Here is a 904375-nt window from a genome sequence, read left to right as displayed (position 1 = left end):
GACAAATGCGCCATTGCGGCGCGCAGGCGCGGGATGCCGGCCAGATGCGTGTAGTGATGACGCCCTTCGCGGACTGCCGCCACACAGGCTTCGACTGTCTCGGCGGGCGTATGAAAATCATGGTCGCCAACCGAAAGAACGATGATGTCGTCATCCTTCTGACGACGCATCAGCGCTTCCGCGTGGACTTCCCAGCCGCTCTTGCCGGACGGCATGAGGTTTGTGATTCGTGATGAGGCTGAAGGCATTTTTGTTCGGTTTCTCTTGCGGTGGGGCATGCTGCTGGCAGCCGCCAAAACCCCTGAGATGGGCAATTGCACCGCTTCTAGCGCAAAGATTTCCTCTTTTGGAGCACCTTTGGCGTATAAACCATTCAGCCAGAGCTCATCGCTTGCCGGGTTCCTGTGACCTCTCTATCTATGACCATTCCCGCGCCCGTACGTCATGGCGGCTGCGGCAGGCGTCAACGGAATTCAGCTCGGATCATGCTTTCGCATATCGCCCGCCTTTGCCTCGTTTTGTTTCTTGTCTTCGGTGGCCTCGCCCGGCCTGTTTTCGCACAGGACATGGCAGCGGCTGAGGCTGCGCAACTGCTTGAGGAGCAGCAGCGGGCGCTGGATGCGCTGACCGTCACGCTGGACGGGCTTGAGAAGGACATTACCGAGCATGGTGATGACGATGCCTATCTGGTTCGCCTGCGCCTGAAGCTTGAAGCCGTGTCCACCGAGGCATTGCAGAGCGCGCTCGCGTTCAAGCCGCGCCTTGCCGAGATCAACGCACGTGTCGAGCAACTGGGCGCGGCACCCGCCGACGGTCAGCCGCCGGAGGCGGAAACGGTGCGGGAGGAGCGGCAGGCCCTCGCAGCGGAGAAGACGGAGATCAATGCTGTTATCGCGACGGCGCAGAACCTGTCGCTTCGCTCCAACAAGCTCATCGAGCAGATCGCCACGATCCGGCGAGACCTCTTCCGCAGCATGCTGACCCGCCGTTATGCATTGACGGAAACGTTCAGCGGCAAGATGATTTCCGACGCGGTCAACGAGTTTGGAAAGTTCAGCACGGCCATCACGTCCTGGGCTAATTTTGCCTATAAATACAAGTTCAACGCCATGATCGCCGCAACGTTCATGGCGCTGATCGCGGCCCTTGTCCTGATGTTTGGCGGCAGGCGGCTGGTGGGCGGTCTGTTCAGGGCCGACCCCGCCGTGGAAGAACCATCCTACCTGACCCGGCTTTCGGTTGCCTTCTGGTCGACCCTGCTGCCGACCGGAGCCCTCACCGTATTTTTTGCAGCGACCTTCTTCTTCTTCAGTTCAAACCAGGTGCTGCGCGGCGATATCGGGCTCTATCTGCGTTCGGCGATGCTGATGGTGCTCGGCGTTTTTCTGGTGAACCGGCTGGCCAATGCCGCGCTGGTGCCGAAACTCCCGCAATGGCGGCTCGTGCCGGTGGAATCGCGCCCGGCACGCTGGCTGGTGCGGCTGGCGACCGCGATGGCGATAGCGGTTGCGCTGAACAATTTCCTTTCGCAGGTGGCCGATCAGATGTCGTCGCCACTGTCGCTGACGGTGACGCGCAGCTTCGTAGCCTCGCTGATCGTCGGCGTCATTTTACTGCTGATCGGCAACGTCAAGCCATTCAGGGCGCCTGAAGGCAACTGGAAGCCGTGGCCGGTGTGGCTGCGCTACAGTCTGTTCCTGATCGGTGGGCTTACCATCGGGGCCGCCCTGTTCGGCTATATCGGCTTTGCTATCTTCCTGTCGTTGCAGGTGGTGATGACGGGCACCATTCTGGTGACGGCCTATATCGGCTTCCTTTGCGCCGCCGCCATCGGCGCGGAAGGCGGGCTGGGCGGATCATGGCTGGGCCGCTGGATGATGGCCAAAGGCTATGCCGAAGAAAGCTCCATGGATCAGATCGGGCTTGGCGTCAGCGTCCTGCTCAATTTCCTCATTCTGTTGATCTTCCTGCCGCTTACCCTGTTCATGTGGGGGTTCCAGCCCGGAGATATTCAGGCCTGGGCGCAGAAGCTGGCCACCGGGTTCAGCATCGGTTCGGTGACCATATCGCTGCTCGGCATATTGAGCGGCATACTGGTCTTTGCCATCGGTTATTTCCTGACGCGATGGTTTCAGGGCTGGCTCGACGGCTCGGTCATGGCGCGCGGCAAGGTCGACGCCGGCGTGCGCAATTCCATCAGCCTCGTGGTTGGTTATGCTGGTATAGCGATTGCTGCGCTGGTCGGCATATCGGCGGCCGGCATCGATCTTTCCAGCCTCGCGCTTGTTGCCGGTGCGCTCTCCCTCGGTATCGGTTTCGGTCTGCAGAATGTCGTCTCGAACTTCGTCTCGGGCCTGATCCTGCTCGCCGAGCGGCCGTTCAAGGTGGGCGACTGGATCGTGGCCGGTGATGTCAGCGGCACCGTGCGCAAAATCAGCGTGCGCGCCACCGAGATCGAGACGTTCCAGCGCCAGACGGTCATCCTGCCGAACTCCAATCTCATCAACGGCGCCGTCGGCAACTGGACGCATCGCAACAAGCTTGGGCGCGTCGATATCCGGGTCGGCGTTGCCTATGGCACCGATGTGAGACGCGTTCAGGAAATCCTGCTGGAGATCACGCGGGCGCAGCCCGCCATACTGAAGAATCCGGAGCCTTTCGTGCAGTTTTCCAATTTCGGACCCACTGCGCTCGAATTCGAGATACGCTTCTTCCTTGCCGATATCACCAACAGCGGCGGGGTTCAGAACGAGGTCCGGTTCGGGATCATGGACGCCTTCAACCGCGAGGGGATCGAAATTCCTTCTGCGACGCGCGCCGAATACAAGCGGCCGGTTCTGGAGCCATGGCCGCATGACGACGACAAGACCGAGGCCGAGTTCGCCGAGCGGGAGCGGCTGAAAGCAGAGGAAGAAGAAAGAGCACGCAAGGGCAGGCGCAGGCCGGGCAAGCCCGATCCGGCATAGATCGCCGGGCGTCCATTGGAATCACGGAAATCGGATTCCATTTTTGGTCCGCTGCCTGATGCCAAATCATCCGCTGCACCCGATTGCGACATGAATGAGGCATTCAGTTGCGGTTCAGCTTCGTTCTCCTATAAGCTGCCTGCATTGGCGGGAATGCCTTGCAATGGCAAACAGGGGCGGTGGCGACACCGGAAACGCAATGTTGAAATCACTGATCGCCGTATCGGTCCTGCTCTCGGCATCCGGGGCGGCTCTGGCGGCCAGCGCCGTGAACAAGGATTCGGATCAGCGCACGCTGATCGTTACCGAAGGCAGCAGCAAGCGGGAGCTGACGCTGGGCCCCGGCGAGACCGTCGAGTTTTGCCCGAATGGCTGTTTCGTGACCATGCCGAACGGCGACCTTGAGGCGCTGACCGGTGCCGAAACCATCGAGATTTCGGGTGGTGTCGCTCGCGTGAAGTAAGTTTCCTCTCGCAGGCAAAAGAAAATTCCGATGCGAAGGCCGGGCTGCAAGTCCGGCCTTCTGCTTTCAAAAGTGAGCAGAAACCATCGCGCGGCTTCCGTCGCGCTGTATGCGAAGCGTGTCGCAAACAGGCTGCGGTCGGCTCCTCGTCTCGCCCTATAGTCCTTTCCGGACAGCACTTTGGAGTTGCGGGCTATGGCAGGGTTTCCGGAAAAGGCGAAGGTCGTCATCGTCGGTCTCGGCGGTATCGTCGGCGCTTCGGTCGCGCATCATCTGATCGGGCGCGGATGGGACGATATTGTCGGCATCGACAAGTCCGGCATCCCGACCGACATCGGCTCCACCGCGCATGCTTCCGACTTCTGCTACGCGACCAGTCATGACTTCCTGTCCTGCTGGACGACGCTCTACTCCATCGAATTCTTCGAGCGGATGGGCCACTACGCCCGCGTTGGCGGGCTTGAGGTTGCGCGCGTGGGCGACGATGCCCGTATGGAGGAGATCCGGCGCAAGGTGACCTCCGGCCGCGCCTTCGGCACGCGGGCGCGGCTGATCGAACCGGCGGAAATCAAGGAGAAATTCCCGCTGATCGAGGAGGATATGGTTCAGGGTGGGCTGTGGGACCCCGATGCCGGCCTCGTCATCCCGCGCTCGCAGACGGTGGCGGGCAAGCTGGTCGATGAGGGCGTCGCCGCCGGCAAGCTGCAGGCCTTTGCCAACACTTCCGCGCGCTCGCTGGTCATCGAGGACGGGCGCATCAAAGGTGTGGTGACGGATCGCGGCACGATCATGGCCGATCATGTGGTGGTCTGCGCCGGCCTGTGGGGCAGGCTGATTGCCGAAATGGCCGGCGAGGATCTGCCGGTGATGCCGATCGACCACCCGCTGACATTCTTCGGCCCCTATAATGAGTTTGCAGGAACCGGCAAGGAGATCGGCTGGCCGCTGATGCGCGATCAGGGCAACTCGGCCTACATGCGCGACACGGGCGACCCGAAGACCGCCGAGGGTGGCCAGATCGAATGGGGCTACTACGAGGAGACCAGTCCGCGCCTCGTGCATCCGCGCGATCTGCTCGAAAAGGAGGAGGCGCGGCTGTCTCCATCACAGCGCGACCTCGATATGGATCAGATCATGGCACCGCTGGAACGGGCCATGGAGCTGACGCCGATCCTCGGCGAGCTCGGCTACAACGAAAGCCATTCCTTCAACGGCCTGCTTCAGGTCACCACCGATGGCGGGCCTTCCATGGGTGAGAGCCAGAAGGTGAGGGGGCTGTGGTATGCCGTCGGCATCTGGGTCAAGGACGGCCCCGGCATGGGCAAGCTGATTGCCGACTGGATGACGGACGGCCGCACGTCCATCGACCATAACCGTATCGATTACAGCCGCTTCCAGCCTTTCCAGCTTGAGGAGGACTTCATCACCGCACGTTGCACCGAAACGGCGATGAAGGTTTACAATCCGGCTGTTCATCCGCGCGAGCCGTTTTCGGGTGGCCGCAATGTCCGCCGCTCGCCTTTCTACGAGCGCGAAAAGGAGCTCGGAGGCTATTTCATGGAGCTGGGCGGCTGGGAGCGCGCGCATGGCTACGCCACTAACGAGCACTTGCTGGAGAAATATGGCGAGCGCGTACCGGTGCGTGAGAACGAGTGGGACAACCGCCATTTCTGGCGCGTTTCCAATGCCGAGCATCTGGTGCTGAGCGAAGATTGCGGCATCATCAACCTCTCGCACTTCGCCATGTACGATGTCGAAGGCCCGGACCATGTTGCGCTGATGGAATGGCTGTGCGCGGCGAAGATCGGCGGTGACGCCAATATCGGCAAGGGCATCTACACCCACTTCCTCGACGAGGAGGGCATGGTGCGCGCCGACCTGACGGTGTTCCGCATGGCCGACCGCTGCCGCATCGTCGACGGCGCCGATGCCGGCCCGCGCGATTTCAGTTACATGAAGCGGGTGGCGCAGGATAAGGGCTTTGACGTCACCATTACCGATGTGAGCGAGACATACATCACGCTGGGCGTGTGGGGTCCGAATGCCCGCGCGACGCTACAGAAGGTGGTGGAAGACCCGGACGGGCTCTCGCAGGAAAATTTTCCTTTCGCCGCCATCAGGCCGATCCGCATTGCCGGCAAGGACATTTCCGCGTTTCGCATTTCCTATGTCGGCGAGCAGGGCTGGGAACTGCACATGGCCTATGAGGACGGGTTGGCGGTGTGGGATGCGCTGCGCTCCACCGGCGTGATCGCCGTAGGCGTCGAGACCTATGCCAACACGCGGCGCATGGAAAAGAGCCTGCGCCTCCAGAACGCCGATCTGCTCACCGAATACAATCTGCTGGAGGCCGATCTTGCCCGCCCCAAGGTCAAGGAAGCCGATTTCTGCGGCAAGGCGAAGCATCTGGAATACAGGGCGCGCGACCATCAGCCGGCGATGCTGTGCACGTTAGTGATGACCGACAATATCGACGCAAACGGCGTTGCCCGTTATCCGGTCGGCAATATGCCGGTGGTCGATCCGGATAGCGGTGAAGTTCTGGTCGATGAACTCGGCCGTCGCTCCTACACGACGTCCATTGCATATGGTCCGACGATCGGCAGGAATATTGCGCTGGCTTATTTGCCGTGGAGCTATTGTCAGCAAGGTAGCAGGCTGGCGGTGGAGTATTTCGGCGAAACCTATCCGGTCGAGGTCGCGGCGGTGGGGTACAGGCCGCTTTACGATCCGGAAAACCTGAAGCCGAGAAGCTGATGGCAAAAGCCCCGCGCCGTCGACGCGGGGCTTTTCTTCTGCGTCAGAAGCTGCTGGTCAGGCCGAGCCAGAAGCGGCGCCCGTCCTCGTAGTCATTGGTGTCGAAGCGCTTGTCGCCGATGTTATAGACGGCGGCGGTGCCTTTGAAATGATCGTTGATGCGGTACTCCATTCCCACATCGAAGATGGCGTGCGAGCCGATGCGGGCGTTGCCGGAATCATGGGTCTGGCTGCGATATTGCGCCTTGCCCCACAGTGTGAGGTCCTCGGTCGCATGCCAGTCCAGCCCCAGATTGGCGACATGCTCGGGCAGATTGTTGAACCGTTCGCCAACCTTCGCGCCCTTGGTGATCTTGCTGCGCGAATAGGTGTAGTTCATCGACACATCCACGTCGCCGACAGGGAAATCGACCGTTGCTTCGACGCCATTCAGTTCTGCCGCATCGCGATTGATGTACTGGTTTATCCATTTGATTGGATTGCCGGGAGCATTCATTCCGCAGTCGGTGGGCAGTCCGGGCTCCGGCGTATCATGCGCACAGATCCGTTCCGTTGTGATCTTGTTCTTGAACCGGGTGTGATAGGCCGTGAGGCCGAATTGCAGGCCAAAGTCGTTTTCCCACACCATGCCGATCTCGTAATTGGTGCTTTCTTCCGGCTTGAGATTGGTATTACCCTTGTCGCGCGCGCGGCCGTCACCGCCTGAAGGCTCCATGATGTTGTCGTCGGCCTGCTTGAGCTGCGGAACCTTGTAGCCGCCGCTCACGCCGCCCTTGAATGTAAGAGCAGGATTCAGGTGATAGACGCCGTAGAGACGTGGCGTGAAGTGTGAACCATAGCGCTCGTTCTTGTCGTAGCGAAGCCCGAATGTGGTGGTGAAGTCTTCGGTGATATGGAAATTGTCCTCACCGAACAAAGCCCAGTGCCAGCGCTCCATGTTGGGGTCGATGTTCGATGGAACGCGGTTGGGCGAGTGGCGGGTTTCTTCCGCCTTGTAGTCGAAGCCGGCGATCAGGTCGTGACTGCCAAGGCTCGCGCTGGTCTTGGTGTTGAAGTTGAGCTGGTTGTAGCCTGAAATATTGGTGCCGTTTTCAAAATCGACATCCTCATAGGTCAGGAACGATGTCGTTTCATATTCCTGCCCCCAGCGCAGCTTGTGAACGGCGCTGTAGTTCATGTGATCGACGTCGACGCCGCTGGTCGAGGCGGCTCTGGTCTTCGTGTCGCTCCGGTTCTGGGCGATCTCAAGCGCCAGGTCCTGATTCTCGGTGATCGTCATGCTCAGCTTGCCGCCGAGGCTCTTGCGCGACATGTCCTGCGATGCGCCGGTCGTTAGGCCACGGTCTTCGCGGTTGTGCAGCGAGCCCCACAGCGAGAGACCGATCCTGTCGGACACGATCGGTCCGTTCAGGTAGAAACGGCCCTCATAGGAATTGCCGGCCTCGTCATGGCTGTAGGCGGTGAAGCCGGTCGTCACCGTGCCGGTCCACACATCCGAAACCGGCTTGGTGATGATGTTGATCACGCCGCCCAGCGCGGATGAGCCGTAAAGGGAAGACATCGGGCCGCGAATGACCTCGATGCGCTCGATGGCGGATGGCGGCGGCAGGTAGCCGGTGGCAAGGCCGGAGCCGAAACCATTATAGGTGGCCTCGGACGAGTTTCCGAGCGGTTTGCCGTCAACCAGCATGGACACATAGCCTTCGCTCATGCCGCGAATGGAAATCGAGGCGGCGCCGGAACGGGCCGATGGCGTGTTGACGATGACGCCGGGCACGTCGCGCAGCACGTCGGCCACGCTGGCATACGGCTTGGAAGCGATCTTCTCGCCGCTGATGACGGTGATGGTTGCGGGTGCATCCGGTATTGTCTGTGCATGACCGCTTGCCGTCACGACGATCTGCTTGAGAACGGTCGTCTGTTCTTCTTCCTCTGCATTCTGGCTGGTTTGCGCCAAAACTGCATTGATCGATGCCGACAGCAAAAGAAGACTGGCAAGACCCCCGACTGTGCCGCGTCCGATTTTGTGCATTTCTTTCCACTCCTGTCCCCACCACGGGTCGCTTCGGAACCGTGATTTTTGCAATTGCCGGCTGCATTTGCAGGTGCAGGTGCGCGCGCAGCCGAAAAGAAGACACCGGCCGTATCCGGTGCATTTTTTGGCTGGTCAGGGTTTGACTGGCTGCGGCTGGGGAAGGTGGAAGCTTGTCATTCTGCGACAAGGTGCCGTTCGTGCCGTAACCGGCAACGGACGGAGGACATATGCCACCTTCCATGTGCCATTTTCGCAAAACAATCCCCTTCATTCGCGAAAATGGCATCGGATCGAAAAAATCGATCCGAAAAACATGAGATTTTTAGTCAATAAATATCATATATAATCTATCCCAGAAAATGAAAGGGGGTTGCCGCAACGGAAGATGAATTCCACAGAAGTGTGGGATGAGTGTTCTGCTCCCAAAAATGTGAAAGCGCGTTGCGCGCGATGGCCGGTGTGCGGCTTTCACATCAGGGGAATTCGGCGTAGCTTCATTGCCATGTCAGCCTTGTTGAGCAATGCAGGACATGTTCTCGCCGCCGGCGCAGCGCTGGTCACGGCGGGGATTTTCTCCGGCGCGGCAGCAAAAGCCGAGCCGGTCGACATCGAACTCGTGCTGGCTGTGGACGTGTCCCTGTCGATGTCACCCGCAGAACTGGAAATACAGCGGCACGGCTATGCGGCGGCACTTACCCACGACAGCGTTTTGCGGGCCATTGCGGACGGCGCGCATGGGCGCATTGCCGTGTCCTATGTCGAATGGGCCGGCACCGCCACACAGCATGTCGTGGTGCCGTGGACATTGATCGCGGGCAGGGAAGATGCCGAGCGGGTTGCCGCGCAGCTTTCTCGCAATCCGCCAAACAGTGCGCGGCGAACCTCGATATCCGCTGCCCTGGAGTTCGGCGGCGATCTGTTCGCCGAAAGCGGCTTTGAGGGCATGAAGCGGGTCATCGACATTTCCGGGGATGGCCCTAACAATCAGGGCGCTCCGGTAACGGAAGTGCGCGATCGCCTGGTCAGGCAGGGAATTACCATCAACGGCCTGCCGCTGATGACCAATGGCGGCTTTGATTCAGGCTATGATGTTGCCAATCTGGACCGCTACTATGCGGATTGCGTGATTGGCGGGCCGGGCGCCTTTATGATCCCGGTCAATGACTGGACACAGTTTCCGGAAGCCGTGCGGCGAAAGCTGGTTCTTGAACTCGCGGCTGCTCCGCCTCCCACCGATCAGATGCATCCTCCCGTTATTCTGGCGCAGGCGATGTCGGCCAGCGATTGCCTTGCGGGCGAGAAGATGTGGCGCAACCGCTACTGGATGATGGACGCTCAGTAGCGGGTTCAGGGACTGCGGATGCCGTTCACGCCGCCAGCAGTTGCTTGCGGTCCATGCGCTCCTGCTGAGGCGAGCGCGCGTAGAGTTCGCGGTAGCATTTGGAAAAATGCGATGCCGAAACGAAGCCGCAGGCAATCGCCACTTCCACCACAGGCATGGTCGACTGGATCAGCAGATGCCTTGCCCGATCGAGACGGATTTCCAGATAATAGCGCGCGGGCGAGCGGCCCATTTCCGAGCGGAACAGGCGCTCGATCTGACGGCGCGACAGATCGACATTGTCGGCGATCTCGATCAGTGACAGCGGCTCGGAAAGATTGGCCTCCATCAGTTCGATGATGGTCAGCACCTTGGAATTCTGTACCCCGAGGCGCGCCCGCAATGGCAGCCTCTGCCTGTCGGTGGGGCTGCGCACACGGTCGGTCAGCACCTGCTCACAGACGCGATTGACCAGATGCTCGTCAAAATCTTCGCCGATCAGCTTCAGGATCATATCCAGAGCCGCGGTGCCTCCGGCGCAGGTGTAGATATTCTGGTCGACCTCGAAGAGATCGGCGAACACATTCACCTTCGGGAACGTTTCGGAAAAGCCCGGCAGGTTTTCCCAATGGATGGCGCAGCGCTTGTTCGAGAGCAGGCCTGCTGCGGCCAGAATATGCGCGCCGGTGCACAGCCCGCCGATAGCGACGCCGCGATTGTATTCCTCGCGAAGCCAGGCGAAGACCGACTTGTTGGTGTATTTTTCCACCTCAAGCCCACTGCAGACGACGACCATGGAGGGCCGCTCCGGACCCGACATCTTGCGGCGCTCCTCCTCCAGCGAGGTGGTGACGGCGCACTCGACGCCGTTTGATGCACGCACGGGTCTGCCGTCGACGCTGGCGAGGCGCCAGCTATAGGCCTCGTAGCCGAGCATGCGATTGGCCGAGCGCAGGGGATCCAGCGCCGTCGCAAAGGCGATCATGGTGAAGTCGGGTACCAGGAAAAAGACGAATGACCGTTTGATCGGCTGCTGTACGGCGTTCAAGGTACCCTCCCGGTGCCAAGGCGCGTGCGGAACGTCGCTTATGGCATAGCGTCATCAGGAAAATCATTTCCTGTCAATCGGGTAGGGTGTCGGTAAAAAGATATTTTGCCGGCTCGGCGGTCAGGGCGAGCCGGGTTTGTGCGCAACAACGCAGCAAAGCCTGTATCCGGTGCCGGAAAATGGGTTCAGCACTGGCCGGCCCGCAGGCCGAGGCTGTTGCGGGCAGCGATCTGAACTGGCGTGCAGGGTGGCTCGCTGGTGTTGGGCCAGCCGATGTCTTTCTGTATCTCCAGCGGCAGGGAGCGCATGATGCGTTCCGTCTGATGGCGTGCGCGCGCCTTGCTGATGGCGTCGATCGCGTTGAAGATAAGCGGCAGCAGGGTCATATCTGTCTCCTTTCATTCCAGCCGGGCGGATGTTCTTAAAGCGCGTCGCGATCTTTCAGCTTCGCTCCTTACGCTTTGAGTCCCTGTTGCAGGCGTGTCGCTGTCCCGAAACCGGTTCCCACTTTCGGGCGACATGCTTTAGGCGGGGGTATCCGTGCCTTGCTTCGATGAGGTTGACTATCGCGCGACGTTGATGTTCAATCAAACGAAATGAAATGAAGGTTTTGTTCAAAATTACTGAATGAGAAGCCGATGAATGCCCCGCTCAATCACCCCCTGCCGCTGCTCGATCTCGATGTGTTGCGCACCTTTGTCGCCATCGCCGAAACGGGAAGTTTTACGACTGCTGCCAGTTCCGTCTACCGAACGCCGTCCGCCGTTTCGATGCAGATCAAGAAGCTTGAGGACATTCTCGGCCGCTCAGTGTTCTCGCGCGATGCGCGCTCGGTGAAGCTGACCACGGATGGCGAGATGCTGCTCGGCTATGCGCGGCGGATGCTGGCCATCAACCGCGAGGCGGTATCGAAGTTCATCGTGCCGGATATCGTCGGGGTTGTGCGCCTCGGCTCGCCCGACGACTATGGCGAGCGCGTGCTGCCGCATGTGCTCAAGCGTTTCGCGCAGTCGCACCCTTCCATTGCCGTGGACGTCACCATCGATCACAGCATGAACCTGCGGCGGCGCATGGATGACCGGGCGCTCGACATCACGCTGCTCACCAACTCCTATGGCAAGCCTTCGCACGGAGCCGAAACCTTGCTGAGCGAGCCGATCGTGTGGGCAGGAGCAAAAGGCGGCTGCGCCTATATGCGCGAACCGTTGCCGGTATCGATCTGGGAGGAGGGCTGCGCCTGGCGTGCCGGAGCGCTTGAGGCGCTCGGGCGGGAAGGCCGCGATTATCGCGTCGCCTATATGAGCGCGCACACGGCTGGCCAGCGCGCCGCCATCATGGCGGATCTGGCAGTGGCGCCGCTGCCGAAGTCGTTTCTCGGCGATGACATGGTGGAACTCGGCCCTGCGGACGGCATGCCGGAGATCGGCAACTACATTCTCGCCATGGTGGTGGCGCCCGAGGCAAGTGCGCCCGTAAAGGCGGTGGCGGATCATATCAGGGCCACTTTCGATGTGCTGCATCGCACAGGGAAATTCTGAAGACGACACGTTTTTGACAGTTGCGATGGAACAACTGCCACAGCTTCCCGTTGCTCACAGGCGAAACTACCGAAGAGGGAGACACTGTTCATGTCACGTCTTGCGCCTGTAACCGTCATCATCTGCGCCCTGGCACTTGCCGCCTGCGCCAACACAGTCAGGGGTGTTGGCAAGGATGTGAAGTCGACTGCCAATGCCGTCGAAGACACGGTCAATAACTGACCGGTATCGGATATTCCTGACCAGAAGGGCCGCGCCGCAAGGAGCGGCCTTTTTGCTGGGCCGTGCCTGATGTGTGGTGCGCACGACATTCAGGCGGGCAGGCCGGGGCCCGTTGGGCGAGGTTATCATTGCCCTAAGGGACATGTTCGACGTGTTGCCGATTTGATTCAGGATGGATGATTAACTCATTGAAATTCAAGAAGATCCGTTTTGGGTAAGGTTTCGGCTCGCTCGCCGGGGCATGGAGTTCATAAAATCCGGCTTGTTCTGGTGGTTGACAGCAGGTGGCGGTGTGCCTATTAAAAGTCATCAGATGATTTGATGATTGACATGAAACAGGTAGCCAGAACCAATCTTACAGACAGTGCGGCAGAGAGTTTGCGCAGCCAGATCAGCGGCGGCCACTGGGCCGTGGGCGAGCGGATTCCGAACGAGGCGATGCTGATGGAGATGCTGGGCGTCAGCCGCGGTACCGTGCGTGAGGCTGTACGTGTGCTTGTATCGCAGGGGTTGCTTGAAACGCGGCAGGGTTCCGGCACGTATGTGCTCGCCACCTCCGATCCTGCCGCCACGCTGGACCGGGTGCGCCAGACCTGCCTGCGCGACCAGTGGGAGGCGCGCGCTCTTCTGGATGTGGAAGCCGCCCGGCTGGCGGCGTTGCGCCATACGCCTGATGATATTGCACGGCTGCGCAGGCTGCTTGCAGAGCGCAGCAATGTTGCCGCCGTGGGGCGGGAGGCCTTCGTGAAGCGCGATCTGGCTTTCCATCGGGCCGTTGTCGAGGCATCGGGCAACCAGGCAATGGTCGAGATCTACGATTTCTTCACCGCTGCCATAACCGACGTGATCCAGTCCACTCTGAGTGGTCACCTGCCCGAGCCCGACGATCGCGCTCATGCCGAGATCGTCGAAGCCATTGCCTCCGGCGACCCTGACCGGGCCGCTGCTTCCGTACGCGTTTTCATGGCGCCTGTTCTCCTCCAGATCGATCGGCTTCTCTCTCAATGACTGCGCAGACACCTTATTTCGACGCGTCCTCCTCGCAGGACGCCACCGGAGCCCTCGATCAGCAACTGATAGACGCCGAAGTCGACAGCCTCCCGCCGCCTGCGCCTCCGAAGTTCGGGAGCACGGCCGCGCGCCTTCTTTTTGCGATGAGCCTGGTGCTGATCGCGTTCAACCTGCGCCCGATCTTCCCCTCGCTTTCGGTTGTGCTGCCGGAGGTCATCCGCGATACGGGGCTTTCGACCGTCGGCGCCAGCCTGCTGACGACACTGCCGGTTCTGTGCCTTGGCGTGTTCGCGCCTTTCGCGCCTGGCCTTGCTCAGCGCTATGGCGCGGAGAAGACGCTGGCCGGCGCGCTGTTGCTGCTTGCCCTTGGCACAGCCCTGCGCGGCGTGGATACGGTCTGGCTTCTGTTCTTCGGCACGTTTGCCGCCGGTGCTGCGATCGCGGTTTCAAACGTGTTGCTGCCCGGCGTGGTCAAGCGTGACTTTCCTGAACATGCGGCCATCATGACCGGCCTGTATACGATGGCGCTTTGCGGTGGTTCGGCCGCCGCGGCAGGGCTCACGCTCCCTCTGGAACATGTTCTTGGCTCGTGGCAGGCAGCGCTTGCCGCATGGGCGGTTCCTGCATTCGTTGTCCTGCTTATCTTTGTTCCACAGGCGCTGCAGTTGAAATCTCAGTCCGCGCACAAGGGGTTCCGTGTCGAGGGCCTCTGGCGTGATCGTCTGGCGTGGCAGGTCACGCTGTTTACCGGCCTCCAGTCCGCGCTTGCCTATTGCGTGTTCGGCTGGCTGGCGCCGATGCTGCGCGAGCGTGGCTTCGAGCCGACCGTCGCAGGCGGCATCGTCTCGCTGTCGGTGATGGTGCAGGTCGTGACCTGCCTTGGCATTCCCTCCCTTGCCGTGCGCTGCAGGGATCAGCGCGGCGTGAACGTGGCACTGGTTTTCTGCGCCACCGTGGGCCTGCTCGGCATGATGTTCGCCCCCACTTGGTCGGTTCTGTTCTGGGCCGCCATGCAGGGCATAGGGCAGGGCGGACTGATAGCGGCGGCGATGATGGTCATCGTGCTGCGCGCCTCGGATTCGCATGTCGCGGCGCATCTGTCGGGCATGGCGCAGGGTGTCGGCTATGTTCTGGCCGCGGTCGGACCCCTGCTTTTCGGACTGATTCGGGGCTGGACCGGCAGCTTCGATGCGGCGGCGCTGCTCGTTGTCGCCATTGGGCTGGGTGCCGGGCTGGCCGGAGCCGGTGCAGGCAGGAAGCTGCATGTGGATGTGCGCACCGTTGAGCCGGGAAGCTCAAAATCCTGACTTCGGAAGTTTTTTTGATTTCCACCCAAGGAATGGCCGAATCGCATCGTCCAAGGCACGATGATGGCTATGATGCTCGATGACGGCGACGCCTCCGATGCCGAACTGATCGGCAGGGCGAGGGATGGGGACAGGTCGGCTTTCGGCGCTTTGGTCGAAAGGCACTATGATTTCGTCCATCGTGTCGCCTGGCGCTGGAGCGGCAACCGCACCGATGCCGAGGATATCGCGCAGGAAGTATGCGTACGCATGGGGCGCGCGATCCGCGGCTGGCGCGGTGAAGGCGCTTTCAGCACATGGCTCTACGCCATGACGCTCAACGCAGCGCGCGACATGGCGCGCAAGAGCGCCCGCGAGACGGTGAAGACGCAGGCTTATGGCAGCGAGGTCCTGACGCTGGTTCAGGCTGCCGACGATGCGGGCGAACTGGCCGAGGATCTGTGGCAGTGTGTGCGGCGCCTGCCCGACAAGCAGCGCGAGGCTGTTCTGCTGGTCTATGGCGAGGGGCTGACCCATGCCGCCGCCGCCGATGCGATGGCGATTTCGGAAGCAACCGTGTCGTGGCACATCCATGAAGCGAAGAAGCGGCTTAAGGTGCTGATGCGCCAGGCCGGGGAAGTGTGACCATGGTGGATGACAACGAACTTGGAAAGCTTGGCGCTGCAGCCGTCCCACGGGCAAGCCCGGAGGCGCGGGTGCGCGCACTGCATGCGGCCATGCAGGCATTCGACACGGAAGAAGAAATTTCTGCAGCCCCCCAAGGATCGGCCGGGAAGCAACGTCTCATGGACCGAGCACGCAAGCTCTGGAGAGACGTGATGCAGAAAAAACTGATTGCCGTGCCGGCCCTTGCCGGCCTCGTTGCCCTGCCCATCGCCGGCTTTACGGCGCTTCACCTGTTGCAGGAACAGCCATTCGCCACAGGCAGGCAGCAGCCGCAGCCCGTTGCGGATGCGAGTGATGAGGTCGCCAGCGCGCCCCATGCTGAGACAACGGCGGTGCTGGAGCGCGCCGCAGAACAGACCGAGGCGGCGGACGCTGAACCGCAGCCTCAGCCGGCGCCTTCCGCAACGACGTCCGAGCGGCTGCTGGCCGCGCCGTCGGGCGCACCCGCCAAGGCTCTGGCCGAGCATAGCGCGGTGGCGCAGCTCAATCACCGCACCACCATGCAGCGTGCGCCGGTGGTGCCTCCCATGCCGGAACCTCTGGTATCGCCTCAGCCGAATCGCGACCGGATCGGCAATTTCGACAGCAATCCGGTGCGCTCTGTCGCAGAGCAGCCCGTTTCCACCTTCTCCGTCGATGTCGATACGGCTTCCTATGCCTATGTGCGCCGTTCGCTGAAGGAAGGTGTGCTGCCGCAGGCCGATACTGTGCGGGTCGAGGAGATGGTCAACTACTTCCCCTATGACTGGAAAGGGCCGGATTCTGCCGAAACACCGTTCAATGCAGATGTTTCGGTCATGCCGGCGCCGTGGAACAGCGCGCACCGGCTGATGCATGTCGCCATCAAGGGGTATGACGTGCAGCCGGCCGAAAAGCCGAAGGCGAACCTCGTGTTCCTGATCGACGTGTCCGGTTCCATGAACGAGCCCGACAAGCTGCCGCTGCTGCAATCGGCCTTCCGCATGCTGGTCAACCGGCTGGAGGCGGACGATACCGTGTCCATCGTCACCTATGCGGGCGATGCCGGAACGGTGCTCGAACCCACCAAAGCATCGGACAAAGCGAAAATCCTTGCGGCCATCGATACCTTGCAAGCCGGCGGCTCGACGGCTGGAGAGGCGGGCATCCGCGAGGCCTACCGGCTGGCGAAGCAATCCTTCGTGGAGGGCGGCGTGAACCGGGTCATGCTGGCCACCGACGGTGATTTCAACGTCGGCCAGAGCGACGACAGCGAGTTGAAACGTCTCGTCGAAGGCAAGCGCAAGGCGGGAATATTCCTGTCGGTTCTGGGGTTTGGGCGCGGCAACCTCAACGACAGCATGATGCAGACGATCGCCCAGAACGGCAACGGCACAGCCGCCTATATCGATACGCTGGCGGAGGCAGAGAAGGTGCTGGTTCAGGAATCCGCCTCGACGCTGTTCCCGATCGCCAAGGATGTGAAGATCCAGGTCGAGTTCAATCCGCAGAAAGTCTCCGAATACCGGCTTATCGGATACGAGACACGCGCGCTCGCCCGCGAGGACTTCAACAATGATCGCGTCGATGCAGGCGACATCGGTTCTGGCCATTCGGTCACCGCGATCTACGAGATCACGCCCAAGGGCGCAGAGCAGAGGATCGATGACCTGCGTTATGGCGAAGCTTCGACGGACAATGGCGGTGTCGCCAATGCGGACGAATATGCCTTCGTGAAAATCCGCTACAAGCTGCCCGAAGAGGACCTCTCGAAACTGATCACCCGACCGGTGACGGCGGCGGACGAAGTTTCATCCTTCGATGCGGCAAGCGAGGATCAGCGATTTTCGGTCGCCGTTGCGGCATTCGGCCAGAAAATGCGTGACGAAGGTGAACTCGAGGGCTTCGGCTATGACCGGATTTCACAGCTGGCGGCAGCGGCGCGTGGCGATGACCCGTTCAGTTACCGCTCGGAGTTTCTTTCTCTGATACGGCTGGCTGAGGCGCTTTCGGCCGGCAACTGATCGTTAGCCGTTCCCCGAGGAAGCCGGCTTGCTATCAGCCGGCTTCGTCGGGATCGTTAAAATGCAATCTTTTCGGAACATGCCATCGAAATTCCTTCCGGTGTATGCCTTTGTTTCAGAGGCAGGGGCTTTCTTATGCGCATCGATGGAAACACAGGACCGGGAACTTACGCGGGTCGCGAAGCCGTCGCGAATGTGCGCAGCAGCTCCGAACAGATGGGCAGCGCCGTGCAGGCCGCACGCCAGACGGCGTTGTCCGCGCTCACCAATGTGCGCTTCGGCGAGATGCTGGAACGCCTCTCCGATCCGCGCAGCAGTGAGGCCCTGATGCTCATGTCCCGCAATGCAGGCCAGGCCAGCGATGCGTCCGTGTTCTCCAGCTATGCGGAGTTTGGCGACTAAAGCAGGCTGCCATGCCTGATCTGGTCTGGGACCGGAATTGTGCTATGTTCAGTGCATGAATTTGGCTGTGTCCCAGTCTGCGAGATGGTTTGTCGCGGTGACGCCGTCACCGCGCACCCGTCATGCCGAGCTTCTGCGCCTGTGCGCGCGCATTGGCTATTCGCCACCCAACGCTTCCTGAAGCCGTCTCCCGGAACAGTTGCCGGACAGATTCAGGAAACAAGGGTAACATCATGACCTATCAGAATTATTCGCTGAAGCAGCTTCAGCAGATCGACGCCGCGCACCACCTTCACCCCTTCACCGACCACAAGGAATTGCGCGAGGCCGGTTCCCGCATCATCACGCGGGCAGAAGGGCCGTATATCTTCGATTCCGAAGGCAATGAAATTCTCGACGCCATGGCCGGGCTCTGGTGCGTCAACGTCGGCTATGGCCGCGAGGAACTGGCGCGCGCGGCGTACGACCAGATGAAGGAATTACCCTACTACAATTCCTTCTTCAAATGCTCGACGCCGACGCCGGTTCTGCTGGCAAAGCGGCTGGCCGAGCTGGCGCCGCCAAGCGTCAATCAGGTTTTCTTCGGCTCTTCGGGTTCGGAAGCCAACGATACGGCGCTGCGGCTCGTGCGTCATTTCTGGGCGCTGGAAGGCAAGCCGGAGAAGAACCGCATCATTTCGCGCAAGAATGCCTATCACGGCTCCACCGTTGCCGGCACCTCTCTCGGCGGCATGGAGCCGATGCACCAGCAGCTAGGCGGCGCGGTGCCGAATATCGTCCATGTGATGATGCCCTATGCCTATGAACTGGCCCTGCCGGGCGAGAGCGACCACGAATTCGGCCTGCGCGCCGCAAAGGCGGTCGAGGACGCCATCCTCGAAGCAGGGCCGGAAAATGTCGCGGCCTTCATCGGCGAGCCGATCATGGGGGCGGGCGGGGTCAAGATTCCGCCGATGAGCTACTGGCCGGAAATCGAGCGCATCTGCCGCAAATACGATGTGCTTTTGATGCTGGACGAGGTCATCACCGGTTACGGGCGCACCGGCGAATGGTTCGCCGCGCAATCCTTCGGCATCACCCCGGATACGATTACCACGGCCAAGGCGCTGACATCGGGCTACCAGCCGCTTTCGGCGCTGCTGGTGGGTGACCGTATCGCCGCGACGCTGACGGAGAAGGGCGGCGAGTTCTATCATGGCTATACCTATTCCGGTCATCCGGTGGCCTGCGCCGTGGCGCTCGCCAATCTCGACATCATCGAGAAGGAAGGGCTGGTAGAGCGCGTGAAGAACGACACCGGGCCCCATTTCGCGCAGGCTTTGCGCGAGCGTATCGCCGATCATCCGCTGGTGGGCGAGGTGCGTTCGTTCGGGCTGATGGGGGCGATCGAGATCGTCAGGGACAAGGCGACGAAGGAGAGGTTCGAGGGCGAGGGCCGCGCCGCGGTCGTGGTTCGTGACCACGCCATCGCCAACGGGCTGATGCTGCGCGCCACCGGCGACACCATGATCCTGTCGCCGCCGCTGATCTGGACCCGCGAGACCATCGACCTTGCCTGCGAGCGGATCGGCAAGGCGCTCGATCTGGCGTACAGGGATCTGTTCGCCTGATTTTCCAGCCTTGAGAAACCGCCGCTGTTTTGCGGCGGTTTTCCTGCCGCGTGATCCGTAAGAAGCAAAAAACCGCGCTCTGTGGGGAGCGCGGCTTTGCCGGATACGCTGGATGTTTCGCTACTCACACGCTGCGAAACCTGAAACGCTTCTCTGAACTTTCCGCTTCGGTACGCATAACCTGATCCGAAGCGTGGGGCGGTCGCCCGCCTTCGGATATGGTTTTACCGCGACATCGTTACCGTGAGGTTAGCAAGAGCTTAATCAAACCTAAATTTGCAATATTTTTCATGGCTTAGGCTTGAACGCAGAGCGTGCATTCCGATTGCGATCATGCAACTGAGGGACGAAAAAGCGACGTCCCCCAAGGTTTGGTTTCAGCCGGTTTTGCCGCGCAGGAACTCGACAATGCCGGAAAAATCCGTTCCTCCGCCGCCCTGTGCATTGAACAGGCCATAGAGCTGTGCGGCTTCGGCGCCGAGCGGAGTTGCGGCGCCGGCGCCCGGTGCGGCTTCCTGCGCCAGCTTCAGATCCTTCAGCATCAGTGCTGCTGCGAAGCCCGGCTTGTAACTGTTGTTGGCGGGCGAAGTCGGCACCGGACCCGGTACCGGGCAATAGGTGGTGAGCGACCAGCACTGGCCGGACGAGGTCGAGGCCACATCGAACAGCGCCTGATGTGACAGGCCAAGCTTCTCGCCCAGCACGAAGGCTTCCGCCACGCCGATCATGGAGATGCCGAGGATCATGTTGTTGCAGATCTTGGCGGCCTGACCAGCGCCATCGCCGCCGCAATGCACGATGCGCCCCGCCATGGGCTGCAGGATCGGCTTGGCGCGGGTGAAGGCTTCATCCGCGCCACCGCACATGAACGTCAGCGTGCCGGCGGCAGCACCGCCCGTGCCGCCCGACACCGGAGCATCGACGGAGACGTGGCCATGTTCTGCTGCGATGGCGTGAGCCTTGCGTGCCGACTCCACATCGATGGTGGAGGAATCGATGAACAGCGTGCCGGGCTTCGCAGCCGGGGCGATCTCTCCATAAACGGCGACCACATGCTTGCCGGCCGGCAGCATGGTGACGACGACATCGGCATCGCTGACGGCCGAAACCGCATCCTGCGCGACAGTCATGCCGTTTTCGCGAGCCGTGGCAAGGTTTTCGGCCATCAGGTCGAAGCCCACCACCGTGTGGCCTGCCTTGACGAGGTTGGAGGCCATGGGGTTGCCCATATTGCCAAGGCCGATAAAGGCGATCGTGGTCATCTGTTTTCCTCCGAAACGGGTAAAAAAGCGCTGCATGGGGCAGGGCCGTGGAAAGGCCCGGTCCGCAACTTTGTTTGTGTTATCTGCCGATCATGTGGCGGGCGATGATCAGGCGCATGATCTCATTGGTGCCTTCAAGGATCTGGTGCACGCGCAGATCACGCACCAGTTTCTCGATGCCATAGTCGTGCAGATAGCCGTAGCCTCCCAGAAGCTGAAGCGCATCGTTCGCCACCCTGAAGCCGGTGTCGGTTACGAAGCGCTTGGCCATAGCCGACCATTTGGACGTGTCATGGGCTTTCGCATCCATCTTGGCGGCGGCCGTGTAGAGGAAGATGCGCGCTGCCTGAAGTTCCGTTTCCATGTCGGCGAGGCGGAATTGCAGGGCCTGGAACTGATCGATGCTCTTGCCGAAGGCCTTGCGCTCGCCTGCATAGGCCAGAGCCTTGTCGAGCGCGGATTGCGCGCCGCCCAGCGAGCAGGCGCCGATGTTGAGGCGACCGCCATCAAGACCGGACATGGCGATGGAAAAGCCCTTGCCTTCCTGCGCCAGCATGTTGGCGGCCGGCACCCGGCAATCCTCGAACACGACCTGCCGGGTGGACTGCATGTGCCAGCCCATCTTGTGCTCATTGGCGCCGAAGGAGAGGCCGGGCGTGTCCTTTTCGACCACGAATGTCGAGATGCCTTTCGGGCCGTCTTCGCCGGTGCGCGCCATCACGACATAGATCTCGCTATCGCCGGCACCGGAAATGAACTGCTTGACGCCGTTCAGCACATAATGGTCGCCGTCGCGCACCGCTTTGGTGCGCAGGGCCGCCGCATCGGAACCCGAGCCAGGCTCGGTCAGGCAATAGCTTGCCAGCCATTCCATCGAGGTCAGCTTCGGCACGAAGCGCTGGCGCTGTTCCTCGCTGCCATAGCGGTCGATCATCGACGCAGCCATGTTGTGAATGGAGATGAAGGAGGAAAAGGCCGGGCATGCCTGCGAAAGCGCTTCGAAGACGAGCACCGCATCCAGGCGCGAAAGGGCGGAACCGCCCACGTCGTCGCGCACATAGATGCCGCCGAGCCCGAGCGGGCCGGTTTCGCGAATGACGTCCGTGGGGAAGTGCTTTTCCCTGTCCCATTCCAGCGCGTGAGGGGCGACACGATCCTCGGCGAAAGCGCGCGCCATCTCCTGAATGGCCCGCTGATCCTCGGTCAGCTCGAACTGGTTTTCATGGCTCGAAACAGCGCCGTCCATCGCGTCCTCCGGTCTATCGGCGGGCCGTCATTTTGCTCGCCGGCAATGCTTGGCTAAGAATGCGTGACACTCTAGACCAATGAAGAGGTCGCGCAACCCAACCTCAAGCGGAGCGGCTGTGCAAAAATTAAAGATCAGGATAGTGCATGCTGGCACAAATGCATGAGCCACTTCGCTGGAAAGCCGTGCTTTGACGGCGCGGGCGATCATGTTGCAGGGCACCGGCTCTGATGTCGGCAAGACCGTGCTGGTTGCCGGCCTGTGCCGGGCAGCGCTTCGGCGCGGGCTGAAAGTGCGGCCGTTCAAGCCGCAGAACATGTCGAACAACGCAGCCGTTGCCGACATTCCGGGTGAATCCGGCTCCGGCGAGATCGGGCGCGGGCAATGGCTGCAGGCGCTGGCCTGCGGCGTTGCACCAACCGTGCATATGAATCCGGTTCTGCTCAAGCCACAGACGGATATCGGCTCGCAGGTGGTGGTGCAGGGCAAAGTGCTGGGCGAAGCACGCGCCCGTGACTACCAGACCCTCAAGGGCCAGCTCATGGATGCCGTGATGCAATCGTGGGCGAAGGTCGGCGAGGGGGCCGATCTCGTGATCGTGGAAGGAGCCGGTTCGCCGGCGGAGATCAACCTGCGGCCGCGCGACATCGCCAATATGGGCTTCGCCACCCGCGCCAACGTGCCGGTGGTGATGGTGGGCGATATCGATCGCGGGGGCGTCATCGCTTCGCTGGCCGGCACCCATCTCATTCTGCCCGAAGAGGACCGGCGCATGGTGGCCGGTTACATCATCAACAAGTTTCGTGGTGATGTCAGCCTGTTTTCGGACGGCATTGAAGCGATTGCAAAATTCACCGGGTGGTCTTGTTTCGGGGTGGTGCCATGGCTGAAAGCCGCCTCGCGCCTTCCTTCCGAGGATTCGGTCGCTCTGGAACGTCTGGCTGCAGGCGAGGCGCGGGCATTGAAGGTGGCGGTGCCGATGCTGTCGCGGATCGCCAATTTTGACGATCTCGATCCCCTGCGCGCCGAGCCGCAGGTCGAAGTGGCGTTCGTGCCGCCGGGGCAGGCATTGCCCGAAGATGCCGGGCTGGTCGTCATTCCGGGCTCGAAGTCGACCATCGCAGATTTGATGCAGTTCCGGGAAAATGGCTGGGATCGCGATCTGGAGGCGCATCGCAGGCGTGGCGGACAGGTCGTCGGCATCTGCGGCGGATACCAGATGCTTGGCCGCAAGGTGCGTGATCCCGACGGGATCGAGGGTGGCGTGCGCGAGACGGAGGGGCTCGGCCTGCTCGATGTCGAGACGGTGATGGAGCCTGAGAAGACCGTGCGCAACGTCAGCGCCCGCTCCGTTGCCTTCGGCCTGCCGCTGGAAGGCTATGAGATCCATCTCGGACGCACTGGGGGGCCGGATTGCAGCCGGCCGGTCGCAGAGATCGAAGGGGTGGCAGATGGCGCGACTTCGGCAGACGGCAAGGTATTCGGCACCTATCTGCACGGGCTGTTTGCAGCCGATCGTTTTCGCTCGCTTTTCCTTGAAAGCCTTGGTGTGAAAGGCTTCGTGTCCGACTATCGCGGCGAGGTCGAGCGGGCGCTCGATGATATTGCAGAAGAGCTGGAGGCTTGTCTGGACTGCGACGCCATCTTTGCGCTGGCGCGGTAGTTTCTACATCCCCAAAACCACACGCAGCGGATTGGCCGGGTCGGCCAGCAGCTTTATGGCAAGCACTACACAGGAGATGACCAGCAGAGGCTTGATCAGGCCGGCACCCACGCGCATCGCCAGCGTCGCACCCAGCCTTGCGCCGAGAAACTGCGCCACGCCCATGATCAGGCCGATCTTCCAGTAGATCACCCCGGCAATGGCAAAGATGCCGAAGGCGCCGACATTGGTGGCGAAATTGAGCAGCTTGGTGTGGGCTGTGGCCTTCAGCACCCCGTATCCGGCCAATGCCACGAAAGCCAGCATGTAGAAGGAGCCGGTTCCGGGGCCGAACAGCCCGTCATAGAAGCCGATGGCCGGCACTACCGTGAGCCCGAACAGAAAGGGCGACATGCGCTCGGTGCGGTCGAGATCACCCATGTTGGGCTTCAGGGCGAAATAGAGCGCGATGGCGATGAGCAGGACGGGAAGGGCAGCCTGCATGATTTCAGCCGGCACGATGGTGGCCGCAACCGCACCCAGCGCGCTGCCGATCAGGGCACAGGCGGCGGCGGGCAGTTGCTTGCGCAGGTCCACATGCCCCTTGCTCGCATAGGCCAGCGTTGCAGAGCCCGATCCGAACAATCCCTGCAACTTGTTGGTGCCAAGCGTTTCCACCGGCGGCATTCCGGCAAGCAGCAGGGCCGGAATGGTGATCAGTCCGCCGCCGCCCGCGATGGAATCGATGATGCCGGCAAGAAAGGCGGCCAGCGCCAGCAGGGCCACGGTATCGGCGGCGAGTTCGAACATGATTGCACCGTGGGAAAGAAGCGGCGGGGTTTTCAGCTTTCCATCATATGGAGCATGATTGCGCAATGGCCACACCCTTCGTTCATGTCGATCCATGAGAGGTGAAAGCGGATTCCCCTTTGCGCCGCGATGCTCTAACTATGTCGGCATTGCCGCATGAGGGGGCCTGCCAATGGCGTTCGCGTTTCTGGACCATATCCGCAACATGTTCGAGGGGGACCCCGGCGTTCGCAAGGTGGCCGACGATCCGGTTCTCTCCGCCGAGCTGCTGATGTTGTTTCGCATGATCCTGGCCGACGGTTCGGTCAGCGACAGCGAGATGGAAACTTTCCGCCGCATCTGCCGCGATGCTTTCGGCATTCCTGAAAGCAGCGTCGATGCCGTCATCGAGTATCTCAACGAGGCGGGATACGAGACGACGGGCGCGCAGGCGATCGCGCTGTTTCGCGATCTGCCGGTCGAGCGCCGGCGCGTTCTTGCCGGCCATATGGTCGAGATCGCGAAAGCCGACGCCAGCCTTGCCGCGAACGAGATCAGGCTGCTGAAGCGCACGCTGGAAGTGCTTGATGTCGATCCGGCAGACGTGGTGAAGGCCAGAAGCTGAGCTGGAGCGTTTCCGCGTTTCGTCTAAACGCAGAAACGCTTCGCACTTTTGCCGGAATTGCTTAAAGCGTGTTGCGATCTTTCAGATTCGCTCCTTACGCTTTAAGTTGCTGTTTTTACGCATGTCGTTATCCCGAAACCGGTTCCCACTTTCGGGCGACATGCTTTAGCCCTGCTCACGCAGCCGGCGCGCCAGCACGCGGCTGAGGTCCGGAGCGGCGGCAACCAGCTCTCGTGCCGCGCCCGATTGCGGGTTGTCCAGCACATCGTGCGTGGGGCCGCGCTCGACGATGCGGCCTTCCTCCATCACCATCACCTCATCCGTTATGGCCCGCGCGACGGTGAGATCATGGGTGATGAACAGGTAAGCGATGCCAAGGCGCGCATTCAGATCGGCGAACAGGTCAAGGATCTGGGCGCGGATCGACACGTCGAGCGCCGACACCGGCTCGTCGGCGACCACCAGCTTCGGCCGCGTGATGATGGCGCGGGCAATCGAAATGCGCTGGCGCTGGCCGCCGGAGAATTCGTGCGGATATTTGTCGAGCGCGTCCGATCCGAGGCCGACTTCGGCAAGTGCCGAGGCGACCATCTCGCGGCGTTCCACCTTTGATGGCTTCTTTTCAAGAAGATGCAGCGGCTCCGCCACCAGCTTCTCGACCCTCTGGCGGGGATCGAAGGAGCCGTAGGGGTCCTGAAACACCACCTGCATGTTGCGCCGCGCCGGCTTCAGGTCGGCCTCGCTCATTCCGGTGAGGCTTTCGCCCGCAAAGCGGATTTCGCCGGCGGTTGGCTTGTCCAGCGCCAGCACCATGCGCGCCAGCGTGGACTTGCCACAGCCGGAGCGGCCAACCAGCGCCACCGAGCGGCCGGGCGCGATGGAAAACGACACATCGTCTACGGCGCGGGTGGGTGCGCCGCGCCGGAACAGGGAAAGCCGCCGGCCGGGATAATCGCGGGTGAGCTTTTGGACGACAAGTAGCGGGGCTTGCGTGTTGTCGGGCTTGTTGCGCGTGGTTGTGGCGCGGATTTCCGGCACATGGGTCGAGGCCTGCGCCAGCTGCCGCGTGTAGGGGTGCGTCTGGGCTGAGAGCACCTGTGCGGTCTCGCCGTCCTCCATCACCTGTCCGTTGCGCAAAATGCTGATGCTGTCGGCCATGTCGGCGACGACGGCGAGGTCGTGCGAGATCAGCAGCAGGCCCATGCGGTTTTCCGCCACCAGATCGCGCAAAAGGTCGAGCACCTGCGCCTGCAGCACAACGTCGAGCGCCGTGGTCGGCTCGTCGGCGATCAGCAGCCGGGGTTTCAGCGCGCAGGCGATGGCAATGACCACGCGCTGACGCTGGCCGCCGGACAGTTCATGCGGAAAGCGCGACAGCGGGAATTTCGTCTCCGGCAGACCGACGCGGTCGAGTATCTGGCGTGCGCGCTCCTCGGCGTCCGCCCGGCTGGAGCGCGTGTGCCAGCGTATGCCCTCAGTCACCTGTTCGCCAATGGTCTTGAGAGGGTTGAGCGCGGTCATCGGTTCCTGGAACACCATGCCGATGTCGTCGCCGCGCAGCGTACACATGTGCTCTTCGCCGGCTTCCAGCAGATTGGATCCGTCCAGCAGCACACGTCCGGACGTGCGGGCGGCGTGGGGCAGAAGCTGCATGACGGTCAGCGCCGTCATCGACTTGCCGGAACCGGATTCACCCACCAGCGCCACGATCTCGCCTTGCCCAACGGAAAGGTCGACGTCCTTCAGGACCGGCACGGCCCCGATGGAAAGCGACAGCTTCTCGATCTCGAGCAGGCTCATCGGCGCCGCCTCGACTTCGGATCGAGCAGGTCGGCGATGCCGTCGCCCAGAAGGTTCAGCCCCAGAACGGTGATGACGATGGCCATGCCGGGAAACAGCGCCATCCATGGGGCGATGGTCATGCGCGTCTGGGCGTCGAACAGCATGCGTCCCCAGCTCGGCATGGGCGGTTGCGCGCCGAGGCCGAGATAGGAGAGGCCGGCTTCCGCCAATATGCCGAGCGCGAACTGGATGGTTCCCTGCACCAGCAACTGATTGGCGATGTTCGGCAAGATGTGCTCGACGGTGATCAGCGCCTGGCCCTTGCCGGCGGCGCGGGCGGCCAGAATGAACTCGCGCGGCCACACCGACAGCGCGCCGGCCCGCGCCACGCGGGCGAAGACCGGCACGTTGAAGATGCCGATGGCGATGATGGCATTGACGGCGCCGGGGCCGAAAATGGCGGTGATCATGATCGCCGACAAAAGCGCGGGAAAGGCGAAGACGAGGTCGTTCAGCCGCATCAGGGCTTCATCCAGCAGGCCGCCACGTGCCGCCGCGAACAGGCCGAGCGGCACGCCGATCCCCATGCCGATGCCGACCGCCACCAGCGCCACGGCAATGGAATTGCGCGCACCCACCATGATCATCGAGGCAATGTCGCGGCCGAAATGGTCGGTACCGAACCAGTGGACGAGCGAGGGCGCCTGCGTCCGGTCGGCCACCATGAGTTTCGTCACGTCATAGGGCGTCCACAGGAAGGAGACGAGCGCCATCAGGGCAATCAGACCGGTGATCACGCAGCCGGCCAGCAGGGAGCGGTTGGTGAGCGCCTTCATGCCCGGTTCCCCATCATGCCCGGTTTCTGAGTCGGGGATCGACCAGCGCATAGGACAGGTCGACGATCAGGTTGACGGCGATGACAGTGGCGACAAGCAGCATGACCACGCTTTCCACCACGATCAGGTCGCGCTGGGTGATGGCCTGAAAGATGAGGCGGCCAAGACCCGGCAGGTAGAACACGTTCTCGATGATGATGGTGCCAGCGAGCAGAAAGGCGAATTGCAGGCCCATGATGGTGACGACCGGGATCAGCGCGTTGCGCAGCGCATGGCCCCAAAGCACCTTGCGCCACGGCATGCCCTTGGCGCGGGCGGTGCGGATGTAATCTTCCGACAGCACATCGACCAGCGCCGAGCGGGTGACGCGGGCGAGGATGGCGGCCTGCGGCAGGGCAAGCGCAAGCGCCGGCAGGATCAGGGCTTTAAGAGCCGGCCAGACGCCGGCGCTCCATCCCGGAAAACCGCCGGCCGGCAGCCAGCGCAGCCAGACCGCGAACAGATAGACCAGTAGCAGCGCGAACCAGAAATTGGGCACGGCCACGCCAAGCTGTGCCGCGCCCATGGATATCGCGTCACCGGCCCTGCCACGCCGCGACGCGGCATAGAGCCCGACCGGAATGGCGATTACCGTGGAGAGCGCCAGCGCGATCAACGCCAGCGGCAGGGAGACGGCGAGCCGCTCCGTAATCAGATCGATGACGGGCACGGAGTAGGTGTAGGAACGGCCAAGATCGAGCGACAGGAGATTGCCGGACCAGTGCAGGTAGCGCTGCACCGGGCCGCCATCAAGCCCCATCTGCTGGCGCAACTGATCGACCTGCGCTTCGCTGGCATTCATGCCCAGCATGACGCGCGCCGGATCGCCCGGCACGATCTCCAGCACCGCGAACACCACCACGGAAGCCAGCGCCAGCGTGATCGCGGCGATGGCGAGGCGTTTCGCGAGATAGGCCGTCATCGGATGGAGTGTCCGATGCGGGGATTGGCGCTCAGTCCGTCCACCGCACCTTCGTCACATCATTGGCCTGAATGGGAGCGTCCTTCCAGAAGCCTTCGAGTTTGGCGTCCCATACACCCACTTTCGGCAGTTCGTAGAGGAAGCCGACCACGGCATCGTCGGCGAGGATTTTCTGCGCCTGCCCGAGCAGCTCGTTGCGCTTCGCCTCGTCGGAGATGAGGTTCAGTTCGCTGATCACCTTGTCGAAGGCCGGATTGTCGTAATTGAAGTAATAGTCCTTGCGCGCATAGATATCGATGTCGTTCGGCTCGGTGTGCGAGACAATGGTGAGGTCGAAATCCTTGCGGGTGAAGACCTGATCCAGCCATTGCGCCCATTCGACGGGAATGATTTCGGCTTCGATGCCGACCTCGCGCAATTGCGAGGCGATGATCTCGCCGCCGAGACGCGCATAGGAGGGCGGCGGCAGCTTGATGGTGGTCCTGAAGCCATTCTCCAGCCCGGCTTCCTTCAGCAGCTCCTTCGCCCTGGCGACATCATGCGGATAGGTGCCGGTGAGGTCCACATAGGCTTTCGATGCAGGCGACTGGTGCGAGCCGATGGGCGTGCCGAGACCTGCCGAAGCGCCGTCGATGATCGCCTGCCGGTCGAGCGCGTAGGAAATCGCCTGCCGCACCTGCAACTTGTCGAAGGGCGCTTTCTTGTTGTTCATCGTCAGCAGCGTTTCGCCCTCGGTCGCGCCCACTTCCACCTTGAAGCGCGGATCGCCCTCGATCTGGGCGACGCCATCTGGCTGGAAGAAGGGGAAGGCCTGAACGTCGCCGGAAAGCAGGGCGGGCACGGCGGCTGCGGCATCGGGAACGATGCGGAACTCGACCTTGTCGAGATAAGCGGGCTCACCCCAGTAGCTGTCCGCCTTCGCCAGCCTGATGGATGCACCCTTGGCCCAGCTTTCGAAGCGGAACGGGCCGGTGCCGATCGGCTTTTCCTTGTTGGTGCCGGCCGATTCCGGCGCCACGATCACCGCGTCGCCCCAGCCCATATTGTAGAGAAAAGCGCCCTGCGGATGCCTGAGCGTGATTTTTACCGTGACCGGATCGACGGCTTCGACGCTGTCAATGGCCTCGAACAGGATCTTCTGGGCGTTGACCGAATCCGCGGCGCGGGCGCGGTCGAGCGAGAATTTCACGTCTTCGGCGTCGAAATCGCTGCCGTCATGGAATTTCACGCCGCTGCGCAGCCTGAAAGTGTAGACCGCGCCGTCGTCGGAAATCTCCCAGCTTTCGGCCAGCGCCGGCAACACCTCGCCGGAAGGTCCGATGCGGGTCAGCCCCTCGAACACGTTGGCATACAGCACTTCATCGATGGCTGCGGCGGCACCGGCGGTCGGGTCGAGATGAGGCGGCTCCAGCGGAATGCCGATGACGAGATCCGTACGCGCGGCGAAAGCCGGCAGGCTCAGTGCTGTCGCGATCGCTGCCGCAGCAAGGAAAGATGTCCAGGATTTCATCGGTCTTCTCCCTGTCTCCCGATGTGGCGGATCAAAGCGCGGAATCGCCCCTGAGTAAATCGCCTTTGTCACGCTTTTTGTGCATTGCGGTATGGCGCGTCAATGTGCGCCGCCGCGCAGCAGCACGTTGAGGCCGATGGCCATGACCTTGGCTGCGTCCACCATGTCGTCGATGCCGACCCATTCATCGGGGCGGTGGGCCAGATCCAGAATGCCGGGGCCATAGGCGATGCAGTCATAGAGGTGGCCTAGCCGCGCGACGTGCTTCTGGTCATAGGTGCCGGGCGAAATCACATAGTCCGGCTCGCGCTCGAACAGCGCCATGATTCCTTTCGCCACCGCCCTGACCACCGGCGCATCGCGCTCGGTCATGGTTGGCTGCACTTCCATCAGGTCGCGGATTTCGTAGTCGAATTTCGGGCGATCGCGCTTCAGCCGATCGAGAATCGAGACGACTTCGTGCTTCACGTCGCCGATCTTTTCTTCCAGCAGAAAACGCCGGTCGATGGTGAGGCGGCAGCGGTCGGGCACGTTGGGCGAGGGCAGGCCGGGCCGGAAATCGTCGGTCTGGCCGCCATGGATGGAATTGATGTTCATGGTCGAGCGCCGCGCGCCCTCCGGCACCACGGGCATGACCGTGCGCTTGGCGTCCAGCGCCGGAAACAGCTCATCCTCGAAGGCTTGCAGCACCGCGCCCATGTGGCGCACGGCGCAGTCGCCAAGGAAGGGCATGGAGCCATGCGCGATCTCGCCCTTCGTCTCGATCTCCGCCCACCACACGCCGCGATGGCCAAGGCAGATTCGTTCCTTGTTAAGCGGTTCGGGGATGATGACGTGATCGACTTTCGGTGGCGAAAAATAGCCGAGCCTCGCCAGATGGGCGACGCCGCCGAAGCCGCCGGATTCCTCATCCACAGTGCCTGAAATCTCGATGGCACCCGGAAAATCCGGATAAACCTGCATGAAGGCAAGGGCGGCGATGATGGAGGAAGCGAGCCCGCCCTTCATGTCGCAGGCGCCCCGGCCATAGACGCGGCCATCCTTCACCACGCCGTCGAAGGGATCGACCGTCCAGCCGTCGCCGGCTTCAACCACGTCGATATGCGAATTGAAATGCACGGTCGGGCCGCGCACGCGCCCGTCGAAGCGGGCGATCACATTGGTGCGCGGATAGCGATCGGTGTCGCCGGGTGCGCCTTCGCCACGGATATACTCGACCCCGAAGCCGTGCCGTTTCAGGTAGTCTCCGATGAATTCCGCGCAAGGCGTGTAGGCTTCTCCCGGCGGATTGACGGTTGGGAACCTGATCAGTTCCCTTGTCAGCGCCGTCACCTCCTCGCGGCGCGCTTCCACGGCTTCAAGCAGCTTTTCAGGCAGGGGAACTCGATCTTGCATGGCAGCAGTTGAGCAAGGATCGGGGGGATTTGGCAAGCCGTATGTTCAGCAAGGCAAAAGGCATCAATGTCGCGCATTGTGTCAGTAAATTCTCAATAAATAGGGAAGATCATCGCAAGGTGATGTCCGGGAAACAAGAAAATGTAGAGACTTTAGCGAACAAGGGCTGAAAGAGGGGAGTGTCCGATGCAGAAAATCATGATTGCCGCAGCCGCGTTGGTTGCGATGATGCTGGGATCTCCGGTTCAGGCAATTGCCGGAATGCTTGAGGCGAAGGTGAGCATTTCCTCCCAGACCATGACGGTCAGGAAACACGGCCGCGTGCTCTACACATGGAAGGTCTCCACGGCGCGCAAGGGCTATGTCACGCCGCGCGGAACATGGCGGCCCAAGCGCATGCACAGGATGTGGCATTCGCGCAAATACGACATGTCTCCGATGCCCTATTCGGTCTTTTACCATGGCGGCTATGCCATCCACGGCACCGGTGCTGTCAAACAGCTGGGCCGGCCTGCCTCGCATGGCTGCGTGCGGCTGCAGACCGGCAATGCGGCGACTTTCTATGCGCTGGTGCGAGAGGCGGGCATGAAGAACACCCGCATCGTCGTCACCAACTGAGCTGGCAACCAGAAACGCTCCTGTTCATTTTGTATCCTGTGGCGGGCGTCCGGCATTTCCTTTCCGGCCGCGTCCGGCTACCACTTGGGGCGAGGAGCATTGCCGATGAAACCCAGAGAGCGTGTCGCGCTTTCAAGGCCGGTCGCGCATGAGGTGCGCAAGACCACCTGCTACATGTGCGCATGCCGCTGCGGCATCAACGTCCATATCAAGGACGGCAAGATCCGTTACATCGAAGGCAATCGCGACCATCCGGTGAACAGGGGCGTGCTGTGCGCCAAGGGTTCGGCCGGCATCATGCAGCATTACGCGCCGGCAAGGCTGCGGGCGCCGCTGAAGCGGGTGGGCCCGCGCGGTTCCGGGCAATTTCAGGAAATTTCATGGGATGAAGCGTTGGCCATCGCCGCCGAATGGCTGGGCGCGGTTCGTGCGGACGACCCGAAGAAACTGGCCTTCTTTACCGGGCGCGACCAGTCGCAATCGCTGACCGGTTTCTGGGCGCAGCAGTTCGGAACGCCCAATTATGCGGCCCATGGCGGCTTCTGCTCGGTCAACATGGCGGCGGCAGGTATCATGACCATCGGCGGGGCGTTCTGGGAGTTCGGCGCGCCGGACTGGGAGCGGACAAAGCTGTTCGTCATGTTCGGCGTGGCCGAGGACCATGATTCCAATCCGATCAAGATGGGCATTGCGAAGCTGAAGAAGCGCGGCGCGCGCTTTGTTTCTGTCAACCCGATCCGTACCGGCTATTCGGCGGTGGCCGACAACTGGATCGGCATTCGGCCGGGCACGGATGGCCTGCTGATCCTGTCGGTGGTGCATGAATTGCTGAAGGCGCGCAGGATCGATGTCGATTATCTGGTGCGCTACACCAATGCCACATGGCTGGTGATCGACGCGCCCGGCACGGCAGAGCACGGCCTGTTCGCGCGTGATGGCGAGGGCAGGCCGCTCGTCCACGAAACGGTGACGGAACAGATCGTGCCGGCCGGCACCAAAGGCGCGCGGGCGGGGCTTTCGGGCCGGGTGCAACTTGACGACGGGCGCTTCGCGGTGCCGTCGTTCCAGCTTCTGGCTGAAAAATATCTGGACGACAAATATGCGCCCGAAGCCGTCTGTGCCGAAACAGGGGTCGCGGCGGACACAATCCGGGGGCTGGCGGCGGAAATCGCACGCGTCGCCTTCGAGGAGGAAATCTTCATCGGGCAGCCATGGACCGACATGAACGGCGAACGCCATCAGGGCTATGTCGGTCGACCGGTCTCGTTCCACGCCATGCGCGGGCTTTCGGCTCATTCGAACGGTTTCCAGACCACGCGCGCGCTGCACGTGCTTCAGGTGCTGATCGGCGCGGTGGATTGCCCCGGCGGCTTCCGCTTCGAGCCGCCTTATCCGAAGCCGCTGTCGGCGCATCCGACTCCGCACGGCAAGGCCGAGCATTTCGGCTCCAACACGCCGCTGGCCGGGCCGCATCTCGGTTTTCCGCGCGGGCCGGAGGATTTGCTGGTCGATGAAGCCGGCAACCCCGCCCGCATCGATAAGGCGTTTTCATGGGATGCGCCCATCGCGGCCCATGGCATGATGCATATGGTGATCGCCAACGCCCATGCCGGCGATCCTTATCCGGTCGACGTGCTGTTCATGTACATGGCCAACATGGCATGGAATTCGTCCATGAACACGGCCGGCACCATCAGGATGCTGGAGGAGAGGGACGAGGCGACAGGCGAATATCGCATCCCGAAAATCATCTATTCCGATGCCTATGCCTCGGAAATGGTGGCCTATGCCGACCTCGTGCTGCCCGACACCACCTATCTGGAGCGCCACGACTGCATTTCGCTGCTCGACCGGCCGATCTCGGAACCGGATGCCGTGCAGGACGCCATTCGCTGGCCGGTTCTGGAACCCGACCGCGACGTGCGGCCGTTCCAGACGGTGCTGCTCGACCTTGGTGCGCGGCTTAACCTTCCGGGTTTTTCCGACGGTCTTGGCCGCCCGCTCTACAAGGACTACGCCGACTACATCGTGCGCCATGAGCGGCGGCCGGGCATCGGGCCGCTTGCCGGATTCCGGGGGTTGCATGGCGACAAGGCCGGCAGGGGAGCGGCCAACCGGCAGCAATTGCAGCGCTATATCGAAAACGGCTCGTTCTTTTCAGCGCATATCCCCATGGAAGCGCAGTTCTTCAAGCATGCGAACCAGGCTTATCAGGACTTTGCCGTGCGCATGGGGTTCTTCGATACGCCGCAGCCGGTGACATTCCAACTCTATCAGGAGAATTTGCAGAAATTCCGGCTGTCGGCCGAGGGACTGCGCGCGCCGTTCGCACCCCAAACGCATCGGGAGCGCATATTGCAGGCGTTCGACCCGCTGCCGGACTGGTATCGGCCATTTGGCGAGGCGCTGGTGGACCGCAGTGAATATCCCTATCACGCCGTCACCCAACGCCCGGCCGCCATGTATCATTCATGGGGCTCGATGAATGCCTGGCTCAGGCAAATCCATACGCGCAACCCGCTCTACGTGCCGGGCCCAATCTGTGACGAGCTTGGCCTGAAGGACGGTGACTGGGCGTGGGTGATCTCGCATCACGGCCGCATCCGGGTTGAGGTGGCGCGGATGGAGGCGGTCAACGCCTCGACCCTGTGGACGTGGAACGCCATCGGCAAGCGGGCCGGCACATGGGCGCTGGACGCGAATGCGCCGGAAGCCCGAAAGGGGTTTCTTTTGAATCACCTGATCGCGGACCTTCTGCCGCCGCGTGAGGATGGATTGCGGCTGTCCAATTCCGATCCGGTGACTGGGCAGGCGGCATGGTATGATCTGCGTGTGCGGATCGAAAAGGCTGATGCCGGTGGTATCAGCGAACCGCAATGGCCGCCGGTGGCGCAGCCGGAGCCCGAACCGCATCCGGCCGAATTGCGCTACGGGCAGGAGTGGGCGCAATGACGTCTCTCCCCGGCCTGCCCACACCGAAAAAGCTCGGTCTCGTCATCGACCTCGATACCTGCGTCGGCTGCCATGCCTGCGTGGTCAACTGCAAGGAATGGAACACCGGCGGCTATGGCGCGGCCCTTTCCGATCAGGACCCTTACGGGGCGGAGGTTTCCGGCGCCTGGCTGAACCGGGTGCATTCCTTCGAGGTCGTTCCCGAAGGCGAGGTCGTGGGCGAGGCGGGAGAGGCGCGTATCGTGCACTTCCCGAAATCCTGCCTGCATTGCGAGGCGGCACCCTGCGTGACCGTGTGCCCGACCGGCGCTTCCTACAAGCGCGCCGATGACGGCATCGTTCTGGTCGAGGAAGACAAGTGCATCGGCTGCGGCCTGTGCGCATGGGCCTGTCCGTACGGCGCGCGGGAAATGGACCTTGCCGCCGGCGTGATGAAGAAATGCACGCTCTGCATCGATCGCATCTACAACGAGACTCTGGAGGAAGCGGACAGGACGCCTGCCTGCGTGCGCACCTGCCCGGCCAATGCCCGCCATTTCGGCGACCTTGGCGATCCCGGCTCGGAAGTGTCGAAGCTGGTTGCCGAACGTGGCGGCATCGACCTGATGCCGGAGCAGGGCACGCGCCCGGTGAACAAATATCTGCCGCCGCGCAAGCGCACGCCGCTTGATGCGAGTGCAGGGCTTCTTTCGGAAGACACGACCGATGCCACCGGCTTCTTCGGCTGGCTGGACAAGATGCTGGACAGGATCTGAAATTTGCATCCGGCACCGTCCATCATCCTGTTCACGACCCTTTCCGGCCTTGGCTATGGTCTCGCGGCTATGCTCGGCCTTGGCCTGCTCGATCCGGTCCATATCGCCACCAAGCTGGGCCATGCTTTGGCGCTGATGCTGATCGCGGCGGGGCTTCTGTCGTCCACCGCGCATCTCGGCAATCCGCAGCGGGCGTGGCGGGCGCTCAGCCAGTGGCGCTCAAGCTGGCTGTCGCGCGAGGGGGTAATGGCGATCGCTACTTTTATCCCGCTCACATGGTCGGCATGGCTGGCGATCATCGAAAGCCGCTATGTCTGGCTGCCGGGGCTGCTGGGCACGGTGATGAGCGTCGTCACGGTGATTTGCACCGCCATGATCTATGCTTCGCTTCGTTCCGTGCAGGCATGGAACACGCGGCTGACACCTGCCAGCTTCCTGCTGTTTTCGGCGGCAGGCGGGCTGGTTTTTACGGCGTTTCTGGCAGCCTGTTCCGGCATGCTCACACCGCTGAAGACGGTGGCAGCGCTGGTGATGCTGGCCGTTGCATGGGTGGTGAAGGTGAAATGGCGCGCACGCATGAAAGAGCTTTCGCCCCTGTCCACGCCCGAATCAGCGACGGGACTGGGCTCAATGGGACAGGTGCGGCTGTTCGAGCGTCCGCATATGACCGAAAATTATCTGACGCGCGAAATGGGGTTTCGCGTGGGCCGCAAGCATGCGGCAAAGCTCCGGAACGTGGCGCTCATCGCCGGAGCAATCATGCCGGCAGTGCTGCTTGTCGCCGCTGCCGCGATGGGGCCGGGCGGCGCTTTCGCTATCCTTTTCTCGGCTCTCGCGGCATTGAGCTTCGTCCTCGGCATACTCGCCGAACGTTGGCTGTTTTTCGCCGAGGCCCGCCATGCGGTGATGAACTACTACTGAAAACAGGAAACGGCGGGAATTTCCCGCCGTTTCAGCCTACGAAATCTGCTTTTCGGATTTTACGCTGCGTTTTCCTGAGGTCTCGCGCTTCAGCGCGCAGCCTTCAGGCGAAGCTTTTTGCTCATACAGTTCGCTGCGTATCCGGTTGCCTGAGGTTCCGTTTTTCAGGTCGAAACCCGCTTGTCCTGCGCCAGCTTCAAATGCTGGGCTTTTCGCAGTTTCAGCGCGAGCCGTCTCAATGCGGCAAACCTTTCGCCGGGCTGCGTGATCTTCTGTTCTCCCCAGGGCGTCCAGAGCATTGGGGGGCGATTGCTATCTCTGGTTGTTCTCAATGGAGCCTCCCTGACCAACATTGCACACGCAGTGTAACACATCGCCTGCAAAGGTGAAGTGACGTGACGGGAGGCTATCGAACTAATTTTTCGGCTAAATATGTATCAGGATTGTCCACGCACGGCGCGACGTCTGCCGCTCAGCTGCCAGCGCTTGTGGAACCACATCCACTGGCCGGGATCGTCGCGCACCCAGCGTTCCACCACATCGGTAACCAGCTGGGTCGTGGCCTGTACGTCCACATTTCCCTTCGGGCCGCGCGGCAGGTCGAGCTTTTCCTCGATCTCCAGCCGGAAGCGGTTTCCCGGCAGGCGCACGCAACGGGCGGGATAGACGTCGCACTCGTAATGACGGGCGAGCATGCCGAGCAACGGATTGCTCTGGCAGGTGCGGCCGAAGAAGGTTGTTTCAAGACCGTTGATGAATTTCTGGTCGACCAGAACGCCGACATTGCCACCCTGATCGAGAATCGACGCCAGTGCGAAGGAAGCGCCGCTGAGCGACGGCATGAGTTCGCCCATGCTGGAGGAGCGCATCGACTGGATATAGTCCGCGATATAGGGATTGTTCGGCGGCCGGAACAGGGCGGTCACCTTCATGCCGAAGGTCGCCGCGGCCACCGGCAGCAGCTCGAAATTGCCGAGATGTCCGGTGAAGATGATGTGCGGGCGCTCGTCGGCCGCGATACGCTCGAACAGCGCGATGCTTTCCTTCGACACCTCGATGCGGCCGGGCGTATCGGACCACGGATCGAGATCGAACAGCTTGTCGAGGAAGATGTATTCCGCGCCGAGCCTTGCCATGTTGCCCCACATGTCGAGGGCGATCGCTTCGATTTCGGCTTCGCTCTTTTCAGGGTAGGCCTGCCGCAGATTGTCCAGCGTCAGCCTGTGGCGACCGGTCAGCGGGCCGATGCGGCGGGCAACGCGGCCGGCAAAGTTGAGCGCGCTGTCCGGCGGCAGCAGGCGCAGAGCCGACATGACGCCGATGGCAAGCTTCGCCACCAGCCAGTGCCGGAATTTGCGAAAGCGCAGGGCGGTGCGGAACTTCAGTTCGCGGCGCCAGTTGCCGGTTGAACCGGAGGCCAAGACGGAACGCCCTCAGCCGACGTTGAGGATGATCTTGCCGAACACGTCGCGGCCTTCCATGCGCTTCAGCGCCGCGTCGATACCGTCGAAATCGACGGCGGTATCGATCACCGGATGAACAAGGCCGGCGGCCATCTTCTGCATGGCGTTCGCCATGTTCTCCATGCGGCAGCCGAAGGAGCCGAGCAGCTTGAGCTGCTGCTGGAACAGCATCATCAGGTTCATGTCGGTCGAAACACCGGAGGTGGAGCCGCAGGTGACGAGCCGGCCGCCGCGCTTCAGGCTGAGCATCGAGCCGGCCCATGTGTCCCTGCCGACATGCTCGAACACGACGTCGACGCCCTTCTTCTTCGTCAGCTTGCGCACGACGCCTTCGAAGCGGTCCTCGCGGTAGTTGATGACGTGATCGGCGCCGAGCGCCTTCGCCTTCTCGATCTTGTCGTTGGAGCCGACCGTGGTGATGACGGTGCAGCCCATTTTTTTGGCAAGCTGGATGGCGGCAGAGCCGATGCCGGACCCGCCGGCATGAATCAGGATCGTCTCGCCGGGCTCCAGCTTCGCGTTGTCAAACAGCATGTGCTCGACGGTGCCGAAGGTGACGGGCGCGACGGCGGCGCCAATGGCGTCGACACCGGGCGGAGCAGGCACCAGAAGGCGGGCCGGCAGATTGATCTTTTCCTGCGCGAAGCCATCGAGATGGAAGCCATGCACGCCGGAGACATGCTCGCACAGATTGTCGCGCTTCTCGCGGCAGGCGCGGCACAGGCCGCAGGTGCGCGCTCCATAGATGGAAACGAGCTGGCCGGGCAACAGGTTCGACACGCCGGGGCCGACTGCCTCGACCTCGCCGGAGGCTTCCGCGCCGACGGTTAGCGGCAGCTTGCGCTTGGCGAAGGCCATGCCGCGCCAGCCCCAGACGTCGATGTGGTTGAGGGCGACGGCCCTGATGCGCAGCGTCACCTCACCCTGTCCGGGAGCGGGGGGCGGGGCGATGTCTACCGTTTCCAGACGGCGATCCTCGATGAGTTGCAGTGCGCGCATCGAACGACGCTCCCTATCCATAACAGAACGGGCGGCCAGGCCGCCCCATTCCCAAGAACGAATTCAGAAAAGAGGAATTAGACAGGTTCCCGCGCCATGACAAGGCAGGTGTTCTGGCCGCCAAACCCGAAGGAGTTCGACAGCACCGTGCGGACCTCGGCTTCCCGCTTCACATTCGGCACGACGTCGAATGTGATCGCAGGGTCGGGATTGTCATAGTTGATGGTCGGCGGAATGACGCCCTCGCGCATGGTCATGATCGAGAATGCGGCCTCGATCGCACCTGCGGCGGAGAGCGTGTGGCCGATCATCGACTTGTTTGATGAGACCAGCATGCGGTTGATGTGGTCGCCGAATACGGTCGAAAGCGACAGATGTTCCATCTTGTCGTTTTCAGGCGTCGAGGTGCCGTGGGCGTTGACGTAGTCGATGCCGTCCTCGCCAAGTCCCGCATCGTCAAGGGCTGCACGCACGGCGGCGATGGCCGGCGAAGCATCCGGCTTGGAGCGGGTGCGGTGGAAGTCGTCGGCCTTTTCACCGCAACCGCGGATGATGCCCAGCACGGTGGCTCCACGCACCGTCGCGGCTTCCAGCGATTCCAGCACCAGCGCAGCGGAGCCTTCAGCCAGAACGAAGCCGTCGCGGTCCTTCGAGAAGGGCTTTGACGCTTTTTCCGGCGCATCGTTGCTGGTGGACAGCGCCGACAGCAGCGAGAAACGGATCAGCGCCTCGGCGGTTGCCGAGCCATCAGCGCCGATAGACAGGGCGCGGTTGGCTTCGCCGCGCCGGATCGCCTCGACGCCAAGCTGGATGGCGGTCGCGCCGGAGGCGCAGGCGGTCGACAGCGTGATCGGCAGGCCGGTCGCGCCGAAACGGTCCGCCAGCCTGTCGGCAATCGTCGCGAACTGCGAGGTATCGAACATTTCCAGCGAATTGAGGTTGCGCGCCACTTCCAGCAGCCGATCCGGCGCGGGCTTGTCGTCGCCGTTCCTGTAGAGCGCCAGCCGGTCGTGCCAGTCCAGTTCGACCGGCGGGGAGGCGAGGAACAGGGGGCCGCCGAAATCATCGATGGCGAGGCCCGCCTCGGCCACGGCTTCCTCAGCCGCCGTTTCGGCCAGCTCATAGGTCAGCGCGCTCGCGCCCTTTGAGGACGAGGCGAGAAAATCGACGGTGCCGGCGATGCGGGTGTTGAGATGATCGACCGGGAAGCGGGTGATGGGATGAATGCCGGACCTGCCGGCGGTCAGCGCTTCCCAGTTGTCCTTCTTGCCGACGCCAAGCGAGGTTACGACGCCGATGCCGGTGACGGCGACGACGGGACGTCCAAGATGATCCGTGAATTTCGTCATGCCAGGCTCCGGGCTTCAGTCGAGTGCGCTGACCAGCGCCATGCCCTCGAAATGGTGATAGCCGATGGTCGTTGCCAGAACGGATTTCAGTTGTCCCTCGAAAGGCTTCTCATCCGCTTCGAAAGCCGGATAGGAGGCCCTGTTGCTGACGGCAAGGGCCGCAAGCGCCACAGCGAACGGGAACTGCGCTTCCTTGAGGTGACCGGTCAGCGTCGAGAAGGCGCGCAGCGCAATATCGCCCTTCGCGTCGAAGGCGGCCTTTTCCGTCGCCGTCGCCTTGTGAGCGCCGGATGCACCGGAAATGGTCAGGAAACCCTCAGCCGGCAGATCGGTGGCGTCCAGCAGCTTGGCGATGGCGGGGGCCAGTTCGTCCTTGTCGCGGCGGGCGCGGCCGCTGGCCACGGGGCCGAGCGTTGCATAGATGCGCTGGCCGCGTTTTTCGGCATGCTCACGGCTTTCCAGCACAAGGAAGGCACCGCCGGAGCCGGAGACGATGCCGCCGCCCTCTGCGTCCTGCCTTTGCCAGACCGGTTTCCAGTCGCCGCGATGCAGATAGCCGGCGAGCTCGTAGCCCAGTAGCATGTCGGGATGCTCGGTCTGGAAGGCGCCGCCAACCAGCATGTGCGTCGACTGTCCGGAGCGGATGCGGGCGGCTGCCGTCTCGATGGCCGAGACGCCGGCACCTTCCTCGCCCATGAAGGTGCGCGAGGAGCCGGTAACCTTGTGAACGATGGAGATGTTGCCAGCGAGAAGATTGGAAAGCTGTGCGAGGAAGAGGGTAGGGCGCAGTTCGGTGGTCAGCTTCTCGTTGAGCAGGACATCGAAATCGTCGCGCTGTTCGGAAGCGGCCAGAATGTCGGAATCGACAGCCACGTCGCGTTCGCCGCCGCCTGCCGCCACCACCATATCCATGGTTGCGCACAGGTCTTCGTTGTCCCGGATGCCGGCATCCGCGAGCGCAAGGCCGGCAACGTAGGTGCCGAGGCGCTGCCAAGTTTCCATCTGGCGCTGGTCGCCACGCTTGGCGATCTGCAGGCTCCAGTCGATCTCGGGCAGGGGATGGATCGTGTACGGCGCGAAGCGCTCGCTATCCACCACCGGCTTCGTGCCGGAGGCGGACAGTTTCAGCCAATGCGCATCAGCACCTTCTCCCAGAGAGGAGACGAGGCCGATGCCGGTGATGACGACGTCGCGAGCGCTCATGAGGCTTTGCCGATCCTGTGTGCCGATTTCAGGCTCAGGCGCCCTTGGCGGCGATCAGCCCGTCAATCTTGGCGCAGAGATTCTTCATGACGAAATACTCGTCGGTCGAGGCCTTGCCGTCGTTGACCTCCTGGGTCCACTTCTCGAGCGGAACCTTGATGCCGAATTCCTTGTCGATGGCGAACACGATGTCGAGGAAGTCGAGGCTGTCGATGCCGAGATCGTCGATGGTGTGGCTTTCGGGGGTGATGGTGTCGAGATCGATTTCGCTGGTCTCGGCAATGATCTTGGCGACTTTATCGAACGTGGTTGACAAGAGGCTTTTCCTTACGATTTTCGGCCAAAGCTGAATTCAGGTGTTTGGGCGCTGTCTAGTCGGTTTTTGCCGACAGGAAAAGGCCGAATGTGCCCTGCCCACGGCAGGCGCACGGTTGCAGGTCGGTTGCGAATGCCTTTTCATGCAGGCCTATGTCGGTTCGCATGAAGGAGATTGCAATGACCAGCCTTGATATTCGGGAGGCCGATGGCGCCTGCCATTGCGGCGCCGTCCGGTTCCATGTGCGCTTGCGGGACGGGCTGCACTCCGCGCGCCGCTGCACCTGCTCCTACTGCCGCATGCGCGGCGCGGTCGCCGTCACTGCCGAACTTGGTGACCTCGATATTCTCAGCGGTCAGGACAAGCTCACCCTCTACCAGTTCAACACGGGCACTGCGAAACACTATTTCTGCTCGGTCTGCGGCATCTACACCCATCACCAGAGGCGTTCCAACCCGAACGAGTTCGGCGTGAATGCCGCCTGCCTTCAGGGTGTGAGCCCGTTCGACTTCGCCGAAGTTGTCGTGACTGATGGTATCAATCACCCGTCGGACGGAGCCCGAAAAGGATCAGGGATAGCCGGTGTGCTGAAGTTCGTTGCCGCGACGGCATGACGACCTCAGAACACCACGCGGCCCAGAACCCGTACCCCGTCCCCCTGCGGAGCAACGATGACGACTTCTCCCTCGCGGGGCGAAACGCCGGTGATTTCCTGGATGTTTTCCAGGTGGGTCACGAGGACGAGAAGGTCCGAGCCTGAATAGGTGCGGATCTGTTCGAGGATCATCTCTTTTTGCCGGGCGCGAGCCTCCGCGTCGTCGCTCAGCGGGTCGAGGGCTTCCAGTGCTTCCGGCTGGATGCCGAAGGCAAGGCGTGCGGTTTCCAGCGCCCGGCAATAGCGGCTCGATTCCACCCGTTCCACACGCGCGGCGCGCGCGCCGAACAGTGCGCCGATCTTGCGCGCCTGCTGTCTGCCCCGATCCGACAGGTTGCGTTGGGTGTTGCATTTGTCGATGTCGAAATTGGCCGGTTCCGTGGTTCCGCTGATCATGGCGTGGCGCAGCAGAACGACGTGCCCGCCCTCGCGCAACGCCGCCCAGCCCGCATCGGTGGCGAGGGCCGGGAGAGGAGACAGCAGCGCGAGCAGAAGGATTACATACCGGAGCATAGGCATTCCCGTTTCGATTCCGGACATATAGGGACGGCAAACCCCTTAGAAAAACAAGAAGGCGGGCTTTGCGCGCGAATCGACTATCTCTTTCTATCCGCAACTGAGGCGCTGTGGGGAACAATGACGTGGATGTGACCGGAACGACATGTCGCAACTGATAGAGACCATTCTTTATGTCTTCGGTCTCGTCGCGATTGGATATGTCGCTGCCTGGAGCAATTATCTCAAGGTGGGTGCCGGCGAAATGCTTGGCCAGTTCGCGGTGGGCGTCGCCATGCCCGTTCTGCTGTTCCGCACGCTGTCGAGAGTGGATTTTCATGGCGCCGCGCCATGGCTGCTGTGGGTCGTCTATTTCAGCGCCATTGCCCTTACCTGGACCAGTGGCCATCTGATCATGACGCGCTGGATGGGCAGGGATGCGCGCGTCGGTGTTATCGGTGGTGTCTCCTCTTCATTTTCCAATCTCGTTCTGCTGGGAATTCCGCTGATTTCCGGCATATTCGGTCAGCCGGGAACCGATGTGATCTCGCTTCTGATTGCCGTGCATCTGCCGGTGATGATGATGGCCTCGATCATCCTGTTCGAGCTGTTCGGGGAGGGCGATGGTGAACTGCATCCGGCGCGCGTCCTGCGCAGCTTTCTCGGCCGGCTGTTTGCAAACCCGCTGATCGTGGGAATACTTTCAGGTCTGGTATGGCGCTTTACCGGCTGGGAGTTGCCGTCCGTCGCCGGGCGGCTGGTCGATGCCTTCGCCGATATAGCGGGTCCGATAGCGCTGTTTTCCATGGGCGCAGGGCTGAAAGCATTCGGCATTTCCGGCAATTTGCGTCCCGCACTGGCTTTGTCGGCCGTCAAGCTGGTGCTGATGCCGGGACTGGCGCTCATATTCGCACTTCTCTTCGGCCTGCCGCCCCTTGCGGCGAAAGTGGCCGTGGTGGCTGCTTCGTTGCCTGCAGGCGTGAACTCCTATCTGATCGCAACGCAGTTCGGCACGGGACAGGGGCTGGCCTCGAACCAGATGACGCTGTCGACGCTCATGGCGGTGATGACGACGTCTGCGTGGCTGCTGGTGGCGGGCTGCATATTCGGATGAAGCCGATATCGCTGGACCAGAGCAAAGAAGAGCGCGACGGTTGATCGCGGCGCTTACCTTGGGATAATACCACCTGTGACGCCTGTTCCCGAAGCGCGTCATTCCATGAATTTTTTGACATTTGCGCTCAGGAGAGCGCCAAGCGGAGGCCAGACCATGCTCCAGAAGACCAGCTATTTCATGAAGCAGGCCAATCTCATCAACGGAGAATGGGTGCAGGCGGATTCCGGCCAGACCATCGATGTGATCAACCCGGCCACCGGCCTCAAGATCGGAACCGTGCCGAAATCGGGCGCTGCCGAAACCCGCCGCGCTATTGCCGCCGCGCAGGAAGCGTTCCTGTCGTTCCGCAAGACCTCGGCGCTGGAGCGCTCCAAGCTGCTGCGCAAGCTGCACGACGCCATCATGGACAATCAGGACGCGCTGGCCGAACTGCTCACCATGGAGCAGGGCAAGTCGCTGACCGAGGCGAAGGGCGAGGTGGGCTCTTCCGCCGCCTATGTGCTGTGGTTCGCCGAAGAGGCTCGCCGCGCCTATGGCGATGTGGTGCCTTCTCCGTGGGCGGATCGCCGCGTACTGGTGACGAAGGAGCCGGTCGGCGTCATCGCCGCCATCACGCCGTGGAACTTCCCGTCCTCCATGCTGTCGCGCAAGCTTGGCCCCGCGCTTGCCGCCGGCTGCACCGCGGTCGTCAAGCCGGCTTCCCAGACGCCTTACTCCGGCCTCGCTTGGGGCGCGCTGTGCGAGGAAGTGGGCTTCCCCAAAGGCGTGGTCAACATCGTGACCGGCTCGGCCGGCGCCATCGGTGATGAGATCTGCGCCAACCCGCTGGTCAAGAAGCTGACCTTCACGGGCTCGACCGAGGTCGGCAAGATGCTGATCGAAAAATGCGCATCGACGGTGAAGAAGGTGTCGATGGAACTCGGTGGCAACGCGCCGTTCCTGGTGTTCGACGATGCCGATCTGGACCGTGCGGTGCAGGGCGCGATCGCGGCCAAGTTCCGCAACTCGGGCCAGACCTGCGTGTGCACCAACCGATTCTTCGTGCAGGCCGGCATCTACGACGCTTTCGTGGAAAAGCTCGCCGAGGCTTCGGCCGCGCTCAAGGTCGGTTCGGGGCTCGACGAGGGCGTGCAGCAGGGGCCGCTGATCGACGTCAATGCGGTCGAAAAGGTCGAGGAATTCATCGAGGACGCGGTTGCCAAGGGCGGCAAGGTCGTCACCGGCGGCAAGCGCCATGAACTGGGCGGCTCGTTCTTCCAGCCGACGGTGGTGTCTGGCGCTACACCGCAGATGAAGTTCATGAAGGAAGAAATCTTTGGGCCGTTGGCGCCGGTGTTCAAATTCGGGAGCGAGGAAGAAGCTATCGCGCTCGCCAACGACACCGAGTTCGGCCTTGCCTGCTACTTCTACACCGGTGATCTGGGCCGTGCCTTCCGCGTGATGGAAGGCCTGAAATACGGCATGGTCGGCGTCAATGAAGGCATCATCACCACGCCGGAAGCGCCGTTTGGCGGTGTCAAGGAATCCGGCCTTGGCCGCGAGGGCGGCCATCAGGGCATGGACGACTATCTCGACACGAAATATGTCTGCATCGGCGGACTGGGGCTTTAAAACAGCCCTTCATCCGGATCAGGGCGCACTTCGGTGCGCCCTTTTTCGTTGCGATGGAGCGGATGTCCGCTTGTCGTGGAAACCATGAATTCCATATTATCCATGCGACATCCGGCTTGCCGGGCAAGCGGGTTTCATTTTTTGGCCGGGACGACGTTTTTGGCATCCCTGGGACGCTATCTTCTCATTTCAGCCGCCATCACGGCTGTGTTCATCGCTGTTATCGCTGCCGCCTATCTGTCCGGATATGCGGGAGGAGCAGGCGGCAATGAGCTGGCGCGTGCAAAATCCAGCGAAAGAGGATTGTTCAGCGTTTCCATGAAGCCGGAAGCGGGTGCGGTGCGCATTGGCGAAACGCAGGCCTGGCTGGTGACGATCAGGATGAAATCCGGCCAGCCGGTCGAAAACGCGGCGATTCACGTTTCCGGCGGCATGGCGGAGCAGAATCAGGGCCTTCCGACCAGCCCGCAGGCGACCGACTATCTGGGCGGCGGCAGCTACCGTATTCAGGGCGTGAAGTTTCCGACGCCCGGCTGGTGGCAATTGCGCCTGTGGATATTTGCGGCGGCCGGAACCGACAGCGTCATTTTCAACGTTGTCCTGTAAGCACTTGGAAAGACGACTTTCTACCTGTCCTTGACCGTTTCCATGGCGACGAAGGTCGAGGTCTGCGCCACATGCGGCAGGGCCGATATGCGCTCGCCCAGCACGCGGCGATAGCTGGCGATGTCGCGGGTGCGGACCTTTAGCAGATAATCGAAGCTCGCAGCCATCATGTGGCACTGCTCGATCTCGCGAACGGCCTGGACTGCGCGGTTGAATTCGTCGAGGGCGGCGGAGCGCGTGTCCGATAGTTTCACCTGCACGAAGGCGACATGGCCTTCACCCATGCGCTCACGGTCGATGATGGCGCTGTAGCCGCGGATGAAGCCCTCATTCTCAAGCTTTTTGACGCGCGCCTGCACCGGCGTTTTGGAAAGGCCGACTTTTGCCGCCAGTTCGGCCATGGAAAGTCGTGCCTCGTGCGCGAGAGCAAAGAGAATGTTGCGATCGATGCGGTCCAGTTGGTCTTCCATATCGAATTTGATAGTCCAATATGATTAAATACTGGCATTCTGATAGTTCATAATGACCATTTCGTCGAGATAATTGGACCGGCTAATTCCATGAGCTCGTGCTAGGTTCTCATATCGGTCGTGGCGGCCGCCAGACCGTTGAGATTTGCCTCTGTTTCGACAGGAACGCCATGCCGACCCTTGCACCAATTCGCCAGCAGATCCGTGCCAATTATCTCCCCGATGAGGACGCCGCCGTAAAAAGGCTGGTTGAAGCCGTCGCTCTGTCAACCGAAGAGCGCGCGGCGATCACCCGGCGTGCGGTAGACCTCGTCAAGGCCGCACGCGGCTCGTCCGATCCTCGGCTGATGGAGGTCTTTCTCTCTGCCTACGGCCTTTCCACCAAGGAAGGCGTGGCGCTGATGTGTCTGGCCGAAGCGCTGCTGCGCGTGCCGGATGCCGAGACCATGGACGATCTGATCGCCGACAAGATCGCTCCGCATGACTGGTCCGCGCATTCGGGCTCGTCGTCCTCGATCTTCGTCAACGCTTCCACGTGGGCGTTGATGCTGACCGGGCGGGTTCTGGAAGAGGGTGAGAGCGGCATCGAAAAGACGCTGCGATCCATGGTTCGCCGTCTGGGAGAGCCTGTCATCCGCAAGGCAGTGGCGGCAGCCATGCGCGAGATGGGCGAGCAGTTCGTGCTCGGCCGCACCATCGCCGAGGCGATGAAGCGCGGCAAGTCGATGACCGACAAGGGTTATCTCTATTCCTTCGACATGCTGGGCGAGGCGGCCCGCACCGAGGCGGACGCCCTGCGCTATCTCAAGGCCTATGCGGATGCGATCGCCGCGCTCGATAAGCCGGCCAACGGCGCCGACATCCGCAAAAACCACGGCATTTCGGTGAAGCTTTCGGCCATTCATCCGCGCTATGAGGTGGCGCAGCGGGAAACCATGCTGCCGGTGATGGCAGAGCGGCTGCTGTCGTTGGCGTTGGCGGCGAAGAAGGCCAATATGGGCCTCAACATCGATGCCGAGGAGGCCGACCGCCTCGACCTGTCGCTCGATGTCATCGAACTGGTGCTGGCCGACGAGCGCCTTGCCGGCTGGAACGGATTCGGCGTCGTCGTGCAGGCCTACGGGCCGCGCTGCGCCTTCGCCATCGACTGGCTGTATGCGCTGGCAAACAAGCTCGACCGCAACATCATGGTGCGGCTGGTGAAGGGCGCTTACTGGGACACCGAGATCAAGCGCGCGCAGGTCATGGGCTTGGCCGGCTATCCGGTCTTCACGCGCAAGGCCAATACGGACGTTTCCTACATGGCCTGCGCGAAGAAGCTCCTGTCGATGACCGACCGCATCTATCCGCAATTCGCCACCCACAACGCCCATACGGTTGCGGCAATCCTGTCAATGGCTCCGAACCGGGAGTGCTTCGAGTTCCAGCGCCTGCACGGCATGGGCGAGCAGTTGCATGAGGCCGTGCGCAAGGCCGAGGGCACGCGCTGCCGCATCTATGCGCCCGTCGGCGCGCATTCCGACCTGCTGGCCTATCTGGTGCGCCGCTTGCTGGAAAACGGCGCCAATTCCTCCTTCGTCCACCAGTTGACCGACGAGGCGGTGCCGCCGGAGGCCATCGCTCGCGATCCGCTGGAGATCGTGGAGACGCAAGGATCTGCCGCCAATCCGAACATTGCGAAGCCGTTGGCAATCTTCGGCGCGGATCGCCGCAACGCAAAAGGCTGGGACATCACAGATGTCGTGACGCTGGAGGCGCTCGAAAAGGCGAGGGTGCCTTTCGCTGCCCCGCATACATGGCAGGCGAAGCCGCTGACCCGCGCCAAGGGCAAGGGCAGCACGCGCGATGTCATCAACCCTGCCAATGTCAGGGAAGTGGTTGGCACGGTGGCCGATGCCGGCGAAGCGCAGGTGAAGAGTGCCGTGGGCTTCGCGGTGAAAGCGCAGCCCGAATGGGCGGCGCGCGCCGTCGCGGAGCGTTCCGCCATACTGCGCCGCGCTGCCGATCTTTACGAGGCAAACGCGGCCGAGTTCTTCGCGCTTGCCACCCGCGAGGCCGGCAAGACGCTGGCCGACGGGGTGGCGGAGCTTCGCGAAGCGGTGGATTTCCTGCGCTACTATGCTTGCGAGGCCGCCAATGTCGAAACCGCGACAGAGGCGCGCGGCGTGATCGCCTGTATCTCGCCATGGAATTTCCCGCTGGCCATCTTCACCGGCCAGATCGCGGCGGCGCTCGTTACCGGCAATGCGGTCATCGCAAAGCCTGCCGAACAGACGCCGCTGATCGCATATCGCGCCGTGGAACTTCTGCACGAGGCGGGCGTGCCGGAAGACGTGATCCAGCTCCTTCCGGGTGATGGTCCTTCGGTTGGCGGTCCGCTGACGGCCGATCCGCGAATCGCCGGCGTCTGCTTCACCGGCTCGACCGAGGTCGCGAAGCTGATCGAAAAGCAGCTTTCCGAGACGGCGGCGCCCGATGCCATGCTGATTGCCGAGACCGGCGGGCTCAACGCCATGGTGGTCGATTCGACCGCTCTGCCCGAGCAGGCGGTGCGCGACATTCTCGCCTCTTCCTTCCAGAGTGCCGGCCAGCGCTGCTCGGCGCTGCGCATCCTCTATGTGCAGAAGGATGTCGAGAAGAAGGTGCAGGAAATGCTCATCGGCGCCATGAACGAACTGCGCCTCGGCAATCCGTGGGCGCTCTCCAGCGATGTCGGGCCGTTGATCGATGCAGAGGCGCAGGGCGCGATCGGCGATTACTGCCGGGATATGGAGGCACGCGGCAAGGTGGTCGCAAAGCTTGATGCGCCGGAGGGCGGCCGTTTCGTCGCGCCGCATATCATCTCGGTGCGCGGTATCGAGGAGATCGAACGCGAAGTGTTCGGTCCGGTGCTGCATGTGGCGACATTCGACGCCGACAAGCTCGATTCGGTCATCGGGGCGATCAATGCGCGCGGCTACGGCCTCACCTTCGGCCTGCATACCCGCATCGAAGGCCGCGCCCAGCATTTCGTCGACGGCATCCATGCCGGCAACATCTATGTGAACCGCAACCAGATCGGCGCAGTGGTGGGCTCGCAGCCATTCGGCGGCGAGGGGCTTTCCGGCACCGGCCCCAAGGCTGGCGGTCCGCACTATCTGCGGCGGTTCCGCAAAGCGCCGAAGGCCGGCACTGAGCTTGCCGAGGCGCGCATAGCGGTGGCGACCGAGCTGAAGGACAATCTGCCCGATCCCGCACTTGGCGGCTGGTCTGCCCGGCCGGACCGCATCGCCATCCTGCGCAAGCATCTGCGCGGCAAGGGGGCTGCGGCGGTGGCCGCGTCGGCGGGGCTGGAATTCGGTCAGATCGATCTGCCTGGCCCCACCGGAGAGGCCAACACTCTGGCTCTGGTGCCGCGCGGACGGGTTCTGTGCCTTGGTCCCGATGCCGATACGCTGCTGGCGCAGGCCATTCAGGCGCTGGCTGCCGGCAATGCCGTGCTGGCCGTGTCGCCCGATGCCGCTGCCACCCTGTCGCCGCTGACTGGCAAGGGATTGCCGATCGCGACGCTCGATGCGCGCGTGGATGCGAATGAGCTTTCGTCCCTGCCGGTCGATGTCGTGGCTTTCTCCGGCGGCTGGGACGAGGCGAGGGCCATTCGCCGCGCGCTGGCAAAGCGGGCGGGACCGATCGTGCCGCTGGTCACGGAGGTTATTTATCCGGCAGCCTATGCGCATGAGCGCGCGGTGTGCGTGGACACGACCGCCGCGGGCGGCAATGCCAGCCTGCTGGCGAGCGTCTGACCAGCAGTCCGGAAAAGAAAAGGCTCTGGGACATGATCCCGGAGCCTTATTCCGAACATAAGCAGGGTAGGTGCTCAGGCGCCTTCGATGGCCGAAAAGCCTTCGAACTGGGGATGACCCATAGTGGTCGCCTTGCCGGTGCCGGCATTGCGATGCGAATCGCGGAAATTCTGCGACTTCGTCCAGGCGAGGAAATCGTCCTCGCTCTCCCAGACCGTATGCGATGCGTACAGCGTGTAGTTCTCGGCCTCGTTCACCGGTCCGCGCAGCAGGTGGAAGGTCCTGAAACCCTTCATCTCATGCAGCGTCGATTCGCGATTCTTCCAGATGTTCTCGAAATCCGTTTCCGAGCCCTTGAGGACCTTGAAACGGTTCATGGCAATGTACATGGCTGTCCTTTCCGAACGACGGAGGCTGCGGTTATACGCCGAAATTGATGTCGGTCTTCGAGCTGGGCTGAAGAGCCTTCATGCAGGCTGTCGGCTCGATACCATCGCCGGCGCAGTCATTGGAACCGTTCACAAGCGCCCGCGAGATCTTTGCACAGTCGATTCCGGCGAGGTCGAAGCGGCTGACCTTGGTCTTGCCCTGCGGCAGTTCCTTGAAGTCGAGGACCGTCATGCGGTCCACCACGCCCGAATCGTTGAAGAGCGCGATCTCGAACGAGGCCTTGGTCAGATCCGTGCCCAGCCCGTTGTTCACGACGAAGGTGAGGCGGCAGCCCTTGTCCGACGGCTGGGCGGCATTGAGTTCAAGGGAAAGCGCTGCCGGCGCAGATTTCGGTGCGGCATCCTGGGCAAAGGCAGTGCCTGCCGCCACGGTGCCGCTGGTAAGAAGCGCGATTGATAAAAGAGTGGAGAATCTCACGGTCGTCATCACCTTTCTTGCCGTTCATCATCGATTTTGACCGGCGGGGCCGGCGGCATGATTGCTCGATCAGAGTTCAGAGTCTAAAACTTGAACTATCCGGACAGGATATGGCAAGCCCTGCCTTCCCGGAAGCCGATTGTCGAGAGCGCATTCCACTGATGCCATCAGATAATTCGGGAATGACACGCGCGTGACAGATCTTTCGCCTGCGATGGCCCTTGAGCAACGGGCTGCCTGAGCAGCGGGAATGGCTCGCGGCCGGAGGAGACCGCACGAGGGGCGGGGAAAGGGTTTGCAGTGCATTTTTTGCACTGGTGTTTGCCTTTAATGTTGACTAATTTAGTCCGGTATTGCAGTTGTGATAAAACATGATTATTAGAGTCAAGAAATCGAAAATCATGTTCGAGCAGCCCTAGCCACCCCCAACGAGAGGGATCGAGATCGATGACTGCGCACACTCCCAACGACTTCCGCTATCGCGTTCGCCGCGTAGACCAGGCCGTTCCGGTACGGGTCGAGCGCACGCCCTTTTCCGTGAGGACGCTGTCGTCCAACAGCCTGTTCCAGGGTGAGCATGAGATCGGCATCGAGCATCATGGCGCACTGTACCGCCTGAAGATCACCCGTCAGGGTAAGCTGATCCTCAACAAGTGATTGGCCCCATCGAGGGTTAGAGCCAATGGACCAGCGCGTGAAGCCGAGCCCGCATGAGATCAGGCGGGCACGGATCGAGAACCCCCGGATGCGCGAGCGCGATCTGTCGGCGCAGCTTGGCATAAGCGAGGCTGAGTTGCTGTCGGCGCATTGCGGTCATGAAGCCGTTCGCATCCGGCCTGACGTGAAGTCGGTTCTCAGCGGCTTGCAGGGCATTGGCGAAGCAATGGCCCTGACCCGAAATGAAAGCGCCGTTCACGAGAAGATCGGCGTCTACGACAAGGTTTCGGTTGGCGAGCACAATGCGCTGGTGCTTGGCCGGGACATTGATCTGCGCATCTTCCCGAAAGTTTGGGCGCACGGCTTTGCCGTCGAGAAGCGCAGCGGCGACGAGGTTCGCCACAGCCTGCAATTCTTCGACCGTGCCGGACATGCCGTCCACAAGGTCCATCTGCGCAATGCCTCCAACCTGTATGCATTCCACAAGCTGGTGGGAGAGCTTCAGGTGGACGACCAGCTTCCCCGCATGGAAGTGGAGCCCGTGTTCGGGGAGGTGTCCTCGTCACCGGCCGAGGCTTTCGTTCGTGTCGAGGAACTGCGCGAGCGCTGGGGTGCCCTGACCGATGTGCACCAGTTCTTCGGGATGCTGCGGTCGCTTCGGATCAGCCGTTTGCAGGCCATGCGCCTTGTCGGGCCGGAATATGCGTGGCGGGTCGATGAGGATGCTGTCGCGGCGCTCATGCATCATGCCGCCGCCGAGGCACTGCCGATCATGTGCTTTGTCGGCAACCATGGCTGCATCCAGATCCACACCGGGCCGATCAGGTCGGTGAAGCCGATGGGGCCGTGGCTGAATGTCATGGACGAGATGTTCCATCTGCATCTGCGACTCGACCACATTGCCGAGGTGTGGGGTGTACGCAAGCCGACGCGCGACGGTTTCGTGACGTCAATTGAAGCCTATGATTCCCAGGGCAGGATAATTATCCAGTTCTTTGGCGAGCGCCATGAAGGCGAAATGGAGCGTGATGACTGGCGCTTCCTTGCCGAGAATCTTCCCAAGGTGCCGGTGTCTGTCCCGGCTTGAAGGTGTTGAAATGAAAATCTTTTCCCGTTTCGCTGCGCGTGCGGCCATGCTGTTGTGCATGGCCGCTTTTACGCCTTTGGCTGCTACTTCCGCCGAGATCGACGGGAAATTCGAGGATCCAACGCGCATTGCCGCCATAGGCGGATCCATCACGGAGATCGTTTTCGCGCTGGGCGAGCAGGACCGCCTGATCGCGCGCGACACGACCAGCGTGTTCCCGCCTGAAGCTCTTGAATTGCCGGATGTTGGCTACATGCGCCAGCTTTCCCCCGAAGGCGTTCTTTCCGTCAACCCTGGTGGCATACTGGCACTTGAGGGCAGTGGCCCCAAAGAGACGATCGATGTGCTGAAGAAGGCCAGCGTGCCTTACATCGAGGTGCCCGAGACGTTCGACCGGGAAGGCATCATCCGCAAGATCGAGGTTGTCGGCAAGGCCCTTGGCGTCGGGCAGAAGGCCGATGCACTTGCCGCCGAGGTGGGTGCGAAGATCGATGAAGCCAAAGCGCTCACGGGGAATGTTAAAGACCGCAAGCGCGTGTTGTTCATTCTGTCGGCGCAGGGCGGCAAGATCATGGCCTCCGGGGCTGATACGGCTGCCAACGGCATCATAGAGCTTGCCGGTGCCATGAACGCCATCGAGGGTTATTCCGGCTACAAGCAACTGACAGAAGAAGCGATTGTCGACGCGCGTCCGGATGTCATCCTGATGATGGGGCAGATCGGTGGCCACCAGAGCGGCGATGACGAGGTTCTCGGCAATCCCATCATTGCCACCACGCCTGCCGGCAAGGCCCGCAGAGTGGTGCGCATGGACGGCGCCTATATGCTGGGCTTTGGCCCTCGCACTGCGGATGCTGTTCGCGACGTCGCAGTCGCGCTATACGGCAAAGAAGTCGCCGACTGAAGCGCGCGGAATCCACATGACCAATCCAGTTGCTGCCGGGGAAGCCGGCGTAAAACGTTATCCCGTCGCCGGTGACAGATCCGCGCTTGCGCGTCTGGTTATTCTGCTGCTGTGCGTTCTTCTTGCTCTGACCATGCTGTTCAGCCTCGCTTCAGGCGCTTCGGATGCCTCTTCAATGGCAGTCGTGCGCGGATGGCTGTTTGGGGTGGCAGATGATGCGCTCAGTGTTCGTGACCGCATCATTATCAACGATGTCCGTCTGCCACGCGTGGTTCTGGGAGCTCTTGTGGGCGCTTCTCTGGCCGTGTCCGGTGCGGTGATGCAGGGGCTTTTCCGCAATCCTCTGGCCGATCCCGGGCTCATCGGCGTTTCGGCCGGCGCAGGTCTTGCTGCCGTGCTGATCATCGTTCTCGGTGGAACCGTGCTGGCTCCGGTGACGCTGGCAATGGGAACTTTTTCCCTGCCGGTAGCCGCCTTCTTCGGTGGTCTGGCAGCAACGCTGGTTCTCTACAAAGTCGCGACGCGGCAGGGCCGGACATCGGTCGCCACCATGCTTCTGGCTGGGATCGCGCTTGCGGCACTTGCCGGTGCGGTGACGGGCATTCTGGTGTTCGTTGCCGATGACCGCCAGTTGCGGGACCTGACCTTCTGGCAACTGGGATCGCTTGCAGGGGCCACCTGGCTGAAGATCGGCGCCGTCGCTCCGATCATGGTGCTGGCCATGGCCGCCACGCCGTTTCTGGCGCGCGGGCTGAACGCGCTGGCGCTGGGCGAGGCGACCGCTACCCATCTCGGCATCCCTGTGCAGCAACTCAAATATATCGCGATCGTCAGCGTTGCCGCCTCCGTCGGTTCTTCGGTGGCGGTCAGCGGGGGCATCGGCTTCGTCGGCATCGTCGTGCCGCATCTGTTGCGTCTCGCCATGGGGCCGGACAATCGATACCTGCTGCCGGCATCGGCTCTGCTCGGGGCCTCGCTGCTGCTGCTGGCGGATGCGGTGGCACGTACGATCGTCGCGCCGGCGGAGCTGCCGATCGGCATCGTCACCGCCGTTGCAGGCGCTCCGTTCTTCCTGTGGATATTGCTGCGCAATCGCGGCGTCATCGATCTGTGAGGCCGGCATGATCGAAGCACAGGACATATCCATCCAGATCGGCTCGACGCGCATCGTGCATGGTGTCGGCTTTTCCGCGAAGCCCGGCGAACTCGTCGCCATCGTGGGGCCGAACGGCTCCGGCAAGACGACCCTGCTCAAGGCCTTGTGCGGCGAACTAGCCTATGAAGGGCGGGTTGCCTTTAACGGGCGCGATCTTCGGTCGATGAAACCGCTGGATGCGGCCGGCATACGCGCGGTGCTGCCACAGGCGACATCCCTGTCCTTTCCCTTCACCGTGCGGGAAATCGTCAGGATGGGGCTGACCGGCGGGCGTTCGGGTATGATCGGCACGGAGGCTGAGCAGCTTCCCGAAATCGCGCTGGCGCGCGTTGATCTGGAAGGTTTTGCAGGGCGTTTCTATCAGGAGCTGTCAGGCGGCGAGCAGCAGCGGGTGCAGTTGGCCCGTGTGCTGTGCCAGGTGTGGGTGCCGGTTCTGGATGGCCAGCCGCGCTATCTGTTTCTGGATGAGCCCGTATCCAGCCTCGATATCAAGCACCAGCTCATCATCATGGACATCGCGCGCGATTTCGTGAAGGCCGGGGGCGGGGTGGTCGCCATATTGCACGACCTCAACCTTGCTGCGATGTATGCCGACCGCATCCATGTCATGCATCGCGGCCGGCTCGACACGGTTGGCGCGCCGCAGGATGTTCTCAGTGATTCGATGATCGAGCGCGTGTTCGGCTGCCGGTTGCGCGTGGGGGCTGTTCCCGCTCCCGGCACTCCGTTCGTCCTTCCTCAGTCTGCCGCTTAAAAATGAAACGACCGGCACAAGGCCGGTCGTTTCATTTTCTATATATGCCGTGAACGATCAGGCCGCAGGCACATTGTGCTGGGCCGCGACCTTGCGCGGGGAAACGTTGCGCGGCGCCAGATCATCGATACCGAGCGCCTCGCGCATGTTCGGGCGGGCAGCGACGAGATCGGCGATCGTGTGACGTTCCAGCACGGCGAAGAAGGCGCCGAGCGCTTCGCGCAGGGCAGCGTTGAGGCCGCAACTGTCGATCAGCGGGCAGTCCGCCGTATCGTTGTCGAAGCATTCGGCCATCGAGAAGTTGTCTTCGGTGACGCGCACCACGTCGAACAGCGTGATTTTTTCTGCCGGCCTGCCAAGGCGCACGCCGCCATTGCGGCCGCGCACGGTCTCCACCAGCCCGTTCTCGACGAGCGGCTGAAGGATCTTGAACAGGAAGAGTTCCGAAACGGTGTAGGCCGCGGCGATCTCGGGTATGCGGCTCAACTTGCCGTCATTGGTCGCGCAATACATCAGGATGCGTATGGCGTAATTGGTCTGGCGCGTAAGTCGCATGATCCATCCTCGCAGGAAAGCTGTGCGTTATATATGGCCTATACCTTGGAATAATTCTAGACAAGCCCATTAAAAATTATGATTTTTTCTGTCATCTTTATGGGGCCGTTTTACGACAGCTGCTCCGCGAATGCACGACTTATCTTGCACAGGGCGGGTGAGGCGAAAAACCAGCGTATCGGGAGCCCTTCCATTTTGGAATGGCAGCTTCCCGTTCATGTACGTCTATAAGCAACATCAATGACTTGATATTTATGTTGCGTTGCACAATATCAGGAATGTCGGGACGATCTCAGGGAGGAACCCAGAGGAGTGCGACATGGAGCAGACTGTTCACAGCCCCGTTCGCCTGACGGGGACCATACGCCAGCTTAGACCCTCGGATATGCCGAGGTTTCGCGAGCATCTTCTCAGGCTCGATTCGGAAAGCCGGCGTGATCGCTTCAATGGACTGGCCGACGACAGTTTCATTTCATCTTATGTGTACCGTTCCTCCGCTGCCGGAACCACGGTGATCGGCTATGTGGAAGGCGACAAGGTTCTGGGCGCGGCGGAACTGCATGAAAGCCCCGATCAAAGCCAGCCTACGGCTGAAATCGCCTTCAGCGTCGAGCGTCATCTTCAGCATCAGGGTCTTGGCGGAAAATTGTTCGAACGGCTGATCGAGCAGGCGAGGGGGTTTGGCTACACCAGACTTCTTGTCACCACCCACCCGCACAATGCGGCGATGCGTGCCCTTGCCCGACGTTACAATGCGGAGCTGGTGTTCGAGGACGGCGAGACGGTGGGCACCATTCATCTCGAACCTTTGATGCCGGTCGGCGTCATCTCGGCGGCATCACAGGCGCGTAACCGTACGCTTCATCCGGCCTGAACCTGATCCGGATCTCATGAAAAAGCCGCACCGTTTCCGGTGCGGCTTTTTTTTGTTTGCGAAGAGAATGCAGGTCAGTTCTGGTTGGCCTTTACCGACACTGCGAGCGTTTTGGTCAGGTTCGTCGGATTTGCCATGGCGTCCGCCATGATCAGGGCGAACGGAACCGGGCTGGTCGGCGCGGCCGAGATTTCGAGGCTGCCCGGATTGTCCAGGAACTGGTTAACGGCGGCGGAGGCCTGCGCGGTCAGTTCAGGATTCTGCAACTGGGCCAGCCCGAAAGGAACGATCGCCTTGGCCTGATTGGCGACATCCTTACCGGAGACACCCTGCTGCTTGCCGAAATAGTCGAGAAGCTTGTTGGTCAGCGAATCGTCCGTGAAGCGGATCGAGGTGGAATTGAAGCTCAGCTGCTGCATCAGGCCCAGCATGGCCATGCCCTGTGCCGAGGAATCGGCTTCCTCGGACGCTTCAGCCATCTGCTTCTGCAGTTCCTGCATGGATTTGATGAACTCGGTCGTGTAGCCGCCGAGGCGCATGCTGACACCCAATGTGCCGGCATTGTCGATTTTCGTATCGTACTTCACGATGTTCATGTCGCCGTCTGCGGCGTTCCAGCTTCCTTCCATACGGATCGATCCGTTGATGGTCTGGTATCCGAGAGCCTCAATCGCATCCTTGTATTTCGGGTCGTCGACCAGTGTCAGGTCGGCGGTGAAATTCGGGACGGTCGCTTCCATGGTCACCGGCTTGTCGGTCGCAAACTCGGACATGGTCGCCGAGATGTCCTTGGCGGCGAATGCAGTCTTGCCCGAATTCTTCATGCTGATGTCGTCCAGCTTGATCGAACGGTAATACATCATGCCGCCGAACGGATTGGAGCTGGCCTCGCCGAACAGGATCACGTCCTTCATGACCATCGGGCTTATCTCGAAGGAAGTCGGGCCGTCGTTGCGCGAGTAGGCATCGCTGCTGATCGAGCCGACATTGATGTTGCCATCGGCTTCGCTGATGTTTTCAAGAGTGAGGTCGCCGATCTCGAAGGCGCCATCGGTGCCGGCCGCCTTGAAGGACACGCCCTGCATGACCATCGACGAAAGGTCGCCGGACAGGCCCTTCCATTCGATCTCAACGCCCTGTTCGGTGAAATTGGACTTCACGCGGGCGGCTACATCGTCAATGCTCTGTGCCGAAGCCGGAGCGATGGCCATTCCCAAAAGAATGGTCGAGGCGGTCAGCATTGACCATTTTGCAGATTGCAGGCTCATCAGGGAGGACTCCGAATTTATTCTTTGAGAGGGAGAATGGCGAGCATTTGACTGCAGCATGTGGCACGAGCAAGTGCAATTTTGACCTATTAGTAGAAAATCATCTCAAAATAGCAAACATGAATGCGTTTTTCAGTGATCAGAACCCCACTTGACGCCAGCCTTGCCCTTGCCGCGAATCATCGCCTCGGTTAGTCAAACCCCATGGGAAAAAGCCTTATGCCGCCCGGAGATGGTGGCGATCATATCGAACCGGTCGACCTGAAGCGGGCGCTCGAGGAGCGCTATCTTGCTTATGCGCTGTCGACCATCATGCATCGTGCATTGCCGGATGTGCGTGACGGGCTGAAGCCTGTTCACAGGCGCATCATGCACGCGATGCGCCTTTTGCGCCTCAATCCGGATCAGGGTTTCGCCAAATGCGCGCGCATCGTCGGTGAGGTGATGGGCAAGTTCCATCCGCATGGCGATCAGTCGATCTATGATGCGCTGGTGCGTCTGGCGCAGAGTTTTTCGATGCGCTACCCGCTGGTGGACGGGCAGGGCAATTTCGGCAATATCGATGGCGATAATGCCGCAGCCATGCGCTACACCGAAGCGCGCATGACCGATGTGGCGACCGAGCTGCTCGCCGGCATCACCGAGGACGCGGTCGATTTTCGTCCCACCTACAATGAGGAAGACGAAGAGCCGGTCGTTCTGCCGGGCGCCTTTCCGAACCTGCTCGCCAACGGCTCTTCCGGCATCGCGGTGGGCATGGCGACCTCCATTCCGCCTCACAACGCCGCCGAATTGTGCGACGCAGCGCTGTGCCTGATCGACGGCGTCAAATCCGGACAGGACATCTCCGACGAGCGGCTCATGGAGTTCGTTCAGGGCCCGGATTTCCCGACCGGAGGCATCATCATCGACAGTCGTGCCTCCATCGCCGAAGCCTATCGCACCGGCCGCGGCTCGTTTCGCGTGCGTTCGCGCTGGCATCAGGAAGATCATGGCCGCGGGACGTGGACGATCGCCGTCACCGAGATCCCTTACGGTGTGCAGAAGTCGCGCCTGATCGAGAAGATCGCGGAACTGCTCATCGCCCGGAAGCTGCCGCTTCTGGAAGACATCCGCGATGAAAGCGCGGAAGATATCCGCATCGTTCTGGTGCCGAAGAGCCGCACCGTCGATCCCGGCATATTGATGGAATCGCTGTTCAAGCTCACTGAGCTGGAAAGCCGGTTCTCGCTCAACATGAACGTGCTGTCGCGCGGCAAGGTGCCGAACGTGCTGTCGCTGAAGAGCGTGCTGCGCGAATGGCTGGATCATCGCCGCGAGGTGCTCCAGCGCCGTTCGCGCCATCGACTGGCGGAAATCGAGCGGCGGCTGGAGATCCTTGCCGGCTATCTCATTGCCTATCTGAACATCGATGAGGTGATCCGCATCATCCGCGAGGAGGATGAGCCCAAAGCCGTAATGATGGCCCGCTGGGACCTCACCGACACGCAGGCCGAAGCGATCCTGAACATGCGGTTGCGCTCGCTGCGCAAGCTGGAAGAGTTCGAGATCCGCAAGGAATTCGATGCGCTGACGGAGGAAAAGCAGCAGATCGAGGCGCTGCTGGGCGATGTGCTGAAGCAATGGAACACCATTGCCTGGGAAATCCAGACCATCCGCCGCGATTTCGGGCCGGAAGAAAACAAGGAACTGGGGCCGCGCCGCACCAGCTTCGCGGAAGCGCCGGAGCACGACCTGACCGACATTGCGCAGGCGATGATCGAAAAGGAACCTGTCACCGTCGTCATCTCCGAAAAGGGCTGGCTGCGCGCCATGAAGGGGCATCTGAGCGATTATTCGCAGCTCTCCTTCAAAGAAGGCGACAGTCTCAAGCTGGCCTTCCATGCCCAGACCACCGACAAGATCCTCGTCTTCACCACCGGCGGCAAGTTCTACACCATCGGTGCCGACCGCCTGCCCGGCGGGCGCGGACATGGCGAGCCGATCCGCATCATGGTCGACATGGAGACGGATCAGGACATCGTCACCGCCTTCGTGCATGAGCCGAAGCGCAGGCTGCTTCTGTCGTCCCAGCAGGGCAACGGTTTCATCGTGTCCGAGGAAGAGACGGTCGCCAATACGCGCAAGGGCCGCCAGGTGATGAATGTGAAGGCTCCCGACGAGGCGCTGTTCTGCATTCCGGTTGCCGGCGATCACGTTGCCATTGTCGGTGAGAACCGCAAGATGCTGGTGTTCGCAGTGTCGGAAATCCCGGAAATGACGCGCGGCAAGGGGGTTCGGCTGCAAAAATTCAAGTCCGGCGGCGTGCTCGACATGAAGACCTTCACCATGGAAAGCGGCCTGACCTGGCTGGATTCGGCCGAGCGCACCTTTACGCGGTCACAGGCCGAGCTTGCCGAGTGGATCGGTGCGCGCGCATCTGCCGGGCGAATGGTGCCGAAGGGTTTTCCGCGCACGGGCAAGTTCGGCTAGTCCGTGATCCTGATAGTCATTCGTGATTTCAGTAGGTTAGCGGAAGTTGATGTGATTTTGAGTCAGGGGCCTCATCCGGATTCTGGTTCGGCAGGAAGCAGTTTCGATCACGCTTACGACACTATTTTTCTCTAGTTCCATCGAAAATGGTTTGTCGTAATGTTTGCTCCACTATCGTCATGCACTGTGGAGCACAGACGAACAGAATCGGCTGGAGGCGCGGCGTTTGAAAGAGCAGGACAGTCAGAAGGGCGGTCGCGAACTTCGCCTGATGGGGCGTGCAGCTCCCATCAGATCAGCTGTGATCCAGCCGCTTTCGGCGGCGCGCTGGCTGCTTATCCTCATCGTCGCCGCCGGTGTCTATTTCTTCCATGGCTTCCTCGTGCCGGTTCTGGCGGCACTGATCATCGCCTTTGCGAGCTGGCCGCTTTACCGCCGGCTTCTAGCTGCCGTGAACGGCAACAGGACAGCAGCGGCCACCTGTGCGCTTCTGATGATCCTTGCCTTTCTGATCATCCCGATCGTGCTGGCCTGCATGTATGCCTTCAATGAAATCCACGAGTGGGTTGTGTGGGCGGTGGAAGCCAACAGGCATGGCGCGCCGGTGCCGGAATGGATCGCGGCGCTGCCCGTCATCGGTGAGTGGCTTGCTCAGCAGTGGTCGACCACGCTCGATCATCCGGGCGGCATCGGTGAATTGATCCAGCTCGTCAGCGGCGCCAATATCGGCAGCATTTATCGCGGCGTCGTGGCGGCCGGCGGCAGCGCCTTCAGCCTGTTTCTGGCGCTCCTGTTCATGCTGATCGCGCTGTTCTTCACCTATCGCGACGGCGAGGCCTTCGCCGCGCAGGTCGACAATCTCGGCGAACGCATCCTGCCGTCACGCTGGGAGCGTTTTTCCCGCGTGGTGCCGGCAACCATCAGCTCGACCGTGACCGGCATGACGCTGATTGCGATCGGCGAGGGGCTGGTGCTCGGCATTGCCTACTGGCTGGCCGGCGTGCCGTCGCCGGTGACGCTGGGCGCACTGACCGGCCTCATGGCGCTGATACCCGGCGGCGCGCCGCTCTCCTTCACGCTGGTGTCACTCTATCTGGTTGCCAGCGGCTCGCCATTTGCGGGCGCAGCCCTGTTTATGTGGGGCTCGATCGAGCTTTTCATCGTCGACAAGACGCTGCGGCCCAGGCTGGTGGGCGGGCCGATCAAGCTGCCTTTCCTGCCGACCTTCTTCGGATTGGTGGGCGGCGTGAAGACAATGGGCTTCGTTGGCCTGTTTGTCGGCCCGGTGCTGATGGCTCTGCTGGTCGCCATCTGGCGCGAGTGGCAGCATGAGGTGGAGACCACCTCCACGACTGTGGTTCCCGTCGTGACCACGGAAACGATTGTCCAGCAGGTTCCACTTTCCGGCAGGAATGACCGTTCCGATCAGACAGCCTCCGCCGAAAGCTGAGCAGCTTGCGCGACGAGGCTCTTGTTCCGCGCATGTATGGAATGCGGCAGGGCGGGCGACGGCGCTGAAATTCAGGCTGGATGCCGCGGTGCCAGCGTAGCGCGGCGGCGGCGGCCATCGCGCAGTTGCCAGATGGAATGGCATATCAGCGTCACTATCAGAATGCCGCCGCCGATCAGGCTGTTTCTGCTGGGCGCCTCGGAGAAGATCATCCAGACCCAGACAGGGGCCAGCACCGTTTCAAGAAGATAGAACATCGCCACCTCAGGGCCGGAAATGTATTTCGGGCCATTGGCGAGGCAGAAGAACGAAACCGGTATCACGATCGCGCCGTTGAAGATGATCCAGCCGGGTTCGGAGATATGCAGCCCATTCTTCCACACCATCACGGCCGCGACTATGCAGGGCAGGATCACGCCAACCAGTGCGGTGAAGCCCATATCCTTGCCGCTCGCCCTTGAAATGGTGATTGCAGTGGCAAGGCAGAAAGCGGCCACGGTTGCCATCACGTTGCCGAACAGATTGCCGGTGCCGAGCGATGAGCCGACGATGACGGATATGCCGACGATCATCAACGCCATGGCGACAAGGGTTTGCGGCCGGGGTTTTTCGCGCAGGAACAGCCATGACAGCAATGCTGCAAACATGGTGTTGAAGGCGAGAATGAAGACGAGATCGGCCGTTGTGGTGTTGAATACCGCGGTAATGAACAGGATCGAGCTGATGCCGTAGAGACCGGCAACGATCAGGCCGGAGCGACCGGGAATGAGTTTTGGCACATCTGGCGAGAACCAGCGCCAGACGGCCCACATGACGAGCCCGGCAACAAAGGTGGTTGCACTGCGAACGAACAGGATCGACCAGGAATCGCCGCCGGCAAGCTTGATCAGCGGGATATCTACCGTCAGGGCCATGCCGCCGAGCGCGGTGAGAAGAAGACCTTTGCTGTGCTGATCTTTGTTCGCGGGCAATGCAAAAACTCCGGCAAAAGACGGGAAAAATGCCTTAACGATATGACGAAGCGCTCTGCGCCTTCATTCCGGCGCATCCGGAAGGCCAGAGAAATGCCTGTCCTATTTGGGCTGGTAGCGCTCCCAGCCCTTGGGGCCGAGATGCTCCTGCGGCTGATAGCGCATCTTATAGCCCATCTTGCGCGAGCCGTTGACCCAATAGCCAAGATAGACATGGGGCAGGCCCATGGCGCGGGCACGCTCGATGTGATCGAGAATCATGAAGGTGCCGAGCGAGCGATCTTCCATGTCGGGATTGAAATAGGAGTAGACCATGGACAGGCCGTCGGCCATGCGGTCGGTCAGGGCAGCTGCGATCAACTCGCCTTCGCCCTTGCCGGTGATGAAACTGTCCGGCCCCCGGCGGCGATACTCGATGATCTTGGTGTCGACGTGGGTATCTTCCACCATCATTGCGTAATCGAGCACGGTCATGTCTGACATGCCGCCGAGGCGATGGCGCGAATCAAGATAGGTGCGAAACAGCGAATATTGCTCGGTCGACGGCTGTGCGTCGTGCATGTGCCCCACAAGGTCGCTATTGTGCTGCAGCACGCGGCGCATGCTGCGGCCCGGAACGAATTCGTTTGCGAGTATGCGCACGGATACGCAGGCGCGGCAGGTTTCGCAGGCTGGCCGGTAGGCGATGTTCTGCGAGCGCCGGAAACCACCCTGCGTGAGCAGATCGTTCATCTCGTTGGCCTTGTTGCCGACGAGATGGGTGAAGACCTTGCGCTCGAACTGCCCATCGAGATAGGGGCAGGGTGAAGGTGCAGTCAGAAAGAACTGCGGTGATTGGGTCAGGTGCTGCGTCATCTGCAAGCCAACTCCATAATAATAATAGCTTGGCCCGTTCTTGGAAAAATTCAAGATGTTTGCGTGGGTCCGCTTTCTTCTTCTATGTCGAGTTGCACGATGCGCTGGTCCGCATTGAAGTAGGTGGCGGTGAAGTGACCAAGCGCAACCGCCCCGACACAGAGCACGACCGAGGCGACGATGTTCACTGCGGCACGGCCCATGGCGCCGCTTCTCATAAGATCCAGCGTCTGGAGGCTGAATGAGGAAAAGGTGGTGAAGCCGCCGCAAATGCCGACCATGACCAGAAGGCGGACATTCTCCGACACCGGGAATCGACCCTGCGCCAGCGTCAGGGTGCCGAACAACCCGATGATGAATGACCCGGCGATATTGATGATGATGGTGCCCCAGGGCAGCGAGCCGCTGATCGGCTGCGCGACGACGGAAACCAGATAGCGGGCGAGACTGCCGAAAGCGCCGCCGAATGCGACCGCGAGGCATGAGGTAAAGGACATCGGTTTCAATTCCTCTTTATCGAGCGGGCACAAAAAAACCCGCCATGCGGCGGGGCTTCTTCAGGACGCACCCCTGCCGCGGTATTCATCGCGACAGGAGCCATCAGCCGTTTCCGGCGGTTTCGGGGAGCTCCATCCCCATCTCATGCAGCGTAAGCCGGGCGAGCGGCTTGCGCAAGCCCGTCAGCGGTCGGTGCGCACCACGGCAGTGCCGAGCAGCAGATCGTGCAGGGTCCGCTTGCGATCCGAGAACAGGGTAATCAGCAACACCAGCGGCGTCAGGATCACGTTGCCGGCCCAGAACATGATGGAATGCACAATGGCGAACATGCCGTCCACCGGGCGCCCGTCGAGCCGTTCGAGGCGGATGTTCATCATCTTCATGCCGGTCGTGGCCTGATCCGCGCTGCCCAGCGTGAACCAGACATAGGTGAGGGCGACCACTGGCACCAGAAAGCCGAACAGCGCCCAGCCGAGGCCGAAAGTGATCAGGCCGAGCAGCAGCACGACAATGGCGAAGGGGATCGAAATCAGGCCAACGATCAGATAGTCGATCAGAAAAGCGAAGATACGGCGGGTACGCACGCCATCGTAAGCCCTGATGTCGTCAAGTCTGCCAGTGATGATCTCGCCATCGAGAACACGAGCGTTCATGCGGGTTCGAAGCCTTTCGGTTGCGGTTCCTTCAGGCTTCAGATGGTGAATTTCAGCGAAATTTCAAGATTCGCGCTTCAATCGCCCGTTTTCGCGGACCGAAGCGCTGCAAGCGCGATCGCCAGCCAGCCGGCAATGAGCAGCGTTCCGCCCGTGGGTGCCGCAAACGGAAACAGGCGGTTGCCGACAAAGTCGCGCATCAAAAGGTCGCCGCAGAACAGGACGAGGCCGACGATCAGGATGAGGCCGGCGGCATGCAGGATGCGGTTGGCGGTGAGCAGGCCGATGGCCAGCAGCACCGGCGCATGCATCAGGAGGAAGGATGCGGCCGTGCCTGTGAAAGTGCCGCCGCCATGCGAGGCCGAGGCTGAAAGCACGACGCCTGCGGTGCCGCACAGGCCGGCAATGAAGACGAGAATGCGATTGTTCATCAATGTGCTCCGGAGCGAATCGATCTCTGCAGGCGTCGATAGTGCGCAGCTATGAGCGCGGCCGGCACAAATCAATCCGCCAATTTGTCTCTTGCCGCGAACCAGTTCCATACGGCCCCGACGCCCAGAAGCACGGCCGTTCCCAGAAACACCGCGCGCATGCCGATATGGCCGCCGACGAAGCCGCCGAGAAGGGGCCCCGCGACCTGTCCGGCATATTGGGCGGAGATCGAGTAGCCCAGCACATTGCCGCCGACACCGTCCGGCACATTGTGGCGGATGACGCTGGTGATCGACGGCAGCAGCCCGCCGAGCGCCAGTCCCATCAGGAAGCGCAGCGCCACCAGTTGCCAGCCCGAGGTGACGAAAGCCTGCGGAACGAGGAGAAGGGCCGCGACCCCGAGCGCGCCGATGACCACGTTCCAGTGGCCGATGCGATCGGCCAGCCTGCCGAGCCAGGCAGCGGAGACGATGCTGCCGAGTGCTGCGGCCGACATGACCACTCCGGCCATCAGCGTCACATGCGCCTGATTTTCAACCAGTTGCGCGACATAGACGGTGATGATCGGCTCGATCGACATGTTGGCGAACATCAGAAGCATGCCGGTTGCCAGCATGGCTACGACCGGGCGCTTGTCGGGAATCGAAGCCCACGCGTTGCCGGACTTCTTTTGCCGGTCCTTTCCCGGCTTGTGTTCTTCTCTGATCAGCAGGGAGGTGACCAGAAAGGCAAGGAAAATCGCGCCGCCTGAAAGCAGAAATGTGGAGCGGATGCCGATCAGGGGCGGCAGCAGGCCGCCGATCAGCGGGCCGACCAGATTGCCGGCCATGATGCCGGCCGACAGCGTGCCGAGCGCCCAGCCCGAGCGCGCTTTTGGCGTCTGCATCGCCACGAGAATGGTTGAGCCCGAAGCGTAGCCGCCGGCCAGCCCCACCAGCAGACGCAACAGGACGAGTTGCTCCACGCTTTGTACCATCCCCATCAGGGACATGCACACGGCCATGCCGAGGCTGGCGCGCACCAGCATCAGCTTGCGGCCATAGCGATCGCCGAGACGCCCCCAGAGCGGCGCCACCAGCGCGGCGGAAAGAAAGGTGATGCCGTAGGCGATGCCAGACCATTGCACGATGCTGGCATGGCCCTGCGCGCCAAGCTGTTCGACATAGAGCGGCAGGAACGGCAGCAGCAGGGTCATCGCCACGATGGTGGCGAAAGAGCCGGCAAAGCATACTGCCAGATTACGTCGCCAGTGGCGGTCGTACCCTGTTTCCTGCGGCTGGTCGGATGGCTGTGTGGCTGTCGCGGATGAGGGGCCCTGGCCGCTCACCCTTTCAGCTTCTCGGCCACGGCCGGCGCGAAGTAGGTGAGGATGCCGTCAGCGCCGGCACGCTTGAAGGCCAGCAGCGATTCCATCATCGCGCGTTCGCCGTCGATCCAGCCATTGGCGGCTGCCGCCTGGATCATCGAATATTCGCCCGACACCTGATAGGCGAAGGTGGGCAGGGCGAAGGCATCTTTCAGCAGGCGCACGATGTCCAGATAGGGCAGGCCGGGCTTGACCATCACCATATCGGTGCCTTCCAGAATGTCCTGCTCGGTTTCGCGCAGCGCTTCGGCGGAATTCGCGGCATTGATATAATAGGTTTTCTTGTCGCCCTTCAGCAGGCCGGCGGTTCCGATGGCGTCCCGGTAGGGGCCGTAGAAGGCCGAATCGAACTTGGTCGCGTAGGACATGATCGCAACGTCCTGAAAGCCGTTGTCGTCCAGCGCGGAGCGGATGACGCCGATGCGCCCGTCCATCATGTCGGAAGGGGCGATGATGTCGGCGCCGGCGGCGGCCTGAAGCACGGCGCCGGCCGCAACCTGCTCGACCGTCTCGTCATTGACGATGATGCCGTCGCGCAGCACGCCATCGTGCCCGTGGCTGGTGAACGGATCGAGCGCGGCGTCGGTGATGATGCCGATTTCCGGCACCGCAGCCTTGATGGCGCGGGTGGCGCGATTGGTGAGATTGTCCGGGTCGAGGATCAGCGATCCGGTAACGTCGCGCAGCGACAGGTCGACATTCGGGAAGGTGGCGATTGCCGGGATGCCGAGCTTCGCCGCGCGTTCCACTTCACGGATGGCAACATCGATGGACATGCGGAAGACACCGGGCATCGCCGCGATCGGCTCGCGCACATTCTCGCCATCGACAAGAAAGATCGGCCAGATCAGATCGTCTACCGTAAGGTGGTTTTCCTGAACCAGTCGCCGTGACCACGCGGCCTTGCGCATGCGCCGCAGGCGCCGGGAGCCGGTCACTTCATCAACGGTGCGTGTACCTGCCGCTTTGGTGGGTGCAAACCTGTTCATGTCCAACTCCGCCGGAATGGCCGTCTCGCCGGTTCCGGTCCTCATTCTTGCGCACTCGTTCCGGCCCATGACAAGCCATATTCCGGACGCTTTCTAACATGGCTGACGCTCCGGACCAATGCGACATCATTGTTCCGGCTGGCTGAAGGAAGGAGACTGGCGTGTCTCCCGGCATTGACGTGCCTCCCTGCCGCCCTTAGCACTTTGATCAACAGGGACAGCGAGGGAATCTGTAACGATGGATTTTGGCGGCGGCGAGGAGATCCGTTTTGAGGTCATCGGCAAGGCCGGCGTGATCACGCTGACGCGCACCAAGGCACTCAATGCCCTGACCGGGCAGATGGTTCACGCGCTGGCCGCCGCGCTGAAGGCATGGGAAAAGGACGACGCGATCCGCTGTGTTCTCGTCAAGGCCGAGGGCAGGGCCTTCTGCGCCGGCGGCGACATCATGAATGTGTATCGGGCGGGCAAGGAAGGAAACGTGCTCGTCGGCTTCTTCGCTGACGAATACAGGATGAACGCGCAGCTTGCGCGTTTCCCCAAACCTTATGTCGCGTTGATAGACGGGATCGTCATGGGCGGAGGGGTCGGCATCTCCGTTCACGGCTCGCACCGGGTGATGACCGGCAATGCCATCGTGGCGATGCCGGAAGTGGGCATCGGCTTCTTTCCCGACGTCGGCGGCAGCCATGCTCTGTCGCGGCTTCCCGGCAGCTTCGGCATGTATATGGCGCTGACCGGCAACCGGGTGCGTCAGGGCGATGCATTGGCCGTCGGCCTTGCAACCCATGCGATCGACGCCGAAAGCCAGCAGGCGCTGACCGAGGCGCTCACGGCCTCAGGCGACGTGGATGAGGTTCTGCGGAAGTTCAACGTCGTTGCCGCGCCGGAGACCGATGCCGCGACATTCGATGCCATCGCGCGTCATTTCTCCAAAGACACGCTGGACGAGGTTTTCGAGAGCCTGAAAAAGGACGCCGAACGGGGCGATGACTTTGCCGCAGCGACTCTTTCGACGATGCTGTCGCGCTCCCCCACCAGCCTCAGGGTGACATGGCGTCAGATCCGCGAGGGGGCAGCCCTTTCCATGGACGAATGCATGCGCATGGAGTTTCGCGTGCTCAACCGCATGCTGGCCGGCAAGGATTTCTATGAAGGCATCCGGGCCGCGCTCATCGACAAGGGATCGACGCCGGTCTGGGATCCGGCTTCGCTGGACGAGGTCAGCGAGGCGGACGTCGAGGCCTATTTCGCGCCTCTGGGTGCGCAGGAACTCAATCTGTGAACGAGGCCCTGCAACGCCGTGCGTCGCTGGAACCGGGGGCGCCTGAAATCGCCTTCGCCGTATTTCTGCGTCTGGTGGCCTGCCTGTGTCTGGTCTTCGGCGTGCTCTACTGGATAAGGCTTATCGGCTATTATCCGGGAGATCTCTTTCGCTTCGACCTGATGCCGGTACACTGGCAGATCGCGGCATCGACACTCGCGGTTTTGTTTCCCTTTGCCGCCGCAGGCCTGTGGATGCTTGCTTCGTGGGGGCCAGTGATCTGGTTCCTGTGCGCGGCCGGCGAGATTTCCATGTATGCTGGCTTCCCGCAGTATTTCGGTTACCGCCCCACGGTGGTCGCGGTGCATGCCGCGGTTGCCGTCATCTATTGCGCGTTCCGGGTTTTCATCCACCTCAGCAAGCGCAAAGCCGTCGCTCCCTGATCGCAGCTTGCCTGCTCCCTGGATGGTCTGAGCCGTTAGCTCATTTTTTAGGTTAATTGTCCTCCCCCACGTGACCATTCGTTAAGCGTCTTCGACGTCTTGCGAAGGTAAGCTCTTGTTAGCCTTGGTGTTTAAGTCGAATTTTATGAGTATTCGATAGTGTCCCAATCAAGGTGAGAAAAACAAAAAATCACCAGGCGACAAACAAGAGGCAAAGACAATGAACAACCCGCGTTCGGCGGCGAAGCCCGCTAGTGTATCGAATGAGACCCATGAGCCGATCCGCTCACTTTACATGGAGTCGCTCCAGCTTGTTGAACGGTTGCATCGTCGTCTTCTTGATGTGATCAAGGACGAATTCGAGCGCAACGGGCGTTCCGACATCAATGCCATTCAGGCGCTGCTTCTTTTCAATATCGGCAACTCCGAGCTGACCGCCGGCGAACTTCGCTCGCGTGGCTACTATCTCGGCTCCAACGTTTCCTACAATGTGAAGAAGCTGGTCGATCTCGGCTTCATCAACCACCAGCGCTCCAAGCTGGACCGCCGTTCGGTGCGCATCAGCCTGACGGACAAGGGCATGGATGTGGCGGAAGTGGTGGCGCGCCTCTATGAGCGGCACATCGGCTCGATCGAGCAGGTCGGCGGGATCAATACCGACGAATTCAAGCAGATGAACCGTGCTCTGCAGCGTCTCGATCGTTTCTGGAACGACACCATCGCCTATCGCATGTGATCGCCGGCCCACAAACGGGCCGAACAAAGGGCCGGGCGATGCCGGAATGGCACATGTCCGGCCCTTGTCGTGCGTGGCGCAGGTCAAAGGCGGGCCACGGCCACGTTGCTGCCATATTCGGATGGGAGCGAGATTGGGACGATCAGGCGCAGGTTTGTTCGGTGCCGATCCGGTGACATGGTTGGCGAATTGTTAAGATGGGAACCTTAAAGTTCCCGCCTGCATTGCCTGAACACTTGCTGGAAGAATGTCTGGAACGCCCATGAAGACGAACCGTCGTTTGTTTTTGTCCGGAGCCACCGCACTCGCGGCCTCGATGATGGCCGGTGGCGCGCGGGCGCAGGATGCTGTCAACGATATCCTGCGCGCGGCAGGGCGGGGTGGGTGGAACGATACGTTCGACGCCCGCGCCAGCGGCAGTGCCAAAGTTCAGTCGACGCGACCGATCTTCAGCCAGCAGACCATTTCCTATACCGAACAGGCCATCGGCCAGTATCACAATCTGGTCGCGCAGGGCGGCTGGGAGCGGGTGCCCGACACCAAGAAGCTCAGGATCGGCGTCATCGATCCGGACGTGGTGCCGCTGCGCAAGCGCCTCATGGTATCCGGTGACCTGCCGCAGAATGCCGGCCTGTCGCAGTCTTTTGATTCTTACGTCGATGCAGCGGTCAAGCGTTTTCAGATGCGCCACGGTCTGCCCGCCGACGGCGTGCTCGGCAAATACAGCTATCTGGCCATGAATGTTTCGGCGCAGACGCGCCTTGGCCAGCTTGAGACAAATCTCGGCCGGCTGCGCGAAAAGGTCGGCACGCTTGGCGATCGCTATGTGCTGGTGAACATTCCCGCTGCACAGATCGAGGCCGTGGAGGGTGACCGTGTCGCCCTGCGTCACACCGCCATCGTCGGCAAGATCGACCGCCAGACGCCAATCGTGAATTCGAGGATCAACGAGATCATCGTCAATCCGTACTGGACGGCGCCTACCTCGATCGTGCGCAAGGACATCATTCCGCTGATGCGCAAGAATCCGAACTATCTGCGCGACAGCAAAATCCGCCTGTTTGCGCCTGATGGCAGCGAAGTCGATCCGATGACCGTCGACTGGTCCACCGATGAGGCGGCGCGTTACCGTTTCCGTCAGGAACCGGGCACAAACAACGCCATGGCTTCGGTGAAGATCAATTTCCCGAGCCCGGACGGCGTTTACATGCACGACACGCCGCAGCAGAGTCTTTTCGGCCAGATGATGCGCTTCGACTCGTCGGGTTGCGTGCGCGTCCAGAACGTGCGCGATCTGGTGACGTGGATATTGCGCGACACGCCCGGCTGGAGCCGCCAGAAATTCGAGGCGACGATCAAGACCGGCGAAAGCGTGCCGGTTGCGGTCACCAACCCGGTGCCGGTTCACTTCCTTTATGTTTCCGCCTGGTCGACCGGAGATGGTGTCGCCCAGTTCCGTGACGATATCTATGGCTGGGACGGTGTCGAGGAACTCAAGATTTCCTCGGCCTTCTGATCCGGAACCGGATTCTTCCTTTATCGGGCCGCCCTTCGGGGCGGCCTTTGTGTTTTCGGAGCTTCAATGTCTGGGCCATTGAGTGTTGGCGCTATAGGGCCAGCTAATTTCGTTGTTGAAATTGGCTCGGCAAGGCAACTGTGCTAAGGCGCCTGCGGGCTAACTCCACTTAGGGAACCTTCAGGTAATGGCGATACAGTCGGCTGCATCCAGCTCGTTGAAATCTTTCTTTGAAACCACGCTCGCGGATGCCGATCCCGAGATTTTTGGCGCTGTTCGCAATGAACTCGGTCGTCAGCGTCATGAGATCGAGCTGATCGCGTCTGAAAACATCGTTTCGCGCGCCGTGATGGAAGCTCAGGGCACAGTCCTGACCAACAAATATGCCGAAGGTTATCCGGGCAAGCGCTATTATGGCGGCTGCCAGTTCGTGGACGTCGTCGAAGAGCTTGCCATCGAGCGCGCCAAGAAGCTGTTCGACTGCAAGTTCGCCAACGTGCAGCCGAATTCCGGCAGCCAGATGAACCAGGCGGTCTTTCTGGCCCTGCTGCAGCCGGGCGACACCTTCATGGGTCTCGACCTGAATTCGGGCGGACACCTGACCCACGGTTCGCCGGTCAACATGAGCGGCAAGTGGTTCAACGTCGTTTCCTATGGCGTGCGTGAGGACGATCATCTGATCGACATGGACGAGGTCGAGCGCAAGGCGCACGAGACCAAGCCGAAGCTGATCCTCGCAGGCGGCACCGCCTATTCGCGCATCTGGGACTGGAAGCGTTTCCGCGAGATCGCCGATGCCGTCGGGGCTTATCTGATGGTCGACATGGCACACATTGCCGGTCTGGTTGCCGGTGGTGTACACCCGTCGCCGGTTCCGCATGCGCATGTGACGACGACGACCACGCACAAGTCGCTGCGCGGCCCGCGCGGCGGCATGATCCTCACCAATGACGAGGACATCGCCAAGAAGATCAATTCGGCCGTGTTCCCCGGCCTTCAGGGTGGTCCGCTGATGCACGTCATCGCCGGTAAGGCCGTTGCCTTTGCGGAGGCACTGCGGCCCGAGTTCAAGCTTTACGCGCAGAATGTCGCCGCCAATGCGAAGGCGCTGGCCTCCTCGTTGCAGGAAACCGGTCTCGATATCGTGTCCGGCGGCACCGACAACCACCTGATGCTGGTGGACCTGCGGCCCAAGAATGCCACGGGCAAGCGCGCCGAGGCTGCACTCGGCCGCGCCAACATCACCTGCAACAAGAACGGCATTCCCTTCGACCCGGAAAAGCCTTTCGTCACCTCCGGCGTGCGTCTCGGAACGCCTGCCGGCACCACGCGCGGCTTCGGCGAAGCCGAATTCCGTGAGGTCGGCAAGCTGATCGCCGAAGTTCTGGATGGCCTGAAGGCCGCCAACTCGGACGAAGGCAATGCCGCTGTTGAAGCGGCTGTGAAGCAGAAGGTCGTCAACATCACCGATCGCTTCCCGATGTATTCCTACCTCGGATAAGCATTGCTTCGTTCTTCATTGAAGGCGGCCGCCGCGACAGCATCGCGGCGGCCGTTTTTCTTCACACTCCGTGCAGCGTTTGGCGGGGATGCGATATTGCAATTTCCCCCTCGTGCTTCCTACCTTGGCATGAAATCTGCTGATCGCCGTGCATCGGTCCGGACGCGCAAAGGGCGATCTAAATTATTGATAGAGCATCGGAACAGCCGAAAACCAGTTTCCACTTTCCGGCCCTATGCTCTAGCCTTGTGGCCGGTACAGAATCGGGTGGGGTTTCATGCGTTGTCCTTATTGCCAGTCCGAAGATACGCAGGTGAAGGATTCACGGCCTGCGGAAGATGGCTCGGCCATCCGCCGTCGGCGGGTCTGCCCTGATTGCGGCGGCCGCTTCACCACCTTTGAGCGGGTTCAGCTGCGCGATCTCGTGGTCGTCAAGAAGACCGGCCGCAAAGTGCCGTTCGATCGCGACAAGCTGCTCCGTTCCGTCGAGATCGCAGTGCGCAAGCGCAATGTCGATCCCGAGCGCATCGACCGTGCGGTCACCGGCATCGTGCGGCAGCTCGAAAGCTCCGGTGAGACGGAAATCCCCTCTGCCGAGGTCGGCCGGCTGGTCATGGACGCACTGAAATCGCTCGACGATGTCGCCTATGTGCGCTTTGCTTCCGTCTATCGCAATTTTCGCGAGGCGAAGGATTTTCACGACGTTCTTGGCGAGCTCAAGGGCGACGAGGAGATGGACTGACCGATGGGCAGCACCGGCAATCCTGAGCAGGACGAACTCGACCGCCGCTTTATGGCCGCGGCACTGCGCCTGTCGCGCCGCAACAGCGGGCGCACCTCGACGAACCCGTCGGTCGGCACGATCATCGTTCGCGATGACGGGTCAGGGCCGATGATCGTGGGCACCGGCGTGACGGCGATCGGCGGACGGCCGCATGCCGAGACGGAGGCGCTGGCCGAAGCCGGTGAGCTTGCGCGGGGCGCCACTGCCTATGTGACGCTGGAACCATGCGCGCATCATGGCCGCACGCCGCCATGCGCCGAGGCGCTGGTCAGGGCTGGTATCGCGCGCGTTGTGGGGGCGGCTAGCGATCCCGATCCGCGCGTGTCCGGCAAGGGCTATGCCATATTGCGCGAGGCCGGCGTGGAGGTGACGGAGCGCGTGCTGGCCGCCGCGGCATCGGATCAGCTCTCAGGCTATCTGATGAGATCGTTGAAGCGGCGCCCCGAGGTGATTCTCAAGATGGCGCTTTCCAGCGATGGCAAGATCGGCGCAAAAGGGCAGGGGCAGGTGGCGATCACCGGCGAGGTGGCGCGCCGTGAGGTTCACCTGATGCGCACGGAGGCGGACGCCATTCTGATTGGCATTGGCACCGCGCTTGAAGACGATCCAGAACTGACGGTTCGCCTGCCGGGGCTTGAGAACCGCTCGCCGTCGCGCATCATTCTGGACAGCGAGATCAGGCTGCCTCCGACCGCGCGGCTGATCTCCGGCGTCGACCGCGTGCCGCTTTACATTGCCTCCAGCCTTGAAGCCGATCCGCTGCGCAGGGCTGCCCTTGAGCGGCAGGGCGTGCGCTTCATCGGCACCGAGGTTCACGACGGCAGGATCGCCCTGCCGGAACTGCTTGAGGATCTGGCGGCGCTTGGCATGTCGAGCGTGATCGTCGAAGGTGGAGCGGCGATTGCCCGGTCGTTTCTCGACGAGGGCCTCGTCGACCGCATCGTTTTGTTCCGGGGTGCGGTGGAGGTGGGACCTGAGGGTATCCCCGCGCCGGTTGATCCCGACCGGATACCGGAAGGTTTTCGCAAATTGCGCGAAATGCAGTTCGATCAGGACGGTTTCGCAGAATGGGTAAGGATCGTCTGATGTTCACGGGTATCGTCACCGATGTCGGCAATGTTGCGGTCGCAGAACCGCTGGATGAGGGCGTGCGGCTTCGCATCGAAACGGCCTATGATCCTGAAACCATTGCCATTGGCGCGTCGATCGCCTGTGCGGGCGTATGCCTCACTGTCACCAGATTGCCGGAGGCGGGCTCCAATGCGCGCTGGTTCGAGGTCGAGGCCTGGGAGGAGGCACTGCGCCTGACCACCGCTTCGCAGTGGAAAAGCGGAACGCGGCTCAATCTGGAGCGGGCGCTGAAGATCGGCGACGAGCTGGGCGGTCACATCGTCTCGGGGCATGTCGATGGCATGGCCGAGATCGTGGAACGGCGCGACGAGGGCGAGGCGGTGCGCTTCACGCTTGAAGCACCGGTGGAATTCGCGCGCTTCATCGCGCCTAAGGGATCGGTTGGCCTGGATGGCACTTCGCTCACCGTGAACAAGGTGGATGGAAGGCGATTCGACGTTCTTCTCATCCATCACTCGCTTCAGGTGACGACATGGGGTGAGCGTCAGGTGGGGGATCGCGTCAATCTGGAAATCGACACGATGGCGCGCTATGCCGCACGTCTTTCGGAGGCTGCCGCACAAGGATACACGGGGGATACTGACGCGGCACCACGCTGACCTAACCATTGTCCGGCGCGTGAGGCTTGCGGTCGCCCGCGCTTAGGCCTAATTGACCGGCACTGCCGGAGACGAATTGGACAATGACCCAGAACCAGAAGAAGAAACTGCTCATCATCGAGGCCCGTTTTTACGAGGACCTCGCCGACGCTCTGCTTGAGGGCGCCAAGGCCGCGCTCGATGAAGCCGGCGCGGATTATGATGTCGTCACTGTTCCCGGTGCGCTGGAAATTCCGGCGGTAATCTCCTTCGCGCTCGATGCAGAAGCCGAAGATGGCGAGAGCTATGACGGCTTTGTCGCGCTCGGCACCGTCATTCGCGGCGAGACCTATCATTTCGACATCGTCGCTAACGAATCCGCCCGTGCGCTGATGGAGCTTTCGGTGGATGAATCGATCTGCATCGGCAATGGCATTCTCACGACAGAGAACGAAGAGCAGGCGTGGGCACGTGCCCGCCGCAGCGAAGGCGACAAGGGTGGCTTTGCCGCGCGCGCCGCGCTGACCATGATTGCGGTTCAGGACAGGCTTGGAGCCGTACGCTCGTGACCGAACCTGCAAACACCAATCCTCCTCCGCGGCAGGCCAACAAGCGTGGTGCGGCGCGCCTTGCCGCCGTGCAGGCGCTTTACCAGATGGATGTTGCCGGCAGCGGATTGCTGGAAATCACGGCGGAATACGAATCCTTCCGGCTCGGCAAGGAAGTGGACGGCGCGCTCTACCGCGAAGCGGATGCGCAATGGTTCCGTGCCATTCTTGCCGGCGTCGTGGAGAAACAGAAGTCGCTTGATCCGATCATCCGGCAGGCTCTGACGGAAGACTGGCCGCTGTCGCGCCTCGATTCGACGCTGCGCGCCATTTTGCGTGCCGGCACCTACGAGCTGATGATGCGCGCCGATGTGCCGGTGGCCGTGATCGTCTCGGAATATGTCGACATCGCCAAGGCATTCTATGAAGAAGACGAGCCGAAGCTCGTGAATGCAGTGCTTGACCGGATTTCGCGTCGTGTTCGCGGCGAGGGCCGGGGTAAGGGCCAGGAGGGATTATGAGCGCATCAGGGCAGGCTGCTTCCGGCGCGCCGGCATCCACGGTTGAGCGGGAGGCGCGCAGGACGGCGCTGATCCTTGCAACCGCTCAGGCAATCGTCGGATCGGCCGCGCCGATCTGCTTTGCCCTTGGTGCCCTTGCCGGTCATTTCCTGCTCGGTGTCGACAAATCTCTGGCCACGGCGCCTCTGACCGGCTTCAACGTCGGCGTTGCCGTGGGCGCGCTGCCTGCGGCTGCAATCGTGCGCCGCATGGGTCAGCGCGACGGTTTTCTCACCGGAACTGGCCTGACGGCGCTTGGCGGTATCATCGCCACCATCGCACTTTACCAGTCGAGTTTCTGGCTGTTTGCCTTTGGCCTTCTGGTGGTGGGGTTCGGCGGTGCTTTCGTGCAGCAGTTCCGCTTCGCGGCTGCCGACAATGCGCCTCCGGCTTTCAAGGCGCGCGCCATTTCGTTCGTGCTGGCGGGTGGCGTGTTCACCGCCATGCTGGGACCGCAGGTCGTCATCTTCACCAAGGATCTTCTGGCCCCGGTGATGTTTGCCGGCGCTTTCGCCTCGCTGGTCGTGCTGGCCGGTATTGGCGCCATCGTGCTTGCGCAATTGCGCCCGCGCCCGATGGTGGAAAAGGTGGTGGAGGTTACGTCCACGGGCCGTCCGCTGATCGAGATCGTCACCCGTCCGCGTTTCATCACCGCACTGGTCTGCGCTGTCGGCTCCTACGCTCTGATGACCTTCGTGATGACCGGCGCGCCGCTCGCCATGGTCGGCTGCGGCTTCACCTCGGACGAGGCGACGCTGGGCATTTCCTGGCACGTCATGGCGATGTTCGCGCCGAGCTTCTTCACGGGCCGCCTCATCAGCCGTTTCGGCGCGCCCACGATCGTCGCCATCGGCTTCGTGCTGCTGATCGCCTGCGGGCTGGTGGCGCTGTCGGGCATCCAGCTGTGGCAGTTCTGGACGGCGCTCATCCTGCTCGGCCTCGGCTGGAACTTCGGCTTCATCGGCTCCACGGCGATCGTTGCCGAATGCTATACGCCGGAAGAAAAGGGCAAGGTGCAGGGTTTCCACGACTTCGTGCTGTTCTCCAGCGTCGCCTTCGGTTCTCTGATGTCGGGCGCGGTCTACAATGCCTGGGGCTGGGACATGCTGGCGTGGATCCTGTTCCCGTTCTCCGGCCTTTGCCTTGCCATGCTGGCGCTTCAGGGCATGCTCGATCGCCGGCAGCGCGCTGCCTGAATTCAGCGGAGAGCTTGCCGGGGCGGATGATCGAGCGTTATTTCGAGCCTCGTACCGCTGGCTGAGACGATCCACCGCCTGCGGATGATCGCGAAATCGTGGGTTTCGCCATGGCTCACAAGCGAAACGACATCGCCTGTCTGGCTGGCTTCGGACAGGCTCATGCCTTCCAGATCAGGCAGGACGCCTGCGCGCACGGCGTAATGGCGAGCCGATTCCGTGAGTGTGACCCCGGCTGTTTGCTCCCTTGCATGCTGTGGTGGACTCAGCGTTTGATGGCGCTTCGCTAAGTCATCAGAAGGAAATTTTGCCATGACCTCGCGCCTTTCCAAGATTGTGATGTGCCTGTGCCTGTCGGCTTTTGCTTTCCTCGTGGCCTTCGGAAACATCACCGACTATGGATCGAACTACGCTTTTGTACAGCATGTGTTGTCGATGGATACGACCTTTCCCGGCAACAAGCTGATGTACCGTGCCATCACCAATCCCTCGCTCTGGACGGCCGGCTACTGGCTGATCATCGTCGGCGAGGCGCTGACCTGCGTGCTGTTCCTGATCGCCGCATGGCAGCTTTGGCAGGCGCGCAACGCCAGCGGCGAAACCTTCAACGAAGCCAAGAAATTCGTCATCATCGGCACGACCATGGGGTTTCTGGTCTGGTATCTAGGCTTCATGGTCGTTGGTGGCGAATGGTTCGCCATGTGGCAGTCCAGCACATGGAACGGGCAGGAAGCTGCCTTCAAATTCTACATGACCATGCTTGCGGTGCTGATCTACGTGGTCCAGCCGGACCGGGATCTGAAGAAGGGCTGATGATTCGCTCTTTTGCAGCGCGGAATGCGACTTTCAGGCGAAATCCGGGCAAAAATGTAACAATATCTTGACGTTGCGCACAGGTTTCGCCTAAGCCGCTACAATAGGTCGCACTGCACAATAATACGCGGCCTTGTTGCAACGGCCCGGGGAGAGGGTTCTTGCGGGCCACAATGTGAGGAACATCCGGCAATGACCATGCTTTATGTCGTCATCGCCTGCGGCCTGCTTTCTGTCCTGTACGCCATCTGGGCGACCAAATCGGTGCTTGCCGCCGATCAGGGCAACGCACGCATGCAGGAAATCTCCGCAGCCATCCGTGAAGGCGCACAGGCATATCTGGCGCGCCAGTACACCACCATCGCCATCGTCGGCGTCGTCGTCTTCGTGCTTGCGTGGTGGCTGTTGTCCGCGACCGCCGCATTCGGTTTCCTGATCGGCGCGGTGCTCTCGGGCGTTGCGGGGTTCATCGGCATGCATGTGTCCGTCCGGGCCAATGTGCGAACCGCACAGGCTGCCTCCAACAGCCTCGCTGCCGGCCTCGATATTGCTTTCAAGTCTGGCGCGATCACCGGACTGCTCGTGGCCGGCCTCGCTCTGCTCGGCGTCTCCGTCTACTACTGGGTGCTGACCGGCCCGCTCGGCCATGCGCCGGCGAGCCGTGAAGTGGTCGATGCGCTGGTGTCACTCGGTTTCGGCGCTTCGCTGATCTCCATCTTCGCCCGTCTTGGCGGCGGCATCTTCACCAAGGGTGCGGATGTCGGCGGCGATCTGGTGGGGAAGGTGGAAGCCGGCATCCCGGAGGATGATCCGCGCAACCCCGCCACCATCGCCGACAATGTGGGCGACAACGTCGGCGACTGTGCCGGCATGGCCGCCGACCTGTTCGAGACCTATGCGGTCACGGTGGTCGCCACCATGGTGCTGGCTGCGATCTTCTTCGCCAATGCGCCGAACCTTGGCGACATGATGCTCTATCCGCTCGCCATCTGCGGGGCATGCATCATCACCTCGATTGCCGGCACCTTCTTCGTCAAGCTCGGCTCCAACGGCTCGATCATGGGTGCGCTCTACAAGGGCCTGATCGTCACCGGCGTCCTGTCGGTCGCGGGGCTTGCCATCGCCAACCAGTTCACCATCGGCTGGGGCGAGGTGGGCGCTGCCAACGGCATGACCATCACCGGCGGCAGCCTGTTCGCGTGCGGCCTGATCGGCCTCGTGGTGACGGCGCTGATCGTCGTCATTACCGAGTATTACACCGGCACCAACAAGCGCCCGGTGAACTCCATCGCCCAGGCATCGGTGACCGGCCACGGCACCAACGTCATTCAGGGTCTTGCGGTTTCGCTGGAATCGACGGCGCTTCCGGCAATCGTCATCGTCGGCGGCATCATCGCCACCTTCCAGCTTGCCGGCCTGTTCGGCACGGCGATCGCGGTCACCACAATGCTCGGTCTCGCCGGCATGATCGTGGCGCTCGACGCATTCGGCCCGGTGACCGACAATGCCGGCGGCATTGCCGAAATGTCGGGTCTGCCCAAGGAAGTGCGCCAGTCGACCGACGCGCTCGATGCGGTCGGCAACACCACCAAGGCCGTGACCAAGGGCTACGCCATCGGTTCGGCCGGCCTCGGTGCGCTGGTGCTGTTCGCAGCCTACTCGAACGACCTGCAATATTTCGCTGCCAACTCCGACAAATATCCGTATTTCGCGGATCTTGGCGCGGTGTCGTTCGACCTCTCCAACCCTTATGTGGTGGCTGGCCTGATCTTCGGCGGTCTCATTCCTTACCTGTTCGGCGGTATCGCCATGACGGCCGTCGGCCGCGCGGCGGGCTCGATCGTGGAAGAGGTGCGCAGGCAGTTCCGCGAGGATCCGGGCATCATGCAGGGGACCTCCAAGCCGAATTATGCTCGGGCGGTCGATATCCTGACCAAGGCGGCGATCAAGGAGATGATCATTCCTTCGCTGCTGCCGGTGCTGGCGCCGCTCGTCGTCTATTTCGGCGTGCTGCTGATCTCCGGTTCCAAGGCCTCCGCGTTCGCGGCGCTTGGTGCCTCCTTGCTTGGCGTCATCGTCAATGGTCTGTTCGTGGCCATTTCGATGACCTCGGGCGGCGGCGCCTGGGACAACGCCAAGAAATCCTTCGAGGACGGTTTCACCGACAAGGACGGCGTGAAGCACCTGAAGGGTTCCGAAGCGCACAAGGCCTCCGTGACCGGCGACACGGTCGGCGATCCCTACAAGGATACGGCCGGTCCGGCGGTCAATCCCGCCATCAAGATCACCAACATCGTGGCCTTGCTGCTGCTGGCCGTGCTGGCGCACGGCTGATTCGGCTTTTTTGGAAAAGAAAACCCGCGAGGAGCGATCCTCGCGGGTTTTCTTTTTGGGGAAAACGCTTCTTGCGAACCGTATCAGTTGCCGCCGATGATGTTGCCGACCTGACCGGGGCTCATCTTTCCGGCGCCGCTGATGACCTGTGCAAGGAAGTTCTGGTCCTTGCCTGCCGTCGGCGTGGTGCGGCTGATGAAGTCGAACACCTTGCCGTCCTTCAGGCCGTAATTGGCGATGTTGGTGACGCGGCCATCATTGCCGAAATAGACGGCGAGCACGCTCTGCTCGACGACCTTCGGATTGGCGAAGGCGACGGAGCGTTTGCGGGTCTGGGAAATGTAATAGAAAACTTCGTTGTCGAAGGTGGCCGTGGTCGAGGGCGTACCGAGCGCCAGCAGCACCTGCTCGCGGCTGGAGCCAACCGGCACCATATCCAGCGATTGCTGGTCGACGACATAGCCCTGATGCAGCGTCTCGCCTGGGTTGAGATCGCCTATCATCTTGGAGCTGTTGCATGCCGAAAGGGCGGCCGCGACAACCAGCAACGAGGCAAACCCGGCGGGGCGCGACGAAAATGTCGACTTGAATCTCTTCGCGTGCAACGACAACTCCATCCAATCAGCCTTGCAAGCCCGCTTGCACGGGGCCGCAAAAGCGGTAAACCAGCTTAGCCGCCGATGCAACAAGGCCGCCCAAACAATCAAAGGTCCCGGGAGACCACCTTTTTCATGTTCAAGCGTCTGTTCGGCCGCGAACGCCATTCAAATCGCATAATTGCTGATGCGCTCTACGAGGAAATCGTGGCAGCCGCGCGGCAGCCTCACTTCTATTCGCAGTGGAATGTGCCGGACACCCCGCTTGGCCGATTCGAGATGCTGTCGCTGCACATGTTCCTGTTCCAGCATCGCCTGCATGCCGAAAGCGCTGAAGCCCGCAATATCGCCCAGGTGCTGATCGACGAGTTCTTTCTCGATGTCGACCATTCGCTGCGCGAGCTTGGCATCAGCGACGTTGGTGTGCCGAAGCGCATGAAACGTCTGGCAAAGATGTATTATGGGCGCACCGCCGCCTATGCCGACGCCATCGAAAGACAGGACGATGCGGCTCTGGAAGCAGCCCTGTGCAGGAATATTCGCCCCGACTCGGAGGAATGGGCCGAATCGCCACAACTCGCCGCCTATGTGAAAGCGGCTGTCGAAAGCCTGGCCTCCCAGTCCGTTGAGGCGATCTGCGCGGGCAAGGTCCACTATCCTCAGGTAGACGATCAGGGGAAATGAAATGAACGAAGCCGACGAAAAAAGCCCTGTTTCCTTTGAAGTCCATGTCGCCCGTCTGCCGCAGACGGGATTGCCGGTGACTGTTGAAGCCAGCGAAGATCAGCGCAAGGCCCTTGCCGAGGTGCATGAGCTTGTTTCGGTCGAAGCCTACCGGGCGGAACTGCTGGTGACGGCGTGGAAACGCAACGGCGTGAAGATCGCGGGCAGGGTGGTTGCCGATATTACGCAGAATTGCGTGGTAACGCTGGAGCCTATCAAAACCCATATAGATGAAGCGGTTGAGGGGCTGTTCCTGTCGCAGGGCTCGAAACTTGCACGCTTCGAGCAGCAAGGCGAAATGGTTCTCGATGCCGACGGACCGGACAGCCCCGAGCTTTTCAGCGGCGACGTAATCGATGCCGGTGCGCTCGCCGAAGAATTCTTCGGACTGGCGATCGATCCCTATCCGCGCAAGCCGGGAGCGGTGCTCGACACCTCCGGAATGGAGGCTCGGGAGGAAACCGAATTCCAGAAAAAACTGCGTGGTCTTCTCGGAAAAGGCTGAAACGCGGCCCATATCGCAAAAGTCAGTTGTGTGGCCGAGCAAAAACGCTATTTTCGCCGGAAATTTCGGGCGGCCGAAAAACCAGAAGTGAGACAGTGACGGCGTGATCAGAATTTCGATCGATGCAATGGGCGGCGACCATGGCGCTGGCGTGGTTATTCCCGCTCTTGCGACTGTTGCGTCACGGCGTCCGGACATAAGGTTCGTTATCTTTGGCCGCGAAGATGCGGTGCGCCCTGAACTGGCGAAATTCCCGGGCCTCGCGGACGTCAGCGAGTTCGTGCACTGCGACGTGGCCATCCAGATGGATGATAAGCCGAGCCAGGCACTTCGCCACGGACGCGGCACATCCTCGATGTGGAATGCCATTGATGCCGTGAAGAACGGTCAGGCGGATGCCTGCATTTCAGCCGGCAACACCGGCGCACTGATGGCCATGGCCAAGTTCTGCCTGCGCACCATGGCCAATGTGGACCGGCCGGCCATTGCAGCCATCTGGCCGAATGTGCGTTCCGAGAGCGTGGTGCTGGATGTCGGCGCAACGATCGGTGGTGACGCCCAGCAGCTTGTTGATTTCGCCATATTGGGCACAGGGATGGCCCGCGTCCTGTTCGGCGTGGAACGCCCGACGGTCGGGCTTCTCAATGTTGGTGTCGAAGAGGTGAAGGGGCAGGAAGAGGTCAAGGAAGCGGGGCGGATGCTTCGTGAAGCCGACCTTGCCTCGCTCGACTATCGCGGTTTCGTCGAGGGCGACGACATCGGAAAAGGCACGGTCGACGTTGTGGTCACCGAAGGGTTTTCCGGCAACATAGCGCTGAAGACTGCCGAGGGCACGGCCCGGCAGATCGCAGGATACCTCAAGGCGGCTATGAACCGCACTCTGATGGCCCGTATCGGCTATATGTTTGCCCGCGGTGCGTTCAATCAGCTGCGTGAGAAAATGGATGTCAGCCGCTCGAATGGCGGCGTCTTCCTCGGCCTTAACGGCATCGTCGTGAAAAGCCATGGCGGGGCGGATTCCGGCGGGTTTGCAGCCGCCGTCGAGCTTGGATATGACATGGTCAGAAACAAATTGCTGGAGCGCGTTCAGGCAGATATCGATCTGTTTCATTCGCGAAACCCGCAAGGCCAGACCAGCGAAGAGCCCGTCGTCGGGACCGGCGAAGAAGGATAAGTAGACCTTGATCAGATCAATCGTCCGCGGCGCCGGTTCGGCCTTGCCCCGCCGCATCATGAAGAACTCCGAGTTCGAGGGAATGCTGGAGACCTCGGACGAATGGATTGCGCAACGCACCGGTATTCGCCAGCGCCATATCGCAGCCGCTGACGAGACAACGGCTTCTTTGGGGGCGGCTGCCGCACGCGCTGCGCTCGACAATGCCGGTCTGACGCCTGATGATATCGATCTGATTGTTCTGGCCACATCGACGCCCAACAACACCTTTCCGGCAACTGCCGTCGAAATCCAGAACCTGCTCAGGATGCATCACGGCTTTGCATTCGACATGCAGGCGGTCTGCTCGGGATTCGTCTATGCCGTCACCACGGCGGATGCCTATATTCGCGGGGGGCTTTCCAGACGCGCGCTGGTCATCGGCGCTGAGACTTTTTCGCGGCTGCTGGACTGGGAGGATCGCACGACATGTGTCCTCTTCGGTGACGGCGCCGGTGCAATCGTGCTGGAAGCAGGCGAGGGCGAGGGGACCATCGCCGATCGCGGCGTGCTGGCCGCTGCCCTGCGTTCGGACGGGCAGCACAAGGGAAAGCTTTATGTCGACGGCGGTGTTTCGACCACCGGCACTATCGGTCACCTGAGAATGGAAGGCCGCGAGGTTTTCAAACACGCCGTTGGCATGATCACCGACGTTATCGAAGCGACATTCTCGCAGGCGGGCATAACCGCAGATGATATAGACTGGTTCGTGCCGCATCAGGCCAACAAGCGCATCATCGATGCCTCCGCCAAAAAACTCGGTATTGCCGAGGAAAAAGTGGTGATCACGGTCGACCTCCACGGCAACACCTCGGCCGCTTCGGTGCCGCTGGCGCTTTCGGCGGCCGTCGCCGACGGACGCATCAAGCCTGGTGACCTCGTGCTGCTGGAGGCGATGGGTGGCGGTTTCACCTGGGGCGCGGTTCTGCTGCGGTGGTAAAGCTTTGCCCGGCGGCGCCTGAACGGACTTGACCTTTATGGATCAATTACTTAGGCTCCGCCCTCGTTTCTTGTGGTTATTATTTTAACGGATTGGACGGACGCATGGGGGGAAAGACACTTACGCGCGCCGATCTCGCTGAGGCTGTTTACCGCAAGGTGGGACTGTCGAGGACGGAATCGGCCGATCTGGTCGAGGAGGTTCTCAACGAGATCTGCGAAGCGATCGTGCGTGGTGAAACGGTCAAGCTGTCCTCATTCGCCACTTTTCAGGTTCGTTCGAAGAATGAGCGCATCGGCCGAAACCCCAAGACCGGCGAGGAAGTGCCGATTCTGCCGCGCCGTGTGATGACCTTCAAAGCCTCCAACGTGCTGAAGAACCGCATTCTGCGTTCGCATCAGAACCGCAGCAAGGGCGGGAAATAGCCTTCTGTTCAGGCATGGGTTTGTGGCCGTGCCTGTCACAGGGCTTGAATGTTGATCCATAAACGGTTGAAATAAACGTCACTTCAGGTGCGTTTCTGATTATCGATTCGGAACGTTATCTGACAGGCAGGATCTGGCCTTGCCGGCGCTCCTGTCTTTGACGCGTTTCGTGAGGATCGGCCATGGAAAAGAGCCCCGACGCCTTTCGCACCATCAGCGAAGTCGCGGAAGATCTTGATCTTCCGCAGCATGTGCTGCGTTTCTGGGAAACCCGGTTTACGCAGATCAAGCCCATGAAGCGTGGCGGTGGCCGCCGCTATTATCGGCCGCAGGATGTCGAGCTCATCAAAGGCATCCGTCATATGCTTTATGATCAGGGCTACACGATCAAGGGTGTTCAGAAGCTGCTGCGCGAGAATGGCAACCAGTTTCTGGTTGCTATCGGCAATGGCGACCTGGCGGCGGTTGAAGCCATCGCTCAGCGCAAGCACGCCGACGTCGTGGAGCTTACCCCTGCAGCACAGCCTCGACCGTTGGATGAAGAGCAGATGGTTGGCCAGCCAAAAGCAAAGCCCAGCCGCCGCTTTTTCGGACTGGGCAAATCCGACGAGGAGGGGCCGGTTCAGCCGGACGGTGGCAGGCTCTCGCGTGATAACCGCGCTCTTCTTCAGGAGGCGCTGTTCGACCTTCTGGAATGCAAGCGCCTGCTCGATCAGGTTCGCTGAGGCACTTCCTCCGCAAGATCACTAAGGATCTGCGCAGGGCGCCTGATCTCCCACCGAGCCGCCGTCGATTTACGGCTCGGCACTGATGGGAATTGTTGGAGCGGCACGGATAGCAACGTGGCGTTCAAACGGGCACGGGCGATATGCCTTGATCGCTTTTCAGGAGCCCGGATTTCTTCGGTTGCGAACCGGAACAGAGCCATTTCACCGTTCACCCACGGCTGGAACCAAATTGGCGATCAGGCGTTTTGCTTCTTTACGGTTTTCAGAAAGAAGGAAACAGCATGGCGCCTTTCTCGTCTCTATCCGATGTCGATCTCGAAAAGCAGGTCGCCCAGCTCTCGAAAGAGCTGAGGTCGATGAAGAAGCAGCTTTCCAGGCGTGGCAACCATTATTATGAGGAAGGCCGTGAGGCTCTTTCGGATTATCGGGATACGCTCTCTGATTATTACGATGAGTTTTCCAGCCGTGTCGGCGATCATCTTCCTGATCTTCGTAAAAAGGCGCGTGCGATTGAAAGCACCGCCCGCGAACACCCCGCTGCCGCCGTGGCCGTCGGTCTGGTGGTGATCGGTCTTGCCGCATCGTTTCTGTTCGGCCGGCGATAAACTCGGGAAGCTGTAAATGCAGGATGCCGGCCGTTTCTAGCGGCCGGTATTCTTTTATCTCATGTTGAGAAAAAATGGTCGGAGTGGCGGGATTCGAACCCACGACCCCTTGACCCCCAGTCAAGTGCGCTACCGGGCTGCGCTACACTCCGAACCGAGGGAAGCCTTATATTCTGGGCACTTGCAGCGCAAGGGCTAAAACGTCCGAAAAGAACAGAAGCGGATAATTTGCGGGGAAACATCGTGCTTTGCGATGGAAATCCGGAGGAAGCCCTCTGGGCTTGTCCGCCGCTGTGTCTCGCGGGCTCTGGTTCCTCTTAATCGATTGCAGATTTATCCCGCGCAAGGGGTCGTAGCTTGCATCAGTCCGGCAGGGCTTTTGATGCGCTGCCCGGTCATCGATACAGGTGGAAAGGCGAATCTGAAAAAGCCAGAAGCCGGAGCAATGAACGCCAGCGGGCCAACAGAACGGGGCAGGTCACTTGCCCGAATTCATGTTCAACCGGGGTGCAAAGCGGACGTTGCGAATCTCGGTGGTCATGCCTGCGGTTTCGGCCTTCTCATCACCTGACACATAATTTAGAAGCGCTACAATCCGCACATATCTGGTGCCCGGGCGGAACTGCGTGTGCGCTTCATCTCCTTCGCCGGTAATGGAACCGGATAAGACCCTCCAGCCCGCATCGCTATACAGTCTGAAGTTGCTTGCGCCGGCGTATCTGTATGTGCCGGGACCGCCACGGGTCTCCTTCTTATCCTTGTCGAAGGTTGCGACGCCGAGATAGGTCAGCGCCACACCGTTCTTCACATTGGCTGGGGCAATGCTCCTAACCTCGGCGGAAATGTCATAAGTCAGGCTGGAATCCACAGGTATCATCTGTGACATGATGACTTTTTTTCCGTTCGCAGCCACTGTAGATTCCCTTACATTGAGGGGCAGGGCATCGCTCTGGAGTGCTCTGCCGTCGGCTTCCGAAAAAAGGGTAAGCCAGCCTGTCTGCAAAGCAATGATGCTGACGATGCCGATTGCTGCGAGAACACCGGTCAGAACACGTGCATAGAAACTGAGTGCAGTGAAAAATGCAGATCTTTTCATGGAATGGTTTTTAAAACCTTCGCTCATCATGGTCCAGATCACCTTGCGAGGGTTGGTTCTGATATCTGGTTTCCAGCGCTATGATTGACCAGATGATACCTACAAGCAGATAAAAGTGGCGCCAGTGGTCTGTGTCGATGAATGTTCCAAGGCCGACATGGCCAACGTAGACCACATAGGCGCATAGCAGATAGGGCTGCCATGGCCGATTCCGAAAAAGCAGCCTGAACCCGGCCGCGAGCGTCCACACCGTCAGAGTCAGATAGGCGCTGAAGCCCAGCCAGCCATAGTCCAGCAACGCTTTCAGCCAGATGTTGTGCGTGTCCTCTCCATAAATCTTCCCGAATACCAGAGGGCCGATACCGAGAGGATGCTCAAGCGCCACCATGAAGCCGATGCCATAACGAGCAAACCGACCAAGGCGTGCCGAGTCGTAATCCTGTGCGAGGCGTGCGCGTTCGGACAGCATGTCCGCGACACCGGGAATCTGAAGGGTGATGAGCGCAAGGGCGATGAGCAGCGTTACCGCCGCCACAGTCATGACCACGATCTTGAGGCGGAAACGGCCACTTTTGCTTTGCAAGAACAGGAGCCCAACCATCAGCACGACACTGACGGCAAATAGTCCCCATGCCCCGCGCGAAAAAGACAGGAAGATACCGCAGGTGATGATCGACAGGGGCAGGGCTGTCAGCATCATGCGGGCAGGGGAGCCTGTCATCAGCCCGTGAAGCAGCCAGATCGCCGGAAGAACCAGAAACGGCCCAAACACGTTCGGGTCCTGAAAGACGCCGGAGGCGCGACCGTAACGCGTGAACATTTCCGAGCCGGGAAACAGGTTGAAATAGCCGGCTATTCCCATCAGTGACGTCGCCGCCGCCGCGACCACATAGGCATTGAAGATGACGCGCAAAAGGCTGGGGCGGGTTTCGGCGACGGAGGCGTAAAAGATCGCCGTGAATGCCAGAAACACAGAAACAGCTAGATAGAGCGGCGTATCTGCCAGTTCCGCCATCTGTGTCATGGCGATCAGTCCGCCAATATTGAACAGCACGAGCAGAGCGGTCATGGGGGCTGCTGCTCTCGACAGTTTCAGGCCGAAGAGCGCCCATATGCCGACCAGAGCGACCATATAGATGTCGTATGGAGCCGGCTCATGAAGAACGAAACCGGAGAGCAGGATGGCCAGTGCAACGGATCCGGAAGCGATCAGGCCGGTCAGTTTCACATTGACCACTGCCTGATGAGCCACAGGGTCGGCGACGGCGCTCAATAGGCGTTTTCCGTGTTTAGCAGACGGAAGGGCGTCAGAATGAGAATCCTGAGATCGAACAGCAGCGACCAGTTCTCTATGTAATAGAGGTCGTATTCGGTGCGCATCCGTATTTTTTCGTTGGTGTCCATTTCGCCGCGCCAGCCGTTGATCTGCGCCCAGCCGGTGACGCCGGGCTTGACCTTATGCCGGGCGAAATAGCCGTCGACCACTTCGGCGTAGAGCAGATTGTGGGATTGCGCGGCCACCGCATGCGGGCGCGGCCCCACGAGCGAAAGCGAGCCGAACAGCGCATTGAAAAACTGCGGCAGTTCATCGATCGAGGTCTTGCGGATGAAGCGTCCCACGCGGGTTACGCGCGGGTCGTTTCTGGTGACGGTCTTCTTGGCGGTCGGGTCGGACTGGTCCGCATACATGGACCGGAATTTGTAGACTTCGATCACTTCATTGTTGAAGCCATGGCGCTTCTGCTTGAAGAGCACGGGGCCTTTCGAATCGAGCTTGATGGCGATCGCGGTGGCGATCATTATCGGCGAAAACAGAACGATGCCGATCAGGCTGAAGACGATGTCGAAGGCGCGCTTGGCAACCGAATCCCAGTCATTGATGGGTTTGTCGAATATATCGAGCAGCGGTATCGAGCCGATATAGGAATAGGCGCGCGGCCGGAACTGCAGGGCGTTGGAATGTGCGGAAAGGCGGATATCCACCGGCAGCACCCACAGCTTCTTCAGCAATTGCAGCACCCGCTGTTCGGCGGTGATCGGCAGGGAAACGATGAGCAGATCGATGCGCGCGATCCGCGCGAATTCGATCAGCTCCGAGATGGTGCCGAGCTTCGGGTATCCGGCAACGACGGGCGGCGAGCGCTTGTCGTCACGGTCATCGAATATGCCGCATATGCGGATATCGTTATGAGGCTGCTGCTCAACGGCCCGGATCAGGTCCTCGGCGGCCTTTCCGCCACCGACGATCACTGCGCGGCGCTCCATCCGGCCGTTGCGTGCCCAGCGCCTGATCATCTTCGCCATGACAAGGCGAAGGAAGAAGATGGCGACGAAGCCGACAACGAACCAGGCGCCGAACATGATGCGCGAGAAATCGCCGCTGACCTTCAGAGCGAAGCCGGTCAGCGCCATCAGCGCGAAAGTGGCAGCCCAGATCAGGAAAATCCGCGAGAACGTGGCGAAGGGGCGCATCAACGCGGCGATCTGATAGCATTCGCCGAATTCCATGAAGGTGACGGCGATGAGAGACCCGCCGGCGATGACGAGGCAGTAATGCCAGAACATGACATCGAGCGGGCCTACATAGAACAGGTAGAGCCCAAGGCCCGAAAGCAGAAGCACCGCAAATTCCATGATTCGCAGCATGCCGCTGACCATGACTGGTCTCAGGGTATCACGTTCCAGTTGAGTGGCGACCTGACGTGCCATTTCATTGAGCACGGCAGGCCTCTCCTCGGTGGAAGAGGCATGCAGCTTGCGCACGGCGTCGGCCGAAAAGCGGCGGGAGGGGTCTATATCGTTCATCGGTAACCTGTTGGTTCCCGGACTGCATAACAGTTGAGAACTAAGAAAGCCTTGAACGCGGTTGCGGCTTTTTCGCTATCCGGCAGTGCAATCCTGCTGATCACCAGCGCGCCCGATTTCGTCTTTTCCGTTCAGGGTCGCAGTATAGGCAGCTTCGATCCTGCCCGCCATGACGTTTGCATTGAAGACTTTGCGGAGGGCTGCAACATCGGGCATAGCGCGCCTGCAGGCTTCGGGATCGGATAGCGCCGACACTATCGACGTGGCCAGAATATCGGGTTTGGGTGCGATCAGCGCTTTCGAGCCTGTTCCGAGCACTTCAGGAATACCGCCGACAGCCGAAGCGATGATGGGCCGTCCTGCTGCGAGCGTTTCCAGCACGATGTAGGGCAGGGCCTCCGCTCGCGATGGCACGATGACCAGATTTGCCAGTTCAAAGGCCTGCCGGGCGGGCATCGGCTGATGAAATGTGATTCTCTCTTCAAGTCCCAGCCGGGCGACCTGATCCCTGTATTTTGGAAGGTCTTCGCCGTCTCCCACCATCACGGCAGTCAGGGGGCGGCCCATCAGTTTTTCCGCGGCGGCGAAGGCATCGATGAAGATGTCCGGCCCCTTCAGGTCGCGCATCATGCCGATATAGAGGAAGTCGGCGGCATCTTCGCGCACCATGACGGGCGCGAACTCAGCCGCACGCAAGCCATTGTAGACGAGGCTGCTTGGTCCGTGCGGCGCGCCCACTTTGTGACGATATGTCCGGCGTTCATGGTCGGAGACGAACAGCAGATGATCGGTGAGTTTTCCCATGGCCCGCTCCAGCGCAAACAGCGTTTTGCCAGCCAGCGTTTCCTCGTCATAGTGGAGGCTGCCGCCATGGGGAGAATAGATGCGGGCCACGCGAGACCCTGAAACCCGCAACAGTGAGCCGAAAAGGCGCGCGTAAGCGCCGCCCTTTGCACCGTGCCCGTGAAGCACGTCCGGCTGCAATTCCTTGATGATCCTGAATGTTTTCCATGCGGCGAGGGCATCGCCGATGCCGATGTGGCGCTGCATGGGCGTGCGATGGATGCCCAGCACCAGATTCCCGGAGATCTGCTCGAACAACGCATCTTCAAAGGCGCCTCCCGTTGTGGAGTCGCATACGATGCCGACGCTGTGTCCAGCCGCCGCCTGGGCCTCCGTCAGATCGCGCACATGCCGGAATATGCCGCCGAGAGGGGAACGGAAGCAGTGAACGATACGCAATTTGTCCTTCATCCCTCAGAACAGGCGTTCGCGTACATAGACGGTGTCGCCGGGTAACAGAGGATCGGATGTGCGGACGCGCCCGGTGATGACCTCGCCGTTGATGTCCCGCGTTATGTCCACGCTCTCCTGATTGGCGCGCGCCGAGAAGCCGCCGGCGATTGCAACGGCTTTCTGAACGGTGAGGCCCGGTACATAGGAGTACTGGCCGGCTGCACCCACTTCGCCCATCACGAAGATCGGCCGGTAGCGATCTATTTCCACCGACACGTCGGGATCCCTCAGATAGCCCTGACGCAGCTTGGCCGCGATCTGCTTCTCAAGCTGCTGGGCGGTGTGGCCGCGAGCCGGAATGTTCCCGACAAGCGGGAACGATATGTAGCCAGACTGGTCGACACTATATGTATTTGTCAGCCCTTCCTGCTCGAAAACGGTCACGCGAATGCGGTCACCGGCTCCCAGCTGATAAGGCTGGTTGAGAACTTCATGGAAAGCCGCCGGTGTTGGCCTGTAGCTGGAGCAGCCGGACAGGCTCGCGGAGACTGCGATCATGGCGCTCAACAGGATGGCGGGACTTTTCATAACCGGTCGACACCTTCGGCTGGCCGCCACTGTGGCGGACCTTGAGGATCGTCTCGTTATCAACCTATTAGGGTTAATGGCCGGTAAAATTTGAACGAGTCATCGAGAGTGCGGCTCTCCAAAGCCTAACGAATTATTACATCCATCTTAAGGGCTGGGTTACCATAACTCCTTACAGTGGCTTCACCCGTTTCCGGAGTGAGGGCGCATGTCAGGACCCCAGTTGGCCCAGGCCGATCTCGATGTGGACATCAGGCAGCTTTTTGGCAGCCTGTTCCGCAACTGGCTGCGCATACTCATTGTTGCCTTGTGCGCAGTCGGTGCAGCGCTGGCCTTCGCCTCCACCACGACGCCACGCTATCGGGCCGAAACGCGGCTGCTGATAGAAACGCGGGAATCCGTGTTCACCCGGCCGGAGAGCGGGCAGAGCGAGCAGCCTGTTCTCGATGATCAGGGCGTCACCAGCCAGGTTCAGGTGGTGTCCTCGACGGAGATACTGGCAAAGGTCGCCGAACAACTTGGGCTGGCCAAGCTGCCCGAATTCGATGAAGGCGCGAACGGTTCGGGGTTGCAGCGGCTTCTCGTGATTGCCGGACTGAAGTCCGATCCCGGTATCATGGCTGTCGAAGAGCGCGTCATTCGCCGCATGCGCGAGAAGCTGAACGTATACCGCGTCGAAGGATCGCGGGTGATCGTGATCGAGTTTTCTTCGGAAGATCCAAAGCTCGCGGCGGAAATTCCCAATCTGATCGCGGACACCTACATCGCGTCTCAGGGAAACGCGAAGCTTGAGTCGAACGCGGCTGCAACCGAATGGCTGGCGCCGGAGATCGAGGATCTTTCAAAAAGGGTGAAAGAGGCGGAAGCCAAAGTTGCGGCTTATCGCGGACAATCGGACATTCTGGTTGGTCAGAACAATTCCGTGCTGGCAACGCAGCAGCTTGCCGAGCTTTCGAGCGAACTTTCCCGCCTGCGCGCCAGCCGCGCTGCGGCTGAAGCCACTGCGGACAGCGTGCGGCAGGCGCTTCAGAACGGTGGCTCGCTCGATGCGCTGCCTGAGGTGATGTCTTCCGGGCTGATCCAGAGGCTGCGCGAACGTCAGATCCAGTTGCAGTCGGAAATCACCGATCTTTCCACGACGCTGCTCGACAATCACCCGCGCATCCGTGCCCTGCGCTCGCAGCTTACCGGCCTCGATGCCCAAATCCAGTCCGAAGCGCGCAAGGTGTTGTCGGGGCTGATGACCGAAGCGGAAACCGCGAAGGCACGGGAAAACCAGCTTCTGGCAGAGGTCAACCAGCTCAAGGCTGCATCCGCGCGCGCCGGAGAGCAGGAGGTGGAGCTGAACGCGCTTGAGCGGGAGGCCGCAGCCCAGCGTCAGCTTCTGGAAACCTATCTGACCCGGTATCGCGAGGCGTCCGCCCGGCAGGACCGCAACTACCTGCCGGTCGATGCCCGGGTTTTCTCACGCGCCGTTGCCCCGGCCGAGCCCTATTTCCCGAAAGTGCTGCCGATCGTCGGCGCGGCTTTCTTCGGCGCCATCCTGATCATGGCGATCATCACCCTGCTTCGGGAGCTTTTTTCGGGTCGCGCAATGCGTCCGGCCCCTGTTCCTTATCCTGTTCAGGAGCAGGAGCCCCTACCAGAGCCTGCCGCCACCGCTTTGCCGGCGAGCATTCCCTTCGCTGCAACCGGGCAGGCGGAAGACACCGCGAAGCCATTGCAGGAGGCGCAAGCGCAACCGGCTCAGCCGGTTGAGGAGCCGGCCGAACCGGAGCCGCTGCCTGACCCGGAGCCAGTGATGACGCCGGAGATTGCTGAGCCAACGGCCCAGACGACGCAGCAGGATCCGGTCGTTGCTGAAGACGTTTCCCCGACGGTGTTGGAGGGTTCGCCGGATGTCGAACCTGCCTTGCCGCAACAAATCCTGACGGAGATGGAGCCCGCGCTGATGGAGGAAGAGCCTGCACCGGTGTCCGCCACACCGGCAACGCGTCTCGATCTTGGTGAAGTCGGCATCGACACCGCCGTTCGCAATCTTATCGAAAGCGGGGCATCGCGGGCCGTTTTCGTCTCGCCGGAAGGCGATGAAGCGGCTGCCAGCGCGATCATGGTTGCGCGCGACATTGCCGACGCTGGTCTGAGGGTCGTCCTGGTCGACCTGACAGCTTCGGGCGCCGTGTCGGGAGCCATGCTTGAAAGCCTGACCCTGCCGGGAATAACCGATCTTCTGGCGGGCGATGCGGATTTCACCGACGTGCTTCACCCCGATCACTTCTCGGATTGTCACATCATGCCGGTCGGTGTCGCTGATCCCATCCGTGCCATGCGTGCGGCCAGCCGCCTGCCGGTCATCCTGCAATCGCTTGCGGCCGCCTATGATCTGGTCGTCGTCGAATGCGGGCCGACCGACGCGCAGGGCGTCAGGCGTTTGGCATCCAGCGAGGCGGAAGTGTTCATAAGCCTGCTGGACCCGGACGACGTGGCATTGTCCGCTGCGGCGAACATCATTCGCGATGGGTTCCCTGATGCAATTCTGGTGACACCCGTTGACAGCCACACACCGCGGGGACCGATGCCTGGCACAAGGGCAGCCTGAGCCGATTGGTCCGTCACGCGTGGCTTCAGTCGCCGAGGCTGACAGCCAGATTGACTGCCGCCGCGACGATGACCGTGTTGAAGAAGAACGAAACGATAGAATGCGCCAGCACGATACGGCGCATATGTGCGGTCGTCACAGAGGTGTCGGAGGTTTGCGCCGTCATACCGATCACCGTGGAAAAATAAAGAAAATCCCAGCCTTGGGGATGTTTGGTGCCCGGAAACTCGAAACCTCCGGCGGGCTTTTTCTCTGTCGTTTCGCCGGCGTCATCGCTCCAGTAGACATGGGCGTAGTGCAGGGCAGTCATGGCATGGATGGTGAACCAGCCAAGCGGAATGGAAGCCAGTGCGAAGACAAGGCCCGCGGGGCCGACACCCTGACCGTTTATGATCTGGAACAGCGCTCCCACCGCTACGCCGACCACCATGAAGGTGATGATGAAGATGACCGCCAGAGGCTGGTCGGTGGCGCGCGCATTGCGGCTGAGATAGTCGGCGCTGAGCAGCGGCATTTCCGCCAACACCAGCGCACTGTAGGCCGCGAAGAAGGCATTGGCACCGATCGAATAGGCAAGTTCGGCCTGCAGGAAAAGCGCCGTTACGAGCGCAGCGAGACCGATCAGGGCCGACACACCGAAAAGCGCATGCCGGTGGATGGGCAGCCAGCCAGATCGTGGCTGCCCCGCGCTCATGCGGACGGGCCCGATTTCAGGGCTATGCGCACGATGCGGTCGAGTTCACCGAGAAAGCGGGACCGGTCACGCGGCGCGAAGGAGGCATTGTAACCCTTGCTTTCACCCGTTTCGCGCAGATGCTGCTTCAGGTCGCGCATGGCGACGGCCATGCCAATGGTCTCCGGCGTGAAGGGCCGGCCGGTGGGGCCAAGCACATGCGCGCCAAGCGCCACGGTACGCGCAGCAAGCGGAATGTCGGCGGTGATGACGACATCGTTCGCCTGCGCATGCTCGACGATCCAGTCGTCGGCAGCGTCAGCGCCCGACGACACCACCACGTTGCGGATCTTCGGATCGCGCGAAGGGCGCAATCCGCCATTGGCGACGAAGACCGTTTCGAGGTCGAAGCGTTCCGCAACGCGCACGACCTCTGCCTTGACGGGGCAGGCATCGGCATCGACGTAGATCACCGGGGCGACAATCATTTGTTGGCCGGTGCGTCCAGAAAGTCCGGAGTTGCCACATCTGCCAGAAGCAGCATCAGATCCACCTCCTCATCAGACGGCTGCTCGCCTTCGAGCGCTCGTTCAAGAGCAGCGTAATTTTCCTCGGTCATATTCCGCTCAAATTCGAGCAGAGCTGCAAAACTGAGAGGATTTTTGATTTCTCCAAGTCTGATTGCCTCTGCGGCTCTCATAGTCGTCGTATCATCCGGTGTGGGCAGTGTGTCCCATTCCCTGAGAAGTTCCATGAAATCACCGCTTTTAGTGGCGCCATCAAAGGTAGAGAGCTGGGCAAGGGTTTTCCAGCTGTCCTTGTGCTTGCCGCAGGCGCGGGTGAGTTTGGTATAGGCGGACACTGCCAGATATTTTGACTGGCTTTCGCGTTTCGACAGCCCGTCTGCTCGCATGGCGTCGCGAAACATCATGTTGACCTCGGAGGCGACTTCACTTTTGAGATCACAATAATGATCATGGATAACTGACGCTCGCCGATAGTTTCCTACGAAAGGAGAGCCGGCAAAAGTCCATAAAACGGCCGGTATCGATGCGCCGTCGATCCTGGTTCCCTTTGGTACGGTCCAGCGACGTCCCGCACTGTCAGTGAAAGATATGTCGGAAAGGGATTGCATGATGCGATGACGCTGCTGTGGCTCCGAGAGCCAACGGAATGCAAAATCCCCCTCGAAAGTCTGGGCCTGAGAAAGGGAGGGAGCGGCCAGCACCCCTGCGACTGCGATCGTGACGGAAAGCCGCCCCACGTACTGGCCCCTCCTTTTCGTCAGGCTATCTGTCAGTAAACCACCACCCCACGGACGGACTTGCCTGCGTTCATGAGCTCGAAGCCCTTGTTGATGTCTTCGAGCGGCATGGTGTGGGTGATCATCGGGTCGATCTGGATCTTGCCTTCCATGTACCAGTCCACGATCTTCGGCACGTCGGTGCGGCCGCGCGCGCCGCCGAAGGCGGTGCCCTTCCAGGTGCGGCCGGTGACGAGCTGGAACGGGCGCGTCGAGATTTCCTGACCGGCACCGGCGACCCCGATGACGATCGATTCGCCCCAGCCGCGATGCGAGCATTCCAGCGCCTGCCGCATGACCCTGACGTTGCCGGTGCAGTCGAAGGTGTAGTCTGCGCCGCCGATCTGGTCTGCGCCGCGCTTGGTCATGTTGACGATATGGGCCACCACGTCATCAACCTCCGTCGGGTTGACGAAATGGGTCATGCCGAACTTCTCGCCCCATGCCTTCTTGTCGTTGTTGATGTCGACGCCGATGATCATATCGGCACCGGCAAGCCTGAGACCCTGAATGACATTGAGGCCGATGCCGCCCAGGCCGAACACGGCCGCCGTCGCGCCGATCTCTACCTTCGCGGTGTTGATCACCGCACCGATGCCGGTGGTGACGCCGCAGCCGATGTAGCAGATCTTGTCGAAGGGCGCGTCGGGGTTGACCTTCGCCAGCGCGATTTCAGGAAGCACGGTGAAGTTGGAGAAGGTCGAGCAGCCCATATAGTGGAAGATCTTTTCGCCGCCGACCGAGAAGCGGCTGGTGCCGTCCGGCATCAGGCCCTGACCCTGCGTGGCGCGGATGGAGGTGCACAGATTGGTCTTGCGCGACAGGCAGGACGGGCAGGAGCGGCATTCGGGGGTGTAGAGCGGGATGACGTGATCGCCCTTCTTCAGGGTGGTGACACCCTTGCCCACATCAACGACGATGCCGGCGCCTTCGTGACCCAGAATGGCGGGGAAGATGCCTTCCGGATCAGCGCCCGAGAGGGTGAATTCGTCCGTGTGGCAGATGCCGGTGGCCTTGATCTCGACCAGAACTTCGCCCTCGCGCGGCCCTTCGAGGTCGACTTCCATGATCTCAAGGGGTTTGCCTGCTCCAACAGCAACGGCGGCGCGGGTTTTCATGAAGTTTCCTCCCAGCAATACAATTTCAATTGTCGCCAAACTAGCAGCAAGGGGCGGGGGCGCAAGGTGGCACACCATGATTGGACATTTCGTCGCCGCGCAGACGCAGTTGTGAACAGCCGGGGTCTGGACTCGCAGCCGGCCTGTTCCGACTATAAGGATCAATGAACGAATCCCCGGTTTGCGACCTATGAGCGACGATCAATCAGCCAGCGAGAAGATGAAGGCACTCCCGGCGGGTGCATCGGGGCGCGTCTTCGTGCATCTGCGCGTCCATTCCGCCTATTCCTTGCTGGAAGGCGCACTTCAACTTGGTGCGATCGTCGGACATGCGGTTAAGGACAGTGCGCCCGCCGTTGCCGTCACCGACACCAACAATCTGTTCGGTGCGCTGGAGTTCGCGCAGAAGGCTACCAAAGACGGCGTGCAGCCGCTCATGGGCTGTCAGGTCGATCTGTCTTTTGCCGGTGAGCCCGCGGACGGACCGCGTGAACGGCGACGCGCGGGGCCGGACATGGCGCCTGTCGTGCTCATCGCGGCTAACGAGGAAGGCTATGCCAATCTCGTGCGTCTGGTCAGCCACGCCTATCTCGATACGCCGTCGGGCGAGCCGGTGCATGCCACCAGCGATATGCTGGGCCAGTATTGCGAGGGCGTGATCTGCCTGACCGGCGGGCCGCGCGGGCCGGTCGGAGCGGCGCTGAAGGCGGATCGGCAGGAACTGGCGGAATCGCGCCTGCTGTTCCTCAAGGAAACGTTCGGCGACCGGCTCTATGTCGAGTTGGAGCGCGTATCCGGCTACGACCGCGGCATCGAGCAGCGCACCATCGATCTGGCGTACCGGCACGAATTGCCGCTGGTTGCCACCAACGAAGCCTTCTTCCTCAAGCGCGAGGACTATGAGGCGCATGATGCGTTGATTGCCATCGCCGAAGGCTCGGTGATCGCGGTCGACGACCGCCGCCGGCTGTCTCCGGACAATTACCTGAAATCGCAGGCGGAAATGGCGAAACTGTTCGCCGACCTGCCGGAGGCGCTCGACAATACGGTCGAGATCGCCATGCGCTGCTCCTACTATCCGAAGAACCGCAAGCCGATCCTGCCGCGCTTTGCCGGCGCCGATGTCGAGGACCCGGAAGCGGCTGAAAAGGCGGAGGCGGAGGAACTCAAGCGGCAGGCGCGCGAGGGACTGGCGCGCCGGCTGGAGGCACACGGGCCGACCAAAGGCCATACGGTCGAGGACTACCGGGAGCGGCTGGAATTCGAGCTTGGCGTCATCGAGCGCATGAAGTTCCCCGGCTACTTCCTTATCGTTGCCGACTTCATCAAATGGGCCAAGGCGCAGGATATTCCGGTTGGGCCGGGGCGTGGCTCGGGCGCGGGCTCGCTGGTCGCCTATGCGCTGACCATCACCGACATCGATCCGTTGCGTTTCTCGCTGCTGTTCGAGCGCTTCCTCAACCCCGACCGCGTGTCGATGCCGGACTTCGATATCGACTTCTGTCAGGACCGGCGCGAAGAGGTGATCCGCTACGTGCAGGGCAAATATGGCCGCGAGCAGGTGGGCCAGATCATCACCTTCGGAACGCTTCAGGCACGTGCAGTCCTCCGCGACGTCGGTCGCGTGCTGCAAATGCCCTACGGTCTCGTCGACCGGCTGTGCAAGATGGTGCCGGCCAATCCCGCCAATCCGGTCAAGCTCAAGGACGCCATCGAGGCCGAGCCGCGCTTTGCCGAAGAGGTGGAGAAGGAGCCGATCGTCCAGACGCTGCTCGACATGGCGCTGAAGCTGGAAGGGCTCTACCGGCACGCCTCTACCCACGCGGCCGGCATCGTCATTGGCGACCGGCCCTTGTGGGAACTGGTGCCGATGTACCGCGATCCGCGTTCGGACATGCCGGTCACGCAGTTCAACATGAAGAAGGTCGAAGACGCGGGGCTGGTGAAGTTCGACTTCCTCGGCCTCAAGACGCTGACCGTTCTGGAAACGGCGGTGAAACTGATCCGACGGCGGGGCGTCGACATCGACCTTTCCAGCCTGCCTCTGGACGACCAGCCCACTTATTCCATGCTTTCGCGCGGCGAGACGGTCGGCGTGTTCCAGGTGGAATCGGCGGGCATGCGCAAGGCGCTGATCGGCATGCGCCCGGACTGCATCGAGGACATCATCGCGCTGGTGGCGCTCTACCGGCCCGGCCCGATGGAAAATATCCCCACCTACAACGCCCGCAAGCATGGCGAGGAGGAAACCGCTTCCATCCACCCCAAGATCGATCATCTGGTGCGCGAGACGCAAGGCGTCATCGTCTATCAGGAACAGGTCATGCAGATCGCGCAGGAACTGGCCGGCTATTCGCTCGGCGAAGCAGACCTGCTGCGCCGCGCCATGGGCAAGAAGATCCGCGCGGAAATGGACAAGCAGCGCGAGCGCTTCGTCTCCGGCGCGGTCGAGCGGGGGGTGAGCAAGCAGCAGTCCAACTTCATCTTCGATCTGCTGGCAAAGTTCGCGGACTACGGCTTCAACAAGTCGCACGCCGCCGCCTATGCGGTGGTTTCCTATCAGACCGCCTATCTGAAGGCGCACTATCCGGTGGAGTTCCTGGCGGCGTCGATGACGCTCGACATGAACAACACCGACAAACTCGCCGACTTCCGGCAGGATGCCATGCGCCTCGGCATCGAGGTGGTGCCGCCATCGGTGCTGACCAGCTATCGCGAGTTCGAGGTCGGCGAGAACAAGATTTTCTATTCGCTGGCAGCCCTCAAGGGCGTGGGCGAGGCGGCGGTCGATCACATCGTCGAAAAGCGCGAGGAAGGCCAGTTCCGCAGCCTTGCCGATTTCTGCGAGCGCATCGACCCCAAGATCGTCGGCAAGCGCGTGTTCGAAAGCCTGATCATGGCGGGCGCCTTCGATTGCTTCGGCCACGAGCGCGCCGCCATGATGGCGGGTGTCGAGCGGATGATGGGGCTGGCTGCCCTTGCCCAGCAGAACGCAACCTCGGGGCAGGGCGATATTTTCGGTGTTTCGCTGGGCGCGCAGTCGAATGCGCTCAACTTGCCCGCCGTCGAGCCATGGCTGCCGGCGGAGCGTCTGCACCGCGAATTTCAGGTGGTGGGCTTCTATCTCTCGGCGCATCCGCTGGATGAATACAAGCAGGTTCTGGAGAAGATGCGGGTGCAGAACTGGGCTGATTTCGCCGCTGCCGTGAAACGCGGTGCATCGGCGGGTCGTCTGGCCGGAACCGTCACCTCCAAGCAGGAGCGGAAAACCCGTACCGGCAACAAGATGGGTGTGGTGAATTTCTCCGACACCAGCGGCCAGTTCGAGGCGGTGATGTTCTCCGAAACGCTGGCGCAGTACCGCGATCATCTGGAGGCGGGCAAATCCGTGGTCATCGAGGTTGGCGCCGAGGACAGGCCGGAAGGCGTCAACCTGCGCATACAGGCGGTGAGGTCGCTGGACGACGCGGCCAGCCAAGTGCAGAAGCTGCTGCGCATTTTTGTGCGTGGGGCCGAGCCTGTCGATTCCGTTGCGGCGCGACTGTCGCAAAGCGGCGAAGGGCAGGTCAGCATCGTGGTGCTGAAAGAGGAGGGGCAGGGCGAGATCGAGGTGGCGCTGCCCAACCGCTATCGCATCGATCCGCGCATCGCCTCGGCAATAGGCGCGGTTCCGGGCGTGATCGAGGTGGAGCTGGTGTAAGCCGGCTTCACTGGACGCTCCCGCGGCGAAGCGCTATCGCTTGGCAATGAGCAACAACGCCGAAGACGTGCAACTGACCGGTCTTGCAGCCATCCGGGATGGGCTGCGAAAGCTTTACCATGGCAATTCGCCGGCTGCATTCCGCTTTCAGGTCGCCACGATCGTGGTCGATCTGGCCATCATCATTTTTTTCATCCTGACGCCGGTGTTGCAGGAAACGCCGAGCTTCCTGTGGATCGACTATCTGGTTGCCGCCCTTGTCGCTGCGGACATGGCCGGCAGGCTGCTCGCCTCCACGGACATGCTGCGGCTGATCCGCCAGCCCACCTCCTGGATCGACATCTTCATCCTGCTGACGCTGCTGTTTCCGCAGGCGCTCGCCAATCTGGCATTCCTGCGCATATTGCGCCTGTGGTCGCTGTCACGCAGCGGCACATTGTGGCGTCATTTCGAGATGAAACGGCTGCGACCATGGCGTGAGGCCAGCCATGCGGTCGTCAATCTGCTGACCTTCCTGTTCGTCGTTACGGGCTTCGTCTACACGTTCTTCTTCCGTAATGGCTCCGGTTTTGAAGGCTATGTGGATGCCATGTATGTGACGGTTGCGACCGTCACGACGACGGGCTTTGGCGACATCGTGTTGCCCGGTGTCGCCGGCAAGCTGACGGCTATCGTCACCATGATCATCGGCATCACCTTGTTTGTGCGGCTGGCGCGGGCGCTTTTTCGGCCCAACAAGGTGTTTTTCCCCTGTCCGCGCTGCGGCCTGCAAAGGCATGAGCCCGATGCCATCCATTGCAAGGCCTGCGGCAAGGTTCTCAACATTCCTGACGACAACGACTGATCCGGTGAAGTCACCCCGGTTCAGATGCGCTCCCATGGATGGCGCACTTCCGGCTCGTCCTCCTCGCCGGCACGGGTGGGCTTGCCGCGATGGCCACGGCCGAAAGTGTAGCCTGTCTCGACGGCACCATTGCCGAATTTGTTTCGCAGCACATCGATAGCGCCTTCGGCAAGGGCGCGCTTGTGCGAGCGTGTGTCGACGAGATCCGGAGGATCAGCCTTTTCGGCATCGCACAGATCCGACACGCCGATGCCCAGAAGCCGGTATTTTGTGCCGTCGATTTCCCTGCGCAGAAGTTCAAGGCCGGTGGCGAAGATGCGGTCGGCAAGACGGGTGGGGTCACCCAGTTGCCGGTTGCGGGTGCGTGTCCGGAAATCCTTCGATTTCAGCTTCAGCACCACCGTCCTGCCGGCCAGATTGGCTTTCTTCAGGCGCGCCGACACTTTTTCGGAAAGAGCACGCAGCACCGGAACGAGATCGTCCAGTTCTCCAAAATCCGTGTCGAAAGTGGTTTCGGCCGATACGCTCTTGGAGTCGCGGTCGGCGTGGACGACGCGTTCGTCCTGACCACGTGACAGCCTGAACAGCCGGTTGCCCATGCTGCCGTAACGGCGCATCAGTTCGCTCTGCTCCATCTTCTGCAACTGGCCTATGGAGCGGATGCCATCGCGCTCCAGCGTGGCGGCAAAAGCCTTGCCGACGCCCCAGATCAGCGTGACAGGTTGTTCGGCAAGAAAACTGACCGCTTCCGCTTCCCCGATGACGGAAAAGCCGCGGGGTTTACGGAAATCGGACGCGACCTTGGCGAGAAACTTGCAGTAGGACAGGCCAACCGAGGCGGTGATGCCGATTTCCTTTTCCAGCCTTTGGGCAAAGCGCGCCAGCACCAGTGCCGGCGGCATGGCGTGCATGCGTTCCGTTCCGCTCAGATCGAGAAAGGCCTCGTCGATCGAGATCGGTTCGACCAGCGGTGTCAGGTCCTGCATCATGGTGCGCACCTCGCGCCCGACGCGGGCATATTTCTCCATGTTGGGCTTGATGACAGTCGCCTCCGGGCAGGCTTCCAGCGCCTTGAACATGGGCATGGCCGAGCGCACGCCGTTGATGCGCGCAATGTAGCAGGCGGTCGAGACCACACCGCGCTTGCCGCCACCGATGATCACGGGCTTGTCCTTCAACGCCGGATTGTCGCGCTTTTCCACCGCCGCATAGAAGGCATCGCAATCGATGTGGGCCAGATGCAGGCTGTAAAGCTCGTGATGGCGCACGAGCCGCGGGCTGCCGCATTGCGTGCAGCGACGCACCGCAGACTGTTGCGGCGTCAGGCAGTCACGGCAGAAACCGTGTTCGGGATCATTGACGGCGGTGCGCATCGGTCGAACATATGAGGAACGTGCGCCATCCTACGCCAGCGTCGCGGCGGCTTCAACCGCTGCCGGCAGGGGTGAAGCTGGCCGTGCCGACAAGGGCCTCGGCCAGAAGCTGCTCATATTGCGCGCGCGGCACGTCTATGGCGCCGAAGCGCTTGAGATGCTCTGTGGTGAACTGGGTGTCGAGCAGGCTGTAGCCCTGTTGCCGCAGATGCCGTACCAGCGCCACGAGGCAGGCCTTGGAGGCGTCGGTTGCCTTCGAGAACATGCTTTCTCCGAAGAAGACGCGCCCGAGCGAAACACCATAGAGCCCGCCCACAAGGCGGCCTTCGCGCCAGGCCTCGACCGAATGGCAATGGCCCATATAGTGAAGCTGCACATAGGCTTCCCGGATGGGGCCGTTGATCCATGTGGAGGGGCGCTCGTCGCGCTTTTCCGCGCAGGCGTCGATCACGCCCTCGAAATCCGTGTCGAACCTGATGTCGAAAGGATTGTGCCGCAGGGTCTTGGCAAGGCTTCTGGGAATGTGGAAGGCATCCAGCGGAATGATGCCGCGAATTTCCGGCCGCACCCAGAACACTTCCGGATCCGTTTCGCTCTCCGCCATCGGAAAGACGCCGGAGGCATAGGCCTTCAGCAGGAGATCTGTGGGGATGCGGAAGCCGGGTGCGAAGGGGCGGATCATGGCCGCAGCGTCCGGTCTGTGTTCAGGCAGTCTTCATGCCGTCGTTCACCCCCCTTTTCGAGGGGGATGAGAATAGAGGCCATGACAGGCTCCATCGGCAGGTTACTCGCCTTTGGCGAGATACTTTTCCAGCCAGTGGATGTCATAGTTGCCGTCAGCGATGTCATGGTTGCCGACGAGATCGCGGAACAGCGGCAGCGTGGTGTTGATGCCGTCGACCACGAATTCGTCCAGCGCGCGGCGCAGGCGCATCATGCATTCTACGCGGTTGCGGCCATGCACGATCAGCTTGCCGATCAGGCTGTCGTAATATGGCGGGATGCGGTAGCCGGAATAGACGCCGGAATCGACGCGGATGCCGAGCCCGCCCGGCGTATGGAAGTGCGTGATCGTGCCGGGCGACGGCATGAAGGTGCGCGGATCTTCCGCATTGATGCGGCATTCGATGGCGTGACCCTGAAAGCGGATATCTTTCTGCGTCACCGAAAGCCCGCCGCCGGAGGCGACGCGGATCTGCTCGTGCACCAGATCGACGCCGGTGATGGCTTCGGTGATCGGATGCTCCACCTGCAAACGGGTGTTCATTTCAATGAAATAGAACTCCCCGTTCTCATAGAGGAACTCGATCGTGCCGGCGCCCGAATAGCCAAGCTCGGCCACGGCATTGGCGCAGATCGTACCGATGCGCTCACGCTCGGCCTCGTTGAGGGCAGGGGAAAGAGCTTCTTCCCACACCTTCTGGTGGCGGCGCTGCAACGAACAGTCGCGCTCGCCGAAATGCACGCCCTTGCCGGCGCCGTCGCCGAACACCTGAAGCTCGATGTGCCGGGGTTTTTCGAGATATTTCTCGATATAGACCGCGTCGTCGCCGAAAGCAGCACCCGCTTCAGAGCGTGCCGTGGCAAGCGCGACTTCCAGCTCGCCTTCCGAGCGCGCCACCTTCATGCCGCGGCCGCCACCACCGGCCGAAGCCTTGATGATGACCGGATAGCCGATCTCGCCGGCTATGCGCCGTGCTTCGCTTTCTTCCGTGACCGCGCCGTCAGAGCCCGGAACCACCGGAATGCCGAGGCGCTTTGCGGTGCGCTTGGCCTCGATCTTGTCGCCCATCATGCGAATGTGGTCGCCGGAGGGGCCGATGAAGGTGATGTTGTGTGCGGCCAGAATGTCGGCGAACTTGGCATTCTCCGACAGGAAGCCGTAGCCCGGATGCACGGCATCGGCGCCGGTGATTTCACAGGCGGCGACGATCTGGTGAATGTTGAGGTAGCTGTCGCGGGATGGCGGCGGGCCGATGCAGACGGCTTCGTCGGCAAGGCGCACATGCATGGCGTCGGTGTCGGCGGTGGAGTGAACCACGACGGTCTGGATGCCGAGTTCCTTGCACGCCCGCAGAACGCGCAACGCGATCTCGCCGCGGTTGGCTATGAGAACCTTCTGAAACATGCCCACCGGCCTACTCGACCACAACCAGCGGCTGGCCGAACTCGACCGGCTGCGCGTCCTCGATCAGGATGGCGGTGACGGTGCCGGCGCGGGGGGCCGGGATCTGGTTCATCGTCTTCATCGCCTCGATGATAAGCAGGGTCTGTCCTTCGCTCACCTTCTGGCCGACCTCGACGAACGCCTTCGCGCCGGGGGCCGGGGCCAGATAGGCGGTGCCGACCATGGGCGAGGGCACGGCGTTCTTGGAAAGATCGGGAGCCGCGGGCGCAGCTGCTGCAGCAGGCGCTGCCGGTGCAGCGACCGCGGCAGGTGCCGGCGCATAGGCAGGCGCAACCGCGTGAACCGTCGGCGCCTGGCGCGAGATACGCACCTTGAAATCTTCGTTCTCGACCTCGATTTCGGTCAGGTTGGTGTCGTTCAGAATACCTGCCAGATCACGGATCAGTTGCTGGTCAACACCGGTTTTCTTGTTTGTCATGGTCGAGCCTTCTTGTTGAGTGCTGGTCACAGGCGCGCAACGAGCGCCTGCAGCGCCAGCGTGTAGCCGAGCGGGCCGAAGCCGCAGATCATTCCCACCGCATTCGGCGCGATCATCGAGACGTGCCTGAACGCTTCACGGGCGTGTATGTTGGAAAGGTGAACCTCTACGACCGGCAGCGGCTGAACAGCCTTGACCGCATCGAGGAGTGCAATCGACGTGTGGGTATAGGCAGCGGCGTTGATGACGATGCCCGCCGCCTTGTCGGCGGCTTCGTGAATCCAGTCGACCAGAACACCCTCATGATTGGTCTGGCGGAAATCCACTTCAAGGCCGAGCGCGCGGCCCGCCTCACGGCACTGGTCGGCAATGCCCTCAAGCGTCTGCGTCCCATAGATGGACGGCTCCCGCTTTCCGAGCATGTTGAGATTGGGACCGTTCAGAACGAAAACAGTTTTCAATATGCCGACCTTGTTCCGCGACGGAAGCCGATCACCCCCGCCGGACCCTCTATAAAGCGCTTAACCCGGTGCGAAAAGAGCGCAAGCGGGTTCTTTGCCTGTCCACAACAGGCTCCACCCACCAATTAAGCCGATTCTGTGTCAGAGAGCTTTTTTCGCGTCGGCAATTTTCTCGGCAAGCACATCCTTGCCGAGCGCGCCGAACACCACTTCGTCGCCTATCACGTAGGAAGGGGTGCCCGTGATCGAAAGCTTGTTTGCCAGCTCATAGGTGGCAGAGAGCGCCTGCGGGATGGACGGATCCTTCATCTTCTCGCGCAGTTCCGCTTCGGTGGCTCCGAGCGAAACGGCGATCCTGATCGCAGCCTCCTCACTGGCCCCGCCTTCTACCGCCATCAAGGCGCGATGGAATTCGCCATATTTCTCGGGCTGCAGCAGATGGAAGGCCATGGAGACGATGCTGGCTTTTTGCGAATTGGCGCTCAGGATCGGGAATTCCTTGAGCACGAAGCGCAGCTCCGGATCATCTTTGGTGAGGGCGTCCATGTCGTCCATGGCGCGTTTGCAGTAGCCGCAATTGTAGTCGTAGAATTCGACGATGGTGATCTTGCCGTCAGGATTGCCGACCACGCCGTCAAAGCTGGAATTGAAGATTGCGTCCTTGTTCTGCTTGATGGTTTCGAGGCTGGCGACGCGCTGCTGCTCCTGCTGCTTCGTCTCCAGAGAATCCTGCATTTCCAGAAGAATTTCCGGGTTCGCCAGAAGATATTCGCGCACGATGGTTTCGATTGCGGCGCGGTCGGGCTCTTGTGCCTGTGCCGGTGTCACCATCTGAAGATTGCCGCTGCCGGCGATGTAGCCGGTTGCCACCAGTGCGAGACCCAATGCCGTGGCGCTGGCCAGAAATGTCTTCTTCATCGTTGCTAACCTTTTCCCGAGCACGGCGTTGCGCGATCTGGCTCTTACTTGCGGGCGGATTTGCCCTGATTGATGATGTCCTGCGCCCGCGTCCAGGCAGGAGAATTGGGCTTCAGGCGGGTTTGGGCTCTGGCTGCGAAGATAGCTGCATCCCGGTAGCCGCCCGAGTAATAGTAGCCTTCGGCGGTGGCAAGTTCGGCCTCGCCGACATTTCCAAGCAGGCCCTGCGCCTGCGCAAGGTAACGATAGGCCGAGATGTTTTCGCGGTCGCGTTCAAGCCCCTTGTTGATGAGGCCAACCGCCTGTTTGATCGCTTCCGGCGTGCCGATGGCGAGAAGGGCCTGCCCCTGCATCACGGGCAGCAGACCGGATTTCGCTTTGTCGAGCTGGATCGCCTTTCCATAGGCGGCCGCGGCTTCCTTCGGCTTGCCCGCCTTCATCAGAATGTCGCCACGCAGCTCCTGAAAATAGGGGTTGGAGGGCTGGGCCTTGGCCAGCGCATCCGCCTTGCTCTGGGCCGAACGCAGATTGCCGTAAAGATAGGTGATCTGGGCGTCGCCATATTTCGCGGCGAGCGTGCCGGGGCTCTTGGCGATCATGCGCGAGGCGGCTGCCTGACCGTCCGTATAGGCGGCGATCTTGAAGCGCGCCATGTCGTGGCGCTGCTGCAGTGCTTCCGAATCGGCCTTTCCGTAATGCGGGCTTTTTTCGATCAGCGTCTGAAGGTTGGATATGCGGTCCTGCGGCATGGGGTGGCTGACCCGATAGGGGTCGACCTTGGCGCCGGAAAGAGACAGCGCGCTCTGGAACCGCTGGAAGGTTCTGAGCATGCCTTTTCCGGACTGGCCGGTCTTGTCGAGATAGGTGATGGCGGAGCGATCGGCCGCCATTTCCTCGCCACGCTGGTAGGAAAGCAGGCTTCGGCGCGCGACCTCGCCACCGCCGGTGGCAAGGCCGATTCCCGCTCCGGCAAGGCCGCGATTGTCGGAAGCTCCACCGGCCACGATCGCACCGGCCCCAAGCAGGCTGGCGATGATGGCCATGGTCTTGGCCCGCTCCAACTGATCGCGCAGCCTCTGCTGATGGCCGCCGGCCAGATGCCCGGCCTCATGGGCGATCACGCCGATGATTTCGTTGGGTGTTTCGGACTGCATCAGCGCGCCGGTGTTGATGAACATGCGGCGGCCGGCAACGAAGGCGTTGAAACTCTTGTCGTTGACAAGAACGATCTGGATACCGGCCTTCGACAGACCGGCGGCATTGAAGATCGGACGGGAGTAATCGCGGACCAGAGCCTCGATCTCCGCGTCGCGAACGACGGGAACGCCCTGCGCGAAACTTTGCGCACAGGTGGAGGCCAGCAAAGCAAGACCGAGCGACAGTTTGGCCAGCGTCTTGCCAGCCTGGATCGCAGGCCGGACATTTATGGGCAGGTTCATCATTTCCGCTCCACTGGTAGCTGAGCCTTCGTGCGATGAAAAGGCGCTGGCGTAAAGTTCATGAACTTGTGATCCCCACAGCAATAGGGCAATTGTGCGGCGCCTGCACTGTTTGAAGTGCGGGATTGGAACGAGGATTGGTGCAAATGGGTGTGTCGTCGTCACGTCGCGGAGATGTCGAGCCTTTCCATGCAATGGATGTGCTGGCCGGCGCAAACCGGCTGATCGCACAGGGAATCGATGTCATATCGATGGCGGTCGGCCAGCCCAGCGATCCCGCACCGCTCACAGTCCGGCGCGCCGCTTCCGAGGCGCTGGAGCGCGGGCGGATCGGCTACACAGATGCGCTGGGGCTGATGAGCCTGCGCGAAGCCATCGCGCGCCATTATGCGGAGAACTACAAAGTCGAGGTTTCGCCCGACCGTATCGCGGTGACGACCGGCTCTTCGGCCGCCTTCAATCTGGCTTTTCTTGCCATGTTCGACACAGGCGATCGCGTTGCCATCGCGGCGCCCGGCTATCCGGCCTATCGCAACATCATGGCCGCGCTCGGCATCAAGGTGGTCGAGATCGAGCTGGACGGCGCGCCCTATCTTGATGCTGCGCATCTGCGTGCCGCCCACGCAGACAAGCCGCTGAAGGGTGTTCTCTTTGCAAGTCCGGCCAACCCGACGGGTTCGGTCATTTCGGAACCGGACCTTGCCGAACTGACAGCTGTCGCACGCGAACTCGGAATCACCGTCATTTCCGACGAGATCTACCACCGGCTGACCTATGGCGCGCCGGACACCACGGCGCTTGCCTATGGCGACGACGTGACCGTCATCAACTCCTTCTCCAAATATTATTGCATGACCGGGTGGCGAATCGGCTGGATGGTGTTGCCGCAGGAGCTTGTGCGCCCGGTGGAGCGCATCGCGCAAAGCCTTTACATCTCCGCGCCGGAACTGTCGCAGGTCGCGGCCATCGAGGCCTTCTCGGCGACCGGGGAACTGGAGGCCGTGAAGGCGCGCTATGCACAGAACCGCGATTTGCTGATGCAGCGGCTACCTGAGCTCGGCTTTCCGCTGGCCGCCCCGATGGACGGCGCCTTCTATGCCTATTGCGATGTCAGGCGGCACACGAACGACAGCATGGAATTTGCCCGCCGGATGCTGGCAGAAGCCCATGTCGCGGCTACACCGGGGCGGGACTTCGACACGAGGCAGGGCCATCGCTACATGCGTTTTTCCTATGCCGGGAGCAACCGCGATATGGTGGAGGCTCTGGCCCGTCTTGAGCGCTGGCTGAAATAAGGGGAGGTGAGCGTGCCGGATCTGCAGGCTGTTCTCGATGAAATTACCGTTGAGATGCTGGCAAGGACGGATCGCGGTGCTGTTGCCGGCTATATTCCCCAACTGGCGAGGGTAGACCCCCGCAAATTCGGGATTGCCGTGGCACTTGTCGACGGCCGGGTGCTGACGGCGGGAGACGCGGATGAAAGCTTTTCCATCCAGAGCGTCTCCAAGGTTTTCACGCTGACGCTGGCGCTCGGAAAGGTGGGCGACGCGATATGGCGCCGCGTCGGGCGCGAGCCTTCCGGCAATCCGTTCAATTCGATTGTCCAGCTCGAGCATGAGGCGGGCGTTCCGCGAAATCCCTTCATCAATGCCGGCGCCATCGTGGTTGCGGATATGCTTCTGGCGGGCCACCAGCCGCGCGAGGCGATCGGCGAAATCCTGCGCTTCGTTCAGTTCCTTGCCGACGATGACGGGATTGTCATCGATCATCAGGTGGCAGCCTCCGAGCGTGCCACGGGATTTCGCAATTTCGCTCTGGCGAACTACATGAAATCTTTCGACAATCTCCTTCATGAACCAGAGCTGGCTCTCGGCGTCTATTTTCACCATTGCGCGATTGCCATGAATTGCCGCCAGCTTGCGCTGGCCGGGCGCTTTCTGGCCGACAAGGGCAGGGCGGCCGGCGGGCATTCCGTCGTCTCGGCCGAAAGGGCGCGGCGCATCAGCGCCCTGATGCTGACCTGTGGCCATTATGACGGTTCAGGCGATTTTGCTTTCCGGGTTGGCATTCCGGCCAAAAGCGGTGTCGGCGGCGGCATTCTGGGCGCGGTGCCGGGCGTCGGCTCCGTGGCTGTGTGGTCTCCGGGGCTCAATGCGCACGGCAACTCGCAACTGGGCACGCTGGCGCTGGAGAAACTGGCGCGGGCGATGAACTGGTCCGTGTTCGGAGCCTGATCTCCTCCTGCCTTGAGCCGCTACGAAAAAGCCCGGCTGCTTTTGCAGCCGGGCTTTTTACAAATTTGTTTCAGGCGGAATTCGTTTTCCGCAAGCTTGCCCGAAGCCGCGATCGGCACCGGGCAGATTGGTTTAGAAGAAGCTCTTGCGCTGCCACCAGCCGGCACGCTTGGGCTTCTCCTCGGCCGGGGAAGCGGCCTGATCGGTTTCGGGCACCACCGAAGACACAACCGGAGCGGCAGGTGCTTCCGCCGTTGCGGCAGGCTTGCGGCGGGTGCGCGTCGGTTTGGCGGGCGCCTTTGCCTCGGCAGAAGCTTCCTGATCAGCCGCGCCATTGGATTGAGTGTCCTGAGGCGCAGGTGCCGTTTCTTCCGCAGCGACGGAGGGAGCGGTCTCGGCTGAAGGCTCGGCTTTTGCCTCCTCAACGGGCTCAGAGGCTTGAGCGGGAGATTCCGCCGCAACTTCATCAGCCTTGGGCTTTTTGGCACGCGGCGCGCGGCGCGCACGCTTCGGCTTCTCAGCAGGCTCTGTGGCAACGGCTTCGGGTTCTGCCGCCGCAGCCTCAGGCTGCCCGGCAACCACAGCTTCATCCGCATCCGCCACGGCCTCGACGGTCCCCGTGACAACCGACACTTCTGCAGCAGCCGGAACCTCGGCCTCGGTGGCAGGCTGTTCAGCCGCTTCGGCTTCGTCGGCGGATGCCGTTGCGTCGCTGTCTTCTGCCGTTTCGTCCCCGGAAGCGACGATCTCGGCGCCATCTTCCTCGCCATTGCGGCTGCGACGGCCACCGCGCTTGCCGCGACGACGCTTTCTCGGCTGGCTGTCCTCGGCCTTCACCGGCTCTGCATCATCGTCAGCGGCTGCATCGCCGTCTTCGGCCTCGCCGTCGAGGGCATCGCCTTCTGCGGCCTCGGTTACAGCGTCGGAACCGGTTGCATGGGCCTGCTCATCACCGTCACGATCCTTGCCGCCCCGCCTGCGGCGGCGCTTGCGGCGCTTGCGGTCACGATGGTTGTCGGACTGGGTTTCCTCACCCTGAGCTGAGACTGCCTCTTCGATATCCGCTTCGTCCTCATCGACAATGATGTCGTCTTCAGGATCTTCTTCGGCGGCAAATCCGGTCTGGGTATGGATCTCGACGAAGCCTTCCGGCTTCTCGGCGACGGCACCACGGGTGATGACATAGTGCTGCGAAGCGGTGCTTTCGTCCGCCTCGATGGTGATCGTCACGCCAAAACGCTTTTCCAGATCGATCAGCGTGCTGCGCTTGTGATTGAGCACATAGAGTGCCGTTGCGGCAGGCGTGCGCACGGTGATGTGATTGCGTGCATCCTTCAGCAGGAATTCCTCGATGGCCCTCACGACCATCAGCGCAACTGAAGAATCAGAGCGCACATGGCCACTGCCGCCGCAATGCGGGCACGGCTTCATGGTTGATTCCAGAACGCTGGCGCGGATGCGCTGGCGCGACATTTCCAGCAGGCCAAAATGCGAGATACGGCCGACCTGGATGCGGGCGCGATCGTTCTTGAGGCATTCCTTGAGCCGCTTTTCAACCGTCCGGTTGTTGCGGCTCTCCTCCATGTCGATGAAATCGATCACGATCAGACCGGCAAGGTCGCGCAGACGCAACTGGCGTGCCACTTCCTCGGCCGCTTCCAGATTGGTGTGCAGCGCCGTTTCCTCGATGGAGTGCTCCTTGGTGGAGCGGCCCGAGTTCACGTCGATAGCAACCAGTGCTTCGGTCTGGTTGATGATGAGATAGCCACCGCTCTTGAGCGTCACCTGCGGCTGCACCATGCGGTCGAGCTGCCCCTCGATGCCGGAGCGCACGAAGATCGGCGTGGTGTCGCGATAGGGCTGGACCACCTTGGCGTGGCTCGGCATCAGCATGCGCATGAAGTCCTTCGCCTCGCGATAGCCTTCCTCGCCGGCGACCAGAACTTCGTTGATATCCTTGTTGTAAAGATCACGCACCGAACGCTTGATGAGCGAGCCTTCCTCGTAAACGAGGGCAGGGGCCGTCGACTGAAGCGTCAGATTGCGGACGTTTTCCCACATCCGCATCAGATATTCGTAATCGCGCTTGATCTCCGCCTTGGTGCGGCTTTCGCCGGCCGTGCGCAGAATGACGCCCATGCCTTCCGGAACCTCCAGATCGGTCATGATCTCCTTGAGGCGCTTGCGGTCCTGGGCATTGGTGATCTTGCGCGAAATGCCGCCGCCACGGGCGGTGTTCGGCATCAGCACCGAATAACGGCCGGCCAGCGACAGATAGGTGGTGAGGGCCGCGCCCTTGTTGCCACGCTCTTCCTTGACCACCTGCACCAGCAGGATCTGGCGGCGCTTGATGACTTCCTGAATCTTGTAGTGGCGGCGCAACGGCTTGCGGCGGGTACGCGCTTCTTCAAGCGCATCTTCCGCACCGACCGACTCGACTTCGTTCTCATCGCCATTCGAGGAAGACACTTCCTCGATTATGCCGCGTCCGGCTTCTTCCTGCTCACCTTCGGAAGAGGCGTCGCTGTCGCCTTCGGCAGACGCGCTCTGTTCATCTTCCGACGAAACGCTCTGCTCGGGCGCGGGTTCGGAAATGACGTCTCCTTCGGAAGCGGCCGCCATGGAGCCGGGCTTGGTGCCGTCCGTCTCCGTCGTATCTTCCGACTCGTCGTCGGAGGCTTCGACGGTCTCCGAAGCTTCAGGCGTTTCGCTCTGATCCTGAGCGTCAGCTACCTTTTCGGCCTGCGGAGCATCTTCACTTTCGGGCTGATTTTCGTCAGCCGCGCTTTCCACAGGTTCAAAAGCATTCTCGGCGACGGCTACCGCGTCGTCCGATTCATCGTCATCGCTGGCGGTTGCGACATCTTGCGTCGCACCTTCAGCATGAACCGCCTCATCGCCATGGTCGCGGGCCTTGCTGCCGCGACGGCGATTGCGGCGTGAGCGGTCGCGTTCCCGGTGCTCGCCACCCGAAGTGTTTTCACTGCCTGAATGCTCGTCGTCATGCTCGGCCTGAGCGTCTTCGGCCTCTGCGGCCAGAAGCGCCTGCCGGTCGGCAACCGGAATCTGATAGTAGTCCGGATGAATTTCAGAGAAAGCAAGGAAACCATGCCGGTTTCCGCCATATTCGACGAAAGCGGCCTGAAGCGAAGGTTCTACCCGCGTGACCCTGGCGAGATAGATATTTCCTTTGAGCTGCTTTTTATCCTGTGATTCGAAATCAAATTCTTCAATACGGTTACCGCGAACGACAACGACGCGGGTCTCCTCCGGATGGGAGGCATCTATAAGCATTTTGTTGTTGGGCATTACTGCGTTTCCTCCCGGCAGCCACCCGTGCCGGCCAGCCGGGCCATGCCCGCCGCTGCCGTCTGAAAAGGTTGAGGGTGCCGGATAATTGTATGTCCGCGGCCTGTCGCCGAAGCGCGATGGCAAAGCCGCCCGCTGCCATGGTGGCGCGGTGTGATGCGGAACTTTCCATTTTGGCGCTTGAGGGCATTGTGAGCCACTGGACCTTTTGAACCAAAGCCCGGGAAACCGGACCAGCTTGTTTGCTCTTGATCAGAGCCGGCCGGGCAGACCCGAGCCGTTTTCATGAACGCAGACCACTCCCCGCCACGGGTTCATGCCTGCGAAAACCTTTTTTGTGACCAGCCGCGAACCGTATCTATCCCGCGAGGACGATGCCGGCCACTTTCCATGGCGGGCAGAATCGCAGGGGGACGGTTCCGAGATTGCGGTAGTCCACCGCTGCTTTTAAGATTTGGCGAGGTGGAACGCAACCCTGTTTTCGGATGCCGGCAAACACGCACTGCATCGCGTAATGTCGTGTTCGCAAAGGCTTGGTTAACCTTCTTTGGCTACGAACCGTTAATCGAATTGCGTCGTATCGGCGTTACGATCAACAACGGGCAAGCCGCCGCAATGGAAGCCACGCGACATTATATCGGGACGCATACCGAAAATCGCAAGTCGGCCGGCGCCGTGAGGCATCTGCTTGCCGTTCTTGCTCTTATGGCTCTGCTTTGCGGATTGCAGGCGCTGATGCCTTCATCCGTGCTGGCCGAGGAGACCGTTACCGCCAGCGAATACAAGATGGCCGGCGACGCCACCAGGATGCGCATCGTGATGAATTTCGACGGCGAACCGGAGCCGCGCTGGTTCCTTTTGCGTGCGCCGCACAGGCTCGTCATCGATCTGCCGTCGACGAACATGAGAATCGCGACCTCCGATCTCAAGGCCAAGGGTTTGGTGGCAGGCGTGCGCTACGGCAGCACCGGGGATGGCAATTCCCGCCTGCTCATCTCCGGCAAAGGGCCGTTCATGGTGGACCGGCTCGATGTTCTGAAAAACGAGGACGGTAAGGGCTACCGCATCGCCATCGAGATTTCGGCGGCTTCAGATCGTGAGTTTGAGGCGGCACTGGCCGAGCAGGCGATGACTACGGCCTCGACAGTTGCCGGTGACAAGGGCGACCGCAGGTCGAACCATCCGCTCAAGCGCTTCACCGTGGTTCTGGATCCGGGGCATGGCGGCATCGACGGGGGAGCAGAGGGCGTCAGCGGTACGCAGGAAAAGGAAATCACGCTGGCGTTTGCCCGCGAACTGCAGGCGAAGCTTGCCAGTACGCGCAAATACGATGTCATCCTGACGCGCGACAGCGATGTGTTCCTGCGCCTGGATGACCGGGTGCGGATCGCGCGGCAGAATGAGGCCGACCTGTTCATTTCAATTCATGCCGATACGATCCGGCTCAAGGGCATTCGCGGCGCTACTGTCTATACCGTGTCCGACAAGGCTTCGGATGCCGAGGCGCAGGCGCTGGCGGAGCGCGAAAACCTGTCGGACCAGCTTGGCGGTGTCGAGGTGAAGGTGGACAGCCCGGAAGTGGCCGACATTCTGTTCGACCTGATCCGTCGCGAGACGCATTCCTTCTCGATGAGCTTTGCCAATACGCTTGTGGGAGAACTGTCCACAACGGTTGGACTGATCAACAATCCGCACCGTTTTGCCGGGTTCAGGGTTTTGCGCGCGCCCGATGTGCCATCGGTGCTGGTCGAGCTTGGTTATCTGTCCAATCCGGAAGACGAGGCGCAGCTGATCAACCCCGAATGGCGGGACAAGGCCGCAAACAGCATCATCAATGCCATATCCGCCTTCGCTTCGGCCAAGGCCGCAGCCGGCGGGTGAGGGCCTCCGGACGGCAAAGGCAGCGTTGCAAGCGCACAACACAGTACGATATTGTGAGGGCCTTCGAGAATCGGGTTTGCCCGCTGCCGTAATTTACCCACATGAGGGCGACAATGGTTCCCGATCCTGGCACTTTTCGGGTTTTTGTGCACGCTGATGCGCCGTACCGGAGGGCCATGAAGTCTCGAACGGAGCGGGCATGATTCGTCTATTGGGCTATTTTTTCGGCATCGGTACAGCGGTTGCCCTGCTTGTGGCAGCGGGCGTGGCTGTCTATGTCGGCAATCTTTCCAAGGATCTGCCCGACTATGAAGTTCTGGCCAGATATGAGCCGCCCGTAACGACGCGCATTCATGCTTCCGATGGTTCGCTGATGGCTGAATATGCGCATGAGCGCCGGCTGTATCTGCCGATTCAGGCCATACCGGATCGTGTGAAGGCTGCCTTCCTTTCGGCTGAAGACAAGAATTTCTACAATCATCCGGGTATCGACATTCAGGGCATCGGCCGCGCAGCGGTTCGTTATGTCTCCGGCGGCCCCATGCAGGGCGGCTCTACCATTACCCAGCAGGTCGCCAAGAACTTCCTGCTGACCAATGAGCAGACCCTTGACCGCAAGATTAAGGAAGCCGTGCTGTCGTTCCGTATCGAGGAAGCCTATTCCAAGGATCGCATCCTCGAACTCTACCTCAACGAAATCTTCTTCGGTCTCGGCGCCTATGGCATAGCGGGCGCGGCGCTCACCTATTTCGACAAGTCGGTGAACGAACTGACCACCGCAGATGCCGCCTATCTGGCGGCATTGCCCAAGGGCCCGGCCAACTACCATCCGTTCCGCCACACCGAGCGCGCCATCGAGCGCCGCAACTGGGTGATCGACCAGATGGTGGAGAACAATTACATCTCGCGGGAAGAGGCGGAAAAGGCCAAGGCTGAAGGGCTGGGCGTCAAGCCACGGCGTGGCGGCACCTATCTGTTCGCCGGCGAATATTTCACCGAGGAAGTGCGCCGCGAGATCATTTCCCGCTATGGCCAGACGGCTCTCTATGAGGGCGGCCTGTCGGTGCGCACCACGCTCAACCCGGAAATGCAGCGCATCGCGCGCAAGGCCATGCAGACCGGCCTGATCAAATACGACACGCTGCGCGGTTATCGCGGCCCGGTGACGACCATCGACGTTTCCGGCGACTGGGGCGTGCCGCTGGGCGAGGTCAAGGGGCTGGACGATGTGCCGGAATGGACGCTCGCCGTCGTTCTGGAAAGCGGAGCTTCCGGGCTCCGCATCGGTCTGAAGCCGGCAAGGCAGGTTTCGGGTGAACTGGTCAAGGAACGCGTGGAAGGCACCGTTTCCAAGGAAGATATGTCGTTTGCCATGCGCCATGTCGTTGATGGCAAGACGCTGAAGGCGAACTCTCCCGCCGATGTGCTGAAGCCCGGCGATGTCGTGTTCGTGGAAAAGCAGGAAGGCAGCGAAAACGCCTATCGCCTGCGTCAGATGCCCGAGGTGAGCGGCGGCATGATCGCCATGGATCCGCATACCGGGCGCGTTCTGGCCATGGTCGGCGGCTTCTCCTACGCCCAGTCGGAATTCAACCGCGCCACCCAGGCGATGCGTCAGCCCGGATCATCGTTCAAGCCGATCGTCTACGCGGCGGCGCTGGACAATGGCTACACGCCGGCTTCGGTGATCATGGACGGTCCCATCACCATCCAGAGCGGCAACACCGTATGGACGCCGAAGAACTATGATGGCCGCGCTGCCGGCCCCTCGACGCTGCGGTCCGGCATCGAGCGTTCGCGCAACCTGATGACGGTTCGCCTTGCCAACGACATGGGCATGAAGCTGGTGGCCGAATATGCGGAGCGCTTCGGTGTCTACGACAAGCTGGCGCCTTATCTGCCGATGTCTCTGGGTTCGGGCGAAACGACCGTGATGCGCATGGTTTCGGCCTATGCGATCATGGCCAATGGCGGCCGCTCCATCAAACCCTCGCTCATCGACCGCATCCAGGACCGCTATGGCAAGACCGTTTTCCGGCACGATGATCGCGGTTGCGAGGGCTGCAATGCCAGCGACTGGCAGAACCAGCCGGAGCCTGAACTGATCGACAATGCGGAGCAGGTTCTCGATCCGATGACCGCTTACCAGATCACCTCGATGATGGTGGGTGTGGTGCAGCGGGGCACCGCCACCTCCGTGGCCGAGCTTGGCCGTCATATCGCCGGTAAGACCGGCACGACCAATGACGAAAAGGACGCCTGGTTCATCGGCTATACGCCCAATCTCGTGGTCGGCCTCTATCTGGGCTACGACAAGCCGAGGAGCCTCGGTCGCGGCACAACCGGTGGCGGTCTGTCCGCGCCGGTGTTCAAGGACTTCATGCGCGCCGCGCTCGAAGGCACGCCGAATGTCGATTTCAAGGTGCCGGATGGCATGAACCTCGTCTCCATCGACCGCAAGACCGGCATGCAGGCAACACCCGGCCAGCCGGGTACCATCATGGAGGCCTTCAAGCCCGGCACCGGCCCGGCCGACTCCTACTGGGTCATCGGTATGGGCGAGGATGGCTCCAACGGCTACGGCGAGGCACTTTCGCCACAAGCCAATCAGGCCATCCAGTCTGGCGGCGGCGGCCTTTACTGAGCCGGCTTTCGCGCTCTGACAATACAATGGGCAGGCCGTGCGCCTGCCCATTTCGCTTTACAGGGGCGGCCCCTCTGCCTATGTATCGCGCCCAGCAATCCGATCTGCATCAATAAGGGACCAGCGCCGAACCATGCGCGCCGAAACACAGAATATTGTCGACGAAATCAAGCAGGCCATAACCCTGCTGAGGAGGCATCTTTGACTGGGATCAGGCTCTTAAACGACTGGAGTATCTGAACGTTCTGGCGGAAGATTCCACGCTCTGGAACGATCCGCAGGAAGCCCAGAAGCTGATGCGCGAGCGCCAGACGCTTGATGACGGAATCAGCGCCGTCAAAAGCCTGACGCAGTCGCTGGCCGACAATCTCGAACTCATCGAGATGGGCGAGGAGGAGGGCGACGACAGCATCGTCACCGAGGCCGAGGACGCCCTGCGCGCGATGCGCGGCGAGGTGAAGGCGCGTCAGGTCGAGACCCTGCTGTCCGGCGAAGCCGATTCCAACGACACCTATCTGGAAATCCATGCAGGTGCCGGCGGCACCGAAAGCCAGGACTGGGCCTCCATGCTCCTGCGCATGTACACGCGCTGGGCGGAGCGCCGCAGGTTCAAGGTCGAGGTGCTCGAAGTTCATGACGGCGAAGAGGCGGGGATAAAGTCCGCCACGGTGCACATCAAGGGCCAGAACGCCTATGGTTGGCTGAAAACGGAATCGGGCGTGCACCGGCTTGTGCGCATTTCGCCCTATGACAGCAATGCACGCCGTCATACCTCGTTCGCCAGTGTCTGGGTCTATCCGGTCATCGACGATTCGATCGTCATCGAGATCCCGGAATCAGAGGTGCGCATCGACACATATCGCTCGTCCGGTTCGGGTGGGCAGCACGTCAACACCACGGACTCGGCCGTGCGCATCACCCATATCCCCACCGGCATCGCCGTTGCCTGTCAGGCGGAGCGTTCGCAGCACAAGAACCGCGCCAAGGCGTGGGAAATGCTGCGCTCGCGCCTCTATGAGGAAGAGCTGAAGAAGCGCGAGGCGGCAGCCAACGCAACCGAATCGTCCAAAAGCGATATCGGCTGGGGTCATCAGATCCGCTCCTATGTGTTGCAGCCCTATCAGCTCGTGAAGGACCTGCGCACCGGCGTGGAATCGACCAGCCCGTCGAATGTTCTTGACGGCGATCTGGACGAGTTCATGGAAGCTTCCCTGTCCCAGCGTATCGAAGGCGGATCGGGCGAAGTGGTTGCAGATCTGGAGTGATGGCCAAATGGCCGGGGAAAGCCCCGGCCTGAGCCCAAAAGGGCTACCAAGTTCCGCTTTTCGCCGTATTTTATGCTAGAACGGGCGGCAAGGGACCAAGGGCGCTTACTGCGTCGCAGCTTATGAGGGATAATCCTGATGAAGACCAGAACAGTGATCGCCATGATGGTTGCCGGCGCTCTGACGGCGGCATGCTCGACCGACCCGTATACCGGCCAGCAGAAGATTTCCAATACGGCCGGCGGCGCGGGCATCGGTGCTCTGGCCGGCGCGGCGCTCGGCACGCTTGCAGGTGGCGATGACCGTCGCAATGCCCTGATCGGTGCTGGTGTGGGTGCGCTCGCTGGCGGTCTGGTCGGCGCCAAGATGGATCAGAACGAAGCTGAGCTGCGCGCGCAGTTGCAGGGCACCGGCGTGAGCGTCACCCGTGTCGGCAACCAGATCATGCTCAACATGCCCTCCGACATCACCTTCGGTGTCGATCAGGACGCGGTGCGGGCCGACTTCTATCCCGTCCTGAATTCAGTGGCGCTGGTTCTGCGCAAGTACAACCAGACGCTGGTCGACGTGTATGGCCACACCGACTCCACCGGCAGCGATCAGCACAATTACGACCTGTCGCAGCGCCGTGCGCTCTCCGTCGCCAACTACCTCTCGGGGCAGGGCGTGGATCAGCGCAGGTTCGCCGTCAGTGGTTTCGGCAAGACCCGCCCGATCGCCAGCAACGGCACCGCCGACGGACGCGCGAAGAACCGCCGCGTCGAGATCCAGCTTTCGCCGCTCACCTGATCGCGGCCACTGCAGACGAACAAAAAGGGCGGGATTTCCCGCCTTTTTTATTGTTTCGGCGCCGGGCATCCGGCCTGTCGAAAAAGCTGGGCTTCCACTCTGGAATGGCGGGCCGGAGTAGCGGGCGTTCTGATGAACGCAGCCCCGTTGCTCAGCTTGTTTTCCTTGCCCTCATGTGTGCGGTGCCAGACGATTCCGTCTGACTGCAAAATGCCTTCCCCACCTCTGCCTCTATTTCCTCTGCATGGCATTTATCTGCTGCCCGGAGGCGAGAGCCAGCTTCGCACAGATCTCCGATGTCCGGTCGGACGGAGGTGGGCCGAAACGATCTTCATCGGGCTCGGTTCGGGAGCATGGGTGATGTGGCAAGCCATCGGCGGTTTGCCGGGCACAAAAAGAAAGGGCGGGAAAATCCCGCCCTTTCTTTTGTCTGAAATATAGTCTTACCGCAGCCGGCCCGAGGCATGGGCCAGCATGGTGTAGACCTTGCCGGTATCGGAGGTGAGATAGGTCTGCGTCATGATGTTGTCGCGGTCGGTGCGGGCAACGTCCTTCAACAGCTTCTCGAAATCCTCGCAATAGCGATCGACGGCGGCGCGGAACTCGGCTTCCGCCTGATACTTGCGGCGAATGTCGTCGAAGGTCTGCTGGCCCTTGAGCGTGTAGAGGCGGCGCGTGAACACGTCGCGTTCGCCACGGCGATAGCGGTTCCACAGCTCGATCGATGCCTCGTGGTCGATGGCGCGCGCGATGTCGACCGACAGCGAGTTGAGCGACTCGACGACATGAAGCGGCGAACGCTCGGCCGGCTTTGCCGTGCGCGGCGCATCTGATGCCGCCGGCTTGGCGCCATCCTCACGCGAGGCGCCGCTCAGCAGATCGCGGACCCAGCCGCCCTGCTGTTGCGAGCGGTTTTCAGGTTCGCGCTGGCGCGCGGTCGGTTCCGCCCGCGGCCGGGTATCCAGCCCGCCGCGCAACGCGGTATCGCCCAGAGGATTGGCGGCCGCCGGCGCCGGTGCTGCCGGCTGAACCGCGGCTTGCGCCAGGCGCGGCTGTTCGGCCGGGCGAGGGGCGGGCGCCGGTGCGGCAGGGCGCAGACTGGCTTCGGAAGCATCCGGGCCACGGCCGGACTTGGCGACGATCGCGGACAATTCCTTCAGCGCGTTGATCTGCTCGGAAACGGCGCGGCGGATGGCCGTTGTCGATTCCTTGGCCTCGGCCGGCATTTCCACGACGCCGCGCTTGAGTTCGGCACGGGTCAGGTCCAGCTCGCCCTTGATGGCGGCAGCCGTGCGGCGCATGTCCTCGGTGGCGTCGGCGAAGCGCTTGGTGGCGGTCTCGACCACGTCGCCGATGGACGAACGGATCTTGTCCGCCGATTCCAGCGTCCGGCTTTCTGCCGTCTGCAGGGTGCGGCCAACCAGCGACTCGAAGGACTTCATCACCTTTTCGAGGTCTTCCGACTTCTTCACCAGCCCGACGGCGAGGTCGTCCAGCGAGGACTGGCGCTCCAGCGTGTGCTCCAGATTGCTCTGGGCGGAGCTCAGGAGCTCCGACGCACTGGAGAGGAGACGGCTGTGCTCGTCGAATTTGGTGGCGATGGAAGCCACCTCGCGCAGCGTGTTGGACGACAGCTCGGTGAGGCGCGATGCGTTGGAATCCACCAGCCGGGCCGAGCTTGCAAAGGTCTGCGCGGCTTTTTCCGTGGTCGCGGCGAAGCTTTGCGTACTGCCGGCCAGCCGCTCGTCGATCTCGCCAAGATTGGCTGCGGCGTTCTCGATGAGCTGGCCGAGCCCCTGGCTCGACGCGCCGAGGCGGCCGATCAGGTCGTTGATGCTCTCGGCGAGGGTAGCCCGGGCGTTTTCCACGGCCGAGAGGGTTTCCGCCGTGCGGTTGGCGAGCGCGCCGGCGAGGCGGGCATTTTCATGCCGCAGCTTTTCGGTGGCACGCTCGGTGGCTTCTTCCATGCTCTTCTGGAGCTCGGAACCGCCTTCGGCGAAACGCTCGACCAGAGGACGCGCGGTCTCGTCGAGGATGCGGGTCATTTCGGCCGAACGGGCGGCCAGCATCTCGTTGAGTTCGCGGGTGTTGGTGCCGATCGTCTTCGCAGCTTCGTTGGTGCTCTGGCCGATATGCTGGCCGACGGCAGTGAAGGTCTCTGCGATGGCATCGGCACGGGCAACCAGCTGGCTTTCGGCGCGGGCAACCTGCTCGCCAAGTTTCTCGCCCATGGTTTCGGCCGAGCGGGCGAGGCGGTTCTCGACGCTGGCGACTTCCTCGCCAATGCGGCTGGCGACCGTGGCGGCACCGGCGGCAAGGCGCTCGTCGGCTCCGGCAAGCGCCGCCTCGATGGAACGCGCCTGATCGGACAGCGCCCTGCTGGTCTCGGCAGCGCGGGCGGCCACCTGACGTTCCGTCTCGGCAAAGGCGCCAACAATGCTGTCCGCATGCTGGCCGATCGTCGAGGCGGTGTCGGCGATGCGCGACACCATGCGGTTGTCGGCTTCGTCGAACACGCGGGCAATCTCGCCTGCACGTTCGCCGAGAACTTCGGACCCTTCGGCAATACGCTGGGTGAGCTTCTGGTCGACGGCCTCGAAGACGCGACCCACTTCCGCGGCACGACCGACGAGGGCTTGCGAGCCTTCGGCAATGCGCTGCGTGAGTTTCTGGTCGGCCGCGTCGAACACGCCACCGATCTCGGCGGCACGACCGGCGAGGGTCTCAGAACCTTCGGCGATGCGCTGGGTAATCTTCTGGTCGACGTCCTCAAAGACGCGACCCACTTCCGCAGCGCGGCCGACGAGGGCTTGCGAGCCTTCGGCAATGCGCTGCGACAGCCTTTGGTCGGCCGCGTCGAACACGCCTCCAATCTCGGCGGCGCGGCCGGCAAGGGCCTGCGAGCCTTCGGCGATACGCCGGGTCAGCGTATCATCGGCAGCGTCGAAGATGCGGCCCATTTCGGCGGCGCGGCCGCCAAGGGCTTCCGAGCCCTCCGCGATGCGAGCCATGAGCTGCTGGTCGGCGGCATCGAAGATGCGGCCAAGGTCGGCCGCACGAGCAGCCAGCGCTTCGGCGGATTCGCCGATCCGCGCGCCAAGGCGGTTATCCGCATCCTCAAAGTTGCGCAGGATGTCGCCTGCGCGAGCCGCCAGCGACTGCGCCGTTTCCATGGCGCGCTGGGCAAGGCGCTGATCTGCGACCTCGAAGCTCTCGACGATGTTGCCTGCGCGGGCCGCCAGCGACTGCGCCGTTTCCATGGCGCGCTGGGCAAGGCGCTGATCCGCGACCTCGAAGCTCTCAACGATGTTGCCTGCCCGGGCCGCCAGCGTGTCGGCGGTTTCCTCGGCGCGCGCGACGAGCATGGAAGAGGTGTCTTCCGCCCTGGCGGCAAGCCTGTTTTCCGCTTCCTCGAAGGTGCGGGAAATGTCGTGAGCACGGGCAAGAAGCGCCGCGGAGGTCTGCTCGGCGCGCTCCACGATCTTGCGGTCGGCATCGCTGAGCGCAAGTCCGGCCTGCTCGTTGAGCGCTGCCGTGACTTCCAGAACCTTGTCACGCAGGGCACTTGCGACAGACACTGCGCTCTGTTCAAGCGTGCCGCGGATATTGTCGACACCGATCGACAGGGCGCGCTCCATGGTGCTGGTGCGCTCCTCGATCACACCGGTCTGACGCTCGAACGCATTTTCGATGCGGGCGATGTCGCCGGTGATCGAATCGGAAATCCGCGTGCTGGTCGAGGCGATGCGTTCGATGTGATCGGTGACGGCAACGTCGATCTCCTGACGGGCTTCCGCCAGCTTGCCGACCTGTCCGGCAACAGCTTCCTCGATCTGGCCGCGGCTGTTGAAGATCTTCTCCAGATCGGCTTCGAGGGCACGCTGCAGGATGGTCCGGCCTTCGGCCAGCTTCTCGACCTGACCGGCAACAAGCCCGTCGATGCCGGCGCGGCTTTCAGCGAGCTTCGCCAGATCGTCTTCAAGCACGCGGGAGAGGGCGCCACGATCCTGTGCGAGGCGCTCGGCGTGCTGGTCGATGAGCGCGTTGACGCGGGCGAGGTCCTCGTCCAGCGCCTGAGACAGCCTGGCGCGGTCGTCTGCGAGCTTTTCGGCCTGTGCGGCGATGGCCTGCTGTACAGTGCCAAGATCGCTTTGAAGGGCGCGCGTCAGGATATCGCGGCCTTCCGCCAGCTTCTCGACCTGGCCGGTGACCAACCCGTCGATGCCGGCGCGGCTATCGGCCAGTTTTGCGAGATCCGCTTCAAGGGCGCGCTTGAGGATGTCGCGGCCTTCCGCCAGCTTCTCCACCTGCGCGGCAACGAGACCGTCGATGCTGGAGCGGCTTTCGGCGAGCTTTGCGAGGTCATCTTCGAGCGCCTTTGCAAGTGCGGCGCGCTCCTGAACCAGACGGTCGGCATGGGCGCCGACGAGGCTGTTGACGTTGCGAAGATCATCTTCCAGCGACTGCGAGAAGCGCTCGCGCTCGCCGGTGATCTGCTGGGACTGTTCGGCAATCACGCCGCGGATGGTGTCGAGGTCGCGTTCCAGTGCCGAGGTGAGAACGTCCCGGCCTTCAGTGAGCTTCGCGACCTGACCGCTGACGAGCCCGTCAATATCCGCACGGCTCTCCGCCAGTCTGGCAAGATCGGCCTCAAGAGCCTGCGACAGCACGCTGCGGTCGCTGGCGATCTTGTCGGCATGTTCGGAAATGAGACCGTTGATGTTGGCGAGATCCGCTTCGAGGGCGCGGCGCAGAATGTCACGGCCTTCCGCCAGCTTCTCGACCTGACCGGCTACGAGGCCATCGAGCCCGGAGCGGCTTTCTTCCAGCTTGGCAAGGTCGGATTCCAGAACCTGCGAAAGGAGGTTGCGGTCGCCTGCAAGCTTCTCAGAATGGTCCGCGATCATGCGGTTGAGGTTGGCGAGATCGGCCTCCATGGCGCGGCGAAGGACGTCGCGGCCTTCCGCCAGCTTCTCCACCTGACCGGCAACCAGCCCGTCGATGCTGGAGCGGCTGTCCGCCAGCTTGGTGAGGTCGGCTTCCAGAGCGCGGGTGAGAATGTTGCGCCCCTCGGCCAGCTTGCTGACATGGCTGGAGACCATTTCATCAATGTCTGCACGCACCTGCACCAGCTTCTGGGAGTCTTCGTGCAGCGAATCCGCCAGCCGCTTGCGGCCAACATCGAGGGCTTCCAGATGGGAGCCCAGCGAGGCATCGATGGCAGAGCGGGATTCGTTGACCTTGCGCAGGTCTTCTTCCAGCGCGCGCGAGATGAGGTTGCGGCCTTCGGCCAGCTTTTCGATCTGGCCGGAGACGACGCTGTCGATTTCGGCGCGACCCTCGGCGAATTTCGCCAGATCCTCATGCAGGGCGGCAGCCATGCGTTCGCGGCTTTCCGCCATTTCCACGCTGTGCTGGCGCACGGCGTCGTCGATGCCGGCACGCGCTTCGGCCAGACGCTCGATATCGGCGTCGAAGGCGCTGGAAACGGTATCGCGCGCGGATTCGAGGCGTCCCGCGAAATCGCCGGCGCGGGCTTCGAGCATGGTGGAGGTGGAGGAGATGAGATCCGCCATATCGGCACCGATGCGGTCGCGGCCTTCCTCGATGAGGGTCGACAGCGAATCCCTGCCGGAGGTGAAGGCCTGTGCGATGTCGCGGGTGCGGTCGGCAAGCGTCTCGTTGATCTGGCGCGCGCGGGCTTCGAGCGCCGCGTTCAGCTTCTGTGTGCCGGTGTCCAGCGCCTCGGCACGTGTTTCGAACTCGCTGATCAGCGCCTGACCGCGCTCGGCCAGCGTACGCTCGATGCCCGAAAGGCTGGCCTCGAACTCGGAGGTGAGGTTGCGCGCGGCGCCGCCCAGCAGGGAAACCATGCCGGAGGTGCGATCGTCGAGCAGCTCGGTGAGGGAGCGGGTCAGACCGTCGGCGCTGTCAGTGAGCTTGGCGATCCGCGTATCGAGAAGGCTCGCGAAAGCCTCGCCGGAGGTGGAGAGGCGGTCGGTGATGGAATCGAGACGGCTCTCGACGGATTCGAAGATCGACGAAGAGCTTTCGTTGATGCGGTCGATAAGGGCGTCGCCCGAATTGGTGATGGTCATCGACAGCTGCGTCGATGCGCCCATGATGCTTTCGCGAATGGCGTCACCGGCCGTGTTGATCTCTTCGCGCAGCGTTTCATGCGCGCCGGCTATGGAGGCACGGACGCGCTCGGCGTGACCGACCACGGCCTCGCGTTCGCTGCCAAGCCCATCCACCAGCGAGCGGATGCGCGCCTCGTTCTCGGAATAGGAGCGTTCGATCTGGTTGACTTCGCTGTGAACCAGCGTTTCCAGCTCGACGGCGCGGGCCAGTGTGCGCTCGATGCCTTCGCCCATGGCCGCGACTTCGCGGCGTACGGCCTGGCCAAGCGTCATGACACGGTCCTGAGCCATGGTTTCCGGCTCGGCCAGACGGAACGCCATCTCGGTCATGGACTGTGCGGCAAGGCGCATTTCCTGAGCGCGGCGCACCATCGCGGCGAAAGCCCAGAACATGATGATCGGCAAAATGGTGGCAACCACCAGACCCATCAGTTGCGGACGGGCAATGAATTGCTCGAAGGTGCGGACCTGCCACACGTCGGGGCCAAGCGTAAGATTGGCGATCGCGGCAGCGCCTGCAATCCATGCCAGAGACAGGAAGGCAACCACCCAGTAGATGGTGTTGGGCGTGCGGCGGTTCAGGCTGTGCAGGAGAGACTTGTAGTCTTTCTGGCGATCATCATTGGCGGGAGCAAAGCCTGCCGGCTGTACAGGCTGCGGCTCCACAGGGCGAAGATCAGCCGTTTCAGGCTGTGGCTGGATGGCCGGCGATGGCTGCGAAACAGGAGCCTGCGCCTTCGGCGGCGCCTGCACCTGCTGCGTCTGCGCCGACTGGCTGGCGCGCGCCAGCTCGTCCGCAGCTTCCGCAATCTGCGCTTCGAGGTCTTCCATCGAGGCTGCAATGTCGAGGTCGCCGAGATCGCCCACATCAAGATTCAGATCCAGATCGAGGGCTTTTTCGAGCTCCTGGGCAACTTCCTTGTCGATGGACTTTGCCGTCGTGGTTTTCTTCGCCATGCCTTCGCTACCCTGTACTAGCTGCGTGGAGCGTCTTGTTCTGGTCTTTTACGCCCTGCCGAGAGGCCACATATGGAAGCCTCGTATCGTAATGACACAGGGGGGTAAATAAAACATGCATTCGCGCCAATACGTAAAACTTTAAATATAAGGTTAACGGCGCTGTGATGGGAAAACCCCGTAAATCCGCTATTTTCGCGTGTGCCGGAGCTCCATTCCTTAACCCGCTATCCACCGGTTTCTGTGATCTTCGGCTGCGGCGCGATCATGCTGTTCGGTGCAGGGGGGATATGGGCCGATGAATGAAGGCGGACATGTGACCACTTCGGGACAGGCTTTGGAAAACTGTGGGAAACCCGCTGAGCCGCCCATCGATCTTGCCCATTTGGATCGCCAGACAATGGGAAATGCCGCACTTCAGGCCGAGGTTCTGGGGCTGCTCGACGACCAGCTCAGGACGGTTCTGTCCACCATTGGCGACGCGTCCCCTGAAGAGCGGGCGGCGCTGGCTCATGGCCTGAAAGGAGCGGCTCGCGGGGTTGGAGCATTCGCGCTGGCCGAAGGAGCGGATGCGGTCGAGAAGGCCCCTGATCTCGATGACAATCTGCGGCGTCTGGATGAACTGGCACAGGCCGTTCTGACGTTCATCGCCCGGCGGCGCAATGGCACGCACAACGGCTGAACCCTGTGGCGGGGCGCTGCTGCGCCGCAGTTGACTTGGACCACGGAGTGATTATCTCCGCGGAGACTTCCCCCTCAGGTGACCAGATGACCAAGCTGACATTCATCGCCCATGACGGCACCCGCTTCGATGTCGAGGCCGAGAACGGTGCGACCGTAATGGAAAGCGCCATCCGCAATTCCATCCCCGGTATCGAAGCGGAGTGCGGCGGAGCCTGTGCCTGCGCGACCTGCCACGTTTATGTGGACGAGGCGTGGACCGATGTCGTGGGCGAACCGGAAGCCATGGAAGAGGACATGCTCGACTTCGCCTATGATGTGCGCCCGAACTCGCGTCTCTCCTGCCAGATCAGAATTCGGGAAGAGCTTGACGGCCTGATCGTGTCGATTCCCGAACGGCAGGGATGACAGATCTCGCCGGAATCCGAATCCGGCTCACTCCGGCATGATGGGCGTTTCCGTCGGTACGGACCCGCGCAGTGCTTTCTGCGGCATGAAGGCGTAGACGATCAGAGCCGCGAGCAGCATGGCGGCCGCCGCCAGGAAGATGATCGAGAATGATCCGTGCGGACCGCTTGCTGTCGTAGCGGCCACGCCTTCGCCCGCCAGCGGCAGGTTGTTGCCGAGCGCGATCGCGCCAATTGCCGCAACGCCGATGGCTCCGCCCAGAGAGCGCAGGAAAGTGAGCAGGCCTGTCGCCACGCCAAGATCCTTCCTTTCAACCGCGTTCTGTACCGAAATCGTCGAGACCGGGAAAATCGTGCCGATGCCGGCACCGATAATCGCGGTCGCAATTTCGATCTCCAGAAGATGTGCAGTGTCTGCGATGTAAGCGAGAACGCCGAGGCCCAAGATCGAGGCGCTTATGCCGAAAAACGCAATTCTCTTGTAGTTCACGACGCGGGGAACCAGCCGTCCGCTGGTTCCGGCACCGACAACGGTTCCAAGAAGCAGCCCCAGCATGGCAAGCCCGGTGTCGCCGGGCGACATGCCAAGCGTGGCCTGCATGTAGACGGGCAGATAGACGGCAAGCCCAATGCTGCCTCCCTGAAGCAGAAACATGGTGAATGTGCCGGTCAGCACGATCCGGTTGCTCAGAACCTCCAGTGAGACCAGAGGCTCTTCCGCCATGCGCAGTCTCAGGCAGAACAGCAGCCAGAAGACCGCTGATCCCGCCAGCAGCCCGATGATCTGCGGATCACCCCACGCATAGCGGTTACCGCCCCAGTTGACGGCGAGAAGCAGCATGAAGGTTGCGATCACCATCAAAATGGCGCCCCAGCCATCCACTTTATGGCTTGTGCCGGCGATAGCGAGTTTTCTCAGCGGTTTGTTGATGACTGCAACGGCGAGCAGGCCGAGCGGCAGATTGATCCAGAAGATGAGCGACCAGTGCAGATGTTCGGCAAAAGCGCCTCCGAGCAGGGGACCGGCGATGCTGGCGACCGCCCATGTTCCGGAAATCCACGCCGCATAGCGCGCCCTTTCCAGCGGCGGAACGAGGTCGCCGATCACGGTCTGTGTCAGGGCAAACAAGCCGCCACCGCCAAGCCCCTGCACGGCACGCCCCGCAATCAGCACCAGCATATTGGGAGCCAGGGCGCACATGACCGAGCCTGCAAGGAAAATGAATATAGCGGCGAACATGATCGCGCGGCGTCCGTAGATGTCGGACAATTTGCCGTAAAGCGGTGAGACCGCCGTCGCCGTGAGCAGATATGCGGTCACGATCCATGACAGATATTCTGCGTGGCCCAGCGAGCTTGCGATCGTCGGCAAAGCCGGAGCAACGATCGTCTGATCGAGTGCCGCCAGCAGCATGGAAAGCAGCGAGCCGGCGATAATGACGTTCTTTTCACGGTCGCTGAGCGAAAAATCCGGGACGGCCCGTTTTGGCTGGGCGCTGATCGGTTGATCCATTCTTGTTCTTCTTTGAAAATGCGGCCCGTATTGCCGATAAATGTCAGATCATATCCAAATGCATAAGGTATGTCGCAGCAGATTGCGAACCAGTACCGGGTGTCAGCGCTTCTTCGCGGCTTTCTCCGCTCTCTCGATGCGGTAACTCAGAAGACGCAGCAAACGGCTTTCAAAATTGATGGTCTCGACACGGTCGAATTCGAGCTGGGCCCGGTCGTGTCGCGCGAGGGTTTTGGAGGTTATTTCCCTGGCTTTTGCCGCGGCTGCCTCGCAATCTTTGAAACGGGCCGGCTTTTTCAGAGCCTGTTCCAGTTCTCGTGCACGGGCTTTCGCGATCTCGACATGGCGGTCCTCGTGCCGCTTGATGTCGGCGAAAAGCGTATCCCAGAAGACTCGGTCCTCGGCATCTACGCGGCCGCGCGGTTTCCATCTGGGCAGGATGACACGCGCCTTCACCACCGTATCGGCCGAAACGATGCGGCAATAACGCCCGTCATTGGCATATCCGATTTTCGTGGTGAAATTCATTCGGGTCGCGCCGGGATGCCGCAGGCCGGTGGATTTGACATGCGGGCCCCGGTTCGACAGGTCTTTTTCGATCTGCTCGAAAGTCGTGCCGCGGATGTTGAAATAGCTGTAGCTCTTCGCAACCGTTTCGGCGGCGGCGGGGACCGCTGCGCTGGCTGCAATGATCAGGGAAAGGAAAATTTTCTTCATCATGTTGTCTCGCGCTGCACCTTGCGTTACGGCGGCATTCGGCGCAACGGAAAAACAGTCAATCGCCACGGGCTGAACTGAAACTATGATGAGACGATGGCAACTGGCGCATGGACGCCATATCGATCTCGGTCCGCGTGCCGTGGTCATGGGCATCCTGAACGTGACGCCCAACAGCTTTTCCGATGGTGGCAGCTATCGTTCGCTTGACGATGCGCTGGCGCGCGCCCGGCTCATGATGGAGCAGGGGGCGGCGATCATCGATGTCGGTGGCGAATCGACGGGCCCGGCATCCGCACCCGTCACCGCGAAGGAAGAACAGGCCCGCGCCCTGCCGGTGATCGAGGCACTGGCGTCGCTCGACGGGGCGATCATCTCCGTAGACACCTACAGGGAAGAAACGGCACGGCTGGCGGTGGCGGCCGGCGCTCATATCGTCAACGATGTCTGGGGCCTGCAGCGCGAGCTCGGCATCGCCAATGTGGCGGCGCAAACCGGGGCAGGACTTGTCATCATGCATACGGGTCGCGAACGGGAAAAGCTTGCCGACCCGGTTGCAGACCAGTTCCTGTTCCTGCGCAGATCTCTGGAGATCGCGCGGGCGGCTGGCATCGGCGAAGAGCATATCGTGCTCGATCCCGGTTTCGGCTTCGCCAAGGAAACGCCGGAAGACAACATCGACCTGATGGCCCGGTTCGGGGAACTGCTTGAGCTGGGCTTCCCGCTGATGGCCGGAACCTCGCGCAAGCGTTTTCTCGGAGCCGTGACCGGACGCGAAGCGCCGGGCCGCGATGCGGCGACCGCCGCCACCAGCGTCATTCTGCGCTTGCGGGGCGCCGATCTTTTTCGCGTCCACGATGTCGCAATCAATGCGGATGCGCTGGCGGTCACGGATGCTATGCTGGCCCGTGAAGCTTACCTTTCCTCATAGTCCGGACACCAGCCCATGTATGTCATCCGTATGAAGAATTGCGCCTTCTTCGCCACGCACGGGCTGCTGGATGAGGAGGAAAAACTCGGCCAGCGCTTCTATGTCGATGCGGTGCTGCATGTGGAGCCGACGAAGCCGCTCGAAGCCGACGCGATGGACGCCACGGTCGACTACGGCGTGGCCTTCAGCGTGATCGAGGAGATCATCACCGGCCGCCGCCATTTCCTCATCGAAACCTTGGCCCATGAAGTCGCCAAATCGCTGTCGGCCCGTTTTCCGCAGATCCAGCGCGCGGAGATAACGGTCAGGAAGCCCAATGCGCCGGTGCGCGGCGTTCTGGATTACGTGGAGGTGACCGTTGCCTGGCCGCGATAGCCGCGTTTTCATCAGCCTGGGCGGAAATCTTGGCGATCCCGCCCAGTCGATGGGTGCGGCGCTGCGGGTGCTGGACGCGCATCCACAGGTGCGGGTGACCGCCGTGTCGTCGCTGCACAGGACGCCGCCGTGGGGAAAGACCGATCAGCCGGATTTTCTCAATTCGGCAGCTGAACTTTACACCATGCTGCGCCCCCGCGAACTGCTGGAACTGTGCCTTCAGACGGAGCACAGCCTCAAGCGGGTTCGCGAGGAACGGTGGGGGCCACGTCTCATCGACATCGATATTCTTCTGTACGACGACCGCGTCATCAACGAAACGGGGCTGGAAGTGCCGCACCCGCGCATGCTGCAACGCGCCTTCGTGCTGGCGCCGCTTTCGGAGCTTGCTCCGACCCTTGAGATTGGCGGGAAGCGCGTCGGAGAGCTTCTGGCTGGCGTTGACGCCGCCGGAATCGAGCGTCTCGACTCCGGCAGGCAATGGTGGCGCGGTTGAGCCGGGCCTTATCAAGCTTGCCGGTCAGCCTGCGAAGCCGCCACCGTCCAGAAAGGCCTGTTCTTCGGCCGTTGTCACCCGGCCCAGAGGTCCGTTCCTGTGCGGGAAACGCCCGAAGCGCTTTATGATGTCGTAGTGATCGACGGCATAGCTCAGATAGCTGGTCGCATTGGCTTTGTGCAGCTCGACCGAGCGCTTCTGATCGTCCAGATCTTCGGAATGTTCCAGCGGCAGATAGAAGAAGACGCGGATCTGCTCGTCCACGGCCATGTCGTGACCGGCTTCAATCGCTCTGGCCGCATAATATCTGGCCAGCGGATCGGTTGCGAACATGTGTCCCGTTCCCCGGAAGCAATTGCGCGGGAACTGGTCGAGCAGGATCATAAGCGCCAGCGCGCCTTCGCGATCCCCGATCCAGCCCTCCAGTTCGCGGCGGGCGGCCGCATAGTGCAGGTCAAGGAAACGCTTCCGGAAATCGGTGTCGAAAGCCTCATCCTTTTTGAACCAGGCTTCCGGTCCGGCCTCGCGCCAGAAGGCGGTGACGGTTTGCGGATTTGCAGTTGAAGTGGTCATGTCTGCTCCTGTTTTTCAGTCGCGAAGGATCATGCGGTCGCCGCGCACGTCAAAGCCCGACAGCGAGCCGATAAAATTCATGCCAAGCAGGCTTTGCCTCAGGGCGCCCGGTGCTGCCACCAGCACGGGCTGGTTGCGGCGCACGATGTTGCCGACGGCGATCTCCTCCGCGCGTACTGCCGCTGCGCTCGCGGTGCCGTTGGCGGTCGAAACGCGGACGGTATAGTTCAGCGAGGCCGGATCAAAACCCACGACTCGCGCGTCCTCGGCGCTCAGAACCGTTGTGGTTGCGCCGGTATCGACCAGCGCCGGTATCGACTTGCCGTTAATCACCATGCGCACCTCGAAATGACCGCTGCGCCCCTTATCCAGTGCAACAGTGGCACGGCCGTCCTCGGTGTCGAGCATCAGGGGACTTCCGGGAATCAGGCCGGCGGTAATGCGGCTGCCGAAATCCTGAAGCTCATAGCGGTACTGGTAGCCGGCAATGAGGGCGATGACGATCAGGGCCCACAGGCCAAGGCTGCGCGCCATGTCACCGAAACGCCGGCCGGAGCGCAGCAGGCCGGCGCCGATCACCGCCGCGAGAAGGCTGAGCCAGATGAGGTTGGCGAAATCCTCGTTAAGAAAACCCAGCGTCGAGCCGGATTCGTGATTGAGCATCAGGAGGACGGCGCCGAGCCCGATGAGGCCAAGTATGATCCACAGGCCGCGGCTCATCGGGGAGCCCTGATGCGCTGGCGCGTCTTGGGGATGGCCGGGGATTTTGCCTTCATGCTGCCTTCCATCTTTTCCAGCCTTGCGCCCAGCGTATCCATGATGCGGCGACGCTCCGGGGGGCTCATGGCGATCCATCCTGCGATCTCGCTGCCGGTGCGCCCGCAGCCGATGCAGTAGCCACTCTTCATATCGATCGAGCAAACAAGGATGCAGGGCGATTCGATTGCCGTCATGGATGTTTTCCGAACTCTCAACCCACATGGGACAGGCAAACCGCCGATGCAAGCCTTCTGCGGCACTTGCTGCCGGTGGTTTTCGGCCGATGCGGTTGTCAGGCGGTCCACAGAGGGCTATGCGGGCGGCACGTTTTGCATGGAGCCGGGGCCTATGGTCAGCGCATTGCCGTTTGAAGATTTCCGCGTCCTTCTGGACAAGCTGCCTGAACAGGATGACCGCGTTGCAACGGATATCCGCAAAGTCTTTGCGAAGGCCGCGATGGCGCAGGGGCCCCTCGGGCGCATGGAAGATGTCGCGGCATGGTTCGCCGGCTGGACCGGACGGGCAAGCCCGCAGGTGACGCGGCCGCTGGTTGCCATTTTCGCCGGAACGCACGGCGTGGCCGCGCATGGCGTGTCGCCGCGCCCGGTCACCGCGACTGTCGATGCGGTCGAATTGTGTGCGGCGGGCGGCGCGGCAATCAATCAGGTGTGCCTGACCTATGATCTCGGCCTGAAGGTTTTCGATCTCGCGCTCGATCTGCCGACGGGTGACATCACGCGCGAGCCGGCGCTGGACGAGCGCGGCTGTGCTGCCACCATGGCCTTCGGCATGGAGGCGATCGCCGGCGGATCTGACCTTTTGTGCCTTGGCGATCTCGGCGTCGGCAATTCCACCGTGGCGGCTGCGCTGATGGCGGCATTGTTCGGCGGGCGGGGTGCTGACTGGGTGGGGCAGGGCAGCGGCGCCGACGAGATCGGAGTGGCCCGCAAGGCGGCCATCGTCGATCAGGCGCTGGCTTTCCATGGGCCGCATCTTGCGGATCCGCTCGAAGCGCTGGCACGTGTCGGCGGGCGCGAGTTCGCCGCCATCGCCGGTGCGATACTTGCCGCCCGCATGGAGCGCATTCCGGTGCTGATCGACGGCTTCGCTGCCACGGCAGCCGCTGCCGCGTTGCACAAGGCCCATCCCGGCGCCCTCGATCATTGCCTGCTGGCCAGCCTTTCGGCAGAGCCGGGACATCGGCGCGCGGCGGAAATCCTCGGTCTTCAGCCTTTGCTGGACCTGGGCATCGCCCACGGCGAAGGCGTGGGGGCCGCACTTGGCGCGGGGCTGGTGAAGGCGGCGGTGCAGATGGCATCCGGCATGGCGCTGGCGCAAAGGGCCTGATAGCCCGTTTCGGGCTCTTTCCTGCCAGCCGGCCCTACCAGCCGGCATTGGCTGCCACCTTCGTGGGCATCGCCGGAAGCTCTTCCATGACGCGGGAAGGCGGGAAGATGACGATGGCTTCCGTGCCTTCGCGCAGTTTCGAGTGCAGCTCGAACTCGCCGCCATGCATGGCAACGAGGCCCTGCACGATGGGCAGCCCGAGGCCAGTGCCCTGTTCGGCGCTCTTGATCGCTATCGTGCCTTGGCCGAACGCGGACAGCACGACGGGAATCTCGTCCTGCGGGATGCCCGGGCCATTGTCCTTCACCGAAATGTACTGGCCGCCGCCAGCGGTCCAGCCGACGCGCACGCGGACTTCCCCACCGCTCGAGGTGAACTTGATGGCGTTGGAGAGAAGATTGAGCAGGATCTGGCGGATCGCGCGCTCGTCCGCGTAGAGGCGCGGCAGCGTCGGCTCGAACTGCTGCACGATGCGAATGCCCTTGTTGCGGGCTCTGAGTTCCATCATGTGGCAGGTGTCTTCGGCCAGCATCGTCAGGGTGACGGCTTCTTCCTGCAGCTGATAACGGCCGGCCTCGATGCGGGACAGATCGAGGATTTCGTTGATCAGGTTCAGCAGATGCTGTCCTGAATCGTGAATGTCGCCGGCATATTCGCGGTAGTTCTTGTTGCCGACTGGTCCCAGCACCTCATTGGCCATGACTTCGGAGAAACCCAGAATGGCATTCAGCGGCGTGCGAAGCTCGTGGCTCATCGAAGCCAGGAACCGTGACTTGGCGAGGTTTGCTTCTTCGGCGCGGTGACGGGCTTCGTCCGACATGGCCTTGGCCGTTTCCAGTTCGGCGATCAGCTCATCCTTCTGCGATCGGAACGACAGCATCATCACCGATGAATGTTTCAGATGACTGGCCACATAGGACAGGAACGGAAGGGCGATGATCAGCAGCGCCAGCATCATCACCTCCACCGGCGAGGCCGGCCATGTCGCGCCCCAGGCGTAGGCCAGAACGGGCAGGGCGAATGTGGCGATGAGCGCGCCGCTGATGGACGACGTGAGGATGGCCGTGGCAGCCATGGCAAGAAGCAGCGTCACCGCCTTGACGACATGGAACTGGTCGAGCGTGCAGGCGGCGCAACCCATCAGACCGAAAACCGCCCAGCCGATGCCGGAGATCACATGCGCGATCAGATAATTGCGCGTGGCGGCTCCGGGGTCGATAAGGGCGGCATCGGTTACATTGTAGCGTCGGGACAGGATCAGCAGGGGGCTGAGGCACGCCAGCGCCAGCGCACCCCAGAGCAGCATTGCCAGACCCATGCCCGCTGCCAGACCAGCGACGGAGACAAGCAGAATGAGTGCCGGTATGAAAAATGCGCCGCTGAGCATGGAGTGCGCATGCAGCTTCAGCATTTCGCGGTCGAAATCGGGGTTGCCGGCCTGTTGCGCCAGACGGTCGCGGGTTTTGCGGACAGCGCGGGCCACATCGCTGTTGCGATGCGGTTGGCGGCGGTCCACAATATTCTTGTCCGCTGTTGTTGAGCGTTGCAACGGCATTCTAAGGGTTCAATCTATGCGGCCAGCATGGTCTGCCAACACGCTACGATCGAATGCTTAAGACTTTGTTTGCCATATGAGCAGATCGCGTTCCCGCAACGGAAGCCGATATCGAAATCCGCGCTCGCGCAGTCCGGCGAGGCGTATGCTCGACTATGGGCTGACCATTCTGCTGTTCGGAATTCTAGCATTCGTGGCGTCGCGGCTGGATCAGGCCAATACGCGCACCGAGCAGGGTGCGGCCCGCATCGTCGACGGCGATTCCATCGAACTGGACGGATTGCGCGTGCGCCTGCGCGGCATCGATGCTCCCGAATACAAGCAGATGTGCAAACGGGGCGGCCATGACTATGCCTGCGGGCGGCAATCGCGCGAGGCGCTGCTGCGGATGACCGATCGCAGGACCGTCGCATGCACGGGGTGGCGAAACGATCAGTATGGGCGTCTTCTTGGTGATTGTTCGGCCGATGGGGTGGATCTCAACCGCGAGATGGTCGCGCAGGGATGGGCCGTCGCCTATGGCGATTTCGAGCGTGAGGAGGCGAAGGCCCGTTCGGCAAAGCTGGGCCTCTGGGCAGGCGAGTTCGAAAAGCCACGGCAATGGCGCGACCGTCAGGGCGGACGGGTCGAGCCGGCTCATGACAATCTCGCCGCGGTCGGCGACTGGCTGCGGGAAATATTTCGTTTCTGGTGAGCGCAACCCTATATAGCGGCGGTGTCCGCTGTGCATTTCGGGAACAGGGAGAGAAGGATGAAGCTGTTCGATGGCGGGCGGGCGCCAAATCCGCGCAGGGTACGGGTTTTTCTGGCCGAAAAGGGCATCGAGGTGCCCATCGTGCCTGTCGACATGGGCGCAATGGAGCATCGCAGCGAGCAGGTGCGCTCGCGCAATCCGCTGCAGGGCTTGCCGGTTCTGGAACTGGATGACGGAACGATCCTCACCGAAACCGTCGCCATCTGCCGCTATTTCGAGGAGATCCAACCCGCGCCGCCGCTGTTCGGGGAGGGCGCGGTTGGCAAGGCTCTGGTGGAGATGTGGCAAAGGCGTGTGGAACTGGAGCTGTTCATGCGGGTGGCGCATTCCTTCCGCCATATCCATCCGGCCATGAAGGAGTGGGAGGTTCCCCAGATTCCGGAATGGGGCGAAGCGAACAAGCCCAAAGTGACGAAATTCCTGCATTTCCTTGACGGTGAGCTCGCCAATCGCGAATTCATTGCCGGCGATGCCTATACAATTGCCGACATCACCGGCCTGATCGCGATCGATTTCATGAAACCGGCCCGCATCGCCCTGCCGGATGACTGCGTCCATGTGCGGCGCTGGTATGAAGCCGTTTCGGCACGTCCGAGTGCTGCCGCCTGATCATGGGCGCAAGCGTGGCACGCCGCGAAACCGGCGACGAGCTTGCCACGCTGACGGCACAGGTGCGCGCCTGCCGCATATGCGTGGAGGCGCCGCTGGGGCGGCCCCTGCCGCATGAGCCGCGCCCGGTTCTGGTGCCTTCCCCGACGGCGCGCATCCTCATCGCCAGCCAGGCGCCGGGCACCAGGGTTCACCTGAGCGGCGTGCCGTTCACGGATGCCTCGGGCGACCGGCTGCGCTCGTGGCTGGGCGTCAGCAGCGCCGAGTTCTACGATCCGTCCAGGTTCGCAATCGTACCCATGGGCTTCTGCTTTCCGGGGCAGGATGCCAAAGGCGGAGACCTGCCGCCCCGGCGCGAATGCGCACCTGCGTGGCGCGGGCAGCTCATGGAGCTGATGCCCCAGCTCGACCTGATCCTCACAATCGGCCTCTATGCGCAGAAGTGGCATATGGGCTCCCTGCGACAGGGTTCGCTGACCGATACGGTGAAGGACTGGCGCGGAATCTGGGAGGCGCAAAGCCCGGTCAAAGTGCTGCCCTTGCCGCATCCTTCATGGCGTAACACCGGCTGGCTGAAGCGCAATGCATGGTTTGAAACCGAATTGCTGCCTTTCCTGCAGGCGGAAATCAGACGCCGGCTCGAATAAGTTTTTGAGAATTTATCACTCGCAATTTGCCAGTATGACGGAATTTCTTTCTTGTGCGGCGGGTCATAATCACTAAAAATTGGGCAACTTTTCTACAAGGAGCGCCCATGGACCGCCTCGACCGAAAAATTTTGCGCCTCTTGCAGGAGGATGCCACCCTGGCCGTCGCCGACGTCGCCAAGAAGGTTGGCCTTTCCACGACGCCGTGCTGGCGCCGTATCCAGAAGCTGGAGGAAGAAGGGGTCATCAAGCGCCGCGTGGCCATTCTGGACCCGGTGCGGGTTAATGTGCGAGTGAACGTTTTCGTCTCCATCCGCACCAATTCACACAGCCACGAATGGCTGCGCCGGTTTTCCGAGGTGATTCAGGAGTTTCCGGAAGTGGTCGAGTTCTACCGCATGAGCGGCGATGTCGACTATCTGCTTCGCGTGGTGGTGCCGGATATCGCGGCTTACGATGCGTTCTACAAGCGCCTCATCGCCAAGATCGAAATCCGGGACGTTTCATCGGCCTTCGCCATGGAGCAGATCAAGAACACGACCGAGCTGCCGCTCGACTACATGGTTCTGGACAAGGAATCGGGATCCAGCGGGGGCTGATGCGCCCAACATCGTTGAATCCGGGGCAGGCTCGTCAGTTCTTGGCGAGCTTGCCGACCGGAGCGCCTTCGATACGCTTCAGATTGACGCCGATAACCGGCACCACCTGCTTGTCGACTTTCACCGATACGGTGACGATCATCGACTGATCGTCGGGGATGCGGGCCTGCATCACGCCGTTGAGTTCCTTGCGGTTGATGGCGAAGACGACCTTGCGCGGGTCGACGACATTGCCGGCGATGATGTCGAGCCCTTCGCCGGCGGCGCCACCCATGAAGGTGCCCTTGTAGCCGGTGCGGCCCTTGTGTTCGACCGTGGCTTTCATCTGCTGCGTGAAGACGCCGACGCGGCAGGAGCCGTCCAGGGTCATGCCGACCTTCACCTCGGGCGACGAGCCGGTGAATGTGCAGGTGAACTTGGTGCCCTTGTATTTGCCCGCGACGATTTCGCCGGGGCCGACCCATTTGCCTTCGACCGACTGAAAGAACTGCTTGTCGCGTTCGCCGGCGGAGCCGGTTGCCGGGAGAATTGCGGTTGCCGAAATGGCGAGAGCCAGCGGCAGCATTGAAGACACGATTACGCTTTTCATCGAGGATACCCGGCAACGAAATACTGAGAGGAACCTTGTCCGAACCATGAACAAGAATGGTTAATGGTTTCTCACCATATGCCCGAGAATTCGAATTTTCGCCAGAGCTGTCATCTGTAAAGCGTCCCGATGCCTGAAGCGTCTCAGGCGGATGGCGACTTTTCCGTGCTGTTGCCCTTGCCGGCGAATGAGGTGAGGGCGGAGAGAAAATCGCCCATTCCCGGCCGCCGCAACGCGTGGAACGGCAGGGGCCGGGTGGTGTCCATGGCGGCCAGGCCGATGCGCGCCGTCAGCATGCCGTTGACGACACCTTCGCCAAGCTTCGCAGACAGCCGTGCGGCCACGCCGTGGCCGAGTATCTGCTGCACGAAGCCGTCGCCCAGCGCGATCGAGCCGGTGATGGCCAGATGCGCGAGCACGCCGCGCGCAAGGCGGAAGAAGCCCAGCGTACCGGGTCGTCCGCCATAGAGTTCCGAAAGCCTGCGGATCAGCCGCGCCGCCTCGAAGGCAACATAGGCGATGTCGACAACGGCGCGCGGGCTTATGGCCGTGACCAGCGAGACGCGCTTGGCGGCGTCGAGGATCATGATTTTCGCACGGGCATCCAGCGGTGCGAGGATTTCGGTTTCCGCAATTCGTATGAGGTCGGCGCTGTCGATGATCTCGCCATCCAGTTCGTCCAGCGCACGGCGGCCGGCAGCCGTTTCCGGTCTTGCAGCGACAAAGGAGGACAGTTCGGCCACCACGGCGCGGGCCGCTTTGGGATCGTTGCGGTCAATGGCGTCCTGCGCGCGCTTCTGTATCTTTTCCACCTCCGCGAGGCGGGAGATGGCGATGAATTCGCGCGCGAGAACGATGATGAGCGCGATGGCGCCGATCGCGGCTGCAAGCGCCGCCAGCCAGCCGAGCCACGGTGCACGCTCGAACAGCGAGCGGATCAGCCCGTCGATCCACAGGCCAATGGCAAGCGATACGAGCAACCCGGCAGCGCCTGCCAGAATTCGCGCCGCCACGGAGCGTTTGCGTGGCGCTGTGGCGGGCGGCGGCACAATCGCGGCTTCATCCGGTGCCTCGAAGATGTCGTGCCCGTCCGGAACGGCGACGGCGACTTCGACCGGTGCGGCGCGCGGCCTGCGTGGCGGCTGGGCGGGATGCTGGATCTCTTCTGCGGCTTTCCTTGTCGGTTCCGGCGCCACGGGGAAAGCGGATGGTTTGCGGGGTTCGTTGCTCATGCCAGCCGGTCTCCGATCAGGAACTGCAGGGCGCGATCGAGCCTGATATGGGGCAGGGAGAGGGTGACGCCCTCGGCGGTGCGTTCAAGCCTTGGCGGGCGAAAGCGGACAAAGCGGATGGCGGGATCGGTTTCGTCCTGACGATGACCGTTTGCGGTTTCAAAAACGGAATCAACTTTCTCCGGCAAGTCACCGGGAAATATGGCTGTTTCCGTTTCGCCGTCGAAGATCTGGCCGCCGATCGTTTCTCCGGCCAGCGGTGTGCCGAGAATGACGGGCAGCGTGTCGCGACCCTGCTTGACCGTGCCTTCGCGCGTGGCGCGGATGGCAGCCATGGCGACAACGTCGACATTGGCGCCGGTGAAATTGGCGCGGGCGATGGCGCGATCCGCCAGACGCCGCACGATCGCCTGCAGCCGGTCGTGGCTTTCGTGGTGCAGATGGTCGGCCTTGGTGGCGGCAATCAGGATGCGGTCGATGCGCCGCGACACCAGATCGGTCAGGATATTGCCGCGGCCGGGCCGGAAGCAGGCCAGGATTTCCGTCACCGCGCGCTCCAGATCCGCCATTGCGCCAGGCCCGGCATTGAGCGCCTGCAAGGCATCGATGAGAACGATCTGCCGGTCGAGCCGGGTGATGTGCTCGCGGAAGAAGGGTCGCACTACGTGAGTTTTATAAGCCTCGTAGCGGCGCTCCATCATGGCGCGCAGAGACCCCGGTTTTGCGCGGCGCTCTTCGTTTGGCGTCAGAGGGGCAAAGGTGAGCGCGGGCGAGCCCTCGAGGTCGCCCGGCATCAGGAAGCGGCCGGGTGGCAGCGTGGACAGGGCGCGGTCGTCGAGCTTGCAGGCCTTCAGATAGGCCGCGAAGCTTTCCGACAGGCGGCGGGCAGTAACTTCATCGGACGCCGCATCCGGATCGACGGATGCGGAAAGATCGCGCCACTCCCGCGAAAGATCAGCACGGACCGGAAGCTCTGCCATTTCAAACGCTTCGCGTGAAAAGTCAGCGTAAGACTTGCCGAGCAGCGGCAGGTCGAGCAGCCACTCGCCGGGGTAGTCCACAATGTCGAGCGACAGCTTTCCGGCCGAGAACATGCGGCTCCAGCCGGAAGCGGATTCATATTCGATCGTCAGCCTGAGTTCCGAAATGGCGCGTGTCGACTCCGGCCACAGCAGGTCGTTGACCAGCGTAGCGATGTGATCTTCATACTGGAAGCGCGGCACGGCATCGTCGGGCTGCTCCTCCAGAAAGGCGCGAGCGATGCGGCCGGATTTCTGCGCCTCGAACAGCGGCAGGCGTCCGCCATGCAGCAGGTTGTGGACGAGGGAGGAGATGAAGACGGTCTTGCCGGCGCGCGACAGGCCGGTGACGCCAAGGCGCAGGGTGGGGGTGAAAAGCCCGGTCGCGCGGCCGGAGAGCGTGTCGAGCGCGATGCGCGCTTCATCCGTGAATGTCGTCAGCGAAGATGCCAATTCGGTTCCTAAAACTCGTCCATCTGGCTGAAATCATGAATTATTCAGGATTGCGAACGCGTATGAAAGCCTGATTTCAGGGTCGATATAGGGTGCCGGTCGGGGCTTTGTAATAGGCTCAGACGCTGACGGGTGTCAGAAATGCCTGAAGATAGCCTTTGCCGGGACCAGCCTCCTCCAGATTGCCGTCAAACTTCAGGACGGCAAGACCAGCCGTTGGAAAGCCGTGGTTCAGCGTATCGAGTGCTCCCGGTTCTCCATCGCCGGATATGGCCAGGGTCAGGTCTTCCATCATGGGATTATGGCCGATGACCAGAATCGAGCCGAAGTGGCCGTAGGCGCGCACGGTTTCAAGGTAGAAAGCAGCATCTTCCGTATAGAGCGCTTCCAGAAGAATGACCCGGCCGGTATCGAGGCTGCCGGCGATGCCCTCCAGAGTTTCCTGGGCCCTGCGTGCTTTCGAGCACAGGGTGAGGTCCGGTTGGTAGCCGCATTTGCGCATCACGTCGCCGGTCATGGCGGCTTCCTCGCGGCCAGTGGCATCGAGCGGACGATCGAAATCGCACATCCCGGGCTGAGCCCAGCCCGCCTTTGCGTGCCTGAGGAGATAGAGTTTGGCCACCAGCCCTCCCGCCTGTACCTGCCTTAGAAGGATTATCGTTTGACGGCCGCGAGCGCAACGCCTCTGGCCGATGTCGCACAGCAACAGGATTATACGTTCGTGTGATGAGGTGAGTACAGGCTTGTGCGGGGCAGTTTAGGTGAATATATAGGCGCCAATTCTTGGGGCTGTCGGGTGAGTCGAATGAATCAAAACCTTACTGCCGATTACGTACCCTCCGAAGACGAGCCGTTCATGAATGACCGGCAGAAGTCTTATTTCCGCGGCAAGCTGATCGCATGGAAAAACGATATCCTGCGAGAGGCACGGGAGACCCTTGAGATTCTCCAGCAGGAAAACGCAAATCTTCCTGATCTGGCGGACAGGGCCTCCTCGGAAACCGATCGTGCCATCGAGCTCAGGGCACGCGACCGCCAGCGCAAGCTGATATCGAAGATCGATTCGGCACTGCAGCGGATCGAAGAGGGCACTTACGGCTATTGTGAAGAAACAGGTGAGCCGATTTCGCTGAAGCGGCTGGATGCGCGTCCTATCGCGACCTTGTCCATCGAGGCGCAGGAACGTCATGAGCGTCGCGAGAAGGTTTATCGGGACGATTGATGATACCTCTTCTCTGATAGCAAAAAGGCCGCCCGGGAGGCGGCCTTTTTGATTCTGTGATTATGTGCCCGATCTCAACGCGTTGTCGCGATCCTTCTGATGGGCTCCTTCCGAAGCTAAGCTCCCGTTTCTGCGCATATCGTTTATCCCGAAACCGGTTCTCAGTTTCGGGCGATATGCGTCAGCGCCTGGTCGTCGACAATTCACCGAGAAGCCGCGACATTTCATCATCGGGAGTCTGGAGCCTTTGCGGGGGCTCGACGGCTGGTTCACCGAGAGAAAGTGTGAGTTCATCCACAAGCGAAGCGTCGAGCGCGTCTTCTACTGAATGCCGATGCTGCTGTGGCTGCTGAGCCGCCGGAGCGGGCCGGGGCGATGCGACGGCAGCCACCTGCGGTGCGACGTAGCTGTTTTCCGATGGCCGTGGCTGTGGCGAGGGTGCCGCCGGACGTGCAGGCGCTGGAACCTGCGGCTGGGGAGCAACTGGCTGGCGTTGCTGCACGGGCTGGGGTGGAGGAGCAGCTTTGGGCGACTGGGACTGAAGCTGGGGCTGGGGCGTAAAAGCCGGCTCCGCGACTGGCGTTGTGCGTTTGGCGCTGGCCAGCCTGATGTCGCGCTCGACCACCACATCGGTCGGCCCGCCGATGAGAATCAGGTGCTCGACATCGTCGCGGCGAACCAGAACCAGCCGCCTGTGGCTGTCCACGGCGGTGGCGTCCATGACGGCGAGACGCGTCTTGCGGTTGCGCCCGCCTGCAACGAAGGTTCCGAAGTTCATGCTGCGGATCATCTTCACGATGAACAGCACAGCCACAAACGCGGCCAGCGCAACCAGAACCCAGAAAATGGCGGCGCCATATCCGTTTCCGCCAGCGCTATCGAGAAAATCAGGCATCGGCACCCCCGGAAGTGTGGCCAAGACGCAAGGATGGCCAAATAAATCAAACATGACAGTAGAACGCAGTGATGCGCCACCGCAAGTTGCCAGCCCGGTTTATCAACGTGGGGACCGGCATTTGCGAAGGAGTTTTCACGTTCCGGGGGCATTTTACGCAGAGAGTTGCCCCTTTGGCCTTTTCCGGGCAAGGAGAATATGATTCAACCGCCCGGATCGGAACAGGGCAGGAATCGTAAGCAGGGGGCAAATGGCCAAGGACGCGCGCGGCGATTTCTATCCGATGCCGATGGTAGATCAGGATACACGGCCCGGAACGGTAACGCGGCTTATCATCTTCATCCTTATCCTGATTGCCTCGGCCATTGTTTTCGGGCTGTTTCGGGAACGCTTTGGCGATCCGTTTCTGCTCGGCATGCTCGGCGTGCTGGCGATGATCGGCGTCGGTTTCCTGTTCGCGACGGCGATCGGCTTCATCCAGATCGCGCCGCGCTCGACCGGCGACGAGCTCTCCAAGGCCTTCGTCGATTCGATGGCGCAGGGCCTCGTTGTCACCGATGCGAAGAACCGCATCATCTACGCCAACCGTGCCTATGCCGAGATGACCGGCGCGGCCTCGGCTGCCGATATCAGAACCGTTGAAAGTCTGCTGTCGGATGCGCCCGAAGCTTCTTCCGTCATCTATCGGCTGGCCGGCGGTTTGCGGGATGGCCAGCATGGCGATGGCGAGTTTCGCCTCAGCCAGGCTATTCGTCCCGGCGCCGAAGTCGGCGCGCGGTGGTATCGGATCGAAGCGCGCGCGTTTCGCATTCCCGGCCAGCGTCAGCCGTTCAATGCGTGGAAACTGGCCGACATTTCCCGTGAGCGCGAAGAGCAGGAGCGTTTCTTCCTCGACCTGCAAAAGGCCATCGACCATCTCGACAATGCGCCGGCCGGTTTCTTCTCCACCGATCAGGATGGCCGCGTCACCTATGTGAACGCCACTCTGGCGGAATGGCTGGGCATCGATCTGGCGAGCTTCACGCCGGGCGTGGTCACGCTCTCCGACATCGTGGCCGGTGACGGCATGGCGCTGGTGCGCTCGGTACGTCCCGATCCCGGCACCGTCCGCAACGCGGTGATCGACCTCGATCTGACGACGATGAAGGGCGAGGCGCTGCCTGTGCGCTTCCTGCATCGCGCCACCGTCAATCGCGACGGACATGCCGGACCGGCGCGCACCATTGTGCTCAACCGCACGGAAGGCGAGGATTCGTCCGCCGATCTGCGGGCTTCGGAGGTGCGTTTCACGCGCTTCTTCAACTCCACACCCATGGCAATTGCCGGCGTCGATCAGGCGGGACGTATTCTGCGCACCAATGCGCCGTTCCTGTCGCTGTTCGCCTCGGCGGTTGATCGCGATGCGCTGGACCGACGCGTGCGCCTCGATGCGGTTATCCATGAGCGCGACCGGCCGGCGTTCGAGACAGCGCTTGAGAAGGCCCGCCAGCGGCAGGCCGACATTGCGCCGATCGACACGGTTCTGCCCGACAATGAAGAGCGGCACATCCGCTTCTATGTGAATGCCGTTGCCGATGGTGACGGCGCCGAGGAAGCGGCGATCGTCTATGCGGTGGAAACCACCGAGCAGAAGGCGCTTGAAGCGCAGATGGCCCAGAGCCAGAAGATGCAGGCGGTCGGCCAGCTTGCCGGCGGCATCGCGCATGACTTCAACAACGTGCTCACCGCCATCATCATGGCTTCGGACCTGCTGCTGACCAATCACCGTCCGTCCGATCCGTCCTTCCCGGACATCATGAACATCAAGCAGAACGCCAACCGCGCGGCCTCGCTGGTGCGGCAGCTGCTGGCCTTCTCGCGCAAGCAGACGCTGCGGCCGGAGGTGCTGACGCTGACAGACGTTCTGGCCGATCTGCGCATGCTGCTTGCCCGTCTGGTCGGCAACGACATCAAGCTGCGTATCGATCATGGTCGCGATCTGTGGCCGGTGAAGGTGGATATCGGCCAGTTCGAGCAGGTGGTTGTTAATCTCGCGGTGAATGCGCGCGACGCCATGCCCGAAGGTGGCGAGCTCACGGTTCGCACCCGCAATGTGACGACCGATGAGGCGAAGACCTTCCCGTATCGCGAACTGGAAGCCGGCGATTATGTGCTGGTCGAGGTCGAGGATAACGGCAGCGGCATTCCCGCAGAGGTGCTGAAGAAGATTTTTGAACCCTTCTTCACCACCAAGGAGGTCGGCAAGGGCACGGGCCTCGGCCTTTCCATGGTCTACGGCATCATCAAGCAGACCGGCGGCTTCATCTTCTGCGATTCGGAAGTGGGCAAGGGCACCACTTTCCGCATCTTCCTCCCGCGTCACGTTCCGGTCATTGCTGCGCAGCCCGCGGCCGGCGCGGACCAGAAAGCGATCGCTGGCGGAGCGGAAGCTCCTGCTGCTGCGGTTCAGGCGAAGACAGATGCCGCGAGAGACCTTTCCGGTTCGGCGACGGTTCTGCTCGTCGAGGACGAGGACGCGGTGCGCATGGGTGGGGTGAGGGCGCTGACCTCACGTGGTTACACCGTGCATGAAGCTTCCTCGGGCGTCGAGGCGCTGGAACTGTTCGAAGAGTTGGACGGCAAGGTGGATATCGTCGTTTCCGACGTCGTCATGCCGGAAATGGACGGCCCGACCCTTCTGGGCGAACTGCGCAAGCGCCAGCCCGATATCAGGTTCGTGTTCGTATCGGGCTATGCCGAGGACGCGTTCGCCAAAAACCTGCCCGAGGATGCACAATTCGGCTTCCTGCCGAAGCCGTTCTCCCTCAAGCAACTGGCCACGGTGGTCAAGGAAGTGCTGGAAGGCTGAATTTCTCAGCGTTCCTGAAGAGGCGGCAGACTATGCCGCCTCGCGCTTCAGGGCGGCCACTTCCTCGGCCATCGGTCTGGAACCGCGCAGGTAGAGCGCGCAGGTGGTGCGCAGCATCGAGGCGAAATTCGGCACTTCTCCACGAAGCTCAAGCGCCTCGTCATACAGCTTCGAGATGAATTTCGGCGTCGTCAGCCCCTGGCTTTCGGCAATTTCATCCAGCAATGCCCAGAACGTCGCTTCGATCTGGATGCTGGTCGAATGTCCGCCGATGCGGATCGACCTGTTGATGGGGCGATAGCCCTCCGGGTCCTGTTCTGCAAACACTCTGCACATGATCGGCCTCCCTGTCATTCTGCTCACGCCGCTTTCAGCAAGCAGCAAGCGACGTGAGCCTGAAATTCCTGTTCCTGAAGGAACAGTTCTGGACTTGTGCGCGCCATTCTGGGTCCAAAATTCTCAAACAGCAATCGCACTTCTACATTCGTGAACGGTGGTAACCCACTGCCACCCTATTTGTCCGCCCGGTTGCATAATCAGCGAAAGGTCGGATGCGAACGAAAGGCGCGGCACAGTTTGGCAAAGGCAATCCACAGCATGATCCGGGTTCTCGACGAGACCCGGTCCGTCAGCTTTTACAACAAGGCATTCGGGCTCGATGTAGCGCAAAGGCTCGATTTCGAGACTTTCACGCTCATCTATCTCTCCAATGCGGAGACGGAGTTCGAGCTGGAGCTCACCGTCAACAAGGGGCGCACGGAGCCTTATCAGCTGGGCGACGGCTATGGCCATCTGGCGGTGTCCGTTGCCGATCTCGACAGCGAGCATGGCCGGATGGGCGCTCTCGGCCTCAGCCCGAAGAACATCGTCGAATTCAGCCATGCGGGTGCGCCCGTGGCGCGGTTCTTCTTCATCGAGGATCCGGACGGATACAAGATCGAGGTGCTGCAGCGCGGAGGCCGCTTCAGGTAACCGACGGCACAGGAGGTCAGGCCGCACGGGAGGTGCGGAGCCAGCCACAGCGTCTTTCAGGCGCTCCAGCAAGCAAGGGAGGAAGAAATGGTAACGGTATACACGGGCAAGCAGGGCCTTTCACGGCGCGAATTGCTCAAACGCGGCGGCGTCGGGGCGCTGCTTGTCGTCACCGGCAGCGCGGTGATCAGCCCGCGGCATGCGTGGGGTCTGGAGACCTCGGCGCTCAAGCCGGAGACGATGGCAACGCTGATCCAGATGGCGCGGGACATCTATCCGCACGATCAGGTGCCCGACAGGTTCTACGCCATCGCCGTGAAGACCCATGACGAGCAGGCCGCCAAGGATGCCGTGCACAGGGATCTCATCGAAAACGGCATTGCAGATCTCGACAAGCGCGCCGGCGAAGACGGCTACCGCGGGCTCGGCTGGGAAGAAGAGCGCGTCGACGTGCTCAGGCAGATCGAGGATACGCCCTTCTTCCAGGCGATCCGCGGTGGTCTGGTGGTGGGTCTCTACAATCAGAAAGAGCTGTGGCCGATCTTCGGCTACGAGGGCGAGTCCTACTCGAAGGGCGGTTACATCAACCGCGGCTTCGACGACATCGAGTGGCTCTGACCCCTCCGAAATCTCCACAGCCAGACTACGGATACATGGGAGGAAACCATGGCAGCACCTTATGATCTGAACGACGACAGCGTCGTCGTCATCATCGGCTCCGGCGCGGGCGGCGGAACGCTCGGCAACGAGCTTGCCCAAAAGGGCATCGACGTCGTCATTCTCGAAGCCGGCAACCGCATCGAATATGAGGACTTCATCAACGACGAATGGGACAGCTTCGCCCAGCTCTCATGGGGCGATCCGCGCACCGCATCGGGAGGATGGCGCGTGGCCAAGGATTTTCCGGGCCTGCCTGCCTGGATCGTCAAGGCCGTGGGTGGCACCACCACGCATTGGGCCGGTGCGTCGCTGCGTTTTCAGGAGCATGAGTTCAGGACGCTGACCCATTACGGCAAGGTCGAGGGCGCCAATCTTCTCGATTGGCCGCTGACGCTCGCCGAACTCGAGCCCTACTATGCAAAGGCCGAGGACAAGATGGGCGTGACCCGCACCAACGGCATCGAGGGGCTGCCCGGCAACAACAATTTCAAGATCATGAAGGCCGGGGCGGACAAACTTGGCTACAAGGAATGCCACACCGGCAACATGGCCATCAATTCGGACTTCCGCGACGATCGCATGGCATGCCAGCAGACCGGGTTCTGTTTCCAGGGCTGCAAATGGGGCGCGAAATGGTCGACGCTCTACACCGAAATCCCCAAGGGCGAAGAGACCGGAAAGCTGGAGGTGCGGCCGAACAGCCATGTCGTCAGGATCGAGCATGACGACAGCGGCAAGGTCACCGGCGTCGTCTATGCCGACAAGGACGGCAAGCTGCAGGAGCAGAAGGCGCGCATCGTCTGCGTGGCCGGCAACTCCATCGAAAGCCCGCGGCTTCTGCTGAACTCCGCTTCGGCGAAATTCCCGGACGGTCTGGCGAACTCCTCGGGGCAGGTCGGCAAGAACTACATGCGTCACACCACCGGCACCGTCTATGCCATTTTCGACAAGCCGGTGCACTTCTATCGCGGCACGACCATGGCCGGCATTGTGCGTGACGAGGCGCGGCATGATCCGTCACGTGGCTTTGTCGGTGGGTACGAGCTGGAGACGCTGGCTCTCGGCATTCCCTTCATGGCCGCCTTCCTCAATCCGGGCGGCTGGGGCAGGGGCTTCACCACGGCCCTCGACCACTACGACCATCTGGCCGGCATGTGGATCGTGGGCGAGGACATGCCGCAGGAGCAGAACGCCATCAGGCTCCATCCCACCCTCAAGGACCAGTACGGCATGCCGGTGGCGGATGTCTGGTTCACCGACCATCCCAACGACATCGCCATGCGCAATCATGCCTACAGGCAGGGCGCTGCGATCTACGATGCCGTGGGCGCGACGCGCACCATGCCGACGCCGCCCTATCCCTCGACCCACAATCTCGGCACCAACCGCATGAGCGAAAAGGCATCCGATGGCGTGGTCAACAAGCACGGCCAGACGCACGACATCCAGAACCTGTTCGTGTCGGACGGCAGCCAGTTCACCACCGGCGGCGCGGAGAACCCGACGCTGACCATCGTGACGCTTGCGATCCGGCAGGCCGACTACATCGCCGGGGAAATGGCGGCAAAGAACATCTGAGGCGTTCCTTCTTGTGACCGGCCCCCGAACAGTTGCCTGTTCGGGGGCCATTCATCATTTTGTGATGGTGCAGGTCGAAGCGGTGAAGGATCCATGCGGCTGGCGCATGATGATGTCGAACGAGGCCGAGGCCGGATCGAGGGATGTCACCTGTGTCAGCGATACGCTGTTGCCGCCGGCGGTGAAGCCGCCAAGCGGGCCCAGCCAGGAAATCTCGCCATTCTGCTCGATCTGGTAGTTGTAGCCCTGCTGCGGGATCGGGAAATATGCCGGGCCGCTATAGACATTGCCCCTGATCGTGATGTCGCCGAGGCTGAGGAACTGCCCCAGCAGATAGACCTCGCAATGATAGATGCCGTCGGGCAGTTGCTGCGCTGCGGCGGCAGGCATGACCGCCGCGAAAATCGCCGCAAAGCTCGCTGCAAGGGCTCGAAAGCTCTTCATCTCGTTCGCCAGTTTGTTCTGTGCAGAGCAGTATATCCGCTTCTCAGTGCCGGATGACTATAATTATCTGCAAAATCGCGTAACGGCCAGAAGCCGGCACAAGAATGGCGCAGGGCAAATTGCATGTTATTCTTTCGGCTGGTCATAGTGAGTCGGCCGTGTTTCCGCGTCAGCCGGAAATGAAATTGGGAAGGCGCGAAGGCGCCTGCAAGCTCTGCGCAAGCCATTCTGCCTAAATTTCTTTCCGTGTCTGGGAGTTGTTCCAAGGGGTTGGGCAAACGGGCAAGGGGAAATGAATGGAGCGATTTCTCGAAGACCACCAGAAACGGCGGCTGACTGACCGTTTCGATATACTCACGGCCATCAACATATTGAAATCGCAGGGTTATGAGGACGATGAACTGATCCGGGAAATCATTCGCGTCTTTTACGTCGATCTCGATACCTATGAGGAAGTCCTGAAACAGGCCCGCGCGGCGTGAAGAATTCTGCGGTTTCATCGATGCTGTTCCGCCTGCCTGCTTGAACGCGCCAGCGGAATGAGGCAAACCGCAGCGATGGTGCGCCTCCTCGATCATCTTGTGCTGCCGATCGCCGATCTTGATGCGGCGCGAACCCGGCTGGACCGGCTGGGCTTTACGGTGGCGCCTCGCGGCATTCACCCCTTCGGAACCGGCAATTGCTGCGTCTATTTCGCAGACGGAACTTTTATCGAGCCGCTGGTCGTTGTCGATGAGCACGCGGCTGAAGCGGCGGTGAAGAGCGGAAACGTGTTTGTCGCACGCGACCGTTCCTATCGACAGGTGTTCGGCCCTGAGGGTTTTTCGGCGGTCGTCTTTGCAGGCGATAACGCCGATGACGAACATCGGGCTTATGTTGAAGCGGGGATTTCAGCCGGCGACCGTCTGGACTTCTCAAGACCCTTTATCGATGCCGCCGGAGCCAGCGATACTGCTTCCTTCCGTCTTGCCTTCGCCGCCTTGCCTGAAACGCATGGAGCCTACGTTTTCACTTGCCAGCGGGTGAATTCACCGAAGGTCGACCGATCGGCTCTTGAGCAGCATGAGAATGGCGTGACGCGCATCTGCGAAATTATCGCCGTAAGCGATGATCCGGCGCGGGCCGCGGGCTTTCTGCGGCTGAGTGCGGGTTATGATCGTTCAGGCACATCGGATAGCGCGGTGCCTGATCTGCCGAATGCGGGTCTACGCGTCCTCACCGCCGGCCAATATGCTGAAAAGACCGGCCTTGCGCCGCGCGGGCATGGCCTGCTTTCCTTTGAAGCCGTTGTTTTTTGCGTGCGTGACATCGAGGCGCTGTGGAAGGGGCTTGTGTCGCGTGGCATCGATCACGACATTCGCGAGGGTCAGGTGGTTGTCGCACCCGCACCGGGGCAGGGCGCCACTTTCATATTTCAGGAGTCTGCATGACCACGCTCGATAAAGCGGTGCCCAACAGCGCCGTGAAAGCCGGAACCGTAATCTTCGACAACAGCGCCCCGCTGGCGCTGATTGCCGGCCCCTGCCAGCTTGAGACACGGCAGCACGCCTTCGACATGGCTGGTGCGCTGAAGGAACTGACCGGCAAGCTTGGCATCGGCCTCGTCTATAAGACCAGCTACGACAAGGCCAACCGCACATCGCTCTCCGGCAAGCGTGGCGCCGGTCTCGAAGCCGCGCTGCCGATCTTTGACGACATCCGCAAAGAGTTCGGCCTGCCGGTTCTGACCGATGTCCACACCGAAGAGCAGTGCGCCATCGTCGCCCCGCATGTCGATATTCTCCAGATACCAGCTTTCCTCAGCCGCCAGACCGACTTGCTGATCGCGGCGGCGAACACCGGCAAGGTCGTGAACGTCAAGAAAGGGCAGTTTCTCGCGCCCTGGGACATGAAGAATGTCGTCGCCAAGATCGTCGCTTCCGGCAATTCCAATGTGCTGGTTACGGAGCGCGGCGCCTCCTTCGGCTACAACACGCTGGTTTCGGACATGCGCGCCCTGCCGATCATGGCCGAGCTTGGCGCGCCGGTGATCTTCGACGCCACTCACTCCGTGCAGCAGCCGGGCGGACAGGGCGGCTCGTCGGGCGGCGAGCGGCGGTTCGTGGAAACGCTGGCGCGGGCGGCGGTGGCTGTCGGCGTCGCGGGTGTGTTCATCGAAACGCATGAAGACCCCGACAATGCGCCCTCCGACGGTCCGAACATGGTGCCGCTGAAGGATCTGCCGCGTCTGCTGGAAAAGCTGATGGCGTTCGACCGCATAGCCAAGGGGTGAGGCCCTTTCCGAGGAAAGCGGCCGCTGACGCAAAGGAAGCGATTGCCTTTTGGCCCCCTGATTGGCTATGACGTGGCCCATCTTTTCAACTGACGGAACGGGGATTTCGAATGACCGCTATTGTCGATGTCGTAGGCCGCGAGATTCTCGATAGCCGGGGCAACCCGACCGTCGAAGTCGATGTCGTGCTCGAAGATGGCTCCGTGGGCCGCGCAGCTGTGCCTTCCGGCGCTTCCACCGGCGCGCATGAGGCTGTCGAGCTTCGTGACGGCGGGCCGCGCTATCTAGGCAAGGGCGTGGAAAAGGCGGTCGAGGCCGTCAATGGCGAGTTGTTCGAGGCGATCGGGGGGCTCGAAGCCGAAGAGCAGATCCACATCGACCGCACCATGATCGAGCTGGACGGCACGCCGAACAAGAGCCGCCTCGGCGCCAACGCCATTCTCGGCGTCTCGCTGGCAGTTGCCAAGGCCGCGGCGGAGTCCGCCGGCCTGCCGCTCTATCGCTATGTCGGCGGTGTGAATGCCCATGTGCTTCCCGTTCCGATGATGAACATCATCAACGGCGGCGCCCATGCCGACAATCCGATCGACTTCCAGGAATTCATGATCATGCCGGTCGGCGCGTCCTCGGTGCGCGAGGCCGTGCGCTGGGGCTCTGAAGTTTTCCATACGCTCAAGAAGGGCCTGAAGGACGCCGGTCACAACACCAATGTCGGTGACGAAGGCGGCTTCGCGCCAAACCTGAAGAGCGCGCAGGCCGCACTCGATTTCGTCATGGCTTCCATCGAGAAGGCCGGCTTCAAGCCCGGCGAGGAAATCGCGCTGGCCCTCGACTGCGCTTCGACCGAATTCTTCAAGGACGGCAACTACGTCTACGAAGGCGAGAAGAAGACCCGCGATCCCAGGGCGCAGGCCAAGTATCTGGCCAAGCTTGCGGCCGACTATCCGATCATCTCGATCGAGGACGGCATGGCCGAGGACGACTGGGAAGGCTGGAAGTACCTCACGGAACTGACGGGCAAGAAGGTTCAGCTCGTTGGTGACGACCTGTTCGTGACCAATTCCGCCCGCCTGCGCGATGGCATCCGCATGGGTGTCGGCAATTCGATCCTCGTGAAGGTCAACCAGATCGGCACGCTGTCGGAAACGCTGGACGCGGTCGAAACCGCGCACAAGGCAGCCTACACCGCCGTCATGTCGCACCGTTCGGGCGAGACCGAGGATTCCACCATTTCCGATCTCGCCGTCGCCACCAATTGCGGGCAGATCAAGACCGGCTCGCTGGCGCGCTCGGACCGCACGGCCAAGTACAACCAGCTCATCCGCATCGAGGAGCAGCTCGGCCGTCAGGCACGTTACGCAGGCACGTCGATCCTCAAGGGCTGATCGGCCCCTCAGTATCCATTGCCGAATTGAAAGGGCGGGGGGAGACCCCGCCCTTTTTGCATCTGATGGCCTGTCGACCCGACTGGCTGTAACTGTCCATTAAGCACAATCGGCGACAAGGGAGGGAAAGGAATTCCGGGCCGAACCATGTGGACGCGTCAGTACAAGCAGAGAAAGACCGGACGGCTGATCATTCCCGTCCTGTGCGCGGCGTGCGTGGCCTATTTCGGTTTCCACACCTATCATGGTCAGTATGGCATCAACTCGCGCGAGCGCATCGAGGTGCAGACTGCGCGCCTGCAGGAGCAGCTCGACAAATTGCGGGCCGAACGCAGCGAGCTTGAGAAGCGTGTGCGCCTGTTGCATGATGGCACGCTTGAAAAAGACATGCTGGACGAGCTGGCCAGAAAGACACTCAATATGTCCGGTCCGGACGAAGTGATTATCATGCTGCGCTGAAAAGCCGGTTAACCGAATTTGGGTTAATCACTATAAATTTCAATGAAAATAACCGCTTAGCTGCATGTCAGTCATGCGTTTTCTGCATGGCGCAATGCAAATATGCATGATAGCTTCCTGAAGATCAGTGGGGAGGCAAGTCTCCCACATGTCCGACAAGAGACGCCTACAGGGAGAGATGCATGGCCACCGCAGCCAGAAAAGCGCCTGCCAGATCGAAAGGCGACAGCAAGTCGCCGACCATAGCCGCGCCCAAGCCCGCGGAATTCAGCAAGGAAGATGAACTCGCCGCCTACCGCGAAATGCTGCTTATCCGGCGCTTCGAAGAGAAGGCCGGCCAGCTCTACGGTATGGGTTTCATCGGCGGTTTCTGCCACCTCTATATCGGTCAGGAAGCTGTCGTCACCGGTATGAAGATGGCCCTAATCGAGGGCGACCAGATGATCACCGCCTATCGTGACCATGGCCATATGCTGGCCATGGAGATGTCCCCGCGCGGGGTGATGGCCGAGCTGACCGGTCGTCAGGGCGGCTATTCCAAGGGCAAGGGTGGCTCCATGCACATGTTCTCCAAGGAGAAGCAGTTCTATGGCGGCCACGGCATCGTCGGTGCGCAGGTGCCGCTCGGCACCGGGCTTGCCTTCGCCAACCGTTATCGCGGCAACAAGAATGTGTCGCTGACCTTCTTCGGTGATGGCGCCTCCAACCAGGGGCAGGTCTATGAGAGCTTCAACATGGCCTCTCTCTGGAAGCTGCCGGTCGTCTACATCATCGAGAACAACCGCTACGCCATGGGCACCTCGGTAACGCGCTCTTCGGCCGAGACGGATTTCTCGCATCGTGGCGCATCGTTCAAGATCCCCGGCGTGAAGGTGGACGGCATGGACGTGCGCGCCGTAAAGTCGGCTTCCGACATGGCGGTCGAGTGGTGCCGCAGCGGCAACGGTCCGATCATCCTCGAAATGAACACCTACCGCTATCGCGGTCACTCCATGTCCGATCCGGCCAAGTACCGCTCGAAGGAAGAAGTGCAGAAGATGCGCTCCGAGCATGATCCGATCGAGCAGGTCAAGGCGCGTCTGCTTGAGAAGAAGTGGGCGAGCGAGGAAGAGCTGAAGGCGATCGACAAGGACGTGCGCGACATTGTCGCCGACGCTGCCGAGTTTGCGCAAAACGATCCCGAGCCGGATGCATCCGAGCTCTGGACAGATATCGTACTTTAAGGGAGGGGGCACATGCCGATCGAAATTCTCATGCCGGCGCTCTCGCCGACGATGGAAGAGGGCAACCTCTCCAAATGGCTGAAGAACGAAGGCGACAAGATCGTCGCCGGTGACGTGATTGCCGAAATCGAGACCGACAAGGCTACGATGGAAGTCGAAGCCGTCGATGAAGGCACGCTGGGCAAGATCCTGGTTCCCGCCGGCACCGAAGGCGTCAAGGTGAACGCGCCGATCGCGGTTCTGCTGCAGGATGGCGAAAGCGCCGACGACATCGGCAAGGCTGCCGCTCCTGCTGCCGTGGCCAGTGCAGAGGCGCCGAAAGCTGAAGCGAAGCCCGCGCCGGAGGCTGCAAAGCCTGCACCAGTCGCCGCCGCGCCGAAGATGGAAGTCGCTGCCGACCCCGACATTCCCGCCGGCACCGAAATGGTGTCGATGACCGTGCGCGAAGCCCTGCGCGACGCCATGGCCGAAGAGATGCGCCGCGACGAGAATGTCTTCGTCATGGGCGAGGAAGTCGCCGAATATCAGGGCGCCTACAAGATCACGCAGGGGTTGTTGCAGGAATTCGGCGACCGCCGCGTGGTCGATACCCCGATCACCGAGCATGGTTTTGCCGGCGTCGGCGTGGGCGCTGCCTTTGCGGGCCTCAAGCCGATCGTCGAGTTCATGACCTTCAACTTCGCCATGCAGGCGATCGACCAGATCGTCAATTCGGCGGCCAAGACGCTTTACATGTCGGGCGGCCAGATGGGCGCGCCGATCGTGTTCCGCGGGCCCAACGGAGCGGCGGCGCGCGTGGCGGCCCAGCACTCGCAGTGCTATGCGGCCTGGTACAGCCATATTCCCGGCCTCAAGGTGGTGATGCCCTATACGGCGGCTGACGCCAAGGGCCTGCTCAAGGCGGCCATCCGCGATCCCAATCCGGTGATCTTCCTTGAAAATGAAATCCTCTACGGCCACCATTTCGATGTGCCGAAACTGGATGATTTCGTGCTGCCCATCGGTAAAGCCCGCATCCACAAGAAGGGCAGGGATGTCACGCTGGTGTCCTTCGGCATCGGCATGACCTATGCGATCAAGGCGGAAGAAGAACTGGCGGCGATGGGCATCGATGCCGAGATCATCGATCTGCGTACCATCCGTCCGCTCGATCTCGATACGATCATCGAGTCGGTCAGGAAGACCAACCGGCTGGTCGTGGTCGAGGAAGGTTTCCCGCAGAGTTCGGTCGGCGATCATATCGCCAATCAGGTTTCGCAGCGCGCCTTCGATTACCTTGATGCTCCGGTGATCACCATCGCCGGCAAGGATGTGCCAATGCCTTATGCTGCCAATCTGGAAAAGCTGGCCTTGCCGAATGTCGGCGAAGTCGTCGAGGCGGTGAAAGCCGTCACCTATCGCTAGGCTCCGGGGGAGGACGATATGCCGATCAATATCACCATGCCGGCGCTCTCTCCGACCATGGAAGAGGGCAATCTGAGCAAGTGGCTCGTCAAGGAAGGCGACAAGGTTTCGCCCGGTGACGTGATCGCCGAGATCGAGACCGACAAGGCCACCATGGAAGTCGAGGCTGTCGATGAGGGCACGGTCGCGAAGATCGTCGTGCCGGCAGGCACCGAGGGCGTCAAGGTCAATGCGCTGATCGCTGTTCTTGCCGAAGATGGCGAGGATGTCGCGGCGGCAGCCAAGGCGTCCGGGGATGCACCGGCCAAGGCCGAGGCGCCGAAGGCGGAAGCAAAAATGCAAAGCGCTGCGGCACCCGCCGAAGCGCCGAAGGCTGCGGCTCCTGTCGCGCCGGAAGTGAAGGGTGCTGCTCCAGCCACAGCTGTCACAGCAAAGGACACGGATCGTGTCTTCGCATCGCCGCTCGCACGGCGCATCGCCAAGGATGCCGGTCTCGACCTGTCAGGCGTGTCGGGTTCCGGTCCGCAGGGGCGGGTGGTGAAGGCCGACGTGGAAGCCGCGATTGCCGGGGGCGGAGCGAAGGCTGCTGCCGCACCTGCAACCGCAGCACCTGCCGCTGCTGCTCCCGCGGTCAAGCCGATGTCGGACGACGCCGTGCTGAAACTGTTCGAGGAAGGCTCCTACGAGCTGATCCCGCACGACAATATGCGCAAGACCATCGCAAGGCGTCTGGTCGAGGCGAAGTCGACCGTGCCGCATTTCTACCTGACGGTGGATTGCGAGCTGGATGCGCTGCTTGGCCTGCGCAAGCAGCTCAACGACGCGGCTCCGGTCAGAAAGACTGATAAGGGCGAAGAACCGGCCTACAAGCTCTCCGTCAACGACCTCATCATCAAGGCGCTGGCGCTGGCACTGAAGGAAGTGCCCGACGCCAACGTGTCGTGGACCGAGGGCGCGATGGTCAAGCATCGTCACGCCGATGTCGGCGTTGCCGTCTCCATTCCCGGCGGGCTGATCACGCCGATCGTGCGCAAGGCCGAGGAAAAGAGCCTGTCGTCGATCTCCAACGAGATGAAGGATCTGGCGGCGCGTGCCCGGACCCGCAAGCTGAAGCCGGAAGAGTATCAGGGCGGCACCACGGCAGTGTCGAACCTCGGCATGTTCGGGATCAAAGACTTCGCCGCCGTCATCAACCCGCCGCATGCGACGATCCTTGCCATCGGCGCGGGCGAGCAGCGGGCGGTGGTGAAGGATGGCGAGGTGAAGGTCGCGACGGTGATGTCGGTGACGCTGTCGACCGACCACCGGGCGGTGGACGGGGCGCTGGGTGCCGAACTGATCGGCGCCTTCAAACGTCTTGTCGAAAACCCGATGGGTCTGGTGGTCTGACGACGCATGCGGACGGTGCTCTGCTACGGTGACTCGCTGACCTGGGGCTATGATGCCTCGGGTCCGCGTCGCCATGCGCTGGAGGACCGCTGGCCGGTCGCTCTTCAACGTGAACTCGGTGACGGCGTTCATGTCGTTGCCGAGGGCCTGAACGGGCGCACCACCGCCTTCGATGACAATCTCGTGGGTGCGGATCGCAATGGTGCGCGCTTTCTGCCCACGCTTTTGTCCTCGCATGCGCCGCTTGATCTGGTGATCCTCATGCTGGGCTCCAATGACATGAAGTCGTGGATTCATGGCGATCCCTTCGTCGCCCGGCAGGGCATGCGGCGCCTTATCGCCATCGTGCGCGGTCATGACGATCCGCTCGGCCATCCCGAGCCGAAAGTGCTGATCGTCGCCCCACCGGTGGCTTCTCCCGGCAAGAAGGGAGCGGGTGAGCTTGCCGGCTATTACGAGCAGCTCGCGGATGAGGTGGGTTGCGGGTTTTTCGACGCTTCCGGTGTCTGCGAGGTTTGCCAGATCGACGGCATTCATATGGATGCGGAAAATTCGCGCAGGCTGGGTGAGGCGCTCGCACCGGTGGTGCGCGTGATGTTGGAGCTTTGACCGTGCCGGATGCCATCGCCATCAGGCCCGCACAGAAGAGTGATGCTGCGGAACTCGCCATTCTGGTCGATATTTCGTCTCACGGTTTTGCGTCGTGGTTCTGGTATGGCGCGGTGCTGAACGGCTCGAAGGAAATCGCCTTCGAGGAAGGCCGTTCCTTCATGCGCTCCGATACGCAACCAGCTGCGTGGCGGGATGCCAGCATCGCTGTGGTTGGCGAAGAGATCGCCGGCGTCATCATCGGCCATCCGATCCTGCCTTCAATCCGGGAAGAAACGTCGCCGCACCCCGTTGTCAAGCCGATCCTCGAACTGCAGAAGACGATCGTGGACCACTGGTTCATCGACAGCCTCGGCGTTTACCGCCATCATCGCGGCAAGGGGCTGGGCAAACGGCTGCTTGCGCATGAGATCGTTCGCGCCGGCAACCGGCCGGTGAGCCTGATCACCGAAAGTGACAACGACACCGCGCTTGGACTTTACAAATCGCATGGATTCGCCGAGGTGACGCGACGGCAGGCTGTCCCGCTCACCGCAGATGGCAAGCAACATGACTGGGTGCTGCTGACGCGCAGCGCCGCTTGAGGAAAGGCAAGGATTTATGGCCGAGGCTTACGACGTCATCATCATCGGTTCCGGTCCGGGCGGCTATGTGACGGCCGTTCGCTCCGCGCAGCTTGGTTTCAGGACCGCGATCGTGGAGCGCGAGCATCTGGGGGGCATCTGCCTCAACTGGGGCTGCATTCCCACAAAGGCGTTGCTGCGCTCGGCGGAAATCAAGCATTATGCCGAGAATCCCGGCGCCTATGGCCTGAAGATCGACGGCAAGGTCAGCGCCGACATCGACGCTGTGGTGGAGCGCTCGCGCGGTGTTTCGCGCCGGCTGAACGGCGGCGTCGCCTTTCTGATGAAGAAGAACAAGGTCGACGTTATCTGGGGCGAGGCCAAGCTTTCCAAACCCGGTGAGATCGTCGTTTCCAAAAGCTCCAAAAAGCCGATGGAGCCGCAGAACCCGGTGCCGAAGGGCGTGAAGGGCGAAGGCACCTACACGGCCAAACACATCATCGTCGCCACCGGCGCGCGGCCGCGCGCGCTGCCCGGCATCGAGCCGGACGGCAAGCTGATCTGGAGCTATTTCGAGGCCATGGTGCCGAAGGAAATGCCGAAGTCGCTGCTGGTCATGGGCTCGGGCGCCATCGGCATCGAATTCGCCTCATTCTACCGCACTATGGGCGCCGAGGTGACCGTGGTCGAGGTGATGCCGCAGGTCATGCCGGTCGAGGATACGGAAATCTCCAAGTTTGCCCAAAAGCAGTTCGAGAAGCAGGGCATGAAGATCCTGCTCGAAGCCAAGGTGACGAAGGTCGAGAAGGGCGCGAACTCGATCACCGCCCATGTCGAGACAAAGGACGGCAAGGTCGAGAAGATCACCGCCGATCGCATGATTTCGGCAGTCGGCGTGGTCGGCAACATCGAAAATCTCGGGCTGGAAGCGCTTGGCGTGAAGACCGATCGCGGCTGCGTGGTGGTGGACGGCTACGGCAACACCAATGTGCCGGGCATCTACGCCATCGGCGACGTCGCCGGCCCGCCCATGCTGGCGCACAAGGCCGAGCATGAAGGCGTGATCTGCGTGGAGAAGATTGCCGGCGTACCGGGCGTGCATGGTCTCGACAAGTCGAAGATTCCCGGCTGCACCTATTGCAGCCCGCAGGTGGCATCCGTCGGCCTCACTGAAGCGAAGGCCAGGGCGGAAGGCCGCGACATCCGTGTCGGCCGCTTCCAGTTCGCGGCCAATGGCAAGGCTATCGCGCTCGGCGAGGATCAGGGTCTGATCAAGACCATCTTCGACAAGAAGACCGGCGAGTTGCTGGGCGCGCATATGGTCGGCGCGGAAGTGACCGAGCTGATCCAGGGTTTTGTCGTGGCGATGAACCTCGAAACCACCGAGGAGGAGCTGATGCACACGGTGTTCCCGCATCCGACCCTTTCGGAGATGATGAAGGAAAGCGTGCTTGATGCCTATGGGCGCGCGCTGAACGCCTGAGCCAGCCTTTTCAGGGGCGGGGGAAAGCGATCAGGCGCTTTGCTCCCGCACCGGGCCAGCCGTGGAACCAGATGTGAGGTTCGGACGTTGCATGTGAATTCTAATCCTTTCTGGAGGGACCATTCATATGGACGTCAATGGTGTGGGCTGGATCGCGGCTATCTTGGTTGGCGGCGTTGCCGGCTGGCTTGCCGAAATGGTGATGAAGAGCAACATGGGCATCCTCATGAACGTGGTTCTGGGGATCGTCGGCGCAGTGGTGCTGAACGCCATTCTGCAGGCTCTCAATATCGGTTCCTTCGGCGTGGGCTGGCTTGCCTATCTGATCACGGGCTTCGTCGGCGCCTGCATTCTGATCTTCGTCGGGCGAATGGTGCGCCAGTAGCGCCTGGCTCCGACCTGTACTTCGCGAAGGCCGCGGGGGCTTGTGCCTCCGCGGCCTTTCTTATTCCGGAAAAACGTCCTAGATGACAGTGAGTGCGCGGGCCTGTCCTGCGCCAGTGAAGCATTGGATCGGATATGGTCACCGTTCTCGACAATATCGCAAACCCGCCGCGGGTGAGGCACCCTGAAAAGGCGCATCGCCCCGACCAGGAGGTGTTGCGCAAGCCCGAGTGGATCCGCGTCAAGGCGCCGGTGTCGAAGGGCTATGCCGAGACCCGCGAGATCGTGAAGACGAACAAGCTGGTGACCGTTTGTGAGGAGGCCGGCTGCCCCAATATCGGCGAGTGCTGGGAAAAGAAGCACGCCACCTTCATGATCATGGGCGAGATCTGCACGCGCGCCTGCGCCTTCTGCAATGTCGCGACCGGCATTCCGACACCGCTCGACACCAACGAGCCGGATCGCGTGGCACATGCGGTGCGCCAGATGGGTCTCACCCATGTCGTGATCACCTCGGTGGACCGTGACGACCTTGCCGATGGCGGCGCGCAGCATTTTGCCGATGTCATCTACGCCATCCGTGCGGCAGCGCCTTCCACGACCATCGAAATCCTCACGCCGGATTTCCTGCGCAAGGACGGGGCGAAAGCGCTCGAGATCGTGGTCGAGGCAAGGCCGGACGTCTTCAATCACAATCTTGAGACGGTGCCGTCGAATTATCTGACGGTGCGCCCCGGCGCCCGCTATTTCCACTCGATCCGCCTGCTGCAGCGGGTGAAGGAACTCGATCCCTCGATTTTCACCAAGTCCGGCATCATGGTGGGGCTGGGCGAGGAGCGCAACGAGGTGCTTCAGCTCATGGACGATTTGCGCACCGCCAATGTCGACTTCATGACCATCGGCCAGTATCTCCAGCCGACCCGCAAGCACCATCCGGTCAAGCGTTTCGTGACACCGGAGGAATTCCAGTCCTACGCCACCATCGGCAAGACCAAGGGTTTTCTGCTGGTGGCCTCCAGCCCGCTGACGCGGTCGTCCCACCATGCCGGCGAGGATTTCGCCCGGCTGAAGGCGGCGCGCGAATCCTCCCTGCGGAAATCGGCGTAGTTTTTTCGTTTCATGCCAAAGTTCGAGGCCACCCGCCAAGTCTCCCACTCGCCGGATCAAATGTTCGCGCTGGTGGCCGACGTCGAGCGCTATCCGGAGTTCCTGCCGCTATGCGAAGCGCTGACCGTGCAGTCACGCCGCGAGCGCGACGGCAAGACGCTGCTCGTTGCCTCCATGAGCGTGGGCTACAAGGCCATTCGCGAGACCTTCATCACGCAGGTGCTTCTGAAGCCGCAGGAGCGGGCGATCGATGTCAAATACATCGACGGGCCGTTCAAATATCTCAGCAATGTCTGGGAGTTCGAGGAGCACGGATCGGGATGCCTCGTGCGCTTCTTCATTGATTATGAGTTCAAGAGCCGCCTGCTCAGCGCGGTGATGGGAACCATGTTCGATCGCGCCTTCCGAATGTTTGCAGAAGCTTTTGAAAAACGCGCCGATGCGATCTACGGACGTTCGGCTGAAACGGCCTGATCGTCGCCAAGGGCTTTGATGCCCATGCGCAGCGCATGCTTCACCGTCTCGCGCCGGATGAAATCGCGGCCGCGATTGTCGAAGATGCGGTTTTCGACGTGCACGGGCTTGCCCGTTACCGCCAGACCGAACCAGACAAGACCGACGGGCTTTTCAGCGCTGCCGCCGTCGGGCCCGGCGATGCCGGTGACGGCCAGCGCGATGCCTGCGTGGGCGTTTCTCAGCGCGCCTTCGGCCATCTCTGCGGCTGTCTGGGATGATACGGCGCCATGAGCGTCCAGTGTCTGTGCGGAGACGCCCAGCATCTCCATCTTGGCTTCGTTGGAATAGGTGACGAAGCCCCGGTCGACCATGGAGGAAGAGCCCGGAATGTCGGTCATGGCGGCGATGATGAGGCCGCCGGTGCAGCTTTCGGCAGTGGTTGCCAATATGCCGCTGCGCTTGCAGGCCTTCAGGAAGCGATCCGCCAGGTCTCCGACATCCTGATCCCTGATCTCTCCGACGCCTGCTTCCGTCATGCGGGAACCTCTCCGGGGTAGATGACGCTGGCCGTTACGATGGCCGCAATGCCTTCCTCGCGTCCGACGAAGCCAAGCCTTTCATTGGTGGTGGCCTTGATCGAAATACGCTCTGCCGAAATGCCGAGCATCGAAGATAGTTCCGCCACCATCGCTTCACGGTGTGGGCCAATTTTGGGGGCTTCACAGATCAAGGTCACGTCGGCATTGGCGATGCGCCCGCCGCGCTCGCGCACGATCGCCACCGCATGTTCCACGAACAGGCGCGATGCAGCACCCTTCCACTGCGGATCGGAAGGCGGGAAATGAGTACCGATATCGCCGGCGCCGCACGTCGCGAGCAGGGCGTCGGAGAGGGCGTGAAGGCCGACATCGGCATCGGAATGGCCGGACAGCTTGCGCGTGTGCGGAATGCTGACGCCGCACAGCACCACATGGTCGCCGGCCTCAAAGGAATGGACGTCATAGCCATTGCCGGTACGTACATCGGGAAAGCTTGATGCTGTCCCTTTAAGCCTTTGGTCTGCCATGGAAATATCCCTTGCCCATGTGAGCTTTACATTGTCCGGCGAGCCGGGCACCAACATGACGGGGATGCCGGCCCATTCGGCGATCGCCGCATCGTCGGTGAAATCGTGGCGGCCGAGCGCATGCGCCCGGTCATGCGCCTGAAGAATTGGCCTGAACGGAAAACCCTGCGGCGTCTGCGCGCCGTGCAGGCCGGCGCGTGGCACCGTCTCGCCGACCATGCCGCCAAAGGCTTCCCGCTTGAGCGTATCGGCGACCGGCAGGGCAGGCAGCGCGCCTTGCGCTTCGGTGATGGTGTCGATGGTGCGACTGATTAGTTCGGTGTCGCAAAAGGGGCGAACTGCGTCATGAATCAGTACCTTGTCAGGTGCTTTCTCATGCAGGGCGAGAAGACCCAGCCGCACCGATTCCTGCCGTGTCGGACCGCCGATGACGATGGTGACGCGATCATGATGGTCTTCCGCTGCCTTGCGCAGCAATTCGCGGTCGTCGGTATGGATGGCGACGACGACTGTATCCACCTGCGGATGCGACAGGAAGGTTTCCAGCGTATGCGCAATGACGGCGCGGCCGCCAATGTGGCGGTACTGCTTGGGGCCGTCAGCCTGGCCCGCGCGCTCGCCGCGCCCGGCGGCCACGATCACGGCCGCGATCCGGCACGTTCCTTCGCTAACAGAAATGTCGGTTCGCTCAGCCATGGCGGAGGCTTAGTCGTGCGGAACCGGGAAGGCCAGCATTTTCAGCAGGAGAGCGTGAATGTGACATGATTGTGCATTGCATCATTTCCGGGGATTGTTTAAACAATGTGCAGCAATAATATCTGCATGGTTTTTGTGCATGTCTGATCAGGCCATCCTGTCCAAGCCTTTGGATATAGGCGGCGTCGAAATTCGCAATCGCGTTTTTCTGGCGCCGATGTCGGGCGTCACCGATGAGCCTTTTCGCCAGCGCGCTTATGCCCATGGCGCGGGCCTCGTCATTTCGGAAATGGTGGCAAGTGGCGAGCTGGCGAAGGGACGCGCGGGCTTCAACCTGCGCATCCGTCATTCGGGCCTGCCCGTGCACATGGTTCAGCTTGCGGGGCGCGAGGCCTCGCACATGGCCGAAGCCGCGCGCATCGCTGTGGGCGAGGGCGCCGATATCATCGACATCAATATGGGCTGTCCGGCCAAGAAGGTGACGGGTGGTTATGCCGGGTCGGCACTGATGCTGGATCTCGACCATGCGCTGACGCTGATCGAGGCCGTGGTCGGCGCGGTGGACGTTCCCGTCACCGTGAAGATGCGGCTCGGCTGGGATGAAAACGTGCTGAACGCGCCGGTTCTGGCGCGGCGCGCGGAACAGGCTGGCGTGAAGATGGTGACGGTGCATGGGCGCACGCGGTGCCAGTTCTACAAGGGCAGGGCTGACTGGAAGGCGATTGCCGGGGTCAAGGCTGCCGTTACGGTTCCGGTGGTCGCCAATGGCGATGTCGGTTCTCTGGAGGATGCGGGAACGATCCTGCGGGAGTCTGGGGCCGACGCCGTCATGGTCGGTCGCGCGCATTATGGCGCGCCCTGGATGGCCGGCGAGATCGCCTCTGCCGCCGGCGGTGTTCCTGCGCCGGCAATTCCTTCCGCAGGGGGCGAACTGGGCTCCTATGTCACCGCGCACTACGAGGACATGCTGTCGCTTTACGGCAGGGAAAGCGGTCTGCGGCAGGCGCGAAAGCATCTGGGCTGGTATCTCGACCGCCATGCGCCATCCGTTGGCGCGGGCCAGCGCAAGGCGTTGCTGACCTGCGGCGATCCTCGAGAGGTGATTTCGCTTGTGAACGAGATTTTCAGCCAACCCGTCAATGCGAGGGATGCGGCATGAGTTCGATACCGATCAGGACCGCGGATGCAAGCGATGCCGCGCAGATCCTTCTCAACACGATCAGGCGGCCCGTCATCATGGTCGATCCCGAAGGCTACATCTCCTTCGCCAATGCCGATGCCGAGGATTTCTTCCGCTCCAGCGCCCCGGTTCTGAGGCGCAGCACCTTGTCGAAGCTCATTCCCTTCGGCAGTCCGCTGCTGGCCCTTGTCGATCAGGTGCGCGAACGCCGCGCGCCGGTGAACGAATATCGCGTCGACATTTCCTCGCCGCGCCTTGGCATCGAGAAGATGGTCGATCTCTATGCAGCACCCGTTCCCGAATTTCCGGGCTCCGTCGTGGTCATGTTTCAGGAAAGGTCGATGGCGGACAAGATCGACCGTCAGATGACCCATCGCGGCGCGGCCCGCTCGGTGACGGGCCTTGCCGCCATGCTGGCGCACGAGATCAAGAACCCGCTTTCGGGCATAAGGGGTGCCGCACAACTCCTCGAACAGTCGGCATCGGACGAAGACCGCGCCCTGACACGCCTGATCACCGAAGAGACCGACCGCATCGTGGCACTGGTGGATCGCATGGAGGTGTTCTCGGACGAGCGGCCGATTGACCGTTATCCGGTTAATATTCACGTGGTGCTCGATCGCGTGAAGGCGATCGCGAAAAACGGGTTTGCGCGCGGCATCACCATCATCGAGGATTACGATCCCTCCCTGCCGCCGGTTTACGGAAATCGCGACCAGCTTATTCAGGTGTTCCTCAACCTGATCAAGAACGCCGCCGAGGCGGTGGGCAGCGATCCGCTGGGGGAAATCATGCTGACCACCGCCTTTCGCCCCGGCATCCGCATGTCGGTGCCGGGCACACAGGAGCGCGTGTCGCTGCCGCTGGAATTCTGTGTGCGCGACAACGGGCCCGGCGTGGCCGAGGATCTGTTGCCGATCCTGTTCGACCCCTTCATCACGACTAAGACCAATGGGTCGGGGCTGGGGCTGCCGCTGGTCGCGAAGATCGTGGGCGAGCATGGCGGCATTGTCGAATGCGATTCCAATTCGCGTGGAACCACCTTCCGCGTGCTGATGCCGGCATGGAAGGAGACAGTGCCGGATGAACCGATTCCAGATCAGGGAAATGCCCGATGAGCGTGCATGGACAGATACTTGTTGCGGATGACGACGCGGCTATCCGCACCGTTCTAACTCAGGCGCTGTCGCGGGCCGGCCATGAGGTGCGCGTGACCTCAAATGCCGGCACGCTGTGGCGCTGGGTGGCGGCGGGCGAGGGCGATCTGGTGATCACCGACGTGGTGATGCCCGACGAGAACGCCTTCGACATGCTGCCGCGCATCCGCAAGGCGCGGCCCGAATTGCCTGTGGTGGTGATGAGCGCGCAGAACACTTTCATCACCGCTATCCGCGCCTCGGAGGCCGGTGCCTATGAATATCTGCCAAAGCCGTTCGACCTGACGGAGTTGCTTGGCATCGTGCAGCGGGCGCTTGCCGAGCCGCGCAAGGCGAAGGCCGATCACAGGCCGGAGGATCAGTCCGATTCCCTGCCACTGGTGGGGCGCTCCGCCGCCATGCAGGACATCTACCGCATGCTGGCGCGGATGATGCAGACTGACCTCACAGTGATGATCACCGGCGAATCCGGCACCGGCAAGGAACTGGTGGCGCGGGCGCTGCATGAATATGGCCGCCGCCGCAACGGTCCGTTCGTGGCCATCAACATGGCCGCCATACCGCGTGACCTGATCGAATCCGAGCTTTTCGGCCACGAAAAGGGCGCGTTCACCGGGGCGCAAAACCGCTCCACCGGCCGTTTCGAGCAGGCTGAGGGCGGCACGCTCTTCCTTGATGAGATCGGCGACATGCCGATGGAGGCGCAGACCCGGCTGCTACGAGTCCTTCAGCAGGGCGAGTACACGACCGTCGGCGGGCGTACGCCGATCCGCACCGACGTGCGCATCGTCGCCGCCACCAACAAGGACCTGCGCGGACTCATCCATCAGGGCCTGTTCCGCGAAGATCTGTTCTATCGCCTGAACGTTGTGCCATTGAGGCTGCCGGCGCTGCGCGAGCGTTCGGAAGATATTCCCGATCTGGTGCGCCACTTCTTCAAGCAGGGCGAAAAGGAGGGTCTGCAGGCCAAGCGCATTGCCGCCGCCGGCGTCGACCTGATGAAACGCTACCCATGGCCGGGCAATGTGCGGGAGCTTGAGAATCTTGTGCGCCGGCTGGCCGCACTTTATCCACAGGACGAAATCTCGGCCGATATCATCGACGCCGAACTGAACTCGGGCGAAAGGCCGGATCCGGTTGCCGTCGGCACGCTGATTCCGGAGAACCTTTCGATAGGGCAGGCGATGGAGCATTATCTCCAGCGTCATTTCGCGTCCTATGGGCCGGGACTGCCGCCGCCGGGGCTCTATCAGCGCATCCTTGCCGAAGTCGAGCATCCGCTGGTGCTTGCGGCCATGACGGCGACGCGCGGCAACCAGATCAAGGCCGCGGAAATGCTGGGTCTCAATCGCAACACTTTGCGCAAGAAGATCCGCGAACTGGGCATCAACATCTACAAGTCTGCGGGCTGATGCCTCGGTCCTGAGCCGGCTTCGTCAGGGGAGGCCATATTCTCGCCCGTTTTGTTGCATAATCGCCACAATGTTGCATACATGTAACGCAATTCATGGTGTCACAGGGCGGAATGGCGACTCAAATTCTCAGCACCGGTCAGGTGCGACTGCCCAGAAGCCGCGCGCAGGAAGGCAGGCGTCTGCTCGCCCTGCCGGGCATTCTGGCGATACTGGGCGCCCTTTTTACGGCAGGCGCATCATTCGCGATTCTCGTTGGCGCTACGCCCATTGCGCCGGACGGCACCATCACGCTCGTTCTCATCGCGGCGAACGCCCTTTTCATTCTGATGCTGATGGCGCTCATCGGCCGCGAGATTCATCGTATTCTGTTGGCGCGACGCATCGGCAAGGCGGCTTCCCGTTTGCATGTGCGCATCGTGACCATGTTCGCGTTGGTGGCGGCCATACCGGCGATCATGGTGGCGATCGTCGCCTCCATCACGCTGAATGTCGGGCTCGACAGATGGTTCGAGATCAGAACCAAGACGATCATCAACTCGTCTCTTTCGATTGCCGACGCCTATGTGCAGGAGAATGCCCGCAACCTTCAGGGCACGACCCTGTCGATGGCTTATGATCTGGACAGCGCGCGTACGCTCTACGGGCTCGACCGTACCGGTTTTCTAGATCTCCTGAACAAGGAGGCGGTGGGACGAGGGCTTGCCCATGCCGCGCTGGTGAGGTCGGACGGCTCATTCGTGATGAGCGCGCAAACCTCGGCTGATTTCGCCATGCCGGAGCCACCGGAAGGTGCCATCCAGGAGGCTGAGAGCGGGCCGCCGCTGCTGATCGAGCCGCGCACGCGCAACATCATGGGCGCGATCGTCAAGCTGCGCGAGCTTGAGGGGCTGTTTCTCTACACGATCCGGGTGATCGACCCGGAAGTGATCAAGGCCCGCGAGATCGTGCGCGCCAATGTCGACGAATATCGCGGGCTGGAATCGAACCGGCGCCCGTCGCAGATCGCTTTTGCGCTTCCCTATCTGTCGATGACGCTGATCATCATTCTTTCCGCCGTCTGGACCGGCATTGCCGTTGCCGACCGTCTTGTGCGGCCAATCCGCCAGCTGATCGGCGCGGCTGACGAGGTGGCGACGGGCAATCTTGATGTGTCGGTGCCGGTGCGTCCATCCGACGGCGACGTCGCCTCGCTCGGCGCGACCTTCAACAACATGCTGCTGGAGCTGAAATCGCAGCGCAACGAGTTGCTGACGGCAAAGGACCAGATAGACGAGCGCCGCCGCTTCTCCGAAGCGGTTCTGGAAGGCGTGACGGCGGGGGTTATCGGCGTCGACGCGGAAGGCATCGTCACCATCGTCAACCGCTCGGCGGAGATCATGCTGGCAATCGATGCGGAGACAGCCACCGGACAGAATCTCTCCGTGCTGCTGCCGCTGGTCGGCCGGGCTTTCGAGATCGGGCGCAAGTCGGAAAAGCCGGTCTATCGCGAGCAGGTGACATTCTATCGCTCGGGTGCGGAGCGCACCTTCAACATCCAGGTCACCATGGAGGAAGAGGACAACGAGGATGCCTCGAAGTCCTATGTGGTGACGGTGGACGACATCACCGATCTCGTCACCGCCCAGCGCTCGTCCGCATGGGCCGATGTTGCCCGGCGCATTGCCCATGAGATCAAGAACCCGCTGACCCCTATCCAGCTTTCGGCGGAGCGCATCAAGCGGCGCTACGGCAAGGTGATCACCGAGGATCGTGAAGTGTTCGACCAGTGTACGGACACCATCATCCGGCAGGTGGGTGATATCGGCCGCATGGTGGACGAATTCTCCTCCTTCGCCCGCATGCCGAAGCCCGACATGAAGCAGCTGGATCTGCGCGAACCTTTGCGCGAGGCTTCGTTCCTCGTCGAGGTCAGCCGCCCCGATATCCGTTTCGAGCGCCAGTTCGGCAATGAGCCGCTGCCCGGCACATTCGATACGAGGCTTTTGTCGCAGGCTTTCGGCAACGTCATCAAGAATGCGTCGGAAGCGATGGAGGGCGTGGAGCGCGAGGATGGCTCGTCGAGCGTCATCATGATCCGCGCCGGCCGCGAGGGAGACAGCATCCGTGTCGACGTCATCGATAACGGCAAGGGCCTGCCGCGCGAGCATCGTCAGCGGCTTCTGGAGCCCTATATGACGACGCGTGACAAAGGCACGGGCCTCGGCCTCGCTATCGTCAAGAAGATCGTGGAAGACCATGGCGGTCGCCTGGAGCTTCATGATGCACCGCAAGAATTCCATGGCGGAAGAGGCGCCATGGTCACGATCATCCTTCCTGCTGCCGGAGGCTCTGCCCCCACCTCCGCCGGCTCATCGTCTGAAAAAGAAACTGTAAAGGTCGAAAATGGCGTCTGATATTCTTATCGTCGATGACGAAGAAGACATTCGCGAACTCGTCGCGGGGATTTTGAGCGATGAAGGTCATGAAACGCGCACGGCCCATGATGCCGACAGCGCGCTGGCGGCGATCGCGGAGCGCGCGCCGCGCCTGATCTTTCTCGACATCTGGCTGCAGGGGTCGCGGCTGGATGGTCTGGCATTGCTGGACGAGATCAAGACCATGCATCCGAACCTTCCGGTGGTGATGATCTCGGGCCACGGCAATATCGAGACGGCCGTGTCGGCAATACGCCGCGGTGCTTATGATTTCATCGAGAAGCCGTTCAAGGCGGACCGGCTCATCCTCGTCGCGGAAAGGGCGCTGGAAACCTCCAAGCTGAAACGCGAGGTTTCCGATCTCAGGCAGCGCAGCGGAGAGACCTTCGACCTCATCGGCATGTCTTCCGCCATGAGCCAGTTGCGCCAGACGATCGAGCGCGTGGCACCCACCAACAGCCGCGTCATGATCATCGGTCCCTCTGGTTCCGGCAAGGAACTGACGGCGCGCGCCATCCATGCCATGTCGTCGCGCAAGAGCGGGCCGTTCGTGACGCTGAGTGCTGCCACGATCACGCCGGAGCGCATGGAAATCGAGCTGTTTGGCACGGAATCCAACGGCACCGAGCGCAAGGTCGGCGCGCTGGAAGAGGCGCATCGCGGCATTCTCTACATCGATGAAGTGGCCGACATGCCGCGCGAGACGCAGAACAAGATTTTGCGCGTTCTGGTTGACCAGCAATTCGAGCGCGTCGGCGGCACCAAGCGGGTAAAGGTCGACGTCCGCATCATTTCCTCCACTGCGCAGAACCTTGAGGCGATGATCGCGGACGGACGTTTTCGCGAGGACCTGTATCACCGTCTGGCGGTGGTGCCGGTCATGGTGCCGGGTCTTGCCGAACGCCGCGAGGACATTCCCTATCTGGTCGACCACTTCATGAAGCAGGTGGCCCGGCAGGTGGGCATGAAGCCACGCCGTGTGGGCGATGATGCGATGGCCGTGCTGCAGGCTCACAACTGGCCGGGGAACATCCGCCAGTTGCGCAACAACATCGAACGCCTGATGATCCTCGTTCGCGGCGATGACGTGGAAGCGCCGATCACGGCGGATCTGCTGCCGGGGGAAATCGGCGATGTGATGCCCCGCACACCCGGTCAGTCGGATCAGCACATCATGGCGCTGCCGCTGCGCGAAGCGCGCGAGCAGTTCGAGAAGGATTACCTCATCGCGCAGATCAACCGCTTTGGCGGCAATATTTCACGCACAGCCGAATTCATCGGCATGGAGCGTTCCGCTCTGCACAGAAAGCTTAAGTCTCTGGGAGTGTGAGGTAATCCATGATTGAATCCCAGCTGTCCAAAGTAACGCCGGGATGCTTTCAGATTGCGTTTCCTAATTATTTATGAATCCGGCGCGGCGTTCGTATCCGAATATGGGCGACCCGACCTGACAAACTGTTTCCACAGTTTTTCAAACGTGTTCCATGGCGGCGAATCAGGTGGTTGATCACCTCATTTGCCGCCTCATTTCTTGTCTAGTGGCTCCGCACGACCAACGGAGCAGATTTGATGACGAAAAGGAACGGGCGGGCCGTGATCATGGCCGCCGTTGCAGCAGGCGTGATGACGGGTGCCTTTACGACCGACGCTTCTGCAACCATTCAGTGTGGACGTGCATCCTGGTATGCGCTGCATTCCAGGACAGCATCCGGCGAGAAGATGAATCCCTCCGCCATGACTGCTGCACATCGCACACTGCCTTTCGGCACACGCGTGAAAGTCACCAACAAGAAAAACGGCAAGAGCATCGTTGTGCGTATCAACGACCGCGGACCCTTCGTGAAGGGAAGGGTTCTCGACCTTTCCAAGGCCGCGGCCAATCAGCTCGGCTTCATTAGCTCGGGCCATACATCGGTCTGCATGGCGAAGGCCTGACCGCAAGGACAGATTGAGGCCGCCCCTTGTGAACAACAGGGGGCGGCTTTTTTCTTACCAGCTTCCTGTATTCGGCATGGAAGCCCAGGGCTCGGCTTTTTCCCTGGCGTTCCCCTTTTGCAGCAGCTCGATGGAGATGCCGTCAGGGGATTTGATGAACGCCATATAGCCATCGCGGGGCGGGCGGTTGATGGTGACGCCCTTGTCCATCAGTTTCCGGCAGGTTTCATAGATGTCATCGACCTCATAGGCGAGATGGCCGAAATTCCTGCCGCCGGAATAGGTTTCGGGATCCCAGTTGTAGGTGAGTTCGAGCAGGGGCGCGCTCGCCTCGCGTCCGCTTTTCTCGTCCTGATCTGCAGCAAGGAATATCAGGGTGAAGCGACCCTGCTCGTTTTCCTGCCTGCGCACTTCGCTCATGCCTAGCTTGTTGCAATAGAAGTCGAGCGCGGCGTCGACATCGCCGACCCGAACCATGGTGTGTAGATAACGCATGAAAACCTCCTGAGCGGAGCCTGCAACATAGGGTCGGCGTTCGCCGGCGGCAACCGAGGGTGCCGTCAATACAACTGAATGATACGTGCAAAATGTATCTCTGCTCTTGCGCAACTGCGAACCCGGAATGCTATCCTGCAGTTGAAGAATCAGTTGTGTGTTGATGCCAGATGGGGGCGTTCTGATGGGGGAAAAAGCCTCTTTTACGGGGCGGGAAGCGGACCGGACCGACACAGTCGCTCGTCAGGAACATGCTGACAGCGCCGATCTCACCGAAGTTTCCGGTGCGATCAAGTGGTTCGACGTCGCCAAGGGGTATGGGTTCATCCTGCCGGATGAGCCGCATCTCGGCGATATTCTCCTGCATGTCACCTGCCTGCGCCGTGACGGTTTTCAGACCGCTCAGGAAGGCGCGCGCATCGTTTGCCTGGTCAAGCAGGGGGAACGCGGCCTGCAGGCATTCCGCGTCCTGTCCATCGACATGTCGACGGCAACGCATCCCACGGAACTTCCCGAGCAGCGCACCCATGTGGTTGTCACGCCGGAAAGCGGGCTGGAGCGGGCTCTGGTGAAGTGGTTCAATCGCACCAAGGGCTTTGGTTTCCTGACCCGCGGCGAGGGCACCGAGGACATTTTCGTTCACATGGAAACGCTGCGCCGCTTCGGCGTCACCGAATTGCGGCCCGGACAGGTCGTTCTGGTCCGCTTCGGACGGGGCGAGAAGGGCCTGATGGCTGCGGAAATTCACCCCGACGTTGGAACTCTGCCGGTTTCGCACTGACCGCGGATGCCACATTTCTGTGGCTGCCCGTCTATTTCTGTGGCTGATCGCCTCGCGCCATGACGGGCAGGCAGTGCGTTTCTTTTTCAATCATCTTCGATCTTGCCCGGAAAAGCTCCTTGCCAATAAGGTGCCGGCAGAAACTGGCTGAAAGAGTGGCGCAATGATCGTGAAACGCTGGAGTTGGATGGCGGGAGTGCTTGCCTGCCTCGCGCTGGTGATAGCTGTTTCTGTAACGTCTCTCTCGCAGGGAACGGAGGCAGCGGCCGGCCAGCCGATGCTTCTGCCGGTCGACGCGGATCCGCTGGAAATCACCACAACCGCCGGCCCGCGTTTTTTTGCCATCGAGGTGGCTGATAACGGCGCCAATCGTTCGGCGGGCCTGATGTATCGCCAGACAATGCCGGACGATCGCGGCATGCTGTTCATTTTCGAGGAAACCCGGCTGGTGAGCTTCTGGATGAAGAACACGCCCATGGCGCTCGACCTCGTGTTCATTGCGGAGCAAGGCCGCATTGAGGCTATTCTGCCGGGCGCGCCTTATTCCATCGCTCCCATCTCGCCGGAAAAACCTGTTCGCTATGTGCTTGAACTGAAGGCTGGAACGACCGGCAGGGAAGGCATATCTGTAGGCGATATGGTACGGCATCCGAGGCTGAACGAAACCGGGGCCACGCAGATGACGCCCGGGAACGGCGGCTAAGGTTCGGCTTTTACGGGCGGGCAGCGGTTTGAAACAGGCGTGCCTTCAGTTTTGCCCGGTGGTCCCCGGTGGTCCATGCGATCGCGATGCAATTCAGGACAGTGAGTTCACATGCAATTCTTTACCCATGACGGTTTCGATCTCGCTTTTCTCGACCGTGAGCCGGCAAGGGGGAAGGGCGACCCGGTACTGCTCATCCATGGTTTCGCTTCCAGCCATTATGTGAACTGGGTATCGCCCGGCTGGTTCAAGACGCTCAACGATGCGGGTTACCGGGCCATCGCGCTGGACAATCGCGGTCATGGCAACTCCACCAAGAGTTATGACGAAGCCGATTATACGCCGACCAAGATGGCGTCGGATGCAGTGGCTCTGCTGGATCATCTCGGCATCGAGAAAGCGCATGTCATGGGCTATTCGATGGGCGCGCGGGTTTCCGCGTTCCTCGCGCTGGAATCCCCACAAAGAGTGGCGACGCTTGTGTTCGGCGGACTGGGGATCGGCATGGTGGACGGCGTGGGAGACTGGGACCCGATCGCCGATGCCTTGCTTGCGGAAGATCCGGCGAAGACCACGCATCCGCGTGGGCGGGCGTTTCGCGCCTTCGCGGATCAGACGCGCAGCGACCGCAGGGCGCTTGCGGCCTGTATCTCGACCTCACGCGAAGTGCTGACCGAGGACGACATGTCCCGCATCACCCAGCCGACGCTCGTCGCCGTGGGCACCAAAGACGACATCGGCGGTTCGCCGGAAGAACTGGCTGCGCTGATGTCCAACGCCGTGCCATTCGCCATCGAGGGGCGCGACCACATGCTCGCGGTGGGCGACAAGAGCTTCAAGCAGCGGGTGATCGAGTTCTACGGCGAGTATCCGCTGTAGAATTTTGCATCATCGCCCGCCGCGCTTGCGGGCGAAGACGTTTTCTCAGAAACCCAGAGCCGCGGCTATCTTGGGCCTTGCGTCGTGCCAGTCATGTACGATCGTGATGTCCTGTGGCAGTGGCGGCAGGAATTCGCGCAGGCTGTTATCGGCCATCAGGTGGAAAAGATTGGCGTCTGAGACGGATTCGCGAGCCGAAATCAGGTTCGGCGGCTGGTCGTCGACGAAAGCGACGGGCCGGTTGCCGGGACCGCGCAGGCGCGCCACTGCAGGCCCCTTGGCCATTTCCGTGGTGAGCAGAGGATAGGGAAGGCCGAGCGCGTCGAGATGCGCGCGGCGCGTTTCGCGGTGCCGGTGCGGCATTGCCGTCAGCAGAACGATTTCCGCGCGGCCCTCGAAGCTTGCAAGCGCTTCGGGAGCGCCATCGGTGATGCTTTGCCAGTCGGCCTGCCCGGCGAAGAAATCGTCCAGCAGGGCCGTGACTTCGGGCTGCTCGACCAGCCTGCCGGTTCCCGTTTCGGCGATGTTGCCGGTCAGGCGAAACGAGGCCATCGTCAACTGAAGTCCGCGCTGTTCCAGAAAACGGGGAAACGGGCGGATGAACTCAAGCAGGACGTCGTCTACGTCGAGGATCAGGAGCGGCCTGTCGTCCGAGGAGAGTTCTTCAATCTGTCGCAGGGTTTCGGGATCGGCACTCATATCGAACTTTCATAGCTTGTATCGCCTGACGGCAGATGGCGCAGGGCCTGACCGATAGCAGCCGGCGGTGTTCCCGTTGCCTCGCAAAAGCGCAGAAGGGTGGGCTCATGCGCCAGAATGAACTGGAGAACACCCGCCAGAAAGCCGGGTTCGCGCGCTGCCTGCCGGATCGAACCGGCATCGATGCCGGTGATTGCAAGGAAACGTGGCAAAAGTTCGGGGTCCGATGCTACGAAACCGAGGGCGCTGATGGACAAAGCCTCGGCGTGCTCGCGCATTGACGCTGCATCTGTCATTGTTACCCTTCAGTCCTGAGCGAGAATTATTCGAATCGTTCTGGCAAGGTATGTGAATTGCCACACAGGGCAAGTTCTGGAAGCCGTCTGTGGATACCCGACGCAAGATGCGCTTTGTTGACGGTTGATTTCCATTTCATCAATCATCTTGCGCTAGCGTGCATTCGGGTTGGTGCGGCCTGACTGAGTGTAGGGGGACGATGTCATTCTGGAGAATGGCCATCGGGACGGAAAGTCTATGCCGAAGAAAGTAATGATCGTCGAAGATAACGAGCTCAACATGAAGCTCTTTCGCGACCTCATCGAGGCCAGCGGTTACGAAACCGTGCGCACCCGCAACGGTCTGGAAGCGCTCGAACTGGCGCGCACCCACAGGCCCGATCTGATCCTGATGGATATTCAGCTGCCTGAAGTCTCGGGGCTTGAGGTGACAAAATGGCTCAAGGCGGATGATGAACTCCACGTCATCCCTGTCATAGCCGTCACTGCCTTTGCCATGAAAGGCGACGAGGAGCGCATCCGCAAGGGAGGATGCGAGGCCTATATTTCCAAGCCGATTTCCGTTCCGCGCTTTATCGAAACGATCAAATCCTATCTGGGGGATGCATGACCGCGCGCATCCTCGTCGTTGACGACATTCCGGCCAATGTGCGCCTTCTTGAGGTGCGTCTGCTGGCCGAGTACTTTGAGGTCATCACCGCCAGCTCCGGAGCTGAGGCGCTCGATATCTGCGAGACGACCAAGGTCGACGTCGTTCTTCTCGACGTGATGATGCCGGAGATGGACGGGTTCGAGGTTTGCCGCAGGCTCAAGAGCGATCCGGCAACCGCGCATCTGCCGGTCATCATGGTCACGGCTCTCGGACAGGTCTCGGACCGTATCCGCGGACTTGAAGCCGGGGCAGACGATTTTCTGACCAAACCCGTGAATGATCTGCAGCTCATGACGCGGGTGAAGAGCCTCGTTCGGCTCAAGATGCTCACTGACGAGTTGCGGCTGCGTACCGCCACGGCGACCAGCATAGGGCTCGCGAACATTCTCAGCCGTGGCGATAATGGCTCGGACCTGCCTGCCAAGGTGCTGCTGATAGACAGCCGCGCCGAAGTCTTCGAGCGTATTCGCTCGAAGATAAGGGGTGAGATGGAGCTGGAATTCGTCTCCGACCCCAATGCCGGTTTCTTCCAGGCTGCGGAAGGCAATTACGAGTGCGTGATCCTGTCGACGGTTTTGCCGAATGTCGATCCGCTGCGGCTATGCTCGCAGTTGCGGTCTCTGGATCGCACGCGATTCCTGCCGATCATCTTGCTGGCCGAACAGGACGATGACCCCCGCATCATCCGGGGGCTGGAGCTTGGCGTCAACGACTATCTGGTGCGGCCGGTCGATCCCCACGAGCTGACAGCGCGGCTTTATACGCAGATCAGGCGCAAACGTTATAATGATCAGCTGCGCGCCAGCGTCACCCAGTCGATAGAGATGGCGGTGACCGATTCCCTTACCGGTCTTCATAACAGACGCTATCTCGATAGCCACCTTCAGACCTTGTTCGACAGGGCCGTGGCGCGCAGGCGCCCACTGTCGATCATGATCGTGGACTTAGACCGGTTCAAATCGATCAACGACACTTATGGTCATGACGGGGGCGACGATGTGCTGCGCGAGTTTGCACGTCGCCTGAGGCAAAACATGCGCGGAATCGATCTGATCTGCCGGTTTGGCGGTGAGGAGTTCGTTATTGTCATGCCCGATACGGAAGGCGCCGTAGCTGCCAAGGTGGCCGAACGCATACGTGCGGAAATCGCAAGAACGCCCTTCTCGGTCGGCAGGCAGGGCAACCCGGTCGAGATCACCATCAGCGTCGGCGTTTCGTCGGTCAAAAGGCAGGACGACAGCGTTGCGGCGCTTCTGAAGCGGGCTGATCTTGCTCTCTATGAAGCAAAGAAGAACGGCCGCAACCGTGTCGTCGCCAAGGCGGCGTGAGCGTCTCTGCGGAGGGATTCGTCAAGGCGGCGACAGCTGAGAGTTTACCTTAATCCAGCGCTTTCGATTCTCTGGGTTAAGAAATGGTTGATTTTCGCGGTTTCGTGCGCGACGTTGCGGAAATGGTGTAGCAGGCAGTTTCCGGTTACGCCTCAGAGATACCCCATGTTTCTCAGGTCCGCCGCATCTCCTGGGTTCCGTGGGGTTGGCCGGTCGGCCTTGGTAATAGTGGCCTCCTCGTACCGCTGCCATAGTCGACCGGCCCCCGGTTTCCAGGTCCAGTCCCTTTCGGCAAGGCAGCTTGTTCGTCTACAGTGAAAATGCCAGCGTAACGATGTCCACCATCGGACGGCGCACCATGCCCCACGCCTTAAAGTGAGGCTGGTCTATCTCGCTCACGTCGAGCTCGACGATGCCGGAATGGCGCGGGTCGCGCCGGATGGATTCAAACAGGCTTTGAACCTCATGACGCGGGCCTTCCAGTATCTGGCAAACCCGCTCGCCTTCCACCGCCAGAATGCCGCTGATACCGTGTTGCTTGTTGAACTCTGCCGCCTTCCCGGTCAGTTCGTCTATGTCTGCCTCGGTGATGTTGGGATTGAAGGTCGATATATAGGTGAGGCGGATCAGCATTGCGGCAATACCCCCGGCAAAAGAATAAAAAGATCAGTCAGAATCTGATGCTTTTTATCTGCTCGCAAGGATGAAATACAAGGCCACGCAACGAAAGGGCAGCCAACAAAAAAGCCGCCCATCGGGCGGCTTTTTTCTGTTCGCAGGAATCAGAAGATTACTTGATCTTCGTTTCCTTGAATTCAACGTGCTTCTTGACGACCGGATCGTACTTGCGGAACGAGAGCTTGTCCGTCTTGGTACGGCTGTTCTTGCTGGTCACATAGAAGAAGCCGGTATCGGCGGTCGAAAGAAGCTTGATCTTGATGTTCGCGGCTTTTGCCATGTTGCTCGTCCGTTTATGTTCCTGGGGTTAAGCCGCAACAATACGGGGCGGCGCCCGGAAGCGGAAACTTGGCGCGACACATACCGGATGTGCCCGGAATGTCAAGTCTCCGCTCGTTTTCGATCATGCAGCCGTCAACTGGCCCGCAACGATCAGCTCGCATGCGCCACGACATCTCCGATCGTTTCGGGGAAGAAGTCCGGCGCCGCGCGGTGCTTTCCGAACATCATGTCATACTGAAGGTAACGGAAATCGCGGATCGAGGGATCGATCTGCTTCTGCCTTGCCCAGTCGGGCGTCGGCTCTCCATCTGCACTGAGCAGCAGCGAGCGCTCCACCACGCTGTAGCGCTGATGCAGATCGCCCAGAAAGCCCGTGTAGTAAGGATGGCTTATCCCGGCTGTCCTGAATACGTGCAGCGGCAGAAAGGCGGGACTGACGCCACCGACATCTTCAACGCTGCCGCTGCGATTCGACCAGATGACCAAGGGAGTCGAGCGGTGGAGGCGCATGTTTTCGGGCGCATCCCGGCGCGGCGCAACATTGGTCTTCAGGAACCCGGTTTCCACGTAAACGGGCCCCAGAGGCGGCAGATGGTCGCCAAAGAAGGCGATCACCGTCGGACGGTCGCGCTTGCTGGCCCAGTCGATCAGGCGCTGCAACTCGCGGTCGGAATCGGCCGCGCCTTCCGCAAAGCTCGCCAGTGACGCGCGCGCCCAGTCGCTTGTTTCAGCCTGAACGCTGTGGGTGGCATTGCCGTAGCGATTCGGCTCGTAGGGGCCGTGATTCTGGAGGCTCACGGAAAACAGGAAGAGAGGCCTTTCGGCGGCATCTGCCGCGGCGATGATCTCGTCCGTCATCGATTCGTCGGAAACAAGCGGGCCGCGCTTCGCTATGGTCGCCATCGTCTTTTCGGAGCGGAATTCGTCGAAGCCGAACGCCTTGTAGACATTGGAGCGGTTCCAGAACCAGTCCGTGCCGGGATGGATGGCCAGTGTCTGATAGCCTTCCGAGCGCAGGAAGGTTGCCATGGAAGGCAGCGGCTTGCGCACATATTGCTGGTAGGGAATGCTGCCTGCCGGCAGGAAGGCGTTGGAAAATCCTGTCAGCGCCTCGAATTCCACATTGGCGGTCATGCCGCCGAATTCCGGCGAAAACATTTCGCCCGATTGCAGCGCGCGGGTGGAAGCGATCGGATCGGGCGTGATGGTGACGCCGGGCAATTTGCCGGCATCCCAGAACGATTCGCTCATCACCATGATGATGTCTGGCTGTTCCACCGGCAGTGCGGTGTCGACCGCAGGCTTTGGCAGCGAATCGATCGCCTTGTCGGAAAAGCCGGCCGGAGCTGTGACGTGGGCCATCGGCACATTGAGCGCGAAGGCGAGGGTAAAGCCGTTGTTGGCGTAATTTTCCTTCTGGTCCCACATCATCGGGATGATCCTGAGACGGTCGCGGGTCCAGGAGAACGTCGCGTAGTCCATCAGCGAGACGAAGAAGGCGAGCGCCGGCAGAGCCAGTAAGAGGCGCGCGGCGCGGCCCCTGTAGCTCATGCGCGGTATGCGGCGTTGCACATAACGCCACGCATAGAGCAGGGCGGTTATCGTCAGAACAAGCCCCAGCACCAGCGCCACGCCGGTCCATGGCCGTTCACCGACCAGAAGGGGCAGCAGCTCGAAGATCTGGCGGGCAAAGAGAATATCCGTCGGAAACAGCGGATCGCCAAGATAGAGCGACTTCTGGTAGCCGATGAAGGCAAGGGTGAGCGTTATCGGCGCAACGGTCAGCAATCCGAGCCAGGCGCGGCCAAGAATGGCGTCCAGTCCGAGCAGAAGGAGCGCAAACACAAGAACCGTGGTCCAGCCGGGCTTGTATGGTTGCGTAAAGAAGGCAACCGCACCTGCGAAATCGCCACGGAAAATCCATTCGATGGCAAAAACAAGCAGGGCTGAAGCAAGGACCATCAGCACCGCATGACGGGCACTTGCGTTCAGCGCCGAACGGTTGCTGCCGGACGCCGTGGCATCCATGCGTGCTGCCTGTTCAGCAAATTCTGGTTTGCGTTTCACCAACTCACAACTTTCCCATTGAATGCCAGCGTCATAGAACTGTCATGCATATGTCACGAAAAGCTATTGCGTGTGGCAAAAATGGGAATAGCCGACGAAAGAATCGTGTTCGTTTTTAACGATATGTGATCCCTTTCCCGCTCCGTCGGATAAAGAGCCATTCCTGCTTCAAAAGCCCGGCAGAAGGGGTGCGGGCTTGACTTGCCTTGCTTCAATGCGTCACACGCGGGATTAAGAGCACAAACCGAGGCTGATCATGGCAATAGCATTCACGTTCCCGGGGCAGGGCAGTCAGACCGTGGGCATGGGCAAGGAACTTGCCGACGCTTACCCCGAAGCGCGCAGGGTGTTCGAGGAAGTGGACGAGGCGCTGGGCGAGAAGCTTTCGGCGCTGATCTTCGAGGGACCCGAAGAAACGCTGACCCTGACAGCCAATGCCCAGCCGGCCCTGATGGCAGTGTCGCTTGCCGCCATGCGGGCTCTGGAATCAAAAGGTTTTTCCCTGCAGGAAAAGGTCGCCTATGTGGCCGGCCATTCGCTTGGGGAGTATTCGGCGCTTGCCGCCGCCGGCTTCGTTTCCATCGCCGATGCGGCACGCCTGCTGCGTATTCGCGGCAATGCCATGCAGGCAGCCGTGCCGGCGGGCGAGGGCGCCATGGCCGCCATCATCGGACTGGAGCAGGCGGATGTGGAAGCTGCCTGCACGGAAGCCGCGCAAGGTGAGGTCTGCCAGATCGCCAATGACAATGGCGGTGGCCAGCTCGTTATTTCGGGCAGCAAGGCGGCCGTGGAGCGCGGAGCGGCACTGTGCACGGCCAAGGGCGCCAAGCGCGCGCTGATGCTGCAGGTTTCCGCGCCGTTCCACAGCGCATTGATGGGCCCGGCTGCGGATGCGATGCGCGAAGCGCTGGCGGCTGTGGCACGACATGCTCCGGTGGTTCCGGTGGTGTCGAACGTCTCCGTGCAGCCCGCCACCGACACTGATCTCATCACTGCGCGCCTCGTCGAGCAGGTGACGGGCAGGGTGCGCTGGCGCGAAACGGTAGAGTGGTTTGGCGCGAATGGCGTCACCACGCTTTATGAAATTGGCGCTGGAAAGGTGCTTTCCGGGCTTGCGCGCCGTATAAATCGCGATATCGCTGTCAGTTCCGTCGGGACGCCGGCCGATATCGAGGCGGCGCTTGCCGCTCTCGGCTGATCACGGACTGATCGCTGCTGGCGACGTTTATGGAGGCAGGAATGTTTGATCTGACAGGCCGCAAGGCGCTGGTAACGGGTGCGACGGGCGGAATCGGCGAGGCGATCGCCCGCGTGCTTCACGCGCAGGGCGCCGTTGTCGGCCTGCACGGCACGCGCGTCGAAAAACTTGAAACGCTGGCCGGTGAGCTTGGCGAGCGCGTAAAGCTCTTTCCGGCTAACCTGTCCGATGCCAGCGAGGTCAAGGAGCTCGGCCAGAAAGCTGAAGCAGAACTCGAAGGCGTGGATATCCTCGTCAACAATGCCGGCATCACCCGCGACGGCCTGTTCGTGCGCATGAGCGATGCCGACTGGGATGACGTTATCAACGTCAATCTCTCCGCCGTTTTCCGCCTCACCCGAGAGCTGACCCATCCGATGATGCGCCGCCGCCATGGCCGCATCATCAACATCAGCTCCGTCGTCGGCATTACCGGAAATCCGGGCCAGGCCAACTATTGCGCCTCGAAGGCGGGCATCATCGGCTTCTCCAAGTCGCTGGCGCAGGAGATCGCAACCCGCAACATCACGGTCAACTGCGTTGCGCCGGGCTTCATCGAATCGGCGATGACCGACAAGCTCAACGACAAGCAGAAAGAGACCATCATGTCGGCCATCCCGGCCCGGCGTATGGGAACGGGCGACGAAGTCGCCTCCGCAGTTGCTTATCTCGCCTCGAATGAGGCCGCCTACGTCACCGGCCAGACGATTCATGTGAATGGCGGCATGGCGATGATCTAGGGACAGCTGGCTTTTCGCCTTGGATATGCGGGGAATTTCGTGTAATGCGGCCCGCAATTCCAAGGCTCTTGCCGGAATTGGCCTGCTTCACTGTGTTTCTTGCAGGACCATCTTTCAACTTGATTAGCGTCATGACGACCGCTAACGAAGACAGACCAACCTGAAGACGAGGATGCCCAAATGAGTGACACCGCAGAGCGCGTCAAGAAGATCGTTATCGAGCATCTCGGCGTTGACGCCGACAAGGTGACGGAGCAGGCCAGCTTCATCGACGATCTGGGCGCAGACAGCCTCGACACGGTCGAGCTCGTCATGGCATTCGAGGAAGAGTTCGGGGTCGAAATCCCGGATGACGCCGCCGAGACGATCCTGACCGTCGGCGATGCCGTCAAGTTTATCGACAAGGCCTCTGCCTGATCCTTTCAGGCGGATATTGATTTCAGACATGCGGCGCGTTGTCGTTACGGGTCTTGGCCTGCTTTCGCCTTTCGGAATGGGTTACGAGCACGGATGGAAGGAACTTCTCTCCGCCCGCAGTGCAGCCCGCCGTGTGACCGAATTTGAAGTGGACGATCTTGCCTGCAAGATCGCCCACATCATTCCCCGTGGTGACGGGACGAACGGTACCTTCAATCCCGAATCCGTTCTCGAAGCCAAGGAACTGCGCAAGATCGGTGAGTTCATCCTGTACGGGATCGCGGCTGCCGACGAAGCGCTGAAGGATTCCGGCTGGGAGCCGAAGACCGAGGAGGAGCGTTGCGCCTCAGGCGTCATGATCGGCTCCGGCATCGGCGGCATCGAAGGCATTGCCGAGAATTCCATCATATTGAAGGAGCGCGGTCCGCGCCGTATCAGCCCCTTCTTCATTCCCGGCCAGATCATCAATCTGGTGTCCGGGCAGGTTTCCATCCGGCACGGCTTCAAGGGCCCCAACCACGCAGTGGTGACGGCATGCTCGACCGGCGCGCACGCCATTGGCGACGCCGCACGGCTGATCATGTTCGGCGATGCGGATGTGATGCTGGCAGGTGGCGCCGAAGCGCCGGTTAACCGCCTTTCTCTGGCGGGTTTCGCAGCTTGCCGTGCCCTTTCAACCGAACGCAATGACACGCCTGAACAGGCATCGCGCCCCTATGATCGCGACCGTGACGGTTTCGTCATGGGCGAGGGCGCTGGCGTCGTGGTTCTGGAAGAACTGGAGCACGCCAGGGCGCGCGGCGCGCGGATCTACGCCGAAGTGGTCGGCTACGGTCTCACCGGCGATGCCTATCACATCACGGCTCCTGCCGAGGATGGCGACGGCGCGTTCCGCTGCATGACGGCTGCACTGAAGCGTGCGAACCTCAAACCTTCCGACATCGATTACATCAACGCCCATGGCACATCGACCATGGCGGATACGATCGAGCTTGGCGCTGTCGAGCGGCTGGTCGGCGATGCCGCCCCGAAGATTTCCATGTCCTCGACGAAATCGTCGATCGGCCATCTGCTCGGTGCGGCGGGTGCAGCCGAGGCGATCTTATCGATTCTGGCAATTCGCGACAATATCGCCCCGGCGACCATCAATCTGGACAACCCGGAACGCGAGACGGCGATCGATCTTGTGCCGAACAAGCCGCGCCAGCGGCAGATCGACGTTGCCCTGTCCAACTCCTTCGGGTTCGGCGGCACCAATGCTTCGCTGGTCTTCCAGCGCTATAATGGCTGAACAGCCCGCGTAAACGGCATCCGACAGGATCGGATGCCGTGAATTTTGCCATATTCGCTCCTATTTTTCAGGAGGGGTATCGATTCCACAAAAGACCGGGGTGCCATGAACACCAATTCTGGAGGCAATGAATTCGGGCAGAGCCCGACGCCGCAGAACTCAGCGCCTGCGGGCACGCCGATCGTGCCGAAGACGGCGAATGAAGCTCTGCGGCCGGAAAAGGGAACTCCCCCGCCGGCGAAGCGCTCGCGCCGTTCCCGCAGCCAGACCGTGGTTTTTCTCAACTTCGTGCTTTCCCTGATCCTTCTGGTGATGGTGGGTGGTGGCCTTGCCGTCTATTTCGGCAAGAAGGCGTTCATCGAGCCGGGGCCTTCCGCCATCGGCGACACTTTCCTGGTCAAGCCGAATACGGGTGTCTCGCAGATTGCAGAGCAGCTGGAGCGTCGCGGACTGATCAGCGATGCCCGCGTTTTCCGCGTTGGTGTGCGCGTCCATAACAATGATCAGGCGCTGAAGGCGGGCGAGTACGAGATCAAGCCGCATGCGTCTATGCGCGAGATCATGGAGCTTCTGAAGAGCGGCAAGTCGGTCACCTACGCGCTGACCATTCCGGAAGGTCTGACGGTTCATCAGGCATTCGAGCGCATTGCGGCTCACGAGGCTCTTACCGGCGATATGCCGTCGCAGCTTCCTCCTGAAGGCAGCATCGCGACCGATACGCTGCGGTTTACGCGTGGCGCCACGCGCCAGCAGATGATCGACAAGCTTCTTTCCGATCAGAAAGCTTTGGTTTCTTCCATATGGGCTAGGCGTGATTCCGATCTGCCACTTGCCGACGAGAACGAATTTTTGACGCTGGCGTCGATCGTCGAAAAGGAAACCTCGCGTGGCGATGAGCGCTCGCGCATTGCCGGGGTGTTCCTCAACCGCCTGCGCAAGGGCATGCGGCTGCAGTCGGATCCGACGATTATCTATGGTCTGTTCGGAGGTCAGGGCAAGCCGGCGGATCGTCCGATCTATCGATCGGATATCGACAAGCCGACACCATACAACACCTACACGATCAATGGCCTGCCGCCGACACCGATCGCCAATCCGGGCAGGGCTTCGCTGGAAGCGGTGGCCAATCCGTCCAAGACGGAAGATCTGTACTTTGTCGCTGATGGCACGGGTGGCCATGTGTTCGCGCCGACGCTCAAGGAGCACAACGAGAATGTTGCGCGCTACCGCGCCTGGCAACGCAAGCAGGCTGCGGAAGCTGCCGGGAGCGGGCAGGCTGGCGAGAATGCCGACGATCCCGCAGAAACCAACCCCACCCAGTAGAGGCGGAAAGCCGATCCGGCATTCCGGTCAGACCATGGCTTTGCTGTTTGAGACTTCAATCAGCCGGCCGGAGAGGATCGCATGACCTTGCAGAGCATGACCGGTTTCGCCCGTGCAAACGCCGAGCATGATGGCGTTGCCATTGCCTGGGAGGTGAAGTCCGTCAATGGCAAGAGCGCCGAGGTGCGGATGCGTTTGCCTCCCGGCTTCGACCGGCTGGAACTGCCGGCTCGTCAGGCGATCCAGAAACGATTTGCACGCGGGAACTTTCAGGCCAACCTGACTATAACACGGCCAGCGGGGGCTGGCGTACAGCCCTCGATCAATGAAGCTTTTCTCCGCGATCTCGCTGTCCTCGCCAAACGGCTGCAGGACGATTTCGGAGCGGCGCCGCCGAGTGTTGACGGCCTTCTCGCCCTGCGTGGCGTTCTGGAGCTTCCTGAAACTGTAGAAACGCCCGAGGCGCGCGCAGCTCTGGACGCGACCATTCAGCAGACGCTTGAAACAGCGCTTTCGCAGCTTCAGCAGGCCCGATGCGAAGAAGGCGAGGCATTGCGCAAGGTTCTGGGCGGTCATCTTGACCGGATTGAGGAACTGACCCTGCAAGCCGAAGCAGACCCCTCAAGGGAGATGGATGTGATCCGCGCGCGGCTTGCCGATCAGGTGAGCTTGCTGCTCAATTCTGCCGCAGGCTTCGATGAGGCTCGCCTTCATCAGGAAGCGGCCCTGCTTGCCACCAAAGCTGATATCCGCGAAGAGATCGACAGACTGAAGACGCATGTGGCCTCCGGGCGCTCCCTTCTCGTCTCAGGCGGCGCCATTGGCCGGAAGCTCGATTTCCTGGCGCAGGAATTCAATCGCGAATCGAATACCTTGTGCTCTAAATCGAATGCCGCTTCGATCACCGCCATAGGGCTCGAACTCAAGGCCGTCATCGATCAGTTTCGCGAACAGGTTCAAAATCTGGAGTAACAGATGCCGTCAAATAATGTCGGATCCCTCATCCGTCGGCGGGGGCTGATGCTCGTGCTGTCTTCGCCGTCTGGTGCTGGCAAGTCGACCATTGCGCGGAACCTGCTGGAAAGCGACAATCAGTTTGAGCTTTCGGTCAGCGTCACCACGCGTCCGCGGCGCGGCAGTGAGATCGATGGCCGCCACTATCATTTCCGCAGCCGGCGGGAATTCGAGATCCTGCGCGACAATGACGAATTGCTGGAATGGGCTGAAGTACACGGCAATTTTTACGCCACCCCGCGTGGGCCAGCCGAGAAGGCGATGGCCGAGGGGCGCGACATGCTGTTCGACATCGACTGGCAGGGCGCCCAGCAGCTGCGGGAGAAGATGCGGGGCGACATCGTTTCCATCTTCATTCTGCCGCCGTCCATGCGCGAACTGAAGGACCGCCTGAAACGGCGGGCCGAGGATCAGGAAGCGGTGATCGAGACGCGTCTCAAGAACGCGCGTGACGAGATCGAACACTGGACCGAGTATGATTTTGTCGTCGTCAACGACGATCTCGACCGGGCTTTCACGGAAGTCGTGTCCATCGTCACCGCCGAGCGGCTGCGCCGCGACCGCCGGCCCGGACTGTTCGATTTCGTTTCCGGGCTGATGGACGAGGATCTGGGCTGAGAAAGCCGGATTGCAGGGCGGGGCAATATGATCCCGCCCATCCTTCTTTCATACCGTTCCGAGCCTAGGGCCGTCATAACTTTTGATAGGGAGGCTCCAGCGGCGTTCCCGTGCAGGCTGCTTGCTGCCGTGCGCTCAGATGGCGTTGGCGAGGCGCACGAACTCTTCGACGCTCAGCGTCTCTGCCCGGCGCGTGGGATCGATGCCCACGCTCTCCAGCAGGCGCTCGCCGCCCAGTGATTTGAGGCTCTGACGCAGCATCTTGCGGCGCTGGCCGAAGGCAGCTTCTGTGAGGCGGCCAAGCGTGCGGACATCTGCTGGAAGCGGTTGTGCCCGAGGTTCCAGATGGACGACCGATGAGGTTACCTTCGGTGGTGGCGTAAAGGCCTGCGGCGGCAGATCGAAGGCGATACGCGCCCGGGTGCGCCATCCGGCCAGAACGCCCAGCCGGCCGTAAGCCTCGCTGTCCGGCTCCGCCACGATGCGCATGGCCACCTCGCGCTGGAACATCAGCGTCATCGACTGATAAAAAGGCGGCCATTGCGGCACTGTCAGCCAGCGAACCAGCAACTCGGTGCCGACATTGTAGGGCAGGTTGGCCACGATCCTGACAGGTGGGCCCGGTTCAGCAAGCGTAGCGAAATCCGTCTTCAGGGCATCGCCCGGAACCACATGCAGGCGGCCCGGGTAATGCTTTGAGATTTCGTCCAGCGCAGCTAGGCAGCGCTCGTCCTTTTCGATGGCGACGACGCGCTTCGCGCCGTGAGCGAGGAGCGCACGGGTCAGCCCGCCCGGCCCGGGACCGACCTCGATGACGGTCATATCACTCAGATCACCGGCGACGCGCGCAATCTTGCCGGTAATATTCAGGTCGAGAAGAAAATTCTGCCCAAGCGCTTTCTTCGCCCGCAACTCGTAGCGGTCGATCACGTCTCGCAAGGGAGGGAGGCCATCGAAGCTCAAGCGGGTTCCGCCATCTTTCCGCTGCCCGCCATCTGGCCGGCCAGCCTGAGTGCCGCAATGAAACTGTCGGGCCGGGCAACGCCTTTTCCCGCGATGCCGAACGCGGTGCCATGGTCCGGCGAAGTGCGGATGAAGGGCAGCCCAAGCGTGACGTTCACGGCCTCATCGAAGGCAAGGGCCTTGGCGGGTATCAGGGCCTGATCGTGATACATGCAGATCGCCACATCATAACCTGCGCGGGCGCTGGCGTGGAACATGGTGTCGGCAGGCAGGGGGCCGAAAGCATTTATGCCTTTGGCCTTCAAGGCTGTGATGGCAGGCGCTACGATGTCACGATCTTCCGTTCCCATCGCGCCATCCTCACCCGCATGCGGGTTGACACCTGAAATCGCAAGGCGCGGGTTGCTCAGTCCAAAGCGGTTCTGCAAATCACGGGCGGTGATGAGCGCCGTTTCCACAATGAGGTCCGTAGTCAGGGCTTTGGGCACATCCGACAGCGCGATGTGGATGGTGACCGGCACCGTTCGCAGTTCCGGCCCCGCCAGCATCATCACCGGTGTGACGGGCGTTCCGGTCCGCTGGGAAGCCAGATGCGCCAGATACTCGGTGTGGCCGGGAAAGGCAAAGCCGGCGTCATAGAGCGGCTTTTTGGCTATCGGGCAGGTTACGACAGCGGCCGCCTTGCCGGAGAAGCAATCTTCAACTGCACGGTCTATCGCCTCGATGATGCCGGATGCATTGGCGGCATCCGGTTGTCCCGGGCGGTCGACCAATCGACTCTCAAGCCCAACGATGGGCAGGCTGTGCGCGAAAGCTTCTGTCGATTGTTCGGGAGATGTTTCGGCCAACTGAACATCGCTGCCCATCCGCTTGCTGCGCGCGGCAACCAGAGCCGGGTCGGCCAGCAGGTAGAAAGGGGGAAGACGAAGTTCGTCGCGCTGTTGCCATGCTTGAATGGCGATCTCCGGACCTATGCCGGAGGGATCGCCAATACTGACGGCAAGGGGAAGAGGCAGGCGCTGCACGATCAGCGCCGGACGATCTTGGCCGTCTTCTTCAGCTCTTCCATATATTTCTGGCCGAGCTTATCTGCGTCGGCATCGGAATTCTCATTCTGAAGCACCAGTTCGGCAACCCGGTCGTCAGAAACCTCGCGCGCGCTGCACACACCGATGAACTCGACACCACGTTCCGTTTCGCGAACGCCGGTGGCGCCCCCAGCCTTGGTCTTCTTGATCTGATCGGACCATTCCGGCGGCAATTGAGGTGCAAGAACGCGACCGAGATCGCGCACAGTCACATCGATCAGGCCTTTGGCAAATTGCTGTGTGTTGGCGCAGCCGTTGAAGCGCGCTCTCAGCGCCTCTGCTTCACGCTTACGCTTGCCCAAGGTCGATTTCCGCTCCGCTGCCGGAATGACGAAAATCACCTGCTGCAACATGTATTCAGTGGCTGAAGGCTTGTTTCCGCCCTTTTTCAGCATGTTGCGCACGGCTTCCTGCTGACTGGTCAGTCCGCTTCCCGACTGCTCGGCCCGGTAGCGCGCGCCGATTGCCTGGTTCCAGGCCATCTGGGAGCGGATGAAATCCTTGAAATGCTGCTTGGTGACCCCCGATTGCGCCATGACCGAATCGAGCTGTGCCAGCGGCATGTTGTTGCTGGAAGCAAAGCGGGCGTAAGCGTCGTTGACCTGCTTGTCGCTGATGCGGATGCCGATGCGCTGCGCTTCGGCGAGGCGCAGGGTCTGCTCGATCATCTCATTCGCCGCATCGCCCTTGCGCCTTTGCAGACGGAAAAAGGCGTTACGGTGCTGAATGTCGGTGGTCGTGATCGGCATATTGTTGACGATATACTTGATCTCGCTTGCCACCGCGGGCGTGGTCACGCCAGTCGCCGCAACAGCCGTCACACCGACGAAAAGGGCAAGGCTTGCAGAGAGAAGATATTTCCGCATTCCGGCATCCAGCTTTCAGTTCACGTCAAAGCACAAATTGAATCGGGCTTTTGCCCGCTTTATACGGCAAAACCGTGTCAGCCACCATTTACTGAACGAAGTTGCTGGTGGCCGAACCGAAATCACCCAGCGTACGGAAGGTGATGTTGAAGCCGATGCTTTGCGAGACTTCCTTGTTGATGCGGTCACGCGTCTGAGAATAGGTCATCAGATAGGTGAAGCACTCATCGGCATAGCCAAAGCCTATACCGTTGTTCACCATCACGTTCTTCTCAAGATCGTAGGTGCCGGAGCCGAACACGCGCCAGTTCTCGGCGAACTGAGCGGAGCCTCCGAATGCCACCTCGTGGCGATCTTCAGTGAAACCGTAGTCAGGCTGAGCCTGAATGAAGGCATAACGTGCCGAGAGCGCCAGAGGGCCGCCATTGTATCCAAGCTTTACTTCGGATCGACGGACTTCCCACGTCTGTTCATCAAAACGCCCGCTCAGAGAGGCGGAAATGCCACTCGGGCCGCTCAAACCGACAAGGCCGACATAGTCTGAGCGATCGCTCTCAAGGCCCGAATCGGCGCCGACATTGACCAGATCAGGCACCGCGAACGAGTTCTCCCCATTCAGATGGTAAGACTGGCCGAACATGGCATTGGTGGTCCAGCCGCTGTCGAAGGTTCCGACATAACGGAAACCGAGATTAGCGCGCGTACCGCCTTCAATGCGATCGTAGCCAGAGAACTTGTCCCGCTCGAACAGCGTGGAAGCATCGAACACGAAGCTCTGCGCGTCTTCATTAGGCACGGAAAGACCACCGACATAGTCTTCGTTGGGTCGAACGAAGAGCTGCGCCGTCGGCTCCAGCACATGCGAGGAAGCGGTGGCGGAAAAGAGGATCGGCCAGCGCCATTCGAGGCCAAGCGTCGCCATCGAACGGAAGAAGGAAGAACGCATGTCAGCGGTGGTGCTGGTGCCCGCCATTTTGTCAATTTCAGTCAACGACGTCGAAGAAGCATTCAGATAGTTCCCATCAGCCTGAAATGCGAGCAACGGCGTGAACACCATTCCTCCATCGGTGATAAAGGAGCGCTTCCACTCAGCTTCGGCGGTGAGGCGGCCGCTTTCGCCCTCTATTCCCCGGACACGCTGAACACCCGAGGCGGGAACATAAGGTGTTTTGAATGCCTCATCTATTCGGCTGCGACTGAGAGCGCGCGCATTCACATTGAACGATAGCTGCCCACCGGCTAGCGATGTGTCGGGGATGTAAGCGTAATCGAAAGAAGGCAGGACCCAAGCCTGCTTATCGTTACGCGCATTTGTTACATCACTATCAAGAATATCTTCCTGAATCTGGAACTTCATCCCACGCAGGTCGAAGTAGTTCCGGTCGTTGAGACCAGTCAGATAAACCTCGGAACGATGAGCATATTGCTCATAATTGTCGATTCCATAGGTTCTGGAAAAATTCTTGTCCGTCTGGAGCAGGACATTCCAGCCGAAATCCCAGCGCGAATTGATGGCGAACTGGCCTTGCGTGCCCATCATGCCGCGGAACTTGTTCAGGTCGCCTTGAGCACCGCTATTTTCCGTATATCTGGTGCCGGATACGAAGGCCTCCGGATCCTGCTGGCGGATGCCGGCAATCTTCACGCTGTACTGGCCATTGTTGAAGCGCTGGCGCCACTCGGCTTCGCCAAGGAATCCTTGTTTGGAGTAGTAATTGCCTTTGACCGTCAGATCGTAAGTAGGCGACAGGGCAAAATAATAGGGGATCCCAACTCCGACACCGAGTTCGGACTTGTAGGAAATCGACGGGAACAGGAAGCCGCTCTTGCGCTTCACCGTCGGGTCGGCAATCTCGAAAACCGGCAGGTAAGCGATCGGCATTCCGAAGAACTCGAAGTTGGAGTTCTGGAAGCGGATCGTCTTTTTCTGGCTGTTCCAGATGATCTTCTGCGATTTCACACGCCAGATGGCGGGCTTGTCGGGCTTATCTTCGCAAGGCTCGCATGCCGTGTAGACACCGTTGTGGAAGGTGGTCAGCACGCCACCCATGCGCTCGGCGCTTTCTGCAGCGAAATAGGTCTTGTCAACGGTCTCGACCCTCAGCGCATTGGTAAAACCGTCCGCGAAGTCGTCGGTGATGTCGATATGTTCGGAATGAACCTTGGTGCCGTCGCTGTGAACGATTTCGACGCTGCCGCTGGCGATCAGTCGCTGGGTCTTGCGATCATATTCGACGCGCTGGGCGACGAGGCGGTTGCCGGCATAATCGATCTGCACGCCGCCAACTGCAGTCACGGTCTGCGAATCATTGTCATAGACGAGCGTGTCGGACTCCAGCAGCATCTGGGCATCCGAAGGGATATTGGAGGTCAGGGAGTCTGGCACCTGCGCAGCGGCAGGAGTCGGCGCAAAGCCGTACGCCATAAGGCAGGCAAGGCCACTGACTCCACACAGGAGCGACAATCGGCTGAACCGACCGTTTTTCACAACCGCCCCCCTCACTAGCCATCTTCCTTGTACAAAAGGAATGTTACCCCGAAAAACATAGCCACGACAACCGGGAACCACGCGGCCACAACAGTGGGCACGAACCCGGCCACGCCGAAAGCCTTGACCAGAACCGAGACGACATAAAGCAGAAAGCCGGCGACAATGCCACCCAGAATCATCGTCACCGATTGCCCCATCCGGGCAAATCGCATCGACACGGTTGCCGCGATCAGCGTCATCGCCACCAGAAGGAAGGGAAGGGCGATCAGCGAGTCGAACTGCATGGCGAAAGCGTTGGCCCCGAGACCGAAGGACCGCGCAACTTCGATCTTCTGCGGCAGCTCAAAAAATGGAATCGTTTCCGGCTGAGCCAGTCTCTCCTGCACGAATTCCGGCTTCAGATCGGTTGGTACGCGATCAACGTCCTTCTTCTCGCCCGGACCGTCGGATGGCCGTACCACGACATTGTGCAATTCCCAGAAACCGTCGCGCAGGTACACTCTGCGCGCGTCGCGGCGCTCGAAGATATTGCCGTCGCGATCGAGCATGAAGAAGGTTGCATCAGCCATCTCCAGACCCTGTGAAAGGACGGCGCGCGCGCCGATTATGGTATCCCCGGAGGATGTCTTCTGGCGCAGCCACGGCACCGTGTTGCTGTCGACCGTATTCGAGTTACCCGAGCGCAGCAGGCTTTCGACCTGTTGCGAGCGCACCAGCCCATGGGCAGCAAGCGGGTTGAGAATTGTGACGGCCAGCACGCCGAACAGAAAAGCGCCAAGGCATACCGGCAGCAGGAACTGCCATGCTGAGATGCCGGCCGCGCGGGCAACGACCAGCTCATATTTGCGGTTCAGCGATACCAGCGTCGCCATTGCTGCGAACAGGCCGACGAACGGCACTGTCTGAAGCACGAGCATGGGCACACGCAGCCCTGAGATGGCTGCGCCGGTCCAGTAGGTAAAGCCTGCTATGCGGCTGGTACGGCTCGTCAGCTCGGTAAAGTCGATCAGGAAAACGAGAGCGAAGATGCCAAGGAAAAACCAGATGGCGATCACCGTGTAGCGCAGGAAAAAATAGCGCCCGAGGGTCCAGCCCATCACGCAGACCCCTTGTGTGCACCGGCCCCGGTGAGCTTCATTCTCAAAGCCAATGCCTTGTCGGATATGCGCTTATAGATGCCGTTCAGGGCATCTATCCAGCCGATCGGCAGCTCCATGGTTCTCTGGGTGGCGATGCACCACACTGAAATCGCCGAAAATGCGACAGGCACGGCATACAGCGCGTAGTTGAACAGGGGCTGGGTCTTGGTCTGGCCCTCTGCAAAATAGCCCATCCAGCGAACGAACAGCGCAATACAGATGGTGGTCACCAGCGGGTGTATGCGCGCCTCGCGGTGGGACTTCGCATCTCCGGCAACCGCCAGCGCGATAAGCGCGAAGGTTATGGGGAACAGCCATTCGGAAAACCGCTTGTGCAGTTCATTGCGATAGAGCTGCGGCGTCTTCTTATAGACGTCATCATTGCGGTTCGGGTTCAGAAGATAGGCTGTCGTCTGGTCCTTCGGCATCCGAGTGCCGGTTCCGGTGTCTGAATCAAAAGCGGAAAGATCGAATGCATAGGAGGTAAAGTGCACGAGCGAGATGTCGCCGCCGACCGCCTTGCGGTGAATGACGCCATCGTTCATGAGCAGGGCCTTGGTGTCTTCATGATCGATCACCGCCCCGGTCTTGGCATAGTAAACCAGATCGACACCCTCTTCGCGGCTGTCGGCGACAAAAATGCCGGCCAGCCGGTTGCCCGGAAGGCGCTCGCCTATCTGCACGAACAGGCCATCCTCGATCTTGCGGAATGTGCCTTCCTGAATGACGAGCGAGAGAAAGTCGGCCCGAGCGCCAGCTACGAGGTCGCGATTGCGCTGGCGCGCATAGGGTTCCACGAAATTCTGGATGAGCAGGCAGAACACGCTGGCTGCAATTGCCAGAATCAGCACCGGCCGCGCGACGGTCATCCGGGATGCGCCGGCAGCGTTCACCACCACCAGCTCCGAGTCGGCATTCATGGCTGAAAGGGTCTGCGCTACCGCGCCAGCCAGCGCGAACGGCACGACAATAGGAATGACGGTCGGAATAATAAGTGCGGCCACCTCGAAGAAGGTGAGGGCGGACTGACCGCCATCGGTCACCAGATCGATGCGCGCCAGAACCTGCGTGGTCCAAACGATCGCCAGCGTCCATGCCAGCGCTCCAAGGAAGAGCAGCAGCATGCGGCGCATTATGTAGCGTTCGATGACCTTCATGCGTACGGTTTCTCTGCCGGTTCAGGCCATATCAGGGCCTTGCAAAGCGTCTTTGTCCCGGTGCCGCCCGCACAACAGGTGCTCTCCGGAGCCGATATCCGGATCTCATTTTCCATCGATGCAATCTGTGTCCGAATGGATAAAAAAGCGCGAAAAAGCATGGTTAACAACCGGTTCCGGACGGAGAGTGCTTAAATTTCTGACTGAAGCAGGCTGGCGAATCGAACAATCTGCTATTCCCTGTGGCACCATAGCTTGCCAAGACACGTAAAACGACCAACTCTCGACACCTTCCGCGGAACCGAAAGTACAGGCTGATGACATCGACACCTTCTGTGAGCTTTGCCAAATTTTCCGTACCGGCGAAGGGCAGCGTTTGCCTGCTCTACGCCGAAAAAGCCGGCTTTGGCGAAACCGCAGCCAACGTTGATCCGGCCGGTGTTCTCGCACGAGCCGTGAAAATCTCCGGATTTTCAGGCAAATTCGGGGCGAAGATCGATCTCATCGCGCCTGAAGGCACGCAACTGGACAAGATCGTCGTCCTGGGTGCCGGCGACGCGGCCACTCTCAAGGAGCATGCGTGGCTTCGGCTCGGCGGCTCCATCCTTGCCGCGGCGGGAAAAGAGAAGGAGTTGACCATTCTTCTCGATCTGCCCGGTGATGTTGAAGCCGGTGCCGATGAGGCCGCAAGTGTGGCGGCGGGATTGCTGCTTCGCGCCTACGCTTTTGATAAATACAAGACACGCAGGAACGAAGGCGAAGATGATAAGACGGGGCGGGCAAAGCCTTCCAGGATCACCATCATGTGCGCGGACCCTGTGGGTGCGCGCAAGGCTTTCGCCGGGCTGAATGCCGTTGTCGATGGCGTGAATCTTGCCCGCGATCTGGTCAACGAACCCGCCAATGTCCTTGGCCCTGTCGAATTCGCGGCCCGAGCCAAGGAGCTTGAAGGACTTGGCGTGCAGGTTGAAATTCTCACCGAGAAAGAAATGAAGAAGGCCGGCATGGGCGCTCTGCTGGGAGTGGCGCAGGGCTCGCCGCGCGGGGCGCGGATGGCCGTGATGCGCTGGGAAGGCGGGCGCAAGGGCCGGAAGCCGCTTGCCGTCGTCGGCAAGGGCGTGACCTTCGATACCGGCGGTAACTCGATGAAGTCGCCCGCGGGCATGGAAGACATGAAGGGTGATATGGGTGGGGCCGCCGCCGTCACCGGTCTCATGCATGCGCTTGCCGCCCGCAAGGCGAAAGCTAATGTGGTCGGCATTATCGGTCTTGTCGAGAATTCGGTCGATGGCTACGCGCAGCGGCCTGGCGACATCGTGACCTCCATGTCCGGGCAGACGATCGAGGTTCTCAATACGGATGCGGAAGGCCGTCTCGTTCTGGCGGATGCACTTTGGTATTGCTGCGAGCGGTTCCAGCCTGAGGCCATCATCGACCTTGCAACGCTGACCGGCGCAATTATGGTGGCGCTTGGCCTCCATCATGCGGGACTGTTCTCCAATGATGATGAACTGGCGGGGCGACTTACGCAGGCCGGGCTTTCCACGCAGGAACTGCTGTGGCGCATGCCGCTCGGACCCGAATACGATAAGCTCATCGATTCGAAGAACGCTGACATGAAGAACACCGGCGGACGTTATGGCGGTTCGATTGCCGCTGCCCAGTTCCTGCAGCGTTTCATCAAGGACGATACGCCATGGGCGCACCTCGATATCGCCGGAACGGCGATGGGCGCGCCTTCGAACGAGGTGAACCAGTCGTGGGGATCGGGTTTCGGCGTGAGGCTGCTCGACCGTCTGGTGCGCGATCATTATGAGAAGTAACGGAAGCTCGCGGTTCGCGCGGCCGGAAACTTCAGGGTCATGACCGAAATACTGTTCTACCATCTGACCGAATCGACGCTGGAGGACGCTCTGCCGGGCTTGCTGGAGCGCAGCCTTCAGCGTGGCTGGCGGGTGGTGGTGCAGACCGGCTCCGAAGACAGGCGCGACGCTCTCGACCAGCATCTGTGGATTTTTCGCGATGATTCGTTTCTCGCGCACGGAACCGACCGCGAGGCCTTTCCGGCCGAGCAGCCGGTTCTGCTGACGACGGGAACGGACAATGCGAACAGTGCCCGGATCAGGTTTCTCGTCGATGGCGCCGAACCGCCAGATCTGGCCGTCTACGAGCGGGCGGTGTTTCTGTTCGACGGGCACGATGCCACGCAGCTTGAGGCCGCACGCCGGCACTGGAAAGCGATGAAGGCGCAGGGACACGAGGTCACGTACTGGCAGCAGACGTCCGACCGGCGCTGGGAGCGCAAGGCATGATCCGCCACGCCAGCCGTGCAGCCACCGGACAGGATTGACAATGCGGGTTCTGTTTCTGCTCGTTCTTCTTGCGGGCGCCGCGCTGGGGCTGTGGCCATGGGCCGTGCAGAATTTTTCCGGCTCCGAGATCGGGACGTGGAGCGTCTACAGGGACGGGCGCTTCGTTCCCGCCGAAATTGGCTTGTCGGCATCCGACGCGCCGGTGCGGGTGCTGGTGGACCTTACCATGTGGAGACCGCACGCTACCCAGAGCGGCATGGCGCTGCTTGCGATAACCGGCACCTATAATGGACGCGTGATTCTGGATGAGGGCCTGGCCTTTCGTGCGAATCCGACACCCCGGCAGAAAAGCCCGCAGATCACCGAACGCATTTTCCGCGACGATGCAGGTGTCATCGATCCGGTCCAGCCCGGAAATTACCGGTTCGTTCTGCGGCCGGGCGAAAAGGTGGACGCCGACATCAAGGCGGTCGATCTGGTTTTGCGGCGTGAGAGCGGCAGTGCGGACCCGCGTATGTTGCCGGCAGGGCTCTCGCTGATGGGGGTTGGCTTCATCGGTTTGGTAGTCGCTTTCCGGCGCTCCGGAAAACGCGATGAGAAAAAGAACTCCGCTCCGCCGCCGCGCTGGGGCAGGGATGGGGGATCATGAATTACCGGCACGCCTATCATGCGGGCAACTTTGCGGATGTGGTCAAGCATGCGGTGCTGGCGCGCATCGTGGAATATCTGAAGCGCAAGGAAAAGCCGTTTCGGGTGATCGATACCCATGCAGGCATCGGTCTGTACGATCTGGCTTCCGATGAAGCGGGCAAGACCGGGGAGTGGCTGGGCGGTATCGGCCGCGTCATGCAGGCGAAGATGAGCGCCGAAGCCGAAGCGCTGCTCGTGCCATATCTCGATGCGGTCCGCGCCGTGAATGAAACGCAGGAGCTTGCGCATTATCCGGGCTCGCCGAAAATCGTTCGTCACCTGCTGCGCCGGCAGGACAGGCTGACGGCCATCGAATTGCATCCGCAGGATGCGGCGCAGCTGAAGGCACGGTTCGAGGGCGATATACAGACGCGCGTGATCGAACTGGACGGCTGGCTGGCGCTCGGAGCGCATCTGCCTCCGAAGGAAAAGCGTGGTCTGGTTCTGGTCGATCCTCCTTTCGAGGAAGGAGGCGAATTTGGCCGCCTTGTGGACGGACTTGCGAAAGCCCACCGCCGCTGGCCGGGCGGCATCTATGCGCTGTGGTATCCGATCAAGGATCGCGGGGCGGTGGAAGTCTTTCATTCTCAGCTGGCGCAGGCCGGAATTCCCCGCGTGCTCGATATCGGTTTCGACATCAGGCCTTCCGGCAAGGTGCCCCGGCTGGATGGCAGCGGAATGGTGGTGGTCAATCCTCCATTCATGCTCGAAGCCGAACTGAAAGTGATGCTGCCGGAACTGCACCGGCTGCTTTCGCTGGAATCCGGTGCAAAATGGTCCGTCAACTGGCTGGCCGGGGAGCAGGCAGGTGCTTGACCGCGTGCCGGGAAATCCTCAAAGTGCCGCCAAATCACCTTATGAGGCTGAAATGATCCGCGCCGCCAAGTCCGCTCTTCTCGCTCTTGCAGGCATCTGCGCTTCGGTGCTGATGCAGCCTGCCGCCCATGCTGCCGATCTGTCTTCCTATGTGGAGGAGAGCGCGGCGAGCGTTTGCAATGTTCCTTCGGTGCTTAACCGTATCAGCAGCAAGTTCGCTCATCAGGTGCGGAACGTTCCCAACCTTCCGCAGGTGGCGATTTCCGATTTCCACCGTATCCATCTGCGCCGCAGCGAGCCGGCAAGCGAAAGATGGCCGATCGCCCGCCACTATTGCGGAGCGAAGGTGACGCTGTCCGACGGTCTTGACCGCGACATCTGGTATCTGATCGAGGAAGGCCAAGGGTATGCCTCGGTCGGCGACAATGTCGAGTTCTGCGTTTCAGGCTTCGACCGCTGGCTCGTCTACAACGCGCATTGCCGCGTGCTGCAGTAACATTTTTGGCTTTAACCGGCCCTCTGCCGAAAAACGCAGGGGGCGGAAGCCGTTCGCCTGAAAACATGAAGGAATTCGACATTGCCCAAGCTGCTCTACGCACCAGCGTCACCCTACAGCGCCAAGGTGCGCATGTCGGCTGCATATGCGGGCATTGATCTGGAGGCAGTCGTTACCAATACGGGGCAGCAGCCTGAGGAACTGGTTTCGGCAAATCCGCTGGGCAAGATACCGACGCTGGTGCTCGATGACGGCCGTGTCGTTTTCGACAGCCGGGCCATTACGCAATATCTGAATCGCGAATCGAAGAATGCATTGTTTCCACGCAATGCGGACAAGCGCACGGAAGCGGAAGTGCTGGAGGCGCTGGCGGATGGAATATGCGATTGCGCGCTTGCGATCGTGTATGAACGCCGCATGCGTCCGGAAGAAAAGGTGCATCAGGACTGGATCGACGGGCAGTGGCGCAAGATTGCGCGCGCTCTCGACCATCTCAACGCCAATCCGCCGAAGCTGCCGAAGAAGATCACCACAGGCCACATCGCCGTGCGCGCCATGCTCGGTTATCTGTCCCTGCGCTTCGCCGGCGAATGGGAGCGCGGTCGCACCCGCCTCACGCGCTGGGCCGCGCGCTTCGACGAAAAATTCCCGGAGCTGAAGGCAAACATTCCTTCCTGATCTATTGGGGCCGAAGCGATTTCATGCTTTTCAAATAAAAAAGCCGGAGCAATGCTCCGGCTTTTTTGTCCAATCCGGTTTCGGATCAGAACTTCATACCAACACCGAAGTTGACGCGATGGTCACGCGAGTCGATGCTGTGCGTGCCATTGTTCAGGTTGAAGTTCTCCTTGCCGTAATCGGTGTAGCGGTATTCGACGCGCCCGAACACGGAATCGGTGAACTTGATGTCGGTGCCGGCACCGGCGGTCCAGCCGAGCATGGTGTTGCGGTCACTGCCGCCGGCGACGTTATCCGTAACCTTCAGGCTCTGTGCGGCGCCACCAGCCGTACCATAAAGCAGGATGTCGGGGCTGATCGCGTAGCCGAGACGGGCGCGGATCGAGCCTTCAACACCAGACTTGGCTTCGTAGCCCGAGTTGGAGCCCTTCACGCCGCTGTAGCCGATGTCGCCTTCAGCGCCGATCACGAAGTCGTCGATCTGATGGTTGTAGCCGACGAAGGCGCCGCCGAGGAAGCCGTCAGTGCTGATCGAGTTGTCGATGGTCTTGTCCTTGGCGCGGCCGCTGAAGCCGTAGCCGAGGTTCACACCGGCATAAGGACCAGCCCACGAAGCCACCGGAAGCTCTGCAATCGGAGCCGGTGCAGGGGGCTCTTCCATCACCACGTCTGCGGCGAATGCCGGAGCAGAGACGGCGAAGGCGATAAGTGCTGCCGCTGCCGGCGTTGCGAATTTGAGTTTGGTCGTCATGGTCATTACTCCTTCAGCCACACACACTGGCTTTCCTGACGTGAGGGCGTGGTCTGTCTTGGGAGGAAATGATCCCGCCGCTCATCGGTTCCGAAATTTCCTTCCCAAATGCGGCGGAAGAGAACCTGAAATTAGGTGATTCCCCGGCGCAAATGAGGCCGAAAGGGGGCGTTGCAATCGTGCAACAGAATTTGTCAGGAGAAGGCTGCTTATCCGGTGAAACGCACTTGGTTCAAGGCGTTGGCGGACCTATATTGGGCTGCGGAAAGGTTTGCCGGCCCGCAATTCGACAGCACTGCGAGCGTTTCTGCCACAATCCCGCCCAAGGCGCAAACAGAGTCTGAACGCCGACCGGAGATTACGGTGGGCGGCTGACGGTGGCGACCGCACTGAAGAGAACGGGAATCGATACACATGGCCAAGCCAGCCATAACAGCTCTGGTAACGGGCGGCGCAAAACGAATCGGCCGGGCTATCGTGGAAGACCTGGCCGCCCACGGCTTTGCCGTTGCCATCCATGGACACAGTTCCTCCGGGGAAGCCAGCGAACTGGCCGCGCAGATCAGTGCGCGCGGTGGCAAGGCCGCCGTTTTCGATACGGATCTCACGGATCCGGCGCAGGCGGGCGAGCTGTTCGACAAGGTTCAGCAGACGCTCGGTCCTGTGCGGCTTCTCGTCAACAATGCCTCGCTGTTCGAAAATGATTCCGTTCTCGATTTTGACTGGCAGCTCTGGGACGATCATTTTTCAATTCACCTCAAGACCCCAGTTCTGCTGTCCCGGAAGATGGCCGAAAGCCTTCCGGAAAACGACGATGGGCTGGTGGTGAACATCATCGATCAGCGGGTCTGGCGGCTGTCGCCGCGCTATTTCTCCTACACGCTTTCCAAGTCGGGCCTGTGGACCGCGACGCGCACCATGGCGCAGGCGCTTGCGCCGCGTGTTCGCGTCAATGCGATCGGTCCCGGCCCGACGCTGCGCAATGCCCGGCAGGAGGAAGCCGATTTTCGCCAGCAGGTCGATGCCCTTCTTCTGGGGCGGGGACCGGAGCTTGCCGAATTTGGCGCAACGATCCGCTATCTGTGGGAGGCCCGTTCGGTGACCGGCCAGATGATCGCGCTCGATGGTGGCCAGCATCTGGCCTGGCAGACGCCGGATATCGCGGACGTCGTGGAATGAGTGCAGCGCGCAAGGGTGGCGCGGCGCTGGACATGCCGGACGCCGAACTGGATGACGATGTCGTCGAGCAGCCGGCGGGGCCCGTTCCGGACGTTTCGTTCACCGGGATCGATCTCGAAACCGACGACAACGAGGGTAGGACCGGCGCCGAAGTCATACAGGAACTGGTCAAGCGTCTGCCCAATGCGCCCGGCGTCTATCGCATGATGAATGCGGCCGGCGACGTTCTATACGTTGGCAAGGCCCGCAGCCTGAAGAAGCGCGTGACGCAATATGCGCAAGGCCGCTTCCACACCAACCGCATCGGCCGCATGGTGCGCGAAACGGCGCGCATGGAATTCGTCGTCACCCGCACGGAGACGGAAGCTCTTCTTCTTGAAGCAAATCTTATCAAAAGGTTGCGACCAAGATTTAACGTTTTGATGCGGGACGACAAATCGTTTCCGTACATTCTTTTGACGTCCGATCATCCAGCTCCGGGAATTTACAAGCACCGTGGCGCGCGCTCCCGCAAGGGCGATTACTACGGCCCCTTCGCATCGGCGCAGGCCGTTGGACGTACCATCAACTCGCTGCAGCGCGCTTTTCTGCTCAGGAGCTGTACCGATTCCTTCTACGAGAACCGTACCCGCCCATGCCTGCTGTTCCAGATCAAGCGGTGCGCTGCGCCCTGCACCGGTGAGATTTCGGCGGAAGATTATGCGGTGCTGGTATCGGAAACCCAAAATTTCCTTTCCGGCCGCAGCCAGAAGGTGAAGGCCGAGATTGCGGATGCCATGCAGCGCGCCTCGGACAATCTCGATTTCGAGCATGCCGCCATCTACCGGGATCGCCTCGCGGCATTGTCGCATGTCCAGAGCCATCAGGGCATCAATCCGCAATCGGTGGAGGAGGCGGACGTCTTCGCCATCCATCAGGAGGGCGGGCAGAACTGCATTCAGGTGTTTTTCTTCCGCACCGGCCAGAACTGGGGCAACCGCGCCTATTTCCCAAAGGCGGACCCCGCGCTTGAGGCGGGAGAGGTGCTTGGCTCGTTCCTCGCGCAGTTCTACGACGACAAGCCGACGCCCCGCGCCATTCTTCTCTCGCACGCGATCGAGGAAGCTGAGCTTCTGGCGGAGGCGCTTACCGCACGGGCAGGACGGAAGGTGTCGGTTTCGGTGCCCGTGCGTGGCGAGAAGAAGGATCTGACCGACCATGCCCTGCAGAATGCGCGCGAGGCGCTGGGGCGGCGTCTGGCCGAGACCTCCACGCAGGCGCGCCTGCTGGAGGGGTTCGCGGCGACCTTCGGTCTGGAAAAGGCTCCGACTCGCATCGAGGTCTATGACAACTCGCACATCATGGGCACCAATGCAGTTGGCGCGATGATCGTCGCGGGACCGGAAGGTTTCGTGAAGAACCAGTACCGCAAGTTCAACATCCGCTCGACGACCATCACGCCGGGCGACGATTTCGGCATGATGCGCGAGGTGATGGAGCGGCGCTTTTCGAGGTTGCTCAAGGATCATGCCGACGAGGATTCCGATGCGGTCGAGGATGCGCAAGGGTTCCCGGCGTGGCCGGACGTCATCCTGATCGATGGCGGGCAGGGGCAGATGACGGCGGTGCGCCAGATTCTGGCCGATCTCGGCGTCGAGGATCGCGTCGTCGCCATCGGTGTTGCCAAGGGGCAGGACCGTGAGGCCGGGCGTGAACGCTTCTTCACTCTGGGCAAAGCGCCGTTCACGCTGCCGGTGCGCGATCCGGTTCTCTATTTCGTGCAGCGGCTGCGCGACGAGGCGCACCGTTTCGCCATCGGTTCGCACCGCGCACGCCGCAAGAAGGAAATGGTGGCGAGCCCGCTGGATGAAATCGCGGGAATCGGGCCGACCCGCAAACGCGCCCTGCTGCATCACTTTGGCACCGCAAAAGCGGTCGGCCGCGCGGCGATGGAAGATCTCATGGAGGTGGAGGGCATTTCGGAGCGTGTCGCGCAACTGGTCTATGACCACTTCCATGACAATGGCTAGGCCAGATCAGGGAAAGGTCATGGTTTTGCCGTGCTGAGGGCTTTCGATGGTTGCCCATATGACTGCGTTCTGATTTGACTATGCGTCAATCCATCCGATTTGCTTGTGACGAGTGCGCTTAACATGGCCAGCCCAGCCTTCAATCTGCCGAATATGCTGACCTACGCCCGCATCCTGGCGGTGCCGCTGATCGCATTGTGTTTTTATCTGGAGGGGCATCTCAAATCGAGCGACTTTGCCCGATGGTCGGCTCTGGCGATTTTCGTGGCGGCCAGCATAACGGATTATTTCGACGGCTATTTCGCCCGCGCATGGAAGCAGACCTCCAATATCGGCCGCATGCTTGATCCGATCGCCGACAAGCTGCTGGTGGCCACCTGCCTGCTGCTTCTGGCCGCCGATACCGATCATCGTGGCGGCATTGCCGGCTGGTCGCTGTGGGCCGCGATCATCATCCTGTGCCGCGAAATCCTCGTCTCCGGCCTCAGGGAATATCTCGCGGCGCTCAAGGTCAGCGTGCCGGTGACGCAGCTGGCGAAATGGAAGACCACAATCCAGATGGTGTCGATCGCGTTCCTGCTGGCGGGTCCAGCCGGAGACAAAATCTTCCCCTACACGACGCAGACGGGTCTGGCGCTGCTGTGGATCGCGGCCATCGTCACCCTTTACACCGGCTATGACTATTTCAGGGCTGGCCTGAAGCACATCGTGGACGAGTAGGCGATGAAGCTCATCTATTTCGCATGGGTTCGCGAGCGCATCGGCAAGGCGGAGGAGGTCGTCGATCTTCCGGCCGGGCTGGAAACCGTGTCGGACCTGCTGGGCTGGCTGAGAGAGCGCGGCGAGGAGTATGAGAACGCCCTCCAGCATCCTGAAGTGATCCGTGTGGCGATCAATCAGGAGCATGTCGCCCATGGCGAGAAGATCGCAGGGGCAAGTGAAATCGCCCTGTTCCCGCCGATGACCGGCGGTTGATGTCGATGCCTGCCGTTACACCCCGTATCCTTATCCAGACCGCGGATTTCGATGTGGGCGAAGAGATTGCCGGCTTGTCCAGCGGCCGCAAGGACATCGGCGCGGTCGTGACCTTTACCGGTTTGTGCCGCGATGAGGCGGGCAAGCTGTCGGCGCTGGAACTCGAACACTACCCCGGTATGGCGGAGGCCGAGATGCAGCGCATCGCCGGCGAGGCCTGCGCGCGCTGGCCGCTTCAGGGTGTCACGGTCATCCACCGTTACGGCAGGATGGAGCCCGGCGACAACATCGTGCTGGTAGCCACCGCTTCCACGCATCGGCAGGCGGCCTTCGAGGCTGCGGCATTCATCATGGATTTCCTGAAATCACGGGCGCCGTTCTGGAAGAAGGAGCATCGCGCGGATGGTTCGCAGGGCGACTGGGTGGAGGCCAGAGAAACCGACGAAGCAGCACTTTCCGCGTGGAACAAATGACCTTTGGTCAACCACAGGTTTTACGAGGCGCCATGCTTTTTCCTCATTCCTGCGGCCCCTTGGGATCCCGAAACGAGGATATGAAATGCTGAAGAAACTGATTTTGCTGGGGCTGGTGCCTGTGGCCGGGCTCGTTGCTGTTTCAAATCCCGCATTCGCTGCCGAAAAGGTGTTGTCGGGCGAGGTTCTTTACCGTGAGCGCATTGCCCTGCCGGAGAATGCGGTCGTGTCGGTTCAGCTGGCGGATGTGTCGCGGATGGATGCAGCGGCGGACGTGATCGGTGAGCAGGAGATTTCGCCTGCCGGGCAGGTGCCGGTGAAGTTCGAAATCAGGTTCGACGATTCGAAGATCACAAAGGCCATGACCTATGCGCTTCAGGCGCGCATCACGGTTGATGGCGAACTGTGGTTCATCAACGATACGCACCACGGGGTGGATCCGCTGACCAGCGAAGCGCAGACCATACTCGTGAAGAGGGTCGCACAGGACAGCACGGACGCGCTTCGCGGCGTGGAATGGACGCTGGTGTCGATCGAAGGGTTCGGGGAATTGCCAGACAACCCTGTGACATTTTCCGTCGATAATGAGGGACGCGCGGGCGGGCGCGGGCCTTGCAACGGCTATTTTGGCAGCGCGAAAATCGATGGGGAAGCAGTTTCACTCAGTCAGATAGGCGCCACCCAGATGGCTTGCGAGCCGGCACGGATGAAGGCCGAGCGGGCGTACTTCGATGCACTGGGCGAAGTGAAGGCTTACGCCATCGACGACGGGCAACTGGTCCTGAAGGATTCCGGCGGCAAGGAAGTGCTGCGTTTCAAAAAGGGTGCGTAACCTCTGTCCGAAACTAAAAAAGCCGGGGCATGCCCCGGCTTTTTTGCGGCTGGCTGCAATCAGCCAACAATCTCGGTGTCGGAGAACCAGTACCTGATTTCCTGCGCAGCGGTCTCGGGCGCATCCGAGCCGTGCACGGAGTTTTCGCCGATCGAAAGGGCGAAGGTCTTGCGGATGGTGCCCTCGGCAGCGTCGGCCGGATTGGTGGCGCCCATCACTTCGCGGTTGCGGGCAATGGCGTTCTCGCCTTCCAGAACCTGAACGATGGTCGGGCCGGCGGTCATGGAGTCGACCAGCTCGCCGAAGAAGGGGCGTTCCTTGTGCACGGCATAGAAGCCCTCGGCTTCGCGGCGGCTCATCCACACGCGGCGGGACGCGACGACGCGCAGGCCGGCCTCTTCGAGCGCCTTGGTGATGGCGCCGGTAAGGTTGCGGCGGGTGGCATCCGGCTTGATCATGGAGAAAGTGCGTTCGAGCGCCATGGGTCTTCCTTGTAAATTGGGATTGAAGTGTGGCGCGCTCTATACAGGTCAGCCTGCCTATTGCCAAGTGTGTGAGATGCGAGAGCTTGGCGGCAAGCCGCGCCGGCGTTAGTGGTCTAAGAGCAAATTGGCGGGAGAAGTTCCATGAAGCAGCATTTCATGATGTTTGCGGCCTACAACCGGTGGGCCAACGCCCGCATCTACGATGCCGCCAGCGAGCTGGGCGAAGATGAATTCCAGCGCGATGTCGGTGCTGCATTCGGCTCGCTCATGGGCACGCTCAACCATATTCTGGTCGCCGACCGGATCTGGATGAAACGCTTTACAGGCGAGGGCGACGCACCGGCAAAGCTGGACACCATTCTGCACAGAGAGCTTTCGTTACTGCGGGAAGCCCGGCAGGCCGAGGATGCACGGATTGTCGACTGGATCGGCGCCATGACGCCTGAAGGGCTGGCCGGCCGCTTTACCTACATCACCGTCACCGATGTGCGCACCATCTCGCAGCGACTGTCGCCGGCGCTCGGCCATGTGTTCAACCACCAGACCCATCATCGCGGGCAGGCGCATGCCATCCTGACGATGCTCGGCCAGCCTTCCGTCGTTCTGGATCTCGTCTATTTCCAGCGCACCGAAGAGGGCAGGGCCTACGCCTGAGCGGTCGGATCGCGTTTTCGGCCTTGCCATTAATGCAAAGGCGGGCCAAAACGCGCCACCATGTTGATCATAAATGACCTTTCGCTGCGTATTGCCGGCCGCCTGCTGCTCGACCACGCCTCGCTGACCCTTCCGGCAGGAAGCAAGGCCGGTCTGGTGGGACGCAACGGCACCGGCAAGACAACGCTGTTTCGCGCCATCACCGGCGATCTCGCTTCCGAAACCGGCAATGTTTCGATGCCGAAGAACACGCGCATCGGCCAGGTCGCGCAGGAGGCTCCGGGCACCGAGGAGCCGCTGATCGAGATCGTGCTGAAGGCCGACAAGGAGCGCGCAGCGCTTCTTGAGGAAGAAAAGACGGCGACCGATCCGAACCGGATCGCCGAGATCCACATCCGTCTCGCAGATATCGACGCGCATACGGCCGAAGCGCGCGCGGCGACCATTCTGTCGGGCCTCGGCTTTGACGAGGACGCGCAGAAGCGCCCGGCGTCGTCGTTTTCGGGTGGCTGGCGCATGCGTGTGGCGCTGGCTGCGGTTCTGTTTTCGGAACCGGATCTGCTGCTTCTCGACGAGCCGACCAACTATCTCGATCTGGAAGGCACGCTGTGGCTGGAAAGCTATGTGGCGAAGTACCCACATACCGTGCTGCTCATCAGCCACGACCGCGACCTTCTGAACCGGGCGGTGAACTCCATCGTTCATCTCGACCAGAAAAAGCTGACCTTCTGGCGCGGCGGCTATGATCAGTTCGAGCGCCAGCTTGCCGAACAGCGGGAGCTTCAGGAAAAGGGCCGGGTCAAGCAGGAGGCGCACCGCAAGCATCTGCAATCCTTCATCGACCGCTTCCGCGCCAAGGCCAGCAAGGCCAGGCAGGCGCAGTCGCGTATCAAGGCGCTGGAGCGCATGAAGCCGATCGGTGCGGTTCTCGATGAATCGGTGCGACCATTCTCCTTTCCCGAGCCGCAGAAGACCGTGGCCTCGCCCATCGTGGCCTTCTCCGGCGTCGATGTCGGCTATACGCCGGGCAAGCCGGTTCTGAAGCGCATGACGCTGCGCATCGACAATGACGACCGCATCGCGCTTCTGGGCGCCAACGGCAACGGCAAGTCCACCTTCGCCAAGCTGCTGGCCGGAAGGCTGCCGCCGGAAGCGGGCACGATCACCATTGCGCCGGGCCTGAAAGTCTCGATCTTCGCCCAGCACCAGATGGACGATTTGCGGCCGGAGGAAAACGCCTACGAGCATGTGCGGCGGCTGATGCCGGACGCGCCGGAGGCGAAGGTGAGGGCGCGCGTCGCCCAGTTCGGTCTCGCAACCGAGAAGATGAACACCGCCGCCAGGGATCTCTCCGGCGGTGAGAAGGCACGGCTTCTGATGGGGCTTGCCGCCTTTGAGGGCCCCAACCTGTTCATCCTCGACGAGCCGACCAACCATCTCGACATCGACAGCCGCGAGGCGCTGATTCATGCGCTGAACGATTTTCCCGGTGCCGTCATTCTCGTCAGCCACGACCGCCATCTGCTTGAGGCGACGGTGGATCGGCTGTGGCTGGTCAAGGATGGCCGTGTCGAGCCTTTCGACGGCGACCTCGACGATTACAAGACCATCGTCACCGGCCAGCCCGCCGACCGCCGCGAAAAGCGCGAGGCTGAAAAGGCCAACAAGGCCGATCGCCGCCGCGAGGCCGCGCAGCGCCGGGCGGCACTTGAGCCGCTGGCCAAGCAGATCAGGGCTACCGAAGGGCTGATGGATCGGCTGCGCAAGCGCATCGACGGGATCGAGGACGAGCTGGCCGATCCGGCTCTCTACGAGAAGGACGCCGCCCGCGCCACAAAGCTGGCCAAGGAGCGGTCCGAACTCGCTTCGCAGCTCAGCGGTCATGAAGAGCGCTGGCTGGAAATGTCTGCCGAATATGAAGCGGGCATCGCCGAGTAGAGCATTTGGCAGTCAGACGGGATCGTCTGACGTAGCACACATGCGGCTAAGGAAAACATGCTGGAGCAGGAGGCGTTCGTCAGAGCGCGCCCTGCTCTAAGCGTCAGGCGATGTCCTTCGGTGTGATGAAGTCGGTCAGACGGGATGTTTCGGCGGATAGGTCCTGCCAGTTTGAGCCTATTTCGAGGCGCACGATCCCGGCTGTCGGAAACTTGCGTTCAAGCTTTTCGAGGGCGGGGACAGGTGAGCCCGGCCCGGCGAGCATTCCGGCCAGAAGCTCCAGCCCCGGATTGTGCCCGATGACGAGCAGTCTGCGTGCCTCGTCGGGGATTTTCCGTATTTCTGCCAGAATGTCGGCCGGATCGGCTTCGTAAATCTTTTCGGTGAAGATGCTGGCGCAGGGATTTTTCCACTGCGCGGCAACCAGTTCCCATGTCTGGCGCGTGCGCACCGAAGACGAGATCAGCGCCAGATCGGGGAGCCATCCCCGTCGCGCCATTTCCCTGCCCATGAGTGGAGTGGCCCGCCTGCCGCGATTGGCGAGCGGGCGCTGGAAATCGCTGAGCGACGGGTCGTCCCAGCTCGATTTCGCATGCCGCAGGAGAAAGAGCTGGCGCACCTGCTTCAGGGCGTGAAACGCGCCAGCGCTTCCAGATCGACCTCGTCGCGCAGGTCTGCCGGGGAAAACAGGATGGTGTCCGCATTCTCGACCAGACCTGTGCCAGCGGCAAAGCGGACCTTTCCGTCTTCCATGGCGACCTTGCCCTCTGCCAGCATCTTGAGCGCCAGCACATAGAGCGGATGCTCGGCCTTCAAAACGCGCGCGACAAGCGAAGCTTCGTCATCGCCGGCCAGAACCGGCACGGCCGCCTGCGCGATGATAGGGCCGTCATCCATCTCCGGCGTGACGAAATGGACCGTGCAGCCATGGACCTTCACGCCGGCCTCCAGCGCGCGCCTGTGGGGTTCGAGCCCCTTGAAGGAGGGCAGCAGGGAAGGGTGGATGTTGATCATCCGGCCTGCCCATTTCTCGGCGAACCCGGCGGTCAGCAGGCGCATGTAGCCGGCAAGAGCGACGATATCGGCACTGAACCCGTTGAGCGCTGCATCGATGGCAGCGTCGTGATGCGCCTTGCTGGCATAGTCGCCACGCACGATAGTGCGGGTGGGAATGCCACGCGCGGCCGCCACGCGCAGGCCGTGTGCGTCCGGCTGGTCGCTGATGACGCCGACGATTTCAGCCGGATAGCTGGTGTCCGATGCCGCCTCGATCAGGGCAGCCATGTTCGAGCCGCGTCCGGAAATCAGGACGACCGTGCGCTTGCGTGCGGTTTTCATAGGCCGATTTCCCCCCGATAGATCACGCCTGCGTCGCCGCGTGGCACGATGCGGCCGACCGGCTTCACGGTCTCGCCGGCTTCCTGCAGAACGGCAGCCACCTGCGCTGCCTGACCGGAGGCCACCACGATCACCATGCCGATGCCGCAGTTGAAGGTGCGCATCATCTCATTGGCTTCCACGCCACCCGTCTTAGCCAGCCAGGAGAAGACAGGCGGAACGTCGATGGTGTCGAGATCGAGTTCGGCGGAGAATTCCTTCGACAGCACGCGCGGAATATTTTCCGGGAAACCGCCGCCGGTGATATGCGCCAGCGCCTTGATGCCATGCGTGCTGCGTATCGCCTTGAGAATCGGCTTCACATAGATGCGGGTGGGCTCCAGCAGGGCTTCGGCAAGCGTCAGATCCTTGTCGAAGGGAGCGGGGTCCGACCAGTTCAGACCGGATGCGGCGACGATGCGGCGCACCAGTGAATAGCCATTGGAATGCACGCCGGAAGATGAAAGGCCGAGAATGACATCGCCTTCGGCGATATCGTCGGTCGGCAGAAGCTGGCCGCGTTCGGCAGCACCGACGGCAAAGCCGGCGAGATCGTAGTCGTCGCCGTGATACATGCCGGGCATCTCAGCCGTTTCGCCGCCAATCAGCGCACAGCCGGCATCGCGGCAGCCACGGGCGATTCCGCCCACAATGGCCGCGCCCTGTTCGGGATCGAGCTTGCCGGTGGCCAGATAGTCGAGGAAGAACAGCGGCTCCGCGCCCTGCACAACGAGGTCGTTGACGCACATGGCAACGAGGTCGATGCCGATCGTGTCGTGCTTGCCCGCATCGATGGCGATCTTGAGCTTGGTTCCGACGCCGTCATTGGCCGCGACCAGAACCGGATCGGTGAAGCCGGCTGCCCTGAGGTCGAACAGACCGCCGAAGCCGCCGATCTCGCCATCGGCCCCCGGCCGGCGCGTTGCCCGCACCAGCGGCTTGATTTTCTCGACCATGAGATTGCCGGCATCGATGTCGACGCCCGCTTCCGCATAAGTCAGCCCGGTCTTGCGCTCAGCCATCGCTTTCCCCTTGCTAAAGCGGGCTCTTCGCATGAACCGCCCTGTCCCGCAAGGTAGCGCATCGGCACATGATGACGGAACTGGGGAAAGCCACATTTTGCACCACATGGCGCCGGCAATTCGTCGGTTTGCGGCACTATTGCCGGACAGTCGGCAACTCTCGTTCCACAGGCAGTGCTCCGGATTGTCGGGCCAGCCTCTTGACCATCACTTCGACAGCGGCCTATCTCGATTATTGGCTGAAGCACATGAGCGGCAATGGCAAAGGCAACACGACCGGCAAGCGATAAAGATGCCTCCAGAGCCGACATGTCTGTCGCTCTGAGACGGCAGGCGCTGTTCTGGGGAACAGCGATGGTTCTGCTGATCCTCTTTCTCTACGTGTTCTCGGGAATCCTGCTGCCCTTCGTAGCCGGCATGGCGCTCGCCTATTTCCTCGATCCGGTGGCTGACCGCCTGCAGCGACTGGGGCTCTCGCGTCTGATGGCGACGATCGTCATTCTGTTCGCCTTCGTCATCGTGCTGGTGCTTGGCTTTGTCGTGCTGGTGCCCATCCTCGCATCCCAGATGGCGGATTTTGCCGCACGGCTGCCAGATTACATGACGCGGCTTCAGGCGCTGGTCACCAATTTCGACCCGGCATGGCTGGAACGCCGCTTCGGCGTTGATGCAGCGGGACTGAAGGAGGGGCTCAACTCCTTGCTGACCTCCGGATTCGGCCTGCTGACATCTCTCTTCCAGTCGATCTGGAATTCGGGAATGGCGCTGGTCTCGGTGGTCAGCCTGCTGGTGGTGACGCCGGTGGTTGCCTTCTACATGCTGCTCGACTGGGACCGCATGATCGCCGTCGTCGACAGCTGGGTGCCGCGCGACCATGTGCAGACGGTGCGGACGATCTTTTCCGACATCAACACGGCAACGGCCGGATTCGTGCGCGGGCAGGGCACTTTGTGCCTGGTTCTGGGGGGCATGTATGCGTTCGGCCTGACGCTGACGGGGCTCAACTTCAGCATCCTGATAGGTCTGTTTGCCGGGCTGATCAGCTTCATTCCCTATGTCGGATCGCTGACCGGGCTGGTGCTGGCCGTGGGCGTTGCCTTTGTGCAGTTCTGGCCGGACTGGATCATGGTCGCGGCTGTCGCCTGTGTGTTCTTTGTCGGGCAGTTCATCGAAGGCAATATCCTGCAGCCGAAGCTGGTGGGAAAAAGCGTAGGCCTGCATCCGGTCTGGCTGATGTTCGCGCTGTTCGCCTTCGGCGCGCTGTTCGGCTTTGTGGGCCTTTTGATTGCCGTGCCGGCAGCCGCCGCAATTGCCGTTCTGGTGCGTTTCGCGCTCTCCCGTTATCTGGAATCGCCCCTCTACAAGGGAACCGGCAACGAGGACGCTCCGGCTGTGGCGCGCCCCGGAAAAGACTGATCCCGGCATGGTACAGCAGCCTGAAAAACCACGGCAGTTGCCGCTCGATTTCGGCCATGCGCCGGGCTATTCGCGCGATGATCTCGTCGTTTCGCCGGCCAATGAAGAGGCCGTGGCGCTCATCGACCGCTGGCCGGAATGGCCGGCGCCCGTCATGGTGCTTTCCGGCCCTACAGGTGCTGGAAAAACCCATCTGGCGGAGATCTGGCGCGCTCAGGCAGATGCTGTTGCGCTGAGGCCAGCCAACATCTCGTCTTCACTGGAAATGCTCGAAACCCGGCCGGTGCTGCTCGACGATATCGACCGCGGACCGATCGATGAAACCGGGTTGTTCCACCTGATCAATCATATACGCGCCAATGACAGCCATCTGCTGATCACCGCGCGCCGTTTTCCGGCTGCGTGGGGTGTGACGCTGGCGGATCTGGTGTCGCGCCTGAAAGCCGCGCCGGTGGTGGAAATACGCGAGCCGGATGACCTGCTGCTCGCCGGCGTCATAACCAAGCTCTTCGCAGACCGGCAGATCGAGGTTGATCTTCCGGTGGTCCAGTATCTCGTGCGCCGCATCGAGCGCTCGCTGGCAACCGCGATACGGGTCGTGGAGCGGCTGGATCGCATGGCCCTTGAAGAGCACAGCCGCATAACGCGCGCCCTTGCCGCCGAAGCCGTCAATGCCATGGACGAGGGGCAGGCGGAGTTCGATCTCTGATCGCGGACGGAAGGTATGTTTTCCCGCAATCGTGATGACCAGATTGTCCTGAATTTTGCGGCGGTTACGAAATGAAGATTATCTGACGCAGGAAATATGATCTTGCCGTGTGTGGCGAGCCACGTGCATCTTTGCGATGATTAAGGCGGGTGATTTTGTGAAGAAAGAAATTTGGCTGGGGAACCTGGATTCGAACCAGGACTAACGGAGTCAGAGTCCGTGGGTCTACCGTTAACCTATTCCCCAGCAGGGCATCGCCTGCGATGCTTACCTGCCTTTTCCAACCGGTCTCTTATGATCCGGTCCGGGGCGCTTCGGTAAAGTGCGCCCGGCAAGTGGCTGCGTTTTAATCGTCGCTTTGAATTAGTCAACCCCGCCTGTGATTTCAATTGTGGGATTGTGCATTCAATTGTCGTTTCGACGCAGTTGAGCGCGTTCGAACAGCAGGACGACGCCGAGGCTGATGATCAGCGGCACGATCAGATAGAACAGCCGGAACACCAGCAGGGCGGCCAGAACGTCCACCGCCTCCATATCCGGCAATCCCATAAGAAATACGACCTCCAGCACGCCGAGTCCGCCCGGAGCATGGGAAATCTGCGCCACCGAGAACGACACCAGAAACACGCCGAGAACGACGAGGTAGCCGGGATTGCCTGCTTCCGGCAGCGCGAAATAGATGATCGCGCCGGCGGCAAAAAGCTCCAATGGCCCGATGATGAGCTGGCGAGCGACGATCGGCAGGCGCGGATAGTGAATTTGCAGAGAGCCGATTCGCAATGGGCGTAGATTGAGCCACGAACAGAAGACGTACGCGATAACCGGCACAAGCAGGAGCATGCCTGTCAGGCCGGAAAATTCCCGCAAGCCGAGGTCGGAAAAGCGATCGAGCAGGCCGGGAACCAGAATCAGCACGATTGCGCCGACCGTGATGGTGGAAAGCACGAAGGTGAACCAGCAGACCGCCACCAGAACGCCGACTTCCTGACCGCTCAGCCCTTTGGTGACATAGGCGCGATAGCGAATCACGGCACCCGAAAACACTGATCCGCCGATATTGTGGGACAGCGCATAGGTGGTGAAGGAGCACAAGGTCACGAACAGCCAGGATACACGCTTGCCGATATGCAGGAGGGCGATGTGATCGTATCCGGCAAGGGCCGCATAGGCGACCACCGCACTGAGCGCAGACAGCGCCCAGTGGGTGGATGAGATGGCCATCAGGCTGTCCCAGACATCATCAAGCGAGATGCCGCGCAATTCATGAAGCAGAATCCAGATGGAGAATGCGACGGCTGCCAGCCCGACGGCCGGCCAGAAATAGCGTTTCCAGTTCATGCACGGCCTGTCATGCGCGGCAGGTGCCTCCATGAGAAAGGTTCAAGGGACATGCATGGCTGCCGGCCCCCCGGCGAATCCGAATTTCAGGAATGCATGATGAATGTGGCCGCTTCAACCTTTGACGGGCCATAAAGTTCACTCTGATGATTCTTTCTGCGCTTTGCTCTTGGTGAAACCCGACACCGCTGCTAATCTTTCCTCAACTTGAAAATATGAGCGCCTGCAGCGTCCGGCTCTATCGGTTCGCGCGGCGTCGGAAGGAACGACTGTGAGATACCGCGACGCCGGCGCCAGGACGCCGGGAAGTGGCGGGTCCGGGGAATCGGTGGAGCCTTCGGGCGTGTCCGCTCCCGTTGCTGGTGGCCGCCTTGAGGGCGCCCCGGCAAATCTGTCCGCTGCCGGGCAGGATGGCCCCACCACCCAGAACGGAAAGCCCAGAAAGCGACGCAAGCGTCGACGTGGCCGTAAGGTTTACGCTCGCGACGGGCAGGGCGCACCCCAGGGCCAGCCAACGGAAAAAGCGCGGTCGGGTCAGGCCGCCAAAACCGCTTCCAGCTCGTCGGACCGATCTTCGGCAGGCGTGAAAGAGCGCAGAAGCGAAGCCACTAACGGGCAGGCCTTCACCGGTGCGGCCGCCCGCAAGCCCTTTGAAGATCTTCCTGTATTCGCCGCGCTGGATCTTGGAACCAATAATTGCCGGTTGCTGGTCGCCATCCCCACACGTTACGGCCAGTTCCGTGTCATCGATGCATTTTCGCGCATTGTGAGGTTGGGCGAAGGGCTTTCGGCGAGCGGACGCTTGTCGGACGCCGCGATGGACAGGGCCGTCGAGGCCTTGAAGATTTGCGGCGACAAGCTGCGCAGCAGAAATGTGCGTCGTGCGCGCCTCATCGCCACGGAGGCCTGTCGCTCGGCTGAAAACGGCTCGGAATTCATCGACAGGGTTGAGAAAGAGGCCGGACTCAAGCTGGAGATCATAGATCGCCAGACAGAGGCCCGGCTGGCTGTTTCCGGCTGTGGGTCGCTCGTCGAGCGCGACACGCAAGGCGTGGTGTTGTTCGACATTGGCGGAGGCTCCTCCGAAATCGCGCTGATCGATCTGAGCAAGGGGCGGCGCTCCCAGCACCTCGCCAATCACATCGTGTCCTGGACATCGCTGCCTGTGGGCGTTGTTTCGCTGGCTGAGCGTTTTGGGGGACGCACGGTCACGCGCGATTCGTTCGCTGCCATGGTGGATGACGTAGCCACGCGGCTTTCCGCCTTTGAGGGACGCAACCGGCTCAATCACGTGCTGCAAAGCCCTCGGTTTCACCTGCTTGGCACATCCGGTACGGTGACCACGCTTGCGGGCGTGCATCTTGATCTGCCGCGCTATGACCGCCGCCGCGTCGACGGCTTGTGGATGGACCGCACCAATGTCGACCTCATGGTGGAAAAGCTGCTCGGCTGGGATTTCCAGAGCCGCGTTGCAAATCCCTGCATCGGGCCGGACCGGGCCGATCTGGTTCTGGCGGGATGCGCCATTCTGGAAGCGATCCGCGCCGTGTGGCCTTCCCAGCGCCTGCGGGTGGCGGACAGGGGCCTGCGCGAAGGCATATTGAGTGAACTGATGGCGGATGAGGGCGTGTGGCGCGACGCCCGCAGAGGCGGGGCAAGGCGATGACGAAGAAACCGGAAAAGCCGGGCGCGGGCGTCTCCCGCGTGCTGCGCACCAAGATCAAGAAGAAGAGTGGGCTCAAGGAATCGTCGCGCCGGTGGCTGGAGCGCCACATGAACGACCCTTATGTGCAGCGCTCGAAGGCAGATGGCTATCGCTCGCGGGCCGCCTACAAGCTGATCGAGATCGACGACAAATATAAGCTCCTGAAGCCCGGCATGCGCATCATCGATCTTGGTGCGGCGCCCGGAGGCTGGTGCCAGGTGGCGGCAGCGCGCGTGAAATCGAGCGCGGAAGCGCCGACCGTCGTCGGCATCGACTATCTGGAGATGGATCCGGTTCCGGGTGCAGCCATCCTTCAGATGGATTTTCTCGACGACGGTGCGCCTGAAAAGCTGATCGAGGCGCTGGGTGGGGAACCGGACGTGGTGCTGTCGGACATGGCCGCGCCCACCACCGGGCACCGCCGCACGGATCACCTGCGCACCATGCATCTTTGCGAGGTCGCGGCCGACTTTGCCATGACCGTGCTGCGGCCCGGCGGGCATTTCCTCGCCAAGACCTTTCAGGGCGGCACCGAGACCGGATTGCTGGACGATTTGAAGAAAAGCTTTCGCACCGTTCATCACGTCAAGCCGCAGGCTTCGCGCGCCGAATCCGTCGAGCTTTATCTGCTGGCGCGTGATTTCAGGGGCAGGGCGGAGCAGCAGGAAAATGACGAATAAAGGCTGATCTTTTCCGGCCGCCGCTTTTCAGCGGCCGGGAACCGTGTTACGAGCCACCGCCAATCCTGAAAGGGACAGACGAGTCGGCGCGGGCCATGCGGGTTCCGTGCCCTTCACGCATTCCGGGAAGTTGGCCATGGCAAAAATCATCGAAACGTCCACCGGCGCGCTGGCGCTCACCTTTGACGACGTGCTGCTGCAGCCGGGTCATTCGGAGGTCATGCCGGGCGAAGTTGACATCTCAACGCGAATTGCCGGCGATATCGATTTGAATTTGCCGATTATTTCGGCAGCCATGGACACAGTGACGGAATCTCGTCTGGCCATCGCCATGGCGCAGGCTGGCGGCATCGGCGTCATCCATCGCAATCTTACCCCTGTCGAGCAGGCCGAGCAGGTCCGCCAGGTAAAGAAGTTCGAATCCGGCATGGTGATCAACCCTGTAACCATCGGTCCGGATGCGACGCTGGCCGATGCGCTGGCGCTGATGAGCGCGCACGGCATTTCGGGCATTCCTGTGGTGGAAAATGGCGGCACTGGCGGCCACAAAGCGGGCCGTCTCGTCGGCATTCTGACGAACCGCGACGTGCGCTTCGCCTCCGACCCGGCTCAGCGCGTCTACGAGCTGATGACCCGCGAGAACCTCATCACCGTCAAGGAAAACGTCGACCACGACGAGGCCAAGCGCCTGCTGCACCAGCATCGCATCGAAAAGCTGGTCGTCACCGACGGCAAGGGCGTGTGCGTCGGTCTGATCACGGTCAAGGACATCGAGAAGTCGCAGCTCAACCCCAACGCCTCCAAGGATGCGCAGGGACGCCTGCGCGTGGCTGCCGCGACCAGCGTCGGCGCGGATGGTTTCGAGCGCGCCGAGCGCCTGATCGACGCCGGCGTCGATCTTTTGGTGATCGACACGGCGCACGGCCATTCGCAGCGCGTTCTGGATGCCGTCACCCGCGCCAAGAAACTGTCGAATGAAGTGCGCATCATGGCTGGCAATGTGGCCACCGCGGAGGGCACGCAGGCGCTGATCGATGCGGGTGCCGATGCCGTCAAGGTCGGTATCGGTCCGGGTTCGATCTGCACCACCCGCATCGTTGCGGGCGTTGGTGTGCCGCAGCTGTCGGCTATTCTGTCGGCAGTCGAGGTTGGCCAGAAGGCCGGCATTTCGATCATCGCCGATGGTGGCATCAAGTTCTCCGGCGATCTTGCCAAGGCGCTGGCGGCAGGCGCATCGGCCGTCATGGTCGGCTCGCTTCTGGCCGGCACCGAGGAAAGCCCCGGCGAGGTCTACCTGCATCAGGGACGCTCGTTCAAGGCCTATCGCGGCATGGGATCGGTCGGCGCCATGGCGCGTGGATCGGCTGACCGCTATTTTCAGGCGGAAGTGCGCGACACGCTGAAGCTGGTGCCGGAAGGCATCGAGGGGCAGGTGCCGTACAAGGGCCCCGTCGCAGGTGTCCTGCATCAGCTTGCCGGTGGCCTGAAGGCTTCGATGGGCTATGTCGGCGGCGCCGATCTGGCCGAGTTCCGCAATCGCGCTACGTTCGTGCGCATCTCGAACGCCGGCCTGCGCGAAAGCCATGCCCACAACGTGACCATCACCCGCGAAAGCCCGAACTATCCGGGCAGCGTGTGATCCGGGAGTTTTGAGGTTTCGGGCATATTGAAGCGATATGCCGGTGATTTCGTGCCCCCATGTCTTATGCGGGCAACGTTTGCGATCTCCATGATCGGCTTCACTGATGGTGGCGGACCGGAAGCGGGTCCGTCGCCTCTGTGGTTCACGCGTCAGACGCTTTTTATTCTATTGAGAAGCCAGCAGCGAGACATGCCCGCCTGAATGGCGTTCAAGTCTTCCCACAAGGTCCAGTTCGAGCAGAACCATCTGCACCTGTGCGGGTTCAAGACCGGTGTGGCGGATGATTTCGTCAATCCCGACCGGGGTTGGCCCCAGCGCATCGATGACGAGACGTCGTTCGTCTTCCTGCGGGGGAGGTGCATCCGACAGGTCGGTCGATTCCTCAAGCGGGAACTCCGCTGGCTGCGCCGTGCCGTAGAGTGGTCTGACCGCCTCCAGAACGTCATTGGGTTCCGTCGTAAGGATGGCGCCATCCTTGAGCAGACCGTTGGTGCCGCCGGCGCGGGGATCGAGCGGGGAGCCCGGAACGGCGAAGACCAGTCTGCCCATTTCTCCGGCAAGCCGCGCTGTGATGAGGGAGCCGGAACGTTTCGCCGCCTCCACCACCAGCAGCCCTATGCCCATGCCGGCCACGATCCTGTTGCGGCGGGGGAAATCCTGCGCGCGAGGCTGCCAGCCGAACGGCATCTCGGAGACGATGGCGCCGCCGCGTTCTACGATTTCACGGCAAAGCCCGACATTTTCCGGCGGATAGGGCATGTCGAGCCCGCCGGCCAGAACGCCGATCGTGCCTTTATCGATGCTGCCGCGATGTGCCGCCGTGTCGATGCCGCGTGCGAGGCCGGAGACGATGGTATAGCCGGCCTGACCGATTTTCGCGGACAATGCAGCAGCCAGCCTCGTTCCTGCGACGGAGGCATTGCGTGCGCCCACAACGGAGATCGCAGGCCGGCTCAGCACCGCTCCCTCGCCGATCACGGCCAGAACGGGCGGCGGATGGTCCACCTGCTTCAGCAACAGCGGATAGTCGGGATCGCCGATGCAGACGAAACGCGCGCCGAAACCGGCGGCATGATCCATCTCCCGGAGGATTTGCGCTTCATCGGGTATCCGCACGATCCGGCGCGCCCCGGCGGACTGCATGAGCTCCGGCAGCATGTCGAGCGCGGTCTGTGCAGAACCGAATCGGTTGATGAGATCGCGGAATGATGCAGGGCCTACATTGGGCGTTCGTATCAGCCGCAGCCATGCGAGCCTTTGTCTGTCGCTCAGACCGGGCCGGGCGGGGTTGACCCCCCCTATCACCCCCGGGCCCCGATCCGGCCTTCGGTGCCGGAGGCAAGGCGCTGGATGTTGGCGCGATGCTTGATGAAAAGGATCACGCTCATCAAAGCAAACAGCCCGGTAAGCTGCGGCGTGGCGAGGAACCACAGAGCGACCGGCACGGCGATGGCTGCGCAAAGCGCGGCCAGCGAAGAGTATCGGAACACTATGGCGACCAGCAGCCAGACCGCGGCGAAGATCAGCGCCACCTGCCATGCGAGAGCGATCAGCACGCCGAGATAGGTTGCGACGCCCTTGCCACCCTTGAAGCCCAGCCAGATAGGGAAGAGGTGGCCCAGAAAGGCACCAAAGCCGGCCCATAAACCGAGATCGGGAGCATAGAGGTTTGCCAGAAGAACGGCTGCGGTGCCTTTCAGCGCATCCAGAAGCAACGTGGCCGCGGCAAGCTTCTTGTTGCCGGTGCGCAGAACATTGGTCGCGCCTATGTTGCCCGAGCCGATGGAGCGCACGTCACCGAGCCCGGCCGCGCGCGTCAGCAGCAGGCCGAACGGAATCGATCCCAGCAGATAGCCGAAGATCAGCGCCGCGATGGTGATGAAGGTCATGCTTCCCCCTGGCTGACCGATTGGTTCCATACTAGCGCAGTTCCAGCAAAAGTGCGACGCGGTTTTGCGTCCGGAACTGCCTGGAAACAAAGAAACAGAGCATTGGAAGTGATCCGTTTTTCACCAAAACGCTCTAGACGGCGAACACTGTGCGGCCCGCAACCAGTGTTTGCAAGACCCTGCCTTGCAGTCGCGCGCCCTCGAAGCAGGTGTTCTTGGAGCGGGAGCGGATGCCGGTTTCGCTGACCACCCATGGTTCGTTCAGGTCTACGACCGCCAGATCAGCCGGCGCGCCGGGCTTCAGGCCGCCGCCGGGCAGGCCGAAGAGGCGGGCAGGCGCCGTCGAAAGCGCCTCGATGATCCTGAGGAGCGGCACCTCGCCATTGTGATGAAGGCGCAGGGCAACGGCCAGCAGCGTTTCCAGCCCGATTGCGCCAGCCGCTGCATCCGAGAACGGCAGGCGCTTGGTGTCGACGTCCTGCGGATCGTGAGAGGATACGATCAGATCGAGCGTGCCGTCCTTCAGCGCGTCGATCATGGCGATGCGGTCATCCTCGGTGCGCAGCGGCGGCGTCAGCCGGAAGAAGGTGCGGTATTCGCCGACATCGTGCTCGTTCAGCGCCAGATTGTAGATCGCCACGCCGGCGCTGACATTGGCGCCATCGCTTTTGGCGCGGCGGATGGCATCGGCTGCCATGCCCGTCGAAATCTTGGCGGCGTGGTAGTTGCCGCGCGTGAGGCGGGCGAGCGAAAGATCACGCTCCAGCGGGATGGTTTCCGCTTCTCGCGGAATGCCGGAAAGGCCGAGCCAGCTCGCATAAAGCCCTTCATTCATGACGCCGGAGGAGGCGAGGTCCGCATCCAGCGTCTCGTGAACGATGGTCGCGCCGAAATCGCGCGCATAGGTGAGCGCACGGCGCATCACCAGCGAATTGGCTATGGTGTGGCGCCCGTCAGTGAAGGCGACCGCACCCGCCTCGCGCAGCAGGCCGAACTCGGTCATCTCGCGGCCTTCAAGGCCCTTGGTGATGGCCGCCGCAGGGAAGATGTTGACGCAGGCGGTATCGCGCGCGGTGCGCAGCACGAACTCGACCAGTGCGACATTGTCGATGACCGGATCGGTGTCCGGCATCATCACCACCGAGGTGACGCCGCCGGCAGCTGCGGCCTGACTGGCGGAAGCGATGGTTTCGCGATGCTCGCCACCCGGTTCGCCGATGAAGACACGGCTGTCGATCAGTCCGGGTATGATGGTCTTGGCCCTGCAGTCAATGACGGTGGCGCCTTCCGGGGCACCCTGATTGAGCGCGTCCTTGCCGGCGGCGGCGATCTTTCCGTCCTGCACGACGACGCTGCCGGTCTCGTCCAGTCCGCGCGAGGGATCGACGATGCGGGCGTGGCTGAAGATGGTGGTGCTCATGCGCTCAGCCCCCCGGTGTTATGGGCAGGATTGCGGCGCGGGTCGAGCAGCGCCTCCATCACCGCCATGCGGACGGCGACGCCCATCTCCACCTGTTCCTGGATCACGCTCTGCGGTCCGTCAGCGATTTCCGAAGCGATCTCGACGCCGCGGTTCATCGGGCCGGGATGCATGACCAGCGCGTCATCTTTGGCGGCTTTCAGCTTTTCGGCATCGAGGCCGAAATAGCGGAAATATTCGCGTACGGAGGGCACGAAGCTGCCGGCCATGCGCTCGCGTTGCAGGCGCAGCATCATCACCACGTCCGCGCCTTTCAGGCCTTCTTCCATGTTGCGGAAGACGTTGACGCTCATCTGCTCGATGCCGGAGGGCATCAGCGTCGAGGGCGCGACCACGCGCACCTGCGCGCCCAGCGCGTTGAGCAGGATGATGTTTGAGCGGGCGACGCGCGAATGAAGAATGTCGCCGCAGATCGCGACTGTCAGCCCGCCGATGCGCCCCTTGGCGCGACGGATGGTGAGGGCGTCGAGCAGCGCCTGTGTCGGATGCTCATGCGTGCCGTCGCCGGCATTGACCACCGAGCAGCCCACCTTCTGTGCCAGCAGGGCGGCCGCACCCGCCGACTGGTGGCGGATGATGAGGATATCCGGCCGCATGGCGTTGAGCGTCATCGCCGTGTCGATCAGCGTTTCGCCCTTCTTCACCGAAGAACTGGCGACCGACATGTTCATGACATCGGCGCCGAGGCGCTTGCCGGCCAGCTCGAACGAAGACTGGGTGCGGGTCGAGGATTCGAAGAACAGGTTGATCTGCGTACGCCCGCGCAGGGTCGACGTCTTTTTCTCCGATTGCCGGGAAATCGAGACGGCGCGATCGGCGCGGTCCAGCAATATCTCTATATCGGGTGGGGAAAGATCCCTTATGCCAAGCAGGTGGCGGTGGGGGAAGAGCGGCAGGGGCGCGTCTGTTTGGGTCATCTCAGGGGCGTGCTATACGGCCAGCAGAAGTGACCTGCAAGGACCCGCTTTGCATTGGATGGGCATCTTCCCCTATTTTCATGGCCCGCTCATGCGGCCATGAGATATAAAGCCGCCAATGAAGCGGATTCGACAAGCCGCCACGGGCCCCGGGCCGGAGGCCGCCACGACACACAGGGACATTGCGTGACAGACGACGTGACCAACCAGCCGCCGCCCCTCACAGGCACGAACGCCTGGAGAGGCGATCCGCTGCTGATCCAGCTCGCCGAGCAGTTCTCCGACCCTGTGCGCAAGGACCTCGACGGCCTTGGCCGCTTCGTGCTGACGCAGGAGGCGCAGGATCTGGCGCGCCTGGCCAACACCGAAACCCCGCGCCTTCGCACGCATGACCGGCAGGGCCGGCGGATCGATCTGGTCGAGTTCCACCCGGCCTATCACGCGCTGATGCGCCGCTCCGTGGCCAACGGCCTGCACTCCTCGATCTGGGAGAATGGCGATACGGAAATCGGGCGGCGGCATCAGGTGCGTGCCGCGCGATTCTATCTGACCGCCCAGCTTGAAGTCGGCCATCTGTGCCCGATCACCATGACCAGCGCTTCGCTGGCGGCTCTGATGGGCAGCCCGAAAACATTCCGCGAATGGGCGCCGCGCGTTACAACACGCAAATATGATCAGGCGCAGAAGCCGCCTGTGGAGAAAACCGGTCTCACGCTCGGCATGGGCATGACCGAGAAGCAGGGCGGCACCGATGTGCGCGCCAATGTCACCCGCGCCGAACGCGCGGGCTCGACCGGGTTTTTCCGGCTCACCGGCCATAAATGGTTCATGTCGGCCCCGATGTCGGACGCGTTTCTGGTGCTGGCGCAGGCGACCGAAGGCCTGTCATGCTTCCTCGTGCCGCGCATTCTGGGGGATGGCACCGGCAATGGCTTCCGCTTCCAGCGCCTGAAGGACAAGCTCGGCAACCGCTCCAACGCCTCCGCCGAAGTGGAATTCGAGAATGCTATCGGCGAGATGGTGGGCGAGCCGGGTGCTGGCGTGCGCACCATCATGGATATGGTCACGCTGACGCGGCTCGACTGCGCCGTCGCTTCCTCGGCGCTGATGCGGGCCGGTCTTGCGGAGGCGGTCCATCACTGCCGCCATCGCCAGACATTCGGCAAGCGGCTGATCGACCAGCCGCTGATGCAGCGCGTGCTGGCCGACATGGCGCTCGACGTTGCCGCCGCCACTGCGCTCTCGTTCCGTCTGGCGCGTTCCTTCGATGAGGCCGCCGGCGACCGGGGCGAGGCGGCTTTCGCCCGAGCCATGACGCCGGTGGTTAAATACTGGGTCTGCAAGATCGCGCCGGCACTTCTCTATGAAGCGATGGAATGCCTCGGCGGCAATGGCTATGTCGAGGAAGCGCCGCTTGCCCGCTATTATCGCGAGGCCCCCGTCAATGCGATCTGGGAAGGCTCCGGCAATGTCATGGCGCTGGATGTGCTGCGCGTGCTTGGCCGCGCGCCGGGCCTGTTCGACGATGTCATGGCCGGTATAGACCGGGATCTGGGCGCCAGCGGCCACGGCACGGTCGGTGTGCTGAAGGCAGCCATGCAGGTCGCGTCCAGCGACGAGGGTTCGGCGCGCATCCTGACCGAGCAGCTTGCGCTGGCGGCAGCTGCCGCCGAGTTGCGGCGGCTTGGGGCAGGGCGCATCGCTGACGCCTTCGTCGAGACCCGGCTGGCCGGGCAGTGGCGTACCACCTATGGCCTGCTCGACTCACGGCATGATGCGCGCCTGATCATCGATACGCTCTATCCGCCGGCCAGTTGATCCTAACGGCTCCGAAAGCAAAACCGCGCAGTTCTGCGGACGTTAACCATAGTTAACGAAATCCGTTGCGGTGCGCCGTTGTGGCCGTCACTCTTATGGTTAGCAAAGCGTTAACGAGCGGGGTTGATAAGCCGTGCCGACAGGATATCCGGAACAAGACGGCATTGCCCGCAAATTCGCGGGCGTTTGCTGATGCGCTACGTTTTCGCACTGTGGGCCGCACCGCTGCTTCTGTTCTGGGGCTGGTATTTTCTGTCCTTGAATGACATGAATTTCGGCTATGTGATGCTGAGCCGCCCACTGCACGACTTCGTGTTCCAGCTTTACGGCGACATTCTCGGCATCGACCCTGAGATCATTCCGGGCCTCGTGGCGCGGGCCTGCGTCATGGACACCGGCCTCATTCTGGCGTTCTGGGCTTTTCGCCGTCGCCGCCACATCGCTGCGTGGATCAGAAGGAAGCGGGGGCTGGAAACGGAGTCAGCCGTCGCTGCGCAGCCGGCGCAACCTGTCGAGAACGCCCTGCAGGATGAAGGACGCGGCGGCCGAATCGATCTTCCCGCTGCGCTTGGTCCGCGAAAAGTCCATTTCGATCAGGGTGCGCTCGGCAGCCACGGTTGACAGGCGCTCGTCCCAGAACAGGAAGGGCAGGTCTGTCAGCTGCGCCATATTGCGCACGAAGGCGCGGGATTTCTGCGCGCGCGGTCCATGGCTGCCGTCCATGTTGACCGGCAGGCCGATGGCGATGGCCCCCACATTGTCCCTTTTCAGAAGATCGAGGAGTGCTGTGGCATCCTGCGTGAACTTCTTTCGCATGATCACGGGACGTGGATGCGCGAAGGAAAGGCCGGCATCCGAGACGGCAACGCCGATCGTCTTGTCCCCCAGATCAAGGCCGGCCACGGTCTGGCCCGGTTGAAGACGCTGGATCAGTTGTTCCGCTTCAATGATATTCAAGGTGGCCCCGGCTTTCCTTTGACATGGCTGGTCAGGCTTCTATCCTCGCACCGAATTAAAATCCCGAAATAAATATAATCGAGGACGCTCACCATGAAACTGACCTGGTATGGCCATTCCGCTTTCCGTATCGAAACCGGCGATGCCACGATCCTGATCGACCCCTATCTGGTTGGCAATCCCGTCTGGCAGGGGGGCTGGGAAGAGCCCGCGCAGGGCGTCACCCATGTGCTTCTGACCCACGGCCATGACGATCACATCAGTGGGGCGGCGGAAATCCTCAAGCAGTCCGGCGCCATGCTGGTCGCGAATTTCGAGATCTGCATGCATTTGGTCGGCAAGGGCGTCAGCGATCAGAAAATCAATCCCGGCAATATCGGCGGAACGGTCGATTGCGGCGGTTTCACCACGACTTTCGTGCAGGCGCTGCATTCGTCTTCGGCTTCGGCGGAAAACGGCAATGTCTATCTCGGCAATCCGGGCGGTCTGGTGCTGCATTTCCCCGACGCGCCGACCCTTTACCACATGGGCGATACCGACATCTTTTCCGACATGGCGCTGATCAACGAGCTGCATGAACCGAAGATCGGCATCGTGCCGGTCGGGGATCGCTTTACCATGGGTGGAGCTGTGGCCGCATTGGCCTGCCGGCGCTTCTTCCGTTTCGATACGGTCGTGCCCTGCCATTTCGGCACTTTCCCCCTGCTCGACCAGACCGCCGACAAATTCGTCGAGGGGCTGGAAGGGTCCGGCGTGAAGGTTGCGCTGCCCGGCATCGGCAAGCAGATCACGATCTGACCGGCTCTGGATGTTGCACCCGCCAGCCTGCACCGCTATAGCGCAGGCTGGTTCCAAAACAGTTTTGAAGCGGACTTTCTACATGTCGGTCGATCTGGATACGGTCAAACGCGTCGCACGTCTTTCACGCATCGCGGTCAGCGAGCAGGAGGCGGCCGTCATGGCGGACAAGATCAATTCCATCCTTGGTTTCGTCGAGCAACTGAACGAAGTGGATGTAACCGGCGTCGAGCCGATGACGTCGGTGCTTCCGATGGAGATGCGCAAGCGCGCGGATGAGGTGAGCGACGGCAACAAGGCTGACGATGTGGTCGCCAATGCGCCGGCTACGGAAGAGAATTTCTTCCTCGTTCCGAAGGTGGTCGAATAGAAGCCATGTCGATCTCCATTACCACGGAACTGCCGTTGCAAGACGATGTGCGCACGCTCGTGGCCGAGCTCAACGCCTATCTGATGCCGCTTTCGCCGCGCGAATTCCAGTTCCAGATGACGGTCGAGGAAATGTCCGAGGCTGCTCTCACCCTGTTCATCGCGCGCGACGGCACCGGCCGGGCCGTCGGCATGGGCGCGCTCAAGGAGCATGGCGACGGGCTTGGCGAGATCAAGCGGATGTACACCTTGCCGCAGGTGCGAGGCCAGCGTGTCGGCGCCCGCATTCTTGAGCGCATAGAGGAACTGGCGCGCAAGAAGGGGATCAGGCGTCTCGTACTCGAAACCGGCGAGGGCGCGGGCTTCGAGCCCGCCTGGCGTGTTTATGAGCGTGGCGGTTTCCAGGTATGCGGCGCTGTCCTTGACTATCCCGATTCCGGCTATTCGCGATTTTACGAAAAGAAGTTTGCCTGATGACCGACCTGACCAGACTCACGATTTCACAGGCGCGCGAGAAGCTGCGCGCTCGGGAGATTTCCGCCGTCGAGCTGACGGATGCCTATCTGGGCGCCATCGACGCAGCCAATGACGAGCTCAACGCCTACGTTGCGGTCACGCATGACAAGGCCCGTGACATGGCGAAGGCCTCTGATGCGCGGCTGGCTGCGGGGCAGGGTGGCGCGCTCGAAGGCATTCCGCTTGGCGTGAAGGACCTGTTCGCGACGGAAGGCGTCCACACACAGGCGTGCAGCCATGTGCTCGACGGTTTCAGGCCGCGCTATGAATCGACCGTCACGGCCAATCTGTGGGCCGATGGCGCGGTGATGCTGGGCAAGCTCAACATGGATGAGTTCGCTATGGGCTCTTCCAACGAAACCTCTTATTACGGCCCGGTGAAAAACCCGTGGCGGGCGAAAGGCTCGGACGCCGATCTGGTTCCCGGCGGCTCGTCTGGCGGTTCGGCCGCCGCGGTTTCGGCATTTTTGTGCGCCGGTGCGACCGCAACCGATACGGGTGGTTCCATCCGCCAGCCGGCCGCCTTTACCGGCACCGTTGGCATCAAGCCGACCTATGGCCGCTGCTCGCGCTGGGGGATCGTTGCCTATGCCTCGTCGCTGGATCAGGCTGGACCCATTGCCCGCGACGTGCGCGATGCGGCCATCCTCCTGAAGTCGATGGCCTCCGTCGATGTGAAGGACACCACCTCCGTCGATCTGCCGGTGCCGGATTATGAGGCGGCGCTCGGTCAGTCGGTGAAAGGCATGAAGGTCGGCATTCCGAGGGAATACCGTGTCGAGGGCATGCCGCAGGAAGTGGAAGCGCTCTGGCAGCAGGGTATCGCCTGGCTGAAGGAGGCCGGCGCCGAAATCGTCGATATTTCTCTTCCGCATACGAAATATGCGCTGCCGACCTACTACATCATCTCGCCGGCCGAGGCTTCCTCGAACCTCGCCCGTTATGATGGCGTGCGTTATGGTTTGCGGGTTCCCGGCAAGGACATCGTGGAGATGTATGAGAACACCCGCGCCGCCGGCTTTGGCGACGAGGTGAAGCGCCGCGTCATGGTCGGCACCTATGTCCTGTCCGCCGGCTATTACGATGCCTATTATCTGCAGGCCCAGAAGGTCCGCACGCTGATCAAGAAGGACTTTGACGATGCCTTCGCGGCAGGCGTGGACGTGATCCTGACGCCAGCCACGCCATCGGCCGCCTTCGGCATCGCCGACAAGGAAATGTCGAGCGATCCGGTGAAGATGTATCTCAACGACATCTTCACTGTGACGGTGAACATGGCAGGTCTTCCCGGCATTTCCGTGCCGGCCGGCCTCAATGATCAGGGGCTGCCGCTGGGACTGCAGCTTATCGGCCGGCCTTTCGACGAAGAGACCCTGTTCCGCACGGCGCACGTCGTGGAGCAGGCAGCCGGAACCTTCCAGCCGCAGAAGTGGTGGTAACACCTGCCCCGCGGGAGGGATAAGGCATGTTCTTTTATCTCTCCAAGCTGTTCTGGTTCGTGATGCAGCCGATCAACCTGATCGGCCTGACGGCGCTGGCGGGGATCATGCTCGCCATCGTCGGGTGGCGCCGTCTGTCCATCTTCTTCTCGTCCATCGCGTTTCTTGTGCTGGCCATCGGTGCATGGACTTCGACCGGTGCGATGATGCTGCACCCGCTGGAGGATCGGTTTTCCCGCCCTGATCCTGCCCCAGCCGGAATCGCCGGCATCATCGTGCTGGGTGGTGGCTTCGAGGGCGGCGTGAACCTTGTGCGCGGCGGCTACGAGTTGAACGCAAGCGGCGATCGCTTTGTCGAGGCGGCAGTTCTCGCCAGACGCTATCCCGAGGCCCGGGTGGTGGTGACCGGCGGTACCGGCAGCATGATGCTGGAAGGTGAGGGCGATGGCGACACCGCCCCCCGGCTGCTGACTGCGCTGGGCGTGGAGCCCGGGCGGCTGGTTCTCGAAAACAAGTCCCGCAATACATACGAAAACGCCGTTTTCACACGCGAAATCGTCAAGCCGCAGGCGGGCGAGACATGGCTTCTGGTCACGTCCGCCTTCCACATGCCCCGATCGGTCGGCTTATTTCGCAAGGCTGGATTCGACGTGGTGCCGTGGCCGGCCGATTACCGCACCGCCGGAAACGAGTATTTCGGCCCGGCGCAGGACAATGTGTCCGACTCCCTCCAGAATCTGACGGTCGGCCTGCGCGAATGGATCGGCTTGCTCGCCTACTGGCTGTCGGGCCGTATCGATTCGCCGCTTCCCGGTCCCGCAGACTGATCGTTCATTTCCGCCAGAACGGCTTCGCGCGCATTGGAAAAGAACTGGCGGCGCATCAGAACGACCGCCAGCAATGCGCTCGACATGATGAAGGCGACCGGTCCGACGAACCAGCCAAGATAGCCGATCGAGAAGAAAATCGCGCGCAGGCCCGAATTGAAATGTTTGCCGGCAAGCTGGTTCATCTTCGCCGCGCGCATCACGGCGTTGCGGGTTTGCGGATTGCGCGCCATCTCCCCATGGACGACAGGCACGGCGCCGATCAGGATCGAGCAGTAGTTGAACAGCCGGTATGACCAGCCGAACTTGAAGAAGGCGAAGGCCAGGATAATCACCAGCCCGACAACCTTGAGCTGGAAAGCCGTGCGCGTGGCCGCACCCTGAAGGTGGAGATCGGAAAGCACGCCGATCACCTGATCGGATGCGCCAATGAGCGCAAAACACCCGCCGATTGCAATCAGGGAGCTTGAGGCGAAGAAAGCGGTTCCCTGCTGCAATCCGCTCATGATGGCGGTGTCGACGATGCGGATCTCCCGCTCGGCCATGCGCTGCATCCATATTTCGCGCTGCCGGTTCATCGCCATGGTGAGAGACGGACGATGGAATAGCCAGCCGTCAGAGGCCAGCGTGTGCAGCCCCCAGGCCAGAAGGAAGAAAGCCAGCGCGCCGAAATCGGCCGCCGACAGATGGTAGGAATCGAGCATGGTCATCCTTTACCACAGGAGAGCCTGCAGCCGCAGCAGGCCGTGCTTGTCACTGGCTCATCGAAAAGTGCAGCAAATGATGACAGGAAACATTATATAAGCATGATATGCCAATCTGCATTGGCTGTTTCTGTGAGGTGACGGTTCTTGTTTCTTTCGGTTTTCGACCTTTTCAAGATCGGTATCGGCCCTTCCAGTTCCCACACCATGGGGCCGATGACGGCGGCTGCACGTTTCCTTGCGGAAATCCTGTCCGACGACTGGCCGCGCCCTGCCGGGGCAAAAGTGAGCCGTGTCGGCGCAAGCCTGCATGGCTCGCTGGCCTACACCGGTGTCGGCCATGGCAGCGACCGGGCTATCGTGCTGGGCTTTACCGGCCTTGTGCCGGTGAACGTCGATCCCGATGAAGCTGATTCCATTGTCGCGAAGGTGACCGCTGAAAAGCGCGTGACGCCGCCCGGCCATCCCACCTACCATTTCGATCCGGCAACCGATCTGGTTCTCGACAAGAAGACGCCGCTCAAGGGCCACGCCAACGGCATGAGCTTCTATGCCTACGATGCGGGCAACAGGGTGCTTCTCAGGCGCATCTACTATTCCATCGGTGGCGGTTTCGTTGTTTCCGAAGAGGAGCTGCAGCGCATAAAGCAGCGCGGCTCTGTCACCACCGAAGGCAAGAAGGTGCCGTATCCCTTCAAGAACGCGGTGGAAATGCTGGCGATGGCGAAACGGAGCGGGCTTTCCATCGCCGAGATGAAGCGCATCAACGAAGAAACCTATATGGAGCGCGAGAAGCTCGACGGCGGGCTCGATGACATCTGGGCTGCCATGAAGGGCTGCATCGACCGGGGCCTGTCACAGGAAGGCATCATGCCGGGCGGCCTCAAGGTGCGGCGGCGCGCGCGCCAGCTCCACGACAAGCTGCAGGAGGAATGGAGCCGCAATCGGCCGAACCCGCTTCTCGCCAACGACTGGCTGTCGATCTATGCCATGGCGGTGAACGAGGAGAACGCCGCCGGCGGGCGTGTCGTCACCGCGCCGACCAATGGTGCCGCCGGCACCTTGCCGGCCGTGCTGCGCTACTGGCTGCATTTTCATCCCGAGGCCGATCAGGATTCCATCCGCGATTTTCTGCTCACTGCTGCTGCCATCGGCGGCATCATCAAGACCAATGCGTCGATTTCGGGCGCTGAGGTCGGCTGTCAGGGGGAGGTGGGCTCCGCGTCCGCCATGGCTGCCGCGGGTCTGTGCGCCGTGATGGGCGGCACGCCCGAGCAGGTGGAAAACGCTGCGGAAATCGCGCTGGAACATCATCTGGGCATGACCTGCGATCCCGTTGGCGGACTGGTGCAGGTGCCCTGCATCGAGCGCAACGCGCTGGGCGCGGTGAAGGCCGTGACGGCCGCATCGCTTGCCATCAAGGGCGACGGCCAGCATTTCGTGCCGCTGGATGCCGCCATCGAGACGATGCGGCAGACCGGCGCCGACATGAATGAGCGCTACAAGGAAACCAGCCTTGGCGGTCTTGCCGTCAATGTGGTGGAGTGCTGAGCGCTCATTTCGCTGTCAGGTAACGCAATTGTGCAAAACCTCGCGCCGCGTTGAATGACGCGTCGCCAGACGTTAGTTTCCCCTCATGGCTCTGAACATTCTCAAACTGTGCGTCGGCTGTGAAAGCGTCGAGGATCTCGAAGCGTGGGTCGCTCACCGGCTCGAAGAGCGTCGGCGCAATGGTGAGCCGGCCGAGCACTGGCATGTCACGCGCATGGTGCCGACGCGCGGTGCCGAGATTACCGATGGCGGGTCGATGTACTGGGTGATCAAGGGCAGCGTCCAGTGCCGCCAGCTGATCACCGAGATAAGGCCATTTACCGATAATGAGGGCATCGGCCGCTGCAAGATCGTTCTGGCGCCGGAGATTATCCGGACCGAATGGCAGCCGAGACGACCGTTTCAGGGATGGCGCTATCTGAAGGCCGAAGATGCGCCGGCCGATCTCGGAAAGGGAGGGGCGGGTCTGGTCGAACTGCCGCCCAAGCTTCGTCAGGAACTGGCGGAACTGGGGCTGCTGTAATCCGCCTGCCAGCGCTGGACTGCGAAAACTAAGCCCTGAACCTGAGTTTCAGGCCCGGCATTCCGCCGGGTGCGCATACCTTCAGGCGGATGCGAACCACAGGCTGCGTATTGCGCCATGTGCGGGCGCCATGGCTCAGAAGAAGGCCGACGAGATCCCGCGTCTTGAACCGCGAATTGCCCGGCCGGATATTCTTCAGCCGCGTGGCGGCCTGATAAAGGGCCTGCGTTCCGATGTCGCTGACCGGTTCCCTGTCCTGGAGAACAGGGTTGGCTGAACCGGTTACCTGCTTTTCTCCGATCACCACTGACACTCCTTCGATACCGAACATTTCCGGGAGTTTGTTGCCGGGCAGCTTATTGCTGCACGGCAAAGCATTCGATGCGCTGCTTCTTCAGGGCGGTGCAGGCCCGCAGCGCCGCGGTTTGCGTCTCGAAGCCGCCGAAACGGGCGCGGAAATAAGTCACGCCGCCCTTCCTGAAGGGAACGGTGTAGCCGGAGGCGCTGGCAAGAACGGCGCGGGCCTGCGCGGCTGTCTTGTCGAGCGCGGCTTCCGCCTCGGACTTGCTGGGCGAGGAAGCCACCTGCACGACCCAGCCTGACGGCAGGGAAGCGGTGTTGACCGGATCGATCTGCTGCGGCTCAGGGCCGGAATAAGCCTGTGCAAACGGGATGTCTGCGGGTTCAGGCGCAGCCATCGCCACCGGAAGCTTAGGCTTCGGCGCGCGGGCGGGAACCGGAGCCGCACTTGCAATGACAGCTTCGACGTCCGTTCCGGGTTTGAAGTCCGGGGTGGGAGCGTCGTGCTTGGGCAGCGAGACCCTGGCGATTGCCTTGGAAGCGGTGTCGTTGTCCGTGCGGGCGATCAGCGCCCCGCCGCCCCGCTGCGACGCCTTGGGCAGATAGGCATTGATCAGGCGCGCCATTTCATTGTCGCGGCTGGCGCCGGACTTGCCGCCCATGACCACGGCAACCAGCTTGCGGCCGTCGATCGAGACGGAGGAAACGAGATTGAAACCCGAGGCGCGGGTGTAGCCGGTCTTGATGCCGTCCACGCCCTTGATCCGGCCAAGGAGGCGGTTGTGGCCATTGATGCGCTGGCGTCCATACATGAAGGAGCGTTCAGCGAAATAGCCATAATATTGGGGGTGATGTTCGCGCAGCGCCATGCCGAGCGTCGCCATGTCCCGCGCTGTGGTGAACTGGCCCGGATTGGGCAGTCCGTGCGCGTTGCGGAACACAGTGTTGGTCATGCCGAGCGAGCGGGCCTTGGCCGTCATCATCTTGGCGAAATTAGCCTCGCTGCCGCCGAGCAGTTCCGCAAGGGCGGTCGAGGAGTCATTGGCGGACTTCGTGACCATGGACAGGATCGCCGTTTCCACGGTGATTGAACCACCCGAACGAACGCCCAGCTTGGTCGGCGGCTCTCCTGCTGCATTGGCAGAGAAGGGAACCTGCGTGGTTTTGCTGATCTTGCCCTTCGAGAGCGCCTCGAAGGTCAGATACAGCGTCATCATCTTGGTCAGCGAGGCCGGATAGCGCCGCGCATTGGCATTGGATGAATAAAGCGTCTTGCCGGTGTTGGCATCGATCACGATGGCAGCGTCATTGGCCGCCGCCTGTGATGTCACGGTGGCGCCAGCCAGAAAAACTGCGGCTGCCGTGGCCGTCGCCACGACCCGGAAAGAACGCACGGAAAGGGAAACGATACCCGAGAACGCCTTACGCACTGTTACTTCCTTTGGGTTTCATTGCGGAGGGGATGGCAAAGGTCCTATCCCAGCCTGATTTTGACAGACCCTATCCACCCACCGTTACCAATCCGTTTATGGTAACCGGCGCGTTCACCATTTTCGGCGCAGTCGAGGTTAATTTTATGGGAATTTTAGCAATTGCCGGCCGACAACCGCGCAGTTGACATTTTGTGCAATGCACAATATTTTATCGGCATCGCACAAATGCCGGTCATTCATTTTGCGTCCGGCCAATCCGATCCCACGAAGGAGGGCATCCGATGTCCCAGACCGCTTACGAAGACTTCAGCAAATACGGCAAGGAATTCGCCGACTCGGGCCTCAAGAGCCTTGCTTCTCTGTCCAAGGGCGCTCAGGCGATTGCCGTAGAGGCCAGCGAATACACCAAGAAGAGCCTGGAGACCGGCAGCGCCGCTTTCGAGAAGCTTCTGTCGGCCAAGTCCTTCGAGGACGCGCTGGCGATCCAGACCGACTATGCCAAGCAGGCTTATGAGTCCTTCGTCGCCGAAGCGACCAAATTCGGCGATCTCTATTCGGATCTCGCCAAGGAAGCCTACAAGCCGTTCGAAGGCATCGTGGCCAAGGCTAGCTAAGTTTCGACAGACTCATTTGCCGGCACGCGCCGGTAAGAACCCGGTTGCGCATCGCGCAGCCGGGTTTTTGCGTTTCCAGCCTGTGTGCAAAGCCCGGATTTCATCGTTGACGCATTATTGGTGTTGTCTGCGTATTGTCAGTGGCGAAGAAGGGCTTAAAATTCCACAATAACGACCTACATGTCGGTTTGCCCTTGGGGCTGGATCGAGAGGCAGGGATAAAAGTGACTGGCAGTCTGGTGGCCACGCAAAATACAGTGCGAATGCAGAAAGACCAACGTGGCAACGGTGGCGGTCGTGGAACGGCGGTCATCACGCGCACGCAGACCAAGACCAAGCGGCCAAGCCTCTATCGTGTGCTGATCCTGAACGACGACTACACGCCAATGGAATTCGTCGTGCACGTTCTGGAGCGTTTTTTCCAGAAGGACAGGGAGGCCGCCACGCGTATCATGCTTCATGTGCACAACCACGGTGTGGGAGAATGTGGCGTTTACACATTCGAGGTGGCCGAGACGAAAGTGTCTCAGGTCATGGATTTCGCCCGACAAAATCAGCATCCGCTGCAATGCGTGATGGAGAAGAAGTGAGGTAACATGCCGGCTTTCTCCCAAGGCTTGGAAAAGGCACTTCATCAGGCGCTGACAATCGCCAATGAGCGCCACCATGAATATGCGACGCTGGAACATCTGCTCCTGGCGCTGATCGACGATACCGAAGCGGCCGCCGTGATGCGCGCCTGCAACGTCGATCTCGACGAATTGCGGCAGACGGTCCTGAACTACATCGATACCGAACTCGACAACCTCATCACGGGCTATGATGAGGACTCGAAGCCGACCGCCGGTTTCCAGCGCGTGATTCAGCGCGCCGTCATCCACGTGCAGTCCTCAGGCCGCGAGGAAGTCTCCGGTGCCAACGTGCTGGTTGCGATCTTCGCCGAGCGCGAGAGCCACGCAGCCTACTTCCTGCAGGAACAGCAGATGACCCGCTACGACGCGGTCAACTACATTTCCCACGGCATCGCCAAGCGGCCCGGCGCCTCCGAGACGCGCATTCCGCGCGGTGCAGAGGACGATCAGCCCGGCGGAGCCGCCGGCGAACAGCATGAGGACGGAAAGAAGAAGGCGCAGGATGCGCTGACCGCTTATTGCGTCAATCTCAATGAGAGGGCGCGCGCCGGCAAGATCGATCCGCTGATCGGTCGTGGACCGGAGATCAGCCGCACGATCCAGGTGTTGTGCCGCCGCTCGAAGAACAACCCGCTCTATGTGGGCGATCCCGGCGTCGGCAAGACCGCCATCGCCGAAGGTCTGGCCAAGCGCATCGTCGAGGGCGATGTGCCGGAAGTGCTGGCGGACGCGACCATCTTTGCCCTCGACATGGGCACGCTGCTCGCCGGAACGCGCTATCGCGGTGACTTCGAGGAGCGCCTGAAGCAGGTCGTGAAGGAACTGGAAGACTATCCGGGCGCCGTCCTGTTCATCGATGAAATCCACACCGTCATCGGTGCGGGTGCGACCTCGGGCGGCGCGATGGATGCGTCCAACCTGCTCAAGCCCGCCTTGTCTTCCGGTGCAATTCGTTGCATCGGATCAACGACTTACAAGGAGTTCCGTCAGTTCTTCGAGAAGGACAGGGCGCTTGTTCGCCGTTTCCAGAAGATCGATGTCAACGAGCCGACCGTCGAGGACGCCATCGAGATCATGAAGGGGCTGAAGCCCTATTTCGAGGAGTTCCACAAGGTCAAATACACCAACGACGCCATCAAGGGCGCGGTTGAGCTTTCGGCCCGCTACATCAGCGATCGCAAGCTGCCGGACAAGGCCATCGACGTGATCGACGAGACCGGCGCTTCACAGATGCTGGTGCCGGAAAACAAGCGCAAGAAGACGATCGGCATCAAGGAGATCGAGGCCACCATCGCCACCATGGCCCGCATTCCGCCCAAGACGGTTTCGGCCGATGACGAGAAGGTGCTGGCCGGTCTGGAGAACGAACTGAAGCGCGTCGTCTATGGTCAGGATACCGCGATCACGGCGCTGAGCTCCGCGATCAAGCTGGCGCGTGCCGGCTTGCGCGAGCCCGACAAGCCGATCGGTTCCTATCTGTTCTCCGGCCCGACCGGCGTCGGCAAGACCGAGGTTGCCAAGCAGCTTGCCGCATCGCTCGGGGTCGAGCTGCTGCGCTTCGACATGTCGGAATATATGGAGCGCCATACCGTCTCGCGGCTGATCGGCGCGCCTCCCGGCTATGTCGGCTTCGATCAGGGCGGCCTGCTTACCGACGGCATCGACCAGCATCCGCACTCGGTGCTGCTGCTGGACGAGATCGAGAAGGCCCATCCGGACCTGTTCAACATCCTGTTGCAGGTGATGGACCACGGCAAGCTGACCGACCACAACGGCAAGCAGATCGACTTCCGCAACGTGATCCTGATCATGACCACCAATGCGGGTGCTGCCGACATGGCCAAAGCTGCCATCGGATTCGGGTCCTCGAAGCGCGAAGGCGACGACACGGAGGCGATCAACCGGCTGTTCACGCCGGAGTTCCGCAACCGTCTCGATGCGATCATCCCGTTCGGTTCGCTGCCGGTGCCGGTGATCCATCAGGTGGTGCAGAAGTTCGTCATGCAGCTTGAAGCCCAGCTTTCAGAGCGCGGCGTGACCTTCGACCTATCCGACGAGGCCGTCGCATGGCTGGCCGACAAGGGCTATGACGAGCGCATGGGTGCACGTCCGCTCGGTCGCGTGATCCAGGAGCACATCAAGAAGCCGCTGGCCGAGGAAGTGCTGTTCGGCAAGCTGCGCAAGGGCGGCACGGTCCGCGTCACCGTCGAGACGAAGGACACGGGCGAAACCGGCCTGAAGCTGGAGACTTTGCCCGAGGAGGCGAAAGTCCAGCCGAAGAAGGAGCCGGAGGAGCAACCGAAGGCCCGCAAGCCGGCGGCTAAGAAGGCTCCCGTGAAGAAGGCTGCGTCGGCCAAGGCTACGCCTAAGCCAAAGGACGCCGGCAAGCGCAGTCTGGTGCCGCAACTTCCGCGAAAGTAAACAACAAAAAGGCCCCGGAAACGGGGCCTTTTTTCCTGATCCCTGCAATTGGCTGAAGTTGGTTACTGCGCCAGCGCGGCCCGGATTTTCTCCGCGTTCGCAGCCAGAATTTCAGGCTTTTCCATTTCCATGGCGTGCTTGCCTAGCTCAACGCCCTCGAAACGCGGCAGAATGTGGACATGCAGATGAAATACCGTCTGGCCGGCTGCCGTCTCGTTGAACTGGGAAACGACGACGCCATCGGCATCGAAGGCTTTTTTCACCGCATTTGCCACCTTCTGGACCGTCCTGAAAAGCGCGCCCAGTGTTTCGGGATCGGCGTCCAGCAGATTGCGCGACGGGGTCTTGGGCAAAACCAGCGTATGGCCGACGCCCTGCGGCATCACATCCATGATCGCAATCGTATGCTCGTCCTCGTAGACGCGATGTGACGGGATTTCGCCGCGCAGGAGTCTGGCGAAGATGTTGGTTGTGTCGTAGGCCATGCTGGTCTCTCGTTCTCTTCTGGAGCATTTTTGCAGCCAAGTGGGCTCACCTGACGTCGCGTAAATGCGGCAAGCACATATATGGAGCGGCAGCCTGGATTTATCCGGGTGCCTGCCGCTCTGGGGCATGATCATATCGGATCGATATGCGAATCAAGGGTGAGCACGATGCTCCTGACTTATCTTTACCTGTTTGTGGCAATCATATTCGAGGTGATCGCCACAACCGCGCTGAAGCAGACCGATGGTTTTACCCGGCTTCTGCCTTCGCTGATGACGATCTTGGGATATGCGCTTGCCTTTTATTTCCTCGCCCTGACCCTGCGCACCATGCCGGTGGGCATCGTCTATGCCATCTGGAGCGGGGCGGGCATCATCCTCATCACAGCCATCGGATGGCTGCTGTTCCGGCAATCACTGGATCTGCCGGCGCTGGTCGGCATGGGGCTGATCATGACGGGCGTGCTGGTGATCAACCTGTTCTCGAAGTCGGTGGTTCACTGATCGTCTTTGCGGAACGGGGTGTGCTCCGCCAGATAATCACCCATCAGTTTGACCTCCTGCCTTTCGCGCCGGAGGTAGTCTGCCACCGCCCGGCGGAATGATGGATTGGCGATGTAGTGCATCGAATGCGTAGTGACAGGCTGGTAGCCGCGCGCCAGCTTGTGTTCACCCTGAGCACCTGCCTCTACGACCCTGATTTTGTTGGCAATGGCGAAGTCGATCGCCTGATGGTAGCAGACCTCGAAATGCAGGAAAGGGTGGTCCTCGACACATCCCCAGTTGCGGCCGAAGAGCGTGTCGGAGCCGATGAAATTGATGGCGCCGGCAACATAGCGGTCGTTGCGTTTCGCCATCACCAGCAGAATGTCGTCCGCCATCCTCTCGCCGATAAGGGAGAAAAACTGCCGGTTGAGGTAAGGACGGCCCCATTTGCGCGAGCCGGTGTCGATGTAGAAGGTGAAGAAGTCGTCCCAGACGCGTTCGGTAAGATCGCGGCCCGTCAGCCAGTCTATGCTGATGCCGTCAGCCAGCGCTTCGCGCCGTTCTTTTTTCAGCGCCTTGCGCTTGCGCGACGCCAGCGTGGCCAGAAAATCATCGTAGCCGGAAAAGCCGTCGTTGAAAAAATGGAATTGCTGGTCGGTGCGGTGCAGGAAACCGGCTGCCTCCATCAGGGCCACATCGTCCTGCGGCAGGAACGAGACATGCGCGGAGGAGACGCCAAGCCTGTCGGTAACCATGCGGAGCGCTTCAGCCAGCCCGGCTTTGACGGTGAGCGGATCGCATCCACCGGCCACGAGCAGACGCGGGCCCGTGGCCGGCGTGAAGGGAACAGCACTTTGCAGCTTGGGATAATAGCGGCCGCCGGCGCGCTCGAATGCATCCGCCCAGCCCTGGTCGAAAACATATTCGCCCTGGCTGTGCGACTTGGCATAGCAAGGTATCGCGCCGACAAGGACACCTTCCGCGCTTTCGAGCTTCAGGTGGTGAGGTTGCCAGCCGCTGCGCCCGCCAACGCATCCGGATTCTTCCAATGTGGTTAAGAAATCATATGAAATAAATGGGTTATAGTTGTTTCCTGATGTTTTATGTGAGTCTGAGAGGCTGTTCCATTCACCACGCGTGAAGCCATCCATGCCGCCGGCAACGCGAACGACATGCCCGGTGGTTTTGCTGTTTGCCTGATCGTTGCCCTGATCCATCCGGTTTACTTAAGCTGCCGGCAGGGAGGTGCAAGCCCGCGCCAGCTCAGGCGCTGGCCACTGGTGGCTCGAATCCCTCAAAAGTCATCTGGTCGGCATATCTGAAGGTGAGGTCCACGGCGGGCTGGTCGCGGATGGTCCATGTGATGACCGGCATGCCAAGCTTCTCGCGAACGAACGACACGAAGCTGTTTGGCAGGTCGCCCGCCGCATAGGACACGAACGAAATGCCGTGCGCCAGCATGGTGAAATGGGCTTCTATCTCGTGCTGGCGACGCCCGCAGGCGGTCAGCCCGGCCGGAATGCCGGGGGCGTGGCGGCCGAAATCGCGGATGAGCCAGTGATCGAAGGACATGATCGCCGCTTCGCCCTGATAGGATTTGAGGCGCTGGCCGACTGCCTCGACGAGGCCGTCGTCATGGCCCGGCGTTCCCTTCAGCTCGATCACCAGCGGCACGCGGCCGCCGACCAGTTCCAGCATTTCATCGAGGGTCGGCGGATGGTCTGTGGTGCCGCCGATCCTGAGCGCGGCCATTTCAGCCGCGGTTCTCTGCCATACGAAGCCATCCTCTCCCGTCAGCCGCTTCAGGTCCCCGTCGTGAAAGACTATCGGAACCCCGTCGCTGGTCAGTTGCACGTCGCATTCGATGGCGTAGCCACGCTTCACGGCGGCGGAGAACGCCGACAGGGTGTTTTCCCAACATTTGTTGTTGAGATCGTGCAGGCCCCGATGTGCGATCGGGCGCGCCGTCAGCCAGGAGAGACTGGTCATCTGAGCTTATTCGACCTCAAGAATCGCCTCGACCTCGACCGAGGCATTGAGCGGAAGGGCGGCCATGCCGATGGCGACGCGCGCATGCTTGCCGCGTTCGCCAAGTGCGGCCACGAAGAAATCGGAAGCGCCGTTGCCGACCAGATGCTGCTCGGTGAAAGTCTGGGCCGAAGCCACATAGACGGTGATCTTCACCAGCCGCCTGATCTTCTCCAGATCGCCAAGGGCCGCCTTGGCCTGGGAAAGCACGTTGATGGCGCACAGCTTCGCGGCCTCCTGACCGGCAGCCAGATCGACATCCTTGCCCAGCAGGCCGGTTACGGCGAGCTTGCCATCCTTGATGGGCAGCTGGCCGGAAGGGAACAGCAAATTGCTGCTTTTCACGAACGGAACGTAGTTGGCGGCAGGTGCCGCAGCCACAGGCAGCGTCACACCCAGATCGTTCAGCCGCTTTTCGATTGTTTCGCTCATAGTAATTCCCTATTGCTTGATGCCCCTGTGGCGGTGCAGCTGAAAGTGCAATTTTTGCCTCGCTTCCGCCACGACTATTTTTATGCTTGGCCATTCCCGCCGCCGGAACGGCCGGCTGCCATGACCGGAGCTTGTACATGCGCGCAACGCGCCTTGCCTATACCGCCATCCTGCTTCCGACCATTTTTTCCACCGTTCCAGCCTTTGCAGCACCGGTTCTGCAACCCCACCGCGCCGTTTATGACATCTCCCTGAACAAGGCTAACGAGCGCTCCGGCATCACCGGCATATCGGGACGCATGGTGTATGAGTTCGACGGCTCGCAATGCGACGGCTACACGGTCAAGTTCCGTCTGGTCACGCGCATCAGCACCACCGACGCGATGCGCATGACCGACCAGCAGACGACGACCTTCGAGGATGGCGACGGCAAGACATTTTCCTTCGTCACCAAATCCTTCGTCGACCAGAATCTGGAAAAGGAAGTGAAGGGCACCGCCCATCGCGAACAGGATTCGGTGCGCGTCGACATCGACAAGCCTGAGCCGAACACGGTGACGCTCGATCTCACCCAGTTTCCGACCCAGCATATGTTCGAACTCATCGACAAGGCGGAGAAGGGCGAGAGCTTCTACGAGACCAGCCTGTATGACGGTTCGGAAGATGCCGACCGCACCATGCTGACCACTGTCGTCATCGGAAAACCTGTCGAAGCCGACGGCAAGGATCCTGAGCTTCCGGTGCTGGCAACGCTGAAAAAGGACAAGTTCTGGCCGGTCGATATCGCTTATTTCAATCCCGCTGAAACCGACGGCGGCGAGGAAATGCCGGAATACCGCATCAGCTTCAAGATGCATGCAAACGGGCTGACACGTGATCTGCAGATGGATTACGGCGACTTCTCGATGACCGGGAAGCTTGTCGATCTGTCGCTGTTCGATGGAGCCCGCGCCGGCTCCTGCAAGAAGTAAGGCGCTTGCGATGGCGGTCTATGTGGATGCTCCCATATGGCACTTCGCGGGCCGGCGCTGGTGTCATCTGATGGCCGACGATACTGCCGAACTGCATGGTTTCGCAGCGCGGCTCGGGTTGAAGCTGTCTTCCTATCAGGGACCGCCGAAAACATCCGCACCGCATTACGACATCACCGGCCTCGAGCGCGACCGTGCGCTGCGACTGGGCGCTGTCGAATGCAGCCGTGAGGAGATCGTGGCGATCTTCCGCCGCGTGCGCGTGTCGAGCCGGGGTAGGGCGTTTCGCAAGGCAGCGTGAACCTTTTCGCCACCCGGGTTGCGTTTTGCTGCCCGAGCCGATATATGCGCGACCATTCCACACACGGACTTTGGGATCGTGCCGGGAGAAATCCGGCCGGTACCTCCGGTGGCATCGGGGCAGAACCCCGGATGCCGATGTCCGTGGAGGCTAACCGGAAAGGAACTACAGAATGGCAGTGCCAGATTTCACCATGCGCGAGCTTCTTGAAGCAGGCGCGCACTTCGGCCACCAGACCCACCGCTGGAACCCGAAGATGGCCCCATACATCTATGGCGCCCGTAACAACGTCCACATCATCGATCTGTCGCAGACGGTTCCGCTGCTGCATCAGGCCCTGAAGCAGGTTTCGGATGTCGTTTCCCGCGGCGGCCGCGTCCTGTTCGTCGGCACCAAGCGTCAGGCTTCGGACATCGTTGCCGACGCTGCCCAGCGGTCGGCTCAGTACTACGTCAACTCGCGCTGGCTCGGCGGCATGCTGACCAACTGGAAGACGATCTCCAACTCGATCCAGCGTCTGCGCAAGCTCGACGAGCTTCTGGCCAGCGATGCACAGGGCTTCACCAAGAAGGAGCGCCTGAACCTTGAGCGCGAGCGCGAGAAGCTCGACAAGGCCCTCGGCGGCATCAAGGACATGGGCTCGACGCCGGACCTGATGTTCGTCATCGACACCAACAAGGAAGCGATCGCCATTCTGGAAGCCAAGCGTCTTGGCATTCCTGTGGTTGCCATCATCGATTCGAACTGCGACCCGGACAAGGTCGACTTCCCGATCCCCGGCAACGACGACGCTGCCCGCGCAATCCAGCTTTATTGCGATCTGATCGCCAAGGCTGCGATCGACGGCATCGCCCGTCAGCAGGGCGCGCTCGGCATCGATATCGGCGCTTCGGCAGAGGTTCCCGTCGAGCCGGCATTGACCGAAACGCCCGCCGGCGAAGCATCGCCGGAAGCCTGAGGCGTGGGGCCGTCAGGCCCCGTGTTTTCCGCTATATGACGCATTGAGCGTCCGGGCATGGCGCATCGCTGAAAATCCGGCGGTGCGCATTCCCGTTTCTGAACGAAGAGGCATAGAATGAGCATTTCAGCAGCACAGGTCAAAGAGCTCCGCGAGCTTACCGGCGCGGGTATGATGGACTGTAAGGCCGCCCTTGCCGAGACCAATGGCGACATGGAAGCTGCAGTCGACTGGCTGCGCAAGAAGGGTATCGCCAAGGCAGACAAGAAGGCCGGCCGCACGGCAGCCGAAGGTCTGATCGGCGTCGATCAGGGGCTGCGCGAGGCAGCGCTGGTCGAGGTCAATTCCGAGACCGACTTCGTCGCCCGTAACGAAGCTTTCCAGCAGATCGTCGGCAACATCGCCAAGGTCGCCCTTGCATTCGGCGACACCGAGGCTGTGGCTGCTGCCAACTATCCGGGTTCCGACAAGACCGTCATCGACACCATCAAGGATGCGGTCGGCACCATCGGTGAGAATCTGAGCTTCCGCCGCTCTGCCAAGCTCGTCGTGTCCGAAGGCGCTGTTGCCACCTACGTGCACAACGCGGTTGCCGACAATCTGGGCAAGCTCGGCGTGCTGGTCGCCATCGAAACCGCAGGCGACGCGCAGAAGGCTGCTGCCTTCGGCCGTCAGGTTGCCATGCACATCGCCGCGATCAATCCTATGGCGCTCGACATCGACGCCCTGGATCCGGCCGCCGTCGAGCGTGAGAAGGCCATCTTCTCCGAGCAGGCTCGCCAGTCGGGCAAGCCCGAGAACATCATCGAGAAGATGGTCGAGGGTCGTCTGCGCAAGTTCTACGAGGAAGTCGTTCTCCTCAAGCAGTCTTTCGTTCTGAATCCCGACGTCACCGTCGCGGACGCGCTGAAGGAAGCAGAGAAGGAAATCGGTGCTCCGGCTAAGATCACCGCTTATCTCCGCTTTGCTCTCGGCGAGGGTATCGAGAAGGAAGAAACCGACTTTGCAGCCGAGGTTGCAGCGACGGTCAAGAAGTAAGCTTCGACATCCGCCTGTTATATTGCGAGGGGCGCCGCGTGACATCGCGGCGCCCTTCGTGTATCGGGTCGGCCCATTACATGCAGGCTGGGGCATATTGGCCCGGCATTGCCATTCAACGCTTTTACCGGGGATCAGTATGACGGGCAGGCTTCCTTACCGACGGGTATTGTTGAAAGCGTCGGGCGAGGCCCTGATGGGAGACCAGCATTTCGGCATCGACGTTTCCGTCGTCGACCGTATCGCCTCCGACATCGCAGAAGCCCGCAGCCTCGGCATTGAGGTCGGCGTCGTTATCGGCGGCGGCAATATTTTTCGCGGCGTAGCTGTAGCCTCCAAGGGCGGGGACCGCGTGACCGGCGACCACATGGGTATGCTCGCCACGGTGATCAATTCGCTTGCGCTGCGGACCTCGCTGATCAAGATCGGTGTCGATGCGGTCGTTCTCTCGGCAATCGCCATGCCTGAGCTGTGCGAGAGTTTTTCGCAGCGGCAGGCAACCGCCTATATGGATCAGGGCAAGGTGGTGATCTTCGCGGGCGGCACGGGCAATCCCTTCTTTACGACAGATTCGGCCGCAGCCCTTCGCGCTGCCGAAATCGGCGCCGATGCGCTGTTCAAGGGCACGCAGGTCGACGGCGTCTATTCGGCGGATCCGAAGAAGGACCCTTCTGCAACCCGCTTCGAGCGCATTACCCATGCCGAGGTGATCAATCGTGGCCTATCCATCATGGATACGGCTGCAATTGCCCTTGCGCGGGAAAACAACATTCCGATAATCGTCTACTCAATCCATGCACAGGGTGGATTTGGAGAGATTCTGCGAGGCGGTGGCCGCTGCACGGTCGTTGCCGACGATTGAACGGTTCGCGGGGAGGAAATGCCTGCCCGCTTGTGCACATAGTGAATGACGAGCCTGGAACGGCAGGCTGAGGAGAAGATCATGAGCGGCAATTTTGAAGACCTGAAGCGGCGCATGGACGGCGCAATCAACGCATTCAAGCAGGATCTGGCTTCCCTGCGCACAGGGCGCGCTTCCTCGAACCTGCTCGATGCGATTCAGGTTCAGGCCTATGGCTCGGCCATGCCTATCAATCAGGTGGCTACCGTGGCCGTTCCCGAGCCGCGTATGATTTCAGTCTCCGTGTGGGATAAGTCGATGGTTGGCGCGGTGGATCGCGCGATTCGTGAAGCCAATCTCGGTTTCAATCCGATCGTTGATGGCAATAATCTGCGTATTCCGCTGCCGGAGCTCAACGAGCAGCGCCGCAAGGAGCTGGTCAAGATCTCTCACACCTATGCCGAGAACGCGCGCGTTGCCGTGCGCCATGTTCGCCGGGACGGCATGGATGCCCTGAAAAAGGCCGAAAAGGACGGGGATATCAGCGAGGATGATCAGCGCAAGCAGTCGGATCAGGTTCAGAAGCTGACCGACGAAACGATTTCCTCCATCGACAGCCTTCTGGCCGAGAAGGAAACGGAGATCATGCAGGTTTAATCCTGGCTTGCGATCTGTTGCATCAGCCGGCCTGAAGGCGGACGAATGACAAGCCCAACGCATGTTGCGATCATTATGGACGGAAATGGGCGCTGGGCGAAATCCCGGGGCCTGCCGCGCGTTGCCGGTCACCGGGCCGGTGTCGAGGCCCTGCGCAACCTTGTCCGCGCCATGCCGGATTTCGGCATCTCCGTCCTGACAGTCTACGCATTTTCCTCCGAAAACTGGTCGAGGCCCAAGTCCGAAGTTACGGATCTCATGGGCCTGCTGAAGCTGTTCATCCGTCGCGATCTCGCTGAACTTCACAGAAATGGCGTTCGGGTGCGGATCATCGGAGATCGTGCAACCCTCCAGTCCGACATAGGCAGCCTGCTGGAAGAGGCTGAAAACCTTACGCGCGGGAACACCAATCTCACGCTGGTCATCGCCTTCAACTATGGCAGCCGCGACGAGATCGTGCGCGCGGCGCGCAAGCTGGCGGAAGCTGCCGTTCGTGGAGAAATTCTGCCTCAGCAGATCGAAATGGACGACATCACCCGGTCGCTCGACACGGCCGACATTCCTGATCCGGACCTCGTGATCCGCACCAGCGGCGAGTTGCGCCTGTCCAATTTTCTCCTTTGGCAGGCGGCCTACAGCGAGCTTGTATTCGTTCCGTGTTACTGGCCGGATTTCGGCAGCGATCATCTGGCGGAAGCATTGCGTGATTATGCGGGACGCGAGCGCCGGTTCGGCGGGCTTTCGCCTGAGGAGGCCGTAGCGCCGGCAATCGTGCGATGAGCAACCTTCAGCTGAGAATCATATCGGGCGTCATTCTTGCCGCCATTGTCCTCGCGCTCACCTGGCTGGGTAGTGTGCCGTTCCGTTTTCTGTCTGCCCTCATTGCAGGGGCGGTTTTCTATGAGTGGACGCGGATGACGCGTCAGACTCCCGCCCGGGGGCTGGAACTGCTTCCCGAAGCACTGATGGCTGTGCTGCTGGTGGCGCTGGCGCTCGGAGTACCCGCGCTGACCTTTCTGGCGCTGACGCTTGCCGGTGTCGTCATTCTTATCGCTTTCGGGGCAGCCCGCGGCACAGGTCAGTGGGACGCGGCGGGTCTGGCCTATGCGTCGCTGTCCGGTTTTGCGCTGGCTTATATTCGTGGTGCCGACCACGCTGGCTTTCTGGCAATCCTGTTTTTGTTCGCCGTCGTCTGGACCACCGACACGCTGGCCTATTTTGTTGGCCGCGCGGTTGGCGGGCCAAAGCTTGCCCCCGCCATTTCGCCCGGCAAGACATGGAGCGGGGCCATTGGCGGCACTGTCGCCGGCGTGGTGGCGGGCGTTCTGGTCGCTACTTTGGCCGGAACGGGCAATCAGGGGCTCGCAGGACTCGCCGCCTTGCTGCTTTCGATCGTGTCGCAGATTGGCGACCTGTTCGAATCGTGGGTAAAACGGCGGCATGGCGCGAAGGACTCCAGCCAGCTCATTCCGGGGCATGGCGGCGTGATGGACCGGGTTGACGGACTTGTCGTGGCGGCACTTGCGCTTTACGTCATCGGCAGTCTGGCCGCTTCCCCCGACAGTCCGGCACAGGGTCTGTTTGGAGGGTAGGCGGCCTGATGATGGCGATCCTTGAGGGATCAGCCGGCTTTAGCGTATCAGCCGCAGCAGCGGTTCATTTCTTCCCGAGATGAACCGGCGAATCGAGGACTTGATTTGAACGACATCTGGCAGGCGCTGTTCAGCACCGAAGGTATATTGCTCGGCACTCTGGTGCCGTTTCTTTTCGTGCTGACCGTGGTCGTGTTCGTTCACGAGATGGGACACTACCTCGTCGGCCGCGCCTGCGGCATCGGCGTGCAGGCCTTTTCCATCGGCTTCGGGCCGGAGCTCGTGGGTTTCAATGATCGGCGCGGCACCCGCTGGAAGCTGTGCGCCATACCGCTTGGTGGTTATGTGAAATTCGCGGGTGACATGAATGTCACCTCCAGCCCTGTGGGCGATGATGCGGGCCCGGCGCTGAGCGAAGCTGAACGTCGCGTCGCGTTTCATACGCAGCCGGTCTGGAAGCGGGCGGCCACCGTCTTTGCCGGTCCGTTTTTCAATTTCCTGCTCACCATCGCGGTTTTTGCGGTGATGTTTTCGATCCATGGCCGTTATGTCGCCGAGCCGATGGTCGCCACCGTCAACGCAGGCAGCCCTGCAGAGGAAGCCGGCATCATGCCGGGCGACCGTTTCGTCAGCGTAAACGGCGAGAAGGTGGAAACCTTCGCGGATGTGCAGCGGCTGGTTTCGGGCCGGGCAGGCGATGCGCTTACCTTTGTCATGCTGCGGGACGGGCGCGAGGTCAGTCTGACCGCGACGCCGCAGCCGATGGAGCAGGAAGATGCACTGGGCAACAAGATCAAGGTTGCCGTCATCGGCGTGGTCAACAATCAGGAGCTCGGCCAGCCGCGGCTGATCACCTACACGCCTGTCGAGGCTCTTTCAGCAGCCGTGACGGAAACCGGCCACATCATCGAGCGTACCGGCCAGTTCATGAAGCGATTCGCGTTCGGTCGGGAGGATAAGTGCCAGCTCGGTGGGCCGGTAAAGATTGCCGGCATGTCGGCGCAGGCCGCCAAACTGGGCTTCGACTGGCTTGTGCAGCTCGTGGCGCTGCTTTCCGTGGGAATAGGCATCCTGAATCTTTTGCCGATTCCGCCACTCGATGGTGGACATCTGCTTTTCTATGCTATGGAGGTCGTTCTGCGGCGGCCCGTGACAGAACGCACGATGGAAGCCGTATATAAGGTTGGCATGCTCGTGGTTCTCGGCTTCATGGGATTCGTGTTCTGGAACGACCTGTTTGGCTGTTGAAATCATGAACGAATCCTGATCAGGGAGCGAGGTCGTTGATAAGGCGTTTACCATGGCCCGGAATATGCGTGACGCGAAAGCAACGCCGGCCGGCCAAGTAAACACTAATTAACCAGAAGCCTTGCGTGTAGGGAAAATCCGGTTAATACGGTATGGGAATTTTGGCCGAGTGTCTGGTTTCTCGCCGTGGAATACGAGAAGGTTATATAGCCCGATGAAGGCAGCATCCAAGTTTCTGAGCGCCGCTTCCGCGGCGGCATTGTCCGCCGCACTGGTCGTTCCGGGCGCGTTCACAGTACAGTTGATGTCAGTGTCTGCCGCTGAGGCTGCTGTGGTCAGCCGCATCGAGGTTCGCGGAAATTCACGCATCGATGCCGATACGGTTCGCAACCAGATCGGGATCAAGCCGGGCCGCGCTTTCTCCAGCGCCGATGTGGACAACGCGGTGAAGACCCTGTTCGCCACGGGCATGTTCTCGGACGTGCGCATCAATCAGGTTGGCTCTTCTCTGGTCGTGACGGTGTCTGAGTACCAGATCGTCAATCAGGTGATGTTCCAGGGCAACAAGAAGGTTAAGGACGCCCAGCTTTCGGGCGCCGTGCAGCTGAAGCCGCGCAGCCCCTATTCCCAGGCGGCCGCCGATGCGGATATCGAAGCCATCAAGGATGCCTATCGTCGCGTTGGCCGTGAGGATGCGGCTGTCACCTCACAGGTGGTCGATCTGGGCAATAATCGCGTCAATGTCATCTTCAATGTGGTTGAAGGCGGGCGCACCAAGATTGCTGCGGTGAATTTTGTCGGCAATCAGGCATTCAGCAGCCGCCGTCTGGCCGATGTCGTCAACACCAAGCGCTCCAACTTCATGTCTTTCCTGCTGCGGGACGACGTCTACAGCGACGACAAGCTGCGCGCTGACGAAGAACTGCTGCGCCGCTTCTACTACAATCGCGGCTATGCCGATTTTCAGGTCGTGTCGTCCTTCGGCGAGCTTGATGAAGCCACCAATCAGTACACGGTCACCATCACCGTCGACGAAGGCCCTCGCTACACCTTTGGTGATGTGAGTGTCGACAGCTCGATCGGTGAGATCGACCCGAATTCGCTCCAGTCTCTGGTTCAGACCCGCTCGGGCGCCGTTTATAGCGCCAAGGCAGTTGAGGACACGCTGATTGCACTGACCGAGCGTGTTGCCGAGCGCGGCTATGCCTTCGCGCAGGTCACGCCGCGTGGCGACCGCAATTTCGAAAACCGCACCATTTCGGTGGTTTATACTGTCGATCAGGGCGCCAAGGCCTATATCGAGCGGATCGAGATTCGTGGAAACAGCCGTACGCGTGACTATGTGATCCGTCGCGAGTTCGATCTGAGCGAAGGTGATGCCTTCAACCAGGTGCTCGTGCAGCGCGCGAAGAAGCGCATCGAGGCTCTTGATTACTTCGAGCGCGTCGAGATTTCGACGGCGCCGGGTTCCGAGCCGGATCAGGTCGTTCTGGTTCTCGATGTGGTCGAGAAGTCCACAGGTGAATTCTCCATCGGTGCCGGTTATTCGACCGGTGGCGACACGCCCGGTGCATCCGTGCAGGGCTCCGTCACCGAGCGCAATTTCCTCGGCCGCGGCCAGTATATCCGCCTGTCGGCGGGCGGCGGCAAGGACTCGCGCGACTTCATGGTCTCGTTCACCGAGCCATACTTCCTCGGTCGCCGCATTGCCGCTGGTTTCGATGTCTTCAAGTCGACGCGCGAGTACAAGCGCTATGACAGCGAAGTGACCGGCGCAACCGTTCGCTTCGGTCTGCCGATTACGGAAAGCATCACGACGCAGCTTGCTTATAACTACTCGCAGGAGAAGTATAAGTATAATAAGAATTGTGTCGATGGAACAGGAGCGTACGTAGACGCTACTTGCGGGACTCTTCCAAAGCCTATTCATGATGCCATCAAGGACGGTACTTGGGAAAAGTCATCCCTGAGTGCCAATCTAGTGTATAACACTATCGATGACATGAAGAATCCGCATTATGGCATTTTCGCTAATGTTGGCGCCGAAGTTGCTGGCCTTGGTGGTGACGCGAAGTTTGTCAAGTTTACTGCGCGCGGGTCTGTGTATCATACGCTTTCTGAGGAAATGGACATTGTCGGCTTGCTCACTGCCGGTGCCGGCCATGTGGAAAGCTATGGCAGCAAGGAATTGCGCGTATTCGATCACTTCAAGAGCAATGATCGGATCATTCGTGGCTTTGACTACAATGGCATTGGTCCATACGAAAAGGGTGTGGATTATGACGGCCATCTTGGCGGCACCACATACTTCCATGCATCTGCCGAGGCGCAGTTCCCGCTGCCAGCTATTCCGGAAAGCTTTGGTCTGCGCGGCGCAGTGTTTGCGGACGCTGCCACGCTCTATGGTAACAAGACGAGTGCAAACCTTGTTTCCACAGACATGAAGTGGCGTGCCTCTGTCGGTGTAGGCCTGATGTGGGCTTCGCCTTTCGGTCCGCTGCGCATCGATTACGCGGTTCCTGTAGCCAAGGAATCGACCGACAAGGTGCAGGAGTTCAACTTCGGCATGTCGACACGCTTCTAAAACAGCGGATAACGGCGGCTCCGGGCGATCGCGCCCGGGCCGAACTGTCCGGGCAAACAGGATAATTGCTCTCGAATGACCGATCCGGTGTTTTTCGTGCCCGCGCGCCGCTATACGGCGGGTGAGGTGGCCACTCTTACCGGATCGACGCTGGCGAATCCGGCCTATTCCGACACGATTATCGAAACCATCGCCTCAGCCCTCGAAGGCGGAGACCATGCGCTGGTGTTCGTCGACGGCAAGCGCAACGAAGCGCTGATGTCGAACCTGCACGCCGCTGCCGTTCTCTGCCCCGTCGAACTGGCCGACAAGGCGCCGACAGGCGTGGCTGTTCTCGTCAACCCGCGTGCGCAGCAGGCTTTTGCCCATATCGGGCGCCTGATGTTTCCCGCTGCCGCAACACCCGTTCCGTCTACGTCCGAGCAGGGGGTGTCGCCGCAGGCGCATGTGGACCCCACAGCCGCCATCGAGCCCGGTGCAATCGTTGAGGCGGGCGCGGTCATCGGGCCTGGCGTTGCAATCGGATCGGGTACTGTCATTGCCCCTAACGCGGTGATCGGCGCTTCCTGCCGGATCGGCCGCAACAGCTATATCGGCCCGAATGTGGCCGTTCAGTATGCCCTGATCGGCGACCGCGTCATCATCCATGGCGGCGCGCGCATCGGGCAGGACGGCTTTGGTTTCGTTCCCGGCGCGAAGGGCCCGGAACGCATGCCGCAGATCGGGCGGGTTGTTATTCAGGACGATGTCGAGGTCGGCTCCAACACGACGGTGGATCGTGGCGCCATGGCCGATACGATTATCGGTGAGGGCACGAAAATCGACAACCTCGTCCAGATCGCCCACAATGTACGCATCGGGCGAGGCTGTGTGATTGCCGGCCAGTGCGGCATTTCGGGATCGGTCACTTTGGGCGATTTCGTCATGCTGGGTGGCCGCGTTGGTATTGCGGACCACATCAGCGTAGGCGACAGGGTGCAGGTCGCCGCCTCCTCGGGTCTGATGTATGATATTCCCGCAGGAGAGCGCTGGGCAGGTATGCCGGCACAGCCGATGCGGGATTTCTTCCGTGAATTGTCGGCCATCCGTGCATTCACCAAGTCATCTAAAGGGGAAAAGAATGGCTGACGTTGCCGGCTCCGTGCTTGAGGCCGTTGATATTCAGGAACTGCTCAAGCTCCTGCCGCATCGCTATCCGTTCCTGATGATCGATCGGATCGTTGAGATCGATGGCGACGATTCTGCCGTCGGCATCAAGAACGTCACCGTCAACGAGCCGCATTTCCTCGGCCATTTTCCCGGCCAGCCGGTTATGCCGGGTGTGCTCATTATCGAGGCCATGGCGCAGACCGCCGGTGCGATCTGCATTCGCCTTGCCAATGCGGACCAGCCGTCGCTCGTCTACTTCATGACCATCGACAACGCCAAGTTTCGCAAGCCTGTGGTTCCGGGTGACCAACTGCGCATTCATGTGCGCAAGATGAAGAAACGTGGCAACATCCTGAAATTCGCTTGCGAAGGCATGGTGGACGGCGCAAAGGTCGCCGAAGCCGAAGTCTCGGCGATGATGGTCGAGAACAGCTGACGAGGCACAATGGAAAACCAGACGATCATACATCCGTCCGCCGTCATCGAGAGCGGTGCCCGGATTGGCAGCGGTGTGCGTATCGGCCCGTTCTGCCATGTCAGCGCGGATGCAACGATCGAAGACAACGTCGAACTTGTCGGACATGTCTCCGTGCTTGGGGCTACCACTCTGGGTTCCGGGACCAAAGTCTTTCCCATGGCAACTCTCGGAGCGCCTCCCCAGAATGCCAAGCATACAGGCGGTCGCACCACGCTGATCGTCGGTGCGAACTGCACGATCCGCGAAGGCGTGACGATGCACACCGGCACCGACACCAGCCGCGGCGAGACGATCGTTGGCGAGAATGGCAATTTCCTTGCCTACGCCCACATCGCCCATGATTGCGTGGTCGGCAAGAACGCAACCTTTGCCAACGGCGCCACGCTCGGCGGTCACTGCGAGATCGGCGACAATGTCAATATCGGTGGTCTGACCGCCGTTCACCAGTTTGTCCGCATCGGCAACAACGCCTTCATCGGCGGCTGCTCGGCCGTGGTGGGGGATGTCATCCCGTTCGCGATTGCTGTCGGCAACCGCGCCAAGCTGCGCGGGCTCAACATCATCGGGCTGAGGCGCTCAGGGTTGCCGCGCGCTGAAATCCATCTGCTGCGTCGCTGCTACCACACCCTGTTCGATCACAGCCGCCCGGTCGCGGAGAATATCGAGATTGCAAAGTCCGAGTTTTCCGGCTCGCCGACTGCCATGAAGATCATCGACTTCATAGGAAGTCGCGGAAAGCGGCAATATACGGTCCCCCCGCTGAAGGGTGGGGCCGCCGACGATGGCGATGACGAGGACTGAGAGCAATCCTCGCGGCCGTGCCGGCGATCCTCACAGCAGGGTCTGCATCATTGCCGGCGGCGGAAACCTTCCCGGTGCGATAGCTGAAGGTCTGGCAAACACAGGCCTGAAGCCGTTTGTCCTGATGGTTGAGGGCGAGCCGGATGCCGAAGCGGGGCTTGAGCGCTACGATCACGAGACCATCGCGCTGGAAGACGCGCCATCGCTTGTTGCGCGCCTTCGCCGGCGTGGCATCACCCATGTGGTGATGGCAGGAGAAATCAAGCGCCGCCCGCGTGTCGCCGCAATGCGTCCCGGAATAGGACTTCTGCGCTTTGTTCCGTCACTCATCCGGGCTCTGGCCAAAGGGGACGATGGCCTTCTGCGCTTCGTGGTCGAATGGCTTGAGAAAAGCGGCTTCAAGGTCGTCGGGGCGCATGAAATCGTTCCGGATCTGATTGCCGTTGAAGGGGCTTTCGGCAACCATTCTCCATCGGAAGCAGACTGGCGCGACATCAAGGCGGCGCGCATCGCTGCGGAAGCCATAGGTGCGCTCGACATAGGGCAGGGTGCAGTCGCCATAGGCGGCCGTGCGATCGCGCTGGAAGGCATTGAGGGAACCGATGCCATGCTGGAGCGCGTCCGCGATCTGCGGGATCATGGCCGCCTCGCGGGCAAGAAGCGCGGCGTGCTGGTCAAATGCGCCAAGCCGGGGCAGGAGGCCCGCACGGACCTGCCTTCCATCGGCCCGCGCACGGTGACGGGAGCGCATGCGGCAGGACTGGCGGGCATCGCGGTGGAGGCCGGTCATTCGCTCGTGCTGGATGGACCGGATATGATCGCCGAGGCCAATGCGCTTGGCCTGTTCGTCATCGGCCTGCCGCCCAAGGATACGCCATGAAGGAGCAGCGACCCCTGCGCATCGCCATCGTGGCAGGTGAAGAATCCGGGGATCTTCTGGGCGCGGACCTTATCCGTGAACTGGAAAAACAGGCCGGACGCAAGGTCGAACTTGTTGGTGTCGGCGGACGTCATCTGGAGGGGCTTGGACTGAAGTCTCTGTTCAGTTCGGGCGAGATCGCCCTTATGGGCGTCAGCGCCATCCTGCGCGATCTGCCTCGCCTTATCCGTCGCATTGGTCAGACGGCGGCAGCGATTGTTGCCGCAAAGCCGGACTGCCTGATCACCATCGACAGCCCCGATTTCTCCCTGCGCGTCGCGAAGAAGGTGCGTTCTGGCGATGCCTCGATCCCGATCGTTCACTACGTGTGCCCAAGCGTGTGGGCCTGGCGGCAAGGCCGGGCAGCGGCGATGCGACCTTATGTGGACCGCATTCTGTGCATCCTGCCCTTCGAGGTTGGGGAACTGGAGCGCCTTGGTGGCCCCTCCGGCACCTATGTGGGGCATCGGCTGACTCAGGATGCGGGTGTCAGGCTTGCCGCAGCGGGGCAGGACCAGCCGCGGGATATGTCGGCCGGGAACACCAGAACGCTGCTTCTGTTGCCAGGCTCACGACGCGGAGAAGTGAGCCGTTTGCTGGAACCATTCGGTGAAACGGTGAATGAGTTGCGCGCACGCGGCCACAAGCTGCGGCTGGTTTTGCCAACTGTTCCGCATGTTGCTCCGACGATCGCGAAGTCGACACAGAACTGGGACCAGAAACCGGAAATCGTGACCGAGCCGGATGCCAAGTGGCAGGCCTTTGCAGAGGCTGATGCGGCGCTGATTGCATCGGGAACGGTTTCTCTGGAGCTGGCTTTGTCGGGGGTGCCAATGATCTCCTGTTACAAGCTCGATCCCGTCATCCGGCCTGTTGCGCCGCTCCTGCTGAAAATCTGGTCCGCATCGCTTCCCAATCTGATCGCCGACCGGGCCATCGTGCCTGAATTCTACGACCGCTTTGTGCGGCCCGAACTATTGGCCCGGCAGGTCGAGGCGCTGCTTATCGATGGGGGGATGCGCGATTGGCAGAAAGCCGGCTTTGCCGAAGTGCGCCGCCGCATGGCAACCGATCGTCCGGCCGGCGCGATTGGAGCCGAGGCGGTCCTGAACATGATCCAGTAAGAGAAATCGGGAAGAAAAGCTCTTATTTCAAAAGAAAAAGGCCGCGAATTTCGCGGCCTTTTTCGTATCCGGTCAGCGCTTGGCGATCGGAATGTAATCGCGCTCGGGCGAGCCGGTGTAGAGCTGGCGCGGACGGCCGATTTTCTGGCGCGGATCCTCGATCATTTCCTTCCACTGCGCAATCCAGCCCACGGTACGGGCGACGGCGAACAGAACGGTAAACATGGTGGTGGGGAAGCCCAGCGCCTTCAGGGTAATGCCCGAGTAGAAGTCGACGTTCGGGTAGAGCTTCTTCTCGATGAAGTACTCGTCGGTAAGAGCGATCTTTTCCAGCTCCATGGCGATGTCGAGCAGCGGATCGTCCTTGATGCCGAGCTCGCCCAGAACCTCATGCGCGGTCTGCTGCATGATCTTGGCGCGCGGATCGTAGTTCTTGTAGACGCGGTGACCGAAGCCCATGAGGCGGAACGGATCGTTCTTGTCCTTGGCGCGGTTCACGAATTCGGGAATGTTGTCGACATGGCCGATCTCGGCCAGCATGTTGAGGGCAGCTTCGTTGGCGCCGCCATGAGCCGGTCCCCACAGGCAGGCAATGCCGGCGGCGATACAGGCGAACGGGTTGGCGCCCGACGAACCGGCCAGACGCACGGTCGAGGTCGAAGCGTTCTGCTCATGATCGGCATGGAGGATGAAGATGCGCTCCATGGCGCGCGCCAGAACCGGATTGACCTTGTATTCCTCGCAAGGCACCGCAAAGCACATGTGCAGGAAGTTGGCGGCAAAGTTCAGGTCGTTCTTGGGATAAATGAACGGCTGGCCGATGTGATATTTGTACGCCATGGCCGCAATGGTCGGCATCTTGGCGATCAGACGCATCGAGGCGACCATGCGCTGATGCGGATCGGAGATGTCGGTGGAGTCGTGATAGAAGGCCGAAAGCGCACCGACGACACCGCACATGACCGCCATCGGGTGCGCATCGCGGCGGAAGCCTGAGAAGAATTTCGACATCTGCTCGTGCACCATGGTGTGGCGCGTGATGCGGTGATCGAAATCTTCTTTCTGGCTCTTGGTCGGCAGTTCACCATAGAGCAGGAGGTAGCAGACTTCGAGGAAATCGCCGTGCTCGGCGAGCTGGTCGATGGGATATCCGCGGTGCAGCAGAACGCCTGCGTCACCATCGATGTAAGTGATCTGCGATTCACAGCTTGCCGTCGAGGTGAAGCCGGGATCGTAAGTGAAGGCGCCGGTGGTCGAGTAGAGCGAGGCGATGTCCACGACGTCCGGTCCGATCGTGCCACTTCGGACTTGGAGTTCGTGAGTTTTGCCGCCAAGCTCCAGTTTCGCAGTTGATCCGGTCATCGCAAACTCCTTGTCAAGTCTCATGCCCAAGCGGCAAAAATCGTTGGTCGATGTTAAATCCGAAATACGGGAATGTTCAAAAGTGCAGCCTGTATAAGGTGCCGAACCGTTTCGGTTCGCGCGCTAATGTTGCACCGCAACACAGGCCTTTCAACGTCAATTTTCGTAGCCGTGTCCCTTAATCGATTTGATCCCCAATGCGTGCGAGGCTTTCTTCACGCCCAAGCACATCCAGCACATCGAACACGCCGGGGGACGTCGCCCGGCCGGTCAGCGCGGCGCGCAGCGGTTGTGCGATCTTGCCCAGTTTCAGCCCGGAACTCTCAGCGTAGTCACGGATCGCCGCTTCGGTCGTCTGAGCATTCCACTCGCTGATATCCTGAAAACTTGTCAGCACATCCTTCAGCACGGACCTTGCGGCGTCATCGAGTATGGTCGTCGCTTTTTCATCCAACTGGAGAGGCCGCCGGGCGGTCAGGTAATAGGTGTTGTCCGCAAGCTCGATCAGTGTCTTGGCGCGATCCTTGAGCCCCGGCATGGCGCGCAGCAGCCGTTCTCTGGCCGCATTATCAAAGCCCTCGGCAAGGGCTTCGCCATCCGGCAGATATGGGAGTGCGGACAGGAGAGCTTGGGTGAGTGCCGCGTCATCCATCGAACGCATGTGTATGCCGTTGAGCGCCTCCAGCTTGGCGAAGTCGAAGCGCGCTGCCCCCTTGTTGACATCGGTGATGTCGAACCATTCGATCATCTGGGCAATCGACATCACCTCGTCGTCGCCGTGGCTCCAGCCGAGGCGTGCAAGGTAGTTGAGCAGGGCCTCGGGCAGGTACCCCATTGCCCTGTAGGCTTCCACGCCGAGCGCACCGTGGCGCTTGGAAAGCTTCGCGCCATCGGCACCGTGAATGAGTGGGATATGCGCCATCTTCGGCACCTGCCAGCCCATGGCATCATAGATGATGGTCTGCCGTGCCGCGTTGGTGAGATGGTCATCGCCGCGGATGATGTGGGTGACGCCCATGTCGTGGTCGTCCACCACCACTGCATGCATGTAGGTTGGATTTCCATCCGAGCGCAGGATGATGAAGTCGTCGAGATCCTTGTTCTGGAAGCGCACATCGCCCTGAACGAGATCGCGCACGAGGGTTTCTCCCTCGGTGGGTGCCTTGATGCGGATTGCGCCGGGAACGCCAGCAGGCGCTTCGGAAGGATCACGATCGCGCCAGCGGCCATCATAGCGTGGCGGGCGCCCTTCGGCGCGTGCCTTTTCGCGCATTTCTTCCAGTTCCGCCGGCGTGGCGTAACAGTAGTAGGCCTTGCCCAGACGAACGAGCTCTTCCGCCACCTCGCGGTGCCGGCCGGCGCGCTCATACTGCGATACGGGATCGCCTTCCCATTTCAATCCAAGCCAGCTCAGGCCTTCGAGAATCGCAGCGGTAGCTGCATCTGTGGAGCGTTCCCGATCCGTATCCTCGATGCGCAGCAACATGGTGCCGCTGGTGTGGCGGGCATAAAGCCAGTTGAACAGCGCAGTGCGCGCACCGCCTATATGCAGGAAGCCCGTGGGCGAGGGGGCGAAGCGGGTGACGACCTTGTCAGACATTCAGTTCTCGCGAGGTGACGAAAGCCAGCTGCCGGACTTTCGCTGTTTGCGCGTTCATGTAGCATAGGAGGTGAGGGGTGCAAGGGGGAGGCTTGGTGACTTTGTCGTCGGCCGGCAGTCACGGCGCAAAGAATGCGCCTTTTGATGTCAGTGAGCGAAATCTTTTTGCTCTGCCGGAGGCAACGGCGTCGCCGGCACCGCAGGCGCCCGCCCTTCCGCAGGATACTTCTCCCGCACTTTCTTCAGAGCCTGCTCCACTGCCTTCACGGCGATCGCGATTCCTGCAGGCAGCACATGTCACGCTGCCGCTACGCAGATTCGGACGATCTGCTTCAATGGCGTTTGCGCTGGAAATGGAGCGTGGAGCCGGCTTTCTTCTCGTGCCGGTGTTCCTGTCCATTGGCGTCGTATTCTACTTTTCGATGTCTCATGAACCTCGATGGACTATGCTGCTTGGTCTGACCGGGGCTGTTGCGGTTTTGACATGGGCCGTGCGCAGACATCACAAAATTCATCTGTGTTGCCTGGCTCTTCTGTTTTGCGTTTCCGGCGTCAGCCTCTCCAAATTTCAGACATGGCGTCTGGATACGCGGGTGATTGGCTCCGACATCACCGTACGACTCACCGGAAGGGTCGTTGAAATTGAGGACATGGCGAGCGGGCGCAAGCGTCTGACGATCGATGTCGTCTCCACGGAGAGGCCGAAACTACGCTACCAGCCGGAACGGGTACGAATTTCCGCCCGCAACCTGCCGCCGGAGATAGCAGCGGGCTCGGATGTGACCGGTCTCGTCCGCCTGCTGCCGCCGAGCGGGCCGATTCGGCCGGACAGCTACGACACATCCTTTTCCAACTATTTTGGTGGCATTGGCGCGAGCGGCTTCTTTCTCTCCGGACCAAAGCTGTCCGAGCAGACTGTCGCGCCGCTGGCTACCCGCGTCAGTGCAGCGATCGAGCGGGGGCGGCAGGCGGTTGCCGGGCGCATCAGACACACCATCGGCGGGCCGGAAGGCGAAATCGCGGCAGCGCTGATCGTCGGGGTGCGGGCGGGCATTCCCGAAGAGATAAACGAGGCAATGCGCAAGACCGGCATCTATCACATCATCTCCATATCCGGCCTGCATATGGCGCTGGTGGCGGGTACGGTGATGGGATTGATGCGCGGATTGTTCGCCGCATTCCCGGATTTTTCCTCCCGTCATCCGGTCAGGAAATATGCAGCCCTTACCGCGCTTTTTGCGATTTTCTCCTACCTGCTGATATCCGGCATGGTGGTTGCTGCCGTGCGCTCGTTCATCATGCTAGCCGTGATGCTGGTGGCCGTGCTGTTCGACCGAAGCGCGCTGACCATGCGCAATCTCGCCATTTCGGCGATCATCGTCATCCTGGTCACGCCCCATGAGGTGGTGGGGCCGAGTTTCCAGATGTCGTTCGCGGCAACGGCGGCGCTGGTCGGCGCCTATGCGGCGTGGTCGGATTACAAGGCGCGCCGATCTGCTGCACGTGTTTACAGAAAGTCCGGCGTCGTTCGGTCACTGACCCGCGCTCTGGTCACCATGATGGTTGGCCTTGCCGCAACGTCCGTGGTTGCCGGTGTTGCCACGACCCTCTACGCGGCATGGCATTTTCAGCGCATTGCACCGCTCAGCCTGCTGGCCAATCTGGCGGTGATGCCCGTCGTCTCGATCATCGTCATGCCATTTGCCGTTTTTGCATCGCTCGCCATGCCTTTCGGGCTGGATGGCCCTCTCTTGCAGATCATGGGCAAGGGGCTGACAGCAGTGATTTTCCTTTCCGAAAGAATAGCGGATATGTCGCCAGTCGATGCGATCGGGCTGATTCCACCCGAGGCAGTGCTTCTGGCGACGATTGCGCTGGTGATTGCAACGATGACGACAACATGGCTGCGCCTTGTTGCACTGCCATTCGCCATTGGCAGTCTGCTGACGCTTGGCTCTGCCCGAACGCCTGACATTCTCATTTCAGAAGATGCCCGGCTGATTGCCGTCGCCATGGAAGGCGGGCAGGTTGCGGTCAACCGACCCCGCCCGAATGCCTTCACCATGGATAACTGGAGCCGGGCGATGGATGCAGAAACGGTATTGCCGCCAACCCGCGCAAAGCAGCCGGACGATGGTATTTTCCTGCATGATTTTATCGCTCCTGCGAGGCAGGAAAGCAAAGCCGCAGGGTTTGTATGCTCAGGGAAAACATGCGCGTTGCGCAGTCCCTCCGGTCTGCTTGTCGTGCAGGTTCAGGATGCGGGTATTGCCGCCAAAGCATGTGCCCATGCAACAGTCATCGTGATCGAGGACGCGATGATGCGTAACCCGTGCCGAAAATCTCAGGCAATTGTGGTGACCCGTCGGGAGCTGGCGAAAAAAGGAAGTGCCGAAGTCCATCTGGAAAAGATCGACACTGCTTCTGGTGTTCCAGCCGGAAATTCATCACCAATCATCGGAGAGCCGCAGGTGCGCTTCGCCATCGAAGGGGATTATCGGCCATGGCACACCCAGCGCCGATATTCGCGGGAAGCACGTGGCTTGCCGCCTTATGAGAGAAAAGTCGCCGCAGTACCTGCGGAAACGCCTGTTCTCTCCGCCCCGGACAAGATCGAATAAGCGATAAAGACAGGGCGTATCCGGAACGGTTTCCGCATCGTAAGGCAGGTCTGCTTCTGCGGGTTGATCAAATGCAGATCCAGTTACGCAGGAAAATCGACCATCGTGACAGATAGTTCGATAGGCCGCTCGCCTACGCAGCCAAAATCTGCTCACCGATCGTACAGGCCGTAAAGTGCCCTTCAGCTATCTTCGATCAACGTTTTGAGAGCGCTCAAACAGCGACCTCAATATTTCGATCATTTCCTCAGGATGTTGTTTTAAGATGCTGATAAACAATGTCCCTCAGAACGGATGGAAGGCAAAAAATCCGGTTCGCTCCGTTTCATTTCCGGATCAGTAACGGCGGATCAATCCGACCAGCCTGCCTTGTACCTTGACGCGGTCGGGTCCGAAAATCCGGGTTTCGTAAGCCGGATTGGCGGCTTCAAGCGCGATGGAGGCGCCTTTGCGACGGAACCGCTTCAGGGTTGCTTCTTCCTCGTCGACGAGTGCCACGACTATATCGCCCGGGGTGGCTGTATCGCCGTTGCGGATGATGACGGTATCGCCATCGAAAATGCCGGCTTCGATCATGGAGTCGCCCCGAACTTCGAGGGCATAATGCTCGCCGCCCGACAGCATTTCCGGCGGCACCGAAATGGAATGTGTCTTGTGCTGGATCGCATCGATCGGAACACCCGCAGCGATCCGCCCCATCACGGGGATGGAAACCGCCGAGGCGCTGTCATCCTCGTTGCTGGCGACCTGCGGCTTGCGAACATCCTTTGCCGGCTGCCCGAGGCTTCCCTGAATGACGCTGGGTGAAAATTTTCGCGCACTGTTCAGACCGGGGGCAATGGAATCTGGCAGGCGCAGCACTTCCAGCGCACGCGCACGATTGGGCAGGCGACGGATAAACCCACGTTCTTCCAGTGCGGTGATCAGGCGATGGATGCCCGACTTCGAGGCAAGGTCCAGCGCTTCCTTCATTTCGTCGAAAGAGGGCGGAATGCCACTCTCCTTCAACCGCTCATGGATAAAGAGAAGCAATTCATGTTGCTTGCGCGTCAGCATAGGTTCCCCCGGCAGCGGCGAATCCAGAATCGGAAAACAAACCCGGAACAAACACTATATGTTCCAGTTGTGTTCCGCAACCGCTTAAAATCAGAACGACCGGGGACAGCTTCAGCCGATCATCATCAACTGGCAGGGATCGCCGATTTCCGATGCCGGCTGGAATGGGGCGCGTATGACCAGTCCCCCTGATGCGGCCATGGTGCGCAGCATGGATGAATCCTGCACACCGAAGGGCGTGGCAATCAGCTGGCCGTCGCGTTCCTCAATGGCTGCACGGACAAAGTCCTGCCGATGGTCGTTGGCTGAAACCGGTGCCCCGAGCATCGCTGTCCTGATGTCCTGACGGAAAGGCCGGCCGCCAAGGCGTGCGAGCAGAGGTTTCAGGAAAAGCTGCGAGCAGACGAGGCTCGCCACGGGATTTCCGGGCAGGCCCAGACATCTGATGTTGTCCATTCTGCCGAACATCAGCGGCTTGCCGGGCCGCATGGCGATCCGCCAGAAGTCGAGCGTCATGCCCTCGCGCGTCAGAACCTTGTGAACGAGATCGTGATCGCCGACGGAGGCTCCGCCAGATGTGACGATGACGTTCGCACCGGCCGCAACAGCCTGTTTCACGAGCGCCGAGATTGCATCCTCGCGATCTGGCGCGATGCCGAGATCGATAACATCGGCGCCCACGGCGCGGGCCGCGGCTGCGATGCCATAGCTGTTGGATGAAATGATCTGACCCGGTCCCAGTTCGCTTCCCGGCAGGCGCAGTTCGTCGCCGGTGGCGATGATGGCGACCAGTGGCCGTCTGACGACCGTGAGGCGCGCGTGATTGGCCGAAGCGGCGAGCGAAAGCGCGCTGGCGCGCATCAGATGGCCTTTTTCGACGAGAAGGTCGCCAATCGTGAAATCCAGACCGGCGCGCCGCACATTGCGACCGGCAGCGGTCGGCTCGCGCAGGCGAATCACGTCATCTGCTGCCGGCCTGTCGACATTTTCCTGAATTACGACCGTATCGGTTCCGGCGGGCAGGGGCGCGCCGGTGAAGATGCGCACGCACTGACCTGCTTCGACAGAGCCTGAAAACATGCTGCCGGCGGCCACTTCGCCGATGACAGCCAGCTCACTGCCCGTGATGTGCGCGTCGGCGCCCCGCATGGCATAGCCATCCATTGCCGAGGCGTTGAAGGGAGGCTGCGTGCGCAGCGCCACAATCGACTCGGAAAGCACGCGATCATACGCATCGTTCAGGGGCACGCTTTCGCCACCGAGGGGCCCGACATCCTCCAGAAGGCGTTGCAGCGCCGTTTCCATCGGGACCAGCGCCATGTCAGGCCTCTGCCTTGTAGTCGCCTGATTTTCCTCCGGTCTTGGAGGTAAGCCTGATGTCGGAAATGATCATCGCGCGATCCACGGCCTTGGCCATGTCGTAGATGGTAAGGCAGGCGACAGACGCGGCCGTCAGCGCCTCCATTTCAACGCCGGTCTTGCCGGTGACACACGCCAGCGCCTGAACCCTGAGGCCCGGCAGATCGTGATCCGGCTCAATATCGACGCTCACCTTGGTGAGCAGCAGCGGGTGGCAAAGCGGGATTAACTCGTGCGCCTTCTTGGCGGCCATGATGCCGGCTATGCGCGCTGTCGACAGGACGTCGCCCTTCCTGGCGTTGCCTGCGAGGATCATGGCCAGCGTCTCGGCCTGCATGCGAACGCTGCCCTCGGCGATAGCCTCCCGTACGGTCTCGGCCTTGCCGCCAACGTCGACCATATGCGCTTCTCCGGAAGCGCCGATATGCGTCAGGCCGGTTCCGGCCGGGGAGGGGCGTTCGCTCACGGCAGCTATGCCTCGCCTGATTCGAGCCCAAGAAGAATGCGCGTGGCACTGGTAACGTCATCCTGACGCATCAGGCTTTCGCCAACGAGGAAAGTGCCGATGCCGCTCCGGGCCAGCCGCTTGCAGTCCTCATTGGTGAAGATGCCGCTCTCGCCGACGAGCAGCCTGTCGGCCGGAATCATCGGGGCAAGACGTTCGCTCGTCTCCAGCGAGGTTTCGAAGGTGCGCAGATTGCGGTTGTTGATGCCGATGAGGCGCGAGGAAAGGCGAAGCGCACGCACCGTTTCTTCCTCATCATGCACCTCGATCAGTGCGTCCATGCCGAGCGAAAAGGCGGTGTCTTCGAGCGCCTGAGCGGTGGCATCATCGACGCTTGCCATGATGATGAGGATCGCATCCGCCCCCCATGCGCGCGCCTCATGCACCTGATAGGTGTCGAACAGAAAATCCTTTCGCAGCGCGGGAAGGCTGACAGCCTCACGCGCGCGGGTCAGATATTCCGGGGCGCCCTGAAATGACGGTCCATCCGTCAGCACCGAAAGGCAGGCGGCGCCGCCGGCCTCATAGTCCCGGGCAAGGGCAGGCGGATCGAAATCGGCCCGGATAAGGCCTTTTGACGGGCTGGCTTTCTTGATCTCGGCAATGAGCGCGAAGCGGCCGTCGCGATTGCGTGTTTCAAGTGCTGACAGAAAGTCGCGCGGCTTTTCCTGATCTGCTGCCCGGGCTTTCAGCTCGGAAAGGGACGTGCGCGCCTTTGCTGCGGCGATCTCGTCACGCTTGTAGGCTTCAATCTTACGCAGAATGTCTGACATGGCTAAGCGTTGGAAACCTCGATCAACTTGTTCAGAACTCTGGTCGCATTCCCATTGTCGATCGCTTCGCGAGCTTTGACGATGCCGTCTTCAAGTGTCCTGACCTGGTCGGCAACGACCAGTCCGGCACCAGCATTCATCAGCACCGTATCACGATATGCGCCGGGAGTTCCCGAAAGAACGCCGCGCAATGCGGCCGCGTTGAATTCCGAATCTCCCCCGCGCAACGCTTCCTTGGAATGGCGTTGCAGCGCAAAGGCTTCAGGGGTGAGAGTGAAACTGCGGATTTCACCGTTCACGAGTTCGGTAACATGGGTTTCGCCGGTTACGGTGATCTCGTCATAGCCATCGCCATGAACGACCCACACATGTCTGGAACCGAGCGCCTTGAGGGCTTCGGCCACCGGCAGCACCCATTCGGGCGCGAACACGCCCACGAGCTGCCGCCCGACCCCTGCAGGATTGGTGAGAGGCCCGAGCAGATTGAAGATTGTACGTGTGCCAAGCTCCACCCGGATCGGCCCGACATGCTTCATCGCCGGGTGATGCGATGGCGCGAACATGAAGCCAATACCGGCTTCCTCGATACACCGCGCTATGGCTTCCGGTGCGAGCTCGATGTTGACACCCAGCCGCGTCAGCACGTCGGCGGTGCCCGTCAGCGAGGACAGGCCGCGATTGCCGTGCTTGGCCACCGGCACGCCGCAGGCGGCAATGACGAAGGCGGAGGCGGTCGAGATGTTTACGCTGTGCGAGCCGTCGCCGCCTGTGCCGACGATGTCGATCGCTTCCACCGGGGCCGAGACGGGCAGCATCTTGCTGCGCATCGTCGCGACGGCACCGGAAATCTCGCTGACGGTCTCACCGCGAACACGCAGCGCCATCAGGAAGCCGCCGATCTGGCCCGGAGTGGCGTCACCCGACATGATGATATCGAAGGCATCGCACGCTTCATCGAAGCTCAGTGCGTCGCCGGTTGCCACCTTGCCGATGAAGGGTTTCAGCGCGCTCATCTGGCCAGTGCCTGCGAGATGGCCACCTGATCGATCTCCACCGAATACTGGCTCTGCAATTGGGCAACCAGCTGATCGAGGAGATCGCCGGAGAGGCCCGCGGCGAAGGAGTTCTTCACGTCATCCGGAACGGTCTGCGCGTCGGCGGCGGCCGGTTCCACCACCTGAGTGACCTTGAACAGGATTTGTGCACCGCCGGTCGGTGCCGGAATGACGCCGGACTGGCCCTCGCCGACATCGAACATGTCGGCTGCTCCCTCGCGGCCGAAGTCGGCATCGTCAGCGGAGCGTTTCAGGCCGCGCTTGGTCTGCTTTTCGAGCGAAAGCTCGGAAGCCACCACATCCAGCTCGGCCCCTTCCGCAACACGCTTCTTCAGCTCCTCGGCTTTGGCCAGAAGTCTCTTTTCGGTTTCAAGCGCCGTCCAGTCGGCAACAACGCGGTCCTTCACCTCATCCAGTTCGCGATCACGGGCGGGGGTGACGGAGTTGAGTTCATAGAACAGATAGCCGCCATTCGCCGTTTGCAGGGCCTCGTTCTCGGCGCCCGGTTCGGATTCGAAAACCGCGCGGATGAGGTTGGCCGATTCCGGCAGGTCGCGAATGACGTTCTCGTCAGGCGCGCGGCCCGAACGATCGATCGCCTCGACCGTGACAACCTTGAGGCGCTGTTTGGCAGCGGCCTCTTCCATGGTCTCGCCGCCGGCGCGGGCATCCTCATAAGCGTCGTGAACTTCGAGCAGCAGGCGGCTGGCTTCGCTGAGGGCGAGGTCCTTGCGTATCTGATCCTGAACCTCGGAGAGAGGCTTGGCCACCTCGGGATTTATCTCGGTCACACGCAAAAGCACCGGGCCAAAAGTACCCTTTACCACATGGCTGACTTCATTCAGCCCCAGCGCGAAAGCTGCTTCCGCCACGGCCTGATCTGCAATCTTGTCCTTTGCCAGCGTTCCGAGCTGAACATCGGATTCGGTCTTGCCCTGCGCGGCATAGACCCTGTCGAAAGTTCCGCCGTTGTTGATGGAGTCGCGAGCCGTCTGCGCATCCTGCTCGGATGAGAAAACGATCTGCTCGATCTTGCGGGTGGCAGGCGTGGTGAACAGCGACTTGTTCTTCTCGTAATCTTCGCTCACCTGCTGGTCGCTGATCGCGGCAGGATCGGAAATATCTTCGGGTTCGAGCCGGACATAGGAGAATTTACGATATTCGGGCGCGGCATATTTCTGCTTGTTCGCATCGAAATAGGTGGAAAGCTCGGTGTCGGACGGGGCTTCAACCGGCTCTACCAATGATTTCGGCAGCACCAGGTAATCGACCGTACGGTCCTCACCCTGATAGAGAGCGAATGCCCTGAGGAACGTATCTGGCACCTTGAGGCCATCCGAAACGGCTTCGATGATCTGCTGGCGCCGGGCGACCTGCGCCCTGTTGTTCAGATAATCTTCCGGCCGCATGCCGACCTGACGCAGCACATAGTCGAACATCTGCCTGTCGAACTGTCCGTTTGCCCCGCGGAAAGCCGGATCTTCATGGGTGAGGGCGGCGAGGCGGTCCTGCGAGATGCCGAGACCCATCTTGCGGGCCTGTTCGTCGAGCAGCGCTCCGGAAACGAGCTGTGCGATCACCTGACGGTCCAGCCCGAGGGCGTTGACCTGCTCCTGCGTGAGACGCTGGCCGAACTGCTGGGAGAGCGAATTGATCTGCCTGTCATAGGACAGACGATATTCGTTGACCGAGACCGACGTGCCGCCAACGCGCACGACGGATTCGTGGCCGCCGATCACGCCTGCAACCTGACCCGAAATCCCCCAGACAGCGAAGCTCAGCACCAGCATGAGGAGCAAAGTTTTGGCGACCCAGGTTCCCGAGGCTTTTCTCAGACTATCGAGCATGTTCAATTCCGGTTTCAGATGTAGCCAAGGGCAATAGCCTCCTTGTGCGCCAGTGTCGATTGCTTTGTAGCCTGATTTTGATACTGAAGGCGCCCATATGGAAGCTTTCAGGGACAGAAAAGACATGACGCCAGGAATTCGGCCGCTTGTTGCGGGCAACTGGAAGATGAACGGCACCAGCGCTTCGCTCGATGAGCTCAGAATGATCGGCGACGGCTTCATGCGGGGCCTTGATGCCCAGACCGAGGCGCTGGTCTGCGTACCGGCTACGCTTCTGGCAAGGGCTGCTGAAGTCCTGTCCCGCACGCCGGTTCGCGCCGGCGGCGAAGATTGCCACGCCAACAGCAGCGGCGCGCATACGGGCGACATCTCGGCCGAGATGCTGAAGGATGCAGGCGCAAGCCACGTCATCGTCGGCCATTCGGAGCGGCGCACCGACCATGGCGAGAGTGATGCCACGGTTCACGCCAAGGCCGAAGCCGCGTGGCGGGCCGGGCTCATCGCCATCATCTGCATCGGCGAGACGAACGATCAGCGCCAGGCCGGCGACACGCTCGACGTGCTGTCGCGCCAGATCGAGGGTTCGGTGCCTGAAAGCGCCAGCGCCGCCAACACCATTATTGCATATGAGCCCGTCTGGGCTATCGGAACCGGCCTGACGCCAACCGCCGATGATGTGGCGAAGGCCCATGCCCACATCCGGGGCCGGCTTGTGGAAAGGCTGGGCGAGGCTGCGAAGTCGATGCGCATTCTCTATGGCGGGTCGGTCAAGCCATCCAACGCCGTCGAACTGCTCGGCGTTGCCAATGTAGATGGTGCTCTCGTTGGTGGCGCGAGCCTGAAGGCGGCCGATTTCCTCGGCATAGCCGAAGCATACGAGCATCTGTGATAGAGAAAAGGCTGGCGCACGGCTTCGTGCGCCCCTACATGGTGGCTTCGAAGGCTAATTCCGGGCCCGGACTTGGAAATGCCATCAAAGCATTGTATTGAGCCGCGTCCTCAGGAGCGCTCGCGCAAGCGGGCGCAGGCATTGCCAGGGTAGACCTATGGAAACCGTACTTATCGTCGTCCACCTCATGATCGTGCTCGCCCTTGTCGGCGTGGTACTGGTTCAGCGTTCCGAAGGTGGAGGGCTTGGTATCGGCGGCGGTTCCGGTTTCATGACGGCGCGCGGCGCTGCCAACGCCCTGACGCGCACCACGGCAATTCTCGCCGCCGCGTTTTTCGTCACCTCGCTCGGGCTCTCCATCATTGCCCGTTATGGCGCAAAGCCGACCGATATTCTCGATCGGGTTCCTGCTGCGACCCAGCAGCAGAATGCTCCTGTACAGCAGGGCGTTCTCGATCAGCTTCCGGGTCAGGTTGCGCCGCAGGCGCCCGCAGCGGCCCCGGCCGCTCCTGATGTCCCTGCACCCGTTGCACCTACTGCTTCCGAACCTGCTGCTGCGGTTCCGGCGCCTGCTGAAGGCGCTTCGCAGTCTGCGGAACCGCAGGTTCCCAACAATTAAGCCTGTTTCAGTGGCCGGGAGCGGCCACTGCCGGCTACTGTTGTTGTTTGAACACAGTTGTCGCAAATGAATTTTATCACGATGATTTGCCGGGCAAGATGCAAAGCCCCGCTTGAGGTGCGCCCGGCCAATCGATTATAGATCAGCAGATGGTTGCCCGTGCGGGTATTGCGGGCAAAGCCACGGGCAACAGCAGTTTTTCTGATCGGATTTTCGCCATGCAGCTTCGCAGCTTCATTTTGATGAGCCTGTGCGCCTCCCTGTATGCGGGTGCGCCAGTTCATGCAGCCCCCATTGCAGCGGGCGCTGGCCCTAAAACCCCTGCCGCTACCGACGTGGTTGAAGTGGCCGCCAAAAGCGCCGCTTCCGAGCTCAGGACCTTGAAGCGCAAGAAAAAGCCGACCGACGAAGATCTTGCCAGAATCCAGGAACTGGAGAAGCAGGTCAAAATCGAGCAGGCTGAGGCTCGCGCACGGGCTATCGAGGCCAAGAAGCTGGCCATGCGTGAAGCCGCCAAGGCAAAGTCGGAGGCCGAACGCAAGGCATTTCAGGAAAAGCGCGAGCAGAGCAGGGCGGCGCGAGCAGAGCGGGCACCCGCGCCTGCGCGTCAGGCTCCTGTGAAGCCACAGGTCGTCGCAGCCCCTGCCGTGATCGAAGAAGTCCAGCAGCCGCTGTCCGCCGATGCGATGGCCATTGCACGCACCGGCAACAATGGCGAACTCAGAAGTGAAGCACGCGACGTTCCCCAGCAGCGCAGCGGCGGTCTGTTTGGCGGGCTCTTCAACGCCAGCGCATCGGCCGGCGCCGTTGCCTATCTTCCCGAGACGCGGGCTCTCGACTCCGTTTTGCAGGAACGTCAGGCAAAGAAGAAGTTCAATGTGAAGCCGGAATTCGAGCCACAGCAGGTGAACTTCACCGGCTATGAGCCGGGCACCATCGTCATCGACACCAATGCGCATCGTCTCTACCTGGTCGAGACGCCCTTCACCGCGCGTCGCTATGCGATTGCGGTTGGCCGCGACGGCCTTCAGTACAAGGGCACCACGGTCGTCGGCGACAAGCAGGAGTGGCCGCGTTGGATTCCCACCAAGGACATGCAGCAGCGTGAGCCCGCCAAGTATGGCCGTTACAAGGACGGTATGCCGGGCGGCCCGGACAATCCTCTGGGCGCGCGCGCCATCTACCTCTATGAGGGCAAGAAGGACACCTATCTGCGCATCCATGGCACCAATCAGCCGCAGACAATCGGCACCAATTCGTCGAATGGCTGCTTCCGCATGATCAACGACCATGTGATGGACCTCTACAGGCGCGTGAAGACCGGCACGAAAGTCGTCGTTCTCTGACAGTTCGCGTCAGCTTTGAAAGGGGCCGGCCGGAGCCGGCCCCTTTTGCTTGAAACACTTAAGCCCGGGAAAACCTTATGCGGCAGGGTTTTTCCACTGGCGGAATCGGTTCGGCCGCGCTAAGCGATGGTTCCCATGGCGCGATATGTTTTTATTACTGGCGGCGTGGTTTCCTCGCTTGGCAAAGGTATAGCTTCTGCGGCTCTTGGAGCCCTGTTGCAGGCGCGCGGCTATCGTGCGCGCCTCAAGAAACTCGATCCCTACCTCAACGTCGATCCGGGCACGATGAGCCCCTATCAGCACGGCGAGGTTTTTGTGACCGATGACGGTGCCGAGACCGATCTGGATCTTGGCCACTATGAGCGTTTCACCGGCAGGTCCGCCAACAAGCAGGACAACATCACCACCGGGCGCATCTACCAGAACATTATCGAGAAGGAACGTCGCGGCGACTATCTGGGTGCGACCGTGCAGGTCATTCCCCACGTCACCGACGAGATCAAGAATTTCATTCTCGATGGCAATGAAGATTATGATTTCGTGCTCTGCGAAATCGGCGGCACTGCCGGTGACATCGAGGCAATGCCTTTCCTCGAAGCGATCCGCCAGCTCGGCAACGATCTGCCGCGCGGGCAGGCGGTGTATGTCCACCTGACCCTGATGCCGTGGATTCCGGCGGCGGGCGAACTGAAGACCAAGCCCACCCAGCATTCGGTGAAGGAGCTGCGCGCCATCGGCATCGCGCCCGACATTCTGCTCGTGCGCGCCGACCGCCAGATCCCGAAGGAAGAGCGGCGCAAGCTCTCACTGTTCTGCAATGTGCGCGAATCGGCCGTCATCCAGGCGCTGGACGTGCGCCACATCTACGATGTGCCCATGGCCTATCATAAGGAGGGGCTGGATTCGGAAGTTCTGGCTGCCTTCGGCATCGATCCTGCGCCGAAGCCGCGCATGGAGCGCTGGGAGGCAGTGGCGCGGCGTATCCACAACCCTGAAGGCGAAGTCACGATTGCTGTCGTTGGAAAGTACACCGGTCTGAAGGACGCCTATAAGTCTCTGATCGAGGCGCTTTCGCATGGCGGTCTCGCCAACCGGGTGCGCGTGAAGCTGGAATGGATCGAGTCGGAAGTATTCGAGAAGGAAGACCCGGCGCCCTATCTCGAAAAGGTGCATGGCATTCTGGTGCCCGGCGGATTTGGCGAGCGCGGCTCCGAAGGCAAGATTCTTGCTGCCCGTTTCGCCCGCGAGCGCAAGGTTCCGTATTTCGGCATCTGCTTCGGCATGCAGATGGCCTGCATCGAAGCTGCGCGGTCTCTGGCCGGCGTCGAAAAGGCTTCGTCTACCGAGTTCGGGCCTACAAGCGAGCCGGTTGTCGGCCTGATGACCGAATGGCTAAAGGGCAACATGCTCGAAAAGCGTAAGGCAAGTGGCGATCTCGGCGGCACCATGCGCCTCGGCGCTTTCGATGCGACGCTGACGGAAGGTTCGAAAATCGCGTCGATCTACGGCACCACGAAGATTTCGGAGCGCCATCGCCATCGTTACGAGGTGAACATCGAGTACAAGGAGCGCCTCGAAGAGTGCGGGCTGCAGTTCGCCGGCATGTCGCCGGATGGCGTTCTGCCGGAGACGGTGGAATACCCCGATCATCCCTGGTTCATCGGCGTGCAGTACCATCCAGAGCTGAAGAGCCGCCCGCTCGAACCGCATCCGCTGTTCGCGAGCTTCATCGAAGCGGCCGTGGAGCAATCGCGTCTCGTCTGACGCGTGCTCTGACGCATGTCGCCCGAAAGCGCGAACCGGTTTCGGGATAACGACATGCGTGAAAACGGAGGCTTAAAGCGTCAGCGAATCTGAAGGATCGCGACACGCTTTAAAGACAGGCAACAAAAAAAATGGCGGGGACATTCCCCGCCATTTTTTGTTCATCGGTTTCGCATCAGGCAGCGCTTGCTGTCTGCTTGCGAGGCCTGCGCCGGAACTTGCGCGGCTTCGCGCCATCGGGCGCACGCTCGCTGGAAGGGCGGGGGGCATTGGCCTTTTCGGGCCAATGCCGGTTGGTGTTGCCGCCGCGCTTTGCGGCATTGGCTGGTCTTGCCTGCCCCTCAGCCGCTCCTGCCTGCCTGCCGTTGCGTCCATTGGCGTTGCCGGCGGAAGCGTCAGCACCGGCCTCGCCACCACGTCTCGGGCCACGATTGCCATTGGCGTTGCGCTGGCCACCGGAAGGACGGCGATTGCCATCACGCCGCTGCGGACGAGTGTCCTCGCTGTCCGGTCTGGCATCGCTTCCCTGCGGACCCGCCTTGGACTGCGGATCGGGCTCATCGAGGTGATCGGCAAGCACCGGCAGTTGCATGCGGATGATCCGCTCGACCTGCCTCAGCTTGGCGTTTTCAGACGGGTCGACCATGGTGATGGCGACGCCGTCCTGTCCGTTGCGGCCGGTGCGGCCGATACGGTGGACATAGCTCTCCGCCTCGTCGGGCAGGTCGAAATTCACCACATGGCTGATGCCGGGAACGTCGATGCCGCGCGCGGCGATGTCGGTCGCCACCAGAATGCGAACGGAGCCGTCACGAAATCCGTTCAGGGCCTTCTGGCGCGCGTTCTGGCTCTTGTTGCCGTGAATGACGCCAGCCTCGAAGCCGTCACGCTCCAGATCGCGGGTCACGCGATCGGCGCCATGCTTGGTGCGCGCGAAAATGATGACGGAACGCATCGCTTCATCGGCCAGCATCCTGGAGAGGACCTGCCGCTTCTGCTTCGTGCGGGCAAAGATAACGCCCTGCCTGATCTCGGAAGCGGTGGTGCCCTGAGGAGCAACCTCGACGCGGACGGGATCGTGCAGAAGGCCCTTTGCAAGCTCGGCGATCTCGTTCGGCATGGTTGCCGAGAACAGTGCCGTCTGCCTTGCGGGGTGCGTGGCCTTGGCGATGCGGCGAACATCGTTGATGAAGCCCATGTCGAGCATGCGGTCTGCTTCGTCGAGGACGAGCCAGGTCGTGTCGGAAAGGATGAGGTCCTTCTCACGTACGAGATCCGTTAGTCGGCCGGGCGTTGCGATCAGGAAATCGACGCCGGGGGCGATACGCTTGACCTGGCTGTGACGCGACACGCCCCCGAGCACAAGCGCGGTCGAAATATGCGCGCCCTTGGCGAGCACCTTCACGGTGTCTTCGATCTGCACGGCCAGTTCGCGGGTCGGTGCAAGGATGAGCGCACGCGCTGTCTTCGGCCGGCGCTTAGTGCCCAGAGCGATGATCTTCGACAGGATCGGCAGCGCAAAGGCAGCCGTCTTGCCGGAGCCCGTCTGGGCAATGCCCAGAATGTCGCGGCCTTCGAGCTGGGCCGGGATGGCCTGTTCCTGAATGGGCTTCGGTTCTGTGAAGCCGGCCGCATGCGTGGCTTTCAGGAGCTGCCCGGAAATTCCCAGAGCGGCGAAGCCGGTCGGCTCCGCAATGGTTTCATTGGTCAAAATTCGTCTTCTTTCAGGCGACATGCAGCCGCCAAAACGTACGGCGGAGCGCAATCCACCTGACATAAACATCGGAAACGACAAGGCGGCGGATGGTGTCCGCTCGGCTGCGCTGTCGCGCCCACACGTTTCTGCGTATGGGGCTTTTCATCACCGCGCCGGCAGGCGCAAGGTGTGAAACAGACGCAACCAGTCTCATTCTTCGAGAAAGCCGGATCAACCGGCCCAAGCGCCTATGAGCCGCATATGGAGGAGCGGGGCCAAAATTGCAAGGAGATTATGTTGCGGCGCAAAAACGATGCCTACGCATCATTGCTCCTGCGGGACCCAGCCCGCCCAAAACTCAGCGGCCGCGAAGACCAGCGCGTGAGCCTGTTGATCACCCAATGGCGAACCGGTTGCGGCAGCATACTCGTCAGCTTGAGGCCCCAGACCAGACGCTTCGGGAAGGCGATTTCAAACCCACCGCGGGCGATGCCCCGCAACATGCGGCTTGCCGCATCCTCAGGGCTCATCAGCGCCGGAACCATGGAAGCCGTCTGTTGCAACTGAAGCAATGGCGTGTTTACAAAACCGGGGTTGGCGACCTGAATGCGGATGTTGATCTTGTCGAAATCATATTTCAGAGATTGGGCCATCACGTTGATGGCCGCCTTGCTGGCGCCATAAGCAGCCGTGGTCGGCCAGCCGAACCAGGCACTGATCGATCCGAGCAGCACGATATGGCCGAAACCGCGCTTTTGCATTCGGCGAGCTACCGGCACGAGCCCGTTAATGACGCCCTGAAGATTGAGATCGAAGGTCCGCCTGAATTTGCGCACCGAAAGGTTTTCGCCGGCCACCGGCACATAAGTGCCGGCATTGAAAATGGCGAGCACCACCGGACCGGCTGCGCTTTCGATGGCGGCCAGCGTGCTTTCAAGGCGCGCCTCATCGGTAACGTCGCACGGATAGGACAGAATCCGGCCGGAAAGAGGAGCCGATTCAGCTATCAGCGCCTCGATTTCATCGCCTTCGCGTGCGGTAACCGCCACCGTGTAACCGGCTGCGGCCAGCATTTTCGCAAGTGCCCTGCCTATTCCGGAACTGCCGCCTGTGATCCAGACGACGCCGTCTTGGGGGTTGGCCCTGTAGAGTCCCATTCGTCACCATATCTGCATTGCAAAATGGTCTAGCCATCTGCGCCAGTTTAGGAAAGAGGGGATGTGGGAAGAGAACAAGGTTACAGCTTTCGTGCTGGAATAATGTCCTAAAAAACTGGATTCATGAGAAAAACTGATCCTTGTAAGGAGCCGGATACACTTCTAGTTTCGGACAAATTCACCAGATCGAAGGAATTTCCATGCACCGCTCGGTGATCGACGCTATCGGCAACACTCCCCTGATCAGGTTGCGGCGAGCTTCCGAGGAGACGGGGTGCGAGATTCTCGGCAAGGCCGAATTCATGAATCCCGGCCAGTCCGTGAAGGACAGGGCAGGGCTTTTCATCATACGCGATGCGGAACGGCGCGGCTTGCTGCGGCCGGGCGGCGTCATCGTGGAGGGAACCGCCGGCAATACCGGCATCGGCCTCACGCTTGTAGCCAGGGCGCTCGGCTACCGAACGGTGATCGTCATTCCCGATACGCAGAGCCAGGAAAAGAAGGACGCGATCCGCCTGCTTGGCGCGGAACTGATCGAAGTTCCGGCCGTGCCCTACCGGAACCCGAACAACTATGTGAAGCTGTCCGGGCGTCTGGCCGCGCAACTGGCGGCGACTGAGCCGAACGGCGCTATCTGGGCCAACCAGTTCGACAATGTGGCCAATCGGGACGGCCATATCGAAACAACAGCAAGGGAAATCTGGGAGCAGACCGGCGGAAAGATTGACGGGTTCGTCTCGGCGGTGGGATCCGGCGGCACGCTCGCCGGGGTTTCGGCCGGCCTGCGCAGTAAAAGCAACGGCATAAAGGTGGCGCTCGCCGATCCGCTTGGTGCAGCCCTTTACAGCTATTACACCACCGGCGAATTCGTTGCCGAAGGCTCTTCGATCACCGAGGGCATCGGTCAGGGACGCATCACCGCCAATCTGGACGGTTTCGCGCCTGATTTCTCCTACCAGATCCCGGATGAGGAGGCCTTGCCGATCATCTTCGACCTGATTCAGGAGGAGGGGCTTTGTGTCGGGGGCTCAACCGGCATCAACATCGCGGGCGCCATCCGCCTCGCAAAGGAACTGGGACCGGGCCATACCATCGTGACCATTCTGTGCGATTACGGTACACGCTATCAGTCGAAACTCTTCAATCCTGAATTCCTGCGGGCGAAGGACTTGCCTGTTCCGGGCTGGATGGAGAAGAAGGTCGGGATCGACGTGCCGTACGAACAGGTGGAATGATGGAACCCAGCACACACGCCCTCTTTCGCGATGATCCCTATCTGAAGGAGGCGGCGGCAAGTGTGCTGGCGATCAACGATCGTGGCGGCATCATCCTCGACCGCACCATTTTCTACGCGACGTCCGGCGGGCAGCCGGGCGATACGGGATATTTCGAACGCGCCGACGGAAGCCGTGTCGAGATCGCGGCGACCGTCACCGGCCAGACCAAGGACGAGATCATCCATGTTCCCGCACCGGGCCAGCCGGCCCTTGCTCCTGGTGAATCGCTCAGGATTTCCATCGACTGGCCCCGTCGCTATCTGCTGATGCGCATGCACACGGCCTGCCATCTGCTCACTGTCGTGTGTCCCTATCCGATCACCGGCGCGGCCGTGTCTCCCGATGATTCGCGGGTGGATTTCGACATTCCGGATGCAAGCCTCGGCAAGGAGGAGGCGACCCAAAAGCTCATGGAGCTGGTCCGGGCCGATCATCCGGTTTTCATACGACAGATCAGCGACGCTGACCTTGCCGCCAATCCGGGACTGGTCAAATCCAAGAATGTGCGTCCGCCGCAGGGCACGGGCAGCATTCGGCTTGTCTGCATCGGCGACGAAGGCCTGATCGACAGCCAGCCCTGCGGCGGCACGCATGTCGCCCGCACCTCTGAAGTCGGCGAGATACATATCGGCAAGATCGAGAAAAAAGGCAGGGAGAACCGGCGCTTTCGCCTTCGGTTCGGTCCCCTGCCGGTAGGCTGACGTTTAAAGTGTGTCGCAATCTTTCAGATTCGCTCCTCGCGCTTTAAGTTCCTGTTTTTACGCATGTCGTTGTCCCGAAACCGGTTCCCACTTTCGGGCGACACGCTTTAGTAGCAGAACAGCAACTCAGGGAAGGACACGAACATGGCTGCGGACAGCCCCTTTACGGTGGATGCGGAATGGTTGCAGCAGCGCCTCGGTGAGCCGGGCCTGACCGTTATCGACGCTTCCTGGTATCTTCCCGACCAGAAGCGCGACGCGCGCGCCGAGTATGAAGCCGCACATATTCCGGGAGCCGTGTTTTTCGATCATGATGCGGTTTCCGATCCGAATTCGAATCTGCCGCACACGCTGTCTTCGCCACAGCATTTCGCCCGCTTTGTCGGCACGCTCGGCATTTCCGCCGACGACACCATCGTGATTTATGATGGTCCGGGTTTCTTCTCCGCTCCAAGAGCGTGGTGGATGTTCCGCATCATGGGCGTCTATCAGGTCTATGTTCTGGATGGTGGTTTTGACCGCTGGAAGGCTGACGGCCGCCCCGTCACATCCGACGTCACCAGAATAGCGCCGTGCATATTCCACGCCGAATTCGACGAGAATCAGGTCGTCAGCCTTTCGGAAATGCGCCGCGTGGTGGAGCAGCGCGAAAGCCAGATCGTCGATGCGCGAGGCCCCGGCCGATTTTCGGGAACAGACCCGGAGCCGAGAGCCGGTATCCGGTCCGGACATATGCCCGGCGCCCGCAATCTGCCTTACGCCGCACTTTCGAAAGACGGCCATCTGTTGCCGGCTCCCGAATTGCGCAAGCTCTTCGTCGACGCCGGTGTTGATCTGGAACGGCCGGTGGTGACGTCCTGCGGCTCGGGCGTGACGGCGGCCGTGCTGATACTGGCGCTGGAGACGCTGGGGCACAGTGACAACCGCCTGTATGACGGCTCATGGACCGAGTGGGGCGGATTGACGGACACTCCCGTTGAGACGGGCGCAGGCCGCATTTCTGAAAACTGATCGTACGATGTCGCAGATGCAGCCAGACCCGATAGATGTGACCGTCGTCTTTCTTGAGATGAAGGCGCCACCGTCTTCCTATCCGCCGGCGCCTTACAACCGGCAGATCGCGCTTCTGAAGACCAGCAACATCCCGCTGCACTACTATCGCTATCTGACCGACAGGGTTGGGCGGAAGTGGCACTGGGTGAATTCCCTGCGCAAGAGCGATGAGGAGCTGGCTGCGGAACTCCATCGTGAGGGCAGGGAAATCTCCGTGCTCTATCTCGACGGTGCTCCGGCCGGCTTCTTCGACATCAACCGCATTTCACCGGAAATCTCCGATCTGGCGTTCTTTGGCATGATGGAACATGCGATGGGACAGGGGCTCGGCCGCTGGTTTCTGGGGGCTGCCATTGCAGCCTGCTGGGCAACACGCCCTCAACTGGTAACGGTGCAAACCTGTACGCTTGATCACCCCGCAGCGCTGCCTTTGTATCAGAAGCTGGGGTTTACACCCGTGGGGCAGTCCAGAGAGACGATCCAGCCCATGAGCTTCGAGGAGCGGAGCGACATGGTGATGCGCTGATGATAAGCGCTTGCGTTCCTGAACGCCCCGTTCATGCCCGCTTCAGGCAACTCCTGTAAGTTCGCAATGAGCCTCGAAGAAACACGTGCGGGGCAGCGACACAAGGAGAAGACCATGCTCAACCGCCGCAGCTTTGCGACCGCTCTTATCGCGGCCGTCATCTTGCCCGGAGCCGCTTTCGCTCAGGCGCAGACACCTTCGGCCGCTACCATCCAGCGTCAGCTTGAAAGCGCGCCGCGCATGCGGCTCAACCAGAACCAGCGCGTCACCGTGGGTGAATTCAAGCGCCGCCCGGATCTGCGCCGCGCGGCCCCTTCGATCGACATCCAGTCGATCAACTTCGAGTTCGCCTCGGCGGAAATCGCCCCATCGCAATATCGCAAGGTTCAGAATATCGCCGATGCCCTGAACGGCATTCTTCGCCGCGACCGGCGTGCGCGCGTTCTGATTGAGGGCCATACCGATGCAGTGGGCTCATTCCAGTCCAATCAGGTGTTGTCGGAACGCCGTGCGGAGTCGCTCAAGCGGGTTCTGGTGCGCCAGTTCGGTGTGCCGGCACGCGCCCTCGAAACGGTTGGCTATGGCAAGGAATTCCTGCTTGTTCCGACACAGAACGAAAACTGGCGCAACCGCCGCGTTACCCTGCGCCGCATAGACAGCTTCCTTCGCTGACACTTCACGATACCGATATCCTGGGAAAGCCCGGCTTGACGCGCCGGGCTTTCGGCGTGTCTTCTCTCCTTTCAGTTGTGAGGGCGAGCAATGACGATACGAGTTGTTATGGCCGGGGCGACCGGCTGGGTAGGCAAGGCTCTGGTGCCGGCTATCATCACTGCGGATGATCTTGCTCTGGCAGGCGCCGTTGCGCGACAATCGGCCGGGCAGGACGCCGGGCTGGCGGCCGGTTTGCCTTCGGAAGCCGGGGTCAAAGTATCGGGTTCGCTGGAGGAAGCTCTGCAGGCGCCATCCGATGTGGTGGTGGATTACACCAAACCGGATGCGGTCAAGGCCAACACGCTTCTGTCGATCTCGAAGGGACGCCATGTCGTGATCGGCACTTCCGGACTTGGCGCGGAAGACTATGCCGAGATCGATGCCGCCGCCCGCAGCTCCGGCGTCGGCGTGATTGCGGCAGGCAATTTTTCGATTACCGCCACGCTTCTGAAGCGGTTTGCCCTGATGGCCGCGAAATACGTTCCGGACGTCGAGATCATGGACTATGCCAGCGCCAGGAAACCTGACGCGCCCTCCGGCACCGCGCGCGAGCTGGCAGAACAGCTTGCGCAAATACGAAGACCCGCGACGAGCCTGCCGCAATCGCAGGTCTCCGGCGTGCCTGCGGCGCGGGGCGGCGCGGTCGGGCAGGGCGAGGGCGTGCAGGTTCACTCGCTGCGCCTGCCTTCCTACATCCTTTCCTGCGAGGCGATCTTCGGTCTCCCCGATGAGCGACTCACCATTCGGCACGATGCCGGATCCTCGGCAGCTCCGTATGTCGCGGGAACGCTGCTGGCGATACGCCGGGTCGGAGCCCTAAAGGGACTGGTGCGCGGGCTCGACGCCCTGATAGACTGAGATGTGCTGCTGTTAACCCTTTGTTAACCATAAGGGCGCACATTGTGAACAACTGTCGTATTGCCGTTACATTGGCCTTCTAAAAGGCAGGTGTCGACAAGGTTGCTGACCGCGGATGTACCGGCGGCGACCGCGACAGACGAGGAAGCGGAGCTCTTGCTCCGCTTTTTTGTTTCTCCCGTTGCCGCCCGGTCGGAATCGCATATTGTGTGCGCGTTTCTCGGGAAAAGACCATGCCGCGCATCGCTTACGTCAACGGGCGTTACATCGCCCATCGGCACGCCACAGTTCACATAGAAGACCGCGGATATCAGTTTGCCGATGGCGTTTATGAGGTCTGCGAGATCGCCCGCGGCTTTATCGTCGACATGAAGGGGCACCTCGACCGGCTGGACCGCTCGCTTTCCGAGCTTTCCATCGACTGGCCGATGCAGAGGTCCGCGCTGACGGTCGTGATGCGCGAGGTCATCCACCGCAACCATGTGCGCGACGGTATCGTCTATTTGCAGATCACACGCGGGGTCGCGCCGCGCGATCATCCTTTCCCTGCGGGTGTAACGCCTTCTCTGGTGGTGACGGCGAAGAAATTCGATGCCGCCAAAGTACACCAGAAAGCCGAGGCGGGCGTGCAGGTCATCACCGTTCCGGAAAACCGCTGGGACCGGGTCGACATCAAGAGCGTCGGCCTGTTGCCTAATGTGCTGGCCAAGCAGAAGGCCCGGGAAGCCGGAGCGCAGGAAGCGTGGTTCGTCGATCCCGACGGCACGGTGAAGGAAGGCGCTTCCACCAACGCCTGGATCGTGACGCAGGATGGCGCTCTGGTCACGCGCCCGGCCGATCATGGCATTTTGCGGGGAATCACCCGGACCACATTGTTCAAGGTCGCCGAGAGCCTCGGTCTGCGGATCGAGGAGCGTCCGTTTACCGTCGAGGAAGCCTTGGCGGCGCGCGAGGCGTTTTTGTCGTCTGCGACCACACTGGCGACGCCGATCATCGCAATAGATGGCCATCCGGTGGCAAATGGCCACCCCGGTTCGGTGACACTTTCCCTGCGACAGGCGTTTTTTGACATTGCGGAAAAAAGTCCGGCCTGATAACCGCTGGGTGTAAACAATCGTAAATCTCGTCCTGCTTGCTTTTTTGCAGGCAGGTTTGTTTGCGACGGAATATACCTGCGTTGCAGGTGTGTTGACGGACAGACAAAAAGGGATCCGGCGGGAAGATAAGAAAAATGGCCGAACGCTCGCAAAATCTTCAGGACCTTTTCCTGAACTCGGTTCGTAAAAGCAAAAACCCTCTTACGATATTCCTCATCAACGGCGTGAAACTGACTGGTGTCGTGACGTCGTTCGACAATTTCTGTGTGTTGCTGCGCCGCGACGGGCACTCCCAGCTCGTCTACAAGCATGCCATCTCCACGATCATGCCGAGCCAGCCGGTTCAGATGTTCGACGGCGAGGAAGGCTGATACTGCTTGGCACGCAACCGCGACGCCGCTGACAAATCCGGAACGCAAGCTGACAAAGGCGAGGGCGGGGACAAGACCGCGCCCGTACGGGCCGTTGTCGTCGTTCCGGTTCTGACGCGGCAGCAGGCCATGGATGAATCATCCCGGCCGCGTCTGACGCGTTCGCCTTCGGCGCGCCATGACGAGGCCGTGGGGCTGACGCGCGCCATCAATCTCGACCCGGTTCACAGTCTGGTGGTGACGGTCAACGACCCGCGCCCCGGAACCCTTCTGGGATCGGGCAAGGTGGATGAAATCGCTGCCCTGGTGAAGGAAAGCGATGCGGAACTGGTCATTGTCGATCATCCGCTGACGCCTGTGCAGCAGCGCAATCTCGAAAAAGAGATGAACGTCAAGGTGCTCGACCGGACCGGGCTCATTCTGGAAATTTTCGGCGAGCGCGCCCGTACGAAGGAAGGCACGCTTCAGGTCGAGCTTGCCCATCTGAACTACCAGAAGGGCCGTCTGGTGCGGAGCTGGACCCACCTTGAGCGCCAGCGCGGCGGTGCCGGTTTCCTCGGCGGCCCCGGTGAGACGCAGATCGAGGCCGACCGGCGCTTCCTTCAGGACAAGATCGTCAAGCTGAAGCGGGAACTGGAAACCGTTCGCCGTACGCGCGATCTCCATCGCGCCAAGCGCAGGAAAGTGCCTTTTCCGGTGGTTGCCATCGTCGGCTACACCAATGCCGGAAAGTCCACCCTGTTCAACCGGCTGACGGGAGCTGCGGTGTTGGCCGAAGACATGCTCTTCGCCACGCTCGATCCCACTCTGCGCCGCCTGCGCCTGCCGCATGGCACGCCGGTGATCCTGTCCGACACGGTGGGGTTCATCTCCGACTTGCCGACTCATCTTGTCGCTGCCTTCCGCGCTACGCTGGAAGAGGTGGTGGAAGCCGATCTCATCCTTCACGTGCGCGATATTTCCGATCCCGACACCGCCGCACAGGCGGAGGATGTGGAACGCATATTGGGCGATCTCGGCGTCGATGCGAATGATGACCGCCGCGTGATCGAGGTCTGGAACAAGATCGATCTGCTGGACGATGCCAATCGCGAGCGGCTGCTTGGCGAAGCCCATCTGGACCAGCGGCAGGGGCCGATTGCCATCTCGGCCATCACCGGAGAGGGGCTGGAACGTCTTCTGGCGACCATCGAGACTTATGTCTCGGGCGAACTGGCGGAAATGACCGTCACCCTTGTGCCGGAGCAGTTCAGCCTGCTCGACTGGCTCTATCGCAATGGCGACGTCGTCCAGCGTACGGACAATGACGACGGCAGCCTCACGCTGGTGCTGCGGGCAACCGAAAGCGCGCGCGAGGAAATCCGCAACCGTGTGCGTGGCGCAGCGAAGGGAGCAGCCTTGGACGAGGGTTAGACCTTACCCTTCGCCTGCTGCCAAAGCTCTTCCATCTCTTCAAGAGTGGCATCTTCAAGCGACTTTCCCTTTTCATCAAGGGATCGCTCTATGTAGTGGAAGCGATTGCGGAATTTGTCGTTTGTTCCGGCAAGCGAAGCCTCCGAATCCACCCCGAGATGGCGGCCGAGATTGACGAGCGCGAACAGCGTGTCGCCAAACTCATCCCTGATGGCATCCGATTTTCCCGCTGCCAGCGCCTGACGCAACTCTGTGATTTCCTCCTCGATCTTGTCGAGGATCGGGGCGGCAGCCCCCCAGTCGAATCCGACGCGCGCGGCTTTTTCCTGAAGCTTGAGCGCGCGGGTCAGAGCCGGCAAGGTCAGGGGAACGCTATCCAGATAGCCCTTACCGTTGTCTTCCGGATCCTGCCCGCGGGCAATTCTCGCCGCGCGCTTCTCCGCCTTCTCTTGCGACTTGATCTTTTCCCACATGCCTTTCGCCATGCCGGCGCTGCGCGCATTGTCGTCACCGAACACATGCGGATGGCGGCGGATCATCTTGGTCGTGATCGCCTCCACCACATCGGGAAACGCGAACTCGCCCTGCTCCTCGGCCATGCGGGCGTGGTAGACGACCTGCAGCAGAAGATCGCCCAGCTCCTCGCGCAGGTCGTCGAAATCGCCGCGCTGGATGGCATCAGCGACCTCATAGGCTTCCTCGATCGTATAGGGCGCGATGGTGGAAAAAGTCTGCTCCACGTCCCACGGACAGCCACCGACTGGCGCGCGCAGCGCTGCCATGATCTCGATGAGCCGGGAAATGTCCTTCGAGGGCGTCAGCGAGGGAATGGCGCCGTCCTTGTCCAGCTTGCGCGCAAAATACCTTACGGTCTTCGAGCCGCCATGAATGGTGGCTTCGCCAACTTCCCGAAAGCCGAGCCGGTCATGAAATGCATCCGATGCCGGGTTTGGCGGATCGGAGTTCACCTCGCACACGATGGTATCGTGCCCGGCCCTCAGGGCCAGATCGAACAGATGTTCATAAAGCCGTCTGGCATGGCCGCGCCCGCGCGCCGCCTCGCTGACGACAACGCGATCAACATAGAGGAAGCGTGGGAAGTTTTCGCGGAACCAGAGAAAGTTCGGGCTGTCATAGTCGGCATTCTGATCGAAGCTTATCAGAAATGCCTCGGCATCCCCGATGCTCAGCGCGTGGGCCGCGTTGTCCAGAAGGTGGGACAGGCGCTCCGGTTCCAGCCACGAAAGCTCCTGCGCATGGAGATTGTTCAGCTTAAGGATCGCCGCCTCGTGATTTCTGTCCACGGGTTCGATGGGCGGCAGAGGCTGGCTTGACACGATGAAAGTCCATCCTTGTTGGAAAGCGCTCCACGGTTAGCACCGCTGCCGGCGCCGCAAAAGCCCCTTGTGGCCGGTATGAAACCCGTTCGAGGCAGTGTTCAGGGCCGGTCCCGATGCGGCGTGGTGATATTTACGCTTTGAAAAACCGGGCCGGATGCGCCACATGTCGGGTCAGGCCGCAGTGTGCGGCTCGCCTTGTTGCCAGAAGAACTCGTGAATGTCTGCGTATAAAGAAAAATTCTCCATTGCCCCGATGCTCGACTGGACGGACCGGCATTGCCGGTTCTTTCATCGGCAGCTCTCCGGCAAGGCGTTGCTTTATACCGAGATGGTCGTCGCCGATGCCGTGATCTTCGGGAACAGGGCAAGGCTGCTTGGATTCGATGATACCGAGCATCCCGTGGCGTTGCAGCTTGGTGGGTCCGATCCGCTCAAGCTGGCTGAGGCTGCCCGCATCGGTGCCGATTTTGGCTATGACGAGATCAATCTCAACGTAGGATGTCCTTCGGATCGCGTGCAGAGCGGCACATTCGGCGCGTGTCTGATGCTGTCGCCGCAACTGGTTGCCGATTGCGTGGCGGCGATGAAGAAAGCCGTCCGTATTCCCGTGACCGTAAAGTGCCGGATCGGTGTCGATGAGCAGGATCCGGAAATCGCGCTTGGTGATCTGTCTGAGAAAGTGTTCGACGCAGGCGTGGATGCGCTGTGGGTTCATGCACGTAAAGCGTGGCTGAAGGGGCTCAGCCCAAAGGAAAACCGGGATATCCCGCCGCTCGACTATGACAGGGTCTACCGCCTGAAAAAGGCAAATGGCGAGCGCTTTATCGGCATCAATGGCGGAATCGCAACTCTTGAGGAGGCAGCGCGGCATCTGCGCGAGGTCGACGGCGTTATGCTCGGCCGGGCCGCATATCACACGCCTGAAATCCTGAGCGGCGTCGATTCGCTGCTGGAAGGAAAGGAAGCCCCGGATTTCGACTATGCCGCGCTGGTCGAAACCATGGCGGACTATGCCGCGCGCCATCTCGGCGGGGGCGGGCGCCTGGGGCAGGTCACGCGCCACATGGTCGGGCTTTTTCATGGCCTTCCCGGCGCCCGTCGCTGGCGCCAGATCCTGTCGACCGACGCCATGAAGCCAGGCGCTGGCGCAGAAATTCTTTTCGAAGCATTTTCAGCCGTGGACCTGTCCGCGAGACAGGCTGCCTGACAGGCTTCGCAGCGACGGTCGTTACCCGGCTTACTTCGCCTGATCGTCGGCGATCGGCTTCTGATAGGTGAAGCCCATATCCCATGGGAAGTAGATCCAGGTGTCCTGACTGACTTCGGTCACGAACGTATCCACCAGCGGACGGCCCTTGGGCTTGGCATACATGGTGGCAAAATGGGCTTTCGGCAGCATGGCGCGCACGATACCGGCGGTCTTACCGGTGTCCGTCAGGTCGTCGATGATGAGGATCGACTCGCCATCGTTTTCAAGGAGGCTTGGGGTCACCTCCTTCAGCACCTGCAACTGCCCCTGCGAGCTGTAATCGTGATAGGAAGCAACGCAGACGGTTTCGATGATGCGGATGCCAAGTTCGCGCGAAATCACGGCAGCAGGCACCAGCCCGCCCCGCGTGATGCAGACGATGGCCTTCCACTGCTGGTTGGCGCCGGCAAGCCGCCAGGCCAGTGCGCGGGCGTCGCGGTGAAACTGATCCCAGGAAATCGGGAAAGCTTTGTCGGGCAGGGACATCAGAATGCACTCCGCAGGCGCGCTCCGGCGCGCAGGTCACAAGGAATGCGAGCGGAATTAGCCGGAAATCCACATGCTTGGCAAGAGGGCCGAAATCACAGGCTGAACCTGTTCAGCGTGAGATCAGGACCGTGACAGGAGACGAACGCAAAATCGAACGCGTGACGCCGCCAAAAAGCAACTCTCTCAGCCATGAGTGGCTGTAAGCGCCAAGCACGAGAAGATCTGCACCGGTGGCAGCCAGCCGCTCCTGAATGAGCGCCTCGACTGACTGGCTGCCCGATTCCTGTATCGACACGCTGACATTGACGCCGTGACGCGACAAGGTGTCGGCGATGCGGGAGCCCGCCGCCTCGGGTCCTTCCTCCGCCGTATGGGATGGATCTATGATGAGTATGTCGGTCTGTTCAGCATCGATCAGGAAGGGCAGGGCATCGAAAGTGGCACGCGCCGCTTCCTTGCTGCCATTCCATGCAAGCAGAACTCGACGATAGGAGGACAGCACCGCGCCGGATTGAGGCACCATCAGGATTGGCCTGCCGGAATCGTAAACGAGGCTTTCCACATCCGTGCCATCCTCGCTTTCCACGTCTCGCTGTGCCGCGATAACAAGATCGGCTGAGCGGATGCTGGACAATCCGGATATAGATCCGTCACCGGAAAAGCTTTCGAGGGTGCGCCATTCGAAAGACACGCCGGAATCTTCGGCCCGTTCCTGGAAAATTCCCCGCAATTTCAGTGTCGTTTCCTTGTTGAGTTCCGTGGACACCTGAATGAAATCCGTGTCAGGAAAACCAACCGCCGACGTGTATGGAACCGGCAGGACTTCAGCATGGACGCCGACAAGATGCGCTCCGATGCGAGTTGCAAGCGAAACAGCGCAATCCAGTACGCGTGACGATTCCTGCTCACCTTGCAGGATGACGGCGATGGTCCTGTACGTCATGATCTGACCCTTCCGCGCCGGGATATGGCCAGTATAAATGCGCGTGACGGGTTCCGGTTCCGAATTTTATCAGGCGTCAGCGCTTAACGCCGAGACCATGGCCTCAACATCGCGGCGGGCGGCTTCCAGAACTTCCGGCGATCGTGCGCGCACGACCAGCTCTGTCCAGAACTTGCCTTCCCCGAATTTCGGGTAGGAGCCGATGATGGTTTCAGGGTGTGCCTTCTGGATTTCCGCCAACGGGCCGCCAATCACACCTTCGCCAAGCGCGCAGGGCACGGTTGCCGAAAGCATCTTCACGCCGGTTTTCAGCGTGGGCACGACCTTGTCCAGCATCGCCTGGAACACGGAAGGAACGCCAGCCATCACGTGAACATTGCCGATGCGAAAGCCGGGCGCTACCGAAACCGGGTTTTCGATATGAGAAGCCCCGCGCGGCATTCTGGCCATGCGCTTGCGTGCCTCAGTGAACTCAAGCTCCCGGCGCACATAATGCGCGGCCAGCAGGGCATAGGCTGCATCATCATATTCGCAGGGCACCCCAAAGGCTTTGGCGACCGAGTCTGCCGTTATGTCGTCATGGGTCGGACCTATGCCGCCGGACGTGAACACGTAGGTATATCGGGCGCGTACCGCGTTAAGAGCCGAGACGATCTCATCCTCTTCATCGGGAACGATGCGCACTTCCTTCAGGTCTATGCCGATAGCGGTGAGGATATCGGCCAGATGACCGATGTTCTTGTCCTTGGTGCGCCCGGAGAGGATTTCGTCGCCGATCACGAGCATGGCGGCAGTAACGATCCCGGTCATGGCGACTCCTTTTTCCATAGCGCAGGACGTCCAATACCGCGTCAAAGCCGCAGGCGCAAAGGCACAGGTTTTGTGAACACTGTGTCGGCATCCTGATACTTTTCCGTGAACGTTCGCTGCCCTAGATTGTTTTTGCAATTCGAGCGGACACTCACGTCCGCCTGCCGCAATCGTGGAGATGAAAATGGCGAAGGTGCTTGTCCTTTATTATTCCAGCTTTGGTCACATGGAGCAGATGGCGAAGGCCGCTGCCGAAGGTGCGCGTGAGGCCGGCGCAGACGTGACGATCAAGCGCGTGCCCGAACTGGTGCCGCTGGAAGTGGCGAAGGCCGCACATTACAAGCTCGATCAGGAAGCACCGATCGCCGAACCGCTGGAGCTGGCCAATTATGATGCCATCATTCTCGGCGTTGCGACGCGCTATGGCGCCATGGCCTCGCAGATGAAGAATTTTCTCGATCAGACCGGCCCGCTGTGGGCCAAGGGCGCGCTTCTCGACAAGGTCGGGTCAGTGATGGTGTCGACGGCAACGCAGCACGGCGGCGCGGAAATTGCTCTGCTAAGCACGCAGGCTTCACTGCAGCATCATGGCATGATCATCGTCCCGCTGTCCTATGCCTATCAGGGCCAGATGGGTAATGACGTTGTGCGCGGCGGTGCGCCCTATGGCATGACCACGACATCCGATGGCGACGGCTCGCGCCAGCCTTCGGCGCAGGAACTGGAAGGTGCGCGCTTCCAGGGCAAGCGGGTTGCGGAAATCACTGCACGGCTTCACGGCTGAGCCGTAATCCCTCCGGAACTGAAAAGAGCGGCCTCAGGCCGCTCTTTTTGCAGGAATGCAGTAATATGTGACGGACAGCTATTCTGAAACCTCGGTTTGCGGCCTGTCACGCCCGTCAGACAGTTCCTCATGCCATATGCCGGAACTGTCCTCATATTCGATGCCGTCTGATTTGCCGGCTATCTGCTGTTCTCCTGCAGCGCGTTCGGCAGCTCTCACCGCATCATCATGAGTGGGAAAGGTCTCCGAATAGGTCGAGCCGACCTGATAGGCCCAGCCTCCGTCATGCTCCAGAATTTTATAGACGACTTTGGTCATTATCGCTCTCCGCATACCACCCTATGAAAGGGATGGAGGGAAAACGCGGCCGGCATCCATTGGTTGCCTCGTTCCTTCAGGCGGGCACAACCCAATGGCGCATGGTGGTTATCGAGCGCTGGTATTGCGGAGCGGCTGGAACCTCTGCGCCCAGCGTGGCGGCCGCGCGCCATCCCCAGCGGGGATCAGCCAGAAAGGCACGACCGAGCGCAACCATGTCGGCACGTTCCTGTGCAAGTACTTCTTCGGCCTGTCGCGGTTCCGTAATGAGACCAACGGCACGAACCGGAATATCGGCGCCCTTGCGTACGGCTTCCGCCAGATGCACCTGATAGCCCGGCCCGCCGGGAAGTTGTTGCAAGGGAGAATTTCCTCCGCTGGAGCAGCAGATATAGGCGAGGCCTTCAGCCTTGAGCGCTTTGGCCACGGCGATCGCATCATCGACATCGAAGCCACCGTCCACCCACTCCTTTACCGAAAGGCGCGCGCCCACCATCAGCCCCGGAGCAGCCTTGCGCACGGCGCGTGCCACTTCCACGGCAAAGCGCATGCGATTGTCCAGCGATCCGCCCCAGCGGTCGTCTCGCTGATTGGAGAGCGGCGATAGGAACTGAAAGATCAGATAGCCGTGCGCGGCATGAAGTTCGATGAAATCGAATCCTGCGCGCTCCGCTCTTTCTGCGGCTTTTGCAAACTGCCCGATGACCTCCCAGATTTCATCCTCGGTGAGCGCATGGGGTGTTTGCCAGCCCTCGTCATAGGGAATTGCCGAGGCGGAAACGATCGGCCACGGATCCTCATTCTGTTCCAGCGGACCTCCACCTTCCCACGGCCGCCGGCACGAGGCCTTGCGGCCGGCATGCGCGAGCTGCGTGCCGAATACGGTTCCCGCAGGAGAAACGCGTCTGGCCGCATCAAGCGCGCGCCTTGCCGCCGCTTCGTTCGCATCCCTGTAAAGTCCGAGACACCCATGGCTGATGCGGCCCCGACGCTCCACATTCGTCATCTCCACGGTGACCATTCCGGCACCGGACATTCCAATGTTCATCCAGTGCTGAAGGTGCCAGTCGTTGGCCGAGCCGTCGTCAGCCGAGTACTGGCACATGGGTGCAACGGCCAGACGGTTCGGAACGGCAAGATTGCCAAGCGTGATGGGCTGGAAAAGCGCTGAGGTCATGAGATGCTCCGGGAGAATGTCGGCGCCAATGTAGGCAGGCCGGTTGGCCGTGACCAGTACCGGATATGCACAATCGAAGAGGAGTTTCCGTGGAAAGCTGGAAAGTGGTGCGGACGACGGGAATCGAACCCGTACGGATCGCTCCGAGGGATTTTAAGTCCCTTGCGTCTACCAGTTCCGCCACGTCCGCGCGGCTTGTTTCTCACGGCTCGTACGGCGTTCGTCAACTGATGTTTTCCAACACCTGTCATGAATCGTCATGGCAGGTGTTGGCAAAGACCGAAACAGGCAATTGGCGAACCGCCGTCTACCCGCCAGTCGCGATCGATAGCACCTTGAACGGCGTGGTGATGACGATATCGGCCACCGATCCCACGGCCTGACCAATGTCCTTGCCGATGGTGCTCATCGGACTGCCTAAATCCCCGCTTTCGGCTGCGGCCAGCCCCGCGTTGGACCGCAGGCCTTCACCCAGAAGCTGCACGAGGAACGGATTGTCGGCGAATTTGGCGTGATTGAGCCTGTCGCCGGAGCGGGCCTGAGTAAGGTCCGCAACGATCACGCCATAGCTGGCAAGATCGGCCGCGTCCGCATAATCACCAACGCGCGGCTTATCGCCAGATATGAAAGTTGAAAGCCGAAGCGCGCGATCATCGTCGGAGAGCAGTACGACAAATGGTCTCTTCGGCGTCCCGTAGCGCAGCATCTGCTTCTTGAAGACGTCGACGTCAATATCCGGCGACGCCAGAACCACATTGCCGAGCTTGCCCCCAAGGTCGCGATCACCCCTGATTGCGAGTTGACGCAGGGTTTCCATGGTCACCCATGTGCCCATGGAGTGCGCAAGGATATCGATGCTTGTGGCTTTGCTTTTGGCCAGCATGCGCAGCGTCGCTTCAAGATCGTCACGAGCTGCGTTGGCGCTTTCCTTGTCATACAGATAGCCGGTCGTCCTGGCACTCGATGCCCATGAGAACAGTACAGGTGTTCCGCTGTACTGCGCATCATTCACGATCTGCGTAATGCGATACACACCGTCGTCGAAACCATTGTTAAAACCATGGACGAAGACAAGAACCCTGCGGTCCTTATTTTCGACGATACTGGCATCGATGGCGCGGGCGAACTGTTCCGGCTCCTTGTAGAAGCTGACGCTGCGCGCCGTGAAATGTTTGGCGGGGTCTGCAGGCGCCCGGCCTTTCGCCCTTTCGATGCGGCCCGTCTCATGAATGCGGGGAACCGTTATGTCGACACTTGCATAGGCCACATTGGCAGAGCGGTCACCACCGTAGACGGTGCGCGGCTGATCGATGGACTGGCGCCGGGTCGTGGCCACGAAAATCTCATGCTCCGCCGAAATATCCGCAGCCTTTGCCGGAAACGAGGAGATGTTGAGAAGTTCATGCCGGCCGGGACCTGCACACCCGCTGACCAGCGCGATCAGCGCGACAATCCATAAAGCCTTCAATCGCACGGCACCAAAGCTCCACAGTGTCCATTCTCCGACACGACTACAAAGCCGCAGGAGCCTTTTCCGAATATAGGCAGAAACCTGTCGGGTCCAGCCCTCCGCCGGGAGTTACTACAGCAGACCGGCTCCGGCCTGCTGCGTTACCTGACGGATGCGGTCCGTGATCTCACGATCGCTGGCGAAGCCGTCATCCTCGCGCAACCTCTGGCCAAGCATGCGCACCATGACGGGATTGTCGGCGAATTTCGTGTGGTTGAAGGAATCCGCGCCTTTCTGCTTTGACAGATCGACAACGGTGACGCCGTAATCTGCAAGTTCCTTGCCCGCATCCGCATAGTCGCCGACACGCGGCCGCGAACCGGCCAGCATGCCCGAAAGACGCAGCGCGCGGTCGTCCTGCGACAGAAGCAGGATGAACGGCTTTTCCGGTTTGCCGTAGCGGCGCATCTGGCTCTTGAACACGTCGACATCGATATCCGGCGACGCCAGAACAACATCTCCCAGCTTGCCGCTGAGATTGCGGTCTCCGGTGATGGCCAGCTGTCGCAGCGCTTCCATGGTCACCCAGGTGCCCATCGAATGTGCCACGATATCGATGCGCCGCGCGCCACTCTGGGCCAGCAGCCGCAGGGTGACCTCAAGCTGGTCGCGGGCGACGCTGGCGCTTTCCTTGTCGTACACATAGCTGGTGGTCGAACCGCCGGAAGCCCATGAGAACAGCACCGGCGTGCCGGGATACCCGGAATCATGCGCGATCTGCGTGGCACGGTAAACGCCGGCATCGAAACCTGTGTTGTAGCCATGAACAAATACCATGACACGGCCGCCACGAGCGGCAACATCAGCGCTCAGCGCCTGCGAGAACTGAGGCCCGGTATCGTAGCCGACCGCTTCAGAAGCCATGAAATATTTGGAGGGGTCGTCAGATTTCCCGCGCTTGCGGCGCTCGATCTGCCCGACCTTATGCTCGCGTGGCACCGTCACATTGATGCGGGCGAAATTGAGAGTTGCGGAACGCTCGCCATCGAAAACCTTGGAAGGATCGTCGGAACGCTTCCGTGTCGTGGCGATGAAAATCGAGTGATTTCCGGCAATATCCGTTACCGATGCCGGCACCAGTGCGCTGCCGAGAATCGCGTCGGTCTTGTTCGTGGTGCAGCCGGCGACAGCCAGCGAAAGCACAAGGGCGAGCAGGGGCTTCAGGTTCACTTGGTTTTCCGTCAGTCACGCCACGGGCGATCTTCATGCCCGCAGTCAGAGCCTTTCCCACCCGCAGAGTGCGGCGGAAGTAAGTCAACAGCCGCAGAAGTCCGTACTTGTCCGTTTGCGACATCTTCAGTGTTGCGTAAATGCCAAAATCGCGTCAGGAACGGATGCTCATTCACGATACCGGAAACACGACATGACAAGCTTCGCCGACAGGGTCGCAACCGCTGCGGAAGCCATACGGGAGATTTTCCCGATAACCCCGCTGCAAAAGAACGACTACCTGTCGCGCAAATATGGCGCACGCATTTATCTGAAGCGCGAGGATCTGACGCCGGTACGTTCCTACAAGATTCGCGGTGCGCTGAATTTCTTCCGAAAGACGCTTGCTGCCGGTAACAATGCCAGCCTTTTTGTCTGCGCCTCGGCCGGAAATCACGCTCAGGGCTTCGCTTTCGTGTGCCGGCATTTCGGCCGCAAGGGCGTGATCTTCATGCCGGTGACCACGCCGCAGCAGAAGATCGACAAGACGCGCATGTTCGGCGGCGAATTCGTCGAGATCAAGCTGGTCGGCGACTTCTTTGACGAATGCTATCAGGCGGCCATCGACTTCACGCAGAGCAATGGCGCGCACATGGTGCCCCCATTCGACAGCCGCGACATCATCGAGGGGCAGGCAACGGTCGCCCGCGAAATCGTTCAGCAACTGGGAGAGGGCGCTGCTCCGGATATCGTCATGCTGCCTGTGGGCGGAGGCGGGCTTGCAGCCGGCGTGACGCAATATTTCCAGGCCATTGAACAGACGCCACAGTTCATATTCTGCGAACCGGCTGGCGCTCCCAGCCTCTCACGCAGCCTTGCCGAAGGCAAACGCGTCAGGCTCCCGGTCGTGGATAATTTCGTGGACGGCGCTGCCGTTGCCGAAATCGGCAAGGAGAACTTCCGCCTGCTCAAGGATTTTCCCGCGACATCAACCCGTCTGGTGCCGGAAAACCGGCTCTGTGCGACCATGATCGAGATGCTCAATGTCGAAGGCGTGGTGCTGGAGCCCGCCGGAGCTCTGGCTATCGATGCCCTGAAGGATTTCGTGAAAAAGGACATTCGCGGAAAGACCATCGTTGCGGTGGTGTCCGGCGGAAACTTCGATTTCGAGCGCCTTCCCGACGTCAAGGAACGGTCGCTCCGCTTCGAGGGGCTCAAAAAATACTTCATCATACGTCTGCCGCAGCGCCCGGGCGCGCTGCGCGACTTCCTGCAGATGTTCGGTCCCGAAGATGACGTCGCGCGCTTCGAATATCTGAAGAAATCGGCACGCAATTTCGGTTCGGTGCTGATTGGCATCGAAACCCGCGACAAGCGCAATTTCGGACTGCTACGCGCAAAATTCGATGCCGAAGGCGTACAGTATCAGGATATAACCGACGATGAAACGCTGGCGAACTTCATCATCTGATCGTCATAACAAATTGAAAATATGATACTTTCAAGGGTGGGGCATGATCTGCGATGCCCTGCTTCGATCGTTTTACCGGTTCGTTTCCCGGCATTCCGGAGTGTGGATGCAGTTCAGAAAACGCGTCGGAAAGCGGATCAGTTACCTGAAGTGACATCCGCCGAAAAGCGCAGATCGCGCATGGGGCGGACCTTTGCGGTGGTCTGCGAGTAGATCGGGTCCGCCTTGAAAGCATGCAGGGCGGCTTCGTTCTCGAACTCCGCATACACAACGATATCGATCTGGTTTTCATACAGATCGACCTTGCGGTTCACCGACACCTCGAAATGGGACGAGTGGGGAATGCGGCCGAGATTCATGAGCCCTTCGCGCACAGTCTCGACATCCATGTCTGGCTTGACGGTAAAGAACACGATGTGCCGGATCAATTCGGCCTCCTGAAGGGTCGTGGTGGAAGGATGGTCACACATAGCTGTCCGGGACGCGCATTCGTCTGACGCCCCCTTTTGATCCGTAAGGCTGAGTCGCGTCAACCGGCGCGATGTCGCGGCAGGAAATGGCCGGGAAAGCTCAGCCGGTGACCATGCGCAGCAGGTGGTCTGCGGATTTGACCGCCATATCCATGTAACGGCCTCCATTATAGAGGCCGTCCCAGATCAAAAAGCCTGCAATGGCGACAAAGAGGATGACATAGCGCATGGCCGCAACTTAGCTGAAACAGCTCGCCGCTGCCAGATGCCGTCAACCCGGATGGGTCATGTCTTCCGGACGCACCAGACGATCATAGTCCGCCTCGCTGACGAGACCGGTCGCAAGAGCCTCCTCGCGCAAAGTAGTGCCGTTCTTGTGCGCCGTTTTGGCAATCTTTGCAGCCGCATCATAGCCAATGGTCGGCGCGAGCGCGGTAACCAGCATCAGCGAGCGCTCCAGTGAGGCCTTGATGTTGTCCTCACGCGCCTCGATGCCGACGACGCAATTGTCGGTGAAGGACACCGATGCGTCGGCCAGCAGCTTCACCGACTGAAGGAAATTGTAGGCCATCAGCGGGTTGTAGACGTTGAGCTCGAAATGACCCTGGCTACCGGCGAAGGTCAGCGCGGCATTGTTGCCGAACACCTGTACGCAAACCTGCGTCAGCGCCTCGCACTGGGTGGGATTGACTTTGCCGGGCATGATCGACGAGCCGGGTTCGTTTTCCGGCAGGGCAAGCTCGCCAAGGCCGGCGCGGGGGCCGGAGCCGAGGAAGCGGATATCGTTGGCGATCTTGAACAGCGAGGCCGCAACCGTGTTGATGGCGCCGTGCGAAAACACCATGGCGTCATGCGCGGCAAGCGCCTCGAACTTGTTCGGCGCCGACGTGAAGCCGAGGCCGGTGATGGCGGCGATCTTCTCGGCAACCTTTTCGGCAAAGCCGACGGGTGCGTTCAGCCCGGTGCCGACAGCGGTGCCGCCCTGAGCAAGCTGCATCAGCGCGGGCAGGGTCATCTCGATGCGCTCGATACCGTTCTTCACCTGCTGCGCGTAACCGGAAAACTCCTGGCCGAGGGTAAGGGGCGTTGCATCCTGCGTGTGGGTACGGCCGATCTTCACGATATGGTCGAACGCCTTAACCTTAGCTTCCAGCGCGCCGTGCAGATGCTTGAGAGCTGGCAGCAGGTCGTGAACGATGCGCTCGGCGCAGGCGATGTGCATGGCCGTCGGATAGGTGTCGTTCGACGACTGGCTCATATTGACGTGATCGTTGGGATGAACGGGTTTCTTGGAGCCCATTTCGCCGCCCAGCTTTTCGATGGCGCGGTTGGAAATCACTTCGTTGCTGTTCATGTTGGACTGGGTGCCCGAACCGGTCTGCCAGACCACCAGCGGGAAGTGGTCATCGAGCTTGCCGTCGATCACCTCCTGTGCCGCTTCGATGATGGCCGCGCCGAGCGTGGGGTCGAGCCTGCCCAGTTCCATGTTGGCTTCGGCGGCGGCGCGCTTGACGATGCCGAGCGCCCGCACGATGGAAGCCGGCTGCTTTTCCCAGCCGATCCGGAAATTGCCGAGAGACCGCTGCGCCTGAGCACCCCAGTAACGATCGGAAGCGACCTCGATCGGGCCGAACGTATCTGTTTCGGTTCTGGTGTTCTTTGTGCTCACGGGCCAGTCTCCTGAACAAGCGGATTGAGATCGCACCGGCCTAACTCTTTGCCTCTCCGGCTTCAAGGGAAGATTTCCGAAGCCCGATGGCCTAATCGTTTGAACTGTCGACAAGCATCCGGGGCCGCCTTGCGGCGAGCTGGCGAATGAGAAAAAGGCGGCTGATACAGCCGCCTTTTTTTGCCTGAAAGCTTGTGTCGGAAGTGCTCAGTGGGCCTTGCGCACCTTTTCCTTGATGTCGCCGGCGGCTTTCTGAACCTTGCCTTCGACTTTTTCGGCCTTGCCCTTGAGCTCGGTCTTCTTGTTGCCCGTAAGCTTGCCGGCGGCTTCCGTCACCGCGCCCTTGGCCTGCTTTGCAACACCCGACACCTGATCCTTGTTCACCATGATCGCATCTCCTGAGTTGAACTTGCGCGTATCAACGGAGCGCTGGCGGGTTTGTTCCGGCAGACAAAAGAAAAGGGCGGCCGAAGCCGCCCTTTCCAATGCGAAGCCGGACTTTCTTAGAAGTCCATGCCACCCATGCCGCCCATGCCGCCGGGCATGGCCGGAGCAGCAGATTCCTTCTTCGGAGCGTCGGCGATCATGGCCTCGGTGGTGACCAGCAGGCCGGCAACCGAAGCGGCGTCCTGCAGAGCGGTGCGAACCACCTTGACCGGGTCGACGATGCCGAGCTGGATCAGGTCGCCATATTCGTCCTTGGCAGCGTTGTAGCCGTAGGTCGCGCTCTTGTTGTCGAGGATCTTGCCCACGATGATCGAAGCTTCCGCACCGGCATTGGTAGCGATCTGACGGGCCGGAGCCTGCAGAGCGCGACGGACGATGTTGATGCCGGCAGCCTGGTCGGCGTTGGCGCCTTCCGCCTTGATCGCCTGGGTAGCGCGCAGAAGAGCGACGCCGCCGCCGGGGACGATGCCTTCCTCAACCGCAGCGCGGGTGGCGTTCAGAGCGTCGTCAACGCGGTCCTTCTTCTCCTTGACCTCGACCTCGGTCGAGCCGCCAACGCGGATGACGGCGACGCCACCAGCCAGCTTGGCAAGACGCTCCTGGAGCTTCTCGCGGTCGTAATCGGAAGTGGTTTCCTCGATCTGAGCCTTGATCTGGGCAACGCGGCCCTGAATCTCGGCCTTCTTGCCGGCGCCGTCGACGATGGTGGTGTTTTCCTTCTCGATGCGCACCTTCTTGGCGCGGCCGAGCATGTCGATACCAACGTTCTCAAGCTTGATGCCGAGGTCTTCGGAGATGACCTGACCACCGGTGAGGATGGCGATGTCTTCCAGCATGGCCTTGCGGCGATCGCCGAAGCCCGGAGCCTTGACGGCAGCAATCTTCAGGCCGCCGCGCAGCTTGTTGACGACCAGCGTGGCCAGAGCCTCGCCCTCGACGTCCTCGGCGATGATGACCAGCGGCTTGGAGGTCTGAACGACAGCCTCGAGCACCGGCAGCATTGCCTGAAGGTTGGAGAGCTTCTTCTCGTGGAGAAGGATGTAGGCGTCTTCCAGCTCAGCAACCATCTTGTCGGGGTTGGTGATGAAGTAAGGCGACAGGTAGCCGCGGTCGAACTGCATGCCTTCGACGACTTCCAGCTCGGTCTCGGCAGTCTTGGCTTCCTCGACGGTGATGACACCCTCGTTGCCGACCTTCTGCATGGCCTCGGCGATCATCTCGCCGATTTCCTTCTCGCCATTGGCGGAGATGGTGCCGACCTGCGCGACTTCCTCGGAAGTCTTGATCTTCTTGGCCTTCTTGACGAGGTCGGCAACGACTTCGCCCACGGCCAGATCGATACCGCGCTTCAGGTCCATCGGGTTCATGCCGGCGGCAACGGCCTTGTGGCCTTCCTGAACGATAGCCTGCGCCAGAACGGTCGCGGTGGTGGTGCCGTCACCGGCCTTGTCGTTGGTCTTGGAAGCGACTTCGCGAACGAGCTGGGCGCCCATGTTTTCGAACTTGTCTTCCAGCTCGATTTCCTTGGCGACGGAAACGCCGTCCTTGGTGATGCGCGGAGCGCCGAACGACTTGTCGATGACGACGTTGCGGCCCTTGGGACCGAGGGTGACCTTCACCGCGTCGGCGAGGATGTTGACACCGCGCAGCATGCGCTCGCGGGCGTCACGGGAGAATTTTACGTCTTTGGCAGCCATTGCTTACTCCTGGACCTTTGGTCCGAAATTCGGATTGCAGTGATTGTTGAAGAATGGGAACGGCCAGATCAGCCGATGATGCCCATGATGTCGGATTCCTTCATGATCAGAAGGTCTTCGCCATTGAGCTTGACTTCGGTGCCCGACCACTTGCCGAACAGGACGCGGTCGCCGGCCTTGACGTCGAGGGCGACGAGCTTGCCGCTTTCATCGCGGGCGCCCGAGCCCACAGCTACGACTTCGCCTTCCTGCGGCTTTTCCTTGGCGGTATCGGGGATGATGATGCCGCCAGCCGTCTTCTCTTCGGACTCGACCCGGCGAACGACCACACGGTCATGAAGCGGGCGGAACTTCGTCTTTGCCATTTGATTTCCTCGGTCACAATGATGAGAAAGAATTCCTCCGTCCGGCTTGACCGGACCTGTTAGCACTCGCTTTCGGAGAGTGCTAACGAGCCATGAGATAGTCAGCCCCCCGGACGGTGTCAAGAAGCGAGTGTCGTTTCTCTGCGAACAGAAAGGGCGGTCTCGGTCAGCTTGCCAGAATCATGGCCCAGTAGCGCCATTCCGGGCGCTCCGGCCGGGTTGCCCAGGCAAGGCCGAAGCGGCGAAAACGCCCGTCCAGCATGTTGCGGCGATGGGGCGGCGAATTCATCCACATATCGATGGCGCGGGGGGCATCCATGCGCCCTTCGGCAATATTCTCGGCCGCAGCGCCCCTGATGCCGTTGCTTTTGATCCGCGCCTGAAAATCTTTCCCGAAGCCGGTCGTATGGTTCATCCTGCCCGAGGCGGCCATATACTGCGCCTGTTGCAGGGCTGCCTGCTCCAGTTGGTGATCGGGCGAGACAAGCGCCAGGCCTTCGGCCGTGCGAATGCCATCCATCGTCTGGCGGGAAGCGGTCGATGCACCGCCTCCGGGACCATGCCGGGGCAGGGAACCGCAACCGGCAAGCGCTGTGAGAACCAGCGCGGCGCCGCCAGAGATCAGGTTTCGGCGGGCAGGACTGAATGAAATTTCATGGCGATTGGCAGGCAGAACAAAAGTCATGACGCCTGTAAGACCAATGATCATGGCTTTTGCCGGGCAGGCGTTTGAAATTCGAATCCTGCCCGGCAGAAGCTTACCTGGTTACGCGCAGATTGGACAACTCGTCCGCGATCTCGCGGAACGCATTGGACAGATCGTTGCCAGCCGCGTTCCAGAACAGCTTTGCCGGCTTGCTGGGATCCGTTGCATCGCGCCGATTGCGCGAGTCAGAAGAGCAGGTCTTCAGCCCGGTGATCTGTTCTTTGACCTTTGCGTCTTTTTTTGCTTCCGCCTCAAGATCAAGACCGACCGTCATGATCATGATGTTGGCTGCCTTCGCGTTCGCGCAAAGCTCCTGCAGTTTTTCGTTCATCGCCTTGGAGTAGTTTTCATTGGTGAAGGCGGTTTTGCTGTAGGTCTTGTTCGGGCCGAGAAAAAGCCGCCCATAGCTAAGCAAGCTGTGCAACGGCTTGAGGAACCCATAGTCACCGTAGATCGACTCGACCCTATCATTGTCTGCCGCAGCCGCTGTCGAGCCATTCAATTTGCGAACCTTATCCGCCCGGTAGTAGGTGTTGGCACCATCAGTCAGGACGATCACAACCTTATCATTACCACGATCGGTTTCAGGCCGGCCTTCCGTGAAAGGTTCGCCGCTGGAAAGAACCCGCCAGCCCCATGCAAGACCACTGCCGACACTTGTTCCGCCCAAAGGCTCCATCGCTGCAATCGCGTTCTTAATCTTTGTCATTCCCTCCGGTTTGGTCACATCGACCAGAGGGGTGATCGGCTGGGTTGTGCAGTTGGCATTAGGTCCATTACCCATGCCCATCTTACGGGATCCATAAGGCGCGACATACCCATATTGCCTGCCGTCTTTAAGCTTGACGTCGAAATACTTGCTGACGTTATTGGACGAACGATTTGACGAGGGCATGTTTCGATCGGAGGGATCCCAGAACTTGCTGTTCCTTTCGGGGGCTGAAGGATAGTCGTTGACCGTGATCCAGTCATTGTAGCCATTGGCTGAATCGTCAGGATAAAACATCGGGACGAACAGAGTATCAGGGACGGAGGGATCCGCTGGTGCATCGTTCAGATCGTAAGGGTAGGGACGCTGTTCAACGCATCCCTCCCATTCGGCATACCTGTCCGTCTTTGTCTGTTTGCTGTCCGTATAGTATTTGAGTTCCTCAAACAGAGTGAAACGTGTCACCACCTTATTTTCTTCAGCCTCCCAATCGGAACCTTTCTTGACGTAGACGCCATTGATTTTCTCGATTCTACGGTTGGAATTTCCGAATTTGGCTGTGCTCCAGTTGAAATTTTCATGGTGGATAGATGAGACGCCATCCATATCCATCCAGCGCTTGCCTTCGTTCTCGTTGCCGATATTTACCGAAGCAGCAAAGGGCACGAGCGCAAACTGAATGGGCTTTTCCACCTGCTTGACGCTATCGGCCTGTTTTTCCATCGTGCTGATCAGCTCTTCAGCAGCCTTTTTCAGCAGTTCCATCCGCGTGTAGGGAGAACCTTGTCCTTTTTCTTTCATCGAGCCAGAATTATCCAGCACCAACGCCACCTCCAGCGTGTTCTTGAGGCGAACCTCAGAGCATGTCAGGAAGTCATAATCCTCCGATTCTTTTCCAACCAGTGCGGCGGCTGCGGGGAAGAAAATCGGCGAATAGGTCAGCGTGGCGCACATCGTCATCGAGCCGCCGCCGACGACCTGACTTGGCAGCGTAACCTGAAGTGTGGATTTCGCCGGTGCCACATGCCGCAGATTGGCGTAGTAGAAATTGTTGGCGTAAGCGATGGCGTCGGCGTCGCTGATCTGGGACTGAATCTCGCGGGCAGTGGCAATGTTGGCCGCGTCCAGCGCGTTGCGTGTATCGAGCCGCTGGCGGGACATTTCCGAATAGTCGACAGCCAGCGCGACAGCGCCGAACAGGGGCGCCATCAGCAACCCGGTGATCATGGCATAATTGCCGCGCGTGTCGGCAAGGAATTTCCGAAGCATCTGGCTCTAGCCCCCGCTGCCAATTCTGACTGGTCGGAGGCACTATCGCTGAAACCTTTAAATTTCGGGTTTGCGCAATTGTCTAAAATTGCTCTCTTTCATTCAAAGCACGTTAACCAGCAACCGGACGGGCAAGGCAGGAAAGCTGGTGACAGTCAGGGCCGCATCGGTTAATCCGGGAGCCCGCAAGGCCATCAGGCCTGACAATCTTCGAGATACGGACGTGCCTGCCGACATGACGGTTCATTCTCCTATCATCAATTCGCTCGAAACGATCTCGGGTAACTATGCCGCATTGCTGTGCGATGTGTGGGGCGTGGTCCATAACGGGGTGGAGCATTTCCCGCTGGCGGCCTCTGCGCTGGCAGAAGCCCGGGCGAGGGGCGTGGCAGTCGTTATGATCACCAATTCGCCAAGGCTCGGAGCCGATGTCGTGACACAGATGCGCACGATCGGCGTTCCGGACGGCACCTATGACAAGCTTGTCAGTTCCGGCGATGTCACGCGCGATCTGATCGCCGAGGCGCCGCGCCGGATTTTCCATATCGGCCCCGATCGCGACACCAATATCTATGATGGGCTCGATGTCGAGCTGGTCGAGGATTTCGAGGCACAGGCAGTGGTGTGCACCGGCCCGTTCGATGATGAAACCGAAACGCCTGAGGATTATCAGGAGCTGCTGACGAGGCTGCGTTCACGCAATCTGCCCTTCATCTGCGCCAACCCCGATATTGTGGTTGAGCGCGGGGACAGGCTGATCTGGTGCGCGGGCGCGATCGCGCGTGACTACGGCCAGATGGGCGGGCGCACGCTGATTGCCGGAAAACCCCACGCACCGATCTACAAAGCTGCCCTCAGGGCTGCCGCCGACATTGTCGGGCGCGATCTGGATCGCCGGGAAGTGCTCGCAATCGGCGACGGAATCATGACCGACATAAAGGGCGCGGCCGACAATGGTGTCGATGCGCTTTACATTTCGGGGGGCATCCATGCCCGCGATTATGGCGATGCCCTGAACCCAGACCCGAAACAGCTTGCCGGTTTTCTGGAAAAGCATGGCTACGCCCCCGTGGCCGTCATGCCGCGACTGCAGTAGGGCTTCCCATGCTGGCGCGCATTGCCGGAAATGAGCAACTGCCTGCGCATCTGCGCGGTGGTGTCGTGGCGATCGGAAATTTCGACGGCGTTCATCGCGGCCATCAGGCTGTGCTGGGGCGTGCGCTGGAAGAGGCCGGGAAGCGTGGCGTTCCTGCACTGGTTCTCACCTTCGAGCCCCACCCCCGCAAATTCTTCCGACCGCAGGTCCCGCTTTTCGTGCTGACGCCGCCAGCAATGAAAGCGCGTCTTCTCGAAGAACTGGGTTTTTCAGCGGTTGTGGAGCAGGCCTTCACGGAACAGTTTGCGGCACAGTCGGCGGAGGATTTCGTGGCCGGAATCCTTCAGGAAAATCTTGGCATCAGTCATGCCGTCACCGGCTTCAACTTTCACTTCGGCAAGGACCGCCAGGGCGGCCCGGCCTATCTGATGAATGCCGGGGAGCGTCACGGCTTTGGCGTGACGTTAGTGGACGCCTTTCGCGACGAAGGCGCGCAGGTCATCTCCTCCAGCCGTATAAGAGAGCTGCTGGCCGCAGGAGATGTGTCGCAGGCGGCGGGACTGCTCGGCTACCGCTTCACCGTGCAAAGCGAGGTCATCGGCGGTCAGCAACTCGGTCGCACACTGGGGTTTCCAACGGCCAATATGTGCTTGCCGGAAGATGTGGAACTGCGCGAAGGTATATATGCGGTGCGGTTCCGGCGCGCAGACGGAAGCCTTCATGATGGCGTTGCCAGTTTCGGCCGCCGCCCCACGGTCAATGTCAACGGAGCGCCGCTGCTCGAAACCTTCGTGTTCGATTTCTCCGGCGATCTCTATGGCGAAGTCTGCGATGTTTCGTTTTTCGCTTATCTGCGCGGCGAAGAAAAATTCGACGGGCTTGATGCACTCGTCGCACAGATGAAGCGCGACGAGCAGGAGGCGAGGGCCATGCTGAGTGGCGTCCGAAGCCTTTCTGCTCTGGACGCCAGGATCAGCTTCTGAATGCCGGGCTCTACTTCTTGAGAGCCAGTCCGAACGCGATGAAGCTCCAGCCCTGGAAGATCAGATCGACCGCCAGGAACAGGCCAATGACCCACAGGCTGTTTACGGGCCAGCCGATGGCGATGACGATACCGGCAAGGACCGTGATGACGCCTGCCGTGACAATCCAGCCGGAACCCTTCTGTTCCCAGTTATCAAAGCCCACCCAGGCACGAAGTGCGCCGGATGCAACCAGTGATACGGCCAGCAGGAAGGTCAGGACCGTAGACGCCAGCACCGGGTTGTAGAAGGCGAATATGCCGGCCAGCGCATAAAGCAGGCCGCTGGCGAGCCAGAGGAAGAACCGGCCCCAGGTCTGCACGCCAAAAGCGTGAATGATCTCGACGACGCCTGACAAGAGCATCAGCCAGCCGACGACATAGACCGTCGCAACGGTGGCGATGAAAAGGTTGCCGAATGCGACGCCGCCGAGAATGAGAAGCAGCACCCCCAGTGCCACGAACCATCCCCATTTGGAGCGCACTTCGTCTGTAATACTGCGGATCGAATTGTTCTCTAAAGTCATGTTGCCTCTCCTGCTGAACTACCCCTCCCAAAGGCTAAGCTAGTGCGACTGCTGCGCAGCGTCCAGTGGGCCGGATCATCATAAAATTTCGGATTTAAAACAAATTTTACCAAACTGCCTGCAACAATGGTTTCAACTCCCACTTGTATTGCGTAAATGGTGAAAGATGTCTGCTTTGAAGCCCTCGGCCGCATTGTCGGCCATTGTTTTTCTGGGCACTCCGATGACTGCACATTCAGCCGATGGCATCGGCGGATGGCTGTCCGGTGACTGGTATCTCACCGTTGGTGCAACAGTGCTGGTGGCGCCCGACTTCGAGGGCAGCAAGAAATACATGCTGGGTGCGACGCCGATCATTTCGCTCGGCAAGGCCGGCAATCCGGTGCGCTTCTCATCGCGTAACGACAACATATCTCTGGCGCTGACCGATCAGGGCGATTTTCGCGCCGGCGTGACGGGCAAGTTCCTGTGGAAGCGCGACAATGACGAAGACGCCATTCGCGGGCTGGATCCGATGCGCTGGGGCGGTGAAATAGGCGGTTTCTTTGAATTCTATCCGCTGGACTGGGTGCGCATGAGGGCTGAAGTCCGTCGGGGCATCCGCGCTCACAAGGGCGTGGTCGGCGATATCGCGGTCGATGCCTTCCACGACGTCACTCCGGAAATCCGTATTTCCGGCGGACCCCGTGCATCGTTCGCGTCATCGAAATACTTCGACGCTTACTATGGCGTCACCGCAGATGAAAGCTTCCGCTCTGGCCTCAGCGAATACAATCCGGGCGGTGGCGTCCGCTCGCTTGGCGTCGGCGGCGCGGTAACATGGAAAGTGTCCGACCCTGTCACCACCAGCGTCTTCGGTGAATACTCGCGCCTGATGGGACCTGCCGCGGATTCCAGCATCGTGCGTGAGCGCGGTTCCCGCAATCAGTTCACGATGGGTGTTTCGGCCACATACCGCTTCGACTTTACCATGTAGCACCCTTTATTCCTGGGTCTGCATAGGTTAGAAGCGCGGCCATGATACATCAGCCGCACCATGTCGCCTTCGCGATACGAATTACCAGCCCGGTGCTCCGGGCGGGCTGAGATGCAACTCGCCTGCCGGAGCCGCCGGGAATTGCGGTGCGCGCGCTTCGCGCATATTCCAGAAATCACGAATTTCAGGCCCTGTGTCGAAACCGGCCGGGCAATCCATATGGCGAACCCATGACCGATACTGTCGAACCGATCGATTATTCCAAAACACTCTATCTGCCGCAGACGAATTTCCCCATGCGTGGCGGCCTGCCCGAGAAAGAGCCACAGATCGTGGCCCGCTGGGAGGAGATGGACCTCTACAGGCAGTTGCGCGAGGATGCCGCCGGCCGCCCCAAATATGTCCTGCATGACGGCCCGCCCTATGCCAACGGCACGATCCATATCGGCCATGCGCTGAACAAGATCCTCAAGGACGTCATCACCCGCTCGTTCCAGATGCGCGGCTATGACTCGAACTATGTTCCGGGATGGGATTGCCACGGCCTGCCGATCGAATGGAAGATCGAGGAAAAATACCGCGCCGCCGGCAAGAACAAGGACGAGGTGCCGATCAACGAATTCCGGCAGGAATGTCGCGAGTTCGCGCAATCATGGATCGACGTGCAGACGAAGGAGTTCCTACGGCTCGGCGTGATCGGCGATTTCAAGAAACCCTATACGACGATGAATTTCCACGCCGAGGCGCGCATCGCCGGCGAACTGCTGAAATTTGCCATGTCGGGCCAGCTCTACCGCGGCTCCAAGCCGGTTATGTGGTCCGTGGTGGAGCGCACCGCGCTGGCCGAGGCCGAGGTCGAGTATCAGGACTATGAGAGCGACACGATCTGGGTGAAATTTCCGGTCCGGCATTCGGCCAAGGACACAGTCGTTCACTTCACGAACCCGGAAACCGGGGACGGGGACGGATACGCTATAGTGGCGCCGCCGGACAGTCTCACACATGCCTCTGTCGTCATCTGGACCACCACGCCATGGACCATCCCCGGCAACCGCGCCGTCGCCTACTCGCCGCGGGTCGCTTACGGTCTGTATGAAGTTACGGCAGCGGAAAATGATTTCGGGCCTCAGGCCGGCGAAAAGCTGATCTTCGCGGATGCATTGGCTGAAGAGGCATTCGCCAAGGCCAAGCTGCAATTTAAGCGCCTGCAGGATGTGAGCGCCGAAGAACTGGCAGACATGACACTCTCCCATCCGTTCGCTGGCTTTGGCGGCGGGTATGCGTTCACGGTTCCCATGCTTCCCGGCGACCATGTCACCGACGATGCCGGCACAGGTTTCGTGCACACCGCTCCCGGCCATGGCCGGGAGGACTTTGACGCGTGGATGGATGCATCGCGTGATCTCGCAGGGCGCGGCATTGACACCGCAATCCCCTTCACCGTCGACGATGCCGGCTTCTTCACCAAGGACGCGCCGGGTTTCGGGCCGGACCGCGAGGGCGGTGCCGCGCGCGTCATCGACAACAACGGCAAGAAGGGCGATGCCAACAAGGCCGTGATCGAAGCGCTGATCGACAGAAACATGCTGTTCGCGCGCGGACGCCTCAAGCATTCCTATCCGCATTCGTGGCGTTCCAAGAAGCCAGTGATCTTCCGCAACACGCCGCAATGGTTCGTTTATATGGACAAGGAGCTCGGCGATGGCACAACGCTGCGCTCACGCGCGCTCAACGCTATCGACGCCACGCGCTTCGTGCCGGCTGCCGGCCAGACGCGTCTGCGCGCAATGATCGAGGACCGTCCCGACTGGGTGCTGTCGCGCCAGCGCGCATGGGGCGTGCCGATCTGCGTGTTCGCCGACGAGGATGGCAATGTCCTGAAAGACGAGGCCGTCAATGCCCGCATTCTCGAAGCTTTCGAGCAGGAAGGCGCGGATGCATGGTTCGCGGAAGGTGCGCGTGAGCGTTTCCTTGGCGAGCGCGCCGGCGAACCGTGGAAGATGGTTTCCGACATTCTCGATGTGTGGTTTGATTCAGGCTCCACGCATACCTTCACGCTGGAAGATCGTCCCGACCTCAAATGGCCGGCTGACGTCTATCTGGAAGGCTCGGACCAGCATCGCGGCTGGTTCCATTCCTCGCTGCTGGAAAGCTGCGGAACGCGGGGCAGGGCGCCTTACAATGCCGTCGTCACCCATGGCTTCACCATGGATGAGGATGGCCGCAAGATGTCGAAGTCGCTCGGCAACGTGGTCGTGCCTCAGGAAGTCATGTCCAAGTCCGGCGCCGACATCCTGCGCCTGTGGGTGATGACCACCGACTACTGGGAAGACCAGCGCCTCGGCAAGAACGTGCTGCAGACCAATATCGACGCCTACCGCAAGCTGCGCAACACGATCCGCTGGATGCTGGGCACGCTTGCCCATGACGATGGCGAGGACGTGCCGCTGGCGGACATGCCGGAACTGGAGCGGCTGATGCTGCACCGGCTGGCCGAGCTCGATGAGATCGTGCGTTCCGGCTATGACGGCTTCGAGTTCAAGCGAATCACCCGTGCGCTGCTCGATTTCATGGTGGTCGAGCTGTCGGCATTCTATTTCGACGTCCGCAAGGACGCGCTCTATTGTGAAGCGCCTTCCAGCGTGAAGCGCAGGGCGGCGGTACAGGTGGTGCGCCATCTGTTCGACTGCCTGGTAAAATGGCTGGCGCCCATGCTGCCGTTCACGACGGAAGAGGCATGGGGCGATCGCTATCCGCAGGAACGCTCCGTGCATCTTGCCCAGTTCCCCAAGGTGCCTTCCGAATGGCGCAATGACGAACTGGCCGCCAAATGGCGCAAGGTGCGGCAGGTGCGCAGCGTCATCACCGGGGCGCTCGAACTGGAGCGGGCCAACAAGACCATCGGGTCGTCTCTTGAGGCGGTTCCTGTCGTCTACGTGACAGACGAAGGGCTCCGTCAGGTTGTGAACGATGTCGATCTCGCCGAGATCAGCATCACCAGCGATCTGGTGATTTCGTCTGACGAGGCGCCTGCCGGTGCTTTCAGCCTGCGCGAAGTTCCTGGCGTTGCCGTGGTGATCGGCAAGGCTGTTGACCGGAACCTGCGCAAATGTGCCCGTTCCTGGCGTTATACGGACGATGTCGGCAGCGATCCCGCTTTCCCGGATGTGTCGGCGCGGGATGCCAAAGTGCTGCATGAACTAAAGGCGCAGGGGCGCATCTGATTGTGGCTGAGGGCAGCGCGTACCGGCTACGCGTTGCCCTCGCACACAGCTTAAGGTAAAGACCACGTTTCCCGACGACAAATTGTCGCCGGATTTACCATTACAAGGACATGTTGGAATTTCGACAATGTCCGGCCGGCATCAATCAGGGGGCCGCTCTAAGTGAGTTTTTTCGGCATGACTGACAAAAACCGTGGTCGCGTGGCGTTGCTGGCTTCGTTGTCCGCTTCCGGTCTTTTGCTCGCTGGCTGTGTTTCTTCGCCAACCTATGGCACTGACAAGACCGCTTCCGAGCAACTGGCGACCGATCTTACCAGTGCGCTGACATTTGCCCCGCCGAAGCGCGAGAAGATCGACTATCAGCCGCGTCCCGAACTGGTGAAGCCTTCCGCTGCCCAGAAGGCCAATCTTCCCGCACCTCAGGACAATGTCGTCACCACCGCCAGCGCACAGTGGCCCGAATCGCCGGAACAGCGCCGCGCGCGCATTCGTGCCAGTGCCACAGCCAATCAGGACAACCGCTTCTACGAGCCGGAAGTCATCAACGACATGGGAGCAGGCACTGCTTCTGCCTCGATTCCTGAAGCATCGGACAAGTTCAAGCTTACCGAGAACGCGCGTATTGCCAAAGGCAAGAGCGCAGAGGTTCAGAACCGACTTGCTCAGTCGCGGCAGGGCAGTCCCAACACGCGCCGTTATCTGAGCGAACCGCCGCTGGATTACCGTGTCGCTTCCGCCAACGCGCCGCAGGATGAGCTTGGCGAGGACGAATATGTCAAGGAGCGCAGGCTCAAGCGTGCGGCCTCCAAGAAGGGCGGCATGTTCGACTGGCTGCCCTGGTAAGCTGGCTTTCCGGTCTGATTTCACCGGCTTCTAGCGGCGCGCCCTGAAGAAATCCTTCAGAATCGTGGCCGCTTCGGTCTCGCCGAGACCGGAATAGACATCGGGCGTGTGGTGGCAGGTTGGCTGTACAAAAAAGCGCACGCCTGAAACGACAGCCCCTCCTTTTTCATCCGTCGCCGCGAAATAGAGCCTGCGCAGTCGGGCGAAAGAAATCGCGGCCGCGCACATCGTGCATGGCTCCAGAGTGACATAAAGATCGCATCCACCCAATCGCTCGGCCGAGAGCTTTGCCGCAGCTTCGCGAATGACCAGAATCTCCGCATGGGCGGTAGGATCGGCAAGTTCACGGGTGCGGTTACCGGCCTGAGCGACGACGACGCCATCGGCTACCAGAACCGCCCCGATCGGCACTTCGCCGCGTAATGCCGCATCCTTTGCCTGCTCAAGCGCCAGGGCCATGAAGTCCGGTCGCTTCATTCAATACGATCTCCCGCTATTATCCCCTCGCAAGCGGGGGCCTGTCCTGCTATCTAGCCCGCCAAAAGAGCAAACACCACATGACCGAAGACGACAGATCAAAACGCAGACCCGGAGCGAAGCCCGGCGGGCAGAAGCCGCGCGGGCCGTCCGCCGGAAAAGGGGCTGGAAAACCGGCAGCGGGCAAGAGCTTTGCCAAGCGGCCCGGCGCGGATTCGCGCTCCGGAGGCCCGAAGCGTAAATTCGACGCCGCAAACAGCGGCAATGGCACCAAGAAATTCGAGGGCCGTGATCGCCCCAAGCGCGATTTTGGAGGCGATGAGCGTCCGGCTCGCGATTTCAGGCGCTCCGATCGTCCGCAGTCGGCTGATGCCGGTGCCGAGCGGCCTTTCCGCAAGGGACCCCGGCCTGATGGCAAGCCGCCGTTCCGAAAGCGCGAGGATGGTGAACGTCCGTTCGCCGCTCGCGACGGGGATCAGCGCAGAAACGAACGGGGCGATAGACCGCAACGCGATTTTCGTCCGGACCGACGGCCACGCGAAGAGGGCGACCAGAGCAGCGGCGACACCAGGTTCGCCAGAGGTCCACGCTCGGAGGGTAAACCTTTCGCGAAGCGGGAGGGTGACGGCAAAACCTTCGCCAAGCGCGATGGCGAAAGGCCTTTTGTGAAGCGGGACGGGGGTGACAAGCCTTTTGCTCCGCGCGGCGAGCGTTCCGGCGGATTCGGCCGCAGCGATCGTCCCAAGCGTGATTTCGCGGACGATCGCAAACCCGCGGGCGGCCATTTCAGGCCGAGGCCGCGTCCCGCTGCCGAGGAGCAGGAGAGCGGCGAGCGCATAGCCAAGCGGCTGGCGCGGGCCGGCATTGCCTCGCGCCGCGATGCTGAAGAACTGATCGCGGCCGGCCGTGTCCGGGTCAATGGCGTTGTGCTTACCTCGCCGGCCTTCAATGTGCAGGCCAGTGATGTGATTCAACTCGATGGTGTCACCATCCCGCCGATTGAGCGCACGCGCCTGTTCCTGTTCCACAAGCCTGCGGGCGTGGTCACGACCAATCGTGATCCCGAAGGACGAAAGACCGTATTCGACGTGTTGCCGGCGGAGCTTCCGCGTCTGATGACCGTCGGGCGTCTCGACATCAACACGGAAGGCCTGTTGCTGCTGACCAACGATGGCGGGCTGGCGCGGGCGCTGGAATTGCCGGCCACCGGCTGGCTGAGGCGCTACCGGGTGCGTGTCCACGGCAAGGTCGACGAGCAGGCGCTGGCCGACCTTAAGAACGGCATCGCCGTCGATGGCGTATTCTACGGCGGGGCGGAAGCAAGCCTTGAACGTGTGCAGGGCAGCAATGCCTGGATCAACATCGGCCTGCGCGAAGGCAAGAACCGTGAGGTGCGTAACATTCTTGGCGCGCTCGGTCTTGAGGTCAACCGCCTGATCCGTATCTCTTACGGCCCCTTCCAGCTTGGCGAACTGCCGGAGGGCCATGTGCTGGAGATCAAGGGACGCACGCTGCGTGATCAGCTTGGTGAGCGTCTGGTCGAGGAATCCGGCGCCAATTTCGATGCCGACATCGTAAAGCCTTTCTCCAACAAGCCGGTCAGGCGCGAAGAGCGTCGGGATGGCGATTTTGACGAATCGCGTCCTGCAGCGAAGAAGTCGTCGCGCCTCGATATCGGCGAGGGCGGGCTGATCAAGCGCCGCAAGATGCGTGAAGGCAGCCGCGACGAAGCACTGGGCAAGCTGTCCACACGGCCCGGTCCGGGGTTCGGCGGCAAGCCGCCGCGCAAGGCGGAAGGTGGCAGGGAAGGCTCCCGCAACAAGGAGCGTCCGCCGCTGGATCCGCCCGGCCAGCGCAGGGCCAATGTGTGGATGGCGCCGGGCGCGCGTCCTCAGCGTGAGCGAGATCAGGATTCACCTGCCGACAAGCGTTCCGACGGTGGGCGTCCCCGGGATGGACGCCCGGACCGTGGGCCTCGCAAGCCTCAGGCCGGTGGTCGCGGCGGACCGGGCAAGGGTCCGAAGAGGTCATAGGTATGCGCATCGTTGGTGGCGAGTTTCGGGGACGGCCGCTGGTCACGCCCCATTCCGATTCCATCAGACCCACGACAGACCGCACGCGCGAGGCCGTGTTCAACGTTCTCTCGCACCGTTTTCCCGACAAACTGGAGGGGGCCCGTGTTCTGGACCTCTTCGCCGGCACCGGCGCGCTCGGTCTGGAGGCTCTGTCGCGGGGCGCCTCGCATGCCGTATTCATCGAGGAGTCCGCCGAGGGGCGGGGCCTGATCCGCACCAATGTCGAGGCATTCGGCCTGACCGGCAGGACCAAAATCTTCCGGCGTGATGCCACGGCCATCGGCAACATCGGCACCTTGTCACCGTTCGGGCTGGTGTTCGCCGATCCGCCCTATGGCAAGGGGCTTGGCGAACGCGCGCTGCGCAGCGTGCGCGAAGGCGGCTGGCTGCAACCCGGCGCGTTGTGCGTTGTGGAGGAGGTCGCCTCCATTCCGTTCGATCCCGGCCCGGATTTCCCGATCATCGATGAACGCGGTTATGGCGAGACCGTGATCCGCTTCATCGTCGCTGCCTGACTTCTGCCGCGTTCGGCCTTCACACCACCCGCAATCCTTGAGATTCGGACTGCGAACAACCGGAGACTGCCATGAGATCAGACCCGAACCGCCTTCGTTCAGCGCTTCTGGCTCTTTCACTCGGGATATTCAGTTCCACCGCCTTCGCAGACACGCCAGAAAAGAAGGAATGGGCGGTTTCCCATTTCACGCTTGAAAACGGCATGGAGGTCGTCGTCATTCCCGATGGCCGCGCGCCGATCACCACCCATATGGTATGGTACAAGGTCGGAAGCGCCGACGAGCCGCCCGGAAAATCCGGCATAGCCCATTTCTTCGAGCATCTGATGTTCAAGGGCACCAGCAATCACAAGGCCGGCGAGTTCGACCACGCCATCGCCGAGATCGGCGGCAACAACAACGCTTTCACCTCCTACGACTACACCGCCTATTTCGAAACCGTACCTTCCGACGCGCTTGAGAGCATGATGGGCTATGAGGCCGACCGCATGCGCAATCTCGTGCTCAACGACGAGGTGGTGGCTACCGAGCGTGACGTGGTGCTGGAAGAGCGCCGCTCGCGTATCGACAACGATCCAAGTGCATTGCTGGACGAGGAAGTCAGCGCAACCCTTTGGCAGAACCAGCCTTATCGCATTCCGGTCATTGGCTGGATGCAGGAGATGGAAGAACTGAACCGCAAGGATGCGCGCGAGTTCTATGATCGCTATTACACGCCCAACAACGCGGTTCTGGTGGTTGCCAGCGATCTCGATGCCGAAACCGTGAAAGCCATGGCCGAACGGACCTATGGCAAGATCGAACGGGGCCCCGAGCTGCCCGCGCGCGTTCGTCCGGTCGAGCCGGAGCAGAACACCAAGCGTACGGTCACGCTGACCGACGAAAGGGTGAGCGTTCCAAGCTTTTCCTCGCAATGGGTCGTGCCTTCCTACAACACGGCAAAACCCGGCGAGGCCGAAGCGCTCGACCTCCTTTCAGAGATACTGGGCGGCGGTCTGCGCAGCCGTCTCTATCAGGAACTGGTGGTGAAGCAGGGCATCGCGGCAAGCGCCGGCGCGTCCTACAACGGCACCATGCTCGATGCTACGAGCTTTACCGTTTACGGCACTCCACGCGGAGAGGCGACGCTGGAGCAGGTCGAACAGGCGATAAACAAGCAGATCGAGCGTATCGCAAAGGATGGCGTTACCGACGACGAGCTGGAAAAGGCCAAGAAGCGCTTTGTTCGGGCAACCATCTTTGCAAGGGATCGCCAGATCAGCATGGCCAATATGTATGGCAGCGCTCTGGCAACCGGGGCAACCGTGCAGGATTTGCAGGAATGGCCGGATCGCATCGGCAAGGTGACGGCAGAGGAGGTCAGGGCCGCTGCTGTACGCTATCTCCAGCCATCGATTTCCACCACCGGATATCTTCTGCCGACTATGAAAGCCGGGAATTAAGCGCATGCAAAAGCTTTCGATTTCTCTCAGGCAGGCCGGCGCGCTCGTCGCTGGCACATTGCTCCTGTTGTCTCTTGTCGTGCTGCCCGTACAGGCGGACGTGAAGATTCAGGAAGTCCGCTCGGAAAAAGGCGTCACTGCCTGGCTGGTGGAAGATTACACCGTCCCGATTGTCACCACGCGCTTCGTCTTTCAGGGCGGCAGCAGTCAGGATCCTGTCGGCAAGGAAGGCCTCGCCAACCTGATGAGCGGTTTGTTCGATGAGGGCGCCGGCGATCTCGACAGCAATGCTTTTCAGGAAAAGCTCGATGAGGTCGGTGCTGAAATGCGCTTTTCGAGCACCCGCGACGGCATTTATGGCACCGTTCGCGTTCTGGCCGAGGACAAGGATGCGGCTTTCGATCTGCTGCGTCTGGCCATCGAGAAGCCGCGTTTCGACCAGGGTCCTGTCGACCGCATCCGTAGCCAGTTGCTGACAGGCATCGATGCTGCCGAGCGTGACCCGAACGATCAGGCCAGAAAGCAATGGGCGCGTGCCGTCTATGGCGAGCACCCATACGCCCGCCCGGACGAAGGCACGAAGGAAAGCCTTGCGGGCCTGTCGACCGATGATCTGCATGCCTTTCACGACAGCCAGTTCGCCCGTGATGGCCTGTATGTCGCGGTTGTGGGAGCAATCGACGCCGAAACCCTGAAGCGCGATCTCGACCGGCTGTTCGGAAATTTGCCGGAAAAGCAGAAATCCGTTCCGGTCGCGCGTGTCCAGCCCAAACTCGACCAGCAACTGAAGGTCGCCTACGATCTTCCCCAGACATCGATCCAGATGGCTTTTCCGGGACTTGAACGCACCGAGCCGGACTTCTTCGCTGCCGTTCTGATGAACGAAATCCTCGGCGGCGGAACATTCACGTCGCGCCTGTTCAAGGAAGTGCGCGAGAAGCGTGGGCTGGCTTATTCGGTCGGCTCCATGCTTTCAAACCGTCGCTATTCGGAAACGCTGGGCATCAGCACGGCGACGAGATCCGACCGCGCCGCTGAAACCGTGGAAGTCATCCGCAGCGTGATCCGGCAGATGGCGCAGGAGGGACCGACGGAGGCCGAACTTGAGGCCGCCCGCAAATATCTGATCGGCGCCTATGCGATCAACAATCTCAATTCTTCCGGGGCGATCGCCTCCACTCTGGTGGAACTGCAGGTGACCGGGCTTGGCAAGGATTACATCGAACGCCGACCGGCCCTTCTGGAAGCGGTCACCGTTGCCGACGTCAAAAAGGTTGCGGCCAAACTGCTTTCGGGCGAACCAGCTGTCATGCTGGTGGGGCCGGATGTCGAGAAAGTACAGGCTGAATGAGCCCCACCTTCGGCATCGCATTTGGCGGTGGCGGTGCCAGAGGCCTGGCCCACATCCATATCGTCGAGGCCTTTGACGAATTGGGGATCAGACCAGTTTCTATCGCCGGATCGTCCATAGGGGCTATCATCGGCGCTGCCATGGCTTCCGGCATGACCGGAAAGGAAATCCGCGACTATTGCCGCTCCATCCTGTCGAAACGCTCGGAAGTGGCCAGCCGCATATGGCAGTCGCGCCCGGGCAGCCTTGCCGAGCTCATGAAGGGCGGACTGCACGTCAGCCAGTTCAACATCGAGCGGATCCTGAAGGCGTTTCTGCCGGCATCTATCCCCGATAACTTTGGCGGATTGCAGATTCCGCTGAAGATCACCGCCACCGACTATTACGGCCACAGTCTGGCGGTGCTGGAGGGTGGCGATCTTCTGTCGGCGATCGCTGCATCCGCAGCCATCCCCGCTCTGTTCAGGCCGGTCATCCGTGACGGGCGGTTGCTGATCGACGGCGGCATCTACAACCCCATCCCGTTCGATCTGATCAGTCATGAAGCGGACATCGTCGTGGCTGTCGACGTCATTGGCGCGCCGGTCGAAAACGGATCGCGACGCCCGACCTCGGTCGACCTGATGTTCGGTGCGACGCAATTGCTGATGCAGTCGATCATCGACAACAAGCTGACGCAGGTGCGTCCCGACGTCATCATATGCCCGCCGGTTTCCAGGTTCCGTGTGCTCGACTTCCTCAAATTCGATGCGGTGATGAAGGAAACGGCTTCCGTCAAGGACGAGACCAAGCGCAGGATCGACGAGGCCCTGAAGGCGCGTTACGAGCCCAAAAAGCATTGATGCCCATGAAAAAGCAGGCCCAACTGCCTTCGCCATTGCGAAAGCATGGTGCCGACAATAGATGGAAGCTCGAAAGTCGCCATCTCACCCTTCATGGGATCATCTCGACATGACTGACAAGATCGACGCCGCGAAGCTGACAGACCGTGTTTCGGCGCTGGTGGAAGCGGCCAGAAAGGCCGGTGCGGATGCAGCCGATGCGGTTGCCATTCTGAGCAGGTCGACGGGCGTTTCGGTGCGGCTTGGCAAAGTCGAGGAAACCGGCGCATCGGAAAGCGAGGATGTCTCGCTGCGCGTCTTCGTCGGCAAGCGCGTCGCAAGCGTTTCCGCAACTGCCGCATCGGATCCCGCCACGTTGGCTGAACGAGCGGTATCCATGGCAAAGGTTTCGCCGGAGGACCCTTATCAGGGGCTTGCCGATCCCGCACTTCTGGTTCGCCATCCGGTCGATCTCGACCTGTTCGATGCGACCGACGTTTCTCCCGACCGGCTGAAGGAGGATGCTCTGGCCGCGGAAGCAGCGGCACTTGCCGTCAGCGGGGTGAGCAACTCCTCCGGCAGCAGCGCCGGTGCGGGCATGGGCGGGCTGGTTCTGGCCGCCTCCAACGGCTTTGTCGGCCACTATGCCGTAACCCGCTTCTCCCGCTCCACAAGCGTGATCGCCGGGGAGGGCACCGGCATGGAGCGGGACTATGAATTCTCTTCCCGTCAGCATTTTGAGGATCTGGAGTCTCCGCAAGATATCGGCCGCAAGGCCGGGGAACGCGCAGTCCGGCGACTGGGCGCACGCAAGGCCGCCACCGGCACGGTGAATGTGATTTTTGACCCGCGCGTGGCGCGCGGCATCGCCGGTCATCTCGCCGGTGCGATCAACGGCGCTGCGGTTGCCCGAAAGACCAGCTTTTTGCGCGACATGATGGGGCAAAAGATTGCCAATGCCGCGATCATCGTGACGGACGATCCCCTGCGCCGGCGAGGCCAGTCCTCTCGTCCTTTCGACGGCGAGGGCGTGTGCGGCGAGAAGCTGGTGATGGTGGACAATGGTGTTCTCAACCATTGGCTGCTTTCGCTCTCCACTGCAGCGGAGCTCGGCCTCACCACCAACGGGCGTGGTTCCCGCAGCGGCTCTTCGGTCTCTCCCTCGTCCAGCAATTTCGCGATCGAAGCAGGGGCGGCGTCGCCGCAGGATCTGATCGCCAGCCTGAAATCCGGATTTTATGTCACGGAAGTGTTTGGTCAGGGCGTGAATATGGTGACTGGCGAATACAGCCGCGGCGCCTCCGGTTTCTGGATCGAGAACGGCGAACTGGCTTATCCCGTTTCCGAGGTAACGATCGCTTCCAACCTGAAAGACATGTTCATGAACATGGTTCCGGCCAGCGATCTGGACCGCAATTTCGGGACGGCCGCGCCGACATTGCTGATCGAAGGGATGACCCTTGCCGGAAGCTGACAAACGCAACCTTCCAGACCCTCAGGAGGATCTGACGCTGCTTCTGGAAGCGGCACGGGAAGCCGGTGAAATTGCCATGGGCTATTTCGGCAAGGACCCGCAGGTCTGGATCAAGGAGGGGTCTTCACCGGTCAGCGAGGCCGATTACGCCGCCGACAGGTACCTGCGTGAGACGCTTCTGAATGCGCGGCCGGGATATGGCTGGCTTTCGGAGGAAACCGCCGATGACCTGAAGCGGCTGGATGCTCCGCGCACTTTCGTGGTGGATCCCATCGACGGCACCCGCGCCTTCATCGCCGGAAATCCGACATGGTGCGTCAGCATCGCGGTGGTTGAAGAGGGCCGGTCGCTGGCGGGCGTGCTCGACTGTCCCGCCAAGGGGGAAATCTTTTCCGCCACAGCCAGCGGCGGCGCTTTCCTTGACGGCAAGCGCATTGCCGTCAGGAGGGCTGGCTCATCACCGGAAATCGCCGGCCCCAAAGACATGATCGATGAGCTTCCGAAGTATCTGATCGCGCGCGCCAGCAAGGTCGGCTATGTCCCGTCTCTGGCCTACCGTATCGCCATGATTGCCGCCGGCCGCATCGATGCCAGCTTCGTCAAACCCGACTCTCATGACTGGGACCTCGCCGCGGCCGCGCTCATTCTTGAAGAGGCTGGCGGCAAGCTTATTGCCGAAGATGGATTGCCGCCGCGATTCGCCGATGAGATGATCCGGCATGGCGCGCTGGTCGCTGGCAGCAACGGGCTTCTTGACGAGCTTTATGCCGTGATCGCCAAACCGGAAGGTCGCGCACCACATTTCCCGGTTTAGGCATCGCTAAAGGTTTAATTGTCGGCCGGTTTGGATTAGACCGGGCGCGGTGTTTTTCAGTAAGAGGACGGATATGAGCAGCGGTGATGACAAGCAGCTTCTGCATCTGGTGTTCGGCGGCGAGCTGAAGGAACTCGGAAGCAATGAATTCCGTGACCTCAATGCGTTGGATATTGTGGGCGTTTACCCAAATTATCAGGCGGCTCAGGCAGCATGGAAATCCAAGGCGCAGGCGAGCGTGGACAACGCACACATGCGTTATTTCGTGGTGCATCTGCACAGGCTGCTCGATCCTGATAACAAGGCCGACGCCTGAGCATGGAGCAGGAAGCCGCACCGGCCGAGGCGCAAGCGCCTGCTGTGCGTGAAAAGCGCCAGACGGCGCTGAAGCGGCTGTGGCGTCGCATTCGTCAGCCGCTCGCGCGCTCGCGCGTTACCAAGGCTGTGCTGACCAGTCTCCTTTCCTGGTTTTTGCGTCTGGTCCGGCTGACCAATCCTTTGACCCGTGGTTCTACCGTCGTTGCCGACGGCGAATATGAGCATCTGCAGCCGGGAATTATCGCATTGTGGCATGGCCAGCACCTGATGGCGCCGGTTTTCTATCCGAAAGGACGCCCGCTGGTAGCCATGGTGTCACGCAGTGCCGACGCCGAGCTGAATGCGCTTGTGGTCGAAAAATTCGGGATCGAAGCCGTTCGCGGATCAGGCGGTCGCGACAACACCCGCCATCTCGACAAGGGCGGCGCCAAGGCTCTTATTGCCCTCAAAAAGTCGCTGGTGGCTGGCAAGAATGTGGCCATGATTGCAGACATTCCACACGGCACCCCGCGCGACGCAGGGCTGGGTGTCATTTTGCTGGCGCGTCTTTCCGGGCGCCCGATCCTGCCGGCCGCCATGACCACCAGTCGTCGCAAGGTGCTGGAAAAAAGCTGGGACAAGACCACCATCAATCTGCCTTTTGGAAGATCGTCCTTCGTGATCGGCACGCCTGTCTTCGTTCCCAAGGATGCGGATGATGCGGAAATGGAGCGCAAGCGTCAGGAGCTGACGGCATCGCTCAACGAAGCTACGGCAAAAGCCTACGCCCTGGTGGATACAGCTCAATGAGCGAACGTGCGGCCCGAACCCTGTTGACGCTCTACCGATATGCGGGAGCTGCCGCGTTTCCCCTGATGGGACCTTATGTTGCCTGGCGTGCCTCGAAGGGCAAGGAAGACAAGGGCCGCTCAAAAGAGCGCTATGGCATTGCAGGACAGCAGCGCCCGGATGGTCCCCTGATCTGGTTCCATGCCGCCAGCGTCGGCGAAACCATCGCCATCGTGCCACTCGTGCAGACAATCCTGAGCTATGGCGTCAATATCGTGCTGACGACAGGCACGGTGACATCCGCCAAAGTTGTCCGCGAAAGGCTGGGTGACAGCGTCATTCACCAGTATGTGCCTCTGGACATCAAGCCGGCCGTCAGCCGCTTTCTCAATCACTGGCAACCCGACCTCGCGATCATTGCGGAATCCGAGATCTGGCCTATGACCATACTCGAACTCGGTGCGCGCAACATTCCGCAGGTGCTGGTCAACGGACGCATGTCGGACAAGTCGTTCGCGTCATGGACCAGGCGGGCAAGTCTTGCCGAGGCTCTGTTCGAGAACTTTTCGCATGTGGTGGCGCAGTCCGAGATCGACGGCGAACGCTTCCGCACGCTCGGCGCACGTCCGGTGAGCGTGTCGGGCAACCTCAAGGTGGATACGCCGCCGCCGCCGGTTGATGAAAAAGCACTGCTGGTTCTCCAGCGCCAGATTGGTGCGCGTCCGACCTGGGCCGCGGTTTCCACCCATGACGGCGAGGAAAAGATGGCGGCAGAAATTCATGCCGCGCTGCGCAAGCGCCATCCCGGCCTGCTGACGATCGTGGTGCCGCGTCATCCGGCCAGAGCCGATGAGCTGGCGCAGGAGATCGGCGCCATGGGCCTGCGGCTGGTGCGGCGCAGTTCCGGCGAGCCCGTTGCTGCCGACACCGATATTCTGCTGGGCGACACGATCGGCGAGATGGGGCTTTATCTTCGTCTGACGGAAATCGCCTTTGTCGGCCGCTCGCTGTCTTCCACAGGAGGGCAAAACCCGCTGGAGCCGGCGATGCTGGACACGGCGATACTGGCGGGACGCGACGTCCAGAATTTCCGTGAAGCCTACAAGAATCTGATCGATGCAGGCGGTGCCAAGCTCGTGCGTGATCGCAACATGCTTGCAGGGGCCGTCAATTATCTGTTGGCAAATCCGGATGCCAGACGGGGTATGATGGTTGCCGCAGCGACGACAGTGCAGAACATGCGTGGGGCACTGGCCGCCACGATGAAGGCGCTGGAGCCGTTCATTCATCCTCTGATCGTGCAGTCGAGATTGCACCGGGCAGGCAAGGGCTGACACATGGCCAGCGAAGCACCGCCTTTCTGGTGGGAAAAACCGGACTGGCGCGCTCTGGCGCTTTCGCCGCTGGCTGCTGCCTATAGTTTCGTTGCAGGCCGCAAGCTGCGCAATGCGCGCCGCGAAAAAATGCATGCACCCGTGCTGTGCATCGGCAATTTCACTGTCGGCGGCACCGGCAAGACCCCCGTCGCGATCACTTTCGCCGAGCAGGCCCGCGCCATGGGTTTTGCGCCCGGCATTCTGTCGCGCGGGCATGGCGGCGGATTTTCAACCCCGCATGTGGTCGACCCCCATCACGACGCGGCAAAGCATGTGGGCGACGAACCATTGCTTCTGGCCGCGCATGCACCCGTTGCAGTAACCGCTAACCGCGCCGCTGGCGCCCGTCTTCTGCTGGAGCAGGAGGGCTGCAACTTCCTCATCATGGATGATGGTTTCCAGAGCGCCCGGATCCACATCGATTATGCGCTCTTGGTGGTCGATTCCGGTCGCGGTTTGGGCAATGGCAAGGTCATTCCCGCCGGACCGCTGCGGGCAAAGATTGTCGATCAGCTCGTCTATACGGATGCCCTGTTGCGAATGGGCGATGGCAGCGCCGCTGATGGCGTTGTGCGGCAGGCGGCACGGGCCGGAAAGCCGGTTTTCGATGCCGGCATGCAGCCGCTCGATGGCGAACGGTTCGCGGGACGCCGCTTTCTCGCCTTCGCAGGCATCGGTCACCCGGAAAAATTCTTCGACACGGTAACGAGGGCAGGGGCGACGGTCGTGCAGGCCCGCCCGTTTCCCGATCACCATTTCTATGATGCCGATGAGCTGGCGGGGCTGTTGTCCTCGGCGAAGGCCGAAGGTCTTGAGCTGATCACCACGGCGAAGGATGCGGTGCGGCTGCGCCATGGCGCGGTGGGGCCGGGATTTCTGGATAAGCTGAATGTCCTGAAGGTCGCAACGGTGTTCGACCAGCCGCATACGCCGGTTCGCATCATAAACGAAACGGTGGAAGCCTGGAAATTACGGCGAGTTGCCGGATAGCGGTGTTACTTTGAGCGATCGCGCAGTTGCGGGTTCATCTCAAGTTCGCGCTCGAAAGACACTTTTGCGCTCACATAAGGTTCCTGCCGCTCGACGCTCCAGTATCTCAGCTCGTCGAGCGTGATGTTTTCGCCGGTGACAGCGCAGCGAACGAACGAGCCGGGACTGGTGACCTGAAAGTCGCCATCCAGATAGCGAATGCGGGCCTCGCGGCTGCCGGGCCCTTCAAAACGGTTCATCATGGAAATCTGCCAATTGAATTGATCTTTCATCGCCGCAAAAAGTGGCAAGGTCAAGTTCGCGCTCTTTATCGCCGGCCGAACAACCGCTCGATATCGGCAAGCTTCAGTTCGATATAGGTCGGCCGGCCATGATTGCAGGTGCCGGAACCGGGCGTGGCTTCCATCTGCCGCAGCAGGGCGTTCATTTCCTCGGGCTTGAGCCGGCGCCCGGAGCGCACCGAGCCATGGCAGGCCATGGTGGCTGCGATGTGATGAAGCCGCTCCGTGAGTGTTTCGGTGGTGTCGTGATCGGCGATTTCATCCGCCAGATCACGGACCAGTTGCTGCACGTCGACTTCACCCAGCATGGAAGGGGTTTCCCTTACCGCAACCGCGCCGGGGCCAAAGCGCTCCAGCCTCAGCCCGAAGCGTTCCAGAGTTGGGGCATGGACAGCAAGCCGCTCTGCATCGTCCTGCGGCAGATCGACGATCTCCGGCAAAAGCAGCATCTGGGAGGGCACGGCCCGCGAATGCAGCGCATTTTTCAGCGCTTCATAGACCAGCCGCTCATGCGCCGCGTGCTGGTCCACGATGATCAGCGAATCCTGGGTCTGGGCGACGATGTAATTTTCGTGAACCTGCGCCCGCGCCGCGCCCAGAGCGGTTGCTTCCAGCGCTTCATCTGCCTCGGCAAGGCCTGCGCGCGCATCGGCACTCGCTGCCGTCATCGGCGTAAAGCTCGCCTGATCGCTCTCGGAAAACCGGCTGTTGGAATCGAGCGGACGATGAGGAGAGCCTCGCAGATCGAAATGCGCCGGCCTGTGCGTGGGCGCCTCTCCACCAAAGGAGAAAGCCGGGCCGGCTCCGGTCGAGGGTGCAGGGCCGGAACGAAAGGCCGCCATCATGCCGGCCGCTCCCGTGGTCGCCGCCCGAACACCTGCTTCCGCAAGCGCCTGACGGATCGATCCCACGATCAGGCCACGCACGAGGCCGGGATCGCGGAAGCGCACATCGGCCTTCGCGGGATGAACGTTGACGTCCACGGTGGCGGGATCGACGCTGAGGAAAAGCACGGTCACGGCATGTCGGTCGCGTGGCAGAACATCGGCATAAGCACCGCGTATCGCACCTGCAAACAGCTTGTCGCGGATCGGGCGCCCGTTCACATATGCATATTGCTGGAGCGCGTTGGCCCGGCTGTAGGAGGGAACGGAAACGTAGCCTTGAAGATGCACGCCCTCGCGCATGGCATCGATGGGAATGGCGTTCTCGGCGAACTCACGTCCCATGACCTGCGCGATACGCTCCAGCCGGCCCTCGGGCGTATCGCCGGTGGCTGGCAGATCGAGCGTTGAACGGTCAGCGCCTGCCAGCGTGAAGCGCACGGCAGGAAAGGCAATGGAAATGCGCCGGATGATGTCGCTGGTCGCGGAACTCTCCGCGCGCTCGGTCTTCATGAATTTGAGCCGGGCAGGGGTGGCGAAGAACAGGTCCCGCACCTCCACCGTGGTGCCACGATTGGCGGGGGCCGGGCGCACCGGAGCGATGCGCCCGCCTTCGACTGCGATTTCCGCGCCGCTGTCGGTGTCTTGCGCCCGCGAGCGGATCGAAAGCCGGGCCACCGATCCGATAGAGGGCAGCGCTTCGCCCCGGAAGCCCAGCGAGCGGATGTCATGGATGTCATCGGCAAGCTTGGAGGTGCAGTGGCGGCCGATGGCCAGAGGCAGTTCCTGCTCGCTCATGCCCGATCCGTCATCGGTAACGCGGATCAGGTTGAGCCCGCCGCCACCGGTGACGATTTCGATACGGGCAGCACCCGCGTCAAGCGCGTTTTCGACGAGTTCCTTGACCACCGAAGCAGGGCGTTCGATCACCTCGCCGGCAGCGATCTGGTTGATCATGGTTTCGGGAAGCTGATGAATTCGCATGCCCGCATGATAGCCGGATTCTTCCCTGCAGCGAAAGCGATCCAGCCCTTCCACCCCCAGCCAAATCGATGCGAATGCCAATGCAGATAATCTCTGAATTCATTGCCCGACGCAACGACGAGTGGATAAATGCGTGATATTGACGGGACCGTTCATCGCTGGAGGATCGCAATGAAACTGCCTTTGCTTGCTGCTGCACTTACTGCTCTCGTTCCCTCCGTCGCGATGGCAGGGCCGGCTTCCGATGCCGTGAAATTCTTCTACACGAACGGCCGCTTTGTCGGAGATACCGACTATCGCGACAGGTTCATCGAGCCCGTCAAGACATTGTTTGACCAGAATGACGCGGCGCTGGACAGCGAAGACGGAGTTCCCTGCATTGATTCCGATCCCGCGCTGGATGCGCAGGATTTCGATGATGAGGAACTTGCCCGCACCCTGAAACTGTCGGAAAGCGTCAACGGCGATCGCGCCGAAGTGACGGCCAGCTTCAGGCTGTTTGCCGACGAAGAAGACGGTTCGCGCGAGATGGTCTGGACCTTGCAGAAGGTCGGTGGAAGCTGGAAGGTCTCCGACATTGCATCAAAGACCAACGGCTGGCGGCTGAGCGAACTGGAATGCTTTGCCGCTCCCGCTGAATAACCATCCAGCGGGAAACGGGCCCGGGCGAAACTCAGCCCTTCGACTGCTGAATGGCAATGAAGAGATTGGTGCAGCGGGTTCCGGAACGGCAGTAGGCAAGAACCGGGGAGGGCAGTTCCGCCAGAGCACTGGCCTGTTCCGCGACATTTTCCGCAGTCATCTGGCCGCTGATGACGGGAATGTAGCGAAAAGTCAGTCCTGCCGCTTCAACAGCGCTGCGCACTGCGTCATTGCCCGGCTGATCGGGCTGCTCGCCATCGGGCCGGTTGCAGATCACGCTTTTGAAACCGGCGTCACTGATCTGTTTTACATCTTCCGGCGCAATCTGGCCGGTTACCGAATAGTCTTCGCTGATCTGGCGGATTTCCATGGCTACCTCTGTGCAGAATGTGCCGCGAGATCTGCGGCGTCTGGACCTTCATGCCAAAGCTGAAGTTCGCGGACAAGATATGGACCACCCTTCGGCCAGCTTTTTACGCAACCGACGGCTTCCGGCATTTCTCAGGCTTGCCCGGATCTGATGTGCTATCTACACAGTTATCGCCCATAATGGGCGGTCAGAATTTCAGGAGTGGAGACAGAATGAGCATTCGTCGAATTGGAGTGGGTCCGCGCATGAGCGACATCGTCGTGCACGGCAACACGGTTTATCTCGCCGGTCAGGTAGGCGAAGGCGAGACCGTCGAGGCGCAGACGCGCGATATTCTGGCCACGGTCGACAAGCTGCTCGCCGAGGTAGGCTCGGACAAGACGAAGATCCTCCAGACCATCATCTGGCTGTCGGACATGTCGACATTTGGCGAGATGAACAAGGTTTGGGACGAGTGGGTTCCGCAGGGCCACACGCCTGCACGCGCCACCGGCGAGGCAAAACTTGCCACGCCCCAGTACAAGGTCGAAATGATCGTTACCGCCGCGATCTGACCTGCGACGTCGCTTGCGCGCCACCTGCAGAAGATGGCGCGCAGCGATACCGGATGCATTCGCATCACGCCATTCGGCAGCTTTGTTAAGGTCTGTCGCAAAGCTTTATTGGAGCTGCGTCGCCAGCGCCGCCCCATTGCTCGCAAAACACGAAAAAGCCTGATTTCTCTCCTTTCGCTCCGGTCACTGCAACCGGAATTGGGGGGAGGCTGGCTCGTGTGTGCTGCGGTACGATCTTCGGAAAACCGGATTTGCTGCCGGATGCAACCATTTGCATTTAAAACGGTTTACAATTGAACTGCTCGTGATCGAGCCACGGTTCTTTTTGGCCTCGCGGATTTTTTATGAATATTCAGACCAGCCCGGATAAACTGACAATCGAGCCAGCATCCATTCCTTCGGCTGCGGAGGAACCGATCAGGTCGCAATTTTATCAGGAAGACAGGCTCAGGCTGCTCGGACGGCAGATGGCCGAGGGCGATACGCACAGTCTTTCGGGGCTCGGCGCTTTCGACTTCCAGAACCGCATTCGCGAAAGTGCGGCCAAAATTCTGGAAGTTTACCGGTCAACCAATGCCGCTCAGGCGAAAGGCGAGACGATCACGCCAGCAGCCCAGTGGCTGCTCGACAATAATTATCTGGTCGAAGAAACGATCTATCAGATCAAACGCGACCTGCCGCGCCGCTTTTATCAACAGCTTCCCACGCTGCCGCTAAAAGACGGGACCTCCGTGCCGCGCGCGCTGGCGATCGCCTGGGCCTATGTGGCGCATTCCGACAGTTCTGTTTCCGCCCAGACATTCAAGGCAATCGTGGAGGGATTTCAGGCTGTCGAGCCGATGAAGATCGGCGAGATATGGGCGCTGCCCTCGCTGCTTCGTTTCGTGCTCATCGAAAACCTCAGACGTCTTGCGGTGCGCGTGGAGCGCGCGAGGAAAATGCGTCTGGTGGCAAACGAGGTTGCCGATACGGCTCTTGCCTCTGCCGATGGCAGCGAGCGGGAGCAGACCATTGACCGGTACGGTGTCTACGCCCGCGACACGACCTTCGCCACCCAGCTTCTCTACCGCCTTCGGGATGGATCGCAGAATGCGGGCAGGGCCCTTTTGTGGCTTGAAGGAGAGCTTGAGAAATCCGGCTCCGACGCCGAACAGATCATTATGGCCGAGCACCAGACGCTGTCGGCCGGCAATGTCACCACCGGCAACATCATCAGGGGCCTGCGCCTTATCAATGATGTCGACTGGACGGTGTGGTTCGAGGAAGTCAGCCGCATTGACGAACTGCTTCGCCAGCGAGGCGATTACGCAGCGCTCGATTTTGCCTCACGCGACCAGTACCGCACAGCCATCGAGGAACTGGCCCGTCGCTCGGGCCGGTCGGAATATGACGTTGCCGAGACCGCAGTGGCACTGGCGGAAAAGTCGGCCGGCGAAACAGCAGATGTGGGTTTTTATCTGGTTGGGCCGCGCCGCGAGGTGCTGGAGCGGGAGATTGGTTTTCGTCCCTCATTCGGCCTGTCGCTGAAGCGCTCCTTCCGCAAGGCGGGCTGGCCCGGCATAGCGGTTCCCGTCTTCGCCCTCACCGCCTTATTGCTTTACATGAGTGGCAATGCGCTCGCCGCCCTTGGTCTGTCCGGCTGGGCGCTCGCGATCATGCTGATCCTGTTCGCTGTACCAGCGAGCGAAGGCGCTCTCGGGTTCTTCAACACGGTAGTGCTGTTGTTCCTGAAGCCCACGCGGCTGATCGGCTATGACTACAAGGAAGAAATACCTGCCGCATCGCGCACGCTTGTCGTCGTACCTTCGCTGATTGGCTCGCGCGATGATGTGGAGGAAAACATCCGCAACATCGAGGTGCATCATCTCGCCAATGTTTCCGATGAGCTTTATTTCGCGCTTTTATCCGACTGGCCGGACAGCGACAGGGAGCTGAGCCAGTCCGACACGGAAATCCTTGATTTCGCCAGAGCCGAGATCAACCGCCTCAACCAGCGCTACCCGTCGCAGGGCACGCCCCGCTTCCACCTCCTTCACCGCCGCCGCCTCTACAACCCGTCTCAGGGTGTATGGATGGGCTGGGAGCGCAAGCGCGGCAAGCTGCACGAGCTTAATCTGCTGCTGCGCGGCGACGGCGACACGACATTTCTGCCGCTGGACGCACCGCTTCCCGAAGGCGTCGTCTATGTGATGACGCTGGACGCGGATACCCGCACGACACGTGATGCGGTTTCCAAGCTCATCGGCAAGCTTGCCCATCCGCTCAACCGCCCGCATTTCGATGCGGCGGCCAAGAAGGTGAGCGCCGGCTACACGATTCTGCAGCCGCGCATCACACCGTCGCTCACCACCGGCGACGAGGCGTCATTCCTGCAACGTGTGTTCTCGTCCGACAGGGGGCTCGACCCTTACGTCTTCGCGGTTTCCGATCTCTATCAGGATGTCTTCGGCGACGGCACTTTTACCGGCAAGGGCCTCTATCACATCGATGCTTTTGAAGCCGCGCTCAAGGACCGCTTCGACGAGAACGCCATCCTCAGCCATGACCTCGTCGAAGGCTCGTTCGCGCGCTCCGCGCTGGTCACCGATGTTGAACTGGTCGAGGATTATCCCACCCGTTATTCCGTCGATGCCTCGCGCCAGCACCGCTGGGCGAGGGGCGACTGGCAGCTTCTGCGTTTCATCCTCAATCCGCTTTCGGGTGTGCCGGCGCTGTCACGCTGGAAGATGGTGGACAATCTCAGGCGCACGCTGACACCCATCTTCTGGGTCATGGCGGCCATCGCCGGCTGGACGCTGCTGCCCTTCACGCAAGCCGCCCAGTGGCAGGCGCTACTCATCCTGACGCTGTTCATGGCGCCCACATTCAACATCGTGAACGGCCTTTTCCCCAAGAGCCTGGACACCACGCCGCGCGGCCATTTTTCCGCACTGGCGCGGGACATCGCTTTTGGCACGGCCAATGTGGCGCTGCGCGTGGTGCTGATGGCCCATTCCGCATGGATGATGGGCGATGCGATCATCCGCACGCTCTACAGGCTCTTCGTTTCACGAAAGAACCTGCTCGAATGGCGAACTGCCTCGCAGGCCCATAAGAGCGGAGCCAACGATCTCGGCTCGTACTATTCGGCCATGTACGGGGCCGTCATCATCGGCGTCGTCGGCCTCGCCATTCCCGTTTTCAACGATTCGACCGGCGCTTTCGTTGCATTCTTCTTTGCTCTGTTCTGGGTTGGCTCGCCGGCTTTCGCCTGGCTGATCAGCCGCTCGGCCGAAACCGAGGACCGGCTTCACCTCGCACCGCGCGACATGCACGAATTGCGGATCGCCGCGCGGCGGACCTGGCACTATTTCGAAAATTTCGTCACCGAAGAGCACCATCATCTTCCGCCGGACAATTTTCAGGAAAGCCCCGCACCGGTGGTGGCGCCCCGCACATCGCCGACCAATGTGGGCGTCTATCTGCTTTCGGTGGTTTCAGCCCGGGATTTCGGCTGGATCAGTATGGCGGATGCCGTCTCGCGGATCGAAGTCACGCTTTCAACCATCGAGATCATGCCGCGCGAGAGGGGACACCTTTTCAACTGGTATGACACCAGAACGCTGGCCCCCCTGCACCCGCTCTACATTTCCAGCGTGGACAGCGGCAATCTCGCCGGCCACCTCGTAACCGTGGCCGCGGCCTGCGCCGAGTGGGCGGAAGCGCCTTCGGTTCACTTGCACGGCGATTTCGAAGGCGTGCTCGACGTTGTGGCGATCATCGATGAAAGCCTCGACGAATTGCCGGACGACAGGCGCCAGTTGCGGCCGCTGCGCCAGCGTCTGGCCGATCGGCTGGATGGTATGCGCCGCGCTGTTCTGACCATCAAGGAACAGCCCGAGATGGCGTCCATCCGCACCATCAACCTGTCGGTGCTGTCGGGAGAAATCCGCAAGCTTGCGGTCGCCATGCATACGGAAGTGGGCTCTGCCCGTTCCGAAATCCTGGTCGACTGGGCGGCAAGGCTCGAAGCGACCTGCGAAGCGCATGTCCACGATTCCCATGCCGACGATCGTACGGTCGAGGAACTGCGGACCCGTCTGCTCAAATTGCGGGAAAGGGCGCGCCGTTACGCGTTCGAAATGGATTTCTCGTTCCTGATGCGAAACGAGCGCAAGCTGCTCTCTATTGGCTATCGCGTCGATGAGCATCAGCTTGACGAGAGCTGCTACGATCTTCTGGCCTCCGAAGCGCGCATGACCTCCCTGTTCGGCATCGCCAAGGGCGATCTGCCGACTGAACACTGGTTCAAGCTCGGCCGCCCGATTGTCGAGATCGGCTTCCGTGGTGCCCTGATGTCATGGTCAGGCTCGATGTTTGAGTATCTGATGCCGCCGCTGGTGATGAAGGAGCCGCACGGCAGCCTGCTCAACCAGACCAGCAATCTGATCATCAAGCGCCAGATACAGTATGGTCGCTCAAGAAACGTGCCATGGGGCATTTCGGAGGCGGCATACAATGCGCGCGACCGTGAGCTCACCTACCAGTACACCAATTTCGGCGTGCCGGGCCTTGGCCTGAAGCGGGGCCTCGCGCAAAATCTCGTCATCGCGCCCTATGCCACCATTCTCGCCGCCCAGTTCATGCCGCGCGAGGCGGTTGAGAACCTGAAGCGCCTGAAAAGCATCGGTGCACTGGGGCGGTATGGCTACCATGACGCCGTGGACTTCACGCCGCAGCGTGTGCCCGAAGGCGCCAACCATGCCGTGGTGCTGAACTACTATGCGCACCATTCCGGCATGACCATTGCCGCCGTGGCGAACGTCGTGTTCGAGGGCCGCCTGCGGGACCGGTTCCACTCCGATCCGGTGATCGAATCGGCCGAGCTTCTGCTTCAGGAAAAGGCACCGCGCGAAATTCCGGCCGATACGGTCCGCACCGAGGCGGAGGAACGGCCGCTGCTCGACGAACAGGAAGTCCAGAGCCTCGACACCCGCATCATACCGGACCCGGCCAACGCGCTGCGCGCGACCAGCCTGATGTCCAACGGACGCTATTCCATGATGGTGACGGCGACCGGCTCCGGCTACAGCCGCTGGGGCGATCTGGCGGTCACGCGCTGGCAGCCGGATCCGGTGGAAGACCGCATGGGCTCCTACATCTTCCTGCGCGACGTCGATACGGGAGACTGGTGGTCCGCCACGGCGGAGCCGAAGCAGGCGCCCGGCGAGGTGTCACAGACCTACTTCTCCGACGACAAGGCCACGTTTGCCAAGGTGGTGCAGTCGCTGCGCTCGGAAGTGGAATGCATCGTCATTTCCGAAGGCCACGGCGAGGGCCGCCGGGTCACGCTGCACAATGACGGTTCGAGCGATCGCTACATTGAAGTGACATCCTTTGCTGAGCTGGTTCTGGCGCCCGAAGCCTCGGACAATGCGCATCCGGCTTTCTCCAAGATGTTCGTGGAAACCGAGATCGCCGACGACAATGGTGCGATCTTCGCGAAGCGGCGCAAGCGCGATCAGCGCGAGGCTGACATCGTCGCTGTGCATTTCGTGACCGACCCGACCGGCCTTGCCCGCGATACAGAAGCCGAAACCGACAGGCGCGCCTTCATTGGGCGCGGGCGCAACATTTCCGATCCCGCGGCCATGGAGCCCGGCGCGCGGCTGGAAGGCAATGCGGGCTTCACGCTCGACCCCATTGCCGCGCTGCGCCGGAAAGTGCGCGTCCCGGCGAACAAGAAGGTGTCGCTCACCTTCTGGACCTGCGTGGGAGCCAACCGGGAAGAGCTGGACGACGCCATCAACCGCCTCGATCATCCCGAAAGCTTTGCCCGTCAGGCCATGCTGTCATGGACGCGGTCGCAGGTGCAGACCCGCCATCTCGGCCTCAGCCTCGCCGAAGCCGCTATCGGGCAAAGTCTGGCGCGTTATCTGATCTACCCCGATGCCAACATGCGCCTGCCGTCGGAGGCGATTTCGGCAGGGCTCGGCAAGCAGTCCAGCCTTTGGCCGACCAGCATTTCGGGCGATTACCCGATCTTCGCCATCCGCATCGACGATCTTGCCGATCTGGAGATCGTGGCGCAGGGCTTGCGCTATCAGGAATATATGCGCGCGCGCGGACTGACCGCCGATCTGGTCATCGTCAACGAGCAGTCCTCGTCCTATGTGCAGGATCTGCAGCAGGCCATCGACTATCTGTGCGAGAACAGCCGCCTGCGCGGCTCCGAGCTTGGCCCGCGCCAGCACATATTCGCGGTGCGCCGCGATTTGATGGACGAGCCGACCTATCGCACGCTGCTGGCCTCGGCGCGCGTGGTTCTGCATACGCGCAACGGCACGATCAGCGACCAGATCGAACGCGCGGAAATAACAGCGCTTCAGGCGCGCGAAACCGCCAGCGGTGTCGCCATCGGCGCAGTAGCGACGGCAGCACCGGAGCCGAGCGTCCCGCTCAAGCCGAAGACGGCCGATGGCAAGGGGCTGTCCAACTGGAACGGTTTTGGCGGTTTCGAGGGCGATGGCCGCCGCTATGTGGTGCGGCTGGCGGGGCGTACGGTTACGCCGCAGCCGTGGATCAATGTGATCTCGAACGACGCTTTCGGCTTCCACACCTCCGCCGAAGGCGCGGCCTTCAGCTGGAGCCGCAACAGTCGCGATTATCAGCTCACCCCATGGTCGAACGATCCGGTAACCAACCGGCCGGGCGAGGGCATCTACGTTCATGACCTCGACAGCGGCGCTTCATTTTCGCCATTGGCAGCAGTGGTGCGCGATCCGGGCGTGCTTTACGAGACATGCCACGGGCAGGGCTTTACGACCTTCCGCGCCAGACGCGGCGCGCTGGACATGGAGCTTACCCACGTTGTCGACCCTGCAGATCCGGTGCGGATATCGCGCCTGCGCATCCGCAACACGGGGGCCGGCACGGCGCATCTGCGTGTCTATGCCTATGCCGAATGGGTTCTCGGCACCCATCGTTCCAGAACCGCCGGCACCATCATTCCCTCGCAGGACGCCGCGACGGGCGCCATGCTCGCAACCAACCCGTACAATCTCGATTTTGGCAGGCGGGTCGCCTTCCTTGCCGGTGATCAAAGGCCGGACTCGGTCACAGCCGATCGCGGCGAATTCATCGGCAGGGGCGGTTCAAGCCAGAAGCCCGTCGCGGTGCTCGCCGGCAGCCCGCTTTCGGGCCGTATCGAAGCCGGAGACGATCCCTGCGCGGCGCTCTCCCGCGATGTCGAGCTTGCCGCCGATGGCGAGGTAACACTCCTGTGGCTGCTCGGCGATGCTGAAAGCCCACAGGAAGCAACCGCACTTATCGAGAGACACCGTAACGTCGATTTCGATAGCCGCCTTGCACAAACCGAGGCTGGATGGCGTGACTTCCTGGACACCATTCAGGTAGAGACGCCCGACAAGACGCTCGATTTCATGGTCAATCACTGGCTCCCTTATCAGAGCCTGTCCTGCCGCATCCGCGCCCGCTCTGCCTTCTATCAGGCAAGTGGCGCTTTCGGTTTCCGCGATCAGTTGCAGGATACGCTGTCGCTGATGGCCCATGATCCCGGTCTTGCCCGGGCGCAGATACTGAATGCGGCCGGACGTCAGTTTGCCGAGGGCGACGTGCAGCATTGGTGGCTTCCGCGCATGGGTGCAGGCGTTCGCACCATGATATCGGACGACGTTGTGTGGCTCGCCCATGCCGCTGCTTATTACATCGAGGTTTCAGGCGATCAGGCCATTCTGCACGAAAAGCTGCCCTTCCTTCAGGGGCCGCAGCTTGGGGAGGGCGAGCACGATGCCTTCTTCACTCCGGAGCCTTCCGCCGAAATTGTCCCGCTTTACGAGCATTGTGCCCGCGCGCTGGACCTTGCTGTGAAGCGCAGCAGTCCCTCGGGCTTGCCGCTTATACTCGGCGGTGACTGGAACGACGGCATGAACAGCGTGGGCGACGAGGGAAGGGGCGAGAGCGTCTGGCTCGGCTGGTTCCTGCTCAGGACGCTGAACGATTTCATTCCGATCGCCAGTGAACAGGGCGATGCAAAGCGTGCAAAGGCGTGGCAGGCCCATGCGGATGTGCTCAAGCGCGCGCTCGAAAACAGTGGCTGGGACGGCCAGTGGTATCGTCGCGGAACATTTGACGATGGAACACCGCTGGGCTCCCGCGAGTCGCAGGAGTGCAAGATCGACTCCATTGCCCAGTCCTGGAGCGTGATTTCAGGCGAGGGCGACCCGGCCCGCTCCCGCACGGCCATGGACAACGCGGGAGAAATGCTGGTCGACGAGGAGCACGGCATACTCAAGCTGTTCACGCCGCCCTTCGCAAACTGGGACAAGGATCCCGGTTACATCAAGAGCTACCCGCCCGGCGTCCGAGAGAATGGCGGCCAGTACACCCATGCGGCGACGTGGTTCGTCATTGCGCTGGCTGAAATGGGTCGCGTCGAGGAAGCCTATAAATGTTTCTCCATGCTCAATCCCGTCAGCCACTCCACGGATGAGGCCTCCGCCGAACATTACCGGGTCGAACCTTATGTCGTGGCCGCCGATGTCTATGCGGCCGACAAGGCAGGCCGGGGCGGATGGACATGGTACACGGGCTCTGCCGGATGGCTTTACCGCGCAGCTGTCGAAGCCATACTCGGCATCAACAGGCGTGGTGACGCGATCGAGATCACCCCGCGCATTCCCGCGCACTGGGACGGCTATACGGCCAGACTGGCTCTGGGCGGCGGCTCTCAGACCATCCGGGTCGTGCGCAACCGGGCTGCGAAAGCGATTTCGCTGGAGGTAAACGGCAGGAAGCTGGACGGCACAACATTTCCGCTTTCGCAAGGCCAGACAGAAGTTGTCGTAACCTTGCCGACTAATGGTCCTCAGCATCGCCTTGGTGCCAGCAAGAAGCCTTAAATAAGGGCGGCCTGCCCGCTGCCCTGCCAATGACATGTGCTTTCCCGCTAAAATTGCGGCAGTCCCCTTGCGGGATTGCCGCAATTTCGCCTTCAGAAGGACATTTTACGTTTGATCTCAAACCGTTAGTCGATCACGCCAGATTTCGTTTCGTAGCTATGTTTTGTTCGCGAAACGGGAACTCCCGCGTTAAGGGAACATTGTTCTGGTTCACATCGGTTCATATGTTTCCAGAAATGGTGCATCGCACAATGAACGGTTTCGCGGAGTAAACGAGTGTCCCTTCTGCAAGTCTACTGGAGAGCGCTCGGTTATATGGCGGCAGACAGGAAGCGCGTTGCGCTTATTTGTGCCGCCAATGTCACCCTGGCTATCGTCGCTATCCTTGAGCCCATCATGTTCGGTCGCGTCATCGACGCGATTTCCGAGCGCGTGAACGTGGTTCCGCCGCTGGTGATCTGGGCCGGCCTTGGCGCCTTCAACATCGTTGCATTCGTTCTTGTGGCGCGCGGCGCCGATCGCATGGCTCACAAACTGCGCGGCGAAGTGCTTTCGCAGTCGTTCGAGCGCATCATCAATATGCCGCTGGCCTGGCACCACACGCGTGGCACGTCCAATTCGCTGCATACGCTGCTGCGGGCAGTGGAAACGCTGTTTTCCCTGTGGCTGGAATTCATGCGCCAGCATCTGTCCACTGCGGTGGCTCTGATGCTGCTCGTACCCACCGCTTTGTCGCTCGATCTGCGCATGTCGATGGTCCTGCTGGTGCTGGGCGTGGTATATTACGGCGTCGGCCGTCTGGTCATGCGCAAGACCCGGGAAGGGCAGGCGAGCGTCGAACGCCACTACCACAAGGTGTTCGCGCATGTATCCGACTCCGTCAGCAACGTTGCGGTGCTGCAGAGCTACAACCGCATCGGCCACGAAACGGCAGCCCTGAAGCGGTTTGTCGGCGAGCTCCTCGACGCCCAGTATCCGGTTCTGGACTGGTGGGCCCTGGCCAGCGCGCTGCACCGGCTTTCATCCACGATCTCAATGATGGTTGTGCTGCTGATTGGTTCGTTTCTGGTCATGAACGGCCAGCTGCGGATCGGCGACGTCATCGCCTTCACCGGCTTCGCTACGTTGCTCATTGCCCGTCTCGATCAGGTTTCCACTTTCGTGAACCAGATCTCGGAGGCTCGCGCCAAGCTCGAGGATTTTTATGGCATGGAGGATTCAGCGTTTGAAATCCGCGAGCCGGAAGGCCTGCGTGATATCGGCAGGGTTTCCGGTCATGTCCGTTTCGAGAATGTCGGCTTCGAGTTTCCGAATTCGGGGCAGGGGCTGGACAATGTCACCTTCGAGGTGGGCGCCGGCCAGACAGTCGCGATCGTCGGGCCGACCGGTGCGGGCAAGACCACGCTCATCAACATGCTGCAGCGCGTGTTCACGCCGCAGCGAGGTCGCATCCTGATCGATGGCATCGACACGCGAAGCGTCTCCACGTCGTCGCTCAGAAACTGCATTGCTACCGTATTTCAGGATGCCGGCATGCTCAACCGCTCGATCGAGGACAACATCCGCATCGGGCAGGCTGACGCCACCTATCAGGAAATCCACGCGGCGGCAGAGGCTGCGGCGGCACAGGATTTCATTCTTTCCAAGGCCGAAGGTTACGACACCATCGTCGGCGAGCGCGGCGGGCAATTGTCGGGCGGCGAACGCCAGCGCATCGCCATTGCCCGGGCTGTGCTGAAGAATGCGCCGATCCTCGTTCTGGACGAAGCCACCAGCGCGCTTGACGTGGAAACGGAAGAGCGTGTGAAGCAGGCGATCGACGAGCTGCGCCGTGACCGCACCACCTTCATCATCGCCCACCGCCTGACCACCGTCCGGGATGCCGATCTTGTGGTGTTCATGGACAAGGGCAGGGTCGTCGAGATGGGCGGCTTTGCGGAATTGTCCCTGCGCAATGGCCGCTTTGCTTCGCTGCTGCGGGCCGGCGGACTGCTCAATGACGAGGAAGTGCGTCGTCTGTCGCGGATCTCGCCGGTGAACGAGGACGCTGCTGCCTGACGAAGCACCGGCCTTTGCGTCGCAGTTGCCCGCGGCGCAGGGCAAGGTTATGTAGCTTGTCATGACAGTTTCACGCACCCGCATTGCCAGCTGGATGGACCTAGCCAATCCGACGCGTTTCGTCAGTTTTGCGAACAGAGCTGTTCCATGGCTGGCGGGTGCAGCGTGCCTTGTTCTGGCGATCGGCCTGTACATGAGCTTTGCCGCACCCGAGGATTACCAGCAGGGCATGACGGTGCGCATCATGTACATTCATGTGCCGTTCGCCTGGCTTTCCATGATGTGCTACGCGCTGATGGCAGCCTCCGCGATAGGCACGCTGGTATGGCGCCACCCGCTCGCCGATGTCTCCCTGAAGTCGGCAGCGCCTATTGGCGCATGCTTCACAGCTCTGGCGCTCATTACCGGGTCCATCTGGGGCAAGCCCATGTGGGGCACATGGTGGGTGTGGGATGCGCGCCTGACCTCCGTATTCGTGCTGTTTCTGATGTATCTCGGCATCATCGCGCTGACGCGCGCGCTGGAAGATTCGGGCAAGGCGGCATGGTCGGCGGCGATCATCACATTGATCGGGTTCGTCAACATTCCGATCATCAAGTTCTCGGTGGACTGGTGGAACACGCTGCATCAGCCGGCTTCCGTGTTCCGTGTCGACGGGCCGACCATTGACGGAAGCCTGCTCAGGCCGCTTCTGATCATGGCGATCGGTTTCACGCTGCTTTTCTTCACACTGCACATGATGGCCATGCGCACCGAGATCAGCCGCCGGCGTATCGCTTCCATGCGCAGGCTGGCTGCTCGCGGAGAGCACTGACCTTCGGGACGCCGGCTAAAAACACTGACGGGGAGGGATCATGAAGCGCTCTGGAGTGAATGAAATTATCCGTGAGGGCGACGCCTTCATCCGCTCCTTCGGTTATATCCTGCCGCCGTTCGCTTATTGGTCCCCCGAAGAAATGAAGCGGCGCGGGGCGGAATCTGCTGGTGTCTTCGATGCCCGGCTGGGCTGGGACATCACCGATTACGGACAGGGGAAATTCGACGAGCTGGGGCTCTTCCTGTTCACGGTCCGCAATGGCCGCTTCGAGGATATGAGCAAGGGTGCCGGCATGCTCTATGCCGAAAAGATCATGATCTCGCGCAGGGACCAGATCTCACCCATGCACCGCCATGTCATCAAGGCGGAGGACATTATCAACCGCGGCGGCGGCAAGCTCGTGCTGGAGCTGTTCATGCCCGACACAGAGGGCGGGATAGATGCACATGCCGAAGTGTCCGTTCCCGTCGACGGGACCATTCGCAGGCTTTCTGCCGGCGGTCTCCTGAAGCTAGACCCCGGTGAGAGCGTGACCCTGCTGCCGGGCGTATGGCACGCGTTCTGGGGCGAGGGCGGCGACGTTCTGATCGGCGAGGTCTCCACCGTCAACGACGACCTCACCGACAACATCTTCCGCGACCCTATCGGCCGGTTTTCCGAGATCGAGGAAGATGTAGAGCCGGCTCACCTTCTGGTTTCGGACTATGAGCGCTGGCTGGCGCGGTAGTACGCATCGCCAGCTCCATTGCCGCGCGCTTTAAGACTTTGCGCCCACCTGCCCATTCTCGACAACAAATGTCCTGTCGGTATGGACGGTGCCGCCGGGCTGGTCGGTGCGGTCGATTGCGCGCATCTGTACGTTCAGGATTTCCGGCGTTACGTCGAAATGCATGTAGCCGCGCTTCTGGCTCTCATAGTAGCGAACCTGAGGATTGGCGGGGAGGGCATCATGCATCGGCCTGGCCAGAGGCTCCGGCCAGAGCGAGCTGATCGAGGTGCCGACGAATTCCGTCATCAGCGACCTGCCGGGCTCCTCGCCCACGCGGTGGGTGACTTCCGAAACCAGCGTTGAATGAATGTCGCCTCCGATCGAAACCGGATTTGAGACCCTGGAACCTTCAATGCGATCCAGAATGCGTTGCCGGGCGGCCGGATAGCCGTCCCACGACTGCAAATAGCGATACAGCTCGCCTTCGTGATCCATGTCGAAGGTGCTCATCATCACGGTTGAGGCAATGGCGTTCCATTTTGCCTGCGAACCCGAAAGGCGCGCATCCAGCCAGTTTTCCTGCGCGACGCCCAGCATGGAACGTTGCGGATCTTCGGCTGCCTCGCACGGCTTCTGGAACACGCCAAAGGCGAAATCCTTGTCGGATCCGGCAGCGCAGACACTTTCGGAATCACGAAACTGGCGGGTATCCGGAATACTGACCCGCAACAGGTCGCCAATATCGAGCCCCCGCAAGACAGGCATGGTCGGAGCGTGCAGGGCAGGCGCATGGCGCACCGGCTGGAACTCGTACCAGGCATGATACGCGGCGGCGCGACGCGCCAGTTCCCCGGCATCGCTGGAGTCTTCGGTCAGCGCATCGTGGTTGTCGAGCGTGACCATGAACGGCAATCGCTCGTGCGCGCGCCGCAGAGCCGCATCGGTCTTGTAGAGCGCATGACGACGGCGATAGTCGTCGAGCGTTCTGAGCGGCTTGTCGGTCTCGTGCGTACGTACGCCACCGCGGCCGACTTCGTAGATGTAATCGCCCAGATGCAGCACCAGCGAGGAATCGTCGTCGGCCATGCCGTCATAGGCGTCGAAGAAGCCGTTTTCCCAGTGCTGGCAGGAGACGACGTTGAACCGAAACCGTGACATCAGCGCATCCGCGGCCGGCAATGTGCGCGTCCGGCCGATGGGGCTCATCTCACCGCCAATGCGAAACGCATACCAATACCAGCGATCGGGGCGCAGACCCTGAACATCGACATGGACCGAATGCCCATATTCCGGCAATGCGCTGCCTGTACCGCTGCGAACGACCTTCGACAGGCGCTCGTCCTCGGCCACAATCCATTCCACATCGATCGGCAGTCCGGAGAGGAGTTCGAGATCATCGGCGGCTCTGGCCAGCTTCGTCCATAGCACCACACTGTTGGCGGTCGGATCGCCGCTGGCCACCGAAAACGGAAAGAGGGACGCCGCAGGCGTTTGCGCGGCGGTGCGGCTCACAAAGACCGCAGGGGCCATGAGGGCCGCTGCCGAACCGGCAATAAACTGGCGTCGTTGAAGGATGGTCATGGGGCTCGCTTTCGGCTGGCAGTTACGCTGCAACGGCACCTAACGCCGCGAGATAACACTCCCATGACAGAGCTGTACGGTGTGTCGTCGATGCAAGAATGTCTCTTGATCTGCCGCCAATTCCATACTTCAGAACAACATATAAAATTTTAAAATCAGAAATCAGTTTATCATTAGGGTTTTCGCGTGATTTTCATTCATTTTTTCATTAAAAATATCATTGGTAATTATATATACATGAACAATATTTGTTTTAAATTAAAAGTCCGTCTTTATCAGAATCGGCGGAATGCAACGCGCTGAAGGATGAATGAGGATTTCTTTTGCAATCCGGTGAGCTGTGGTTAGATGTGGGAAGGCAAACTGAACTATCCTGACAATGGGCATGCCAGCCGGGCGCTGCCCGCAACGTGGATTTGACGACATGAACCCGATCGCAATTCTGTGGCCGATGGTGGCGCATTTCGCGCTGGTGGCGATCATGTATGCGTTGCTCGGCATGCGCCGCCGGCAGGCGATTCTGAACGGTTCCGTGGCACGCGGCCAGTGGAAGCTGCGCTCCGGCGGCGAGCCGGAAGTCAGCGCCGCCGTGTCGAACAATATCATGAACCAGTTCGAGCTTCCGGTTCTGTTCCATGCCGTCTGTCTGGCGCTTTATGTGACGGCGGGCGTGTCATGGATTGCCGTGATACTGGCCTGGCTGTTCGTGCTGCTGCGCTACGCGCACGCGTTCGAGCATGTCACCAGCAACCGCGTTTCGCGGCGCGGCATGCTGTTCGGCGGCGGCTTTCTGGTGCTGGTGCTTTTGTGGGCGTGGTTTGCGCTGCATCTGGCCGGAGCGGTCTGAAGAAAGATCAGACCACCATCACCTGACCCGGCAGTATCCGGCTCAGACTTCCAGCAGCACGATCTTGCGCTTTTCGAACTTGATGGCGATTTCGCCGCGCACGAGACGAAGCGCCTTTTCGCCGAACACTGCCCGCCGCCAGCCCTGCAGAGCTGGTACCTGCGCTTTTTCACCATGAGCGGCAATCTGGTCGATGTCATCGCTCGACGCCAGCACCTTGGCAGCAACGCCTTGCTGTTCGGCGATGATCTTCAGAAGCACTTTCAGCAATTCGGCCGCGGCATTGGTGCCCTCCGGCTGTTGCTGCTGTTTAGGCAGCTTTGGCAATTCATCCTTCGGCACGGCAAGGGCGGCATTCACCGCTCCCAGCAGAGCCACGGCGGTAGACGAGCGCTCCCAGCCCTTGGGAATGGTCCGCAGTCGGCCGAGCGCATCGCTGTCGCGCGGGGCCTGCTGGGCGATCTCGTAAATAGCGTCATCCTTGATGATCCGGCCGCGCGGCACGTCGCGTTCGCGCGCTTCGCGCTCGCGCCATGCGGCGACGGATTTCAGGATCGCCAGCTCCTGCGGCTTGCGCACGCGCATCTTCAGGCGCTTCCAGGCATCGTCCGGATGCGGATCATAAGTTTCGCGCGAGGTCAGAACCTGCATCTCTTCCTTCAGCCAGTGTGCGCGGTCCTCGCGCTCAAGCTGGGCCGTCAGATGTTTGTAGACGTCGATCAGGTGCGTCACGTCTGCCAGGGCATATTCCAGCTGCTTTTCCGAAAGCGGGCGGTAGCGCCAGTCGGTGAAGCGGGAGGATTTGTCGAGCCTGACATCGGTGATCTTCTGGACGAGCTGGTCGTACGAGACGGCATCGCCGAACCCGCACACCATCGCAGCCACCTGCGTGTCGAAAATCGGGGAGGGAACCAGATCGCCCTGATGAACGATGATCTCGATATCCTGCCGCGCGGCGTGGAAGACCTTGACCACATTCTCATTGGCCATGAGCCTGAAGAAGGGTTTCAGGTCGAGGCCGGGCGCCAGCGGGTCGACAAGCGCGGTAAAGCCCGGCACCGCCATCTGGATCAGGCACAAAACCGGCCAAAACGTTGTTTCCCGAATGAACTCCGTGTCAACGGTGACAAAGTCCGATTGCTCGAGTCTTTCAATGGCGCTCTCGAGTTCGCTCTGCGTGATAATAAGGTTCATCAAATCGCTTTTCAGATCAAACTCGTTTCTCAATTCCAGCCGCAGACGGGCGCGTCAAGCCATCGGATGTGAAACGAGTGGCAAGACGGGCCCCGAAAGGCGGCTTAAGGCCCTCTTGCCTTGACAAAAGGGCCTGCCCATGCGCTTTTCGCGCCAATTTTGCGGTCGGGCAAGTGCTTCGGCCCCATTGAACCATTGTTAGGCGGAAAATCAGGCAATGCATCGTTATCGCAGCCACACCTGCGCGCAGTTGAGAAAGGCCGATGTCGGCTCAAATATCCGTATTTCGGGCTGGGTGCATCGCGTTCGCGATCATGGCGGCCTGCTGTTCATCGACCTGCGCGACCATTACGGGCTGACGCAGATCGTGGCGGATCCGGATTCGCCGGCTTTCAAGACGGCTGAAACCGTGCGTGGCGAATGGGTCATTCGCGTCGACGGCGAGGTCAAGGCGCGCGCAGCCGATGCCGTGAACCCCAATCTAGAAACCGGTGAGATCGAGGTTTTCGCCACTGAGATAGAGGTGCTTTCCGCAGCGAAGGAACTGCCGCTGCCGGTTTTCGGCGAGCCGGACTATCCGGAAGATATCCGCCTGAAGTATCGCTTCCTCGATTTGCGCCGCGAAACGCTGCACAGAAACATCGTGATGCGCACGAAGATCATCGCCGAGATGCGCAAGCGCATGGGCGAGGTGGGTTTCACCGAATATTCCACCCCGATCCTGACCGCGTCGTCGCCCGAGGGCGCACGCGACTTCCTGGTTCCGTCGCGCATCCATCCGGGCACTTTCTACGCGCTGCCGCAGGCTCCGCAGCAGTACAAGCAGCTCATCATGGTGTCAGGCTTCGATCGCTATTTCCAGATCGCGCCCTGCTTCCGCGATGAGGATCCGCGCGCCGACCGCCTGCCGGGCGAATTCTATCAGCTCGACCTCGAAATGAGCTTTGTCGAGCAGGACGACGTGCTGGCCACCATGGAGCCGGTAATGCGCGGCGTGTTCGAGGTGTTTGCCGACGGCAAGCCGGTGACGCAGGAGTTCCGCCGCATTCCTTATGACGAAGCCATGCGCAAATACGGATCCGACAAGCCGGACCTGCGCAATCCGATCGAGATGCAGGACGTGTCCGAGCACTTCGCTGGTTCCGGCTTCAAGGTTTTCGCAAACATCCTCGCCAACGATCCCAAGGCCGAAGTGTGGGCCATTCCGGCGAAGACCGGTGGCTCGCGCGCATTCTGTGACCGCATGAATTCATGGGCGCAGGGCGAGGGGCAGCCGGGTCTGGGCTACATTTTCTGGCGCAAGGAAGGCGACAAGCTCGAAGGCGCCGGACCGATCGCCAAGAACATCGGCGAGGAGCGTACGGAGGCCGTGCGCCAGCAACTGGGGCTTGAAGATGGCGATGCTGCTTTCTTCGTTGCGGGCGATCCAAAGAAGTTCGTTGCTTTCGCCGGTGCCGCGCGCACCCGCGCGGGTGAGGAACTGAACCTCGTCGATCGCGAGCGTTTCGAGCTATGCTGGATTGTCGACTTCCCGTTCTACGAGTGGAACGAAGACGAGAAGAAGGTGGATTTCGCCCACAATCCGTTCTCGATGCCGCAGGGTGGCATCGAGGCGCTGAGCGGTCAGGACCCGCTGAGCCTGAAGGCCTATCAGTACGACATGGTCTGCAACGGCTTCGAGATCGCTTCCGGCGGCATCCGCAACCATCTTCCCGAAACCATGGTCAAGGCCTTCGAGATCGCGGGACTGGACCGTCAGACGGTGGAAGAGCGCTTTGGCGGTCTTTATCGCGCGTTCCAGTATGGCGCACCGCCGCATGGCGGCATGGCGGCCGGCATCGACCGTGTGGTCATGCTGCTCGTCGGTGCGAAGAACCTGCGCGAGGTCACCATGTTCCCGATGAACCAGCAGGCCTTTGATCTGCTCATGGGAGCGCCAGCGCCGGCTACGCCGCAGCAGCTGCGCGAACTGGAACTGCGCGTCATGCCGCAGAAAAAGGAAGCCTGAGCGATCAGGCAACAGAAAAGCCCCGCCGCTTATGAAGCGAGCGGGGCTTTTCTTTGAGTGATTTCGGGTAAAGGCAGAAGCGCTCTTTTCTACGCAATTACGAGCGCAAAACAGCTGCGCACTTTTGCAGGAATTGCTCTAATGACGAACCTGATATCTGGGTTCGTAATGTCCATCCGGCGTCTTCAGGAACAATTCTCTGATCTGCGGATGACGCACAGGCTCATCTGAAACATCTTCAACCAGATTTTGCTCGGAAACATAGGCGATGTAGTCCGTTTCGGAGTTTTCAGCCAGAAGATGGTAGAAAGGCTGGTCCTTGCTGGGGCGAACACCGACAGGAATTGCCTCATACCATTCGTCGGTATTGGCAAACTCCGGGTCGACATCGAAAATGATCCCGCGAAACGGAAAAAGCCGATGGCGCACAACCTGTCCGATTGAAAACTTTGCTTTTTTGATCGCCAGTCTGTCCATGCTTCTTATTTGGCTCATCACACCGGTTAATTCAATGCTGAACAGGTTACACAGCCATGTGAGCCTGTTTGCGGGTCGGATCGCAGGGCTGCAGCGAAATCCCGAAATTTCTCACAGCGGGTTGAAGTTCAGGGGGCGAATCTGAAAGCTGGCTGTGCTCCGGACACAAGGCTGCTGGCCGGTTAAGAGGCAAAACGATCATGTCCGATATTGCCGGCCTCGTTCTTCCGTTCTTCGGGCTGATCTTCGTCGGGTTCGCCGTCGCACGCATCACGCGCCAGCCTGTCGAAGCGCTGGGCTGGCTGAACACCTTCATCATCTATGTCGCACTGCCGGCCCTGTTCTTCCAGCTTCTGGCCAGAACGCCGTTTGAAGAGCTGACGGAATGGGGCTTCATCTTTGGATCGGTGTTCTCCACATTTCTGATTTTCATGATGATGTTCGCGGGCTCATTGCTGGTAGCCGGCAATATCGCGGAATCCACCGTGAAGGGGCTGGCGGCTGCTTACGGCAATATCGGCTATATGGGGCCGGGGCTGGCGGTGCTCGCCTTCGGAGAGAAGGCCGCGGTGCCGGTCGCCCTGATCTTCTGTTTCGAAAACGTCATGCATTTCACCATTGCCCCGATGATGATGGCGCTTGGCGGTGACGACCGCAGGTCATGGCCGCAGCTTGTGACAGGCATCGTCAGCCGCATTGTGCTGCACCCCTTCATCATCGCGACTGCGCTTGGCGTTCTGGCGGCTTATCTTGAATGGAGCCCGCCACTGCCGCTCGACCGTTTGCTCGGCTATCTCGCGAACGCGGCCGCTCCCTGCGCCCTGTTCGCCATGGGGGTGACGCTTGCCCTGCGGCCGCTGCGACGCATACCTGTCGAAATCGTGCCGATCAGCCTGCTCAAGCTCGTCGTGCATCCGCTGCTTTGCTACGTGATGCTGAGCCTGATGGGAGATTTTTCGGAGGTCTGGCTGTTTTCCGCCGTTCTGCTGGCGGCGTTGCCCACAGCAACCAATGTCTTCGTCATCGCCCAGCAATATGGGGTGTGGGTCGAGCGGGCTTCGGCAACGATACTGGTCACGACCTGTGCCTCGATCGTGACCGTCACTGGCCTGCTTTACATGATCAGGGCCGGGATCCTACCGCTGGATCTGTTCCCGTAACGCGCTGCCCAATGCGGAAAAACCGCTACCCGGATGCAACCCTTCACGCATGAAGAAAGCACGCAGCGGTGCAAAGCGGCCGAGCAGCTCAAGCGTGGCACTGCGAGCGATCTGGGCAGGAAGCATATTCGACAGCAGCGACCGGTTGAGGAGATTGACCGCGCTGGTGCGGGCCACGATGTCGGGCCTGCGCCGGAGATCGTAAGTGATCATTGCCTTGTCCGATCCGGGATCAGATCGGTTTTTTGATGAAACATCAACCAGATCGACGATATCCCTGATGCCAAGGTTCAGCCCCTGTGCGCCGATGGGCGGAAACACATGTGCAGCTTCGCCCACCAGCGCCACCCGGTTCCTGGCAAAGCGCTTCGGTGTGGAGGTCGACAGCGGATAGATCTGGCGCTTCGGCTCCACCGTCACTCGCCCCAGCATGGATTGCATGCGCCGCTCAATGTGAAGTGACAGGGTATCGTCGTCCAGTGCCGCCAGTTCGCTGGCGGTTTCGGGACGCACGACGCAGACAAGGCTCGATCTGCGGCCACCGGGAAGCGGCACCTGCGTGAACGGCCCGGTCTGGGTGTGGAATTCGGTGGAGGTGAAGTTGTGATCGAGCGTGTGGCCAAAATTCAGAACCAGCGCCGCCTGCGAAAATGGATGCGATGATACCGAAATGCCGGCGGCCTGGCGGGCCGGCGACATGCGCCCATCCGCAGCAACGACCAGCTTTCCTGAAACTTCGCTGCCATCGGCAAGCCGCGCCACTGCCTCGTCGAAACCGAGGTTCCAGCTTTCCACCAGCGTCTTCTTCCAGTCGATCGACGTGTTTGCAGCAACGGCCTGCGCCAGCGTCGCCACCAGCACCTTGTTGGGTATGTTGAGGCCGAAGCGCTCTTCACCGATGTCACCGGCATGGAAAGTTGCGGGCGTGCTGCGGATCAGCCGCTCCGTTGCATCCACGATACGCATGATCTTCAGCGGGGCGGACTGATCTGACAGCGCTGCCAGAACGCCGATCCGTTCCAGCGTTTCGAGGGCGGGATTCATCAGCGCCGTGGTGCGCCCGTCCTCGATATTGGGCTCAGGACCGACCAGCGTGACCGCAAAGCCTGCTCCGGCAAAGGAAAGCGCGGCGATCAGACCGGCAGGGCCGGTTCCGGCAACGAGGATCTTTGCTTCGGTTTCAGCAGGGATGGCGGTCGTTGGCATATCGGAGCCTCCTTGTCGCCCGAGCTATACGCCTTTCTCAACCGGGCCATCAACGCGACCTTTCAGCCGCTGCAAGAAAAACAACGCTTTTGCGCCTGTTACGGACAAGAAATCCTGTGTGGCCTTATGTCTAATCCACGCTCCCGCATTGACCCCGGCGGACAGGTGGTTGATCAAGAGGGATTATGGATGCCATGCAAGATGGACTGGTGGCCGTGGATAAAAAACCGACCGGCAGGAAGATCAGGGACCGTATTCCCAGACCGAGGAAGAAGGTGACCTGGCCACAGGCAAGAGCCTTTTCCGTCCATCTTCTGACGGCGTCCGGATCTTTCCTTGCTTTCGTTTCTCTCGTTGCGGCCAGCGAAGAGCGCTGGACGGCGATGTTCTGGTGGCTGGGACTGGCATTGTTCGTGGACGGCATAGACGGCCCGATCGCGCGCAAGCTGGAGGTCAAGGAAATCCTGCCGACATGGTCGGGCGAACTACTCGACAACATCATCGACTATGTCACCTATGTGCTGATTCCTGCATTCGCGCTGTATCAGTTCGGACTGATGGGCGAGGGGCTGTCGTTTATCGCCGCCGCCATCATCGTCGTTTCGAGCGCGATCTACTATGCCGATACCGGCATGAAGACCAAGGAGAACTTCTTCAAGGGGTTCCCGGTGGTCTGGAACATGGTGGTGTTCACGCTGTTCGTGGTCGGGCCGGGAGAATGGGTGTCATTCGCTGTGGTCGTGATCTGCGGACTGCTGACCTTCGTGCCGATCAATTTCCTGCATCCGGTGCGGGTCAGGCGCCTGCGCCCGATCAATCTCGCCATCACCTTGCTTTGGTGCGCGTTCGGGGTTCTGGCGCTGGCGGAATCGGCGCTGGCCGAATTCTACAACCAGATCGGCATACTGGCGGAAAACGTCAGCCTGTTTACAAAGGGCGGCATCACGGTCACCGGGCTTTACCTGTTCTGCATCGGTGGCATCATGCAGCTTTTCCCAAATCTCGGCGCGAAGAAGGCGTGAGCTGACATGTCCAAGGCAATTCGTATCCATAAGCATGGCGGTCCCGAAGTGCTGGTTTTCGAGGACGCGGATCCCGGCCGCCCCGGTCCGGGTGAAATTCTCGTGAGCCACACGGCGATCGGCGTGAACTTCATCGATGTCTACCATCGCACCGGCCTCTATCCAGCACCGAACGGCCTGCCATTCACGCCAGGCGGCGAGGCTGCCGGCGTGGTTCTCGAAGTGGGCGAGGGGGTCGACTGGTTGTCCCCGGGAGACCGGGTCGCCTATGTCGTGCAGCTGGGTGCCTATTCGGAGCAGCGCGTTGTGGGTGCCGATCGGGTCGTTCGCATTCCCGATGGGATCAGCGATGAGCAGGCTGCCGGCATGATGCTCAAGGGCATGACGGTGGAATATCTTGTGCGCCGTACCTTCCGGGTGAAGCCCGGCGACACCGTGCTCTATCACGCAGCGGCCGGCGGGGTGGGACTGATCTTCGGCCAGTGGGCGCATCATCTTGGCGCCACCGTCATCGGAACGGCCGGCTCGCCGGAAAAGGCCGAATTCGCGCGAACTCACGGGTTCCATCACGTGATAGACTATCGCCGGGAGGATTTCGTGCAGGAAGTGGCACGCATCACCGACGGCAGGAAATGCGATGTCGTCTATGATTCGGTTGGCAACGACACGTTTGCAGGCTCACTGGACTGCCTGAAGAGGCTCGGCACACTGGTTTCATTCGGTCAGTCTTCAGGTCCGATCCCACCTTTCGACATCGGCATTCTCGCCCGGAAAGGATCGCTGTACCTGACCCGCCCGACGCTTTTCAGCTACAATGTCACGCGCGAGGAACTTGAAGCGTCGGCAGCGGCTTTGTTCGAGGTGGTGCTGTCGGGGGCCGTTAAAATCATGGTCAATCAGCGCTATGCCCTCAAGGATGCGGCGCGCGCCCATTCCGATCTGGAGGGGCGCAAAACCACGGGAACAACCGTTCTCGTTCCCTGAATCATCGCTGCGAATGCCATCGAAATTATTGAAGCTCTTTCAAAGTAAGCATCGGTTTGCGCAGAAACGCGCCAGTGCCTACGATGCCATCGGGAACACAGAACATATCTGTTAAACAGATGGGAGGCACTGTGAGTTTACATCAAGGCGCTGCGGACCTGCTCGAGGTCCGTGGCCTGACCAAGATATTCGGCTCCCTGAAAGCTTGCGACACCATCGACCTTGGCATTGCCAAAGGCGAAATACATGCGCTTCTGGGAGAAAATGGCGCCGGCAAGTCCACTCTGGTCAAAATGCTGTTCGGCTCCCTTGAGCCACATTCCGGCGAGATCCTGTGGAACGGCCAGCCGGTGCGCATCACCAGTCCGGGCGTTGCCAAGAAACTCGGCATCGGCATGGTGTTCCAGCACTTTTCGCTGTTCGAGGCGCTGACCGCAGCCGAAAACATCGCTCTATCGCTCAATGACGGTGCGCCGATAAGCACCATTGCGGCCAAGGCCCGCGCCTTGTCCTACAGCTATGGCCTGCCGCTCGATCCGGATGCGCTGGTGGGCGATCTGTCGGTTGGAGAGCGCCAGCGGATCGAAATCATCCGCTGCCTGTTGCAGACGCCTGAACTCATCATTCTCGATGAACCGACCTCTGTTCTGACGCCGCAGGAAGCCGACAAGCTGTTTGAAACGCTGGAGCGGCTCCGGGCCGAGGGCAAGTCGATCCTCTATATTTCGCATCGCCTCGAAGAGGTGAAGCGCATCTGCGACCGCGCTACCGTGCTGCGTCACGGCAAGGTGGTGGGACACTGCAACCCGCGCGAGGAAACGGCGTCTTCTCTGGCCCGGATGATGGTGGGCACCGAGGTTCGCGCGGTCGAGCGCATGCCCGCTGCGGGAATCGACAAGGCCTGGCCGCTGCTGGAGATCGTCAATCTGAACCGAAAGCCAGCAACGCCGTTTGCCATTGCCTTGAAAAACATCAATCTTTCCGTCCGGGCCGGGGAGGTCGTCGGCATCGCCGGCGTTGCCGGTAACGGGCAGGGAGAGTTTTTCGAAGCTGTGTCTGGTGAGGTGCTTCAGCAGGACCGGGCGTCGGTGCGCATTGGCGGCGCCGATGTCGGCGGGCTCGACATAACGGGCCGGCGCCTGCTGGGCGCTGCCTTCGTTCCCGAGGAACGCCTCGGCCATGGCGCCGCCCCGCGCATGACGCTGTCGGAAAATCTTCTCCTGTCCCGGCACGCCACGGACGGCAAAAGATTCGTCGGTAAAGGCGGCATGATCGAAAGCAAGGCGATCTACGACACCGCACAGCGCATCATCGGGATCATGGATGTGCGCAAGAGCGCGCCTGATCCGGAAGCTGCGTCCCTGTCCGGCGGCAATCTGCAGAAATTCATCGTCGGGCGCGAGCTCGACCGCAATCCCTCGGTGATGATCGTCAACCAGCCGACATGGGGAGTCGATGCCGGGGCTGCGGCTCATATCCGGCAGGCGCTCATCAGCCTTGCCCGGAATGGCTCCGCCGTGCTGGTGATCAGTCAGGATCTGGACGAGCTTTTTGAAATGTCGGACGCCATTGCCGTGATGCACAATGGCGAATTGTCGCCCGCACTGCCTATAGCCGAAGCGACGTACGAGAAGATCGGCCTGCTGATGGGCGGTGCCGATCCGGGCCATGCCGCCACAGCCCATGCAACCGAAACGGCGGAGGTGGCATGATGCGCATCGAGCTCGTCAAACGTCCGCAGCGCTCGGCGCTGTTTTCGATGCTGTCTCCCTTCATCGCCTTCGCGCTGACCGTGATCACGGGCGCGATCATGTTCGCGGTGCTGGGCGTTAACCCCGCCAGGGCGCTCTACGCCTATTTCATCTCACCGCTCACCGAAGTCTGGCAGTTGCACGAGCTGGCGATCAAGGCCGCACCCCTTATCCTGATTGCGGTGGGCTTGTCCGTCTGCTTCCGCGCCAACATCTGGAACATCGGTGCGGAAGGCCAGTTCACGGTCGGTGCCATTGCCGGCTCGCTTCTGCCCGTTCTTTATCCTGATCTGCAGGGCGCGTACCTTCTCCCGCTGATGCTCCTGATGGGTATGATCGGCGGAGCGGCATTCGCGAGCATTCCTGCTTTTCTCAAGGCGCGCTTCAACACCAACGAAATCCTCACCAGCCTGATGCTGGTCTATGTCTCGCAACTGTTTCTCGACTGGGTTGTGCGAGGCCCGTGGCGTGATCCCATGGGCTATAATTTCCCGCAGACGGTTCAGTTCAGCCGGGCCGCGCGCCTGCCCGAACTGCTGGATTCCGGCCGGGCCAATCTGGGCTTCATCTTTTCGATCGTTGCGGCTGTGCTCGTCTGGCTGATGATGAGCCGCATGCTCAAGGGGTTTGAAGTGCGGGTGATGGGATCCAGCCCGCGGGCAGGGCGGTTCGCCGGCTTCAGCATGAACCGCATGGTGTTCTTCGCCTTCATGCTTTCCGGTGCGCTGGCGGGATTGGCCGGCATTTCGGAGGTTTCCGGCGCTATCGGCAGGCTTCAGCCGACGATTTCACCCGGTTACGGCTTCGCCGCCATCATCGTCGCGTTTCTGGGCAGGCTCAATCCGCTCGGCATTATCGCGGCCGGCCTCGTGCTGGGGCTGACCTATCTCGGGGGCGAGGCGGCACAGTCGTCGCTTGGCGTGTCGGACAAGCTGGCGCGCGTGTTCCAGGGCATGCTGCTGTTCTTCGTGCTGGGCTGCGACACGCTGATTCATTACCGAATTCGCTTTATCGGCAGGACAAATCCGGCAGCCGAAACGATTGCAGCACAGGAAGGGGCAAACTGATGGATATCTGGATCAGCATCCTTCTTACCATCGCCACTGCCGCCACGCCGCTGCTCATCGCCGCAATCGGCGAACTGGTTGCCGAGCGCGCCGGTGTGCTGAACCTCGGCGTCGAGGGCATGATGATCATGGGCGCGGTTGGCGGTTTCGGGGCCGGATATCTGACGGGATCTCCGTGGATCGGCGTGCTCGCTGCCATCGTCATCGGTGTTCTGTTTTCCCTGCTCTTCGCTTTCATGACGCTCACGCTCGCAACCAATCAGGTGGCGACAGGGCTTTCTCTCACCATTCTGGGGCTCGGCCTTTCAGGCATGATTGGAACCAGTTTTGTCGGCCAGCCGGGCGTGCGGCTGCAGAATCTTGACATTCCCGGCCTCACCTCGCTGCCGGTGGTCGGAAAGCTGATCTTCGGGCAGGATCCGATCTTCTACCTGTCGATCGTGCTGGTCATTGCCGTCGCCTGGTTCCTGTTCCGCAGCCGCACGGGGCTTACCATGCGAGCCATCGGCGACAGCCACGGCTCCGCCCATGCCCTCGGCATCCACGTTATCCGCTACCGCTATCTGGCCGTGATGTTCGGTGGCGCCTGCGCCGGGCTTGCCGGCGCGCATCTTTCACTCGTCTACACGCCGCAATGGGTGGAAAACATGAGCGCCGGACGCGGCTGGATCGCGCTGGCGCTGGTGGTGTTCGCCTCGTGGCGGCCATGGCGGGTTCTGGCCGGCGCCTACATCTTCGGCGCGATCTGGATAGGGCAGTTGCATGTGCAGGCGATCGACCTGTCGGCTTTCAGCAATTCATCGTGGCTGATTTACCAGCCGCTGGCCCTGCTGAAGTCCCTGCCATCCCAGTTCCTGTCGTCCTTGCCCTATCTCGCGACGATATTGGTTCTGGTTGTGATTTCGCGTAACAAGCGCCTGACCATGATGAACACGCCAGCTTCCCTGGCCCAGCCCTTCGTGCCTGAACGCTAAGAAATTCAGCGCGTTAGATGTTAAACCTAAGATGGAGAACACTCATATGAAGAAAACCATGACAGCTCTCATGGCAGCGGTGGCAGCCCTTGCCCTGTCTGCGCCCGCTCAGGCGCAGGACAAGCTGAAGGCCTGCTGGATCTACACAGGTTCCATCGGCGACTTCGGCTTTGCCTTCCAGCACGATCAGGGCCGCCAGATGGTGGAAAAGGAGCTTGGCGATCAGGTCGAGACCGCCTTCCTCGAAAACGTTTCGGAAGGTCCTGACGCGGCCCGCTCCTTTGAGCGCATGGCGCGCGACGGGTGCAAGATCATCTTCGGCACCTCCTTCGGTTTCATGGATGCCGAACTCGAAGTGGCGAACAAGTTCCCCGACGTGAAATTCGAGCACGCCACCGGCTTCAAGACATCCGACAACATGGGCGTCTACAACATCCGCTTCTATGAAGGTCGTTATGTAAGCGGCCAGATCGCGGCCAAGCAGTCGAAGACCGGTGTGGCCGGTTACATCGTTTCGTTCCCCATTCCTGAAGTCGTGATGGGAATCAACGCCTTCATGCTCGGCGCCCAGTCCGTCAATCCGGAGTTCAAGCTGAAGGTTGTGTGGATCAACTCCTGGTTCGATCCGGGCAAGGAAGCCGACGCCGCCAAGGCGCTGTTCGATCAGGGGGCTGACATCATTGCTCAGCATACCAACTCGACGGCTCCGCTGCAGATTGCTGAAGAGCGCGGCATGCACGGCTTCGGTCAGGCGGCCGACATGTCCAAGTTCGCTCCCAAGGCACAGCTCACCGCGGCAGTGAACAACTGGGGCCCGTACTATGTGAACCGCGTCAAGGCTGTCATTGATGGCAGCTGGAAGGCGGAAAGCCGGTGGGAAGGTTTCAAGGACGACATCCTCTACATGGCACCCTACACCAACGTGCCGGATGAGGTTGCAGAGGCTGCCAAGGCAACCGTTCAGAAAATCACGGACGGATGGAACCCCTACACCGGCCCGATCACCAGGCAGGATGGTACGGAATGGCTGAAGGACGGCGAGGTTGCCGATGATCAGACCCTTCTGGGCATGAATTTCTATGTGAAGGGCATCGACGACAAGCTTCCGCAGTAATCGTCAGCGGAGCGAAAGCAGAGAAGGGCGCCTTTCGGGCGCCCTTTTTTCTGCTTGTTCGGGGGAGGGTGCGCTTTTCAGAAAATGCGCCGGCTCTGCCTCAAACCAGATAATCGCTGACATGCGGCCACACTTCCAGGGCGCCCCGATAGATCATGTCGAGTGCGACATAGAGGATGATCAGCAGGCCGATATAGGCGATCCAGTGATAACGGTGGAGAAGCCGTGCAATCAGCGACGCGGCAAGTCCCATGAGGGCGACAGAGAAGACGAGGCCGACAACGAGTACGGTGAAGTGGTCGCGCGCTGCACCAGCTACGGCCAGCACATTGTCGAGCGACATGGAAACGTCGGCTACGACGATCTGGATCGCCGCCTGCAGAAGCGTTTTGCGGGGGGCCTTCGAGGGAGAAGATTCCGCGCCATCGGCCAGAACCCGCGTCGCTTCCTCTTCATCCTCATGAGAGGTGCGCAGCTCGCGCCACATTTTCCAGCAAACCCATAGCAACAGGATGCCGCCGACCAGAAGCAGGCCGAGTATTGCAAGGAGATGTACGGTTATCACCGCAAACACGATACGCAGAATGGTTGCAGCCAGAACCCCGATCAGGATCGCTTTCTTGCGTTGGTCAGCCGGCAAGCCAGCGGCCGCGAGACCGATGACGATGGCGTTATCTCCGGCCAGAACCAGATCGATGAAAATCACCTGAAGGAGCGCAGTGAAGCCAGCTGCGGTAAAAATTTCCATCGCCAGATCGCCTATCCATGTCGTGGGAACACCGGAGGCCTACGCCCAAGCCGGCAATGCAGTCAAGGGTTGTTGGGCCGTCAGGGGTTGTCGTCTCCATCGTCCTGCAACCTGCGAAAGCCCGGCGGTGGGACACCCGGGGCGCACTTCAGGAAATAAGAATTGCAGCAACCGTCTCATCTGTTGACTGCCGACCATGCTCGGCGCTAAAGCCGTGCGTGTATTGCATGCCTTTACTGTGAGGCGGCAGTCGGGCAGGAGGGATGGCCGAGCGGTTTAAGGCACCGGTCTTGAAAACCGGCGAGGCAGTGATGTCTCCGTGGGTTCGAATCCCACTCCCTCCGCCACTTCGGTATAAAACCGGGAACGCCGATTCCCGCCGATTTCCCTCCCTTAGTGGCTATCAGCGTCCTCAACAGCGTGTTTTTGTTGCCATTGATGTAGATCGCATCGTCCGCGACCTCGACATGCTGCGCGAAAGCCCGGACGTGATCCCGCCGATAGCCGCCCTTTTCGAGCCGAAGTCCGGCGCGCGCTTCGCTCGCCAGTTCTCGCACGGCCGCGCCTGTGAGGCACTTGTGCGCCGAGTTTTTCAGCATGGCCTCGGTCCTTACGGCGTCGGCCCGTGCCTGATCTCGTATCGCCGCAAGGCCCGCGATGCGTTCGCCGAGGGCGGATTCGGCCGGGTCGAGCGAACCCGCCTCGATAGCCTCGTAGAGCCGCTTTAGCCGCATATCGGCCTCGGCCGCGCGCTGGTTCAACTCGGTGATGTGCTGGCTGCGCCGCTCGACGCTCTCCTGCCGGCGATCCAGCAGCGAGGCGAGCACGTCTTCGATTCGCTCCGGGTCCAGCAGCCTTTCCTCGATGTGGCTGACCACAATGCGGTCCAGCTTGTCCATCGGGATCGCGCGGCCCTTGCAGCCGGTTTCGCCCTGCCGCGCCCGCATCGAGCAGGCATAGTAGCGGTAGCGGCCGTTCTTGCCGGTGCGCAGCGTCATGGCCCCGCCGCAATTGCCGCAATAGCAAATGCCGGTCAGCAGGTTCGGGCCGCTGACGACGCGCGGCGGCGTCACCTTCGGATTGTTGACCTGCAACCGCTTCTGCACCGCCTCGAATATCCCAAGGTCGATCAGTGGCGGCACCGCGACGGTGACGACTTCTTCCTCGGGCTTCACCTCGCCTTTCTTGGAGCGGCGATTGAAGCGATGTTCGCCGATATAGGTGCGGCGGGTCAGGACACGATGAAGCTGGCCGATGCCCCAACGCCCCCCGCTGCGGGTGAACACGCGGTTCCTGTTGAGATAGCTGACGATGTTCTTGACGCCCATGGGGCCGGACGTGCCGTCGCCTTCCAATGCGAGGCGGAAGATGAGCCGCACGGTGTCGGCGTGCAACGGGTCGATTTCCAGCTTTTTCTTTGTCTTGGTGCCGCGCTGCTCGGCATCGACGACACGGTAGCCGATGGGCGGCAGCGAGCCGTTCCAGAAGCCTTGCTGGGCGTTCTCCTTCAAGGCGCGCAGGACGTGCTTGGCGTTTTCCTTGGACTGGTATTCATCGAATAGCGCCATGATCTGCCGCATCATGACGTGCATGGGATCGTCGCCCATCTCCTGCGTGATGGAGACCAGCTTGACGCCGTTCTTGGCGAGCTTGCGAACGTAGAACTCCAGCTCGAAGTGATCGCGGAAGAAGCGGCTGAATGAATGGACCACGACAACATCGAAGGGCGCGGGCTTGGACGTGCCCGCCTCGATCATGCGCTGGAACTCGGGGCGACGGTCGTTGGTCGCCGATGCGCCCGGCTCGACGAAGGTTTCCACGAGCTGATAGCCGCGAGAATCGCAATAGGCTTCGCCCTGCCGCTTCTGGTCGGGGATCGACACGTCATGTTCGGCCTGCCGTGCCGTCGAGACGCGCAGATAGAGCGCGGCGCGAAACGCGACGTGTGGGGAACGAATGTTCATAGCGCGCCTCCCTTCGCCGTGCGGCGTTCGAGCAAGGGCAAGGCCAGCTCGACGCGATCATGCAGCACCTTGGGCACGAGCTTCTGGCCCTCGCCGGGGTCCATGCGGACAAGGCCGTAGCTCGCCATCTTCTTGAGGGTTCGGGACAGGTTGGGCTTTGCCCGTCCCGTGATCCGCGACAGTTCCTCAAGCGAGCCGGGCGACTGCTCGTCAATGATGCGCAGCAGTTCGCGGTTCCCACTGGACAGGATTTGCGCGAAAGATTCCGTGGACGTGAACCACACCTTCGGGTCGTCCGCCGCCGGCTTTTCCTCGCCCTTGGCGATCCGCATGGTGCGGGCCTTCATTTCTTCATAGTCGGCAATCCCGACTTTCAATGTGGTCATGTTACGCCTCGCTCCTTCAACACCGCATCCACCACCTGCCAGAAGTCGGCCAGCAGCGTGGCCGCGTCCTCGTAGGCGTAGGGCTTCACAGTCTGGAGGCGGTGCCGATGGTCCATCGGCTCGCCCCTCCTGCCTCGGCCGACTGGATGGGCGTTATCGAAGCCGACCAGCCGTTCGCCCGAAGGCCCGTGAAGCGTGAGCGAATAATCGAGGCCGTGCGGCTTTTCCGGCGAGGCCGGAACGCGGGTGACGACGAACTTCACCCAATGGCCGCCCTCGGGATCGACGACAAGCACCTGACCGTCGAGGTCCAGAAGCGTGTCGAGGCTCTGGTCACGATCCTCACTCATGATTACTGTTATCATCTGGAGATAACGATGGCAAGTCCTGATTGTCGGGATCGAGGTCGATGGGGCCGAACAAGCGGTCGAGCACATGACCGAAATACCGCTCGAAGATTTGCAGTTCTTCCTCGGTGATTGGCACCTTCTCGGGCCAGTCGTCGAAGACCGGCAGCGTCTCAACATCGACGATGCGAAGCGGCGAGCTGCGGCGTTCCCGGCCGTCTGGTGTGGGTTCGTCGGCATAGTCGAACAGATCGTCGGGAAGTGCTTCGGCGACCGGGTGTCGCGGTCGCCCTTTGCGGGCGCGGCGGCGCTCTGCGCACATGGAATCCTCCTTGGTTCTGGTAGATTCCGGGGCGCTCACGGCCCCGGAATTAGGCGAACCATGGAGGGCAGTCGGCGGCCTGTAGCGTGCCGCATTTACGCCTGTGCGCTGGCGGCACCCCCTCGCTAACGGGCATCACCGGCCAATAATGCTTTGCTCTTCGTCAGATTTCCGACCGACTGAGTTCAAATATCAGTGCTTCGAACCCTTACCTGACATACTCAAAAGTTCTATGCTGGAATCTTGCAACAGCGGCTTGCCGCGTAGAGCGGAATTCATGCAATGCAACAAGTAAACAGCCTTGATCTCAGTGATATTCATAAGGGCGACTGGGTTGATCGTATTTTGCCGCTTCCCATGCGACCCTATACCCGGCTGGCGCGGCTGGACCGCCCTGTCGGTATCTGGCTCACGCTCTTCCCGTGTTGGGCAGCGTTGTTTCAGGCGGCTCATGGCCTCCCCGACTTGCGCGATTTGCTGGTGTTTACCCTAGGTGCTCTTCTGATGCGCAGCGCGGGTTCAACCATCAACGATATGGCAGACCGTAATTTTGACGGCCATGTCGAGCGCACCCGGTTCCGGCCGTTGGCAAACGGCGAGCTCAGCTTGATCCGGGCTTTGGTGTTTCTGGCGGCTCAACTGCTGCTGGCCGCCTCGCTGCTGATCTTCCTAACGCCATTTGCGCGCTTTCTGGCAATCTGTGTCCTGCCGCTGGTGGTGCTCTATCCTTTCTGTAAACGGTTCACCCACTGGCCGCAGGCAGTTTTGGGAGCCGCCTTCAATTGGGGGATGCTAGTGGCCTGGGCGCAGATCGCCGGCGAAGTGCCGGCCGGAGCAGTGCTGATGTGGGCCGGGGCGATTGCATGGCAGATTGGATATGACACCACCTATGGCTACGTGGATGTGAAGGACGATCAGCGCCTTGGCCTCAAATCGACGGCGATTCTGTTCGGGACTCATGGCAAAGCGCTGATCGGCTTGTTTTATGTTTTGACGGTGCTGGCATGGTCACTTGGTGGCTGGATGCTGGACATGTCGGCCCCCTACGCCATCGGGATTCTCTTGATTGCGGCCCATCTTGGCTGGCAGGCATGGCGCTTCAATCCAAACCGCCCGGAAGTCAATTTTCGGCTTTTCCTCGCCAACATCCTGACTGGAGCGATGCTGGCAGCGGCAGCCCTTGCCGGAGCCTTGTAAGGCGATGTTATCGGTCTGACGCGCTGTCCTAACCGGCTGGCACTCCAGCGCGTCGCGGATCAACAGCATGCGGAATTCGGCATCGAGATGGTGCCAGTAGTTTAGCTCGTCGAACGCCGCGCCTTAGCGAACCCGCGATCCGTGGCGATGAAATGTTGCAGCATTGGCACGATGAGCTTGGCGGGATCGGCGACGGGCTGGCCGCTCTGGCGGGCCAGCACCTCGGCATAGGCGATCAGATCGCGGTTGAGCGTTGCGGGCAGCTCCAGCATGACCTTCACGGGCTTGTCGTCGGGCAGCGGGCCGAGTTTCAGCTTGGTCATGGTCAACGTCCTGTCGGCTCGAACACAAGGTCGCGGGTCACGATGATCCTGACCGGGAAACCGGGCCGGATGGTGAGCGTAGGCGCGACCTGCAACTGGCGCTGCACGATCTGCTGGCCCGCCTGATTGACGGTATCCTGCGCGCCGTCGCGGATGGCCCGGATCAGCCGGTCCTCGTCGCTGGTCGCCAGCTCCGTGCCGACCGCGAGCAGCGTGGACAGCCCTGCGGCCTTCATCAGATCCCACCAATGGTAATCAACCCCGTCTTCCAGCCCGGCATAGCCGCTGGCGTCCGCGCCCGGCAGACGCTCAAGGACGATGGAACGGCCGCCCGGCAGGATCAGGCGGTTCCACACCAAGAGCACCCTTCGCTGGCCGAAGGTCACGCCATCGTCGTATTGGCCGATGATGCGGGTGCCCTGCGGGATCCGAAGCAGCGAGCCGGTCGGGCTGTCATAGACGTTCTCCGTCACCTGCGCGGTGATCTGGCCGGGCAGATCAGAACGGATGCCGGTTATCAACGCGGCGGGGATCACGGCCCCGGCCTGAAGAATATAGGGCGATGCCGGCGGCGCGACGCGATCCGGGGCGACGGTCTGCCGGTCCACCGGCCCGTTGAGAAACGCCGCGTGGCGGTCCTGTGTCGCGGGCTGCCCTCCGAGGCCAAGCCCGGCAAGGCCGGGCATGGCCGCCCCTGCCGGCGCTCCCGTGCGCGGGCCGGACTGGAAGAACACGTTGCTCAAGCGCGCGGCTTCTTCCTCGGCGCGGCGGCGTTCCTCGGCTGGATCGACGGCAGGCGTCGTCATGACGGGCGGCGCGACGGGCTGTCCCCTGTTCTGCGCATCAAGGATGGGGCGGCCGAGGTCGCCGGGCAGCGCGGGGCCGAGCACCGGGCCGGTATAGTCGCGCGGCAGGCCGGACAAGCCGTCCGCCGTGGGCCGATTCTCGGTCGAATAGAGTTCTTCGCCGCCCTGTCCCCCGTCGCGGGTCTGGAGCGCGTAAATGAGCGCGCCGCCGATACCGAGAAGCGCGACGGCTCCGACGCCTGCCAGCATCTTGCGGGACAGGCGGGTGACACGGGGCGGTTCGGCGCGCAGGCGCATGGGCGCTGCGGGGTCGGTGATGGCGTTGTCTGTCATGAGGGGGAGCCTCCGGTCGCGTTGGCGGGCTGCGCGTCTGCCGCCTGCGTCGGGTTGGTGCGGACGATCCTGACGACCTGTTGACGTTTGCCGCTGCCAAGACGCAGCTCGGCCGTGCCGAACAGGCGGTCCACGATCAGGACGTTCTGGTGAACACGGCTATTGACGATCTGCGGCTCGCCGTTCGTACCGAGCACGAAAATTGGCGGCATCTCGCCCTGCACGATCCCGGCCGGGAAGACGACATAGACGCGGCGTCCATCATCGAAGACGGAAACCGGCCGCCACGGCGGGCTGTCGCCCTGCACCTGCAAGCCATAGCGATAGTTCCGCGCAGCCTCGGCCGGGATGATCGGCGCAGCCGGAACGGTCTGGCGCTGGCCGGCAGGCGGCGCGGGATAGGCCCATGCCACGGCGGGCATGTAGAGCGATTCCCGCGCGCGCAGCTCGATCAGGTAGGTGCGTCGGTCGGTGGTAACGACAAGGTTGGTGGAAATGTCCGGCCGTGTCGGCTTCACGAGGATATGGACACGGCGGTTCGCACCGCTGCCGCTCTCCGTGTCGCCGATGATCCAGCGGGCGGTGTCGCCCGCCGCAATCGGCCCCGCGCCTGTCAGGCTCTCGCCCGGCTCCAGCGCGATCGTCGTGATCTGCCCGACCGCGGCATAGACCTGATAGAGCGCGCCTTCCGACCACGGATATATCTGGATAGCGTTGTAGTAACCTTAGCGGCGCGGCTCGACGCGAGCGGCGGCATTGGCGTTCTCGACGCGGCTGGTCGGCGTGCCGGCAGGAGTGCCGCCGCGTGCCACGGTCCATGCCGGGGGCACATGCAACGGCCGGGGCGTGTTGTCGGCTGCTGCCGCCTGCACGGTCGGCAGCGGCGGCACGCTGGCATCGTAGCTGAATTGCGGCGTCCGGTTGGTGGCGCAGCCTGCGAGCATGGTCGCCGACAGCAGCACGGCCGCAATTGGCGGGGTGCGGATGATCGTCCTCATTGGCTCATCTCCCGCGACCACGAAATTGCATTGACGTAGATTCCCAGCGGATTGGCGCGCAGACGCTCGGCGTCGCGCGGCGGCTGGATGACGATGGTGAGGATGGCCGTCCACCGTTCGGTAGTCGAAAGCTGGCCGTTCTCGAAATGGCGTTCGGTCCACGCCACGCGGAAGCTGTCCGGCGAGGCCCGGATGACGCTCGAGACCTCGACGGCGATCTGCTGACGGCCGACCTTGGTGAAGGGATCGTTGGCGCGGGCGTAATCGTTGAGCGCCGCCGCGCCGCGATCCGTGGTCCATTCGTAGGCGCGAAGCCAGTTCTGGCGGACAATGATCGCGTCGGCCGGGATCGCGCGCACCTGCTCGATGAAGCGGCCGAGATGGAAAGCGATCTGCGGGTCAGTTGGCCGGTAATCGGCGTTCGCGGGCGCGACAGTCTGCGCCTGTCCAAGATTATCGACCTGCACCACCCACGGCACTACGGTCCCGCGTGCCGACTGCCAGACCAGCGCCGAGGCGAAGCCGGCCGAAAGAATGAGGGAGCCGAAGGCCATGAGCCGCCAGTTTTTCGCCTGCACACGGGCCGAGCCGATACGCTCGTCCCACACCTGCGCGGCCTTCTGATAGAGCGTCTCGGGTTCCGGCGATTTGCCGTAATGGGTTGCTGGTCGTTTGAAGATGCTCATGAGCGGTCACTTTCGGAAAGGTTGACGGAGGAACCAGAGCCGTGGCTGTCGCCGGAGCGGACGGCATGGGCTGTCATGGTGGTGCCGTGGTTGAGGGCCTGCCGGCGCTGCATCCGCTGCGCCCAAGCCGGGGGACCATCGGGGGAAGCCGACGACGCGGCTGCCGGGGCGGCGCTCGCGCTGCCGACCGTACCCATGGAGGATGTGCCGCCCGTCGCACCGAAACCGGCGCGCACGCCATCGGCGAAGCTGGACTTAACGCTTTCGCCTGCTTGGGATGTTGCGCTGGAGGCTGCACGCTTGAGCGGCGAGATAGCGGCCGAGCCTGCGGCGCGTGCAACACCGCCAAGGCCGGAAGCGACACCGGCCGCCCCGGTCTGGCCGAGCGAGCCGACGCTATAGGCAGCGGTCGCCGCTCCCGCAGCGGTCGCGCCGCCGCGGACGGCCGCGGCCCCACCGGACAGGGCAGCAGCGCCGCCCTTCGCGGCAAGCATAGCCCCGCCGCCAGCCGCCGCACCGCCAGCAAGCACCATGCCGCCGGCAGCGAGGCCCGTGCCTACTGCCGCGCCTGCGCCGAGCTGCGGGCCGCCCGAGACGATACCGTTAGCGATACCGGGACCGAAGATGCCGAGGCCGAGCAGCGACAGCGCGGCGAGCACAATCGCCATGGCGTCGTCGATGGTCGGGGTCGCGCCGCCAAAGCCGGCCGTGAATTGCGAAAACAGGGTGCTGCCGATGCCGATGATGACGGCGAGGACCAAGACCTTTATGCCGGACGACACCACGTTGCCCAAGACCTTCTCGGCCATGAAGGCGGTCTTGCCGAAAAGGCCGAAGGGGATGAGGACGAACCCCGCCAACGTGGTCAGTTTGAACTCGATCAGGGTGACAAAAAGCTGGATGGCGAGGATGAAGAAGGCCAACACAACCAGCGCCCATGCGAACAGCAGGCACGCGATCTGGATGAAGTTTTCAAAGAAGGCGATCCAGCCCATCAGGTCGGAAATGGAGTCAAGCAGCGGGCGGCCGGCGTCGAGGCCGGTCTGCGCGACGCGGCCCGGCCGCATCAGATCGGTGACGGAAAAGCCGGTGCCCGACGCCATGAGGCCGAGGCCGGCGAAGCTCTCGAAGACGATGCGGGCGAGGTTGTTCCAATTGCTGATGATGTAGGCGAACACGCCCACGAACAGGGTCTTCTTGACCAGCCGCGCGATAATGTCGTCATCCGCGCCCCATGCCCAAAAGAGCGCGGCGAGCGTCACGTCGATGACGATCAGCGTCGTGGCGATGAAGGCGACCTCGCCGCCGAGCAGGCCAAACCCCGAGTCGATGTAGGAGGTGAAGACCCCGAGAAAATTGTCGATGACGCCCGTGTTGCCCATGGTCAGTGCGCCTCGCTGCGATCACGGCCGAGGAAGCGGTCGCGGGATTCCGCCCACGCGGCGAGGCAGTCGGCATCGCTGGCGGCTGCCTCGCCGAGCTGCTGGCAGCGGCGCAGGGTTTCGCGTAGGGGATCGGCTGGCGGCTGGAAGGCCGGCGCAGGGGGCGGCGCGGAAGGTTCATCCTTCCGCGCCATGTCGATTGCAGTCGCCGTGACGGCGATGGCGATGAACACCACGGCCCCGAGCCGGGCCAGCATCTTGCCGTCCATGGCGAGCCTCCCGGTCAGTTGTTGCCGTTGTTGAACATCTGCGCATTGCCCGGCTGATAACCGCTGCCCGGCGTCAGGAACCGTTCGCGCTGGATGCGGCCCTGCTCGGCGGCGGTCGCGCGCTCCGCTTCTGTCAGCGCGTCGGCCCGGCCGTTCGCCGAGATGACCGCGATCAGGTCGGAAAGCTGCTGCGACTGGAGGGCGAGAAGCTGGTTGCCGGCCTGCGTCGCCTGCAATGCCCCGGTTGCGCCTTGGCTCTGGCCGACCAGCGCGGCCATCTCGGCGCGGTTGGTGTCGATATTGCCGACCGCGCCCGCCTGCACGCGCATGGCGTCCTGCAAACCGCCAACCGTGTTCTCCCAGCGGCCGCGCGCATCGGCGACCAGTTGGGCGTCGGTCGCCGATAGCGAGACATTGCCATATTGCTGCTGGAACGCTTGGTCGATCTGCCCGACCTCGAACGCGATGTTCTGCGCTTGGCCGAGAAGCTGCTGCGTGCGCTGGACGTTCTGCTGGAGCTGCTGGAGCGACGAATACGGTAGGCTCGCCAGATTACGGGCCTGATTGATGAGCATCTGCGCCTCGTTCTGGAGGCTGGTGATCTGGTTGTTGATCTGCTCCAGCGTGCGCGCTGCCGTGAGCACGTTCTGCGCGTAGTTGCTCGGATCATAGACGATGCGGCCGAAGCCGAATTGCGCATGGGCCGGGCTTACCAGCATGGGCGAAAGCGCGACGGGCACGGCGAGCGCCAGCGCGAGGGCCGAGGCCCCGACGATCTTGGGATAGGTCATGGAAGAATCTCCTGTGTGGGGTGGTTATCGAGCCGGGCCGGCGCGGCGGATTCCGGCCGGTCGGCAAGATTGGTGAGGTTCGGGATCAGGTCGGCCGCCCAATCGACGCCGCGCTCGCGCAGCCATGCGGCGAGGAAGCCGTCGCGGCCGTGTTCGGCGACGATCTGCGCAATGAGGGTTTGGTCGGATTTGGCGGATGCGGCGCAGAGCGCGAGGCCGACTTCGGACAGGCCAAGCTCGAACAGGCGATTGCCCCTGCGGCTTTGACAGTAATAATCCCGCTTGGGCGTGGCCCGTGCGAGGATTTCGATCTGCCTGTCATTGAGGCCGAAGCGGCGATAGATGGCTGTAATCTGCGGCTCGATGGCGCGCTCGTTCGGCAGCAGGAGCCGCGTCGGGCAGCTCTCGATAATCGCGGGCGCGATGTTGCTCCCGTCGATGTCGGACAGGCTTTGCGTGGCGAAGATGACGCTGGCGTTTTTCTTGCGCAGCGTTTTCAGCCATTCGCGGAGCTGGCCGGCGAACCCCTCGTCGTCCAGCGCAAGCCAGCCCTCGTCGATGATGAGCAGCGTGGGGCGGCCGTCGAGCCGGTCGCCGATGCGGTGGAACAGATAGGCAAGCACGGCCGGGGCCGCGCCGGTCCCGACAAGGCCCTCGATCTCGAAGGCTTGCACGTCCGCCGATCCCAAATGCTCTGTCTCGGCGTCGAGCAGCCGGCCATAGGCACCGCCGACGCAGAACGGCCGGAGCGCCTGTTTCAGATCGTTGGATTGCAGCAGCACGGCAAGGCCGGTGATCGTGCGTTCCTCGACCGGCGCGGAGGCGAGCGAAGTCAGCGCCGTCCAAAGATGCTCTTTGACCTCGGGCGTGATGGCGATGCCTTCGCGCATGAGGATGGCGGCAATCCAGTCCGCCGCCCATGCGCGTTCATAGGTGTCGTGGATTCGGGCAAGTGGCTGGAGCGAAACGGACGCCTCGTCTCCTTCCGTGAGGCCACCGCCCAAATCGTGCCAATCCCCGCCCATGGCGAGCGCGGCGGCGCGGATGCTTCCGCCGAAGTCGAAGGCGAAGACTTGGCTGGCCGCATAGCGCCGGAACTGGAGCGCCATGAGGGCGAGCAACACGCTCTTGCCCGCGCCCGTGGGGCCGACGACAAGGGTGTGGCCTACGTCGCCGACATGCAGACTTAGCCGGAACGGGGTTGAGCCTTCGGTCTTTCCAAAGAGCAAAGGGGGTGCACCGAAATGCTCGTCCCGTTCCGGCCCCGCCCACACCGCCGAAAGCGGGATCATGTGAGCGAGATTCAAAGTGCTGATGGGTGGCTGCCGCACATTCGCGTAGGCGTGTCCGGGCAGGCTGCCGAGCCATGCGTCAACCGCGTTGACCGTCTCGGGCATGGCGGTGAAGTCGCAGCCCTGAACGATCTTCTCGACCAGGCGCAGCTTCTCTTGCGCCACGCGCGGGTCGGTATCCCAAACGGTGACGGTCGCCGTGACGTAGGCCATGCCCGCCACGTCCGCCCCAAGCTCCTGCAACGCCATGTCGGCGTCGAGCGCCTTGTTGGCGGCGTCGGTGTCCACAAGGGCGGACGCCTCGTTGGTCATCACCTCTTTCAGAATCGCGGCGACGCTCTTGCGCTTGGCGAACCATTGGCGACGGATGCGGGTCAGCAGCCGGGTCGCATCGGTCTTGTCGAGCAGGATCGCGCGCGTGCTCCACCTGTAGGGGAACGGCAGCCGGTTCATTTCGTCGAGCAGGCCCGGCGTCGTCGCGGTCGGGAATCCCACGATGGTCAGGACGCGCAGATGCGCGTCGCCAAGGCGCGGCTCCAGCCCGCCGGTCAACGGCTGGTCGGCGAGCAGCACGTCGAGGTGCATCGGCACCTCGGGCACGCGCACGCGATGGCGGTTGGTCGAGATGGTGGAATGGAGATAGGTCAGCGTCGCGCCGTCATCCATCCAACGGCACTCGGGCATGAAGCCGTCGAGCAAGGCCAGCACGCGGTCGGTGCGGTCGATGAAGCCGCGCAGCAGCTCCCACGGGTCCACGCCGGCTTTCTCCCGGCCCTCATAGAGCCATGTTTCTGCGCGGGCGGCTTCCTCGGCCGGGGGCAGCCAGAGGAAGGTCAGGAAGTAGCCGGACACGAAATGCGCGTCCGCTTCCTCAAAACCGGCTTTCCGCTCCGCATCGACCAGCGCCGACGCGGGATCGGGAAACATGCTGTCGGGATAGGTCGCCGCCTCGCTGCGCTGCGCCTCGACAAAGATGCTCCAGCCGGAGCCGAGGCGGCGCACGGCGTTGTTGATGCGGCCGGCGACGGCGACCAGTTCGGCCGCGACGGCGGAATCCAGATCGGGACCGCGAAACTTCGCAGTGCGCTGGAATGAGCCGTCCTTGTTCAAGACGACGCCGGAGCCGACAAGCGCGGCCCATGGCAGATAGTCGGCAAGGCGGGTGGCGATGCGGCGGTATTCGGCAAGGTTCATCATGGACGCGCCTCCATCAAACCGCCAGATGACCGGGGATACGCAGATGCCTGCGCCCGACCTCGACGAAGAGCGGATCGCGTTTGGCTGCCCATACCGCGAGGAAATGACCGACCGCCCAGATGGCGATGCCAACCAGCCAGAGACGAAGGCCGAGGCCCACGGCCCCGGCCAGCGTTCCGTTCATGATTGCGATGGCGCGTGGTGCGCCGCCGAGCAGGATATGCTCGGTTAGCGCCCGGTGAACTGGGACGGAAAATCCCGGCACCGCGTCGAGTTGTTCAAGGCCGGCCACCATCAGACGAGCGCCCCGCCGCCGAACGAGAAGAACGACAGGAAGAAGCTGGACGCCGCGAAGGCGATGGACAGGCCGAAGACGATCTGGATCAGCTTGCGGAAACCACCGCCCGTATCGCCGAAGGCCAAAGTCAGGCCAGTCACGATGATGATGATGACGGCGATGATCTTGGCGACCGGCCCCTCGATGGACTGGAGAATGCTTTGGAGTGGCGCTTCCCATGGCATCGACGAACCGGACGCATGGGCAGCCGGTGCGAGAAACATGCTGATGGCAAGGGTGGATGCGACGGTCGCGGCGAAGCGATAGCCGCGCGAAAGGGTGTGGATCATGAAGGGTCTCCTATTCTGATGGTTGCGGGGTTGATGCGGTAGTCGCCGTCGGGGCCGAGACCTTCGACGCGGGCGAGTTCGGCCAGCCGTCGCGCGGAACCGCGCCCGGAAAGGACGGCAACAAGGTCGATGGTCTCGGCGATCAGGGCGCGCGGAACGGTGACGACAGCCTCTTGAATGAGCTGTTCAAGGCGACGCAGCGCGCCGATGCCGGTGCCTGCATGGATGGTGCCGATCCCGCCCGGATGGCCGGTGCCCCACGCTTTCAAAAGGTCGAGGGCTTCCGATCCGCGCACCTCGCCGATGGGGATGCGATCCGGGCGCAGGCGCAAAGAGGAACGGACCAGATCGGAGAGCGTCGCCACGCCGTCTTTCGTCCGCATGGCGACAAGGTTGGGCGCGGCGCATTGCAGCTCGCGCGTGTCCTCGATGATGACGACGCGATCCGCCGTCTTCGCCACCTCGGCGAGCAGCGCGTTGGTCAGCGTGGTCTTGCCGGTGCTGGTGCCGCCCGCCACGAGGATGTTGGCGCGGGAAGAAACGGCTGCGCGTAACGTCGCGGCCTGATCGGCGGACATGATGCCCGCCGCCACATAGTCGTCGAGGCTGAACACGGCGACGGCGGGCTTGCGGATTGCGAAGGTCGGGGCGGCGACCACGGGCGGCAGCAGGCCCTCGAACCTTTCGCCCGACTCCGGCAGCTCGGCCGAGACACGGGGGCTGCGGGCATGAACCTCCGCACCGACATGATGCGCGACCAGCCGAACGATGCGTTCGCCATCGGCGGCAGACAGGCGCTCGCCCGTATCGGAAAGCCCTTCGGACAGGCGGTCGATCCACAACCGCCCGTCCGGGTTCAACATCACTTCGACCACGGCCGGGTCTTCGAGCAGTCGCGCGATTGCCGGCCCCAATGCCGTGCGCAACATGCGCGCGCCGCGCTGGATCGCTTCCTGTCTTTGGTGGTTGGTTGTCATGTCGGCCCCGGCTTCTGGCGAGGCGCAACAGACGGTCCCCGCAACGGGGTCGATTAAGAAAGCCCGGAATTGGGCCGGTTCAACAAGTATCTAGCTGCGTGCGGTGATCGGCGGCGAACGGCGGTAAATAGGATGGGTCCGAATACTTATTCTTGATCGCCGTTGCTCTCGGACTCGTCCGGCAACGGATCGTCGGGAAGTGAGTCGAGGTCACGCGACAGCTCTTTGAGGAACCTGTCGCCGGTCGCCAAACGCCGGCCGAGATTCTGCATGAAGCCCTCGAACCGCTCCGCGCCTTTGGCGCGGGCTGCGGATTGTGCGGCTCCCGTAAGCGGCGGCGTGATGGTCATCCAGAAATGGATGAACTGCGCGACCGTCTCGCCGAGGACGGCGAGATCTAGGTCGAGCGTGTCGATCTGCCGGCCGAGCTTGTCCAATCGGCGCGACATGGCGGCTTCAAGCTGGTCGTCGGCATCGCCGGACAGGTAGGACATGACCGCCGCCTCCACGATGGCGGATTTTGAGACATTGCGGCGCAGCGACACCGAGCGACGCAGCGCCATCGCCTCGATCTGCGGAATGAGCGCGGGGTCGAAATAGATATTCAGGCGGGTGCGTGTGGTCATGGGCGTGTCCTCAAAGCTCGATTCCATCATCGGGGTTCATCGCCACCTGCCGCGCGACCATCTTCATGCGCTGGCGCATGGCGCGGGCCTTGGCCGCGTCAACGTCCGGCTCGTCGTCCAGAAACTCGTACTCCTGTTCGGGGGATGGCGGCGGGGCGACGATTTCCTCTTGGCTGGGCAATTCCGGCTCGCGGCGGATGCCTGCATTGGCCGGATCGCCTTCGGCCCCGTCTGCGGCGTTGGTCGCGGGACGGTTTTCCGCCGCGACCACGCGGCCGGACCAATCATCGGCGGATGGGCTGGGCGCCAGCGGAGCGGCAACCAGATCGGGCGGGGTCAGGATACGTTCCTGAAAACGTGCGTCCTCGAAATAGCGCGCCTTCTTCGCTCTGATCGGCGGCGTGCCCGCGACCATGACGATCTCGTCGGTGGGCGGGAGCTGCATGATTTCGCCGGGCGTCAGCAGCGGCCGCGCGGTCTCCTGCCGTGAGACCATCAAGTGCCCCAACCAGGGCGCGAGGCGATGGCCGGCATAGTTGGTGGAATCGCGCAGCTCGGTCGCGGTGCCGAGTGCATCCGAAACGCGCTTGGCGGTGCGCTCGTCGTTGGTCGCAAAGCTCACGCGCACATGGCAATTGTCGAGGATGGCGTTGTTCGGCCCATAGGCACGCTCGATCTGGTTGAGGCTCTGCGCGATCAGGAAGCCTTTGATTCCATACCCCGCCATGAAGGCGAGCGCCGATTCAAAGAAGTCGAGGCGGCCGAGCGCGGGAAACTCGTCCAGCATCAACAGCAGCCGATGGCGCTTCGCCGAAGTGGTCAGTTCCTCGGTCAACCGCCTGCCGATCTGGTTGAGGATCAGGCGGATGAGCGGCTTGGTGCGGTTAATGTCGGATGGCGGCACGACCAGATAGAGTGTGACCGGCTGGCGACTGCCGACCAGATCGGCAATGCGCCAGTCGCATCGTGCCGTCACCCGCGCGACCACGGGATCGCGGTAGAGGCCGAGAAACGACATGGCGGTGGAGAGCACGCCGCTGCGCTCGTTCTCGGACTTGTTCAACAGCTCTCGGGCCGAAGACGCGATAACGGGATGAACGCCAGCTTCGCCGAGATGCGGAGTGTCCATCATAGCGCGCAAGGTCGCCTCGACGGGGCGGCGCGGATCGGACAGGAAGTTGGCGACGCCCGCCAAGGTCTTGTCCTTCTCCGCATAGAGGACATGCAGGATCGCGCCAACCAGCAGCGAATGGCTGGTCTTTTCCCAATGGTTGCGCTTGTCGAGACTGCCTTCGGGATCGACCAGAATATCCGCGATGTTCTGCACGTCGCGGACTTCCCATTCGCCTTGCCGGACTTCGAGCAGCGGATTGTAGGCGGATGATCTGGCGTTTGTGGGATCGAACAGCAGGACGCGGCCATGCTTCGCGCGAAAGCCCGCTGTCAGAGTCCAGTTCTCGCCTTTTATGTCGTGGACGATAGCGGATGCGGGCCACGTCAGCAGCGTCGGCACCACCAGCCCGACGCCCTTGCCGCTGCGGGTCGGGGCGAAGCACAGGACATGCTCGGGGCCGTCATGGCGCAGATAGTCCCGGTCGTATCGGCCGAGCACGACGCCATCGGGGCCGAGCAATCCGGCCGCGCGGATTTCCCGGTCCTCGGCCCATCGCGCCGAGCCGTATGTCGCGACGTTGCGCGCTTCCCGCGCCCGGATGATCGACATGAGGATGGCGGCGGCAATGGCGAGGAAGCCGCCCGATACGGCGATGATGCCGCCCTCGACGAAGATCGCGGGCGCGTAGGCGTCGAACGAAAACCACCACCAGAAGAAGGCCGGCGGATAATAGACCGGCAGGCCCACCAGCTCGAACCACGGACTGCCAAGCTGGGGCTGGAAGCCAAGGCGGAACGCTACCCATTGCGTCGCCGCCCACGTCATCACCAGAACGATGGTGAAGACGACAGCGATTTGACCCCAAAGGATTCGGCCTCCGCGCAATGCAGGCTCCAGTCGGCAAAAGAGACGGAGCCGATCAGAGAGTAGGCAAAATCGGGACAGGCAACAGGAAAGAGGATGCCGGAGGGCTGCCGGATATTATCGACGGCAAATAGGACGGGTTGCCTTGGAAACGTCGCCGATGCTGGTGTCTATACCTTCTGGCGGAAACGAATCGCGGCTGGAAGTCAGTAGGTGCGGGACGGCCGGCCCATATCGCTGGCGAGGGTGAGCAGGTTGCGAAGCGCCGCGCTGCGGTTGGACGGCCACCAGATCGCCGAGAACGTGACAGGCTCCGGCTCGTCGGCGACCGGCAGAAAGACGACGCCGGACGTTGGCAGTAGCGCCGTGGCCGCGCCGACGATGGTAATGCCGAAGCCTTGTCCAACCATGGATAACAGCGTGCCACGCCCCACATCGAAACGAAGGATCGACGGCGTGGGCCAGCGCCCGGCAAGGCGTAGAACGATATGGTCATGAACCTGTGGTCCGGTGCCGCCATAGCGGACAAGGAAGGTTTCGCCGACCATCTCGGCCCAAGAAATTGCTGACTGGCCGGCGAGGCTATGCTTCTCCGGAAGCACGGCCATCAGCGGTTCAGTCCAGATCGGTCGTGCATGGCAGTCGGGCAGTTCGGGTGTGCCGGCGACGAACGCTACGTCCAGCCGGTCGGCACGAAGCTGCATAACCGCATCGCGGGCTGTTCCCTCGGTGATTTCGACTCCGATGCCGGGATGGTTTTCCCGATAGCGCCAGATCAATTCGGCAAGAAAGCTGCGCGGGATCAGGGCATGGATGCCGATATGCAGGCGACCACATTCCCCCGATGCGGTCATGCCAGCCGTCTTTACGGCATGGTCGAGCTGATCGACGCCGGCAGCGACGCGCTCAAAGAAGTGGCGGCCGGCTTCGGTCAGCCGGACCCCGCGCGCATGACGCTCGAACAGAAGCACGCCAAGATCATCCTCCAGCGCCTTCACGCGCGCGCTGACGCTGGATTGCGCCACCCCGAGCGCATTGGCGGCATGGCGGAAGTTGAGATACTCTGCGACGGCAAGCGCCTGCACATACGAGGCCATTGGGATGCGTGATCCCAAGGCTAGGCGTTCATACAATTTTCTAGCACGTCTATCTGCTAGAGGTGTATCGCTGCCTCGTTGATTGTATGCGCCGTGCAAGAAGAACGTCCCCAACTATGCGTTTCCTGTAAAGGGCAATCGCACACGAGACAGGGACGACGATCAAGGTTGCGTTTTGCAATGGCGAGCGGCCATCTACTCCTGAAATGCCCTAAGGCGTGCCGCCTTTATGGCTGCCGCCGAAATTGTTGGACAAGCCAATTTTCGTCGAGCCCGGTGCAAATGTTCTCGCGCCATCGAACCACTGATACCAAGCTGTGCAGCAATTTGTTTCGGAGTGTTCCCGCGCCCATACAGCCCCAAGCATTGGCGTTGACGCTCACTAAGCGAGAACTTCATGGGCTGCAACTTCCCAAGTCTCAGTGCAAGGTGGTGTAAGTAGGGAGCTAACGCTGAGATGAACCCTTGGTAGTGCCATCTCATTTTTTGCCATTCTTGGTTGGAGTGGAAAGACGTAAGCGTGATTAAAGCACGCTCGCCAGCATCCCCACGAATGGGAACTGATAATCCTTGGCGACCGACGCCAAAACTTTCCGCTTCCGAAAAAAGCCACCGGGTCGAAGGCTGATTGGATGCGAAATGCCAATCGAATGGCAATTGTTTTTCGATGCCTTGGGCAATTGGATCAATAGCGATGTATTCTCGATCAAAGTATCTCTTTTCCCACTCCGTCGAGTAAGTAACGAACCTTACCGTGTCATGGTAGGATTCTGAAATATCCGATGAAGCCATATAAGCTATGTTTTCTGCCCCTATGATATTTGATATTTCGCGAAGAGCAGGCCCAACGTCTCCATCTATTTGTATTTTATCTAACGTGATGATCGCATCTCGCAGCATGGACATGGCGAACTTGCTCCCTTAGCCTCCAGTCATTGTTTGGGCTGAGACGATTCCACCGCGTCTTGCGGCGCTTCTTATTATAGCTGAATACCCCTCTGCCTTCCCAACTGCCACGACACCGATCCGCCCTGCACGACGCCCATGACTTCGCGGCCGAGCTGGCGGTCGATGGCCGGTCGCCAAGGGACAAGGGTGAACTCATACGATTTCTCGACCACGGCGAACTTGCCGCTCGATAGCTGCACGGTGCCGGTGAACTTGCCGCTGACGCTCTCGCCATCCGCTGCTGCGCGGAACGGCAGACCTTTGCTCTCGGCCATCTCCGCGCCGACGCGGGCAACCTCCCGCTCGCGTAGTGTGGCGAGAAGGTTGCGCCTGTAGAAGATACGGCCGTTCCGTGCTCGGGTGGCGTCGCGCTGCTCGACATGATGCTCGCGGCGCTGGTCCATGGCCTCGCGCACCTGCTGGCCGAAGCCGGCCGGCGCAAGGTCGGCCGTCTCGCCATGGATCAGCCGCCGGTCCAGCCAGGTCGCGCCATCCGAACCGATCTGCTTGCCTAGATCGACCGGGGAAAGGACGCGAACGCTGGCCTGCCGGTCCCGCCCGGCGTCATAGGCGGCGGCGCTGCTGACCAGATCATCGGGGATGCGCCATTGGTCGGCGTCGATCCGCTCGACGATCCCGGCGCGGCGTAACGCCTCCAGCCGCCGGACATGGGCATCGACATAGCCCTCATAGTCGCCGCCGGGAACGCGGCCCTCAAACTTCGCCTGCTCCAGATGACGGCTCGGCCGATAGATGCCGTCCTCGGCGATGGCCGTGATGGTGCGGTCGGACGGTCGCGCAGCCGCTTCTGCCGGGCCGATCTGGATGACGCTGCCGATATGAGCATCCTCCAGCCGTTCGGGCGCGATCCCGGCGATGTGGTGGGTCCTGCCGTCGATCCCGTCCACTACGATTGTCAGGTTCTCACCCAGCTCGTCGGACAGGTGCTTGTCCACGACGCGGCCGACGATGGGCGTCTCGGGCGCACCGTCATGGATTTGGAAACTCATGGGATCGCGTTCTCCGCCTTGCCGGCCGAGCGCCTTCTGCATGGTGCGGATAATGTCGCCACGTTCGCCAAGCTCGCGCAGTGCCGGTTCCATGTCCTTGCTCAATTCCCAAACGGCGGGCGCGTGCTCGGTCGCCAGCCCCATCTTCTCCAGCTTGGTAAGGCGGCGCAGGCGTAAGGTGCGCTCGAACTGCCGCCTCGGCTCTGCCGGTTCATGGCGCAGGTCGAGGAAACGGGCATCGGCTTCCTCGGCCATGGCGCGGTCGATCCGGGTGAAACGGTCTTGGTCGATTTCGTCGGACAGCTTGCGGGTCTGCTCGATCTCGGTGACGGGGCCGAGTTCCAGACTGGCAAGCTCGCTGGCCCGTTCGCGCAGGCCGGCGGAAAGATAGTCGCCGTTGATGACTAGATCCCCGCCCATATCGTCGCGGCCGTTGACGATGACATGCACATGGGGATGGCCGGTGTTGTAGTGATTGACGGCGACCCAATCGAGTTTCGTGCCGAGGTCGGCTTCCACCTGCTTCATGAAATCGCGGGTGTAAGCCGTGAGGTCCGACAGCTCCGCGCCGTCCTCGGGCGAGACGATGAACCTGAATTGGTGGCGGTCGTCCTTGCCGCGATCAAGGAATGCGTCGCCATCGGCGCGGTCCTCGGTCGCCGAATAGAGCCGGCCGCGCTCGCCATCGCGTGACGTGCCGTCGCGCTGGACATAGCGCAGATGCGCGCGGGCGCGGCCGCCCTTCCACGCAGCCCGGACGCTGCGCTGCTTGACCATCACGCGGCGGCTGCCCGGCTGGCGATGATGCCAATGGCCAGAGATGTTGCGAGCGCGCACGAAGCTCGCGCCCCGGCCGCGCTTCACGCCCTTGCCGCTGGCGACCACTGCACGGGACCGGCCCGGCGATGACGGACGGGCGGATGACGGCATGGAAGGATCGCGGGAGGCTGCCGCCTGATGCTGGCGGGTGATCTTCTTGACCTGCGTGAAAAAGCTCTTGGTCTTGCCGGCCTTGGGCGTGTCGGATCGGATGCGGCCGGGCTTCGGCCGGAAGCGGTTTTCGTCGTCGGCGCTCACGGGCGCGACTCCAGCCAAAACCGCCGGAAAACGGCCGATATGGGCCTATGGTGCCGCTCGAAACCCTGCAAAGCCAAGGCTTTGCGCGAAGTCGCGGCACGCCGCCCCTCAAAACCATGGTGCCGGAACCGGCCATCTAAACAGTGTGCAGACAACAATAATTTCCAGAAGCGGCCCGATATGGTGCCGTCTTCTTTAATCTTGCCCTCCGCCCTTTCTGTCTTTTCTGCCCCTCCTGCCGGGAATCCTGCCGGGCGCAAACCTGCCCGACCGGATGCCGAAACCAGCGCCGCCGAGCGCGGGAACGCCGCCCTCATGGCGTTCTCCCATCGCTGGCGCTCGCCACGAAAATGCTGCCGTCCTGCGGCTCCGCACGGGCGGGGTCGCGCGCCGGAACGGCAGCGCGGCCGTCACCTGTTTGCACCTCGGACGGCGGCGCGGCGGCAGCTCGCGTGTCGTCCGGGCGCATGACGAATAGCGGTGCGTCGCGCCAGTCGGGCGGCGGTGCCGGTGGTTGCAACGGCGCATCCGATGGAGCCGCGCCGCCAAGGATCGGGGCGAGCGCGGTGACATAGGCGCGTGTCTCGGCGGGAAGCGGGCGGCCCGTCGCACGGTGCTCGTCATAGCGGCCGGGACCGGCATTGTAGGCCGCCAGCATCGCCGCGACATTGCCGTAGCGGTCGAACATTTCGCGCAGGTAGGCCGTGCCTGCGAGGATGTTGTCGCGCGGGTCATAGGGATCACGGCCGAGGCCATGGCGGACGCGCAGGCCCGCCCATGTGTCGGGCATCACCTGCATCAATCCCATCGCCCCGGCCGACGAAATCGCGCGCACATCGCCCGCGCTCTCGGCGCGCAGCACGGCGCGAATCCAGTGCTCTGGGATGCCGAAACGCTGCGACGCCTCGGCGATGTGCGCCGCATAGGGATGGGCGGCAGCCGGGCGCTCAACCGACGCGGATTGCGCGACAGCGACGCCCGATCCCGCGCAGGCGAAAAGCGCGCCGGCCAGTATCAGGACGGCATAATGCCATGCAGTCCTGTCTCCGCTTCGACACCAGCCTGCCAGCGTGCTCGCTGCGGTCAAGGGCAAGGCGCAAGCGCCGGCCGATGGCCGCCCCTGACCTTCGCTGTGCGCGCCGGCCGTCCGGTGGCCGAGCGGAACGAAGGGATGAGACGGCTTTTCCGCGAACAAAGGGATGACGATCTCGGACCGGATGGCGGGCCGGACGCGCGCGGCCGTCATTCGTCATCCTCGATCTTCCGGGCGTGCTTCCAACGCAGGGTCCAGACCGAAGGATCGTCGTTGGACTGGAACAGTTTGGCGCGGATCGGGAACGGGAAGATTGGCCCCTCCAATCGCATCGAAACGAACTCGCCAGCGTTCTCGCTGGAGTCTTTCCATGCGGGTCCGGCGTCCGGGCCGTCCCCGCTATCGAGGCGCACGCGATAGTCGGGGGCGTTTTTCACGTCGCTCGGTTTGGCCGGGACGATGAACAGCTTTTCGTGGAGGCCGAACGAATGAAGCTCTCCCGCATAGCCGGTTTCGGTGCGGGTGAAGGTGCCTATCTCTGCCATGGGAAATCTCCTGCGGTTGATTTTCGAGGGGTGGTTCAGCGGGTCGGCGCGCGCCACTCGTAGCGGCCGACGCCTTCCTCATCGGTCCAGAGCGGGACCGCTCGGCCGATGACGGAAACTGCGGGGATGGGTCCGAAATACCGGCCGTCGAGGCTGTCGCGGACTTCCCAATTCATGAGGAAAAGCTGGTCGTCGCCGATGACGCGGCAGCCCTGCCAGACGGGCAGATCGCGGCCGAGGCTGTCACGCTCCAGCGCCTCGCCCATGTCGATCCCGTCCACCGTGATCGTGCGGCCGGTGCGGCAAACCCGCTGTCCAGGCAGGCCCAAGACGCGCTTCAGGAGCGGGACGCCTCGCGCGATATAGCCGCGCTCGACCATGAAGGCGGCGAGCGGTTCGGGCGGCATGATGGCGACCAGCTCGGGCACGTCGAGCACGTCGGCCGGCTCGACGGTATAGAAGCCTACCGGCGCGCTGGCCGTGGCGTTCCAGATGAGTTTCGCAGGCCAATCGACTGCGCTGGCGGCGGCGATGCCGATGACGGCCAGCGCCGTCACGGTGAGCGTGCGGCGGCGCGTCATGGGTCGATCCTTCGGCGATGAAGCCAAGCGGCATGTCGCTCGGGCGTGTAGGCGTGCGGCTCCAGATTGGCGGTCAGCCGGTTGTGGACGTGCCGCCAGTGGTCCGGCGAGGTGTTGGCCGGATTGAGGCCGAGCGATTCCACGGCGTCGATAGCGGCAAGTGCGCGCTGCACCTTGGGCCAGCTATCGAGGCGCAACAGGATTTCGCCGCCGGGGCGCACGAAGGGCAATGTCTGGAACGGCTCGCCGCGACCGATGGCCCGCACAATGTCGATGCGGGAAACGACAGTGCCATGGTCGCCGCTTGCCCATCGCACGAAGGCGAAAACGCTGCCCGGCGCGAAGCCGACCACGCTGCGGCGGCGGTCGATGATCTGTTCGTAGCTCTTGCGGCCGAAGCGTATCCAGTGCTCGACCTTGCGTTTCTCGAAGGTCAGCTCGACCAATGTTGTGAAGGGCGCAGGCCCGTCCGGCAGCGGACGGCCGTGCGCGCTACGGCGGGCGCGACGGGTCATTGTTCATCTCCGATGATGTGCTGGGGGCTACGCGGGCGCAGCACGTCGAACGTGGCCGTCACGGCTCGCCCCTCCGAGCAGAACCGGCACCACGCTTCGCGTGCGCGCGCGTCAAAGAAAAAGAGTTAGCTGGGGTAACTGTTTCTGTTCTCGTCGCGTGTGGAGAAAGCGCCTCTTGCCATACCGTGAACGGTGATCTGACCGGCCCATGCCGGTCCACCACCAACCGGAATGGAGAAAGACGATGGACTACTTTGCAGGACTGGATGTTTCCCTTGAGATGACGAGCATCTGCATCGTGGATGCTGACGGGGCCGTGCTGAAGGAGGCGAAGGTTGCTTCCGAGCCGGACGACCTCGTGGCGTTCTTCGCGCAGTGCGGCATGGTGATGAAGCGGATCGGCCTTGAAACCGGCGCTCCGTCGCAATGGCTTTACGGTGGCATGGCTGATGCCGGTCTGCCCGTCGTGTGCATCGAGACGCGGCACGCTAAGGCGGCGCTGTCGGCCATGCCGAACAAGACCGACCGCAACGATGCACGCGGGATCGCCAACATCATGCGCACCGGCTGGTTCCGTGCCGTACATGTGAAGACGCAGACCGCGCAGGAACTGCGCTTCCTGCTGGTGGCCAGGCAGACGCTGGTGCGCAAGCTGATGGATATCGAGCTGGCGATCAGAGGCATGCTGCGCAGCTTCGGTCTGAAGATGGGCGTGGTATCCAAGCGCAACTTCGAGGCGCGCGTTCTGGAACTGGCCGGCGACCGCGCGATGCTGATGCGGGCGCTCAACCCGATGCTGACCGCCAGACGCGCTCTGGCTCTCGAATACGCCAACCTGCAAAAGGTGGCGATGGACTTCGCCCGTAACGATGACGTGTGCCGCCGGCTGATGACCGTTCCCGGTGTCGGCCCCATCGTGGCGCTGACCTATCGTGCGACCATCGACGTGCCGTCGCGGTTCCGGCGCTCCAAATCGGTAGGCGCACATCTGGGACTGACGCCGCGCGCCTACCAGTCTGGCGAGGTTGACTGGACCGGGCGCGTGTCCAAGAGCGGCGATGCGATGGCACGAGCGGCGCTTTACGAGGCCGCACACATCCTGCTCATCCGCGTGAAGCGCTGGTCGTCGCTCAAGGCGTGGGGGATGCGGCTGGTGAAGAACCGGGGGCATAAACGGGCTGTAACCGCTCTTGCTCGACGCATGTCTGTGCTGATGCATCGTATCTGGGTCGAGGGAACCGTCTTCATCTGGAAGACGGGCGATGGCCAGGTCGTGGCCCCCGCCGCAGTTGCCGGAGCATGAGATTGCCTGTCGGTCATCCGCATCGTGGGAGGCTGAGATAGGCTGAGAGATCCGCTGCGGCGGAGAGATGTCCCCCGAGGGGACGAGGGTTCGGGTGAGACCGTCCAGACTCTTGTCCGCATCGCCATCTGCGACTGCGAAGACGCGAGTTAGCTTGGCCGCCCGACCTTCCGATCCCTGCTTGTGGCGATCTTGATATCGACCACGGAAAGAAGCGTGAGCCGCTCGGGGTGATGTCGATGATCCGCTCATGGCGTGTCCTCCGGCTTGATGCCTGGGATCCACGGAAGACGGACAGATCGGGATGACTCTTTCGCTGCTTGTTGCGAACGCCCAAAATCATTGGCAAGATGATCGCGGGTGGCACTGGGCGCGTTCTTCACACCCACAGAAACAGTTAAAGAAGATTCTCTGTTAGATAAGTTAGCGGTCGGATTCCGCGTTTCAGGCCAAAGCGTTAGCTGCGGTTCGTGCGCCTGATCTGCCGATAGTCGTGCGCCTGATGTGCCGATACCGCGTGCGCCTGATCTGCCGATGGCATTAACAGGGTTATCAACAGTGCCTGTTGACGAATTATCGGGGCGGATGCGCAGCAGCTCGCGGCCGTCTTCCCGCTCGATCTGGAGACGGTAGCCGGGGAGTTGCTGGCGGGCCGCGATCCGGCGCAGGTCGAGCGCGAAATCAGACGGCCGGGCGAGGCTGCCGGATTTCTGATGAAGGTGCGCGACCTCGAAAATCCAGCCGTGGCGCTGGTGCCCGGCGTGCTTTCGGGCGACGCGGTAAAGCCATCGCTCGATGCCGCCAGTCAGTCGGAAATAGGCCGGGTCGATGGTCAGGACCAACGAACGGTCTATGACGCTGTTGTAGAACCATTCGGGCAGGACGAACTCCATGCCCTCGACGCGGCCGGCGCGCGTCGTCATTTCCTCCCACTCGTTGATCCATGAGAATTGCCGGCGACGCCAATGCGGGCCGTTGCGGATGGTGGTGGCGATAACGGTCGATTGCAGCCGCGCCAGCGCGGCTTTCAGAAGCCGGTATTGGTGGTTGCCGGTCGGCCGCCCGATGGCGCGCAACAGGTGGTAGGGCGTGAAGCGGAAGAAACGCGACGTGGTGAGGCCGTTGTTCTCGGCCGCGACGATCTGCGAGGCCGCCCATATCAGAACATCGGCGTCCCATATCGTCGCCATGCCGTGCTCGGGCATCCCGAACACCTGCACCTCTATGTCGGCGGCCTTGTAGAGAATCGGCTTGGTGCGCGGGGTCTTCGCCAGCGAGAAAAACGGCCGTTCCATCAAATCGCGCTGGTCACGCGGCGGCGCATCGCCCGTTGCGACCACGAAGGGGTCTAGGCGGCTGCGCTCGCTGTCCTCGGCCGGCTGCGCGGGGGCGTGATCGTCCTCGCGCAGCATCTAGCACTCGTCCCGTTCTTGGGGCGTGAGCGGACGCGCGGGAAAGACCGTGCCGGCGGTCTTGTCGCGGGTGGACTTACGTTCGCCGACCGCGCTCCAGTTCTCCAGATCGCGGACGGTGTAGAGGACGCGACCGCCGACCTTGCGATAGGTCGGGCCGGTGCCGTAGGTGCGATGTTTCTCAAGGGTGCGGATGGATATGCCGAGGAAGCGCGCGGCTTCCTTGGTGCGCAACAGGCGCGGCGGCAGGCCCGCAAGCGGGTTGGGCATGGATCACCTCCAGTCGGGATTCGGCTGCCAGAGGGCGGCAGCGGACTGTGGCGAACCATGGCGAGGGATCGGCGGCGCGTAGCGTGCCGCATTTGCGCCTATGCGCTGGCGGCACCCCCCTTTGGGGCGGTACGCGGCCAATAAATAAGGGATTTCAGCGGCTCATTGCCTGCTGCGCCGAAAAGCCAGAGACATTCCCACGCGGTTCGGTTAAGAATCGTAGCGGAGCAGACGCGCTGCTCTGGGGCGTCGAAACCCCTCACGAATGGCCGGTGCCAGCCAGAACGGCACCAACTCCTTGACCTATGGTCGGGGAGCCTGTGGCGTATACAACAGGCTTTCCGAGCTAAAGGCCATGGGGCCGTTTCGTGACGGTTTCGAACTCCCCGATCACCAAGAGTCAGAGAGAATCGTTTGCGGGGGCGCACCGCAGACAAAGCTCTCTCGGATATGGGGAATGACTATGCTAACTGCCGTCGAACTCGATCCCGATGTGGATGACGAAGCGCCGACCGGCGACGCCATAACCGTCTATGACGAACGGCATTACGTCACCTATCTGCGTTTGCTGGATGCGAAGGCCGAGGGCGCGGACTGGAAGGAAGTCGCGCGGATCGTGCTGCACCGCGATCCGGTGGCCGAGGAACTTCGGACGCGCCGTTGCTGGCAAAGCCATCTCGAACGCGCGCAATGGCTTTCACGCGAAGGGTATCGGCGGATTCTAGAGCAGGAGGCGGCCATTCGGCGGACATAAAGGCTTGAATGAAAAAGCTGATGAATCCAAAGTCACCTACAGTGACGATTGATAATTAACCAAGCATAAGTTGACTTGAGTAGTCGCAGATTGTGGAGTTTGTAATATTGGATGAAAGATCGCTGATCGACGCTCGGGACAAGCTCCTTGAAACGGCTGTAGGGTTCTTCTCTGCCGACCCGGCCGTTGTCGGCGTTTTCCTTGGCGGCTCGCTCGCGGCCGGCAGCGCCGACGCCTGGTCGGATATTGATTTGCGGGTTGTCGTGACGTCTGACCGTCATAGCCACTATGTCGATCAGCGCCGGGAGATTCCGAAGCAATGGTCGGGCTTCTTGTTCAATGAGTGGGTGCCCGGCGCGCAGCATTGCGTTTCCCATTTCCGGCCGTTCGGGAAGATCGACATCTTCTATTATGATGCCGCTGCGCTCACTCCGTCCCCTTGGTATCGTCTGCCGATCAGGATTTTGCATGACCCTGAGGGGTTCGTTGCGGATCTTGTAGAGCGTTCGGCCGAGTTGTCGTTCACGGTTTCCGCCGACGATCTAGATTTTTCGATCAGCAAGGGCTTGGCGGCCGGAGGACCGGAGTAAATAGCACTCTGGATGACTGGTATTCCTCCGACCGCCGGAGCACGTCTGCTGCGGTCAAGAATCGCTTGGCCGTTGCAAGCAGCTTCCAATGATCGGTATCGCTAAATTGCTCGGTCACGGCCACTCGCTGCTTCTGCCGACCTCAGCGAGCAGGCGCGGGACTGGAGGGCAACGGTGCGGCCAGTCGCATCAAAGCCGACACGCCAACGAAGCCACCGCCGACCAGACAGAAGATTTGCCGCCAGATTTCGGAAGGCACCGCCTCTTTGGTGACGCCATAGACCAGCGCATAACCCGCGACTGCGGCGGGTGCGGCAAAGATCAACGCCACGATCAAGCGAAGGATGGGAGTGCGCAGCGTCTCGAACAGCAGAGCGAGGATGCCAAACGCCACGCCAGCGGCAACGAGGCCAACAAGCCCGGCACCTATCACGCCGGAGCCGGTCTGATAGGCGGATTGCGCAGCGGTCAATCCGAGCATGAAAGGCAGAGCATAGACTGCGAGCTTATAGGCCACGACGCAAAGGACGGCGACTAGCGCCACGCTCATCAACATCACGGCTACCATGGTTCTGCTCCTTCACGGTCTGCACGGACTGCCGTTACGTCGCTCCTGCGGTTGGGCACGGGTAGCATAATGCCAACCCGTGTCCCGTCTGTCGACCATCGGCGGCTTTTAGGAGTCATTTTGGAGGGCTATAGCGTAGGTGTAGTTCTCGGTTTCTTCGTCTCCCGCCCGCCACCACCTCTGATTTCCAACGGCCGCAGAGGCTTTTCCTCTTTCGTCGTACACACGAAAGTACAGTTGTGAATCAGGGCGACATGTTTGCTTGTGTGTGAGTTCAGGCTGAACCGCGACTTTTACAGTTCGAGTTTATTCATAGCGATGTCTGTTTGCGACAAGTTTCTGACGGAAAATCTCCGCCGGTGTTTTGTACCCCAAACATCTGCGCGGCGTATTGTTGAGGCGATGACAGATGAATACGAGATCTCGGTCACTCAACGTTAGCGGATCAAGGTCTCTGGGGAGCCATCGTCTTGTTCGCCTGTTGGTGTTTCCGACCGTTCCCTTTTGCCAGGGGTACTGCGGATCACAGAACCATGCTTTTGATCCGATCCCGGCCTGCAGGTAAGCCCATTCCGTGAACTCAGTGCCTCGATCAAAGGTGATCGAGCGCCGGGCTATTTGGGGCAGGGGTTGCAGTACGCCAATCACACCATCCATTACCGCACGTGACTGACGATCATTGTTGCGCAACAAAACTGTGAAACGGCTTACCCGCTTAACCAGAGACGTCACATTGGCATCGCATTCCCAATGTCCAAACTGCTTGCGTCTGGCAATCATGTCCGGGCGATGTAAGATGCTCAGTTCCGGCGGAAATCGATGTCCATGACGGCGCCGGGCATGACGTGGACGTCGTCTGGCACGACGTTCAGGCAGATACTCCCAAAGCCCTTCTTTTCGACCGTCGGCGGAATAAACAAACTGATAGATCGTTTCATGACTGACAGAGATGGGGTGGCGGTCCAGCTGCATTCTCCCGGCAATTTGCTGCGGCGACCATCCATCGCTGATGTGCTTGATCACGGATTGACGCAAATGATCAAACCGGACGAGCTTGCGTTGTTTCGAGCGACGTTCACGGGATTTCTGATCGGCAACCATGCCGTAATAGCCGGTCAGATCCGTGATCTGACCGTAGACAAATCGATTGCGTTTCAACTCGCGGAAAACGGTTGAGCGATGTCGTCCAAGTTTCTCGGCAATAATGTCAACGGAGAGGTTTGCAGCGCGCCAGCGGGGGATCTTGCGGCGTTCATCCGGGTCAATATGCGCGTAGGTGCGTTCCATGACGGGTTCCTTGCTTGGGATAACTCATTGTTATCGCTTGCAAGTCGCACTTCAGGCTAGAACCAACTCACTGTGGTGAGTTAGTCGCATAAGATAGATTATGGAACTATCTTGGCAATGTAGTGCGCGACTTGCGCCTTGATCGAAGCCCGGACGTTATCGTGTGATCCCAGATGCGCACGCACAGAATGAGTGTGTATCGCGCATCAGGCCGGCTGGACTGGAAATTCCAGCACCAGTCCGTCATAGGCCGGCTGAACATTGTCCGGCGTTTCAGCCAGAACCGTCTCGTAGTCCAGCGGTATGTGCATATGGGTCAGAACGGCTTGTCTGGGCTTCAGCCGGTCGATCCATTCCATTGCCTCGCCGAGCGAAAAATGGCTGGGATGGCGGCGGTATTGCAAGGCGTCGACGATCAGTAGTTCAAGGCCGTTCAGGCGCAATGCGGTGGTTTCCGGAATACCGCTGACGTCGGGGCAATAGGCAATGTTTTCAACGCGGAAGCCGAGCGAGGTGATGTCGCCGTGCACTTGCGGCAGAGGCTCGAAGGTGAGGGCACCGCCCTCTCCTTCCACAGTGACCGTCCGGTCATGATCGATGCCGCGCGCCCATAGGATCGGCGGATAGGAACTGCCGGGCGGCGTTTCGAAGCAATAACCGAAAGCCTCGCGCAGGCGAACCATGGTCGCTGCGTCGGCATAGATGTCGATGAGGCGCTTCTGCTCGAGCACATAGCCGCGCAGATCGTCTATGCCATGGATATGATCGGCATGGGCATGCGTATAAAGCACGGCGTCGATATGGCCGACTTTCGCCATCAGCATCTGGGCGCGGAAATCCGGGCCAGTGTCGATCACCACCGTGGTGCGGCGCCCATCCGCCCTGATCCGCTCGAACATGGCGGAGGCGCGCATGCGTCGGTTTTTAGGATTGGCGGGATCGCAGGCACCCCAGTCACCGGTGATGCGCGGCACGCCAGGCGATGAGCCGCACCCCAGGATGGTGACGCGCAGCCGGTCGCTCACGCCTTTATCGCCACTTCATCGGGTCGAGGCATCTTACTGAAAAGACGAAAGAAATTTTCCGTGGTCAGCCTTACCACCTGTTGGGCATTGACGCCGATGGTTTCGGCCAGAACTGCTGCCGTGTGCGCCACGAACGCAGGCTCGTTGCGCTTGCCGCGATATGGAACCGGGGCGAGGTAGGGCGCATCCGTCTCCACCAGCAAGCGCTCATGCGGCACGGCAGCCGCGATGTCACGAATGTCCTGCGAGTTCCGGAATGTCAGAATGCCGGAAAAGGAGACATATCCGCCAAGCGCAACGCCGACCTCTGCCAGCCGCTTGCCGGAAGAGAAGCAATGCAGGACGAAGGGAAAATCCCCCTTCCCCATCTCCTCCTCCAGAATGGCGGCGACGTCATCATCGGCGGAGCGGGCATGGATGACCAGCGGCAGGCCCGTTTCGCGTGCGGCTGCGATGTGATTGCGGAAACATGCGGCCTGAAGCTGCGGCGTGGCATAGTCGTAATGATAATCAAGACCCGACTCGCCAATGGCGACCACCTTGGGATGGGCGCTGAGCCCGATCAGGTTTTCCGCAGAAACAACGGGTTCCTGCGCCACGCTGTTCGGATGCGTGCCGACCGAACAATAGACCTCATCATACGCCTCGGCGACTTCAAGGATGCGGTCAAACTTCTGCACCTGCGTCGAAATCGTCACCATGCGCCCCACGCCAGCTTCGCGGGCGCGGGCGATGATCGCATCCCGCTCCTCGGCGAAATCCGGGAAATCGAGATGGCAGTGACTGTCGACCAGCATCAGGCGGCAGGCTCCTGCTCCACATAGCGCGGGAACACGGGCTGCGGCGGCGGCAGTGGCGTGCCGGGCACCAGAGCGTCGAGTGTGTCGACATGCCCGAAACCGCGCTGATCCTCGCCCACGGCCAGAAGATCGAGCAGTTTGGCTGCGGAACCGGGAATGAAAGGCTGGCACAGGATGCCGACGCGCCGGATGATCTCGGCCGTCGTCCACAGAACCGTTTCCATGCGCGCCGGATCGGTCTTCTTCAGCGCCCACGGCTCCTGCCCCGCGAAATAGCGGTTGGCTTCGGCGACAACACCAAAGATCGCGGCCAGCGCCTGATGGATAGCCTGCTCGGCCATGGTCCTGCGCGCGGTCGCCAGCGCATCCACCGCCTGCGCCAGAATAGCCTTGTCGGCTTCCGCCAGCTCGCCACGCGCCGGCACCACGCCACCGCAGTTCTTGGCGATCATCGACAGCGAGCGCTGCGCCAGATTGCCGAGATCGTTGGCGAGATCGGCGTTGGTGCGGTTGACGATCGCCTCATGGCTGTAGCTGCCGTCCTGCCCGAACGGCACTTCGCGCAGGAAGAAATAGCGCACCTGATCGAGGCCGTAATGCTCAACCATGGTGAAGGGATCGATAACGTTGCCGAGCGACTTCGACATCTTTTCACCGCGGTTGAACAGGAAGCCATGACCAAAGACCCGCTTTGGAAGCTCGATGCCGGCCGAAATCAGGAAGGCCGGCCAGTAGATGGCGTGGAAGCGCACAATGTCCTTGCCGATGATGTGCGCATCGGCCGGCCAGAATTTCCATTTCGCTTCATTTTCATCAGGATAGCCAAGGGCAGTGATGTAATTCGTGAGCGCATCCACCCACACATACATGACGTGCTTTTCGTCGCCCGGCACCGGAACGCCCCAGTCGAAGGTGGTGCGGGAGATGGACAGGTCCTTCAGGCCCGAGCGAACGAAGCTCGTCACTTCGTTGCGGCGCTCAGCCGGTCCGATGAAATCGGGACGGCTTTCATAAAGCTCCAGCAGCTTGTCCTGATAGGCGGAAAGGCGGAAGAAGTAGCTTTCCTCCTCGACCCATTCCACCGGCGTGCCCTGCGGTCCGTAGTGCACGCCATCTTCGCGCACTTCGGTTTCCTCTTCGCCGTAATAGGCTTCGTCGCGCACCGAATACCAGCCAGCATAGCCGCCCTTGTAGATGTCGCCCCGGTCGGCCATGGCCTTCCAGATCGCCTGCGAGGCCTTGTAGTGGCGCTCCTCGGTGGTGCGGATGAAATCGTCGTTGGAGGCATTCAGCGCCACGGCCATGCGCTGGAACGCGGCGGCATTTCGGTCCGCCAGTTCACGCGGCGAAATGCCTTCCTTCTTGGCCGTCTGCAGCATCTTGATGCCGTGCTCGTCCGTTCCGGTAAGGAAGAAAACATCCTTGCCGTCGCAGCGCTGGAAACGCGCAAGCGCATCCGTGGCGATCAGCTCATAGGCATGACCGATATGCGGCTTGCCGTTGGGATAGGAAATGGCAGTGGTGATGTAGAAACTATCGCGCGACATGAAGGGACCGTCTTGAAGTCTGCAAAAGGAAGAATGTGCGGTGGATATAGCATCGGAACGGCGATTGCCATCCCGCGGCAAGGCAGAGCTTCACATTCGAAATGCAGAGTTCAGGCGATCAATCATCGAAAGCGCGTGCTGCTTCTTGTCGAGGTTATAGGTTTCCATCTCGATTATCGCATTGCGCGCGTCCTGCCAAGCATCGGTGAGCGATTTGGCGCGGGCAAGGTTTCCGCCAAGGGCGGCCTGCCGCGCTTGACCGGAAAGTAGATCGAGCGCGTGACGATTGAATATGTCGAACGGCACGGCCCCGTCGCGGCCTGCGACCACATCCGCCAGCCTGTGGGCGCTCCCTACCTCATAGCGTGGCGAATGCACCAGATCATCGAGGGCCTGCGCTATTTCCAGCCCGCCATATTGGGCGAGCATGATGGCATTGCGCACGCTGCCACCTGCCCGCTTCGCCACCTCGCCCCCGGCGGAAGACGGCCCCACGGCGTCCAGAACACTGGTAAGCTGCAGAGGCTCCAGCGGCGACAGGCGCACCACCTGACAGCGGGAGCGGATGGTTGGCAAAAGCGAACCCGGCGCATGCACGATGAGGATGAAAAGCGTGCGCGCCGGCGGCTCCTCAAGGTTTTTCAGAAGAGCATTCGCCGCATTGGCATTCATGTCGTCAGCCGGATCGACGATGACCACGCGGTAGCCGCCATCATGCGAGGTCAGGGACAGGAAGCTGCTGACCTTGCGAATCTCGTCAACGGTGACGACAGACTTGTAGGCCTTGGTGCGCTCGTTGAGAGGCCGTGTCAGGTGCAGCACCGAAGGATGCGCACCCTGTGCGATCTGCCGGAACAGCGGTGAAGCGGGATCCGGCACCGCAAGCTGTGCAGGCGCTTCCTGATGGCGCGGATATTTCAGCAGATGATGGGCAAGATGAAAGGCCAGCGTTGCCTTACCTATCCCGACCGGGCCGACAAACATCAGCGCATGGGGCAACTTGCCCGAGCGATAGGCATTGACCAGCATGCCGGCGGCCTCTTCATGGCCGACCAGCACAGGCGTTTCCGCCGGCTCAGGCACGCCTTCCAGAGTGTCATGCTGCTCGGGTGCCAGACGCTCGAACATCATGGCACCTCTTCATGCTTCTTGCCGGTCGCGAGCGCGCGCGCCTCCAGCCGGCTGAACACGGCTTCCGTCACCGCATCGTCAACCTCGTCGGCAGAGGATGCGGCATCGATCACCACGCAGCGGTCGGGCTCCGCCTCGGCGATGGCGAGGAAGGCCTCCCGCCGCTGCCTGTGCATCTCGACGGTTTCCTTCTCGAAACGGTCCGGCGCATCGCCGCTGGAGCGCCGCGCATCGGCGCGCCTGAGGCCCTCAGTCGGATCGATGTCGAAGATGATCGTCATGTCGGGCATCATGCCATTCACGGTGACCTTTTCCAGCGTCTCCATGAATTCGGGGGGCAGCCCGCCCGTCACGCCCTGATACACACGCGACGAATCGACAAACCGGTCGCATAAGACAATCGCGCCGCGCTCGATTGCCGGCCTGATCAGTTGCTCGACATGATCGGAACGGGCGGCAGCAAACAGCATCGCCTCCATTTTGGGGCCCAATGCCTCGGCCGCGCCCGAAAGAATGACGTGGCGCACGGCTTCTGCTCCGGGTGAACCGCCCGGCTCGCGCGTGACCACGACATCATACTTCTTGGCGCGCAGCTTGCTCGCAAGCCGCTCGATCTGGGTGGACTTTCCGGCGCCCTCCCCGCCTTCGAAGCTTATGAAGAATCCCTGGCGCACTGGCTGATGTTTCGTTCCGTTGTCGCGACAAGTCCTTCGCTTATCAGCGCAGCCAGCCTATGGCCAGTTCCTTGAGCGCATCGAAGGCCCGGTTGTGGAGTTGGCCAACCTCGACCGTCTCCGCTGCCTGCAAAGGCACTTCCTGGCTCAGCGTGTCGCCTATCCATATGCGCAGCGAGCCAACCGCCTGCCCCTGCTCGACGGGCGCCCGAAGCGGCCCCTGATAGACGATCCGCGCCGTCAGCTTGTCGCGGTTGGCGACAGGTAAAAGCAGATCGACCGGCCCTGTTGCGGTAAGCGCGACACCGCCCTTGCTGCCACCATAGACCTGCGCGGTTCCCACCGTTTCATTCGCAGCGAAAATTTCGGTTTTCTCGAAGGAACGCAGCCCCCATTCCAGAAGCTTGCGCGATTCTTCCGCACGCTCACGATCGGAAGAGAGGCCGGCAAGTGCCGCAATCACGCGCCGGCCGTTCTGCGATAGCGCGCCGACAATGGCAAAACCGTTCTGCTCGCTGGCGCCCACGGCCAGTCCCTCCGCACCGATATCCATTGCCAGCAACGGGTTGCGGTTGCGCTGGTTGATCTTGTTCCAGGTGAAATCGGTTTCCGAAAACAGCCGGTAAAGATCCGGGTAGGTCTGCTGAAGGTGACGGGCAAGCAGCACCAGCTCGCGCACCGTGGTCATCTGGCCATCCGCTGGCAGTCCTGTCGCATTGACGAAAACGGACTTTTGCAGGCCGATCTTGCGGGCGCGCTCCGTCATCTGGAGGGCAAAGCCGCTTTCCGATCCGGCAACGCCCTCGGCAATGATGATGCAGCCGTCATTGGCGGCCTGCACGGCAATGCCGCGCATGAGGTCCTCAAGGCGAATGCTGGACCTGACAGCCGCGAACATGGTGGAGGTGCGCGAAGGCGCGCCGCCGGTGCGCCATGCATTCTCGCTGACCACGAATGTGTCATCCAGCGTCAGCCGGCCGGATTTCACCGCGTCGAAAGCCATCTCCAGCGTCATCAGCTTGGCCAGAGACGCCGGCTGAATGGCAGCGTCGGCATCCTTGGCGTAGAGCACGCTTCCCGTTTCGCCATCGATCATGAAGGCTTGTGCGGCCTTTGTTTCAAACAGTTGCGCGAAAGCGCCGGCAGCGGAAAGCCACAGGCAAACCAGTGCCGTCAGGGCAATGATCGGAACGCGCAGAAAAAAGGACATGAAGACGCCTGCCCGTAAGGAATGAACTTCAGGCTATCAGGCCGCAGGCGGGCAGATCAACAGGCATGCATGCGCTTCGATTGCGGCCGTCGCCATCAGTTGCGCACGACGAGGGCATCGGGCGCGCCATTTTCCCATGCCGCCTGCAGGATGGCGTCGAGATCCGCATGACCGTCAGCGTAAATCTCCAGCGCATGCCATTCGGCTCCCTCGCCTTCTGTGCGCTTGATGACCACCTTCCCCAAACCGGACAGACGCCTCGCGACGCGACGTGCCTCTGCTTCACTGTGGTAGTCGCCGGCGGCGATGTAATCGCCCGCTACGTTCTGTGCCGGATTGGCGCGCTTCCACGTGTCCACCACAGCCCGCGGCGTCATTGCACCGCGATCGACTGCGGAAAAGGCCCCGGCGGCAGATTGAATGCGTTCGTCCGCGTAGGAAAGCGATGCAAGCGCGAAGGGCGAATCCGCAGGCATGCCGCTGTCCGGACGTATCGGGACGATTGGCCCGTATTCCGGCAGACTTCCGTCTCCAAAGGCAAATGCCTGTTGCGCATCGGAACTCTGGCCGGGGAACGGCACGCCCCGTGAAGCGGCACTCATGCTCGGGGTCGAGCCGTTCATGGCGATCATCACTCCGGTCGGCAGGCCAACCGATGGATCGGGGGCGCCGTTTCCTGGCTGATAAGAAGCCATCAGATAAGGTTCGTCGTCGCCATTCAGCGGGGCCCGCCCCACATACTCAACCTTGACGTTGGCAGTACCCGCAGTGCGGTAGCCCAGCATATCGGCCGCGCGCTTCGACAGGTCGATGATGCGGTTGCCGTGATAAGGACCGCGGTCATTGACGCGGACGATGACGGAACTGCCATTGGCCACATTGGTGACCCGGGCATAACTCGGGAGCGGCATTGTCGGATGAGCGGCGGTCAGATGCTCGGTGTCGTAAACCTCGCCATTCGCAGTCAGCCGCCCGTGAAAGGCGTCGCCATACCAGGAAGCAGCTCCCGTTTTCGAGTATTTCGGGTCTTCCTTGGGGTGATACCATTTGCCGGCCACCTGATAGGGCTTGCCGACCTGATCGCGACCACCGCCGCGCCTGATCTTGGAGCCGTGCGCCACACGCGGGCTGGCCTTAACGCCATATTTGGATTCGGGGAAATATTCCTTTGAACGCGGCTTGGTCTGCTGCTTTGGCTGTGGCGTTCCGCATGCTGCAAGAGCAATGGCCGAAACCGCAAAGGACATGATGGTAAGGGTGCGGCGAAATCCCCTGCGCGTCACGACCTGCATGTAAAACAACCCCCTGACCAACAACAAAGAAGGGCACAAAAAAGAGATCGCTCGCTGCTCGCGCCGATCCCGAGCACGGTTTCCTGCTTGTGCTCATAGTCATTTGCGCAGGAATTTCTTAGCGGCGTATTAACCGATTGTGGCGGCAACCGGGCATCTTTGTGTTGGCAAAGGGAAGCAACTGATCCTCAGACAATCTCGCGCAGGAGATCGGCAACCTTTGCACTCACAGCTCATCCGCGGAGTGCGAAGCTTCATGGCCGACAGTCCGGCTGACCCATCCTGTCGTTGAGCACGGTCCCAGAGGTTTAGTAGAGAGGCTCCTGAAACAGCAGCTGGTCGCCATCCATCAGCGCCTTCACCTGCGATTTTCCAGCCTTTGAAACGGCGACACGCACGGCGAAGGGACGGGTGCCCATGTCCCGCTCGATAGCGCGCCCCTCGCCCTCGGGCAGATAAAAGCGCTCAATACCGTAGGTAACACGAACCTCTCCCTGCATATGAACGCGGTTCAGCGCAGGTATCTGCCCCTCGATGTCCACTTCATCGGCGCCAGCAGGTGCTGGCGGTGGCTTCACCCATGCATTTGCAGCTTCCCAGTATCCGTCCTGTGCCTTGCGCAGGCGCACGACGATGGTGGTTCGCGTTGCAAGCTCTTCGTCCAGCTCTTCGATGTCCGCGATCATCGAAAGCGGAATGCGCGAGATGCCGTAACTGAGGATCACATAGTCGCCGCGCAAAAGATCGCGCGGATCGACCGGTTCGACTTTCAGGAGCACCTCGCGGCCATCCCGCAGCACGGCAGCGCGGTCCACGATCATCCAGCCCAGAAATATGATCTGCACAACCGCCAGCCCAACGGAGGCGAATATCAGCTTTCTGCCGCTGGTCATGCCCGGCCCCCATCCGTCCGGGTCTGCCCCATTCGCTTTTCAAGCCTGAGGATGATTACGGCGAGCACCCCCAGCAGCACAGCGGCGAACAGGAAGAAGCCGGCGGTGCCCAGCATCGTGCCCATGGTGACCCCATATATCAGGCACAGTTCGAGAGCAAAGGCGAGATAGGCAATCCAGCGAAGCCCACGGCTGGTCCTTCCCTGCAGAATGATCGCTGCGACGATGCCGGCCAGCGTCACCGCAGCGGCAACGACAAAAGTGCCCTCGCCTTCAAGTTCGATCTGAAGCAGGGCCATTGCGACCAGAAAGCCGATAAGGGCGTGAACGGGCAAACGCCCGCCGAGACGCACGAAATTGTCCACCTCGCGCGGTGCGACATGTGCGACGGCAAACAAGCCAGCCGAAACGCAGGCCATGACAAAGCCGTTCTCGACTATGTTTCCGTCCACCACAAGCCAGCTTGCATAGGCGATGACCGACAGCAAAATGAGGTGGCGAGCCGTGGCACTTTGCGTCCAGTAGGAAATGGCGAACAGAAACACTGCAACCGGCAGGAACAGATGCGGCGTCGTCACATGGGAGAAACTGAACAGGCCGCCCGTGAGCAGACCGGCAAGCCACGCATCAATAATGCCGACTGCGGCAACGGTAAGCGGACCGGAGCGCAGGACGATGGCCGCCAGAGCCGTTGCCGCGCACCAGGTCAGCATAGCAGCGGATTCATCGCCGGAAATATGATACATCTGGCCGATGAGGGCGAGGGAGCCGCCGAAGGCTGCAGCCGCGACGATCCAAAGCGCCTCGCCGATTGCCCCGTGCCCCCTGCTTTTGAAAATCGCGCCTCCCACATAGCCGCCGGCTATCACGGAAAACAGCGCGCCGACGCGCAGCAATCTGGGAAAGGCTTCCCAGTTGGCAGCAACGAAGATGAGGATTGCCGCACCGAGAAGCAGCGCCGCCATCATCGCAAGGACAGTTCCCGACCCGAAGCCCTGGCGGTCACGGATCTCGGCGTCGGCAAGCAGCTTTCCGGCCGTTCCGGTATCGATCAGCCCATTCGAGACCCAGCGCTCAACATCCTGTCGCAGCCGCACGACATAGCGCGCCATATGCTTTTTCCATTAAAAGAGTGGGATTACCAAGCATGCATTCCAAAGCGTTGTTCGAACGTGCTTTTTCGAATTTGACCTTTTTATGTCGGACCCGTGAAGGAGCCAAGATATTGCATTGCACAAATTGCATTGCTGCCATGCGCCAACTGCTCTTTCAAAGCGGGACGGGTCATCCTATCTAGGCTGTGTACCAAGACGAACGAACCTGCAAGAACAATAAAGAGAATGACCATGAACCTGATCCGCAATTACCGCAACTGGCGCCGCTATCGTGAAACGGTTTCCGAGCTGAGCCGCCTGAGCAACCGTGAACTGACCGATCTCGGCATCAGCCGCAGCGACATTCACTTCGTCGCCCGCAAGTCGGTCTGATTTCTTCGGGGTGATCATCTCACCCCGAAAAAAATTCTGGGAATACGGCGATGAGGCTGATCCAAAACTTTCGCAGGTGGCGCGCATGCCGCAGCGCTGTGATTGAACTGGGTCGCCTTTCCAATCGCCAGCTTGAAGACCTTGGCATAGCGCGTCACGAACTGGCGTATCTGAGCCGAAAGGTTTTCTGAAACGGAATTTCGTCGAAGCGACCTCCTCCCCGCTTCGACGGATAAGGTCAGCCCTCCTCCTCCCAATAAGGCTGACCACCCTAACGGCGCCCGCCGGACCTCCTCCCCCGGCGGGCGTTGTTAAGAATTCAGCTCTTCAAAGAGCAAAAAGTTTCGTCGAAGCCTACCTCCTCCCGGGCGACGACGATTGGTCGATCTTCTCCTCCTCCCTTGATCGACCACCCTAACGACACCCGCCGGACCTCCTCCCCCGGCGGGTGTTGTCGTTTGTGGCCCACCCGAGCCCGAACATTGCATTCCACGCTGCAACGGATTAAGTGCGCGGCATGACAATCAAGCCCATTCACATCATCGGCGGCGGTCTTGCCGGATCGGAAGCAGCATGGCAGGTGGCGCAGGCCGGCGTGCCGGTCATCCTCCACGAAATGCGTCCGGTTCGCGGCACGGACGCGCACAAGACCGACGGGCTGGCCGAGCTGGTCTGTTCCAATTCATTTCGCTCCGACGATGCCGCAACCAACGCGGTCGGGCTTCTTCATGCCGAAATGCGGCTGGCCGGATCGCTCATCATGCAATCCGGCGATGCCAATCAGGTGCCGGCGGGCGGCGCGCTTGCCGTCGATCGCGACGGCTTCTCGCAGGCCGTGACGGCAAAGCTGCAAGCACACCCGCTCATCACCATCGCCCGGGAAGAAATGACGGCATTGCCGCCCGAAGACTGGGATCAGGCAATCATCGCCACCGGCCCGCTGACATCAGCCGAACTCGCGGCTGCCATTGCCGAAAAGACCGGCGCCGATGCGCTGGCATTCTTCGATGCCATTGCCCCGATCATCCACTTCGAAACCATCGACATGAACGTGGCATGGTTCCAGTCGAGGTATGACAAGGTTGGTCCCGGCGGCACGGGCAAGGATTACATCAACTGCCCAATGGACAAGGCGCAATATGAAGCCTTCATCGAAGCGCTGATTGCCGGCGGCAAGACAGAATTCAAGCAGTGGGAAGGCACGCCCTATTTCGACGGCTGCCTGCCGATCGAGGTGATGGCCGAGCGCGGCCCTGAAACCCTGCGCCACGGCCCGATGAAGCCGATGGGGCTGACCAATGCACATAATCCCACGGTCAAGCCCTACGCAGTCGTGCAGTTGCGGCAGGACAATGCGCTTGGCACGCTCTACAATATGGTCGGCTTCCAGACGAAGCTGAAACATGGCGAGCAGGTGCGAATTTTCCGCACGATTCCCGGGCTGGAGAATGCGGAATTCGCGCGTCTGGGTGGGCTGCACCGCAACACCTACATCAACTCTCCTCAATTGCTGGACGACACGTTGCAGCTCAGGGCCCGGCCCGGCTTGCGGTTTGCGGGACAGATCACTGGCTGCGAGGGTTATGTGGAAAGCGCGGCCATCGGCCTGCTCGCAGGCCGGTTTGCCGCTGCTGCGCGTCTTGGCCGCTCGCTTTCCGTACCTCCTGTCACCACAGCCTTTGGCGCGCTTCTCAATCACATCACCGGCGGACACATCCTGTCGGATGATGAGCCCGGCAAGCGTTCCTTCCAGCCGATGAACATCAATTTCGGACTTTTCCCTCCGGCGGAGGTGCCGAAGGTGGAGGGCAAGCGTTTGCGCGGCAAGGAAAAGACCATTGCCAAAAAGCAGGCAATGTCGGCACGTGCCTTGCAGGATTGCGCCGCATGGCTTGAGACGGCCAAGGCTGCCGCAACCGCTGAATAGCGCCCCAAAATGCGTCGCGTTATGCAGAATCAGGCGGCGCGCCTGATATCGCTTGGTTTTCGCCTGCCGTTGGCGCCAAAACGGTAGCCGCTTTCGGTGGCGTGCCTACCTACCGCCATCCTCTCATCGCATGACGCCACAGCAACCAGTGGCGTCGCAGATGCGAGAGCGAAACTCGCCCTTCCAGCACGGCGACCTCCCTGCCTTCCATGCGCTGCAGCAGGCCGGCGGTCAGGGCAAGCGGCAGAAAGGCAGGCCGCAGTGAGACAGGAAGCGAGACCGCGCCTTTCCGGAAGGCAAGCAAATGCTCACGCGCCAGCGCAATCATCGCCGCGACGGCAGCGGCAGCACTTTCCCGATCTTCCCCTTTGATGAACTCCGTGGCCGATGTGCCTACGGCGCCCAGAATATCCGCCGGAATGAAACATTGCCCTCGCGCCCGGTGCCTTGGCAGCAGCAGAAGCAGGCCCGTTATCGCCTGCGCGCAACCGGCATGGCCTGCCAGTTCGCTAAAGCCGGGCGCCTTCTGAGCATCCAGAATGATGGATGAAAGCTGGATCAGGGCCGATGCAGTCTCCCCGCAATATCCTTCCAGATCCGTGCGGGAGGGCATGGGATCGTCATAGAGATCGAATATCCGTGCCTCAAGGTAATTCTCGAATGCAGAAATCGGAAGATTGTATGTGCTGATCACAGCGCGCAGGGCATCTGCTACGGGCTGGCCCGTTTCCGGGCTGCCTGCGGGAGCGCCAAGAGCATCACGCCACCACTGCAGGCGCACTTCACCAGGCAAAGCCTCTCGAATGCGATCCCGCACACCCGCCACCTCTGCATTGAAGGCGTAAAGCGCCATCAGCGCATCGCGTTTCTCCGGCGGGGCATAAAGTGCAGCCAGATAGCGGTCGTGGTCGGCCTCTCTTACGGCCTCTGTCACCAGTGGATGGGCGGTATCCATGGCTGTCAGTCGACAGCGATGAAGGCAGCGCCGACTGCACGATTATCCGCAAGCAGCACATTGTAAGTGCGCACGGCCGCTCCGGTCGACATCGGGTCCGAGGCTATTCCGGCTTGTTTGAGCGCTTCCCGCAGAGGCCTGGGCAAAGGCCGTAGGTCCGGTCCCATCCCGACCAGAAAAACTTCCACATCGGCAGCTTCAGCGAGCAGTCGATCGAAGTCTGCGCCCGTCAGGCTCAGGGGATCAGCCGGCTCCCACCCGTAAATACCGGATGGGAGGCAAAGGATCGAGCCTTTGTGCGACATGTCGGCAAAGCGAAAACCGCCATTGCCGTACGCCTCGATGGGGGCGCGGCCGGGGAAATGCGCCTTGCGCATGACGATACCCTGTCCCATCGGCTCTCACCGCTGCTCAAAGGATTCAGCCACACCTGTCATTCACGCCCCTGACGCCGGCGCAGGAGCGGAGCCTGTGCCCTTCTTGGTGCCCTCTTCCTTCTCGAACATGTCCGGCCGGAGCTTGAACAGGATCAGCATGGGGCCGGCAATGAACACCGACGAGTAGCTGCCGACAAACACGCCGATGATGATCGCAAACACGAAGGAGGAAATGACCTCGCCGCCGTAGAAATAGAGCGCAAGGAGCGCCAGCAGCACCGTCAGGCCGGTCAGCAGCGTTCGTGACAGCGTGTGGTTCAGAGCCAGATTGATGATCTGCTCGATCGGCATCTTCTTGTACTTCCGCAACATCTCGCGGATGCGGTCGTAGATGACGACTGTGTCGTTGATAGAGTAGCCGACCACGGTGAGGATCGCCGCAATGGATGACAGATTGAACTCCAGTCCGAAGAAGACATAGATGCCCACGATCACGATCACGTCATGCGCCGTCGACACCACGGCGCCAACGCCGAATTGCCACTCGAACCGGAACCAGATGTAGATCAGCAACGCCAGCATCGAAGCGAGAATACCCAGGGTGCCTGTGCGCGCCAGTTCGCTGGAAACGGTTGGACCCACGGTCTCGACACGCCGGAAGTCGTAATCGTCAAGGAACTCGCCCTTGATCTTCTCGACCGCAGACTGTTCGGCATTGTCGCCGGCATCCTGCGCGGCGACGCGAACCATCAGTTCGCCCTGATCTCCGAATTCCTGAACCTGAACGTCACCCAGATTGAGCTGCTCCAGGCGCGAACGGACATCCGCCGCATCGGCCTGATGCGACTTTGCCTGTATCTCGATGACCGAGCCACCCTTGAAGTCGACGCCGTAGTTGAAGTCCTTGACGAACATCATCCCGATGATGGCGATCGACACGACACCCGACAACGCGAAGGCCCAGTTGCGCAGCTTCATGAAAGGCAGGGATGGCTCAAGAGGCAGGTAATGCACAAGCCCCTTCGGATATTCGGTCGGCTTGGAACGCTTGATCCAGAACGCAACCATCCAGCGCGTCAGCGTGAAAGCGGTGAACACGGTGGTGATGATGCCGATGCCGAGGGTTACCGCAAAACCGCGAACCGGGCCAGTGCCGACATAGAACAGGATGACGGCCACGATGAAGGTGGTCAGGTTGGCGTCGACAACGGTTGCCAGCGCCTGCTTGAAGCCCTGATCGAACGACTGGACAATGGATTTTCCATACGCCCTCTCCTCGCGCACACGCTCGAAGATGATGATGTTGGAATCGACGGCCATGCCCATTGTCAGCACGATACCCGCGATACCCGGCAGCGTAAGCGTCGAGCCCAGCAGCGTCAGAATGGCGATCATCATGGCAACGTTGGCCGCCAGCGCCAGATTGGCGATGAGGCCGAGTTTGCCATAGACCAGCAACATGCAGATGATGACGAGCGTGCCACCCACCAGCGAGGCGAACTTGCCGGCGTTGATGGAGTCCGCACCCAGGCTCGGACCAACCGTGCGCTCCTCCACGATCGTCAGCGTCGCTGGCAGAGCGCCGGCGCGCAGAAGAACGGCCAGATCATTGGCGGTCTGTGGTGTGAAGGACCCGGAAATCTGGCCCGAACCACCAAGGATCGGCTCGTTGATGCGCGGAGCCGAAATCACCTGATTGTCGAGAATGATGGCGAACAGCTTGCCGGTATTCTGCTGCGTGGCCTGACCGAAGCGCGACGCGCCCTTCGAATCGAAGCGGAAAGACACCACCGGCTCATTGGTCCGCTGGTCGAAGGTCGCCTGTGCATCGACGAGGTTTTCGCCGGAAACGATCACACGGTTTTCGATGAGGTAAGGAATCGGCGGATCGTCGCGCGAGAACAGCACGGTCGAACCGGCAGGCGGACGGCCTTCCATGGCTTCCTGAACCGGAACGCTCTGATCGACCATCTGGAATGTCAGCTTGGCCGTCTGGCCCAGAATGTCCTTCAGGCGCTCAGGGTCCTGAAGTCCGGGAACCTGAACCAGAATGCGGTCGTCACCCTGACGCTGAACGATTGGCTCGGTCGTGCCCAGTTCATTGACGCGGCGGCCAACCACCTCGATCGACTGGTTGAGTGCAGTCGCCGTGCGGTACTGAATACCGGAATCGGTCATGGTGAAGCGAAGCAGGCCGGGCTCCGGCTCGTCCATCGACATTTCGGTCACGCTTCCGGAGCCGAACAGGCCGGAAGAAACCGGTGTGGTCAGCGACTTCAGCGCTTCCTTCGCTGCCGGCACCTGTCCGGCATCGCGAATGCGCACCTGCACCACCTTGCTGGTGCCCGACAGGCCGGTGTAGCCGATGCGGGCATCGCGAAGCTGCGTCCTGATTTCATCACGCGCACTTTCGAGCTGCGCCTTGATCAGGTCGTTCGTATCGATCTTGAGCAGGATGTGCGAGCCACCCTGCAGATCGAGCCCGAGTGTCATCTGCCGCGTCGGAAACCAGTTCGGCAGCGAGGACAGCAGAGACTGCGGATAGAGGTTGGGTAGCGAAAACAGCACGCCCAGCAGGACGACGGCCCAGATCGAAAACGTCTTCCAGCGCGAAAAATAAAGCATCTGTCGAAAACCTGTTGGCGTGCCCGTGGGCCATGTGATGAGGGCCATCGGCCCCCATTACGGTTATTTCTTGGCGTTCTGGTTCGCGACCGGCTCGCCCTTGACGCGAACGTCAGCAATGGTCGAACGCAGCGCCGTCACTTTCATGCCGCCGAGGTCGATTTCCAGCTCATTGTCGTCGATGACCTTGGTCACCTTACCGATGAAGCCGCCGCCGGTGACAACGGTATCGCCCCGACGAATGGCCTGCAGCATCTCGCCACGCTTCTTCATCTGCGCGCGCTGCGGGCGGATGATCAGAAAGTACATTACCACGAAAATAAGAACGAAAGGCAATATGCTGATGAACATATCGGGTGCGCCGCCTGCGGCCTGCGCATATGCCGGGGTCACGAACATGAATAACTCCTGGATAAAAAGGAAAGCCGTATTCCGGCCAGAAAATCCGGCCGGAATATAGTCGCTCAAGCAGCCATTGCAACCGCGCTGCGCGCCCAATCCCGCGCTTTTCGCGCCAATCGACCCATGATACAGCCTTCTCAAACCCATCGGATAGCAGAAGAAATACGCCAACCATGACCGACACTCCACTCGATGCCCTGAACAGCAAGCTCGATCGCCTGATTGAAGCAGTCAGCCGTCTGGCTCCCGCAGAGGTTCCGAAAAGCGACATCGATGCCGCCGATTGCTTTGTGTGGCAGGCAGAGCTGTCGTTTCTGGAGCCGGTTCACAGCGTGAACAGGGTGGACATCGACCTCATCAAGGGAGTCGACCGGGTGCGCGACATTCTGGTGGACAACACCGAACGCTTTGCAACCGGCCTTCCGGCCAACAATGTGCTCCTGTGGGGCGCACGCGGCATGGGAAAATCATCGCTGGTCAAGGCGGCGCACGCTACGGTCAACGCATCCGGCAAAGCCCCCTCGCCGCTCAAGCTCATCGAGATTCATCGCGAAGACATAGACACGCTGCCAAAGCTGATGAGCCTGTTAAAGGCAGCGCCGCACCGCTTCATCCTGTTCTGTGACGACCTGTCGTTCGACCATGACGACACGTCCTACAAATCTCTCAAAGCAGCGCTGGAAGGCGGCGTCGAGGGACGACCGAACAATGTGATCTTCTACGCCACGTCCAACCGTCGCCATCTGCTGCCCCGCGACATGATCGACAATGAGCGCTCGACGGCCATCAATCCGTCTGAAGCGATCGAGGAAAAAGTTTCCCTCTCCGACCGATTCGGATTGTGGCTGGGTTTCCACAAATGCTCGCAGGATGATTATCTGGCCATGGTGGACGGCTATGCCAGCCATTACGGGCTGGATGCCGACAAGGACTCGCTGCGCGCTGAGGCACTTGAATGGGCAACCACCCGCGGAAGCCGCTCCGGTCGCGTGGCGTGGCAATTCATTCAGGATCTGGCTGGCCGGATCGGCAAGCCTCTGTCGAAGATCTGATCCTGTCGCGGCATTCACGCCGCAACTGCGTGAATGCTGACGGAATCGCTGCGTCGTTAATCGGCTCTTCAAAGACGAAAAACCCGCCCCATCGCAGGGGCGGGTGACGTGGCGGGGCAGACTGGAGGTCAGGAAGACCCGCCAACAGTTCCTGTTGCCTATTCCAGATAGGTTGACGGATCGACCGGAGCCGAATTCTTGCGGATCTCGAAGTGCAGCTTCGGCGCATTCGCATTGCCGCTCATGCCCGACAGCGCGATCTGCTCGCCCCGCTTGACGGTCTGGCCGCGCTTGACGTTCAGCTCGCTGGCATTGCCATAGACGGTCACCAGGCCGTTGTCGTGGCGCACCAGAACCGTGTTGCCGAATTCCTTGAGGCCGTCGCCGGCGTAGATCACCACACCGTTCTCTGCCGCCTTCACAGGCGTGCCCTTCGGAACGGAAATATCGATACCGTCTCCGCCCGGTCCGCCGAATCCCGAAATGACCCGACCTTTGACCGGCCAGCGCATCTTGCCGATTCCTGTGGAATCAGGAGCTTGCGCACCATCGTCCTGAACCTGATCGAGCGCCTTCGTTGCCTGTTTGGGCGGCGTGTAGGAAGCGACCTTCTCGCTCGCGGTCTGCTGCGGAGCGGGTGGCGTCGAGGCGGTCTTTACCGGATCGACATTGGCCGGGGTCTTCACCGCAGCCACAGCCGTGGTTGCGGCGGCTGTCGCACCCGGAACCTTCAGGCTCTGACCGATACGAATATTGCCATCAGCGAGGCCGTTCGCCTGCTGCAGGGCAGCGACGCTGACGCCGGTCTTGCGCGATATTGCCGAAAGCGTGTCGCCCTGCTGAACCGTGTAGGCTCCTGCTGCGGCAGCGACTGCCGGCGCGGCCTTGGTCGGGCTGGCCGGCTGCGGCACTGCCGCGACCTGCTGGGGCTGGGAAACCGGCTGGGCAGTGCGGTCGGCAAGACGCTGCGCTTCCTGTCCGGCCGTCTGGAACGGCTTGTTGGACGGAACCGGCACCTGCTGCTGCGCCACGGAAGCGGTCGTGGTCGTATCGAGGCGCGGCGCGGTCGCAACCTGCGCCGGAGCTGGCGCAGCGGGAACTGCGGCCGGAGCCGGAGCCTGCGCCACCACGGCGGGCTGCGACGGCGGTGGCAGCGAAGAGCGCCCAACCGTTCCGGAACCGTAGCCACCGCCTGTATAGACGGGCTGCTGTGCCGCAACATCGCCCGGATATGGCTGGGAAACATTGCCATATCCGCCAACTTTGGCCTGAGGTGTGGATGCGGTGGTTATCCCGTCGAGACCATCGGTAAACCGCATGGCACCCGAACTGCAACCCGACACAACGGCGACGACCAAGAACATGGCGCATCCGCGCGCCAGATTGCGCCTTTTTGCCTTCAAAATGCTGAATTGCATGACACTGACCCGCGCTGACCCGGAACGAACTGGGTACGATTAAAGCGCGTTAATGTTACTGGTCGGTTAAGCCATTCAATTCAGCGTAAAATTTTCCTAAAAAACGCTGATCAGATGACAGAGGCAGTTCCGGGGATAAGTGGCTGCAAACGGACCACGCCGATATCTTCGCGCTCGAAGCGGCTGCCCACCTTGGTGAGTTTGGCGACGAGCTGCTCGCCTTCCGCCGGGCCGACCGGCGCTATGACAAGTCCGCCACTCGACAATTGTTCAAGCAGGAAACGCGGGATGCTCTCGAACGCAGCCCACACCACGATGCGGTCGAAAGGACCTTCATTGTGGAGACCGTTGGAACCGTCGGCGTGGCGCACGATGACGTTGGAAATGCCCAGCGCATCGAAACGCTGCCGCGCCTGCTCGGCCAGCGTCTTGTAACGTTCGACTGTAATGATGCGGCCCGCCAGCCTGGACATCACGGCTGCCGTGTAGCCCGAGCCCGTGCCGATCTCCATGATCCGCATGCCGGGCTCCAGCCCCATTGCCGCGAGGATAGCCGCCTGAATGTCCGCGCCTTCGATCGCCTCGCCGCACTCGATCGGCAACATGCGTTCCGACCAGGCGACATTGCTGAACTGTGGAGCCAGAAAGCCACGGCGAGGTGTGGCTTCTATCGCGGCAATCAGAGCTTTCGGGACTGTTCCCTTGCCACGCAGGCGAAGCAGGAAGGCTGCGAACCCCTCGCGATCCTCATCTGTCATGCAAGCGCCTTGGTCAGCTGATCGCGGATTTCATATGCGGTGAAATCAAGCTGCAGCGGAGTGACCGAAACATAATCATTCTCGATGGCATGAATGTCGGTGCCGGTCTTGCCGTTGCTTTCGCCCCTGCCGAACCGCATCCAGTAATAAGGGAGCCCCCGGCCATCGCGGCGCTCATCAATCCACAGGCGGTGGACGACCTTGCCCTGCGATGTCACCTGCGTACCCTTCACATCCTGCGCGGCACATTTTGGGAAGTTGATGTTGATGAGCACACCTTCCTGATGCGGCATCGCCAGCAGCTTCTTCAAAAGATCCGGAGCCAGTGCCTCGGCGGTTTCATACGGCACGACGCGCTCCTCACCATCATGCGTGTAGGACTGGCTGAGCGCGATCGAACGGATGCCAAGCAAAGTTCCCTCCATCGCACCGGCCACCGTTCCCGAATAAGTCACGTCATCGGCGATGTTGGAGCCGGAATTGATGCCTGACAGAACAAGATCGGGCAGGCCCGGCAGCACCTTGCGCGCGCCCATGATGACGCAATCGGTGGGGGTGCCGCGCACGGCAAACCGCTTCTCCCCGATCTTGCGCAGGCGCAGCGGTTCCGAAATCGACAGCGAGTGCGCGTAGCCGGACTGATCATTTTCAGGTGCCACCACCCACACGTCGTCGGACAATGTGCGGGCGACGCGCTCCAGTGACTGAAGACCCTCGGCGTGGATACCGTCGTCGTTCGTAAGCAGAATACGCATCTATCTCACTTCTATCTTTTCGAGGCCGCCCATATAGGGCCGCAGAACGTCAGGGACAGTGACCGAGCCGTCCTCGTTCTGGTAATTTTCCATGACAGCGATAAGCGCACGGCCAACCGCCACCCCCGAACCATTGAGCGTATGGACAAAGAGGTTGCCCTTGCCATCCTTGTCCTTGTAGCGGGCGTTCATGCGGCGCGCCTGAAAGTCCCCGCAGACGGAGCAGGACGAAATTTCGCGATAGGTCTTCTGTCCCGGCAGCCACACCTCGATGTCGTGCGTGCGGCGCGCGCCAAAGCCCATATCGCCAGTGCACAGCACCACGGTGCGGAACGGCAGGTCCAGCCGCTTGAGCACATCCTCGGCGCAGGCCGTCATGCGCTCATGTTCCTCGATCGAGCTGTCGGCATCGGTGATCGACACCATCTCGACCTTGTAGAACTGGTGCTGGCGCAACATGCCACGGGTGTCACGCCCGGCCGATCCCGCTTCTGAACGGAAGCAGGGCGTAAGCGAGGTAAAGCGCAGCGGCAGCTTTTCGTGCGCCGTGATCTCCTCGCGCACCAGATTGGTGAGCGGCACCTCGGAGGTGGGAATGAGGCCGAGCCTGCCATCGCCATGCGGCAGGAAGAACAGGTCTTCCTCGAACTTCGGCAGGTTACCGGTACCGAACAGCGCGTCATCGCGCACCAGCAGCGGCACCTGAACCTCGGTGTAGCCGTGCTCGGTGGTGTGCAGATCCAGCATGAACTGGCCAAGCGCACGCTCCAGCCGCGCAAGCTGGCCCTTCAGCACGGTGAAGCGCGAACCGGAAAGGCGCGCGGCGCGCTCGAAATCCATCATGCCGAGCCCTTCGCCGATGTCGAAATGCTCGCGCGTCCAGTTCGCAGGCACCGGCACCTTGCCGACCTTGCGCAGCTCGACATTGTCGTTCTCGTCCTTGCCGACCGGCACATTGTCCAGCGGCAGGTTCGGGATCACCGCCAGTGCGTCGTTGAGCGCCTTGTCGAGACGGCGCTCCTCCGCCTCGCCATTCTGAATGAAGGACTTGATGTCACCGACCTCGGCTTTCAGCTTCCCGGCCAGTTCCATGTCCTTTGCGGCCATGGCCTTTCCGATTTCCTTCGAGGCGGCGTTGCGGCGTTCCTGCGCCTGCTGCAGCTTCAGCACATGCGTGCGGCGCGCCTCGTCACCGGCAACGATCGCATCGACTGTCGACTGCGCATCCGCCTGCGACCAGGAGCGCTTCTTCAGCGCTTCAACCAGAGCGTTGGGGTTCTCGCGAATCCACTTGATGTCAAGCATGGCAGGCCGTTCCTTGGTGAAGTGTCATCGGCCTAAACCGCATCCGGAGACGTTTCAAGCTTGGGACCTGCAAGCGGGTCAAATTTTCGCGCATTGGCACAATTCCCGCCATCACTTCTTGCCCGTCCGGGCAATCGGGACAAATCTATCAAGGGTCGATACCCGCCTGGAAGAATCACGTCGCAATAGAAAGCTGCACCAAAAGATGACTGATTTCGCGCTTCCCCTGCCCACTGTTCCTTCCGTCGCCATCAGGAACAGTCAGCAGCGTTTTCCGGTCCGGCGCATATTTTGTGTGGGGCGAAATTATGCCGCCCATATCCGCGAAATGGGCAACGACGAGCGCGACCCGCCCTTCTTCTTCACCAAGCCGGCCGATGCGGTCGTGGATTCCGGCACCGTGATCCCCTACCCCCTTGCGACAGAAAACCTTCATCACGAAATCGAGCTGGTGGTCGCCATCAGCAAGGGAGGCGTGAATATCGGCCACGATGCTGCGGCCGACCATATCTGGGGTTATGGCGCCGGGATCGACCTGACCCGTCGTGACCTGCAGGATGTGGCGAAGAAGGCCGGCAGGCCGTGGGACTGGGCGAAAGCGTTCGATCATTCGGCCCCCTGCGGCCCACTTATCCCGGCGGCTCGCGACAGCATTCCGCACAGCGGACGGATCCGGCTTTCCGTCAATGGCGAAGTGCGCCAGCAGGGAGATCTGGCCGAGATGATCTGGCCCGTGCCGGATATTGTAGCGATTTGCAGCCAGGCAGTGGAATTGCAGCCCGGCGACCTGATCTTCACCGGCACGCCATCCGGCGTCGGCCCTGTCGTTGCGGGTGACCGTCTCAGCGGCGAGATCGAAAACATTGGCGTGGTCGATCTGGAAATCGGCGCCCGGCGATAAAGGCCGTCCGCTACGATGAAGGGCGCCGGCGCGGCTTTCGGCGCCTCTCATAGAACATCACAAGTGTTTCTGCGGTGAGTGCCGGTGTTTCCTCGCCCTCGATATCGATGGTGTTGAGGAACTTCATCAGATACTGCCCCGGCGCCTTGTCTTCCATGGAAAGCAAGGTCGCGCGCAGGCGGACACGGGAGCCGACCCGCACCGGCGCGAGAAAACGCACCTCGTCGAGCCCGTAATTGAATGCCGCCTGCGTGTTTTCCGGGATCGCGCCGAGATCATGGCACAGCGCTCCGATGATCGACAGCGTAAGATAGCCATGGGCGATGGTGACGCGCAACGGGCTTTCCCGCCTCGCGCGCTCGGGATCCGTATGCAGCCACTGGCGATCGCCCGTGCAATCGGCGAACTGGTCGATCCGCGATTGGTCCACAACCGTCCAGCCGGAAACGCCAAGCTCCTGACCGATCATGGTCTTCAGTTCATCGAATGTCGGTGGCCGTCTGTCCATTCCGCCTTTCCAGCATATGCCTTCATCAAATCCGGTTATGGCTACTATAAGCGCTTCAGTGTGGCAATTTTGGAAACGCCGTAGAATCTATCGATCCATTCCGGAAGATCGAACTCCCGAAGAATCAGATTCTTCTAAAACCATACGGATGGATTTGGTTGCCCTATGAAAGAAAAATACTCTCGAACACATAAAGCGCTATGCCGGCAATACCTCCGACGATCATGCCGTTGAAACGGATATATTGCAGGTCCCTGCCAATGTTGATCTCGATCAGGCGGGTAAGCTGCGCCAGATCCCAGCGTTTGACCTGATCGGCGATGAAGGTCGACACGCCACTCTTCTGGCTTTCCACGAATGCGGCGAGCGCCACGACGAAGCCAGCGTTCATATCCGCCTTTACCTTGGGATCTTCGGCCAGATGGCGCCCGATCTCCACAAACATGTTGGTCAGATGCGACTGGATCGCCCCTCCCTTGCCGTCCGCCCCCTGCTCGATGAAATCGCGCAGGCTGGCCCACATGGTGGAGATCAGTCCGCGCATCTCGGGCCGCGCCAGCAAATCCCGCTTCAGCTTCTCCGCGCGCTCGGCATAGTCCCCGGACGTTTTCAGGCGAACGATGAAACCCTCGACGAAGCGGTCGAACTCGTCGCGCAGCGGGTGCGCCGGGTCGGCCTGCACATCCTCCAGAAGGGTCACCGCGGAAGCCACGATTTTCTTCAGAAGATAAGCGTCCGCGCGGAATAGGTTGAAAAGCGTCGGCAATTCGGCGCGAATCTTTTCGCGCATGGCTTCCAGCGCCCGCTCATCGGCGAGAAAGCCCGAAACGGCCCGCACCAGTTCATCGAACAGCTTCTGGTGGCCCCGATCATGGGTGAAGGCGGACAGAAGGTCTGCGGCGAGCGGCGCCACCTTCACCTTCTCCAGTTCGTCTACCAGGCGCTTGCCGACGAAATCCCGCAGTCCGGATTGCTCGACGGCGGCAAGCATCTGCGGCACCAGCCGGCCGACAAATCGCGACAGGCCGGCCGAGCGTTTTTCGTCCGCCAGCCAGTCCGCGACGAGTGCCGCGAAATCCACCTCCTTCAGTTTCTCGCGAACCGGTCCGGGCGCCAGGAAATTGACCTCAATGAACCGGCCGAGATTGTCGGCAATGCGGGTCTGATTGGAAGGAATGATCGCCGTGTGCGGGATCGGCAACCCAAGCGGCCGCCGGAACAGCGCAACTACCGCATACCAGTCGGCCAGCCCGCCAATGGTTGCCGCTTCAGCGAAAGCGGCAACCAAGCCCATCGCCGGATAGGCCGGTTGCAGAAGCTTCGCAACGGCAAACAGCGCCACGCAAAACAGCAGGGCCATGGCGGCCACGAATTTCGTGCGCCGCAGGGCAGCGATCTTCGCCGCCTCCTCCGTAACCGGACCATCGCGCAAAATATCTGCTGTGGGATTTGTCATCGCTTCAGGGTTCCGTTTTTTCCCGCCTTGCGTGCGCCTGCCGGCGGGCGGCAGGCAAAGGGTAGAGGGGCAATCTTTCACAAATCGTGTCTGCACCCTAAACAACCGAGGCGCTGGCAAGTTGCACTTCGTTTCTGTAGTTGTTGCACTGCGAAAAAGAAGTTCAAGGAGCAAGCATGTCTTCGAGGACAATCGACCACGCTTTCACGGCGCGCACCAGGCGGGGCGCCGCTTCCGATCCCACCTATGCGGGCGCGCTGTCCTTCATGCGACGCAAATTCACCAAGGACGTGTCGGGCGCCGATGCGGTGGTGTGGGGCATTCCCTTCGATGCCGCCGTCACCAACCGCCCCGGGGCGCGATTCGGACCGCAGGCCATCCGTCGCGCCTCGGCCATACTCGACAACGACCCGCAATATCCGTTCTCGCGCGATCTGTTCGAGGATCTGGCCGTGGTGGACTATGGCGATTGTCTGCTGGACAGCGGCAACCACAATAGAACGCCGGCCACAATCGAGCGTGAGGCCGCAAAAATCCTGAAATCGGGCGCCTTCCTGCTTACGCTGGGCGGCGATCATTTCATCACATGGCCGCTGCTGAAGGCGCATGCCGCCATTCACGGTCCGCTGGCGCTGGTGCAGTTCGATGCGCATCAGGACACTTGGCCCGATGACGGCAAGCGTATCGATCACGGTTCCTTCGTCGGCCGCGCGGTGAAGGAAGGCATCATCGACCCGGACCGCTCGATCCAGATCGGCATCCGCACCCATGCGCCGGAAACGTTCGGCATCAAGATCCTGCACGGCTATGAGGTGGAGGAAATGCGCGCCGCCGAGATCGCCTACGCGATCGTGGAACGCACGGGCGGCCGCAAGACCTATCTGACGTTCGACATCGATTGCCTCGATCCGGCCTATGCGCCCGGAACAGGAACGCCGGTCGCCGGCGGGCCGTCCTCCGCGCGCATGCTCTCCACCCTGCGCAAGCTCGGACAGGTCGACATCGTAGGTGCCGATGTCGTAGAGGTTGCGCCAGCATACGACCATGCCGATATTACCTCTATCGCCGGTTCCATGATCGCCATGCACTATCTCGGCTTGCTGGCGGAACGGAAGGCTAAACAGGACAACGTCGCAAACAACATCCATCACGGGCAGGACATTTAGTCCTGCCGGCATTCAGGCGGATACGGGCAGGCACACAGGAATGAAACCGAAAATCTTCATTGATGGCGAACACGGCACCACCGGGCTCCAGATCCGCACGCTGTTGGCCGGGCGCGGCGATCTTGACATCATTTCCGTGCCCACCGAACGCCGCAAGGAAAAGGAAGCGCGCGCGGAGTATCTCAACGCCGCCGACATCGCCATCCTGTGCCTGCCGGACGATGCGGCGCGCGAAAGCGTGTCGCTGATTGCCAACGACACCACGCGCGTCATAGATGCCTCGACCGCCCACCGGGTGGCCGAAGGCTGGGACTACGGTTTCGCTGAACTGAACAAGGACCAGCCGGCCCGCATAGCCACGGCAAAGCGCGTCGCCAATCCGGGTTGCTGGCCGCAGGGCCCGATCGCCACGCTGCGGCCGCTGGTGGAGGCAGAGCTGCTGCCCGCCGATTTCCCGGTCACCATCAACGGCATCACCGGCTATTCCGGCGGCGGCCGCACCATGATCGAGGATTATGAGGCAAAGGGCGAAAGCGCCTGCGAATTCTTTCCCTACGGGCTTTCGCTTCAGCACAAGCATATTCCCGAGATCAGGACCTATGGCCGCCTCAGCCGCGATCCGATCCTGCAACCGGCGATCGGCAATTTCGCTCAGGGCATGATCACCGTCGTGCCGCTGCAACTGGGAACGCTGGATTACATTCCGAGCGGTGCAGAGCTGCACGCAGCCATCGCCGACCACTACGCGGCCATTCCGGGCTCCGTGGTGGAAGTCGCGCCTTACGAGCAGGTCGAGCGCGTTCCGGACATCGATCCGGAGCGCTACAACGGCACCAACAGGATGAAGGTCTATGTCTTCGCCAATGACGACCGCGCACAGGCCCTTCTGATTGCCGTCTACGACAATCTCGGCAAGGGCGCGTCGGGTGCTGCCGTGCAGAATCTCGACCTGATGATCGGCCCGATGACAGGCAAGGGCGTTTGACACAGACGCCGGCATTTCCGGATCGCTGGAACATCAGAACGGCGCGGCTGATCGCGGATACGTTCAGCAGCCGCGTCTGGAAGATCACGTCTGGCGACGGTTCGATTGCCGTCGTCAAGGACCTCAAGCCCTTTGACGATGTGGACGACGAGTTGCGCGGCGCATATCTGCTTGCCTGGCGCAATGGCGTCGGGCTTGTCCGCCTGATCGATCAGGACGGGCATCGGATGCTGATCGAATATGCCGGCGAGCGACATCTGACCGATGTGCTCGACGTTCAGGGCGATCCGGCAGCCACCGACATCGCAGCCGACATCATTGTCCGTCTGCATGCACCCGGCGCGCACCCTGCTCCGCCGGAGTTGCAGCCGCTGGCCGAGCGTTATGAAGCCTTGTTTACCAAGGCAAAACAGGATCGCGCAGCCGGCATCAACTCGATCTATGTGCAGGCGGCGGAACTGGCGCAGCGGCTTCTCGACACCGCAAGCGACGTGCGCCCGCTGCATGGCGACCTGCATCACGAAAATATTCTGGAAGGGCCGCGCGGCTGGCTCGCCATAGACCCGAAGGGCGTGTTGGGCGAACCCGGCTTCGATGCCGCAAACCTGTTTTTCAACCCGCTGGAACGGGACGATCTGTGCCTCGACCCCGAACGCATCGGGCGCATGGCCGGCCAGCTTGCGCAGGCCATGCGGCAGGATCCCCGCCGGCTTCTCGACCATGCCTTCGCCTATGGCTGCCTCTCGGCCGCATGGCATCATGGCGACGACAATGCAGCCGACGAAAACCGGGAACTGTCTGTCGCCTCTGCGGTCCGCGAGGTCAGGAAACGGTTCTGACCTCGCCGGGCAGCGGGTAAGCGCCCCTGGTGCCGCGCCAATGCGCGGCGGCGAAGCCCAGCACCACCAGCGCGAATCCCTGATGCGTCAGGGCCACATGCATCGGCACTTCCAGAACCAGCGTCGCGATGCCGATGATGGCCTGTATCAGCACCAGAATGAACAGGAATACGGCGCGACGCGAATGCGTGGTGCTCGGAAGGCGTCGCCCGGTGGATATCATGTGCCACAGCGCCACCACGAACAGCGTATAGGCGCCGATGCGGTGCACGAACTGCACGGTCTTGGGGCTTTCAAAGAAATTGCGCCACACCGGCTCCAGGATCAGCAGGTCGCCGGGGATGATCCTGCCGTCCATCAGCGGCCATGTCGTGTAGCTCAGTCCCGCATGCAGCCCGGCGACCAGACCGCCGAGATAGATCTGCACCATGATCAGCAGAACGAGGATGCCGGCCATCCGCTGGGTTTCGCGGTCTGCAGCGCCCTGCGAGTGCGGCGCCAGTCCGCGCGCCACCACCATCGTGGCCATGAATATCAGCGAGGCCAGCGTCAGATGCGTGGCGAGCCTGTACTGGCTGACATTGACCCGCTCGACCAGTCCCGACGCGACCATCCACCAGCCAATTGCGCCCTGAAGTCCGCCCAGAGCGAGTATGCCGATCAGCTTCGGCGTCAGCCCGCGCTCCACCCGCCGCGTTGCCCAGAAGAAGATCAGCGGAATGGCGAACAGAAAGCCGACGCCACGGGCCAGAAGCCGGTGCGCCCATTCCCACCAGAAGATGGTCTTGAACTCATCGAGGCTCATGCCATGGTTGATTTTCTCATATTGGGGAATCTGCTGGTATTTCAGGAACTCTTCCTGCCATTCCTCCACATTGAGCGGCGGAATGACGCCATGAATGGGCTTCCATTCGGTGATCGACAGGCCGGAACCCGTCATGCGCGTGGCACCGCCGACAAGGATCAGCGCGAACAGCACCACCAGAATGCTGTAGAGCCAGAAACGCACCTGCGCCCGGTTTCGCAAGAGGCGTTTCCGGTCAGGCAAGGCAGATGCGTAATCGGCGTCGACAGCCATTGCGTCTCTCCAGCAGTTTCAGCGCATCGGACAGAAAAATCGAACCGGCTTCCAGCCTGTTCCGATGGCCAGTCAAAACGTCGAGGCTCTGGTGGCGTGTCGACGACGACGCGCATCACCGTACCCAGGCGGCGGATTGGTGGACCATGGCGCGTTGGCTGGCAAGACCGGGCGGCGCGGCACGCCGTCGCGCCACTTCATCTTGCGTCAGCTTCCTGCAGGGCCTATGCGAATGCAACGGAAAGGACGACCAGATGCCAGTTCGCCTCAAAAAGCTGATCGGAACGATTCTTCTGGTGCTTCTCGTCGTGGTCTATTCCCTGCTTGCCACGATGATCGCGGTCGCGCAGCTCTCGCAATCCGGCCCAGTCGCACATCTCTTGTTCTTCCTGATCGGTGGCCTCGTCTGGATCCTGCCGGCAATGGTCATCATAAAATGGATGGTCAGCGAACCCAAACGGAGCTGACGCTCATTCCTCGCTGCTCCGCTTGCCAAGCCGGTTTCCCGGTTCTTCAACATTTCGTGCATTGATTGCCTGCATTGCGTGCAGAATGGTGACGCGAACAGGGACGGGGAACTGATGGACGCAGCAGCGCCATTCAGCAGGGATGGCCAGCCTCAGAGGGAAACCGCTTCCGTCTCGCTGGCCTCGGAGAGCACTCTTCGCGATTATGAGCAACTTTGCGACGTGGCTGTTCATGCACCGTCGCAGGGACGGCTGTGGGTACGGAACTGGAGCCGGCACCATCCGGACACCAGCATCATAGCCACACTGAACGTTGACGGGCGCCCGGTGTTTGCGCTGGCTCTGGAGATGGTCGCCCTTGGGCCGCTGCGGATTGCAAGATTCATGGGCGGCTGTCATGCCAACGGCAATTTTCCGGCGACCGACCCCGCCTGGCTCGATCACGCGAGCCCCGCGGCATTTGCCGCGCTGTTCGATGCGCTGGCCGGCTTCCGCCCGGCAATCGACGTTGTGCTGCTCGACCGGCTTCTCCCGGCAAGCGATGCAATGCCCCTATCCCGACCCAATCCGCTGCGTGCGCTTCGCCCGTTCGACAGCCCCGATATTTCGCTGGCCGTGAACCTCTTCGGCGGCTTCGAAGCGATGATCGCCTGCCCGGAAGGCCGGGGCAAACACAAGAGATACCGCTCACAGGCACGCAAATTCGCGGCCGCGGGCACCTGCCGGCGTATCGAGGCGACGAGTTCAGAGGACGTGGACAGGCTTCTTGACGCCTTTTTCGAGATGAAGGCGGCCCGCTTTGCCAGCATGGGTATTACCGATGTCTTTGCGCTGCCCGATGTGCGTGCGTTCTTTCGTAACCTGTTTGCCGACTCGCTTCGGGAGCCCTCCCCGCCTTTCGTGTTGCACGGGCTCGAAGTGGCCGGAAAGCTGCGCGCCATCACCGGGTCGAGCCGCTGCGGAAATCGACTGATCTGCGAGTTCGGCTCTATCTCGGAAGATGAGCTCCGTCATCTGAGCCCCGGCAACTTCCTGTTCTTCGACAATATCCGGGAAGCGAGCGAACAGGGTTTCACGATCTATGATTTTTCCATCGGCGACGAACCCTACAAGCGGCAATGGTGCGATACCGAAATCCGCTATCTGGAAACGCTGATCCCGCTGACAGCCGCCGGCAAGGCCTACGCATTCATCCACAGGCAGAAGGTCCGCCTCAAGACACGCCTCAAGCAGAGCCCGACGCTGTGGCCGCTGCTGAAAAACATGCGCCGGATACTGGCCGGGCGGCCGGCGAAGAAGAATAGCGATTAGCTGGCCATAGCGATCAGCTGGCGGGCTTGCGCACTGCCTCGGTTGCTTCGATCGCCTGACGCAATCGCGCATCACGCCCATAGACGTCGCCGAAATATTCCACCTTGCCAGCCATGTCGGGCCAGGCGGTGAAGTACGCGACATAGACGGGAATCCTGCGCGTCACCTTCTCGGTGGAATGCCCCTTGCCGAGTTTTTCGGCCACATGCTCCACCGAGGTGCCGAGCACGGCGGCGGCCATGCCGCGCGGGTCCTGCAAACGCACGCAGCCATGGCTCAGGGCGCGCATGTCACGCTCGAAGTAAGATTTTTGCGGCGTGTCATGCATGTAGATGGCGTGCTTGTTGGGAAACAGGATCTTGAGTTCGCCAAGCGCATTGGCCTCGCTGGGCGCCTGCCGCACGTTGAACGGAACCTTTCCACCATATTGCGACCAGTTGATCGAAGAGGAAGGGATGCGCTTTCCCTTGGAATCGGTGACTTCGTAGCCCGCGCGGTCGAGGTAGCCGGGATCGTTGCGCAGCCTCGGCAGCATCTCATTGACGATGATGGACTGCGGAACGCCCCAGTAAGGGTTGTAATCCACCTGCTTTATCTCGTCGAAGAAGAAGCTGGTCTGGTTGCCGGTTCCGCCAATGACGGTTCGCGTCTTCAGCTTCTCCTCGCCGCCCTCGATATAGCTGGCCGTGAATGCGGGCTGGTTGATGAACACGCGCGGGCTCCCGAGATCGGAAGGCAGCCAGCGGATCTGCTCCATCGCGATCCGCACCTTTTCCTGCCGGCTGGCCTTTGATTCGCCCGCCAGCGCAGCCACAGTGCGCGATCCGATGACGCCATCCGGCTTCAGCCCCGCATTTTTCTGGACTTCCCTGAACAGCGGCACCAGCTCGGGACCGTAGGTTTCGCCGCCGCCCAGCCGCGCGATCGTCTCGCCATAGCTGGCGCGCATGTCATCGGTGAGATGCCCGCGCCCGATCAGCGTCAGCAGCTTCGGCAGTTCAGGACTGGACTGGCCCGGCTTCAACAGCAATGCTGGATCGACGAGGATCTCGTTTTCCGCGCTCGCCTCAAGCGTCTCAAGCTCGACCCTCAGCGCCTCATATTCCGGATTTTGCGGATGCCGTGATTCCAGATAGGCGCGCACCTCGCGCGTGTTGGAAAGAATTCCGAGTACACCCTTCAGATTTATAGGCTTTTCCGGAAAATCGTAATAACCGGAAATGCGATTCGGCTGCACACGCCCCTGTCGTGCATCCCGCACATATCGCAGCGCCCTTGCCGACAGCGCCATCTCGAAACGGATCAGATCGGCCCGCCGCGCGGCCTCGTCGGCGCCGGCTTCCACCACCGGAACCGCGACGGAATAGTCGGCAGGCGAGAAGCCATGGCTCTCCGCCTCGCCCAGCACGCGGATGGCTTCGCGGGCCTTGTCATCAATGGCGTCATTCGAGATCCAGATAAAATCCGGATGCGCGCTGTAATGCTCGATCAGGGCCTTCGCTATGGCCGGCTCGGCCAGCAGATTATAGCCTTCGAGGCCCGCAAGAGCCTGACGAAAATCGTTCTTTCCCGCTACCGGCGTGAACGAGGCTTTTTGCGGCGCTTCAGTCAGCACGGAAAAATCCACGCGCGTCAGCTTGTCGGCCTTGTAGGTGTTGTAGCCCGGGCTCGATATTTTGGTGATCGGGGCAGCCTGTCTGGGCTTCGGCGGCGGCGGAAACTCACCCTGCAACGGGGCGGAATGGCGTCTGGCCGGACCTCCGAACAGCATGTCCAGCAGGTTCTGGGCATTTGCCGGCGAAGCTGCCAGCAGAAGACCGGCCCCAACCAGACATGCCGGAACAAGCCGCATCCGTGTTCCCGATCGCTGCATGAATGACCACCTGCTTTGACAACATCACCGCGGCGCCAAACTGCGAGAGCAGCCCGGCGCCTGTTCGCGACTATAATGATTCACGGCGATTTGGTTAAATTTATCTGAAATTCCTGTTTATCTGACATCCGGACATGGGTGGCCAGCACCGGCTTGCTGTGCCATCAATCCAGACTGATGCCCATTCGGGAGGAGATTTGCATGAAGAAGGGTTTCCGCGCCTTGCTGGACGAGGCCAATGCCGAGGTGGAAGCCATTTCGCCCGAGGCCGCCGCCGAGCTTCTATCGTCGGACGGAATCACGTTCGTCGATCTGCGCGACCCGCGCGAGATCGAGCGGGAGGGCAACATTCCCGGCGCGCGGCATTGCACGCGCGGCATGCTGGAATTCTGGATCGACCCGGAAAGCCCGTATCACAAGCCATTCTTCGCAACCGGAAACACCTTCGTGTTTTTCTGTGCCGGCGGCTGGCGTTCCGCTCTGGCGGCCAAGACCGCGCAGGATATGGGACTGGAGCCGGTCAAGCACATCGAAGGCGGTTTCGGGGCGTGGAAAAAGGCAGGACTGCCGGTCGAGCCAGCCCCGACAAAAGCCTGATCATCAGGCCAGAACCTGAGCGTCAGTTTGCCAGCGCGACAGGTACGGGCTCCGCGCGGGCGACGAAATCCACCGACCGTTCGACAACCGACGGATCGGCGAGGATCCGCCTGTGTCCCAGCCCTTCCGCCCAGTAGATCTGCACATGCGGACCGGCCTTCGTGAAGGCCTGCGCCTGTTCGGCAGGAACCTCGCGATCATCCGGCGCATGCACGACAAGCGTGGGCACCTGTAATTGCGCCAGTTGCCGGTCGCCGATGAAATCACTGAGCGGGCGACCGGCCATCCGATGCAGGCGCTGCGACATCGCACTTTGCGATCTCGGTCCGACATTGAGAGCCTGGCTAAAACCTTCAAACACAGCGGGAATCGAATTCGGAGCGGCAACCAGCACAAGGCGCTTAGCCGACAAAGGCGCAATGCCCGGAATGGAACCGGCTATGGCATTCAAGGCAACGGCCCCGCCAAAGGAATGGCCGACAACCGCGGCGAACGAGCCGAAACGTTCAGAGGCCGCCCTTACGGTATCGAGCGCATTGAACATGGTGAGCTTGCGCCCTTCTGACCGCCCATGCCCCGGCAGATCGAGCGACACCACCCGGTAACCGGCATCGCGATAACCGGCGATGAGCCATCGCATATATTCAGTGCGCGAACGCCAGCCGTGCACGACCAGAACCGTATCCTGTCCGGGCGATGAAGGCTCAGGGCTGAATTCATAAGCCGCCACGCGACCCGTGCGCGTTTCCAGCATATGGTTGCGCGCCTCCTGCATGAACCCGGCGGCACTGCTCACCGCCCTGCTCTCACCCGCGGTCAGCTTGCCGGGGTTGGGTGTTCTCGAAAACAGTGCAAAAGCGGCGCGGCCAGTGAGACCGGGAGCCACTCGCTCACCGATACCGAACATGCACCGGATGACCTTCGGCTGAATTGGTGCCATAGTGCAAAATCCAAAACTGGTTCAATGATGAACAATGATAGTTCAAGAATGAACAATAAACAAGAGCTTCCTTGGGACAACCCCCGCTTTCGCAACTGGGTGGCGGTGGCACGCGCGTGTCATGCGCTGGAACGCACGCTGGCTGCCAGGCTGGCCCCGCTCGACCTGAAGCCTGCCCAGCTTGACGTGCTGATGAACCTTTATCGCCATCCCGGCATGTCGCAGCACGACCTGGCGCGCAAGCTGCTCGTCGGCCGCTCCAACATCACGATGCTGTTGCCGCAGCTTGAAAAGCGCCGGCTGGTGCGGCGCGAAGGCGACCCGAAGGACAAGCGAATCCTGCGCCTTTCCCTGACCGAAGACGGCACGGCCCTGCTCATGGAATCGCTCAGGATCTACACGGGGCTCATCGAGATCGCGATGGCCGGAACCTCGCCGGAACATTGCGACATGATGGGCGACCAGATGCGGCGTATCACCGAGGTTCTGGATAAGGCCCGAGAAGGCTGAACTCTTCCTTGAAAACGTGAAGAATCATAATCAACATACTGATAATCAATGATTTCGACTATCTCCTGTCGCGAGAAAGCCCTTTCGCGGCGAGTTCGTCCAGATAAGCCTGCCAGCGGGTTTCCTTTTCCCGGCCGAGTTCGGCAAGATAGATCCATGTAAAGATCCCGGTATCGTGGAAATCGTCGAAGGTGATGCGGACGGCATAGTTGCCGACAGGATCGATGCGGGTGATTGTCACTTCGCGCTTGCCGGGAACCGTGACACGCTGCTCGGGCGAGTGTCCCTGCACTTCGGCTGAAGGCGACAGCACCCGCAGCATCTCCGCTGGCAGCTCGATCGGTTCCGCGCCCGGAAATGTCACGAACAGCGTTTTGCGGTCCTTCGAGACCCTGAGTTCCGATGGGGCGGTCATGGCAGCCTCTCTCCTTTGGGACGCATCCGTCTACAATAACCGCGCACGGCCCGCCACAGCTGAAGATTAAGTCCCGCAGGCAAGCCAATTCACCTTGAATGGCAAGCCGCTTCGTATCACATAGGAGTATATAACGCCTGCACCGGCCACGAGAACTGCCGCGCGAGCGGAAGATGGGAATGCGCAATGGACATGATCGACCCCTTCGGTCGCCATATCAGCTATCTTCGCATATCGGTTACAGACCGCTGCGATTTCCGCTGCGTGTACTGCATGGCCGAGGACATGGCATTCCTGCCGCGAAAGGATCTGCTGTCGCTGGAGGAACTGGACCGGCTCTGCACCGTCTTCATCGAAAAGGGAGTGCGTAAGCTACGACTTACCGGTGGCGAGCCGCTGGTGCGCAAGAACATCATGCATCTGGTGCGCGAGCTTTCGCGACATCTGAAAAGCGGCGCCCTTGAAGAACTGACTTTGACGACCAACGGCTCGCAATTGTCGCGCTTCGCCGGTGAACTGGCGGATGCCGGCGTGCGCCGCATCAACGTGTCGTTGGATACGCTCGACGCGGAAAAATTCCATGCGATCACGCGCTGGGGTCACCTGGAAAAGGTCATGGCCGGCATAGATGCCGCGCAGGCCGCCGGCCTGAAGGTCAAGATAAACGCCGTGGCGCTGCGTGGCTTCAACGACATCGAAATGCCTGGCATGCTGCGCTGGGCGCATGGGCGCGGCATGGACATGACCGTCATCGAGACCATGCCGATGGGCGAGATAGAGGCAGACCGCACTGACCAGTATCTGCCCCTTTCGGTTCTGCGCGCGCAGCTTGAACGTCAGTTCACGCTCACCGACATTCCATTCAAGACCGGCGGCCCTGCCCGCTATGTAGAGGTAGCCGAAACAGGCGGAAGGCTGGGCTTCATCACGCCGATGACCCATAATTTCTGCGAAAGCTGCAACCGCGTGCGCCTCACCTGCACCGGCACCCTCTATATGTGCCTCGGTCAGGACGACGCAGCGGATTTGCGCGCACCGCTTCGCGCTTCGGAGGGCAATGAGTTGCTTTCCGCCGCTATCGATGAAGCCATCGGCCGCAAGCCGAAGGGGCATGATTTCATCATCGACCGCCGCACCAACCGTCCCTCTGTTTCCCGACACATGAGCGTTACCGGTGGCTGACCGGTAAGTTTCCCCCTCATGGGCCATTGCCGTGCCGGCAACGCCTGCTAGCGTGGGCGCGGGAGTATGAGGGGGCCGGTTTCTTGAATCTTTCTGACAACATGCGCGGCGCGCTTTACATGGTCGTCGCGATGATCGGCTTCACCATCAACGACGCCATCACCAAGCTGATGTCAGAATCCATGAATCTGGCGCAAGTTATGCTCGTGCGCGGAATTTTCGCATCAACGACAATCACGCTCATAAGTTGGCGAAGCGGTGCGTTCTCACAGATGCGCCTGCTGCTTCAACCGCTGGTCGCACTGCGGGCCGTCAGTGAAGTCGCAGCAACCGTCACCTTTCTTATGGCGCTGTCCCAATTGCCTATTGCGAACGTGTCAGCCATCCTGCAGGCCCTGCCGCTGGCTGTGACCATGGGGGCGGCGCTGGCGTTCGGACAAACTGTCGGCTGGAGGCGCTGGATAGCGATATGCGCCGGCTTCATAGGCGTGGTGATCACCGTCCGCCCCGGATATGAAGGCTTCAGCTCCTATTCCTTCTATGCGCTTGCCAGCGTGTTCTGCTGCACGGTGCGCGATCTGGCCACCAGCAAGCTGCCCGACAATATCCCGACCCTGCTCGTATCCACGGTCACGTCGATCGTGGTCATGGCCACGGGCGCACTTCTCCTCGCGCCGATGGGCGGCTGGACGCCAATAGAACCCCGCAATCTGGCACTGATGGCGCTGGGCGCCATGCTCCTGCTGCTCGGTTATCATTTCATCATCATGGCCATGCGGGTGGGCGATGTGTCGTTCATATCCCCCTTCCGCTACACCTCGCTTTTGTCATCCATCCTGCTTGGGATCATCATTTTTTCCGAACTGCCGGATATGCTGATGATTCTCGGCGCAACGATCATCGTCGCCTCCGGCCTCTATACGCTTTACCGCGAGCGCACGGTCGGCCGATACGAGACCGCGGCCAAGAGCGCCGGCCCCAGCATGGGACCCGACGGCATATAGGACAGCTGAAAACCATGGTGCAGAACATTGCAGGCATCATCCTGGCTGGTGGATTGTCGAGCCGCATGGGCGGCGGCGACAAATGCCTGCTGGAATTGTCCGGCAAGCCAATTCTGCGCCATGTGATTGAACGTATCCGGCCGCAGGTCGCCATGCTCGGCCTGAGCGCCAACGGCGATCCGAACCGTTTTTCTCAGATCGGCCTGCCCATATTGCCCGACACCATTGAAGGCTATGTTGGGCCGCTGGCAGGCGTTCTGGCCGGCCTGGAATGGATAGAGAAGCAGGATTCGGTCCGCGCGCTGGTCACTGTCGCTGGCGATACGCCGTTCTTTCCCCGTGATCTGGTTAGCCGCCTCGCCCTTGCTGCCGATACCACAGAAGATACGATCGCCGTTGCGCGCGCCGGTGAGCGTGACCACCCGACATTTGCCCTTTGGCCCAAGACCATGGCCTCGTCGCTGCGATCCTATCTGCTTCAGGGCGGGCGCAGGGTGTTCGGCTTCATTGAGGCGCAGTCCAGCGTTGCGGTGGATTTCCAGTCCGATGGCGGGAGCGATCCCTTCTTCAACATCAATACGCCGGAAAATCTTGCCGAGGCGGAACGGATCGTCGAAGAAGGCAGCGCATGAAACACCGTGTCTTTGGTATTACCGGATGGAAGAATTCCGGGAAAACGACCCTCACGGAACGGCTTGTGGCGGAACTCGTCGGCCGCGGCTGGAAAGTCTCCACCGTTAAGCACGCACATCACGGCTTCGACATCGACAAGGAAGGGACCGACAGCTATCGCCACCGCGCCGCCGGTGCAGGTGAAGTCGCCATCGTATCGGGCCAGCGCTGGGCATTGATGCACGAGCTGGCCGGAGAAGAGGAGCCATCGCTCGATGACATTCTCGAACGGCTGGCAGAATGCGACCTCGTGCTTGTCGAGGGCTACAAGCGCGAATCGCAGCTCAAGATCGAGGCACGCCGACGCGGTGCGCGCGACCACACACCGCTTTCCATAAACGATCCCAACATCGTGGCCATCGCCGCAGATCATCCCCAGCCCGGCGAGACACTGCCGGTATTCGGCATCGACGACATCCCGGCTATCGCGAGCTTCATTGAGAAAGTTACCGGCCTCAAGCCTTGACGCCTGCCTCCCTGCAGCATGTCTCCGAACCGCCCCTCAACGTGTTGCGCTGCAATCTGCATCACTGGTTTTAGCGGTTGCTTTTCCAGCAAAAACAATGGGAATATCTTGCCACCCAGCGGCCGCGAGAGCCACGCGAAGATGCCGGACAGGCATTCACAATAACGATAGGGAACACTATGCGATTTATGGAAACTGTGCCGGTTGCCTCAGCAGACGAAAGCTGTCCCGTAGCAGCCGGAAATACGCTTCAGGCAGTCGTAGACAGGCCCGCCGCTGGTTTCCTCTTGTTGTATCCGGCTTATTGAGCTTCATCAGCAGGCGTGCTCACTTCCCTGAAACGGAAACCGGGCAAGCCTGCTGACACTTCGAGATATGTTTGCCGGCTTCGATCCGGCTGGCATGATAACAGACCATTCAAACAGCAGGCATGGCGGGATAATGCAAAGCGTTTGGACGCTGCTCAGTTGGGGGCCGGAAGGCTGGCTGGACGAGATTGCCTATGGTGTTTTCATCACTGTCAGCCTTGCTCTGGCCACTCTGCCGCTCGGATTGCTGATCGGTTTTCTGATCGCGGTTGCCAAGCAGTCACAGGAGCGCTCGCTCAGGCTGGCAGCCAACATCTACACGACCATCTTCCGCGGCCTGCCCGAATTGCTGACGCTGTTTCTGGTCTTCTACGGTGCCCAGATCGGCATCCAGCAGGTTGTGAAGTTCTTCAGCCCCGGCGCCAGCGTGGAGGTGAACAGCTTCGTATCGGGAATGATCGCGCTTGGCGTGGTGTTTTCTTCCTATGCCAGCGAAGTGTTCCTTTCCGCATTCAGGGCCATCCCTCAGGGCCAGTATGAAGGCGGATATGCAATCGGCCTGTCGAAGTTCCAGACCATGCGGCTTGTCGTTGTGCCGCAGCTTATCCGCATTGCCCTGCCCGGCCTCGCCAATCTCTGGCTCATCCTGCTGAAAGATACGTCGCTGGTTTCGGCCATCGGGCTTACCGACATATTGCGGCAGGCAGGCGTCGCGGCGCGGGTGAGCAAGCAGGCATTTCTCTTCTTCGGTCTCGCGACGCTGATCTATCTCGGCCTCGCCATCATCTCCTCCATCGGCATCGGCCTGATCGAGCGTCGTGTCGGCCGCCAGGAGGTGCAGCGATGATCATGACGAGCAGGAGCACCAAAGAAGTGCTGCGTCCGCCACCGCCTGCACACGGATGGCCGCGCCAGCGCATCATCGGCTATGCGCTCGTATCGCTGTGGATCGTGGTTTTCATCGGCCTGATCGCGTATCTGGTGTCTGCGTGGAAACCAGACATGTTCTGGCGTTATGCGCCCAGCTATGTCTCCGGCGTCTGGGTCACGCTCAAACTGGTCGGGCTGTCCGTCGTGATCGGCGCGGTGCTGTCGGTGCCGATCGCTTATGCGCGCACTTCGCGCAATCCGTTTATTGCAACCCTCGCCTATGCCTATGTCTATTTCTTCCGCGGCACGCCGCTGCTGGCACAGGCCTTCTTGATCTACTACGGGGTCGGCTCCTTCCGCGCGCAGTTCGAGGCGGTCGGCCTGTGGTTCTTCTTTCGCGACGCTTTCAATTGCGCCCTGTTCGCCTTTTCGCTCAACACCGCAGCCTATCAGGCGGAAATCCTGCGCGGCGCCATAGCCAGCGTGCCGAAGGGCCAATGGGAGGGCGCGAACTCTCTTGGTCTTCCGCGGCTGGTAACGCTGCGCAAGATCATCATGCCTCAGGCACTGATCGTTGCGCTGCGTCCCTACGGCAACGAGCTGATCCTGATGATCAAAGGGTCGGCCATCGTCGCCATCATCACCGTGTACGACCTCATGGGCGTGACCCGTCTCGTCTATTCGCGCACTTTCGATTTCCAGTCTTATCTTTGGGCCGCGATCATCTATCTGCTGATCGTTGAAACATTGCGCCACGCGGTGGAATGGATCGAAAAACGCATTACACGACATCTCAAGCGCTGATTCTCCCACGCATCGACGCGGCCCGCGAACGGCATCGCTTCGCATGAAAGGATATTGAACAATGGCAACAGTGGCTTTCCTCGGTCTGGGCGTCATGGGCTATCCAATGGCCGCCCATCTGAAAAACAAGGGAGGCCATGACGTCACGGTCTACAACCGGACCGGGGCCAAAGCGGAGCGCTGGGTGGCCGAGCACGGCGGCAGGTTCGCCGCCACGCCGGCTGAAGCCGCGCGCGACAAGGATTTTGTGTTCTCCTGCGTCGGCAATGACGATGATCTCCGTTCGGTAACGATCGGCCCCGAAGGCGCGTTCCGGAGCATGAAGAAGGGTGCTGTTTTCATCGACAACACCACGGCGTCGGCCGAGGTGGCACGCGAACTCGCCGCTCATGCGGATAAAGCCGGTTTTTCCTTCCTCGACGCTCCCGTGTCCGGTGGTCAGGCCGGCGCTGAGAATGGCGTTCTGACAGTCATGGTCGGCGGCGAGCGAGCCGCTTTCGACCGTGCTCGCCCGGTGATCGAATCCTTCGCCCGAATGGTTGGCCTGATGGGACCGGCGGGCGCCGGCCAGCTCACCAAGATGATCAATCAGATCGCGATTGCGGGACTGGTGCAGGGACTGGCAGAAGGCATTCATTTCGGCAAGAAGGCCGGGCTGGACATCGAAAAGGTCGTCGACGTCATCTCCAAGGGCGCGGCGGGCTCGTGGCAGATGGAAAACCGCCATAAGACCATGAACGAAGGCAAATATGATTTTGGCTTCGCAGTGGACTGGATGCGCAAGGACCTTGGGATCTGCCTCGATGAAGCCGACCGGAATGGCGCAAAGCTGCCGGTGACGGCCCTGATCGACCAGTTCTACAAAGACGTGCAGGACATGGGCGGCAATCGCTGGGATACGTCTTCGCTTCTGGCGCGTCTGGAACGATAAAAGGCTGCCACTCAGGCAGATCGCGCTCTACCGAAGAATGCGATCTGCTCAAGGTGTTCCTGAATACGTTGTTTCCTCAAAACAGGCTCTTGCTTCCCGGCACCATGCTTTATCTGTGCCCACGCGGTTTTCTTGCTTGTTCGTATCATTTAATCCGCTAATCATCGCATCCCATGGCAAGTGCATCGCAAGAACCACGAAAAGCAACACTCGACCGCATCGATATCGCTATTCTCGATACGTTGCAGAAGGACGGGCGCATTCCCAATGCGGCCCTAGCCGAGAAGGTCGGGCTGTCACAGTCCGCCTGTTCGCGTCGCCTCGACAATCTGGAGCGCTCCGGCACGATCCGGGGGTACCATGCGCGGCTGTCGAACGCGGCGCTCGGGCATCACACGACGGTGATCGTCCACATCTCCCTTTCGGGGCAGTTTGAAAAGACGCTGTCGGATTTCGAGGCCGCCATCAAACGCTGCCCGAATGTGCTGTCCTGCCATCTGATGTCGGGCGAGTATGATTACATACTGCGCATCGCTGCCCGCGACCTCGCGGACTACGAACGCATCCACAAGGAGTGGTTGTCGGCGATGCCGCATGTCACGCGCATCAACTCCTCCTTTGCGCTGCGTGAAGTCGTGGATCGCACAGCGCTCGGCATGAAACCGGAAATGGCCTGATCGCCGCCTTACTTGGCGACGATCACGTCCGGTTGCCCTTCAACAGCCAGAACCATACGCAACCCCAGGACTTTTCCGAGCTGGGTGACACGCGCGGCCGGTCTTTCGCCATAAAGGCCGGAGAGATTTTTCGGGATTACCAGAGCGAGAACGCCGTCATCGCGCTTTCGCCATCTCAGTTGCGGTATGACGCCGGGCATTGCCGCCGAAAGCAGGTAAACCACCCGCATCGCACCGGCCAGAATGCGCGCCCGCTCAAGATAGCGCGGCGTTGCCAGTTCATGGAACGCCGGCGCCAGCCCGCTGAAAAGCCCCTCATGCCGGAACAGATTCGTCAGCGCCAGATAGGCGCGCCCCGGATGATCGACGCCAAGAAACGCAGCATGGGCGATGATGTTGAGCGACTGTGTTCCGCGATATTCCGGATGCGCTCTCCAGCCAATGTCGGCCAGCAGACAGGCGGCTTTCCTGTAGCGCGCCTCATTAACCGTTTCCTCGATGCCGAACGTCCGGAAGGATTCGCTCGTCCACTCGACAAGTTCACGAACGTGGGTAAACGAGCGCGAGCGCAGCCGTGCAAGCTCCTCGCAGGCTGAAAGCAGCGGATCTGCCGTCTGTTCCGCAGCCGGCAGAAGGGAATGGAGATAGCCCTCACGCACACCGACCGCCGACACGATAATGCGCGACGGCTTCATCGCGGTGATGATTTCCTTCTGAACGATGGCGCCATACGGCAACAGCGCACGGCGAGCCTTCGACACGCCTTCGATGCCCTTGATGCGTTCGATATTTCCCTTGGCGACCTGCTTGAGAAAGGACATCGCGCTGGCGGGGTCGATCTCATAGTGATGCATCACGCCAAGCGGATATCCCGTCTTCTCCATATGGAGGCGGGCGAGATTTCGCCAGGTGCCGCCCACGGCATAGAAGGTGCGCCCCTGCCCCGCCTTGAGAAGCTTTGCTCTGGCCACCTCGATGCGCGCGATCTTGGTCGCAACTTCCAGAGAATTGCCTGCCATATCCTGCAGGCGAAGGCCGCCCAGCGGCAGCGTAATGCCGTCGCCGATGGTCGTGCCCGCAACGTCGACAAGTTCGAGGCTGCCACCGCCCAGATCGCCTGCAATACCGTTTGCAGGTTCAAAACCCGAGATGACGCCGAGCGCCGAATAGTAAGCTTCCTGCCGGCCGCTGAGCACGTGAACTTCCGTGCCGAGCACATCTTCCGCCCGGCGGATGAAATCCGGGCCGTTTTCAGCCTCGCGCGCGGCCGCCGTGGCAAGCACATGCATGTGAACGGCGCCCGCTTGTTCGGAGAGGCTGCGAAAGCGCCGGAACTCTTCCATCGCTCTGGTCACCGCTTCAGGATCGAGTTTGCCGGTGGAGACGATGCCGCGGCCCAGACCCGCCAGCATCTTCTCGTTGAACAGCATGGTGGGAGACCGCGCCAGTCCTTCATAGACAACGAGGCGTATGGAGTTCGATCCGATATCGATGATCGAAACCGGGCGCCGGTCCTGAAGCCGGCCCTGAGATGCAGCAATCATCAGCTGGTCGTCGGATCAGTTTTCTTGCGGCGCTTGAACTGCGCGATCCGCTTCGGCGCATGCAGTTTCAAGGCATCACCCCGTCCGGAAAGGCTGGGATTGGTCATGAAATATTCCTGCGCATTGAACGGCTCCTCGCCCTCTTCAATCGTCACCCGGCGCGATGTGCCATCCGGCAATACTTCGAAACTTTGCTGGTTGTCCACCAGATTACCCAGCATGATCTGTCCAAGAATCTGCTCATGCACGGTGGGATTGGTGATCGGAACCATCGTTTCGACGCGGCGGTCGAGATTGCGCGGCATCAGATCGGCCGAGCTGATATAGACGATGGCCTCATCCGACGGCAGGCCGTGTCCGTTGCCGAAGCAATAGATGCGGCTGTGTTCAAGGAAGCGGCCAACAATCGATTTTGCCCGGATGTTCTCCGACAGCCCCGGCACCTGCGGCCGCAGGCAGCAGATGCCGCGCACGACAATGTCGATTTCCACGCCGGCACTGCTGGCATCATACAGCGCATCGATCACCTGCGGATCGACCAGCGAGTTCATCTTCATCCAGATTCGCGCCGGGCGCCCGGCCCTGGCATGGGCGATCTCGTTTTCGATATGCCCGAGAATGCGACTGCGCAGAGTGTAGGGCGAAAGCGCGATCGCCATTTCGTCGGTCGGCTCAGCATATCCGGTGATGAAATTGAATATCTGAGCGACGTCGCTCGCCATCTTCGGGTCGCAGGTGAAGAAGGACAGGTCCGTGTAGATACGCGCCGTGATCGGGTGGTAGTTGCCGGTGCCCAGATGCACGTAATTGCGCAGCCTGCCATCCTCGCGCCGCACCACGGAAGACATCTTGGCATGCGTCTTCAGCTCCAGAAAGCCGAACACGACCTGCACGCCGGCCCGCTCCAGATCGCGCGCCCAGCGAATGTTCGCCTCTTCGTCGAACCGTGCCTTGAGCTCGACAAGTGCTGTCACGGATTTTCCGGCCTCGGCCGCATCGATCAGCGCGCGCACGATCGGGCTGTCGTTGGAGGTTCTGTAAAGCGTCTGCTTGATTGCCACGACTTCGGGGTCGACCGCTGCCTGACGCAGGAACTGCACCACCACATCGAAAGATTCATATGGATGGTGAACGACGATATCCTTCTCACGGATGGCAGCGAAGCAATCGCCGCCATGCTCGCGGATGCGCTCAGGGAACCGCGGATTGTAGGGCGTATATTTCAGGTCGTCGCGCGCAATGGAGACAATCTCCGAAATCTGGCTGAGCGCCAGCGGCCCCTCGATGACGCTGATGCGGTTGCCAGCAACCCCAAGCTCTCCCGCCACGAATTCGCGCAGGCTTTCCGGCATGCGGCTGTCGAACTCGATGCGGATGACCGAACCGCGCCGACGGCGCTTCAGCGCGGTCTCAAACAGACGCACCAGATCTTCGGATTCCTCCTCCACCTCGATGTCGCTGTCGCGGATGATCTGGAAGGTGCCCGAACCCTTGACTTCGTAACCCGGGAACAGACGTCCGATGTAGAGACCGACCACATCCTCAAGCGGAACGAACCGAATGCGGGTCTTGCGATCAGGCAGGCGGACATAGCGCTTCAACGCCGGCGGCAGGCGCAGAAGCGCGCTCATTTCCTCGCCCTCCCGCAGATGACGCAACTGCAGCGCCATGGAGAAACCAAGGTTCGGGATGAAGGGAAAAGGGTGCGCGGGATCGATCGAAAGCGGGGTCAGAACCGGAAACACCTGCTCGCGGAAATACTCTTCCAGCCAGACCTTTTCATCCTTGGTAAGCGCAGAAACGTTGACCGTTTCGATCCCTTCTGCGTCGAGACGTGCCATCAGCTCCGCCAGTACCTTCTGCTGGTCGGCCTGCAGGCGCTCAACTTCGCGCAACACCTGTTCGAGCTGCTGCTCCGGGGTGCGTCCGTCCGGGCTTTTCAGGCTGATGAGCTGGCGCACCTGCCCGGCCAGACCCGCGACACGCACCATGAAGAACTCGTCGAGATTGGCGGCGGATATGGAAAGGAAGCGGACACGTTCGAGCAATGGGTGGCGTTCGTTGCGGGCTTCCTCAAGCACACGGCGGTTGAACTGCAACCACGAAAACTCACGATTGACGAAACGATCAGGGTTGCCGCTCTCTGTCGCCGCGACCTCAGATGTCGTGAACTCTGCCTGTTTTGGCCTCAATCCGCTCATATCCCCGCTTTCCTGCCTCTGCCGGCGTGAAACCCGTCACACCGCCAGCCGGCTACATTGTTTCACATTATCCTCTGGCAGGGTTTTACGACAGTTTGATTTCACAAGCCTTGCAAAGAACCCTGTTATGATCCAAACGCTGGATAACAGCTCGAAGGAGACGATGATGGCTGGCGGTATCATTCCCCACTTCCAGAACGATCAGGGTCACGCAGCGATCGAGATCGGCGTCAAGGAATTCATGTGCGTGGGAGCAACCTCTCCGTACGATCATCCGCATGTGTTTCTGGACATGGGGGCGGATGACGAGAAGGTGTGCCCCTACTGCTCGACGCTGTACCGCTACAATGCGGCCCTCGCTGCAGACGTAACCATCCCCGCAGGCTGCGCCTATATCGACCGGGCCGCCTGAGCGGCAAACGGCCGGAACCCATCATGGCATACAGGGGCGAAAGCCCGATCGTGATCGCCGGGGCCGGCATTGCCGGCCTCACCATGGCGATTGCTCTGGCGCGCCGGGGAATCATCACCCGTGTTTTCGAGCAGGCCCCCAAACTGGAAGCCTTTGGCGCGGGGCTTCAGATTTCGCCAAACGCCGCACGCATTCTCACAGATCTCGGCGTTCTGCCGCATCTGCGCCCCCACGCGGTGCAGCCGCAGGCCGTGCGACTGAAAGACGCCAACACGCTGCGCGAGCTTGCCAGCGTTCCGCTTGGGAAATTCGCTGAACAGCGCTGGAACGCACCCTATCTCGTTTCGCACCGCGCCGACCTTCAGCAGGCATTGCTGACGGAGGCGCGTTCACGGCCGGAAATCGAAATCAACACGGGCATGAAACTGGCGGAGGTTTCGCGCGAACGGTCGGGCCATGTTATCGCAAGCTTCGGGGACCCTGAAGGCAACACGACCACCGCAGAGAGCCAACTGCTGATCGGCGCCGATGGCGTCTGGTCCGCTTCCCGCCGGTTTGTCGAACGGTCTGCCCGAAACCGGTTCAGCGGACAGATCGCATGGCGCACGACCATAGAAACCAACAGTTCTGCCGGAGAAGCGTTTCGCAGGCTTGCGGACAGTGACAGTGTCACCACTTTCGTGCATGCCAGCTTTCATCTGGTGGCGTACCCCTTGCGGGCCGGAGCAGAAATCAATCTGGTCGCATTCACGCCCGCGATGGATATCGCGCAGAGTTGGGCAGTGCAGGCGGAAATGTCGATTCTGCTGCATGCCGTTGCGCGAAGTTCGCCCGCTCTGGCGCGTCTGGTGGAAATGGCTGGGCACTGGACGGCATGGCCGCTTCATACGGTTGACCCGGCTGCCAGCTGGACCGCGCCGGGAATCGCACTCATCGGGGATGCCGCACACGCCGTCACCCCCTTTGCGGCGCAAGGTGCCGCCATGGCCATCGAAGACGCGGCCCTGCTCGCGCAATATATCGCTGAGCTCACCGCCCCTGAACAAAGCGCAATATCCTTGTGGGAACAGCAACGTAAAGCGCGGCTGTCGAAAGTCGCGCGGCGTGGCGCACTGAACAAAATGGCATGGAATGCAGCAGGGCCGGTGGCTCTGGCGAGAAATCTTGTGCTCAGGATGCGCTCTCCGCAAAGCCTCGCAACCGATCTCGACTGGCTTTATGGGTGGCGGCTCCCGCAGGAGCGCTGAACAACCCGCAGCCGCCCTCTTCGTTTCCGCATTCCGGAAGCTGCGCGGCCTGGCAGATTTGCTATGCCGCGCCTGTCTTCCTCAATGCAGAATCTGGCTGAGGAACAGCCGGGTGCGCTCGTGCTGGGGGTTATCGAAGAACTCGACCGGCGTGTTCTGCTCCACGATCTGGCCCTGATCCATGAAGATCACCCGGTTCGCAACCTGACGCGCGAAACCCATTTCATGCGTCACGCACAGCATCGTCATGCCTTCCTCGGCAAGCCCGACCATGGTTTCCAGAACCTCCTTCACCATCTCCGGGTCCAGCGCCGAGGTCGGCTCGTCGAACAGCATGATCTTCGGCTTCATGCACAGCGATCGCGCGATCGCCACGCGCTGCTGCTGGCCGCCCGAGAGCTGGCCGGGATATTTGTGCGCCTGCTCGGGGATCTTCACCCGCTCCAGATAGTGCATGGCCGTCGCCTCGGCCTCCTTCTTCGGAACCTTGCGAACCCAGATCGGGGCCAGCGTGCAGTTTTCCAGAATGGTCAGGTGCGGGAACAGGTTGAAGTGCTGGAACACCATGCCGACGTCGCGGCGCACCTCGTCGATCTTCTTCAGATCGTTGGTAAGCTCCTTGCCATCGACGATGATCTTGCCCTTCTGGTGCTCCTCCAGCCGGTTGATGCAGCGGATCATCGTCGACTTGCCCGAGCCCGAAGGACCGCAGATGACGATGCGCTCGCCGCGCATCACCTTCAGGTTGATGTCCTTCAGCACATGAAACTCGCCATACCACTTGTGCATGCCGATGATCTCGATCGCGACCTCCGTCGCCGAGACCTGCATCTTGCCGGTGTCGACCTCGATCTCTTCAGCGCTGACTGCGTTTTCGGTGGCCATTTGCCATTCCTCTTGCCTAGCGTTTGTGACCGGTATCGAGCCGGCGTTCCATATATTGAGAATAGCGCGACATGCCGAAACAGAACACCCAGAAGATGGCGGCTGCAAAAATGTAGCCGGTCTTTGCCGTCTGCGGGGTCGCCCATGTGGGATCACCCGAAATGTTCTGCTTCACGACGCCGAGCAGATCGAACATCGAAATGATCAGCACCAGGGTCGTATCCTTGAACATGCCGATGAAGGTGTTGACGATGCCGGGTATGACCAGCGTCAGCGCCTGCGGCATGATGATCAGCCCCATCTTTGGCCAGTAGCCGAGACCGAGCGAATCCGCGCCTTCATATTGCCCCTTGGGGATCGCCTGCAATCCGCCGCGCACCACCTCCGCCATATAGGCCGAGGCGAACAGAGCGACACCGATCAGCGCCCTCAGAAGCTTGTCGAAGCTGGTGCCCGGCGGCACGAACAGGGGCAGCATGAAGCTGGCCATGAACAGCACTGTGACCAGAGGCACGCCACGCACGGTTTCAATGAAAATCACCGAAAGCAGCTTCACGATCGGCATTTCCGAACGGCGGCCGAGCGCCAGTATGATGCCAAGGGGTAATGACACCACGATGCCGACATAGGAAATGACCAGCGTCACCATCAGGCCGCCCCACATCGGGGTTTCGACATAACGCAGGCCGAAAGCGCCGCCCACCAGCAGGAAGTAGGCTATGAACGGAAACACGCCGAAGAACAATATGGCGTTCAGCTTCTTGTAGGGTACGCGCGGTATCAGGAGCGGCGCCAGCAGCGCCACGAAGATGATGCCGGTGAGGATCACGCGCCACCGCTCGTCCATGGGATAGCGGCCGAACATGAACTGGCCGAAGCGGCCGCTCACAAAAGGCCAGCAAGCGCCAGACCACCCGGCCGGAAGCTGGCCGCCCTGTTCGGTGGTCAGGCAGGCTGTGCGGTCGGCGCCGGTCCACACCGCTCCAAAGAACAGCCAGTCGAGCGCCCGCGGCAGAAGCGAAGCCACAACCAGCAAGGCAAGCACGGTGAGAACCGAGTCAATCGGAGTAGCGAACAGGTTCTTGCGCAGCCACGCTGCCGCACCCACCTGCGAACGGGGTGCGGTCTCGGCCAGAGCCATTTCGGTGCGCACCCAGGATATGTCATGTTCCTGCATAGCTCACCTCTCCTTCAGGGCCATTTTGGTATTGAACCAGTTCATGAAGATCGAGGTAATGATGCTGATGCTGAGGTAAACGGTCATGAAGATGACCACCACCTCGATCGCCTGCCCTGTCTGGTTGAGAATGGTTCCGCCGATCGCGTAGAGATCGGGATAGCCGATCGCCACAGCGAGAGATGAGTTCTTCGTCAGGTTCAGATACTGGCTGGTGAGCGGGGGAATGATGATGCGCATTGCCTGCGGGATCACGATCAGCCGCAGTCCCTGTCTCGAACGCATGCCCAGCGCCGAATAGGCTTCCGTCTGCCCTTTGGAAACACCCAATATGCCGGCGCGGACGATCTCGGCGATGAACGAGGCCGTATAGAAGGACAGCGCCAGATAGAGCGACAGGAACTCAGGCTTCACATTGAAGCCGCCGGACAGGTTGAACGTACCCTTCTGTGGATAATCCACCGAGACCGGCATCCCAGCCAGCAGATAGGCCAGCAGCGGCAGAAGAATGATCAGCGCAAGGCTGGTCAGGAAGACCGGAAACTGCTGCCCCGTGGCCATCTGTCTTGCCCGCGCGCGCCTTGCCACGTACCAGGACAGGATGACCGCCACCACGAACCCGGCAAGGACCAGCCAGGCGCCCGGTTCCCACACCAGCCGCGGAAAGTAGAACCCGCGATTGTTGAGGTAGGAGCCAAGCGGCAGCGAGAGACTGTCGCGCACATTGGGCAGCACGGCCAGTACGCCCTGATACCAGAACAGGATGACCAGCAGCGGTGGAATGTTGCGGAACACTTCCACGTAGACGGTCGCCAGCTTGCGGATCAGCCAGTTGTTGGAAAGGCGGCCAACGCCGACGAGAAACCCCAGAATCGTGGCTGTCACAATGCCGGCTGCGGCTACGATCAGCGTATTGGCGATACCGACCAGAAGCGCACGGCCATAGGACGAGTCCGACGTGTAGTCGATCAGCCGGTCGGAAATATCGAAGCCCGCCCGCCCCCGCAGAAACGCGAATCCGGTGGAAATGTTGGAGCGACGCAGGTTCTCGATCGTGTTGTCGACGATCCACCACACGCCAAGCACCAGCAGCGCCACCAGAACAACCTGAAATGCAATGCTGCGAACCCTGGGATCATATATCAGCGGGACTCGCGCGGATTCGTCTCTGATAACTTCCTGTGACACTTGGTTCCCCTTGAACAGGTGTCTGAATTCCCGCCGGTGTTTGTTTTTGTGTTCCGGCAGGAAGGGAAAAAGCCGGAGAGGTGAACTCTCCGGCTTTTCTGGTCGTCAGCGGATCGGCATACCGTATTGCAGGCCGCCCTTGGTCCACAGCGCATTGATGCCGCGCGCGATCTTGAGCGGGCTTCCGGTACCAACATTACGCTCGAAGATTTCGCCGTAATTGCCGGTGGCCTTGATGATATTCACGACCCAGTCATTGCCGAGGCCAAGATCGGTGCCGATCTTGGTTTCGGCTTCCGTTCCAAGCAGACGCTTGATGTCGGGATTGGCGCTGTTCTTCATCTCATCGACATTGGCCTGCGTGATGCCGGCCTCTTCAGCGTTGAGAAGAGCAAAATAGGTCCACTTCACGATGTCGAACCACTTGTCGTCACCCTGCCTGACAGCCGGACCAAGCGGCTCCTTGGAGATGATTTCCGGCAACACGACATGGTCGTCGGGTGCCGCCATCTGCAGGCGCACGGCATAGAGGCCGGACTGGTCGGTCGTGTAGGCATCGCAACGGCCCGCGTCATAGGCGGCGTTGGCTTCCTCGAACTTCTCGAACACGACCGGATTGTATTCCATCTTGTTGGCGCTGAAATAGTCGGCCAGATTCATTTCCGTGGTCGTGCCGGACTGGACGCAAACCGAAGCGCCCGAAAGCTGGAGCGCGGAATTCACGCCCGGAAGCTTCTTCGCGTTGATCATGAAGCCCTGACCATCATAGTAGGTGACGCCGGCAAAATTGAAGCCGAGAGCCGTGTCACGGTTGATGGTCCACGTCGTGTTACGCGAGAGAATGTCCACTTCGCCGGACTGAAGCGCTGTAAAGCGGTCCTTCGCGCTCAGGCTCGTAAACTTGACCTTGGTTCCATCGCCGAATACCGCCGCAGCCACAGCACGGCAGAAATCGACGTCAAGCCCCATCCACTCACCCTTGTCATTGGGAGCGGAGAAGCCGGCGAGCGACGTGTTCACCCCACATTGCAGGAAGCCCTTGGCTTTCACATCGTCAAGCGTATCCGCGCTGGCCGCTCCCGCCAGCATTCCGAATGCGGCAGCACCGAGTACACCGATTGCCAACTTTTTCATAACCCACATACCCTTTTCTGTTATCCGGGAATCGACCCGGTTTCGTCGTGTCCAGGCGATCTCCCCCGACCGCTTTTTACTCGGGATGTAAAGTCTTCAAGACCTATGACCCGCTCCCATTCACGAACGTCATCGAAGGCGATAATCTTCGTGAGGTCAAGAAAAATGAATGATTGGGCCAGAGCACTGGTCATTTTGCACTCAACACATTGCCGTAAAAGCAAAATTCATTCCTGAAATTGCGTCATGGTTCCGTTGCGGAAGGCTTCTTCATGTCCTGAAAGCGACATAAAATGTCGCCTGACCACCGATCGTGGGGGTCGTTTCCCCGACCGGCAGCTTTTTGCACAACGAGCAAAATGCAAGCCGCTCAGGGGTATCACGGTTGCGGGTGCACAAGTGCGCCACTAAGCTTGCGAAACAACATCTGGAGCGATCTCTACATGGCCAAAGACAGCACCGATCTGGGCATCAATACGCGCCTTGCCCATTGCGGAAGCAATCCCCGGGATTTTTATGGATTCGTGAATCCACCCGTCGTCCACGCATCCACCGTGCTGTTCCCGGATTCAGCCACGCTTGTAGGTCGCTCACAGAAATACACCTACGGTACACGCGGAACCCCAACCACCGATGCTCTGGCTGCGGCCATGGACGAGCTGGAGGGATCAGCCGGAACGATTATCGTTCCATCCGGCCTTGCTGCCGTCACCGTGCCGCTGCTTGCCTTTGCCGAGGCCGGGTCTCATGTCCTGATCGTGGACTCCGTCTATCATCCCACCCGTCATTTCGCCGACACCATGCTGAAGAGACTGGGCGTGGAGGTGGAATATTACGATCCGCATATCGGCGCCGGAATCGCCGCCCTCATGCGCCCCAATACCAGCGTCGTCTTTACCGAATCGCCCGCATCCAACACATTCGAGGTGCAGGATATTCCGGCGATTTCAAAGGTGGCGAAGGAGGCCGGTGCCGTCGTCATGATGGACAACACATGGGCAACGCCGCTCTATTTCAGGCCGCTCGATTTCGGCGTGGATATCTCCATCCTTGCCGCCACCAAGTACCCCGCCGGGCACTCCGATGTGCTTCTGGGCACCGTATCGGCCAATGAGCAGCACTGGCAGCGCCTGCATGATGGCTTCATCACGCTTGGCTGCTGTTCCGCGCCCGATGACGTGTATCAGGTTCTGCGTGGTCTTCGTACAATGGGCATCAGGCTCGAACATCACCGCACCAGCGCGCTTGTAGTGGCCGAGTGGCTTGAAGGCAGACCCGGTGTGGCCAGCGTGCTGCACCCTGCCCTCCCAAGCCATCCCGACCATGAGCTTTGGAAGCGCGATTTCTCCGGATCGAGCGGCATTTTCTCCATTGTCCTGGACGGCGGCAGCCAGAAGCAGGCGCACGCCTTCCTTGATGCACTGAAGATATTCGGGCTGGGATTTTCATGGGGCGGCTATGAAAGCCTCGCCGTTCCCGTGTCGCTGGCTGACAGAACGATCGCCAGGGGCAAATATGCGGGACCGGTCATACGCCTCCAGATCGGACTGGAAGATGTGGAGGATCTGAAGACGGACCTGCAGCGCGGGCTCGACGCTGCCGCATCGGCCTGAGTTTTCGCCTCAGGTTCTCACTCTGAACCGGCGCAATAAACACTTCCGCTCCGGAATACCTTCAGAGAGAAAACGGAAACGTTGGCCGGGTGGCGGAACCATCGTCTTCACCCGGTCGCTTTCGTGAAAAGTCTTTTCGCCATCCCAACGGGAAGAGGCACTGCCTTTCTTTATCCACGTCGCCGTCGCAGCCAGAATTTCACCGGCACGATAAGGTGCCTTGGCTATTCGGCAGGGACGCGCTGATGACTTTCAAATTCAAGACGGCATTCGATTCCACCAATGCGGCCCTTGCCGCCGCACCGCAAAATGCGCGCGCTACATTTTCAGCCCGCTCCACCCTTGGAGATGGCGTCAACAGCAACGTCGCGATTCGCCAGTTCAACGTGGCCGTCGACGAACCGCAAGCGCTTGGCGGCACCGATACCGCTCCCAATCCGGTCGAATACATTCTTGCCGCTCTCGGCTCCTGCCAGGAGATCACCTACCGTCTTTACGCGGACGCGCTCGGCATTCCGGTGAACAGGGTTTCCGTGCGGCTTGAAGGAGACATCGATCTGCGCGGCCTGTTCAACGTCGACAAATCCATCCGCCCCGGCTTTCAGGGAATCACCGCCGAGGTGACGATAGACAGCCCGGCTTCGGAAAATGATCTTCTCCGCCTCAAAAGCGTCGTCGACCGCCACTGTCCGGTTCTCGATATTCTCCAGAACCCGACGCCCGTGCAAATTGACTTCCGCCACGAGCAGGCTCACGCGCTGGAGCCGGTTTGAGGCACCGCCAACACTGTGGAAAAATCCGGTGAAAGGCGAGCGGAACGAGAAGTTGCAAATGCAGGCTTGCATGCAGGCAGTCGGGCTGATACGGCATCCCCACTCGCAAATTGTTGGTGAAAACTGACAACAGCCGGTGGTCACCGGAGTGTAGCGCAGCCTGGTAGCGCACCTGATTTGGGATCACCGATGCGCGACGGAATTTCCGCTTATTTTCCCGCTAGTTAGAAGCTTCCTTCGGGTCTGGTTTGCTGCTTGGTATGCTGTTTGCGGCTTCCATGGCGGTTCTCATGTCATCCAGCATCGCATGAGCGTATTTCGCGGTCGTGGTAATGTCCTCGTGCCCTAGCATCTGCTGCACCACCTTGAGATTGCCGGAGCGTAGGGTTCTGGTCGCTGCGGTGTGTCGGGTGTCGTGAAATCTGAAATCCTCAACCCCACAATCGGCCTTGTAGCGCCGCCACGCGGTCTTGAAGCCTTCCATGGTAATTGGTCGGCGCTCTCCACGCACCAGCGCTAGGTGCTTGCGTGTGGCCTGCACAACGTAGGTAAACACGGCAGTCGGGTGATTGTCCTTCTCTCCCCAGAGCAAATCATAGACAGGCTGCGTCATCGGAAGGATACGCTTCTTACTCCCCTTGCCGGTGACAGTGATCGTCTTGCCGAAGAAATCGACGCGCTGCCATGTGAGGCTGACAATCTCGGCGCGGCGACAACCAGTCAGGAATGCGAAGCGGACTGCCGGAGCATAGATCTCGGCCATGGCCGCATCGACTTCGGCCAGCAGCTCGGCCGCATCCTTCGCGTCGTACTCGTTGCCCATGACCACGGCCGATGCCTTGTGCACCATGATGAACGATCCATCCGCCATGGCGATCTCATCCCCCGCCATGGCAATGACCGAGGCAGCGGAACCGGCCATGGCCAGAACATTGATCGTCACTCTGGCCGGATGCGCGCGGAGCAGGTTGTAGATCGCCAGCCCCGACAGGAAATTCCCGCCCGGCGAATTGATGTTGACGATGACATCGCGCCGGCCGATCGATGCCAGCGCTGCTGATATGCGTCTTTCGCTGTTGTCGACATCGGAGAACGGATCACGACCGATCGAGCCATAGATGGAAATGACGTTGTCGCCCTCATCCTTCGCCGCCCGGATTTCGGCGTTGAACTCCGCGACCGCCTCATCCGGCGGATCGAACTGGAGCAGGTCGGAATGCTGAAACGCGCGGATCTCGGGAAGCTTACGCAGGCTCATTGCCGTTCTCCTGTTGTCCCGGCGCCGTTGGCAGCTGGCCGGGCTTAGCTTTTCCCAGTTCCTGCAAGGCGCGAACCTCGTCGGCATCCATCCACGGCTGATGTCCGCCGGAGCCAAGAGCCTTTGCGAAGAATTCCGCCTGATCCTTCATTGAGCCGCGCAGCAGGGCACCCTCATTGAACTTGGCGTAGAACTGTTTTTTTTCCTGATCAGTCAGGGCAGATCTGCGGATGGCCTGTTCCCACGCTGTGAACCATGGTGCCAGACCATATGTGACGAAGAACTGTCCAAGCACGTCGACGCCGGAACCCCATGAAGTGTCGTCGAGCATCAGCAGCGGACGCGGAACGCCAAAGATGCGGCCGATTTCCTCGATCTGGTGCTGGCGGGTTTCAAGATGCTGATTGTCTTTGCCGGTCTGCGAAAACGGATTCGCCGTCATATCCTCTTCAAGGATCAGCCATTTGTGCGCGTTATCCGCACTTTCCCGCTCGGCCATGCTCGTTTTGAGACGCTCATAGGCTTCCGGCGAAAGCTGTTCCTTGTGCTGGAGCGCACCCCCGGCGAGCATGCCATTGCGAAACAGACGCGCGGCCGCCTTCTCGGTCTGAAGCGCAAGACCAATCGCCTCGGCCGCCTGCCGGACCAGCGACATGCCACGCAATCCGTCATCGGAGAGGCCGCGAAGGTGCAGGATTTCGTCGGCCTGGAATATGCGCTTGCTGCCCTTCGGCGGCTGGTAATGATACTCGACGGACCAGTCTTCCTTCTGCCGGATCGATATCCGGCCTCGCGGTAGCGGCACCAACCGTATGACACGTCCCATCGACCGGACAATGAGCGCGAATGCATCGCCATCCACCATCGCCCGCATCTGCATCAGGACCTTGAAGTCGAACGCTGATTGCCAGTCGTTCGGCTGGTACATCAAAAGGTCGTAAAGCGGATGTTCCGTCGCCTTCCTGCGCTCATCGCCTGCATGATACAGGTGCGCAGGCAACATGCCGATGCTGTAGGAGATCAGCGACACGCAGCGGAACACCGTTGTATTCTTCAGCGCCGTTGCAACGGTAACGTTCGCGCCACTCTCGGTCAGGGAAGAGGCGCGCATCAATTCGATGATCCGCGACCCGTCAACGGTGAAATGATTGTCCGGCAATGCGGCAGTCACCAATGGCACGGACGGAACGGCGGCAGCGGGCCGCACCGTGGTGCGATCGGCGGCAGTCGCGAACAACCTGTCGATAAAACCCATGCGACCGCCTGCCCTATACCATCAGGATTCCACGGTCCTCATAGACCGAGGTTGTGTCTTCGACGGACATGGCCAACCCGACGCCCATGACGGTGGCGACGATGCCGTCGATCTTGTCGAGGGAGTTTTTCTTGTCCGGCACGTAGTTCAGGTTCACATCGAAGCGGACCGAACAGTGGCCAGCCATCCACGCCAGCACAGGATGCCCGCCGTGCTCGATCTTGCCGGCGAACACCAGGCGCTCGAACTCTTTGGTCGGACCTGAAAGGGTCTGGTGACCCTGCCGCATTTCGACCTGCAATTCGGCATCCATGCCGTCATGCTGGAGATCGCCGGCGAGCTTTCGCGCGTTCCACGGGTCAAATCCGAAAGCCACGACATCGAACTGAGCGCAGGCATCCTTGATCGCCTGCTGCACGAATGTCTGGTCGACGGCATCGCCCGGTGTCGTGAACAGAGCCTTGTCGGCAACCCACTGTTTCCAGTTGACGCGGCGATCTTCCTGCGCCCGCTCGTCGAGCGTATCTTCCGGCACCCAAAACAGCGGAATGATCACCCACTTGTCGCAAGTTTCGTCAGGCGGAATAACAACGACGAGTGCCGTCAGGTCCCGTGTCGACGACACGTCACAAGCGAGGTAGGCCTTCCGTCCTTTGTGCTTTTCCCAGAGCTTGGCCCAGTTCTTCGCAGGGTCCCCGCAGGCTGACCATTTCGAGCGCGGGATCCAGCCCGAAATCTGGTCTACCCAGCGATTGAGGTGATAGCATTGGAAGATCGCTTCCTGCGCAGGCCTGCCCTTTGCCTTTTTGAACTCAGTTCGCAGGTAGTCGAGCGTGGGCGTTAGCCCCAGACTTGGATTTGCCTTCCTCCAGACCGCCTCATCGGTCCAGTCGTCTTCCTCTTCAATGCCGAAGTAGATGACCAGTGTGGTCGGATCATCGAGATCGCCGCGCATGATGGCCAGCGATTCTTCGAACCACTCGAATCCTACACGGTTCTGTTTGCGCCCTGCTGTCGAAGCGTAAAGCTCGATCGGCTGGAGCCGTGCGCCCGTACCCTGCCGCAGGAAATCGGCCAGATCACGCGTGCGCCATTCATGTATCTCGTCACCAACGATGACCGTGGGTGACCTGCCATGCTTACCATCCGGCATACCGGTGAGCAGCTGGCATAGCGACGTGGTTTCCCGCAGGAATATGCTCTTGGCATGCAGGGATACACGCTCACGGCCATTCAGCTCCTTGACATCAATCGCCATCATTCCGCTGCCTCAGCCTTCTGCCTGTTGATCATCGCCTCGAATTCGCCAAGCTGCTCCGGGCCACCCGCCGGGAACCACACCCACTCAGGGCCATCTGGCAGCCATGGCCAGCCGCGCTGTTCATGATACTGGCGCCACGCCACCCACAATTCACTGCCGGCTTTCACCTGCTCGAAATCAGCTGCTGCATCCTCCAGCCAGAGATCGGAAGCATTCACGGTCCATCCCCGCCGGCTTTCTGCTGCGCGATGCATATCGTTGACGCGTGGCCAACCATGCGCAGCGATGCGCTCCCTGCGCATCCTCTCAGCCGCCTCGCCGCCCTCGGTCAGCATCTTTTCGATGAACGCCGAAGGCTTCGGCAGCGGAGCATGCGGCCCGAACAATTCGGCAAACCGCAGCGCGTTCCAGAGCTTTCCGAAGGGCGCAGCGACTTTGCGCAGATCGGCCTCTACAGCCGCTTTCAGCACGTTTTCCGGAAGATCGAGGAACTTTCGTTCCCGAAAATACACGCCGAGCGACAGCGCTTTCCTGCCGCAATGCGACAGGTAGACCGCTCCCCGCTCCTCGGCCATCGCCCTTTCGTCAGCGCTCAGCGCCGCAAACTGGGCAACAGTCCATGCCGTCGAGGATTTCGCCCAACCGGGCCACCGCAGCTGGTCGGCCAGCCGCTTCACCCGCCGTTCCAGTACACGCGGGCTGTCGTCGGCATGATCTTCCTCATCCTCGCTTTCGCGCGCGTCTCTCTCCTCTCGTTTAACAGGGGTCGTTAACATTGGTGCCCGCTCATGGGTGGGCACCCTGTGCCCGTCTATGGGTGGGCACCCCTGCCCACCAGTGGGCACCCCCTGCGCCGTGTTTTCGGTAGCCTTTGCCGCTGGAGGATCGATCACGACGCGGTAATCATGCGCAGCGTCCGCGCCGGATGTGCGGGTGTTGGTGCGGTACTCGACGTAACCAGCATCCATGAGCCGCCCGAGCGCTCGCTGCACCGTGGCGCGGCCGCAATTCAGTTCGCGCGACATCCTGACCTGAGAGCGGCAGCACCATCCCAGATCGTCGGTATGCCGTCCGAGCAGGCACAATACCTGCAAGTCACGCGGCTCCAATCGCGCATCCGTCACGGCCATGGCCGGAATGATCGAAAATCGCTGTCGGACCACACTCATATCGAAATCCCCTTCATCGTCCGGTCCTCCGCCATGCATCGTATTCGCCGCGCAGCTGCCGCCATGCGGCGCCGGCGCGGTCACTGTCATTGAGTTCGCGGCGGGAGCGCACACCGAGCAGGCCGCGCACCCGCTGGGCCACGCGGTCATCTGTCAGCGGGCGCTCAAGCCCGTGGTTTTCTTCGAGGAAGACACGGAACGCGGGCTCGGCACATTTGATGGCGCACTCGGCCGCATAGTCCTTCGGGTCGCGCTGTCGCCGCTCCTGTGGCGGTGCCGCCTGCCCTGTCCCACGGGCTTTGCGGTGCGCCTCGATGGCGCGGTCGATCAGCCCCAGCAGGAAGGCCAGCGTGTCCGGCAGGTCGACAACAAGGTCGATCTCATCGGGACTGGCGCGCTCGTCAAAGCGCAGCACAGTGGAATAGCCGCCCGTAGGATCCTGCGCCTGGACAAAGCAGCCATCCGCATCATGCGAGCGCATCCAAACACCCGGCGAGATCGCGGCAAGACGCCGGCGCACCTGTGAAAGGCGGACAGGTTCAGGGAGCGGTGCCATCATTCCCCCTTCGGCATGCGGCCGTGCTTGCGCAGCGTAGTTCCGAGCGCCGCTGCCGCTTTCACGAGATCCCGGCGCGCATAAGCCTCCGGGCTGCCGGAAAACCGAGCCTGCGCCAGCTTGTCGGAGGCGCGCGCAACAGCACGGCAGGCCCGCATGATGTCAGCATCAACGGCATCGGCCTGAGCTTGACGCTCGCAGGCGACGTGTCTGCGCACCTCGTCGAGCAGCAGATCGCGCACTGCAGGCACCAGCGCGCGGGCAATTGGATCAGGATCGAACGAATGAGCCGTCATCGCCCGCCCCCATTGGCAAAGGCGAACAGCGCCAGTCTGAAATCCTCGAAGGCAGCGACAGCCGCCGCAGGCAGGAGGCCGTCAGCGCCACGCGTGGCCAGCATCAGCGCAAGCCGGCGCTCGACATACTGCAACCCGACATCGAACCGTGTTTGCCGGCACACATCGCCAACATCGTCGGCATGGCGCATCACGACGCTGTCAGGCATGCGCAGCAGCAGGGCCGCACGCGTATGGGAATCCTCCGAATGTCGGGCACTGCGCGAAGCCGGTGACGACGAGTTCGGCGCAATCCTTGCGGGCATGCTCGTTGGCGTTTGTGGTGTGGCGCCTTCCCTGTCCCGCACGGATGACGCCACGCACGCCATGATCCGCGCTGCGATTGTCAGCGCCGTGCCCGATGCAATCGATCAGGCCCGCAGCATAGCCGGCCTGTCTCAACTTCCGAGGGCCGACCAATGACCGCGAACTGGCAGGAAAAACGATCCGCCCTGCTCGCCGCCGCATCGGCCGCCAGCGCAGCAACCACCGATCTCGTCGAAGCCAGCAGGGACGCCACGGGTGCCCGGCTTACAAATGCAAACCTCATTGAAACAGCCGGATACCTGATCGACGCGCTGCGCCTGACACTGGAGGTCCGCGAAGATCAGGCCGATCGTCTGCTGATGGCCATGATCGACGATTGGGTGGCCGACAATGTCTGAGCGCATAGCCTCCTGCAACAACTGCGGCGACACCATGCCCGATACCGGACACCGCGCCTGCGAGGCTTGCCGCGCCGAATGGCGAGTTCGAGGACGTAAACCCGGTGGCCCGGCAGAGCAAAAGGAAGTTCTCGCCGAAGTGCTTGCGGTGGCGAAGGATATGGCGCGCATGCTGGAATCCGTTCGGCTCTCGGCCGGTCTAGGCAAAGGTCAGGTCGAGCGGCTGGCAAGGGCAAAATCCATCATACTCAAGGCCGAAGGAGTTCTCCGGTCATGACCATCGCCCGCCACAACAACCTCAATCAGGTCTGCTGCGACACCTGCCCGGCATCCTATCCCAACACTTATGCCGACGAGGACTGGGGCGTCATGGTTGCTGACGCCAAGACCGCCGGCTGGATAATCCGCCCGATCAAGCCTGCTGCCGGCCGCGATACATCGGACCTGTTCGGCAAGGCCCTCCAGTTCGACGCGCGAAAGCCGCTCAACTTCAAGGCCACCGCTGCGCAATACTGGACGGAGGTCGGCCAGCACCACGCTACCAGTGACGACACCCTGCGCACGCTCGACTGGCTCGAATCAGCAGTTGGCGGCACAACCCCCATCTCAGACATTTCGGACGCAACGGTTGCCCGGCTGATCGCCAAGCGGCGAGGCGAAGGTGTTTCGAACGCAACCGTCAACAGGACCGTGACCCAGCCTATGCGCGCGATCCTCCGTCGCGCCCGCCGCACATGGAAGCAAGCGGTTCAGGACATCGAGTGGTCGGATCACTTTCTGGAAGAGGCTCAGGAGAGGATTCGCGAGGCAAAAGCCGACGAAGAGGCAACCTTTATGGAGGCGATTCGCGGCGACTATGCTCCAGCTTTGAGGTTCGCATTCCTGAGCGGCTGCCGGCGTGAGGAGATTGTCGGCCTGTGCTGGACAAGCGTTGATTTCTTCAACCGGGAATTCACGGTTACAGGCAAGCGCAACAAAAGCCGAACGATCCCGATGACCACGGCAATTTATGATCTGCTATGGTCCCTCAAGGATAATCACCCCACTGCGGTTTTTAGCTATCTGTGTAAACGCCCGCGGGAGGGGCAGGTCAAAGGCCAGCGCTACCCCATCACGATGGAGGGCTTCAAAACTGAGTGGCGGCGCACCAAAGGCCGCGCAAAAATTGCCGATTTTCGGTTTCACGATGCCCGGCACACAGCTGCCACCCGGCTGGTACGCGCCACTGGAAACCTGAAAATGGCGCAACAACTGCTTGGGCACACAGAGCTTGCGACGACATCCCGCTACGCACATGTCACCAAAGACGACTTGCGCGCCGGCATGGAGGCTGCTACGGCGTCCCCACAGGCAAAAAAGACGCGGAAAGCAAAGGGGGAATAGCCGGAACATCCGTGGTAATTCATGTGGGACTTTTGGTTCCAAGGGCTGCCACAATGCACCGTTTGTTCTCATTTTCTTTCTGCTGCGGGTTGACTACCAGAACCATTAGTGCAATTGGATCAACCTGTTACGTGACCTCGGAGTGTAGCGCAGCCTGGTAGCGCACCTGATTTGGGATCAGGGGGTCGCAGGTTCGAATCCTGCCACTCCGACCATGTACCCTCAGCTTTGGAATGACGGTGCTGCGGCGTTTGCGATCTTGCCGCCGCCGGTTTTGCGAAGTATGGAGACGCTACGGCTCGCAAGCCGCACTGCAAAGAGGTTTCCATGTCCGCGCGCATTTTCAGCCCTGCCAAGACTGCTATGCAATCCGGCACAGCCAAGACCGGATACTGGGTTCTTGAGTTCGAGCCCGAACAGCCGCGCAAGATCGATCCCCTGATGGGCTATACCACTTCCGGCGACATGAAGAGCCAGATTCGCCTCACCTTCGAGACGAAGGAAGAAGCCATCGCTTATGCCGAGCGCGAAGGTCTGGCTTACCGCCTGCAGGAGCCCAATCAGCCGAAGCGCAGGCAAATCTCCTATTCGGATAATTTCCGATACGATCGCCGCACGCCCTGGACGCATTAAATAGCTGGAATTTTACTGCGCTGCTTTTGTACAGCTGCGTATATCTGGTCCCGTAGCTCAGCTGGATAGAGCACCGGCCTTCTAAGCCGATGGTCGCAGGTTCGAATCCTGCCGGGATCGCCATCCTTTCGGCCCTTCCAATCCAGAAATCTCACCCATTCATAAGGCGTGAGACCGGTGCCAGCCGAGGCCCCATGTCTTTCAGCTATGAGCTTTCATACCGACCAGCGGACTTTCAGGCTGACCTGAGACCCATCTTCCCTCCGGTTTTCAGGAGAGTCTTGGGTTTTCAATCTGGCGTCATGCGGCCTGTTTTTCCATAGCTATTTTCATTGCGAACTCGTTGGGGGTGATGTTGCCCAGCGACGAGTGCGGTCTGTTTCTGTTGTAATCCTCCTTCCATGCAGTGATTGCGGCGCGGGCCTGAGCGAGCGACGAGAACAGCGTCTCGTTCAGGCACTCATCGCGGAAGCTGCCGTTGAAGCTTTCGACGAAGCCGTTTTGCATCGGCTTGCCGGGGGCGATGTAATGCCATTCCACCTTGGCCTCCTGGCACCATTTGAGGATGGCCATGCTGGTCATCTCCGTCCCGTTGTCCGAGACAATCGTCCTCGGTTTTCCGCGTCTGGCGATGAGACTGTCCAGTTCGCGGGCAAGCCTTGCGCCTGACAGGGATGTATCGGCAACCAGGCATAGGCATTCTCGGGTGAAGTCGTCGACGACGGCCAGGACCCGAAAGCGGCGACCGTCGGTGAAGGCATCGCTGACGAAGTCCAGGCTCCAGCGCTCGCCCGGACGCGACGGCAAAGCCAGAGGACGTCTCGTGCCCAAGGCCCGCTTTCGGCCGCCACGCTTGCGCACCGTCAGCTTCTCCTCCCGGTAGAGACGCCGAAGCTTCTTCAGGTTCATGACGATCCCCTGCCGGTCGAGCATGACGTGGAGACGGCGATAACCGAAGCGCCGCCGTTCGGACGCCAGCTTCTTCATGGCCTCGCGGATGGATGCATCGTCAGGCCGCACGCTGCGATATCGCATGCTCGACCGATCCACCGACAGAACCTCGCACGCCCGACGCTGGCTCACCCCGTGCTGCGCACAGACGTGAGCCACCGCATCCCGCTTCACATCGGGCGTCACCATTTTTTTGCAGCAACATCCTTCAGGATCGCATTGTCCAGCACGGCCTCGGCGAGCAGCTTCTTCAGCCTGGCGTTCTCGTCCTCAAGCGCCTTCAGTTTGCGGGCATCCGACACGTCCATGCCGCCATACTTTGCTTTATATTTGTAGAAGGTTGCGTCCGAGATGCCGTGCTTGCGGCAGACATCGACTGTCTTCGCGCCCGCCTCCTGCTCCTTCAGTATCCCGATAATTTGTTCTTCCGTGAACCGTGAACGCTTCATTCGTCCGTCTCCTCATTGCGACGGACTCTACCAAAATCTGGAGGAAGTTCAGGGGCTCAGGTCAAGGCCATTCCAGCTTTGCGAACCTCTGGCCCTTCCCGGTTCTGAAACCGATCGTGCTTGATTCTCCTTCCAGCGCGATGTCACCATATCGACGCCGTTTGCTGCCGTTGTTGAGCCGGTTTCTGTGCCGCCCAGGGCTGAGAGCTTCAAGATTCCACAGCTCTCAATATTTGAGTGACAAAGCGCTCCGCCCTGCTCACAGAGGATTTTTGATCTTTCCAGACAGGAATGTCGAACTAAGGTAGGAAACCGGCACTGCAAGGCTAAGGTTGTGCCTGGAAGTCAACAACAGCCGCCTCAGGACGAGGAGTTGGAAGACGTTGTGGCGTGAAATATTCTTAAGGAGGGATCGTGAAGGCTCTTATCGTGATCGACATGCTAAACGACTTCGTGACGGGCGTACTCAACAACGAAGCCGACGCGGCAAAAATCATCCCTCCGATTAAGCGCCTGATTCAGCATGCACGCGCAGATCCCGACTGGCTTGTTGTGTACTCGAACGATGCGCACCGTTCAGATGACAGGGAGATCAGCGTCTGGGGCCGCCATGCTATGGCCGGCACATACGGTGCCGCGGTTGTCGACGAACTTGCGCCTGTCGGAGCGGAGCGGGAAATCGTTTCGCCGAAACGCTTCTATGGCGCTTTCGACGGCACTGATCTGGAAGAAGTTTTCAGAAAATACGGGGTAAGCGAGGTCATTCTGACCGGTCAGCATACCCATTGCTGCGTGCGCCACACCGCCTATGGGGCATTTGTTCGCGACTATAAAATCCGGGTCCCCGCAGATGCGGTTTGTGTCTTTCCCGGAGTAGATGGTGATGCGGCACTCGATTATCTGAAAGCCGTGTATGGAGCAGAGATCACAACCACATCCGCGGTAATGCTGCCCAACAGCTGATTCCATGCCAGTCTTGGCGAGCAGTTGGCCCTACAAGAAGATTTATCCCCTCTGCCCGAGGCAGCAGCGCCGGGCAGAGGGTGATCACGTTATCTGACCAAAGCGCGGCACAACGTCGGCGCTCCGCCTTCTTGGCCGGCTCATTGTCTCGCAGATGCCCAGTGGCGCGGCTAACGTAGAATAAAGATGCCTGATGATGGTGAGCCGGGAGGGGATCGAACCCTCGACCACATGATTAAAAGTCACGTGCTCTACCGCTGAGCTACCGGCCCATCATTGAAATGCGGGATGTTCCGGGACTCCGGAACCTGACTTCAGACGATGCCTCTCCTGCACCTTCCGCCCACCGCATTATCCGCAGCAGTTCGCTGCCCCGGAATTGGGCCGGAACATAGGGAGCGACACAGAGCCGGTCAACAGTAAAAAGAGCGTCCCGACAGCCTTTCCAGCTTAACTTCAACAGAAGTCAAACAGGGGCATAAAACCTCCCTCGAACTCCGTCATCGAACGGCAGTTTCTGTTGTCGTTGGAACAATTTCGCCGCTAATCTGTTTCAGACACAAAGGGACGCTATCGCAGATCAGGAGAATCTTATGAAACGCATCGTTGCAGGTCTGCTTGCATCGGCCGTATCGCTGTCGTTTCTGGCGGCGGACATCTCGCTCGCCAGCGCGGCACCGATCTATGTCGCACCTAGTCAAACCATGACGAGCGACATCCAGCAGATCGATCACAGGCCGGGACACCATCCGCGCGCAAATCCCCGTTACAAGCGACCGGATCGACGCCCCGGCCCGCGCCCTGATGGAAGGCACGAATATCGCCGTCCTCATAACAATGATGTCTACTGGCGTGGCCATCGTGGCTATCGCGAACCAAGACCCGGCTACAAGCGCCATGGCGATTACTGGTTCCCGCTGGCTGCGTTCGCGACAGGCATGATCATCAGCGGCGCCATAGCCAACAGCGCACCGCCGCCTCCCGCGCCTGCCTATCGCGGCAGCGGCAATGCTCATGTGAACTGGTGCTACAATCAATATCGCAGCTATCGTGCATCGGACAACACGTTCCAGCCCTATAACGGGCCGCGCAAGCAGTGCGTATCGCCCTATTACTGAGGGTGTCCGAACACAGAAAAGCCCGCACGATGTGCGGGCTTTTTTTATTTAAATCCAGAATTTTATGCTCTTCTTCTGAAAATCAGATTCAACGTTTTCAGGCTTTGCCCGAAGAAGATGACGTGGTTAGTGTGCGCCGCACCGCATCGCGCCAGCCTTTCAGCTTCGCCGCCCGTGCGGCTTCATCAAGCTCGGGATTGAATTGCCTGTCGAGCGCCCAGCTCCTGGCAAACTCCTCCATACCCGGCCACACCCCTGCCCTTGAGCCAGCAAGCCACGCGGCACCTAGAGCCGTCGTTTCAAGTATGGTCGGCCGGTCGACAGGAGCGTCCAGAATATCGGACAGGCGCTGCATGGCCCAGTCCGAGGCGACCATGCCGCCGTCGACCCGCAGCACCGTGTCCGCCCCATTCGCCTTCCAGTCCTTGTGCATGGCATCAAGCAGGTCGCGGGTCTGATAGGCGACAGATTCCAGTGCCGCATGGGCAAATTCGGCAGGGCCGGTATTGCGCGTAATGCCATAGATGGCGCCCCGAGCCTCGGCATCCCAATGCGGCGCGCCAAGGCCGACAAAGGCCGGAACCAGATAGACCGACTGCGACGGATCTGCCTGTCGCGCCAGAGGCCCCGTTTCGTCGGCACGGCTGACGATCTTCAGCCCGTCGCGCAGCCATTGCACCGCGGCGCCGGCGATGAAGATCGATCCTTCCAGCGCATAGGTCGTCTTGCCGTCGAGGCGGTAGGCGATGGTGGTGAGCAACCGGTTCTTTGAGCGCACCAGATCGCTGCCGGTATTGAGCAGCGCGAAACAGCCGGTGCCATAGGTGGATTTCATCATTCCCGGCTGAAAACAGGCCTGCCCGATTGTTGCCGCCTGCTGGTCGCCGGCGACGCCCAGAATGGGAATGGCAGCGCCAAACAGCTTTTCGTCCGTAGCGCCGTAATCGTCGGCGCAATCCTTCACCTCCGGCAGAAGCGAGGCCGGAATGTCGAGGATGCGCAGAAGCTCCTCGTCCCATGCGTTCTTCTCGATGTTGTAGACGAGCGTGCGCGAAGCGTTGGTGGCATCGGTGGCGTGAACCTTGCCGCCCGTCAGGCGCCAGATCAGAAAGCTGTCGATGGTGCCGGCCAGCAACTCGCCTTTCTCGGCGCGCTTGCGCGCGCCCTTCACCTTGTCCAGCATCCAGGCGATCTTGGTTCCTGAAAAATAGGGATCGAGGAGGAGGCCTGTCTTGCGGGTAAACTTCTTCTCCAGCCCCTGCTTCTTCAGTTTCGCGCACATCTGCGCGGTCCGGCGATCCTGCCAGACAATGGCGTTGTGGATGGGCTTTCCGGTTTCCTTGTCCCAGATGACGATGGTTTCACGCTGGTTGGTGATGCCGATGGCGGCCACATCGCCGGCCGCGCATTTCGCCTTTTTCAGCGCCTGTCTGACGGTTTCCAGAACGCCAGACCAGATTTCCTCCGGATCGTGCTCGACCCAGCCGGACGCCGGATAATGCTGGGTGAATTCTTTCTGACCGACACCGACGACGTTCCTGTCCTTATCGAACACGATAGCCCGGCTCGACGTGGTGCCCTGGTCGATAGCAAGGATGAAGCCGTTCACGGTTTTCTCTTGTCGCTGATGCAGTTCAATACGGCATCCTTCCGCATTTGGCGGATGGGATGCAAGGCTTTGAATGATTTATCAAAGTAAGGACGGGGACGGCCGAAGCCGCCCCCGCTGCAGTCGTCTGGAGGATTATTCCTGCCAGCTCTTGACCAGCTCGTCATAATTGACGGTGAGAGGCTTTTCCTTCTCGTTCTCGATCTTGAGCTGAGGCGCGAGGTTGCCCTTCGCCACCGCATCCTTGTTCCAGTATTCAAGGTCATGCTGCTCGGCCATCTTCGGACCGATGTCGCCCTGAACGCCGGAACGCTCGATACGCTCCATCACCTTTTCCTGCTCTGCGCACAGCGAGTCCATCGCTTCCTGAGCGGTCTTTGCGCCGGAGGATGCATCGCCGATGGCCTGCCACCACAGCTGCGCCAGCTTCGGATAGTCAGGAACGTTGGTGCCCGTGGGCGACCACTGCACGCGGGCCGGCGAGCGGTAGAACTCGATCAGGCCGCCCAGCTTCGGTGCACGCTCGGTGAAGCTCTCGTGACGGATCGTGCTCTCACGGATGAAGGTAAGGCCGACATGCGCCTTCTTCACGTCCACGGTCTTGGAGGTGACGAACTGCGCGTAGAGCCATGCGGCCTTGGCGCGGTCATCGGGAGTCGACTTCATGAGCGTCCAGGAACCGACGTCCTGATAGCCGAGCTTCATGCCTTCCTTCCAGTAGACGCCATGCGGCGACGGGGCGAAACGCCACTTCGGCGTACCATCCTCGTTCACGACCGGCAGGCCTTCCTTGACCAGATCAGCCGTGAAGCCGGTGTACATGAACATCTGCTGGGCAACCTCGCCCTGTCCCGGCACCGGGCCGGATTCGGAGAAGGTCATGCCCTGTGCGGCGGGCGGAGCGTAGGCCTTCAGCCAGTCCAGATACTTCTGGATGGCGTAGACCGCGGCCGGGCCGTTGGTGTCGCCACCACGGGCAACGCACGAGCCGACGGGGCGGCTGTTCTCGTCAACCTTGATGCCCCATTCGTCGACCGGAAGGCCATTGGGCAGACCCTTGTCGCCATTGCCGGCCATGGAGAGCCAGGCATCGGTGAAGCGCCAGCCGAGGGACGGGTCCTTCTTGCCGTAGTCCATGTGGCCATAAACCTTCTGGCCGTTGACATCACGGCCGGTGAAGAATTCGGCAATGTCCTCATAGGCCGACCAGTTGACCGGAACGCCGAGATCGTAACCGTACTTCTCCTTGAAGTCGGCCTTGTTCTTCTCGTCGTTGAACCAGTCGTACCGGAACCAGTAGACGTTGGCGAACTGCTGGTCGGGAAGCTGGTAGAGCTTCTTGTCCGGAGCAGTCGTGAACGAAAGACCAATAAAGTCGTCAAGGTCGAGATTCGGGTTGGTGACGTCCTTGCCTTCATTGGCCATGAAGTCGGTGAGGTTGCGCACCTGCTGGTAGCGCCAGTGGGTGCCGATCAGGTCGGAATCGTTGACCCAGCCATCATAGAGGTTCTGGCCGGTCTGCATCTGGGTCTGAATCTTTTCAACGACATCGCCCTCCTGGATGATGTCATGCGTGACCTTGATGCCGGTGATGGCCGCGAAAGCGGGCGCCAGCACCTCGGATTCGTAGGAGTGGGTAGTCATCGCTTCCGAAACCACCTTGATCTCCATGCCCGCGAAAGGCTTGGCGGCATCGATGAACCACTGCATCTCGGCTTCCTGGTCGGCACGCGAGAGCGATGAGACGTCACCAATCTCCTTGTCCAGGAATGCCTTGGCTTCGTCCATGCCCGCATAAGCGCTGCCGGCGCCAAGCAGGAGGACGAGCGCTGTCGTCGATGTTAAGAGCTGCCGTCGCATGAAATTTCCTCCACTGTTAAGGTTTATGCGTAAGCCCGACGCAGCCGTCCTCAGACGGATGCGCCAACCGTTCCCTCCCTAGACGTAGCGAAACACCAGAATGGCGTAGACTACGGACAGAGCGAGAGCCCACCACAGGCCGGGGCCGACAAGCCCCAGCCACGCGAGATGGATGAATGCGCTGCCAAGCAGCGATATGAACAGGCGGTCGCCGCGCGTCGTCTCGAAACGCAGAACGCCTACACGCGGATTTCCACCCGGCGAAACATATTCCCAGACGCCCATACTGAAGATCAGCAGAGCGATGACGATGAAGAAGGTGGCGGTCGGCCACGTCCACGCCATCCATGACATGTCGATGCCCATGATCAGACCCTCCCCAGGGCAAAGCCCTTGGCGATGTAGTTGCGGACGAACCAGATGACGAGCGCGCCGGGGATCAGCGTCAGCACGCCGGCGGCGGCGAGCAGCCCCCAGTCCATGCCGGCCGCCGACACGGTGCGTGTCATAGTGGCGGCGATCGGCTTGGCGTCGGTGGTCGTCAGGGTGCGTGCGATCAGCAGTTCCACCCATGAGAACATGAAGCAGAAGAAGCAGGCCACACCGATGCCGGAAGCAATCAGCGGCATGAAGATCTTCACGAAAAAGCGCGGGAAGGAATAGCCGTCGATATAGGCGGTTTCATCGATCTCCTTCGGTACGCCGGACATGAAGCCTTCGAGAATCCAGACGGCCAGCGGCACGTTGAACAGACAATGCGCCAATGCCACCGCGATGTGCGTGTCGATCAGGCCAAAGGCCGAATAAAGCTGGAAGAACGGCAGGGCGAACACTGCCGGCGGCGCCATGCGATTGGTCAGCAGCCAGAAGAACAGATGCTTGTCGCCAAGGAAGCGGTAGCGCGAGAACGCATAGGCCGCGGGCAAAGCAACGGCAACCGAAATCACCATGTTTATAACCACATAGATGATCGAGTTGATGTAACCCGAATACCATGAGGGATCGGTGAATATGATCCGGTAATTGCGCAGGGTCGGCTCGTGCGGATAGAGCGTCAGCGACGAGATGATCTCGTTGTTGGTCTTGAAGCTCATATTGATGAGCCAGTAGATCGGCAGCATCAGGAACACGATGTAGAGGGTGGGAACGACCCACCACCACTTCGATTCCTCGCCACGGCGCTTCATGAGGCGGGCGATCGCTTCCTGCGACATGCCGGAAGAAGCACTTCCTGCGCTGCGGGCGGTCGCCTGTTCCGTTCGTTCGTTGACACCAGCCATATCAGCGCTCCGCGTCATAGTTGGTCATGACGGTGTAGAACACCCACGAAAGCAGCAGCACGATCAGGAAGTAGACCAGCGACATCGCCGCTGCCGGTCCCAGATCGAACTGGCCGAGCGCCATCTTGACGAGGTCGATGGACATGAATGTCGTCGAGTTGCCCGGTCCGCCGCCGGTCACCACGAAGGGTTCCGTGTAGATCATGAACGAGTCCATGAAGCGCAGCAGCACGGCGATGAGCAGCACGCGCTGCATCTTCGGCAGCTGAATGTAGCGGAACACGGACCAGCGCGAGGCGCCGTCGATCTTCGCGGCCTGATAGAAGGCATCGGGAATGGAGACCAGACCGGCATAGCAGAGCAGCACGACAAGGCTCGTCCAGTGCCACACATCCATGACGATGACCGTCATCCATGCATCAAACGGATCGCGCACATAGTTGTAGTCGAAGCCCATCGAGTTGAGCGTGTAGCCGAGCAATCCGATATCGGTGCGGCCGAATACCTGCCAGATGGTGCCGACGACGTTCCACGGAACCAGCAGCGGCAGCGCCATCAGCACAAGGCAGAGCGGCACGCCCCACCCTTTGCGCGGCATGTTGAGCGCAATGAAGATGCCGAGCGGCACCTCGATCGCAAGGATGATGAAGGAAAAGACGAGGTTGCGGCCCATGGCCGCCCAGAAGCGGTCGGAATGCAGCAGTTCCTCGAACCATTCGGTTCCGGCCCAGAAGAACTGGTTGTTGCCGAACGTGTCCTGAACCGAATAGTTCACCACCGTCATCAGCGGAATGACCGCCGAGAAGGCCACCAGAACCAGCACCGGCAGCACCAGGAACCATGCCTTGTTGTTCCAGGTCTTTTCCATATCAGCCCCCCTTGCCGCCATGGCCGTTTTCGGCGCGCGCCCCGTCTGCCCGCGCCACGTCCGTATGCCCCATCTCCACCCGCCATGAATCGGCATAGATGTTGATGCCGGCCGGATCGAACAGAACGTGCGGCTCGGCCGGAATCTCCGCATCCTCGCCGACGATAGCCGCAATGTCCTGACCTTCGAGCGTAGCGCGCAGCACCTTGTGGCGACCCACATCATCGATACGGGTGACGGCAACCGGCATGCCCTCTCTGCCGACGCGCACATATTCGGGGCGGATGCCCAGTTCGATCTTTCCGGGTCCGACGGACGGAGCGGCGGGCAGTTTTATGGTCTGGCTGCCCAGCCGGGCGGCATTGCCGTCGATTTCCGTGGCGAGGAAATTCATGCCCGGCGAGCCGATGAAATAGCCGACGAATGTGTGCTTCGGCCGCTCGAACAGTTCGGCCGGCGTGCCGATCTGCACGATCTGGCCGTCATACATGACCACCACATGCTCAGCGAAGGTCAGAGCTTCGGTCTGGTCGTGCGTCACATAGACCATGGTGTGGCCGAAGCGGCGGTGAAGCTGCTTGAGTTGCGAGCGCAGCACCCATTTCATGTGCGGATCGATGACAGTCAGCGGTTCGTCGAACAGGATGGCGTTGACGTCGGAGCGCACCAGACCGCGGCCCAGAGAAATCTTCTGTTTCTGGTCGGCTGTGAGCCCCCGCGCCTTGCGCTTTGCCCAGTCGGCCAGATCTATCATGGCCAGCGTTTCGCGCACCTTGCGGTCTACCTCGGGCTCGGACACGCCGCGATTGCGCAGCGGAAAGGCCAGATTGTCGTACACCGTCATGGTGTCGTAGATCACCGGAAACTGGAACACCTGAGCGATGTTGCGCTCCTGCGTCGACAGGTTGGTGATGTCCTTGCCATCGAACAGAAGCTTGCCGTGTGAGGGCTTCAACAAGCCTGAAATGATGTTGAGCAGCGTGGTTTTTCCGCAGCCGGAAGGTCCCAGAAGCGCGTAGGCGCCGCCATCCTCGAAGGTGTGATGCACTTCGCGCAGCGCGAAATGCTCGTCCCGCGTCGGGTTGGGCAGATATGAGTGGCGGATATGGTCGAGATCGATGCGTGCCATGTGTCCCGCTCCTATGCCGCTTGTCCGGCCACCGCCACCGAGCGGCCGGCGGCGTCGAACACCATGATGTGGCGGGGATCGATGAAAACCTCGATCTCATCGTCCGGCTCGAACTGATGAATGCCATGGGCCAGCATCACCCAGCGCACATCGGCGAAATCCAGATGCACGAAGCTTTCCGATCCGGTGATCTCGGTGACGGAAACCCTGGCGCGAACCGGCACGGAGGCTGCATCGACGCGCTCAAGCGACAGATGATGCGGCTGGAAGCCGATCGTATAGCTGCCGTCGGCAATGGATGCGATCTCCGGGGAGACCGGCAGGTTGATCGCGCCGTCGAGAATGAACGAAGCGCCCTTCTTGGGTAGCACGATGGTGTTAAGGGGCGGATCCGCGAATGTGCGCGCAGTCAGCAGATCGACCGGCTTGCGGAAGACTTCGACGGTCGATCCGAACTGGCTGACGCGTCCTTGCGAAAGCGTTGCCGTATTGCCGCCCAGCAGCAATGCCTCATGCGGCTCGGTGGTCGCGTAAACGAAGATCGTGCCGGCTTCAGCGAAAATGCGCGGCAGTTCCAGCCGCAATTCCTCACGCAGCTTGTAATCGAGATTGGCCAGCGGCTCATCCAGAAGCACAAGGCTGGCATTCTTGACGATGGCGCGCGCGAGTGCCGTGCGCTGCTGCTGCCCGCCGGAGAGATTGAGCGGCGTGCGATCGAGATAGGGCGTCAGTTTGAGCAGTTCGGCCGCACGACGCACCTCGCGGTCGATCTTTGCCTTGTCGACACCTGCCACGCGCAGCGGCGAGGCGATGTTCTCATAGACCGTCATCGCCGGATAGTTGATGAACTGCTGGTAGACCATGGCAACGTTGCGCTTTTGCACGGGCGTGCCGGTCACATCTCTGCCGTCGAACCAGACGGAGCCGCTACTCGGCACGTCGAGGCCCGCCATCAGACGCATCAGGCTGGTCTTGCCCGAAAGGGTGGGGCCAAGCAGCACGTTCAGTGATCCATGGGCCAAGGAAAGCGAGACATCCGCAATATGCGTTTCTCCACCCACCACCTTGGAAACATTTCGTAATTCCAGCACAGGCCCCTCCCCGCTATTCCGCCGCAGCCGATTCCCGGCGGCTCAGGCCCTTCATGAACTCATCCAGCGCAGCGGCTTCCTTCTGCGACAATTTCAGACCACGCTTGGTCCTGCGCCACAGTACATCTTCCGACGTCACCGCCCACTCATGATCGACAAGGTAACGCACTTCGGCTTCATAGAGATCGGCGCCGAAATTCCGGCCCAGTTCAGCCAGAGATTTCGCATCGCCCAGCAGAACGCGGGCATTGGTGCCGTAGAGACGCACAAGCCGCCGTGCATGGTGAAGATCAAGGAAAGGATATGCCTTCCGCAACTTCTCCACTTCGGCCTCATAGCCGGTTGGTGGAAAATCACCGCCGGGCAGCGGCGCATCTGCCGTCCATGACCGACCTTTTTTGCCGAGGATGCCCTCGATCTTCTCAAGCATGGATTCCGCAAGGCGCCGATAAGTCGTGATCTTGCCGCCAAAAGCGTTGATGATCGGCCCGTCGCCCGGTTCGGTTCTCAGCACATAATCGCGCGTTGCTTCCTGCGCCTTCGAAGCGCCATCATCGTAAAGCGGACGCACAGCCGAATAGGTCCATACGATATCGGAGCGCTGCACAGGCTCGACGAAATATTCGCTGGCCGCAGCGCAAAGATAGTCGATCTCCGCATCGGTGATCTTCACATCATGCGGATCGCCCACATAATCCTGATCGGTCGTGCCGATCAGGGTGAACTCTTCCTCGTAGGGAATCGCGAAAATGATGCGCCCGTCCGCATTCTGAAAGAAATAGGCGCGCGGATCATCGAATTTTCTGCGCACGACAATATGACTGCCCTGCACGAGGCGGACATTGTGAGCGTTGTTGCGACCAAGCGCACGCGACAGCACCTGATCGACCCACGGACCTGCGGCATTGACAACGAGACGCGCCCTGACCTCGCGATGTTGCTCAGTCAGACGGTCATGAAGAAGAATGCTCCAGATACCGTCCTCGAAGCGGGCATCCTCCACCATGGTCCGGGTGTGGATTTCCGCACCCCGCGCAGCGGCATCGGCTGCATTCAGCACAACGAGGCGGGCATCGTTGACCCAGCCATCCGAATATTCAAAAGCCTTAGCGAAACCCGGCTTGAGTGGCTTGCCTGAAGGATCGCGACGCATGTCGAGCGTGCGCGTCGGCGGCAGCAGCTTTCGCCCGCCGATATAATCGTAGATGAACAGGCCAAGCCGCAGCATCCATGCAGGACGCAGGCCCTTCGCATAGGGCAGAACGAACCGCATCGGCCAGATGATATGCGGCGCATTGCGCCAGAGAACCTCGCGCTCCATGAGCGCTTCGCGCACCAGCCGGAACTCGTAATGTTCCAGATAGCGAAGGCCGCCATGAATGAGCTTGGTGGAACCGGACGAGGTGCCGCTGGCCAGATCGTCCATTTCGGCGAGGAAAACCGAATATCCCCGGCCCACGGCGTCGCGGGCGATGCCGCAACCGTTGATGCCGCCGCCGACGACAAGAATGTCATAGACTGGGGAACTATCCACCAAATGCCTCCCATGGTTTCGCAACGCAGCAAATTTGCCGGCATCCAAACCATAAGAGAATTATTACGAACTAAATACGAATGTCAAACGAAACATGACGAAAATCTGACCGTCATCCACCGACTGCCGATGTCTCGATCAGCGTCACGCCTGCATCTGTACAGATGCGCCGAACAGACTCGATCTCGCAACGGTCGGTGATCATGGTGTTGACCTGCGACAGGTGCCCGATGCGCACCGGAGCCGTGCGCTCGAACTTGGTCCTGTCGGAAACGAGAATGACATGGCGCGCATTGGCGATGATCGCCTGCGCCACCTTCACCTCGCGAAAATCAAAATCGAGCAGCGCCCCGTCATGATCGATCGCGGAGGCTCCGATTACCGCATAATCGACCTTGAACTGGCGGATGAAATCGACCGCGGCCTCGCCGACGACACCACCATCGGAGCCGCGCACAACGCCACCGGCGATCACGACCTCAATCGAAGGATAAACCCTCATCCTGTTGGCAACATTGATGTTATTGGTGATAACCATCAGGCCGGAATGATCGAGAAGCGCCTTGCTGACCGCTTCCGTGGTGGTGCCGATGTTGATGAACAGGGAAGCATTGTCGGGTATGAGTTCCGCGGCGGCCTTGCCTATCGCATCCTTCTCTTCGGCCGCGATCTTGCGCCGCGCCTCATACTCCATGTTCTCGATACCGGAGGGAAACAGCGCGCCGCCGTGAATGCGGCTCAGCAGGCGCTGGTCACACAGGTCGTTGAGATCCTTGCGTATTGTCTGCGGCGTGACGGCGAAATGGGCGGCAAGATCATCGACCAGAACCCTGCCCCTGTCCTTGGCCATCTGGAGGATTTCGGCGTGGCGTGGCGGCAGATACATATCCGGCATGCTGCATGGCTCCGTTTTCGCTTTTTTCGCTTTTAAACGAAAACGAAAGCCATGAACAGTGCAAACACTTCCCTTGCGGCATGCATCAGGCAGGCGCGCCTAGCCACCCCAAGGGGCTGGCTCACCGCAACTACCTAGAAGGCCCGGAAAGTCACCATCGTAAAAGTGTCCTTGATGCCCGGAATGATCTGCACACGCTGATTGACGAAATGGCCTACATCCTCGTCATCATCGACATAGAACTTCGCGAGCAGGTCGAACTGGCCGGCAGTGGAATAGATCTCGGAAGCGATCTCGGCATCCGCCAGCTCGCTGGCCACCTCATATGATTTGCCGAGGTCGCATTTGATCTGCACGAAAAACGTCTTCATCGCCTGTCCAGTCCGCAATCGGTTGTGTTTATGCTGTTGTCGCAGTTTGGCCGGCTGCTTTCAAGTTGCGCGGCGAAAGGCTTACAGGGCCGGGATGTCGCCGCTTGCCCAACCTTCCGAAATCGCGGCGGCGCGCTCGACGAACTTTCCGGCCGCGATGGCGTCGCGAATATCCTGCATCAGGCGCTGGTAGTAGGCGAGGTTGTTCCAGGTCAGCAGCATGGCTCCCAGCGCTTCCTGCGAGCGCACGAGATGATGGAGATAGGCCCGGGAATAGTCGCGCGCGGCGGGGCAATCGCTTTCCTCGTCCAGCGGGCGGTGATCGTCGGCATGGCGGGCATTGCGCAGGTTGACCTTGCCGCGACGCGTGTAGGCAAGGCCGTGTCGCCCTGCCCGCGTCGGCATCACGCAGTCGAACATGTCGATGCCGCGTGCCACCGATTTCAGTATGTCGTCAGGCGTGCCGACGCCCATCAGGTAGCGCGGCTTGTCGACGGGTAGTTCCGGACAGGTGATCTCGAGCATGTCCAGCATCACCGCCTGCGGCTCGCCCACGGCAAGACCGCCAACCGCGTAGCCCTTCAGATCCATCGCCTTCAGCGCCTGTGCCGACCGCACCCGCAGTTCCGGATTGTCGCCGCCCTGCACTATGCCGAACATGGCCTTGCCCGGCTGGTCGCCGAAGGCCGTCTTGCAGCGTTCCGCCCAGCGCAGCGACAGCTCCATGGCCCGCTCGATCTCGGCATGTTCTGCCGGCAGCGCCGTGCATTCGTCGAGCTGCATCTGGATGTCGGAATCGAGCAGCCCCTGAATTTCGATCGAGCGCTCGGGCGTCATCTCATAGGGTGCGCCGTCGATGTGCGAGCGGAAGGTGACGCCATGCTCGGTCAGCTTGCGCAGCTTCGAAAGGGACATGACTTGGAAGCCGCCGGAATCGGTGAGAATGGGCCACGGCCAGCGCGCCAGTTCATGCAGGCCGCCAAGCCGTGCGACACGCTCGGCTCCTGGCCGCAGCATGAGGTGGTAGGTGTTGCCAAGGATGATGTCGGCACCTGTGCCGCGCACCTGATCCATATACATGGCCTTGACGGTTCCGCCGGTGCCTACAGGCATGAAAGCCGGAGTGCGCACCGTGCCGCGCGGCATGACAACCTCGCCGCGCCGCGCATTGCCATCACTCGCGAGTACGCGAAAGGAAAAATTTTCCGTCATGTCTGCTGCCTGAAAAGAAGGCTGGAATCGCCATAGGAATAGAAGCGATAGCCGGTCGAAATCGCATGTTCGTAAGCGGCCCGCATCGTTTCCATTCCGGCAAAGGCCGAAACCAGCATGAACAGCGTGGAGCGCGGCAGATGGAAATTGGTCATCAGCATGTCCGCGGTGCGGAAGCGGTATCCGGGCGTGATGAAAATATCCGTGGCGCCGGACCATTCCTTCAGTGTGCCATCTTCCGCCGCCGCGCTTTCCAGAAGACGCAACGAAGTAGTCCCGACCGCAACGATGCGGCTTCCCCGCTCTCGGGCGGCATTGAGGGCGGCGGCAGTTTCAGCGGACACGACGCCGCTTTCGGCGTGCATCCTGTGCTGGTCTGTATCGTCCGCCTTGACTGGCAGGAAGGTGCCGGCCCCGACATGAAGCGTCACGAAGCGGCGTTCCACGCCCATGTCATCGAGTGCCGCAAATAGTTCCGGCGTGAAATGCAGGCCGGCGGTGGGAGCGGCAACCGCGCCTTCCTCTCTGGCATAGATGGTCTGGTAGTCGAGACGGTCGCGCTCGTCATCCGCGCGCTTCGAGGCGATGTAGGGCGGAAGCGGAATGTGTCCGACCGCATGCAACGCCTCGTCGAGGAAGGGACCCGACACATCGAAAGCCAGCAGCACCTCGCCGCCTTCCCGCTTTTCAACAACAGTGGCATCAAGTTGGCCGAGGAAACAAGATGAGCCGTCGTGGCCGAAATGAATTCGGTCGCCTTCGGCTACCCTTTTGCCGGGCCGCATGAAAGCCAGCCACCGGTCGGGGCCGACGCGCATATGCAGCGTCGCATCAACCTGTGCGGTTGCCTCGCCGCGGCGGCGCATGCCCTTCAGTTGTGCGGGGATAACTCTGGTGTCGTTGAACACGAGCACGTCGCCCGGCTGCAGCAGCGAGGGCAGATCGCGCACGGAGAGATCTTCAAAAGGTTCGCCGGAGCGGACTTTCAGCAGCCTTGCGGAGTCGCGAGGCTCGGCCGGGCGCAACGCAATGCGCTCTTCAGGAAGATCGAAATCGAAAAGATCGACACGCATCAGAGATAGCGGACCATCACCGCTCCGACGATCAGGAGCCCCGCTCCAGCCAGCCGTCCGAGCGATATTTCGCGCACGGCAACGCCCAGAAATCCAACGCGGTCGATGACCATTCCTGCAATGAGCTGTCCGGTAATCAGAAAGGCGATCAGCGCTGCGGCACCGATGCGCGGAATAAGGAGAATGCTCGTCGTGACATAGACGGTGCCGAGCAGGCCGCCTGCCACGAACAGCCATGCCTGTGGCTCACGCCAGGTAATAGAGGTGCCCTGCGTGCGGGTGACGATGAAAGTCACCACACCAAGCACGACGGCCCCGGCAAGAAAGGAGATGGCAGCAGCAGCCAGCGGCGAGCCAAGCCCGCGCGCCAGTTCAGCATTGATGGGCGCCTGAATGGCGACGAAAGCGCCAGCCATCACGCCCAGCAGTGCCCACAATACAGCTGCCATCTCCATGGTCCCTTCAGCTTCAGGCTGCGACGTCGGCCGCGACCTTCAGCGAGACGATCTTGTCGGGGTTCTGCACGGGCTCACCGCGCTTGATCTTGTCGACGTTCTCCATGCCTTCGATCACCTGACCCCAGACCGTGTACTGCCGGTTGAGGAAGGAAGCGTCCTCGAAGCAGATGAAGAACTGCGAGTTGGCGGAATTCGGGTTCTGGGCGCGAGCCATGGAGCAGGTGCCGCGGCCGTGATTGGTGTTGGAGAATTCGGCCTTCAGGTCCGGCTTGTCCGAACCACCCATGCCGGCGCGGCCCGGGTTGAAATCCTTCGAGTCCGTCTTGCCGAACTTCACATCGCCGGTCTGGGCCATGAAGCCATCGATGACTCGGTGGAAAACAACGCCGTCATAAGCGCCTTCGCGGGCCAGTTCCTTGATGCGCCCGACATGGCCGGGGGCCAGATCGGGGAACAGTTCAATCACCACCTGTCCCTGCGTGGTTTCCATGATGAGCGCGTTTTCGCGGTCCTTGATCTCAGCCATGTTCAGAATTCCTCTTTTAAAATGATCAGTTGTCAGCCGCTATGCGGGCCTTGACGATACGATCGGGACTGGCCACCGAGCCATTCTGCGCGTTTGAGCCCTTCTTGATCTTGTCCACCAGGTCCATGCCGCTCTCGACTTTGCCGACAACGGTATAGTCGCCGTTCAGAGACGGGGCCGGCGCAAACATGATGAAGAACTGGGAGTTGGCAGAATTCGGATTTTGCGCGCGGGCCATTCCGACCACGCCACGCTCGAACTTCTCGTTCGAGAACTCCGCCGGCAGGTCCGGAAGATCGGAGCCGCCCGTGCCGACGGCACGTGGATTGAAGCCGTCTTCCATGTCGCCATATTGCACATCGCCGGTCTGGGCCATGAAACCGTCGATGACCCGGTGGAAGGCCACATTGTCATAAGCGCCGTCGCGCACCAGCTTCCGGATCTGCTCGACATGCTTCGGCGCGAGGTCGGGGCGCAGCCCGATGGTGACATCGCCATCCTTGAGTGTCAGGACAAGAGTGTCTTCAGGTTGGGCGGCCGTGACCGGGAGCGCGGCGACGGCAAGGCCGCCAACCACGATGGCAAAGGCCGCGAGCTTCTTGAGCATGATGGAATATCTCCAGCTATTTCGCGAATTTGGCGATCAGAGGTGAGACGACCGCAGCGGGCACGAACGGCTCGATGTTACCGCCCATGGCAGCGATCTGCCGCACGAGTGTGGCGGTAATGGTTCGCACCGAAGGACTTGCCGGCAGAAAGATGGTCTGAAGATCCGGCGCCATGACTTCGTTCATGCCGGCCATCTGCATCTCGTAGTCGAGATCCGTGCCGTCGCGCAGGCCGCGAATCATGATCGAGGCCCCGAGACGGCGCGCGGCCTCCACCACCAGCCCGTCGAACGAGACGACGGAAATGCGCTCGCTGTCACTGCCCAGTTCATGGCGTGCAACCGAGCTGATCAGATCGACGCGCTCTTCGAACGAGAACAGCGGCTTCTTGCCCGGGTGAATGCCTATGGCGGCATAAACCTTATCGGCAATCGCAAGCGACGCTTTCAGCACGTCCAGATGGCCGTTGGTGAGCGGGTCGAAGGAACCGGCATAGATGGCGATACGTTCAGTCATGGCAGATTGCTTCTAGAGACAGCCGGAGCCGAACGCAACGCATTGGCTTCCTCAAATGGGTTTGGCGCACATGAATGCAGAATGAACATGCATGTCAGAAGCCGTTCAAGGCGAATCACCGAACTTAAGCAGAACAATCAGGATGAAACCAAAACCACAGTCACGCGTTCAGGTTACAGGAGACACGATCATGATTATCTACATGCTCGCAGCCGCCATGACTATCGCGATGCTGATAGCCACAGTTTTCGGGCTGCATCAGGAAGCTGAACGCAACCGCTCACAACGCCGCTCTGCCGGCTTTCCGCTGCGCCCGCGCAATCCCTACCAGATGTAGGGAGGCGCAGGAGCGCTGGTGCTGAGCCGGCACGAGCCGCTGCGGATCATTCCGCCTGCGGCTCACCGCCATCAGAAATTGCCGGGCCTTCGGAAGTTGCCGAAATGTCGCCGGCTGCGTCAGCACCTTCGCCGCCATTGACGGCATCAGTTTCGGCGTCGCCGTTTTCGTCCTCGTCAGATCCCGGTTCGGAAATCCGCTCGACGGAAACCACCTTCTCGCCTTCGGCGGTGTTGAAGATGGTAACTCCCTTGGTGGCGCGGCTGGCGAAGCGAATGCCGTGGACGGGCACGCGGATCACCGTACCGCCATCGGAAACCAGCATGATCTGGTCATCATTACCCACGGGGAATGTCGCGACAAGCCGGCCGATTTCGTCAACCTTCGAGACGTCGGTGGCACGAATGCCCTTGCCGCCACGATTGGTCAGCCGGAAATCGTAAGACGAAGAGCGCTTGCCATAGCCGAATTCCGTTACGGTGAGCACGAACTGTTCGTGCGCCTTCAGGAACTCATAGCGCTCATCATCGATCTGCGCATCCTCGCCAACTTCCTCGTTGGTGAGCGCAATTTCCTCGTCATCACCATTGCCGGATAACAAACGCCGCTCGACGGCAGCACGCTTGAGATAAGCGGCGCGCTCGGCGGGGCTTGCATCCACATGCTCGATGATCGTCATGGAAATGGCGCGATCGCCTTCCGCCATCGATATGCCGCGCACGCCGACCGAATTGCGACCGGCGAAGACGCGCACATCCGAGACGGAGAAGCGGATGCACTGCCCCGACGCAACCGTCAGCAGCACGTCGTCATTCTCGGTGCAGGTCTCGACGCCCAGAATTTCGTCGCCCTCATCCAGCTTCATGGCGATCTTGCCATTGCGCTTGACGTCGACGAAGTCGGACAGCTTGTTGCGGCGCACGGTGCCACGGGTGGTGGCGAACATCACATCCAGCTCACCCCAGCTTGCCTCGTCCTCGGGCAGCGGCATGATGGTGGTGATGCGCTCGCCCTGCTGCAACGGCAGCATGTTGATGAGCGCCTTTCCGCGCGATTGCGGGCTGCCGATGGGCAGGCGCCACACCTTTTCCTTGTAGACGATGCCGCGTGACGAGAAGAATAGCACCGGGGTGTGCGTGTTGGCCACGAACAGCCGGGTGACGAAATCCTCGTCCTTGGTCGACATGCCGGAGCGGCCCTTGCCGCCGCGACGCTGCGCCCGGTAGAGCGACAGCGGGACGCGCTTGATGTACCCGGAATGGCTGACGGTAACGACCATATCCTCACGCTGGATAAGGTCCTCGTCATCCATATCGGCGCCGCCATCGGCAAGCTCCGTACGGCGCGGCACGCCGAACTCGTCACGAACGGCGATCAGCTCATCCTTGACGATCTGCTGGATGCGGGCCCGCGAGGACAGGATGTCCAGATAGTCGCGAATTTCCTCGCCAATGGTGTTCAGCTCATCAGCGATCTCGTCACGTCCAAGCGCGGTCAGTCGCTGCAGGCGCAGTTCGAGAATGGCGCGGGCCTGTTCCTCGGAGAGGTTGTAGGTGCCGTCCTCGTTGATGCGGTGGCGCGGATCGTCGATCAGATGGATCAGCGATTCCACATCCGCCGCCGGCCAGCGGCGCTCCATCAGCTGCTCACGCGCCGTCTGCGGATCGGGCGCGTGGCGGATCAGCTTGATGACTTCATCGATATTGGCCACTGCGATCGCCAGGCCAACCAGCACATGAGCCCTGTCGCGCGCCTTCCGCAGCAGATATTTCGTGCGGCGGCTGATCACGTCCTCGCGGAATGTCGCGAAGGCCTTCAGCATGTCGATGAGCGTCATGACCTCCGGTTTGCCGCCGTTCAGCGCCACCACATTGGCGCCAAACGAGGTTTGCAGAGGCGTATAGCGATAGAGCTGGTTGAGGATCACCTCGGCATTGGCGTCGCGCTTCAGCTCGACGACCACGCGATATCCCTGACGATCGCTCTCATCGCGAATATCGGAGATGCCCTCGATGCGCTTGTCGCGCACCAGTTCGGCCATCTTCTCGATCATCGAAGCCTTGTTCACCTGATAGGGAACCTCGGTGATGACGATGGCTTCGCGATCACCGCGCATAGGCTCGATATCGACCTTGCCGCGCATCACGATGGACCCACGGCCGGTCGAATAGGCATTGTAGATGCCCGAACGGCCAAGGACGATACCTCCCGTTGGGAAATCCGGACCGGGAATGATCTCCATCAGGTCCGTCAGGTCGATGGCGGGATTATCGATAACGGCGATGGCGCCGTTACAGACCTCAGCCAGATTGTGCGGCGGGATGTTCGTGGCCATGCCGACCGCGATACCGCCCGAGCCGTTGACCAGCAGGTTCGGAAAACGGGCGGGAATAACGCGCGGCTCCTGACCGGAGGCGTCATAGGTATCCTGGAAATCGACAGTGTCCTTGTCGATATCTTCCAGAAGCTCGTGAGCGACCTTCGCAAGGCGCGCTTCGGTATAGCGCATGGCCGCCGGCGGATCGCCGTCGATGGAGCCGAAATTGCCCTGCCCGTCGATCAGCGGCACGCTCATCGACCAGTCCTGTGCCATGCGCACCAGGGCGTCGTAGATCGAGGCATCGCCATGCGGATGGTATTTACCCATCACGTCGGCCACCGGGCGGGCCGACTTCACATATTTGCGGTTCCAGTGATAGCCGCTTTCATGAGACGCGTAGAGGATGCGGCGATGGACAGGCTTGAGGCCGTCGCGAACGTCAGGCAGAGCGCGGCTGACGATCACGCTCATGGCGTAATCGAGATAGGAGCGCTGCATCTCCTCGACGATGGAAATCGGTTCGATGCCAGTCGGATCGCCGTCGGCACCGCGCGGTGTATCTTTGTCGGTCAAATCAGGTCACACATTCTGGGAATCATTCTTCCCTTATATAGGATCGACCCTCAATTCTCCAACAGCCAGCGATCTTTTCCAGAACTGATTTTCCACGTTATTTCAAATGGATATGGGTTTTTGGAGAAAATCGGCAAACCAGTCGCCTGCAAGCGCGGAACCATCCCCCCGAATACGCCGCCCCGCCACTGGCGCCAGCGGCCGCGTTGCGTTAGCCTGAAACGACAGGGGACATGTGCCAATGCCGAATTTCGACAGCCTTTTCAATGCGTTCGTTACACTGCTTGTAACGATAGATCCGCCCGGACTGGCGCCGATATTCCTGGCTGTAACGAGCAACATGAACCGCGCCCAGCGCAAACAGGTGTCCGTCCGCGCCAGCGTGATCGGCTTTGCCCTGCTGGCGCTTTTCGCAGTCGCGGGCTCTTCCATCCTCTCCGTCTTCGGCATCACGCTGGCGGCATTCCGCGTCGCCGGCGGATTCCTGCTTTTCTTCATTGCCTTCGAGATGGTTTTCGAGAAGCGCAACGACCGCAAGGAAAAGATTTCCGACGTTGCCATAACCCGCGACCACATCCACAACATCGCCGCCTTCCCGCTCGCCATTCCCCTGATCGCCGGCCCCGGCGCGATCTCCGCCACCGTGCTTCTGTCGGGTTCGTTTCAGGGCTTTGCCGGACAGGCAGCGCTTGTCGGCATCATCTTCCTGTGCCTTGCCGTCACCTATCTGGTGTTTCTGCTGGCTGAACGCATCGACCGCATTCTGGGCGAAACCGGACGCTCGATCCTCACGCGCCTGCTGGGCGTCATTCTGGCGGCGCTGGCCGTGCAATTCGTGGCTGATGGCGTGAAAGCCCTCATCGCCGGCTGACAGGCTGGCTCAATCAAATCTTAACCCTCATTCCCGAGTTTCGGAAAATCATTCTTTCCGGAGAATCGTCATGAGCAGGTTTCTGATCATCGCCATCGCCGTTGCGTCGCTGTCAGGGTGCGGCTCCTCGCAGGCCATGCGCACAGCCAGCGGCGCTGCCATCGGTGCGGGTTCGGGCGCACTTGCAGGCGCCGCAGTCGGCGGAACCGGGGGAGCCGTTGTCGGCGGGCTTGGCGGCGCGGCGCTTGGAGCCGTCATCGCCACCAGCAACTGATTAAGAGCTGCCCGACAGTAAGGCGCGCGATCGGTAAAATCGGTTCCTTGTGCTTGACCCCGATTTCCACGCGATGTTGAACTTGGCTGCATTGCATCATGAGCAGGAGCCAGACATGCATCATCTTCGCCTCATCGCCGCCGCCGGGCTTGTCGCCTGTGTGGTCTCCGCGCCTGCACACGCCCAGCAGGCCCAGCCCCACATCACGCTCCCGCTCGAGGCCTCCGGTGAAGCGAGCGTCAACACTGTTACCTACACATGCGGAAGCGAGACCCTTTCGGTCAGCTATGTGAATGCGGATCCGAACTTCCTCGCCATCCTGCCGGTCGAGGGAAAATCCACCGTCTTTGCCTCGGTGATAGCCGCTTCGGGAGCCCGCTACGCAGCAGGCCAGTATGAATGGTGGTCGAAGGGCGACGACGCCACATTGCGCGACCTGACTGCCGGTGAAGACGCAAAACCCCTGCTCGAGTGCACTTCGGCTTCCGAATAGCAGAAAAGCATCGCAGGCATTTTCTACCCGGAAACAAAAAACCGCCCCGTCACAAAACGGGGCGGTTTCATTTTTGGAGGGAAGCTGATCAGTCGTTGGCGGACAGGTTCGTTCCAAGCGTGTCCTTGACGAACAGCAGGCCGACGATCAGCGACATCGCCGCAATCGCCACCGGGTACCAGAGGCCGAAGTAGATATCACCCTTATAGGCACTCAGCGCGAACACGGTTGCCGGCAACAGGCCACCGAACCAGCCATTGCCGATATGATAGGGCAACGACATGCCGGTGTAGCGGATGCGGGTCGGGAACATTTCGACCAGAATCGCGGCGATCGGCCCGTAAACCATCGTCACATAGAGGACGAGGATGAACAGGATGCCGATCGTCAGCGGCCAGTTCACCTTGTCGGGGTCGGCATACATGGTGAACGCACCCGAGTTAGGAATGCTGTAGGCCGTTATCTCGGTGGCGCCGGCAGCTTCCTCGGCAGTGATCACCTTGTCTGTGATCGCCTGCTCGACCGGAATGGTCTTCTTGTCACCATTGCGCACGGCCGCCGCATCCAGATTGAGTTCAGGATTGGCTGCGACGAAGGCATCCAGTTTCTGGTCGGCCACCACGCTGGCTGCACGCCGCAGCGGATAACCGCCATCCTGCAGCGCGATGTTGACGCCCTTCTGGAAGGCCGTTTCCTTTGCCTTGGCATCGGCGCCGGCGGCAATGGCATCGAACGACCCGACCGTTTCATCACCGATCGTAACGGTGGCTGCCGTGCCCGGCGCGGCTGTCGCCACCACGTCATACGGCACCGAGTTGCGGGTGAGGAACGATGTGGCGATGTCGCAGGATGTGGTGAACTTGGCGGTACCGACCGGATTGAACTGGAACCGGCAGTCGCCCGGTGCGGCGGTCACGGTTGCACGCATGTTCTGCTGAGCGGCCGCAAGCGTCGGGTTTGCCGCCCATGTCAGCGCCTTGAACAGCGGGAAGGTGGTGAGGATCGCCAGCACGAAGCCCGCCATGATGATCGGCTTGCGGCCGATCTTGTCGGAAAGCCAGCCGAACACGACGAAGAAGATCGAACCGACGGCGAGCGCAATCGCGATCATGATGTTCACCGACCACGCATCGACCTTCAGCACATTGGTGAGGAAGAACAGCGCGTAGAACTGGCCGTTGTACCACACCACGGCCTGCCCGGCGGTGAGACCCAGCAGCGCCAGCAGAGCGATCTTCGCGTTTTTCCACTGGCCGAAAGCCTCCGAGAGCGGCGCCTTCGAGGTCTTGCCCTCAGCCTTCATGCGCTTGAAAGTCGGTGATTCCGAAAGTGACAGCCGGATCCATATGGACACGCCCAGCAGCAGGAAGGAGACGATGAACGGAATGCGCCAGCCCCATGCGGCATAGCTCTCGGCGCTCAGCGAGGCCTGCACCAGCAGGATCACGATCAGCGACAGGAACAGGCCGAGCGTTGCCGTGGTCTGGATCCACGAGGTGTAGAAGCCGCGCCGGTCGTCGGGCGCGTGCTCGGCGACATAGGTGGCGGCACCACCATATTCGCCGCCCAGCGCAAGGCCCTGAAGCATGCGCAGAACGATCAGGATGATCGGCGCGGCCATGCCCCAGCTCGCATATCCCGGCAGGATGCCGACCAGAAACGTCGAAAGCCCCATGATGATCATGGTGACGAGGAAGGTATATTTGCGGCCGACGAGATCACCAAGGCGGCCGAACACCAGCGCGCCGAAGGGGCGCACGAGAAAGCCGGCAGCGAAAGCGAGCAGAGCGAAAATGTTGCGGGTTGCTTCAGGGATAGCCGGGCTGAAGAAGGTAGAGCCGATGAACACGGCCAGAGACCCGTAGAGATAGAAATCGTACCATTCGAAGACGGTGCCGAGAGAAGAGGCAAAAATGACCTTCTTCTCCTCCCGTGTCATGCCGCGGCTCGAACCGCCGGCGGTTGATGCCATTGCCATTGGGGGTCCTCCTCTTTGCTGCCTCCCTGGCGACCCTCCTGTCGCCGGTAAGAGGCAAAAAGGCGCCGACTTCAGCCGAGCGCCATATGCAAAAAAGTGACAGAAAGCCGTGGCAAACGGCACCAGTGCTTTCGGATTATGACTTTCGTCTAATATATCCGGCAAAGCGACGAACGGCCGATTTCGCGCGCCGCGTCATGCGCGCCCGGCAAGTTCCTGTCGCAAAAAAGTTTTCCGCTGCTGGATCAGTCGAGACTGTCGAGAAGTTTCACGGCAGCGACGAAATCATGGTGCCGCTGCGCGCGTCGCGCCACGGCCTCGGCATCCTGCCCCCACTGGGCGATCTGCCAGTCTTCATCGACATGGGCTGCCAGCCAGGCGGCTTCCGATTCGATCTCATCGGCTTCAACCGCCAGTGCCAGCAAGGCCGAACCGGTCAGCGATGTCATGACATGCAGGCCGGCCAGCCGAAAGGGATCATTGCGGCGCGCCAGCCATGCGCCCAGCACCGCAATCGACTCGCGCGGCTGCTCGACATGCATGACGCCTTCGGCAAGATTGAAACGCGCGCCCACACCCGTCTGAACCCAGTCCAGAACCGGATCCCAATGAGTGTTCTGTCTTTCGACAAGGCTTTCCGGGCCTTCCGCGCGATAGCAAAGCATGTCGGTCGAGGCGAAGCGGAGAATATCCTCCAGCACCGCCTGCGGATCGGTGGCCACGCCATCAATCGCCGTGTTGACCAGCCTCAGGACCGGCATCTGCATCGGATCGATGACTTCGGTCTGCTCTTCGAACTCCTGCGCCACCAGCTTCGCTGCCGCTTCGGTCGGCAATGCGAGCAGGTTTTTGCCGGGCGTGCGCACGGGCTTGCCGTCAAGATGAACCGCGAAGTTCTCACCATCCTGCACAACGGCGACCTGCTTGTAGAACCGCTTCGGCAAAGGGGTGCGCATCTGTATCTGGGCGCGTTTGACCGGATCGGGATCCGACAGCTGAATGTTGTTTTCAACGTCTTTCAGCACATCGCGCATATCCGGCTTCCCGCCCTTATCCGGTGAACCCATTACTCGTCCTCGGCATTCTGCTCGTCAAAGCCGAGCAAATTCCAGCTCTGGCGCATATGTTGCGGCATGGGCGCGGTCACGTCGATGCGGCCACCGTCAGGGTGCGGAATGACGATGCGCCGCGCATGCAGATGCAAACGGTTCTGCATCCCGCCGGGGAAATCCCAGTTGGTGTCAGCTTCGAAATATTTCGGATCGCCGATGATCGGGCAGCCGATATGGGCCGCATGCACACGCAGCTGGTGAGTGCGGCCCGTATAGGGCTCCATTTCCAGCCATGACAGCGACTGTGCCGCCTGCTCGACGACACGGTAGAAGCTCACCGCGTGATCGGAGCCCTTCTCGCCATGTCTGGCCACCCGCATACGGTCGCCATCCGGTGTCTGCTCCTTGATCAGCCACGTGGAAATCTTGTCCTCGCGCTTCGGCGGAACGCCTTTCACCAGTGCCCAGTAGGTCTTCTTCGTCTCGCGATGACGGAACGATTCCGACAGCTTCATCGCCGCCAGACGCGTGCGCGCCACCACGAGCACGCCGGACGTGTCCCGGTCGAGCCGATGGACAAGGCGCGGCTTCTCGCCCTTCTTGTTGCGCAGTGCTTCCAGCATGTCGTCGACATTGCGGGTCACGCCCGAACCGCCCTGCACGGCAAGGCCGGCCGGCTTGTTGAAGACATAGACCTTCGGGTCTTCATGCAGCAGCATGCGGGCCAGAACATCGCCATCATCCTGATTGCGGATGGAATGGCCGGTCATGTGCTCGCTGGCCTTGCGATCCACCTCAAGCGGCGGAATGCGGATGACATGGCCCGGCTCGACGCGCGTATCGGCCTTGGCGCGGCCGCCATTGACCCGAACCTGCCCGGAGCGCAGCAGTTTCTGCAGATGGCCGAAACCCAGCCCCGGATAGTGAGCCTTGAACCAGCGGTCGAGCCGCATGCCGGCCTCACCGGCCTCAACCGTTATCTGTTCTACGCCTGCCATGAGCCTGTCCATTGATCCCGGCCGCCAGATAGCACCAAGCGCCCGCTTTTGCGAGCGGCCTTGCCACATCGGGGATTTATTGTATCAGCCGCGTTCCTTGCGCAGCTTCGCCCAGTATTCAAGGCGTTTCCTGATTTCGCGCTCGAAACCGCGCTCGGGGGGATCGTAAAACGTCTTTCGGCCCATCTTTTCCGGAAAATAGTCCTGCCCCGAAAAAGCGTCCGGCTCGTCGTGGTCGTAGCGGTAGCCGGCGCCGTAGCTTTCTTCCTTCATCAGCTTTGTCGGTGCATTCAGAATGTGCCGGGGCGGCAGAAGGGAACCGAACTCCTTCGCGGCACGCATCGATGCCTTGTAGGCGGTGTAGACCGCATTCGATTTCGGGGCGGTGGCGAGATAGACGCAGGCCTGCGCCAGCGCCAGTTCGCCCTCCGGGGAGCCCAGAAAATCATAGGCATCCTTGGCGGCGTTGCAGACCACCAGCGCCTGCGGATCGGCGAGCCCGATGTCTTCCACCGCCATGCGCACCAGCCGGCGGCCGAGAAAGAGCGGGTCCTCGCCGGCATCGAACATGCGGGCCAGATAATAGAGCGCGGCATCAGGATCGGAACCACGCACCGATTTGTGCAGGGCGGAGATCAGGTTGTAATGCCCGTCCTGCCCCTTGTCGTAGATCGGGGCGCGCCGCTGCACCACGTTCAGCAGGGTTTCCGCATCGAACACCTCGCCCGGTCCCGCTGACCGCCACACTTCCTCGGAAAGGGTGAGCGACGCGCGTCCGTCGCCGTCCGCCATGCGGATGAGCGCCGCCCTCGCCTCCTCGTCGAGCGGCAACGGCTTGCCTTCCGTTTCCTCGGCACGGGAAAGAAGCTTGGCGATGCTGTCCTTGTCCAGAGACCGGAAGGTGAGCACGCGGGCGCGGGAAAGCAGAGCCGCATTCAGCTCAAAAGACGGATTCTCGGTCGTGGCCCCCACCAGAATGACGGTGCCGTCCTCCATGACAGGCAGAAAACTGTCCTGCTGGGCGCGGTTGAAGCGATGAATCTCGTCGACGAAGAGCAGGGTCTGGCGACCGTTGGAACGGCGCAGGCGCGCCGTCTCGAACACTTTCTTTAGGTCGGCGACCCCGGTGAAGATCGCAGATATCTGCTCGAAGGCGAGGCTTGTCTCGCCTGCCAGCAGGCGGGCGACCGTGGTCTTGCCCGTTCCCGGAGGTCCCCAGAAGATCATCGAGCCCAGCGAACCGGAGCGGATCATGCGCGACAACGCACCGTCCGGCCCGGTCAGATGCTCCTGCCCCACAACCTCGGCCAGCGTTTTCGGCCGCAAACGGTCAGCCAGCGGCTGGCCGGGCGGAGTTGCCTCGGGCGTTGCGGAACCGAACAGGTCAGCCATCTGCGCCGTCTCAGTACCGCAGCACCTGGCGCATGAGCTGGCCGTTGCGTTCGATGGTGAACCGCCACCAGCGCGCGTTCTGCTGCGATGCGTCGGACAGCTTGCGCGCGCTGTCGATGGTCTGGCCGTTGACCTCGCGCACGATGTCACCCGGCCTGAGGCCGAAATCACCGGCCGGTGAATTGCGATCGACCTCGACGACAGCCACACCCTTGATGTCGGCGTTCATGCCGAGACGCTGGGCGAGGCGTGGTGACAGTTCCGCCACCTTGGCGCCGGCAAAGGGGCTGCGGCCGCGCAACTGCACCTGTGCCACCGACGCACCTTCCGGCGCGCGCTGCAAGGCGATGTCGACTGTCTTTTCCTCGCCCTTGCTGAGGACGCCGAGCTGAGATTGCGTACCGATCGGCTGCGTTGCCAGACGGTAGCCGAGCGCATCGACACCTTCAATGCGGGCGCCGTTGAAGCTCAGCACCACGTCGCCCGGTCGAAGTCCGGCCACTTCCGAGGGCCCTCCGGCCTCGACCGCGGAAACCAGAGCACCATACGGCGTTTCCATTCCGAGCGATTCCGCGATCTGGGGGGTGACCGCCTCGAAAGTCGCGCCGATATAGGGACGCTCGAAGAAATCGCGACCGGCCTTGGCCGCCTCCACGAACGCGCGCACCATGTTGGAGGGAATGGCGAAGCCGATGCCGATTGATCCGCCGCTGCGGCTGTAGATCGCCGTGTTGATGCCCACAAGCTGGCCGCCCATGTTGATGAGGCCGCCACCGGAATTGCCCGGATTGATGGCTGCATCGGTCTGGATGAAGAAGCCGGAATCGGAAATGCCGATGTGGCTGCGCGCCAGCGCGGAGACGATGCCAGAGGTCGTCGTCTGGCCGACGCCGAACGGATTGCCGATGGCAAGCACGAGGTCGCCGACCTGCAACGCGTCGGAATCGCCGATCGCGATCACCGGAAACGGCTTGTCGGAATCGATCTTCAGGACAGCGAGGTCGAGCGACTCATCCTTGAGCAGCACCTTGCTCGAGAACTCGCGGCCATCGGACATGGCCACCTTCACCTCGTCCGCATCCTTGATCACATGGAAATTGGTGACGATGAAGCCCGCCTCATCGACGAGAACGCCGGACCCGAGCGAGGATTGCGAGCGCGGCATGGAGCGGCCGAAGAACTGCTCGAAGAAGGGGTCACCATCGAAGGGCGAGCGCACGCGCGCGGTCTGGGAGGCATAGACGTTGACAACGGCCGTCGCGGTCTGCCGGACCAGCGGCGCGTAGGACAGTTGCACTTCATCGCGGCCGAAGGGCACCCGGCGATCGGGACCACTGTTCTCGCCACCCCCCGATCCCTGCAGAAGATCAGTCAGGACTTCCGAGAGCCCGGGAGACTCCTTCTTTTCCTGCGAAATCGCGTAAGGCACGGAAGGTGCGGCGAGAAGCAAAGACAGAGCGCCTATGAAAGCTAGGCTGAAGCGCTTGGCGACCATGGACGAATCCTCCGGGCAATATCACTGCTTATTGTGGTGATGATTGTGCTGAATGAAAGGCCTGATAAGCCTGAATTCCCGCCCCCTTCAAGGCATCTGGAAAAGATTTCCCGAAACCCGGCAATTCCCCGACCGTCCGGCACTTTCCGTTTCATTACACCAGCGGGCAGTCATCGCCCGCGCATACACGAAAATGTGGCCGGCAGAAGCCGTCGTCATGGTCGAAACCATGCCATGCGGGCGTTATATAGTTGAAATCGCGACAAGGACAACGCCAGAGAGGCAACGCCAATGCCTGCCTATTCTTCCCTCCGGATCGCAAACAGGGAAATCACGCCGGAAGCCGCATTTCTGGATCGGCGGCGTTTCCTTGCCGGTGCCGCCGGACTGCTCGCCTTCGGTGCAACCTTGCCCGCCATGGCAAAACCGCTCACGGCGAGTGAGAGCGCTTTCTCGACAGACGAGAAGCTGACGTCGGAAGATGACATCACTTCCTACAACAATTTCTATGAGTTTGGCCTCGGGAAAGGCGATCCGAAATCCAGATCGGGTAAATTCGAGCCGACGCCGTGGACCATCAGCGTTGAGGGAATGGTGGCAAAGCCCCGCGAATTCGGGCTGGACGATCTTCTGGCCTTCCCGCTTGAGGAGCGTATCTATCGCATGCGCTGCGTGGAAGCATGGTCCATGGTCATTCCATGGACGGGATTTCCCCTGTCGGCCCTTCTCGACAAGGTCGAGCCTCTCGGCTCGGCCAGATATGTCGCGTTCGAGACGGTGGTGCGGCCGGATCAGATGCCCGGCCAGAGCGGTTATTTCCAGTCTATCGACTGGCCCTATGTCGAAGGCCTGCGGCTCGACGAGGCACGCCATCCGCTGACGATTCTGGCGCTCGGCCTCTACGGCAAGACATTGCCCAATCAGAACGGCGCGCCCGTGCGCCTTGTCGTGCCGTGGAAATATGGCTTCAAGGGCATCAAGTCGATCGTGCGCATCACGCTGACCGACAAGCAGCCGCCGACCAGCTGGAATATTCTGGCGCCGCATGAATACGGCTTCCTCGCCAACGTCAATCCGGCGGTCGATCACCCGCGCTGGAGCCAGGCAAGCGAAATACGCATCGGCGAAAGCGGCTTCTTCGGAGCGAACCGGCGCCCCACCCTGCCCTTCAATGGTTATGGCGCAGATGTTGCCGATCTTTATGCCGGCATGGATCTGGAAGCCAATTTCTGATGGCCGGGCTTCCGGCAGGGTTGTCGCCGCGCCTGCGCAAGGCATCGATATGGATGGTCTACCTGCTCGGCCTCCTTCCTGCGGCATGGAGCTTCTGGCTAGGCGCCACAGGCCGGTTGCCGGGAAATCCCGTCAAGGAATTCGAGCACCTTCTGGGCTTGTGGGCGCTGCGTTTCCTCATCGCCACGCTGGCGGTCACACCGTTGCGCGACCTGTCCGGCATCAACCTGTTGCGCTACAGGCGTGCGCTCGGTTTGCTGGCGTTCTGGTATGTGCTGATGCACTTCACGACCTACATGGTGCTCGACCAGTTCCTGAATGTCGCGGCGATCGTCGAGGATATTACCCGGCGGCCCTTCATCACCATCGGCATGGCGGGCCTGCTGATGCTGGTGCCGCTGGCGCTCACCTCCAACAACTGGTCGATCCGCAAGATGGGCTCGCGCTGGGGCAAATTGCACCGGCTGGTTTATGTCACTGCTGCTGCCGGCGCGCTGCACTATGCGATGTCGGTGAAGATCGTGGGGCCGCAGCAATGGATTTACATCGCAATCATTGCGCTGCTGCTGGCGTGGAGACCGTTGCGTCCCTATTTCAACGCTCGTAAGCGCAGCCGGCGCGCACCTGAAAGGCCGGCATGAAACGGAGCGGCCTGCGAAATACAAAAAAGGCCGGGAGATCACTCTCCCGGCCTTTTTCAATTAACCAGATGCACCTGAAAATCAGGCTGTTTCGGCCTCGGCAGCAGCTTCGGCTTCCAGGCGGACGCGGTCGGCAGCGCCCTTGGCCGAGGTGTCGCGCTCGACGAACTCAATTACGGCCAGCGGAGCGTTGTCGCCGCGGCGGAAGCCGGCCTTCATGATGCGCAGATAGCCGCCGTTGCGGTTGGCATAGCGCGGAGCGATGGTATCGAACAGACGCTTCACGACGTCTTCGTTGCCGATCTGAGCGATCACCTGACGGCGGGCATGCAGGTCGCCGCGCTTGCCGAGGGTGACCAGCTTCTCGACGATCGGACGCAGGTCCTTCGCCTTCGGCAGCGTGGTGACGATCTGCTCGTGCTCAAGGAGCGAAACAGAAAGGTTCGCGAGCATCGACTTGCGATGGCTTGCACTGCGGGAGAAACGACGGCCTTTGAAACCGTGGCGCATGGCTCTTTTCCTTCTTTAGCTGTTCAGGAGGCCACGGCCTCCGATGGTTTTCCGCATGGCCGTCGGACCGGAATATCCGGTCCTCGGTACCATGCTCTATTCAGGCTCAGTACTGGTCTTCGTAACGCTTGGCGAGATCTTCGATGTTCTCCGGCGGCCAGTCCTGAACCTCCATTCCGAGGTGCAGCCCCATGGAAGCCAGAACTTCCTTGATCTCGTTCAGCGACTTGCGGCCGAAGTTCGGGGTACGGAGCATTTCCGCCTCGGTCTTCTGGATCAGGTCGCCGATGTAGACGATGTTGTCGTTCTTCAGGCAGTTGGCCGAACGGACCGAAAGCTCCAGCTCGTCCACCTTCTTCAGAAGCGCCGGATTGAAGGCGAGTTCCGTCACCTGCTCGGCGGCGGCTTCCTTCTGCGGCTCCTCGAAGTTGACGAACAGGGCAAGCTGGTCCTGCAGGATGCGGGCAGCGAATGCCACTGCGTCCTCGCCGGACACCGAACCATCGGTTTCGATGGTCATGGTGAGCTTGTCCTTGTCGAGCTCCTCGCCGTGGCGGGTGTTCTCGACCTTGTAGGAGACCTTCTTGACCGGGGAGTAGAGGCTGTCGACCGGGATGAGACCGATCGGGGCGTCCTCGGCCCGGTTGCGCTCGGCAGGAACATAGCCCTTGCCGGTGTCGACCGTGAACTCCATGCGGATTTCCGCACCCTCGTCCAGCGTGCAGATCACGTGGTCGGGGTTCAGGATCTCGACGTCGCCGACAGTCTGGATGTCGCCGGCGGTGACGGTGCCCGGACCCTGCTTGCGCACAACCATGCGCTTGGGGCCTTCGCCTTCCATCTTGATGGCGATTTCCTTGATGTTCAGGACGATGTCGGTGACATCTTCGCGAACACCGGCAATAGACGAGAACTCGTGAAGAACGCCGTCGATCTGCACGGCAGTGACGGCCGCGCCGCGCAGCGACGACAGCAGCACCCGACGAAGGGCATTGCCCAGCGTGAGACCGAAACCGCGCTCCAGAGGCTCGGCAACCAGCGTGGTTACCGTCTTGCTCTTTGACGAGAACTCGACCTTGTTCGGCTTGATCAGTTCTTGCCAGTTTTTCTGGATCATATTCTATTCCTTCCGCTACCCCACCACCATCCAATCGTGGTGGGCGATCTGGAAAACCGCAAAAGCGCCCGAAGGGCGCTCAAGCAGAGAGAAAAAAGTCAGACGCGACGCTTCTTGCGCGGGCGGCAGCCATTGTGCGGAATCGGCGTCACATCACGGATCGAGGTGATGGTGAAACCGGCAGCCTGAAGCGCGCGAAGAGCCGACTCACGACCCGAACCCGGACCGCAAACCTCGACTTCCAGCGTACGCATGCCATGTTCCTGCGCCTTCTTGGCGGCATCCTCGGCAGCCATCTGGGCAGCGAACGGGGTCGACTTGCGCGAACCCTTGAAGCCCTGGGCGCCAGCCGACGACCAGGCAATCGCATTGCCCTGAGCGTCGGAGATGGTGATCATGGTGTTGTTGAAGGTCGAGTTGACGTGAGCGACACCCGACGAAATATTTTTACGTTCGCGACGACGAACGCGTGCGGCTTCCTTGGCCATTTTTGTCCTTTCAGTTGATCTCTGCACCGCCGTAATGCCAGCGGCTACACCTTTGAAGCGGTGCGGATATGACGCAGGACAGCATCATCCGATGCCGCCCTGCCCCGCACATTCCAAAAATTACTTCTTCTTGCCGGCGATCGCCTTGGCAGGGCCCTTGCGGGTGCGCGCATTGGTGTGCGTGCGCTGGCCGCGAACCGGCAGCGAACGACGGTGACGCAGACCGCGGTAGCAGCCCAGATCCATCAGGCGCTTGATGTTCATCGAAACTTCGCGGCGCAGATCGCCTTCGACCTGATAGTCGCGGTCGATGGTCTCGCGGATCGCCAGAACTTCAGCGTCGGTGAGCTGGTTCACGCGGCGCTCGGCCGGAATGCCGACCTTGTCGACGATTTCCTGAGCGAACTTCTTGCCAATGCCGTGAATGTACTGGAGCGCGATAACGACGCGCTTGTTGGTCGGAATATTTACACCGGCTATACGAGCCATCTTCCAGTTCTCCATGTGGGCCAGGCTGAGCCGGCACTGTTGCATTTACCCGCGTCCGGTGGAGGCCGGCCCCTGCGGGGTAGTCAAACAAGCGAACATGCCAAAGAGGCACGCCCACCTCACGCCTTGTGGGAATGAGGGGTCGCCATACTTCACATGACGGCTTACGTCAAGTGAAAATCTTAATAGTTAACCGACTGTCTCGGGCAGCAACGCCTCGATCTGCGCGGTTACCTCGTCCATGGACGCCATGCCATCGACGCCCCTGAGCATGCCCTTGGCATGGTAATAACCGATCAGAGGAGCGGTTTTCTTGTAATATTCGCGCAGGCGTTCCTCGAACACTTCCGGATTATCGTCCTTGCGCACCGGCTGTCCGGCGGCTTTGGCCTCTTCCGCGCGCCTGACGATACGGCCCACCAGGGCACCATCATCAACCACCAGCTCAATCACCGAATCAAGCTTCTGGCCGCGCTCCTTCAGCATCGCCTCGACCGCATCGGCCTGTGCGAGCGTACGCGGATAGCCATCGAGGATGAAACCTCTGGCGCAATCCGGCTGGTCTATGCGCTCGGCAACGATCGCATTGACGATCGCATCCGAAACCAGCTCGCCGGCATCCATGACCGCCTTGGCCTTCTGGCCAACCGGCGTCTGGGCAGCGACGGCAGCACGGAGCATGTCGCCAGTGGACAGCTGCGGAATACCGTATTTGCTGACCAGCCTCTGTGCCTGGGTCCCCTTGCCCGCCCCCGGCGGGCCCAGCAGTATAAGCCTCATCTTCCCCTCTTACCTCCACGCAGCTTCGACTTCTTGATCAGTCCCTCGTACTGATGAGCGATCAGGTGTCCCTGAACCTGAGCCACAGTATCAAGCGTCACGCTGACCACGATGAGAAGCGAGGTGCCGCCGAGGTAGAAAGGAACGCCAGTCGCCGCAATCAGATATTCCGGCATAAGGCAGATGGCGACCAGATAGATGGCGCCGATCACGGTGATGCGGGTGAGCACATAGTCGATGTACTCAGCGGTCCGCTCGCCGGGACGATAGCCGGGAATGAAGCCTGAATGCTTCTTCAGCTGGTCAGCCGTTTCCTTGGGATTGAAGACGATAGCCGTATAGAAAAAGGCGAAGAACACGATCATCGCGCCATACAGGAACATGTAGATGGGCTGACCGTGACCGAGCGCCGTCAGAATGGTCGACGCCCATGAAGGCAGGTTCTGCGTATTGGAGAAACCGGCGAGCGTTGCCGGCAGCAGCAGCAGCGACGACGCAAAAATCGGCGGGATGACGCCTGCGGTGTTGAGCTTCAGCGGCAGGTGCGACGTGTCGCCCTGGAACATGCGGTTGCCGACCTGACGCTTCGGATACTGGATCAGCAGCCGGCGCTGGGCACGCTCGACGAACACGATGATGGCAATTACCGCAACCGCCAGAACCATGATGGCAAGCACGAGCCCGGTAGACAACGCGCCGGTACGGCTCAATTCCAGCGTACCGCTGATGGCATGCGGAAGGCCCGCCACAATGCCCGCAAAGATGATGAGCGAAATACCGTTGCCGATGCCGCGTGCGGTGATCTGCTCACCCAGCCACATCAGGAACATGGTGCCGCCCGTCAGAGTGATGACAGTCGAAATCTGGAAGAACAGCCCCGGATTCGAAACGATGTTGTTGCCGCCCTGAAGTCCGACGGCGATGCCATAGGACTGAACCAGTGCCAGCAGAACAGTGCCGTAACGGGTGTACTGATTGATGATCTTGCGCCCCTGCTCGCCTTCCTTCTTGAGGGCTTCGAGCGTAGGAACGACGGACGTCATCAGCTGCATGATGATCGACGCGGAAATGTAGGGCATGATGCCCAGCGCGAAGATCGCCATGCGCTCGACGGCACCGCCGGCAAACATGTTGAACATGCCAAGAACGCCGCCGCTCTGCTGCTGGAAAGCCTGCGCAAAAGCGTCGGGGTTGATTCCGGGCAGCGGAATATAGGTGCCCAGACGATACACAAAGAGCGCACCGAGCGTAAACCAGATGCGCTTCTTGAGATCTTCGGCCTTGGCGAAGGCCGCAAAATTGAGATTGGATGCCAGTTGTTCAGCAGCCGAAGCCATGCAAAATTCTCCGCAGGACGACGCGGGGGCCCGCTTCGGGCGGCGCGTATCACCGAAGACCCGAGATAGGCCCGGCGCAGCCAAGATGCAAGCGGCCGCATTGACGCGGCCGCTTCATTATTCCGAAATTATTCGGCAGCCGCCACTTCGGGCAGCTTGATGGAGCCGCCGGCCTTCTCGATCTTCTCGACCGCGGCCTTGGAAGCGCCAGCAACGTCGAAGGCAACCTTGGCCTTCAGCTCGCCGCCGGACAGAATGCGAACACCGTCCTTGACGCGACGCACGACGCCGGCCTTCACCAGCACGTCAGCCGTCACCACTTCCTTGGCATCGAGCTTGCCGGCATCGATTGCCGTCTGGATGCGCTCGAGAGAAACTACGGAGTAGCTCTTCGCGAAGATGTTCTTGAAGCCGCGCTTGGGCAGACGGCGATAGAGCGGCATCTGGCCACCCTCGAAGCCGTTGATGGCCACGCCAGAGCGCGACTTCTGACCCTTGACGCCGCGACCACCGGTCTTGCCGAGGCCCGAGCCGATGCCACGGCCCACGCGCTTCTTCGAAGGCGTCGCGCCTTCGTTATCACGCAATTCATTGAGTTTCATGTCAGGTCTCCTGCGCTGTAGCTCAGCCCTCGTCCACAACGCGGACGAGATGCGAGACGGCGGCGATCATGCCACGCACCGAAGGCGTATCCTCCAGCGTGCTCTTCTTGTGCATCTTGTTGAGGCCGAGGCCGACCAGCGTGGCACGCTGCTCCTTCGGACGGCGGATCGGCGAACCAATCTGCTCAACAGTGACGGTCTTGGTAGCTGTTTTTGCCATGATGATGATCCCTCGTCAGCGCCGACTATTCCTCGGCAGCCACGGCAGTACCGCGACGAGCCTGGAGGGTCGAATACTTGATGCCACGGGCAGCGGCGACATCCTTCGGATGAAGCTGCTTCTTCAGGGCGTCGAAAGTGGCGCGAATCATGTTGTAGGGGTTCGAGGACCCCATCGACTTGGCGACCACGTCATGCATGCCGAGCGTCTCGAAGACAGCGCGCATCGGACCACCGGCGATGATACCGGTACCCTGCTTGGCGGTGCGCAGAAGCACGCGGCCAGCGCCGTGACGGCCTTCAACATCATGGTGAAGCGTACGACCCGAGCGCAGCGGCACGAAGATCATGTCGCGCTTGGCAGATTCGGTTGCCTTGCGGATGGCTTCCGGCACTTCGCGTGCCTTGCCGTGACCGAAGCCGACGCGGCCCTTCTGGTCGCCGACGACGACGAGAGCTGCGAAGCCGAAGCGACGACCACCCTTGACCACCTTGGCAACGCGATTGATGTGAACCAGCTTGTCGACGATGCCGTCGTCGCGCTCTTCACGGTCGCGACCGCGCTCGCGGCCACCTTCCCTACGTTCCTGTGCCATATCCTGATCCTTGTTTTTTTCCGGAAGCACGGATTGCTGAAATGCCGGCACCCCTGTTCTGGAATGCCGGCGGCGAAATTTCGTCTCCTGTGGACGATCCGGACGAAAAAGTCAGCAATTTTCTGTCGCTGACTTGTCCGAAACGCCTTAGAAGCTCAGTCCACCCTCACGGGCGGCATCGGCAAGAGCCTTGATGCGGCCATGGTAGATGTAGGCGCCACGGTCGAAAACGACTTCTTTCACGCCTGCCTTGGCAGCACGCTCGGCGATCAGCTTGCCCACTTCCGCTGCAGCAGCGGTGTCGGCGCCGGTCTTCTTCGAGTCGCGGAAAGACTTTTCCAGCGTCGAAGCAGCAGCCAGCGTGCGGCCCTGAGCGTCGTCGATGAGCTGAACATAGATGTTCTTCGACGTGCGGTGAACCGACAGGCGCGGACGACCGTTGGCAACGGCCTTGAGCTGACGGCGAACACGGGCGGCGCGGCGCTGTGTGGTTTCCTTGGACGACATTTTGTATTTCCTGCCTTGTAAAACGGGAGCTGCTTATCCGGTAAACCGGAATGTGCGGTAGAGCAGACAGTCTCCCGCAGCACCTTCCCGTGGCGTTGACGTTATTACTTCTTCTTGCCTTCCTTGCGGAAGACCTTCTCGCCCGCATAGCGCACGCCCTTGCCCTTGTAAGGCTCCGGCTGGCGATATTCGCGGATCTCGGCAGCCACCTGGCCAACCTTCTGCTTGTCGATACCAGTGATGCTGATTTCGGTGGGCTTCGGGCAGGCAAGCGTGATGCCTTCAGGGGCCTCGTACACCACTTCATGGCTGAAGCCCAGCGAAAGCTGGATATTCTTGCCCTGCATGGCGGCACGATAGCCGACGCCCTGAATTTCAAGCTTGCGCTCGAAGCCGTCCTTGACGCCGATCAGGATGTTCTCGATCTGCGAACGGGACATGCCCCACTTGGAGCGGGCGTCCTTGGACTGGTCACGCGGCTCGACGCTGATCTCGCCGTTGTCCAGCTTGACCAGAACCTCTTCGTTGACGACGAACTGCAGTTCGCCCTTCGGGCCCTTCGCCGTAACGGTCTGACCGTCGATCGTCGCGGTCACGCCCTGCGGGACGGATAGGGGCTTCTTACCAATACGAGACATGGTATTGTCCTCGTCACTCTAATTGTTTCAGGTCCTGCCGGGAGTTACGCACTCACCGGCAATTCCTATCGGGAACGGTTACCTGATCAGAACACCTGGCAGAGAACTTCTCCGCCAACATTCTGTTCACGGGCCTCGTGATCAGCCATCACGCCCTTGGGCGTCGAAAGGATGGCAATTCCAAGACCGTTGGCAACCTGCGGGATCGACTTGGCCGAAACATAAACGCGGCGGCCAGGCTTGGAGACGCGGGAAATCTCGCGCACCACCGGGGAGCCGTCGAAATACTTCAGCTCGATCTCGATCTCGGACTTGCCGTTGTCGAAGTCGGTCTGGCTGTAATCACGGATATAACCTTCAGCCTTCAGCACGTCCAGAACACGGGCACGCAGACGCGAAGCGGGCGTGGAAACGGTGTTCTTCTTGCGGCCGTAGGCATTACGGATACGGGTCAGCATATCGCCGAGAGGATCGCTCAGGGACATCTCGTCTACTCCTTACCAGCTCGACTTGACCAGGCCCGGGATCTTGCCCGTATTGCCCAGATCGCGCAGCGCGATACGCGAAACCTTGAGTTTGCGATAATAGGCGCGCGGACGGCCGGTGACTTCACAACGGTTGCGAATGCGGATCTTGGCCGAGTTGCGCGGCAGGGCCGACAGCTTGAGCTGAGCGCGGAAACGCTCCTCAAGCGGCAGCGACTGATCCATCACGATGTCCTTCAGCGCCTTACGCTTGGCTGCGTACTGATCGACAAGCTTACGGCGCCTGTTGTTCTTCTCGACTGAGCTGGTCTTTGCCATTTCAGATTTTTCCTTTTCTCGCTGCCGTTACTGGCGGAAGGGGAAGTTGAAAGCCTTGAGCAGCGCCCGGGCTTCGTCATCCGTCTTCGCAGTCGTACAAACGATGATGTCCATGCCCCACATCTGATCAACCTTGTCGTAGTTGATCTCCGGGAACACGATGTGCTCCTTGAGGCCCATGGCGTAGTTGCCACGACCATCAAAGCTCTTCGGATTGAGGCCACGGAAGTCGCGAACGCGCGGCAGCGCAATGTTCACGAGACGATCGAGGAACTCATACATCTTCTCGTTGCGAAGGGTCACCTTCGCGCCGATCGGCATGTTTTCACGCACCTTGAAACCGGCGATCGACTTGCGTGCGCGGGTTACAACGGCCTTCTGACCGGTGATGAGGCCAAGATCTTCAGCAGCCACCGAAGGCTTCTTGGAATCTGCGGTCGCTTCACCGACACCCATGTTCAGCACGATCTTCTCGATGCGCGGAACCTGCATTTCGTTGGAGTAGTTGAACTGCTCCTGCAGCGACTTGCGGATGGTCTCTTTGTAGACCTTCTTCAGGCGCGGCGTGTTCTTGGCTTCTGCCTGTGCTGCCTTAGCCATTGATCGTTTCTCCCGAGCGCTTGGCGAAGCGCACCTTCTTGCCGTCCTGCTCAACACGGAAGCCAACGCGGGTCGGCTTTCCATCCTTGGGGTCGGCAATGGCGAGATTCGACAGTTGAATCGGCGCTTCCTTGGTGATGATGCCGCCTTCCTGAGACTGGGTCTGCTTCTGGTGGCGACGAATGAGGTTCACACCGCGCACGATGGCGGTGTCTTCCTTTGGCTGCACGGAAAGCACTTCGCCGGAGCGGCCCTTATCCTTGCCGGCCAGGACGACAACCTTGTCGCCTTTACGGATCTTTTGCATGATTGCGGCTCCTTACAGCACTTCAGGCGCGAGCGAAATGATCTTCATATGGTTCTTCGCGCGAAGCTCGCGCGGAACCGGCCCGAAGATACGCGTGCCGACCGGCTCTTTCTTGTTGTCGACCAGAACCGCTGCGTTCTTGTCGAACCGGATCACGCTGCCGTCCGGACGACGGATGTCCTTGGCCGTGCGAACGACGACCGCCTTCATCACATCACCCTTCTTAACGCGGCCGCGCGGAATGGCTTCCTTGATCGACACCACGATGATGTCGCCAACGGAGGCATACTTCCGCTTCGAACCGCCCAGCACCTTGATGCACATGACACGACGTGCGCCGGAATTATCCGCCACGTCGAGGTTTGTTTGCATCTGAATCATGACTGGCCGCCTTTTTCTTCTCTATTGGGAGAGGCCCTGCCCTCCCCGGTCTGTCCAAAATTCGTTAAACGCCCAATCAAGCCTGGTCCTGGGTCACGACAACCCAGCGCTTGTCCTTGGAGATCGGCGCCGATTCCTGGATCAGGACGCTGTCGCCAACCTTGTGGACGTTGTTCTCATCGTGCGCCTTGTACTTCTTCGACATGCGCACAACCTTCTTCATCACCGGATGGGTGAAGCGACGCTCCACCTTCACGACGACGGTCTTGTCATTCTTGTCGCTGACGACGACGCCCTGCAGAATACGCTTCGGCATGGTTTTTTCCTTATGCCTTCTTGGCCGCGGTTTTCTCCGCGGCGATGGTCTTGATGCGAGCGATGTCCTTGCGGACCTGCTTGACGCGGTCGGTCTTCTCAAGCTGGCCGGTGGCCTTCTGGAAGCGCAGGTTGAACTGTTCCTTCTTCAGGGAAGCCAGTTCGTCAGAGAGCTGATCCTGCGTCTTCGAGCGGATATCTGAAGCTTTCATCTCTGCTCTTCCTTATTCAGCAATGCGCTGCACGAAGCGCGTGCGCACCGAAAGCTTGGCAGCACCGAGACGCAGCGCTTCACGCGCGACATCTTCCGGAACGCCGTCGATCTCGAACATCACGCGACCCGGCTTGACCCTGCAAGCCCAGTAGTCGACCGAGCCCTTACCCTTGCCCATACGGACTTCGGTCGGCTTGCTCGTCACGGGAAGATCCGGGAAAATACGGATCCACACGCGGCCGGCGCGCTTCATTTCACGGGTGATCGCGCGGCGGGCCGCCTCGATCTCACGCGCGGTGACGCGGTTCGGCTCCAGCGCCTTCAGTCCGAAACCACCGAAATTCAGATCGGTGCCGCCCTTGGCGGTGCCGTGGATACGGCCCTTGAACTGCTTGCGGAACTTTGTGCGCTTTGGCTGCAGCATCTTACTTGCTCCAAATTCTCAATTGTCAGGCGTTCTCGCGACGACGCTGGCCGCCCCGATCGCTACGCTCGCCAGTGTTGGCATCACCCTCGGTGGCCCGAAGCTCGGAAGCCATCGGATCATGTTCGAGGATTTCGCCCTTGAATACCCACACCTTCACGCCGCAGATGCCATAGGCAGTCTGGGCTTCGGCCGTGCCGTAATCCACATCGGCGCGCAGCGTGTGCAGCGGAACGCGACCTTCGCGGTACCACTCCATACGAGCGATTTCGGCGCCGCCGAGACGGCCCGCGCAGTTGATGCGGATGCCCTCGGCGCCCAGACGCATCGCCGACTGAACGGCACGCTTCATGGCGCGGCGGAAAGCGATACGGCGCTCGAGCTGCTGCGCGATGGACTGCGCGACCAGCGTGGCGTCGATCTCGGGCTTGCGCACTTCAACGATGTTGAGGTGCGTTTCCGACTGGGTCATCTCGGTCAGCTTCTTGCGAAGCTTCTCGATGTCTGCACCCTTCTTGCCGATGATCAGGCCCGGACGAGCGGCGTGGATGGTCACGCGGCACTTCTTGTGCGGACGCTCGATCACCACCTTGGAAATGGCAGCCTGCTTCAGCTCCTTTTCCAGATACGCGCGGATCTTCAGATCCTCATGCAGCAGCTTGCCGTACTCTCCGGTGTTCGCGTACCAGCGCGAGTCCCACGTGCGGTTGATGCCGAGGCGGAGACCGATCGGATTGATTTTCTGGCCCATTATGCGGCCTCCCCTTTCTCTTCGACTTCACGAACAACGATCGTGAGGTGCGAAAACGGCTTCTCGATCCGGCTGGCGCGACCGCGGCCACGGGCATGGAAGCGCTTCATGACAATCGACTTGCCAACATACGCTTCCGCCACAACCAGCGAATCAACGTCGAGATCATGGTTGTTCTCTGCGTTTGCGATCGCCGATTCCAGTGTTTTCTTCACTGTTTCGGAAATACGCTTGCGCGAGAATTCCAGATCGTTCAGCGCAGTCTGGACCTTCTTGCCACGGATGAGCGCGGCAACCAGATTGAGCTTCTGCGGGCTGACACGGATCGTGCGCAGAACGGCACGTGCCTCGTTGTCAGCAAGCCTGCGCGGAGCTTTGGCCTTGCCCATCGTTACTTCCTCTTCGCCTTCTTGTCCGCTCCATGACCGTAATAGGTACGGGTCGGGGCAAATTCACCGAACTTGTGGCCGACCATGTCCTCATTCACCGAGACGGGAACATGCTTCTGACCATTGTATACACCGAAGGTGAGGCCGACGAACTGCGGCAGGATGGTGGAGCGACGGCTCCACATCTTGATCACCTCATTGCGACCGCTTTCACGAACCTTGTCTGCCTTCTTCAGAAGGTAGCCGTCGATGAAAGGGCCTTTCCAAACAGAACGAGTCACAGGGGCTTACCTCTTCTTAGCTCTTACGCTGATGACGCGAGCGAACGATAAACTTATCGGTCGCCTTGTTGGACCGCGTCTTCTTGCCCTTGGTCGGCTTGCCCCATGGCGTCACAGGATGACGGCCACCCGACGTGCGTCCCTCACCACCGCCGTGCGGGTGGTCAACCGGGTTCATGGTCACGCCGCGGTTATGCGGACGCTTACCGCGCCAACGGGTACGGCCAGCCTTGCCGTCCTTGATGTTGGCGTGTTCCGGGTTGGAAACGGCGCCGACCGTGGCAAAGCAGGAGCCGTGAACGATGCGCTGCTCACCCGAGTTCAGGCGAAGGATCGCCATGCCCTGGTCACGACCGACGAGCTGACCATATGCACCCGCCGAACGGGCAATCTGGCCGCCCTTGCCGGGCTTCAGCTCGATGTTGTGAACGATCGTTCCGACCGGCATTGCCGAAAGCGGCATTGCATTGCCGGGCTTCACGTCGGCGGATTCGCCGGCCACAACCTTGTCGCCGGCAGCAAGACGCTGCGGAGCCAGGATGTAGTTCAGCTCGCCGTCTTCGTACTTCACCAGCGCGATGAAGGCCGTGCGGTTCGGATCGTACTCAAGACGCTCCACCGTGCCCACGACGTCAAGCTTGCGGCGCTTGAAGTCGATGATGCGGTAAGTGCGCTTGTGACCGCCGCCGATGAAACGCGCGGTGACGCGACCGGCGTTGTTACGGCCGCCCGACTTGGTCAGGCCTTCGGTCAGGCCCTTGACGGGCTTGCCCTTGTGAAGACCGGCGCGGTCGACGATGACCAGCTGGCGGGTGCCTGGCGTGATCGGGTTATAGTGTTTCAATGCCATTTTCTTATCCTCGCCGCTTCGCTCACAGGCCGGTCGCGACGTCGATGGAATGGCCGTCGACGAGGGTGACGACCGCCTTCTTGACGTCGCCCTGACGGCCAATCGTGCCGCGGAAGCGCTTGACCTTGCCCTTGCGGACAAGTGTGTTCACTGCCGAAACCTTGACGCCGAACAGCGCCTCGACAGCAGCCTTGATTTCCGGCTTCGTCGCCTTCTTGGCAACGTTGAACACAACCTGGTTCTGCTCGGATGCCATGGTCGACTTTTCGGTGATCGCCGGCGAGACGATCACGTCGTAGTGGCGGAGATCGGTCATTTGAAGCGCTCCTCGAGAGCCTCGACGGCGGCCTTCGAAAGGACCAGCGTGCCGCGGCGCAGAATATCGTAGACGTTGATGCCCTGAACCGGCAGCACGTCGATGTTCGGGATGTTGGTCGCCGCCAGCTTGAAATTGGCGTCCAGTTCCGCACCACCGATCACCAGTGCGTTGGTGAGGCCCAGCGACTGCAGGCTTGCAATCAGCGACTTGGTCTTGGCCTCAGCAAGCTTCAGCTCGTCCACGACGATGATCGAGGATGCTTTGGCCTTGGCCGAGAGCGCATGCTTCAGACCCAGAGCGCGAACCTTCTTGGGAAGGTCATGCTCGTGGCTGCGGACAACCGGGCCGTGTGCCTTGCCACCACCACGGAACTGCGGTGCACGTGCCGAATGGTGACGGGCGCGGCCCGTACCCTTCTGCTTGTACATCTTGGCGCCGGTGCGTGCGATTTCCGAACGACCCTTGGCCTTGTGCGTGCCCTGCTGCTTCTTGGCAAGCTGCCAGCGCACGACGCGCTGCAGAATGTCCTCGCGCGGATCAAGACCGAAGATCTCGTCCGAGAGCTGAACCTTGCCAGCATCCTGGCCGGCAAGCGTTGTGATCTTGATATCCATTATTCCGCTCCCTCGCTGGCCGGAGCTTCAGTCTTTTCAGCTGCCTTGGCAGAGGCACGGAAGGCCGCCGGCTTCGGCGCATTCTCGGGCAGCGCCGCCTTCACGGCGTCGCGCACCAGAATCCAGGCACCCTTGGTGCCGGGAACGGCGCCGCGGATCAGGATGAGGCCACGCTCGACATCGGTCGAGACGACCTCGACGTTCTGCGTGGTGACGCGGGTAGCGCCCATGTGGCCGGCCATCTTCTTGCCCTTGAACACCTTGCCGGGGTCCTGGCGCTGGCCGGTCGAACCATGCGAGCGGTGCGACACGGAGTTACCATGGGTAGCGCGACCACCACCGAAGTTGTGACGCTTCATGACGCCCTGGAAACCCTTACCGGTCGAAGTACCGGTCACGTCGACCTTCTGGCCCGCGACGAAATGGTCGGCAGTGATCTCGACGCCGATGTCGAGCAGGTTGTCGTCAGAAACGCGGAACTCGGCCAGCTTGGCCTTGGGCTCCACGGAGGCGGTGGCGAAATGGCCACGCATCGCCTTCGACGTGTTCTTGACCTTGGCGAGGCCGACGCCGAGCTGAACGGCCGTGTAGCCATTCTTCTCCTGCGTGCGCTGCGCCACGACCTGGCAGTTCTCCATGCGGAGAACCGTGACAGGGACATGCTCCCCGGCATCGTTGTAGATGCGGGTCATTCCCAGCTTTTGTGCAATTACACCTGAACGCATCGGTTCATTTTCCTTCAGAGGAGCTCAGGGTTTCCCCTTTGAGCTCATGTTTTAAGCTCTCAGAGCTTGATTTCGACGTCCACACCTGCGGCCAGATCGAGCTTCATGAGCGCGTCAACCGTCTGCGGGGTCGGGTCCACGATGTCGAGAAGACGCTTGTGGGTGCGCATCTCGAACTGCTCGCGGCTCTTCTTGTCCACATGCGGCGAACGGTTGACCGTGAACTTCTCGATGCGGGTCGGAAGCGGGATCGGGCCGCGGACATTGGCGCCAGTGCGCTTTGCCGTCGAAACGATTTCCCTGGTCGAAGCATCGAGCACGCGATGGTCAAACGCTTTCAGGCGTATGCGGATATTCTGTCCGTTCATTCGTCTATTCCTTGTTCTGGCGCGGCGCGGGCGTTTACCCGCCCGCGACAGATCGATTGTTTGTTCTTATTCGACGATTGCGGCGACGATGCCGGCGCCGACGGTGCGGCCGCCTTCACGGATGGCGAAGCGCAGGCGCTCTTCCATCGCGATCGGCACGATCAGCTCAACATCAACCGTGATGTTGTCGCCCGGCATCACCATCTCGGTGCCCTCGGGAAGCGTCACGATGCCCGTCACGTCCGTCGTGCGGAAGTAGAACTGCGGACGGTAGTTCGTGAAGAACGGCGTATGACGGCCACCCTCTTCCTTCGTCAGAATGTAGGCCTCGGCCTTGAACTTCTTGTGCGGCTTCACCGAACCGGGCTTCGCCAGAACCTGACCACGCTCCACGCCTTCACGGTCAACACCGCGCAGCAGCGCACCGATGTTGTCGCCGGCCTGGCCCTGGTCGAGCAGCTTGCGGAACATCTCGACGCCCGTGCAGGTCGTCTTCGTCGTCGGACGGATGCCCACGATCTCGAGTTCCTCGCCAACCTTGACGATGCCGCGCTCGACGCGACCGGTCACCACCGTGCCACGGCCCGAGATCGAGAACACGTCTTCGATCGGCATCAGGAACGGCTGGTCAACCGGACGCTCAGGCGTCGGGATGTATTCGTCAACCGCAGCCATCAGCTTGCGGATCGCGTCCTCGCCGATCTCCTTGTTCGAGTCCTCAAGGGCAGCAAGCGCCGAGCCCGGAACGATCGGAATGTCGTCGCCCGGGAACTCGTAAGCCGACAGAAGCTCGCGGACTTCCAGCTCGACCAGCTCCAGAAGCTCCGGATCGTCAACCTGGTCCACCTTGTTCAGGAACACCACGATCGCCGGAACGCCAACCTGACGGGCAAGCAGGATGTGCTCGCGCGTCTGCGGCATCGGGCCGTCGGCAGCCGAAACAACCAAGATCGCGCCGTCCATCTGCGCAGCACCCGTGATCATGTTCTTCACATAGTCGGCGTGGCCGGGGCAGTCGACGTGGGCGTAGTGACGCGCATCCGTCTCGTACTCAACGTGCGACGTCGCAATCGTGATGCCGCGCGCCTTCTCTTCAGGAGCGTTGTCAATCTGGTCATAAGCCTTGAAATCACCGAAATACTTCGTGATCGCAGCCGTCGTCGACGTCTTGCCATGGTCAACGTGACCAATCGTGCCAATGTTCACATGAGGCTTATTGCGCTCGAATTTACCTTTTGCCATGTGAGATCTCCATTCCTGCTTGCCCACCGGGGCGTTGAATTAAGTTACAATGCAACCCGTGTGGGATTACGCGTATTTCTTCTGGACTTCCTGAGCCACAGCAGTCGGGACCGCTTCGTAGTGGTCGAACTGCATGGTGTACTGGGCACGGCCCTGAGACATCGAGCGCAGCGTATCTACGTACTTGAACATGTTGGCCAGCGGAACCATGGCGTTGATGACCACGGCGATGCCGCGGGCTTCCTGCCCCTGGATCTGACCACGACGGCTGTTCAGGTCGCCGATGATGTTGCCCACATACTCTTCCGGGGTCACGACTTCGACCTTCATGACCGGCTCGAGCAGCTGCACACCGAGCTTCGGAGCAGCTTCGCGGAAGCAGGCACGGGAAGCGATTTCGAACGCCAGAACCGACGAGTCGACATCGTGGAAGGCGCCATCGATAAGCGTCGCCTTGACGCTGATCATCGGGAAGCCGGCGAACGGACCGGAAGACAGAACGCTTTCGATACCCTTCTGAACGCCGGGGATGTATTCCTTCGGAACGGCGCCGCCGACGATCTTGGACTCGAAGGAGTATTCCTCGCTCTCGGTGTTCGGCTCGAAGACAACCTTGACGCGGGCGAACTGACCCGTACCACCGGTCTGCTTCTTGTGGGTGTAGTCCTGCTCGTGAGTGCGGGTAATCGTCTCACGATAGGCAACCTGCGGCGCACCGACGTTGGCCTCGACCTTGAACTCGCGCTTCATGCGGTCGACGATGATGTCGAGATGAAGCTCGCCCATGCCGGCGATGATGGTCTGGCCGCTTTCCTCGTCGGTCTTGACGCGGAAGGAAGGATCCTCGGCGGCGAGGCGATGCAGCGCGAGGCCCATCTTTTCCTGGTCAGCCTTGGTCTTCGGCTCGATGGCGATCTGGATGACCGGCTCGGGGAACTCCATGCGCTCAAGGATGACCGGAGCCAGCGGATCACACAGCGTGTCGCCAGTGGTGGTTTCCTTGAGGCCGGCCAGAGCAACGATGTCGCCAGCGAAGGCCTCTTCGATGTCCGCACGCGAGTTGGAGTGCATCTGCAGCATGCGGCCGACGCGCTCTTTCTTGCCCTTGACGGTGTTCTCAACCGACATGCCCTTGGTGAGCTTGCCGGAATAGATGCGAGCGAAGGTCAGCGAACCAACGAAGGGATCGTTCATGATCTTGAACGCCAGCATGGACAGAGGCTCGTCGTCGGTCGAATGACGAACGATCTCAGCTTCGGTCTTGGCGTCGATGCCCTTGATGGCCGGGATTTCATCCGGAGCCGGCAGGTAGTCGATCACGGCGTCGAGCAGAGGCTGAACGCCCTTGTTCTTGAACGCCGTACCGCAGAATACCGGATGGAACTTGACCTCGATGGTGCCCTTGCGGATGAGCTCGCGGAGCTCGTCGACGGAAGGAACATTGCCCTCGAGATAGGCGTTCATCGCATCGTCGTCCATTTCGACGGCGGTTTCGATGAGCTTCTCACGATATTCTTCAGCCTTAGCCTGCAGATCAGCAGGAATCTCAACGACGTCCCACTGGGCGCCCAGAGCTTCATCATGCCAGATGAGAGCCTTCATCTCGAGCAGGTCGATGACGCCCTTGAAATCGCTCTCAGCGCCGATGGGGAGTTGCATGGCCAGCGGAACAGCACCAAGACGCGACTTGATCATGTCGAGGCAGCGGTAGAAGTCCGCGCCGATCTTGTCCATCTTGTTGCAGAAGATCATCCGCGGAACGTCATACTTCTCAGCCTGACGCCAGACGGTCTCGGTCTGCGGCTCAACGCCGGCATTGGAGTCCAGCAGGGTGATGGCACCATCGAGGACGCGCAGCGAACGCTCGACTTCAATCGTGAAGTCGACGTGGCCGGGAGTGTCGATGATGTTGAAACGACGATCCTTGCCATCACGGCCCTTCCACGACGTGGTCGTGGCAGCCGAGGTGATGGTGATGCCGCGTTCCTGCTCCTGCTCCATCCAGTCCATGGTCGAAGCGCCATCATGCGTCTCGCCCATCTTGTGGTTCTTGCCGGTGTAATAAAGGATACGCTCGGTCGTCGTCGTCTTGCCAGCATCGATGTGAGCCATGATGCCGAAGTTACGATAGTCGTGGATGGGAAATTCGCGGGCCATGGGAGGTGCCTCTTACTCTTCTTTCGCGCTTTACCAGCGGTAGTGCGCGAAGGCGCGGTTGGCTTCCGCCATCTTGTGGGTGTCTTCACGCTTCTTGACGGCAGTACCGCGGTTGTTCGCAGCATCCATCAGCTCGCCCGAAAGACGATCGATCATGGTGGTCTCGTTGCGATTGCGGGCGGCAGAGATCAGCCAGCGGATGGCCAGAGCCTGACGACGCTCGGGGCGAACATCGACGGGAACCTGATAGGTTGCACCACCAACGCGGCGCGAACGGACTTCCACATGCGGCGCGACATTGTCGAGCGCCTGATGGAAGACCGAAACCGGCTCCTGCTTGGTCTTGCTCTGAACCTGATCGAGCGCACCATAGACGATGCCTTCGGCGACCGACTTCTTGCCATCATACATGACGGCATTCATGAACTTGGTGATGACCAGATCGCCGAACTTCGGATCCGGGTTGATCTCACGCTTATCTGCACTGTGACGACGGGACATGCTCTTGTCTCTCTTCTCTCGCGCGGCGCCTTAAAAAAAGAAGCGCCGAAGCCGCAAACTTACTTCGGACGCTTGGCGCCGTACTTGGAGCGACGCTGCTTGCGGTTCTTAACACCCTGCGTATCGAGCACGCCACGAATGATGTGATAGCGCACACCGGGAAGATCCTTGACGCGGCCGCCACGGATCATGACCACGGAGTGCTCCTGGAGGTTGTGCCCCTCACCCGGGATGTAACCGATGACTTCAAAGCCATTGGTCAGGCGGATCTTCGCAACCTTGCGCAGAGCAGAGTTCGGCTTCTTCGGGGTCGTCGTGTAGACGCGAGTGCAGACGCCGCGCTTCTGCGGGTTCTGCTGCATGGCCGGGACTTTGTTGCGCACTGCCGGCGCCTTGCGCGGCTTGCGGATCAGCTGGTTGACGGTAGGCATTAAACCCTCTTGTCTCTCAATTCCGTGTCTCAAACCCAGTCAGGGCAGTCTCAAGGACCGTTTCCATACGCAAATTCGGGCCACAAACCGCGCTTCGCGGTGCTGCCCGAACAAAAAGCAGAGGAAGCGTTACCGCTTCATGCGTGACGGAAATGTCTTTTCGCTCGTAAAACGAACCCTGTTTGAGGCTAACTCCGAAGCGCGTCGCTTCGAAAAGGAAAGTCTCACATCGGTTCAGACTGGGCGGCTTCTACCCGCAACACCCGGTTTCGTCAACCCCGTGACGCCATATTCTGCGCCGAAACCCTGCAAACGCGCTGTTTTGAGCGCTGCTGGTAATTTTCTGTCCCGGCGGATATGCGATTGCGCATAATGTGGTCGCGTTTTCAGTGCCAAGCAAGGTCCCTTCAAGTGTTCTGCGACTCATGACAGTGATAATCCACGAACAATTCGGGAATCAGCCATGAACGACAACGATACTGACGACTCAGAACGGGCCGTCACCATCATCACCGGCCGGGTCTGGCGGCGTAAGGGCGGTAAGGCCGAAGGCGTTCACGTGATGCTGGTTGCGCCCGACGACGATACGGCTGTCCGCAAGGCACTGGAATCACTTGCGGCAGAAGGCTACGCAGAAGCCGAACTCGACCAGATCGGCGACATGCAGGGCGAGCCGGACGACGAACCCCATATTTCAGCCTATCAGGGAGCGCTTGAGGGCGAGGTCTCCGTCATCACGTTTGACGAACCGGATTAAGCTGCCCCGCAACTCCAGACGGCCACCCTGCCCTGATCGAGCACTGGCCGGCTTTCCGGGCACGACAAAAAGAAAGGCCGCCGGATCGCTCCGGCGGCCTTTTGTTTCTGTAAGACCTGTTGCGAGACTTACTCGGCGGGCGTGGTCATGTCGACCAGCATCGGCTCGGCCGTTTCCGCGCCCGAAGCCTTGCGGCGCTCGTCGAGGATCAGCTCGTCGCGCGAAGTGGCGATGCGGCGGATCTGGCTCATCTGCCCACCGGTACCGGCCGGGATCAGGCGGCCCACGATGACGTTCTCCTTGAGGCCCTGCAGCATGTCGGTCTTGCCTGCAACCGCCGCCTCGGTGAGAACGCGCGTGGTCTCCTGGAACGACGCTGCCGAGATGAAGGACGGCGTCTGCAGCGAGGCCTTGGTGATGCCGAGCAGCACGGGCTGACCTTCGGCAGGCTTCTTGCCTTCCTCGATCAGACGGTCGTTGACCTCGTCCAGCTCGATCACGTCGACATGGTCGCCAGCGATATAGGTCGAGTCGCCCTGCTCGGTGATTTCCACCTTCTGCAGCATCTGGCGAACGATCACCTCGATGTGCTTGTCGTTGATCGGCACGCCCTGCAAGCGGTAGACTTCCTGGATCTCGTTGACGAGATACGAAGCGAGCGCTTCGACACCGCGGATTGCCAGAATGTCGTGCGGCGCCGGATTGCCGTCGAGGATGTAATCGCCCTTCTCGATCGCGTCGCCGTCCTGAAGGTGGAACGGCTTGCCCTTCGGGATCAGGTATTCCATCGGCTCCAGCGTCGAATCCTGCGGCTCGATGATGATGCGGCGCTTGTTCTTGTAGTCGCGACCGAAGCGGATCGTGCCATCGATCTCCGCGATGATGGCGTGGTCCTTCGGACGACGGGCCTCGAACAGTTCCGCAACGCGCGGCAGACCACCGGTGATGTCCTTGGTCTTGGCGCTTTCCATCGGCACACGGGCCAGCACGTCACCCGGACGGACCAGCGCACCAGGCTCGACCGAGAGAATGGCCTCGACCGAAAGCAGGAAGCGTGCATCGCCGCCCTTGGACAGCTTGGCGACCTTGCCCTTGGAGTCCTGAATGACGATCGCCGGCTTGAGGTCCGTACCACGCGGCGTCGAACGCCAGTCGATGACCTCGCGCTTGGTGATGCCAGTCGACTCGTCGGCGGTTTCCCTGACCGAAATACCGTCGACCAGATCCTCGAACACGACGCGACCCTCGACCTCGGTGAGAACCGGACGGGTGTAGGGATCCCACTCGGCCACACGCTGACCACGCTTCACCGTATCGCCGTCATCGACGAAGATACGCGACCCGTAGGTGACGCGGTGCGTGGCGCGTTCCTTGCCAGCCTCGTCGAGGATCAGGATCGCCATGTTGCGGCCCATCACCACGAGATGACCGTCGGAGTTGCGCACCACATTGCGGTTGCGGATCGCGACGGTGCCCTCATAGGAGGCTTCGAGGAACGAGCTGTCCACCACCTGCGCCGTACCGCCCATGTGGAAGGTACGCATGGTGAGCTGCGTGCCCGGCTCGCCGATCGACTGAGCGGCGATGACGCCGACAGCCTCGCCGATGTTGACCGGCGTACCACGGGCAAGGTCACGGCCGTAGCAGACCGCGCAGACGCCGGTGCGCACTTCACAGGTGAGCGCCGAGCGGATGCGGACGGACTGAACGCCGGCCTTCTCGATGAGCTCGACATCGCGCTCGTCCATGAGCGTGCCGGCCTTCACCAGCACCTCGCCGGAAACCGGATGCAGGATGTCGTCCAGCGCGGTGCGCCCCAGCACGCGCTGGCCGATCGAAGCCACAACCTGGCCGGCATCGACGATCGGCTGCATGGTGAGACCCTTGTCGGTGCCGCAGTCGATAGAGTTGACGATGCAGTCCTGCGCCACGTCGACAAGACGACGGGTCAGGTAACCCGAGTTCGCCGTCTTCAGAGCCGTGTCGGCGAGACCCTTACGAGCACCGTGCGTCGAGTTGAAGTACTCGAGAACGGTGAGACCTTCCTTGAAGTTGGAGATGATCGGGGTCTCGATGATTTCGCCCGACGGCTTGGCCATCAGGCCGCGCATACCGGCAAGCTGACGCATCTGCGTGGGCGAGCCACGCGCGCCGGAGTGCGACATCATGTAGATCGAGTTCATCGGCTTCTGGCGACCACTGTCGTCGAACTCGACCGCCTTGATGCGGCCCATCATTTCCTCGGCGACCTTTTCCGAGCACTTGGCCCAGGCATCGACCACCTTGTTGTACTTCTCGCCCTGAGTGATCAGGCCGTCATTGTACTGCTGCTCATATTCCTTGGCGAGCGCTTCGGTGTCAGCCACCAGCTTGGCCTTGGTGTCGGGGATGACCATGTCGTCCTTGCCGAACGAAATGCCGGCGCGGCAGGCATGGGCAAAGCCGAGCTGCATGATGCGGTCACAGAAAATGACCGTCTCCTTCTGACCGCAGTGGCGGTAGACGGTATCGATCATCTTGGAGATGTTCTTCTTGGTCATCTCCTGATTGGCGATGTCGAACGGCACATTGACGTTCTTCGGCAGCAACTCGCCGATGATCATGCGGCCGGGGGTGGTTTCGTAGATCTTCGAAACTTCCTTACCTTCCGCGTCCACGGTGCGGAAGCGGCCCTTGATCTTGGCATGAAGCGTAACGGCCCGGGTTTCGAGCGCATGCTGCATCTCGCCCATATCGGCGAACGCCATGCCCTCGCCCGGCTCGTTCTGGTTCATGATCGACAGGTAGTAGAGGCCGAGAACCATGTCCTGCGACGGCACGATGATCGGCGCACCGGAAGCCGGATGCAGGATGTTGTTCGTGGACATCATCAGCACGCGGGCTTCAAGCTGCGCTTCCAGCGAAAGCGGAACGTGCACGGCCATCTGGTCGCCGTCGAAGTCGGCGTTGAACGCAGTACAGACCAGCGGGTGAAGCTGGATCGCCTTGCCTTCGATCAGCGTCGGCTCGAACGCCTGAATGCCGAGGCGGTGCAGCGTCGGAGCACGGTTCAGAAGCACCGGGTGTTCGCGGATAACCTCATCAAGGATATCCCAGACCTCCGGACGCTCCTTCTCGACCAGCTTCTTCGCCTGCTTCACGGTCGAGGAGAAACCCTTGGCATCGAGGCGTGCATAGATGAACGGCTTGAACAGCTCCAGAGCCATCTTCTTCGGCAGGCCGCACTGATGCAGCTTCAGCTCAGGACCGGTCACGATGACCGAACGGCCGGAGTAGTCGACGCGCTTGCCGAGCAGGTTCTGACGGAAGCGGCCCTGCTTGCCCTTGAGCATGTCGGACAGCGACTTCAGCGGACGCTTGTTGGCGCCGGTGATGACACGGCCGCGGCGGCCGTTGTCGAACAGGGCGTCAACGGCTTCCTGCAGCATGCGCTTTTCGTTGCGCACGATGATGCCGGGCGCACGAAGCTCGATCAGGCGCTTCAGGCGGTTGTTACGGTTGATGACACGACGATAGAGGTCGTTCAGGTCGGAGGTCGCGAAACGACCGCCGTCCAGCGGAACCAGCGGGCGCAGATCCGGCGGGATCACCGGCACGACCTTCATGATCATCCATTCCGGACGGTTGCCGGATTCCATGAAGTTCTCGACCACCTTGAGGCGCTTGAGCAGCTTCTTCTGCTTCAGCTCCGAGGTCGTGGACGCGAGATCCGAACGCAGGTCGCCCGCGATCTTCTCCAGGTCCATGGACGACAGAAGCTCATGAATGGCTTCCGCGCCGATCATGGCGGTGAAGCTGTCCTCGCCATACTCGTCGACGGCCAGCATGTACTCTTCTTCGGAGAGAAGCTGGTTTTCCTTCAGCGCGGTGAGGCCCGGCTCGGTGACGATGTAGTTCTCGAAATAGAGAACGCGCTCGATGTCCTTGAGCGTCATGTCGAGCAGCGTGCCGATGCGGCTCGGCAGCGACTTGAGGAACCAGATGTGCGCGACCGGAGCGGCCAGCTCGATATGGCCCATGCGCTCGCGGCGAACGCGCGACAGCGTGACTTCGACGCCGCACTTCTCGCAGATGACGCCCTTGTACTTCATGCGCTTGTACTTGCCGCACAGGCACTCATAGTCCTTGATCGGGCCAAAGATGCGCGCGCAGAACAGGCCATCACGCTCGGGCTTGAACGTACGGTAGTTGATCGTCTCCGGCTTCTTGATCTCACCGAAGGACCACGACAGGATCTTCTCCGGGCTGGCGAGCGAGATCCGGATGGAATCGAACACCTGCGCAGGGGCCTGCGGGTTGAAGAGATTCATGACCTCTTGGTTCATGCCATTCTCCTTTGCGGGGTCCTCGAATACCCCAATTTCGTTTTCGTGCGGGGAAAACCCGCGAGAACCGGCCTCAGCCGGAAAATTTCACATGGCCGTTGAGGCCAGCCGGCGGCCGCGCTCCGGCGCGGCCGCGTCAGGCTTTTACTCCGCAGCGTCAGGCATCTGCGTCGGGGCATTGTCCTGCTTGGTATTCTCAAGCTCGACATTGAGACCCAGCGACCGCATTTCCTTGACGAGAACGTTGAAGCTCTCGGGAATGCCGGCCTCGAAGGTGTCGTCGCCACGCACGATCGCCTCGTAGACCTTGGTACGGCCGGCCACGTCGTCCGACTTCACCGTCAGCATTTCCTGCAGCGTGTAGGCGGCGCCATAGGCTTCGAGCGCCCAGACCTCCATCTCGCCGAAGCGCTGACCGCCGAACTGCGCCTTACCGCCCAGCGGCTGCTGGGTAACGAGCGAGTACGGGCCGATCGAACGGGCGTGGATCTTGTCGTCGACCAGATGGTGAAGCTTGAGCATGTAGATGTAGCCCATGGTCACCTTGCGGTCGAACGGCTCGCCGGTACGTCCGTCATAGAGCTGCGACTGACCGGAGGTGTGCAGGCCGGCCTGGGTCAGCATGTGGTCGATATCGGCTTCGTTGGCGCCGTCGAAAACCGGCGTGGCGATGGATACGCCACGGCGCATCTGCTCGCCCAGACGCACGACAGACTCATCGTCATACTCGCGCACCGGCTCGTTGCGGTCGTTGGCCGGGATGACCGCCTCGACCGTCTCACGCAGGGGCTTGATGTCGCCGCTGGCCTTGTAGGCATCGATCAGCTCGCCGATCTTCCTGCCCATGCCGGCGCAGGCCCAGCCAAGGTGCGTTTCGAGAATCTGGCCAACGTTCATGCGCGAAGGCACGCCGAGCGGATTGAGCACGATGTCGGCATGCGTACCATCTTCGAGGAACGGCATGTCTTCGACCGCGACGATGCGCGACACGACACCCTTGTTGCCGTGACGGCCGGCCATCTTGTCGCCCGGCTGCATCTTGCGCTTCACAGCCACGAAGACCTTGACCATCTTCATGACGCCCGGAGGCATCTCGTCGCCGCGCTGCACCTTCTCGACCTTGTCCATGAAGCGCTGCTCCAGCGCCTTCTTGGAGTCGTCGTACTGGCCGCGCAGGGCTTCCAGCTCGCTCTGCAGCTTTTCGTCCTCGACGGCGAACTGCCACCACTGCGAGCGCGGGTAATCGTCCAGCGTCTCGCGTGCCAGCGTGGAACCCTTCTTGAAGCCCTTCGGCCCGGCAATGGCTTCCTTGCCGATCAGAACGTCGGCCAGACGCGCATAGACGTTGCGATCCAGGATCGCCTGCTCGTCGTCACGGTCCTTGGCGAGACGTTCGATCTCCTCGCGCTCGATCGCCATGGCGCGCTCGTCCTTCTCCACGCCGTGGCGGTTGAAGACGCGCACTTCGACGACGGTGCCGAAGGTGCCCGGAGGCATGCGCATGGAGGTGTCACGCACGTCGGAGGCCTTCTCACCGAAGATGGCGCGCAGAAGCTTCTCTTCCGGCGTCATCGGGCTTTCGCCCTTCGGCGTGATCTTGCCGACGAGAATGTCACCCGGCTGCACTTCCGCACCGATATAGACGATGCCGGCCTCGTCGAGGTTCTTCAGCGCTTCTTCCGAAACGTTCGGAATGTCGCGCGTGATTTCTTCAGGCCCGAGCTTGGTGTCGCGCGCCATGACCTCGAACTCCTCGATGTGGATCGAGGTGAAGATGTCGTCAGCCACGATCCGCTCGGAGAGCAGGATGGAGTCCTCGTAGTTGTAGCCGTTCCACGGCATGAACGCGACCAGCACGTTGCGGCCGAGCGCCAGATCGCCGAGATCGGTCGACGGACCGTCAGCGATGATATCGCCCTTGTTGACGTGGTCGCCAACCTTCACCAGCGGACGCTGGTTGATGCAGGTAGACTGGTTCGAGCGCTGGAACTTCATCAGGCGGTAGATGTCAACGCCCGACTTGCCGGGATCGAGATCTTCCGTGGCACGCACAACGATACGGGTTGCGTCCACCTGATCGACGATGCCGCCGCGGCGTGCGCCGATGGCAGCGCCGGAGTCACGGGCCACGATCGGCTCCATGCCGGTGCCGACGAACGGAGCCTCGGCGCGCACCAGAGGCACGGCCTGACGCTGCATGTTCGAGCCCATCAGAGCGCGGTTGGCGTCGTCGTTTTCAAGGAACGGGATCAGCGCTGCGGCAACCGACACCATCTGCTTGGGCGAGACGTCCATAAGGTCGACCATCTCGCGCGGCGCCATCATCACTTCGCCGGCGTTACGGCAGATGACGAATTCGTCCACGAACTGACCGTTGGCGTTCAGTTCGGCGTTGGCCTGCGCCACATAGTGCTTGGCCTCTTCCATCGCCGACAGATAGACGACATCATTGGTGAGCTTGCCGTCGACGATCTTGCGATACGGGCTTTCGATGAAGCCGTACTTGTTGACGCGCGCAAAGGTGGCCAGCGAGTTGATCAGACCGATGTTCGGGCCTTCCGGCGTCTCGATCGGGCAGATGCGGCCGTAATGCGTCGGGTGCACGTCACGCACCTCGAAGCCGGCGCGCTCGCGGGTCAGACCACCCGGCCCGAGGGCCGAGAGACGACGCTTGTGGGTGATTTCCGACAGCGGGTTGGTCTGGTCCATGAACTGCGAAAGCTGCGAGGAACCGAAGAACTCGCGCACGGCAGCTGCGGCCGGCTTGGCGTTGATCAGGTCCTGCGGCATGACGGTGTCGATCTCGATCGACGACATGCGCTCCTTGATGGCGCGCTCCATGCGAAGGAGGCCCAGACGATACTGGTTCTCCATGAGTTCGCCCACCGAACGCACGCGGCGGTTGCCGAGATTGTCGATGTCATCGATCTCGCCCTTGCCGTCGCGCAGATCGACCAGCGTCTTGACCACGGCAAGGATATCTTCCTTGCGCAGCACGCGAACGGTGTCCGGGCAGTCCAGCTCCAGACGCATGTTCATCTTGACGCGGCCGACGGCCGACAGGTCGTAGCGCTCTGCATCGAAGAACAGCGAATTGAACATCGCCTCGGCCGTCTCGAGCGTCGGCGGCTCGCCCGGGCGCATGACGCGGTAGATGTCGAACAGGGCGTCCTGACGGCCCTCGTTCTTGTCCACGGCCAGCGTGTTGCGGATATAGGCGCCGACATTGACGTGGTCGATGTCGAGGATCTGGATTTCTTCCTCGCCCGTGCCGAGCAGAACCTTCAGCGTCTTCTCATCGATCTCGTCACCGGCTTCGAGATAGATCTCGCCGGTCTGGTAGTTGACGATATCCTCAGCGAGATACTGGCCGATCAGGTCCTCATCGGTGGCCTTGATGGCCTTGAGGCCCTTTTCGGCAAGCTGCCGTGCCTGACGGGCGGTAATCTTCTTGCCGGCCTCGACCACGACCTCGCCGGTATCGGCGTCGACCAGATCGTTCACGGCCTTGAGACCCTTGAAGCGATCCTGATTGTAAGGGATGCGCCAGTGATCACCCGCACGCTTGTAGGTGATCTTGTTATAGAACGTCGACAGGATGTCTTCGCCATCCATGCCGAGCGCCATCAGCAGCGAGGTCGCAGGAATCTTGCGGCGACGGTCGATACGGGCGTGAACGACGTCCTTGGAATCGAACTCGATGTCGAGCCACGAACCACGATAAGGAATGACGCGCGCGGCGAACAGCAGCTTGCCGCTCGAATGCGACTTGCCCTTGTCATGGTCGAAGAACACACCCGGCGAACGGTGCATCTGCGAAACGATGACGCGCTCGGTGCCGTTGACGATGAAGGTGCCGTTGGACGTCATGAGCGGCATGTCGCCCATGTAGACATCCTGCTCCTTGATGTCCTTGATCGACTTGGCGCCGGTGTCCTCGTCAACATCGAACACGATCAGGCGCAGCGTCACCTTGAGGGGTGCGGCATAGGTCAGGTCGCGCTGACGGCACTCGTCAACGTCGAATTTCGGGGCTTCGAACTCGTACTTGACGAATTCGAGCATCGAAGCGCCGGAAAAATCGGAGATCGGGAAGACCGACTTGAAAACCGCCTGCAGTCCCTCGTCCGGGCGGCCGCCTTCGGGCTCCTCGACCATCAGGAACTGGTCGTAAGACGCCTTCTGAACCTCGATAAGGTTCGGCATTTCCGCGACTTCGGGTATCTTCCCGAAGAACTTCCTGACGCGCCTGCGGCCGTTAAAAGTCTGGGTCTGGGCCATTATAGCTCCTTAGCTCGCATCTCGGGGCGGATCACGCCGCGATCCGCCTTGCTTCCAGGCCGCACGATAGCGACCTTGTCCAAAACAGGTGAAAACCTGTTTCCTGAAAGCCCGTTTTTGGCCCTCAGGAAAGAGGTTCTCAAACACATTCGCCGGGCCACCTCCGGAAGCGGAGGTGGCGGACGGCCCGAAAGCCGTCCGCCGGAACCCAAACGCTTACTTGAGCTCGACCTTGGCGCCAGCTGCTTCGAGCTGAGCCTTGATCTTGTCGGCGTCAGCCTTGTTGGCGCCTTCCTTGACGGGCTTCGGAGCAGCTTCAACCAGATCCTTGGCTTCCTTGAGGCCCAGGCCGGTGATGGCGCGGACTTCCTTGATGACCTCGATCTTCTTGGCGCCGGCGTCAGCGAGAATGACGTCGAACTCGGTCTTCTCTTCAACCGGGGCAGCAGCAGCGGCGCCCGGAGCAGCGGCAACGGCGACCGGAGCAGCAGCGGAAACGCCCCACTTCTCTTCCAGCAGCTTCGACAGCTCAGCCGCTTCGAGAACGGTCAGGGCCGACAGGTCTTCAACGATCTTGGCGAGATCAGCCATTTTGTTTTTCCTTCAATAAGATTCGAACGTGTTGATGTTTTGGGGTGAGGAACAGCCTCACGCCGCCTCGTCCTTCCGGGCATAAGCGCCGATAACGCGCGCGACATTGCCTGCCGGTGCGTTGACGACCTGTGCGATCCGGGTTGCCGGGGTGGAAATCATACCCACCAGACGTGCACGCAGCTCGTCGAGCGACGGCAGCGAGGCAAGAGCCTTCACACCATCGGCATCGAGCGTGGTCGAGCCCATTGCGCCGCCGAGAATGACAAGCTTGTCATTGCCCTTGGCGAAATCGGACGCGACCTTCGGAGCCGCAACCGGATCGTCCGAATAAGCGATCAGCGTCTGTCCCTTGAACAGATCGATGATGCCTTCGGATTCCGTGCCCTGAAGAGCGATTTTGGCGAGGCGGTTCTTCGCGACTTTGACAGTTCCACCGGCTGCGCCCATCTTCACACGAAGATCGTTCATCTGCGCAACGGTGATACCGGCATAGTGGGCCACGACGACTGATCCGGCGCCCTTGAAGGCGTCGTTCAGACTCGAGACGAGTTCGCGTTTTTCCGCTCTATCCACTGCCTATCTCCAGTTGACCCCCGCAACATTTGCGAAGCGGGCGTCGGGTTGCCTTTTGCCGGTCGCTACAGCCCTGAAAGAGCTTTCACGATCAGCGCTCGAGGATCCTGTCCCCTTTCCGCCATGCCCGAAGGCATACAGACAAAAGGCACACACGGTTCGAACCTTTCTTCGGAGGGATACCCTCCTCTGTCCGGTCTTCACCCGTCTCATGCAGACCCATATGGATTAAGGACCACCCGAAAGAGGTCCGCCTGCAATCTCGGACAGGATTCCGGGACTTTCATCCCGGTTTCCGGACCCCGCATGAGCGGGAGCCGGAATTTCAGAAAGGACCGGCGCTTACGCGCCAGCCCTCGGAAATCGCATCAGGAAATGGCGAGAGAAGCCACATCCAGCTTGAGGCCGGGGCCCATGGTCGAGGACAGAGCCACGCGCTTGACGTAAATGCCCTTGGCACCCGTCGGCTTGGCCTTGTTGACCGCATCGGCGAAAGCACGAACGTTCTCTTCCAGAGCCTTGACCTCGAAGGAGACCTTGCCAACGCCGCCGTGGACGATACCGGCCTTCTCGACGCGGAACTCGACGGCACCGCCCTTGGACGCCTTGACCGCGCCAGCCACATCGGTGGTCACGGTGCCGACCTTCGGGTTCGGCATCATGCCGCGGGGGCCGAGCACCTTGCCCAGACGACCGACGAGCGGCATCATGTCCGGCGTGGCGATGCAGCGGTCGAAGTTGATCTCGCCCTTCTGGACGATCTCGACCAGTTCCTCGGCACCGACGATGTCCGCACCGGCTGCCTTGGCCTCGTCGGCCTTGTCGCCACGGGCGAACACGGCGACGCGAACGTCACGGCCGGTGCCGTTCGGCAGGTTGACCACGCCGCGGACCATCTGGTCGGCGTGACGGGGATCGACGCCGAGGTTCATCGAGATTTCGATGGTCTCGTCGAACTTGACGGAGGAGCGGTCCTTCAGAAGCTTGATCGCGTCTTCGAGGCCGTAGACCTTATCGGGATCAAGGCCTTCACGAACCTTGGCTATGCGCTTGGAAATCTTTGCCATCTGATCAGCCCACCACTTCCAGGCCCATCGAGCGGGCAGAACCTTCGACCATACGCATCGCCGCTTCCACGTCGTTTGCGTTGAGGTCCTTCATCTTGGCTTCGGCGATCTCGCGCACCTTGTCGCGGCTGATCTGGCCAGCCTTCGTCTTGCCTGGCTCCTTGGAACCCGACTTAAGGTTGACGGCCTTCTTCAGGAAGTAGGTCACCGGAGGCGTCTTCATGACGAAGGTGAACGACTTGTCCTGATAATAGGTGATCACGACGGGGATGGGCGAACCCTTCTCCATCTCCTGGCTCTGGGCGTTGAACGCCTTACAGAATTCCATGATGTTGATGCCACGCTGACCAAGCGCAGGACCGATCGGAGGCGACGGCGTAGCCGACCCCGCGGGAACCTGAAGCTTGAGCTGGCCTGCAATTTTCTTAGCCATCTCTTATCTGCCTTGTTTCATGCCAGCCCCGAAATCGGGAAAGCCGGCGGTTGCAGTCCGGTGGTGCGGTTCCGGCAACCGGCTAAGCCGCCCTCGCCTCCCACCATTCAAGCGACGCAGAGACTGCGCCACCCTTCGGCACCATCACAGGGACAGCGCCGCTTCGGATCAGCCCTTTTCGACCTGTCCGAATTCCAGATCCACAGGCACAGCGCGCCCGAAAATGGAAACCTCGACCTTGAGACGCGCCCGTTCCTCGTCCACTTCCTGAACGAAGCCGTTGAAGGAAGCGAAGGGACCATCGGAAACGCGGATCGCCTCGCCGACCTCGAAGGTCACCGAAGGCTTCGGCCGCTCCACGCCTTCCTGCACCTGATGCAGGATGCGCTCGGCCTCCTTGTCGGTGATGTACATCGGCTTGGCGGTGTGCTTGTCCTCACCGAGGAAGCCGGTGACGCGCGGCGTGTTCTTGACCAGCGAGATCACGGCATCGTTGAGATCGGCCTTCATCAGCACGTAGCCGGGGAAGAACTTGCGCTCCGCATCGACCTTCTTGCCACGGCGAACCTCGACCACCTTTTCGGTGGGCACGACGATCTGCTCGATCCTGTCGCTCAGCCCCTTCTGACGGGCCTTGTTCTCAATGTCATCCGCCACCTTCTTCTCGAAGTTGGAATAGGCGTGAACGATGTACCAGCGCGCGGTCATGTAAAGACTTCTCCGTAATCGCCGAACTTAGCGCCCGATGCCGAGAATCAATTCGACGGCAAAACCCATGAGCTGATCGGCAGCAAAGAAGAAGAGCATTGCCAGCAGCGAAAAGATCAGAACCATCACCGTGGAGATCATCGTCTCGCGCCGCGAAGGCCAGGTGACCTTGGCAGCCTCGGACCGAACCTGCTGAAGGAAGACGAAAGGATTGGTTGTCTTCGACGCCATGTGCCGCTCTGCTTTCAGGACCCGTGGGCCGGACCCTCTGGATGATCCCGCCAGGCGGGACGTGAGACATGAACTTGGCTACCGCAGCGAATCAGCAAGTAATTTCGTTCATGCAAATCAGACGCGCAAAGCTGGATTACCAGCTCCACGCGTCGCGTGTCTGTTGGTGCCTACATAAAACCGATTCTCGACACGCGCAAGTGGCAAGCATCCGCTTTACGATCATATGCCGCCTCGGAACCATCCAGTCGTCCCGTCCCGGCCACGCCGTCTTATGGCGCAAATCGCATTGTAAAGCAAGAGATCGCCGAAACGGAAGCTGTCCGGCAGGAAAATGGCAGGGGCAGCAGGGCTCGAACCCGCGACCTGCGGTTTTGGAGACCGCCGCTCTACCAACTGAGCTATACCCCTAGGTCGGCCGCATATCGATGCAGCAGCCGCTTCCTAGTCAGTAGAGTCGCATCTGTAAAGAGAGAAAGCGCATCATCGCACGCAACAGGGAAAAGACAGGCGAAGGCCGCGAAAGCCAGTCTTTTCGGACCGCACTTCATGGCTGATCGGCAACGGCGCGTTCCCCCGGAAAAGTTTCAGTATCGGGAAACGGGGGAAGCCACGACTCGCGACGAATGCACCAAAGTTCATAAGTGGGCCTGAACAGATCCGGTTCATCCAGCGCACCGAGATTGATTTCGACTTCTTCGCCGGTTCGGCCAAACACCGATGAGCCGCACGCCGCGCAAAAATGCCGCCCCTTGTAGGATCCGGCTTCTCCCGCGAAGCTGAACCCGGAGACCGGATAGATGGCCGACGCATGGAAAAGCGCGCCATGATGCTTGCGGCAATCCATGCAATGGCAGATGCCGACCCGCAGCGGCTCGCCATGAGCGCGGAAGCGCACGTTGCCGCACAGGCATCCACCTTCCACGATTCTCATCGTCCAACCTCCCAGCCGCCGGCACAACCTCCGGAGTGATCCTGCCCGCCGCCACCCGACACCTGGTCAGCAGGGCAGCTCGTGCAGTCAAGCAACAATACCGCGATAAAGAAAAAGGGCGACCCGAAGGCCGCCCTTTCCCATGTTCCTGCTGACAGAAAGCGTCAGCTTATTCGACGATTGCGGCGACGATGCCGGCGCCGACGGTGCGGCCGCCTTCACGGATGGCGAAGCGCAGGCGCTCTTCCATCGCGATCGGCACGATCAGCTCAACATCAACCGTGATGTTGTCGCCCGGCATCACCATCTCGGTGCCCTCGGGAAGCGTCACGATGCCCGTCACGTCCGTCGTGCGGAAGTAGAACTGCGGACGGTAGTTCGTGAAGAACGGCGTATGACGGCCACCCTCTTCCTTCGTCAGAATGTAGGCCTCGGCCTTGAACTTCTTGTGCGGCTTCACCGAACCGGGCTTCGCCAGAACCTGACCACGCTCCACGCCTTCACGGTCCACGCCACGCAGCAGCGCACCGATGTTGTCGCCGGCCTGGCCCTGGTCGAGCAGCTTGCGGAACATCTCGACGCCCGTGCAGGTCGTCTTCGTCGTCGGACGAATGCCCACGATCTCGAGTTCCTCGCCAACCTTGACGATGCCGCGCTCGACGCGACCGGTCACCACCGTGCCACGGCCCGAGATCGAGAACACGTCTTCGATCGGCATCAGGAACGGCTGGTCAACCGGACGCTCAGGCGTCGGGATGTATTCGTCAACCGCAGCCATCAGCTTGCGGATCGCGTCCTCGCCGATCTCCTTGTTCGAGTCCTCAAGGGCAGCAAGCGCCGAGCCCGGAACGATCGGAATGTCGTCGCCCGGGAACTCGTAAGCCGACAGAAGCTCGCGGACTTCCAGCTCGACCAGCTCCAGAAGCTCCGGATCGTCAACCTGGTCCACCTTGTTCAGGAACACCACGATCGCCGGAACGCCAACCTGACGGGCAAGCAGGATGTGCTCGCGCGTCTGCGGCATCGGGCCGTCGGCAGCCGAAACAACCAGGATCGCGCCGTCCATCTGCGCAGCACCCGTGATCATGTTCTTCACATAGTCGGCGTGGCCGGGGCAGTCGACGTGGGCGTAGTGACGCGCATCCGTCTCGTACTCAACGTGCGACGTCGCAATCGTGATGCCGCGCGCCTTCTCCTCAGGAGCGTTGTCAATCTGGTCATAAGCCTTGAAATCACCGAAATACTTCGTGATCGCAGCCGTCGTCGACGTCTTGCCATGGTCAACGTGACCAATCGTGCCAATGTTCACATGAGGCTTATTGCGCTCGAATTTACCTTTTGCCATAGTCTCTTTCCTTAGGCGCGTGGACCTTTGGTTCAGTCGGATGCGGGGCGATTAGCGAGAACGGCCGCAAAACACAAGTGTCTTTTGGCCAGCGACGGTGCAGCCATACACCCTGACATGCAACTGCGGGTGAATGACGCAGATATAGGCAGAAAATATTGCTGTTGTAAGGGGCTGGATAAACGAACCCGGCCCCGCACTTCGCATTCAGACAACTGGAGCGGGTGAAGGGAATCGAACCCTCGTATTCAGCTTGGAAGGCTGCTGCTCTACCATTGAGCTACACCCGCATTTCAGGTCTCCGGTGCGGCAGTGGTGGAGGAGGTTGGATTTGAACCAACGTAGGCTAAGCCAACGGATTTACAGTCCGTCCCCTTTAACCACTCGGGCACTCCTCCAGTCTGCCGACGGAGCCTGCTGCGAGGCACTTACAGATGCCGGAGCCCTGTCGATGCCCGCCATCAGCGAAGCGCCTTATGGCCGCAAGGTTGTTTTGTGTCAACCGCGGCTGAGACGTTTTCTCCGCAGTTTTTTCATGGCGTCGCCACCATAGGCAAAAGCAGGCACTACAGCTATAGGACGAGCATGAGCGACATCAAGAAATCCGGCACCCCCAAAGACGCGCATTATGCACGGCTGCGTCGAACCTTTCGTGACGAAAAGGCCGGCGGGCCACCCGCGCACAGGCCACGGCCCAAGGTCATGCCCGGCGACGGTCCCTCCGAAGGTCTCGTGCATCTCTATGGCCTGCACACGGTGCGCGCAGCCCTCGCCAATCCCGCACGCAAGGTGCGCTCCATGCTGGTCACGCGCAATGCGGCCGAGCGTCTGGAACTCGGCCCTGTTGATGACCTTCCCTTCCCGACCCGCATCGTCGAGCCGCGCGAGATCGACAAGATCACCGGATCCGACGCCGTCCATCAGGGCGTGCTGATCGAGGCCGAGCCGCTCAAACCCAAGCGCCTCGACGCGCTGAGCGACACGAATCTCGTGCTTGTGCTGGATCAGGTGACGGATCCGCATAATGTCGGCGCGATTCTGCGTTCCGCCGTGGCGTTCGGCGCCGGCGCGCTCATTACAACCAATCGTCACAGCCCGACCGAATCCGGCGTACTGGCCAAATCGGCATCCGGCGCGCTGGAACACATCGACCATATCGAGGTGCGCAATCTCGCCGAAGCGCTGGAAACCCTGCATGGGGCCGGCTTCCAGACGATCGGTCTCGATTCGGATGGACCCGCCGAGCTGGAAAAGACCTTTTCGGCACAAAGGCTGGCGCTCGTTCTCGGCGCGGAAGGCAAGGGCCTGCGCCAGAAGACGCGGGAGACGGTGAGTGCGCTGGCCCGGCTGGATATGCCCGGCGCCATCCGCTCGCTCAATGTCTCCAACGCCGCAGCCGTCGCGCTCTATGCGGCCGGGCGGTTTCTCAACGAATAGAGAGAACAGCAGGCGTTCAGACAGAGGCTAATTCCGCTGCTCCAGTCCCCAGTTTAGCGGGATCTATGCGATGTCCAGTCGCTTGCGTCTGACTTCAAAATGCCCAAACGGGCGGCAAGGGGAACATTTTTTGCGAACACGACCGTTCCCCTCCCCGCCCGCTGTTCGCACCGGCTGTTTGCCGGTTCGATTCGCGTGATCGTCAGGCCACGTCGTGGCCGGCCATCCGCTCCAGCGCGCGCACCAGTGCCGAATGATCCTCCTTCGCCCCGCCATTGGCGGCGCAAGAGTTGAACAGCTGCTGCGCCGTCGAGGTGTTGGGCAGCGAGACGCCGAGCGAACGGGCGCCCTCAAGCGCCAGATTGAGGTCCTTCTGATGCAGTTCGATGCGAAAGCCCGGATCGAATGTGCGCTTGATCATCCGCTCGCCATGCACTTCGAGGATGCGCGATGCCGCGAGCCCGCCCATCAGCGCCTGCCGCACCCGGGCAGGATCGGCTCCCGCCTTGGACGCAAACACCAGCGCCTCGGCCACTGCCTCAATGGTGAGCGCAACGACGATCTGGTTCGCCACTTTCGTGGTCTGGCCGACGCTGTTGGGGCCGACCAGCGTTATGTTCTTGCCCATTTTCTCGAAAACGGGGCGCGCGCGCTCGAAAGCCTTTTCCTCACCGCCCACCATGATGGTGAGCGATGCCGCTCTGGCGCCCACCTCCCCGCCCGAAACCGGCGCGTCCAGATAATCGCAACCCAAAGCGTTGATCTTCTGCGCGAAGGTTTTGGTGGCGATGGGCGAAATCGACGACGTGTCGATGACCAGCTTGCCCTTCGACAGGCCCGACGCCACGCCATCCTCGCCGAAAAGCACCTCATCCACCTGCGGCGTATCCGGCACCATGGTGATGATGATGTCTGCAGCCTGTGCCACGGCGGCATTGCCGGTCACGGTCTTCAGGCCTTTGGCAACAAGTTCGGCAGGCGGCGGTGAGCGATGGTCGGTGGTGATGACCGCGTAGCCTGCATCCAGCAGATGCCCGGCCATGGGAGATCCCATGATGCCCAGACCGATGAAACCGATGTTTTCCATTGTGGCGTCCTTTCGATTCGTCACGCTGCCGTGTCCGCCTTGCCGGCGAATTTCCCGAACCACCCAAGTCCCGCTTCGGTGCCGGCTTTCGGTTTGTATTCGGCGCCGATCCAGCCCGAATAGCCGAGGCCGTCGATGAAATCGTAGAGGAACGGGTAGTTGATCTCGCCCGTTCCGGGCTCATGGCGGCCGGGGTTGTCAGCAAGCTGGATATGGGCGATGCGCGGCAGGTTGGCCTCTATCGAGCGCGCAAGATCGCCCTCCATGATCTGCATGTGATAGATGTCATATTGCAGCCACAGGTTCTGCGATCCGACCTTTTCGATCAGGTCGAGGGCCTGTTGCGTGCCGGTCAGGAAGAAGCCCGGAATGTCGCGGGTGTTGATCGGCTCGATCAGCAGGCGAATGCCCGCCTCGCCCAACCTCTCGGCGGCAAATTTCAGGTTTTCGACGAACACGTCTTCAAGCTTTTCGCGCGGCACACCGGCAGGCGCGATGCCGGCCAGGCAGTTCACCTGCCCGCAATGCAGAGCCTTCGCATAGGTGATGGCCTTGTCGACCCCGGCGCGGAATTCCTCCATCCGGTCCTGCAGGATGGCGATGCCGCGCTCCCCGGCTGCCCAGTCGCCGGATGGCACATTGAAGAGAACCTGTGTCAGTCCGTTCTTCTTCAGCCGTGCTGCAACCTCCTCGGCGGGATGGTCGTAAGGGCCAAGATATTCCACGCCGCGAAACCCGGCCCGGGCGGCGGCATCGAAGCGGTCGAGGAACTCGTATTCCCCGAACAGCATGGAAAGATTGGCTGAAAACCGTGGCATAGCAGAAACTCCTCACAAATTGATTCAGTCGAGCATGGCGATTGCGGTGGGCGCATCCTCATTGCGCTCGGCCAGTTCCTCGAACTCGGTGATGTTGTCGATCTCGGTGCCCATGGAGATGTTGGTGACACGTTCGAGAATGAATTCCAGTACAACCGGAACCTGATGTTCCTCCATCAGCCGGCGCGCTTCAGCGAAGGCACCAGCGAACTCGTCCGGCCGGCGCACACGCAGCGCCTTGCAGCCCATGGCTTCGGCAACGGCGACATGATCGACGCCATAGCCGACCTCCGCATGGCCGACGGTATTGATGTTTTCGAAAGCGAGGCTGACCTCGTAGTCCATCGAAAAACCGCGCTGCGCCTGCCGGATGAGGCCGAGATAGGCGTTGTTCACCACGACATGGATGTAGGGCAGCTTGTGCTGGGCGCCGACGGCCAGTTCCTCGATCATGAACTGGAAGTCGTAATCGCCTGAAAGGGCGACGATATTCGCATCCGGACGGGCGGCCCGAACGCCGAGTGCCGCCGGCAATGTCCACCCCAGCGGACCGGCCTGCCCGCAATTGATCCAGTTGCGCGGCTTGTAGACATGCAGGAACTGCGCGCCCGCTATCTGGCTGAGACCGATGGTGGTGACATAGGTGGTGTCACGGCCGAAAGCCTTGTTCATTTCCTCGTAGATGCGCTGCGGTTTCAGCGGCACCTGCTCGAAATGGGTCTTGCGCTTCATCGTCTTCTTGCGCTGCTGGCATGTCTTCGCCCAGCCGGACCAGTCGCGCAGTTTTCCGGCCGTCTTCCATTCGGTCGCCACATCAAGCAGCATCTTCAGCGCAGCGCCGGCATCGGAGACGATGCCGAGATCAGGCGCGAAGACACGGCCGATCTGCGTCGGCTCGATGTCGACATGGATGAATTTCCTTCCCCTAGTATAGACGTCGACCGAGCCGGTATGACGATTGGCCCAGCGGTTGCCGATGCCGAACACGAAATCGGCCTCCAGCATGGTGGCATTGCCGTAGCGGTGCGAGGTCTGGAGCCCGCACATACCGGCCATCAGCCGGTGATCGTCCGGAATGGCGCCCCAGCCCATCAGGGTCGGGATGACCGGAACCCCGGTGATCTCCGCGAATTCGATCAGCAGGTCGGGCGCATCGGCATTGATGATGCCGCCTCCGGCGACGATCAGCGGTTTTTCCGCCTCGTTCAGCATGGCGAGCGCCTTCTCGGCCTGCGCGCGGGTCATGGCCGGCCTGAAAGCAGGCATCGGCTCATAGGCATCGATGTCGAAGTCTATTTCGGCCAGCTGGACATCCAGCGGCAGGTCGATCAGCACCGGGCCGGGCCGCGACGAGCGCATGAGATGGAACGCCTTCTGCAATGCCATCGGCACCAGATAAGGCTCCATGACCGTGACAGCCCACTTGGTGACGGGTGCCGCGATGGCGGCAATGTCGACCGCCTGAAAATCCTCCTTCGTTAGCCGAGCGCGAGGGGCCTGCCCGGTGATGCACAGGATGGGAATGGAATCGGCGGACGCGGAATAAAGCCCGGTGATCATGTCGGTTCCGGCCGGGCCGGACGTGCCGAGGCACAGGCCGATATTGCCGCTGGCAGCGCGCGTGTAGCCTTCCGCCATATGCGAGGCGCCCTCGACATGACGGGCAAGAATATGACGGATCGTTCCCCGTGCCTTCAGAGCGGAATAAAGCGGATTGATGGCTGCGCCCGGCACCCCGAAGGCACAGGAAATCCCTTCCTTTTCAAGAACTAGAACAGCGGCATCGACGGCACGCATTCTGGCCATGGCGGCATCCTCCAGAGCAATTCTGATGATCGGAGCATGTCAGCACCTGACCTATTTTTCAATTTTTTCAAAAAAGTTTTTCATTTTTTTTATTTCCTCATAAGATGCTGAGAAACCTAGTCATTTCATTTTTCATTTACGCGCCTTTCAATTTATTATAAAAAAGTTTTTCATTTTTATGGAAAATGGAAGGTGACCGCGATGGAACAAGCCGAAAAACGTCAGCGCGGCAGGCCACGCGCCTTCAGCCCTTCACCGGATGCCGGGCCGGTGCAGTCGCTCGACCGTGCGTTGCGGATACTGGCGATCGTGGCACGGGCAAACGGCCTTTCGCTGAGCGAGATCGCCGATCAGTCGGGCATTGCCGCGGCGACCGCCTATCGCATGCTCACCACCCTCGAAGCCCATGGAATGGTGGAGTTCGACCGAACCGAACAATTGTGGTCGATAGGCGTCGAAACCTACCGCATGGGATCAGCCTTCCTGCGCGGGCGCAAAATTGTCGACCGGGCGCGCGTGGTGATGCAGGATCTGATGGAGAAAACCGGAGAAACCGCCAATCTTGGGCTGGCGGAAGATGATTGCGTGGTGTTCGTCAGCCAGGTCGAGACGCATCAGGCCATCCGCGCCTTCTTCCGGCCCGGCACCCGCACCGCCTTTCATGCTTCCGGCATCGGCAAGGCCGTTCTCTCCCACATGGACCCGGAGCGTGTGGCTGTGCTCATCGATCGGCTGGGTCTGGAAACCTATACGGACCGCACCCTTGCGACCCTGCCCGAACTGATGCGGGATCTCACCGAGGCAAGGGTCCGCGGCTGGGCCGTGGACGACGAGGAACGCAATCTCGGCATGCGCTGCGTGGCGGCGGCCGTTTTCAACGAACATGGCGAGCCGGTGGGAGGGGTGTCCGTCTCAGGCCCCACGGTGCGGGTCACGCCGGAACGGCTGGCGCAGATCGGGCCGGTGGTTCGCGATGCGGCGGCGGAAGTCACGGCGATGATCGGCGGCAGGAACTGAGTTCCCTCCCCTTCAGCCCATTCCGCTGACGTGGCGCAGATAGAAAGCAAGCGCGACAAAGCCGACCATGAAAGCAACACCGGTCCAGTCTATGCTCATGCCACGTATCATCCGGATCGTATTGAGCACCAGCGCCCATGCGGCCAGCACAATCAAAGCGACGATGACAAATCTGAGCATCGGCTCTCCCCTGAATGGCTCTTATTCCCCATGTAGGGAGCAGCAAGGGCTATTTCAGCATGCGAAACCGTGATCCGGCTCTGATTTGTCTTTACTGGCACGACAAATATGCTAACCGGAGCACGTTGCCCTTGTAGCTCAGCTGGTAGAGCAGCGGTTTTGTAAACCGAAGGTCGCGGGTTCGATCCCTGCCGGGGGCACCACCACCCATGTCAGGGTGTTGATTTTCCTTGTTAAATCGGATCATTTCGCCCCACCTTCTGCACCACTTCACACGGCGGGACGGTTTCGCCCATTTTTTCGTTGCCGGGTTCCATGAGGTGGCACCTCCGCCAATCCCGGAGATACAAAAGCGGCAACGGCCATCCGATACGATTCCAATAATGCCTTCAACGCAGTGGAGCCGCCCGCGGGATCAGGGGTGGTTGTCGGCAAGGGAAATGAGGTGAGAACATAGTTTCCCCCTCAGTTTCGAATGGTGTGATGGGTCACGATGACATCACGGCCCGCAGCATATTTCCAACCATGCGCAGGCTGAACGGGAAGCGCAATAAAAGTCCTGCCGCGTGAGCGATGATCACGGCGGGAAAGCGGCAGCGACTACAGGATGGGGCACGAGCAGTTTTTAACATTGCCCATGCTTGCTGAGCTTCATCAGATGTCGGTTAAATTTTAGCGTGCCGTTCCTGCTCGGATCCCAAACAGCAAGCCGTCCAACTTGACAGTTTATGCGATCTGAGATCACATAATAATACCTGCGATCGGCATCGCAGCGGCGCTACCACCATAGCCGGACCTGCTGATCGCGGAGGATCTGTCCGGCGTCAGCGCTGATGGGACCAAATTGGCTTAACTGAGAGCGGAGAATTTCTGGTTCATCGTAGCCTTTCAAAGGAGCGAAGATGAGGCAGAAATCCGGAACAGAGAAAGCGCCTTCGCAACAGGCCATCAAGGACAGCCGCCGCGCGACCCGCAAGCAGTATGGTGCGGAGGAGAAGATCCGCATTGTGCTGGAAGGCCTTTGCGGTGAGGAATCGATCGCCACGCTTTGCCGGCGCGAGGGGATCGCCGAGAGCCTGTATTACAACTGGTCGAAGGAGTTCCTGGAAGCCGGCAAGAAGCGGCTGGCCGGAGACACGGCGCGCGCCGCGACCAGCGACGAGGTGAAGGTGCTGCGCAAGGATGGTCGCGCCGTGGATCGTCAATGCGCCGATGAACGCCCGCCGCTTCGAGACCTGGATCGAGACGCAACTGGCTCCTGAACTTCAGCCCGGCGACGTCGTCATCCTCGACAATGTCGCTTTCCACAAGAGCGAGCGCGCCGCCGAACTGGTGCGAAAGCGCGGCGCATGGTTGCTGTTCCTGCCGCCATATTCACCAGACCTCAACCCGATCGAGATGGCGTTCTCAAAACTCAAGGCGCTGCTGCGCAAGAAGGCAGCCAGAACCTTCGACACCTTGTGCGATGCGCTCGGCGACATCTGCCAACTCTTCGACCCAACCCAGTGTCGAAACTTCTTCAAAGCGGCAGGGTATGAGGATGATTAAGTGCGACACGCTTTATGATCAGGCGATCGTCACATTGAGCCGGCCGGTTGCCGCGACGCTTTCGATCCTGGTGCTCATCCTGTTTGGCATATCCCTCGCCGTCTACACCCGCTTGTTGAAGAGGCTCGACTGATGGATGGACATGAGATCCCCTGGCCGCTGCACGCTCTTGTGTTCGTTCTGATGCTGTTTCTGTTGGCGCCTGCGCTTCTGGTTTTCCCGATCTCGTTCAGCGGCGACCGCCTTCTCAGCTTTCCACCGAGCTCATGGTCGTTTCGCTGGTATCAATCCTTGTTGCAGAACGAACTCATCATCTCGTCATTTCTTACCAGCCTGTCCCTGGCGGTTGTCGTCACCATATTGTCGCTGGCAATCGCGATTCCCGCAGTTTACGCGATCATCAGATTGAAGACGCCAGGCTCGGAGTTTCTATACAATCTGTTCACCGCGCCACTCCTGCTGCCGACCATCGTCCTGGGCCTGGCGATACTGATCATCTTCGCGACCATCGGCTTGCTTGGCACGTTCCACGGTATTGTGCTCGCACACCTCGTCGTCACGCTGCCCTACGCCCTGCGCGTGCTTGCCGTAGCGCTGGGTAACGTCGATCTGGCCTGTGAGGAGGCCGCTGCCTCGCTGGGTGCAGGGCCGCTGACTGTCGTGCGGCGCGTCACACTGCCGATGATGATGCCCGGCATCATCGCAGCGACGGCGTTATGCTTCCTCGTCTCGTTTGACGAGTTGGTCATCACTCTGTTTCTGACGGGGCCGAAGCTGACGACACTGCCGACCGAATTGTTCCGCTACGTCGAGACAAGCGCTGACCCGACGGTCGCCTGCGTCTCGGTGTTGCTGTTCCTATTCACGCTGGCGATCATCATGATCATCGATCGAGCCATGGGACTGACCCAAACCTTCGTCCGCTAAGCCGGTTTGCCGTCGCCCCACCCGGGCAATCGGGGAGGCCACGGCCATGAGCACTTTGCGTGTTGACAGGCGGCTTCCGCCGGGAGCGGAATGAGGTCTCTGGTTGTCGTAGTCTCACACCCAGACGGGCATTGCTGCGGTTCGTTGTCTGGAGCTGAAGAATGGTCTTTGCGCAGAGCCATTCGCGCAACGAAGTCTGGATGAAGCGCCCGGCGTTTCCTTTGGTGCGCGGCGTATAGGGCGTTGTGCGCTTGTGACGGATGCCGTGATCGGCGAGCGCCTTGCGGAAGAGATGGCTTTTGCAGGCCCCGCCGTTGTCGGTCATGACCCGCTCGATCGTGATCCCATCCGCCTCGAAGAGGCCGAGCGCCCGCTCAAGGAAGCCAGTTGCGCTCGCTTTTTTCTCATCGGGCAGAATCACGGTACAGGCCAGCCGGAGGCGTCATCTATGGCAATCTGCAGCACCTCCCGCTCCAACCCCTTACCACAGGCGCGACGGTTGCTCTGACCATGCCGGTTTCCGGCGATGCGCTCCAACTGTTTGGAGTCGATGCGAATCAGTTCGCCGAGCTGCCCGACATGACCAAAGATTTCATGTCCGGACTTCGACGTGATGAAGTCGCCCCCTCGACGATGGCATCCGGGTGAATTTATGCCTGTTGTCGGATTGGTCATCTTTGTCACCTAATCATTGCTGGCAACACAGCGACTGATTTGGGGGCCATGGTTTCAGAATATTTGTTCGCCATTGTGGCAACGATGATGCTCTCGAACGGGCTGGTTCTGGCCATCATGTCCCGCGATCTGCCGGACAACCTGCGTCCTGCCGCCCACACATGGCAGGCCGGAACATTTCTGATCGCGATAGGATGCGGGCTGTTCGCCATCGCGTCGGAACGACCGCCCCCGGTGCTGCTGGTCATTGTCAACACCGCCTTCCTGATCGGCCTGCTCGCCTATAGTCAGGCTCTGGCCAAGTTCTACGATTTCAAAGCCTCGAACTGGCACTACCTGACGATAGCGGTGGGTGCTTTTTCAGTGTTCTGGTTCTCGATGATAGAGGAAAATTTTCAGGCCAGAATCATCATCATCACGATAGCCTGGTGCTGGCTGATGCTCGCGAGCATCAGGATACTGGCGCGCCCACCCCGGGCGGATGACTCCATCAGCCGGCGGGTGCTTCTGGTCATATTCATGATCATGGCCGTGTTTACAGCGTTGCGCGCCAGCGTTTTCCTCTTCAGCCCCCTGCCCACGGACTTCAGCGTCACCACCGGCGCATCGACGGTAAATGTGGTGACTCCCATCTTCATGGCCGTTCTGCCTGTGCTGGGCACAACGTCATTCATCCTTCTGTGCTCCGACCGCATCCGCATGCAATGGGAGCATGCCGCCTCGACCGACTACCTGACCGGCCTGCCGAACCGGCGCACACTGACCCAACGTGCCGAACAGCTTTTCAACACGGCAGGACCGGCCGGAGCCCGACTGAGTGTCGCGATCTTCGATATCGACAGTTTCAAGAAGATCAACGACACCTATGGCCACGATGTCGGCGACAAGGCACTTCAGCATGTTGCCGATATTCTCAGCACACATGCCGGCAACCGAACCATGGTCGCCCGCTCCGGCGGCGAGGAGTTCGTCATGCTGCTCGATGGTCCGCCGGAACAGCGGCTTGAAGGCCTGAGAAAGGCGGTGGAGGACGCTCCGTGCAAAACGGACGGGAATGTCATGCAGCTGACGGTTTCCGTCGGCGTAGCGTCGCGCGGTCCATCCGACGCGGATTTTTCCGGACTGCTGCGCCGAGCCGACCGGGCGCTCTATGCTGCCAAGTCTCTTGGCCGGAACCGGGTCGAAGTAAGCGACCCGGAAGAGGATGGTTTAGCCGTAGCGGAGCAGCGAGTTGTTTAGGCCGGTGGCAATTCAAAAAGCCTGGAACCGTTACCCTGCAGTTGCTCGTAGCCAATAATGCGGAACCACCGCGTCACCTCCGGCTCACCAAGCCAGCTTCTTGAGCGGATCGGCATGTTTCCGGTCAGTTCCTGTATGCGCCTGATGTGCTTTTTGCAGAATCTCACCGTTGAAGCAGTGAAAAAGCCTTCGCGCGCCGCAAAGGCGGTTTCCGCGACGTGATCGATTTCGTGCCAGGTAATGATGGCAACCACAGTGTCGTCATCGAGCAGCGCGTGAGCCCGCCCCTCTTTCAGATCCATCGTCAGGCTGTCCTGCGCACCTTCAACAGTCAGGCCAGCAGCAACATAGTCAGCGGACATGCGACCGGAAAGGTCGCGGAACACCGTTTCGAGATCGCCAATCGTGGCTGTACGTGCTCTCATTCCGTCTCCTTGTCGAAAAGTGGTATTATGGCGTCCCAAATGGGTGAGGCCAAGCAAACTCTGCCTCCATCCATTTCCGAATGCGCAAATCTGTTCCCGTTCGATGACGAAGGAATGACTACATCTGGCGCCGCGTTGGGCAGGCTACGCCTGTTCCCTCTCCGCAACTCACATCCGAAGGCTCCTGCCGGGAAGCTCCTGAATCTGTCTTGCTGACCAGATTCGAGAAGGCCATGGCAAAGGCTGCCATGATGAGAGCGATGATGAACATACGTGTGAACGGCAATTGGGAAGTCCCTGTCAGTCAGGCCCCCGCCTTTCATGCCGAAGCAGCATCGGCCGCTTCCGTTTAAGCCAGCTTAATGTCTGTATCCTTTCCGGTAAACCTGTCGGCCCGCAAGGCGGCGCTCCGGTCATCCGCTTTGCCAGCACCCGAAACCCATGTTAGGTCCACATTGCATTCTGATCGGGGGCCATCACAGTAAAATGAACACCAAGCCCATGACGAAGAAGCCATCCGCGCTGGCTTTCGTTTCCTCCGGCACTCCCGAAGCACTTGATGCCCTGGCTGCATTGTCAGCCGAATACGGGCAGGTTCCGGTCGAGCAGGCCGACATCATCGTGGCTCTGGGTGGTGATGGATTTCTCCTTCAGACGCTGCGCGAGACGATGGGAACCGGCAAGAAGGTCTACGGCATGAACCGTGGCACCATCGGCTTCCTGATGAACGAGTTCGCGCTTGACGCCCTGCCCGAGCGGATAGGCGCGGCCGTGGCCGAAACCATCCGCCCCCTTGAGATGGAGGCAACCACCATGGATGGCGAAACGGCAAAGGCCGTTGCCATCAACGAGGTGGCTTTGTGGCGGCAATCCTACCAGACTGCAAAGATCCGTATCTCGGTGGATGGCAAGGAGCGGCTGGAAGAACTCAGTTGCGATGGCGTGATGGTGGCGACGCCTGCCGGATCGACCGCCTACAATCTTTCTGCCCACGGTCCGATCCTGCCTCTGGATGCACCGCTTCTGGCGCTGACCCCCGTCAGTCCGTTCCGCCCGCGTGCCTGGCGTGGCGCCCTGCTCCCCAACCGTTCAGAAGTGCGGTTTGACATCCTTGAGCCCAGCAAGCGGCCGGTCAATGCCGCAGCAGACCATACAGAAGTCAAGAGCGTGCAATCCGTCACCGTGCGCCAGTCAAAAAAAGCAACGGCGACCCTGCTGTTCGACCCCAGCCATTCGTGGAACGAACGCATCCTGAAGGAACAATTCAGATATTGATGGTGAATCCGGTGCTATAATGCGCCTGGCACCACGCCAGACCCGGCAATTGCCGCGATTATGCTCTGTTTGTGTTGACAAGACGCGGGCTTGAGCCTATCGCGATGCACATTAATAGCGTGACCTTATGGCATGCTGCAACGCAGACCGCCACGCGATCCGAACCAGCTCAAAGACAGCAAGCGAACTTGTCCTCAGACACCCAGACCGCTCAAGAAGCGTTGACATTCGCAGACCTCGGCCTTTCGCCGAAGGTTGTTTCCGCAGTCGCTGACGCCGGCTATACCCAGCCGACGCCAATTCAGGCAGGCGCCATTCCTCACGCCCTTGAAGGCAAGGACGTTCTGGGCATCGCCCAGACCGGCACTGGCAAGACCGCCTCTTTCGTGCTTCCCATGCTGACGCGGCTCGAAAAAGGCCGGGCCCGTGCGCGCATGCCGCGCACGCTCATCCTTGAGCCGACGCGCGAGCTCGCCGCGCAGGTCGAGGAAAACTTCGTCAAATACGGCAAGAACCACAAGCTCAACATTGCCCTGCTGATCGGCGGCGTTTCGTTCGACGAGCAGGACAAGAAGCTCGAACGCGGCGCCGACGTGCTGATCGCCACGCCGGGACGCCTGCTGGACCATCGCGAGCGCGGCAAGCTGCTGCTCAACGGCGTCGAAATTCTCGTCATCGACGAGGCCGACCGCATGCTCGACATGGGATTCATTCCCGACATCGAGCGCATCTGCGAGATGATCCCTTTCACCCGTCAGACGCTTTTCTTCTCCGCGACGATGCCGCCCGAGATCACGAAGCTGACGGAGAAATTCCTTCACGCGCCTGTGCGGGTAGAGGTTGCGCGCGCCGCCAGTGCGGCCACCACCGTTACCCAGCGGTTGGTCAAGTCCATGTCCAAGCCGTGGGAAAAGCGGGACGTTCTGCGCAAGCTGATCAAGCAGGAAGAAGAAGGCCTCAAGAACGCAATCATCTTCTGCAACCGCAAGGTGGATGTGTCGGAGCTTTACAAGTCGCTCATGCGCCACGAATTCAGCGTCGGCGCGCTTCATGGCGACATGGATCAGCGCGCGCGCATGACCATGCTGACCAATTTCCGGGACGGAAAGCTGAAGCTGCTGGTCGCCTCGGACGTAGCTGCGCGCGGGCTCGACATTCCCGATGTCAGCCATGTCTTCAACTACGACGTTCCGATCCATTCGGAGGACTATGTCCACCGCATCGGCCGCACCGGCCGCGCCGGACGCCTCGGCAAGTCGTTCACCATCGCGACGCGCAACGATACGAAATACATCGACGCAATCGAGAAGCTGATCGGGCAGTCGATCGAGTGGCACGATGGCGACCTGTCGACTGTGGAAGAGAGCGAGGGTGAAACCGATGCTCCCCGCCGCGGCAAGGGTGCCCCGCGCCGTGCCGGACGCAAGGATGAGGGTCGCGAGCGCAAGCCGCGCGGCGCGCGTCACGATGCAGGCGAGGCCGCCGCACCCAAGGCAGAAGCAGATCAGGAAGTGGTGGCGCAACCGGCACCGGCCCGAACAGCCGCGCCTGCGCGAAAGCAGCGTGACTGGTCCAATGACGGCAACAGGCGCCCGCGCGAAAATCGCAACTACCGGCGACGCGATGACGATGATGGCGATACTCCGGTGGGCTTCGGGGACGATGTCCCGGCCTTCATGCTGATTGAAGCCAAGGTCTGACTTTCAGGCAAACAATTACACAAAAGGGCGGCCTTATTGGCCGCCCTTCTTGTTTATGAAAACCTTCGATTTTGTTCAGAGAAGCTCCGCGCTCCAGACGACAATCTGCGCGGCCGCATCGCGGAAAGCGCGGTCGAGCGCTGCAACATAGGCCTGATTGCCGGTTCCCGAAACAGGCGCCACCGCCGTGAAGCTGCGGGCTGCCCGCACTTCCCCGGTCCGATCGTTCAGCAAGCGCACGAAAAGCTCCACATTGGCCTTCTGGCCACCGGAGACGCGCACGTCGAAAGCACGTATCTCGGCTATCACCTGATAGTCGATGGCGAGCCCCTCGCCCGGCTTGCCAACGCCTGCAAAGCGGCCGGAGCGCTGGAAAGTCTCTGCAAGCCGCGCCTGCACCATCAGCGGCAGGCGGTCAGCCCATTGGGCGCCCTTCAGATACTGTATCGATCCGTCGGAGGGCTTGATGACGATGTTCTGGCCATCGAAGGCCTTGAGTGCAGACGGTTCCGCGATGAGGATCTGGCGGCGGCTGCGCCCCTCGGCGCTGACATTCGCCGCCGACAGTTCGAAGGTGTCGAGCGGAGCAGGTCCCCCACCCGGCAAGGCCGCGCAACCTGCCATGCCGCTGGCAAGAAGAAGGGCTGCGAGACGAAACTTCACGGAACTCAGCATACAACCTCCGCCCTCAAAGGTTCAGCTCCCGACAGAGCACGACTGGCGTGGGAAAATCCAAGGAATTTGCGGTCACAGGCCATCAACGGCGAACCCTTCCGTCATATTGCCTGACCTCGCCATCACCTCCCGACAGAATGCGCTGCGGATTGCGTTGCAGATCGCTGACGGCCTGCTCGATGCGATTGATCGAGCGGCGGCTGTCATTGACCAGCGCCTCCACATTCTGAAGCCCCTTGCCGGAAAAACGTTCCAGGTTTGCGGTGATGGTGCCGAGCCGCGCGTTCAGCGTATCGGCCACCTGTTTGAACGACTTCAGCGTCTCGCGCGCATCCGCCATCACGCCGTCCGCCTGATCCGAACCCAGCATGGTGTCCACCCTGGCCAGAATGCCGTCGACCCGCACGGAAGCGTTGTTGAGGCGTTCGGCCAGCTGCTGCGCGTCGGAAATCGTCTTGTCGATGTCATCGGCGCGGTTGCTGAACTTCTCGGTCACCTGCGCCACGTCGGCTGCCGCCTTGTTGGCGTTTTCGCTGGCGGTGCGAATGTTTGCCAGCGCCTCGCGCACATCATCGGGATCGATGCCATCCAGCACGCCGTCCACCTTGGCCAGCGTGCCCTGCGTGCGCGTCGCGAACTCGTTGATCGATGCGACCGCCTTGTCCACGCCATCGATGACGTCATCGAATTTTTCGCCCGACCTGCTGAGGTTGCGGGTGAAATCATCGACATTCGACACGATCTGCTTCACGCGATCCTGATCGATCGAGTTCAGCAGTCCCTCGGCCGCCTTGAGTGTGCCATCCAGCTTGCCCGAAACGCCCTGCAACTCCTCCGACAGCGCGCCGACGGAGGTCAGGAACTTGTCGATGGAATCGGCATTGTTGGCCAGCGCATCGGAGAATTTCTGCGCGTTCTGGACTGTCTGGGTCAGCGGTCCGCGCACATCGGTGGCGAAACCTTCCAGTTGCGAGACGACGCTTTCGGCGCGCGTGAATATGTCCTGCGCCGTCTGCAGCAGATTCGTGACTGCAGAGGGATTGGCCGTGATTTCGGCCACGGTGCCCGCGGCCTCCGCCTCGTCAAGCAGCTTCGGTTCGTTGCGGTTGGCGCCCTTCAGCTCGATATTCGCCTGGCCGGTAAGGCCGGCAAGGCCGATGTCAGCCTGGGTGGAACGGGTAATCGGGGTCAGCCGGTCGATTTCCGTGTCGGCAATGGCGACGCTCGGATTCTCCACATCGATATAGACGCGGCGCACGTCGCCAACCTTCACGCCATTGAACAGCACGAAGCTGCCGCGCCCGAGACCCGAGGCCGAGCCGGGTATGCGCACACGCATCATCACGGTTTCGCCACGGTCGCCGATCGCCGCCGTCCAGTAGACGAAGCCGAATGCCGCCAGTATCGCAACCAGCGTGAAGATGCCGACAATGACGTAGTTGGCTCTTGTTTCCATTACACCACTTATCGCTATGTACGGGCCGAGAGATCAAGCTGACGGGCGCGTTTTCCGCGGAAATAGGACTTTACCCACGGTTCTTCGCTCTTGAGCATCTCTTCTATCGTACCTTCGACGATCACCCTTTTCTGGCCGAGGACTGCGATGCGATCACAGGCGGTAAACAGCGAATCGAGATCGTGGGTGACCATATAGACGGTCAGTCCCATCGTATCGCGCAGCTTTATGACAAGCTCGTCGAACTCGGCCGCGCCGATCGGGTCCAGCCCCGAAGTCGGCTCATCGAGAAAAACGATATCAGGATCGAGCGCCAGTGCGCGCGCCAGCGCGGCGCGCTTGATCATGCCGCCCGACAGCTCCGAGGGAAATTTATAGGCTGCATCCGGCGGGAGGCCGACCAGCTCGATCTTGAGCATGGCCAGTTCATCCATGAGCCTTGCCGGCAGATCGAGATATTCACGCATGGGAACCTGCACGTTTTCCAGCACCGTCAGGGCAGAAAACAAAGCCCCATGCTGGAACAACACGCCAAGCCGCATATCGATCCGAACTCTTTCGGAATCGCTTATTTTATCCACGTCCTCGCCGAAAAGGCGGATCGTGCCGGAGCGCTTGGGCGTGAGCCCGAGCACCGTGCGCAAAAGCACCGATTTGCCGGAGCCGGAAGCGCCAACGAAGCCCAGAATTTCGCCCCGCCTCACCTCAAGCGACAGGTTCTGCAAAACTGTCTTCGGTCCAAACGCCACCGTCACATCGGCAGCCGACAGGACCACGTCGCCCTGCCCGTCCGCGTCCGGTTCTGCGATGGAATGTTCGCTCACGCCTGCCATCTCAGAAATCGATCGCCGCGTAGAACATGGCGAAAAGTCCGTCGAGCACGATGACCACGAAAATCGCCTTCACGACCGAGGTTGTGACCTGCTTTCCGAGCGATTCCGCGCTGCCGCCGACCTTCATGCCCTCGACCGAGGCAATGGTGCCGATGATGATGGCCATGAAGGGCGCCTTGATCAGACCCGCAGCGATGGTGCTGACATCGATCGCAACCCGCAGCCGGTCGATAAAGGCGGCCGGCGGAATGTCCGAATAGAGCCAGGCCGCGACGATGCCGCCGCCAAGGGCGGCGAAATTCGCGAGAATGGTCAGGCAAGGCAAGGCGATCACCAGCGCCACCAGACGGGGAAACACCAGAACCCCGATGGGATTGAGGCCGATGACCTTGAGGGCATCGACTTCCTCCCGCATCTTCATGGACCCGATCTCGGCCGTGATGGCGCTGCCGGAGCGGCCGGCGATCATGATCGCGGTCAGCAGCACGCCAAGCTCGCGCAACACCAGCACGCCGACCAGATCGACGACGAATATGTCTGCCCCGAAATAGCTCAGCTGATAAGCGCCCTGCTGGGCGACGATGGCGCCGACGATCCCCGACATGAGAAACACGACGGGGATCGCCCCGACCCCCATGCGGTCGATCTGGTTGAAGATGGCGGCCGGATTGACGGCATGGCCGCGCCCGAGCTTCATCTGCGCGCCACGGATCGTGGCGCCGAGAATGTTCATTCCGGCGATGAAGTCGTCGCGCATGGAATACACGCCGCGCCCGACCAGCTCCAGGAACCGGATGATGATGTTGACCGATGGCTCGGCTGCCGTTTCCGTCTGCCGCCGCGATATTTCGCCCACGGCTCCGAGCAGGATGCCGGCGACATCGCTCTGGCCCTCCACGCGAACCGGGCCGCCGCGCGATTCGCAGGCCACCACCAGACGGTCGATCAGCCAGGCGCCCGCGGTGTCCAGCTTGGCGATGCCGGAGAGATCGACGGTCAGCGGGCTGCCGGCGGCGCGTTTGGCGACATCGCGCATCTGCGCATCGACATGGGCCACGGTCAGCGTCGTCCAGACGCCGGAAAGAGCGCAGACAAGGCCGCCGTCGCGCTCGCTCAGATGCACACGCGGGGTTTGCGTGTCATCTCCTGATTTTGCCGCGCTTGCGCCGCGTTTGCCGATGGTCAACATGGTGTCCTGTTTAACCTGACGTGGCCGGCCTGTCGAACGGCAGATGGCCGCCACATGGCGAACCGGAGAAAGAAAGATATGGCGCGTGTCATTTCCGTCGAGGTCGAAAAATTCCCGATCGCGGGAAGCTTCACCATCTCGCGGGGGTCCAAGACCGAAGCGGAGGTGGTGACGTGCATCCTGCGCGACGGGACCAATAGCGGACGCGGCGAATGCGTGCCTTACGCCCGCTATGGCGAAAGCGTCGAAGGCGTGCGCGCAGCGATAGAAGCGATGTCGGAGAGAATCTCTGCCGGCCTCGACCGCCAGTCGCTGCTCGATTCGATGCCAGCGGGTGCGGCCCGCAATGCCGTGGATTGCGCGCTATGGGATCTGGAGGCCAAGGCTTCTGGAAAAACCGTCCGCAGCCTGATCGCGCCGGATGCCGGCTCGCTTGAAACCGCATACACGCTTTCCCTTGCCACCCCGGATGAAATGGGCAGGCAGGCAAGCCTCAACGCCGGGCGCCCGCTGCTCAAGGTCAAGATCGGCGGAGGCGGAGACGACATCGCCCGCATTCGTGCCGTGCGCGAGGCGGCCCCTCGCAGCCGGCTCATCATCGACGCCAATGAAGGCTGGACCGACGAGAACGTGGAACGCAACCTTACCGCTGCGGCGGAACTGGGCGTCGCGCTGGTCGAGCAGCCCCTGCCGGCAGGCAGGGATGAAATCCTGCGGCGGATAGCTCACCCGGTTGCGATCTGCGCCGATGAAAGCGTGCATCAGGCCGCCGATCTCGATGCGCTTGCCGGGCTTTACGATGCGGTCAACATCAAGCTCGACAAGGCCGGCGGGCTGACGGCAGCGCTTCTGCTGCGCGACAGGGCGCGCGCGCTCGGCATGAAGGTCATGGTCGGCTGCATGGTCGGCACATCGCTTGCCATGGCACCGGCAGTGCTTCTGGCGCAGGGCGCAGATTTCGTCGATCTCGACGGGCCGCTGCTGCTTGCCCGCGACCGCGATCCGGGCCTTCTCTATGAGGGGTCGACGGTCTTCCCGCCTGAGCCCGGGCTCTGGGGCTGAATCCTCAGGCGGCTTCCGTCAGGCGGGCATCGATGCGGATCGGCACCAGCACATCGCCCGATGGCGGTGCTTCGATCTGCACATGCGACCAGCGCAGGATTTCCATCTGGCCGTCGAAATGCTCGACAACCGCCGTACAGCTCTCAACCCAGTCGCCGGTGTTGATGTATTCGACATCGCCGGTCTTTTCGATAACCGCATGATGGATGTGGCCGCAGATTACCCCTTCAACCCCGCAGCGCTTTGCTTCGTCGGCAAGCACTTTCTGGAAGGAACCGATAAAATTAACGGCCTTCTTGACCCGAAGCTTGGCCCAGGATGAAAAGGACCAGTATTCGAGGCCCATCATATGCCGCAGCCGCGCGATCGCCCGGTTTGCCAGCATGGCAGCGTCATAGGCATGGTCGCCGAGATAGGCGAGCCAGCGCGCATTATGCACGACGGTATCGAACTGGTCGCCATGAATGACGAGATAGCGCCTGCCGTCGGCGGCTTCATGGATGACGCTGTCGGCCACGACGATGCCGCCGAAATGCACGCCCTGGAACTGCCGCGCGAACTCGTCATGATTGCCGGCTATGTAGGTGATGCTGGCACCCTTGCGCGCCTTTCGCAGTATCTTCTGCACCACATCATTGTGCGCCTGCGGCCAGTGCCAGCTGCGGCGCAGCCGCCAGCCATCGACGATATCGCCGACCAGATAGATGTTGTCCGCATCGTGATGACGCAGAAAGTCAATCAGAAACTCGGCCTTCGCGGCTTTCGAGCCCAGATGAAGGTCCGAAATGAAAATCGTGCGGAAACGACGAGGCTGCTGACCCGGCATTGGCAATCCCACCTTTCGTGGCACCGCTATGCCTTGATTCATGCAACAAACATGTGACGCTCATTCACAAACGGTCTCCATTCGCAAGAATAAAATCCAAAATCAGCCTTGCCTCGCAATTGCCACGGTGCGTGCTAAAAGACCATTGTACGCTTCCGGAGCGTTGCCGCTTTTCCAGGCATCGCTGCACCGCTCCAACTCTTTATTTTCATGCAGATCCGATCGCGGAACCGGTTTCGTTTCCTGCCCGGATTGATTCAGGGGGTCCGCTTTGATGGATAACGGCAACGGCAAGAGAACACGCTCCGACATCGAGGAGGCAGCGCTGTTCTTCCACCAGTATCCGGTGCCGGGAAAGCTTGAGATACAGGCGACAAAGGCTCTGGGGAATCAGCGAGATCTGGCGCTCGCCTATTCGCCGGGCGTTGCCGCGCCCTGCCTCGAAATTCAGGAAGATCCCGAGTCGGCCGCCCTCTACACCACCCGCGCGAATCTCGTGGGTGTGGTCTCCAACGGAACCGCCGTTCTCGGTCTTGGCAATATCGGCCCGCTTGCCTCCAAGCCGGTCATGGAAGGCAAGGCGGTTCTTTTCAAGAAATTCGCGGGCATCGACGTCTTCGACATCGAGATCGATGCGCCGGAAATCGACCAGATGGTGAGCACGATCTCGGCGCTTGAGCCGACCTTCGGCGGCATCAATCTGGAAGATATCAAGGCGCCCGAATGCTTCGAGGTCGAAGAGCAGCTCAAGGCGCGCATGAACATTCCGGTTTTCCATGACGACCAGCACGGAACGGCGATCATCGTTGCTGCCGCGATCCTCAATGGGCTGGAAATCGCCGAAAAGAAGATCGAGGACGTCAAGATCGTGACCTCGGGCGCGGGCGCGGCGGCTCTTGCCTGCCTCAACCTTTTGGTTTCGCTCGGGGCGAAAATCGAGAACATCTGGGTCACGGACCGTTTCGGCGTCGCCTACAAGGGCCGCACCGAGGAAATGGATCGCTGGAAGGACCCTTACGTCAAGGATACCAAGGCCCGCAAGCTGGGCGACGTCATCCGTGGTGCCGACGTGTTCCTCGGCCTCTCCGCAGCCGGCGTCCTGACGCCCGACCTGCTCAAGATGATGGCTGAGAAGCCTCTTGTGCTGGCGCTGGCCAACCCCTCGCCGGAAATCATGCCGGAGGTTGCCCGCGATGCCCGCCCGGATGCGATGATCTGCACTGGCCGTTCCGATTATCCCAATCAGGTCAACAACGTATTGTGTTTTCCTTACATCTTTCGTGGCGCTCTCGATTGCGGCGCCAGGGCGATCAATGAAGACATGAAGATGGCTGCTGTGCGCGCCATAGCCGGCCTTGCCCGCGAGGAACCTTCCGATGTCGCCGCCCGCGCCTATTCGGGGGAAACGCCGATGTTCGGCCCGGACTTCCTCATCCCGTCGCCTTTCGACCCGCGCCTTATCCTGCGCATTGCTCCGGCAGTGGCCAGAGCTGCCGGTGAAACGGGTGTGGCCACCCGTCCGATCACCGATTTTCCCGCCTATATCGACAAGCTCAACCGCTTCGTCTTCCGTTCGGGTCTCGTCATGAAGCCGGTGTTCACCGCTGCGCGGTCATCGGCGAAGAACCGCATCGTCTACGCCGATGGCGAGGACGAGCGCGTTCTGCGCGCGACTCAGGTGGTGATCGAGGAAGGAATCGCAAAGCCAATCCTGATCGGCAGACCGCATGTCATCGATGTGCGGCTGCGTCGCTATGGGTTGCGCATCCGCCCCGGCGAGGATTTCGAACTGATCAACCCTGAAGACGATCCTCGTTATCGCCACTATGTCGACCTGCTGATCGACATCGCCGGCCGGCGTGGCGTGACGCAGGAAGCCGCGCGCACCATGGTGCGCACCGACAACACGGTGATCGCCGCTCTCGCCCTGCAGCGCGGCGATGGCGACGCCATGCTGTGCGGTCTTGAAGGCCGTTTCGGCAAGCATCTGCGCAATGTGTCGCTCATCATCGGCCCGCGTCCGGGCATACGCGACCGCGATCTGTCGACACTGTCGATGCTGATCACCCAGCGCGGGCCCCTCTTCTTCACGGATACGTTCGTGACGGTGGACCCATCCGCCGAGGAAATCGCCGAAATGACGGTTCTGGCCGCGGAGGAAATCCGGCGCTTCGGCATCGAGCCGAAAGCAGCGCTCCTGTCGCATTCGGATTTCGGCTCGCGCGATACGCCCGGTGCGGAGAAAATGCGGCGCGCCGCCGAGATCATCCGCGAGATCGCTCCCGACCTCGAATGCGACGGCGAGATGAACGCGGACTCCGCCTTGTCGCCAATACTGCGCCAGCGCGTCTATCCGCATTCGCGCCTCAAGGGCGAAGCCAACCTGCTGGTGTTCCCTAACCTGGACGCCGCCAACATCGCGATGGCGACCGTCAAGCAGATGATGGATGCCCTGCATGTCGGGCCGATCCTGCTGGGTGCCGCCATGCCCGCGCACATCCTCACGCCTTCGGTCACGTCGCGCGGCGTGGTCAACATGACAGCGCTTGCCGTCGTCGAGGCCACGCAAAGGTCGCAAGCCTCCGTCGACATGGATGCGCTGCTCGCTGCCGCCTCGGAATAGCGAAAGGCGGAATTAACCGGCAACCGCTACTCTGCCCGCGCAATTCATGGCGAGGTTGGAGTGGCGGGCCCGGTTCGCAATATTGGCGCAGGCATCATGTCGGCTTTTGCACTGGTGGGAACGCTGGTGCTTTGCGGCGTGACACCCGCCAATTCGGCCCCTTCCTGCCGCCAGCTGGAGGCCGAACTTGCCCGCGCCTCCGTGCCGGGGAAAGCAGGCCAGGCGAAGAAGTACGACGACGCGATCGCCAGGCAACGCGACCAGATCGCCAGGGCGCGCCAGCGTGCCAGCGCCTCGGGCTGCAGCTTTTCGATCTTCGCCCGCAAAGGGTCGCAGTGCGGTGAACTGAACGAAACCATCAAACGCATGACGCAAAATCTGCAAAGCCTGCAGAACACGCGCGCGGGGATGGGCAAGAAGGGCGGCGGACGGACCGACCGCAAGCGCATACTGGCGGCGCTGGACGCAAATGGATGCCGTGCCAAGAAGGCGCCTGCCACCGCGTCGGTCCGCAATGCGCCTCCCCTCGCCTCAGATGACACTGACTCGCGTGCCAATGCCGGGGTCGTGATCCGCGGCACCGGCTCCTCGTCGATCTACTATCCGGCAAACCGGCCCTACCGGACGCAATGCGTGCGCACCTGCGACGGCTATTTCTTTCCGATGTCGAAGTCCACGAGCCCGGCCGACTTCCAGCGGGACCAGAACCGCTGCGAGGCGGCCTGCCCCGGCACGCGAGTCGAGATGTTCTACAGTCAGGGCAAGGGCGAGGACACGGCCGCCATGATCTCGGCGGTGACGGGAAAGCGCTATGCCGACCTGCCCCGCGCGCTGTTCTTCCGGCGGCTTGACGTGCCGACGGAGCCGGGTTGCAGTTGCGGCGGCAGCATGGCGGCGCAGGCCACTTCCTTTGCCGGTGAAGCCGTCCCGCCCCCTGTCCGCATATCGACGAAACCGGGTTCGTCGGTTTCAGCCATGGAAGCATCGCGCAGAAGTGGCGGCCAGAACGAGACCGCGGAAAAACCTGTCGAAACGGCAGAACGGGAAGCTGATGGCGACCGCAAGATCAGGGTCGTCGGGCCAACGTTCCTTCCCGACCGATAAGCGGCAGAAGCTCGGCCAGTTCCGGGCCGGAGGAGCGCCCCGTCAGCGCCAGCCGCAGCGGCGCGAACAGATCCTTGCCCTTTCGCCCGGTTTCCTTGCGGACCGCGCCCGTCCATTGCTTCCAGACGGTGCCGTCCCACGGCTCCTCTGGCAGCAAAGCAAGGGCTGCCCGCAGAAACTCCAGCGTCTCCGCATCGAACTGTGGCGCTTCCAGCGGTCCCTCGTTGACGATGCGCCACCAGTCGCGGGCATCGGCAAGCTTGTCGAGGTTGTCGCGAACGGCGCTCCAGAAGGCTTCCGCCCGCTCATCAGAGATGCCGAACAGCACCAGCCGGTCGCGCACTTCTTCAAAAGGCATGCGATGCAGCAGCGCGCGGTTCAGAACGAACAGCTCGTCCGGGTCGAATTTGGCGGCCGATTTCGAGGTCGATGCGGGATCGAAATGCGTGGCCAGTTCCGCCAAAGAGTCGATCGCCTGAACATTTTCGGACGTGCCGATCAAAACCGCCAGCGAGGCAATCGCCATCGGCTCGACACCCGCCTCGCGCAGGCTTTCCACCGAGAGCGCACCGCTGCGCTTGGAAAGCCCCTCGCCCGACGATGTGGTGAGCAGATTGTGGTGGCCGAACACCGGCGGTTCGGCTCCCAGCGCCCTGAACAGCGCAATCTGCACGCCGGTATTGGTCACATGATCGTCACCGCGGATGACATGGGTGACGCCCATGTCGATGTCGTCGACGACCGACGGCAGGGTATAGAGGTAGGTGCCGTCCTCACGCACCAGAACCGGATCGGACAGCGAGGCCAGATCGACGGTTTCCTCGCCGCGCACCAGATCATTCCAGTGCACTTCGGTGCGCTGCGTTTCAGCGGGGTCGCTGGCGAAATTGGGCAGCAGGAAACGCCAGTGCGGCCTGCGGCCATCCGCCTCGAACTGGGCGATCTCGTCCTGTGTCAGGGCCAGCGCTTCGCGGCCATACACCGGCGGCAGACCGCGCGTGCGCCTGATCTTGCGGCGCAGATCCAGTTCCTCCGGCGTTTCATAGCAGGGATACAGAACCCCGGCGACCTTCAGTCTCTCCACCGCCTGATCGTAAACGTCGAAACGCTTCGACTGATATTCGATGCTGTCGGGGAAAATTCCCAGCCAGTGAAGATCATAGAGGATGGAGTCCGCATATTCCTTGCGCGACCGCTCCACATCGGTGTCGTCGAAACGCTGGATGAAGCGGCCATTGTGCTTTTGCGCGAACAGCCAGTTGAACAGGGCCGTGCGGGTATTGCCGATATGGATTCGGCCCGTGGGCGAAGGTGCGAAGCGGACGGTTATGGTCATCGTCGTGGCCTACCGGATGGGGTGGAAATTGGCAACACAGCCATTGGCAGTGTGCTGTGGCATTTCGTTGGCGTAACAATGCCTCAGCGCACGAAGCGCATATACATGCCATCGTTCGAGACTTCGAAGCCGAAAGCCTCGTAGAAGGAATGCGCGTCGCTGGTGCGCAGGCTGAAAGCCGGAATGCCTGCGAGGTCGGGATGGTCAAGCATGGCCTGCACAAGCTTCTTGCCGATACCCGCCCCACGCTTGTCCGGCCACACGATCACGTCACAGAGATAGGCAAAGCAGGCATAGTCCGTCATCGCGCGGGCGAAACCGACCTGCTGGCCATCTATGAAAGCGGCGACGCAGGCCGAGTGGTCGAAAGCCTTGCGGTTGATCGCATCAGTACGCTTTTCGCCCCAGTAGGAGGCTCTGATCAGTTCCGACGTGCGCTCGAAATCGATCCGCTCAAGATCGTAGGAAATCTCGACTTCGGGCCTGTCAGCCACGGTCGCGGAACCTGTTGGTGATCGGGTAGCGGCGGTCGCGGCCAAAGTTCTTCTTCGTGATCTTGACGCCCGGAGCCGCCTGCCGGCGCTTGTATTCGGCGATGTAGAGCAGGTTTTCCACGCGCATCACCGTTTCGCGGTCATGTCCGCGCGCGACGATGTCGTCCACGCCCATCTCGTTCTCGACAAGACATTCGAGAATATCGTCGAGAATCTCATAGGGCGGCAGCGAATCCTGATCGGTCTGGTTCTCGCGCAGTTCGGCGGTCGGAACCTTCTCGATGATGTTGACCGGGATAACCTCGCCGGAAGGCCCCAGAGCACCCGGCGGCACTTCATTGTTGCGCCATCGCGAAATGGCATAGACCTGCAGCTTGTAGAGGTCCTTGATCGGATTGAAACCGCCATTCATGTCGCCATAAAGTGTGGCGTAGCCGACCGACATCTCGCTCTTGTTGCCGGTGGTGACGACCATTGAGCCGAACTTGTTTGAAATCGCCATCAGCAGGGTGCCGCGGGCGCGGCTTTGCAGGTTTTCTTCGGTGATGCCCGCCTGCGTGCCCTCGAAAAGCTGCGCCAGCGCGTTCTGGAAGCCTTCGACGGGCTCGGCGATGGGCACGATGTCATACCGGCAGCCGAGAGCACGTGCGCAATCCTCGGCGTCTTTCAGCGATTCCTTCGAGGTATAGCGGTAAGGCATCATCACGCAGCGCACCCGCTCCTCGCCCAGCGCATCCACGGCCAGCGCAGCGCAGATGGCTGAATCGATGCCGCCCGACAGGCCAAGGACAACGTTTTTAAAGCCGTTCTTGTTCACATAGTCGCGCAGGCCAAGCATGCAGGCGCGGTAATCCGCCTCTTCCTTCTCGGGAATCCGCGACATGGGCCCCTGATCGCAGGCCCAGTGGTCGCCCTGCCTTTTCCACGTGGTGACGGCGAGCGTTTCCTCGAACTGGCTCATCTGGAAGACAAGCGACTTGTCGGCCCCGATGGCGAAGGACGCGCCGTCGAACACCAGCTCGTCCTGCCCGCCGACCTGATTGGCGTAGATCAGCGGCAGGCCGCTCTCGATCACCTGCCGGATGACGATCTGATGGCGAATGTCGACCTTGCCGCGATAGTAGGGAGATCCGTTCGGCACGACCAGCAGCTCCGCGCCGCTTTCGGCCAGCGTCTCGCACACGCCGAAATCGCCCCAGATGTCCTCGCAGATCGGAATCCCAAGACGAACGCCGCGGAAATTCACCGGGCCCGGCATATCCGGCCCGGCCTGAAAGACGCGCTTTTCATCGAATTCGCCATAGTTCGGCAGATCGACCTTGAAGCGCTCGGCAATGATCTTGCCACCATCGGCCACGATCACGGCATTGTGGGTGCCGCTGCTGCGCTTCAGGGGAACGCCGATGATGATGCCCGGACCGCCATCGGCCGTTTCCGCCGCAATCTCTTCGGCGGCCCGCTCGCAGGCCCTGAGGAAAGCGGGCTTCAGGATCAGATCCTCCGGCGGATAGCCGGATATGAACAGTTCGGTGAACAGGATGAGATCGGCACCCTGGCTGGCCGCGTCGGCCCGCGCCTGCCGCGCTCTGGCAAGATTGGCCGCAACATCCCCGACCGTGGGGTTGAGCTGGGCAATGGCGATGCGGAGAATATCGGGCGATGTCTTCTTGCTCATGATGCCGGTTTAGCGGGAGTCTGCGCAGAAGGAAACTGCCCCTAGACCGGCGATCCGAACAGCCGCTCGAAGATGGCGACCACCCAGACACCTCCGGACAGAAGAATAGCGATCAGCACCGCCAGCGATCCGCAATCCTTGGCGAGCTGTATGTCGATGTTGAATTCCCGGCTGACGGCATCGCATGCAGCCTCGATGCCGGTATTGAGCACCTCGACGAGAATCAGGAAGAGAACCGCGGCGATCAGGAGTGCATAACCCTTCCACGATGACGCGACGAGCCAGCCCACCGGAATGGCGATCAGCAACAGGATCAGCTCCTGCTGGAAGGCAGGTTCGCTCCCGGCCAGGCGGCGAAAAGCCCGCACCGAGTTGAAGAATGCATCCATGAGCCGCTTCATGTCGTCTTTGCCTCCTGTCGGGCGTCCTGCTGATCGCAGGCGAAGAACGGGAAGAATGTGACCGTTCCGTGAACCGGATGCGCTTATCCCTCACCCTCCCGAAATGGGCAAGCGCACTCAGCAGAGCTGAATGCATGAACCATGCGACCCCATATCCCTGAAGTTGAAAATCTTCATATTCAGGACATCAGGTTGTAGGTTTTTAATAAAGATTTAGCGCACACCGACTAAGAATTTCAGTGTGCGGTGTGCATTGGGGGCATGGGACAGCGCCATTTGTCTGATGCATATCAAGGCTCCCGATCGGGCGCATGCCTGACAGGCGCGCCGGAACAACGGACAAACGAGTCATCTTCATGCAGGCCGCAGCAACGCATCAGGAAAGACCCCAGAAAGATCTGGCCGGAGCTGTGGTGGCAACGATGCGCCGTCTGGGTGTTGTCGGACTGCCGCGCAACTATGAAATCTTCTATGAAGCGCTCAGCGGCGCCAACCCTGCCTTGGGGCTGGCCGTGGTGGCGCTCGGCAATCGCCCCACCCAGCAGCAGCTAGATGAAGTGGGCAAGCGCTTTTGCGCCCATCACTATGGCCAGGGTGTCGTGGAGCAGGCACGCGAAGTTCTTGCGCGGGAGCTGGAAGACGTCGCCACGCTTCTGCGCAGCGAACGCACGCAGGTCGAAAAATACGGCCGCATCCTCAGCGAAACATCCGACGGCCTTGCCAACAGATCGGCCATTTCGCGGGAACTGCTCCAGAAGATCGTCGGCGCCGTGGCGGTGGCGACGACCTCCACCATTGACCGTGGCAGGCAAATGGAAAGCACGCTCAGCGAGAAATCCGACGAGCTGGAAGCTGTGAAGTGCAAGCTTGAGGAATACAAACGCCTCGCCGAAACCGATCCGCTCACGCAAATCCTCAACCGTCGTGCGTTCGACACGGAAATCGCGCGTATCTACAGTTCCAAAAAGGACATATTGTTCAACGCGCTGATCCTTGCCGACATCGACGACTTCAAGAAGATCAACGACCGTTTCGGCCACCCGGTCGGCGACCGCATCATCCGCGCCATCGCGGACATATTCCAGAGCAGCGTGCGTCGCGGCGTCTTCGTCGCCCGCACCGGCGGCGAGGAATTCGCCATCATCGTCGAGGGAACGAGCGAGGATCACACCACCGAGATCGCCGAACGCCTGCGCAGGCTGGTGGAGCAGACCCGGTTCACCGATCCTGTAACGGGGGTGAGCTACGGCCCGGTGACGGTTTCCATGGGCATCTGCATGGCAGCCGAAGCCGCGACCTCGGATGAATTGTACATCAAGGCAGACAGGGCGCTCTATCGCTCGAAAGTCGCGGGCAGAAATCGCGTGACACGCCATTCCGACATCGGCACCGAAAGCACCAACAAATGGCTGCTTTACCGGAAGGATTGATGATCGCCCTCACGCTTCATGCGCAGCCGCAGGCATAAAAAAGGCGCTCACCGGGAGCGCCTTTTTCCTGTTCTGCAAGAATGATCAGGCCGATGCGGCCTGCTTCTGCTGTTCCGCCGGGCGGTTTTCACGCAGCAGATCGGACACCAGGAAAGCAAGCTCGATCGCCTGATCGGCGTTGAGGCGCGGATCGCAATGGGTGTGGTAGCGATCCTGAAGCTCCTCGGCGGTAATCGCACGCGCACCGCCCGTGCACTCCGTCACGTTCTTGCCGGTCATTTCCACATGGATGCCGCCCGGATGGGTGCCTTCGGCGCGGTGTACATCGAAGAAGGTCTGGACCTCCTTGAGGATGCGGTCGAAGGGACGCGTCTTGTAACCGGCCGCGGTGATGGTGTTGCCATGCATCGGATCGCACGACCAGACCACCGAACGCCCCTCGGCCTTCACTGCCCGCACCAGCTTCGGCAGATGCTCTTCCACCTTGTCGGAGCCGAAGCGCGCAATAAGCGTGAGGCGGCCGGGTTCGTTTTCCGGGTTCAGCTTGTCGATGAGCTCAAGCAGATTGTCCGGCTCCAGGCTCGGGCCGCACTTGAGGCCGAGCGGGTTTTTGATGCCCCGGCAATATTCGATGTGAGCGTGATCCGCCTGACGGGTACGGTCGCCGATCCAGATCATGTGACCGGAGGTGGCATACCAGTCGCCGGACGTGGAATCGACGCGCGTCAGCGCTTCCTCGTAGCCCAGAAGCAGCGCTTCATGGCTGGTGTAGAAATCGGTTTCGCGCAGAGCATGGTTGGTTTCCGAGGTGATGCCGACGGCCTTCATGAAGTCCATCGTCTCGGTGATGCGGTGCGCGAGCGATTCATACTTCTCGCCCTGCGGGCTGTCGGACACGAAGCCCAGCATCCAGCGGTGGACGTTCTCAAGGCTGGCATATCCGCCCTGCGCGAAGGCGCGCAGCAGATTGAGCGTGGCCGCCGACTGGCGGTAAGCCATGACCTGACGGCGCGGATCGGGGACGCGGGACGCGGCGTCGAAATCGATGCCGTTGATGATGTCGCCGCGGTAGCTCGGCAGCGTCACCTCACCCTTGGTCTCGTTGTCGGACGAGCGCGGCTTGGCGAACTGGCCGGCAACGCGGCCCACCTTCACCACCGGCTGCGAGGCAGCAAAAGTCAGGACGACCGACATCTGGAGGAAAACGCGGAAGAAGTCGCGGATGTTGTCCGCGCCATGTTCCACGAAGCTTTCGGCGCAGTCGCCGCCCTGAAGCAGGAAGGCTTCGCCGGCTGCCACGCTGGCCAGCTGCTTCTTGAGCTTTCGCGCCTCGCCCGCAAAAACGAGTGGCGGAAAGCTGGCGAGCTGGGCCTCGACAGCCCGCAGGGCGTCGACGTCCGGATAAGCCGGAACCTGCTGGATCGGCATTGCTCTCCAAGAATTCGGGGACCACTTCGTCATTGTCTCAACCACTCTTAATTTCCGGGGTCTCGCCCCATTACTCCCATATATAGTATAGGAAACGTCGCTCCATACATGAAGCGGCACTTTAGTGCCAGCCTGCAATTTACCCTGCGTCCGGCATACCTCCCCACGCGCATTCATTCCTGAACACAAGAGCGTCTCTGATTCGCCGGCTCAACGGATTCCCAGCCATGAGGCCGGCAGAAAATGCATGATGTGCAGCCTCCCCGTCATAGCGGCCACTCGCGATCTGTTTACCAAACGTAAACCCTGCAAGAGTTTCAGGGAAAAACCATAGCCAACTGATTTAAATCGATTTTTTTGAATGCAAATTACCTCTCTCGCGTTTTGCGTGCTGTGGCCCTGATGTCACTTCACGCTACAGCTTTGCTGTTCACGACACATTACTCATTGAATCTGATCAAGCAGTGTTACTCTCTGTAACAGAATTCGAGAGGTTTGATCGGTATCGTGTTCAGGTTCGGCACAGCACAGCGGGGAGGCAGCAGAGGCGACGGCAAGACGCCGGCTTCCCGCACGCCTGTTTCCGGGATGCAGTCGTTCTGGGGGCTGATGCGTGCCTACTGGTTCTCCGACAGATGGAGGGAAGCCTGGGGCCTTACCCTCGTTGTCGCGTTCCTAACCGCATTTTCCAGCAAGGTGGGCGTATGGTTCGCCGTGGCTTCGGGCGAGCTGGTCAATTCCATCGCCTATTTTCACAGCCCCACAAACGAAGCGCCTCTGGCCAGTCTTCTGAGCAATGCGGCCTTTCTCGTCGCTCTGGTCGTGTTCAAGGATGCGGGCATCACCGGCACCAAGAGCTTCGTGTCGGCCACGCTGCATCGCCGCTGGCGCGCCTGGCTCAACTCCAGGTTCAACGACGCGCTGCTGGATGCCAACCACACGCATTTCCACGCCCAGCACGGGGCCGATACAGCGCCCGACAACATCGACCAGCGCATACAGGAATCGATCAAGGGCATGACCGGCGGCGCCATCGGGCTTGCCATGGGCGTCATCGCGGTGGCGAGTTCGGTTTTCTTCGTCGGTCAGAAGCTGCTTGAAACCTCTACCGAGGTGCGCGGCTTTGAATTTCTGGGTGAATATGGCGGCCTCGTCTTCGCGCTGGTCGCGGTTGCCGCCTATGTGCCGGTCAACACATGGATCGCGGTTCGGCTGGGCGGCCTTCTGGAGCGCTTGTCGATCCGCATGCAGAAGGCCGAAGGCAGCTACCGCGGCGAGCTTTCCACCCTGCTGCGGCGCAGCTTCCATGTGGCATCCGCCCATGGCGAAGCGGTGCAGAAGACCATGCATGAGCGCCTCTACACCGAGATCGACCGCACCTGGGGGCGGCTGAACTGGATCAATGCCGGCTACGGTTCCTTCGAGCGCATCTATAATTTCGTCGGCGCCCGCGTCGTCGCCTATGGACCGGGCCTGCTGCCCTTCATTCACAACCGCATAGATCTCAAAGGCTACATCACCGGCGCGGAACTGGTGAACTCCCTGATCAGCCAGTGTTCGTGGTTCATCCATGTCATGCCGGCGATCGCGACCCTGCGCGCCAACAGCCGTCGTGTCATCGATCTCGCTCAGGCCATTGAGAGCGTGCAGGAGCCGGTAAATTTCTATCGCCTCACCGGCGACTGCGAATTCCGCTATATGACCCAGAACCCTGTGTTCGGGCTCGCCATCCACAGCCTGCGCCTCAGCCATCACGGCCATGGCAGCGAGCCTTTCCTTGTCTGCGACAGGCTTGGCTTCAGGCGTGGCGAATGGACTTTCCTCAAGGGCGAGTCCGGCTGCGGAAAAACATCGCTGATCAAGGCCCTCAACGGCCTGTGGCCTTACGGCGGCGGCACGATCGCCTTCCCGGAAGGGGTAACGAGCTTTTATGCCGCGCAGGAAGTAAAACTGCTGCCCGTCACTCTCAAGGAGCTTGTCTGCCTGCCGCAGGGGCCTGAAAACCACAATGACGCAACGGTGGCCGCAGCGCTTCACAAGGCGGGGCTCGGCGAATTCATCGAACATCTGGCAGATGAAACCCGCGCGGGCAAAAGCTGGGACCAGCTGCTGTCAGGCGGCCAGAAGCAGAAGCTGGTCGTTGCCCGCATCATCCTGCACAAGCCCGGCCTGCTGTTCCTAGATGAGGCGACGGGCGCGCTGGACCCGGAAAGCAAGATCGCCTTCCATCAGGCCATCCGGGACAACTGCCCCGGCGTGACCGTCATCAGCGTCATGCACGAACAGGCGCCGCCGCGGTCGGCTTCCGGCGAAGAGTTTTATCACAGTGTCCTCACCATTGCCGATGGCGTGGCGACCAAGGAGCCGCTGATCCCCAGCCTGCCGCCCGAACTCACCGAAATTCTCAACCAACCACCACAGGCGGCCGACGGCTGGCTGCATATTCCGCGTCGTCGCCTGAGAACCAGCAGCCAAAGTTGACCGGACCAGATTTCCTGTCTCATTGCCGGTTGACTTGCCCTTTTACTTTCCTATGTTGCGGCCACTCGCAGCCCTCAACCAAACCTGCGATCGGAAAGGTCAACCCCGCCATGTCTGGCGACAGTTACAGTCGAATAAAATCGCCGTCTGTCTGATGTGACCCTTCCGGGCTCGCCTCCGGCCGACGGCAAGGAGTGAGCCAAATGAACAATTTTTCGCCCGCCATGAGCGGCGACGCCATCGCAATCGCCCGGGTTCTCGCCAACGGACATGTCGCGGACATGGTCGAAGCGCTGAACAATGAGCCCCGCGATCTCGCGGCCGAGCTGCTTTCAACAGTTCCGTTCGAGCGCGCCGTCGAAATCTTCGACCAGCCCGAGCTTGAAGACGCATCGGAGCTGATCGCCGCCCTGCCCCGGCCGCTTGCCGGCAGGCTGCTTGCCGAGATGTCCGCCGACCGCGCCGCCGACGTGCTGCGCGAACTTTCGGAGCCGGCCAGATCGGAGCTGCTGCATGCCATGGCGCCTTCGCTGCGCCATTCGCTGCTGGCTATCCTCGGCTATCCGGAAGGCAGCGCCGGCTCGATCATGACCACGGAATATGTCAGCGTTCCGCCGGACTGGACCGTGGCGCGCACGCTGGACTACATCCGCCAGGTGGAGCGTACCCGCGAGACGGTCTATGCCATCTATGTTGTCGACCCTGCCACGCATCATCTGCTGCGCGCCTTCGGCCTGCGCAAGCTGATCACCAGCCAGCCCGAAGACCGCATCGTATCGATCGCCGCCGACACCACGCCGGTTTCCGTGCCGCCGCTGATGGATGTCGAACAGGTGGCGCAGCTCATTCGCAAATACGATCTGCTGGCCGTTCCTGTGGTCGAAGACGACAAGATCCTGGGCATCGTCACGGTGGACGACGTTCTGGACACGATGATCGAGGAAAACACCGAGGACGTGCATCGCCTCGGCGGCATGGAAGCGCTGGACGAGCCCTACATGAAGATGGGCTTCCTTTCGATGATCGGGAAGCGCGGCGGCTGGCTGTGCGCGCTGTTCCTCAGCGAAATGCTGACGGCCAGCGTCATGCAGCACTATGAGGTGGAGCTCGAAAAGGCGATCGTGCTGACCCTGTTCATTCCGCTCATCATGAGCTCCGGCGGCAATTCCGGCTCGCAGGCAACATCGCTGGTCATCCGGGCGCTCGCCCTGCGCGAGCTTTCGCTCGGCGACTGGTGGCGGGTTGCCCTGCGCGAACTGCCAAGCGGTCTTGTGCTCGGCGCGATGCTCGGCGCCGTCGGCATGATCCGCATCGTTCTGTGGCAGTATCTGGGACTTTACGACTACGGCCCCTACTGGCACCTCATCGCGCTTACCATCGGGCTGGCGCTTGTGGGCATCGTCACCTTCGGCTCCCTGACGGGATCGATGCTGCCCTTCATCCTCAAGCGTATCGGCTTCGATCCGGCGAGCGCCTCTGCGCCCTTCGTGGCAACGCTGGTCGATGTGACGGGCCTTGCCATCTACTTCACCGTAGCGGCTCTGATCCTGACCGGAACCATCCTGTAAGCGAAACCCTGCGGGCGGATCAGTCTATCCGCTCGCCTTTGCGCACCCGGTAGGTGGGCTTGTACATGGTGACAAGCTCCTCGGCGGCGGTCGGGTGAACCGCCATGGTGCGGTCGAAGTCATCCTTGGTGACGCCGGCTTTCAAGGGAATGCCGAGCAGTTGCGCCATCTCGCCGGCATCAGGCCCCATGATGTGCGCGCCGACCACCCTGCGCGAGGTGGCATCGACAATCAGCTTCATCAGCATCTTCTCGTTGCGGCCCGACAGCGTGTTGCGCATGGGCCTGAAGGAAGCGCGATAGACTTCCAGTTCAGGATATTTTTCCGCCGCCTCATGCTCGGACAGACCGACCGTGCCGATTTCCGGCTGCGAGAAAACGGCCGTGGCGATGAGATCGTGATCCGGCGCGGTGGGATTGTCCCTGAAGGCGGTTTCGACAAAGCACATCGCTTCGTGGATCGCTACCGGGGTGAGCTGCACGCGGTCGGTCACGTCGCCGATCGCCCAGATGTTTTCGACATTGGTGCGCGAATAGGGATCGACGACGATCGCGCCCGTCACCGAAGTATCGATGCCCACGGCCTCCAGCCCAAGGCCTTCCGTGTTGGGTGAGCGGCCCATGGCAAGCATGAACTGATCGACAGTGCGCGTCTCGCCGTTGCTCAGGCGCACGTCGAGGCGCCCATCGTCACGGCGCACCACTTCCTCCGCGACGGCCCGACAAACGATTTCGATTCCCTTGTCAGTCATCGCTTCCTGAAGCCCGGTGCGCAGGTCGTCATCAAAATGATTGAGGATCTTCATTCCGCGGTAGACCAGGGTGGTCTCGACGCCCAGACCATGGAAGATGTTGGCGAACTCAACGGCGATGTAGCCGCCGCCCCCGACCATGACCGATTTCGGCAGCGTCTCCAGATGGAATGCCTCGTTGGAGGTTATGCAGTGCTCGTGCCCCTTCAGGGCCGGATGCGGTGACGGACGGCCGCCGGTCGCGATGAGAATCTGATCGGCGCTCACAGTTCGGCCATCAGCAACCAGCCGCACGGTGTGACGATCGACAAGTTCGGCGCGCGTATCAACGATCGTTGCACCCGAGGCTTCGACATTGCGGCGATAGATGCCTTCCAGCCGGGCGATCTCGCCGTCCTTGTTGGCCAGCAGCGTATTCCAGTCGAAGCTGGCTGGCGGAACGTTCCAGCCGTAGCCGGTGGCGTCCTCGAAATGCTCACTGTATTGCGAGGCGTAGACGAACAGCTTCTTCGGCACGCATCCGCGGATGACGCAGGTTCCGCCGAAGCGATACTCTTCCGCGATCGCGACACGTTTTCCCATGGCCGCAGCGACACGCGCGGCGCGCACACCGCCTGAACCTCCACCGATGACGAAGAGGTCGTAGTCGTAAGCGGCCATGTGAAAAACCCTTCAGGCAGGAGTGATGCTTACAGGTAGGACGCACCCGCACAAAAGAAAAGCCCGGCACAGGCCGGGCTTCATGCGACATTCAGTCAGACGGAAAATCAGTTACCGCTTGCGGGCGCCTGCCCTTCGGCCGGAGCCTCCGTGCCATCTGCCGGCTGCACCTGCGCACCTGCCGCTGACTGCAAGGCCTCACCGACTTCCTGCGCCAGATCGCGCGCAATGCCGTTCTGCCAGATTTCGGCGGCGCGAACGAGTTCACGCGAAACGATCGGGCCGCTTTCAAGCAGCTTCTTGCCGGCAGCCGAGGTGTAGAATGCGGCAATCGCCTTCAGATCGTCTTCAGAAAAAACCTTCGCATAGGCAAGGGCTGCCTCACGCTCCAGATCGGCACGGCGGGATGCCATGGCCAGCGCCTTGGCGGAAACCGTTGTACCGATAAGCTCCTGCAGATCCGGATTCTTCTGGATGAGGCTCGCCTGCAGCGAGGCTGCGGCCTGCGGCAGGATGGCGTCGAAGGCGTCCGTTGCATTGATGGAGGTAACGGCGTCGCGGGCAGCCTTCAGATGGCTGTCGGAAACATCCTGCGCGAAAGCCGGCACAGAGAAGGACACCAATGCTGCGGCCGTGCATGCGACCGCGAGGCGACGAATCCGGTTCTGAAATTTCATGATCTGGCAGGGCTCCCTGATTTTACCGGACGGCTTGTATGGTTTCGATGCCGTCGCTGCCGGCGACAACCGCCGCAGACGCCAGCCCGATGAAAAGACCGTGCTCCACTACGCCCGGAATGGCGTGCAAAGCTTCGGATAGCGCTCTTGTATCCGGAATGCGGCCAAAAGATGCATCCATGATGAAATGATCGCCGTCTGTAACAAATGGCTGCGAATCCGTCATCCGCAAATTTATATCGCCGGAAAGCCCAAGCCGGCCGGCAGCTGCGGCGATCGCCAGTTCGGTGGCACGCAGGCCGAAACGGTTCACTTCTATGGGAAGTGGAAAGCGTCCCAGCGTGTCGACCACCTTCGATTTGTCGGCGATGACGATCATGCGCGCCGAAGCGGCAGCAACGATCTTCTCACGCAGGAGCGCTCCGCCGCCGCCCTTGATCAGGCTGAGTTCCGAATCAATCTCGTCGGCGCCATCGATGGTGAGGTCGAGTTCGGGCGTCTCATCCAGCGTCGAAAGCGGCACGCCGAGTTCCCGGCACAGCGCCGCCGTCCGCTCCGACGTCGGAACGCCGACGACGTTCAGTCCCGTGGCAACCTTCTGCGCCAGCAGGCGCACGAATTCCTCGGCGGTGGAGCCGGTGCCGATACCAAGCCTCATCCCGTCCGAGACGTGGGCCAGCGCCTCGCGCGCCGCCTCGATCTTCATTTGCTTCTGGTCCATTGGAATGCCCGCCATGTTTTGCGATGCCGGCTCCTAGCACTTTTGACGGTGCGGTCAAAGCTTCCTGTCTGCGCGTCTTCGAACGTGCCGGCAGCTGCGCTTGCAAGCCATGGACCTGCGGGCTACCAGCTTTTGACACATAAAATCAGGAACAGCAGATGACCGCACCGATTATAGTCTTCGACCTCGACGGAACTCTGGTCGATACCGCACCCGATCTGATGGCAAGCCTGAACCACACGCTGGAAACCGCAAGGCTTGATGCGGTATCGGAACCATCATTCCGACAGTTTGTCGGCAATGGCGGCCGCGTAATGATCGAGCGCGCCTTCGCCGCGCAGAACAAGGAGCTTTCGACCTCAGAGCTGGACAGGCTGCTGAAGGTCTTCCTTGAGCATTACACAGCCAATATTCCCGGCAGATCGCAGCCCTTTCCGGGTGTGACCGGAACCATCGAGCGCTTTGAAGCCGAGGGTTACCTGCTGGCGATCTGCACGAACAAATATGAAGCGAACTCCCTTTCTCTGATCGAGGCGCTGGGTCTCAGCAGGCATTTTTCAGCCAATTGCGGGCAGGATACTTTTCCCTTCCGCAAGCCGGATCCGCGTCACCTCACGGAAACCATTCTGAAAGCCGGCGGCGATCCGCGCAATGCAATCATGGTGGGCGATTCCCGCACCGATATCGACACAGCCAAGGCTGCCGGGATTCCGGTGATCGCGGTGGATTTCGGCTACACCGACCGTCACGTCCGCGAATTCGATCCTTCCGTCATCGTCTCGCACTTCGATGAGATCACCGTGGAGATGGCGCGCCGCCTCATGGACGCTGCACGCTGACGGACCGGCGCACCGCGGCAGGCCCCCGCAAAAATGTTTGCTTACAGTCGCAACCGGGGTGGTTGACAGAAACGGATACCGCCCCTTATATCGCGGCGCGCTTGGCCGACAAGGCAACGAGCGGGCGATTAGCTCAGCGGGAGAGCACACCCTTCACACGGGTGGGGTCGTAGGTTCAATCCCTACATCGCCCACCATTCCTTCTTCGAAGCTGATACTCAGCATTCGCTCGCAGGAATGGACAACGTTTATCCAACAGAAACCTTACAACTGATGCGGATACGAAATAAGCGTGTCTGACATTGGATTTCCGCGCATTCGCTGTAAGTGTGCCTTAGATTTGGCCGGTATCATTGCCATGATGACGTAGATGGCACCGATGCTTCAAGAATGAAGGGGCGCAGCCGATGAAACCGCGCTACACGACCTCAGCAGCATTCATCGTGATGGTGCTCAGCCTTGCCGGCTGTGGTTCCACGGCCGTGAAACCCTCCGCCTATCAGTCGGTTTCCTGCACCGAGCTGGATGACGCAATCGGCGTGAACTCGAAAGAGATTTCGGCGACGGCGATTCGTCGGGGAAAGGTGGACAGCTGGCAACCTCCCTTCTGGATGGCGGGCGCGAAAAAGGGCGCGGCCGCAGTTCACAACAAGCAAACCCGGAAGATCGGGCGCCTGCAGGAGCAGGGAGAGCAGATGACCGGCGAAAGAGCGCGGCGCTGCCGGAGCATATCTCCCTGAAATCATAACGCTTTTCGGAAGATGGGGTGAGGTGCCGAGATACAAGTCTCGGGAACCGAAACCGTCAAAAAAAGCGTGCTCCCCACCTGAGTTGGCCACTTATCAATCCGTCAGGATATCACCCTGTCCGCTTCCCATTTTTTTCGGCTCATGCGAGCGATATTCTTTCTGGCACGTTTCTTCCGGTAAAGATTGCTGTCGGTCTGGGCGATCATGTCCCTGAATGTCTGCCCCTGCCGGCAAACCTCGTAACCGCATGAAATGGAAAGAACAGGCTCGTCCCTTCCGATTCTTTCGCGGAACTGGCGGCCCGCAAGACCTTCGATCCTTGCGATCAGCTCAGCAGCGCTTTCGCCATCCCGCAGCGGAATAAAGGCGCAGAATTCGTCACCGCCGATACGTGCGATGAGGCTACCTTCTCCCAGAGCCGATTTCAGGGCGAAGGCCGTCGAGATGATGGCATCGTCACCCGTCAGATGCCCGTATTCGTCGTTGATCGTCTTGAGATAATCGACATCTGCGATCAGGAACCCGCCCCTGATTCCATGCTCCATGGCAAGGTCGAACTGCTCGGCGAAACTGCGCCTGTTGAGCAAGCCGGTCAGAGGATCGGTGCTGGCGGAATAGGCCAGTTCACTGGCCTGTTTCAGCAGGCTTCGATAGGCCATATCCAGGCTTTCCAGCTTGCTGAACCAGATGATGCCCAATGGAATGGCAATCATGAAAGGCAGCACAAAGCGGACGATCACCGTTATCGTATCCGCCTCAGAGCCGGTCAGATAGCGAATTCCCGAGGAAATGGATATCGATATGGCGGCCGCCAGCAAGGCGGTAACTGCGGTACGCTTCAGCACATATCGGGATGGCCATCTCAACGAAAGCACCATGTCCAGACCATTCAATCCAAGCCCCTGATACAACAGATAGTCACGAGAAGTGATGACACCAACGAAGATTGCTGTTGATTGTAGCGGCTGCGACATACGGTCCGGCTTCGCATGACTTACTACCCCTGCCCTGACCCGACCCATTGCGTGCCGCTCACGCCCATGGTTCAAGGCTCTCAGGCCATCGTACCCGGACAAAAGACAGAACCGTTGCGGTCTCCCAGATGTATGAAAAGATCACCGACGATTATCTGCCAAATCACAGGTTCGCCACGCGAATGCTGCTCCATGCCGCTCTGGTTCTGGCGCTGATGGCAGTCTCGATTGGCGTCGGCGTGATCGGCCTTGTGTTTTTCGAGGGGAAGGGCCTTGAAGAAGCGATACTGCATGCTGCCTATATGCTGAGCGGCTTCGGACTGATTGAAGTGCCCACCAGCTTTTCCGGCAAACTTTTCATCGGTCTTTACGGCCTTTACGCCAGCGTTTTCTTTCTGGCTTCCTTCAGCATCATCTTCGCACCGATCGTTCACCGCATCCTGCACAAGCTGCATCTCGACTAGGAAGGTGCAATCGCGCCGGCGCACATGATGTGATGCGCTGCCGTCCCACCTGCCCCTGGAGAACGAATTTGTGAACACCGGCAGGCGGCAAGTCTGCCTATACTCCTGCGTCGCCAACAGCGCGGAGCGCCGGTCATGACCCGTCTCACAGCGAAGGATTTTCCGCAGGAACTGCTTGAACTCTACGACTATTACGCACACGGCAGGATCAGCAAGCGCGAGTTCCTAGACCGCGCCGCCAAATTCACCGTCGGTGGAATGACCGCCGCAGCCATTCTGGCATCACTGAGCCCGAACTATGCGCTGGCGCAACAGATCGAATTCACCGATCCGGACATCATCGCAGAATACATCACCTACCCCTCGCCGAATGGAAATGGCGAAGTGAGGGGGTATCTGGTGCGCCCGGCTGCGGCTGAAGGGCCTGTGGGCGGCGTCGTGGTGGTGCACGAGAACAGGGGGCTCAATCCCTATATCGAGGATGTGGCGCGCCGCGTCGCGAAGGCAGGCTTCGTAGCGCTTGCGCCCGATGGCCTGACATCCGTTGGCGGATATCCCGGGAATGACGAAAAAGGGCGGGAATTGCAGCGGCAGGTCAATCCCGAAAAGCTGATGAACGACTTCTTCGCAGCCATAGAATTTCTGATGAAAAGCGACCTCGCCACCGACAGGATCGGCATTACCGGCTTTTGCTATGGCGGAGGCGTTTCCAATGCGGCAGCCGTGGCCTATCCGGAACTGGCTGCCGCCGTTCCCTTCTATGGACGTCAGGCAAGAACCGAAGACGTTGAGCGCATACAGGCGCCGCTGCTGATCCACTATGCCGAACTCGACACCGGCATCAACGAGGGCTGGCCCACCTATGAGGCCGCACTGAAGGAACACGGCAAGACCTATGAAGCCTACATCTATCCCGGGGTGAACCACGGCTTCCACAACGACTCGACCCCGCGTTACGATGAGGCTGCGGCCAGGCTTGCCTGGGATCGCACCATCGAATGGTTCAGGCGCTATCTGACATAGGATCTGAAGGCGTAACGCGGACGCGCGGGCCATGCACGGGAATAAACGCCGGGAGCGCAAGGCGCGTTTGACCGGAAGCAGACGATTCCGCTAAAGGCGGCGATACTTAGCTGGGAATCGCCGCATGAAGAAGCTTGTACAGATCGTGCTTATCGCCACCATAGCGGTCGTCGTTGCCGTAAGCTGGCGATGGTACAGCTACGTGACGAATACCGAAACGCCGTATGACGAGGTCGGTATTGAGTTCAACAGCCGCATGCCCGGTCCGATCAACAAATGGGGCTGCGATCGGCTTCACGCGACTTTCGGCAATGTTGCTCCGCCTCTGGGATGCCGTGCAAGCGGCGAAGGCCGGTCCTGGCGATAATGGCACCTCGGCCACGCCTTGCCTGAGGCGTGGCTTCTCCTGACCGGATCCAGCCTTGAATGCGCTGACTACTTCTTGTTCAGCGACGAGACGGCGAGATTGGTGAGCTTGTTGTTGGCCGCCTTTTCCTGATCGAGAATCTCGCTCAGCAGATTGTGCGCCTCGGTGTTTCCGAGCACCTTCGCCCATTCCCGCAGCGAGCCATATCTGGCGATCTCGTAGTGTTCGACGGCCTGCGCAGCGGCCAGCAGGCCCGCATCCAGCGCATTGCCCGATGCCTCTTCCATCAGGCCTTCGCATTCCCTGATAAGGCCCTCGATCGCATCGCATTTTTCACCTTCGGCTTTCACGTCGATCGTCGCGAAAACCTTCTTCAGGGTTTCGATCTGCCCCTTGGTCTCTTTCAGGTGACCGTCGACGGCTTTCTTCAGGTCGGGGCTTTTCACCGCCTTGGAAACCTTGGGAAGAGCCTTGGTCAGCGCGTTTTCCGCGTAGTAGATGTCCTTGAGCGTGTGCTCGAAAAGATCGGCCAGCGTTTTCATCTCTTGTCCTCGTTAAGAACTGGATATCCCGCCCTCATCTGAAATGTGGAGAACACCTGCAGGTTCCACTGACCCTGCGTAATCGCGGGCTGCGGATCTGCGTAATGGAGGCCGGCACAGTCCTTTGCGCATAAAAAATCGCCCGCTGCGGATGGCGGGCGATTTCATCTGCGAGGACAAGATGATCAGGCCGGATTGTCGGCAGGCGGGCTGTCTTCCGGCTTTTCTTCCTCGCCGTCTTCGGCTTTGCGCGCGCTTTCTTCTTTGGCCTTGGAACGCTCGATCATGCGGGCCGTGATGATCGAGATTTCGTAAAGGATGATCGTCGGAATGGCGAGACCGATCTGGCTGAGAGGATCGGGCGGCGTGAGCACCGCCGCCACCACGAACGCGATGACGATTGCCCACTTGCGCTTGTCGACCAGTGCCTGAGACGACAGCATTCCCACCCGCGCCATCAGGCTGGTTACCACCGGCAGCTGGAACACGAGGCCGAAGGAGAAGATCAGCGTCATGATGAGGCTGAGATATTCCGAAACCTTCGGCAGCAGGGAAATCTGCACCTCGCCGTCGCCGCCGGACTGCTGCATGGTCAGGAAGAACCACATCACCATCGGGGTGAAGAAGAAGTAGACCAGCGATGCGCCAATCAGGAACAGGATCGGCGACGCGATCAGAAAAGGCAGGAAAGCCGCACGTTCATTACGATAGAGGCCCGGTGCGATGAACTTGTAGATCTGCGTGGCAATGAGCGGAAAAGCGATGACCATGCCGCCAAACATGGCAAGCTTGATCTGCGTGAAGAAGAATTCCTGCGGTGCCGTATAGATCAGCTCGACCTTGGTCGGATCGAGCCCGGCCCAGCTGGTCGCCCATTTGAACGGGACGACCAGAAAGTTGAACAGCGCCTTGGCAAAGAAGAAGCAGAACAGGAAGGCGACGAAAAACCCGCCGATCGACCAGATCAGCCGGGTCCGCAATTCCATCAGATGTTCTATGAGAGGCGCAGACGACTGCTCGACCTCATCCTTATCGCTGGCGCTCACTTGGGCGTCCTCGTCGTCTTGCTTGCAGTACGGGTGCGGGGTTTGGCGGCTGCCGGTTTTACAGCCTCTGCCGTTTTGGGTGCCGCAGCATCAGTTTTGGCGGGTTTGGGCGTGGCCGCCTTTGGCGCCGCGGCTTTAGCTTTGGGTGCCAGAGCTTTCGGTGCTTCTGCCTTCTTTACCGCCGGAGCTTTTGGTGCCGCTGCCTTCTTCGCTGCGGGAGCTTTCACAGCTTTGGCTGCGGCAACTTTCTTCGCGGGAGGCGCAGCGGCAACACTGGCCTTGCCATCCGCTTTCGCCGCAGACGTCTTCGCCGTGGCTGCCTTTGCCGGGGTTTTCACTGTCCTGGCGGCAACACTGGTCTGCTCGGGTGGCACTGAGGCGTCTGTCATTGCAGGGAAAGGCGCATCACTTGCCGCCGGCGCGACCTCAGGAACAGGCGTCGCCTTCAGCTTTCCCGCATCATCGATGCTGCTCCTGACGTCGGCAGCGGCCTTTTCAAACGGATTCAGCTGCTTACGGATTTCCGCTGCCGGATTGAGACTGCGCAGGGAATCGACGGATTTCTTCACGTCGTCAAGTTCGGCTTCCTTGATAGCCTCGTTGAACTGCCGCTGAAAATCATTCGCCATGCCGCGCATCTTGGTCGTCATACGACCAAAGGTACGCAGCATCTTGGGCAAATCCTTTGGCCCGACGACCACGATCATCACGATCGCGATCACCAGCATCTCAGACCAGCCGACATCAAGCATGGCTATTCAACCTGACAAGCGAAAATGGAATCAGCTCTTGCCAGCTTTTTCCTTGGAAGGGGAAACGGTTTCATCGGCGCGATGTTCGACAGTGCGCTTGTCGTCATCGTCGTCGGCCATACCCTTCTTGAAGCTCTTGATGCCCTTGGCCATATCGCCCATCAGTTCCGGAATCTTGCCGCGGCCGAAAACCAGCAGCACGATCACCAGCACGATAAGCCAGTGCCAAATCGAAAACGAACCCATTGCACTCTCTCTCGTAAGTGTTCCTGAACACTGATCTATGCGTTTTCGCGTTCAGTTTCAAACGCAACCAGCGCTATGTTCACGACTGATTTAAGATTGTCACGCAGTTTCAGGTCTCAATGCCGCGCAAAAGCGCGCACCCTGGCCCCTCAACGGTTTCAATCTTCCGTGACACGGGGTGTCAGCAGGCCCAGATCCTCAAGGTCGAGATCTGTCAGCGGGTCCTCGTCATCGCTCAGCGCATCGGCATCGACCGGCGGCAATGGTATGGAGAAATTGGCCGGCATGCGGCCGGACAGGAGCCCTGCCCCCTTCAGCTCATCAATTCCCGGCAGATCACGCAATTCCTCAAGAGAGAAATGATCGAGGAAAGCTTCCGTCGTGCCATAGGTAACTGGTCGCCCCGGAGACTTGCGCCGCCCGCGCATACGCACCCACCCGGTTTCGAGCAGCGTGTCGAGCGTGCCCTTCGAGGTTTCGACACCGCGAATTTCCTCGATCTCTGCTCGTGTCACCGGCTGGTGATAGGCAATGATGGCCAGAACTTCGAGCGCGGCCCGTGACATCTTCTTCTGCTGCACCGTGTCCCGGCTCATCAGAAATGCCAGATCGCCGGCTGTACGGAACGCCCAGCCGTCGCCGATACGCAAAAGATTCACGCCGCGTGGAGCATAGATTTCCTGCAACCGCCGCATGGTGGCCGCCACATCGACCCCGGCGGGAAGACGTTCCGCAAGCTGCTTTTCGCTGACCGGTGCGGCGCTTGCAAAGACGATCGCTTCGGCCATGCGGATCACCTCGGCGATGTCGCGGCGGGAGCTTTCATTTGCCCCCTCGTCATCGAATGGAAAAGGGATCACAGAGGCATTGCGGCCTTCTCTCATGATGAAGCTCCGCCGGAATCGCCGGTGTCGCGCGCCCGTACATAGATGGGGGCGAAAGGTTCATGCTGGCGCACCTCAACCGAGCCCTCACGAACGAGCTCCAGAGAAGCGGCAAAAGAGCTCGCTATCGCCGTGCGCCGCTCAGCCGGCGCAACCAGATATTTGATGAGAAAACTGTCGAGCGCCGTCCAGTCGCGCAATTCGCCGACCATGCGGGTCAGAATATCGCGCGCCTGCTTCAGCGACCACACGCCGCGCTTCGCGATCTGCACATTGGTGATGGCCTGCCGCTGACGCTGGGAAGCATATGCGCTCAGAAGATCGTAAAGCGTTGCCGAATACTGGTTGCGCTTTTCAACGATCACGAGTTCGGGCATGCCGCGTGCGAAAACATCGCGACCGAGACGGTTTCGGTTGACCAGCCTTGCTGCCGCGTCGCGCATCGCTTCCAGACGGCGCAGGCGAAATTGCAGCACTGCTGCCAGTTCCTCGCCGCTTTCCCCCTCCTCACCCGGCTGCTTCGGGATCAGCAGCTTCGATTTCAGGAAGGCCAGCCACGCAGCCATGACGAGATAATCGGCGGCAAGCTCCAGTCGCAGCGCGCGCACCTTGTCGATGAAGACGAGATATTGCTCGGCCAGCGCCAGCACCGAAATGCGGGCGAGATCGACTTTCTGGTTACGGGCCAGATGCAGGAGAAGATCAAGCGGGCCTTCAAATCCATCGACGTCGACGACAAGAGCAGGATCGTCGGTGCGGCGATCGTCGTCACCATCCGCCCACAGGCGCTCCATGGGCGTTGGCCTGACTGGCTTCTGATCACCTGCTGCCGTTTGCGCCACGTTCCATTGCTCCGATATGCCTGTTGGGCCGCCTTGCAGCCCTTGTCGGCGGCTCAGGCCACCGCCGCGAAATACTCCGCAAATTCGGCGCGAAGCTCGTCTTCAGCACCTTCATTGTTCGCACCGATGACAGCCATCGCGCTGTCGGCCCGCCTGCGTGCCGCACCTTCCAGCGCTTTTGCCTTCGCTGCGGCGGCAGTCATCTCCTCCATGACCCCGTTGCAGTGAAGAACGATATCGACGCCGGCCGCAAGGATTGCCGCTGCCTTGGCCCCGAAATCCCCAGAAAGCGCCTTCATCGAGATGTCATCGCTGATCAGCAGGCCATCGAACCCGATCTCGCCGCGGATCACCTCCTCCACAACCTTACCCGAAGTGGTCGCCGGCCCTGCCGGATCGATGGCGCTGAACACCACATGCGCCGTCATCGCCGCCGGCAGATCGTTCAACGCCGTGAACGGGGCGAAATCGTGTCTGCGCAACGCATCAAAGGAGGCGTGCACCGTCGGCAGTTCGAAATGCGTGTCGGCAGAAGCCCGGCCATGGCCGGGAATGTGCTTCATGACCGGCAGCAGGCCGCCGGCCATCAGCCCTTCGGCCGAGGCGCGGCCAAGAGCGGCCACCGCCTCGGGATCGCGTCCATAGGCACGCTGGCCGATGACATCGCTGGCACCCTCGACCGGAACATCCAGAACCGGCAGACAATCGGCGCTGATCCCGTAACGCGCAAGATCGAAGGCGTGCATGCGGCCGTGCAGCCAGGCGGCGCGCAGGCCGGCCTCGCGATCCCGCCGGTAGATTTCACCGACCGCGGCAGCCGGCGGATAGTTCGGGGCCAGTGGCGGGCGCAGGCGCTGCACCCTGCCCCCTTCCTGGTCGATGAACACCGGCGCATCGTCGCGTCCCACGCAATCGCGCATCGATGCCACCAGATCACGGATCTGCTCCGGCTCGCTGATGTTGCGGGCGAACAGGATGAAACCCCACGGACATTCGCCGCGATAGAAGCGGATTTCCTCGCGGGAGAGCGAGTGGCCGGCACAGCCGAGAATAAGTGATTTTGATTCGGTCATGGCCCGAATTTACCGGGTTCGTGCGGGAAAGGGAATCATTCGCCACGCCCATGCAAAAGGGCCGGCGCATAGTGGCACCGGCCCTTTTTCAAAAGTCTGGCTCGCAGGCGTTTTATTTCGAAACGAAGCAGTTCCCGCCAGCGGCCTTGTAGCTCTCGCAGAGGCTGATCGCATCGGCACGCGACTGGCTTGCAACGCGGACCCGGTAGAAGGTGCCCTTGCCGGCCACTTCAGCCTTGACGATGTTGACGCTGCGGCCCTGAAGCACGCTGGCATAGCGGCGGGCCAGATCCTGATAGGTGGACTGGGCGGCCTCGACGCTTGGCTGCGAAGCAATCTGCACAGCCCATGTTCCGGCTGCCGCCGCGTTGGGATCGAGTGCTGCGACCTGCCCCGGCTTCACCTCGCCAACGATGTTCACGGGCTGCTCAGCAGGGCGCTGCGGAGCAACAGGAGCTGCCGAAGGCGTATTGGCGGACTGCTGGGGCTTTGCCGCCGGCGTCACGGCACCGGTCTGCTCGGCACCGGGAGCGCTCACCGCCTGCGGCGCCGGGTCCTGCGGTTCGGTCGCCGCAACCTGCTGGGCCGGCGCGGGTTCTTCACGAGGCACCAGCGTGCCGTCGGGCTTCACGACCATGGTGCGAACCTTGCGCGGCGCAACGGCAGGCGTTTCCTCAGAGGCGACATCATCAACGGTAGCCGGAGCGACGCGCTCTTCCGACTTGGCGGAAGCCGGCGCACCCTCGCCCACCACACGCGCCTCGGGAGCCCTTGCGGCAACATCCACAGGCTTCTCGGCGTCAGAGACGAGTTTTTCCTGAGTGGGAGCCGCCGGATTACCGCCCCTGGCAACCATGTCATAGACCTTGTTGTCCTGATTGGGGATCACGGTGCCGCCGGGATTTTCCGGCTTGACCTTGATCGGCGCGTCATCGGCGCGGACAAGTACAGGCGCATCGCCGGAATCACCCCCGCCGAAAGAGAGGGCAAACGCCCCTATGCCACCGATGACGGCCACTGCGGCGACGATCGCACCGGCCAGCCACAAACGGTTGCGCGGCTTCTTCTCCTCTGCTTCCGAAATGGTCTCGCCATAATCGGGATCATAGTCGAATCCGTCATCCGCAGCCGCGGCTGCGGCAGGCTGATAGGACTGTTGTGCAGCGGCATCGAAATCGAAGTCGAAATCCTCGTCAAAAGTCCGGTCATAGGATGACGATGGCTGGGCCGCCTGTGCGGCAGCATTTTCCGCCTGTTTCTGAGCAGGCGCAGCAAACACGTCAGCCTGCTGTTCGGCAGGTTGAGCGGCTTCAGTTTCGGCGATGTTCATATCGCTGAGAAGATCGGCGAAATCGGCTTCCAGATCATCATAGGAAGCCGGCTCTGCGACATCCTGCTCGAACGGCACATCCGGAATTTCCAGATCATCGGCAAGAGCGACGGCCCGCTCAGGAATATCGATGGTCTCAAGCTCGGGAATCTCCGCAACGGGCGGGCGGGCCGGTGCCTGCGGCACGGGCGGCTCGTGCGCCACAGGAGCTGCGGCGGGCGTCTCAGGCACGTAGGCGTCGGAGGTAACCTGATAGGCATCAGACGAAGGCTGCGGCTGATGATGCTGCCATGCAGCAGCATTCGCCTGCACGTCAGGCTGGGCGCTAGCCTGCGGCTGTGTCGCTGCAGCAGGCTGTTGCTGCGGGCGCAGGAACGGCGTGCTGCGGCTCCAGCTGTGAGCCTGCGTTGCCGCCGCGACAGTTGCGGCAGCCGGGATGAAGGACTTCAGTGCATCGACAGGATCTGCCGGGGTCTGCGGCTCGAACTGCGGCTGAACGTTCTGCGCAGATTCGGAACCGAAATCGCCGAGATCGAGATCCAGGTCGAAATCATCACGCGCAGATACGGGCGCGGCAGTCTGCTGCGAAACATCGGCAGCGGCTGTCTGATGCTCCACATGAACGTCGAGAGGCCGTTCCAGCTCGAAATCCGGTTCGTAGCCAGGCTGAGGGCGTGCCGACATGCGGTTAAGCAAGGCGTTCAGCTCATCTTCAAGGGTGGGAGCCGGCGCTTCGTCTGCCACTTCCGCCTCAACGGAAGGCAGGTCGGCATGAGCATATGCAAAATCATCGTGCGGCTGCTCATAGGATTGGGGTGCAACATGCAATCCATCGGCAGGGGCAGCATCCCATTCGGGCTCATCCGCAGATGCGGCAGGATGCTCATCGAACACCGCGGCAGCCAGCTGACGTTCAAAATCGTCACCAGCATCAAAAACCTGCTCAGAGGCTGCGGGCGCCTGCGGCTCAGGCGCTGCAACGGCAGGTTCTTCAAAGGCGAAATCGGCATCGTCGAAGACGGCAAAATCATCTGCTGGCTGCGCCTGTCCGGCCAGCTCATCGGTGAGAGCGGCATCGAAGTCGGCGAAGGGATCCGCGTCGGCAGTTCCGGCGACCGTCAGCTCCTGCTCCAGAGCAAGATCGAAATCCGGATAGTCCGCCTCTGCGCTCTGCACGGCGGCGATCGGCGCTTCCGAATGGGCGCCGGCTTGCTGCTCAAAGGCAGGCTCATCGAACGAGATGTCGTCGAAATTGAAATCCGGCTCAGCAGCCGAATGCGTCTGCGCGGCGGTGTCCGTGCCTGCATAGCTTGCGGAAGCATCATAGCTTACAGAAGCATCGTTGCCGGCTTCCGGCCAGGCCGCAGCCTGCGGTTCCTCGCCGAACTCGCCCATCAACTCCTTTTCAAGGTCGATGGTGAAATCATCGTCAGCAACGTCTTCGAAGCGAGGTTGATTGTCCGGCTTCACTGGCACGCGCGGGTCGAAGCCCATGATCCGTGTCAGCTCCGCGAACGGATCATCCGCCGCGATATCGTCGCGGTCTGCTATCCTCAGCTGGGTTCTGTCTGCCATCGTCGTTCCCGAACTCGCACAATCGGACGCCATCGACGTCGCGTAAGGTTGGCCCCTACCAGCGCAATGTGGGCAAATGGTGACAGGTATTCCGCTGCTGTCTAACGCATTTCCTTCGGTGCATCGGCCCCGATCAGCGTCAGACCGGATTGAAGTACATCCGCAACGGCCTGCACCAGCCCTAGTCTGGCAAGGGTCAATTGTGGATCGTTAACCTTAACAAAACGTAAGTCCGGATTATCCGTGCCGCGATTCCAGTGTGCATGGAACGCGCTGGCAAGGTCATAAAGGTAGAAGGCAAGCCTGTGCGGCTCCTGCGAGGAGGCGACCTGTTCTATCAGGCGCGGGTATTCGGCAAGCTTGCGCACCAGCCCGATTTCGCCCTCGTCGGTGAGGCCGGAAACGGCAGCCGAAAGCGTTGCGCGGTCAGGCTCCGAGATGCCCGTCTGCTCCTTCGCCTGACGGAACACGGAATGGCAGCGCGCCGAAGCATACTGCACATAGAAAACCGGATTGTCCTTCGACTGCTCGGTGACCTTGGCGAAGTCAAAGTCCAGCGGCTCGCTGTTCTTGCGGTAGAGCATCATGAAGCGGATCGGATCGCGCCCGACCTCCTCGACCACTTCACGCAGAGTGACGAAGTCGCCCGAGCGCTTGGACATGCGCACAGGCTCGCCGTCACGGAACAGCTTGACCAGATTGCAAAGCAGAACGGTGAGCTTGACCTTGTCGCCGCCAACCGCGCGCGCCAGTGCTTCCAGACGCCGGACATAGCCGCTGTGATCGGCGCCCAGCACATAGATCAGCTCCACGAAGCCGCGATCGACCTTGTTCTTCAGATAGGCAACATCAGCGGCGAAATAGGTGTAGGTGCCGTCGGACTTGACCAGCGCTCGGTCCAGATCATCACCGACAGCGGTTGAGCGGAACAGCGTCTGCTCGCGATCCTCCCAGTCTTCCGGCTTCTCACCCTTGGGCGGCGGAAGCTTGCCCTTGTAGATGTGGCCCTTCAGGGTCAGATCGTTGATGGCCGAGCGGATCGCATTGGCATTGTCGGCGTGCAGGGTGCGCTCGGAAAAGAAGACGTCGTGGCGCACGTTGAGCAGCGCCAGATCATCTTTAATCATCTTCATCATGGCGTCGATGGTGCGATCCTTGACGATTGCCAGCGCCTCATTATCCGGCATTTCCAGCAACTTACGGCCAAATTCCGAAGCAAGCTCCTGCCCCACGGGCACCAGATAATCGCCGGGATACAGCCCTGCCGGAATATCACCGATGTTTTCGCCCAGCGCCTCGCGATAGCGCAGCAGAACGGAACGGCCGAGCACGTCGATCTGCGCACCGGCATCGTTGATGATGTATTCCTTGGTCGCCTCATAGCCGGAGAAATCCATGATGTTGGCGAGCGCATCGCCCACCACGGCGCCGCGACAATGGCCAACATGCATGGGGCCGGTTGGGTTGGCCGAGACATATTCCACATTCACCTTGCGTCCGGCACCGGCGGTGGAGCGGCCATAATCGGTGGCCTTGCCCAGGATGAAAGCCAGATGCTTCTGCCAGAATGCATCGGTGAGGCGCAGATTGACGAAGCCGGGACCCGCCACTTCAGCGCCGGCAACATCGGCATCCTCACTCAGCGTCGCGACGATTCGATCCGCCAGCGCGCGCGGATTTTGTCCGGACGGCTTGGCCAGCACCATTGCGGCGTTGGTGGCCAGATCGCCATGGCTTGCATCCCGTGGCGGTTCGACGGAGATGCGCGATAGATCAAGCACGCCCCCGTCCTTGTCCTTCAGATCAAGCGCTTCGACTGCTTTGATGATCCGCGCGGTGAAGTCGGCGAAGATGTTCATGAGGGGGGCTTTCGATAACAGCTTGGGGTCAGGCAATCGCTTTTAAGGTGCATATCACCGTAAAAGTGAGTTTTCCTGCGCCTAACTCAAATCAGGCGTGTGGTCAAACAAACGCCGGTGCTCTTTCACGGCGTAGGTATCGGTCATGCCGGCGAGGAAATCGGCGACATGACGCGCCTTTATGCGATCTTCCGCGCGATCAAGCCCCTCTCGCCAGCCTTCCGGCATGGCGCGCGGGTCGGAGAAATAGACGTCGAACAGATCGCAGACGATCTTCTCTGCATTGACGCGCACGCGCATGACTTCCGGATGCCGGTAGAGATGCTTGTAGAGAAACGCCTTCAGTTCCTTTTCCTCCACCGCCATGGCCGGTGTGAAGGTGACAATGGTTTCACCGGCCGCCCTCACCGCCTCGGCACTTTCAGGCCGCAGGCGCGCCAGATTTTCAGTGGCGGCCCTGATCACGTCTTCGACCATGATGGTGATCTGACGCCGCATCAGTTCGTGGCCGACGCGCACATCGTCCAGAGCGGGATAGCGCTCCCTCACCTGACGCAGGATTTTGCCCGGCAGTGCAAGATCCTCCAGCATGTCCAGTTCGAGAAGCCCTGCTCTCAGGCCATCGTCGATGTCATGGGTGTTATAGGCGATGTCATCGGCAATCGCCGCGCACTGGGCTTCTATCCCGGCGAAGCGATCGAGTTCGAGATCATGCAGTTCGTTGTAAGCGCGGATGGTGGCCGGCAGCTCGCCATCAAGCCCCTCGCCGTTCGCGCCGGTCAGAGGCCCGTTGTGCTTCACCAGTCCTTCCAGCGTTTCCCAGCTCAGGTTCAGACCGTCGAACTCCGCATAGCGCCGCTCCAGCCGGGTGACGATGCGCAGAGACTGGGCGTTGTGATCGAAACCACCCCAGGCTGCCATCTTCGCGTTCAGCGCATCCTCGCCGGTATGGCCAAAGGGGGTGTGGCCGAAGTCGTGGACGAGCGCCACCGCCTCGGCGAGATCCTCATCGCCACGCAGCGCGCGAGCCAGCGCCCGGGCAATCTGCGCCACCTCGATGGAATGGGTCAGCCGTGTGCGGAAATGGTCGCCTTCATGAGCGATGAACACCTGCGTCTTGTGCTTCAGACGCCGGAATGCGGTCGAATGAATGATGCGGTCGCGGTCACGCTGGAACGGGGTGCGGGTCGGGCTTTCCGGCTCCGGCACGAACCTTCCCCGCGTTCTGGCGGGATCGGTTGCATAAGGCGCGCGCGGCCGGTAGCCGAAGCCTATTCCCTCATAAGCGGCGTTCGCGATACCCTGTCCGATGCTTGCCTCGCCCATACTTTCTCCGCAGATCGCAACGGGCACTCATGGCCAGCGACCAGTTGTTGACTTGATGGCACGGCGTACATACCTATCAAGAGAAATCAAATGCAAGGTGACGCCGTGAACGCGAACGCCGCGATGAACTCCAACGTCGAAGTAACCGAAGCCGCAGCAAAGCGGATCGCCAGGATCGTTTCCGGCGACCCGGGCAAAAGCGCATTGCGCGTTTCCGTCGAAGGTGGCGGCTGTTCCGGCTTCTCCTACAAGTTCGATCTCGTTGAAGGCCCCGATGAGGGTGACGTCGCCATCGAGAGAGATGGCGCAACAGTGCTGATCGACGACATTTCTCTGGTCTATCTCGGCGGTTCCGTCATCGATTTCGTCGACGACCTGATGGGCCAGTCGTTCCAGATCAGGAATCCGAACGCCGTGGCTTCCTGCGGCTGCGGAACCAGTTTCTCCATCTGACGCAGCATTCTGCCACAGAAAAAGGCCGCCCAAGGGCGGCCTTTTCGTGTTGATCCGCGATCCGAACTCAGGCTTCGGCCGACATGGCGGCCTTGCGCAGGCCCTGTGCATCACCGGTGGCGCCGTTGAAGACCAGATTGAGCGCCACGGCGGCAATGGATGCCAGCAGGATGCCGGAGTCCACCAGCGGGCCGATGGCCTTCGGCAGCCAGATGTGGAAGTCGGGCGCCACGACCGGGATCATGCCGAAGCCCAGCGAAATCGCCACGATGAACAGGTTGTTGCGATTGGCCTTGAAATCCACGGCCGACAGAATGCGGATTCCGGTTGCCGCCACCATGCCGAACATGACGATACCCGCACCACCGAGCACCACCGTGGGGAGCGCCTCCACCAGCGCACCCATCTTGGGGATGAGGCCCAGAACCACCATGATGACGCCGCCCGCCACGCAAACGAAGCGGCTGCGAATGCCGGTAACGCCCACCAGACCGACATTCTGCGAAAAGCTCGTATAGGGGAAGGTGTTGAAGATGCCGCCAAGCACGGTGCCGAGACCGTCCATGCGCAGGCCTGCCGACAGCATCGGCTGGGTGATCTTCTTTTCCGTCATGTCGCCGAGGGCCAGGAACATGCCCGTCGACTCAATCATCACCACGATCATCACCAGAACCATGGTGATGATGAGGACCGGATCGAAGATCGGCATTCCGAAATGGAACGGCGCGATCGGCGCGAACCACGCGGCGTTGGCCACCTTGTCGAAATGCATCATACCGAGCGATGCCGCAATGACACCGCCGGCTACGATACCGACGAGAACGGCTACATTCGACAGAAAGCCCTTCGCGTAGCGCGCGACACCGATGATGACGCCAAGCACGACCAGCGAAAGCACGATGTTGGATACGGGCGCATAGGCCGCATTCGGAATGCTGGGCGCCAGCCCCATCCCGGCCGGCACAGGCGGCAGCGTCGAGCCGGCGGCCCCTGCCGCCTCCTTCACCGAATTCAGCCATGCCGCATGTTCGGGGTTGATGATCTTCGGCGCCGTAGGCCCGAACGGCATGCCGAATATCCAGTTGATGCCGATCTTCATCAGCGACACCCCGATGACGAGGATGATCGTTCCCGTGACCACAGGCGGGAAAAGCCGCAACATGCGGCTGACAAAGGGAGCGATGAGCACGGTTATGATGCCGGCCCCGATGATGGCGCCGAAGATCATGCGCGCGCCTTCATAGCCGGGATTTGCCGCGGCCATGGAAACCATGGGGCCAACGGCTGCAAAGGTTACGCCCATCATCACCGGAAGCTTGATGCCGAACCATTGCGTTGCGCCCATGGATTGCAGGATCGAGGCAATGCCGCAGACGAACAGATCCGCGGAAATGAGGAATGCGACGTCGGCCGGTTCAAGCTGAAGCGCCCTGCCCACGATGAGCGGCACGGCAATAGCGCCTGCATACATGACAAGAACATGCTGAAGGCCGAGCGTAAACAAACGCGGCGCAGGCAGCATCTCGTCGACGGAATGCGTCGATGCTGTTGACATTATGGTCCCTCCCTTTGCGCGACAGCTGAAACGGGTTCCATAGACTGCCGCGATAGTGCAGGATGATCTCAATCAAACCGACATGCTATCAAGAACTGTTTGAAATAGTCGCGAGAATTTCATGAAGATTGCCACCTGGAACATCAACGGCGTGCGGGCCCGTATCGGCAATCTCACCCATTGGCTGCAGGAGAGCGCTCCGGACGTCGTTTGCCTGCAGGAAATCAAATGCGTCGATGAACAGTTCCCCCGTCTGGAGATCGAGGCGCTGGGCTACAATGTCGAAACGCACGGCCAGAAAGGGTTCAACGGCGTTGCCCTGCTTTCCAGATTGCCGTTCGACGAGGTCAATCGCGGCCTGCCCGGTGACGATGGCGACGACCATGCACGGTTCATCGAAGGCGTTTTTTCAACGCCAAAAGGCGCGCTGCGCGTCGCCTCGCTCTACCTGCCCAATGGCAATCCGGTCGATGACCCGGTGAAGTTTCCCTACAAGCTCGCCTGGATGCAACGCCTTGAAGACTGGGCGCGCGAGCGCCTTGCTCTGGAAGAGGCGCTTGTTCTGGCAGGAGATTACAACGTCATTCCTGAGCCGATCGACGCAAGACATCCCGAAGCGTGGGTCAACGACGCACTTTTCCAGCCTCAGACCCGGCAGGCATTCCGGCGACTGGAGAACCTCGGCTTTACCGAGGCGGTGCGCGCGGTTACCGACGAACCGGACGTCTACACATTCTGGGATTATCAGGGCGGCGCCTGGCAGAAGAACAACGGCATCCGTATCGATCACCTGCTCCTGTCGCCGGAGGCGGCTGACATGCTCGGTTCGGCATCGATCGAGAAACATGTGCGGGCGTGGGAAAAGCCGTCCGATCATGTGCCGGCGGCTGTGGAACTCAGGCTGGAAGCTGCCTGAAGCGCTTCGTGAAGCAAAGGTAACGATTCAAGCGAAGCCCGCATCCTGCGGAAAAAGAATCACAATCGCGTCTGGCTGTGATCAGCCGGCGCGTTTGGCTTTGAGCAGCGGACGCGCCGGGCTGCGCCCGGTCAGTTACTGGTTGATGCCCTTGGTCAGCATGTCATCGGCCAGAGCGATAGCCGTGCGGCGGTCGGCTTCCGGCGCCAGGGCGAAGGCCTCTTCCTGCATGTTGCGGATCCAGCCCTGATCGACAGGCTGGGCACGCTCAAGCGCTACAGTCATCAAAGCCAGACCGCGAACCGCCTTGCCGCTGTGAAACAGCAGATTGCCGAGCGTTGCCTGCGCGCCCGCGTGCCCCTTTTCGGCGGCAAGCTGCAGCCAGCGGCCGGCCTGCCTTGTGCTTGCCTTCACGCCACCCTCGCCGTTGAGGAACATCCTGCCCATTTCGTACTGGGCATTCGGGTTGCGGTAATTGGCTGCCGCGCGCATGAAATATTCCTGCGCAGCGGTCGCGTCCGGCTGGACCGGTGTGCCGGGTATCCCTCTGCGGATATAGTCTCCCAGCGCAACCAGCGCATCGGAAACATAGCTTTCCTCAGGCGAACCCGGCTCGACATCCTGTTCGGCGATTTCGCTGAAAAACTTGAAGGCTTCATAGTCGTTGCGGGCGACACCATCGCCCTCGGCATACATGCGGGCCAGCTTCCACGTTGCGCCGATCTGGCCATTTTCCGCAGCATAGCGATATGCCTCAACCGCCTGCTCCTTATGGCCGCTGTGATAGGCGGAGAAACCAAAACGGAAAACGGCAAACGGATTGGATTTCGGCTTCACACCCGTCTTGTCGTCGAACACCTTGTCGTCAAAGGCAAGTGCGGGCTCGACAGCAGACAGGGAGGCACAGGCTATCACCGTGCCCAGCATACATGAGCGCAACACTCCCGAAATCTGTCGGGAATGGGTTGCCACGAAATGAGCCGGCTGTTGCCGCACGCCGGCATCTCTTCCCGCGCGGGGAAGCAACATCGAAACTGAGCGGGAAATAACCGGGACTTCCATACTCTTCCTTGCGCCTACCACACTGCCAGCCTGTCTCATCATCCGTTGATGAAACCACAACTGAAAATACCTGCGGACCCCTTTTTCTTGCCGCTTGTTTTTCCGGGGCCTTAACGAAGTGCCTCCGGTTTATGGCGGGAAGTGGGCGGTTCTCGTTGCGGCAGGCCTAGCACAAGGGAAGTTGAACGACTGTTGCAGATTCACCACAAACTGAAGACGTCGCTAACCGAAGGTGAACAGCCGTTCGGAGACAGATTCCGAAAAACCCGACAAACATATGATCTTAAAAGATAAAAGCCCGGCAATGCCGGGCTTTTATGTCATTCAGGAGATCAACTCACCACTTGAGGCTGTAGCCTGCAAGACCGGAAACGGACCAGCCACTGCCGACGGCGTAATTACCATTCGTAGCACTGTAAGCAGTTTCTTCGACGGATCCGACGCGGGAGACGCCACCGCCCAGACGCAGTTCGCCGAACCCGTCCTTCATGATCAGGCCAGCCCCGAGGGTGATAACGTCTCCATGAAGGTCGTATCCAGTAGAAGTTCCACGGTCCCACATGAGAAACGCGGTTCCGGAAATCTGGTCGTTAAACGAATGACCGATACCGCCCATGATGGTCCAGCCATCGCGCCAGAAGTACTTGTTCTCAGTTTTGAAAAAACCATTATTTACGTCGAGCGTAAGGGTCTTGTTTACGGACCAGTCAGTCCATTTCACTGAGCCATAAGCAAGCCAGCCCGGTGCAATACCGGTCTGAAACTTTGCTTCCACACTCTGCGGAAGCTTGCCATTGCCTTCAGCTGGCAAAAGTCCGCCAGCTGCAACACCAGAAGCTTCGATCTTCGTTCCCGAACGATAAAGCACCTGTGCACGAAGAGCGATGTCCGGAATTTCATAGGCAAGTCCACCACGCCAGCCCCACGCGGTGCCGCCAAGCTCGACAGGCAGAGGCGTGGGTGCACCACCAGCGCCGGGAATAACTACGCTGAGGTCGTAATCGAAATCGTCGACATAGGCGCCGGCAATGACAGAAAATCTTCCCTTGCTCAGATCAAAGCCCACAGCACATGTCGCTGCGTATTCCGTGACGGTGAAGGTCTCTTCCAGCTTGCCATAATAGGTGTAGGGAGCCACGGGCGCCTGCGCACGCGGCGCATCGAAAGATGATGCCGCACCAAACGAGTTCGCAATCGTGCCCGCACAGGACACATTGTCCGACAGGCGGAACTTGGCCGCCAGAGACGGCATCACGTAAGTGTCTGCGTAATCGTGTCCGATGTTCGAAGGGCCGCTCTTGATCTTGCGCTCGGGGCTCACCACGGTCACGCTGGTGCGGACGTTGAAATTGCCCTGCTCGAACAGAATATCCGTATCTGCGGTTCCACGCGAAAAACCGCCAGCATTGGCTGCAGCCATCGCAAGAAGAGAAAGCGCGGTTGCTCCGGAAAGCGTCGCGATACCCTTAATAACCATGAAGTCCTCTCCCCGAAAGTTCCTGATTTCTAGGTAGAACCAATTAGACGGCGCGATGCAACACCGTTGTGTACACCGTACAAGTACGGTAAAATCCGACGACTGTCCCCAGACTTGCCGTCATCTTGAGCAGGCGCCTGAAAACCCAATTTTTCAGCATCGCAAGCCTTGAAATTGCCCGGCATGTTATACGGGATACTCCAAAACAGGCCGTTTTCGAGAGAAAAAGGCCCCATTGTTACATTATGGCAACAATGGGGCCTAATCTTCCGTATACGTCAATTCTTACGTTACGGGAGGGCCTCGAAATGAGGCCTCAAAGCGCAACCGGAAGTTTTGAGAGTACGCGAATCGCGCAACAAAAAGACCCGAAAACCGGGCAGGGTTTTCGGGTCTTTCAGCAACAGCAAGCTGCCCTGATTGTTTAACCGGCTGAGCGCACCCGTTCGAGAGCCATGGCAAGCCGTGCCTGCGCTTCCTCGAACTCCGCCAGCTTCTCCCGCTCCGCCGCCACCACATCCTCGCGGGCATTGGCGACGAACTTCTCGTTTGAGAGTTTTTTCGCGATGCGGGCGATCTCCTCGGTAACCTTGGCCACTTCCTTCTTGAGGCGCGCTTCCTCGGCCTTGAGGTCAACCAGATCGCCGAGCGGCAGACATATCGTTGCCTCACCCAGAACGAGCTGTGCCGAGCCTTTCGGAGCGGTGTCGGTGAGCGCAATATCGCCCACGCGCGCCAGCCGGCGAATGGCCGTCTCATGACGGACAAGGCGTTCGCGGGTGGTCTCATTGGCTTCCACCACGACCAGCGGCGCGATTGCGGCTGCCGGCACATTCATTTCCGAGCGAACCGAGCGGATGCCGGAAACCAGATCGACCAGCCAGTTGATGTCGCCAGCTGCCTCTGCATCCTCGAACTCGGGAGCCGGCCATGCAGCGTGGCACAGCAGCGTCGAACGCTCACGCCCCTCGCCCGCCGTCTGTGCCCACAGTTCTTCGGTCATGAACGGCATCATCGGATGCAGAAGCTTGTAGATCTCATCCAGAACAAAGGCGAAGCAGGCGCGGCTTTCGACCTTGGCGGCTTCATCGTCCCCCATGAAAACCGGCTTCAGCAATTCGACATACCAGTCGCAGACCAGATTCCAGACGAAGCGATAGGCAGCGCCCGCGGCCTCGTTGAAACGATAGCTGGTAATGGCTTCGGTAACAGCACGCGCAGTGCGGGTCAGTTCCGTGAGGATCCAGCGATTGACCGCCAGCTTCGCATCGCCAAGCCAGAAATCGTCATTGCGCGCCACGCCGTTCATCTGTGCGAAGCGCGTGGCGTTCCACAGCTTGGTGCCAAAATTGCGATAGCCGGCAATGCGGGCGGGATCGAGCTTCACGTCGCGCCCCTGCGCGGCCATGATGGTCAGCGTGAAGCGCAGCGCATCGGCGCCGTATTCGTCGATCAGTTCCAGCGGGTCGATGACGTTGCCCTTGGACTTCGACATCTTGGCGCCGTTCTTGTCGCGAACCAGCGCATGGACATAGACCGTGTGGAACGGCTCCTCGTCCATGAAGTGCAGGCCCATCATCATCATGCGGGCGACCCAGAAGAAGATGATGTCGAAGCCGGTCACCAGCACGTCGGTCTGGTAATAGGTCTTCAGCTCAGGCGTCTGATCCGGCCAGCCAAGCGTCGAGAACGGCCACAGCGCCGAGGAGAACCATGTGTCCAGCACATCCTCGTCGCGGGTGAGGATCGCGCCCGGCTCGAAATTCTCCAGCCGTTCCTCGACCCATGCCTTCCAAGGGCCTTCATGGGCGAGATAATGCTGGATGGCCGCGTTCAGCGCCTCTTCCTCGCTTTTTTCTACGAAGATATGGCCGTCCGGTCCGTACCAGGCCGGGATCTGATGTCCCCACCAGAGCTGACGGGAGATCGTCCATGGCTGGATGTTTTCCATCCAGTCGAAATAGGTCTTCTCCCAGTTCTTCGGCACGAAGTTGGTGCGGCCTTCACGAACCGATGCGATAGCCGGCTTCGCCAGTTCGGCGGCATTCACATACCACTGGTCAGTCAGCAGCGGCTCGATCGGCACGCCGCCACGATCTCCGTGGGGAACCATGTGGCGGTGCGGCTCGATCTTTGCGAGGAAACCGCCCTCTTCCATGATCTGAACGATGAGCTTGCGCGCCTCGAAACGGTCGAGGCCATGGAGCTGTTCCCACACGCCCTCGCGCAGAGGCGTGACCTCGACACCTTCGAGGAAATCCTCGTTGTCTCGGATATCGATCTTCGCTTCGGTTGTCAGGATGCTGATGGCACGCAGGTTGTTGCGCTTGCCGACCTCGAAGTCGTTGAAGTCGTGCGCCGGCGTGATCTTGACCGCGCCGGTTCCCTTTTCCGGGTCGGAATACTCATCGGCAACCACCGGGATCAGCCGGCCGACGATCGGCAGCACGACATTGCGCCCGACCAGATTTTTGTAGCGCTCGTCATCTGGGTGAACGGCAACGCCCGTATCGCCCAGCATCGTCTCGGGACGCGTGGTGGCGACGGTCACATAGGTGGCCGGGTTTTCAGGGTCATAGGTCTCGCCCTCGACGGGATAGCGGAAATGCCAGAGATTTCCGTCCATCTCCTTCTGCTCGACCTCAAGGTCGGAGATCGCGGTGAGCAGCTTGGGGTCCCAGTTCACAAGGCGCTTGTCCTTGTAGATCAGCCCTTCCTTGTAGAGGGTGACAAAGACTTCCAGCACTGCCTTCGACAGGCCTTCATCCATGGTGAAGCGCTCGCGCGACCAGTCGCAGGATGCGCCCAGCCGCTTGAGCTGGTTGAAGATCGAGCCACCAGACTCGGCTTTCCACTCCCACACCTTGTCGATGAATTCTTCGCGGGTCAGATCGCGGCGATGAATGTTCTTTTCCGCCAGACGGCGCTCGACCACCATCTGCGTGGCGATGCCCGCATGGTCCATGCCCGGCTGCCACAGAACATTCTTGCCGCGCATGCGCTCGAAGCGCACCATGATGTCCTGCAGCGTGTTGTTGAGCGCATGGCCCATATGCAGCGAGCCGGTGACATTGGGCGGCGGAATGACGATGGCGAAGGATTCAGCGCCTTCCTCGGCACCGGCGCCGGCGCGAAACGCGTCGGCCTCGTCCCACGTGGCGGCAATTCTGGGTTCGACGGTCTTCGCGTCGTAGGTTTTTTCAAGCATCAAATGGGGTCCGGACTGTCGGGAACTGGTTTTCACGGTAAATCGGATGGGCAGCTACAAGTCAACCGCGCGTCAACGGCGCGCCGAAGCGACAAGTTCCGCCAATACGGGCGGAATCGCCTGTGGCAGGTCTTCGGCGATCAGACCCGGGCCGAAGCGACTGCCGGCCTCGGCATGCATCCATACGGCCGCGCAGGCCGCTTTGAAGGCCGGCATGCCCTGTGCCAGAAGCCCGGCTACCAGCCCCGCCAGAACGTCGCCAGAACCCGCTGTCGCCAGCCACGGCGCGCCGTTGGAGTTGATGGCGGCACGGCCGTCGGGCGCAGCAATGACCGTATCCGCCCCCTTGGTAACGACGACGCCATGCGCCCGTGCGGCCGCCTGCCGGGAGCGTTCCAGCTTGGACAGGTCTTCCTCTGACGCCAGATCAGGGAACAGCCGCGCAAACTCGCCATCATGCGGCGTCAGGACCAGCGCCGGCGCGCCTTCCGCGTCCGCCGCCTCAAACAGAGCTGCCGGCTCATCCCGAAACGAGGTGATGCCGTCCGCATCGAGCACCATTCCCCCGGCTCCCGAGCGCGAGGCCAGCACCGCCAGCGTGAACTCCCGCGCCTTGTCACCTACGCCGAAACCGGGACCAAGCACGAAGGCTGATGGCCGACGATCTGCTAGATATGCGCCCAGCTCAGCGACTTCATCGGCCTTGCGCAGCATGATGGAGGTCAGATGCATAGCGTTCACCGCCAGCGCATTTGCCGGCGACAGGACCGTGACCGCCCCTGCCCCGCTACGCGCTGCGCCAAGCGCGGAAAGACGCGCGGCGCCCGTTGAAGCCGGTCCGCCTGAAAAGATGCCGACATGGCCACGCCGGTATTTATGGGTATCTACGCCCGGCACCGGAAAATGCGGCAACCACAGTTTTGGAGCGTTGGCAAAGGTGCGCACGTTGAGTTCCGCGATCACCGCGTCCGGGATACCGATGTCGGCCAGAACAACCTCCCCGCAATGGTCCCTGCCCGGCAACAGCAGATGACCGGGTTTCCTGCGGGCGAAAGTGACCGTCAGCGCCGCCCGGAACGCCGGCCCGGTGATTTTTCCGCTCGCGCCCGAAACACCAGACGGCAAATCGATGGCGACCACCGGCAAGCCCCTCGCCGTGACCAGTTCGATCGCGCGGGCGCAATCGCCCTCCACTGGCCTGGACAGGCCGGCCCCGTATAACGCATCGACAATGACCGCCCCCGCATCGGCATCGAATGCGGCAAGCGGTGCGGGCTGAAGCGGGCATTCTGCAGCCGCGACGGCGGCATCGCTTCCCGGCCGCGGCTCTTCCGAAGCCCACAGCGAAACAGCCATGCCGCTTTCGGCAAGCAGGCCTGCCACCACATAACCATCGCCGCCATTGTTACCGGGACCGCACAGCACATGCACTTGTTCGGCAGCCGGGTAATGTCGCATCACTTCCCGCGCCACCGCTGTGCCCGCATTGCGCATCAGCCCCTTGCCGTCGAACGGTCCGGCCACGATCGCCCTGCGATCGGCCTCAGCCATTTCCGTCGGCGAAAGAAGTTCGGTTTTCATGGGTAGATTCCCGCAGTTACCGCTTCAGGCACAGCGCCCAGCTTCCATATTAGCATCCGGGCGCGCTTGCGACGATGGCTTTGCCACCGTCTCTCCGCTCACGAAATGTCCACCATGCCTGTTTTTTGTGCAGCGTCCGTATGGACATTGCGTCGCGCGTGGCTTCCCATGCTGCCAGCTATGCCAGTCCTGAGCATGCAGGCAGCGAAAATTGCCTTTGTGAGGGTTCATCGACCGAATTGGCACGGTTCATGCTTGAGATTTGCGCGAGTGGGTTTTTCACCCCTTTGCCATTGGAGATTCAGCTCATGAAGAAGATCGAAGCGATCATAAAGCCGTTCAAGCTCGATGAAGTGAAGGAGGCCCTGCAGGAAGCGGGTCTGCAAGGCATTACTGTTATCGAGGCCAAGGGCTTCGGTCGTCAAAAGGGCCATACCGAGCTCTATCGTGGCGCCGAATATGTCGTCGATTTTCTGCCGAAGGTGAAGATCGAGCTGGTGCTGGGCGACGACGCAGTCGACACCGCCGTGGAAGCCATTCGCAAGGCTGCCCAGACCGGACGCATCGGCGACGGCAAGATTTTTGTCTCCAACATCGAGGAAGTCGTGCGCATCCGCACCGGCGAGACCGGCACCGACGCCATCTGACCCTCTTTTTCCATTTCCAACATTCTCAAGCCAAGGAAGCCTGAAATGACTACAGCCGCCGACATTATGAGGCAGATCAAGGACAACGACGTCAAGTTTGTCGATCTGCGCTTTACGGACCCCAAGGGCAAGCTGCATCACGTCACCATGGACGTGGCCGAAGTCGAGGAAGACATGTTTGCCGACGGCGTCATGTTCGACGGCTCGTCCATCGCCGGCTGGAAGGCGATCAACGAGTCCGACATGGTGCTGATGCCCGATCCCGAGACGGTGCACATGGACCCGTTCTTCGCGCAATCGACCATGGTGATTTTGTGCGACATTCTCGATCCTGTTTCCGGCGAATCCTACAATCGTGACCCCCGCGGCATTGCCAAGAAGGCCGAGGCCTACATGAAGGCGGAAGGCATCGGCGACACCATCTTCGTCGGCCCCGAAGCGGAGTTCTTCATCTTCGACGACGTGAAGTACAAGTCCGATCCCTACAACACCGGCTTCAAACTGGATTCGTCCGAACTGCCATCGAACGACGACACCGACTATGAAACCGGCAATCTGGGCCACCGCCCCCGTGTCAAGGGCGGCTACTTCCCCGTTCCGCCGATCGATTCGTGTCAGGACATGCGCTCGGAAATGCTCTCCGTGCTGACCGAAATGGGCGTGCGCGTGGAAAAGCATCATCATGAGGTAGCGGCCGCCCAGCATGAGCTTGGTGTGAAGTTCGATACACTCGTACGTAATGCCGACAAGATGCTGCTCTACAAGTATGTCGTTCATCAGGTGGCCAACGCCTACGGCAAGACGGCGACCTTCATGCCGAAGCCGGTGTTCGGCGACAACGGCTCGGGCATGCATGTCCATATGTCGATCTGGAAGGACGGCAAGCCGACCTTCGCCGGCAACGAATATGCGGGCCTTTCGGAAAACTGCCTGTACTTCATCGGCGGCGTCATCAAGCACGCCAAGGCCATCAATGCCTTCACCAACCCGCTGACCAACTCCTACAAGCGGCTGGTTCCGGGCTATGAGGCCCCGGTGCTGCTGGCCTACTCCGCCCGCAACCGCTCGGCCTCCTGCCGCATTCCCTTCGGCTCATCGCCGAAGTCGAAGCGTCTCGAGGTCCGCTTCCCCGATCCGGGCGCGAACCCCTACCTCGCCTTTGCCGCGCTGCTGATGGCCGGTCTCGACGGCATCAAGAACAAGATCCATCCCGGCCAGCCGATGGACAAGGATCTGTACGACCTGCCGCCGAAGGAGCTGAAGAAAATCCCGACCGTTTCGGGCTCGCTGCGCGAGGCGCTTCAGAACCTCGACAAGGACCGCGCCTTCCTGAAGGCCGGCGGCGTGTTCGACGACGATCAGATCGATTCGTTCATCGAGCTGAAGATGGCCGAAGTGATGCGCTTCGAAATGACGCCGCACCCGATCGAGTTCGACATGTACTACTCGGTCTGATCCGGCACCTGCACCATCAAAAGAGGCCCCGCACGCTGTTGCGGGGCCTTTTTCTTGGCTGCCCGGAGCCGTCTCCCCGACTGCAGAACCCGGTTTATACGATTGTCGTGACATATGCAGATTGTTTGTCGGTTATGTCTTGGCAATTGCCGCCGGATCGACTAGATCAGCCCCGCGCCTGCTGCTTTGCGGCTGTGCGCTGGACAGGCAGCCTGAAGGTCATGGCTGCTTCAACGGCTTTCGGGCCGATGTCCGCGGAAGTGTGCATTTCCGACCAGCACGGCGCAACCGGCCGCTGCCAGCACACAAGACGGAGAGGTGGCCGAGTGGTTGAAGGCGCACGCCTGGAACGCGTGTATAGGGGCAACTCTATCGAGGGTTCGAATCCCTCTCTCTCCGCCATTTCTACCCTGACGAACGTTCTCCGCACGCGGACGCGGCGCTGAAACGCCAAGGAACCGCGCGGTTCGGGTGCGAAGCTCTGGACTGCGACGCCGGCACACTCGGCTCCGAGCGTTCTCTCTCCGCCGTTTTTCTCTCGACCTCTGGACTGAACCGGCGCCAGTACGGAACCCTAAGTATACGAAATCAAATCAGAAACGGCCGCTGACCTACCACCCGAATTGATATCCCCTTTGCCGGGCGTCAGTCTTCCGAGAAGAAATCCTCGTCCAGGCGCTTGAACTCCAGCACGCGGCTGGAACGCACCCCGACACCGTGTTCGACCATCAGCTCCGTCAGGCGGCGTCCGTCAATCAGGATCACACGCTGCGGAATGCGTGATGCGAACTCGACGGCCTGGGCGGAGAACGTCGAGGTCGTCACGAAAACGCCCTTTGACGCGCCGAGGCCGACCAGACTTCCGGTGAATGCCTGGATCTCGGGCCGCCCGACCGCGCTTCCCGGGGCGTATCGTTTCGCTTGGACGTAGACGCGATCGAGACCGAGAACATCCTCGTTGATCACGCCGTCAACGCCCCCGTCGCCCGATTTGCCAAGTTGCTCGGACGCATTGCGATGAGAGCCCCCGTAGCCCATCGCCACCAGAAGTTCGACGATGACCTGTTCGAAGAAGCTCGGGCTGTTTTGAAGGATGCGATCCAGCAGGTCTGCGCGCAGTGCAGCGTGGACAGCTTTGTATGCGGCTTCGACCACCTCCTCAGGCGTCGCGGACGGAGGCTCCACTTCGGCAGGCGCGGTGACCGCCTCGGAATCGTCCCCACCCCGGTAGAAGTCGCGAAACGCCGGGATCGCAAGCAGGTACTTGGTATCGAGGCTGGCGGGCGGATTGGCCAGCACCTGCTGCCCAGCCGGAGTTATCGCAAAGCGTCCGCGCTTGGGACTTTCCAGCAGTCCAGCCTTCGTCAGATAGAATTTTGCCCAATGGATGCGGTTGTGGAGAACGCGCTGTTTGCCGCTCGGCAGCATCTGCTCGCGCTCTTCATCTGAGAGATCGAATTTCGTCGCAATCTCAGCTTCGGCCAGTGGCACCGAGGTTTCGGCCTTGGCAGCTACCTCCAGGACCGGGAGCATGAGGGATTGATAGTCGGGGATGCTCATTTCGCATCCCCATACTGGTTGGCCAGCCCCTCAAGCGTCATGTTCTCGGCTATGGCGTCGTGCGGGATGAGCACGTAGGTCCACGGCTTGCCGCCATAACTGCGCGCGTGCGCGCTGGCCTGCTGGCACCATCGGACAGCGACTTCCTTCTTGGCCAGCACTTCGCCGTCGGTCATCTGATTCGACGCCTTGGGCTCCAGCATGAAGATCCGATCTCCGGTTTCGGCGACGAAGTCCGGCTGGTACTCGGGATTATCCGCTCCCCACTTGTAATAGATCTGGAACTGCCCCTTGGCCGGCTTGAACCACTTCAGCGCCTCGCGTTCGAGGATCACCGCGAGTTTGCGTTCGGAATCGGACTGGAATTTCTGAACCGGGTAAAGGCACCGGCTGAACCCGCCGAAGAGGTACTTCGACATATTGCTCTTGTCGGCGGGAGAGGTGCGGAAGTCCAGCGGCTGCTCGTCCGCCGCGGCCGTGTAGGCGCTGGGCCTCAACGCGGTGAAGCCGCGCGTGATGACGACCTCATAGTCGACGTCCGTGTCCTGCCAGAAGTGCTTCTGCATCTGGGCATGGACGAAACGTGCGATCTCGCGCTGATGAAGACGCAGGACCTTGCGTGCATCATCGGCCGAGAGGTAGGAGCACAGATGAGAGACGACCTGCTCCGCGAGATCGTAAAGAAGATCGGCATGCTCGTCATAGGCCACGTCGTCGAAGTCGATAAGACCGCTGACGACGTAATCCTCAAGCCTCTGCTCGTCGATGCTGCCGCGACCGAGCCCGATCACGTCGACCTGCTCCGTCCGCAAATGTCTGATCCATAGCTCGTCATCTGGCGCCGGATACTTGATCGAGGACAGATCGAGCGTGAAGGGCTTGAAGCCTGACTTCACCTCGCCCTTCGGCACCACCAGAATGCGTGGGATGTCGATCGTTTGCTGAACGACAATCTCGGTGGTGCGCGCCACGACCGCCGCCAGGTCGGGCTGTTCTGTGATGCCGGTCAGTTCCATCTGGGCCGGGCGATACTGCGTCGTCACCTCCCTCAGCACCGCGGCCTGGACATCGGGCTGCTGAAGATAGGAGACGCTCGGCAGCTTATCGGGCTGGCTTTCGAATCTGCGGATCACGTCGTAGGTGATCTGGGCAATCCTCTGCTCCTCGGGACCGAACACCGGCGATGCCCTATTGAGCTCCGACTCATAAGTGGTCGCCGTCGGATGCTCGGGCTGAAGTCCCAGTTTCGCAGCAAGCTGCGGCTGCGAGACGATCGTGATCGTCTTTTGCTGAAGCTGGTCGGGATTGAGTATCACCTGCTGCAGGCGGATCGTGGAGTTGGGGTTGTTCGCCTCTTCCACGATCTCCTGAAAGCGGTCATGCGCGACGATGTTAAGTCGGTCGACGGCCGTAACGCCGGTCCGCTTGCCATAGGGAAGCCGAAGACCACGGCCGATGGACTGCTCGATCAGCGTGCGTGCATTCGCCGCGCGGAGCGGCACGATTGTGTAGAGGTTGGTTACGTCCCAGCCTTCCTTCAGCATGTTGACGTGGATGACGATCTCAGTCGGTTCCTCGGTATGCTCGACACGGAGCAACCGCTCGACCATTTCGTCCTCCTCGGCGCCGGTCCTGCTCGAATCGACCTGGATCACCCTCTCCGCATAACGCCCTTCGAAGAAGCCATCCGACTGGATCAGCTGCATCAGCTGGCTCGCGTGCGTCGTGTCCCGCGCGATGACCAGCAAGAACGGCTTGACGATCGGGTTCATCGTTTCGCGCGCATAGGTCTCCAGCTCGACCTTCACGCTTTCATGGAGCCGTACGCCGTCTTCGAGCTTCAGGCGCTCGATCTGCTCCATCGACATGCCAGCCGGGTTGAAGTTCTTCCGGGTGACGACGGCCGGCTCCTTCACAAAGCCATCCGCCATGGCGCGGCCGAGCGGATAGTCGAAGATGACGTTCTTGAACGGGCTGGGGCCGCGATTTGTCTCGACAAAAGGTGTGGCCGTGAGTTCAAGGCCGAGGACGGGCTTCAGCTCGTTGATCGCGCGAATGCCGGCCGACGCGCGGTAGCGGTGCGACTCGTCCATGATCAGCACGAGATCGTCGAGCCCGGAGAGGTAGTCGAAGTAGCTCTCCCCGATCTCCTCGCGAAAGCTGCGGATGCGCGGGCTGCGCCCGCCCCGAACCTCGGAGTTGATCTTTGAGATGTTGAAGATGTTGATCGTGGTGGGGAAAAGCTGACCGCCGCTCGCGATCTGCCGCTCGTAGTTCTCACCCGTGGTGATAACCGGTGGGGCTACGGCGAACTCCGAGATGCCCTTCAGCACGTATTTCGGGGTGTTGGGCGTGAAGTCGGTGATCAGCTTTTTATAGATCGTCAGGTTCGGCGCGAGGACGAAGAAATTGTTCAACCCATGCGCCAGGTGGAGATAGCCGATGAAGGCGCCCATCAGCCGCGTCTTGCCGACACCCGTCGCCAGCGCAAAGCACAGGCTGGGGAATTCCCGCTCGAAGTCCGTTACGCCGGGAAATTCGCTTTGAATGGCGGCAAGGGCCGCATCCAGCTCCGCGCCTTTACGGGGCGGCACGATCTCGGTGATCCGGTCCAGGATTTCAAGAGACTGCCGCTGCGGGGGACGCAGGCTGAGGCGGCCGGCGATGGAGTTCACATGACGGTTCATTTGCCGCCCCCCTTATTCGCGCCGAACAGGTCGGGCTGCTTCGACTTCGCTTTGCTCGGCGCACTCTCGTCGGCCGCGGGCTTCGGCGGCGCCTTCGGCAGGTTCTCGACGTTCAGGCTGTAATCGTCATGGCCCCACTCGCAGCGCGCACGAATGTGATTGGGAATCTTTTTCACCGTCAGGTTGGGCCAGCGATCGACGTTGCCGCGGAAAGCCGAGCACAGGACGAGCAGCGTCTGATCCGGCCCGACCTCCTCGCTCAACTGCTGGAGCTGCTCGGGGCCGAGCGTCTGGGTCGTTACATAGATGAAGTCACGCTCGGTCGAATGCCCCTGTTGCCAATAGACGGCGTCGCTCGGCGCATAGGTGAAGCCCTCCAGCTTGCACAGGGCTTCAGCCAGCATTTCAGCGTTGTAGGCCCTGCTGATGACCTCGCGGCCCCATTTGTCGGTTTCGAGCAGCGATGGCGCTAGCTTGAAGTAGCGGAAGCCGCCGCCGCCCTGCCACCCGACGGCCTCGGTGATGCCGCCCTTGTCATCGCCGTCGATGACCTTCTTCAGTCGCGGGATGATGTGGGTATGGCAGTGCTCGCCCAGCTCCACCATGATCCAGCGGCGACCCATCTTGTGGGCGACGGCGCCGGTTGTGCCGGACCCGGCGAAAGAGTCGAGAACGAGATCGCCGGTTTCCGTAGCAATCTCCAATACCCGTCTGAGCAACTTCTCTGGCTTTGGTGTATCAAATGGGCGCACCCCATCAATAAAGCCTTTCGCCTCTGCTTTTGCGTTTCGGTTGCTTCCCGCAAACGAATGGGTCCAAATTGTTTCAGGCGGTCTAGAGCTATTCTCATCGGCATAGATGCGGAAGTTCGCGCTCCATCCCGACCGCCCCTTTACCCACTCGATGCGCCAGCTTTCCTTCTCGACCCGCTCCGGGCTCCAGCGCCACCGACTATCGCTGCCATCCGGATTCTTGGGAAAGACTTCAGTTCCATCTGGCGCAGTTATCGAGAAGAACATTGTTGGTCGCGCTTCTCGTGTGCCTTCAGCCCCCATCGCTCGCAAAGGCTTTAGATAGTAACGTCTACCTGCATCGTCGACTTTGTTATAGTGAGAAGGAACTTCAGCATCGTCGGAGAAAACATGTTTGATTTTCAGCTCGTTTATGTTCTTGGCGAAGACAATGAGATGGTCGTGTCGTGACGAAAAATAGCGCGCGTCCATTCTGGGGCTGTCGGCCTTTTCCCATGTCACATCCGCCAAGAAGTTTGGCCTGCCAAATATTTCATCGGCCATCACTTTTAGATAGTGGGCCTCATTGTCATCCAGCGTTATCCAAATAGAACCGTCATCTGTAAGCAAACGTCGGAAAATTTCCAGCCGATCGCGCATCAACCCAAGCCAAATCGAGTGCTCCAGCCCGTCATCATAATGCTCAAACGCACTTCCCGTGTTGTACGGCGGGTCAATGAAGACGCACTTCACCTTGCCAGAGAACTCCTGTTCCAGCGCCTTCAGCGCGAGCAGGTTGTCGCCAAAGATCAGCCGGTTGTCGAAGATGTCGTTCTCACCGATCCGGTGCGCGGCATGGTAGGATTTCTCGGGATCTTCGAGCAGGATGCGCGGCTCCAGCCGCGGCCGGTTTTCCTTGCCGACCCATGTCAATTCAAGTTTTTGTTTCTTGCTCATGTGATATTCCTGATCTGCGGCGCCTTCGCCGACAGAAAGTCGAAAAGGGCTTTTTGAGGGTATGGATCTGTCAAGACCATCTTGGCCTTAAGGGGCGCGATCGCAGGATCAGCGCCCAAGCCGTAGTGGTCGATCATGACGTCGCGAAGCAGGGGAATGGCGTCCGTCTGATTGCGGAAGATTGCCAGGGGCCCCTTGAGTGCTGTCTTCGGCTGGACAGCGCCCCATAGCGTCTGACGGGCAAGATCAAACGCCGCGCCCAGCTCGGTCTTCAGCTTCGCCTCGTCAATGAGCGTGGCCCCGGCAATCGCCTGTCTGATGCGCTTCACCAGGACGAACCCGAGGCCATATCCCCCATGCTTGTAGGTGAGCCGTTCAGGGCCATTGGCCGCCCTGGCCTCGGCAAGAATCCTGGATTGGATGTAACGCAGCGCTCGTACCGCGTTCGCCAGTTCGATGCCCGTGAGGGTCGCGTTGAAGAGGTTCTGATATGCGGCGGACTCGGTATCGAGAAGCTGGGCCGGCTCCTTCTTCAGCCAAACGACATATCGAGGGTCCGGCTGAAGAAGCGCCAACGCCTGCGCCGCCTCGTCGATGCGGATACGCTTTGGATCCTGCGCATTATCGGGCCCCTCCGCCTTGTAGGCGTAGTGGATATCGAGATAGGCGAGTTCACGCCGCAGCCGTTCTTGCTGATCGTCCAGGGCAGCGAAATTGGCGAGGAGAACGGGATTCTGGTGATTGCGCGCCCGCGTAACGGCTTTACCAAACGCCTCGTCGGAATCAGACTTGATCAGCGTGACCAGGACGGAGGCGGCTGAGATGTCGGCCGTTTTGTTTTCCGCCGCATAGCGAGCCGATGACGCAATGGTTTGTGCTCCGTTGATCACGGAGAGACCGGTCACCTTGAACTTTTTCTCGGCGCGAGAGCCATTCTTCGGCTCGATCTGCTCGCATAGGGCTGTGACGCCGTTGTTAAGGTACATGAAGTCGGCTGGATTGGTCGCGAGCGTTTCCCGGATCGAACGGTTCACTTCCGTGGTCTGGCCAAGGAATACCCGGATGTTCTTGGCGTAGAGCGCCTTGCCGTGCTTTTCGTGCAGGCCGACCAGATCAGCGACCTTGGCCAGGCCGAAGTAGGTCTTTCGGGGCGCCATGGAGGACGCCCAATCGTGCAACGTCAGATTGGCGTCCACCCGCGGATAAGCCTGACCCGCCTGGAGATCCGCGGCAACTCGATCCGAGCCGTAGTCGACGGCCGCCTTAGTTAGACGTTCCTCGCCGTGATCTTCGTCGTTCAGGAGGTCGTTGATCGCAGTTTCGGCGTGGTTGCTGATCCCGGCGCCGGTATGGGCGATGACAAGTTGAATATGCGAGCAGGCCTCCAGCGCCCCCTCGATCTCGGCCTGCCTGTTCGTGACGTGCCCGTTGAAGCCGGTAAAATCCTGCTTGATGAGCCGTCTCGCACCCTGGCAAAACGCATTGGCCTCGTCCTGGCTGAAGGTTTCCGAGGCCTTCAATTTGCCTTGGACAAGGAAAAGTGTTTCCGAACTGCCCTGATAGTAAATCGCGTCGATGCCGAAATCGTCGAAATCGTCGACGACAGCCGCTGCAGCATCCTTCGGAGAAATTTCGCACAACTTATGAAGCGCGAATGCGCTGAAGGCGCGCGATAAGTTCTTCTTCGCCTGCTGATCAGCCGGCTTTGTCTGATCCTGCAAAGGGGGGAGATTCGGCACGAAATCCCGTGTGAGGGCTGTTTCCAGAAGAGCCATATAGTCTGCACTGAGCGGAGCCATGGTCTGCATCTCTCCGTCAGTGAAGGCGCCAGCGAATCGTGAAAAGCGGAGCGAGATCGACCTTCTGCTCCAACTTTCCCTCGATCTGGGCGATGAGTTCGGACCTCTGCTTGTCGATCTCGTCCTGCGCGTCAAACAGCGACCGGCGCTTCTGATTGCGAAGCGCCTCGAGTGACTTGATCTGCTTCTGGCCGGTCAGCTTTTCTTCCAGAGTCAGAGCCGCGGTCGCGGCCCGTCGCGCCTCCTTTATCTGCCGATCGATCTCCTTGATTTCCCGCTCAAGACCTACCTTGAGGTCGTCGGCCCAGCCGTCGAGCTTGTCCGCTTCCAGCTCGAAGAAGCGTGCATTCCGCTCCGAGACGGCGCGCTGGATCAAGCGCTGCTGCTCGCGGATCGTGGCGTCCAGCCGCGTGATCGGCTCTGCAGGAACGTCGATCGGCGCTTTGTTGTGCCCATTGAGAGTGAGGAGGCGCTCGCATGCTTCTGCGCTCAAGCCTTCTCCATCGTCTGTCTCGGCGGCCAAAAGAATGTGATCTTCGGCTTGATCGAGGGCCTCGATCGTAAGTACGCACGCCTTGAGCCATCCAGCCTGCCCGCTGAAAGGTTCCAGAATGCTAATCTTGCCGGAGTGGTTGGAGTAATCGAACGTGATCTCCGCAGGCGGCAAGTCGCGGCTCTGTGCCCGCGCCACCACGGCTGAACCAAGCGGATGATTGACCCGGTAGAGGTGCGCCTCGCCGGAACGGCGCGGCAGTTCATAAAGGCCGAGTGGGATTTCCTTGCCGTTTGCCCATGGCGGCCGCTCGGCGAGCGTGAACGAGGACGTGTTGTGGAAGTCGGCCACGCCGTTGAGCTCGTGGCTGGTCACACGCATCAGCAGCTGCTCGAAGCGGTCCAGGTAGACCTTCGCATCCTCGTCACGCACCTTCAGCTTCTCGCGAACTTCGTCGTCGAAGTTCTCCAGGAGCTTCTGCCTCGTCTGGCTCATCGCCTCATTGATTTCGAGGCTTAGTTCCAGCTGCAGCTGATCGAAGGCGGTTCGGATCTCATCGGTCTGGCGGCATTGCTGATAAATGGCGGCAATGCGCTTCTCGAAGTCGACCCCCGACTCGATGACGCCCAGAACCTCATCGCTGGCTCCGAATACGCCTTCAAACAACTTGAACTTTTCGGAGAGTAGCTGATAGACGCGCTGATCAGCCTCGTTCCGCCGATTGATAAAATTCACCACAACGACGTCATGCTTCTGACCGTAGCGGTGACAACGCCCAATACGCTGCTCCACCCGCTGCGGATTCCAGGGCAGGTCGTAGTTCACGACCAGCGAGCAGAATTGCAGGTTGATGCCTTCGGCGCCCGCTTCGGTCGCGATCATGATACGCCCCTCCTCGCGGAAATAATCCACGAGAGCGGACCGCATGTCGGCCGTTCGTGATCCGGTGACCCGGTCGGAACCCTTATGTCTCTCGATCCAGCGCGCGTATATCTCTCTGGAACGCTGATCGGTGTTCGTGCCGTTGAAGAGGACGATACCGTCTGCATACGGGCTATCTGCCAGGACCCGCAGCAGATAGGCTTGAGTGCGGCGCGATTCCGTGAAGATGATGGCCTTCTGCGCCGCCCCGAGCTCTTCGGCTTTTGCGAAGGCGACACCTAGCGCCTTCAGCAACGCCAGGCCCTTGGCATTGTGCTCGATGGATGTGGCGAGCCTGGCGAACTCGTCGAGGTCGGCAATTTCCGCCTCGATCGCCTTGCGGTCTGCCTCTGTCAGGGGTTCGAGCTCTTCTTCGTCGGTCCATTCCTCTGCCGTGGCGTCGAGCGCTTCGTAATCCTCACCGAGGTCGTCTTCGAGGGAAGTCGCGGCCTCGTGCTTGCGCAGCTTTTCCTGCAATCGGGCAGAAATTGACGATAGAGCGCCCGCGATAGCGAACGTTGAAGACGCGAGCAATTTGCGCAGGACCAACGTCATCAGAGACCGCTGACCCGACGGCAAAGCCTGAAGGTTGTCGCGTCTAAGGTAATCCGAGACCAGCTGATACAGCCGATCCTCGCCTTCGGCAGGCGTGAATTCCTCGACGATCGGTAAACGGCGCGTGTAGGGAATGTAGGCGGTCACCTGCCGGCGCAATGTGCGATGACAAATCGGTTTCAGCCGCTCACGAAGGACGTGGAACGTCCGTTCTCGACTGAGGTTGGCGAACTGTTCCCGAAAGCTCTTCAGATCCCCAAACGTATGCTCATCGATAAAACTCACGAGGCCGTAGAGTTCAAGGAGAGTGTTCTGAAGGGGCGTCGCGGTCAGAAGCAGTTTCTGCTTGTGCTCCAGCGCTCGCTTGAGCGTGTTCGCGATTACATTCGACGGCTTGTAGACGTTCCTCAGCCTGTGAGCTTCGTCGATCACTACAAGATCCCACGGCATGGCATGGACGTCTGCAGCCTTGTTCCGGGCAAACTGGTACGAGCAAATGACGATCGAGTCGGCCGCATCGAAAGGGCGGAATGATCCGGCTTTGATGGCCTCATTATACGAGCGAGATTCGAGGATCAGGCACGGCAGGAAAAATTTCTCGCTGAGTTCCTGATGCCATTGCTTGCGCAGATTGGAGGGCGTGATGATCAGGATCCGGCGCTTACGCTCTGCCCACCTCTGAGAGATGACGAGGCCAGCCTCGATCGTTTTTCCGAGCCCCACTTCATCAGCGAGCAATGCGCCTTTGGAGAGAGGAGATGAGAACGCGAAGAGGGCTGCGTCCACCTGGTGCGGATTGAGATCAACCTGCGCACCGGCAACGGCCCCTGCAAGCTTCTCGACGCTGTCCGGAGCGCATCTTTTGGTCAGTTCGTGCGCGAAATATTTCGCGTGATAATCAGTGATCATCAGGCCTCCGTCGCTTCTTGGAGGCGTCGCCCGAGTCAGATGGCGAGGGTATCGGACTGTCGTGATGAGAGGCCTTCTGATGCTCAATCCATTGGTCGAGGTCCAGGCGCTTGAATCGCCATTGCCCACGCACCTTGAACGCCGGGATCTCCCCGCGTTGGGCCATCGTGTAGACGGTCTTTTCGGCGACCTTGAGCAATTGGGCCACCTCCGGCAGCGTCAGAATCTCGTCCGGCATGGACCGGCCCCTCATGGAGTTGATGGCAAAGGATGCCAGACATTGCCGAGAGGCGCCAGAGAAAGTGGCTTCGAGGAGGCAATTATCGGTCGAGGATGTGCTGCCGCTGTGCCATCCACTCGCTGGGGAAGGGCCTCAGCAGGGCGTCCATCTGAAGGCCAACTGGCTGCCTTCCGTCGAGAATCATCTCCACGATGTCCGGGGCCAGCAGGGTCAGGCGCAGGACCCGGCACAGGTAGGACTGGTTGATCTTCTCCGCTTCGGCCAGCTCCGTCACCGAGGCGAATCGGCCGCTCTCCATGAGGCGCTTCCAACGGTGGGCCCGGGCGATCGCCTTGACCATGGTGTTGTCGACGCGCGGGCGGGGCTGGCCCCAACAGGCTCCCTCGGGCATCACCACCTGCTTGCGCCCGCCGCGCTTCCGGACAGTCAGGGGAACACGGACCGTCAGCGTGCGCCCGTCGTCGGTGGCGGCGTCACCGGCTCTCATGCTGCCCTCCGCGGATGGTCGGCCATGCCGCCAAGCTCATGAACCAGACGAGCCAGCCCATCGACGCGGAGGCGGATATCGACGCCTCCCTGTCCGACATCGACGCGCTCGACAAGGAGCTGGACGACGCGCGCCTGCTCGGCCGGGAACAGCTCTTCCCAAAGCGGGTCCAGCCCTTCCAGGGCTTCCCTGACCTCAGCCTCGGACAGACCATCGATCTCGCGCCGCGCCGATCGCCATGTGCCGACGATCACCTCCGGTGCGCGAAGGAAGCCGCGCAGCTGGTCGACCACTGCGCCCTCGATCTCGGCGGCGGGCACGCGCCCCACCGGGCAGGCATCGGCACCGCGCTTCAGGACCGACTGGCTGACATAGTAGCGGTAGAGCTTGTCGCCGCGCCGCGTGTGCGTCGGTGTCATGGCGCAGCCGGTTGGACCGAAGATGAGGCCCTTCAGCAGGGCCGGTGTCGCGGCCCGTGTCCGGCCGGCGCGGACCCTTGGGCTCTCGCGCAGGATTCCGTGCACCTTGTCCCACAGGGCGCGCGTGATGATGGCTTCGTGCTCGCCGGGATAGGCCGTCCCCTTGTGCACGGCGTCCCCGATATAGATCCGGTTGTTGAGCAGCTTGTAGAGGAAGCCCTTGTCGACGAGCCGTCCGCGCCGCGTCCGCACACCCTCGGCGGCGAGCGCCCGAGCCAGCGCCGTCGCCGAACCCACCTCGACGAAGCGCTCGAAGATCATCCGGACCGTCGCGGCCTCGGCATCATTGATCACCAGCTTGCGGTCCCTGACCTCGTAGCCGAGCGGCACGAAGCCGCCCATCCACATGCCGCGTTTGCGCGAGGCGGCGATCTTGTCCCGGATGCGCTCGCCGATAACCTCGCGCTCGAACTGGGCGAAGCTGAGCAGGATGTTGAGCGTAAGCCGCCCCATGGACGTCGTGGTGTTGAACGACTGGGTCACGCTGACGAAGGTAACGCCGCCGCGATCGAACACCTCGACCAGCTTGGCGAAATCCATCAGCGAGCGGCTGAGCCGATCGATCTTGTAGACCACGACAACGTCGATCCGGCCGTCCTCGATGTCGGCGAGCAGGCGCTTCAGCGCCGGCCGGTCGAGCGTGCCGCCCGAGAAGCCGCCGTCATCATAGGACTCAGGATAGAGCACCCAGCCTTCGGCCTTCTGGCTGGCGATATAGGCCTCACAAGCTTCGCGCTGGGCGTCGAGGCTGTTGAATTCCATCTCCAGCCCTTCTTCCGTCGACTTGCGCGTATAGACCGCGCAGCGCAGCTTTCGGATAAATTTGGTGGATGCGGGTGATTTCGTCATGCTTGGCCTCGCCGGTTCTTGAGGCCGAAGAAGACCCAGCCGTTCCAGCGCGTGCCGGTGATGGCGCGCGCGATGGCGGAGAGCGAGCGGTAGGGACGCCCCTGCCATTCATAACCGTCGTTCAGCACCGTGACGGTGTGCTCGACGCCCTGCCATTCGCGGATCAGCCGCGTGCCGGCGATCGGCTTGTCGTCGGCGCGGATCCGGCGCAGCACGATGTTGCCACCGTCGAGCTGCTCGCCCAGGGCTTCGAGGCGCTCGATGGTCGCGGGTTTCAAACCGCCATAAGCCAATTCCTGGATCCGATAGGCGAGCCGGCTTTCGAGGAAGCGCCGATTGTAAGGCGGTGCCTCCGTGTCGAAGAGTTCGCGCCACTGCTTCTTGAGGTCAGGCGTCGGCGTGGTCTTCAGCGCGGCCAGCCGGGACAGGATGTTTTCTGTCATGGTCATGCGTCTCCGTTGCAAATTGGAGTTCCATGACCGCTCCGGTCGGGCGGGAAGTGAAGGCAACTTTCTCCGCGGTCGCCAAATACTTGCCTTGACTGGCGTGCCTTGAGCCGAACCAGCCCGCGCGCAAGAATCCTGCAGACCTCCCCGATTCGCTCGTCCGGCGTCATATGCCCGGGGTGGATCGGATTCGGCATGTCCATCGCAGCGAGCACCTCAGGGATTGGATTCCCTTGGCCTCTACTCAGGGTGGGGACGAACCGTCCCAAGATGATGGCTTTTGAATCGACTCCGCCGGGCCTTTGCGATAAGAACGTAAGATGAACAAATGCGAGGCGATCATGGGCGGCTGAGATGGCTAAGAACCTGAAGAAATTCGTCAATCCCAAGTTCACGCGGACCGTTGATCTTGGCTTGCTGAGTCGCCTGTTCGAGCGCCACCGCGAGGCGCTGAATGGGCTGGACCTTGGGGTCTTCAGGGATGAGGCGGCGCAGGATGAGGCACGCAGCGCCGTCCAGGATTTCTTCGCGGGACCGGAAGAGAACTATCCAGAGGGACTCGTCGCCGACCTGCACCGGATCGCCGAGATCGGCAACGCGGCAGGCCTCGACATCATCCTTCAGCAGGCCGCGCGGCTCGGGGTACGCGTGACACCCGAAGCGAAGGGTGACGAGCCGGAGGTTCACCAGGATCCCAAGCACGTCGCCCTGCGCGTCTTCCTCGATCATCCCGACGTTTTTGACGCCGCGTCGGACATGATGGCGCTCATGGCGCGCACGTCGCTCGCCGAGTTCGTGGGCCGCGACGAAGGCGTCGAGGCGATCATGGACGATCGCGCAAAGGCTGAGTTTGAAACCGCCGCCGCCGCGATGTTCGAACAGGATCTCCGCAGCAACTATTGTCGTGCCGGCTGGTATGACGATGCCGACGAACTCGTCCTGGTGATTGAGCACGGTTCTCCGATCACCACGACCGATGTCCTGCAAAAGGACAAAAAGCGCGTGATCAGCTTCCGCGCCGCCGAGCACGCGGTGCTTTCCTACAGTTCCACGACAGGCCTGTTGAAGATCGGCGGCGTGGCCAAGGCGCGCCGTGCCGATCTCGCGGAGTTATTCGCAGACAAGATTCTCGGGAAACCCGAATTCTTCGCCGGCGACGACGCGCAGAACCTCTACACGCTCGACCCGGTGCAGCGCGCGGGCTTCGGCTTCGCGTTCAACCATGACTTCGATCCGGGCATCCAGCGGGTCCAGATCACCGAGGTCCAGGTCGACCGCGTCGGCGCCGATCCGAAGACGGGGGAGACGCGAACCTTCTACTCCTATCTCGCGCGCGACGGCCGCGACAATGCGCTGGCCAGGTTGGGCGAGATGATGCCGGGCGCTCGTCTCGGGTCGGATTGGCGCCTCAACCACATCGTCCTCCGCGTTCATTTCGCGACCGGCGGCAAGTCGGCGAAGAAGGTGACCGTCAAGCTGAAGCCGCCGGCACACGCCATGTTCAAGCGTCAGCAGTTCGAGGGCCGCATTATGACGCTCCTTCGCCGCAACGGACTGCTCAATGACCGAGACGCTTCCCAGGCTGCTGTTGCGGCTGAGTGAGGCGGGCGATCCCGCAATCCTTTGGGGCCGACAGGCTTCGTCTCATGCCGGTCGCGATTTCGAGCGGCTGCTCGATCACGGCGTCCTGGTCGAGCAGACGCCGGCAACAGAGTGGGATGTGTGCCCAGCCTGTGATTGCGGTCTCGACGCGCGGCCCATCCATCAGGTCAACGGACGACACATCGCGGTTTGTCCGACGGACCGGCGCAACGACGTCGTTCTCGGCGCTGACGATCTGCGGAGCTTTCGCATTCACCCGTCCGCGCTGGTCCGCGAAATCGCCATGGCGTCCGGGTTCGGAGGCACGCCGGCGCCGGTGGCGGCAGGCGTCTGGCATCTGGGGGAGACGTCGGACCAGCGGGCGCTGTTCCTCGCACTGTCGCGGGATGCAGTGCTTCAACCGGGAATGATCGGCCTGATGCGTTCGGCCGCCCGGTCGTCGCCCATCATAGTGATCGCGCCCGCGATGGCGGCGGACGAACTCGCCCGCTTCGTCGAAGCTGCGATCTCCGTCATGTCGATTGACGGTTGTCTGGGCAGGAACGCGACGGGCTTCGCGATCGACCTTTCGAAGCTGGAATCCGCTGCGACTTTCGAGCCGCGTCTGGTCATTTTCCGTCAGAGCCAGCGGGTGATCCTGGATGGCATCGAGATGCACATCCCGCAGCAGCCGTTCAAGCTTCTCGTGATTCTGGCCGAGGCTGTGGGAACTCGGAAAGGCCATTTGACCCCGCAGGAAATCGAGGCCGAGAACAGCGGCCGCAGCGCTGGCGACCTGATCCGTGACCTGAGAAATGCACTTCACGACGATCAGAAGACGCTGATCAGGACCCGCCAGAGCCCGACCCGCTATTTCCTGGGGCTGGCTGCGGGAGAGTTTGATCTGCGGCCATAGGGCAGCTGGCCCGCGTCTCGGCCCGTCTTCCCATTCTCGCCCATCCCAAACCCATCCCGCTCCCACCTGACGGATCGGCGGCTTCGGCAGGCTTGAGGTCATCAACAGTAATGACCTGAGGCCATGCCGATGCATTCTTCCATTTCCCGAGACGACCTTCAGATCCTGCTTCATGAGGCGGACATTGCGGCGCGCCGTCTGGTCCGCCAGCTGCGGCTTCCCCGCACCGATCTCGACGATGTCCGCCAGGACCTGCTCGTCGATCTGATCGCCCGGCTTCCCGCCTATGACGCAGATCGCGGCACGCTCGGCGCATTCGCCGGCGCCATCCTCACCAACAGGGCGACGCGTATCGCCAACAAGGTGAAGGGGGAGCGCCGGATGTATGGCGCGACGCCGATCTCGCTCGACGAGACCATTCCCGAGAGCGACGGGCTGACCCGCGGCGACCTCATCGCCGAAGCCGACGGGCTGTCAGCGCTCTTCGGCCAGACCGTCGACGCATTCGCAGCCGCTGAGGAGCGTCTCGATGTCGAGCGCGGTCTTGGCTCGCTCGAACCCGCCGACGGCGCTCTCTGCGCGGCCCTTTCCCGCACCACCGTCGAGCGCCTCGCCGCGAGCGGGCACGGCGCCCGCAGCAGCCTCTACCGCCGCGTCAAGGACATCCGCCTTGCCCTGACGGCGATCGGCGTCCGGGCCGCGTGAGACGGTTCGGCGAGCGCGTGAGTAGGAGCCCATCATGAACGTCATTGCATCCAGATTCCCCATTGTCCGAAACCAGCTCACCGAGATCGAACTCTGTGGTTGGGTCGGCCAGGCCGCGCCCGGCGACATCCTCGAATATCACCGTGGGTTCCTCGCGCTCGATACCATGCCGCAGGGCACGCGCCTTCCCGAGCGGGAGCGGGCGGAACTCGCCCGCGTCGCGCGCCGCGCCTGGTGGGCGGCCGAGCGCGGACTGATCCATCTCGTGCAGCGTCGCCACCGGTCGGACGATTACAGCTATCTCGCCATCGCCCGGCGGAAGCCGAAGCAGGCATCGGTTTCGCTGTCTTCACTCCTGCCGGCGGAGGTGGCGTGATGGCGCCAGCTCGCGGCAACCGCCCCAGCCTCGACGACATCCGCACCATGCCGGTCGGCGAGATCGCCACGCTTCCGGCGGAGCATCTGGCGCTGCTCCAGGAGGATGCCGATGCCGCCCTTGATGCCGCCAAGCGGCTCAAGGAGTGGCTCGAAGGAGCGATTGCGCTTCGCTACGCCGACGCGGCAGCGACGGTGCGTCGGGCCGAGGGCAAGGACACCGGCCTCGTTCGTTTCGAGGATGGCGCTGTCGTCGTCGCTGCCGATCTCCCGAAGAAGGTCGATTGGGACCAATCGCTGATCGCCGCGCTCGTCGAGCGCATCCGTGCGAGCGGGGAGAACCCGGCCGACTACGTCGACATCGGCTTCAAGGTCCCCGAGCGCAAGTACACCGCCTGGCCCTCCGCCGTCCGCGAGGCCTTCGACGCCGCCCGTACGGTGCGGACCGCCAAGCCGACCTTCCGTCTCACCATCAAGTCCGAGGATGCCCGATGACCAGCTCTGCTGCCCTGACCGAGATCCGCAAGCGCCACTACGCGCTCGAAGCGCTGCCCGCCACCATCGTCATTCCGGCGCTCGGCGATATCCGCCGCGAGCAGGTGGTCAAGCCGATCGAGGACGCCACGCTCGACGACATCGCCTTCGCCTTGCTGGGCGTCGAGGCAGAGTTCAGCGCCGTCGGCGACCGCCTGCACGCCTTGCGCAAGCTCTATGGTCTCGCCCGGCAGGCCGGCGCGCACGGGAGTGAGCGCGCGCTCGATGTCGCGTCGCGCAACACGGGAGGCCGCTGATGGCGCTGCGCATCCTTAGCGCCGACGAACGGCTGTCTGCGGCCGGCGCCAAGACCACCATGGCGATCTTCGGCCCGAGCGGCGTCGGCAAGACATCCTTGCTGAAATCACTGCCGCCTGCCGAGACCCTCTGCATCGACCTCGAGGCAGGCATGAAGTCCGTCCAGGACTGGCCCGGCGACAGCATCCCGGTGCGCACTTTCGCCGACGCCCTCGACATCGGCTGTCTCGTCGGCGGTGTCAATCCGTCCGCCGACCCGAGCGGCTTCTTCTCTGAGGCGCATTACCAGCATCTCAGGGAAAGCTATTCCGAGCTCGTTCAGATGATTGCGGGCAAGCGCATCATCTTCGTCGACTCGATCACCGACCTTACGCGCCAGGCCATGGCCTGGGCGAAGACCCGGCCCGAGGCCTTCTCCGACAAGACTGGCAAGCCGGACACCCGCGGCGCCTATGGCCTGCTCGCCCGCGAGGTCATCGGCCTGCTCAAGCATCTGCAGCACGCTCCCGGAAAGACCGTGATCTTCGTCGGCATCCTCGAACGCGTCACCGACGAGTTCAACCGCACGACCTGGCAGCCGCAGATGGAAGGCGGCAAGGCCGGCCGCGAGCTCCCTGGCATCGTGGATCAGGTCATCACGATGAGCCTGTTCGCGCGCGACGGCGACGGCTGGCGGCATGAGCCCGAGCGCGGCGAAGACCGCCGGCTCGTCTGCCGCTCCGGCAACCCCTGGGGCCTTCCGGCCAAGGACCGCTCCGGCCGCCTCGATGTGACCGAGCCGCCGGATCTCGACGCGCTGCTCTCCAAGATCAATTCAACCCGGAAAGGATGACGAGTCATGAGCTTCGACATGAATGACGCCGAGCCGCAGAAGAGCGGCGAACTGATCCCCGATGGCACCTTCGCCAAGGTCACCATGACCATCCGGCCGGGCGGGACGGACGGTCAGAGCGAGATTGACCGGGGGCTGCTCAAGGCCTCGAACGCGCCCGGCAGCGACGTGCTGATGGTGGATGCCGAGTTCACCGTCGCCGAGGGCCCGCACGTTCGGCGCAAATTCTGGCAGATGTTCACCGTCTCCGGCGGCAAGGTCGACGAACACGGCGTCTCGATCGGCTGGAAGATCTCCAAGGGCAGCTTCCGCGCGATGATCGACAGCGCGCTCGGGCTCGATCCGCAAGACATGAGCGAGGCAGCGAAGGCGAAGCGGATCCTGCGCGGTCTGGCCGACCTCAACGGCATCACCTTCGTCGCCAAGATCAAGGTCGAGCCCAGCGACGACCCGCGCTACGGCGACAGCAACAAGCTCGACCGTGTGGTTCTGCCGAGCGAACCGGAATGGCGGAAGGTGATGGACGGAGAGGTCCTGGCGCCGAGCCCCAGCACCCGCGCGCGACCCAAGGCTGCATCGCCCGCAGCTCCGACCTGGGGGCAGACCGTCGCATCGCCGCCCGCGAGCGCTGCCCCGGCCTGGAGCCGGCCGGCACAGCCGGGCACGGCCCCGGCAACGGCCCCGGCAGCCACACCTGCTGCGACGCCGGCCCCGAGTGGCCCGGCCTGGCTCAACACCTGACCGTCATGACGGCCGATGAGTGGCAGGCGCACGTCACGCGCGAGGCAGCGAAGGCGATGGGACAATGGCTCGAAGGACGCGGAAGGCTTCACCAGCCCATCGCCGCTCTCACGCTCCCCGAACTGGAAGCCATGGCGGCGAACGCGATCGCGCGGTTCATCGTCCTGGCCTCACACCGGATCAAGGATCAGCCGGACGACGCAGAGGACCTGACCCGGCTCTTGCTCGGGTAGCCGTCTGCGCCGTCTGCGGACGCGAGGCGCGGGGCTTCGGCTACGTCCACCAGCTGCGCTGGGACCGCTTTCCTTACCACCGCTTCTGCTCGATGCGCTGCCTCGATGTCGGCGCGGCGCTCGCCAAAAGGAACAACGGGATGATCGACAAGACCGACATGGAGACCCGAGCGATCAAGGAGGCGCGCCGGTTTCTCGCCGAGACGCTCACCGAGCTCGACCTGATGGCGCCGTTCTACGACCGGAAGCCGGAAGAGATCGACCGCATCATCGAGGCCTGCGTCGACGGGTTTCAGGAGTCGATGCAGCGCCAGGCAGCCGCCCGCGACCCGCTCGACGATCCGATTCCCTTTTGAGGTGGCGCATGGGAATCGATCTCAACCACGGCTCCGGCTTCATCTATGGCCGCATCGGCCACGCGATCAGCGTGTCCGATCGGGTCAATGCCCTGATTGATGCGGCGCTGGTGGCACGCAATCGCCGGCAGACGCCGCGCAATTATCTCGGGGGCAGCCGGATCGGCGAGCCCTGCGCGCGCAAGCTCGTCTACGAGGTGACCCATACGCCCAAGGATGAGGGGCGGGATTTCGACGGCGCGATCCTGCGCATCTTCGACGCCGGCCACCAGTTCGAGACGCTCTCCATCCGCTGGCTGCGCGGCGCGGGCTTCGACCTTCGCACCGAGCGCGCCGACGGCGGACAATTCGGGTTCGAGATGGCGGGCGGGAGACTGCGCGGCCACATCGACGGCGTGATCGTCGCTGGCCCCGATGTCGGTCTGCACTGGCCCGTGCTATGGGAGCACAAGGCGCTCAACGCCAAATCCTGGAACGACCTCGTCAAGCGTGGCTTGCGCGCCTCCAAGCCGGTCTACTTCGCACAGGTCCAGCTCTACATGGGCTATCTGGAGCTGGAGACCGCCCTCGTCACGGCGCTCAACAAGGACACCGAGGCGCTCCACCACGAGGTGGTCGGGTTCGATCCGCCCTGCGCGCAGGCGCTCTCCGACAAGGCCGTCGATATCCTGCGCGCCGCGGAAGCCGGCGAACTTCCACCGCGGATCGCCGCAGCCCGGGACTTCTATCTCTGCCGCGTGTGCGCCTATGCGGAGCGCTGCTGGGAGGGCGGGCGATGAGCTTCATCCCGTCTCCACAGCAGATGGCGGCAATCGCCGAGATCGAGGACTGGTTTCGGCGCGGCACGCGCAATCAGCAGGTGTTCCGCCTGTTCGGTTACGCAGGAACGGGCAAGACCACCATCACACGGCATGCAATCGGCGAGCTCGGTCTCGAACCGATGGATCGCACGGGCGGCTCGGGCGGCGTGCTCTATGCCGCCTTCACCGGCAAGGCGGCCCTGGTGATGACCCGGAAGGGAACGCCAGCCTCGACGATCCACAGCCTGATCTACAAGGTCTCCGAGGCGACGCCCGAGGAGATCGAGCGCGTCACCCGCGAACTGGAATCGCTTCGCGGCGGCCTGCGCGCAATGGGACCGGCCGAGCGTTCCTTCGCGGAGACCCAGATCCGCCGCCTCGAGCTCCGGCTCGCCGACATCCATCAGCCTCGTTTCATTCTGAACGAGCAGTCGCTGGTCCGCGACGCCGACCTGATCGTGCTCGACGAGGTCTCCATGGTCGGCGCCGAAATGGCGAGCGATCTGCTTGCTTTCGGCAAGCCGATCCTGGTGCTCGGCGACCCCGGCCAGTTGCCGCCGATCAAGGGCGACGGCGCCTTCACCGACGCCGATCCCGACGTGATGCTGACCGATATCCATCGCCAGGCGGAGACCAGCGCGATCATCCGCCTTGCGACGCTCGCGCGGCAGAGCATGCCCATTCCCTACGGCGAGCACGACGACTTCGTCTGGAAGATGCGGCGCTCCGACATCGGCCCGCATCAATTCCTCAAGGGCGGTCAGGTGATCTGCGGCCGCAACGCGACGCGGCTCTTTCTGAATACCGCCATGAAGCAGGCGGCCGGCTTTCCTGACGCTTACCCTCAAGGGGCCGGCGAGAAGATCATCTGCCTCAAGAACCGGCACGATCTCGGTCTCGTCAACGGCATGTTCCTCGACCTGTCGGACATCCGCGACGAAAGCCCGCTCGCCTTCAGCGCGTCGGTGCGCACCGAGGACGGGACGAGCGTTCCCGGCCGCCAGTGGTTCTACAAGGGCCATTTCGACGACCACGTCGCTTACGACGCCGAGCGCCTGCGCCGCGATTGGCGCGACATGCGGGGACTTGTCGAGAGCGTCTGGGGCTACGCCATCACCTGCCACAAGGCCCAAGGTTCACAGTGGGAGAACGTGATCGTCTACGACGACGGTCTCGGGCGGACCGCCGAGGACCGCGCCCGCTGGCTCTACACCGCCATTACGCGCGCGGAGCAAGGGCTGGTGATCCTTGATTGACTTCAACGACATCGCACCCGCCAGAACGCCCGCCGTCCATTACGACCTCGACGCCATCGTGGCCGGCCTGCGTGACAGGACCGACGCCTGGGTGCCGCAGCACTTCCCGAACGGCCGTCGCAATGGCGACGAATGGCGTCTCGCCAACATCAATGGCGCGGCACCGCGAAAGAACGGCTCCTGCGTGATCACGCTCAGGGGCGAGCACGCCGGCGACTGGATCGACTTCGACGGCGGTCAGGGCGGCGGACCACTGAGCACGCTGGAACAGGCGACCGGCCTCAAGGGTCGCGACCTCTTCGCCTATGCCGCGGATCTGGTCGGATGGTCGGCCGCGGCGCCAGCCCGGCACGAACCCTCGGCGGCTTCCGCGAAGCCGGAGAAAGACTCTGCCCGAGAAATCGAGATCATCCTCTCGCGGGCCCTCCCGATCGCCGGCACACCGGGTGAGGCCTATTTGCGCGCGCGAGGTCTCACGGTCCCGCCACCGTCCGATCTCCTGTTCCATCCGGATCTCGCGCATTGGGATACGAGGACCGGGTTCCCAGCCATCGTCGGCCTGGTTCGCGACCGCGCCGGTAGCGTGGTTGCCCTGCACCGCATCTACCTGCGGCCGGATGGGGCGGCGAAAGCCGAGGTTGAAAAGCCGAAGAAGATGCTGGGCCGCGTCGGCGGTGGCGCCGTGCGGCTGGCCTCGCTCGGCGGCGACGCTGTCCTTGGTCTCAGCGAAGGCATCGAGACGGCGCTCGCCGTGATGACGGCATGCCCGGGCATGGCGGTATGGGCGACGCTCTCGGCCACCAACCTCGAACAGATCGCCCTGCCGCCAGAGGCCCGGCGTGTCGTTTTGCTCGCCGACCACGATGCGTCGGGCGCGGGTCTTCGTGCAGCCGAGGCGGCGGCGCGGCGTCTCCTGGCCGAAGGCCGCAGCGTCGTCATCGCCCTGCCGCGAGCGGAAGGCGATGACTTCAACGACGTCCTGCTGCGCGACGGCGCGGACGCGGTCCGTCAGATCATCGCCGCGGCCGAGCCGTGTGCAGTGATGGATGCCGCCGATGCGCACGATGGTACCCGAAACCGTCCGATCGGCTTCGTCGAGCCGCCGGGCCGCTTGCCGCAACTGCGCGCCGATGAGGGCGATCTCGCCCGCGCCCACGCACGCAGCTGGAGTCTGCTGCTCGCGTCGAACAGGACGCCCTGGCTCTTTCGCAGCGGCGGCATGCCGACCTGGGCCGTGCATGACGATGACGGCCTGCCCATGGCCCGGCCCGTCACGGAAGAGCGCCTGCGCCACATGCTGGCCAAGCTCGCCGATTGGCGGCGTCTGGCGCGCAATGGCGATCTCGTTCCCGCGCATCCGCCGACGCCGCTCATCAAGTCACTGCTGGCGACGCCCGATCCCGGCCTGCCGGTCCTGGCGGGAATCGTCACCACGCCGGTCTTCGGCCGCAACGGCGCGCTCCTGACCGAGCCCGGCTACCACCCCGATGCCCGGCTGCTCTACCAGCCGACACCGGGCTTTGCCGTGCCGCAAGTTCCGGAGCGCCCGTCGCCGGCGGAGATCGCGACCGCGCGCAGTCTCATCGTCGACGACATGCTGGGCGAGTTCCCCTTCACCGGCCACGCGGAGCGGGCGCATGCGGTGGCGTTGCTGCTGCTTGGCTTCCTGCGGGCGATGATCGACGCGCCGACGCCGCTCCACCTGATCGAGAAGCCGACACCCGGCACCGGCGCGACCCTGATGGTCGACGCGATCGCGACCGTGCTCACCGGCGTCAGCGCCTCCGTGATGACCGAGGGCCGCGACGATGAAGAGTGGCGCAAGCGGCTGACCGCCAAGCTGCGCCAGATCCCCTCGATCGTGCTCATCGACAATCTGCGTCACCCGCTCGACTCCTCGGCGCTTGCGGCAGCGCTCACCGCGCCCTTCTGGGAGGACCGCATTCTCGGGGCATCCGAGATGACGCGATTGCCGATCCGCTGCGTCTGGATCGCGACCGGCAATAATCCCGAATTCTCCAACGAGATGGCGCGCCGCATCGTGCGCATCCGCCTCGACGCCCGTGTTGATCAACCCTGGAGGCGCGAGGGGTTCCGCCACCCCGATCTCATGAGCTGGGTTCGCGCCAACCGGCCGCGCCTCGTCGCGGCCTGCCTCACCCTCTGCCGGGCCTGGCTCGCCGCCGACCGTCCACGGGGCGCGCGCATCATCGGCAGCTACGAGACTTGGTCGCGCATCATGGGCGGCGTCCTCGAAGTCGCCGGGATCGAAGGCTTTCTCGCCAACCTCGACGAGATGCTCGCTGACGCCGATGGTGAGGGCGCGATCTGGCGCAGTTTCATCGGCGCCTGGTGGGACCGCTTCGGGACGGCGGAGGTCGGAACCGGCGATCTCTATGAGGTGGCGTTGGCCTGCGAGCCCCCGCTGCCGCTGGGCGCCGGGGGCGACCGGTCACAGCGCACACGACTCGGCAAGGCACTCGCCCGCATGCGCGATCGGGTCTTCGATATCGACGGCCGCAAGATGCGTGTTCGCACGCTGGGCGTCTCCCATCAGGCCAAGCGCTGGCAGCTCACGATCGAAGGGGAACGTGGGGAACGTTTTCCGCAAGGTGTCGCGGCATCGGGCGGGGAACGTTGCGCCGAAAAGGGGAACGTCGAAAACCAACGTTCCCCGGCACAACCCATTGAAACAAAAGGCTCCGGGGAACGTGGGGAACATGGGGAACGTTTTTCGATACTAACGCATGTGCGCGGCTGCGCCCACGCGATGGAGGATGGGGAAAAACGTTCCCCACCTTCGTCACCTTCCCAAAGCGCTTGTTCCTCAACGGCTTGCACCGGGGAACGTGCGGGGGAACATGGCTCACCACGTTCCCCGAGCGGCGCTGCGCCGGACTGGCTCAAGGAGGTGCTCTGATGGGCATGCTCCTTCAACTCGGCTGTCTCCCGGCCGCCGCGACCGGTCCGCCGCGATGAGTCTTCGAGCCGAAACCCGACTCTTGCTCGCGCTCCTTGGAGAGAACCATGGCTTCGACCATCGAACCTGGCCCCGCCGCCGCAGGGGCCATCGCATTCCGTCCGCATCCGGCTCATGCGCATCGCGCCATCCTCGCCCTCGACCTCGGTACCTCGACCGGCTGGGCGTTGCGCGATGCCGACGGCCTGATCACGAGCGGCACCGTTTCGTTCCGCCCCGGCCGCTTCGACGGCGGCGGCATGCGCTACCTGCGCTTCACCAACTGGCTGACCGAGATCGACCGGCTGTCCGGGCCCGTCGCCGCGATCTGGTTCGAGGAGGTCCGGCGTCACGCGGGCACCGACGCGGGCCACATCTATGGCGGGCTCATGGCCACGCTGACCGCATGGGCTGAGCTGCGGGGCGTGCCCTACGAGGGCGTTCCGGTCGGCACGATCAAGCGCCACGCCGCTGGCAAGGGCAACGCCGACAAGGCCGCGATGATCGCCGCCGTCCGCGCCCGCGGCTTCAGCCCGGCCGACGACAACGAGGCCGACGCCATCGCCATCCTGCTCTGGGCGATCGAGACGAAAGGGGGTGTCGCATGAGATGGCATCCCCACGGCTACGGCGGCCGACGCCGGGATCCCGAACAGGTCAAGCGCGAGGGCTGGCAGGAACAGGGTGTCCTTGCGGTCTCCGCCGATGATGACCGCCTGACATGGCCCGAGCGCGAACTGGTCTGCCAGCTGGGCGAGAAGCTCTACGGCCCGCGTCCTGCCGACCGGGAGGCGCGCCATGGCTGATCGTGAATGGACCGCCGACTGCGTCGCCGATCATTTCGCGGAGGCATTCCGCACCCTGCGCAAGCTGCCGCCGGTGAAGGTGCAGGGCTATTTCAACACCTGGCCGGAGATCGTGCGGACGAGTCGCGAGATTGCCTTCATGGAACCCGAGCCGATGCGTATCCGGCCGTCGGCCGCTGCCATCACGCGGCTCGAGCAGACCTTCGACTGGGTGCTCTGGATCGAGGAGTCGGAGCGCAAGCTGGTCTGGTCGCGCGCGGCCCGCGTACCCTGGAAGGTGATCAGCCATGAGCATGGCTGCGATCGCACTACGGCGTGGCGACGCTGGCAGCTCGCCCTCACCAAGATTGCGGCGCGGCTCAATGCGCAGTGACTCCAATGTGTTGCAACACTTTTCCATGCAACAGATGGGGGCAAATCAGATATGGTTCTGGGTAAGCTCGACAGAGTAGCGCCCGCGACGGATCGTCCCCCTCGCGGGCGTTGTCGTTTCCGGCACCATCGTCACCACCATCATCGAGACCAGCATCATGCCCGTCCGCCCTCCGATCCACCGTCCGGTCGGGCGGCGCGAGAAGCGTGAGCGTGACCAGGACTATGCCCGCCAGCGCAATCCGGTGGCACGTGCGCTCTATCGCTCGAAGCGCTGGCGAACGGAACGCGCATCCTTCCTGCACGATCATCCGCTGTGCGTGGAATGCGCGCGCCATGATCTGATCCGACCGGCCAGCGTCGTCGACCACATCGATCCGCATGGCGGTGATGAGACGGTGTTCTGGGACCGCAGCCGCTGGCAGGCGCTGTGCGCATCGTGCCACGGCCGCAAGACGGCTGGCAGCGACGGCGGCTTCGGCAATGCGCGCCGCCGCTCGTGAGCCCAAACCCTCCCCCCGGGGGAGGTCAAATCTCTGGAGAGTTCGCTCCCAGGACCGCGCGCCACCAAAAGCGCATCCGTGGCCAAAATGAAGCATGGGGGGGTGCGCGGCTAAGATGTTGATTTCACTGGATACCGAAAATGACAATCGCTGAAACTGCGCACATCGGTGTTGGTGACATTGAGCGTCAGCTGGCCGTCGAATACCGGCCGCTCGACAGCCTGGTGCCCTATGCGCGCAATGCCCGCACGCATTCGGATGCGCAGGTGGCCGAGATCGCCGGATCGATCCGCGCCTTCGGCTTTACCAACCCGGTGCTGATTGCCGAGGATGGCACGCTGATCGCCGGCCATGGCCGCGTGCTGGCGGCACGCAAGCTCGGTATGGAGACGGTGCCGACGATCGTGCTGGCGGGACTGTCGGAGACGCAGCGCCGGGCGCTGGTGCTCGCCGACAACCGCATTGCCATGAATGCCGGCTGGGACGAGGAGCTGCTGGCGCTCGAGCTCTCCGACCTGCAGGAGGCCGGCTTTGACCTTGGCCTCACCGGCTTCGGCGACGACGAGTTGCAGAACCTGCTTTACGGCAGCCATGACGAACAGGACGGGCTGACCGAGGACGACGCCATTCCGGAAGTTCCGGCAACGCCTGTCACACGACGCGGCGATCTGTGGCTGCTGGGTGATCACCGGCTGCTGTGCGGTGATAGCACCTCGCCGGAAGATGTTGGTCGCCTGATGGCTGGCGAGAGGGCGGCGCTGTTTGCCACCGATCCGCCCTACCTGGTCGACTACGACGGAACCAACCATCCGACAAAGAAAACCGCCTCGGCGCGGGCGAAGAAAATCGCCAACAAGGACTGGGGCGACGATTATATCGAGCAGCCACACTGGGATGATTCTGCCCAAGGACCGCAGTTCTACGAGGCCTTCTGCAAGGTGGCGATCGAGCATGCCATTGCCGAGGATGTGGCATGGTATTGCTGGCACGCCTCGCGCCGCCAACGCATGCTGGAAACGGTCTGGGATCAGTTCGATGTGCTGCATCACCAGCAGATCATTTGGGCCAAATCGCGCCCGGTGCTGACGCGCTCGGTGATGCTGTGGGCGCATGAGCCGTGCCTGTTCGGATGGCGTCGCGGCAGGAAGCCCCGCATCAACCGCGAGGGGTTCGAGAGCTGGCCGACCACGGTGTGGAACATCCCATCCTCGGAGATCGAAACCCGCGAGCATCCGACTTCGAAGCCGGTCAAGGTGTTCACGCTGCCGATGCAGCTGCACACAAGACCGGGCGACATCTGCTACGAGCCGTTCTCCGGTTCGGGCTCACAGCTGATCGCCGGCGAGAAGACCGGCCGCCGCGTGTATGGCCTCGAACTGTCGGAGGCCTTCTGCGATGTGGTCGTCAAGCGCTGGCAGGCATTCACCGGCAAGGCGGCCACGCTCGATGGCGACGGCCGCCGTTTTGATGAGATCGCCGCCGATCGAGTGCCTGATGCCGGGACCGCGACCAGGGATGCGGCAGCGGCATGAAGCAATCCCGCACCATGTCTCTGGTGGAGGCTTTCGCCAATGTCGCCGTCGGCTATGGCATTGCCGTGGTGACGCAGATGCTGGTATTCCCGCTGTTCGGATTGTCCACCACGCTGGCTGACAACATGGCCATAGGCGCGATCTTCACCGTGGTGTCGATCGCGCGCAGTTTTACATTGCGGCGGGTGTTCGAGGCCATCCGGATGCGGCGTGCCAACGAGGCAACCGCCGCCCCGAAGGGGCGACGGCCGTGACAGGATGAGAGCTGCGGCGTCAGGCTGCGGGCAACCGGTAGACCCGCCCACGTCCTTCGACCTTCTCGGAACTGACCTCGAGACCAAGCTTCTTCTTCAGCGCACCGGCCATTGCACCGCGCACCGTGTGCGACTGCCAGCCGGTCGCGGCCATGATCTCTTCGATGGTCGCGCCGTCGGGCGCCTGCAGCATGGCGATCAACGTTGCCTGCTTGGTGCCCTTCCGGCGCTGGACCGGGGCGGTCAGCGTTTCAGCCTGCGGGGTGTCGGTCTGCTCGTCCGTGATCCCGAGGGTGCTGTAGGCCAGCGGAGTGGCGCGCAGCGTGATCGGGCCGCGTTCTTCGTCGTGCCGCCAGACCGTGTCGAGGTCCGTGGCGGCGATTTCCTCGATCAGCCCCTGCTTCAGGAGGCTCTTGCAGACGTTGCCGACAGCGCCGCCCTTGAGGCTGACGGTGACGGGGAACACTGCCCCGTTCTCGCGCGCGCAGGCGGTGGACAGGATGACGGCTTGGGCGTCGGAAAGCTGAATCTGGGTCATGGGGTCGTCTCCTTGATCGGGGCCGCGCCCATCGCGGCCCTTCTACGACCCCAAGCCCGCCTTGCGGCGGGCAGGCTTCGGAGAGGTTGGCGCTACTCGGCATATTCGCCTTCGCGGAACGCCATGTCGGTGATCTCGCGCAGCTTGTTGCGGTAGTGCTCGAGCGTGCCGACATGGCCCCAGTCGATCTCGTCGGGGTCGGTGTCGAAATGCTCCGCGCTGAGCGCCGACAGGCGTTCGAGCATGGCGTCGATCTCGAACTTCGCGGCGAGGAAGGCGTCGATGGCTGTGGCTCGGGTCTTGGACTGGTTGCTGTTCGTCATGGCTGTTTCCTTCATCCTGGCAATCACAGTCATGCTCTGAACGACGAGATCATCAACCGGATAAGACGATCATTTTGTTGCTGTTTTTGACGCCGGCGCCGCTGCAACGCTGGCGCAGGGAGTTTTGACATGGCGGGACGCAAGCCGCTGCCGACACATCTGAAGCTGGTGAAGGGCACGGCCCGTCCGCATCGCCTGAACAAGGCCGAGCCGAAGCCGGTGGTGGCGACGCCCGAACCGCCTGACCATCTCGATGAAGCCGCCAAGCTGAAGTTCACCGAAATGGCGGAACTGCTTGCCCGCCACGGTGTCATGACGGAACTGGATGCCGGCGCACTCGCCCGCTACGTCGTGATCTGGCGACGCTGGCTGGAGGCGGAGCAGGAAGTGAAGCGCCGTGGGCCGGTGGTGAAGACGTCGAATGACAACATCATCCAGAACCCGTTCTTGGCTGTGGCCAACAAGTGCCTGGCGCAGATGGCGCAGATCGAGAGCGAATTCGGACTGACGCCGTCCAGCCGCTCGCGCATCCGTATGGCGGAACCCGCCGAGACGAGCGATCCGTTCGAGGAGTTCCTGAACCGTGGCCGCAAAGCCTAGTTCCCGTGCTTCGCGCCCACTGGACGGGAGCGGCAGGAAAGCACCACCCTGTCCGGTTACAGCCTATGCCCGTGCGGTGGTTGGCGGCCGGATCGTCGCCGGCCGGCTCGTGCGTCTGGCCGGCGAGCGGCACCTCGCGGACCTGAAGGTGGGGGTAAAACGCGGCCTGGTCTGGGATGGCGCTGCGGCACGTCATGCGATCGACTTCTTCGGCCATCTGCGCCACTCGACCGGCGAATGGGCGGGCGAGCCCTTCGTGCTTCAGGGCTGGCAGCAGTTCGTCGTCGGCTCGCTCTATGGCTGGAAGCGCAAGGATGGATTGCGCCGCTTCCGCACGGCCTATGTCGAGGTGGCGCGCAAGAACGGCAAGTCGGTGCTTCTGGCCGGCACGGCGCTCTATGCGCTGATCGCCGATGGCGAGCCCGGTGCGCATGTGTATTCGGCGGCAACGACGCGCGATCAGGCCAGGATCGTCTTTGGCGAGGCCGAGCGCATGGTGGCGGCGAGTTCGGCGCTGCAATCGAGGATCACACGCACGGTGAACAATCTGGCCGTGCTGCCGACCTCGTCCTGGTTCAGGCCGCTGTCGGCGGACGCCAGCAAGATGGACGGGCTGAACATCCATTTTGCGGCCGTCGATGAAGTGCACGAACATCCGGGACCGGAGATCATCCAGAAGCTGAACACCGCCACCGGTGCGCGGCGCCAGCCGCTGATCTTCGAGATCACGACGGCCGGCTATGATCGCCATTCGGTCTGCCGCCAGCATCACGAGTTCTCGGTGAAGGCGCTGGAAGGCACGGTGCCGATGGAGTCGTCGGACAGCTGGTTTGCCTATATCGCCACCATCGATGAGGGCGACGACTGGACCGACGAAAAGGTCTGGGTGAAGGCCAATCCGAGCCTTGGCGTGACGGTGAAGCTGGATGACCTGAAGCGGCAGATCGACGAGGCTAGGGAAATGCCGGCGCAGCAGAATGCGATCCGCCGGCTGCGCCTCAACGAATGGACCGAGCAGGTCACCCGCTGGCTCGACATGAGCGTGTGGGAGGAAGGCGGACTGCCAGCTGCCACCGACTGGCGCATCGTCAAACACGAACTGGAGGAACTGGAAGGCAAGCTGCTGGGGCGTGAATGCTATGGCGGGCTCGACCTGGCGCGGGTCAACGATCTGTCGGCCTTCGTGCTGGTCTTCCCGCCGACACTGGATGAAACGCTTGGAAAGCTTGCCGACAAATGGATCGTCACCTGCCGGTTCTGGATTCCCGAGGACGACATAGTCCGCCGTGTGCGGCGCGACCGCGTGCCCTATGACGTCTGGCGTGATCAGGGATTCCTGACCGCGACCCCCGGCAATGCCACCGACTTTGCCTTCATCGAGGCCGAGATACTGGAGCTGGCCTCACGCCATGATCTGCGGGAGCTGTCCTATGATCGCACCTTTGCCGGCGAGATCGTGCAGCATCTGCAGGATGAAGGCTTGAACCTGGTGCAGTTCGGACAAGGGTTTTTGTCCATGGCGGCACCCACGGCGGAGCTGGAGCGGCTTTCGGTGTCACGCTCGCTCTGGCATGGCGGCCATCCCGTGCTGCGATGGAACGCCTCCAATGTTGCCGTGCGCCATGATCCGGCCGGCAACATCAAGCCGGACAAGGAACGCTCCAGAGAGCGCATCGACGGCATTGTCGCCATCTGCAACGCGCTCGGGCGGGCGCTGGCCCGCGACGTCAATGCCGGCCGCTCGGTCTATGAGACCCGCGGCATCCTGATGCTGTAAAGAGCTGACGAAAGAACCCAATGGCATTCTGGTCGAACTGGTTCGGCGGCGCAAAACCGCCGGCCGCATCTCCGCGCGCGTCGTTCCAGGATGCGGGTGGCGGGATCGTCATCACCACGGCGCAGCAGCTGGAAGAGGCGCTGCGCTCGGGAACGGTGACCGCCTCGGGGGCTGCGGTGACGCCCGACAGCGCCATGCGGGTGGCGGCCGTCTATGCCTGTGTGCGCATCATCTCGGGTGCTGTGGCGACATTGCCGCTGCACATCAAGCGCCGGGTGGATGAGCGCACCCGCGAAGACGCCTCTGACACGCCGATCTGGACGGTGCTGCGACGACGGCCGAACCGCTGGCAGACGCCGTCGCAGTTCCGCCGCATGCTGCAGGCGCATCTGCTTTTGCGCGGCAATGCCTACGCCATGATCGTGCGGTCACGCGGACTGGTGCAGGAACTGATCCCGCTGCATCCCGACCGGGTCGAGGTCAGGCAGACGGACGATCTGGCGCTGGAATACATCTACACCCGCCAGGACGGACGGCGCATCCGGCTCCGCCAGGATGAGGTGTTCCATCTGGTCGGGCTGACGCTGGATGGCGTGCATGGCGTGTCGGCGATTGCCTACGCCCGCGAGACCATCGGCCTGTCGCTCGCCATGGAAGATCATGGCGCCACCACCTTCCGCAACGGTGCTCGCGTCAGCGGCGTGTTGAAACACCCGAACAAGCTCGGGCCAGAGGCCGTCGCCCATCTGAAGGCTGGTCTGGAGGAGTTCCGGTCCGGCGGTGAGCAGGAGGGCAAGAACCTGATCCTCGAAGAAGGCATGGATTATGCCCGCATCGCCATGACCGCGGAAGATGCGCAGTGGATCGAGAGCCGGAAATTCTCGCGCACCGACATTGCCATGTTCTTCGGTGTCCCGCCGCACATGATTGGCGACACGGAGAAATCCACGAGCTGGGGCACCGGCATCGAGCAGCAGTCGATCGGTTTCGTTGCCTATACGCTCGAAGACCATCTGACCATGTGGGAAGAGGCGATCAACCGCGACCTGATTGGCGCGGAAGAGCCGCTTTATGCCCGCTTCAACCGGGCGGCGCTGGTCAAGGGCGACATCAAGGCGCGCTGGGAGGCCTACGTCAAAGGCCTGCAATGGGGCGTCTACAGCCCGAACGAAATCCGCGCGCTGGAAGACCAGAACCCGCGTGACGGCGGCGATGTCTTCTATCCGCCGCCGAACACCGCCGGCGTGCCGGCAGGTGGGGACCGTGATCGCCATGAGAATGATGGCGGCAGCGATGGTGACATTGGCTCCAATGATGAGGACGCAGGCAGATGAGCCTTCTGGATAGTTTGAAACTGGCCGCGACGATGGTGGTCATGGGCGTTGTCAGCCTCGCGGTCATCAACCCTGCTTTCCACTTTGGCACCTTCATCGCCGGCATCACGCTTGGCGGATACTTTTTCCTGTTGGCGCTGGAGAACGTTCGATGAGCCTTCGCAGATTGCCCGAGGCGCGGGTCTTTCGTCGGCCGCAGAACTACCAGTGGGATGCGCCGAGCGACGTGCTGACGAAATGGACCGAGCACCCGCTTGCTGCGGCGCCCAGCGCTAATGGTGCTGACACCGACACCACGATCTCCATGTTCGACGTCATTGGCGAGGATGGCTGGTCCGGTGGTGGCGTCACCGCCAATCGCATCTCGGCAGCGCTGCGGTCGATCGGGAGCAAGGACATCACCGTCCGCATCAACTCGCCGGGCGGCGACATGTTCGAGGGGATCGCGATCTACAATCTGCTGCGCGCCCATCGAGCGAAGGTCACGGTCGAGGTGCTGGGCTGGGCGGCTTCCGCTGCTTCCATCATCGCCATGGCCGGTGACGACATCCGCATGGGGCTCGGCTCCTTCATGATGGTGCACAATGCCTGGGGCATGGTGATCGGCAATCGCCATGACATGCGCGAGGCCGCCATCGTGTTCGAGCAGTTCGATGCGGCCATCGCTGACATCTACGAGGTCCGCACCGGCATGAAGCGCTCCGATATCGAGCAGCTGATGGATGCGGAAACCTTCATGACGGCGGCACAGGCTGTCGAATACGGCTTTGCCGATGTCGTCGACGATGCCGAAATCCATCCAGAGACCAATGCGTCCGCGCCGATCCGCCCCGAAATCCATGCCAAGCGCCGCATCGACGCAGCGCTTGCGCAACAAGGCATCTCGCGCACAGAGCGGCGCAAGATGTTTTGCCAGATTGCCGGCATGCACGACGCTGCCGATACCGCCACGCACGACGCTGGCTTCCATGCAGCCGCCATCCAGCGGTTGATCGACACCATCAGATCATAGGAGACCCGTCATGGGTATCGAACTGAACCCGCGTGCGCGCGGGATTGTCGGCGTGCGCGCCGATTCCGGCAGCGCCACCAAGATCCTCGCCGAACTCCAGAGGACCTTCGAGGACTTCAAGGTCGAACGCGACAAGGAGCTGGCCGACATCAAGGCCGGCATGGCCGACGTGGTGCAGACCGAAAAGGTCGATCGCATCAATGCCGAGATCACCGCCCTGCAAAAGGCGCTCGACGAAACCAACGCCATGCTGGCAGCGGTGAAGGTCGGTGGTGTTGGCGGGACGACCGATCCGGACAAGGCCGAGCATGCGCAAGCCTTCGACCGCTTCTTCCGTCGCGGCGTCGATGCCGGCCTGCGTGATCTGGAGGTCAAGGCCAAGCTGACCACGCAGTCCGATCCCGATGGCGGCTATCTGGTGCCGGAAGAGACCGAAGCCGGCATCGACCGTGTTCTCGGTACGGTGTCGACCATCCGTTCGCTTGCCCGCACCATCTCGATCTCGACCAATAGCTACAAGAAGCTGGTCGATATGGGTGGGGCGACGTCCGGCTGGGTTGGCGAGGAACAGGATCGCCCTGGCACGGCCACGCCGACCTTGCGCGAGATCGCCATCAATACCGGCGAAATCTACGCCATGCCCGGCGCCACGCAGACCTCGCTCGACGATGCCCGCATCGATCTGGCGGCATGGCTGGCCGACGAGGTGTCGATCGAGTTCGCCGAGCAGGAAGGGGCAGCCTTCGCCCATGGCGATGGCATCAACAAGCCGCGCGGCATTCTTGCCTACGACAAGGTGGCGAATGCTTCCCATGTGTGGGGCAAGATCGGCTTCGTTGCCTCGGGGAAAGCGGATGGCTTCCTGGCTGCGACCGCTTCGGTCAGTCCGGCCGACTGCCTGATCGATCTCTATTATGCGCTCAAGTCCGGCTACCGGAACGGGGCATCGTGGCTGATGTCGGATGCGACCATGAACACGGTGCGCAAGTTCAAGGATGCGGAAGGCGCCTATATCTGGGCGCCGCCATCGGGTGCAGCCGAAGTCGCCACTATCCTCGGCAAGCCGGTCTACACCGACGACAACATGCCGGCGGCAGAGGCCAGCAAGTTCCCCATCGCCTTCGGGGACTTCGGTCGCTCCTACCTGATCGTCGACCGCATCGGCATCCGGGTGCTGCGTGATCCGTTCACCTCGAAGCCGAACGTGCTGTTCTACACGACCAAGCGCGTCGGCGGCGGCGTGGTCAACTTCGAGGCGCTCAAGCTTCTGAAGATCAGCACCTGATCACCGGCGTGATCCAGCAGCGGGCGGCCATCACACGGTCGAAGGACGGTCGCCCGTCTCTTCATCATTCCCATTCATCGAAAGGACTTCTGTCATGAAGGACGGTATCTCCGGCCTCGGCCTCGTTGCATCGCTGGTTCCCGCCGTGGTCACCGCCACGACCAAGGGCAGCCATGCCGATCTGCAGGGCTTCAACTCCGCAACCCTGATCATCAATACCGGCGCGATTGCCGGCGATGGCCTCTTCGTCGTCGCCATCCAGGAGAGCAACACCACCACGGATGGCGATTTTACCGATGTGGCGGCCGGCGATCTGCTTGGAATCCTGCCGGCAGCGCTCGAGGCCAGCACGGTCTACAGCCAAGGATACAAGGGCACGAAGCGCTATATCCGCGCCGTCATCACCAAAACCTCGGGCACGTCGATTGCCGCCGGCGCGGTCTTTGCGCTCGGCCATCCCCACGACGCGCCGATCGCCTGACATCATCCGAAGCGATCAGCCCATCGTTCGGCCGAACGGCTGGTCGCTTCTCTTTATTATATGGACCTGAAACCATGCTCGCTCCCGTCCGCACGGTTGCGCCTGCGTCCATGCCGGTGACGCTGGCCGAGGCCAAAGCCCATCTGCGTGTTGATCATGATGACCAGGACGATCTGATCACCGCCCAGATCAAGGCGGCGACGGCATATCTCGACGGCTATGCCGGCATTCTCGGCCGGGCGCTGATCACTCAGACCTGGCGGCAGGATCTTGCCGGCTTTGCCTTTCGCCTGACTTTGCCAGTATCGCCGGTGATCGCCATCGTCAGCGTCAGCTACTGCGACGTCGGCAATGTGGTGCAGACATTGGACGCCGGCGTCTATGACCTGTTTACCGACACGCGTGGCGCCTATCTCACCCTGCGGCCGGGGCAATCCTGGCCGGCCACCTTCCGTCGCGCTGACGCCGTCTCCATCACCTTCATCGCCGGCTTTGGCGCGGCGGCCGATGTGCCCGAGCCCATCCGGCACGCCATCCTGCTCATTGTCCAGCGGCTCTATGATGGCGCTGACACCGAGATCGACGTCTCCATCGAGCGCACCGTTCATGCCTTGATCGCGCCCTACCGAAAAAGTCCGCTCTGATGGCCAGGATCACCGCCAACGATCTGCGTGATCGTGTCAGCCTGGAAAAGCGCGAGGAAATCGACGACGGCTATGGCGGGACTGTTGGTGCATGGGTCCCCCAGTTCGAGCGCAACGCCTGCATCCTGCTCTCCAAGGGGGGTGAGACCGTCATTGCCGCGCGCCTGCAAAGCGTCCAGCCAGCCCTGATCATCGTGCGTTACGATGCCGAAACCGCAGCCATCACCGCCGCCTGGCGCCTGATCGAAGCCCGTTCCGGCACCGTCTACAACATCCGCACCGTCGCCGACATGGAGCGGCGCGGCCGATTCATCACCATGCTGTGCGAATCGGGGGTGGCGACCTGATTGTAACCCTCGGCCGTCGCCGACCTCCAATGTGAAGCTCCTGGCCCCATTACGGCTGGTGCAAAAGTCGTGCGTCCAGCCGGAGCTCTGGCAACCCGCGAAAGGACATCATGATGAACGCCAACGTGGCCACTGGCGCGGCGACTCTGCCTGCGGCCGACAAATATCATGTCTACCGGCCCATGCTCGACTTGATCGGCTTTGCCGAGGGCACCGACCGAAAGCGCGGCTATAATGAAACGCTCGCCTACGGCGCGTTCACCGGCGGGGACGTCGATATTGTTTCCATGACATTGCAGGAGGTTGATGCGCTGCAGACGAGAATGTTGAAGCATCCGGTAAATAGCTTCAACTCATCGGCGCTCGGTCGTTACCAGATTGTGCGCACTACGCTGCGAACCATCCGCAAGACGCTCAAGCTCCCGGCCACCGCCTTGTTCGATGCCGATATGCAGGATCGCTGCGCTTGCTATCTGCTCGGCCTGCGTGGCATCGACAAGTATCTTGCAAGCCGGCTTTCCGAAGACACTCTCATCAACAATCTTGCCCGTGAATGGGCTTCGCTGCCAACCATCTCTGGCAAGGGTGCTTATGCCGGTCAGAGTGCCGCCGTGAAACCCGATCGCGTGCGACAGGCTCTCGCCGATGCGAAAAGACGCCATCAAGAAGCCCAGCCTCTTCGCGAAATTGTAGTTGAGAAGGAGATCGACAAGCCAGTCGTCCCCATCAGCGTCGAAGCGGAAATTCGCAAGCATGCGGATCAGTGGAGCTGGATCACCACCATCTTGGGCTCTGGTGGCGCCGGTCTCGCCGCACTTGCCGGAATGGACTGGCAGACCGTCATTGCCATCGGAGCGCTTGCGCTTGGCGGTCTGATCATTGCGCTTCTTCTGCGGCGGCAAATCATTTGCGCAGTGCAGGAGGTTCGCAGGATCATAGAAACTGGATGATGGCAGTCCCAGAAAACCTGTCGAGCACGGCAATGGGCACCACCGTGCTATCCTTGTCAGGCTCTGTTTCGGCGCCGCGGTTTCGTGGCTGAGGTCCGATCACCACTCGACACTTTCGCTTTCCCCACGCAGGTCGGATAGCGGACGCAGCCAAGGAATTTTCCATAGGCGCCACTGCGTTCGACCAGCCAGCCATCTTTGCATTCTGGACAGGTCTGATAGCTGGCACCGCAGATACATCGAACCTCGACCGTTCCATCCGCAAGGCGCGGCAGCGCGGTTCCGCAGGATTGGCAGGCGGGCAGCAGGTTTCCGCAATGCTGGACATGCTCGCAGCGATACCAGATGCGGCCATCTTTCCCGGTAACGCCCAGCAACCGCCCGCCGCATTCGCCGCAGTCATAGCCCTCCAGCTCCCCGCCAGTTGGAGCGGCTATGCTGTAGGCGGGATCCTTCTTCAGCTCAGTGACAAAGGACGATGGCCGGGCGTTCGAGGCAAGGATCGTTAGTGTGTGTCGGGCCCGGGTCATCGCGACATACATAACGCGTCGTTCTTCGGCGTTCTGGAACGCCTCCTCCTCCGGCGATACCAGAGATAAAAGTGGGTCGTCGACGATCTCTGAGGGAAAGCCTGTTCTTCCACTGTCGGCATTCAGCAAGACGACGTGATCGGCCTCCAGACCTTTGGAGGCATGGATGGTCTTGAAGCTGATCTTCAGCCACGGGAAGTGCCGCCTCAGATTCAGCATGTTTGGCTCGACAAAGTGGTATCGGCCGAGGAGCAGGACAGTTGCGGGCTTTGCATCCGCCGCTAGATCGGACGACAGGGCAGTGAGAACCTCCAAAAGCTTCCCCTCATCCTCGCCCTTGGAGACCGTGATGATACGGATGGCAGGTTCGGTCGCGGTCCCGGCCGGGACGATCTGCTTCTCGATCTGTGCCGGGTTCCGCAGAACGAATGTTCTTGCCGCAAAGGCAATCTGATCGACGGACCGAAAGGTGCGGCCGAGATCGACCGTTCGGTGGACACCAGCCTCGCCATCAAAGTCGCCGCCGAACTCCTGCCCGAAATAACGCATCAGATGAATGTCAGACCCGGCGAAGCGGAAGATCGACTGCCAGTCATCGCCGACGGCAAAGATGCGCACATCCGGGTGCTGGGCCTTCAACGCTTTCACCAGCCGAGCCCGGCTCTGCGAGATGTCCTGGAACTCGTCGACCAAAATGTGCCGGAACGGGCTGACATAACGGCCGGTCTCGGTGTAGCCCGCTGCGCGCAGAATCATATCTTCGAAGTCAATCCGGCCACCGAGCCGCTTCTGATATTCCTCGAAAACCGGCACAAACACGTCGAGGAACGCCTTGGCACGCTTGCCCAACTTCATCCGCTCGGATTTTGTCTCGCAATCCTGCAAGCTGTATCCACCACTCTTGAATTTGCGGAGGAAGGTCCCGAGCAGCTTCGAGAAGTCATCAACCTGCTTCAACTCGACGATCCGGTCATAGATCGTGTCGGCCGGCCGAGGCTTCAGCGTGACATGCGGTGCCAATTTCTCTGCCAAGCCCGTCAGCAGATGTCCTTCCTGCCGTTCGTAGCTGTAGGTCTCGATCAGGATGGTCTCATGTTCGGCATGGACCTGGCGCTTCCACTCCATGCCAGCCAGATACTCGCCACGATCGACGAAGGGCGTGGTGACCAGCCGTTCGCTACCATCGGCGGCCTTCTGGCGCCGCACCCCGAAATGCTCGATGTAAATGCTGCTTTCGGCCAGGCGGAAATCCGGCTGGTAGTCACGTCGGCCGACCTCAGAGACCTTGTGCTCGTAGAGAGGCTCGTATTCGTACTCGACGCCGTTTTCGTAAAGCCAGTTGGCGATCTGCAGCTCTTCATAGCTTTTCACCTTTTCGCCCTGCAGCGTGCGCAGATCCTGGCTCTCCATGTGGGTATAGAATTCGTGCTTGGTCTTGAAGTCCCATTCGGTCTTCGGCTCGACCAGGAAATGCGCAAACCATTGGATGATCGCCTTCGAGACATCCGGCCGCGTGTGAACCAGATCCTTCAGGATCTGCTTGATCAGGTTGGTGAAGGCCATGTCGTCGGTGGCGTGGTCGGCCAACGCCGGTTTCGAGCCTTCCACGATGCCGATGATGTCATAGGCTATCGCGTGAAACGTCCGCGCCACGACGGGCACTCCGGATCGCGCCTCGACGCGTTCCGACATTTCCTCCGCCGCGTTCTTCGCGAAGGCCAGCAACAAGATCTCTCCCGGTTGACGGATGCCAGCTTTGACCAGATAGGCCGCCTTGGCGGTGATCACGCTGGTCTTGCCCGATCCTGCCCCGGCAAGAACCAGCGTCGCATCCTCATCCACGACTACGGAAAGCCGCTGCTCCGATGTCAGTGGCTTGCTCTCGACCGTGTCGAAGAAATCCTTCCAGCGGTCCAGTTCAGCAGCGACGAAGGCGGCGATGCCGTGGGCCCGCGCTGTCCGTGGATCTGAAGCGAACTTGCGGGCAATGGCAATGCGCGTCGTAGCCTCGGGACCAATGGCCTCGGCCTGCAGCTTCGACAGAAGCGAGGCATCAAGAGCGCGGGCTTCGTCCAGCAAGGGCGTGACCTGGCACGCAGCAGGATATCGGGACGGGGCAGATAACGACCTCACTCCGGTGAGGATCTTGTCCAGACGCGTTGTTTCCTTCTCAAGGGCCGAAAGATTGAACCGGACCCAAGCTTCCTTGACCTCTTGCGAGAACGTCCGGGCATCAGCGTGACCTGCACCCTTTAGCGAGACCTCTTCGTGCTCGCCCGATGTGATCGTCAGGGCCGTTCCAAGCATGCACTTCCGGATAGAAGGAGGAGCCGCCAATGACTGCAACGACAGGGACGTGACCTGATCACGGCGCGTGACCCGCAGGTAATCGCCGTCGAGTTCGATGATCCGGGCCGACTTCCCGAATGGGTCGGCTAACAGTCCAAACAAAGGTCGTTGTAGCAATCGAATCAATGAGCTGAGCCTTGTTACGTCTTCGGGCCAGCTTGTCCTGCGACTGTTGTGGTCCGCAACCACGATTGCACGATGACGCTACAGATACCATGCATGGGCGCGCCGTCCACTTCGACCAATATCAACATCCAGCCAAACGTCAGCGCGCCCATCGAACGTGACAGGCATTCAGCCTTACGGAATACCTGCGCGGCGGCGAAAACTCGGCCGGCCTGGTGGGCTCCGTGCGGGTTCGCCGCCATCCCCACCGCCGCGCTTGATCCGGCCCACTGTCCGGCGTCTCCTGCGGTCCCCGCGCTTATCGGGTCCGGGTCCCCTTCGGTTGTCGCTATCCGGTCAGGCTGCCTCGGGCGGCAGCGTTGATGTCATCTCTGCGATTGCCTGGAACTCTGTCAGGAATTCGGGGCGATGTTGCATAAGGTAGCGAACCACCCGAGCGTTCCCGAGCAATTTCGCCATATAGCCCTTGACGACGGTTAGATGGAGGTGGTCCTGACCGTAGGTCTCCTGAATGGATGTGATCGACTCCTGAAGGCGTCCCAGCTCGCTCTCCATCCGAGCCATCGCTTCCGGCGTAATGCCCGTGATACGCTTGGGCTTCACACCGTCCATAAGCTGCGTCTGCGGCGTACCGACCAAGATCGCCGACGCATACGCGACCGAGTAATTGTTGGCGTTGACCAGCAGTTCGGCAGCCTCGATCTGGCGCAGCGGCTTCATTTTCCGCAGGATTTCGAACACGGCCATCGGACAGGGTTTGTCCTTGAGGATGGCGACCGCCTCGTCGCAGATCCCGTTCAGCATGCGGACCTTGCGGCGGACGCTCTGGGTGTTGATGTCCAGCGCCTTGGCGATCTTTTCTTCCGGAACGCCGCGCTCAATCGCACGGCGGATCATCTTGTGCTCCTGAACCGGCGACAACCTGCTGATCCGCTTATTGTAGGTGAAGGCTTCATCGTCGGTGGAGACCAGGCACTCGACCTGTTCGATACCGAGGTCTTTCAGCACCTCGATACGAACATGACCATCCAGCAGCAAGAAGGTGCCCGGATTCGCGAGATCGCGGGCGACTACCGGTGGTTCGACGAGACCAACCTCGCGAACCGAGGCAGCGATCTGTTGGTATTTTTTGCTGGATTTCGTGGCCGTCCGGAGGACCCGCACCGGGAGAAGGGCGTCCACGTGGAGGGTTATGCAGTCGTCTTCAAAACCATGAGCGACGACGCCGGTGCGACGGTTATCTTTCCGCGTCATGGATCTGCCCTCGCGTGTTTCTCCAGATACGTGGGCATTACCTCGAGGCTTTCGGCACGCAACAGCGTCAAGAAATTCTCGTCGCTCCGGAGCGCACGGAATGCCTCTGTGACGAACAGTAGCCGACCTTGCGCCAGTTCTGCCTTCTTGATCATCATCTTCTGGCGATCGGCCTCGTGCTGATAGGCTCGTACGAGTGCGTCGCTGGTAAGGGGGCGTCTTGTGCGGTTTACCTTCCGGCCGAAGGGTGTTTCATCGACGCGACGCCCTTGGCGCTGGCGTCGATCGAGCAGACGCCGCACGGCCGCGAACTTTTTCCCGCGCAGCTTCTTCTCAGTATACGCCTCCATGAGTGCGCGCTGAGCACCTTGATCGTCGGTCCGGGAAATCTCGATAGCGAGGTTCAAAGGCATGATGCCAGTCTCGACCGCAGATACGAGACGCTGCTCACCGCGTTCGAGCAGTCCGGCGATCATGTTGACGTATTCGGGTGTGACCCCGATCTTGCCGGCAATCTCGCGGTCTTTGTACCCGCGCTTCCGGAGAGTGCCAATCTCCTGCATCAGGTCAATCGCGCGGTGCTGGCGCCTTGCGCAGTTCTCGACAAGGCTCATGACCAGACAATCACTCTCATCGGCATCAATTATGATTGCTGGGATTGATCCCTGCTTCAGTTCGATGAAGGCCTCAAGCCTGCCCTGGCCGCAAACCAGATCGTATTCCGCAGGCTCCGCGCCCGCGCGCCGTGTTACGGTAATCGGGCGCTTCAGGCCGATCCGCGCAATGCTCTCGACCATTTCCTCGAAGGTTCGTCGGTTTCGCACACGCGGATTGAGGATCCGGATCCTGTCGGTCGGGATGAGGGTTACATGCTTGTGGGCATCGGTCGGGATATCGTCGGGCATCAGGCCACCTCCGAGAATCTGGCCCTGCCGGCCATCGAGAAGAAGAAATCGAGCGTGTCGAAGCGATAGCCATCGAGAGACAGGCCATTCTGCTCGGCGAGCCGAAGCCGATCTGCCGCCATGTCGATGCTCGGAAGGACGTAGTAATCGCGTGGCACCGCGTTCAGCTCGTCCATGCGTATCGCGATGGTGATATCTGGCACGAGCCCCGTATCGAGGCGGATGCGCCAGCGCAGCGAGCCTGCTGCGGTCTCGAAGCATCGCGATAGCACGACCGATACCGTGAATTCGCCGTTGACGGTCAGCAATTCGGTCCGGGGATCCTGGATGGCGCTGCCACCGGCGTTTTCGATCCCGGCGATGACACCCGCGACGATCTGCGGATGGGCCTCGCGCAGCTTGCGGTTGATCTCGATGTATCGGTAATCCCGGTCAGGCTGATATCCGACCATCTCATAGGCGCGCAGAAGGCTGCCGAACCGGGACCGGAATGCACTCGATGACGGCGTGTCCTCGTGCTCATCGATGACCAGCCCGGAAAGGAATCCCTCCTTGGCGAGCAGGGCTCGCAGTGCGTCCAGCAGGTCCCGGTCGGAAAGATGGCGGCTGCGTGCATCGACGATTTCCCGGGCGCGCAGGAAAAGCGCTTCATCGACAATGGCTGGATAGGCGCCCTCAGCGCGGATCCACATCTCGCGGGGGTTTGCCACCCGGCGCTGCTTCAGCTTAAACGAGACCTTATTGAAGACGTTGTTGCCAATGTATTTTTCGTTGGTCAGAACCTGATGGATCGTCGCCCGCGTCCATGGCCGTCCGAGATCGGTACGGTGACCTTCGGCGTTAAGGGTTTCGGCAATCTCCCGTTCGGGCCGGCCCTCTTCGACGAACATGCGGTACATTCGCCTGACAACCTGTTGTTCCTCTTCCGGGCCAGGAACCAGGATAACCCTGTCTGTTTGCAGGCTTTTCTGCTCTCCGCGTGACAACGCTCCCTTCGTATTTCCGTGCTCGTCGATGAGTACGCGGCGCAGTCCGTATCCTGCAGGACCACCCTGGCGGAAACCCAGCTCCACGAGACGGCACTGGCCGGCGAAAACCTTGACCGAGAGTTCGCGGCTATATTCGCCGGCCATCACCCGCTTGACGGTTTTCAGAAGGTTTGAGCCGATGCTGCCGTCGTTTTCAAACTGCTCGCCGCAATAGTGGACAGGTATCCCAGCGCGAGAGCAGACGTGCTCATGATAGGCGCCCTCATCGGCATCTTGGAACCGACCCCAGCGGCTAACGTCGTAGACGAGGATAGCCTTGAAGTCGGCCTGGCCGGTCGCAACTTCTGCCATCAGGCTCTGCAGTGCCTCACGGCCATCGAGGCGTAGCCCGCTCCGACCGGAATCCTCGAACACGCGAAGGATTTTCAGACCACGAGCCGTGGCATAGTCGCGGATGACGTCAAGCTGGTTTTCGGTCGAATATTTCTGGTGATCCGTCGACATCCGGACATAGGCAACGGCCGGAATCTCTTCGTCGGCATCACCATCACCTCCAGATTTGTTCTTCTCGTAACGCCCACTCAACAAATCATCCTCACGCTACTCCGGGCGTAACTCGTCGTTCCTGCAACGCCTCCGGTTCAACACTCCTCGCCGTTGTAAATCCAAGGAGTGTGGAATGTCGTTTCCAAAAAAGGGCAAGTTCTTTCCAGGGCGTAACGGGTATGATGATGGTGGCGGAGGTCATGATGCCCTCTGCTTCACGGCTGAGATTGCTTCTGCGCTCCGCCGCTCACTGGGAACCACTGGTTCTGGCGTGAAAACGGTGGCAAGCTGGACCGGTGCCAATGAGAAGACCGTGAAGAACTGGTTTTCGGGACGCTACGGCCCCAGCGGTGAGCATCTCGCGGCGCTCGTTCGACACTCCGACGAAGTGCTCAACGCATTTTTGGTGATGGCCGGGCGGCAGGATCTGATGGTGGCGATGAAGCTCGCCGCAGCCGAGCAGGCGATCATCGAATTGCTGATGGCTGTGCAGAGCTTGTCGGACGATGCCGAAGATACGTAAGGTGGTTGATTCACGTCCAGGGCCTGCTTCACGAGCGAACGGTAAATCGGCTGCAGGTGCGTGGGGGCTTCTGCGGCGATCTCCTCGCGAAGTCCGATGAGAAGGTCCAGGCGCTGGAGATGGTCTGGCCCTTCGCAGTGGCCGAGTGGCAGACCATGAACGACCTTGAACCATGGCGTTGATAGCGCGGCGTAGTGGCCATTCAACAATCCGTTCATTGCCAGCGCCAGCGCCGCCTTGTCCTGCGCGAAAGCGTGGGCATTGCCTCGCCAGACCGATCGCGAGAACTGATCGAGCACGATGATGAGCGCGAGCCTGCCTTCGGGATCGGAGGCCCAGTGGTCAAGATTTCCCGCGGCTCCTTCAACTGTGAGTTCCGCGAAGCGGGCCGTGATTTCGTCGTCCGCGCCGCCCCGCATCCGCCAAGACCAATGGCTGCGATGGACGTCCGCATCTATGTCGAGCGAGTTCCCCTCAGGGAACCAGAATTCGAGTACGACCTGCCATTCATTGCGTTTGTTCGTGTTCTTCATCGCAAAATGTGTGCGCCGAGGGACTGAACATCGAGACTAACGCCCATCCATGTCAACAGGTCCAAAACGAAACACTCCATTTGGCCAACAGGTTTATACGAGGCCAATGTGGAGGCAAATTCAGGCCAGCTGGTGTCGCAGCAGCACGCGGACTGGTCATCCACACGTGATGGACCTATGGTTAAAGAGGCCTGCCAAAATACAAGGAGCACACCATGCGCGGATTTGTCGATGACATCGAAAAGTTGACCGAGGAGAACGCCGACTATCGGCGGGTCCTCTATACGGCGAGGAACATGCAGTTGGTCCTGATGGCGCTACAGCCCGGCGAAGAGATTGGCGAAGAGGTGCATGACGGTGGCGACCAGTTCTTCCGTGTCGAGAAGGGGCAAGGCGAGATCCTGATCGATGGCGCCGCACACAAGATAAAGTCGGACATGGCGATGATCGTACCGGCGGGCGCGCGACACAATGTCAGGAATACGGGCGACGAGCCCCTCAGGCTTTACACGATCTACAGTCCTCCCGAACATGTCGATGGCGTCGTCCATTCGACCAAAGGCGAAGCCGACGCTGCCCACGAGCACTTCGACGGAAAGACGACCGAAGAATAGCTCGGCTTTGCCGACTCTGTCGGAAACCGGCACCAGTCTCACTGACAGGAGCCAGCGGCGACCATCGTCGAACGTTCATGATCTCGTCGCTACGGCGGGCGGCGCGCGTTGTTGCGCCCGGAAGCATAGTTTCGGCATGAGAGCCTGCGCCGCGATTAGGAGATGAAGTGGGAAAAGCATTCGAGATCGATCGTTCGTTCGTTTTGACGGTCCTGACCGTCGCTGGGATGCTTCTGGCCATACTCGCTCTTTGGCCGCTGCAGGGTGCCGCCGCCGCGTACTTTTCCCTCGCAGGTCTGTTGCTCGTTTATCTAGCGGGCGGACTGCCAGCCGCTTGGCGGGCGGCCGCCACCTTGTGGGAGGAGCGGATCCTCGACATCGACCTCTTGATGGTCGTTGCAGCGGTCGCGGCTGCGGCCGTCGGGGCGCCTTTCGAGGGCGCCGTCCTGCTGACGCTCTTCAGCATCTCCACGACGCTGGAGGAACGGGCGCTCGGCCGCGCGCGCCGGGCCATCGAGGCGTTGATGGAGCTTCGGCCGGAGACGGCACTTCGCAAGGCGCCGGACGAGTCAGTCTCGGAAGTCCCTGCTGCCGATCTTCAGGTGGATGACGTCGTGGTGCTGCGGCCTGGCGCGCGGGTTCCGGCGGACGGGGTGATCGTCAGCGGCCGGGGCTCTCTCGATGAAGCCCATATCACCGGCGAGTCCATGCCCGTCGCCAAACAACCCGGCGCCCCGGTCTTCGAGGCGACGGTCAACCTCGACGGCGTGCTCGAGATGGCCGTAACGAAGACGATCGAGGAAAGCACCGTCGCCCGCATGATCGCACTCGTGACCGAGGCGCAGGCGGCCAAGGCTCCGTCGGAGCGCTTCAGTGCCTGGTTCGGGCAACGCTACACGGTCGCGGTCATGGTCGGAGCCGTCCTGGCCTTCGCCGCGTTCTACTGGCTGGGGCGCGACTGGGAGGAGGCGCTCTACCGATCAGCGACCCTGCTGGTAGCGGCGAGCCCCTGTGCAATCGTGATCTCCGTCCCTGCCGCGATCCTCTCCGCCCTGTCGGCTGCCGCACGCGGAGGTGTATTGTTCAAGGGCGGCGCCGCGCTCGAGACGCTGGCGGCGGTCGACACCTTCGCCTTCGACAAGACGGGAACGCTGACGACCGGCAGGGCCTCGATCACGAAGGTGGTGGCGCTCGACGGCAATGAGCGACGCTTCCTCTCGCTGCTGGCTGGACTTGAGGCCCACTCGGAACATCACAGCGCGGCAGCCATCCGGCAGGAAGCCGTCAGCCGCGGTGTTGAACCGGCCAAGGTACTTAACGTGATCACCCGGCCGAGTGCCGGCATCGTCGGCGACGACGGCGGGAGGCAGGTATGGGCAGGCAATCCGCGCCTCGCCAGGCAAATGGACGCTTCCATCGATCACCCGATGCTGAAGGCGTTGGCTGCGGACACCGAGACGGTCATCTATTTCGGGCGGGATCAGCAGGTGATGGGAGCTGTTACCATCGCGGATCAGGCCCGCCCGACCTCTGCGGCGGCGCTTGCCGCATTGCGGGAAGGTGGGGTCACCGCAATCATCATGATGACCGGCGATCGCCGTCCGGTTGCGTTGCGGATTGGCGAAGAGCTCGGATTGAAGCCCGAGGAAATCCATGCCGACATGCTGCCGGAGGACAAAGTCAGGATGGCGGGGGAGTTGGCTGCAAGAGGCAAGGTCGCCTTCGTCGGCGACGGGGTAAATGACGCCGCCGCGCTGGCCCGCGCCGATGTCGGGATCGCCATGGGTGCTGCGGGCTCCGACGTCGCGCTCCAGGCAGCCGATGTGGCGCTTCTGTCGGAAGACATGGGACGGCTCGCGGAGGCGCATCGACTGGCGCGGCGCACGGCGCGGATCATTCGGCAGAACCTCGCCTTCGCCATGGGTGCCATGGTCATTCTGGTGACGGGCGCGCTGTTCTTCGAGCTGCCTCTGCCGCTCGCAGTGATCGGTCACGAGGGCGGAACGGTTCTGGTGGTGCTCAACGGGCTGCGTCTGCTGCGGGACCCCATCCGCCGCAACGAAAACAAGTCAGCGTCACCAGATCAGGTGGTGACGGTCGACAGCATCAGCGCCCCCGTCCAACGTCATGCCTATCGCAGAAAAATCCCGCGGCGCGCGGGTTGAAGACAACGACTTCAACTCGTTTCCGGCCCAGAGAAGGTTGGACGTCAGGCCCATCCCCTCCGCCATTTTCAGTGAACCAATCCTTTTCCCCGGCGCTTCGTTTCAGTATGCATGCTCTTTCCGTCGGAACCGAAACTGCATGAGGCAGATGGTTTTTGGCGGATTGCTCCTCGCTTTTAGTCGGTTATTCTGCAGCCATGAAAAAAGCTGGCGTCATCCCTATTTCAATCCGGGCATTTGCTTTCGCGCTGCTTGCGGCTGTCCCCTTGGCAGCTCAGGAGACGTCGCCGCCTTCGGAGGCACCTCCCGTTATGGTGCAGCAGGATTGGAATCGGGCAGTTAGCGCGCGGTTGCAGAGAGTTGGGGCGGAAGTGGTGGCGAGCGGCAGCGAGAGTGGTATTTCGGGGCAATTCACGGCAAAGGTCGGGTTTTCAGTAGCCGCGGATGGAGCGATCACGGATGTAAAGATTGCCGGATCGTCGGGAAATGCGGCCGTGGACCAGCTTGCTGTCCAGATTCCGACACTGGCCTCGCCGATGCCTCCGTTCACGCCTGATATGACACCTGACGCGAAGGCCGTGGTTGCACCTCTGCAGCTGAATTTCGAAGCACCGCAAACTGGAGACACCACCCAACCGTGATGTCATTCAGGAGGTTGCCGGAAAACATGGCTGCCTCGCGGTGATTGTGAACGGAGAGAAACGAATGAAATTCAGATCAGCGCTTGCTGTTGGACTGATCGCTGCCGGCACTCTATCTCAGCCAGCTCAGGCCGCATTGTCGGGCTACTGGGAAAGCTCCAAGGTTCTGCATGCTATTCTGGGCCGCAACGAAGTAGCCGACGCGCTCAGGCAGCAGCCCGTCTCTTCCATCGAAACCACCAGATCCGGCTATCGGCTGAAAAGCAGGGATTGCACCGTGGACGTGACGGTCGAGCGGCAAAACACCCGCCGCCCCGGGCCCGGCAACATGAAAATCATGGTTGGCAACGGCCGCTGCCGCTAAAGTGTATTGCGATCCATAAGATTCGCGCCTTACGCTTCAGGTTGCGATTTTTACGCATGTCGTTGTTGTGAAACCGGCTCTCACGTTCGGGCGACATGATCCGGCATTGCCGGTTTATTTGCCGGATGGGCTGCGTACATCACAGCCGGTCGCCGTTTTGAACATCAGCATGATCAGATCCTCAACCGGCAAGGCATCTGCGGCCGTTGCCTGAACGATGGAACCTGACCACAATGCATGCAGCGCAATCGAAAGCTGAAGCGGCGGGATGAGAGATCGCAGCTGGTAATGCTCGATCACTTTGGCGATCACCTGCGCGAACTCCCGGTGATAAGCCGCTTTCACGCGCTCGAAATGGGCCGCAAAGATAGGATCGCGCAACGCATGAATCTGAAGTTCGATAGCCAGCAATGAGAGCACCGGGCGGTGTGCAAGTTCTGCAAGACGTGTTGCAATGCCCCGCAGGCTCTCCTCAAGAGAACGGTCACTCGCCTGATCGACCGCACCATCGAGAACGGTGGCGATCTCGCTCATATATCGCTCCATAAGGACGAGCAGAAGCTCGTCCTTGGAAGCAAAGTTGGAATAGAAGGCGCCCTGCGAAAAACCGGCCCTTTCGCACACGCCTCTTATGGAAGCCGCCGCCACACCACTTTCTGCGATGATGTGGAAAGCAGCCTCCAGCAGACGGGCACGGGTATCCTGCTGCATCTCGCGACGCGTTCGACGTTTGTGCCATGCCTGCATCGTCATAGGTAGGTCCGTTCTTCTCAATCCTTGCGGCGCAAGCCTTCCCGCAGATTCGCATACCAGTCTGCTGCGGCTTTCAGCGACTGGCTGCCCTTTCCAAGCAGAGCCGCCAGTTCGTCCTCGAACCGTTCCTTCAACGTCGTTTCCTGCTCCCTGATGGGTGGCAGGACATGCGCGAAATAGGTTTTGTCGAGAATGCGATGCAAGAGCCGCTCGCCGGGGAAAGGTTCGCCATTGCTCAGCGCTCGGGCCGCTTTCAGCAATGTACGGATATCATATTGCGTGGGGCTGATGTCGGGAACCTGCTTGTTGAGGCCGAGCAATGTATAAACCGCGACGCGCGCCGTGCGCACGGAGCTTTCCATCGTAAACACCACGTCGTTGCGGGTTTCCACGAACTGGCCGATCAGCGCCAGATTGGTACAGCCTGCCGGCACGACTTCGGGACGGTCGCCCGCAGCACGTGGCATGAACTGAGCAGTGATGTAGGGCATCAGTGCCGTGCGAACCATCGTGTTGGCGACCACGTCATCCAGCTGATCGACGATGCCAAGATGGTAGCAGAGCTCGGCCAGAATCTCACGCCCGGTGCATTCCGGCATGGTCTTCTTCACATAGTTGCCCTGCTTGTCCATCAGCAGCGCATAGACCCACAGCACAAGCACATCCTTCGGCTGATCGGGGAAATGCGGCTGACGGTTGGCGGTGAAGCTCAGCACCCAGTTTGAATCGGTGAAGGTGATGACGCCCCCGGTAACGGTGCGGCCCGAATATGGATCGTTGACGGACAGCTCCTTCAGCTTCTCAACCAGCGCGGATGACCTGCAGGTGAGCGTCGCCGACTCCCAGATCGACCGGTCGATATCGCCATAAAACTTCTCAGGCTTGCCGAAGACGGGCGACTTCTTCGCCAGATTGCGCCACAGTGTCCAGTCGCTGTCCTCGCCGGGTTCGGTGCGGCCGCGTTCAAGCACGGGAACCGTGTCGAGGTCGCCATAGGCCGTGCCTTCCGTCATGGTGCCGGTCAGCGCAAAGACCAGATCCTGAGGCCCCACCTTGATTGTGGTTTCCTTGCCGGACACCTTGCAGCGAATGGCAGTGACGGTGCGCTTTCCGTCTTTCTCCTCCATGTCGAGATCATGGACGCGGGTGTCGAATTTCACCTTAACGCCCTTGTCGCGCAGCATTTTGATCAGAGGACGCACGAAGCTGTCGAACTGGTTGTATTTCGGGAAGACCAGCGCCGACATGTCGTTGAGGCCGTCGAGCGCATCGAGGAAGCGGTGCATATAGAGCTTCATCTCAAGCAGGCTGTGCCAGTTCTCGAAGGCGAACATGGAACGCCAGAAGAACCAGAAATTGCTCTCAAGAAAGCCCGCGCTGAAATAATCCTCAATGGTGAGGTCGTCGAGATCTTCCTTGCGCTTCATCAGCAGGCGCGTCAGTTCCCATTGCTGGGAGCGGGTCAGGCCGAGCGTTGAAAAGTCGCGGATCTGGCCCTGCTTGTGCATCAGCCGGGCTTTTGAATAATTGGGATCGTTGTCGTTCACCAAACGGTATTCGTCGAGCACGCTGTAGCCTTCGGGCAGCTCCAGCGCCGGCACGTCCTGAAATACGTCCCAGAAATTATCGTAGTTCCAGTTCATCTCGCGGCCGCCACGCACGATGTATCCATCCTGCGCATTGCCGGCGCCGTCGAGCGAGCCGCCCTCGATATCGAGGCTTTCAATGATGGTGATGTTCTTTGCCGGCATGCGTCCGTCGCGGATCAGGTAGAACGCCGCCGTAAGCCCGGCAATGCCGCTGCCGATGATATAGGCCTTGCGCTTCTCCACCCCTTCGACCGGCATGGGACGGTTGCGCATATAGGCGCCGACCATATCCGGCGGCGGAACGGTGTTGTCGGGCGAATTGTGCCAGTAGGCCGCTCCCGCATCCGGCTGCTTTTCCAGTTGAACGGTTTTCTTGTCGGTGAAGGGAACGTCGCTCATCGCAAATCCTTTCGTGCCGGAACGGCATCAGCCTGTTGAACACATCCGGAAAGCTAGGGCTTCAATTTAAAATGTCAACTGATATTTGAATATCAAATGAAATTCAGAATGAAGGGTTCTTCAATCAGGCCCTACAGAGAGCTCCCTGCACAGTCCTCCGACCGCGCCGAAAAGGGTGAATGCGCGCGTGCCATGCGAAACAGGGCCCGACGGAGAAGATGATGGTGTCAACTTTGTCAGCGCTGGTTGAAACTGGCCAACTCTTCGCAAACAGGAAGCAGGGCCAGCATCTTCACCTTCATGAAAGCTGCAGGAAACGCAAAGGAGGCAGCGCCGGAAACGCTGCCTTCCTCACCCGCCACCCTCATTTTCAGGCTTCACCAGGGAGGTGATACCATCTCGCCACCGGCAAGCTTGCAGACCGCCGCCGATCCCGCTCAGATCGCCAGATATTCGTTGCGCAGTTCCTCGCTTTCAAGCAGGTCCTTTGCAGCACCGGCAAAGACAAGCTCGCCGGTATCGAGGATGACAGCACGGTCGGCGAGCCGGAGTGCCGCCACCGCATTCTGCTCGACGATGATCGTGGTGATGCCGCGCTCCTTGATGCCGTGGACGATCGTCTCGATCTCCCTGACGATGACCGGCGCCAGCCCTTCATAAGGCTCGTCGAGAAGCAGGAGCTTTACCTCCCGCGCCAGCGCGCGAGCCACGGCCAGCATCTGCTGCTCGCCGCCGGACATGGTCACGGCTTCCTGTTTGCGGCGTTCCGCCAGCCTGGGGAAATGCTCGTAGAGCTCGTCGATCGACATGCCATGACCGGGCGCGACCTGTGCGAGGATCAGGTTTTCCTCCACCGTCATGCCGGGAATGATGCGCCTGTCTTCCGGAACGAGCTGGATCCCGGCGCGCGACGCCTGCCACGACTTCATCGTATGAAGCGGCTTTCCCTCCAGCCAGATTTCGCCTGAACGCAGCTCGGGGTCGTCCATTCGGGCGATGGTGCGCAGCGTCGAGGTCTTGCCGGCCCCGTTGCGCCCCAGAAGGGCAAGGATCTCGCCCTTCTTCACGTCGAGCGTCACCCCCTGCACGATATAGCTTTCGCCGTAGTAGGCATGGACATCGCGCACCGCGAAGAAGGCCTGCGACGGATCGGCCTCGGTCGCGGCCGAAATTGCTTCCCGTTTCATTGTCGCGACGCTCATTCCACGCTCCCGCCGAGATAGGCTTCCTGCACACGCGGGTCTTCCTTGATTTCCTGCGGAAGTCCCGAGGCGATGATGCGGCCCTGCGCCAGAACCGAGATCCGGTCGGCCAGCGAAAAGACCACATGCATGTCGTGTTCGATGATGACCTTGGTCATGCCGCCCAGCTTGATCTTGCGCAGAAGATCGATGGTACTGTTGGTGTCGTGGCGGCTCATGCCGGCCGTCGGCTCGTCCAGCAACAGCAGGCGCGGCCTCTGGATCAGGCACATGGCCAGCTCCAGCCGCCGCTTGTCGCCGCGCGAGAGAGAGCCGGCGTGGTCCCCGCGCCGGCCGTGCAGGCCGATATCGTTGAGCATGTCTTCCGCTTCTTCACGAATTTCCGTCTCGGAATCGACGCTGCGGAACATGTTGATGCGAAAGGCACCATCGCGCCGTGCAAATGCAGGCGCCATGACATTTTGCAGGACAGGCAGATCGGGAAATATCTCCGGCGTCTGGAACACCCGTGAAATGCCAAGCTGGTTGATCTCGTAAGGCGCTTTGCCGGTCAGCACCGTGCCGTCGAAAATCACCGCTCCGCTGCTCGGCGGTATGCGGCCGATGATAACGTTGAGAAGCGTCGATTTGCCGGCCCCGTTGGGGCCGATGATGGCGTGGGTCTTGCCTTCCTCGATCTGCAGATCGATGTCGGACAGGGCGCGCAGTCCGCCGAAATTCTTGTGAACGTCGGCTGCGTGCAGAATGATGTTGGGCGGTGTGTCGCTCATGGTCTTTCCCCTATTCCGCCGGCTGGACCGAGGTGGCGCCATCCGGAACCGCCTTTCGTCGCTTCAGGCGCGCCATCAGCCGCTGGAAACCTTCAACCAGACCACCCGGCAGGAACACCACGATCAGCACGAACATCAGGCCGAGCGTGAGGTGCCATCCCTCACCCACGAATTTGGACAGCACCGTCACTACGAAGCTCTGAACCCCATCCGGCAGGAAAGAGAAAAAGTTGTTGAGCATGTTGGTGTTGATGGCCGAGAAGATGTTCTCGAAATATTTGATCAGCCAGGCGCCGATCACCGGGCCGAATAGGGTTCCGACGCCGCCGAGAATGGTCATCAGAACCACGTTGCCGGACTCCGTCCACTTCATGCGCTCAGCACCCGCAAGCGGATCGGTGATGGACAGAAGACCACCAGCCAGACCAGCGAACATGCCAGAGATGACGAAGGCCGCCAGCATGTAGGGCTTGGTGTTGAAGCCGGTATAGTTCATGCGCGTCTGGTTGGACTTGATGCCGCGCAGCGCCATGCCGAAGGGCGAAGCAAAAATCTTCTGCGACACGAAGAAGGCAATGATCAGGACCACCGCGCAAAGATAGAAGCCCGTGTAGCCGGTGACCGAGTTGCCAAAAAGGGTCGGCTGCGGCAGGCCGGCCACGTTCGCCTGCGCCCCCAGCATGGCGTCCAGATAGCGCGGATCGTCACGCGCCAGCAAAAGCCCGGTTTCACCATTGGTGATGGGCGTCAGCACCGAATAGGCAAGGCTGTAGCACATCTGGGCGAAGGCCAGCGTCAGGATCGAAAAGTAGATGCCGGTGCGGCGCAGGCTGAAATAGCCGATCACCAGCGCGAACACCCCCGTGGTGATGATCGCGAAGATCATGGCCGGTACGATGTCCATAGTCAGCAGCTTGAACGACCACACGGTTGTGTAGGAGCCGACACCGATGAAGGCCGCATGTCCAAAGGACAGATAGCCGGTGAGGCCGAACAGAATGTTGAAGCCGATGGCGAAGATCGCGTAGATCGCGAACTTCTGCATGAGGCCGGGATAGGCAGCGCCCAGCGGCGACAGCCAGATCGGCATGGTCAGCACCACGGCAGAGAATACCACGAGTGCGACGAGGTCCTTGCGAGAAAGCGAGAACATGGTGGATCAGCTCTCCATGATTCCGCGCCGTCCCATCAGGCCGCGCGGACGCACGAGCAGGATGATGACTGCGACGAGGTAGATGATGACCTGGTCGATGCCCGGGATGAGCGATTTCACCTCGGTCATCGATGCGAAGGACTGCAAGATGCCCAGCAGGAAGCCGGCGGCCACGGCACCGGGCAGCGAGCCCATGCCCCCGACGACGACGACCACGAAGCTCAGCACGAGGAAGTCCATGCCCAGATGATAGTTGGGCGCCAGCAGCGGCGTGTACATCACACCGGCAACACCGGCGACGACGGCCGCCAGACCGAAGACGATGGTGAAGCGCCGATCGATATCGATGCCCATCAGCCCGACGGTTTCGCGATCGGCCATGCCGGCACGCACGACCATGCCGAAGGTGGTGAACTGGAGGAAGGCAAACACCCCGCTGATCACAAGTCCGGAGAACAGCAGGTAGATCAGGCGCCACCACGGATAGGTCAGCACATGCGGGGCCATGCCGAACCACACGCCGATGTCAGCCGCGCCACGCAGGTCGGTCGGGATCGGCTGCGGCACCGGATTTGCGCCGAAGAAGCTCTTGACGATCTCCTGCAGCACGATCGCGAGACCGAAGGTCACGAGGATCTGCTCGGCATGGGTGCGCTTGTAGAAATGCTTGATGATGCCGCGTTCCATGGCGATGCCGATGATCAGCATCGTCGGAATGGCCAGCAGGATGGAAATCGGGACCGAATAGTCGACCAGAACCGCGCCGAAATCGCCGAACCAGTTTTGCACCAGCGGCGTGCGCACCTCGACTGGAGCGCCCCAGGGCGAGAGCTTTTCAGGGTCGACCGTCACCGTTTCCAGCGTGATGAGATAGCGGAAGGTAACGGCACAGAAGCAGCCAAGCATGAACAGGGCGCCATGGGCGAAATTGACCACGCCGAGCGTGCCGAAAACCAGCGTCAGACCAAGGGCGATCAGCGCATAAGCGCCGCCCTTGTCCAGCCCGTTGAGCAACTGGGCCAAGAACACGTTCATCAGAATATTCCTTCGATGCGAGACGCAACGCAGTTCAGATGTCAGGGAGCGGACGAAAGGGAATTACCCCGCCTGTCTCACACAGGCGGGGCAGATACCTTCATTCCCGTCAGCACTTGTTGGGTTCGTAAGGTCCCAGTTCCCCGCCGAAGATCGAGGCGTCATAGGTGACGTCCTCGCGCGTCGTCTTGCCGATCACGTTGAGCACATCGAAGCGGCTCGACGGATTCTCATTGCCGCGCACCACCAGAACTTCCTTGAAGCACTGGTGATCGCTGTCGCGATAGACGGTGTGGCCATTGCCCATCCCGTCGAACTCGAAGCCTTCCAGCGCCTTGATGACTTCAGGCGGATAGAAGGTTCCCGCGCGCTCAACGGCATCCGCATACAGGATGGTCTGCACGTAGCCTGTGTGGGCCGACTGCGACGGCGGCTCCCCGTAGGCTTCGCCGTAAGACTTGGTGAAGGCCTTGGTGCCTTCATCATCCAGCGACCATTGCCAGTTCGAGGTGCCGATGATGCCCTTGACCGCTTCGCCCGCGCCAACCGCCATGAGTTCGGAGAACATCGGCACGACGATCTCGAAGTTCTTGCCGTTGGCCTGACGGTCACGCAGGCCGAACTGCACCGCCTGCGGCAGTGAGTTGACCATGTCGTGACCGTAGTGGTTGAGAATGAGCACGTCGGCGCCGGAGTTGAGCACCGGCGTCAGATATTGCGAATAGTCGCCGAGGCCGAGCGGGGTGCGCACGGTGGCCACCGTCTCCCAGCCGAGCGCCTCGGTGGCGTTCTTGATCGACTCTTCCTGCGTCCAGCCCCAGGTGTAGTCGGCGGTCAGGTGGTAGGCACGGCGGTCCTTGCCATACTCCTGCGCCAGGAACGGAGCGATCGCAACACCCGACTGATAGGCATTGAAGAAATGCCGGAAGCCGTAGCGCCGCTTGTCCTTGCCGGTGGTGTCGTTGGAGTGGGTCAGGCCGGACATGTAGATGACGCCCATTTCCTGACACAGGCTCTGCTGGGCGATCGCCTCGCCGGAGGTGACGGACCCCGTGACCATGATGGCCTTGTCGCGCTCGATCATGCGCCGTGCGCCATCGCGCGCCGCGTCGGTATTGGTCTGGGTGTCGCCGGTCACATATTCGACCTTGCGCCCGAGCACCCCGTTGCCCTTCAGGGCTATGGGCTTCAGCGTCTTCATCAGCCCGCCGTCGCCTTCGCCATTGATGTGCTTCACCGCAAGCTCATATCCCTTGAGCTGCTCCAGCCCCTCCTCCGCATAGGATCCGGTCTGCGGCACGTTGAAGCCCAGCACGATCTTGCCCTTGGTCGGGTCATTGCAGAAATCCTGCGCCCAGGCTCCCCTGGTGAATATGTACGGCGTGCCGAGCGCGGCAATGCCAGCACCCGCGCCCTTGATCAGGCTGCGCCTGGTGGGTTTAAAAATAGCCATTTCATCTCCTCCACGCGTCCGAGATTTCGGTTTCGCATCAAGAGACTGTCACATATTGTTATATTCTCAATAAGTATTTGACATTAAATGCATTTTTTGTCAATAATCAGATATTAGTAAATTCACTTTTGTAAATAATTTACAATGCCGAAAGTAAGAACACCCATCGGAGCGCGTATCCGGCGAAAGCGTCTGGCGGCAGGCCTGTCGCAGGTTACGCTTGCGCGCATGCTCGGCATCTCGGCCAGCTATCTCAACCTTATCGAGAACAACAAGCGCAGCATCGGCGGAACGCTTCTTCTGCGGATCGGCGAACGGCTGGGCATCGATCTCGAACATCTTTCCGGTGACAGCGAGGCGCGCAACATAGCCGCCATCGGCGACCTGATGGCCGATTCGCTGATGAGCGGTATCGAACTTGACGCTGCGGCCATACGCGATCTTGTCGCCCGCTTTCCCGAGGCCGCTGCCGCGCTCGTGCGCCTCCACCGTACCTATGCCGATGCGACGATGGAAATCGAGATGCTTCAGCATCGGCTGAAATCCGATCCGCTGCTTTCAGAGCTTCTGCACGAAATCCTCAATCGCATTGCCGGCATCAAATCCGGCGCCGAGATTCTGGCCGACATTCCCGACCTCACCGAGGATGAACGCAGCCGTTTTGTGGGCAACATCAACGCCGAAGCGCGCGATCTTGTACCCGTCACGCAAAATCTCGTCGCCTATTTCGACCAGACTTCCGCCCGGCAGCGGCCCGTATCACCACTGCGCGAAGTCGATGAAGCGCTGATCACCCACAACAATCATTTTCCGCGGCTTGAAGAGATTGCCGCCGACCTGCGCCGAGATCTGGCCGGCCCTCAGGGCATAGATGAAGACAAGCTGTCGGCGGCGCTCGCCGAAAGGTTCGGGGTAAGCTGCAATATCAGCGCAGAAGCGCCTGCCGCCCGATCTCCCGCCGCTGGCGCACCGTCCCTCATCTTTCCTCCGACGATGCCGCGACCGGCCCGCAACTTCCGTATGCTGCATGCCTATGCGGCGCGCGCCGCGGCCGGCGTGCTCGAAGAGACGACGAACGGATTTGAGCTTTCCACCGACGAGGCGCGCGAACTCGCATTGCGTGCCCTCTCCTCCTATGTCGCGGGCGCGATGATGATGCCCTATGATGAGTTTCTGTCCATGGCGGAGGAATGCCGCTACGATGTGGATCTGATCAGCGCCCTTGCCGGGGTGAGCTTCGAGCAGGCCGCTCACCGTCTGGTCACGCTGCGCCGTAAGGGACGCGAGGGCCTGCCCTTCGGCTATCTGCGCGCGGATCGTTCGGGACGCCTCACCAAGCGTTTTCCTCTGCCCGGCCTGACCATTCCTGGCTTCGGGCATGGCTGCCTGCTATGGCCGATCTACGATGCATTCGCGACGAATGACGTGGTGCGGCAGGTCTCCGCGTTTCCCGGAGGCGGACGCTTCCTGCTCATCGCCAGAACCGTGACCAAGCACGCTACGCGCTTCGGCCAGAAGCCGCTGACCTTTTCCATCATGCTGGCCTGCGACATCGTGCATGCCGATCGCACAGTCTATGGCGACGGGCTCGATCTCGGCGGCACGCCGGTGGAAGTCGGCCCCTCCTGCGTGCCCTGCCCCCGGCTTGGCTGCAGCCACCGGCAGGAAATCCCCGTGTGAGGAAAGCGGCCCGGCAGATACACCGCTGCTGCCCCGTCCCCTTCACGCATCCAGTGGCGCAGGCGTTGTCTGCGCCTCCTGCCACACAGGCAGGATGATGCGGAAGCAGGCGCCGGGCAGCGTGCCAGTGGTTAGTTCGAGACGACCATTCAGTTTGCCGACGATCTTGTGGCTGATGTTCAGGCCCAGCCCCAGACCTTGCGAATCCGGCGTCCCATCCGGTTCAGCCCGCACGAATTTTTCGAATATCTTGGTGTGGAACAGCGGAGGCACGCCGGATCCATTGTCCGAAATCTCGACGCTGTAGACATCATCATCCAGCCGCGAAGCAATATGGACGACCGGTTCCCTGGCATCGTTGTGGGAGATTGCATTGGCAATGATGTTGATGAAAACCTGACTCAGTCGTCCCGCATCGCCAAGAACCACACATGCGCCGGCTCGCGGCCCGCTTTCAATCGTGACCAGCCGCTTTCTGGCAAGCGCCTCGCACACGGCAATCGCCTGATCGAGAATGGCTTCCGCATCGACCGGCACGTTTTCCCAATCCCGTTCGCCCTGCTCCAGCGCGCTCAGATCGAGTATTTCGTCGAGCAGCTTGGTCAGGCGTACGCTTTCATTATGAATGGTGGTGATAAAGCGCGCCCTCTGCTGCTGCGTCAGTTCATCGGGCACCATCAGGATTTCGGCAAATGACCTGATCGAGGTCATCGGCGTGCGCACCTCATGGCTGACCTGCGACAGGAACTCATCCTTCTTCTGATGAAGTTCCTTCAGCAGCGCATTGGCTTCCTTGAGCTGCTGAGCGGTCGAGTGAAGTTCCTGCGACTTCACCTCCAGCGCGTGCGAATATTCGATTGCCTGCTGGGTCTCGTCGGCGATCTGCATCATTTCCTCCAGCGATATGGCATCGCCGGCCACCGCCTTGGTCAGCAGGATATGAGCCGATGCCGAGCCGATGGAGCCGGCAAGCTCCCTTTCGAGACGCGCGATGAAATCCGCTGAAACGCCCTGCTGGGGTGCGGCCTGCCTGTGCGGCACACCAGCTGAATCAAACAGCGCTCTCGCCCGGCTCCACCCCAGAACGCGCTCGGCAACGAAGAACAGTTCGCTGGTGGTGGCAGAGCCACGCAATATGCGCGGCTGATAGGATGCTGAACGGCGAAACACGTCAACGAAGAGCGAGGCCTGAATGCGCTCCAGCGCGTTCTGGCTGGTTGCCGCCGACACGCACAGAAGGACGGACACATTGGCGAGCATGCTCCAGAACACAGAGTGCACGAGCGGGTCGAGCCCTTCCATGCCGAACAGCGCCTGCGGCCGCAGCGCACGAATATTCCAGGGACCTTCGGCGATGAGATCCTTAACCACCGGGCTGAAGGTGGCAAAAGACGGCAGGAACAGCGTCCATGCCCAGACGATGAACCCCACCGATATGGCTGCCAGCGCGCCCTTCATGGTGGCGGTGCGCCAGTAAAGTGCTGCCAGCATGGCTGGAAAGAACTGCGCCACGCCACCGAAGGAAATCAGCCCGATGGGGGCAAGCGCGTCCGACCCCTGCGTGAGCCAGAAATAGAGAAAGCCGAGCAGCAGCATCAGCGCGATGGAGATACGCCGGCTGCGCAGCAGAAGCCGGGCAATGTCGTGCTCTCCCTTTTCATCACCGGGCGAGGTTCTGCGCAGCGCAAGCGGCACCACGATATGGTTCGAGACCATGATCGAAAGAGCGATCGACGCAACGATGATCATCGATGTGGCGCTGGAAAAACCGCCGATGAAGGCAAAAAGCGCCAGCGCATCGTGGCCCGTCATCATCGGCAAGGTGAGAACGAACATGTCGGGGTTCGATCCCGCCGGCATGGTCGAAAGCCCATAGAGCGCAATCGGCAGGATGAAGACGCTCATCGCCAGCATGTAGCAGGGGAAGGCCCAGCTCGCGGTGCGCAGATGATCCTCGTTCGAATTCTCCACCACGGTGATCTGGAACTGGCGCGGCAGGCAGATGACGGCACAGGCCGACAGGAACAGAACGGCCACCCAGCGGCTGCCAAAAGTGTCCGCTTCATGGATGCGCACGCCGGCCTCAACCGCGCGGGCATAAATGTCGCCGATGCCGTCGCTGACGCCGTAGATCACGAAAATGCCGACCGCCAGCAATGCCAGCAGCTTTACCACAGCCTCAAAGGCAATCGCCGCCACAACGCCCGGGTGCTGCTCGCGCGCGTCGACATTACGGGTGCCGAAGAGAATGGTGAACACGGCCATGCCGATGGCGACACCCAGCGCCAGCGTCACCTCGTCCAGCGTGGCAAGATGATCCGCCCCGGTTCCCTTGGCGACCGAAACGGTCTGGATGGAGGTGGTGATCGCCTTGAGCTGGAGGGCGATGTAAGGTGTGATGCTCACCACCGCGATCAGCGTGACCAGCACGGCAAGCCGGCTCGACTTTCCGTAGCGGGACGACAGGAAGTCGGCGATGGAAGTGATGTGCTGGCTATGGGCGATGCGGATCAGCTTGCGCAGCAAAAACCACCAGCCGACGAAGACCAGCGTCGGCCCCATATAGATGGCCATGAACTCCAGCCCGCTTCGGGCGGCGGTTCCGACCGCGCCATAGAAGGTCCAGCTCGTGCAATAGACGGATATCGACAACGTATAGATGGCAGGAGAGCTGAGGAAACCGGCATTGCCGCTCTTGGCGCGGGCATCTGAAATATAAGCCAGCAAAAACAGAAGCCCGACATAGCCGACAGCCGTCAGGATGACGAAGTCCGGCGACAGCATCAGGCATGCCCGGGGGGCTCGGGTGGCACAGCCGGCGCGGTTTCCGGCAGGGATTTGGCAGGTGTCTCCCGAAACTGACGCCCGCGCGACAGCAGCACAGCGCCTGCAATCACCAGAAACCAGACCCCGAACAGGTACAGCACCTCAACAGGCACGCCGAACGGACCAAGCATGCCGGCAAACAGGTTGAGGAATGGCGGCAGCAGCAGAACCACTCCGAAGAAAGGCACCAGAGCCGCGACGTCCTCGCGCTCGGTGCGTTCCTCCCGGGGTGCCGGAGAGCTAGACATGAGCTGCCGGGCGCGGCTGGCTGTCGAGAATGCGCCTGACCGCATCCACCACCTCGCCATTGGCGTAAGGCTTGGTGATGAAGCCGTCGGCTTTCAGGTCCATGGCGGCCTGGCGGTCATATTGCTGGCCGCGCGCCGTCAGGATCACCACGAAAGTATCGGCGAACAGTTCATTGGCGCGCAAGGTCTTGAGCACTTCCAGCCCGCCACGCTTGGGCAGCATGATGTCGAGCAGAACCATACGAGGCCGAAAACGGTGCGCGGCCTCAAGCGCGGCCTCGCCATCGCGCGCCACGCCGACGGACCAGCCGCAACGCGTGAGAATGAACTCAAGCGATTCCGATATCGCCGGCTCGTCCTCGACTATAAGAATGTCCGTCATCACAGCAGCCCCTCCCAAGGCTGTGAACGGGCTCGTCTTGCCATCCCGGGATGGCATGCGCCGGAACATTGAACGCCCGGTCTTTTTATTTGTCCCCTATCCCAGTCGAAACCGGACAGTAAATCAAGTCATCTAAAGTCGTGGTCCAGCAAACGTCATGCCTCCCAAGAATCGGATCATGCGCGGACCTGATGATCACCGGAACTTCCGTCTTAGGATATTAGGTCCGCATGCCCTTGTTTTTCTAAACAATTTTATAAGAACAAGCTTTTCCGCGCTGGTCAAATGACGGCTGGGCATAGTTTCCCGACTGTCGCTGATCCAACAGAATGAAAAACGCCGCGCGGCCTTTCGGTCGGCGGCGTTTTTCTGGTTTTGATCTCAGTCACCCAATCCCGGAGTCAGCCCCTCAGGCCAGTCGTCACGCCTTCGGGCATGGCTCAGTTTGCCGGCCGCCGATCAGAACGGAATTTCGTCGTCGAGGTCGCGCGAGCCGCCACCGCCCATTCCGCCGCCGCGCGAGCCGCCGAAATCGCCAGAGCCTGACTGGCCGAAATCGGAACCGCGCCCACCACCACCACCACCGCCGCCGCCGGAATAACCGCCGCGATCGTAGCCGACCTGACCGCCGCCTTCACCCTGCCCGCGCGCGTCGAGCATCTGCAGTTCACCGCGGAACTTCTGCAGCACGATCTCTGTCGTGTAGCGCTCCTGACCGTTCTGGTCCTGCCATTTGCGGGTCTGGAGCTGGCCCTCGATGTAAACCTTCATGCCCTTCTTCAGGTACTGCTCGGCCACCTTGGCAAGGTTGTCGTTGAAGATGACGACGCTGTGCCATTCGGTTTTCTCCTTGCGCTCGCCCGACATCTTGTCGCGCCAGCTTTCAGAGGTGGCAATGCGCAGGTTGACGACCGGATCGCCGGAGTTCAGGCGCCTGATTTCCGGATCAGCACCCAGATTGCCGACCAGTATGACCTTATTGACGCTGCCCGCCATGACGCTGTCTCCACGCTCGTCCTGAATTCGAAGTCGCTTACCTTACAGTCTGTCGCACCGTTTGGCCCGCGCGGTCCTGCTGTTTCCCCAAAAGGTTTTTTTGTTCTCCTTTTGTTCATTATTTTTCAACCAATGTCAATGCCGATTGGCGCTCTGGCACACGTCCCTGTGAACTATAAAGGAAAGCAGCGCTCTGGAAGAGCCCTCCACATCCGCTTATATCAGGTTCATGAACCACGTTTCAGCAGCCTTCCTCTGCGCACTGCCCGTGCTTGTGGCTGCCAGCCCGGCCCTTTCCGGCAGCAGGCAGACACCGGCGACAACGCCCGCTCAGACGAACACCGACCTGCCCGGCGTGGACCGCAGCTTCAGCATTGTAACGCCTTTGCCGCCCGAATCGGACGATACGCCCCGTCCCGGCCAATTCGGTCAGTTAAGGGTCGGGAATTTCGATGTGAAGGTTTCAGGCAAACTCACCTTCGATGTCGGCGTTGGCAACCTGCCTCCAGCCAAACGCTGAATTTCAGCCGAAAAAACTTCTTCAGGGGCGACAAAGCAGCAGTCTGCTCTTCATGCCTTCAAAAAAGACAAGCTCCTGACGCTGGCATTGCAGCATCAGGAGCTTTTTATGGGCTTTCCCATAATGCCGGGAGCATTTTACCGGCTTTTCCTCGGATGCTTCGCGGCGTTCAACCGACGATCCGACTAAAGTCTCTGATTTTCGGGGAACGGCCAGGCTCCGGCTTCATGATGAAAATCTTCACCTGCCAGATGGCTGACCGCGGTTCCGCTCAGGCGCGAAACCAGTTCGAACTGTCAGGTGGGGTCATACCTCGCTCCTTCTGTTCGTTTCCACGCATGATCGAAAGCACTTCATCCGCAGGCGCACCATCCATCCCGCGACTTTTCGCAGATGCCACGCGCCTTCCGGAGATCAGCCCCGTAAGGCGATCGGCTTCCGTTTCTGAAATCTGGCGCTTCTGTTACCTCACGTCAACCGCCCAAAGCGCCAGCAGCCAAAATGTGAACTTTGTAACAGCATACGCGCCCTTTATGTCAGGAGGCTGTTCATTTTTTGTTCTTTTCACTTGCCTGCCCCGCTGAAAGACGCGTAAACCCTCAAACGGAAAGTCGCGGCATCTCTCGAAACCGCGCAGGAACGACCTATATTCGCGGAGGACGGGCAAGCCCGCCATTCCGAAACATCCAGTCGAGGCGGCGGAGCGGCCATGGCCGACCATAAGTTTATTTCCATTCGCGGTGCCCGCGAGCACAATCTCAAGAATGTCGATCTCGACCTGCCCCGCGACTCTCTGGTCGTGATGACGGGCCTTTCGGGCTCGGGCAAGTCATCGCTCGCCTTCGACACCATCTACGCCGAAGGCCAGCGCCGCTATGTGGAAAGCCTGTCGGCCTATGCCCGGCAGTTCCTCGAAATGATGCAGAAGCCGGATGTCGATCAGATCGACGGGCTGTCGCCGGCCATCTCCATCGAGCAGAAGACGACCTCGAAGAACCCGCGCTCCACCGTCGGCACCGTCACCGAGATCTACGACTACATGCGCCTGCTTTTCGCGCGCGTGGGCGTTCCCTATTCGCCGGCCACCGGCCTGCCCATCGAAAGCCAGACCGTTTCGCAGATGGTCGATCGCATTCTGGCGCTGGACGAAGGCACCAGGCTTTTTCTCCTTGCCCCCATCGTGCGTGGCCGGAAGGGCGAATATCGCAAGGAGCTTCTGGAACTCCAGAAAAAGGGCTTCCAGCGCGTCAAGGTCGACGGGACTTTCTACGAGATTGCCGACGTTCCGGCGCTGGACAAGAAATACAAGCACGACATCGATGTCGTGGTGGACCGCATCGTTGTGCGGCCCGATCTTGCGACGCGCCTCGCCGATTCCATGGAAACGGCGCTGCGGCTGGCCGATGGGCTGGCGGTGGCCGAGCTTGCCGACAAACCGCTGCCGCCCGAGGAAACCGCCGGTGGCGGCGGCGCCAACAAGTCGGCCAACGACACCCATGAGCGGATCCTGTTTTCGGAAAAATTCGCCTGCCCGGTTTCCGGCTTCACCATCCCGGAGATCGAGCCGCGTCTGTTCTCGTTCAACAATCCCTTCGGCGCCTGCCCGACCTGTGACGGGCTGGGCAACCAGCGCGCCATCGATCCCAATCTCGTCGTTCCCGACGACAATGTGACGCTGCGTGACGGCGCCGTCGCCCCGTGGGCGAAATCCAGTTCGCCCTATTATGCGCAGACACTGGAGGCGCTGGGCGCGGCTTATGGTTTCAGGCTCGCCGACAAGTTCAGCGCGCTGCCCGAGGAAGGGCGCAACGCCATATTGCATGGCACCGGCAAGCGCGAGATAGCCTTCGATTACAATGACGGCTTGCGCGCTTACAAGACGACCAAGACCTTCGAAGGCGTCATTCCCAATCTGGAACGGCGCTGGAAGGAGACGGAATCGGCGTGGATGCGCGAGGAGATCGAGCGCTACATGTCGGCCACCCCCTGCCCGGCCTGCGGCGGCTATCGCCTCAAGCCCGAAGCGCTGGCGGTGAAGATCGCGGGCAGGCATATCGGCGAGGTCACCGAGCTTTCGATCCGCAAGGCCGATCTGTGGTTCAACGAATTGCCGGGGCTTCTCAACGACAAGCAGAACGCGATCGCCCTGCGCATCCTCAAGGAAATCCGCGAGCGTCTGCGCTTTCTCAACGATGTCGGCCTCGACTATCTGACCCTGTCGCGCAATTCGGGCACGCTTTCGGGCGGCGAAAGCCAGCGCATTCGCCTCGCCAGCCAGATCGGCTCCGGCCTCACCGGCGTTCTCTATGTGCTGGATGAGCCTTCCATCGGCCTGCACCAGCGGGACAATACCCGCCTGCTCGATACGCTCAAGCATTTGCGCGACCTCGGCAATACGGTTATCGTCGTCGAGCATGACGAGGACGCGATCCTGCATGCCGACTATGTGGTCGATATCGGCCCTGCCGCCGGCGTGCATGGCGGGCGCGTGATCGCGCAGGGAACGCCGCGCGAGATCATGGCCAACCCGAACTCGATCACCGGCAAATATCTGTCCGGCGAAATGGAGATCGCCACGCCGGCGGAGCGTCGCAAAGGCAAAAAGGGCAAGCGCATCAGGGTCGTGGGCGCGCGCGGCAACAATCTGAAGAATGTAACGGCGGAAATTCCGCTCGGCACCTTCACCGCCATCACCGGCGTTTCGGGCGGCGGCAAGTCCACTTTCCTGATCGAGACGCTGTTCAAGGCCGCGTCGCGCCGCATCATGGGTTCGCGGGAGCATCCGGCCGAGCACGACCGCATCGAAGGGCTGGAGTTCCTCGACAAGGTCATCGACATCGACCAGAGCCCGATCGGGCGCACGCCGCGTTCCAATCCCGCCACCTACACGGGGGCATTCACGCCGATCCGCGACTGGTTTTCAGGCCTGCCGGAAGCCAAGGCGCGCGGCTATCAGCCAGGCCGCTTTTCCTTCAACGTCAAGGGCGGCCGCTGCGAAGCGTGTCAGGGCGATGGCGTCATCAAGATCGAGATGCACTTCCTGCCGGACGTTTACGTCACCTGCGACGTCTGCCACGGCAAGCGCTATAATCGCGAAACGCTGGACGTCACCTTCAAGGGCAAATCCATCGCCGACGTTCTCGACATGACGGTGGAGGAGGGTGTCGAATTCTTTTCGGCCGTGCCCGCTGTTCGTGACAAATTGCAGACGCTCAAGGATGTCGGTCTTGGCTATATTCGCATAGGCCAGCAGGCGACCACGCTTTCCGGCGGTGAGGCACAGCGTATCAAGCTGGCCAAGGAACTGTCGCGCAAAGCAACCGGCAAGACGCTCTACATCCTCGACGAGCCGACCACCGGCCTGCATTTCCATGACGTGGCCAAGCTGCTCGAAGTGCTGCAGGAACTGGTCGAACAGGGCAACACGGTTGTCGTCATCGAGCACAATCTGGAGGTCATCAAGACCGCCGACTGGGTTCTCGACCTTGGACCTGAAGGCGGCGATGGCGGCGGCGAACTGGTCGCTTCCGGCACGCCGGAAGACATTGTGGCCGAACCACGCAGCTACACCGGCCAGTTCCTTAAAGAGCTTCTGGAACGGCGGCCGGGCGGCAAGCAGGTCGCTGCGGAGTAGCACGGCAAGCTGACAGGTTTTCGCCTCGATTATCGGCAGGGGTCCGGACGATCTTGCCGCCCTGCCTTTTCCGGGACGATGGCGGGATGATTTTCAGGCGCACCGGCGCGGTTGCGGGCACGATGTCTGCCCACGTAAAGCCGCGCTTCAGCCCGTTTCATGAGTGTGTCCAGCGTATCGCGCTCCATCACCTCTGCGAAGCCGAAGCTCGCGATGATCGGGATACGCTTTTCCGGCTCGCCGCAGCAGATGTCGTCAATGGCCTTACGGAGCAGGCCCACCCATCTGAGCGCCCCTTCATTCGTCGTGTCCTGAAGCAGGATGGCGAATGACGCTTCCTCCATGCGGCCGACGACATTGACAGAGCCGGCTGCGTCACGGAGCAAAGTCCCAATTTCAGACAGCACCCTGTCATCAAAAGCAGCTTTTGACGCGTCGCCGACCGGTCGGGAATGGTGAAGCGCACACAGCACCAGCGATATTGGAGCATTCCATTGGCCCTTCAGAATGGTTTTGACGCGCCGCTCAAAGCCTCGCTGGTTCAAAATTCCGGTCAACCGGTCCTGATGGTGCCGGGTTCGCCTGTATCCGATCCCTGCCACCACCAGCGTACAACAGAATGTGGCCAGCACAACTGCGCCGGCGAATGCCAGATCGATGTCTGCAAGGAGTTCATCCATCAGTCATACCAGCCGCCTTGCATGAAACCGGAGCGCGTGGACATCATTTCATATATCGGGTCGACAGCCCCTGCCCCATGCGCCACTCCCTCCTTCTGAAGTGGCATCGGTGCAGGCGGCACTGTCAGCAGACAACGCCGCGCGGTTTGCACCGGTTCCTCCATGATGAAATACTCTTGCAATCCTTCTTCTTTTTGCACCCGGGAGCGACAGATGACACAATCAGGAATGATCCGCGCCGGTATGGGTGGCTGGACCTTCGAGCCATGGGACACTTCCTTTTACCCCCAGAAACTGCCGAAGGCCAAGCAGCTCGGATATGCAACGCATCAGGTGCCGACGATCGAGGTCAACGGCACCTATTATTCGTCGTTCAGGGAGCCGACCTTCATGAAGTGGGCGAATGAGGCTCCTGAAGGTTTTATCTATGCTCTCAAGGGAAACCGCTTCGTGACCAACCGAAAGGTTCTCGGCGAGGCCGGAGAATCGATGATGCGGTTTCTTGGCTCGGGAATCGCTGCGCTGGGCGAAAAGCTTGGACCGATCCTGTGGCAGTTCGCTCCCACGAAAAAATTCGATCCGCAGGATTTCGAGGCTTTCCTGAAGCTGCTCCCAGAGCGTCAGGATGGCGTGAAGCTGCGCCACGCGCTTGAGGTACGGCACGACAGCTTCCTCACCCCCGATTTTGTCACGCTGGCGCGGAAATATGGTGCCGCCATCGTCTATGCCGACCACGCCAAATATCCTGCGATAGGCGATCTGACCGGCGATTTCGCCTATCTGCGCCTGCAAACCGGAAGCGACGACAATCCGGATTGCTATACGCCGCAAGCACTGGACGAATGGGCGGAACGCGCGCGTATTCTCGCGGCAGGCGCAGTGCCTCAGGATCTGCCGCTTGCCGATCCCGCCACATCAGCGCCGGAAAAGCCGCGCGACGTGTTTGTCTACTTCATCACCGAGGGAAAGGTCCGCGCGCCGTTTGGTGCCATGGCCCTGATGGAGAGGGTGGCAGGATAGAGCCCATCACCTGTACCTGACAAACCGATTCAAGCGGCTCTCATTCCGATTCATCAAATCAACGCATAGCGTTGATTTTTATATCAAACCGGATGCAGGCAGCCGGCTGAAAAATCGGCCGGGGGGAGTCTCAGGCGCCCCGCGCCACCCGCTCGATTTCCTCGCGCACCAGTCGCTCGACCAATGTGGGGAGATTGTTGTCGAGCCAGTCCTGCAGCATCGGGCGCAGCATCTCTTCCGCCATCTCGTCGAGGGATTTCTTGCTGCGCGCCGCGAATGCGTCCGACAATTCCCCGAACGCAGCGGCAACCTGCCGGCTGGTCTTCTCGGAAACCAGAGCAGGCTTGGGTGCAGCGACATCATGCGCCTCAGCAGCGGAAGGAGCGCTCGCAAGAGGCGCTGGCTCCGCCTCTGTTTCCATGGCTGAAGCTTCTGCGTCCTGAATATCCTGCACGCTGTGGAGCGATGCCGGCGATACCGGATCCGCAGGCCGGTTCTCAGAATGGCCGGAATGCCTGCCCTTGTCGACGCTGCCGACATCAAGGGGCACCAGCCAGTCATCAGACTTCGTCGCAGGCTTTTCCGACGCAGGAACTGCCGGGCTGGACAGATCGGTTCGCGTGAAATCAATTCTCTTGAACGCGGAGGATGCGGACGGGTGCTCGTCGGTCTTGCTGTCTGCCACCACCGCCTCCGGCTGATGCGTGGGTGCAACCTCAGCCTGCTTTGACGCCCCGACATTCGCAGGAGCCTCCAGCGGCACGGGTTGCGGACCCGAGCGCAGCTCATTGCGGAATACGTCTACGACGGCTGGAGCCGGCTCATCCGGATTGCCAGCCTCGTCGCCAGCCTGAGCAAAAGCCTCGGCTGGCTTGCGACCTGAATCGCTGTCCTCGATGATCCTGCGAATCGACGCAAGGATCTCTTCCATCGAAGGTTCACGCTGCACACTGCTTGCCGTCGCCATCGTCACGTCCACCGCCCCCGCGATTCGCTATTCTGGTCAGCATCGGCCGCCGCTCACCGGGTCAGTGCCGGCCGAATCATCTACCTTTAGCGTAACGGACCCTGCGACCGGGGAGAATCCCCAAACGTTATCAGCATCCTGTTTCAACAGAATAGAGCCGGACGCGCGCGCCCCGAACGGTAGTCAGTCCCTGTCAGATATGCAGTTCACAACAAAAAAGGCGCGGAAGCGCCTTTTCTCTGAAGCTCAAAAAGCTCGGAACGCGTCAGCGGCCATCCGGCGTGCGCAGGCCGAACCACTTGTCCTTGACCGCATTGTAATGCTCTTCCGGCTGGTACTTCGTGACCTGCAGGCCCAGACGCTCGACCGACAGCCTGCCCATGGCCTGAAGAATGGCATAGCTGGCGAGAACGACATCGCGCTCCGCACTGGCAAGGTTGATCTTGGCATTGATCACGTCGCGCTGCGAATCCAGAACCTCCAGCGTGGTCCGCTGGCCGACATTGCGCTCTTCGATAACGCCGTTCAGGGCGAGCTGGGCGGCACTGACCACGGTGCGGTTAGCGGCAACGGCTTCCTGCGCGGCGGTATAGCCTGTCCAGGCTGCGGTGATCGCCTGCCGCACCTGATCGCGGCTGACATCGACCTCGATACGGGCCTGACCGAGCTGTTCCTTCGACTTGCGCACCTGAGCGGAGGTACGGCCACCCTGATAGATCGGCACGGAAAGCGTAGCGCCAATGTTGGCGGCGTTGGAATATCCGTCGGTATTGCTGATGCCACCGGGAGAGGTGTGGCTGTAGTTGCGCGAAATGCCGGCGGATGCAGTCACCGACGGCAACAAGGCTCCTTCAGCAGCTTTCACGCCAAAAGCGGCGGCATCGACGAGATGGCTGGTTGCGATAATCGCCGGATGCTCCTGGGAAGCGACGGCAACCGCCGCGTCGAGGCTGCGTGGCAGCTGCTTGGCCAGCGGTGCGGCGGCCTTGAGCTGTCCCGGCTCCTCACCGATCAACTGACGATAGGCAGCGGCGCTGGCCAGAGCCTGCGCGCGGGCGGCGCTGAGCTGGGCCTCCGCGTTCGACCGCGCAGCATCAGCCTGCGCGACGTCGGTGCGGGTGCCCTCGCCGACCTCAAGGCGCGAACGTGCGGCACGTGTCTGCTCGTTGAGGAACTCGAGATTCTGCTGTGTGAGGGCCGCGACCTGACGGTCGTGAATGACGTTCATATATGCCTGTGCGGCACTGTACAGGATGTTCTCTTCCGTGTTGCGCAGGCTTTCCTGCGAGGCACGAACCCGCGCTTCGGCCGCAGCGACGGTGTTCTTGGTCTGAAAGCCATCGAACAGCATCTGATTGACCTGAACGCCGAAGCTTCCCGAGGTCAGGCGGGTCGACATGTCGCTGCGCCGCCTTTCGGTGTAGTCGATGCTGGCAGAGCCCACGACGTTCGGCCGGTATCCGGACTTGGCGATGGCCACGTCCTCATCGGTCACGCGAACGCCGGCGCGCGCAGAATTAAGCTGGGAGTTGTTGCGGTAAGCTTTTGATAACGCTCCGGTGATAGTTTCAGCCGAAGCTGCAACCGGCGACAAAGCCGTTGCGGTGATCAAAAGGGCGGCAAAAACGGTCTTGCTAAAGGACTGCACGTCGACCCTCAACTTTACAAATCAATGACGACGCAACTGAAATCCTGTTCAGGCTTGTTGCGCCCTTACGCTCATACACACCGCAGATACGACCCTCACGGCCCGCATCAGATTCGGTTCAGGCGCCAAGCCATCATGCCTAGGCTTCGGCTGCAAGTTAAATCCATTCAGAACTCGAAAACTCTGCTGCGTTCGAATCCCGGTAGTGGCCTAATTGCCGCATTGAAGGCACGTCTGCCGGTTACAACACCATTGGTATTCAGGAAGATACGGGCGACGCCCGCATTGCCCCTGCCCTCCACGGCAACCAGCCGGCCACCCTCGGCAAGCTGCACCTGCAACTGCTCCGGAAGCTCGTCAATGCTGCCCTGCAATACGATTACATCATAAGGCGCGGCGGTTTTCCAGCCATCACGAAGCGGGCCTTCCACCACGGAAACATTCCCGCAACCGAGCGCCCCCAGCGTCTCGCGCGCCTTGCCGGCCAGTTCCGCATCACTTTCCAGCGCGGTTACAGAGGCGGCGACCTGCGAAAGAATTGCCGATGAGTAGCCGGTGCCGCACCCCACATCGAGGACCGAATCGCTGTTTCTGATTTCGGCTGCCTGGAGAAGACGGGCGAGCGGCGAAGGTTCCATGAGGAAGCGGACACCGCCATCACCGTCGGCGATGCGGATATCCTCGTCAATATAGGCCAGCTCGCGAACCGACTCGTCGACAAACAGTTCGCGCGGAACCGAAAGGAAGGCCTCTAACAGCGGAACATTGGTCACATCGGTCGTGCGAATCTGTCCGTCGACCATTTTGACGCGGCGTTCGGTAAAATCAGCGCTCATGTGCAAGCTGCCCCGCTCTGGCGCGCACTGCGCGCTTTCAGTACGTTGGAACGAACAAATCCTGCCGAATGCGGCAGGATGCCCTGAAAAACTGGAGGCCTCGCCCGGAATCGAACCGGGGTGCAAGGATTTGCAGTCCTCTGCGTAACCACTCCGCCACGAGGCCCCACGCTGTGCAAGCGTTCCAGCGGCCTCAATAGGTTAGCCCCATTTCCCAGTCAAGCCGCTCTCCGTCATTCTCAATGTTTTCCTTGCTTCATTCTAAAGAGCCATCTTCGGTGCGCCGGCATCACGCTGAAAAATGTCACCGAAAGCGCAATCCCTGACCCTGCCAGCCATTTCGGAGCAATCGTGATTATCCGGCCGGAATGGAACTGCCTCGCCCTCCGGCACGTTTGTCCTGCCGGTTCACCTCACCTCATGCAGCGGTTTTGCAATAGCCGGCGGGTATGGTTAGCTGAGGCGTTAAAGACAGAAGGAGATATCATGGCCATTAGCCGCAAAGAGGAAGAACGGGCACTGGATAAGGCCGAGCAGGAGCTTGTAGCCAATACCCGCCATCCTGCATTGCAGGAGCTGTCGGATAAGGATCTCTCCCACCATATCAAGCTTTTGCGTGAACGGCGGGACAAGGCGCAGGGGGAAATCCAGCGCCGCCGGCGGGAGATGCGCGGCAAGGCGGCCCCCAAAGGCGGGGAGGCGGCAACGTCCGCAGCTGGCAACAGCACAAAGCAGGAAGTGCTTTCGCAGGCAGTACGCCGTCTGAATGCAGAACGCACACGGCGCGAGCGCATGGCCGCGCAGGTCTCGCAAGCCGAGCTGGCGCGCAAGGCACTCCAGCTCAAGCAGGCTTCCACGGATCAGGGAGCGCCTCTCAACACGCGGCACGCCCATCAGGGCATGCGCAATGCGGCGTCCCAGCGGCCCAAGAACCTGATCAGACCCATGGAACTCGGCCGCCAGCGCAAGGCCGGTGCGATTGCACAGGCAAAACGCGACAGCTGATAACGCAGCAATCGGCCGGAAGGAACAAGTCTCCCGCAGGACAGCGCTCCTTCCGGCTATCCACTCCCCGGCTAGCCACTCCCCCGGCTACCCACTCCATTGAACACGCGCGCGACCGGCAGTCAGATCGGCAAGCAGGCGCTCTATGTCAAATGCCGCATCCTTCGGCACATCGAAGCAAAGCTCGGCCCCACTCTCATTGAACCGGGGCGCGTGAAGCTTCGCATCCGGCACGGCCTCCAGCCTCGACTGCACAAGCGACAGATCGCTGAACCCGCAGGCGACCGTGGCTGACAAGGTTTCCACCAGCGGTTTTCTGGCAGCCTCATGCAGACATGACGCCGCCGTTCCGCCATAGGCACGGATCAGCCCACCGCTTCCAAGCAGCACGCCGCCGAACCAGCGCGTGACCACCACCGCCACGTTATCCAGCGATTGACCGTCAATGGCCTGCAAGATCGGCTTTCCCGCCGTCCCGCCGGGCTCTCCGTCATCGCTGAACCGGTAATTTTGCCCCACACGCCACGCCCAGCAATTGTGATTTGCGGTGCGTTCGGCATGCATATCTATAAAGGCTCTGGCCGCAGCTTCATCGGCGACAGGTCCTGCCACGGCGACAAACCGGCTCTTTTTGACTTCGAGCCGCGCGGATACCGTGTCGATAAGTGTAAAAAGCTTGCTCATTTCCCCCATGTATCATGAAAGCGAACGCCTTAGCGGCGGCGACGACGCTCCCACCATACGGCGGCGCGTCTGCGCCAGCGGCGCACACGGGCGAATTCATAGGAGAGTATCAGAAGCCCGAGCGGAATCATCCAGAAGCCCAGCACCGGCAGGAAGCCGAAACAGCCGAGCACCATAAGGGCTATGCCGATGGCGATGCGCGCACGGCGCGACCGCGGCAGGGTAAACTCCTTGCCCAGCAAAGTGATCTTCCGGCGCGTCTCTTCACAACCGTTTGAGGAATCGTCCTGAATCATAATTCTCCATGCACCGTTCAGATGCGTATCCGGCAACACGACATCTCGGCAAATCCGCGGTTCAGCCCATGTTTCTGCTCTTAACCTCCGGCTCCTGACGGCTGGCTGTGGGGTCAATATGGCCACAGGCCTGCGACATTTCGAGCAGGTCTGTGAAAATGGTGTAAAAAAAGCGAAATGCTTCTTTGCAAAGCCGAAAAGGGTTTGCTATAGGCTGCCTCGTTCACGCAAGAGCCTGCTGTTCCCCGGTAGCTCAGCGGTAGAGCAACCGGCTGTTAACCGGTTGGTCGATGGTTCGAATCCGTCCCGGGGAGCCACTTCAAGTGGCAAAGGCATGTGAATTATCCCTTCGATTATCTGGTATGCCTTGCTTAGTGCCTGTCCGGGCATGCTTGAGCCTGTGATCTGCCGGCTGCGGATCAGCACATATGCTGACGCATTATACCGATGCTACAATTGTCAAGCTGCGCTCGCCTCCCTGATACGTTGAGAACGGTATCCGGCCAGCATCTTGCCGATGCCGAAAACAATCTTCTGCGACCATCCGCGACACAGGTGACAAGTCTGCACGACTAGTCTATGCATTCGGGCGTCGGGGGGCCTCACAAGGGCTTCAACTGTTTGCGGGAGAGAGCAGCGCAAAGCTGCCGCCGAAGGGGAAATCGCCCGAAATCTCTCAGGCAAAAGAACCGTAAGCAGGAACGACACTCTGGAAAGTCGAGGCATTGCTGCCTCGCGCCGAAGGTGTAAGTGCCGCCGACAGAGTTCCGGTTGCACGAGTCTCTCAGGCTTCAGACAGAGGGGCACGAATGGTCGCCGTTGCGGCCGGTTTCGTGTTGTTCTGGAGAAGTTATGGCAGGCCCTGAAGACAAGCACCTACCCCTTGAAGATCTGCACAAACAGGCTGGAGCGCGCTTTGGCGCCTTTGCTGGCTGGTCCATGCCGCTGACCTATCCGGCCGGCGTCATGAAAGAGCATCTGCACACGCGCGAACATGTCGGCGTGTTCGATATCTCGCACATGAAGCTGATCGAGCTTTCCGGCAGCGGTTCCGGCGCGCTTCTCGAACGCGCCTGCCCTCTTGATTCGGCGGCGCTGCCGCTGCTTCAGTCCAAATATTCCTTCCTGCTCAACGATGTCGCCGGCATCCTCGACGACGTGATCGTCACCCGTCTTGGCGATGACCGCTTCATGCTGGTGGCCAATGCCGGCAATGCGGCACAGGATGAGGCGCATCTGCGCAGCCTCGCTGAAGGGCTCGACGTCACCATCGATCCGCTCGATCGCGTGTTCCTCGCCATTCAGGGGCCCGAAGCCGAAGCCGCGCTCAACAAGGCCGGCGTCGAAACCGGCGCGCTCCTCTTCATGCATGGGGTCGAGCCACGCGAAGGTTGGTTCCTGACACGTTCGGGATATACCGGCGAAGACGGCTTCGAGATTGGCCTTCCGGAAAAGGACGCTCGCGAACTGCTCGAAAAACTGTTCGCCGACGAGCGCGTGATGTGGGTGGGCCTTGCCGCCCGTGACAGCCTTCGCCTCGAAGCCGGTCTGTGCCTGCATGGCAACGACATCACGCCCGACACCAATCCGGTAGATGCGGCGCTGATGTGGGCCGTGCCGAAGAGCGTGCGCGCCGAAGGCCGGTTCGTGGGCGCAGACGCGTTGCGCGACCTGATTGCCCGCGGCGCTTCAGAAAAGCGCGTCGGTCTCAAGCCGGAAGGACGCCAGCCGGTGCGCGCCGGCGCTTCCCTCTTCGATGCGGACGGCAATCCCGCCGGCCGCATCACCTCGGGTGGTTTCGGTCCTTCGGCCGGACACCCGGTCGCAATGGGCTACGTGCCCGCCACTCAGGCAGCCGTTGGTAACAGGCTGTATGCCGATGTGCGTGGCACGAAAGTGCCGGTCGACATACATGCCCTGCCCTTCACACCGCATCGCTACCGCAAAGGATAATGCTCATGGCAACGACCTATTACACCGAAGACCACGAATGGCTGCGCGTCGAGGGCGATGTGGCGACCGTCGGCATCACCGACTATGCGCAGGAGCAGCTTGGGGACCTCGTCTTCGTCGAACTGCCTGAGACCGGCAAGAGCCTGAGCAAGGGCGACACAGCCGTCGTGGTGGAATCCGTCAAGGCAGCGTCGGACGTCTATGCGCCCATCGATGGGGAAGTGACCGAAGCCAACGAGGCGCTCTCCTCAGACCCGGCACTGGTGAATTCCGCCGCCACCGGCGACGGCTGGCTGTGGAAGATGAAGCTTTCCGACACGAGCCAGCTCGACGGTCTCATGGATGAAGCGGCCTACAACGCCCATATCGGCTGACAGGACAAGACAATGACCACGGCACCCTTTACTTTCACGGATCGCCATATCGGCCCCGGCGATGACGATGTGCGCGCCATGCTCGCCCGCATCGGCGTCGCTTCGGTCGATGAACTGATCGATCAGGCTGTTCCGAAATCGATCCGCCTCGATCGCGCTCTCGCCCTGCCGGCTCCGGCCAGCGAAGCCGAAGCGCTTGCCGAACTCTCGGCAACCATGTCGCGTAATGTCGTCATGAAGAGCTTCATCGGCGCGGGCTATCATGGCGTTCAGGTGCCGCCGGTCATTCAGCGCAACATGTTCGAGAACCCGGCCTGGTACACGGCGTATACGCCCTATCAGGCCGAGATCAGCCAGGGCCGCCTGGAAATGCTGTTCAATTTCCAGACGCTGGTGTCGGAGCTGACCGGCCTGCCGGTGGCGTCCGCCTCGCTGCTCGATGAAGCCACGGCTGCCGCCGAGGCCGTCGGCATCGCCGTGCGTCATCATCGCGACAAGCGCAACAAGATTGCGCTCGCCGGCGTACCGCTGCCGCAGACCCTCGATGTTCTGCACACCCGCGCCGAGCCGCTGGACATCGTGATCGATGGCGACACGATCGATGACGACACCGCCGCGCTCGTCGTTTCATGGCCGGACGCCAATGGCGTCTATGGCGACCACAAGGCGGCGATCGAGAAGGCGAAGGCAGCCGGCGCGCTGGTCATCTTCGTGTCCGATCCGCTGTCGCTGACCGTTACCAGCTCGCCGGCAAGCCTCGGCGCGGACATCGCCGTCGGTTCCATGCAGCGCTTCGGCGTGCCGATGGGTTTTGGCGGTCCGCATGCGGCCTATTGCGCCGTTTCGGAAAAGCTGACCCGCCTGATGCCCGGCCGCCTGGTCGGCCAGTCGGTCGATGCGCATGGGCGCCCCGGCTTCCGCCTCGCGCTGCAGACGCGTGAGCAGCACATCCGCCGCGACAAGGCGACGTCCAACATCTGCACCGCGCAGGCCCTGCTCGCCAATATGGCCACCGCCTATGCCATCTGGCACGGTCCGTCCGGCCTGAAGGCTATTGCCACCCGCATCCACAGGCTCGCCAACGGACTGGCCGCAGGGCTGACCGCCGCAGGTGTGAAGGTGCTCGGCAGCCGCCGCTTCGATGCGGTCACCGCCGAAGTAAAGGGCAAGGCAGAGGCGATTGCCGCTGAAGCCGAGAAGGGCGGCAGGCTGCTGCGCGTCATCGATGCCGATCATATCGGCATCGCCTTCGACGAGACCTCGACCGAAGTCGACCTCGAAGCCATTGCCACGCTGTTCGGCGCCAAAGCCACCGCCGCCGCTTCGGACAGCCTGCCCGGCAAGCCGCGCGGCGGGGAGTTCCTCACCCAGCCGGTGTTCCACGAAAACCGCTCCGAAACCGACATGATGCGCTATCTGCGCAGGCTGGCCGACAAGGATCTGGCGCTCGACCGCGCCATGATCCCGCTCGGCTCCTGCACCATGAAGCTCAATGCGGCGGCTGAAATGATGCCGGTGAGCTGGCCGAGCATCGCCAACCTGCATCCCTTCGCCCCGAAGGCACATACGCTCGGCTTCCGCGACATGATCGCCAAGCTCGAAAGCTGGCTGGCCGAGATTACAGGCTTCGATGCCGTGACCCTGCAGCCCAATGCAGGCAGCCAGGGCGAATATGCCGGCCTGCTCGCCATTCGCGGCTATCACAAGTCGCGCGGCGAAGGGCACCGCAACATCTGCCTCATCCCCTCCTCCGCGCATGGCACCAACCCGGCTTCCGCCGCGATGGCCGGCATGAGCGTTGTGGTGGTGCGCTGCACCGATGACGGCAACATCGACATCGACGATCTGAAGGCCAAGGCCGAACAGCACGGCGCCAATCTGGCGGCCCTGATGTTCACCTACCCGTCCACGCATGGCGTGTTCGAGGAAGGCGCCAAAGACATCTGCAACATCGTGCACGCGCATGGCGGTCAGGTCTATTTCGACGGCGCCAACCTCAATGCGCTGGTCGGTCTCGCTCGCCCCGGTGACATCGGCGCCGACGTCTGCCACATGAACCTGCACAAGACCTTCTGCATCCCGCATGGCGGCGGTGGCCCGGGCGTCGGGCCGATCGGCGTGAAGTCGCATCTGGCTCCGCACCTGCCGGGCCATGTCGCGGAAGGGTCCGCTCATGCGGTTTCGGCAGCCCCCTTCGGCAGCGCATCGATCCTGCCCATCACATGGATGTATATCCGCATGATGGGCCCCACCCTGAAGAAGGCGACGGAAATTGCCATTCTGTCCGCCAACTATCTGGTGGCGCGGCTCGGCAACCACTTCTCGGTGCTCTACCGGGGCCGTGGCGGACGCGTGGCGCATGAGTGCATCCTCGACACGCGCGTGCTCAAGGACCGTTCCGGCATCACCGTCGACGACATCGCCAAGCGACTGATCGACTACGGCTTCCACGCTCCCACCATGTCGTTCCCGGTTGCCGGAACGCTGATGGTGGAACCGACGGAATCCGAGCCGAAGGCTGAAGTCGATCGTTTGTGCGAAGCGCTGATCGCCATCGCGGACGAAGCCGCCAAGGTGGAAAAGGGCGTATGGCCGGCCGATGACAACCCGCTGATCAATGCGCCGCACACGGCATCCGAGGTTCTGGCCGGCGAGTGGACGCATCCTTATTCGCGCATGGAAGCCGCCTACCCGGCTGAAAATGCCGACAGCATCGTCAAATACTGGCCGCCAGTGTCGCGTATCGACAACGTGGCCGGCGACCGCAACCTTATCTGCTCCTGCCCGCCCGTGTCCGAATATAGTGACGCGGCCGAGTAAGCCGATCCGGTAGAAAACATGGCAGAGGCCGGCGCAAAATGCCGGCCTCCTGCTTTCCAGGGCAGTGTCTGGCTTTTCAGCGTAGCGTTTGGAACCGTCCGGCCCTTGCTCCCCGCGCCAATCCTCTGTATTGCGTGGAAACGATCCTGAACAGAACCGGAACCTTGGTCGCGCTCGCCCCCAAAGCGTGGCAGACTAACCGGTGATTCGCAGCCTCCGCTCACGGACCCGCATGGACGACAGCAACGATCTTTTCGCCCGCATCGATGACAAGCCGCAGCCGGTGCGCACACCTGCACGCCCGGCCGATCCGCTTGTGGAAGCGGCCCGCAAGGCGGCGACGGCTGCTGCCCCGGTAGCCTCCCCGCCGCCGAAGCCTGTGCCTTCCGCGCCTGCGCCAATCGGCGACGGATACAGCGCGGCCGACATCGAGGTTCTGGAAGGGCTGGAGCCGGTTCGGCGCCGGCCCGGCATGTATATCGGCGGCACCGACGAAAAGGCGCTGCATCATCTGTTTGCCGAAGTCATCGACAACTCGATGGACGAGGCCGTTGCCGGCCACGCCACCTTCATCGAGGTGGAGCTTTCCGCCGACGGTTTTTTGACCGTGACCGATAATGGCCGCGGCATTCCCGTCGATCTGCACCCGAAATACAACCGCCCTGCCATCGAGGTCATCATGACCACGCTGCACTCCGGCGGCAAATTCGATTCCAAGGTCTATGAAACCTCGGGCGGCCTGCATGGCGTCGGCGTCTCCGTCGTCAACGCCCTGTCTGAGGAACTGGAAGTCGAGATCGCGCGTGGGCGCAAGCTCTATCGGCAGCGTTTCTCGCGCGGCAAGCCGCTCGGCGATCTCGAACATCTGGGCGACATCCACAACCGGCGCGGGACGAAGATCCGCTTCAAGCCGGACGACCAGATTTTCGGCAAGGGCGCGAAGTTCGATCCGGCGCGCCTCTACAAGATGGCGCGCTCCAAGGCCTATCTTTTCGGCGGCGTCGAGATCCGCTGGAGCTGCGATCCCCTGCTGATCGGCGAGAAGGACACCACGCCCCCGAAGGACGAGTTCCATTATCCGGGCGGTCTCAAGGATTATCTCGCCGCCTCGCTGGGCGGCGATTTTCAGGTCACGCGCGAAATCTTCGCCGGCAAGACCGAGCGTCAGGGTGGTCATGGCTCCGTCGAATGGGCCGTGACCTGGTACGGCGGCGACGGCTTCCTGAACTCCTACTGCAACACCATTCCGACCGGGGAAGGCGGAACGCACGAAACCGGACTGCGCAACGTGCTGCTGCGCGGCCTGCGCGCTTATGCCGATCTGGTCGGCAACAAGCGCGCCTCGGTGGTGACGTCGGAAGACGTGATGATTTCGGCCGCCGGCATGCTGTCCGTATTCATCCGCGAACCGGAATTCGTCGGCCAGACCAAGGATCGCCTTGCGACGGTCGAAGCCGTGCGCATCGTCGAAAGCGCTATCCGCGATCCGTTCGACCACTGGCTGGCAGACAACCCGCAGGAAGCCTCGAAGCTGCTCGACTGGGTGATCCAGCGCGCCGACGAACGCGTTCGCCGCCGTCAGGAGCGCGAGGTGTCGCGCAAGACCGCCGTGCGCAAGCTGCGTCTGCCCGGCAAGCTGGCCGACTGCACCCAGAATGCCGCCGCAGGTGCCGAACTGTTCATCGTCGAGGGTGACTCGGCTGGTGGCTCCGCCAAGCAGGCGCGCGACCGCGCCACGCAGGCCGTCCTGCCGCTGCGCGGCAAGATCCTCAACGTCGCCAGCGCCGGTCACGACAAGCTCACCGCCAACCAGACGATTTCCGACCTGGTTCAGGCGCTCGGCTGCGGCACGCGCTCGAAATATCGCGATCAGGACCTTCGCTACGACCGCGTCATCATCATGACCGACGCCGACGTCGACGGCGCGCACATCGCCTCGCTGCTCATCACCTTCTTCTATCAGGAGATGCCGCAGCTCATTCATGGCGGGCATCTCTACATGGCGGTGCCCCCGCTCTATTCGATCCGGCAGGGCGGCAAGGTCGCCTATGCGCGCGACGACGCCCACAAGGACGAATTGCTGCGTACCCAGTTCACCGGGCGCGGCAAGGTGGAGATCGGGCGGTTCAAGGGCCTTGGCGAGATGATGGCGCATCAGCTCAAGGAAACCACCATGGACCCGAAGAAGCGCACGCTTCTGCGTGTCGATGTGATCGATGAGGAAGCAGCAACCCGCGATGCGGTGGATGCGCTGATGGGGACAAAGCCGGAAGCACGCTTCCGCTTCATCACCGAGCGTGCCGAATTCGCCGAGGCCGACGCGCTGGACATCTGATCCTTTATGCGAGCGATGAACCGGATCAGGGACACGCTTGCAGGCCTGATGCGTCCGACGCGCGGCGACTGGGTTTTCGCACTTCGCACCACGCTTGCCGGTCTTGTCGCGCTGTTTGTGGCCTATGCCCTGCGGCTGGAGCATCCGCACTGGGCCATGATGACGGTGTTCATCGTCGCCCAGCCCGTTGCCGGCATGGTGCTGGCCAAAAGCTTCTACCGGCTGATCGGAACGCTGGCGGGCGCACTTGCAGCGCTCATCATGGTGCCGCTGTTCGGCGGACATGCCTGGCTGTTCCTCGCCGTGCTGTCACTGTGGATCGGGATCTGCACCTGGTTCGCCTCGCTGTTGCGCAATCCGGAAGCCTATGGTGCTGCCCTTGCCGGCTATACGGCAATCATCATCGGGTTGCCCGGCTTTGCCGAACCGCATCTGCTTCACGATCTGGCTCTGGCGCGCTGCGGCGAGATCGTCATCGGCATCTTATGCGCCGGCATCAGCAGCCGGCTCATGCTGCCGCAACTGGCTTCGGAAGCCATGGGAACCCGGCTGGCCGGCTGCATCAGCGACCTTGCCACTTATGCGCGAGGGGCTTTTTCAGGCGCCGACATCTCGACGCTGCGGCCCGTTCACCGCAAGCTGGTGACGGACATACAGGCGCTCAGCGAAATGCGCGCCTATGCGCGGCTGGAAATGCCCGGACGCGCCAGCCGCGCCCATTCCGTGCGGCGCGCTATCGGCCATCTGCTGTCCGCCATTTCGGCGGCCCGGATGCTGCGCCAGCACTCGCTGCCGGACAACGAGGCGCTGCAACCCATACGCGACGCGCTGAAATCGCTGGTCGACGATCTGGCCGCGCCCGGCGCCCTCGACGATACGTCCAACTTCATCGCACGCCTCGACGAGATCACAGCCATGGCGGCGATGGCGCGATCCACGGACGGGGACGATCCCGTTGCCACGGCGTCGCGGCTGGCGCTGGTGCGGGAGTTCGTCCATGCGTTGAAAGGCGCTTTGCGCGGGCTCGACATGCTGCGCCACGAGCCGGACCGGCAGAAAAGCCTGCGCCGGCAGCCGGCTCTCGTCATTCACCGCGACCATGATGCGGCACGGCGCAACGCCATCCGCGCCATGGTGGCCACGGCGCTGGTCGCTGCCTTCTGGCTGGAAACGCAATGGTCGAGCGCGGCGGGCATCGTCGTCATCGTCGCCGTCGTGGCCAGCCTGTTCGCGGCGCGGCCGTTTCCGGTCAAGGTCGCATGGGGTTTCTTCAAGGGCACTCTTCTTGCCCTGCCCTTCGCCTTCGTGGTCGGACAGGTGCTCCTGCCCGCCTTTCCCGGATTTTTCTGGTTCGCGCTGTTCGTGGTGCCGATACTGGTGCCGGCGGCACTTGCCATGGCCAATCCGCGCCTGACCGGCGTCGCGACCGCATTTGCGATCAATTTCCTCGCCTTCCTGAGCCCGCACCAGCTCATGAGCTACGACCCGGCGGAGTTTCTTGCCGGTTCCGGCTCGATACTGATCGGCATCCTGCTGGCGATCGGCGTGTTCCTCACCGTGCTTCCCGCCAATCCGCGCCGCACGGCCGAAGGCATCGTGCGCGTCATGCGTGAGGATCTGGCGCGCCTGTGCCTGCATGAGCGCATCGCAAAGCGATCCGCTTTCGAAAGCCTCGCCTACGACCGGATAAGCCAGTTGATGCCCCTGTTGCAGGGAAGCGGAAAGGAAGGCGAGGCGCTCATCGCCGGCAGCGTGGCGGCGGTGACGGCCGGCCTTTCGGTGCTGCGCCTGCGCATTTCCATGCTGGGCAGCGGGCTGACGGCAGCAGACAAGGAAGAGGCAGGTGATTTCCTGCGCCAGGTGGCGCGCGGGCTTTTGGTGAAGCCTGCCGGCTCGTCATGGGCAGGAACGGTTGCCGAGGCTCGCCAGACAGCAGGCCGGATCGCAGCTTCCGGCAACGCCGAGGCCTTGCAGGCCGCCGCCTCCATGCGCGTTATCGCGGCGGCGATCGAGGATCACCCGGCCTTTTTCAGTCGCAGGGCCTGAATTCAGGCAGCGGCTATGGCGAGGGCGTGGCCACGCGCGTTTTCACGCAACGCATCGAGATGGATGGATTTCACCAGCGTAGCAAGATCGCCCTGCGCTCCCTGCCCGCCGAGCTCCTTCAGCATCAACCAGCTTACCTCCTGAACGCCGGCGACGCGCTTGCCGTTGGCGACCTCGCGCCAGATTCTCAGTGCACGCAGGATGATGGCATGGGTGGCATCGGCAAGGCCGGCACTTGTCAGCAAGGCACGCAGGGCAACGTCGTTGCCGGCGGCCAGCAGTGAGGCGACGCGCTGCTCGCTGCGGCGCGTCAGAACCACCAGCGCCCGGCCGAAGAAATCGATCTTGCCATGGGCAACAGTGCGAATGAGGAAGGAAGCCGTCAGGTCGCCGCGCAGGCGCAGATGCTCGGCCAGCGCCTCATGTTCATCGGCATTGGTTGCCTCTATCAGCGTCAGCGACGCCTTCGTGCAGGCATCGCGCAGCAGACGGTCGGCGCGCGCAGCACCCATCAGCGCCTGCACCAGCGGCGATCCTTTCAGCGTTTCGCCAAGCCTGACAAGCAGAGTGTGGCGGCAATCCGCTGGCAACCGCACATCGCCAACGAGCGCCTCTCGCACCGGCCCCAGATGGCCGAAACGTTCTGTCATGCGGCGAAAGCTCAGCGAGGCAATATCCGCCCCGCAGTTTTTAAGCAGCGTCACGCAGGCATCCGCTTCGCCGATCTCGGCGATTGCGGCAGCCACCTGCATCGAGACGAAGGGGCGGTCTGCCACCAGCTTCTGGGTGGCGAGGGTTCCCGCAGCAACGCGGTCGATGAGATCGGCATCCGTCAAAAGCGGCGAGCGGGCAACGACGAGAGCCGCCACTTCCGGCTGGTCTGCGGCAAGGGCAGCAATCACCTGAACCGGGGCATGCCGGCTCATGGAAAGCGCCTCGGCCATGGCCTGCCGCACCTTGGAAGACGGATCGTCGAGCAGCAGCGTCAGCGCCGCCTCGGCCGCGCAGCGGTCCTCGAAAGGCAGCGTATTGTTGACATAGGCGTGGGCGAGAGCGGCAGCCGCGGCCGCGCGTTCCGAGACCTTCGCCGTGCAGATCCACTTCAGGAAATGCGAAACAACTATCATATGCCCTGCCCCACCAGGCCAGCCCCGGCCATGCAACGCAGGATAGATTCGATGGCTTAATAAAGCGTTCACCATGTTTCAGCGTGAAGGCGACGCTTGCGGGACATGCGGCAGCGCCCTATCAGAAAGCACGAAGAGGAGAATGCAATGGCCGGTCTTTATCTTGAGGAATTCGAAGTCGGACACGTCTTTCGCCACACGCTGCGCAAGACCGTCACCGAAAGCGACAACATGCTGTTTTCGGTGATGACGCTGAACCCGCAGCCCCTGCATATCGATTTCGATTTCGCCTCGAAGACCGAATGGGGCAAGCCGCTGGTCAATTCCCTGTTCACGCTCGGCCTGATGATCGGCATCGCGGTGAACGACCTTACCGTGGGCACCACCATCGGAAATCTCGGCATGACGGACACGGTGTTCCCGCACCCCCTGTTCCATGGTGATACGGTGCGGGTGGAAACCACCGTCGTCTCGGTGCGCGAATCGAAATCCAAGCCCGATCGCGGCATCGTGGAGATGGAACACAGGGCCTACAACCAGAACGAGGTTCTGGTGGCGAAATGCCTGCGGCAGGCCATGATGCTGAAGAGGCCGGCCTGATGCGCTCGCTTCTGTTCGTTCCCGGCGATTCGGAAAAGAAGCTGGAGAAAGGCTTTTCATCCGGGACCGATGTGGTGATCATCGACCTTGAGGACTCCGTGGCGCCGGCCAACAAGGAAAACGCGCGCCGCATCGCCGCGGATTTCCTTTCCGCACGCCAGTCAGGCGGAAAGCCTGCCGTCTATGTGCGCGTCAACGATCTTTCGACCGGCCTCACAGATGGCGACCTCGCCGCAGTGGCGGGCGCGCGCCCGCAGGGCATCATGCTGCCCAAATCGACAAGCGGCGCGGACGTGCAGCAGCTTTCCGCAAAGCTGCGCGTGCATGAGGCGCAAAACGGATTGCCGGATGACGGCATCGCCATCATCGCCATTGCCACGGAGACGGCTGCATCGCTTTTCACGGGTGCAACCTATGCCGGCGCCAGCGCCCGCCTTGCCGGGCTGACATGGGGCGCCGAGGATCTGTCGGCAGCCATCGGCGCGCGTTCGGCACGCGATGCGGACGGGCGCTATACGGACGTGTTCAGGCTAGCCCGCACCGTCACGCTGCTCGCGGCATCGGCTGCCGAAACCACGGCCATCGACAGCGTGTACCCTGATTTCCGCGACCTGGCCGGGCTGGAAGCCGAATGCCTTGAAGCCGAGCGCGACGGGTTCACCGCCAAGATGGCGATCCATCCAGCACAGGTTCCCGTCATCAACGCCGCCTTCACGCCATCAGCCGAGGCCATCGAGCATTCGCAAGCCGTTGTGGCGGCGTTCGAAGCCGCCGGAAATCCGGGCGTGGTGGGCATCGGCGGCAAGATGTACGACCGTCCTCACCTGCGCCTCGCCGAGCGCCTTCTGGCACGGGCACGGGTCGCGGGTGTGACCCGATAGAGCGCGATGACTTTTCCCTGAATCGCCATCACGCTCTCCTTTTATTGAGCATGATCATCCCTGCCACGGGCCGGTGTAATCCGCATAAAGCGTTGCCGGGTCGGGGCGCGGACGGTCCTGCACTGGCCCCTCGGATGTTCCGATGTGGACGAAGCCGACGACGCGCTCGTCGGGCGCCAATCCCAGCACCGCCCTGCCTTCGGGACTATCGGAATACCAGTTGGTGATGAGATTGGTGCCGAAGCCCAGCGCATTGGCCGCGATCATGAGGTTCATCGCCGCCATGCCGCCTGAGAGGAATTTCTCCCAGCCGGGTATCGACGGGTGATGTTTGGGCGTCGAGACCACGCCGATCACGACGGGCGCGCGCGAAAACCGCGTCTGCTCCTTCATGCGTCGCCCTTCCGGCAGCGGGCCTTCCAGCTCTTCGGCAAGAGCCACCAGCCGGCGCCCGACCTCCTCACGCGCTTCGCCGCGATAGATGATGAAGCGCCACGGCGCCAGCTTGCCGTGATCCGGCACGCGGGAAGCCGCCGCGATGATCTTCGCGATCTGGACATCGTCGGGACCGGGAGCCTTCAGGTCCTGAACCGGAACCGAGGTTCTGGTCAGCAGGAAGTCCATGATCGTCTCGTTCATCGGCACGCATCCTCCGGTGGGATTGGGACCGGCGGCTGGGGCGCCCGATCTTGCGATCTGCCCGGGCATTGCCGGAAAATGGAGGCATCCGTCCACACGGATGCTGTCGGGCCTTGAAATTGCCACCAGCTTGCGGTTCAAGGCAAGGTATGTTTGCAGCGGTTCGCCGTCTTTCCCCGATCATGTTGGCCGCCGCGCTCGGCATGGCCATGTCCGTGCCATCCGGGGCACAGGACGATGACGGCATCGGCGAACTCAAACTCCCCGGCATTTCCAGCTATGCGACGCCGCACAGCGACGCCCAGCTTGCCGTCCCGGACGGAAACGTCACCCTCAGCGCACATCTCACCGAGGGCGGAGAGGACATCAGCCGCGGCATGGTGTGGCGTGTTTTCAGGCCCGAGCCGGATGCAGATGGCAAACTGCCGCTGATCGCCTCGGCTCAGGGCGGCACCACCTCGTTCGAGCTTGAACCGGGCAGCTATCTGGTCCACGCCTCCTATGGCCGGGCGGGCGCCACCAAGCGCATTTCCGTGGGCAGGCAGCCCCAGCGCGAGAGCTTCGTTCTCGACGCGGGCGGCCTCAAGCTTGACGCTGTAGCCGTAGGCGGCGGGCGCATTCCGCCGGCAAAACTGCGCTTTGCGATCTATGAGGGTGATGGCGACAGCCCCGGCGAACGCCCGCTGATCCTGCCCAACGTGCAGCCGAACACCGTGGTCCGGCTGAATTCCGGCACTTACCACATCGTTTCTACCTACGGATCGGTGAACGCCATAATCCGCTCCGACATAAGGGTCGAGGCCGGCAAGCTAACCGAAGCGACCGTGGAGCACCATGCCGCCGAAGTCACGCTGAAGCTGGTGCGTGAAGCTGGCGGCGAGGCCATTGCCGATACGTCATGGTCGGTCCTCAACGAGGCGGGCGAGCAGGTCAACGAAAGCGTTGGAGCCTTCGCGCCGATGGTTCTGGCCGATGGCGACTATACGGTGATCGCCAAGAACCGCGACCGCATCTACCAGACGGATTTCAAGGTGGAACCGGGCCGCAACCGCGAGATCGAGGTGGTGGCGTCCGAAGCCTCGGCGGTGGACCCCGAAGCCGCAGACTGACTGTTCACCACTTTCAAGGTTGCAACAGTTTTCTTCCCATGACACAAATACAGCGTTCTCAGGGCGGGGTGAAACTCCCCACCGGCGGTATGCAGGCGTAGCCTGCGAGCCCGCGAGCGCTTTCCTCCCGGCCATCTTTTCCGGCCTGTGGGGAAAGGTCAGCAGATCAGGTGCGATGCCTGAGCCGACGGTTACAGTCCGGATGGAAGAGGACATGTGGGCACCGCCGACTATGCGGGCGAAGTGCCTTCATGTGATCGCCTTGGGTGACGTGTCTGTTGCTGAAAGGAGATCGCCATGACACAAGCCCGATCAGAAGTAGCTCACCCTTCTTTTTCCCGTTCCGCGCGCTATGCCTTTATCAAGGCCAACTGGCACAGTGACATCGTCGATCGCGCGCTGGAAGGATTCACCCAGCTCATTCCCGCCGAACAGGTCGATGTCTTCGACGTTCCCGGCGCATTCGAGATGCCGCTGCTCGCCCGTGACCTCGCCCAGACAGGCCGTTATGCCGCTGTCGCTGCCGCAGCGCTTGTGGTGGATGGAGGCATCTACCGGCACGATTTCGTGGCGCAGGCTGTCGTCGACGGACTGATGCGCGCCGGCATGGATTCCGGCGTTCCCGTGCTGTCGGTGTCGCTTACCCCGCATCACTATCAGGAAACCGAGCACCACAACCGCATCTTTTCCGAGCACTTCGTCAAGAAGGGCCGTGAGGCGGCGGAGGCGGCGCTGACCATTGGCAGGACCCGCGCGCAGCTGGCTGCCGCTGCCTGAATTCAGTCATCGAAATGAAAACGGCGGCGGATTGCTCCGCCGCCGTTTTTCGTGTCCCCGAGCCCAGCCTGATCAGCCTGCGCGGGCGCGCTTGAGGTCTGGCGGGGTCGCCTCGTCGACAAGCGCCGTGATCGCCTCGTCCAGTGTCATCGACTGCTGGTCGCGGGAACCGAGGCGGCGCATGTTGACCGAACCCTCCTCGGCCTCGCGCTTGCCGCAGACGAGGATGACCGGCACTTTCGCCAGGCTGTGCTCGCGCACCTTGTAGTTGATCTTCTCGTTGCGCAGATCGGCTTCGGCAGACAGGCCGGCGGCCTTCAGCTTCGCCACCACCTGCTTCACATAGTCGTCGGCATCGGAGGTGATCGTCGCCACCACCACCTGCAAGGGCGCGAACCACAGCGGCATCTGGCCGGCATGGCTTTCGATGAGAATGCCGAGGAAGCGTTCCAGCGAACCGCAGATGGCGCGATGCACCATCACCGGCTGCTTCTTCTCCGAATCCGCACCGATGTAGAACGCGCCGAAGCGCTCCGGCAGGTTGAAGTCGACCTGCGTGGTGCCGCACTGCCATTCGCGGCCGATAGCATCCCTCAGCGTGTACTCGAACTTCGGCCCGTAGAAGGTGCCCTCGCCTTCGTTGATGCCAATCTTGATACGGTTGTCCTCACGCGCCATGCGCGCCAGCGCGCGGCGCAGGATGTCCTCGGCATGGTCCCATGCCGCATCGGTGCCGACGCGCTTTTCCGGCCGCGTGGCGAGCTTCACCACCACTTCCTCGAAGCCGAAATCCTTGTACACCGACATCATCAGGTCGTTGATCTTGAGGATTTCCGCTTCAAGCTGATCCTCGGTGCAGAAGATATGCGCGTCATCCTGCGTGAACGCGCGCACGCGCATCAGACCATGCAGAGCGCCGGACGCCTCATAGCGATGCACATTTCCGAACTCCGCAAGCCGGATCGGCAGGTCGCGGTAGGACTTCAGGCCATGCTTGAAGATCTGCACATGGCCGGGGCAGTTCATCGGCTTCAGCGCAAACACGCGCTGATCGGCATCCGGGTCGTCCGGATGGGTGAATGCGTGGGCCGACTTCACCGCGAACATGTTCTCCTGATACCAGCCCCAGTGACCGGAGGTCTCCCACAGGCTCTTGTCGAGCACCTGCGGGGCGTTCACCTCCTGATAGTCGTCGCCGAGGCGGCGGCGCATATAGGCGATGAGGTTCTGGAACATCTTCCAGCCCTTGGCGTGCCAGAAGACGACGCCCGGCCCTTCCTCCTGGAAGTGGAACAGGTCCATCTCGCGGCCAAGGCGGCGATGGTCGCGTTTCTCGGCTTCCTCCAGCATGTGCAGATACTGGTCGAGTTGTTCCTGCGTCGCCCATGCGGTGCCGTAGATGCGCGTCAGCATCGGGTTGTTGGCGTCGCCACGCCAATAGGCGCCGGCCACCTTCATAAGCTTGAAAGCGTTGCCGATCTGGCCGGTGGAGGCCATGTGCGGACCGCGGCAGAGATCGAACCAGTCGCCCTGATAGTAGATCTTCAGGTCCTGATCCTCGGGGATCGCCTCGACCAGCTCGACCTTGTAGGCCTCGCCCTTGTCGCGGAACACCTGCTTCGCCTTCTCGCGCGACCAGACTTCCTTCGTAAACGGCTTGTTGCGCTGGATGATCTCGCGCATCTTCTTTTCGATGGCCGCGAAATCGTCCGGCGTGAAAGGCTCGTTGCGGGCGAAGTCGTAGTAGAAACCGTTGTCGATCACCGGACCGATGGTCACCTGCGTGCCCGGCCACAGTTCCTGCACGGCCTCGGCCAGAACGTGCGCGGCGTCGTGGCGGATCAGTTCCAGCGCGCGGGGATCGTCGCGGGTGACGATCTCGACCTTGCCGGACCCGCCCAGCGGATCGGACAGGTCACGCAGGGTGCCGTCGAAGGTGTAGGCGACGGCCTTCTTGGCCAGCGACTTCGAGATGGATTCCGCAAGTGCAGCACCGGTCGTCGCGGCGTCATACTCGCGCGACGAGCCATCGGGAAATGTGAGGGAAACGGTATTCGACACGGGTGTTCTCCTATCCAGTCCCGCAAACGAGCGCGGGTGGGTTTGATGCGGCTTGAATGCCGAGCCGGTCTGATAGTGCCTGTTCCGGCCTGAGTAAAGGCGGCGAAGCATCGCGGTATCCCGCGATCCACCGCCGCCCGGTTCAGGGAACTTCGATGGTGATGCAGTCGTGCCGATTGCTCTTCAGCATCGCGCAGGCGCGGGTGGCGGCGGCCTGATCCTCGAAGCCCTCGAAGCGGGCGCGATAAAGCGTGCGGCCGCCGCGGGATGTGGTTTCGATCTGCGCAAGAGCTCCCGTATGGACAGTACGCACCAGCGAACCCACTTTATCAAGAAGCTCCTGTGCCGCGCCCCGGCTGGGCAGCGCCGCGACCTGAATCTGCCAGCCCGTCAGGGAAGGCACGGGAAAGCCGCCGTCGCCCTGCTCGATTTCAGGCATGTGCATCTCGGGCATGTGCATGGCAATTTCCACCGCCGGCCTTGGCGTCGGCACCGGCACATTCATCGCCACGAGAGGCGCTTCGACGGTTTCACCGTTGCTGAAGCGTGTCAGCAGCGTCGCCATCTGGTTGTCGCGCGCGCGGGCCGTTTTCCCGCCCAGCACGACGCCGATCAGGCGATGGCCGTTGAGGTTGAGGGAGCTTGCGAGATTGTAGCCGGCTGCATCGGTGTAGCCGGTCTTGATGCCGTCAACGCCGCCATAGCGATACATGAGGTTGTTGTGGCCCCTGCGCAGCTTGCCGCGGAACACGAAGGACGGCTGCGCAAACAGGCGATATTCCTTCGGAAAATCCCGCTGCAGGGCAAGGCCGAGCAGAGCCATGTCGCGCGCGGTCGTGGTCTGTTTCAGGCCATCCGTCAGCCCCGACGGGTTGGTGAAGGCCGTATCCTTCATACCGATCTGCCGGGCGCGCTGCGTCATCAGGCGCCCGAACTGAGCCTCCGAGCCGGCCAGGTGCTCGCCGATGGCAGCCGCAGCATCATTGGCGGAGACGACGATCATACCATCCACGGCTTCGCGCACGCTGATGGTGTCGCCGGGTTTCACCCACAGCTTGGTGGGGATCTTGATAGAAGCGTTGCGGGATACGGTGACGCGGTCCTCCCAGCGCAGACGGCCATCGCGGATCGCCTCGAAGGTGATGTAGAGCGTCATCATCTTGGCCAGCGAAGCCGGCGGCTGGATGCGGCTGCCACCGTCCTCGCCGACGAAAACGCCGCTGTCCACGTCGAAGACTGCCCAGGAGGTTTCGGCGAGTGCCGCACCAGCGCCCAACACGATGGAGCCAGCGGCAAACAGGGCCGCAAGAAAATTGCGGACACCCCGCCCAGCACGAAAAGCCTGCATCAAGTCCCCTCGAACGAATCGCGTCTGTGAAAAATATCGCGGCAAAATGTAAGGCCCGGGATCGAAAAAGCCGAAGCCGTTCCACCCTCACCATGGTAAATTTTTGCTAACAAATAATGAGGAAAGTTTTAACGATTGCCCATCCGGCGACACGATCTGCAGACTATCCACAGCCGCGTTTTCTGCCGATCTCGCGATACCGCCACGGCAGGAACCAGCGAAAGCGCTGTCCGAGCTGTTCGGGCACGTTGTCGATGCCGCGCGTTCCGCCCGGCCCGCAGCGCAGAAAGCGGAAAAGCCCCATCCAGCCGCCAGCCCACAGGCCATGGCGGGCGATCGCCTCATAGGCATATTCGGAACAGGTCGGCAGATGCCGGCAGGTGTTGCCGATGAAACCCGACAGCGTGAGCTGGTAGAGGCGTACCAGAGACGTGCCCAGCACGCGGCCCGGCGTTTTGCGCCACGGTCCGGCCCAGTTGCGGCCTGCCCTGCCGGCCTGCGGTGCATGATTGTGCCCGTCTGTCACGCTTTTGTCCCGGCTGATTGCTCGTCCAGACAGATGCGGTTTCCGGGCGGGCTTTGCAATGTTTCAAGGGCGCGGCGTCAAGTATAAGTGAACACTGCGTTGCCGCCTCCAGCCATTTGAATGGACGGTCGGGCCTGACTATCTTCGGCGCAACACAACGCCCGGCAACAGGCCGGACAGGAGGCCGCTATGCCCGACATTACTGAACCGCAGATCATAGAGCTCGGACTGGACACGTTCGGCGACGTCACCTTCGCCGATGACGGAACCCTGCTGCCGCAGGCGCAGGTGATCCGCAACCTGATCGATCAGGCGGTTCTTGCCGATCAGACCAAAGTCGACTTCATCGGCGTTGGCGAACATCACCGGGATGACTTTGCCGTCTCCGCACCCGAAGTGGTGCTGGCCGGCATTGCGGCACGCACGGAACGCATCCGGCTTGGCTCCGCCGTCACCGTTCTCAGTTCGGACGATCCGATCCGCGTGTTCCAGCGCTTCTCGACGGTGGACGCGATCTCCAACGGCCGCGCCGAGGTCATTCTCGGGCGGGGGTCGTTCACCGAATCCTTCCCGCTGTTCGGCTTCAAGCTCTCCGATTACGAGACGCTGTTCACCGAAAAGCTCGATCTGTTTTCGGCGCTGATCAAAGGCGGTCCGGTAACGTGGCAGGGCTCAGTGCGTCCGCCCCTCCAGGAACAGCACGTTTATCCGCCCATCGAGCATGGCACGCTGAAGACCTGGATCGGCGTTGGAGGCAGCCCGGAATCAGTGATCCGCGCCGCCCGCTACCAGTTGCCGCTGATGCTCGCCATCATCGGTGGCGATCCGAAGCGCTTCAAACCCTATGCGGATCTCTACCGCGATGCGCTCTCGCAGCTCAACGCACCTGCGCGGCCCATCGGCGTGCATTCGCCCGGCCACATCGCCGAGACGGACGAGCAGGCGCGCGAGGAACTGTGGCCGAGCTACAAGAAGATGCACGACCGCATCGGCGGCGAACGCGGCTGGGGGCCGGTGACGATCGCCGCCTTCAATTCGGAGGCCGATATGGGCTCGCTCTATGTCGGCTCCCCGGAAACGGTGGCAAAGAAGATCGCCTCCACCGTCAAGGCGCTCGGCGCCCAGCGGTTCGACCTGAAATATTCGTCAGGTCCGATGGAGCACGGGAAGATGATGCGTTCGATCGAACTTTACGGGACGCGGGTCATTCCCATGGTTCGCGAACTGCTGGCGGAATGACCTTATGAAAATCCCCCTCCCGTGACCGGGAGGGGGATTTTTTCATGCCGCTTCTCCAGCCTTCGCCTTTTCGATCTGATCGATGCAGTCGACCACGGCGTCGAACACCAGCATGGTGGAGGCATGGCGCGCCTTGTAGTCACGCACCGGCTCCAGATATTTCAGGTCGTCGAAACGCCCCTGCGGTGCAGCCCCTTCTTCCTTGAGCATTTTCAGCATGGTCTCACGCAGGTCGCGCAGTTCCTGCGCGTTCGCGCCGACGACATGCTGCGCCATGATGGAAGAGGACGCCTGCCCCAGCGCGCAGGCCTTCACATCATGCGCGTAGTCGGTGACGATGCCGTCACGCATGGACAAATCGACAACAACCGTCGAGCCGCACAGTTTGGAATGTGCTTTCGCAGTTGCGTCAGGATTTTCCAGCCGCCCGATGCGCTCGATATTTCCGGCAAAACCCAGAATTTTCTTGTTGTAGACGTCGTCGATCATGATTTTCCGGTTCCTCGCCATCAAATGGACGGCGATTGCCTTATCCACACTTTCAATCGTGGCCCTTGCTCCATATATAATGATGAGGTTCCGGGAACAGCAAGCTGCCTTTGCGCGTCTATGCTTCCGGAACCCAGTCACGCCGCATGCGGGCTTTCAAGCGATCCCGTAACAGGCTGTGGTCCGTTCAACTCGTTCCTCCACCGAGGGGAACTACGGGAGACGCCTTTATGGACGCCGTCATCAAGCAGAAAATGCCTGCCTCCTCCTATCTCGACAAACCGGTTACCGACCGGCCGACGCAGGAAGAGGTCGAAGCCGCGGTGCGCACCCTGCTGCGCTGGACCGGCGACAATCCCGATCGCGAAGGCCTGATCGATACGCCCAAGCGCGTGGCCAAGGCCTATCGCGAGATGTTCAACGGCTACGACATGTGCCCGGCCGAAGAGCTTGGCCGCACCTTCGAGGAAGTGGCCGGCTACGATGATCTCGTCGTCATCCGCGACATCCAGTTTCATTCGCATTGCGAGCATCACATGGTGCCGATCATCGGCAAGGCGCATGTCGGCTATCTGCCGGACGGCAAGGTCGTCGGCCTCTCCAAGATCGCGCGCGTGGTCGATATCTTCGCCCATCGCCTGCAGACGCAGGAATCGATGACGGCGCAGATCGCCAACGTCATCCAGGATGTGCTCAATCCGCGCGGCGTGGCCGTGCTGATCGAGGCGGAGCATATGTGCATGGCCATGCGCGGCATCCGCAAGCAGGGTTCCACCACCCTCACCTCCACCTTCACCGGCACGTTCAGCGACAATGTCGAGGAACAGATCCGGTTCATGACCATGGCGCGGGGCGGGCTGGCGCGCTAGACGCGCCTTCCCCACTTTCGCAGCCAACGCACTTACGGGAGCAGCCGGCATGGCGCTGACCTTCACCCCCGCCCCTGCGGACAAGACTGCGCTCGAACAGGAGAACGGGGCCTTCACCCCGCGCTTCGACGCCAGCGGGCTTGTCACCGCGGTGGTGACCGATGCTGCCGACGGCATGCTTTTAATGGTGGCGCATATGAATGCCGAGGCGCTGGCGCTGACGCTGGAAACCGGCATCGCCCATTACTGGTCGCGCTCGCGCAAGGCCTTGTGGAAGAAGGGCGAGACGTCGGGAAACCTGCAACAGGTCGTGGAACTGCGCACCGACTGCGATCAGGATGCGGTGTGGCTGCGCGTTAAGGTCGCAGGCCACGATGCAACCTGCCACACGGGCAGGCGTTCCTGCTTCTACAGGAAAGTGGACGTTCGCGACGGCGCTGCCATGGTTTCCGGAGACGGAACTGCCCCCCTGTTCGACGCAGATGCCATCTATCGAAAGTCTCACTGACCCACCCGCCGGCTTGCTTCTATACTGATTCACCTTTTCGATACGGGACGGGCATAGACTGAACGGAACACAAGGGAGATCGTGATGCTCGAATGGGCGTCATTACGTGGCAAACCACAGGTCAGCGAAGCCAACGGGCTATCGTCGGCCAGCGGCTCCGCAGATCCCTTTCCACCTCCGGCAAAAGGCATTGCGCTGGCACTTGGCGGCGGCTGCGCGCGCGGCTGGGCGCATATCGGCGTGCTGCGCGCGCTGGACGAAGCCGGCATCGAGATCTCCATGATCGCCGGCACCTCCATCGGCGCGCTGGTGGGCGGCTGCTACCTTGCAGGCAAGCTGGATGAACTCGAAGAGTTCGCCCGCAGCCTCACCAAGCGCCGAATCTTCGGCCTGCTCGACATCACCTTTCGCGGCAGCGGCCTGTTCGGCGGGCTGAAGCTCGATGCGCGCCTGCGCGAGCATCTCAACGGAACGCGTTTCGAGGATCTTCCCAAACCCTTCGTCGGCGTCGCGGCGGAAATTCACAGCGGGCACGAGATCTGGCTCTGGAAGGGATCGCTGATCACCGCCATGCGCTCCTCTTACGCCCTGCCCGGCATATTCGCGCCGGTGCAGTGCAACGGACGGCTCTTGGTAGATGGCGCGCTTGTCAATCCGGTGCCGGTGTCGGTGTGCCGCGCCTACGAGCAGCCGGCGGTGGTTGCCGTCAATCTCAGTTCCGACAATTTCGGCCGCGCGGCCGTGATCCGCCATGACGCCGGGAACGGAGCGACCGACGCTTCCGCCCATGCGACCGAGCAGACTTCGGCGCATGACGCACGGCTTGGTATTACCGGCGTGATGTTCGAGGCCTTCAACATCATTCAGGATCGCATTTCGCGGTCACGGCTTGCAGGCGACCCGCCCGATCTGTCGCTGCAACCGAGGCTCAGTCATATCGGGCTAGCCGATTTCCATCGCGCCAGCGAGGCGATAGATCTCGGCTACGAAGCCGCCATGGCAAATGTGGAGCAGCTCAGGCGGCTGCAAAGCGCGCTGGTCTGATCGTGCCGCCCTGATTACGATTCTGCGGCGTCGATGATCCTGAACTGGGCGCTGCGGTTGCCGTTCCAGTAGTTTGACGACAGCGAACCTGCCGTATGAATGGTCTGCCCGCGGTTCCTGAACAGGAAATCGCCAAGTGCGGTGTCGGCGGCGCGAAAGGCGATGCCCTGAATGCGACCGCCGCTATCCGAGCGCAGTTCCGCCCGGATGTGGTTTGCGCCCACCAGCCGCGCATCCACCAGCCTGTGACGCGGCAGCGCGAACACCGGCGCGACATGGCCGGTGCCGTATGGTCCTGCCTTTTCCAGGGTGTCGAGCAGTTGTAGCGTTGCGCCTTCGGCGGCAAGGGCTGCGTCAATCAGCAGGCTTTCCTGATCCTGAAGCCGGAAGACATCGGCCGCCGCCCGCTCCTCGAAGAAGGCGCGCAGTGCGCCGAGCTTTTCCTTCTCCACAGTGATGCCTGCCGCCATGGCATGGCCGCCGCCCTTGACCAGCAGCCCCGCCTCCACCGCCTCGCGCACCATGCGCCCGAGGTCGAAACCCGGAACCGAGCGACCCGACCCGGTGCCGATGCCATTTGGATTGAAGGCGATGGCAAAGGCCGGCCGGCGCGCGTGATCCTTCAGGCGCGAGGCCAGAAGCCCGACAATGCCCGGATGCCATGACGGATCGGCCGTAACGAGAACCGCAGGGCCATTGCCGCCGGCCAGCTCGGCATCCGCCTCGGCGCGGGCCTGCGCCAGCATTTCAACTTCCATCGCCTGCCGCTCCTGATTGAGGCGGTCGAGCGTTTCGGCAATGGTTTGCGCCTCGACCGGATCGTCGGTCGCCAGCAACCGGCTTCCGAGCGCCGCATCGCCGATGCGTCCGCCGGCATTGATGCGCGGTCCGATGAGGAAGCCCAGATGAAAGGCGTTGATCGGCTCGCCGATGCGGGACAGTTTCGCCAGCGCAGCAAGCCCCACATTGGACTGCTGGCGCATGATCTGAAGCCCCCTGACCACGAAGGCCCGGTTCACCCCAACCAGGGGCACGACATCGCAGACCGTCGCCAGCGCGACCAGATCGAGCAGACCCAGCAGGTTCGGCTGCGCGCTTGCGGCAAGCCGCTGGCGCAGCACCTTCGCCACCTGCACAAGCGTCAGGAACACGACGCCGGCGGCGCACAGATGCCCCTGCCCCGAAAGGTCATCGTCCCGGTTTGGGTTGACCACCGCCACGCCCTGCGGCAGCGCGCCTCCAACCTGATGGTGGTCGATCACCACGACATCGGCGCCGGCTTCCTTCGCCGCTTCGATGGAGGTCGCACTGTTGGTGCCGCAGTCGACGGTCACGATCAGCGACGCACCCCGCGCCACCAGTTCGCGCATCGCATCCGGATTGGGGCCGTAGCCCTCGAAAATGCGGTCTGGAATGTAGATTTCGGATTCGACTCCGAAATGGGCGAGAAAGCGCTTCAGCAAGGCAGAAGAGGCAGCGCCGTCGACGTCATAGTCGCCGAAGATCGCCACTTTTTCCTTGCGTGTCACGGCATCGGCTATGCGGCTCGCGGCCTGTTCCATGTCGGTCAGCGAGGCCGGGTCGGGAAGCAGGTCGCGGATCGTCGGATCGAGGAAGCGCGCAGCATCGGCAGCCTGCACACCGCGCCCGGCCAGCACCCGCGCCACGATATCGGGAACGCCGTGCCCCTGAGCGATCGCCAGAGCAATCATGTCCTGGCGGTCGCTCAGCCGGTGTTCCCAGAAGATGCCCGTCGCGGAACGCCGGACATCGAGGAAAAGACGCTTGTCGGCCATTATCTCTCGCATTCCCTGTGTGAGACGCGATTACAGGCCGACAGCATCGCCACCGTAATCAGAACTTGTCCAGATCCTGATGGCGCGCCTTGATCTCGCGCACGGTGCGCGAGGAAGAGCGCAGCACGATGGTGTGCGTGGTGATGTAGTTGCTGGCGAACTTCACGCCCGACAGCATATTGCCATCGGTGACGCCGGTTGCGGCGAACAGCACGTCGCCGCGCGCCATTTCCTCGGCGCGATAGACCTTGCGCGGATCGCTGACGCCCATGCGGGCGGCGCGCTCGACCTTTTCCGGCGTGTCCAGAATGAGACGGCCCTGAATCTGGCCGCCGATGCAGCGCAGCGCGGCAGCCGCGAGCACGCCCTCAGGCGCACCGCCGGTGCCCATATAGATGTCGATGCCGGTCTCGTCGGGATCGGTGGTGTGAATGACACCGGCCACGTCGCCGTCGCCGATCAGGCGGATGGCGGCACCCGTGGCGCGCACTGCCTCGATGATGGCGGCATGGCGCGGACGGTCGAGAATGCAGGCGGTGATCTCGGAAACCGGAACGCCCTTGGCCTTGGCCAGGCTCGCGATGTTCTCGGCCGGCGTCGCATCGATGTCGATCACGTTGTCGGCATAGCCGGGACCGATGGCGATCTTTTCCATGTAGACGTCGGGCGCGTTGAGCAGGCTGCCCTTTTCGGCCAGCGCCACGACTGCGAGCGCGTTGGGCAGGTTCTTGGCGCAGATCGTCGTGCCTTCCAGCGGATCGAGCGCGATATCGACTTCAGGGCCATTGCCGGTGCCGACTTCCTCGCCGATGTAAAGCATCGGCGCCTCGTCACGCTCGCCTTCGCCGATCACCACCGTGCCCTTGATGGCAAGGCGGTTCAGCTCGGTGCGCATCGCATCGACGGCGACCTGATCGGCGGCCTTCTCGTCGCCGCGTCCGCGAAGCCTGGCCGCAGCTACCGCCGCGCGCTCGGTAACGCGCACCAGTTCCATGGTCAGAACCCGGTCGAGGCCCGCACTGATCTTGTCTGCCGCATTCATGATCTTGCTCAATCCCTTTTCCCATGCCCCTTCGTGGGGCTTTGCCCTCTTTTGTCAAAGGCGCGTGACAACAGCAAGTCCCGGCGCAGCAATCAACAAAGAAGCAGCGATATCAATCGATTGAAAGGCCTGGAGCAGCGGACGTTCTGACGAACGCACCCCCGCTGCTCCCGCTTGTTTTCCCCGGCCGCATTTGTGCGACGTCAAACGATTCCGTCTGACTGCAAAATGCTCTATCCGGCCCGCTCGATACGGATCACCTGCGGTTTGTCGACCAGATGTCCATCCGCGACGATACCTTCCACGGCCCTGCGCACCGCCGCTTCCGTGGTCTCGTGGGTGACGAGAATGACGGTCTTCTGCGTGTCAGGGTTGGCGCCGTTGGCGTGCTGGACAATGGATTCCAGAGAAATCTCGTTCTCGGCCATGCGCGTGGCGACGGCGGCGAAGACACCGGCGCGGTCATGCACGGTCAGGCGGATGAAATAGCCCCCCTCATGCGTGCGCATGCGCGCCCTGACATAGGGATGCAGTTCCTTCGCCGGGCGCCCGAACACCGGCCCATGCTGGAACCCGGGACGGCTTTTGGCGATGTCGGCAATGTCGCCGATGACGGCGGACGCGGTTGCGTTGCCGCCGGCACCGGGGCCGGACAGCAGCAATTCACCCAGAATATCCGTCTCGATCGCCACCGCGTTGGTGACCCCATGCACCTGTGCGATGACCGATGCCGTCGGCACCATGGTCGGGTGCACGCGCTGCTCGATGCCGGTTTCGGTACGCTGGGCAACGCCCAGCAGCTTGATGCGATAGCCGAGTTCGCTGGCAGCGCGGATATCGGCCTGCGTGATGTTGGAGATGCCTTCGAGATAAATGTCATCGGGAGCGATGCGGCTGCCGAAGGCAAGGCTGGTGAGGATCGACAGCTTGTGCGCGGTGTCGTTGCCTTCGATGTCGAAGGTCGGATCGGCCTCCGCATAGCCGAGGCGCTGCGCGTCCTTCAGGCAGTCCTCAAAGGACAGGCCTTCCGCTTCCATGCGGGTAAGGATGTAGTTGCAGGTGCCATTCAGGATGCCGAACACCCGGCTGACCGTGTTTCCGGCCATGGCCTCGCGCATGGTCTTGATGACCGGAATGCCGCCGGCGACAGCAGCCTCGTAGTTGAGGAGAATGCCGCGTTCTTCCGCAATGCCGGCCAGTTCCACGCCGTGACGGGAGAGAAGAGCCTTGTTTGCCGTGACGACATGGCGTCCGGCTTCGAGTGCGGCGGTGACGCTGGCGCGGGCTGCGCCCTCTTCCCCGCCGATCAGTTCGACGAAAACGTCGATATCGGCATTGCGTGCGAGGTCAACCGGATCATCGAACCATTTCGCGCCGGAAAGATCGACGCCGCGGTCACGGCTGGCATCGCGCGCTGAAACCGCGCTTACAATAATGTCCCGGCCGCATTGGCGAGTGAGTTCAGCGGCCTTTTCCGCCAGAACCCGTGCGACCGCGGCACCCACGGTGCCAAGGCCAGCTATTCCAACGCGCAATGCTTCAGCCATGACAGGCTCAGTCCCTTCTTCAGATGTTCAAGAGTGTAGCTGGCCGTCAGCGATGGGCTGACAGCGGAACCACATTTTGAAATTGAGCGGCGTCCATGGACAGGAAGCGCTTGATGTTGCGCGCTGCCTGACGGATGCGATGCTCGTTTTCGACCAGCGCCACGCGAACGAAGTCATCGCCATGTTCGCCGAACCCGACACCGGGCGCGACGGCGACATCGGCGTGCTCGATCAGGAGCTTGGAGAATTCCAGTGAACCGAGATGCCGATACTTCTCCGGAATGGGAGCCCAGGCAAACATCGAGGCCGCAGGTGCGGGGATCGTCCAGCCGGCGCGCGTGAAGGCGTCCACCATCACGTCGCGGCGCTTGTGATAGACCTCGCGCACCTCGGCGATGTCGGAACCGTCGCCATTGAGTGCCGCGGTCGCCGCCACCTGAATGGGGGTGAAGGCGCCATAGTCGAGATAGGATTTGACGCGGGTGAGCGCCGAAATCAACCGTTCGTTGCCGACGGCGAAGCCCATGCGCCAGCCGGGCATGGAGAAGGTCTTCGACATGGAGGTGAACTCCACGGTGCAATCCATCGCGCCCGGAACTTCCAGAACCGAGGGCGGCGGGTTGCCGTCGAAATAGATTTCCGAATAGGCGAGATCGGAGAGGATGATGATGTCGTTCTTCTTCGCGAAGGCGACCACATCCTTGTAGAAGTCGAGCGAGGCGACCAGCGCCGTCGGGTTCGACGGATAGTTCAGGATCAGAGCCAGCGGCTTCGGGATCGAGTGGCGCACGCCACGCTCCAGCGCCGGAATGAAGTCATCATTCGGCTCGACCTGCATCGAGCGGATGACGCCGCCGGACATGATGAAACCGAAGGCATGGATCGGATAGGTTGGATCCGGGCACAGCACGACATCGCCCGGCGCGGTGATGGCCTGCGCCATATTGGCGAAGCCTTCCTTGGAGCCGAGCGTAGCCACGACCTGGGTGTCGGGATCGAGCTTCACGCCGAAGCGGCGGGCATAGTAACTGGCCTGCGCCTTCCTGAGACCCGGAATACCGCGCGAAGAGGAATAACGATGCGTGCGCGGATCACGAACGACCTCGCACAGCTTGTCGACGATCGCCTTCGGAGTCGGCAGATCGGGATTGCCCATGCCAAGGTCGATAATGTCCGCGCCACGGGCTCGCGCGGCCGCCTTCAGGCGGTTGACCTGCTCGAACACGTAAGGTGGGAGGCGGCGGACTTTATGAAATTCTTCCATGGCAATTCCAGCGATCGGAAAGCGTAAAAACAGGTGCGCGGTATAGACCTATTTACAGGTCGGGTCGAGGGCGGGATCGCATTTGCCCTCGATCTGCCTCAGCGTATCAGGACCATGCGTTGCAGCAAGCTTGCGCAGGGCCGCACTTTCATCTTTCACGCCTTTGGAGCGGGCCGGATTCTGCGCGGATGCGCGCTCGGCGTTGAGTTGGCTAAGCTTGGCCTGCGCCTCCGCATCGGTGAACTGGGGCGCCGCCTGCCCCGGCTTTATATTCAGGTTGGGATAGGAGCCGGTATCGCGCGGGCCCACCACATTGCCGCCAGCCTGCGAGGAGGCGCCCTGAGCGCCGCTGCCGGAAGGCCCGTTACTGGCGCAGGCAGAGAGGCCGAGGGCCGTTGCTGTCACTGCGATTGCAAGGAAATACCGCGCCTTTGAGCCTGCCGCTTTTTCGATACCAGCTGTCATCGTAAATCCGTAAAATCCGGGGTAGACCGTGTTGGACCCTATCCGCCTAGTCATGATAGCATGTCAACCACAGGGTCAGGGAGGAGTTGCGCGAACCATGTCCGAAAAAGCGGGCCAAGGCAAAGGCGAAAGCGACAATCATTCCTCCATCGAGCAATATCTGGTGAAGGATCCTGAGCTTTTCGCGCTCAATCTCGCCCGCATGATCGAACAGGCCGGCAAGGCAGCCTCGGCATGGGTGGAGCCCCGCGAAAAAGGCGAGGTTCGCGACCACATGGCCGAGCCGGTGGCCGACATGGTGAAAACCTTCTCCAAGCTCAGCGAATACTGGCTTTCGGACCCGCAGCGGGCACTGGAGGCGCAGACGCGCCTGTTTGCCGCTTATATGGACGTGTGGAGCAAGGCCATCCAGCGCCTGAACACGACGCCTGACGCCCCGCAGGTCGAGGATGCCATAAAGCCGGAGCGCGGCGACAAGCGCTTTCAGGACCCTGAGTGGGGCCGCAACGCCTTTTTCGATTTTCTCAAGCAGACCTATCTTGTCACGTCGCGATGGGCTGCCGATCTCGTGCACCAGACAGAAGGGCTGGACGAACACACGCGGCAGAAGGCCAACTTCTATGTCAAACAGGTTTCGGCAGCCATGTCGCCGTCGAATTTCCTGTTCACGAACCCCGAACTGTTCCGCGAGACCATGGCCTCACATGGAGAGAACCTCGTTCGCGGCATGAAGATGCTGGCCGAGGACATCGCCGCCGGCAAAGGCGAACTCAGACTGCGGCAGTCGGACTACAAGCGCTTCTCGATCGGCGAGAACATCGCCGTCACGCCGGGCAAGGTGGTGGGCCGAAGCGACGTGGCCGAAATCATCCAGTACGCGCCCTCGACCGACAAGGTACTGAAGCGGCCGCTGCTGATCTGCCCGCCATGGATCAACAAGTTCTACATTCTCGACCTGAATCCCGAAAAATCCTTCATCCGCTGGGCCACGGAGCAGGGCCACAGCGTGTTCGTCATCTCATGGGTGAACCCGGACGAACGCCACGGCGCCAAGAACTGGGAGGCGTATATCAGGGAAGGCCTGCAATATGGGCTGGACACGATAGAGAAGGAAACCGGCGAGCGTGAAGTCAATGCAATAGGCTATTGCGTCGGCGGCACGCTGCTTTCTGCCGCGCTGGCCCTCATGGCCCAGGAAGGCGACCACCGGGTACGTTCCGTGACCTTCTTCACCACGCAGGTCGACTTCACCCATGCCGGCGACCTCAAGGTGTTCGTCGACGAGGATCAGATCAGCGCGCTGGAACGCGCCATGCAGGAAAAGGGCTATCTGGACGGCACGCGGATGGCGACAGCCTTCAACATGCTGCGCTCCAGCGACCTCATCTGGCCCTATGTCGTGAACAACTACATGCGCGGCAAGGACCCCATGCCCTTCGACCTGCTTTACTGGAACGCCGATTCCACGCGCATGACGGCGGCCAACCACTCCTTCTATCTGCGCAACTGCTATCTGGAGAACAATCTCTCGGCGGGACGGATGCAGCTTGCCGGCCGCACCATATCGCTCGCCGACATCAGCATCCCCGTCTATAATCTGGCGGCGAAGGAAGATCACATCGCCCCTGCCCGGTCCGTTTTCCTCGGCTGCAAATTCTTCGGCGGCGATGTGGAATATGTGATGGCAGGGTCCGGCCATATCGCCGGCGTGATCAATCCGCCGTATCTCAACAAGTACCAGTACTGGACCGGTGGAAAGCCCGAAGGCGATTTCGACAAATGGTTTGCGCAGGCCAAGGAAACCCCGGGTTCCTGGTGGCCACACTGGCATGGATGGATCGAAAGCCAGGATGCGGATCGCGTGGATGCCCGCCTTCCCGGACAGCGGATTCAGCCTCTGGATGAGGCGCCCGGCACATATGTCCGTGTGCGTGTGTAACAATCTGTAATGTCTGGTGAGTTGACGACCGACGCCAAGCGGGTGAAATGGCTGCGTCAACTCTCTGGTAATCTTATTCTGTCGATAGTCGCCGAATTCACAGCAAGGTTGCCGATTTGACACAGGTCCCGTTTGCGAACCCGGGGACACGATCAGATCGATGCTGACGCCTCAAACGCCTGCGTCGATACGACATCGGACGGAATGCAAGGGAGTTTTGTTTTGAAATCAGCAGGATCGCGCCTCGCAAAAGGTGAATGCCGGTTCGTTACCGCTGCCCTCCTGTCCATATTCCTTGCTTCCTGCTCGTCGACTGTCGATCCGACTTTGTCTGTCGGCATGCCGGGCTACAATGCAGCCGATCTGACGCCCGCATCTTCTGCGGCTTTCTCTGGCGAATCAGCAGCAGCCGCCGAGCCGCAGCAGCTGATGAGCGCCGAGGGTGACACCGATTTGCCCGATCAGGTCGCTTTCATGCCGGCGCAGAAACCCTCGACTTCGGTTGCAGCGATGGAAGCCGTGAACGGCGAAGCCGCGCACACGCTTCAGGCACAGGCTGCAGCGCTGGGTCAGACGCAGGCTCCGCAGGAAACGGCTCCAGCCGCAGAAACGCCCGCAGTGGCAACGGCAACAGAACCGGTGCCTGACGCAAAACCGGTTCAAACAGCCTCCGTCCAGACTGCACAGCCGGCTGAGGTCCAGCAAAAACCCGCAGAATTTTTCGTAACCGCCACCGAACCCCCGCAGCAGCCGGCGCCGCAAAAGAAGAAGGGCTTCCTTGCCTCTTTCTTCGGTGCCTCTTCAGCTTCAGCATCTCCTGCAGCAAAGTCGAACCCGGTCGTTCCGGCGCAAACCGCCGCCAAGCCGGTCGTAACGCTCGCCTCGACCGGCGCTGCGAAGCCCGTGATTGCCTCCGCGAGCGCGACGCGCAGCAATTTCTCCGGTGATTCCCTTCCCGGCGTTCGCCAGAACGCCCTTTTCGAGATCAAGCGCAAATCCGGTATCGATGACGACAGCGATGTCGATATCAATGAGGATGAAGGCCCGGCCACCTATCAGGTGGCTTCGGCAGCTGGGCTCGCCCGCCTTGCACCCAACGGCCTCCTGAAACAGACGGAGAGCGTGGACGTCGCGTGTCTCAAGCCTTCTCTGGTGCGTGTGCTCAAGAGCATCGAGAACCACTACGGCAAGAAGCTGATCGTCACTTCAGGATATCGCGACCCCTCCCGCAACCAGCGCGCACGTGGCGCGAAGAATTCGCTGCACATGTATTGCGCAGCCGCCGACGTGCAGGTTCCGGGCGTCAGCAAGTGGGAGCTTGCCACCTATCTGCGCTCCATGCCGGGACGCGGTGGCGTTGGAACCTACTGCCACACCGAGTCAGTTCATGTGGATGTGGGCCCCGAGCGCGACTGGGATTGGCGCTGCCGTCGCCGCAAATAAGCTTCCCGCCCGGAATTTTTCGGGCGATATCGAAAAAACGGCTTTCTCCACAAGCATTTCGAGAAAAAAGTTGTCGCAGAGCCGGATGATGGGTTGCCCCTTTCAAACAACCCAACTATATACCGCCAACATCTGAACGCGCCCATCGTCTAGCGGTTAGGACGGCGCCCTTTCACGGCGCAAACAGGGGTTCGATTCCCCTTGGGCGTACCAGATTTTTCAAGCACTTCATCCAGATCCGGTACGTCGCACAAGCGGTCGTTCTTACGCTGTCAGCCTCGCCCGTAACATGCTTTTGCAAATCGTCATTGGCATGCAGGGGCTGCCGATGCGATCAGTTCGACAGCGGCGGACCTTCGGGCGAGCTTGCGGGGGTGGCTTCAGGCAATGCTCCTTCGGGAGCGCCGCCCTTGAATATCTCCCCTCTGGTACGATCCCTGTGGTCCGGTTTGATCGGACGGCCTGCCGTGATATGGTCGCGATGGGGCTGGCGGAAGACGGGTTGTGAAATTGAACGAAGCAGAGCAGGTCAGCGGGCGGCAGATCGCAGCCGGAAGAGTTTTGGCGGGCATCGGTCAGGACAGGCTGGCGCGGCTCGCAAACATCTCCATCACAACCTTGCGGCGCATGGAATCCAGCGAAGGTCCGGCCGGCGGGCTTCCAAACAATGTGCGTGCCGTCAAAGCTGCCCTTGAGCAGTTGGGCATCCGTTTCATTGCCGAGAATGGCGGCGGCGCAGGCGTCCGGCTGAAGTTCAGCGCTTCCGAAGTGAGACGAATCGCAACGCTGGAAGGCGAAGGCGGGATCGTCGCGGACGACGACTTCTGATCAGTCCTCAATCCCCGGATCAGCACCCTGCCTGACAGGGTGTTTCATCATGCATATCTGAAAGGAAATTCCTATGACCGACATCGTGGTTCGTGACAGCAATGGAAACCAGCTCAATGAAGGCGATAGCGTCACCCTCATAAAGGACCTGAAGGTCAAGGGCACGTCGGAAACCATCAAGCGCGGCACGATGGTCAAGAACATCCGCCTGAACGGCAATCCGGGCGAGATCGAAGCCAATACGAAGCAGGTCAAGGGTCTGGTCCTGAAGACCGAATTTGTCAGGAAGGCGTGAACAAGCGGGGCGGCCCGGCGCGTTTTAACGGAACATTGACTCTTGCACTCCATACCCGAAAGCATGAGCCAGAATGACGAAAAACAAGCGCCGCGCCGCTGGGAGACACTGATCTGCCTGGCGCGGGTCGGTGTGCTCTTCGCACCTGTTTTCGTTGGCCTGCTTGCGCTGGCGATTCTTTCGGCCAGAGAGCCTTCGAGGTCCCTTCCCGCCGCGATCGACCCCTTCATGACAGGCTCGATCCGGCGCTGAAACCTCAGCCCTTTCTGATCGCCTTAACGTTCCTAACAAGCGCACTCATGACAAGCCAGACACCGTCGTCTGGCTCGCAGGCCTACCCCGAAGGTGTTTTCCGGTAATCAGGCCGTACCATCGCGCTGTTGCAGGTAGCTTCCCTGAAGCTCGGCCTGAACCGCATCCTGCAAGCCAAGTATCTCGGTGCGGATTGCATCGTCACTGAGACCGGCTCCCCGCATTTCACGAACGATGCCGGCAATGCGCTCGCGCCAGAACAGATTGGCCGCCGGGCCGTGCACGACCTTGAGATCGTCAACGAGGGACCGGATAAGCCGGGTGCGGGAATGAAGGGGGAAAGGAATCAAGTCAGCCATGGGAGGCATGCTTGAGCCATCATGGTTTACAGATGGTGAACACGGAACGAATTATCGTCCTTCAAATCGATACGTGCTCAGCCTTGAAACCCCGATTCAGGGTTAACATATCCTGGCAAGGTGAAGCCGCGCCGTGGCGCGCCACCCCATTCAATTGGCAAACTCTTCGGATTCAGGAGGACCTGATGAGCACAAGGACGTTCGACAGCCCCGTTTTCGTCAAGCAAGGCTGCGGCCTTATACAAGAGATCGCATGCCTCGAAGATGCACTCGAATTTCTGTATGAGTGGCCGCGCGAAAGGCGTGGCCCCATCCATGCCACAGCGCTGCGTGCGTGCCAGAAGGCGTTCGAAACGGACTATCCGCTCGCCGCGGCCCGCGCCGCATTCGTTGGCTTCGCAAAATCCAGTCGGATCCTTGAAGACATCACCGCAACCATGCCGTGGTCCCACGTGACCAGTTCGACGGCAGGCAGCGCACGCGGAGCGTGACGGAGGTGATTTTCGTAAGCGCTTTGCCGCTATGCCATCGCCTCAGATCTTCGCCTGACGCAGCAACTCGTTGATACGCGACTGCCAACCGGGGCCGGTGGCCTTGAACTTGGCCACCACCTCCGGGTCGAGCACATTTTCCATGCGCATTCCCTCCTGCGGCACAGGGCTGGGGCGGCGCCAGCGGCGGCGCTCATCAATGGCGTTAAGAACATCACATGCCGAGCGCGCCTCGCTTTCGGAGAGGCTGCACAGCACCCTGTCGCCGAACACCGCCGGCGTCTCTTCCTCGCCATCCCACACGGTCCACAGATTGGTGGGATCAAGGACGATACTGAATCGTTTCTCGCGAATCGACATCTCGCTGCTTCCGGTCTGCGCCCCCGACAGCAGGTTGTTCGCGATTCCTATCGCTGGATGATTAATATGAACAGCGAGATTGTATTCAAATAAATATCTGTTTTTACTAAACTTTTATGGATCGATCGAAGTTGCGGATTAGCGGCGGGTTAGCGTCAGGCCGGCCGGATCCGATACTCCTCGCCGCCTCGATCCGAAAGCACCGCATCTTTGGCAAGCAGGTCGCTCACGCGACAGAACGCAGCGAACGCCTTGCGCGCCTCCTCAGTGGAAACAACATCGACGCTCGCGCCAAAGCAGGCATCGAAAGCTGCCTGAAACAATGGCCCCTGCCTGCCCACCGGCCAGTTCTGGAGAAACGCGAGCGCCTGGTCTACGCAGTAAATCTCTTCAACGGGCTGCCCGTCCTTCAATGAAAGACGTACCGGAACTGAAAACTGTAGCCTGTCCATTTGCTTTCCCCGTTTCGGCCGATCATGTCAGGATATGGTGAGCCGGCATCGGCTTTCACAGGTCAGCCCCATGGCCAGCCCATGATTGCCGCCACATTATCGGCTGTCTGGTAAATGCAGCGGGGTTCCGGTGGTTCCCGAAAACACCCCCGTTTCGGGCGATGGGTTGAAGACGAAGGCAATCGGTGCCAAATGATGGGGAAATCAATTCTGAAGTCAGTCGCCGGAAGCCATGACCACTTATCTCGACGCCGAGACCGCGCCTCTTCGCAATACCGGGCAGATCCGCCTCTACAATGAAGAAGGCTTTGCCGGCATGCGCAAGGCCTGCAACCTGACCGCGCGCTGCCTCGACGCGCTCGTCGATATCGTCAAGCCCGGCGTGACGACCAATGCGATCGATCGTTTCGTGTTCGAGTTCGGCATGGACAACGGCGCCCTGCCCGCAACGCTGAACTATCGCGGCTATACCAAATCGACCTGCACCTCCATCAATCATGTCGTCTGCCACGGCATTCCCGACGACAAGCCCCTGCGCGACGGCGACATCGTCAATATCGACGTCACCTATATCGTGGATGGCTGGCATGGCGACGCCAGCCGCATGTATCCGGTTGGCACCATCAAGCGCGCCGCCGAGCGGCTGCTCGAAGTCACCTATGAGTGCCTCCTGCTCGGCATCGCGGCGGTGAAGCCCGGCGTTCGCACCGGCGCTATCGGCGCCGCCATTCAGGCCTATGCCGAGGGCGAACGCTGCTCCGTGGTCCGCGACTTCTGCGGCCATGGCGTCGGCCAGCTTTTCCACGATTCGCCCAACATCCTGCACTACGGCAACGTCACCGACGGCGTGGAGATGCGCCCCGGCATGATCTTCACCATCGAGCCGATGATCAATCTCGGCCGGCCTCATGTGAAGGTGCTGTCCGATGGCTGGACCGCTGTGACCCGTGATCGCTCCCTTTCCGCGCAGTACGAGCACTCCATCGGCGTGACCGAAACGGGCTGCGAGATATTCACCTTGTCACCCAGGGGGCTCGACCGACCCGGCCTGCCGTCCTAACATCAGGGCCGCCGGCAAAGGTGGCCTGCGCGTTATGGTGGTCTGTATGGGTGTGTCGGGGGGCGTATGAGCAAGAACGGCGGCGGTTCGCACGGGTTTCTGGCGGAGCAGCCAATGCCCGAGCTTCGCAAAAGCGCGTCAGCCGACGAGAAGCCGCACTATCTCGGACACCGGGACCGGCTGCGCGAACGCTTTCTCACCTCAGGACAAGGCGCGCTGCCCGACTACGAGCTTCTTGAGCTGTTGCTGTTCCGCCTGATCCCGCGCTCGGATACCAAACCCGTTGCCAAGGCGCTGCTTGCACGGTTCGGTTCGCTGGCCGAAGTTCTGGGCGCTCCCATCAATCTTCTGCAGGAAGTGAAAGGAATTGGCCCTGCCGTGGCTCTCGACCTCAAGGTCATCGCGGCTGCCGCCCAGCGCATGGTGCTCGGCGAGATCAAAGGGCGCGAGGTGCTGACTTCATGGTCGCAGGTTCTGGACTATTGCAAGGCCGCCATGGCCTTCGAGGAGCGTGAACAGTTCCGCATCCTGTTCCTCGACAAGAAGAACGGGCTGATTGCCGACGAAGTGCAGCAAACCGGGACGGTCGATCACACGCCCGTCTATCCGCGTGAGGTGATCAGGCGCGCGCTGGAGCTTTCCGCCACCGCCATCGTGCTCGTCCACAACCACCCCTCAGGTGATCCGACACCATCGCGCGCGGACATCGACATGACGAAGGAAATCATCGAGACCGGCAAGCGCCTCGGCATAGCCGTGCACGATCATCTCATCATCGGCAAGAAGGGCTATGCCTCGATGAAAGGCCTGCTGCTGATCTAAGGTTCGGACTCAATCAGTCCACCATATGATTGTTGCAGCGAGAGTGACGGCCGATAGGAAGTTTCTGGCAAGCTTGTCGTATCGTGTCGCGATGCGTCTCCAGTCCTTCAGCCGGCAGAACATGCGTTCGACGAGGTTTCTGCGTTTGTAGAGCACGATGTCGAAAGGATGATGGCGCTTACGGGTCGGGTTGTTGGGAATGACCGGCACTGTAGCGCGCTCGATCATGAACTGACGCAAGCCATTGGCATCATATGCCGTATCGGCGGCTCAGACCTTTGGTGGCGCCAGCGGGCCGAGCAGGGCGGCGGCCACGCGGACATCGCCGCGTTGGCCGGGCGTCACTTCGAACGCGATGGCCCTGCCGGCGCCGTCACAGACCGCATGGATCTTGGTCGTTCTGCCACCGCGCGAGCGGCCGATCGCCTGCGCATCCGCCCCCCTTTTCCACCTGCGGCCGAACGGTGTGCCTTGGCGGTCGTGGAAGCGATGGCCTGAAAGTCCTCATCGGGCGACACCGAGCGCAAGGCTTCAAAGAGCTTCTGCCAGACCTTGCGCCGAGACCATCGGTTCCAGCGATTGTAGACGGTGGTATAGGGGCCGTAGACAGGCGGGCAGTCGCGCCAGCGGCAGCCCGAACGCAGAACGTGAACAATGCCAGAGATTACCCGACGGTCATCAACCCGCCGAGCGCCCGGCTGGTTCCTTGGAAGGCAGGGCTCTATCGCCGCCCACTGCTTGTCGCTCAACCAGAACTCGTTGGCCATATCATGCCCTCCTTTGTCAGGAGAAAATCATATTCCAACGCCTAATCAAAGCAATGATTGAGTACGGACCTTAGAGCATCAGACCGAAAAGCGGAAACCGGTTTCGGTTGTTGCGATGCTCCATCAATAACTCAGATTATCCTTCGTGCGTCCGAATGGACGCACGGCGATCTGAAGCGAGGATTTAGTTCGTTCCGGCGGCATCCGGGGCCGGGACGTCGGACTTCTGCTTGCAGTCCTTCAGCCACACGTCATAGACGGCGTGTTCCACGGCGTTGAGGCCCGGGCTTTCGGCAAACATCCAGCCGGTGAAGATGCGCCTGATCTTGCGATCCAGCGTGATTTCATCGACCTCGACGAAAGAATCCGTCTTGGGAGCTTCAGCACCCGGGCGGGAATAGCAGACGCGCGGCGTGACCTGCAGCGCGCCGAACTGGACGGTCTCGTCGATGTAGACATCGAAGGTGATGATGCGGCCAGTGATCTTGTCGAGCCCTGCGAACTCGGCAACCGCGTTGTTCACGCGCTCGGCAACCGTGGGTTCGGCAGCATGAAGCGGTGCCGAAAATGCGCAGGCGGCGATCACAGACGCCGCAGCGCTTTGCCAGATACGGCCGAATTCCCTCATGCAAAAACACCGATTGTTGCGCCAGCGATGATTCGAAAGGCTAGCGGGCGTTGCGGATGAGGCAACCAGCTAAACACAAAATGTGGCAACAAAAGCCACGCAGCACTGGATTCCTCAGGCGCCCGGCGTCCAGGCGTCATAATCGCCGGTAACCTGCGGGCGATGGCCCGTGCCGAGAATCGAGCCCTTCGGACGATATGCTGCCGATGTGCCCGTCAGATTGGGATGGTGCGGCTTCTGCCAGTCGCGGGGCTTGTACTCTTCCCGGACAGGAGGAACGTCAACGCGGTGATGCATCCAGCCGTGCCAGCCCGGCGGAATGGCCGAAGCTTCCGAATAGCCGTTGAAAATGACCCAGCGGCGCGTACGACCTTCCGAATTGACACCGCCTTCGTAATAGACGTTGCCGAACTCGTCTTCACCGACGCGCTTGCCCTTGCGCCACGTATAGAAGCGCGTGTTCAGCGTCTGGCCGTTCCACCAGGTGAAAATCTGCAGGAGAAACTTTTTCATCCAATCCTCGCCGGGCAAAACCGCCTGCCCGCTGCTTATGACCCTGCCATATGGCAATGACAAGCGTTTTGGGCAAGCCTTTTGCTATTGCGGTGCACAATGCGCCTTGCCAAGCCCCTGTCATATTTCTAATGCTGCCAGCCCATCGGGGCCATGCGGCAAAATACCGGAGGGAGAGAATGGCACCTGTCTTGTCGGCGCAATCGCACGCCAGAACCGAGGCGATCCGCTCTGCCAAGGGCGGCGAACCGGTGGTGTGCCTCACTGCCTATACCTATCCGGTCGCAAAGCTTCTGGACCCGCATGTCGACCTGCTTCTGGTCGGCGACAGCGTGGCCATGGTTCTGCACGGCCATGAAAACACGCTTGGCGCCACCATGGACATGATGATCCTGCATGGGCAGGCCGTCATGCGTGGGGTGCGCAATGCCTGCGTGGTGGTGGACATGCCGGCCGGCAGCTACGAAGATTCGGCCGAACAGGCGCTGGCCTCCGCCAGGCGTATTTTCGAGGAAACGCATTGCCATGCCGTGAAGCTGGAAGGCGGCACGGAAATGGCCGACCGGATCGCCGCAATCGTCAAGGCCGGCATTCCGGTGATGAGCCATATCGGTCTGCAACCCCAGTCCGTCGAGAAGGAAGGCGGCTACAAGATCAAGGGCAGGACCGACGAAAGCGCCGCAAAGCTTTTGGCGGATGCGCGCGCGGTTGAACAGGCCGGCGCTTTTTCCGTGGTGATCGAGGGCACGATCGAGCCGCTGGCAGCCGAAATCACGCGAATTCTCTCGATCCCGACCATTGGCATCGGAGCAAGTGCGGCCTGCGACGGGCAGGTGCTGGTGATTGACGACGCCATTGGCCTGACGATCGACCGGGTTCCGAAATTCGTCAAGGAATATGCCGATCTGCGCAACGAGGTTGCCAAGGCGGCTATGAGCTATGCGGCCGAAGTACGCGCCCGCGCCTTCCCGACCGCGGACCATGTGTTCCGCAAGCAGACACCGAAGGGCTGACATGAGCGGACCGCATATTTCACCCACCATCGCGGATCTGCGCGCGCGGGTGAAGGACTGGCGCCGGCAGGGGCTGAGCGTTGCCATGGTGCCGACCATGGGCGCGCTGCACGAGGGGCATCTTTCGCTGATGCGCGAGGCGCTCTCGCGCGCCGATCGCTGCATCGTCTCGATTTTCGTCAACCCCGCGCAATTCGCACCGACAGAAGACCTCGACAAATATCCGCGCCAGCTAGAGCGGGATATCGAGCGACTGGCGGAAGTCGGCGTGCAGCTTGCCTTCACGCCCACGCCTGCCGAAATCTATCCGGCCGGCTTTGCGACCAAAGTGTCGGTAGCGGGACCTTCCGCCGGACTGGAAACGGATTTTCGTCCGCACTTTTTTGAAGGCGTGGCAACGGTCGTCACCAAGCTCCTGCTGCAGGCCGCACCCGATTGCGCCGTGTTCGGCCAGAAAGATTATCAGCAGCTGTGTGTGGTGCAGCAACTGTGCCGTGACCTCGACATTCCCGTCGAGATCATCGGCGCGCCGACGGTTCGCGATGAGCACGGCCTCGCCATGTCCTCGCGCAACGCTTATCTCGACGAGGCACAGCTCACCATCGCCCGCAAGCTCAACGTCATCCTGCGCACCGCATCCAGCGCGATTTCAAGCGGAGCCGATCCTGAACAGGAGGCAGCGAAAGCCCGGCAGGCCTTGCTGGATGCGGGTTTCAGAAGCGTGGACTATGTAGCGGCGCGCGAAAGCGGTTCGCTGGGGCCATGGCAGCCTTCAACCGAGGGGCGGCTGCTTGTTGCCGCATGGCTCGGCAGCACGCGGCTGATCGACAATGTGGAAATTGCCGCGGTGGCTTGAGCGTTGCCGTCCATCGGCATGACAATATCGGCGCTCGCTGATCAGAGGCGAGCGCTTTTTCCATCACCACGACCGAAACCTCATCCTGCGTCGTTTCAGCGGCATCCGACACGATAAAGCCCTGTGCACGGTAAAACCCGATTGCGTTCAGGTTTTCCGCTTCGACCTCAAGCCGGATCAGGCTGGCCTCGGGGAAGCTCTCGGACACCTCGTCGAGTAACATGGCGCCGATACCGCGTCTCTGCTGTACGGGCAGCACGTAGAGCTGACGCAGCCACACCACCCTGCCCTCATCTCCAGAAGCGGCGAATGCCATCCCCGCGATGGCCTTGCCGTCATCGGCGACAAGGAATTCGGAGTGCGGATGCGTCAGGCGCGTCCTCAGCGCAGCCATCGAATGCCATTCGGCGGTGATCTCGTTCACACGCTTCTGGCCGTAGATGGCATCGTAGGTGGCGTGCCAGGTTTCAGCCAGAAGCGCTTTGATCGCCTCCAGGTCGCGTTCTCCGGCGGTGCGGATGAACATCTATTCGAGGCCCAGCTTTGCCTTGATCAGATCGTTGACGGCCTGCGGGTTGGCCTTGCCGCCGGTCGCCTTCATCACCTGACCGACGAACCAGCCGGCCAGCGTCGGCTTGGCCTTCGCCTGCTCGACCTTGTCGGGGTTCGCGGCGATGATTTCGTCCACCGCCTTCTCGATGGCGCCGGTATCGGTAACCTGCTTCATGCCGCGCTGTTCCACGACTTCGCGCGGATCGCCGCCTTCGTTCCATACGATCTCGAACAGATCCTTGGCGATCTTGCCGGAGATGGTGCCTTCCTTGATCAGGTCGAGGATGGCGCCCAGCTGATCGGGCGAAACCGGAGTCTCTTCAATGGCTTTGCCGGCTTTGTTGAGGGCGCCCAGCAGGTCGTTGATGACCCAGTTGGCGGCCAGCTTGCCGTCGCGTCCCACAACGACCTGCTCGAAATAGTCGGCGATCGCCTTTTCGGACACGAGGATCGAGGCATCGTAGGCCGACAGGCCGAGCTTTTCGATCAACCGCGTCTTCTTGTCGTCGGGCAGCTCGGGAAGGTCGACCGCCAGCGCATCGACATAAGCCTGATCGAATTCCAGCGGCAAAAGGTCCGGATCGGGGAAGTAGCGGTAATCATGCGCCTCTTCCTTCGAGCGCATGGAGCGCGTCTCGCCCTTGTTGGCGTCAAACAGGCGGGTTTCCTGATCGATCTTGCCGCCATCTTCCAGAATAGCGATCTGGCGGCGCGCCTCATACTCGATGGCCTGGCCGACAAAGCGGATGGAGTTCACGTTCTTGATCTCGCAGCGCGTGCCGAACCCTTCGCCCGGACGGCGCACCGAAACGTTTACGTCGGCGCGCATGGAGCCTTCATCCATGTTGCCGTCGCAGGTGCCGAGGTAGCGCACGATTGTGCGCAGCTTGGTCAGATAGGCCTTGGCTTCGTCGGAGGAGCGCATGTCGGGCTTCGACACGATCTCCATCAGCGCCACGCCGGAACGGTTCAGGTCGACATAGGACATGGTGGGATGCTGGTCGTGCATCGACTTGCCCGCGTCCTGCTCCAGATGCAGGCGCTCGATGCCGATCTCGATGTCCTCGAACTCGCCCTTCTTGTCAGGCCCGACCGAGACGATGATCTGGCCTTCGCCGACGATGGGCTGCTTGAACTGCGAGATCTGGTAGCCCTGCGGCAGGTCCGGATAGAAATAGTTCTTGCGGTCGAAGACCGATTTCAGGTTGATCTGCGCCTTCAGACCGAGGCCGGTGCGGATCGCCTGCTTCACGCATTCCTCATTGATAACCGGCAGCATGCCGGGCATGGCCGCATCGACCAGCGACACATTGGCATTGGGCGCAGCGCCGAACGCCGTGGAAGCGCCGGAAAAAAGCTTCGACTGCGACGTCACCTGCGCATGGACTTCCATGCCGATGACGACCTCCCAGTCTCCGGTTGCGCCGGGAATGAGGCGTTTTGCGTCGGGCGTGCGGGTGTCTACGAGGGTCATGTGCGGCCTGTCGTCTTTTTCGGATATGCCGGAATAGGCTTGCTTACCCGGCGGATATAGATCGTATCGCTTGGCTATTGCAAACCCGGCTGCCAGACAAGCACAAAGCCGGCATAAAGCCGGCTCTGGCAGTTTTCGAGCTAAACTTTGGAAGGCTCTGGCAAGCCTCCTATGCGGTGGCGATATAGGCCTTGATCTCCTCGGCCTCGCGCTCCGCGTCCTCTATACGCCGCTTCACCACGTCACCGATGGAGATGATACCGTCCAGCCTGCCATCCTTTTCAACGGGAAGGTGACGGAAGCGGCCTGCCGTCATGACCTCCATGACTTCGGTGATCGTGTGGTGCTCGTGACAAATCTTGACCCTGGACGTCATGCCGTCCCGGACGCCCATGTCGAGCGCCGAAGCTCCATGAGCGGCCATGACACGCACGATATCCCGCTCGGAGATGATGCCGACGATGCGGCCCTCCTCATTGGTGACGACCAGCGCACCCACGCGGTGTGCGGCGAGTTTGTGGATCGCCTCGGCGAGCTTTTCGTCAGGCCCGAGCGTGAAAACGTCGTGCCCCTTCTGGGCGAGAATAGCTTTAACCGTCATTGCGTCCTCCTCTGCGTTCGGCCGGACCGCTCCTCCGGCCATGACGTTCGCAGGGACATGGTGCGCCCGGCCCGCCAGCTTTTCAAGCTTCCGTGGAGACAGAACCGGTCAGAAGCGACGGCGCAGACCTGCCTCGAAAAGACGCAGCCCAAAGAAACCGGCCAGAAAACCGCCGATATGCGCTTCCCATGCGATCTGGGATTCCTCGCCCGGAACGAACCCGGCAAGGCCGGTGACGAGATTGATGACCATCCACACAGCCAGAAAGGTCACGACGCTGCGCGAGCGCACGATTTCGCGCATAGGCAGCGGATCGCCGGCAAAGGCGCCCTTGCCTGAAGAACGGTCGATGCGGAAGGCGAAGCGGGCGGCAGCGCCCATCATGCCGGAAATGGCGCCGGAAGCGCCGACAAGCGGGTTCTGCCCCAGCGGGTGGATTGCATAAAAGAAGAAAGCAGCCGCGAGGCTTGTCACCGCGAAAAAGATCGCGAAGCGCACTGCCCCCAGCCGGTTGGCGAGCGGTGCGCCGAACGCCGCCATCCAGACCATGTTGACGGCAAGGTGCGCGAAGCTTCCGTGCAGCAGCGCATAGGTGAACGGGCTGGAGAAGGCATAGACATCCAGCACATAGTCACCGGAATAGCGGATCGGCACGAAGGCGGCGCGGATGATCAGCTCGAAATCCTGCTCGGCGGTCAGAACATAGGTGCGCAGCACATGAATGCCGGTGCAGAGCACCAGAAGCGCGATCACGATGCCCGGCAGGTTGAACATCGGCTCGCGGCGCTGCATCGCAGGCTGCGTCGGCATGTAGGGCTCGGGCTGGCTCATGATATCGTCCTGTTTGAGAGATGCGATGTAGGCGACACACCGGCTTTTTCCAAACGGCGAATCGTCGCCGCGGCGCGGACGGGACTTCTGAAACAGCCGAATCGAATCAAAAAAATGGCCGTTCAGGACATGTCCTGAACGGCCGATCGAGCCCTTGGGCTCCCCTGGACTTCTGACTGGAAAACCGCCGCCGCTTTCCGGCAGGCCGTTTTCTGGAATGAATTCAAAGTCTCACATGTCATGCCCGGCCGCAATCTAAACCGTTTGTTAACCTTAACGACCTCGATCCGTGAACAAGCCGCCTCAAAGCTGGCACGGTTTATGCTCCGCACCGCATGTAGGTAGTCGGAAATGTCCTCCTGTTCATCGTTGGGACAATCAGACTTCAGATTGCACGAAGCGGAGCGAACATGAAACTCGCAGGATCCATTGCACTGTTCCATTATTGGAATCGGCTGCGCGGGGACCGTTCTGCGCCACAGCGCACGGAGATCGAGCCGGCAGACATAAAAAAGCTGCTTGCCGATACTTTTATTCTTGAAAAGGATACGCGTGGCGAGGCCGTGTTCCGCCTGGCGGGAACACGGCTGTGTGCTGCTTATGGGCGGGAACTGAAAGGTTTCAGCTTCCCTTCCCTGTGGCGTCCGAAAGACCAGAGGCTGGTCGCCCGCCTGCTCGACAACGTGTTCGACAGGCACGCGGTGATATTGATCCGTTACGAGGCAATTAGCCAGGCAGGACGCGCCCTTCCCTTTGAACTGCTGGCCCTGCCGCTGGAAAGCGGAATCGGAAGCTCACGCTGCCTGGGTGTCGCAGCCCCCGCGCACAAGCCGTTCTGGCTGGGTGCGGATCCCATCAGCGACGCGGTCATCGAAGCCCTGCGCGTCGTGGATCCCGCTACCGAGAAAACCGAAGCCTTTCAGCGTCCTGCAATCGAAGCGCCGGAACTCGCACCCGTCGATCTCGACACGGCCAGCACCATTGCCGGTTACGGCAAGGCCCGCAGGATACGTCACCTGCTGGTGCTCGACGGCGGCCGCGACGAGTAAGCACCCTGCAGATACCTTGTTTGCCGGTTGTTAACTTTCCCCATTCATAATCTGGTCAGGAATCCGCCCGAAAGGCGGGACGGCCAGTGGGGTGAAGGCGGTTATGGTTTCTGCGGCGAAGGTCCTCGCGCCGTCTGTTGCCGAAAGGCGCAGCTTCCAGCGCGTTCGCGTCAAGGTCTACGGACGATTCATGCTTGAGGACCGCTCCGAGCACCCCTGTCAGGTCATTGAAATGTCGCCCGGCAACATGGCTCTGCGCACGGATTGCATCGGCGAACCGGGTGAGCGCGTTATCGCCTATATCGACCATATCGGCCGCGTTGAAGGCATTATCGTTCGCACCTTTCAGGACGGATTTGCCATGACCGTGCTTGCCTCCGAGCGCAAGCGCGAGAAACTTGCCGCCCAGCTCACATGGCTCGCAAACCGTCACGAGCTCGATCTGCCGGAAGATCGCCGCCATGAGCGCATCGCGCCGCGCAATCCGATCAGCGTTCTGCACCTCATGGACGGTCGCCAGTATCCCTGCCGGATCATCGACCTGTCGCTGTCGGGTGCCGCGGTTGAGATCGAGGTCAAGCCGGCGATCGGCGTGCAGGTCACGCTGGGCACCATGCGCGGCCAGATCGTGCGCCACTTCGAAGATGGGGTGGCCATCGAGTTCGCCGTCGTCCAGCGGCCCGAATCCCTGAACGCGGAATTCAACACGACACTCGGCTGAAAATAGTCGCGCGAAGCGGGAGCTATTTCCCGCATTGGGCTTCTTCTGCGCCGGTCAACTCCGCTGAGGCTCCTGCCGGGCCCATCAGACGTTAACACACCTCAGCTTCCCGGGCGGACGTCTTCGCCGCACATCGCCGGGCAAAACCCACGAAATCAGGCGAGTTGAGACCTGCTGCTCCAGCGCAGGCATGCGCCCATGCGTTGCCAGAAAGGATAAAATTTGAATCAAATTTGTTTATTGTTTTATTCTTGTTTTCTCTTAAAATGATCTATGTTTTACTCAATGTCTTCTTCGGTACTTTGCGCCAAATAAATCCGGACCTGTCATTGTCTCCTCAAACGGGGAGACACCGAAATGACTTTCAACTGGGGCGCTTCGCTTGTAACGGCCATGACGATTCTGATCGCCGCACTGGGCAGCGCCCATGCCGGGAACAGCTTCATGCCTACGGGCGGCCGCACCACACAGCCGGTCGGACACTATGAGTTCTGTCAGGGTCTGCCGCAGGAATGCCGCCAGAAGACTGCGAAGAAAGCTCCGGTCGAACTCACCCGCAAGCTGTGGGCAACGATCATTTCCGTCAACAACGATGTGAACACCAGCGTCATCCCCATGACCGACATGGAAATCTGGGGGCGCGAGGAAGTCTGGTCCTACCCGGTCAACGGCATGGGCGACTGCGAGGACTATGTGCTGGAAAAGCGCCGCCGCCTCATGCAGGCCGGTGTGCCGGCCGGCAACCTGCTCATCACCGTCGTGCGCCAGCCCAATGGCGAAGGCCATGCGGTTCTGACCGTGCACACCAGCATGGGCGACTTCATCCTCGATAATCTCGAAAGCCGGGTTCTGGCGTGGTCGCAAACCCAGTACACCTATCTTAAGCGCCAGTCCGCGCAGAATTCGGGTGTGTGGGTTTCAATCACCGATGGACGCGCCGACGCGGTGGCCTCCGTCCGCTGACCTCAGCCAAAGCTGAATGCCTAGCTTTCCGGCAAAAATCCGGTCGAGTCCCCCGCCCCCCCCGACGACCGGATTTCAGGAGCCGGCTCTTAACCGGAGCCGGCTCCGCTTTTTCAGGCCGCAGACGGTTGTCGTCAGGATCAGTCTTCGAGTTTTCTGAAACCTTTGTTGAAACGGCGGCCATTCGCCACGTAATGCCCGGCAGATTGCCGCAACCGCTCGATCGCGGCCTCATCCAGCGTGCGCACCACTTTGGCGGGAGAACCGACGATCAGTGAATTGTCGGGAAATTCCTTGCCCTCCGTGACCAGCGCGCCGGCACCGACAAGCGAGTTCCTTCCGATCTTCGCGCCGTTGAGGACGATCGCGCCCATGCCGATCAGGCTGTTGTCGCCGATGGTGCAGCCATGCAGCAGCGCGCGATGGCCGACCGTACAGCCCTTGCCGATGGTGAGAGGGAAGCCTGGGTCCGTGTGCATGATCGTGTGTTCCTGCACGTTCGTATCCTCGCCAATCACGATCGCGTCATTGTCGCCACGGATAACGGTACCGAACCAGATGCCGACATTGCGACCGACATGGACATTGCCGATAAGCGTCACATCCGGGGCCAGCCAGTTTGTGTCCTTGTCCTCGAACCGGGGCTCTGCTGCATCGATTGCGTAGATGGGCATATCTTCTCCTGTCAGTCTGGCACGGTTGCCGCACGCGTTTCTTTACGCTCCCTTTACCATAAATCTCCACAGTCTCACCTGATACGCCGCTGTTTCTGGCGGCCGCTGCAACCATTTCACGGAGCAAGATGAAAGACGCCGTCGCCCCGAACGAATTCAAGGTCGTCGGTTCCTCGCTGACGTCGCGGCTGTTTTACGGCCTCGTCGTGGTGGCGATTTTGTCGGTGGCAATCACGTTCGCCGGAAAATGGTTCGGCGAACGGATGGCGATGGGCGGCCACACCGATGACACAACGATCCACGCCGTGGTCATCGGGAACAATCTGCTGGCGGTGCCGGCCAACATGATCCGCTTCGAGCAGGCAAGGCGCAGCGGCAATGCGGAACGGCTCGACTTCTATGTGCACTATCCTTCGATGGCAGGATATACGCAGGCGTCGCGCGACGAATTCAATCACGCAACCGCGGCCGACTCGATCATCTTTCTCGGCTTTTCGGAGCAGATGATGTCCCGAGACATGAGCGGCCGCTTTGCGCCGATCTACAGCTCGCTGATTACCAGACCGGGCCGCAACGGTCCCGCGGGCATCACCTTCTACGAGTTTTCCGAAAACTCAGGATATATGGGAGAAAAGCTCGCCGTGGCGGACAGGCAGGGGCGGGAGCCATTCGTGGCGCGTTGCCTGACCGGTGAAGCGGCAGAAAAGTCGCTCGCCCCCTGCGAGCGCGACATTCTGGTCGGCGAGCGTCTCACGCTCACCTACCGCTTTCCGAAACAATTTCTGGAAGAGTGGCAGGCACTGGACACGGCGGTTGAAAACCTCGCCGCATCCATGCTTGGTGCCTCGGCTTCACCGCAACAATGAGGGTGAAGCGAACACGAAGGGCTGAAAAAATCAGCCCAGATCGATGTCGAGAATGGCCATCGAGAAATTGTAGTCGCCGTCATCCTCGTCCTTGAACACGATGCCGAGGAATTCGTCGCCGACATAAACTTCGGCTGAATCGTCCTTGCGCGGACGAGCCTTCACTTCAAGGCGCGGATTCTGGAAGACGCGCTTGAAATAGGCGTCGAGCTTTCGGATTTCGTCGGGTTTCAAAAAAATTCTCCGCTAAGGGACTGGATGTGAGAGGCGCTTCTTGCACGCGGTCAGGGCGCTGTAAAGACGAGGCGGTGACGACACAACCCCGTCATGTTCAGTTCATTCTCAGATGTCGAAACTGACGACATGATCCATCGCCTGTGAAGGCAGGAGCTGATCCATCTCTCGCGAAGGCTGATCGTCGCAGCTCGTTTCGCCGACAATGCGGGCCGGCACGCCGGCAACCGTCCTGTTGTGGGGAACGGTAGCCAGCACGACCGAGCCGGCAGCCACCTTGGAGCAATGTCCGATCTCGATATTGCCGAGGATCTTGGCCCCTGCCCCGATCAGGACGCCGCGCCGGATCTTCGGATGCCGGTCGCCACTCGCCTTGCCGGTGCCGCCCAAAGTCACATTGTGCAGGATCGAGACATCGTCCTCGATGATGGCGGTCTGGCCGACCACGAGGCCGGTCGCATGGTCCAAGAACACGCCCTTGCCGATGCGGGCGGCCGGATTGATGTCGGTCTGGAATACCGACGACGAACGGCTCTGCAGATAGAGCGCAAAATCCTTGCGGCCCTGCTTCCACAGCCAGTGCGCCAGGCGGTGCGTCTGGATCGCATGAAAGCCCTTGAAGTAGAGCACAGGCTCCAGAAAGCGCTCGCAGGCCGGATCACGATCGAAATAGGCCTGAATGTCGACCCGCACCACCGTCGACCATTCCCGGTCGTCTTCGCGCATGGCATCGAAGGTCTGACGGATCAGGTCCGCCCCGATATCCTGATGCGCGAGCCGCTCGGCCAGCCTGTGGATGACGGCGTCCTCAAGGCTCTCCTGATTGAGGATGGTGGAATAGAGAAACGCTGCCAGAAGCGGATCACGGTTGACCGCCGCCATCGCCTCGTCGCGAATGGAGCGCCAGATGGGATCGACCGGTTGCAGCGCGTTGTGACGCAACAGACTGTTCATGACATTAACTCCCCGCCTTCGGGTATCGGCGCCGGCGCATGAATACCGGTGTTCGAATGAAGCAAACCGGCGCGCGCCTCACGGCACGACATAAAGGGTCAGGACATGGCCCCAACCAACTCCACGACAGATATAGAGCAGATCGGGCATGTGGTGAACCCAATTTTCCTTAATCTGCCTTCAGCACAGGAATTCCGTATGTGAGCCACGCTGCCATCCGGCCCTGTCCTGCCTTCATCATATCATTACCCGCATCACGGAACCGGGTCGCGCCTGTGGAGGAAAAGCCGGGCTCAGGCCGAAACGAGGTTCGCCACGATGGCCATTGCAACAGGCAACAGCCTTGCGCGCTTCTCCCCGATATCCACACCCTTCACATACAAGATGTTGGGGGTCATAAAAGTTGGACGAACGAGCGCTTGACGCTCCCCCGCGAGTCGCCTTTTATTGGCCATGCGTTCGATGTTGCGGACGCGGCCGGAAAGTTTCGAGCCCGGTCTTTTTCCCGTTCAATCGCGTTTCAGTCGCATTCCGCCTTCTGAAGAGGCCGTTTGCGAAGCGTTTTTCCATGCGTGGAGAGCAGCGGAATAGCTGGTAAAATTAATCGTTTAATACTATATTTAGTGTTTGCGATCATTATTCCGGCTAGATAATGTAGAACTTCCCTTGTGAGGGAATTGCAGCGTTTTTGTGGGTACGGCATGCGGACGGCTTCGACTGTCCCGGAATTGCTGGTGCATCCGGTTTCAAATCGCGTCAGGGAAAGCGGAGCAGATCCGCGACGGCGCAGTCTGTCCGGATCAGCGCCAATCCTGCGGAAAACCGGTTGGGCGGCCGCCCTGAAACGCGCTATATATAGATGAAGGAAGAAACCAGATGCGCATCGAACGGCACTTCACAAAAGCGGGTCAGTCTCCCTACACGGAGATCGAGTTCCGCAAGGCCTTGTCGGAGATCAGGAACCCCGACGGCTCGGTTGTGTTCAGGCTCGACAACATCGATGTGCCGGCGCAGTTCAGTCAGGTTGCCGCCGACATCCTCGCCCAGAAGTATTTCCGCAAGGCCGGCGTTCCCGCGCGCCTGAAGAAGGTCGAGGAGAACGACGTTCCTTCCTTCCTGTGGCGTTCGGTGGCCGACGAGGCCGCCCTTGCCGAACTGCCCGAAGGCGAGCGCTACGGCTCCGAGACCGACGCGCGTCAGGTCTTCGACCGTCTGGCCGGCACCTGGACCTACTGGGGCTGGAAGGGCAAATATTTCGACAGCGAGGAAGATGCGCAGGCATTCAAAGACGAGCTGTCCTACATGCTGGCGACGCAGCGCGTGGCGCCGAACTCTCCGCAGTGGTTCAACACCGGCCTGCACTGGGCCTACGGCATCGACGGTCCCGGTCAGGGCCACTTCTATGTCGATCCCTTCACCGGCAAGCTGACCCGCTCGAAGTCTGCCTATGAGCATCCGCAGCCGCACGCCTGCTTCATTCAGTCCGTGGGCGACGACCTCGTCAACGAAGGCGGCATCATGGATCTGTGGGTGCGCGAGGCGCGCCTGTTCAAATACGGCTCCGGAACCGGTTCCAACTTCTCGCATCTGCGCGGCGAAGGCGAAAAGCTTTCCGGCGGCGGCAAGTCGTCGGGCCTGATGAGCTTCCTCAAGATCGGCGACCGTGCCGCCGGCGCCATCAAATCTGGCGGCACCACGCGCCGCGCCGCCAAGATGGTGATCGTCGATGCCGACCACCCGGACATCGAGGCCTTCATCGACTGGAAGGTGAAGGAGGAGCAGAAGGTTGCCGCTCTCGTCACCGGCTCCAAGATCGTGCGCAAGCATCTCGACGCGATCATGAAGGCCTGCGTGAACTGCGAAGGTCAGGACGACGATTGCTTCGACCCCTCGATCAACACCGCGCTGAAGCGCGAGATCAAGGCGGCGAAGAAGAACGCCGTGCCGGAGAACTATGTCCAGCGCGTCATCCAGTTCGCGCGGCAAGGCTACACGGCAATCGAATTCAGCACCTACGACACCGACTGGGATTCGGAAGCCTATCTGACCGTTTCGGGCCAGAACTCGAACAACTCCGTCTCCCTCAAGGACGATTTCCTGCGCGCTGTTGAAAATGACGGCGAGTGGCACCTGACCGCCCGCAAGGACGGCAAGGTGACGAAGACCCTCAAGGCCCGCGACCTGTGGGAGAAGATCGGCTACGCGGCATGGGCCTCGGCCGACCCCGGCCTGCACTTCAACACCACCATGAACGACTGGCACACCTGCCCGGCCGCCGGCCCGATCCGCGCCTCCAACCCGTGCTCGGAATACATGTTCCTCGACGACACGGCGTGCAACCTGGCCTCGGTCAACCTGCTGCCCTACCGCAATCAGGACGGCACCTTCGACATCGCCGCCTATGAGCATACCGTGCGGCTGTGGACCATCGTGCTCGAAGTCTCGGTCATGATGGCGCAGTTCCCGTCGCGCGAAATCGCGGAACTGTCCTACAAGTACCGCACGCTCGGCCTCGGCTACGCCAATATCGGCGGCCTGCTGATGACCTCCGGCATTCCTTACGACTCCGATGAGGGCCGCGGCATCTGCGGTGCGCTGACCGCACTGATGACCGGCGTTTCCTATGCCACCTCCGCCGAGATGGCGGGCGAACTGGGGGCCTTCCCGGATTACGACCGCAACGCCGAAAACATGCTGCGCGTCATGCGCAATCATCGCCGTGCCGCCTATGGCGAGAGCAATGGCTATGAGAAGCTGGCTGTCGACCCTGTGCCGCTCAATGCCGAACATGTCAGCCAGAAGGAACTGGTCGAACATGCCCGCGCCGCATGGGACCGCGCCATCGAGCTTGGCGAGAAGAACGGCTACCGTAACGCGCAGGCAACGGTGATCGCGCCGACCGGCACCATCGGCCTCGTCATGGACTGCGACACCACCGGCATCGAGCCGGACTTCGCGCTGGTGAAGTTCAAGAAGCTGGCCGGCGGCGGCTACTTCAAGATCATCAACCGGGCCGTGCCGGAAGCCCTGCGCACGCTGGGTTACTCCGAGAGCCAGATTGCCGAGATCGAGGCGTACGCCGTCGGTCATGGCAATCTGAATCAGGCTCCCGGCGTAAATCCTTCAACGCTCAGGGCAAAAGGCTTCACCGACGAGAAGATCGAGGCGCTGAACGGTGCGCTGAAATCGGCCTTCGACATCAAGTTCGTGTTCAACCAGTGGACGCTGGGCGCTGACTGGCTGAAGGAGACTTTCGGCTTCACCGACGAGCAGCTCAACGACTTCTCGTTCGAGGTCCTGCCGGCGCTTGGCTTCTCCAGGAAGGAGATCGAGGCCGCCAACATCCATGTCTGCGGTGCGATGACGCTAGAAGGCGCGCCCTTCCTGAAGGACGAGCATCTGGCCGTGTTCGACTGCGCCAATCCGTGCGGCAAGATCGGCAAGCGCTACCTGTCGGTCGAGAGCCACATCCGCATGATGGCCGCGGCGCAGCCCTTCATCTCGGGCGCCATCTCCAAGACCATCAACATGCCGAACGAGGCGACGGTCGAGGATGCCAAGAACGCCTACATGCTGTCGTGGAAACTGGCGCTGAAGGCCAACGCGCTCTACCGCGACGGCTCCAAGCTCTCGCAGCCGCTCAATGCTTCGCTGATCTCCGACGAGGAGGAAGAGGACGATGCGGTCGAGGCTCTGGTTGCCGCTCCGGCAGCTGCCCGTGCTGTGGAAGTGACGGAAAAGATCATCGAGCGCGTGGTCGAAAAGGTGGTGCGCGACCGCGAGAAGCTGCCGAACCGCCGCAAGGGCTACACCCAGAAGGCAGTCGTCGGCGGCCACAAGGTCTATCTGCGCACCGGCGAGTTCGACGATGGCCGCCTCGGCGAGATCTTCATCGACATGCACAAGGAAGGCGCTGCCTTCCGCGCCATGATGAACAATTTTGCCATCGCCATTTCGCTCGGCCTGCAATATGGCGTGCCGCTGGAGGAATATGTCGAGGCCTTCACCTTCGTGAAGTTCGAACCGGCCGGCATGGTGCAGGGCAACGACGCCATCAAGAGCGCCACCTCGATCATCGACTATGTGTTCCGCGAGCTGGCGGTCTCCTATCTGGCGCGCAACGATCTTGCCCATGTCGATACCGACTTCTCCAACACGTCGCTCGGCAAGGGGATCACCGAAGGCAAGGCCCTGCCCTTCTCCAAGGGTCTGGTGCGCGGCGCCTCGACCGTGAAGCTGGTCAGCAGCGAGCCGAAGGGCATGGGCGGCAGCTCGGGCGACAAGGCACAGCGCACCGCGCCGACCGCATTCGCCTCCAACGTCCATCCGATCTCATCGGGAGCGACGGCCCTGAAAAGCGAACTGGCCATAGATGGCGCCGTCGCCTTCAAGCGCGACTTTGAGGAGCAGGCGAAGGAAGCGGCCGAAGAGGTTGCGGAAGCTACGGCCGAAGTCCTGTTCACCGACGCTGCCGCCCGGGAAGCGGCCGATGCCAAGAAGCTCGCCGCCGCTCGCCGGCAGCAGTCGCTGATGCAGGGCTACACGGGCAACGAATGCTCCGAGTGTCACAACTTTACCATGGTGCGGAACGGCACCTGCGAGAAGTGCGACACCTGCGGCGCAACCAGCGGCTGCAGCTAAGGCCCGCGCGGCAATCGACTAACATGATGGAAACGGCCCGTCTTTCAGGTGGGCCGTTTTGTCATTGGAGATGAAAAAAGCGCAGCACCTGCACCCGGACGTCAGGTTCGATCCGCCGGACGGGCCCGGCGACGGCCACCGCGTAGTATGCGGGTAATACCCGCTTCCGCAGTATCGCGCCTATCCTGCCTGTTCCATCGGCAGAGGAGGATAGATGATGGCCAGAATTCTGATGATTACCGGCGATTTCACCGAGGACTATGAAACCATGGTCCCGTTCCAAACCTTGCTGGCGACGGGACATCAGGTGGATGCCGTGTGCCCCGGCAAGAAGGCAGGCGATACGGTCAGGACCGCGATCCATGATTTCGAGGGCGACCAGACCTATTCGGAAAAACCCGGTCATAATTTCGCACTCAACGCCACCTTTAGCGAGACCGACGCCACCGCATATGACGCTCTGGTCGTTCCGGGCGGTCGCGCGCCGGAATATCTGCGGATGAACAACGAGGTGCTCGACATGGTCCGGCACTTCTTCGATGCCGGCAAGCCGGTGGCCGCGATCTGTCACGGTGCGCAGCTTCTGGCGGCGGCAGGCGTGCTCAAGGGGCGCACCTGCTCGGCCTATCCGGCCTGCGCCTATGAGGTCACGGCTTCAGGCGGTACCTTCGCCGATATTGCGGTGACAGAAGCGGTAACCGATGGCAATCTGGTAACCGCACCGGCATGGCCGGCACATCCGGCATGGCTGAAGCAGTTTCTCGCCATCATCTAGCCAGTGCGCGCCTGTCCTTGCGGCTCTTGAGGAGGTGGTCCGCGATGTGTGAGCTTTTCATCAAGGCTGATGCCAGCCAGTGGCAAAGCCGTACCCACAGCCTGCGCATCGATGGAGTGGCCACCTCAATCCGCATCGAGAACCATTTCTGGGACACGCTGACCGAGATCGGGCTGCGCGACGGCATGAGCGTCGCGCAGCTCATCACCCGCCTGTGGCACGAAGCCATGGACGCCGATCACGACCTTGGCAATTTCACGTCATTCCTGCGCGTCTGCTGTGCGCGTTATCACGCGCTGATCGCCGCCGGCGACGTGTCTGCGGACATCGGCGTGCCGATCGCCAGCCATCCGGCTGCCGATATTCTCTCCCGGGAAAACATGCGCCGCAGCCGCATCGTCAACTGACCGGCGCCGCCGCCCGGAATGGTTCAGTTCGCGTCCGCCACCAGCTGCCGCCCGCTCACCCAGTTGCGCCATTGCGCCTCGGTGCCGTTGAACACGTTGAGGTCGATGTTGCCCTTGACCCCGTGCGACAGGCCGGACCCCGAATACTGCCAGAACACCCATTTGCGGCCGGGATAGACCTTGGAGGGGTGCTGGGCGACGGCGCGCAGCCAGAATGGATAGTCCCGGAACGCGTCCTTCAGGTTGTCGGCGTAGAAGTCGGGGGCGGTATAGATGATCGGGCGCTGGCCATAGTGGCGCTCCAGCCGGTCCATGAAGACCTGCATCTTCTCGCGCACCTGTGCCGGCGACGGGCGCTTGCGGCAGCGCGATTCACCGTTCCATTCCACATCGATAACCGGCGGCAGTGCGCCTGCAACCTTCGGCACGTTGCGGATGAACCAGTCCGCCTGCTGGCTGGCCGGGCGGCACCAGTAGAAGAAGTGATAGGCACCCCGCCTGATGCCGGCCGCAGCCGCGCCGTTCCAGTTCTTCATGAACATCGGATCGAGATGATCGCCGCCGTCGGTGGCCTTGATGAAGGCGAAATTGGCGCCCTGGCTGCGCAGCTTGGGCCAGTTGATCTCGCCCTGCCAGCGCGAGACATCGACGCCGTGCACCGCATAATGGCGCGGGGCGACCTTGCCGAAATTGATCGGCTTGGCATCGCGGAACTGCTGGGGATGAATGACCGCATCGATGGCTTTTTGCGACTTTGTCGCCGGCCGGGGCGTCGGCACCAGCGCAGCCGTCTCAAGAGACGGCATGGCGAAGCCGGAGTCTGACTGGCTCTCGCTTTCGACCAGTGCTGCCAGTGCATCGGAGTTGTTGTTTTGCGCAGACGTATCTGCGGTCTGGGCAGCATTTCCAACCCGGGCCGAGGGTGTCAGCGGCCGCGCTATCGAGCTGGTGGTCTCCTGCGACGGACGCGGAACAATGTCCTCTATGCCGACGCTCGACGAGCAGCCGGAGACACCAAGACCGAGAACGAGAAGAGCAAGATAAGCTGAAGAACGCATCCGGGACCTGTACGCAAAACACATCGGCCGGCCGGCAGACTGGAGCCACTCCGGAACTCGCAGACAATTATGAAGGATGAATTACCAACAAAGTTTGAATCAAATTTTTAACTTTTGCGGGCGAACGCGAAAAGTCACCCGATTCCTTCCTGCCTTTCCGCCTCCCTTCACCCGGTGTGCCGGCTGAAGGGAGGCGGAAAGATTTTCAGCAGCCAATGTTCTGCTCGCAGCAATCACGCGCCACCATATAGGCCGGCGGCAGCGAAGGATCTTCGATACGGGCTCGCGCACGCTCCAGCATCCAGCGCAGGCCTTTCGGGTTTACCCGGTCGCGTTGCATGACAAGCTGGACCATTGGGTCGTCCAGCAACTCATCAAGCCTGCTCTGTTTCGCGCTCATATCGTGCCTCTTTATTCGGCCCCCGCCGATGGGTCATAGATAGGAACCCAATCTTGACGCGCCAATGGCACCAAGGCGACTAAGCTATGGCAAATGCGTGAAATTTTGCAGCGGCGAGAGATGGCAGCTTCGCCGGCTCAGTGTTTTCTGGCCTGCACAAGATAAGCGTCGATCGCAGGCTCGCCCAGCCATTTGGCGGCTTCCAGCCGGTGCAAGCCTTCCACCAGAATGTACCGCTTGCCGTCATGGCGGACCTGAACAGGCGTTTTCATGCCGTTCTCGAGAATGTCTTCGGCAAGATGGCGAACCGTTTCAGGGTGCAGCGTCTTGCGACGCGCAGCCGGGACGTAAATGTCGTCCACCGGCACTTTCTGGATTTTCATCATGTCGGCCTGCCCTTTTCCCCGGGCAGCGAAAAGCCACCTTCGGCAGAAGCAATGTAAGCGGCTGATGCAATGACGGCAACGCGATACGGGCTCAGCGTCTTTTCTTCTTCAGGCCCGCTTCATCGATCAGCATGTTGGCGATCTGCATGCGGATCATGGCGCGATGGCGCAGATGCGGCGGCATTCGATCCGGATGATTCGACAGAGCGAACCTGCGGCGCACCTCGCGCAGGTTAACCGCGGGTTCGCCCAGGCCAAGCTCGGACGCGATGCAATCCGGATCGATAGACGGAAGTTCTTCGCGCTGGGATGGCGTTTCGCCCGCAAGTGCGGCCCGCGCCTGATCGAGGAGAACGGAAAAATCCAGGCCGGTGTCGGTTTCGCTTTCCAGATACCGGGCAGCCAGAGCCTCATCCGAAACCCTGATTCGTCCGGAATGCAATTCTTCCACCACAGCCAGATAATCGAAGGGTATGGACGGCAACGGCGCTGCCGGCTCCTCCTCGCGAGGGGGTGCAAAGAGATCGTCCAGCAAAGACGCAAAATCCATTTTGGTGCTGCTGGCTATGGCAGCCTCCCCCCGTTTCTCACGGATGCGGATTCTATTGCCCGCCGGTTAAAAATGGATGCCTGATATGCGAAGAACTTTAAATTGTGCCCCTGCATATCTGCCATGCCAATGCTGCACCGCACAATCGTCACAAACAAGGTATATTGAAGGCCAAGCGGGAGGACAATGCAGGAGCCCTGTCATGGGTTTTGTCACCGAACTTTTCGCTCGCCCCCGCCCTCAGGAAGAAGTGCGCTACCGCACGGCGCTCGCCCTGCTCAACGCCATGAGCAATGCCGACCGCGCCGATATAGGCATCAAACCGGCTGACTTCCCCAGAATCGCCCGCGAGATGTCGCTGCGCTGATCATGAGCCGCCGCTCCGCTGCATGGCGAATCGCTGGCTCGTCGCATAAGCTTGTCCCGAGACACCTCGCTTGTCTTTGCGGCAGCCGTGCCGGCGCTTCATGAGACGGTCAGTTGCCTTGTTTTCGCGAAATTCCGGACGGAAATTCGTGATTCGTCAGCACCGGAACCATTCCGGCGACCGGCACAGGCAGGAGACAGCCTCATGAAAGAAATCTTGGCGCGGACCTTTGTGGCGCTCCTCGGCGGGTGCGTGATGATATCGGCCGTTTCCTCACAGGCTGCAGCGCAGACGGATGCCCCCTATATCGATGATCGTTCCGATCCCGCGGCGTTGATCCGTTCGCTCTACAGCGCCATCAATCGCCACGAATATGCGCGCGCATGGGACTATTTCGGCGAAACCAAGCCAGCGGCCGACTTCGAGAGCTTTGCCAGGGGCTATGAAGGCACGGTTTCGGTCGATGTCGAAACCGGCGGCGTTCTGGAGGAAGGTGCTGCCGGCAGCATTTATTACACCCTGCCTGTGGCGATCCGCGCCGAGCAGGAGGATGGCAGCCGCAAGGTTTTCGCCGGCTGCTATACGCTGCGCCAGCTCAGTGCCCAGACGCAGGAACCGCCCTTCAGGCCGCTGCATATCGAAAAGGGAGCGCTGGAGCCCAGCACATCGGATTTCGACAAGGCGCTTCCTTCAAGCTGCGAGGATGGCCAGATGGTTCCCGAGCGCGATACGCTGCTTGAGAAGGCCAGGGTCGTTTTCGCAGCGAACTATGGCGATCGTTGCGATGCCGCCCTCACCTCGGGCGATGAGGCGAAGGAACCGTCCGCCTATACGATCCGCTACAGCACCAAAACCGACGATGCGGAAAGGCAAGCGCGGCTGTTCCGCTTCCTGTGCATGCGCGGCGCCTACAACGAGACATTCGCCTTCTTCATATCCGACGAGGACGGCGGCGTGCGCCAGCTTCAGTTCTCCGAGCCGGATCTCGACATTCACTACGCCAACAACGATCCCGAAGGCGAACTGGAGGCCGTGAACGTCATCGGATACACCGTTACCGATGAGCTGGTGAATGCCGATTACGATGAAGCCAGTCACATGATCGTTTCGCACGCAAAATGGCGCGGCGTTGGGGATGCCTCTTCAACGGCGACATGGCTGTTCCGCAATGGCAGGTTTGCGCTCGTCCAGTATGATGTCGATGCGTCTTATGACGGCCAGATCAATCCCGAAACTGTTCTCGACTACAATTCGGCACCGTGAACCGACGGATCATCTGGCTTCGGACAGCATCCAGTTGAGCGTTTCGCGCCAGTCCGTCATGCGGATCGGGGTTCCGTGCGTGCCCGTCTCGAAGCGCACGAAGCGCGCAGGATAGGTTTTCGACTTTGCCAGAATAGCGCGGAAGAAGGCTTCCTGTTTTTCCACCGGAAACACCGGATCCCGGCTGCCCTGCCCGAAGAAAACCGGAACGCGCCGCTGAAAGGCGGGGCTGGACAGAAAGCTGTCATCCCACAGGGAGCCCAGCAGCAGCAGCCCGCTCACCGCAGCCCCCTCACCCTTGCCGGCGGCCAGTTTCCAGCACAGCGCGCCGCCCATGGAGCCGCAGGCCACGAATATCTTCGCATCTGGCGAGCGCGCCCGGTAGTGGCCGATCAGGGCCGCGATCTCGGCGGCGCCCTTGTCGCCGAAGTCGGAAAAATCAGGCGACAGGTAAAGCCCGCCATTTTGCGCCATCAGGTTCTTGATGCGATTGAAATTGCCACCGAAGGTGAAATCGTCGACGCCCTGACGGCGGCTTCCGCCCTGCCCGTGCAGATAAAGCACGATGAGACTGGCACCCTCGGTGTGCCCCACGGCGAAATGGCGGATGGTGCCAGTCTCCGTCTTCAGCGCCAGATCCTTCTGAACCTTGCGCACGCCGGTCGATACATAGGCACCCTTCACCCTGCGCTCGGGAATCTGGTCGCGCCCGTTGATGTCGCGCATTTCCTGATAATCGACGACCAAATAGGGATCGCCGGGCTTTCCCGATAAAAGAGCGGGATAGGCGAACAGGTCATCCTTGTAGGGTTTCAGCGTGGCCGATCGGGCGCTGGCCGAAAAGGCGGCGAGCAGCAGCAGGGACAGCAGCGGAACGAAAACGCGTCTCATACCGCATCGTCCCGCGCCTGCAACCCGCGCAGGCGGAACGACTGGATGACTTCGGCCAGTATGGCGACTGCTATCTCGGCCGGATTGGCCGCCGCGATGTTCAGGCCGATCGGAGAACTCACACGCGCCACGCTTTCCGCGCTCAGGCCCGCAGCCGCAAGCCAGGCGACACGGGCGGCGTGCGTCTTGCGGCTGCCGAGCGCGCCAACGTAGAAGCAGCCGGCTTCGAGCGCGAGGCGAACCGCAACATCATCGATCTTCGGATCATGCGTGACCGCGGCAAGGGCCGTGTAACTGTCCAGCGGGACGTCCACCCGCAACACGTCCTGCGGCCAGCGTGCATGCAATGGCACGTTCGGAAAGCGCTCGGGCGTTGCGAACGCGCTTCGCGGGTCGACGATCTCGACCGGATAGCCGGCAAGACGCGCCATGGGCACCAGAGCCTGCGTGATATGCACGGCGCCGACGACAACCAGCCGCGGCTGCGGCACATAGGCATTGAGAAACAGGGGTTTGCCGTCAACCTCGACGCTGCGGGATCTTCCGGTACGGTGCGCCTGCTCGACAGCATCGCTCATCGCCGCGTCGACGGCATCGCCCTGCCGTAACAGGCTGCTTGTGCCATCAGCCAGATCGGTCGCAACAAGCACCGCCCTGCGCGAGAGGCGGGCAGCGTTCAGCGTTTCCAGATCGCCTTGTTCCGGGGCCCCGATCTTTCGGACATGCACCCGGATGCGTCCACCACAGGACAGCCCGACCTGCCATGCCGTCTCATCGGTAACACCGAACTCAAGCAGCTTTGGGTTGCCAGCGGCAATCACGTCAAGCGCCTCGGAGACAACCGCCCCCTCGACGCAGCCTCCGGAAACGGAGCCCTGAAAATTGCCGTCTGCATCAACGACCAGATGGCTGCCGGGGGGACGCGGCGCCGAGCCCCATGTCTCGATGACAGTGGCAAGCGCCACTTGCCGCCCCTGCTTCAGCCATTCCTCCGCGACGCGAAGCGGATCGTTAATTTCCTCAATGTTTTCGGGCACTCCCACGCCTTGCTTCTCCCCTTGAATCAAGCCGTTACAGCGCGGGTCCGGATGTGACGCGCACTACAGAACGTCGTACCGGCGATCGTGATAGATCAGCGGCCGCTGGGGCTCACCTATCCGCAGACCAACCACACGCCCGAACAGGACACGATGTGTGGCGACATCCTTGGTGTCGATGAGTTCGCAGTCGAACACAGCCACGGCATCCTCAAGCGTCGGTGCTCCCGTTGCGATCCGGTCCCACTTCCCTGCCCTGAAACGCTCGGCCATATCGGCGATACCGGTCTGGCCGGAGATGGAGGCGGCAAGCGGACGGTGCTGCTCGCCCAGAGTATTGAGCGCGAACTTGCCGTTGGCCAGATAGATTTCGTTCTTGGGATTTTCCCGGTTCAGGCACACCAGAACGATCGGCGGCGTGTCGGATACCGAGCAGGTCGCGGTTACCGTAGCACCTCTCAGCCCGGCCGGACCATCGGTGGTAACGATATGGACGTGTCCGGCAAATTGGGCCATCGCATCGCGATAAGCCTGTGGTCCGATATCGTTCTTCTTCAGCACCAGCGGAAATCCAGTTTGCGACAGACGGTTATATAAGGCGGTCGCTCACAGGCCACAAGCAAGGCCGGCGGGCGAGACGGGCTGTTTCGTTCCTTACCCTGTGCCATGTTGCTTAAGAAGTCTGCAACCTCTACAGCAAAGCGAACACGCACGGACCCTTCAGGGATATATTTCGGCACCAATGCGCATTGCACAGGCCTTTGCAGCAGCCTTGACCGGCCTCATGCTCACCGGCGGCGCCCATGCGGAGCAGCCTGCAGCAGGGATTGTCGCGCCGCTTTCCGGTCCCTCGGAACTGCTTGGAAAGCAGATATTGACCGGCGCTACGCTTGGGGCCGGCAAACAGGCCAGCCTTACCATCGCCGACGATGCCTGCTCGGCCGAGGGCGGTGCAAACGCCGCCAGAACGCTGGTTCAGGCCGGCGTTAAGGTGGCCATCGGGTTTCTCTGCATCGAATCCATCGAGGCGGCAGCGCCAATCGTGAAGGAAGCGGGCATCCCCATCATCGCCATCGGCGTGCGCGCCGACAGCCTGACCGACCAGCGCGCCCGCAGCGGCTGGCCGGTGTTCCGCCTCGGGCCTCGCGGCGACGGCGAGCGCAACGCGGTCGCCTCGATCCTGACCAGGCTGTGGAAGGATCAGCATTTCGCCATTGTCGACGACGGCACGATCTACGGCCGTGAACTGGCGGAAACGCTGCGCGCGCAGGCTGAACAGGCCGCCCTCAAGCCGGTTTTCACGGACACGTTCCGGCCCGGCCTCGACAACCAGATCGCCCTTGTCGGACGTCTTCGCCGCGCCGGCGCCACGCATGTGTTCGTCGGCGGCGAAGCCGAGGACGTCGCGATCATGGCGCGCGATGCCGCCGGGCTGGATGCCGGCATCACTTTCGCCGGAGGCGAAGCGCTGCGCGCCGCCGTCGCAGACGTTCCGCTCGCAACCGGGACGCTGATGATCGGCCTGCCGGAATGGTCGGAAATGGCGGACCCGCAGGTGATTGAAGCGTTCAATGCGGCCGGCGAGCTTGCCGAGGGCTATGCCCTGCCGGCCTATGCGGCGGTGCAGATTGCCGAACAGGCCGCCGCAAGCGGCAAACCTCTGGCGGACGCTCTGTCGCAACAGGCGTTTTCGACAGCCATCGGCCAGATCCGTTTCGATGAAAAAGGCGATCTGACCCAAAGCCCCTATCGCCTGTTCCGTTTCGACGGGCAGCGTTTCGCTGAACAGGAGGTTCCGTGATGTTCCGTACGGGTGCGCGCAACCTCGTCACCGATGTCGCCGGACTTCGCGTCGGCAATGCCGCTGACCTGCGCATCAGGTCCGGCGTCACCGTCGTACTGTGCGACGAGCCGGCCGTGGCGGCGGTGCAGGTTCTGGGCGGCGCGCCCGGCACCCGCGAAACCGACCTGCTTGAGCCGCACAACACGGTTGAGGCCGTCAATGCCGTGGTGCTGGCTGGTGGTTCCGCCTTCGGGCTCGATGCCGCCTCCGGAACGCAGGCCTTTCTGCGCGAACAGGGCGTCGGCTTTGCCGTACAGGACCAGGTTGTGCCGATCGTGCCGGCCGCCATCCTGTTCGACCTCACCAATGGCGGCGACAAGGACTGGGGCCGCTATCCGCCCTATCGCGAACTCGGATATGAAGCGGCTCGCCTCGCCGCCGCGGATTTCGCCATCGGCACGCAGGGAGCCGGCACCGGCGCGTTAACCGCCGGCCTGAAGGGCGGGCTGGGCTCGGCCTCGACGGTTCTCGACAATGGCATCACCGTCGGCGCGCTGGTGGCGGTCAACCCGCTGGGGTCGGTGACGATGGGACGCAGCCGCCATTTCTGGGCCTCGCCCTTCGAAATCGGCGACGAGTTCGGCGGGCTCGGCCTGCCCTCACCGATGCCGGACGATGCCCGCGAAATCCGCCTGAAATTCAGCGAAAAACCGCAGGGCGCAGCGACGACGATCGCCATCATAGCCTCGGATGCGGTCCTCACCAAAGCCGCCGCGAAGCGGCTGGCCATCGCTGCCCATGACGGCTTCTCCCGCGCGATATGGCCGAGCCACACGCCGTTCGACGGCGATCTGGTCTTCGCACTGGCAACGGGGCGCAGCGGCATCACGGTATCGCCCGAACAGGCCATCGAACTCGGCGCCGTCGCCGGCGCCACCATGGCGCGGGCCATCGCGCGTGGAGTACATGCCGCGACGCGGGTGGAAGGCGATCCGTTTCCGGTGTGGTCGGCCAGTTGAGCATCACATGCCCATGATGGCTGGACGCACGGAGGCAGCGTCTCTATCCTGATCCTAACCATTGTTGGGAGAGCCGCATGTCTGCCCTCTATTTCGATCAGCTTAAGCGGCAAAAGACCATGAGAGGCAAGAAACTTCTCTCCGACACCAATCTGGACAGTCACAAGCCGACGGTCATCAGCGCGCCACCCATACCCGACAACGGGAAAATCCGCATCGAACGCAACGAAGACGGGGCCACGAAAATCATCGTTTCCGATCCCTGAAAAATGATCCCGCCACGTGCGGAGCAATTCACCTTTCCCATTATAAAGCCTGATTTTCCGGCGAAAGCACGGGCTGATGACCCTGCTTTCATTCCACAGGAGCCTGCCTTGCGATTCGCCTCATTTTCGTCCGCTCTGATCCTTGCCGGTGTCTGTGCCACCGCCGCCCATTCTGGTGACACGGCCGAGCTGAACATTCTCGGCTTCAGCCAGAATGGAAATGTCTTCGCCTTCGAGGAATATGGGGTGCAGGACGGCTCCGGCTTCCCTTACGCTAACCGCTACTACATCGACACGGCAACCGACAGCTATGTGAAGGGCTCGCCCGTGCGCGTGCGCATCGATGACGAGAGCGCGACACTTCAGGCCGCCCGCGACAAGGCGCGCGGACAGGGCGAGGCCATCGTCAAACAGGCCGAGCTTGCTGCCAATCGCGGCTACACGGCCGGCCAGAACGCCGTCACCGAGCTTTCGGCCGATCCGTCGCGCATGGCGGTCAATCCGCGCCCTGTCTTCCCGGCCATCGACAAGCCGCTGGAATTTCGTCTGGAGACCATCCCCTTCGGCGCGCTGGAACAGTGCCACGGCATGGGCGAGGCACAGGGCTTCCGCCTCATGCGCATCGACGCCACCGATGGCGGCAGGAACCAGCTCGTGCATGACGATAAGTCGATACCGCAAAGCCGTGGCTGCCCGACCGGATATTCGATCGGCGCGATCCAGACCTTCGCCAGCGAGGGCAGCGTCAGCCACTATGCCGTGCTGATTGCCGTTCAGAAGGTTGGCTTCGAGGGTCCCGACCATCGCTGGATGGCAGTCACCGGGAAGTACTGAGGATTCTGCAGATCGATTTTACGGGAAGGCCGGGCATCTGTCCGGCCTTTTCGCGACCGGCATCGATCATCCCGCGTTGAGCATCGGCGCTCACTCTGTTAGGAGGCGGACGACTTCCCTCTAGAGTTAAGGGCCTGCTGATGATCCCCCGTTATTCCCGGCCGGAAATGGTCGCCATCTGGTCTCCCGAGACCCGCTTCCGCATCTGGTTCGAGATCGAGGCCCATGCCTGCGACGCGCTGGCCGAGCTTGGGGTCATCCCGAAGGAAGCCGCGAAGACGATCTGGGAAAAGGGCGGCAGCGCCACCTTCGATGTCGAGCGCATCGACGAGATCGAGCGCGTCACCAAGCATGACGTCATCGCCTTCCTCACCCATCTGGCCGAGTTTGTCGGCCCGGATTCGCGCTTCATCCATCAGGGCATGACCTCGTCGGACGTACTCGACACCTGCCTTGCCGTGCAGCTCACCCGCGCGTCCGACCTGCTGCTGGCCGACATCGACACGCTGCTGGAAGCTCTGAAGCGCCGCGCCTTCGAGCATAAGGACACCGTCACCATCGGCCGCAGCCATGGCATCCATGCAGAGCCCACCACCTTCGGCGTAAAGCTGGCCGAAGCCTATGCCGAGTTCAGCCGCTGCCGCGAGCGGCTGGTGCATGCGCGCGAGGACATCGCCACCTGCGCCATTTCCGGCGCGGTCGGCACCTTCGCCAATATCGACCCCTATGTGGAAGAGCATGTGGCCAAGAAGCTCGGCCTCAAGCCGGAGCCCGTGTCCACGCAGGTCATCCCGCGCGACCGCCACGCCATGTTCTTTGCCACGCTTGGCGTCATCGCCTCGTCGATCGAGCGCGTAGCCATCGAAATCCGCCACCTCCAGCGCACCGAGGTTCTGGAAGCGGAGGAATATTTCTCGCCGGGCCAGAAGGGTTCCTCGGCCATGCCGCACAAGCGCAATCCGGTTCTGACCGAGAACCTCACCGGCCTCGCCCGCATGGTGCGTTCCTACGCGTTCCCTGCCATGGAGAACGTGGCGCTCTGGCATGAGCGCGATATCTCGCACTCCTCGGTGGAGCGTATGATCGGCCCCGATGCGACCGTGACGCTGGACTTCGCGCTGGCGCGCCTCACCAGCGTGATCGACAAGCTGCTGGTCTATCCCGAAAACATGGAGCGCAACCTCAACCGGTTCCGCGGTCTGGTGCATTCGCAGCGTGTGCTGCTGGCGCTGACGCAGGCGGGGGTATCGCGCGAGGATTCCTACCGCCTCGTGCAGCGCAACGCCATGAAGGTCTGGGAACAGGGCAAGGATTTCCTTGAGGAACTGCTGGCTGACGCGGAAGTGACGGCCGCCCTTTCCGAAGCTGAAATCCGCGAAAAATTCGACCTCGGCTATCACACCAAGCATGTCGACACGATCTTCAGGCGGGTGTTCGGCAAAAGCTGAAAGCCCCTCGATTAACCACCTGCCTGTCTCGCGACCGGCAGGTGGACAGGAGTTTCAGGACGCGAACGCATCCATCAGAATGAACGTCCCGTCCCTGCGCTGGTGCTGATTGATGAGCGGCACCAGCCGCCTGAAGTGTTCGCTGCGGCAATGAGCATCCAGCGCCGCCCGATCCGGCCACTCTTCGATGAAAACGAAATGCCCGGCATCCTTCTGGTCCACAAACAGATCATAAGCGATGCAGAGCGGTTCCTGCCGCGTCTTTTCCACCAGATCCGCATAAAGCGGCGTGACGATGCCGATGCGATCCGGCTTGATGAAGTCTTCGGCGATAACCTTGAGCATGGCACAACTCCTTGCCCGGAAATGGAATCGGCCCCGGACCTCCGCTTCATCTGGCACATAGCGCGATCAGAACATGTCAGGAGTGTTAGCATCCGGACGCAGGATGTGGCCTGACTATTCGTCTGCGAAAATATCCTGTAAGCATGACAGCAGGCACTCTCCCATGCCGGAGTATCCCGATGCCCGATCCGAACAACCTTCTGGCCTTCGCCCTGATCGCGCTTGGCATGGTTCTCACGCCGGGGCCGAACATGGTCTATCTGGTGTCGCGCTCGATCTCTCAGGGGCGCACGGCCGGGCTCATATCGCTCGGCGGCGTGGCGCTCGGCTTCGTGTTCTACATGCTGTGCGCGGCCTTCGGCATCACGGCACTGCTGATGGCCGTGCCTTACGCCTATGATGCGATCCGGTTCGCCGGAGCCGCCTATCTCCTGTGGCTTGCCTGGCAAGCTTTCCGTCCCGGCGGACGCTCTCCGTTTCAGGTTCGCGACCTGCCCAAGGATAGTCCCCGCAAGCTTTTCCTCATGGGATTCCTGACCAACCTGCTGAACCCCAAGATCGCGGTCATGTATCTGTCTCTGCTGCCGCAGTTCATCGATCCGTCAAACGGAAACGTGCTTGCGCAGGCTCTCGTCCTTGGCACGACACAGATTGCCATCAGCGTCATCGTCAACGCGATGATTGCCATATCGGCCGGCACGATCGCGCTCTTTCTCGTGCGGCGCCCGTCCTTCGCCGTTCTCCAGCGCTGGGTCATGGGCACCGTTCTGGCTGCGCTGGCGGTGAGGATGGCCACCGAAGCACGGCGGTAACTTTCTCTGCCGCCGCGAGGGAAAGAACTTCGCGACGGCAGGTTCCGATGGTTACGCCGCTTTGCCGGGAACGGTCCGGATCACCGTGCCCCACGGATCCTCGCGGCTGGTGTCGGTAGAGACTTGCGACGACCGCATCTCCACCCATGACAGGCCGCTGCGGCCGGGGTCGCGACGGCCTGCGCCGGGGCTCTGCCAGATGTTGCCGGCGATGTGGTGATGATAGCCGCCGGACGACATGAAGACGGCCTTGTCGCCATAGTGCGCCACGGTGTCGAACCCGAATTCCTTGTGCCACCAGTTCTCAGCCTGCGACGGATCGCCGACGCGCAGATGGACATGGCCGACAACCGTATTTTCAGGCGCGCCATGCCAGCCGGCGTCGCCGGCGGGGACGGAACCGATGACGCTCTCGACATCCATGCGCGCGGTGGCCATCTCCACCTGCCCGTTTTGCCATTTCCAGCCTTTATGCGGGCGGTCGGCATAGATTTCGATGCCATTGCCTTCCGGGTCGGTCAGGTAGAGGGCCTCGGACACGATGTGGTCGGAGGCGCCGTCGATCCTGATCTTGTCGGCTATGGCATGGTTGATCCAGCGCCCGAGATCGGCGCGTGACGGCAACAGAAAGGCCGTGTGGAACAGGCCCGCCGAACGCGGATTGTCAGGCTTCGCGGACTTGTCGGATTCAATCACCAGCAAAGGCCGGCCAGCGGCACCCAGCGTGATCGTCTCGCCGTCGCGCGACAGCTCCTGCAGGCCGACGATCGCGCGGTAATAGGCGGCCAGCGCTTCGGCATCGCGGGCGCGCAGGCCGACGCGGGAAACGCTGACCGGCGTCGTGGCGGCAAAGGGAAGTCCACTCATTGTTGTCTCCATTCGAGGCGCCTGCGCTCCACCCGCTCCAACCATGAAGGGCAGAACGGCGGCCGCACCGGCAAAGCTGCGTCGTGTCAGTTTCAAGGGAACCTCCGGCACGATTTTTCAGCCTCAATATCGTTCAACGATGTTGTTCATACAATAATGCAGATATCGAACATTTCGTTCACTTTTCCGATAACAATTATTGCTGATCGACCGGCTGCTTGTGCCAGAAGCCAGTATGCCTGACCCCGCCGCAATTCCTCATGTTAAGATGAATTCCTTCCTTCCAGATGAGATCATTCCCATGAGCGCAACCCCCTCTCCCCACCTGCGTCCCGCCCGTACAGGCGACGGCGCTGCCGTCTTCGAGGTCACACGGCTCTCCGTGCGCGCTCTGGCAAGGGACCACTACTCAGCGGAGCAGATCGAGGGGTGGATGGGCGCACGTACGCCGCACTATTACGAACAGCTGATCGCCCAGGGGCGTATGGTCGTTGCCGAACTCGAGGGTGAGATCGTGGGCTTCGTCGATGCCGAACCCGGCGAGGTGACTCGCCTGTTCATTCTGGAACGGGTGGCGGGCTATGGGCTCGGCAAGCGTCTTCTGGCAATCGGGGTGGAAAATGCGTGGCGCGACCATGAAGGCCCCATCCGCATTGAATCCACGATCAATGCAGAGGGTTTCTATAGGAGCCAAGGTTTTCGCCCCGTAGGACGAGGGTTTTTCTCACATGGGCTCGGCGGCGATCCGATCGAGATCGTGCATATGGAGCTTTGAGGCACGGCAACCGCTTTGCGCCGTGGGCTGTACCGGGCTTGCACCGGCAAAACAGCATCGCTACATGCGGCCCATGAAAGTCAAAGACGCAGAACTCCTCATCGTTCCCGGCTACACCAATTCCGGCCCCGATCACTGGCAATCCCGCTGGGAAGCCCGGCTGTCGAGCGCGCGCAGGGTGGAGCAGGCGGAATGGTCGAAACCCGTGCGCGAGGACTGGACGGCGACGCTCGCCAACGCAGTCAACGCGGCTGAAAAGCCGGTCGTCCTTGTCGCCCATTCGCTCGGCGTGCCCACGGTCATGCATGCGCTGCCGCTTTTCAACAAGCCGGTGTCAGGCGCCTTTCTGGTCGCTCCGCCGGATGTCGCCAATCCCGCCATCAGGCCCAGGCATCTGATGACCTTCGGCCCGTATCCCCGCGATCCGCTGCCCTTTCCCTCGATCACGATAGCCAGCCGCAATGATCCTTATTGCGCTTTCGAGGTGGCTGAAGACATCGCCTCGGCATGGGGCTCGCTGTTCATCGATGCAGGGGAATCGGGCCATATCAACGCCGATTCCGGTCATGGCCCATGGCCGGAAGGATCAATGACCTTTGCCCATTTCATGAGCCGCCTTTAAGGCGCCCTATCTGGAGCCGACGGACTGCTTCAGGCTCGACAGCAGGCCGGCGGCTCCCTGCGCAATGAGCTGGTGCTCCGAGCCGGTTGCGAGCAGGCGGTAGCCCATATCCACGAAACGGCCGGCAATTGCCGGATCGGTGACATAGATGCCTGCGTGCTTGCCGGCCGCCCTCGCCCGCTTCGCCACCGAAGCCACGGTCTCCATGATCGCCTCAAGCGTCGAGTCGACCTGACGGCCTTCGGTCCACGCGATCGAGAAATCGCCTGGCCCGAGAAATATGGCATCGATGCCCGGCGTGGCCAGAATGCCGTCCAGGGCATCCAGCGCTTCACGCGTCTCGATCATTGCGAAGGACAGCGTGCGTTCGTTGCTCGTCCGCAGCCATTGCTGATGATCGCCCTGCCCGTGGCGCGGAAAGGCATAGGTCGGGCCCCATGAGCGCCCGCCCAGCGGTGGGTATTTCATGGCGGCGGCGAATGCCCGCGCATCCGCCACCGAGTTGATCATCGGCGCGATGACCGCTTCGGCTCCAAAATCGAGCGCACGGCTGGCCATGTCGAAGCGGCCCACCGGCACACGCACGATTGCCGCCTTTCCCGCGGAGAGAACCGGAGCGAGGCAGCGCAGAACGCTGTCTTCGTTATGGCCGCCATGCTGCATGTCGAGCGTGATGGCATCGAAGCCCTGCGCTGCCATGATCTCGACGGTCAAAGCATCAGGCACGCCGGACCAGCTTGTGAACACCACCGCATCGGATTCAAGGCGTTGTTTGAGCGACATGTTTTTCTCGCAATCTGATTCCGGAAAAGACCGGAACCTTCTGTCTTTTAAACGAAAAACCGCCCGGAATGACCGGGCGGCTCCATTTCTCAGCCTCGATCAGGCGTGCGGCGAAGCTGAAAGACCTCGCGCAACGCCGCTGCCTCAGCCGTTCTTGACCTGCTCGGCGGCAGTCGCCAGCAATTCTTCCATGGTGCGGCGGATCTGGTGGTCGGACTGTGCGACACCGGCGGCGTCGAAATCCTTGCGCACCTTGCGGAACACGTCCTCGTCGCCCGCTTCCTCGAAATCGGCCTGCACCACTTCCTTGGCATAGGCTTCCGCATCGGCGCCGCTCTTGCCGAGCTTTTCGGCGGCCCAGAGGCCCAGAAGCTTGTTGCGGCGGGCGATTGCCCGGAATTTCTGCTCTTCGTCCAGCGCGAACTTGCGCTCGAAGCCCTCCTGACGGTCCTTCATATTGGTCATGGCCTTAATCTCCGGCTGCAAGCGATTCGAATTGCCCATGCAATATGGGCTCACAACCCACAAACCAAAAGGCTGCCGGGCGGTCAATATGCGATCTTGCATGGCGCGATCCGGCCGCATGTGCCTCAACAGCTGTCGAAAGCGGTGCATGTCCGCGATTCCAATTGAGCAAACGGTTCGTTTGCGCTAGAGACCCGGCTGAGCCCCATGGTTGCCGCAACAGCGGCCTGTAAAGGGATGGTCGCCGTGGCCCTCCCTTCCAACCAGAGAAAACACCGCGATGAAGTCACGCCGCCGCATCTATGAAGGCAAGGCCAAGATTCTCTATGAAGGACCTGAGCCTGGCACCCTGATCCAGTTCTTCAAGGACGACGCCACCGCCTTCAACGCCAAGAAGCATGAAGTGGTGGATGGCAAGGGCGTGCTCAACAACCGCATTTCCGAGCACATCTTCACCCATCTGAACCGTATGGGCATTCCGACCCATTTCATCCGCCGGCTGAACATGCGTGAGCAACTCATCAAGGAAGTGGAGATCATCCCCCTTGAAGTGGTGGTGCGCAACGTTGCCGCCGGCTCGCTGGCCAAGCGCCTCGGCATCGATGAAGGCACGGTGCTGCCGCGCTCGATCATCGAGTTCTACTACAAGGCCGATGCGCTGGACGACCCGATGGTCTCGGAAGAGCACATCACCGCTTTCGGCTGGGCAAGCCCGCAGGAAATCGACGACATCATGGCGCTCGCCATCCGCGTCAATGACTTCCTCTCCGGCCTGTTCCTCGGCGTCGGCATCCAGCTCGTCGACTTCAAGATGGAATGCGGACGCCTGTTCGAGGGCGACATGATGCGTATCGTCGTCGCTGACGAGATTTCGCCGGACTCCTGCCGCCTGTGGGATGTTGCCACTCAGGACAAGCTCGACAAGGACCGTTTCCGCCGCGACATGGGCGGCCTCGTCGAGGCCTATCAGGAAGTGGCCCGCCGCCTCGGCATCATGAACGAGAACGAACCGCCGCGCCCCACCGGCCCGGTACTCGTTTCATCCGGTTTGCCCAAGGGCACAAAACCGCATTGACCTTTTCCGAGAGGAGCATCTGAGCGTGATCAAGGCCCGCGTTATCGTAACTCTCAAGAACGGCGTGCTCGACCCGCAGGGCAAGGCCATCGAGCATGCGCTCGGCGGACTGGGCTTCGACAGCGTTGGTCCCGTGCGTCAGGGCAAGGTGTTCGATGTCGAGCTTACCCATGGCGACAAGGCAAAAGCCGAAGCCGACCTCAAGGCCATGTGCGAGAAGCTTCTGGCCAATACCGTGATCGAAAACTACGCGGTGGAGATCGCCTGAAGTGAAGTCAGCCGTCGTCCTCCTCCCCGGCCTCAACCGCGACCGCGACATGATCGCGGCGCTGACGAAGATTTCCGGCAAGCCGCCGGTGACCGTCTGGGAAACCGACACGACCATTCCCGATGTCGATCTCATCGTCATTCCCGGCGGTTTTTCCTATGGTGACTATCTGCGCTGCGGGGCGATCGCTGCGCGCATGCCGGCCCTCCGCGCCGTGGCGGAAGCTGCTGGCCGGGGCGTGATGGTGATCGGCGTCTGCAACGGCTTCCAGATTCTCGTGGAAGCCGGCCTGCTGCCCGGCGCGCTGATGCGCAACACCTCGCTGAAATTCGTCTGCCGGGAGGTGAAGCTTCAGGTGGCCAACGCCAACACCTCTTTCACGCGCAATTATCAGGCCGGCCAGATCATCCGCTGCCCTGTCGCGCACCACGACGGCAACTTTTTCGCCGACGCGGAGACGCTGGCAAGGCTGGAAGGTCAGGGACAGGTGGTGTTCCGCTATGCGGAGGGCACCAATCCCAATGGTTCCGTCAACGACATAGCGGGTATCGTCAGCGACAAGGGCAACGTCCTTGGCATGATGCCTCACCCGGAAAATCTGATTGAAGCAGCGCATGGCGGGACCGACGGCCGTGCCTTGTTTGAAAGTGCACTGGGCATAGCGGCCTGATGCACTGTGGCAGCCCCGCCCCGGTGCGGCGTGGCTTCTGCTGAAAGAGTTGCGGTTCGATATAGGCGGGCAGATGACGGCTACCTCGATGACACTCAGGTTTGCGGTGCTGGTCGCGGCGACATTTGCGCTCGCCTCCTGTCAGTCAGGCTCAAAAGCGCCTTCGCAACCCACAGGAAAGAGCGCGGCCCTGAGATCTATGGAACAGGTGGCGACGGCAGCCTACAAATGCTGGTTTGCCAGCAAGGATCCCGCTTTCCGTTCCTACCAGATGGCCAATGAGCTCAATAATTTCGGAGGCACGCCGCGCTTCCTCCTAGTTCCTGCACGAAATTACGGCGCCAAGCCGCTTCTGGTGGTGCAGGCGACCGGCAACTCAAGTCGCGTCGATGTTTTCGGACCGCTGATGGGCGATGCCCTCGGCTCCCGCATCAGTGCTGATATTACACGCTGGCAAAGTGGCAATCCGGCCTGCTCTGCTTCGGCATAGGCACAGAAATCTGAAAAGCAGCCGGTGTGTTTTCCGGCAACGACCACCGACAGGAACGACCGTGCAGAAGACCATCATCTATCCCCGGCCTGCAACATGGATCGGCTGGGGGCTCATACTGTTGTTTGGCGGCGCACTGGCAGGCTATCTGGGCGAAGTCTATACCGATCTAGATTATTACCTGTTTGCCGAGAATGGTCCGGTCGAAGGCTCGCAAACCATCGTTCTGGGGATCGCCGCGGCGATTTTCGCCGCACGCGGCTGGCGCAGCAAAGGCCCGGTGGCATTCCTGTGCATCGCCGTCGTCTACGTGCTCCTGCATGCGATGGTGCGTGAAACGCCGCGTTGCGACAGTCCTTTCTATCCGGGCGGCATCTGCCTCACCGGAACGGCGAAGCAGGCGCTGTGGGTCATTTTCACCGTTGTTCTGGCCATCCTGCTGTTACTAAGGCGTGCAGACTTTCTGGATGCCCTGAAACCGCGCTGGAGCTTTGTGTTCTGGCCGCTTGGTGTTGCTTTCATCATATTGCTGTTCGGAGAGCTGGCCGAGCACTACAATCAGGAGGGCATCGAGGAAACGCTGGAAATGCTCGCCTATTGCTACACGCTGGCCTGTTCGATCTGGATTTACCGCCACACCTGACTTATCCGATGCCAAAGTCTAAATCCTTCCCTGATCCCTGCCGCGCAGGCGATCGCAGCCCATGCAGTCGAGACAGGAACAGATGACCATTCCGAACACCGTGCAGATCACCCCCGAGCTCATTGCGGCCCATGGGCTGAAGCCGGACGAATATCAGCGCATTCTGGACCTCATCGGTCGCGAGCCGAGCTTTACGGAACTCGGCATCTTCTCGGCCATGTGGAACGAGCATTGCTCGTACAAATCGTCCAAGAAGTGGCTGCGCACGCTGCCGACCACGGGCGAGGTCGTCATTCAGGGTCCGGGCGAGAACGCCGGCGTGGTCGATATCGGCGACGGCGACTGCGTGGTCTTCAAGATGGAGAGCCACAACCACCCCTCCTACATCGAGCCCTATCAGGGCGCGGCGACGGGCGTGGGCGGCATTCTGCGCGACGTCTTCACCATGGGCGCGCGCCCCATCGCGGCGATGAACGCGCTGCGCTTCGGCGAGCCCGCTCATCCGAAGACGCGGCATCTGGTGGCCGGAGTGGTTTCCGGCGTCGGCGGCTACGGCAATTCCTTCGGCGTGCCGACGGTCGGCGGCGAAGTGAATTTCGACGCCCGCTACAATGGAAACATTCTTGTCAACGCCTTCGCGGCCGGCCTTGCCAAGACCGACGGCATCTTCCTGTCGCAGGCGAAGGGCGTCGGCCTGCCGGTCGTCTATCTCGGCGCCAAGACCGGCCGCGACGGCGTCGGCGGCGCGACCATGGCCTCGGCCGAATTCGACGATTCCATCGAGGAAAAGCGTCCCACAGTGCAGGTTGGCGACCCCTTCACGGAAAAGTGCCTGCTGGAAGCCTGCCTTGAGCTGATGGCGTCCGGCGCGGTCATCGCCATTCAGGACATGGGCGCTGCCGGCCTCACCTGCTCGGCGGTCGAGATGGGCGCCAAGGGCGACCTCGGCATCGAGCTAGACCTCGACAAGGTGCCGGTGCGCGAAGAGCGCATGTCGGCCTACGAAATGATGCTGTCGGAAAGCCAGGAGCGCATGCTCATGGTGCTGCGTCCCGAAAAGGAGAAGGAAGCCGAGGCGATCTTCACCAAATGGGGACTCGACTTCGCCATCGTGGGCAAGACGACCGACGATCTGCGCTTCCGCGTGCTTCATCAGGGCCAGGAAGTGGCCAACCTGCCGATCAAGGAACTTGGCGACGAGGCCCCCGAATATGACCGCCCGTGGGTGGAGCCGGCAAAGCCTGCGGCGCTTGCCGCAACCGATGTGCCGCAGGCCGACATCGCCGATGCACTCCTGAAGATGCTCGGCGGGCCGGACCTGTCCTCGCGGCGCTGGGTCTGGGAACAGTACGACACCATGATCCAGGGCAACTCCCTGCAACGGCCGGGCGGCGATGCCGGCGTGGTGCGCGTGGAAGGCCACGAGACCAAGGCGCTCGCCTTCTCCTCGGACGTGACGCCGCGCTATTGCGAGGCCGATCCTTACGAGGGCGGCAAGCAGGCGGTTGCGGAATGCTGGCGTAACCTGACGGCCACCGGCGCGCTGCCGCTTGCCGCCACCGACAACCTCAATTTCGGCAACCCCGAGCGGCCGGAAATCATGGGTCAGCTCGTTCACGCCATCAAGGGCATTGGCGAGGCCTGCCGCGCGCTCGACTTCCCGATCGTTTCCGGCAACGTCTCGCTTTACAACGAGACCAACGGACAAGGCATCCTGCCAACGCCCACCATCGGTGGCGTCGGCCTGCTGGGCGACTGGCAGAAGATGGCCCGCATCGGCTTCGCGGCGGAAGGCCAGCCGGTCCTGCTCGTCGGTGCGCCGGAAGGCTGGGGCACGCATCTGGGACAGTCGATCTATCTGCGTGATGTACATGGCCGCACCGACGGACCACCGCCGGCGGTCGATCTCGCCCATGAGAAGCGGGTCGGCGATTGCGTGCGCGGCCTGATCGCCTCCGGCATCGTCACCGCCTGCCACGACCTTTCCGATGGCGGCCTTGCCGTCGGGCTCGCCGAAATGGCGATGGCGTCAGGCATCGGCGCGCGGGTGGATACGCCGCCGGCCGAGCCGGTTGCCGCCTTCTTCGGCGAGGATCAGGGCCGCTACCTGCTGACCCTTTCGGTCCTGCCGGACACCGCCGAATGGGCCGCTCTGCTCGCCTATCTTGAGAAGAGCGGCGTGGTTGTCCACCACATCGGCACCACCGGGGGCGCCGAATTGAAACTTGGGCAGGCGCGTGGCATACCCGTCAGTGAACTGGTGACCACGCACGAATCGTGGTTCCCGGGCTTCATGGGTACCTGACAGGGAAAACGACATGGCAATGGACGCGCACGAGATCGAGAGGCTGATCAAGGAAGGCATTCCTGACGCCCAGGTCACGATCCGCGATCTTGCCGGCGACGGCGATCACTACGCCGCAGAAGTGGTTGCCGAGAGCTTCCGGGGCAAGAGCCGCGTTCAGCAGCACCAGATGGTCTACGATGCCCTGAAGGGCAATATGGGCGGCGTTCTGCATGCGCTCGCTCTCCAGACCAGCGCGCCGGATTGATGTGAAGCCGCCCTTCTCCACCGATAAGGGAAGGAGACGGGCTATTTCCTCGCAAAAACCGTGAGGATCGGCCCCGCCGGGTGTTTGCCGCCGATGACGGTCTGTCCGCCTGCGGTCAGGGTCGATATTGCGCCATCAAGAAAAAGCGCGTTGCGGCAATCCAGCTCATCGCGGAAAAGTCGGGCGAAACTGCCGAGGCTGACGGGCTTGCGCGAAATGGCCAGCACGATGCGGTTCTGGCCATCGACGCCGACGCCGTTGCGGATGTAGCGCGATGCTCCGTCGGGCTCGAATCGCGGGTGGATGTTGCCATCGATCACCAGCATCGGCCCGGATTGCGTGGCATAGAGCGCTTCGGGCTTCTCCCTCTGGTAGGCTTGCGATTCGATCACCGCGCCCTGCCCGCTGCGGTCGATCATGAAAACCCCGTTCGGCTTCATGAAGAAATTGCCTTCGGCATCGTCGAGATTGAGGGCCGCCTTCTCCTGCCCCTCCTCCACCAGCAGCCCGACCGGCGAAAGATCCTTGTGGTACATGCCCGCATTCATGGAAATCACCGGCGACCTGCCCTGCGCCATCATGCTGCTGTCAGCGGCGGCAACCGTGCCGAAGGGCTTGCCGCTGGGGCCTTCATGCAGGATGCGGACATCATAGCGGTCCGCAGACAGCACGCAGACGATATGGGGCGTGCCTTCAAACATCACATCGCGGCACGGTTCCGGCAGGGCAACAGCCGCTTCAGGGCTGGCGGGCGGCGGGGAGCTTTTTCGGGAGCGTAGCTGCCAGACAACCGCGCAGGCGATGACAAGCAGCAGCGCCGCACAGAGAAACAGCACCAGTTTTTTCATGCTTCAATCCGGATGTTGGCAGTGGTCAGGCACCCGCCGGGGCGAAGCCTGACGCAGCGGTCTTGTGTCGGCGCGCGCTCGGGGCTATTTGAATAGCAGGTTTGCGGCCTGATTTCCTACAGGCCTGAAAGGATTGGCCATGAGCGGAATCAGCGATTACATCGATAGCGAAGTCAAGAACAACGACGTCGTGCTGTTCATGAAGGGCACTCCGGGCTTCCCGCAGTGCGGCTTCTCCGGGCAGGTGGTGCAGATTCTCGACTATGTCGGGGTCGACTACAAGGGCATCAACGTGCTCGATTCAAGCGAACTGCGACAGGGCATCAAGGATTACTCCAACTGGCCCACCATCCCCCAGCTTTATGTGAAGGGTGAGTTTGTCGGCGGCTGCGATATCGTGCGCGAAATGTTCCAGGCCGGCGAATTGCAGTCGTTCCTCGACGAAAAAGGCATAAAGGTCAAAGGCGCCGCCTGACCTGATTTTTGCGCTGCTGCGGCAGCGCCACATATTCCGGACAAAGGCGCTGGCACCCACCAGCGCCTTTGCTGCTCTTTGGAAACTGCGTTTCCGGGTGCGTTTTCACGCGCTCACAAGCCCGTGAACGTCGGAAAGATTTGAAGGTTATTTCATGGACGTATCCGCACAAACCGCACCGCCGCGGCTTGCCGGAATGGGCAAGATGGAATTCATCGCGCTGATGGCGATGCTTATGGCCCTCAACGCGCTGGCCATCGACATCATGCTTCCCGGTCTGCAGGAAATCGGCTCCACTCTCGGCGTCGAGAACGAGAACCACCGGCAATATGTGATTTCGGCCTATCTGCTCGGCTTCGCCTTCGCACAGCTGGCCTATGGCCCGCTCGCCGACCGGTTCGGACGACGCACGCCGATGCTGGTCGGCCTTGGCATCTATATCGTGGCCGCATTTGCGGGAGCGATAGCACCTACCTTTACAAGCCTGCTTTTGCTGCGCTTCGTGCATGGTATCGGTTCCGCCGCCACGCGGGTCATCACCGTCTCCATCATCCGCGATGTGTTCGGCGGGCGGCAGATGGCGGAGGCCATGTCTCTGGTCATGATGGTGTTCATGATCGTTCCGGTCATCGCGCCGGGCACCGGACAGGTGATCATGCTGTTTGCCGAATGGCACATGATCTTCGTCTTCATGGGGCTGGCGGGCATTGTCGTCACGCTGTGGATGGCGCTCAGGCTGCCCGAAACGCTCGACCCGGCCGACAAGCGGCCCTTCAACCCGCGCGCGATCGCGCAGGCGTTCGGCATCGTGCTCAGCAACCGGCTGGCGCTCTGCTACACGCTGGCCAGCACCTTCATCTTCGGCTCGCTGTTCGGCTTCATCAATTCGGCCCAGCAAGTCTATGTTGGCATCTACGATCTGGGAACGATGTTCCCTGTGGCTTTCGCCGCCGTGGCTGCCTTCATGGCTCTGTCGTCCTATCTGAACTCGCGGCTGGTCGGCCGGTTCGGAATGCGCAAGATCTCACATGGCGCGCTGATCGGGTTCCTGATCGTCAGCGCCATCTGGTTCGTGCTTTCGCTTTTCGGAACGGTGCCCTTCCCGCTGTTCATCACCCTGTTCGCGCTGGCCATGTTCCAGTTCGGCCTGATCGGCTCGAACTTCAACTCTCTGGCCATGGAACCGCTCGGCCATGTCGCCGGCACGGCATCCTCGGTCCTGGGCTTCATGGGAACGGCCGGTGGCGGCCTGATCGGCGCGCTGATCGGTCAGGCTTTCGATGGCACCACGACGCCGCTCGCGTTCGGTTTCGTCAGCGTCGCGGTGATCGGCCTTGTTTTTGTTCTGATCGCCGAGCGTGGAAAGCTGTTCCACGCGCACCACAAGCCGGTCTGACAGCCGTCAATGCGGGGCTGTACCGCCAAGGTTCAGCCCCGCGAAATCGAACAGGTTGCGGTCGAGCAGATGCGAAGGCCGCACATTTGCCAGGGCCCGGATCATGGTGTCCTTGCGGCCGGGCATCTTCTTTTCGATGTCGTCCAGCATCGCCTTCATCAGGTTGCGCTGAAGCCCGTCCTGGCTGCCGCACAGATTGCAGGGGATGATCGGAAAGCGCATGGCGGTGGCGAACTTCGCCAGATCCGCCTCGGCACAAAGGCTCAGCGGCCGCAGCACCATCACATCCCCTTCGTCATTGACGAGCTTGGGCGGCATGGCGGCAAGGCGCCCGCCGTGGAAGAGGTTCATGAAGAAGGTTTCGAGAATGTCCTCGCGGTGATGGCCGAGCACCAGCGCCGAGCAGCCTTCTTCACGCGCGATGCGATACAGATGGCCGCGCCGCAGCCGTGAGCACAGCGAGCAATAGGTGCTCGACTCCGGCAGCTTGTCGGTCACGATCGAATAGGTGTCCTGATATTCGATGCGATGCGCGATGCCGTTGGCATCGAGATAATCCGGCAATATGTGCTTCGGGAAATCCGGCTGACCCTGATCGAGATTGCAGGCCAGAAGATCGACGGGCAACAGGCCACGCCATTTCAGGTCGAGCAGCAGTGCCAGAAGCCCGTAAGAATCCTTGCCGCCGGAAAGCGCCACCAGCCAGCGCTCTCCCGGCTTGACCATGGCATAATCCTCGATGGCCTGCCGCGTCATCCGCAGAAGACGCTTGCGCAGCTTGTTGAACTCAACTCCGCCGGGGGCGGCTCTGAACATCTGGTGGCAACCATCGGCGTTGGCTTCCGGTGCAGCATCCTCGGTAAGCATCGGCATATCCATGACGAGCGTGCCTTCAATCTTTCCTGTAAACGCCCGCAATAGAGCATCGGAGCGAATAGTGAAATCGGGTTTTTCCGTTTCGATGCCGCGATTTCCCGGAAAAGAAAAGGCCGCCCCGAAGGCGGCCTTTCCAGTGCAAAAAATGCAGTATGATCAGCGCGAATAGAATTCGATGACCAGGTTCGGTTCCATCTGGACGGCGAAAGGCACATCCGACAGGCCCGGAACGCGGGCAAAGGTGGCGACCATCTTGTTGTGGTCGACTTCGATGTAGTCCGGCACGTCGCGCTCGGCGAGCGACACGGCTTCCAGAACGATGGTGAGCTGCTTCGACTTCTCACGCACCTCGATGACGTCGCCCGGCTTGCAGCGGTAGGAACCGATGTTCACGCGCTGGCCGTTGACGTTGACGTGGCCGTGGTTGACGAACTGACGGGCAGCGAAGATCGTCGGAACGAACTTGGCGCGGTAAACGATGGCGTCGAGGCGCGATTCGAGCAGGCCGATCAGGTTCTCCGGGGTGTCGCCACGGCGACGTGCAGCTTCCTCATAGGTCTTGCGGAACTGCTTCTCGGAGATGTCACCATAGTGACCCTTCAGCTTCTGCTTGGCGCGCAGCTGCAGACCGAAGTCCGACAGCTTGCCCTTGCGGCGCTGGCCATGCTGGCCGGGGCCGTATTCACGCTTGTTGACCGGAGACTTCGGACGACCCCAGATGTTTTCGCCAAGACGGCGGTCAATCTTGTATTTCGCGGATTCGCGCTTGCTCATCGCATTCCCTTTCAAAAAATCACCCACGGCCCCATGGCTGCGGGTAAGGAAACGCGCCCTCCTCTGGCCTCCGTTTTCGAGACCTGACAGGATCGGCCGCGCAAAGCGACGGACGATCCACGGGACACGTCAAATGAAACAACCGGGCTTGCGGCCCGGTGCTTCGCGGTTTCCACTAGAGGGATCGGCTCCCGGTGTCAAGCGGCGACGCTGTCTGCGGCTGCATCGAAGGCCGCGCGCGCAGCCGCCAGTTGCCCCCTGTTCTGTGCTGCCCAATCACCGAGCGCACCGATGGGCACGGCGATGGAACGGCCGAGCGCCGTCAGGGCATATTCGACTTCGGGCGGCGTGGTCGGCCGCACGGTGCGGCTGACCAGCCCGTCGCGCTCCAGCGAACGCAACGTCACGGTCAGCATGCGCTGCGATATGCCTTCGATCGACCGCCGCAACGCATTGAACCGCATCGGCGCCGGCTGAAGGCTGATGATGACGAGCAGGCTCCATGTGTCGCCCACCCGGTCGAGGACGTCACGGATGGGGCAACCACCCTTGCCGTCTTCGGTAAAGCCCGGTGAGGCTTGCAGCAAGGGGGCCGGTGCCTCATTTTCGGGTCTGCCCGCAACAGCCTTTCCGAGGATAGCATTCATGGCGGTTCCCTTCATGTAACCTGGGCACGAAATCATGCGTTCTTACAAACACCATCGCGCCCGGCTATATAGTTACTGTCAGTAACCAGATTATGCAACGTGCCTTTGTAAGACAAAAACGCAGGAGACCATCATGACACAGACCGCAGACCTTCTCGTCACCGGCGCTTCCGGCCATCTGGGCCGTGCAGTGCTCAATCATCTCATCGGCACGCTGGGTGTTCCGGCAGCGCGGATCGTCGCCACCAGCCGCAAGCCCGAGGACCTCGGCGAATGGGCCTCGCGCGGCGTCACCGTCCGCAAGGCCGACTACGACGATCCGGCCACGCTCTCAGCCGCCTTTTCCGGCGTGAAGCGGCTGGTTCTCATCAGCACCGACGCCCTTGACGAGCCGGGCAAGCGCCTGCGCCAGCACAAGGCCGCGATCGAGGCCGCCGACAAGGCGGGCGTTCAGCACATCGTCTATACATCCCTGCCGGATGCGGAAACCTCGGCCGTCTCCTTCGCCCCCGACCATGCCGGCACTGAAGCCGCGATCAAGGCAAGCGCGATTGCCGGTCACACGCTGCTACGCAACAGCTGGTACTCGGAAAACGTTCTGCACGCCCTTCCCCATGCTCTGGAGACCGGCAAATGGTTCACCGCAGCCGGCAATGGCGGCACGTCCTACGTTGCGCGCGACGATCTCGCGCTGGCGGCCGCCACCGCACTCGCCGCCGACTTTTCCGGCAAGCGCACGCTCAGCCTCTATGGCGCGAAGCCGTGGACTGTTGACGAGGTGGCGGAACTCGCCCGCCAGGCGACCGGCAAGCCCCTCGAAGTCGTGCAGGTTTCGGTCGATGATCTGGTCAGGGGCATGACCGGTGCCGGCCTGCCCGAGCCAGTGGCCCGCGTGTTCGCCTCATTCGATGCGGCGGCTGCTGCCGGAAACCTCGCCGGCTCCGACGCCGAGTTCAGGGCGCTGACCGGACGCGAACCTCAGTCCTTCGAGGAGTGGTTCGCCAGGAACGCAGTCCCGGTGCTGACGCAGGCCGGCTGACGCTTCCGGGTGGGGGCCATAGAGCCCTCACCCGCTCTTTTTGTGCTCCGGCAAGCCCTTGTGCTTTGTTTCGGCGAATTCCTCGAGCTCTTTTTCGCTCATCGATTCGTACATTTCCTTTGAAGCGCCGATGAGCTTGCTCTTCGGCGTTTCACCGCGCTTGGCAGACAGGGCAGCGCCGGCTGCCTTCTGCTGGGCTTTCGATCTTGCAGGCATGATGGCGTTCTCCTTATCAGGAGAAAACGACCGTCCGCAGCGCATGTTCCATCAAACCGGAACGGTGAGGCCAAAACCCTGCATCAGCCGCCGCGTGGCGAAGTCTGGCTTTCCGGAAGTGAACACGGCGATATCAGGTTCCGCGACAGCCGCATCCTGCTTCGAACGCCCGTCGCTCTCCAGCAGGGAAAGCGCGCGCCTTGCGATCGCTTCCGCCGGATCGAGCCAGTCCACCGGCCAGGGCGCGGTCTTGCGCATGCGGTTCGCCAGAAACGGATAGTGCGTGCAGGCAAGCACGACGATGTCGGTGCGCTTTCCGTCCTGCTCTACGAAACACGGAGAAATCTCCGCCCTCACCTGCTCCTCATCCACGAAGCCATCGCGCATGTAGATTTCAGAAAGCGAGGCCAGCCGCTCCGACCCGACCAGCCGCACATGGCATTTCGTGGCCCATTGATGGATGAGGTCGCGCGTATATTGCCGCTTCACCGTTCCGGGCGTCGCCAGCACCGACACCAGCCCGGAACGGGTGCGTTCGGCGGCAGGCTTGATTGCCGGAACGGTGCCGACGAAAGGATGCTCCGGAAAGCGCCGGCGCAGATCGTCGATCACCAGCGTCGAGGCGGTATTGCAGGCGATGACCGAGATTTCGGGTTGGTAGCGATCGAGCAGGGAAGCGAACAGGTCCAGAATATGCGCCCGCAGCGCCGGCTCTTCCCATGCGCCATAGGGAAAGCCGGCATCGTCGGCCACGTAGATGAAGCGGCGATCCGGCATCAGCACCCGCGCCTCGCGCAGCACGGTGAGGCCGCCAACGCCGGAATCGAACATCAGGATCGGCTGCTCAGCCATGGCCTTTATCCTCTTCTTCGCCTGGCCTGTTTTGCCCGGGCGTCGCGGCATGGCCGGATGACGGGCGGGTGTAGGCGGCCCCGCGCGGCGCATTGCGGCTGAAGCGATCCAGCGAGGTGATGACGCCGCGCAGCACGCGCAGTTCCGCACCCGCAAAGCCGGCCCGCGTGAGGACGGAGCGCAGATTGTCCACCATCTTCGCCTTTTTCTCCGGCGGCCGGAAATAACCGCGCGCCTCCAGCGCCTCTTCCAGATGGCCGAACAGCCCCAGAAGCTCATCCTTGGTGGCCGGCTCCATGTCCGGCCCGCGGAAATTGGTGCGGGTTTCGTCCTCGAAGCCGGACTTCATCCATTCATAGGACATCAGCAGCACTGCCTGCGCGATGTTGAGCGAGGCAAAGCCCGGATCGACCGGAAAGGTCACGATCTCGTCGGCAAGGCCCACCTCGTCATTGTTGAGGCCGAAGCGCTCGCGCCCGAAAAAAATACCGGTGCGTTGTCCGGCTTCGCACCGCGACCGCAGCGCCCTGCCCGCCTCGACCGGACCGCGCACCGGCTTGAAGCCGTCGCGCTCGCGGGCAGTGGTGGCGAAGATGAAATTCAGGTCCGCGATCGCGGATGGCAGATCGTCGAACACGCGCACCGCATCGATGACGTGGTCAGCCTTGCTTGCCGCCGCCCGCGCCTTATCGCTCGGCCAGCCGTCGCGCGGATTGACCAGCCGCAATTCGCTCAGCCCGAAATTGGCCATGGCGCGCGCCACCATGCCGATATTCTCGCCGAGCTGCGGCTCGACGAGGATGATGACCGGACCGGCGACGGGGGAATTTGAAGGTTGTTCTTGAGATGGCATGTGCTTCAATGCATTTCGCTTTGCGGCTTTTGCTGTCCCTGACACATCCGGGTGCGAAATTGAAGCTCCCACATGGCCAGTCAGGAGAGAACAGGCCACTTCCCCGGAGCGCTTGACCTCTTGCCGATACAGGTCGATCATCACCCCATGATCGACCTTTCGGGACAGATCCTCATTGTCACCGGCACGCCAGGCGCGGGAAAGACGACGACAGCGCGCAGCCTCGTCGAAAGCTCCGGCCAGCCGGCAGTGCATATCCATGCCGACGATTTCTGGCACTTCATACGAAACGGAGCCATCCCGCCATATCTGCCGGAATCACGCCGGCAGAACGAAGTTGTGATGGGCGCGCTTTGCGCGGCAGCCCAACGCTATGCGGATGGCGGCTATTTCGTGGTGATCGACGGCATCATAGGCCCATGGTTCCTGCCTGCATTCAGCGCCGTCAGCCGTCCTCTCCACTACATCGTGCTGCGCCCCGACCTCGACGAGGCGATAAGGCGCTGTCAGTTGCGCGGCGGCGAAATGCTGGCAGACCCGATCCCGATCAGCGACCTGCACAGCCAGTTCTCGCAACTGGATCGGCTGGACAACCACCGGATCGACACGGCCGGGCTCAGCAAGCAGGCAATTCTGGAAGCCGTGGTCCGGGCGCTCACCGGCGGCCGGTTTCTTCTCAACCCTTAAATCGCGGATAGCGTGCCCTCATCAGCAGGCCTGTTCTGGAACGCCGTGTCCGTTTGCGCACCTTCGCTTGCTTTGGTATAGGGGCGCATCCCAAACGGCCTACCCTTCCGGCAAGGCCCTTTCCAAGACGAGGCAGTTTTCATGGCGAAGATCAAGGTGGCGAACCCGGTCGTCGAACTCGACGGCGACGAGATGACCCGCATCATCTGGCAGTTCATCAAAGACAAGCTGATTCACCCCTATCTCGACCTCGATCTCGAATATTACGACCTCAGCATCGAGCACCGCGACGCCACCGACGATCAGGTGACCATCGACGCCGCCAACGCGATCAAGAAGCACGGCGTCGGCGTCAAATGCGCCACCATCACGCCTGACGAAGCCCGCGTCGAGGAATTCCACCTCAAGAAGATGTGGAAGTCGCCCAACGGCACCATCCGCAACATCCTCGGCGGCACCATCTTCCGCGAACCGATCATCATGAAGAACGTGCCGCGCCTGGTGCCCGGCTGGACGCAGCCGATCGTCGTCGGCCGCCACGCCTTCGGCGACCAGTACCGCGCCACCGATTTCCGTTTCCCCGGCAAGGGCAAGCTGACCATCAAGTTCGTGGGTGAAGACGGCCAGACCATCGAGCACGAAGTGTTCGACGCGCCCGGCTCCGGCGTCGCCATGGCCATGTACAACCTCGACGAATCGATCCGCGAGTTCGCGCGCGCATCGCTGAACTACGGCCTGCTGCGTAATTATCCGGTCTACCTGTCGACCAAGAACACCATTCTCAAGGCCTATGACGGCCGCTTCAAGGATATCTTCCAGGAAGTCTATGAGAAGGAATTCGAGGCGCAGTTCAAGGAACGCAAGATCTGGTACGAACATCGCCTGATCGACGACATGGTCGCCTCCTCGCTTAAGTGGTCCGGCGGCTATGTGTGGGCGTGCAAGAACTATGACGGCGACGTGCAGTCCGACACGGTTGCGCAGGGCTTCGGTTCGCTCGGCCTGATGACTTCGGTTCTGATGACGCCGGACGGCAAGACGGTGGAAGCCGAAGCCGCCCACGGCACCGTGACCCGCCACTATCGCCAGCACCAGAAGGGCGAGCAGACCTCGACCAACTCGATCGCCTCCATCTTCGCCTGGACGCGTGGCCTCGCCCACCGCGCCAAGCTGGACGACAACGCCGACCTGAAGCGTTTCGCCGAGACGCTGGAGCGCGTGTGCATCCAGACAGTCGAGAGCGGCTTCATGACCAAGGACCTGTCGCTGCTCATCGGTCCCGACCAGCCGTGGCTGTCGACCACCGGCTTCCTCGACAAGGTGGACGAGAACCTGCAGAAGGCCATGGCCTGATCCCCACGACACCGATGACTGCCCGGTTCGCCCGGCAGGCTGACAAATGACAAAAGAGCGGTTTCCGGAAACGGAAGCCGCTCTTTTTCTTTGGCGCCCGATAACGCTTGAGTACCGGGAAATTCCGCCCACACAGGCTTGCGGCAGAGGCGGACCCTGTGCTGCCCCCACCGTCCGCAACGACCGGCCTTTCTCCCCGTCACGACTCAAGGTAGTTTATTGCCCGGTCGGGTTGTGATGTGGGGGACGACGCACTCAGCTTTACCTTGTCAGTGCCCATTGAAGTTCCGGATTTTGGAAATGTTCCGTTCTGCACTTCAAAACTCCCAAGGAGAGAGAAAATGCCTCAGAAACTCGCAGCCGAATTCTTCGGCACATTCTGGCTGGTCTTTTGCGGATGCGGATCAGCTGTTCTTGCCGCCGCATTCCCCGATGTCGGCATCGGCCTGCTCGGCGTTTCGCTTGCATTCGGCCTGACGGTCGTCACCATGGCCTATGCCGTGGGGCGCTTTTCCGGCGGTCACTTCAATCCGGCCGTTTCCGTAGGCATGGTCGTCGGCGGCCGCATGCCGGCCGGTGATCTGGTCGGCTACATCATCGCGCAGGTGGTCGGCGGCGTCGTCGCAGGCGCTGTGCTCTATGTCATCGCCTCCGGCCAGCCCGGCTTCTCCGCCGGTGGCTTTGCTTCCAACGGCTATGGCGAGCTGTCGCCCGGAAAATATTCGCTTCTGGCCGGCCTGACGATCGAAGTGGTGCTGACCGCGTTCTTCATTTTCATCATTCTGGCAACGACGACAGCCAAGGCTGCGGCAGGCTTCGCGCCGCTGGCCATCGGCCTGACGCTGACGCTGATCCATCTTGTGTCGATCCCCGTGACCAACACCTCGGTCAACCCTGCCCGCTCGACGGGCGCTGCCCTGTTTGCCGAGACCGGCGCGATCGGACAGCTGTGGCTGTTCTGGCTTGCCCCGATCGTCGGTGCCGCGATTGGCGCGGCCATCTGGAAGGCGATCTTCGCAGACGAGTAAAAACGTCTTTAGAAACGGAAAAAGGCGGCCTAAGGCCGCCTTTTTTGTATCGGGACTGAAACGCTCGCAGCGGATCTGAAACGCGATCCGCCCTGAGTTTCGTCGCTGGAGCTTCGGGCGTTCCGACGAACACAGCTCCGCCGCTCCAGCTTGTTTTCCCATGGCTGAACTTATGCGACGTCAGACGACTCCGTCCGACTGCAAATGCTCTATTCCAGGGCCTGCGAAACTGCCTCCAGGGCAGCTTGAGCCTTCGCCCCATCCGGTCCGCCGGCCTGCGCCATGTCCGGCCGGCCACCGCCGCCCTGCCCGCCCAGCGCTGCGGATGCGGCGCGCACCAGATCGACGGCCGAGAAGCGCGAAGTCAGGTCGTCGGTCACCGCAACCACGACGCTGGCCTTGCCATCCTCGGCCACGCCGACGAAGACGACGACGCCAGAGCCGACCGACTTCTTGCCTTCATCCGCGAGTGATTTCAGATCACGCGGCGAAACGCCCTCGACCACCTTGCCGAGGAACTTCGTGCCGGCGACATCCTTCACTTCGGACGCAGCGCCACCGCCGGAACCGCCACCGAGCGCCAGCTTGCGGCGGGCCTCGGTCAGTTCACGTTCGAGCTTGCGGCGTTCTTCCACCAGAACCTCGATGCGGGCCGGCACCTCGGCGGGCGCAACCTTGAGCAATGCCGCCGCAGACTTCAGCCGGCGCTCCTGCTCATCCAGATACTGCCGTGCGGCATCCCCGGTCAGCGCTTCGATGCGACGCACGCCCGCCGCCACCGGGCTGTCGGAAACGATACGCACCAGCCCGATGTCGCCGGTGGCCTTCACATGGGTGCCGCCGCACAGTTCGATCGAATAGGGCCTGTTGGCCTTCTCTCCATGCAAAGCCGTGCCCATCGACACGACGCGCACCTCGTCGCCATATTTCTCGCCGAACAGCGCCATGGCGCCTTCGGCGCGGGCGTCGTCCACCGACATCAGCCGTGTCGTGACCGGGCCGTTCTGGACCACGATCTCGTTGGCCATGCGCTCGACCTCTTCAAGCTCCTCCGGCGAAATCGCCTTGTTGTGGGAAATGTCGAAGCGAAGCCGCTCCGGCGCAACCAGAGAACCCTTCTGGGCCACATGCGTGCCCAGCACCTCGCGCAACGCCTCGTGGATGAGGTGCGTGGCCGAGTGGTTGGAGCGCAGGCGGTTGCGGCGGGCATGATCGACTTTCAGTTCCGCCGCCGCGCCAAGCCTGACCGTACCCTTCACCACCTTGCCAAGATGGACGAAAACGCCGTCACCCTTCTTCTGCGTGTCTTCCACCTCAATGGAAAAGCCTTCGCCCGAAATAATTCCGGTGTCGCCCATCTGACCGCCGGATTCGCCATAAAACGGCGTCTGGTTGACGACGATGGCGACGCTCTCGCCGGCGGAAGCGCTCTCCACTTCCTTGCCGTCCTGCACGAGGGCCTGGACGATGCCTTCAGCCTGCTCGGTGTCATAGCCAAGAAATTCGGTCGCACCGGACTTTTCACGCACGCCGAACCAGACGGTCTCGGTCGCCGCTTCGCCGGAGCCGGCCCAGTTGGCGCGCGCCTCGGCCTTCTGGCGTTCCATCGCCGCGTTGAAGCCTTCCAGATCGACGGCGATGTTGCGCTGGCGCAGCGCATCCTGCGTCAGGTCGAGCGGGAAACCATAGGTGTCGTAGAGCTTGAAGGCCGTCTCGCCATCCAGCCGGCCACCGCTGCCAAGATCCTCGGTCGCTTCGTTGAGCAGGGTGATGCCGCGCGCCAGCGTCTTGCGGAAGCGGGTTTCCTCCAGCTTGAGCGTTTCGGAAATCAGGCTCTCGCCGCGCACCAGCTCGGGATAGGCCTGCCCCATTTCACGCACCAGCGCGGGAACCAGCCGCCACATCAGCGGATCGCGCGCGCCCAGAAGCTGGGCATGGCGCATGGCGCGGCGCATGATGCGGCGCAGCACATAGCCGCGCCCTTCATTGGAGGGAAGCACCCCGTCGGCAATGAGGAAGGACGACGCGCGCAGGTGATCGGCGATGACGCGATGGCTCGCCCGGTTCGCCCCGGTTGCCGGAACGCCGGTGGCTTCCTCGGAGGCGCGGATCAGCGCCCTGAACAGGTCGATGTCGTAGTTGTCATGCACGCCCTGCAGCACGGCAGCGATACGCTCAAGCCCCATGCCCGTGTCGATCGACGGACGCGGCAGCTCGATGCGCTCTTCCTTCGTCACCTGCTCATACTGCATGAAGACGAGGTTCCAGATCTCGATGAAGCGGTCGCCGTCCTCATCCGGACTGCCGGGAGGTCCGCCGGCGATATGGTCGCCATGGTCGTAGAAGATTTCCGAGCAGGGGCCGCAGGGGCCGGTATCGCCCATCGCCCAGAAATTGTCGCTCGTCGGGATGCGGATGATCTTCTCGTCGGAAAGACCTGCGATCTTCCTCCAGAATTCGGCCGCCGCATCATCGGTGTGATAGACCGTGACCAGCAGCCTGTCCTTCGACAGCCCGAACTCGCGGGTGATCAGGTTCCAGGCAAGCTCGATGGCGCGTTCCTTGAAATAGTCGCCAAAGGAAAAATTGCCGAGCATCTCGAAGAAGGTGTGATGGCGCGCAGTGTAGCCGACATTGTCGAGGTCATTGTGCTTGCCGCCGGCACGAACGCATTTCTGCGAGGTGGTCGCGCGGTTGTAGGGGCGCGTTTCCAGACCCGTGAACACGTTCTTGAACTGAACCATGCCGGCATTGGTGAACATCAGCGTCGGATCGTTGCGCGGCACCAGAGGGCTGGAGGCAACGACCTCGTGACCTTCCTTGCGGAAGTAGTCGAGGAAAGCCGACCGGATCTCGTTAACACCACTCATGAAAGATGCCTTTGTTCAGGAAAACGCCTGCGGCGCCAGTGCGGAAAACACAGCCTTTTAGCGGTCGGCCAGCACCCTGTCCAGAATGAGGAATGTCGCTGGCGAAACCTCAGGTGCCGCAGCGCTCAGGCCTTATTCCACCGTGATGCGCTTTTTCAAAAATGCTGCCCGCAACGAAAAACGCCGATCTCGGGAGACCAGCGTTTTTCACTTTAAGTTCGTTCGGCCAAGGCCGGACAATCCGTGCCGATCAGCGCATCAGCCCTCGCCGGCCTCAGCCTCGAAGCCGCCGTCTTCCAGGAACTTCTCGGCAATCAGCCCGGCATTCTGGCGCAGCGCCAGTTCGATCTCCCGCGCCGTATCCGGATTGTCACGCAGGAACTGCTTGGCGTTCTCACGCCCCTGCCCGAGACGCTGCGAATTATAGGAGAACCACGCACCCGACTTTTCAACCACGCCGGCCTTGACGCCGAGATCGATGAGTTCGCCGGTCTTGGACACACCCTCGCCATACATGATGTCGAACTCGATCACCTTGAAGGGCGGGGCCAGCTTGTTCTTGACCACCTTGACGCGAGTCTGGTTGCCGACCACCTCGTCGCGATCCTTGACCGAGCCGATACGGCGGATATCGAGGCGTACCGACGCATAGAACTTGAGCGCATTGCCGCCGGTGGTCGTTTCGGGCGAACCGAACATGACGCCGATCTTCATACGGATCTGGTTGATGAAGATGACCATGGTGTTGGAGCGCGAGATCGAAGCCGTCAGCTTGCGCAGCGCCTGGCTCATCAGGCGAGCCTGAAGACCAGGCAGCGAGTCGCCCATCTCACCTTCGATTTCGGCGCGCGGCGTTAATGCCGCCACCGAGTCCACCACCAGAACGTCGATTGCACCGGAGCGCACCAGCGTGTCGCAGATTTCCAGCGCCTGCTCGCCGGTGTCCGGCTGCGAGATCAGGAGGTTTTCAAGGTCGACACCCAGCTTGCGGGCATAGACCGGGTCCAGCGCGTGCTCGGCATCGACAAAGGCGCAGATGCCGCCCTTCTTCTGCGCTTCCGCAACCGTATGGAGAGCCAGCGTCGTCTTGCCCGAGCTTTCAGGGCCATAGACCTCGATGATGCGCCCGCGCGGCAGACCGCCAACACCCAGCGCAATATCGAGACCGAGAGAACCGGTCGAAACCGTTTCTATCTCGACCACCTGCTCGTTTGCGCCAAGGCGCATGATCGAGCCCTTGCCGAAAGCCCGCTCGATCTGCGACAGCGCAGCGTCCAGAGCCTTTGATTTGTCCACCGAATTGTCCTCTACAAGCCGCAATGAATTCTGAGCCATGATACAGTACCTTTTGGTCGTCAATGACAGACGGACAATTCGCTGACCGCTCAGATTTTTGTACCCTCTTTGTTCCATTTTTGCAAGAGGGATTAACCAATTGTTTTATTTTGGAATTCTACAAAAGTTCCCATTTTGTCCACGATACCGGACCGGTTTAACGGGAATACGAACACCCGGAGAAAATTTCCGGCCGCCCGAATCGCCTCCGGTTCCGTTCAGCCTTCCTGCCGGGCTTGCTGAGCTGTCGCCCGTAAACCCGCATCATACGCCTTGCGCGCCCACGCCGCCATTTCGTCCGGATCGTCGAACGCGGCATCGGGAGTGGTCCAGTAGGGCATGGCCACCTCCCTGCCTTTTCCGGCATAGGTCCATTGGCGCGCGCCCGCAGAAACAAAATCGGGAGCGCTTATCGCATCCGCCTTGAGCATCAGCTCCCCTTGCAGGACGATGGCAATGATGACGCCGCGATGGTAGATGCCCTTGCCGCCAAACAGGCGGCGTATGGTGACGGGACCAAGCCCTTCGAAAAGCTCTTCGATGCGCCCGTTGTCCATGGAGGGAAATCAGGCCTCGGCTGTCGCCCGGGCCTCGGCCAGCGCCTTCAGGTCGGCTGGTTTCAGTTCCACCGATTCGCCACAGCCGCAGGCGGAAGACTGATTGGGATTGCGGAACACGAAGCCCGTGCGCAGCGTGGTGACCTCGAAATCCATCTCGGTACCGAGCAGAAACAGTGCCGCTTCCGGCGCGACATACACATGTGCGCCCTGATGCTCGACGTGGTCGTCCTTCGGATCAGGTTCGGTGACCAGATCGATGGTGTACTCCATGCCGGCGCAACCGCCCTTCTTCACGCCGAGCCGGATGCCGTGCGCGCCATCACGCGCACCGATGATTTCGCGAACCCGCTCCGCCGCCTTGTCGGTCAGCTTCATGATGGAAAAACGTGCCATCTCAGTCTTCTCCATGCCATGCAGGTTAAAGGCCTGCCGGAATGATTTCATATCTCCCCCTGAAGATGGGGGAATTTGGAAGGCTCTGCAAGAGCGGCTCCTGCCAAGCAGTAGCAAGCAAGTGCGGCGTCGGTCCTCAGTACCAGCCGACGGCGATCTGGGCTTCTTCCGACATGCGGTCGGGCGTCCATGGCGGATCGAAGGTCATGTTGACCTCGACGCCGGAAACGCCTTCCACCGCCCCCACCGCATTCTGCACCCAGCCCGGCATCTCGCCGGCCACAGGACAGCCCGGGGCGGTCAGCGTCATGTCGATCTTCACGGTGCGATCGTCCTCGATGTCGATGCGGTAGACGAGACCCAGCTCATAGATATCCGCAGGAATTTCCGGATCATAGACGGTCTTCAGCGCGGAAATGATGTCGTCGGTCAGGCGCGCCAGTTCTTCCTCGGGAATGGTCGAAACCGGCCCGGTTCCGACGGCTTCCTGCTCAGTCTGCCCGTCGGTTTCAACACGTGTGGTGGTGTCGTCCATATCCGTCATCCGAAAAATTTCCGCGCCTTTTCCAGCGCTTCGGCCAAAACGTCGATCTCGGCTCTGGTGTTGTACATGCCGAACGATGCCCTGCATGTGGAGGTGACGCCGAAGCGTTTCAACAGCGGCTGGGCGCAATGGGTGCCTGCCCGCACGGCAACGCCCTGACGGTCTATGACCATCGACACATCGTGCGCATGGATGCCCTGCAACTCGAAGGACACGATGGCGCCCTTGCCCGGCGCATTGCCGAAAATGCGCAGCGAGTTGATGGCGCCAAGCCGCTCATGCGCATAGGCGGTCAGATCCGCTTCATGGGCGGCAATGCGCTCGCGGCCGATGCTGTCCATGTAATCCAGCGCGGCCCCCAGCCCGATCGCCTGCACGATGGGAGGCGTGCCGGCTTCGAAGCGGTGTGGCGGGGCGTTGTAGGTGACCCTGTCCTCGGTCACCTCCTCGATCATCTCGCCACCGCCCATGAAGGGGCGCATTGCCTCCAGCCGCTCTTTCTTGCCGTAAAGAACGCCGATTCCGGACGGTCCGTAGACCTTATGGCCGGTGAAAACGAAGAAATCACAATCGAGATCCTGCACATCGACCGGCATGTGAACGGCGCTCTGGCTGCCATCGACCAGAACGGGAATGCCGCGCGCATGGGCGATGCGGCAAATCTCGCGGATCGGCGTCACCGTGCCCATCGCATTCGACATGTGGGTGATGGCAACCAGCCTGGTGCGATCGGTCAGGCTTTTCTCGAAATCCTCCAGATGCAGCGCACACAGATCATCCACGGGCACCCAGACCAGCTTCGCGCCCTGCCGCTCGCGGATGAAATGCCATGGCACGATGTTGGAATGGTGTTCGAGGATCGACAGGACGATCTCATCGCCTTCGCCGATATTCGGCATGCCGAAACCATAGGCTACCGTGTTGATGGCAGCCGTGGAGTTCGAGGTAAAGACGATATTGTCTGTCGAGGGCGCGTTCAGGAAGCGGCGCACGCTCTCGCGTGCCTTTTCATAAGCATCTGTCGAGGCATTGGAGAGGAAATGCAGGCCGCGATGAACATTCGCGTAGTCCTGCTCATAAGCGTGGCGGATGGTGTCCAGCACGGCACGCGGCTTCTGCGCCGAGGCGCCGTTGTCGAGATAGACCAGCGGCTTGCCATGCACCTGCCGGGCAAGAATGGGGAAATCGCGGCGGATCGCCTCGACATCATAGGGTGCGGTTTCGATCTTCTGGTCCATATCTCTTCTCTGCACCGCAGTTGCGACGCCCCGGCAAAAGGCCGGGACATCGAATCGCAAACGGCACTCAGCCGTGCGTGGCGAACCAGTCATCGAGGCGGGCTTCAAGGGCCTCGACGATCTGCTCGTCTTCCAGCTCCTCGATCACCTCGGCAACGAATGCCTTGACCAGCAGGCCACGGGCGGACTTTTCGGTAATGCCGCGCGACATCAGGTAAAACAGATGATCGCCGTGGATATCGGTCACCGTAGCGCCGTGGCCGCAAGCCACGTCATCGGCGAAGATTTCCAGCTCCGGCTTAGCCGAGAACTCGCCATCGTCGGACAAAAGAAGCGTGTTGCAGGCCATGCGTGCATCGGTCTTCTGCGCGACCTGATGCACGTTGATGCGGCCCTGAAACACGCCATGCGCCTTGCCCGTCACCACATTGCGCACCACTTCGACCGAGCCGGTGTGCGGAACGGCGTGATCCAGCACCATGGTCACGTCGGTGTGGCTGTCACCCGAAAGCAGGTTGACGCCGCGCAGCTGGAAGTCCGAGCCTTCGCCCGACACCTTCACATGCACTTCCTGACGCACCAGCTTGCCACCCGCATTCATGATGAACAGGGTGAGCCTGGCGTCAGCGCCGATCTCAGCCTTGAACTGGGCCAGATGCTGGGCGGTTTCCGGCTGCTCCTGGATGATCAGCCATGTGACCTCAGCGCCATCACCAACGGTAAGCTGGCTGACGGAGCTGACAAGACCAGCCCCCTCGCCCGACTGACGCTCCACGATCACGGCGCGCGAGCCTGCCCCGGCATTGACCACCATGCGAACATGGGTCTGGCCACCGGCCTGCAGGTTCTGCAGCTCGACCGGCTTCTCCAGTTCCGTTCCGGCAGCGATATCGAGCAAAACACCGTCTGCGACAAACGCCGCGTTGATGGCTCCGATCGTGTCATCCGAGCCATAGGTCTTCAGCTCAGCCGCGGCGGAACCATCCGTCAGCTTCTCGGCCAGCGACGCAAAGGAAACGCCTTCGGCCAGCGACGGCTTGCCCGAAATCGCACCATTGATCAGCGTAACCAGTCCGGAGCCTTCTAGAATGGGATCCGGCGCCCTGACCGATGCAGTGGCATCGAATTCCGGCACCTTGCCAAGCAGACGACGCAGATCCGTGTAGTGCCAGCTCTCGATGCGGCGGGTAGGAAAGCCCGCCTTGATCATCTCAATGGCGCCATCGCGCTGGACCATCACCTCGCTGTCGCCCGGCAGAAGACCGAGCCGCTCGCCGAAAGCCTCGATCAGGGCCGTCTCTGCTGGCGTGCGCTGGGGGGTTGCATGTACATTCATTGCATTCACCTCACCTTGGCGCCGCCTCAGGCGGCTTCGCCGATTATGCCGGCATAACCATTGGCTTCCAGTTCCAGAGCCAGCGACTTGTCGCCCGACTTGATCACCTGTCCCTTGTACAGAACGTGGACCGTATCCGGGACGATGTGCTCCAGCAGTCGCTGATAGTGCGTAATGACGAGGAAGGCGCGGTCGGGCGAACGCAGCGAGTTCACGCCGTCGGCCACGATCTTCAGCGCATCGATATCGAGGCCGGAATCGGTCTCGTCGAGCACGCACAGCTTGGGCTGCAAAAGCTTCATCTGGAGGATTTCGGCGCGCTTCTTCTCGCCGCCGGAGAAGCCGACGTTGAGCGGGCGCTTCAGCATATCCATGTTCATGTTGAGGGAGCCGGCAGCTTCCTTCACACGGGCGATGAACTCGGAAATCTTCAGAGGCTCCTCGCCGCGCGCTTTTCGCTGCTCGTTCATCGCCACCTTGAGAAACTCCATGGTGGCGACGCCCGGTATCTCCATCGGATACTGGAAAGCCAAGAAAATGCCGGAAGCGGCGCGCTCGGCCGGATCCATCTCAAGGATGGATTCGCCATTGTAGATGATTTCGCCTTCCGTCACCTCGTAGTCCTCGCGTCCGGCGAGGATGTAGGACAGCGTCGACTTGCCGGAGCCGTTCGGCCCCATGATGGCGGCGACTTCGCCGGCCTCGACGGTCAGGTTCAGCCCGCGGATGATTTCCGTGCCGTCATCGGCGATGCGGGCGTGCAGGTTCTTGATCTCAAGCATGTGTTCTTCCTGAATATCTGTATGCGGTCAGCCGACCGAACCTTCGAGCGAGATGCCGATGAGCTTCTGCGCCTCGACGGCGAATTCCATCGGCAGTTCCTGAATGACATCCTTGACGAAGCCGTTGACGATGAGCGCGATGGCTTCCTCTTCGGGAATGCCGCGCTGCATGACGTAGAACTTCTGATCCTCGGAGATCTTCGACGTCGTTGCCTCGTGCTCGAACTGGGCGGTCGCGTTCTTGGCTTCCATGTAGGGCACGGTGTGCGCGCCGCACTGGTCGCCGATCAGCAGCGAGTCGCAATTGGTGAAGTTGCGGGCGTTGGTCGCCTTGCGGTGAGCCGAAACCTGTCCACGATAGGTGTTCTGCGAGAAGCCGGCGGCGATACCCTTGGAGATGATGCGGCTGCGCGTATTCTTGCCCAGATGGATCATCTTGGTGCCGCTGTCGATCTGCTGATAGCCGTTGGAAACGGCGATCGAGTAGAACTCGCCCTGGCTGTCGTCGCCGCGCAGAATGCAGCTCGGATACTTCCAGGTGATGGCGGAACCCGTCTCGACCTGCGTCCACGAGATCTTCGAGCGGTCGCCACGGCAATCGCCACGCTTGGTGACGAAGTTGTAGATGCCGCCCTTGCCCTCGACATCGCCCGGATACCAGTTCTGGACTGTCGAGTATTTGATCTCGGCATCATCGAGCGCGATCAGCTCGACCACGGCGGCGTGAAGCTGGTTTTCATCGCGCTGGGGAGCGGTGCAGCCTTCCAGATAGGAGACGTAGGCACCTTCCTCGGCGATGATCAGCGTGCGCTCGAACTGGCCGGTGTTCTTCTCGTTGATGCGGAAGTAGGTCGACAGTTCCATCGGGCAACGCACGCCCTTAGGGACGTAGACGAACGAACCGTCGGTGAACACCGCGCTGTTGAGCGTCGCATAATAGTTGTCCGACACAGGCACCACGGAAGCCAGATATTTCTGGACCAGTTCGGGATGCTCGCGGATCGCTTCCGAGATCGAGCAGAAGATGACGCCGGCCTTGGCCAGCTCTTCCTTGAAGGTGGTGACGACCGAAACGGAATCGAACACCGCGTCCACGGCGACGCGGCCGGAAGCGTAGACATTGTCGCTCGCTTCGCCGTTTTCCGAAGCAGGCTTCTGCACGCCGGCCAGAATTTCCTGCTCGCGCAGCGGGATACCCAGCTTTTCATAGGTGCGCAGCAGTTCCGGATCGACCTCGTCAAGGGACCTCGGGCCAGACTGGTTCTTCGGCGCGGCGTAGTAGTAGATATCCTGAAAATCGATCTTCGGATACGAAACGCGCGCCCAGTTCGGCTCGTCCATGGTCAGCCAGCGGCGATAAGCCTCAAGCCGCCATTCGAGCATCCATTCCGGCTCATCTTTCTTGGCAGAAATGAAGCGGATGATGTCTTCGTTCAGGCCCTTGGGGGCCTTGTCGGTCTCGATTTCGGTTTCAAAACCGTATTTGTACTGATCGACGTCGATCTCACGAACGGCATCGATCGTTTCCTGCACTGCAGCCACAGGCGTTCTCCATCCTTATCGGGGGCAAGGCCCGACAGTTTTCAAACTATGGCATCGCCGGGGGGCGACGTAAGTTTCATATAGTGCGGAGCACCCGGATTTACACCCGCACACCCGCACCGATTCACCGGGCCAGAGACCCGCGGCCACCCTCAGGCAGCCCTGCTTCCTCCGGCCCGGCGGGCTGCAATGCCCTCCAGAGCCGACCGGAACAGTTCAAGGTCCTGCGCGCTCGTCTCCTGCCCGATCGACACGCGCAGCGCACCCTGTATTTCATCGACTCCCATCGCTGCCAGAACATGGCTGGGACCGACCTTGCCCGACGAACAGGCGGAACCGGCCGACAAAGCCACACCGGCAAGGTCGAAAGCGATCTGTGCCGTCTCGGCCTTCAGGCCGGGAATGGCGAAGAAACTCGTATTGGCCAGACGCGGTGCAGCACGGCCGAAGAAAACCGCATCCGGCACCAGATCACGGATGGCGGCCTCGAAGCCGTCGCGCAGGCTTGCGATCCGGCTTATGGACGGCATGGCTTCCAGCGCGCTGGCAGCAGCAGCACCAAATCCGGCGATGCCGGCAAGGTTCTCGGTGCCGCCGCGATGCCCCTTCTCCTGCCCGCCACCGCTCACCAGCGGCTTCGGCATCATCAGATCGGCGGCGGCAACGATCGCGCCGACGCCCTTGGGACCACCGATCTTATGCGCGGAAAGAATCAGATAATCCGCGCAAGGCTTTGACATATCGAGCGAAACACGCCCTGCCGCCTGCACGGCATCCAGCACCAGCACACCGCCGGCGGCTCTCACGACAGCGGCAATTTCCTCGATCGGCTGGATCACGCCGGTCTCATTGTTGGCCGCGTGAACGGCAACCAGCGCCAGGCCGGTTTCCTTGTCGTGAGCCGCAAGAGCAGCAGCGAGTTCGTCCAGCTTCAGCACGCCGTCGCCATCTACACCGATGCGCTCGACCTGCTCCGCCGCGAACCGCCCTCCGCTCAGCAGGCAGGGATGGTCGGCAGCGCACACATATAGCCGCCCCATGCGCAGGTCGGCCTTGCCCATGCGCCATTCAGGCGTCAGCAGCGTGGTGGCGGCCTCGGTGGCGCCGGATGTGAAGACGACATGCTGCTTCCCGGCATTGACCAGCGCCGCCACCTGACGGCGGGCCTCCTCGATCAGGCGGCGCGCATTGCGACCCTCCTGATGGACCGACGAAGGATTGGCGGCAAGGTCCAGCGCTGCGACCACAGCCTCGCGCGCGCGGCCAAGCAGCGGCGCGCTGGCATTGTAGTCGAGATAGGCGCGAACAGCAGCCATTTCCCTGCCCGATTCTCCCTGCATGAAGGCTCACGCCAGGCTCTGGCGTTATTTCCTTGAAATCATGAGGCCAGCCGTCCTATCTACGCATTCGCGGCGTGGGTGGGCTGACCACTCAGTTTTGAACAATTCTAATCTAGCTTCTAAGAAGGTCATCGCCCTACGTCAAGGTCGAATCTTGTGGGAAGCGTTCAAGAAATGTTCTGGCACCGCCGGTTGGTTTTCAGTCGGAGTTCTTAATGCCTGAGGTCATATTTACGGGTCCCGCCGGTCGGCTGGAAGGTCGCTATCAGCCGTCGAAGGAAAAGAGCGCGCCCATCGCGATCATCCTTCACCCGCACCCGCAGTTCGGCGGGACGATGAACAACAAGATCGTCTACGACCTCTTCTACATGTTCCAGAAGCGCGGTTTCACCACGCTGCGGTTCAATTTCCGCGGCATCGGCCGCAGCCAGGGCGAATTCGACCATGGCGTGGGTGAACTGTCGGATGCGGCCGCCGCGCTCGACTGGGTGCAGTCGCTGCATCCCGATTCCAAGAGCTGCTGGGTTGCGGGCTATTCGTTCGGTGCTTGGATCGGCATGCAGTTGCTGATGCGCCGCCCGGAAATCGAAGGCTTCATGTCCATCGCGCCACAGCCCAACACCTACGATTTCTCGTTCCTCGCGCCCTGCCCCTCGTCGGGGCTCATCATCCACGGCGACGCCGACAAGGTGGCGCCGCCGAAGGACGTTCAGGGACTGGTCGACAAGCTGCATACGCAAAAGGGCATCACGATCACGCAGAAGACCCTGCCGGGCGCCAATCATTTCTTCTCCAATGATGCCGAGCTGCTTCTCGAAGAGTGCGCCGACTATCTCGACCGCCGTCTCGCAGGCGAGCTGTCCGATCCGCGCCCCAAGCGCCTAAGGTAACGGCTTTACCATTACCCCGCCGCTCACCGGCTTTTCGCACCCCGTCGTGGTCGGAAAGGTGAGCGGCAGCCCGTTCCGCGACCGCACCGCCAGATAGGCCCACGCTTCCGCCTCGGTGGCGTCGCCGTCGAAACCGGCCTGCTCGGCGGAAATCACTTCGGAGCCGGCGACTTTTGCTCCAGCCTTCAGGTCGTGCATGATGTGCGGGTTCTTGCGACCGCCGCCGCAGATGATCCACAGCTTCGGCTTTTCCGGCAAATGCTCCGCCGATTTCAGGATCGCGGCCGCCGACACCGCCGCCAGCGTCCGCGCCCCATCCGCCACATTCAGCCCTTCGGCTTCGGCCACAGTGAAATCGCTGCGGTCGAGCGATTTCGGCCCGCCCTGCGAAAAGAACGGTTTTGCCAGATAGCGGGCGACGACCTCCCGGACCGTCGTGCCCTTGCCAGCGATCGCGCCATCGGCATCGAAAGGCACGCCCGCCTCTCGCGCCACCCACTGGTCGATCAGCCCGTTGCCCGGACCCGTGTCGAACGCGATCGGGTCGCCATGTTCCGGCACATAGCTGATGTTGGAAATGCCACCGATATTGACCAGCACCACCGGGAACCGCGCAAGCCCGGACGGCAGCGAACGTGCCAGCGCGGCATGATAGGCCGGCACCAGCGGCGCGCCCTGCCCGCCATGGCGCATGTCTTCGGCGCGCATGTCGAACACCACCGGCAGACCGGTCAGGTCGGCCAGCATCTGCCCGTCGCCGAGCTGAACGGTGAGCGCCTGCTGCGGGCGGTGCAGCACCGTCTGCCCGTGAAAGCCGATGAGTTCGGGCTTTCCCCATGAGCCTGCCGCACCGGCGAGAAATGCAGCCACCGCATCGGCATGGCGGCGGGTTATGTCCTGCTCAAGCGCTGCAAGGCTACCCGACCGTTCCATCCGCTGCCCGATCTGCTTTGTCTCTTCCAGCCCCGCCACGATGCGCGCGCGGAAGGCAGCGTCATAAGGCACGAAAGAACCGGGACCCTGTTCGACGATATCGACACCATCGGTCCGCAGCAGAGCGAGATCGATACCGTCCATCGAGGTGCCGCTCATCAGGCCGAGTGCGCAGATTGTCGCCATTTGGCTCGCCGTCCTTGTGATTCCATGTCAACGGATGCTAAACGCGCGCGGTCACACTTGCCACGCCGGTGCCAGTTTGCCGGTGCTTTCGGGAAAAGAAAAATGACCGCCTTCAAATCCGACTTCCTGCGCATCATGAGTGAGCGCGGCTTCATCCACCAGATCTCGGATGAAACCGGCCTCGACGAGCTGTTCGCGAAGGAGACGGTATCGGCTTATATCGGCTTCGATCCGACCGCGCCGAGCCTTCATGCGGGCGGTCTGATCCAGATCATGATGCTGCACTGGATGCAGAAGACTGGTCATCGCCCTGTGGCCCTGATGGGTGGCGGCACCGGCATGGTCGGCGATCCCTCGTTCAAGGACGAGGCGCGCAAGCTGATGACGCCGCAGACCATTCAGGAAAACATGGATGGCATCAAAAAGGTGTTTTCCAACTACCTGACCTTCGGCGAGGGCCCGCGCGATGCGCTCATGGTCAACAATGCCGACTGGCTGCTGCCGCTGAACTATCTGGAATTCCTGCGCGATGTGGGCCGGCACTTCTCGGTCAACCGCATGCTGTCCTTCGATTCCGTGAAGCTGCGACTCGACCGCGACCAGTCGCTGTCGTTCCTCGAATTCAACTACATGATCCTGCAGGCCTACGACTATGTGGAGCTGAACAAGCGCTATGGCATACGCCTGCAGATGGGCGGCTCTGACCAGTGGGGCAACATCGTCAACGGCATCGATCTCGGCCACCGCATGGGCACGTCGCAGCTCTACGCGCTGACCACGCCGCTGCTCACCACCGCTTCGGGCGCCAAGATGGGCAAGTCGCTCGGCGGCGCCATCTGGCTCAACCCGGACATGCTGAGCCCGTATGACTTCTGGCAGTACTGGCGCAATACCGAGGATGCCGACGTCGAGCGCTTCCTGAAGCTCTACACCACGATGCCGCTCGATGAGGTGGCGAAGCTGGCGGCACTGGGCGGCGCCGAGATCAACGAAGCGAAGAAGATCCTCGCCACCGAGATCACCGCTCTGCTGCATGGCCGCAAGGCCGCCGAAGAGGCCGCGGAAACGGCGCGCAAGACCTTCGAGGAAGGCGCACTGGCGCAGACCCTGCCCACTGTCGAGGTGGAGAGCGCAGCACTTGAGGCCGGCATCGGCATCCTGTCGCTGCTGGTCAGTGCCGGTCTGGCATCGTCCAACGGCGAGGCCCGCCGGCACATTCAGGGCGGCGCCATCCGTCTCAACGACCAGCCTGTCGCCGATGACAAGCTTGTCGTGACGGCTCAGGATCTGAATCCGGAAAACGTCGCAAAGCTTTCTCTCGGCAAGAAAAAACACATTCTGGTTCGTCCGGTCTGACCGGACCGGCCAAATTTGCTTTTTCCGGATGGGTGCGACGCGCAGCACCCGTCCGGCCGCTTCGCCCTTGACTTGTCGATAAAGAGAGCCCATCTGGAGCATCGGTTGCTGGCGCCTGCCGCCCGCGGATCGCATGATCCATGGTGAAGCCCAGCCTTATCGATGACCCTTCGGTTGTTTTCTCCCGGGGCGCATCATGGCAATGCGGGCTCCCATGCAGGAAGTCGCCTCCATTTCGGAGAGACCCGACATGTCTTTATCCCTCGACACCCCGTCTTCACAATCGCTGAAGACCGAGGCCAGAAACCTTCGCGAGCATCACGCCCGGTCCGGCCAACCCATGACCCACAGCGCTGCTCTGGAAGCGGTGGCCCGCTCCCATGGCTACCGGGACTGGAACACCGCGCGTGCGGTTCTGCCGGAACGCACGGCCGTGCCCTTTCAGATCGGCATGCGTGTGCGTGGCTTCTATCTCGAACAGCCCTTTTCAGGGGTTCTGATCGGCGCACAGCTTGTTTCCGGCATGCGGCGCCTGAAAGTCACGGTGCTGTTCGACCAGCCGGTGAACGTCACGCCCAACCTCATGTTCGCCGCCCTGCGCCAGCGCGTCACCGCCACCGTGGACGAGCGCGGTGTTTCGCCGGCCCTGCGCGGCAATGGCCAGCCGCAGATGCGGTTGATGGCGGAGTAAGCGCGGCACTGCCCTGCCTGCCAAACAATGGCAGGCAGGGCAGCCTCGTTCAGGCTCTATCTGTATTCAAAGATCGAGCGAAAGATTCCCGGTGCGATGACCGAAAGCGGATTGATTTCGAGTTCCGGCTTTTTCACGTTGCCGCGCAGCCTGTAGGTGACGCCGATCAGACCCCGGTCGCGGCCATTGCCCAGAATCGCGCCGACCAGAGGCAACTCGCCGAAAATGCGATTGAAACCATAGGCCGGCATGAAGGTGCCGGTCATGTCCATATTGTCGTTCTGATCGTAGAGGATACCCTGGAAAGTGGTGCCGATCAGCGGTCCGCGCAACACGCCATTGGCGAGCTTCACATAGCCCGTGCCGGTCTCCACCTCCGTGAAGCCGCGCTCGAACTGAACGCGTGAAGTGTCCATGTCACCGCGTACAGCCTGATTGAGGCTGCGGCTGTCGCCCTTTGGCGTGGTGGATACGATCGAGGCGAGCTTCGGCTCGTTGACCACCAGAAAATCGCGTGCATCGATCTTACCGCGCAGCGGACCATCAACGCCACCTTGCAGAGCGATGGAAATGCCACCACCCTGAACGTTCCGGTAAACATCGAGAAAACGCAACACGGCTCCCGCATTGGCGGATCGCATCGTCATGGTGCGCTGATTGCCGCTCATACCCGCTTCAGCTGTCACCGTGGCGCCATCGCCGGTCATCGCGCTTGCCTTGAGCGCGTTGATACGCGAGCCGGTCGCGTCGTAGTTCAGCCTGAAGCCGCCAAGCACCTCGCCATGGAAGCCGCTCAGCCGCGCCACGTTGGCGGTCAGGGAAATCGCGTCGCGATTCGCCCCCTTCTTGCCCGACCCAGCGGGCTCGGCGGTAAACTGCCTGATCACCGAGCGGGCATCGAGAACAGCGCCTGACACGTCCACCTTGTAGCCCGACCCGTTGCGGCGAATCGAAACGGCGACATCGTCATCGCGGTTCAGCCGTACCTTCTCGAAGGTCGCGGAAGACAGGGCGCCGCCTGAAAGCTGCACCTCTCCGCGCAGGGAGAAGCTTTTTCCGTCCAGACTGATATTGGAAAGCCTGGTGTTGGTGCCTTCGGTCTTCATCAAAAGGGAAAGCTGGGCAGGGATGCCCGCTCCCTTGCTCCAGCCTACCCATGGGATCGTCAGCTTTGTCGAGGTCAGATCGGTGGTAAGGGCGCGCAAGCCGTCGGGCCTGTTCTCCAGTCCAACCTTCATCGTGCCGCTGAGGAGCCCGGCAAGTCCGGGCATCATCTTCTCGCGCAGCTTGTCATCCAGTATCAGAGCGACCTTGCGGCTGCGGGCATGACTCTCCCCCGGCTTCAGCGGCTCCACCAGACTGATTTCCGCCGGGATGCCGTTCAGGGTGGCGTTGGCGGTAATGGTGGCCTTATCCGGGTCCACCACGATCGAGCCGTTGGCGCCCGACACGTTCTGGCCGTCGAATTCGCGCTGAAGCCCCAGATCCGTGTAGTCGAGCGCAACCAGCCAGTTCAGCTTGCTGACATCGGCGCCAGACTGAAGGGGGATATCCGCCTTCACATTGCCGGTCACATGGCCGGAAAAATCCTCCGGCTTCATGCCCACATAGCGCATGGCGCTGATCGGCTCGTAGGACGCAAGCTCGACAATCGCGTCGGCCTCGCCCTCGACATCGATGTCCAGCTTGCCGATCACCGGGCGCTTCTCGGCGTCGTCGACCGTCAGCGTGCCGTTGCTTGCCGCAGCAATGCGCCCGCTTGGCATGTAGACGGTTCCGGAATCGAGCGAGATGCGCACTTTCGTGCCCTCGAACTCGATCCGGCCCACCGCATCGCGCACCGGCGGGATATGCCCGGCCGTATCGAAACGCGTGTTTTCGACATCGAACCGGCCAAACACCTCCTTAGGTCCCGGAGGCAAACCGGAGCCAAGACGTCCCGGCGGCAAATCGTAGTGCAGGCTGGCTTCCTTCACCCGCCCGCCGAAGAGATTCTTCAGCACCCACTGGCGGGCACTTCCGGCCGCCATCCATGGCCACAGCTGCTTGGCATGGGAGACGGGCATATCGTGAACCGTCAGCGCCAGAAACACGCCCGGCACCTTGCCCTCGGCAAACTGGACCGCCCCCATGCCGACGGCATCGCCACCAGCGCCCGAGCGGACAGCGATGGTATCGGCAACGAGCCTGCGGCTCTGCACGTCGTAAGTGCCGGCAATCCGGGTCAGAAATTTCAGCGCCGGCTCCGACGAATCATCCGGAGAAAGGCTCGATCCATCGCTGACAAAATCATAGCGGTAGGCAGGCTTGTCATCCGGCGACGCGCCAACCGGCCGGGGTCCGATCGAGCCCTCAAAGGCGAAGCTTGACTGGCCGGTGTTAAGCTGTAACCGGCTGACATCAATCTTGTTCGAGCCGTTTTCCAGAACGGCTTCGATGGCAACGTCTCCTGTCACCAGCCCGTTTTTTCCCAGATCCAGTGCCGAGCCCTGAAGTTTCAGCACCGCGTTCAGCCGCGACTGATTTTCTCCCGCGCCTTCAGCTCCGGTCAGCCGAAGCGTTCCCGAACCAACTTCATGGCCTGCGCCCGGCCAGAAAAGCTCACGCCGGTCTCCGGCTATTTCGATGGTGGCGTCGAGATCGGTGATGCGCCGCGTTCCGGCTTCCTGCGCCGCGGTTCCAGCCAATGTGAGGGCGCGGCCATCGATCGAGGCCGATGTGGAAAGCTCCATGCGATCGGTTCCCGCCTGCCGGACCACCGCATCGGCGATCTTCACGGATCCCAAACCACTTTCCTCAGGCAGCGCCACCTCGACATTGATCAGCCTGATGCTGCGCACGGAATCGAGCCTGACGGCATCCAGCGCCTCACGAACCCCGTCAAAGACAGCGGCAATGACCTTGTCGGGATCGATCAGCCCCTGCCCGTCGCGCAGCGACGCCGCCCAGTCGCCCCCGGCCGAAGGCAGCGCCGCAAGATCGATGCGCGCATCGGACAGTCTGGCGCTGGTCAGGCGAACCTCGCCCGTTACCAGCGGCAGGGCCCGCATACCGAAACGGACACTGCCCGCCTGAAGCATGGGCCTGCCATCTTCGCTCAGGAGGCTGAGGTCACGGACCTGAAGGGCAAGGAAGCTGGATCCGTCCAGCGTGACGCCTGCCGGGCCGCTCTCGACCTTCACATCGGTCTCGGCCAGCCGGCGAATGGCAGCCTCAGCCTCCTGCTGGAGGCGCGCGGTTCCGACACCCGACGCACTGATGCCATAGACCGCCACACACAGCAGCACCGCGAGAATGGCGACGGATGCAAGAAAACGCTTCAGCCAGCGCGCACGCCGCCGCAATGACGCGCGTCCAAGCGGCGGGGCGCATCCGGCAGAAGGCAGGGCGCCGAGATCCACGATCTCCGTGCGCCGAAACCTGATTTTCTCATGTTGCGGAAGTTGCTTATCCACACCAATGCCCGGTTGGAAGCTCAGACCACAAAGCCGTCTTCGGGTTTTGCTTGCCGCATCCTATGCTCTTGCCATCATCTGTGCTCAAACGCGAATCCCGGCAGAAGCTTATATTGCTGAGCCCCACCGCGTAACCTCAAACAAGGGCATAGCTATGACAGCTACAAGGGAAATCGAACTTCAGACAGGCGACAAGGCCCCACTGTTCGAACTGCCGGGCGACGGCGGCGCCACGCTGCGGCTGGCCGATTTCGCCGGCAAACCGGTGATCGTCTATTTTTATCCAAAGGACGACACTAGCGGCTGCACCAGCGAAGCCATCGCCTTTTCGCAGCTCAAACCCGAATTCGACAAGGCTGGCGCGACAGTCATCGGCATTTCTCCCGACAGTGCCGCCAAGCATGACAAATTCAAAGCCAAACACGATCTGACGGTTTCGCTTGCCGCCGATGAGGAGCGCAGGATCGTGGAAGCTTATGGGGTCTGGGTGGAGAAGCAGATGTACGGGCGCAGCTACATGGGCGTCGAACGCTCGACATTTCTGATCGGTCCCGACGGACGCATCGCGCAGATCTGGCGAAATGTACGGGTGAAAGGCCATGCCCAAGCCGTTCTTGAGGCAACCCGCGCTTTGTAGCGGGAACCTTTCCTCCGCAAGAGGCGTTGAGACCGCAACAAGCCAAGGAGGACTATATGCGAAGCGTGCTGTTGTGGGCGATTGGAGTTCCGATCCCGATCATCATACTGTGGTGGATATTCGGATAAGCTTTTTAAGACTGCCTCCCCGTCAATGGCCCGCTGTTTTGACAGCGGGCTTTTTTTTCATTTCACAAGGCCATCCGGCCCTTCACGCCATCAGACGGCAAAGCTTTGTTAACCCTAACACCGCATAAATCGAAGGTGGGAATGGTTAACGGGGCGTATCGTGACAGCAGTTCAGTCATCGGTATTTGGCAGGCGCAGAGAGCCGCACACGGTGATCATCGCCCGGGGCGATGAGATCCGGCATTTTACCGTACGGCCATGGATCGCGGCGCTGGCCGGGTCCCTGGCCATTGCACTGTCGATCGGTTATCTGGGCGCCACATCCTATCTGGTATTGCGCGACAACATCATCAGCGCCGCCACTGCGCGGCAGGCGCGGGTGCAGCAAGCCTATGAGGACCGCATCTCTGCGCTTCGTGCGCAGGTGGATCGCATAACCAGCCGGCAGCTGCTGGACCAGCAACTCATGGAAACCAGGGTCACCGAACTGATCGAGCGTCAGAGCCGGCTGAGCGATCGCCATGGCCGCCTGGGGCCCATCCTGGACCGTGCCGGCCGCGAGATCTCCGGACCGTTGCCGCTCAGCGCTCCCCTGCCCTCGCAGCGCAACAGCGCCGTTCCTGAAATCACCGGCTCGATCGAAAAACCTGAGAAGCAGGTCAGGGCCGCTGCTGTCGGGGCCAATCCCTTCGCAAACTGGACCACGCGCGGCGCGAATCCGTCACCCATGCCGGTCATGACAGCCTATGCCTCATCTGCACAGCCTGCATCGCAAGCCGATCGTGCCGACGAGCTGTTCGTCACCATCAACCGCTCGCTCAAAGAGATCGAGGACGATCAGCTTGCCCACATCACGCAGCTGGCCGATGCGGCTTCATTGAGCGCCGACGCGATTTCCAACGCCCTGGAAACGGCAGGCCTGCCGGTCGATCTGGATCTTCCGGCCGACGGCATGGCCAGAACCGATGTCGGTGGGCCGCTGATTCCGGTCGACACGGCGAATCTTTTCGACATGAGGCTCAGGGAACTCGATGAGGCCCTGCAAACGCTGAGCCACGTCAAGAGCGAGGTGCGACGGCTGCCTCTGTCCAATCCCGCGCCCGGTCATGCCGTAACCAGCACCTTCGGTGTGCGCAGGGATCCGCTGATCGGTTCGGCAGCTTTCCATTCGGGCATGGATTTTCGAGCTCCCGTAGGGATGGAAGCCAGAGCATCCGCGGCGGGCACCGTGGTCAAGGCCGGATGGAATGGCGGCTATGGTCGCATGGTCGAGATCGACCATGGGCAGGGGTTCTCAACCCGTTACGCACATCTCAGCCGAATCTCGGTGAGTGAAGGGCAGAACGTTGAGGCCGGTGACATTGTCGGACGCACCGGAAACACCGGCCGGTCGACCGGTCCCCATCTCCACTATGAAGTCCGCCAGAACGGCACGCCGCTCAATCCGCTGCGCTTCCTCAAGGCCGGTAAGGCAATCGAGCAATATCTGTAGCATTGCCGGGTCATTCAGCGGCCGGCATCAGCATGCGATTTCAGGCCGGCCGAAAGCGAAATGCATGCTGAACGCCTCCTGAATGGCGTTTACAGCCAAGGTTCAAACAGAGGCAGGCATCCTCCGGCATGTTCAAGAGGAGGAATGAACCATGACCATCAAAACCATCGCCAAAGCCGCCGTTGCGTCCGTCTTGCTTCTCGCTCCGGTCTCCGGCGCCTACGCGTATTCAATCCACGTGCTCAACGGCGTTTACACGATCAAGTGCGAAAACGGCGTGACCTCGACCGGAACCACTTTGCAGGTTTCCCACGCGCAGGCAGCTTATTTCTGCAAGGTCCGGGGCAGCAGCATGACGACGAACAAGGGCGACGCTGCACCGAAGGCGCAGGCGGCTCCAAAGAAGCAGATTGCTCCCGGCCGCTGAGACGTTTCACTATCCGAAACAAAACCCCGGTTCCGGCCGGGGTTTTCGTTTTCCGTGACCGGCTGAGCTGTTCAGCGCTGTCTACGATCGGTGAAATCTGACATGCAGGCTGTGTACATCGTCTGCGAATTCCTCGACGGGCCCGTCAACAGCGGTGCCCGTGATCACCTCGCCAATCGGCAGCGGGCGCACTCTCGATGCAGGAACGTTGAGGTCCGACAGCCAGGTGGTCAGCTGCTTTGAAGAGCAGGCAAAGACGATCCGTCCCAGCCCAACCCATCCATGTGCCGCGGCGCACATCGGGCAGTGCTCGCCGGATGTGTAGACTGTGGCAGCCGCTCTTTCCTCAGGCGTCATGTTTTCCGCTGCCCAGCGGGCAATCGCGAATTCGGGATGCTGCGTGTGATCGCCGCCAGCCACGTGGTTGTGGTCCTCGAACAGAACCACGCCCTCCCGGGATACGAGAAGCGATCCGAAAGGCTCGTCGCCAGAAGAAAGCGCCTCGGCCGCCAGCTCAACGCAGCGCCTCAGATGCTTCCTGTCCACATCACTGATCATCATCCGGCCCCTTTTCCGATATTACCAGCCGCATCAAAGCATCACAGCTTCGCTGCCTTCAAGACGAGAGCATTCCCGAAGGCAGTGATCGCCCGTGCGGCCCCGCATCATAGGGTGCAATCGAGGCCATGCCCTGCCCCAGTGCATGTCATCCGCCGGATTACCAGCGCAACATTGGCGCGTCTTCGCTGGTCCCATGAACCCGCAGAGCGCTTCGCGACAAAACCGAAAAATCCTGAAAGCTATGGTGGGCGATGACGGACTCGAACCGCCGACATCTTCGGTGTAAACGAAGCGCTCTACCAACTGAGCTAATCGCCCATAGCGGGGCGGAGCATTACGAAGTTCCGTTCTGCTTCGCAAGCCCCAAGAGGCAATTCCCCCTCTCTGCCTGTGGTAAAACAGGGCCTGAACAGGCTTTCGGGAAAAACATTCGATCTTTTCACAGAACCGTCACCGGAGCGCTTGACACCTGTCAGGGAACCCCCTATTCAGCCGCCAACGACGAACACATCAACGGTGTCCGTCCGAAGCGCGGGTGTAGCTCAGTCGGTTAGAGTGCCGGCCTGTCACGCCGGAGGTCGCGGGTTCGAGCCCCGTCACTCGCGCCATTCTTTCAAAACCTTATGAGAATATCTTCAGGCAAAGCTTTGAATGCCTCTCTGGCAATTCGGAGCCTGATGCGCTTCCCTCCCGCAGTCATTGTTCGGGAGATATCCGGCTCTGCCGAGACAGAATCAGAAGCTGGCTCTCATCGTGGAAACCGATTCGGGATCATCCGCTATTTTTGCGTGAGCATCTGTTCCGGCTTCACTGACCGGCATTTCTTCTTCGGCAGACAGTGCCGACAAGTGGGCGCTCGGCAGACAAGGCAGTTTCGGATTTGATGGCGGTGCTCCGTGAGAGAACTTTCGATGAAATACGCCAGAATCGGTCTCGCACTCGTCCCTATTGTCATTTCATTCGCTGCCGTTCCGGCGAATGCCGTTGAGCAACTGCTCGGGCGTGAGCCTGTATCTGAGAAGTCGTCAGCCGGCGGCTGCGATGTGCGCGGCTACTGATCGCCGAAAGCCAGCACTTCCCTGGAAGCAAGCCTCTGGCGCTTGCAGGGAAAGCGAGCGTACAGCGACGCTGAACGCCTCCGGAAGGTGTTCGCACAGCTGCCCGCTTGCCCTCAACAGGACAGTCTCTGCAGCCTCTGGAAGCCCACTGTGACGCTTCAGTGTAGAGCAGACCAAATCTGCCAGCCTTACCGGATCAGATGAAGGCAATGTCTGCGCACGTCACCGCGATGCGCATGGCCGTCCCCTGCTATACCGCGGTGACGGAGACCGAATTCAGCCGTCCTTGTTTTCAGGCGCTTCGTGATAATAATTCTCGCCAAGCACGATCGGTGACCGCCCCTGATTGCGGCGGTGAATGTTCGTGTCGCGCAGAGAATAGACGCAACCGCAATATTCCTGCTGATAGAATTCTTCGCGTTTGCTGATTTCGATCATGCGGGCGGCACCGCCACCCTTGCGCCAGTTATATTCCCAGTAAGACAGCCCATCATAGGGAGCAGCGGCGCGCTTGCCGCAGTCATTGATCTGCGCCATGTTTTTCCAGCGCGAAATGCCCAGAGAGCTGGTCATGACGGGAAAGCCATGCTCGTGAGCGTAGAGCGCCGTGCGCTCGAACCGCATATCGAAACACATGGTGCAGCGGATTCCCCGCTCCGGCTCCCATTCCATGCCTTTGGCGCGGGCAAACCAGTTGTCCTTGTCGTAATCGGCATCCACGAACGGCACGCCATGTTTGTCGGCGAAGCGGATGTTCTCGTCCTTGCGCAGGAGATATTCACGCTCGGGGTGAATGTTGGGATTGTAGAAGAAGATCGTGTAGTCGATGCCGGAGGCGAGCATCGCTTCCATCACCTCACCGGAACAGGGCGCGCAGCATGAGTGCAGCAGCACCTTGCGGTGACCGTCGGGCGGAGTGAGAACGGGGCGGACCAGATCATTCATGATGCGCCAGATAGCAGCTTTTGCCGCCGAAATCCAAGGTTGCGGCAAATCAGTCCGGACACCTGCAGCCTCGCCACAACCCGACACCAGTCAATTGCCACAGCCCCCCTTTGAGCCTGCATGGCAGCAATGAGCCCAAATAGAAAAAACCCCGCCGATCAGTCGACGGGGTTTTAGCAAGTCCCGAACGAGGCATGCGCTGCCCCGATGAGATGGCTGCACCTTAGTTGACAGCGTCCTTGAGGCCCTTGCCGGCAGTGAACTTCGGCACGGTGCGGGCGGGGATCTGAACTTCGGCGCCGGTCTGCGGGTTACGGCCGGTCGAAGCCGCGCGCTTGGACACAGAGAAGTTGCCGAAACCGACAAGCCGGACGTCGCCACCGTTCTTCAGTTCGCCGGTGATGACGGAGAAAACCGCATCAACCGCCGACTGTGCGTCAGCCTTGGAGAGTTTCGCAGCATCGGCGACAGCGGACACCAGTTCGTTCTTGTTCATAAACTTTCCCTTTCATGAGAAAACCGGGACGAAAGACTCATCCGGCAGGAGCTGAACTTTAAAAAGAAGCGAGGCCGCAACCAAGCGAAATCACGGCTTTCAGCCCCGAAAATCCCCTGTTTTCCGGGCTTTTCAGCAAAAAAGGCCGGGCTTTTTGCCCGGCCTTTCGATTCATGCACTGCAATGTGAGCAGTTTCTAATGCGCCAGCGACTTTCCTGCGTCGTCAGAAGCGTCGACGGCAGCCGGCGTACCAACCGGCTCGACCCACTCGATCGGCTCCGGCATGCGCAGCAGCGCATGCTGAAGAACCTCGCCCACACGGCTGACCGGGACGATTTCCAGACCGTTTTTCACGTTGTCCGGAATCTCGGCAAGGTCCTTGGCGTTCTCTTCGGGGATCAGCACCTTCTTGATGCCGCCACGAAGTGCTGCCAGCAGCTTCTCCTTCAGTCCGCCGATCGGCAGCACACGGCCGCGCAGCGTCACCTCGCCGGTCATCGCGATGTCAGCGCGCACCGGAATGCCGGTCAGCACCGAGACGATGGCCGTGACCATGGCGATACCGGCCGAAGGACCGTCCTTGGGCGTGGCCCCTTCCGGCACGTGGACGTGAATGTCGCGCTTGTCGAAAAGCGGCGGCTCCACGCCGAAATCGATGGCCCGCGAGCGGACATAGGATGCCGCCGCCGAGATCGATTCTTTCATCACGTCCTTCAGGTTGCCGGTCACGGTCATGCGACCCTTGCCCGGCATCATGACGCCCTCGATGGTCAGCAGCTCGCCACCAACCTCGGTCCATGCCAGACCGGTGACGACACCGACCTGATCGTCCGTCTCTGCCATGCCGAAGCGATAGCGCTCGACGCCAAGATACTGGTCGAGGTTTTCGCGGGTGATCTTCACCGTCTTCTTCTTGGTGCGCAGGATCTCCGTCACCGCCTTGCGGCCAAGCTTCATCAGCTCGCGTTCCAGAGACCGCACGCCCGCCTCGCGGGTGTAGGTCTGGATGATCGCGCGGATGGCGTCGTCCGTAACCGAGAACTCCTTCGGCTGAAGGGCATGGTCACGCACCACCTTGGCCAGCAGGTGCCGCCTGGCGATCTCGACCTTCTCATCCTCGGTGTAACCGGCGATGCGAATGATCTCCATGCGGTCCATGAGCGGCGCCGGAATGTTGAGCGAGTTTGCCGTCGTCACGAACATCACGCTCGACAGGTCATATTCGACCTCGAGGTAATGGTCCATGAAGGCGGAGTTCTGCTCGGGATCCAGCACTTCCAGCAGGGCCGAAGACGGATCGCCACGGAAATCCTGTCCCAGCTTGTCGATCTCGTCGAGAAGGAACAGCGGGTTGGACTTCTTCGCCTTCTTCATCGACTGGATGACCTTGCCGGGCATCGAGCCGATATAGGTGCGGCGGTGGCCACGGATCTCGGCCTCGTCACGCACGCCGCCAAGCGCCATGCGCACGAACTCACGACCCGTTGCCTTGGCGATCGACTTGCCAAGCGAGGTCTTGCCAACGCCGGGAGGGCCGACGAGGCACAGGATCGGACCCTTGAGCTTCTTCTGGCGGCTCTGCACGGCCAGATACTCGACGATGCGCTCCTTGACCTTCTCAAGCCCGTAGTGATCGGCATCGAGAACGCCCTCGGCGAATTCGAGGTCCTGCTTGACCTTGGAATTGCGGCCCCACGGAATCGACAGCAGCCAGTCGAGATAGTTGCGCACGACGGTGGCTTCCGCCGACATGGGCGACATTGTGCGCAGCTTCTTCAGCTCCGCTTCCGCCTTCTCGCGGGCTTCCTTCGAAAGCCGGGTCTTCTTGATGCGCGCTTCCAGTTCGGCGGCTTCGTCGCGGCCGTCCTCGCCCTCGCCGAGCTCCTTCTGGATCGCCTTCATCTGCTCGTTGAGGTAGTATTCGCGCTGGGTCTTCTCCATCTGGCGCTTGACTCTGCTGCGGATGCGCTTCTCGACCTGAAGCACGGAAATCTCCGCCTCCATGAAGCCCATGGCGCGTTCAAGACGTTCCTTCACCGAAAGCGTGGAGAGCATCTCCTGCTTTTCGGGAATCTTGATGGCCAGATGCGAGGCAACCGTATCGGCGAGCTTGGAATAGTCGTCGATCTGGCTGGCGGCACCCACTACCTCAGGAGAAATCTTCTTGTTCAGCTTCACGTAGTTCTCGAAGTCAGAGACCACGGACCGGGCAAGCGCCTCGATCTCGACCTCGTCCTCGGCAGGCTCCTCAAGCGTGGAAGCATGTGCCTCGTGAAAATCCGTGCGATCGGTAAAGCTGTCGATGCGGGCACGCGAAGTGCCTTCCACCAGCACCTTGACGGTGCCGTCGGGCAACTTCAGCAACTGCAGCACATTGGCGAGCGTGCCCACCTCATAGATGGCGTCGGCTTCGGGATCATCGTCAGCGGCGTTCATCTGGGTGGCGAGCAGGATCTGCTTTTCCTGACCCATCACCTCTTCGAGAGCCTTGATCGATTTTTCACGGCCGACAAAGAGCGGCACGATCATGTGCGGAAAGACCACGATGTCGCGCAGGGGGAGAACTGCGAACACACCGCTGCCTGCGGACCGGGCTGTTTTGGCCATTGTCAAACCTTTCCTTCGCGCACGCTTTTAGCCGAACGCGAATCCTATATTAACGACCGGGGATCGTTCCGCCTACCACCGTTTGCGACGGAGGCTCATGCAGCGCGGACCAGATACCCGAACTCACCCGTTAGGTGGATGCCGGCAAAGCAAAGATCAAGTGGCGATATGCGCCATAAACCGGGTGGAGGTCTTAAAGCGGCTCTGGCGCGCTTTACTCTGGCCCGTTTACGGGGCCGGCCGGTCTGTCTGCCTTGCGGATGAGCCCGTCATTGCGCCTGCGAGACAAAAGCCCGGAGACCGCTCGGCGGCTTCCGGGCCTGATAACGTCAGGCGCTGACGTTACCCTTCTTTTCCTTGGCGTCCGAGTAGATGTAGAGCGGTCGCGCATTGCCGGACACCACCTCCTCGGAGATGACGACCTCGCGCACGCCTTCCAGCGCCGGCAACTCGAACATGGTGTCCAGCAGGATCGCTTCCATGATCGAACGCAGGCCGCGCGCACCGGTCTTGCGCTCGATGGCGCGGCGGGCGATTGCGGCAAGCGCGTTTTCGTGGAAGCTCAGCTCGACATTTTCCATCTCGAACAGGCGCTGATACTGCTTCACCAGCGCATTCTTCGGCTCGGACAGGATCTGGACCAGAGCGGCCTCGTCGAGATCCTCAAGCGTCGCCAGAACCGGCAGGCGGCCGACGAACTCGGGGATCAGGCCGAACTTGAGCAGATCCTCCGGCTCAACCTGACGTAACAGCTCGCCCGTGCGGCGCTCTTCCGGCGAGGCGACACTGGCGCCGAAACCGATCGAGGTCTTGCGGCCACGGTCGGAGATGATCCGGTCGAGGCCCGCGAAAGCACCGCCGCAGATGAACAGGATGTTCGCGGTATCGACCTGCAGGAACTCCTGCTGCGGATGCTTGCGGCCACCCTGCGGCGGCACGGAGGCAACGGTGCCTTCCATGATCTTCAGAAGCGCCTGCTGCACGCCCTCGCCCGAGACATCGCGGGTGATCGAGGGATTGTCGGACTTGCGGCTGATCTTGTCGATTTCGTCGATGTAGACGATACCCCTTTGGGCACGTTCCACATTGTAGTCGGCTGACTGAAGCAGCTTCAGAATGATGTTCTCGACATCCTCGCCGACATAGCCCGCTTCGGTAAGCGTGGTGGCGTCGGCCATGGTGAAGGGAACGTCGATGATGCGCGCCAGCGTCTGGGCCAGCAACGTCTTGCCGCAGCCCGTCGGGCCGATGAGCAGGATGTTCGACTTCGAAAGCTCGACGTCGTTGCTCTTGCCGGCATGGGCAAGGCGCTTGTAGTGGTTGTGAACTGCAACCGACAGCACGCGCTTGGCGTGCGGCTGGCCGATCACATAATCATCAAGAACCGTGATGATTTCCTGCGGGGTGGGCACACCCTCGCGCGACTTCACCATCGAGGTCTTGTTCTCCTCGCGGATGATGTCCATGCACAGCTCGACGCACTCGTCGCAGATGAACACCGTGGGACCGGCGATCAGCTTGCGCACTTCGTGCTGGCTCTTGCCGCAGAACGAGCAGTAGAGCGTGTTCTTGGAATCTCCGCCGCCGCTGTTGCTGACCTTGCTCATCTTCCAGTCCTTTCATGACCGTCCACCGGGGCCCCGATCAGCAGGCGCATTCCCATGAGCCCGGGAAATCCGCCTTTACCGACCTGTCCAGCACCTGCAACGTATTCCGTACGAAACACCAATCAGAAAACGCGGCAATGATTCTCTTAAAGCCTTTGCTGAAGCTAAGCCGTCGAAAATCAACATTGCCTTAACGTAGGCAATCGCACGAGCCGTGGGAACAGCAAATTGTGGCCGAAATGCCGCAAATCTTCTCAAAAGCGCGTCATCCCGGCCCAAGCCTGTCTTATGCCGAAGCGGTGTCTGCCTCAGCGGCATCGCGCGTGGAGTGAACCTTGTCGATCAGGCCGAAGGCCAACGCCTCTTCCGCAGTCATGAAATGGTCGCGGTCGAGCGTCTTTTCAATGGTCTCGTAGTCCTTGCCTGTGTGCTTGACGTAGACTTCGTTGAGACGGCGCTTGAGCTTGATGATGTCCTGGGCATGGCGCTCGATGTCGGATGCCTGGCCCTGGAAGCCGCCCGAAGGCTGGTGAACCATGATGCGGGCGTTCGGCGTGGCAAACCGCATGCCGGGCTCGCCGGCGCACAGCAGCAGCGAGCCCATGGACGCGGCCTGACCGATGCACAACGTCGAAACGGCCGGCTTGATGAACTGCATGGTGTCGTAGATCGCCATGCCGCTCGTCACCACGCCGCCCGGCGAATTGATGTAGAGGGAGATTTCCTTCTTCGGGTTTTCGGCTTCGAGGAACAGAAGCTGCGCGCAAACCAGTGTCGCCATGCCGTCCTCAACCGGACCCGTGATGAAAATGATGCGCTCCTTCAGGAGGCGGGAGAAAATATCGTAGGCCCGCTCGCCGCGATTGGTCTGCTCGACCACCATCGGAACGAGGTTCATATAAGTTTCGATCGGGTCTCTCATGAAGTGTCCTTGTCGAGATGGTCCGGCACGGAACGATGGCAAGGCCGGCATTGAATCATTCTGGCTTCTCATCCCGTAAATAGGATGGCCTCTCACCCTTGCGCAAGGGTGAGACTGATGCAGTTATCGTTAAGATTGCCGCAAGCCGGAATGAAACGCCGGCCCACATATGAAGGCCGGCGCATATCTTCGACAGGCAGAAAGCGTCAGATCTTGAGCGTGCGGCTTTCCTCACGGCCAACGCCGCGCACTTCAAGGCGATCGCCATAAACCTCGACGACTGCATAGGCGGTGGTGTCGGGCGTATCCACCATGCCCTTGAAATTGAGGAAATGCTTGCCGCCGGTCTCGCCATAATTGCCGGCGTGGTTGTGGCCGTTGAAATAGGCAACGAAGTTGTCGTAGCCGGTCAGCATCTTCACGATGCGCTCGGAATCCCACTGGTTGTGCTCATTGGCCGGATAGACGGGGTAGTGATTGAGAACGATCACCTTCTCGCCGGCGGTCTGCGCCTTCTTCATGGTTTCCTCGGCCCATGCGAACTGCTCGTCACTCAGCGAGCCGTTCCAGCTTTGCGCGTTTTCGGCGCCCTGCGCCTTCAGTTCGTCCAGACGTTTGGTGGCGATTTCGCGGCGCGGATCGCCTTCCGGCGGCGCAAAGGTGCTGACATCGTTGCCGTCGAGCACGATGAAGCGATAGCCGCCGCCGGTGAAGTCGTAATAGGCCTTGTCCATGCCTACGGTGCGCACGACCGAGGCAAGATATTCCTTGGCAATGTCATAGTCGTGATTGCCCAGCACGAAGAAGTGCTCGTGCTTCAGCTTGTCGTAAAGCGGCAGGATATGGGAAAAACTTTCCCAGTGGCGATCGATGATGTCGCCGAGCGTGGCCACGAACTGAAGGTCTTCTTTGTTGAAGGCCTCGATGGCCTCGGACAGCTTCCAGAGGCTGTTTGCGTAGTAGCGGTTGGACTTCAGGTTGGGGACGACGGGCGCATATTGCGGATCGGCGACGATGCCGAAGCGGAACAGCGGCCCGCCCTGCGCGGCAGCGCCGGTGACGGTGAAACCGGCGAAGGGTGCGAAAAACGCGGCCGCAGCGCCGCCCTTGATGATGTTTCTGCGGGTGACCATGAGAGGCCTCCTTGGCTTGTTGGAAGGACAAGCCGCAGCTACCTGCCGGTCATGACATCCGGGTGACGATCAGCCGATCGCTCAGAGGCGGATCACATATTCCTTGCGAGTCGTTTCAAGGACTTCCCAAATTCCCCTGAAGCCCGGCCTGAGGATAAAGGAATCGCCGGCGCGTACGGTTCTGGCTTCACCACCCTCCCCGGTGATCACCGAAACGCCGGACAGGATACGGCAATATTCCCATTCGTCATATTCGATGCGCCACTTGCCGGGCGTTGATTCCCAGACGCCCGCGTAAAGGCCTCCGTCACGCTCCTCGGCGTTCCAGGTGCGGAACACGGGTACCCCTGAGATGATGCGTTCCGGCGCGGGCGCACCGGTTTCCGGCTCGATGCCGGAAATGTCGAGCGTGAGGAATTTCTGTTCCGACATATCGTATGCAGACCTGAAAAAAGGGCTCCGGTCCGAACCGGAGCCCTTATTGACGCGAAGATCAGGCCTTGGCCAGAGCCTGCTCCAGATCGGCGATGATGTCCTTCACGTCCTCGATGCCGACCGACAGGCGAACCGTATCGGGGCCGGCACCGGCCAGCGTCTTCTGCTCGTCGGAGAGCTGGCGGTGCGTGGTCGAGGCAGGGTGGATGACGAGCGACTTGGTGTCGCCGACATTGGCAAGATGCGAGAACATCTCCAGTCCCTCGACGAACTTCACGCCGGCATCGTAGCCACCCTTCAGGCCGAAGGTGAACACGGCGCCCGCGCCCTGCGGCGAATACTTCTTCTGCAGCGCATTGTTCGGATCGGAGGCAAGGCCCGGATAGGAAACCCACGACACCTTGGGATGCTTCGACAGCCATTCGGCCACCGCCAGCGCATTGTCGCAATGGCGCTGCATGCGCAGCGGCAGGGTTTCAAGGCCGGTGAGGATCATAAAGGCGTTGAAGGGCGAAATGGCCGGGCCGAAATCGCGCAGGCCAAGCACGCGCGTGGCGATGGCGAAAGCGAAGTTGCCAAACGTCTGGTGCAGCACGATGCCGCCATATTCCGGGCGCGGCTCCGACAGCATCGGATACTTGCCGGACTTCGACCAGTCGAAGGTGCCGCCATCGACAATGATGCCGCCGATGGAATTGCCGTGACCGCCGATGAACTTGGTCAGCGAATGGACGACGATGTCAGCGCCATGCTCGATCGGGCGCACCAGATAGGGCGAGGCCAGCGTGTTGTCGACCACCAGCGGCAGACTGTGCTTGTGGGCGATGTCGGCAATGGCCGCGATATCGACGAACTCGCCATTCGGGTTGGCAAGGCTCTCGACGAAGACAAACTTGGTCTTCTCATCGATTTGCGACTCGAAGGTCGACAGATCCTTGGGATCGCCCCAGCGCACTTCCCAGCCGAAATTCTTGAAGGCATGGCCGAACTGGTTGATCGTGCCGCCATAGAGACGGCGTGCCGCAATGAAGTTTTCGCCAGTCTTCAGCAGCGTATGCGCGACGAGAAGCTGCGCAGCGTGACCGGACGCGACGGCAAGTGCTGCCGTGCCGCCCTCAAGTGCCGCCACCCGCTCTTCAAGCGCGCCCTGCGTCGGGTTCATGATGCGGGTGTAGATGTTTCCGAATGCCTGCAAGCCGAACAGCGAGGCCGCATGATCGGCATCGTTGAAGACGTAGGATGTGGTCTGGTAAATCGGAACCGCGCGGGCTCCGGTGGTCGGATCGGGCTTTGCACCGGCGTGAACGGCGAGCGTGTTGAAGCCGGGGGCATTCTGCGACATTTCATTCCTCCAGAAAGGGAAAACCGGAAACTCAATGCTATCATTGAGACCAACAAGGCAAGTTGCAAAGCGGAAAACTCCATCCATGCAATTTGTTTGGAATGAAAATCCCCAATTTACTCAGATAAGAAGAATTAAATTCCAGCCGCGGTCATTTCATATCCCGCCACCTCTGCCAGCCGCCTTCCTGGCGAGGTCTGCATGCTCCTGTTGGAAGTTTCACGGCAAATGTGCTTCTCATAAGCGGCATTCGACCGGAGCCATGCCATGCCAGCACAGACGACGCATAACCCCGGCCTGACAGTCGATCAGGTCAACGAACTGATGGGGTCCATCTATCCCCAACTCAACGAAGGCGGACGCGATTATGAAGCCATCGAGGTGTTTTCCGGCGGATGCATGGTGCGCCTTAATGCCGACGAACGCCATCTGCGCCCCGGCGGCACGGTATCCGGCCCCACGCTGTTCACCCTCGCCGATATTGGCGGCTATGTCCTGGTGCTGACCCATGCAGGCGCCGATGCGCTTTCGGTGACGACCAACCTGAACATCAATTTCACGCGCAAGGCCGAGGCAGGCCCCATCGATGCGCACTGCCGGATTCTGAAGCTCGGCAGGAGCCTCATGGTGTTCGATGCCGACATCGTTGCCGGGCCCGACAGGCTGACGGTCGCGCACGCGACGGGCACCTATTCCATCCCCCCTGCCGGGAAGAGCCCCGTCTGAGCAGAGGACAGACCCACATGATGCTCGACCTCCTGAACCTGATCGCAACCTCCGTGCTGGCGATTGCCGCCGTCGTCATCGCCCGCAACGCCAATTCGATCTCCCAGAACGCCAACGAGCTCGCCGATCATTCCAATCAGATCTCGAAGCAGGCGATCCGCCTGGAAGCGGACAATCAACTCATCGAATGGGGACAGCGCGTGCTCGGCTGCGCGTCATCCCTCGTTGCCCTGCGCACGCTGAAGCAGGGTGAGATCGACAATGACGATTTCATTCAGAAGCGCCGCGAGCTGCGGGCGACGCTCTATGCGCTCAAGGAAGAAGGCCAGATGTTCTTCCGGGTTTCGGGAAATCTCGACGGAACGGAAACCCCGCCTGCCCTGAAAGCCATCCATGAACTGACGGAACTCACGCATGGAAAGATTTTCAGGCTGCCAACGCAGGATTACGATACCGACGGCGTGCGCGAATTGCGCCGGAAGGTGCGCGCGGTCATCAGCGACATTCAGGGCCGGGTTTCCGATCACTGGGTGAGGTAAAATAATACCTCAAATATAAGATATTGTTTTTACTTGATATTTTTGGAATTTACCCAATTAAGCCTGCTTGACGGGGTTGTCGCCCTCTCCTATAAGCCCCTTGCTGACAGTGGCCTTGCAGGCTGCTGTTTGCTGTTGGCTGCGCAAGCTTCCAACCCAAGCAACAAGAAACGCCGTGTCAGCCGCAAGGCAGGCAGGGTCTCAAACGGAAACAAAACCATGACAACCTTTTCGCAGAAGCCTGCGGACGTGGTGAAGAAGTGGGTGCTGATCGACGCCGAAGGTCTCGTCGTCGGCCGTCTCGCCTCTCTCGTCGCCAACCGTCTGCGCGGCAAGCACAAGCCCACCTTCACCCCCCATGTCGACGACGGTGACAATGTCATCATCATCAACGCCGACAAGGTGGTGCTCACGGGCAAGAAGTACACCGACAAGAAGTACTACTGGCACACCGGCCATCCCGGCGGCATCAAGGAGCGCACCGCGCGCCAGATCATCGAAGGCCGCTTCCCGGAGCGCGTTCTCGAGAAGGCCGTTGAGCGCATGATTCCGCGCGGCCCGCTCGGCCGCCGCCAGATGAAGAACCTGCGCGTCTATGCAGGCACCGATCATCCTCACACCGCCCAGCAGCCCGAAACGCTCGACGTCGGCGCGCTGAACGCCAAGAACAAGAGGGCCTCGTAATGGCTGAGCAGCTTTCCTCGCTCGCAGAACTCGGCTCCGTCGCCCAGGCTTCGCAGCCGGCCGCGCCGGTCCATGTCCAGAAGCTCGACAAGTCGGGCCGCGCCTATGCCACCGGCAAGCGCAAGGACGCCATCGCCCGCGTCTGGGTCAAGCCCGGCTCCGGCAAGATCACCATCAACGGCAAGGAGTACGACAAGTACTTCGCTCGTCCGGTTCTCCAGATGATTCTGAACCAGCCGCTCGTCGCCGCAGGGCGCGTTGACCAGTACGACATCGTCGCCACCGTCGCCGGTGGTGGTCTGTCGGGTCAGGCCGGCGCCGTGCGCCACGGCATTTCCAAGGCTCTCACCTATTACGAGCCGACGCTGCGCGGCGTGCTGAAAAAGGGTGGTTTCCTCACCCGCGACAGCCGCGTGGTGGAACGCAAGAAGTACGGCCGCGCCAAGGCTCGCCGCTCCTTCCAGTTCTCGAAGCGCTGATCCGCTTCCGGTTTCAGATATCGAAAAGGCCGCCTTCGGGCGGCCTTTTTGCTTGCGGCGATCTCAGGCTGGATCCCGTGCTCAGGCCGGATACTGTAGCGAAACTCAGTTGATCCGCGCCGTGCGCTCGGTTTCCTCAGGGCCGTCGCTTTCGCCATCGTAGGGAATGCGATAGCCGTTCGCGGCCAGCCATTCTATGGCGAGGCCGGGCTCGTCGGTCTGGATGATGGTGGCGCCGCGCTCGGCCCAGAACCCCCAGCTTTCCGCCGGCATGCCGGCCAGCGTGGCCAGCTCATCGCCGCGTCCCCCGGACAGGAAACCGCCCGGCTTGTTGACGATGGCATAGGTGTTCGCCCAGATATGCCAGTTGCCACGAACCGCCGCCGCACGCATCCGGTTCGAGAACAGGGGACCGCCGGCGAGCGTCAGCATATCCGCGCCATTGCGCCAGTTGATCAGTTCCATCGCATTCGATGGCAGGCCTGAATGAACCGTCTCGGCAAAAGCCGGTTCGTGCACGGCATCATCGGCGATGATGGGCATGAAATGCACATCGCCGCCCAGTTCACGAACCATATCCTGCGCCCCGGCAAGTCGCTGTTCGTTCCACAGGTTTTCCTTGATGACGATCTGGTGCGCCATGCCGAGCCCGCGTGCAATGGCGACCATTTCCGGAAATGCCTGCCTGTCGAGCTTGTTGTCGATATTGACCAGAATGCGTCCCTTTGCGGCGAGCAGAAACTCGGCCAGGGTGGACACATGTTCCGCTGTTGCGGCTCCGGATCCCTCGACCACGAGGCGGCATTGCCGCAACTCCGCCAGCGTGCGCGGGGCGACCTCGCCCTTGCAGGTCGTGGTGCGGTCGAGCCAGCTGTCATGCATGACGATGAAAATGCCGTCGGCCGAGCGTCGGACATCGACCTCCACCATTTCGGCGCCATCGGCGATCGACGCTTCCAGCGCCGCCAGCGAATTTTCCGGGTAAAGCGCCTTGGCTGAGCGCAGCCCCCCTGCCCGGTGTGCCACGATCATCACATGATCGCGCCAGAGATTGGCCTGCTCGAAGCGCTGAAGGATCTGGTCGACCCGGTTTCCTGCCACCGCACTTGCATTAGCAGAAAACAGGCAGGTGCAGGCGAGCAGCAGGCTTTTCCAGAACATTCGCAACAGAATCACTCCGCCGAACGTGTAGAGGCCAAACGTGTCGGGTGTGATCTATGCGGACGCCATGACGCCCGCGTGAACGAAGCCGGCTTATGGGGATATGAAAAAGGCCCCGACGAGCGGGGCCTTTTTGAATTTCGGAGAGAACCGCGATCAGTTACCGCCGGCCTTCGCCTTTTCCTGCTCTTCCTTGAGCTTCTTGGCGAAGTCCTCGTTGTTCTTGCTCACGAACTCCTGAAGCTTCTTCTGGCGTTCTTCAATATCCGACTGCTGAAGCGCCGGGCCGTCGAAGGCGCCGGTGAAGCCTTCCAGCGAAATCTGGATCGGGTTCGGCTGATTCTGGAAGTTGACCGAGGTCAGCTGGATCTGCGAACCCTTCTTGAACGAGGCGACGAGCTGATCGGTCATCGGAACCTCGGCCACGCAGCGGTCCGGGAAACAGATCACGTAATCGAGCTTCTGCGCCTTGCCGCCATCGACCTGGAGGGCGATGCCCGGAGGCACGAGACGGCCGCTCGGCACGGTGACCTGGAATACCTTGCGGTTTACCTTGCCGCGCAGGTCGATCATGCTGACGCCGGTGACAAGCTGTCCATTGCCGGCGGTCACGATGTTCTGCACGTTGCAGATATCGACATCTTCCTGCTTGGAACAGGCCTTGAACCAGCCCTGCGGAATCTGCTGTGCCGAAGCCTGCGGCAACCCGGCTGCGAGGAACCCGGCCACGCCAGCGGCCATGACCGACAGACGGTATGCTTTGGATTTCAGGCTGGACATTAGGTGCGCTTCCTCTCGACTTTGTGCCCGCGGCGCTGGCCCACGCCGCACCGCAACGCTACCTGTTGCGCAAATGCGGCAACAGGATGGCTCGGCCGCGTGTTACACCGCCAGCTTCGCCGAATCCAGCCTGTGCGGTGCATTTCTTGACTGTGACCACCGTATTTGCGCATCGCGTGGTAACTTGGCCACCGAATCATCAAGCCTTGCACAGAGACCCGTCATGAGCCGCACCGCTTTCTGGCTGACCGCCGCCCTTTCGCTGCTGTCGATAGCGCCCCAGAATGCAGGGGCCCAGCATATGGGGGCAGAGCCGCGCCACGCCATTTCCATGCAGGGCGAACCGGCCCTGCCCCGCGACTTCACGCATTTCGGCTATGCCAATCCCGATGCGCCGAAAGGTGGCGAGGTTACCTATTGCGTGGTCGGCACTTTCGACAATCTCAATCCGTTCATCCTGAAAAGCCTGCGTACCACGGCGCGCGGCGTCATCGACACCATCTTCGGCAATTTCGTCTTCGAATCGCTGATGCAGCGTAACATGGACGAGGCCTTCAGCCTGTACGGCCTGCTGGCCGAAAGCGTGGAGATGGACGAGGACCGCAAATGGATCGAGTTCCACATCAACCCGCAGGCGAAATGGTCAGACGGAGAACCTGTCACACCTGAGGACGTGCTGTTCACCTACGACGTGTTCACCGACAAGGGCCGCCCGCCCTATTCCGACCGCATGAAACGCGTGGAAAAACTGGAAAAGACCGGCGAGCGCAGCGTGCGTTTTACCTTCAACGAGCATGCCGACCGCGAATTCCCGCTGATCATCGCCGCCACGCCGATCGTGCCGAAACACTTCTTCGACAAGGAGAGTTTCGATCGTGGCACGCTGAAACCGGTGGTCGGCTCAGGGCCCTATGTCATCGAGCAGGTGGTGCCGGGCCAGCGCATCGTGTTCCGCCGCAACGACAATTACTGGGGCCGCGATATTCCGACCAAACGCGGCTTCGACAATTTCGACAAGATCACCATCGAATATTTCCTCAACGCCACGGCCCAGTTCGAAGCCTTCAAGAAGGGCATCTGCACCGCCTATGCCGGGCCGCTCTATACGGGAATGGGGCCACTGCAGGTCGAGCGCGAGTTCAATTTCGCCGCAGCAAAGGATGGCAGGATTACCGTCGAGGCTTTCAATCTCGGCATTCCGCCGGTGGTGACCGGCTTCCTGTTCAACACGCGGCTTTACAAGTTCGCAGACCCGACCGTGCGGCGCGCGCTCGGCATGCTCTATGATTTCGAGTGGGCCAACAAGAACATGTTCGGCGGCAAGCTGGCCCGCACCATGAGCTACTGGCAGGGCTCGGAACTTTCGGCCCTCGGCCATCCGGCCAGCGAGAAGGAAAAGGCATTGCTTGCCCCCTTCCCCGACCGGGTTCCGGCCGATGTCATGGATGGCACATGGCGGCCTCCGGTCAATGACGGATCGGGACAGGATCGCACAGCGCTGAAGGCTGCTCTCGACCTCCTCAAAAGCGCCGGCTTCAGGATCGAAAATGGCGTCATGCTCGATCCGGACAGCCAGCCCTTCGGCTTTGAAATCCTCACCGCATCGCAGGATGAGGAGCGGCTGGCAGCCCTTTATCAGCGCACGCTGGGCAAGCTCGGCATTGCTGTCACCATCCGCGCGCTCGACGGCGACCAGATCCAGTCGCGCAAGCAGCGTTTCGATTTCGAGGTGCTGATCGGCTCCAGCGGCTTCAACAATTCGCTGTCGCCCGGCATCGAGCAGATCGGGCGCTGGGGCTCGGAGGCGGCAGATATCGAGGGTTCGTTCAATCTGGCCGGCGTGTCCGATCCGGCAGTCGATGCCGCCATCACCGCGATGCTGAATGCGCGCGAGAAGGACGACTTCGTCGCCGCCGTCCGTGTGCTCGACCGGCTGCTGATCTCCGGCAACTACATGGTGCCGATGCAGCACAATCCGCAGCAATGGATCGCCTACTGGAATAAGCTCGCTCATCCCGGCAAGGAGCCGCTGTTTGGTTTCCAGCTGCCGACATGGTGGGTTAAACCGAACTGACAGCCCGCGAAAAGGAGCAGGCCATGACCTCCACCGCCCCCCTGACCATCGATGTCGTTTCGGACGTCGTATGCCCGTGGTGTTTCATCGGCATGAAGCGACTGCAGAAGGCCGTCGCGGCGGCAGGCGTCGAAGTGCAGGTCAACTGGCGGCCTTACCAGCTTGATCCCACGGTTCCGGCCGAAGGCCTTGATCGCAAGGCCTACATGCTGGGCAAATTCGGCAGCGAGGATAAAATCCGCGAGATTCACGGCCGCATCGAACCGCTTGGCCGAGCTGAAGGCATCGCCTTCGATTTCGACGCCATCACCGTCGCGCCCAACACGCTGGATGCGCATCGCCTCATCCGCTGGGCCGGTGCCAGCGGGACCGCCGTCCAGGGCAAGCTGGTCGCGCTACTGTTCAGCCTCTATTTCGAGAAGGGTGCGAATATAGGCGACCGCGCTGTTCTGGTCGAAGCGTCGCGCGAGGCCGGCATGGATGCGTCTGTGGTCGAGGCGCTGTTGCCGACGGATACCGGACTGGAGGAAGTTCGCAAGGAGATCGCCACCGCGGCGCAGATGGGCGTTACCGGCGTGCCGTGCTTCCTGCTGGAGAGGCGCTATGCGATCGTGGGCGCGCAGGAAGCAGACACACTCGCCGACGCCATCCGGCAGGTCTCCGCCGCAAAAGCGCGCGGGGAACTGAACGACGCGGGCTGATCGCGGGAACGATCAGTCAGCAGCGGCAAAACTTTCAGGAGCGGTGACCGGAGCCGGGCGTGTCGTCGAGGCTGCCCATGCCACCACCTATTCCCATCCCGCCGCCGCCCATTCCGCCACCCCCCATTCCGCCGCCCATGCCGCCGCCTCCACCACCACCGGAGCGCTGGCCTTGTCCGCCTTCGCCCTTGCCGCGCCCGCCAGCGCCCGAGGGGCGGGTCGGGCCCTGCATGGGCAGGGAAAGGTCGGCGGGTATAGGTCCGATATCGAGCGCTTCGCGGATAAAATCCCGCAGCGAGACGACAAGCTCATGCGTATGCACGGGATGGCCGGCGACCAGTTCGCGGGCTGCCCGCTCGGCCAGCCGCACCTGCTCTTCGGTGCCGAGCAGAATGATGTCGGAAAGGGCCGCCTCCACCGCATCGCGGATGCGCCGGCTGCGGTCCGAACCGACTTCCACTCCCGGCACCACGACGCTGACGGTCCGAACCTCTTCCGGGTCCTCATCGTCAGCATCCGGCGGATCGAGGGCAAGCGGCTCCTGCCGGCGCAGGTCGCGCATGTGGCGCGGATCGACCGTCAGGTCGCCCGTAAAGGACCCGCCCAGCACCTTGTAGGCAGCGATCAGCGTGCGCAGACGCTCGTTGATCTGGCGGTTCATGCGTTCACGCCGCTGCTGGATGGTGAACATCATGATGAGCCTGATGCCCATGCTGATGAGCGTGAACAGCGCCAGGCCGACCACGGTGAACAGAACGCTCTGCCAGGAACTGAAATCGAGATTTCGGAACAATCAGGCCTCCGCCCGCAACCGGCCGGCACTGTTGCCGCCGGCGTCAGCTTGCAGAGTTAGGGCAATTTTTCCACCTGATCCAGAGCAACCTCAGGCAGCGGCCAGTTTTGCCAGTTGCGTCATCAGCACAGCCGAACCGGCCAGACGCTTGTCGGCGTTCGGCCAGTCACGGATGAAGACCACGCTCTGGTCGGGCCTGATCTTCGCCAGAATGCCCTGCTCGCCGATGAACTGCACCAGTCCGGCCGGATTGGAGAACTGCTTGTTGCGGAACTGGATGACCACGCCCTTCGGCCCCGCATCCAGCTTCTCGACATTGGCCTTGCGGCACAGCGCCTTGATGAAGACGATCTTGAGCAGGTGCTTCACCTCGTCGGGCAGAGCGCCGAAACGGTCGATGAGTTCGGCCCCGAAGGCGTCGATTTCTTCCGGCGTCTCCAGATCGCCAAGGCGGCGATAAAGCGCCAGACGCAATTGCAGGTCGGGCACATAGCTTTCGGGGATCATCACAGCCGTGCCGACCGCAATCTGCGGCGACCAGCCGGTGTCTGCCGCGACGCTACCCGAATCCTTCACCTCGGCCACGGCCTCCTCCAGCATCTGCTGGTAAAGCTCGAAGCCGACCTCCTTGATGTGGCCCGACTGCTCCTCGCCCAGAAGGTTGCCGGCACCGCGAATGTCGAGGTCATGGCTGGCCAGCTGGAAGCCTGCGCCCAGCGAATCCAGCGATTGCAGCACCTTGAGGCGGCGATCCGCCGTGTCGGTCAGCTTGCGCTTGGCCGGCAGGGTGAACAGCGCATAGGCGCGCACCTTGGAGCGGCCGACCCGGCCGCGAAGCTGATAGAGCTGGGCGAGACCGAACATATCGGCGCGGTGCACGATCATGGTGTTGGCGGTCGGAATATCGAGACCGGATTCCACGATGGTGGTGGACAACAGCACATCATACTGGCCTTCGTAGAAGGCGTTCATGATGTCGTCGAGTCGTCCGGGCGGCATCTGGCCATGCGCCACGGCCACCTTGAGTTCCGGCACTTCCGCCTTCAGGAATTCCTCGATCTCGGAAAGGTCGCTGATGCGCGGCACAACATAGAAACTCTGGCCGCCGCGATAGCGCTCGCGCAGCAGGGTTTCGCGGATGACCAGCGGATCGAAGGGCGAGATAAAAGTGCGCACCGCCATGCGGTCGACCGGCGGCGTGGCGATCAGCGACAGTTCGCGCACCCCCGTCAGCGCCAGTTGCAGAGTGCGCGGGATCGGGGTGGCCGAGAGCGTCAGCACATGCACGTCGCTCTTCAGGTCCTTCAGCCGCTCCTTATGCTTGACGCCGAAATGCTGTTCCTCGTCGACGATCAGCAGGCCGAGATTCCGGAACTTTATCGAAGAGCCCAGCAGTGCATGGGTGCCGACGACGATATCGACGGTGCCGTCCTCCAGCCCCTTTTTCGTTTCCGCCAGCTCCTTCGTGCCGACCAGCCGCGAGGCCTGCCGAACCCGGACCGGAAGGCCGGCGAAGCGCTGCGAGAAGGTCTTGTAATGCTGGCGCGACAGAAGGGTTGTCGGCACCACGACCGCGACCTGAAACCCTTCCATGGCGGCAATGAAGGCGGCCCGCAAAGCCACCTCGGTCTTCCCGAAGCCGACATCGCCGCAGATCAGACGATCCATGGGTCGCCCTGCCGACAGATCTTCCGTTACCGCATCGATAGCGCTTTGCTGGTCGTCGGTTTCCTCATAAGGGAAGCGCGCGGCAAACTCGCCATAGATGCCCTCGGCCGGGATCATGGTGGGCGCTGCGCGCATCTGGCGCTCGGCCGCGATGCGGATGAGGTCGCCCGCCATGTCGAGCAGGCGCTTTTTCAGCCGCGCCTTGCGGGCCTGCCAGGCGCCGCCGCCGAGCTTGTCCAGCGTCGCCTCGGCCGAATCCGAGCCATAGCGCGAGAGAAGCTCGATGTTCTCCACCGGCAGGAACAGGCGGTCATCGCCGGCATAGTGAATTTCAAGGCAATCATGCGGTGCGCCAACGGCCTGAATGGTCTTCAGGCCGATGAAACGGCCAATGCCGTGATCGGCATGAACGACGATGTCGCCGGCCGACAGCGATGCGGCTTCGGAAATGAAATCGGCGGCGCGTTTGCGTTTCTTCGAGCGGCGCACCAGCCGGTCGCCGAGAATGTCCTGCTCGGCCACGACGACCATGCCGTCGGTCTCGAAGCCGGTTTCAAGTTGCAGAACGGCAAGTGCCGCCTGCCCTTTTTCGAGCTTTTCGGTTTCGGCCAGCGTGGCGGCCCGCCTGAGATTGCCCAGGTGATGCTCGGCCAGAATCTGTCCCAGACGGTCGAGCGAACCTTCCGTCCAGCCTGCAATGACGACACGGCGACCGGCGGCGCGCTCGTCGGCAATATGCTTCACCGCCTCGGTGAAGACATTGGCGTTGGGGTCGGCGCGTTCCTCGGCAAAGCTGCGGCCGGCCTTCGCACCGGCATGGAACACCTTCCTGTCACCCGCCTCGGGTGCGGTGAAAGGCGTGAACTCGATGGCCGTGCGCGTGCCGGTTGCCGCCTTCACCTCGTCCGGCGACAGATAAAGCAGTTGCGGCGCCACCGGCTTGTAGGGCACCGCGTCCTTCAGCGCGCCTTCGGATTGCTGTTTTCGCGATTCGTAGTGGTCGAGGATCAGGACGTGACGCTCCGACAGCGCCTCATGGGCCAGATGGTCGAAGACGACCGGCGCATCCGGCAGATAGTCGAACACGGTATCGAGCTGCTCGTAGAAGAAAGGCAGCCAGTGCTCCATGCCGGCGAAACGGCGTCCCTCGCTCACCGCCGCGTAAAGAGCATCATCGCGCGAGGGCGCGCCGAAGGCTTCGATATAGGCGCGGCGGAAGCGGCTGATCGTCTCCGGTGTAAGGGCAACCTCGCTCATCGCCTGCAGGGTCAGCGCGTTGCGCTGGCCGGTGGTGCGCTGGCTGGCGACATCGAAGGCGCGGATCGATTCCAGCGTGTCGCCGAAGAAATCAAGACGCAGCGCCTCTTCCGCACCCGGCGCGAACAAGTCGAGGATGCCGCCGCGCACGGCAAACTCTCCCACTTCGCGCACCGTTGCGACGCGCTCGAAGCCGGACATTTCCAGCCGTCTGGCCAGCTTGTCCATATCGACCTGATTTCCGGGCTTCGCGCTGAAGGTCTGCGCCTCGGTCAGTTCGGCCGGCGGCACGCGCTGCAACAGGGCGTTGGCGGTGGTGAGGATGACGGCCCGGTGCGGATTCTTGCCGAGCGCGGCCATGGCGGAAAGCGCATCCAGCCGTCGTGCAGCGGCATCCGAACCCGGCGAGACGCGGTCATACGGCAGGCAATCCCATGCCGGCAGTTCCAGAACCGGCAGGCCGGGATCGGCAAAAGCCAGCGCCTCGACGATGGCCGGCAGACGCTGGCCGTCGCGGGCGACGAAGACCAGCGGACGGTCCGGCGCGATTTCACGGGCGGCCTGCGCCAGCGCAAATGCCTCATAGCCATCGGCCACGCCATCGATGACGAAGGAACCGATGCTGCCTTTTGGCAGGCCGATTTTCGGGATGAGGCTCATGGCTTGCGACTTTGTCCGGGGGAATGGTTGCGGCGTGCGGAACTCAGATAGTTCAGACGGTCAGGGACGCAACCCTGCCGCGCCATTCCAGAACACGCTCCAGCAAGGGCAGATCGATACCGGTCGGGATCTGCGTCTGGCCGGTGATCCATGGCAGCAGCTCGGTATCGTTGATTTCCAGCAGCCGCTCGAACTGGTCGAGTTCGTCTTCGCTCATTCGTTCGATTTCCTCATCGGCGAAGCTGCCGAGGATCAGATCCATCTCGCGCATGCCGCGATGCCAGGAGCGAAACAGCAGCTTGCGACGGCGGGTATCCAGTCCTTCGCTTGTTCTCGTCGTTCCGGTCATGGCAGCTCACTCCCTACAGGGACCTGCGATAAGCCCCCGAACAATTCCTATCCGGGGGCTCATATCGCAAACTCATACCAAACAAACAAGGTTTCGACCCACATGCTGATGTGCCGTACTGACATGACAGCATGACTGCTTAGAAGAAACCAGACTGTACAAAACATACAAGGAATAGTTCAAATGAAATCATTATCTTAATCGCTTTTTTGGGTTGCCTTAATCCGGACTGCGGATAGACCTTGGCCATGCGCCCTTCCCTGCTCGATCCACTGTTTGCGCCCATCACGTCGCTGGCTGGCGTCGGCCCCAAGGTGGCGGCGCTGATCGAACGCGTGCTGCCGGTCGATCCCGGCGACCGTGAAGCACGCGCCGCCGATCTGCTGTTTGTGTTGCCGAACTCGGTGATTGACCGGCGCAGCCGGCCGGGCATCGCCAATGCGGCTCCCGGCGCTATCGTCACGCTTGATCTCACCGTCGACGGACACCAGCCGCCGCCACGCGGCAACCGTTCGGTTCCCTACCGGGTGTTCGCGCATGACGACACCAGTGACATCACCCTGACCTTCTTCCACGCCCATGCCGCTTATCTGGAAAAGCAGCTGCCGGAAGGCGCGCAGGTGATCGTTTCCGGGCGCATGGAGTGGTTCAACGGCCGCCCCTCCATGGTGCATCCCGATCACATCGCGCTGGCGGAGGATGCTGCCGGCCTGCCGCTGGTCGAGCCGGTCTATCCACTCACCGCCGGTCTGTCGGGCAAGGTGCTGCGCCGTGCCATCGGGCAGGCGCTGGAGCGCGTGCCGGCAATGCCGGAATGGCAGGACGCCGCGTTCCTGCGCCGCCAGTCCTTCCCCGGCTTCGACGCAGCGCTGGAGCGTATCCACAACCCGGACTCGCCCATAGACGCCGCCCCCGACAGCGCCGCTTGGCGCAGGCTCGCCTATGACGAGTTTCTGGCCGGGCAAGTTTCTCTCGCACTTGTGCGGGCGCGGGTCCGTAAGCTCTCGGGCCGCCCCCTCACCGGCGACGGGCGGTTGGTGCAGGCATTGCGGGCCGCCCTGCCCTATGCGCTTACCGGCGCGCAGGAAGCCGCACTTGCCGAAATCCATGCCGATCTGGCCGAGCCCGAGCGCATGCTGCGCCTGCTTCAGGGCGACGTGGGCTCCGGCAAGACTGTCGTCGCGCTGCTGGCCATGGCGCGCGCCGTCGAGGCCGGCGGACAGGCGGCGCTGATGGCGCCGACGGAAATCCTCGCGCGCCAGCATTTCGCCACCATCGCGCCGCTGGCAGAACGCGTCGGGCTGAAGGTCGCCGTGCTGACCGGCCGCGAAAAGGGCCGCGAGCGCAGGGAGGTGCTTGAAGGACTGGCCGATGGCGGCATCAACATGGTCATCGGCACCCATGCGCTGTTTCAGGAGAGCGTGAGCTTCAACAACCTCGTGCTGGCCGTGGTCGATGAGCAGCACCGTTTCGGCGTGCATCAGCGGCTGGCGATGACGGCCAAGGGCGATGCGCCCGACATGCTGGTGATGACGGCGACGCCCATTCCGCGCACGCTGGTGCTGACCGCCTTCGGCGACATGGACGTCTCGCGTCTCACCGAGAAACCGGCAGGCCGCCAGCCGATCCGCACCGTGACCCTCCCGCTGGAGCGGCTTTCGGAGCTGGTCGGGCGCATCCGCGATGCGGTCGCGGAGGGCCAGAAAGTCTACTGGATCTGCCCGTTGGTCGAGGAATCGGAAGAGGTGAAGCTGATGTCGGCGGAAGACCGCTTCGCTTCCCTTCAGCCCGTCTTCGGCGACCGTGTCGGTCTGGTCCACGGCCGCATGAAGGGCGCGGAAAAGGACGAGGCGATGCGCGCCTTCAAGGATGGCGAAACGCGGGTTCTGATCGCCACCACGGTGATCGAAGTCGGCGTCGACGTGCCGGATGCCACCATCATCGTCATCGAGCATGCCGAGCGCTTCGGCCTTGCCCAGCTTCACCAGTTGCGCGGGCGCGTGGGGCGCGGCTCGAAGCCTTCTTCCTGCGTGCTGCTCTACAAGGACCCGCTGGGGGAAACGGCCAAGCGCCGGCTTTCGGTGATGCGCGAGACCGAGGATGGCTTCCTCATTGCCGAGGAAGACCTGAAACTGCGCGGCGAAGGCGAATTGCTCGGCACCCGCCAGTCGGGCACGCCCGGATTCCGGATCGCGCGGATCGACACCCATGCCGACCTGCTCGAAGCCGCGCGCGACGATGCTCGGCTGATCCTCGCCACAGATCCCGAATTGCAGACCCCGCGCGGCGAAGCTCTCAGGCTTCTGCTTTATGTGTTCGGCAAGGACGAGGCGGTGCGCTTGCTGCGCGCCGGCTGAACCTCTTCCAGCTTCGGATTGGCGATTGTGACGGCTTCCGCCTCGGGGCCGCGCTTGCGCTTCACCTTTGGCGCGACGAGACCGGCCGAAACGATCAGGCGCGCGCCCTCCTCTATGGTCATGTCCAGCATGACGATCTCGGACTTGCGCACATACATCAGGAAGCCGGTGGTCGGGTTGGGCGTGCAGGGCATGAAAACCCCGATCAGCGGATCGCCCTCGACATCGAGCTTCTCGTTGATCTCGGTTTCCTTCTCACCGGACAGGAACACCAGCGACCACACGTCCTTGCGCGGATATTCGACCATGCCGACATGCTTGAACATGTCGCCGTGATTGGACAGCACCGTTTCGAAAATCTGCTTCAGCGAGCGATAGATGCCGCGCACCAGCGGCATACGGCCAAGCAGCCGCTCGCCGAAATTGACGATAGCACGGCCGACGATGTTGGCGGCAAGAAAGCCGATCAGCGTGATGAGCACCAGCGCCACGATGAGCCCGAAACCGGGCACCGCGAAGGGCAGATAGGTGTCGGGGCTGTAGCGGGTCGGAATATAGGGCTTTACCCATGAATCGACCCAGCCCACGAACGACCATGTCAGATAGGCGGTGATCGCCAGCGGGGCGCAGACGATGAATCCGGTCAGGAAATAGTTCCTGAGCCGTGTCATTGCCGATGTTCTTATAATGTCCGACATGCTCACCCGCTTCGTTGCGCCGCAACATTAAGCGAGTGAAAGCTGCTTTGGAACACCGAACTTGCCGGCCAGCCGATGCAGAATCCTATTCCACCGTCACCGACTTGGCGAGGTTGCGCGGCTGGTCGACGTCGGTGCCCATGAACACGGCCGTGTAATAGGCCAGCAACTGGATCGGCACAGCATACACGATCGGCGAGATGATCTCCGGCACATCCGGCAGCACGATGGTCTCCATCGTTTCCACGGTGGCGTTGGCCGCGCCTTTTGCGTCGGTGATGAGGATGATCTTGCCGCCCCGCGCGGCGACCTCCTGCATGTTGGAGACCGTCTTTTCGAAGATGCGGTCATGCGGCGCGATCACCACCACCGGCATCTTTTCGTCGATGAGGGCGATGGGGCCGTGCTTCAGTTCGCCGGCCGCGTAGCCCTCGGCATGGATGTAGGAGATTTCCTTGAGCTTCAGCGCTCCTTCCATGGCCAGCGGGAAATTGGTGTCGCGGCCGAGATAGAGCACATGCTTGTAGTGGGACAGTTCGCGCGCCAGCTTCTCGATCTGGTGCTCGACCTTCTGGAGAACCTGATTGGTATAGCGCGGCGTTTCCGAAAGCGCGCGCACCAGCGCCTTTTCCTCCTCGGCCGAGACCTTGCCGCGATCAGCAGCGGCGCGGACGGCCAGTGAGGCCAGCACCGAAAGCTGGCAGGTGAAGGCCTTGGTGGAGGCGACACCGATCTCCGGGCCGGCCAGCGTCGGCAGCACCACGTCCGATTCGCGTGCGATGGTCGATTCCCGCACGTTGACAACGGCGCCGATGCTCATGCCGGCCTTGCGGCAGTAGCGCAGCGAGGCCAGCGTATCGGCGGTTTCGCCTGACTGGGAAATGAAGAGCGCCGCATCGCGCGCCGACAGCGGCATTTCGCGGTAGCGGAACTCCGAGGCGATATCGATATCCACCGGCAGCCGCGCATAGCGCTCGAACCAGTATTTACCGACGAGACCGGCAAGATAGGCCGTGCCGCAGGCCGAGATGGCAAGCCTGTCGATGGCGTTGAAGTCGAACGGCAGATCGAGATCCCTGGCGGTGCCGTTGGCGAAATCGAGATAATGCGCCAGCGTGTGCGAGATCACTTCCGGCTGCTCATGGATTTCCTTTTCCATGAAATGGCGGTGATTGCCCTTGTCCACCAGATAGGCAGCGCCCATCGACTGCTGGCGGCGGCGCTCAACCGGCTGGCCGTCGATGTCGAAGATGGACACGCCGCCATGACGCACCACCGCCCAGTCGCCATCCTCCAGATAGGTGATGGAATTGGTGAACGGGGCCAGTGCGATGGCGTCGGACCCAAGGAACATCTCACCATCGCCATGGCCGACGGCCAGCGGCGGGCCGTTGCGGGCGCCGACCACCAGATCCTCATCGTTCCTGAACATGATGGCCAGTGCAAAGGCACCCTGTAGCCGCTTGACGGCAGCATGGGCAGCCTCGACGGGCTCGGCACCGCGCTTCAGCTCGCGCGCGACCAGATGCGCCACCACTTCCGTGTCGGTCTGCGAGGTGAACTCGTAGCCATCTGCGGCAAGTTCATCGCGCAGTTCAGCGAAATTCTCGATGATGCCGTTGTGGACCACCGCGACGTCGCCGGAAAAATGGGGATGGGCATTGGTCTCGTTGGGAACGCCATGCGTTGCCCAGCGGGTGTGGCCGATGCCGATGGTTCCGTCCAGCGGCTCATTCTTCAGGCGGTTTTCCAGATTGACGAGCTTGCCCTCGGCACGGCGGCGCGCCAGCGCACCGCGCTCGATCGTGGCAACACCTGCCGAATCGTAGCCGCGATATTCAAGACGCTTCAGCGCATCCACGATCAGCGGAGCCACCGGCGTTTTACCCACGATTGCAACTATGCCGCACATATATGCCTTGTCCCTGATCCTGATGGCGCCGGCTGCCTTCTAGAGACGACCGGTGCAGACGGAAAATCAAATTGCATTGCGCCGCGTAGCAAGATGCAGGCAGCGTTCATCACTTCTTCTTTGCCGCATCGGCCCGGCGCTCGCGCAGAGCGCGCGCCTTTTCCGGCAGCGTCTTCTGGCGGGCCCGGCCAAAGGCCAGCGCATCGTCGGGCACGCTTTCGGTGATGACCGAACCGGAAGCCACATAAGCGCCATTGCCGATGGAAACAGGAGCGACCAGCGAGGAATTGGAGCCGATGAAGGCGCCTTCGCCAATCTCGGTGAAGAATTTCGAATAGCCGTCATAGTTGCAGGTTATGGTTCCCGCACCAATATTGGCGCCCGCGCCGATATGCGCATCGCCTATATAAGTAAGGTGGTTCACCTTCGCACCCTTTTCCACGACGGCTTTCTTGACCTCGCAGAAATTGCCGACCTTGGCTTTTTCCTTCAGATCGGTGCCGGGGCGCAGGCGGGCAAACGGGCCGACCTCAGCACCGGAAGCAACCTTCGCGCCCTCCAGATGGCTGAAGGCGCGGATGGTGGCCCCCGACGCGACATGGACACCCGGCCCGAACCAGACATTGGGCTCCACCAGCGCATCGGCCTCGATCAGCGTGTCATGCGAGAAGAAAACCGTATCCGGCGCGATCAGGGTCACGCCTGCAAGCATGGTTTCGCGGCGACGATGTTTCTGCCAGATGGCTTCTGCTTCCGCCAGTTCAGCACGGTTGTTGATGCCGAGCGCGTTTTCAAAGCTCGCTTCGGTGGCAACCACAGGAAGCCCCCGGCCTCCGGCGATCTCCACAATGTCGGTGAGATAGTATTCGCCCTTGGAATTGGCGTTGCCGACACCATCCAGAAGGTCGAGCGCATGGCGGCCGGAAATGGCCATCAGCCCGCTGTTGCAGAAGGTGATGCGGCGCTCCTCCTCGCTGGCGTCCTTTTCTTCACGGATGGCGAGCAGCTTGCCCTCGCTTTCAATGAGACGACCGTAACCGGTCGGATTTTCGGTGCGGAAGCCAAGAACGACGACGGCGGCTCCATCGGCCAGCCGCTGGCGGGCGGTGGCAAGAGCCGTGGCATCGATGAGCGGCGTATCGCCGAACATCACCAGCACATCGTCATGGCCGCGCTCTATCGCCTTGCGGGCGGCCAGCACCGCATGGGCGGTGCCGAGACGTTCGGTTTGCTCGAAGATTTCGGCTTCCGGCGCAAAGCTTTCGGCCGCAGAGCGCACCTTCTCGCCGCCGTGCCCGACAACCAGCGCCAGATTTCCGGCACCGGCACTCTGCGCGGCCTTCGCCACATGCGCGACCAGCGGCAGGCCGGCGATTCTGTGAAGCACCTTTGGCAAGGTGCTCTTCATGCGCGTTCCCTCGCCGGCTGCGAGGATGATCGAGAGGCAGGTTCGCTGGTTCATCTGGAACAACCGCATGCTGATTGCAGAAACGAGACTGTGGAACGCTGGTGAAGCGCTGATGCCAATGCATTCGGGTCAAGTATTGGCTACAGAGCGCGACACTTAAAGCATCGCCCCTGCAAATATCAACCCAGCCTGCCCAGAACAGGAAAGGTTTCCAGCAGCCAGAACGCCAGCGTCTGCACACCGCCGGTAAGGAAGAAGATGCCCGCGATCACCAGCAGCGCGCCGATGACCTTCTCGACCCTGCCGAGATGCACCCTGAAGCGCCCTAGAAAGCGCATGAAGGCGCCCGAGAACATCGCTGCAATGAGGAAGGGGATGCCAAGGCCGAGCGAATAGGCGGCCAGCAGCAAGGCGCCCTCGCCCACCGTGTCGCGTCCCCCGGCAAGGGTGAGGATCGGCCCCAGCACCGGACCGATGCACGGTGTCCATCCGAAGGCGAACGCCAGCCCCATTACATAGGCGGCAATGGCGCTGGCGGGCTTGCCCTGGCTCTGAAAGCGCGCCTCGCGCGACAACAGCGGAATGCGGATAAGGCCGAGGAAGTTCAGGCCCATGATGATGATCAGCACGCCGGCGGCCATGGCCAGCGGCTCCTGCCACACCCTGAGCAGGCGGCCGATCGTCGAAGCGCCGGCCCCAAGGGCGACGAAGACGGTTGAAAAGCCCAGCACGAAAGCAAGCGATGCCGCCAGCAAGGGCGCACGCGCACCAGCTTTGGCAGCCACGGCCTGATCGCCGCGGAAATCGTCGACCGAAACGCCGGCCATGTAGCACAGATAGGGTGGCACGAGCGGCAGGACACATGGCGAGAGAAAAGACAGCGCACCGGCCCCGACCGCGCTCACATATCCGATGTCCAGTGCCATATCCTGCATTCCCGCGATTTCGCCGCCCTATAGCGGCCGGCTGCCCGCTCCTCCAATCACCATTTCGTGGTTAGGTACCGGAAGGCCGGCCGGAACAAAGCAGTTTACCTCCACGTTGGTAAAGATGGGTGCGACCCAATCCCGCATCCACTTCTATCTCATAGCGAAACTATTGGCTCAGGGAGGATTTGCCATGACGACGCAGGCATTCGCACGATCACTCGCATTCACGCTGGCCATTTTGTTTTCCGGAACGGCTGTATCCCTCTCAGCGGAAGCCTGGAAGGAGGCCGAAGCCGGCGGCGCAAAGATATATACGGACGCCCACGGCATGACGCTTTACACCTACGACAAGGATAACAACGGCGTATCGAACTGCTACGATGCGTGCGCAACCAGTTGGCCGCCGCTTCCGGCAGCCGCGGATGCACAGCCGCAGGGCGACTGGACTATTGTGGAACGCACCGACGGGTCGCGAATGTGGGCCTATGAAGGCAAGCCTGTCTACACCTTCGCAAGGGACCAGAAGCCCGGCGACACGACCGGCGACGGCGTGAACGACGTCTGGCACATTGTGAAGGCAGACTGAAATCCGGAGGCGCACGACATCGCGCCGGGTGAAGTGACCGAGTGAACAGGGCCGACTACGCCAGTGCCCGCACGCCGTTCCTGCGGTCGCTTGTGCGATGGGACTCGTTCACCGCGGCCGGCTGCGTGATGCACGCAGCCTACAGGGCATCCGTGCGTCTGGCCTGATGCACATTTGCAGGGCGTTCGCCACGTATAATGTCGCTCGCCTCCAGATACGCCATCTCGATAAGATAAGTCAGCATGTCACAGCGTTCAGCTTCTGCCATGGCGCGAAGTTGACCAAGCATGGATTGCAGATAATCGAGGGTTTCGGTCCGTCGCCTGCTGTACATGTTGGCCATCGAAAATCACACTCCTCCCCGCCGAATGAACCACGCGGTCTCGTTCGGGGGCCCCATGAGTAATCCGGTACCCAGTCCGGGTTGCCAAGATGTTCCAATCTTATGTCACCTATATTAAAAAGTGCAATACAAATTTACAATCACGCATAGGTTGCATAACATTAAAGCCCAGGTTTTTGCCCTGCCCCTTGACCCGGCGCGAAAGCACGGCCATTTGACGGTACCTGAAGATTTTCCCGTCGCGGTCACAGGAAACATTCCCCGCCGCAGACCCAGCATACACGGTAAATATGGACGTCGTCGTCGTCGAGTCGCCCGCAAAGGCGAAGACAATCAACAAATATCTTGGTCGCAACTATAAGGTTCTGGCTTCCTTTGGCCATGTCCGCGACCTTCCCGCCAAGGACGGATCGGTTCGCCCGGACGAGGACTTCGCCATGTCCTGGACGGTGGACGGGGCGTCCGCCAAGCGCCTCGCCGACATTGCCAAGGCGGTCAAGGACGCCGATGGCCTGATCCTCGCAACCGACCCGGATCGCGAGGGCGAAGCCATTTCCTGGCATGTGCTCGATGTTCTGCGGGCGAAAAAGGTGCTGAAGGACAAGCCGGTCAGCCGGGTGGTCTTCAACGCCATCACCAAGCAGTCCGTGCTCGATGCCATGGCCAATCCCCGCCAGATCGATACGCCGCTGGTGGACGCCTATCTGGCACGCCGCGCACTCGACTATCTGGTCGGCTTCACGCTCTCTCCCGTGCTGTGGCGCAAGCTGCCCGGTGCCCGTTCGGCCGGCCGCGTCCAGTCGGTGGCGCTGCGGCTCGTTTGCGACCGCGAAGCCGAGATCGAGCGATTCGTACGCGAGGAATACTGGAATATCGCGGCCACTCTCGACACGCCGCGCAAGGACAGCTTCGAGGCACGTCTGACTGCCTATGAAGGCAAGAAGCTGCAGAAGCTCGACATCAAGAACAAAAGCCAGGCCGACAGCATCAAGGCGATGCTGGAAGGCGCGCGTTTCAACGCTGTTTCGGTGGAAGCCAAGCCGACAAAGCGCAACCCTGCCCCACCCTTCACCACGTCGACGCTGCAGCAGGCGGCGTCCTCGCGCCTTGGCTTTTCCGCCAACCGCACCATGCAGGTCGCGCAGCGTCTATATGAAGGCATGGACATAGGCGGCGAAACGGCCGGTCTCATTACCTATATGAGAACCGACGGCGTGCAGATGGCCCCCGAGGCGATCTCGGCCGCCCGCGCCGCCATTGGCAAGGAATTCGGCGACAGGTACCTGCCGGAAAAGCCGCGCTATTACACAACCAAGGCCAAGAACGCGCAGGAAGCGCACGAGGCGATCCGCCCGACCGACTTCTTCCGCACACCGGCCTCCGTGCGCCAATATCTGGATGCGGATCAGGCCCGCCTTTACGAGCTGGTCTGGAAGCGCGCCATCGCCAGCCAGATGAATCCGGCCGAGATCGAGCGCACCACCGTCGAGATCGAGGCGGTCAACGGTGCGAAGACCGCCGGTCTTCGTGCTGTCGGTTCCGTCATCCGCTTCGACGGCTTCATCGCGGCCTACACCGATCAGAAGGAAGAGGATTCGGAAGACGAGGACAATCGCCGTCTGCCCGAAATCCGCTCCGGCGAGGAACTGGCGCGCGAGGCGATCAACGCCACGCAGCACTCGACCGAGCCGCCGCCGCGCTATTCGGAAGCAGCGCTCATCAAGAAGCTGGAAGAGCTCGGCATCGGCCGCCCTTCCACCTATGCGGCCACGCTGAAGACGCTGGAAGACCGCGAATATGTCACCATCGACAAGCGCCGGCTGATCCCGCATTCCAAGGGCCGCATCGTCACTGCCTTCCTTGAAAGCTTCTTCGACAAATATGTCGAATACGACTTCACGGCCTCGCTGGAAGAGAAGCTGGACGAGATTTCCGACGGAAAGCTCGAGTGGAAGGATGTTCTGCGCGACTTCTGGAACGATTTTTCGGCCTCGGTCGACGACATCAAGGAACTGCGCGTTTCGGATGTCATCGACGCGCTCAACGACGATCTCGCCCCGTTGCTGTTCCCGGCGCGCGAGGACGGATCGGACCCGCGCATCTGCCCGAAATGCGGAACCGGCAACCTCTCGCTGAAGCTCGGCAGATATGGCGCGTTCGTCGGCTGCTCGAACTATCCCGAATGCGGCTATACGCGCCAGTTCGGTGAAAATGGCGAAGGCGACGCTGATGCCGGCGGCATGGAGAACGGCAACAAGGTTTTGGGCACTGATCCCGAGACGCAGGAAGAAGTCACCCTGCGCACCGGCCGTTTCGGTCCCTATGTACAGCGCGGCGACGGCAAGGAAGCCAAGCGCTCCAGCCTGCCAAAGGGTTGGTCGGCTCCGTCGATCGACCTTGAGAAGGCTCTGGCGCTGCTGGCACTGCCGCGCGAGGTCGGCAACCATCCCGAGACCGGAAAGATGATCTCGGCGGGTCTGGGACGCTATGGCCCGTTCATTCTGCATGACGGCACCTACGCCAATGTGGACTCCATCGAGGACGTGTTCACCATCGGCCTCAACCGCGCCGTCACGGTTCTGGCGGAAAAGCAGTCCAAGGGACGTGGCGCACGCGGCGGTGCCGCGGCTGCCGCCCTCAAGGAACTGGGCGACCACCCCGACGGCGGCGGCAAGATCACGGTTCGCGACGGCCGTTACGGGCCCTATGTGAACTTCGGCAAGATCAATGCCACCCTGCCCAAGGGCAAGGACCCTCAGGCGATCACGCTGGAAGAAGCGCTTGTGCTGATCGCTGAAAAGGAAGCCAAGGGGGGTGGGGCGAAGAAACCGGCCCGCAAGGCGGCGGCACCGAAGAAGCCTGCGGCGGCAAAGAAGACTACGGCGGCGAAAAAAACCGCAGCAAAGAAGAAGGAATAGAAGCTTGGCGCGAGGGATCTCCGGAAGAAACCACGGCGATCCCCGCGCCGGTGACACGCGGCGCGGGACAAAGGACCAGTATCGCCCCTCGCGTGACGAAGTCCTTCGCTACGTCGCCGAGAACCCCGACCGTTCCGGCAAGCGCGAGATCGCAAAGGCGTTTGCCCTGCGTGGCGACGACCGCGTATGGCTGAAGGATATGCTGCGCGACCTCGAAGACGAAGGGCTTCTGGAGAAGAAGCGCAAGCGACTGTCGCGCCCCGGCAACCTTCCCACCATCGCCGTTCTCGACATCTTCGCACGCGATGAAGATGGTGGCCTTCTGGCCCGACCGGCCGAGCAGGACGAAAACGGGAATTCTCCCACGGTGGCCATAAAGCCGCCGCGCGGCGGGCCGGCTCCCGGCATCGGCGACCGTGTGCTGGCCAAGACCTTCTCCACCGGCAAGGAGGAAGGCCCGGCCTATACCGCGCGGATCATCAAGATATTCGAGAAACGCGCGCAGGCCGTGCTCGGCATCTTCCGCACGCTTTCCGACGGTACGTTCCGCATCGAGCCGGTCGAACGGCGCCAGCCGGAACTCATTGTCGACAAGGAATTCCGCAACGGCGCCAGCAATGGCGATCTGGTTGAGGTCGAGCCTTCACGCACGCCGCGCTATGGCCTGCCCAAGGCGAAGGTCATCTCCGTTCTGGGCTCGCCGCTGAACGAGAAGGCGGTCTCGATGATCGCCATCCACGCCCATGACATTCCCCATATCTTCCCGGCAGACGTGCTGGCTGAAACGCAGGCGCTGCAGGAGGTGCGGACCGAAGGCCGCGAAGACTGGCGCACCCTCCCGCTCGTCACCATCGATCCGGCCGACGCCAAGGACCATGACGATGCGGTTTTCGCCGAACCTGACAGCGACGAGAAGAACCCCGGCGGGGTGATCGTCACCGTGGCGATCGCCGATGTGGCGGCCTATGTGACGCCGGGCTCCGCGCTCGACCGCGAGGCCCTGAAGCGCGGCAATTCGGTCTATTTCCCGGATCGGGTCGTGCCCATGCTGCCCGAGCGCATCTCCAACGACCTGTGCTCGCTGCGTGAGGGCGAGGAGCGACCTGCAATGGCGGTTCGCATGACCTTTTCGGCCGAAGGCCGCAAGGTGCGCCATTCCTTCCATCGCGTGATGATGAAATCGGCGGCGAAGCTCGCCTATCCGCAGGCTCAGGCGGCCATTGACGGCACGCCGGATGACAAGACCGGGCCGCTGCTCGACACGGTGCTGAAACCGCTCTGGGAAGCCTATGCGGTGCTGAAACGCGGCCGCGAACATCGCCAGCCGCTCGAACTCGACCTGCCGGAGCGCAAGATCATCCTCAAGGAAGACGGCACCGTCGACCGCGTGATCGTGCCGGAGCGCCTCGACGCTCACAAGCTGATCGAGGAGTTCATGATCCAGGCCAATGTGTCCGCGGCGGAAACGCTTGAGGGCAAAAAGCAGCCGCTGATCTACCGCACCCATGACGGGCCCTCGCTCGCCAAGCAGGAGGCGCTGCGCGAATTCCTGCAAAGCATCGGACTGTCACTGGCGCGCGGTGCGCAGATGCGCCCCTCCCAGTTCAACGGGCTTCTGGAGCAGGTGCGCGGGACCGACAACGACGCGCTGGTCAACGAAGTCGTGCTGCGCACGCAAAGCCAGGCCATATACACGCAGGACAATATCGGCCATTTCGGCCTCAACCTGAAACGATACGCGCATTTCACCTCTCCGATCCGCCGCTATGCCGATCTGATCGTGCATCGTGCGCTGATCGGCTCGCTTGGGCTTGGACAGGGCGGGCTCACCCGTGACGAGGAGTCGCAGCTTGCCGAGATCGCGGCCCTCATCTCCACCGCAGAGCGGCGGGCCATGGCGGCGGAGCGCGAAACCGTGGATCGCCTGATTGCGGCGCATCTGGCGGAACATATCAACGAGAGTTTTCAGGCCCGCATTTCGGGCGTCACGAAAGCGGGACTTTTTGTCCAGTTGCCGCAATTTGGCGCAGATGGTTTCATCCCGGTGTCGTCCCTGGGAGGGGATTACTATATATACGACGAAACGGCACGATCGCTGTTTGGAGAACGAAGCGGCAAAGGTTATCAGCTCGCGGACAATGTTGAGGTCCGTCTCGTCGATGTAGCGCCAATGGCCGGAGCCATGCGCTTCGAGATGTTGAGCGAACCCAAGCCTCTGTCAGGCTCCACCCGGTCGTATCACAAGGCGAAAGGCCGTATCCGCGCCCTGAAAAACAGATCAGGTTCGCGCGGCAGGAGACGATGACATGACGACAGGCAGCACCGAACAGCAGGTTTTCGGCGGCGACAGCAAGCCGCAACGGCCGACACGGCCGGTTGGCGAGGCAATGAAGCGGGGTTTTCTTGGCCGATGCCCCGCCTGCGGCGAAGGCAAGCTTTTTCGCGCTTATGTGAAATCGGTCGACACATGCTCGGTCTGCGGCGAGGAAATCAGCCATCACCGGGCAGACGACCTTCCGGCCTATCTCGATATCGTGGTGGTCGGCCATATCGTCATCGCCGGCTTCATGGCGGTTGAAATGCGCTATGTGTGGCCGATGTGGGCGCATTTCGCCGTCTGGGCGCCGCTCACCCTGATCCTCGCCCTGTTGTTCCTGCAGCCGATCAAGGGCGCGGTCATCGGGCTGCAATGGGCGTTTTACATGCATGGCTTCGGCGATGAGCCGGACCAGCTTGAGCCGCATCCGGAACATTAGGGCCTTCGGTCCGTCAGGTCCGTCGACTGGTGCAATGGCAAATGCGAAAACGGCTCTTTCGTAATGGGCGGCTTTCGACTAGGTGCGTTGCATGCAGGGCATGAGCAAAGCTGAAGTCGACAAGGTGGAAGGTGCCGAGATGGAAACGAAGGCGCCTCTCCTGCGCCCGCGTGACGCGGCCACCCTTCTTCTTCTCGACCGGCAGGGCGGAGAATTCCGCGTGCTGATGGGCAGGCGCCACTCCAGCCACGTCTTCATGCCGGGGAAGTTCGTCTTCCCGGGCGGACGCACCGATCCCAGCGACGGCCGCGTCGTTGTCGCCGACGGACTGCATCCCGAGGAAGAAGCCAAGCTGACAGTTCGCGCAAGCCGCACCACGCCGACGCGCGCACGCGCCATCGCCTTGTCGGCGATTCGCGAGACTTACGAGGAAGCCGGGCTGCTGATCGGCAACAAGGGTTCGTTCTCCACGTCACGCCCGGACTGGCAAGGCTTTGCCGAACACGGTGTCATGCCCTCTCTCACCGGGCTTCGCTTTGTGGCGCGCGCCATCACACCGCCCGGAAGGGTCCGCCGTTTCGATACGCGCTTTCTGGCTGCCTTTCGCGATGACGTGGCCGTGGAGCTTCCGCAAGGCGGACCGACCAACGAACTGGAAGAACTGGTCTGGCTGTCGCTCGACGAAGCGCGCGCGGCGGATGTGCCGGCCATCACCCGCACGATTCTGGGAGAGGTGCAGCAAAGGCTGGCCGGAGACCCGCGACTGAGCCCCGGCGGACCCGTGCCTTTCTACCGAATGCTCAACAATCGCTTCGTGCGCGATCTGCTTTGACCGGGGTGCCTGCGTTGCCGTTTCACTGCTTTCCTCTCCTGTCCGGATGCAGCCCGCTGCCTGCATGCAGGATGATCCTGCAATGACCGCACAGGTGGAAACCCGCGACGACGAGCGGGTGCAATGGCTTCCAATGATCGCCGCGATCTCGGCAATCAGCGTTGTCGGCATCGCCATCGGCCTTGGAATGCCGCTTCTGTCGGTCATTCTGGAAACGAGAGGCTATTCGGCCTCGATGATCGGGCTTAACACGGCGATCGCCGGCATCGCCTCCATTGCAGCGGCGCCGCTGGCCACACCGCTTGCCGCCCGATTCGGCGTGGCCTGGACGATGCTCGCCATGATCACCACTGGCGCGCTTGCCTTCACCGGCTTCTATTTCGTGCCCTATTTCTGGATGTGGTTTCCGCTGCGCGCGCTGCTGCACCTTTCGCTCACCGTGCTTTTCATCCTTTCCGAATTCTGGATCAGCACTTCCGCCCCGCCGCACCGACGGGGTCTGGTGCTGGGCATCTACGCCACGGTGCTGTCCCTCGGCTTCGCCGCCGGTCCGTGGATTTTCTCCAAGCTCGGAAGCACCGGCTTCATGCCGTTCGGAACAACGGTGGCACTTGTCGCACTCGCCGCCATCCCGATCATTGCAGCGCGTAACGAAAGCCCCCCCATTCACCGTGATGGTGAGACGAAAACCGGTTTCCTGCGCTACATCTGGCTGGTGCCCACGGCCACTGCCGCGGTTCTGGTGTTCGGCGCGGTCGAAACAGGCGGCTTTGCCCTTTTCCCGGTTTACGGAAGCCGCATCGGCTACTCCGAAGCCGATGCGGCACTGCTCCTGACCATGATCGGCCTTGGCAACGTGCTTTTGCAGATCCCGATCGGCATGCTCAGCGACAAGGTGTCGGACCGTCGTTACCTGCTTTTGCTGTGCGCCAGCGTCGGCATGGTGGGAACGGCCTTCATGCCGCTGTTCGCGCAGAACTGGCACCTCATGGCGGGGCTGCTCTTCCTGTGGGGTGGCGTTGTCGCCGCGCTCTACACGGTGGGCCTCGCCCATCTGGGCTCGCAGCTTTCAGGCCATGAACTGGCATCCGCCAACGCCGCCTTCGTGCTGTGCTACGGCATCGGCATGGTGTTGGGGCCGCAGGCCATCGGTATCGGCATGGATCTGTTCGGCCCGCCCGGTTTCGGCTGGTCGCTCGCCCTGTTCTTCGGCGCCTATATGGTGCTGTCGATCGGCCGGCTGCTGTTCAGGATCCGTACCGGGTGACCACCCCGGATCTGCCTCCCCACGACGCATGGCAAGCGTGGAAACCTCATGAACTTGCGGAAAAACTCCGAAATGTGAAAGCCCCATGGTGCATAGCCGGGGGATGGGCGCTGGATCTGTGGCATGGCCGGCAGAGCCGGGACCATGAAGATATAGAGTTCACGATCATCCGCAGCGACTTGCCGCTTTTTCGCAGGGCGCTGTTCCCGTTGCAGTTATGCACCGCGTCAAGCGGAACCGTCGAGCTTCTGCCTGCGCATCGGGAGCCAGGGCCGGACGTGTTCCAGATATGGTGTCTGGACACAGCAGAACACTGCTGGCGCACCGACATGATGCTGGAACCGGGTGACGCTGACATGTGGGTCTGCCGGCGCGATGCCCGCATCAGCCGCCCGCGCAGTGAAGTTTTCGCAATCACCCCGGACGGCCTGCCTTACCTGAAGCCGTCAATCGTGCTGCTGTTCAAGGCAAAGCACATGCGGGCAAAGGATGAAACGGACTTTTCGGCAGCCCTGCCCCGGATGGACGCCTCCGAAAAGGAATGGCTGAAGCAGTGCCTCGATCTGGTTCATCCCGGACATCCATGGATCGGGGCTCTGCAAGGCTGACAAGGCTGATTTGACGGCATTTCATGCCTGATAACGAACGGCCGGGGTTGTGTTCGCGCCGTTTTGCTTTATAGACGCGCTCAATCTGCCGGTCCCGATTGGGGGCTGAACGGAGGGCCGCTGGTTCGTGAGAGCCATCGACAGGAAGCCTGAAGCGCTTCTGCCTCCCGTGTCTCCGCTCTCGACCGTCTCGTCCATGCTCCTTTCTTCCCCGTTTTCGGGTCAAGAGAAGTTGCAGAGGCTTAGCCGTCGGGAACCGGGAGAGAAACGAAGAAAGGCAAGACTATGGCTCTTTACGAACATGTGTTTCTTGCCCGGCAGGATCTGTCGCAGCAGCAGGTCGATGAGCTCGTTGAACGTTTCAAGGGCATCATCTCCGAAGGCGGCGGCTCGGTTGGCCGGGTTGAGAACTGGGGACTGAAGTCCCTCACCTACCGCATCAACAAGAACCGCAAGGCGTATTACACGCTGATGGACCTCACCTGCCCGCCCGCAGCTCTGAACGAGCTGGAGCGCCAGATGGGCCTGTCGGAAGACATCCTGCGCTTCATGACCATCAAGGTCGAGCAGCACGAGGAAGGCGCCTCCGCCATGATGCAGAAGCGCGAAGAGCGCTCCGAGCGCGGCAATTTCGGTGACCGTCCCCGCTTTGGCGACCGTGACCGTGGTGGTGATCGCGACCGTGGCGGTGATCGTGGCGACCGTGGCCCGCGTCGTCCCCGCGAAGGCGAAGGAGAGTAATCGATGGTCGACATCAACCAGATCCCGACCCGGCGTCCGTTCCATCGCCGCCGCAAGACCTGCCCGTTCTCCGGCGCCAATGCTCCGAAGATCGACTACAAGGACGTGCGTCTGCTGCAGCGCTACATTTCCGAGCGCGGCAAGATCGTGCCTTCGCGTATCACCGCCGTCAGCCAGAAGAAGCAGCGCGAACTCGCCAAGGCAATCAAGCGCGCCCGCTTCCTCGGCCTGCTGCCTTATCTGGTACGCTAAAAACGTTTGGAGCGGACGGTTCACCGTCCGCTCCTCTCATTCGTGACGGGCACGTTTGAGACGCATGAAAATCCCGGGTTGGGTCCGTTTCGGTCCCTAACTGCCTTGGACAGGCAGGACAGCGAACAAGGTGCCGAGCACCACCGGCTTTCCCTGACTGTCCCTGATTCAATCGGCCGTTCCCCGGCCCTGATCACACGTCTGAAAGGACAGCACATGGACGTCATCCTCCTCGAACGCATCGCGCGCCTCGGCCAGATGGGCGACACCGTCAAGGTCAAGGACGGTTTCGCACGCAACTTCCTTCTGCCGAAGGGCAAGGCCCTGCGCGCCAACGAAGCCAACAAGAAGAAGTTCGAAGCCCAGCGCGTCACGCTGGAAGCCCGCAACCTCGAGCGCAAGACCGAAGCCGAGGCCGTTGCCGAGAAGCTCGACGGCACCACCTTCATCGTCGTGCGCTCCGCCGGTGAAACCGGTCAGCTCTACGGTTCGGTTTCGACCCGCGACATCGCCGACTTCCTGGCTGACGAAGGCTTCAACGTCGCCCGCAACCAGGTCGAGCTCAACCATCCGATCAAGACCATCGGCCTGACCAACATCGCCATCGCGCTGCACCCGGAAGTCGAGGTCACGATCACGCTCAACATCGCGCGTTCGACCGACGAAGCCGAGCGTCAGTCCCGCGGCGAGCTCCTGACGACCGCCGAAGCCATCTATGGCGACGACATCAACGAAAACGCCCGTCCGGACAACTTCTTCGACCCGAATGAAGAGTTCGAAGAGGGCGAGGAAGAAGCGTAAGCTTCGCCTTCCAGCTCAATCTGGACCAAGAACCCGGGCTCTGCCCGGGTTTTTTTGTGCCACATTGGAACTTTTCAAACCGGAATCATTTCTGCAAGATTGCATATCAGTGCTGTCTTGGACCGTTCCATCGTTCCAGTGTAGCGATGAAGCCGTCCAACTCTTTGGCAAAGAGCGATCCCCCGCGCCAGTTTCCGGCCGCAGGATTCGCGCAGGAAGAGGCTGGCGATGAATATTCTTCTGCAACGCATAATCGACAAGATCGTCCACACCGGGACTCTGACGGTGACCGGACCCAACGGCGCAACCCGGACCTTCGGCGACGGAACGGGCACCAAGACCCATGTGGTCATCCACACCAGACGGGCAGAACGCGCTATCGCCCTGCATCCGTCACTTGCCATTCCGGAAGCCTTCATGGAGCAGGAACTCGACTTCGTCGAAGGCGACGTGCTGAGCTTCCTGCATCTGATCTACCAGAACATGGGCATCTCGTGGACCGATTCGAACTGGGGCAAGCTGCTCAACACCGCGCGTCTCGCCTTCCGGCCCTTGCAGCAATTCAACACGCATCGCCGCTCCAGGAAGAATGTCGAGCATCACTACGATCTTTCAGGCGAGCTCTACAAACTCTTCCTCGACGACGACATGCAGTATTCCTGCGCCTATTTCGAACGGCCGGACATGTCTCTCGAAGAGGCACAGCTCGCCAAGAAGCGGCACATCGCGGCCAAGCTGCGCATAAAGCCCGGCCAGACGGTGCTCGACATCGGTTGCGGCTGGGGAGGCCTCAGCCTCTATATCGCCAAAGCCTTCGAAACGGATGTGCTTGGCGTCACCCTGTCCCATGAGCAGCATCAGGTGGCCACGGAGCGGGCGCAGGCGGAGGGGCTCGACCGGCATGTGCATTTCGAAATCCGCGACTACCGCGATCTTTCGGAACGGTTCGACCGCATCGTGTCGGTCGGCATGTTCGAGCACGTCGGCATCACCCAGTACCAGACCTTCTTCGATAAATGCGCCACGCTGCTGAAACCTGACGGCGTGATGCTGCTGCACACGATCGGGCGCACGGCCCCGCCGACAACGACGAATGCCTTCATCCGCAAGCACATTTTCCCCGGAGGCTACATTCCCGCTCTGTCCGAGATCATGCCCGCGATCGAAAAGTCCGGACTGGCGATCACCGATGTTGAGATCCTGCGCCTGCACTATGCTGAGACACTCAAGCACTGGCGCGAGCGTTTCCTCGCCAATCGCGAAAAGGTGAAGGAAATCTACGACGAGCGCTTCTGCCGCATGTGGGAATTTTACCTTTCGGGCTCGGAAGCCTCGTTCCGCTGGCAGGATCTGGTCAATTTCCAGATCCAGCTCACCCGCAGGAACGATGCCCTGCCGATCACGCGCGATTACATGTCCAAGTGCGAAAAGGCGCTGGAAATGCACGAAAAGGCGCATAGCCCGGATGCACCAGCAAAGAAGCCGGCAGCAAAGCCAACGGCAAAACGCCGCGTTTCCGGCGGAAAATAACCCGGCCCCCTGCGCAGTCATCCTTTAGCGGGGTTGTAAAATGGAGGAATTGCGATGAATAGGGGCTGATACTCATCATCGGAATTCCTCCATGATCTATGTGATCTACGCCGCCGCCGCCCTTGCCGAGATCGCCGGCTGCTTCGCTTTCTGGGCGTGGTGGAAACTTGGCAAATCCGCGCTCTGGCTCGTTCCGGGAATCCTCTCGCTTGCCCTGTTTGCGTGGCTGCTCGCGCAGGTGGAAAGCGAAGCGGCAGGGCGCACCTATGCTGCCTATGGCGGCATCTACATCGCCGCTTCGCTCGGCTGGCTGTGGTTCGCGGAAGGTCTGCGGCCAGACAAATGGGATGTCGCGGGCGCACTCATCTGCCTTGCGGGCGCCTCGCTGATCCTGTTCGCGCCGCGCGGGGCCTGAGCGTGCAGCTGCCTTCACAACTCAGAGCTGCCGTCGATTCGTTTCTCGAAGACACGCCAATCGATGTGTTGAAACAGGCGGCGCGCCGGCTTTCCGAGCGCTACCGTGCGGAACTGCGTGACGGTCGCCTGCATATGTCGGAAGATCTTGCGGTGAAAGCCTATCTGGCGACCCGCTTGCCAGCCACCTATGCCGCCGTGTGGGCCAGCTTCGACGCCATCGCCGCGGCCCGTCCCAACTGGTCGCCCGCCTCGCTGCTGGACGTTGGCGCCGGCCCCGGAACCGCGCTTTGGGCGGCAGCCGACACTTGGCCGGATCTGAGCCATGCGACACTTGTGGAAGCCAGCGATCCCGCGCGGCGCATGGGTCAGAATCTCGCCGGCCACCTGCCCTTTCAAAGCGAGTGGAAAAGCGGTGACGCGACCCGGAACCTCAGCGATCTTGCACCCGCCGATCTTGTAACCTGCGCCTATGTTCTGGACGAACTCGAACCGGCTGCCCGTGTGTCTCTGGTCGACCAGCTCTGGAGGCTTGCAGCCGATACGCTGCTGATCGTCGAACCCGGCACTCCGGCCGGATGGCAGCGCATCCTCGCCTGCCGCGCGCAGCTGATCGAGGCCGGCGCACATGTTCTGGCCCCCTGCGTCCATGCCGCTCCGTGCCCGCTCACCTCGCCCGACTGGTGCCATTTTTCACGCCGCGTCGCGCGTTCGCGCATTCACCGCCTTGCCAAGGATGCGGAGGTTCCGTGGGAAGACGAGAAATTCGCCTATATTGCCGTTTCCCGTCACAGACCCGATGACGAATCACAGTCGATGCGCGTTCTTGCGCCGCAGAGGGCAGGCTCCGGAAAGGTCGAGCTGAAGCTGTGCTGCCCGGACGGCAGCGCCGCGACAAGGCTGTTCACCAAACGCAAAGGCGATACTTTCAAAAGAGCGAAGCGCGCCGACTGGGGCGATGCCCTTACCGACTGAGCGGCATGTTCTTGATACGTTCGGCGACGGCTGTTAAAATTTAGGCCTCTTACCTGAGTCAACCTGATTCTGCCGGAAATCCGCCTTTCGCCGGCCTCCCCTGTGGATGGCGCGTGCAGGCTGTGGATCACGGGCGTAGCGGACAGATTGTCGGGAAGAGATGGACTCAGGCGATCCTTCGTCTGCTAACCACAGGCATCGGCAACCCGAGGGAATCATGGCAGAGGCAGCACGCAAACTGGCTGCGGCGGACACGCCGCTCTATCGCGAGGCACCCAATAACATTGAGGCCGAGCAGGCTTTGCTTGGCGCCATGCTGGTCAACAACGACGCATTTTATCGCGTTTCGGATTTCCTGAAAGCGAACCACTTCTACGAACCCCTGCACCGCAAGATCTTCGAGGTCGCATCCGAACTCATCCGGATGGGCAAGATGGCCAACCCGGTGACGATGAAGACCTTCCTGCCCGCCGACGAGAAGGTGGGCGACATGACGGTGGTTCAGTACCTCGCCCGGCTGGCTGCGGAAGCGGTGACCGTCATCAACGCAGCAGATTATGGCCGCGCCATCTATGATCTGGCCACGCGCCGCGCACTGATCACCGTCGGCGAGGACATGGTCAACGTCGCTTATGACGCGCCGGTGGACATGTCGCCGTCCTCCCAGATCGAGGAGGCGGAACGACGCCTGTTCGAACTGGCCGAAACCGGCCGTTACGATGGTGGCTTCGAGGATTTCTCAACCGCCCTGAAGACGGCCATCGACATGGCCAGCGCCGCCTATATGCGAGATGGCGGGCTCTCCGGTGTCGCGACAGGACTGCGCGACCTCGACAAGCGCATGGGCGGCCTTCAGCAGTCCGACCTGATCGTGCTCGCCGGCCGCCCGGGTATGGGCAAGACCTCGCTTGTCACCAACATCGCCTTCAATATCGCCGATGCCTATCAGCCGGAGCAGCAGGCGGATGGCTCGTTCAAAGCCAAGAACGGTGGCGTGATCGGCTTCTTCTCCCTCGAAATGTCGGCCGAGCAGCTCGCGACGCGTATCATTTCCGAGCAGGCGGAAGTGCCCTCCTCCAAGATCCGCCGCGGTGATCTGACCGAGGCCGATTTCGACAAGCTGGTCAACTGCACCCAGACGCTGCAGCGCATTCCGCTGTTCATCGATTCCACCGGCGGCATTTCCATCGCTCAGCTTGCCGCACGCGCACGCCGGCTCAAGCGCCAGCGCGGCCTCGATGTCATCATCATCGACTATATTCAGCTGATGCAGGGTTCTTCCGCCAAGGCCAGCCAGAACCGTGTGCAGGAAGTGACGGAAATCACCACCGGCCTGAAGGCGCTGGCCAAGGAACTCAACGTTCCCATCATCGCGCTCTCACAGCTCTCGCGTCAGGTCGAAAACCGCGACGACAAGCGCCCGCAGCTTTCGGACCTGCGCGAATCGGGCTCGATCGAGCAGGACGCGGACGTTGTGATGTTCGTGTACCGTGAAGAATATTACCTGAAAAACCAGGAACCTAAGCTCGGCACCGAGGAATACATCAAGTGGGAAGGCGCCATGAACGAGGTGCGCGGCAAGGCGGAGGTGATCATCGCCAAGCAGCGTCACGGGCCGACGGGCACGGTTTCGCTGGGATTCGAAGGTCAGTTCACCCGCTTCTTCGATCTGGCGGAAGAAAGCCACCTGCCGGAGAGGTTCGAGTAGGATTTTGCTGCACGTTCTCCATCCGGCGGCCACGGGTTGCGGCCTCCTGAAAGGGAGTGCTCCGCATGGCTAAGGCGCCACGCACCCAATTCATCTGCCAGAATTGCGGCGCGGTGCACCAGCGCTGGGCCGGCAAATGCGATTCCTGCGGCGAATGGAACACGCTGATCGAGGAAGGTACGGCGGGCGGCATCGGCGCGGGACCTGCATCCCTGCGCAGCACGCGCAAGGGGCGCGCCGTCACCCTCACCTCGCTCGACGGCGACATCGAGGACGCACCGCGAATCGTTTCCGGCATCGGCGAGCTTGATCGCGCCACCGGCGGGGGCTTCGTGCGCGGTTCGGCCCTGCTGGTGGGCGGCGACCCCGGCATCGGGAAATCGACGTTGCTGACCCAGGCCGCGGCAGCACTCGCCAGCCAGGGACACCGCATCGTCTATGTATCGGGCGAAGAAGCCGTCGCCCAGATCCGGCTGCGCGCGCAAAGGCTTGGCGTCGCCAAAGCTCCCGTGGAGCTTGCCGCCGAGACCAATGTCGAGGACATTCTGGCCACCATCGCCGACGGCCGGAGACCGGATCTGGTGATCCTCGATTCGATCCAGACGCTGTGGACCGACCTTGCCGATTCCGCCCCCGGCACGGTCACGCAGGTGCGCGCTTCGGCGCAGGCGCTGATCCGCTACGCCAAGTCGACGGGGGCGGCCATCGTCATGGTCGGCCACGTCACCAAGGAAGGGCAGATCGCCGGCCCGCGCGTGGTCGAGCACATGGTGGACGGGGTGCTCTATTTCGAAGGCGAAGGCGGCCATCACTACCGCATCCTGCGCACGGTGAAGAACCGTTTCGGGCCGACCGACGAGATCGGCGTGTTCGAGATGTCCGACAAGGGCCTGCGCGAAGTGGCGAATCCCTCCGAACTGTTTCTTGGCGAGCGCCATGCCAAGGCGCCGGGTGCTGCCGTGTTTGCCGGCATGGAAGGAACGCGGCCGGTTCTGGTCGAGATCCAGGCGCTGGTCGCCCCCTCGCCGCTGGGAACGCCGCGCCGCGCCGTGATCGGCTGGGACAATGCGCGCCTGTCGATGGTGCTGGCCGTTCTGGAAGCGCATTGCGGCGTACGGTTCTCGCAGCACGATGTCTACCTCAATGTCGCGGGCGGCTACCGCATCTCGGAGCCGGCGGCGGACCTCGCCGTGGCGGCCGCTCTGGTTTCCTCCCTCACCGGTCTTGCCCTGCCGCCCGATTGCGTCTATTTCGGCGAAATCAGCCTTTCGGGAGCCATAAGGCCGGTTGCGCATGCGCAGCAGCGCCTCAAGGAAGCCGAAAAGCTGGGGTTCGCAAATGCCGTTCTGCCGCTGGCGAGATCCAGAGGCAGCGAGGAGGTTTCCGGCGGCATGGGAGACGGTTCGTTCCGGCCCGGCGAGCTTGCCGACCTCGTGGCACGCATAGCCGGCTCACGCCGCAGCCGTGCTGCGGACGATGAATGATACGGTCCATGAAGTGGGGCGAGAACCATGCCGATTACGCTGCTTGACGGAATTCTCGTCGGCTTCACTCTGGTTTCCGCCATGCTTGCCATGGTGCGCGGCTTTTCCCGCGAGGTGCTTTCGATAGCCTCGTGGGCTGCTGCGGCGGCGGCGGCCTTCTTCTTCTACAAGCCTGTTCTGCCCTATGTGCAGCCCTATATCGACAACGAAAAGTTTGCCATGGCGGCAGCGGCGGCCATCGTGTTCCTGGTCGCGCTGATCCTCGTCACCCTCATCACCATGAAGATCGCGGATTTCATCATCGATTCGCGCATCGGCGCGCTCGACCGCACGCTGGGCTTCCTGTACGGCGCGGCGCGCGGCATTCTGGTGGTCGCGGTCGGCCTTCTGTTCTTCAACTGGCTTGCGGGCGAGCGCACGCCGGCATGGATTGCCGAAGCCAAGTCGCGGCCTTTGCTGGAATCTGTTGGCGCCAAGCTCGAAAGCCTGCTGCCAGAAGACCCGGAAAATGCTATACTGAAGCGTCTTCACCGTGACGGACAGGCGGCCGAACCGGGCGCGGCAACAGCGCCCTCCCCGGAAGCACCTGCCGCCTCCGGCGCAGGCGAGGACGACGGCGCCGGTGCGCCGCCTGCTGAAGACGCCAACTGATTGAGAAAAGCGGCCGGGAGGCGGGGCAAACTTCCACATTGCCCCGGAGCGGCCCAGGTTCTATATACCGGCTTTAGCGGAGCTTGAGCTTATGGCAGATGGACTTGGCGCTTTCGTCGCCGAAGACGATGATCATTTGCACGAAGAATGCGGCGTGTTCGGCATTCTTGGCCACGAGGACGCCGCCGCGCTGACCGCGCTTGGCCTGCATGCTCTCCAGCACCGCGGGCAGGAAGCGGCAGGTATCGTCTCCTACCACAACCGGCGTTTCCATTCCGAACGCCATATGGGCCTTGTCGGCGATCATTTCACCGATGCCGCCACCCTGCACCGCCTGCCCGGCGACCGCGCCATCGGCCATGTGCGCTATTCCACCACAGGCGAAACCATTCTGCGCAACGTGCAGCCGCTGTTCGCGGAGCTGGAAGTCGGCGGCATCGCCATTGCCCACAATGGCAACTTCACCAACGGCATTACCCTGCGCAAGCAGCTGATCGCTTCCGGCGCGATCTTTCAGGCGACCTCCGACACCGAGGTCGTGCTTCACATGATCGCCCGCTCGCGTCACACCTCCTCCAGCGCGCGTTTCGTCGATGCCATCCGGCAGGCCGAGGGCGGCTATGCCATGGTCGCCCTGACCCGCACCAAGCTGATCGCCGCGCGCGATGCGGTCGGCATCCGTCCGCTGGTGATGGGCGAACTGGACGGAAAACCGATCTTCTGTTCGGAAACCTGTGCTCTCGACATCATTGGCGCGAAATATATCCGCGACGTGGAAAACGGCGAAATCGTCATCTGCGAAATCCAGAAGGACGGATCGATCACCACCGAGTGCATCAAGCCGGAAAATCCGCAGCCGGAACGGCTGTGCCTGTTCGAATATGTCTATTTCGCCCGGCCGGATTCCGTGGTTGGCGGCCGCAGCGTCTATGTGGCACGCAAGAACATGGGCACGAACCTGGCAGAGGAAGCGCCTGTCGAAGCCGACGTGGTTGTGCCTGTGCCCGATGGCGGCACGCCGGCCGCGCTGGGCTTCGCGCAGGCCAGCGGCATCCCGTTCGAATACGGCATCATCCGCAACCACTATGTCGGCCGCACCTTCATCGAACCGACGCAGCAGATCAGGGCGCTTGGCGTCAAGCTGAAGCATTCCGCCAACCGCGCCATGATCGAAGGCAAGCGCGTGGTGCTGGTCGATGATTCCATCGTGCGCGGCACGACATCGGTCAAGATCGTGCAGATGATCCGCGACGCGGGCGCCAGAGAGGTCCATATCCGCGTGGCGAGCCCGATGATCTACCATCCGGACTTCTACGGCATCGACACCCCGAATGCCGAAAAGCTGCTCGCCAATCAGCACAAGGACCTTGCCTCCATGTGCCGTTATATCGGCGCGGATTCGCTGGCTTTCCTGTCCATTGACGGGCTTTACAGGGCCGTAGGGGGCAAGCCACGCGATCCGGAGGCTCCCGCCTTCACCGATCATTATTTCACGGGCGAGTATCCCACCCGCCTCGTCGATCAGGATGGCGAAAGCAATGTGCACACGCTTTCGCTGCTGGCCAGTAACGGCTGATTTCCTTACACGCATTCAGAGGACAGGCATGAGCATCGACCTGACGGGCCGTCTGGCTCTTGTGACGGGCGCTTCGCGCGGCATCGGCTATTTTCTTTCGCGCGAACTGGCAAAGCGCGGCGCACATGTCGTTGCCGTGGCCCGCACGGTGGGCGGGCTTGAGGAACTGGACGACGAGATCAAGGCCGAAAACGCCCGCACAGGCAAAGGCGAAGCCACGCTGGTGCCGCTCGACCTCACCGACATGGAGGGCATCGACCGCCTCGGCGGCGCTCTTCATGAGCGCTGGGGCAAGCTCGACATCATGGTGGCCAACGCCGGCGTGCTGGGCGTCATCGCCCCGCTCGGCCATGTCGAGGCAAAGGTGTTCGACAAGGTGATGGCCGTCAACGTCACATCCACATGGCGCCTGATCCGCTCCGTCGACCCGCTGCTGCGCCAGTCCGATGCAGGCCGCGCCATCGTGCTGTCCTCAGGGGCCGCCCATTCCGCGCGGGCTTTCTGGGGACCTTACGCAGCGTCGAAGGCGGCCGTCGAAGCCATGGTCCGTTCATGGGCGGATGAGACGCGCAACTATCCGCTGCGCGTCAACGCGGTCGATCCCGGCGCCACCCGCACCGCCATGCGCGCCCTTGCCGTTCCCGGCGAAGACCCCAACACGCTGCCGCATCCGTCAGAGATCGCCCAGCGCATCGTGGGGCTTGCCAGCCCCGAACTGACCCGCACCGGCGAAATCTATCAGGCACGACACGACCGCTGGGTTTCCTACCGCATGCCGGAATAATCCGCTTCCGTTGCGATCCGGCGTACATCCGGGCATCGCGGTTTGCGTGTTCCCCTGTTGCTGCCCTCATCGCAGGACCAGACAGGCATGTTGACGTGAACCGGGGTTCGGTTACTTTCCGGGCTTAATCGGGCTCGGACATTCTTCCGGAGCATCGGTCCGAAAAGTGGACTCCGGTTTTCGGTTGTTCCGATGCTCGATCTGTAATTCAGATCGTCCTTTGTGCGTCCGAATGGACGCAGGGCGATCTAAGAACAAAGGCCGGAGCACCACCGCATATGGTCCTGATCCTCGCGTTGCTGGCTGCCATTGCCCTGATCTGGGGCCTGACTGCCATAGTCGAGAAGTTCCGGCTGGGACTCAGCCTTTCGCAGGCCATCCTCTATGCACCGCTGAAGCTCATCTACCGCATCTCCGATTCGCGGATCGGTATCGCCACGGAGGCGACAGCGCCCGTCATCTATGTGGTTACCCACCAGTCGCGCCTCGACCCGGCGCTGATGCTGTCGCTGCTGCCTGAAAACACGCTGCACATTCTCGATCCCTATTCGGCCAGATCGCTGTGGCTCGAACCATGGCGGGAGCTCGCCCGCACAATCGCCTTCAATGCCGAGCATGTTTTCGTGTCGCGCCGGCTGGTAAGGGTGCTCAGGGGCAAGGGGCGGCTGGCTGTCTACATTCCGGCGGCGGTCGAGCCGGATACCCGCTCCTTCCGGCTTTATCGGGCCGTGATCCGCATCGCCATGCAGGCGGACGCGCGCATCGTGCCGATCTTCATCGGCAACGCCAATCTCCTGCCCTTCCAGATCGATGGCAGATCCCCATCGCCCCGGCGCTGGTTTCCCCCCCTTTCGATGTCGGTGCTCGAACCGATGACCGCGGAAGAACTGGTCGCCCGCAACGGCAGCCCCGCCACCAGAAACGCACATGCCCTGTTCGACAGAATGGCAGAGGCCCGGCTTGCCGCCACCGATCCGGCTCTTACCGTGTTTCAGGCGGTGCGCGACGCCGCCGAGCGCTTCGGGCCCGGCCGCATCGCCGTGGAAGACGCCACCGGCAGCAGCCTGAGCTATCGCGCGCTGCTTGGCGGCGCGCATATTCTGGGCAAGCGCTTCTCAGCCCTTGTCGAACCGGGCGAAGCTGTCGGCATCATGCTGCCCAACACGACTGGCGCGGTGCTCACCCTGCTCGGCCTTTCCAGTGCAGGGCGGACGGCGGCGCTCATCAACTACACCTCCGGCCCCGCCAATGTCTCCGCCGCCGTGGGCATGGCCGTCATCCGCACTGTGGTGTCGTCGCGAACCTTCGTTGAAAAGGCGGCACTCGGCGACATCGTCCATGCCGTGGAAGAGGCGGGCGCGAAGCTGGTGTGGCTGGAAGACCTGCAAGCCGGCATCACCGCCATGGACAAGCTGGCGGCTGCGCTGCTCTGGCGTTATCCGCTTGGCAGGCAGGATGCACGAAAGCCTGCGGTCATCCTGTTCACGTCCGGCACCGAAGGGCTGCCGAAAGCGGCGGTCCTGTCCAGCCGCAACCTGATCACCAACGCCATGCAGGCGGAAGCCCGCATTACCATCACCACCGAGGACGTGGCGCTGAACGTCCTGCCGATGTTCCATTCCTTCGGCCTGACGGCGGGAACCATCCTGCCTCTGGTGGCCGGCATGCGACTGTTCCTCTATCCCTCGCCACTGCATTACAAGCTGATCCCGCAGGTTGCCCGGCGGCTGAAGCCGACCGTCATGTTCGGCACCGACACCTTCCTCGCCCACTACGCGCGCACCGCCTCCGAGGGCGACTTCTCGAGCCTGCGCTTTGTCGTGGCGGGAGCGGAAGCGGTGAAGCCGGAGACCCGCCGCGTCTGGCGCGAGCGCTTCGACACCGCGATCATAGAGGGGTACGGGCTTACCGAAGCCGCGCCCGTCGCCGCAGTCAACACCGCTATCCATAACCGCGACGGCACGGTCGGGCGGCTTTTGCCCGGCATGAAGATGCGTATCGAGCCCGTGGAAGGTATCGCCGAAGGCGGGAGAATGTTTCTTTCCGGCCCCAACGTCATGATGGGATACATGTCGGCGGATCGTCCGGGTGAAATCCAGCCCCTGCCATCAGGGTGGCAGGACACCGGTGACATCGTGAAGGTCGATCGCGAAGGCTTCATCACCATCACGGGGCGGGCAGCGCGCTTTGCCAAGATCGCCGGCGAGATGGTGCCGCTGGGGGCGATCGAGATGCTGGTGCAGTCGCTGTGGCCGGAAGAGAGCCACGCGGTGGTGTCCGTGCCACATGCCAAACGCGGAGAGCGTATCGTGCTCGTCACCACCGCGGCGGCGGCCGATCCGGAAAGCCTGCGCAAGCTCGGCAAGCAGGCGGGGCTGGCCGAACTGGCGGTGCCGGGAGACATCGTCAAAGTAGAAGAGATTCCGGTTCTGGGTTCCGGCAAGACGGATTATCGCGCCACCCGCGAACTTGCCATCCGGCATCTGGCAGCCGGAAACGCGGCGTAGGTTTTCTGGAGCCGTTCAGTTGTTTTACGGAATCACTGAAAGGCTCCAAGTCTTTGGTTTGTCGCGTTTCCGAACCGGAAGAATGTTTCCACATTTCCTGGAAACGCTCTGGCCACGCTGGCAAGGCTCACGCCGCTGCAGCTGCATTTCAAAAACATCTGATTAGGAAAAATGAAGCCCGCGCGGCCGGTTCCGCCTGTGAGCGCTTCGTGAGTTTCGGTCACTCGCTTATGCGGGCATCCACATCCGGCGGCAGTTCCGTCTCTCCCTCCCGCTTGGCGCGGCGGGAATACGCCAGAACGCTGAGCGGCAGGAAAACGAGATAGCCGATGACCGAAGCGGTGAGCGTGTACCATGGATAGCTGACCAGCAGCAGGAACACGAGCACGATGGCCAGGATGACCAGCAGCATGCGGTCGCCCGGCACTTTGAGGCTCTTGCCCGAATAGACCGGCAGGCGGCTGACCAGCAGGAAGGCCACGATGACGGTGAAGCCAGTGGCGAGGAATGCCCCATAGCGGGTCGGCTCGAAGCCGATGAAGGAGAGGTACAGCGGCAGCATCACCACCGCAGCCCCCGCAGGAGCAGGAACCCCGACGAAATACTCAGCCTGCCATGACGGCCTGTCCTGCGCTTCCTCCAGCACGTTGAAGCGGGCAAGGCGCATGCCGCAGGCAATTGTGAAGAGCAGCGCCGCGATCCAGCCCGGCGACCCCGCGCGGTCGAGCAGGAAAGCGTAGAGCACCAAGGCCGGGGCCACACCGAAATTGACGATGTCGGCGATGGAATCCATCTGTGCGCCGAATTTGGAAGTCGCCTTGAGAAGGCGCGCCACCCGCCCGTCCAGCCCGTCGAGGAAGGCGGCGATCAGCACCATGACCACCGCCGTCTCGAACCGTCCTTCAAAGGCGAAGCGGATGCCGGACAGGCCGGCGCAGATGGCGAGAACCGTGAGCAGGTTCGGGAACACCATCCGCAAGGGGATTTCGCGGATGCGGGGTCCCCCGGATCCGTGTGGCTCGAATTTCCTGTAGGGTGGGGTCATCGGACCGGTCTACGACGCGCGTACCACGGGCGCGGTCTCCTTGCCGCCGAACTCGGCAAGCACCGTCTCGCCGCCGACAGCCGTCTGGCCGATAGCGACACGCGGCACCGCCCCTTCGGGCAGATACACATCGACGCGCGAACCGAAGCGGATCAGGCCGAAGCGTTCGCCGGCCAAGGTGTCGGAACCGGTCTCGGCCCAGCACAGGATGCGGCGCGCCACCAGACCGGCGATCTGCACCGCCGCCACCGTGCCGTTCGGGCTTTCGATGACGAGGCCGTTGCGCTCGTTCTCGCTGCTCGCCTTGTCCAGCTCGGCATTCATGAAGCGGCCCGGACGATGCTCGATACGGGTAATGCGGCCGCGCACCGGCGCGCGGTTCACATGACAGGAAAACACGTCCATGAACACCGAGATGCGGGTCATTTCAGCGCCGCCCAGACCAAGCTCCTGCGGCGGCACCGCAGGGCCGACCGCTGTGACGACGCCATCGGCGGGACTGATCACCAGACTATCATCAACCGGCGTGACGCGTTCAGGGTCACGGAAGAAATAGATACACCATGCCGTGAGTATAGCTCCGACCCACAGCAGGAACCCGGAAAAATAGCCCATCGCCAGTGTCACCACGGCGAAGACGGCTATGAAGGGATAGCCCTCGCGATGGATCGGCACGAATGTCTTCTTTATCGTGTCGAGGAGTTGCATCGTTGCTACACCGGCTCCGTTTCAATGCGGCCTCTCTAGCCGAAACGCCTCCGTGTCGCAATGAAACAATATGTCAGCACAGAACCCTTCCCCTGCACTTTCAGATCACCTCCGGCGTGCGCTGCCTGACGATGACGCCCATCTCGTCAGTCTCGCGGGCAATGCGCAGACGCTCCTCGGCCTCGGTGGCTTCGCGCTGGCGATCCCACATCGAGGCATAAAGGCCGCCCTTGCGAAGCAGAGCCGCATGCGTGCCGCGTTCCTCGATGCGACCGGCCTTGAGGACGATGATTTCGTCGGCCGTGATGACTGTGGACAGGCGGTGGGCGATGACGATGGTGGTGCGGCCGCGGCTGACCAGATCGAGCGCAGACTGGATCTCCTGCTCGGTGTGGCTGTCGAGCGCCGAGGTCGCCTCGTCGAGGATGAGGATCGGCGGCGCCTTGAGAATGGTGCGGGCGATGGCCACGCGCTGCTTCTCGCCGCCGGAAAGTTTCAGTCCCCGCTCGCCCACCATGGTGTCGTAGCCTTCGGGCAGAGCTTCGATGAAACCGCCGATCTGGGCCAGCTCGGCAGCCCGGCGCACCTCCTCCTCGGAAGCGCCGATGCGGCCATAGCGGATGTTGTAGGCGATGGTATCGTTGAACAGCACCGTGTCCTGCGGCACCATGCCGATCGCGGCGCGCAGGCTTTCCTGCGTAACCTCGCGCACGTCCTGTCCGTCGATGAGGATGGAGCCGGACTGCACATCGTAGAAGCGGAAGAGAAGCCGCGAAATCGTCGACTTGCCCGCCCCCGACGGGCCTACGATGGCCACCGTCTTTCCGGCCGGAACCTCGAAGCTGATGCCTTTGAGTATCTGGCGGTTCGGCTCATAGGCGAACTGCACGTCGCGGAACTCGACCTTGCCCGCCGCCACTGCGAGGGGAACGGCAGCCGGGCTGTCGATGACTTCCTCCTCGACATCGAGAAGATCGAACATCTGCTCGATGTCGGTGAGCCCCTGCCGGATCTCGCGATAGATGAAGCCGATGAAGTTGAGCGGCACGGAAAGCTGCATCAGCATGGCGTTGACGAACACGAAGTCGCCGACGGTGTGAGTGCCGGCCTGCACCTCCATTGCCGACATGGCCATGATCACCGCCATGCCGATGCCGAAGATCACGCCCTGACCGAAGTTCAGCCAGCCGAGCGATGTCCAGATGCGGGTGGCGGCGACTTCATAGCGGGCCATAGAGCGGTCGAACCGCTCGGCTTCCATGGCCTCGTTGCCGAAATACTTCACCGTCTCGAAGTTGAGCAGGGAATCGATCGCCTTGGTGTTGGCGTCGGTGTCGCTGTCGTTCATGTCGCGGCGGATATCGATGCGCCAGTCGCTCGCCTTGACCGTGAACCAGGTGTAGAGCAGCACCGTCAGCGCCACCACAGCCACATATTTCCAGCCATAGGCGACGGCGAAGATGATGGCGGTCAGCGCGAATTCCAGCACGGTCGGCACGCTGTTCAGCACCGTGAAGCGCACGATGGTTTCGATGCCCTTGGTGCCGCGCTCGATGATGCGCGAAAGGCCGCCCGTGCGCCGTTCCAGATGGAAACGCAGTGACAGGCGGTGCATGTGGACGAAGGTGCGATAAGCAAGCTGGCGCACCGCATGCTGGCCGACCCGTGCGAACAGCGCATCGCGCAACTGGTTGAAAGCGACCTGAATGATGCGGATGACATTGTAGGCAACAACCAGCATCACCGGCCCTGCCAGCACGGCCGGCAGCAGCGGCGGGGCGCTGGCATCGCCGGCAAGCGCGTCGGTCGCCCATTTGAAGAAGTAGGGAACCGCAATCAGCGTCAGCTTCGCCGCGACCAGCAGCACGGTCGCCCATATCACCCGGGCCTTGAGGTCGGCGCGGTCCGACGGCCACATGTAAGGCCACAGATTGACCAGCGTTTTCAGGGTTGAGCCGGAATCGGCGGAAACTGTTTTTTCACTCACGAATTGAATGCCTTACATGAAATAGAGTTGTCGCGCGCCGGAGCTTTTTTCGGCAGCTAACAATCATCGGAACAGCAGGAGGATGCGAAGCAGGCCAGCATTTCAGCGACCGCCTGCAATGCCGGGCGGTCGATGGCATAGCGCGAGCGCTGACCATCGGCCTCGAAGCGTACCAGACCGGCGGCCACCAGAACCTTGAGGTGCTGGGAGACGGTCGATTGCGCGAGGTCGAGACGGCCCACCACCTCACCGCAGCAGCAGGAACTGGCCCTCGCCAGACAGCGGAGAATCTCGATCCGCGCCGGATGCGAAAGCGCACCGAGCCGGGCGGCCAGTTCGGCGTCACCCAGCTTCCGATAATCGGCGTCACATTGAGAGGATTCTTTCATCGTACATCGACGATATACGATGAAAATCATCTATGCAATGCGCCTCCGAAAGAAAGCGCTGCCGGAACGCCTGCCCGGCAGGCAGGCTCAGTTCCCGGTTGGAACGGTCACGCGGTCGCCAAGCGCATCGAAATCGGCTTTCTCGCCGCTGTCCGTCTCCTGCGGCAGCTTGAACACCTGCCCCGGCCAGATGCGGTTGGGATCGCTGATCTGCTGCTGATTGGCGAGATAGATGGTTGAGTAGCGCGTGCCGTGGCCGTAGATGCGCCGGGAAATCTGCCACAGGGTGTCGCCCCGGCGGATGATGACCGAACCATCGGCATGTTCAAGCTTCGGCGCGGACGACGGGTCGGTCTGCGCAGCGCCCTGCCCGGTTTCGGAAGACGCAACGGCGGAGATCGTTTCGCCGGGCTCACGCTGGAACGGCACCGAGGCCCGGACGACGACCTTGTCGCTGTCCGCCGAATCGAGCCCGTCGACGCGGATCTTGTATTCACCGACCGGCAGGTCCCTGCTGGCCTCGACAAGGAAATGACCGTCCGGCGAAGTCAGGGCTTCGCCCAGCAGGATTTCGTTGGCGTAGATGCGAACCTTGCGCCCGGCATCGGCACGGCCAGCTACGAAAACTTTCGCTCCATCGATCTCGACGGCTTCGACGACGATTCTCGGCACGCCAGTCGGCTGCACGGCCTCTTCCTGTGCAGTGGGCTGATCGTCACCGCTTGTCCCGGCCGCAGTCTGCTGAGCGGACGCCTGTTCGCCGGCTTCACCGGCAGGCTGTGCCTCAGCGGTTGCGTCCGAAGACGCCTGCTGACCCGGCGCGGGAGCTGCCTGCGGCACGGTCAGGAGCTGTGCGGGCATGCCGGGCTCCTCGACCATGGCGAGAACCTGGCCGTCGGGCTTGCCGGGAACGGAAACAACGGCGGTCTGAACAGAGGTCGAGACGGTTTTGTCGCCTTCCGTGGCCCGCAATACGATCTGGTGATCGCCCGATTTCAGCGGATCATCCAGCACGATAGCGAAGGCGCCATCGGAACCGGCGACGGCTTTACCGAGCACGGAGGTACCGTCGAACAGCTCGACGGTCGCCCCCGGCACGGCCTTTCCGGCAACAACGGCGGAACCGTCGCCTTCGACGCGCAGGACATCAAAGGTTGGAACGGTTATCTCTGAGGTTTCAGTCTGAGGCGAGGAAGCCTGCTCACCGACGGCTGCATCGACAGGTGCCTGCACCTCCGCACCCGCCTGTGCGGTCTCGCTGGTGGCAGGAGCCGCGGCCTTATTCTCCGCTTCCTGAGCCGGGCCGTCCGTTTCGGCTGCCGGACCTGTTGCCTGCGGTTGCGCTACCTCGGTGGGAGTGCGTCCCAGAAAGCTGTCCAGCGCGCCGGAAAGATAGCCGATAAAGACCGCCACAAGAGCGGCGGCAGCGGCAAACAGAAGTGCCTTCAGCCCATTGTTTTTCATTGTCCTGTCCGGCCCCTCTGTCCCCGGTCGCGTGATGACATCCGATCACACCCGATCTTCGTCGGCGCAAGACCTTTACCGGTACAGTCCGGAAGATCCTGTTCCGCTGCGATCTAGCCTGTTTTGCATGTACCGACAAGAAAAACACAGGAACAGGGTTGACCCATACACAAAGCCCTAGCACCAATCCGTTATGAACACGATTCGATCCGTCTGCGTTTACTGTGGCTCTTCTCCGGGCAACGACAAAGCCTATATCGAAGCCGGGCGCGCGCTCGGTCGCGCTCTGGCCCAGTCCAACCTGCGTCTCGTCTATGGCGGCGGCACGAAGGGCATCATGGGTGCGGTGGCCGAGGGTTCCATGCGCGCGGGCGGCAAGGTGCTTGGCATCATTCCGCGCTTCCTCATGAACAAGGAAGCAACCGAAACCGGACTGGACCGGCTGGACGAGGTTGTCATCACCGACAACATGCACCAGCGCAAGCAGCGCATGTTCGAGGAGTCGGATGCTTTTGTCGCGCTGCCGGGCGGCATCGGCACTGTCGAGGAAATAGTGGAGATGATGACCTGGGCTCAGCTTGGCCATCACCGCAAGCCCATGGTCTTCGCCAGCATCGGCGGCTTCTGGAGCCCGATGATCGCGCTGCTCGACCATATGCGCGATGAAGGCTTCATCCATACCGCGCACCACGTGCGCCCGCTCGTCGTCGAAGACGTCGAAGCCATCGTGCCAACCATCCTGTCGGCCGCATCGGCGACAGGTACGCCCGCCGAGGGCGTACCGTCGATTATCGAGAAGATGTAGCGGCTCTGTTTTCCCGCAGGGTCGACCAGGTGTAGATCGCAAGCGCAACCCAGATCAGTGCAAACGCCGCAAGCTGGGCCTTGCCGAACGGCTCGTGGAACACGAACACGGCAATCAGAAACACCATGGTCGGGGCGATATATTGCATCAGCCCCAGCGTCGACAGGCGCAGCGCCTTGGCGCCGAAGGCAAACATCAGAAGCGGAATCGCAGTGATCGGGCCGCAGCCAAGCAACAGCAGCGTATCCGGCCAACTGCTCGAAACCATGTGTCCGGCACCGCTCGCATTCAGCCACACAAGATATATGGAAGCCGGAACGGAAAGTATCAGGACCTCCAGAAGAAACCCCTGACTGGGCCCCAGCGGCAGCGTTTTACGGAGATAGCCGTAGGCGGCAAACGAAAATGCCAGCGCCAGAGATACCCACGGCAAGGTGCCGGTCTCATAAGTGAGGACAGCGACAGCGACAGCGGCGAGCCCAACCGCAAGCGTCTGCACCCTGTTCAGGCGCTCTCCAAGCATCACCGCGCCTATCAGCACATTCACCAGCGGATTGATGTAATAGCCAAGCGCTGTTTCGATCGCGCGATCAGTGGCGATCGCCCATATATACAGGCTCCAGTTGAAGGTGATGATGGTGGCTGTGAGGGCTGCCATCGCCATCAGGCGCTGCGAGCGGATCGCCACCTTGAAGTCTGCCGTGCGCCTGAGCCAGACCAAAGCGGCAGCCGCAATCGGCAGCGACCAGACCACGCGGTTGGCGATGACCTCCATCAGCGGAAGATGCGCCACCCATTTCATATAGATCGGCAGCAGCCCCCACAGGAAATAGGCTCCCAGCCCCAGCGCGAAGCCGCGTCTGGCAGTCACGTCGGTCTCACCCGGCTTTTCAATCGCTTCAATGCTCATTCCGACCATATGGACCCGCCCGACGGACAGAACCATTTCAAACTTCTCATGGTTCAATCGTCTTTCGTTGATGGATCAACGCAGGCAGCGCGAGCCTTCCCTATTCGGCGGCAACCAGCCCGGCGAGTTCGCGGTTCTTCATCAGCTTGAAGACGATGGAATCCATCAGAGCCTGAAACGATGCGTCGATGACGTTGTCCGACACGCCGACCGTCCACCAGCGCGCGCCGCTTGCATCCTGCGATTCGATCAGAACGCGGGTGATGGCCTCGGTGCCGCCGTTGAGGATGCGCACCTTGTAATCGACAAGCTCCAGATCCTCGATCTCGCTCTGGTAGCGGCCGAGATCCTTGCGCAGCGCGATATCGAGCGCGTTGACCGGGCCATGCCCTTCAGCCACGGACATTCGCACCTCCCCCTCCACCACCACTTTCACGATGGCTTCGGAAACGGTCTTGATCTGGCCGTTTACGTCGAAACGGCGCTCCACCATGCAGCGGAAGCTTTCGATGCTGAAGAAATCCGGCACCGTGCCAAGCGTGCGGCGGGCCAGCAACTCGAAGCTGGCGTCGGCCCCTTCATAGGCATAGCCTTCCGCCTCCCGCTCCTTGACCATGGCGATCAGCGTATCCAGCCGCGGATCGTCACGCGACACCTCGATGCCGCGCCGCTTCAGCTCGGCGATGAAATTGGCCTTGCCGCCCTGATCCGACACCATCACCTTGCGACGGTTGCCGATGCTTTCGGGCTCGACATGCTCGTAGGTGCTTGGCTCCTTGGCCAGTGCCGAGGCATGGATGCCGGCCTTGGTGGCGAATGCAGAAGCGCCGACATAGGGCGCCTGCGCATTGGGCGCGCGGTTCAGAAGCTCGTCGAACGAACGCGACAGATGCACGATCGTCGCCAGCCGCTCCGGCGTGATCCCGGTCTCGAAGCGATCCGCATAGTTTGGCTTCAGGGCAAGCGTCGGGATCAGGGTGACGAGGTTGGCGTTGCCGCAGCGCTCGCCGATGCCGTTAAGGGTTCCCTGAATCTGCCGCGCACCGGCCTCCACCGCGGCCAGCGAATTGGCCACCGCCTGCCCGGTATCGTCATGGGCATGGATGCCGAGATGGCTTCCGGGAATGCCGGCCGCGATGACCTTGCCGACGATCTCGCGCACTTCCGCCGGCTGGGTGCCGCCATTGGTGTCGCACAGCACCACCCAGCGCGCACCCGCCTCACAGGCGGTGCGGGCGCAGGCCAGCGTGTAATCCGCATTGGCCTTGAAGCCGTCGAAGAAGTGTTCGCAATCGATGATCGCTTCCTTGCCGGCGGCGATCGCCGCCTCGACGGAAGCGCGGATGGCGTCGAGGTTTTCCTCGTCCGTGCAGCCCAGCGCCACGCGCACCTGATATTGTGAGCTTTTGGCGACATAGCAGACCACGTCCGAACGCGATTGCAGAAGCAGCGCCAGACCCGGATCGTTCGAGGCAGAGACGCCGACCCGCTTCGTCATGCCGAAGGCGGAAAAGCGCGCACGCTGTGTACGCTTCTCCGTGAAGAATGCGGTGTCCGTCGGGTTGGCCCCCGGATAGCCGCCTTCAACATAGTCGAGGCCGAACTCGTCCAGCATGCGGGCAATGGCGATCTTGTCCTCGACCGAGAAATCGATGCCCGGCGTCTGCTGGCCGTCACGCAAAGTCGTATCGTAGAGGTAAAGTCGCTCTTTCATAGCCCTGCTCTTTGCCTGCCCCCGAACCGGATTCCGGCCGGAAGTTGGTAGAAATTCCTGCGCTCAGGCCTTGCCTGCATATGCGTCGGTGGCACGGATCAGCCGGTCGAGAATGCCGGGCTCCGAATAGGCGTGCCCTGCCCCCTCGATCAGATGGAATTCGGCCCTGGGCCACGCCTTGTGCAGCGCCCAGGCATAATGCGCCGGGCACGGCATGTCGTAGCGGCCATGAACGATTGTGCCGGGAATGTCCTTCAGCTTGCCGGCATCGCGCAGCAACTGCCCTTCCTCCAGCCACCCGGCATGGACGAAATAATGGTTCTCGATACGCGCGAAGGCGACCGCATAGTCGTCCACGGCGAACGGGTCGCTGGTCTCGGGCTCGGGGAGCAGCGTGATGGTCTCGCCCTCCCAGATGCTCCATGCCTTCGCCGCTTCCACCTGCGCCGTGCGGTCGCTGCCGACCAGACGCCTGCGATAGGCGGCGATCATGTCACCGCGCTCCTCTTCCGGGATCGGAGCGACGAACCGCTCCCATTTCTCCGGGAACATCTGCGAGACGCCAAACTGGTAATACCATTCGAGTTCGGCGCGCGTGAGCATGTAGATGCCGCGCACCACCAGTTCGCTGACCCGCTCGGGATGCGTCTGCGCATAGGCAAGCGCCAGCGTGGAGCCCCACGATCCGCCGAACACCAGCCATTTGTCGAAGCCGCACATTTCCCGCAGCCGCTCGATGTCGGCCACCAGATGCCATGTGGTGTTGGCCTCCAGCGAGGCGTTGGGTAGTGATTTTCCGCAGCCGCGCTGGTCGAACAGGATCACATCATAGAGCGCCGGATCGAACAGCCGCCGATGTTTTGGCGAGATTGTGCCGCCCGGACCGCCGTGCAGAAACACGGCCGGCTTGCCGCCTTTCGTGCCCACACGCTCCCAATAGATGGTGTGACCGTGGCCGACATCGAGCATTCCGGTCTCGAACGGTTCAATCTCCGGATAAAGGCCGCGCAGTTCCGTGCTCATATGGTCGTGTCCTTTGCAGGCCATGTTTCGGTGTCATGATCGGGATGCTGGAAGGAGACGATGCGGGCAAGAAATTCCACCGCCTGCTCGTCCTCCATGGTGTCCCTGCCCGGCAGGCTGCAAACGGTATCCACATAGGGCAGCTTTGCCTCGATGCCGAACTGGATGACGGGCGCGATGCCCGACGGATCGTCAAAAGCACCGATGGCCAGCGCAATTCCATCCGGCGCTTCGTAAGTCAGCGGCGTGCCGCAATCGCCGCAGAAGCCGCGCCCGACCAGATTAGAGGAGCGGAACACCTTTCGCTCGCCGCGCGTCCAGCGAAGGCCTGCTTCGTCCACCGAGACCAGCGGCGCATAGAACGCGCCGAACGCCTTCTGGCACATGCGGCAATGGCAGACGGACGCATCACCCAGCGCACCCTCGACGCGAAACCGCACCGCGCCGCACTGACAGCCGCCGGCCCAGACCGGTTTGTTGTCGAGGCTCATCGACGCTTACTCCGGATGATGACAGACGGCCTCGATATTGTTGCCGTCAGGGTCAATAACGAAGGCGCCGTAGTAATTCGGATGATAGTGCTCGCGCACGCCCGGCGCGCCGTTGTCGGTTCCGCCAGCAGCCATCGCGGCCTCGTAGAACGCATCGACTTCCGCGCGCTTGTCGGCGGTGAAGGCATAATGGCGGCCGGGGCCTGCCTCCTTCGCCTCGTGCAGCCAGAACTGGGGCCGGTCATAGCCATAGCCGGCAACCTTCAGTCCACCGGTGAACTCCTCGGGCACAGTCATCACCAGCGAAGCGCCAAGCGGCTCCAACGCCGCATCGTAAAACTTTCGCGAGGCCTCGAAATCGGTCACTGCTATTCCGGTATGGTCGATCATCGCTTCACCTCCCATGTCGTGATACGTTCGCCGGTGGCAGGGTCCTTGCCATCCTTCAGTTGCACGCCCTGCCCCAGCAATTCGTCGCGGATGCGGTCAGCCTCGGCCCAGTTCTTCTGTGCAATGAAGGCAAGGCGGGCGGCAATCGCCTCATCCACGGCCGCCTTGTCCACTTCGGCACTGACATCGAAGCCGAGAAACTCAAGTGCGGCTCGCAACGAAGCAGCGGCGCTTTCATCGCCATCGATCGCGTCTCCCGCCAGTTGCGTCAGAAACTGGAAGGCAGAATAGGTCGCAAGGTCGTCCGACAGCGCGGCAACCACTTCGGCTGGAATTTCTGCGGCGGAAGCGGAAGCCAGATCGGCGGCGCGTTTCCATTTGCGCAGCGTGTTTTCCGCTTCCTCCAGCTTGCGCACGGCGAAATCGATCGGCTCGCGGTAATGCGTCATCAGCATGGCCAGCCGCAGCACCTCGCCCGGCCATTCGCGGCCACCGAAGCTATCGGTTTCCAGCAGTTCGCGGATGGTGAAGAAGTTGCCGAGGCTCTTCGACATCTTCTGCCCTTCGACCTGCAGGAAGCCGTTGTGCATCCAGTAATTGGCCATGACGGACGTGCCGTGCGCGCAGCGCGACTGGGCAATCTCGTTCTCATGGTGCGGGAAGATCAGATCGAGCCCGCCGCCATGGATGTCGAAGATCTCGCCGAGATAGGCCGACGACATGGCCGAGCACTCGATGTGCCAGCCCGGCCGGCCGCGGCCCCAGGGGCTCTGCCAGCCCGGCTCTTCGGGCGAAGAAAGCTTCCACAGAACGAAATCCTGCGGGTTCTTCTTGTGCGTATCGACGGCTATGCGGGCGCCCGCCTGCTGCTCGTCCAGAGGGCGCTTCGAAAGCTCGCCGTAATCCGGCATGGAGGCGGTGTCGAACAGAACTTCCCCTGCCGCTTCATAGGCATGGCCGCGTTCGATGAGAGATTGAATCAGGCCGATCATGTCGGTGCGCCCGTCATCGCGGGGCTGGACGAATTCGGTCGCGCGCGGCTCGAAATTGGGCGGCAGGCAGCCGAGCGCCTTCACGTCCTTGTGGAACTGGTCGGCGGTCTTTTCCGTCACCTTGCGGATGGCGTCGTTGAGGGTGAGGCGGCCGGCGGCAATATCATCGCCGAAATCGCGCAGGGCGCGCGCGTTGATCTTGTCGTCCACGTCGGTGATGTTGCGCACATAGGTGACGTGATCCGCGCCATAGATGTGGCGCAGCAGCCGGTAAAGCACATCGAAGACGATGACCGGGCGCGCATTGCCGATATGGGCGAAGTCGTAGACGGTCGGGCCGCACACATACATGCGCACGTTCGAGGCATCGATCGGAGAAAAAACCTCCTTCGTGCGGGTGAGCGTGTTGGTCAGGCGCAGGCCACTGGCTGTTGCAGACATTCTTCCCCTTCCCGGCATCGCCGGTTCAATCAGACACGCGGTTGCCCTTCAGCCTGCTGGCCGGGTCGTTTGTCCGATCTGAAAGGAAGATGGGGCGAAAACGTCCGGGCCAGCGCGCGGCTAGCCAATAATCGAAATGCCACAAATGGCGAAGGACATCTTCATGCGGGCTTTATCGCCTTCGATTCTGTTGCCGTCAAGCCGCAACGCCCGACGAAAATGCAGGGCAGGCACCCATCAGCGGCAACAATGAAAGATTTTATTAAACATGTAATCAGAGCCTGAAAGAAGCCCAAAAGAACGCACCGTCACGCCACTATTTCGACGGAATCAGGTATCATTTACTGGAAGTACAAGTTAATCTCGGCATCGGGGAAGAAAAATGTCGAAAAAGCCGCAGCAAAAGCAACCTGAACGACCGGTTCTGGCAAATCAGTACCGCGCCATCGGCCCGGCAGCCGTTGCAGCCGCGCTCATGCACATGACCAAGAAGAAGAAGCCGGTCCAGAAGTTTATCTCGCCGCGCCCGGCGTGATTATTCAGGCCCGCCACGCAGCGGTCCTGACAGCGCTCATCATGGCGAAGGCTTGCGCAGCTGCATGATGGCCGGATTTTTACTATCTGGTCAAAATAATGACATCTGCGCGTCACCCGGCTTCTTGTTGCCGGAGCTCTCCGGGCCGGACTTGTCTTTGGAAGGCTCCCCCTGTTCGGGAACAGCTTTCTGCTCTTTGACTTCTTCCTGTATTTCCGGCCCCGTATTGCTCACCTTGTTGACAAGACTGGAGACCGGGACAGCTTCGAAGAAATCCGGATCGGCCGGCTTCATCAGATCGGCCACATCCCTCGGTTCCTGCGTGCGGCAATCCAGCCAGCGCGCAAAGTCCTTTTCCCCGATCACGACCGGCATGCGATGGTGAATATGCGCAATTGCCGAATTGGCGGAAGTGGTGAGCAAGGCTCCCGTATCGATCTCCGATCCGCCCGGCTCCGAGTAAGGCTCCATCAGCGCCGCGAAAGCGACGAGGCCGCCATCGCGCGGGCGCAGCCAGTAAGCCTGCCCCTTCCCCGTACCGGATTGCTTCCACTCATAGAAACCGGAGGCCGGCACCAGAGCGCGCCGATGGCGCATCGCGGTGCGGAACGAGGGTTTTGTGGCCGCCTCCTCCGAGCGGGCATTGATGAGCAGGGGAAAGCCCCGCGTATCCTTCACCCAGGAAGGGATCAGCCCCCAGCGCACCAGCAAAGCCTCGCGATCAGGCAGGTTGGAGCCGGGCGGACGCGTGGGAGCCGCCAGCGCCATCAGGATCGGCTGTGTCGGCGCGATGTTGTAGCGCGTCGGAAAATCGTGCAACTCGCCAACACCGAGAAAAGCGGCGGTCTGGTCGGCGGTTGCTGTCAGCGCAAAGCGCCCGCACATGAATGCACCCTTTTTCTGCTGTATTGCCAAGGTGGGCATGGATCAGGGCGCGTGCAACCGCTAAAGCAGCCACAGGCGCTCCTTCCACAAGAACAGTTCGGCGCAGCTGCAACATGATGACATTGGCGAGATGACGACATTGCCGGAAATCCCAGCCGTATCCGTCGCGCTCGTGCGCGGCGACACTGTGCTGCTGGTGAAGCGCGGCCGGGCGCCCTCTCAGGGTCTTTATGCCTTTCCGGGCGGCAAGCAGGAGCCGGACGAGACGCCGGAAGAAGCTGCGCGCCGCGAGCTGGTGGAAGAAACAGCGCTGGAGGGAACCGGCTACAGGCCGGTGCGCACCATCTTCATCGACGGCGCTTCCGACAACCATCCGGTCGACTATCGTCTGACCGTGTTTGCGGCCGCCTATGCGGGTGGCGAAGCGGTGGCGGGCGACGACGCCGCAAGTGCCGCCTTCTATTCGCTGGACGACATGCGCGCCCTGCCGCTGGCCGCTTCGGTGATGGAAGTGGCCGAGGAACTGCTCGCCGGAACCAGGCCGGTGCGCGACATATTGTCCGGCGAGGCAGCATCATGAAACGCCTTGTCCATTCCGTTGCCGTCTGCCTTTCCATCTCGTGCATGCTGGCGACCACGCCTGTCCCCGCGGCGGAAGCCCCTTTCGAGCCCGGCCTCATGCGCCTTGCCGAAATATTCGGCTCGCTGCATTTCCTGCGCAATCTGTGCGGTGAGGACGGTTCGGAGTGGCGCAACAGCATGGAAAAGCTGCTCGAATCGGAAAATCCCGATCCGGAGCGGCGCGCGCGCTTCATCGCATCCTTCAACCGGGGCTATCGCAGTTTCGGCGAAACCTACAAAAGCTGCACGCCTTCGGCCACGGCGGCCATCAATCGGTACATGAAGGAAGGTGAGGCGTTGACCCGGGACATCGCCTCGCGCTACGGCAATTAGGAAACCATTAACTTTTCCGGCAAAGCGCCCGCACAAATCCGGGAAGGCATGCTAGAAGTCTTAATGGGACATTAAAGGGACGTTTCAACTTTGATCCTAATTTGAAGGATCGTTGCTTGAACAGGGTGAGTGTTGCGTATGGAACACAGTATCAGTGACATCGACGCCATCGTCAGGGAAGAAAAACGCCTGACCGCCGTCGAAAGCCATAACGAAGCCTGGGCCGAAGGCCTTTCGGCCGGTATCGAGCCTGAGATCATCGCCGAGGCTGCGCTGGAGACCGCATTCTGCGAGATGCTGCGCGCCAATGGCGAGAAGGCGGCGCTGAGCATGCTGGACCGAATGCGCGAAAAGGTGATCGGCGGCGCTTTCGAGCCGCATCGCATGCGTCACTGATACCGCTTCCGAATCGTATCGGGCCTGAGCCCGCTCCATACGCTTCCCCACAGCTTCTTTATCTGCAAGTCTTGTCCCGAAGCCGATACGGACTTTGACGCAACTGGCGCGGTGAGGCATCATCCGGCTGGACATGGAGATGCGGACCTTGAAACTTCGACTTTCCGGCAAGACCTCTGTGCTCAGGCTTGCCGTATGTGCTCTGGGCTTTTCAGTGCTGACCACCACGGCACTTGTAGCAACGATCCCATCCGCCTCTGCACTCAGCGAGATCAAGCGCGAAGAACTGCCTCCGCCTCTTTCCGCACCAGCCGGTTCAGGCGACTCATCGCCCGCGACGGTCCCGATCCCCGATCCGATCCACACCTCCCAGCCGCCGTCCGGCGGCGCGGAGAAGCCGGGTGACGCGCAATCGCCCTCACAGGATGGTGAAGATGACGACGGGCAGGCCGGAAACGCCGGGGACGCCCCCCTGCCGGAGATCATCTACGATCTTCAGCGCCTGCCTGAACCTGTCCGGCGGATGCACGGCCTCATTCTCGAAGCCTGCAAGACCGGCGACATCAACAGGCTGAGGCCGCTGGTCGGCACCGGGGACAGTGGCACGCAGCTTTCCCTCACCGAAGTCGAAGGCGATCCGATCGAATTCCTGAAGGGGCTGTCGGGAGACAGCGAGGGCCAGGAAATTCTGGCGATCATGGAAGAGGTGCTTAGCGCCGGCTTCGTGCACACGGAAGCCGGCACGCCGCAGGAACTCTATGTCTGGCCCTATTTCTTCGCCGTGCCGCTCGAAAAGCTGGATCCGCGCCAGCGGGTCGAGCTGTTCAAGATCGTCACCGCCGGCGACTACGAGGACATGCAGCAGTTCGGCGCCTATATCTTCTATCGCCTCGGAATCACGCCGGAGGGACGCTGGGCGTTCTTCGTGGCCGGCGACTGAAGCTTGAGAAAGCCCGCTGCGGCCTCGGAATGGCAGCAGCGGACCTTCCCCCCGCTTGCGGGCGCGCGACGGGAGGACTACCTAGAGGCGATCCTTTGCAGACTCAAGGCTCGTTTCCGTCCATGCCCATCGCCCGTCTTGAAGATCGCGCCGTCATCACCGTCGCCGGCCCCGAAGCAGAGCATTTTCTGCAGAACATCCTCACCGTCGATGTCGAGGCTCTCGCGGACGGCGAGGTCAGGCCCGGCGCGCTGCTGACGCCGCAAGGCAAGATCCTGTTCGATTTCCTGATCTCGCGCGCAGGACCGGATGCGTTCCGGCTCGAATGCCGTGCGGATGTTGGCGCCGACTTCCATCGCCGGATGCTGATGTACAAGCTGCGCACCAAGGCTGAAATTTCCAAGCCGGAACAAGCAGTTGTAACTGTCGCATGGCAAGATGATTCAGCATCTTCAGAGACCGATTCAACATCACTGCGCGATGCACGTTTTCCGCAAGGCGATGTCGTGCGCATCTATGGCGCGGAGCAAGGCTCCGGGGACGGCGGCGATCTTGCCGCATGGCATGCGTTGCGCATCGCCGGCGGGGTGGCGGAAAGCGGCGCAGACTACCAGCTCGGTGACGCCTTCCCGCATGACGTGCTGCTCGATCAGATGAGCGGTGTCGGCTTTGGCAAGGGCTGCTATGTGGGGCAGGAAGTGGTGTCGCGCATGCAGCATCGCGGCACGGCGCGGCGGCGAGTCCTGCTCGTTTCTGCCGATGCCCCCCTGCCCGCACCCGGCACGGAGCTTACCGTGGAAGGCAAGCCTGTCGGCGCGCTGGGTTCCGTATCCGGCAAACAGGGCCTGGCCATTGCCCGGATCGACCGGGTGAAGAGCGCCATCGACAACGGCAGGGAAATCCTCGCCGATGGCATCCCGGTCAGGCTTACCATACCCGGCTGGGCGAAATTTACCTTCCCGGAAGGCGCGACTGCTGCGGAGAATGGCTGATGGCCGACCGCGCCGGAGCACCAGCGCGTGCCTGGCAGCGCATGCTGTCCGGCCGCCGGCTCGACCTGCTCGATCCCTCTCCGCTCGACATCGAGATTTCGGACATAGCCCACGGACTGGCGCGGGTGGCGCGCTGGAACGGCCAGACCATCGGTTCTCACGCCTTTTCGGTGGCCCAGCACTCATTGCTGGTCGAGGCGATCTTCTGCGCTCAGGCCAGGACACCCTCGCCCGAGGCCCGGCTGGCAGCCCTGCTGCATGATGCGCCCGAATATGTGATCGGTGACATGATCTCGCCCTTCAAGTCTGTGGTGGGCGGCGGCTACAAGGAATGCGAACACCGGCTTCAACGCGCGATCCACCTGCGCTTTTCGCTGCCGGCCGTTCTGTCCGCCGGCCTTGTCAAGGATATCAAGCGCGCCGATCAGGTGGCCGCCTACTTCGAGGCGACGCTGCTTGCCGGCTTTTCGACGGCGGAGGCAGCGCAGTTCTTCGGGCGGCCGCGCGGGATCAGCGCCGACAGGTTCGACGTGACGCCGCGATCCGTCACCTTCGCGCAGGAAGCATTCCTGAAACGCTTCGGTACGCTGGAAAAGCTGCGCGGAAACGGCTCAGTCGCGGTCAGGCGCGCCTAGCGGGAAGAAGGCGCGGTAGGGGCGCGCTTCATTTATGGCGCGGGCAAAGGACGGACGATCGTTCAGCCGCTGGCGATAGGCGCGTACATTCGCGAACTGATCCGGGATCGGATGCGACCAGTCCGCGTAGAACAGCGCAGGTGCGGCCGCACAGTCGGCAAGGCTGAAGCCGTCACCGGCGGCCCATTCCCGGCCGACCATGTGGCCGTCCAGCCAGCCATAGGCTTTTTCCAGCATGCTCTTTGCATCTTCCACGCCCTTCGGGTCGCGCTCGCTGGGCGCGCGCAGCACGTCGAAGACCAGCTTCTGCTGCGGCGTGGAAATGTAGTTGTCGAAGAAGCGGTCCATGAAGCGCACGTCTACGGCAAGCTTCGGATCCTCCGGTATGAGGCGCACCGGGCCGGGGTGAAAAGCCTGCAGATGCTCGATGATGATGGTGGCCTCATGTATGGGCTTGCCTTCATCCATGAGCATCGGAAACTTCGCCACCGGCCACAGCGATTGTAGCCTTTCCATCGCCGAAGGGTTTTCCGGCGAGAGCATCACATAGTCGAACGCGGTGCCGTTTTCGTAGAGCGCAATGAGCGATTTCTGACAGAAAGAGGAAAACGGATGGGCATAGAGTTCGAGAGCCATTGCTTCAGACCTCGCTGCGCCCCACTGCCGCCGAGCGCGTCAGCAGACGCTGATAGAACAGGCCGATGCCGATCAGCACCCCGCCAAGTCCGATGAAGGACAGGGCCCGCAGCACACCTTCCAGTTCGGACATATCAAACAGGAATACCTTGAGCACCGCAATCGAAATCAGCGCGGCCGATGCGATGCGCAGCACCTGCGAGCCGAAACGCACGCCGGCGACCAGCAGAACCACGCCCATGGCTAGCCACAGTGCCGAATAGGAATAGGTTTCCACCTGCTCCATGCCGCTCCACCAGGCAATGTACTCGCCCTTGAACAGGCGGCGCACCGACAGGGTGGCATAGGCGAAGGCAAGCAGCGCGCCCATGAGCGCCAGCATCGCCGAATACCATTTGGGGCGCTTGCCGCGCGCATACCAGGCCAGCGCAAAGGCCGCCACGGCCGGCAGCAGATAGGCGAGGAACAAGAGGTTGAACACCGGAATGCGGCCGGTCGACTCGTCGGTGACCAGCGGGTTGAGGGCAATGAAATGCTGGCCGCAGATGAACAGCGCCGACACCACGCCGGCCGCCAGCGATCCGACACGCAGGACGGAACTCGGCGAACGCATGTCGAGCGAGATGAGAATGCCGCCGGCGCCAAGCGCGATCAGCGTGTAGATCGCCTGTTCGGCAAGTGTCGGCGCGCCGGAGGAGATCACCCCGCCATGCATGGCGTGGCGCACCAGCATGGCCACGGTCAGCAGCGCGAACAGCGCGGAGCCGGCCTCCATGATCAGGCGCGGACGCCCGGCGGTGGTGCGGGCAAGCTGCCAGGCCGCAAGGCCGAATGCCAGAGCAGGCACGCCATAGCCGGGCAGCAGCCAGTTGAACACCGGCGTGCGCGACAGGAACTCAGTTCCCACGATGGTCGGATCGAACGCCACGCGGGCGAGCACGGTGACGAGGGCCGCCGCGGAAAGCCAGCCCAGCACCGGATAAGAACGATGCCGTGTGGCCAGAGCCGGGATCACCACAAAAGCACCGGCCAGCACCGTTGTCATGCCGGAACCGAAGCCCATGTGCAGGAACAGCAGCGCAGCCGCCGTTGCCCCGGCAAGCGCACAGGAAACCGCCGCGCCGCCGGTCAGCGGCGGCTGTTCGGCGCGCGCCAGCCATTCTCCGGCAGCCACGAAGCCAAGGCACAGGAGCAAGGCCACGCCCGCACGCAGATAGTCCTGATCGATGTTGCCGAATGTCACCCACGACGAAACAAGAAGCATCAGCGGCACGGTCACGGCCCAGAAAACCCATGTGGCGGACAACCATGGCGAGCGCAGCAGATGGCGGCGCGCGGCAACAAAACCGGCAGCGAGGAACAGCAACCCGAGGAACAGGCTGACCGGCAGGGTAAAGCCGCCCCGAACCATGCGCGCCACCCCATCGATCATGACCGGGCCTGCAGACCATCCGGCATAGAGGTCGAAGACCGGCATCATCTGAATGGAAGCAAGCACGGTGACGATACCGGCGGCATGAAGGGTCGCGACAGATGCCGGACGCCAGAACGCGGCCACTACCATCATCGCCACGATGAATGCCGGCTGCCACGGGCTGGCACTGGCAAGAACAAACATGAAAAGAGCGGTCACACCGGTAAAGAAGGCCGGGATGATGGACACCAGGTCCGCCCTGTCGTCTTCGTCCGCCGGTCCGGAAAGCCATATGAAGACCAGCACGGCAAGGACCACGGCGCTGAACACGGTGACGACCATGGGGGCCTGAACCGGGACGGTTCCAAGGTAGAGCAGCGTCCAGATGCCTGTGCCGACGAAAACCGCCGAGATGAGAAAGCGCCAGCGGCGCATGCGCGCGATGATGGCGGCCGCGACCAGAACGATTGCCAGATAGCCGAACAGCGCCCAGGCGTTGGGTGACTGGCTGGACACCAGAGCAGGCGTCGCCAGCGCGCCGAGCAGTCCGATGCCGGCGAGCGCCTGTCCGTGGACGAGCGCCGCGACTATGGTTGCGACCGCGATAACTCCCAGCAGGAAGAAGGCGCTTGCCGCCCCGAGGAAGCCATAGACGGAATGGGCGGCAAACACCGCGCCGAACAGGGTGAATGCGCCGGCGGCGGTGAGGATAGCCGGTATGTATGCAGCGGCAGCACCGGCCACCGGCACCTTCCAGCCGCGGCGGCGCACGAATTCGCCCGCCGCGACGAGCAGCATGCCGAACAGGGCTGCCATGGTGAGGCGCACGCGGGGACCGAATATGCCGGCCTCGATGGTGTAGCGCACCAGGAACAGCCCGCCGAGCGCCAGCGCGACACCACCGACCCAGACAGCCCAGCGCGTGCCGAGCGCGGTTTCTATGTCGCGTCTGGCCTTTTCCGGGACTGGCAACGCAGCGACGTCCTCAGCCTCTGCATTCGCCGCTACGGCTGTCTTTACCCATGGTCCATCGGCGTCTTCGATGGCATCGTCCGTTTCGGGAGGAACGGCACCCCCTGCTTCAACCGGCTCTTCCACCGAAAGCGGTTCGGCAGGCTCCGAAACGGAAGGCGTGCTGGCTGCCTCCACGGCGGCAACGACCGGCCGGGCACCTTCCTCATAAGACTTACGCAGTGCAACGAGGTCCGCCTCGACGCGGTTCAGCCGCTTTTGCTGTCTCGCGGCGATCACGAAGAGAACGATGACGGCAATGATTGCAAGCTCGTACATGAGCGCCCCTTAGTTCGGTGAGAAGCCGCCACGGACGATATGCCGTGCGGATCTCATGCGGCTGTGCCTCCGTTCAGCGCCCTTGCGGCGGCGAAATGCCGGCGCAGCGCCGTCAGGAAACCGGCACGCGCATCTGGGGGCTCGATGCCGCGCGGTTCATAGACATGGCGGTTGAGGAAATAGGAGGAGAGACGAAACGCGTCTTCGAGAGCCGCCTCGTCGGCACGGCGGCCCGGGCCCTGTTCAAGAAAGGCAGGCAACGCCAGCATTCTGTCGTGCCAGGGCAGGCCCGCCTCGCGCGACACCGCGCGGCCGGATTTCGGCGAGACATAGACGAGTTCTGCCCGCGCGCCGGTGGCGGCGCATTTGCTGAGATCAAGGCCAAAGCCCAGTTCCTCCAGCACCAGAAGCTCGAAGCGTGCGAGAAGTTCGCCCGCGGCCTCGGGGTCGGCAAGATGCTCGACCATGACCATGAGCGCCTCGTAGAGCGTGCCATGGGAATCCCGCTCCGGCAAAAGGCGCAGATGCGCGGCGACAAGCTGGATCCCGTAGACGGCCACGGCGCTGTCCATCAGCCGCGCCGCATTCATTTCCAGCGCCTCGGCCTGAAATGTGCCCAGATGCTCGTCAAGCCGCGCGCGCCAGATCAGGTCGACGCGGTTGCCGGGCTGGAGAACCGGCTGCAGCCGGCGCGAACGCCCGCCGCGCACCATGCCCATGCGCCGGCCGTGCGTGCGCGTCATCACTTCGAGGATGACGCTGGTTTCGCCATGCCTGCGGGTTCCGAGAATGATTCCCTCGTCTCTCCATTCCATGGCGGGAGCTTTTCACCGCTTCGCAGGCGAAATCAAGCGCGGCCGGTCAATGTGGGAAGTCCAGACCCATTTCACGGTAGCGCTCCGGGTCGTCGCCCCAGTTCTCGCGGACCTTCACGAACAGGAACAGATGCACCTTCTGATCGAGGATTTCGCCGATCTCCTTGCGTGAACTTTCGCCGATCGCACGGATGGTTTCACCCTTGTGACCGAGAACGATCTTCTTCTGGCTGTCGCGCTCGACATAGATCACCTGCTCGATGCGCACAGAGCCATCCTTCTTCTCCTCCCATCGCTCCGTCTCGACGTGAGAGGAATAGGGAAGCTCCTGATGCAGGCGCAGATAGAGCTTTTCGCGCGTGATCTCGGCGGCAAGCTGGCGCATCGGCAGATCCGAAATCTGGTCTTCCGGATAATACCACGGCCCGGCCGGCAGCTTTTCGGCCAGATAGTCAAGCAGATCCTCGCAGCCGGAGCCGGTGAGCGCGGAAACCATGAAGGTGCGCTCGAAGGCTACTCGTTCATTCGCAGCGGAGGCCAGCGCCAGCAGGTTCTCCCGCTTGACGCGGTCGACCTTGTTGAGCACCAGAATTTTTGGCTGGCGCACATCGGCCAGACGATCGAGCAGCGCATCGGCGTCGCCCTTGATGCCGCGTTCGGCATCGATCAGCACCAGCACGACATCGGCATCCTTAGCCCCGCCCCATGCTGTGGTGACCATGGCCGTGTCCAGCCGCCGGCGCGGCTTGAAGATGCCGGGCGTGTCGATGAACACGATCTGCGCGGCATGATGGGTGGCGATGCCGCGCACCAGAGCGCGCGTCGTCTGCACCTTATGCGTGACGATGGATACCTTGGTGCCGACCAGCTGATTGACAAGCGTGGACTTGCCGGCATTCGGCGCGCCGATCAGCGCCACGAAACCGGAACGGGTGGCGGGCACATTCTCAGTTTCGCTCATGCTGCATGTCCTTCATCAGCCCACACTCCTTCCCGCACCAGCAAGGCGGTTGCGGCCGCCTGCTCGGCTTCGCGCTTCGACCGGCCCCGTCCCTGCGCCGGGGCAAATTTTCCTACCGCGACGCTGACGGTGAACACCGGATCGTGATCCGGCCCCTCGCGACCTTCCACCTTGTAGGATGGCGTGGCCGATGCAGCCTGATGGGCCCATTCCTGCAATTCCGTCTTGGGGTCGCGCTTCGCTCTGGCCATGGCCTGAGACCGCGGCTTCCAATAGCGATGAATGAAGGCGCGCGCGGCCTCCAGCCCGCCATCGAGATAAAGAACGGCGATCAGCGATTCCAGCGCATCCGCGCGCAGATTGACGCGCTTGCGCTCGGCCAGATTGCGCACATCAGCGCCCGCCCGGATCAGCTCGGTGAGCCCGATTTCCTCGGCGATTTCGGAAAGCACCTCGGCATTGACCAGCGCATTCAGACGCAGGGAAAGCTCGCCTTCCACGGCGTCGGGATAGGCGGCAAGCAGCATATCGGCCACCACCAGCCCCAGCACCCGGTCGCCAAGAAATTCAAAGCGCTCGTAATCGAGACCGGCATGGGCGCTGCGCGCGCTGGCATGGGTCAGCGCCCGTTGCAGGCGCTGCGGGTCGCGGAATGTGTGGCCGGTTCGCTCCCGAACCGCTTCGGCAAGCTGTTCGGCGCTCAACCTCTTCGGGGCGACCATGGAACTAGCGGATGAAATCGAACAGGCGGCCGAAACGCACCTCGCTCGGCCACTTCCAGATTTCCAGCGGGCTGGCGCCCCCGGCAATCGAGAAGAAGATGATGTTGGCGCGGCCGACCAGATGGTCGTAGGGCACGAAGCCGACGCTGAAACGGCTGTCCGCGGAATTATCGCGGTTGTCGCCCAGCATGAAATAATGGCCGTCGGGCACGATGAACTCGCGCGTATCGTCGCCGATGCCGTTCGGCGTCAGATCCAGCGTGTCGTAGCTTACGCCATTTGGCAGCGTCTCGCGATAGACGTCGACGGGACGGGAAACCTCGGTAATGTCGGGATTGTCGATCTGGCCGACCTTCTCGCGCGGCACCGCGACGTCGTTGATGAACAGCTGGCCGCCGCGCATCTGAACCTTGTCGCCCGGAAGACCGACGACGCGCTTGATGTAGTCGATGGAAGGGTTCGGCGGGAACTTGAAGACCAGCACATCACCGCGCTCCGGCTCCCCACCCCAGATGCGGCCCGAGAACAGGTTGGGTGAGAACGGCAGCGAATAGCGCGAATAGCCGTAGGACCACTTGGTGACGAAAAGATAGTCACCTTCCAGCAGCGTCGGGCGCATGGAGCCGGACGGAATGGAGAACGGCTGGAACAGCAGGGTTCGGATGACAAGCGCCAGAAGAAGCGCCTGGACGATGACGCTGAAGGTTTCGCCAAGTCCGCCCGATTTCTTCTGGGATTTATCCGCCACGCTCATGTCGTCCTCGTTCATGCGTTGGTTCTATAAGGGTTGAACGCGCCGGGAGCAACGCCCGGGTAAAACGCACACCAGCGCGTGAGGCACGATCAATGTGGCGTTATGGCGGCGAACCGTCCGCCCGGCCTTGCAGTCCCTGCCCCGCCGGCAACGCCTCGATGATCACGAAAGCCTGAGCGAGCGGATAATCGTCAGTGATGGTCAGATGAATGGCTGCCTCATGTCCGGGCGGCAGCATCTTCGCCAATTGCACGGCCGCACCGCCGGTCAGCGCCATGGTGGGCTTGCCACCGGGCAGATTGACCACGCCCATGTCACGCCAGAACACGCCATGGGAAATGCCCGTGCCCAGCGCCTTGGCGCAGGCCTCCTTGGCGGCGAAGCGCTTGGCGTAGGAGGCTGCACGGCCACGCCGTGCCTCGGAGCGGGCCTGCTCGATATCGGTGTACACACGCTGAATGAAGCGCTCGCCGAAACGTTCGAGCGACTTCTCCACCCGGCGGATATCGATCAGGTCGCTGCCGATGCCGATGATCATGGCGTATCAGATGTTGCGGCTGCCCGGCTTCACCGCGGGAATGGCGGCAAGCTCGGGCGGCAGCGCGTCCGCCGGATAGGCCGGCACCTCATATTCGGCCAGTGCGATCAGCGGCACGCCGACATCGGTCTTGCCGGCCGAACGATCGATGATGCAGGCGGCGGCCACAACCTCGGCACCCAGATCACGCAGACAGGTGATGGTCTCGCGGATCGACAGGCCGGTGGTGACGATGTCCTCCACGATGACGACGCGCGCACCCTTCTCCATCTCGAAGCGGCGCAGCCTGAACACGCCCTGCTCGCGCTCCACCCAGATGGCCGGCACGCCCAGATGGCGCGAGGTTTCATATGCCGGGATCAGCCCGCCGATCGCAGGTCCGACCACATAGTCGATCCTGCCGTCAACCTCGGCACGGATACGATCCGCCAGCGCCCGGCATAGTTTCTCGGTCTTGTCGGCATGCATGAACACGCGCGCCTTCTGCAGGAAGACCGGACTTCTCAGGCCGGAGGTGAGAATGAAATGACCCTCCAGCACGGCGCCGGCGGAGCGGAAGACATCAAGCACTTCGGCAGTATTCATCTGGTCTCGAATTCCGTTTCAGACAGGTTGCTGCAGCGGTCAGCCATTCACCCGGCGCGCGGTGCTGACGCTGCCATTCTCCTTGAGCTGCGATAGCAGCCGGTTCAGATGCTTCACGTCCCACACTTCGATGTCGATCAGCATCTCTGTGAAATCGGGTGCGGTGCGAACCATCGACAGCGTATGAATGTTGGCGTCGTTCGATGCAACCACCTGCGCGATATCGGCAAGCGAACCCGGTGCATTGATGGCCGTGACAGAGATGCGGGCGGGGAAACGCTCGCGATTGTTCTCGTCGATATCCCAGCGCACGTCGATCCAGCGTTCGGGCTGATCGTCAAAGGCGGTCAGTGATGGCGACTGGATCGGATAGATGGTGATGCCCGCTCCGGGCTGGATGATACCGACAATGCGATCGCCCGGCACCGCGCCTTCCGGCGCAAAGGTCACCGGCAAATCGCCGCGCACCCCCCGGATCGGCAGAGCATCATCCTTTGGCTGGCTCTTACCCTTGCGGGAAGAACGCCCCGGCATCTGGAAAATCATGCCGGCGGCGTTGCGGATACGGGACCAGCCTTCCTCGCGCTGCTTGGGAACCGGCGTGGTGACACGCTCGTCCTTGTAGTCGGGGAACACCGCCTTGATGACATCGGCCGAGGACAGCTCGCCGCGCCCCACCGACGAGAGCACGTCTTCGATATCCTTGCGCGCCAGTCGCGGCAGCACCGGCTTCAGGCTCTCCTTGGTGAAAGGCTTGCCGGTGCGCTCGAAGGCGCGCTCGAGAATGCGCATGCCAAGGCCGGAATACTGTTTGCGAATGGCGTTCTTGGTCGCGCGGCGAATGGCGGAACGCGCCTTGCCAGTCACGACGATCGATTCCCACGCCGCCGGCGGAACCTGCGCCTTGGAGCGGATGATTTCGACCTCGTCGCCGTTCTTCAGCTCGGTCATCAGCGGCATGATGCGGCCGTTGACCTTGGCGCCGACGCAGCTGTCGCCGACATCGGTATGCACCGCATAGGCAAAGTCGATAGGCGTCGCACCGCGCGGCAAAGCGATGACCATGCCTTTGGGCGTAAAGCAGAACACCTGATCCTGAAACAGCTCCAGCTTGGTGTTCTCAAGAAAATCTTCGGGATTGTCGCCTTCCGACAGCTGCTCGATGGTACGCCGCAGCCAAGCATAGGCGCTGGTTTCGCTGGAAACGTCCCTCCCCGCCCCGTTCTTCGAGGTTCCATCCTTGTAGATGGAGTGCGCGGCCACGCCGTACTCCGCCACTTCGTTCATGGAGAGTGTGCGGATCTGCAATTCGACACGCTGGCGCGACGGCCCCACGATCGTGGTGTGGATCGACTGGTAGCCGTTCTGCTTGGGCGTCGAGATGTAATCCTTGAAGCGGCCAGGCACCATCGACCATGTGGTGTGGATGGCACCCAGCGCCAGATAGCAATCCTCGATCTTGTCCACCACCACCCGAAAGCCGAATATGTCGGAGAGCTGCTCGAAGGACAGCGCCTTGGTTTCCATCTTGCGGAACACCGACCACGGCTTCTTCTGACGGCTGGTGACGTCAGCCTTGATGTCATATTTCCCAAACAGTTCCGACAGCGCCTTTTCGATGTCGGACAGAACACCTTTGGCCCGCTCCGAAATCTCGGCCAGCCGCTGGGTGACCATGCGGTGCGCTTCAGGATTGATGTAGCGAAAGGCCAGTTCTTCCAGCTCTTCGCGCATTTCCTGCATGCCCATGCGTCCGGCCAGCGGCGCATAGATCTCCATCGTCTCCTCGGCGATGCGCAGGCGCTTGTCCTCGCGCATATGGCCAAGGGTGCGCATATTGTGGAGCCGGTCAGCCAGCTTGACCAGAAGAACGCGCACGTCCTCCGAAATAGCCAGCAGAAGCTTGCGCAGATTCTCCGCCTGCTCAGCCTTCTTGGAAACCAGATCGAGCTTCTTGAGCTTGGTCAGGCCTTCGACGAGCTTGCCCATCTCGGGACCGAACAGTTCGTCGATCTCGGCGCGGGTGGCGGTGGTATCCTCGATCGTGTCATGCAGGAGGGCGACGGCAATGGTCGCCTCGTCAAGCCGCATGTCCGTGAGAATCGCGGCAACTTCGAGAGGATGCGAAAAGTAAGGATCGCCCGAAGCGCGCTTCTGGTGGCCATGCTTCTGCATGGCGTAGACATAGGCCTTGTTGAGCAGCGCCTCATTGACGTCCGGCTTGTAGCGCTGGACGCGCTCGACAAGCTCATACTGACGCATCATGGGCGCACTCTCGCAACAAAAAATAAAACATGCGCCGCGAACACCGCGACGCATGTCATAGATAACTGCGAATAAGCGCCGGCGAAAGAGCCGGTCTCGCCTCTAAGGGTCAGAAATCGTCGCTTTTTTCCGGTGCGACAAGGCCTTCGATGCCGGCCAGCAGATCCTCTTCCGACATGCGGTCGAACGTGATGTTCTCTTCCGGCTCGTCGGTAGCCTCTGCAAGAAGCTCGCCCGTCTGAACTGCGACGGCCTCGGCCTCCGGCTCATCGACCTCGACATGCTTCTGAAGCGAGTGGATCAGATCTTCCTTGAGGTCGCCCGGGGAAAGGGTTTCCTCGGCGATTTCGCGCAACGCAACGACGGGGTTCTTGTCGTTGTCGCGCGGAACGGTGATCTGCGCGCCCTGGCTGATGAGGCGGGCACGATGACCGGCCAACAGGACCAGCTCAAAGCGGTTATCGACCTTGTCGATGCAATCTTCAACGGTGACGCGGGCCATTGGATGCCCCTTTCATGCGAAGGATTTGACGGAAAACAGGCGCGCTCATTAACCCGGATGCCGGAAAAACACAAGCCATGCCCTTGAACGCTGCAGCGCAGGCGCCACAAACTTGTGAGCAATTTATGCGGAAACAGCATTGGACTGCCACGAAGCTGACGCTATTTGGAGGAATAGCTCTTTTGGATGGGCAGGGGCTCGGGCGCATCATCGAAAGATGCAGTCGATGCTTGTTTCATCTTCCTTTTTATATTTGCCACAAGGATATTTTGCATGTTCGATCCTCGGGAGAAGATTGCTCTCTTCATCGACGGAGCAAATCTTTACGCAACATCGCGCTCACTCGGCTTCGATATAGATTATCGCAAATTACTGTCGAGCTTCCAGAAACGCGGATATCTTCTTCGCGCCTACTATTACACCGCGCTGGTGGAAGATCAGGAATATTCGTCGATCCGTCCGCTGATCGACTGGCTGGATTACAATGGCTACAAGGTCGTCACCAAACCGGCCAAGGAATTCACCGATGCGGCCGGACGCCGCAAGATCAAGGGCAATATGGACATCGAGCTGACCGTCGATGCCCTCGAGCTTGCCGATGTGGTCGATCACTATGTGATCTTCTCCGGTGACGGCGATTTCCGTACGCTCGTTGAAGCGCTGCAGCGGCGCGGACGCAAGGTTTCCGTCGTCTCCACCATGGCATCCCAGCCTTCGATGATCTCCGACGAACTTCGCCGGCAGGCCGATCATTTCATCGACCTTATGACGCTGAAGAGCGAGGTCGGCAGAGAACAGGCGGTTCGCCGCGCTGAACTTGCTCATGCCGACGAGGATGAGGAAGACGACGACTGAGCGTGGCGACAATGCTGACTGTGACCGATCCGGACCGCAACTGTCCGCTGTGCCCCCGTCTTCATGATTTCATCGCAGAATGGCGCGCGCGGGAACCAGACTGGTTCAACGCTCCCGTACCGCCGTTCCTTCCCCCGCAGGGGCGGGAAGCGGTGCGCTTTCTCATTGTCGGGCTTGCGCCCGGCCTGCGCGGTGCTAACCGCACGGGGCGCCCCTTCACCGGCGATTATGCAGGCGATCTTCTCTATTCCACGCTGATCCGATTCGGCATGGCCCGCGGCCGTTTCGAAGCAAGGCCCGATGACAGCCTGCAACTGATCGATACGGCGATCGTCAATGCTGTGCGCTGCGTACCGCCCCAGAACAAGCCGACAGGCCCCGAAATCTCCACCTGCCGCAGCTTTCTCATTCCCACCATCGAAAGCTTTCCGAACCTCAGCGCCGTTCTGGCACTGGGCTCCATCGCCCATCAGTCGATGGTGCGCACGCTGGGCGGCCGGGTGGCGGCGCATCCGTTCAAGCATGGCGGGCGACACGAAATCGCTGGCCTTACCCTGTTTTCAAGCTATCACTGCTCGCGCTACAACACCAATACCGGTGTGCTGACGGAAGACATGTTCGTCAGCGTATTCAGAAATATAGCAGCGTTTCTGGGCAAATAGATTCAAAGCCGAAGAGACTGGCCGGCAGAGCTTTGGCGCTCCTGCGGCCTCAGCTCCGCTCCTTGAGCAGGCGGCTCTTCTCGCGGTTCCAGTCGCGCTGCTTTTCGGTCTCGCGCTTGTCGTGCAGCTTCTTGCCGCGCGCCACGGCCAGCAGCAGCTTGGCGCGGCCGCGATCGTTGAAGTAGATTTTCAGCGGCACCAGCGTCATGCCTTCGCGCTCGACGCTCTGCGCCAGCCGTGCCAGTTCCCGCTTTGACACCAGCAGCTTGCGACGGCGGCGCGGCTCATGGTTGAAGCGATTGGCCTGCAGATATTCCGGCAGATAGGAATTGATAAGCCACAGCTCCCCACCCTCCACCGAGGCGTAGGATTCCTGGATGTTCGCCTGGCCACCGCGCAGCGACTTCACCTCGGTGCCGCTCAGAACCAGTCCGGTTTCGAGCGTATCGAGCACCTCATAGGAGAAGCGCGCCTTGCGGTTTTCCGCGGCGACCTTGTTGTTGGGATCTGCTTTCCGGTTCTGGCTCATAATGCGCACAGATGGCGCATCGGCCTCAGTTTATCAAGCCGGCGCTTTTCATTGCCGCCTCGATCTTCGCTTCGGTTTCCGGCTCGGCCGTCACCAGCGGGGAGCGGACGACGTTGGCGATCCGGCCAAGCCGCGACAGCGCATATTTCGCTCCGGCCACACCGGTGTCGACGAAGATCGCCTTGTGCAGCGGCAAAAGCCGGTCCTGCAATTCCAGCGCGCGGGCGCTGTCGCCGGAAAGCGTGGCCTGCTGAAATTCAGCGCACAGGCGCGGCGCGACATTGGAGGTGACGGATATGCAGCCGACGCCGCCATGCGCGTTGAAGCCGAGCGCCGAGGCATCCTCGCCTGAAAGCTGGATGAAATCCTTGCCGCAGGTGGCGCGCTGCTCCGAGACGCGCTCGACCTTGCCGGTCGCGTCCTTCACCCCGGCGATGTTCGGGAAATCATGCGCCAGACGGCCCATGGTTTCCGGCGTCATGTCGATGACCGAGCGCGGCGGAATGTTGTAGATGATGATCGGCAGGCTGGTCGCCCGCGCCACAGCCGCGAAATGCTCGTAGAGCCCGCGCTGCGTGGGCTTGTTGTAATAGGGCGTGACCACCAGAACGGCATCCGCACCGACGCTTTCGGCGTGGCTGGCCAGTCCGATGGCTTCCTTCGTGTTGTTCGACCCGGCCCCGGCAACGACAGGCACCCGCCCCTTCGCCACCTCGACGCAGACCTCGATCACCCGGCGATGTTCTTCATGCGAGAGCGTGGGCGACTCGCCCGTTGTGCCGACCGGCACGAGGCCCGTCGTTCCTTCCGCTATCTGCCATTCAACAAGGTTGCGAAAGGCTTTCTCGTCGAAACGCCCGTCCTGATCGAACGGCGTAACGAGCGCGGTAAGCGAGCCTCTCAGCATTATGTCCAACTCCACGGAACCTTGTATAGGCGAAATGCCGGCTTCTAGCGCAAAGCCGCGCAGCGCACCATAGGACAAGTTCAGGAATTTGGTGGCCAGAAAACTATTGTCGTACGTGCAGGCGCTCCACTTGTCATCGCCCACCCAAATGGCGCAACCTCGGATTGATGCGCGCGATTGCTCGCCATCATCGCAGAGGGACGATGACAGGAAAATACTACGCACATTCGGGCACAAAGGCCGATCGCAGCGACTGGCAGTTGCTGGAAGACCACCATGAGGCCTGCGCCCGCCTTGCCAAAGAACGCGCCACACCTCTTGGCCTTGGCGCGGCGGCAGAGCTGGCCGCCCGGTTTCACGATTTCGGCAAATACACGCCGGACTTCGACCGCGTGTTGCGAGGCGAGAAAGTTGAAGTCACCCACTCCACTGCGGGTGCGCGCCTGCTGCTCGACCGTGTTCCAAAACAGATGCGTCTTGTCGCCGAGGCGCTGGCCTATACCATTCTTGGCCATCACGCCGGACTGCCGGATCGTCGCAACGCCTCCGCCGCATGTTTTGAACATCGCATCAAAAACGACAGGGATCGGATATCAAAGGACATTATTGAGGCTCAGAGGCCAGACTTCGAGCCCGCGGCACGGGAACTCATGGCACGCATGAGACCGGCGCATGTCGGCTTCGACTTCTCCGTCGCCATCCGCATGATCTTCTCATGCCTCGTGGATGCCGATTTCCGCGATACGGAAGGCTTTTATGACAAAATCGAGAATCGCCAGCATGATCGGGCGTGGCCGGCTTTCGCTGACATTCTGCCCGATCTGACCGCCGCGTTCGATGCACATATAGCCAGCTTCTCCGGCGAAGGCAGACTGAACCGTCTGCGCAGAGAGATTCTTTCCCACGTCCGGGCAGAGGCCGCGCTTGCCCCCGGCCTGTTCACCCTGACCGTACCCACCGGAGGCGGCAAGACGCTGGCATCGATGGGGTTTGCGCTGGATCACGCCGCACGGCACGGACACAGGCGCATCATCTACGCAATTCCCTACACTTCGATCATCGAGCAGACGGCAGGCATCTTCCGCAGGATATTCGATGATGTCGTTCTGGAGCACCACGCCTCGATCGATGAGGAAAAATACGGCTCGGAGCAGCGCGACCGGCTGCGACTGGCCATGGAAGACTGGGCGGCACCCATTGTCGTGACCACCAATGTTCAGCTTTTCGAAAGCCTGTTTGCCGCCCGCCCCTCACGCTGCCGCAAGCTGCACAACATCACCGGCTCCATCATTATTCTGGATGAGGCGCAATGCCTGCCACGCAAGCTGCTTTTGCCGGCGCTGCGCATGCTCGACACGCTGGCCACGCACTATGGCTGCACCATCATCTTCTGCACGGCCACGCAACCGGCATTCGACAGCAAGCAACTCAGGGAATGGGGGCTGTCGCTGGCCGATCGGGAGCTTGCGCCCGATCCTGCCGGACTGGCCCGCGAACTTCGCCGCGCCAATATCAGGCGTGGTGGCGAGATGGACGATGCAGCACTCATCGACGCGATGCGCGGGGAATCGCAAGGGCTGGTGATCGTCAACAGCCGCAAGCATGCGCTGGCGCTCTATCAGGCCGCGCGCGCAGAAGAGCTTGAGGGCATTGTTCACCTGACCACACGCCAATATCCGACCCACCGGCGGCGCATTCTTGATGAAGTAAGGCGGCGGCTGGAATCACGAGAAGCCTGCCGGCTGATCGCCACCAGCCTGATCGAGGCGGGTGTAGATGTCGATTTCCCTGTCGGCTGGCGGGCCGAGGCGGGGCTCGATTCCTGCGTGCAGGCGGCGGGCCGTATCAACCGGGAGAACAAGCGGCCAGTGGACAAAAGCACACTGACCCTGTTTTCAGCACCCGAGCACAAGCCACAGCGCGAAATTGAAACACTCGCCGAAGCCATGCGCAGCACCGCGAAAAACTACGACGACCTGCTTTCGCCCGAGGCTATTCGCGACTGGTTTGAAGAGGTCTACTTCAAGCAATCAGACGAGCGCCTTGGAAAAAAGATGGTCACGGACTTCCTGTTTACGCTCGGCGGAACGGATTTTCCGTTCCGCAGGATCGCAGATGAGTTCCGTATGATCGAAACTGCCATGGTTCCGGTTATCGTCGCGGTTGAAGAAAATGCCCAGCACGAGATCAGACGGCTATCTGTACCCGAAATTTCCTCGGGCACACTCGCCCGCGCGCTGCAAGGCTACACGGTCCAGATACCCGAGAAGGACCGGACGCTGCTGATTGCCAACGGCCACGCCAGCTTCCATGCGAAGGCGCAGCGCGGCGATCAGTTCTGCGTGCTGGACAACAACCGTCTTTATCGCGAGGACGTGGGGCTGATGTGGGAGGACGCGCCATATCTCGGAATCGAGCTTGGCATTATATGACTGAAAAGCAAGTTCAGGAAAAATCCCGAACAGGCATCATCCTCAACTGCCCCTACGAAAGCAACACACCCTTAAAAATCCGTTGCCAGAAGACTTTTATCGGATAAGTTGCATTCAGGCAGTTGGGGGAATCATGTCTTACGGGATTCGGTTGCATGTCTGGGGGCAGCATGCACTGTTTACGCGTCCGGAACTGAAGGTTGAGCGTTACAGTTTCGATGTAATGACGCCTTCGGCGGCTCGCGGTATTCTTGAAGCGATACACTGGAAGCCGGCCATCCGCTGGGTGATCGACCGCATCCATGTGCTGAAGCCAATACGGTTTCAGACCATCCGCCGAAACGAAGTCGGCCACAAGGCTCCCGCCGGAAAAATCAAGCAGGCGATGAACCGCGGCGATCTCGCAGGCTTGCAGCTTCTGGTCGACGAAGACCGCCAGCAGCGGGCCTCGACCGTTCTGGTTGCACCGGCCTACGTCATCGAGGCGCATTTCGAGATGACGGCGAAGGCCGGCTCTGACGATACCGAGGGCAAGCATCTCGACATCTTCAACCGCCGCGCCGTGCGCGGGCAGTGCTTCAATCAGCCATGTCTCGGTACCCGCGAATTCGCGGCTCATTTCGAGCTTGTTGCCCCCGGCGCCCTCCTCCCCGAACGCGACCCGGAGATGGTGAATGCGCAGCATGGCTTCGGCGGCATCCCGCGCGATCTTGGCATGATGTTGTGGGATATCGACCATCAGGCACCGGGACGCCCTTCCCTGCTTTTTCGGGCATCGCTCATCGATGGGGTAATGGACGTTCCCGCACCCGACAGCCCGGAGATCCTGCGATGAGCATGATCGCCTCTCTGGTGCGCGCCTATGAACGCCTGCCTGAGGCTCCCCCGTTTGGGTTTTCTTCCGAGAAGATCGGGTTCTGCATTGCGCTCAACCGCGACGGAACGGTGGCCGAAGTCGTTGACCTGCGCGGTGATGACAAGAAACGCAGCCCGAGAATGGTTCTGGTGCCGCAGGCTGTGAAGCGCACCGTGGGAATCGCGCCTAACTTTCTTTGGGACAAGTCCGCCTATGTGCTCGGAGTAACGGCGGGCGAAGGCAAGCGCACTGCGGATGAGCATGCGAAATTCCGGGAAGCACATGCCGAATGGCTTTCCGACACCGACGATGTCGGGCTCCTTGCAGTTCTGCGCTTTCTGGAAAGCTGGCATCCCGAACATTTCGTGCCGCCCTTCTGGCCGGAAGAGATGCGCGACCAGAACATCGTCTTCGCTCTGGCTGAGGAGTATCGCGAGCGCTTCCTGCATGATCGCCATGCCGCCCGGCAGGCGTGGGACGGCATCGGTGCTGCCGGAGCCTCCACCCCGCAAATCTGCCTTGTCACCGGAGAACGGACAGCCACCGCACGCCTGCACCCATCGATCAAAGGAGTATGGGGAGCGCAATCGTCAGGCGCCAGCATCGTCTCGTTCAATCTCGACGCCTTCACCTCCTATGGCCACGAACAGGGCGACAATGCGCCTGTCTCGGAAGCTGCGGTCTTTGCCTATACCACCGCCCTTAACCGCTTTCTGGAAAAGGACAGCGGACATCGCGTCCAGATCGGCGACGCCTCGACGGTGTTTTGGGCCGATGCTGAAAAACACACGGCCGAACTGGCGGAATCCTTCTTTGCCGCCATCTTCGACGCAGCCGAGGCCGAAGACGCATCGACTGCTGAGGACAAGATACACACAAAAATCCTAGCCACCCAACTTGAACACATCAGGCGGGGGCAAAAACTCACCGACGTGCTGCCGCAGATCGACCCCGGCGTTCGCTTTCATATTCTGGGGCTTTCCCCCAATGCGGCGCGGCTCTCGGTGCGCTTTTATTGGGAAGACGATTTTGGCCAGCTGACCGCCAACTACCAGAAATATTTGAAGGAGATGGCGATAGAGCCTGCACCGGACGGCTGGCCGCCGCTTTGGCGATATCTCAACGATCTGGCGGTTCTGGGCAAGCGCGAGAATGTGCCGCCAAATCTGGCCGGCGACTGGATGCGCTCGATCCTGACCGGAGCGCCCTACCCGCTCACGCTTCTAACCATGGCGCTTACCCGCATCCGTGCCGATGGCAAGGTCAATGCCCTGCGCGCTGCCATTCTCAAATCCGTTCTCATCCGCAACCTGAACATGGAGGCCCCCGTGGCGCTTGATCCCGCCTACAAGGACAACAAGGGCTATGTGCTTGGGCGGCTGTTCGCCGCTTATGAGGAAGTCCAGCGTGCCGCGCTCGGCGGCAACATCAACGCGACCATCAAGGACAAGTTCTACGGTTCCGCCTCGGTCACGCCCCAGAAGATTTTCCCTCGGCTCGCTGACGGCTCAAAAGATCACTTCGCTAAACTTCGCAAACAGAATCCGGGCCGGGCAGTGAATCTGGACAAAATTATAATGGCGATTGCCGATCTGATGGACCCGGTGGGAGACCCAATTCCGGTTTCGCTCAACTCCGCCGAACAGGCCATGTTCGGCATCGGTTACTACCATCAGCGCAGCGAGTTCTTCCGCAAGCGCGACGACAAGAAAACTGACCCGACGGAGGCAGATGAATGACCACCCTTTCCCGCCGCCATGACTTCATCCTGATCTTCGACGTCAAGAACGGAAACCCGAATGGCGATCCGGACGCCGGAAATCTGCCGCGTCTTGACCCCGAAACCAGCCATGGCCTCGTTTCGGACGTCAGCCTGAAACGCAAGATCCGCAACTATGTCGAGCTTGCCAGAGAAGGCCAGAGCGGCCAGCACATCTATGTTCAGGAAGGAGCAATCCTGAATGAAAAGCACAGGCAGGCTTATGTCGCCGTGCGGCCGGATGACAAGAAGGCGACAACCGACAAGCAGCTGAACTCGAAGAATGATGACGAGGCAAAAAAGCTTCGTGACTGGATGTGCGCCAATTTCTACGATGTGCGCACCTTCGGCGCGGTGATGTCCACCGGCATCAACTGCGGTCAGGTCAAGGGCCCGGTGCAGATCACCTTTGCCAATTCTGTGGAGCCCATACTTCCGGCCGAGATCACCATCACCCGCATGGCCGCCACCAACGAGGCGGAGAAGAAGAAGGCCGCCGAAGGCAGCGAGAGCGATGAGCGCACCGACAATCGCACGATGGGCCGCAAGCACATCGTGCCTTATGGACTTTACGTGGCGCATGGCTTCGTTTCCGCGAAATTCGCGGAGCGCACCGGCTTTTCCGAGGCGGATCTGGAGCAACTGTTCGAAGCGCTGCAAAACATGTTCGAACATGACCGCTCCGCCGCTCGAGGCGAAATGACGACGCGCAAGCTGGTCGTCTTCCGGCACGAGAACGCCCTTGGCAATGCCCCCGCCCACACCCTGTTCGAGCGCGTGAAAATCGGCCGCAACGTCGATGGCGAGTTCCGTCAGGTGGATGATCGCGGCCTCGGCAATCTGGGTCCGGCACGCAAGTTTGAGGATTACCTCATATCCATAGACCGCGACGCCCTGCCTCCCGGCATCGAAATCCTCGAAATGCCCTGATCATGAGCACCCTGCTGCACGCCGAGGAGAACCCCATTCCCCTTTCGGCGCTGCAGCACGCGGTCTATTGCCTGAGGCAGGCTGCCCTCATTCATATCGAAAGGCTGTGGGCCGAAAACCGCTTCACCGCCGAAGGCGACGTGCTGCATGCGGTTGCCGACAAGGGCGGCAGCCGCAAGACGCGCGGTGCGCGCCGGGTGCTTTCGCTTCCGCTTGCCTCCCGACGCCTGAACCTGACGGGCGTGGCCGATCTGGTCGAATTTCACCCCACGCCGCAGGGCGAGGTCCCGTACCCGGTCGAATACAAACGCGGCAAGCCCAAGCTTCACCGCGCCGACGAGGTGCAGCTTTGCGCCCAGGCACTTTGCCTGGAAGAGATGACCGGCACCAACGTGCCGGAGGGCGCGCTATTCTACGCTCAGACAAAGCGCCGCGTTGTCGTGCCGTTCGACGACAATCTGCGCGCTCTTACAGAACAGGTCGTTACGGAACTTTCGCTTGTATTCGACACTCGTCAGACGCCCGCGCCGACACTACACAAGTCGCGCTGCCGCGCCTGCTCGCTGATGGAGCTGTGCCGCCCCGAAACCTTTGCCCGCCCGGTTCGCAAATGGCGGGACCGGATGCTCGATCTCGTTCTGGGCGTGGAATGAAGAAGCTTCTCAACACCGTCTATGTCACCACCGAAGGCTCCGCGCTGAAGAAGGATGGGGAAAACCTCGTCGCCGACGTTGATGGCGTCGAACGCGCACGCGTTCCGCTTCACATGCTGGCTTCTGTCGTCACTTTCGGCCCTATCCTGATCTCACCAGCGCTTATCGGTGCCTGTGCCGAAAGGGGCATAACCATCTCGCTGATGGACCGCGCCGGCCGCTTTCAGGCCCGCATCGAAGGCCCCGTCACGGGAAATGTTCTCCTGCGCAGGGCGCAATACAAGGCGGCCGATCAGGCGGAGGACATCGTTCGCTCTATTGTCATGGGCAAGATCGCCAATCAGCGTGCCGTCATCCGCCGTGCACTTCGCGACTATGGCACCGAAATGGGGGCGCCTGCGCGCACCGAACTGGAGCACGCTGGGGACAGAATGGCGGCCATTCTTCGCCGGATTCAGTTCGCCGACGATTCCATCGACCGGCTGCGCGGTTCGGAAGGGGAAGCCGCCAACCTCTATTTCGGGGTGTTCGACCATCTTATTCGCTCTCCCGATGCCGAACTGCGCTGGACCTGCCGATCGCGCAGGCCGCCGCTCGATGCCATGAACGCGCTTTTATCCTTTCTATACACGCTTCTCACCCATGACTGCCGCTCTGCCTGCGAAACAGCCGGGCTCGATCCAGCGGTCGGCTTTCTCCATCGCGACCGTCCCGGCCGGCCGAGCCTCGCGCTCGACCTGATGGAGGAACTGCGCGCGCCGCTCGCCGACAGGTTGGCACTTTCACTCGTGAACCGGCGCCAGATCCGGGCCGGCGATTTCCGTCATCTGGACGGCGGAGCGGTTCTGCTTTCCGACGAAGGACGCAGGACAGTTCTGACCGCGTGGCAGGAGCGAAAGAAGGAAGAGCGCCAGCATCCCTTTCTGCAGGAGAAAGCGCCTTTCGGCCTTGTGCCATGGCTTCAGGCGCAAATGCTGGCACGCCACCTGCGCGGCGACATTGACGCCTACCCGCCATGGTTCTGGACCTGACATGCTTGTTCTGGTTACCTACGATGTGAACACGACGGAAGATGGCGGCAGGAAGCGCCTGCGCCAGGTGGCCCGCGCCTGCAAGGATTTCGGGCAACGGGTGCAGTTTTCCGTCTTCGAGATCGAAGTGGATCCTGCGCAGTGGACGAAATTGAAAACGCGCCTTGAACTCATAATCCGTCCGGAACTCGATTCCTTGCGCTACTATTATCTTGGCTCGAACTGGGCGCGGAAGGTAGAACATGTCGGCGCAAAACCGGCTGCGGACCTTAATGGGCCTCTGATCATCTGACAGGTGATCTGAAAACGCTTTTGCGAACCCCAAGCGTGCCGGCTCCGCCCGCAAGGTTCGCAAACAGGCCAGCTCTTTGAAATCGTTAAACATCCGAACGACATCTCACCAGAGTTGCCAGTTGCCTGCCGCATTACAGGAAGGCTCGCATTTCCAAACCGCTTTTCAATTTGAAAACAAATAATTACATAGATTGCAGTCGCTCCCTTCGCGGGAGCGTGGATCGAAACCATGGGTGTTGATGTGAATGTGACTGTCGGCTGGTGTCGCTCCCTTCGCGGGAGCGTGGATCGAAACACAGGTCAGCAGCCGGGCGGTATGCAGCAGCAGGTCGCTCCCTTCGCGGGAGCGTGGATCGAAACTCTTTCACGCTTTTTTCTGGCTGCTGACGCTCACGGTCGCTCCCTTCGCGGGAGCGTGGATCGAAACATTTTGACTATCCGGTCATACACTGGCTTTGGCAGTCGCTCCCTTCGCGGGAGCGTGGATCGAAACATTTCGTTCGCTGGTGATCCGCGCTGGTATCGCGTGGTCGCTCCCTTCGCGGGAGCGTGGATCGAAACTGGACGATGCCGGCGCGCCCGCGTCTGAACGTTGTCGCTCCCTTCGCGGGAGCGTGGATCGAAACCCTATGTAAGCATCCGAAACTTCGACAACCGTTCGTCGCTCCCTTCGCGGGAGCGTGGATCGAAACAAGGATATTGACCCGGAAAAGGCGCGGCAGGCGCGTCGCTCCCTTCGCGGGAGCGTGGATCGAAACAATACAACAGTCCTAACCAGCTTATCGCAATCGATGTCGCTCCCTTCGCGGGAGCGTGGATCGAAACCTTGCAATCCAGTAGTGCAACTCAGCAAGCCGTCGCTCCCTTCGCGGGAGCGTGGATCGAAACCATCGAATGCAGCGCATTGATCTGCTTTTGCAGCGGGTCGCTCCCTTCGCGGGAGCGTGGATCGAAACATCAGGCTATGGCCCAGACCTTTTGGATGTACCGGTCGCTCCCTTCGCGGGAGCGTGGATCGAAACCGGCAAAGCGCTCCAGTGCGGCCTCGGAACCTTGTCGCTCCCTTCGCGGGAGCGTGGATCGAAACCATGCTCGCCGGTTATCCGATGCTTGCCGCCAACGTCGCTCCCTTCGCGGGAGCGTGGATCGAAACACCTCAACGAGGGCGCTGGTTTCAATGCGAAGAACGTCGCTCCCTTCGCGGGAGCGTGGATCGAAACCTCGCGCACGAATGGCCGTTGATGCAGGCGGAAGCGTCGCTCCCTTCGCGGGAGCGTGGATCGAAACATGATGACAGGTTCCACCGGAGCGGCGACAGTCGTCGCTCCCTTCGCGGGAGCGTGGATCGAAACCCCTGCCTTGTCGATCAGCGCCCACATGCGCCAGGTCGCTCCCTTCGCGGGAGCGTGGATCGAAACCGGTTCGGGCGGTCAGGGCGGTCAGCGTGGCGGCGGTCGCTCCCTTCGCGGGAGCGTGGATCGAAACCAGTCACCCACGCCAGAAGTCCCGGTCGCGATGTGTCGCTCCCTTCGCGGGAGCGTGGATCGAAACAGGCGGTGCCGCTTGCGCCGGGAACCGAGATCATTGTCGCTCCCTTCGCGGGAGCGTGGATCGAAACAACCGGCAATCACAATCGAGGGGCGCGCACAGATCGTCGCTCCCTTCGCGGGAGCGTGGATCGAAACGCGCGGGCGCTGCGGTCCAAGGGCTCTGACGGCGTGTCGCTCCCTTCGCGGGAGCGTGGATCGAAACTCGTTGACTGGCCTTACTGGTCCACCACCCCACGTCGCTCCCTTCGCGGGAGCGTGGATCGAAACTGTCGGCTAGTGGGCTGGGCGCTGCGCGATCGCGTCGCTCCCTTCGCGGGAGCGTGGATCGAAACCTTGATTTTGCGGGCGTCGTCCGCAAGCACGGGCGTCGCTCCCTTCGCGGGAGCGTGGATCGAAACGTTATTCGATATGTCGCGGTCGAACGACGAGAATGTCGCTCCCTTCGCGGGAGCGTGGATCGAAACTCCTCTGGGCGGCGTGGTCGCCGTGTGTGGTAGGGTCGCTCCCTTCGCGGGAGCGTGGATCGAAACGTAAAGTATCCAAGCAACGCGCCCGGCATCGTCACGTCGCTCCCTTCGCGGGAGCGTGGATCGAAACCACGAAAGCCGTGGTGTTGTCGGACAGCACCAGCGTGTCGCTCCCTTCGCGGGAGCGTGGATCGAAACTTGGCTGTAGGCCCGCACAGCGCGGCCTAGCTCACGAGTCGCTCCCTTCGCGGGAGCGTGGATCGAAACCTCGAAATATCTTACATTGAAACTTTCGATGTTATTGCTCACCTCTCAACAGGAGCGGTCGGGGTTGTCCGGAATGCGTAGGTTGAGTCAGGTTCAAAGACGTAAATTGCCTTGACTGATTTTTCGGACAGGGTGTTTTGTCCGCTGGTCATCGGTGCTGGTGCATGATACCGCGGCCGTGATATTTTATCCTGCTGGTCGCCTAGAAATTCGCGGCGGTTGGCATCATCGGCAAGACAAACATTCATGACCAAATTCTGCCTGCGCGTCACCTGTGTTTCGGCCCGTGGAATCGTTGCTGCGATTTCGTCTTTTCTGGCCGAAGAAGGTTGCAACATCACCGACAGCGCCCAGTTCGATGACAATCACACAGGCCGCTTTTTCATGCGCGTCAGCTTTCGAAGCGAAGACGGACGCACTCTCGATGAGTTGCGTTCCGGGTTTGCATCGATCGCGGACAGGTTCGGAATGGAAGCCGAATTTTTCGACGAAAGCATCAAGCGCAAGGTCATCCTCATGGTGTCCCGGTTCGGCCACTGCCTGAACGACCTGCTCTATCGCTGGCGCATAGGCGCCCTGCCCATCGACATAGTGGCCGTGATTTCCAACCACATGGATTATCAGAAGGTTGTCGTGAACCATGACATTCCCTTCTATTGCATACGCGTGACCAGGGAAAACAAGGCGGAAGCCGAAGCCGCACAAATGCGCATCGTGCGCGAGACCGGCGCCGAGCTTATCGTTCTTGCCCGCTACATGCAGGTTCTGTCCGATGATATGTGCCGGGAGATGTCGGGCCGGATCATCAACATCCATCACTCGTTCCTGCCCAGCTTCAAGGGAGCCAATCCCTATAAGCAGGCCTATGAGCGTGGGGTGAAGCTGATCGGTGCCACCTCGCACTATGTCACTGCGGATCTCGACGAAGGCCCGATCATTGAGCAGGACATCGTGCGCATCACCCATGCGCAGTCGTCGGAAGATTATGTCGCGCTGGGGCGCGATGTGGAGGCTTCGGTGCTTGCGCGCGCCATTCACGCGCATATCCACGGACGGGTGTTCCTCAATGACGGCAAGACCGTCGTGTTCCCGGCATCACCGGGCTCCTATGCCTCGGAACGCATGGGCTAAGCCTTCGTCCAGGAAGGCGAGCCAATACAAAGCGGCCTGCTTGAAGCGACAGGGAATGCAGAAAGCATGTGGGCATCTTTGCCGATATTCCACCTCGTCCCTTCGCCTGTTCAGGCGATGTTCCACATAAAGCTGTATTTATCTGCAAGATAGGACCTTGCCAAACTGGCGGAAACGCTTAGAAAGCGCCGTGTGGAGAGGTGGCCGAGTGGTCGAAGGCGCTCCCCTGCTAAGGGAGTAGAGGTCAAAAGCTTCTCGTGGGTTCGAATCCCATCCTCTCCGCCATCATTGAAATAAAAAATCCAAGCATTTTCAAAGCCGTTATTATTTCCGGGAAAGCTGGCAGCCGATCAAACTGCTAAGCGCTTTATGGCATAAAGCCTCAGATGCTCCGGTGAAAGCCAGCCCTCACTCATGTTTGCCTCCTGCATCCGAGCAGGGTGGCCAGATGGTGCTTTCCGATCTGTCTGGAATCGGGCTAGGTCACAGTCATTCAGGAGGAAACGCATGTTCAGTCACGTCATGGTCGGCTCGAATGATCTCGAGCAATCCAAAAAGTTTTATGATGCCATTTTTACCGCTTCAGGTGGCACCGCAGGCACGATCGATCCGAAGGGGCGCGTTGTTTACAGCAAAGGCGGGCCTCGTTTCATGATTACCGCGCCGATCAACGGAGATTCCGCCTGCCATGCCAACGGCGGCACGATCGGCTTCGCCCTTTCATCGCCCGATGAGGTTGATGCATGGCACGCGGCGGGCGTGAAAAACGGGGGAACATCGGTCGAGAACCCACCCGGTATCCGCGAAGTCGGAAGCCGGAAATTGTATCTGGCCTATCTTCGTGATCCCACGGGCAACAAGCTCTGCGCAAGCGCACTGGCTCCGTGACCGCATAGACCCCCGGCTATGTTCTGATCTGTCATAATGCTGCGGCGCCGCTGTCGGTGATGGTCAGATGTAACGGGTAGGACGGCAAGGGAGCGGCATGCGGCATGGTGGAGATGCCTTCAGGCGACCCGCCCTGCCGAAGCCGCCCCTAGCAACTGCTCCAGCCGCGGAAATCCCGTGCAGAGCGGCAAAATCACACATCGCTCCCACGAGGCAACAGCGGAAGCCTTTGCCCGACATGAGGGAACAAGGGACCTTGCTCCCCGCCTGCGGCTGCGCTTAAAGCATTGTGTGAAGTCTCCGGGGCTATTGCGCTGGAGACATACGGGCTTGCTATTGAGATGTGCGGTTGCGTTGAAAAGCACCCGCCATGCGAATGCAGCCCGTCTCGGCCGCAACCGTTTTGACGACTGGATCGCCATGCCCATCTATCCGCCGTTCACGCCCATTGTCTCAGCCCTGCCCTCAACCGTTCCATTCGTGGGGCCGGAAGCGCAGGAGCGCGCAGGCGGCCGGAAATTCCGTGCTCGCATCGGCGCCAATGAAAGCAGCTTTGGTCCCTCCCCCAGCGTCATCGCCAGTATGACCGAGGCCGCGCCCGACATGTGGATGTATTGCGATCCGGACAATCACGACGTCAAAGTCGCGGTCGCCGCCCATCATGGCGTGAAACCTGAGAACATCGTGATCGGGGAAGGCATAGACGGGCTGTTGGGGCTGATCGCACGCATGTATGTGGGCGTGGGTGAACCGGTGGTGACGTCGCTTGGCGCCTATCCCACGTTCAATTTCCATATTGCCAGCGTCGGCGGCAGGCTGGTGCCGGTGCCATACAAGAATGACCGCGAAGATCTTGACGGGTTGCTGGCAGCGGTGCGCCGGGAAAACTCCCGGCTGGTCTATCTCTCCAATCCCGACAATCCGATGGGAAGCTGGTGGGATGCCGACGAGATCAACCGCTTCGTCGAAGCCCTGCCCGAGACCACCATGTTCATTCTCGACGAGGCCTATTGCGAGCTGGCGCCAGCTTCCGCCTTGCCGGCAATCGATGTTTCGCGCCCCAACATGGTACGCATGCGCACCTTCTCCAAGGCTTACGGGCTTGCCGGCATTCGCTGCGGATATGCCATGGGAGAAGAGACGGTTATCGCCGCCTTCGAGAAGATCCGGAATCACTATGGCGTCAGCCGCATGGCGCAGATCGCGGGCGAGGCCGCGATCAAGGATCAGGCATGGCTGGCAGAGGTGGTGCGCAAGGTGGAAGCCGGACGGCAGCGCATCGCCGCGATCGCTGCGGAAAACGGGCTCGACGCCCTGCCCTCCGCCACCAATTTCGTGGCCGTGGACTGCGGCAGGGACGGCGCTTTCGCGCTGAAAGTGCTCCAGAACCTGCTGGCGCGCGGGGTGTTCATCCGCAAGCCGATGGTGGCCGGGCTGGATCGCTGTGTCCGCATCAGCGTCGGGCTCGACCACGAGCTCGATATTCTGGCCGAGGAACTGCCGAAAGCACTGGCCGCTGCTCGCGCGGGATAGGCTTGCTGTTCATCGGGAGACCATACGCAGAGCCCAGCGACGGCCATCGCTGGTGAAGTGTGTCAGGCTGAGAGGCTGAACATCTACTGCCCGGAAAGCCTGCGATGGCGCGCCAAGCACTTCGCAGACGGCAGCACGAATGACTGCGGGGTGCGTGATCGCAAGCGTATGCCCCGAAAGGCCGAGGTTTTCCTTCAGAAAAGCTGCGATACGCCGGCGCAGATCGTTCAGCGTTTCGCCGCCGTGCGGTGCCACATCGGGGTCGGACATCCATGCCGCAAGTTCCGCCGGATCGAGTTCAGCAAGCCTGCGGCCAGCCCAGAAGCCGAAATTCTGGTCGGCCAGAGCCGCGAAAGCCTTCCCTTTCAGGCCCAGAGCATTCGCCGTTTGCTGCACCCTGAGCTCCGGCCCGTGCCAGACGCGGTCCGCACCCGGGATTTGAGTGGCCAGCCTTTGCGCCTGAGAGAGCGATTTCTGTTCCAGCGGCTCATCGCGATGAAAGGCATTGCGGCGCAAAGCGGCGGTCGCACCACAACAAATCAGGGTCAGGCGTCCTGTCATATTCTCTCGCGTCTCCCCTTCAGTTCAATTGACAGCCATACAGGACGGCGGGTAATTTCGGCAAAGGTTACGGATCCGGAAGCTGGTGAAAATCCAGCACGGTCGCGCCACTGTGACCGGCAGGAGTGCCGGAAGTCAGACCTTGGTTCGTCTCCCCAGCTTGCATGAACGGGACGCAGGATCCCAGGGAGAAGCACGATGTCCGACATTACTTTTGCACCAGACGTGCGGCCGGTTCCTATTCCGGTTCGCGAAATCATGCCATGGGCCATTTTCGGCGGCCTGCTCATGATTCTGGGCATCTATTTCATCGGCGCGGAAGAAGGGGCAACGACCCTGTTCTCAAGCCTGAGCACGCATGAATTTGTTCATGACGCGCGTCACCTCCTCGGCTTCCCCTGCCACTGAAAGAACAGCGCCATGGTTGGAAATCTTCTGCTTCGCGGGATGCTGATCGGCGTCCTCGCTGGTCTCTTCGCATTCGGTTTTGCCCGCGTGTTCGGCGAACCTCACATCGACACCGCCATCGCTTATGAAGAAGCGGCGGCCGCAGCCTCCGGCGAACCGGCCGAGGAAGAGGAAGAGCTGGTCAGCCGCGAAACGCAGGCCGGACTTGGCCTGCTGACAGGTTCGGTCGTCTATGGCGCCGCCATCGGCGGGCTGTTCGCGCTGGTCTTCGCCTTCGTCTACGGGCGTGTCGTCACGCTCACGCCCCGCGCCACCGCCGGCCTGCTGGCGATCGCCGCCTTCATCGCCGTGGTGATTGCCCCAGCCATGAAATATCCGGCGACGCCGCCGGCCGTCGGCAATCCCGAAACGATCGGCGAGCGCACCGAGCTGTTCTTCGTCATGCTGATCGTCTCGATCATAGCGGCCGTGATCGCCGTTGCGCTGGCGCGGCGACTGTGGAGCCAGCTGGGCGGCTGGAATGCCGGCATCGTCGGAGGCCTCGCCTTCCTCGCCATCATCGCCATTGCCCAGTATGCGCTGCCGACGGTAAACGAGATTCCAGAAGGCTATTCGGCCGATCTGATCTGGCATTTCCGCACCTCCTCGCTCGGCATGCATGCGGTGCTGTGGACGGTGATCGGGCTCGGCTTCGGCGCGGTTGCCGAGCGTGCGCTGGCGACCCGCCAGCGCGGCCGGACGGCCTGAGATATGCAGGCGCGGCACGCTTCTCCTCTGGCGCGTGCCGCGCTTGTTCTTGCCCTTGCAGCGACGGGTTTTGCCAGCAGAGAGGCCGAAGCGCACCGGCGCTTCAACCCGGAAGAAATCAAGGGCATTCCGATCGCCAGCCTGTCGCACGGGCAGATGGCGGTGATCGCCGACTACCGCAGCGACATCATGAAACTGGCCGCGCAGGAGCGGCAGATGGACGACACCTTCGTGCGCCTGCTGAACTATGGCAACATCCAGTACACCTATTGCCTGTGGGGTCTGGTTCCCGGCACACTGGCCGACGAGGAAAGCCCCTTCAACGAATGCGCCCACGCCTATCTGTCGGCCGCGCGCGAACTACTTTCCCACATGCGTGAAACATCGGCCAACAAGGAGGCGGTCGAAGATCTCGTGTCGCGCATCGATGCGGACATGGTGCGCAAGGAATCCTCCTTCGTGCTATGCCAGTACAGCGCCGACACCTTCGATACGGCCAGCGTGGTTCGCCCCGTATGGAGCGATATTCCCAAACATTTGCCGAGCCTCGCCGCCTTTTCCGGGTTGGGGCTGGCCTTAGCCGCGGCAGGAATGGTGCTCGGCAAGGGACGCTCGCGGCCTGACAACCACAACTGAGTTCACAATCGACCTGCTATCCCCTGCTATTCATGATCTTGTCTGCCTCTTGAATTAATTGAACGTGCGTTTTATTAAAGGAGTGGAGGAACCCGATGGCACGCACTGCAGGATCGGATGGCGAGAGAACGGAAGCGGCGATCCGCGAGGCGGCCGTCGATCTGATCGCGCGCCATGGCTACGAGGCTGTATCCATGCGCCAGCTTGCGGCGCGGGTCGGCGTCCAGGCGGCGGCGCTCTACCGCTACTTTCCCACCAAGGAAGACCTGCTCTTCACCCTGATGCGCGAGCACATGGAGGCATTGCTCAGCGCATGGAGCGAGGCGCGCCCTGCCACCACGGACGCCACCACGCGCCTTGCCACCTTCGTCGCAAACCACATCGCCTTCCATATCGAACGGCGTTCGCAGACCCATATTTCCAACATGGAGCTGCGCAGCCTCTCACCCGAACGGCTGACCTTCATCCTGCGGCTGCGCACTTCTTACGAAAAAGAGCTGCGCGCCATCCTGCGCGACGGCGCGGAAGCCAGCGTCTTCGATCTGGACGACATCGGGCTCACCGCCATGGCGGTGATCCAGATGATCACCGGCGTCATCGTCTGGTTCCGGCCGGACGAGCGGCTTTCGGTGGAAGGGGTGACGCAGACCTATCTTTCCATGACAATGCGCCTTGTCGGGGCGACCACGAACCGGGAGACACAGCATGTACACGCAGGCACTCGACTTCGGGCTTGACGAAGACGTCGCGGCACTTCGCGACCTCGTTCACCGCTTCGCGCAGGAAAAGGTCGCGCCGCTGGCGGCGGAAATCGACCGTAGCAATGAATTCCCTGCCCATCTGTGGGGCGAAATGGGCGCGCTCGGCCTGCTCGGCATGACCGCCAACCCGGCCTTCGGCGGAACCGGCATGGGCTATCTGGCGCATGTGGTGGCGATGGAGGAGCTTTCGCGCGCCTCCGCCTCGGTCGCTCTCTCCTACGGCGCGCATTCGAACCTGTGCGTGAACCAGATCAATCGCTGGGGTACCGACGCCCAGAAGGAAAAGTACCTGCCGGCGCTGTGTTCGGGCGCTGCGGTCGGCGCGCTGGCCATGTCCGAACCCGGTGCGGGCTCCGACGTGGTGTCGATGCGGCTGAGGGCAGAGAAGAAGAACGACCGCTTCGTGCTCAACGGCACCAAGATGTGGATCACCAACGGGCCGGACGCCGACACGCTTGTGGTCTACGCCAAGACCGATCCGGAGCGGAAATCGCGCGGCATCACCGCCTTCCTGATCGAAAAGGGCTTTGCCGGTTTTTCGGTGGCGCAAAAGCTCGACAAGCTCGGCATGCGCGGCTCCAACACCGGCGAACTGGTGTTCGACAATGTGGAAGTGCCGTTCGGGAACGTACTGGGCGAGGAAGGCAAGGGCGTCGAGGTGCTGATGTCCGGCCTCGATTACGAGCGCACCGTGCTTTGCGGCGGCCCGCTCGGCATCATGGCCGCCTGCCTCGACGTCGTGGTGCCCTATGTGCGCGAGCGCAAACAGTTCGACCGCCCGATCGGTGATTTCCAGCTCGTGCAGGGCAAGCTGGCCGACATGTACACCACGCTGAACGCCTGCCGGGCCTATGTCTATGCCGTGGCCTCTGCCTGCGATCGCGGCCAGACAACGCGCAAGGATGCGGCTGGCTGCATTCTCTACTCGGCCGAAAAGGCTACGCAGACAGCGCTCGACGCCATCCAGCTTCTTGGCGGCAACGGCTACATCAACGATTATCCGACGGGGCGGCTGCTGCGCGACGCCAAGCTCTACGAGATCGGCGCCGGCACGTCGGAAATCCGCCGCTGGCTGATCGGCCGCGAGATCATGAGCGAGGAGATCTGAAGTGGCGCAGCTTCGCTCGCAGATCTCCCTTTCTTCCGACACCTTCCGCGCCAATGACGAGCGCATGCGCGCATTGGTGGAGGACATTGCCGCCAAGGCCGAAACCGTGCAGCGGGGCGGCACGGAGGAGTCGCGCCAGCGCCATGTGAAGCGCGGCAAGCTTTTGCCGCGCGAGCGGCTGGCGCAACTGCTGGATGCGGGCTCGCCGTTCCTCGAAATCGGCCAGTTCGCCGCATGGGACATGTATGGCGGCGACATCGCCTCGGCCGGCATGATCGCCGGCATCGGCCGCGTCGAGGGGCGCGAGGTGATGATCGTGGTCAACGACGCCACGGTCAAAGGCGGCACCTATTATCCTATGACCGTGAAGAAGCATCTGCGGGCGCAGGAGATCGCGCGGGAGAACAACCTGCCCTGCGTCTATCTGGTCGATTCCGGCGGCGCGAACCTGCCCAACCAGGACGAGGTTTTCCCGGACCGCGACCATTTCGGGCGCATCTTCTACAACCAGGCCACCCTGTCGGCGGCCGGCATTCCGCAGATCGCCTGCGTGATGGGCTCGTGCACGGCGGGCGGCGCCTATGTGCCGGCGATGGCCGACGAATCGATCATGGTGCGCAAGCAGGCGACGATCTTCCTTGGCGGCCCGCCGCTGGTGAAGGCCGCGACCGGCGAGGATGTCAGCGCCGAGGAACTGGGCGGTGCCGACCTGCACACGCGCGAATCCGGCGTGGCCGATCACCTCGCGGTGGACGACGAGCATGCGCTGGCGATCACGCGGCGCATCGTCGGAAACCTGAATCGAAAGAAGGAGATCGGGCTCGATCTTCGCGAACCACGCCCACCGCTTCACGATCCGCGCGAACTTTACGGCATCGTGCCGACCGATCTTCGCCAGCCCTATGACGTGCGCGAGGTGATCGCCCGCATCGTCGACGGCTCCGATTTCGACGAGTTCAAGCAGAACTACGGCACCACGCTGGTGACCGGCTTCGCGCATCTCTACGGCATGCCGGTCGGCATCATCGCCAACAATGGCGTGCTGTTCTCCGAAAGCGCGCAGAAAGGCGCGCATTTCATCGAGCTGTGCTGCCAGCGCGGCATTCCGCTGGTGTTCCTGCAGAACATCACCGGCTTCATGGTCGGCAAGAAATACGAGGCCGGCGGCATCGCCAAGGACGGCGCCAAGCTGGTGACGGCCGTGGCCACGGCCAGCGTGCCGAAGGTGACCATGATCATCGGCGGCTCGTTCGGCGCCGGTAATTACGGCATGTGCGGGCGCGCCTATTCGCCCCGTTTCCTGTGGATGTGGCCCAATGCCCGCATTTCGGTGATGGGCGGCGAGCAGGCGGCCATGGTGCTGGCGCTGGTCAAGCGCGAGGGTATCGAGCGCAAGGGCGGCACATGGAGCGTGGAAGAGGAAGCGGAGTTCAAGCAGCCGACGCTTGAGAAATACGAGCGCGAAGGCCATCCGCTCTATTCCTCGGCACGGCTGTGGGACGACGGCATCATCGATCCGGCGCGTAGCCGCGAGGTGCTGGCCCTGTCGCTGTCGGCAGCACTCAACGCGCCGGTGCCGGACACCAAGTTCGGCCTGTTCAGGATGTGAGGGCGGCCATGTTCAAGAAGATACTCATCGCCAATCGCGGCGAAATCGCCTGCCGCATCATCCGCACCGCAAGGCGCATGGGCGTGGCGACGGTCGCCGTCTATTCCGACGCAGATGCGGGGTCCATGCATGTGGCCATGGCAGACGAGGCGGTTCGCATCGGCCCCGCGCCCGTGACCGAAAGCTATCTCGTCGGCGAACGCATCGTCGCCGCGGCGCTGGAGACCGGCGCCGAAGCCATTCATCCGGGCTACGGCTTCCTGTCGGAAAACCCCGATTTCGTAGACCGCGTGGTCGACGCCGGGCTGGTCTTCATCGGCCCCTCCGCTGCCTCGATCCGGGCCATGGGCCTCAAGGATGCGGCCAAGCGGCTGATGGAGAAGGCAGGCGTGCCGGTGGTGCCCGGCTATCATGGCGAGGCGCAGGACATCGTGCTGCTCGCCTCCAAGGCCACCGAAATCGGCTATCCGGTGCTGATCAAGGCGCGTGCCGGCGGCGGCGGGCGCGGCATGCGGCGCGTCGATCATCCTGGCGATTTCGCCGAGGCGCTTTCGTCGGCACGGCGCGAGGCCAAGGCCGCTTTCGGCGACGACCGCGTTCTGGTCGAGAAATATGTCGAGAAGCCGCGTCACATCGAGGTGCAGGTGTTCGGGGACAATCACGGCAATGCCGTGCATTTGTTCGAGCGCGACTGCTCGGCGCAGCGCCGCCACCAGAAGGTGATTGAGGAGGCCCCCGCCCCCGGCATGACCGACGAAATGCGCGCGGCCATGACCGAAGCCGCGATCAAGGCGGCGAAGGCCATCGCCTATTCCGGGGCCGGCACCATCGAATTCATCGTCGATGCCTCGCAGGGGCTGAAGGTGGACCGCTTCTGGTTCATGGAGATGAATACGCGCCTTCAGGTCGAGCATCCGGTGACCGAGATGATCACCGGGGTCGATCTGGTTGAATGGCAGTTGCGCGTCGCCCATGGCGAAGTGCTGCCGCTGCGCCAGGACGAGATCGAGCTCGACGGCCACGCCTTCGAGGCGCGGCTTTACGCCGAGGATGCCGCGCGCGGCTTCCTGCCGGCGACCGGCACGCTGCACCATCTGTGGTTTCCGGATGAGGCCGCACCCGGCACGTCGCTGCGCGTTGAAACGGGCGTGCGCGAAGGCGATACGATTTCGCCCTTCTACGATCCGATGATTGCCAAGCTGGTGGTCCATGGGCCGGATCGTAAAACGGCACTTGACGGGCTCGGCGACATGCTGGCTGAAACGGAAATTGCCGGCTCGACGGTGAACACCGCCTTTCTTGCCGCCCTTGCCGCAGATCCTGACTTCGCCTCCGGCGACGTCGATACCGGACTGATCGGGCGCAAACAGGACGAGCTGACCGCAATTCCTGCCCCTGCCGGGGCAGTGGTGGCCGCGGCGGTTGTTGCCGTTTCCGGCCTTTCCGACATGGCAGATGCCGGCGATCCATGGTCCGCGCTCACAGGCTATGCGCATTTCCACGCGACGCCCAGACGCATCACGCTCGGCTATGGCGAGGAAGTCGTCAGGGCCAAGGTGGGTGTCGAGGCAGGGCGGACATTCGTCGAACTGGATGAGCTTAACGGCGAAACGCTTCGCCTGCGCCCATCCGCAATCAATCTGGCGCGCTGGCCGGGTCATGTCAGCGTATTCGACGGGCCGGTCAGCTACACATTCGCCGTTCCCGATCCGCTGGACCGGGCCGACGAAGCGGGCAGCGGCGCCGACAGCCTGCGCGCGCCAATGCCAGGGCTGGTCAAGGTGGTGCGGGCCGCCGCCGGCGACAGCGTGACGAAGGGGCAACCTCTGCTCATTCTTGAGGCCATGAAGATGGAACATTCCATCGCAGCACCTCATGACGGCGTGATCGTTGAGATCGCCACGGAAGGCAGTCAGGTGAGCGACGGAACAGTGCTCGTGCGCTTTGCCGAACAGGCAGGCGAGTGAACAGCCGGCCCGACGAAGGGCACCTGCTGCCTTTGCTGCCTGCGAACTGAGCCTATTCTCCGGTCGCGGGACGCTGGAAAAAGCCGAAAGCCGCGCCGATCTTGTTCCGATCGGTCGCGGCCCGGCTTGCGTGGCATTATCTGCATGGCATCGCCCCTCTGTTGAGGGTCCGATGCTCAAGGCGCGCCCCCGCGCCTTTTATTTCCCACGCTTTCCCTGTGTTCTGGCCCTGTTGCTGGCGGCTTGCCGTTGGAGCGGCAACCGCCTTTATTCAGGCCGCGTTCTGCGCGCGGCTTTTTCTTCCAGATCAGTGCATCGTCATCCATTCACGCGCTTCGCGCAGCGCCCGTGCCAGATCGGTCTTCGACATGCTGGCCGAGATTTCCGAGCGCAGTTCGGCGGCGCGGGCCGACCCCTTGATAGCTGCGATGTTGAACCACTTGTGAGCTGCCACCTGATCGACCTCGCAATCGCGGCCGGTGGCGTACATCATGCCCAGTTCAACGAACATGTCGGCCTGAGCCATCGTGCCCATGGTGCCGAAACCAGCGTCGTGCATTTCAAAACGTGCCATTTTCAAACCCCTGTCCCGTTGCGAGAGCGCCCCTTTCTTTGAAGCTGTGGGGCTGCTCTTCGATGCTTCCGAGAATGCAGCAGGCGCTTGAATTCGCCGTAAAAAGACGTGCTTAATTTGAAGAAAACAAAGCTAAAACAAGAGGTAAACGTGACCATTCGTTAACGATGGAAAGCCCGGCAATCGCTGGCTTTTGTCTCGAATTTTACGGAAAATTCGGAATCGAAATTCAACGCTTCGCTAACCAAGCCAAAGCATCGCTTTTCAGGCAGCGGTCATTTTCAGGCCGGAAAGGCTGCTAATATTTCTTGTCATCCTTCCCCAGCGGCACGGCTTTCGCTTTGCAAAAGAGTGGATTAGCCTGCGTTTTCGTAAGAGGAACGCAGTGCTCAGGGAGGAGACATGTTTCGCATTACCAGCGTGGCGGCACTCGCCATCATCATGACGGCCGGCGTTGCATTCGCGGATCCGATCGAAGGCTCGTGGAAACGGCCGAACGGCACCGTGATTTCCTATGCCGGAAGCGGCGCCAAATATTGCGGCACCGTGATGACCGGAGAATACAAGGGCAAGTCGATCGGCTGCATGGAAGGCAGCAACGGTGCCTACAAAGGCACAGTGAACAAGCTGGACGAGGGCAAGACCTACAACGGTAAGGCCAGCGTTTCGGGCAACTCGCTGTCGCTTTCCGGCTGCGTGCTCGGCGGCCTAATCTGCAAGAGCGAGAAGCTCACCCGTCAGTAAAGCTGCCTGCGCATCAACGGAAAAGGCCGCCGGTCGGAGCATGTCCACCCGGCGGCCTTTCCATTTTCAGGGAGCGGCTCTTCAGACCCGTGCTTTCTGACCGAACAGAATTTTCTGCGCTTCCTTGTCGTCGGCCAGATTGTTGCGGTGATCCTGACCGACTTCCACCGCCTTCTGCACGGCGGGCCGCGCCGCGATCGCCTCGAACCAGCGCTTCAGGTTCGGAAACTCTTCCAGATTCTGCCCCTGATTACGGTAAGGCCGCACCCACGGGAATGACGCCATGTCGGCAATCGAATAGTCGCCGGCGAGATATTCACGGTCGGCAAGACGCTTGTTCATGACGCCGTAGAGGCGGTTGACCTCATTGGTGTAGCGATCGATGCCGTACTGGATTTTTTCCGGTGCATACTGGCGGAAGTGATGCGCCTGTCCGGCCATGGGGCCAAGGCCGCCCATCTGCCAGAACAGCCACTGATCCACTTCAGTACGCTGGCGCTCATCGGCAGGATAGAACCGCCCGAACTTGCGGCCGAGATATTGCAGGATGGCGCCGGATTCGAAGACGGAGATCGGCTCTCCATTCCATTTTCCATCCGAAGAAGGGCCTTCCGGATCGACGATCGCCGGCATGCGGTTATTGGGCGCGATCTTCAGGAAGGACGGCTCGAACTGCTCGCCACGCCCGATGTTCACATAATGCACCTCATAGGGGATGCCTGCTTCCTCCAGGTAGATCGTGATCTTGTGGCCGTTGGGCGTCGGCCAGTAGTGGAGTTCAATGGGAGCGGTCTGCGTCGTCATTCGTCTTTCTCCGGCAGCTTGATGACCTGTTCAACCAGATAAGCGCTCTGCCGGCCGGCGCAATGAGCCTGTGTGGTTAAGGAGCGTCATTAATTTTGAACCTCACATGAACGGCCCTCTCAGAGAGGGTTCAGCCGGGCAATGCGATGCTGTTTCCAACATCAAGGGAAACGAGACATGCTCGCTCGCCGCTTCACCATCGTCTGTCTGCTGGCCACCCTCTTCGGCATCGGCTTTGCCATGATCGTCGCGGAAAACGGCCGCCAGCCCCGCCATTGGGAGCAGGTGCGAGCCGGAAAGTGCCTCTTTGGCTGCACCAGCATCAGCCGCTGAAGCAGGAACGGAGATCAGGACCATGAACGCCTTTACCGAAAACAGCCTGAGCTTCCTGCGTGTCCTGCCCCGCGCGCTGCTCATCCTCACCATGCTGGCAGCTCCGGTTCTCGCCGTTCCGATGGTGCGCGGAGATATGGGCCAGACCATCGAAGCACCGTCGCTGAAGAAGAAGGGCATGGGCTTCGTGCTGCTGGTCAGCCTGCAGCGGGGCTGAGGATCAACAGCAAGCTCCATCAGCCCCCTTCCCCACCATCCTGCCCCGGCCATATAGTGGGCCATGGAAAACAGAATCTACCCGCAAGCCATCGAAACGATCATCACGCCGGAGCCGGTGAAACCACAGAGCTTCGACGATCCGGCCGCCATCGTCGCGGCGCTGCGCCGCATCTATGAGCGCAACACCCGGTTCCTGAGGGATTCCTTTGCCGCGCTGGCATCGGGCGGCGATACCGACAGGCGCTATCGGGCCTTCTATCCGGAAGTCGGCGTAACGACGACCTCGTTCACGCAGGTGGATTCGCGGCAGGCCTATGGCCACATGCCCCTGCCCGGCTATTTCTCGACCACCATCACCCGCCCAGATCTGTTCGAGACCTATCTCACAGAGCAGTTCCGCCTGATCATACGCAATCACGGCGTCCCGATCACGGTGCAGGAATCGACCACCCCCATCCCCCTGCATTTCGCCTTCCTTGAAGGCACTTATGTGGACGGCGCCGCGGCTGAGCGCATCCGGCGGCCGATCCGGGATCTGTTCGACGTGCCCGATCTCGACGGAATCGACGATCATATCGCCAACGGCACCTTCGACCTTGGGTTGGGCGAGATGCGCCCGCTGGCGCCCTTCACGGCGCAACGCATCGACTACTCGCTGCATCGGCTGCCTCACTACACGGCCACCAGCCCGGAGCATTTCCAGAATTTCGTGCTGTTCACCAACTACCAGTTCTATATGGACGAGTTCGTCGCGCTGGCGCGCAGGCTGATGGCGGAAGGCGGTGGCGGCTATACGGAATTCGTGGAGCCCGGCAATGTCGTCACGCAGGCCGGCGACCAGACCAGCCCGCAGAGCAATCTGGTGCGGCTGCCGCAGATGCCGGCCTATCATCTGAAGAAGCCCGGCCATGCCGGCATCACCATGGTCAATATCGGCGTCGGCCCTTCCAACGCCAAGACCATCACCGATCACATCGCGGTGCTTCGCCCGCATGCCTGGGTGATGCTCGGCCACTGCGCCGGCCTGCGCAACACGCAGGCGCTGGGCGACTACGTCCTGGCGCATGCCTATGTGCGCGAGGACCATGTGCTGGACGATGACCTGCCTGTGTGGATACCGCTGCCGGCGCTGGCTGAAATTCAGGTGGCGTTGCAGGAGGCTGTGGCGGAAGTCACCGGCCTTTCCGGCTACGACCTGAAGCGCATCATGCGCACCGGCACGGTCGCCACCATCGACAACCGAAACTGGGAACTGCGCGACCAGCGCGGGCCGGTGCAGCGGCTTTCGCAGTCACGCGCCATCGCCCTCGACATGGAATCGGCCACCATCGCCGCCAACGGCTTCCGCTTCCGGGTACCCTATGGAACGCTGCTGTGCGTTTCAGACAAGCCGCTGCATGGCGAGCTGAAGCTGCCCGGCATGGCCAGTGAATTCTACAAGCGGCAGGTGGCGCAGCATCTCACCATCGGCATCCGGGCCATGGAAAAGCTGGCGGAAATGCCGATGGAACGGCTGCATTCGCGCAAGCTGCGCAGTTTCACCGAAACGGCGTTCCAGTAAAACTGGAACGTTTTGCCACCACCACAAGGCTCCGAGACGGGAAAAGGAAAGCGAGCGCGCTTTTACGGTGTGCGCTCTATTCGCCGTTAACCAGCCCCAGAATAAGGCGGTGGATGTTGGCGCCTTCCGCCATCTCCTCCCGGTCGAAATCGCTGCTGCGCTGACGCTGGCGCAGCGATGCCGCTCCGAGAGGCGCCTGAATATCCTGCCGGATTTTCTTGCAGCCGGGATCGTTTTCAGCGGTGACGCCGATCGTGTTCGCCTCGATCTCGGCCACCATTTCCTTCATGTGGACGCCATGGACTTCCTCATGAAGCCTGATGCCCTCGATAAAGTTATCCCAGCGCTTCTTGGTATCCGGCGGCAGCGCCTGCGAGGGCTTGGGCAGGGTGTAGGTGATGATCAGGCGTGGCACGGCGGAGACCAGCATGCATGACGTTCCCTGAGGCTGGTAGTTCCTGCGCCATGTTAGCTTGAAAGTGGTATGGGCGATCGCCCGCCCGACGCCGCTTTTCGGCCCGCGCTCGCCTATGGAATGGTAAAGCTCGATGCCGGTCCGGCCCGAGACGGGATAGTGCTCGACCCGCTCGATGATCTCGCCACCGGCAAAAGCAGGGCTGCCGGATACAGCAGCAAGCAGGCAGACCATGTATAAAGATGCTGCAATGGTCGCCTTCAAGCGCTTTTCCCGATATTGAACGACTGTTTCCGGGCCGCATCCTATTCGAGCTTCAACGCACCATCAATGAGCCGCAATCAGAACCTCAAGAAGTCCGCATGAAAAGCAGATTGCGTTCCATCGCCACCATCATCCTGTTCGGCACTTCTCTGGCGCTTCTTCTGGGTTTTCTCAGCAGCGTTCACCCGGCATTCGATTCCTTCGCGCATTTCCGGGCGCATCTGGCGGTGCTGACGGTGGCGATCGCGCTTCCCCTGCTGTTTACGCCCGAAAGGCTGCTGGCCCTGTCAGCGCTGGTTTTTGCAGTGACCAGCTTTTCTTCCATCCTGCCGTTCATGCGTGTGCCGATGGTGCCGGCAGCCGCTTTTGCGCCGAAGCCGGCTGACAGCGCGGTTTACCGGCTGCTTGAAATCAATCTGCGCTACAACAACCCGACGCCTGAAAAAGTGCTGTCGCTGATCGGCCGGATACAACCTGATGTGGTGACACTCACAGAGGTCGGGTCGATGTGGGAGGAAAAGCTGGCGCTGCTGAAGCAGGCCTATCCTCACCAGCTCATCTGTCCGCGCATACGCCAGCCATTCAGCGTCGCCATCCTCTCGCGACGTCCGCTGGACGAAAGCCGCGAAGCGCGCTGCGCCGCGCGACTTTCACTGGCTGTTGCGCCGGTCGATTTCGGCGGCACCACGATCGATGTCGGCGCCATACATCTGGGCTGGCCCTGGCCACGACCGCAGGCGCGACAGATATTCAGGCTTGAGCCGCACCTTGCAGGTCTTGGTGACGACGCGATCGTGGCGGGAGACCTCAACGCCGCGCCATGGAGCGCTGCGGCGGCGAGTGTCGCGAAGGCAGGCGGGCTGATGCTCATCCCTTCACCCGGTCCGACATGGATCCACAGACTGTTGCCGAAGGCGCTGCTGTTCGCCGGTCTGCCGATCGACAATGTCTTCGCCAAAGGAAACGTGATCGTCCACTCATCCGAGCGGCTGGAAGATGTCGGCTCCGATCACGTTCCGCTTCTAGTCGAATTTTCAGTCAGACCGTCGTCGGACGAACCGGAAGACGAACAGGGAAGCGCCACGGTTTTCCTGACGCAACCGTAACGCCGGGATAGTCCCAGCCTCTGAGAGGCAAGAAAAAGCCCGGCTGAATGAGCCGGGCGAAAACGCCTTACATGTTCGCGTAAACCGGCCCCTCGCCACCCTGCGGCGGCACCCAGTTGATGTTCTGGTTCGGGTCCTTGATGTCGCAGGTCTTGCAGTGAACGCAGTTCTGCGCGTTGATGACGTAGCGCACATCCTTGGCGGTCGGATCGGCCGCGGCATTGCCATCGGCATCCACCCATTCATAGACGCCCGCCGGGCAGTAGCGCGTCGAGGGACCGGCAAAAACGTCGTGCTCGGAATTCACCTGCAAGCCCATGTCCCGGACGTGAAGGTGGACCGGCTGGTCCTCTTCATGGTTGGTGCCGGACAGGAACACGGAGGAAAGCCGGTCGAAGGTGAGAACGCCATCCGGCTTCGGATAGTCGATCTTTTTGTGCTTCGCGGCCGGCTCCAGCGAGGCGGCATCGGTCTTGCCGTGTTTGAGCGTGCCGAAGGGCGAGACGCCGAAGAGCGTATTCAGCCACATGTCCAGACCGCCGATGCCGACGCCGAGGATCGTTCCGAACCGCGACCACAACGGCTTGACGTTGCGAACGCGCTTCAGGTCCTTGCCGATGTCGGAACCGCGCCAGGCTTCCTCATAGGAAATGAGATCGTCATTGGCGCGCCCTGCATGAATGGCTTCGGCCACATGGTCGGCTGCCATGATGCCCGACAGCACCGCATTGTGCGAACCCTTGATGCGCGGAACGTTGACCAGACCGGCCGAGCAGCCCATCAGCACCCCGCCGGGGAACGACATTTTCGGCACCGACTGCCAGCCGCCCTCGGTGATGGCGCGCGCGCCATAGCCTATTCGCTTTGCTCCTTCGAAGGTGCCGCGAATGGCAGGGTGCGTCTTGAAGCGCTGGAATTCCTCGAACGGCGACAGATAAGGGTTCTTGTAGTTCAGATGAACGACGAACCCGACCGCGACCAGATTGTCCTCCAGATGGTAGAGGAACGAACCGCCGCCGGTCTTCATGTCGAGCGGCCAACCGAAAGAGTGCTGCACCAGACCCTGCTTGTGGTTCTCAGGTTTGATCTGCCAAAGTTCCTTCAGGCCGATGCCGAATTTGCCGGGCTCGCGTCCGGCCGAGAGATCGTATCTTGCGATCAGTTCCTTGGCCAGCGATCCGCGGGCGCCCTCGCCGATCAGCACATATTTGCCCATCAGCGCCATGCCCGGCGCGAAATTCGGACCTTGCGTTCCGTCACGCTCGACGCCCATGTCGCCGGTGTAAACGCCCGTGACAGCGCCTTCATCATTGTAGATAACGCCGGCCGCGGCAAAGCCCGGATAGATCTCGACGCCGAGCGCTTCAGCCTTACCAGCCAGCCAGCGGCAGACATTGCCCAGCGAAACGATGTAGTTTCCGTGATTGTTCATCAGCGGCGGCATGAGGAAATTGGGCAGACGGATCGAGCCGGCAGGACCGAGCACCAAAAAATGGTCGTCTGACACAGGTGTCTTGAAGGGATGGTCCGCGTCCTCGCGCCAGTCCGGCAGCAACTTGTCGATGCCGATCGGATCGACAACAGCGCCTGACAGGATGTGAGCACCGACCTCGCCGCCCTTTTCGAGAACGACCACGGAAAGCTCGGGATCGACCTGCTTCAGACGGATCGCGGCCGCCAGACCAGCCGGTCCCGCACCGACGATCACAACGTCGAATTCCATGCTCTCGCGTTCAATATCGCTCATCAATCCCTCCGCATCGGCTTGCTGATACTGTGCTGGCTCCCGCGCTCCATAGCGCATCAGTATGCGACGGGGAACCGGCAGAAAAAATTAGCGGCCATTTTCCCTTGTAACGTAAGGTCGCAGATTTTTACGTAAACGTAAACGTCAAAATATGATTGCAACCGACTTGTTGTGAGCTTGAGGACTGTCGATACACCGGCATCTCCTCGGCCCGACGCCGCCTGCGGACATCTCGACGCACGCCAACGCATAATTGAGTGTGCGCCAGCCCGCATATCGGCGATACTGGGCCAATGCGCACCTATGGATGGCCCGGCCTGCCGCAGCTGCGCCTCGCGAAACCGCTCGGCAGGGCCCGGAAACTTGCGGTTTTGGCCTTTGTTCCGGTGATGCTTGGTGTTTTCCCGAGCCTCGCCGAAGAGAGCGGCATGTGGCCTGCGGGCTCCTATATGCTCTCCGACGAGCTCGGCGACTTCGCCATCACCGCGGTCGGCGGATCCGGCACGGCGGACGATCCGCTGGTGGTGATGGAAGAGTTCCACTCTGCAACCCCTGTCACACTGACAATCCACAATGCGATCCGAAGGATGCCCCGCCTGCCTGGCCACGGTCACCTCATGGTGCTTTACCTGCGCATCGACATCCTGAACAACAGCGGTCACCCATGGATCGAATTCGAGTTCGAACTGCAGGAAGGGCGCGACCGGCCGAGCATCTTCGGCGACGGCCTTTCCTTCGACCAGCGCAATCGCTCTCCGGAAGCTATCTTCTCCAGCGCATTTTCCCGTTTCGACCGCAGCTTCGAACCTTATGATCGGCTGTTGTTCTCCGGCGGGCAGGTCGATCCGCTGAGCACGGTGTCGTTCCAGTTCGTGATCACCGATTTCACGCCGCGCTGGACATTCTATCTGGTGCAAGACCCGCGTATTCCCTCGTCCTGACTTGAAAATGCCGGCCGATACGCCGAATGTGGCTCCATGAGCGCAGCCACCCCTGACAGCATTGCCGATATCCACGCCCTGCTGGCCTTCTATGCCGAGGCCGGCGTGGACGAGGCGCTGGACGACATGCCGGCGAACCGATTCGAGGAGCGGGCACCGCAGCCCCGACCTGCCGGCCTGCCAGCAACCGAAGAACAGGAACACCGGCCGCAGGCCGGGCGACAGGCACCGTCGCCAAAGACATCACCCGCCGCACGCCCGCCGTCCCAGCCGGCCACCGTTCCGGACGGCCAGCAGATCGCCTTTGCGCGCGAGCTTGCGGCAGGCGCCGCAACGCTCGACGAACTGCGCGAGTGCATGGCCGGGTTCGAGGGATGCAATCTGAAATTCACCGCCAAGAACATGGTTTTTGCCGATGGCAACCCGCAGGCGAATGTGATGTTCGTCGGCGAGGCGCCGGGACGGGACGAGGATCTGGAAGGCAAGCCGTTCGTCGGGCGTTCAGGCCAGCTTCTGGACCGCATGCTGTCGGCCATCGGGCTCGACCGCAGCAGCGCCTATATTTCCAACGTCATCCCGTGGCGCCCGCCGGGCAACAGGGCGCCGACCCCGCAGGAAACCGAGATCTGCCGCCCCTTCATCGAACGGCACATCGAACTGGTCAAACCGAAGGTTCTGGTACATCTGGGCGGCGCTTCGGCCAAGACCCTTCTGAACACCACGGAAGGGATCCTGCGATTGCGCGGAAACTGGCGCATCTACAGCGGGGCCGCAGGTCTGGAAATTCCGGCCATGCCGACATTGCATCCGGCCTATCTGCTGCGCACGCCGGCGCACAAGCGGTTGGCCTGGCGCGATTTTCTGGAAGTTAAGATGAAGCTGCGCGCGCTTTCGTAGGCGCACGCCACCCATGCTTTGCCGCAGATTCAGCCCTGCGCAGGCGTAACCTTGACCGCCCTTGCCCGCTCCAGACCCAGCCGGCGCTCGCGGAAGATGATAAACAGCCCGGCGGCGACCACGATTGCGCCGCCGACCAGCATGTAGATGCCCGGCAGATCACCGAACAGCACGTAACCGATGATGATGGCGAGGATGATCGATGTGTATTCGAAGGGCGCGACCACCGAAATCTCGGCATGGCGATAGGCCGCAGTCATGAAGATCTGAGCCACGCCGCCGCAAATGCCGCTCGCAATCAGCAGCATGGCCTGATGAGCCGTGATCGCTTCCCAGCCGAACGGCAGGGTGCCAAGCGAGATGACGCTCGCCATCAGCGAGAACCACAGCACGATGGTGGCGGTGCGCTCGCTGCCGACAAGGTTACGCACAAGGATCGCCGCCAAAGCGGAGGTCGCCGCTCCCGCCAGCGCCGCGACCACTCCCATCACCTGCTGATCTTCCATCGCCCCGCCGGAGCGAAGCATGGTCAGTTCCGGCCACGAAATGATGATGACACCGACGAGCCCGATGGCGACGGCTCCCCATCTGTACATGCGGATCGGTTCGCCCAGAAACAGGGAACTGAACACGACGACCATCAAGGGCTGCGCATAATTCAGGGTGATCGCATCCGCCAGCGGCAGCCGCGCCAGCGCAAAGAAAATCAGTCCCATCGAACAAACGCCGACGAAGCCGCGCGCCATATGCCCAAGGGGCCGTTCCGTAGCGAAAGCGGTTCTCAGCCTTCCCTTCAGGCCAAGGAAAAGAAGGATCGGAAACATCGCGAAGAAGGACCGGAAGAACACCACCTGCCCGGCCGGCAAGGCGCCGGCTGCCTTGATGAACGAGGACATGCCAACGAAAATCACCACCGAAATGATTTTCAGACTAATGGCGGTCAGGGGCCGGTTGTTTTCAGGCGTGAGATTACTCAATTTGGTCCCGCATTCTTCGTCTGTGGACACTCCCCACCTGACGCAGGCTTCCCGACGCAGGCCCTCATCATGTAAAGAACACCAACCGGATTGTCTTGAGCCAAAAGGTGAAGGCGGGCTGCCACGACTGCATCGGGGCGGGGAAGGAAAGAGAGCATATGCGTACAGATACAGGTCAGGTTTTCAGGCTCGAGGATTACCGGCCAAGCGACTACCTGATCCCCCGGACGCATCTGACCTTCCGGCTTGACCCGACCCGGACGATCGTGATTGCGGATCTGACCATCGAAAGGCGCGCCGGCGTTGATCCATCCGCTCCGCTGATCCTTGATGGCGACGACCTCAATCTTAAGCGCCTCGAACTGGACGGCATCGCACACACGGCCCATGAAGCGACGCCCGAGCGCCTCGTGCTGAAGGATCTGCCCGCAACGGCACAGTTCCGGCTGACGATAGAAACCGAGCTGGAGCCTGACCGCAACAGGGCCCTGATGGGGCTCTATCGCTCCAATGGCGTTTACTGCACCCAGTGCGAACCGGAAGGCTTCCGCCGCATCAGCTATTTTCTGGACCGGCCGGATATCCTGTCGGTCTATCATGTTCGCATCGAAGCACCCCGCGCTGAGGCCCCGCTTCTGCTCTCGAACGGAAATCCCGTCGACAGCGGCGAACTCGACAATGGCCGGCATTTCGCCGAATGGCACGATCCCCACCCCAAGCCGTCCTACCTGTTCGCGCTGGTGGCAGGCGATCTCGGCTGCCTGCGCGACAGCTTCACCACCATGGGCGGCAGGAAGGTCGACCTCGGCATTTACGTCGAGCACGGCAAGGAGAAACTTGCCGCCTATGCCATGGATGCCCTGAAACGGTCGATGAAATGGGACGAAGATGTCTTCGGGCGCGCATACGACCTTGATGTCTTCAACATCGTCGCCGTTTCCGATTTCAACATGGGCGCGATGGAGAACAAGGGCCTCAACATCTTCAACGACAAATACGTGCTGGCCGACGAAGCAACCGCGACCGACACCGATTTCGCCAATATCGAGGCGATCATCGCGCATGAATATTTCCACAATTGGACTGGCAACAGAATCACTTGCCGCGACTGGTTCCAGCTCTGCCTGAAGGAAGGCCTCACCGTTTTCCGCGACCATGAGTTCTCTGCCGACCAGCGCTCGCGCGGGGTCAAGCGCATCGCCGAGGTGCGCACGCTGAAGGCGTTGCAGTTTCCCGAGGATCAGGGACCGCTGGCCCATCCGGTGCGGCCGCGTCGCTATCGCGAGATCAACAATTTCTACACGGCGACCGTCTACGAAAAGGGCTCCGAGGTGGTGCGCATGCTCGCCACCATTCTGGGCCGGGAAACGTTCCGGGCCGGCATGGACCTCTATTTCGAGCGCCATGACGGCGAGGCCTGCACGATCGAGGATTTCCTCAAAGTGTTCGAGGATGTCTCGGGCCGGGACCTTTCCCAGTTTGCCCTCTGGTACAACCAGTCGGGCACCCCCAACCTGACCATCAAACCGAGCTACGAGGCAGGCACGCTGACACTCGAAATCGAGCAGTCGGTGCCGCCCACCCCGTCCGAAAGCCGCAAGCGGCTCATGCACATTCCGCTGGCCTTCGGCCTCATAGGCAGCGACGGCAGGGAATTGCGGTGGAGCTCGGCGGAAGGCGGCACGGTGGACGGCGGCGTCATCCATGTGCGCAAGCGCAGCCAGAAGCTTCAGTTCCACGGCGTTGCCGAACGGCCGGTCCTGTCGCTCAACCGCGGCTTTTCAGCGCCAGTCACGCTCGCGGTCGAGCAGAAGCCGGAGGATCTGATCTTCCTCGCCCGCCATGACAGCGATCCCTTCGGGCGCTGGCAGGCGTTCAACACGCTGCTTACCGAGGCACTCATCGCGGCCTACAGATGCGTGCTCGGCGGCAAGGCAACGGTTTTCGAAGACAGCATCGCCCGGCTGGCCGGCTCCATAGCGGCCGATGACGATCTGGAACCAGCCTATCGCGCCCTTGCCATCACATTGCCGTCGGAAGCAGACGTTGCCCGCGATATCGGCAAAGATATCGACCCTGATGCCGTGCTTGTGGCCCGCAAGGCGCTTGTGGGCTTCATAGCAGGCGTCAACCGCGGCAGCTTCCATGCGCTTTACCAGCAGCTCCATGATACCGGACCTTTCAGTCCCGATGCCGCGGCTGCAGGACGGCGCGCCTTGCGCAACGTCCTGCTGGGTTATCTCGCCCGCAGCGATGACGGCGCCGACATCGCCGCAAGTCACTTCACGCACGCGACCAACATGACCGACCTGATCGCCGGCATGGGCACGCTTGCGCATGAGCATCCCGGATCGCCGCAGGCCCGGGCCGCCCTCGCCGATTTCGAGCGGCGCCATGCCAATATGCCGCTCGCCATGGACAAATGGTTCCAGGTCCAGGCCACCGTGCCCGGCGAGCACGCGCTGGAGACGGTGCGCACCCTGATGCGGCACCCCTCCTTCTCCATCGACAACCCGAATCGGGCGCGGTCGCTGATGGGAAGCTTCTCCGCAGGCAACCAAAGCGGGTTTCACCGCGCGGATGGAGCGGCCTATCTGTTCTTCGCAGAGGCGCTGATGGATATCGACAAGCGCAACCCGCAACTCTCCGCCCGCCTTGCCACGGCGTTCCGGTCCTGGCGTTCGCTTGAGCCGATACGTCAGGAAAAGGCGCGGCAGGCACTGGTTTCCATGGTGAAAATGCCCGGCATATCAGTTGATCTCGGGGACATTGCCGAACGCTCTCTGGCGTAGTCATTCACCTGTCGCAACGATCTTTTTACGCCGTGCCTCTGGACAAGGCGAATCAGCTTTGATTCCTTAGGGACGATTCGGATGTTCGGTGTAGCCGGATCTTCAAACGGGACATAGTTGGGGAGTGCCATTTCATGGCGAAGGCGGACGCGTTCAGCGCGCCCGGTGGGATGTCTGTTGATCGGAAGGGCAAAGGCCTTGCCGGCAATGCACAGCTCATCGCCCAGCCGGCTTATCAGAAGCTGGTTGCTGCGGAGCCGTTCCTGCGCCGTCTCATTCCCGTGCTCATCGTCATTTTCCTGATCGTGGTGGCCGGCCTGCATTTCATTTCGCTGATGAACTGGCGCGATGACGTCGAGAACAGCGCCCGGTCTGCGCTCGCGCTCGCCTCCGGCCAGCTCATCGCTGCTGATTTCGACAGCATCAGTCCGCAGGAACGGCTTGAGCAGGTCAGCCGCACCGCTTCGCTCTCCGAGGGCCATGTGCTGGCCTTCACGAATGAGAAGTTCACCGTTTCGGCCGTAACGCCGCGCTCCACGCGCTGGTATGGCCGCGCACTGGATGAAATTATAAGCGACGGGCAGCCGCTTTTCCTGTTCGGCGAGCGGGCCGGCGTCATCCCCGTCAAAATCGACGGCGCCGACTGGTTCGCGGCTGTGGCCATCGACACCACTGAAAAACGGGCCGCGGCCGCGCTGATTCCGCAGGATGCGGTTTTCGCGCAGTGGCGCCGGACCGTGTCGCTGAACGTTTCACTGTTCGTGCTGACGGCAAGCGTGCTGATCGTCATCCTCTACGCCTATTTCAGCCAGGCGGCCCGCGCGCAGGCTGCCGACCGCGTCTATCTCGAAGGGCAGCAGCGCATCGACATGGCGCTGGTGCGTGGCCGCTGTGGCCTGTGGGACTGGGACATGGTGCGCGGCAAGATGTACTGGTCGCCCTCCATGTACGACATGCTGGGTTACGAGCCCTGCGACGCCATGCTTTCCTTCGGTGAGGTCGATCGCATCATCCATCCAGACGACGGCAATCTGTTCGAGATCGCCAATCGCGTCATGGCCCGCGAGATCGACCAGATCGACCGGGTGTTCCGCATGCGCCACGCCAATGGCCAGTGGGTCTGGATGCGGGTACGCGCGCAGGTCGTCGACCCGGATGCGTCCGAAATCCAGCTCATCGGCATCTCGATGGACGTGAGCGAGCAGCGCCATCTCGCCCTGCGCTCGGAAGCGGCCGACCTGCGGCTGCGCACCGCAATCGAGAACATCACCGAATCCTTCGTGCTGTGGGACCCGGCCGACCGGCTGGTGATGTGCAACTCAAAATTCCAGCAGGACAACGGCCTCTCCGACCATGACGTGGTGCCGGGCGCACATCGCGTGGCACTGGAGGAGCGGATGCAGGCCTTCGCCTCCGAACGCAGGCTGGCCAATGTCAACGGCCCGCGCGGCGGCACCACCTATGAGCGCCAGCTTGCCGATGGCCGCTGGCTTCAGGTCAACGAACTGAAGACGCGCGACGGCGGCACGGTGGCGGTTGGTTCCGACATCACCCAGATCCGCCAGCATCAGGACAAGCTGCTCGACAGCGAGCGCCGGCTGATGGCAACGATCCACGACCTCAGCCTCGCGCGCCGCGCCGAAGAGGAAAAGGCGCGCGAACTGGCCGAGCTGAACCGCAAGTATATCAAGGAAAAGGACCGCGCCGAGGCTGCGAACCAGGCCAAGTCCGAATTCCTCGCCAACATGTCGCATGAATTGCGAACCCCGCTCAACGCCATCATCGGCTTTTCGGAGCTGATGGCGCAGAAGCTGTTCGGCCCGCTGGGATCCGACCGCTATGAGGAATATGCGACCGACATCAATTCCAGCGGCAAGTATCTGCTCGGGGTGATCAACGACATTCTCGACATGTCGAAGATCGAGGCTGGCCAGTTCTCCATGGACCGCGAGGAGATCGACCTGTGCCCGCTCATCCGCGAGACGGTGCGGGTGGTGTCCCTGCAGGCAGCGGAAAAGAAGATCACGGTCGAAACCAAGATCGCCGAGACCCTCAAGCTCTACGCTGACCGCCGCGCCATCAAGCAGATCGCGCTCAACCTGTTGTCGAACGCGGTCAAGTTCACCGGCGAAGGCGGACGCATTTCCGTTCGCGCACGCCATGCGTCGGGCGCGCTGATCCTGTCCATCGAGGACAATGGCTGCGGCATTCCCAAGCATGCGCTGAAGAAGCTTGGCCGCCCCTTCGAGCAGGTGCAGAACCAGTTCTCCAAGAACCACACCGGATCCGGCCTCGGCCTCGCCATCTCGCGCTCGCTGGCGGAACTGCATGGCGGCGCGCTCAAGATCCGCTCCACCGAAGGCACGGGCACCATCGTTTCCGTGAGGATCCCGGCCACGGCAAAGAAGAAGCCCGCCGGTCAGCCCATGAAAGCTGCGGCCTGACTACCCGGCCTTGCCGCCAACGATCCTTTCGAAATCGTCTCGTACCGTTTCCGACATATCCCTGAGCTGGGCTTCCATGACGGAGAAATCCGGGATCGCGGTAACCGCTAGCAGCAGATCGGCAAGCCCGGGCGGAACATCTTCCTTGTCGAAATGTCCGGTCAGGCACAGACGGATGATCTGCGTCAGTGACAGATAGAAGGCGAAAGCCTGCATCAGATTTTCGCGCATACCGGCATCGGCATAGTCGGGTGCGAGATTGGCGAGAACATCGACCGTTGCCGTTGTTCCGGGCTTTCCAGTGAATTTTCCGGTCAGAACCGCCACCTGCGCGATAAACTCAAGATCGATGAGACCACCGGGAATGAGCTTGATATCCCACAGATCGCGCGGCGGCTTTTCCTCGTCGATCATGCGGCGCATCTTCAAAGCCTCGTCGCGCACTTTCGCCGCGTCGCGCGGTTGGGCAAGGATGTCGGCAACTTCTGCCGCTATGTCGGCGCAAAGCTGGCGGTCGCCAGCCACCGGACGTGCCCGGGTCAGCGCCATCTGCTCCCAGACCCAGGCTTCCTGCCGCTGATATTTGCGGAAGGCGTCCATATGGGTCGCCACCGGCCCCTTGTTGCCGGAAGGGCGCAGGCGCAGGTCGAGCTCGTAAAGAACCCCCTCGGCAGTCGGGGCCGAGACCGCCGCGATCAGTCGCTGCGTAAGTCGGGTGTAATAGTGGGCGGGCGCGAGCGGCTTGTCGCCGTCCGATTCCTCCGCCTCCGGATCGTGATCGTAGAGAAGGATCAGGTCCACGTCCGAACCGGCGGTGAGCTCCTGGCTGCCGAGCTTGCCCATGCCGAGCAATGCCACCCGGCCCTGTGCAATGCGGCCATGACGCCTCTCGAATTCCGCCGAGACGGCATCGAGCGCCGCACCAAGGGTGAGATCGGCAAGGTCCGAGAAAGCCCGCCCCGCCTTGCGCGCATTGATGGAGCCGGCAAGAAGCCGCACGCCGATGAGGAATTTCTGTTCGGCCGCAAAGATACGCAGCCGGTCGAGCACTTCCTCGTAAGGCCGGTCGCCGTCCAGAAAGGCGATGAGCCGCGCGGCCAGATAGGCCCGGTCGGGCAATTCGCTGAGCAGTGCCGGATCGAGCAGCCCGTCAAACACATGCGGGCGCCGGGTGATGATGGCAGCCAGACGCGGTGCTGCCCCCATGATCGTCGCCATGAGGCGCAGCAGCGCCGGATTGGATTGCAGCAGCGAAAAGAGCTGCAATCCGGCCGGCAGACCGGACAGGAACTCGTCGAAGCGCATCAGCGCCTCGTCCGCGCGCCGCGTCTTGCCGAAGGCTTCCAGCAAGGCCGGCGTCAGCTCCGTCAGCCGCTCGCGCGCCTCGGCGGAGCGCGTGACCCGATAGCGGCCGAAATGCCAGGCGCGGATGACGCGGCAGATGTCGCTGGGGCGCTGGAAGCCCAGCGTGTGCAGCGTCTGCAAGGTGTCGGGGTCGTCGACATCGCCGGTGAAGACGAGATTGCCGACACCGGACGAAAGCTCGGGCGCCGCCTCGAAGAGCGCGGCGTAGTGGCCCTCGACCTCTATCAGAGAAGCGCGAAACGCCTGCGAGAACGCATCGGCGCTGCCGAAGCCCATCATGTAGGCAATTCGCTCCAGCCCCTCGTCATCCTCCGGCAGCATATGGGTCTGCTCGTCGGCGACCATCTGGATTGCATGCTCGACACGCCGCAGAAACCAGTACTGTCGGGTGAGTGCATCGCGCGCGTCCTCCGTGATCCAGCCATTGCCTGCGAGCTGAGCGAGCATGGAAACAGTCTCTCGCCCCCGCAACTCGGGAAAACGCCCGCCAGCTATGAGCTGTTGGGTCTGCACGAAGAACTCGATCTCGCGGATGCCGCCGCGCCCGAGCTTGACGTTGTGGCCTTTCACGGCGATTTCGCCATGCCCCTTATGGGCATGGATCTGGCGCTTTATGGAGTGAACGTCCGCGATCGCAGCGTAGTCCATGTATTTGCGCCAGACATAGGGGCGCAACTCTTTCAGGAAGGCTTCGCCGGCGGCAATATCGCCAGCTACAGGGCGCGCCTTGATCATGGCGGCGCGTTCCCAGTTCTGGCCGCGCCCTTCATAGTAATTGAGGGCCGCGCCCACCGGAATGGCGAGCGGGGTGGAGCCGGGATCGGGGCGCAGCCTCAGATCGGTGCGGAACACATAGCCGTGCTCGGTGCGGTCCTGCATGATGCGCACCAGACGCCGCGCAAGCCGCGAGAAAACATCCGTCGCCTCCATCGGGTCGCCGACCACCGCCTTGTGATCGAAGAACAGGATGAGGTCGATATCGGAGGAAAAGTTGAGCTCGTGCGCGCCGAGCTTGCCCATGCCGAGCACGATCAGGCCACTGTCGCGCGCGGGCTCCTTCGGGTCCGGCAGCTTCAGCTTTCCCTGCCGGTCGAGATCGGCCAGCAGGAAAGCGCATGCGGCGCGAACACAGCCTTCGGCCAGTACGCTGAGGCGAAAGACCGTCGTTTGAGTGTCGGACTCCCCTGCAAGGTCGGCCAGAGCCATCAGGAAATGTGCCTCCGTTTTGAAGAGGCGAAGCCGTTTCATGAGTTCGGCCTCGGAAATCCCCTCGCCTTGCCACGAAGCATCTATGTCGGCGGCGATCGCCTCCAGCCGTTCGGCAACCGTCTGGTCGAAAAGAGCGTCGAGCATGCGGGGCCTGCGCCGCGCCAGATCACGCAGAAAAGGCGACAGATCGAAAACGGCAGCCAGAAAGAGGCGGGCATCGCTGTCATGTGCCAGGAATTCCGCAAGGCGGGGCAGATCGCTTTCCGCGGCACTGGCGGCGATATCGCCGAGTACGGCCCCGGCATGGCTTTCATCGAGCGGCCTGAGTTGCAGCGAGGGATTCAGCAGCAGCACGGATGCCGCGCGGTCGGCCACGGGTATGGAAGCCATAGGGGGTCAGGACCTGTCCTTGTCGGGAAACACCATGACCACGGATAATCCGGGATCAGCAGGCAAAAGATCAAGCCTGCCGCCATGAAATTTCATCACAGCGCCCGCGAGACTGAGGCCAAGCCCTGATCCCGGCTGCGAGCGGCTTTTTTCCAGCCGCACGAAACGCTCCGTCGCGCGCACGCGATCCTCCGGGTCCGGGATGCCGTGGCCGTTGTCCGTCACCGAAAGCCGGATCTCGCCATCGGCGCGTTCGAGCCTGACGCTCACGCGCGGGCCTGCATCGGCATCCGCCGAATATTTGATGGCGTTGTCGACGATGTTGGACAGCGCCTGAGCGATCAGTTCGCGGTTGCCGCTGACGGTCGTCGCCTCCATCGGCCCGGCTTCCAGCGCAACGCCGCTGTCCTCTGCAAGAGGCTCGTAAAGCTCGACGACATCGCGGACGGCTTCCGCGAGATCGACGCCGGTCATGCTCTCGGCCGAATAGCCTGCCTCCAGCCGGGAGATCATCAGGATGGCGTTGAAGGTCTTGATGAGCTGATCCGATTCGGCAATCGTGGCTTCAAGCGCCGCGCGGTAATCGGCGGGCTTCTGCTTGCCGGCCAGAGTTGCCTCGGCCCGGTTGCGAATGCGGGTCAATGGCGTCTTCAGGTCGTGGGCGATGTTGTCGGAAACCTGCTTCACCCCTCATTGAGGGTGTCGATACGCGTCAGCATGGCATTGAGATTTTCCGATAGCCGATCGAACTCACCGGCGTCGGCGGCGGCCGCGTGAGAGGCCGCGGGATGCTGCGGCGGCGGCGGCGGAAATGCCGTCGATGCGCTTGAGTGCGGCGCGGCCCACGAAAAACCAGAACAATGCCGCCGATGCCCATCATGCCCGCCAGCATCACAGCGAATGGTTGACCACCAGCGGAAGCGTTGCGGCTCGGCCCGGCCGCAGCAGCGGCACCATCGAATGGTTTGGAAGGCGCAGCACCAGCGCCAGCGCATCATGCCCGCGCACCTGCGCGCGCTGCGTTTCGTTCTGGCCGCTTTCTGCCCGTTGACGCTCCGTCTCGGTCTCGCCGTAGCGGCGATAGTAGAAGGGGCGCGTCGTCCAGCCCTCCGTCTCCAGAACGCCGGGTTCGAGGCTTTCGACGTTTCCCGTGAGAATTTGGCCATTGGCATCAGCCAGCAGATAAAGATTGGCGCCCGGCTGGCGCGCGCGCTGCTCGACCCCCCACCAATGTCGGCAGGCCGCCGCGCTGATAGGCGCGGCCGAGGCTCAGAACTTCTTCATTGATGTTTCCTGCGTCTGCGTGGCCAGCATGCGCACCGACAGCGAGGTCATGTAGAAAACCAGCAGGTGGCGCAAAGGGCAAAAAGCAGCAGGAAAAGCGCAGAAAGGCGCGCCGCCGTCGTCTTCATGATGGCTGGCATCGGCAGCGCCATGGCCCTCAATGGCCCTCAGCCGTGCTTCAGCATGTAGCCGGCACCACGCACGGTGTGCAGGATCGGCTTGTCGAAGCCCTTCTCGATCTTGCCGCGCAAGCGGGAAACATGCACGTCGATGACGTTGGTCTGCGGATCGAAATGATAATCCCAGACATTCTCCAGCAGCATGGTGCGCGTGACCACCTGCCCGGCATGGCGCATCAGATACTCCAGCCGGAATTCGCGCGGCTGGAGGGTGATTTCCTGCCCTGCCCGCTTGACGGAGTGAGACAGGCGATCGAGTTCAGATCGATCGAGACGGCGGTAAACGGTTTCGCTCTCGCGGCTGCCGGCGGCGGTTCAGAACCTCGACGCGGGCCAGCAGTTCGGTAAAGGCATAGGGCTTGGTGAGATAGTCGTCTCCGCCGGCGCGAAGGCCGGTCACACGGTCATCCACTTCGCCCAGCGCCGACAGGATAAGTACAGGCGTTTATTCCCCCGCGAACGCAGGCCGGCAATGACGGACAGGCCGTCGCGCCGTGGCAGCATGCGGTCGACCACCATCACGTCATAGTCGCCGGCATCGGCCAGCGCAAAGCCGGTTTCACCGTCGCCAGCGACATGGGCGGTGTGGCCGGCTTCCGAAAAAGCCTTCTCAAGATAGTCCGCTGCTTCGCGGTCGTCTTCAATGACGAGAATCTTCATCGCATCACTATAGGTGATTCCGGCATTCATGGTGGAGGATTGCCCGTTCCGGGATTGGCTCGGAAGAATTGCCGGCCGCTGCACAATGGTGCAGCGGCCGGAAGCGGGGTCAGCCCTGATTGATAGGCAGCGCCACGAAGCGGTTGGCGGAATCGCGGCTGATCTGCACCAGCACGGATTTGCGGCCCGCCTTGGCGGCCTTTTCCATGGCGTCGGTAACGTCCTTGACGCTGGCGACATCCTCGGAATTCACCGCCGTGATGACATCACCTGTGCGGATACCGCGATCGGAAGCATCGCTGTCTGGATCGACATCGGTAACGACCAGGCCCTTGCCGTCATCCGCGGTCGTCACGGTGAGACCAAGATCGGCCAGCGTGTCGGAGGAAGAGGACGAAGGCGCGGAATTGTCAGCCGATGCCTGCTTGTCCGCGCCCGGAAGCGCCCCGAGCTCGACCTTCACGGTTTCCGCCTTGCCGTTGCGCCACACGTTCATGTCAACGGTGGTCCCCGGCGCATAGCCGGCAATCACCCGGGCCAGATCGCGGGAGGACGATACATCCTTGCCGTTCACCTGCGTGATGACATCACCGGAAACAATGCCGGCCTTCTTCGCGGGGCTGTCGTCCTGCGCATTCGCGACGATCGCGCCCTTGTCGGACTGCAGCCCAAGCGATTCGGCGATTTCCTTGGTTACCGGCTGGATTTCCACACCGAGCCAGCCACGGGAAACCGACCCGTCCTTGATCAGGCCTTCGACCACCTGCTTCGCGGTGGAGGCAGGGATGGCGAAGGCGATGCCGACATTGCCGCCCGAAGGCGAGAAGATGGCGGTATTGATGCCGACAACCTGACCACTGAGGTTGAACGCGGGACCGCCGGAATTGCCGCGGTTCACGGCAGCGTCGATCTGGATGAAGTCATCATAGGGGCCGGCGCCGATGTCACGGCCACGCGCGGAGACGATGCCGGCCGTCACCGTGCCGCCAAGGCCGAACGGATTGCCGACAGCGACCACCCAGTCACCGACGCGCACGTTGGAGTCGTCGGCAAAGTCGACATAGGTGAATTTGGTGTCGCTATCGACCTTGAGCACGGCCAGATCGGTGCGCTCATCCTTGCCGACCAGCTTGGCATCGAGTTCCTTGCCGTCATTGGTGACGATGGTGAACTCCGTTCCGTTGTCGACAACGTGGTTGTTGGTGACAAGATACCCGTCCTCGGAGATGAAGAAGCCGGACCCCTGCGCCACGGGACGCGGCTTGGCCGGACCGCGGCGTTCTGCGCGCGGATGGGAATCACGGTCACCGAAACCGCGGAATTCGCGGAAGAAGCGGCGCATGGGGTGATCGGGGGGCAAGTTGCCGAAGCCTTCTTCGGGGAAGCCGAAGCTCTGGCCGCGATCGGAGGTCTGCTCGACCTTGGCCTTGACGCGGACGCTGACGACTGCCGGCGTTACATTGGACACGACGTCGGCGAAACTGGGAACCTGAGGCGCTTCGACGCGAACAGCCTCGGCGAACACCGGGGCGGTGCCGGCAGTTACGGCGGTAAAGCCAACGGCGCCGGCAATGGCGAGGGAAGCAGCGGCAGCAGCAAGGCTCCTGCTCCTGCGGGAAACCACATTTGAGATGCTGGTCATCAATCTCGATCCTTCTTGCACTGGATGCTTATGAAGCATCATCGCAGGCAGAGATAGGACACGGGACCTTACGGCGCCATTTCCGCTTGATGAAACTTTGTTAATGTTGCGAAGGGGGATCGCGGCGCAGCACTTCTTCAAGCGCAGCGCGTTCATCGTCACTGAGGCCCGCCTCTGCCACCGGGCGCTTGCGCCGCGAGGCAAGCAGCACGAACGCGCCGCCCGCCACGAGAAGGGCAAAGGGTGCGATCCACAAAAGCATGGTCTGCGTATTGAAGCGCGGCCTGAGCAGCACGAACTCGCCATAGCGGGAAACGACGAAATCGATCACCTGCTTATCCGAGTCACCGGCCTCAAGTCGCTCGCGGACAAGCACACGCAGGTCGCGGGCCAGATCGGCATCCGAATCGTCGATGGACTGGTTCTGGCAAACCAGACAGCGCAGGCCGGCGGAGATATCGCGCGCCCGCTGCTCAAGCGCGGGATCAGCGAGAATCTCGTCTGGCGTCACCGCGCGCGCCGCCGGCGAAAGCAGTACGGCAGCACAGAGTATGGCAAAGGCCGCGCGGCGCATCATGTCACGCTGCTCCCGCAACAGGGGCCGCTGCATTCTTCCTGCCGCGACGCGCCGGCGCACCGACACGCAGGCGCCTGTCCAGCAACGACATCGTGCCGCCCGCCATCATGACAAGGCCACCGCCCCAGATCAGGATGACGAAAGGCTTCCACCAGATACGCACGACCATGCCGCTGCTGGTGTCCTCGCCAATGGAAATGTAGAGCTGGCTGAAGCCCAGCGTGGCGATGCCGGCTTCCGTCGTGTTCATCCGGCGCACCGGATAGAAGCGGCGCGACGACCAGATTTCGCGGCGCACTTCGCCAGCAGGGCCAAGCAATGAGAAATGCGCCCGTTCGTCATTGTAGTTCGGGCCGCGAACCTCGACCATATTGTCGAAACGCACCCTCTTGCCGGACAACTCCGTAATATCGCCTGGCTTCATGGTCAGTACGCTTGCGGCGCCGAAGCAGATGGCGCCCACAAGCCCAAGCACCGTCAGGCCAAGCCCGAGATGGGCGAAAGCGGTTCCGAATACGGAACGCGGCAGACCGATGAACCGTCTCACCGCAACGGAAGGGCTCACATTGCCGATACCCGCCTTAATGGCCAGATCCGTCAGCGCTCCCAGCACCAGCCAGACCGCCAGCCCCACGCCGAAGGCGGCAATGGCGGAAGAACCATCGATCAGGAACGCGGTGACCAGCGCCGCGATCAGGGCTGCGCCAAAGGCGAACATCAGCCTTTGTGCTGCGGCCATCACATCGCCCCGCTTCCACGCCAGCAGCGGGCCGAACGGCACCAGAAGCAGCAGCGGCACCATCAGGGGAATGAAGGTGAGATTGAAGAAGGGCGGTCCAACTGAAATCTTGTCGCCGGAAATGGCTTCGACCAGCAGCGGATAGAGCGTGCCGATGAACACCGTTGCCGTCGCGGTGGTCAGGAACAGATTGTTCAGCACGAGCGAGCCTTCGCGGGAGATCGGCTGGAAAAGCCCGCCCTGCGTCAGCGATGGGGCCCGCCATGCGAACAGCGCCAGCGACCCGCCGATGAACAGCATCAATATGCACAGGATGAACACCCCGCGCGAGGGATCGGTAGCGAATGCGTGAACGGAAGTCAGCACGCCCGAACGAACAAGGAAGGTGCCGAGCAGCGACAGCGAAAAGGTGAGGATCGCCAGCAGCAGCGTCCAGATCTTGAGTGCCGAACGCTTTTCCATGACGATGGCCGAATGCAACAGCGCTGTTCCGGCCAGCCATGGCATGAAGGAGGCGTTCTCGACCGGGTCCCAGAACCAGAAGCCGCCCCAGCCCAGTTCGTAATAGGCCCAGTAGGAGCCCATCGCGATGCCGCCTGTCAGGAACACCCACGCAACCAGCGTCCACGGGCGGACCCAGCGCGCCCAGGCCGCGTCGATGCGTCCCTCGATCAATGCTGCAACCGAAAAGGCAAAGCAGATCGAGAAGCCGACATAGCCGAGATAGAGAAGCGGCGGGTGAATGGCGAGGCCGATATCCTGAAGGATCGGATTGAGATCCCGGCCTTCTATCGGCGCTGGAGACATACGGGTGAACGGGTTCGACGTAATGAGGATGAACAGGAAGAAAGCGACCCCGACAGCCCCCTGAACGGCCAGAACGGTGGCCTTGAGAGATGCGGGCAGATTGTTGCCGAACACGGCGACCAGCGCGCCGAAGAAAGTCAGGATCAGCACCCACAGAAGCATCGAGCCTTCATGGTTTCCCCACACGCCGGTGATCTTGTAAAGCATCGGCTTCGCCGAATGGGAGTTCTCCATACGGTTTGCAAGGAAAAATCCGACTGGGCATAGGCGACCGTCAGGACGACGAAGGACAACGCCGTGAAGGCGAAACCCGCAAGCGTCACGGGTATGGCCGCCGCCATCATGCGCTCGTCGCCGGCGCGCGCGCGCGATCAGCGGAACAGTCATCTGCACAAGGCCCAGCGCCAGTGCCAGAATAAGCGCGAAGTGACCGATCTCAACCATGACGCCGCCTACTCATTATGTTGCCACAAGCCCTTTTCCTTCAGGCTGTCGGCAACTTCCTTGGGCATGTAGTTTTCGTCATGCTTGGCCAGAACGGTGTCTGCGACAAACCCGCCATCGGCCCCGAAGGCGCCCTCGGTGATGACGCCCTGCTCCTCGCGGAACAGGTCGGGGAGAATGCCCTTGTATGTGACCTTAACCGTCTCGGCGATGTCGGTGACGGCAAAGGTCACGGACGCATCCTCGCCACGAACAATGGAGCCCTTCTCCACGATGCCGCCAAGGCGGATACGCTGGCCGGGCTGCAATTCGGCGGCGGCAAGATCGCCCGGCGTGTAGAAATAGGATGCCTTCTGCCCAAGCGCCACGAAGGTCAGCGCCGTGGCAGCGCCGAGAAAAGCCAATCCTCCGATAATGACAGCTAGCCGTTTCTGCTTGCGGGTCATAAACCTCATTCCGTCATTTTCAGGCCATTTGCCGAGGCGAAGGCGACAAGCATGCGTGCCTCTTCGCTTTGAGGTCCGAAAGCCGCCGCCGCACGCGCCAGCGCGTCTCTGGCTTTTTCTTCGTCACCGAGCACCAGATGCGAGCGGATGAGCTGCTTCCAGCCTTCGGCATCCTTGGGATTCTCACGCAGGCGTTCGTCCAGCCGCTCCACCATTCCGGCGATCATATCAGCGCGGTCGCCAGCCGACATCCCCGCGGCGGCCTCGACCTCGTCCTGACCGGGGCCTCGCGGCGCCTGCCCTGCCTGCACAAGGGCCTGCTCGGCCGCATTGCGCCAGGGCGAACCTTCCGGCAGGTCATCTCGCATCCGGGTCCAGCCTGCGACCGCCTCATCCATATGTCCATCCTGTGCGGAGGCCATCGCCACGAAGAAGCGTGCTTTCGGATTGGCGCCATCGTGCTTCAGCGCCATGGCGAAAGCGGCGCGCGCGTCGTCGGCTATTCGGCCACCTGCCATATTGATCCTCGCCTCGCCAAGGCCGGCTTGCCGGTCGGCGCTCGAACCGAGAAGCTTGATGGCGTTTTCATAGGCCAGCGAGGCTTCGGCAAATCGCTGTGTGCGCATGTAGATGGGCGCCAGAACGTCCCAGCCTTTGCCATCTGAAGGATTGGCCGCCAGATGCGCCTCGGCGCGGGCCACGAGTTCCTCAACCGTGCTCTCGGCAGGATTTCTGGTCAGCCGCTCGCTCAGCGGCTGCGACGGCAGATCGGGCGAGCCCAGATTGGCATAGATAGTCCAGCTGATCAGCGGAACAGCCAGCACCGCCGCGGCCGAAACCAGACGAAGCCCTGTGCCGCCGCGGAAACAGAAGCCGGTGCAGAAGACGTATCGCCGAGGCGCAGGATACGACGCCCGATTTCAGCGCGTGCCTGCTCCGCTTCCGAAGCAAGGATCAGGCCCCGCGCCAGATCGCGGTCCAGTTCCGCAAGCTGGTCCCGATAAACCTCGAGATCATGCCCGGTACCCGACTTGTCGGATTCGGGTCGTGCAGCAAGAGGCAGCAAAACCGCCAGACTCGCGCCCAAAGTCAAGACAGCGGAAAGGACCCAGAACAACATTCCGACTAAATAGCCTCAGCGCTCCGGACTGCCAACATCACGGGCCTGCGACCCTTTGACGAATCTGCGGGAGCGCCGGCTGGGAACTACCCATCGTTCAGGTCAGCGGTGTCCAGCTCCCGTCTGAATTCCGGCAGGCGGTGCCGCGCGCGGTGGCTCCGGCGCCCCCGGTGTAAACCGTGTGCGTGTATTGCCGGCAATCCTGCGAACCAACGCGATAGGGCTGCGCGGCCACCACCTCGCCGTAACGGTTGGGCTGGCTGCCTTTCCATGTTACGGGCTGGCCGCTTGCGGTGTATTCGAGAGCCTTATACTCGGCTTCCAGCCCGTTACGTCGCTCAGCGCCGCTCAGCCCGGAACCTATCGAGCCGCTGACAAGACCGCCGCCCATTGCCGAAATTACCGTGGAAGGCAGTTGACCGCCGGGCTGTGCCGTCCCGCCGCTGCGGCCTATCCCTGTCGTGCTGCAGCCGGCCAGCATGAGTGAGCCTGCAACCAGAACCAGACGAACGCTCATTTTATCCCCTGCCCGCTAACACTGCATTTTCCGGACGTGATCCGCATTAATATCCCACTTTGGCTGAAATTGGGTTCGCCACAAGCTTACGCATCACTCAATTTTCCGTAGTTGAATCGCAACCTTGAGCCCACCCAGATCTGCGCGCTCCAGATAAAGCTTTCCACCATATTCATTGACAAGGTCTGTCACGATCGACAGGCCAAGGCCGGTTCCGGGCTTGCTTTCATCCAGACGACGTCCCCGTTTCAGGGCCTCACGCGCCTTGTCTTCCGGGATTCCCGGCCCATCATCTTCGATGACAATCTCGAGCAGATAGGGCTGGTCTTCCACCTCAGGCAGGGATTTTACGGATATCGAAACCTTGCTTCGCGCCCACTTCATCGCATTCTCAAGCAGGTTTCCAAGCATCTCTTCGAGATCTTCGCGCTCCCCTGCGAAGACAAGCTCTTCGTCCGGAAGGGAAACGGAAATGGCCATGTTCGGGTTTAGCTTGCCCATGACCCTCGCAAGACGCTCGATGATCGGCCTGACCGGCGTGCGATAAACCACGCTGTCGCGCTGCGCGGCCACGCGGGCGCGTTGCAGATAATGTTCTACCTGCTGCTGCATCGAGGCGGCCTGCTCCGAAAACAGCCGGCCTTTTTCACCACCAAGCGCCCGCCCTTCATTGAGCATCACCGCCAGCGGCGTTTTCAGCGAATGGGCCAGATTGCCAACCTGCGTTCGCGAGCGCTCGACGATGCGGCGGTTGTTCTCGATCAGCGCATTGGTTTCGTTGGCGAGCGGTTCGATTTCCGCCGGGAATCGGCCATCCAGCCTCTGTGCCGTTCCCTCGCGAACCATGGCGAGTGCATCGCGAACCCTGCGCAACGGTTTCAGACCATACAGAATGGCGATTGCGTTTATGGCGATCATGCCAAGACCGAATATGGACAGATAAACCAGCAGACGCCGCTGGAATGCCGCGATTTCCTGTTCCAGCTCGCTTTCATTGCCCATCACACGAAAACGGGCGATCTGGTTACCAGTGTCCAGAACGAATTCGCTCTCGAAAACAGCGAGGTGCTCGCCGGCAAGACCGTCGGCCATATAGCTGCGCTGGAATTCGACATTGAAGGGCACTTCCGAAGTGCTTGGCGAGGGGATGGCTCCCGTCATGGATGACGAGCGCAGGCCACCCGTGATTCCGTTCGATGCCGGCTCCACCGACCAGTACCAGCCGGATCGCGGCTCGGAAAAGCGCAGGTCGCCAAGATCCGGCGCGCCCGTCAGGGCACCGCTCTCCGAGACGCCGACCGACCCGATCAGGTTGAACAGATGGGCGGAGAGAAGGCTGTCGAACCCCCGTTCGCTGGCCTGCCGGTAGAGGGTAGTGATGAGAGTGAAAACGACGATCTGCGCCAGAACCGCCCAGATTGTCGAGAAGGCTATGACCCGGAAGGTCAGAGAGCGCGGCCAGAAGCGCATCCGTCCAAAAACGCCGGAACGTTTGCCTGTGCGTATCCGTGGATTGGCAGGCTGACCGGTCGACTTCAAGCCTCAGGCTCTCGAATGCGGTAGCCCATGCCGCGCACGGTTTCGATCAGGTCAACGCCCAGCTTCTTGCGCAACCGGCCCACGAACACCTCGATCGTGTTGGAATCGCGATCGAAATCCTGATCGTAGAGATGCTCGACCAGTTCGGTTCGCGAAACCACCTCGCCCATATGGTGCATCAGATAGGCCAGCAGGCGGAACTCCAGCGACGTAAGTTTCAGAGGAACACCGTCGACATCCGCCTTGGACGACTTTGTATCGAGCCGCAGGGGACCGCAGACGAGTTCGGATGAGGCATGGCCGGCGGCTCGCCTTATCAGCGCGCGGAGCCGGGCCAGAACCTCTTCGATGTGAAAGGGCTTTGCGACATAATCGTCGGCGCCGGCATCGATACCGGCAACCTTGTCGCTCCACCGGTCGCGAGCGGTGAGCATGAGGACCGGCATCTTGCGGCCATCGCGGCGCCATCGCTCCACCACGCTGATCCCATCCATCTGCGGCAGGCCGATGTCCAGCACGACAGCGTCGTAAGGCTCAGTGTCACCGAGAAAATGGCCTTCCTCGCCGTCAAAGGCCTTGTCCACAACATAGCCCGCATCAAGCAGCGCCTCGGCAATCTGCCTGTTCAGATCCACATCATCTTCGACGACGAGCACACGCATTGAAAACGATCCTGCCTGTAACGGCCAGTCGGCCAGGGTCCTGTCAGCTATAGAGCGATTCCGGAATCATTGAAATGAAACGCGAATCATCCTTTCGGGACAACGATCTCGGTCCGGCGAGGCCGCTCGCCGTCCTTGCCGGGCACCAGCACGACAATGACGCAGACCGCCTGACCGCCCTTGTTGGCTTCGGAAGCCTTGGCCAGCGTGCCGCCGTTCTGGGCCGCCACCTGCTGGCCGATCGAATAGCAATCGGCAGCGGCGGCGGGCGGCGCCAGCATGGCGCCGGCGCAAATCGCCAGCATCGTTGCCCGGATCATGTTTCTGAACTTTTCCATACTCAACGTTCTAACCCGCCATGGCTGAACGCGAAATGAATACCGAACCCACTGCGCATCTCCCCCCAACCAGGCATTTGCACAAAAAAGGCCTCAAGCGAGGCAATGTTTCATGATCCTAACCTATCCTGTCCTTTGCAGACAACCTGCCGATGATTGCAATAAGTCCGGCAACTGCACTCACCCCCTGCAAAAGCGTGTCGGTGATCAGGGTGCCGTCGGCAGCATCGAAGGGCGATCCGGCAGCACCTGCCACACCCGTCAGAAACGCCACAGCCGATGCCCAGATGGTGCGCGAAAGATACCAGGGTTTGGT

Annotated in this window: 862 protein-coding genes, 19 tRNA genes, 11 pseudogenes, 1 CRISPR repeat array and 4 riboswitches (1 of these 897 cut by a window edge); of the genes and pseudogenes, 434 read left to right on the top strand and 458 right to left on the bottom strand. The window is 61.4% G+C overall.

Translation table 11 applies throughout. The annotated features are described in order from the left end of the window. Positions 1–248, bottom strand: the 5' end (the start) of a protein-coding gene (locus tag MIC97_RS04450; protein WP_239799019.1) for a pyridoxal phosphate-dependent aminotransferase. The gene continues 934 nt to the left of window position 1, outside the view; the window shows 248 of its 1182 coding nt (coding positions 1–248); it begins with the start codon at positions 246–248; its stop codon lies off the left edge, out of view. Between the two features lie 237 nt (positions 249–485). Between MIC97_RS04450 and MIC97_RS04445 the strand changes: the two genes are divergently transcribed. The 3 genes from MIC97_RS04445 to MIC97_RS04435 all read left to right on the top strand — a co-directional run bounded on the left by MIC97_RS04445 (position 486) and on the right by MIC97_RS04435 (position 6186). After that, a complete protein-coding gene (locus MIC97_RS04445) occupies positions 486–2966 on the top strand; it encodes a mechanosensitive ion channel family protein (RefSeq protein WP_239799018.1) in 2481 nt (826 codons plus the stop codon). A gap of 199 nt (positions 2967–3165) precedes the next feature. Continuing rightward, positions 3166–3429 carry a hypothetical protein gene (locus MIC97_RS04440; RefSeq protein ID WP_239799017.1) on the top strand — a complete coding sequence of 88 codons (264 nt, stop codon included), beginning with the start codon at positions 3166–3168 and terminating at the stop codon, positions 3427–3429. Positions 3430–3624: 195 nt separating this feature from the next. After that, a complete protein-coding gene (locus tag MIC97_RS04435) occupies positions 3625–6186 on the top strand; it encodes an FAD-dependent oxidoreductase (RefSeq protein WP_239799016.1) in 2562 nt (853 codons plus the stop codon). A 43-nt stretch (positions 6187–6229) separates the two neighbouring features. Here the strand turns inward: MIC97_RS04435 and MIC97_RS04430 are convergent, their stop codons facing one another. Further along, entirely contained in the window at positions 6230–8218 is a 1989-nt protein-coding gene (locus tag MIC97_RS04430) for a TonB-dependent receptor (protein ID WP_239799015.1), read from the bottom strand. Positions 8219–8723: 505 nt separating this feature from the next. Here MIC97_RS04430 and MIC97_RS04425 point away from each other — a divergent pair. After that, positions 8724–9563 carry a DUF1194 domain-containing protein gene (locus tag MIC97_RS04425; protein WP_239799014.1) on the top strand — a complete coding sequence of 280 codons (840 nt, stop codon included), beginning with the start codon at positions 8724–8726 and terminating at the stop codon, positions 9561–9563. Positions 9564–9588: 25 nt separating this feature from the next. Here MIC97_RS04425 and MIC97_RS04420 read toward each other — a convergent pair whose 3' ends face one another. Beyond that, a complete protein-coding gene (locus tag MIC97_RS04420) occupies positions 9589–10590 on the bottom strand; it encodes a GlxA family transcriptional regulator (RefSeq protein WP_239799013.1) in 1002 nt (333 codons plus the stop codon). A 185-nt stretch (positions 10591–10775) separates the two neighbouring features. Next, complete coding sequence (locus tag MIC97_RS04415; RefSeq protein ID WP_239799012.1) at positions 10776–10976, bottom strand: hypothetical protein; 201 nt, start codon at positions 10974–10976, stop codon at positions 10776–10778. 252 nt (positions 10977–11228) lie between these two features. Between MIC97_RS04415 and MIC97_RS04410 the strand changes: the two genes are divergently transcribed. The 8 genes from MIC97_RS04410 to MIC97_RS04375 all read left to right on the top strand — a co-directional run bounded on the left by MIC97_RS04410 (position 11229) and on the right by MIC97_RS04375 (position 19328). Continuing rightward, positions 11229–12128 carry a LysR substrate-binding domain-containing protein gene (locus tag MIC97_RS04410; protein ID WP_239799011.1) on the top strand — a complete coding sequence of 300 codons (900 nt, stop codon included), beginning with the start codon at positions 11229–11231 and terminating at the stop codon, positions 12126–12128. Between the two features lie 90 nt (positions 12129–12218). Next, the gene (locus MIC97_RS04405) at positions 12219–12350 is read left to right on the top strand and encodes an EncA/B family entericidin (protein WP_239799010.1); all 132 of its coding nucleotides are present in this window, start codon (positions 12219–12221) and stop codon (positions 12348–12350) included. Between the two features lie 330 nt (positions 12351–12680). Further along, a complete protein-coding gene (locus MIC97_RS04400; RefSeq protein WP_239801029.1) occupies positions 12681–13358 on the top strand; it encodes a FadR/GntR family transcriptional regulator in 678 nt (225 codons plus the stop codon). Further along, the gene (locus MIC97_RS04395) at positions 13355–14668 is read left to right on the top strand and encodes a CynX/NimT family MFS transporter (protein WP_239799009.1); all 1314 of its coding nucleotides are present in this window, start codon (positions 13355–13357) and stop codon (positions 14666–14668) included. The genes MIC97_RS04400 and MIC97_RS04395 overlap by 4 nt, the downstream gene beginning before the upstream one ends. Before the next feature lie 63 nt (positions 14669–14731). Continuing rightward, positions 14732–15292 (top strand): RNA polymerase sigma factor, encoded by a 561-nt coding sequence (locus MIC97_RS04390; RefSeq protein ID WP_239801028.1) that lies wholly within the window; start codon positions 14732–14734, stop codon positions 15290–15292. Between the two features lie 2 nt (positions 15293–15294). Then, complete coding sequence (locus MIC97_RS04385; protein WP_239799008.1) at positions 15295–17316, top strand: VWA domain-containing protein; 2022 nt, start codon at positions 15295–15297, stop codon at positions 17314–17316. Positions 17317–17451: 135 nt separating this feature from the next. Further along, a complete protein-coding gene (locus MIC97_RS04380; RefSeq protein ID WP_239799007.1) occupies positions 17452–17718 on the top strand; it encodes a hypothetical protein in 267 nt (88 codons plus the stop codon). A 233-nt stretch (positions 17719–17951) separates the two neighbouring features. Then, positions 17952–19328, top strand: coding sequence for an aspartate aminotransferase family protein (locus MIC97_RS04375; RefSeq protein ID WP_239799006.1), 1377 nt, complete (start codon positions 17952–17954; stop codon positions 19326–19328). A gap of 377 nt (positions 19329–19705) precedes the next feature. On the opposite strand, the gene mmsB is transcribed toward MIC97_RS04375, so the two are convergent. Together mmsB and MIC97_RS04365 are read right to left on the bottom strand one after the other, a co-directional pair. Further along, positions 19706–20590: a 3-hydroxyisobutyrate dehydrogenase gene (mmsB, locus tag MIC97_RS04370; RefSeq protein WP_239799005.1), complete on the bottom strand. Its 885-nt coding sequence runs from the start codon at positions 20588–20590 to the stop codon at positions 19706–19708. A gap of 79 nt (positions 20591–20669) precedes the next feature. After that, a complete protein-coding gene (locus MIC97_RS04365; RefSeq protein WP_239799004.1) occupies positions 20670–21836 on the bottom strand; it encodes an isobutyryl-CoA dehydrogenase in 1167 nt (388 codons plus the stop codon). A gap of 208 nt (positions 21837–22044) precedes the next feature. On the opposite strand from MIC97_RS04365, the gene MIC97_RS04360 reads away from it, so the two are divergent. Beyond that, positions 22045–23499, top strand: coding sequence for a cobyric acid synthase (locus MIC97_RS04360; protein WP_239801027.1), 1455 nt, complete (start codon positions 22045–22047; stop codon positions 23497–23499). 3 nt (positions 23500–23502) lie between these two features. On the opposite strand, the gene MIC97_RS04355 is transcribed toward MIC97_RS04360, so the two are convergent. After that, the gene (locus tag MIC97_RS04355) at positions 23503–24288 is read right to left on the bottom strand and encodes a TSUP family transporter (protein ID WP_239799003.1); all 786 of its coding nucleotides are present in this window, start codon (positions 24286–24288) and stop codon (positions 23503–23505) included. Positions 24289–24460: 172 nt separating this feature from the next. On the opposite strand from MIC97_RS04355, the gene MIC97_RS04350 reads away from it, so the two are divergent. Continuing rightward, a complete protein-coding gene (locus MIC97_RS04350; RefSeq protein WP_239799002.1) occupies positions 24461–24892 on the top strand; it encodes a TerB family tellurite resistance protein in 432 nt (143 codons plus the stop codon). A 165-nt stretch (positions 24893–25057) separates the two neighbouring features. On the opposite strand, the gene MIC97_RS04345 is transcribed toward MIC97_RS04350, so the two are convergent. The 5 genes from MIC97_RS04345 to MIC97_RS04325 all read right to left on the bottom strand — a co-directional run bounded on the left by MIC97_RS04345 (position 25058) and on the right by MIC97_RS04325 (position 31358). Beyond that, positions 25058–26692 carry a dipeptide ABC transporter ATP-binding protein gene (locus MIC97_RS04345; protein ID WP_239799001.1) on the bottom strand — a complete coding sequence of 545 codons (1635 nt, stop codon included), beginning with the start codon at positions 26690–26692 and terminating at the stop codon, positions 25058–25060. Continuing rightward, a complete protein-coding gene (locus tag MIC97_RS04340; RefSeq protein ID WP_239799000.1) occupies positions 26689–27510 on the bottom strand; it encodes an ABC transporter permease in 822 nt (273 codons plus the stop codon). The genes MIC97_RS04345 and MIC97_RS04340 overlap by 4 nt, the downstream gene beginning before the upstream one ends. A 13-nt stretch (positions 27511–27523) precedes the next feature. Continuing rightward, positions 27524–28471 carry an ABC transporter permease gene (locus tag MIC97_RS04335; protein WP_239798999.1) on the bottom strand — a complete coding sequence of 316 codons (948 nt, stop codon included), beginning with the start codon at positions 28469–28471 and terminating at the stop codon, positions 27524–27526. Positions 28472–28502: 31 nt separating this feature from the next. Next, positions 28503–29981 carry an ABC transporter substrate-binding protein gene (locus MIC97_RS04330; RefSeq protein ID WP_239798998.1) on the bottom strand — a complete coding sequence of 493 codons (1479 nt, stop codon included), beginning with the start codon at positions 29979–29981 and terminating at the stop codon, positions 28503–28505. 99 nt (positions 29982–30080) lie between these two features. Then, a complete protein-coding gene (locus tag MIC97_RS04325) occupies positions 30081–31358 on the bottom strand; it encodes an acetylornithine deacetylase/succinyl-diaminopimelate desuccinylase family protein (protein ID WP_239801026.1) in 1278 nt (425 codons plus the stop codon). Between the two features lie 204 nt (positions 31359–31562). Here MIC97_RS04325 and MIC97_RS04320 point away from each other — a divergent pair, with 204 nt between their 5' ends. From MIC97_RS04320 to MIC97_RS04305, 4 genes are all read left to right on the top strand, one after another. Continuing rightward, positions 31563–31994 (top strand): L,D-transpeptidase, encoded by a 432-nt coding sequence (locus MIC97_RS04320; RefSeq protein ID WP_239798997.1) that lies wholly within the window; start codon positions 31563–31565, stop codon positions 31992–31994. A gap of 105 nt (positions 31995–32099) precedes the next feature. Beyond that, a complete protein-coding gene (locus tag MIC97_RS04315) occupies positions 32100–34946 on the top strand; it encodes a molybdopterin oxidoreductase family protein (protein ID WP_239798996.1) in 2847 nt (948 codons plus the stop codon). Further along, entirely contained in the window at positions 34943–35701 is a 759-nt protein-coding gene (locus MIC97_RS04310; protein WP_239798995.1) for a 4Fe-4S dicluster domain-containing protein, read from the top strand. The genes MIC97_RS04315 and MIC97_RS04310 overlap by 4 nt, the downstream gene beginning before the upstream one ends. 3 nt (positions 35702–35704) lie before the next feature. Further along, on the top strand, positions 35705–36622 hold the full coding sequence (locus MIC97_RS04305; protein ID WP_239798994.1) for a DmsC/YnfH family molybdoenzyme membrane anchor subunit: 918 nt from the start codon (positions 35705–35707) through the stop codon (positions 36620–36622). A gap of 437 nt (positions 36623–37059) precedes the next feature. On the opposite strand, the gene MIC97_RS04300 is transcribed toward MIC97_RS04305, so the two are convergent. The 5 genes from MIC97_RS04300 to MIC97_RS04280 all read right to left on the bottom strand — a co-directional run bounded on the left by MIC97_RS04300 (position 37060) and on the right by MIC97_RS04280 (position 41952). Beyond that, a complete protein-coding gene (locus tag MIC97_RS04300; protein ID WP_239798993.1) occupies positions 37060–38043 on the bottom strand; it encodes a lipid A biosynthesis lauroyl acyltransferase in 984 nt (327 codons plus the stop codon). A gap of 12 nt (positions 38044–38055) precedes the next feature. Beyond that, positions 38056–39084: a zinc-binding dehydrogenase gene (locus MIC97_RS04295; protein ID WP_239798992.1), complete on the bottom strand. Its 1029-nt coding sequence runs from the start codon at positions 39082–39084 to the stop codon at positions 38056–38058. Between the two features lie 77 nt (positions 39085–39161). Next, complete coding sequence (locus MIC97_RS04290) at positions 39162–40433, bottom strand: beta-ketoacyl-ACP synthase (RefSeq protein ID WP_239798991.1); 1272 nt, start codon at positions 40431–40433, stop codon at positions 39162–39164. Positions 40434–40448: 15 nt separating this feature from the next. After that, positions 40449–41636: a beta-ketoacyl-ACP synthase gene (locus MIC97_RS04285; protein WP_239798990.1), complete on the bottom strand. Its 1188-nt coding sequence runs from the start codon at positions 41634–41636 to the stop codon at positions 40449–40451. A 34-nt stretch (positions 41637–41670) separates the two neighbouring features. Beyond that, positions 41671–41952: an acyl carrier protein gene (locus MIC97_RS04280; RefSeq protein ID WP_183830795.1), complete on the bottom strand. Its 282-nt coding sequence runs from the start codon at positions 41950–41952 to the stop codon at positions 41671–41673. A gap of 179 nt (positions 41953–42131) precedes the next feature. Here MIC97_RS04280 and MIC97_RS04275 point away from each other — a divergent pair, with 179 nt between their 5' ends. Beyond that, a complete protein-coding gene (locus MIC97_RS04275) occupies positions 42132–42566 on the top strand; it encodes a GFA family protein (protein ID WP_239798989.1) in 435 nt (144 codons plus the stop codon). A 5-nt stretch (positions 42567–42571) separates the two neighbouring features. On the opposite strand, the gene MIC97_RS04270 is transcribed toward MIC97_RS04275, so the two are convergent. Further along, the gene (locus tag MIC97_RS04270) at positions 42572–43120 is read right to left on the bottom strand and encodes a histidine phosphatase family protein (RefSeq protein WP_239798988.1); all 549 of its coding nucleotides are present in this window, start codon (positions 43118–43120) and stop codon (positions 42572–42574) included. 148 nt (positions 43121–43268) lie between these two features. On the opposite strand from MIC97_RS04270, the gene MIC97_RS04265 reads away from it, so the two are divergent. The 3 genes from MIC97_RS04265 to MIC97_RS04255 all read left to right on the top strand — a co-directional run bounded on the left by MIC97_RS04265 (position 43269) and on the right by MIC97_RS04255 (position 46436). Further along, positions 43269–44216 (top strand): AEC family transporter, encoded by a 948-nt coding sequence (locus MIC97_RS04265; protein ID WP_239798987.1) that lies wholly within the window; start codon positions 43269–43271, stop codon positions 44214–44216. A gap of 156 nt (positions 44217–44372) precedes the next feature. After that, positions 44373–45830 (top strand): NAD-dependent succinate-semialdehyde dehydrogenase, encoded by a 1458-nt coding sequence (locus MIC97_RS04260; RefSeq protein ID WP_239798986.1) that lies wholly within the window; start codon positions 44373–44375, stop codon positions 45828–45830. Positions 45831–45989: 159 nt separating this feature from the next. Further along, positions 45990–46436, top strand: a complete 447-nt coding sequence (locus MIC97_RS04255) for a FixH family protein (protein WP_239798985.1) — start codon at positions 45990–45992, stop codon at positions 46434–46436. Between the two features lie 20 nt (positions 46437–46456). On the opposite strand, the gene MIC97_RS04250 is transcribed toward MIC97_RS04255, so the two are convergent. After that, positions 46457–46906 carry an Lrp/AsnC ligand binding domain-containing protein gene (locus MIC97_RS04250; RefSeq protein WP_239798984.1) on the bottom strand — a complete coding sequence of 150 codons (450 nt, stop codon included), beginning with the start codon at positions 46904–46906 and terminating at the stop codon, positions 46457–46459. A 170-nt stretch (positions 46907–47076) separates the two neighbouring features. On the opposite strand from MIC97_RS04250, the gene putA reads away from it, so the two are divergent. Next, positions 47077–50688: a bifunctional proline dehydrogenase/L-glutamate gamma-semialdehyde dehydrogenase PutA gene (gene putA / locus MIC97_RS04245; RefSeq protein WP_239798983.1), complete on the top strand. Its 3612-nt coding sequence runs from the start codon at positions 47077–47079 to the stop codon at positions 50686–50688. A 74-nt stretch (positions 50689–50762) separates the two neighbouring features. On the opposite strand, the gene MIC97_RS04240 is transcribed toward putA, so the two are convergent. Next, entirely contained in the window at positions 50763–51077 is a 315-nt protein-coding gene (locus MIC97_RS04240) for an antibiotic biosynthesis monooxygenase (RefSeq protein WP_239798982.1), read from the bottom strand. Positions 51078–51108: 31 nt separating this feature from the next. After that, a complete protein-coding gene (locus MIC97_RS04235; protein WP_239798981.1) occupies positions 51109–51564 on the bottom strand; it encodes a hypothetical protein in 456 nt (151 codons plus the stop codon). Positions 51565–52002: 438 nt separating this feature from the next. Between MIC97_RS04235 and hemP the strand changes: the two genes are divergently transcribed. Genes hemP through MIC97_RS04210 form a run of 5 tightly spaced genes read left to right on the top strand, consistent with a single transcriptional unit; the run spans position 52003 to position 56113 of the window. Beyond that, the gene (hemP, locus tag MIC97_RS04230) at positions 52003–52212 is read left to right on the top strand and encodes a hemin uptake protein HemP (RefSeq protein ID WP_239798980.1); all 210 of its coding nucleotides are present in this window, start codon (positions 52003–52005) and stop codon (positions 52210–52212) included. 25 nt (positions 52213–52237) lie between these two features. Further along, positions 52238–53299: a ChuX/HutX family heme-like substrate-binding protein gene (locus MIC97_RS04225; protein WP_239798979.1), complete on the top strand. Its 1062-nt coding sequence runs from the start codon at positions 52238–52240 to the stop codon at positions 53297–53299. A 10-nt stretch (positions 53300–53309) separates the two neighbouring features. Next, a complete protein-coding gene (locus MIC97_RS04220; protein ID WP_239798978.1) occupies positions 53310–54203 on the top strand; it encodes an ABC transporter substrate-binding protein in 894 nt (297 codons plus the stop codon). A gap of 16 nt (positions 54204–54219) precedes the next feature. Then, positions 54220–55317, top strand: a complete 1098-nt coding sequence (locus MIC97_RS04215; RefSeq protein ID WP_239798977.1) for an iron ABC transporter permease — start codon at positions 54220–54222, stop codon at positions 55315–55317. A gap of 7 nt (positions 55318–55324) precedes the next feature. Next, positions 55325–56113 carry a heme ABC transporter ATP-binding protein gene (locus MIC97_RS04210; protein ID WP_239798976.1) on the top strand — a complete coding sequence of 263 codons (789 nt, stop codon included), beginning with the start codon at positions 55325–55327 and terminating at the stop codon, positions 56111–56113. A gap of 57 nt (positions 56114–56170) precedes the next feature. On the opposite strand, the gene rirA is transcribed toward MIC97_RS04210, so the two are convergent. Then, on the bottom strand, positions 56171–56668 hold the full coding sequence (gene rirA, locus MIC97_RS04205; protein ID WP_239798975.1) for an iron-responsive transcriptional regulator RirA: 498 nt from the start codon (positions 56666–56668) through the stop codon (positions 56171–56173). A 319-nt stretch (positions 56669–56987) separates the two neighbouring features. Here rirA and MIC97_RS04200 point away from each other — a divergent pair, with 319 nt between their 5' ends. Continuing rightward, positions 56988–57542 carry a GNAT family N-acetyltransferase gene (locus MIC97_RS04200; RefSeq protein WP_239798974.1) on the top strand — a complete coding sequence of 185 codons (555 nt, stop codon included), beginning with the start codon at positions 56988–56990 and terminating at the stop codon, positions 57540–57542. A gap of 74 nt (positions 57543–57616) precedes the next feature. Here the strand turns inward: MIC97_RS04200 and MIC97_RS04195 are convergent, their stop codons facing one another. After that, positions 57617–58810 carry a hypothetical protein gene (locus MIC97_RS04195; protein ID WP_239798973.1) on the bottom strand — a complete coding sequence of 398 codons (1194 nt, stop codon included), beginning with the start codon at positions 58808–58810 and terminating at the stop codon, positions 57617–57619. Between the two features lie 204 nt (positions 58811–59014). On the opposite strand from MIC97_RS04195, the gene parC reads away from it, so the two are divergent. Both parC and MIC97_RS04185 read left to right on the top strand, forming a co-directional pair. Then, positions 59015–61282, top strand: a complete 2268-nt coding sequence (gene parC, locus MIC97_RS04190) for a DNA topoisomerase IV subunit A (protein ID WP_239798972.1) — start codon at positions 59015–59017, stop codon at positions 61280–61282. A 226-nt stretch (positions 61283–61508) separates the two neighbouring features. Beyond that, positions 61509–62732 (top strand): AI-2E family transporter, encoded by a 1224-nt coding sequence (locus MIC97_RS04185; protein WP_239798971.1) that lies wholly within the window; start codon positions 61509–61511, stop codon positions 62730–62732. Between the two features lie 71 nt (positions 62733–62803). Here MIC97_RS04185 and MIC97_RS04180 read toward each other — a convergent pair whose 3' ends face one another. The 7 genes from MIC97_RS04180 to hemB all read right to left on the bottom strand — a co-directional run bounded on the left by MIC97_RS04180 (position 62804) and on the right by hemB (position 68496). Next, entirely contained in the window at positions 62804–63703 is a 900-nt protein-coding gene (locus MIC97_RS04180; RefSeq protein WP_275592316.1) for a DMT family transporter, read from the bottom strand. A 102-nt stretch (positions 63704–63805) separates the two neighbouring features. Then, the gene (locus tag MIC97_RS04175; protein WP_239798970.1) at positions 63806–64558 is read right to left on the bottom strand and encodes an arginyltransferase; all 753 of its coding nucleotides are present in this window, start codon (positions 64556–64558) and stop codon (positions 63806–63808) included. A 50-nt stretch (positions 64559–64608) separates the two neighbouring features. Continuing rightward, positions 64609–65055: a fluoride efflux transporter CrcB gene (crcB, locus tag MIC97_RS04170; RefSeq protein ID WP_183830751.1), complete on the bottom strand. Its 447-nt coding sequence runs from the start codon at positions 65053–65055 to the stop codon at positions 64609–64611. An 87-nt stretch (positions 65056–65142) separates the two neighbouring features. Continuing rightward, positions 65143–65204, bottom strand: a riboswitch (Fluoride riboswitch). Between the two features lie 34 nt (positions 65205–65238). Continuing rightward, entirely contained in the window at positions 65239–65709 is a 471-nt protein-coding gene (locus tag MIC97_RS04165; protein ID WP_239798969.1) for an RDD family protein, read from the bottom strand. 77 nt (positions 65710–65786) lie between these two features. After that, positions 65787–66140 (bottom strand): DUF423 domain-containing protein, encoded by a 354-nt coding sequence (locus tag MIC97_RS04160; RefSeq protein ID WP_239798968.1) that lies wholly within the window; start codon positions 66138–66140, stop codon positions 65787–65789. A 71-nt stretch (positions 66141–66211) separates the two neighbouring features. Next, positions 66212–67378, bottom strand: a complete 1167-nt coding sequence (locus MIC97_RS04155) for an MFS transporter (RefSeq protein ID WP_239801024.1) — start codon at positions 67376–67378, stop codon at positions 66212–66214. Between the two features lie 86 nt (positions 67379–67464). After that, positions 67465–68496: a porphobilinogen synthase gene (gene hemB / locus MIC97_RS04150; RefSeq protein WP_183830743.1), complete on the bottom strand. Its 1032-nt coding sequence runs from the start codon at positions 68494–68496 to the stop codon at positions 67465–67467. Positions 68497–68734: 238 nt separating this feature from the next. Between hemB and MIC97_RS04145 the strand changes: the two genes are divergently transcribed. The 11 genes from MIC97_RS04145 to MIC97_RS04095 all read left to right on the top strand — a co-directional run bounded on the left by MIC97_RS04145 (position 68735) and on the right by MIC97_RS04095 (position 78753). Then, positions 68735–69781 (top strand): enoyl-CoA hydratase/isomerase family protein, encoded by a 1047-nt coding sequence (locus MIC97_RS04145; RefSeq protein WP_239798967.1) that lies wholly within the window; start codon positions 68735–68737, stop codon positions 69779–69781. After that, the gene (locus tag MIC97_RS04140; RefSeq protein ID WP_239798966.1) at positions 69778–70203 is read left to right on the top strand and encodes a DUF6163 family protein; all 426 of its coding nucleotides are present in this window, start codon (positions 69778–69780) and stop codon (positions 70201–70203) included. Before MIC97_RS04145 ends, MIC97_RS04140 begins: the two co-directional genes overlap by 4 nt. A gap of 220 nt (positions 70204–70423) precedes the next feature. Continuing rightward, a complete protein-coding gene (locus MIC97_RS04135; protein ID WP_239798965.1) occupies positions 70424–70939 on the top strand; it encodes a MarR family transcriptional regulator in 516 nt (171 codons plus the stop codon). Between the two features lie 262 nt (positions 70940–71201). Continuing rightward, positions 71202–72455, top strand: coding sequence for a L,D-transpeptidase family protein (locus MIC97_RS04130; RefSeq protein WP_183830735.1), 1254 nt, complete (start codon positions 71202–71204; stop codon positions 72453–72455). 187 nt (positions 72456–72642) lie between these two features. Beyond that, entirely contained in the window at positions 72643–73956 is a 1314-nt protein-coding gene (gene glyA / locus MIC97_RS04125) for a serine hydroxymethyltransferase (protein WP_183830733.1), read from the top strand. Between the two features lie 277 nt (positions 73957–74233). Continuing rightward, the gene (gene nrdR / locus MIC97_RS04120) at positions 74234–74698 is read left to right on the top strand and encodes a transcriptional regulator NrdR (RefSeq protein ID WP_183830731.1); all 465 of its coding nucleotides are present in this window, start codon (positions 74234–74236) and stop codon (positions 74696–74698) included. Positions 74699–74701: 3 nt separating this feature from the next. Then, the gene (ribD, locus tag MIC97_RS04115; RefSeq protein ID WP_239798964.1) at positions 74702–75826 is read left to right on the top strand and encodes a bifunctional diaminohydroxyphosphoribosylaminopyrimidine deaminase/5-amino-6-(5-phosphoribosylamino)uracil reductase RibD; all 1125 of its coding nucleotides are present in this window, start codon (positions 74702–74704) and stop codon (positions 75824–75826) included. Beyond that, positions 75826–76470: a riboflavin synthase gene (locus MIC97_RS04110; RefSeq protein WP_239801023.1), complete on the top strand. Its 645-nt coding sequence runs from the start codon at positions 75826–75828 to the stop codon at positions 76468–76470. Before ribD ends, MIC97_RS04110 begins: the two co-directional genes overlap by 1 nt. A gap of 83 nt (positions 76471–76553) precedes the next feature. Continuing rightward, positions 76554–77018, top strand: coding sequence for a 6,7-dimethyl-8-ribityllumazine synthase (ribH, locus tag MIC97_RS04105; RefSeq protein WP_239798963.1), 465 nt, complete (start codon positions 76554–76556; stop codon positions 77016–77018). Then, positions 77015–77518 carry a transcription antitermination factor NusB gene (nusB, locus tag MIC97_RS04100; protein WP_239798962.1) on the top strand — a complete coding sequence of 168 codons (504 nt, stop codon included), beginning with the start codon at positions 77015–77017 and terminating at the stop codon, positions 77516–77518. Before ribH ends, nusB begins: the two co-directional genes overlap by 4 nt. After that, positions 77515–78753, top strand: coding sequence for an MFS transporter (locus MIC97_RS04095; RefSeq protein WP_239798961.1), 1239 nt, complete (start codon positions 77515–77517; stop codon positions 78751–78753). Before nusB ends, MIC97_RS04095 begins: the two co-directional genes overlap by 4 nt. Before the next feature lie 2 nt (positions 78754–78755). Here the strand turns inward: MIC97_RS04095 and MIC97_RS04090 are convergent, their stop codons facing one another. Next, a complete protein-coding gene (locus MIC97_RS04090) occupies positions 78756–79067 on the bottom strand; it encodes a hypothetical protein (protein ID WP_239798960.1) in 312 nt (103 codons plus the stop codon). Here MIC97_RS04090 and MIC97_RS04085 point away from each other — a divergent pair. Continuing rightward, the gene (locus MIC97_RS04085) at positions 79066–79566 is read left to right on the top strand and encodes a DUF2165 domain-containing protein (protein WP_239798959.1); all 501 of its coding nucleotides are present in this window, start codon (positions 79066–79068) and stop codon (positions 79564–79566) included. The genes MIC97_RS04090 and MIC97_RS04085 overlap by 2 nt on opposite strands. Positions 79567–79758: 192 nt before the next feature. Continuing rightward, positions 79759–81900 carry a sodium-translocating pyrophosphatase gene (locus MIC97_RS04080; protein WP_239798958.1) on the top strand — a complete coding sequence of 714 codons (2142 nt, stop codon included), beginning with the start codon at positions 79759–79761 and terminating at the stop codon, positions 81898–81900. An 83-nt stretch (positions 81901–81983) separates the two neighbouring features. Here MIC97_RS04080 and MIC97_RS04075 read toward each other — a convergent pair whose 3' ends face one another. Continuing rightward, complete coding sequence (locus MIC97_RS04075) at positions 81984–82505, bottom strand: outer membrane protein assembly factor BamE (protein ID WP_239798957.1); 522 nt, start codon at positions 82503–82505, stop codon at positions 81984–81986. A 126-nt stretch (positions 82506–82631) separates the two neighbouring features. Between MIC97_RS04075 and MIC97_RS04070 the strand changes: the two genes are divergently transcribed. From MIC97_RS04070 to MIC97_RS04040, 7 genes are all read left to right on the top strand, one after another. After that, positions 82632–83180 carry a ubiquinol-cytochrome C chaperone family protein gene (locus tag MIC97_RS04070; RefSeq protein ID WP_239798956.1) on the top strand — a complete coding sequence of 183 codons (549 nt, stop codon included), beginning with the start codon at positions 82632–82634 and terminating at the stop codon, positions 83178–83180. A 1-nt stretch (position 83181) separates the two neighbouring features. Further along, positions 83182–83724 (top strand): YceD family protein, encoded by a 543-nt coding sequence (locus tag MIC97_RS04065; RefSeq protein ID WP_239798955.1) that lies wholly within the window; start codon positions 83182–83184, stop codon positions 83722–83724. Positions 83725–83827: 103 nt separating this feature from the next. Further along, a complete protein-coding gene (gene plsX / locus MIC97_RS04060) occupies positions 83828–84898 on the top strand; it encodes a phosphate acyltransferase PlsX (protein WP_239798954.1) in 1071 nt (356 codons plus the stop codon). A 7-nt stretch (positions 84899–84905) separates the two neighbouring features. Continuing rightward, positions 84906–85877: a beta-ketoacyl-ACP synthase III gene (locus MIC97_RS04055; RefSeq protein WP_239798953.1), complete on the top strand. Its 972-nt coding sequence runs from the start codon at positions 84906–84908 to the stop codon at positions 85875–85877. Between the two features lie 104 nt (positions 85878–85981). Beyond that, complete coding sequence (locus MIC97_RS04050) at positions 85982–86302, top strand: integration host factor subunit alpha (RefSeq protein WP_183830709.1); 321 nt, start codon at positions 85982–85984, stop codon at positions 86300–86302. A 182-nt stretch (positions 86303–86484) separates the two neighbouring features. Continuing rightward, complete coding sequence (locus tag MIC97_RS04045) at positions 86485–87027, top strand: MerR family transcriptional regulator (RefSeq protein ID WP_239798952.1); 543 nt, start codon at positions 86485–86487, stop codon at positions 87025–87027. A 284-nt stretch (positions 87028–87311) separates the two neighbouring features. Next, a complete protein-coding gene (locus tag MIC97_RS04040) occupies positions 87312–87635 on the top strand; it encodes a hypothetical protein (protein WP_239798951.1) in 324 nt (107 codons plus the stop codon). A 75-nt stretch (positions 87636–87710) separates the two neighbouring features. On the opposite strand, the gene MIC97_RS04035 is transcribed toward MIC97_RS04040, so the two are convergent. The 6 genes from MIC97_RS04035 to MIC97_RS04010 all read right to left on the bottom strand — a co-directional run bounded on the left by MIC97_RS04035 (position 87711) and on the right by MIC97_RS04010 (position 93360). Beyond that, positions 87711–87787, bottom strand: a tRNA-Pro gene (locus MIC97_RS04035). Positions 87788–88113: 326 nt separating this feature from the next. Next, positions 88114–88761 carry a hypothetical protein gene (locus MIC97_RS04030; RefSeq protein WP_239798950.1) on the bottom strand — a complete coding sequence of 216 codons (648 nt, stop codon included), beginning with the start codon at positions 88759–88761 and terminating at the stop codon, positions 88114–88116. Next, positions 88742–90004: an O-antigen ligase family protein gene (locus MIC97_RS04025; protein WP_239798949.1), complete on the bottom strand. Its 1263-nt coding sequence runs from the start codon at positions 90002–90004 to the stop codon at positions 88742–88744. Before MIC97_RS04025 ends, MIC97_RS04030 begins: the two co-directional genes overlap by 20 nt. Further along, positions 90001–91536 carry an undecaprenyl-phosphate glucose phosphotransferase gene (locus tag MIC97_RS04020; RefSeq protein WP_239798948.1) on the bottom strand — a complete coding sequence of 512 codons (1536 nt, stop codon included), beginning with the start codon at positions 91534–91536 and terminating at the stop codon, positions 90001–90003. Before MIC97_RS04020 ends, MIC97_RS04025 begins: the two co-directional genes overlap by 4 nt. 75 nt (positions 91537–91611) lie before the next feature. Next, positions 91612–92790: a glycosyltransferase family 4 protein gene (locus MIC97_RS04015; RefSeq protein ID WP_239798947.1), complete on the bottom strand. Its 1179-nt coding sequence runs from the start codon at positions 92788–92790 to the stop codon at positions 91612–91614. A 3-nt stretch (positions 92791–92793) separates the two neighbouring features. Next, the gene (locus MIC97_RS04010) at positions 92794–93360 is read right to left on the bottom strand and encodes a polysaccharide biosynthesis/export family protein (protein ID WP_183830696.1); all 567 of its coding nucleotides are present in this window, start codon (positions 93358–93360) and stop codon (positions 92794–92796) included. A 208-nt stretch (positions 93361–93568) separates the two neighbouring features. On the opposite strand from MIC97_RS04010, the gene MIC97_RS04005 reads away from it, so the two are divergent. Then, entirely contained in the window at positions 93569–95959 is a 2391-nt protein-coding gene (locus MIC97_RS04005) for a Wzz/FepE/Etk N-terminal domain-containing protein (RefSeq protein ID WP_239798946.1), read from the top strand. Between the two features lie 25 nt (positions 95960–95984). Here the strand turns inward: MIC97_RS04005 and MIC97_RS04000 are convergent, their stop codons facing one another. The 4 genes from MIC97_RS04000 to MIC97_RS03985 are packed head-to-tail and all read right to left on the bottom strand — an operon-like array spanning position 95985 to position 99053. Continuing rightward, positions 95985–96653 (bottom strand): DUF1345 domain-containing protein, encoded by a 669-nt coding sequence (locus tag MIC97_RS04000; protein WP_239798945.1) that lies wholly within the window; start codon positions 96651–96653, stop codon positions 95985–95987. After that, positions 96650–97117: a YaiI/YqxD family protein gene (locus MIC97_RS03995; RefSeq protein WP_239801022.1), complete on the bottom strand. Its 468-nt coding sequence runs from the start codon at positions 97115–97117 to the stop codon at positions 96650–96652. Before MIC97_RS03995 ends, MIC97_RS04000 begins: the two co-directional genes overlap by 4 nt. Beyond that, positions 97117–97896 carry a DUF1353 domain-containing protein gene (locus MIC97_RS03990; protein ID WP_239798944.1) on the bottom strand — a complete coding sequence of 260 codons (780 nt, stop codon included), beginning with the start codon at positions 97894–97896 and terminating at the stop codon, positions 97117–97119. Before MIC97_RS03990 ends, MIC97_RS03995 begins: the two co-directional genes overlap by 1 nt. Before the next feature lie 32 nt (positions 97897–97928). After that, positions 97929–99053 carry an S-(hydroxymethyl)glutathione dehydrogenase/class III alcohol dehydrogenase gene (locus tag MIC97_RS03985; RefSeq protein WP_239798943.1) on the bottom strand — a complete coding sequence of 375 codons (1125 nt, stop codon included), beginning with the start codon at positions 99051–99053 and terminating at the stop codon, positions 97929–97931. Positions 99054–99273: 220 nt separating this feature from the next. Here MIC97_RS03985 and dnaE point away from each other — a divergent pair, with 220 nt between their 5' ends. Further along, positions 99274–102753 (top strand): DNA polymerase III subunit alpha, encoded by a 3480-nt coding sequence (gene dnaE / locus MIC97_RS03980; protein WP_239801021.1) that lies wholly within the window; start codon positions 99274–99276, stop codon positions 102751–102753. A 46-nt stretch (positions 102754–102799) separates the two neighbouring features. Next, positions 102800–103597, top strand: a complete 798-nt coding sequence (locus MIC97_RS03975; RefSeq protein ID WP_239798942.1) for an ion transporter — start codon at positions 102800–102802, stop codon at positions 103595–103597. 20 nt (positions 103598–103617) lie between these two features. On the opposite strand, the gene MIC97_RS03970 is transcribed toward MIC97_RS03975, so the two are convergent. From MIC97_RS03970 to MIC97_RS03940, 7 genes are all read right to left on the bottom strand, one after another. Beyond that, complete coding sequence (locus MIC97_RS03970; protein ID WP_239798941.1) at positions 103618–104970, bottom strand: DNA polymerase IV; 1353 nt, start codon at positions 104968–104970, stop codon at positions 103618–103620. A 52-nt stretch (positions 104971–105022) separates the two neighbouring features. Next, on the bottom strand, positions 105023–105652 hold the full coding sequence (gene aat, locus MIC97_RS03965; RefSeq protein ID WP_239798940.1) for a leucyl/phenylalanyl-tRNA--protein transferase: 630 nt from the start codon (positions 105650–105652) through the stop codon (positions 105023–105025). Between the two features lie 102 nt (positions 105653–105754). Further along, complete coding sequence (accC, locus tag MIC97_RS03960) at positions 105755–107098, bottom strand: acetyl-CoA carboxylase biotin carboxylase subunit (protein WP_239798939.1); 1344 nt, start codon at positions 107096–107098, stop codon at positions 105755–105757. A gap of 10 nt (positions 107099–107108) precedes the next feature. Beyond that, the gene (accB, locus tag MIC97_RS03955; RefSeq protein ID WP_183830676.1) at positions 107109–107576 is read right to left on the bottom strand and encodes an acetyl-CoA carboxylase biotin carboxyl carrier protein; all 468 of its coding nucleotides are present in this window, start codon (positions 107574–107576) and stop codon (positions 107109–107111) included. A 26-nt stretch (positions 107577–107602) separates the two neighbouring features. Further along, entirely contained in the window at positions 107603–108037 is a 435-nt protein-coding gene (aroQ, locus tag MIC97_RS03950; protein ID WP_183830675.1) for a type II 3-dehydroquinate dehydratase, read from the bottom strand. 141 nt (positions 108038–108178) lie between these two features. After that, the gene (locus MIC97_RS03945; protein ID WP_239798938.1) at positions 108179–108955 is read right to left on the bottom strand and encodes a DsbA family protein; all 777 of its coding nucleotides are present in this window, start codon (positions 108953–108955) and stop codon (positions 108179–108181) included. A 44-nt stretch (positions 108956–108999) separates the two neighbouring features. After that, positions 109000–110397, bottom strand: coding sequence for a M48 family metalloprotease (locus MIC97_RS03940; protein ID WP_239798937.1), 1398 nt, complete (start codon positions 110395–110397; stop codon positions 109000–109002). 143 nt (positions 110398–110540) lie between these two features. Between MIC97_RS03940 and MIC97_RS03935 the strand changes: the two genes are divergently transcribed. Together MIC97_RS03935 and MIC97_RS03930 are read left to right on the top strand one after the other, a co-directional pair. Next, a complete protein-coding gene (locus tag MIC97_RS03935) occupies positions 110541–111689 on the top strand; it encodes an aminotransferase class I/II-fold pyridoxal phosphate-dependent enzyme (protein WP_239798936.1) in 1149 nt (382 codons plus the stop codon). A gap of 12 nt (positions 111690–111701) precedes the next feature. Then, positions 111702–112628, top strand: a complete 927-nt coding sequence (locus MIC97_RS03930) for a glutaminase (protein WP_239798935.1) — start codon at positions 111702–111704, stop codon at positions 112626–112628. A 132-nt stretch (positions 112629–112760) separates the two neighbouring features. On the opposite strand, the gene MIC97_RS03925 is transcribed toward MIC97_RS03930, so the two are convergent. After that, complete coding sequence (locus tag MIC97_RS03925) at positions 112761–115937, bottom strand: Rne/Rng family ribonuclease (RefSeq protein ID WP_239798934.1); 3177 nt, start codon at positions 115935–115937, stop codon at positions 112761–112763. Positions 115938–116672: 735 nt separating this feature from the next. Here MIC97_RS03925 and MIC97_RS03920 point away from each other — a divergent pair. The 4 genes from MIC97_RS03920 to MIC97_RS03905 all read left to right on the top strand — a co-directional run bounded on the left by MIC97_RS03920 (position 116673) and on the right by MIC97_RS03905 (position 122516). After that, on the top strand, positions 116673–117818 hold the full coding sequence (locus MIC97_RS03920; protein ID WP_239801020.1) for an N-acetylmuramoyl-L-alanine amidase: 1146 nt from the start codon (positions 116673–116675) through the stop codon (positions 117816–117818). Positions 117819–118017: 199 nt separating this feature from the next. Continuing rightward, on the top strand, positions 118018–120462 hold the full coding sequence (locus MIC97_RS03915; protein WP_239798933.1) for a penicillin-binding protein 1A: 2445 nt from the start codon (positions 118018–118020) through the stop codon (positions 120460–120462). Positions 120463–120595: 133 nt separating this feature from the next. Then, positions 120596–121727, top strand: a protein-coding gene (prfB, locus tag MIC97_RS03910; RefSeq protein WP_239798932.1) for a peptide chain release factor 2 whose coding sequence is annotated in 2 segments (ribosomal slippage) — positions 120596–120661 and positions 120663–121727 — 1131 coding nt in all. Because the reading frame shifts where the segments join, the coding sequence is not laid out codon by codon here. 138 nt (positions 121728–121865) lie between these two features. Beyond that, positions 121866–122516: an OmpA family protein gene (locus MIC97_RS03905; RefSeq protein ID WP_183830663.1), complete on the top strand. Its 651-nt coding sequence runs from the start codon at positions 121866–121868 to the stop codon at positions 122514–122516. A 443-nt stretch (positions 122517–122959) separates the two neighbouring features. Here the strand turns inward: MIC97_RS03905 and MIC97_RS03900 are convergent, their stop codons facing one another. Next, entirely contained in the window at positions 122960–129613 is a 6654-nt protein-coding gene (locus MIC97_RS03900; RefSeq protein WP_239798931.1) for a kinesin, read from the bottom strand. Between the two features lie 400 nt (positions 129614–130013). On the opposite strand from MIC97_RS03900, the gene MIC97_RS03895 reads away from it, so the two are divergent. Next, the gene (locus MIC97_RS03895) at positions 130014–130295 is read left to right on the top strand and encodes an Hpt domain-containing protein (protein WP_239798930.1); all 282 of its coding nucleotides are present in this window, start codon (positions 130014–130016) and stop codon (positions 130293–130295) included. An 86-nt stretch (positions 130296–130381) separates the two neighbouring features. Next, positions 130382–130702, top strand: coding sequence for a 2Fe-2S iron-sulfur cluster-binding protein (locus MIC97_RS03890; protein ID WP_183830656.1), 321 nt, complete (start codon positions 130382–130384; stop codon positions 130700–130702). Positions 130703–130729: 27 nt separating this feature from the next. Here the strand turns inward: MIC97_RS03890 and MIC97_RS03885 are convergent, their stop codons facing one another. After that, entirely contained in the window at positions 130730–132214 is a 1485-nt protein-coding gene (locus tag MIC97_RS03885; RefSeq protein WP_239798929.1) for an MDR family MFS transporter, read from the bottom strand. 102 nt (positions 132215–132316) lie between these two features. Beyond that, positions 132317–132931 (bottom strand): DUF922 domain-containing protein, encoded by a 615-nt coding sequence (locus MIC97_RS03880; protein WP_345773555.1) that lies wholly within the window; start codon positions 132929–132931, stop codon positions 132317–132319. 85 nt (positions 132932–133016) lie between these two features. Here MIC97_RS03880 and folP point away from each other — a divergent pair, with 85 nt between their 5' ends. The 3 genes from folP to folK are packed head-to-tail and all read left to right on the top strand — an operon-like array spanning position 133017 to position 134733. Then, positions 133017–133862, top strand: coding sequence for a dihydropteroate synthase (folP, locus tag MIC97_RS03875; protein WP_239798927.1), 846 nt, complete (start codon positions 133017–133019; stop codon positions 133860–133862). A gap of 15 nt (positions 133863–133877) precedes the next feature. After that, positions 133878–134237 carry a dihydroneopterin aldolase gene (gene folB, locus MIC97_RS03870; RefSeq protein WP_183830648.1) on the top strand — a complete coding sequence of 120 codons (360 nt, stop codon included), beginning with the start codon at positions 133878–133880 and terminating at the stop codon, positions 134235–134237. Further along, positions 134221–134733 carry a 2-amino-4-hydroxy-6-hydroxymethyldihydropteridine diphosphokinase gene (gene folK, locus MIC97_RS03865; RefSeq protein ID WP_239798926.1) on the top strand — a complete coding sequence of 171 codons (513 nt, stop codon included), beginning with the start codon at positions 134221–134223 and terminating at the stop codon, positions 134731–134733. The genes folB and folK overlap by 17 nt, the downstream gene beginning before the upstream one ends. Positions 134734–134757: 24 nt before the next feature. Here the strand turns inward: folK and MIC97_RS03860 are convergent, their stop codons facing one another. The 3 genes from MIC97_RS03860 to MIC97_RS03850 are packed head-to-tail and all read right to left on the bottom strand — an operon-like array spanning position 134758 to position 136259. Then, entirely contained in the window at positions 134758–135306 is a 549-nt protein-coding gene (locus MIC97_RS03860) for a DUF924 family protein (protein WP_239798925.1), read from the bottom strand. 15 nt (positions 135307–135321) lie between these two features. Continuing rightward, positions 135322–136026, bottom strand: a complete 705-nt coding sequence (locus tag MIC97_RS03855) for a TIGR02281 family clan AA aspartic protease (protein WP_239798924.1) — start codon at positions 136024–136026, stop codon at positions 135322–135324. Further along, on the bottom strand, positions 136023–136259 hold the full coding sequence (locus MIC97_RS03850; RefSeq protein ID WP_239798923.1) for a DUF1289 domain-containing protein: 237 nt from the start codon (positions 136257–136259) through the stop codon (positions 136023–136025). Before MIC97_RS03850 ends, MIC97_RS03855 begins: the two co-directional genes overlap by 4 nt. Positions 136260–136413: 154 nt before the next feature. On the opposite strand from MIC97_RS03850, the gene MIC97_RS03845 reads away from it, so the two are divergent. Next, positions 136414–137412 carry a nicotinate-nucleotide--dimethylbenzimidazole phosphoribosyltransferase gene (locus MIC97_RS03845; protein WP_239798922.1) on the top strand — a complete coding sequence of 333 codons (999 nt, stop codon included), beginning with the start codon at positions 136414–136416 and terminating at the stop codon, positions 137410–137412. Between the two features lie 34 nt (positions 137413–137446). Here the strand turns inward: MIC97_RS03845 and MIC97_RS03840 are convergent, their stop codons facing one another. Further along, positions 137447–138967 carry a HAMP domain-containing sensor histidine kinase gene (locus tag MIC97_RS03840; protein WP_239798921.1) on the bottom strand — a complete coding sequence of 507 codons (1521 nt, stop codon included), beginning with the start codon at positions 138965–138967 and terminating at the stop codon, positions 137447–137449. 145 nt (positions 138968–139112) lie between these two features. On the opposite strand from MIC97_RS03840, the gene MIC97_RS03835 reads away from it, so the two are divergent. The 4 genes from MIC97_RS03835 (at position 139113) to MIC97_RS03820 (ending at position 141576) form a co-directional block, all read left to right on the top strand. Then, a complete protein-coding gene (locus MIC97_RS03835) occupies positions 139113–139661 on the top strand; it encodes a thermonuclease family protein (RefSeq protein ID WP_239798920.1) in 549 nt (182 codons plus the stop codon). Positions 139662–139718: 57 nt separating this feature from the next. Next, positions 139719–140330 carry a glutathione S-transferase gene (locus MIC97_RS03830; protein WP_239798919.1) on the top strand — a complete coding sequence of 204 codons (612 nt, stop codon included), beginning with the start codon at positions 139719–139721 and terminating at the stop codon, positions 140328–140330. A 14-nt stretch (positions 140331–140344) separates the two neighbouring features. Further along, the gene (locus MIC97_RS03825; protein ID WP_239798918.1) at positions 140345–140977 is read left to right on the top strand and encodes a uracil-DNA glycosylase family protein; all 633 of its coding nucleotides are present in this window, start codon (positions 140345–140347) and stop codon (positions 140975–140977) included. Positions 140978–141084: 107 nt separating this feature from the next. Then, complete coding sequence (locus tag MIC97_RS03820; RefSeq protein WP_239798917.1) at positions 141085–141576, top strand: Lrp/AsnC family transcriptional regulator; 492 nt, start codon at positions 141085–141087, stop codon at positions 141574–141576. 34 nt (positions 141577–141610) lie between these two features. Here the strand turns inward: MIC97_RS03820 and MIC97_RS03815 are convergent, their stop codons facing one another. From MIC97_RS03815 to MIC97_RS03800, 4 genes are all read right to left on the bottom strand, one after another. Continuing rightward, positions 141611–142165, bottom strand: a complete 555-nt coding sequence (locus MIC97_RS03815; RefSeq protein WP_239798916.1) for a hypothetical protein — start codon at positions 142163–142165, stop codon at positions 141611–141613. Between the two features lie 143 nt (positions 142166–142308). Beyond that, on the bottom strand, positions 142309–143397 hold the full coding sequence (locus tag MIC97_RS03810) for a TIGR01620 family protein (protein ID WP_239798915.1): 1089 nt from the start codon (positions 143395–143397) through the stop codon (positions 142309–142311). Then, on the bottom strand, positions 143394–144869 hold the full coding sequence (locus MIC97_RS03805; RefSeq protein WP_239798914.1) for a YcjX family protein: 1476 nt from the start codon (positions 144867–144869) through the stop codon (positions 143394–143396). Before MIC97_RS03805 ends, MIC97_RS03810 begins: the two co-directional genes overlap by 4 nt. Positions 144870–144987: 118 nt before the next feature. Next, positions 144988–145491 carry a histidine phosphatase family protein gene (locus tag MIC97_RS03800; protein ID WP_239798913.1) on the bottom strand — a complete coding sequence of 168 codons (504 nt, stop codon included), beginning with the start codon at positions 145489–145491 and terminating at the stop codon, positions 144988–144990. A 183-nt stretch (positions 145492–145674) separates the two neighbouring features. Here MIC97_RS03800 and dksA point away from each other — a divergent pair, with 183 nt between their 5' ends. Then, entirely contained in the window at positions 145675–146091 is a 417-nt protein-coding gene (gene dksA / locus MIC97_RS03795; RefSeq protein WP_183830602.1) for an RNA polymerase-binding protein DksA, read from the top strand. A gap of 181 nt (positions 146092–146272) precedes the next feature. On the opposite strand, the gene MIC97_RS03790 is transcribed toward dksA, so the two are convergent. After that, positions 146273–146986, bottom strand: coding sequence for a flagellar biosynthetic protein FliO (locus tag MIC97_RS03790; RefSeq protein WP_239798912.1), 714 nt, complete (start codon positions 146984–146986; stop codon positions 146273–146275). A 250-nt stretch (positions 146987–147236) separates the two neighbouring features. Between MIC97_RS03790 and MIC97_RS03785 the strand changes: the two genes are divergently transcribed. Further along, positions 147237–149834: a PAS domain-containing sensor histidine kinase gene (locus tag MIC97_RS03785; RefSeq protein ID WP_239798911.1), complete on the top strand. Its 2598-nt coding sequence runs from the start codon at positions 147237–147239 to the stop codon at positions 149832–149834. Positions 149835–149864: 30 nt separating this feature from the next. Here the strand turns inward: MIC97_RS03785 and MIC97_RS03780 are convergent, their stop codons facing one another. Continuing rightward, positions 149865–150170 carry a ribbon-helix-helix domain-containing protein gene (locus tag MIC97_RS03780; RefSeq protein WP_183830568.1) on the bottom strand — a complete coding sequence of 102 codons (306 nt, stop codon included), beginning with the start codon at positions 150168–150170 and terminating at the stop codon, positions 149865–149867. A gap of 240 nt (positions 150171–150410) precedes the next feature. On the opposite strand from MIC97_RS03780, the gene MIC97_RS03775 reads away from it, so the two are divergent. The 3 genes from MIC97_RS03775 to MIC97_RS03765 all read left to right on the top strand — a co-directional run bounded on the left by MIC97_RS03775 (position 150411) and on the right by MIC97_RS03765 (position 153044). Next, the gene (locus tag MIC97_RS03775; RefSeq protein WP_239798910.1) at positions 150411–150806 is read left to right on the top strand and encodes a VOC family protein; all 396 of its coding nucleotides are present in this window, start codon (positions 150411–150413) and stop codon (positions 150804–150806) included. A gap of 87 nt (positions 150807–150893) precedes the next feature. Continuing rightward, a complete protein-coding gene (locus MIC97_RS03770) occupies positions 150894–151424 on the top strand; it encodes a twin-arginine translocation signal domain-containing protein (protein WP_239798909.1) in 531 nt (176 codons plus the stop codon). A 48-nt stretch (positions 151425–151472) separates the two neighbouring features. Then, positions 151473–153044, top strand: a complete 1572-nt coding sequence (locus tag MIC97_RS03765) for a GMC family oxidoreductase (protein ID WP_239798908.1) — start codon at positions 151473–151475, stop codon at positions 153042–153044. 54 nt (positions 153045–153098) lie between these two features. Here MIC97_RS03765 and MIC97_RS03760 read toward each other — a convergent pair whose 3' ends face one another. After that, positions 153099–153434 carry a hypothetical protein gene (locus MIC97_RS03760; protein ID WP_239801019.1) on the bottom strand — a complete coding sequence of 112 codons (336 nt, stop codon included), beginning with the start codon at positions 153432–153434 and terminating at the stop codon, positions 153099–153101. 50 nt (positions 153435–153484) lie between these two features. After that, complete coding sequence (locus MIC97_RS03755) at positions 153485–154066, bottom strand: hypothetical protein (protein ID WP_239798907.1); 582 nt, start codon at positions 154064–154066, stop codon at positions 153485–153487. Between MIC97_RS03755 and MIC97_RS03750 the strand changes: the two genes are divergently transcribed. The 13 genes from MIC97_RS03750 (at position 154046) to MIC97_RS03690 (ending at position 166240) form a co-directional block, all read left to right on the top strand. Next, on the top strand, positions 154046–154918 hold the full coding sequence (locus MIC97_RS03750; RefSeq protein WP_239798906.1) for a VOC family protein: 873 nt from the start codon (positions 154046–154048) through the stop codon (positions 154916–154918). The genes MIC97_RS03755 and MIC97_RS03750 overlap by 21 nt on opposite strands. After that, a complete protein-coding gene (kdsA, locus tag MIC97_RS03745) occupies positions 154915–155760 on the top strand; it encodes a 3-deoxy-8-phosphooctulonate synthase (RefSeq protein WP_239798905.1) in 846 nt (281 codons plus the stop codon). Before MIC97_RS03750 ends, kdsA begins: the two co-directional genes overlap by 4 nt. Before the next feature lie 110 nt (positions 155761–155870). Next, positions 155871–157145, top strand: a complete 1275-nt coding sequence (gene eno, locus MIC97_RS03740) for a phosphopyruvate hydratase (protein WP_239798904.1) — start codon at positions 155871–155873, stop codon at positions 157143–157145. Positions 157146–157292: 147 nt separating this feature from the next. After that, entirely contained in the window at positions 157293–157604 is a 312-nt protein-coding gene (locus MIC97_RS03735) for a septum formation initiator family protein (RefSeq protein WP_183830544.1), read from the top strand. A 182-nt stretch (positions 157605–157786) separates the two neighbouring features. Then, positions 157787–158827 (top strand): pyruvate dehydrogenase (acetyl-transferring) E1 component subunit alpha, encoded by a 1041-nt coding sequence (gene pdhA / locus MIC97_RS03730; protein WP_239798903.1) that lies wholly within the window; start codon positions 157787–157789, stop codon positions 158825–158827. 12 nt (positions 158828–158839) lie between these two features. After that, positions 158840–160231 carry a pyruvate dehydrogenase complex E1 component subunit beta gene (locus tag MIC97_RS03725; protein ID WP_239798902.1) on the top strand — a complete coding sequence of 464 codons (1392 nt, stop codon included), beginning with the start codon at positions 158840–158842 and terminating at the stop codon, positions 160229–160231. Between the two features lie 18 nt (positions 160232–160249). Continuing rightward, positions 160250–161620, top strand: a complete 1371-nt coding sequence (locus MIC97_RS03720; protein WP_239798901.1) for a pyruvate dehydrogenase complex dihydrolipoamide acetyltransferase — start codon at positions 160250–160252, stop codon at positions 161618–161620. 6 nt (positions 161621–161626) lie between these two features. Further along, the gene (locus MIC97_RS03715; RefSeq protein ID WP_239798900.1) at positions 161627–162229 is read left to right on the top strand and encodes an SGNH/GDSL hydrolase family protein; all 603 of its coding nucleotides are present in this window, start codon (positions 161627–161629) and stop codon (positions 162227–162229) included. Positions 162230–162231: 2 nt separating this feature from the next. Continuing rightward, positions 162232–162813: an N-acetyltransferase gene (locus tag MIC97_RS03710; RefSeq protein ID WP_239798899.1), complete on the top strand. Its 582-nt coding sequence runs from the start codon at positions 162232–162234 to the stop codon at positions 162811–162813. 16 nt (positions 162814–162829) lie between these two features. After that, positions 162830–164275 carry a dihydrolipoyl dehydrogenase gene (lpdA, locus tag MIC97_RS03705; RefSeq protein ID WP_239798898.1) on the top strand — a complete coding sequence of 482 codons (1446 nt, stop codon included), beginning with the start codon at positions 162830–162832 and terminating at the stop codon, positions 164273–164275. 127 nt (positions 164276–164402) lie between these two features. Further along, a complete protein-coding gene (locus MIC97_RS03700) occupies positions 164403–164660 on the top strand; it encodes a GlsB/YeaQ/YmgE family stress response membrane protein (protein WP_183830523.1) in 258 nt (85 codons plus the stop codon). Between the two features lie 134 nt (positions 164661–164794). After that, positions 164795–165766, top strand: coding sequence for a lipoyl synthase (gene lipA / locus MIC97_RS03695; protein WP_239798897.1), 972 nt, complete (start codon positions 164795–164797; stop codon positions 165764–165766). Between the two features lie 12 nt (positions 165767–165778). Beyond that, entirely contained in the window at positions 165779–166240 is a 462-nt protein-coding gene (locus MIC97_RS03690; protein WP_239798896.1) for a type II toxin-antitoxin system RatA family toxin, read from the top strand. Here the strand turns inward: MIC97_RS03690 and MIC97_RS03685 are convergent. Further along, entirely contained in the window at positions 166213–166758 is a 546-nt protein-coding gene (locus MIC97_RS03685; protein ID WP_239798895.1) for a CinA family protein, read from the bottom strand. The genes MIC97_RS03690 and MIC97_RS03685 overlap by 28 nt on opposite strands. Continuing rightward, complete coding sequence (locus MIC97_RS03680; protein ID WP_239798894.1) at positions 166755–167984, bottom strand: bifunctional 2-C-methyl-D-erythritol 4-phosphate cytidylyltransferase/2-C-methyl-D-erythritol 2,4-cyclodiphosphate synthase; 1230 nt, start codon at positions 167982–167984, stop codon at positions 166755–166757. Before MIC97_RS03680 ends, MIC97_RS03685 begins: the two co-directional genes overlap by 4 nt. Before the next feature lie 139 nt (positions 167985–168123). On the opposite strand from MIC97_RS03680, the gene dusB reads away from it, so the two are divergent. The 6 genes from dusB (at position 168124) to MIC97_RS03650 (ending at position 176085) form a co-directional block, all read left to right on the top strand. Then, the gene (gene dusB / locus MIC97_RS03675) at positions 168124–169143 is read left to right on the top strand and encodes a tRNA dihydrouridine synthase DusB (protein WP_239798893.1); all 1020 of its coding nucleotides are present in this window, start codon (positions 168124–168126) and stop codon (positions 169141–169143) included. Then, the gene (locus MIC97_RS03670) at positions 169140–170282 is read left to right on the top strand and encodes a nitrogen regulation protein NR(II) (protein WP_239798892.1); all 1143 of its coding nucleotides are present in this window, start codon (positions 169140–169142) and stop codon (positions 170280–170282) included. The genes dusB and MIC97_RS03670 overlap by 4 nt, the downstream gene beginning before the upstream one ends. Then, positions 170279–171733, top strand: coding sequence for a nitrogen regulation protein NR(I) (gene ntrC, locus MIC97_RS03665; RefSeq protein ID WP_239798891.1), 1455 nt, complete (start codon positions 170279–170281; stop codon positions 171731–171733). Before MIC97_RS03670 ends, ntrC begins: the two co-directional genes overlap by 4 nt. Positions 171734–171846: 113 nt before the next feature. Continuing rightward, a complete protein-coding gene (locus MIC97_RS03660; RefSeq protein ID WP_239798890.1) occupies positions 171847–174129 on the top strand; it encodes a PAS domain-containing sensor histidine kinase in 2283 nt (760 codons plus the stop codon). Continuing rightward, positions 174119–175480, top strand: coding sequence for a sigma-54 dependent transcriptional regulator (locus MIC97_RS03655; RefSeq protein WP_183830497.1), 1362 nt, complete (start codon positions 174119–174121; stop codon positions 175478–175480). The genes MIC97_RS03660 and MIC97_RS03655 overlap by 11 nt, the downstream gene beginning before the upstream one ends. A gap of 269 nt (positions 175481–175749) precedes the next feature. After that, positions 175750–176085, top strand: coding sequence for a septal ring lytic transglycosylase RlpA family protein (locus MIC97_RS03650; RefSeq protein WP_239801018.1), 336 nt, complete (start codon positions 175750–175752; stop codon positions 176083–176085). 54 nt (positions 176086–176139) lie between these two features. Here MIC97_RS03650 and gloA read toward each other — a convergent pair whose 3' ends face one another. Next, a complete protein-coding gene (gene gloA / locus MIC97_RS03645; protein ID WP_239798889.1) occupies positions 176140–176580 on the bottom strand; it encodes a lactoylglutathione lyase in 441 nt (146 codons plus the stop codon). A gap of 184 nt (positions 176581–176764) precedes the next feature. On the opposite strand from gloA, the gene MIC97_RS03640 reads away from it, so the two are divergent. The 3 genes from MIC97_RS03640 (at position 176765) to MIC97_RS03630 (ending at position 178943) form a co-directional block, all read left to right on the top strand. After that, positions 176765–177361, top strand: a complete 597-nt coding sequence (locus MIC97_RS03640; protein WP_239798888.1) for a cold-shock protein — start codon at positions 176765–176767, stop codon at positions 177359–177361. Between the two features lie 163 nt (positions 177362–177524). Beyond that, positions 177525–178064: a DUF192 domain-containing protein gene (locus MIC97_RS03635; RefSeq protein ID WP_239798887.1), complete on the top strand. Its 540-nt coding sequence runs from the start codon at positions 177525–177527 to the stop codon at positions 178062–178064. A gap of 111 nt (positions 178065–178175) precedes the next feature. Next, positions 178176–178943: an alpha/beta hydrolase gene (locus MIC97_RS03630; protein ID WP_239798886.1), complete on the top strand. Its 768-nt coding sequence runs from the start codon at positions 178176–178178 to the stop codon at positions 178941–178943. Positions 178944–178988: 45 nt separating this feature from the next. Here MIC97_RS03630 and MIC97_RS03625 read toward each other — a convergent pair whose 3' ends face one another. Beyond that, positions 178989–179642 carry a hypothetical protein gene (locus MIC97_RS03625; protein ID WP_183830480.1) on the bottom strand — a complete coding sequence of 218 codons (654 nt, stop codon included), beginning with the start codon at positions 179640–179642 and terminating at the stop codon, positions 178989–178991. Next, positions 179639–179938 carry a DUF3572 domain-containing protein gene (locus tag MIC97_RS03620; RefSeq protein ID WP_239798885.1) on the bottom strand — a complete coding sequence of 100 codons (300 nt, stop codon included), beginning with the start codon at positions 179936–179938 and terminating at the stop codon, positions 179639–179641. The genes MIC97_RS03625 and MIC97_RS03620 overlap by 4 nt, the downstream gene beginning before the upstream one ends. Before the next feature lie 253 nt (positions 179939–180191). On the opposite strand from MIC97_RS03620, the gene MIC97_RS03615 reads away from it, so the two are divergent. Both MIC97_RS03615 and MIC97_RS03610 read left to right on the top strand, forming a co-directional pair. Beyond that, positions 180192–180548, top strand: a complete 357-nt coding sequence (locus MIC97_RS03615) for a response regulator (RefSeq protein ID WP_275592389.1) — start codon at positions 180192–180194, stop codon at positions 180546–180548. Beyond that, entirely contained in the window at positions 180545–181918 is a 1374-nt protein-coding gene (locus tag MIC97_RS03610) for a PleD family two-component system response regulator (RefSeq protein WP_239798884.1), read from the top strand. Before MIC97_RS03615 ends, MIC97_RS03610 begins: the two co-directional genes overlap by 4 nt. Before the next feature lie 309 nt (positions 181919–182227). Here the strand turns inward: MIC97_RS03610 and MIC97_RS03605 are convergent, their stop codons facing one another. From MIC97_RS03605 to MIC97_RS03595, 3 genes are all read right to left on the bottom strand, one after another. After that, entirely contained in the window at positions 182228–182551 is a 324-nt protein-coding gene (locus tag MIC97_RS03605) for a BLUF domain-containing protein (RefSeq protein ID WP_239798883.1), read from the bottom strand. Between the two features lie 157 nt (positions 182552–182708). After that, entirely contained in the window at positions 182709–182876 is a 168-nt protein-coding gene (gene rpmG / locus MIC97_RS03600) for a 50S ribosomal protein L33 (protein ID WP_035033210.1), read from the bottom strand. 152 nt (positions 182877–183028) lie between these two features. Then, a complete protein-coding gene (locus MIC97_RS03595; RefSeq protein WP_239801017.1) occupies positions 183029–184906 on the bottom strand; it encodes an LTA synthase family protein in 1878 nt (625 codons plus the stop codon). A 295-nt stretch (positions 184907–185201) separates the two neighbouring features. Here MIC97_RS03595 and fabD point away from each other — a divergent pair, with 295 nt between their 5' ends. The 7 genes from fabD (at position 185202) to gmk (ending at position 191585) form a co-directional block, all read left to right on the top strand. Beyond that, entirely contained in the window at positions 185202–186143 is a 942-nt protein-coding gene (fabD, locus tag MIC97_RS03590; protein WP_239798882.1) for an ACP S-malonyltransferase, read from the top strand. 41 nt (positions 186144–186184) lie between these two features. Further along, the gene (fabG, locus tag MIC97_RS03585) at positions 186185–186922 is read left to right on the top strand and encodes a 3-oxoacyl-[acyl-carrier-protein] reductase (RefSeq protein WP_239798881.1); all 738 of its coding nucleotides are present in this window, start codon (positions 186185–186187) and stop codon (positions 186920–186922) included. 180 nt (positions 186923–187102) lie between these two features. Next, on the top strand, positions 187103–187339 hold the full coding sequence (locus tag MIC97_RS03580; protein WP_035033204.1) for an acyl carrier protein: 237 nt from the start codon (positions 187103–187105) through the stop codon (positions 187337–187339). Between the two features lie 28 nt (positions 187340–187367). After that, positions 187368–188630, top strand: coding sequence for a beta-ketoacyl-ACP synthase II (gene fabF / locus MIC97_RS03575; protein WP_239798880.1), 1263 nt, complete (start codon positions 187368–187370; stop codon positions 188628–188630). Between the two features lie 105 nt (positions 188631–188735). Further along, positions 188736–189953 carry an endolytic transglycosylase MltG gene (gene mltG / locus MIC97_RS03570; RefSeq protein ID WP_239798879.1) on the top strand — a complete coding sequence of 406 codons (1218 nt, stop codon included), beginning with the start codon at positions 188736–188738 and terminating at the stop codon, positions 189951–189953. Between the two features lie 81 nt (positions 189954–190034). Further along, positions 190035–190925 (top strand): YicC/YloC family endoribonuclease, encoded by an 891-nt coding sequence (locus MIC97_RS03565; RefSeq protein ID WP_239798878.1) that lies wholly within the window; start codon positions 190035–190037, stop codon positions 190923–190925. Between the two features lie 3 nt (positions 190926–190928). Further along, on the top strand, positions 190929–191585 hold the full coding sequence (gmk, locus tag MIC97_RS03560) for a guanylate kinase (RefSeq protein WP_183830456.1): 657 nt from the start codon (positions 190929–190931) through the stop codon (positions 191583–191585). A gap of 135 nt (positions 191586–191720) precedes the next feature. Here the strand turns inward: gmk and rsmA are convergent, their stop codons facing one another. The 6 genes from rsmA to lptF form a co-directional block, all read right to left on the bottom strand. Beyond that, positions 191721–192548 (bottom strand): 16S rRNA (adenine(1518)-N(6)/adenine(1519)-N(6))-dimethyltransferase RsmA, encoded by an 828-nt coding sequence (rsmA, locus tag MIC97_RS03555; RefSeq protein ID WP_239798877.1) that lies wholly within the window; start codon positions 192546–192548, stop codon positions 191721–191723. Further along, entirely contained in the window at positions 192545–193573 is a 1029-nt protein-coding gene (pdxA, locus tag MIC97_RS03550) for a 4-hydroxythreonine-4-phosphate dehydrogenase PdxA (protein WP_239798876.1), read from the bottom strand. The genes rsmA and pdxA overlap by 4 nt, the downstream gene beginning before the upstream one ends. A 2-nt stretch (positions 193574–193575) precedes the next feature. Then, positions 193576–194502 (bottom strand): peptidylprolyl isomerase, encoded by a 927-nt coding sequence (locus tag MIC97_RS03545; protein WP_239798875.1) that lies wholly within the window; start codon positions 194500–194502, stop codon positions 193576–193578. Between the two features lie 88 nt (positions 194503–194590). Next, positions 194591–197005, bottom strand: coding sequence for an LPS-assembly protein LptD (locus MIC97_RS03540; protein ID WP_239798874.1), 2415 nt, complete (start codon positions 197003–197005; stop codon positions 194591–194593). Then, a complete protein-coding gene (gene lptG, locus MIC97_RS03535; RefSeq protein ID WP_239798873.1) occupies positions 197005–198093 on the bottom strand; it encodes an LPS export ABC transporter permease LptG in 1089 nt (362 codons plus the stop codon). The genes MIC97_RS03540 and lptG overlap by 1 nt, the downstream gene beginning before the upstream one ends. Then, positions 198090–199289, bottom strand: coding sequence for an LPS export ABC transporter permease LptF (lptF, locus tag MIC97_RS03530; RefSeq protein ID WP_239798872.1), 1200 nt, complete (start codon positions 199287–199289; stop codon positions 198090–198092). Before lptF ends, lptG begins: the two co-directional genes overlap by 4 nt. A gap of 317 nt (positions 199290–199606) precedes the next feature. On the opposite strand from lptF, the gene MIC97_RS03525 reads away from it, so the two are divergent. From MIC97_RS03525 to MIC97_RS03500, 6 genes are all read left to right on the top strand, one after another. After that, on the top strand, positions 199607–201112 hold the full coding sequence (locus MIC97_RS03525; RefSeq protein ID WP_239798871.1) for a leucyl aminopeptidase: 1506 nt from the start codon (positions 199607–199609) through the stop codon (positions 201110–201112). Positions 201113–201151: 39 nt separating this feature from the next. After that, positions 201152–201601, top strand: a complete 450-nt coding sequence (locus tag MIC97_RS03520) for a DNA polymerase III subunit chi (protein WP_239798870.1) — start codon at positions 201152–201154, stop codon at positions 201599–201601. A gap of 40 nt (positions 201602–201641) precedes the next feature. After that, positions 201642–202250: a hypothetical protein gene (locus MIC97_RS03515; protein WP_239798869.1), complete on the top strand. Its 609-nt coding sequence runs from the start codon at positions 201642–201644 to the stop codon at positions 202248–202250. Further along, positions 202247–203107 carry a 23S rRNA (adenine(2030)-N(6))-methyltransferase RlmJ gene (locus MIC97_RS03510; RefSeq protein WP_239798868.1) on the top strand — a complete coding sequence of 287 codons (861 nt, stop codon included), beginning with the start codon at positions 202247–202249 and terminating at the stop codon, positions 203105–203107. Before MIC97_RS03515 ends, MIC97_RS03510 begins: the two co-directional genes overlap by 4 nt. Positions 203108–203159: 52 nt before the next feature. Next, positions 203160–203603 carry a hypothetical protein gene (locus tag MIC97_RS03505; RefSeq protein ID WP_239801016.1) on the top strand — a complete coding sequence of 148 codons (444 nt, stop codon included), beginning with the start codon at positions 203160–203162 and terminating at the stop codon, positions 203601–203603. A gap of 81 nt (positions 203604–203684) precedes the next feature. Next, a complete protein-coding gene (locus MIC97_RS03500) occupies positions 203685–204281 on the top strand; it encodes a glutathione S-transferase (protein ID WP_239798867.1) in 597 nt (198 codons plus the stop codon). Between the two features lie 85 nt (positions 204282–204366). On the opposite strand, the gene MIC97_RS03495 is transcribed toward MIC97_RS03500, so the two are convergent. Continuing rightward, positions 204367–205032: an outer membrane protein gene (locus tag MIC97_RS03495; RefSeq protein WP_239798866.1), complete on the bottom strand. Its 666-nt coding sequence runs from the start codon at positions 205030–205032 to the stop codon at positions 204367–204369. Between the two features lie 414 nt (positions 205033–205446). Between MIC97_RS03495 and MIC97_RS03490 the strand changes: the two genes are divergently transcribed. The 6 genes from MIC97_RS03490 to MIC97_RS03465 all read left to right on the top strand — a co-directional run bounded on the left by MIC97_RS03490 (position 205447) and on the right by MIC97_RS03465 (position 210500). Beyond that, the gene (locus MIC97_RS03490; RefSeq protein ID WP_239798865.1) at positions 205447–206211 is read left to right on the top strand and encodes an SDR family oxidoreductase; all 765 of its coding nucleotides are present in this window, start codon (positions 205447–205449) and stop codon (positions 206209–206211) included. Beyond that, the gene (gene uvrC, locus MIC97_RS03485; RefSeq protein ID WP_239798864.1) at positions 206208–208220 is read left to right on the top strand and encodes an excinuclease ABC subunit UvrC; all 2013 of its coding nucleotides are present in this window, start codon (positions 206208–206210) and stop codon (positions 208218–208220) included. Before MIC97_RS03490 ends, uvrC begins: the two co-directional genes overlap by 4 nt. A 123-nt stretch (positions 208221–208343) precedes the next feature. Then, the gene (gene pgsA, locus MIC97_RS03480) at positions 208344–208940 is read left to right on the top strand and encodes a CDP-diacylglycerol--glycerol-3-phosphate 3-phosphatidyltransferase (RefSeq protein WP_183830413.1); all 597 of its coding nucleotides are present in this window, start codon (positions 208344–208346) and stop codon (positions 208938–208940) included. Between the two features lie 3 nt (positions 208941–208943). Continuing rightward, positions 208944–209195, top strand: coding sequence for a molybdopterin converting factor subunit 1 (gene moaD / locus MIC97_RS03475; protein ID WP_239798863.1), 252 nt, complete (start codon positions 208944–208946; stop codon positions 209193–209195). 5 nt (positions 209196–209200) lie between these two features. Further along, positions 209201–209668: a molybdenum cofactor biosynthesis protein MoaE gene (locus MIC97_RS03470; RefSeq protein ID WP_239798862.1), complete on the top strand. Its 468-nt coding sequence runs from the start codon at positions 209201–209203 to the stop codon at positions 209666–209668. Continuing rightward, positions 209598–210500, top strand: coding sequence for a YbaY family lipoprotein (locus MIC97_RS03465; protein ID WP_239798861.1), 903 nt, complete (start codon positions 209598–209600; stop codon positions 210498–210500). The genes MIC97_RS03470 and MIC97_RS03465 overlap by 71 nt, the downstream gene beginning before the upstream one ends. Before the next feature lie 59 nt (positions 210501–210559). Here the strand turns inward: MIC97_RS03465 and ndk are convergent, their stop codons facing one another. Next, positions 210560–210982, bottom strand: a complete 423-nt coding sequence (ndk, locus tag MIC97_RS03460; protein ID WP_239798860.1) for a nucleoside-diphosphate kinase — start codon at positions 210980–210982, stop codon at positions 210560–210562. 144 nt (positions 210983–211126) lie between these two features. On the opposite strand from ndk, the gene MIC97_RS03455 reads away from it, so the two are divergent. Both MIC97_RS03455 and MIC97_RS03450 read left to right on the top strand, forming a co-directional pair. Continuing rightward, the gene (locus MIC97_RS03455; protein WP_239798859.1) at positions 211127–211639 is read left to right on the top strand and encodes a DinB family protein; all 513 of its coding nucleotides are present in this window, start codon (positions 211127–211129) and stop codon (positions 211637–211639) included. A gap of 60 nt (positions 211640–211699) precedes the next feature. After that, positions 211700–213577: an ABC-F family ATP-binding cassette domain-containing protein gene (locus MIC97_RS03450; protein ID WP_239798858.1), complete on the top strand. Its 1878-nt coding sequence runs from the start codon at positions 211700–211702 to the stop codon at positions 213575–213577. 103 nt (positions 213578–213680) lie between these two features. Here MIC97_RS03450 and MIC97_RS03445 read toward each other — a convergent pair whose 3' ends face one another. Genes MIC97_RS03445 through purM form a run of 3 tightly spaced genes read right to left on the bottom strand, consistent with a single transcriptional unit; the run spans position 213681 to position 215976 of the window. Further along, positions 213681–214196, bottom strand: a complete 516-nt coding sequence (locus tag MIC97_RS03445) for a histidine phosphatase family protein (RefSeq protein WP_239798857.1) — start codon at positions 214194–214196, stop codon at positions 213681–213683. A gap of 5 nt (positions 214197–214201) precedes the next feature. Continuing rightward, positions 214202–214915 carry a phosphoribosylglycinamide formyltransferase gene (gene purN, locus MIC97_RS03440; RefSeq protein WP_239798856.1) on the bottom strand — a complete coding sequence of 238 codons (714 nt, stop codon included), beginning with the start codon at positions 214913–214915 and terminating at the stop codon, positions 214202–214204. Then, positions 214912–215976, bottom strand: coding sequence for a phosphoribosylformylglycinamidine cyclo-ligase (purM, locus tag MIC97_RS03435; RefSeq protein WP_239798855.1), 1065 nt, complete (start codon positions 215974–215976; stop codon positions 214912–214914). The genes purN and purM overlap by 4 nt, the downstream gene beginning before the upstream one ends. Before the next feature lie 309 nt (positions 215977–216285). Between purM and MIC97_RS03430 the strand changes: the two genes are divergently transcribed. Beyond that, positions 216286–217392, top strand: coding sequence for an AI-2E family transporter (locus MIC97_RS03430; protein ID WP_345773536.1), 1107 nt, complete (start codon positions 216286–216288; stop codon positions 217390–217392). Between the two features lie 7 nt (positions 217393–217399). Then, complete coding sequence (gene hdaA, locus MIC97_RS03425; protein ID WP_239798853.1) at positions 217400–218101, top strand: DnaA regulatory inactivator HdaA; 702 nt, start codon at positions 217400–217402, stop codon at positions 218099–218101. Positions 218102–218273: 172 nt separating this feature from the next. On the opposite strand, the gene MIC97_RS03420 is transcribed toward hdaA, so the two are convergent. After that, positions 218274–218347 (bottom strand) — tRNA-Gln (locus MIC97_RS03420). Between the two features lie 159 nt (positions 218348–218506). Continuing rightward, on the bottom strand, positions 218507–219439 hold the full coding sequence (locus MIC97_RS03415) for a lysylphosphatidylglycerol synthase domain-containing protein (RefSeq protein WP_183830376.1): 933 nt from the start codon (positions 219437–219439) through the stop codon (positions 218507–218509). A 271-nt stretch (positions 219440–219710) separates the two neighbouring features. Between MIC97_RS03415 and MIC97_RS03410 the strand changes: the two genes are divergently transcribed. The 3 genes from MIC97_RS03410 to guaB all read left to right on the top strand — a co-directional run bounded on the left by MIC97_RS03410 (position 219711) and on the right by guaB (position 223463). Further along, entirely contained in the window at positions 219711–221105 is a 1395-nt protein-coding gene (locus MIC97_RS03410) for a Ppx/GppA phosphatase family protein (RefSeq protein ID WP_239798852.1), read from the top strand. Continuing rightward, a complete protein-coding gene (locus tag MIC97_RS03405) occupies positions 221102–221824 on the top strand; it encodes an RlmE family RNA methyltransferase (RefSeq protein ID WP_239798851.1) in 723 nt (240 codons plus the stop codon). Before MIC97_RS03410 ends, MIC97_RS03405 begins: the two co-directional genes overlap by 4 nt. A 136-nt stretch (positions 221825–221960) precedes the next feature. Further along, positions 221961–223463 (top strand): IMP dehydrogenase, encoded by a 1503-nt coding sequence (gene guaB / locus MIC97_RS03400; RefSeq protein WP_239798850.1) that lies wholly within the window; start codon positions 221961–221963, stop codon positions 223461–223463. A gap of 168 nt (positions 223464–223631) precedes the next feature. Here guaB and dprA read toward each other — a convergent pair whose 3' ends face one another. From dprA to MIC97_RS03380, 4 genes are all read right to left on the bottom strand, one after another. Then, complete coding sequence (gene dprA / locus MIC97_RS03395; RefSeq protein ID WP_345773554.1) at positions 223632–224768, bottom strand: DNA-processing protein DprA; 1137 nt, start codon at positions 224766–224768, stop codon at positions 223632–223634. Then, on the bottom strand, positions 224768–225355 hold the full coding sequence (gene plsY / locus MIC97_RS03390) for a glycerol-3-phosphate 1-O-acyltransferase PlsY (protein WP_239798848.1): 588 nt from the start codon (positions 225353–225355) through the stop codon (positions 224768–224770). The genes dprA and plsY overlap by 1 nt, the downstream gene beginning before the upstream one ends. Before the next feature lie 133 nt (positions 225356–225488). Next, positions 225489–226775 (bottom strand): dihydroorotase, encoded by a 1287-nt coding sequence (locus tag MIC97_RS03385; RefSeq protein WP_239798847.1) that lies wholly within the window; start codon positions 226773–226775, stop codon positions 225489–225491. Then, positions 226772–227752: an aspartate carbamoyltransferase catalytic subunit gene (locus MIC97_RS03380; protein ID WP_239798846.1), complete on the bottom strand. Its 981-nt coding sequence runs from the start codon at positions 227750–227752 to the stop codon at positions 226772–226774. The genes MIC97_RS03385 and MIC97_RS03380 overlap by 4 nt, the downstream gene beginning before the upstream one ends. A 186-nt stretch (positions 227753–227938) precedes the next feature. Between MIC97_RS03380 and MIC97_RS03375 the strand changes: the two genes are divergently transcribed. Beyond that, the gene (locus tag MIC97_RS03375; RefSeq protein WP_239798845.1) at positions 227939–229570 is read left to right on the top strand and encodes a DNA alkylation response protein; all 1632 of its coding nucleotides are present in this window, start codon (positions 227939–227941) and stop codon (positions 229568–229570) included. Between the two features lie 192 nt (positions 229571–229762). Then, positions 229763–230032, top strand: a pseudogene (locus MIC97_RS03370) (DUF6105 family protein); the annotation flags it as partial. A gap of 18 nt (positions 230033–230050) precedes the next feature. Here the strand turns inward: MIC97_RS03370 and ruvX are convergent. Next, a complete protein-coding gene (ruvX, locus tag MIC97_RS03365; protein WP_239798844.1) occupies positions 230051–230527 on the bottom strand; it encodes a Holliday junction resolvase RuvX in 477 nt (158 codons plus the stop codon). Between the two features lie 93 nt (positions 230528–230620). On the opposite strand from ruvX, the gene MIC97_RS03360 reads away from it, so the two are divergent. The 5 genes from MIC97_RS03360 to MIC97_RS03340 all read left to right on the top strand — a co-directional run bounded on the left by MIC97_RS03360 (position 230621) and on the right by MIC97_RS03340 (position 234476). Beyond that, positions 230621–231325, top strand: a complete 705-nt coding sequence (locus MIC97_RS03360) for a metal-dependent hydrolase (protein WP_183830347.1) — start codon at positions 230621–230623, stop codon at positions 231323–231325. Positions 231326–231407: 82 nt separating this feature from the next. Beyond that, positions 231408–231695 (top strand): Asp-tRNA(Asn)/Glu-tRNA(Gln) amidotransferase subunit GatC, encoded by a 288-nt coding sequence (gene gatC / locus MIC97_RS03355; protein ID WP_239798843.1) that lies wholly within the window; start codon positions 231408–231410, stop codon positions 231693–231695. A gap of 5 nt (positions 231696–231700) precedes the next feature. After that, positions 231701–232168 (top strand): GNAT family N-acetyltransferase, encoded by a 468-nt coding sequence (locus MIC97_RS03350; RefSeq protein WP_239798842.1) that lies wholly within the window; start codon positions 231701–231703, stop codon positions 232166–232168. Further along, positions 232168–233649, top strand: coding sequence for an Asp-tRNA(Asn)/Glu-tRNA(Gln) amidotransferase subunit GatA (gene gatA / locus MIC97_RS03345; RefSeq protein WP_239798841.1), 1482 nt, complete (start codon positions 232168–232170; stop codon positions 233647–233649). Before MIC97_RS03350 ends, gatA begins: the two co-directional genes overlap by 1 nt. Before the next feature lie 26 nt (positions 233650–233675). Further along, a complete protein-coding gene (locus MIC97_RS03340) occupies positions 233676–234476 on the top strand; it encodes a YdcF family protein (protein ID WP_239798840.1) in 801 nt (266 codons plus the stop codon). Here MIC97_RS03340 and MIC97_RS03335 read toward each other — a convergent pair. After that, positions 234425–235180 (bottom strand): DUF599 family protein, encoded by a 756-nt coding sequence (locus MIC97_RS03335; RefSeq protein ID WP_239798839.1) that lies wholly within the window; start codon positions 235178–235180, stop codon positions 234425–234427. The two genes, MIC97_RS03340 and MIC97_RS03335, sit on opposite strands and share 52 nt — an antisense overlap. 147 nt (positions 235181–235327) lie before the next feature. On the opposite strand from MIC97_RS03335, the gene MIC97_RS03330 reads away from it, so the two are divergent. Together MIC97_RS03330 and MIC97_RS03325 are read left to right on the top strand one after the other, a co-directional pair. Next, complete coding sequence (locus MIC97_RS03330; protein ID WP_239798838.1) at positions 235328–236731, top strand: L-serine ammonia-lyase; 1404 nt, start codon at positions 235328–235330, stop codon at positions 236729–236731. A gap of 85 nt (positions 236732–236816) precedes the next feature. Continuing rightward, positions 236817–237254 carry a DUF1489 family protein gene (locus MIC97_RS03325; protein WP_183830325.1) on the top strand — a complete coding sequence of 146 codons (438 nt, stop codon included), beginning with the start codon at positions 236817–236819 and terminating at the stop codon, positions 237252–237254. 28 nt (positions 237255–237282) lie between these two features. Here the strand turns inward: MIC97_RS03325 and MIC97_RS03320 are convergent, their stop codons facing one another. Both MIC97_RS03320 and MIC97_RS03315 read right to left on the bottom strand, forming a co-directional pair. Further along, complete coding sequence (locus tag MIC97_RS03320) at positions 237283–237561, bottom strand: hypothetical protein (protein ID WP_239798837.1); 279 nt, start codon at positions 237559–237561, stop codon at positions 237283–237285. A 49-nt stretch (positions 237562–237610) separates the two neighbouring features. Then, on the bottom strand, positions 237611–238900 hold the full coding sequence (locus MIC97_RS03315) for a D-alanyl-D-alanine carboxypeptidase (RefSeq protein WP_239801015.1): 1290 nt from the start codon (positions 238898–238900) through the stop codon (positions 237611–237613). Positions 238901–239268: 368 nt separating this feature from the next. Here MIC97_RS03315 and MIC97_RS03310 point away from each other — a divergent pair, with 368 nt between their 5' ends. The 3 genes from MIC97_RS03310 to clpA all read left to right on the top strand — a co-directional run bounded on the left by MIC97_RS03310 (position 239269) and on the right by clpA (position 242654). Further along, on the top strand, positions 239269–239601 hold the full coding sequence (locus tag MIC97_RS03310) for a phasin family protein (protein WP_183830316.1): 333 nt from the start codon (positions 239269–239271) through the stop codon (positions 239599–239601). A 263-nt stretch (positions 239602–239864) separates the two neighbouring features. After that, a complete protein-coding gene (clpS, locus tag MIC97_RS03305; RefSeq protein ID WP_210307345.1) occupies positions 239865–240191 on the top strand; it encodes an ATP-dependent Clp protease adapter ClpS in 327 nt (108 codons plus the stop codon). 6 nt (positions 240192–240197) lie between these two features. Next, on the top strand, positions 240198–242654 hold the full coding sequence (gene clpA / locus MIC97_RS03300) for an ATP-dependent Clp protease ATP-binding subunit ClpA (RefSeq protein ID WP_239798836.1): 2457 nt from the start codon (positions 240198–240200) through the stop codon (positions 242652–242654). 62 nt (positions 242655–242716) lie between these two features. On the opposite strand, the gene MIC97_RS03295 is transcribed toward clpA, so the two are convergent. Next, positions 242717–243139: an HIT family protein gene (locus tag MIC97_RS03295; RefSeq protein ID WP_239798835.1), complete on the bottom strand. Its 423-nt coding sequence runs from the start codon at positions 243137–243139 to the stop codon at positions 242717–242719. A 174-nt stretch (positions 243140–243313) separates the two neighbouring features. Between MIC97_RS03295 and MIC97_RS03290 the strand changes: the two genes are divergently transcribed. Beyond that, entirely contained in the window at positions 243314–243643 is a 330-nt protein-coding gene (locus MIC97_RS03290; protein WP_275592385.1) for an SMR family transporter, read from the top strand. On the opposite strand, the gene MIC97_RS03285 is transcribed toward MIC97_RS03290, so the two are convergent. Genes MIC97_RS03285 through MIC97_RS03275 form a run of 3 tightly spaced genes read right to left on the bottom strand, consistent with a single transcriptional unit; the run spans position 243637 to position 246085 of the window. Next, positions 243637–244842 (bottom strand): GNAT family N-acetyltransferase, encoded by a 1206-nt coding sequence (locus MIC97_RS03285; protein ID WP_239798833.1) that lies wholly within the window; start codon positions 244840–244842, stop codon positions 243637–243639. The two genes, MIC97_RS03290 and MIC97_RS03285, sit on opposite strands and share 7 nt — an antisense overlap. Positions 244843–244888: 46 nt before the next feature. Next, on the bottom strand, positions 244889–245614 hold the full coding sequence (locus MIC97_RS03280) for a glycerophosphodiester phosphodiesterase (RefSeq protein ID WP_239798832.1): 726 nt from the start codon (positions 245612–245614) through the stop codon (positions 244889–244891). A gap of 6 nt (positions 245615–245620) precedes the next feature. After that, entirely contained in the window at positions 245621–246085 is a 465-nt protein-coding gene (locus tag MIC97_RS03275; protein ID WP_239798831.1) for a RidA family protein, read from the bottom strand. Positions 246086–246222: 137 nt separating this feature from the next. Here MIC97_RS03275 and MIC97_RS03270 point away from each other — a divergent pair, with 137 nt between their 5' ends. From MIC97_RS03270 to lpxB, 15 genes are all read left to right on the top strand, one after another. Beyond that, positions 246223–247056 (top strand): cell envelope integrity EipB family protein, encoded by an 834-nt coding sequence (locus MIC97_RS03270; protein ID WP_239798830.1) that lies wholly within the window; start codon positions 246223–246225, stop codon positions 247054–247056. A gap of 10 nt (positions 247057–247066) precedes the next feature. Continuing rightward, on the top strand, positions 247067–247357 hold the full coding sequence (locus tag MIC97_RS03265; protein WP_183830290.1) for a DUF4031 domain-containing protein: 291 nt from the start codon (positions 247067–247069) through the stop codon (positions 247355–247357). Between the two features lie 172 nt (positions 247358–247529). After that, positions 247530–248315 (top strand): 30S ribosomal protein S2, encoded by a 786-nt coding sequence (gene rpsB, locus MIC97_RS03260; RefSeq protein WP_239798829.1) that lies wholly within the window; start codon positions 247530–247532, stop codon positions 248313–248315. Positions 248316–248432: 117 nt separating this feature from the next. Next, positions 248433–249353, top strand: a complete 921-nt coding sequence (gene tsf, locus MIC97_RS03255; RefSeq protein ID WP_239798828.1) for a translation elongation factor Ts — start codon at positions 248433–248435, stop codon at positions 249351–249353. A gap of 139 nt (positions 249354–249492) precedes the next feature. After that, a complete protein-coding gene (gene pyrH / locus MIC97_RS03250; protein WP_183830282.1) occupies positions 249493–250215 on the top strand; it encodes a UMP kinase in 723 nt (240 codons plus the stop codon). 81 nt (positions 250216–250296) lie between these two features. Then, complete coding sequence (frr, locus tag MIC97_RS03245) at positions 250297–250851, top strand: ribosome recycling factor (protein WP_183830279.1); 555 nt, start codon at positions 250297–250299, stop codon at positions 250849–250851. A gap of 45 nt (positions 250852–250896) precedes the next feature. Beyond that, positions 250897–251631: an isoprenyl transferase gene (locus MIC97_RS03240; protein ID WP_239798827.1), complete on the top strand. Its 735-nt coding sequence runs from the start codon at positions 250897–250899 to the stop codon at positions 251629–251631. After that, a complete protein-coding gene (locus MIC97_RS03235; RefSeq protein ID WP_239798826.1) occupies positions 251628–252443 on the top strand; it encodes a phosphatidate cytidylyltransferase in 816 nt (271 codons plus the stop codon). Before MIC97_RS03240 ends, MIC97_RS03235 begins: the two co-directional genes overlap by 4 nt. Positions 252444–252548: 105 nt before the next feature. After that, positions 252549–253691: an RIP metalloprotease RseP gene (gene rseP / locus MIC97_RS03230; RefSeq protein ID WP_239798825.1), complete on the top strand. Its 1143-nt coding sequence runs from the start codon at positions 252549–252551 to the stop codon at positions 253689–253691. A gap of 214 nt (positions 253692–253905) precedes the next feature. Further along, complete coding sequence (bamA, locus tag MIC97_RS03225; RefSeq protein WP_239801014.1) at positions 253906–256275, top strand: outer membrane protein assembly factor BamA; 2370 nt, start codon at positions 253906–253908, stop codon at positions 256273–256275. Between the two features lie 75 nt (positions 256276–256350). Continuing rightward, positions 256351–257403, top strand: coding sequence for a UDP-3-O-(3-hydroxymyristoyl)glucosamine N-acyltransferase (gene lpxD / locus MIC97_RS03220; RefSeq protein WP_239798824.1), 1053 nt, complete (start codon positions 256351–256353; stop codon positions 257401–257403). Beyond that, complete coding sequence (gene fabZ, locus MIC97_RS03215) at positions 257396–257860, top strand: 3-hydroxyacyl-ACP dehydratase FabZ (RefSeq protein ID WP_239798823.1); 465 nt, start codon at positions 257396–257398, stop codon at positions 257858–257860. Before lpxD ends, fabZ begins: the two co-directional genes overlap by 8 nt. Positions 257861–257869: 9 nt before the next feature. Continuing rightward, a complete protein-coding gene (gene lpxA / locus MIC97_RS03210) occupies positions 257870–258703 on the top strand; it encodes an acyl-ACP--UDP-N-acetylglucosamine O-acyltransferase (protein ID WP_183830257.1) in 834 nt (277 codons plus the stop codon). After that, complete coding sequence (lpxI, locus tag MIC97_RS03205) at positions 258690–259583, top strand: UDP-2,3-diacylglucosamine diphosphatase LpxI (RefSeq protein WP_239798822.1); 894 nt, start codon at positions 258690–258692, stop codon at positions 259581–259583. The genes lpxA and lpxI overlap by 14 nt, the downstream gene beginning before the upstream one ends. Further along, positions 259580–260746, top strand: coding sequence for a lipid-A-disaccharide synthase (lpxB, locus tag MIC97_RS03200; RefSeq protein WP_239798821.1), 1167 nt, complete (start codon positions 259580–259582; stop codon positions 260744–260746). Before lpxI ends, lpxB begins: the two co-directional genes overlap by 4 nt. Positions 260747–260818: 72 nt before the next feature. Here lpxB and gltA read toward each other — a convergent pair whose 3' ends face one another. Beyond that, positions 260819–262108, bottom strand: coding sequence for a citrate synthase (gene gltA, locus MIC97_RS03195; protein ID WP_183830250.1), 1290 nt, complete (start codon positions 262106–262108; stop codon positions 260819–260821). 178 nt (positions 262109–262286) lie between these two features. Then, positions 262287–263708 (bottom strand): glutamate--tRNA ligase, encoded by a 1422-nt coding sequence (gene gltX, locus MIC97_RS03190; protein ID WP_239798820.1) that lies wholly within the window; start codon positions 263706–263708, stop codon positions 262287–262289. Between the two features lie 335 nt (positions 263709–264043). On the opposite strand from gltX (MIC97_RS03190), the gene MIC97_RS03185 reads away from it, so the two are divergent. Next, complete coding sequence (locus MIC97_RS03185) at positions 264044–266329, top strand: ComEC/Rec2 family competence protein (RefSeq protein WP_239798819.1); 2286 nt, start codon at positions 264044–264046, stop codon at positions 266327–266329. A gap of 336 nt (positions 266330–266665) precedes the next feature. Here the strand turns inward: MIC97_RS03185 and lexA are convergent, their stop codons facing one another. The 6 genes from lexA to MIC97_RS03155 form a co-directional block, all read right to left on the bottom strand. After that, positions 266666–267385, bottom strand: coding sequence for a transcriptional repressor LexA (lexA, locus tag MIC97_RS03180; RefSeq protein WP_239798818.1), 720 nt, complete (start codon positions 267383–267385; stop codon positions 266666–266668). Between the two features lie 111 nt (positions 267386–267496). Beyond that, positions 267497–268705, bottom strand: coding sequence for a gephyrin-like molybdotransferase Glp (gene glp, locus MIC97_RS03175; protein WP_239798817.1), 1209 nt, complete (start codon positions 268703–268705; stop codon positions 267497–267499). Between the two features lies 1 nt (position 268706). Then, positions 268707–269210: a cyclic pyranopterin monophosphate synthase MoaC gene (gene moaC / locus MIC97_RS03170; protein ID WP_345773535.1), complete on the bottom strand. Its 504-nt coding sequence runs from the start codon at positions 269208–269210 to the stop codon at positions 268707–268709. 5 nt (positions 269211–269215) lie between these two features. After that, positions 269216–270022 carry an indole-3-glycerol phosphate synthase TrpC gene (gene trpC, locus MIC97_RS03165; RefSeq protein ID WP_239798816.1) on the bottom strand — a complete coding sequence of 269 codons (807 nt, stop codon included), beginning with the start codon at positions 270020–270022 and terminating at the stop codon, positions 269216–269218. 2 nt (positions 270023–270024) lie between these two features. Next, positions 270025–271035 (bottom strand): anthranilate phosphoribosyltransferase, encoded by a 1011-nt coding sequence (trpD, locus tag MIC97_RS03160; RefSeq protein WP_239798815.1) that lies wholly within the window; start codon positions 271033–271035, stop codon positions 270025–270027. Continuing rightward, positions 271032–272924, bottom strand: a complete 1893-nt coding sequence (locus MIC97_RS03155; protein WP_239798814.1) for a SurA N-terminal domain-containing protein — start codon at positions 272922–272924, stop codon at positions 271032–271034. The genes trpD and MIC97_RS03155 overlap by 4 nt, the downstream gene beginning before the upstream one ends. Before the next feature lie 124 nt (positions 272925–273048). Between MIC97_RS03155 and tpiA the strand changes: the two genes are divergently transcribed. Together tpiA and secG are read left to right on the top strand one after the other, a co-directional pair. Next, positions 273049–273813, top strand: coding sequence for a triose-phosphate isomerase (gene tpiA / locus MIC97_RS03150; RefSeq protein WP_239798813.1), 765 nt, complete (start codon positions 273049–273051; stop codon positions 273811–273813). Positions 273814–273970: 157 nt separating this feature from the next. Then, positions 273971–274432, top strand: a complete 462-nt coding sequence (gene secG, locus MIC97_RS03145) for a preprotein translocase subunit SecG (protein WP_239798812.1) — start codon at positions 273971–273973, stop codon at positions 274430–274432. On the opposite strand, the gene MIC97_RS03140 is transcribed toward secG, so the two are convergent. Then, positions 274429–274716, bottom strand: a complete 288-nt coding sequence (locus MIC97_RS03140; RefSeq protein WP_183831620.1) for a hypothetical protein — start codon at positions 274714–274716, stop codon at positions 274429–274431. The genes secG and MIC97_RS03140 overlap by 4 nt on opposite strands. Before the next feature lie 96 nt (positions 274717–274812). On the opposite strand from MIC97_RS03140, the gene MIC97_RS03135 reads away from it, so the two are divergent. Beyond that, a complete protein-coding gene (locus MIC97_RS03135) occupies positions 274813–275778 on the top strand; it encodes a L,D-transpeptidase (protein WP_343060799.1) in 966 nt (321 codons plus the stop codon). A gap of 135 nt (positions 275779–275913) precedes the next feature. After that, positions 275914–277542, top strand: coding sequence for a CTP synthase (locus MIC97_RS03130; RefSeq protein ID WP_239798811.1), 1629 nt, complete (start codon positions 275914–275916; stop codon positions 277540–277542). 175 nt (positions 277543–277717) lie between these two features. Here the strand turns inward: MIC97_RS03130 and MIC97_RS03125 are convergent, their stop codons facing one another. Together MIC97_RS03125 and MIC97_RS03120 are read right to left on the bottom strand one after the other, a co-directional pair. After that, the gene (locus MIC97_RS03125) at positions 277718–279253 is read right to left on the bottom strand and encodes a DEAD/DEAH box helicase (RefSeq protein WP_239798810.1); all 1536 of its coding nucleotides are present in this window, start codon (positions 279251–279253) and stop codon (positions 277718–277720) included. Positions 279254–279555: 302 nt separating this feature from the next. After that, positions 279556–280395, bottom strand: a complete 840-nt coding sequence (locus MIC97_RS03120) for an SDR family NAD(P)-dependent oxidoreductase (protein ID WP_239798809.1) — start codon at positions 280393–280395, stop codon at positions 279556–279558. Positions 280396–280595: 200 nt separating this feature from the next. Between MIC97_RS03120 and MIC97_RS03115 the strand changes: the two genes are divergently transcribed. The 9 genes from MIC97_RS03115 to hflX all read left to right on the top strand — a co-directional run bounded on the left by MIC97_RS03115 (position 280596) and on the right by hflX (position 288405). Further along, entirely contained in the window at positions 280596–281630 is a 1035-nt protein-coding gene (locus MIC97_RS03115) for a cysteine synthase A (protein ID WP_239798808.1), read from the top strand. Beyond that, positions 281630–282373, top strand: coding sequence for an alanyl-tRNA editing protein (locus MIC97_RS03110; protein ID WP_239801012.1), 744 nt, complete (start codon positions 281630–281632; stop codon positions 282371–282373). Before MIC97_RS03115 ends, MIC97_RS03110 begins: the two co-directional genes overlap by 1 nt. Before the next feature lie 144 nt (positions 282374–282517). Further along, the gene (gene sseA / locus MIC97_RS03105; protein WP_239798807.1) at positions 282518–283384 is read left to right on the top strand and encodes a 3-mercaptopyruvate sulfurtransferase; all 867 of its coding nucleotides are present in this window, start codon (positions 282518–282520) and stop codon (positions 283382–283384) included. A gap of 7 nt (positions 283385–283391) precedes the next feature. Continuing rightward, complete coding sequence (locus MIC97_RS03100) at positions 283392–283952, top strand: GNAT family N-acetyltransferase (protein ID WP_239798806.1); 561 nt, start codon at positions 283392–283394, stop codon at positions 283950–283952. 114 nt (positions 283953–284066) lie between these two features. Then, entirely contained in the window at positions 284067–284624 is a 558-nt protein-coding gene (locus tag MIC97_RS03095; RefSeq protein WP_239798805.1) for an OmpA family protein, read from the top strand. A 90-nt stretch (positions 284625–284714) separates the two neighbouring features. Next, positions 284715–285524: a 4-hydroxy-tetrahydrodipicolinate reductase gene (gene dapB, locus MIC97_RS03090; protein ID WP_239798804.1), complete on the top strand. Its 810-nt coding sequence runs from the start codon at positions 284715–284717 to the stop codon at positions 285522–285524. A gap of 233 nt (positions 285525–285757) precedes the next feature. Continuing rightward, a complete protein-coding gene (locus tag MIC97_RS03085; protein WP_239798803.1) occupies positions 285758–286618 on the top strand; it encodes a D-amino-acid transaminase in 861 nt (286 codons plus the stop codon). Between the two features lie 137 nt (positions 286619–286755). Beyond that, a complete protein-coding gene (gene hfq / locus MIC97_RS03080) occupies positions 286756–286992 on the top strand; it encodes an RNA chaperone Hfq (protein WP_183830195.1) in 237 nt (78 codons plus the stop codon). 6 nt (positions 286993–286998) lie between these two features. Next, a complete protein-coding gene (gene hflX / locus MIC97_RS03075) occupies positions 286999–288405 on the top strand; it encodes a GTPase HflX (protein ID WP_239798802.1) in 1407 nt (468 codons plus the stop codon). On the opposite strand, the gene mazG is transcribed toward hflX, so the two are convergent. Beyond that, positions 288402–289226 (bottom strand): nucleoside triphosphate pyrophosphohydrolase, encoded by an 825-nt coding sequence (gene mazG / locus MIC97_RS03070; RefSeq protein ID WP_239801011.1) that lies wholly within the window; start codon positions 289224–289226, stop codon positions 288402–288404. The genes hflX and mazG overlap by 4 nt on opposite strands. A gap of 54 nt (positions 289227–289280) precedes the next feature. Further along, positions 289281–289709, bottom strand: a pseudogene (locus MIC97_RS25075) (GNAT family N-acetyltransferase); the annotation flags it as partial. 253 nt (positions 289710–289962) lie between these two features. Between MIC97_RS25075 and dusA the strand changes: the two are divergent. Beyond that, positions 289963–290952 (top strand): tRNA dihydrouridine(20/20a) synthase DusA, encoded by a 990-nt coding sequence (gene dusA, locus MIC97_RS03060; RefSeq protein WP_239798801.1) that lies wholly within the window; start codon positions 289963–289965, stop codon positions 290950–290952. A 30-nt stretch (positions 290953–290982) separates the two neighbouring features. Here the strand turns inward: dusA and gpt are convergent, their stop codons facing one another. The 3 genes from gpt to MIC97_RS03045 all read right to left on the bottom strand — a co-directional run bounded on the left by gpt (position 290983) and on the right by MIC97_RS03045 (position 293236). Then, positions 290983–291480, bottom strand: a complete 498-nt coding sequence (gpt, locus tag MIC97_RS03055) for a xanthine phosphoribosyltransferase (RefSeq protein ID WP_183830181.1) — start codon at positions 291478–291480, stop codon at positions 290983–290985. Positions 291481–291592: 112 nt separating this feature from the next. After that, positions 291593–292426 carry a universal stress protein gene (locus tag MIC97_RS03050; protein WP_239798800.1) on the bottom strand — a complete coding sequence of 278 codons (834 nt, stop codon included), beginning with the start codon at positions 292424–292426 and terminating at the stop codon, positions 291593–291595. Positions 292427–292495: 69 nt separating this feature from the next. Next, complete coding sequence (locus MIC97_RS03045) at positions 292496–293236, bottom strand: competence/damage-inducible protein A (RefSeq protein ID WP_239798799.1); 741 nt, start codon at positions 293234–293236, stop codon at positions 292496–292498. 184 nt (positions 293237–293420) lie between these two features. Between MIC97_RS03045 and wrbA the strand changes: the two genes are divergently transcribed. Then, the gene (gene wrbA / locus MIC97_RS03040; protein WP_239798798.1) at positions 293421–294020 is read left to right on the top strand and encodes an NAD(P)H:quinone oxidoreductase type IV; all 600 of its coding nucleotides are present in this window, start codon (positions 293421–293423) and stop codon (positions 294018–294020) included. Between the two features lie 78 nt (positions 294021–294098). On the opposite strand, the gene MIC97_RS03035 is transcribed toward wrbA, so the two are convergent. The 5 genes from MIC97_RS03035 to MIC97_RS03015 all read right to left on the bottom strand — a co-directional run bounded on the left by MIC97_RS03035 (position 294099) and on the right by MIC97_RS03015 (position 298195). Further along, on the bottom strand, positions 294099–294338 hold the full coding sequence (locus MIC97_RS03035; RefSeq protein ID WP_239798797.1) for a DUF2188 domain-containing protein: 240 nt from the start codon (positions 294336–294338) through the stop codon (positions 294099–294101). Between the two features lie 76 nt (positions 294339–294414). Continuing rightward, the gene (locus MIC97_RS03030) at positions 294415–295515 is read right to left on the bottom strand and encodes an NADH:flavin oxidoreductase/NADH oxidase (protein WP_239798796.1); all 1101 of its coding nucleotides are present in this window, start codon (positions 295513–295515) and stop codon (positions 294415–294417) included. A 105-nt stretch (positions 295516–295620) separates the two neighbouring features. After that, positions 295621–295705: transfer RNA gene (locus tag MIC97_RS03025), tRNA-Leu, on the bottom strand. A gap of 117 nt (positions 295706–295822) precedes the next feature. After that, a complete protein-coding gene (locus MIC97_RS03020; RefSeq protein WP_239798795.1) occupies positions 295823–296989 on the bottom strand; it encodes an alpha/beta hydrolase in 1167 nt (388 codons plus the stop codon). 108 nt (positions 296990–297097) lie between these two features. Continuing rightward, complete coding sequence (locus tag MIC97_RS03015) at positions 297098–298195, bottom strand: alpha/beta hydrolase (RefSeq protein WP_239798794.1); 1098 nt, start codon at positions 298193–298195, stop codon at positions 297098–297100. Positions 298196–298388: 193 nt separating this feature from the next. Between MIC97_RS03015 and ilvA the strand changes: the two genes are divergently transcribed. Continuing rightward, entirely contained in the window at positions 298389–299645 is a 1257-nt protein-coding gene (gene ilvA, locus MIC97_RS03010; protein ID WP_239798793.1) for a threonine ammonia-lyase IlvA, read from the top strand. A gap of 137 nt (positions 299646–299782) precedes the next feature. Here ilvA and MIC97_RS03005 read toward each other — a convergent pair whose 3' ends face one another. The 8 genes from MIC97_RS03005 to MIC97_RS02975 form a co-directional block, all read right to left on the bottom strand. After that, positions 299783–300073, bottom strand: coding sequence for a Dabb family protein (locus MIC97_RS03005; protein WP_239798792.1), 291 nt, complete (start codon positions 300071–300073; stop codon positions 299783–299785). A 142-nt stretch (positions 300074–300215) separates the two neighbouring features. Then, positions 300216–300344: a hypothetical protein gene (locus MIC97_RS25070; RefSeq protein WP_275592312.1), complete on the bottom strand. Its 129-nt coding sequence runs from the start codon at positions 300342–300344 to the stop codon at positions 300216–300218. 42 nt (positions 300345–300386) lie between these two features. After that, a complete protein-coding gene (fumC, locus tag MIC97_RS03000) occupies positions 300387–301784 on the bottom strand; it encodes a class II fumarate hydratase (protein WP_239798791.1) in 1398 nt (465 codons plus the stop codon). Positions 301785–301991: 207 nt separating this feature from the next. After that, the gene (locus MIC97_RS02995; RefSeq protein ID WP_183830151.1) at positions 301992–302171 is read right to left on the bottom strand and encodes a CsbD family protein; all 180 of its coding nucleotides are present in this window, start codon (positions 302169–302171) and stop codon (positions 301992–301994) included. A gap of 116 nt (positions 302172–302287) precedes the next feature. Continuing rightward, positions 302288–303928, bottom strand: a complete 1641-nt coding sequence (gene groL / locus MIC97_RS02990) for a chaperonin GroEL (protein ID WP_239798790.1) — start codon at positions 303926–303928, stop codon at positions 302288–302290. Between the two features lie 68 nt (positions 303929–303996). Then, the gene (gene groES / locus MIC97_RS02985; protein WP_183830146.1) at positions 303997–304293 is read right to left on the bottom strand and encodes a co-chaperone GroES; all 297 of its coding nucleotides are present in this window, start codon (positions 304291–304293) and stop codon (positions 303997–303999) included. A 166-nt stretch (positions 304294–304459) separates the two neighbouring features. After that, positions 304460–305002, bottom strand: coding sequence for a CAP domain-containing protein (locus MIC97_RS02980; RefSeq protein WP_239798789.1), 543 nt, complete (start codon positions 305000–305002; stop codon positions 304460–304462). 49 nt (positions 305003–305051) lie between these two features. Further along, entirely contained in the window at positions 305052–306977 is a 1926-nt protein-coding gene (locus MIC97_RS02975) for a pilus assembly protein TadG-related protein (protein WP_239798788.1), read from the bottom strand. 235 nt (positions 306978–307212) lie between these two features. Between MIC97_RS02975 and MIC97_RS02970 the strand changes: the two genes are divergently transcribed. Then, positions 307213–308073, top strand: coding sequence for a TIGR01459 family HAD-type hydrolase (locus tag MIC97_RS02970; RefSeq protein ID WP_239801010.1), 861 nt, complete (start codon positions 307213–307215; stop codon positions 308071–308073). Positions 308074–308081: 8 nt separating this feature from the next. Then, positions 308082–309056 (top strand): bifunctional riboflavin kinase/FAD synthetase, encoded by a 975-nt coding sequence (locus MIC97_RS02965; RefSeq protein ID WP_239798787.1) that lies wholly within the window; start codon positions 308082–308084, stop codon positions 309054–309056. Positions 309057–309066: 10 nt separating this feature from the next. On the opposite strand, the gene MIC97_RS02960 is transcribed toward MIC97_RS02965, so the two are convergent. Beyond that, a complete protein-coding gene (locus tag MIC97_RS02960; RefSeq protein ID WP_239798786.1) occupies positions 309067–309621 on the bottom strand; it encodes an HdeD family acid-resistance protein in 555 nt (184 codons plus the stop codon). A 223-nt stretch (positions 309622–309844) separates the two neighbouring features. Between MIC97_RS02960 and MIC97_RS02955 the strand changes: the two genes are divergently transcribed. The 3 genes from MIC97_RS02955 to MIC97_RS02945 all read left to right on the top strand — a co-directional run bounded on the left by MIC97_RS02955 (position 309845) and on the right by MIC97_RS02945 (position 314664). Next, complete coding sequence (locus MIC97_RS02955; RefSeq protein ID WP_239798785.1) at positions 309845–310597, top strand: MipA/OmpV family protein; 753 nt, start codon at positions 309845–309847, stop codon at positions 310595–310597. Between the two features lie 230 nt (positions 310598–310827). Then, complete coding sequence (gene ileS, locus MIC97_RS02950; RefSeq protein ID WP_239798784.1) at positions 310828–313821, top strand: isoleucine--tRNA ligase; 2994 nt, start codon at positions 310828–310830, stop codon at positions 313819–313821. Between the two features lie 177 nt (positions 313822–313998). Next, a complete protein-coding gene (locus MIC97_RS02945) occupies positions 313999–314664 on the top strand; it encodes a hypothetical protein (protein ID WP_239798783.1) in 666 nt (221 codons plus the stop codon). 30 nt (positions 314665–314694) lie between these two features. Here the strand turns inward: MIC97_RS02945 and MIC97_RS02940 are convergent, their stop codons facing one another. Further along, complete coding sequence (locus tag MIC97_RS02940; protein ID WP_239798782.1) at positions 314695–315141, bottom strand: nucleoside deaminase; 447 nt, start codon at positions 315139–315141, stop codon at positions 314695–314697. Between the two features lie 80 nt (positions 315142–315221). Here MIC97_RS02940 and MIC97_RS02935 point away from each other — a divergent pair, with 80 nt between their 5' ends. The 11 genes from MIC97_RS02935 (at position 315222) to lpxK (ending at position 327085) form a co-directional block, all read left to right on the top strand. Then, complete coding sequence (locus MIC97_RS02935; RefSeq protein WP_239798781.1) at positions 315222–317174, top strand: pseudouridine synthase; 1953 nt, start codon at positions 315222–315224, stop codon at positions 317172–317174. 2 nt (positions 317175–317176) lie between these two features. Then, the gene (rsmD, locus tag MIC97_RS02930) at positions 317177–317731 is read left to right on the top strand and encodes a 16S rRNA (guanine(966)-N(2))-methyltransferase RsmD (RefSeq protein WP_239798780.1); all 555 of its coding nucleotides are present in this window, start codon (positions 317177–317179) and stop codon (positions 317729–317731) included. 71 nt (positions 317732–317802) lie between these two features. Next, positions 317803–319173, top strand: a complete 1371-nt coding sequence (locus tag MIC97_RS02925; RefSeq protein WP_239798779.1) for a pitrilysin family protein — start codon at positions 317803–317805, stop codon at positions 319171–319173. A 4-nt stretch (positions 319174–319177) separates the two neighbouring features. Continuing rightward, positions 319178–320524 (top strand): pitrilysin family protein, encoded by a 1347-nt coding sequence (locus MIC97_RS02920; protein WP_239798778.1) that lies wholly within the window; start codon positions 319178–319180, stop codon positions 320522–320524. After that, on the top strand, positions 320521–321366 hold the full coding sequence (locus MIC97_RS02915) for a patatin-like phospholipase family protein (RefSeq protein WP_239798777.1): 846 nt from the start codon (positions 320521–320523) through the stop codon (positions 321364–321366). Before MIC97_RS02920 ends, MIC97_RS02915 begins: the two co-directional genes overlap by 4 nt. 109 nt (positions 321367–321475) lie before the next feature. Continuing rightward, positions 321476–322819 carry a TldD/PmbA family protein gene (locus MIC97_RS02910; RefSeq protein ID WP_239798776.1) on the top strand — a complete coding sequence of 448 codons (1344 nt, stop codon included), beginning with the start codon at positions 321476–321478 and terminating at the stop codon, positions 322817–322819. Beyond that, the gene (locus MIC97_RS02905; protein WP_239798775.1) at positions 322806–323633 is read left to right on the top strand and encodes a 3'(2'),5'-bisphosphate nucleotidase CysQ; all 828 of its coding nucleotides are present in this window, start codon (positions 322806–322808) and stop codon (positions 323631–323633) included. Before MIC97_RS02910 ends, MIC97_RS02905 begins: the two co-directional genes overlap by 14 nt. Before the next feature lie 73 nt (positions 323634–323706). After that, positions 323707–323949, top strand: a complete 243-nt coding sequence (locus MIC97_RS02900; protein WP_183830100.1) for a DUF4170 domain-containing protein — start codon at positions 323707–323709, stop codon at positions 323947–323949. A gap of 2 nt (positions 323950–323951) precedes the next feature. Next, positions 323952–324740, top strand: coding sequence for a lysophospholipid acyltransferase family protein (locus MIC97_RS02895; RefSeq protein WP_239798774.1), 789 nt, complete (start codon positions 323952–323954; stop codon positions 324738–324740). Then, on the top strand, positions 324737–326053 hold the full coding sequence (gene waaA / locus MIC97_RS02890; RefSeq protein ID WP_239798773.1) for a lipid IV(A) 3-deoxy-D-manno-octulosonic acid transferase: 1317 nt from the start codon (positions 324737–324739) through the stop codon (positions 326051–326053). The genes MIC97_RS02895 and waaA overlap by 4 nt, the downstream gene beginning before the upstream one ends. 3 nt (positions 326054–326056) lie before the next feature. After that, the gene (gene lpxK, locus MIC97_RS02885) at positions 326057–327085 is read left to right on the top strand and encodes a tetraacyldisaccharide 4'-kinase (RefSeq protein ID WP_239798772.1); all 1029 of its coding nucleotides are present in this window, start codon (positions 326057–326059) and stop codon (positions 327083–327085) included. Positions 327086–327090: 5 nt separating this feature from the next. On the opposite strand, the gene MIC97_RS02880 is transcribed toward lpxK, so the two are convergent. Beyond that, positions 327091–327327: a DUF2093 domain-containing protein gene (locus tag MIC97_RS02880; RefSeq protein WP_183830088.1), complete on the bottom strand. Its 237-nt coding sequence runs from the start codon at positions 327325–327327 to the stop codon at positions 327091–327093. Positions 327328–327392: 65 nt separating this feature from the next. Next, the gene (gene mutL, locus MIC97_RS02875) at positions 327393–329234 is read right to left on the bottom strand and encodes a DNA mismatch repair endonuclease MutL (RefSeq protein ID WP_239798771.1); all 1842 of its coding nucleotides are present in this window, start codon (positions 329232–329234) and stop codon (positions 327393–327395) included. 171 nt (positions 329235–329405) lie between these two features. On the opposite strand from mutL, the gene MIC97_RS02870 reads away from it, so the two are divergent. Beyond that, entirely contained in the window at positions 329406–329876 is a 471-nt protein-coding gene (locus MIC97_RS02870) for a DUF3828 domain-containing protein (protein WP_239798770.1), read from the top strand. 31 nt (positions 329877–329907) lie between these two features. On the opposite strand, the gene MIC97_RS02865 is transcribed toward MIC97_RS02870, so the two are convergent. Continuing rightward, positions 329908–330246: a TIGR01244 family sulfur transferase gene (locus MIC97_RS02865; protein ID WP_239798769.1), complete on the bottom strand. Its 339-nt coding sequence runs from the start codon at positions 330244–330246 to the stop codon at positions 329908–329910. Positions 330247–330458: 212 nt separating this feature from the next. Here MIC97_RS02865 and MIC97_RS02860 point away from each other — a divergent pair, with 212 nt between their 5' ends. The 5 genes from MIC97_RS02860 to MIC97_RS02840 all read left to right on the top strand — a co-directional run bounded on the left by MIC97_RS02860 (position 330459) and on the right by MIC97_RS02840 (position 343302). Next, positions 330459–330800, top strand: coding sequence for a RidA family protein (locus tag MIC97_RS02860; protein WP_239798768.1), 342 nt, complete (start codon positions 330459–330461; stop codon positions 330798–330800). Positions 330801–331144: 344 nt separating this feature from the next. Then, complete coding sequence (locus MIC97_RS02855) at positions 331145–339700, top strand: glucoamylase family protein (RefSeq protein ID WP_239798767.1); 8556 nt, start codon at positions 331145–331147, stop codon at positions 339698–339700. A 276-nt stretch (positions 339701–339976) separates the two neighbouring features. Beyond that, complete coding sequence (locus MIC97_RS02850; protein ID WP_239798766.1) at positions 339977–341758, top strand: glucan ABC transporter ATP-binding protein/ permease; 1782 nt, start codon at positions 339977–339979, stop codon at positions 341756–341758. 61 nt (positions 341759–341819) lie between these two features. Further along, positions 341820–342572, top strand: coding sequence for a heme ABC transporter permease (locus MIC97_RS02845; RefSeq protein WP_239798765.1), 753 nt, complete (start codon positions 341820–341822; stop codon positions 342570–342572). A 40-nt stretch (positions 342573–342612) separates the two neighbouring features. Beyond that, complete coding sequence (locus tag MIC97_RS02840; RefSeq protein ID WP_239798764.1) at positions 342613–343302, top strand: D-lyxose/D-mannose family sugar isomerase; 690 nt, start codon at positions 342613–342615, stop codon at positions 343300–343302. A 30-nt stretch (positions 343303–343332) separates the two neighbouring features. Here the strand turns inward: MIC97_RS02840 and MIC97_RS02835 are convergent, their stop codons facing one another. Next, complete coding sequence (locus MIC97_RS02835) at positions 343333–344865, bottom strand: alkaline phosphatase D family protein (protein WP_239798763.1); 1533 nt, start codon at positions 344863–344865, stop codon at positions 343333–343335. Between the two features lie 424 nt (positions 344866–345289). Between MIC97_RS02835 and MIC97_RS02830 the strand changes: the two genes are divergently transcribed. Next, positions 345290–345712, top strand: coding sequence for an MAPEG family protein (locus MIC97_RS02830; RefSeq protein ID WP_239798762.1), 423 nt, complete (start codon positions 345290–345292; stop codon positions 345710–345712). Between the two features lie 42 nt (positions 345713–345754). Here the strand turns inward: MIC97_RS02830 and rnd are convergent, their stop codons facing one another. Then, entirely contained in the window at positions 345755–346906 is a 1152-nt protein-coding gene (rnd, locus tag MIC97_RS02825; protein WP_239798761.1) for a ribonuclease D, read from the bottom strand. A gap of 217 nt (positions 346907–347123) precedes the next feature. Between rnd and aspS the strand changes: the two genes are divergently transcribed. Then, entirely contained in the window at positions 347124–348914 is a 1791-nt protein-coding gene (gene aspS / locus MIC97_RS02820) for an aspartate--tRNA ligase (protein WP_239798760.1), read from the top strand. A gap of 138 nt (positions 348915–349052) precedes the next feature. Here aspS and hspQ read toward each other — a convergent pair whose 3' ends face one another. Further along, entirely contained in the window at positions 349053–349391 is a 339-nt protein-coding gene (gene hspQ, locus MIC97_RS02815) for a heat shock protein HspQ (protein ID WP_210307340.1), read from the bottom strand. Positions 349392–349591: 200 nt separating this feature from the next. Between hspQ and MIC97_RS02810 the strand changes: the two genes are divergently transcribed. Then, positions 349592–350551 carry an AEC family transporter gene (locus tag MIC97_RS02810; protein ID WP_239798759.1) on the top strand — a complete coding sequence of 320 codons (960 nt, stop codon included), beginning with the start codon at positions 349592–349594 and terminating at the stop codon, positions 350549–350551. Here the strand turns inward: MIC97_RS02810 and MIC97_RS02805 are convergent. Next, positions 350528–351757 (bottom strand): UbiH/UbiF family hydroxylase, encoded by a 1230-nt coding sequence (locus tag MIC97_RS02805; RefSeq protein ID WP_239798758.1) that lies wholly within the window; start codon positions 351755–351757, stop codon positions 350528–350530. The two genes, MIC97_RS02810 and MIC97_RS02805, sit on opposite strands and share 24 nt — an antisense overlap. Positions 351758–351942: 185 nt before the next feature. Between MIC97_RS02805 and pcsA the strand changes: the two genes are divergently transcribed. The 6 genes from pcsA to MIC97_RS02775 all read left to right on the top strand — a co-directional run bounded on the left by pcsA (position 351943) and on the right by MIC97_RS02775 (position 358669). After that, entirely contained in the window at positions 351943–352779 is an 837-nt protein-coding gene (pcsA, locus tag MIC97_RS02800; protein ID WP_239798757.1) for a phosphatidylcholine synthase, read from the top strand. Between the two features lie 6 nt (positions 352780–352785). Next, entirely contained in the window at positions 352786–353763 is a 978-nt protein-coding gene (locus tag MIC97_RS02795) for a quinone oxidoreductase (protein WP_239798756.1), read from the top strand. Between the two features lie 119 nt (positions 353764–353882). Continuing rightward, positions 353883–355475: an ABC transporter ATP-binding protein gene (locus tag MIC97_RS02790; RefSeq protein WP_239798755.1), complete on the top strand. Its 1593-nt coding sequence runs from the start codon at positions 353883–353885 to the stop codon at positions 355473–355475. Then, positions 355472–356581: an ABC transporter permease gene (locus MIC97_RS02785; RefSeq protein WP_239798754.1), complete on the top strand. Its 1110-nt coding sequence runs from the start codon at positions 355472–355474 to the stop codon at positions 356579–356581. The genes MIC97_RS02790 and MIC97_RS02785 overlap by 4 nt, the downstream gene beginning before the upstream one ends. After that, on the top strand, positions 356581–357555 hold the full coding sequence (locus tag MIC97_RS02780; RefSeq protein WP_239798753.1) for an ABC transporter permease: 975 nt from the start codon (positions 356581–356583) through the stop codon (positions 357553–357555). The genes MIC97_RS02785 and MIC97_RS02780 overlap by 1 nt, the downstream gene beginning before the upstream one ends. Positions 357556–357601: 46 nt before the next feature. Continuing rightward, on the top strand, positions 357602–358669 hold the full coding sequence (locus MIC97_RS02775) for a BMP family ABC transporter substrate-binding protein (protein WP_239798752.1): 1068 nt from the start codon (positions 357602–357604) through the stop codon (positions 358667–358669). Between the two features lie 100 nt (positions 358670–358769). Here the strand turns inward: MIC97_RS02775 and MIC97_RS02770 are convergent, their stop codons facing one another. Beyond that, on the bottom strand, positions 358770–359417 hold the full coding sequence (locus MIC97_RS02770; RefSeq protein ID WP_239798751.1) for a TerC family protein: 648 nt from the start codon (positions 359415–359417) through the stop codon (positions 358770–358772). A 257-nt stretch (positions 359418–359674) separates the two neighbouring features. On the opposite strand from MIC97_RS02770, the gene MIC97_RS02765 reads away from it, so the two are divergent. Further along, positions 359675–359764 (top strand) — tRNA-Ser (locus MIC97_RS02765). Positions 359765–359821: 57 nt separating this feature from the next. Here the strand turns inward: MIC97_RS02765 and MIC97_RS02760 are convergent. The 4 genes and pseudogenes from MIC97_RS02760 to MIC97_RS02745 all read right to left on the bottom strand — a co-directional run. Then, positions 359822–361381, bottom strand: a pseudogene (locus tag MIC97_RS02760) (recombinase family protein); the annotation flags it as partial. Beyond that, the gene (locus MIC97_RS02755; RefSeq protein WP_239798750.1) at positions 361378–361767 is read right to left on the bottom strand and encodes a helix-turn-helix domain-containing protein; all 390 of its coding nucleotides are present in this window, start codon (positions 361765–361767) and stop codon (positions 361378–361380) included. The gene MIC97_RS02755 and the pseudogene MIC97_RS02760, both read right to left, overlap by 4 nt. After that, positions 361764–362117: a DUF6516 family protein gene (locus tag MIC97_RS02750; RefSeq protein WP_239798749.1), complete on the bottom strand. Its 354-nt coding sequence runs from the start codon at positions 362115–362117 to the stop codon at positions 361764–361766. The genes MIC97_RS02755 and MIC97_RS02750 overlap by 4 nt, the downstream gene beginning before the upstream one ends. Further along, positions 362110–362436 carry a hypothetical protein gene (locus MIC97_RS02745; protein ID WP_239798748.1) on the bottom strand — a complete coding sequence of 109 codons (327 nt, stop codon included), beginning with the start codon at positions 362434–362436 and terminating at the stop codon, positions 362110–362112. Before MIC97_RS02745 ends, MIC97_RS02750 begins: the two co-directional genes overlap by 8 nt. Positions 362437–362718: 282 nt before the next feature. On the opposite strand from MIC97_RS02745, the gene ubiA reads away from it, so the two are divergent. Beyond that, positions 362719–363633: a 4-hydroxybenzoate octaprenyltransferase gene (gene ubiA, locus MIC97_RS02740; RefSeq protein ID WP_239798747.1), complete on the top strand. Its 915-nt coding sequence runs from the start codon at positions 362719–362721 to the stop codon at positions 363631–363633. A 101-nt stretch (positions 363634–363734) separates the two neighbouring features. Here the strand turns inward: ubiA and MIC97_RS02735 are convergent, their stop codons facing one another. The 21 genes and pseudogenes from MIC97_RS02735 to MIC97_RS02635 all read right to left on the bottom strand — a co-directional run bounded on the left by MIC97_RS02735 (position 363735) and on the right by MIC97_RS02635 (position 382724). Next, the gene (locus MIC97_RS02735) at positions 363735–363956 is read right to left on the bottom strand and encodes a DUF2274 domain-containing protein (protein WP_239798746.1); all 222 of its coding nucleotides are present in this window, start codon (positions 363954–363956) and stop codon (positions 363735–363737) included. A gap of 2 nt (positions 363957–363958) precedes the next feature. Next, positions 363959–365095 carry a TrbI/VirB10 family protein gene (locus MIC97_RS02730; protein ID WP_239798745.1) on the bottom strand — a complete coding sequence of 379 codons (1137 nt, stop codon included), beginning with the start codon at positions 365093–365095 and terminating at the stop codon, positions 363959–363961. Continuing rightward, positions 365092–366093, bottom strand: a pseudogene (gene trbG / locus MIC97_RS02725) (P-type conjugative transfer protein TrbG). The gene MIC97_RS02730 and the pseudogene trbG overlap by 4 nt, the downstream one beginning before the upstream one ends. Beyond that, complete coding sequence (trbF, locus tag MIC97_RS02720; RefSeq protein ID WP_239798744.1) at positions 366090–366779, bottom strand: conjugal transfer protein TrbF; 690 nt, start codon at positions 366777–366779, stop codon at positions 366090–366092. The pseudogene trbG and the gene trbF overlap by 4 nt, the downstream one beginning before the upstream one ends. Next, positions 366776–368161 (bottom strand): P-type conjugative transfer protein TrbL, encoded by a 1386-nt coding sequence (gene trbL / locus MIC97_RS02715; protein WP_239798743.1) that lies wholly within the window; start codon positions 368159–368161, stop codon positions 366776–366778. The genes trbF and trbL overlap by 4 nt, the downstream gene beginning before the upstream one ends. A 2-nt stretch (positions 368162–368163) precedes the next feature. Then, positions 368164–368430, bottom strand: a complete 267-nt coding sequence (trbK-alt, locus tag MIC97_RS02710; RefSeq protein ID WP_239798742.1) for a putative entry exclusion protein TrbK-alt — start codon at positions 368428–368430, stop codon at positions 368164–368166. Positions 368431–368444: 14 nt separating this feature from the next. Continuing rightward, positions 368445–369221: a P-type conjugative transfer protein TrbJ gene (gene trbJ, locus MIC97_RS02705; protein WP_239798741.1), complete on the bottom strand. Its 777-nt coding sequence runs from the start codon at positions 369219–369221 to the stop codon at positions 368445–368447. Further along, the gene (gene trbE, locus MIC97_RS02700) at positions 369218–371710 is read right to left on the bottom strand and encodes a conjugal transfer protein TrbE (protein ID WP_239798740.1); all 2493 of its coding nucleotides are present in this window, start codon (positions 371708–371710) and stop codon (positions 369218–369220) included. The genes trbJ and trbE overlap by 4 nt, the downstream gene beginning before the upstream one ends. Positions 371711–371723: 13 nt before the next feature. Next, the gene (locus MIC97_RS02695) at positions 371724–372005 is read right to left on the bottom strand and encodes a VirB3 family type IV secretion system protein (RefSeq protein WP_239798739.1); all 282 of its coding nucleotides are present in this window, start codon (positions 372003–372005) and stop codon (positions 371724–371726) included. After that, positions 372005–372337, bottom strand: a complete 333-nt coding sequence (locus tag MIC97_RS02690; protein WP_239798738.1) for a TrbC/VirB2 family protein — start codon at positions 372335–372337, stop codon at positions 372005–372007. Before MIC97_RS02690 ends, MIC97_RS02695 begins: the two co-directional genes overlap by 1 nt. Beyond that, positions 372334–373314: a P-type conjugative transfer ATPase TrbB gene (gene trbB, locus MIC97_RS02685; protein ID WP_239798737.1), complete on the bottom strand. Its 981-nt coding sequence runs from the start codon at positions 373312–373314 to the stop codon at positions 372334–372336. Before trbB ends, MIC97_RS02690 begins: the two co-directional genes overlap by 4 nt. Before the next feature lie 146 nt (positions 373315–373460). After that, complete coding sequence (locus MIC97_RS02680; protein ID WP_239798736.1) at positions 373461–373940, bottom strand: CopG family transcriptional regulator; 480 nt, start codon at positions 373938–373940, stop codon at positions 373461–373463. Positions 373941–373950: 10 nt separating this feature from the next. Beyond that, positions 373951–375939, bottom strand: a complete 1989-nt coding sequence (locus MIC97_RS02675) for a conjugal transfer protein TraG (protein ID WP_239798735.1) — start codon at positions 375937–375939, stop codon at positions 373951–373953. A 185-nt stretch (positions 375940–376124) separates the two neighbouring features. Further along, a complete protein-coding gene (locus MIC97_RS02670) occupies positions 376125–377015 on the bottom strand; it encodes a LysR family transcriptional regulator (protein WP_239798734.1) in 891 nt (296 codons plus the stop codon). A 195-nt stretch (positions 377016–377210) separates the two neighbouring features. After that, positions 377211–377921, bottom strand: a complete 711-nt coding sequence (locus tag MIC97_RS02665) for a LuxR family transcriptional regulator (RefSeq protein WP_239798733.1) — start codon at positions 377919–377921, stop codon at positions 377211–377213. Positions 377922–377995: 74 nt separating this feature from the next. Next, on the bottom strand, positions 377996–379228 hold the full coding sequence (locus MIC97_RS02660; RefSeq protein WP_275592380.1) for a DUF3363 domain-containing protein: 1233 nt from the start codon (positions 379226–379228) through the stop codon (positions 377996–377998). Between the two features lie 818 nt (positions 379229–380046). Continuing rightward, entirely contained in the window at positions 380047–380367 is a 321-nt protein-coding gene (locus MIC97_RS02655) for a hypothetical protein (protein ID WP_239798732.1), read from the bottom strand. Next, positions 380364–381296 carry a lytic transglycosylase domain-containing protein gene (locus MIC97_RS02650; RefSeq protein WP_239798731.1) on the bottom strand — a complete coding sequence of 311 codons (933 nt, stop codon included), beginning with the start codon at positions 381294–381296 and terminating at the stop codon, positions 380364–380366. The genes MIC97_RS02655 and MIC97_RS02650 overlap by 4 nt, the downstream gene beginning before the upstream one ends. Next, complete coding sequence (locus MIC97_RS02645; RefSeq protein WP_239798730.1) at positions 381293–381628, bottom strand: DUF736 domain-containing protein; 336 nt, start codon at positions 381626–381628, stop codon at positions 381293–381295. Before MIC97_RS02645 ends, MIC97_RS02650 begins: the two co-directional genes overlap by 4 nt. Before the next feature lie 35 nt (positions 381629–381663). After that, the gene (locus tag MIC97_RS02640) at positions 381664–382209 is read right to left on the bottom strand and encodes a S26 family signal peptidase (protein WP_239798729.1); all 546 of its coding nucleotides are present in this window, start codon (positions 382207–382209) and stop codon (positions 381664–381666) included. Beyond that, positions 382206–382724 carry a DUF2840 domain-containing protein gene (locus MIC97_RS02635; RefSeq protein ID WP_239798728.1) on the bottom strand — a complete coding sequence of 173 codons (519 nt, stop codon included), beginning with the start codon at positions 382722–382724 and terminating at the stop codon, positions 382206–382208. The genes MIC97_RS02640 and MIC97_RS02635 overlap by 4 nt, the downstream gene beginning before the upstream one ends. A gap of 244 nt (positions 382725–382968) precedes the next feature. Here MIC97_RS02635 and MIC97_RS02630 point away from each other — a divergent pair, with 244 nt between their 5' ends. After that, positions 382969–384027: an IS110 family transposase gene (locus tag MIC97_RS02630; protein ID WP_239798727.1), complete on the top strand. Its 1059-nt coding sequence runs from the start codon at positions 382969–382971 to the stop codon at positions 384025–384027. 248 nt (positions 384028–384275) lie between these two features. On the opposite strand, the gene MIC97_RS02625 is transcribed toward MIC97_RS02630, so the two are convergent. Together MIC97_RS02625 and MIC97_RS02620 are read right to left on the bottom strand one after the other, a co-directional pair. Further along, a complete protein-coding gene (locus MIC97_RS02625; RefSeq protein ID WP_239798726.1) occupies positions 384276–385439 on the bottom strand; it encodes a replication initiator protein A in 1164 nt (387 codons plus the stop codon). Further along, positions 385440–385709 carry a helix-turn-helix domain-containing protein gene (locus MIC97_RS02620; RefSeq protein ID WP_239798725.1) on the bottom strand — a complete coding sequence of 90 codons (270 nt, stop codon included), beginning with the start codon at positions 385707–385709 and terminating at the stop codon, positions 385440–385442. Between the two features lie 463 nt (positions 385710–386172). On the opposite strand from MIC97_RS02620, the gene MIC97_RS02615 reads away from it, so the two are divergent. Both MIC97_RS02615 and MIC97_RS02610 read left to right on the top strand, forming a co-directional pair. Continuing rightward, positions 386173–386463 (top strand): DUF2285 domain-containing protein, encoded by a 291-nt coding sequence (locus MIC97_RS02615; protein ID WP_239801008.1) that lies wholly within the window; start codon positions 386173–386175, stop codon positions 386461–386463. Between the two features lie 107 nt (positions 386464–386570). Further along, a complete protein-coding gene (locus MIC97_RS02610) occupies positions 386571–387053 on the top strand; it encodes a nucleotidyltransferase domain-containing protein (RefSeq protein ID WP_239798724.1) in 483 nt (160 codons plus the stop codon). A gap of 142 nt (positions 387054–387195) precedes the next feature. On the opposite strand, the gene MIC97_RS02605 is transcribed toward MIC97_RS02610, so the two are convergent. The 11 genes from MIC97_RS02605 to MIC97_RS02555 all read right to left on the bottom strand — a co-directional run bounded on the left by MIC97_RS02605 (position 387196) and on the right by MIC97_RS02555 (position 398592). Continuing rightward, positions 387196–387621, bottom strand: coding sequence for a hypothetical protein (locus tag MIC97_RS02605; protein WP_239798723.1), 426 nt, complete (start codon positions 387619–387621; stop codon positions 387196–387198). Between the two features lie 306 nt (positions 387622–387927). Beyond that, positions 387928–388908: an IS30 family transposase gene (locus MIC97_RS02600; RefSeq protein ID WP_239798722.1), complete on the bottom strand. Its 981-nt coding sequence runs from the start codon at positions 388906–388908 to the stop codon at positions 387928–387930. Between the two features lie 206 nt (positions 388909–389114). Then, entirely contained in the window at positions 389115–389933 is an 819-nt protein-coding gene (locus MIC97_RS02595) for an MBL fold metallo-hydrolase (RefSeq protein ID WP_239798721.1), read from the bottom strand. After that, complete coding sequence (locus MIC97_RS02590; RefSeq protein WP_239798720.1) at positions 389930–390730, bottom strand: TatD family hydrolase; 801 nt, start codon at positions 390728–390730, stop codon at positions 389930–389932. The genes MIC97_RS02595 and MIC97_RS02590 overlap by 4 nt, the downstream gene beginning before the upstream one ends. Continuing rightward, the gene (gene metG, locus MIC97_RS02585; RefSeq protein WP_239798719.1) at positions 390730–392280 is read right to left on the bottom strand and encodes a methionine--tRNA ligase; all 1551 of its coding nucleotides are present in this window, start codon (positions 392278–392280) and stop codon (positions 390730–390732) included. Before metG ends, MIC97_RS02590 begins: the two co-directional genes overlap by 1 nt. A gap of 90 nt (positions 392281–392370) precedes the next feature. Continuing rightward, positions 392371–393411 (bottom strand): DNA polymerase III subunit delta', encoded by a 1041-nt coding sequence (locus MIC97_RS02580; protein WP_239798718.1) that lies wholly within the window; start codon positions 393409–393411, stop codon positions 392371–392373. After that, on the bottom strand, positions 393408–394085 hold the full coding sequence (tmk, locus tag MIC97_RS02575; RefSeq protein ID WP_239798717.1) for a dTMP kinase: 678 nt from the start codon (positions 394083–394085) through the stop codon (positions 393408–393410). Before tmk ends, MIC97_RS02580 begins: the two co-directional genes overlap by 4 nt. Positions 394086–394128: 43 nt before the next feature. Continuing rightward, positions 394129–395295, bottom strand: a complete 1167-nt coding sequence (locus MIC97_RS02570) for a D-alanyl-D-alanine carboxypeptidase family protein (RefSeq protein WP_239798716.1) — start codon at positions 395293–395295, stop codon at positions 394129–394131. 95 nt (positions 395296–395390) lie between these two features. Beyond that, on the bottom strand, positions 395391–396587 hold the full coding sequence (locus MIC97_RS02565) for a septal ring lytic transglycosylase RlpA family protein (protein ID WP_239798715.1): 1197 nt from the start codon (positions 396585–396587) through the stop codon (positions 395391–395393). 308 nt (positions 396588–396895) lie between these two features. Next, the gene (locus MIC97_RS02560) at positions 396896–397480 is read right to left on the bottom strand and encodes a GDYXXLXY domain-containing protein (protein WP_239798714.1); all 585 of its coding nucleotides are present in this window, start codon (positions 397478–397480) and stop codon (positions 396896–396898) included. Then, a complete protein-coding gene (locus MIC97_RS02555; protein WP_239798713.1) occupies positions 397477–398592 on the bottom strand; it encodes a DUF2157 domain-containing protein in 1116 nt (371 codons plus the stop codon). Before MIC97_RS02555 ends, MIC97_RS02560 begins: the two co-directional genes overlap by 4 nt. Before the next feature lie 234 nt (positions 398593–398826). Between MIC97_RS02555 and MIC97_RS02550 the strand changes: the two genes are divergently transcribed. From MIC97_RS02550 to trmFO, 3 genes are all read left to right on the top strand, one after another. After that, positions 398827–398967, top strand: coding sequence for a DUF1127 domain-containing protein (locus MIC97_RS02550; RefSeq protein WP_183830007.1), 141 nt, complete (start codon positions 398827–398829; stop codon positions 398965–398967). Positions 398968–399017: 50 nt separating this feature from the next. Continuing rightward, positions 399018–399158 (top strand): DUF1127 domain-containing protein, encoded by a 141-nt coding sequence (locus MIC97_RS02545; protein WP_183830005.1) that lies wholly within the window; start codon positions 399018–399020, stop codon positions 399156–399158. 326 nt (positions 399159–399484) lie between these two features. Further along, on the top strand, positions 399485–400894 hold the full coding sequence (gene trmFO, locus MIC97_RS02540; RefSeq protein WP_239798712.1) for a methylenetetrahydrofolate--tRNA-(uracil(54)-C(5))-methyltransferase (FADH(2)-oxidizing) TrmFO: 1410 nt from the start codon (positions 399485–399487) through the stop codon (positions 400892–400894). A 109-nt stretch (positions 400895–401003) separates the two neighbouring features. Here the strand turns inward: trmFO and MIC97_RS02535 are convergent, their stop codons facing one another. The 4 genes from MIC97_RS02535 to yajC form a co-directional block, all read right to left on the bottom strand. Continuing rightward, a complete protein-coding gene (locus MIC97_RS02535) occupies positions 401004–401849 on the bottom strand; it encodes a phytoene/squalene synthase family protein (protein WP_239798711.1) in 846 nt (281 codons plus the stop codon). Between the two features lie 5 nt (positions 401850–401854). Further along, entirely contained in the window at positions 401855–402244 is a 390-nt protein-coding gene (locus tag MIC97_RS02530) for an Mth938-like domain-containing protein (RefSeq protein WP_239798710.1), read from the bottom strand. Between the two features lie 42 nt (positions 402245–402286). Then, positions 402287–404851: a protein translocase subunit SecDF gene (gene secDF, locus MIC97_RS02525; RefSeq protein ID WP_239798709.1), complete on the bottom strand. Its 2565-nt coding sequence runs from the start codon at positions 404849–404851 to the stop codon at positions 402287–402289. A gap of 63 nt (positions 404852–404914) precedes the next feature. Continuing rightward, complete coding sequence (gene yajC / locus MIC97_RS02520) at positions 404915–405250, bottom strand: preprotein translocase subunit YajC (RefSeq protein WP_239801007.1); 336 nt, start codon at positions 405248–405250, stop codon at positions 404915–404917. A gap of 176 nt (positions 405251–405426) precedes the next feature. On the opposite strand from yajC, the gene MIC97_RS02515 reads away from it, so the two are divergent. After that, a complete protein-coding gene (locus tag MIC97_RS02515) occupies positions 405427–406305 on the top strand; it encodes an ATP-binding protein (RefSeq protein ID WP_183829994.1) in 879 nt (292 codons plus the stop codon). Positions 406306–406463: 158 nt separating this feature from the next. Here MIC97_RS02515 and MIC97_RS02510 read toward each other — a convergent pair whose 3' ends face one another. The 4 genes from MIC97_RS02510 to serS all read right to left on the bottom strand — a co-directional run bounded on the left by MIC97_RS02510 (position 406464) and on the right by serS (position 410541). After that, positions 406464–407723 carry a M23 family metallopeptidase gene (locus MIC97_RS02510; protein WP_239798708.1) on the bottom strand — a complete coding sequence of 420 codons (1260 nt, stop codon included), beginning with the start codon at positions 407721–407723 and terminating at the stop codon, positions 406464–406466. 110 nt (positions 407724–407833) lie between these two features. Then, positions 407834–408481 carry a protein-L-isoaspartate(D-aspartate) O-methyltransferase gene (locus tag MIC97_RS02505; protein WP_239798707.1) on the bottom strand — a complete coding sequence of 216 codons (648 nt, stop codon included), beginning with the start codon at positions 408479–408481 and terminating at the stop codon, positions 407834–407836. Next, a complete protein-coding gene (gene surE, locus MIC97_RS02500; protein WP_183829985.1) occupies positions 408478–409236 on the bottom strand; it encodes a 5'/3'-nucleotidase SurE in 759 nt (252 codons plus the stop codon). The genes MIC97_RS02505 and surE overlap by 4 nt, the downstream gene beginning before the upstream one ends. After that, the gene (gene serS / locus MIC97_RS02495; protein WP_239798706.1) at positions 409237–410541 is read right to left on the bottom strand and encodes a serine--tRNA ligase; all 1305 of its coding nucleotides are present in this window, start codon (positions 410539–410541) and stop codon (positions 409237–409239) included. It lies immediately after the preceding gene. A 205-nt stretch (positions 410542–410746) separates the two neighbouring features. Here serS and MIC97_RS02490 point away from each other — a divergent pair, with 205 nt between their 5' ends. Continuing rightward, positions 410747–411442, top strand: a complete 696-nt coding sequence (locus MIC97_RS02490; protein WP_239801006.1) for a fumarylacetoacetate hydrolase family protein — start codon at positions 410747–410749, stop codon at positions 411440–411442. Between the two features lie 10 nt (positions 411443–411452). Here the strand turns inward: MIC97_RS02490 and MIC97_RS02485 are convergent, their stop codons facing one another. Both MIC97_RS02485 and MIC97_RS02480 read right to left on the bottom strand, forming a co-directional pair. Beyond that, the gene (locus MIC97_RS02485; protein WP_239798705.1) at positions 411453–411950 is read right to left on the bottom strand and encodes a MaoC family dehydratase; all 498 of its coding nucleotides are present in this window, start codon (positions 411948–411950) and stop codon (positions 411453–411455) included. 163 nt (positions 411951–412113) lie between these two features. Beyond that, positions 412114–413406, bottom strand: coding sequence for a DUF445 family protein (locus tag MIC97_RS02480; RefSeq protein ID WP_239798704.1), 1293 nt, complete (start codon positions 413404–413406; stop codon positions 412114–412116). A gap of 176 nt (positions 413407–413582) precedes the next feature. Here MIC97_RS02480 and speB point away from each other — a divergent pair, with 176 nt between their 5' ends. The 3 genes from speB to MIC97_RS02465 are packed head-to-tail and all read left to right on the top strand — an operon-like array spanning position 413583 to position 416396. Continuing rightward, the gene (gene speB, locus MIC97_RS02475; protein WP_239798703.1) at positions 413583–414572 is read left to right on the top strand and encodes an agmatinase; all 990 of its coding nucleotides are present in this window, start codon (positions 413583–413585) and stop codon (positions 414570–414572) included. 40 nt (positions 414573–414612) lie between these two features. Then, complete coding sequence (argC, locus tag MIC97_RS02470; protein ID WP_239798702.1) at positions 414613–415557, top strand: N-acetyl-gamma-glutamyl-phosphate reductase; 945 nt, start codon at positions 414613–414615, stop codon at positions 415555–415557. After that, on the top strand, positions 415554–416396 hold the full coding sequence (locus tag MIC97_RS02465) for an aminoglycoside phosphotransferase family protein (protein ID WP_239798701.1): 843 nt from the start codon (positions 415554–415556) through the stop codon (positions 416394–416396). Before argC ends, MIC97_RS02465 begins: the two co-directional genes overlap by 4 nt. Here the strand turns inward: MIC97_RS02465 and MIC97_RS02460 are convergent. Further along, the gene (locus MIC97_RS02460; RefSeq protein WP_239798700.1) at positions 416380–417474 is read right to left on the bottom strand and encodes a COX15/CtaA family protein; all 1095 of its coding nucleotides are present in this window, start codon (positions 417472–417474) and stop codon (positions 416380–416382) included. The two genes, MIC97_RS02465 and MIC97_RS02460, sit on opposite strands and share 17 nt — an antisense overlap. 254 nt (positions 417475–417728) lie before the next feature. Between MIC97_RS02460 and MIC97_RS02455 the strand changes: the two genes are divergently transcribed. Both MIC97_RS02455 and MIC97_RS02450 read left to right on the top strand, forming a co-directional pair. Continuing rightward, positions 417729–417941 carry a DUF2842 domain-containing protein gene (locus MIC97_RS02455; protein ID WP_239801005.1) on the top strand — a complete coding sequence of 71 codons (213 nt, stop codon included), beginning with the start codon at positions 417729–417731 and terminating at the stop codon, positions 417939–417941. Positions 417942–418055: 114 nt separating this feature from the next. Then, positions 418056–419252: a GNAT family N-acetyltransferase gene (locus tag MIC97_RS02450; protein WP_239798699.1), complete on the top strand. Its 1197-nt coding sequence runs from the start codon at positions 418056–418058 to the stop codon at positions 419250–419252. Positions 419253–419265: 13 nt separating this feature from the next. On the opposite strand, the gene MIC97_RS02445 is transcribed toward MIC97_RS02450, so the two are convergent. Then, positions 419266–421104: a murein L,D-transpeptidase gene (locus MIC97_RS02445; RefSeq protein ID WP_239798698.1), complete on the bottom strand. Its 1839-nt coding sequence runs from the start codon at positions 421102–421104 to the stop codon at positions 419266–419268. A gap of 222 nt (positions 421105–421326) precedes the next feature. Between MIC97_RS02445 and MIC97_RS02440 the strand changes: the two genes are divergently transcribed. Continuing rightward, the gene (locus MIC97_RS02440; RefSeq protein ID WP_239798697.1) at positions 421327–421722 is read left to right on the top strand and encodes a rhodanese-like domain-containing protein; all 396 of its coding nucleotides are present in this window, start codon (positions 421327–421329) and stop codon (positions 421720–421722) included. A gap of 22 nt (positions 421723–421744) precedes the next feature. On the opposite strand, the gene MIC97_RS02435 is transcribed toward MIC97_RS02440, so the two are convergent. Beyond that, positions 421745–422662 carry an alpha/beta hydrolase gene (locus MIC97_RS02435; protein ID WP_239798696.1) on the bottom strand — a complete coding sequence of 306 codons (918 nt, stop codon included), beginning with the start codon at positions 422660–422662 and terminating at the stop codon, positions 421745–421747. Positions 422663–422710: 48 nt separating this feature from the next. Between MIC97_RS02435 and MIC97_RS02430 the strand changes: the two genes are divergently transcribed. Next, positions 422711–423172: a MarR family transcriptional regulator gene (locus MIC97_RS02430; protein WP_239798695.1), complete on the top strand. Its 462-nt coding sequence runs from the start codon at positions 422711–422713 to the stop codon at positions 423170–423172. 58 nt (positions 423173–423230) lie between these two features. Here MIC97_RS02430 and MIC97_RS02425 read toward each other — a convergent pair whose 3' ends face one another. After that, positions 423231–423587 carry a DUF971 domain-containing protein gene (locus tag MIC97_RS02425; RefSeq protein ID WP_239798694.1) on the bottom strand — a complete coding sequence of 119 codons (357 nt, stop codon included), beginning with the start codon at positions 423585–423587 and terminating at the stop codon, positions 423231–423233. 186 nt (positions 423588–423773) lie between these two features. On the opposite strand from MIC97_RS02425, the gene moaA reads away from it, so the two are divergent. The 8 genes from moaA to MIC97_RS02385 all read left to right on the top strand — a co-directional run bounded on the left by moaA (position 423774) and on the right by MIC97_RS02385 (position 430501). Next, the gene (gene moaA / locus MIC97_RS02420; RefSeq protein ID WP_239798693.1) at positions 423774–424769 is read left to right on the top strand and encodes a GTP 3',8-cyclase MoaA; all 996 of its coding nucleotides are present in this window, start codon (positions 423774–423776) and stop codon (positions 424767–424769) included. A gap of 83 nt (positions 424770–424852) precedes the next feature. Next, positions 424853–425773, top strand: a complete 921-nt coding sequence (locus MIC97_RS02415; RefSeq protein ID WP_239798692.1) for a DMT family transporter — start codon at positions 424853–424855, stop codon at positions 425771–425773. Between the two features lie 14 nt (positions 425774–425787). Beyond that, the gene (mobA, locus tag MIC97_RS02410; protein WP_239798691.1) at positions 425788–426405 is read left to right on the top strand and encodes a molybdenum cofactor guanylyltransferase MobA; all 618 of its coding nucleotides are present in this window, start codon (positions 425788–425790) and stop codon (positions 426403–426405) included. Then, on the top strand, positions 426402–426911 hold the full coding sequence (gene mobB, locus MIC97_RS02405; RefSeq protein ID WP_239798690.1) for a molybdopterin-guanine dinucleotide biosynthesis protein B: 510 nt from the start codon (positions 426402–426404) through the stop codon (positions 426909–426911). Before mobA ends, mobB begins: the two co-directional genes overlap by 4 nt. Positions 426912–427352: 441 nt before the next feature. Further along, a complete protein-coding gene (locus MIC97_RS02400; RefSeq protein WP_183829930.1) occupies positions 427353–428066 on the top strand; it encodes an ABC transporter permease in 714 nt (237 codons plus the stop codon). Further along, positions 428063–428893 (top strand): ABC transporter permease, encoded by an 831-nt coding sequence (locus MIC97_RS02395; RefSeq protein ID WP_239798689.1) that lies wholly within the window; start codon positions 428063–428065, stop codon positions 428891–428893. The genes MIC97_RS02400 and MIC97_RS02395 overlap by 4 nt, the downstream gene beginning before the upstream one ends. A 61-nt stretch (positions 428894–428954) precedes the next feature. Continuing rightward, complete coding sequence (locus MIC97_RS02390) at positions 428955–429824, top strand: NAD(P)-dependent oxidoreductase (RefSeq protein ID WP_239798688.1); 870 nt, start codon at positions 428955–428957, stop codon at positions 429822–429824. 173 nt (positions 429825–429997) lie between these two features. After that, positions 429998–430501 carry an Lrp/AsnC family transcriptional regulator gene (locus MIC97_RS02385; RefSeq protein ID WP_183829922.1) on the top strand — a complete coding sequence of 168 codons (504 nt, stop codon included), beginning with the start codon at positions 429998–430000 and terminating at the stop codon, positions 430499–430501. A gap of 8 nt (positions 430502–430509) precedes the next feature. On the opposite strand, the gene ppx is transcribed toward MIC97_RS02385, so the two are convergent. Then, on the bottom strand, positions 430510–432045 hold the full coding sequence (gene ppx, locus MIC97_RS02380; protein WP_183829919.1) for an exopolyphosphatase: 1536 nt from the start codon (positions 432043–432045) through the stop codon (positions 430510–430512). Next, positions 432045–434246: an RNA degradosome polyphosphate kinase gene (locus MIC97_RS02375; RefSeq protein WP_239798687.1), complete on the bottom strand. Its 2202-nt coding sequence runs from the start codon at positions 434244–434246 to the stop codon at positions 432045–432047. Before MIC97_RS02375 ends, ppx begins: the two co-directional genes overlap by 1 nt. 166 nt (positions 434247–434412) lie before the next feature. Between MIC97_RS02375 and MIC97_RS02370 the strand changes: the two genes are divergently transcribed. Then, positions 434413–434658 (top strand): zinc-finger domain-containing protein, encoded by a 246-nt coding sequence (locus MIC97_RS02370; protein ID WP_183831542.1) that lies wholly within the window; start codon positions 434413–434415, stop codon positions 434656–434658. 23 nt (positions 434659–434681) lie between these two features. Further along, positions 434682–435905 carry an FAD-dependent monooxygenase gene (locus tag MIC97_RS02365; protein ID WP_239798686.1) on the top strand — a complete coding sequence of 408 codons (1224 nt, stop codon included), beginning with the start codon at positions 434682–434684 and terminating at the stop codon, positions 435903–435905. 81 nt (positions 435906–435986) lie between these two features. Here MIC97_RS02365 and MIC97_RS02360 read toward each other — a convergent pair whose 3' ends face one another. The 4 genes from MIC97_RS02360 to MIC97_RS02345 form a co-directional block, all read right to left on the bottom strand. Further along, a complete protein-coding gene (locus tag MIC97_RS02360) occupies positions 435987–436790 on the bottom strand; it encodes an amino acid ABC transporter ATP-binding protein (RefSeq protein ID WP_275592311.1) in 804 nt (267 codons plus the stop codon). 16 nt (positions 436791–436806) lie between these two features. Further along, positions 436807–437967 (bottom strand): amino acid ABC transporter permease, encoded by a 1161-nt coding sequence (locus tag MIC97_RS02355; RefSeq protein WP_239798685.1) that lies wholly within the window; start codon positions 437965–437967, stop codon positions 436807–436809. 3 nt (positions 437968–437970) lie between these two features. After that, a complete protein-coding gene (locus tag MIC97_RS02350) occupies positions 437971–439155 on the bottom strand; it encodes an amino acid ABC transporter permease (RefSeq protein ID WP_239798684.1) in 1185 nt (394 codons plus the stop codon). 105 nt (positions 439156–439260) lie between these two features. After that, positions 439261–440289, bottom strand: coding sequence for an amino acid ABC transporter substrate-binding protein (locus MIC97_RS02345; protein WP_239798683.1), 1029 nt, complete (start codon positions 440287–440289; stop codon positions 439261–439263). A gap of 443 nt (positions 440290–440732) precedes the next feature. Here MIC97_RS02345 and MIC97_RS02340 point away from each other — a divergent pair, with 443 nt between their 5' ends. After that, positions 440733–441902 (top strand): cystathionine beta-lyase, encoded by a 1170-nt coding sequence (locus tag MIC97_RS02340; protein ID WP_239798682.1) that lies wholly within the window; start codon positions 440733–440735, stop codon positions 441900–441902. A 245-nt stretch (positions 441903–442147) separates the two neighbouring features. Continuing rightward, complete coding sequence (locus MIC97_RS02335; RefSeq protein WP_239798681.1) at positions 442148–442675, top strand: OsmC family protein; 528 nt, start codon at positions 442148–442150, stop codon at positions 442673–442675. A 220-nt stretch (positions 442676–442895) separates the two neighbouring features. Here MIC97_RS02335 and MIC97_RS02330 read toward each other — a convergent pair whose 3' ends face one another. From MIC97_RS02330 to MIC97_RS02300, 7 genes are read right to left on the bottom strand one after another with little or no spacing between them, the layout of a single operon-like run. After that, positions 442896–443933, bottom strand: coding sequence for a head maturation protease, ClpP-related (locus MIC97_RS02330; RefSeq protein ID WP_239798680.1), 1038 nt, complete (start codon positions 443931–443933; stop codon positions 442896–442898). Beyond that, positions 443920–445188 (bottom strand): phage portal protein, encoded by a 1269-nt coding sequence (locus tag MIC97_RS02325; RefSeq protein ID WP_239798679.1) that lies wholly within the window; start codon positions 445186–445188, stop codon positions 443920–443922. The genes MIC97_RS02330 and MIC97_RS02325 overlap by 14 nt, the downstream gene beginning before the upstream one ends. 13 nt (positions 445189–445201) lie before the next feature. Beyond that, entirely contained in the window at positions 445202–446449 is a 1248-nt protein-coding gene (locus MIC97_RS02320) for a terminase TerL endonuclease subunit (protein ID WP_239798678.1), read from the bottom strand. Continuing rightward, positions 446446–447618 carry a helix-turn-helix domain-containing protein gene (locus MIC97_RS02315; RefSeq protein ID WP_239798677.1) on the bottom strand — a complete coding sequence of 391 codons (1173 nt, stop codon included), beginning with the start codon at positions 447616–447618 and terminating at the stop codon, positions 446446–446448. Before MIC97_RS02315 ends, MIC97_RS02320 begins: the two co-directional genes overlap by 4 nt. A gap of 13 nt (positions 447619–447631) precedes the next feature. Then, positions 447632–448177 carry a hypothetical protein gene (locus MIC97_RS02310; protein WP_239798676.1) on the bottom strand — a complete coding sequence of 182 codons (546 nt, stop codon included), beginning with the start codon at positions 448175–448177 and terminating at the stop codon, positions 447632–447634. Then, the gene (locus tag MIC97_RS02305; RefSeq protein WP_239798675.1) at positions 448174–448470 is read right to left on the bottom strand and encodes a hypothetical protein; all 297 of its coding nucleotides are present in this window, start codon (positions 448468–448470) and stop codon (positions 448174–448176) included. The genes MIC97_RS02310 and MIC97_RS02305 overlap by 4 nt, the downstream gene beginning before the upstream one ends. Next, on the bottom strand, positions 448467–448679 hold the full coding sequence (locus tag MIC97_RS02300; RefSeq protein WP_239798674.1) for a hypothetical protein: 213 nt from the start codon (positions 448677–448679) through the stop codon (positions 448467–448469). The genes MIC97_RS02305 and MIC97_RS02300 overlap by 4 nt, the downstream gene beginning before the upstream one ends. Here MIC97_RS02300 and MIC97_RS02295 point away from each other — a divergent pair. The 7 genes from MIC97_RS02295 to MIC97_RS02265 all read left to right on the top strand — a co-directional run bounded on the left by MIC97_RS02295 (position 448678) and on the right by MIC97_RS02265 (position 451313). Continuing rightward, entirely contained in the window at positions 448678–448932 is a 255-nt protein-coding gene (locus MIC97_RS02295; protein ID WP_239798673.1) for a hypothetical protein, read from the top strand. The two genes, MIC97_RS02300 and MIC97_RS02295, sit on opposite strands and share 2 nt — an antisense overlap. Then, positions 448929–449174 carry a hypothetical protein gene (locus MIC97_RS02290; protein WP_239798672.1) on the top strand — a complete coding sequence of 82 codons (246 nt, stop codon included), beginning with the start codon at positions 448929–448931 and terminating at the stop codon, positions 449172–449174. The genes MIC97_RS02295 and MIC97_RS02290 overlap by 4 nt, the downstream gene beginning before the upstream one ends. Before the next feature lie 34 nt (positions 449175–449208). Next, positions 449209–449451 (top strand): hypothetical protein, encoded by a 243-nt coding sequence (locus MIC97_RS02285; protein WP_239798671.1) that lies wholly within the window; start codon positions 449209–449211, stop codon positions 449449–449451. Then, positions 449448–450557 (top strand): site-specific integrase, encoded by a 1110-nt coding sequence (locus tag MIC97_RS02280; RefSeq protein WP_239798670.1) that lies wholly within the window; start codon positions 449448–449450, stop codon positions 450555–450557. The genes MIC97_RS02285 and MIC97_RS02280 overlap by 4 nt, the downstream gene beginning before the upstream one ends. A 138-nt stretch (positions 450558–450695) precedes the next feature. Further along, positions 450696–450772 (top strand) — tRNA-Pro (locus MIC97_RS02275). A gap of 112 nt (positions 450773–450884) precedes the next feature. Next, entirely contained in the window at positions 450885–451190 is a 306-nt protein-coding gene (locus tag MIC97_RS02270; RefSeq protein WP_183829899.1) for an ETC complex I subunit, read from the top strand. Positions 451191–451236: 46 nt separating this feature from the next. Beyond that, a tRNA-Arg gene (locus MIC97_RS02265) sits at positions 451237–451313 on the top strand. Between the two features lie 177 nt (positions 451314–451490). Here the strand turns inward: MIC97_RS02265 and MIC97_RS02260 are convergent. After that, a protein-coding gene (locus tag MIC97_RS02260; RefSeq protein WP_239798669.1) for an IS3 family transposase occupies positions 451491–452590 on the bottom strand; the annotation gives its coding sequence in 2 pieces (ribosomal slippage) (positions 451491–452341 and positions 452341–452590; 1101 coding nt in all). A 414-nt stretch (positions 452591–453004) separates the two neighbouring features. Between MIC97_RS02260 and MIC97_RS02255 the strand changes: the two genes are divergently transcribed. Next, positions 453005–453553 (top strand): isochorismatase family cysteine hydrolase, encoded by a 549-nt coding sequence (locus MIC97_RS02255; RefSeq protein ID WP_239798668.1) that lies wholly within the window; start codon positions 453005–453007, stop codon positions 453551–453553. A 197-nt stretch (positions 453554–453750) separates the two neighbouring features. Here the strand turns inward: MIC97_RS02255 and MIC97_RS02250 are convergent. After that, positions 453751–453825: transfer RNA gene (locus tag MIC97_RS02250), tRNA-Lys, on the bottom strand. Between the two features lie 321 nt (positions 453826–454146). On the opposite strand from MIC97_RS02250, the gene MIC97_RS02245 reads away from it, so the two are divergent. Further along, complete coding sequence (locus MIC97_RS02245; RefSeq protein WP_239798667.1) at positions 454147–454671, top strand: BA14K family protein; 525 nt, start codon at positions 454147–454149, stop codon at positions 454669–454671. Positions 454672–454768: 97 nt separating this feature from the next. Here MIC97_RS02245 and glpK read toward each other — a convergent pair whose 3' ends face one another. The 16 genes and pseudogenes from glpK to coaD form a co-directional block, all read right to left on the bottom strand. Beyond that, positions 454769–456280 (bottom strand): glycerol kinase GlpK, encoded by a 1512-nt coding sequence (gene glpK, locus MIC97_RS02240; RefSeq protein WP_239798666.1) that lies wholly within the window; start codon positions 456278–456280, stop codon positions 454769–454771. A gap of 135 nt (positions 456281–456415) precedes the next feature. Further along, positions 456416–458140, bottom strand: coding sequence for an ABC transporter substrate-binding protein (locus tag MIC97_RS02235; RefSeq protein WP_239798665.1), 1725 nt, complete (start codon positions 458138–458140; stop codon positions 456416–456418). Positions 458141–458218: 78 nt separating this feature from the next. Continuing rightward, positions 458219–458506, bottom strand: a complete 288-nt coding sequence (locus MIC97_RS02230; protein WP_183829884.1) for a DUF2160 domain-containing protein — start codon at positions 458504–458506, stop codon at positions 458219–458221. Positions 458507–458508: 2 nt separating this feature from the next. Further along, positions 458509–459420, bottom strand: a complete 912-nt coding sequence (locus tag MIC97_RS02225) for a carbohydrate ABC transporter permease (protein WP_183829880.1) — start codon at positions 459418–459420, stop codon at positions 458509–458511. A 1-nt stretch (position 459421) separates the two neighbouring features. Then, complete coding sequence (locus MIC97_RS02220) at positions 459422–460288, bottom strand: sugar ABC transporter permease (RefSeq protein WP_183829877.1); 867 nt, start codon at positions 460286–460288, stop codon at positions 459422–459424. A gap of 76 nt (positions 460289–460364) precedes the next feature. Further along, a pseudogene (locus MIC97_RS02215) lies at positions 460365–461417 on the bottom strand (ABC transporter ATP-binding protein); the annotation flags it as partial. An 11-nt stretch (positions 461418–461428) separates the two neighbouring features. Further along, a complete protein-coding gene (locus tag MIC97_RS02210; protein ID WP_239798664.1) occupies positions 461429–462508 on the bottom strand; it encodes an ABC transporter ATP-binding protein in 1080 nt (359 codons plus the stop codon). A gap of 13 nt (positions 462509–462521) precedes the next feature. Beyond that, on the bottom strand, positions 462522–464042 hold the full coding sequence (gene glpD, locus MIC97_RS02205) for a glycerol-3-phosphate dehydrogenase (protein WP_239798663.1): 1521 nt from the start codon (positions 464040–464042) through the stop codon (positions 462522–462524). Between the two features lie 112 nt (positions 464043–464154). Next, a complete protein-coding gene (locus MIC97_RS02200; RefSeq protein ID WP_239801004.1) occupies positions 464155–464928 on the bottom strand; it encodes a DeoR/GlpR family DNA-binding transcription regulator in 774 nt (257 codons plus the stop codon). 143 nt (positions 464929–465071) lie between these two features. After that, the gene (locus tag MIC97_RS02195; protein ID WP_183829864.1) at positions 465072–465308 is read right to left on the bottom strand and encodes an Lrp/AsnC ligand binding domain-containing protein; all 237 of its coding nucleotides are present in this window, start codon (positions 465306–465308) and stop codon (positions 465072–465074) included. An 81-nt stretch (positions 465309–465389) separates the two neighbouring features. Further along, a complete protein-coding gene (gene tgt / locus MIC97_RS02190) occupies positions 465390–466520 on the bottom strand; it encodes a tRNA guanosine(34) transglycosylase Tgt (protein ID WP_239798662.1) in 1131 nt (376 codons plus the stop codon). Beyond that, positions 466517–467593, bottom strand: coding sequence for a tRNA preQ1(34) S-adenosylmethionine ribosyltransferase-isomerase QueA (gene queA, locus MIC97_RS02185; protein WP_239798661.1), 1077 nt, complete (start codon positions 467591–467593; stop codon positions 466517–466519). Before queA ends, tgt begins: the two co-directional genes overlap by 4 nt. Then, a complete protein-coding gene (locus MIC97_RS02180; protein ID WP_239798660.1) occupies positions 467593–468042 on the bottom strand; it encodes a DMT family transporter in 450 nt (149 codons plus the stop codon). Before MIC97_RS02180 ends, queA begins: the two co-directional genes overlap by 1 nt. 19 nt (positions 468043–468061) lie before the next feature. Further along, entirely contained in the window at positions 468062–468577 is a 516-nt protein-coding gene (locus MIC97_RS02175; RefSeq protein ID WP_183829852.1) for a peptidylprolyl isomerase, read from the bottom strand. A gap of 25 nt (positions 468578–468602) precedes the next feature. Continuing rightward, positions 468603–469184, bottom strand: a complete 582-nt coding sequence (locus MIC97_RS02170; protein ID WP_239798659.1) for a peptidylprolyl isomerase — start codon at positions 469182–469184, stop codon at positions 468603–468605. A gap of 16 nt (positions 469185–469200) precedes the next feature. After that, the gene (gene coaD / locus MIC97_RS02165) at positions 469201–469701 is read right to left on the bottom strand and encodes a pantetheine-phosphate adenylyltransferase (protein ID WP_183829846.1); all 501 of its coding nucleotides are present in this window, start codon (positions 469699–469701) and stop codon (positions 469201–469203) included. 190 nt (positions 469702–469891) lie between these two features. Here coaD and MIC97_RS02160 point away from each other — a divergent pair, with 190 nt between their 5' ends. Then, complete coding sequence (locus tag MIC97_RS02160; RefSeq protein ID WP_239798658.1) at positions 469892–470038, top strand: hypothetical protein; 147 nt, start codon at positions 469892–469894, stop codon at positions 470036–470038. Between the two features lie 46 nt (positions 470039–470084). Here the strand turns inward: MIC97_RS02160 and gyrA are convergent, their stop codons facing one another. Then, on the bottom strand, positions 470085–472931 hold the full coding sequence (gene gyrA / locus MIC97_RS02155) for a DNA gyrase subunit A (RefSeq protein ID WP_239798657.1): 2847 nt from the start codon (positions 472929–472931) through the stop codon (positions 470085–470087). A 241-nt stretch (positions 472932–473172) separates the two neighbouring features. Between gyrA and MIC97_RS02150 the strand changes: the two genes are divergently transcribed. The 3 genes from MIC97_RS02150 to MIC97_RS02140 all read left to right on the top strand — a co-directional run bounded on the left by MIC97_RS02150 (position 473173) and on the right by MIC97_RS02140 (position 474569). Further along, positions 473173–473802: a MarC family protein gene (locus MIC97_RS02150; RefSeq protein ID WP_183829840.1), complete on the top strand. Its 630-nt coding sequence runs from the start codon at positions 473173–473175 to the stop codon at positions 473800–473802. A gap of 70 nt (positions 473803–473872) precedes the next feature. Beyond that, positions 473873–474076 carry a hypothetical protein gene (locus tag MIC97_RS02145; RefSeq protein ID WP_239798656.1) on the top strand — a complete coding sequence of 68 codons (204 nt, stop codon included), beginning with the start codon at positions 473873–473875 and terminating at the stop codon, positions 474074–474076. 115 nt (positions 474077–474191) lie between these two features. Beyond that, a complete protein-coding gene (locus tag MIC97_RS02140; protein WP_239798655.1) occupies positions 474192–474569 on the top strand; it encodes an MliC family protein in 378 nt (125 codons plus the stop codon). Positions 474570–474657: 88 nt separating this feature from the next. Here MIC97_RS02140 and MIC97_RS02135 read toward each other — a convergent pair whose 3' ends face one another. The 5 genes from MIC97_RS02135 to MIC97_RS02115 form a co-directional block, all read right to left on the bottom strand. After that, positions 474658–476547: an MFS transporter gene (locus MIC97_RS02135; RefSeq protein WP_239798654.1), complete on the bottom strand. Its 1890-nt coding sequence runs from the start codon at positions 476545–476547 to the stop codon at positions 474658–474660. 245 nt (positions 476548–476792) lie between these two features. Beyond that, positions 476793–477581, bottom strand: a complete 789-nt coding sequence (locus MIC97_RS02130; protein ID WP_239801003.1) for an ATP12 family protein — start codon at positions 477579–477581, stop codon at positions 476793–476795. Between the two features lie 32 nt (positions 477582–477613). After that, the gene (locus tag MIC97_RS02125; protein ID WP_239798653.1) at positions 477614–478597 is read right to left on the bottom strand and encodes an RluA family pseudouridine synthase; all 984 of its coding nucleotides are present in this window, start codon (positions 478595–478597) and stop codon (positions 477614–477616) included. 84 nt (positions 478598–478681) lie between these two features. Next, positions 478682–479989: a replication-associated recombination protein A gene (locus tag MIC97_RS02120; protein ID WP_239798652.1), complete on the bottom strand. Its 1308-nt coding sequence runs from the start codon at positions 479987–479989 to the stop codon at positions 478682–478684. Positions 479990–479999: 10 nt separating this feature from the next. After that, positions 480000–481484, bottom strand: a complete 1485-nt coding sequence (locus MIC97_RS02115) for a DegQ family serine endoprotease (protein WP_239798651.1) — start codon at positions 481482–481484, stop codon at positions 480000–480002. Positions 481485–481775: 291 nt separating this feature from the next. Here MIC97_RS02115 and msrP point away from each other — a divergent pair, with 291 nt between their 5' ends. Continuing rightward, on the top strand, positions 481776–482717 hold the full coding sequence (gene msrP, locus MIC97_RS02110) for a protein-methionine-sulfoxide reductase catalytic subunit MsrP (protein ID WP_239798650.1): 942 nt from the start codon (positions 481776–481778) through the stop codon (positions 482715–482717). Then, positions 482717–483358, top strand: a complete 642-nt coding sequence (gene msrQ / locus MIC97_RS02105) for a protein-methionine-sulfoxide reductase heme-binding subunit MsrQ (RefSeq protein WP_239798649.1) — start codon at positions 482717–482719, stop codon at positions 483356–483358. The genes msrP and msrQ overlap by 1 nt, the downstream gene beginning before the upstream one ends. A gap of 81 nt (positions 483359–483439) precedes the next feature. Here the strand turns inward: msrQ and rplQ are convergent, their stop codons facing one another. The 31 genes from rplQ to rpsL form a co-directional block, all read right to left on the bottom strand. Next, on the bottom strand, positions 483440–483868 hold the full coding sequence (rplQ, locus tag MIC97_RS02100) for a 50S ribosomal protein L17 (RefSeq protein WP_239798648.1): 429 nt from the start codon (positions 483866–483868) through the stop codon (positions 483440–483442). 106 nt (positions 483869–483974) lie between these two features. Then, positions 483975–484985 carry a DNA-directed RNA polymerase subunit alpha gene (locus MIC97_RS02095; RefSeq protein ID WP_239798647.1) on the bottom strand — a complete coding sequence of 337 codons (1011 nt, stop codon included), beginning with the start codon at positions 484983–484985 and terminating at the stop codon, positions 483975–483977. A gap of 98 nt (positions 484986–485083) precedes the next feature. Continuing rightward, positions 485084–485473, bottom strand: coding sequence for a 30S ribosomal protein S11 (rpsK, locus tag MIC97_RS02090; RefSeq protein WP_018427863.1), 390 nt, complete (start codon positions 485471–485473; stop codon positions 485084–485086). Between the two features lie 120 nt (positions 485474–485593). Then, positions 485594–485962, bottom strand: coding sequence for a 30S ribosomal protein S13 (gene rpsM / locus MIC97_RS02085; RefSeq protein WP_035032425.1), 369 nt, complete (start codon positions 485960–485962; stop codon positions 485594–485596). A 189-nt stretch (positions 485963–486151) separates the two neighbouring features. Beyond that, positions 486152–486742, bottom strand: coding sequence for an adenylate kinase (locus MIC97_RS02080; protein WP_239798646.1), 591 nt, complete (start codon positions 486740–486742; stop codon positions 486152–486154). After that, positions 486739–488079, bottom strand: a complete 1341-nt coding sequence (gene secY / locus MIC97_RS02075; RefSeq protein ID WP_239798645.1) for a preprotein translocase subunit SecY — start codon at positions 488077–488079, stop codon at positions 486739–486741. Before secY ends, MIC97_RS02080 begins: the two co-directional genes overlap by 4 nt. Positions 488080–488207: 128 nt before the next feature. Next, positions 488208–488681: a 50S ribosomal protein L15 gene (rplO, locus tag MIC97_RS02070; protein ID WP_183829801.1), complete on the bottom strand. Its 474-nt coding sequence runs from the start codon at positions 488679–488681 to the stop codon at positions 488208–488210. Between the two features lie 22 nt (positions 488682–488703). Continuing rightward, positions 488704–488901: a 50S ribosomal protein L30 gene (gene rpmD / locus MIC97_RS02065; RefSeq protein ID WP_183829798.1), complete on the bottom strand. Its 198-nt coding sequence runs from the start codon at positions 488899–488901 to the stop codon at positions 488704–488706. 25 nt (positions 488902–488926) lie between these two features. After that, positions 488927–489496 carry a 30S ribosomal protein S5 gene (gene rpsE / locus MIC97_RS02060; protein ID WP_183829795.1) on the bottom strand — a complete coding sequence of 190 codons (570 nt, stop codon included), beginning with the start codon at positions 489494–489496 and terminating at the stop codon, positions 488927–488929. 147 nt (positions 489497–489643) lie between these two features. Further along, positions 489644–490003: a 50S ribosomal protein L18 gene (rplR, locus tag MIC97_RS02055; RefSeq protein ID WP_239798644.1), complete on the bottom strand. Its 360-nt coding sequence runs from the start codon at positions 490001–490003 to the stop codon at positions 489644–489646. A gap of 104 nt (positions 490004–490107) precedes the next feature. Further along, complete coding sequence (rplF, locus tag MIC97_RS02050) at positions 490108–490641, bottom strand: 50S ribosomal protein L6 (protein ID WP_239798643.1); 534 nt, start codon at positions 490639–490641, stop codon at positions 490108–490110. Between the two features lie 86 nt (positions 490642–490727). Next, positions 490728–491126 (bottom strand): 30S ribosomal protein S8, encoded by a 399-nt coding sequence (gene rpsH, locus MIC97_RS02045; protein WP_183829786.1) that lies wholly within the window; start codon positions 491124–491126, stop codon positions 490728–490730. 12 nt (positions 491127–491138) lie between these two features. Continuing rightward, positions 491139–491444 carry a 30S ribosomal protein S14 gene (gene rpsN / locus MIC97_RS02040; RefSeq protein WP_183829783.1) on the bottom strand — a complete coding sequence of 102 codons (306 nt, stop codon included), beginning with the start codon at positions 491442–491444 and terminating at the stop codon, positions 491139–491141. 27 nt (positions 491445–491471) lie between these two features. After that, positions 491472–492044 carry a 50S ribosomal protein L5 gene (gene rplE, locus MIC97_RS02035; protein WP_183829779.1) on the bottom strand — a complete coding sequence of 191 codons (573 nt, stop codon included), beginning with the start codon at positions 492042–492044 and terminating at the stop codon, positions 491472–491474. Then, entirely contained in the window at positions 492037–492351 is a 315-nt protein-coding gene (gene rplX, locus MIC97_RS02030) for a 50S ribosomal protein L24 (RefSeq protein WP_183829777.1), read from the bottom strand. Before rplX ends, rplE begins: the two co-directional genes overlap by 8 nt. 12 nt (positions 492352–492363) lie before the next feature. Continuing rightward, positions 492364–492732 carry a 50S ribosomal protein L14 gene (gene rplN / locus MIC97_RS02025; protein WP_024924768.1) on the bottom strand — a complete coding sequence of 123 codons (369 nt, stop codon included), beginning with the start codon at positions 492730–492732 and terminating at the stop codon, positions 492364–492366. 76 nt (positions 492733–492808) lie between these two features. Further along, a complete protein-coding gene (gene rpsQ, locus MIC97_RS02020) occupies positions 492809–493048 on the bottom strand; it encodes a 30S ribosomal protein S17 (protein ID WP_183829774.1) in 240 nt (79 codons plus the stop codon). Between the two features lie 10 nt (positions 493049–493058). Then, on the bottom strand, positions 493059–493259 hold the full coding sequence (gene rpmC, locus MIC97_RS02015) for a 50S ribosomal protein L29 (protein WP_183829771.1): 201 nt from the start codon (positions 493257–493259) through the stop codon (positions 493059–493061). 12 nt (positions 493260–493271) lie between these two features. Beyond that, on the bottom strand, positions 493272–493685 hold the full coding sequence (gene rplP, locus MIC97_RS02010; RefSeq protein ID WP_183829768.1) for a 50S ribosomal protein L16: 414 nt from the start codon (positions 493683–493685) through the stop codon (positions 493272–493274). Between the two features lie 25 nt (positions 493686–493710). Continuing rightward, positions 493711–494436, bottom strand: coding sequence for a 30S ribosomal protein S3 (rpsC, locus tag MIC97_RS02005; protein WP_239798642.1), 726 nt, complete (start codon positions 494434–494436; stop codon positions 493711–493713). Then, the gene (gene rplV / locus MIC97_RS02000) at positions 494436–494825 is read right to left on the bottom strand and encodes a 50S ribosomal protein L22 (protein ID WP_183829761.1); all 390 of its coding nucleotides are present in this window, start codon (positions 494823–494825) and stop codon (positions 494436–494438) included. The genes rpsC and rplV overlap by 1 nt, the downstream gene beginning before the upstream one ends. 2 nt (positions 494826–494827) lie before the next feature. Then, entirely contained in the window at positions 494828–495106 is a 279-nt protein-coding gene (gene rpsS, locus MIC97_RS01995; RefSeq protein ID WP_183829758.1) for a 30S ribosomal protein S19, read from the bottom strand. Between the two features lie 16 nt (positions 495107–495122). Further along, positions 495123–495956 carry a 50S ribosomal protein L2 gene (gene rplB / locus MIC97_RS01990; protein WP_183829755.1) on the bottom strand — a complete coding sequence of 278 codons (834 nt, stop codon included), beginning with the start codon at positions 495954–495956 and terminating at the stop codon, positions 495123–495125. A 22-nt stretch (positions 495957–495978) separates the two neighbouring features. Further along, the gene (locus tag MIC97_RS01985; RefSeq protein ID WP_183829753.1) at positions 495979–496272 is read right to left on the bottom strand and encodes a 50S ribosomal protein L23; all 294 of its coding nucleotides are present in this window, start codon (positions 496270–496272) and stop codon (positions 495979–495981) included. Then, positions 496269–496889 carry a 50S ribosomal protein L4 gene (rplD, locus tag MIC97_RS01980; protein ID WP_239798641.1) on the bottom strand — a complete coding sequence of 207 codons (621 nt, stop codon included), beginning with the start codon at positions 496887–496889 and terminating at the stop codon, positions 496269–496271. The genes MIC97_RS01985 and rplD overlap by 4 nt, the downstream gene beginning before the upstream one ends. Beyond that, the gene (gene rplC, locus MIC97_RS01975) at positions 496889–497614 is read right to left on the bottom strand and encodes a 50S ribosomal protein L3 (protein WP_183829747.1); all 726 of its coding nucleotides are present in this window, start codon (positions 497612–497614) and stop codon (positions 496889–496891) included. The genes rplD and rplC overlap by 1 nt, the downstream gene beginning before the upstream one ends. A 59-nt stretch (positions 497615–497673) precedes the next feature. Then, positions 497674–497982 carry a 30S ribosomal protein S10 gene (rpsJ, locus tag MIC97_RS01970; protein ID WP_006205468.1) on the bottom strand — a complete coding sequence of 103 codons (309 nt, stop codon included), beginning with the start codon at positions 497980–497982 and terminating at the stop codon, positions 497674–497676. A 66-nt stretch (positions 497983–498048) separates the two neighbouring features. Then, entirely contained in the window at positions 498049–499224 is a 1176-nt protein-coding gene (tuf, locus tag MIC97_RS01965) for an elongation factor Tu (protein ID WP_183829707.1), read from the bottom strand. Positions 499225–499290: 66 nt separating this feature from the next. Next, complete coding sequence (gene fusA, locus MIC97_RS01960; protein WP_239798640.1) at positions 499291–501381, bottom strand: elongation factor G; 2091 nt, start codon at positions 501379–501381, stop codon at positions 499291–499293. 30 nt (positions 501382–501411) lie between these two features. Beyond that, positions 501412–501882: a 30S ribosomal protein S7 gene (rpsG, locus tag MIC97_RS01955; protein ID WP_183829739.1), complete on the bottom strand. Its 471-nt coding sequence runs from the start codon at positions 501880–501882 to the stop codon at positions 501412–501414. A 59-nt stretch (positions 501883–501941) separates the two neighbouring features. Then, positions 501942–502313, bottom strand: coding sequence for a 30S ribosomal protein S12 (gene rpsL, locus MIC97_RS01950; protein WP_035033399.1), 372 nt, complete (start codon positions 502311–502313; stop codon positions 501942–501944). 463 nt (positions 502314–502776) lie between these two features. Here rpsL and MIC97_RS01945 point away from each other — a divergent pair, with 463 nt between their 5' ends. Next, complete coding sequence (locus MIC97_RS01945; RefSeq protein ID WP_239798639.1) at positions 502777–503070, top strand: transcriptional regulator; 294 nt, start codon at positions 502777–502779, stop codon at positions 503068–503070. A 128-nt stretch (positions 503071–503198) separates the two neighbouring features. On the opposite strand, the gene rpoC is transcribed toward MIC97_RS01945, so the two are convergent. From rpoC to MIC97_RS01880, 13 genes are all read right to left on the bottom strand, one after another. Then, positions 503199–507395 carry a DNA-directed RNA polymerase subunit beta' gene (gene rpoC / locus MIC97_RS01940; protein ID WP_239798638.1) on the bottom strand — a complete coding sequence of 1399 codons (4197 nt, stop codon included), beginning with the start codon at positions 507393–507395 and terminating at the stop codon, positions 503199–503201. A gap of 144 nt (positions 507396–507539) precedes the next feature. Next, the gene (rpoB, locus tag MIC97_RS01935; RefSeq protein ID WP_239798637.1) at positions 507540–511676 is read right to left on the bottom strand and encodes a DNA-directed RNA polymerase subunit beta; all 4137 of its coding nucleotides are present in this window, start codon (positions 511674–511676) and stop codon (positions 507540–507542) included. A 216-nt stretch (positions 511677–511892) separates the two neighbouring features. Then, positions 511893–512267: a 50S ribosomal protein L7/L12 gene (gene rplL, locus MIC97_RS01930; protein ID WP_183829728.1), complete on the bottom strand. Its 375-nt coding sequence runs from the start codon at positions 512265–512267 to the stop codon at positions 511893–511895. 57 nt (positions 512268–512324) lie between these two features. After that, positions 512325–512843: a 50S ribosomal protein L10 gene (rplJ, locus tag MIC97_RS01925; RefSeq protein WP_183829725.1), complete on the bottom strand. Its 519-nt coding sequence runs from the start codon at positions 512841–512843 to the stop codon at positions 512325–512327. 368 nt (positions 512844–513211) lie between these two features. Then, positions 513212–513910 (bottom strand): 50S ribosomal protein L1, encoded by a 699-nt coding sequence (gene rplA / locus MIC97_RS01920; RefSeq protein ID WP_183829722.1) that lies wholly within the window; start codon positions 513908–513910, stop codon positions 513212–513214. A 4-nt stretch (positions 513911–513914) separates the two neighbouring features. Next, a complete protein-coding gene (gene rplK, locus MIC97_RS01915) occupies positions 513915–514343 on the bottom strand; it encodes a 50S ribosomal protein L11 (RefSeq protein ID WP_239798636.1) in 429 nt (142 codons plus the stop codon). A 168-nt stretch (positions 514344–514511) separates the two neighbouring features. After that, entirely contained in the window at positions 514512–515051 is a 540-nt protein-coding gene (gene nusG / locus MIC97_RS01910) for a transcription termination/antitermination protein NusG (RefSeq protein ID WP_183829716.1), read from the bottom strand. Between the two features lie 27 nt (positions 515052–515078). Next, positions 515079–515282, bottom strand: coding sequence for a preprotein translocase subunit SecE (secE, locus tag MIC97_RS01905; RefSeq protein ID WP_183829713.1), 204 nt, complete (start codon positions 515280–515282; stop codon positions 515079–515081). A gap of 335 nt (positions 515283–515617) precedes the next feature. Beyond that, positions 515618–515693: transfer RNA gene (locus MIC97_RS01900), tRNA-Trp, on the bottom strand. Positions 515694–515829: 136 nt separating this feature from the next. After that, on the bottom strand, positions 515830–516216 hold the full coding sequence (locus MIC97_RS01895; protein WP_239798635.1) for a GFA family protein: 387 nt from the start codon (positions 516214–516216) through the stop codon (positions 515830–515832). Between the two features lie 169 nt (positions 516217–516385). After that, positions 516386–517561 (bottom strand): elongation factor Tu, encoded by a 1176-nt coding sequence (tuf, locus tag MIC97_RS01890; protein WP_183829707.1) that lies wholly within the window; start codon positions 517559–517561, stop codon positions 516386–516388. A 216-nt stretch (positions 517562–517777) separates the two neighbouring features. Next, positions 517778–517851, bottom strand: a tRNA-Gly gene (locus MIC97_RS01885). A 23-nt stretch (positions 517852–517874) separates the two neighbouring features. Then, positions 517875–517959, bottom strand: a tRNA-Tyr gene (locus MIC97_RS01880). Positions 517960–518146: 187 nt separating this feature from the next. Here MIC97_RS01880 and MIC97_RS01875 point away from each other — a divergent pair. Then, positions 518147–518998 (top strand): RNA methyltransferase, encoded by an 852-nt coding sequence (locus MIC97_RS01875; RefSeq protein ID WP_239798634.1) that lies wholly within the window; start codon positions 518147–518149, stop codon positions 518996–518998. 202 nt (positions 518999–519200) lie between these two features. On the opposite strand, the gene MIC97_RS01870 is transcribed toward MIC97_RS01875, so the two are convergent. The 3 genes from MIC97_RS01870 to gcl are packed head-to-tail and all read right to left on the bottom strand — an operon-like array spanning position 519201 to position 522709. Beyond that, positions 519201–520148: a 2-hydroxy-3-oxopropionate reductase gene (locus tag MIC97_RS01870; RefSeq protein ID WP_239798633.1), complete on the bottom strand. Its 948-nt coding sequence runs from the start codon at positions 520146–520148 to the stop codon at positions 519201–519203. Further along, a complete protein-coding gene (gene hyi / locus MIC97_RS01865) occupies positions 520106–520903 on the bottom strand; it encodes a hydroxypyruvate isomerase (protein WP_239798632.1) in 798 nt (265 codons plus the stop codon). Before hyi ends, MIC97_RS01870 begins: the two co-directional genes overlap by 43 nt. Before the next feature lie 24 nt (positions 520904–520927). Beyond that, entirely contained in the window at positions 520928–522709 is a 1782-nt protein-coding gene (gene gcl / locus MIC97_RS01860; protein ID WP_239798631.1) for a glyoxylate carboligase, read from the bottom strand. A 201-nt stretch (positions 522710–522910) separates the two neighbouring features. On the opposite strand from gcl, the gene bhcR reads away from it, so the two are divergent. Further along, a complete protein-coding gene (gene bhcR, locus MIC97_RS01855; protein WP_239798630.1) occupies positions 522911–523726 on the top strand; it encodes an HTH-type transcriptional regulator BhcR in 816 nt (271 codons plus the stop codon). Between the two features lie 12 nt (positions 523727–523738). On the opposite strand, the gene MIC97_RS01850 is transcribed toward bhcR, so the two are convergent. Then, positions 523739–523906 carry a hypothetical protein gene (locus tag MIC97_RS01850; protein WP_239798629.1) on the bottom strand — a complete coding sequence of 56 codons (168 nt, stop codon included), beginning with the start codon at positions 523904–523906 and terminating at the stop codon, positions 523739–523741. A gap of 127 nt (positions 523907–524033) precedes the next feature. Between MIC97_RS01850 and MIC97_RS01845 the strand changes: the two genes are divergently transcribed. The 5 genes and pseudogenes from MIC97_RS01845 to MIC97_RS01825 all read left to right on the top strand — a co-directional run bounded on the left by MIC97_RS01845 (position 524034) and on the right by MIC97_RS01825 (position 526381). Continuing rightward, positions 524034–524109: transfer RNA gene (locus MIC97_RS01845), tRNA-Thr, on the top strand. Positions 524110–524808: 699 nt separating this feature from the next. Beyond that, a pseudogene (locus MIC97_RS01840) lies at positions 524809–525090 on the top strand (transposase); the annotation flags it as partial. Beyond that, positions 525089–525454 (top strand): annotated as a pseudogene (locus tag MIC97_RS01835) (transposase); the annotation flags it as partial. The pseudogenes MIC97_RS01840 and MIC97_RS01835, both read left to right, overlap by 2 nt. Beyond that, positions 525447–525587: a hypothetical protein gene (locus tag MIC97_RS01830; RefSeq protein ID WP_239798628.1), complete on the top strand. Its 141-nt coding sequence runs from the start codon at positions 525447–525449 to the stop codon at positions 525585–525587. The pseudogene MIC97_RS01835 and the gene MIC97_RS01830, both read left to right, overlap by 8 nt. Beyond that, entirely contained in the window at positions 525587–526381 is a 795-nt protein-coding gene (locus MIC97_RS01825) for an ABC transporter permease (protein ID WP_239798627.1), read from the top strand. Before MIC97_RS01830 ends, MIC97_RS01825 begins: the two co-directional genes overlap by 1 nt. Here MIC97_RS01825 and MIC97_RS01820 read toward each other — a convergent pair. Beyond that, positions 526338–526802: a DDE-type integrase/transposase/recombinase gene (locus MIC97_RS01820; protein WP_239798626.1), complete on the bottom strand. Its 465-nt coding sequence runs from the start codon at positions 526800–526802 to the stop codon at positions 526338–526340. The genes MIC97_RS01825 and MIC97_RS01820 overlap by 44 nt on opposite strands. Then, positions 526799–527056, bottom strand: coding sequence for a hypothetical protein (locus MIC97_RS01815; protein ID WP_239798625.1), 258 nt, complete (start codon positions 527054–527056; stop codon positions 526799–526801). The genes MIC97_RS01820 and MIC97_RS01815 overlap by 4 nt, the downstream gene beginning before the upstream one ends. A 48-nt stretch (positions 527057–527104) precedes the next feature. On the opposite strand from MIC97_RS01815, the gene MIC97_RS01810 reads away from it, so the two are divergent. Next, positions 527105–528295, top strand: a complete 1191-nt coding sequence (locus tag MIC97_RS01810) for a GGDEF domain-containing protein (RefSeq protein ID WP_239798624.1) — start codon at positions 527105–527107, stop codon at positions 528293–528295. Here MIC97_RS01810 and MIC97_RS01805 read toward each other — a convergent pair. Then, a complete protein-coding gene (locus MIC97_RS01805) occupies positions 528292–528720 on the bottom strand; it encodes a hypothetical protein (RefSeq protein WP_183829661.1) in 429 nt (142 codons plus the stop codon). The two genes, MIC97_RS01810 and MIC97_RS01805, sit on opposite strands and share 4 nt — an antisense overlap. Positions 528721–529221: 501 nt before the next feature. On the opposite strand from MIC97_RS01805, the gene MIC97_RS01800 reads away from it, so the two are divergent. Both MIC97_RS01800 and MIC97_RS01795 read left to right on the top strand, forming a co-directional pair. Continuing rightward, positions 529222–529995: an NAD kinase gene (locus MIC97_RS01800; protein ID WP_239801002.1), complete on the top strand. Its 774-nt coding sequence runs from the start codon at positions 529222–529224 to the stop codon at positions 529993–529995. 188 nt (positions 529996–530183) lie between these two features. Further along, positions 530184–531695, top strand: a complete 1512-nt coding sequence (locus tag MIC97_RS01795) for a DEAD/DEAH box helicase (protein ID WP_239798623.1) — start codon at positions 530184–530186, stop codon at positions 531693–531695. 75 nt (positions 531696–531770) lie between these two features. Here the strand turns inward: MIC97_RS01795 and MIC97_RS01790 are convergent, their stop codons facing one another. The 4 genes from MIC97_RS01790 to MIC97_RS01775 all read right to left on the bottom strand — a co-directional run bounded on the left by MIC97_RS01790 (position 531771) and on the right by MIC97_RS01775 (position 535848). Then, on the bottom strand, positions 531771–532370 hold the full coding sequence (locus tag MIC97_RS01790; protein WP_239798622.1) for an ABC-type transport auxiliary lipoprotein family protein: 600 nt from the start codon (positions 532368–532370) through the stop codon (positions 531771–531773). Between the two features lie 82 nt (positions 532371–532452). Beyond that, positions 532453–533826, bottom strand: a complete 1374-nt coding sequence (locus tag MIC97_RS01785) for an MlaD family protein (RefSeq protein ID WP_239798621.1) — start codon at positions 533824–533826, stop codon at positions 532453–532455. A gap of 14 nt (positions 533827–533840) precedes the next feature. After that, positions 533841–534659 (bottom strand): ABC transporter ATP-binding protein, encoded by an 819-nt coding sequence (locus tag MIC97_RS01780; protein ID WP_239798620.1) that lies wholly within the window; start codon positions 534657–534659, stop codon positions 533841–533843. A 1-nt stretch (position 534660) separates the two neighbouring features. After that, positions 534661–535848 carry an ABC transporter permease gene (locus tag MIC97_RS01775; protein ID WP_239798619.1) on the bottom strand — a complete coding sequence of 396 codons (1188 nt, stop codon included), beginning with the start codon at positions 535846–535848 and terminating at the stop codon, positions 534661–534663. 78 nt (positions 535849–535926) lie between these two features. Here MIC97_RS01775 and dgcA point away from each other — a divergent pair, with 78 nt between their 5' ends. After that, positions 535927–536910 carry an N-acetyl-D-Glu racemase DgcA gene (gene dgcA / locus MIC97_RS01770; protein ID WP_239798618.1) on the top strand — a complete coding sequence of 328 codons (984 nt, stop codon included), beginning with the start codon at positions 535927–535929 and terminating at the stop codon, positions 536908–536910. 4 nt (positions 536911–536914) lie between these two features. Here dgcA and MIC97_RS01765 read toward each other — a convergent pair whose 3' ends face one another. Beyond that, entirely contained in the window at positions 536915–537736 is an 822-nt protein-coding gene (locus MIC97_RS01765; RefSeq protein ID WP_239798617.1) for a UDP-2,3-diacylglucosamine diphosphatase, read from the bottom strand. Positions 537737–538010: 274 nt separating this feature from the next. Between MIC97_RS01765 and MIC97_RS01760 the strand changes: the two genes are divergently transcribed. Together MIC97_RS01760 and MIC97_RS01755 are read left to right on the top strand one after the other, a co-directional pair. After that, positions 538011–540359 (top strand): NADP-dependent malic enzyme, encoded by a 2349-nt coding sequence (locus tag MIC97_RS01760; RefSeq protein ID WP_239798616.1) that lies wholly within the window; start codon positions 538011–538013, stop codon positions 540357–540359. 96 nt (positions 540360–540455) lie between these two features. Further along, entirely contained in the window at positions 540456–541463 is a 1008-nt protein-coding gene (locus MIC97_RS01755) for a DUF2865 domain-containing protein (RefSeq protein WP_239798615.1), read from the top strand. Here the strand turns inward: MIC97_RS01755 and gltX (MIC97_RS01750) are convergent. The 4 genes from gltX (MIC97_RS01750) to MIC97_RS01735 all read right to left on the bottom strand — a co-directional run bounded on the left by gltX (MIC97_RS01750) (position 541426) and on the right by MIC97_RS01735 (position 545369). After that, positions 541426–542799 carry a glutamate--tRNA ligase gene (gltX, locus tag MIC97_RS01750; protein WP_239798614.1) on the bottom strand — a complete coding sequence of 458 codons (1374 nt, stop codon included), beginning with the start codon at positions 542797–542799 and terminating at the stop codon, positions 541426–541428. The genes MIC97_RS01755 and gltX (MIC97_RS01750) overlap by 38 nt on opposite strands. An 83-nt stretch (positions 542800–542882) precedes the next feature. Further along, complete coding sequence (locus MIC97_RS01745; RefSeq protein ID WP_239798613.1) at positions 542883–543293, bottom strand: GNAT family N-acetyltransferase; 411 nt, start codon at positions 543291–543293, stop codon at positions 542883–542885. Further along, a complete protein-coding gene (locus MIC97_RS01740; protein ID WP_239798612.1) occupies positions 543286–544968 on the bottom strand; it encodes an NAD+ synthase in 1683 nt (560 codons plus the stop codon). Before MIC97_RS01740 ends, MIC97_RS01745 begins: the two co-directional genes overlap by 8 nt. Before the next feature lie 41 nt (positions 544969–545009). Then, positions 545010–545369, bottom strand: a complete 360-nt coding sequence (locus MIC97_RS01735; protein WP_239798611.1) for a diacylglycerol kinase — start codon at positions 545367–545369, stop codon at positions 545010–545012. A gap of 356 nt (positions 545370–545725) precedes the next feature. Here MIC97_RS01735 and MIC97_RS01730 point away from each other — a divergent pair, with 356 nt between their 5' ends. Then, positions 545726–546799: a GGDEF domain-containing protein gene (locus tag MIC97_RS01730; RefSeq protein ID WP_239798610.1), complete on the top strand. Its 1074-nt coding sequence runs from the start codon at positions 545726–545728 to the stop codon at positions 546797–546799. An 84-nt stretch (positions 546800–546883) separates the two neighbouring features. Here the strand turns inward: MIC97_RS01730 and MIC97_RS01725 are convergent, their stop codons facing one another. Further along, positions 546884–548260 (bottom strand): 3-deoxy-7-phosphoheptulonate synthase class II, encoded by a 1377-nt coding sequence (locus MIC97_RS01725; RefSeq protein ID WP_239798609.1) that lies wholly within the window; start codon positions 548258–548260, stop codon positions 546884–546886. A 555-nt stretch (positions 548261–548815) separates the two neighbouring features. On the opposite strand from MIC97_RS01725, the gene MIC97_RS01720 reads away from it, so the two are divergent. Both MIC97_RS01720 and mgtE read left to right on the top strand, forming a co-directional pair. Further along, positions 548816–550708: an ABC transporter ATP-binding protein/permease gene (locus tag MIC97_RS01720; RefSeq protein ID WP_239801001.1), complete on the top strand. Its 1893-nt coding sequence runs from the start codon at positions 548816–548818 to the stop codon at positions 550706–550708. Positions 550709–550911: 203 nt separating this feature from the next. Further along, on the top strand, positions 550912–552276 hold the full coding sequence (mgtE, locus tag MIC97_RS01715) for a magnesium transporter (protein ID WP_239798608.1): 1365 nt from the start codon (positions 550912–550914) through the stop codon (positions 552274–552276). Between the two features lie 19 nt (positions 552277–552295). Here the strand turns inward: mgtE and gor are convergent, their stop codons facing one another. The 3 genes from gor to rpiA form a co-directional block, all read right to left on the bottom strand. Next, complete coding sequence (gene gor, locus MIC97_RS01710; RefSeq protein ID WP_239798607.1) at positions 552296–553687, bottom strand: glutathione-disulfide reductase; 1392 nt, start codon at positions 553685–553687, stop codon at positions 552296–552298. Between the two features lie 107 nt (positions 553688–553794). Next, a complete protein-coding gene (locus MIC97_RS01705; RefSeq protein WP_239798606.1) occupies positions 553795–554364 on the bottom strand; it encodes a DUF2059 domain-containing protein in 570 nt (189 codons plus the stop codon). 22 nt (positions 554365–554386) lie between these two features. Continuing rightward, entirely contained in the window at positions 554387–555085 is a 699-nt protein-coding gene (rpiA, locus tag MIC97_RS01700) for a ribose-5-phosphate isomerase RpiA (RefSeq protein WP_239798605.1), read from the bottom strand. A gap of 158 nt (positions 555086–555243) precedes the next feature. On the opposite strand from rpiA, the gene MIC97_RS01695 reads away from it, so the two are divergent. From MIC97_RS01695 to MIC97_RS01685, 3 genes are all read left to right on the top strand, one after another. Continuing rightward, on the top strand, positions 555244–555924 hold the full coding sequence (locus MIC97_RS01695; protein WP_239798604.1) for a phosphoglycolate phosphatase: 681 nt from the start codon (positions 555244–555246) through the stop codon (positions 555922–555924). 122 nt (positions 555925–556046) lie between these two features. Then, positions 556047–556121 (top strand) — tRNA-Val (locus MIC97_RS01690). Positions 556122–556331: 210 nt separating this feature from the next. Further along, the gene (locus MIC97_RS01685; RefSeq protein WP_239798603.1) at positions 556332–556664 is read left to right on the top strand and encodes a hypothetical protein; all 333 of its coding nucleotides are present in this window, start codon (positions 556332–556334) and stop codon (positions 556662–556664) included. A 110-nt stretch (positions 556665–556774) separates the two neighbouring features. On the opposite strand, the gene MIC97_RS01680 is transcribed toward MIC97_RS01685, so the two are convergent. Further along, positions 556775–557539: a GGDEF domain-containing protein gene (locus tag MIC97_RS01680; protein WP_239801000.1), complete on the bottom strand. Its 765-nt coding sequence runs from the start codon at positions 557537–557539 to the stop codon at positions 556775–556777. Positions 557540–557775: 236 nt separating this feature from the next. Between MIC97_RS01680 and MIC97_RS01675 the strand changes: the two genes are divergently transcribed. From MIC97_RS01675 to MIC97_RS01665, 3 genes are all read left to right on the top strand, one after another. Continuing rightward, positions 557776–558111 carry a hypothetical protein gene (locus MIC97_RS01675; RefSeq protein WP_239798602.1) on the top strand — a complete coding sequence of 112 codons (336 nt, stop codon included), beginning with the start codon at positions 557776–557778 and terminating at the stop codon, positions 558109–558111. 135 nt (positions 558112–558246) lie between these two features. Beyond that, positions 558247–559134 (top strand): YghX family hydrolase, encoded by an 888-nt coding sequence (gene yghX / locus MIC97_RS01670; RefSeq protein ID WP_239798601.1) that lies wholly within the window; start codon positions 558247–558249, stop codon positions 559132–559134. Positions 559135–559258: 124 nt separating this feature from the next. Beyond that, on the top strand, positions 559259–559501 hold the full coding sequence (locus MIC97_RS01665) for a hypothetical protein (RefSeq protein WP_239798600.1): 243 nt from the start codon (positions 559259–559261) through the stop codon (positions 559499–559501). A gap of 68 nt (positions 559502–559569) precedes the next feature. Here MIC97_RS01665 and MIC97_RS01660 read toward each other — a convergent pair whose 3' ends face one another. From MIC97_RS01660 to MIC97_RS01615, 10 genes are all read right to left on the bottom strand, one after another. Beyond that, positions 559570–560043, bottom strand: coding sequence for a DUF892 family protein (locus MIC97_RS01660; protein WP_239798599.1), 474 nt, complete (start codon positions 560041–560043; stop codon positions 559570–559572). A gap of 185 nt (positions 560044–560228) precedes the next feature. Next, positions 560229–561089 carry a twin-arginine translocase subunit TatC gene (gene tatC, locus MIC97_RS01655; RefSeq protein WP_343060781.1) on the bottom strand — a complete coding sequence of 287 codons (861 nt, stop codon included), beginning with the start codon at positions 561087–561089 and terminating at the stop codon, positions 560229–560231. Beyond that, positions 561086–561841: a Sec-independent protein translocase protein TatB gene (gene tatB, locus MIC97_RS01650; protein WP_239798598.1), complete on the bottom strand. Its 756-nt coding sequence runs from the start codon at positions 561839–561841 to the stop codon at positions 561086–561088. Before tatB ends, tatC begins: the two co-directional genes overlap by 4 nt. Before the next feature lie 30 nt (positions 561842–561871). Beyond that, complete coding sequence (locus MIC97_RS01645; RefSeq protein WP_183829579.1) at positions 561872–562087, bottom strand: twin-arginine translocase TatA/TatE family subunit; 216 nt, start codon at positions 562085–562087, stop codon at positions 561872–561874. Positions 562088–562245: 158 nt separating this feature from the next. Beyond that, positions 562246–562971 carry an SMC-Scp complex subunit ScpB gene (gene scpB / locus MIC97_RS01640; RefSeq protein ID WP_239798597.1) on the bottom strand — a complete coding sequence of 242 codons (726 nt, stop codon included), beginning with the start codon at positions 562969–562971 and terminating at the stop codon, positions 562246–562248. Beyond that, positions 562968–563765 carry a ScpA family protein gene (locus MIC97_RS01635; protein ID WP_239800999.1) on the bottom strand — a complete coding sequence of 266 codons (798 nt, stop codon included), beginning with the start codon at positions 563763–563765 and terminating at the stop codon, positions 562968–562970. Before MIC97_RS01635 ends, scpB begins: the two co-directional genes overlap by 4 nt. A 101-nt stretch (positions 563766–563866) precedes the next feature. Beyond that, entirely contained in the window at positions 563867–564886 is a 1020-nt protein-coding gene (gene nagZ / locus MIC97_RS01630) for a beta-N-acetylhexosaminidase (RefSeq protein ID WP_239798596.1), read from the bottom strand. A gap of 112 nt (positions 564887–564998) precedes the next feature. Next, positions 564999–567791, bottom strand: coding sequence for an SPOR domain-containing protein (locus tag MIC97_RS01625; protein ID WP_239798595.1), 2793 nt, complete (start codon positions 567789–567791; stop codon positions 564999–565001). Between the two features lie 101 nt (positions 567792–567892). Further along, a complete protein-coding gene (gene argS / locus MIC97_RS01620; RefSeq protein WP_239798594.1) occupies positions 567893–569650 on the bottom strand; it encodes an arginine--tRNA ligase in 1758 nt (585 codons plus the stop codon). 81 nt (positions 569651–569731) lie between these two features. Then, positions 569732–570976, bottom strand: a complete 1245-nt coding sequence (locus MIC97_RS01615; protein WP_239798593.1) for a deoxyguanosinetriphosphate triphosphohydrolase — start codon at positions 570974–570976, stop codon at positions 569732–569734. 123 nt (positions 570977–571099) lie between these two features. Between MIC97_RS01615 and erpA the strand changes: the two genes are divergently transcribed. Then, positions 571100–571429, top strand: a complete 330-nt coding sequence (gene erpA / locus MIC97_RS01610; protein ID WP_239800998.1) for an iron-sulfur cluster insertion protein ErpA — start codon at positions 571100–571102, stop codon at positions 571427–571429. 67 nt (positions 571430–571496) lie between these two features. Here the strand turns inward: erpA and MIC97_RS01605 are convergent, their stop codons facing one another. Then, positions 571497–572987: a nucleobase:cation symporter-2 family protein gene (locus MIC97_RS01605; RefSeq protein WP_239800997.1), complete on the bottom strand. Its 1491-nt coding sequence runs from the start codon at positions 572985–572987 to the stop codon at positions 571497–571499. A gap of 118 nt (positions 572988–573105) precedes the next feature. Here MIC97_RS01605 and xth point away from each other — a divergent pair, with 118 nt between their 5' ends. Then, the gene (gene xth / locus MIC97_RS01600; protein ID WP_239798592.1) at positions 573106–573900 is read left to right on the top strand and encodes an exodeoxyribonuclease III; all 795 of its coding nucleotides are present in this window, start codon (positions 573106–573108) and stop codon (positions 573898–573900) included. A 135-nt stretch (positions 573901–574035) separates the two neighbouring features. On the opposite strand, the gene MIC97_RS01595 is transcribed toward xth, so the two are convergent. The 4 genes from MIC97_RS01595 to MIC97_RS01580 all read right to left on the bottom strand — a co-directional run bounded on the left by MIC97_RS01595 (position 574036) and on the right by MIC97_RS01580 (position 581228). Beyond that, complete coding sequence (locus MIC97_RS01595) at positions 574036–574827, bottom strand: tetratricopeptide repeat protein (protein WP_239798591.1); 792 nt, start codon at positions 574825–574827, stop codon at positions 574036–574038. Between the two features lie 472 nt (positions 574828–575299). Next, on the bottom strand, positions 575300–576439 hold the full coding sequence (locus MIC97_RS01590; protein WP_239798590.1) for an aromatic hydrocarbon degradation protein: 1140 nt from the start codon (positions 576437–576439) through the stop codon (positions 575300–575302). Between the two features lie 424 nt (positions 576440–576863). Further along, a complete protein-coding gene (locus MIC97_RS01585; protein WP_239798589.1) occupies positions 576864–579647 on the bottom strand; it encodes a valine--tRNA ligase in 2784 nt (927 codons plus the stop codon). A gap of 72 nt (positions 579648–579719) precedes the next feature. Next, positions 579720–581228 (bottom strand): NAD(P)H-hydrate dehydratase, encoded by a 1509-nt coding sequence (locus tag MIC97_RS01580; RefSeq protein WP_239798588.1) that lies wholly within the window; start codon positions 581226–581228, stop codon positions 579720–579722. A gap of 308 nt (positions 581229–581536) precedes the next feature. On the opposite strand from MIC97_RS01580, the gene MIC97_RS01575 reads away from it, so the two are divergent. From MIC97_RS01575 to MIC97_RS01565, 3 genes are all read left to right on the top strand, one after another. Further along, the gene (locus MIC97_RS01575) at positions 581537–581875 is read left to right on the top strand and encodes a P-II family nitrogen regulator (RefSeq protein ID WP_035025932.1); all 339 of its coding nucleotides are present in this window, start codon (positions 581537–581539) and stop codon (positions 581873–581875) included. A 45-nt stretch (positions 581876–581920) separates the two neighbouring features. After that, the gene (gene glnA, locus MIC97_RS01570) at positions 581921–583330 is read left to right on the top strand and encodes a type I glutamate--ammonia ligase (RefSeq protein WP_239798587.1); all 1410 of its coding nucleotides are present in this window, start codon (positions 581921–581923) and stop codon (positions 583328–583330) included. A gap of 312 nt (positions 583331–583642) precedes the next feature. Next, a tRNA-Ser gene (locus MIC97_RS01565) sits at positions 583643–583732 on the top strand. 243 nt (positions 583733–583975) lie between these two features. On the opposite strand, the gene MIC97_RS01560 is transcribed toward MIC97_RS01565, so the two are convergent. From MIC97_RS01560 to MIC97_RS01520, 9 genes are all read right to left on the bottom strand, one after another. Beyond that, entirely contained in the window at positions 583976–584890 is a 915-nt protein-coding gene (locus MIC97_RS01560; RefSeq protein WP_239798586.1) for a restriction endonuclease, read from the bottom strand. Beyond that, complete coding sequence (locus tag MIC97_RS01555; RefSeq protein ID WP_239798585.1) at positions 584887–587577, bottom strand: DEAD/DEAH box helicase family protein; 2691 nt, start codon at positions 587575–587577, stop codon at positions 584887–584889. Before MIC97_RS01555 ends, MIC97_RS01560 begins: the two co-directional genes overlap by 4 nt. Further along, complete coding sequence (locus MIC97_RS01550; RefSeq protein WP_239798584.1) at positions 587574–589265, bottom strand: site-specific DNA-methyltransferase; 1692 nt, start codon at positions 589263–589265, stop codon at positions 587574–587576. Before MIC97_RS01550 ends, MIC97_RS01555 begins: the two co-directional genes overlap by 4 nt. Next, positions 589262–591064, bottom strand: coding sequence for an AIPR family protein (locus MIC97_RS01545; protein ID WP_239798583.1), 1803 nt, complete (start codon positions 591062–591064; stop codon positions 589262–589264). Before MIC97_RS01545 ends, MIC97_RS01550 begins: the two co-directional genes overlap by 4 nt. 16 nt (positions 591065–591080) lie before the next feature. Next, positions 591081–593942 carry an SNF2-related protein gene (locus MIC97_RS01540; protein ID WP_239798582.1) on the bottom strand — a complete coding sequence of 954 codons (2862 nt, stop codon included), beginning with the start codon at positions 593940–593942 and terminating at the stop codon, positions 591081–591083. Beyond that, complete coding sequence (locus MIC97_RS01535) at positions 593932–594180, bottom strand: helix-turn-helix domain-containing protein (RefSeq protein WP_239798581.1); 249 nt, start codon at positions 594178–594180, stop codon at positions 593932–593934. Before MIC97_RS01535 ends, MIC97_RS01540 begins: the two co-directional genes overlap by 11 nt. A gap of 82 nt (positions 594181–594262) precedes the next feature. After that, a complete protein-coding gene (locus MIC97_RS01530; RefSeq protein WP_239798580.1) occupies positions 594263–594670 on the bottom strand; it encodes a hypothetical protein in 408 nt (135 codons plus the stop codon). Continuing rightward, positions 594667–595998, bottom strand: a complete 1332-nt coding sequence (locus MIC97_RS01525; RefSeq protein WP_239798579.1) for a recombinase family protein — start codon at positions 595996–595998, stop codon at positions 594667–594669. The genes MIC97_RS01530 and MIC97_RS01525 overlap by 4 nt, the downstream gene beginning before the upstream one ends. Continuing rightward, positions 595995–596447 (bottom strand): DUF2924 domain-containing protein, encoded by a 453-nt coding sequence (locus MIC97_RS01520; RefSeq protein ID WP_239798578.1) that lies wholly within the window; start codon positions 596445–596447, stop codon positions 595995–595997. The genes MIC97_RS01525 and MIC97_RS01520 overlap by 4 nt, the downstream gene beginning before the upstream one ends. Before the next feature lie 351 nt (positions 596448–596798). On the opposite strand from MIC97_RS01520, the gene MIC97_RS01515 reads away from it, so the two are divergent. From MIC97_RS01515 to MIC97_RS01425, 19 genes are all read left to right on the top strand, one after another. Continuing rightward, positions 596799–598046, top strand: coding sequence for a hypothetical protein (locus MIC97_RS01515; RefSeq protein WP_239798577.1), 1248 nt, complete (start codon positions 596799–596801; stop codon positions 598044–598046). Next, positions 598006–598941, top strand: a complete 936-nt coding sequence (locus MIC97_RS01510) for a hypothetical protein (RefSeq protein ID WP_239798576.1) — start codon at positions 598006–598008, stop codon at positions 598939–598941. The genes MIC97_RS01515 and MIC97_RS01510 overlap by 41 nt, the downstream gene beginning before the upstream one ends. A 129-nt stretch (positions 598942–599070) precedes the next feature. Further along, positions 599071–599646: a sigma factor gene (locus MIC97_RS01505; RefSeq protein ID WP_210272910.1), complete on the top strand. Its 576-nt coding sequence runs from the start codon at positions 599071–599073 to the stop codon at positions 599644–599646. A gap of 34 nt (positions 599647–599680) precedes the next feature. Further along, entirely contained in the window at positions 599681–600022 is a 342-nt protein-coding gene (locus tag MIC97_RS01500; RefSeq protein ID WP_182506463.1) for a hypothetical protein, read from the top strand. Further along, on the top strand, positions 600022–600516 hold the full coding sequence (locus MIC97_RS01495) for a hypothetical protein (RefSeq protein ID WP_239798575.1): 495 nt from the start codon (positions 600022–600024) through the stop codon (positions 600514–600516). The genes MIC97_RS01500 and MIC97_RS01495 overlap by 1 nt, the downstream gene beginning before the upstream one ends. Beyond that, positions 600513–600812, top strand: a complete 300-nt coding sequence (locus tag MIC97_RS01490; RefSeq protein ID WP_239798574.1) for a hypothetical protein — start codon at positions 600513–600515, stop codon at positions 600810–600812. Before MIC97_RS01495 ends, MIC97_RS01490 begins: the two co-directional genes overlap by 4 nt. Beyond that, the gene (locus tag MIC97_RS01485; protein WP_239798573.1) at positions 600812–601645 is read left to right on the top strand and encodes an ATP-binding protein; all 834 of its coding nucleotides are present in this window, start codon (positions 600812–600814) and stop codon (positions 601643–601645) included. The genes MIC97_RS01490 and MIC97_RS01485 overlap by 1 nt, the downstream gene beginning before the upstream one ends. Before the next feature lie 6 nt (positions 601646–601651). After that, positions 601652–602386 carry a hypothetical protein gene (locus MIC97_RS01480; RefSeq protein WP_239801181.1) on the top strand — a complete coding sequence of 245 codons (735 nt, stop codon included), beginning with the start codon at positions 601652–601654 and terminating at the stop codon, positions 602384–602386. Positions 602387–602391: 5 nt separating this feature from the next. Continuing rightward, positions 602392–602619: a hypothetical protein gene (locus MIC97_RS01475; RefSeq protein ID WP_027444218.1), complete on the top strand. Its 228-nt coding sequence runs from the start codon at positions 602392–602394 to the stop codon at positions 602617–602619. Positions 602620–602759: 140 nt separating this feature from the next. Then, positions 602760–602975 carry a DUF6511 domain-containing protein gene (locus MIC97_RS01470; protein WP_206771947.1) on the top strand — a complete coding sequence of 72 codons (216 nt, stop codon included), beginning with the start codon at positions 602760–602762 and terminating at the stop codon, positions 602973–602975. 8 nt (positions 602976–602983) lie between these two features. Continuing rightward, positions 602984–603754, top strand: coding sequence for a CRISPR-associated protein Cas4 (locus MIC97_RS01465; protein ID WP_239798572.1), 771 nt, complete (start codon positions 602984–602986; stop codon positions 603752–603754). Continuing rightward, positions 603751–605031 carry an ATP-dependent RecD-like DNA helicase gene (locus tag MIC97_RS01460; RefSeq protein ID WP_239798571.1) on the top strand — a complete coding sequence of 427 codons (1281 nt, stop codon included), beginning with the start codon at positions 603751–603753 and terminating at the stop codon, positions 605029–605031. Before MIC97_RS01465 ends, MIC97_RS01460 begins: the two co-directional genes overlap by 4 nt. Beyond that, positions 605024–607951 carry a toprim domain-containing protein gene (locus tag MIC97_RS01455; RefSeq protein WP_239798570.1) on the top strand — a complete coding sequence of 976 codons (2928 nt, stop codon included), beginning with the start codon at positions 605024–605026 and terminating at the stop codon, positions 607949–607951. Before MIC97_RS01460 ends, MIC97_RS01455 begins: the two co-directional genes overlap by 8 nt. Before the next feature lie 107 nt (positions 607952–608058). After that, positions 608059–608598: a hypothetical protein gene (locus MIC97_RS01450; protein WP_239798569.1), complete on the top strand. Its 540-nt coding sequence runs from the start codon at positions 608059–608061 to the stop codon at positions 608596–608598. Then, the gene (locus tag MIC97_RS01445; RefSeq protein WP_239798568.1) at positions 608595–608795 is read left to right on the top strand and encodes a hypothetical protein; all 201 of its coding nucleotides are present in this window, start codon (positions 608595–608597) and stop codon (positions 608793–608795) included. Before MIC97_RS01450 ends, MIC97_RS01445 begins: the two co-directional genes overlap by 4 nt. Then, positions 608788–609168, top strand: a complete 381-nt coding sequence (locus tag MIC97_RS01440) for a DUF6362 family protein (RefSeq protein ID WP_239798567.1) — start codon at positions 608788–608790, stop codon at positions 609166–609168. Before MIC97_RS01445 ends, MIC97_RS01440 begins: the two co-directional genes overlap by 8 nt. Positions 609169–609325: 157 nt before the next feature. Continuing rightward, on the top strand, positions 609326–609670 hold the full coding sequence (locus tag MIC97_RS01435; RefSeq protein ID WP_239798566.1) for an HNH endonuclease signature motif containing protein: 345 nt from the start codon (positions 609326–609328) through the stop codon (positions 609668–609670). 140 nt (positions 609671–609810) lie between these two features. Continuing rightward, positions 609811–611202 (top strand): DNA methyltransferase, encoded by a 1392-nt coding sequence (locus MIC97_RS01430; protein ID WP_239798565.1) that lies wholly within the window; start codon positions 609811–609813, stop codon positions 611200–611202. Beyond that, positions 611199–611456 (top strand): hypothetical protein, encoded by a 258-nt coding sequence (locus tag MIC97_RS01425; protein ID WP_239798564.1) that lies wholly within the window; start codon positions 611199–611201, stop codon positions 611454–611456. The genes MIC97_RS01430 and MIC97_RS01425 overlap by 4 nt, the downstream gene beginning before the upstream one ends. 19 nt (positions 611457–611475) lie before the next feature. On the opposite strand, the gene MIC97_RS01420 is transcribed toward MIC97_RS01425, so the two are convergent. Both MIC97_RS01420 and MIC97_RS01415 read right to left on the bottom strand, forming a co-directional pair. After that, positions 611476–611994 (bottom strand): DUF3489 domain-containing protein, encoded by a 519-nt coding sequence (locus tag MIC97_RS01420; RefSeq protein WP_239798563.1) that lies wholly within the window; start codon positions 611992–611994, stop codon positions 611476–611478. Between the two features lie 92 nt (positions 611995–612086). After that, positions 612087–612317, bottom strand: a complete 231-nt coding sequence (locus tag MIC97_RS01415) for a hypothetical protein (protein WP_167874077.1) — start codon at positions 612315–612317, stop codon at positions 612087–612089. 129 nt (positions 612318–612446) lie between these two features. Between MIC97_RS01415 and MIC97_RS01410 the strand changes: the two genes are divergently transcribed. The 10 genes from MIC97_RS01410 (at position 612447) to MIC97_RS01365 (ending at position 620747) form a co-directional block, all read left to right on the top strand. Continuing rightward, on the top strand, positions 612447–612917 hold the full coding sequence (locus MIC97_RS01410) for a phage terminase small subunit P27 family (protein WP_100651845.1): 471 nt from the start codon (positions 612447–612449) through the stop codon (positions 612915–612917). Next, complete coding sequence (locus MIC97_RS01405; protein ID WP_239798562.1) at positions 612901–614694, top strand: terminase TerL endonuclease subunit; 1794 nt, start codon at positions 612901–612903, stop codon at positions 614692–614694. Before MIC97_RS01410 ends, MIC97_RS01405 begins: the two co-directional genes overlap by 17 nt. 20 nt (positions 614695–614714) lie before the next feature. Beyond that, positions 614715–616028 carry a phage portal protein gene (locus MIC97_RS01400; protein ID WP_239798561.1) on the top strand — a complete coding sequence of 438 codons (1314 nt, stop codon included), beginning with the start codon at positions 614715–614717 and terminating at the stop codon, positions 616026–616028. Continuing rightward, positions 616025–616183 (top strand): hypothetical protein, encoded by a 159-nt coding sequence (locus MIC97_RS01395; protein WP_167518142.1) that lies wholly within the window; start codon positions 616025–616027, stop codon positions 616181–616183. The genes MIC97_RS01400 and MIC97_RS01395 overlap by 4 nt, the downstream gene beginning before the upstream one ends. Continuing rightward, positions 616180–617040, top strand: a complete 861-nt coding sequence (locus MIC97_RS01390; protein WP_239798560.1) for a head maturation protease, ClpP-related — start codon at positions 616180–616182, stop codon at positions 617038–617040. Before MIC97_RS01395 ends, MIC97_RS01390 begins: the two co-directional genes overlap by 4 nt. A 10-nt stretch (positions 617041–617050) precedes the next feature. Further along, complete coding sequence (locus MIC97_RS01385) at positions 617051–618325, top strand: phage major capsid protein (RefSeq protein ID WP_239798559.1); 1275 nt, start codon at positions 617051–617053, stop codon at positions 618323–618325. A gap of 94 nt (positions 618326–618419) precedes the next feature. Further along, positions 618420–618806 (top strand): hypothetical protein, encoded by a 387-nt coding sequence (locus MIC97_RS01380; protein ID WP_109708014.1) that lies wholly within the window; start codon positions 618420–618422, stop codon positions 618804–618806. Between the two features lie 74 nt (positions 618807–618880). Beyond that, positions 618881–619450 carry a head-tail connector protein gene (locus tag MIC97_RS01375; protein WP_239798558.1) on the top strand — a complete coding sequence of 190 codons (570 nt, stop codon included), beginning with the start codon at positions 618881–618883 and terminating at the stop codon, positions 619448–619450. Next, positions 619450–619797: a phage head closure protein gene (locus MIC97_RS01370; protein ID WP_239798557.1), complete on the top strand. Its 348-nt coding sequence runs from the start codon at positions 619450–619452 to the stop codon at positions 619795–619797. Before MIC97_RS01375 ends, MIC97_RS01370 begins: the two co-directional genes overlap by 1 nt. A gap of 110 nt (positions 619798–619907) precedes the next feature. Continuing rightward, the gene (locus MIC97_RS01365) at positions 619908–620747 is read left to right on the top strand and encodes a hypothetical protein (protein WP_239798556.1); all 840 of its coding nucleotides are present in this window, start codon (positions 619908–619910) and stop codon (positions 620745–620747) included. A gap of 56 nt (positions 620748–620803) precedes the next feature. On the opposite strand, the gene MIC97_RS01360 is transcribed toward MIC97_RS01365, so the two are convergent. The 5 genes from MIC97_RS01360 to MIC97_RS01340 form a co-directional block, all read right to left on the bottom strand. Further along, positions 620804–623728, bottom strand: coding sequence for a UvrD-helicase domain-containing protein (locus MIC97_RS01360; RefSeq protein WP_239798555.1), 2925 nt, complete (start codon positions 623726–623728; stop codon positions 620804–620806). Positions 623729–624088: 360 nt separating this feature from the next. Beyond that, positions 624089–625006 (bottom strand): plasmid partitioning protein RepB C-terminal domain-containing protein, encoded by a 918-nt coding sequence (locus MIC97_RS01355; protein WP_239798554.1) that lies wholly within the window; start codon positions 625004–625006, stop codon positions 624089–624091. Beyond that, positions 625003–625911: a plasmid partitioning protein RepB C-terminal domain-containing protein gene (locus tag MIC97_RS01350; protein WP_239798553.1), complete on the bottom strand. Its 909-nt coding sequence runs from the start codon at positions 625909–625911 to the stop codon at positions 625003–625005. The genes MIC97_RS01355 and MIC97_RS01350 overlap by 4 nt, the downstream gene beginning before the upstream one ends. After that, positions 625911–627485, bottom strand: coding sequence for a recombinase family protein (locus MIC97_RS01345; RefSeq protein WP_275592308.1), 1575 nt, complete (start codon positions 627483–627485; stop codon positions 625911–625913). Before MIC97_RS01345 ends, MIC97_RS01350 begins: the two co-directional genes overlap by 1 nt. 297 nt (positions 627486–627782) lie before the next feature. Then, positions 627783–628502 carry a DUF924 family protein gene (locus MIC97_RS01340; protein ID WP_239798552.1) on the bottom strand — a complete coding sequence of 240 codons (720 nt, stop codon included), beginning with the start codon at positions 628500–628502 and terminating at the stop codon, positions 627783–627785. Positions 628503–628717: 215 nt separating this feature from the next. On the opposite strand from MIC97_RS01340, the gene MIC97_RS01335 reads away from it, so the two are divergent. From MIC97_RS01335 to MIC97_RS01320, 4 genes are all read left to right on the top strand, one after another. After that, positions 628718–629116: a cupin domain-containing protein gene (locus tag MIC97_RS01335; RefSeq protein WP_035029077.1), complete on the top strand. Its 399-nt coding sequence runs from the start codon at positions 628718–628720 to the stop codon at positions 629114–629116. Between the two features lie 227 nt (positions 629117–629343). After that, entirely contained in the window at positions 629344–631281 is a 1938-nt protein-coding gene (locus MIC97_RS01330; protein ID WP_121987350.1) for a cation-translocating P-type ATPase, read from the top strand. Positions 631282–631478: 197 nt separating this feature from the next. Then, entirely contained in the window at positions 631479–631922 is a 444-nt protein-coding gene (locus MIC97_RS01325; RefSeq protein WP_239798551.1) for a TonB family protein, read from the top strand. 64 nt (positions 631923–631986) lie between these two features. Beyond that, positions 631987–632286 carry a hypothetical protein gene (locus MIC97_RS01320; protein WP_239798550.1) on the top strand — a complete coding sequence of 100 codons (300 nt, stop codon included), beginning with the start codon at positions 631987–631989 and terminating at the stop codon, positions 632284–632286. 114 nt (positions 632287–632400) lie between these two features. Here the strand turns inward: MIC97_RS01320 and MIC97_RS01315 are convergent, their stop codons facing one another. The 7 genes from MIC97_RS01315 to MIC97_RS01285 all read right to left on the bottom strand — a co-directional run bounded on the left by MIC97_RS01315 (position 632401) and on the right by MIC97_RS01285 (position 640640). Next, positions 632401–633039 carry a TetR/AcrR family transcriptional regulator gene (locus MIC97_RS01315; RefSeq protein ID WP_239798549.1) on the bottom strand — a complete coding sequence of 213 codons (639 nt, stop codon included), beginning with the start codon at positions 633037–633039 and terminating at the stop codon, positions 632401–632403. 17 nt (positions 633040–633056) lie between these two features. Then, entirely contained in the window at positions 633057–635027 is a 1971-nt protein-coding gene (locus MIC97_RS01310; protein WP_239798548.1) for an oleate hydratase, read from the bottom strand. Between the two features lie 437 nt (positions 635028–635464). After that, positions 635465–636214 carry an ABC transporter ATP-binding protein gene (locus tag MIC97_RS01305; protein WP_210307330.1) on the bottom strand — a complete coding sequence of 250 codons (750 nt, stop codon included), beginning with the start codon at positions 636212–636214 and terminating at the stop codon, positions 635465–635467. 11 nt (positions 636215–636225) lie between these two features. After that, a complete protein-coding gene (locus MIC97_RS01300) occupies positions 636226–636999 on the bottom strand; it encodes an ABC transporter ATP-binding protein (RefSeq protein ID WP_183829383.1) in 774 nt (257 codons plus the stop codon). Positions 637000–637009: 10 nt separating this feature from the next. After that, positions 637010–638152, bottom strand: coding sequence for a branched-chain amino acid ABC transporter permease (locus MIC97_RS01295; RefSeq protein WP_239798547.1), 1143 nt, complete (start codon positions 638150–638152; stop codon positions 637010–637012). Between the two features lie 6 nt (positions 638153–638158). Further along, positions 638159–639187 (bottom strand): branched-chain amino acid ABC transporter permease, encoded by a 1029-nt coding sequence (locus MIC97_RS01290; protein ID WP_239798546.1) that lies wholly within the window; start codon positions 639185–639187, stop codon positions 638159–638161. 109 nt (positions 639188–639296) lie between these two features. Beyond that, a complete protein-coding gene (locus tag MIC97_RS01285) occupies positions 639297–640640 on the bottom strand; it encodes a substrate-binding protein (protein ID WP_239798545.1) in 1344 nt (447 codons plus the stop codon). 144 nt (positions 640641–640784) lie between these two features. On the opposite strand from MIC97_RS01285, the gene MIC97_RS01280 reads away from it, so the two are divergent. After that, on the top strand, positions 640785–642320 hold the full coding sequence (locus tag MIC97_RS01280) for a helix-turn-helix transcriptional regulator (protein ID WP_239798544.1): 1536 nt from the start codon (positions 640785–640787) through the stop codon (positions 642318–642320). Positions 642321–642362: 42 nt separating this feature from the next. On the opposite strand, the gene MIC97_RS01275 is transcribed toward MIC97_RS01280, so the two are convergent. The 4 genes from MIC97_RS01275 to ssb form a co-directional block, all read right to left on the bottom strand. Then, on the bottom strand, positions 642363–645104 hold the full coding sequence (locus tag MIC97_RS01275) for a sensor histidine kinase (RefSeq protein WP_239798543.1): 2742 nt from the start codon (positions 645102–645104) through the stop codon (positions 642363–642365). Further along, on the bottom strand, positions 645104–645394 hold the full coding sequence (locus MIC97_RS01270) for a hypothetical protein (RefSeq protein WP_239798542.1): 291 nt from the start codon (positions 645392–645394) through the stop codon (positions 645104–645106). The genes MIC97_RS01275 and MIC97_RS01270 overlap by 1 nt, the downstream gene beginning before the upstream one ends. After that, positions 645387–645776, bottom strand: a complete 390-nt coding sequence (locus MIC97_RS01265; protein ID WP_183829363.1) for a response regulator — start codon at positions 645774–645776, stop codon at positions 645387–645389. Before MIC97_RS01265 ends, MIC97_RS01270 begins: the two co-directional genes overlap by 8 nt. Positions 645777–646235: 459 nt before the next feature. After that, positions 646236–646772, bottom strand: a complete 537-nt coding sequence (gene ssb, locus MIC97_RS01260; RefSeq protein WP_239798541.1) for a single-stranded DNA-binding protein — start codon at positions 646770–646772, stop codon at positions 646236–646238. 1229 nt (positions 646773–648001) lie between these two features. Between ssb and uvrA the strand changes: the two genes are divergently transcribed. After that, positions 648002–650926, top strand: coding sequence for an excinuclease ABC subunit UvrA (uvrA, locus tag MIC97_RS01255; RefSeq protein WP_239798540.1), 2925 nt, complete (start codon positions 648002–648004; stop codon positions 650924–650926). 29 nt (positions 650927–650955) lie between these two features. Here the strand turns inward: uvrA and MIC97_RS01250 are convergent, their stop codons facing one another. After that, entirely contained in the window at positions 650956–651606 is a 651-nt protein-coding gene (locus MIC97_RS01250) for a diguanylate cyclase (protein WP_239798539.1), read from the bottom strand. Positions 651607–651819: 213 nt separating this feature from the next. Here MIC97_RS01250 and MIC97_RS01245 point away from each other — a divergent pair, with 213 nt between their 5' ends. Then, complete coding sequence (locus MIC97_RS01245; protein WP_239798538.1) at positions 651820–652626, top strand: DUF72 domain-containing protein; 807 nt, start codon at positions 651820–651822, stop codon at positions 652624–652626. Between the two features lie 130 nt (positions 652627–652756). Here MIC97_RS01245 and MIC97_RS01240 read toward each other — a convergent pair whose 3' ends face one another. The 4 genes from MIC97_RS01240 to MIC97_RS01225 all read right to left on the bottom strand — a co-directional run bounded on the left by MIC97_RS01240 (position 652757) and on the right by MIC97_RS01225 (position 656243). Continuing rightward, complete coding sequence (locus MIC97_RS01240; protein WP_239798537.1) at positions 652757–653593, bottom strand: PopZ family protein; 837 nt, start codon at positions 653591–653593, stop codon at positions 652757–652759. A 265-nt stretch (positions 653594–653858) separates the two neighbouring features. Continuing rightward, complete coding sequence (locus tag MIC97_RS01235; RefSeq protein ID WP_345773529.1) at positions 653859–655241, bottom strand: TolC family outer membrane protein; 1383 nt, start codon at positions 655239–655241, stop codon at positions 653859–653861. Between the two features lie 167 nt (positions 655242–655408). Next, positions 655409–656077 carry a protein-L-isoaspartate O-methyltransferase gene (locus tag MIC97_RS01230; RefSeq protein WP_239798535.1) on the bottom strand — a complete coding sequence of 223 codons (669 nt, stop codon included), beginning with the start codon at positions 656075–656077 and terminating at the stop codon, positions 655409–655411. Between the two features lie 92 nt (positions 656078–656169). Continuing rightward, a tRNA-Cys gene (locus MIC97_RS01225) sits at positions 656170–656243 on the bottom strand. 320 nt (positions 656244–656563) lie between these two features. On the opposite strand from MIC97_RS01225, the gene MIC97_RS01220 reads away from it, so the two are divergent. Further along, positions 656564–657082, top strand: a complete 519-nt coding sequence (locus MIC97_RS01220; protein WP_239798534.1) for a hypothetical protein — start codon at positions 656564–656566, stop codon at positions 657080–657082. Positions 657083–657169: 87 nt separating this feature from the next. Here MIC97_RS01220 and MIC97_RS01215 read toward each other — a convergent pair whose 3' ends face one another. Together MIC97_RS01215 and MIC97_RS01210 are read right to left on the bottom strand one after the other, a co-directional pair. Further along, complete coding sequence (locus MIC97_RS01215) at positions 657170–657775, bottom strand: YigZ family protein (protein ID WP_239798533.1); 606 nt, start codon at positions 657773–657775, stop codon at positions 657170–657172. 20 nt (positions 657776–657795) lie between these two features. After that, positions 657796–658062 (bottom strand): hypothetical protein, encoded by a 267-nt coding sequence (locus MIC97_RS01210; protein ID WP_239798532.1) that lies wholly within the window; start codon positions 658060–658062, stop codon positions 657796–657798. A gap of 242 nt (positions 658063–658304) precedes the next feature. Between MIC97_RS01210 and MIC97_RS01205 the strand changes: the two genes are divergently transcribed. The 6 genes from MIC97_RS01205 (at position 658305) to MIC97_RS01180 (ending at position 667590) form a co-directional block, all read left to right on the top strand. Beyond that, positions 658305–658379: transfer RNA gene (locus MIC97_RS01205), tRNA-Asn, on the top strand. Between the two features lie 297 nt (positions 658380–658676). Further along, a riboswitch (glycine riboswitch) is annotated at positions 658677–658764 on the top strand. A 150-nt stretch (positions 658765–658914) separates the two neighbouring features. Beyond that, a complete protein-coding gene (gcvT, locus tag MIC97_RS01200; RefSeq protein ID WP_239798531.1) occupies positions 658915–660015 on the top strand; it encodes a glycine cleavage system aminomethyltransferase GcvT in 1101 nt (366 codons plus the stop codon). A 5-nt stretch (positions 660016–660020) separates the two neighbouring features. Continuing rightward, positions 660021–660389: a glycine cleavage system protein GcvH gene (gene gcvH / locus MIC97_RS01195; RefSeq protein WP_239798530.1), complete on the top strand. Its 369-nt coding sequence runs from the start codon at positions 660021–660023 to the stop codon at positions 660387–660389. A 12-nt stretch (positions 660390–660401) separates the two neighbouring features. After that, positions 660402–663209, top strand: coding sequence for an aminomethyl-transferring glycine dehydrogenase (gene gcvP / locus MIC97_RS01190; RefSeq protein WP_239798529.1), 2808 nt, complete (start codon positions 660402–660404; stop codon positions 663207–663209). A gap of 232 nt (positions 663210–663441) precedes the next feature. Next, positions 663442–665544, top strand: a complete 2103-nt coding sequence (gene parE, locus MIC97_RS01185; protein ID WP_239798528.1) for a DNA topoisomerase IV subunit B — start codon at positions 663442–663444, stop codon at positions 665542–665544. A gap of 15 nt (positions 665545–665559) precedes the next feature. Then, positions 665560–667590 (top strand): FUSC family protein, encoded by a 2031-nt coding sequence (locus tag MIC97_RS01180; protein ID WP_239798527.1) that lies wholly within the window; start codon positions 665560–665562, stop codon positions 667588–667590. A 2-nt stretch (positions 667591–667592) separates the two neighbouring features. On the opposite strand, the gene MIC97_RS01175 is transcribed toward MIC97_RS01180, so the two are convergent. Beyond that, positions 667593–668717, bottom strand: a complete 1125-nt coding sequence (locus MIC97_RS01175) for a DUF2336 domain-containing protein (RefSeq protein ID WP_239798526.1) — start codon at positions 668715–668717, stop codon at positions 667593–667595. Between the two features lie 147 nt (positions 668718–668864). Here MIC97_RS01175 and MIC97_RS01170 point away from each other — a divergent pair, with 147 nt between their 5' ends. Together MIC97_RS01170 and MIC97_RS01165 are read left to right on the top strand one after the other, a co-directional pair. Further along, positions 668865–669317, top strand: a complete 453-nt coding sequence (locus tag MIC97_RS01170; RefSeq protein ID WP_239798525.1) for a MaoC family dehydratase — start codon at positions 668865–668867, stop codon at positions 669315–669317. Continuing rightward, complete coding sequence (locus MIC97_RS01165) at positions 669317–670198, top strand: CoA ester lyase (protein ID WP_239798524.1); 882 nt, start codon at positions 669317–669319, stop codon at positions 670196–670198. Before MIC97_RS01170 ends, MIC97_RS01165 begins: the two co-directional genes overlap by 1 nt. 54 nt (positions 670199–670252) lie before the next feature. On the opposite strand, the gene MIC97_RS01160 is transcribed toward MIC97_RS01165, so the two are convergent. Beyond that, the gene (locus MIC97_RS01160; protein WP_239798523.1) at positions 670253–670837 is read right to left on the bottom strand and encodes a nitroreductase; all 585 of its coding nucleotides are present in this window, start codon (positions 670835–670837) and stop codon (positions 670253–670255) included. A gap of 209 nt (positions 670838–671046) precedes the next feature. Here MIC97_RS01160 and MIC97_RS01155 point away from each other — a divergent pair, with 209 nt between their 5' ends. Together MIC97_RS01155 and MIC97_RS01150 are read left to right on the top strand one after the other, a co-directional pair. Continuing rightward, complete coding sequence (locus tag MIC97_RS01155; protein WP_239800995.1) at positions 671047–671946, top strand: hypothetical protein; 900 nt, start codon at positions 671047–671049, stop codon at positions 671944–671946. 50 nt (positions 671947–671996) lie between these two features. Next, a riboswitch (FMN riboswitch) is annotated at positions 671997–672164 on the top strand. Between the two features lie 79 nt (positions 672165–672243). Beyond that, positions 672244–672723, top strand: a complete 480-nt coding sequence (locus tag MIC97_RS01150; protein WP_183829304.1) for a 6,7-dimethyl-8-ribityllumazine synthase — start codon at positions 672244–672246, stop codon at positions 672721–672723. Positions 672724–672795: 72 nt separating this feature from the next. Here the strand turns inward: MIC97_RS01150 and thrS are convergent, their stop codons facing one another. The 3 genes from thrS to yidD all read right to left on the bottom strand — a co-directional run bounded on the left by thrS (position 672796) and on the right by yidD (position 676658). After that, positions 672796–674784: a threonine--tRNA ligase gene (gene thrS / locus MIC97_RS01145; protein WP_239798522.1), complete on the bottom strand. Its 1989-nt coding sequence runs from the start codon at positions 674782–674784 to the stop codon at positions 672796–672798. 142 nt (positions 674785–674926) lie between these two features. Beyond that, positions 674927–676132: a D-alanyl-D-alanine carboxypeptidase gene (locus tag MIC97_RS01140; protein ID WP_239798521.1), complete on the bottom strand. Its 1206-nt coding sequence runs from the start codon at positions 676130–676132 to the stop codon at positions 674927–674929. Between the two features lie 163 nt (positions 676133–676295). Then, entirely contained in the window at positions 676296–676658 is a 363-nt protein-coding gene (gene yidD / locus MIC97_RS01135) for a membrane protein insertion efficiency factor YidD (protein ID WP_239798520.1), read from the bottom strand. Positions 676659–676847: 189 nt separating this feature from the next. On the opposite strand from yidD, the gene MIC97_RS01130 reads away from it, so the two are divergent. Beyond that, positions 676848–677897 (top strand): LLM class flavin-dependent oxidoreductase, encoded by a 1050-nt coding sequence (locus tag MIC97_RS01130; RefSeq protein WP_239798519.1) that lies wholly within the window; start codon positions 676848–676850, stop codon positions 677895–677897. Positions 677898–677939: 42 nt separating this feature from the next. Here the strand turns inward: MIC97_RS01130 and MIC97_RS01125 are convergent, their stop codons facing one another. Continuing rightward, on the bottom strand, positions 677940–678386 hold the full coding sequence (locus MIC97_RS01125) for an iron-sulfur cluster assembly scaffold protein (protein ID WP_239798518.1): 447 nt from the start codon (positions 678384–678386) through the stop codon (positions 677940–677942). A 230-nt stretch (positions 678387–678616) separates the two neighbouring features. On the opposite strand from MIC97_RS01125, the gene folE reads away from it, so the two are divergent. From folE to MIC97_RS01110, 3 genes are all read left to right on the top strand, one after another. Further along, the gene (folE, locus tag MIC97_RS01120; RefSeq protein ID WP_239798517.1) at positions 678617–679255 is read left to right on the top strand and encodes a GTP cyclohydrolase I FolE; all 639 of its coding nucleotides are present in this window, start codon (positions 678617–678619) and stop codon (positions 679253–679255) included. Between the two features lie 49 nt (positions 679256–679304). Continuing rightward, positions 679305–679763 carry a phosphoribosyl-AMP cyclohydrolase gene (gene hisI, locus MIC97_RS01115; RefSeq protein ID WP_239798516.1) on the top strand — a complete coding sequence of 153 codons (459 nt, stop codon included), beginning with the start codon at positions 679305–679307 and terminating at the stop codon, positions 679761–679763. A gap of 84 nt (positions 679764–679847) precedes the next feature. Beyond that, entirely contained in the window at positions 679848–680807 is a 960-nt protein-coding gene (locus MIC97_RS01110) for a patatin family protein (RefSeq protein ID WP_239798515.1), read from the top strand. A 14-nt stretch (positions 680808–680821) separates the two neighbouring features. Here the strand turns inward: MIC97_RS01110 and recJ are convergent, their stop codons facing one another. The 5 genes from recJ to MIC97_RS01085 form a co-directional block, all read right to left on the bottom strand. Further along, entirely contained in the window at positions 680822–682603 is a 1782-nt protein-coding gene (gene recJ / locus MIC97_RS01105) for a single-stranded-DNA-specific exonuclease RecJ (protein WP_239798514.1), read from the bottom strand. A 58-nt stretch (positions 682604–682661) separates the two neighbouring features. Then, positions 682662–683645 carry a class II fructose-bisphosphatase gene (gene glpX / locus MIC97_RS01100; protein ID WP_239800994.1) on the bottom strand — a complete coding sequence of 328 codons (984 nt, stop codon included), beginning with the start codon at positions 683643–683645 and terminating at the stop codon, positions 682662–682664. Between the two features lie 233 nt (positions 683646–683878). Next, the gene (locus tag MIC97_RS01095; RefSeq protein ID WP_239798513.1) at positions 683879–685192 is read right to left on the bottom strand and encodes a homoserine dehydrogenase; all 1314 of its coding nucleotides are present in this window, start codon (positions 685190–685192) and stop codon (positions 683879–683881) included. A 46-nt stretch (positions 685193–685238) separates the two neighbouring features. Beyond that, positions 685239–686456: an LL-diaminopimelate aminotransferase gene (locus tag MIC97_RS01090; protein WP_239798512.1), complete on the bottom strand. Its 1218-nt coding sequence runs from the start codon at positions 686454–686456 to the stop codon at positions 685239–685241. Between the two features lie 48 nt (positions 686457–686504). Further along, on the bottom strand, positions 686505–686921 hold the full coding sequence (locus tag MIC97_RS01085) for a hypothetical protein (protein ID WP_239798511.1): 417 nt from the start codon (positions 686919–686921) through the stop codon (positions 686505–686507). Between the two features lie 97 nt (positions 686922–687018). Between MIC97_RS01085 and phaC the strand changes: the two genes are divergently transcribed. From phaC to MIC97_RS01060, 5 genes are all read left to right on the top strand, one after another. Then, positions 687019–688860 carry a class I poly(R)-hydroxyalkanoic acid synthase gene (gene phaC, locus MIC97_RS01080; RefSeq protein WP_239798510.1) on the top strand — a complete coding sequence of 614 codons (1842 nt, stop codon included), beginning with the start codon at positions 687019–687021 and terminating at the stop codon, positions 688858–688860. A gap of 204 nt (positions 688861–689064) precedes the next feature. Next, a complete protein-coding gene (locus tag MIC97_RS01075; RefSeq protein WP_239798509.1) occupies positions 689065–690303 on the top strand; it encodes a YcbK family protein in 1239 nt (412 codons plus the stop codon). A 138-nt stretch (positions 690304–690441) separates the two neighbouring features. Further along, a tRNA-Glu gene (locus MIC97_RS01070) sits at positions 690442–690516 on the top strand. A 291-nt stretch (positions 690517–690807) separates the two neighbouring features. Beyond that, entirely contained in the window at positions 690808–691131 is a 324-nt protein-coding gene (locus MIC97_RS01065; RefSeq protein WP_239798508.1) for a transcriptional regulator, read from the top strand. 73 nt (positions 691132–691204) lie between these two features. Beyond that, positions 691205–691426, top strand: coding sequence for an alkylphosphonate utilization protein (locus MIC97_RS01060; RefSeq protein ID WP_183829263.1), 222 nt, complete (start codon positions 691205–691207; stop codon positions 691424–691426). A 359-nt stretch (positions 691427–691785) separates the two neighbouring features. On the opposite strand, the gene MIC97_RS01055 is transcribed toward MIC97_RS01060, so the two are convergent. Beyond that, positions 691786–692037 (bottom strand): DUF6074 family protein, encoded by a 252-nt coding sequence (locus MIC97_RS01055; protein WP_183829257.1) that lies wholly within the window; start codon positions 692035–692037, stop codon positions 691786–691788. Between the two features lie 185 nt (positions 692038–692222). Here MIC97_RS01055 and MIC97_RS01050 point away from each other — a divergent pair, with 185 nt between their 5' ends. Continuing rightward, positions 692223–692528: a DUF982 domain-containing protein gene (locus MIC97_RS01050; protein ID WP_239798507.1), complete on the top strand. Its 306-nt coding sequence runs from the start codon at positions 692223–692225 to the stop codon at positions 692526–692528. Between the two features lie 42 nt (positions 692529–692570). Here the strand turns inward: MIC97_RS01050 and MIC97_RS01045 are convergent, their stop codons facing one another. Together MIC97_RS01045 and MIC97_RS01040 are read right to left on the bottom strand one after the other, a co-directional pair. Continuing rightward, positions 692571–692888 (bottom strand): BrnA antitoxin family protein, encoded by a 318-nt coding sequence (locus tag MIC97_RS01045; RefSeq protein ID WP_183829250.1) that lies wholly within the window; start codon positions 692886–692888, stop codon positions 692571–692573. A gap of 155 nt (positions 692889–693043) precedes the next feature. Then, positions 693044–693340, bottom strand: coding sequence for a DUF982 domain-containing protein (locus tag MIC97_RS01040; protein WP_239798506.1), 297 nt, complete (start codon positions 693338–693340; stop codon positions 693044–693046). Between the two features lie 232 nt (positions 693341–693572). Here MIC97_RS01040 and map point away from each other — a divergent pair, with 232 nt between their 5' ends. After that, complete coding sequence (map, locus tag MIC97_RS01035; RefSeq protein WP_239798505.1) at positions 693573–694400, top strand: type I methionyl aminopeptidase; 828 nt, start codon at positions 693573–693575, stop codon at positions 694398–694400. 114 nt (positions 694401–694514) lie between these two features. Beyond that, positions 694515–695222, top strand: coding sequence for a DNA repair protein RadC (gene radC, locus MIC97_RS01030; protein ID WP_239800993.1), 708 nt, complete (start codon positions 694515–694517; stop codon positions 695220–695222). A 9-nt stretch (positions 695223–695231) separates the two neighbouring features. Here radC and MIC97_RS01025 read toward each other — a convergent pair. The 3 genes and pseudogenes from MIC97_RS01025 to MIC97_RS01015 all read right to left on the bottom strand — a co-directional run bounded on the left by MIC97_RS01025 (position 695232) and on the right by MIC97_RS01015 (position 697130). Further along, positions 695232–695989, bottom strand: a pseudogene (locus MIC97_RS01025) (IS5 family transposase). Positions 695990–696173: 184 nt separating this feature from the next. Beyond that, entirely contained in the window at positions 696174–696617 is a 444-nt protein-coding gene (locus MIC97_RS01020) for a DUF2155 domain-containing protein (protein ID WP_239798504.1), read from the bottom strand. A 114-nt stretch (positions 696618–696731) separates the two neighbouring features. Next, complete coding sequence (locus tag MIC97_RS01015) at positions 696732–697130, bottom strand: NADH:ubiquinone oxidoreductase subunit NDUFA12 (RefSeq protein ID WP_239798503.1); 399 nt, start codon at positions 697128–697130, stop codon at positions 696732–696734. 179 nt (positions 697131–697309) lie between these two features. Between MIC97_RS01015 and panB the strand changes: the two genes are divergently transcribed. Both panB and panC read left to right on the top strand, forming a co-directional pair. Continuing rightward, positions 697310–698143, top strand: a complete 834-nt coding sequence (gene panB / locus MIC97_RS01010) for a 3-methyl-2-oxobutanoate hydroxymethyltransferase (protein WP_239798502.1) — start codon at positions 697310–697312, stop codon at positions 698141–698143. After that, positions 698070–698924 (top strand): annotated as a pseudogene (gene panC / locus MIC97_RS01005) (pantoate--beta-alanine ligase); the annotation flags it as partial. The gene panB and the pseudogene panC, both read left to right, overlap by 74 nt. Here panC and MIC97_RS01000 read toward each other — a convergent pair. The 4 genes from MIC97_RS01000 to MIC97_RS00985 all read right to left on the bottom strand — a co-directional run bounded on the left by MIC97_RS01000 (position 698857) and on the right by MIC97_RS00985 (position 702457). Further along, positions 698857–699525, bottom strand: a complete 669-nt coding sequence (locus MIC97_RS01000; protein ID WP_345773528.1) for a GNAT family N-acetyltransferase — start codon at positions 699523–699525, stop codon at positions 698857–698859. The pseudogene panC and the gene MIC97_RS01000 sit on opposite strands and share 68 nt — an antisense overlap. After that, positions 699526–701025 carry an Asp-tRNA(Asn)/Glu-tRNA(Gln) amidotransferase subunit GatB gene (gene gatB / locus MIC97_RS00995; RefSeq protein WP_239798500.1) on the bottom strand — a complete coding sequence of 500 codons (1500 nt, stop codon included), beginning with the start codon at positions 701023–701025 and terminating at the stop codon, positions 699526–699528. It lies immediately after the preceding gene. Between the two features lie 169 nt (positions 701026–701194). Then, positions 701195–701626, bottom strand: a complete 432-nt coding sequence (locus MIC97_RS00990) for a CBS domain-containing protein (RefSeq protein ID WP_239798499.1) — start codon at positions 701624–701626, stop codon at positions 701195–701197. Between the two features lie 108 nt (positions 701627–701734). After that, positions 701735–702457: a rhomboid family intramembrane serine protease gene (locus MIC97_RS00985; protein WP_239798498.1), complete on the bottom strand. Its 723-nt coding sequence runs from the start codon at positions 702455–702457 to the stop codon at positions 701735–701737. A 410-nt stretch (positions 702458–702867) separates the two neighbouring features. On the opposite strand from MIC97_RS00985, the gene MIC97_RS00980 reads away from it, so the two are divergent. From MIC97_RS00980 to MIC97_RS00970, 3 genes are all read left to right on the top strand, one after another. Further along, entirely contained in the window at positions 702868–703506 is a 639-nt protein-coding gene (locus MIC97_RS00980; RefSeq protein WP_239798497.1) for a PAS domain-containing protein, read from the top strand. Between the two features lie 103 nt (positions 703507–703609). Then, on the top strand, positions 703610–704227 hold the full coding sequence (locus MIC97_RS00975) for a PilZ domain-containing protein (protein ID WP_239798496.1): 618 nt from the start codon (positions 703610–703612) through the stop codon (positions 704225–704227). Positions 704228–704584: 357 nt separating this feature from the next. Continuing rightward, on the top strand, positions 704585–705190 hold the full coding sequence (locus tag MIC97_RS00970; protein WP_239798495.1) for a transglutaminase-like cysteine peptidase: 606 nt from the start codon (positions 704585–704587) through the stop codon (positions 705188–705190). A gap of 140 nt (positions 705191–705330) precedes the next feature. Here the strand turns inward: MIC97_RS00970 and MIC97_RS00965 are convergent, their stop codons facing one another. Then, positions 705331–705864 carry a gamma carbonic anhydrase family protein gene (locus MIC97_RS00965; RefSeq protein WP_239798494.1) on the bottom strand — a complete coding sequence of 178 codons (534 nt, stop codon included), beginning with the start codon at positions 705862–705864 and terminating at the stop codon, positions 705331–705333. Between the two features lie 128 nt (positions 705865–705992). Here MIC97_RS00965 and MIC97_RS00960 point away from each other — a divergent pair, with 128 nt between their 5' ends. After that, entirely contained in the window at positions 705993–706730 is a 738-nt protein-coding gene (locus MIC97_RS00960) for a hypothetical protein (RefSeq protein WP_239798493.1), read from the top strand. A gap of 30 nt (positions 706731–706760) precedes the next feature. On the opposite strand, the gene MIC97_RS00955 is transcribed toward MIC97_RS00960, so the two are convergent. After that, on the bottom strand, positions 706761–706964 hold the full coding sequence (locus MIC97_RS00955) for a DUF3126 family protein (RefSeq protein WP_183829203.1): 204 nt from the start codon (positions 706962–706964) through the stop codon (positions 706761–706763). A gap of 108 nt (positions 706965–707072) precedes the next feature. After that, on the bottom strand, positions 707073–707918 hold the full coding sequence (gene cysE / locus MIC97_RS00950; protein ID WP_239798492.1) for a serine O-acetyltransferase: 846 nt from the start codon (positions 707916–707918) through the stop codon (positions 707073–707075). Between the two features lie 876 nt (positions 707919–708794). On the opposite strand from cysE, the gene MIC97_RS00945 reads away from it, so the two are divergent. The 3 genes from MIC97_RS00945 (at position 708795) to MIC97_RS00935 (ending at position 713741) form a co-directional block, all read left to right on the top strand. Beyond that, on the top strand, positions 708795–712559 hold the full coding sequence (locus MIC97_RS00945) for a vitamin B12-dependent ribonucleotide reductase (protein ID WP_239798491.1): 3765 nt from the start codon (positions 708795–708797) through the stop codon (positions 712557–712559). Positions 712560–712773: 214 nt separating this feature from the next. After that, positions 712774–713334: a DJ-1/PfpI family protein gene (locus tag MIC97_RS00940; RefSeq protein WP_239798490.1), complete on the top strand. Its 561-nt coding sequence runs from the start codon at positions 712774–712776 to the stop codon at positions 713332–713334. A gap of 44 nt (positions 713335–713378) precedes the next feature. Then, entirely contained in the window at positions 713379–713741 is a 363-nt protein-coding gene (locus tag MIC97_RS00935) for a ribbon-helix-helix domain-containing protein (protein ID WP_183829189.1), read from the top strand. Between the two features lie 23 nt (positions 713742–713764). On the opposite strand, the gene MIC97_RS00930 is transcribed toward MIC97_RS00935, so the two are convergent. The 4 genes from MIC97_RS00930 to MIC97_RS00915 form a co-directional block, all read right to left on the bottom strand. After that, the gene (locus tag MIC97_RS00930; RefSeq protein ID WP_239798489.1) at positions 713765–714799 is read right to left on the bottom strand and encodes a glycoside hydrolase family 25 protein; all 1035 of its coding nucleotides are present in this window, start codon (positions 714797–714799) and stop codon (positions 713765–713767) included. Positions 714800–715004: 205 nt separating this feature from the next. Beyond that, complete coding sequence (locus tag MIC97_RS00925) at positions 715005–715199, bottom strand: hypothetical protein (protein ID WP_239798488.1); 195 nt, start codon at positions 715197–715199, stop codon at positions 715005–715007. A gap of 137 nt (positions 715200–715336) precedes the next feature. Next, the gene (locus tag MIC97_RS00920; RefSeq protein WP_183829179.1) at positions 715337–715585 is read right to left on the bottom strand and encodes a ParB N-terminal domain-containing protein; all 249 of its coding nucleotides are present in this window, start codon (positions 715583–715585) and stop codon (positions 715337–715339) included. A 91-nt stretch (positions 715586–715676) separates the two neighbouring features. Then, complete coding sequence (locus MIC97_RS00915; protein WP_239798487.1) at positions 715677–716135, bottom strand: hypothetical protein; 459 nt, start codon at positions 716133–716135, stop codon at positions 715677–715679. A gap of 202 nt (positions 716136–716337) precedes the next feature. On the opposite strand from MIC97_RS00915, the gene MIC97_RS00910 reads away from it, so the two are divergent. Both MIC97_RS00910 and MIC97_RS00905 read left to right on the top strand, forming a co-directional pair. After that, positions 716338–716502 carry a hypothetical protein gene (locus MIC97_RS00910; protein ID WP_183829173.1) on the top strand — a complete coding sequence of 55 codons (165 nt, stop codon included), beginning with the start codon at positions 716338–716340 and terminating at the stop codon, positions 716500–716502. A gap of 204 nt (positions 716503–716706) precedes the next feature. Further along, entirely contained in the window at positions 716707–717765 is a 1059-nt protein-coding gene (locus MIC97_RS00905) for a DUF1176 domain-containing protein (protein ID WP_239798486.1), read from the top strand. Positions 717766–717774: 9 nt separating this feature from the next. On the opposite strand, the gene MIC97_RS00900 is transcribed toward MIC97_RS00905, so the two are convergent. From MIC97_RS00900 to MIC97_RS00890, 3 genes are read right to left on the bottom strand one after another with little or no spacing between them, the layout of a single operon-like run. Beyond that, positions 717775–718656, bottom strand: coding sequence for an alpha/beta hydrolase (locus MIC97_RS00900; RefSeq protein ID WP_239798485.1), 882 nt, complete (start codon positions 718654–718656; stop codon positions 717775–717777). Continuing rightward, complete coding sequence (locus MIC97_RS00895) at positions 718653–719699, bottom strand: XdhC family protein (RefSeq protein ID WP_239798484.1); 1047 nt, start codon at positions 719697–719699, stop codon at positions 718653–718655. The genes MIC97_RS00900 and MIC97_RS00895 overlap by 4 nt, the downstream gene beginning before the upstream one ends. 57 nt (positions 719700–719756) lie before the next feature. Continuing rightward, positions 719757–720254 carry a flavin reductase gene (locus MIC97_RS00890; protein ID WP_239798483.1) on the bottom strand — a complete coding sequence of 166 codons (498 nt, stop codon included), beginning with the start codon at positions 720252–720254 and terminating at the stop codon, positions 719757–719759. A 181-nt stretch (positions 720255–720435) separates the two neighbouring features. Here MIC97_RS00890 and MIC97_RS00885 point away from each other — a divergent pair, with 181 nt between their 5' ends. The 5 genes from MIC97_RS00885 (at position 720436) to purB (ending at position 725043) form a co-directional block, all read left to right on the top strand. Beyond that, positions 720436–721494 carry a branched-chain amino acid ABC transporter substrate-binding protein gene (locus MIC97_RS00885; RefSeq protein ID WP_345773527.1) on the top strand — a complete coding sequence of 353 codons (1059 nt, stop codon included), beginning with the start codon at positions 720436–720438 and terminating at the stop codon, positions 721492–721494. Further along, the gene (locus tag MIC97_RS00880) at positions 721494–722495 is read left to right on the top strand and encodes a P1 family peptidase (RefSeq protein WP_239798482.1); all 1002 of its coding nucleotides are present in this window, start codon (positions 721494–721496) and stop codon (positions 722493–722495) included. Before MIC97_RS00885 ends, MIC97_RS00880 begins: the two co-directional genes overlap by 1 nt. A 77-nt stretch (positions 722496–722572) precedes the next feature. Next, a complete protein-coding gene (locus tag MIC97_RS00875; RefSeq protein WP_239798481.1) occupies positions 722573–722761 on the top strand; it encodes a hypothetical protein in 189 nt (62 codons plus the stop codon). Between the two features lie 108 nt (positions 722762–722869). After that, the gene (locus MIC97_RS00870) at positions 722870–723595 is read left to right on the top strand and encodes a DUF2259 domain-containing protein (RefSeq protein ID WP_239798480.1); all 726 of its coding nucleotides are present in this window, start codon (positions 722870–722872) and stop codon (positions 723593–723595) included. Between the two features lie 140 nt (positions 723596–723735). Further along, positions 723736–725043 carry an adenylosuccinate lyase gene (purB, locus tag MIC97_RS00865; RefSeq protein ID WP_239798479.1) on the top strand — a complete coding sequence of 436 codons (1308 nt, stop codon included), beginning with the start codon at positions 723736–723738 and terminating at the stop codon, positions 725041–725043. A 54-nt stretch (positions 725044–725097) separates the two neighbouring features. Here the strand turns inward: purB and MIC97_RS00860 are convergent, their stop codons facing one another. Then, entirely contained in the window at positions 725098–725388 is a 291-nt protein-coding gene (locus MIC97_RS00860) for a putative quinol monooxygenase (protein WP_239798478.1), read from the bottom strand. A gap of 179 nt (positions 725389–725567) precedes the next feature. Here MIC97_RS00860 and MIC97_RS00855 point away from each other — a divergent pair, with 179 nt between their 5' ends. Continuing rightward, positions 725568–726200: a LysE family translocator gene (locus MIC97_RS00855; protein WP_239798477.1), complete on the top strand. Its 633-nt coding sequence runs from the start codon at positions 725568–725570 to the stop codon at positions 726198–726200. 51 nt (positions 726201–726251) lie between these two features. On the opposite strand, the gene MIC97_RS00850 is transcribed toward MIC97_RS00855, so the two are convergent. Next, positions 726252–727067 (bottom strand): VOC family protein, encoded by an 816-nt coding sequence (locus MIC97_RS00850; protein WP_239798476.1) that lies wholly within the window; start codon positions 727065–727067, stop codon positions 726252–726254. A gap of 301 nt (positions 727068–727368) precedes the next feature. Between MIC97_RS00850 and MIC97_RS00845 the strand changes: the two genes are divergently transcribed. Then, a complete protein-coding gene (locus MIC97_RS00845; protein ID WP_239798475.1) occupies positions 727369–727842 on the top strand; it encodes a GNAT family N-acetyltransferase in 474 nt (157 codons plus the stop codon). Positions 727843–727915: 73 nt separating this feature from the next. Beyond that, positions 727916–728464, top strand: a complete 549-nt coding sequence (locus MIC97_RS00840) for an alpha/beta hydrolase (RefSeq protein ID WP_239798474.1) — start codon at positions 727916–727918, stop codon at positions 728462–728464. A 6-nt stretch (positions 728465–728470) separates the two neighbouring features. On the opposite strand, the gene MIC97_RS00835 is transcribed toward MIC97_RS00840, so the two are convergent. Further along, entirely contained in the window at positions 728471–729247 is a 777-nt protein-coding gene (locus tag MIC97_RS00835; RefSeq protein WP_239798473.1) for an HpcH/HpaI aldolase/citrate lyase family protein, read from the bottom strand. 144 nt (positions 729248–729391) lie between these two features. Continuing rightward, positions 729392–729712: a DUF1476 domain-containing protein gene (locus tag MIC97_RS00830; RefSeq protein WP_239798472.1), complete on the bottom strand. Its 321-nt coding sequence runs from the start codon at positions 729710–729712 to the stop codon at positions 729392–729394. Positions 729713–729992: 280 nt separating this feature from the next. Between MIC97_RS00830 and purC the strand changes: the two genes are divergently transcribed. The 7 genes from purC (at position 729993) to MIC97_RS00795 (ending at position 735410) form a co-directional block, all read left to right on the top strand. Beyond that, a complete protein-coding gene (gene purC / locus MIC97_RS00825) occupies positions 729993–730787 on the top strand; it encodes a phosphoribosylaminoimidazolesuccinocarboxamide synthase (RefSeq protein WP_239798471.1) in 795 nt (264 codons plus the stop codon). A 25-nt stretch (positions 730788–730812) separates the two neighbouring features. Beyond that, the gene (gene purS / locus MIC97_RS00820) at positions 730813–731055 is read left to right on the top strand and encodes a phosphoribosylformylglycinamidine synthase subunit PurS (RefSeq protein ID WP_183829134.1); all 243 of its coding nucleotides are present in this window, start codon (positions 730813–730815) and stop codon (positions 731053–731055) included. A 1-nt stretch (position 731056) separates the two neighbouring features. Beyond that, complete coding sequence (gene purQ, locus MIC97_RS00815; RefSeq protein ID WP_239798470.1) at positions 731057–731725, top strand: phosphoribosylformylglycinamidine synthase subunit PurQ; 669 nt, start codon at positions 731057–731059, stop codon at positions 731723–731725. Between the two features lie 73 nt (positions 731726–731798). Continuing rightward, complete coding sequence (locus MIC97_RS00810) at positions 731799–732215, top strand: hypothetical protein (protein ID WP_239798469.1); 417 nt, start codon at positions 731799–731801, stop codon at positions 732213–732215. A 61-nt stretch (positions 732216–732276) separates the two neighbouring features. After that, positions 732277–732858 carry a hypothetical protein gene (locus MIC97_RS00805; protein WP_239798468.1) on the top strand — a complete coding sequence of 194 codons (582 nt, stop codon included), beginning with the start codon at positions 732277–732279 and terminating at the stop codon, positions 732856–732858. 82 nt (positions 732859–732940) lie between these two features. Continuing rightward, positions 732941–735163 (top strand): phosphoribosylformylglycinamidine synthase subunit PurL, encoded by a 2223-nt coding sequence (gene purL / locus MIC97_RS00800; protein ID WP_239798467.1) that lies wholly within the window; start codon positions 732941–732943, stop codon positions 735161–735163. Positions 735164–735176: 13 nt separating this feature from the next. After that, entirely contained in the window at positions 735177–735410 is a 234-nt protein-coding gene (locus MIC97_RS00795; RefSeq protein WP_183829123.1) for a BolA family transcriptional regulator, read from the top strand. A 41-nt stretch (positions 735411–735451) separates the two neighbouring features. On the opposite strand, the gene MIC97_RS00790 is transcribed toward MIC97_RS00795, so the two are convergent. Then, positions 735452–736258, bottom strand: coding sequence for a phosphodiester glycosidase family protein (locus MIC97_RS00790; RefSeq protein WP_239798466.1), 807 nt, complete (start codon positions 736256–736258; stop codon positions 735452–735454). 139 nt (positions 736259–736397) lie between these two features. Between MIC97_RS00790 and grxD the strand changes: the two genes are divergently transcribed. Both grxD and MIC97_RS00780 read left to right on the top strand, forming a co-directional pair. Beyond that, positions 736398–736733 (top strand): Grx4 family monothiol glutaredoxin, encoded by a 336-nt coding sequence (gene grxD / locus MIC97_RS00785; protein WP_183829117.1) that lies wholly within the window; start codon positions 736398–736400, stop codon positions 736731–736733. A gap of 196 nt (positions 736734–736929) precedes the next feature. Continuing rightward, on the top strand, positions 736930–738129 hold the full coding sequence (locus MIC97_RS00780; RefSeq protein WP_239800991.1) for a multidrug effflux MFS transporter: 1200 nt from the start codon (positions 736930–736932) through the stop codon (positions 738127–738129). A 6-nt stretch (positions 738130–738135) separates the two neighbouring features. Here MIC97_RS00780 and ttcA read toward each other — a convergent pair whose 3' ends face one another. From ttcA to MIC97_RS00765, 3 genes are all read right to left on the bottom strand, one after another. Continuing rightward, positions 738136–738996, bottom strand: a complete 861-nt coding sequence (ttcA, locus tag MIC97_RS00775) for a tRNA 2-thiocytidine(32) synthetase TtcA (protein WP_239798465.1) — start codon at positions 738994–738996, stop codon at positions 738136–738138. 165 nt (positions 738997–739161) lie between these two features. Then, positions 739162–739779 carry a 30S ribosomal protein S4 gene (gene rpsD / locus MIC97_RS00770; RefSeq protein ID WP_239798464.1) on the bottom strand — a complete coding sequence of 206 codons (618 nt, stop codon included), beginning with the start codon at positions 739777–739779 and terminating at the stop codon, positions 739162–739164. 197 nt (positions 739780–739976) lie between these two features. Next, the gene (locus tag MIC97_RS00765; protein ID WP_239798463.1) at positions 739977–740426 is read right to left on the bottom strand and encodes a helix-turn-helix domain-containing protein; all 450 of its coding nucleotides are present in this window, start codon (positions 740424–740426) and stop codon (positions 739977–739979) included. Positions 740427–740559: 133 nt separating this feature from the next. On the opposite strand from MIC97_RS00765, the gene MIC97_RS00760 reads away from it, so the two are divergent. Further along, the gene (locus MIC97_RS00760) at positions 740560–741465 is read left to right on the top strand and encodes an SDR family oxidoreductase (RefSeq protein ID WP_239798462.1); all 906 of its coding nucleotides are present in this window, start codon (positions 740560–740562) and stop codon (positions 741463–741465) included. Between the two features lie 27 nt (positions 741466–741492). Here the strand turns inward: MIC97_RS00760 and MIC97_RS00755 are convergent, their stop codons facing one another. From MIC97_RS00755 to MIC97_RS00745, 3 genes are read right to left on the bottom strand one after another with little or no spacing between them, the layout of a single operon-like run. Then, positions 741493–741681 (bottom strand): DUF3008 family protein, encoded by a 189-nt coding sequence (locus MIC97_RS00755; protein ID WP_239798461.1) that lies wholly within the window; start codon positions 741679–741681, stop codon positions 741493–741495. Positions 741682–741732: 51 nt separating this feature from the next. Next, positions 741733–742533, bottom strand: a complete 801-nt coding sequence (gene murI, locus MIC97_RS00750) for a glutamate racemase (protein ID WP_239798460.1) — start codon at positions 742531–742533, stop codon at positions 741733–741735. Continuing rightward, the gene (locus tag MIC97_RS00745; RefSeq protein ID WP_239798459.1) at positions 742526–743386 is read right to left on the bottom strand and encodes an RNA methyltransferase; all 861 of its coding nucleotides are present in this window, start codon (positions 743384–743386) and stop codon (positions 742526–742528) included. Before MIC97_RS00745 ends, murI begins: the two co-directional genes overlap by 8 nt. A gap of 150 nt (positions 743387–743536) precedes the next feature. Here MIC97_RS00745 and MIC97_RS00740 point away from each other — a divergent pair, with 150 nt between their 5' ends. The 3 genes from MIC97_RS00740 to aqpZ all read left to right on the top strand — a co-directional run bounded on the left by MIC97_RS00740 (position 743537) and on the right by aqpZ (position 746454). Then, positions 743537–744073 (top strand): AAA family ATPase, encoded by a 537-nt coding sequence (locus MIC97_RS00740; RefSeq protein WP_239800990.1) that lies wholly within the window; start codon positions 743537–743539, stop codon positions 744071–744073. 141 nt (positions 744074–744214) lie between these two features. Then, positions 744215–745426, top strand: a complete 1212-nt coding sequence (locus MIC97_RS00735) for an NADP-dependent isocitrate dehydrogenase (RefSeq protein ID WP_239798458.1) — start codon at positions 744215–744217, stop codon at positions 745424–745426. A gap of 341 nt (positions 745427–745767) precedes the next feature. Further along, positions 745768–746454: an aquaporin Z gene (gene aqpZ / locus MIC97_RS00730; protein WP_239798457.1), complete on the top strand. Its 687-nt coding sequence runs from the start codon at positions 745768–745770 to the stop codon at positions 746452–746454. A 209-nt stretch (positions 746455–746663) separates the two neighbouring features. On the opposite strand, the gene alaS is transcribed toward aqpZ, so the two are convergent. From alaS to MIC97_RS00680, 10 genes are all read right to left on the bottom strand, one after another. Beyond that, on the bottom strand, positions 746664–749324 hold the full coding sequence (gene alaS / locus MIC97_RS00725) for an alanine--tRNA ligase (protein ID WP_239798456.1): 2661 nt from the start codon (positions 749322–749324) through the stop codon (positions 746664–746666). A gap of 258 nt (positions 749325–749582) precedes the next feature. Next, positions 749583–750659 (bottom strand): recombinase RecA, encoded by a 1077-nt coding sequence (recA, locus tag MIC97_RS00720; RefSeq protein ID WP_183829090.1) that lies wholly within the window; start codon positions 750657–750659, stop codon positions 749583–749585. Between the two features lie 218 nt (positions 750660–750877). Then, entirely contained in the window at positions 750878–751216 is a 339-nt protein-coding gene (locus MIC97_RS00715) for a TfoX/Sxy family protein (RefSeq protein WP_239798455.1), read from the bottom strand. A gap of 9 nt (positions 751217–751225) precedes the next feature. Then, entirely contained in the window at positions 751226–751612 is a 387-nt protein-coding gene (gene sufA / locus MIC97_RS00710; RefSeq protein WP_183829084.1) for a Fe-S cluster assembly scaffold SufA, read from the bottom strand. Between the two features lie 136 nt (positions 751613–751748). Next, the gene (locus MIC97_RS00705) at positions 751749–752147 is read right to left on the bottom strand and encodes an SUF system Fe-S cluster assembly protein (RefSeq protein WP_239800989.1); all 399 of its coding nucleotides are present in this window, start codon (positions 752145–752147) and stop codon (positions 751749–751751) included. Positions 752148–752152: 5 nt separating this feature from the next. Next, on the bottom strand, positions 752153–753394 hold the full coding sequence (locus tag MIC97_RS00700) for a cysteine desulfurase (protein WP_239798454.1): 1242 nt from the start codon (positions 753392–753394) through the stop codon (positions 752153–752155). Between the two features lie 67 nt (positions 753395–753461). Beyond that, entirely contained in the window at positions 753462–754730 is a 1269-nt protein-coding gene (gene sufD, locus MIC97_RS00695) for a Fe-S cluster assembly protein SufD (RefSeq protein ID WP_239798453.1), read from the bottom strand. Positions 754731–754756: 26 nt separating this feature from the next. Continuing rightward, complete coding sequence (gene sufC / locus MIC97_RS00690; RefSeq protein WP_239798452.1) at positions 754757–755512, bottom strand: Fe-S cluster assembly ATPase SufC; 756 nt, start codon at positions 755510–755512, stop codon at positions 754757–754759. 27 nt (positions 755513–755539) lie between these two features. Beyond that, positions 755540–757054: a Fe-S cluster assembly protein SufB gene (sufB, locus tag MIC97_RS00685; protein ID WP_239798451.1), complete on the bottom strand. Its 1515-nt coding sequence runs from the start codon at positions 757052–757054 to the stop codon at positions 755540–755542. A gap of 152 nt (positions 757055–757206) precedes the next feature. Continuing rightward, positions 757207–758370, bottom strand: a complete 1164-nt coding sequence (locus MIC97_RS00680; RefSeq protein ID WP_239798450.1) for a cysteine desulfurase family protein — start codon at positions 758368–758370, stop codon at positions 757207–757209. A gap of 239 nt (positions 758371–758609) precedes the next feature. Between MIC97_RS00680 and MIC97_RS00675 the strand changes: the two genes are divergently transcribed. Next, positions 758610–759284 carry an alpha/beta hydrolase gene (locus MIC97_RS00675; protein WP_183829067.1) on the top strand — a complete coding sequence of 225 codons (675 nt, stop codon included), beginning with the start codon at positions 758610–758612 and terminating at the stop codon, positions 759282–759284. On the opposite strand, the gene MIC97_RS00670 is transcribed toward MIC97_RS00675, so the two are convergent. After that, positions 759276–760403 carry an anhydro-N-acetylmuramic acid kinase gene (locus MIC97_RS00670; protein ID WP_239798449.1) on the bottom strand — a complete coding sequence of 376 codons (1128 nt, stop codon included), beginning with the start codon at positions 760401–760403 and terminating at the stop codon, positions 759276–759278. The genes MIC97_RS00675 and MIC97_RS00670 overlap by 9 nt on opposite strands. A 102-nt stretch (positions 760404–760505) precedes the next feature. Here MIC97_RS00670 and tyrS point away from each other — a divergent pair, with 102 nt between their 5' ends. After that, positions 760506–761759 (top strand): tyrosine--tRNA ligase, encoded by a 1254-nt coding sequence (gene tyrS / locus MIC97_RS00665; protein ID WP_239798448.1) that lies wholly within the window; start codon positions 760506–760508, stop codon positions 761757–761759. Positions 761760–762009: 250 nt separating this feature from the next. Beyond that, positions 762010–762450 carry a glyoxalase superfamily protein gene (locus MIC97_RS00660; RefSeq protein WP_239798447.1) on the top strand — a complete coding sequence of 147 codons (441 nt, stop codon included), beginning with the start codon at positions 762010–762012 and terminating at the stop codon, positions 762448–762450. A gap of 56 nt (positions 762451–762506) precedes the next feature. Here the strand turns inward: MIC97_RS00660 and MIC97_RS00655 are convergent, their stop codons facing one another. Beyond that, the gene (locus MIC97_RS00655; protein ID WP_239798446.1) at positions 762507–765851 is read right to left on the bottom strand and encodes a DUF3971 domain-containing protein; all 3345 of its coding nucleotides are present in this window, start codon (positions 765849–765851) and stop codon (positions 762507–762509) included. Positions 765852–766059: 208 nt separating this feature from the next. Here MIC97_RS00655 and bcp point away from each other — a divergent pair, with 208 nt between their 5' ends. The 3 genes from bcp to MIC97_RS00640 all read left to right on the top strand — a co-directional run bounded on the left by bcp (position 766060) and on the right by MIC97_RS00640 (position 768589). Further along, on the top strand, positions 766060–766542 hold the full coding sequence (gene bcp, locus MIC97_RS00650; protein ID WP_239798445.1) for a thioredoxin-dependent thiol peroxidase: 483 nt from the start codon (positions 766060–766062) through the stop codon (positions 766540–766542). 285 nt (positions 766543–766827) lie between these two features. Further along, positions 766828–768162, top strand: coding sequence for a M23 family metallopeptidase (locus MIC97_RS00645; RefSeq protein ID WP_239800988.1), 1335 nt, complete (start codon positions 766828–766830; stop codon positions 768160–768162). A 151-nt stretch (positions 768163–768313) separates the two neighbouring features. Continuing rightward, positions 768314–768589 carry a hypothetical protein gene (locus MIC97_RS00640; protein WP_239798444.1) on the top strand — a complete coding sequence of 92 codons (276 nt, stop codon included), beginning with the start codon at positions 768314–768316 and terminating at the stop codon, positions 768587–768589. Positions 768590–768670: 81 nt separating this feature from the next. Here MIC97_RS00640 and MIC97_RS00635 read toward each other — a convergent pair whose 3' ends face one another. Further along, positions 768671–769150, bottom strand: coding sequence for a nucleoside deaminase (locus MIC97_RS00635; protein ID WP_239798443.1), 480 nt, complete (start codon positions 769148–769150; stop codon positions 768671–768673). A gap of 242 nt (positions 769151–769392) precedes the next feature. Then, positions 769393–769468, bottom strand: a tRNA-Val gene (locus tag MIC97_RS00630). 213 nt (positions 769469–769681) lie between these two features. On the opposite strand from MIC97_RS00630, the gene MIC97_RS00625 reads away from it, so the two are divergent. Beyond that, a tRNA-Asp gene (locus MIC97_RS00625) sits at positions 769682–769758 on the top strand. Positions 769759–770484: 726 nt separating this feature from the next. On the opposite strand, the gene MIC97_RS00620 is transcribed toward MIC97_RS00625, so the two are convergent. The 8 genes from MIC97_RS00620 to MIC97_RS00585 form a co-directional block, all read right to left on the bottom strand. Beyond that, positions 770485–771153 carry an epoxyqueuosine reductase QueH gene (locus tag MIC97_RS00620; protein ID WP_239798442.1) on the bottom strand — a complete coding sequence of 223 codons (669 nt, stop codon included), beginning with the start codon at positions 771151–771153 and terminating at the stop codon, positions 770485–770487. Between the two features lie 223 nt (positions 771154–771376). Continuing rightward, a complete protein-coding gene (gene hupB, locus MIC97_RS00615; protein WP_183829038.1) occupies positions 771377–771649 on the bottom strand; it encodes a DNA-binding protein HupB in 273 nt (90 codons plus the stop codon). 196 nt (positions 771650–771845) lie between these two features. Next, the gene (lon, locus tag MIC97_RS00610) at positions 771846–774257 is read right to left on the bottom strand and encodes an endopeptidase La (RefSeq protein ID WP_239798441.1); all 2412 of its coding nucleotides are present in this window, start codon (positions 774255–774257) and stop codon (positions 771846–771848) included. Positions 774258–774586: 329 nt separating this feature from the next. Continuing rightward, positions 774587–775864 (bottom strand): ATP-dependent Clp protease ATP-binding subunit ClpX, encoded by a 1278-nt coding sequence (gene clpX / locus MIC97_RS00605; protein WP_239798440.1) that lies wholly within the window; start codon positions 775862–775864, stop codon positions 774587–774589. 286 nt (positions 775865–776150) lie between these two features. Continuing rightward, positions 776151–776786 (bottom strand): ATP-dependent Clp protease proteolytic subunit, encoded by a 636-nt coding sequence (locus MIC97_RS00600; protein WP_239798439.1) that lies wholly within the window; start codon positions 776784–776786, stop codon positions 776151–776153. Positions 776787–776992: 206 nt separating this feature from the next. After that, complete coding sequence (locus tag MIC97_RS00595; RefSeq protein WP_239798438.1) at positions 776993–777919, bottom strand: metallophosphoesterase; 927 nt, start codon at positions 777917–777919, stop codon at positions 776993–776995. Positions 777920–778000: 81 nt separating this feature from the next. Then, the gene (locus MIC97_RS00590) at positions 778001–778351 is read right to left on the bottom strand and encodes a cupin domain-containing protein (protein WP_239798437.1); all 351 of its coding nucleotides are present in this window, start codon (positions 778349–778351) and stop codon (positions 778001–778003) included. A gap of 61 nt (positions 778352–778412) precedes the next feature. Further along, complete coding sequence (locus MIC97_RS00585) at positions 778413–779696, bottom strand: O-acetylhomoserine aminocarboxypropyltransferase (protein WP_239798436.1); 1284 nt, start codon at positions 779694–779696, stop codon at positions 778413–778415. 267 nt (positions 779697–779963) lie between these two features. Between MIC97_RS00585 and MIC97_RS00580 the strand changes: the two genes are divergently transcribed. The 4 genes from MIC97_RS00580 (at position 779964) to rpsI (ending at position 782124) form a co-directional block, all read left to right on the top strand. Next, complete coding sequence (locus MIC97_RS00580; RefSeq protein ID WP_239798435.1) at positions 779964–780422, top strand: PaaI family thioesterase; 459 nt, start codon at positions 779964–779966, stop codon at positions 780420–780422. Between the two features lie 17 nt (positions 780423–780439). Then, positions 780440–780961: a hypothetical protein gene (locus MIC97_RS00575; protein ID WP_239798434.1), complete on the top strand. Its 522-nt coding sequence runs from the start codon at positions 780440–780442 to the stop codon at positions 780959–780961. Positions 780962–781180: 219 nt separating this feature from the next. After that, positions 781181–781645: a 50S ribosomal protein L13 gene (gene rplM, locus MIC97_RS00570; RefSeq protein ID WP_183829013.1), complete on the top strand. Its 465-nt coding sequence runs from the start codon at positions 781181–781183 to the stop codon at positions 781643–781645. Further along, positions 781645–782124: a 30S ribosomal protein S9 gene (rpsI, locus tag MIC97_RS00565; protein ID WP_183829010.1), complete on the top strand. Its 480-nt coding sequence runs from the start codon at positions 781645–781647 to the stop codon at positions 782122–782124. The genes rplM and rpsI overlap by 1 nt, the downstream gene beginning before the upstream one ends. Positions 782125–782229: 105 nt before the next feature. On the opposite strand, the gene MIC97_RS00560 is transcribed toward rpsI, so the two are convergent. Together MIC97_RS00560 and MIC97_RS00555 are read right to left on the bottom strand one after the other, a co-directional pair. Beyond that, a complete protein-coding gene (locus MIC97_RS00560) occupies positions 782230–783291 on the bottom strand; it encodes a glycerophosphodiester phosphodiesterase family protein (protein WP_239798433.1) in 1062 nt (353 codons plus the stop codon). Between the two features lie 150 nt (positions 783292–783441). Then, positions 783442–784065, bottom strand: coding sequence for an invasion associated locus B family protein (locus MIC97_RS00555; protein WP_239798432.1), 624 nt, complete (start codon positions 784063–784065; stop codon positions 783442–783444). A 223-nt stretch (positions 784066–784288) separates the two neighbouring features. On the opposite strand from MIC97_RS00555, the gene MIC97_RS00550 reads away from it, so the two are divergent. Both MIC97_RS00550 and MIC97_RS00545 read left to right on the top strand, forming a co-directional pair. Then, on the top strand, positions 784289–786139 hold the full coding sequence (locus MIC97_RS00550) for an extracellular solute-binding protein (RefSeq protein ID WP_239798431.1): 1851 nt from the start codon (positions 784289–784291) through the stop codon (positions 786137–786139). A 23-nt stretch (positions 786140–786162) separates the two neighbouring features. Next, positions 786163–786840 carry a DsbA family oxidoreductase gene (locus MIC97_RS00545; protein ID WP_239798430.1) on the top strand — a complete coding sequence of 226 codons (678 nt, stop codon included), beginning with the start codon at positions 786163–786165 and terminating at the stop codon, positions 786838–786840. A 34-nt stretch (positions 786841–786874) separates the two neighbouring features. On the opposite strand, the gene MIC97_RS00540 is transcribed toward MIC97_RS00545, so the two are convergent. The 3 genes from MIC97_RS00540 to MIC97_RS00530 form a co-directional block, all read right to left on the bottom strand. Further along, positions 786875–787633 carry a hypothetical protein gene (locus MIC97_RS00540; RefSeq protein WP_239798429.1) on the bottom strand — a complete coding sequence of 253 codons (759 nt, stop codon included), beginning with the start codon at positions 787631–787633 and terminating at the stop codon, positions 786875–786877. A gap of 90 nt (positions 787634–787723) precedes the next feature. Further along, a complete protein-coding gene (gene mfd, locus MIC97_RS00535; RefSeq protein ID WP_239798428.1) occupies positions 787724–791218 on the bottom strand; it encodes a transcription-repair coupling factor in 3495 nt (1164 codons plus the stop codon). 52 nt (positions 791219–791270) lie between these two features. After that, a complete protein-coding gene (locus MIC97_RS00530) occupies positions 791271–791567 on the bottom strand; it encodes a succinate dehydrogenase assembly factor 2 (protein ID WP_239798427.1) in 297 nt (98 codons plus the stop codon). Positions 791568–791815: 248 nt separating this feature from the next. On the opposite strand from MIC97_RS00530, the gene recG reads away from it, so the two are divergent. Next, positions 791816–793924 (top strand): ATP-dependent DNA helicase RecG, encoded by a 2109-nt coding sequence (gene recG, locus MIC97_RS00525; RefSeq protein WP_239800987.1) that lies wholly within the window; start codon positions 791816–791818, stop codon positions 793922–793924. On the opposite strand, the gene MIC97_RS00520 is transcribed toward recG, so the two are convergent. The 4 genes from MIC97_RS00520 to MIC97_RS00505 form a co-directional block, all read right to left on the bottom strand. After that, positions 793876–794622 carry a DUF502 domain-containing protein gene (locus tag MIC97_RS00520; protein ID WP_239798426.1) on the bottom strand — a complete coding sequence of 249 codons (747 nt, stop codon included), beginning with the start codon at positions 794620–794622 and terminating at the stop codon, positions 793876–793878. The genes recG and MIC97_RS00520 overlap by 49 nt on opposite strands. A gap of 85 nt (positions 794623–794707) precedes the next feature. Beyond that, positions 794708–796534 (bottom strand): glutamine--fructose-6-phosphate transaminase (isomerizing), encoded by a 1827-nt coding sequence (glmS, locus tag MIC97_RS00515; RefSeq protein WP_239798425.1) that lies wholly within the window; start codon positions 796532–796534, stop codon positions 794708–794710. A 109-nt stretch (positions 796535–796643) separates the two neighbouring features. Beyond that, positions 796644–797996 (bottom strand): bifunctional UDP-N-acetylglucosamine diphosphorylase/glucosamine-1-phosphate N-acetyltransferase GlmU, encoded by a 1353-nt coding sequence (gene glmU, locus MIC97_RS00510; RefSeq protein WP_239798424.1) that lies wholly within the window; start codon positions 797994–797996, stop codon positions 796644–796646. Between the two features lie 125 nt (positions 797997–798121). After that, complete coding sequence (locus tag MIC97_RS00505) at positions 798122–798868, bottom strand: cytochrome c biogenesis CcdA family protein (protein ID WP_183828977.1); 747 nt, start codon at positions 798866–798868, stop codon at positions 798122–798124. Between the two features lie 193 nt (positions 798869–799061). On the opposite strand from MIC97_RS00505, the gene MIC97_RS00500 reads away from it, so the two are divergent. Then, a complete protein-coding gene (locus tag MIC97_RS00500) occupies positions 799062–799457 on the top strand; it encodes a hypothetical protein (protein ID WP_239798423.1) in 396 nt (131 codons plus the stop codon). Between the two features lie 139 nt (positions 799458–799596). Here MIC97_RS00500 and MIC97_RS00495 read toward each other — a convergent pair whose 3' ends face one another. Further along, positions 799597–799800 (bottom strand): hypothetical protein, encoded by a 204-nt coding sequence (locus tag MIC97_RS00495; RefSeq protein WP_239798422.1) that lies wholly within the window; start codon positions 799798–799800, stop codon positions 799597–799599. A 290-nt stretch (positions 799801–800090) separates the two neighbouring features. Here MIC97_RS00495 and topA point away from each other — a divergent pair, with 290 nt between their 5' ends. The 18 genes from topA (at position 800091) to MIC97_RS00405 (ending at position 821604) form a co-directional block, all read left to right on the top strand. Next, on the top strand, positions 800091–802718 hold the full coding sequence (topA, locus tag MIC97_RS00490; protein ID WP_239798421.1) for a type I DNA topoisomerase: 2628 nt from the start codon (positions 800091–800093) through the stop codon (positions 802716–802718). Positions 802719–802722: 4 nt separating this feature from the next. Then, positions 802723–805023, top strand: coding sequence for a ribonuclease R (gene rnr / locus MIC97_RS00485; protein WP_239798420.1), 2301 nt, complete (start codon positions 802723–802725; stop codon positions 805021–805023). Between the two features lies 1 nt (position 805024). After that, positions 805025–805474 (top strand): DUF983 domain-containing protein, encoded by a 450-nt coding sequence (locus MIC97_RS00480; RefSeq protein WP_183828968.1) that lies wholly within the window; start codon positions 805025–805027, stop codon positions 805472–805474. A 91-nt stretch (positions 805475–805565) separates the two neighbouring features. After that, a complete protein-coding gene (locus tag MIC97_RS00475) occupies positions 805566–806306 on the top strand; it encodes an NUDIX hydrolase (protein WP_239798419.1) in 741 nt (246 codons plus the stop codon). Between the two features lie 82 nt (positions 806307–806388). Next, on the top strand, positions 806389–807573 hold the full coding sequence (locus tag MIC97_RS00470) for an MFS transporter (protein WP_183828962.1): 1185 nt from the start codon (positions 806389–806391) through the stop codon (positions 807571–807573). A 329-nt stretch (positions 807574–807902) separates the two neighbouring features. After that, positions 807903–808181, top strand: coding sequence for a hypothetical protein (locus MIC97_RS25200; RefSeq protein ID WP_345773526.1), 279 nt, complete (start codon positions 807903–807905; stop codon positions 808179–808181). Positions 808182–808466: 285 nt separating this feature from the next. Further along, positions 808467–808922 carry a 30S ribosomal protein S6 gene (gene rpsF, locus MIC97_RS00460; RefSeq protein WP_183828957.1) on the top strand — a complete coding sequence of 152 codons (456 nt, stop codon included), beginning with the start codon at positions 808467–808469 and terminating at the stop codon, positions 808920–808922. Between the two features lie 3 nt (positions 808923–808925). Further along, positions 808926–809174 (top strand): 30S ribosomal protein S18, encoded by a 249-nt coding sequence (gene rpsR, locus MIC97_RS00455; protein ID WP_035025637.1) that lies wholly within the window; start codon positions 808926–808928, stop codon positions 809172–809174. A gap of 216 nt (positions 809175–809390) precedes the next feature. Beyond that, positions 809391–809975: a 50S ribosomal protein L9 gene (gene rplI, locus MIC97_RS00450; protein ID WP_183828954.1), complete on the top strand. Its 585-nt coding sequence runs from the start codon at positions 809391–809393 to the stop codon at positions 809973–809975. Between the two features lie 228 nt (positions 809976–810203). After that, the gene (locus tag MIC97_RS00445; RefSeq protein ID WP_239798417.1) at positions 810204–811505 is read left to right on the top strand and encodes a cyclopropane-fatty-acyl-phospholipid synthase family protein; all 1302 of its coding nucleotides are present in this window, start codon (positions 810204–810206) and stop codon (positions 811503–811505) included. A gap of 91 nt (positions 811506–811596) precedes the next feature. Beyond that, positions 811597–811920 (top strand): YnfA family protein, encoded by a 324-nt coding sequence (locus MIC97_RS00440; RefSeq protein ID WP_239798416.1) that lies wholly within the window; start codon positions 811597–811599, stop codon positions 811918–811920. Positions 811921–811922: 2 nt separating this feature from the next. Next, complete coding sequence (locus tag MIC97_RS00435) at positions 811923–812894, top strand: small ribosomal subunit Rsm22 family protein (RefSeq protein WP_239798415.1); 972 nt, start codon at positions 811923–811925, stop codon at positions 812892–812894. Between the two features lie 217 nt (positions 812895–813111). Further along, the gene (locus tag MIC97_RS00430) at positions 813112–814602 is read left to right on the top strand and encodes a replicative DNA helicase (protein WP_239798414.1); all 1491 of its coding nucleotides are present in this window, start codon (positions 813112–813114) and stop codon (positions 814600–814602) included. Between the two features lie 65 nt (positions 814603–814667). Beyond that, positions 814668–816086, top strand: a complete 1419-nt coding sequence (gene radA / locus MIC97_RS00425; RefSeq protein WP_183828939.1) for a DNA repair protein RadA — start codon at positions 814668–814670, stop codon at positions 816084–816086. A 27-nt stretch (positions 816087–816113) separates the two neighbouring features. Next, complete coding sequence (locus MIC97_RS00420; RefSeq protein ID WP_239798413.1) at positions 816114–816737, top strand: CvpA family protein; 624 nt, start codon at positions 816114–816116, stop codon at positions 816735–816737. Positions 816738–816828: 91 nt separating this feature from the next. Next, positions 816829–818313: an amidophosphoribosyltransferase gene (gene purF, locus MIC97_RS00415; protein ID WP_239798412.1), complete on the top strand. Its 1485-nt coding sequence runs from the start codon at positions 816829–816831 to the stop codon at positions 818311–818313. Between the two features lie 28 nt (positions 818314–818341). Then, positions 818342–819097, top strand: coding sequence for an SDR family NAD(P)-dependent oxidoreductase (locus MIC97_RS00410; RefSeq protein WP_239798411.1), 756 nt, complete (start codon positions 818342–818344; stop codon positions 819095–819097). A gap of 278 nt (positions 819098–819375) precedes the next feature. Continuing rightward, complete coding sequence (locus tag MIC97_RS00405) at positions 819376–821604, top strand: AMP-binding protein (RefSeq protein WP_239798410.1); 2229 nt, start codon at positions 819376–819378, stop codon at positions 821602–821604. 220 nt (positions 821605–821824) lie between these two features. Here MIC97_RS00405 and pssA read toward each other — a convergent pair whose 3' ends face one another. The 5 genes from pssA to MIC97_RS00380 all read right to left on the bottom strand — a co-directional run bounded on the left by pssA (position 821825) and on the right by MIC97_RS00380 (position 827197). After that, positions 821825–822649 carry a CDP-diacylglycerol--serine O-phosphatidyltransferase gene (pssA, locus tag MIC97_RS00400; protein WP_239798409.1) on the bottom strand — a complete coding sequence of 275 codons (825 nt, stop codon included), beginning with the start codon at positions 822647–822649 and terminating at the stop codon, positions 821825–821827. A gap of 9 nt (positions 822650–822658) precedes the next feature. After that, a complete protein-coding gene (locus tag MIC97_RS00395) occupies positions 822659–823357 on the bottom strand; it encodes a phosphatidylserine decarboxylase (RefSeq protein WP_239798408.1) in 699 nt (232 codons plus the stop codon). Positions 823358–823457: 100 nt separating this feature from the next. Further along, positions 823458–825344, bottom strand: coding sequence for an ABC transporter ATP-binding protein/permease (locus MIC97_RS00390; protein ID WP_239798407.1), 1887 nt, complete (start codon positions 825342–825344; stop codon positions 823458–823460). Between the two features lie 56 nt (positions 825345–825400). Next, positions 825401–825733, bottom strand: a complete 333-nt coding sequence (locus tag MIC97_RS00385; RefSeq protein ID WP_239798406.1) for a metalloregulator ArsR/SmtB family transcription factor — start codon at positions 825731–825733, stop codon at positions 825401–825403. Between the two features lie 87 nt (positions 825734–825820). Next, complete coding sequence (locus MIC97_RS00380; protein ID WP_239798405.1) at positions 825821–827197, bottom strand: Ig-like domain-containing protein; 1377 nt, start codon at positions 827195–827197, stop codon at positions 825821–825823. A gap of 193 nt (positions 827198–827390) precedes the next feature. Here MIC97_RS00380 and MIC97_RS00375 point away from each other — a divergent pair, with 193 nt between their 5' ends. Beyond that, positions 827391–828002 (top strand): TIGR00730 family Rossman fold protein, encoded by a 612-nt coding sequence (locus MIC97_RS00375; RefSeq protein WP_239798404.1) that lies wholly within the window; start codon positions 827391–827393, stop codon positions 828000–828002. On the opposite strand, the gene rarD is transcribed toward MIC97_RS00375, so the two are convergent. From rarD to cysS, 6 genes are all read right to left on the bottom strand, one after another. Next, positions 827986–828912: an EamA family transporter RarD gene (rarD, locus tag MIC97_RS00370; RefSeq protein WP_239800986.1), complete on the bottom strand. Its 927-nt coding sequence runs from the start codon at positions 828910–828912 to the stop codon at positions 827986–827988. The two genes, MIC97_RS00375 and rarD, sit on opposite strands and share 17 nt — an antisense overlap. A gap of 100 nt (positions 828913–829012) precedes the next feature. Then, on the bottom strand, positions 829013–830626 hold the full coding sequence (gene cimA, locus MIC97_RS00365; RefSeq protein WP_239798403.1) for a citramalate synthase: 1614 nt from the start codon (positions 830624–830626) through the stop codon (positions 829013–829015). A gap of 63 nt (positions 830627–830689) precedes the next feature. Next, positions 830690–831649, bottom strand: coding sequence for a prolyl aminopeptidase (gene pip / locus MIC97_RS00360; RefSeq protein WP_239798402.1), 960 nt, complete (start codon positions 831647–831649; stop codon positions 830690–830692). Next, positions 831646–832140: a GFA family protein gene (locus tag MIC97_RS00355; protein ID WP_239798401.1), complete on the bottom strand. Its 495-nt coding sequence runs from the start codon at positions 832138–832140 to the stop codon at positions 831646–831648. Before MIC97_RS00355 ends, pip begins: the two co-directional genes overlap by 4 nt. A 6-nt stretch (positions 832141–832146) precedes the next feature. Next, on the bottom strand, positions 832147–832530 hold the full coding sequence (locus MIC97_RS00350; protein WP_239798400.1) for a VOC family protein: 384 nt from the start codon (positions 832528–832530) through the stop codon (positions 832147–832149). After that, positions 832527–833963: a cysteine--tRNA ligase gene (gene cysS / locus MIC97_RS00345; RefSeq protein ID WP_239798399.1), complete on the bottom strand. Its 1437-nt coding sequence runs from the start codon at positions 833961–833963 to the stop codon at positions 832527–832529. The genes MIC97_RS00350 and cysS overlap by 4 nt, the downstream gene beginning before the upstream one ends. Before the next feature lie 382 nt (positions 833964–834345). Between cysS and MIC97_RS00340 the strand changes: the two genes are divergently transcribed. Beyond that, complete coding sequence (locus MIC97_RS00340) at positions 834346–834498, top strand: hypothetical protein (protein WP_239798398.1); 153 nt, start codon at positions 834346–834348, stop codon at positions 834496–834498. A 90-nt stretch (positions 834499–834588) separates the two neighbouring features. Here MIC97_RS00340 and MIC97_RS00335 read toward each other — a convergent pair whose 3' ends face one another. Then, complete coding sequence (locus MIC97_RS00335; protein WP_239798397.1) at positions 834589–835383, bottom strand: SOS response-associated peptidase; 795 nt, start codon at positions 835381–835383, stop codon at positions 834589–834591. Positions 835384–835513: 130 nt separating this feature from the next. On the opposite strand from MIC97_RS00335, the gene MIC97_RS00330 reads away from it, so the two are divergent. From MIC97_RS00330 to MIC97_RS00305, 6 genes are all read left to right on the top strand, one after another. Beyond that, complete coding sequence (locus MIC97_RS00330) at positions 835514–835963, top strand: NUDIX domain-containing protein (RefSeq protein ID WP_239798396.1); 450 nt, start codon at positions 835514–835516, stop codon at positions 835961–835963. Beyond that, positions 835960–836337, top strand: a complete 378-nt coding sequence (locus tag MIC97_RS00325; RefSeq protein ID WP_275592307.1) for a TIGR02301 family protein — start codon at positions 835960–835962, stop codon at positions 836335–836337. The genes MIC97_RS00330 and MIC97_RS00325 overlap by 4 nt, the downstream gene beginning before the upstream one ends. 138 nt (positions 836338–836475) lie before the next feature. After that, on the top strand, positions 836476–836733 hold the full coding sequence (locus MIC97_RS00320; protein ID WP_183828878.1) for a hypothetical protein: 258 nt from the start codon (positions 836476–836478) through the stop codon (positions 836731–836733). A 202-nt stretch (positions 836734–836935) separates the two neighbouring features. Beyond that, a complete protein-coding gene (locus tag MIC97_RS00315; protein ID WP_239800984.1) occupies positions 836936–837673 on the top strand; it encodes a hypothetical protein in 738 nt (245 codons plus the stop codon). Positions 837674–837795: 122 nt separating this feature from the next. After that, positions 837796–838665, top strand: a complete 870-nt coding sequence (locus tag MIC97_RS00310; protein ID WP_239798395.1) for a folate-binding protein YgfZ — start codon at positions 837796–837798, stop codon at positions 838663–838665. After that, complete coding sequence (locus MIC97_RS00305) at positions 838662–839300, top strand: HD family hydrolase (protein ID WP_239800983.1); 639 nt, start codon at positions 838662–838664, stop codon at positions 839298–839300. Before MIC97_RS00310 ends, MIC97_RS00305 begins: the two co-directional genes overlap by 4 nt. Here MIC97_RS00305 and MIC97_RS00300 read toward each other — a convergent pair. The 10 genes from MIC97_RS00300 to rpoZ all read right to left on the bottom strand — a co-directional run bounded on the left by MIC97_RS00300 (position 839277) and on the right by rpoZ (position 849782). After that, complete coding sequence (locus tag MIC97_RS00300; RefSeq protein WP_239798394.1) at positions 839277–839936, bottom strand: glutathione S-transferase family protein; 660 nt, start codon at positions 839934–839936, stop codon at positions 839277–839279. The genes MIC97_RS00305 and MIC97_RS00300 overlap by 24 nt on opposite strands. A 4-nt stretch (positions 839937–839940) precedes the next feature. Continuing rightward, positions 839941–842640, bottom strand: coding sequence for a DUF2339 domain-containing protein (locus MIC97_RS00295; protein WP_239798393.1), 2700 nt, complete (start codon positions 842638–842640; stop codon positions 839941–839943). Between the two features lie 53 nt (positions 842641–842693). Then, positions 842694–843455 carry a DNA repair protein RecO gene (gene recO / locus MIC97_RS00290; RefSeq protein ID WP_239798392.1) on the bottom strand — a complete coding sequence of 254 codons (762 nt, stop codon included), beginning with the start codon at positions 843453–843455 and terminating at the stop codon, positions 842694–842696. 46 nt (positions 843456–843501) lie between these two features. Continuing rightward, positions 843502–844416, bottom strand: a complete 915-nt coding sequence (gene era / locus MIC97_RS00285; protein ID WP_183828861.1) for a GTPase Era — start codon at positions 844414–844416, stop codon at positions 843502–843504. Next, positions 844413–845138 carry a ribonuclease III gene (gene rnc / locus MIC97_RS00280; RefSeq protein WP_239798391.1) on the bottom strand — a complete coding sequence of 242 codons (726 nt, stop codon included), beginning with the start codon at positions 845136–845138 and terminating at the stop codon, positions 844413–844415. Before rnc ends, era begins: the two co-directional genes overlap by 4 nt. A gap of 4 nt (positions 845139–845142) precedes the next feature. Next, positions 845143–845892, bottom strand: coding sequence for a signal peptidase I (gene lepB / locus MIC97_RS00275; protein WP_239800982.1), 750 nt, complete (start codon positions 845890–845892; stop codon positions 845143–845145). Positions 845893–845992: 100 nt separating this feature from the next. Then, positions 845993–846430, bottom strand: coding sequence for a holo-ACP synthase (gene acpS, locus MIC97_RS00270; RefSeq protein ID WP_239798390.1), 438 nt, complete (start codon positions 846428–846430; stop codon positions 845993–845995). A gap of 6 nt (positions 846431–846436) precedes the next feature. Continuing rightward, entirely contained in the window at positions 846437–847015 is a 579-nt protein-coding gene (pyrE, locus tag MIC97_RS00265; RefSeq protein WP_239798389.1) for an orotate phosphoribosyltransferase, read from the bottom strand. Between the two features lie 39 nt (positions 847016–847054). Next, positions 847055–849280 (bottom strand): bifunctional (p)ppGpp synthetase/guanosine-3',5'-bis(diphosphate) 3'-pyrophosphohydrolase, encoded by a 2226-nt coding sequence (locus tag MIC97_RS00260; RefSeq protein ID WP_239798388.1) that lies wholly within the window; start codon positions 849278–849280, stop codon positions 847055–847057. Positions 849281–849389: 109 nt separating this feature from the next. Then, positions 849390–849782, bottom strand: coding sequence for a DNA-directed RNA polymerase subunit omega (gene rpoZ, locus MIC97_RS00255; protein WP_239798387.1), 393 nt, complete (start codon positions 849780–849782; stop codon positions 849390–849392). A 273-nt stretch (positions 849783–850055) separates the two neighbouring features. Between rpoZ and MIC97_RS00250 the strand changes: the two genes are divergently transcribed. Both MIC97_RS00250 and MIC97_RS00245 read left to right on the top strand, forming a co-directional pair. Beyond that, entirely contained in the window at positions 850056–850637 is a 582-nt protein-coding gene (locus MIC97_RS00250) for an NYN domain-containing protein (protein WP_239798386.1), read from the top strand. A gap of 11 nt (positions 850638–850648) precedes the next feature. Continuing rightward, positions 850649–851299, top strand: coding sequence for a uracil-DNA glycosylase (locus tag MIC97_RS00245; protein ID WP_239798385.1), 651 nt, complete (start codon positions 850649–850651; stop codon positions 851297–851299). A gap of 49 nt (positions 851300–851348) precedes the next feature. Here MIC97_RS00245 and smpB read toward each other — a convergent pair whose 3' ends face one another. Then, complete coding sequence (gene smpB / locus MIC97_RS00240) at positions 851349–851828, bottom strand: SsrA-binding protein SmpB (RefSeq protein ID WP_239798384.1); 480 nt, start codon at positions 851826–851828, stop codon at positions 851349–851351. 25 nt (positions 851829–851853) lie between these two features. Then, positions 851854–852735: a 4-hydroxy-tetrahydrodipicolinate synthase gene (dapA, locus tag MIC97_RS00235; RefSeq protein ID WP_239798383.1), complete on the bottom strand. Its 882-nt coding sequence runs from the start codon at positions 852733–852735 to the stop codon at positions 851854–851856. Positions 852736–852938: 203 nt separating this feature from the next. Here dapA and cas3 point away from each other — a divergent pair, with 203 nt between their 5' ends. The 11 genes from cas3 (at position 852939) to MIC97_RS00180 (ending at position 866526) form a co-directional block, all read left to right on the top strand. Then, a complete protein-coding gene (gene cas3 / locus MIC97_RS00230; RefSeq protein ID WP_239798382.1) occupies positions 852939–855167 on the top strand; it encodes a CRISPR-associated helicase Cas3' in 2229 nt (742 codons plus the stop codon). 133 nt (positions 855168–855300) lie between these two features. Next, the gene (gene cas5c, locus MIC97_RS00225) at positions 855301–856002 is read left to right on the top strand and encodes a type I-C CRISPR-associated protein Cas5c (RefSeq protein WP_239798381.1); all 702 of its coding nucleotides are present in this window, start codon (positions 855301–855303) and stop codon (positions 856000–856002) included. Then, positions 855999–857762: a type I-C CRISPR-associated protein Cas8c/Csd1 gene (cas8c, locus tag MIC97_RS00220; protein WP_239798380.1), complete on the top strand. Its 1764-nt coding sequence runs from the start codon at positions 855999–856001 to the stop codon at positions 857760–857762. Before cas5c ends, cas8c begins: the two co-directional genes overlap by 4 nt. Then, positions 857759–858712 carry a type I-C CRISPR-associated protein Cas7/Csd2 gene (gene cas7c, locus MIC97_RS00215; RefSeq protein ID WP_239798379.1) on the top strand — a complete coding sequence of 318 codons (954 nt, stop codon included), beginning with the start codon at positions 857759–857761 and terminating at the stop codon, positions 858710–858712. The genes cas8c and cas7c overlap by 4 nt, the downstream gene beginning before the upstream one ends. Before the next feature lie 2 nt (positions 858713–858714). Beyond that, a complete protein-coding gene (gene cas4 / locus MIC97_RS00210; protein ID WP_239798378.1) occupies positions 858715–859365 on the top strand; it encodes a CRISPR-associated protein Cas4 in 651 nt (216 codons plus the stop codon). After that, positions 859362–860396, top strand: a complete 1035-nt coding sequence (gene cas1c / locus MIC97_RS00205) for a type I-C CRISPR-associated endonuclease Cas1c (protein ID WP_239798377.1) — start codon at positions 859362–859364, stop codon at positions 860394–860396. Before cas4 ends, cas1c begins: the two co-directional genes overlap by 4 nt. Position 860397: 1 nt before the next feature. Continuing rightward, positions 860398–860688, top strand: coding sequence for a CRISPR-associated endonuclease Cas2 (cas2, locus tag MIC97_RS00200; RefSeq protein WP_239798376.1), 291 nt, complete (start codon positions 860398–860400; stop codon positions 860686–860688). A gap of 198 nt (positions 860689–860886) precedes the next feature. After that, positions 860887–862974: direct repeats of the CRISPR family, unit length 32 nt; unit sequence GTCGCTCCCTTCGCGGGAGCGTGGATCGAAAC. A 246-nt stretch (positions 862975–863220) separates the two neighbouring features. Then, on the top strand, positions 863221–864105 hold the full coding sequence (purU, locus tag MIC97_RS00195; RefSeq protein ID WP_239798375.1) for a formyltetrahydrofolate deformylase: 885 nt from the start codon (positions 863221–863223) through the stop codon (positions 864103–864105). Between the two features lie 194 nt (positions 864106–864299). Next, a tRNA-Ser gene (locus tag MIC97_RS00190) sits at positions 864300–864390 on the top strand. A 222-nt stretch (positions 864391–864612) separates the two neighbouring features. Beyond that, a complete protein-coding gene (locus MIC97_RS00185) occupies positions 864613–864993 on the top strand; it encodes a VOC family protein (protein ID WP_239798374.1) in 381 nt (126 codons plus the stop codon). A gap of 420 nt (positions 864994–865413) precedes the next feature. Then, positions 865414–866526: a pyridoxal phosphate-dependent aminotransferase gene (locus MIC97_RS00180; RefSeq protein ID WP_239800981.1), complete on the top strand. Its 1113-nt coding sequence runs from the start codon at positions 865414–865416 to the stop codon at positions 866524–866526. Positions 866527–866535: 9 nt separating this feature from the next. Here MIC97_RS00180 and MIC97_RS00175 read toward each other — a convergent pair whose 3' ends face one another. Next, positions 866536–867087: a histidine phosphatase family protein gene (locus tag MIC97_RS00175; RefSeq protein ID WP_239798373.1), complete on the bottom strand. Its 552-nt coding sequence runs from the start codon at positions 867085–867087 to the stop codon at positions 866536–866538. A gap of 69 nt (positions 867088–867156) precedes the next feature. Next, positions 867157–867238, top strand: a riboswitch (adenosylcobalamin (AdoCbl) riboswitch). Positions 867239–867285: 47 nt separating this feature from the next. Between MIC97_RS00175 and MIC97_RS00170 the strand changes: the two genes are divergently transcribed. The 7 genes from MIC97_RS00170 to MIC97_RS00140 all read left to right on the top strand — a co-directional run bounded on the left by MIC97_RS00170 (position 867286) and on the right by MIC97_RS00140 (position 874323). Next, complete coding sequence (locus tag MIC97_RS00170) at positions 867286–867495, top strand: CbtB-domain containing protein (RefSeq protein ID WP_183828634.1); 210 nt, start codon at positions 867286–867288, stop codon at positions 867493–867495. Positions 867496–867507: 12 nt separating this feature from the next. Then, positions 867508–868242 (top strand): CbtA family protein, encoded by a 735-nt coding sequence (locus tag MIC97_RS00165; protein WP_183828631.1) that lies wholly within the window; start codon positions 867508–867510, stop codon positions 868240–868242. A gap of 3 nt (positions 868243–868245) precedes the next feature. After that, positions 868246–868878 (top strand): hypothetical protein, encoded by a 633-nt coding sequence (locus MIC97_RS00160; protein ID WP_183828628.1) that lies wholly within the window; start codon positions 868246–868248, stop codon positions 868876–868878. Positions 868879–868973: 95 nt separating this feature from the next. Next, on the top strand, positions 868974–869615 hold the full coding sequence (locus MIC97_RS00155; protein ID WP_239798372.1) for a TetR/AcrR family transcriptional regulator: 642 nt from the start codon (positions 868974–868976) through the stop codon (positions 869613–869615). Further along, on the top strand, positions 869584–870747 hold the full coding sequence (locus tag MIC97_RS00150; RefSeq protein WP_239798371.1) for an isovaleryl-CoA dehydrogenase: 1164 nt from the start codon (positions 869584–869586) through the stop codon (positions 870745–870747). Before MIC97_RS00155 ends, MIC97_RS00150 begins: the two co-directional genes overlap by 32 nt. Position 870748: 1 nt before the next feature. Then, complete coding sequence (locus MIC97_RS00145) at positions 870749–872356, top strand: carboxyl transferase domain-containing protein (RefSeq protein WP_239798370.1); 1608 nt, start codon at positions 870749–870751, stop codon at positions 872354–872356. 8 nt (positions 872357–872364) lie between these two features. Next, positions 872365–874323 (top strand): acetyl/propionyl/methylcrotonyl-CoA carboxylase subunit alpha, encoded by a 1959-nt coding sequence (locus tag MIC97_RS00140; protein ID WP_239798369.1) that lies wholly within the window; start codon positions 872365–872367, stop codon positions 874321–874323. A 307-nt stretch (positions 874324–874630) separates the two neighbouring features. Here MIC97_RS00140 and MIC97_RS00135 read toward each other — a convergent pair whose 3' ends face one another. Further along, on the bottom strand, positions 874631–874897 hold the full coding sequence (locus MIC97_RS00135; protein ID WP_183828614.1) for a sel1 repeat family protein: 267 nt from the start codon (positions 874895–874897) through the stop codon (positions 874631–874633). 402 nt (positions 874898–875299) lie between these two features. Between MIC97_RS00135 and MIC97_RS00130 the strand changes: the two genes are divergently transcribed. Further along, the gene (locus MIC97_RS00130) at positions 875300–875641 is read left to right on the top strand and encodes a DUF2147 domain-containing protein (protein ID WP_239798368.1); all 342 of its coding nucleotides are present in this window, start codon (positions 875300–875302) and stop codon (positions 875639–875641) included. Positions 875642–875722: 81 nt separating this feature from the next. Here MIC97_RS00130 and MIC97_RS00125 read toward each other — a convergent pair whose 3' ends face one another. After that, positions 875723–876445 carry a glutathione binding-like protein gene (locus MIC97_RS00125; RefSeq protein WP_239798367.1) on the bottom strand — a complete coding sequence of 241 codons (723 nt, stop codon included), beginning with the start codon at positions 876443–876445 and terminating at the stop codon, positions 875723–875725. Between the two features lie 177 nt (positions 876446–876622). Here MIC97_RS00125 and MIC97_RS00120 point away from each other — a divergent pair, with 177 nt between their 5' ends. From MIC97_RS00120 to MIC97_RS00110, 3 genes are all read left to right on the top strand, one after another. Further along, complete coding sequence (locus MIC97_RS00120) at positions 876623–876778, top strand: hypothetical protein (RefSeq protein ID WP_183828605.1); 156 nt, start codon at positions 876623–876625, stop codon at positions 876776–876778. Between the two features lie 22 nt (positions 876779–876800). Continuing rightward, positions 876801–876995: a hypothetical protein gene (locus tag MIC97_RS00115; protein ID WP_239798366.1), complete on the top strand. Its 195-nt coding sequence runs from the start codon at positions 876801–876803 to the stop codon at positions 876993–876995. Between the two features lie 63 nt (positions 876996–877058). Beyond that, positions 877059–878558 (top strand): AMP nucleosidase, encoded by a 1500-nt coding sequence (locus MIC97_RS00110; RefSeq protein WP_239798365.1) that lies wholly within the window; start codon positions 877059–877061, stop codon positions 878556–878558. Positions 878559–878634: 76 nt separating this feature from the next. Here the strand turns inward: MIC97_RS00110 and MIC97_RS00105 are convergent, their stop codons facing one another. Continuing rightward, positions 878635–879207, bottom strand: a complete 573-nt coding sequence (locus tag MIC97_RS00105) for a DUF922 domain-containing protein (RefSeq protein ID WP_239800980.1) — start codon at positions 879205–879207, stop codon at positions 878635–878637. Between the two features lie 128 nt (positions 879208–879335). Between MIC97_RS00105 and MIC97_RS00100 the strand changes: the two genes are divergently transcribed. Further along, positions 879336–880343 (top strand): endonuclease/exonuclease/phosphatase family protein, encoded by a 1008-nt coding sequence (locus MIC97_RS00100; protein ID WP_239798364.1) that lies wholly within the window; start codon positions 879336–879338, stop codon positions 880341–880343. A 67-nt stretch (positions 880344–880410) separates the two neighbouring features. On the opposite strand, the gene MIC97_RS00095 is transcribed toward MIC97_RS00100, so the two are convergent. After that, positions 880411–882090, bottom strand: a complete 1680-nt coding sequence (locus tag MIC97_RS00095; RefSeq protein ID WP_239798363.1) for an electron transfer flavoprotein-ubiquinone oxidoreductase — start codon at positions 882088–882090, stop codon at positions 880411–880413. Between the two features lie 293 nt (positions 882091–882383). Between MIC97_RS00095 and MIC97_RS00090 the strand changes: the two genes are divergently transcribed. Both MIC97_RS00090 and MIC97_RS00085 read left to right on the top strand, forming a co-directional pair. Beyond that, positions 882384–883031, top strand: a complete 648-nt coding sequence (locus tag MIC97_RS00090) for a hypothetical protein (protein WP_239798362.1) — start codon at positions 882384–882386, stop codon at positions 883029–883031. Between the two features lie 36 nt (positions 883032–883067). Continuing rightward, a complete protein-coding gene (locus tag MIC97_RS00085) occupies positions 883068–883928 on the top strand; it encodes a uracil-DNA glycosylase (protein ID WP_239798361.1) in 861 nt (286 codons plus the stop codon). Positions 883929–883957: 29 nt separating this feature from the next. On the opposite strand, the gene MIC97_RS00080 is transcribed toward MIC97_RS00085, so the two are convergent. Continuing rightward, positions 883958–884905, bottom strand: a complete 948-nt coding sequence (locus tag MIC97_RS00080) for a DMT family transporter (RefSeq protein WP_239798360.1) — start codon at positions 884903–884905, stop codon at positions 883958–883960. Between the two features lie 158 nt (positions 884906–885063). Here MIC97_RS00080 and pepN point away from each other — a divergent pair, with 158 nt between their 5' ends. Then, entirely contained in the window at positions 885064–887697 is a 2634-nt protein-coding gene (gene pepN / locus MIC97_RS00075; RefSeq protein ID WP_239798359.1) for an aminopeptidase N, read from the top strand. Positions 887698–887831: 134 nt separating this feature from the next. Further along, positions 887832–890141, top strand: coding sequence for a PAS domain-containing sensor histidine kinase (locus tag MIC97_RS00070; RefSeq protein ID WP_239798358.1), 2310 nt, complete (start codon positions 887832–887834; stop codon positions 890139–890141). Here the strand turns inward: MIC97_RS00070 and MIC97_RS00065 are convergent, their stop codons facing one another. From MIC97_RS00065 to MIC97_RS00005, 14 genes and pseudogenes are all read right to left on the bottom strand, one after another. After that, positions 890142–893105: a bifunctional [glutamine synthetase] adenylyltransferase/[glutamine synthetase]-adenylyl-L-tyrosine phosphorylase gene (locus MIC97_RS00065; protein WP_239798357.1), complete on the bottom strand. Its 2964-nt coding sequence runs from the start codon at positions 893103–893105 to the stop codon at positions 890142–890144. Between the two features lie 6 nt (positions 893106–893111). After that, the gene (locus MIC97_RS25195) at positions 893112–893792 is read right to left on the bottom strand and encodes a HAMP domain-containing sensor histidine kinase (protein ID WP_345773524.1); all 681 of its coding nucleotides are present in this window, start codon (positions 893790–893792) and stop codon (positions 893112–893114) included. A 764-nt stretch (positions 893793–894556) separates the two neighbouring features. After that, positions 894557–895228: pseudogene (locus MIC97_RS00055) on the bottom strand (response regulator transcription factor). Between the two features lie 109 nt (positions 895229–895337). After that, positions 895338–896870, bottom strand: a complete 1533-nt coding sequence (locus tag MIC97_RS00050; RefSeq protein WP_239798356.1) for a Do family serine endopeptidase — start codon at positions 896868–896870, stop codon at positions 895338–895340. A gap of 100 nt (positions 896871–896970) precedes the next feature. Beyond that, a complete protein-coding gene (locus MIC97_RS00045) occupies positions 896971–897444 on the bottom strand; it encodes a cytochrome c-type biogenesis protein (protein ID WP_239800979.1) in 474 nt (157 codons plus the stop codon). Between the two features lie 4 nt (positions 897445–897448). Continuing rightward, positions 897449–899437: pseudogene (locus MIC97_RS00040) on the bottom strand (heme lyase CcmF/NrfE family subunit). Between the two features lie 8 nt (positions 899438–899445). Then, entirely contained in the window at positions 899446–899883 is a 438-nt protein-coding gene (gene ccmE, locus MIC97_RS00035; protein ID WP_239798355.1) for a cytochrome c maturation protein CcmE, read from the bottom strand. Between the two features lie 5 nt (positions 899884–899888). Further along, positions 899889–900707, bottom strand: coding sequence for a c-type cytochrome biogenesis protein CcmI (locus MIC97_RS00030; RefSeq protein ID WP_345773523.1), 819 nt, complete (start codon positions 900705–900707; stop codon positions 899889–899891). Continuing rightward, the gene (gene ccmI / locus MIC97_RS25190) at positions 900689–900976 is read right to left on the bottom strand and encodes a c-type cytochrome biogenesis protein CcmI (RefSeq protein WP_345773522.1); all 288 of its coding nucleotides are present in this window, start codon (positions 900974–900976) and stop codon (positions 900689–900691) included. The genes MIC97_RS00030 and ccmI overlap by 19 nt, the downstream gene beginning before the upstream one ends. A gap of 124 nt (positions 900977–901100) precedes the next feature. After that, the gene (locus MIC97_RS00025; RefSeq protein WP_239798354.1) at positions 901101–901520 is read right to left on the bottom strand and encodes a hypothetical protein; all 420 of its coding nucleotides are present in this window, start codon (positions 901518–901520) and stop codon (positions 901101–901103) included. Between the two features lie 93 nt (positions 901521–901613). Next, positions 901614–902990, bottom strand: a complete 1377-nt coding sequence (locus MIC97_RS00020) for an ATP-binding protein (RefSeq protein WP_239798353.1) — start codon at positions 902988–902990, stop codon at positions 901614–901616. A gap of 65 nt (positions 902991–903055) precedes the next feature. Then, positions 903056–903721, bottom strand: coding sequence for a response regulator transcription factor (locus MIC97_RS00015; protein WP_239798352.1), 666 nt, complete (start codon positions 903719–903721; stop codon positions 903056–903058). 86 nt (positions 903722–903807) lie between these two features. Next, on the bottom strand, positions 903808–904041 hold the full coding sequence (locus MIC97_RS00010; protein ID WP_239800978.1) for a hypothetical protein: 234 nt from the start codon (positions 904039–904041) through the stop codon (positions 903808–903810). A gap of 136 nt (positions 904042–904177) precedes the next feature. Continuing rightward, positions 904178–904375 (bottom strand): hypothetical protein (locus tag MIC97_RS00005; RefSeq protein WP_239798351.1); only part of this gene is annotated, 198 nt, incomplete at its 5' end.

The organism is Aquamicrobium sp. NLF2-7, assembly GCF_022359935.1.
Taxonomy (GTDB): Bacteria; Pseudomonadota; Alphaproteobacteria; order Rhizobiales; family Rhizobiaceae; genus Mesorhizobium; species Mesorhizobium lusatiense.
The sequence above is the reverse complement of the archived record's forward strand: the minus strand, read 5'-3'. Positions and strand labels throughout refer to the sequence as shown.

What these genes read in the sequence shown, in the direction of transcription:
- MIC97_RS04445 (WP_239799018.1), top strand. Translation starts at nt 486, where the DNA reads ATGCTTTCGCATATCGCCCGCCTTTGCCTCGTTTTGTTTCTTGTCTTC.
- MIC97_RS04440 (WP_239799017.1), top strand. Translation starts at nt 3,166, where the DNA reads ATGTTGAAATCACTGATCGCCGTATCGGTCCTGCTCTCGGCATCCGGG.
- MIC97_RS04435 (WP_239799016.1), top strand. Translation starts at nt 3,625, where the DNA reads ATGGCAGGGTTTCCGGAAAAGGCGAAGGTCGTCATCGTCGGTCTCGGC.
- MIC97_RS04430 (WP_239799015.1), bottom strand. Translation starts at nt 8,218, where the DNA reads ATGCACAAAATCGGACGCGGCACAGTCGGGGGTCTTGCCAGTCTTCTT.
- MIC97_RS04425 (WP_239799014.1), top strand. Translation starts at nt 8,724, where the DNA reads ATGTCAGCCTTGTTGAGCAATGCAGGACATGTTCTCGCCGCCGGCGCA.
- MIC97_RS04415 (WP_239799012.1), bottom strand. Translation starts at nt 10,976, where the DNA reads ATGACCCTGCTGCCGCTTATCTTCAACGCGATCGACGCCATCAGCAAG.
- MIC97_RS04410 (WP_239799011.1), top strand. Translation starts at nt 11,229, where the DNA reads ATGAATGCCCCGCTCAATCACCCCCTGCCGCTGCTCGATCTCGATGTG.
- MIC97_RS04405 (WP_239799010.1), top strand. Translation starts at nt 12,219, where the DNA reads ATGTCACGTCTTGCGCCTGTAACCGTCATCATCTGCGCCCTGGCACTT.
- MIC97_RS04400 (WP_239801029.1), top strand. Translation starts at nt 12,681, where the DNA reads ATGAAACAGGTAGCCAGAACCAATCTTACAGACAGTGCGGCAGAGAGT.
- MIC97_RS04395 (WP_239799009.1), top strand. Translation starts at nt 13,355, where the DNA reads ATGACTGCGCAGACACCTTATTTCGACGCGTCCTCCTCGCAGGACGCC.
- MIC97_RS04390 (WP_239801028.1), top strand. Translation starts at nt 14,732, where the DNA reads ATGGCTATGATGCTCGATGACGGCGACGCCTCCGATGCCGAACTGATC.
- MIC97_RS04385 (WP_239799008.1), top strand. Translation starts at nt 15,295, where the DNA reads ATGGTGGATGACAACGAACTTGGAAAGCTTGGCGCTGCAGCCGTCCCA.
- MIC97_RS04380 (WP_239799007.1), top strand. Translation starts at nt 17,452, where the DNA reads ATGCGCATCGATGGAAACACAGGACCGGGAACTTACGCGGGTCGCGAA.
- MIC97_RS04375 (WP_239799006.1), top strand. Translation starts at nt 17,952, where the DNA reads ATGACCTATCAGAATTATTCGCTGAAGCAGCTTCAGCAGATCGACGCC.
- mmsB (WP_239799005.1), bottom strand. Translation starts at nt 20,590, where the DNA reads ATGACCACGATCGCCTTTATCGGCCTTGGCAATATGGGCAACCCCATG.
- MIC97_RS04365 (WP_239799004.1), bottom strand. Translation starts at nt 21,836, where the DNA reads ATGGACGGCGCTGTTTCGAGCCATGAAAACCAGTTCGAGCTGACCGAG.
- MIC97_RS04360 (WP_239801027.1), top strand. Translation starts at nt 22,045, where the DNA reads ATGTTGCAGGGCACCGGCTCTGATGTCGGCAAGACCGTGCTGGTTGCC.
- MIC97_RS04355 (WP_239799003.1), bottom strand. Translation starts at nt 24,288, where the DNA reads ATGTTCGAACTCGCCGCCGATACCGTGGCCCTGCTGGCGCTGGCCGCC.
- MIC97_RS04350 (WP_239799002.1), top strand. Translation starts at nt 24,461, where the DNA reads ATGGCGTTCGCGTTTCTGGACCATATCCGCAACATGTTCGAGGGGGAC.
- MIC97_RS04345 (WP_239799001.1), bottom strand. Translation starts at nt 26,692, where the DNA reads ATGAGCCTGCTCGAGATCGAGAAGCTGTCGCTTTCCATCGGGGCCGTG.
- MIC97_RS04340 (WP_239799000.1), bottom strand. Translation starts at nt 27,510, where the DNA reads ATGAAGGCGCTCACCAACCGCTCCCTGCTGGCCGGCTGCGTGATCACC.
- MIC97_RS04335 (WP_239798999.1), bottom strand. Translation starts at nt 28,471, where the DNA reads ATGACGGCCTATCTCGCGAAACGCCTCGCCATCGCCGCGATCACGCTG.
- MIC97_RS04330 (WP_239798998.1), bottom strand. Translation starts at nt 29,981, where the DNA reads ATGAAATCCTGGACATCTTTCCTTGCTGCGGCAGCGATCGCGACAGCA.
- MIC97_RS04320 (WP_239798997.1), top strand. Translation starts at nt 31,563, where the DNA reads ATGCAGAAAATCATGATTGCCGCAGCCGCGTTGGTTGCGATGATGCTG.
- MIC97_RS04315 (WP_239798996.1), top strand. Translation starts at nt 32,100, where the DNA reads ATGAAACCCAGAGAGCGTGTCGCGCTTTCAAGGCCGGTCGCGCATGAG.
- MIC97_RS04310 (WP_239798995.1), top strand. Translation starts at nt 34,943, where the DNA reads ATGACGTCTCTCCCCGGCCTGCCCACACCGAAAAAGCTCGGTCTCGTC.
- MIC97_RS04295 (WP_239798992.1), bottom strand. Translation starts at nt 39,084, where the DNA reads ATGCGCGCACTGCAACTCATCGAGGATCGCCGTCTGGAAACGGTAGAC.
- MIC97_RS04290 (WP_239798991.1), bottom strand. Translation starts at nt 40,433, where the DNA reads ATGACGAAATTCACGGATCATCTTGGACGTCCCGTCGTCGCCGTCACC.
- MIC97_RS04285 (WP_239798990.1), bottom strand. Translation starts at nt 41,636, where the DNA reads ATGAGCGCTCGCGACGTCGTCATCACCGGCATCGGCCTCGTCTCCTCT.
- MIC97_RS04275 (WP_239798989.1), top strand. Translation starts at nt 42,132, where the DNA reads ATGACCAGCCTTGATATTCGGGAGGCCGATGGCGCCTGCCATTGCGGC.
- MIC97_RS04270 (WP_239798988.1), bottom strand. Translation starts at nt 43,120, where the DNA reads ATGCTCCGGTATGTAATCCTTCTGCTCGCGCTGCTGTCTCCTCTCCCG.
- MIC97_RS04265 (WP_239798987.1), top strand. Translation starts at nt 43,269, where the DNA reads ATGTCGCAACTGATAGAGACCATTCTTTATGTCTTCGGTCTCGTCGCG.
- MIC97_RS04260 (WP_239798986.1), top strand. Translation starts at nt 44,373, where the DNA reads ATGCTCCAGAAGACCAGCTATTTCATGAAGCAGGCCAATCTCATCAAC.
- MIC97_RS04250 (WP_239798984.1), bottom strand. Translation starts at nt 46,906, where the DNA reads ATGGAAGACCAACTGGACCGCATCGATCGCAACATTCTCTTTGCTCTC.
- putA (WP_239798983.1), top strand. Translation starts at nt 47,077, where the DNA reads ATGCCGACCCTTGCACCAATTCGCCAGCAGATCCGTGCCAATTATCTC.
- MIC97_RS04240 (WP_239798982.1), bottom strand. Translation starts at nt 51,077, where the DNA reads ATGTACATTGCCATGAACCGTTTCAAGGTCCTCAAGGGCTCGGAAACG.
- MIC97_RS04235 (WP_239798981.1), bottom strand. Translation starts at nt 51,564, where the DNA reads ATGACGACCGTGAGATTCTCCACTCTTTTATCAATCGCGCTTCTTACC.
- hemP (WP_239798980.1), top strand. Translation starts at nt 52,003, where the DNA reads ATGACTGCGCACACTCCCAACGACTTCCGCTATCGCGTTCGCCGCGTA.
- MIC97_RS04225 (WP_239798979.1), top strand. Translation starts at nt 52,238, where the DNA reads ATGGACCAGCGCGTGAAGCCGAGCCCGCATGAGATCAGGCGGGCACGG.
- MIC97_RS04220 (WP_239798978.1), top strand. Translation starts at nt 53,310, where the DNA reads ATGAAAATCTTTTCCCGTTTCGCTGCGCGTGCGGCCATGCTGTTGTGC.
- MIC97_RS04215 (WP_239798977.1), top strand. Translation starts at nt 54,220, where the DNA reads ATGACCAATCCAGTTGCTGCCGGGGAAGCCGGCGTAAAACGTTATCCC.
- MIC97_RS04210 (WP_239798976.1), top strand. Translation starts at nt 55,325, where the DNA reads ATGATCGAAGCACAGGACATATCCATCCAGATCGGCTCGACGCGCATC.
- rirA (WP_239798975.1), bottom strand. Translation starts at nt 56,668, where the DNA reads ATGCGACTTACGCGCCAGACCAATTACGCCATACGCATCCTGATGTAT.
- MIC97_RS04200 (WP_239798974.1), top strand. Translation starts at nt 56,988, where the DNA reads ATGGAGCAGACTGTTCACAGCCCCGTTCGCCTGACGGGGACCATACGC.
- MIC97_RS04195 (WP_239798973.1), bottom strand. Translation starts at nt 58,810, where the DNA reads ATGAGCCTGCAATCTGCAAAATGGTCAATGCTGACCGCCTCGACCATT.
- parC (WP_239798972.1), top strand. Translation starts at nt 59,015, where the DNA reads ATGGGAAAAAGCCTTATGCCGCCCGGAGATGGTGGCGATCATATCGAA.
- MIC97_RS04175 (WP_239798970.1), bottom strand. Translation starts at nt 64,558, where the DNA reads ATGACGCAGCACCTGACCCAATCACCGCAGTTCTTTCTGACTGCACCT.
- crcB (WP_183830751.1), bottom strand. Translation starts at nt 65,055, where the DNA reads ATGTCCTTTACCTCATGCCTCGCGGTCGCATTCGGCGGCGCTTTCGGC.
- MIC97_RS04165 (WP_239798969.1), bottom strand. Translation starts at nt 65,709, where the DNA reads ATGAACGCTCGTGTTCTCGATGGCGAGATCATCACTGGCAGACTTGAC.
- MIC97_RS04160 (WP_239798968.1), bottom strand. Translation starts at nt 66,140, where the DNA reads ATGAACAATCGCATTCTCGTCTTCATTGCCGGCCTGTGCGGCACCGCA.
- hemB (WP_183830743.1), bottom strand. Translation starts at nt 68,496, where the DNA reads ATGAACAGGTTTGCACCCACCAAAGCGGCAGGTACACGCACCGTTGAT.
- MIC97_RS04145 (WP_239798967.1), top strand. Translation starts at nt 68,735, where the DNA reads ATGGATTTTGGCGGCGGCGAGGAGATCCGTTTTGAGGTCATCGGCAAG.
- MIC97_RS04135 (WP_239798965.1), top strand. Translation starts at nt 70,424, where the DNA reads ATGAACAACCCGCGTTCGGCGGCGAAGCCCGCTAGTGTATCGAATGAG.
- MIC97_RS04130 (WP_183830735.1), top strand. Translation starts at nt 71,202, where the DNA reads ATGAAGACGAACCGTCGTTTGTTTTTGTCCGGAGCCACCGCACTCGCG.
- glyA (WP_183830733.1), top strand. Translation starts at nt 72,643, where the DNA reads ATGGCGATACAGTCGGCTGCATCCAGCTCGTTGAAATCTTTCTTTGAA.
- nrdR (WP_183830731.1), top strand. Translation starts at nt 74,234, where the DNA reads ATGCGTTGTCCTTATTGCCAGTCCGAAGATACGCAGGTGAAGGATTCA.
- ribD (WP_239798964.1), top strand. Translation starts at nt 74,702, where the DNA reads ATGGGCAGCACCGGCAATCCTGAGCAGGACGAACTCGACCGCCGCTTT.
- MIC97_RS04110 (WP_239801023.1), top strand. Translation starts at nt 75,826, where the DNA reads ATGTTCACGGGTATCGTCACCGATGTCGGCAATGTTGCGGTCGCAGAA.
- ribH (WP_239798963.1), top strand. Translation starts at nt 76,554, where the DNA reads ATGACCCAGAACCAGAAGAAGAAACTGCTCATCATCGAGGCCCGTTTT.
- MIC97_RS04095 (WP_239798961.1), top strand. Translation starts at nt 77,515, where the DNA reads ATGAGCGCATCAGGGCAGGCTGCTTCCGGCGCGCCGGCATCCACGGTT.
- MIC97_RS04085 (WP_239798959.1), top strand. Translation starts at nt 79,066, where the DNA reads ATGACCTCGCGCCTTTCCAAGATTGTGATGTGCCTGTGCCTGTCGGCT.
- MIC97_RS04090 (WP_239798960.1), bottom strand. Translation starts at nt 79,067, where the DNA reads ATGGCAAAATTTCCTTCTGATGACTTAGCGAAGCGCCATCAAACGCTG.
- MIC97_RS04080 (WP_239798958.1), top strand. Translation starts at nt 79,759, where the DNA reads ATGACCATGCTTTATGTCGTCATCGCCTGCGGCCTGCTTTCTGTCCTG.
- MIC97_RS04070 (WP_239798956.1), top strand. Translation starts at nt 82,632, where the DNA reads ATGTTCAAGCGTCTGTTCGGCCGCGAACGCCATTCAAATCGCATAATT.
- MIC97_RS04065 (WP_239798955.1), top strand. Translation starts at nt 83,182, where the DNA reads ATGAACGAAGCCGACGAAAAAAGCCCTGTTTCCTTTGAAGTCCATGTC.
- MIC97_RS04050 (WP_183830709.1), top strand. Translation starts at nt 85,982, where the DNA reads ATGGGGGGAAAGACACTTACGCGCGCCGATCTCGCTGAGGCTGTTTAC.
- MIC97_RS04045 (WP_239798952.1), top strand. Translation starts at nt 86,485, where the DNA reads ATGGAAAAGAGCCCCGACGCCTTTCGCACCATCAGCGAAGTCGCGGAA.
- MIC97_RS04040 (WP_239798951.1), top strand. Translation starts at nt 87,312, where the DNA reads ATGGCGCCTTTCTCGTCTCTATCCGATGTCGATCTCGAAAAGCAGGTC.
- MIC97_RS04030 (WP_239798950.1), bottom strand. Translation starts at nt 88,761, where the DNA reads ATGATGAGCGAAGGTTTTAAAAACCATTCCATGAAAAGATCTGCATTT.
- MIC97_RS04020 (WP_239798948.1), bottom strand. Translation starts at nt 91,536, where the DNA reads ATGAACGATATAGACCCCTCCCGCCGCTTTTCGGCCGACGCCGTGCGC.
- MIC97_RS04015 (WP_239798947.1), bottom strand. Translation starts at nt 92,790, where the DNA reads ATGAAGGACAAATTGCGTATCGTTCACTGCTTCCGTTCCCCTCTCGGC.
- MIC97_RS04010 (WP_183830696.1), bottom strand. Translation starts at nt 93,360, where the DNA reads ATGAAAAGTCCCGCCATCCTGTTGAGCGCCATGATCGCAGTCTCCGCG.
- MIC97_RS04005 (WP_239798946.1), top strand. Translation starts at nt 93,569, where the DNA reads ATGTCAGGACCCCAGTTGGCCCAGGCCGATCTCGATGTGGACATCAGG.
- MIC97_RS04000 (WP_239798945.1), bottom strand. Translation starts at nt 96,653, where the DNA reads ATGAGCGCGGGGCAGCCACGATCTGGCTGGCTGCCCATCCACCGGCAT.
- MIC97_RS03985 (WP_239798943.1), bottom strand. Translation starts at nt 99,053, where the DNA reads ATGAAAACCCGCGCCGCCGTTGCTGTTGGAGCAGGCAAACCCCTTGAG.
- dnaE (WP_239801021.1), top strand. Translation starts at nt 99,274, where the DNA reads ATGAAGGCACTCCCGGCGGGTGCATCGGGGCGCGTCTTCGTGCATCTG.
- MIC97_RS03975 (WP_239798942.1), top strand. Translation starts at nt 102,800, where the DNA reads ATGAGCAACAACGCCGAAGACGTGCAACTGACCGGTCTTGCAGCCATC.
- MIC97_RS03970 (WP_239798941.1), bottom strand. Translation starts at nt 104,970, where the DNA reads ATGCGCACCGCCGTCAATGATCCCGAACACGGTTTCTGCCGTGACTGC.
- aat (WP_239798940.1), bottom strand. Translation starts at nt 105,652, where the DNA reads ATGATCCGCCCCTTCGCACCCGGCTTCCGCATCCCCACAGATCTCCTG.
- accC (WP_239798939.1), bottom strand. Translation starts at nt 107,098, where the DNA reads ATGTTTCAGAAGGTTCTCATAGCCAACCGCGGCGAGATCGCGTTGCGC.
- accB (WP_183830676.1), bottom strand. Translation starts at nt 107,576, where the DNA reads ATGACAAACAAGAAAACCGGTGTTGACCAGCAACTGATCCGTGATCTG.
- MIC97_RS03945 (WP_239798938.1), bottom strand. Translation starts at nt 108,955, where the DNA reads ATGAAGAAGACATTTCTGGCCAGCGCCACGGCATTGGGTCTCGCACTG.
- MIC97_RS03940 (WP_239798937.1), bottom strand. Translation starts at nt 110,397, where the DNA reads ATGATGAACCTGCCCATAAATGTCCGGCCTGCGATCCAGGCTGGCAAG.
- MIC97_RS03935 (WP_239798936.1), top strand. Translation starts at nt 110,541, where the DNA reads ATGGGTGTGTCGTCGTCACGTCGCGGAGATGTCGAGCCTTTCCATGCA.
- MIC97_RS03925 (WP_239798934.1), bottom strand. Translation starts at nt 115,937, where the DNA reads ATGCCCAACAACAAAATGCTTATAGATGCCTCCCATCCGGAGGAGACC.
- MIC97_RS03920 (WP_239801020.1), top strand. Translation starts at nt 116,673, where the DNA reads ATGCCTTCATCCGTGCTGGCCGAGGAGACCGTTACCGCCAGCGAATAC.
- MIC97_RS03915 (WP_239798933.1), top strand. Translation starts at nt 118,018, where the DNA reads ATGATTCGTCTATTGGGCTATTTTTTCGGCATCGGTACAGCGGTTGCC.
- MIC97_RS03905 (WP_183830663.1), top strand. Translation starts at nt 121,866, where the DNA reads ATGAAGACCAGAACAGTGATCGCCATGATGGTTGCCGGCGCTCTGACG.
- MIC97_RS03900 (WP_239798931.1), bottom strand. Translation starts at nt 129,613, where the DNA reads ATGGCGAAGAAAACCACGACGGCAAAGTCCATCGACAAGGAAGTTGCC.
- MIC97_RS03895 (WP_239798930.1), top strand. Translation starts at nt 130,014, where the DNA reads ATGGGAAATGCCGCACTTCAGGCCGAGGTTCTGGGGCTGCTCGACGAC.
- MIC97_RS03890 (WP_183830656.1), top strand. Translation starts at nt 130,382, where the DNA reads ATGACCAAGCTGACATTCATCGCCCATGACGGCACCCGCTTCGATGTC.
- MIC97_RS03885 (WP_239798929.1), bottom strand. Translation starts at nt 132,214, where the DNA reads ATGGATCAACCGATCAGCGCCCAGCCAAAACGGGCCGTCCCGGATTTT.
- MIC97_RS03880 (WP_345773555.1), bottom strand. Translation starts at nt 132,931, where the DNA reads ATGAAGAAAATTTTCCTTTCCCTGATCATTGCAGCCAGCGCAGCGGTC.
- folP (WP_239798927.1), top strand. Translation starts at nt 133,017, where the DNA reads ATGATGAGACGATGGCAACTGGCGCATGGACGCCATATCGATCTCGGT.
- folB (WP_183830648.1), top strand. Translation starts at nt 133,878, where the DNA reads ATGTATGTCATCCGTATGAAGAATTGCGCCTTCTTCGCCACGCACGGG.
- MIC97_RS03860 (WP_239798925.1), bottom strand. Translation starts at nt 135,306, where the DNA reads ATGACCACTTCAACTGCAAATCCGCAAACCGTCACCGCCTTCTGGCGC.
- MIC97_RS03855 (WP_239798924.1), bottom strand. Translation starts at nt 136,026, where the DNA reads ATGAGCCGCGGCCTGTGGATCATACTTGGCCTCATCGGGCTCGGCGCC.
- MIC97_RS03850 (WP_239798923.1), bottom strand. Translation starts at nt 136,259, where the DNA reads ATGACGGCAATCGAATCGCCCTGCATCCTTGTTTGCTCGATCGATATG.
- MIC97_RS03845 (WP_239798922.1), top strand. Translation starts at nt 136,414, where the DNA reads ATGGTCAGCGCATTGCCGTTTGAAGATTTCCGCGTCCTTCTGGACAAG.
- MIC97_RS03840 (WP_239798921.1), bottom strand. Translation starts at nt 138,967, where the DNA reads ATGCCGTTGCAACGCTCAACAACAGCGGACAAGAATATTGTGGACCGC.
- MIC97_RS03835 (WP_239798920.1), top strand. Translation starts at nt 139,113, where the DNA reads ATGCTCGACTATGGGCTGACCATTCTGCTGTTCGGAATTCTAGCATTC.
- MIC97_RS03830 (WP_239798919.1), top strand. Translation starts at nt 139,719, where the DNA reads ATGAAGCTGTTCGATGGCGGGCGGGCGCCAAATCCGCGCAGGGTACGG.
- MIC97_RS03820 (WP_239798917.1), top strand. Translation starts at nt 141,085, where the DNA reads ATGGACCGCCTCGACCGAAAAATTTTGCGCCTCTTGCAGGAGGATGCC.
- MIC97_RS03815 (WP_239798916.1), bottom strand. Translation starts at nt 142,165, where the DNA reads ATGAAAAGCGTAATCGTGTCTTCAATGCTGCCGCTGGCTCTCGCCATT.
- MIC97_RS03810 (WP_239798915.1), bottom strand. Translation starts at nt 143,397, where the DNA reads ATGAGCAACGAACCCCGCAAACCATCCGCTTTCCCCGTGGCGCCGGAA.
- dksA (WP_183830602.1), top strand. Translation starts at nt 145,675, where the DNA reads ATGAATCAAAACCTTACTGCCGATTACGTACCCTCCGAAGACGAGCCG.
- MIC97_RS03790 (WP_239798912.1), bottom strand. Translation starts at nt 146,986, where the DNA reads ATGCCTGATTTTCTCGATAGCGCTGGCGGAAACGGATATGGCGCCGCC.
- MIC97_RS03785 (WP_239798911.1), top strand. Translation starts at nt 147,237, where the DNA reads ATGGCCAAGGACGCGCGCGGCGATTTCTATCCGATGCCGATGGTAGAT.
- MIC97_RS03780 (WP_183830568.1), bottom strand. Translation starts at nt 150,170, where the DNA reads ATGTGCAGAGTGTTTGCAGAACAGGACCCGGAGGGCTATCGCCCCATC.
- MIC97_RS03770 (WP_239798909.1), top strand. Translation starts at nt 150,894, where the DNA reads ATGGTAACGGTATACACGGGCAAGCAGGGCCTTTCACGGCGCGAATTG.
- MIC97_RS03765 (WP_239798908.1), top strand. Translation starts at nt 151,473, where the DNA reads ATGGCAGCACCTTATGATCTGAACGACGACAGCGTCGTCGTCATCATC.
- MIC97_RS03760 (WP_239801019.1), bottom strand. Translation starts at nt 153,434, where the DNA reads ATGCCTGCCGCCGCAGCGCAGCAACTGCCCGACGGCATCTATCATTGC.
- MIC97_RS03750 (WP_239798906.1), top strand. Translation starts at nt 154,046, where the DNA reads ATGGTGCGCCTCCTCGATCATCTTGTGCTGCCGATCGCCGATCTTGAT.
- MIC97_RS03755 (WP_239798907.1), bottom strand. Translation starts at nt 154,066, where the DNA reads ATGATCGAGGAGGCGCACCATCGCTGCGGTTTGCCTCATTCCGCTGGC.
- kdsA (WP_239798905.1), top strand. Translation starts at nt 154,915, where the DNA reads ATGACCACGCTCGATAAAGCGGTGCCCAACAGCGCCGTGAAAGCCGGA.
- eno (WP_239798904.1), top strand. Translation starts at nt 155,871, where the DNA reads ATGACCGCTATTGTCGATGTCGTAGGCCGCGAGATTCTCGATAGCCGG.
- MIC97_RS03735 (WP_183830544.1), top strand. Translation starts at nt 157,293, where the DNA reads ATGTGGACGCGTCAGTACAAGCAGAGAAAGACCGGACGGCTGATCATT.
- pdhA (WP_239798903.1), top strand. Translation starts at nt 157,787, where the DNA reads ATGGCCACCGCAGCCAGAAAAGCGCCTGCCAGATCGAAAGGCGACAGC.
- MIC97_RS03725 (WP_239798902.1), top strand. Translation starts at nt 158,840, where the DNA reads ATGCCGATCGAAATTCTCATGCCGGCGCTCTCGCCGACGATGGAAGAG.
- MIC97_RS03720 (WP_239798901.1), top strand. Translation starts at nt 160,250, where the DNA reads ATGCCGATCAATATCACCATGCCGGCGCTCTCTCCGACCATGGAAGAG.
- MIC97_RS03715 (WP_239798900.1), top strand. Translation starts at nt 161,627, where the DNA reads ATGCGGACGGTGCTCTGCTACGGTGACTCGCTGACCTGGGGCTATGAT.
- lpdA (WP_239798898.1), top strand. Translation starts at nt 162,830, where the DNA reads ATGGCCGAGGCTTACGACGTCATCATCATCGGTTCCGGTCCGGGCGGC.
- MIC97_RS03700 (WP_183830523.1), top strand. Translation starts at nt 164,403, where the DNA reads ATGGACGTCAATGGTGTGGGCTGGATCGCGGCTATCTTGGTTGGCGGC.
- lipA (WP_239798897.1), top strand. Translation starts at nt 164,795, where the DNA reads ATGGTCACCGTTCTCGACAATATCGCAAACCCGCCGCGGGTGAGGCAC.
- MIC97_RS03690 (WP_239798896.1), top strand. Translation starts at nt 165,779, where the DNA reads ATGCCAAAGTTCGAGGCCACCCGCCAAGTCTCCCACTCGCCGGATCAA.
- MIC97_RS03685 (WP_239798895.1), bottom strand. Translation starts at nt 166,758, where the DNA reads ATGACGGAAGCAGGCGTCGGAGAGATCAGGGATCAGGATGTCGGAGAC.
- MIC97_RS03680 (WP_239798894.1), bottom strand. Translation starts at nt 167,984, where the DNA reads ATGGCTGAGCGAACCGACATTTCTGTTAGCGAAGGAACGTGCCGGATC.
- dusB (WP_239798893.1), top strand. Translation starts at nt 168,124, where the DNA reads ATGTCTGATCAGGCCATCCTGTCCAAGCCTTTGGATATAGGCGGCGTC.
- MIC97_RS03670 (WP_239798892.1), top strand. Translation starts at nt 169,140, where the DNA reads ATGAGTTCGATACCGATCAGGACCGCGGATGCAAGCGATGCCGCGCAG.
- ntrC (WP_239798891.1), top strand. Translation starts at nt 170,279, where the DNA reads ATGAGCGTGCATGGACAGATACTTGTTGCGGATGACGACGCGGCTATC.
- MIC97_RS03660 (WP_239798890.1), top strand. Translation starts at nt 171,847, where the DNA reads ATGGCGACTCAAATTCTCAGCACCGGTCAGGTGCGACTGCCCAGAAGC.
- MIC97_RS03655 (WP_183830497.1), top strand. Translation starts at nt 174,119, where the DNA reads ATGGCGTCTGATATTCTTATCGTCGATGACGAAGAAGACATTCGCGAA.
- MIC97_RS03650 (WP_239801018.1), top strand. Translation starts at nt 175,750, where the DNA reads ATGGCCGCCGTTGCAGCAGGCGTGATGACGGGTGCCTTTACGACCGAC.
- gloA (WP_239798889.1), bottom strand. Translation starts at nt 176,580, where the DNA reads ATGCGTTATCTACACACCATGGTTCGGGTCGGCGATGTCGACGCCGCG.
- MIC97_RS03640 (WP_239798888.1), top strand. Translation starts at nt 176,765, where the DNA reads ATGGGGGAAAAAGCCTCTTTTACGGGGCGGGAAGCGGACCGGACCGAC.
- MIC97_RS03635 (WP_239798887.1), top strand. Translation starts at nt 177,525, where the DNA reads ATGATCGTGAAACGCTGGAGTTGGATGGCGGGAGTGCTTGCCTGCCTC.
- MIC97_RS03630 (WP_239798886.1), top strand. Translation starts at nt 178,176, where the DNA reads ATGCAATTCTTTACCCATGACGGTTTCGATCTCGCTTTTCTCGACCGT.
- MIC97_RS03625 (WP_183830480.1), bottom strand. Translation starts at nt 179,642, where the DNA reads ATGAGTGCCGATCCCGAAACCCTGCGACAGATTGAAGAACTCTCCTCG.
- MIC97_RS03620 (WP_239798885.1), bottom strand. Translation starts at nt 179,938, where the DNA reads ATGACAGATGCAGCGTCAATGCGCGAGCACGCCGAGGCTTTGTCCATC.
- MIC97_RS03615 (WP_275592389.1), top strand. Translation starts at nt 180,192, where the DNA reads ATGATCGTCGAAGATAACGAGCTCAACATGAAGCTCTTTCGCGACCTC.
- MIC97_RS03610 (WP_239798884.1), top strand. Translation starts at nt 180,545, where the DNA reads ATGACCGCGCGCATCCTCGTCGTTGACGACATTCCGGCCAATGTGCGC.
- MIC97_RS03605 (WP_239798883.1), bottom strand. Translation starts at nt 182,551, where the DNA reads ATGCTGATCCGCCTCACCTATATATCGACCTTCAATCCCAACATCACC.
- rpmG (WP_035033210.1), bottom strand. Translation starts at nt 182,876, where the DNA reads ATGGCAAAAGCCGCGAACATCAAGATCAAGCTTCTTTCGACCGCCGAT.
- MIC97_RS03595 (WP_239801017.1), bottom strand. Translation starts at nt 184,906, where the DNA reads ATGGATGCCACGGCGTCCGGCAGCAACCGTTCGGCGCTGAACGCAAGT.
- fabD (WP_239798882.1), top strand. Translation starts at nt 185,202, where the DNA reads ATGGCAATAGCATTCACGTTCCCGGGGCAGGGCAGTCAGACCGTGGGC.
- fabG (WP_239798881.1), top strand. Translation starts at nt 186,185, where the DNA reads ATGTTTGATCTGACAGGCCGCAAGGCGCTGGTAACGGGTGCGACGGGC.
- MIC97_RS03580 (WP_035033204.1), top strand. Translation starts at nt 187,103, where the DNA reads ATGAGTGACACCGCAGAGCGCGTCAAGAAGATCGTTATCGAGCATCTC.
- fabF (WP_239798880.1), top strand. Translation starts at nt 187,368, where the DNA reads ATGCGGCGCGTTGTCGTTACGGGTCTTGGCCTGCTTTCGCCTTTCGGA.
- mltG (WP_239798879.1), top strand. Translation starts at nt 188,736, where the DNA reads ATGAACACCAATTCTGGAGGCAATGAATTCGGGCAGAGCCCGACGCCG.
- MIC97_RS03565 (WP_239798878.1), top strand. Translation starts at nt 190,035, where the DNA reads ATGACCTTGCAGAGCATGACCGGTTTCGCCCGTGCAAACGCCGAGCAT.
- gmk (WP_183830456.1), top strand. Translation starts at nt 190,929, where the DNA reads ATGCCGTCAAATAATGTCGGATCCCTCATCCGTCGGCGGGGGCTGATG.
- MIC97_RS03545 (WP_239798875.1), bottom strand. Translation starts at nt 194,502, where the DNA reads ATGCGGAAATATCTTCTCTCTGCAAGCCTTGCCCTTTTCGTCGGTGTG.
- lptF (WP_239798872.1), bottom strand. Translation starts at nt 199,289, where the DNA reads ATGAAGGTCATCGAACGCTACATAATGCGCCGCATGCTGCTGCTCTTC.
- MIC97_RS03525 (WP_239798871.1), top strand. Translation starts at nt 199,607, where the DNA reads ATGACATCGACACCTTCTGTGAGCTTTGCCAAATTTTCCGTACCGGCG.
- MIC97_RS03520 (WP_239798870.1), top strand. Translation starts at nt 201,152, where the DNA reads ATGACCGAAATACTGTTCTACCATCTGACCGAATCGACGCTGGAGGAC.
- MIC97_RS03515 (WP_239798869.1), top strand. Translation starts at nt 201,642, where the DNA reads ATGCGGGTTCTGTTTCTGCTCGTTCTTCTTGCGGGCGCCGCGCTGGGG.
- MIC97_RS03510 (WP_239798868.1), top strand. Translation starts at nt 202,247, where the DNA reads ATGAATTACCGGCACGCCTATCATGCGGGCAACTTTGCGGATGTGGTC.
- MIC97_RS03505 (WP_239801016.1), top strand. Translation starts at nt 203,160, where the DNA reads ATGATCCGCGCCGCCAAGTCCGCTCTTCTCGCTCTTGCAGGCATCTGC.
- MIC97_RS03495 (WP_239798866.1), bottom strand. Translation starts at nt 205,032, where the DNA reads ATGACGACCAAACTCAAATTCGCAACGCCGGCAGCGGCAGCACTTATC.
- MIC97_RS03490 (WP_239798865.1), top strand. Translation starts at nt 205,447, where the DNA reads ATGGCCAAGCCAGCCATAACAGCTCTGGTAACGGGCGGCGCAAAACGA.
- uvrC (WP_239798864.1), top strand. Translation starts at nt 206,208, where the DNA reads ATGAGTGCAGCGCGCAAGGGTGGCGCGGCGCTGGACATGCCGGACGCC.
- pgsA (WP_183830413.1), top strand. Translation starts at nt 208,344, where the DNA reads ATGGCCAGCCCAGCCTTCAATCTGCCGAATATGCTGACCTACGCCCGC.
- moaD (WP_239798863.1), top strand. Translation starts at nt 208,944, where the DNA reads ATGAAGCTCATCTATTTCGCATGGGTTCGCGAGCGCATCGGCAAGGCG.
- MIC97_RS03470 (WP_239798862.1), top strand. Translation starts at nt 209,201, where the DNA reads ATGCCTGCCGTTACACCCCGTATCCTTATCCAGACCGCGGATTTCGAT.
- MIC97_RS03465 (WP_239798861.1), top strand. Translation starts at nt 209,598, where the DNA reads ATGGTTCGCAGGGCGACTGGGTGGAGGCCAGAGAAACCGACGAAGCAG.
- ndk (WP_239798860.1), bottom strand. Translation starts at nt 210,982, where the DNA reads ATGGCGCTCGAACGCACTTTCTCCATGATCAAGCCGGATGCCACCCGC.
- MIC97_RS03455 (WP_239798859.1), top strand. Translation starts at nt 211,127, where the DNA reads ATGAAGCAGCATTTCATGATGTTTGCGGCCTACAACCGGTGGGCCAAC.
- MIC97_RS03450 (WP_239798858.1), top strand. Translation starts at nt 211,700, where the DNA reads ATGTTGATCATAAATGACCTTTCGCTGCGTATTGCCGGCCGCCTGCTG.
- purN (WP_239798856.1), bottom strand. Translation starts at nt 214,915, where the DNA reads ATGAAAACCGCACGCAAGCGCACGGTCGTCCTGATTTCCGGACGCGGC.
- purM (WP_239798855.1), bottom strand. Translation starts at nt 215,976, where the DNA reads ATGGCTGAGCGCAAGACCGGGCTGACTTATGCGGAAGCGGGCGTCGAC.
- MIC97_RS03430 (WP_345773536.1), top strand. Translation starts at nt 216,286, where the DNA reads ATGTCTGTCGCTCTGAGACGGCAGGCGCTGTTCTGGGGAACAGCGATG.
- hdaA (WP_239798853.1), top strand. Translation starts at nt 217,400, where the DNA reads ATGGTACAGCAGCCTGAAAAACCACGGCAGTTGCCGCTCGATTTCGGC.
- MIC97_RS03415 (WP_183830376.1), bottom strand. Translation starts at nt 219,439, where the DNA reads ATGAACTGGAAACGCTATTTCTGGCCGGCCGTCGGGCTGGCAGCCGTC.
- MIC97_RS03405 (WP_239798851.1), top strand. Translation starts at nt 221,102, where the DNA reads ATGACGAAGAAACCGGAAAAGCCGGGCGCGGGCGTCTCCCGCGTGCTG.
- guaB (WP_239798850.1), top strand. Translation starts at nt 221,961, where the DNA reads ATGGCAAAAATCATCGAAACGTCCACCGGCGCGCTGGCGCTCACCTTT.
- plsY (WP_239798848.1), bottom strand. Translation starts at nt 225,355, where the DNA reads ATGACCTTCATCACCATCGCGGCGCTGATCTTCGGCTATCTGCTGGGA.
- MIC97_RS03385 (WP_239798847.1), bottom strand. Translation starts at nt 226,775, where the DNA reads ATGAGCACCACCATCTTCAGCCACGCCCGCATCGTCGATCCCTCGCGC.
- MIC97_RS03380 (WP_239798846.1), bottom strand. Translation starts at nt 227,752, where the DNA reads ATGACCCAAACAGACGCGCCCCTGCCGCTCTTCCCCCACCGCCACCTG.
- MIC97_RS03360 (WP_183830347.1), top strand. Translation starts at nt 230,621, where the DNA reads ATGAAACTGACCTGGTATGGCCATTCCGCTTTCCGTATCGAAACCGGC.
- gatC (WP_239798843.1), top strand. Translation starts at nt 231,408, where the DNA reads ATGTCGGTCGATCTGGATACGGTCAAACGCGTCGCACGTCTTTCACGC.
- MIC97_RS03350 (WP_239798842.1), top strand. Translation starts at nt 231,701, where the DNA reads ATGTCGATCTCCATTACCACGGAACTGCCGTTGCAAGACGATGTGCGC.
- gatA (WP_239798841.1), top strand. Translation starts at nt 232,168, where the DNA reads ATGACCGACCTGACCAGACTCACGATTTCACAGGCGCGCGAGAAGCTG.
- MIC97_RS03340 (WP_239798840.1), top strand. Translation starts at nt 233,676, where the DNA reads ATGTTCTTTTATCTCTCCAAGCTGTTCTGGTTCGTGATGCAGCCGATC.
- MIC97_RS03335 (WP_239798839.1), bottom strand. Translation starts at nt 235,180, where the DNA reads ATGCTCGATTCCTACCATCTGTCGGCGGCCGATTTCGGCGCGCTGGCT.
- MIC97_RS03325 (WP_183830325.1), top strand. Translation starts at nt 236,817, where the DNA reads ATGGCTCTGAACATTCTCAAACTGTGCGTCGGCTGTGAAAGCGTCGAG.
- MIC97_RS03310 (WP_183830316.1), top strand. Translation starts at nt 239,269, where the DNA reads ATGTCCCAGACCGCTTACGAAGACTTCAGCAAATACGGCAAGGAATTC.
- clpS (WP_210307345.1), top strand. Translation starts at nt 239,865, where the DNA reads ATGCAGAAAGACCAACGTGGCAACGGTGGCGGTCGTGGAACGGCGGTC.
- clpA (WP_239798836.1), top strand. Translation starts at nt 240,198, where the DNA reads ATGCCGGCTTTCTCCCAAGGCTTGGAAAAGGCACTTCATCAGGCGCTG.
- MIC97_RS03295 (WP_239798835.1), bottom strand. Translation starts at nt 243,139, where the DNA reads ATGGCCTACGACACAACCAACATCTTCGCCAGACTCCTGCGCGGCGAA.
- MIC97_RS03285 (WP_239798833.1), bottom strand. Translation starts at nt 244,842, where the DNA reads ATGGATCAGGGCAACGATCAGGCAAACAGCAAAACCACCGGGCATGTC.
- MIC97_RS03280 (WP_239798832.1), bottom strand. Translation starts at nt 245,614, where the DNA reads ATGACCAGTCTCTCCTGGCTGACGGCGCGCCCGATCGCACATCGGGGC.
- MIC97_RS03275 (WP_239798831.1), bottom strand. Translation starts at nt 246,085, where the DNA reads ATGAGCGAAACAATCGAAAAGCGGCTGAACGATCTGGGTGTGACGCTG.
- MIC97_RS03270 (WP_239798830.1), top strand. Translation starts at nt 246,223, where the DNA reads ATGCGCGCAACGCGCCTTGCCTATACCGCCATCCTGCTTCCGACCATT.
- MIC97_RS03265 (WP_183830290.1), top strand. Translation starts at nt 247,067, where the DNA reads ATGGCGGTCTATGTGGATGCTCCCATATGGCACTTCGCGGGCCGGCGC.
- rpsB (WP_239798829.1), top strand. Translation starts at nt 247,530, where the DNA reads ATGGCAGTGCCAGATTTCACCATGCGCGAGCTTCTTGAAGCAGGCGCG.
- tsf (WP_239798828.1), top strand. Translation starts at nt 248,433, where the DNA reads ATGAGCATTTCAGCAGCACAGGTCAAAGAGCTCCGCGAGCTTACCGGC.
- pyrH (WP_183830282.1), top strand. Translation starts at nt 249,493, where the DNA reads ATGACGGGCAGGCTTCCTTACCGACGGGTATTGTTGAAAGCGTCGGGC.
- frr (WP_183830279.1), top strand. Translation starts at nt 250,297, where the DNA reads ATGAGCGGCAATTTTGAAGACCTGAAGCGGCGCATGGACGGCGCAATC.
- MIC97_RS03240 (WP_239798827.1), top strand. Translation starts at nt 250,897, where the DNA reads ATGACAAGCCCAACGCATGTTGCGATCATTATGGACGGAAATGGGCGC.
- MIC97_RS03235 (WP_239798826.1), top strand. Translation starts at nt 251,628, where the DNA reads ATGAGCAACCTTCAGCTGAGAATCATATCGGGCGTCATTCTTGCCGCC.
- bamA (WP_239801014.1), top strand. Translation starts at nt 253,906, where the DNA reads ATGAAGGCAGCATCCAAGTTTCTGAGCGCCGCTTCCGCGGCGGCATTG.
- lpxD (WP_239798824.1), top strand. Translation starts at nt 256,351, where the DNA reads ATGACCGATCCGGTGTTTTTCGTGCCCGCGCGCCGCTATACGGCGGGT.
- fabZ (WP_239798823.1), top strand. Translation starts at nt 257,396, where the DNA reads ATGGCTGACGTTGCCGGCTCCGTGCTTGAGGCCGTTGATATTCAGGAA.
- lpxA (WP_183830257.1), top strand. Translation starts at nt 257,870, where the DNA reads ATGGAAAACCAGACGATCATACATCCGTCCGCCGTCATCGAGAGCGGT.
- lpxI (WP_239798822.1), top strand. Translation starts at nt 258,690, where the DNA reads ATGACGAGGACTGAGAGCAATCCTCGCGGCCGTGCCGGCGATCCTCAC.
- lpxB (WP_239798821.1), top strand. Translation starts at nt 259,580, where the DNA reads ATGAAGGAGCAGCGACCCCTGCGCATCGCCATCGTGGCAGGTGAAGAA.
- gltA (WP_183830250.1), bottom strand. Translation starts at nt 262,108, where the DNA reads ATGACCGGATCAACTGCGAAACTGGAGCTTGGCGGCAAAACTCACGAA.
- gltX (WP_239798820.1), bottom strand. Translation starts at nt 263,708, where the DNA reads ATGTCTGACAAGGTCGTCACCCGCTTCGCCCCCTCGCCCACGGGCTTC.
- MIC97_RS03185 (WP_239798819.1), top strand. Translation starts at nt 264,044, where the DNA reads ATGGCGTTTGCGCTGGAAATGGAGCGTGGAGCCGGCTTTCTTCTCGTG.
- lexA (WP_239798818.1), bottom strand. Translation starts at nt 267,385, where the DNA reads ATGCTGACGCGCAAGCAACATGAATTGCTTCTCTTTATCCATGAGCGG.
- glp (WP_239798817.1), bottom strand. Translation starts at nt 268,705, where the DNA reads ATGGCGCTGGTCCCGATGGAAACGGCGCTGCAACGCCTTCTGGAGGAT.
- trpC (WP_239798816.1), bottom strand. Translation starts at nt 270,022, where the DNA reads ATGTCAGACATTCTGCGTAAGATTGAAGCCTACAAGCGTGACGAGATC.
- trpD (WP_239798815.1), bottom strand. Translation starts at nt 271,035, where the DNA reads ATGAGCGCGCTGAAACCCTTCATCGGCAAGGTGGCAACCGGCGACGCA.
- MIC97_RS03155 (WP_239798814.1), bottom strand. Translation starts at nt 272,924, where the DNA reads ATGCTCGATAGTCTGAGAAAAGCCTCGGGAACCTGGGTCGCCAAAACT.
- tpiA (WP_239798813.1), top strand. Translation starts at nt 273,049, where the DNA reads ATGACGCCAGGAATTCGGCCGCTTGTTGCGGGCAACTGGAAGATGAAC.
- secG (WP_239798812.1), top strand. Translation starts at nt 273,971, where the DNA reads ATGGAAACCGTACTTATCGTCGTCCACCTCATGATCGTGCTCGCCCTT.
- MIC97_RS03140 (WP_183831620.1), bottom strand. Translation starts at nt 274,716, where the DNA reads ATGAACTGGCGCACCCGCATACAGGGAGGCGCACAGGCTCATCAAAAT.
- MIC97_RS03130 (WP_239798811.1), top strand. Translation starts at nt 275,914, where the DNA reads ATGGCGCGATATGTTTTTATTACTGGCGGCGTGGTTTCCTCGCTTGGC.
- MIC97_RS03120 (WP_239798809.1), bottom strand. Translation starts at nt 280,395, where the DNA reads ATGGGACTCTACAGGGCCAACCCCCAAGACGGCGTCGTCTGGATCACA.
- MIC97_RS03115 (WP_239798808.1), top strand. Translation starts at nt 280,596, where the DNA reads ATGCACCGCTCGGTGATCGACGCTATCGGCAACACTCCCCTGATCAGG.
- MIC97_RS03110 (WP_239801012.1), top strand. Translation starts at nt 281,630, where the DNA reads ATGGAACCCAGCACACACGCCCTCTTTCGCGATGATCCCTATCTGAAG.
- sseA (WP_239798807.1), top strand. Translation starts at nt 282,518, where the DNA reads ATGGCTGCGGACAGCCCCTTTACGGTGGATGCGGAATGGTTGCAGCAG.
- MIC97_RS03100 (WP_239798806.1), top strand. Translation starts at nt 283,392, where the DNA reads ATGTCGCAGATGCAGCCAGACCCGATAGATGTGACCGTCGTCTTTCTT.
- MIC97_RS03095 (WP_239798805.1), top strand. Translation starts at nt 284,067, where the DNA reads ATGCTCAACCGCCGCAGCTTTGCGACCGCTCTTATCGCGGCCGTCATC.
- dapB (WP_239798804.1), top strand. Translation starts at nt 284,715, where the DNA reads ATGACGATACGAGTTGTTATGGCCGGGGCGACCGGCTGGGTAGGCAAG.
- MIC97_RS03085 (WP_239798803.1), top strand. Translation starts at nt 285,758, where the DNA reads ATGCCGCGCATCGCTTACGTCAACGGGCGTTACATCGCCCATCGGCAC.
- hfq (WP_183830195.1), top strand. Translation starts at nt 286,756, where the DNA reads ATGGCCGAACGCTCGCAAAATCTTCAGGACCTTTTCCTGAACTCGGTT.
- dusA (WP_239798801.1), top strand. Translation starts at nt 289,963, where the DNA reads ATGTCTGCGTATAAAGAAAAATTCTCCATTGCCCCGATGCTCGACTGG.
- gpt (WP_183830181.1), bottom strand. Translation starts at nt 291,480, where the DNA reads ATGTCCCTGCCCGACAAAGCTTTCCCGATTTCCTGGGATCAGTTTCAC.
- MIC97_RS03050 (WP_239798800.1), bottom strand. Translation starts at nt 292,426, where the DNA reads ATGACGTACAGGACCATCGCCGTCATCCTGCAAGGTGAGCAGGAATCG.
- MIC97_RS03045 (WP_239798799.1), bottom strand. Translation starts at nt 293,236, where the DNA reads ATGACCGGGATCGTTACTGCCGCCATGCTCGTGATCGGCGACGAAATC.
- wrbA (WP_239798798.1), top strand. Translation starts at nt 293,421, where the DNA reads ATGGCGAAGGTGCTTGTCCTTTATTATTCCAGCTTTGGTCACATGGAG.
- MIC97_RS03035 (WP_239798797.1), bottom strand. Translation starts at nt 294,338, where the DNA reads ATGACCAAAGTCGTCTATAAAATTCTGGAGCATGACGGAGGCTGGGCC.
- MIC97_RS03030 (WP_239798796.1), bottom strand. Translation starts at nt 295,515, where the DNA reads ATGACCTCAGCGCTTTTCCAGCCCATCACGCTTGGCAATCTTGCCGTT.
- ilvA (WP_239798793.1), top strand. Translation starts at nt 298,389, where the DNA reads ATGACAAGCTTCGCCGACAGGGTCGCAACCGCTGCGGAAGCCATACGG.
- MIC97_RS25070 (WP_275592312.1), bottom strand. Translation starts at nt 300,344, where the DNA reads ATGCGCTATGTCATCCTCTTTGTCGCCATTGCAGGCTTTTTGATCTGG.
- MIC97_RS02995 (WP_183830151.1), bottom strand. Translation starts at nt 302,171, where the DNA reads ATGGTGAACAAGGATCAGGTGTCGGGTGTTGCAAAGCAGGCCAAGGGC.
- groL (WP_239798790.1), bottom strand. Translation starts at nt 303,928, where the DNA reads ATGGCTGCCAAAGACGTAAAATTCTCCCGTGACGCCCGCGAGCGCATG.
- groES (WP_183830146.1), bottom strand. Translation starts at nt 304,293, where the DNA reads ATGGCAAAGACGAAGTTCCGCCCGCTTCATGACCGTGTGGTCGTTCGC.
- MIC97_RS02980 (WP_239798789.1), bottom strand. Translation starts at nt 305,002, where the DNA reads ATGATCATTGGTCTTACAGGCGTCATGACTTTTGTTCTGCCTGCCAAT.
- MIC97_RS02975 (WP_239798788.1), bottom strand. Translation starts at nt 306,977, where the DNA reads ATGCTTCGGAAATTCCTTGCCGACACGCGCGGCAATTATGCCATGATC.
- MIC97_RS02970 (WP_239801010.1), top strand. Translation starts at nt 307,213, where the DNA reads ATGACGGTTCATTCTCCTATCATCAATTCGCTCGAAACGATCTCGGGT.
- MIC97_RS02965 (WP_239798787.1), top strand. Translation starts at nt 308,082, where the DNA reads ATGCTGGCGCGCATTGCCGGAAATGAGCAACTGCCTGCGCATCTGCGC.
- MIC97_RS02960 (WP_239798786.1), bottom strand. Translation starts at nt 309,621, where the DNA reads ATGACTTTAGAGAACAATTCGATCCGCAGTATTACAGACGAAGTGCGC.
- MIC97_RS02955 (WP_239798785.1), top strand. Translation starts at nt 309,845, where the DNA reads ATGACTGCACATTCAGCCGATGGCATCGGCGGATGGCTGTCCGGTGAC.
- ileS (WP_239798784.1), top strand. Translation starts at nt 310,828, where the DNA reads ATGACCGATACTGTCGAACCGATCGATTATTCCAAAACACTCTATCTG.
- MIC97_RS02945 (WP_239798783.1), top strand. Translation starts at nt 313,999, where the DNA reads ATGACTGACAAAAACCGTGGTCGCGTGGCGTTGCTGGCTTCGTTGTCC.
- MIC97_RS02940 (WP_239798782.1), bottom strand. Translation starts at nt 315,141, where the DNA reads ATGAAGCGACCGGACTTCATGGCCCTGGCGCTTGAGCAGGCAAAGGAT.
- MIC97_RS02935 (WP_239798781.1), top strand. Translation starts at nt 315,222, where the DNA reads ATGACCGAAGACGACAGATCAAAACGCAGACCCGGAGCGAAGCCCGGC.
- rsmD (WP_239798780.1), top strand. Translation starts at nt 317,177, where the DNA reads ATGCGCATCGTTGGTGGCGAGTTTCGGGGACGGCCGCTGGTCACGCCC.
- MIC97_RS02925 (WP_239798779.1), top strand. Translation starts at nt 317,803, where the DNA reads ATGAGATCAGACCCGAACCGCCTTCGTTCAGCGCTTCTGGCTCTTTCA.
- MIC97_RS02920 (WP_239798778.1), top strand. Translation starts at nt 319,178, where the DNA reads ATGCAAAAGCTTTCGATTTCTCTCAGGCAGGCCGGCGCGCTCGTCGCT.
- MIC97_RS02915 (WP_239798777.1), top strand. Translation starts at nt 320,521, where the DNA reads ATGAGCCCCACCTTCGGCATCGCATTTGGCGGTGGCGGTGCCAGAGGC.
- MIC97_RS02910 (WP_239798776.1), top strand. Translation starts at nt 321,476, where the DNA reads ATGACTGACAAGATCGACGCCGCGAAGCTGACAGACCGTGTTTCGGCG.
- MIC97_RS02900 (WP_183830100.1), top strand. Translation starts at nt 323,707, where the DNA reads ATGAGCAGCGGTGATGACAAGCAGCTTCTGCATCTGGTGTTCGGCGGC.
- MIC97_RS02895 (WP_239798774.1), top strand. Translation starts at nt 323,952, where the DNA reads ATGGAGCAGGAAGCCGCACCGGCCGAGGCGCAAGCGCCTGCTGTGCGT.
- waaA (WP_239798773.1), top strand. Translation starts at nt 324,737, where the DNA reads ATGAGCGAACGTGCGGCCCGAACCCTGTTGACGCTCTACCGATATGCG.
- lpxK (WP_239798772.1), top strand. Translation starts at nt 326,057, where the DNA reads ATGGCCAGCGAAGCACCGCCTTTCTGGTGGGAAAAACCGGACTGGCGC.
- MIC97_RS02880 (WP_183830088.1), bottom strand. Translation starts at nt 327,327, where the DNA reads ATGATGAACCGTTTTGAAGGGCCCGGCAGCCGCGAGGCCCGCATTCGC.
- mutL (WP_239798771.1), bottom strand. Translation starts at nt 329,234, where the DNA reads ATGCGAATTCATCAGCTTCCCGAAACCATGATCAACCAGATCGCTGCC.
- MIC97_RS02870 (WP_239798770.1), top strand. Translation starts at nt 329,406, where the DNA reads ATGAAACTGCCTTTGCTTGCTGCTGCACTTACTGCTCTCGTTCCCTCC.
- MIC97_RS02865 (WP_239798769.1), bottom strand. Translation starts at nt 330,246, where the DNA reads ATGGAAATCCGCCAGATCAGCGAAGACTATTCGGTAACCGGCCAGATT.
- MIC97_RS02860 (WP_239798768.1), top strand. Translation starts at nt 330,459, where the DNA reads ATGAGCATTCGTCGAATTGGAGTGGGTCCGCGCATGAGCGACATCGTC.
- MIC97_RS02855 (WP_239798767.1), top strand. Translation starts at nt 331,145, where the DNA reads ATGAATATTCAGACCAGCCCGGATAAACTGACAATCGAGCCAGCATCC.
- MIC97_RS02845 (WP_239798765.1), top strand. Translation starts at nt 341,820, where the DNA reads ATGACAGTTTCACGCACCCGCATTGCCAGCTGGATGGACCTAGCCAAT.
- MIC97_RS02840 (WP_239798764.1), top strand. Translation starts at nt 342,613, where the DNA reads ATGAAGCGCTCTGGAGTGAATGAAATTATCCGTGAGGGCGACGCCTTC.
- MIC97_RS02835 (WP_239798763.1), bottom strand. Translation starts at nt 344,865, where the DNA reads ATGACCATCCTTCAACGACGCCAGTTTATTGCCGGTTCGGCAGCGGCC.
- MIC97_RS02830 (WP_239798762.1), top strand. Translation starts at nt 345,290, where the DNA reads ATGAACCCGATCGCAATTCTGTGGCCGATGGTGGCGCATTTCGCGCTG.
- rnd (WP_239798761.1), bottom strand. Translation starts at nt 346,906, where the DNA reads ATGAACCTTATTATCACGCAGAGCGAACTCGAGAGCGCCATTGAAAGA.
- aspS (WP_239798760.1), top strand. Translation starts at nt 347,124, where the DNA reads ATGCATCGTTATCGCAGCCACACCTGCGCGCAGTTGAGAAAGGCCGAT.
- hspQ (WP_210307340.1), bottom strand. Translation starts at nt 349,391, where the DNA reads ATGGACAGACTGGCGATCAAAAAAGCAAAGTTTTCAATCGGACAGGTT.
- MIC97_RS02810 (WP_239798759.1), top strand. Translation starts at nt 349,592, where the DNA reads ATGTCCGATATTGCCGGCCTCGTTCTTCCGTTCTTCGGGCTGATCTTC.
- MIC97_RS02805 (WP_239798758.1), bottom strand. Translation starts at nt 351,757, where the DNA reads ATGCCAACGACCGCCATCCCTGCTGAAACCGAAGCAAAGATCCTCGTT.
- pcsA (WP_239798757.1), top strand. Translation starts at nt 351,943, where the DNA reads ATGGATGCCATGCAAGATGGACTGGTGGCCGTGGATAAAAAACCGACC.
- MIC97_RS02795 (WP_239798756.1), top strand. Translation starts at nt 352,786, where the DNA reads ATGTCCAAGGCAATTCGTATCCATAAGCATGGCGGTCCCGAAGTGCTG.
- MIC97_RS02790 (WP_239798755.1), top strand. Translation starts at nt 353,883, where the DNA reads ATGGGAGGCACTGTGAGTTTACATCAAGGCGCTGCGGACCTGCTCGAG.
- MIC97_RS02785 (WP_239798754.1), top strand. Translation starts at nt 355,472, where the DNA reads ATGATGCGCATCGAGCTCGTCAAACGTCCGCAGCGCTCGGCGCTGTTT.
- MIC97_RS02780 (WP_239798753.1), top strand. Translation starts at nt 356,581, where the DNA reads ATGGATATCTGGATCAGCATCCTTCTTACCATCGCCACTGCCGCCACG.
- MIC97_RS02775 (WP_239798752.1), top strand. Translation starts at nt 357,602, where the DNA reads ATGAAGAAAACCATGACAGCTCTCATGGCAGCGGTGGCAGCCCTTGCC.
- MIC97_RS02770 (WP_239798751.1), bottom strand. Translation starts at nt 359,417, where the DNA reads ATGGAAATTTTTACCGCAGCTGGCTTCACTGCGCTCCTTCAGGTGATT.
- MIC97_RS02755 (WP_239798750.1), bottom strand. Translation starts at nt 361,767, where the DNA reads ATGACCACATTGAAAGTCGGGATTGCCGACTATGAAGAAATGAAGGCC.
- MIC97_RS02750 (WP_239798749.1), bottom strand. Translation starts at nt 362,117, where the DNA reads ATGAGTGAGGATCGTGACCAGAGCCTCGACACGCTTCTGGACCTCGAC.
- MIC97_RS02745 (WP_239798748.1), bottom strand. Translation starts at nt 362,436, where the DNA reads ATGTGCGCAGAGCGCCGCCGCGCCCGCAAAGGGCGACCGCGACACCCG.
- ubiA (WP_239798747.1), top strand. Translation starts at nt 362,719, where the DNA reads ATGCAACAAGTAAACAGCCTTGATCTCAGTGATATTCATAAGGGCGAC.
- MIC97_RS02735 (WP_239798746.1), bottom strand. Translation starts at nt 363,956, where the DNA reads ATGACCAAGCTGAAACTCGGCCCGCTGCCCGACGACAAGCCCGTGAAG.
- MIC97_RS02730 (WP_239798745.1), bottom strand. Translation starts at nt 365,095, where the DNA reads ATGACAGACAACGCCATCACCGACCCCGCAGCGCCCATGCGCCTGCGC.
- trbF (WP_239798744.1), bottom strand. Translation starts at nt 366,779, where the DNA reads ATGAGCATCTTCAAACGACCAGCAACCCATTACGGCAAATCGCCGGAA.
- trbL (WP_239798743.1), bottom strand. Translation starts at nt 368,161, where the DNA reads ATGGGCAACACGGGCGTCATCGACAATTTTCTCGGGGTCTTCACCTCC.
- trbK-alt (WP_239798742.1), bottom strand. Translation starts at nt 368,430, where the DNA reads ATGGACGGCAAGATGCTGGCCCGGCTCGGGGCCGTGGTGTTCATCGCC.
- trbJ (WP_239798741.1), bottom strand. Translation starts at nt 369,221, where the DNA reads ATGACCTATCCCAAGATCGTCGGGGCCTCGGCCCTCGCGCTGGCGCTC.
- trbE (WP_239798740.1), bottom strand. Translation starts at nt 371,710, where the DNA reads ATGATGAACCTTGCCGAATACCGCCGCATCGCCACCCGCCTTGCCGAC.
- MIC97_RS02695 (WP_239798739.1), bottom strand. Translation starts at nt 372,005, where the DNA reads ATGGTGGCCGGCCTTGAACAACTCGACGCGGTGCCGGGATTTTCCGTC.
- MIC97_RS02690 (WP_239798738.1), bottom strand. Translation starts at nt 372,337, where the DNA reads ATGATCCACACCCTTTCGCGCGGCTATCGCTTCGCCGCGACCGTCGCA.
- trbB (WP_239798737.1), bottom strand. Translation starts at nt 373,314, where the DNA reads ATGACAACCAACCACCAAAGACAGGAAGCGATCCAGCGCGGCGCGCGC.
- MIC97_RS02680 (WP_239798736.1), bottom strand. Translation starts at nt 373,940, where the DNA reads ATGACCACACGCACCCGCCTGAATATCTATTTCGACCCCGCGCTCATT.
- MIC97_RS02670 (WP_239798734.1), bottom strand. Translation starts at nt 377,015, where the DNA reads ATGGCCTCGTATGTGCAGGCGCTTGCCGTCGCAGAGTATCTCAACTTC.
- MIC97_RS02665 (WP_239798733.1), bottom strand. Translation starts at nt 377,921, where the DNA reads ATGTCCATGCTGCGAGATGCGATCATCACGTTAGATAAAATACAAATA.
- MIC97_RS02660 (WP_275592380.1), bottom strand. Translation starts at nt 379,228, where the DNA reads ATGGCCGAGGAAGCCGATGCCCGTTTCCTCGACCTGCGCCATGAACCG.
- MIC97_RS02655 (WP_239798732.1), bottom strand. Translation starts at nt 380,367, where the DNA reads ATGAGGGCGGCGTTCCCGCGCTCGGCGGCGCTGGTTTCGGCATCCGGT.
- MIC97_RS02650 (WP_239798731.1), bottom strand. Translation starts at nt 381,296, where the DNA reads ATGACGGCCGCGCGCGTCCGGCCCGCCATCCGGTCCGAGATCGTCATC.
- MIC97_RS02645 (WP_239798730.1), bottom strand. Translation starts at nt 381,628, where the DNA reads ATGGCAGAGATAGGCACCTTCACCCGCACCGAAACCGGCTATGCGGGA.
- MIC97_RS02640 (WP_239798729.1), bottom strand. Translation starts at nt 382,209, where the DNA reads ATGACGCGCCGCCGCACGCTCACCGTGACGGCGCTGGCCGTCATCGGC.
- MIC97_RS02635 (WP_239798728.1), bottom strand. Translation starts at nt 382,724, where the DNA reads ATGACCCGTCGCGCCCGCCGTAGCGCGCACGGCCGTCCGCTGCCGGAC.
- MIC97_RS02630 (WP_239798727.1), top strand. Translation starts at nt 382,969, where the DNA reads ATGGACTACTTTGCAGGACTGGATGTTTCCCTTGAGATGACGAGCATC.
- MIC97_RS02625 (WP_239798726.1), bottom strand. Translation starts at nt 385,439, where the DNA reads ATGCTGCGCGAGGACGATCACGCCCCCGCGCAGCCGGCCGAGGACAGC.
- MIC97_RS02620 (WP_239798725.1), bottom strand. Translation starts at nt 385,709, where the DNA reads ATGCCCAACCCGCTTGCGGGCCTGCCGCCGCGCCTGTTGCGCACCAAG.
- MIC97_RS02615 (WP_239801008.1), top strand. Translation starts at nt 386,173, where the DNA reads ATGCTAACTGCCGTCGAACTCGATCCCGATGTGGATGACGAAGCGCCG.
- MIC97_RS02605 (WP_239798723.1), bottom strand. Translation starts at nt 387,621, where the DNA reads ATGGTAGCCGTGATGTTGATGAGCGTGGCGCTAGTCGCCGTCCTTTGC.
- MIC97_RS02600 (WP_239798722.1), bottom strand. Translation starts at nt 388,908, where the DNA reads ATGGAACGCACCTACGCGCATATTGACCCGGATGAACGCCGCAAGATC.
- MIC97_RS02590 (WP_239798720.1), bottom strand. Translation starts at nt 390,730, where the DNA reads ATGCTGGTCGACAGTCACTGCCATCTCGATTTCCCGGATTTCGCCGAG.
- metG (WP_239798719.1), bottom strand. Translation starts at nt 392,280, where the DNA reads ATGTCGCGCGATAGTTTCTACATCACCACTGCCATTTCCTATCCCAAC.
- MIC97_RS02580 (WP_239798718.1), bottom strand. Translation starts at nt 393,411, where the DNA reads ATGATGTTCGAGCGTCTGGCACCCGAGCAGCATGACACTCTGGAAGGC.
- MIC97_RS02570 (WP_239798716.1), bottom strand. Translation starts at nt 395,295, where the DNA reads ATGTCCTTTTTTCTGCGCGTTCCGATCATTGCCCTGACGGCACTGGTT.
- MIC97_RS02565 (WP_239798715.1), bottom strand. Translation starts at nt 396,587, where the DNA reads ATGCAGGTCGTGACGCGCAGGGGATTTCGCCGCACCCTTACCATCATG.
- MIC97_RS02560 (WP_239798714.1), bottom strand. Translation starts at nt 397,480, where the DNA reads ATGACCAGCGGCAGAAAGCTGATATTCGCCTCCGTTGGGCTGGCGGTT.
- MIC97_RS02555 (WP_239798713.1), bottom strand. Translation starts at nt 398,592, where the DNA reads ATGGCGCGCTATGTCGTGCGGCTGCGACAGGATGTTGAGCGCTGGGTC.
- MIC97_RS02550 (WP_183830007.1), top strand. Translation starts at nt 398,827, where the DNA reads ATGAACCTGATCCGCAATTACCGCAACTGGCGCCGCTATCGTGAAACG.
- MIC97_RS02545 (WP_183830005.1), top strand. Translation starts at nt 399,018, where the DNA reads ATGAGGCTGATCCAAAACTTTCGCAGGTGGCGCGCATGCCGCAGCGCT.
- trmFO (WP_239798712.1), top strand. Translation starts at nt 399,485, where the DNA reads ATGACAATCAAGCCCATTCACATCATCGGCGGCGGTCTTGCCGGATCG.
- MIC97_RS02535 (WP_239798711.1), bottom strand. Translation starts at nt 401,849, where the DNA reads ATGGATACCGCCCATCCACTGGTGACAGAGGCCGTAAGAGAGGCCGAC.
- MIC97_RS02530 (WP_239798710.1), bottom strand. Translation starts at nt 402,244, where the DNA reads ATGGGACAGGGTATCGTCATGCGCAAGGCGCATTTCCCCGGCCGCGCC.
- secDF (WP_239798709.1), bottom strand. Translation starts at nt 404,851, where the DNA reads ATGCTTTATTTTTCGCGCTGGAAGACGTTTTCGATCTGGGCCGTCGTC.
- yajC (WP_239801007.1), bottom strand. Translation starts at nt 405,250, where the DNA reads ATGTTCGTGACCCCGGCATATGCGCAGGCCGCAGGCGGCGCACCCGAT.
- MIC97_RS02515 (WP_183829994.1), top strand. Translation starts at nt 405,427, where the DNA reads ATGACCGACACTCCACTCGATGCCCTGAACAGCAAGCTCGATCGCCTG.
- MIC97_RS02510 (WP_239798708.1), bottom strand. Translation starts at nt 407,723, where the DNA reads ATGCAATTCAGCATTTTGAAGGCAAAAAGGCGCAATCTGGCGCGCGGA.
- MIC97_RS02505 (WP_239798707.1), bottom strand. Translation starts at nt 408,481, where the DNA reads ATGACAGATGAGGATCGCGAGGGGTTCGCAGCCTTCCTGCTTCGCCTG.
- surE (WP_183829985.1), bottom strand. Translation starts at nt 409,236, where the DNA reads ATGCGTATTCTGCTTACGAACGACGACGGTATCCACGCCGAGGGTCTT.
- serS (WP_239798706.1), bottom strand. Translation starts at nt 410,541, where the DNA reads ATGCTTGACATCAAGTGGATTCGCGAGAACCCCAACGCTCTGGTTGAA.
- MIC97_RS02490 (WP_239801006.1), top strand. Translation starts at nt 410,747, where the DNA reads ATGACTGATTTCGCGCTTCCCCTGCCCACTGTTCCTTCCGTCGCCATC.
- MIC97_RS02485 (WP_239798705.1), bottom strand. Translation starts at nt 411,950, where the DNA reads ATGGACAGACGGCCACCGACATTCGATGAACTGAAGACCATGATCGGT.
- MIC97_RS02480 (WP_239798704.1), bottom strand. Translation starts at nt 413,406, where the DNA reads ATGACAAATCCCACAGCAGATATTTTGCGCGATGGTCCGGTTACGGAG.
- speB (WP_239798703.1), top strand. Translation starts at nt 413,583, where the DNA reads ATGTCTTCGAGGACAATCGACCACGCTTTCACGGCGCGCACCAGGCGG.
- argC (WP_239798702.1), top strand. Translation starts at nt 414,613, where the DNA reads ATGAAACCGAAAATCTTCATTGATGGCGAACACGGCACCACCGGGCTC.
- MIC97_RS02460 (WP_239798700.1), bottom strand. Translation starts at nt 417,474, where the DNA reads ATGGCTGTCGACGCCGATTACGCATCTGCCTTGCCTGACCGGAAACGC.
- MIC97_RS02455 (WP_239801005.1), top strand. Translation starts at nt 417,729, where the DNA reads ATGCCAGTTCGCCTCAAAAAGCTGATCGGAACGATTCTTCTGGTGCTT.
- MIC97_RS02450 (WP_239798699.1), top strand. Translation starts at nt 418,056, where the DNA reads ATGGACGCAGCAGCGCCATTCAGCAGGGATGGCCAGCCTCAGAGGGAA.
- MIC97_RS02445 (WP_239798698.1), bottom strand. Translation starts at nt 421,104, where the DNA reads ATGCGGCTTGTTCCGGCATGTCTGGTTGGGGCCGGTCTTCTGCTGGCA.
- MIC97_RS02440 (WP_239798697.1), top strand. Translation starts at nt 421,327, where the DNA reads ATGAAGAAGGGTTTCCGCGCCTTGCTGGACGAGGCCAATGCCGAGGTG.
- MIC97_RS02435 (WP_239798696.1), bottom strand. Translation starts at nt 422,662, where the DNA reads ATGGCACCAATTCAGCCGAAGGTCATCCGGTGCATGTTCGGTATCGGT.
- MIC97_RS02430 (WP_239798695.1), top strand. Translation starts at nt 422,711, where the DNA reads ATGAACAATAAACAAGAGCTTCCTTGGGACAACCCCCGCTTTCGCAAC.
- MIC97_RS02425 (WP_239798694.1), bottom strand. Translation starts at nt 423,587, where the DNA reads ATGACCGCCCCATCGGAACTCAGGGTCTCGAAGGACCGCAAAACGCTG.
- moaA (WP_239798693.1), top strand. Translation starts at nt 423,774, where the DNA reads ATGGACATGATCGACCCCTTCGGTCGCCATATCAGCTATCTTCGCATA.
- mobA (WP_239798691.1), top strand. Translation starts at nt 425,788, where the DNA reads ATGGTGCAGAACATTGCAGGCATCATCCTGGCTGGTGGATTGTCGAGC.
- mobB (WP_239798690.1), top strand. Translation starts at nt 426,402, where the DNA reads ATGAAACACCGTGTCTTTGGTATTACCGGATGGAAGAATTCCGGGAAA.
- MIC97_RS02400 (WP_183829930.1), top strand. Translation starts at nt 427,353, where the DNA reads ATGCAAAGCGTTTGGACGCTGCTCAGTTGGGGGCCGGAAGGCTGGCTG.
- MIC97_RS02395 (WP_239798689.1), top strand. Translation starts at nt 428,063, where the DNA reads ATGATCATGACGAGCAGGAGCACCAAAGAAGTGCTGCGTCCGCCACCG.
- MIC97_RS02390 (WP_239798688.1), top strand. Translation starts at nt 428,955, where the DNA reads ATGGCAACAGTGGCTTTCCTCGGTCTGGGCGTCATGGGCTATCCAATG.
- MIC97_RS02385 (WP_183829922.1), top strand. Translation starts at nt 429,998, where the DNA reads ATGGCAAGTGCATCGCAAGAACCACGAAAAGCAACACTCGACCGCATC.
- ppx (WP_183829919.1), bottom strand. Translation starts at nt 432,045, where the DNA reads ATGATTGCTGCATCTCAGGGCCGGCTTCAGGACCGGCGCCCGGTTTCG.
- MIC97_RS02375 (WP_239798687.1), bottom strand. Translation starts at nt 434,246, where the DNA reads ATGAGCGGATTGAGGCCAAAACAGGCAGAGTTCACGACATCTGAGGTC.
- MIC97_RS02370 (WP_183831542.1), top strand. Translation starts at nt 434,413, where the DNA reads ATGGCTGGCGGTATCATTCCCCACTTCCAGAACGATCAGGGTCACGCA.
- MIC97_RS02365 (WP_239798686.1), top strand. Translation starts at nt 434,682, where the DNA reads ATGGCATACAGGGGCGAAAGCCCGATCGTGATCGCCGGGGCCGGCATT.
- MIC97_RS02360 (WP_275592311.1), bottom strand. Translation starts at nt 436,790, where the DNA reads ATGGCCACCGAAAACGCAGTCAGCGCTGAAGAGATCGAGGTCGACACC.
- MIC97_RS02355 (WP_239798685.1), bottom strand. Translation starts at nt 437,967, where the DNA reads ATGCAGGAACATGACATATCCTGGGTGCGCACCGAAATGGCTCTGGCC.
- MIC97_RS02345 (WP_239798683.1), bottom strand. Translation starts at nt 440,289, where the DNA reads ATGAAAAAGTTGGCAATCGGTGTACTCGGTGCTGCCGCATTCGGAATG.
- MIC97_RS02340 (WP_239798682.1), top strand. Translation starts at nt 440,733, where the DNA reads ATGGCCAAAGACAGCACCGATCTGGGCATCAATACGCGCCTTGCCCAT.
- MIC97_RS02335 (WP_239798681.1), top strand. Translation starts at nt 442,148, where the DNA reads ATGACTTTCAAATTCAAGACGGCATTCGATTCCACCAATGCGGCCCTT.
- MIC97_RS02330 (WP_239798680.1), bottom strand. Translation starts at nt 443,933, where the DNA reads ATGAGCCTGCGTAAGCTTCCCGAGATCCGCGCGTTTCAGCATTCCGAC.
- MIC97_RS02325 (WP_239798679.1), bottom strand. Translation starts at nt 445,188, where the DNA reads ATGGGTTTTATCGACAGGTTGTTCGCGACTGCCGCCGATCGCACCACG.
- MIC97_RS02320 (WP_239798678.1), bottom strand. Translation starts at nt 446,449, where the DNA reads ATGATGGCGATTGATGTCAAGGAGCTGAATGGCCGTGAGCGTGTATCC.
- MIC97_RS02315 (WP_239798677.1), bottom strand. Translation starts at nt 447,618, where the DNA reads ATGAGTGTGGTCCGACAGCGATTTTCGATCATTCCGGCCATGGCCGTG.
- MIC97_RS02310 (WP_239798676.1), bottom strand. Translation starts at nt 448,177, where the DNA reads ATGATGGCACCGCTCCCTGAACCTGTCCGCCTTTCACAGGTGCGCCGG.
- MIC97_RS02305 (WP_239798675.1), bottom strand. Translation starts at nt 448,470, where the DNA reads ATGACGGCTCATTCGTTCGATCCTGATCCAATTGCCCGCGCGCTGGTG.
- MIC97_RS02295 (WP_239798673.1), top strand. Translation starts at nt 448,678, where the DNA reads ATGCGCAGCAGCAGGGCCGCACGCGTATGGGAATCCTCCGAATGTCGG.
- MIC97_RS02300 (WP_239798674.1), bottom strand. Translation starts at nt 448,679, where the DNA reads ATGCCTGACAGCGTCGTGATGCGCCATGCCGACGATGTTGGCGATGTG.
- MIC97_RS02290 (WP_239798672.1), top strand. Translation starts at nt 448,929, where the DNA reads ATGACCGCGAACTGGCAGGAAAAACGATCCGCCCTGCTCGCCGCCGCA.
- MIC97_RS02285 (WP_239798671.1), top strand. Translation starts at nt 449,209, where the DNA reads ATGCCCGATACCGGACACCGCGCCTGCGAGGCTTGCCGCGCCGAATGG.
- MIC97_RS02280 (WP_239798670.1), top strand. Translation starts at nt 449,448, where the DNA reads ATGACCATCGCCCGCCACAACAACCTCAATCAGGTCTGCTGCGACACC.
- MIC97_RS02270 (WP_183829899.1), top strand. Translation starts at nt 450,885, where the DNA reads ATGTCCGCGCGCATTTTCAGCCCTGCCAAGACTGCTATGCAATCCGGC.
- MIC97_RS02245 (WP_239798667.1), top strand. Translation starts at nt 454,147, where the DNA reads ATGAAACGCATCGTTGCAGGTCTGCTTGCATCGGCCGTATCGCTGTCG.
- MIC97_RS02235 (WP_239798665.1), bottom strand. Translation starts at nt 458,140, where the DNA reads ATGCGACGGCAGCTCTTAACATCGACGACAGCGCTCGTCCTCCTGCTT.
- MIC97_RS02230 (WP_183829884.1), bottom strand. Translation starts at nt 458,506, where the DNA reads ATGGGCATCGACATGTCATGGATGGCGTGGACGTGGCCGACCGCCACC.
- MIC97_RS02225 (WP_183829880.1), bottom strand. Translation starts at nt 459,420, where the DNA reads ATGGCTGGTGTCAACGAACGAACGGAACAGGCGACCGCCCGCAGCGCA.
- MIC97_RS02220 (WP_183829877.1), bottom strand. Translation starts at nt 460,288, where the DNA reads ATGGAAAAGACCTGGAACAACAAGGCATGGTTCCTGGTGCTGCCGGTG.
- MIC97_RS02200 (WP_239801004.1), bottom strand. Translation starts at nt 464,928, where the DNA reads ATGTATCTGCCGCCACGCCACGCCGAAATCCTCCAGATGGCCAAGGAC.
- MIC97_RS02195 (WP_183829864.1), bottom strand. Translation starts at nt 465,308, where the DNA reads ATGAAGACGTTTTTCGTGCAGATCAAATGCGACCTCGGCAAATCATAT.
- tgt (WP_239798662.1), bottom strand. Translation starts at nt 466,520, where the DNA reads ATGACGGAAAATTTTTCCTTTCGCGTACTCGCGAGTGATGGCAATGCG.
- queA (WP_239798661.1), bottom strand. Translation starts at nt 467,593, where the DNA reads ATGCGTGTCGATCTTTTCGATTTCGATCTTCCTGAAGAGCGCATTGCG.
- MIC97_RS02180 (WP_239798660.1), bottom strand. Translation starts at nt 468,042, where the DNA reads ATGGCAGCTGTATTGTGGGCACTGCTGGGCGTGATGGCTGGCGCTTTC.
- MIC97_RS02175 (WP_183829852.1), bottom strand. Translation starts at nt 468,577, where the DNA reads ATGGCTGAGATCAAGGACCGCGAAAACGCGCTCATCATGGAAACCACG.
- MIC97_RS02170 (WP_239798659.1), bottom strand. Translation starts at nt 469,184, where the DNA reads ATGCTCAAGAAGCTCGCGGCCTTTGCCATCGTGGTTGGCGGCCTTGCC.
- coaD (WP_183829846.1), bottom strand. Translation starts at nt 469,701, where the DNA reads ATGACTGAACGTATCGCCATCTATGCCGGTTCCTTCGACCCGCTCACC.
- MIC97_RS02160 (WP_239798658.1), top strand. Translation starts at nt 469,892, where the DNA reads ATGATTATCTACATGCTCGCAGCCGCCATGACTATCGCGATGCTGATA.
- MIC97_RS02150 (WP_183829840.1), top strand. Translation starts at nt 473,173, where the DNA reads ATGCCGAATTTCGACAGCCTTTTCAATGCGTTCGTTACACTGCTTGTA.
- MIC97_RS02145 (WP_239798656.1), top strand. Translation starts at nt 473,873, where the DNA reads ATGAGCAGGTTTCTGATCATCGCCATCGCCGTTGCGTCGCTGTCAGGG.
- MIC97_RS02140 (WP_239798655.1), top strand. Translation starts at nt 474,192, where the DNA reads ATGCATCATCTTCGCCTCATCGCCGCCGCCGGGCTTGTCGCCTGTGTG.
- MIC97_RS02135 (WP_239798654.1), bottom strand. Translation starts at nt 476,547, where the DNA reads ATGGCAATGGCATCAACCGCCGGCGGTTCGAGCCGCGGCATGACACGG.
- MIC97_RS02130 (WP_239801003.1), bottom strand. Translation starts at nt 477,581, where the DNA reads ATGCGCGATGTGCTGAAAGACGTTGAAAACAACATTCAGCTGTCGGAT.
- MIC97_RS02125 (WP_239798653.1), bottom strand. Translation starts at nt 478,597, where the DNA reads ATGGCAGGCGTAGAACAGATAACGGTTGAGGCCGGTGAGGCCGGCATG.
- MIC97_RS02120 (WP_239798652.1), bottom strand. Translation starts at nt 479,989, where the DNA reads ATGGCTGACCTGTTCGGTTCCGCAACGCCCGAGGCAACTCCGCCCGGC.
- MIC97_RS02115 (WP_239798651.1), bottom strand. Translation starts at nt 481,484, where the DNA reads ATGGTCGCCAAGCGCTTCAGCCTAGCTTTCATAGGCGCTCTGTCTTTG.
- msrP (WP_239798650.1), top strand. Translation starts at nt 481,776, where the DNA reads ATGCCTGCCTATTCTTCCCTCCGGATCGCAAACAGGGAAATCACGCCG.
- msrQ (WP_239798649.1), top strand. Translation starts at nt 482,717, where the DNA reads ATGGCCGGGCTTCCGGCAGGGTTGTCGCCGCGCCTGCGCAAGGCATCG.
- rplQ (WP_239798648.1), bottom strand. Translation starts at nt 483,868, where the DNA reads ATGCGCCACGGTTTCAAAGGCCGTCGTTTCTCCCGCAGTGCAAGCCAT.
- MIC97_RS02095 (WP_239798647.1), bottom strand. Translation starts at nt 484,985, where the DNA reads ATGATCCAGAAAAACTGGCAAGAACTGATCAAGCCGAACAAGGTCGAG.
- rpsK (WP_018427863.1), bottom strand. Translation starts at nt 485,473, where the DNA reads ATGGCCAAGGAAGCCGCACGCGTTCGTCGTCGCGAACGTAAAAATATT.
- rpsM (WP_035032425.1), bottom strand. Translation starts at nt 485,962, where the DNA reads ATGGCTCGTATAGCCGGTGTAAATATTCCGACCAACAAGCGCGTCGTT.
- MIC97_RS02080 (WP_239798646.1), bottom strand. Translation starts at nt 486,742, where the DNA reads ATGAGGCTTATACTGCTGGGCCCGCCGGGGGCGGGCAAGGGGACCCAG.
- secY (WP_239798645.1), bottom strand. Translation starts at nt 488,079, where the DNA reads ATGGCTTCGGCTGCTGAACAACTGGCATCCAATCTCAATTTTGCGGCC.
- rplO (WP_183829801.1), bottom strand. Translation starts at nt 488,681, where the DNA reads ATGAAACTCAATGAATTGCGTGATAACGAAGGCGCGACGCCTTCGAAG.
- rpmD (WP_183829798.1), bottom strand. Translation starts at nt 488,901, where the DNA reads ATGGCAAAAACAGCTACCAAGACCGTCACTGTTGAGCAGATTGGTTCG.
- rpsE (WP_183829795.1), bottom strand. Translation starts at nt 489,496, where the DNA reads ATGGCACAGGAACGTAGGGAAGGTGGCCGCGAGCGCGGTCGCGACCGT.
- rplR (WP_239798644.1), bottom strand. Translation starts at nt 490,003, where the DNA reads ATGTCGTCCAAGGAAACCACACAGCGCCGCGCCGCCCGTGTTCGCCGT.
- rplF (WP_239798643.1), bottom strand. Translation starts at nt 490,641, where the DNA reads ATGTCTCGTATTGGTAAGAAGCCCCTATCCGTCCCGCAGGGCGTGACC.
- rpsH (WP_183829786.1), bottom strand. Translation starts at nt 491,126, where the DNA reads ATGTCCCTGAGCGATCCTCTCGGCGATATGCTGACCCGTATCCGTAAT.
- rpsN (WP_183829783.1), bottom strand. Translation starts at nt 491,444, where the DNA reads ATGGCAAAGACCAGCTCAGTCGAGAAGAACAACAGGCGCCGTAAGCTT.
- rplE (WP_183829779.1), bottom strand. Translation starts at nt 492,044, where the DNA reads ATGGCTAAGGCAGCACAGGCAGAAGCCAAGAACACGCCGCGCCTGAAG.
- rplX (WP_183829777.1), bottom strand. Translation starts at nt 492,351, where the DNA reads ATGCAAAAGATCCGTAAAGGCGACAAGGTTGTCGTCCTGGCCGGCAAG.
- rplN (WP_024924768.1), bottom strand. Translation starts at nt 492,732, where the DNA reads ATGATTCAGATGCAAACAAACCTCGACGTGGCGGATAATTCCGGCGCA.
- rpsQ (WP_183829774.1), bottom strand. Translation starts at nt 493,048, where the DNA reads ATGCCGAAGCGTATTCTGCAGGGCGTCGTCGTCAGCGACAAGAATGAC.
- rpmC (WP_183829771.1), bottom strand. Translation starts at nt 493,259, where the DNA reads ATGAAAGCTTCAGATATCCGCTCGAAGACGCAGGATCAGCTCTCTGAC.
- rplP (WP_183829768.1), bottom strand. Translation starts at nt 493,685, where the DNA reads ATGCTGCAGCCAAAGCGCACAAAGTTCCGCAAGCAGTTCAAGGGCCGT.
- rpsC (WP_239798642.1), bottom strand. Translation starts at nt 494,436, where the DNA reads ATGGGCCAGAAAATCAATCCGATCGGTCTCCGCCTCGGCATCAACCGC.
- rplV (WP_183829761.1), bottom strand. Translation starts at nt 494,825, where the DNA reads ATGGGCAAGGCCAAAGCTCCGCGCAGGCTTGCTGACAACGAGGCACGT.
- rplB (WP_183829755.1), bottom strand. Translation starts at nt 495,956, where the DNA reads ATGGCATTGAAACACTATAACCCGATCACGCCAGGCACCCGCCAGCTG.
- MIC97_RS01985 (WP_183829753.1), bottom strand. Translation starts at nt 496,272, where the DNA reads ATGACCGATCTCCGCCACTACGACGTGATCGTCTCGCCGGCGATCACC.
- rplD (WP_239798641.1), bottom strand. Translation starts at nt 496,889, where the DNA reads ATGGATATCAAGATCACAACGCTTGCCGGCCAGGATGCTGGCAAGGTT.
- rplC (WP_183829747.1), bottom strand. Translation starts at nt 497,614, where the DNA reads ATGCGTTCAGGTGTAATTGCACAAAAGCTGGGAATGACCCGCATCTAC.
- rpsJ (WP_006205468.1), bottom strand. Translation starts at nt 497,982, where the DNA reads ATGAACGGACAGAATATCCGCATACGCCTGAAAGCGTTTGACCATCGC.
- tuf (WP_183829707.1), bottom strand. Translation starts at nt 499,224, where the DNA reads ATGGCAAAAGGTAAATTCGAGCGCAATAAGCCTCATGTGAACATTGGC.
- fusA (WP_239798640.1), bottom strand. Translation starts at nt 501,381, where the DNA reads ATGGCCCGCGAATTTCCCATCCACGACTATCGTAACTTCGGCATCATG.
- rpsG (WP_183829739.1), bottom strand. Translation starts at nt 501,882, where the DNA reads ATGTCCCGTCGTCACAGTGCAGATAAGCGTGAGATCAACCCGGATCCG.
- rpsL (WP_035033399.1), bottom strand. Translation starts at nt 502,313, where the DNA reads ATGCCTACCGTCAACCAGCTGATCCGCAAGCCGCGCAAGGCGCCGGCA.
- MIC97_RS01945 (WP_239798639.1), top strand. Translation starts at nt 502,777, where the DNA reads ATGAACGACAACGATACTGACGACTCAGAACGGGCCGTCACCATCATC.
- rpoC (WP_239798638.1), bottom strand. Translation starts at nt 507,395, where the DNA reads ATGAACCAAGAGGTCATGAATCTCTTCAACCCGCAGGCCCCTGCGCAG.
- rpoB (WP_239798637.1), bottom strand. Translation starts at nt 511,676, where the DNA reads ATGGCCCAGACCCAGACTTTTAACGGCCGCAGGCGCGTCAGGAAGTTC.
- rplL (WP_183829728.1), bottom strand. Translation starts at nt 512,267, where the DNA reads ATGGCTGATCTCGCCAAGATCGTTGAAGACCTGTCGGCCCTGACCGTT.
- rplA (WP_183829722.1), bottom strand. Translation starts at nt 513,910, where the DNA reads ATGGCAAAGATTTCCAAGCGCATAGCCAAGGTTCGTGAAGGCCTTGAT.
- rplK (WP_239798636.1), bottom strand. Translation starts at nt 514,343, where the DNA reads ATGGCTAAGAAAATTGCAGGCCAGCTCAAGCTTCAGGTTCCCGCGGGG.
- nusG (WP_183829716.1), bottom strand. Translation starts at nt 515,051, where the DNA reads ATGACCGCGCGCTGGTACATCGTTCACGCCTATTCCAACTTCGAGAAG.
- secE (WP_183829713.1), bottom strand. Translation starts at nt 515,282, where the DNA reads ATGGCGTCGAAGACAACCAATCCTTTCGTCTTCCTTCAGCAGGTTCGG.
- MIC97_RS01895 (WP_239798635.1), bottom strand. Translation starts at nt 516,216, where the DNA reads ATGAGAATCGTGGAAGGTGGATGCCTGTGCGGCAACGTGCGCTTCCGC.
- tuf (WP_183829707.1), bottom strand. Translation starts at nt 517,561, where the DNA reads ATGGCAAAAGGTAAATTCGAGCGCAATAAGCCTCATGTGAACATTGGC.
- MIC97_RS01875 (WP_239798634.1), top strand. Translation starts at nt 518,147, where the DNA reads ATGAGCGACATCAAGAAATCCGGCACCCCCAAAGACGCGCATTATGCA.
- hyi (WP_239798632.1), bottom strand. Translation starts at nt 520,903, where the DNA reads ATGCCACGGTTTTCAGCCAATCTTTCCATGCTGTTCGGGGAATACGAG.
- gcl (WP_239798631.1), bottom strand. Translation starts at nt 522,709, where the DNA reads ATGGCCAGAATGCGTGCCGTCGATGCCGCTGTTCTAGTTCTTGAAAAG.
- bhcR (WP_239798630.1), top strand. Translation starts at nt 522,911, where the DNA reads ATGGAACAAGCCGAAAAACGTCAGCGCGGCAGGCCACGCGCCTTCAGC.
- MIC97_RS01850 (WP_239798629.1), bottom strand. Translation starts at nt 523,906, where the DNA reads ATGCTCAGATTTGTCATCGTCGCTTTGATTGTGCTGGCCGCATGGGCG.
- MIC97_RS01830 (WP_239798628.1), top strand. Translation starts at nt 525,447, where the DNA reads ATGATTAAGTGCGACACGCTTTATGATCAGGCGATCGTCACATTGAGC.
- MIC97_RS01825 (WP_239798627.1), top strand. Translation starts at nt 525,587, where the DNA reads ATGGATGGACATGAGATCCCCTGGCCGCTGCACGCTCTTGTGTTCGTT.
- MIC97_RS01815 (WP_239798625.1), bottom strand. Translation starts at nt 527,056, where the DNA reads ATGACCAATCCGACAACAGGCATAAATTCACCCGGATGCCATCGTCGA.
- MIC97_RS01810 (WP_239798624.1), top strand. Translation starts at nt 527,105, where the DNA reads ATGGTTTCAGAATATTTGTTCGCCATTGTGGCAACGATGATGCTCTCG.
- MIC97_RS01805 (WP_183829661.1), bottom strand. Translation starts at nt 528,720, where the DNA reads ATGAGAGCACGTACAGCCACGATTGGCGATCTCGAAACGGTGTTCCGC.
- MIC97_RS01800 (WP_239801002.1), top strand. Translation starts at nt 529,222, where the DNA reads ATGACGAAGAAGCCATCCGCGCTGGCTTTCGTTTCCTCCGGCACTCCC.
- MIC97_RS01790 (WP_239798622.1), bottom strand. Translation starts at nt 532,370, where the DNA reads ATGCTGAGTTCCGTGAAGTTTCGTCTCGCAGCCCTTCTTCTTGCCAGC.
- MIC97_RS01785 (WP_239798621.1), bottom strand. Translation starts at nt 533,826, where the DNA reads ATGGAAACAAGAGCCAACTACGTCATTGTCGGCATCTTCACGCTGGTT.
- MIC97_RS01780 (WP_239798620.1), bottom strand. Translation starts at nt 534,659, where the DNA reads ATGGCAGGCGTGAGCGAACATTCCATCGCAGAACCGGACGCGGACGGG.
- MIC97_RS01775 (WP_239798619.1), bottom strand. Translation starts at nt 535,848, where the DNA reads ATGTTGACCATCGGCAAACGCGGCGCAAGCGCGGCAAAATCAGGAGAT.
- dgcA (WP_239798618.1), top strand. Translation starts at nt 535,927, where the DNA reads ATGGCGCGTGTCATTTCCGTCGAGGTCGAAAAATTCCCGATCGCGGGA.
- MIC97_RS01765 (WP_239798617.1), bottom strand. Translation starts at nt 537,736, where the DNA reads ATGCCGGGTCAGCAGCCTCGTCGTTTCCGCACGATTTTCATTTCGGAC.
- MIC97_RS01760 (WP_239798616.1), top strand. Translation starts at nt 538,011, where the DNA reads ATGGATAACGGCAACGGCAAGAGAACACGCTCCGACATCGAGGAGGCA.
- MIC97_RS01755 (WP_239798615.1), top strand. Translation starts at nt 540,456, where the DNA reads ATGTCGGCTTTTGCACTGGTGGGAACGCTGGTGCTTTGCGGCGTGACA.
- gltX (WP_239798614.1), bottom strand. Translation starts at nt 542,799, where the DNA reads ATGACCATAACCGTCCGCTTCGCACCTTCGCCCACGGGCCGAATCCAT.
- MIC97_RS01740 (WP_239798612.1), bottom strand. Translation starts at nt 544,968, where the DNA reads ATGAGCAAGAAGACATCGCCCGATATTCTCCGCATCGCCATTGCCCAG.
- MIC97_RS01735 (WP_239798611.1), bottom strand. Translation starts at nt 545,369, where the DNA reads ATGAAGCGGCTCATGGATGCATTCTTCAACTCGGTGCGGGCTTTTCGC.
- MIC97_RS01730 (WP_239798610.1), top strand. Translation starts at nt 545,726, where the DNA reads ATGCAGGCCGCAGCAACGCATCAGGAAAGACCCCAGAAAGATCTGGCC.
- MIC97_RS01725 (WP_239798609.1), bottom strand. Translation starts at nt 548,260, where the DNA reads ATGACGAAGTGGTCCCCGAATTCTTGGAGAGCAATGCCGATCCAGCAG.
- MIC97_RS01720 (WP_239801001.1), top strand. Translation starts at nt 548,816, where the DNA reads ATGCAGTCGTTCTGGGGGCTGATGCGTGCCTACTGGTTCTCCGACAGA.
- mgtE (WP_239798608.1), top strand. Translation starts at nt 550,912, where the DNA reads ATGAACAATTTTTCGCCCGCCATGAGCGGCGACGCCATCGCAATCGCC.
- gor (WP_239798607.1), bottom strand. Translation starts at nt 553,687, where the DNA reads ATGGCCGCTTACGACTACGACCTCTTCGTCATCGGTGGAGGTTCAGGC.
- MIC97_RS01705 (WP_239798606.1), bottom strand. Translation starts at nt 554,364, where the DNA reads ATGAAATTTCAGAACCGGATTCGTCGCCTCGCGGTCGCATGCACGGCC.
- rpiA (WP_239798605.1), bottom strand. Translation starts at nt 555,085, where the DNA reads ATGGACCAGAAGCAAATGAAGATCGAGGCGGCGCGCGAGGCGCTGGCC.
- MIC97_RS01695 (WP_239798604.1), top strand. Translation starts at nt 555,244, where the DNA reads ATGACCGCACCGATTATAGTCTTCGACCTCGACGGAACTCTGGTCGAT.
- MIC97_RS01685 (WP_239798603.1), top strand. Translation starts at nt 556,332, where the DNA reads ATGAAACCGCGCTACACGACCTCAGCAGCATTCATCGTGATGGTGCTC.
- MIC97_RS01675 (WP_239798602.1), top strand. Translation starts at nt 557,776, where the DNA reads ATGTATGAAAAGATCACCGACGATTATCTGCCAAATCACAGGTTCGCC.
- yghX (WP_239798601.1), top strand. Translation starts at nt 558,247, where the DNA reads ATGACCCGTCTCACAGCGAAGGATTTTCCGCAGGAACTGCTTGAACTC.
- MIC97_RS01665 (WP_239798600.1), top strand. Translation starts at nt 559,259, where the DNA reads ATGAAGAAGCTTGTACAGATCGTGCTTATCGCCACCATAGCGGTCGTC.
- MIC97_RS01660 (WP_239798599.1), bottom strand. Translation starts at nt 560,043, where the DNA reads ATGAAAACGCTGGCCGATCTTTTCGAGCACACGCTCAAGGACATCTAC.
- tatB (WP_239798598.1), bottom strand. Translation starts at nt 561,841, where the DNA reads ATGCTTGATGTCGGCTGGTCTGAGATGCTGGTGATCGCGATCGTGATG.
- MIC97_RS01645 (WP_183829579.1), bottom strand. Translation starts at nt 562,087, where the DNA reads ATGGGTTCGTTTTCGATTTGGCACTGGCTTATCGTGCTGGTGATCGTG.
- scpB (WP_239798597.1), bottom strand. Translation starts at nt 562,971, where the DNA reads ATGAGAGAAGGCCGCAATGCCTCTGTGATCCCTTTTCCATTCGATGAC.
- MIC97_RS01635 (WP_239800999.1), bottom strand. Translation starts at nt 563,765, where the DNA reads ATGGAGCGCCTGTGGGCGGATGGTGACGACGATCGCCGCACCGACGAT.
- nagZ (WP_239798596.1), bottom strand. Translation starts at nt 564,886, where the DNA reads ATGACCGAATCAAAATCACTTATTCTCGGCTGTGCCGGCCACTCGCTC.
- MIC97_RS01625 (WP_239798595.1), bottom strand. Translation starts at nt 567,791, where the DNA reads ATGGCAGACAGAACCCAGCTGAGGATAGCAGACCGCGACGATATCGCG.
- argS (WP_239798594.1), bottom strand. Translation starts at nt 569,650, where the DNA reads ATGAACATCTTCGCCGACTTCACCGCGCGGATCATCAAAGCAGTCGAA.
- MIC97_RS01615 (WP_239798593.1), bottom strand. Translation starts at nt 570,976, where the DNA reads ATGGGCGAGGCAAGCATCGGACAGGGTATCGCGAACGCCGCTTATGAG.
- erpA (WP_239800998.1), top strand. Translation starts at nt 571,100, where the DNA reads ATGAACTCCAACGTCGAAGTAACCGAAGCCGCAGCAAAGCGGATCGCC.
- xth (WP_239798592.1), top strand. Translation starts at nt 573,106, where the DNA reads ATGAAGATTGCCACCTGGAACATCAACGGCGTGCGGGCCCGTATCGGC.
- MIC97_RS01595 (WP_239798591.1), bottom strand. Translation starts at nt 574,827, where the DNA reads ATGCTGGGCACGGTGATAGCCTGTGCCTCCCTGTCTGCTGTCGAGCCC.
- MIC97_RS01590 (WP_239798590.1), bottom strand. Translation starts at nt 576,439, where the DNA reads ATGGTTATTAAGGGTATCGCGACGCTTTCCGGAGCAACCGCGCTTTCT.
- MIC97_RS01585 (WP_239798589.1), bottom strand. Translation starts at nt 579,647, where the DNA reads ATGCTTGAAAAAACCTACGACGCGAAGACCGTCGAACCCAGAATTGCC.
- MIC97_RS01580 (WP_239798588.1), bottom strand. Translation starts at nt 581,228, where the DNA reads ATGAAAACCGAACTTCTTTCGCCGACGGAAATGGCTGAGGCCGATCGC.
- MIC97_RS01575 (WP_035025932.1), top strand. Translation starts at nt 581,537, where the DNA reads ATGAAGAAGATCGAAGCGATCATAAAGCCGTTCAAGCTCGATGAAGTG.
- glnA (WP_239798587.1), top strand. Translation starts at nt 581,921, where the DNA reads ATGACTACAGCCGCCGACATTATGAGGCAGATCAAGGACAACGACGTC.
- MIC97_RS01560 (WP_239798586.1), bottom strand. Translation starts at nt 584,890, where the DNA reads ATGAGCATCCCCGACTATCAATCCCTCATGCTCCCGGTCCTGGAGGTA.
- MIC97_RS01555 (WP_239798585.1), bottom strand. Translation starts at nt 587,577, where the DNA reads ATGAACCGTCATGTGAACTCCATCGCCGGCCGCCTCAGCCTGCGTCCC.
- MIC97_RS01550 (WP_239798584.1), bottom strand. Translation starts at nt 589,265, where the DNA reads ATGAGCAAGAAACAAAAACTTGAATTGACATGGGTCGGCAAGGAAAAC.
- MIC97_RS01545 (WP_239798583.1), bottom strand. Translation starts at nt 591,064, where the DNA reads ATGGCTCCGCTCAGTGCAGACTATATGGCTCTTCTGGAAACAGCCCTC.
- MIC97_RS01540 (WP_239798582.1), bottom strand. Translation starts at nt 593,942, where the DNA reads ATGATCACTGATTATCACGCGAAATATTTCGCGCACGAACTGACCAAA.
- MIC97_RS01535 (WP_239798581.1), bottom strand. Translation starts at nt 594,180, where the DNA reads ATGCCGGACGAGATTCTGACGCTGCCGGAGGTGGCCCAATTGCTCAAG.
- MIC97_RS01530 (WP_239798580.1), bottom strand. Translation starts at nt 594,670, where the DNA reads ATGAGAGCCGGTGACGCCGCCACCGACGACGGGCGCACGCTGACGGTC.
- MIC97_RS01525 (WP_239798579.1), bottom strand. Translation starts at nt 595,998, where the DNA reads ATGACGAAATCACCCGCATCCACCAAATTTATCCGAAAGCTGCGCTGC.
- MIC97_RS01520 (WP_239798578.1), bottom strand. Translation starts at nt 596,447, where the DNA reads ATGACCATGACAGAAAACATCCTGTCCCGGCTGGCCGCGCTGAAGACC.
- MIC97_RS01515 (WP_239798577.1), top strand. Translation starts at nt 596,799, where the DNA reads ATGGCTAAGAACCTGAAGAAATTCGTCAATCCCAAGTTCACGCGGACC.
- MIC97_RS01510 (WP_239798576.1), top strand. Translation starts at nt 598,006, where the DNA reads ATGACCGAGACGCTTCCCAGGCTGCTGTTGCGGCTGAGTGAGGCGGGC.
- MIC97_RS01505 (WP_210272910.1), top strand. Translation starts at nt 599,071, where the DNA reads ATGCATTCTTCCATTTCCCGAGACGACCTTCAGATCCTGCTTCATGAG.
- MIC97_RS01500 (WP_182506463.1), top strand. Translation starts at nt 599,681, where the DNA reads ATGAACGTCATTGCATCCAGATTCCCCATTGTCCGAAACCAGCTCACC.
- MIC97_RS01495 (WP_239798575.1), top strand. Translation starts at nt 600,022, where the DNA reads ATGGCGCCAGCTCGCGGCAACCGCCCCAGCCTCGACGACATCCGCACC.
- MIC97_RS01490 (WP_239798574.1), top strand. Translation starts at nt 600,513, where the DNA reads ATGACCAGCTCTGCTGCCCTGACCGAGATCCGCAAGCGCCACTACGCG.
- MIC97_RS01485 (WP_239798573.1), top strand. Translation starts at nt 600,812, where the DNA reads ATGGCGCTGCGCATCCTTAGCGCCGACGAACGGCTGTCTGCGGCCGGC.
- MIC97_RS01480 (WP_239801181.1), top strand. Translation starts at nt 601,652, where the DNA reads ATGAGCTTCGACATGAATGACGCCGAGCCGCAGAAGAGCGGCGAACTG.
- MIC97_RS01475 (WP_027444218.1), top strand. Translation starts at nt 602,392, where the DNA reads ATGACGGCCGATGAGTGGCAGGCGCACGTCACGCGCGAGGCAGCGAAG.
- MIC97_RS01470 (WP_206771947.1), top strand. Translation starts at nt 602,760, where the DNA reads ATGATCGACAAGACCGACATGGAGACCCGAGCGATCAAGGAGGCGCGC.
- MIC97_RS01465 (WP_239798572.1), top strand. Translation starts at nt 602,984, where the DNA reads ATGGGAATCGATCTCAACCACGGCTCCGGCTTCATCTATGGCCGCATC.
- MIC97_RS01460 (WP_239798571.1), top strand. Translation starts at nt 603,751, where the DNA reads ATGAGCTTCATCCCGTCTCCACAGCAGATGGCGGCAATCGCCGAGATC.
- MIC97_RS01450 (WP_239798569.1), top strand. Translation starts at nt 608,059, where the DNA reads ATGGCTTCGACCATCGAACCTGGCCCCGCCGCCGCAGGGGCCATCGCA.
- MIC97_RS01445 (WP_239798568.1), top strand. Translation starts at nt 608,595, where the DNA reads ATGAGATGGCATCCCCACGGCTACGGCGGCCGACGCCGGGATCCCGAA.
- MIC97_RS01440 (WP_239798567.1), top strand. Translation starts at nt 608,788, where the DNA reads ATGGCTGATCGTGAATGGACCGCCGACTGCGTCGCCGATCATTTCGCG.
- MIC97_RS01435 (WP_239798566.1), top strand. Translation starts at nt 609,326, where the DNA reads ATGCCCGTCCGCCCTCCGATCCACCGTCCGGTCGGGCGGCGCGAGAAG.
- MIC97_RS01430 (WP_239798565.1), top strand. Translation starts at nt 609,811, where the DNA reads ATGACAATCGCTGAAACTGCGCACATCGGTGTTGGTGACATTGAGCGT.
- MIC97_RS01425 (WP_239798564.1), top strand. Translation starts at nt 611,199, where the DNA reads ATGAAGCAATCCCGCACCATGTCTCTGGTGGAGGCTTTCGCCAATGTC.
- MIC97_RS01420 (WP_239798563.1), bottom strand. Translation starts at nt 611,994, where the DNA reads ATGACCCAGATTCAGCTTTCCGACGCCCAAGCCGTCATCCTGTCCACC.
- MIC97_RS01415 (WP_167874077.1), bottom strand. Translation starts at nt 612,317, where the DNA reads ATGACGAACAGCAACCAGTCCAAGACCCGAGCCACAGCCATCGACGCC.
- MIC97_RS01410 (WP_100651845.1), top strand. Translation starts at nt 612,447, where the DNA reads ATGGCGGGACGCAAGCCGCTGCCGACACATCTGAAGCTGGTGAAGGGC.
- MIC97_RS01400 (WP_239798561.1), top strand. Translation starts at nt 614,715, where the DNA reads ATGGCATTCTGGTCGAACTGGTTCGGCGGCGCAAAACCGCCGGCCGCA.
- MIC97_RS01395 (WP_167518142.1), top strand. Translation starts at nt 616,025, where the DNA reads ATGAGCCTTCTGGATAGTTTGAAACTGGCCGCGACGATGGTGGTCATG.
- MIC97_RS01390 (WP_239798560.1), top strand. Translation starts at nt 616,180, where the DNA reads ATGAGCCTTCGCAGATTGCCCGAGGCGCGGGTCTTTCGTCGGCCGCAG.
- MIC97_RS01385 (WP_239798559.1), top strand. Translation starts at nt 617,051, where the DNA reads ATGGGTATCGAACTGAACCCGCGTGCGCGCGGGATTGTCGGCGTGCGC.
- MIC97_RS01380 (WP_109708014.1), top strand. Translation starts at nt 618,420, where the DNA reads ATGAAGGACGGTATCTCCGGCCTCGGCCTCGTTGCATCGCTGGTTCCC.
- MIC97_RS01375 (WP_239798558.1), top strand. Translation starts at nt 618,881, where the DNA reads ATGCTCGCTCCCGTCCGCACGGTTGCGCCTGCGTCCATGCCGGTGACG.
- MIC97_RS01370 (WP_239798557.1), top strand. Translation starts at nt 619,450, where the DNA reads ATGGCCAGGATCACCGCCAACGATCTGCGTGATCGTGTCAGCCTGGAA.
- MIC97_RS01365 (WP_239798556.1), top strand. Translation starts at nt 619,908, where the DNA reads ATGATGAACGCCAACGTGGCCACTGGCGCGGCGACTCTGCCTGCGGCC.
- MIC97_RS01355 (WP_239798554.1), bottom strand. Translation starts at nt 625,006, where the DNA reads ATGACGCGGAAAGATAACCGTCGCACCGGCGTCGTCGCTCATGGTTTT.
- MIC97_RS01350 (WP_239798553.1), bottom strand. Translation starts at nt 625,911, where the DNA reads ATGCCCGACGATATCCCGACCGATGCCCACAAGCATGTAACCCTCATC.
- MIC97_RS01340 (WP_239798552.1), bottom strand. Translation starts at nt 628,502, where the DNA reads ATGAAGAACACGAACAAACGCAATGAATGGCAGGTCGTACTCGAATTC.
- MIC97_RS01335 (WP_035029077.1), top strand. Translation starts at nt 628,718, where the DNA reads ATGCGCGGATTTGTCGATGACATCGAAAAGTTGACCGAGGAGAACGCC.
- MIC97_RS01330 (WP_121987350.1), top strand. Translation starts at nt 629,344, where the DNA reads ATGCTTCTGGCCATACTCGCTCTTTGGCCGCTGCAGGGTGCCGCCGCC.
- MIC97_RS01325 (WP_239798551.1), top strand. Translation starts at nt 631,479, where the DNA reads ATGAAAAAAGCTGGCGTCATCCCTATTTCAATCCGGGCATTTGCTTTC.
- MIC97_RS01320 (WP_239798550.1), top strand. Translation starts at nt 631,987, where the DNA reads ATGAAATTCAGATCAGCGCTTGCTGTTGGACTGATCGCTGCCGGCACT.
- MIC97_RS01315 (WP_239798549.1), bottom strand. Translation starts at nt 633,039, where the DNA reads ATGACGATGCAGGCATGGCACAAACGTCGAACGCGTCGCGAGATGCAG.
- MIC97_RS01310 (WP_239798548.1), bottom strand. Translation starts at nt 635,027, where the DNA reads ATGAGCGACGTTCCCTTCACCGACAAGAAAACCGTTCAACTGGAAAAG.
- MIC97_RS01305 (WP_210307330.1), bottom strand. Translation starts at nt 636,214, where the DNA reads ATGAAACGGGAAGCAATTTCGGCCGCGACCGAGGCCGATCCGTCGCAG.
- MIC97_RS01300 (WP_183829383.1), bottom strand. Translation starts at nt 636,999, where the DNA reads ATGAGCGACACACCGCCCAACATCATTCTGCACGCAGCCGACGTTCAC.
- MIC97_RS01295 (WP_239798547.1), bottom strand. Translation starts at nt 638,152, where the DNA reads ATGTTCTCGCTTTCTCGCAAGGACCTCGTCGCACTCGTGGTATTCTCT.
- MIC97_RS01290 (WP_239798546.1), bottom strand. Translation starts at nt 639,187, where the DNA reads ATGAACGTGTTCTTGGCCCAGTTGCTCAACGGGCTGGACAAGGGCGGC.
- MIC97_RS01285 (WP_239798545.1), bottom strand. Translation starts at nt 640,640, where the DNA reads ATGGCTATTTTTAAACCCACCAGGCGCAGCCTGATCAAGGGCGCGGGT.
- MIC97_RS01280 (WP_239798544.1), top strand. Translation starts at nt 640,785, where the DNA reads ATGCCGAAAGTAAGAACACCCATCGGAGCGCGTATCCGGCGAAAGCGT.
- MIC97_RS01275 (WP_239798543.1), bottom strand. Translation starts at nt 645,104, where the DNA reads ATGCTGTCGCCGGACTTCGTCATCCTGACGGCTGTCGGCTATGTCGGG.
- MIC97_RS01270 (WP_239798542.1), bottom strand. Translation starts at nt 645,394, where the DNA reads ATGTCTAGCTCTCCGGCACCCCGGGAGGAACGCACCGAGCGCGAGGAC.
- MIC97_RS01265 (WP_183829363.1), bottom strand. Translation starts at nt 645,776, where the DNA reads ATGACGGACATTCTTATAGTCGAGGACGAGCCGGCGATATCGGAATCG.
- ssb (WP_239798541.1), bottom strand. Translation starts at nt 646,772, where the DNA reads ATGGCGGGCAGCGTCAATAAGGTCATACTGGTCGGCAATCTGGGTGCT.
- uvrA (WP_239798540.1), top strand. Translation starts at nt 648,002, where the DNA reads ATGGCCGACCATAAGTTTATTTCCATTCGCGGTGCCCGCGAGCACAAT.
- MIC97_RS01250 (WP_239798539.1), bottom strand. Translation starts at nt 651,606, where the DNA reads ATGGATGAACTCCTTGCAGACATCGATCTGGCATTCGCCGGCGCAGTT.
- MIC97_RS01245 (WP_239798538.1), top strand. Translation starts at nt 651,820, where the DNA reads ATGACACAATCAGGAATGATCCGCGCCGGTATGGGTGGCTGGACCTTC.
- MIC97_RS01240 (WP_239798537.1), bottom strand. Translation starts at nt 653,593, where the DNA reads ATGGCGACGGCAAGCAGTGTGCAGCGTGAACCTTCGATGGAAGAGATC.
- MIC97_RS01230 (WP_239798535.1), bottom strand. Translation starts at nt 656,077, where the DNA reads ATGAGCGCTGATTTTACCGAACGCCGCGTCAAAATGGTCGACGGACAG.
- MIC97_RS01220 (WP_239798534.1), top strand. Translation starts at nt 656,564, where the DNA reads ATGGCCATTAGCCGCAAAGAGGAAGAACGGGCACTGGATAAGGCCGAG.
- MIC97_RS01215 (WP_239798533.1), bottom strand. Translation starts at nt 657,775, where the DNA reads ATGGGGGAAATGAGCAAGCTTTTTACACTTATCGACACGGTATCCGCG.
- MIC97_RS01210 (WP_239798532.1), bottom strand. Translation starts at nt 658,062, where the DNA reads ATGATTCAGGACGATTCCTCAAACGGTTGTGAAGAGACGCGCCGGAAG.
- gcvT (WP_239798531.1), top strand. Translation starts at nt 658,915, where the DNA reads ATGGCAGGCCCTGAAGACAAGCACCTACCCCTTGAAGATCTGCACAAA.
- gcvH (WP_239798530.1), top strand. Translation starts at nt 660,021, where the DNA reads ATGGCAACGACCTATTACACCGAAGACCACGAATGGCTGCGCGTCGAG.
- gcvP (WP_239798529.1), top strand. Translation starts at nt 660,402, where the DNA reads ATGACCACGGCACCCTTTACTTTCACGGATCGCCATATCGGCCCCGGC.
- parE (WP_239798528.1), top strand. Translation starts at nt 663,442, where the DNA reads ATGGACGACAGCAACGATCTTTTCGCCCGCATCGATGACAAGCCGCAG.
- MIC97_RS01180 (WP_239798527.1), top strand. Translation starts at nt 665,560, where the DNA reads ATGAACCGGATCAGGGACACGCTTGCAGGCCTGATGCGTCCGACGCGC.
- MIC97_RS01175 (WP_239798526.1), bottom strand. Translation starts at nt 668,717, where the DNA reads ATGATAGTTGTTTCGCATTTCCTGAAGTGGATCTGCACGGCGAAGGTC.
- MIC97_RS01170 (WP_239798525.1), top strand. Translation starts at nt 668,865, where the DNA reads ATGGCCGGTCTTTATCTTGAGGAATTCGAAGTCGGACACGTCTTTCGC.
- MIC97_RS01165 (WP_239798524.1), top strand. Translation starts at nt 669,317, where the DNA reads ATGCGCTCGCTTCTGTTCGTTCCCGGCGATTCGGAAAAGAAGCTGGAG.
- MIC97_RS01160 (WP_239798523.1), bottom strand. Translation starts at nt 670,837, where the DNA reads ATGAACGAGACGATCATGGACTTCCTGCTGACCAGAACCTCGGTTCCG.
- MIC97_RS01155 (WP_239800995.1), top strand. Translation starts at nt 671,047, where the DNA reads ATGTCCGTGCCATCCGGGGCACAGGACGATGACGGCATCGGCGAACTC.
- MIC97_RS01150 (WP_183829304.1), top strand. Translation starts at nt 672,244, where the DNA reads ATGACACAAGCCCGATCAGAAGTAGCTCACCCTTCTTTTTCCCGTTCC.
- MIC97_RS01140 (WP_239798521.1), bottom strand. Translation starts at nt 676,132, where the DNA reads ATGCAGGCTTTTCGTGCTGGGCGGGGTGTCCGCAATTTTCTTGCGGCC.
- MIC97_RS01130 (WP_239798519.1), top strand. Translation starts at nt 676,848, where the DNA reads ATGCCCGACATTACTGAACCGCAGATCATAGAGCTCGGACTGGACACG.
- MIC97_RS01125 (WP_239798518.1), bottom strand. Translation starts at nt 678,386, where the DNA reads ATGATCGACGACGTCTACAACAAGAAAATTCTGGGTTTTGCCGGAAAT.
- folE (WP_239798517.1), top strand. Translation starts at nt 678,617, where the DNA reads ATGGACGCCGTCATCAAGCAGAAAATGCCTGCCTCCTCCTATCTCGAC.
- hisI (WP_239798516.1), top strand. Translation starts at nt 679,305, where the DNA reads ATGGCGCTGACCTTCACCCCCGCCCCTGCGGACAAGACTGCGCTCGAA.
- MIC97_RS01110 (WP_239798515.1), top strand. Translation starts at nt 679,848, where the DNA reads ATGCTCGAATGGGCGTCATTACGTGGCAAACCACAGGTCAGCGAAGCC.
- recJ (WP_239798514.1), bottom strand. Translation starts at nt 682,603, where the DNA reads ATGGCCGACAAGCGTCTTTTCCTCGATGTCCGGCGTTCCGCGACGGGC.
- glpX (WP_239800994.1), bottom strand. Translation starts at nt 683,645, where the DNA reads ATGAATGCGGCAGACAAGATCAGTGCGGGCCTCGACCGGGTTCTGACC.
- MIC97_RS01095 (WP_239798513.1), bottom strand. Translation starts at nt 685,192, where the DNA reads ATGGCTGAAGCATTGCGCGTTGGAATAGCTGGCCTTGGCACCGTGGGT.
- MIC97_RS01090 (WP_239798512.1), bottom strand. Translation starts at nt 686,456, where the DNA reads ATGGAAGAATTTCATAAAGTCCGCCGCCTCCCACCTTACGTGTTCGAG.
- MIC97_RS01085 (WP_239798511.1), bottom strand. Translation starts at nt 686,921, where the DNA reads ATGACAGCTGGTATCGAAAAAGCGGCAGGCTCAAAGGCGCGGTATTTC.
- phaC (WP_239798510.1), top strand. Translation starts at nt 687,019, where the DNA reads ATGTCCGAAAAAGCGGGCCAAGGCAAAGGCGAAAGCGACAATCATTCC.
- MIC97_RS01075 (WP_239798509.1), top strand. Translation starts at nt 689,065, where the DNA reads ATGCAAGGGAGTTTTGTTTTGAAATCAGCAGGATCGCGCCTCGCAAAA.
- MIC97_RS01060 (WP_183829263.1), top strand. Translation starts at nt 691,205, where the DNA reads ATGACCGACATCGTGGTTCGTGACAGCAATGGAAACCAGCTCAATGAA.
- MIC97_RS01055 (WP_183829257.1), bottom strand. Translation starts at nt 692,037, where the DNA reads ATGGCTGACTTGATTCCTTTCCCCCTTCATTCCCGCACCCGGCTTATC.
- MIC97_RS01050 (WP_239798507.1), top strand. Translation starts at nt 692,223, where the DNA reads ATGAGCACAAGGACGTTCGACAGCCCCGTTTTCGTCAAGCAAGGCTGC.
- MIC97_RS01045 (WP_183829250.1), bottom strand. Translation starts at nt 692,888, where the DNA reads ATGTCGATTCGCGAGAAACGATTCAGTATCGTCCTTGATCCCACCAAT.
- MIC97_RS01040 (WP_239798506.1), bottom strand. Translation starts at nt 693,340, where the DNA reads ATGGACAGGCTACAGTTTTCAGTTCCGGTACGTCTTTCATTGAAGGAC.
- map (WP_239798505.1), top strand. Translation starts at nt 693,573, where the DNA reads ATGACCACTTATCTCGACGCCGAGACCGCGCCTCTTCGCAATACCGGG.
- radC (WP_239800993.1), top strand. Translation starts at nt 694,515, where the DNA reads ATGCCCGAGCTTCGCAAAAGCGCGTCAGCCGACGAGAAGCCGCACTAT.
- MIC97_RS01020 (WP_239798504.1), bottom strand. Translation starts at nt 696,617, where the DNA reads ATGAGGGAATTCGGCCGTATCTGGCAAAGCGCTGCGGCGTCTGTGATC.
- MIC97_RS01015 (WP_239798503.1), bottom strand. Translation starts at nt 697,130, where the DNA reads ATGAAAAAGTTTCTCCTGCAGATTTTCACCTGGTGGAACGGCCAGACG.
- panB (WP_239798502.1), top strand. Translation starts at nt 697,310, where the DNA reads ATGGCACCTGTCTTGTCGGCGCAATCGCACGCCAGAACCGAGGCGATC.
- MIC97_RS01000 (WP_345773528.1), bottom strand. Translation starts at nt 699,525, where the DNA reads ATGTTCATCCGCACCGCCGGAGAACGCGACCTGGAGGCGATCAAAGCG.
- gatB (WP_239798500.1), bottom strand. Translation starts at nt 701,025, where the DNA reads ATGACCCTCGTAGACACCCGCACGCCCGACGCAAAACGCCTCATTCCC.
- MIC97_RS00990 (WP_239798499.1), bottom strand. Translation starts at nt 701,626, where the DNA reads ATGACGGTTAAAGCTATTCTCGCCCAGAAGGGGCACGACGTTTTCACG.
- MIC97_RS00985 (WP_239798498.1), bottom strand. Translation starts at nt 702,457, where the DNA reads ATGAGCCAGCCCGAGCCCTACATGCCGACGCAGCCTGCGATGCAGCGC.
- MIC97_RS00980 (WP_239798497.1), top strand. Translation starts at nt 702,868, where the DNA reads ATGAAACTCGCAGGATCCATTGCACTGTTCCATTATTGGAATCGGCTG.
- MIC97_RS00975 (WP_239798496.1), top strand. Translation starts at nt 703,610, where the DNA reads ATGGTTTCTGCGGCGAAGGTCCTCGCGCCGTCTGTTGCCGAAAGGCGC.
- MIC97_RS00970 (WP_239798495.1), top strand. Translation starts at nt 704,585, where the DNA reads ATGACTTTCAACTGGGGCGCTTCGCTTGTAACGGCCATGACGATTCTG.
- MIC97_RS00965 (WP_239798494.1), bottom strand. Translation starts at nt 705,864, where the DNA reads ATGCCCATCTACGCAATCGATGCAGCAGAGCCCCGGTTCGAGGACAAG.
- MIC97_RS00960 (WP_239798493.1), top strand. Translation starts at nt 705,993, where the DNA reads ATGAAAGACGCCGTCGCCCCGAACGAATTCAAGGTCGTCGGTTCCTCG.
- cysE (WP_239798492.1), bottom strand. Translation starts at nt 707,918, where the DNA reads ATGAACAGTCTGTTGCGTCACAACGCGCTGCAACCGGTCGATCCCATC.
- MIC97_RS00945 (WP_239798491.1), top strand. Translation starts at nt 708,795, where the DNA reads ATGCGCATCGAACGGCACTTCACAAAAGCGGGTCAGTCTCCCTACACG.
- MIC97_RS00940 (WP_239798490.1), top strand. Translation starts at nt 712,774, where the DNA reads ATGATGGCCAGAATTCTGATGATTACCGGCGATTTCACCGAGGACTAT.
- MIC97_RS00935 (WP_183829189.1), top strand. Translation starts at nt 713,379, where the DNA reads ATGTGTGAGCTTTTCATCAAGGCTGATGCCAGCCAGTGGCAAAGCCGT.
- MIC97_RS00930 (WP_239798489.1), bottom strand. Translation starts at nt 714,799, where the DNA reads ATGCGTTCTTCAGCTTATCTTGCTCTTCTCGTTCTCGGTCTTGGTGTC.
- MIC97_RS00925 (WP_239798488.1), bottom strand. Translation starts at nt 715,199, where the DNA reads ATGAGCGCGAAACAGAGCAGGCTTGATGAGTTGCTGGACGACCCAATG.
- MIC97_RS00920 (WP_183829179.1), bottom strand. Translation starts at nt 715,585, where the DNA reads ATGATGAAAATCCAGAAAGTGCCGGTGGACGACATTTACGTCCCGGCT.
- MIC97_RS00915 (WP_239798487.1), bottom strand. Translation starts at nt 716,135, where the DNA reads ATGGATTTTGCGTCTTTGCTGGACGATCTCTTTGCACCCCCTCGCGAG.
- MIC97_RS00910 (WP_183829173.1), top strand. Translation starts at nt 716,338, where the DNA reads ATGGGTTTTGTCACCGAACTTTTCGCTCGCCCCCGCCCTCAGGAAGAA.
- MIC97_RS00905 (WP_239798486.1), top strand. Translation starts at nt 716,707, where the DNA reads ATGAAAGAAATCTTGGCGCGGACCTTTGTGGCGCTCCTCGGCGGGTGC.
- MIC97_RS00900 (WP_239798485.1), bottom strand. Translation starts at nt 718,656, where the DNA reads ATGAGACGCGTTTTCGTTCCGCTGCTGTCCCTGCTGCTGCTCGCCGCC.
- MIC97_RS00885 (WP_345773527.1), top strand. Translation starts at nt 720,436, where the DNA reads ATGCGCATTGCACAGGCCTTTGCAGCAGCCTTGACCGGCCTCATGCTC.
- MIC97_RS00880 (WP_239798482.1), top strand. Translation starts at nt 721,494, where the DNA reads ATGTTCCGTACGGGTGCGCGCAACCTCGTCACCGATGTCGCCGGACTT.
- MIC97_RS00875 (WP_239798481.1), top strand. Translation starts at nt 722,573, where the DNA reads ATGTCTGCCCTCTATTTCGATCAGCTTAAGCGGCAAAAGACCATGAGA.
- purB (WP_239798479.1), top strand. Translation starts at nt 723,736, where the DNA reads ATGATCCCCCGTTATTCCCGGCCGGAAATGGTCGCCATCTGGTCTCCC.
- MIC97_RS00860 (WP_239798478.1), bottom strand. Translation starts at nt 725,388, where the DNA reads ATGCTCAAGGTTATCGCCGAAGACTTCATCAAGCCGGATCGCATCGGC.
- MIC97_RS00855 (WP_239798477.1), top strand. Translation starts at nt 725,568, where the DNA reads ATGCCCGATCCGAACAACCTTCTGGCCTTCGCCCTGATCGCGCTTGGC.
- MIC97_RS00850 (WP_239798476.1), bottom strand. Translation starts at nt 727,067, where the DNA reads ATGAGTGGACTTCCCTTTGCCGCCACGACGCCGGTCAGCGTTTCCCGC.
- MIC97_RS00845 (WP_239798475.1), top strand. Translation starts at nt 727,369, where the DNA reads ATGAGCGCAACCCCCTCTCCCCACCTGCGTCCCGCCCGTACAGGCGAC.
- MIC97_RS00840 (WP_239798474.1), top strand. Translation starts at nt 727,916, where the DNA reads ATGAAAGTCAAAGACGCAGAACTCCTCATCGTTCCCGGCTACACCAAT.
- MIC97_RS00835 (WP_239798473.1), bottom strand. Translation starts at nt 729,247, where the DNA reads ATGTCGCTCAAACAACGCCTTGAATCCGATGCGGTGGTGTTCACAAGC.
- MIC97_RS00830 (WP_239798472.1), bottom strand. Translation starts at nt 729,712, where the DNA reads ATGACCAATATGAAGGACCGTCAGGAGGGCTTCGAGCGCAAGTTCGCG.
- purC (WP_239798471.1), top strand. Translation starts at nt 729,993, where the DNA reads ATGAAGTCACGCCGCCGCATCTATGAAGGCAAGGCCAAGATTCTCTAT.
- MIC97_RS00810 (WP_239798469.1), top strand. Translation starts at nt 731,799, where the DNA reads ATGACGGCTACCTCGATGACACTCAGGTTTGCGGTGCTGGTCGCGGCG.
- purL (WP_239798467.1), top strand. Translation starts at nt 732,941, where the DNA reads ATGACCATTCCGAACACCGTGCAGATCACCCCCGAGCTCATTGCGGCC.
- MIC97_RS00795 (WP_183829123.1), top strand. Translation starts at nt 735,177, where the DNA reads ATGGCAATGGACGCGCACGAGATCGAGAGGCTGATCAAGGAAGGCATT.
- MIC97_RS00790 (WP_239798466.1), bottom strand. Translation starts at nt 736,258, where the DNA reads ATGAAAAAACTGGTGCTGTTTCTCTGTGCGGCGCTGCTGCTTGTCATC.
- grxD (WP_183829117.1), top strand. Translation starts at nt 736,398, where the DNA reads ATGAGCGGAATCAGCGATTACATCGATAGCGAAGTCAAGAACAACGAC.
- MIC97_RS00780 (WP_239800991.1), top strand. Translation starts at nt 736,930, where the DNA reads ATGGGCAAGATGGAATTCATCGCGCTGATGGCGATGCTTATGGCCCTC.
- ttcA (WP_239798465.1), bottom strand. Translation starts at nt 738,996, where the DNA reads ATGCTTACCGAGGATGCTGCACCGGAAGCCAACGCCGATGGTTGCCAC.
- rpsD (WP_239798464.1), bottom strand. Translation starts at nt 739,779, where the DNA reads ATGAGCAAGCGCGAATCCGCGAAATACAAGATTGACCGCCGTCTTGGC.
- MIC97_RS00765 (WP_239798463.1), bottom strand. Translation starts at nt 740,426, where the DNA reads ATGAATGCTATCCTCGGAAAGGCTGTTGCGGGCAGACCCGAAAATGAG.
- MIC97_RS00760 (WP_239798462.1), top strand. Translation starts at nt 740,560, where the DNA reads ATGACACAGACCGCAGACCTTCTCGTCACCGGCGCTTCCGGCCATCTG.
- MIC97_RS00755 (WP_239798461.1), bottom strand. Translation starts at nt 741,681, where the DNA reads ATGCCTGCAAGATCGAAAGCCCAGCAGAAGGCAGCCGGCGCTGCCCTG.
- murI (WP_239798460.1), bottom strand. Translation starts at nt 742,533, where the DNA reads ATGGCTGAGCAGCCGATCCTGATGTTCGATTCCGGCGTTGGCGGCCTC.
- MIC97_RS00745 (WP_239798459.1), bottom strand. Translation starts at nt 743,386, where the DNA reads ATGCCATCTCAAGAACAACCTTCAAATTCCCCCGTCGCCGGTCCGGTC.
- MIC97_RS00735 (WP_239798458.1), top strand. Translation starts at nt 744,215, where the DNA reads ATGGCGAAGATCAAGGTGGCGAACCCGGTCGTCGAACTCGACGGCGAC.
- aqpZ (WP_239798457.1), top strand. Translation starts at nt 745,768, where the DNA reads ATGCCTCAGAAACTCGCAGCCGAATTCTTCGGCACATTCTGGCTGGTC.
- alaS (WP_239798456.1), bottom strand. Translation starts at nt 749,324, where the DNA reads ATGAGTGGTGTTAACGAGATCCGGTCGGCTTTCCTCGACTACTTCCGC.
- recA (WP_183829090.1), bottom strand. Translation starts at nt 750,659, where the DNA reads ATGGCTCAGAATTCATTGCGGCTTGTAGAGGACAATTCGGTGGACAAA.
- MIC97_RS00715 (WP_239798455.1), bottom strand. Translation starts at nt 751,216, where the DNA reads ATGGACAACGGGCGCATCGAAGAGCTTTTCGAAGGGCTTGGTCCCGTC.
- sufA (WP_183829084.1), bottom strand. Translation starts at nt 751,612, where the DNA reads ATGGCACGTTTTTCCATCATGAAGCTGACCGACAAGGCGGCGGAGCGG.
- MIC97_RS00705 (WP_239800989.1), bottom strand. Translation starts at nt 752,147, where the DNA reads ATGGACGACACCACCACACGTGTTGAAACCGACGGGCAGACTGAGCAG.
- MIC97_RS00700 (WP_239798454.1), bottom strand. Translation starts at nt 753,394, where the DNA reads ATGGACCAGAAGATCGAAACCGCACCCTATGATGTCGAGGCGATCCGC.
- sufD (WP_239798453.1), bottom strand. Translation starts at nt 754,730, where the DNA reads ATGAATGTACATGCAACCCCCCAGCGCACGCCAGCAGAGACGGCCCTG.
- sufC (WP_239798452.1), bottom strand. Translation starts at nt 755,512, where the DNA reads ATGCTTGAGATCAAGAACCTGCACGCCCGCATCGCCGATGACGGCACG.
- MIC97_RS00680 (WP_239798450.1), bottom strand. Translation starts at nt 758,370, where the DNA reads ATGGCTGCTGTTCGCGCCTATCTCGACTACAATGCCAGCGCGCCGCTG.
- MIC97_RS00675 (WP_183829067.1), top strand. Translation starts at nt 758,610, where the DNA reads ATGCCTGAGGTCATATTTACGGGTCCCGCCGGTCGGCTGGAAGGTCGC.
- MIC97_RS00670 (WP_239798449.1), bottom strand. Translation starts at nt 760,403, where the DNA reads ATGGCGACAATCTGCGCACTCGGCCTGATGAGCGGCACCTCGATGGAC.
- tyrS (WP_239798448.1), top strand. Translation starts at nt 760,506, where the DNA reads ATGACCGCCTTCAAATCCGACTTCCTGCGCATCATGAGTGAGCGCGGC.
- MIC97_RS00660 (WP_239798447.1), top strand. Translation starts at nt 762,010, where the DNA reads ATGTCTTTATCCCTCGACACCCCGTCTTCACAATCGCTGAAGACCGAG.
- bcp (WP_239798445.1), top strand. Translation starts at nt 766,060, where the DNA reads ATGACAGCTACAAGGGAAATCGAACTTCAGACAGGCGACAAGGCCCCA.
- MIC97_RS00640 (WP_239798444.1), top strand. Translation starts at nt 768,314, where the DNA reads ATGACCATCAAAACCATCGCCAAAGCCGCCGTTGCGTCCGTCTTGCTT.
- MIC97_RS00635 (WP_239798443.1), bottom strand. Translation starts at nt 769,150, where the DNA reads ATGATGATCAGTGATGTGGACAGGAAGCATCTGAGGCGCTGCGTTGAG.
- MIC97_RS00620 (WP_239798442.1), bottom strand. Translation starts at nt 771,153, where the DNA reads ATGAATGATCTGGTCCGCCCCGTTCTCACTCCGCCCGACGGTCACCGC.
- hupB (WP_183829038.1), bottom strand. Translation starts at nt 771,649, where the DNA reads ATGAACAAGAACGAACTGGTGTCCGCTGTCGCCGATGCTGCGAAACTC.
- lon (WP_239798441.1), bottom strand. Translation starts at nt 774,257, where the DNA reads ATGGCCAAAACAGCCCGGTCCGCAGGCAGCGGTGTGTTCGCAGTTCTC.
- clpX (WP_239798440.1), bottom strand. Translation starts at nt 775,864, where the DNA reads ATGAGCAAGGTCAGCAACAGCGGCGGCGGAGATTCCAAGAACACGCTC.
- MIC97_RS00600 (WP_239798439.1), bottom strand. Translation starts at nt 776,786, where the DNA reads ATGAGAGACCCGATCGAAACTTATATGAACCTCGTTCCGATGGTGGTC.
- MIC97_RS00595 (WP_239798438.1), bottom strand. Translation starts at nt 777,919, where the DNA reads ATGGTCACCCGCAGAAACATCATCAAGGGCGGCGCTGCGGCCGCGTTT.
- MIC97_RS00590 (WP_239798437.1), bottom strand. Translation starts at nt 778,351, where the DNA reads ATGTCGGAACAGAAATTCCTCACGCTCGACATTTCCGGCATCGAGCCG.
- MIC97_RS00585 (WP_239798436.1), bottom strand. Translation starts at nt 779,696, where the DNA reads ATGTCGCAGAATGCCCCCGGCTTCAACACGCTCGCCGTTCACGCCGGT.
- MIC97_RS00580 (WP_239798435.1), top strand. Translation starts at nt 779,964, where the DNA reads ATGCCAGCACAGACGACGCATAACCCCGGCCTGACAGTCGATCAGGTC.
- MIC97_RS00575 (WP_239798434.1), top strand. Translation starts at nt 780,440, where the DNA reads ATGATGCTCGACCTCCTGAACCTGATCGCAACCTCCGTGCTGGCGATT.
- rplM (WP_183829013.1), top strand. Translation starts at nt 781,181, where the DNA reads ATGACAACCTTTTCGCAGAAGCCTGCGGACGTGGTGAAGAAGTGGGTG.
- rpsI (WP_183829010.1), top strand. Translation starts at nt 781,645, where the DNA reads ATGGCTGAGCAGCTTTCCTCGCTCGCAGAACTCGGCTCCGTCGCCCAG.
- MIC97_RS00555 (WP_239798432.1), bottom strand. Translation starts at nt 784,065, where the DNA reads ATGTCCAGCCTGAAATCCAAAGCATACCGTCTGTCGGTCATGGCCGCT.
- MIC97_RS00550 (WP_239798431.1), top strand. Translation starts at nt 784,289, where the DNA reads ATGAGCCGCACCGCTTTCTGGCTGACCGCCGCCCTTTCGCTGCTGTCG.
- MIC97_RS00545 (WP_239798430.1), top strand. Translation starts at nt 786,163, where the DNA reads ATGACCTCCACCGCCCCCCTGACCATCGATGTCGTTTCGGACGTCGTA.
- mfd (WP_239798428.1), bottom strand. Translation starts at nt 791,218, where the DNA reads ATGAGCCTCATCCCGAAAATCGGCCTGCCAAAAGGCAGCATCGGTTCC.
- MIC97_RS00530 (WP_239798427.1), bottom strand. Translation starts at nt 791,567, where the DNA reads ATGACCGGAACGACGAGAACAAGCGAAGGACTGGATACCCGCCGTCGC.
- recG (WP_239800987.1), top strand. Translation starts at nt 791,816, where the DNA reads ATGCGCCCTTCCCTGCTCGATCCACTGTTTGCGCCCATCACGTCGCTG.
- MIC97_RS00520 (WP_239798426.1), bottom strand. Translation starts at nt 794,622, where the DNA reads ATGTCGGACATTATAAGAACATCGGCAATGACACGGCTCAGGAACTAT.
- glmS (WP_239798425.1), bottom strand. Translation starts at nt 796,534, where the DNA reads ATGTGCGGCATAGTTGCAATCGTGGGTAAAACGCCGGTGGCTCCGCTG.
- glmU (WP_239798424.1), bottom strand. Translation starts at nt 797,996, where the DNA reads ATGAACCAGCGAACCTGCCTCTCGATCATCCTCGCAGCCGGCGAGGGA.
- MIC97_RS00505 (WP_183828977.1), bottom strand. Translation starts at nt 798,868, where the DNA reads ATGGCACTGGACATCGGATATGTGAGCGCGGTCGGGGCCGGTGCGCTG.
- MIC97_RS00500 (WP_239798423.1), top strand. Translation starts at nt 799,062, where the DNA reads ATGACGACGCAGGCATTCGCACGATCACTCGCATTCACGCTGGCCATT.
- MIC97_RS00495 (WP_239798422.1), bottom strand. Translation starts at nt 799,800, where the DNA reads ATGGCCAACATGTACAGCAGGCGACGGACCGAAACCCTCGATTATCTG.
- topA (WP_239798421.1), top strand. Translation starts at nt 800,091, where the DNA reads ATGGACGTCGTCGTCGTCGAGTCGCCCGCAAAGGCGAAGACAATCAAC.
- MIC97_RS00480 (WP_183828968.1), top strand. Translation starts at nt 805,025, where the DNA reads ATGACGACAGGCAGCACCGAACAGCAGGTTTTCGGCGGCGACAGCAAG.
- MIC97_RS00475 (WP_239798419.1), top strand. Translation starts at nt 805,566, where the DNA reads ATGCAGGGCATGAGCAAAGCTGAAGTCGACAAGGTGGAAGGTGCCGAG.
- MIC97_RS00470 (WP_183828962.1), top strand. Translation starts at nt 806,389, where the DNA reads ATGACCGCACAGGTGGAAACCCGCGACGACGAGCGGGTGCAATGGCTT.
- MIC97_RS25200 (WP_345773526.1), top strand. Translation starts at nt 807,903, where the DNA reads ATGATGCTGGAACCGGGTGACGCTGACATGTGGGTCTGCCGGCGCGAT.
- rpsF (WP_183828957.1), top strand. Translation starts at nt 808,467, where the DNA reads ATGGCTCTTTACGAACATGTGTTTCTTGCCCGGCAGGATCTGTCGCAG.
- rpsR (WP_035025637.1), top strand. Translation starts at nt 808,926, where the DNA reads ATGGTCGACATCAACCAGATCCCGACCCGGCGTCCGTTCCATCGCCGC.
- rplI (WP_183828954.1), top strand. Translation starts at nt 809,391, where the DNA reads ATGGACGTCATCCTCCTCGAACGCATCGCGCGCCTCGGCCAGATGGGC.
- MIC97_RS00445 (WP_239798417.1), top strand. Translation starts at nt 810,204, where the DNA reads ATGAATATTCTTCTGCAACGCATAATCGACAAGATCGTCCACACCGGG.
- MIC97_RS00440 (WP_239798416.1), top strand. Translation starts at nt 811,597, where the DNA reads ATGATCTATGTGATCTACGCCGCCGCCGCCCTTGCCGAGATCGCCGGC.
- MIC97_RS00430 (WP_239798414.1), top strand. Translation starts at nt 813,112, where the DNA reads ATGGCAGAGGCAGCACGCAAACTGGCTGCGGCGGACACGCCGCTCTAT.
- radA (WP_183828939.1), top strand. Translation starts at nt 814,668, where the DNA reads ATGGCTAAGGCGCCACGCACCCAATTCATCTGCCAGAATTGCGGCGCG.
- MIC97_RS00420 (WP_239798413.1), top strand. Translation starts at nt 816,114, where the DNA reads ATGCCGATTACGCTGCTTGACGGAATTCTCGTCGGCTTCACTCTGGTT.
- purF (WP_239798412.1), top strand. Translation starts at nt 816,829, where the DNA reads ATGGCAGATGGACTTGGCGCTTTCGTCGCCGAAGACGATGATCATTTG.
- MIC97_RS00410 (WP_239798411.1), top strand. Translation starts at nt 818,342, where the DNA reads ATGAGCATCGACCTGACGGGCCGTCTGGCTCTTGTGACGGGCGCTTCG.
- MIC97_RS00405 (WP_239798410.1), top strand. Translation starts at nt 819,376, where the DNA reads ATGGTCCTGATCCTCGCGTTGCTGGCTGCCATTGCCCTGATCTGGGGC.
- pssA (WP_239798409.1), bottom strand. Translation starts at nt 822,649, where the DNA reads ATGACCCCACCCTACAGGAAATTCGAGCCACACGGATCCGGGGGACCC.
- MIC97_RS00395 (WP_239798408.1), bottom strand. Translation starts at nt 823,357, where the DNA reads ATGCAACTCCTCGACACGATAAAGAAGACATTCGTGCCGATCCATCGC.
- MIC97_RS00385 (WP_239798406.1), bottom strand. Translation starts at nt 825,733, where the DNA reads ATGAAAGAATCCTCTCAATGTGACGCCGATTATCGGAAGCTGGGTGAC.
- MIC97_RS00380 (WP_239798405.1), bottom strand. Translation starts at nt 827,197, where the DNA reads ATGAAAAACAATGGGCTGAAGGCACTTCTGTTTGCCGCTGCCGCCGCT.
- MIC97_RS00375 (WP_239798404.1), top strand. Translation starts at nt 827,391, where the DNA reads ATGAACACGATTCGATCCGTCTGCGTTTACTGTGGCTCTTCTCCGGGC.
- rarD (WP_239800986.1), bottom strand. Translation starts at nt 828,912, where the DNA reads ATGAGCATTGAAGCGATTGAAAAGCCGGGTGAGACCGACGTGACTGCC.
- cimA (WP_239798403.1), bottom strand. Translation starts at nt 830,626, where the DNA reads ATGAAAGAGCGACTTTACCTCTACGATACGACTTTGCGTGACGGCCAG.
- pip (WP_239798402.1), bottom strand. Translation starts at nt 831,649, where the DNA reads ATGAGCACGGAACTGCGCGGCCTTTATCCGGAGATTGAACCGTTCGAG.
- MIC97_RS00355 (WP_239798401.1), bottom strand. Translation starts at nt 832,140, where the DNA reads ATGAGCCTCGACAACAAACCGGTCTGGGCCGGCGGCTGTCAGTGCGGC.
- MIC97_RS00350 (WP_239798400.1), bottom strand. Translation starts at nt 832,530, where the DNA reads ATGATCGACCATACCGGAATAGCAGTGACCGATTTCGAGGCCTCGCGA.
- cysS (WP_239798399.1), bottom strand. Translation starts at nt 833,963, where the DNA reads ATGTCTGCAACAGCCAGTGGCCTGCGCCTGACCAACACGCTCACCCGC.
- MIC97_RS00340 (WP_239798398.1), top strand. Translation starts at nt 834,346, where the DNA reads ATGTCGAAAAAGCCGCAGCAAAAGCAACCTGAACGACCGGTTCTGGCA.
- MIC97_RS00335 (WP_239798397.1), bottom strand. Translation starts at nt 835,383, where the DNA reads ATGTGCGGGCGCTTTGCGCTGACAGCAACCGCCGACCAGACCGCCGCT.
- MIC97_RS00330 (WP_239798396.1), top strand. Translation starts at nt 835,514, where the DNA reads ATGACGACATTGCCGGAAATCCCAGCCGTATCCGTCGCGCTCGTGCGC.
- MIC97_RS00325 (WP_275592307.1), top strand. Translation starts at nt 835,960, where the DNA reads ATGAAACGCCTTGTCCATTCCGTTGCCGTCTGCCTTTCCATCTCGTGC.
- MIC97_RS00320 (WP_183828878.1), top strand. Translation starts at nt 836,476, where the DNA reads ATGGAACACAGTATCAGTGACATCGACGCCATCGTCAGGGAAGAAAAA.
- MIC97_RS00310 (WP_239798395.1), top strand. Translation starts at nt 837,796, where the DNA reads ATGCCCATCGCCCGTCTTGAAGATCGCGCCGTCATCACCGTCGCCGGC.
- MIC97_RS00300 (WP_239798394.1), bottom strand. Translation starts at nt 839,936, where the DNA reads ATGGCTCTCGAACTCTATGCCCATCCGTTTTCCTCTTTCTGTCAGAAA.
- MIC97_RS00295 (WP_239798393.1), bottom strand. Translation starts at nt 842,640, where the DNA reads ATGTACGAGCTTGCAATCATTGCCGTCATCGTTCTCTTCGTGATCGCC.
- recO (WP_239798392.1), bottom strand. Translation starts at nt 843,455, where the DNA reads ATGGAATGGAGAGACGAGGGAATCATTCTCGGAACCCGCAGGCATGGC.
- era (WP_183828861.1), bottom strand. Translation starts at nt 844,416, where the DNA reads ATGAGCGAAACTGAGAATGTGCCCGCCACCCGTTCCGGTTTCGTGGCG.
- rnc (WP_239798391.1), bottom strand. Translation starts at nt 845,138, where the DNA reads ATGGTCGCCCCGAAGAGGTTGAGCGCCGAACAGCTTGCCGAAGCGGTT.
- lepB (WP_239800982.1), bottom strand. Translation starts at nt 845,892, where the DNA reads ATGAGCGTGGCGGATAAATCCCAGAAGAAATCGGGCGGACTTGGCGAA.
- acpS (WP_239798390.1), bottom strand. Translation starts at nt 846,430, where the DNA reads ATGATCATCGGCATCGGCAGCGACCTGATCGATATCCGCCGGGTGGAG.
- pyrE (WP_239798389.1), bottom strand. Translation starts at nt 847,015, where the DNA reads ATGAATACTGCCGAAGTGCTTGATGTCTTCCGCTCCGCCGGCGCCGTG.
- MIC97_RS00260 (WP_239798388.1), bottom strand. Translation starts at nt 849,280, where the DNA reads ATGATGCGTCAGTATGAGCTTGTCGAGCGCGTCCAGCGCTACAAGCCG.
- rpoZ (WP_239798387.1), bottom strand. Translation starts at nt 849,782, where the DNA reads ATGGCCCGCGTCACCGTTGAAGATTGCATCGACAAGGTCGATAACCGC.
- MIC97_RS00250 (WP_239798386.1), top strand. Translation starts at nt 850,056, where the DNA reads ATGTTCGATCCTCGGGAGAAGATTGCTCTCTTCATCGACGGAGCAAAT.
- MIC97_RS00245 (WP_239798385.1), top strand. Translation starts at nt 850,649, where the DNA reads ATGCTGACTGTGACCGATCCGGACCGCAACTGTCCGCTGTGCCCCCGT.
- smpB (WP_239798384.1), bottom strand. Translation starts at nt 851,828, where the DNA reads ATGAGCCAGAACCGGAAAGCAGATCCCAACAACAAGGTCGCCGCGGAA.
- dapA (WP_239798383.1), bottom strand. Translation starts at nt 852,735, where the DNA reads ATGCTGAGAGGCTCGCTTACCGCGCTCGTTACGCCGTTCGATCAGGAC.
- cas3 (WP_239798382.1), top strand. Translation starts at nt 852,939, where the DNA reads ATGACAGGAAAATACTACGCACATTCGGGCACAAAGGCCGATCGCAGC.
- cas5c (WP_239798381.1), top strand. Translation starts at nt 855,301, where the DNA reads ATGTCTTACGGGATTCGGTTGCATGTCTGGGGGCAGCATGCACTGTTT.
- cas8c (WP_239798380.1), top strand. Translation starts at nt 855,999, where the DNA reads ATGAGCATGATCGCCTCTCTGGTGCGCGCCTATGAACGCCTGCCTGAG.
- cas7c (WP_239798379.1), top strand. Translation starts at nt 857,759, where the DNA reads ATGACCACCCTTTCCCGCCGCCATGACTTCATCCTGATCTTCGACGTC.
- cas4 (WP_239798378.1), top strand. Translation starts at nt 858,715, where the DNA reads ATGAGCACCCTGCTGCACGCCGAGGAGAACCCCATTCCCCTTTCGGCG.
- cas1c (WP_239798377.1), top strand. Translation starts at nt 859,362, where the DNA reads ATGAAGAAGCTTCTCAACACCGTCTATGTCACCACCGAAGGCTCCGCG.
- cas2 (WP_239798376.1), top strand. Translation starts at nt 860,398, where the DNA reads ATGCTTGTTCTGGTTACCTACGATGTGAACACGACGGAAGATGGCGGC.
- purU (WP_239798375.1), top strand. Translation starts at nt 863,221, where the DNA reads ATGACCAAATTCTGCCTGCGCGTCACCTGTGTTTCGGCCCGTGGAATC.
- MIC97_RS00185 (WP_239798374.1), top strand. Translation starts at nt 864,613, where the DNA reads ATGTTCAGTCACGTCATGGTCGGCTCGAATGATCTCGAGCAATCCAAA.
- MIC97_RS00180 (WP_239800981.1), top strand. Translation starts at nt 865,414, where the DNA reads ATGCCCATCTATCCGCCGTTCACGCCCATTGTCTCAGCCCTGCCCTCA.
- MIC97_RS00175 (WP_239798373.1), bottom strand. Translation starts at nt 867,087, where the DNA reads ATGACAGGACGCCTGACCCTGATTTGTTGTGGTGCGACCGCCGCTTTG.
- MIC97_RS00170 (WP_183828634.1), top strand. Translation starts at nt 867,286, where the DNA reads ATGTCCGACATTACTTTTGCACCAGACGTGCGGCCGGTTCCTATTCCG.
- MIC97_RS00165 (WP_183828631.1), top strand. Translation starts at nt 867,508, where the DNA reads ATGGTTGGAAATCTTCTGCTTCGCGGGATGCTGATCGGCGTCCTCGCT.
- MIC97_RS00160 (WP_183828628.1), top strand. Translation starts at nt 868,246, where the DNA reads ATGCAGGCGCGGCACGCTTCTCCTCTGGCGCGTGCCGCGCTTGTTCTT.
- MIC97_RS00155 (WP_239798372.1), top strand. Translation starts at nt 868,974, where the DNA reads ATGGCACGCACTGCAGGATCGGATGGCGAGAGAACGGAAGCGGCGATC.
- MIC97_RS00150 (WP_239798371.1), top strand. Translation starts at nt 869,584, where the DNA reads ATGTACACGCAGGCACTCGACTTCGGGCTTGACGAAGACGTCGCGGCA.
- MIC97_RS00140 (WP_239798369.1), top strand. Translation starts at nt 872,365, where the DNA reads ATGTTCAAGAAGATACTCATCGCCAATCGCGGCGAAATCGCCTGCCGC.
- MIC97_RS00135 (WP_183828614.1), bottom strand. Translation starts at nt 874,897, where the DNA reads ATGGCACGTTTTGAAATGCACGACGCTGGTTTCGGCACCATGGGCACG.
- MIC97_RS00130 (WP_239798368.1), top strand. Translation starts at nt 875,300, where the DNA reads ATGTTTCGCATTACCAGCGTGGCGGCACTCGCCATCATCATGACGGCC.
- MIC97_RS00125 (WP_239798367.1), bottom strand. Translation starts at nt 876,445, where the DNA reads ATGACGACGCAGACCGCTCCCATTGAACTCCACTACTGGCCGACGCCC.
- MIC97_RS00120 (WP_183828605.1), top strand. Translation starts at nt 876,623, where the DNA reads ATGCTCGCTCGCCGCTTCACCATCGTCTGTCTGCTGGCCACCCTCTTC.
- MIC97_RS00115 (WP_239798366.1), top strand. Translation starts at nt 876,801, where the DNA reads ATGAACGCCTTTACCGAAAACAGCCTGAGCTTCCTGCGTGTCCTGCCC.
- MIC97_RS00110 (WP_239798365.1), top strand. Translation starts at nt 877,059, where the DNA reads ATGGAAAACAGAATCTACCCGCAAGCCATCGAAACGATCATCACGCCG.
- MIC97_RS00105 (WP_239800980.1), bottom strand. Translation starts at nt 879,207, where the DNA reads ATGGTCTGCCTGCTTGCTGCTGTATCCGGCAGCCCTGCTTTTGCCGGT.
- MIC97_RS00100 (WP_239798364.1), top strand. Translation starts at nt 879,336, where the DNA reads ATGAAAAGCAGATTGCGTTCCATCGCCACCATCATCCTGTTCGGCACT.
- MIC97_RS00095 (WP_239798363.1), bottom strand. Translation starts at nt 882,090, where the DNA reads ATGAGCGATATTGAACGCGAGAGCATGGAATTCGACGTTGTGATCGTC.
- MIC97_RS00090 (WP_239798362.1), top strand. Translation starts at nt 882,384, where the DNA reads ATGCGCACCTATGGATGGCCCGGCCTGCCGCAGCTGCGCCTCGCGAAA.
- MIC97_RS00085 (WP_239798361.1), top strand. Translation starts at nt 883,068, where the DNA reads ATGAGCGCAGCCACCCCTGACAGCATTGCCGATATCCACGCCCTGCTG.
- pepN (WP_239798359.1), top strand. Translation starts at nt 885,064, where the DNA reads ATGCGTACAGATACAGGTCAGGTTTTCAGGCTCGAGGATTACCGGCCA.
- MIC97_RS00070 (WP_239798358.1), top strand. Translation starts at nt 887,832, where the DNA reads ATGGCGAAGGCGGACGCGTTCAGCGCGCCCGGTGGGATGTCTGTTGAT.
- MIC97_RS00065 (WP_239798357.1), bottom strand. Translation starts at nt 893,105, where the DNA reads ATGGCTTCCATACCCGTGGCCGACCGCGCGGCATCCGTGCTGCTGCTG.
- MIC97_RS00050 (WP_239798356.1), bottom strand. Translation starts at nt 896,870, where the DNA reads ATGACCAGCATCTCAAATGTGGTTTCCCGCAGGAGCAGGAGCCTTGCT.
- MIC97_RS00045 (WP_239800979.1), bottom strand. Translation starts at nt 897,444, where the DNA reads ATGCGCCGCGCGGCCTTTGCCATACTCTGTGCTGCCGTACTGCTTTCG.
- ccmE (WP_239798355.1), bottom strand. Translation starts at nt 899,883, where the DNA reads ATGACCCGCAAGCAGAAACGGCTAGCTGTCATTATCGGAGGATTGGCT.
- MIC97_RS00025 (WP_239798354.1), bottom strand. Translation starts at nt 901,520, where the DNA reads ATGAGCGTTCGTCTGGTTCTGGTTGCAGGCTCACTCATGCTGGCCGGC.
- MIC97_RS00020 (WP_239798353.1), bottom strand. Translation starts at nt 902,990, where the DNA reads ATGCGCTTCTGGCCGCGCTCTCTGACCTTCCGGGTCATAGCCTTCTCG.
- MIC97_RS00015 (WP_239798352.1), bottom strand. Translation starts at nt 903,721, where the DNA reads ATGCGTGTGCTCGTCGTCGAAGATGATGTGGATCTGAACAGGCAGATT.
- MIC97_RS00010 (WP_239800978.1), bottom strand. Translation starts at nt 904,041, where the DNA reads ATGATCCGGGCAACGATGCTGGCGATTTGCGCCGGCGCCATGCTGGCG.